The organism is Bifidobacterium sp. B4142 (assembly GCF_026537325.1).
Taxonomy (GTDB): Bacteria; Actinomycetota; Actinomycetes; order Actinomycetales; family Bifidobacteriaceae; genus Bombiscardovia.
Window position 1 is genome coordinate 288357 of sequence record NZ_JAFNMJ010000001.1, and the last position, 725772, is coordinate 1014128.

Below are 725772 nucleotides of genomic sequence, written 5' to 3' on the forward strand. Positions count from 1 at the left end.
GCCCTCTCCGGCGCCGAGCGCCCTTCCCGATGCATCCGCCCAGGCCGATGACGCGCCGGCCCAGGATGAGGCCGGACAGGTGGAGAAGGCAGTCACCGATCAGGAAACTACGGTTATTCCGCCCATCAACGACGACGCTACCCCGACCGATCGGGACTGATCAGCAAAGGACATTGTTCCTTGGGGCCGGATCGCAGGCATGGTCTGCGATCCGGCCCTGTTGTTCTGCCTTGCTTGGAAGTTGGGTAGCCGTCAATCTCGGCCAGAACCCCTGCTGAGGCCTAGAGTCGATAGTGAAGAGGTGCAGGCCAAGGGTCACGGGGTTGGGAGAGCGTCATGCAGCAATCACGGCACGCGTCATCACATGTGTCTGGCACGGGGTCGTCCGGGTCGGCTGCGGCTTCTCGCCCATGGAGCGCCCAGGTGCGCCGTGGAGTGGACCTGCAATCCCTCTATGCCCTGGTGTATCTGGTGGTGGCCAACCTGATCGCAGGGGTTCTGAATCTGCCCTCGGTGGCTGCGGCCCTGGGCATTGCCCGTCAGCCAGGGCTGGGGGATCTGCTGGGCGATCTGGTCATGCTGGTCTTTCTCTTCGGCACCCGCGGCCAGGATCTGCTCGGGCGCGGTTCCAACCCTGTGCAGTACAAGGCGCAGACCAATCCTGGTCCGGCCGTGCTGATCGGGGCCATCCTGCTGATCATGCTGGCCAGCAGCATCGAGACCGGCTTCACCTGGGTGGTCAACCAGGGATCACAGGCCCTGGGGCTGGTCTACCACTCCACCACCTCCCAGATCGCGGCGGGCCAGCATGGGTTCCTGTCGCCCCTGGATACGGCCATCCTGGTCCCCGTCGTCGAGGAGTTCCTGCTACGCGGCGTGGTCATGGGCAGGCTCAAGCCCTACGGACGAACCTTCGCCATCATCACCTCCTCCTTTATCTTCGCCTGCCTGCACGGAGACATCACCCAGAGCCTGTTCACCTTCCTGCTGGGTCTGGTTTTGGGTGTCATCGCCATGGAATACTCCATCCTCTGGTCCATGGCCCTGCATATCTTCAACAACCTGGTTTTGGCTGACGCCATGATGTGGCTTACCCAGACGGTGCCGGCCCGCACCGGCATGATGATCAACCAGGGGATGACCCTTCTGGGCTTGGTTGGGGGACTGGTCGTCCTTTGGCTGATTCGTGGACAGCTGGCAGACCGCCTGCGCGCCAATCGCTCACGCCCCGGAACCTACAAGGGCTGGATCTCCCTTGGGCTGGCTGTCCTGGTGGTCCTGGCAGTGGTCAATGCAGCCCAGCGCTTCTCCCTGGCCTGACAGGTACAGTTGTCCACATCCTCCGCCAGACGAACCCTCAATGACCGATTCCCGCTATGCTGGATGCAGGGATGCAGATACATCCGCATGAAAGGAAACAAGGACAGACCGTATGACATCAGCACTGACACCACTGGATCAGAACCGCTTGGAGGACCTGCGGACCGCCTTCGATGAGCGCGAGGCCAACCATGTCGCCATGAACGCCGTCACTCAGGTAGGCATTGACGAGGTGGCCCACAACTATAATCGCTCCCGCCTGCTTCAGCACCGATTTTCGGTCAGCATCGACAATGGCACGGTCACCTCGCAGGCGCACTCCGGCCGTTGCTGGCTCTTCAGCTCGCTGAATGTAGCCCGGTTCGTGGCCCGCAAGGCTCTGAACATTGATGGCGAAAGCACAGCCAACCCCATGGGCGACTTCGAGCTGTCCCAGAACTATGCCATGTACTATGACAAACTTGAGCGCGTCAACTACTTCCTGCGGGATGTGGCGGTTCTGGTGCGGGCCGGCGAGTCTGTCGACTCCCAGCTCATGCGCTTCCTGATGGGCGATGTCATGGGCGATGGCGGCCAGTGGATCATGGCCATGAACATCTATAAGAAGTACGGCGCAGTGCCCAAGCAGTTCTATCCCGAGACAGCCTCCTCCCAGAACACCAGCCAGATGAATGATCAGCTGCGTCGCCTGCTCCATCAGGCCACGGCTCACATGGTGGCCAACCCGGACGGGATCGACGGGATCATCGACCGGACCCTGGAGGCCGGTCACCGTATCCTGACCATTCATCTGGGCACTCCGCCCACCAGCTTCGACTGGGAGTGGACCGACAAGGATGGCGTCTTCCACCGGGATGGGCGGATCACCCCGCAGGAGTTCTGGAAACGCTACGTGAATGCCGGGCTTGAGGACTATGTCTGCCTGGTCGACGATCCGCGCCCCGAGCACCCCAAGGGCCGCAAGATTGGCATCGAGCACCTGGGCAACGTGGCTGGCGGCGATCCCACCGAGTACCTGAACGTTCCGGTGGAGGTCATGAAGGACTGTGCTCGTCGTCTGATGAGCGAGCATGGTCTGCCGGTCTGGTTCGGCGCCGACTGCCACCCCATGATGGACCGCAAGGCCGGTCAGTGGGCCACCGACCTGTTCGAGTACGGCCGGGTTTATGGTGTGGACTTTGACATGGACAAGGAGCAGCGGGTGCGCTTCGGCGATTCGGCCCAGAACCATGCCATGGCATTCGTGGGCGTAGATGTGGCCGATGACGGCCGGACCACCAACCGCTGGCGGGTGGAGAACTCCTGGGGCGGGGACATTGCCAACAAGGGCTACTTCATTATGAGCGACGACTGGTTCAGTCAGTATGTCTATGAGGTGGCCGTGCCCAAGTCCATGCTGTCCGAGGAGTATCACCAGGCCTTCGATCAAGAGGCCATCATGCTGCCCGCCTGGGATCCCATGGGTGCCCTAGCCTGATCAACGTCATCAATTTATCCATCTAATTGTTCGTTTCCGTGGTCTGCATGGATCGCGGGAACGAACCGTCCGCATTGGTCCGGATGCGGGCGGTCATAAGGAATTCGGGCAAGATCGTCGCAGTACGACAGAGAGGAGAGCGACCGTGGCATTCGTCAAGGAACCGGATATCATCCCGGAAGAGGAGCGGCAGTATTTTGCCGATACGGCCGTCTTTCCCGAAACAGTGGACGTCAACATTCGTCAGCTGGATCCCATCCCGGCACCCAGGGTCTTTCTGCGCTCGCGGCCCCTGGATTCGAAGCGTATGGAGCTGGTTCGGGACTCCCGCCAGGCCATTCGCGATGTATTGCATGGGCGGGACGACAGGCTGCTGGTCATCGCCGGCCCCTGCTCCATCCACGATCCGGAGGCTGCTCTGGAGTACGCCCGTCGTCTGTCGGCCGTCAATGAGCGGTTGAAGGATCGGCTGCTGATCGTCATGCGGGTCTACTTCGAAAAGCCCAGGACCACGGTCGGCTGGAAGGGCCTGATCAACGACCCTGACCTGGATGGAACGTTCAACATTCGCAAGGGGATTCGCCTGGCCCGTCAGATCCTCTGGCAGGTCTTGGGTCAGGGGATTCCGGCTGCCACAGAATGGCTGGATCCCATCACCCCGCAGTATCTTTCTGATGAAGTCAGCTGGGGGGCCATAGGCGCTCGGAACACGGAGAGCCAGGTCCATAGAGAGCTGGCCAGCGGCATGTCCATGCCCATGGGCTTCAAGAACTCGACCGAGGGCAGCGTAGAGGCTGCAGTCGATTCCTGCTTGGCAGCGGCATCCGAGCATCACTTCCTGTCCATCAACCTGGATGGCCATGTCATCGCTGCCGAGACCAGGGGCAACCCTGATTGCCATATTATTCTGCGCGGTTCCAGTCATGGACCCAATTACGATCCGGAATCCGTCCGGTCCGCCCTGAAGTTCATGCATCAGGCGCCGCTGGGTCCTGGTGCCTGCCGAGGTCTGATTGTGGACGCAGCCCATGGCAACTGCGGCAAGGACCCCGTACGTGAGGCCCAGGTGGTCGAGGAGTTGGCAGACCGTCTCGCCAAGGGCGAGCAGGGCCTGTCGGGCATCATGATGGAGAGTTTCCTTAAGGGCGGTCACCAGAAGCCGGCCCCACTGGATCAGCTGGTCTTCGGCCGGTCCGTCACTGATGCCTGCATTGCCTGGGACAGGACCGAGGAGCTGCTGCAGATCCTGGCCGAAGCCGTACAAGCCCGTCGGGAAAGGATGAAGGCATGAGTGGGATGGATGAGCCACAGGAGCGCCTGCCCCGACCCAGCAAGGCCTACGAGGTTGAACTGGTGCACAAGGCGCTGGCTGCCGGTGTCAACCCCCTGCAGTCGGGGAACCTGCCCAGGTGGGAGGACGAGGTAGGCGTAGGACGGATCGTCAACAGGCGGGTCTTTGAGCTTGACCGCCTGCCTTCCCCTGCGCAGATGCTGACCCGATACCCCTTGGATGGACCGGCCAAGGATCTGGTCATCCGCTCCCGGCAGGAAGTCGTGGACTGCCTGCATGGGCGGGACGACAGGCTGCTGGTCATTGTGGGCCCCTGTTCCATCCATGACCCGGAGGCTGCTCTGGACTATGCCCGTCGTCTGTCGGCCGTCAATGAGCGGTTGAAGGATCGGCTGCTGATTGTCATGCGGGTCTACTTCGAAAAGCCCAGGACCACGGTCGGCTGGAAGGGCCTGATCAACGACCCCGACCTGGACGGCAGCCACAACATCCAGAAAGGTCTGGTTCTGGCACGGCGCATTCTGCTGGGTGTGCTGGAGGCCGGGCTTCCAGCGGCCACGGAATTCCTTGAGCCCACATCGCCCCAGTACATTTCTGATGCGGTCAGCTGGGGGGCCATTGGCGCTCGGAACACGGAGAGCCAGGTCCATCGGCAGCTGGCCAGCGGCATGTCTATGCCCATCGGCTTCAAGAACGCCACGGACGGCAGCGTGGATGTGGCCATTGACTCCTGCTACGCGGCCTCTCAACGTCACACCTTCTTCGGCATAGACCACGAGGGCCAGGCCGCAGCTGTCGCTACCATGGGCAATCCCGACTGCCATTTGGTGCTTCGTGGCTCCAAGTCCGGCCCCAACTACGATCAGGCCTCGGTGCGGGCGGCCCTTGCCGTGCTTCGCCAGCGCATGCACAAGGACAGCGCGGCTGCCCACGGGCTGCTCATCGATGCCTCCCACGGGAATTCCGGCAAGGACGAGCGGCGTCAGATCCAGGTCGTCCATGAGTTGGCCCAGCGGATAGGCGAGGGCGAGGAGGGCTTTACCGGACTGATGATGGAGAGTTTCATACGTGGCGGCAATCAGAAGCCGGCCCCGCTGGACCAACTGGTTTATGGATGTTCGATTACTGACCGCTGTATCTCCTGGCCCGATACTCAGGATCTGCTGGAGGAGCTGGCACAGGCAGTGGACCGTCGTCGCAGCACGGCTCGTTGACATATGGCCTGCAGTAGGCTGGTCGGGCCGCAGTCGCGGGTGAAATCATAGATAAGGAGTCAAGCATGTGCGAAACAGACGGTTCCCAGGAGGGCGAAGATCGACAGCCGGTTGTCGTCATAGGAGCCATGGACGAGGAGGTGGCCCTGATCGGCCAAGGTCTGAAGCAGGCGGATCAGGATCCCCGCGCCAGTGATGCCGGGCTGAAAGTCATATGCGGCACTCTTGATGGGTCGCAGGGCCCGGTTCGGCTGGCCGCCACCGTGGGCGGCATGGGCACCGTCAACATCGCCGCCACCACACAGTATCTGATCGATGCCTTCCATCCCAAGGCCGTCATCTTCTCCGGCATTGCCGGCAACCTGAACAAGGATCTGCATATCAATGACGTGGTCCTTGGAGGCACCCTGCGTTATTTGGACACCGACATGCGATTGGTGGCCCAGTCGGCCCCCGGCACCGAGGAGTTCCATTCGGACCCTCACCTGCTGGATCTGGCAAGCCGGACCTTGGACTCCATGGGAATCAAGCATATCGTCGGTACCATTGCCACAGGCAACTACTTTGTGGACAGCCCGGAGAAGATCGCCCAGGTCAAGGAGCAGACCAGGGCCGATGCGGTCGAGATGGAAGGGGCAGCCGTCTGCCACGTGGCGGCCCGCAACAAGGTTCCGGCCCTGGTTATTCGCGCTCTGAGCGACAATGCCGACACCGACTATGAGGTCTTCCGGGAGTTCGACATCTCCGAATATGCCGACACGGCCGCCAGGCTGGTGCTGGGCATCGTGCGCGAGCTCTGAACGCCGGTCAGCAAGGAGCCCTCGGCCGTGCAGCTTGGCACCTATGGGCTAGCGATTTGATGGGTTGCGTCCGTCGTGGCCTGGGTGCCATGAATCTGCTGAGGTCCTGCAGTCCGCAAATCTGGCTGGAGGCGAGCTCGTTGCGCCTGCGAACTTGACGGCTGCAGCTGACCTGTGTACTATTGCCCCTTGCATACCAAAGACCGTTGGTCGGGACCCTTGGGTCTCCTAAGTTCGGTTGATCGAGCCAGCACAGGTTGAGTTTCAAATCGGTCCTTGCGACTTGTTTTCTGCTCTGCCTGTCGGCAGGGCTTTCTATTTGCCTGTCATGCTCAGTCGTCCGGCTCCCTCCAGAGGTCTGTCTAGGAAGGAACGCCATGAAAAGGCCCGAAAAGGAAGAGGCTGTCGCCAGGCTGACGGACAAGTTCCGTGACGCCGATGCCATCATCCTCACCGAGTACCGCGGGCTCAGTGTTCCGCAGGTCGCCGATCTGCGAAACAAGCTAGGCCGCGATACTTCCTACAACGTGGCGAAGAACACGCTAGCCCGGATTGCGGCCAAAGAGGCTGGAATCAAGGGTCTCGATGAGATGCTTGCCGGCCCCTGCGCCATCACCTTCGTCAAAGGTGATTACGTCGATGCCGCCAAGACGTTGCGTGATTTCGCCAAGGACAACCCGGCACTGATTGTCAAGGGCGGCTTCATTGATGGAGCTGTCGCTGACGCGGATGCCATGGAGAAAATCGCGGATCTGGAATCCCGCGATGTTCTGCTCTCCCGGATGGCCGGCGCGCTCAAGGGCACCATGTCCAAGGCCGCCAACCTGTTCGTCGCTGTGCCTACCAAGGCCGTGCGCACGTTCGACGCCCTGCGCGAGAAGCAGGAAAAGGCCGCCTGAGTCCACGGCCATTGGCCCGGATTCATACGGTAAGCATAAAAAGATGTTCGGTGATCGGTCTACCAGAATGCCGGTCGCCACAAATGAAAGGAAGCCATTATGGCCAAGCTCTCCGCTGACGAGCTCATCGACGCGTTCAAGGAAATGACTCTGGTCGAGCTGTCCGACTTCGTCAAGAAGTTCGAGGACGAGTTCGACGTCGAGGCCTCCGCCCCTGTGGCTGTGGCGGCTGCCGCCCCCGGTGCTGCTGCTCCGGCCGAGGAGGAGAAGACCGAGTTCGACGTCGTGCTCTCCGCCATCGGCGACAAGAAGATCCAGGTCATCAAGGCTGTCAAGGCCATCACCAACCTGGGCCTGGCCGACGCCAAGGCTCTGGTCGACGGCGCCCCCAAGACCGTTCTGGAAGGTGCCAAGAAGGAGGATGCCGACAAGGCCAAGGCCCAGCTGGAAGAGGCCGGCGCGACCGTCGAGCTCAAGTAGTCATCGGCTCTTTCTGAGCCCTTGCATGCTGGAAAGCCCTGTGTCGTCACCGACGGCCCGGGGCTTTCCCATACCCTGGGGGATTGGTGTGCCTGTTGGGTCGGCCTTGGACCAAACGATTATGAGTCGTTTGCTATCCGCACAAGAGTGGATCGAAGTGTCTGAATTGATTCATGGCAGGCAATGAGCCACCTGCCGTTTACCACAATCAGACCTGCAGATACTCCCGATCCGGACGGCTCCAAGAGGTGCGCTATGCCTGCGAGCCTCTCATGTGTCCTTTATCAGGTAATTCGGCACGCAATCAATCCTATCTCTGGGTTTCATGACAGAATAGGCGGTAGTACCGAGTGAAGGCGGCTGCAGATTTGGGAGGTCGAAAACGTGAGTGACGATCGGCGACCGGGGCAGGTGTGGATAATCAAGTTCAATGGGGCGGAAGAGACCCGGCTCAAGCCTGGCGAGACCGTCGAGATTGGCCGCAAGCCCCTGCGTCCGCTGGCCGATGACGGTCGGCGCCGTCTGGAGGTGCCCGATCAGACTAAATCCATGTCCAAACGACATGCCATTTTTTCCGTTGACCAGGACGGTCTGGCCACCCTGCGCGATATGGGTTCCACCAACGGCTCCTATCTGATCCAGTCAGACGGCTCCCTGGTCAGGCTGCCTGTGGACGCCGCCTTCCCCCTATCCAGCAGCTCGGCTCGCTTCCAGTTCGGTGATGTCCCCGTCGACTTCGTGCGCATCAACAATCCCGAAGAGGATACGACCAATCCCTCGCCCCAGGTGCCTGACCTCTTCTCATACTCCACACAGCCCCGGGGCATGGTGGAGCCTGATGCGGCTGAAATGTCTGTCGATGACATTCTGGACATGCGCGCCGGCGAGCCCACTGGCATCTTCAAGGCCGACGGGGTTCGCAACCGGGTCACTGCCCTTCACGATATGGCCTTGGGCGCTGCCAAGACAGCCGATTCTTCCCCAGAGGCCGGCGGCGCTTCACCAGATCGTCCCAGGAATGCCCCAGCCACTCGCGGTTCGGAGGGCAATCCGTCGTCGACTTTCTCAGGTAGGCCGGAACCAGCAGATTCCCGAGGCCCGCAAGTTCGGTATTCTGACAATGCTGATTCAGCCGAGCATGGCCAGACCGACAGGAGACCGGCCGATGTCGGTTCGGCTGAGGGCCAGGAATCATACCCTCGCGGAGCCCATTCCGACCAGCCGGATGATGGAGTATTCGAGGACCGCGAAGGTGGCCGGCGTGGTGGCGATGCTCGCCAGCCTCTGCCATGGCAGGAACGCGAATCCGAGCAGAGTCTTCCCTTGGTCGGTACTCGGGAGGAGGATAGCCAGCCGGTCGATCGCGATCTTTTCGCTGATGCTCGTCGTTCCCGTTCCGCTGAATCGGCCCCCGATCAGGATCGCTATGACCAGGATGCTCGCGATGATCGCCGTCATCGTGATGATCGCGCAGTTTCCGGCCGCAGGGGTTATGCAGATGGTCAATCTCGGCAAGGCCGGGTGAGCGAAGCGGACACGGGCCAGGGATTCACTCCACTGGGGGCCGTAGAGCTGGCCCGCCTTTCCAAGAAGGAGTCAGATCAGGATCGACGTCCTCAGCCAGCGGATCAGCCGGATGATGACCAGCGGTATCAGCCTGCTTTCGAGCCTGGATCCGTTTTTGAGCGGGTTTCCAAGGGTGACTATGACCGTGGTCAGGAGGCCATCGAGGTGGATGGGATGAGCTCCGATGATGCCAAACGCACCGGGGATTTCGCCCTGCAGTTCGCCATGGCCAAGCATCGCCAGTTGCTGCCCTTCCTGGCGATGAATCCGGCCCTCTATGATGATCTGTACGCCTGGTTGGAGGCTCAGGGCGACCAGGACATCGACGCGGCCCTGCGTAACAATGACGGGTATCACGAATATCTGAACGCCGTGCGGAAGTGAGTGGACGGATGAGCGAGACGGTAATGAGCACCGGTGGATCGGAAGAGGACAAACGGGCTGATGCACAGGCATCAGCGGCTGGGTCCTCCTCCGAGCGTGCGGCAGAAGAGGTCAAGGCTCCGTTGACTCCCCTGGAGCGAATCCGGGGATGGCGCCAGGACTATCAGAACCAGGTGGGACTGACTCCCTTGGAGAATGTGTCGCAGCTGGCCGCGCAGATGGATCTGACGCACGCGCATCCTTCCGGGATTGCCCAGCTTTTCGCCAGCGGCCAGGTTCATCTGGATGCGCTTTTCCGGGATCGCGGCATGCTGCGTGCGGCTCACCGTCGTATGGAGCGGGTTCTGGATGATCAGGCTGCCAAGGAGCGTGCCAGCGGTTTCGCCCAGCTCTCCATGGTGGTGGGGGTGGCTGCCTGGCAGGGGCGCGACATGCCCGTACTGCTCTATCCCGTGCGCATCGATGAGAGCACACAGGGGGCATCCAGGGCCTCTATCAGATTCACAGGCAAGGTGGATCTTAATCCTGCTTTGATCTCGGCCATGCGCGAGCGGGGCATCACCCTGGATCCGGATCGTCTGTTTTCCGCCTCCCATTATCAGGGCGGCACACCTGAAACCTCGTCGCTTTTCAAGGACATGACGGCCCTGATCACGCCGCATATCAGCGACTTCACCATTGGGCGGAAAATCGTTCTGGGGTGCTTTATTGAGCCATCGGCACAGCTGTTGGGCGAGAGCCTGCGGATTCTGGACCGGATGACCGCTGGATCCACCGGCAACGATTTGCTCGATGCCCTAGCTGGCGACCAGGCAGCCTCCGAGCGGCTCAAGGGCGGACCAGTGCCCGACTACAGCCCCTTCGATGCTGACCCTCACAGCGAGTTTGAGGCTGGAGATGTGGACAACCGGGTCCGTTATGCCGCCCAGCTGGTGGCGACCGGGCACAGCGTGCTTGTGGATGAGCAGACCGGCCGTCACAGCGCCGATGATGCCCTGGCCATCGCCTCGCGCTGCGTCACCGCCGGCAGGACCGTGCTCTATGTGCCCTGCGTGGTGGAGGAGAAGCGGCGTTTCCAGCATCGTTTGGATGCCGCTGGGATGGCTGACATGGCCCTTGATCTGACCGACGACCAACTGGGCAGGATCCTGGACCAACGACTGATCGATGCAGTGGGGTTCAAACCCGGCAAGTCCAGCGAGCATTTTGATCAGGTGGCTGACGAGCTTGTGGGTGTCCGCTCCCGACTGACCCGCTACCTGGGCGATTTGCATGGGGTGGATTCCAGTTGGGGGGTTTCGGCCTACCAGACCATTCAGAATCTGGCCAACATTGCCAATATGCCTACGCATCCTGCCACCCGTGTCCGTCTGGGCGCGGCCACGGCCCACAACCTGCAGCCCGAGCTGGATACGTGGGCGGACAAGCTGGAGAGGGCTGCCGAGCTGGGCGAATTCGTCATCGGTCCCCAGGACACCCCCTGGTACGGCGCCACCCTGGTCAGCGAGAACGAGGCTGTGGACGCTTACTCCCGCGTGGTTCGTCTTCTGCAGCGGCTTCTGCCGGACACCCGTGAGCAGGTCAAATCCACTGTAGAGACCTGCGGATTCCCTGTGCCGGCCACCGTCAAGGATTGGGGGCGGCAGGTGGTGGTCCTCAAGAACCTGCGCCGGGTCCTGGATGTCTTCCAGCCCTCCATCTTCGAGCGTGACATCCCCGCCATGATCGAGGCCACCAAGTCCAAGGCCGATCGCAAGGCCAATGGCACCAATCTGGGATTCTGGGAACGTAGACGTCTGGTCAAGGAGGCCAAGAGCCTGCTCAGGCCCGGTGCCCAGGTCGAGGATCTGCATGAGTCGCTGGTGGTGGTCTCCAAGCAGGCCGAGCAGTGGCGGACCTTCGTCCCTCACGGTGGCTGGCCGGTCCTACCGCCCAAACTGGACGTCATCATCGACACGCAGGAATCCCTGATCCGCGACATGACAGCTCTGGACACCGTCTTGGATTCGACTCCGGCAGGCGGCGATCTGGAGACCATGGACTTCAACAAGGTGGAGGAGCGGCTCAAGGCGCTCTTTGACGACCATACAGCCTTGGATACCTTGCCCGAGCGCTGCGCTTTGGAGGGTGAATTCAGCGAGGCAGGGCTGCAGGACCTGGTCCAGGACCTGCGCAACCGTCAGGTTGAAGGCAAGGCGGTACGGGCCGAGCTGCAACTGGCCTGGTGGACCACGGTCTTCGATGACATCATGCGCTCCTCGCAGATCATCTCCAACCAGGATGGTTCCGCCCTGTCCAACGCAGCCGACCGTTTCAGCCAGGTGGATGCCCAGCATGTGGCCAGCGTAGGGCCCATGGTTGCCCAAGAGAGCGAAAAGCGTCTGTCTGAGCTGCTCTTTTCGCGCACCCAGGAGGCCAATCAGCTGCACACTATGCTGGCCGGCAACCTCGGTGCCTCCCTTGCGGTCTTCCAACAGGCCCACCCTGGCATACTGTCGGCGGCCAAGCCCATCATCATCGCGACTCCGGCCACGTTGGCAACGAGGACCAATCCGACACAGCTGGCCGACACGGTCATCATCGATGCCGGGGCCCATATGCCTTCCATCCAGGTGCTGACTGTGCTGGCTCGGGCACGGCAGGTGGCGGTCATCGCCCACCGGCCTACCATCACTTCGGATGGCCTTCTGCAATTGATCGACCATCTGGTCCCGGTCACCGTCAAAGCCCGCCCCTCACGCCGCTCGACTCGGTTAGGCGCCTTCCTGAAGGATCACGGCTATGGGGATCTGTCGGCACCTGTCCCCGATTGTCGGGAACCTGGCAGGGTTACCCTGACCAGGGTGGAGGGCGCTGGCGTCCCAGTCATGGCCACCGGTCTGGTCGAGTCCAGTCAACAGGAGGTCGCTGCCGTTGTCGACATGCTCAAGCGCAGGGCAGGATCCTTCTCCCTGGTGCCGAACAGTTATCTGCTGACTGTGGTCACCCTGTCGGCAACCCATCGTTCCCGGCTAGGTGCCGAACTCAAATCGGCAGCAGCCAAGGACAGGGTTTTTGCCAAGTTCCTGCGGCATGTACGCATCGTCGGCATTGACGAGGTTTGTGGTGCTCGAGCCACGGATGTAATCCTCACTCTGGGCTTTGCCAAAACCACCCACGGTCGTCTCCTGCAGCAGTTCGGCGATCTGGAAGGCGAAGGGGGCAAGGGCATGCTGCTGGATGCTCTTGTTCTGCCGGATCGGAATCTGGACATCGTCGCGGCATTTTCCGCCGAGGATCTGGAGGACGACCGCCTTCACCAGCCCGGGCCGCGTCTGCTCAAGGATCTGCTGACCTGGGCTGAGCACCCTGATGCGGAACCGGTCCGACCTGAGCAGGCCGAGCAGTCCACCAATGTGCTCTTCCGGGATCTGGCCCAGCGGCTGCGGACCCGGGGACTGGATGTAGCCCTGGATTACGGGTACGACCAGGCGCCCAGAATTCCGCTGGTGGTCGGGCTCAAGAACAAGCCCTATGCTTTGGCGGTGCTGACAGACGACGCCGAGTTCATGCATACCCAGTCCACCCGGGAACGACACCGTTTCACCACCGAGGACCTGCAGTATCTCGGATGGTCGGTTATGACCGTCTGGAGCGTTTCGGCCTTTGTCAACCCTGACAAAGAAGCCGACAGGATCGTCGCTCGCCTTGCCGATATCTACCAGCAGGCGCGTTAATGGCGAAGGATGATCAGCCAGAACGCGGGAAGCAGACCGGTGAGCCCAGTGAGCCTGCAACTTCGCGCCCGCGTCGGCATCACCGGGTGGTTCGCCCAGGCAGGGAACGGTTCGATGTTGATGGCACCGAGGAAGATCCTCAGGACCGGGTCTGCGCGCAGGATCGTCTTGACGGGGATGACCGGAGGATCCTGGGCGAGCTGCCTCCGCATTGGGGGCTCTTCCCCAATGAGCGCGGCGACTGACCGCTGATCCTAATCCTGACCCTTGGGCAGTTCGGTTCCATCCTGTTGCCTGTCTGTACCTGTTGACCGGTGGATATCGTCGGCGATCTGGCGAAGCAACTGCAGGCTCTGGTCTTGCGGGCTGGGTGCATTGGGCTGGTCCTTGATGTCCGAGGCCGCCCGGCTCAGTTGCCGTAGCTTGTTGATGGGCATGATGATGCAGAAGTAGACGGCGATGGCGATTAAGAGGAAGTTGAGCAGAGCCGTCAAAATGGCGCCAAAGGAAATAGTGGCGTTCCGGTAGCTGATGGTCAGGAGTCCCGACAGGTCCGGTTTGCCGAAGATCATGGCGATCAGCGGGCTGATCAGATTGTTGACGATGGCGTTGACCACGCTGGTCACCGCCGAACCCATGACCACGCCCACGGCCATATCCACCATGGATCCGCGCGAGATGAACTGCTTGAACTCGCCCAGCACGCCCTTGTTGCTGATCTGTGAGATTTTGTGGACTGCTTCGGCGGTATCCTTGGCCGCCACCTGATTGATCGAGGCCATCCTGCATCCTTCCGTAGCTGATGTCAGGCATGGAACACCCATGCCTGCTTCTTCCTCCATTATCGCGGGCCCAGAATGGTTTCGGTTTTCCGACATGATTAGAGAGTGTTGATGTGGGAGTGCTGTCGGGGCGGATGGCGATGACGGGGGTGGATGGATCCAGCGACAACAAGAGCAGAGCCTGACCAGCGTTCAGGGCGAAGACGGCCTGGGATGCTTGCCGGACTTGGTCGCCCTCCCGTCCTTCCAGGTCGGATCGATCCCTGGGGATTGTCTGCGCCGGTTGTAGCGCCAGAGCTTTCTCGGCTATCATGCAGTTTCCGCTGCCTGAAGTTTGTCCGGAAGTCGGCGTCTGCAGGTCGCTGGCTTGCTGGCTATGGGGAAGCCCCGGCGTCCTATCAGAACCTGGTCGGTCTTGGGCGGGATGCGGGCTGGCGGCGGCTGGGCAGTTCCCTGAAGCCAGCAAACTCACCTGGTCGCCAGCCTGCAGGTTGCCCGGATCGTCGGCAAGGCGGACCGTCACCGGGGTCGTTCCGGGTGGCTGTGCCGGTCTACTACTGATCATGGCCGTGGTCAGCGGTTGCCCCGAATGGACGCTGATCATCAGCCGCCGTCCGCGAACTTGTGCAAACGAAGAGATCAGGCCGGGCAGACCTTCCCTGCCATGCATGATCCGCGTTTCAACCAAGGCAGGTTCGATGGCTGATCCTCGTGCAATGGGTCGTGCGGCGACCAGTATAGACAGGCGGCCCTGGGCCTGGATCAGGATCTGCAAGGTGCAGAAAACTGCCAGCCCCAATGCCAGGGCGGTTCCCAGGCGCCTCAGCCGAAAAAGTCGTCGTCGGCGGGTCAGGGATCCGGTTGCCGCTGAAGGCTTACCCTTGTTGCTGAAAATGGAAAAATCGACCATGCCCCCAGCCTGCCAGAAGCTTGGCCGACGTCAGGGTCTGCATGGTCGATGTGGTCGAATGTGCCTCTTGGTCTACTTGCTGCTTGTGGAGCTCGAAGAGGAGGATGAGGCTCCATCGGTCCGGTAGAAGCCATGGCCCTTGAACTCGATGGGCACTGCGGAGAAGATCTTACGGACCTGCTGTTGCCCGCACTTGGGGCAGATGGTGATGGGTTCGTCGTTGAAGGACTGCTCCTTGGTGAAGTCGTATCCGCAGTTCTTGCAGCGATAATGATAGGTGGGCACCGTTCTTTCCCTCCGCTGATGGTCGGTTCGCGCGACGATTGGTTCAACACCCAATATCCTAGTGGTGGCTTCGACCAGAAGAATCGGTACCGGGCCTCTCGTCAGCCTTGTCCATCACCATTATGGCCTGTGCCGGGCTTTCGTGACAGACCTGTGGCTGTGGGCGTGAAACCTTCAGGCGTCAGGACTGCATCCACGGGGAGATCATGGTCGAGATGGGGCAGGGGGGCTTCCACGAATTCGCCGGGCCAGCAGATGCCCACCACTGGGGCCTGTTCGGCACGCAGGCCTAGGGCGCGGTCATACCAGCCGCCGCCCCGACCCAGACGAATGCCGGCATGGTCAATGGCCAGCGCTGGCACCAGAATCAGATCGGCCTTACCCAAGACCTGTGCCGGTAGGGCAGGCATATCGGGTTCGTCGGGCCGCCAACCTGGAATCCGCTTCATGTCATCCAGATCCTGCCTTGATTGCAGTCGACCCCAACCTACCTGGGTGCCTGTTCCCAGCATGGGGATGAGCACCTGGTCGCCCCGGCCCAGTAGCAGGTCCAGGCTGGGATCCATGGCTATCTCCCCGCGAATGGAGGCGAAAGCAGCTACGGTCAGGCTTTGGCCGCCTCGGGAGCGTCCGATCCTGGCAAGTACCTGGCCTGCCAGCAGATCGGCAAGCTTGCGTCCTGCGTCCAGGCACTGGGCCGGGTCGATACGTCGTCGGGCTTCAAGCAGCCGGCTGCGTCGATCCTGCTTGTCCCTATCGATGCGTTCCTGTTCGTTCATGTCCTCAGTTCTACCAGCAGGGGGTTCTCCCTGGTGGACGCATGTCTGCCTCAGCTGACGTTCGGTGAGAACATGGAGTCATGTCGGTTCTGCATACCTTCCGCCAGGTCTGGCAGGGTTCCCGAGCCCGTTCGGACCATGCCCTGGATTTGCCTGACGGTCTGACTGCGCCCCCGGGTCATGGGGACTTCCTACTGAGGCCCATCCGCGAGGGCGACCAAGCAGCCTGGAACGCGGTCCGATGGAGGAATCGCGATTGGCTGGCCCCATGGGAGTCAGGGGATCCCCGCCACGGACCTGACATGACCTATGCCCAGTGGATGCAGGAGCTGGAACGTGCCCGGCAGGAGGGGACTTCCGCGGTCTTTCTGATGGAGTTTCATCAGAGCATCGTGGGGCAGATTTCCCTGGGCGCCATCCGCTACGGATCCATGCGCACAGCGACAGCGGGCTACTGGGTGGATCAGGACTGGATTGGTCATGGGTTCGCACCCCTGGCTCTGGCCATTCTGGCTGACTGGGCATTCAGAGACAGGAGGGGACCCCATCTGCACCGGCTTGAGGTGGCGATTCTGCCTGAAAACGAACGATCCCTGCGCGTAGTCCAGAAGCTGGGCATGGAGCCGGAGGGGCTGCGCCGCAGTTACATGTATGTCAACGGACAGTGGCGGGATCACCTGACCTTTGCCTGGATCAGCGACCAATTCGATCCGGATTTGCTGGCTCGTTTATGAGCCCCTGGGACGGACATGGTCGACACGCTGGGTTTGACTTGCCGCTTGGGGCATACCGTCAACTAACGTAGTACCTATGGTTTATGAATCACTCAGCAGCATCGTGGTTTTGGTGATTGCAGTGATTCTGGTGCTGGGTTGGTTGCCGTTTCGCACCGTCAAGGGCATGAAGCGGGCCTCGGAGCATCGCCAGGACAGGCTTTCCGCCTCCCTGCATATGGTGGGTCGGGAAGACGGCATGAGGTTCTGCGACAGGCAGTCGAGGACGGTGAAAGGGTTGGTCATGCAGCAAGGGCAGCAGGATGGCAACCGGCGCAGTCAAGCCCAGCGCATCAAGCAGATCAGACAGTTGCGCCGCGCGGCCATACGTCGTCGTCGCATCCTGGTCCTTGCTCTCTTGGTCGTCACCCTGCTGGTGGCTGGTTGCTCCTTCCTTATGGACTACAGCCCATGGTTTACTCTGATTCCCTTGGCGCTGGTGGTGGTGGTGTTGGTCGCTGGCGCGCATGCTTCGGCCCAGGCCCGGGCCTGGGAGCGCAATTTAGCTCAGCGGCGTGCCCGGCAGCGTCGTCAGCAGGCAGCCATTCTGACTAAGAGCAGGACTCCTAGCAAACCTGGGCAGGCCAAGAATGGAGGCGGCACGGAAACTGCCACGGATGTGCTTGATCAGGGTGAGATTCGTCAAACACTGGCCCAGGCCAAGGCTGATCAGCAGGCAGCCCTCAAAGCCAGGCAGCACAATTCGTCCAAGCCTGCAAAGTCTGCAGTCAGTAGCAGCAAGGCCAAGAGTTCAGCCGGGTCCGCCAAGTCGAGCGAAAAGACTGCTGCACAGACCGCACATACGTCGAACAAGCCGTCCGCCGCCAAGAAAGCCTCTGAACGGACCCCAGCCAAACAAGCGGCTTCTCGACCGGAGGCTTCGAAACCGGCAACTACCAAATCTTCGAGGGCCCAAAAGGCTGCCTCCAAGCCGGCGGTGCCCAAGTCGTCAGTGGACAAGTCCGCCGCCTCTCCGCAGTCGGCATCCGTGCAATCCGTCGCTACTCAGTCGGGCAAGTCTGGATCGGCCTCTGCGTCTGCCGGCAAAGAGCGCCCAGCTTCGTCGACTCAGTCCTCCACATCCGGGGGATCATCGTCCTCGGCAAAGGCTCAGGACGATGCCACCAATGAACTCAAGCGCATCAATCCCTCTCCGGCCTTGGACGCCTTCGGCATGGCGGCGGGCCAGGATCTGATCTCCTTCTCCCTGGGTTCAGCCCGTGGTGAGGGATCAGACAAGGGCGGCAAGAATAACGAAGACGAGGGTCCTCACAGCCTGGAGATCAAGTCCACCCGGCAGGTCTCCGTGGCCCGTCCCCCCGAAAAGAAGAAGGCCGATGGGCAGCCCGACGACTTTCACAAGAGGGAGATGCAGGCTCAGGTCGAGGTGCCCGACCGCAGCGAGGACTCCCTGTCCATCGGCGTGGAGGCCATATTGGCTCGGCGTCGTCCGGCAGACAAGTCCTGAGGGACCAATCCGCGATCATTCTTTCACCACCAGCGTTAGCACTCAAGTTGGCAGAGTGCTAATTTCGCGCTACTATGACTTGTAGCGCAAAGGAATGCGTGGTGAGTGTTCGTCAGCCTCTCATCGACGTTCCGGCGTGGGTTCATTGGCTGTTCTCACAAGATGTAGGAGGTCCACAGTGTCGATTTCACTCACACCGTTGGAAGACAAGATCGTCATCAAGCAGGCTGAGGCGGAGACTAAGACCGCTTCCGGGCTGGTCATCCCCGATACCGCCAAGGAGAAGCCCCAGCAGGGCGAGGTGCTGGCGGCAGGCCCCGGCCGTCGTGACGACAAGGGCGAGCGCATCCCCATGGATGTCAAGGTTGGCGACAAGGTTCTGTACTCCAAGTACGGCGGCACCGAGGTCAACTACGGCGGCGAGGACTACCTGATCGTGTCCGCACGCGACGTTCTGGCCATCCTCAAGTAAAGAGGCGGTGATAGTGGCCCCTGGTCCTGCGCAAGGACCGGGGGCCATTCGCGTCTCGGGAGGACCGTGCAGCGGAACAGACACCGCAGGAGCATACGGCGGCCACTAGCATGGTGCCCATGTACTATCGTCATCGCGCCAGCATTGATTCCCTTCCCGGATACCGGCAGGGCAGCCCGGCACCAGCCGTTCCCGGGTTGACCAGCTACAAGATCTCCAGCAACGAGAACCCCTATCCGCCCCTGCCGGGCGTGGTTCAGACCGTCTCCGAACAGGCCTTGGGCCATCTGAACCGTTATCCGGATATGCGTGGCACCCGTCTGGTAGAGCGGCTGGCCCAGCTGCACGGGGTGGATCCCGCATGCATCCAGCTGGGATGCGGGTCCACTGAGGTCATTACCCAGCTGGTTGACCTGGTGGCCGGCCATGGCGACCAGGTGGTCTATCCCTGGCGCAGTTTCGAGGCCTATCCCATCATCGTCACCTCGGCTGGAGCCACAGGGGTGCCCGTGCCCTTGGATAAAGAGGGGCGGCATGACACCGATGCCATGATCGCCGCGGTCAACGACCACACCAGACTGGTCATCGTCAACAATCCCAACAATCCGACCGCGACCAACGTCGACCGCGACCAGGCCGAACGTCTGCTGCAGGCCCTGCCCGCCGACCTGCCGGTGCTCTTTGACGAGGCCTATATACAGTTCAATGACGACCCTGACCGCGCCGACGGATTGTCACTCATGCGCGAGCATCCCAATGTGATAGTGGCCCGGACCTTCTCCAAGGCCTACGGACTGGCGGGGCTGCGGATTGGATACGCCGTGGCTGCCGAGCCGATCATTGCCGGCATGAACAAGGTGGCCCTGCCCTTCGGCGTCTCCGATGTGGCCCAGACGGCGGCAATGGCCAGCCTGGACGCACAGGACCGCCTGGCCGAACGGGTCCAGGCACTCAAGCAGGAACGGGCCAGAATCCTGGCTGGTTTGCAAGAGCAGGGGTGGAACATCCCCCAACCCCGAGCCAACTACTACTGGCTGCCTCTGGGCCAGGCCTCCACGCAGGCTGATCAGCGTTTCCGCGATGCAGGCCTGTCGGTCAGAACCTTCCCTGGTGAGGGCATCCGCATCACCGTGGGGGAGAGGGAGGCCAATGACCGGGTCCTGGAGGTTTGCGCCGACCTGCGGCGACAGGGTCTGCCTCAGGGCCCAATCTCTGACTGACGGTCGCCATGGTGCGACTGTAAAGGCAAATGCTTGCCGTCTCCGTCCTTGTATGGAATCTCACAGCGGAGGTGGTTTTGCTTCTGTGAACTTGTGTCGTCTTGGATAAACCTATATATTGTGGTTGGCTGGCCAAGTCAATCCAATATATAGTGTTTACCAAGGAGCAGCAGTCCCTATGTCTTCAGCAGATATGGATCGGCACGATCCTCCCGATGGTGCCTCCAGGCTGGTGTATTTCTCCAGCGTCTCCAACAACACCCACCGCTTTGTGCAGCGGCTGGGCGTGGAGGAGCCCATCCGCATCCCCCTCTACGAGCGGCGCCAGCCCATGCCCGTTATGGATGCGCCCTACCTTCTGCTGGTGCCCACCTACGGCGGTGGGTCAGCCAAGGGGGCCGTGCCCAAGCAGGTCATCCACTTCCTGAACAATCCAGTCAACCGCGGACTGATCCGCGGGGTCGTCACCTCGGGTAACCGGAATTTTGGCAGCGCCTATTGCGCGGCCGGCCCGTTGATAGCCCGCCGGTGCGGTGTTCCTGAGCTCTATCGTTTCGAGCTGCTGGGCACCTCGGAGGATGTTCAGGCGGTCAGAGCCATTTTGGCCGGAATGGGAGTGCAGCTCCAGCAGCAGTCGGCTGATTCACGAAAGGCGGTTTTGTCATGAGCCAGCAGGAAAGCACCAAAGAGAGCACCAAGTCAGAGGCCGGTATCTATGCCGACGACGAGATGATGCGCAAGTCCATCACCCCGCCCCAGTACCGTGTCACCCCTGAGGCCAGGATTCGTCCGGTCAACTGGAACAACATCACCGACGAGAAGGATCTGGAGGTCTGGAACCGCTTGGTCTCCAACTTCTGGCTGCCCGAAAAGGTGCCGCTGTCCAATGACATCCCATCCTGGAATACCCTGACCGATCATGAGCGTCAGACCACCGTCCGCGTCTTCACCGGATTGACCATGCTGGACACCACCCAGGCCACCATCGGCGAGCTGGTGCAGATCGATCACGCCCGCACCGAGCAGGAGCAGGCCATCTATACCAACATCGCCTTCATGCAGTCGGTCCACGCCCGGTCCTACTCCTCGGTCTTCTCCACCCTCTGCTCCAGTGAGGAGATCGACAAGGCCTACCGCTGGGCTGTAGCCAACGACGTCCTCCAGGAGCGCGTCCACACGGTCCTGCACGAGTACGTCAGCGAGGATCCCCTGAAGCGCAAGGTGGCCTCCACCATGCTCTCATCCCTCATGCTCTACGCAGGCTTCTATCTGCCCCTCTACTTCTCCAGCCATGCCAAGCTGATGAACACGGCTGATATGATCCGGCTGATCCTGCGCGACAAGGCTATCCATGGCTATTACTCGGGCTACAAGTATCAGCGGGGTCTGGAGGAGAGGACCCAGGCCGACCAGGCCATGCTGGAGAAGTTCACCAACGATTTGCTGGACAAGCTCTACGATCTGGAGATGGTCTACTCCGGGCAGATATATGACGGCTTCCCCTTCGTCGATGATGTCTTCGCCTTCGTTCGCTACAATGCCAACAAGGCGCTGATGAACCTGGGCTATCCGGCCCGGTTCGCAGCCGACCAGACCGATGTCAGTTCGGAGATCCTGGCGGCCCTATCGCCATCGGCCAACGAGAACCATGATTTCTTCTCGGGTTCGGGCTCTTCCTACGTCATGGGGCACTCCGAGTCCACGGACGACGACGACTGGGACTTCTAGGCGAGTTGGAATCGGTGTGATATTGGGCACAGAAAACCCTAGATATGCTCACCGTTTCCGATATCAACAGCACATATAGTAGTTCAGGCTCGCGCTGGGCGGGTTCTGATCGGTCCGTCCTCAGGGCGGGCATCATCGTCAAGACAGGCTCTGGATGGCCTGATCAGGAGGAAGCATGGAGCAACAGCAGACCGCCGGAACTGATTCGGAGCTCAGTGCTCCCGAGTTCGCCGCCCAGGGTCAGCGCCTGGGGGCCGTGGTCTACTTCTCGTCGGCCTCGCGCAACACCGCCCGGTTCATTGCCAACTGCCATTTGGATGACGAGGGGATTGACGTCTTCCGTATCCCTCTGAGACCCAAGGATCCGCCGCTCAACATCCGGCAGCCCTACATCCTGATCGTTCCCACCTATGGGGGCGGATCAGCCAAGAAGGCGGTCATGCCGCAAATCAAGCGCTTTCTGAACGACCCGGCCAACCGGGCCGGGATTCGTGGGGTCATCGCCTCGGGCAACACCAACTTTGGGGAGGCCTTTTGCATGGCGGGGGACATCATCTCCCGCAAGTGCAATGTACCCTTCCTCTACTATTTCGAGCTCATGGGCACCAAGGAGGATCAGGAGAAGGTCCGCCGTGGGGTTGTGGATTTCTTCCGCAACCACCCCGAGTCCTGAGCCAATTTCATTACACGCACTATCACCGCAATACTCATGAAAGGACACCCGATGGGAGCAAACGAGGACACGTCCCTGGCCCTGGATAGGACCGCATCCGAGGATGAGGAGACCTTCGATCCGGCTCACGACTACCATGCCCTGAACGCCATGCTGAACCTGTACGACAAGGACGGCAGGATTCAGTTCGACAAGGACCACGAGGCCGAGCGCCAGTACATGGACCAGCACGTGCGGCCCAACACCATGACCTTCCCCTCCACGGCTGAGAGGATTGCCTACCTCCTGGATCACGAGTACTATGACCGGAAGGTTTTTGATCGTTACACACCGGAGTTTCTGGACAAGATCTATCAGCATGCAGCCGAGAGCGGCTTCGAATTCGAAACCTTCCTGGGGGCCTTCAAGTTCTACACCTCCTATGCGCTGAAGACCTTCGACGGCAAGCGCTACCTGGAGGACTTCCCCCAGCGCTGCGTGGCCGTGGCCCTGGAGCTGGCCGACGGGGACGAGCAGGCCGCCATGAAGTACACGGATGAGATCATCTCCGGCCGCTTCCAGCCCGCCACCCCCACCTTCCTGAATCTGGGCAAGGCCCAGCGCGGTGAGCCGGTCTCCTGCTTCCTGGTGCGCATCGAGGACAACATGGAGTCCATCTCCCGCGGCGTCAACGCCGCCCTGCAGCTGTCCAAGAGGGGCGGCGGCGTGGCCCTGCTGCTTAGCAACCTGCGCGAGATGGGTGCACCCATCAAGCACATCGAGAACCAGTCCAGCGGCGTGGTCCCGGTCATGAAGCTCCTGGAGGACTCCTTCTCCTATGCCAACCAGCTGGGTGCCCGCCAGGGTGCCGGCGCCGTCTACCTGTCGGCCCACCACCCCGACATCATGCGCTTCTTGGATACCAAGCGGGAGAACGCGGATGAGAAGATCCGCATCAAGTCCTTGGCCCTGGGCGTGGTCATCCCCGACATCACCTTCGAGCTGGCCAAGCGCAAGGAGCCCATGGCTCTCTTCTCGCCCTACGACGTGGAGCGGGTCTATGGCAAGCCCTTTGCTGACATCTCCATCACCGAGCACTACGAGGAGATGGTCAAGGACAAGCGGATCCACAAGAAGTACATTGACGCCCGTGACTTCTTCATGACCCTGGCCGAGATCCAGTTCGAGTCCGGTTACCCCTACATTCTCTTCGAGGACACGGTCAACAAGGCCAACCCCATCGACGGGCGAATCACCATGTCCAACCTCTGCTCGGAGATCCTGCAGGTCCAGGAGCCCAGCACCTACTCCGAGAACCTGGACTATGAGCATATCGGCCGCGACATCTCATGCAACCTGGGGTCCCTGAACATCGCCAAGGCCATGGACGGCGGCCTGGCTGACACGGTCGAAACCTCGGTGCGGGCACTGACCTCCGTCTCCGACCACACCAACATCGAGGCCGTCCCCTCCATCAAGCGGGGCAACGATGAGGGCCATGCCATCGGCCTGGGTCAGATGAACCTCCATGGCTTCCTGGCCCGCGAGGGCATCCACTACGGGTCCGAGGACGGGCTGGACTTCACGGACATGTACTTCATGACCGTGGCCTACCACGCCTACAGGGCCTCCCATGCCCTGGCCGTGGAGCGGGGGAAGGCCTTCGCCTCCTTCGCCAAGTCCGACTACGCCAAGCCGGCAGGCCAGGGGAACTACTTCGACAAGTACACCGAGGGCAGCCGTTCCCTGGAGCCCAGGACCCAGCGGATCAAGGACCTCTTCGACCAGTACCAGGTCCACATCCCCACGGTTGAGGACTGGAAGGAGCTTCAGGCGGCCATCCTCAAGGACGGCATCTACAACCAGAACCTCCAGGCCGTTCCTCCGACCGGGTCCATCTCCTACATCAACCACTCCACCAGCTCCATCCACCCGATTGCCTCCAAGATCGAGATCCGCAAGGAGGGCAAGATCGGACGCGTCTACTACCCGGCTCCCTACATGACCAACGAGAACCTGGACTACTTCGAGGATGCCTACGAGATCGGCTGGAAGAAGATCGTGGACACCTACGCCGAGGCCACCCAGCATGTGGATCAGGGGCTCTCGCTGACCCTCTTCTTCCCTGACACGGCCACCACCCGCGACCTGAACAAGGCTCAGATCTACGCCTGGCGCAAGGGGATCAAGACCCTCTACTACATCAGAATCCGCCAGCAGGCGCTGGAGGGCACCGAGGTCGAGGGCTGCGTCAGCTGCATGCTCTAAGGCATCTGCCCTAGGCATATGCAATCCCAGGTCGGTGCCGTCTTTGAGGGCGGCGCCGGCCCTTTGGTATCCACATCCACAGGCCGGGTCCGTCCATGCGGTAGACTGACGGTCCTGTCGTGATCCGCGTCGCACTGTCGAACACTTATCCAACAAGGAGCAATCAACCATGGTCCCACCCATTTCCATTCCCCGGCAGCCGCTGAAGCTGATTGACCGGGTCTCCGCCATCAACTGGAACCGTCTGGAGGACGAGAAGGACCTTGAGGTCTGGGACCGTCTGACTGGCAACTTCTGGCTGCCCGAGAAAGTTCCCGTCAGCAATGACCTGCCCTCCTGGCAGGCCATGAGCGAGGAGGAGCACACCCTGACCATGCGGGTCTTCACCGGGCTGACCCTTCTGGACACCATCCAGGGGACCGTGGGCGCCGTCAGCCTGATTCCGGATGCGCTGACCCCCCATGAGGAGGCTGTTTACACCAATATCGCCTTCATGGAGTCGGTCCATGCCAAGTCCTACTCCTCCATCTTCTCCACACTGGCTTCCACCCCTCAGATCGACGCTGCCTTCGAGTGGAGCGAACACAATGAGTTCCTCCAGCGCAAGGCCCAGATCGTTCTGGACTACTACGAGGGCGACAACCCCCTGAAGCGCAAGGTGGCCTCCACCCTGCTGGAGTCCTTCCTCTTCTACTCGGGCTTCTACCTGCCCATGTACTTCTCCAGCCATGCCAAGCTGACCAACACAGCCGATCTGATCCGCCTGATCATCCGTGACGAGGCCGTGCATGGCTACTACATCGGCTACAAGTACCAGAAGGGGCTGGCCAGGGTCTCCGACTCCGAGCGTCAGGCCATGAGCGACTACACCTACGAGCTCCTGGGTGACCTGTACGACAACGAGGTGGAATACACCGAGAGCCTGTACTCAGGGGTGGGCCTGGTGGAGGATGTCACCAAGTTCCTGCGTTACAACGGCAACAAGGCGCTGATGAACCTGGGTTATCCGGCCCTCTTCCCCTCGGACACCACCGACGTGAATCCGGCCATCATCGCATCGCTGAGCCCCAACGCCGACGAGAACCACGATTTCTTCTCCGGCTCGGGCTCCTCCTACGTCATGGGCAAGGCCGTGGAGACGGACGACGACGACTGGGATTTCTGACCCGTCCGTCCCGCTCTGACGTGGAAGACACGACGTTGGAGCGTGACTTGCGGAAAATGGAAAAACATGTCATTATAGGCAAGTTGCCGTACGGAGCTCCGGTTCTAGTGCGGCATGGCGGATTTCCCAAGCGGTCAAAGGGAGCTGACTGTAAATCAGCCGCGTAATGCTTCAGAGGTTCGAATCCTCTATCCGCCACGCCTCGGTAGCTCAGTGGCAGAGCACTTCCTTGGTAAGGAAGAGGTCGTGAGTCCGATTCTCACCCGAGGCTCTCTGGCGGGGTAGCTCAGCTGGCTAGAGCGTACGACTCATAATCGTAAGGTCAAGAGTTCGAGTCTCTTCCTCGCTACTGTGGCCGACATACGTCGGTCGTGCAACGACTATAGAGGTGAACCATGGCAAAAGCCGCAGATATCCGTCCTGGCATTACGCTGGCGTGCACCGTGTGCAAGGAGCGTAATTACATTACGACCAAGAACCGTCGTAACACTCCTGACCGTCTGGAGCTCAAGAAGTTCTGCCCCCGTTGCGGCAAGCATACCCTGCACCGGGAGACCCGCTGAGTTCTTCCCGTCCTTTGGCTTCATCAGAACCCGACCATTTGGCTGGGTTCTTTTTTATACACAGGTTCTTCTTTATGCAAATCTGCCTATATGCCTACTCCGCATTATCTGAAGATACTGCTGGGAGCAGAACGGGTTTGGTGATGTAGGGGACTCAGCCTTAGAGAGTGCCCTGGTAGGCGGTCGCAAATGCCTGATCCAGATCGGCGATCAGGTCGTCCGGGTTCTCCAGGCCTACGGAGATTCGAATCAGGTCGTCGCCCACACCGGCGCTGAGGCGGTAGGGCTCTGGAACCTCCCTGTGGGTGATCCTGGCCGGGTCCACAATCAGGGTGCGACAGTCGCCGATGTTAGGCATGTAGCTCATGAGATGCACCGAGTCCACAATGCGCTTGACCTGCTCGTAGCCTCCCTGGACTTTGAAAGACAGGATCGAGCCGACGCCCTTGGGCAGCAAGGTTGATGCCAGATGGTCTTGCTGGTCCGTATCGCCCTGGTGCCGACCCCCGGGAATGCCCGAATAGTTGACCTGCTCCACCTGGGGAATGGTCAGCAGGTGGCGGGCCAGAATTGTCGCCGTCTTCACCTCGGTGGCGACCCGCTGGGCCAGGGTCTCAAGGCCGGTCAGCTGCAGGTAGGCGGTGAAGGGGCTCATGACCGCTCCGAAGGTGTGCAGGTACTTGGTATGGACCCTGCGGAGAAAGGCCATCTTGCCGAAGGCATCCAGAAAGCTGACCATGGACCCGTGCCGCTCGTCGCTGATGATCAGTTCGGGCTGGCTCATCTGTGGGAAGCGGCCGTTGCCCCAGTCGAACCGTCCTGCGTCCACGATGACCCCGCCCAGAGAGTTGCCATGGCCGCTGATCCCCTTGGTGGTCGAATGGACGACGATGTCGGCACCGAAGTCGATCGGGTTGAGCAGGTAGGGCGTGGGCACCGTATTGTCGATGATTAGGGCCAGCCCATGCCGATGGGCCAGGTCGGCAAGGCCGGGGATGTCAGCTATGGCCGTGGACGGATTGGCCACGGATTCGGCGAAGATGGCCCTGGTGTTGTCCTGGATCAGGGATTCCACGGCATCAAGGTCGTTAATGTCATCCACGAAATCCGTTTCGATGCCGAAGTTGGGGAAGAAGGTCTTCATGGCATCCACCGAGGTTCCGTAAAGATCGACCGGGGAAATTAGTCTCCCGCCGCCCTCGGCGGCACACATGAGGGCTGACGATACAGCGGCCATCCCCGAGGCCATGGCCACGGCCCCCTTTCCCCCCTCCAGGCTGGACAGGCGGTCCTCCAGGACCTTGACCGTGGGGTTGGCTAGGCGTGAGTAAGAGAACCCTTGTATCTCGCCGGCGGCCAGGGCGTCTCCTCGGTCGGCGGTGACCATGTCAAAGGCGGCCGACTGGTAGATGGGGACGCTGGCCGCGCCTCCGCCCTGGCTTTGACAGTCATAGCCGTCATGGACGGCTTTTGTTGCAAATCCTTTGCTCATGTGGGTGTCTTCCTCTGCTTATGTCCGGTCGTGAATCCTTCGCTAGCCCACCATCGAATCTTCTTTCAGGGTCTCGGGCAAGGCTCCGCTCATAGGTGTTTCTTATTGCCCGCTATCGGGAGGTTCCCTTGCCCAGGTATGCCTGGCGAACACGTTCATCATTCAAGAGCTGTCGGGCGGGCCCCTCCAGACGGATTAGGCCGTTCTGCAACACGTACCCGTAGTCGGCGATGGACAGGGCCAGCTCGGCCTGCTGCTCGACCAAAAGGATGGAGATGCCCAGCTGGTCCCGAAGGGAGGCGATCTGCTCAAGCACCTGGTCGACCAGCTTGGGGGAGAGACCCATGGTCGGCTCGTCCATGCATATCAACCGGGGATGGCTCATCAGGGCCCTGCCGAAGGCCAGCATCTGCTGCTCGCCTCCTGAAAGGGTGCCGGCCTGCTGCCCACGACGTTCGGCCAGGCGGGGGAAGCGCTCATATATAGCTTCCAGATCCTCCTCAATCTGACTGCGTTCCCTTTGGGTGTAGGCACCCATGCGCAGGTTCTCTTCCACGCTCATGGCGGCGAAGACCCTTCTCGCTTCAGGCACCGAGGCGATTCCGGAACGGACCCGATCCCTGGTGGGGGTATGGGTGATTTCCCGTCCATCCAAACGGATGGTTCCCTCCTTTGGAGCCAGCAGACCCAGGATGGTCTTCATGGTTGTGGACTTGCCCGAAGCATTCCCGCCCAGAAGGGAGACGATGCCGCCTTGGGGAACGCGAAGACTGACATGGTCCAGGGCCTTGACCGGGCCATAGCTCGCATCCACGGCATCCAGGGAAAGCAAGGTTCGGTCCCCCTCGGCAGTTGGCTTCCCCCTATCGTCATCCGACGACTCAGCTTTGGTTTTTAGCTTGGTTCCTGTGCTGTCGGGATCCTGGCCATCGATCGGTTCTACAACGGTGGCCGGAGCCAGGGCGTTCTGCCGGGCCAGAACATCTGCCTGCCCGTTCACGGGGGCATCGTTGCGGGGTCTGCGGTCGCCCAGGTATGCGGTGATGACGCGGGGATCGGCACTGACCTGCCTGGGAGGTCCGGAGGCGATGATCCTGCCGCCGTCCATGGCGATGACCTGATCGCACAGTGCTTCGATCAGGTCGATCTTATGCTCGACCAGGAGCATGGTCTGCCCTTGGGCCTTGAGCTCCAGAAGCTGTTGCAGCACTTCGGCGGTCTCCGATTGGTTCATTCCTGCCGTGGGTTCGTCCAAAACCAGGATGTCGGGGGAGCTGACGTGGGCTCTGGCTATCTCGGTGCGTCGCCGGTTGGCGTAGGAGAGTGTGTAGGCGGCCTGGGTGCGATGTTCCTCCAGGCGCTCGCTGAATCTGTCAATTTCGGACTGGACGGCCTTGCGCTCGACGACCGCCTCCCTCCGGCAGGCGGGACCGGGCACCAGCGTCAGCCAGGTCTGCGTCAGCAGGGGGATCCATCGCAGGATGGGCCACCGCTCCAGGCGGCGAAAGGGTCTGTGGGCTTCCAGGCGTCTATGGAACCCTACAGCCACATTCTCCTCAACGCTCATGGTCGGAAAGACCCTGCCGTTCTGGAAGGTGCGGGACACCCCCTGCTCGGCCATGTCCGTAGCGGGCAGGCCGGTCACGGTGCGTCCCTTAAGGCTGATCTGGCCCGAGTCGGGCTTGAGAAAGCCGCAGATCAGGTTGATGGTCGTGGACTTGCCTGATCCGTTGGGGCCGATAATGCCTATCACCTGGCCGGATGCCAGATCCATGTTCACGTCGGCCACTGCCTGCAGTCCCTGGAAGCTCTTGCTCAGATTGCGCACGCTGAGCAGGGGCTGATCAGCATTGTCGCGTACAGGTTCGGGATTATGCCGGCTGCCCGTCATCATGCCCTCCTTTTGGTTGAGAACAGACCCTGTGGTCTGCAGATGATGAAGATGATCAGGACGAGTCCGTAGGCCATGATTCTCACCTCGGGCAGGATGCGCAGCAGTTCAGGGGCCCCTACCAGGATCAGGGAGCCGATCACAGCTCCGGTCGGGGACTTCATACCACCCAGGACGATGATGGTCAGAATCAGGGTCGACATGGTCGGGTTGAAGAGGGTCGGGTCGATATAGGTGTACTGGTGCGCCAGTAGAGCACCAGCGATACCCGCCGATCCGCATGCCAGGGCGTAGGCCAGCGCCTTGTAGGCCCCTGTCCTGATCCCTAGGGACCAGGCCGCTTGTCCGTCCTCGCCGATGGCTTCGAAGACGTGGCCCAGATGTGAGGACCTGATCCGAGAGATCACTGCGAGGACTAGTAGAAGAACGATCAAGTCCAGTAGGTACTGCATCTGCTGGGTGTAGAGCGGCTTGCCCAGGAATGTTGGCAGCGGAATGCCCTGCAGACCTAGCGAGCCCCTGGTCAGAGGTTCCCAGATGCGGATGATGGCGACCATGACTGCTCCCACCCCTATGGTGGCGATAGCCACATAGTGGCCACTGAGCTTCCATACAGGGAATGTCAGCAGGGATGCGGCTAAGGCGGCGATGACGGCCGCGCCCAGCAGGGAGAGCGTGAAAGGCCAATGCAGACGTATGGTCAACAGAGCCGAGGCGTAGGCTCCCACGGCCACAGGTCCCGCCAAGCCCAGGATGGTCTGCCCGGCCGAGCCCGAGATCAGCGTCAGGCCCACTGCGGCAATGGCGTATATGGCAACCTGGGTTCCGATGCCGGCCAGATGGTCGGAGAAAATGAATGGGGTGGCCAGAGCGGCTGCTGCAAGGCCGAGGTTGGCCCAAAGTGGCAGTCGAATGGGTCTGGCGGCTTCCGGGAGGGTTCCGGTCATGGGCTCCTTGCCCATGTCTGCCTTGCGGCCTAGGAATCCTGAAGGCTTGAGGATCAGAACCAGCAGGAGGGTGCCGAAGGTGATTAGGTCATGTACACCATCGCCGAAGAGTCCTACGCCGACAGCCTCGGCCAAACCCAGCACCAGGCCGCCAATAATGGCTCCGGGGATGGAGCCCAGTCCGCCGATGGCTGCAGCCACGAAAGCCGTCATGCCGATGGCGTTGCCGTCCATGGGGTTGATGTTCGTCTTGAACAGACCGATGAAAATTCCGGCGATACCAGCCAGGACCGAGCCGATAACGAAGGCTATGGTGCGAATGGAGGTGACAGGTACTCCCATCTGCAATGCGGCCTGGGAATCCTGGGAGGTGGCCCTGATGGCCTGCCCGGTCCTACCGTAGGTCAGGAAGGCCCAGAGCGCAGCCATGCTGGCCAAGGCGACCAGACCCATGACCAGGTCGGATGTGCCGAAGCTGATGCCCAGCGCATGCAGGTTGTGGGTGGGCAACAGCTGGGGGAAGGGCCTGGTCTGAGAGCCAAAGATCAGCTGCATCCCGTTATCCAGGACCTGTCCTAGACCCACGGTGCCCAGAAGGGCGGCGATTGGTTGCCGACCCTCCAGGGGAGTGATGACCAGGAGGTTGGTGATCAGGCCGACCAAGCCCGTGACCAGGACGACGGCCAGGATGGTGGGAACGAGTCCCCAGCCTAGGGAGGAGCCTACCCACCAGGCCGTCATCATCCCGACCGCTACCAGGGATCCTTGTGCGAAGTTGGCCACATTGGTCACTCCGAAGACCAGGGACATACCCACGGCGGCCAGAGCGTAAACGCCGCCGTGGATGAGTCCGGAAAAGAGCGTCTCGACCATGATCGCAGCTCACTCCTCGATCTGTTTGAATTTGCCCTGATCGACCTGGAGGAGGATGGGCTTGATCGTATCCGCCCGGCGGGTCTTGGTGTTGAACCGGAAAGTCCCTCCCTGGCCTTGGTAGAGCGGGAAGTCCTTGACCTTGCTTAGGGCCTCCTGGATGCCCTCCCTGGTGGGGCTGGTCTTCTCGCCCGCGTAGGCCAGGTCCTTGATGGCCTGGTAGGCAGTGATTTCGAAGTTGCCGGGGACGGTGTGATACCGGTCCTCAAAGCTCTTGACGAAGGCCTTGGCTTTCGCATCCTTGGTGCCTGTTGCCGAAAAGACGCCGGTAATGATAGCCCCTTGGGCGTTCGCTCCGGTCAGGGAGAGGAACTCCTTGGTCTCCTGACCGCCAAAGAAGGGTCCCTTATAGTCCAGTTTGTCCCGCAGGGTGTTGGCGATCAGCGCCCCATCTGGCCCGTAGCCGATGTCCACCACGGCCTCGGGGGCGGCATTCTTGGCCGGGATCAGTATTGGAGTCAGGTCCGTGGAATCGGGCAGATAGGAGGACTGGTAGACGATCTGCACCCCGAGCCGTTCCGCAGCCTCCTTGAAGTACTGGAAGGATTCCTTCCCCCAGTCGTTTTCTATATAGACGACGGAGATCTTCTCGGCTCGCTTGGACACCGCCTCAGCGTTGACTTCCTGGTAAGTCTTCTGCGATATTTGAGGTGTCCATACATGATCACCAGAATTCGTGAAGGTCGGCGAGGAGTTGTTGAAGCCGTAATGGACCAGCCCGGCCTGTTGGAAAATAGGCGATGCGGCTGAAGAGGCCGGCGAGGAGTAGTCGCCCACAACGGCGATGACTGATTTATCGGAGGCGATCTTTGGGGCGACGGCGGCATCCTGTTTGGCATCTGATTGGGTGTCGTAATAGTCGATGTCCAGGCGCTTGCCCTGTATTCCGCCCTTCTTGTTGACCTGGTCTTTGGCCAGGTCGAAGCCCTGCTGGAACATCTTTCCGTACTCGGCGTAGAGACCGGTCTTAGGGTAGATGGCAGCGATGGTCACATGGTCTGACGATCCTTCGGAGGAGTCCTTGTCGCCTCCCAATCCGCAGGCCGACAGCGCTCCGGCCATGGCCATGGTGGTCATGAGGGCAACCATTGCCCTGATGGTGCCACGATGCTGCCGGTGCTGCTTTGATGTGATGACCATGATGTCTCCCTTGGAGTTTGACGGTTGATGTCGGTGGGTTGTTTGTGGTTTCAGACTTGCTTGGGGGCCCGGGTTCCGCTCAGAAGGCGCAGGGCCTCCTCGTCGGCGGGCGTCGGGATGGTGCATGAGGGCGCCAGGAGGAAGGGACGGCCTTGACGGGCCTGGATGGTCTGATCCAATTCCTGGCGGATCTGATCCACGTCGCTGCCCGGATTGAAGAGTTCGAAGTCGGCTCCTCCCACGGGTACCGCTGGAAAATCGGTGCTGATTTCAGGATTGCCTGGGCGGAACTGGTCCCAGTGGAGAAAATCGGGATTCAGGGCGGTGAATTCTTCGGGATGGGCATCTTCCCGGCAGGTATGCACCAGGACCAGGGCTTCCGGATTGGCCTGTCTGACCGCTTGGATCACGATCCGGTCATAGGGCTTGGCCCATTCCTCCAGTTGCGCCTGGTTGAAGTAGCCATGGCTGGCCAGACCCGTCTCGGCGAAGAAGATGCCGTCCAGACCAGCCCCGCCCTGCTCCTTGGGGCTGACCAGCAGAGCTGCGTAGTCGGCAAGGGTCCGGGCGATCTTGTCCAGCGCTGACTTGGCCGCCTCGGGCTGGTCGAAGATCAGCGTCTGTCTGTTCAGGCCCCTGTCATTCTCCTGCGCGGAGCCCTGCCCGTCGGGATAGAGGGGGAGATCGGCCAACTGAAGGAGGACTGAGAGCGGGGAGAATACCGTGTCGATGACTGCTCGGTCCTCAAGGCCGTCTCGGATGCCTCTGGCAGTTTGGATCTGCTCTTGGAGCACCTTGTTGGTTTCGGGGTCGCGATAGTCGATGCGGGCGATATCCCCTGCCTCCTGGATGGCCGTGCGGACGGTGCGCGGGATCAGCCAATCATAGTGATCCTTGTCGTAGACTGCGTCCCAGACCTCGGCGTAGTAGATGGCCCTCGGGTTGATCTTGACCCAGTCCCAATCCCACTTGCGAACGAAGTCCAAGGTGGCTGAAGCAAAATTCTCAGCACCGTACTCGTGTCCGATGTGGTGCTGCCAGGCAGAGGTCAGCCAGGGGCGGCTTGTCTGGCCCTGGGCTATCTGGTGGAACTGGGTTCTTCTGTCTTCTGTCATTGCATGCTCATTTCCTGGTATGTGTTCTATGAACGCCCGGTCAGGTGTCCAGGTAGTTCCGGTGCCCTTCGTCCGGAAACAGGGCTTTGGAGATTCCCCTTCCCAAAGCTCTTGTCACATAAAACCCCCAGGAAGCAGGCCCGTCAACGACCTGGCATATAGGTAATATCTATCGCCGCTAATCGTCCCCTGACCCTGCGCGGGTCTTGCGAAAGCTATAGGAAAAGCTGATAGGGGGTCAGACAGGACTTCGCAGTCACCTTGATGCCCTTGCTTTGCTATCTGAGTATGACCGATTGATGATCGCCAAGGGCGACAGGGGGCATCTCAGGTCTGTCATGGCTCCTGCTCGGGAGAGGCCCTCATAAGGGGACGATGATACAGTGAATTGCATGTCTGACGTATCCTCCAGAGACACCATTCCGACCTTTGCCGATATCACCACTGTGGGTGTGGGCGGGAGCATGGCCGCCTTCGTTCAGCCCCAAAGCCGTGTGGGCATGATCGAGGCTGTGGAGGACGCGGATTCCAAGGGGCTGCCCCTCTGCCTGATCGGCGGGGGATCCAACCTGCTGGCCTCCGACCAGGATTTTTTCGGTGTGGTTGTGCGTGACACCCGTCAGGACATCAGCGTGCCCGACGAGGTGGCTCCGCCTGAAGGTGGTGCTCCCGTCGTCCACATCAACGCAACGGCTGGGACCAACTGGGATGATCTGGTCTCCTACTGCGTGCGCATGCACCTGATCGGGGTAGAAGGCCTATCCGGCATCCCCGGGACTGTCGGGGCCTCGGTGGTCCAGAACATCGGCGCATACGGCCAGGAGGTCGGCCGCCTGGTCGACTCGGTCGAGGTCTGGGACCGCCAGGACAAGGTCACTGCCTATCTGCGGGCCTCTGATCTGGATTTCGGATACAGGACCTCCCTGCTCAAGCAGACCATGTATCAGGCGCCGGCTGTGCCCGACGCACGGTTCTTCCCCACGCCGCGCTACGTGGTCCTTTCGGTCACCCTGGTCCTGCGACATGGGTCCGCCGCTCAGGTGGGCTCCGCCCAGCTGGCTAAGGCCTTGGGTGTGGAGGTCGGGGCAACCCTTCCCTTGGAGCGGATCCGCCGGGCGGTTCTGACCGTCAGAGCAGGCAAGGGGATGCTGGAGGATCCCTACCGGTACCTGACCGATTGGATGGGATCCTGCCGTCGAACCTCCGACCTGGAAGAAGCTCTGGAGGCAGTCCAGGATGACCTTCACGGCCCCAGGGGCGAGCGGGTGCTGCTTGATCGTCACAGCTGCGGGAGTTTCTTCACCAATCCGATCATCAGCCCTGAGGCCGCGGATGCCCTACCGGCGGATGCCCCACGCTATCCTGTCGAAGACTCGGCGTTGGTCAAGACCTCAGCGGCTTGGCTGATCGATCATTCAGGCTTCCACAAGGGATTCGCCCTGGAGGAGGCGTCGGCTGCCGCCCTGTCCGACGTGCACACACTGGCTTTGACCAACCGCGGAGGTGCCGGGTCCGATGACATGGTGGCCCTGGCTCGTGCCATCCAGAAAGGCGTGGATTCCACCTTCGGCATCCGCCTGATTCCCGAGCCCGTTACCCCGGGCATCGACCTGGCTTGGTAGCTCCTGCTTTCACCTGATGAGCGTATTTCGGTTTTGTACGGCACCATATCCTATGATTACTGGCCGGAGCGGGACTCGTGAGTCGGGAGCAAGATGGAGTTATTCAGGAAGAAATCGGTTGAACAGACCCTGGCAGAGACCGGGGAGGAGGGCAGGTCCCTCAAGCGGACGCTGACCACCTGGGACCTGGCCATCATGGCCGTCGCAGTGGCCGTGGGCGCCGGCATCTTCTCGGTGGGAGCCCAGGCAGCGGCCTTCCATGCGGGTCCGGCCGTCATTATCTCCTTCGTCATCGCAGGCATCGTCTGTGCGGCGGCCGTTATGTGCTACGCGGAGTTCGCATCCATGATCCCGGTTTCAGGTTCGGCCTACACCTTCACCTACAACACCATGGGCGAACTGGTGGCCTGGATCATCGGATGGGACCTGATTCTTGAGATGCTCATGGCCGCGTCGGTGATCTCCAAGTACTGGGGTGTCTACCTGAACGACTTCATCCACCTGATGGGCGGCACTTCCTTCAGCTCCAGCTTCCATGTAGGCGGCCTGGATGTGGACTTGGCCCCGTTGGCGGTCGTCACCCTCTTCACGGTCCTTCTGGTCCTGGGCACCAAGCTTTCAGCCCGGTTCGACGGTGCCCTGACCGTCCTCAAGATCGGTATTGTGGTCTTCGTCATCGTGGTGGGCTTCTTCTACGTCAAATTGGACAACTACCGGCCCTTCATCCCGCCCTCTGAGCCTGCTTCTGCCGTTCCGGGTGCCAGCGTGCCAGGGATCATGGGCCAGCCCCTTTGGCAGTGGGTTTCAGGCATGCAGCCCACCATCTACGGTATCCCCGGCATCCTCTCAGGCGCGGCCCTGGTCTTCTTCGCTTTCGTAGGTTTCGATATCGTCGCCACCACCTCCGAGGAGGCCAAGGAGCCCCACAAGACCATTCCCCGCGGAATCGGCCTGGGTATGCTGATCGTCATCACCCTGTACATCCTGGTCGCCATCGTCACCACCGGCATGGTCTCCTACAAGGATCTTGCCAAGGCCAAGAACCCCTCACTGGCCACCGGCTTCGAGATGGTGGGGGCTCCCTGGGCTGCCAAGATCATCTCCTTCGGCATCGTGGTGGGGCTGACCACCGTGGTCATGGTGCTCTTGCTGGGGCTGACCCGCATTGTCTTCGCCATGAGCCGCGACGGGCTTCTTCCGCGTGCCTTGTCCCGCACCGGCCGCCATGGCACGCCGGCCCGCATTCAGATCCTGGGTGGCATCGTGGTTGCCGTGGTGGCATCCTGCTTCCCCATAGACGTCTTGTCCGACATGGTCAACATCGGCACGCTCTCGGCCTTCCTGCTGGTGGCCATCTCCCTGCCCATCATGCGCAAGCGCCGGCCTGACCTGCCCCGGTCCTTCAAGATGCCCGGCAACCCTTGGGTGCCCATTCTGATCGCCCTGGCCTGCCTCTGGCTCATGCTCAACCTGACCGTGCTGACCTGGATTCGATTCGTGGTCTGGCTGGCTGCAGGCCTGGCCATTTACTTCGGCTATTCCTACCGGCACTCCCTGCTCGGTCGTCATCAGCTCAGTGGGAAGATATCCAAGGCCACCCAGGCGGGTCTGGACTGACCTGGAGCGTCGGCGCTGCAGTGTAGAGTGAATACTCGCATACTCAGGAGGTAACCCATGACCTACGTCATCGCTCAGCCCTGCGTGGACGTCAAGGACAAGGCCTGCGTGGACGAATGCCCGGTGGACTGCATCTACGAGGGCGTCCGTTCCCTCTACATCAACCCCAACGAGTGCGTGGACTGCGGCGCCTGCGAGCCGGTCTGCCCGGTGGAGGCTATCTTCTACGAGGATGATCTGCCCGAGGAGTGGACCTGGTACAAGGATGCGGCGACTGATTTCTTCGCCCAGGTGGGGGATGCCGGCGGCGCTGCTGCGGTCGGCCCTTACGATCATGATCCGGAGGGTGTGGCAGCCCTGCCCCCAAACAAGTAGTCGATTCAGGCTGACGAGCCGCGGATGGGAGCCATCCCTCCGCGGCTTATTTATACGAGAAAGGCTGACCATGGGTTTTCACTCCTTCGAATCCCCCTACGACTGGTCGAGGATTGACTCCTATCGGCGGCGTGCTGAGCAATGCCCCGGCGGTCTGGTCGATCTGTCGGTGGGTTCGCCGGTGGACCCTGTACCCAGGTCGGTCAGGGATGCTTTGGCTGCCGCTTCGGATGATGGTCAGGCACGAGGTTATCCCAAAACTGCCGGTGATGGATCTCTGAGGCAGGCCGCGGCCGACTGGTTCCGTCGTCGCCGCGGGGTAGATCTGAATGCTCTTGGCGCGGATCTGGTGCCCACGGTCGGATCCAAGGAGGCGGTGGCGCTCATGGCTTCCCTTCTGCATCTGGGACCGGGGGACCGGGTGGTGCAGCCGACGGTATCCTATCCCACCTATGCCATCGGAACCCAGCTGGCTGGGGCCCAGGTGACGACCGTGGACGATCCGACTGATACGGATTCATGGGTGAATCTGCTCGGCGTGCGAGCAATATGGATCAATTCGCCAGGCAACCCCAGTGGGCGGATCATCGACCGAGCCGGGCTGGCGAAGATTGTACGGGCGGCCCGTTCGATAGGTGCCATGGTCCTAAGTGACGAGTGCTACGCCCTCCTGGATTGGTCAGAATCCGCCCGGGTCGGGCAGGATGTGCAAATCACCGCCTCGCCCTGCATCCTGGAGCCCCAAGTCTGTGGCGGCGATGCCAGTGGGATACTCTGCCTGTACTCGATGAGCAAGCAGTCCAACATGGCCGGATACAGGGCAGCTTTGGTGGCGGGAGATGCTCATCTGGTAGAGGCCATGACCGCCTACCGCAAGCAGATGGGGCTGATTGTGCCAGGTCCGGTGCAACGGGCCATGCGGGCCGCCTTGGAGGATGGCGATGCTGTGATGACCCAGCGCGAAGTCTATGCCCGTCGCCTGCATGCCTTGGCTGAAGGTCTCAGATCTTACGGATATGATGCCGTCATGCCGCAGGGCGGCCTATATATCTGGGCACAAGCCCGCTCGGGCGACTGTTGGGCCGATATGGCAGACCTATCCCGTCTGGGTATTCTGGCCAGTCCCGGGGAGTTCTATGGGGATGGCCACTATCTGCGATTTTCGTCAACCATCACTGACGAGCAGCTGGAGCTGGCCTTGGGGCGTCTGCGGAGCGCCGCTTAGAGGCCCATGCTGACCGAGCCCTTGCCATAGCGGCTCCTGATGGAGTCCATGGTGGCCTCTGCCTGATCCAGGCGCTGGGCCTCGCTGCCGGTGCGGCGTTTGCTCTCGTGGATGATGTCATCCAAGGATGGCTGGATGGGAGTGTCTTCCACCCGGCTCAGACCGAATGCGCTGACACCGGCCAGGCGGATCAGCCTGGGCAGGGGCGTGTCCATGGGCACACCATCGGGCAGCCCCAGCATGGCCTTGAGCAGACCGACTGCTTGCGGATAGATGCGGTTGGCTGAGTTGACCGGGGTCTCCAGGGTGTGGGCCTTGGTCATATAGCGCAGGTCATCGAAGCGTAGTTTGACGGTGATGGTTCGAGCGATCAGGTCGTGCGATCGCAGTCCGGTCGCCACTTCGTTGCTGCAGACGCGCAGGAGGTCGCAGACCTGCTTCATGCTGGTGGTATCGTGCAGAAAGGTGCGTTCCGCGCCTAGGGACTTCTCTGGCGCTCGCGGCTGGACAGGATCGTCGTCCAGACCGTGGGAGGCCTGTGCCAGCTTCCTGGCTGTAAGGTTCGAACCTGTGGCCCGAGTCAGATCCCGCTCGCTCATGGTAGCCAGGTCGGCCACGTCCTTGATGGCCCAGGCGTTGAGCCGCTTCTCCAGGGCCGGTCCGATGCCGGGGATGCCGCGCAGGGGCATCAGCTGGACGAACTCGGCCTGTCGGGCCTTGGGAATCAGCAGCATGCCGTCGGGCTTGGCGTTGGTGGAGGCCATCTTGGCTACCAGTTTGTTGGTGGCGATGCCCACCGAGCAGGTCACGTGGAATTGGCGGGCTACGCTGGCTCGAATCCACCGGGCTATGGCCGTAGGCATGCCCCAGCGCATGAGTGCCCCGGACACGTCCATGTAGCACTCGTCTACTGAGACTTGCTCGATCTGATCAGTAATTCGTGAGAAAACCGTATCAAATATCCTTCGTGAGATATTCCGGTAATAGGTCATGTCGACCGGGAGGAAGACCCCTTGAGGGCACAGTCGTTCGGCACGTGCCAGAGGCATGGCCGAGTTGATGCCGAAAGCCCGGGCTTCATAGCTGGCCGCAGAGACCACCGAACGCCGTCCGGTGCCGATGATGACCGGCCGGCCCTGCAATTGAGGGTGTCGGGCGACTTCGCAGGAGGCGTAGAAGGCATCCATGTCAATGTGCAGCACCGTGCAGCCGGTCTCGTCATGTCCCCAGTCTTTCTTGGCGGCTGCAAGCCTTGGTGCGGTACTCATGGCTCCATGATAGAAGGGGGTCCCAGAGGAACATGCAATAAATTATTCTCAGTCGTAAATTCTTGGAAAATAATTACATTTATGGTTTTTATCCATGAAAATGAACGAATCCGCCCTGTGCTGCATTGCACCCCTGTCGCACCGGCGAGTCAGGTCGGTCTATCATGGTATTCTATTGTTTTGTTCTCGAGACTTTGGGACTAGGGTCCTGAATCGGGAGCCTGCATGGAGACGTGCCTGAGTGGCCGAAAGGGGCACCCTGCTAAGGTGTTGACTGCGCAAGCGGTCCAGGAGTTCGAATCTCCTCGTCTCCGCCTGATGACCGGTGATCGCTGATCTTGCACGATCGCCGGTCTTATTCATTACTGGCGTTCATTGCCAAAGGTGCTTATTCCCATATCCTTTGTGGAGCTCGGGCTTGGAAGGTCACGGTCTACATGGCGGAAGAGCGACGGCGTGCGGCATGAGCCTGTCCGGCGGGTAAGGCTGCAACCGAGCAATGGTTGCATGGCCCTCCCGACAGTCATGAGGCAGACGAAGCCTGGTCCCCGGACAGGGGGATCAGCCTGCGGCCTTCGCCCAATGCGTTCGGCTGGACCCGGCCTTGCAGAAGGTCGTCCAGCCTACTATGGAAGGCTGGCACTGCGGCGGGCTCCAGGTCGTAGGTCAGCTGGACCCGATCCGTGAAGTCCTCGGTCTCCACCTGTCCCCCGGAGGTGCGGATCAGACGGCGCAGGGGATCGTACTCCGGATAATCCACGGTGATCGTGAATCGCTGGGTCGGGAGCACACGTGCCTGCTTTGCCGCCTTGAGTGCCAGGGAGGCTGCTGAGGAGTAGGCCCGGATCAACCCCCCTGACCCGAGAAGGATCCCTCCGAAGTAACGGGTCACCGTCAGGACACAGTCCGTCACCCCCTGCCGACGCATGACCTCAAGTATGGGCTTACCGGCCGTCCCGGAGGGCTCTCCGTCATCGCTCATGCGCTCGCTGGTGCTGCCCTCCGGTCCCCAGATCGCGCAGTGGCAGACGTGCCGGGCCTTGGGGTGCTGCACACGGACCTCTTGGACGAAGGCCATGGCTGCCTCCTGATCCTCCACATGGCAGGCCTGGCCGATGAACTCGGACTTCCGCTCAGTCAGAGAGCCCGTAGCCGGTTTCTGCGGCGTATCCAGTATGGTGAGCAATCGGCTTGCCTCCTATGCTTATCGTCTCCTCGGTTCTTGCATTATCTCCATGCTAAAGGGGATCTCGGGCCGGGTCTTATATCAAGGAGGCGACCTAAGCTGACCGCATGACCAATCCCCAGGACCAATCGGAAACCGAATCCCCATCACCCGGCAAGCCCCATGAGGCTCTGACCGTTTTTTATGAAAGGCTCAGGCACTCCACAGATACGGCCGAGCTGCACGAATTCGCCCGTAGCCCCCTGCCCGACAGGTCCGACCAGGCCGCCTTCTCACGCTTCACGGCACTGCTGGAGGCGGTGGCTGGCAATGAGCACACGCCGGTGGAGGACAGGGTCTACCTGGCGCAGACCATGCCCTTCCCCAACATTCTGGTCAAGCTCTCCCAGGATTCCAGCGCAGACGTCCGCCGGGCGGTGGCTGCCAACAAGGATGACAAGAACTGGCTGGCCGGTCTGCTCACCAAGGACCAGGACGCCGGAGTCAGGGCTGCTGCGCTGACCAATCCCATGACCTCCTGGAAGATGCGTCTGGAGGGTGCCCAGGATGAGCGCACCGATGCCGATACCCTGGACTTTCTGGGGGCCCTGGGCACTCGCGACGAGCAGAATGCCCCCCATGTGCTGGCCGCCATGGTCCGCCGGGCGGTGGCCCTGAATCCCAACACCGGGCAGGCGACCCTTGAGGCTCTGCGCAAGGACCCTGATGGGCAGGTGGCACGGGCAGCCGCCTCGCGCTGAAACTTAGGCCGACGCGAATTTTGACGAACGGCGCTCAGGCGTTACAATAATGGATTGTTGTGTTTCCCTAAGGGGTCCTCAAAGCGCTTTTCCCACTCGCCGTCTAGGACTTTCAGGGAGCCCACGGAATACACGGCTTTCGGCCAGCATGGCAGCATGTGGCGCGGGGAGCCCGAAACACAATGCAAGGAAAAGGTTGAATCGTGAAGACTTTCACCCCGAAACCAGCCGATCTGACACATGACTGGTATATCGTCGACGCCTCCGGTGTGGTGCTGGGGCGTCTGGCAGCCCAGGTGGCCGATCTGCTGCGTGGCAAGAACAAGCCCACCTATGCGCCCTACGCCGACTCTGGCAACAACGTCATCGTCATCAACGCCTCCAAGATGGTGCTCACGGGCAACAAGAACGACAAGGTGCTCTACACCCACTCCGGTCGTCCCGGCGGTCTGCGTCGCGACTCCTACGGGCAGTTGATGGAGCACAATCCCGAGCGCATCATCATGACGGCGGTCAAGGGCATGTTGCCCAAGAACAAGCTGGCCAAGGTCCAGCTGACCAGGCTGCGGGTCTTCGCAGGCGAGGAGCATCCTCACACCTCACAGCAGCCCATTGAGTACAAGATCCACCAGGTCGCCCAGCAGGCCAAGTAGGACCAGAGGAGATAATCACCATGGCTGACAACAACAACAGCTCCGCGGTTCTTGAGGCCGAGGAGACCAGCGCTTCCTACACTTCCGAGACTAATGCCGGTGCGGGCACCGGCACCTCCGCCATCGAGCCAGGCTACGGCACCGGTCGCCGTAAGGAGGCAGTCGCCCGCGTCCGTCTGATCCCGGGCTCCGGCAAGTGGAGCATCAATGGGCACACCTTGGAGGAGTACTTCCCCAGCAAGCTGCACCAGCGGGAGGTCAACTCGCCCATCGTGTTGCTCAAGCTCGAGAACAAGTTCGACGTGGTTGTGCGCGTCGAGGGCGGCGGCGTGACCGGCCAGGCCGGCGCAGTCCGTCTGGGCGTCGCACGCGCCCTGAACGCCATCGATCGGGACGCCAACCGTCCTGCCCTGAAGAAGGCCGGGTTCCTGACCCGCGACGCCCGCGTGGTGGAGCGCAAGAAGGCGGGTCTGCACAAGGCCCGTCGCGCGCCGCAGTTCTCCAAGCGTTGACGTTCGCAGTCCTTCCATCCCCGAGGTTCATGAACCTCGGGGATTTTTCATGCTTGGACCGCCTCTGCCGAAAAACGAACGGCAAAGAGCACTTTTCTGTTTGACAAGTGACCAGGAAACCTACGGATTCCCACACGACACGCTGCAAGTGAACGTTCGCTCCGCCTGGGGCTCAATGGTTCTTCTCCTCGGTTATATTGTGACCGGTTATATTGTGATATTCGTCACCTTATGGCCTTTGCCTTTCGAGGGCTGGCGCGGTCCAGTACTGCCTCCCGGTCCTCGGCGGAGTCCGAGCAAGCACACAAGGAGGACCGGGATCTTGGCTGAAACGCGTACGCAAGGACACAGGAATCGGGCGACAGGATCAGCTGCCGGAAGCAAAAGAGCGGAGCAGGATCGAACCGAGCTGGCCCGCAAGGAGGTGGATGCCCTGGTCGCCAGAGCGCAGACCGCTCTGAGGACCTTCGAGGAGCTCAACCAGGAGCAGGTGGACAGGATCGTGGCCAAGGCCTCCATCGCGGCCCTGAACAAGCATCTGGCCCTGGCCCAGATGGCCGTTCAGGAGACAGGACGCGGACTGGTGGAGGACAAGGCCACCAAGAACATCTTCGCCTGCGAGCACGTGACCAACTACCTGGCTAAACAGCGCACCGTGGGCATCATCAGCGAGAACGAGGTGGACGGCATCATCGAGGTTGCCGAGCCGGTGGGGGTCGTGGCCGGCGTGACCCCAGTGACCAACCCCACTTCGACCGCCATATTCAAGTCCCTGCTGGCCTTGAAGACCCGTTGCCCCATCGTCTTCGGCTTCCATCCCTATGCCCAGCGCTGCTCGGTAGAGGCGGCCCGGATCGTCCGTGACGCCGCTATTGAAGCAGGCGCTCCGCAGGATTGCATCCAGTGGATCGAACACCCCTCTGTTGAGGCCACGGGCGCGCTGATGCGGCACCCAGGCGTAGCCACCATCCTGGCCACCGGCGGCCCGGGCATGGTCAAGGCCGCATACTCCTCGGGTAAGCCGGCCCTGGGGGTGGGCGCCGGCAATGCCCCGGCCTATGTGGACTGCAAGGTCAATGTTGCTCGGGCTGTCAACGATCTGATCTTGTCCAAGCACTTCGACTATGGCATGATCTGCGCCACGGAGCAGGCCGTCATCGCCCATCAGGATGTGTACGACCGAATGATCAAGGAGATGAAGCGGCGCAAGGCGTACTTCGTCAATGCCGAGGAGAAGGCCAAGCTGGAGGAGTACATGTTCGGGGTGAGGTCCCATGCCGGAGCAGACGCCCCCCAGCCCAGGCTCAATTCGGTGGTTCCCGGCAAGTCCCCGCAGTTCATCGCCCGTCAGGCTAGTTTTGAGATTCCCGAGGATGCAACCATCCTGGCTGCCGAATGCGACCAAGTCGGCCCCATGGAGCCACTGACCATGGAAAAGCTGGCTCCGGTCCAAGCTGTGCTCAAGGCCCGGAACAAGGAGGAGGGCTTCGCCCTCTGCGAGCAGATGCTGCGCTACGGGGCCGGGCATACGGCGGCCATACACACGGACAACGAGAAGTTGGTGCGGGAGTATGGCCAGCGCATGCACGCCTGCAGGATCGTCTGGAACCAGCCCAGCTCACTGGGCGGCATCGGCGACATCTACAACGCCATAGCCCCCTCCCTGACGCTGGGTTGCGGCTCCTACGGCGGCAATTCGGTCTCGGGCAACGTTCAGGCGGTCAATCTGATCAATGTCAAGAGGATAGCCCGGAGGAACAACAACATGCAGTGGTTCAAGGTGCCGCCCAAGACCTACTTCGAGCCCAATTCCGTGCGCTATCTGCGCGACATGTTCGGCATTCGCCGGGCCGTGATCGTCTGTGACAAGGTCATGGAGCAGCTGGGGGTCATCGACAAGATCATCGATCAGCTGCGGGCCCGTTCCGAGCCGGTCACCTTCCGCATCATCGACTATGTCGAGCCTGAACCCAGCGTGGAGACGGTGCAGCGGGGGGCGGCCATGATGCGCAACGAGTTCGGCCCCGACACCATCATCGCCGTAGGCGGGGGCAGCCCCATGGACGCTGCCAAGATCATGTGGCTTCTCTATGAGCACCCGGAGATCTCCTTCGCTGATGTCCGTGAGAAGTTCTTCGATATCCGCAAGCGCGCCTTCAAGATTCCGCCCCTGGGCACCAAGGCCAGGCTGGTCTGTATTCCCACGTCATCGGGCACGGGTTCGGAGGTCACCCCATTCGCGGTCATCACCGACCATAAGACCGGATACAAGTACCCCATCACCGATTACGCCCTGACCCCCAGCGTGGCCATCGTGGATCCGGTCCTGGCCCGTACCCAGCCCAAGAGGCTGGCCTGCGACTCGGGCTTCGATGCCCTGACCCACTGCATGGAGGCCTTTGTCTCGGTCTATGCCAATGACTACACCGACGCCATGGCCCTGCATGCGGCCAAACTGATCTGGGACAACCTGGAGCCTGCTGTGAGCACTGCCGGCGGTGAGGCCAAGGTACGCGCCCAGGAGAAGATGCACAATGCGGCGACCATGGCAGGCATGGCCTTCGGCTCGGCCTTCCTGGGCATGTGCCACGGCATGGCGCATACCATCGGAGCCCTCTGCCATGTGGCCCATGGGCGTGCCAATTCCATCCTTTTGCCCTATGTGATCCGTTACAACGGATGCATCCCGGACGAGCCGACCAGCTGGCCCAAATACAGCGAGTATGTGGCCCCGGAGCGCTACAGGCAGATGGCCCATGTGCTGGGCATCGAATCCGCTACTGCCGAGGAGGGCGTGGAGCTCTTGGCCCGTGCTGTGGAATCCTACAGGGACGAGCGTCTGGGCATGGATGCCTCCTTCCAGGCTGCCGGAGTGGACGAGGACCTCTACTGGCAGTCCTTGGATCAGATCGGCATGCGCGCCTACGAGGACCAGTGCACGCCGGCCAATCCTCGCATTCCGATGATTGAGGACATGAAAGACATCGCTGTGGCCGCCTACTATGGGGTCAGCCAAGGGGAGGGCCATCGGATGCGGGTTGCCCGCCAGGGCGAGGATGAGGTGCAAGAGGCCTCCCAGCGGGCCTGACAAGGCCGGAATCCAGTCGAGGATCCCCCTGGAAGCGGCGCGACACGCCCGGATTCTTCTAGGGGGACCCTCGTGCTTTAATAAGAAAGTTGCCTGTTTTGGGCTCGCATTTTGTCAATCACAATAGCGGGTGCAGCGAGGAGTCCCATCCCCACGGTTCTCCACGGCTGCGCATGGATCCGGCTGAGGCCTGTCGGGAGGAATGTCTCCTTGCGGCCGTCGTTTCGTGCCCTCGAAACAGACTGGGTAATCAGTTCATAGATCGCTAGAAAGGGCGGACGGCAATGGCGGGACAGAAAATCCGCATCAGGCTAAAGTCCTATGACCATGAGGTCATCGACCAATCGGCGAAGAAGATCGTCGAGACGGTGACGAACGCGGGCGCAACTGTGGTTGGCCCCGTTCCGCTGCCGACTGAGAAGAACGTGTATGTCGTCATCCGTTCTCCTCATAAGTACAAGGACTCCCGCGAGCACTTCGAGATGCGCACCCACAAGCGCCTGATCGACATCGTGGATCCCACGCCCAAGGCGGTGGATTCGTTGATGCACATCGATCTGCCGGCGGACGTCAACATCGAGATCAAGCTGTAGGGGAGGAGGAAACCGCATGGCTGAAGAGCAGAGGAACCGCAAGGCTCTCCTGGGCCGCAAGCTGGGCATGTCCCAGGTCTGGGACGAGAACGGCTTCTTCGTCCCGGTGACCCTGGTGGACGTGTCCACCAACGTGGTGACCGCGGTCAAGAACCAGGAGAAGGACGGCTATCAGGCCATCCAGATCGGCTACGGACAGATCGATCCCACCAAGGTGACCAAGCCGCTGGCTGGCCACTTCGCCAAGGCCGGAGTGACCCCGCGTCGCCACTTGGTCGAGGTCCGCACCGCTGATGCCGACAGCTATCAGCCCGGCCAGGAGCTGGGCATGGACCTGCTGCCCGAGGGCAGCGAGGTCGACGTGACCGGAACAACCAAGGGCAAGGGCTTCGCCGGCACCATCAAGCGCTGGGGCTTCAAGTCCTACCGCCGCACCCACGGTTCGCACAAGAACGAGCGCCGTCCTGGCTCAGTGGGCGCCTGCGCCACGCCTAGCCGCATCCTCAAGGGCAAGCGGATGGCCGGCCGCATGGGTCACGACACCTCGACCGTCCAGAATCTGACCATTGTCTCCGCAGATGCCGAGAAGGGCGTCATCGCCATCAAGGGTGCCCTGCCCGGGCCCCGCGGCGCCATCGTCCTGGTTCGTTCGGCAGTGAAGGGAGCCTGAAACCATGGCTAAGTTGACTCTGAACATCACCGACGCCCAGGGCAAGAACACCGGAACTGTGGATGCACCCGAGCAGATCTTCGGCATTGCAGAAGAGGATATCCGCTCACACGTGCCGCTGATCCATCAGGTTGTTGTCGCCCAGCTGGCTGCAGCCCGTCAGGGGACACACTCGGTCAAGACCCGGTCCACCGTCTCAGGTGGCGGCCGCAAGCCTTGGAAGCAGAAGGGCACTGGACGTGCTCGTCAGGGCTCCATTCGCGCTCCCCAGTGGACCGGTGGCGCCATTGTCCACGGCCCGCAGCCGCGCGACTACTCCCAGCGCACCCCCAAGAAGATGAAGGCCGCAGCTTTGCGCTACGTCCTGTCCGACCGGGTCAACGCCGGACGCGTGCACGTGGTCGACTTCGGCATTGGCGAGACTCCGTCCACCAAGGCAGCCAAGGCAGCCCTGTTGCCCCTGGTCGACAGTAGATTCACCACCGTCGTGCTGTCCCGTGAGAACATCAACGAGTGGCTCTCCGTCAGGAACCTGCCCACCGTCCATGTCCTCTTCGCCGATCAGCTCAACACCTACGATGTGGTCACGGCCGAGGATGTCGTCTTCAGCAAGGACGGCTTCGATGCCTTCCTGGCTGTCAAGGGCGGCGCCAAGTCCAAGACCGTCAAGGAGGCCTGATTTTCATGGCAGCTATTCACAAGCCAGCACACGACATCATTCTGCGCCCGGTCGTCTCCGAGAAGAGCTACGCCAACTCGGACCGAGGCCAGTACACATTCGTGGTGGACCCTGAAGCCAACAAGGTCGCCATCAAGCAGGCCATCGAGCAGATCTTCAACGTGAAGGTCACATCGGTCAACACCCTCAACCGGCAAGGTAAGAGGACCCGGACCCGTACGGGCTGGGGTCGTCGTGCCGCCGAGAAACGCGCCATCGTCAAGGTGGCCGAGGGCCAGTCGATCGATGTCTTCGGTACCAAAAACTGAAGGCTAGCCGAGAAAAGTTAAGGAAGAACTAGATTATGGCTATCCGTACATACAAGCCGACGACCGCGGGCCGTCGCAACGCCTCGGTTTCGGACTTCGCCGAAATCACGCGCTCCAAGCCCGAGAAGTCGCTGGTTCGCAAGCTGAGCAAGACCGGCGGGCGCAACTCCTACGGCCGCGTCACCAGTCGCCATCGGGGCGGCGGACACAAGCGCCAGTACCGCCTCATTGACTTCCGTCGCTGGGACAAGGACGGTGTGCCCGCCAAGGTGGCTGAGATCGAATACGATCCCAACCGCTCGGCCCGCATCGCCCTTCTGCACTTCGCAGACGGTGAGAAGCGCTACATCATCGCCCCGCAGGGCATCAAGCAGGGTGACGTCATCGAGACCGGTCCCCAGGCCGACATCAAGCCCGGCAACAACCTGCCCCTGCGCAATATCCCCACCGGCACCATCGTCCACGCCATTGAGCTGCGGCCCCTGGGCGGCGCCAAGATCGCACGCTCGGCCGGTGCTGCCGTCCAGTTGGTGGCCAAGGACGGTGCCTACGCCCAGCTGCGTATGCCCTCCGGCGAAATCCGCAATGTCGATTCCCGTTGCCGCGCAACAGTGGGCGAGGTCGGCAACAACGACCACGCCAATGTCCAGCTAGGCAAGGCGGGACGTGCACGCTGGATGGGACGCAGGCCCATCACCCGCGGTGAATCCATGAACCCGGTCGACCACCCGCATGGCGGACGCACTCGTGGCGGCAAGCCGCCAGTGTCTCCCTGGGGCAAGGGCGAGGTCCGCACCCGCAGGCCCAAGAAGGCCTCCAACAAGATGATTGTGCGTCGTCGTCCAAATGGTAAGAACCGCAAGTAAGGGAGTGTCGGAAAGATGACTCGTAGCATCAAGAAGGGCCCATTCGTCGACGCCCACTTGCAGAAGAAAGTCGACGAGCAGAACGAAAAGGGCACCAAGAACGTCATCAAGACCTGGTCCCGTCGTTCCATGATCACCCCGGACTTCATCGGGCACACTTTTGCTGTGCACGATGGCCGCAAGCATGTCCCGGTCTTCGTCACCGAGGCCATGGTCGGCCACAAGCTCGGCGAATTCGCCCCCACCCGGACCTTCAGGGGTCATGTGAAGGACGACAAGAAAGCACGCCGCTGAGGCGAGGGAGAGTAGAGACACATGGAAGCTAAGGCAATTGCACGTCACGTTCGCGTGACGCCTCGCAAGGCTCGCCGCGTCGTCGACCTCATCCGAGGCAAGCAGGCGACCGAGGCCGTGACCATTCTGAAGTTTGCCCCCCAGGACGCGGCCGTTCCGGTCCGCAAGTGCCTGGAGAGCGCCATCGCCAACGCTCGTGTCAAGGCGGACAAGGCCAATCAGCCCTTCCGCGAGAACGAGCTGATGGTTCGTGAGACCTACGTGGACGAGGGAACTACTCTGAAGCGGTTCCGTGCCCGCGCCCAGGGTCGTGCGGCCCGCATCAACAAGCGGACCAGCCACATCACCGTCGTGGTGGCCGACAAGGAAGGAGCCCGATAATGGGGCAGAAGATCAACCCGTTTGGGTACCGACTCGGCATCACCGAGGAGCACCGCAGCAAGTGGTACTCCGACTCCAACAAGGCGGGGGAGCGTTACAGCGACTTCGTGCTTGAGGACGACAAGATCCGCAAGGAGATGAACAAGGACCTGGAGCGCGCAGGCGTCTCCAAGATCGTCATCGAGCGGACCCGTGACCGTGTGCGCGTCGACATCCACACCGCCCGGCCGGGCATTGTCATCGGCCGTCGCGGCGCCGAAGCGGAGCGTGTTCGCGCCAAGCTGGAGAAGATCACCGGCAAGCAGGTCCAGCTGAACATCTTCGAGGTCAAGAACGCCTCCATTGATGCCCAGCTGGTGGCTCAGGGCATCGCTGAGCAGCTGACCAACCGCGTCACCTTCCGCCGGGCCATGCGCAAGGCTCAGCAGGATGCCATGCGGGCAGGCGCCAAGGGCATCAGGATCAAGCTGTCCGGCCGCCTGGGTGGAGCCGAAATGAGCCGCTCGGAGTTCTACCGCGAGGGTCGTGTGCCCCTGCAGACTCTGCGCGCCCTGATCGACTATGGCTTCTTCGAGGCCAGGACCACCTACGGTCGCATCGGCGTCAAGGTCTGGATCTACAAGGGCGATATGACCGAGCGTCAGTTCGAGGAGCAGCAGGCTCAGCAGAACAACCGCCCCGGTCGGCGCGGCGATCGTCGTCCTCGTCGTGGCGTCCGTCCCTCCGAGGGGCGTACCCGCCGCGAGCAGGATGCAGCCAAGCAGAACAGCGGTGTGGCCACGCCGCCGGCGGCGACTCAGGAGCAGACCGCCTCGGCACCCGTCGCAACCGAAGCAAAGGAGTGAGCCGTGCTTATCCCAAAGAGGACTAAATACCGCAAGCAGCATCGTCCGGGTCGTTCGGGCATGTCCAAGGGCGGCAACGAGATCGCTTTCGGCGATTACGGCATCCAGGCCCTGGCTCCGGCTTACCTGACCAATCGGCAGATCGAGGCGGCCCGTATCGCCATGACCCGGTACATCAAGCGTGGTGGCCGAGTCTGGATCACGGTCTTCCCGGATCGCCCCCTGACCAAGCACGCTCTGGGATCCCGAATGGGTTCCGGCAAGGGTGCGCCCGAGTTCTGGGTGGCCAACGTCCGTCCCGGCCGGGTGCTTTTCGAGATCGGCGGCGTGAGCGAGGATGTGGCCCGCGAGGCCCTTCGCCGCGCTACTGACAAGCTTCCCATGAAGTGCCGGATTATTGCACGTGAAGGCGGTGACATCTGATGTCAGTCGGAACAGCCGAGTATTCCATCAAGAATCTGAATGAAAAGACCAATGCGGAGATCGAGGATTTCCTGAAGAAGTCCAAGGAAGAGCTGTTCAACCTGCGCTTCCAGTCGGCCACCGGTCAGCTGGAGAACACCTCCCGCCTCAAGGCCGTCAAGCACGACATCGCCAGGATGTACACCGTTCTGCGCGAGCGCGAGCTGGGCATCAGCCAGGAGCCCGCCGAAGCAAAGGCCGAGAGCAAAGCTGAGGAGAAGTAAGCATGGCTGACAAGCAGGAGCGCAACTTCCGCAAGGTTCGCAGCGGCTACGTCGTGTCCGACAAGATGGACAAGACCATCACCGTAGAGCTGGAGCAGCGTTCGACCCACCCCCTGTACGGCAAGGTCGTCCGCAGCAACCGCAAGGTCAAGGCCCATGATGAGAAGAACGAGGCCCATGTGGGCGACTTCGTGAGTATCATGGAGACCCGTCCTCTGAGCAAGACCAAGCGCTGGCGTCTCGACTCCATCGTCGAGCGCGCCAAGTAACAAGTTCGGCCAGGCTCCGCATTTCATCCCGCCCTGGTGCGGGGTGTCTGCGGAGAACCAGCGCGGCTAAGGAGAATCAATGATTCAGCAGGAATCGCGGCTTCAGGTCGCCGACAACACGGGTGCCAAGGAGATTCTGGCCATCCGCGTGCTCGGCGGGTCGAAGCGACGCTATGCCGGCATTGGCGACGTGATTGTCGCCACCGTCAAGGATGCCATTCCCGGCGGGTCGGTCAAGAAGGGCGAGGTCGTCAAGGCGGTCGTCGTCCGTACGGTCAAGGAGCATCGTCGTCATGACGGCTCCTACATCAAGTTCGACGAGAACGCGGCGGTCATTCTCGGTACCGGCCGTGAACCCCGCGGTACTCGTATCTTCGGACCGGTTGGTCGTGAACTGCGCGACAAGCGCTTCATGAAGATCGTGTCCCTGGCACCGGAGGTGATCTGAAGTGGTAGCCAAGATCAAGACAGGCGACCAGGTCAAGGTCATCCGCGGCAAGGATCGCGGCAAGGAGGGCAAGGTTCTGCGGATTCTGCCCAATGACCGTCTGATCGTCGAGGGTATTCAGATCGTCAAGAAGCATGTGCGGGCTACCCAGCAGGGTCAGGAGTCGGGCATCGTCCCGACCGAGGCGCCCATCCATCGCTCCAACGTGATGGTCATTGACCCGGAGACCAAGAAGCCGACTCGCATCGGCGTGAACATCAAGGAGGAGGCGCGTGACGGCAAGGTCAAGGTCGTGCGCACCCGCTTCGCCAAGAAGTCAGGCAAGGAGCTGTCATGAGCGATACCACCGTTGAAGCACCGGCAGTCCCTCGTTTGCTGCAGCAGTACCGCGAGAGCATCGTGCCCGAGCTGGAGAAGGAGTTCAAGTTCTCCAACCCCATGCAGGTGCCCAGGATCGAGAAGGTTGTAGTCTCCATGGGCGTGGGGGCCGCGGCACGCGACTCCAAGCTGATTGAGGGCGCGGTCAAGGACCTGACGGCCATCACCGGCCAGAAGCCCAAGATCACCAAGGCCAAGAAGTCCGTGGCGCAGTTCCACCTGCGTGAGGGACAGGCCATCGGCGCCTTCGCCACCCTGCGCGGCGTGCGCATGTGGGAGTTCCTGGATCGACTGCTGACCTTGGCTCTGCCCCGTATCCGCGACTTCCGCGGCATCAGCGACCGTCAGTTCGACGGCCAGGGCAACTACAACTTCGGTCTCACGGAACAGTCCATGTTCCACGAGATCGATCCTGATCAGATCGATCACCAGCGTGGTATGGATATCACCGTGGTGACCTCCACCAAGAACGATCAGGAGGCCCGGGCGCTGCTCAAGCAGCTGGGCTTCCCCTTCAAGGAGAACTGATATGGCAAAAACCGCTCTGAGAAACAAGGCGGCACGCAAGCCGAAGTTCAAGGTGCGTGGCTACACGCGCTGCCAGGTCTGCGGTCGTCCTCATTCCGTCTATCGCAAGTTCGGCCTGTGCCGCATCTGCCTTCGCGAGAAGGCCCATCGCGGCGAGCTGCCGGGTGTGACGAAGTCCAGTTGGTAAAGATCGACGCTGAAGGTCCGCGGTCAGGGCAGATTGCTGCCCGGCGGCGGAAACCACGGCGAGGAAGGGCATAAGCCCACATGACAATGACAGATCCCATCGCAGACATGCTGACACGTCTGCGTAATGCGAGTGCGGCCAAGCATGAAACAGTCGACATGCCGTACTCCAAATTCAAGGCGAACATCGCGCAGATTCTCAAGCGCGAAGGCTTCATCGCCGATTATCGCGCCAAGGAGGCGCGCGTCGGGCAGGATCTGGAGATCACGCTCAAGTACGGTCCCGATGGACGCCAGTCCATTCAGGGCATCAAGCGCGTCTCCAAGCCCGGTCTGCGCCGGTACGCCAAGTCGGATTCCCTGCCCATGCCCCTGGGCGGGCTGGGAATCGCCATCATCTCGACCAGCTCGGGACTGATGACCCAGAAGGAATGCCTCGACAGGGGCATCGGCGGCGAAATCGTCGCCTACGTATGGTGAGAAAGGAGAGCTGAACATGGCATCGCATATTGGTAAGCTCCCCATCGCCGTTCCGGCAGGTGTGGAGGTGGCCTTCAAGGGCCAGGAATTCTCCGCCAAGGGCCCCAAGGGTTCCGACGCATACACGCTGCCTGAGGGCATCACCGGCAAGGTCGAGGGCAACGAGATCATCATGACCCCCGCCGACGAGGACCGCACCACCAAGGCCAAGCACGGACTGAGCCGCTCCATCGTGGCGTCCATGGTTGAAGGCGTCTCCAAGGGCTACAGCAAGCACCTCCAGATCGTCGGCACCGGCTACCGTGTGGTCGCCAAGGGCAAGTCCCTGGAGTTCTCGCTGGGCTACTCGCACACCATCACTGTCGACCCCCCGGAGGGCATCACCTTCGAGACGCCGAACGCCAACGAAGTGGTCGTCTCCGGCATCGACAAGCAGGCTGTCGGCCAGGCCGCGGCCAACATCCGCGCCCTGCGTGCTCCCGAGCCTTACAAGGGCAAGGGCATCAAGTACGCCGATGAGCACATCCTGCGCAAGGCTGGAAAGGCTGGTAAGTGATATGACGGTCTCGATACTAGGCAAAGGCAAGAAGATCGCCCGTCTGCGCCGCCATGCCCGTCTGCGCAAGCACGTCTCCGGCACGGCAGAGCGTCCCCGTCTGGTGGTTACTCGGACCAATCGCAATATGATCGCCCAGATCGTCGACGACACCAGGGGTGTCACCCTGGTCAGCGAGTCGACCATGGCTTCGGACTACGGCTCTTTCAAGGGCACCAAGACCGAGGCCGCCCGCAAGGTCGGCGAGCAGATCGCAGCCAAGGCCAAGAAGGCTGGCATCACCACCGTGGTCTTCGATCGTGGTGGCAACAAGTACCACGGAAGGGTCGCAGCGGTTGCGGAAGGCGCCCGTGAGGGAGGTTTGGCACTGTGAGCGACAACGAAACGACAAAGGAAACAACCCAGGTGACTGAAGATTCCACAAACGCTCAGTCCAGCCAGGGTGGCAGAAGGGATCGGAACGACCGGAACGATGATCGCCGAGGCGGTCGTCGGGGCGGTTCCCGTGACGGCCGTAGGGATGGCCGTCGTGGCCGTCGCGACCGCGACGAGCGTGACGACATGCTCGACAGGGTCGTGACCATCAACCGCGTCTCCAAGGTCCACAAGGGAGGTCGTACCTTCAGCTTCGCGGCCCTGGTGGTCGTGGGCGACGGCAAGGGCACCGTGGGCGTTGGCTACGGCAAGTCCCGCGAGGTTCCCGCAGCCATCTCCAAGGGTCAGCTGGATGCCAAGAAGCATATGTTCACCGTTCCCCGCATCCGCGGCACCGTCACCCACCCGGTGATCGGCCACGATGCGGCCGGTACTGTCCTCCTGCGGCCTGCAGCCCCAGGAACCGGCGTTATCGCCGGCGGTCCGGTTCGCGCCGTCCTGGAGTGCGCCGGCATCACCGACATCCTGAGCAAGTCCATGGGATCGGCTACGGCCGTCAACATGGTGCGGGCCACTGTAGCTGCCCTGAAGCAGCTGGAGGAGCCCGAGGAGATCGCGGCACGCCGCGGTCTGCCCCTGGAGGAGGTCGCCCCCGACTCCCTCCTGCGCGCACGTGCCGCCGGCATTGCCGACGAGCGCAAGGAACGCGAAGAGGCCAAGGCCAAGGCTGACGAGCAGTCGAAGGCAGGTGAGTGATGACCAAGCAGATCAAGATCACTCTGGTCAAGGGCGTGGCTCATGCCACCGACCGCCAGAAGGAGAACGTCAGGTCTCTGGGCCTTCATAAGATCGGCCAGACCGTCCTGCGTGAGGACACCCCCGTCTACCGGGGGATGGCCAACAAGGTCCGCCACCTGGTGAACGTAGAGGAGGCAGACTGATTATGGCCAGCGACAAGCAAGAGCCCACCATCCTGCAGATGCACGATCTGCGTCCTGCTCCGGGCGCCAAGCGCGACCGCATCCGTGTGGGTCGCGGTGAGGGGTCCAAGGGTAAGACCTCCGGTCGTGGCACCAAGGGCACCAAGGCACGCTACCAGGTACGTCCGGGCTTTGAAGGCGGCCAGCTGCCCCTGTACATGCGGCTGCCCAAGCTGCGTGGATTCAGGAGCCCCTTCAAGAAGGAGTACCAGGTGGTCAACCTGGGTGCTCTGGAAGGACTCTTCCCCAAGGGCGGCGAGGTCACCGTCGAGGATCTGGTCAACAAGGGAGCGGTTCGCAAGGGCCGCCCTGTCAAGGTCCTGGGTGACGGCGACGTAAAGGCCGCTTTCACCCTCAAGGGCATCAAGGCCTCGGCCTCGGCCAGAAGCAAGATAGAAGCCGCAGGCGGGTCCGTCTCCGAGAACTGATACTCGCAGGGGACAGACCGCAAGGCAGATGTGATTCCGGCCCTCCCCGCTCCAAGCGGGTGGGGGCCGGAATTCGTTTCCGACCCGGTTGCCATCATGATTTGACGGAACCATCGGTTAAGCTGGTCGGAGCAAGAAGGTGCGATGCACCGAGACCAACGCGCGGTCGCGTAGGGAGGGAACTTAGGTGAGGACGTTAATCCAGGCCTTCAAGACCAAGGAGCTGAGGAAGAAAATCTTCTTCGTTCTTGGCATCATCATCATCTATCGCATTGGGTCGTTCATACCTACCCCAGGCGTGGATTATCCTTCCGTGCAGAAGTGCATCACCACGGCCGGTAATGAGGACTTCATCGGTCTGGTCAACCTGTTCTCGGGCGGGGCTCTGCTGCAGCTGTCTATCTTCGCACTGGGCATCATGCCCTACATCACCGCATCCATCGTGGTGCAGCTGCTGCGCGTGGTCATTCCTCGCTTCGAGGCTCTGCACAAGGAGGGTCAATCGGGCGAGGCCAAGCTGACCGAATATACCAGGTATCTGACCATCGGTCTGGCCGTGCTGCAGTCCACGACCATTCTGGTTACAGCCCGCAACGGTGCGCTCTTCAACGGAGCATGCCAGCAGCAGGTCATTCCAGACAGCTCCGTTTGGAATCTGGTGGTCATGGTCCTGATCATGACCGGCGGCACCGGTCTGATCATGTGGATGGCCGAGTTGATCACCGATAAGGGCATCGGTAATGGCATGTCCGTCCTGATCTTCATCTCCATCTGCTCCGGCTTCCTGCCCCAGCTCTGGAACATCGGCTGGGGGACCAACGGCAAGAACGGTGACTGGGTCAAATTCGGCATTGTGGTGACTGTTCTGGTGGTCATCCTGATTCTGGTCGACTACGTGGAGCTGGCACAGCGTCGCATCCCCGTCCAGTACACCAGAAGAATGATCGGCCGCAAGATGTACGGCGGATCCTCCACCTATCTGCCGCTCAAGATCAATATGTCAGGCGTGATTCCCCCTATTTTCGCCTCCTCTATTCTGGCTATTCCCACCCTTATCGCCCAGTTCGGCAAGTCCGATCAGAACTGGGTCAAGTGGATCAACGCCAACATGGCCAACACGACCTCGGTCTGGTACATCGTGCTCTATTCGGTCATGATCGTCTTCTTCTGCTTCTTCTACACCTCCATCACCTTCAACCCCGATGAGACGGCTGACAATATGAAGGAGTACGGCGGCTTCATCCCGGGTATCAGGGCCGGACGGGCCACCAGCCGGTACCTGTCATACGTGATGAACCGACTGAACACGGTTGGAGCCATCTACCTGCTCTTCGTGGCCCTGATTCCCACGGTGCTGATCATGCTGCTGAAGATCAACTCTAAGCTACCCTTCGGCGGGACCACCATACTGATTATCGCCGGCGTCGGCCTGGACACCCTGCGCCAGGCCAGGGCGCAGACCGAGCAGTTCCAGTACACCGGTTTCCTGCTGGAGGGCGACCACAAGGAGGGCTGACCCTTCGGCCAGACACCTGCAAGTGGTATCAATTCAAACAGCTTATGGTCCGACCCTGTCACTTGTTGACATGGAGCCGGACCATTTTGTGTCAGGCCCGCGCCAGGAAGACAGTTCGTATGAGTTTGAGTGTGCTGAATCTGCTCTTGGACCGGGCAGACGCTAGCATACGGTAAAGAGGGTTCTGCGCGGTTTGGTCCGCCAGGATTGTAGACCAAGAACATCAAACAAAGGATAGGGAATGGCACAGCGACTGTTGATCATGGGACCTCAAGGTGTAGGCAAGGGCACGCAGGCGGCCTTGCTCAGTAGACACTATGGAATTCCGGCCATATCCACTGGTGACATTTTCCGCTACAACCTTAAGAACGGAACCGAGCTGGGTAAGCAGGCCAAGGCCTACACCGACAAGGGCGAACTGGTTCCAGACGAGCTGACCAATAAGATTGTCAAGGACCGCTTGGGCATGGATGATGCCGCCCAGGGCTGGATTCTTGACGGTTATCCGCGTTCGGCCTCCCAGGTCGAGGCGCTGGACAAGATGCTCCAGGAGCTGGACACTCCGCTGACGGCTGTGGTGGCCCTGGACGCCGACCATGACGTACTCATGAAGCGCATTGCCAAGCGTGCCAAGGAAGAGGGGCGGGCGGACGATACCCCCGAGGCCATCGCCAAGCGTCTGGATATCTATGCCAAAGAGACCGCCCCGCTGCTGAACACCTATAAGACCCGTGGCCTTCTGGTCGCAGTGGACGGCCAGGGTGAGGTCGATCAGATATCCAAGCAGATAATCACTCAGCTTGACGAGCGTTAACTCATCACCTGTCAGGTGAGAGGCCTGTCACCCCTTGAATCAGAAATTGCCAGATAAAAACCAAGATTAAGAGTGGCTGGTTCGCAAGACCCTGATAAGGCTGGCTAAGGCAAAGAAGCTGCATGACCCAAGTGGCATGACAGCTTCTTTTTGTGGAGGGCGGAAATCCCTGCGCGCCCGCCCAACACTGGCGGACAGGGTGATAGCCTTGGTGCATTCAGACCCTCTGGCGAGGGTATTGCATGTCGGTGATTGGCCGGGAAAATACAGAAACCAGTACAGTAACAGAAGAGGTCTACTTGAAGGGCTCTACGGCATCCGTGGTCAGATCGGATAAGCAGGAACCAGCGCGTCCAAAGCACACCATCCGAACCATTCTGCGCTCCCTGCGCGAATACCGGAAGGCCAGTTTTCTGGCTCCGGCCTTCGTCTTTCTGGAGAGCGTCCTCGAGATAGTGATCCCGACCATCATGGCCTCCCTGATTGACCAAGGGGTCTCGGGGAGGTCCATGCCGGCCATCTTCAAGTTCGGGCTGATCCTGCTGGCCTGCTCGGCCGTCTCCCTGTTCTCCGGGTTCATGTCCGGACGGTATGCGGCCATCGCCTCTTCCGGCCTGGCCAAGAATGTCCGCAGCGATCTGTTCGCCAAAGTGCAATCCTTCAGCTTTACCAACATCGACCGCTTCTCAACGGGGTCCATCATCACCAGGCTGACCACCGATGTGACCAACCTGCAGAACGCCTATCAGATGGTGATCAGGGTCGGGGTCAGGGCGCCGATCATGGTCATCGTGGCCTGGCTCTTCTCTTATAGGATCTCCAGGCCCATATCCCTGGTCTTCCTGATCGCCATCCCCATCCTGGGCTTTGGCCTGATCGGTCTGTCCCTGCTGGTTCATCCCATCTTCGAGCGGGTCTTCCACACCTACGACCACCTCAACAATGTGGTGGATGAGAACCTTCAGGGCATCAGGGTGGTCAAGTCCTACAACCGGGAGGACTACGAGGAGCGCAAATTCAACGGTATCTCCCTGGCTATCTACCGTGCCTTCTGCAAGGCCGAGCGGATCATGAGCCTGAACCCGGCATTGTTGAACTTCTGTATTTATGCTTCTTTGCTGGTCATATCCTGGATGGGCGCCTCCCAGATTGTGGCATCCGGGAACAATGCGGCCCTAGGACTGACCACAGGCGATCTGACCGCCCTGGTCACCTATGCCATACAAATCATGATGGCCATGAACATGGTCTCCATGATCGTGGTCATGGTCGTCATCTCCCAGGCTTCGGCGGAGCGCATCTGCCAGGTGCTGAATGAGGTCAGCACTGTGCATGATCCCGCCAAGCCGGTCATGAAGGTGGCCGACGGGTCCATCAGCTTCCAGGATGTGACCTTCCGCTACTCGGAGCGATCCGAACGCCCTGTTCTGAGCCATATCAATCTTGACGTTCCCTCGGGCTCCACCCTGGGCATCGTGGGTGGGACCGGCTCCTCCAAATCGAGCCTGGTCCAGCTCATACCCCGTCTCTATGACGTAACTGAGGGGTCCCTCCAGGTGGGCGGTGTGGACGTACGCCAATACGACCTGACCGTCCTGCGCGACCAGGTGGCCATGGTGCTCCAGAAGAATGTCCTTTTCACCGGGACCATCGCCGAGAACCTGCGCTGGGGTAATCCTCAAGCCACGGACGAAGAGCTGGTGCGCGCCTGCACTCTGGCCCAGGCCGACGGGTTCGTGCGGGAGTTTCCCGACGGCTATCGGACCTACCTGGATGAGGGCGGCACCAACCTCTCTGGCGGCCAGCGACAGCGTCTGTGCATAGCGCGTGCCCTGCTGAAGAAGCCCGACATCCTGATTCTGGATGACTCTACCAGCGCCGTGGACACCAAGACCGACCAGCTGATCCGTCACGCCTTCAGCCAGGAGATCCCTGACACTACCAAGATCATCATCTCCCAGCGTCTGGCCTCTGTGGAGGACGCTGACATGATCGTGGTCCTGGAGGAGGGCAGGATTCTCGACAAGGGCACCCACCAGGAGCTCCTGCGAGCATGTCAGGAGTACCGATCCATCTACGAGTCACAGACCAGGAACCAGAGCGAGGAGGACAAGGATCATGAGTGACGGATCATTCAAGGACCGCAAGCCCCGCCTGGACAAAGCCGCGCCGGGAACGACCCGTCGCATCCTGCGCTACCTGCTGGCCTACCGCTGGCAGCTGGCGGTGATCGTGGTCTGCATCATCATCAGCGCCGGAGCCCAGGCGGCATCGGCCTTCTTCCTCCAACCGCTGATCGACCATTACATCCTGCCTCTGGTCGGAGCCGCCGACCCTGACTGGGGACCGCTCATGAGGACCCTGATTCTGATGGGCTGCCTCTATGCAGTGGGGACCTTCTGCTCCTGGTTCTGGAACTGGCTGATCGTCAAGGTGGAGCAGGGCACGTTGAAGACCATCCGCGACCAGATGTTCGCTCACCAGCAGGAGCTGCCCATCGGCTTCTTCGATACCCATGAGCACGGCGACACTATGAGCCGCTACACCAACGACACGGATACCCTCCGTCAGGCCATCTCCCAGTCCTTCCCGCAGATGGTCTCCTCGGTCCTGTCCGCCCTGGCAGCCCTGATCTCCATGCTTTGGCTCTCCATCCCCTTCACCGTTCTGACCCTGGTCTTCGCGGCGGTTCTGATTGTGGTGGTCCGGGTTCTGGTCACCCGAAGCGGTCGCTACTTCGTTCACCAGCAGCGCTATCTGGGCCAGGTGAACGCCTTCGTGGAAGAGGCCGTCAACGGGCAGAAGGTCATCAAGGTCTTCAACCATGAGGATGCCACCGCCAAGGTCTTCGAGCAGAGGAACCAGGAACTCTTTCAGGCTTCGGCCCAGGCCAACACCTACGGTAACGTCACCATGCCGGTCGTGGGCAACATGGGCTACCTGCTCTATGTGATCCTGGCCATCGTCGGAGGCCTGGCTGGCATCGCGGGTATGGGCAATGTGGGACTGACCGGGGCAGGGCCGCTGACCCTGGGAACCATCGTCTCCCTCCTGACTCTTTCCCGCTCCTTCATCAACCCCATCGGCCAGGTCTCCATGCAGTTCAACATGGTCATGATGGCCCTGGCCGGCGCCTCCAGGATCTTCGATCTGATCGACCAGCCTGTCGAGTCCGACCAGGGCACGGTCAGATTGGTCAGCGTCGAACTGGCCTCGGACGGGCGGACCATGACCCCTGTCGACCATGAGACAGGGCACTGGGCCTGGAAGCGTGAGGCCGATGACGACGGCAGGCGCTCGCTGGAGGCTGCCATGAAGCTTCCAGGCGATGCCCGGGATGTGGCCCTGAAGGCCAAGGATCAGGCCATCACCTCGCCTGATGGCCGATACACCCTCCTCCAGGGGGATGTGCGATTCACCGATGTCAGCTTCGGGTATGACCCGAGCAAGCCTGTCCTGCACGACATCACCTGGTTTGCCAAGCCCGGGCAGAAGGTGGCTTTGGTCGGCGCCACGGGGGCCGGCAAGACCACGATCACTAACCTCATCAACCGTTTCTACGACATCCAGCAGGGGCAGATCCTCTATGACGGGATCGATGTGAGAAACATCCGCAAGCCTGACCTCCGCCGCTCCCTGGGCATCGTCCTTCAGGATGTCAACCTCTTCACGGGCACCGTCCTGGACAACATCCGCTACGGGCGCCTGGATGCCACGGACGAGGAGTGCATCGAAGCTGCCAGGATGACCAACGCCGACAGCTTCATCCGCATGCTTCCCCAGAGCTACCAGACCGTTCTAGAAGGGGATGGAAGCGGGCTGTCCCAGGGTCAGCGCCAGCTGATCTCCATTGCCAGGGCGGCTGTGGCCGATCCGCCGGCCATGATCCTTGACGAAGCCACTTCCTCAATCGACACACGCACCGAGGAGGTGGTCCAGCAGGGCATGGACGCATTGATGCGCGGCCGAACGGTCTTCGTCATCGCCCACCGGCTCTCCACGGTCCGTAACTCCGATGTGATCATGGTTCTGGATCACGGACGGATCATTGAGCGCGGCAATCATGATGAGCTGATAGCCAGGCACGGCGAGTACTACCAGCTCTACACCGGAGCCTTGGAGCTAGAGTAGGGTTCTCCTGAATTGCCGAACCTTGGGAGTAGGCACCGATAGTTTGCGATTCGGCAATAAGCAAAACCAGTGGGGTGGGGGCGGCACATGACTGATGCTCCCGCCCCTACGCATAGCTGATGGCTTGCTAAGTTCAATCCCCATCTGAGCTACTGGTATCCCCATGAAAAGAAGGGCCTGACCTGCAAATTCAGCAGGTCAGGCCCTTTATGAATAGGAATCAGGTTCGATCTCAGAGGATGCCCTGGGCCACCATGGCATCGGCCACCTTGGTGAAGCCGGCCACGTTGGCGCCCAGCATCAGGTCGCCCTCATGTCCGTATTCCTTGGAGGCCTGGTAGGACTTCTGGAAGATTCCAGTCATGATGTCCTTGAGTCGCTGATCCACCTCGTCGAAGGTCCACTGCAGGCGCAGGGAGTTCTGGCTCATCTCCAGGCCGGAGACGGCCACGCCGCCGGCATTGGCGGCCTTGGCGGGCCCGTAGAGCACCTTGTTATCCTGGTAGACCTGGATGGCCTCGGGGGTGGAGGGCATGTTGGCGCCCTCGCAGACCACCGTGCATCCGTTGGCGACCAGGGTCTTTGCGGATTCCTCGTCGATTTCGTTCTGCGTGGCGCAGGGCAGGGCAATGTCGCAGGGCACGGTCCAGACGCCCTTGCAGCCCTCGTGGTACTCAGCGGAGTCCACGCGGTCCGCATACTCGCGAATTCGGCCGCGGTGGCCCAGTTTGATGTCCTTGACCACGTCGAGATCAATCCCATTGGGGTCATAAACGTAGCCGTTGGAGTCGGATGCCGTTACCACCTTGGCGCCCAGCTGTTGGGCCTTTTCGGTGGCGAAGATGGCCACGTTGCCCGAACCGGAGATGACGACGGTCTTGCCCTGGAAGGAATCCTTGCGCAGCGTCTGCAAGGCTTCCTGGGTGTAGTAGCACAGGCCATATCCCGTGGCCTCGGTCCTGGCCAGGGAGCCGCCGAAGGTCAGGTCCTTGCCGGTCAGAACGCCCGAGTACTCGTCGCGAATTCTCTTGTACTGGCCGAACAGGTAGCCGATTTCGCGGGATCCTACGTTGATGTCGCCGGCGGGCACATCGGTGAACTGTCCGATGTGGCGCTGCAGCTCGGTCATGAAGGCCTGGCAGAAGCGCATGACCTCGGCATCCGAGCGGCCCTTGGGGTCGAAGTCGGATCCGCCCTTGGCGCCGCCCATGGGCAGACCGGTCAGCGAATTCTTCAGAATCTGCTCGAAGCCCAGGAACTTGATGACCGACTCGGTCACGGTCGGGTGGAAGCGCAGGCCACCCTTGTAGGGGCCGATGGCCGAATTGAATTGGAACCGGTAGCCGCGGTTGACCTGAACGTGGCCCTGATCGTCGGTCCAGGCCACACGGAACTTGACTGCACGTTCGGGCTCGACCAGGCGCTCCAGCACGCCATTGGCCTCATACTCGGGATGCCGCTCCACCACGGGTTCCAGGCTGGAGAAAACTTCGCGGACAGCCTGCAGGAATTCCGGCTGGTCGCCGTCGCGCTTCTCAACCTGCTGGTATACGCGCTTGATGTATTCGTTGGTGAGCATCTGAGCTCCTTTGACTAGGAATGGCCGGTCCGTCCGGTCCACATGCGATTGGGTCCGCCCTCAAGAGCCTGCGGGGGCTGGCGGAATCTTATCCTATGGTAAATGCCTCAAAGTTACGTCACAAGAATTCTGTCCCGTAATGTCTGACATGTGGTCATTGAAGGCCCGAAGAATGAGAGGACCAGGAAGAGCAAGCTGGGCTACTGTCAAAAGTTGAGTCTCCTAGACTCAACTTTTATTCTTTGGGTGAACATTGGGCATGAAACCCGGGGCCTGCGGTTTGGACAAAGTGAAGGGCAGGGAGCTCGGGAGGACAGGTCAGGATGTCCACCTGGGGTTCCGGTCCGCAGAAACTATGACTTAGAGAATCAGGAGATGTGATTATGGCTATGTTTCCCGCATTGATGAACAATTCGATCTTCGGCGACTTCTTCGACGATCCCTTCTTCAACAACTGGCGTGACGGGCGTCGGCAGGGCCAGGGCGCTAAGAACGCGCTGAACAGCCCCTTGATGAACACGGATGTGCGTGAGAAGGATGGACAGTACCAGCTCTCCATCGACATGCCCGGCTTCGACAAGAAGGACATCGGCCTGCGTCTGGAGGATGGCTACCTGATTGTCTCCGCCCAGAAGAACGGTGACCAGGGTGACAAGGATGACCAGGGACGGTGGATTCGGCGTGAGCGCTACACCGGATCCTGCTCCCGTAGCTTCTACGTTGGCGACAAGGTCCGCCAAGAGAACATTCATGCCCACTATGCCAACGGCACCCTGGAGGTGACTCTGCCCAAGACCAGCATCGAACCTGCTGACAACACGCAGAACATCGCCATCGAGGACTGAGGGACTCGATTCCGTAACGGACCGCCTGAATGACTGCTATACTGATTGAGTGGCAGCCGTCCAGACGGCCCTTTTGTCGTGTCAACACGCTATTGTCCAATTCTGGGTCTACTCATGCTATACTTACCATTTGGCGTGTCTTTCGATGCGCTGTGTAACCGGCCGAGGATCGGATAGAAGGCTTATGGCAAAAGATGGTGTGATCGAGGTGGAAGGGCGTGTGGTCGAGGCTCTCCCGAATGCGATGTTCCGCGTCGAGCTCGAGAACAAGCACCTAGTGCTGGCCACCATTTCCGGCAAGATGCGTAAGAACTACATTCGCATTCTGCCCCAGGATCGGGTGGTGCTCGAAATGAGTCCCTACGATCTGAACCGCGGACGGATTACGTACCGGTACAAGTAACAAGGTACACAAGCAAAGGAAAACCATGAAGGTCAGCCCTAGTGTGAAGAGAATCTGCGAGAACTGCCGCGTGATTCGTCGTCACGGCCGCGTCATGGTGATCTGCAAAAACCCACGCCATAAGCAGCGCCAGGGCTGAGCGGATTCCCAGCGGCAACGAACACCAAAGGCGCTGAGTCACAGCCGACAGGCTGAACCCCGGGTGCGCAGGCCCGGGCCGGGAGACCGGAAGACTCGGTGCACGACCTGCGTAGAACAAAAAAGGAATCGCAATGGCACGTCTTGCCGGAGTCGACATCCCCAACGAGAAGCGTATAGAGATAGCCCTCACCTACATTTTCGGTGTGGGGCGTACCCGCGCCAAGGAAACACTTGCCGCGACCGGAGTGAATCCGGACACCCGCGTCAAGGATCTCACGGATGAGCAGCTCATTACGCTGCGTGATTACCTCGAAGGCAACTATAAGATCGAGGGTGATCTGCGTCGTGAGATCGACGCCGATATTCGCCGTAAGATCCAGATCAATTGCTATCAGGGCCAGCGCCACCGCAGGGGTCTGCCCGTACGTGGTCAGCGGACCAAGACCAACGCCCGCACCCGCAAGGGACCCAAGCGCACCGTCGCCGGAAAGAAGAAGGCGACCAAGTAAGGCCGTATTGGTTCGCACTAGCAATCAGTTATTCGTGACAAGGAAACGAGGATCAATGGCAGCAGCAAAGCAGGCCGCGCGCAAGCCTCGTCGTCGGGATCGCAAGTCGGTTCCGGTCGGGCAGGCGCATATCAAGTCAACATTCAACAACACCATCATCTCCATCACCGATCCTTCCGGTGCTGTAGTGGCCTGGGCTTCAGGCGGCGACGTAGGCTTCAAGGGCTCCCGCAAGTCCACTCCTTATGCAGCGGGCATGGCCGCCGAATCCGCAGCCCGCAAGGCCATGGAGCATGGGGTCAAGAAGGTGGATGTCTTCGTCAAGGGCCCGGGTTCGGGCCGCGAGACCGCCATCCGCTCCCTGCAGTCCGCAGGCCTGGAGGTCGGTTCCATCTCTGATGTGACCCCACAGGCACACAATGGCGTTCGTCCTCCCAAGCGCCGTCGCGTCTGAGCACTAAAAAACCCATGAATCCACCCGCGAAGACCGGTGAGTGCACCACCGGTTGGAGCTGAAAGGATAGCAACAGTGCTTATTGCACAGCGTCCGACTCTTACAGAAGAAGTCGTCAATGCCCAGCGCTCCCGTTTCACCATCGAGCCGCTGGAGCCCGGATTCGGGTACACTCTGGGCAACTCCCTGCGTCGTACCCTGCTGAGCTCCATACCCGGTGCGGCTGTGACCTCGGTCCGCATCTCGGGTGCCCTGCACGAGTTCACCACGCTGCCTGGTGTGGAGGAGGACGTCACTGAGATCCTGCTCAACATCAAGGGCATCGTGCTGACCAGCGAGTACGACGAGCCTGTGGTCATGTATTTGCGCAAGAGCGGCAAGGGCGAAGCCACCGCCGGGGACATCACCCCGCCGGCCGGTGTCACCGTGGCCAATCCTGATCTGCATATCGCGACCCTGGCCGAGGATGGCGAGTTGGAGATCGAGTTTACGGTGGAGCGTGGGCGTGGATACGTCCAGGCCCAGCTCAACAAGCAGGACAACGATGAGATTGGCCGCATCCCGGTCGATTCCATCTACTCTCCAGTACTCAAGGTCAGCTACAAGGTCGAAGCCACCCGTGTCGAGCAGCGCACGGATTTTGACAAGTTGATCCTGGATGTGGAGACCAAGCCGGCCATATCGCCGCGTGACGCGGTGGCATCCGCCGGGTCGACCCTGGTTGAACTCTTCGGCCTCTGCCGCGAGCTCAACACCCAAGCTGAGGGCGTGGAGGTCGGACCCGAGCCTGTGGTGGAAGAAGCCGATCCGCAGATGTCCGTGCCGATTGAGGATCTGAACCTGACGCAGCGTTCCTACAACTGCCTCAAGCGCGAGGGAATCCACACCATCGGCGAGCTGGTCTCGCACACCGAGCAGGATCTGCTGGACATTCGTAACTTCGGCATGAAGTCCATCGACGAGGTCAAGGAGAAGCTTGAGGGCATGGGGCTGTCGCTGAAGGCCTCCCCGCTGGGCTTCGACACCAATAATCTCGAGGGGGGCACCTTCTTCTCGCCTGACGACGAGTGAGAGGCTGCAGCCTTCGTATGAGCGGGCGAGGGGAAGGGTTCCTTTGTCTGCTGACAGCAATTCCGGGAAGTCGGATGTTCGGGCGTATGCCCACCTGTCCTCCCGGGCCGTAAGGAGATAATCCAATGCCAAAACCTAGCAAGGGCCCACGTCTGGCCTCCAGCCCGGCACACGAGCGGCTGATGTTGGCCAACATGGCCACCAGCCTCTTTGCCAACGGCCGTATCACGACCACTCTGCCCAAGGCCAAGCGCCTGCGTCCCCTGGCTGAGCGGCTGATCACCTTCGCCAAGCGTGGGGATCTGCCTGCCCGCCGTCGTGTCATGCGTGTCATCCGCGACAAGTCTGTGGTTCACATTCTGTTCACGCAGATCGCCGAGCAGATGCAGCAGCGTGAGGGTGGCTATACCCGCATCACCAAGATCGCGCCCCGCCGTGGAGACAACTCCCCACAGGCCGTGATCGAGCTGGTCACTGAGCCCCTGTCGGCCAAGAAGGCCGTGGTCAAGGAGGCTGAGTCCGCAGCCAAGGTGGCCGCCAAGGACGACAATGCCGAGGTGGCAGCAGCCACCGATGCCGCTGTCGCCGAAGGCGCTGCCAAGGATGCCGTCGACCAGGCTGTCGAGGCCAATGAGTCCGATCAGGACGTGGCCCAGGCTGACCAGGCCGCCGAGGATCTGGAACAGACCGCCGACAAGGCGGATCAGGCCGAAGCCCAGGCTGAGGAAGATGCCGACGTGGCTGAGGATGCCGAGAAGTCTGCCGAGTAATCGGTTATTGCATTCGATGACGGGGTCGGGGAGCATGGCTCTCCGGCCCCGTTTGTCATTGCTGCCAGGGAGGTCTTGATGGAAGGTCAGGAGGGGAAGATGTCCCTTGTCAGGCTGCGCATGGATCTGGCCTATGACGGTGGCGGCTTCCATGGCTGGGCCCGGCAGCCGGAGCTTCGCACGGTCCAAGGTTGCATCGAGCAGGCCCTGTCTCTGATCACCGGAGCCCGCGGCTCACAAGGCGGAGTTCCTCATAACCACGACGTCTGGGAACCAAGACTGGTCGTGGCGGGCAGGACCGACACTGGGGTTCACGCATCCCACCAGGTTGCTCACCTGGACATTCCCGATCTTGTGCTCGAGTCCTGCAGGGGCCATATGGAGGTCGATGGTGTTGAGGCCCTGGAACGCCGCCTCCGGCACCTGCTGCCTGCTGACATTGTTCTGCTCGGTCTCAGATTGGCCCCAGTGGGTTTCGATGCCCGCTTTTCTGCCCTGGAACGCACCTATCTGTATCGGGTCAGCCAAGGGGGTCAGCCAGGGGATCCTCGCATGCGAGGCTTTGTGCTGAATCTGGAGGGAAGCCTGGATCTGCGAGCTATGAACGAGGCTGCAGCGGAGTGTATCGGGCTGCATGACTTTGGGTCTTTCGCCAGGCCAAACCCCGGCGGCACGACCATCCGCAAGGTCCTGGCCGCACACTGGGATCTGGTTCCGACTGCAAATCTGTTCGGTACTGCTCCGGACCAGAGCGCCGTCGGATACCTTCCGACTTTCATGGAATCCGGGCTGACCGTCTTTCGGATCGTTGCTGATGCATTTGCCCATAATATGGTCCGGTCACTGGTTGCAGCCTGCATTCAGGTGGGTCTGGGACGCCGGTCCGTGCAATGGTTTGCCGACAAGGTAGCCCACCCCCTGCGCGAGGGTTCCACCGGTCCCATAGATGCCCGGGGCCTGACCCTGGAGCATGTGGCCTACCCGCCTGATGACCAGCTGGCTGAACGGGCGCAGGCCATCCGGGCCCGCCGCACACTATGACCCTCTGGCTGTTCTTGGTAACCGTTGACTGCGCCACGCCGCTTGCCAGGTAGGGACTCTGTGGCATAATAGAAAAGTTGTTGTTCGGCAGTGTCGGGCAACGACCATGGTTGAGTGTCCGAGCGGTCTAAGGAGCACGCCTCGAAAGCGTGTGAGGGCAACTCCCTCCGCGAGTTCGAATCTCGCCTCAACCGCCCCCATTGGTCCCGGCCCGACGGTCGGGGCCTTTTTTCGTATACTGTCTGGTGAGGGTATGTGCATGAGCCTTGGTGTGCAAGACTAAACCTTAAGAAAAGGGGCTCATGTTTTCCTGCTGAAGGAGGTCCTTTGGCCGGTATCAAGGATGTGGCTGCTCTGGCGGGAGTTTCCATAAGTACCGTTTCTTATGTATTCTCGGGCAAGCGGCCTGTAAGCGATACAACGAAGATCAGGGTTCTCAAGGCAGTCCAGCAATTGGATTACCACCCCGGTTCCGGAGCCGCCATACTCCGCAGGGACCGCAGGACCCACCTGATCGTGCTGAGCTCACCCATGCATCCCTATACCGACTATTCGAACTATGCCACCTTTTTCTTCGCCGTGGTTGCCAGGGCCAGACACTACCACTACAACGTGGTCCTTTTGATGGATGAAGACGATACTGATGAACTCCTGCGGATGTCATACAGTGGCATGATTGATGGCGTCCTCCTCTTGGATGTGACCATGGAGGATCCACGTGTGGCCCAGGCACATACCTCCTTGGTGCCCTATGTCTCCATTGGATATGCCAGAGATCCGTCCAATTTGATTTCCGTTGACGTGGATTTTCATGCCATGGGCCGACGAGCTGTCGATGAGTTCTATCGAATGGGTCATCGGCATATGCTCATGGTCGGATCCAACAGCCAGTCCTATGAGCAAGGTTCCAACTTCCTGGTTCGAACCAAAAAAGCTGCCATCGACAGAGCCCAGGTGCTGGGAATAAAGACGACTTTCCTGTATTCCACCGGCGACGATGCCAGGCATGTCAGTCAGTTGATTGATCAGGCTTTTCGGCTGGACCCTGAGATCACGGCGATCATGGCTCAGACCAGCATCAGTCACATGAACAACGTCATTGTTGCGCTGTCAAGACGTGGACTTTCGATTCCAAAGGATGTTTCCATGCTGGCATTAAGTACTTTCGGCAATGCCTCCGTTCTGGAACGTCCTCTCGATGAGATTCCCATGAGACCTCATGAAACATGCTCTCGCGGGGTGGATATGTTGATGGAGTGTTTGGAAGGCGTTGGGGAAAAACCGGGAACAGTGGAGCTGATCCGTTCCGACTACAAACGCAGGGGATCTGTTGGGCCGGTCCGGCTACATAGCTGAGAACCTTAAACTGATGTTCTGTGCACCGTCGCACAGGGGATAAAACCGGGTTTCATGTAGCGTCATAGGTTATCGAAAAACATCGAAATACTATGTCAATTATAGTCAAATCATTAAATTAAAAAATGGTTGTCCAATAAGGAGAATCATCAAGCGATGAAGCTAGGAAAAGAGGAGCGATGAAGTTTCCCCGGAGAATCATGGCAGCTGTTACGGCTGTGGCAAGTCTGGCGGGCATCATGGCCTTATCCGGATGCGGCGGCAGTGACAGCGCCCAAGAGGAGCATCCTGATTCCATCAAGATCTGGTATTACGAGGAGGATAACGGCGCCCAGGGCAAAGCCTGGAAGCAGGCCATTGCCGATTTCCAGAAGAAGACCGGCATCAAGGTCAACTTCGAGAAGAAGACCTTCGAGCAAATCAGACAAAACGCCAGCCAGATCCTCAACTCTGATGACGCCCCAGATGTGATGGAGTACAACAAAGGCAACGCCACTGCGGGCCTGCTTTCAAGCCAGGGCCTGCTGTCCAACCTCAACGACTACGTCAAGAAATACCAATGGCACAAGAAGATCACCGGATCCTTGGCGGTCCCGGGCCGGTATGACGAGAAGGGCGTCATGGGATCCGGCGACTGGTACGGCATGACCACCTATGGCGAGGAGGTGATGATGTACTACAACAAGGACATGTTCGACAAGTACGGCATCGCCATACCGAAGACCATGCCCGAATTGGAGCAGGCCATGCAAAAGTTCAAGGACAATGGCGTCACAGCCTTGTCCGAGGGCGTGGCTGAATACCCGCTCCAACATCTCTGGTGGCAGTTGGTCCTGCAAAAAGCCGACCAGCGCTTGATCGACGCCTATCAGCGCTACGACGGGAAGGTGGACTGGCAAGGCCCGGCCATGACCTATGCGACTGACACGATCAAGGACTGGGTCAACAAGGGTTACATCAGCAAGGACTCGACGGGTCTCAAAGCCGAGGATGCAGGACAGAACTTCATGAAGGGGACCTATCCCATGCTGTTCTCGGGCTCTTGGTGGTTCGGACGTTTCCAAAGCGATATTCCCAATGTCAATTGGGAGATCGGCCTCTTCCCTGAAACCAAGAAGATCCCCGGCGGATCGGGCAACATCTGGGTGATTCCCGAGCGTTCCAAGAAAAAGGACGCTGCAGCGAAGTTTATCGACATAACGCTGAGCAAAGAGAATCAGAACCTGATGGGCAACTCCGGCGGATTGCCCATTGCAGCAGATCCTGCACAGATAAGCGATCCCAAGAGCAAGGAGCTGATCGCCGGTTTCAACCAGGTCATCAAGGATGATCGTCTGGGTTACTATCCGGACTGGCCTACCTCAACCTTCTATGACGAGCTCAACGCGGGTCTACAGGAGTTGGTCAACGGGACCAAGGACACCAAGGCCGTGCTGACGGAGCTTCAGGGCAAGTATGACAAAGGCGTCGAGACATCGGGGCTGAAAAAGTAGTCAAACCATAGGCCGGCGGGTGCGCTCTTGATACGGCCTCGCCGGCTTCCACCCCGCTGCCATCTGCAGCGGGCCCTGATAGACACATTTTCAGGCTGAGGAGAAACGAACAATGGGATCTCGAAGTGCAAATCCTGCACCGGTCGCTGCCAAGACCGATGAGGAACGCGGGATGTCCAGGATACCGGGCAATCCCTCAAATCGATTCTGGTGGTATCTGATACCGGGGTTGTTGGTTCTTTTATGGATCATCATCGTGCCGGCAATCTGGAACATTTATTTAAGCTTTACCAACTACCGTGGGATACGGCCTCCGCGGTGGATCGGGATTGACAACTGGTCGCGGCTGATCAGGGATGCTACATTCTGGGCTTCTTTCCGCAACTCCATCTGGATGATCGTGGCCATGGTCGTCATCCCCATTCTGATCGGCCTGATTCTGGCCTCGCTGGTCTTCGATGTGGTTCAAAAACGGTTCGGAGCCAAGACCGCTTCAACCATGCGCGCTGTTTACTACTTCCCTCAGCTCCTGCCTATCTCGGTGGCGGCTCTGGTCATGGGTTGGATCTTCCGACCCGAAAACGGCGCTCTCAATGCCATACTCAAAGGGCTGGGGCTGGGACGTTTTCAGCATAACTGGCTGGGATCGCCCGATACCGCCTTGATATTCCTGATGATCATCATGATTTGGATCCAGCTGGGTTATCCCCTGGTCATATTCATGTCCGGTCTGCAGCGTGTCGATCCTGAGCTCTATGAAGCGGCGAGTCTGGACGGGGCCAATTGGTGGCAGAGGTTCAAAGTCATTACCCTGCCGGCAATCAAGCCGGAAATCTTCGTTGTAGCCCTGACCTGCACCATCGCAGCCTTGAAGGTTTTCGCTCCGGTGTACATGCTGACCAAGGGAGGGCCGGGCGACAGCACTATCGTGCCCTCATACTATTCGTACACGCAGTTCTTCCAATCTCAACAGGTCGGCTATGGCGCCGCCATATCCACGGCTCTGACCATCGTGATCATCGTGATCTCTGTCGTTTTCACCAACGTCCAGCAGCGGGTCGAGCAAGAGGACGAGGAGTAACATCATGACAGCTGTAAGCAAGATTCCCAAGGCACGGAAGAATCGGACGACAGGAGATTGGATGATTCTGGCCTTGCTGATCGTCGGCGGACTGATCATGCTCTTTCCGTTTTTTGTTCTTCTGCTGAACGCCTTCAAAACCACGGCGGACTACAACGCCTCAGGTCCTCTTTCCTGGCCGCACGAATTCAGCGCTGTTGGACTGGTGAAATTCTGGACCAGAGTTCGATTCCCGCAGAAAGTCTGGAACAGCGTATGGATTTGTGCACTGGTGTCATTCCTGGCTGTCGGGCTGTCGGTGCTCAACTCCTTCGCTCTGGGCATCGGCCGCGTCAAGGGCAGGCGCTGGATCGTCCTGCTGATTATGCTGGCTAACATGATGCCGCAGGAAGCTCTGCTCTATCCGCTCTATATCATGTTCAAGGCCATGGGCCTATACAACTCACAATGGTCGATCGTCATCATATTCACGGTTATCCAGAGCGCGTTCGGCACCTATCTTCTGTCCAGCGTCTACGGAACCTTCCCCAAGGCCATCTTGGAAGCTGCCACAATCGACGGGGCCAGCCGGTGGAGGATTCTCAAAGACATTGTCTTCCCCATCTCCAAGCCCACGCTGAGTGTCATGCTGGTCTTCTTCTTCATCTGGACCTGGAATGAGTACATGATTCCCATGGCCTTCCTGATTGATAATTCCAAGCAGACGGTGCCCATTGCCATCGCGTCGCTGACCGGAGACAGGCTGATGGATGTGACCACCACGGCTGCGGCCTCGCTGATCAGCATCGTACCTACGCTGATCTTCTATCTGATCTTCCAAAGAACCCTTTCCAAGGGCATTACTACAGGAGCTGTGAAATAACATGAAGTTCACCAATGGATATTGGCTGACCCGGCCCGGTGTCAAGGCTCTCTACGCACGTTCTCCCTATGAACTGTCGGTAGGACCTGATGGGAGGAGCATCGATGTCCTGGCTACGACCAGGGTCGTGACCGGCAGGGCCGACACTCTGAACCTGCCGACCTTCCGGATCCATGCCACCTCGCCGGCTGAAGGGATTATCCGGGTGCAGGCAACCCATTGGAAGGGGACCGGGACCTGTCCGGGCTTCCCTGTGCACGAGCAGGATCCTGATTCCGGATTCGTCAAGGCTACCGCTCAAGGGGCTGGCGACGGCGAGGTCGGAGAGGATGGGGCTTCGGTGACTCTGACCTCGGGCAACCTGAGCCTGACCATGACCAAGGGTCCTGTTTTCGACATGGCCTTTGCCTGCGAGGGCAAGGAACTCACCCATGCCAGGGGCAAGTCTTTGGCAAGGTTCGCTCTGGCTCCCGATGCCGCCGTTAGTACACAACCGGTGGGTGAGTTCGGCGTCGCGCCCACGGCCAGGGCCTATGATGAGTCTCCGGTCTTCACTGCCATGCAACTTGGGCTGACAGTCGGGGAGAGGGTCTACGGCTTCGGCGAAAGATTCGGCCCTTATCTAAAGAACGGGCAGAGCATAGACATCTGGAACGAAGATGGCGGCACAGCCAGCGAGCAAGGGTATAAGGACATTCCCTTCTATATGACCAGCAAGGGCTACGGTGTACTGGTCAACAACCGCGGGCATGTCTCCTTCGAAGTGGCCACAGAAAACACGGAGACCGTGCAGTTCAGTGTGCCTGGCGAAGTTCTGGACTTCTATCTGATCGCCGGTCCGAACCCTGAACGAATCCTGGAGCGATACACGGCCTTGGTGGGTCGTCCGGCCAAGGTCCCCGCCTGGTCATATGGGCTCTGGCTGACCACATCCTTCACCACGAAATATGACGAGGAGACCGTGACATCCATGATTCATGGCATGGCTCAACGGCATATTCCCCTGAGCGTCTTTCACTACGACTGCTATTGGATGAGGGAATTCCACTGGACAGACTTCCAATGGGATCGACGCTTCTTCCCTGACATAGAGGGGACCCTGGGGCGCCTCCACCGGAAGAAGGGGCTGCACGTTTGCGCCTGGATCAATCCATATATCGGGCAGGAAAGTGTCCTCTTTGACCAGGCTGCAGACAAGGGCTACTTGGTTCGCAAGCCCAATGGAGACATATGGCAGACCGATCTTTGGCAGGCTGGCATGGGGTTGGTGGATTTCACCAACCCAGACGCATGCAAGTGGTTCAAGGAGAACGTCAAGCATCTTCTCAAGCAGGGCGTAGATGCCATCAAGACCGATTTCGGCGAGCGTATCCCTGCCGATGTGGTCTGGTTCGACGGTTCGGATCCCGCGAGCATGCATAACTGGTATACGCAACTGTACAATCAGACCGTCTTCAAGGCCATCGAAGAGGTCTACGGAAAAGGGCAGGCTTGCCTGTATGCCCGGTCGGCCACGGTGGGAGGCCAGCAGCAACCTGTCCACTGGGGCGGTGACTGCGAATCCACCTTCAACGGCATGGCGCAGACCCTGCGGGCTGGCCTGTCGTTGGTAAGTTCCGGTTTTGGTTTCTGGAGCCACGATATCGGCGGTTTCGAGGGAGCAAGACCCGACCCTGCCGTTTACAAACGCTGGATAGCGTTCGGTCTGCTCTCCTCTCACTCCAGGCTGCATGGCTCCACTGTCTACCGGGTCCCCTGGCTCTTCGATGAGGAGGATCAGCGCAGGGGAGTGGTCAATCCTCCGGAGCAGACCGCAGTGAGCGTGCTGCGAAAGTTCACCAGGTTGAAGATATCCATGATGCCCTACCTCTACCAGGTCGGACTTGGCGCACACGAGCGCGGGGTCCCGGTCATGCGTTCCATGTTCATGGAGTTCCCTGACGACAGGACGGCACTGGATTGCGACCGCCAGTATATGCTCGGGCCCTCGCTTTTGGTGGCGCCGGTCTTTTCCTACACGGGTGACGTGGAATACTACCTGCCCAAGGGGGTATGGACGGATTGGTTCACTGGCCGGCAGGTGGACTGCCGACAGTCTGGCCAGTGGATGCATGAAAACCATGGCTTCGACACGGTTCCGCTCTGGGTGCGTGATGGCACTGTTTTGGTCACTCGCCCGGGACAGGACTCAACAGAATATGCCTATGGAACCGATTCTACGGTCTCAGTCTTCCTGGCTCACGACGGAAGAGCCAGTGCCACGGTAACCGAGAAAGAAGGAAGCAGCCTTGTCTTCCAGGCGGAACGCTCAGGAAACGCAGTAACCATCACTTCCTCAGACGGGCGAGAATTCACCGGTTGCCTAGGGATGGGCGAGGGCAAGGCTTCCCGGAACGGGCGTCTGGTTCTGTCAGCAGATTGAACAAGTAGGGCTGCATCCGTATAGAAGGCTGTCGGTTTGCCGGCCGGGCCGGATGTTCGCGTAATACCACAGGCAGCCTGACACGGCTCTGAGCTTCGAGCTGAGCAAATGAAAAAGACCGCCCAATGCAGAAGGCGATGCGATGGCCAGCACCGGGTCGCCTCCTGCATTGCACGGGTTCATACCCCCCGCGTTCCTATGGAATGCTCCTGTGGAACACGTTCTATAGTATCACTGTCTGAACCTTTAACGCCACCCGCAAAGTTTCGTGAAATCTACGGTGAGTGATGGTTAATCTATTGTGCTTGGTGATTGATCTTCATGTTTGATCAGGTCTTGAGCACGCATTGGCAGGGCTTGTTCGTATATGCGGACGAGGAAACCTGAGGGTGCGGTCAGAGCGGCCTGCGGGCGGCTGATCCGTCTTGGAAGTCAGCGCCTTGGTGTCTGCAGCAGGGCTGACGATGTGGCTGGGTAGCCGAGGTCCATGGCCATTGACAGGTGGGCTACGATTACGTCAACCAGGGCCGATGTGGCCTCCTGGCGGCTTGTCGCGTTCTGGCTGGCATTAGTCCGTATCGTGCCTGAGGAGCCGTTCAGTTTTCTCCCTACGGTCAGAAGAGTCCGGGCTGTATCCATCTCGATCAGGGCAGGGGTGGGGGCCTGTATTCCGTTGACGGGGTCGGTGCATTCATCGGGGTGGGCCAGCAGATCGGTGGTGGGATAGACGCCCTGCCGGGGATCGTGCTTGGCATTACCGACCAGAATTTGCGCCGCAGCGGTGTGTGCATCGGCTAGGGTTAGCATCCATGCGGCATCCGTCTTGCGGGCCGCGAGGACCGAGAGCTCGAAGCCGGAACGGTCTTCGCCGGTGATGGCCTGATCGGCCAATTCGGCGGGCAGCGCCTTGGCCAGCGGATCCAGCCGCTGCACAGCTTGGACCAGTCTGAGCGTATTCTTTTGGCGGTCGGCCTGTTCGCCGTCCTGGGAGGCCGTCAAAGCCTGGGCTGCGTGTACCGTGGCTTCGTCCAGGCGCGCGGGACAATCGCGGGCCGTCTGAACCCAGGCCTGGGCTCGGCTGTCTGCCTGATCTTTTTGAAGCCGTTCCGACTGCCGGGCTTGCGTCCACGCCTGCTCGCAGGCTGTGGGGCGGAGATTGTCGGGGTCGTGCTGGCTGACATGAACCGCTGAGGGTGCGCATCCTGCGATGGTGACGGCCAGCAGCAGTACACCGATACCGGCTATCATCCGTCGTGCCAGGATCGCTGGCCTACGACTCGCCCACCCTTGGTATTCAGGAACCGGCTGTGTCTGCATGAAAGGCTAGAATAGTAGGCATTGCAGACTAAAAGAAGCGCGGCCTGAATAACTTCATAGGAGGTCTTGACATGGAACTGGACCTGGCTGAAATTCATCAGCTGGCACACGAACAAGGGATTGATGCCGAGACCTTGGATCAAGCACTGAGCGAGGCTCTTCTTCTGGCCTACCAGAAGTCGCCTCACGCAGCCAAACATGCACGGGTGGAGCTGGACGAACGTGCGGGTACTTTTACCATCTGGGCACAGGACGAGATCGCTCGAGAGTCCACCCCAGAAGAGCCTGAACCGGGATATGATCTGGGCGAGGAATACGACGACACACCGAAGGACTTCGATCGACTGGCGGCCTCGACGGCCCGCCAGGTCATCCGCCAGCTCTTCCGCCAGGCCGATGACGAGCGGGTCTTCGGGGCTTTCTCGGGTCAGAAGGGCCATCTGATCACCGGAGTCGTGCAGCAGGATGCCAGCGATCTTGGCAATGTGCATGTGGCTGTAGATAATGTCGAGGCCATTCTGCCCCGCCGCGAGCAGGTGCCTGGAGAGCATTACCGGCACGGCCAGCGGATTCGCGTCTACGTGGTCAATGTCTCCCGTGGGCTCAAGGGGCCGGAAATCATCGTGTCGCGTTCCCACCCGGAGCTGGTTCGCCGCCTCTTTGAGCGGGAGGTGCCTGAGCTGGTCTCCGGTGCGGTCTCCATCATGGCCATTGCTCGTGAAGCCGGGGCCAGAACCAAGATCGCGGTCCGTGCCAACACCAAGGGGGTCAATCCCAAGGGCGCGCTGATCGGCCCGGCGGGCGCTCGCGTCCGTGCCGTCATGGAGAATCTTGGACCTGAGAAGATCGACATTGTGGACTGGTCCAAGGATCCTGCCGAGTTTGTGGCTGCGGCCTTGTCTCCGGCTGTGGTCCGCCAGGTGCAGATCGTCAGCGAGTCCAACCGCACGGCCATTGCCTTCATCAAGGACGCCCAGCTCTCCCTGGCCATTGGCAAAGAGGGCCAGAATGCCCGTCTGGCCGCCAAGCTGACCGGCTGGAAGATTGGCATCGAGTCCGAGGAGGCCCACCAGCAAAAATTGCGTGAGCTGCAGGCGCAAACGGCTTCGGCTGCTGGAGAAGACGCCTGAGAGCAAACATCCGACGACGCGAGTATGCTGGACCCAGTATTCCGAGTCCGGTGGTTCATGCCGTCGGCCCCGGCACAGAGACGAGGTAACACGATCATGGTCGCACGATGAGACAGGATATGTTCGCCGTCATCAAAGAGTGATCGCGCCGGTCATACGCGCGGTCCGGTAAGGAGAAAGTAAGTGCCCAAAGCACGCGTGTATGAGCTGGCCAAGGAATTTGGCGTAGACAGCAAGACTGTTCTGGCGAAATTGAAGGACATGGGCGAGTTCGTCAAGTCCGCATCCTCTACTGTCGAGGCCCCTGTGGTTCGTCGACTCAAGAACGCTTTCCCTCAGAAGGGACAGGGCGACGCTGGTCAGGCCGCTGCACGAAATGCCCGCCCCGGCAGCCCTAATCATGGAGGCGGCCAGGGTCTGCATGGCCGTTCGCAGTCCGGCGGCACCCAGCAGTCCACACCTGGGCCCAAGCCCGGACAGAACCACCGGCCCTCGGACGACGGCGAGGCGCCACGGGGTCAGCAGCGTCCTGGTGGCCGCTTCCCCAAGCCCGGTGCCTCCCAGGGCAGCCGCAACGAGCATGAGCGACGCAACCAGTCCCGTGGGCCCAAGCCTTCAGCCATGGGCAGGCCCGGCCCCCAGGGCTCGCGCAGCAACGGTCGTTCCGGCGGTTCCAACGCTGCGGCGATGCGGCATGGCGCAAGGCCGGGGGCATCCACGCCTCGTCCAGGCAACAATCCTTTCAGCCGCAAACAGGGGATGAAGGCCCCTATGCCTTCGGACATTCCCAGGCCGCATCCTATGGCCAGGCCAACCGTCAACGACTCCCGCAGGGGCCGGGGTGGATTCCGCAACGGTCGTGGTGGCCGATCCGGACAGGGTGCCCGTCCAGGGCAGTGGGGCCATAGCCGTCCAGGTCAGCAGACACATCAGGGCGGCGGCGGTCGTTTCGGCGGCGCTTCGTCGGCGCCCTCAGGCGGCTTCCGCGGCGGTTCAGGCCGTGGTGGTCGCGGTCGCGGCGGCGCTGCTGGAGCATTCGGTCGCCAGGGAGGCAAGTCCTCCAAGGCCCGCAAGAATCGGATGGCCAAGAGGCATGAATTCCAGGAGATGAAGGCACCCGTCATCGGCGGTGTGCGCATCCCCGCGGGCAATGGACGTACCGTCAAACTTCGTCAGGGCGCGACCTTGGCTGACCTGGCCGACAAGATCAATGTCAACCCTGCTGCCTTGGTCACGGTGCTCTTCCACCTGGGCGAGATGGCTACGGCCACCCAGTCCCTGGATGAGGCCACATTCCAGATTCTGGGCGACGAGATCGGGTGGAAGATCCGCATCGTCTCCGCCGAGGAGGAGGACAAGGAGCTCCTTCAGCAGTTCGACATCAACCTGGACGAAGAACGTGAGGACCAGGATGACAAGAACCTGCAGCCCAGGCCCCCGGTGGTCACGGTCATGGGCCATGTCGACCACGGCAAGACCCGGCTGCTGGACACCATTCGCAAGACCAACACGACCACCAAGGAGGCTGGGGGCATCACCCAGCGCATCGGGGCCTACCAGGCCACAGTCACCCTGGACGGGGAGGATCGCAAGATCACCTTCCTGGACACCCCTGGCCACGAGGCCTTTACGGCCATGCGTGCCCGTGGTGCTGAGCTGACCGATGTGGCTATCCTGGTGGTGGCTGCGGACGACGGCGTTATGCCGCAGACCGTGGAGGCCATCAACCATGCACAGGCCGCCCATGTACCCATCGTGGTGGCTGTCAACAAGATTGATGTCGAGGGAGCCAACCCCCAGAAGGTGCGTGGCCAGCTGACTGAGTTCGGGCTGGTATCCGAAGAGTACGGTGGCGACACCATGTTCGTCGACATCTCTGCCAAGCTGGGCACCAATGTGGACAAGCTCCTGGAGGCCGTCCTGCTGACTGCCGATGCAGACCTTGACCTTCGGGCCAACCCTGACATGGACGCTCGCGGCGCCACGGTCGAGGCCCGTCTGGACAAGGGACGTGGAGCTGTGGCCACTGTGCTGGTCCAGCAGGGGACCTTGCATGTGGGCGATGCCATTGTGGCTGGATCGGCCTATGGCCGTGTGCGCGCCATGCTGGACGAGAACGGCCGGCAGATGGATGCTGCCGGTCCTTCCACGCCCGTCCAGGTGCTGGGTCTTACCTCGGTGCCTACCGCCGGCGACCTCTTCCTGGTCGCTCCCGACGACCGCACTGCTCGTCAGATTGCCGAGAAGCGTGAGGCTTCGGCCCGTGCCGCCCAGCTTGCCAAGCGCCGCAAGGTGGTCTCTCTGGAGAGCCTGAAGGAGCAGTTCGCCAAGTCCGAGGTGGATATGCTCAACATTGTCATCAAGGGCGACTCCTCCGGCTCGGTCGAGGCCCTGGAAGACTCCCTGATGAAGATCGAGGTCTCCGACGAGGTCGGGATCCAGGTCATCCACCGGGGCGTGGGCGCTATCACCCAGAACGATGTCAACCTGGCTACGGTCGACAAGGCCGTCATCATCGGCTTCAACGTCCGGCCCAACAGGCAGGTCCAGGACCTGGCCGACCGCGAGGGTGTGGAGATCAAGTACTACTCGGTCATCTACAATGCCATCGAAGACATCGAGGCTGCGCTCAAGGGCATGCTCAAGCCGGAGTACGAGGAGGTCACCACCTCCCACTCCGAGATCCGCGAGATCTTCCGCTCCTCCAAGTTCGGCAACATCGCGGGCGTCATGGTCCAGGACGGCACCGTCAAGCGGGGCACCAAGGCTCGCATTGCCCGCAACGGGGTGGTCACCATCAACGACCTGGAGATCTCCTCCCTGCGTCGGTTCAAGGACGACGTCAACGAGGTGTCCGAAGGCTACGAGGCTGGTATCAACCTGGGCTCCTTCAACGACATCGAGGTGGGCGACATCATCGAGACCTACGAGATGCAGGAAGTGGAACGTAAGTAGGACCTGTCGACCATCCGACCACATGTCGGAGGGTCCATGGCGATCCGCCCCGGTCCGGGTACTTCCCGGCCGGGGCGGATGTCCATGAATGCAAAGATTGGTCATGGACGGTTCGAGAAAGGAATCATGATGGCTGGAAATCCCCGCGCTGTACGCATAGCAGCCCTGATACAACGGGTTGTGGCCTCTGCGCTGGAGTCCCAGATGCACGACAAGCGCCTGGCAGGGGTCACCGTCACTGAGGTTCGGGTCACCAACGATCTGCAGATAGCCAAGATCTACTGGACTCAGCTGGGCCGGTCCGGACACGAGGCCGGGGAACGCAAGCGTGCACAGCAGGCTCTGAGGCAGGCCTCCGGCAGGCTGCGCACCCTTGTCGGTGCTCGGGCCGGTCTGCGGCTGACGCCTACCTTGCGCTTCATCTACGATGAGGTGCCTGCCGAGGCTACCGAGATTGAGGATGTGCTGACCGCGGCCCGTCATCGGGACGAGGCCATGGCCAAGGCGCGAGTCAATGCCAGCTATGCTGGCGACCCCGATCCATATAGGCATGACGATGAAGAAAAGACCGATGAGTCAGGCTCCGTCCCTGACGAACCTGCGGCAGGGGATGCGGATGAAGCCGACCGCTGAGTCGTCGGACGTGATGGATTCTGGCCATGATGAACCGACCTCGGGCATCATCCTTGTTGACAAGCCGAGCGGTGTAACCAGCCATGATGTGGTGGCAGCCGTCCGCTCTGGCCTTGGCATGCGTCGCGTGGGCCATGCCGGGACCTTGGATCCTATGGCTACTGGCCTCCTGGTCGTAGGGTTCGGCCAGGCTACGCGGCTGCTGACGGTCATCGTCGGCCATGACAAAACCTACCGTGCCACCATGCGCCTGGGACTGGGCACCACCACGGACGATGCGGACGGGGATTTGCTGCCGGCGCGTCCTGGAGCTGCGCAGAAGGTGGACGAACTGACAGCCCAGGGTCTGCAGGATTTGATTGACCATTGCTTCACCGGCTGGATCGACCAGGTGCCTGATGCCTTCTCCGCCATCAAGGTCAAGGGCAGACGGGCCTATGACCTGGCTCGCGCAGGCCAGGAGGTCAGGCTGGAGCCCCGCCGCATTCGGATCGTATCCTTCCGTCTGCTTGGTTTTCGCCGTGTAGATCTGCCCGACCAGGGCGCCAGGGTGGTCGATGCGGATGTGGAGGTGACCTGCTCCAGTGGCACCTACATCAGGGCCCTGGCTCGTGACCTGGGCGAGCGGCTGGATCTGGGCGGCTACCTGATCGCCCTAAGAAGGGTTCGTGTGGGCCCGTTCGACTTGGAGGATCCCGACCTGGCGTCCAGGGTTTTGGGCGGTCAGGTGGTCCCTCACACCTACCGGAACCGACAAGGTCAGACGGTTGTTCACAGTCGTATGGTTCCGGACCGCGACCGGCAGGGGATGTTGGATGGCTCTCTAAGTCTGGCGCAGGCGGCACGCATGAGCATGCCTGTCCTGAACCTGGATGCCAATCAGGCAGCCAGGGTGGCTAACGGAGGATTTTTGGATCTGCCTGTCGCCGGGCCCACGGCCGCCCTGGCCGGACCTGAGGGCAGGCAACGCTTGGCTGCCATCCTAGCGCCCAGTTCACGAGGCGGGGCCAAGCCGGATGCGGTCTTCCACCCCGAGGCCTGAGTGTGCAGGCTCGGATTTAGCCCAAGGGTCTTGTCAGGGTGCGACGGCGGGAATACAGTGCTTAAGGAATTATCGGTGCCCGGGTTCGGGGGCCGCCATGACTAAGTGATGGGAAGCGGATGAAGGTCAGCCAGGTCAGCCCGGATGAGTCGGGAATCGTCAGGTGGCCGGGAACCTTGGGGACCCGGCCCAGCGTGGTCACTATCGGTGTCTTCGATGGCATGCATCGGGGTCATCAGGCCCTCCTGCGCCGGGTGGTAGAGTTCGCTGCCAAGGGCCAGGATTGGCCTATGGCTCTGGTCTTCGACCCCAGTCCCAAACTGGTCCACAGCTATGCTGACAGCCATGACATGACTGAACCATCTTTAAGCCTGGTTCACCATGACCCTGACCAGATCATGCCGCTAGATGAGCGCTTGCGGCTGATGGCCCAGCTGGGGCTGGAACAGGCTGTGGTGGTGCGGTACACGCTGGCCTTCGCTGCCAAATCCTATCGGTTCTTCCTCAAGCAGCTTACCGAACAGCTGGCCATGCGCACGTTGGTCCTGGGCCGCGATGCGCAGATGGGCGCAGGGCGAATCGGCGATATCAAGGCCATTGGCGACCTGGCGGACACAGGACTGTTCGATTTGGAAGTCGTGGACGACCAGGGTCCAGGCGATTGCACCCTGCCTAACGCTGACAGCCTGGAGCGACATCGGGCAAGAGCCTGGAGCAGCTCCCACCTTCGGCAGTTGATCCTTGACGGCGATGTGGATGCGGCCCTGGATATTCTGGGCCGGCCGCACATGGTCCAAGGCACGGTGGTCCATGGGGAGCAGCGTGGTCGCCGCTTGGGCTTCCCGACTGCCAACCTTGCTCCCGACAGCCAGGGGATGATGCCCGCAGATGGAGTCTATGCAGGCTGGTTGGTCGACCTGGGTCTGCCTACGGATCCCATGGCGACCTCGGAGTGCCGGGAGGGTCGGCTGGCTCAGGGCTCGCCTTGGCGGATGCCCGCCGCCATCTCCATCGGCACCAAGGAGACCTTCCTGGCCCCAGGCGAGCAGATGCCGAGAATCCTGGAGGCCAATGCCGTCCGGCCGGATTGGGTGGACCTGTACGGTCACCGGGTACGAGTGGAGTTCCTCAGCCGTCTGCGCGGTCAGAGACGGTATGCGGGCGAGGAGCCGCTCAAACGACAGCTGGTCTTGGACGCCGATCGCACCCTGGAGCTGACCAAGGCTTCAGGAAAGGTGTTTTCCGCCAATTGAAAGCTGAAGGTACTCGGGAACTCACAGCCCTCGGAAGTGGCTGAAGAACTCCCTGGTGCGCGGATTCTCCGACTCGTCCATCACCTCTTGCGGCGTTCCGTTCTCAGCGATGACACCGTCCAGCAGCAGAACCACTCGGTTGGCTGCGTGATGGGCGAAACTCATTTCGTGGGTGGCCATGAGTATGGTGGTGCCACCGGCAGTCAGCTCCGAGACCATGGCCAGGACCTCGCCCACCAGCATGGGGTCCAAGGCTGAGGTGATCTCATCCAGCAGGAGTAGTTCCGGGTCGGTCATCAGGGCCCGGACGATGGCCACCCGCTGCTGCTGGCCGCCGGAGAGCTGGTCGGGGTATGCTCCGGCCTTCTTCCTCATGCCGATCCGGTCCAGCAGTTCTAGGGCCCGCTCCCTGGCCTGGTCCTTGGGCATGCCGTGGACCTTGACGGCTCCCAGAGTCACATTTTTCAGGACGTTCATGTGGGGGAAGAGGTTGAATTGTTGGAAGACCACGCCGATTCTGGCACGGCAGGCATCTTGGTCGATCCTGGGATCGGTGATGTCGGTGCCGCCCAGCCAGATCCTGCCGTCGTTGACGGTCTCCAGCAGGTTGATGCACTTCATCAGAGTGGACTTGCCTGACCCCGATGGGCCCAGCAGGGCCACGGTCTCATGAGGCATGATGGTCATGGAGATGCCGCGCAGAACCTTGTTGCCCCCAGGGTAGGTCTTACGTACATCCTCCAAACGGAGCACTGGCTGATCCTGATCGGCGCCTGCCTGTTCGCTCATACCATGCCTCCGCTCTGTTCGCGCTTGCGCAGCCGGTTGGAATACCAGTCGTTGAGAAGAATGAAGGGGACCGAGGTGGCGATGAAGAGCACCGAGGCCACCACGTAGGGGGTGAAGTTGTAGGAGGTGGCCACGATGATCTGGGCCGCCCTGACCGCGTCGACCGCTCCTAGAACTGAAATCAGCCCCACGTCCTTCTGCATGGAGATGAAGTCGTTCATTAGTGCCGGAGCCACCTTGCGCAGGGCCTGGGGGATGACTACCAGACGCATGGTCTGTCCCGAGGTCAAGCCCAGTGAACGCGCCGAGGCCCTCTGGGAGGGGCCGACGTCCTGGAAGCCGGCCCTCAGGACCTCGGCGATGTAGGCCGAATAGGAGAGGATGATCGCCACGGTGCCCAGCAGGGCTGCCGGGATCCGGTTGAAGATGGCCAGACCAGGGATGCCGAAGCCGATCAGGTAGAGGACCACGATCATGGGGATCCCCCTCATGATCGTGGTGTAGACCTGGGCCAGCACCCGTAGGGGGAAGAGCAGCGGGTTCCGGCTGGTGCGGATCATGGCCAGCAGGGTGCCCAGCAAGGCCACGCCGATGACCGCGAAGAAGAGGACCTCCAGATTGAGCCAGAGTCCCCGAAGGACCTTGGGGAAGGCTTGGGCGAAGTAAGCGCCGGAGAAAAACGACTGCTTGACCCGGGGCCAGCCAGGTGAGGCGTGCAGCCCCAGAGCAATCAGCAGGGCCAGTACAAGCGTGCTGGCGATGCTGACCGCCACTGAGCGCAGATTCTGCCGACGACCGTAGCGTTCCCGTTCCCGTTGAATATCGCTGACCGCGTCTTGTGCCGAGGTGGCCATGAACGACTAGGTTTCCTTTCTTCTCTCAGCCCAGGGTAGGCAGGGAGGTGTAGACATGCAGCCACTGGTTCTGCAGCTTGTCCAAGGTTCCATCCTTCTTCAGGGTGGTGACAGCCTTGGAAGCAACCGGGGTCAGTGTGGAGCCTTTGGGCAGGACTATGCCCATGCCCTCCGGGTCCTGCGAACCCTTGATCTGCCCGAGGATCTTGGCGTTCTTGACCTGCCCGGAATCGACCATGGTCACAGCTGAGGGGGTGTCCACGACAAGCGCGTCGATCTGGTTGGTGTCCAAGGCCTGGGACGAGGCCACATCGTCATTGAAGGTGTCGATGTCAGGCTTGACCAGCTTGTGGGCCATCTCGTAGGAGGTGGAGCCGACCATGGCCCCTATCTTGGCGTCCTTGATCTGGGCAAGGGAGGTGGCAGAAGCGTATGGGGAGTTTTTTCTGGCGACCAGCGACTGGGTGGAGTTGTAGTAGCTGGGAGTGAAGTCCACAGCCTGTCGACGTTCCGGTGTGATGGAGAACTGCTGGATGTTCAGGTCGTAGTCCTTGCTTCCCGGGGCGATGGCGGCATCGAAGGTGGTCCTGATCCAGGTGACGTGCGCCTTGTCGAATCCCATTTTCTCCGCTACTGCATAGGCAACGGCTGCCTCGTAGCCCTTGCCGGATTCGGGCTTGTTGTCCTGCACGTAGGGGGCGTAGGCCGGGTCTCCAGTGGCAATGGTCAGGGTGCCAGGTTTGATGGTCTGCTGGGTGATGTCCTGCTTGGCCGCTGACTGCCCACTGCTGCTCGACGAGGAGCCGCAGGCCGCGCCGACCATGAGCGTGACTGTCGTGAGTACGGCCGCCGTCAGCCTGCGTAAGGTTTTCCTGGTGAAGATGGTCATGCTGATCTGCTCCTCGTGACGATGGGTGTCGGTCTTCCAGCGACTCCATCCTAGTCTGGCAGGTTAACGAGTCTGCAGGTGAGCGCCATAGGGTGCGATAGGGCCCTGCGGCCACCGGGCTCAGACCAGCCCCAGGGCGTCCAGTGCCTCGGCCAGATAGTTGACCTCGACCACTTCCAGTCCCTGGATGGGCTTTCGGGCTCCTGAATGCCGGTCGGGCGGGACCAGTGCCCGGGTGAATCCCAGTCGAGTGGCCTCCTGCAGCCGGTGATTGAGTTGAGGCACTGGTCTGACCTGTCCGGTCAGCGATATCTCGCCCATGGCACAGGTCGTGCGCTGGATGGGTCGGGACTTGGCTGCACTGGCCAGGGCGGCCACGATGGCCAGATCACATCCGGGTTCCTTGGCCAGCCCGCCGGCGATGGTGGACACATACAGGTCCCGTGTCAGCAGGTTGACGCGACCGTGGCGGTAGAGCACCGCAGCTAGCATGGCCAGACGGTTGGCATCGATCCCGTTGGTGTTGCGCCTGGGCGTGGGCAGGACAGACGAAGTAACCAAGGCCTGGATCTCGATGGGCAGGCTGCGGTGGCCGTCCAAGGTGAAGGTCACACAGGTGCCCTCAACCTCTTGCCCGGTCGTGGACAGGAAGAGCCCAGTGGGATCGCTGACCTCCTCAATGCCCTGCTCGCCCATGTCGAAGCAGCCAACCTCGTCGGTGGGGCCGAAACGGTTCTTGACGGCTCTCAACAGGCGTAACGCGGTCTGGGAATCGCCCTCGAACTGGCAGACCACATCGACCAGATGCTCCAGGGTCCGCGGCCCGGCGATGGAGCCGTCCTTGGTCACGTGGCCAACCAGGAGGATGGGGATGTCGTGCGATTTGGCCATGTCGATCAGGCTGATGGCCACCTCGCGTACCTGGGTGGAGCCCCCGGAGATGCCGTCAACCTGGCTGGAGACTATGGTCTGGGCGGAGTCCACAATGGCCAGTGTCGGCTTCTCGCGCTCGATCAGCCCAAGCACCGTGGCAAGGTCGGTCGTCGAAGCCAGCAATAGTGGGTCCTTGAGCGCTCCCACCCGACTGGCCCGCATCCGCACCTGGGCCTGGGACTCCTCGCCTGACAGATAGAGCACCTTGCCTTTTCCGCCTCCCCGGTCGGCCACGCGGCCGGCGGTCTCCAGCAGGAGGGTGGACTTGCCTATGCCCGGCTCGCCGGCCAATAGGATGACTGACCCGGGCACGATGCCTCCGCCCAGGACCCGGTCGAATTCCTCGAATCCTGTGGGAATGCGCTTTACCTGGTCCGTGCCTACCCGGGTGATGGGCCGGGCCAGGCCTTTCTTAGGGGGCGCAGGTGCCGTATGGCTGCCGCCGGAGGTGGACAGACCCCCGCCTGCACCTACGAGACGGGCTTCATGGAATTCCTCGATCGTTCCCCACTGGCCGCATTCCGGGCAGCGTCCGAACCATTTGCCGCCGGTCCATCCGCACTCCGTGCACACATATTGCGTCGTCGTCTTGGCCATACCTGCACGCTATCGGGATTCAGGGACGATGAGCTGGGCTTTTACGGCATCTTCGCAGTGCCGACACCCTGCCCATGAGAGAATGGAGACATGGCTGACAATCCTTCTGCATCCGTGTCCTCTTCCTCTGACTCCTCCGCGCATGCCAGGCAGCGCCGTCGACGGATCGGTCTGGTCATCGCCCTTGCAGCGGTGGTCGTCCTAGTGCTTCTATCGGCCTTCGTCTGGCCTCACTGGGCGGTGCGCAGCCAAGAGTCCGTCACCCAGGACTCGGCTTCCGCTTCCTCTCAACCCCCGCAAGCCAGCAGCCCCAAGGCCACGGCGGCGCCCCTTCCTGATTCGGCTTCCGAGTTGCTCAAGGCCATGCCTGATACGGTGGGCGAGTTCGCCCGCGTCAAAGCGGATTCTGACAGCGAATGGAGCACCCGTACGCCTATCGAGGAGTACAACCTGGTCTACTCCACCGGCAGGTCGGGCGGGGATGTGAGCCTCCACCTGGCTCAGTGGTCCAGGAGCGAAGATGCCAAGGCGCTCTATGACAGCCAGTCCACGGGCATGTCCGGCAAGGAGCTGGCCTCGGGCAATGTTCGCAGCGGCGGCACGGTCACCGGATCCTACCTGGAGAAGGCGGATGGCAGCGACGAGCACAAGGCATTGGTCATCTGGCAGAATGATACGGTGGTCTTCCGCGCTCAGGGCCAGCGGGCTGCACTGGAGGCTTTCTACAAGGCCTTTCCGCTCTAGTCGTCCCGTAAGCGGTGTAGAATAAGCAAGTTGGACACTTCCAGGTAACTAAGGATCGGAGGCTCGGATGGGTTCTGTCATCAAGAAGCGCCGCAAGCGGATGAGCAAGAAGAAGCACCGCAAACTGCTGCGCAAGACTCGTCACCAGCGCAAGTAGCTTTATGACTTTGGCCCTCAGGGCCGACGAAGCCCCCCGCATCGAATGGACGCAGGGGGCTTCATGCATATCATCGCCGGTCATCGTGGCCAGCCGGATACTTCCAGCCAGGATGCGGGATGATAACTGATGCTCACTTGTTGGCGTTGGTCATGACCCGGGGCCCGTTGGGATCGCCCACGATGACCGTGTCGACCATGTTGAGGAAGAGGCCGTGTTCAACGACTCCCACGGTGGTGATCAGGTCTTGGGCCAGATCCTGTGGGTGATCAATCCGCTCCAGATGCAGATCAATGATGTGGTTGTGCTCGTCTGTCAGAACCGGCTGCCCTTGGCCGTCCATCCGCAGGACAGGGTTATAGCCGCGTTCCTTAAAGCGATCCAGGACGTGGCGCTCGCCGAAGGGGATGACCTCCACGGGCAGGGGGAAGCGGCCGATGGTGTCGACCACCTTGGACTCGTCCACGATCCAGACGATCCTTCGAGAGTTGACGGCCACGATTTTCTCCCAGAGCAGGGCTGCGCCGCCGCCCTTGATGCCGTTGAAGTCCCTGTCGACCTCGTCGGCCCCGTCGATGGTGACATCGATGTGATCCACCTGGTCGATGTCGACGATGCGGATTCCATAGCCTTCAGCCTGTTCCTTGGTCCGCCGGGAGGTGGTCACGCCGGTGAACTCCAAACCCTCTTCCTTGACGCGCCGTCCCAGTTCATCCACGAAGAACCGAACCGTGGATCCGGTGCCCAGCCCGGCGGTCATGCCGTTCTCGACCAGCTTGGCTGCTTCGATGCCGGCGGCCTTCTTCAGTCTGTCCTGCTCGGTCTTGTCCATACACGCTCCTTCATGCCCGCATGCGCTTAACAGCTGATGTCTGCGGGTCTTGTTGGTTCAGGTTCACTTCAGTTTAGACGATGGCCCCTGACGGTCCAGAAGCCGCTTAATCCTCCACTTCGATGGCATGCAGGCGGAAAGGCGCCTCCTGGATGGTCACGAAGCCGTCAGGGTCAATGTCCGCATCTATATCGATGCTGCCGACGATATGCAGGTCCTGTCCCGTGAACATGCTGCTGCCGGAAGGAGGCGGCGTGATGCGGATGCGACCGCTGGCTCTCAGTCCCCGGGCCCCGGAGTCCTTGGTCTCCTGGTCAACTGCATCGGCGTCCGAGGTGCCCTTGAAAGCCGGCCCGAGTTCGTCTTCCTGACCATCGGTTAAGTCGGGGTCGGGCATGCCATTGATGGCCTCGGGCTTCGCATCATCGTCTGCATCAGCTGTTGCTTCTACAGATTCGGCCTGCTCGGGATCCACAGCCTGGGACTCGACGGCGGTTTCGGCTAGATCTTTCTGCTCTTCCTGGTCCAGGCGAACCTTCTTGCGGCCCAGCTCGTCCAGAACTCGGGGTCCTGCGTCCAGCTCCTCCTTGACTGCGGGCGGTACCTGCGTGCCCTTGGCATAGGGGGAGGCCAGCAGCGAACGCCAGCCTTCGATAGGAAGACAGCCTTCCCGGTCGCCCTTGCCTGCAGCTGTGGCGTAGCCGCGGGCCAGGGTGTCCACTTTTTCGTTGAATGTGTTGCCGGCGTGGCCCTTGACCCAGACAAACCTGACCGATCCCGCCCGTGCCTGGATCGCCTGGTCGATGGCTTCAATAAGCGGGCGGTTCTTGACCGGCTTGCCCTGGGAGTTCTTCCACCCTTTCTTCCTCCACCCGGGCACCCAGGTGGTGGAGCAGTTGATGGCGTATTGGGAGTCGGTTTCGATGACCAGCGGGCGCTCGCCTGGGTGGGCGCGCAGGGCCTGCAGCACGGCGCACAGTTCGCCAATCTGATTGGTGCCGTTGCTGGCGCCGCCTGCATCTGCGTCGCCGCCCTGGTGATCGGCCCAAGCCCAACCCATGGGGCCATTGGGATTGCTCAGTGCACTGCCGTCGGTGGAGACGACCAGATTCTTGTCATTGGTCATAGTTTCAGTTTAAACAGGAAAATAGAGAACCCCCGCCCCAGCGATGACTGTCGCGGAGGAGGGCAGGGGTCTTGTCTGAAGCTCAGCCTAGAGCCTTGGTGACCACCTGGTCGGCATCGTCCAGAACCTGATCCAGGGTCTCAGGGGAAACGAAGGATTCGGCGTAGACCTTGTAGATGTTCTCGGTGCCGGAGGGGCGGGCGGCGAACCAGTTGTTCTCGGTGGTTACCTTGATGCCTCCGATTTTGGCCCCATTGCCCGGGGCCTCGGTCAGCTTGGCAGTGATGGGCTCGCCCGCCAGGGTGGAAGCCGTCACATCGTCGCCGTTCAACTGAGCGAACTTCTGCTTCTGCTCCAACGTGGCAGGGGTGTCCACTCGCTTGTACCAGCTTTGGCCGAAGCGTTCCACCTGCTCTTGGTGGAGCTGAGCCGGATTCTTTCCGGTCTTGGCTGTGATTTCGGCAGCCAGGAGGTCAGGGATCAGCCCGTCCTTGTCCGTTGTCCAGACACGGCCGTCCCGGCGCAGGAAGCTCATCCCGGAGCTCTCCTCGCCGCCGAAGGCCACCTCGCCCTTGAAGAGGGGGTTGACAAACCACTTGAAGCCTACAGGCACCTCGATCAGCCTGGCGCCGATGGAGGCAGCCACGCGGTCGATCAGGGAGGAGGAGACCAGGGTCTTGCCGATGCCGGCACCTTGGGGCCATCCGGGTCGGTTGCCCGAGAAGAGGTATTCCGCGCAGACGGCGATGTAGTGGTTGGGGTTCATAACGCCGGTTCCTGGACAGACGATGCCATGCCGATCGGCATCCGGATCGGTGCCGCCCACCAGGTCGTAGGAGTCCCAGGCCCCGGCGTTGAGGCGATCAACCAGACCCTTCATGGCATAGGGTGAGCTGGGATCCATGCGGATTTTCCCATCGTGGTCAATGGTCATGAACCGCCAGGTCGGATCCACCTCTGGGTTGACGATGCCGATGTTCAGGCCGTACTTTTCGTTGATCAGCGGCCAGTAGTTGACCGAGGCGCCGCCCAGCGGATCGATGCCCAGACGCACCCCGGAAGATCTGAGCAGATCAAAGTCGATGACATTGCCCAGGTCAGCCACGTAGTGTTCCCGGTAGTCGAAGCGCTCCACGAGGTCGGATTTAATGGCATCCTCAAAGGGAATCCGCTTGACCCGCTTGTAGTCGCCCAGAAGCTCATTGGCCCGTTGCGCTATGGCGTTGGTGGTTTCGGCCGAAGCCGGACCGCCTGTGGGCGGGTCATACTTGAATCCGCCGTCAGTGGGTGGGTTATGAGAGGGGGTGACCACGATGCCGTCAGCCAAATCCTTGCCGGAGAAGCGTTGGGTGCCGTCGGCCGCCCGGTTGTGTGTCAGGATGGCCTGGGAGACGGTGGGTGTGGGCGTGTAGTCATCATTGGCGTCAATGCGCACCCGTACCCTGTTTGCTGTCAGGACCTCGATGGCCGTCTTCCAGGCGGGCAGGGAGAGGGCGTGGGTGTCGCGGCCCAGGTAGAGCGGTCCGGTGGTCCCGTCCTTGGCTCGCTGTTCGGCTATGGCCTGGCTGATGGCCACGATGTGGGCCTCGTTGAAGGAGGTTGTCAGGGCGGAGCCACGATGCCCGGAGGTGCCGAAGGACACGCGCTGGGAGGGGATGGAAGGGTCGGGGATGAGATCGTAGTACCTGCCAATCAGATCGTCGACGTTGATCAGATCTTCTGGGCTGGCAGGCCTGCCCGCGTTCTGTGCTGTCATGGCTCCCATCATGCCACCCCGGCATGAGAAAGCGGACAGAGGGGCAACAGGCTCTCCCGGTCTCAGTCGGACCGGGGCACCCGCACGTTCAGGGCCCGGTGCTCCACGCTGAGCGCAATATGGCGTGTCTCGCCCAGAATGTCGCCGTCCACTTGGGCCAAAGCGGGCTTCTCCAGGCGGATCTCGGCCTTGGATCCTTGCAGCTGGACGATGGTGGAGTTGGTGGATAGGGGGCTCTGGCTGGCTTTGCGGGTGATGGTCTGATGCATGACATCTCCAAAGAGGTTGGCCCAGCCGATCAGGCCAGCTGAGGTGTCGATGATCTCGAAGTCCAGGATGCCGTCCTCATAGGAGGCGGCGGGCATGAGGGAGAATCCGGGAATCTCCCCGCAGTTGCCAGCCATGAAGGTGCGGAAGGTAACCGAGGTATTGGTCTGCGTGACCTGGTCGGGCCGTGTGATGGCGATGTCGGCCGTGTACTTGGGTGCGAACAGATGCTTAGCGCCGCTGATGAAGTATGCCAGCCAGCTGACCGTCTTCTTCAGATTGGGGTCGGTGTCGTCGATCATCAAGGCATCAAATCCGATGCCGGCGATGATCAGGAAGGCGTGGCTCCGTCGTCGCTCCTGATCCTCCTGGTCCAGCAGAGCCATGCGCCCTACGTCGACCTGGGTGGATCCGTGCGAGGTAGCCACGGCCAGGGCGGCATCCAGATCGCCTACGGGAATGCCCATGTTCCGAGCGAAGAGGTTGCCGGTCCCGATGGGGATGATGCCCATGACATGATCGCTGGATGCCATGGCGCTGGCCACGGTGCGTACGGTTCCGTCCCCGCCCACGGCCACGACTACATTGGCCCCGCGGTCCAGTGCCAGGCGGGCGCAGGCCCTCCCGTCCCGATCCAGCCGGGTTTCGATGAAGCTGAATTCGCGGATGCCCTTGTCGCGGCAGTATTGCTGGATGCGCTCGTGGGCGGCAGCCGCCTGTGGCTTGGAGGGGTTGATGACGAAAGCGTAGCTGAGCTGGTCGTCGTCCCGGGCCAGGATCTGCATGGCGAACCTATGCCGCCTTTGGACGCGAAAAACCAGCACCACCGCCGTGACGACAATGGCCGCCACCGCCAGGATGCCGAGGATGACGATCGCTGGAATTGGCATGACTCCATTGTGCGCGCGGTGCCGACCCGAAGCCCTTGGGCGTGTCCGACGTGAACGAACCCTCTACGTATGGGGGGCAACATCCGCTGATGTAACACTTCCGAGACTTATGATAAATTTTTTGATTTGTGATATGAAAATTGCAAATGTAGGATGAATGTGGTCCGCTCGGACCCGTCAGTATGGTGCAGCAGCGGTAATCGCAAAGCATGAAACTTCAACGCCTGGCGGAACGGGAAGAGGAAGTAGGCATGGGTAAATACAAAAGCGTATTTGACATCATCGGCCCCATTATGATAGGTCCTTCAAGTTCGCATACGGCTGGAGCGGTGGCTATCGGACGGGTCGGCCATATCCTTATAGGAGGGGCGCCGCGTCGAGCCGATATCCACTATTATGATTCCTTCGCGCAAACCCACAAGGGGCACGGCACTGACTACGCCATAGTTGGCGGTTTGCTCGGTTTTGCGCCTGACGACACCCGTGTTCCCGAAGCTGTCGAGATCGCCCAAAAACAGGGTATGACGCTGGCTTTTCACGAGGAAGAAGGGCCCAGTCCCATAGGCCACCCCAATACTGCAGTTGTTGATCTGCTTGGTGACGGCGGCCGGGTGACTTATGCGGCCTGTTCCATCGGGGGCGGGACCATTGAGGTGCGTCGCATCAGATTGGACGGATGCGCTATCACCCCCTCCGGGCTTCTGCCCATTCTTTTGGTGGAACGCGATCAGTCCGAAAATGACGGTGGCGGTTGGTTGGAGCAGATGCAGGACCGGCTTCAAGAAGCAGGCGTGACGAAACAGACCCGGTACGAGTCCGGGGATCGGCCTGGCATGACGCTCTATGACTTCGATCTGGACAACCCATTGTCGGCACAGATGCAGCAAGAGATCGCCGGTCACTCGTCCCGGATGATCTACATCGACTAGGAGGCATTGAAATGTTCAGCTCGATCGCCGAATTGGTGGGTATGGCCCAAGATCGCGGCCTGTCGATATCGGATATAGCGATTGACGAGGAGATGCGTCGATATCATGAGACCCGCGAGGAAGTTTGGGCGAAGATGTCCAAGAATCTGCAAACGATGAAATCAGCCGTGGACAGGGGCTCCCAAGGCAAGGGCGTGTTCTCCAAGACCGGCTTGACCGGTGGCGAGGCAGCCCTGCTGGAGCATTACAGGAAGACGCGGACCAGCCTGAGCGGCGATGCCATGCTGGAAGCCGTCGTGGCTGCAATGGCGACAAACGAGGTCAATGCTGCCATGGGGATCATCTGCGCGACCCCTACCGCGGGTTCTTCGGGCACGTTGCCTGGTGTGATCACCGTTCTCAAGAACCGGTTGGGATTAGATGATGATAAACTGATTCGTTGTCTGTTCACTGCCGGCGCCTTTGGGCTTGTCACAGCCAACCAGGCCATGATCGCCGGGGCCACAGGCGGCTGCCAGGCCGAGGTGGGCAGCGCTTCCGGCATGGCGGCCGCAGCGGCGGTAGAGGGGGCCGGGGGGGATTCCTCCACATGTGCCCAGGCCTTCGCCATCGCATTGAGCAACCTGCTGGGCCTGGTCTGTGATCCTGTCGCTGGTTTGGTGGAGATCCCCTGTGTCAAGCGCAACGCCATAGGTACTGCCAACGCTCTTGTAGCTGCCGATATTGCGCTCTCGGGCGGCGTGAGCAGGATTCCGGCTGATGAGGTTATTGGAGCAATGAAGTCCATCGGCGAGAGCATGCCCTCCTCATTGCGGGAAACGGGCATTGGCGGTTTGGCGGGCACCCCTACCGGCAAGCGGTTCCGCAGGACCGTGTTCGACAAGTAACGAAGAGGTTTGAAGAAGAAAGAAGAAAGGTTCCGGTATGACGAATGCGGAAAACCCGACTGCCCGCGTTGAAGCGGCAAAGGGGACCAAGGAATATGCTGCCAAATGGCATAAGGGCGATACGGTATGGATGCTGAGCCTGTTCGGCACCGCCATCGGAGCCGGAGTGCTCTTCTTGCCTATCGATGCGGGCAGCGGCGGCATCATCGGGCTGATCTTCATGCTGATCATCGCCTTCCCGACTACTTTCTTCGCCCATAGAGCCATGAGCAGGTTCGTGCTCTCAGCCGATAAGCCGGGCGATGACATCACTGACGTGGTGGAGGAGCACTACGGCTACGGTTTTGGCTTGATCTTCACGATCATTTATTTCCTGTCGATTTTCCCGATCCTGCTGGTCTACGGCATTTCCATCACCAACACGGCTGAAAGCTTCATCGTCAACCAGATGCACATGTCGGCTCCTCCGCGGTGGCTTCTATCCCTGGTGCTTGTCGTCGTGCTCATGGCCATTGTCCGCCTGGGCACCGCAGTCACCACCAAGGTGATGAGCATCCTTGTCTATCCCTTCGTTGCCGTGCTGGTGCTCTTCTCCCTCTATTTGATTCCTCACTGGAACACCGCCATCTTCTCCAGCTTCCCTCGCAACAGCGCAGGTGGTTTCAGCATTTCCGGCCTGCTGGAAAGCCTCTGGCTGCTCATTCCCGTCATGGTCTTCGCATTCAATCATTCGCCTATCATCTCCTCCTTCTCGGTCGCCGAGCGAGAGGAATACGGCGACAAGTATGTCGACGGCAAGGTGACCAGCATTCTCAAGCGTGCTGAACTGCTCATGGTCAGCGTGGTCATGTTCTTCGTCTTCAGCTGCGTGCTTTCGCTGTCGCCGGCGGACCTTGCCCAGGCGAAGGCTCAGAATGTGTCGATCCTGACTTATATCGCCAACCACTTCAACAATCCCATCATCAACTATGTAGCACCCTTCATAGCCTTCGTCGCCATCGCGAAATCCTTCCTGGGCCATTATCTGGGCACCAGCGAGGGATTGAGCGGCATCATCAGGAAGGTAGCCAAGAAGGCTGACCGTCGAGTGCCTGAGAAGACCATGCAGTTCATGGTGGAGGGCTTCATCCTTCTGGTGGCTTGGCTGGTGGCCTGGGCCAACTTCTCAGTCATGAACATGATCGAAACCATGATCGGCCCTATTATCGCCTTCGTTCTCTTCCTCATGCCCATGTATGCCATCCATACAGTGCCTTCGCTCAAGAAATATTCAGGCAAGGCCAGCAACGTCTTCATTGTGGTCATTGGTTTGATCGCAGTCAGTGCAATCTTCTACAATATTGTTCACTTGTTCGTCTGAGTGAGGTTGTGAGGCGCTGCGGGATCCGTCCGCTTTCTCGATGCGTTGCAGGATCCGGAAGGGTCCGGACGGATCCCGTGTCCTTTGAAAGGAATACAATTCAGATATGTTAGATATTAGATTCATTCAGGAACATCCGGATGTGGTCCGTGAATCACAGCGCAAGCGTGGCGAATCCGTCGAACTCGTCGACGAGGTGCTCAAGGCGGACGAAGAGCGCAGAGTCGCACTCCAGGATTATGAGAGCTCCAGAGCCGAGCAGAAGTCGGTTGGCAAGCGCGTGGCGTCGGCCTCCCCAGATGACAAGGCCGAGCTGTTGGCACAGACCAAGAGCCTGTCGGACAAGGTGAACGCCAGCAAGTCAGCCTCTGACGAGGCCAACGCCAAGTACACCGACCTCATGTGGAAGTTCAGCAACCTGGTAGAACCCGAAGCTCCCGAGGGCGGCGAGGATGACTACGTGGTTGTCAAGAAGGTTGGCACTCCACGTGACTTCGCCAAGGAGGGCTTCCAGCCCAAGAACCATCTGGAGCTGGGCGAGGGCGTCGCTGGAATCGACATGCGCAGGGGCGTCAAGATCTCAGGTTCCCGCTTCTACTTCCTGCGTGGCGATGTGGCACGGCTGGAGATAGCCATGCTGACCATGGCCGTGGATCAGGCCATGGAGCATAACTTCATTCCTACGATCACACCCACTCTGGTCCGTCCCGAAATCATGGCCGGCACCGGATTCCTCGATTCCCATGCTGACGAGATCTACCGTCTGCGCGAGCCTGACGACCAGTATCTGGTAGGCACCTCTGAAGTCTCCCTGGCAGGCATGCATGAGGATGAGATCCTGGATCTGAGCAAGGGCCCGCTGCGCTACTGCGGCTGGTCCAGCTGCTACCGGCGCGAGGCTGGTTCCGCCGGCAAGGACACCATGGGCATCATCCGCGTCCACCAGTTCGACAAGGTGGAGATGTTCGTTTACTGCAAGCAGGAGGACTCCCGCGACCAGCACAAGCAGCTGCTGGCCATGGAGCAGGAGATGCTGGCCAAGGTGGACGTGCCCTACAGGATCATCGACACTGCCGCAGGAGACCTTGGATCCTCGGCAGCCCGCAAGTTCGATTGCGAGGCCTGGGTGCCCACCCAGGGTCGGTATCGTGAGCTGACATCAACCTCCAACTGCACCGAGTTCCAGGCCCGTCGCCTCAATGAGCGTGAGCGGCTGGAGGACGGTTCCACTCGTCCTGTCAGCACGCTCAATGGGACCCTGGCCACCACCCGCTGGCTGGTCGCCATCCTGGAGAACCACCAGAACGCCGACGGCTCCATCGTCGTGCCTGAGGCCATGCGCTCCTATGTGGGCGGCAAGGAGGTCATTGAGCCCAGGGCCTGGGAGGGCTGAGTCGTTGTGTCAGGATTCGCCGACATTCCGGCGGTGGTCTGATGGAGTCTGATGCCGTATGATAAATGGCGTGCCTAATCGGCACGCCTAATGGACAGGTGTCTGAGCGGTCGAAAGAGACGGTCTTGAAAACCGTTGTGGCGCAAGTCACCGCGGGTTCGAATCCCGCCCTGTCCGCCTGATCAGTGCCCTGAGAGTGATCTCGGGGCATTCTCGCATCCATGGCTGCGATTTGTCATGGCATCAGGGCAGAAGCATGGGCATGGTGACGGTCCGGACTGGACTTTGGCGTCTACAATGATAAAAGGGCCCGTGATCAGTCATGGGAACCGACTGTTGTGCGTCGTCTTTGCGAGGAAAGGCCAGGCTGTGCATCTATTCATCGCCATCGTTTCGCTGCTCGGAGATTGGTTGCTTTTCAGCTTCCCACTTTTCCAAGGACTGATGGAGCTGCAGGAATATCAGGAGCTTTTGGATGGCTTCGACCAGATCAGCAAGAATTGGAGCAAAATCTCGCCCTGGTGGTGGCTGGTCCCCAGTGTCAAGATCAAGCAGGAGCGTCAACGCGGGTATGAAATTCTTCGCCAGGCTACCAGAACCAGGTCCGAGCGTCGACGCGCCCTGAGCTTCCTTGATCAGGCGACCGCCTGGTACTACGTGTCAGTTGCAGGCTGGCTGAAGATGATCTCATCTGCTTATGAACTGCTTGAAACCGTTGACATAGAAAAGAACATTTGGTTACTGATCCTTCTGGTTGTTGCGCTGACCGCCGGCGGTCTGTTCAACGCCTATTACCGCATCAACCGGAAGCGCATCGGACGGAAGGAAAAGGAGCTGAAGCCTGATTCGGAGGTGATCGATGAATGACACGGCGTCTGCGAAAACGGGAGGCCGCGGATCATGGTCAGCCCCCGAACCCGGCGTTGCTCATCTGAATGAAAAGCTTGTGCCAGCGGACGTGCGAACCCTTCTGGATGATTCAGGGGCGAGTTGGCGCCTTGCTCAGCATCCCCCTTTGGACACCATTGACCAGGGCTTGGCTCTGGGCATTGCCGACATACTGGGACTGTCTGCCGGTAACCTGTCCAAGTTCCTGTTGCTGGAGGATGCCGGAGGGCTGCTGATGCTCATGGTGGCCAAGGGCATAAGGCGTCCTGATCTGCGGCAGGTGCGGGAACTTGTCGGATGCCGGAGGCTGCACATGGCCTCGGCTGCCACCTTGCGCAAATGTCTGGATACAATGCCGGGCTGTGTCTCGCTGCTGGATCTTGTGGGTCATCAAGACCAGGTGGACACCGTCGTCCTGGACGGTGATCTGACGGCGACTGATGAACAGACCGCGCTGCCGCTGGGCTCTGATGATGTGTCTATCTGCCTGCCTGGCTCCTGCCTGCCGGACCTTGCCCGCAAGCTGGTCTCTCGGGTGTTCATACTCCCCATGAATGATGTCGTCGACTGAAATCATCCTCGGGTCTCCGCCCCGGAGGAAGCTGGAAGCTGTCGTGCACGCGGGAAGGAAGGGAGCAGGCCGGTGAGGCGGAATCTGCCTTGGAGAAGGAAGTCGGCAGATAATGAGGATCAGGATTGTCGTCACCGACCGATGCGGGTGACCAGACCAGGTCGGGCAGGCCGGTGGCTTGTGGCGTTCAGGGCGGCCTGTTGCGGACTGTTGGTGGGAGTGCTGGTGGTGCTCTACCGGCAGGGCATCGGCTATGGCACCAGGTTCGCTCGATGGGCCTACGCGCAAATGCGTGACCAGCCTCTGATGATTCCTCCATGGCTGCTGGCCGTCCTGGCGGTAGGTCTTGCCCTGGCCTGGATGGTCGGTCGGGTTCCCATGGCCTCCGGCTCCGGCATTCCGCAGGTGGAGGGGGTGGTCATCCACGGCATGCGCATGCCCGCCCTGCCTGTGCTGGGCGTACGATTCCTGGGTGGTCTGGCCTGCGGCATGTTCGGCCTGTCGCTGGGACGCGAGGGCCCCTCGGTGCAGATCGGGGCGGCTGGTTCCCAGCTGGTTTCCCGAGGATTGCGCCGAGATCGTGTGGAGGAGACCTGCCTGGTGACCTCTGGTGCGGCTGCCGGTCTGTCTGCAGCATTCAACGCGCCGCTGTCGGGGATGGTCTTCGCTCTGGAGGAGATCCACCGGTCCTTCTCTCCCATGATCCTTCTGTCGGCGGCCATGGCCTGCCTGAGCGCCGATTTTATTGCCAAGAACCGCTTCGGCCTGCGTCCTGTCCTGGACTTCACTGCGTTGCCCCAGCTGACCATCGCCCAGTATCTGCTGATGATTCCCCTGGGGCTGATGGCCGGCCTGGTGGGGGTTGCCATGAACCGCCTGCTGTTGGTTGCGCAGAGCCTATACAGCCATCTGCCCTCAAAGCTGGGACCGGTGATCTCCCTCTTCCTTGCCCTTCCGGTCGGATTGCTGCTGCCTGCTGTTCTGGGTGGTGGCGAGGACTTGATCGGCAAGGCGGAAGGCGTTCGTGAGGTGGCCTGGTCGGTGGCCATCAACCTGCTGGTTCTGCTTCTGGTCAAGATGCTCTTTACAGCCACTTCCTTCGGCAGCGGCGTCCCTGGCGGCATCTTCATGCCCATCCTGGCAGTCGGTACGCTGGCTGGATCCCTATGCGGGATGGGCGCGGCAGCCTTGGGAATGCCTGTCCGGATCATTCCGGTCTGTGCGGTCTGCGCCATGGCAGGCACTCTGACGGCCTCGGTCAAAGCCCCAATAACCTCCATCCTGCTGACAGTGGAGATGTCCGGCTCTCTGGTCCATATGCTCCCTGTGGCTCTGTGCGCCTTCACAGCCCTGATGGTGTCTGATCTGCTGGGTGTCCAGCCTATTTACGAGGCTCTGTTGGAGCGTTACCGCCGAGGGCATGCCCCCGATGCCCAGATCCCTGACAGGATCACCGTGGAGTTTCCCATAGAGCATGGCAGTCCGGCAGCTGGTCGTCTGCTGGGGCAAGTCCCCTGGCCGAACGGATGCGCCGTCGTCGGTCTGCGCAGGGGCGAGCATAGGCTGATTCCTGCAGGTGATCTGCGGTTGCTCGCTGGGGATGACGTCATCCTGCTCTGTCCGGGCGATCGACTGGATCAGGCCCGCCAGGTCATGGAAGGCCTCTGTCGCTGAGCGGTCTTCTCCCTAAAGAATGGTCAGGCAGCGCCCGCGGATTGCCACGGCCTGGGTGTTGCTGATGGCCACCATAGGTTGATCGTCGCAGTAGCGATTCAGAATGCGACCGGTCACGTCGGCGAAAGGCTCGGAATCCAGGTGGGGGAGGAGGCGGAAGTCCACCAGCCCCAAGCCGGCCGTGGAGTCCAGATCCGGGGCGGCCGAGCGTGGATCCATGGCATCCAGATAGCCAATATCGGGACCGGCCACGACCGCGCCGGCCGATTCGCCGATGTAGGGCTTGCCCTGATCCACCTGTTGCCTGATCAGGTCAGCAGCTCCCGAGCGACGCAGCTCCTGCAGCAGGAAGAAGGTGTTGCCGCCCGACAGGTAGATGAGATCATCCTCCTCCAGGCTCCGGCGTATGGCCTCAGGATCGGCGGTCGAGACTTCCAGGTCGTCGATCCGGCAGCCCATATCGGTGAACGCCTTGCGAGCTTCCTGGACATAACCATCCGAACGCTGTGGAAGGTTGGCCGTTGGGATGAAGGCCACCGTATGGTTCTTGGGGGAGCTCTCGAGGAAGGTGGGCAACCTGTCAGCGGTAGCGGGGAACGAGGATGTGAGCAGCAGCCGACGCATGACGGCTCCTTTCGTAGCAGGCGGGACTTCCGCCTTGGACAGGTGGCAAAGCATGAAATCCGATTGTTGCTGAACCCAATATATCAATGCAACGACCTCCGCTGAGTGATTGACAACATGTCGACTGGAATCTGCCCTAGGCCCTGTAGGTCCAGATGTCTACTCTGGGGACATGGCAAGGCAGCATCAGGAATTCCAACAGGGATCTGGTCAAGGCGTATCGGACGACCTGCCAGGTGAGGATACATCCAGCGATGACCGCTTCGATCTAGCGGCCCCAGGCGGGAGCATCCTCTTCGCATTGCCCGGGACCTTAGTGGATTGGGATCCGCGTCGGGCCCTGGTCGGGCAGTACCCTGACAGTGTGATCGATATGGTGCTGGACCCGAAGGACCCTTGGGGCTTCGCCTGTGTCAGCAGACAGATCAATCTGGGCGTGGACCCGCACCAAGCACTGGCCGACTATGAAACCACTCACGGGCCTGCAGTCGCCTGGGTGGTTCGCGTCTGTCTGGAAAACTACGCCCTGGCAGTGAAGGGCCTGCTTCCCGGAGCGTCGGAGCTGCTGGAGGATCTGCGGCGAGCTGGCCTGGCCCTTTGGGGCCTGGCGGCATCCACTGGTCAGCTGATCGAGTCGGTATCCGAGCTGCTTTCACCGCTCTCTGCCTTGAAAGGTGTCCTGATCTCATCCCAGGAGCATCTGGACCTCTCCGATTCGCTCCTCTATCGTCTAGCCCTGCGCCGTTTCGCCATCAGCCCGGGGCATACGATCTTCGTTGATGCAGACCCTGTGCATGTTGCTGTGGCTGACCGGCTGGGCATGGAAGGGATTGTTGCCCGTGACATCAGCAGTCTGCGTCAGCTTCTTCGCCAGCACGGCGTGGCCTGTTGAGCGGACTTTCAGACGATGCGGCGGTCAGCGGCCCAGCGGGTCAGTTCGGTTCGGTTGGATAGCTGGAGTTTGCGCAGAACGTTGGAGACGTGGGTCTCAACCGTCTTGATGGAGATGAACAGCTCAGAGGCTACCTCGCGGTAGGTGTAGCCGCGGGCGATCAGGCGCATGACCTCCTGCTCGCGTGCGGAGAGCCGATCCAGTTCGTCGTCTTCTGCCAGACCGGTATCTGCGGCCTCGTCCTCCTGGAAGGCGGAGAGCACGAATCCAGCCAGCTTGGGCGAGAAGACGGCGTATCCTTCGTGCACCTGGCGGATTGAAGAAACCAGATCCTTGGCGGAGATTGTCTTGGTCACATAACCACGGGCTCCGGCGCGGATGACCGAGCCGACGTCCCTGGGTGAGTCGGATACGGAAAGTGCCAGAAAGACCGACTGCGGGGAGAGGGGGTGGGAGCGGCTTAAGATTTCGGCGCCTCCGCCGCCCTGGCCACCGGGCACATGCACATCCAGCAGAACCACATCGGGGCGGGTCTGCCTGACCATGAGGATGGAGGATTCCACGTCTGCCGCCTGACCCACGATGTGAAAATGCGGCTGCAGGGTGGTGATGACGCCGGTACGGAACATCTCATGGTCGTCGACGACGGCTACGCGAATGTTTGCGGACCCATCCTCGGCTTGATGGGGCTCTGCTGCAGTCGTGGTCATGGGCGTGGTTCAGCCCGCCTTTCCCGACGCGGGTCCTCAAGTGCGGGTGGGATCGGACCGGCATGCGTCTGTGAATGAATGGTTCACCATGCATCCTATCATTGCTCGGCATCAGTCCCTTTTTCAGCTCGACCAACCTTGCCCTCCTGGTGCTGGCTGGCTTCGGACAGCGGCATGTGCATCCTGACCTCGGTGCCCCAACCAGGACGGGAGACGATCTCGACCCTGCCGCCCCGCCGACGAATCCGGCCGATGATGGACTCTCGGATTCCCAGGCGATCAGCTGGAATCGCATCCATATCAAAGCCCGAACCGTGGTCGCGCACGTAGACTTCGACCTGATTCCTGCGCGCCTCGCAATACACGGAGATGGGTTCACCGCCGTGGGTGACGGCATTGACCAGGGCCTGCCGGGCCGCGTTAAGCAGGGCATCGGTCTGGGCGCAGGGCATGGCATCGCCCACGGTGACCACCTCGATCGGCTTGCCGGATTCGTCCTCCACCTGCGCGGCTATCTGGCTCAGCCCTGTGCTGACTGACCGATCCGAGGGAGTGCGTTCCTGATAGAGCCAGTTGCGCAGATCGCGCTCCTGGGATCGAGCCAGGGTGAAGACGGTATGCGGGTCGTCGGCATGCAGCTGAATCAGGGCCAGGGTCTGCAGAACGCCATCGTGCAGGTGGGCTGCCATATCGGCCCGCTCCTCCTCGCGCTCCTTCATGGCGCGTTCGTCGCCCAGCTGACTGAGGATTGAGCCGATCCAGGGCACGACCACTGCGGTCACGCCCACAAGAAGCAGACCGGCCAGGACTATCAGGGTCAGAGCCCAAGACAATTCCTGTGTGGATAGCAGGAAGATCACTGCTGCCGACAGGATCAGAGCCAGGCTGCCGATCAGGGCCGACAAGTGGTAGCCGGCTCCTTGGCTTTCCGGCCTCAGCCAGGCCAGGACCAGTCCGGCACAGAAAAGCAAGCAGGGGACGACCAAGGCGGGACGCATGCCGCTCTTGAGCAGAATGACCGCAGACAGGAGGAGGATGATGCCCAGGCCTGCCAACAATCTGGTTATCCGCCCGGGGGTGATGCTGCGATTCTCCTTTTGATCTGACTGTTCAGTCAGGATGCTGGGCGCCAGCGGGGCCGACCGCGGGTCATTCGACTGGATTGCCTGGGTGGGATCGCCCTGGGGCAGCGTCAGCCAAAGAAAGCAGTAAACCACGCAGGTGATCATTTTGGGAGCCAGGAGCACCATGAGCAGGCGGATCCAGAAGACGGGAATACCCAGGTGCAGGCTGATGCCCTTGCAGACTCCGCATAGAATCCTGCCCTTATGCGGCCTCATCAGGGGCATGCGCGCAGGGTGCAGAGGAGGTGGTTCCCTCAACGTTTGTTCTTCCTGCATGGGTGCGTTCATGCCTCCATTATTGTTTCCCGAGGGTACCGATAGGGCAATAAGCGGAAGGAATCAGGGTCCAATCAGGGTGTTCCCCCATAAGATTTGCGCTCGCTGGGTGCTGTAATGAAGATATGAGTAGCGAGATGAACGGCAATGGCCCCGATAATGGTTGGCAGTGGAAGTCCGACAGGTTCTTCCGCGCCTGTAGAGAGTCCTATCTGATCCGCGACCAAGGATGGATCGGCGGTGTCTGCGTAGCCTTGGCCCGTCGGCTGGGCTGGAGCGTGACCCTGGTCAGAGCGCTGATGATTCTGGCGGTCTTTCTCTTCGGCGCCGGTGCCGCCTTTTACGGTTTTGCCTGGTTCGTCTTGCCGGACCGGCGTGGGGTCATCATCGCCCAAGAGCTGATTCACGGGATTTGGCACGCTTCCATGGTGGGTATCATCATTTATTGGCTGCTGGCCATTCTGATTCCTGGAGTCGGACTTTTTTCCTTGGCTTTGGGCGCGCTGATCCTGTTTCTTCTTATCCGGTGGAGCCGCAATAAGGCCCTGCAGCATCAAAGAGATTACGGGAGTGGGCCGAATGCAGACAGACCGGTTTCGGGTGATCCTTGGATGATGGGACCGCAGTATTCGCAACGCCCGCGCGGTGCGGATCCGCGATGGCATTCGAGTCAGCCTGAGTATCCGAGCTTTTCGGGGTATGAGGGATACCAGGATTACACAGGCACACAAAGCAATACACAGTCAGCGAGCAATCCGGGTTCGGAAGGATACAAGGACCAGCCAGAGCATTCCGATTCGTATGGAACTTGGGGACAACAAGGGGATGTGACCTCTTCTGGACCTTTTTTCGGGACAGAGGATTCGGCAAACACTGGCAGCGATTCGAATAATGCGCAGGGTGGGGAGAATCCCATTGCCGGTGCACCTTCCGGAGGCTGTATGGAGACAGACGGTTCTGCAGAACGCGCCGGGGACATGATTCAGCCGGACGGATTCGGCGCCTGGCCGGGCTATGGCGCAGCTGGATCATTCTCGGCTGGGCCAGGAATGGTCGGTAATGGTCCGTCAGTTCCGCCCAGGGTGCGGCGCCGCCCTGCCGGACCTGTGCTGGTCAGTCTGTTGTCGGGGCTGATCCTGGTCTCTGGAGCGGCAGTCTGGTTGATGGCCACGAATCCCTATCGCGGGGTGAATGCGGCCTTGATCTATGCCCTGATATGGGCTGGAGGCGTCACGCTGATCCTGGGAGTGGTCATCCTGATCCTGGGCTTGATGGGTCGCAGGGCGGGAGGGCTGACACCAATTGCTCTGGTGGCATGCCTGGTCGTCATCAGTCTGGGCATCGGTTCGGCCGTGGCAGGCATTGAGCAGAGACAGAACCGCAGGGTCATGGCCGACTATGCCGCTATTCGAGTCAACGGAGGCAATCATGGGCGCACGCTGGGAGCAAGTAGCAGCGACATGAGGGGTTACCACCGTGGCATCAAGCTGGTCGGCGACCCGCACGATCAGGGAAGCGCCGTCATCGACCTTACTGGCTACGAGCACGAACACGGCACCCACCGGGTCCAGGTGATGGCTGATGCGGCGAGTACGGTCTCAGGCTGCCCGACCGGCACAGTCCGACTGGCGGTGGTCTATGCTGATGTCCGTCTACTCATTCCTAAAGGATGCAGCCTGTTCTACCGGGAGCATTCCGACCTCTACAGGGTCTTTGGGTCAGGCGTGGGCGACTGGATAACCCAGACTGATCGGGGAAGCTGGATGTGGTGGGGCGATTCGTTGCCATCAGCTGAACGACGCGATTGGGAGGAAGACCTGCGAGCCACCCAGGAGGATCAGCAGCATATGCCTGACCAGCCTGAGTTGATCGTCGACGCCAGTCTATTGACGGGTGGCCGGGTAACTGTACAAGCCCGCGGGAGCGTCACCCAGCCGGAGCGGGCGCAGGCCGACAACGGACCAATCAGCAAATATTGGGATTACGGCTACCACGCCTGGTGGCAGGAGGAGGATCAGGAAGATGACTGACAAGCAACAATTAGGAGAAAGCCAGCCGCTGGATCCTCAGGGTCGGAACACCACGGCCATGCCGACCGCTACCCAATCGGGACAGGCGCATGACACGCAGACGCCCCCGCCGATATACCAAGTCCGGATGCAGCCGCCGGAACCGGTCCGTCCGAGCGGCCCCAGCGTTCCCACTATCATTTTGGGTGTCCTGGTCGGACTTCTGGCTCTGGCTATGCTGGCCTTGGGATTAGTCTTTCTGCGTTACGGTCCGTACCTGACCATGACCATACCCTGGCAGCGGATTCTGCCTTTCATTCTGATCGGACTGGGCGTGGTTCTGATTGGCGTGGCCATATTGTGCTGGTTGGCATCATCAAAGCGTACCCGCCAGGATTCAAACCGCCAGGACGTTCCAGAAGATCAAGCTGCCAAGGATGGCCAGTGACCCCAGCAGGGTCAGAGCCAGTGTCAGCCAGTGGCCAGCCCCTGCCACAGCTGGCTCTTTGTCGGATCGGCTGACGATAGAAGTCATGGTGCTCGCCAAGAGCATGGTGAGCACCAGGCAGAGGACCGACAAGAAGGGCCAGCAGGATGTCATTACTGAGGACAGATGGACCAGGCCGAGTGCCTGACGGACCGTAGTAAGGGCATAGGCCAGCAGGGCCGTCATCAGTCCTGCGGCGAGCAGGGCCAGTGACCAGAGCCGTCCCGTCAGGCCTTTGCTGAAACCGGGCCGTTCTCGGTCATTCTGCCGCGCTCGCAGATGTGAGCTCAAAGCTCCGATTAGAGCAGACACCAGGGCGGCAGCCAGCAGACAGGGGCCGCTGGCCATCAACATCAACAGGGCAGTCAATGAGGAAAGGAGCCCGGCGTCGGTGCGATCAGGTACCCGATTGAGCTGGCGGGGCTGGCTGCCGGCAATCATGGGAGTGGACCACTGGTCGGCCTGGGTGCCCTGTGCTACAGCATTGATCCAGTCTTCCAGATTATGGGTATATCGAGGTTCCAGGGGCAACCCGGCCTTGGCCAGCCTGCTGCCGGTGCGGATCTGATGGTTGGTGGGGTAGTAGCGCAGGGTTACGTTGTCGTTGCCGCTTGCATGGGTTCTGCGGATGATCTCGCGCGCCCCCTGCTCGACCGGCATGGAGACATCCATAGTGCCGAAGTTGATCATGACCGGCATATGCAGCTTATCCAGATAGGGCAGGGAGGGGAAGTCGGCGTATTCCAGGCCCAGAAGGGACAGGTCCATGCCCATGAGCCTAGGTATCACGTTGCGGATCCCCTTGGGTGCGCCAATCAGGTCCAAGTAGTTGGTGGCCGCCATGGCCATCTGCCGCCGCCCCGGGTAGACGGGAGGCGAGGTCAGGACGGAAAAGGCGATGCTGGGATCCTTGGCGGTCATGATGGTCGATATCCAAGTGCCCTCGGACTCGGCGTACAGGCCCACTTTGGCCGGATCTACGCCTGGCCAAGAGCGCAGACGGCTAAGGGAACGCCCGTAGTCTGCGGCCATGGCCTGATAATCACGGTGGAAAGCGGTATAGGTGTCCAAGCGCTTGTCGGGCACCAGGGTGGTGATGCCGGCTGAGGCCATGGCTGAAGCCAGGTCGCCATACACCTCGGAGGATTTGCCTGTTCCGGCACCATGAATGAACAGACAGGCTGGTCCGGTGCCCTTTCGGTCGCTTGGCTCTCTGACGATGGCTTGGACACGAACTTCTCCATCCAGAGTGATCCTGATCTTCCGTTCCCTGACTGGGTGGGTGCCCTCAGGGGTAGTGGGGCCCAAACTCGAGGCGACGGCAGTGGAGCGGGTCGAGACCTGCAGATGGTCGCGGTAGGGTTCCACCTGCCAGTCCGGCGTCATGGCTTGGCCCAAAAGAAGCATGACCAGCAGGATGACCACAAAGGAGGCGGCAGTTAAGCCCGCCCTTTTCAGCTTTTGCACCCGTCAACTCTACCCGACCGCTCGACTGGTTGCAGAGATGGACCTTATGATCGTGGTTCAGGTAGTCGGTCCTGGGCCTGTTCGGCCTCGTCCAGGGTCTCAAAGCCGTTCATCTGCACCGTGGCCAAAATGGTTTCCTCGGTGAGATTGCCGCCCCGGGCCTCGATCTGGGCCACCATGGACTGGTAGAGGTCCAGTGTTCGGGCCGAGTAGGTGCCGAGTTCGCCACGCAGGTATGTTTCGAAGGAGGTGGTCTCCGGCGTGTCTTCGCTGGTGCGCAGGACCCGCATCTCCTGACCTAGGCGGGGGTAACGCTCGCTGAAGCTTTTGGCCCAGGCCACCTGCTTTTTGATGATGCGCTCCTGCTGCTCCTGGCGATCCAGGCCCAGCCTGGGCAGGTAGGGGGCGATGGTGTCGTGGTACTGGTCCGGGGCTGTGGATTCCATCATCCGACCGTACTTCTCGGTCAACAGGTTGCGCCCCTCTTTGTCGGCCTGGTCCAGGTCGTCCGCATAGCTGGACAGCAGGGGATGCGGCCAGGTCAGAAACTGGCTCAGGCGCATCTGGTGGAACATGGGCCAGTTGCCCTGACAGTTGGCCGGACCTCCCTCATTGTTGACCTGCTGGAACTGTTCCCATTCGTGGTGGACGATCCGCTCGCGCAGAGATCCCTCATCCTGGCATTGCTCGTCGTTTGCCATCCTCGGCTCCTTTCAGATGCTGTGCAGAATCGGATCCTCGCTAGAGATGTGGGCTTCGACATAGGGGCGCTGCCATTCCAGGAAGGTTTCCGGGCTGTTGGTCAAGCCTTCGGCTTGCAACTCTTCTACGATTCTTGCGCAGATGGACTCCACAAGTTTGGTGACGCGTTCGGCGGCCGGTCGGGATCCCTTGCCGCCTTCGCCAAAGCCTTGCCCCCCGTAGCAGGCAGCCGAAGCCAGGCGCAGGATGTCTTCCAGTTGCTCGGTCAGATCGGACAGTCTGGTGGCCATTCGTCCGCTCAGTCGCCGCAGGGCCGCGAAGGTCCACTTGTAGTAGGGCAGATACCCGACTGTCAACGGATTGTTGATCAGGAAGATCAGGGAGGCACAGGCCTGCACGAATTCGTTGATTGACAGCATGGCTGCAGCCCCGTCGCCCCGTTGCAGACTCCGCGGCAGGTTGTACTGGCCTGCCTGGGCGATCATGCCCAGCCGACGGGAGATTAGGCAGAATCGCACATCGTCGGGCATCGCCTTGAACCCCTGCCGGGTGGCCAGCATCTGTCCTAGAGGATCTGCGAAAATCCTGCCGTTGGTGGCCGCCGCCAGCGTCGCCTCGTCCAGGAGCAGCCACTCGTGGGAGTGATCCTCCGGGGGCGCCTGCCGGTAGCCGGTCAGGGATTCGAAGAAGGCGCCGATCTCGAAGACGCCTACGCGCCGGTTGCTTCCTTTTGCTCTGACGCTGTCGGTCCGCGCACCGAACCCCATGAACTCAGCGGGCAGGGTCTCATAGTCCTTCTGCAGCTGGTCGCCAATGGCCTGGTAATCCTCGCTGGTCAGCCACAGACAGAAGCCCGGGCCGAAATCATGGTCTCGGGAGATGGCATCGTCAAACCCATAGCAGTCCGAGCCATGGCCCATCAAGCCCACGGCAATCCTGCCGCGATATTGAGGGTAGCGTTCCTCCAGCATGGGGCGACCCACCTGCTCCCAGTAGGCCTTGGCCAGATCCAGCCCTTGAATATCCGGGCGGGAGTCATGCCGATCGTTGTCATCGTTCTGGTACCTGGTCTTCGGCTGGCTGGATGCTGCTTCGCCAGTCTGATCGGATAGATCTTTGTCCCTGGCCTCTTCGGCTGCGTACTGGGCCTGGTCCAGATTGGCCTTTGTGACCTGGTAGTAATCGCTGCCCTTGCCGTACCGGTCCTCAATGATGGCCAGGGCCTTGCGGTAGGTGTCTGCCGACTGGCTGAAACGACCGGTCATGTAGCAGACCTGGGCGAAGCCTGCCAGGGCCGAGGCATAGTGTGCGCTGTTCTCCAGGTGGCCGGTTCGATAGATGTCCAGGGCGGTGCGGGCCTGGTTCCAAGCCTCTTGCAGAGCCTGCGGATTGTCCTTGCTCTGCATGAGCAGGAGGGCAAGATTGGTGTGGGTGGAGGCCAGATCCAGATCCCGGGAAGGATCAATACTGGAATTCTCCAGGATGCCCATGGCCCGGCGCAGCTCTTGCTCGGCCTTGTCGGGCCGGTCGGTTTCGCTGTAGAGCATGGACAGGTTGTTGTGCAGGGCGGCCAGTCGTCTGTCAACAGGCTTCAAGGTCTTCTGCGCAGAAGCCAGGGCCTGCTGGTAGAGGTCCTCGGCCTGATCATACTGCTTGGCGGCGCGCAGGCCGGTGGCCGCGTTGATCAGGGTTGTGGTCCAGGAATCGGTGCCCTCGATCTGCATTTGGGTGGCCAATTCGATGGCTTGATGTATAACTTGCAAATTCTCCGAATGCCTGCCCTGCGAACGATAGAATCCCATAGTCTCGTTGAGCACGGTCAAAAGACCTGCATTGTCATTTGCGTTCTTTGCAACCGCCAAGGCTCTGTGAAGGTAGGGTTCGGCTTCTTCCCTGGCCCCTCCTCTTTTGAAGATCCCGTCCAACCCGTCCAGGAAGGACTTGCTGTCAAAGCTTCCATCCGGCAGCACATATGTTGCGGCGCCTCCTATGGAGAATCGAACCTCCTTCAGATTTTTTTCGTCAGTGTGGTCCTTGACCTCTTTGCCGTTCATTTGGCTCCCTCGCTTCGACACGGTTGTATCCAGCTGCGGCAGGTGCCGGATGCGATTTGTGCTTCTTGATGAATCCTTCTCAATCTTACGGCCTGCGGGCTTCTCTGGCGAGGCAGATGTGCGTCGGATAGGTCACGTGCAGGATAGGGTGCAAAGAGCTCGTTTTGACTGCCCGATGAAAGAGGCATAGGTTGAAAAAGCGTAGATCGCAATATTCAACCGCAATTTTCATAGGAAAGCAGGTAATGCACATGCAAGGATGGATGTTTACCGAGACAGGGAAGCCGCTGGAAATGGTGGACCTTTCAGACCCGGAGCCTGCAGATGACGAGGTGGTGATTGAGGTCAAAGCGGCTGGGCTGTGCCATACCGATGTCGGAATCCTGCACGATCCTGCCTGGATGCCGCTGATTTCTGCGCCGGTCATTCTGGGCCACGAGAACGCAGGGATCATCAGATCCGTAGGGGCGGCGGTGTCCGGATTCAAAGTTGGTGATCGTGTCGGCGTATCTCCCCAGGATAGCGTCACAGGCAAGACTGTGGGGGCGCAGCGTAACGGGGGGTATGCCGATCTGATGGCCGTTCCTGCGCGTCAGCTGGTCCCCCTTCCCGATGAGGTCTCCTTTGAACAAGGCGCTGCTGCGACCGATGCGGGAATGTCGTCCTACCATCCCTTGTTCGTGGTCGGCGGAGCAAAAAAGGGGATGACCGTGGGCATCATTGGAGCGGGTGGTCTGGGGCAGTTCGCCATAAACATGGCCCTCATAGCTGGGTGCCATGTGTGTGTGGCTGACACGAGTCCCAAGGCGCGCGAGTGGGCCAGGGACCTGGGGGTCGATGATGTGCACGAACAGGTTGCTGACCTTCACGCCGATAAGCCTGAGCTCATCGTTGATTTCGCCGGCTTCGGCGCGACCACAAATGATGCAATTGCGGCTGTCAGGGACGGCGGAACTGTTGTTTTGGTTGGTATGGGGCGGCTCCAGACAACTATCGACACCCGGCCCCTGATACTCGGGAACATTGCTCTTCGGGGCAACTCTGGCGGCACTCCGGAGGACATCGCCAACGTTTACCGGTTCTTCCAAACCGGCAAGATGAAGCCGTCCTTGTTTGACACGACCTTCGACAGGATCCCCGAAGGTCTGGAGCAGCTGCGCAATGGCGGTGTGACAGGACGCCTCATAGCTCTCAGATAGTCAGCAAAGAATAAAGGCAGGCGCCTAGGCGCCTGCCTTTATTCTTTGCCATGTCGGGGTAGGGGGATTTGAACCCCCGGCCTCTTCGTCCCGAACGAAGCGCGCTACCAAGCTGCGCTATACCCCGCGACATGTGATGATTTTACACGGAGGGGTGATACAAGACCATTCGGCGTGGCGGTTAGGCGCATTCGAGCGGATACTGTATCGGCTTTTGCGTACACTGGTAAACTATGAGCGAGAGTAGCGATAGCGCAGATAACCTTTATGAGCAGGAGTCTGGTGACAACGGATTGGGCACCATCCGACGTGCTCAGATGCTGTTGGAACAGGACAAAGCCATTGCGGACCGGGTTGATGCCGGGGTCAGCCCCGAGGAGGCCATCGACTCCAGCAATAAGGAGTTCGGCACCCAAGCGCATCCCGAACAGGTGCGCATGCGCGTGGCCAAGAGGGCGCTCATGCTCAAGGAGGGCGTCGAACCCTACCCGGTCCATCTGGATGTAACCGATCGCATCGAGGATGTGCGCCGCAAGTATCAGGACCGCCTGGAGCCAGGCCAGGAGACCGAGGATGTGGTTGGCATCGCCGGCAGGGTACTCTTCCTGCGCGACGGCGGCGGCCTCTGCTTCGTTCAGCTGGCGGCGGGCGACGGCACCCGCATCCAGGGCATGATCTCCAAGCGTGAGATTGGCGCTGATTCTCTGAAGCGGTTCAAGCAGCTGGTCGACCTCGGCGATCACCTATACCTGCGCGGCCGCGTGGTCGCCTCCAAGACCGGCGAGCTCTCCGTCTTCGCCACCGAGTGGAACATTGCAGCCAAGGCACTGCAGCCACTGCCTGCCCTTCACAAGGAACTGACCGAGGAGCAGCGTACCCGCAAGCCCTACCTGGCCATGATCGCCGATGAGGATGTGCGGGCCATGGTCCGCCGCCGTTCCAAGGCCGTCTCCTCCCTGAGGCGTACCTTTGAGGACCACGACTTCATGGAGGTCGAGACCCCCATGCTTCAGACTGTGCATGGCGGCGCTGCGGCCCGGCCATTCACCACCCATATGAACGCCTTCGACATCGACCTCTACCTGCGCATCGCCCCTGAACTCTTCCTCAAGCGCTGCTTGGTTGGTGGCATTGAGCGGGTCTTCGAGATCAACCGTGACTTCCGCAATGAGGGCGTGGATGCCACCCATGCCCCGGAGTTCACCATGTTGGAGGCTTATCAGGCCTACGGTACCTACGACACCATCGGAGAGCTGACCAAGGAGCTGATCCAGAAGGCGGCCATGGCTACGGCGGGATCGCTGAAGGTGACCCTGCAGGATGGCAGCCAGTACGACTTCGGCGGGGACTGGCGCCAGATCAGCATGTATGAGTCTCTTTCCGAGTCCCTGGGCGAGGAGATCACCCCACAGACCAGCGTGGACCATCTGCGGACCATCGCTGACAGACTGGGCCTGGAGGAGGAGCCGGCTGAAAACCACGGCAAGCTTGTCGAACACCTCTGGGAGCACTTCTGGCAGGACAAGCTGTACGAGCCGACCTTCGTGCGTGATTTTCCTGTCGAGACCTCGCCCCTGGTCAAGGCCCACCGCACCAAGCGGGGTGTCGTTGAGAAGTGGGACCTTTATGTTCGCGGGTTCGAGCTAGCAACGGGCTACTCCGAGCTGAACGATCCGGTGGTCCAGCGGCAGCGGTTCGTCGAGCAGGCCAAGATGGCCAGCCGCGGCGATGTCGAGGCCATGGACATTGACGAGGACTTCCTGGAGGCCCTGGGCGTAGGCATGCCTCCCGCTGGTGGCATGGGCATGGGCATCGATCGTCTGCTGATCGCCCTTACCGGCGCATCCATCCGCGAGACCATCACCTTCCCCCTGGTCAAGCCGCTGATCTGAGTCAGCCTGAGATGATAGCAGGAGAGGGACGGTCATGAATATCAGGCTGTGGGTGGATGGTATGCGTCCCAGAACGCTGCCTGCCTCGGTGGCGCCTGTCTGCGTGGGCGCTTCGGCTGCACTCTTGGAACGGTCACGGCTTCTGGAACAGTGCACCAGCTCATGCTCGCCCACGCCTGTCGACCCCGCCCTGAAGGCGGCCACACCGGGACGGTTGGCCTTGATCGTTATCTTGTTGGTCCTGCTCGCCCTGTCTATGCAGATTGCAGCCAACTTTGCCAATGATTATGCCGATGGTGTTCGCGGCACTGATTCCGGTCGTGGCGGCGAAGAGGTCGTCTCCGGCAGACCGAGGCGTCTGGTGGCCGCCGGCGTGCCGCCCAGGAAGGTGCTTTACGCCACCATGATCTCGGCGGCCTTCACCTGTCTGATGGGTCTGGCAGTCATGGCGCTGACCGGTCACTGGTGGATGATTCTGGTTGGAATCTGCTGCCTGGTCGCCGGCTGGTGTTACGTGGGCGGCCCGCATCCATACGGCTACCACGGGCTGGGTGAGGTCAGCGTCTTCATCTTCTTCGGTCTGGTGGCCACCCTGGGCACTGAGTACTTTCTCATAAATAGGGTTGATGTCGCCGGCATCCTGGGCGCCTGCGCCTGCGGACTCAATGCCGTGGGCCTGCTCATGCTCAACAATTACCGGGACCTGGATGACGACTGTCGTGCCGGCAAGCACACATACGCGGTTCTGGTGGGAGCGCACGCAGCGGCTATTTCCATTTACTTGGTCTACATCCTGAGCTTGGTTCTGGGCCTAATCCAGTTCGTTCCGGCTGTCATGCGACGTGGCCTGCCCGGCTTTCCTCTTGTGCTGGTCCTCCTGCCAGTGGCCGCTGTCTTCCTGCTGATCTGCCGAGCCTTTGCCCGTGGCCAGGTGCCCAAGGCCTTCGGCATGGCAGGCAAGGGTACCCTGGTCTCAGCCCTATGCTGGTCGGCGGGACTGCTCCTGCAGCTGTGAAATCTTGGCCCTCTCGTAGGAGAGTAGCCCGACTTTCGAGCGATTAAGTGCATAATCAGGCAATCATGTTTATCACACTTCATGAATACAAGGACGCACTGCGGCCCTCGGCATTGCTCTGCTCGCCCACGCCGGTTCTGATCGGCACGGCGGTGGCACTGCGGCAGCTGTTCAACCAAGGGCTGGTGCCGGATGCGCGCTTCTGGCTGATCGTCCTCTTATGCTGTCTTACTGCTGTATTCATTCATAGCACCTGCAATCTGGCCAATGACTATTTCGACGGCATCAGAGGTACTGACGAGGGCCGGAGCAGCCTTTCGGCCGCAGGCGCTGACGGCTCGGTGCCCGATCTGCCCAGAAGAGGGGTGGCTGGTGGCGTGGAGCCTCGCAAGGTCCTGCTGTCTGCCTACCTCAACATCCTTATGGCCTGCCTGTCCGGTCTGATTCTCTGCTGGGTGACTGGCCACTGGTGGATGATCCTGGTCGGCATCTTCTGTCTGCTGGGAGCCTGGTTTTACACGGGAGGCAAACACCCCTACGGCTATAGGGCCATGGGCGAACTGAGCATCATGATCTTCTTCGGCCTGGTGGGCGTGCTGGCCACCCAATACCTGGAGACCGGCGGCATCGACCTTCACGGGTTCATCGGTGCCTTGGTCGGCGGTCTTGTCTGCATCCCCGTTCTGGAGATCAACAACTATCGGGACATTGACGCGGACCCTCTGGCCGGCAAGTACACGCTGTCTTCATTCATCGGAGCCAAAGGCACGCTGATTCTGATGGGGTCCTGCTATGCCCTGGCTGTGATCCTGGGTGTGTTCGAGTCATGGTCCCTGTCTGACGGCCTCCTTGCAGAGGCCTGGCCCCGCCTGCTCTGCCTGCTGCCTATCCTGATCCTGGCCATTGCCACCGCAGTGGCCAGCTGCCGGAACCACTTCAGCAGGGCGTTCGCGCTGTCGGGCTATACTGATCTGCTGACAGGGTTCTGCTGGCTGGGTGTATGCCTGCTTTAAGTGGTCGCTCTGCAAGGGAAGCTGTAGGTCTCCAAACAGTCCCTCTTAGGTCTTAGAATTCTTAGTATGACCTACAAACTAGTATTGCTCAGGCATGGCCAGAGCGCATGGAACAACACCAATCAATTCACCGGCTGGGTGGACGTCCCGCTGACCGAGCAGGGCGAGCAGGAGGCTCGTAAGGGCGGCAAGCTGCTCAAGGATAAGGGTGTTCTGCCCGACATCGTCTTCACCTCACTGCTGCGCCGCGCCATCAACACCGCCAACATCGCCTTGGACGAGGCAGACCGCCTTTGGATCCCCGTCAAGCGCGACTGGAGGCTGAACGAGCGTCACTACGGAGCATTGCAGGGTAAGAACAAGACCGAGATCCGCGAGAAGTACGGCGACGAGAAGTTCATGCTCTGGCGTCGCTCCTATGCCACCCCGCCGCCCGAGATCGACCCTGACGACGAATACTCGCAGTCCCATGACCCACGGTATGCTGGAGCGCCTGTGCCTCGCGCCGAGGCGCTGGCCAACGTGGTCAAGCGCGTCACCCCCTACTGGGAGAGTGACATTGTCCCGGAACTCAAGACCGGCAAGACCGTCCTGATCGCTGCCCACGGCAATTCCCTGAGGGCCATCGTCAAGATGCTCGACAACCTGACTGAGGACGAGATCGCCAAGGTCAACATCCCCACGGCCATCCCCCTGGTCTACGAGCTGGACGAGAACTTCAAGCCCATCAAGCCTCGCGGCGAGTACCTGGATCCGGAGGCCGCCGCCGCCGGTGCTGCTGCTGTGGCGGCCCAGGGCCAGAAGTGAGATCTTTTAGATAGATTTATCCGATGATGTGAGTCGGACTTTGAATGCAGAGCATCCAAAGTTATTGAGGTGGCGTCGTCTCCTTTTGTGGAGGGCGTCACCTTTTCGTGTTCCTAATACTTTTTCAGACGGGAAAGGGCGGGAACAATGCTCTCGTTCCTGCGTGCGGGTGCCTATCTGGTCTTTATGGCCAAGGCGATACTTTGCCCAGGCTCGACTTGCTCCTCCACGCCGACTGCGGAGCCATCGTGAAGATGGATGACGCTGGCTTGGTATCGTCTGCTCTGGCCGTTGAGCGTGGCATCTTCCAGCATGGTGTTCGGTTGCATGGCAATTTGCAAATAGGCATGCAGGGGTTCATCGGTTCTGTTCGTGAAACGAAGCGTATCGTCTTCTTGCTCGAAATCGACCTGGCCGTCGCAGAAGGCCAGGTCTTTCCAGCTAAAGCGGCGCCAGGGCGTGTAAGGAGCGATTCTGATGCTGCGGGCGTCCTGGTCGCATTCGACTCCCATGATGTCGTGCAGGAAGAAACTGACGAATTCACCCGCACACCAGCCGCACTTGCCCAGGCCACGTTTCACCTTGGTAGGTTCTTGCTCAGCATGCTCGAAGGGCCACCACCAGAAGGACCCCTCCAGATCGGTGGTTCTGCGCAGCTCAAGCAAGGCATCTCTGAGTTCTTCTCGAGTATTCGCCCTGCAGAGGCCATGGATCTGGCCGGGATAGGTAATTCCGTTGCTGTCGTCAAAGTCCCAGAAGTCGATGCCGCCCGTAATCGGGGCATAATACGGGTCTCTGATGCTGTGGGCCCATCTGGCGTGGTTGCGTATGCGCTCGTCGTCACGGCTGGTGAATCCATAAACTGAGGCAAGGGTCAAGTCGCTTTCCTCTCCGTCATGGACGCCGATGATGCTCCCGTCCCTATTGGCTCCTTCCACATACATGGGCCGGCCATCAATGCTGCAGACGCATTTCTGGTCAAGCGACTGGCGAAGTTCATCGGCTATCTGTTTCAGCTGTCTTGTCTGATCGGCATCCAGAAGATCCGGGAAGTCCTCGGCCATGACCGTGGCTGCCTTCCAGGCCAGTATGTTGGACCCGGTATGGTAGTCGCCGCGTGACGGCCCGTCCGAAATGTAAAGAGTCTCATAAAGCTGTCCTTGCTCAGGTCGTTCGGCGATAAGATCAGCGGCCAGCCTACGAACGTATTGGGTGAATGTACTTTGGTCCACGGTGAATGTCTTGCGGCCATGACGATGAACCAACATGGAAGCCAGAACTGCAGCGAGGCAGGAATTGCCCAAGGAGTGTTCGAATCCGCTGGCTTCGGGGTGCATTCTGGACTCGCGTTCCCAAGCATGGTCGGGTATGCCATACTGCGCAAGGAATTCGATCATGGGATTGGCCAGGTCAGGGTCGCTGTCGACCAGACCCATGGCGCAGTAACCGAAGTCTCTGGTCCATACGTCGGGGAGTGGGTTGGCGTTGGATCCCCAGAATGAGCCAGCCGCCTTGCCGTCTGCCAGGAGGAGGAGGCTTTGTCGGGCTAGTTCCGCCGACCGGGTGATGAGCTCGCCATACCATGGGTCTTCCAGAATCTGCACCTTGCCTAAGCTGCCCTTACGGGCTTTCAAGGTAACGTTCAGAGCTTTCCGGCATTCCTGGATAGAGTTAAATATCTGAAGGTTATCCTCTTGCTCCGAAAAATCGAAGACACTGGCCACGCTCCGACTTTCTCCTGGAGCAAGTCGGAGCGTGGCCTTGCATGTGTCGCGCGCGATAGGACTGTCTGATTCACCCAGAAGATTGGATTTCAAGGGTAAAAGTTCTGTGCCATCCTTGCCCCGCGTTGACGACAGATTAAATACGTTTACGTCTAAAGACGTCGTTCCCCTATTGATGAGCCGACAAAGCTGAATCAGGCACAAAGGTCTGCTGGCGCCTTTCTGGGGCACGAAGACGATAGTCTGGCTGTGCAAATCGCTTATTGATGCATCGAAGACTGGTACTAGGTCGTCTATGAAGCTAAGCGCCGGTGATAGACATTGACGGTTCAGGCATCTGATCTGCATTCCAATGTGCCCTTGGCAGAAGGCCAGCTTTTTGTACACATAGACACCGGGAATGGTCTTGCCTCGCATATCCTGGCGCCCTACTGCAACAACCGCGCGTCGCACCTGTCCAGTCCTGTCCAGGGCAGCCAGAAGACGATTGTTGGAGATGTCGACGCTGAAAGGATAATCAGTGTATCTGCCCAGGTCGTACTCCATGACTGTATCGTCAGGCCATTCGAGGCCTGCGGCGGCAAAGAAGCTTGCACGGTTGCCAGCGGCACCCTTTGCATCGAATCCCATCAAGGTTTTCTCTGTTTTGGTTTCTTGTTGATCCGAGGTTGGCAACGGCATCAACTGCTCCTTTCAGCAAGTTTGCGGGACGCGGGTATCGCTTCATAAGCATGATCAAGGGCCCATCCATGTTCATGGAGTCCATATGGTTACATCCATGCTCCCAAGCATATGATAACGTATACATCAGCAAAGGCCAAAGACCTTATGAGCCTGCTGCCGCATCATGTGCTTCGAATGGTTTGGATTGTGAGGATTGGGCCTATGAAAAGTCGGCTCTTGATATGGCAGCTGAGAGTCAGCGCTCCGGAGGGGCGGTTGTGCTGCGAACGGCCAGGAATGATGGCTGAATTTGCACGCACGTGTCAGGGTTCTCGCCCTCTAGCAATTTGAGAAGCGTGTGAGCAGATGACTTTCCCATCTCATAGGGATCCTGATGAATAGTGGTCAACCCGATCTCACGGGCGTAAGTCGAATCGTCGAAACCTGCAATCGAAACATCTCGGGGGATTGCGCATCCCGAACGCTGCATGCAGAAAAGCAGAGGAAGGGCGTATTCGTCATTCATGCAGATTATGGCTGTTGGGCACTGGTCCAACCTGGACAGCTGGGATAAGGCGAAATCCGCTCTGGTGTCGTCCTTGGGAGCATACACGACTGTGGGGTTCACCCGATCTCCTAGCTCGGAGCATATAGAGCGGAATGCCTGCAGACGTGTCTGACCGTTCCATTTGAAATGTTCAGTCTCCGGATCCAGACAGACATAGGCGATTTTGCGATGCCCAAGGTTGACCAGATGGTCGATGACCAGTTTCATGCAGCTGGTCTCATCTATGCCTATGGTTGCCGAAAATTCAGGAATTGGCTCAGTGTTGATCCCAATAAGCGGGATGCCTGTCGTGGCTAATTTGTCGGCCTCTGTGCATGGTATTTGGAAAGAGACCACAAGCACAGCATCAGCATTGCGTTTGATAGACATATCCGAAAAGAATGCATGGCGTTCCTGCTCATCCGAAACGGCGTATAGAGCGATATCATACCCTGCGTCATGAAGGACGGAATTGAGGCCAGCCAAAACATGCGAGTCATACCAGGAGTCCAATTCTCCGCCAGTCAGGAAGGCGATTCGTGCCGACTTGCCTGATTTCAACGCTGAAGCAGATCGTGAAATGGTGTAGTCCAGGTCCTGTGCGACTTTGAGGACTTTTTCCCTTGTTTGTGGGAGAACCTTGTCGGGGAGTGTGAAAGTACGGGACACCGTTGCTATTGAAACCCCGGCACGATTTGCTACGTCTTGAATGGATGCGCTCACAATGCCCTCCTGTTTTCGCTAGGGCTTTTGCCTGCAAGATTTTATCATAGCTGCTCAAATGATGGATACGTATACATCATTTATTCATTTTTTCAAGAGAGACTTGTTTTGTACGAGGTTTATAAAGCCAGGTTTAAACGTAATATAAAGAAAGCTAGCTGAATGGCCGGGCTATTAAAGAACTTGCAGGGGGATAATTTGCGTGCTAACGTTTACATCAACTGGCCGAAATGTCAATGATGATTTCTGCATATCCCATTTTGACTGGTTTAACCACAGGTCGAGCCGTCTTATTGCAGCGTGACGGCTTGAACGGGGCAGAGGAGAAACGTCAATGAAGATGAAGAGAAACACATTTGTGCGCATGCTTGCGACAGTTCTTACTGTCGTGGCTCTGGCACCTCTGTCGGCATGCGGTGGATCCGGAGGCGTCAATGTGACGACGCTCAGCTTCTTTCAGACCAAACCAGAGGCGGTGGAAGACTACTCCAGGATTATCGCGGACTTCGAGAGACTGCATCCGGATATCAAAGTGGTACAGAATCAGGTCTCTTCAGCCGACACAGCCTTGAGAGCTCTTCTGGTCAAGGATCGCACGCCTGATGTCATAGCGTTGAATCCCAACGGAAGCATGGGAAAGATGGCCAAGGCAGGGGTATTTTATGATTTTAGCGACACGCCTATAAGGCACAGGATCCGCCCGGTCATGCAATCTGTGATCAATGGGTTGGGACGAGACGGCAAGCAAATAAATATTGTGCCTTATGCCGGTAACGTATGCGGCATCACTTATAACATCGATTTGTTCAAGCAGCATGGCATCAAGGTGCCCAAGACCTGGAAGGATCTTGAGCAGACAGTTGCCATTCTGGAAGCCGACGGCGTTGCCCCTTTCATTGGCACATTGGGCGACCCCAATCGCGTTTCAACGCCTTTCGACGGTCTGGCTCCTTACTACGACAACAACGGGTTCTGGGACAAAATGCGTGCCGAAGGTAAAAAGGTAGGGCCGGATTCGCCCGTTTCCTTCCAGAAAAACTTTAAACCTTTAATGAAACGGCTCTATTGGATTTACCAACATTCGACTGAAGACGTGAGAACCATGACATACGAGGACGGAACTTCCGCCTTCGCTCGTGGTAAGGGAGCCATGCTCCTGGCAGGGAACTGGTCAATGGCGCCGGTCCTGCAGATCAATCCGAAGATGCACGTAGGCTTCTTCCCCTATCCCACGGACAAGGCCGACAAAGCCATTCTCGTCTCTGGCGGAGATGTAGCGATCACCATGGGTGCACATCCCAAGCATGAGAAGGAATCCATGGCCTTTATCAACTATCTGTACTCGGACGAAGTTCAGCGTCGTTTCGTCAAATCACAACAGCTTATTCCTTCGCTCTCGTCTATTCCCGTGGACGAGAATCCGGCCATGAAGCCGGCCAAATATTGGATAGATTCTGGCAGGATCCAGGGATACGCGGATCACCAGATCCCCTCCAGCATCAGCTACAACCCGATATTGAATAAAGCCATGCTGGACGGCGACCTGGACTCGGCCCTCACCACACTCGACAAAGAGTGGGGCAAGGTTGCGGCCAGAACCATCGAGTGATCGGAGACAAACGCATGACTATGACACAGACGAGAGTGGCCACAGGCACTCACCGGAATCGTCGATTTGCTGAGACCACTTATTACTGGATGGTATGGCCTTTTATCATCCTTTTCGCCATCTTCCACACCATCCCCATGCTGGCCGGCATCTTCTTCAGCTTCACCAACTATGCCGGTTACGGAAAATGGCACATGGTAGGTTTTTCGAACTACGTCAATCTATTTGGGGATGACAGGGTTCTCCACTCATATTTGTTCACAATTTTCTTTTCACTGGTGGCTACAATCCTGACCAATGTCATTTCCTTGGCGATTGCGCTGGCCCTGAATGCCCGGATCAAGGCTAGGAACCTGTTCAGGGGCATCTTTTTCATTCCCTACGTGCTGTCCATGCTAATCATCGGATATGTCTTCCAATTCTTCTTCTCCAAGTCAGTACCGAAGATTTTCTCAGCAGTTCCTCTGCTCAGGGATAACGTCCTGACCAATGAGCACTGGGCCTGGGTGCCTATCGTTATCGTGACGGTATGGCAGGCTTGCGCTTTTGCGATCATCATCTACCTGGCTGGCCTGCAGACTATTCCTGTCGATATCTATGAGGCGGCTTCGCTTGATGGAGCCACAGGGTTTAAGGCCTTCAGGTCCATTACATTGCCGCTGATCATGGGCTACGTAACCATAAACGTGGTGCTCAATATCAAGAACTTCATGCAGGCATTCGATCAGATAGTGGCCTTGACCGATGGTGGGCCAGGTATGGCTACTGAATCGGTGACTCTGCAGATTTATCAGGGTGGATTCACGGGCGGCGAATTTGCCTACCAGTCCGCTGATGCAGCCATTCTCTTCCTGATCATCACTTTTCTTTCACTCGTACAGCTTCGTTACCTTAATCCAAAGGAGGATTAAGCGCCATGACCTCCAGTCAAGTTATGAATGCCATTCCGGCAAAGTCTTCAGGCATGAATTCACATACACAAAACGGTCATGGGAGGCATTTCCATAGGGTCAATTGGTGGTTGACAGCCCTGGTGGCGGTATGCTCATTGACTGTTCTTGTACCGCTGTATTTTGCAGTGGCGGTCGCGCTTAAGAGCCCTGAACAGCTGGCTAAGGGGACGGGCTTTGAATGGCCCAATCCAGTGCATTGGGGCAATTTTGCGCAGGCCTGGGTCCGAACCAATTTCCCCAGGGCGCTTATGAACACGGCCATGATCACGGTGTGTTCAGTTGTGCTGACTCTGCTGACCAGCTCAGTCTTGGCCTACGCACTAGCCCGGAATATGCACAGGCCCTTTTTTAAGATCGCTTACTACTACTTCTTGGCAGCCATGTTCATCCCGTTCCCTATCGTGATGCTCCCGGTTGTCAAAGAAACAGGATTGCTCGGTCTTGATAACCAAGCAGGGCTGATTGTGCTGTATACGCTGTACGGGTTCTCGATGAACATCTTTCTGTATACGACTTACCTGCATTCCATTCCCATGGAGTTGGAAGAGGCTGCTCGGGTTGATGGGGCATCGACTTGGAGGGTGTTCTGGCAGATTATTTTCCCGCTTCTCATGCCGATGAATGCAACCGTAGGAATTCTGACCTGCGTATGGGCATGGAACGACTTCATCATGCCGTTGGTGGTACTTACGGACCCTGGTGCCAGGACCCTGCCATTAGCTCAGTATGTATTTCAGGGGCAATACAACACCAATTACACGGTAGCCTTCGCTTCCTACCTGATGGCTATGGCTCCCTTGCTGATCGTTTATATATTCTCTCAGCGGTGGGTCATCTCCGGAGTGGTGCGCGGCTCTGTAAAATAGGCGACTCTGGGTTCAACACCACTCGAGCATAAAAGAGGAACGGCCCCACCACCCGATCGATTAACTGTCAAGCAGTAGGTCGTTCCTTTGTCGTTCATTCAGTCCAGATCGAGGTCGAGGTCCTTGGGGTCCTTGGAGGGGTCGAAACCCGAGACGATGTAGACCACGCGCCAGGCCGCCGAGACGCCATGGTCTCCCAGACGCTCCATAAACCGTGCCACCAGAACCAGGTCGATCAGCTGCTGCCTGGTCCCCTTCCAGTCGTCTGAGAGGGCATAGCCGAATGTCTGCTGGTGGAGCTTGTCCATCTTGTCATCGCTGACGATGATCTGCTCGGCTATGGTCGTGTCCCTGTCGGAGAGCATCTCGACCAGACGGTCGGCCATGACGTCCAGAAAGTCCTGCATCTGCTTGAACAGGGGGATGACCTCGTCGGGCAGGGTCGGTTCGGGGTAGGAGCGCCTTGCCGTCTCGGCGATGTGCCTGGCCAGGTCTCCCATGCGTTCAAAGGTGGCTGACAGGCTCAGCGTAGAGACCACCACCCGCAGATCAGTGGCCACTGGGCTCTGCTTGGCCAGGAGCCTGATGCATTGATCGATGATGCTGGACTGGAGGTTGTCTATATCGGCATCCCCGTCGATGACTTGCTGGGCCGTCTCTACGTCGCTGTCCATTAGGGAGCGCCCGGCTTTTTTGATGGCATCGCGGACCTTGGCGGCCATCCGATCGAGATCGTCGGCCACCAGCCCCAGCTCTTCGTTGAAAATCACGCGCATTGTTCTTCCCTTTCGGCCTCGGTCAACGATATAACTCCAGTCTATGTGAGCAAGGTGGCAAGAAAAAGCTAGTTTCGAAGAATGTCGGACCATGGGAGCGACAATCAATGTCGGATATGCGAGAATAAATCCGGAACTGCAGATGAGACTTGGTTGATGTCGCAGCGTCCGGGATCGGCACCGGACTGGAAGGAAGTCCTTATGAGACGGTTCATGGACCGCCTTCGCAGTCTTATGGGCAACTGGAGCAAGGATGGTGAACAGGCTGATGGTGAGGCATTGGAGGGTTCGACACAAGCACTGCTGGCGCTCATTCCCGCCGCCACGGTTGTGGTCAATGGCGATGACGACGTTGTTCGCTCCAGCCCGGATGCCTACAGGCTGGGAATCGTCAGCAACGATGAGATAGCGAATCCGAAGATCATCAAGGCCATTGCGCAGGTACGCCGCTCGGGCGGTCGACGTACCTTCAATCTGACCACGCGAACGCCTATTGAATTTATTCTGGATGCCGCAGCCGAGAGCCCCGAATCCGATGATTGGGATATTGAGGATGTTGAGGATCCTGGGAATGCGAGCCATGTTCAGGCTCAGGCAGTATCCAGAAGGAACTGGCTCAAGGTTACCGTGGGGCGTATCGACAAGTCCCTGGTCGTGGTGCTTATCGATGATGTGAGCGATTCGGTCAGGTTCGTTCGGACCAGGGATGCTTTCATGACCAATGTATCCGAGCAGATGCTCAAGCCGGTCCAAGCCCTAGAGGAGCTAGCGGCACAGCTGAAAAACACTTCCTGCCTGGAAGGGGATGATCCGGACCTGCTTCGCAGCCACTTGCACAGAGTTTCCAAGGATGCTTCCTTGGTCCAGCGTTACAGCGCCTATCTGGGGCATGTGCTCAAGGATCTACTTCTGCTGATTCGGGCTCAGGAGCGGATCCAACCCAGCAAGGGGAACGTGCTTGACGTAGCTGAGCAGATAGGTGCAGTGGTGCAGGATGAGCAGGGTGGAGCTGATCAGTCACATGTGATCCTGCGATGGCGATGTGACCAACCATTGACGATTCACGGCGACGGACAACAGATCAGAGTGGCCCTGGCCAAGCTGGTTGAGAACGCTATCTCCTATTCACCTTCAGGCTCTACTGTTTCCCTGGTGGCTCAGTCCTCGAATGACGAACACTACGCAAAAATCAGGGTGGTTGATCACGGCCGAGGCATATCTAAGGCAGACCAGGATAGGATCTTCGAGCGCTTCTACCGTGCCGACAATCAGAGTGAAGAGACTGCCGTAGGTATCGGTCTAGGGCTGGCCATCGTCAAGCATGTAGCTCTGACCCACCATGGCTCGGTCATGGTCTGGAGTGCACCGGGAGAGGGGAGCACCTTTACGCTGATGCTTCCTTTGGCTCAGGGTCCGGTGGCTGGGCCAGACGGCGATAATCCCAGCGATTGGAATGTTCCCAGATCATCAGCAGGATGCCCACGCCGACCCCGGACAGGCAGACAATAAGGGGTTTGGTAACCGTCATTCCGGTCAGAGCCAGGATGCCCACTACAATCAGGGCCAGAATCCATGCCCCAGTTCCGAGCAGAAAGATGCGTCGCAGGTCCACCTGCACGGGCCGAGGCGATGGTCTGCGGGCGGCCGGGTCGAAAATGGGAGCCAGCTTCATACCACCACTGTACCGTTAGCAATGACATGCGGCGACCCCCACGCCTTGCCCAAGCTTCGGGCATTGTCTTATTATGACGAGGATTGGTGGGTTCGTATACACCGGCCCATGGAGGGATTTCCCGTGGAAAGGGGAGTGCGTGTATCCGATCCAAGCTGTGAAGAAGCACTACGCCTGGGGCTCACATGACCGACTGCAGCGCATGTTTCATCTGCACGAGTCAGACGAACGCCAGCAGGATACCTTGGCGGAGATGTGGTTCAGCGGGCACACCGAATCCCCCTCGCCCTTGACCCTGCCCGATGGCTCGCTAATGCCGCTGACCGAGGCCATTCGCCGCAATCCCATGGCCATGCTGGGAGAGCGCGACTCCCGCCTCTTCGGCCCCACACTGCCCTACCTGTTCAAGATCATCTCTGCCCGCATTCCTCTGTCCCTGCAGGTGCATCCCTTGGATTTTGAGGCTCGTGCCGGTTTCAACCGGGAGAACGCTCTGGGGGTGCCTGAAGACGATCCCAGCCGTTCCTTTCATGACAGTCTGGCCAAGAACGAGATGGTGGTAGCCCTGGAGCCCTTCCAGGCCTGTGTAGGCTTTGCGACTATCTCCATGCAACTGACCCTCTTGCGCGCCGTGGATCACCCTCTGGCCGAGCTGATGACCCAGGCGCTGACCGCCCGTACCTTCCATCTGGGGGTTCCTCCGGCACGTTTTGCTGCGGCCGATGCAATGATGCCGGTCTCCTCCATGATTTGGCCAGACTCCCGCCGACGTATCTTCCGGGCCTTCCACGCTGCTGTGACTGCTGAGCCAGAGGAAGCCCGAGGATTGGGGGAAGCCTTGGAGGCTGCTGCTGGGCGGCTACGGTCCAGACGGGCGGGAGCTGTGCTGAACCATGCTCTGTGTGCTGCTCAGGCCTTTCCGAAGGACCCGGCTGTGCTCTGTCTGCTCATGCTCAATCCTGTGGACCTGGAGGAGGGTGATTCGGTCTATATCCCCGCCGGGACGCCTCACGCATACATCCATGGCACTGCGGCAGAGATCATGACCAACTCCGACAATGTGCTCAGGGCTGGCATGACCCCTAAGCATCGGGACATTCCTAACCTCCTGCACAGCCTGGACTGCCAGCCTTCAGCCCCCATCGACCCATCGAGCTCCATGATTGCCACCCTGATCATGCACAACATGGTGACCTACCGGCCCAAGATCAACGAGTACATGCTGGTCTACGGGCACGTGGAAGAAGGCGGAGCCACTTGGCCCCTGCTCAATAGACTTCAGCAGCGCTACGGGGATCTGATAGAGCGTCTGGGGCCGCGCCGCCTGATGATACCCCGCAGGGGACCCCGCATCATCGTCTGTACTGACGGGCAGATCCGTTGTGTAGCCGCTGACCAATCCCGCGTGCTGGACCAGGGACAGGCCCTCTTCATTCCCTCCGAAGATGGCCGTGTCGACATCACCATGCCTGAGGATTCCAACGATGCTGACGGGTCCTTCTTTCTGGCGTCGACCCCGGTCTGACCTCCTATGGGCCTGGTTCGCTCAGGGTGGACCAGGCAGAGTTCAGAACCGATAGACACGCCGTGGCGGACGGCACGCATGCGGGTCTGCTCATGTCCGCCGTGTGACCGTATAACCTTAACGTATTTTGTGGTTATCGGAGATGAGTGACCACTGAAGCCGTGCTTGAGTAGACTGGTGTGGACAATTCAGGTAATTTGGTCTGGGGTCCTCTTTGCGTTATGGTGTTGCCTTGTGATGGTTCGTGATACGGCACGAAAGTCGCGTCGGAACATAAACGGGAGTGATTCTAGATGAAGCATGCTGCGCACAGGGCTTCGGCCAGGCGAGGCGCAGGTGTCGGCAGTTCGCCGACCAGTCGATCGGTGAACGTAACCCAGGAGGCCGGCATTCAGGGCATTGATGATGCCTTGGCGGCTAAGCTCAACGAAGTAGCCCCTCGAACCCGTCGCTCCATTCGTCTGGCGGCTAAGGCCTCAGCCCGTCGCTCCCATATCATGACTGGTTCGGCCCTGACAGTTTTGGTCGGTGCAGCTGCTTCCTCAATGGCCGTTAGCCAGGCTCGGAGTGACTGGTCCCTGTCTTTGGCAGACAGCGTCGCCATCAATTTGGTCACTCCCACATCCTCCGATGGCTCCTCCAGCGTAAATGGTGGTGCAAGGGTCTCTCGTTCCGACTACCGTCAGCCCCTGTCGACGGCCTCACAACGCAACGAGGGCAGTTGGGACCTGGGTGAGTCTGCGCTCGATACTGAGCAGATGTCCAAATCCTCGGCAAACAACCCGGTCGTGGCGGCGCTGATAGATGCCAACCGATCGGTCCTGCCGACAGGGTTTAATCCAAATCACGCCACTGGCGATGTGGGCAATGCCTATGAGTTCAGCCAATGCACTTGGTGGGCCTATGTCCGTCGTCATCAGCTGGGTCTGCCGGTAGGTTCTCACATGGGCAATGCCAAGGATTGGTCGGGTTCTGCCCGTGTCCTAGGCTACTGGGTGGACGACACGCCGCGCAACGTCGGCGATATCGTGGTCTTCCAGGCTAGCCAGGAGGGTTCCGATTCCACCTACGGCCATGTGGCTATTGTTGAGAAGATCAATCCCGATGGCTCCATTGTCACCTCCGAGTGCGGCGCCGTGATGAATGGGAAGACTTACTCACGCACTCTGACCAACGTGCACGCTCTGCTCTATATCCATTACTGATCCTTGGTTGCGCGGATTGTGCTCCCCAAAGTTAATCCCTGTTCCCAACACGTGATAGAGTAGTGCACGATGAAAAATACACGCAAGTATGTGAGCATGATGGCAGCGGTTACTATCTGTGGCACGCTCTTCATCGGTATGCCCGCCGCAGCTCAGGCGAGCGACGGCAGTGAAGCCGCAGTCACTTCGTCGCGTTCATTCACCCCCGGCAGCAAAGTGCGTGCCGACCTGCTTACCGAGTCGACTGCCACTATTGTCGAAAAGGATAGCCATTGGGGTGGCGTTGAGTCATTAAACGTTCCCACCACCAAATCACAGGCTGAGAAGGATGCTGAAGCCAAAGCCCAGCAGGCCCAGGTGGCGGCCAGCCAGCGTCAGGCTACGCAAGTCAGTCGTTCAGCTGCTCGTGGCGGTGCTGCTGATCGGATCTCTGACGTTCCGGCCACCGGTACGGGTGCGAATGTGGTCAACTATGCTCTTCAATTCCAAGGGGTTCCCTATGTGTACGGGGGGACCGATCCTGTCAGAGGCTTCGATTGCTCAGGATTCACCCAGTATGTGTTTGCCCACTTTGGCATCGGTCTGCCTCGCATAGCTGCCGATCAGGGTTCAATGGGCGTGCCGGTCACAGATCCGGCGCCTGGCGATCTGATGGTGGCTCCTGACGGTAGCCATGTCGGGATCTATGTCGGTGGTGGACGCATGATTCATGCCCCGGCTCCCGGCCAGAGCGTTATGGTTCAGGAGGTCTACCAGACTTTCAACTATCGACGTCTGGTCTGAGGCATAGTTTTAATGCAGTAATAACGCCCCCTTGTGGGGCGTTTTGCATATTCAGAGTCGAGATTCCTCGCGTGTTGGCCTTTGCGAACTTATTGATCTGGTCTGCATGCGATATTCTGACAGAAGGAGCGATGTCGGTTTGTCATCGTCTAGTTTAAAGGAGGTCGTCGGATGAGCAACGACAAGGCTGTTCTGGTAGGCGTTGATGGCTCGGACGCCAGCTACAAAGCGGCGTGGTGGGCTGCCAACTACGCTAAGCATGCAGGGTTGACCCTGCAAATCGTCTGCGCCTATTCCCTTCCCTCGTATGCGGCTGTCTCTTTCGACGCGACATACACCACCATGGGAGACGACGTGGCGGCTCACAACGATGCACAGGAGATTCTCTCCAAGGCTAAGGCCATCGCTGACGAGCAGGGTGTCAGTGCAGCCACGCTAATCGTGACGGGGGATCCCTCATCGGTCTTCGTGGAGCTGAGCCGCAATTACCGGCTGATTGTCATAGGCAACCGGGGCAAGGGCGGTCTGGCTGAGCGTCTACTGGGAACCACCAGCTCCAGCCTGCCAGCCTATGCTTACTGTCCTATTGTGGTCGTCCCCTATACCGATGACGACGGCAATCTGATGCATTTGAGCAACGACATCAAGCGGGTTGCTGTGGGCTCCGACGAGTCCAAGTGGGGTCTTAAGGCCTTGCAGATCGCCGCCGCCTTCGCCGATAGCTGGAATGCTGAACTGGATGTCATGTCGGCAGTACCCAATATTTCCGGACTGACTGGCACAGGTTCGGCTGAGGAGCGCAGCGTCATGGATTCTTACCTGGATGACCTCAATACCCGAATCGCCCCGCTCATGAAGACTTATCCGGATTTGCGCATCAACAAGACTGTGGTGCCAGGGTCGGCTGTGGAGGCTCTGACCCAGGCTAGCAAAACCCATGACGTGGTCGTAGTCGGCTCACGTGGCCGCGGCGGCTTCACCGGACTTCTGTTGGGATCGACCAGCCAGGGGCTCTTGCAGCATGCCGTAAGCCCCGTCTACGTAGTACCGCGCAAGTACGTAGAGGCCGAGGAGTCCGGGCTCAAGGCTGCAGCTGACGCTGCCGAAACCACCGATGTTGCTGAGATCACCGGCGTGGAGCGGGTCTCTGTGGATTCAGCCAAGCCTGAGCAGCTGGCTGACCTGGAGTCGACCATCGATCCCGAACACGAGGAGTAGAGGCAAGTCAATCCGAAAAAAGCGATGACAAAGGGCGGGAATCTCCAAAGTTCCGTGAACCTGGGAGCCCCCGCCCCTTTGCCGCTATCAGGTCAGTGGCGAACCTTGACGGAGATCCTGACCGGGGTCTCCCGCTGATAGGTGTGCGCCACCGTGCAGGACTTGGCAATATGGCGGCGGACTCGCTCCTCCAGCTTGTCCGCATCATCCTGGGCCAGCCTGGCCGAAGTGGCATCGACGTCCACCTGCTCGTCGAAGCTCAGGTAGGCGTCATCGTCGGCGTCATAGGTGCCGTCCACCACGATTTTCGCCCCCTTGTCCTTGCCCAGGGCGCTCTCCACAGCAAATTGGCTGGAAAGGGCTCCGCAGGCGGCCAGAGCGATCTTCATCAGGTCGCCCGGGTTGAATTGGCCTTCGCCCTTGCCGAAGGTGATGTGGGCCCCATTGTCGCCATAGGCGTTCCAGGTGCCGTCCTTGTCGCGTTCGACCCAAAGTCTTTTGCCCATCTGTTCCTCCTTGTCCGGCACCCGGCCGGGTGCGTCATCCTGATCCGAGCCTGTGGCCGGACCTGCTCCTCCAATCTAACCCAGACTGTGTGTTTCGTCACTGGGGCACGCTCAGCTGACCGAGGACTTGATAGTATGGCCGCATGGCCTTGACTTCCGAAGAACTGCAGCATATTCGTACACGCATCCCCGAGCGTCCCGTCTCGGACATCCCCACCCCTTATGAGGACCTGATGCGCACTGTCCTGCGGGAGGGCACCCTGAAGTCCGACAGGACGGGCACCGGGACCATATCCCTGTTCGGGCGGCAGATGCGATTCGATCTGTCCCGTTCCTTCCCACTGATCACCACCAAGAAGGTCTACTTCCGGGGCATCGCTTACGAGTTGCTTTGGTTCCTCAAGGGGTCGCAGAACGTGCGCTGGTTGCAGGAGAACCGCGTGCATATCTGGGACGAATGGGCCGATCCGGAAACCGGTGATCTGGGCCCGGTCTATGGGGTCCAGTGGCGCAGCTGGCCTGCCCCGACGCCCGAGGACCCCCATCGCACCATTGACCAGATCGCCAAGGTGCTGGATCTGATCCGCGCTCACCCGGACTCCCGCCGAATGATCGTCACTGCTTGGAATCCAGCCCAGGTTGACAGCATGGCCCTGCCTCCCTGCCATGCGCTCTTCCAGTTCTATGTGGCCGATGGCAGGCTGAGCTGCCAGCTCTACCAGCGCTCCTGCGACATGTTCCTAGGCGTGCCTTTCAATATCGCCTCCTACGCTCTGCTGACCCTAATGATGGCTCAGCAGGCAGGTCTTGAGCCTGGGGAGTTCGTCTGGACCGGCGGCGACTGCCACATCTACGACAACCATGTGGAGCAGGTTCTGGAGCAGCTGTCGCGCAAGCCCTACCCCTATCCGACCATGCGCATCCGCAAGGCCGATTCCATCTTCTCCTATCAGTACGAGGACTTCGAAGTGGTGGATTATCAATGCCACCCCGCCATCAAGGCCCCAGTGGCGGTCTGATGGCGCGCTGAGCCGAATACGAGCACCGTCGGATCCGAAGATTAGAATGTACTCGTATATCTACTCACTATGAGGAGTGAACGCAACAGATGGAGCATGACAATAGTCGAAGCGGCTATCACGAACCCGAGCCCGGTCAGGCCGGGCTTCTAGGCGATGAGGAATGGCGGCATCAGGAAGAGGAGATAGGCCACCGCTCATCGGTCAATATGATCTGGGCGCAGGCGCGGGCCACTGACGGCAGGCGCGGTGCCATCGGCTATCACAATGCGCTGCCTTGGCATCTGAGCGAGGACATGAGGCACTTCAAGGAGCTGACCGTATCCCATCCGGTCATCATGGGACGGCGGACCTGGACCTCCATGGGGGAGCGGCCCCTGCCCAAGAGGGACAACATCATTCTGTCCAGTGATCCAGGGTTCCATGCACCAGGTGCCACTGTGGTATCTGCGGCCGACGATGCTCTGGAGCTGGCCAGGCAGGAAGCCATTCCCGACGATGGGATGGATCGCAGTGAAATCTGGATCATCGGCGGCGCGGGGGTCTTCAGCACCTTCTTTCCGATGGCAGATGCGGCCTACGTGACCGACCTGGATCTGCGGACTCCAGCTGACGTCTTTGTGCCCGATATGGAGGAGCTGGTCAGCAAGCGGTTCTGGCAGGTGCGCGACAAGACCCAGTGGATGACCCCTGCCAAACCAGACCAGGCGGCGGCCATCCGGAGGTTCCGCTACATCACCTATGGGAAGGTGCGTTAATGGGGCAGAATTCTGAAGGGAAGGCCTCGCAGGGTCCCTACAACGTCATGACTGTCTGCACCGGCAATATCTGCCGGTCACCCATGGCTGAGGTCATCCTGCGAAAGTTCTTTCAAGATCGCGGACTGGATGAGGACCGGGTCAGAGTGGAATCCAGCGGGGTCAGCGACGAGGAGTTCGGCAACCCTATAGATCGGCGTGCCCAGAAGGTTCTGCGCGAACGTGGTTATGAGGTGCCGACCGACCACTTCGCCCACCGGATCACCCGGGAGGAGGCCGAAGACGCGGACCTTCTGCTGCCCATGACGGCCGACCATATGCGCGCCCTGCTGCGTCTGCTGCCCTCAGGCAAGCGATCCGCCGTTCACCTGTACCGCAGCTTCGACCCGGCGCTGCCCAAGCCAGCGCCGGGTCGGGAGAGCCAAATCGACCTGGTGGATCCCTGGTACGGAGGCCCGCACGAGTTCAAGGTGGCCATCGATCAGATTGAGCACACCGCGCCTTACATCGTCGACTGGGTGGTCAGTCAGCTGTCCTGATCGATAGATGAAGGCAAATATCAATTAAGTCCCTGGATTCATCATGAATCCCAGGGACTTAATGGTTGGTGGCTCCGAGCGGGATCGAACCGTTGACCTAGCGATTTTCAGTCGCTCGCTCTACCAACTGAGCTACAGAGCCATGAACAGTCGAAAAGACCCGGACAAACCGGGCCAGACCATTCCCAGCGACTCCGGCCGGACTTGAACCGGTGACCTCCGCCGTGACAGGGCGGCGCTCTAACCAACTGAGCTACGGAGCCGAGGCTGCTCGAACAGCCAAAAGGAAAGTTTACATGAGCGCCGGAGGAATGCAAGCCCCGGCGCGTCGCTGTCTAGTCCTGCTGTTGCCAGCTATCGGTGTCGATGTGGTGCGCAGGGTTGGCCTGCCAAGCCTGCCAGGCTGATTCGACGATCTCCTCGACGCCATACCTGGCATGCCAGCCCATTTCGGTGTTGATCCGGGTGGGGTCGCCGATCAGATGTGGCGGGTCGCCGGCGCGACGGGGCTTGATGGCCTCAGTGAAGGGCAGACCCGTCACTTTCTTGACTTCGTCCACGATCTGGCGAACGGATGTGCCCTGGCCAGTGCCCACGTTAAAGGCATCGTAGCGGCGCTGGTCGCGATCCAGGTAGTCCAGGGCGGCTATGTGGGCATCCGCCAGATCGGAGACGTGGATGTAGTCGCGCACGCAGGTACCGTCGGGGGTGGGGTAGTCGTCGCCGAAAATGGCGGGTGCCTTGCCCTGCCGCAGCCTGTCGAAGAGCATGGGGATCAGGTTCAGGACAGCCGGGTCTTCCAGACTGACTGGTCCGCAGCCCGCCACGTTGAAGTAGCGAAGGGCGCAGAAGCGGATGCCGTAAGGCTCTTCGCAGGCCCGAGCCATCCACTCGCCGACCAACTTGGTCTGGCCGTAAGGGTTGATGGGGACCATGGGCTGTACATCCTCGGGAACCACGTCGACCGGAGGCTCGCCATAGGTTGCGGCCGAGCTGGAGAAGACCAACTTCTTGGCTTCGGTCTTTGCCATGGCGGACAGGACGTTGATCATGCCGTTCAGGTTCTGCCGGTAGTACCAGATGGGCTTCTCCACGGACTCGCCCACCTGCTTGCGGGCAGCGAAATGGATGACCGAGTCGACCCCGTTCTCATTGATGATATCGGCCAGACGCTGGTCGGCTCCCGGCGCGGCCACGTCAGCGCCGTAAAGACGGGCATTCCCGATCCGATCGGGCCTGCCATAGCTGAGGTCGTCGACCACGACGACCTCCTTGCCGGCCTCTTGCAGGGCGTGAACCACATGGGCGCCGATGTATCCGCAGCCGCCTGTAACCAAAACTGACATCTGCATGCCTTTCCTATCCAAAACCGCAGATGCGGTCATGTTCAATTTTGAGTAAAAATGTTCTATTTTGTTTCAATTTAAGTATATCACGGAGACGAACACGTCACAGTCCATAAGACAGCCGAATTTAGGATATACATGAAGGGTGAAAAATACTGAGCAACCACAGAAATCCAATCGAAGGACCATTGTCTCATACGTCTTGCGTTCCGGCAGGCTCAGTTCCCGTCTGGAAGCTGCCTGGAGGCGCTATTCCGGCATTTACATGTTGGACCTGCCGAGGGGGGAAGGATCCCCCTTGTCGGTGGCTCAGAATTTGCAACTGGATCAGGAGGCGGCTGATCGAATTTGGGGACGACGAGCGCCGCTGACCGTGGAAATCGGATCCGGCCAGGGCGAGAACGTCGTGGCCGCCGCCCGTAGGCATCCTGAGCGTAACTACTTGGCTTTGGAAGTTTACCGTCCCGGTCTGGCCCACACTATGCTTATGGCCGGCAAGGAGGGGTTGACCAACCTGAGGTTGGCCCAGGTAAATGCCTCGGATCTGTTAGAGCATTTGGCTGTGAACCTGGTCGACGAGCTCTGGACTTTCTTTCCCGATCCCTGGCCTAAAACCAAGCATCACAAACGTCGGTTGATCCAACCTGCCCTGGCCGATGCGGTGGTGTCATGCCTGCAAGTGGGAGGGCTCTGGCGAATAGCCACAGACATTGAGGACTATGCCCTGCATATACACGAGGTGCTGGATAACCATCCGGGTCTGCGCAATTTGGGCAATAGAACAGTTAGGCTGCCTCTGGGCCATGTGGGCAAAGGGACGGCCGCCATGGCTGAAGATATGCCTCATGGGGACTTTGTCGAGTCGAAGCGGTTCGAGGGTCGTATCGTCACCAATTTCGAGCGCAAAGGTATGCAGGCCGGCAGAACCATCCACGACTTAACCTACCAGGCGGTGGCAGTGGGATGACCACTGGAAGATCACCGGGCGCTGGCCTTCAACCCGTTGCCGAATCAGCAATAGGATCTAATCGGGCGCATGGATCCTGACGAGTAAGGTAAAACCGGACCGAGCAACTGATCGGAGAGGAGTTGGGTATGGCTAAGAGGCTTGTGGCTGGGTTGCTGGCTCATGTAGACGCTGGCAAGACCACATTGTCCGAAGCCATGCTTTACCGCGCAGGAAATATCAGGCGGCTTGGCAGAGTGGATCATGGGGACGCCTTTCTGGACACTGACGAGACCGAACGCCACCGAGGGATCACCATTATGGTCAAGCCAGCAAGACTTCGATATCGGGATCTGGATTTGACCATCTTGGACACCCCTGGGCATGTGGATTTCGCTGCTGGTATGGAACGGGCCCTGTCAGTGCTGGACTATGTGATTCTAGTAATGGATGCACGAATGGGTCCGGAAGGTTATACCGACACTCTCTGGCGACTCTTGGATGCCCATGGCATACCGACCTTTCTCTTTGTTAACAAGACGGATGCACCAGGCGCCGATCCGGGGGCTCTTTTAGAGGCCTGCCGACAGCACTGGTCGCCTGGTTGCCTAGAGTTCGGAGATGGGCCAGAGGCAGCTGATCCGGAGGACCTGGCACTGTTGGATGAGGGCGCCATGGACGAGTATCTGGAGGCAGGCTATCTGAGCAAGCAGACCTTGAAGAGCCTCGTGGCCCGGCGACTGCTCTTTCCGGCATTCCGGGGCTCAGCCTTGCATCTTGAAGGAATTGACGCCCTGCTTGATGGTTTGGAAACCTTGACTAGAACACCGAAATACAACAAGCAATTTGGCGCTCGTGTCTATCGTGTTTCTCATGACCGCAGTCATAGTCGGCTAACCTGGCTGAAAGTGACAGGAGGCAATCTTCCAGTCAAAACCCCGATGGATGACTTGCTCAATTATCAAAAAGCCGCGGGAAAGACGGATGGTAATGGTGGACGTATTGATCAGCTGCGTCTTTATTCGGGCGAGGGCTATCTGCTGACGAACATGGCGCATGCAGGAGATATTGTAGCCGCAACCGGGCTGGAGATGACCTATCCTGGGGAGGGTCTGGGTGTAGAGCCGGACTTGGGCAGGCCGGCCTTGGAGCCTGTGCTTACTTACGCTGTAAGGTCCCAGAATCAGAACTTGCACAGGATTCTGGAGGCCCTGAAGCTTTTGCAGGATGAGGAACCTATGCTGCATGTGTCCTGGGTGCCGCAGTTTCAGCAGATCCAGTTACAGATCATGGGTCCGGTCGAGCTGGAGGTGATCCGTGAGGAGCTCCGTCGTCGTTTTGGACTGGAAGTGGACTTTAATCAGGGCGAGATCCTCTACAGGGAGACCATCCAGGCTCCTGTGGAGGGGGTAGGGCATTTTGAGCCCCTCCGTCACTATGCTGAGGTCCACCTGCTGCTGGAACCTACTGAATTGGGCTCCGGCCTGAGCTTCGCAAGCTCATGCAGTCGTGATCGGCTTGACGGAAACTGGCAGCGTTTGATCATGACTCATCTACAAGAGAAGGAACACCTTGGAGTGCTGACCGGATCGCCTATCACAGACATGCGGATCACTCTGCTGGATGGGCGTGCACACTTGAAACACACCGAGGGTGGTGATTTTAGACAGGCTACCTACCGGGCAATTCGACAGGGACTGATGAAAGCCCGGAGTCTTTTACTTGAGCCCTGGTATTGGTTCCGTTTGTGTCTGCCACGTGAGTCTCTGGGGCATGCCATGTCCGACATAGCTAGGATGGGCGGTCAGCTGGGATCCCCTCATGGTTCACATGACATTGTAGATCTGGAGGGGCGGGCGCCGGTCTCGTATATGCGTGACTATGCCATTCGTCTCAGTGCTTACACTCATGGTCAGGGTCATCTGTCATGCTCGGTGGATGGGTACCGACCCTGCCATGATCAGGATGCGGTGGTGGCTGACATAGGTTACGACCCTGAGGCTGATCTGGACAATACCCCAGATTCGGTCTTCTGCGCTCATGGCGCTGGGTATACGGTCAAATGGAACCGCGTGGAGGATTTCATGCATTTGCCAAGCATGGCTGGGCATTGATGTGTTAATAAATGCGGGCTGGAACAGCAACCCCTATTGATTAATAGCCGTATTTATCGTTCAATTCGCCTGAATTTGGTATCTATGCACCCTGCTAGAGATGTGGGTTATATTCAGATACTGAAAAGCTGAATTGTTGTTTCAAAGACTGCCGCGGATCGCGGCAAAAAATGGCTAAATTACGGCTATCATCAATGCTAACCTCACAGGTGCAACCGGCATTGGTAATGTTTTACTGATGTGCTTGCAACATATATTGGTTGCTTGTGATGTTTAAAAATCCGGGCGATAGATAAATTTATAAGAATTGAAAAACGGTGCGCATTAATTCGGAAGTAGCGCTAGAAGGATATGATTTTTACAACTACATGGTAGATTCCGGCGATAGATTATTGTTTAAACTTGCATTCGTACCTTTATCGCGGTTATGCGTCGACAGGCGCTGTGCTGTTTCTTACTTTCAGACTGGTCGGTAGTACAACTTGATTATTAGTTATGGTGCCTTTTTCTTTGTCGATAAGCATGTTCGTGGCCATAACGGCCATCTCCTGTAACGGTTGGTGAACAGTGGTCATGGCTGGTCCCATAAAAGCGGAGGTCTGGATGTCGTCGAAACCGACAACTGATAGGTCTTCTGGAATCCGTATCCTCATTCTTCTGGCTGCCTCGTAAACGCCCATACTCTGCAGGTCACAGCCACCAAAAATAGCAGTGGGAGGGTTCGGCTCTTTCAGTAGGCTCAGAGCCTCCCGGTACCCACATTGAGTAGTGAAATCTCCTTCTCTTACAAGCTTCCTATCTAGCGGAATCCCATGCTCGTTTAATGCAGCCTTATATCCATCAAAACGAGCCCTTGAGCACATCATCTGATTGGGCCCGGTGATAATGCCGATGCGTTTGTGTCCTAGATCCAGAAGATGTCTGGTTGCTATGACGCCGCCAGTCCAATTGTCGGCTTGAACAGACATGTTATCGGGTGAAGGAGTACCTGATGGGTCTAACGTCAGATAGTTAATGTTGTATGAGTACAGGAGCTTGGTCTCTTTAACAGTTAGATTAGAAAAAATCAGAATAACGCCGAGAGGCTGTCTGTGGATCACGCCATTGACCCAGGATGAGTCAGGGTGCGTTTCATCTCCGCTTTCTGTAGTGATCACACTCAGACTGTGAGCCTGGGCTTCGGTGAGGATGCCACGTAGTATTTCTAGGCACCAGAGACTGTCGAATTTTTGAAAAACTACTTCAATCAGCTTGCGATTCTTGGAGGAACGGACCCTGCGGTGGTATCCATATGTTTCTATGGCTTCTGTTATGATTTTGCGTGTTTTTCCCGAAACATCACTTCGTCCATTAAGTACCTTGGAAACCGTAGAGAGTGAAAAGCCGGTTTTTGCAGCGATGTCAGACAACTGTACCGTTGTATTGGCAGCATTTTCCTTAAGCATGTCGAAACAGCCCCCACAAAGACGCTTCAAATGGTCACATTCCAGTATACTCGAAACTTTCGTTTAGTGAAATAGGCTGCTGCGCTGAGTTTTTATTGATATCTGCTCAGAAACTAAGTAAATCATCGTTTTGACAACAACCTTGTTAATGGTTATATTGTCAAGTACCGAAAAGAAATGGTTTTTTCGGTAATCTTTTCGAAAGGAAGTGGTGAACGGGCTGGTATCCCTAGGGCTGTTTTGGGGGAAGCAGGCGGGAGTGATTGTTCTAGCTGAGTTGCGGAACAATACAAAGGTATGAAGTAACCGATCGTGAACAGTGTCGTTTGATCAGGAAAGGATCCCCGTTTAAGGGGAGCATGATGAGAGTAAAAACAATTGGAGCGGCTTTACTGACTTGCGTAACCGTTCTTTCACTTGGAGCTTGTGGAGGTTCGGATCATGCGGGTAAAGATGGCAAGGTCACATTAAATTTCTGGCATATTTCCACGACTGCATCAGGCAAAGCATATCAGGAAAATCTCGCTCGTAAGTTCGAGAAGAAGCATCCCAATGTGACAGTGAAGGTACAAGCAATTCAGACAGAAGATTATGATGGTAAACTGCAAACAGCCATGCAGGATTCCAATTCTGCGCCAGATGTCTTTTTGTCTAGGGGCGGTCAGAAATTGTCCGACATGGTTGAAGCCGGTCAGGTCATGGACCTGAGCGATAAGTTGTCTAAATCGGTACAGTCACGTCTCAGCGATACCCTGTCTGTTCAAAAGGTCCATGGCAAGCAATATGGCGTGCCGGTTATGCTTTCCCCTGGGGGCTTCTTCTATTCCAGGGATCTCTTCAAACAGGCAGGTATAGAACAGCCTCCTGCCAACATGGCTGAGTTCAGCCAAGCTGTACAGAAACTGAAGGACGCTGGTATTCCCCCAATCGCTTTGGGCGCCAAAGATGCTTGGCCGGCTGCTCACTATTGGTACTGGTTTGCTTTGCGTGAGTGTGCACCGGCTACCTTCAATTCGACTGTCAAAACGAAAAAATTTGAAGATAAATGTTGGACTAAGGCTGGCCAAGATCTTGATGACCTCGCCAAGACAACTCCCTTTAATGAGGGATTCCTGACGACCTCTGCAGCACAAGGAGCCAATTCTTCGGCTGGCCTCTTGGCCAATCATAAAGCTGCGATGGAGCTGATGGGAAGCTGGGAGCCTATGAATATGATGGATCTAGCACCCAATGGGAAAATGGATGATTTAGGATTCTTTGCGTTTCCTGAGGTGTCTGGTGGAGCAGGTGATCAATCAGCCATGATGGGCGGTAGCGACGGATACGCGTGCTCGGTCAACGCGCCTAAAGAATGTGTAGACTTCCTTGACTTTATAGTGAATAAGGATAACCAAGAGGAGTACTACAAAGCTTTCTCGTCTATTCCTGCGGCTAAGGATGCGAGGAGCGCTGTTGATAATCCGACTCTGCAAGAAGTCTTGGCTGTGTATGCTAAGGCGTCTTCCATGTCTCTTTGGCTTGATACGCAATTCGGACAGAATGTCGGTAATGCGTTGAATACCGGCGTGGTCAATATGCTCTCTGGTAAGGGCGGGCCAAAGGATATCGTCAAGGCAACAGATCAAGCAGCTCAAAAAGGTTAAGCATCAGGTTTCATGGGTGATGCCGTCATCTGGCAGCATCACCCATGGTCTTACAGGCAACGCGCATAAGCATCGTATGAATCAGACTATTACAAGTAAGGGGGTTCGCATAACCAATGCGTGATCCTAATGCAATCACAAAGTCCAGGCGTGAGAGAGTGGAAATAACCCTCCTGTCAACTCCGGCAATCATTATCTTCCTTGGTTTCGTCATATTCCCCGTTTTTATGGCGGTGTATTACGGACTCTTTAAGTGGAAAGGTTTCGGCTCGCCATCCAGCAACGGACAATTTATCGGTATTGATAATTTTGTTCTTATTCTCAAAGATCCGGTCTTTCAAAAGGCAGTTGGCCACAACTTCTTTATTGCCGTGATGTCTTTGATCATTCAAATACCGCTTGCCATACTCTTTGCACTGCTACTCAATCAAAAGTTCAAGGGGAGGGGGTTAATACGGACTTTGATATTTGTCCCCTATGTGATTTCCGAGGTAATTGTCGGAACTGGTTGGAGCTTGATGCTCCAAAGTAAGGGAGCTGTAAATGCAGTCTTAGCCAAGCTGGGACTTGCTGGAGCCGATTGGATTGCCAACCCGAAAATCGCCATGTGGACTCTGCTCTTTGTTATCTCTTGGAAGTATGTCGGTTTTTACGTCATCCTGATGCTGGCAGGACTTCAATCTATCCCAGAAGAGTTATATGAAGCCGCAGCTGTTGATGGTGCAGATTTTTGGCAGATGCAACGCAGTATTACATTGCCTTTGCTGGCTCCAACTGTGAGGATTGCCGCTTTTCTTTCCATTATAGGTTCTATGCAGCTCTTCGATTTGGTCTACATCATTTGGGGACAGTACGTTTCCGATACTGCCGGGACGTCGACTATGGCTACTTATATGGTGCGCGAGGGGCGACTTGCATCAAATTACGGATATGGCAACGCCATAGCGGTGATTATCTTTCTGATTTCTCTGCTAGTGGCCTTGCTTTACCAAAAATTCGTACTCAGCAAGGATCTTGAGGGCGGGCTAACAGAGTCTAAATGAAGACGTACTGCTGATGCTATTGAGTTTTGTTGGGAAGGAACTGGAAAATGTCAAATCATAAGGGTGGTAGTCGTTTTGAAATATTGCAGCGGTGGAAGGGGGAACGTGCGTCGACTCCTTGGGGTAACCCTGTAGTTTATTTTCTTTCCCTCGTGCTTGTCGGAATCTGTGTTGGGCCGGTGCTGTATATCATCTTCGGTGGTTTTCGAACCAATGCTCAAATAACTCAAGATCCCTCAGGGCTGCCTAACCCTTGGGTTGTTTCGAATTACACGAGCGTTTTGGAATCCGGGACTTTTTGGCAACAACTCGTCAATTCCTTGCTCGTGGCGTTGCTAACAACAATTGGCACGGTAGCGCTTGGCCTTATGGTCAGTTTTGTCATTGCGCGGTATCGATTCAGGTATGCAGGATTGATGTATTCACTTTTCGCTGCAGGTCTGATGTTTCCAATGACGGTTGCAATTACCCCTCTTTACTTGCTTATTAAGGCTCTTGGGCTGGTGAATTCAATTTTTGGTTTGGTATTGCCTGAGATCGCTTTTGCCTTGCCGACTACGATTATTATTCTGGTCCCATTCCTTAAGTCCATCCCTCAGGAGTTGGAGGAAGCTGCTGCCTTGGACGGCTGCTCGCGGATGGGGTTCTTCTGGCGCATGATTGTGCCCCTATCCATGCCTGGTGTAGCTACAACCGGAATTTTGGCTTTTGTCAACAGCTGGAATAACTACATGCTTCCGCTCTTTCTGATTAATGACCCGCACAGGTATACGCTGCCGCTCGGAGTCCAGATGTTCAGCTCTCAGTATTCCGTGGATACAGCCAAGGTTCTGGCTTTTACCTCAATGTCTATGATTCCGGCATTATTGTGCTTTACTTTCTTCCAAAAAAGGATTGTCGGAGGCTTGACCGGGGCGATCAAGGGTTGATGGCGTAAGCGGTGGAAAGACATAAAGTGAGATTAAAGACCAATGGGGAAGTACGTTACCAGGCGGGGGAGTGATGAAGCAATGTCAAAGATGATTTCTAATCCTGTGCTCAGGGGTTTTAATCCTGATCCTTCGATTATCCGAGTTGGTGAAACATATTATATAGCCACATCCACCTTTGAATGGTGGCCAGGCGTACGACTATATGAATCACATGATATGGTTAACTGGGCATTGTTGCCCAGTCCGTTGAACAGGGTGAGTCAACTTGATATGAAGGGAACATGTGCATCTGGAGGTGTCTGGGCGCCGGACCTTTCATACAATGACGGGGTATTTTGGCTTATTTTTACTGATGTCAAACAAGTTGAAGGGGCCTTTAAGGATTGCACCAATTATCTCGTTACCGCTGAAAATATACGTGGACCATGGTCAGACCCCATCAGGTTAAACGGCGTTGGCTTCGACCCTAGTCTTTTCCACGACGGGGATTGCAAGTATTTGGTGCAGCAGACATGGGACTTTCGGGATTATCATCATGCCTTCAACGGAATAACTCTGACTGAGTTCGATAAGGGCACGATGAAATTAATGCCTGAAACCGAGCGGATAATCTGGAAAGGCAGCAAGGTAAAAGTCACTGAAGGACCGCACCTATATCGGATCGGAGACTATTATTATCTTTTCGCGGCCGAAGGAGGTACCGGCTATGAACATCAGGAATCCGTGGCTCGCTCACGAAGTCTTGATGCGCTATCGTTCGAGGCGATGCCGAATAACCCACTGCTAGGGAACTATTTAACTCCCGAATCTTACTTGCAGAAACAAGGGCATGGTTCGTTGGTAGATACCCCTGATGGCCAGTGGTATTATGCGTCTCTTTGTGCTCGTCCATGGCATCGTCCGCAAGATCCGGTGAACGGAGTTAGAGGATGGTGCACTCTTGGCAGAGAGACCTCAATACAGAAGCTGGAGTGGACAGATGATGGGTGGCCTTATATCGTAGGCGGCCAAGCCGGTCAACGGTATGTCGATCCTCCGGTAGAACCAAGTACGGAGAGCCAGCCATCCAACAGGTTTCACGACGATTTTCAACTTTCAGAGCTAAACCAAGTATGGAATACATGTCGTGTACCATTTTCCGAAAAAATGGGATATGTAGGCGATGGCTGTTTACGACTAAAGGGTGGTCAATCCTTAACCAGCAGGGATGAACTTGCCATGATTGCTCGACGCTGGGACGCGTTTAACTTTACTGCTGAGACAAAAGTCGAGTTCAACCCCCACTCCTATATGCAGATGGCGGGCCTGACCAATTATTACAATGATCACTTTTGGTCTTGGATCTACCTAACTTGGGATGAAGAGCGCGGTTGCAAAGTAATTGAAATCTCTGAGTGCAACAGAGGTCGTTATCATTCCTTCCTGCATGACAGGAGCATAATAGTGCCCCAACAGGTTCAATCAGTGTGGCTGCGCACCCAGGTTGATACCGATATGTATCGGTATGAATATTCATTTGATGGTCATCGATTCGTTTCGTTGCCATGTGTTTTGGATGCTCGAATTCTGTCGGATGATTATGTTGCTCAGTCCTCTGGGGGTTTCTTCACTGGGGCTTTTTCTGGCTTGGCTTGTGTCGATCTCGGAGGATATAGGCGCGAGGCACATTTTGATTATTACGACTATAAAAGTTGGGATGTTGATTGAAAGGACGATTTAGCCTCCTTATCGCTGAGTCAGTCTTTTGCAGCTGGACGTCACCAAGACAAGGTGTTTTACCCTTGCGATAGGTGTTGTGATGGAGGCCTTTTATTGTAAGTGATATTAAAAAATGTGAACTATATGGTGTCTATTAATGGCTTGCAGAATGAAAGCCGAGTCGCTAAACCAAACTTCCTATAGGGAATGGAATTGTCGAAAGAGAGTCCGGTTAAGTCTCCAATAGGCAGAGTTTTAGATATACAAGTCGATAAACATATGGTTCAGCATATGTTTATCGACTATTAACGTGGTTGCTGCAAATACATGTATTTTGGACACATTGCCGCAGTTGAGGTTTTCATTAGCTGACTATGTAATTTTGGATCAAAAATTGTTATAGAAAATCATGTATTGCCTTGCTAAAAAGAACTTGAAATCAGAATATGATCCGCGCCGCTTAGGCAGCTGACGTGAGGTTCTATGCAAAAGCGTGGCAAAGAGTTGTCTTCTGTCGTGAAGGTAATTGTGCTGGAGTGTTTTGAGGTTGGCTGCTTTACATGCCAAGGCAGATCTTCAGTCTGCGTGCGACCCAATCTGATCTTTTGCGATGAGACCCAAAACAGTGACGTTTTCTGTGATTATTCAAGTACGTAACAGTTCATGAAGCTTGTGGTTACAGCTTTTATTCTCTCAACAGGATATGCCGTAAAACTTGTACCCCCGGAGAGAGTCGAACTCTCGCTGTCAGATTGAAAGTCTGGTGTCCTAACCGTTAGACGACGGGGGCGAACGTGCCCATGATACCCGCACCCTATGGACCAGGCAAGCCTGGTGTGCCGTCCGCTGGTCAGTGGTCCTCCTGGTCCAGCTCCTGGTCGCGCCGGTGGAAGAGCTCCATCTGTTCGCGGATCCAGACACGTTCCGCAGGGTTGATGTCGGCGGATTCCAGGTACTTCTGGTAGACGGGGTAGAAGGCTCGCAGGATCGGGTAGATGGCGTAGAGGGTGTGCTCGGGCTTCTGCTCCCGGGTGTGCTGAGGGTGGGCGTCGAAGGTGTTTTTGAAGCGCTGCATGTAGTGGCGGAAGGATGTGAAAGAGGTGTCCATCCGGCGGGCGCTGATGCCCACATTCATGTCCTTGCAATAGACCGTCTTGAACCCCTGGTCGATCAAATGTAAAGAGATATCGACATCTTCGTGCATGATGTCCTCCTTGTCCCTGCAGACCTGGTTGCGTATGGCCCGCCAGGCCGTGGCGCGCAGGGCCATATTGGAACCGTATAGCAGGTATTGCCCGTCGTCCGCCCGGTAGATGGCCCGGCGAATGGTGTTGTCGCCCTTGAGCCCGATCCGCTTGCCCGGCATGTCGTAATAAGCCACTGGCCCGGTGGCGCCCATGGCCTTGGGGTCCCGGGTGAAGATGCCGGAGACCACTTCGACCCAGTTGGGACGAAGCATGCAGTCGGCATCGATCCGGCCCAACACGTCGCCGGTGGCCCGGTCAAGTCCGTAATTGCGGGTGGGGATCAACCCCTGCTCGCTGTCCTGGCGGAGGAGCTTGACATGCTGGTCAGGGTGCTGATCGATGAATTTTTCGACGATGGAGGTCGTTGCGTCCGTGGAGCGGTTGTCGACTACCAGCACCTCCTTGGGTGCCTGGCTCTGCCTGGTGGCGTTCAGGAGGCAGTCTTCAATGCGTTCTTCCTCATTCCAGGCGGGTATGACTATGGAAACGGTCAACATACCCCTCAGGATACGTGTGCCCGGATACACCGTCGGCTCAACCTGCGTCCCATTGCCTGCCATGTCAGCCATCTTGGGATAATGGAACATATGGCCAACGAGCAAAAGCAGCGCTTCGATTTCGCGACGGTCTTCCCGCCCAAGGGGGATCCGCGCCGACCTCCGGAATGGTTCGGCCGTGCCCTTCTCTACGTGGTCATAGCCGTCTTCCTGGCCTGGTTCGCATACTCCTCCTGGTGGAAGATCGAATTCCTGGTGCTGGATGTGGTGATCGCCATCTTCGTTTCCCTGGCCATGGAGCCCCTGGTGCTCAGGCTGGTCAGGCATGGCTGGCGGCGGGGAGCGGCCTCGGCGGTCACCCTGATAGGCCTGATCATTATTGTGATCGTCCTCCTGGGCATGTTCGGCAATCTGCTGGTCCAGCAGGTCATCGGCATGGCCAACGGCTTGCCGGCCCTCTATGAGCAGGTGGCGGAATTCATCGCCAGCCGCACCCCCTGGCACCTGCCGGCCATGCAGGATCTGGGCGGGGAGATCGTCAAGAACATTCAGACATCCTGGGTGACCGACTTCGCTGGGCAGGCCTTGACCACCACCGTGGGGCTGGCGGGGTCCTTCATCAATATCATGACCGTTCTGCTGGTCATCTACTACATCTCCGCTGCAGGCCCCAAGCTGCGCCGCAGCCTCTGCCAGTGGCTGGCCCCCAGGAGCCAGCGCCGCTTCCTCTTCGTCTGGACTATCGCCCAGGACCAAATCTCCAGCTTCCTGTTCAGCAGGACCATCCTGGCGCTTATCTCTGCAGCCTGCATGTCGGTCTTCCTGGTCATCCTCAAAGTGCCCTATTGGCTGCCGTTGGCCCTCTTCTGCGGGCTGGTGTCCCAGTTCGTGCCTACTATCGGCACCTACATAGGCGGGGCCGTTCCCATTGTGGTGGCCTGGGGGAGCCGCGGACTGCTGGTGGCTGTTATTGTGCTGGTCTACATCATCATCTACCAGCAGATCGAAAACATGATCCTGGCCCCAAAGATCTCCCAGCGGACCATGGACCTCAACCCGGCCATCGCCTTCCTGTCCGTACTGGCGCTGGGCGCGGTCTTCGGCGCCCTTGGCGCTTTCCTGGCTCTGCCTCTGGCGGCCAGCTTCCAGGCCATCTTCTCGGCTTCGGTCAAGCATTACGAGCTGATTGACTCCCCGCTCATGCAGGATCCCAAGCCTGTCGGCAAGTCCAAGGTGGTTGAGGGCGTCGAGGCCTTCAACGAGCACGTGGTCCAGCCGGTGGCCAGCCACGTGGGCAGCCGGTCCGCCAAGGGGACCAGTGCCAGGGTTCGAGTGGACGACCCTGTCATGACCATTGCCAGCCAGCTCTACCCGACATCCTCACCGACGGCCAAGGACCTGGACGAGTCAGCCACGGTGCCCATACCCAAGTCCGCCTCGGCCCCAGTAAGGCACAGGCCGCTCAGGGGTACCGAGACCGGGGACGATGCCCCCGAGGGGGAGGACAACCCCCGCAAGGAGTGGCGCTGATGGCTCTGCTCAAAGTATTGGACGTACTGATGGTGCTGCTGGGCGGGGTGGGCATCGTCTACCAGGCCATCTGCATCGTCATCTCCTTCGTCTCCAAGCCGGTGGTCTTTCCCGATGCTCCCTTCGACAAGCGGTTCGCCGTCCTTATTTCCGCTCGCAACGAGGAGCAGGTGGTTGGTCATCTGATCAACTCCATCAAGGAGCAGACCTATCCATTCTCCATGGTCGACATATGGCTGGTGGCTGACAACTGCACTGACAACACCGCTGGGCTGGCCAGATCCCTGGGCTGCCATGTGGTCGAGCGGCAGGACCCGGCCCGGGTGGGCAAGGGCTACGCCCTGACCTTCCTGCTGGAGCAGATACTCGATCGGGGTCTTGATTCCCGCTATGATGCCTATTTCGTCTTCGATGCGGACAACATCCTGGACTGCCATTACATAGAAGAGATGAACAAAGCCTTCCAGTCCGGCTTCCGCATACTGACCAGCTACCGAAACTCGGTCAACTTCTCGGACAACTGGGTCTCCTCAGGCTCGGCCCTGTGGTTCATACGCGAATCGCGCTTCCTCAACACCTCAAGGATGGTCATCGGCTCCAGTTGCCATGTTGGCGGCACCGGGTTCATGTTCTCCAGGGAGGTTATGGAGCGCAATAACGGCTGGAAGTTCCACCTGCTGACCGAGGACCTGGAGTTCACCATGGATTCGGTTCTGCACGGCGAGCGCATCGGCTATTGCGGAACCGCTATCCTCTATGACGAGCAGCCGGTCACCTTCAAGCAGAGCTGGCGGCAGCGGCTGCGCTGGAGCAAGGGCTTCCTTCAGGTCTTCCGTTACTACGGGCCCGCCCTGATTTCCCGGGCCTTCCGTGAACGCGACTTCTCGGCCGTGGACTTGACCATCCTGATCTGCCCGCTGACCGTCCTTGGTTTGGTCCGCTGCTTCTTCGGTCTGCTCTTCCCGGCTCTGGACTTCGTGACCTGGGCCAGCCAGGTTACCGAACTGATCAATGGTATCGCGGCCGGGGTTCTGGGTGTCTTGGCCATGATGGGCTTGGCCGCACTGACGGTCCTGGCCGAGCGGGACAAGATCGGCGCATCCAACAAGGAGCTTTTCGCCTACTGCCTGAGCTTCCCCATCTTCATGCTCAGCTACCTGCCCATCTCCTTCCAGGCCATCTTCGCCAATCCGGGATGGAAGCCCATCGAGCACTCCGGGCATTAAGGCCAGTCGTGCCTTAATCGGCAGCGAGAGGGGGCATACGGTAGACTTAAGGCCATGTCCGACGAAGCGCAACCACCCAGTATGCCCGCCCAAACGGCAATGGTCCCTCCGCCAGATCCACAGGCAGCGGTTTCAATCCGTGCCTTGGTCAAGTGCTACCAGGGCCGGCCTGCTGTCAACGCCCTCTCTCTGGACATTCCCAGGGGGTCCTTCTACGGAATAGTTGGCCCCAACGGCGCAGGGAAGACCACCACGCTGAACATGATGACAGGCCTGCTGGTGCCCGACTCCGGCAAGGTCATGATCCTGGGCAGGGACGTGTGGTCGGACGTGGACACGGCCAAGCGGATCATCGGCATCATGCCCCAGGGCGATCAGATCTTCGACAGGCTGACAGGTCTGCAACTGCTGATCTACTCGGGAATGCTTCGGCGGATGCCGCGCAGTGAGGCGCTGGGCCGGGCCAAGGACCTGCTTGACGCCTTCGACCTGACTGATGCCGGCGGCAAGCGGGTCTGTGATTATTCATCGGGCATGACCAAGAAGATCTGCCTGGCCACAGCCATGATTCATTCCCCCAGACTTCTGGTGCTGGATGAGCCTTTCGAATCGGTTGACCCAGTCTCCAGCGCCAACCTCAAGGACATTCTGGCCGAATATGTCGATACCGGAGGAACCGTGGTCATTTCCTCGCATGTCATGGCCCTGGTGGAGCGGATGTGCACCCATGTGGCCATCATCGACCATGGCCTGGTTCGGGCTGATGGCACGGTGGCCCAGGTCGCCGCCGGCGAGAATCTGGAGGACCGCTTCCTGGACCTCGTCGGCGGCCGTCACCAGGCTAAGCGAATCGCATGGCTGAACGGTTCCGGGTCCCAGGAAGGCCGGGAGACGGAATGAGCACGGTAGCCACCATCATCGCCATGCGTTGGTCCATTACTTGGAACACGATCAAGCACTCCTCCTGGCAGATGGTCGGGGCCATCATCAGCCTGCTCATGGCCATAGGCATTTGCCTGGCCTCATGGCAGGGGGCGCTGACACTGGGGGGCTGGCTGCCCAGTGCTGGTCTGGGCGATCGGCAGCGTATGGGAACCATTTTGGTTCTGCTCCTGGTCGGACTGACCCTGGGAATGCTTCTGATTCAACTGGCTTTTCTGGGCCAGGGGTCGATCCTGAGCCCTTCGCGATTCGTCCTTTACGGGATTCCTGACAGTCAGCTGCAGGTGGGGCTTTACCTGGCCGGGTTGACCGGGCCTGCGGGATTGACCGGTCTTGTCTGCTTCCTGGCTCTGACGGCCATCTATGCCCGCATAGGTGTCGGAGCCGCGATCGTGGCTGTAATTTCAGCCCTGCTGGCTGCCATGGTAATGCTGGCCCTATCTAGGGCTGTTTTGGACCTGGTCGGTACCTTGGTGGTCTCCCAACGTAACCGATCAGGGCTCTACCTGTTGGTCACCTTAGTGAGCATGCTTTTGTGCATGCTGCCCTCTCTGCTGGACAGCGGGATTATGGATGGCATGGAAATTGATACTGACTCCCTCAAGTCCGTGGCCGACATACTGGCCTGGACGCCACTGGGCGCCGCTGTCCACCTGCCGGAGGATCTCCTTTCGGGATCATGGCGGGCTCTGGTCGGACGCCTGTTGATGGAGCTGGCCACCCTGGCTCTTTGCTTCATGATCGGCATGTTGTGTCTGCGTCATGACCGCTTGCATGTTAGAGCGAGTGCTGAACGGTCGACTGCTCCCAAGGGGCTGGGGATGCTGGGCCGGTCGCAGAACGTTGTGGATGCTATGGCTGCGCGATTGCTGATCTATCTTCGTCAGGACTCTCGCAAGCTTATTAGCTATCCGCTTCTGCTGGTCGTGGTGATTTTATACGCAATAATCTTCCGTCAGATGCCCATGATGCTATGGCTGGGACCGGTATTGGGTGCCCTGATTCTGGAGATTCCCGAGGGCAACGCCTTGGCCTACGATGGGCTTGCCCTGCGCATGGAGATAGCGGCGGGAGTGAAGGGTCGTGAGGACCGGCTGTCCCGTGTCCGCAGCCATCTGAGCGTGGCCATGCCTTGCATACTCCTGCTCGGGCTGGTGACTTTGGCCTTCTCCGGCGCAATGAAGGGCGGACGAAATCTGGTCATCTCCCTGGATATGCTGGCTGTGACCGTGGGATTGCTCCTGTCTGGACTGGGAGTAGCCCAGGTCTTCTCGGCCTTGCTCATCTATCCGGTGCCCTCCTTGGATCAGCCCTTCACCTCACCGCAGGGACGTGCTGTTGCCCAAGGCTTCCTGCCAATGCTGCAGTTGTTGGTTAGTCTGGTGATCATGCTGCCCACTTTCTCGGTGGCATCGTTGGCCTTGACCATGGGCGGGATGCTTCCCATCTGGCTGCCCCTGCCGGTCGCACTGGCGAACGGTCTGATTGTGCTTGCTGTGGGTGTCGCTTTAGGGTCCCGGATCTTCGATCGTCGACAGTCGGCCATTCTGCTGACTCTGGATCGCTATGCCGCTTTGCAGTCCTGAGCCAGTGGAAGGGCCAGTACTAGGCTAGTTGGATGGTGCCTACCGATCCGAACTCGGTTGGCGAAGGCAAGTCCGGGAGTGAGCAATTGGGTGACAGACATCAGCTGCGCATGACACGTCGTCGGCGGATCAAGCGACGCTGGCGGGTGGCTTTGGCCACGCTGGTGGCTGTCATGCTGGTCGTCGGCTATGCATGCATGGACCTGACCGACCTGGTGCCCGGACCGCTGACCCTGGCTAAGACCAGCCATTCTTCGGTCCCCCCTGCAGTCATGGTAGGAGAGCCGCCGACTCTCGCCGCCGACAAGCCTGGGTCTACTGTGGATGCCAGCCAGGTCCAGCAGCTAGTCGATGCCTTCACCAGCGCACCTGGCTTGGGTAATGGGTACTCGTTGGTCATACGACAGGCTGACGGACGGGTGCTGGCCCAGAAAAACGCGGACCAGGCACGCCAGCCAGCCTCCACTATGAAGACCCTGACCGCAGCCGCAGCCGCCTCTGTTCTGGACATGTCCTCACACTTGGACACTGAGGCGGTTCTGGATTCCTCTACCCCCTCGCAGGCAATGCTGACCCTGCGCGGTCACGGCGATATGCTCCTGGGGGTAGGCAAAGACGACCCCCTGCATGTCAATGGCCGGGCCGGACTAGGGACTCTGGCCGAGGAGACGGCTCAGGCTCTGCACCGGCAGGGGATCGACCGAGTGTCCCTGGCTTACCAGGACACGCTTTTCGGCGACGATCAGGAGCCGGAGGGAATTGCAGAAAATAATCCTGACGGGATCTACTTCCAGGTGCCTGTCTCCATGGCTGTGGATGAGGCTCGGCAGGGACGGGCTGAGCCTGTTGCCTATCCGGATGCAGGGGTCTACTTGCCCAGGGTCGAAAACCCGGCGGGGGCCGCTGCAGTATCCTTCGCCAGCAGCCTGATGGAGGCCGGGATCCAGGTGGACAATGCCCAGGGGCCGGATCGGAATGACCACGCCCGGGGTAGGGTTCTGGCCCGTGTCCGCTCAGCGCGGCTCAGTGAGGTTATGTCGCTTATGCTGCGCAACTCCGACAACAGTCTGGCCGAGCTTTTCGGCCGCCTGACCGCTCTGGCTCTGAACATGCCCAACAGCCCAGCCGGTGCTGTGAAAGCTGTTATCAGCACACTGAACAAGCTGGGCGTGGACACCGCAGGACTCAAGATGGCCGACTGCTCGGGGCTTACCCCCGGCTCCGTCCTGCGGGTGGGCACCTTGGCTGACGTCCAGCAACTGGCGCTTGCGGACAAGGGTTTGACCCCCCTGGTCAAGGGCCTGTCTGTAGTGGGTCTGACCGGCACAGCTGCCAGCCGAAAGGTGGATGACCAGGCTGATGGACTGATTCGGGCCAAGACCGGTACTCTGGATCAGGTCACTTCGCTCACGGGCAATGTGATTCGTCGCTCTGGTGGTGTTTTGGTCTTTGCTGTGGTCGTCAACGATCCCGAGGATGCGGCTGCTGCCCGACAGGCTGTGGACACTCTGGTCGGATCCCTGGATCGGATTTGAGCAGGAAGAAGCCTGAACCATGGTCTATTCAGCGGCAATGAAAAAGGCAGTGGGGCTCCTGCGTTCGAACCTGGACCGTGAGGGCCTGGGCCTGCAGGATAGGCGGTTCGCCCATCACGGGGTGCACAGGCCCGATCCGGATGCCCCACTGATTCTGGTGGCCTGCTCGGGAGGCCGAGATTCCTTGGCCCTGGCCTATGTGGCCCACCTGGTGGCTGATATGACCGGGCTGCGGTGCGGCGCCCTGCTGATCGATCATGGTCTGGTGCCTGATTCGGATCGGATCGCCGAACGCGCGGCTGGAACCTGCCGGGAGCTGGGATTGGATCCGGTCCGCGTCACCAGAGTGGATGTGCCTGTTACTACGGCTGGTCTTGAGGCTGACGCCCGTGCAGCCCGCTACCGGGCCCTCTCTGGGCAGGCCCTCAAGTTTGGCGCCAGGGCCGTCCTTCTGGCGCACACCCGTGACGATCAGGCCGAAACGGTGCTGATTGGCCTGATTCGCTCCCAGGGGTTGGAGGCCATCACCGGCATGGCCCGGCGTGTAGAGCGTGGAGGAATGCGCTACCTGCGCCCATTCTTGGACCTGGATCGAAAGGACACTACGGCCATTTGCCGCCAGAAAGGGATTCACTGGTGGGACGACCCCACCAACGGTGATGATCAGCCGGACGGCTCCACGCTTCCCGAGACGCTGCCGCTGCGCTCGCGGATCCGCCATGACCTGCTGCCAGCCTTGAATCGCTTCGCTGGCCGGGACATGGTTCGCCGTCTGGCACTGGGCGCGGATATGGCCCGTCTTGATCAGGATTACCTGGACACCCAGGTGGATGGGCTGTGCCAGCGGCTAGTCGCCCGCCCTGACTTGGACCAGAGAGCCAAGGGGGTGCTGGCCTGCTTGGATGCCCACGGATTGGCCGACTGTCACCCGGCTCTGCGCACCCGCCTGCTGGCCCAGGTGCTGACCAAGCTGCGCATACGGTTCACGGCCGTGCAGGTCCGGGCCCTGGATGATCTGGTCTGCCGATGGCACGGCCAGCAGGGCCCTCGCTTTCCCAGCTCCCATACAGCAATCCGTAAGGGTCAAGTCATTCTCATATGCAATGATGGAGACCATGCGCATCGCTGATATTCAATCCCATATCGACCATGAACTGGTGTCCAAGGAACGGATAGAGGAGCTGGTCGACCGGACGGCCGAGCAGATCAGCCGGGATTACCAGGGTAAGAACCCGATCATGCTGGCCGTGCTCAAGGGGGCTTTCAATACGCTTGCCGCCCTCTCACAGGCCGTCACCATACCGGTGCAGATCGAGTTCATGAGCATTTCCAGCTATCCGGCCGGCAAGACCAGCGTTTCCAAGGGGGACCTGGACATCAGGATGGATCTGGATTGCGATGTGCGCGGACGGCATATTCTGATCGTTGAGGATATTATCGATTCCGGCTACACCTTGCACTGGCTGGTTGAGCATCTCAAGGAGCGAGGAGCTGCATCGGTGGAGATCTTCACCCTGCTGGACAAGACCTCGCGGCACGAGGTCGAGGTGGATGTCAAGTATCCAGGATTCGCCATACCCGACGAATTCGTTGTGGGCTTCGGACTGGATTACGAGGAGCAGTACCGTAATCTTGACTCGATAGCCGTACTCAGGTCCGAGGAATACATGGACCCGACCCAGGAACAGGATCATCAGGATCAGGGGGAGCAGTCATGAGCTACTCGCAGGGACCGCAGCAGGGTCCGCCCAATAGAGGCAGGGACAACGGGGACAAGGGCAACAACCCCTTCAACTTCAACTTGGGCAACAACGGATCCGGCCCCAACGGGGGCAACCGTTCCTTCTGGCGTTCCCCCTGGCTCTGGGGGATTCTGGCCGTGGTCATCATCCTGGCCATCTTCGGCTTCTTCAGCAGCCAGAACGGCGCCCAGACCATCGACACCCAGGATGGCCTAGAGCTGCTGAACGACCGCAGCAGCATGGTCAAGAAGGCCGAGATCACCGAGAAGATGCAGGTCGTCGAGCTCAAGCTCAACAGCGACTTCGTCAAGGATGTACCCGGCTTCCGCGGCAACCGCAGCTCCAAGAACTTCGGCAAGGACGTGCAGTTCTACTATGTGGAGGCCCAGGGGGAGCAGGTGGTCAAAGCCGTCGAGAAGGCCAAGCCCGCCGAGGGGTACAACTCAGTGGTGCCGCAGACCAGCATGATGAGCTACCTGATCTCTTCCATCCTGCCCATGCTGATCATTCTGGGGGTCTTCTGGTTCCTGCTCTCACGCATGTCCTCGGCGGCAGGCGGCGGCATGTTCGGCATGGGCGGCAAGAAGAACTCCGCCCGGCTCAACGACGGGCAGACCCCTAAGACCAAGTTCTCGGATGTGGCCGGCGAGGAGGCCGCTGTCCAGGAGGTGGAGGAGATCAAGGAGTTCCTCAAGGATCCCTCCAAGTACAAGGCCCTGGGTGCCCGCATACCCCGTGGCGTCCTGCTCTATGGTCCCCCTGGAACCGGCAAGACCCTGCTGGCCAGGGCCATCGCCGGCGAGGCCAGCGTACCCTTCTACTCCATGGCAGGCTCCGACTTCGTCGAGATGTTCGTCGGTCTGGGCGCCTCCCGAGTGCGTGACCTGTTCGACGAGGCCAAGAAGAATGCGCCGGCCATCATCTTCATCGATGAGATCGATGCAGTGGGCGGCAAGCGCGGCTCCGGCATGAGCGGCGGTCACGATGAGCGTGAGCAGACTCTGAATCAGCTGCTGGTCGAGATGGACGGCTTCGACAACGATACGAACCTGATCATCATTGCAGCCACCAACCGTCCAGACATCCTGGATCCGGCCTTGCTCAGGCCCGGCCGGTTCGATCGTCAGGTGGCCGTGGAGGCCCCAGACCTGGAAGGCCGCGAGGCCATCCTCAAGGTCCACGCCAAGGGCAAGCCCTTTGTGCCGGATGTGGACCTGCACACTGTGGCCGTGCGCACGCCCGGCTTCACCGGCGCCGACCTGGCCAACGTGCTCAATGAGGCGGCTCTGCTGACTGCGCGTTCCAACGCCCAGCTGATTGACAACCGGGCCATCGACGAGGCCATTGACCGTGTGCTGAGCGGACCTCGGCGGCGGACCAAGGGCATGGCCCTGGCCGAGATGCGCAACACCGCCTATCACGAGGGCGGCCACGCTATGGTTGCTGCGGCCCTGCACCACACCGATCCGGTCACCAAGGTGACCATTCTGCCGCGTGGACGGGCCTTGGGCTACACTGCGGTCATGCCTACCACAGACCGCTACTCGCAGTCCCGCAACGAACTGCTGGACCAGATGGCCTACGCTATGGGCGGTCGCGTGGCAGAGGAGGTGGTCTTCCACGACCCGACCACAGGTGCTTCCAACGACATCGAAAAGGCCACCAGCATCGCCCGGCAGATGGTCCTGCAGTATGGGTTCTCATCCAAGTTGGGAGCCATCAAGTGGGCTGACGAGAATGACCAGGATTCCGGGCTTGATGCCCTGAAGCCCCACAACTATTCGGAGAAAACCGCAGAGGCCATCGATCAGGAAGTTCACAATCTCATCGAGACGGCCCACCAAGAGGCCTGGCAGATCATCACCGAGAACCGTGACGTGCTGGACGAGCTCGTTCGACAGCTGCTGGTCGAAGAGACCCTGAACAAGGACGAACTGGCTGCGGTCTTCGCTGGCTTGCGCAAGGCTCCGGAGCGTCAGCTCTGGCTGTCTGCGCCGGATCGGCCGGACTCTGAGCAGCCACCCGTGGAGATTCCTGAGGAGCTCAGGCGCAGCGTGAATGGTTCGTCCGCAACGGACCAGCACTGAATTCTGGATCGGCTCGGTGTCCTGCATATGGTCCCGAGGGTGTGCGGCAGTAAATGTTCTAAGGCAAGGGAGGAGCATACATCATGGATTCCATCCGTTTGAGCTCCATCAAGGTCGCACCCCTGCATGGTCAGCAGAAGCCTGGGTTCGGCTACCAGGTCGATGCCGTCCTCTACCTGGATTTGAGTGAGGCAGGCAGGCTCAACGACGGCACTCAAACAGTTGACTATGTGCAGATTGTCCGCCGGATCGTCAACCTGATCCAAAACGAGTCGCCTGATGAGATTCTGGAATCCCTGACTGCCAAGGTGGCTGATGCCATCCTGCTCTCCCACCAGATACGCCGCACCCGGGTTACGGTCACCCGTCTGGGCGCCGACCAGGGAACAGGGGTCGATTTTCAGGTGGGCGTCACCTTGGAGCGTGCGGCCGACGATCAGGTGGAAGGCAACCCGGCCAGCATGGAATCTGGACGAGTTAGCGGCGGGGGGAATGCAGCTCTAGGGCATCCCTCATTCCTGCTGTCTGGTCAGGCCGATTCTGGCCATGCGGCGCAGGCCCGGCTGCGTCACCCCTTGACCTCCTCTACAGAGAACAGTCCGTCCTCGGGTCCGGAGAATGATAACGAAGCTTTCAGCCGGCCGACTGTTGAAAGAGCCAAGCCGCAGGGCCTTCCGATGCGTGATGTAATTGCGCTGGAGGGAGCATCGGGAACAGATCGGTTGGCCATGCTTCGTACTCTTGCAGCTCTGGACGGAATCCCCGGCAGTCAGTTGGTCGGCATCTCGCCTCTATATGCCTACCGGGATGATCAGGGGGATCAGCGTCTGTCGGCTGTGGTTATCCTGCAGACGCCGCTGAATCTGGAGGAGCTGCAGTCGGCTCTAGACATGGTGGCCGCTCCTATCAGGCAGATGGGCGGCTTGGATGCCGATGTGGTGGAGGTGGAGACTCTGGATGGTTCTGTTCTGTCTTCCCAGGACCGTCCGCCTCTGCTGACCGCTGATGCTCCAGCGCGCGTTTTGATTCCCTGGGCCTATTTGGAGCCTGAACACTGCCTGCTTGGTGCTGGCGGATCCTGTCTGGCCAGCCTGGCCAACCGTGCTCCTGACCGTGATCGCATCAGCCTGGTCTCGGAGGACTGGATTCTGGACGGTCTGTCATGAGGGCCCGCCGCACACCGCTCGTGCACTACCTGGTCGCCCTGATCCTTGGGCTGATTGGAGGTGCCGGCATCTCGGAACTGGGCATGTCCACCAGGACGGACCTCATGGGGGTTCCCTGGCTGGTCAGCGTATTGCTCTTCCTGCTTGGGGTGGCCATCCTGATCATGGCCTTCCAGGTGCATCGCTACGCCAGGGGAGACCGCAAGGAGATGGATTTGCGTTTCGCGGTCAATGTGCTGATCATGAGCAAGGCCTTGGGCGTTGCCTGTGCTGCTCTGTTGGGCTGGTACGGCAGTCAGGCTCTGATCAGCATGGGCCATGCAGGCGCGCCCTATTACACACGGGTCATGCAGGAGTGCCTGGTAGCATCCCTGGTCTGTCTTATCGATGTGGTAGCCGGGGCCGTGGGGGAGTGGCTCTGTCAACTGCCGCCGAATGACGGACCTGAGAATACCGACCGGCGAAAGGCCTCACAAAGACCCATGGCCGATGCAGCCGATACTGTTGACAGGGAGGAGACAAAGGCCGATGCCAGTGAGAATCATGCTGATCAGCGTCCAAGGCCGTCGCCAAGAAATTCCTGAAGACGGTCGGTCGCTGCCGACCATGCTGCTAACCCTGTGCTTTTTGAAAAATACGCGATGACCTGGTGGCCGTTCAGTCTTTAGGCACCCTGATCATGGCCTCCTGAACCATGAAGGCAGCTAGGTCACCCTGGCGGTTGTAGACCTTGGCCATGCATAGGTTGCGTCCGTGGTCGGCTACTGGGGACTCCTGAATAAAGCAGTGCCAGTCGCAGGGATTCAGGTCCTGATACCACCACATGGCATGGTCGATGGAGGCGAAGGAAATCCCTGGGGTAGTCATGCTCAGCCCGGCACGGCGCAGGGCAGGCTCCATCATGATCTGATCGCATTCCATGGCCAGCAGCGCTCGGCGCATCAGCGGGTCCAAGTCGGCTCTTCCCTGGGTGCGGCTCCAAACGGCCTGACGACCCCTGTCGTCGTTCTTGGAATCCCCGGGTACTGCATCATCTGCATCATCCAACAGGACCGTGCCGCCAACATGACGCATGTCGAAGGGGCTCCGATGGGCGTAGTAGTCCGCGAAGGGGGACTTGTCGGCATAGGGTTCCATCAGCTCTCGTGAACCAGGCAGGTCCTCCGGATCAGGCAGCCCCGTCGGCATGGGGTCGTCATAGCGGACGCCCTCCTGGCCGACCTGCTGATAGGAGAGCAGGGCGTTTAGGAGGGTCCGTTCCCCCTGGTGCAGGTCAACTCGCCGGGAGGAGAAGGAACGGCCGTCACGGATGGTCTCCACTTCCGCCTGAACGTCCTGATTCAGGAGTCCGGTGCGCAGGTAACAGGCGTGCATCGAGTGAGGTAGTCGGCCCTGGGGCGCGGTCCGCCCGCCGGCCATGATGGCCTGACCCAGCAGCTGGCCCCCATAGAGGCGTCCCGTGGGAAAGTCCAACGATTTTCCAAGGAAACGGGAACGGCCATCGGCGGGCTGCTGCTTCTGCAGGTTCAGCCCAGCGATGGCCTGGGCCAGTGCTTCATCCTCGGTGCTCATGCTTCTCCTTGGCCTTCGATTCCCAGTGGCGTATTTCGTTCAGCGAGTCAGCTTGCGGTGGATGCGGTGGGGCCTGGAGGCCTCCTCGCCCAGACGCTTGACCTTGTTCTCCTGGTAGGCCTGGAAGTTGCCCTCGAACCAATACCAGGAGGCCGGATTCTCGTCCGTGCCCTCCCAGGCCAGGATATGGGTGGCGATACGGTCCAAGAACCAGCGGTCGTGGGAGATGACCACAGCGCAGCCGGGAAAGGCCAGCAGGGCGTTTTCCAGACTTTCCAGGGTCTCCACGTCTAGATCGTTGGTGGGCTCGTCCAGCAGGAGAAGGTTGCCGCCCTGCTTGAGGGTGAGTGCCAGATTCAGCCTGTTGCGCTCTCCGCCGGAAAGGACTCCGGCCGGCTTCTGCTGATCCGAGCCCTTGAAGCCGAAGGAGGCTACGTAGGCGCGGGTGGGCACCTCAACGCCTCCGACCTCGATGAAGTCCAGCCCCCCGGAGACTACCTCCCAGAGGTTCTTGTTGGGGTCGATGCCCTCGCGGTTCTGATCCACGTAGGAAATCTTGACCGTGTCGCCGACCTCCAAGGAGCCCGATGTCAGCGGCTCCAGTCCCACGATGGTCTTGAAGAGCGTGGACTTGCCCACTCCATTGGGGCCGATGACGCCCACAATGCCGTTTCGAGGCAGAGTGAAGCTCAGATCGTCGATCAGGACACGGTCGCCAAAGGCCTTGTGGATGTGCTCAGCCTCCAGCACCTTGGAGCCCAGACGAGGACCCGGCGGAATCTGGATCTCGGAGAAGTCCAGCTTCTTGTTGTTCCGGGCCTCGTTCTCCATCTGCTCGTAGCGCTCCAGGCGGGCTTTGTTCTTGGCCTGCCGGGCTTTGGGGGAGGAGCGGACCCACTCCAGTTCGGTATTGAGCCGCTTGGCCAGCTTGGCATCCTTCTGTCCTTGGACTTCTAGACGCTTGGCTTTGGTCTCCAAATAGGTGGAGTAGTTGCCCTGGTAAGGGTAGAGGTGGCCACGGTCCACCTCGCAGATCCATTCGGCCACATTGTCAAGGAAGTACCGGTCGTGGGTCACGGCTAGGACGGCGCCCTTGTAGGTGTGCAGATACTGTTCCAGCCAGAGGATGGACTCGGCGTCCAAGTGGTTGGTGGGCTCGTCGAGCAGCAGTAGATCGGGGGCTTCCAGCAACAGCCGGCATAAAGCCACCCGGCGGCGTTCGCCTCCCGAGATGACCGAGACCGGGGTGTCCGGGTCGGGGCACTGCAGAGCATCCATGGCCTGGTCCAGCTGGGAGTCAAGGTCCCAGCCGTTGGCGGCATCAATTTGCTCCTGAAGCTGGCCCATCTCGGTCATGAGAGCGTCGTAATCAGCGTTGGGGTCGGCCATCTGCTCGCCGATCTGGTTGAAGCGGTCCACCTTGCTCATGATGTCGCCGAAGGCCATGCGAATGTTCTCGCCCACGGTCTTGTTCTCGTCCAGAGGTGGTTCCTGCTGCAGGATGCCTACCGTATAGCCGGGGGTGAGCTGAGCCTCGCCGTTGCTGACCGTGTCCAGGCCGGCCATGATCCGCAGCAGGGTGGACTTGCCCATGCCGTTGGGGCCCACCACGCCAATCTTGGCGCCGGGCAGGAAACTCAGGGTCACGTCGTCGAGGATGACGCGGTCGCCGAAGGACTTGCGCGCCTTGATCATCTGATAAATGAATTCGGCCAAGAAGCTACCTCACAGAACCATGAAAAGCCAATGCAAACTGTATTCATGGTAGTGGGAACTTCTGACTTATGCGCCGGGCTGATAGGCAGGGCCAGGCAGACGTATGGCCGCCTATAGGCAGGATCTATGGCCAGACCCTGGTCCCGCGCTCACAGTCGGGGTAGCCTTGAGTGGACGTTCCCGCCCGGCATGCGCAGGTCAAGGAACGCTGCGATCCGGCCTGTCTGCAGCACGACCGGGCGTTTTGCTGTGTGCATGAATCAGGAAGACCGGTCGATGTGCCGGCGGATCGGAGTTGACTATGACGACGCGAACAGGCGTTGGAGACAAAAGAGCACAGCGTGCGGGCCATGCCCTTGCTTGGAAGCCGCTGGATATCGCTGTTGGCGCTGGTCTGGGCGCGGTTGCCGGACTGATCTACTGGGCCGCCAGTCTGCTGGCCTCCTGGATATTTCCGCTGATGACCGCTCTTCTGCCGGGCATGGCAGCCCTTTTGCACGGCATTTTCTACTTTCCTTGCACGCTGTCTCTGCTGATAATCCGCAAACCCGGGGCCGCGGTCTACGTGGGGATCATCAGCGTACTGGTGGAGATCCTGCCAGGCAACGCCTACACTGGGCCCATGATTTTCGTGCAGGCCCTCTTGGAGGCCCTTTGCGCCGAGCTTGCTTTCGGTATCTTTCGCTATCGGCGCTGGAGCCTGGGAACCACTCTGTTGGGCGGACTGCTGATCGCTCTGGTCTACAACGCCTTCCTCTTGGCCTTCTATTACCAGGGCGTCGCCTTCCTCAGCCCCCGCGGGCTGGTCGGCACGGCATGCGAGATCATCAGCGGTCTGTTCTTCGCTGGACTGGTCAGCTGGCTGCTCTTCAAGGCTATTGTCAGGACCGGAGCCTTGGATCGCCTGGCTTCCGGGCATGATTTGCATGTCGCCCGATCAGGTATCTGAGGGCTGGCGCAGTCGCAGTCCGACACAACCGGGAGGCGGTATGAGTCCTGGCATTTGCTAGGATGGAACAGCTGCTTGTCGGCTTGGGGCCTTAGCTCAGTCGGTTAGAGCAAACGACTCATAATCGTTCGGTCCAGGGTTCAAGCCCCTGAGGCCCCACCACCAAGCAACCCCCTGAAACCGGTCGGGTTCCAGGGGGTTGCGTCAACGGCCGAATCCAGGCCATGACGTTTTTCTTCGTCCAATGACAATCTGGTGGCTCAGCTCGGTGCCGGATGGTGTCTTCAGATGCTTGTCTTTGCAGCTCGAGGGTTTTGTATCCCGAACTTTCTTGATAGTCTTAGGAGAAGGACAAGCCCCGAATCTTGTCGGGGCCGTCCTCTCGTCGCCTAGCTCTAGCATCCATGATTCACCGATGCAATAGTACGGCTTCACATGAAAGCCGGGGGAAAAGAGCTAGGCGCGTTTTCAAATCGGATCATGGAGCACTTGTGAATGGGCATCCATCCTTCAGTGCCAGCAGGCTGATATGCATACACAACCTGGGCTTAAGCGTGTCGCACTGATCCGGAAACGATTCCGCAGAACCGCTAAGTATGTGAATAGAGAATAGAAAAGAGTACGGGACGCGCTCGAGTTGGAGCCGTCAACATATGCCAGGAAACTATACGCATATACATCTCCTCTGGAGCTGCAATCAACTCAGCCCCTGTAGATCTCTCGTGTATACGTCCCCCGTATATCTGCTCCTAATGATACACCCTGACAGGGGTGTGTCAACGCTGGACCTGGCGCGCCGATCTGCTCTGATCGGGGCCTGCGCCAGCATTGCGTATGGTATGCAAATAACGGTAGACGCTGGCGGAGGAGACCTCGAGAGCCTGGGCAACCGTGTCCACTGCGCCCTTGATCAAAAAGACCCCCGAGCCTTCAAGCCGTGTGATCAGCTGCAGTCGTTCCTGCCGGTTCATCCTCGCCGGAGGGACTTCCAGCTCAGCGGCGAAGTCGGCGATATTATGCGTTACCAGTTCGTTTGTATTCACCGAGAGCACCTCACGGGTCGATTGGTCGCCCACGGTTTTGTCGTTCAGTCGGACAGCGCCCGAAGTCGGCTGGGCGCGGCCAACTTGAGCATCCGATTTCTCTGACGCGGCCCCCCTGTCCTTCAGCTCCGCGGCAGGACCGGTCAGCCCCAGGGCATCCAGATAAGCGCTTGCCTGTCTTAGCTGCTGACTGGCCTGCCGGAAGGCGGAATTGTCAAAGTTGATGCAGAGAAAGCCGATCACCCGTCCTCTCGCATCTCGCAGAAAGAAAGTAGAAGAGACCATGGGGTGTCCCTGGATGGTATAGCCGGTGTAATGGGTCAGGTAGTCGCGCTGTTCGTATTCGTGGTTCTGCCAGATGCGCAGGACTAGGTCGGTGGCGGGGCTGCCTATGGTGCGTCCGCTCAAGTGGCCGTTGGCGATGGCCACAACCGAATGCGAGAAATCCTTGACGCTTTGAAGAACCACTTCCGTGTTGGGCCCAAGAATCTCACCTAGGAAGTCCACTAGCGGGATGAAAGGACGCAGGGCCGGCGAAACGGGCTTCGAATCTCCCATTCTGGTCACCCCCCATCAGCTGGTTCAAGGCAGATAGTACCATCGTTGCTTTGCTATTGGCCGCGGACACTCGGATCCAGCCCACAGCAGTAGACTGACAGAAGATCGCTGCGAGCGCGTCTGCACGGGATGAGAGGTTGACTATGGCATACGATTTCACCAGCATTATGGATAGGCACGGCAGGGACGCCATTGCGGTTGACGGGCTGGGTGCCGAGCCTGGATTTGCCCCCGAACCTCCCAAGGAAGGCTTCGATGTCATCCCCATGTGGGTGGCGGATATGAACTTCCCGACGGCACCTACTATCCCCGAGGCCATCATCGAGCGCGCCAAGCACCCGGCATTTGGCTACTTCAGCCCTACTGAGGAGTACTACAATGCCATCATCAACTGGCAGCGCACCCGCAATGGCGTGGAGGGCCTGATGGCCGAGGACATCGGCTATGAGAACGGGGTCCTGGGCGGAGTGGTCTCCACGTTGACCGCTTTTGCTGCGCCTGGCGATGCAGTATTGCTCCACAGCCCGACCTATGTCGGCTTCACGTCCTGCATCGAGAACAACGGCTACCACATCGTGCACAGCCCGCTGAAGAAGGACGAGCAGGGCGTCTGGCGGATGGACTTCGAGGACATGGACCGCAAGCTCAAGGAGAACAACATCCATGTGGCGGTCTTCTGCAGCCCGCACAACCCCTGTGGCCGCGTCTGGGAGAAGTGGGAGATCGAGAAGGCCATGGAAGTATATAAGGACAACGACTGCGTGGTCATCTCCGACGAAATCTGGTCAGACCTGACCCTGTCGGGCCACAAGCACATTCCCACCCAGTCGGTCAGCGAGGATGCCCGCAACAGGACGGCAGCCTTCTATGCGCCCAGCAAGACCTTCAACCTGGCCGGGCTGGTCGGCTCCTACCACATCATCTACAACAAGTATCTGCGCGACAGGATTGTGGCCAAGGGGTCCAAGGCCCACTACAACGACATGAACGTTCTGTCCATGCATGCCCTGATCGGGGCCTACAAGCCCCAGGGCCAGGAGTGGGTGGACGAACTCCGACAGGTCCTGACCGGGAATGTGGACTATGCCTTCGATTACATCCGGCAGCATTTCAAGGGAGTCGAGCTCTCCAAGCCCCAAGGCACCTACATGCTCTTCCTTGATTGCACGCAATGGTGCAAGAATCATGGTCTGAGCCTGGATCGGCTGCTGAAGCGTGCCTGGGATGTAGGCGTGGCCGTCCAGGACGGGCGGCAGTTCAAGGCTCCCTGCGCCATCCGCATGAACCTGGCCCTGCCTTTGAGCCGTGTCCAGGAGGCCATGGATCGTCTGGACAAGTACGTCTTCAACGCCTGAATGATCATGGACTCTCGCCGTCGGGCAGAACCGATCAGCGAGGGTCCATCATATGTGGGCGAATCCTGGCGGGAGGCTCACTGGAATTGCATACCGCCGTCCACGATCAGGGTCTGGCCGGTGATGTAGTCAGAGTCGTGCCCGGCCAGGAAGGCTACGGCATTGGCCACGTCCTCCGGCTCGGAAAGCCGTCCCAAGGCGATGCCGTCCGAGAAGGTGGACATGCCCCACTCGTCATCCTTGCCGGCGTTGACCCCCACCTGATGAGCGATGTCCATCATCATGGGCGTCTTGACAATGCCGGGGGCATAGGCGTTGGCGGTGATGCCCTCCTTGGCCAGATCACGCGCCGCCACCTGAGTCAGGCCGCGGATGGCGAACTTGGTGGAGGAATAGAGCATCAGGTTGGGGTTGCCCACCACGCCTGCCTGGCTGGTGGCGTTGATGATTTTGCCCCCGTGGCCCCGGTCGCGGAAGGCCTGAACGGCGGCCTGCATCCCCCAGATGGTTCCTGCCACGTTGACGTGGTAGACCTTGTCAAACAGCTCTGGAGTGATGGACTCGATGGGGGTGGTCGGTCCGAGACCAGCGTTGTTGACGATCACGTTGAAGTCGCCCAACGTGGTTGCGGTCTTCTCAACGGCGGAACGCACCTGGACACGGTCGGTCACGTCCAGGGTGACGGCCACGGCCCGTCCGTCTGATTGGTTGATGGAGTCGGCCACTGACTGGGCCTTATCTGTATTCATATCCGCTACAGCCACGGCGAACCCGTCCTTGGCCAGACGGCGGGCAATAGCCTCGCCGATCCCCTGAGCCGCCCCTGTAACGAACGCCACTTCCTGCTGCATTGCTGCCCTCCTGTGTTGGCTTGCCGGGCCGTTCGGTCCGACTGTTCGATTCTAAAGGAAGCCCGACCGGCCACCCCGGTTGGCGGATTCGGCGTGTGGCGCAAGGGGATCGTGTTCTCCCGGGGATGCGCTAGACTATTACGCGGTTGCCGGTTCACGTCCGCCACAGGGGCGGTCGACCCGGGGCCCTTGGATCTAGGAGTAACCATGAAGCAGGGAATTCATCCCGATTATCATCCCGTTGAGGTCACGTGCTCGTGCGGCAATACCTTCATCACCCGTTCGACCGCTCCCGGCGATCATATGACGGTTGATGTCTGCTCGCACTGCCACCCCTTCTACACCGGCAAGCAGAAGATTCTGGACACCGGTGGTCGCGTGGCTCGGTTCGAAGCCCGTTACGGCAAGAGGACCAAGTAGCACTTCCAACGCCAGTCCCTTCCGGGTCGCTCTGCTATGCCCGGTGGGGACTGGCGTTTTTTATGACTTAAACCATGCGGATGAGCGAACGGGAAGAGTGCAGATGAGCGAGGAGCAGTTTCCGGCGGCGGTGGCTGCCGTCGAGGAGTACGGTCGCCTGGAAAAGCAGATGAGTCAGCCCGAAACGGCTTCAGACCCGGTGCAGATCCGCAAATTGGGCCGCAGACACGCCGAGCTCGCTCCCATTGTTGCTGCCTACCAGGCTTATCAAGGCGCCTTGGAAGACAGCCAGGCGGCCGAACAGATGGCACGGGAGGATCCTGGCTTTGCCGAAGAGGCTAAGGCTGTGGCAGACCGCATACCGGATCTGGAGCAGACCCTGCGCACCGCTCTTATTCCGCGTGACCCAGATGACGGCCGCGATACGATCATGGAGATCAAGGCTGGCAGCGGCGGCGAGGAGGCGGCCCTCTTCGCTGGCGATCTGATGCGCATGTATGTGCGTTATGCCGAAAAACGCGGTTGGACCATCGAAATCATGAGTGAGAACCGAACTCAGCTGGGCGGGGTCAAGGATGCCCAGATGGCCATTCGTGCTCGCGGTCAGGTGGCTCCTGCAGACGGCGTCTGGGCCTCGCTCAAGTATGAGGGCGGCGTTCATCGGGTCCAACGCATCCCCGTCACCGAGTCTCAGGGTCGCATTCAGACTTCAGCCGCTGGAGTCATTGTCTTTCCCGAGGCTGACGAAGACGACAATGAGATCGAGATTGACCCCAAGGACCTCAAGATTGACATCTTCATGAGCTCCGGACCAGGAGGACAGTCCGTCAACACCACATACTCCGCTGTGCGCATGACCCATATTCCCACCGGCATTGTGGTCTCCATGCAGGATGAGAAATCCCAGATACAGAATCGTCAGGCTGCCCTACGGGTGCTCAAGTCGCGTCTGCTGGCCATGAAGCATGAGGAGGAGGCCGCCCAAGCCGCCGACATGCGTCATTCCCAGGTCCGTTCTCTGGATCGGTCTGAGCGTATCAGGACCTACAATTTCCCCGAGAGCCGGATCGTGGATCACCGCACCGGCTACAAGGCCTATAACCTGGAACAGGTGTTGGACGGCGACCTGCAGGCCGTTATCGACTCTGATATTCAGGCCGACGAGGCCCGCAGAATGGCTTCGCAGGGGTGAATCAACAGAGGCATGGGACCAGTCTGGCTGGGCTGGTTGATAGCGGCCATCGCCTGCTGGCCCAGGCCGGCGTGCCTACCCCGCTCAATGATGCCAGGCTGCTGCTGGCCGATGCCCTTGGGTGCGATCTGCACCAGCTGGATCAGGCTCTGCTTTTGAAACGGACTGCTGAGGAACTGCTGACGGATGAAGGCGGGCGCAGACAGGCTGATGGTTTTCGGAGGGCGACCCTGGACCGTTATCAGTCCTATCTGCAGCGGCGAGCCGGACGTGAACCCCTGCAGTACATTCTTGGCCACGCCTACTTCCGTTATTTGGATCTTCGCCTGGGGCCGGGGGTCTTTATCCCACGTCCTGAGACCGAAACGGTGGTCCAGGCGGGAGTGGAGGCCTTGACCGGAGTGGATCATCCACTGGCAGTGGACCTGTGTTCTGGCAGCGGGGCCATCGGCCTGTCCTTGGCTATCGAGGTTCCAGGATCGCAGGTCAAGGCCGTGGAAGTGGACAAGGAGGCATATCGGTGGGGTGCGCTGAACGCCACCGATCAGGAGGCTGCCATCCGGGAGTCTGGGTCCGATTATCAGCTGCTGCTGGCTGATGCCACGGACCTCGCCACCCTGTCTGATCTGGATGCCAAGGTGGATCTGGTCATCAGCAACCCTCCCTACGTCCCCATGGATGCGATTCCTAGCCAACCCGAGGTGCGTGACTGGGATCCTGACCCGGCCCTCTATGGTGGTTCACCTGACGGGTGTCTTTTGCCCTGCCGCATTCTGGACAAGGCCATGGTTTTGCTGGCCCCCGGTGGTCTGCTGGTCATGGAGCATGATGCCTCCCAGGGGCCGGCCATGGTTGCTGCTGCACTGGAGCGGGGATTTGTTCAGGCACGCACTCATCAGGACCTGGCTGGTCGAGACCGCTACCTGACAGCCCGACGGCCAGTCCATGCATCCTGGCGACCTGCCTTGGTCCTGGGATAGATTAGTAGCTGGTCACATGAACATGTCGAACCGAGAGGTCGTGATGCAGGGTATGAGCCGGGTGATGACCTATGACAGCCGGTCGCCGCAGTTGCTGGCCCAGGTGGTGGCTGCCGGAGGGCTGGCGGTCATTCCTACCGACACGGTCTATGGCATCGTCTGTGATCCATGCAATGATGCGGCCATCGATAGGCTCTTCCAGGCCAAGCACCGTCCCAGAACCAAGTCCATTCAGGTGTTGCTGGATGGGGTCGAGGCCATGGACCGGTTGGATCTTAGCCTGCCTGCCCCTCTTGATCGCCTGGCTGACGCCTTGTTGCCGGGTCCTTTTTCGCCTATTGCCCAAGTGGGGCAATCCTGCCCTCTGCGCACCCCTCGAATGGAGCCCGATGGCTCTACCCAGGCCGTCAGAGTACCCGATTCTCCCATCTGTCGGGCGCTCCTGCAGGTGACCGGACCTTTGGCCGCTTCTAGCGCCAACCGATCGGGGAATCCCAGCGTGGAGACCGTGCAGCAGGCCAGAGCCGAGCTTGGTGATAGCGTCGACCTTTACCTGGACGGGGGACCGACCCCTGGCTCAGTGGCCAGCACAGTGGTGGAAGCCGACAAAACTGATCCTGATGGGATGCATGTGTTGCGGCAGGGCGTAATCGGCGAGGCCCGGGTCCGTGCTCTTCTGTCGGGCCGGTCCAGCGGAGGGGAGGGCCAGTGAGGGTATATTTGTTCATTGCTGCCATCGCTGGCGGGGCCACCTGGCTGGTCATGCCCATGATTCGTCATCTCGCCATCCGGGTTGGCGCCGTAGGCGTGGTCCGCGCTCGCGACGTACATAAAGTGCCCACCCCTCGGATGGGCGGCTTGGGCATGCTGATCGGATTTGCCGTAGCCATGTGCTTTGCCTCCCGCATCCCATTCATCACGGGCCTCTTCCAGTCCGGGCATCAGGCTTGGGTCATCCTGGCCGGGGCCGTAGCCATCTGCCTGCTGGGCATAGCCGACGATCTTTGGGACCTGGACTGGATGCTTAAGCTGGCTGGCCAGCTGCTGATTTCGGTCTTCGTCTCCTGGGGCGGTATCCAGATCATCTCCCTCCCTCTGGGATCCTTGGTGGCGGCATCGCCCAGCCTGTCCATGGCCATAACGGCATTCCTGATCGTGGCCTCCATCAATGCGGTCAACTTTGTGGATGGACTGGACGGCCTGGCTGCAGGCATCGTGGCCATCGGGGGCATCGCCTTCGCCATCTACTCCTATATCATCGCCCGCATCTCGCCCGACTACGCCTCTTTGGCCACCCTGATCGACGTGGCCATGGTGGGCATTTGCGTGGGATTCCTCCTGCACAACTGGCATCCAGCCAAGCTTTTCATGGGAGACTCAGGATCCATGCTGCTGGGATACCTGATTACCTGCGCCTCTATCGTGGTCACCGGCCGACTGGATCCGGCAACTATTCATGCCAGCATCTATCTGCCGGCATTCATGCCCATTCTTCTGCCCATCCTGGTGCTTTTCCTGCCTGTTCTGGACATGTGCCTGGCCATCATCCGAAGGCTCAGTCACGGGCAATCACCCATGCACCCCGACCGCATGCACCTGCACCATCGTATGTTGCGCATAGGTCACACGGTTCGTTCCGCGGTCCTTATTCTCTGGGGCTGGGCCGCTCTGATCGCCTTCGGCTCGCTCTTTATTCTATTCTTCCGTCTGCGATATGTCATGATTGGTCTGGTCCTGGCCGCCATACTGCTGACCTTCGCCACCCTCTACCCTTACTACCGTCGTCGACTTCCCGAAATCAGGCGCGAGAACGCACTTCTCGCTGCCCAAGGCTCACAGCATGCGGCCAGACCGCCCTGGCATCGCAAGAGCCGCCATGATAAAAATGAGGGCGATTAATTCACTGGATGAAATAGTACGAACACCGTACCGTTAACGGTCAAGAAGCACTTGTAGCATGGTGCTATGGCTAAGGAAAACCCACAAAGCGAACCCTCCTCCTACACTCAACTGCCCGACGCCTTCCAGAAAATTGGTCTGGCCTATGATGACGTCCTCCTGCTGCCCAACGAATCCGATGTCATTCCCTCCGAGGTGGATACCACCACCCGGCTGACTCGGAACATCACCATGAAGTCCCCGGTCCTCTCGGCTGCCATGGACACGGTCACCGAGGCTACCATGGCCGTGGCTATGGCCCGCAACGGCGGCATCGGCGTCCTCCACCGCAATCTCAGCATCGAAGATCAGGCCAATCAGGTCGACATCGTCAAGCGGTCCGAGTCCGGCATGATCTCCGACCCCCTGACCGTCACACCAGATGCCACACTGACCGACCTGGACAAGCTTTGCTCCACCTACAAGGTCTCCGGTCTGCCCGTGGTGGATCGTCGGCAGCGGCTGGTGGGCATCATCACCAACCGTGATATGCGTTTTGTCAATCCTGCTGACTTCGACCGGCTTAAGGTCAGCGACATTATGACCAAGGACCATCTGATCACCGGTCCGTCCGACATCACCAAGGAAGATGCCCACCAGCTTCTGGCCAAGTACAAGGTGGAGAAGCTCCCCCTAGTTGATGACGAGGGCAAGCTGACCGGGCTGATCACCGTCAAGGACTTCGTCAAGACCGAGCAGTACCCCGAGGCGACCAAGGACGAGCGTGGCCGGTTGCGTGTGGCTGCGGCCGTCGGTTTCTTCGGTGATGCCTGGCAGCGCATCACCGCTCTGGCCGATGCCGGGGTTGACGTTCTGGTCGTGGACACCGCGCATGGTCATGCCAAGCTCATGCTGGACATGATTCGCAGGATCAAGGCTGATCATGCCTTCGACCATGTGGATGTGATCGGCGGCAACGTGGCCACCCGCGAAGGTGCCCAGGCTCTGATCGATGCTGGTGTTGACGCGGTCAAGGTCGGCGTGGGCCCCGGCTCCATTTGCACCACTCGCGTGGTTGCTGGCGTGGGCGTGCCCCAGCTGACTGCCGTCTACGATGCCGCGCTGGCCTGCCGTCCTGCCGGCATCCCTCTGGTGGCCGATGGCGGAATCCATTACTCGGGAGACATTGCCAAGGCCGTCGTGGCGGGAGCCGATTCGGTCATGCTGGGGGGTCTGCTGGCAGGCACCGAGGAAGCCCCTGGCGAGAAGGTCCTCCTGCATGGCAAGCAGTACAAGGTCTATCGGGGTATGGGATCGCTCGGCGCTATGGCCCCGCGCGGCAAGAAGAGCTACTCCAAGGACCGCTACTTCCAGGCCGACGTGACAAGCTCCGACAAGGTGGTGCCAGAGGGTGTCGAGGGCGAGGTGCCCTATCGCGGTCCGCTCAACTATGTGCTCTACGAGCTGGTCGGCGGCCTGCACCAGACCATGTTCTACACCGGTGCCCGCACCATCCCCGAGCTGCAGCGCAAGGGCAGGTTCATTCGGATCACCGATGCTGGTCTGCGTGAATCGCATCCCCATGACATCGTCATGACCAAGGAGGCCCCCAACTACTCAGGCTTCCACAACTGAGCCTACATAGGCAGGTGATCGGCGCAGGGTCTCATCATGACCTGCGCCGATTGCTTATCTCAAGTCAGTCATGGTCCGGTCGGTTGTGCTGGCGAGCACTCCGCCGGTCACGTGCTGGCGGTATCTTGTAACGTTCCGCCCAAGGCGGCGGAAGGAACGACCCGGGCAGCAACCCGGATCTGAAAGGCATACAGATGAGCGATAAGAATGAACTGACCTTCACTGCGGAGGAATCCCGCATGATCTGGATAGACTGCGAGATGACCGGTCTGGATATCTTCCATGACGAGCTGTGCGAGGTCTCCGTGGTTCCCACCGACTTCAACATGAAGGTCCTGGACAAGGGCATCGATCTGGTCATCAAGCCCTCCCAGGCGGCCCTGGACCATATGGGGGATTTCGTCAGGAAGATGCATACCTCCTCCGGCCTGATCGAGGAGATGAAGACCGGCCTTGACCTGGAGGATGCCCAGCGTCAGGTGATCGAGTACGTCAAGCCCTTCTTGCCCAAGAACGGCAAGGCTCATCTGGCAGGCAACTCGGTGGGTTCTGATAAGAAGTTCCTTGACAGGTACATGCCCGACTTGATGAATCTTCTGCACTACCGGGTCATTGACGTGAGCACCCTCAAGGAGCTGTCGCGCCGCTGGTACCCGGACGTCTACAAGAACAAGCCGGCCAAGCATGGCGGTCACAGGGCCCTGGCCGACATCATCGAGTCCATGGACGAACTGCGCTACTACCGCTCCATGTTCTTTGTTCCTGCCCCCGGACCTGATCAGGCCCAGTCCAAGGCCGGAGCGGAACAGATCGAGCAGACCAGTCTTCTGCGCCATTACGAAGAGTCCGGCAATCCTGTCGAGGATGCCAATAAGCCTGAGAAGACCGACTACTGACAGGCGTGGCCATGTACCTCTGACGTGGCACCATGGAGGCATGCAACAATCCGAAGCCTTGACCATATTGAGTGCGGGGGCCAATGCCTTCATCACAGGTGCCCCAGGGTCAGGCAAGACTTTTGTGCTCAACGAGTTCGTCCACCAGGCCCGGCAGGCCGGAGCGGTTGTGGCGGTGACAGCCTCGACCGGAATTGCCGCTACGCACATCAACGGCCAGACTATCCACTCCTGGAGCGGTGTGGGAATCGCCACCTGTATGACGGAATCGCTCTTGAAGCGGATCAAGACCCGTCGTCGCAGGCAGATTGAAGGCACCGACATCCTGGTCATCGACGAGGTCTCCATGATGCACGCCTGGCTCTTCGACATGGTGGACCAGGCCTGCCAGGCTGTTCGCCACAGCCCCGAGCCTTTCGGAGGGATCCAAGTGGTCCTTTCCGGGGATTTCTTCCAGCTGCCGCCGGTGACCCGGTCCAACCGAGCTGCAGGGATACTGCCCAGCCCCGAATTCCAGGCTGCCCGGGAACGCTATGCTCAGGTTGGCAAGGATCCGGATGGGTTCGTTACCGAATCACTGGTCTGGCGGGAACTGGACCCCGTCATCTGTTATCTGACTGAGCAGCATCGCCAGGACGATGGTCAGCTGTTGACCGTCCTGACTGATATCAGGGAGGGCGGCGTCACCCAGGAGGACCATGAGGTCCTGGCTGCCCGAGTCGGCGCAGTGCCTGCTCCTGGACAGGTCGCAGTCCACCTCTTCCCGGTCAACAAGCAGGCCGACACGTTGAATGACCAGCGCCTGGCCTCCATCGACGAAGAGGCCCACCATTACCAGGCCACATCCCGGGGCGAGACAAGGCTGGTTGAGCGGCTGAAGAAGAACATGCTGGCCCCCGAGGATCTGGCCCTGAAGACCGGAGCGGCGGTCATGGCTCTGCGCAACGACCAGGATCATCAATATGTCAACGGCTCCATAGGCACAGTCAGCGGATTCACCAGCTCGGCCAAGGGGGGATGGCCGATTGTCTCCTTCCAGAATGGCAATCTGGTCACTATGAAGCCGGCCGCCTGGGAGACTATGGATGGGGATACGGTCTTGGCCGCCGTCAATCAGGTTCCCCTTCGCTGCGCATGGGGGATCACTATCCACAAGTCCCAGGGGATGACCTTGGACAGGGCAGTCATGGACCTGAGACGGACCTTCGCGCCAGGGATGGGCTACGTGGCCCTCTCCCGTGTGGAAAGTCTGGATGGGCTCTATCTGACGGGCATCAATGAGCACGCCTTCCTGGTCTCTCCCGATGCCGTCGTTCTGGATGCGGGATTGAGGGCCGAGTCCAAGGCGGCCTGCGCCCGTCTGAAGGATGAAGGTCCTGAGTCCTTCACCAAGCGGGCCGTCGGTCAGGAACCAGAAGACGAATTCAGCCAGGACCAGCTTTTCTGAAGGGTCGTCCTTATTGGTCTTGGCCCGGTATGGTTATTTGGGTAGTTCGAGACGCCATGACAGGCGAACCATGTCTCTAAGGGTGATTCCGTTCTCGCAAAATAATTCCGTTCAATGCGGTCCATGCGAAACCCGCATGTCTGGTAGAAGCAAAGGGCTCCAAAACTGGTGGATCCGGTCCCAACTTCCAGCCTTCTCAGGCCCAGCCTGACAGTCTCCATCTTGGCTCGGTCTATTAATCTACTTCCAAGCCCCTGTCTGCGATAAGCGCGGTCCACATTGATATCGGCAATTTCCACGGTATCCGTGTTCGGTCTGGCAAGCAGCATGACACCGGCCAGGGTTTGTCCTACTCGGATTTCATAGGCGCGGGAATGGGTGAAACGTCACGGATTATCCGTTCTGAGGGATCGGCCTCCAGGAGGAGCGTCAAGTGCTCTGCGTCGAGGTTGGTAAAGGTCTGGATGGTCACACCCGGCTCTGAAGACATAGGTGCCCGCCTTATCCTAGTAAATCAGAAAACCTGTTCGTACAACTATCATATCTTGGCTGTCCTTATGGAGGAGGGATAGGGCTAGATAGATGCCAGATGTCAGGCTGCGGATTTACCGACCTTTCCTGTATGTGCTGTCTGGCTTTTGTTTCGGTTATGCGGGTCATATACGCAGGTCCGGTTGACTGCTGGGTGGATCCGGACAAGCTCCTGCGCTGTTAAGGCCCTCAGGATCTCACACCTCTCACAAGGAGTCGTGCCGACTCTTTATTTCTTGTCCATAATCATTCCCCGGCCTCCGGTGACCGTCCAGAGTATGACGGCGAAGACCGTCAAGACCGTGGCAATCGCCGGCCAAGTACCCTGTCCAGGAACGGGTGGTCTAACGTCCTCGGGGTATAGACGGAGCGACATTCCCATGCCTACTTGCATACTTTGGCTGGCGATATTAATCACTGCCAGCCCTGCGCCCAGTCCAAGCCCGTAGAAACGACCCAGTGATGCGATGCCGAGCATGACCGAAGATGCGTCGACTAGGCCGTTGCAGACAGCCAGCCTGAGCAGCGACTGTGCACTGGCCGAGTCGCCGCGGGAGCTGGGTATGGTAAGGAGGAGGTTGAGAAGAAACGGCAGCATCAGCACGCCTGTCCCGGCGGCCAGGGCTCGCCAACGGACGCGCGCCAGGTTCAGGCGCTCCCATGTGGGCATAAGCGGGGCAAGCATGACCAAGGCGCATGCGCTGAACGCCGCGTAGGCCAGCTCGGCCATGGGTACGATACTGGGTACGGCGCTTTTGCCTTGTGAGCATTGGGTGTGCACGGCGCCGTTGAATACCGCTGCATGTGGATCGGGAACGCATACGTATCCGTAATAGGCTGGCCGGGCATAGATCTCCCCGCCGGTAGCTGACGTGGAGGCGGAAGCAAGCAGGAAGGGCACGGCCGTAGCCAGCACGACGAATGCCAAGGCCGCCCATGGGCGGCGCCCAGCCAACCATCCGACCGAGATTCCGCCTTTCATGGAACCATGTCGATGCCGGCCACCCATCAGTGGTTCTTCCCCAGACCATTGATGACATCGGACGGCGTGACGGTGCAGCGTTCGATGTCAGAGAGGTTACGACGCACATAGGCATGGAACTCTTCATTCGTAGCGTCGTTGAGCAGATCGGCGGCAGGGCCTCGGGCGCTTCCCAACCCAGAGATTGCGCTTCCCCCGCCCAGGGACTGGTAGGCGGTCTCTCTCATGCGCTGGGGCAGCTGCTCCAGTACGAAGGCGGACACGCTGGCACCGCCATCCAACGTCCGTTGTTTATACACGTTTTTAAGTGCCGTAGCCGCGCAGTCCGCATGAATGAATTCCTCCACGATGGCCTCCGTGACATCAGCTAGGTCGCTGTATCGTCCAGTGCGTTCGGTGACTGTGTCGGTCATCACCTGTATCTTCTTGCCGCCCAACTGTCGCAGTTCGGCCAGGCCTTGGCCGGTGAGATTCCATGCCTGGCCGTGGGTTGTGGGCGTAAAGGCGTTGCCCAGCAAAAGCACAAGACCCGATCTGCCCTCCACGCTGTCCTTGGGGAACCATGAGGCGACCGACTGCATATACCGCATGTAGCGTCTCAGCTGGGCATCATCATCCGGGTGGGCGCACACTGACAGCGGCACACCGTCTATGCTTTTGCACACAGGGGTGAACGGAACGGATCGGCGCCATTCTGCCAGGCTGGACATGGCGACCAGGCCCCCGGCAGCAGTCGGAACAAGCAGAAGCACCACCAATGGGGCGACTATCCATGACAGGCTGCGCCGCCACCGGTGTGCCGTCAGTATGCATGCCCCAGTGGATGCGGCCAGCACTACCGCGACTAAAATCCAGCGCACTGCCACAGCTGACGGATTAATCCTGAGCCCCGGCTCAGCACCGATGCCCGTGTCCATTACCGGCATCACCACGGATAGAGCCGACCCCCACATTCGGGGAAACACGTCCCCCTTGGGTACGCGCGGTATGAGCAGTACCACGCTGCCCCAACACAGGATCGCAGGCAAGAGTGTGGCCGGCACCATGGACCAGCGGCTGCCCATGATGGCGCCGAGCGCATAACCGAGGGCGAACATTGCCGCCGGCACTGCCATGCCCATGAGCAAGGCTCCCAAGGGAACTGATCCGCCCGTGGATTGCAGAGTCTGGACAATGGCGGGAAGACAGCCCGCCACATAGGCCAGGGAGCACAATGCAGCGCCTTTGAGGACAGGTGCGCTGTATCTGCGGACGGCCGACCCCCCGATCCAGGGCGGCGCAATCATGGACCGCGGGGAGCATGCCTTCCAGGCACTCCACGCACCAAACATGCAGGCAATCACATCCGTCACTAGATGCATCCAGGTCAGGTCAAGCTGCAAGGCGGCGTTTGGCAACACCCGCAGGGACGCGTCTGGTCGGCCGACGCCGTAGTTGCGCACCGATAATGCAGCCGGATATGCCATCATTGACAGAAAGAACACCAGCGAGCTTATCGGCGATAGGGGATTGAGCAGCCGGACCATTATGAGACCCCTTCCTGGTCGGATGGCAGGTGTCCAGTCCCCTTCAGAAGCTGTCGATAACCAGATTCCCAAGGCGATGCCATTGAGTCCTCAGGACTGGCCAAGGCTGCGAGATCATCCATGTGTCCGTCCAGGAGCAGATGCCCATGATTGAGCACCAGTACACGGTCGGCAATTGCGGCCAGGTCCTCAACCAAATGTGTACTTACCAGCACCGTGTGACTGTCCGCATAGGCGTCGAGGAATCTACGTACCTCAATGCGCTGCACCGGGTCGAGGCCAACGGTCGGCTCATCCAAGACGAGCACGTCGGGACGGGCAACAATCGCACAAGCGATGCCTACCCGTTGACGCATGCCGCCGGACAGGCTGCGCACCGGGCGGTGGGATTCCCCGGACAATCCCACCTGCTCCATGGCCCACACTGCTGCGTCGCAGGAAGCACTCCAGGACAAACCACGCGCCCATGCGGCATACCGCACGTTGCGCATGAGGCTGGAGGCATCCATCAGCTCGAAGGATTGCGGCAAATAGCCAATCCGGCTCCTGGCCCGACGTCGTCCAGAGCTGGTCAGCACATGCGCCCCGGCAATCTTCACATCGCCCGACGAAGGTCGCGATAAGGTGGTTACAATATTCAGGAGGGTCGTCTTGCCGGCACCGTTCGGACCCAGCAGGCCGTATACGCCATTGCCGAAGCTCAACGATACATCGGATAGCACCCGTCTATGTCCGTATGAGAAACAAACATGCGACAGGGAAACGCACACTTTATAAGTCACTATTGAACCAAACTGTAAAAAAGAGAAGCGGTCCTTCTTCTGCAAAGAACCGCTTAACCAACCGAGTAGTCTTACGGGTTTCCTACCTCCAAACTCACAGGGTTACCGCTTGGAACATCGTTAACACCTAATGGACACCCACCCGAATAGCTGGTGCCGTTCTTGATCCAACCGGTGTATTGATCGGGCCATAATCTACAGGCAATCTTTGCCCTGGCATATCGAGGCGAGTTCTTACAAGTATTTTTGGCTTGGTTGTTATGTCGAGCAGCTCGGCACGGGACAAATATCCTCATCCCCGAAAACGACACCGCCTCATCAGCATATACTACTGCTGGAACTGCTGCAAACATACCAAGCGCAGCAACAGCAGCGAGAAGTTGTCTCATTGTTTTGAAGAACTTCATTGTTCCTTCCTATTGAGCCCATTCTCTAAGAGAGGAATTCTCTTAATAATTGAGTTTAAAATAAATTATTATACGAGTCAAATCCAGCTTTCTCTACGCGCCTTCCCAGATCCGCGGGTGTCATGATCGGCCCCGATCGTCCTCTGGGCTGTGGCCACCACGGCTATGTGTATGATAATACCGATTCCAACGAGTCCTATCCGCAATCGGCCAATGCTGTGTATTTCATGGCTTCATCTTTACGATTGCGTCTGGGCAAGCATTGTTTTTTTGGGGATGATTTTCTCTCAACATCGTTGGGTAGTCGTATGCAACGATAGCGTGCGTCTCTGTGAGAGCACCCATAACCGCAGGGTTCTGGGCTCGCTTTAAGAGAATAATTACAGGTCATCCTCAATGGCTGCTTGTCCCTTTGCGCGCATATCTTTGGGAGGTATGAGAACCAAAGCCATGCGCATGTCAACCCTCTTTCTGCGGACCCTCAGGGAGGATCCGGCCGACGCCGATGTGGACTCGGCCAAACTCCTGCAGCGGGCCGGATACGTCCGCAAGGTGGCTCCTGGCATTTTCACCTGGCTGCCCTTGGGTCTGAAGGTCCTTGACAAGGTCCAGGCTGTGGTCCGGGAGGAGATTAATGGCATTGGTGCCCAGGAGGTCCACTTCCCGGCCCTGCTGCCTCGTGAGCCCTACGAGGCCACCCACCGCTGGGAGGAGTACGGCGAGAATCTCTTCCGCCTACAGGACAGGCACGGCGCTGATTATTTGCTGGCTCCCACCCACGAGGAAATGTTCACCCTTTTGGTCAAGGACATGTACTCCTCATACAAGGACCTACCGGTTGTTCTCTACCAGATCCAGACCAAGTACCGCGACGAGTTCCGTCCCCGCGCCGGGCTGATCAGGGGTCGCGAGTTCATCATGAAGGACGCTTATTCCTTCACCGTGGACGAGGAGGGGCTGAAGAAGGCCTACCAGGATGAGCGCGGCGCCTATGAGCGAATTTTCAAGCGTCTGGGAGTCAATTACGTGATCGTCCACGCGGTTTCCGGGCCTATGGGGGGATCCGAGTCCGAGGAATTCCTGGCTCCGCTGCCCATAGGCGAGGACACCTTTGCTCTGGCGCCCTCGGGGAAGGCATGGAACGTGGAGGCGCTGACCACACCGCGTCCCGATTCCGTCGACTACGCTGAGACCCCGGTTATGCAGGAGCTGGAAACTCCCGACTCGACTACTATCGACACTCTGGTGGAGCGGTTCAACCAGCTGCATCCTCGTGAGGACGGCCGTGACTGGACCGCTGCCGATACTCTGAAGAACCTGATTGTGGCCGTCAATCACCCTGCGGATGATGACCATCCCGATGGCTGGCGGGAGCTGGTGGCCGTTGGCCTGCCGGGCGACCGTCAGGTGGATATGAAGCGGCTGGAGGCCCAGTTCGCCCCGGCCGAGATCGAGGAAGCCAGTGAGGCTGACCTGGCTGCTCACCACGAGCTGGTCAAGGGATACATTGGTCCTCGTGTTCTGGGCCCTCAGCGTTCGGACACCGAGTCCGCAGCCCATATCCGCTACTTCCTCGACGCCCATGTGGCCCCTGGCTCAGCCTGGGTGACCGGGGCTGATGCCCAAGGCGTGCATCTGGCCAATGCGGTCTATGGGCGCGACTTCCGAGCTGACGGAGTGGTGGAGGCAGCCGAGGTCCGTCACGGGGACATGAGCCCTGACGGATCAGGGCCGCTCAGCTTCGAGCGTGGCGTGGAGATCGGCCAGGTCTTCCAGCTCGGACTGAAATACTCTGACGCGCTGGGGTTGAAGGTCCTGGACCGCAACGGCAAAGCGGTGCCGGTCTGGATGGGCTGCTACGGCATCGGCATCTCCCGCGTGCTGGCCTGCATCGCCGAGATGCATCACGACGATAAAGGTCTGGCCTGGCCCAAGGCTGTAGCTCCTGCCGCGGTTCATGTGGTGGCCACCGGCAAGAAGCAGGAGGCCTTCGATGCTGCTGAGAAGCTGGTTGCCGGCCTGGAGGACCGTGGCGTTGAAGTTCTCTACGATGACCGGCCCAAGGTGTCTCCGGGGGTCAAGTTCAAGGATGCAGAGTTGATTGGGGTGCCCTTGGTCGCTATTGCCGGTCGCGACACCATCGCCAACGGCACTATTGAGATCCGCAACCGCGACGGCTCGGATGCGCAAGCTGTTCCTGCTGATGAGGCCGCTCAGACGATCGTGGATCGGATTGCAGCCCTGCAGTAGGGTATGCATGCCGCACTCATAGTGCACTATAGAGAGGTGGAGCCTTGGTCACACCATGATGTGACCAAGGCTCCACCTCTTGGTTGTATTGCTTTGGGGTCAGGAATCTATCCGGTCAGATGCGGAGCAGAATGGGCAGGTGATCCTGGCGCTCGCCGGTGTCCACGGGTTCGCTGGTACTGACCTGGTCAGCGATCCGGTTGGAGGTCAGCCAGTAGTCGATGCGCCAGCCGGAGTTGTTGATCTTGCTCTTCGGGGCCCGCTGGGCGAACCAGGTGTAGACGCTGCGGTGGTCGTTGTAGAAGCCTGCGGCATCGCCATGAATCTTACGGAAGGTGTCGGTGAAGCCTGCATCCAGCAGAAGGCCGAACTTCTCGCGCTCCTGGTCGGTGAAGCCGGCGGAATGGTGGTTGGAGGCCGGGTTGGCGATGTCGATCTCCTCGTGGGCCACATTGAAGTCGCCACAGGCCAGGACCGGCTTGCGGGCATCCAGTTCCTTCAGGTAGCGACGATAGCAATCGTCCCAGATGCCGCGCGGCTTGAGCCTGACCAGTCCCGATCCGGAATTGGGAGTGTAGACCGTGGTGACGAAGCAGTCCGGGAACTCCAAGGTGAGCATGCGGCCCTCGTCGTCCATGGTGCCTGGAGCTCCGATGCGGGGGCGGGTCACGGTAGGTTCTGGCAGGCTCTTGCGGTAGAGCATGAGCGTGCCTGCGTAGCCAGTGCGGGCCGGAGCCTCGGAGCGACGGTCCGCCTCATGGTAATCGGGGAAGTAGCGCATGAGCGCCTTAAGGATGCCCGCGGATTTCTTCTGGTCACCGTTGAGTTTGGTCTCCTGGATGGCTACGACATCGGGGTCCAGATCCCGGATGGTCTCCACCACCTTCAGGGACAGGGCGCTGCGGCTGCTCTTGCCCAACAGGGCGGCGTTGAGCGAATCGATGTTCCAACTGACCAGCGTGTGAACCATGACTGCGGGTCCTTCCAAACCGTGCCGATATATCTGCTCTCACAGTTTAGCCCAGGACCAATGTTTCGATGCCCTTGCGCAGTGAAAGAGGTATTGCCAAACCAGCCATGGGCAAGGTTGTCCACCACGCGAAACAGACCGAGCTCATTCGACCACAATGACTTTCGGGTCAGGTGCGGGGACGTGCGCGGAGGCAGGATGGATTCACCGTTCGACGGAGGGTCCCTGGCCGGGGCCAGTCCCTTCCCCCGCTCCGATTATCCGCGCTCTGGCTAGGGATTCTCCGTCGGACGGCTTCACCGCCACGCAATGAGCAATCGACCGGTGGGTTTACAGCGCCGGATTCATGACATCGACAGAGAGGTTCCGATATGTCCATCAACGAAATAAAAACGACCGTCTTCGGCTTTATGGGAACCCAGCCAGCCCGTCTGGGACAGCCGGGAACCACACCAGTCTGTTCCTTCAGGCTTGGCTCTACGCCGGCCTATTACGATGCTGCGGCTGGCGTATGGAAACGAAAATCCACCACCTGGCTGACAGTCAAGGCTTTCAGGACCCTGGCGGTTAATGCTCTGGCCTGTCTGCACAAGGGCGATCCGGTCATGGTGACGGGATCCTTGGTTACGGAGGAGTGGACCAGCGACGGCCAGCCGCATAGCAGTCTGGTCTTGGTAGCGGATGGCATCGGTCACGACCTGGCCAGGGGACAGGATACCTTCACCAGGATCCGATCGGGTACTGCGCCCATCGATGAGGGGGCCGCCGGTGCGAATCCTTGGACCACTCCGCTGACATCTTCACCCTCTGAAACCGCCCCAGCATCATCGGTGTCATCTGCAGCCAAGCGGACACCAGTGGGGGCTTCCAATGCTGGATGAGCAAAGGTTGTTTCGGCCGAGCAGGACGAAGGCGGGAGGCCGGCTGATTCCAGTCGACATCCCGCCTTGGTCAACAGGCTGATTGAAACCGTCAACCGATGATTTCAATCAGAACAGGCTTACCAAATCTTGACCCTTGCCTCGGGTTCCAGCCACATGCCGTCGTCAGCGGTGACGCCGAAGGCCTGATAGAAGCGATCCACATTCCTGACGATGCCGTTGGTGCGGAATTCAGCAGGGGAGTGGGGATCAATCTGCAAATACTGTTCAGCCAGCTGATCCCTGTTCTTGGTCCTCCAGATGGAGGCATAGGACAGGAAGAACCGCTGCAGGCCGGTGTAGCCGTCCATGACCGGAGCCGAGGCCAGCGCCTGGTCCATGGCCACATCGTCTGTCCCTGCTGTGCCGCCCTGCCGCTTCTGCAAGGAGAGGGCGTAGGCCTTGATGGCGATGTTGACGCCTCCCAGGTCTCCGATGTTCTCGCCGATGGTCAGCGCCCCATTGACATGAGGTGCTTGCTCGGGCTTGTCGGCGTACTTCTCGGCAAGTTGTTGGGGCACGAACCCGTTGTACTGTTCGATGAGCGCCTTGGTCCGCTGCTCGAAGTTCTCACGGTCCTGCGGGGTCCACCAGTCTTGCAGACGTCCGTCGCCGTCGTACTTGGAACCCTGGTCGTCGAATCCATGGCCGATCTCGTGGCCGATGACCGACCCGATGCCTCCGTAGTTGACGGCATCATCGGCTTCGGGGTTGAAGAAGGGCGGCTGCAGGATAGCTGCGGGGAAGACGATGACGTTCAGGGTGGGCTCGTAGTAGGCGTTGACCGTCTGAGGGTTCATTAGCCACTCTTCCTTGTCCACAGGCTGCCCGACCTTGCCGAACTGGTAGCCGGACTCGTAGAGGTTGGCCCGCCGCACGTTGTCGACCAGACCCAGCTTTTCGTCCACAGCCAGGGCCGTATAGTCGCGCCAGTGATCGGTGTAGCCGATCTTGGGCGAGAATTTGTCCAGCTTGGCCAGAGCCTTGACCTTGGTCTGTTCGCCCAGCCAGTCACTGGATGTGATGGAGACCCGGTAGGCGTCGATCAGATCTGAGACCAATGCCTCCATGCGGGCCTTGCTGGAGGCAGGGAAGTGCCGGCGCACATATTCGCGTCCGACTTCCTCGCCGCAAATGCCGTTGACCAGGGAGACGGCTCGTTTCCAGCGGTCCCGCATCTTGGTCGTGCCTGAAAGGACCTTGCCGTAGAAGTCGAACCTAGCCTGATCGAAGTCGCTGCTGAGCAGACCTGCCCACTCGATCAGGGTGTGCACGCGGGCCCAAAGTTTCAGATCCTCCAGGTCGCTGGTCTTCCATAGCTCGTTCAAACCCTGCAGGAAGGAGGGTTCGTGCACGATGGTCCTGGACAGGGCCGTGCTCAGATCGACCGGCTGCATATTGGCGACAGGGCTGGAGGCATAGGCTCTCTGCCAGGATTCGATCCAGGTGTGCAGATCGAAATCGGCGAGCGTTGACTCCAGGTCAGCCAGGGTGGTGGGATTGTAGGTGCGATCCTCATCTCGGGTGGATACGTTGTCCCAGTGGCGTGCCGCTATGCGCGTCTCGACCTCAAGGAAGGACTCCGCCTGTTTGTGAGCATCCTCCTGGTCGTCGGCGTAGCCGGAGAGCCTGAGCAATGAGGCGACCATGTCGGTGTAGGCCTGGCGGACTGGAGCGTAGCTCTTGTCCCGGTAGTAGGCCTCGTCGGGGAGTCCCAGCCCGGCCTGCTCCATATGAGCTACGTTGACGCCGGCGTTGCCTGGATCGCCATAGATGGCGATACCGAACAGATCGGGGCCGCCAGTCGGATTGAGTCGGCCGAGCAGGCTGGTCAACGCCTTCTTGTCGGGCACAGCATCAATGGCCTGCAGGTCGGGGCGGATGGGTTCCATTCCCGCCGCCTCGATGGCATCGGTGTCCAGGAAGCTGTGATAGAGCAGGGCCGACTTGACGGCCGTGGATTCCGGATCCTCAAGGATTTCGTGGATCTGTGCCTCGGCATCCTCGGCAAGCTTGTCGAAGGAGCCGAACCGGGAGCGGTCCTCGGGCAGACTGTAGGTGTCGATCCAGGGGCCGTTGACAAAGCGAAAAAGGTCGTCTTGTGGCCGAATGACCGAAGAGAAGGAGGCCGGATCGAGTCCGGAGGAGGTCGTGGATTCAGTAGATTGTGCCATGCCACAAGCCTAGCCATCTTTGGTGACATGCCATGCCCTGTGGTCACCGGAGATCGGCGGACCGGCGAATCATCCGCCGAAGGGAAAAGCCGCGATTGCCTCCGTTGGTGATTTACACTTGAAAGACGGTAACGGGGCGGGCCATAGGCTGCCCTGAGCGAGAGAAAGAGGACGATATGACGGATCCCATGCAGGGCGGTCAGCCCAACCAGTACGGTGGTCAGGATTCTGGGCAGAATGGCGGCCAATACCAGAATAATTATGGTCAGTATGGGCAGTACCCCGGCTATCAGGGGCGCCCGCCACGGATGGATCCTTTCTCCATGATTGCCGAGGATCTGGGATTCAGAACCCTGAGGGCCATCCGCGTCATCATGGGTGTCATGGGCGTGATTGGAGTCATCCTGGGCCTGGCCCTTCTGCTCAGGCCGGACAAGACCCTGATCGCCGTGACTGTGGTGCTGGGCATCTACTTCATCATCTCCGGCGTGGTCCGTCTGGCTACCTCCATCGTGACCAAGGGACTTCCAGGCGGTTGGCGTGTGCTAGGCGTCCTCTTTGGCGCTCTGATCGCTGTCGGCGGCATCGTGATTGTGAGGAACACGGCCCTGTCCGCTTCAGCGCTGACCCTGCTGGTCACCATCATCGTGGGCATCAGCTGGATCATGGAGGGCGTAATGAGTCTGGCCGCCTCCTGGGGGCTCCCGCATTCAGGCTGGGCCATTTTCTCGGGCATCGTCTCCATCATTGCCGGGATCATCGTCATGGTCTACCCGTTGAGCTCCGTCATCTTCCTGGTTATTTTCAGCGGGTGCGCTCTTCTGGTGCTGGGAGTCGTCTCTATTATCAGGGCCTTCACCTTCGGCCGGAACTGAGAGCCGGACTCGTCCGACTGACCCGATAATACTGAGAGGTAGTACTTGGGCAGGATCCCAAGGGATGGCACCTGCGGGCACCAATCATGAAAGGACGCAGAGGATGATCGAGCTCAAAACCAAGCAGGAGATCGAACAGATGAAGCCGGCGGGTAGGTTAGTCGGCAGCATCCTCAAGGAGCTCAAGGCCATGAGCAAACCTGGGGTCAACCTCCTGGAGCTGGACGACTACGTCAAGGACAGGATCAACTCCCGCAAGGGAGCCACCTCCTGTTACGTGGATTATGCGCCTGATTTCGGTACTGGACCCTTCGCCCACTACATCTGCCTATCCGTCAACGATGCCGTTCTGCATGGGGTGCCTTATGACTACAACCTTAAGGACGGCGACCTGCTTTCCCTGGATCTGGCCATCAACGTGGACGGATGGGTGGGCGACTCAGCCATTAGCTTCGTGGTGGGCGAGCATGCCGATCCAGAGGATCTGCGGCTGATTCGGACCACTGAAGAGGCTTTGAAAGCGGGCATCGCCCAGGCTCAGCCTGGCAACCGCCTGGGTGACATCTCCGCTGCGGTCGGTCAGGTTGCCCACGAAAACGGATACAGCGTCAACCTGGAGTTCGGCGGCCACGGGGTAGGGCGGATCATGCATGGCGATCCCCATGTGCCCAACGATGGCACTCCTCATCACGGTTACAAGCTGCGCCCCGGTCTGGTCATCGCCATTGAGCCTTGGTTCCTGGCGACCACCGATCAGATTTATCAGGATCCCAAGGATGGATGGACCCTGCGTTCTGCAGATGGATCGCGCGGTGCCCACAGCGAGCACACCATTGCCATCACCGAGCAGGGACCTGTCATTCTGACGACCAGGGACTGATTCGAGGGCTGTCAGGACTATATAAGGGGCCGAGGAATGTCCACAATGTGGATGTTCCTCGGTCCCTTGTCTGATGCCGTCCTTTCTTCCTTGGAATTGTTACTTGCAGGCTGGTGCGGGAAGGCAGACGGCCCTGCCTTAGGCTCGCAGGTCGTGACCAGGGACGGACGGATTCCTGCTTGCGGTTACAAGCCGGTAATCGAAGTCGTGATTGTTTCTGTTAGCATATCGGCAATTCCACGCCGGTACAGGTGCCGGTAGCCAGATCTGGCATGGCCGTCGACTCTCATTGGCACCTCACTGGTTGATTGACAGGAGGTGCGTGGTGTCTACAGCACGGTTGTCCATCGGTTCCGACCAGGTTGATCTGCCATTGGTTCGCGCCACCGAGGGGCCCGACGGCATTCTGGTCTCCTCCCTGCGCAATGACGGCTGGGTCACGCTCGATCCCGGCTTCCAGACCACGGCTCAATGCGTTTCAGGAATAACCTTCATTGACGGCAAGCGGTCCATACTGCGCTACAGGGGCTATGCCATAGAGGACTTGTGCGCCCAGTCCAATTTCCTCGAAGTGGCCTGGCTGCTGTCCCATGGCGAACTGCCTGATGCCGAGCAGTACAAGCGGTTCCGCAGCCATGTTCTGGGTCACACGGTCGTAGGGGAGGACTTCCGTCATCTGCTCTCGTCCTTCCCTCGCCAGGCTCATCCCATGAGTGTGCTGGCTGCGGCGGTCAACGCTCTTGCTGGCTTTCATCCGGACACTTGTGACGTAGACGATCCCGAGCAGTTGGATGAGGCCAGCGCCATCATCATGGCTAAGGTGCGTACTATCGTCTCCCTGATCCACCGTCGTCGTCGCGACCAGCCCCTGCTCTACCCGGACAGGAACTGGGGCTATGTGGAGGACTTCCTGAGAATGAGCTTCGCCATGCCTTACCAGCCTTATCAGGCCGATTCTCTCAAGGTGCAGGCCCTCGACAAGCTTCTGATTATCCATGCCGACCATGAGCAGAACTGCTCCACCTCTGTGGTCAGGATTGCCGGATCGGCCAGGGCCAATCTGTATTCGGCAGTGGCTGCCGGCATCAATACACTTTCAGGCCCCCTGCACGGCGGCGCCAACGAGGCTGTGCTGCGCCAGCTGAAGAGCATACGGGATTCCGGTCTGGGTGTGCGAGGCTATGTGGACCAGGCCAAGAGCGAGGGGCGGAAAATTGCAGGTCTGGGCCACCGGGTCTATAAGTCCTATGACCCGCGCGCGGCAATAGCCAAGCAGTGGCTATACAAGCTCATGGACGAGCCCGACCAGGATAGGAATGCTGAGGATGCAGAACTCTTCGACGTGGCCTTGGAGCTTGAGGACCTGGCCCTGCATGACGACTACTTCGTCGAGCGGCACCTCTATCCCAATGTGGATTTTTACACCGGGCTTATCTACCGCGCCATCGGCTTCGACCCGGAGATGTTCACCACGCTCTTCGCCTTGGGTCGCATCCCCGGATGGATCGCCCAGTACTGGGAGATGCTGGACGATCCCGACACGAAAATAGGTCGACCCAGGCAGGTCTATACCGGTCAGGGACCACGTGACTACCTGCCTATAGGAGAGCGCTGAGTCCTATGTCCGCCTGGGCTCAGTTGGCGTGCAGCCGCTCGTTCAGCTCGATCCCCTTCTTGCGGGGCAGGGCTCTGACTTGGCCCGTGCGGGAGTCGCGGATGAAGAGCAGATGATCCCTTCCGCTGAGTTCCGCCCCCTTGACCTCCTGGTCGCCCAGGCCGATCTTGGTACCGGCGGTGACATAGAGTCCGGCTTCAACCACGCAGTCGTCGCCTAGGGAGATGCCGATGCCGGCGTTGGCCCCCAGCAAGGAGTGCTGACCAATGGAGACCCGGTGGCGGCCTCCGCCGGACAGGGTGCCCATGATGGAGGCTCCGCCACCGATGTCTGAACCGTCGCCGACTACGACTCCCTGGGAGATCCGGCCTTCGACCATGGAGTGGCCCAGAGTTCCAGCGTTGAAGTTGACGAAGCCCTCATGCATGACCGTCGTTCCCGGAGCCAGGTGGGCGCCGAGCCGAATCCGGTCGGCGTTGCCGATGCGGACCCCATCGGGAACCACGTAATCCACCATGCGGGGGAACTTGTCCACGCTCAGCACCGTTATCTGTGTCACCGGGATGCCCGGCATGGACCGGCTGGCTGCAGCCATGACCGCTGACCTGCGCATGGCGAAATCCTCCACGGCGAAGGGTCCATAGTTGGTCCAGACCACCGTGTTGAGCTGTTCGAAGATCCCGTCCAGGTTCATGCTGTTGGGAGGGGTCAGGCGCATGCTGAGCAGATGAAGCCGCAGATAGGCATCGGCTGCATTGGCTATTGGACCATCCAAATCGGCCACAGTGAAGACCGGAACCTTTCGGATGCCGCGGGCGTCGGGCTGGTTGTTGACTTGGTCGCCAAAGTCGTGGTTGGGACGGTTCGCCGGGGTCGGCGGTGTCGAGATCTCGGCCTTGGGGTACCAGACATCCAAGGTCCGGCCCTGCTCATCCTGGCTGGCCAGGCCCCAACCCCATGCGGTGCGTGCTGTGCTCATCGTTCCTCCTTCTGGCTGTGCAGTCATATTGACATAGGTTGTCTTACAGGATAAACCGCTCGACGCTCAAACACAGACGGTCCGTCCGACAGTCGGCTCTGGGTGGTCGCCAGCCAGGTCGCAGCCGATAGGTAAAATTATCAACTATGAGTGCCTACAGTCATGAGCGTGAGCGCCGGGAGCGTCGGCGCCGCAATACAGCCAGGGCGGTCTGCCTGGTCATTGCCGTGGCTTTGCTGGCCAGTCTTATCATCCCCGCCATTTTCAGCGGCCTTTGACCCGATCCGTCCGGTCGGCGTGAATCCGGCCGTCACAGGCACAGGCAAATGGCAATGAAGACGGCGGCCGACTCGTATGGAGCCGGTCTGGAAAGCGGTGAGACGGTATGGCAGAGATGGATTTTGCTCAAGCATTGGAGCAGGCCAAGGCCAAGTACGAGATGATTTCCAAGGCGCTGGACCCGGAGGGTTTGCGCTCGCGGATTGCGGATCTGGAGCGTCAGGCCAGTGCGCCCGGACTCTGGGATGATCAGGAGAATGCTCAGAAGGTGACCAGCAGGCTCTCAGCCCTGCAATCCCAGCTCAAGCATCTGGAGTCCGCATCCTCCCGGCTGGAGGATGTCCAGGCTCTGGAGGAGTTGGGCCAGGAGGAGCATGACCAGGACACCCTGGTGGAGGCCCGCAAGGAGATCGACTCGTTGAGGTCCGACCTGGCTGACATGGAGATCCAGACCCTGCTGGACGGGGAGTACGACGAGCGCGCCGCCGTGGTCACCATTCGTTCTGGTGCCGGTGGGGTGGACGCGGCCGACTGGGCCCAGATGCTCCTGCGCATGTATATAAGGTGGGCTGAGCGGCACGGCTTCTCCACCAAGGTCATGGACACCTCCTATGCAGAGGAGGCCGGCATCAAGTCGGCCACCTTCCAGGTGGATGCCCCCTATGCTTACGGTCGGCTGTCTGTGGAGGGCGGCACTCACCGTCTGGTGAGGATTTCGCCCTTTGACAACCAGGGCAGGCGGCAGACTTCTTTCGCCGCTGTCGAGGTCATCCCTCTGGTGGAACCCACTGACCACATCGACATCCCCGACTCGGATATCCGAGTGGACACCTACTGCTCCTCCGGTCCCGGCGGTCAGGGTGTCAATACCACCTATTCGGCCGTGCGTATCACCCATTTGCCGACCAACATCGTGGTCACCATGCAGGATGAGCGCAGCCAGATCCAGAACCGTGCGGCTGCTATGGCCGTTTTGCAGTCCCGCCTACTGGTTCTGCGGCACGAAGAGGAGGCCAAGAAGAAGAAGGAGCTGGCCGGCGACATCAAGGCCAGCTGGGGGGATCAGATGCGCTCATATGTGCTGCATCCCTACCAGATGGTCAAGGATCTGCGTACAGGATACGAGACCTCGGATACCCAGGGCGTTTTCGACGGCAATATCGATGCCTTCATAGAGGCCGGTATCCGTTGGCGGCATCAGCAGCGGGTTCAGGCCCATGAGGAGGAAGCCAGCAAATAAACCTGTGCTCGGCCTCATCCGGGTCGGTGTTTCATGAGTGTGTAGTGTCGGTCTTGTTGATAGCCTCTGTAGGGGAATACCGAGGAACGGAGAGTCAATGGCGTTGATTTCGCTCAAGGACGTGACCAAGATCTACCCCAAGGGGTCCCGTCCCGCCTTGGATGACATCAGCCTGGATGTCGATCGTGGGGATTTTGTCTTCCTTGTGGGCGCCAGCGGGTCGGGCAAGACCACCCTGCTCCGCCTGCTTCTGCGTGAGGAGGAGGCCACCGAGGGGGAGATTCGCGTGGCCGGCAACGACCTGCGACGTCTGCGCAATCGTGAAATTCCCGGATATCGGCGCTCCATTGGCTTTGTGTTCCAGGATTACAAGCTGCTCAATAACAAGACCGTATGGCAGAACGTGGCCTTCACGCTGGAAGTCATCGGCGCTCGTCGGTCCACCATCAAAACCCTGGTTCCTCAGGTACTCAAGACTGTGGGGCTGACGGGCAAGGAGCAAAACTACCCCCATGAGCTTTCCGGCGGCGAAGCTCAAAGGGTGGCTTTGGCCCGCGCCTACGTCAATAATCCGGAAATCCTACTGGCTGACGAGCCCACCGGCAATCTTGATCCCACAACCTCCCTGGGCATTATGGAGGTTCTGGACGCCATCAACAGGACCGGCACCACCGTGGTCATGGCCACCCACAACGAGGAGATCGTCAACTCCATGCGCAAGCGGGTGGTGGAGCTGCATACGGGCCGGATCATGCGCGACGAGGCCCACGGCTCCTACGATTCTTCGCGCTTCTTCCCCGATGCCGAGGTTGCGGCGCGCGCTCATCATGCCATCGGGGATCCCGCTGACGGCGATGCCCTGGATCGTGCTCGTGAGGTTGGAGTTGGAGGGCGCCGTCCGGTGCAGGTTGTCGTCCAGGATGGGAATAGCCCGGCTACCGAGCCCATCGTGGATGGAACCAAGGGAGCCAAGCAGGTGGTCCAGGCGGCGGCACAGGCCGTCGACCAGGGCCAGTATGGCGACGAGGGAATCGCACGGCTGGCCAAGTCCATGCATTCGGGGAGAACAGGACGTTATGGGCAGGTCTTCACCTCGGTGGAGGACACCCTGACCTGGGGAAAGGGCCTGGGCAGCCTTGAGTCTGCGCAGGAAGATTCCAGTCAGCATGAAGGCGCCTCTGCGGGGCAGTCCGAGGGGAAGACCGTCTCTGACCCTGACGAACGATTCCGCAGACCTGTGCCGGTGTCCCAGGGCGGCCAGGATTCACCCGGTCAGTCGCATGAAGGTTCCAGTGACCAAGACCAGGGCAAGGCAGGAACCGATCGGGCCGAATCCGGGGATCGTCCCCAGGCAGAACCAGCAGAACCTGCAGCCTCCCGGAAATCTCGGAAGTCCGCTCGTGGTTCGGATACTGTTCGGCCCAAGTCGACCCCAGAAAGCAGGTCCCAGGATCGGCGGCCCGAGGATTCGAGCAGTCATGAGCAGGGTAGGAAACCAAATAGCGACCGCAAGGGTCTTGCGCATGATGATCACAATCATGACCGTGATCAGAGGGGATCCAAGCAAAATGACAAGGTCAAGGACCGCCAACCGTTGAAGGAAACCTCCGCTGAGGCTGCTGATCGTGAACAACAGTTCAAGAAGCCCGATCAGCCTCCGCGGCCCGATGTTTCCAGCTCGGCGGAACCGACCGGCAAATCCGGTCAGGCTACGGCCCAAATGAAGCAGGACGACGCGCAATCTTCAAAGCAAGTCTCCAGCAAGAGCAAGATCAGTAAAAAGGACTCGACCAGCGAAATCGATCATGATGTCGAGCCTTACGATGCTGAGTCCATGGGGGCCCCGCCGGCCCCGCCCGCTCCCCCTGAAGCCCCCAAGGCGGCCAGGAAGTCCCAACAAAAGAGCGACGCAAAGGCTCGGGATGAGCATCATGACAAGAAGAAGGCGGCACGATGAGACTGCGGTTCATCCTTTCCAGCACCTGGGACAACCTGCGGCGCAACGGGTCCATGATCCTCTCGGTCATGCTGGTCACTTTCATCTCCTTCCTCTTCATCGGCGCATCGGGCCTTATGCAGGCGCAGATCAGCAAGGCCAAGGGGGACTGGTACGACCAAGTGGAGGTGGTGGTCTGGCTGTGCCCGGACGGCGCCAGCCAGGCGGCATCCTGCGCGACCGGCAAGGCGCCCACGAACGACGAGATCGTCAAGCTGGAGAACACCATCAATACCGAGCTGCGCGACTCTGTGGCAAAAATCACCTACCAGAGCCGGGAGGACTTCTTCAAGAACACCTTCCTCAAGCAGTACCCCAACGGCACATACGAGGGAAGGACCATGACCGCAGCGGACATGCAGGCCTCCCTGCGTCTCAAACTCAAGGATCCCACCAAGTATCAGGTGGTCTCCGAGGTGCTGTCAGGACGTGACGGCGTGGAGGAGGTGTCCGACCAGCGCCAGATATTCGACCCGGTCTTCAAGATCCTCAACAGGGCTACGGCAGTCACCCTGGTTCTGGCCGTCGTCATGGTGATCGTGGCCATCCTGCTGACTGGCACCACCATCAGGATGAGTGCCGCCTCGCGTCGCAACGAGACCGAGATCATGAGACTGGTAGGAGCCTCCAACTGGACAATACGACTGCCCTTCATCCTGGAGGGCGTGGTGGCATCCTTGCTGGGATCTCTTCTGGCTGTCGGCGCTCTGAGCGCCATCGTCAAGCTCTTCATCACGGACTGGCTGGCCCGTACGGTCCAGTGGATGCCCTACGTGGATCAGTCCACGGTCCTGCTGATGGCACCGGCGCTGATCCTGGGGGCCATGCTCTTGTCCGCATTGGCCTCTTCCATCTCCCTGCGGCGGTATCTGAGGACCTGATCCGCGGCGACGGGCCGATCGATCTTATGGGTACGAGCTCTGCCATAATGATGACTAGCATGGATAAGTGATAGTGAGGACTTGACCATGAATCGTACGAAACACTTGGAAGCCATCTGCGGCCTGGTGGGGTCGTTGGCCATGATGCTGGGCGGTGGGATCCTGGGGTTGACAGTGGCCCCCGCACCGGCCCGGGCCGATTGGAGTAGCTATCAGCAGAAGGTACAGAGCCATGAGGCTCTGAAGAGCAAGCTGGCGGGTGTCAACAGCGAGCTGGCCAACCAGATTCTCAGTCTCAGCGATCTGACTGCCAACCAGATCCCGGCAGCTCAGCAGAGTGCAGTCGAAGCTCAGCAGCAGGCCGAGCAGGCCGACAGTCTGGTTCAGGCCACCAACGACCGACTGCAGGCGGCCCGCAAGGATCGTGCCGACCTGGAGGCTAAGATCCGTCAGACCGGCATCGACTATGACGACGCCAAGGCCGGTGTAGCGCAGATGGCGAGAAAGAGTTTCCACGGCTCTGAGGTTTCCCAGGTCATGGACGTGGTGACCAAGTCCTCCAGCACCAAGGATTTTGTGGACAAGATGCAGTCCGATGCAGCCGTGACCCGATCCGAGGCCAATACGGCCAATGATGCCGCCAACACCCTCAATTCGTCCATGAATCGCAAGCAGCGTCTCGAGGCCATTGAGGAGCAGATCAGCACCTTGAAGGCCAAGGCCGACCAGCAGCAGGCAGCGGCACAGCAGGCGGCAGCTGCGGCGCAGGCCAAGCAGGACAGTCTGCAGGCCTTGCGCGACCAGGGAACCGCAGCACGCAAGCAGCTGGAGGGGCAGAAGGCTGCCCTGACCACTCAGTCAGCCCGTGAGGCCGCTGATATCGTGGCCACCGAGTCTATGATCGATTCCCTCAACACGGGCAATGCCGGCGGCGGGGCCGATCCCCATGCCGGTGGCGCCCAGCAGGTCGGCGGTGGCGGCCCTGCACCATCGCCGGCTCCGCGCCCGTCTCCGCCGAGCAACGGAGGTGGTGGAGGTGCCTCCGGTATGAATTACGGGGTACCTGGCAGCTGTCCTGAGGGCTCTGGGTTCTGCTACGGCCATCCTACCGGCAATTCGGTGGGCGGCAGTGCTTACCCCGCCCGTCAGTGCACGCTCTGGGCTTACATCCGGCGCTCGCAGCTGTCCCTGCCTGTGGGATCCTATATGGGTAACGGAGCTGAATGGGCCAATACTGCACGTGGTCTGGGCTACCTGGTCAACAACACTCCGCACGTCGGAGCCGCCATGGTCTTCGCCCGTGGTCAGCGGGTCGGTTACTGGAACGCCGACTGGACCTATGGCCATGTGGCCGTGGTCGAGCGGGTCAATGGAGACGGGTCTGTGCTCATCTCCGAAGGAGGCACTGGATTTGCCTCATTCCCCGCCTATGAGACGGTTTACGGGGCTGGCAACTACCAGTACATTCATTACTGACATCGAAGCGGACCAGGTCCGCCACCTGGGACGCCACTCCTAGCCGTCCGGCCTACCAGGCGACATGATCGGCATGGTCCGGAGGAGGACATCATGGCTAAGGAGACTGGCACGTCGATGATTGCCCAGAATCGCAGGGCCCGGCATGACTACCAGATCGAGGATCGGTATGAGGCCGGCATCGCCCTGACCGGGACTGAGGTCAAGTCCTTGCGCGAAGGGCGGGCCTCCCTGGCTGAGTCATTCGTCAGCATCGACCCTCGGCACGAGGTCTGGCTCGAGAACGCGAATATCCCCGAATATCTCAACGGCACCTGGAACAACCATGCCCCCAAGCGCAAGCGCAAGCTGCTTCTGCATGCCAAGCAGATCATTCGCCTGGAGCGGCAGATTCAGGCCAAGGGCTACACCATTGTCCCCCTGAGTCTGTATTTCAAGGATGGCAGAGTCAAGGTGGAGATCGCCGTGGCAAGGGGCAAGCGTGAGTATGACAAGCGCCAGTCCCTGCGTGAGGAGCAGGACCGTCGTGAGGCCCAAAGGGCCATGCGCTATCGGAACCATCGGGGCTGAAACACGTGCTGATGTGCTTTCCGATTCTCAGATGATTCTTGGATAGGGACGACTGACTACTGATATTGCCTTGCACTATGCAGGTCGACACGCCCGGAGCTAAGGCGTCCGGCGGTGTTCTATAAGCTTCTGAAGCTTGTAGTAAAGCCAAAATCCGCCCTGAAGAGCAAACCATGATTGATGATCATCAGTCAGTTGGATGCATAAAAATACAAATCTGTGCATAATAGTGCATGTCAATCAAGGGATACGGAGGGTCGCCTCGGGCGGTCCGGAAGAGGAGAAGACATGGGCAAGATCAAGGCGATGCTGACGGCGGCTCTGAGTGTCGCCCTGCTGGCCTCCATCGGGGCCTGCGGAACCACCGACGAGGCGGACAACAACAGTGCGTCGGGTAAGGCCACAACAAGTTCCCATCCTGCGGCTTTTGACGTCAGTGGCATCAAGAAGGATCCGGCCATCGCGGCCAAGGTGCCTGAGTCGGTTTCCAAGGACGGCAAGTTGACCGTGGGCATGGAGACCTCGTATGCTCCGGGTGAATTCATGAATGAGGACGGAAAGACACCGATTGGCTATGACGTGGACTTGTCGAACGCCATTGCCAAGGTGATGGGGCTCAAGGGGGAGATGTTCAGTGCCTCCTTCGATACCATCATCCCCGCCATCGGCAGCAAGTACGACGCGGGTATCTCCAGCTTCACCATCACCAAGGAGCGGATGCAGTCGGTCGACTTCGTCACCACCTTCAAGGCGGGCACGGCCTTTGCCGTCAAGAAGGGCAACCCCTCCAAGATCAATCCTGACGACATCTGCGGCGTCAAGGTCGGTGTGCAGACGGGCACTATCGAAGAGCAACAGGCTGCTGACAAGATCTCGGCAGAGTGCAAGGCCAAGGGCAAGAAGCCGGTTGATGTGCAGTCCTACAAGCAGCAGACCGATGCCGCCACGGCAGTGGTCAACGGCAAGATCGACGTCTTCTACGCCGACTCCCAGGTGACCGGGTATGCCATTAAACAGACCGACGGCCAGTTGGAGAAGCTGGGCAAGGATACCGACATCGTCCTGCAAGGTGCTGCCCTCAAGAAGGGCAGCGGCATGGCCGAGGCCACCCAGGCGGCTCTTCAGAAGTTGATCGACGATGGCACCTATGCCAAGATCCTCAAGAACTGGGGCGTTCAGAGCGGTGCTGTTGAGAAGGCGGAGATCAACCCTGCGGTCTCTGACTGAGGCAAGCCTCCAGGCGCGGGTCGGTTCAACAACCGGTCTGCGCCTAGCGGTTGGCCTGGCTGGATAGGCTAGGCCTGAATAAGTTCAGCGGTGCGGAAGGAAGCAGGAGATGCATACCAAGAAGGGGACGGACCAGATTCAGATCCCCGGCAGAATAGAGGCCAGGCCGGTGCGCAAGCCGGGGCCGATTGTGGCTGCCGTCATCGTGGCCATTTTCGTGGCCATGCTGATCCACGGCATGGTGACCAATCCCAACTTTGATTGGCCTACGGTCTGGAAGTACCTCTTCAACGAGCATGTCCTGGATGGCATCAAGTGGACTCTTCTGCTGACTGTCTACGCCATGGTTCTGGCCACAATTCTGGCCATCATCCTGGCAGTGATGCGCAAGTCGTCCAATCCGGTCCTGCGCTGGGTCAGCTGGTTCTTCATCTGGTTCTTCCGTGGCACTCCTGTATATACCCAGCTGGTCTTCTGGGGTCTGCTTTCCGTGCTGATTCCCAAGCTGGCCATCGGCATCCCCTTCGGGCCCGAGTTCTGGAGCGTCGACACCAAGACCGTGCTCAACGCCACCGTGGCCACGGTTCTGGGCCTAGGACTGAACGAGGCTGCCTACCTTTCCGAAATCGTCCGTGCCGGCATCGAGGCCGTAGATCCTGGTCAGGAGGAGGCCGCCAAGGCTCTGGGCATGCCGCCCGCCATGATCATGAGGCGGATCGTCCTGCCTCAGGCCATGCGCATCATCGTGCCGCCTACCGGCAATGAAACCATCGGCATGCTCAAGACCACATCCCTGGCTCTTGCCGTGCCCTTCACCCTGGAGCTCCAGTTCGCCACCAACGCCATCGCCAACCGCATCTACAAGACCATCCCGCTGCTGATTGTGGCCTGCATCTGGTACCTGGTCATCACCTCTGTTCTGATGGTTATCCAGGCCCAGCTGGAGAAGCACTACGGCAAGGGCTTCGACTCGCGGCCGCTAGCCGGGTCGGGGGCCAAGGACGGCAAGGATGGCGAGGATCCTCAGACTCGTCAGGAGACCGACAAGGTCAACAAGGTCATGATGGCCGGGCTGAACGCCTGAGCGCAGGAGGAGAATCATGGACGAGGATATGCAGACCAAGAAAGACGGTCAAGGCGGCAAGGATCCGGCCATCGTCATCAGGAATGTGCACAAGGTATTCGGCGATCAGCATGTGCTGCGGGGAATCAACCTAGAGGTCATGCCCGGCACGGTAACGGCCGTCCTGGGGCCTTCCGGTTCGGGCAAGTCAACGCTGTTGCGGCTGATCAACCAGCTGGAGACCCGCACAGCCGGCGAGATCTATGTGGATGGCGAGCTGACTGGATACCGGAAGATCGATACGGGTAAGGGCCCTGTGCTGCAGACCTTGGATGACAAGGCCATTGCCAAGCAGCGTTCCAAAATCGGCATGGTCTTTCAGCGCTTCAATCTCTTTCCTCACATGACGGCCTTGGAGAACGTCATGGAGGCGCCGGTTCATGTGGGCCGGGTTCCCAAGACCGATGCCCGCCAGGAGGCTCAGGCCCAGCTGAAACGTGTAGGGCTCGAGGACAGGATGGACTACTACCCTGCCCAGCTCTCCGGCGGTCAGCAGCAGCGTGTGGCCATTGCGCGAGCCTTGGCTATGCACCCCGACATCATGCTCTTCGATGAGCCCACCTCAGCCCTGGATCCGGAGCTGGTGGGGGAGGTTCTGGGGGTTATGCGGCAGGTTGCCCAACAGGGCATGACCATGGTGGTGGTCACCCACGAGATGGGCTTCGCCCGCGAGGTGGCCGAGCAGATCGTCTTCATGGACCAAGGCGTTGTGGTGGAACAGGGAGGCCCTGACATCATCGACCATCCTCGCACCGAGAGGTTCGCCGAATTCCTGCACACTGTGCTCTAGCCTCAGGCTCTGTTCAGGTTGTAGAAATTCCGGCAAGAAGCCCCGTGGGCGGGCAGCGGCGAAACTCCCAAGGTTAGACTGGGGCCCATGTGTGGAATCGTCGGTTATGCGGGATCAGTACGGACGGCCTGCGGCAGGCCCTTGGAGGTCTGCCTCAAGGGTTTGGAGCGTTTGGAGTACCGAGGGTATGACTCGGCCGGAGTGGCCCTGGCTGCCCCTGTGATGACGCGGGTGGCCGTACGCAAGAAGGCAGGACGCCTGGGCAATCTGGTCGCCGATCTGAAGGCCAAGCCCATGCCCGAGGCCACCGTAGGCATCGGCCACACCCGTTGGGCCACCAACGGAGAACCCACTGATGTCAACGCTCATCCCCACATCAGCCGTGACGGCAAGGTCGCGCTTATCCACAACGGGATCATCGAGAACGCCTCCAGGCTGCGGCTGGACCTGGAGACCGAGGGATACACTTTTGTGTCCTCTACGGATACCGAAGTGGCTGCCAAGCTCCTGGGCAAGATCGCCCAGGAGATCGTCGACGCCACCGGCCAGCCCGATATCTTCGAGGCCATCAGGCGGCTGGCCCGCATGCTCAAGGGAGCTTTCACCATCCTGGCAGTGGACTCGAGGCAACCTGATCTGGTAGTGGGTATCCGACACGATTCGCCGCTGGTGGTCGGTCTGGGAGACGGAGAGAACTACCTGGGTTCCGATGTGGCCGCCTTCGTAGCCTATACCCGCCAGGCCATGGAGCTGGGGCAGGACCAGGCCGTCTGCATCAGCGCGGACCAGGTCAAGGTCACCGACTTCCAAGGGCATCCGGTGGAGCACCCGCGCCGTTACACCATCGACTGGGATGCCTCAGCCGCCGAAAAAGGCGGATGGGATTCCTTCATGGACAAGGAGATCCACGAGGACCCTGCGGCGGTCTCCAACACCCTGCTGGGCCGGTACGACGAGTCGGGCGACCTGGATTTGGACGAGGTTCATATCGACGAGGAGGTCTTCCGCCAGATTGACAAGATCATTGTCGTGGCCTGCGGGACGGCCTCCTACGCGGGGCTGGTGGCCAAGTACGCCATCGAGCATTGGGTTCGTATTCCGGTGGAGGTCGAGCTGGCCCATGAGTTCCGCTACCGTGATCCCATCCTGACCCCACGCACCCTGGTCGTGGCCATTTCCCAATCAGGGGAGACCATGGACACGTTGATGGCGCTTCGGCATGCACGGGAGCAGGGTTCAAGGGTACTGGCCATCTGTAACACCCAGGGGTCCACCATCCCCAGGGAGTCTGATGCCGTGCTCTACACCCACGCCGGCCCCGAGGTGGCTGTGGCCTCCACCAAGGCCTTCCTGGCTCAGATCGTGGCGGCCTACCTGCTGGGGCTGTACCTGGCCCAGGTCAAGGGGACCATGTATCGAGACGAAATCCACCAGACCATCGACAGCCTCAAAGCCATGCCAGCCAAAATCCAGAAGGTGCTGGACGGGCAGGCCGAGGTCATCAGCCAGACGGCTCAGCGCATGTCCAAGGCCCGCTCCTTCCTCTTCCTGGGTCGGCATGTGGGCTATCCGGTGGCCCTGGAAGGGGCGCTCAAGCTCAAGGAGATCGCCTACATCTTTACCGAGGGGTTCGCCGCTGGTGAGCTCAAGCACGGGCCCATCGCCCTGGTGGAGCCGGGGGAGCCTGTGGTGGTCATCGTCCCCAGTGCACGGGGTCGCAATGTGCTGCACGACAAGGTCATCTCGGCCATTGAGGAGGTCAAGGCCCGTGGTGCCTTCACCATCGTCGTGGCCGAGGAGGGCGACCCGGATGCCGACCGCTATGCTGACGTGGTCTTTTGGCGGCCGCCCTGCCCGACCCTGCTCAGCCCCCTGGTTGATGTGGTTCCCCTGCAGCTGTTCGCTCTGGACATGGCACGGCTCAAGGGTCTGGACGTGGACAAGCCCCGCAATCTGGCCAAGTCGGTCACGGTGGAATAGGGTCCCATGGCTGTCGGGTCCGAGCAGCAGGGACACCGGATGGTTCTGGAGGAGCCGCAGATTCCCTTCGAACCCAGAATCATATACGAGGATCAACGCATCATTGTGGTCGACAAGCCCCATTTTCTGGCCACTATGCCGAGAGGGATGTGGTATGCCAGTACCGTGCTGATCCGGATGCGTCGGCTCTACGGGGAGCCCGACATCATCCCTGCCCACCGGCTGGACAGGGCCACAGCAGGTGTGCTGGTTCTGGTACGAGATCCGTCTGCCAGGCGGTCCTATCAGATGCTCTTCCAGGAGCATCGCGTGCGCAAGATCTACCAGTGTCTGGCGCCGGTACGACCCATAGCTCGCCCGCTGACCGGCACCGTGCGACACCTGGATCCGCCCCGGGTCTTCCCGCTAGAGCGCCGCTCCAGGGTGATCAAACGCCGAGGGGTTCTCCAGGCCTGGGAAGAGCGCGGGCCGGTCAATGCCGTTACTCGAGTCGAGCTGACAGCGGGCCATGGATGTCTGGCCACCTACACCCTCTACCCAAAGACCGGCAAGACCCACCAGCTACGTGTGCACATGAACGCTCTGGGTCTGCCCATAGTGGGCGACGACCTGTACCCACGAATCCAGACCCGGGCCTATGACGACTTCTCCCGACCACTGCAATTGGTGGCCCGTGGCATGGAATTCACCGACCCCTTCACCGGGGGTAAGCGTGCCTTTGTCTCCTCAGTCCCCTTGGATCCTCAAGGCGAGGACTAAACAGTCAGCCTGGTGGGACATAATGGTCAGGGGGTCCCGGAGCCGCGGGACGACGTGGACGCGGCAGGTATCCCCGTCCGAGGTTTGAGACGGACCAGGAGGTTCTACCCATGAGCAAACCGACACGGCGGCCTTATCGATGGCCCAAGCATCTCAAGGGTCAGCAGTCCCTCTGGTACGGCTGCGACTACAACCCCGACCAGTGGCCTGAGGATACATGGGATGAGGACATCAGGCTGATGACCAAGGCAGGGGTCAACGTGGTGGCCTTGGCGGTCTTCTCCTGGTCGCGCATAGAGCCCAGCCAGGGGGTTTTCGATTTCGATTGGTTGGATCGGATCATTGACAAGCTTGGTCGGGCCGGCATCGGGGTCAATCTGGCCTCGGCCACGGCTTCGCCGCCGCTTTGGCTGACTCAGGCCCATCCTGAGGTTCTGCTCAGGGACGAGCGTGGCGACACGGTTTGGCCCGGGGCCCGGCAGCATTGGCGGCCTACCTCGCCGGTCTTCCGTTCCTACGCCTTGAAACTCTGCCGGGCCATGGCCGAGCACTACCGGGACAACCCCTATCTGGTGGCCTGGCATGTGGGCAATGAGTATGGCTGCCACAATCGCTTCGACTATTCCGATGATGCTATGCGGGCCTTCCAGCGCTGGTGCCGCCGCCGTTACAAGGACATTGAGGCCGTCAATCGCGCCTGGGGCACGGATTTCTGGTCACAGAGGCTGAGCGATTTCTCGCAGATTCTGCCGCCGCGTTTCATTGGCCAGGGGAATTTCCAGAATCCGGGCCGCATGCTGGACTTTGAGCGGTTCAGCTCTGACGCCCTCAAGGATTTCTACATGGCCGAGCGTGACACCTTGGCTGAGATCACCCCGGATATACCTTTGACCACCAACTTCATGGTCAGTGCCGGCGGATTCGCCCTGGACTACGACGACTGGGGCAACCAGGTGGACTTTGTGGCCAACGACCACTATGTGACGCCGGGCAGGGATCATCTGGAAGAGTTGGCCTATTCCTCCAGCCTGGTGGATGCCATCGCCCGTAGGCGCCCCTGGTGGCTTATGGAGCAGGCCACTTCGGCGGTCAACTGGCGGCCGGTCAACCCCCGCAAGGAGCCCGGACAGCTGGAGCTCGACTCCCTGGCTCACCTGGCACTCGGGGCTGATGCCATCTGCTACTTCCAGTGGAGGCAGTCTCGGGCTGGGGCGGAAAAGTTCCACTCGGCCATGCTGCCTCATGCAGGTAAAGACACGGCAGTCTTCCGCGACGTCTGCCAGCTGGGAGGGGACCTGCAGGGCCTCTCGCAGGCTGGTTTGGCTGGTACCATGCTGGCCAAGGCCCCGGTGGCCCTGGTATTCGACTATGCAAGCCAGTGGGCCAGCTCCCACGCAGCCTCACCCAGCGACCGGGTCGAGCATGGCCAGGAGCCGCCGGTCTGGTACCGGGCCTTCCTTGACAACACCATCCGACCTGATGTCCTGCCAGTCAGGGCCGACTGGGAGGAGTATCCGTTGGTGGTACTGCCAGCCCTCTACCTGATCGACGCTGAACTTTCCAAGCGGCTGCACAAGTATGTGCATGGTGGAGGGCGGCTGATCGTCACCTGGGGCAGCGGCATCGCCGACGAGCAGGACCGCGTCTGGACCGGCGGCTATCCAGGGCCGCTTCGGGACCTGCTGGGTCTGTCGGTCGAGGAGTTCGCACCCATGGCTCCCGGCACGCCTGGTGTGCTGGACCATCTGGATCTGACCGACGGGGTTACGGCGCACGACTGGGCCGATGTCATCGGTCACCTGGACAAGGACACCGAGGTCCTAGCTAACTACCGGGCGGATCCCTGGACAGGGATGGATGGCATGCCGGCCATGACCGTCCATGATTGGGGTCATGGCAAGGCCGCCTACCTGGGTTGCCGTCTGGATGCCCAGGGTCTGGCCAAGGTTCTTCCTGCCCTGTTGGAGGCCCTGGATGTCGCTGATATGCGGTCGGCCCATGCAGACTCTGATCTGTTGAGAGTTGAGCGAGTCAGCAAGGATGATCGGACGCGCTTCGTCTTTCTGTTCAACCGGACCAGGCATCCAGTGCAGGTTCAGCTGGAGGGCCAGATCTTGGTGGGTTCACTGGCCGGCATTGACGGGGATGGCAAGCAGGCCAGTCTGCAGGTCAATGGCGCGTTGGTGCAGCGTGTGGTCGGCCATCGGCATTGAGCTGGTGAATCCTGTACATGCCGGCGAAGATCAACTCGGGATCGTAGACCTCGATCAGATCGGTGTCTTCTGAGGAGGTACGGCCCATGCCACCCGTGGCCACCACGTGGAAGTCCCGGTCTATCTCGCTGCGGTATTGGCGGATGATCCGCTCCAGGCCGCCGAGGAAGTTGTAATAGAGCCCGGCCTGCATGGCCGTCCTGGTACCAGTTGCCATGATGGACTGAGGGCGGGTGATCTCCACCTGGGGAAGTTGGGCGGTCTGGCCGGCAAGGGCCTGGGCTCCCGAGCGGATGCCCGGCACGATCAGGCCTGAGCGAATGGCGCCCCTGTCATCCACATAGTTGAAGGTGGTGGCCGTGCCGAAGTCGATAACCAGTACAGGCCCTCCGTAGCGGTGGAAGGCGCCCACGCAGTCAGCCAGGCAGTCGGCGCCCAGGGAGCGCGGGTCGTCCAGACGGATGTTCATGCCCGTCTTCACGCCAGGGCCCACCACCATGGGGTCGATGGAAAAGAAGCGGATCAGGCAGGACCTGACGGCGTGCATGACCGCAGGGGCCACTGAAGAGATGATGGCGTCCTGCACATCCGCAGTCTTGTAGCCTGCCAGGGCCATGAGCTGCCCTAGCAGAAGCCCGAACTCATCGGCCGTGTGATCGATCCTTGTGGTCAGCCTGTAGGAGGCGGCGACCTGGTCGCCCTCCATGAATCCGACCTCGATGTTGGTGTTGCCGATGTCGATGGCCAGCAGCATGTCTCTTCCTCCCTGCCGTCGTCCGGGCGCGTGGCGCTTTCCGAATCCATCCTAAGCGCATAAGCCTGTGTAATGGCTTCGGGGAGTATGCTGGTGGGCGGTGATCGACCAGAATGGCGGTCAACCACAGCATAAGGATTCGTCAATGAACGCAGATCGACACGGCACGCATGCCCATGACAGCGTGACCGCAGCAGATACAGACGTGGCCCAGGAACCAGGCCCAAGCACTGACCCTGAACTCAACGCCAGGATCAGACCCATGAAGTCGGGCGGCAACACCCTGCCCTGGAAGCTGCTCAGTCTCCTGCTGGCACTGGCCTTGGCTATCTCCCTGTGGACAGGGCATCGTGGAGTCGCTGGTCAGGCCGAGGGCGGGAGCGTGGCGGATACGGTCACTGTGGGCCTCAAGCTGGCTCCCACCAATCTGGACATCCGCAACCAGTCGGGTACGGCGCTGGATCAGCTCCTGATCGGCAATGTCTATCAGGGTCTGGTGTCACGAGATTCTAGGAATCGGGTGCGCCCAGGGCTGGCAAAAAGCTGGAATATCTCCGAGGATGGCCTGGTCTACACCTTCCATCTGCATGAGGGCATCCGCTTCTCCAACGGCCATGCTCTTCGGGCCCAGGACGTGGTCGACTCCATTCGCGGACTTATGGCAGGTCACTATCAGGGCAGCGAGATGTTGGAGGGTTTCCAGGGTGTGGAGGCGACAGATCCGCTGACGGTGCGCCTGACGTTGTCCAGACCCTATCAGGATCTGCTCTGGCAACTGAGCGGGCGGGCCGGTCTGGTCTTTGACCGGCGGGCTCATTACGACATGAAGACCCAGGCCGTGGGATCCGGCCCATACATGCTGGCAAGCTTCCGTCCTAACGACTCGGTCACACTCAAGGCCGATCCACACTACTGGGGCAGCGACAAGCCTAAGACGCCAACCATCGTCATCCGTTACCTCAATGATGACAACGCCGCCGTCAACGCCCTGCGTAGCGGGGATGTGCAGGTGCTGGCTCCGGTCACCGAGAACCTGGCCAGTCCCTTCCGCAAGAGCCCCGACTTCCAGGTCAAAGCGGGCGACGATACCGACAAGTACGTCCTGGCCATGAACGGCAAGGGTGGTGCCACATCCGATCCACGGGTGCGTCAGGCCATCCGCCATGCCATCGACCATCGGCAGCTGATCGCCTCCCGGGGCGGATCGGATAGGGCTCTGGGTGGACCCATACCCTCCTTGGATCCCGGCTATCAGGATCTGACCAGGCTCTATCCCCACGATCCGGAGCAGGCGCGGCGGCTTCTGGCCCAGGCCGGGTATGGTCCCGAACACCGGCTCAAGCTACGACTGACCTATGCCAACACCTATGGCAGCGAACTGGGCGATCAGCTGCGCTCGCAGCTGCGTCAGGTGGGCATCGACCTGGATGTGCGGGTGGTGGAATTTTCAGTCTGGCTCCAGGACGTGCATGCCAACAAGGACTATGACCTGTCTTTGGTGGATCATGGCGAGAGCCACGACTTCCACCAGTGGGCCAACCCCGGCTACTACTACAACTATGACAATCGTCAGGTCCAGGAGCTTTACCGTCAGGCCATGGCCACGACCTCTGCCGATGACTCCGACAGGCTCCTAGCCCAGGCTGCCTGGATCGTCAGCAAGGACGCAGCGGCGGACTGGCTCTTCAACTACCGGGTGACCACGGCCTGGCGGAAGGGGTTGGAGGGCTTCCCGGTCGATCTGAACCAGTCTCTCATGCCCTTATCTGACGTGATTTATAGGCGGGGGTGACCATGGCCAGATTCCTGATGCGGCGCTTGGTGCTCTTCATCTTGGCGCTGATAGGCATTTCGCTGCTCATCTTCTTGGCTCTGCGCATTCTGCCCGGTGACGTGGCCGCCATTATGGCCGGGCTGGATGCCCCACCCGAACGCGTCGATCGGCTGCGTCGGCAGATGGGCCTGGATCGCTCCTACCCAAGGCAGTATCTGGATTGGATCGGCGACTTTCTGCAGGGGGACCTGGGCAGGTCCATTCTTACCAACCGTTCCATCGCTTCTCAGGTAGGTGTCCGAGCCCAGATCACCTTTCCGCTGATCCTTTTGGGGCTGGCCGTGGCTCTGCTGCTGGGCATTCCCCTGGGCTGTGCGGCCGCTCTGGCTCGCTCGCCACGGATGCAGTCATTCAGCCACATGGTAGCCATTGTGGGCGGATCAGTACCGGCCCTCTGGTCAGGACTGCTGCTGATCATGCTCTTCGCCAAGGGCAGTGGCCTGATCGGTCTGTTGCCCTCTCAGGGCTTTCCTGCACTCGGCTGGGCTCAGCCGGGTCAGGCCTTGGCGGCATTGATTCTGCCCGCGCTGTCTACCGGCATCATCGTGGGTGCCGGCATCATGCGGTACACCCGCTCCTTGTTGGGCGACATGCTCTCTTCGGGGTATGTGGACATGGGCATGGCCTGCGGGATGACCCGGACCCAGGCTGCTCTGCGCATCGGTCTGCGGCTGGCTTCCCCCCAGCTGGTTTCGGTGATTGGACTGACCATGGCCGAGATGATCACCGGGGTCATGGTCAGCGAGAACCTGTTCGCCCTGCCGGGACTGGGCTCCATGCTGATCACCGATGTGGGCAACCGGGATCTCCCAGCTGTTCAGTCCGAGCTGCTTCTGCTGGCGGCCTTCTTCCTCTTCCTGGGACTCCTGGTGGACGTTATCCATAGGCTGATCGATCCGCGTTTTCGAGGTGCGGCCAGACAGGAGGTGGTTGCCTTATGAATTGGGGACACGAAGACAGGCCCCACCTGGGATTGAGGGCCACATTCCCAGGCCAACTGGGATTCTTCGGACGGATGCGGGTGGTGTTGTCCAGCATGTGGCGCAAGGCCTCGGGGCGATACTCGCTTATTGTTCTGGCCATATGGATCCTGGTCTCCCTGGTCTCCAGGTTCTGGACCCCGGTTCCGATTTGGGTCACTGACGGGTACCGGATTTGGCAGGCCCCTAGCCGTGCCCATCTGCTGGGAACAGATGGCACCGGGGCAGACATTCTTTCCTGGCTGATGGCGGGATCGGCCACCAACCTGGTCATCAGCCTTCTGGCGGTTCTCCTATCAGGCGTACTTGGACTTCTTCTGGTCATGGCCATGGTCTCGCGCCGTTCAGGAGTGTCACAGACGGTCGTGGTCCTGGTAGATGCCCTGATTTCCCTGCCTACAGTTCTGCTGGCCCTGATCCTGGCTGTCCCCCTGGGCCCCAGCATCGCCGTGGTCGTCGTGGCCTGTGGGTTCGGTTACGGACTCAACCTGGCCCGGATCGTACGGCCCCAAGCGCTTCTGGCAGCAGAGTCGGACTACGTGCGATCCGCCCGACACAGCGGGGTCGGATCCTTCAGAATCTTCTGTACCCATCTGGTGCCCAACGTCATTCCGGTCCTGTGCGTCCAGCTTTCCATGTCGGCGGGGACCTCCGTGCTGGCTGAGGCAGGGTTGACCTACCTGGGGGTGGGCGTTCCCTCTGGCCTGCCCTCCTGGGGGCACTCGCTGACCACCTCGGTCAAGTTCATCAATGTCTTTCCACTTACTGTGCTCTGGCCTGGCCTGGTGGTCACCATGGTGGTGGTTGCTCTGAACCTGTTCGGTGACGCCCTGCGTGATGCCATCGATCCGGTTACCAACCCCAGGCTCAGGGCTGCCGTAGCTGCCGCCGGACGGTCCACTCTTCAATCTGTGCGTCAGGAAACGTCTGCGTGCTTAGAAGCTTCGGGCCATGCAAGCGAGGGAGACAATCATGTCGCTGAATATTGACGGCCTGAGCCTGTCCATCAATGGCCGCACCATTCTCGACCAGGTGGATCTCCAGGTGAAGGACGGCCAGCGGGTAGGTCTGATCGGCTCCTCAGGCTCCGGAAAGTCGATGATCGCCCGCAGCGTTTTGGGCACCACGCCACTGACGGCCTCCCTGTCGGGATCCATTCTGGTGGACGGGCTCCAGATTCTCGGTTCGGATGACCGGTCCCTGGCGGACCTGCGCGGTTCCCGGATGGGCATGATCTTTCAGAATCCTTCCACGGCCCTGAACCCGGTCAAGAAGATCTACAGTCAGGTTGAGCTTCCCCTCCGTCGCCACTATCGTCTGAGCGCCCAGGAACGGCGCAGACGGGTTATGGAGATATTGGCCCAGGTCGGGTTAGATGCGGATCTGGCTGGATCCTACCCGCATGAGCTGTCCGGGGGGCAGCAGCAGCGGGCGGCCATAGCCACGGCCCTGGTCACCAAACCCAGACTGATTCTGGCAGACGAGCCGACCACGGCCCTGGATGCCATAACCCAGCGGCAGATTGTGGACCTGCTGGTCTCCCTGGTCGACCAGAACGGGGCCTCCCTGCTGTTCATCACCCATGATTTCTCAGTCCTGGCCCAGGTTGCCGATTACTGCTACATCCTTGACGCTGGGCGAGTGGTGGAAAGCGGACAGACGCAGAGCATTCTGCGTAGCCCATCCAGTCCGCAGGGCAGGACCCTGGTGCGGGGGGCCAGAGAGTTGACGCTGAGTACAGATGGAGGCAAGCATGAGGCTGACTGATGGTGCACATGCCGATCCGATCCTGATCGGGGAGGGCCTGACCAAGATCTATGCCTCCACCGGCAGTGGAACGGCTCGAGAAGCTGCAGTTGACGGCATCGATGTTTCCCTCCTGTCGGGGGAGTGCCTGGCGATCATAGGGGAGTCCGGCTCGGGGAAAACCACGCTTTCCCGTCTGCTTCTGGGCCAGCTGAGGCCTGATGCCGGGCAGGTGGCATATTTGGGCAGATCAGTTCTCCATGGTTCCACGGCAGCCAAGTCGCTTGCCCATGACTCCGCTCTGGTCTTCCAGAACCCCTTTGCTTCCCTGGATCCCCGGTGGACCATCGGCCGGTCGGTAGCCGAACCTCTGCTGGCTGTCAGGCGCAGGGAGAGGGGACGAGACCTGGCCGATCGGGTGGCCCAGGTGCTGTCAGAGGTCCAGCTTGATCCGGACAGGATCATGACGGCTTATCCCTCCGATCTGTCAGGTGGTCAGGCCCAGCGGGCGGCCATAGCCCGCGCACTGATCGTCAAGCCCAGGATACTCTTGGCCGATGAGCCCATGAGCGCCATCGACGTTTCAGCACGCGTAGGGATTCTCCATACCCTTCAATCAATCATGGCCCAGTCCAAACAGCAGAGCGATTCGTCAAATGGTATGTCCATGATTATCATCTCCCATGATCTGGGTGTGGTCCAGCACATAGCAGACAGGGTCATGGTGCTCAGGCAGGGGAAGGTTGTGGAGGAGGGGCCGGTGAAGGCCATCCTCAATCATCCTGAGCAGTCCTATACCCGCCAGCTTCTGGCTGCTGCAACCCTGTAGGTGTTCGTTTTCCCGACGATTGACCACATGGTCGTTCGCCCACTGCTTGACTCCTGCCGTGGCAATAGACTGGGGAATCATGGTGGACATCCAGGATGCAGGGCAGGCGCTGAAGCGGTATTTCGGATATGAGTCCTTTCGCCCAGGTCAAGAGGATTTGGTCAAGGCTATCCTGAATGGGCGGGACTGCCTGGGTGTTATGCCGACCGGGGCCGGCAAATCCATTTGCTATCAGATTCCTGCCACTCTTCTGGACGGTCTGACCATCGTCATCTCTCCCTTGGTTTCCCTGATGAAGGACCAGGTGGACGGGCTGGAGGACGCAGGCATCCAGGCCTCATTCGTCAATTCCACCCAGGACATGGATGAGCAGTCCCTGGCCCTGGCTCAGGCTGCACAAGGGCGCAGCAAGATCCTCTACGTGGCTCCCGAGCGGCTGGATGCCCCCAGATTCAGGGAATTCGCCCAGCATACAAAAATTTCCCTGCTGGCTGTGGACGAAGCCCACTGCGTATCCCAGTGGGGTCAGGACTTCCGCCCTGCCTACCTAGGCATCGGCGATTTCATCAGGTCCCTGCCCGACCGACCTACGGTGGCAGCCTTCACTGCTACGGCGACCGAGAAGGTTCGGCGCGACATCGTATACATGCTGGGCCTTGACGATCCCTACGTGGCGGTGACGGGTTTCGACAGGCCCAACCTCTTCTTCGACGTGATCAAGTTGGAGAGCAAATACAAGAATCGCTGGGTGGTCCAGTACGCACTGAAGCATGGCGATGATTCTGGCATCGTCTACTGCGCCACCCGCAAGGAGACCGAGGCTCTGGCTGATGACCTGACCAAGGCCGGTGTCAGTGCTGTCAGCTACCACGCTGGCATGGATGCTCAGAACAGGGAGCAGGCGCAACGGGACTTCGTCAACGACAAGGTGCAGGTGGTTGTGGCCACCAATGCCTTCGGCATGGGCATCGACAAGTCCAACGTACGCTATGTCATTCATCACAATATGCCTGAGAGCATCGAGGCCTATTACCAGGAGGCCGGCAGAGCGGGACGTGACGGCGAGCCAGCCCGTTGCTCCCTGCTGTGGAACGAGAGCGACATCGTCACCCGCAGACGCCTGCTGGACATGGACAACGGCAACGACAGACTGACCGGTGAGCAGGCCGAAGCAGTCAGGGCCGAACACCGGCGTCTGCTCAACGTCATGATCGGTTACTGTCGAACCACCGGCTGCCTTCACCAGTACATGCTGCGGTATTTTGGCGAGGAGGTGGACCAGGCTGCCGCAGGTCTTTCGCCTGCCGAAGCCGACAAGGGCAAATCTGTCCCGGTCGGGCATCCTGACACCGGTAGCGGCGGCTGCCAGAACTGTTCCAACTGCCTGAGCACCTTCACGACCATCGACGTCAGCGATGTGGCCCGTGCCATCAGCAGGTGCGTTCATGATGTGAACCAGGGATTCGGCTCCGGCAAGATCGCGCAAATTCTTCGGGGATCGCGCTCGCAGGATCTTCTTCGGCGAGGGTTGGATCGGTGCCCTAGCTATGGTGCTCTGGACCAGGTTCCAGAGGCGCGAATCCGTGACGTGCTCAACCAGATGGCCTCGGACGGGTATCTGTATATCACTGAAGGGCGGCTGCCCATGGTTCATTTCGGACCCAAGGCCGCGCAGACGGTCAGTCCGGACTTCCATTACGAGATCAAGCGGACGGAACGCCCGCGTGCCTCGGGCAAGGTCTACGACGGCAGGTCTTCTTCGACTGTCGACGATGACGGTCTCGATCAGGCCGCTGCTAGCGATGCCAGCCCAGAGGATGAGGAACTTTTCCAGAAGTTGCGCGATCTGCGGACCAGCATAGCTCGCAAGATTGGCAAGCCTCCCTACATTGTCTTCTCCGACAAGGCACTGCGCGATATGTGCCGTCTTCGTCCGGCTGATGATTCAACCTTCTTGGCCGTCAATGGTGTGGGGCAGCACAAGCTGGAGCAGTATGGACCCCAGTTCATGGGTGTCATCTCCGAGTTTTCGGCCAGAGGAGGGGTGGATGTGGTCAGGGGCACTGCCGAATCTGATAGGTAGGTCGGCCTACCATGAGACATACACGACTTCATCAAGGTTGCCTTTCATACCGGGCGCCCGACAGGAAAGGAAATAACAATGGCTGACAAACCTATTGTAGAGAGCTTCCAGCTGGATCACACCAAGGTCAAGGCGCCCTACGTTCGACTGATCGACGAGGAGAAAGGGCCCCAAGGAGACATCATCTCCAACTATGATCTCCGTCTGGTCCAGCCCAACCAGAACGCCATTCCAACTGCCGGGCTGCATACCATCGAGCACACCATCGCCGTGCTCCTGCGCGAGCGCATCCCCGGTTACATCGACTGCTCGCCCTTCGGCTGCCGGACGGGCTTCCACCTGCTTGCCTGGGGCCGTCATTCGACCGAGGATGTGGCCAAGGCCCTGAAGGAGTCACTGGAGTTCATCGCCGAAAAGGCCACCTGGGACGATGTGCCCGGCACCGAGATCACCTCCTGCGGCAACTACCGTGACCATTCGCTCTTCTCGGCCAAGCAGTGGAGCCGCGACATCGTGGCCGCCGGCATCAGCTCCGATCCCTTTGAACGCAAGCTGGTCTGATCGCTGACAGGCAAACAACTGGGCCTGAGGAAGGGTATGTTCCTTTCCTCAGGCCCAGTTCGATGCAACAGACGAAAGCTCAACTACGCAATATGGTTTCGATCTGTTTCATCTGATCGTCATCAATCTGCATGGCTGGTTCGCGGATTCGTGTGCTGATGGGCAGACCCTGCAGTCGCACAGCTCCCTTGATGGCCGACACGAACAAATCCGCAGTGTCGTAAATCGCCATCAGGTGGTTGATGCGTTGGGCCTTGTCTAGCGCAGTCCGGTAATCGCCCTCTTGATAGGCCTGATGCATGGCTACGAAGGTTTCCGGCTCCACGTTGGTCAGGCCCGATAAAACACCGTTGCCTCCGCAGATGCGATTGACCATATAGTATTCGTCGAATCCGGAGAACACCGAGAACTCAGGGCTGACACGTCTGATTGCCGATACGACTCGACGTGTGTGGCTGATTGTGTCCACGGTGTCTTTGATGCCAACGATGTTTGGACATTCCTGGGCCAGTTTAGCGACCAACTCCGGGGAGCAGTCGTTGCCTGTACGAGCAGGGAAGTTGTAGAGGATCACCGGCACAGTCGAGGCGTGAGCGATGCTGGTGAAATACCTGTAAGCAGTCGGTTCCGAAGGGCCGAAATAATAGGGGCTGACAGCCACCACGGCATCGGCGCCGATTTGTCCGGCAAACTTGGTCAGATCCATAACCCGGTCCATGTCAGTGTCGCCTACTCCGACGAATACCTTCATGCGCCCCCGTATATGGTCGACGGCGAATTGCAGGGCTGAGCGCTTCTCTTGGAGATCATAGGCATAGAACTCGCCGATGCTTCCGAACAGAAGCACTCCATCAATGCCAGCCTGGATCAGATGGTCCAGATGTCGTCCCCACAGGTCGGTGTCGATGACTCCTTGATCGTCGCTGATGGTAATCGACGGGCAGAATATTCCCTCAAATGTGGCTGATGATGTGCTCATGTTCACCCTTCCACAGTAAGCATATCGGCATTGATCCCATAGGCCCTCATGGCGTTGTGCTTGAAGAAGTCCTCATCAGGGCCAAAGGTATCCAGCATCAGTTGCCAGTGTTCCTGGAGTGAGGAGTGCACGGTGACGACCGGCCAGTTGGAGGCGTAAAGGACCCTGTCCGGGGGAAATGTGTCCCTGACGAAGGCGACGATGTCGCGATCGACCGGCAAGTCCCCTGATACCTTGATATAACAGTGCGGCAGGGCCGCCATGGCCTCTATGGCCTTTCTGGAGGTCGACGACAAGTCGGGCATATTGCCCAGATGGTCCATGATGACAGTCAGGGAAGGAACTTGAGAAAATGCCTGAGCCATGTCCGGCAGTTCCGCCCCCCTGTTGCACAGCTCAAAGGGCAGGCCCTTATCAGCCATGGCGCAGAGCCCAGCGATGAAGGAGGGTTCCATGCAACGGCCGCGAGGGGCAGAGTCAGTGTGCAGTGGCTCTCTGATACCCGTAGCATTGATGGGCACCCTCATATAGGGCCCTACCTGGACTCGGAGCATTCGGGCAAGAATCTTGGGGTCATTGTTCTCATAGACCAAGCGGTCCTCTAATAGGGGGTCGTCCGAGTCTACTTCCACATAGACTCCGCCCAGAAATTCCACTCCCAGCTGCTCGTACTCGCTTTCCAGCTCATGAAGGGGAAAGCTCCGGTTCAGTGAGGGCATTCCGTCCAGCCACGGCAGATGCTGCCGTTCAAGATCCCACATATGGAAGTGAGCATCGATGACCTGTAGTTGTCGTGTCATTTTAGGCTCCTTGCTTAAGACCTATGCGGCATCCGCGGAAGGCATACCAGGCGATGTAGAGGAATCCGGGTACGGTCACCAGCATGGCGATTTCGATGCCCATGGCATCCTGGATGGCACCCAACAGCAGTGGAATCAGGGCCGCTCCGACGATGCTCATAACCAGCGCAGAAGAGCCGGTCTTGGCGTCGTTGCTCCTGATGCCCTTGAGCGTCAGCGAGAAGATCGTGGGGTAGCCGATCGATATGAACAGATAGGCAACCAGGAAGCATATGACCGAGAATCGTCCCAGACCCAGGAATACCAGAAGCATCAGCACGGCTGTGATGCACATGTAGACGCCCAGTATCTTACCGGCATCGAATTTGGTCATCAACGGAGTGGTCAGGAACCGGCCAAGGGTGAACAGCAGCGACAGCAATGCCAACAATGTGGCAGCCAGACCGGCGGTGATGCCAGCGCCCCAGTGTTTGAGGGCATAAGCGGAGAACATGGCCATGCCCGCCACCTGCAAGCCAATAAAGATGAACTCGGCTATCACGCCCAGTACGAAGTAAGGGCGTTTCAGCAGGCTTGAGGTGCCGGAGCCGTTACCAGTTTTCCCTTCCTGCTCGTCATCGCCAGGTGGTGTTGGCAGTTTGAAGACGATGAATACAGCCAACACCAACAGCAGAACGATGCCGATGACGATATAGATCATCCTGGTGTCAGACAGGAACTTGACCTTGGCTTGCTCAAAGCCTGGCTCTTTTGGGGTCAGGGTTTTGGATAGCACTCTGCCCAAAATCAGAGGCCCCACCACGTTGCCGACGCCGTTGAAGCTCTGTGCCAGATTGAGTCTGAAGGATTCGCCTTTTTCATCGCCCAGCTTGGTGACGTAGGGATTGCAGTTGGTCTCCAGAGATGAGGCTCCAAGCGCTACCACGAACATGGCGAACAGAAAGAGTCTGTAGCTGGCCATATTTGTGGCCGGCACCACGATGAATGCTCCGACTGCGAACAGTATCAGTCCGGAGATGACCCCGCCCTTGTAACCGAAGCGCTTGGAGATGATTCCGGCTGGGATGGCCATGACGAAGTAGGCTCCGTAGTAGGCCACCTGCAGCAGTGATGCCTGGGTGCTGTTCAGCTCCATGTAGTTGCTGAATGGGCTGTTGAGGGCGTTGACCAGGTTCATGGTCAATCCCCAAATGAAGAAGAGTCCGATGACCAGGGTTATGGCGACGGTTGCCTTGGACCCGCCCTTGTTTCGCGTATTTGTATTATCCATGTCAGAGCTCAATTCAGTGCCCGGTCCAGGTGGACGTATCCGCCATCGACGAACACCCATTGGCCGGTGGTGTGTGATGCGCGATCAGAGAGCAGGAAGGTGGCGGTATTTCCGATTTCTTCGGGTGTGGTCATGCGATGCTCCAGAGGAATCTTGTCTGTGATGACCGACAGGCGTGCCTGCTGGGCCTCTTCATCGCCAAAGGTCTTGATCCAGTCAGCATAGAGCGGGGTCCAGCATTCCGAGACCACGATGGCATTCACTCGTACGTCATCATGGACCAAGGCCGCAGCCCATTCTCTGGTCAGGCCCAGAATCCCGCCCTTGGCTGCTGCATAGGCGCTGGTCTTGCCCTGACCGGTCACAGCGGTTTTGGAGGTGATGTTGATGACTGATCCGTGGCTTTCCTTGAGGTAGGCACAAGAGGCGTGCATGAGTTCGTAGTAGTGGGTGAGATTGCCGTGTACGGAACGCTCGAACTCGCGCCAGTCAGTAGTTTCCAAAGCCTTGTTGTCGTTAACTCCAGCGTTGTTGACTATGCCATCGATATGACCGAATTCCTTGTGTACCTGCTCTACAATGGGTGCTATGCCGTCGGTGTCATTCAGATCCAAAATGAAGGTCCGGTAGGTATCGGTATAGGCCTCGATGTCCTTGCAGAACTGGTCCCTGGCTGACTCGTCACGATCTATGACTGCGGTTATGGCACCCTCCTGGGCCAGTTGTAGGGTGATGCCCCTGCCGATGCCCTTAAAGCCACCGGTGATGATGAATACCTTGTTCTTGAGATGCAGATCCATGAGAACTCCTTTGTCTATATGGATGATGATTTGTTTGAGGTTCAGTGATTGGACCGGATTTTGATTGAGGTGGGCCGCTCTCACTCCTGGTGCAGGTAGCGCTGTGCGGTTTCCACGGTCATTTCGGCTCCATTGCCGGGAGCGGTCGGTGCCTTATACATGCCTTGGCTGATACGCACGGGGTTCACGAAATATTCGTGCTGGTTGTCCACGTACTCGATCATTCGGCCCTGTGTGGTGCATGAGACGGCTGCGTAGTCGAACATGGCGAAGTGGCAGACCATCTCGCACAATCCGACCCCGCCGGCGTGGGGGCAGACTATCTTGTGGAACTTGCGAGCTAGCAGGTATTCCAGAACTATCTCCTGGGGGCCCGCCACTCTGGTGGCGTCGATCTGCATGATGCCGAAGGCGTTAGCCTGCAGGAACTGCTTGAACATGATGCGGTTCTGCATCTGTTCGCCGGTTGCCACGGGTATGGGATTAATGGCTCTGGCAATGGTTGCGTGGCCGATGATGTCGTCGGGGCTGGTAGGCTCTTCGACCCATGCCAGGTCGAAGTCATGGAAATGGTTGATCCAATCAATGGCTTGCGGGACATCCCAGACCTGATTGGCGTCGACGGCCAGGCGGACGTCGGGACCGATGGCATCCCTGGCCAGTCCCAGACGGCGTATGTCATCATCGAAGTTCTGGCCTACCTTGAGCTTGATTTGCTTAAAGCCCTTTTCCTGAGTCTCTCGTTTGGCGATCTCCACCATCTTTTCGTCGCTGTAGCCAAGCCAGCCGGGTGCTGTCGAATAACCGGGGTATCCGTGCTGGCGAATTACTTCGATGCGCTCCTGCTTGCCGGATTGCCCATCCTTGAGGATATCTATGGCTTCCTCGGGGCGCAGGGCATCGGAGAGGTATCTAAAGTCCAATGTGCTGACAAGATCCTCTGGATCCATTTCAGCCAGCAGCAGCCACAAGGGTTTTCTCGCCCTTTTGGCTTTCATGTCCCAAAGAGCGCTCAGCAGTGCGCCGATGGCCATGTGCTCGACTCCCTTTTCGGGCCCCAACCAGCGCAGCTGTGAGTCATGGACCAATAGGTCCCAGGCCAGGCCCATGCTGTCCAGTAGACGTTCAACCTCCAGGCCGCGCAGAGTCTCTCCTATGGAATCTATAGCTCTGCAAACAACATCGTTGCCTCGTCCGATGGTGAAGACCAGGCCACAACCTTTGATGCCGTCGTCAGCCGAGGTGTGTATTTCCACATAGGCGGCCGAATAGTCGGGGTCCTTGTTCATGGCATCCGACCCTGACAGGGTCAGAGAAGTGGGAAAACGAAAGTCATACGTTTTCACCGCAGTGATAGTACTCATCGTGGCTCCTTTGCCAATCTTGTGAACGTATACCTCAGTATAGGCGTAGAAATAGAAATTTGAAAATTAGAAATGTAAAAATTCTAAATCCGACATGGATGCTTTTGGTGCTTCGTTGGTTACGATTGGTGGGTAATGGAAAGGACGCACATGGCCAGACAGGAACCAGGCAATCCCCACGTTGGCGCCATAGCCGAGCAGCTCGGCATCTCTGCTTCGACCGTCTCCAAGGTGATCAACGGTCGACCGGGCGTGGCGGCAAAAACCCGTCGAAGGGTCGAAAAAGCTTTGGCAGACGAGGGCTATGCGCATCCGCTTGTCAGCACGAAAATTGCTCAGACAATTGAGCTGGTTGTGGATTATATTGCCAACAATGGCACCATCGAGATGATACGTTATGCCTCGAAATGGGCCTTGGATGCCGGTCTGGCTTTGACGGTGACACAGACTGATCACCAGCGACGTGCTGAGGAATGTCTGAGGGGGATCATTGATCGTAACCCGCTGGGGGTGATCACCCAGATGTCCTCCATAGACCAAGAGGGCAAGAATGTGCTCAAAGCAAGGGGCATTCCCCTGGTGGCGGTCGATCCGGTGGATTTGGTCAGCGACGAGGATATGAGCATAACGCTAGACAATTGGACTGGAGGATACCAAGCGGCCAAATGCCTTCTTGACGCTGGGCACCGGAGCATTGGTGTTATCGCCGGACCGGCGACTGTGCAATCCGCGCAAGCCAGACTGGCTGGATACCGAGCAGCATTGGCAGCCATTGGTGCCAGCCTGCCGTCGAGCATGGTTCAGCAGGGGGACTATTTGCCTGACAGGGGATACCAAGCCGCCTGTGATCTGTTGGACCGCGATCAGCGTCCGACTGCGATTCTGGCCTGCAACGACTTGACAGCTGTCAATATCTATAGAGCGGCTCGCGAACGTGGGCTGGAGCCCGGGCAGGACCTGTCCGTGGTCGGATTCGACAACGTCTATCCGTCCTCTTATCTGATGCCTGCCCTTACCACGGTGGACCAGCCATTTGATCTGATGGCCAGGATGGCGGTGGGAATGATCCTCGATGCGCGCCAGGGTAAGGAGTTCCAGCGGCATGTGGTCATGCCAACCCGTCTGGTCAGTCGGCATAGCGTGGTCAACCTGACCCGTGCCCGTCGTCGTCTGCGCGCGGAAGGCCGGGTTCAGGAGGATGCAGAATAGCCCAAACTATTCCCCGATTCGCTCAATGCGTACTCACTTCGTGACTGCCTGCTGATGAATACACTCGTACTTCGGCAATCGCGGGGACGGGTTTCGTCCCTGCCGCACCGGTCGAGAAAGAGGTAGCCACAGTGAGCAGCTACACGATGGAAACTGCACGTTGGATCCGTCATGCCACCATGGACGACTTTGAGGCGATCATGCCTGTCTACGCCTACGCCAGAAAGCGGATGGCCGAGACCGGCAACCCCCGCCAGTGGGGGGACAAGTACCCTCTGCCCGAACGTATCCGCGAAGACATCGCCGGGGGCCATACCATGCTCTTGGTTGACGATGCAGCTGGTATGGATCAGATTCCTGAGGATCCCGCCTACCCTGAACCTGAATTGGACGAGCACAAGGGCAGCCACGAGCGCATCATCGGCGTTTTCGCCCTCTTCCATGACCCGGAACCTGATTATCGGGTCATCGATGGCAGCTGGCTGGACGACCGGCCCTATACCACCATCCATCGGGTGGCCGCCTCCGGCCTGGGACGTCACGCGGCCGGGGACCTGCTTGACTGGAGCATGCGCCGGTACGAGAACATCCGCGCCGATACGGGACTGAAGAACTACGCCATGCAGCACATCCTGGAGACCCATGGCTTCACACGCTGCGGCAACATCATCATGCCTGAGAACAAGGAGATCGAGAACGTGCGGGTGGCCTACCAGCGGCACGACCGTCCCCTTGACCTAGCAGAACGTGAAAGGGTCGGCAAGCGCTTGGTCGCCGTCTGAGGGCGGGGGCCGACCGTCGCAGCGCCGTCGCACAATGGAGCCATGACATTGAGTGCAGCACCGGCATGGCGGTTCTCCGGGCCCGAGGGCCAGCGACATTACGAACAGGCTCTTCGGGCCTATCCTGGACAGATCATCGTGGACTTGCGGACCTTGAAGGCCAATATGGCCACTCTGGTGAATCTGGTTCGTTCCACGAACCCCGATGCTGCAGTCATGGGTGTGGTCAAGGCCGATGCCTACGGACACGGGCTCATTCCTGTGGCCCTGGCGGCATTGTCCGGCGGGGCCACCTGGCTCGGCACGGCCCAGGCCAGCGAGGCCCTTCGTCTGCGCCGGGCGGGCATCGGATTCGACCGTTGTCGGGTTTTGTCCTGGATGTTCAATGGGGACCGCGCCCCCTTTGATCAGTTGATCCAGGCTGACATCGATCTGGGCATCGGTTCCCTAAAGACCATGGACATGGCGGCGCAGGCGGCAGATCAGGTCGGCAGGCCTGCATGCGTCCATATCAAGGTGGACACCGGCTTCGGGCGCAACGGCTTTACTCCCGAAACCTTCGGGGATGCCATGCGCGAGCTCTCCCGCCTGGCTGCAAAGGGGCTGTTGGAGCCCGTCGGGCTTTTCAGCCATCTAGCAGTGGCCGACATGCCTGGCGTGGAGGAGTTTGTGTCGTCCACTGACGATCAAATCGCCCTCTTTGAGGAATTCTCTGACAGGATGACGGCTGCTGGCATGAAACCTGAAATCCGGCATCTGGCCAACACTGCCGCCACGCTCACCCGTCCTGGGATACGTTATGACCTGACCCGTCCGGGCATCGGCCTGTACGGATATGAGCCTGATCCCTCCATGGGTGTTTCGGCCGATTACGGTCTACGCCCGGCAATGACCTTCCAGGCCCAGCTGGGCACCGTCAAGGATATGCCGGCCGGTCATGGCATCTCCTACGGACGCACCTATCTGACTGAGAAACCCACCAGCACGGCCATCATGCCCCTGGGATACGGCGACGGGATTCACCGGTCTGCCTCGGGCTTCGACCGCGAGGGCTATATGGGCCGAGAGCGCCTGGGTGGACCCGTCCGTCTGATGACTCGTCAAGGATCCAAGTTGGTTCGCGTCGCTGGCAGGGTCTGTATGGACCAGTGCGTTCTTGATCTCAAAGGCATGGCTTCCGACTTGGGAGTTAGCGAAGGCGATACCGTTGTTCTTTTCGGACCAGGTCGGGGGGAGGATCAGGCCGAGCCAACCGCTGATGACTGGGCCCGGGCCGCTGACACCATTAGCTATGAGATTTTCACTTGTCTGTGTAATCGGATTCCACGGCTCTATCTGGGCGTACATGAGGTAGTCGACCCCGACGATTTGCACCTGATTGCCCCTGAATCCATTCTTTGAGACCACTATCACAGGTAGAACATAGGCTTGGGGCCTTGTCAAGGGGCTATATAAGTGGTGAGATGAGGTTATGACTACATATACAGGAAATGAACCAAGCAATATCTCATACACAGCCGTAGCTGACATTACCGGTGGCCGCGAGGGCCATGCGGACAGCCATGAGCCCGATCTCTCCCTGGATCTGGACACACCCAGGGCCATGGGGGGCAAGGGTCAGGGCACCAACCCCGAGCAGCTTTTCGCCATCGGCTGGGGCGCCTGCTTCCAGGGAGCCATGGGACTGGCCGGCAAGGAGTTGCGTGTGCCAGCCACCAAGCTGGCCCAGAGCAAGGTGCGCACTCATATCTCCCTCGGTGACCAGGGCGAGTCCTTCGGCATCAAGGCTCTGGTCGAGGTTTGCCTGCCCGGCGTCGATCGTGATCTGGCCACCCGTCTGGTGGAACGCACTCAGGAGCTCTGCCCCTATTCAAAGGCAACGGCGGGCAATGTGCCCACTGAAGTATTGGTCGTGGACAATCTGGACTGAACGGAGCGGGCGCGCCTGATGGGCACTGACGAGGAGGGCGGATCCCGCCTGCTGGCCGAGGGCTACTCTGCCCAGGATCAGGAACGGTGGGCGCCAGAACCCCCAAAGACCAGCAGCAGGACCGCCTTTGAACGCGATAGGGCGCGTCTGGTCCATTCTTCAGCCTTGCGTCGGTTGGGGGCCAAGACGCAGATCCTGGTCGCCGGCACTGACGATTTTGCCCGTACACGGCTGACCCACACCTTGGAGGTGGCCCAGATCGGCCGGCAGATTGGGACCATGCTGGGCTGTGACCCTGACGTGGTGGACTGTGCCTGCTTGGCCCATGACCTGGGTCATCCGCCCTTCGGCCACAACGGCGAACGTGCCCTGTCTTCGCTGGCCTCGGATATTGGGGGATTCGAGGGCAATGCACAGACCCTTCGACTACTGACCAGGCTGGAGCCCAAGGTCTTCCATCCTGACGGACGTTCAGCAGGAGTCAACCTGACCAGAGCCGCGCTGGATGCTGCGGTCAAATATCCCTGGACCCTGGCCGAGGCCTCGGCTCATCCCAAGGGGGAGAGAACCGCCAAGTTCTGCGTCTACCCTGACGACCAAGAGGTCTTCCATTGGCTTAAGCAAGGGGCGCCGCCGGCCAGCACGCCTATGGAGTGCCAGGTCATGGATCTGGCTGACGACATCGCCTACAGTGTCCACGATGTGGAGGATGCCATCGTGGTCGGATCCTTCGTGCCTGAGCGGCTGGCTGAGCTCAGGATCATTGATGGTGTGGTCCGGGCCGCCCGATCCTGGTATGGCGATCGATGGGATGCCGACCAGCTGGTCCGAGCCTTGGAGGCCGTCCGCAGCATGCTGCCGACGGGCTTTGACGGTTCACGCCGGGCCTTGGCTACGTTGAAGAACACCACCAGCTATCTGATCGGTCGCTTTGCTGACTCCGTGGAGGCGGCCACGCGAAGCCGTCACGGCCAAGGCCCCTTGACCAGGTACTCGGCTGGGCTGGTCATTCCTCCCCGGACCTCTTATGAGATTGTGGCCTTGAAGGGGATTGCTGTCTACTTCGTCATGGCTCCCCGTGAGAAGGAACCCTTCCACGAGGAGCAATTGAAGATTGTGACCGACTTGGTTGAGGTGATGATGGCCGACTCGCCTGCACCCTCTGATGCCTTGGAGGATGTCTTCCTGGAGGATTGGCGTCAGGCAGGTTCGGATGGGGAGCGATTGCGGGTGGCCATCGACCAGGTGGCCTCTCTTACCGACGGCTCCGCGCTGGCCCTGCATTCCCTGGTCTGCCCCTAGGCCTGCGGCATTTACGCCGGGCGCAACACATCGGCCTGGGCCGGTAGGCTAGGTGTCATGTCCGGAATGATCAAGAAGGAAGACATCGAGAAGGTCAGAGCCAAGGCCGATCTGTATGAGATCGTCTCTGAAAGCGTGACTCTGAAGCCTTCCGGTTCCGGCACCTACATGGGCTTGTGCCCCTTCCACGACGAGAAGTCTCCTTCCTTTTCGGTGCGTCCCTCTATGGGGGTCTGGCACTGCTTTGGCTGCGGTCTGGGCGGCGATGTCTTTACCTACGTGGAGCAGGAGGAGAACGTCGAGTTCGGCGATGCCGTCGAGATCCTGGCGGACAAGTACCAGATTGAGCTGCATTACGAAAACTCCCGTCAGGACAAGCGTCGCGGGTCCAAACGTTCCCGGCTGCTGGAGGCTAACGAGGAGGCCCAGCGTTTCTTCGTTTCGCAGATCATGAGCAAGGAGGCGCTGGCGGCGCGCAAGCTCTTGGCGGGCAGAACCTTCTCTCAGGCAGACAGCGCGCATTTCGGCTGCGGATACGCCCCACGCGGATGGGACAACCTGGTGCGCCATCTGTCCACCAAGGGTTTCACCCAGCAGGAGATGCTGGATGCAGGGCTGGCCAGGAAGGGGCAGCGGGGGGTCTATGACTACTTCCGGGGCAGGGTCACCTGGCCTATCAGGGATTCCACGGGCCGCACCCTGGGTTTCGGCGCTCGCAAGCTCTACGAGGACGACGGCATCAACGCCAAGTACATCAACACGCCCGACACCCAGCTCTACCGCAAGAACCAGGTGCTCTACGGCATCGATCTGGCCAAGGACGCCATCGTCAAAAAGCGACAGGTAGTTATAGTAGAGGGCTATACCGACGTCATGGCCTGCCACCTTGCCGGTGTCGACACAGCTGTAGCCACCTGCGGCACTGCCTTCGGCGAGGACCATGCCAAGATCGTCCGCCGGCTCATCTCCGACGACGCCCTCGGCGCCATTCAGCTGGTGGGGCCTGTCCGGGGCTCTCGGGTGGTCTTCACCTTCGACGGTGATGCTGCCGGGCAGAAGGCCGCCCTGCATGCCTTCGGCCTTGACGGGAGCTTTCTGACGCAGACCTTCGTGGCGGTGGCCCGGGAGAATCTGGACCCCTGCGATCTGCGCATCCGCTACGGCGATGAGGCTGTGCGATCCCTGGTCGAGCACCCCCGACCGCTGTATGACTTCGTCATCGACACCGCCGTGGCCATGTTTGATACCCAGTACACCACCGGGCAGATGGGAGCAGTCAAGGCCGTGGCGCCTATTCTGGCCCAGATCAGGGACCGCTCCCTGGTGGGGGCCTATACCCGTAAAACCGCCAGAAAAATCGGCGTGGATCTGGATCTGCTGCGCCAGGAGGTCAACAGGGCCCGCCGCAAGCTGCATGTGAAGGACCAGGATGCCTATGCGGTCCGCACTCCTCACCGCGGCGCGGGTGAATCTGAGGGTCGTGCGGGCCAAGGCAGTGACGATGCCATGCGCCGCCGCAGGATACAGCGTGAGGATGCCCTCCGACAGGGCTACCACCACATCGATGATGCTGTCTTCATCTGCGAGCAGCAGTTCATGGGTGTGCTCATCCAGATCCCCAGAGCGGTCGGATCGGATGCCTTCGCCCAACTCAGCCCAGATAGTTTCGAGGTTCCGATTTTCCGCTCGCTCTATCAGGCTGTGCAGGCAGCCGGAGGGCTGCCCGACAGGAAGACGCCCCAGGGGCTGTGGATGCATAATTTGACCAAGGCTGGCGGGCCCATGCTGGAGTCGGCCATCAATGAGCTGGCCGTCATGCCCCTGCCGCTGAATTTGGATAAGCAGGAGGATAGACAGAGGAGCTCAGGATCGGACTCCAAGAGAGGCAATAAGAAAGAAGACCGGGACGAGGGCTCCAAAGAAGCGGATGTTCAGTTGAGGCAGCCTAGCCCGGAGGAGCGTCAGTATGCCTCCGAGCTGTTGGCAAGGCTGTTGGATGCCACCTATATGCGGCTGATTGCCTCGGTCAAGCATCAGATGAATCAGTTGCCCGACGGTCAGGAGAAGTTCGATCTTCTTGGCCAGCTCACTCAATACGAGACCCAGCGTAACAACTTGCGCAACCAGGTCTTCGGCAACACCGAGTGAACTGGTGGTCAGGTAAGTTGGTCCTCCCTGTCCTTGTCGAAGTTTCCCTTGTAGACAGGGACGGAGAGGACCTGGGGTTGGTGTGGTCTCCCCGTTAGGCTGGGAAGGATATCTGTGAGTTGATGCAGGTCATCACAGTAACAACGATCGCGGTAATGATGCCACCCAGATAGGGATTTCTGGTGTGACGGTAGATCGCCCGGGTCACCAGAGGCATGACAGCCAGCGGGACCAAGGGTGTCAGCATCCAGTCTGGTATCTGTGTGTTGTTGCCGAACAGGCCGTTGACTCCAGTGACGAAGAAATACCCGTATCCAACCACTGCTATAAGCAGAGCCGGCAGCATGTTGAAGAATGCCAGCAGACCTATGTTGGCTGTTGAGTTCCTCCCGAATGAGGTGGAGTAATTCAGGCTATTGATGAAGACCGATGTGGTTCCGTAGGCTACAAGGAAGAAGGGCAGTAGCTTGAGCATCTCAGGAATCTTGTCGGCGGTAAATGGTCTGGCGGCCCAGTACCAGAACCGGAAATCGGAGTTGAAGAGGAACTTGCATGTGAAGATCAGCAATATAGCCAGAAGACTGACTGTCAGTGCAAGCGTTATTGTCTGCCAAAGTCTTCCTCCACCGATGGGCAGATCAAGATCCGAGACTTTAGTCCCCCTCTTTCGCGCATACAAGCGGTACCACAGAATTGTCAACGCGATCATGAATATGGCATTCAGACAGCCCCACACACCGTAGAACAAGGGCATACCTTGCCGAAAGTAGTTGCCGATATGCTTGTCGACTTTCAGCCCGAACAACGTCAAGGCGCTGGCAACTGAGAAGGCGGTGGCCGACAGTAGGCAGACCCAAAGCCATACTGAACCTCCCTTATAGGTATCAGCTTGACGCATGCGTGCCGGTTCCTCTGAGCCGGCCTTTTTGAAGAGGCTGGTTCTGACCAGACAGAGTGTTCCATAGACCATGAAGAGCATGAGGCCGATCAGTCCAAGAAGCCCTCCGATCATTTTGACAGGATAGATATGATTGCTGTCGGCAAGGTCGGTTTTCATGTTGAAAGCCCTAACCATGAATTGAACAGCATCGGTGCATGGTTGGGATAGGAAGAGCACTGTTCCGTGCGTCCCGTTCTCCATATAAATGACGTGTGAGGCTTGATGGCCATTGATCTGCTTGCGGTACCACCGGCCGCTGATCCCTGCAGGTGTATGGTCAGTGGGCGTGATGCCGAAGTTGAGGAAGGACCGTGCGTTATTTGATTTGAGGTACTGCGGGTTGGGCTTAATTTTGCCAGTTGACGTATCTTTTTCCTTGAAAGAGTAGTCGTCGTATTTGCCGGCGAGTACTCCTACGGTGCGCTCGCGATAGTAGTTGAAGAACTTGCCGTTGGTGTTCTTCTTGGCTGCTTCGACGACGTTCGTCTTGCCGGGAACATACCCGAAGGCGGCCGTCTCGTTGTCCTTATAGACCGGGTCTCGGCTGACATAGAGCACGGTCTTGATCAGTGGATGCTGGCGCTTGTTGTCGATCAGGATGGATTCATGGATGGTGTTCCCGCCTCTTGAATGCCCTGAAACCCCTATCCGATCAGCATCGACAAAGGGGAGAGAGGTGAGGTATTCCACCGTGTCATACAATCCGCGTCCATTTACAAGCCATTCCTGGTCATTGAGGATTTCAGATTCGCCATGGCCGTAAAGGTCGAAAGATATCACGACGAAACCTCTGCGAGCCCACTCGATCTGGAAGTCATCGCTTTTTTCTTTGTTGGTGTTACCTCCGTGAGCAAAGACAATGGCAGGTGCCGGGTGCTTAGAAGAAGCTGTTTTCGGCTGGAGCATGTCCATGCTCAATCGGTGGCCTGACGGCGATTCAATTTGCAGCGTCTCCTTTGTAACGCGTCCTCCATCGGTTTGAGCCAGATTGGACATAAGTCCGCACGCCAGACAGAGAATGAGTGAAATGGCCAAGCCAATGACCGGATTGTTGATGATTGAGGATTTTTTCATTGATTCGTCCTTTTTGTGATGTTTTCATAGTCGCCCAGGATTGTTGCTTTCATTGATGATCCTCGTTGTTCATCGCGTATGTAGGTGCTGAAACCAGCAACGACTACGACTTATCTAGTTTTGGTGCAAGACAGAGCACGGTAATTGTTCCCCGTTTGGATAACCGGTGATGCCTTACTGATATAGTATTACTGGTAAGGCATGACAACCTGGTTTTTGTACCTATTTTGGCTCTGTGGCACATTCTCAAGTACCGGATGGATGGGCGGAATACGCCGTAGTATTAGGTATGAACATACAACGCAGAAGGACGGCTTTGCACTACAGTCAAGAGTTCGTCGCCTATAATGCCAACCTTTCCCGGTTCGCATATCAACAGTTGGAGCATGGCCAGTCGCGACCCGGGAGCCCAGCCAATCCCAGTTTGATCAACATTATGGCAGTTGCTCAAGTGCTCAATGTAAGTCTGGATGAGCTGCTGCCTGATCCATGGCCGGATCTTCATGCTAAGTAATGTGCAGCAGCGCCATTCTTAAGACAGGCCCTGCCGATAGGGTGAATGCATGAACATGGAGCATCAAAAGGATAATAAAGCCCGGTCTGCTGTGGGACGCCGGCCGCTTGCGGTCTTCTGGGACATGGACGGAACTCTGATCGATTCAGAGCCTTACTGGCATCAGGCGGAGGTCGATCTAGTGCGTGAGCATGGAGGAGACTGGAATGCCGACATGGGGTGGCAGGTTTCCGGCAAGCCTCTGACCAAAGTGGCAAGGGTGATGCGGGAGCGTGGTCTTGACCTTCCTGAGGATCAGATTCCAGATCTGCTGATTGATGGAGTAATCGCCATGGAGGAGCGTCACATGCCTTGGATTGAAGGGGTTCGTGCCATCCTGACAGACTTGGTTGAGGCCGGCGTCCCCTCGATTCTGGTCACTACTTCGCCACGCCGCATGGCTCAGGCTGTGGTCGCTAAGGCACCCGAGGGAGCTTTTGCCGACTATGTCTGCGGGGATGATGGGCTGGCGCAGAAGCCCGATCCTGCTCCCTATCTGCATGCGGCCAGTCTGGTGGGCATCAACAGCCCTGATTTGATGGCCTTCTGCCTGGCTTTCGAGGATACCCTGACCGGCATCACCTCGGCTGTGGCCTCAGGAGCTACTACTGTGGCCTATACCGGCACCAACCCGGTCGACACCTCATCAGGCCCCCAGTTCGCTTCCTTGAATAGCTATGTTGGAGTAACCTTGGATGATTTGTCTGCTCTGATTGTCGAGCGACTCGGACGACCGGGGTCGTCGGCTACGCAGACTTGCTGAATCGATCCGCCTACTGCAGGGGCCGGTATTTTCGGCTGGAACCGCGCGAAGTGGCCACCGGATATCTGTCGGCCGTCCTTTGCAGTTTGTCCATGATGATTCGGTCCATGTCCAGATCCAGTCGATCCGCCAGCTGGATGCAATGGGTGAGCACGTCAGCCAGTTCGTCGGTCACGTGGCCTTCATCTCCGTCCCTGGGATCATCCCCCCATTATAGCATTCCAGGAGCTCGGCAGCTTCGATGCAGATGGATTTGGCTAGGTTTGCGGGCGTGTGAAATTGATCCCAGTCGCGCTCGTGCACAAAATCCATCACTGCTGTTTCTGTTTCCTTGCTGATCATGATTTCGAGCCTATCAGCCGGCTATCCTGCCATCATATTGGTGTGGGTTTGTGACATATATTGAGCCGCGTCAGTACCCATCTTAGGTGTATGGCGATAATGCGTTATTGCCTTGAATGGTCAGAGATGTTCTTCGATTAAGTGACCATAAATAGCTGCTGTTGTGGTAAAAATCTGTATCCTAGAATGTTAGCTAGGTTGACCTCAGACTGCCATAGCCCTCGTGCTGATGGCCATCAGTTGGTACTTTTGGCGATCATTCGAGCAGATGTGCTCAAGCAATTGGTAATGGCTTATATAAGGGCTATCTATTCTCATCTTGTATTGCTAATAACTACGGTTTGGCATGCAGTTGGGCCTTATCAAGCCGAGAATGGAACCCGTAAAGGTTCAAAATGATGCTAGATTGTGAAACAGATTCGTCTGGACAAGTGGAGTGAGGCATCTATGGCGGTGACCAATCGCGAAGAACAGATATTGGGGTTGATCAGACAGAATCCGATGATTAGTCAGAACGAACTGGCTCACATTTGCGGCATCACTCGTTCCGGTGTTGCTGCGCATATATCCAATCTTGTGAAGAAAGGCTATTTGTTGGGAAAGGGGTATATAGTTTCACCGCCTACCTATGTCGCAGTGATAGGCGGGATCAACTTGGATATTTATGGTATGTCAGTCAATCCTGTCGTAAGCCATTCTTCTAATGTTGGGAAAATCACGTTCAGCCCTGGTGGCATAGGTCGTAATATTTCGTATGATTTGGGATGTTTGGGCGTAAAGAATTATCTCTTATCAGTCTATGGAGACGATCACAACGGCGCGTTCTTCAAGAAAGATGCCATGGCTAATGGCCTTGACATAACATACTGTCAACAGCTGAGCAACACCCCAACTTCCACCTATTTGTCAGTCAGCGGTCCTGACGGAGACCCTATGGTGGGGTTGGATGACATGGCCAGCAGTGAGCTTATCAGCCCGACTTTTTTGCGTGAGCGTGCTCACATTATTGTTAATGCAAATGCTGTTGTTCTCGATTCCAGCTTAACAGCTGCTTCGATTGCCTGGATATGTGACCATTATTCTGGTCCGATCTATGCTCGAGTTGTTTCTGTCAATAAAGCTTCGCGTTTGATGCCCGTGTTGAACAGAATCGATACTTTGGTACTTAGTCGTGCTGAGTCGCAATTATTGACAAACACGGATGCTTCCGATGAACAAAGTGGTCAGTTTTGTGCTCGTTTCCTGCATGAAGCAGGAGTTCGCTGTGTATATCTGCTTATAGATGGCGTGGGTAATCTATACAGCGATGGAAGCCAATACGTATTCTGTCCTGACGATCAAAGGACCAAGAGCAGACACAATAACGGCGCAGCCTCAGCTGCCTTGTCTGCTCTTCTTTGGTCCCATAGCAAGAAAATGGGCTACCGGGACTGTGCGGAGACTGCATATGCTGCGGCTGCTATGGCCATGGACTGCGTCCAGTCAGTCAATCCGAGTCTGAGCCCGAAAGCCTTGGAGGCTCGTCGCCATTCGTTTTTTGCACGAGAGTAATCAGCTGTCATTAAGTTCCAGCCATAGATCTTTTTCACGCAGCAAACCCAGACTCCTCTCGTAGAGCGGCATCAATGCCGATTTTCAATCCATTTGACAGCGAAGCGAGTCTTCCTTATCATACAAGTAACAATTGTTTATAGAGTAAAACAATTGTTGGTTGTGTCTATGAACGCAACTATGCAAGGAGGCTGGTTTCAATGGTGGATTTCGCAAAGTGCTTATGCGACACCAATCGATATGTTGTCGTTATAGGTGGCATGAATATGGACATTTGTGGACGTCCGAATACTGCCATCGTAGATCGTGATTCAAATCCAGGGAAAGTAAGCTTGTCGGTTGGCGGGGTTGGACAAAATATGGCGCAATCCCTTGCCTGCCTTGATGTTCCCACATACTTGGTGACTGTTTATGGCAATGATGCCAACGGGCGAGTCATGGAGCGGACCTGTCGGGAAAAAGGCATCCATCTGGAATATTCGCAACGTCTAGATGATTACAGATCGTCGACTTACATGTTTATTACAGATGAAACGGGCGATATGCTCGTTGCGGTCAATGACATGGATATCTGCAAACAAATCACACCTTCATTCCTGAAGACCCGTCTTGATTTTGTCAACGGGGCTGCAATTTGTCTTTTGGATGCGAATCTAGCGCCTGAAACCATGGAGTGGATAGGTAGAAACGTAACGGCGCCGCTTTTCGGCGATACCGTCTCGACTGTTAAGGCGGATCATTTCCTGCCCATTCTTAATAAAATGAGTGTGCTTAAGCCCAATGCGATCGAAGCGGGAAAGCTAAGCGGCATAGATATACACGACAAAGCCTCTGCTGAAGAGGGAGCTGCCTGGCTTTTGGACAAAGGCGTCAAAACCGTATATATATCCTTGGGAGCAGAAGGCATTTTGTGTGCTTCCCGGACTTCCGGGACGGAGGAAATGGTTCACGTTCCGCCTTACCCGACGGCCATAGTTACGGCGAATGGGGCCGGAGACACAGGAATGGCTGCTATTGCATGGAGTTACTTCGATGACCCGAATCGTCCTATACGAGATGTAGGCCGCATAGCTCAGGCAGCCTCCAGCATTGCGCTGGAATGCACCAAGGCGGTTCCTGATATCGATGTGCAAAAGATACGTGACAAGATGTCCGCACCCTTAGTTGTTGCATGAACAAATGGTTTTACCACACGGCGAATTTGTCAGTAAAGGAGAACAATGGTAGTCAAGCAACTCTATTCCATCATTCATTATGATGAAAGCATTAAAACCATGGAGGCAGGTGCCGATCATATTGGATTGGTGCCCATGCAGAATGGTGGCGTACCTGCTCAAAGGGTCCCATTGGATCGAGTTCACAAGATTTTCGACGAATGCAGGAACCGCGGAGTGAAAGCAGTGGCCATCATGCTGACCAATGACCCTGACGAGATGATCGAACTAGCCAAACTCATACAGCCTGACATCCTTCATATCGCCGGTGATGGGTATGAGGCCGATAAAACCTTTGCCGAACGGTTGAAAAATGTCGCGCCCACCACAAAGCTTATGCAGGCTGTGCTGGTTAACGATGAATCAGCTGTTGCGCGTGCCAAGCGTCTAGCGGATTTCTGCGATTTCATACTCACGGATTCCGGTCTGGCCCCAGATACGGGCATAGGTGCCAGCGGGCAGACCCATGACTGGAATATCGATGCACGCATTGTCGAGGAATGCGGAAAACCGGTCATCATGGCTGGAGGGCTCGGTCCAGATAACGTAGCGGATGCAATAAGAAAATGCAGGCCATATGGCGTGGATTCGCTCACTAAAACAAGTATCAAGTTCCAGGACGGGTACATGCAGAAGGATATCGACAAAGTTCGTGAATTTTGCAAAAATGCAGACCGCGCGGCCGCAGAAGTAGGTTGCTGATTATGCAATATAAGTTGCTGCAGCGTGTAAAGGTCGTCTCCACTGATGATTTGGGCGAAACCCTAAAAGAGATACTTCAGACCGAATCATACAAGCGGCCCTTGGTAATAACCGATCATTTTGTATCAACAATGCCCCTAGTCGTCAAGGCTCTAGATTGGCTTCGCTCATGTGGAATCGCGGTTTCAGTCTACAACAATGTCGGTTCCGATCCTGCCGAGGGAACAGTAAACGATGCTTTTCTGGCTTTCAAGCAGCATAATGCAGATAGCTTGATTGCCATTGGTGGAGGAAGTTCCATGGATGTGGCTCGCGGAGTCAACATCGTCAGAACCAATGGTGGAGACATTCTGAATTACACTGATCCGACCAGGCCAATTTCACCCTGCCGTGGCCAGATCAGCGTTCCTACCACTGCCGGCACCGGAAGTGAAATGTCCAATGCTCTTGTCGTTACTGATGAATCGTCAAAGACAAAGGTGACCATTTTAGCGGATCCTGCCGTCAGCGAATATGCCGTGCTCAATCCTGAATTGACCCTGTCTTTGCCTCCTGCAATGACCATCGCCTGCGGCCTTGATGCCTTCGGTCATGCGGCGGAAGGATATCTGTCTCGTCAATCAAGCCCCGTAACCGATGCGATTTGCGAAAAAGTCATGTACCTGCTGTACCAATACCTGCCACGTGCTGTGCATGAGGGGAACGATATAGAGGCTAGAGAACGGGTTATGGTGGCCGCGAACCTGGCCGGTTGGATGCTGAACAATACAGGTACGATCGTCGGTCATTCCATCGCTCATGTGCTCGGTTCCCGATACCACATCATCCACGGTGAAGCTGTGGCTTACGCCCTCCCTGCAGTCATGGAGTTTGTAAGCCCGGTTCGTCCTAAGAAAATACGCGAGATTGGTCAGATTCTAGGAGCTTCTTATCCTGAATCCGCGCCCCCGGAGCAGACAACGGTTCTGGCAGTACGAGCCTTCAAGGTTTTCCGGGATAACATACTTGGAATGCGTCCATTCGATACCTACCAGATAGATCGTAAGGAACTGCTGAGCAATGCTTCAGCTGTTGCCAATGAGCGTTTCGCCGGCAATACGCCCCGTACGGTTGATGAGGCAGCAGCCGGTGATCTTCTCGAAGGTTTCGGAACTCGATGATTATCATCATGCAATAAGTAAAGAACGGAGAACGTTGATGAAACGGAAAGTTATTTTGGATTCTGACCCCGGCCATGACGATGCTGTGGCGATTCTCTTGGCTGTCGGCAGTCAGGCGATTGATCTTTTAGGCGTCACTACGGTAGGCGGCAATCAGAGCCTTGACAAGGTGACATACAATGCCAGGGCTGTGCTTGAAATGGCACATGCGACGGATGTGCCAGTGCATGCTGGGTGCGACAGACCATTGGTTCGCCCTCAGGAAGTCGCTGCCTCCATTCATGGTGAGACAGGCCTGGATGGCGTCACGTTGCCAGAACCGACCCGTCCGCTGGATGCTGGTCACGCCGTCGACTGGATCATTGACACGGTAATGAAAAATGAACCAGATACTATAACTTTGGTCCCTACCGGTCCGCTGACCAACATCGCAATGGCCGCCCGCAAGGAACCGCGGATAGTCGAACGGGTCAAGGAAGTCGTCCTTATGGGCGGTGGCTATCATGTCGGTAACTGGAGTGCTGTTGCTGAGTTCAATATCAAAGTGGATCCGGAGGCTGCACATGTGGTTTTCAATGAGCCATGGCCGGTCACTATGGTCGGTTTGGATTTGACCCATCAGGCCCTCTGTACTCCAGAGGTTCAGAAGCGCATAGAAGGCGTTGGAACTGATTTGGCCCATTTCGTTAGTGGACTCATGGACTTCTTCAGGAAATCCTACAAAGACAACCAGGCGTTCGTCGACCCTCCCGTTCATGACCCCTGCACAATTGCGTATCTGATTAATCCAAACATCGTCAAGACTCATCGCTGCCCAGTTGATATCGAGCTGAGAGGAGAGCTGACGACCGGGATGACCGTGGCGGATCTGCGTGGTCCGGAACCCAGTCCTGAAGATTGCCATACTCAGGTTGCCGTGAAGCTGGACTTCGACGGTTTCTGGAACCTGATTATTGATGCCATCGAAAAGATAGGATGAGCGATGACTAAGGAATCCTCTAAAATCCTTGATCAGGGCGGCAAGTCAATTGTTGCCCTGATGACGGCCCTGATGGCTGCCGTCTTCGCTTTCCAGCTCAATGCTTCCATGCTCTCTCCCGCGCTGACGACTATGGAGCATGAGTTGCATACTACGAGTTCTCAAATCGGACTTTCTCAGACGGTATTCTTCACCTCTTGCGCTGTCTTCTCGCTCTTCCTTCCTAGATTGGGTGACCTGGTCGGCCGCAAGAAGGTGCTTTCGGGCATCCTGGTTCTAACCGCCATTGGCTGTGTGATTTCGGCCTTTGCGCCCAACGTGCTCGTGCTTATGATCGGACGAGTCGTTCAAGGGGTTGCAGGCCCTGTTGTCCCTATGACGTTGATTATGTTGCACGCGCAGGTTACAGAAGATTCTAGGTACGCCAGGCTCATGTCCATTCTCACCGCCGTAAATGGCGGCATCGGCGGGGTTGATGCCTTGCTGGGCGGATGGTTGGCCGGGACCTTCGGTTTTCGCTCAGTATTTTGGTTTATGGTTGCTGTTGCCGTATTGGCCATCATACTGGTCGCCGCTTTTGCCCAAGAAAGTCACGCAGCACAGACACCGCGCATGGACTGGGCTGGCGTGATATTTCTTTGTATTGCATTCGTTTGCGCGTATTTCGCCATCAATGAGGCCGAGAAACTGGCTGCGGCCAACTGGTTTATGGTATGCATTGAATTGGTGGTAGCTGCACTGTTCTTCGTGATCTTCTGGAATACGGAGAAGAGAAGCAAAGCTCCTATGGTGACAACAGCTTATCTGAAGCAACGGCGTACTTGGGGGCTTTTGCTGACCACATTGACCACAATGGTAGGCGTCTTCGCAATCATGAATGGAGTGGTACCCGCGCTGGCTCAGGATTCCAAAGTCGGTGCCGGAATGAGTGCCAGTGTGGTTTCGTTTGCGACTTTGACTCCATATGCGCTCGTCGGTTTGGCTTTTGGACCTGTTGCCGGGATACTGGCATCAAAATATGGGTATCACAAGGTACTTCGTGCAGGTCAGCTGGTGAGCATAGTAGGTGTTGTTTTCGGCATTTATGTTTGTCTGTCGCCAAGCGTCTGGTCTCTGGTGGTGATGTCACTGCTTCTGGGTGTTTCATACGCGGGAACGGTCAATATCATGCTGAATGGCCTCGGTGTGGTGCTTTCGCCGGCTGACAATACCGGGTATCTTCCGGGGTTGAACTCAGGCGGATTTAATCTAGGAGCCGGGCTGAGTTACGCCGTACTATACGCCATAATGAACCTTGTAGCCGGTACGTCCGGCGCTCAGGCAGGTTACGTCTCCTCCATGATCGGCTCTGCTGTCCTTCTGGTCCTTGCGTTCCTTTGCTCTTTCCTCATTCCAAAGCAGGATGAGGTCCAATAGACATTGGACGCACTGGCAGCAGTTTTGTTGGCCTTGTTCAGCTTGAGATTAAGAAAGATAGTTCAGGACGGCAAGATTGCGTCCTTGTAATTCGTTCTTAAACATTTGGAAGCTATCGGCGATGAAAAGGTGTTTGGCATCATTGCGATTCCCGATCCGGAGCGAATGAGCGACAGGTAGTATTGCGCCGATAGGGGTCCTGCGAATGCATGGATTCGCAGGACCCCTTTCTGTGCCTTGCGGGTATCCGACAAGAGTCGGAAGTCGGGGCCAGACAGGCTAGCGGCCAGTAGGCCCCGATAAGCCGACCGTAGGCACAGCAGCGGAAAATAGCGCCATGAGGGGTCCTGTAAGCCTCTGTCAGGCGCGTAAACTAAGTGAGGAATTCGTTCGCCGGAGGTGACCATGCAACATCGGGTGATCGGGCTGCTGAAAAACGAGACCGTTCTGGTTGTCGCGGCAGTCATCGCTCTCATATCCTGCATCCTCATTCCTCCCGACAGGCAGTATCTGGGCTATATCCATGTCAATACCCTCACCCAGCTGGGTTCTCTGATGATGGTGGTCTGCGGCTTTCAGCGCATCGGGGTCTTCCACGCCATTGGCGCCGGCCTGCTGAGTCGTGTCCGCTCGGTGCGGGGCCTGGCTTTGGTTCTGGTTTCCCTGCCTTTCTTCTCCAGCATGTTCATCACGAACGATGTAGCCCTGGTTACCTTTGTGCCCTTCGCCATTGCTGTTCTCATCATGGCTGGTTTGGAAAGCCATGCTCTGCTGATCGTCACCCTGATGACGTTGGGCGCCAATGTGGGCAGCATGCTAACGCCCATCGGCAACGCCCACAACTTATATCTCAAGGCCCGCTCCGAGATGCCTACTGGTGAGTTCCTCTTCCTTATGGTGCCTTATGCCCTGGTCGCTGCCCTGATGCTCTTCCTGTGCTGCTGGTTTGCCTTCAGGAATCGGCATCTTAACAAGTTCGAGGGCATGGATCCGCAGGAGATTCGCCGCAGCGTATTGGCGCCCAGGGAGGATGAGATACAGCCTCAGGTGAAAGAGATGCAGCAGTCCAGCGGCTGGCGCATCGCCATCTACCTCCTTCTCTTTCTTGTCTGCCTGCTGGGCGTGGCCAAACTGATATCCCAATGGGTTATGGTTTTGGTGGTAGCGGTGACCTTCTTGATCTGCGATAGGGGGGTCTTTCTGCATGTAGATTGGGGACTCCTGCTGACCTTCGTGGCTTTCTTCGTTTTCATCGGCAATGCGAGGAGGATTCCCCAGTTTTATAACCTGGTCAGCGGCCTGGTCAATATCCATCCTCTGATTACCTCGGTCCTGTGCAGCCAGGTCATCAGCAATGTGCCCACAGCCCTTCTGGTCTCAGGTTTTTCGACAGCCTGGCACCCGATCATTCTTGGCACCAACCTGGGCGGGCTCGGAACCTTGGTCGCTTCGATGGCCTCGCTGATTTCCTACAAGGCCGTAGTCAAGCAGTATCCGGGCAAGAAAGGCGAGTACCTGAAAATCTACACCGTTTTTAATCTGCTCTTCCTCGTCGTGTTGCTTGGCATGGCCCTGCTGCTGGAGTAGACTACCCACATCAACCAGGAATGGTGCTGCTGACATTGAGAGGGAGGCAGCGACGGTGGAACCGGACCCGTGCGCGTCTAAGTCCAATGACACAGGGATATTGTCCAGGCAGAATCTTGGAATTCTGGTTGGAATCATGGCCTTGGCCATCATGTCGCGGTTTGACTCCATCATTTCTCCCTCCGTGGCGGCCATCCAGGCATCCTTTCCTCGCACTGATCCTTCCACCGTTGAGTCTGTGGTTTCCATCGGCTCTTCGGCTGCTATAGTTTCCGCCCTTTTATTCGGTCACCTCTTGACCAGAATGAGTTTCAGAACCGCTGGCTGCATCAGCCTGTCTGTGTGTCGCGCTGGGCGGCTTGATGCCCCTTTTTGTGCACAGCAGTGTAGGCCAGCTGCTCTTGTTTGCCTTGGTTGTCGGGTTTGGCGTGGGCATCGCCACTACGGTTCTACCCAGCCTGTCGGCCAGGTTCTTCCGTGGAGAACAGTTGGCGGCGCTGATGGGATTGGTCCTAGCTGTTCAGGATGGCTCTTCCATGTTGGTTCTTGCTCTGGGCGGTGTCCTGGCCAAGGGAGGGTGGCTACACAACTATTGGCTCTATTTTCTGGCCTTGCCCGCCCTGGTCTTGGTCATCTTCATGGTTCCTGGGGTCGGCGCCGTCGAAGAGGAGTCGGAAAAGGCCGTAAGATCTGAAGCGTCGTCGTCTAAAAAAAGTGGACAATGCTGGTGGGCTACCATTTCCTGCATTCTCATTGGGTTTCTGAGCATTTTCCTGGTCGCGGTCCTGTACAACAAGCTCGCGGTATACATAGCCAAGTATGGTTTGGGCGGCACCAGTGCTGCCGGGGTGGCCCTGATGTTCAACACGGGTTCCTCAGTCGTGATCGGGCTTAGCATCAACGGCATCAAGCGGGTATGCCAGCAATGGACCATTCCGGTTGCCTTCCTTTTGATGGCCCTGGGCGCCCTGCTCTTCCTGACCACTCGCTCGTTCCCGCTGGTTTGTTTATCGGCATTTCTGATTGGTTCGGGCAGTGCCATCAATATGGCCACCTGCCCCTACTATCTGTCCAATCTGACTGAGCACAAGCGCTATCCGCTGGTCATGGGGGTCTTTTCAGCCACCACCAGCCTTGGTTTTACGGCATCCACCTGGGTCTTCAAGGCTTTCTCAACAGTGTTTGGCCTGGATCCGGTGACCGGCAGTTTCATGGGCATGCTGATCATTGCTCTGCTGGCTGCCGTCATTCTCTTGCTTGTCCGCTTCCAGAGCTGTGTCGAGTCACGCTTCATTGAGCGATAAGCCACTCTTTTAGACAGTGTGAGCCAAAAGTGAAGCATTGTCGCTCACTTATCGAGACAGGTAGGGATTGCCGGTGATGACGAACCTTCGCAGAGTCTCCTTGGCATGGGATATGCCTATTCGGGGCGTTGCCGTGATGGTCTCGTCCTGGGCCAGTCCGTAAGCTGCCAGACGGATGGGTGGTTTTCTGAGGTCATGGCCGTAGTAGCGCTTGTCGATGTCCAATGCCTGGCAGAGCTTGGCGGGACCGTTGGTCAGATCCCGGTCCGGATGACGTCCGTGCCTGTAGATGCGCAGAAGGTCCAGACCCTGCACTGGTTGACAGGCCCGAATCAGCACACCGGCGCCGAACCCGTCCTCCTGGCAGGAGATGTTCAGGCAGTAGTGCATTCCATAGGTGAAGTAGACATACATGTGTCCGCTGGGGCCGAAGAGGGCGGCGTTGCGAGCCGATTGCCCATGGTAGGCATGGCTGGCCGGATCATTCTGATCGTAGGCTTCGGTTTCCACGATCCGTACCCTGGCCTGTTTCCCTTCCGACTCGTAGTCCCGGATGATCAGGCAGCCCAAAAGCAGACGGGCGGCTTCCTGCACAGGGCAGTCCAGAAAGTCTGGGAAGACCAGGTGATCGTCCTGGCTTGAACCGGCCTTCATTCCATTTGGTCCTTGCGGACCCAGACCGCGCGCTGGCCGCGCGATTCCGGCTGGATGCAGACGAAATTATCCTGGTGGGGCAGGGCGGCGACCTGTGGATGGTCGTGATCGTAGGATCCCTGGGCCTGGGCGCCGCCGGCATCACCGACTTGGGCGAAGAAGTCTTCGGAGGCATCCTTGAACCAGGTCCATTCCTCCGGCAGATCCTCTTCATAGAAGATGGCCTCTACCGGGCAGACGGGCTCGCAGGCACCGCAGTCGATGCATTCGTTGGGGTTGATGTATAGGTTCCTGGGGCCCTCGTAGATGCAGTCCACCGGGCATTCGTCCACGCAGGCCTTGTCCTTGACGTCCACGCAGGGCTGGGCAATCACGTAGGTCATTGCTTTACTCTCCTTTTTGATCGACTGTCTGCTTTGGCTACTTTCAAGAAGCATCCTTTTGGCGATGACAGGGGTTTCAACACTACATGGGCTTTTTTGTCGCCGGTCCCCTTATTGTTGCCTTCCGCTAGTCCTTGGATCATTCCTAGATGAATCTTGCAGATAATGGGGTGGTTGCTGACGCTTTCCAGAAAGGGGCATGCGGTCAGATACAGACTTGCTGAATCCGGCCGCGCTCTCACCGGTGCAAAACCTAAGGTGGTCAGAGCATCCAGCAGTGTCTGCGTCATGCTCGATGGCACGCTTTTTCCTGCATTGATCTTGTCCTGCCGAGCTAGAGTACGACCCCATGCCTGCCCCGCTTTCAAGGCGGCCTCATTCCTGCTCCTTGTGTCGGGACAGGCGGTTTCCAGTGCCAGGCAGAGCGAGGAGATCATATCCTCTCTGGCTCGGTTCATGGACGTGGGGGAGTAGATGACAGCCGGTCTGCCTCGCCCGGTTGAATGATCGTCGCTGTCTGTTCTCTGACGGACTGCCTCGCCCTGTTCGACCAGACGTTCAAGATGGAAACGAGCGGTCGTCGGATGGATGCCGAAGGCTGCTCCGACCTGCTGTGCGGTTACACCTATACCGGTCTCTTCGGCCGCCGTATGAAGGTAATCCAAGATTGCAGAGCGAATCTCCTCCCCGCGTCTGCGCTTGCGGGAGGTTCGAATCTGTTGCTCATGGGCTTGAATTTCCTGACTCATCGATTAAATTGTATACCTATCAAATCAATTATCAACCCAGGACAAGGCGGACAGACTCATGCAGGATGACCGGAAGATGCGTAAGTCCGGCGGCAGAATGGCCGTGCCCAGGTCCAGGGTGGCCCTTCTCGTCGGGGCGGGTCTGGCTGCACTGCTTGGTCTTGTAGCGGCGCTGATTCGCGCGGATCTGATTCACCCCTCAGGCAGGGTGCCCCTGGCTGATCTGCACGGCGGGCTCATGGTCTATGGGTTTTTGGGCGCTGCCATTGGCCTGGAGAGGGCAGTGGCCTACCGCAGCGGCGGATCCAGCAAACCCTCCTGGGGATTCTTGGCTCCTGCCTTGGGCCTGCTGGGGTCTCTGCTCTGCCTGTTGTCATTGCTGGCTTCAAGCCGCAGTGCTGTCCCGGCATGGGTCAGGGTGGAGCTTTTCGGCGGCATTCCATGGACTTTGTCCATGTTGGTCCTGACAGCCATGTACTTGGCCATCTGGCGTCGGCAGCCTTCTGCAGAGGTGCTCATACAGGTTCTCGGCTCCCTGGTGGGTCTGGTCGGGGCCGCTGGCTGGGTTGCGGGATTGGACGCCTCGGTTCTGGCTCCAACCTGGCTCTTCTTTCTGATTCTGACCATCGTGGGGGAGCGGGTGGAGCTGGCCAGGGCGGTCTTTTCGGATATCCGTCTTGAATCGGGAATTCTTGGTCTGAGCTTCCTGACCGTCCTGATGCTGCCGGTCCAAGCCATGGCGCCTGCGGTCGGTTATCCGCTTCTAGGGCTGTCCCTGGGTCTGCTCCTCCTGGTCATGGCCAGTCACGACGTGGCCAAGGGGACCTTCCGCCATGGCGGCCTGCCAGGATTCATGGGCACCTGCATGTTGTCGGCCTATGCCTGGGGACTGCTGGCTGCCCTCATCTGGATGGTGGCGCCCCTGGACTCCAGCACCTACTGGGGCGATATGGCACTGCACGCGTTGGCTGTGGGATTCATCATGACCATGGTTATCGCCCATGTCTGCATGATCGTTCCTTCGGTCATTCGCAGGCCTCTACCCTTTCACCCCCTTCTCTGGGGCGCCTGGGGACTTATGCAGGTTGGTTTGCTGATCAGGCTCATTGGGGCCATCCGGCTCTACACGCCCTTGTGGAAGGCGGGGAACCTCCTGAATGTTCTGGGAATTCTCTCCATGATGCTGACCGTGGTGTATCTGGCTGCTCGTGGCAAGCAGGTTCTGGCATCCAAGCGTTACTGTCGGCGCCAGCCCGAGGGCTCGCAAAACGAACGCGTGGGGACCCTGGCATTGAGGACGGACCTGATTGCCACCTCGGCTACTGTGCTGGTCCTGGTGGCCGCCGTGGTTGTGATGGTCCTGCGGCCGACGCCGGCTGTTTCGGTCGGGGCAGTGCCCAGTGCCGGGGGCGTTCAGGAGGCATCGTCGAAGGGTGTTCAGCCGACTGGTCACACCAGCAGAGCCTCAATCAGGGTAAAGGGGATGGCTTTTGTGCCGGATGCCATCACCATCAAGGCAGGCGACCGGCTGGTTGTGGATTTTCAAAACACCGGGGATCAGCGGCACGACCTGGTTTTCGCCAACGGCAAGAGCACGGGATCCGTCCCTGTAGGCCAGAGTGTTTCGGTTGACGTGGGGGTCCTGGGGGGCGATACACTGGGCTGGTGCTCGTTGGCAGGGCATCGCCAGATGGGCATGGAGCTCAAGGTCAAAACCAAGGGTGGAATTGTTGCCGAACAAGGTCAGTCCTCCGCTGGGAAGACAGCCCTGGGCCATGTCCCGTCAGCAGCCAAGCTCAAGTCGCAGGCCGAGAAGAACGACCCTGCCAAGGCGGCTCTTCCACCCCTGGATGATCAGGGGAAGGCGGGAACAAGAAAGTACACGTTGGAGGTCAAAGAGCGCAAGGAGCAGGTGGCGGCAGGGCTCGAGCGTACGGTCTGGAGCTTCGACGACGCGAGCGATCCACGGGATAAGGAATCGCGGCCCCTGGCTCAGGGCCCGGTGCTCAGAGGCCGGGTGGGAGACACCTTTGAAGTGACCATCAGAAACAAGGGAAGCATGAGCCATTCCATCGACTTTCATGCCGGCCCGGCCGTCCCCCAGACCATGATGCGCAACATAGAGCCGGGCAAGGAACTCTTGTACACCTTCACTGCTGATCGGGCCGGCATTTGGATGTACCACTGCAACAGCGATCCCATGTCAAACCACATAGCCAACGGCATGTATGGGGCGGTGGTCGTGGATGACGGCACTCTACCGCCAGTGGCTGCGGAGTATGTTCTGGTCCAGTCTGAAATTTATCTGGGATCCAATGGAGGGACTGCCGATCCTGAAAAGGTGGCGGCCATGAGCCCGGACATTATGACCTTCAATGGACGGGCCTTTCAATATGACGCCCATCCGCTCAAACTGGGGAAGGGGCAAAGGGTTCGCATCTGGGTTCTGGATGCCGGACCCAACCAGCCGTTGTCCTTCCATATTGTGGGAACCCAGTTCGATACGGTCTGGACTGAGGGCCGCTATCTGATCGGTGGAGGTTCTCGAGGGAATTCCGCCGCTGCCTCATCCTCATCAGCCGGAGCCCAGGTCCTGCCCCTGCTGCCGGCCCAAGGCGGCTTTGTAGAACTCAAGGTCGATCAGCCTGGCGACTATTCCATAGTCAACCACGTGATGAGCCTGGCTGAAAAGGGCGCTCACGGCATCCTGCGGGTGTCGTGACGCGATCAGACGACTTCTGTGCCAAGCTCTGCTGATTGTCTTGTCTTCTCCAATCCTGCAGCTGGAGTACCTTGCCGTCCATGTGGTAAGGCAAACCTGGATGTGAGCCAAAAACTTGCGCACCTTCAACGATGTCCTAGATCGAAGAGGTGAGAGAGCTGATGAAGAGAACGAAGATGATGATCAGCAGCTGTGTGACCCCATGCCTGTCTTACCAAAAGATAAAAGTTCTGTATGCCGAAGCAGTCCAAGAAAAAGCCAGGATGGCCGCTGTGACCTTCAACTTGTTCGATCTGCCCGGTCCGCTGACATATCGGACCTGAAGCTGCCAAGGCTAAACTTGGGCCGGACCACTGGCGCCGTCGGTTTTAGGGGAAATGTGCTAGACAAGCAGGCAAACACGAGGTCTAGCATATAGATATGAGTCAGAGCGGATGTTCATATGCCATCATGCTGACCAACTTCGATTCAGAGGAACAGCTGAGCTATTGGAATCGGGTCAGGCATCTATGCAACCACAATCTAAAGTGCGATCAAAAGCGCGTTCCAGAGGTGAACTCGAAGTTCTGGTCAGAGGGTCATGACGGCGTAAGCATCTGAGAGAGAACCATTCAGCAGCATCCAGAGTTTCTTGAACGATTTGCCGGCATTCTCAGAACGGCATTCCTTTATAGTCCTCAGGTTCTTGTCACTGACGCAGAGCTCTTTGATGGTATCTATTTTCTGGCATTTGGTCCTGATGTAGTTCTTGACCTTCTGGGACAAAATGGTTATGAAAAGCCTTTCCTCACCGTATCCGGCAGACAACCGACCTTGGAGCAATGTCTGTTGCGGTTCACTACAGTGCCGCCCGATAATCAGCAGCAACTTTCGTCTGAAGGAGAGGCGGTTGACTTGACGGATATAGGTACGCTGCGTCCGCTGGAGTATCAAGTTTTACAAAAGACCGTCACTTCTGAAGAAAGTCAAAGATTTGCACCACAGGCTAGAGCTGTCTTGAATGGGCATGCAGGCGATCATCGGTCGATAGCTCAGAGGATCGCTTGCTTGTATGCTGCATACTGCCAGCAAGACCTGTCTGATGATACCTGCCGATTGCTGGCTCAGCGCTGGCAGGAATGGATAGATGCGGAACAGAAGGGTCTCATTAGGTATGAGCAACAACGTTCTCAAACCGGGTCGAATTGCGGCATCGTCCGCAGCTTCAATGATGCCTTTCTTCCTGTTGTCAGTGAAAACGCCGATTGCCTGCGTTCCTGGTGTTCTGCTTCCAATGCGAACGAGGCAGAAAAGACCGCATTCCGGAATGTTTTGGACAAGATAAGTCATGAACCGAGACGATCCAAGGCCTTTGCGCTTATCAGGCAGTCGGCCTTGCCGGTAGGTAGGGCTGATTGCAGTAGGACCATGGAATGCGACCAGCAAACGCTGGTAGACTGGTACCAGTTCGTCTACCGCTTAGCAATGGCGGATTATCTGGGCTGCTGCCTTATGGCTGTACAAAGCAAACCGAATTCGTATGAGCGCTTTGCAGGCCGGACCGGTGGGCGCTCATTGATGCTGTCGGGCAAAGTCACAGAATTGTTGGGGCATATGCCTTCCGCGTGTTTTGTGCAGTTCTGTTATCAGTCAAGAGACGCGATCCAACAGTGGCGTAATTGTCGACCGAACGCTCCGGACTCTGACCAGCAGCGGCATATTCGCAACATTGCATATTGTGTGCAGAAGTTTGCATCACAGCTTGATCGAAAGCAGGACAATTCAAGAATCATCAAACAGTTCATTGTGACCCTGATTCTCGCATCCATATCTGTTATCTGCGACAAGGTTATTTTTTCAGGATCAATGTCCATTATCCTGATATTGATTGCGGCCTGGTTTATTGAAGTATTTCCCGAGTTGCTGACAATGGTGGAGTGGATGCACGACCAGCATACGGCAACACAAACTATGGTATTCGCTCAACGGTAATTATTGACCAGGAAGGTGACTGTGAAAAACGCTGATGAGCTGAGGCCCGGTAGTCCTTTACAGGAAATAAGACGTAGAAAAGTCTTCGAGGAAGCGGGGGGAGCTGACTTTACCGTGACTGCTGTGGATGTCAAGGTGAGGGACACGGGTGCAGGTATGACCTTGCACGTGGCATCTGTCAAACAGGGTCAACCAGGCGTGATTTGCGTGACAGTCGTAGAACGAGGGGGAGGGGATTTCTACCTGATAGCGCGCCACTGGCGGGTCGCTGTAGAAGACTGGCTGTGGGAATTTCCGCGAGGCATGGGGGAGCAAGGCGAGAATCCCCAGACCACAGCCATTCGCGAATTGCATGAAGAGACTGGATTGCGCGCTCAGCCTGACGCCGTCCGTCAGTTGCACAGGCTTCATGCCGATGCCGGGGTGCTTCAAGACGACGTGCGAGTGATGGAAATACGGCTTGATGACGTTCCATCTATTCCTATGCTCGATAGCTTCAAACAAGGCGGTGATTGGGAACTAGAGGATTTTCAATGGCTGCGGTCAGCTGATATTGCCAATATGATCTGTGATGGACGACTGATTGATGGGCCTACCATATCTGCATTCTCAATACGAGAGATTGATAGGCAAAGGCAATGAGTCTGTAGTGTGATTTGTATATTTGCGGTCTGCTGCGCAGAGCTCGGATTAATTGCGTGCTTTATATGACAATTGCCACCAATGAGTGAACCGTTGTCGGCAGTCGTCAACTACTGCAAATCGTCTTACTCATTATTTTCTTCCTCATTCTTAGAAGATATGAGTTTGTTTGTCTCCCTGCTTTTGTCAGAGGAGCAGGGAGGGCTATTGGTGACCCCGGAGAGATTCGAACTCTCGACCTACAGATTAGAAGTCTGTTGAATAGGGTATAATGGTGTTCGGTTCCGGAAACAAGAATGGCGGAATTCCAACGTTTATAGGGCTATGGCATGGCGGTAGGATGTCTACAGACGTGCAGTAGGATGGCACACAAATGGCACACAAAGATTCCTGGAGGTACTGATGCCGAAGCAGCGGGGGACGGGTGCGGCCAAGCCATACACCTACTGGGCCACATACACGGTCAGGGGGAAGGACGGCAGTCCCGAACGCAAAAGGGTGCAGCGATGGAAGGTGCAGCTGGACCTTGGGCCCGACGCCGAGGGGGTGCGCAGGAGACGGACCTTCACCGGTAAGACCAGCAAGGAGGTCAAGGACAAGCTCAAGGCCGCCAGGGAGGAGCTGCGCGACACAGGCACCCTCTCGGACCGGTCCGCCCGCCTGTCGTCCTACGTGGACCTCTTCCTGGACCGGGCCAGGCAGAGGGTGGCCCCGAAGACGTACGGCGCGTACAGGGCGTGCGTGACCAAGTACTGCAAGGACTGGATGGGCGTGAGGATGACCGATTTCGTGCCCACCACCATCCAGCGCATCCTCGACAAGGCCAGAGAGGACGGCAGGTCCGTCAGCTACCGGCACCAGCTGTGGACCTGTCTGGACCAGATCTTTGACATGGCCATGGGGGACAGGGTCATCAGGATCAACCCTGTCAAAGGTGTCAAGGTCAGGGGACTGTCGGAGGTGCAGACCGGGCGCAGGGCGTTCAGCGTGCCCGAACTCAAGTCGATGCTCATGGCGACCCTCGACATGCCGCCGAGCGAGGGGGCCATATGGTGGTGGCGGCTCTTCACGGGCATGCGCCAATCCGAGATACTCGGCGCGCAGATCAAATACCTCCACCTGGACGACGAGCAGCCCTGGTACGAGCTGAGGCATTCCCTGGCCGACATTCCTCGCGAACACGGATGCGGACCCAAGGAGGACGGGGCATGGCCGTGCGGGCACCACTACGCGGCACGATGCCCCAAAGCCAGGTGGAGGGTGCCGGACGGGTACACGATGGAGCACTTGGAAGGACGGCTGTGCCTCGTCACCCCGAAAAGCGGCCAGGCCAGGCCCGTGCCCCTCGTTCCGCAGCTCGTCGAGGTCATGCGCCGCTACTCTAAGGCCACCAGAGACTGGCCCAACCCGCACGGGCTCATCTTCCGCAACCGGGACGGCAGCCCACGGCTCTGGGCCACCGACACCGCCGAATTCAAAGCTCTTCTCGAGAAGGCCGGCATGGATCCGGCCGAACGGACCGGGCACGAGACCCGCTACAGCGCCGTCACCCTCATGCGCAAGGCCGGCAAGGACACCAAGGCCATCGAGGAGATGATCGGCCACACCAGCGTCAAGGTGGACGACATCTACACGACCATCGACAGCGAGCAGCGGGCTGACGCGGTCAAAGCCATCCCCGACGCCCTGAGACTGCCCATGTCGCTCCTGCCCGCAGGGTCCGAACCGACCAGTAAGCAGCTCGAAGAGGAGGAGCGGCGACGCCACGAGGACTGGGTGCGGTCACGCAAAGGCGTGGGCGGGAGGAAATCCAGGAAAGACAAAGCCTGATGATGCGCAAAAGCCCCATCGAAGCGGGGCCTGCGCTTCATTGAACACCGGAACAGAATTCCTTCGAACCCACCAAGAGGCGTTTGAGGTACGACAGGAGTGGCACCATTGCCTAATCGTTGCAATACCAACGATAACGACGGTTCAGATCCTCGAAAACGCCCGTGTCGGCGCACTCATGGAAAAGCCCCGTCGAAGCGGGGCCTGGGCTTCCTTGAACTCAAGTCAGAGGATACGCCAAAGTTGTTCTCACACCAATTCTCTTGAAAACCATGGGAAGGTGTCCTTGAGACGCGTGGAGGTGACGCAAAAAGGCGGGAAGCATATTCTGAAGGCAGGGAAGCTTCTGATACTATATTGGTAGAGCACAAAGTTATCCACAGTTATCCACACTTAATGTGGGGCTGTTGGCGGACAAACCAGAAGACGGGAGGTGTCGTAACATGGCTGACGGTAAAGTGATGACATATGGCGAGGCTCGGAGGATAGCCAGAAAGCTCGCCGAAGATACCCTCGAGCACTATTGGACTTCCGGTAAGTTCCCGGTCGATCCTATCAAGATAGCCCGTAAGTGTGGGATCGAGATATACGACTCGCAGCTCGGCAAGGACCGCTGGGGGATGTTGATCGGCGGGGACAATTCGGCGACGATGTATCTTGACGTTGATCAGCCGCCAAGCAGGAAACGTTTCTCTGCCGCTCATGAGCTAGGCCACTACATGACACATTCCGCAGCTGAAAGTTTCGACGGTTTCGAGGTAGAACCGATCAAGCCAGGCGAAGGATATGAGGATGCGAGGTCGGACCAGGACCGTGGCAATGTGTTCGAGGTCATTGCCAACGAGTTCGCGGGCAATCTCCTGATGCCTGAGGGGAAGTTCAGGGAGCTGAAGGAGAATGGTAATTCTGACATTGCCATCGCCAGTTTCTTCAAGGTCTCGGTCGATGCCGTGTCATACCGGTCGAGGCGTTTGGGGTTGGCATGAGTTCTGATGCTGTGGATGGGGCATTGGCGGAGGACGACCAGCCGGTGGGCAGCAGCGAGCTCAAGGATTCGGTCAAGGGCATCAAGCACGAGCAGCCGCTTGATGGCAAGCCGCTTGACATGGTTGAGGACATGAGCCCTGAGAAGGGTCCGTTCGGGGGGACGTCGGAGGCGGCCCCGTTGCTGTCCGCGTCCGGTTGGCATCCGTTCATGCATTTCTTTGTCAAGGTGTCCAACATGATGCATGGCAGTGCCGACCCGTGTGATAGGGCGGGGATGCTCAAGACGGAGTATCCCCGTTTTTTCATATTCTCCTGGGTCATGGACGAGATCTTGGAGGTGGTTGTGGTCGTCTTGTCGGTGGTGTTCATATCGATAATCGTGGAGAAGGCCATTGGTGTGAGCTTCCCCGTTCCGCTCGCCTGGTAGGGCCGCATATGCGGAGCCCCGCTGAAGCGGGGCTGATGGCTTCCTATCTAAACAGGTCCCAGAGGCTGAACGTGGTCTTCTTGTAGACCTTGTTATAGGCTGCTTTCTTCGGGTTCCTGACCCAGCCCATGCCTTTCTTGCCGTATCCGGGGATGACGGCTTTCTTCGCCTGCCTTTTCCACTTGCCTGTGGTCCTGGCGCTGATGGACCTTTTTACGCTAGGTTTGCGCATGCCTACTTTCATGGTGTCTCCTTACTCGCAGGCCACGCCGTCATGGTCCCGGTCCAGGGCAGGACGGTACCCCGGCTGACCCTGGTACAGGGGTGCCTTGCCGGCGGCGCGGACCGCATCGCAATTCTGGTAGTACTCATAAGTGTCCGGTGCGGGTGCCGGCGCTGGTGCCTGGGCCGGGGCTTGTTCCTGAGTGGGCTCCTGCGCCGGGGCGGGGGCCGCCGACTGAGCTGGAGCTGGAGCTGGCGCTGGTTGGGCTGCTGTGTCATGTCTGAGCGAGATGACCGGCTTTGCGTCTGCGGATACGCCTGTGACTGTCCAGTTACTGTCGAGGATGGGGGTTTTCCCGTCGTCGGTCTGAACCGTGTAATGGGTAGTGGTCCAGTGGTGGTCGGTCAGGGTCCTGCTGGCCTCGTCCCATTTCCTGCCGACCAGGGTCTGCAAGTCGAAGGCCTCCTTCGCGGGCTGGGAGACCGCGGGCTGTGTTTGGCTGCTGCTTGCCGGTGCTGAGGCATTCTTCGACCCGCCCTGCCCGGTAGCCAGCCCTATGATCAGCAGGACCGCTGCGACGACCCACACCCATGTGCGCTTGTACCAGGGCTTCTTCTTGTCTTTCCCAACACCGTGCTGTGGGTTCATGCCCCCATTTCCAGGGTCGGGACCCGCGCTTTCCTGGCCGTCACCCTCGTAAGGGACCTGCCCAAGCTCCTGGGACACCACCGGCATCGTCTGGGTCGGCTGCTCCGTTACCGGCTCCATCGGCTGCGTGGGCTGCTCCTGCTCCGGACGATACCTGTCGTACCCGTCACCTGTAGGATCCGTCATCTCTTCTTCCCTCCCATGGTATGTCTACTGTGACAACAGGGAAAATACCACCAACACACGTCAGACAACCGGTATAAAGAAAGCCCCAACGAAGCGGGGCAGAGAATGGGCGAGAGCCCATTAGCAGCATTTTATGCCGGGTGGGAGCACTGACTCATTTCAGTTCGTAGTTATTGTCTGTAAGGAAGTAGCTGTATTCCGGCTGGCTTTCCTCATTGAGATGTACCGGCTTCCATGACAATCCGATCATCGTTGCGCTGGACGGCACCTGGAACGGGTAGGTCATTGCGGAGGAGAATCCGGGTTGGAGCTGTGTGTTGCATTCCGGGTTTCCTTGGACCTGGTACAGATCCTTTATCGACGTATACTTCTGGTTTTCCGAGTTGTAGGCGTTGATCTCGACGGGGTAGCTGCATGTCAGGTCGATGGGCTCCTTACCTGTATTGGTGATTTCCGTGGTGACCACCCAGTATTTTGCGTTCGGGTCTGCCGCTTTGGGTGCGTATTCATGGTTGCTGCACCCATCTCCGCACGTATCGTAATTAATGTTGGGCTGGTCACTGGCGGAGACCAGCTTGATCCTGATCCCGTCGTTTTCCACTGTCTCACCGATACCCGGTGTCGGCTTCTTGGTTGGCTTTTCCTTGGGTTTGCTTTGGGCAGTTTCTTGCTGTTCCGGCTGACTGCTTTCGGCAGCGCTGTTTCCTCAAGCCGACATTGCAAGAGGAATCGATATAGCCAATACAAGGGTCCACAACTTCTTGGTGGCGCGCATGTGTTTCTCCTCCCGGTCTTCCGTGACTTGTGCCAGCGTATCAGGAAGACATGCCGACCTTAGAGGAGGCTGCAAGAGTAGATAATGATGATGGTGTTTCGGCCCCTTGTTGTAGTTTTGCGGTTATGGGTAAGAAGGGTAACGGTGCCATCTGGAAGATAGTGGTCGCTTTCATTCTTGTATGCTTGTTTGCTGCCTATCCGGTGGCGGGTGTCGTCTGCCTGGTGCTGGTTCTGCTAGTCGCTTTCCTTGCTTCCAGGTCCGGTCGGGGCAGGCATGCGGGTCAAGCTGGTGGTCATGAGAGTGGAAAGCGTTATGAGGGTGGTCTTGATTCTGTAGTGTCTCCCGAATTCACTGGGAGGTATCTGGGTGATGATGGCCTGCCGGTTGATTATGTGGCTTTGGATACGGAGACGACGGGTCTGCATGCCGATAGGGACAGGATCATCGAGATAGGCGCTGTGAAGGTGCGCGGCCGGCAGGTGGTCGATCGTTTTTCGATGCTTGTCGATCCGGGGCGCGCCTTGGATGCGCGGATAGTCGAGCTTACTGGGATTACCGATTCGATGCTGAATGGGCAGCCTGGCATCGTTCGGGTGCTTCCAGCTTTCTGGTCGTGGGTCGGGGATGATCCGCTGGTGGGGCATAATCTGCGTTTCGACATGGGGTTCCTGGAGGCAGAGGGTGACCGGATAGGGGTGGAGGCCCCGGAGGGTGTCATCTGCATGGATACTCTGCAGATGAGTCGGGCCATGTTTCCCAAGGAGCGGCATCACCGGCTTGAGGATCTCATTCGCAGGTTCGGCATTGCGCAGTCCGAGGAGCATCGCGCCCTTTCGGATGCCGGACAGACGCAGCAGTGTTTCGAATGGATGCGCGACTATATGAGAAGACTCGGAGGAGGTTTCTCGACCATCGCATCAGGCGGTGGTGCCGCAGCCTCGCATGAAGTCGGATCGTCGCTTGGTGCGTCGGCGGCGGACCAGTCGAGGCATTTCGGCGGCCATGACCTGCACCGGCCGTGCAATAAGAGGCCTGAAGGGGATTGCATCGTCGAGAATGTCGATTCATGGCAGACGGTCGGAGTCGCTGGTGCGGGGAAACATCAGGATGTATTCATGCGTTTCCCCCGCAATGCCGAGGTCTGGGTGGCTTTGACCCACGGGATCATGCCCTCGGGCAAGCATGCGGGCGAGCCCATCATCGATGTCTGGCTGGATGGAGAATACGCCGGATATCTGACGGTGCTGCAGACTTCCCGTCACTGCAGGCAGGTGCCGCCACAAGGAGGCGTCTCCTACGCGCACTTCGGCGCAACGGGAGGGAAAGGCAGACTGCAGTTACGCGTCTCATTCCCTTATGCGCACCCGGAAATCGACTATAAGCGATACGTACAAACACTGGATGATGATGGCCAAGTGGGCACGAATGGTCCGGGTATTCAACCATCAAGCAAAGAGGATTGACGGGAACGTTGGACCAGGATCATCCTGTAGTCTTTGACAACCTGAAGGGTCACGTCGAGTTCGCAGGCGATCTGGTATGGGTCTCCCTCGTACATGGCTTCGGCTGTCCGGTATTCGAGAGGGTTGATCAGCTTCAGCGCGGTCTGCCTCCTGGTGCGGTGTTCGACGCGGGTGCCGTAGATGCCTGTCCGGGTGTTGTCGGCGTGCTGCCAGTGGATGAGCTCGTGGACGAGCGTGCATCGTTTCTGGCAGTAAAGAAGGCGACGATCGATGAGGATCGTGTGCTCGTCTTCGTTGTAGTATCCGTTTTTGCCTTGAGGTAGATATGCGCTGTCGATGTGGACGTCCAGGTTGTCTGCATATTTGCGCATTTGCCCGTATGTCATCGTCGACTCCAGACCTTTGAGAGACCTGGCGGCCTCATCTGCCATCTCCGCCCTCCATCTCCTTCTCCTTGTTGGGGTCGGTGGAAGCTGCGAGCGACACATCGTTTCGCTGTATCTTCTTCAATGTGTTTTCGACGCGCGTCTCTGCCCTGGCGGTTTCCTCATCCGTCTTTTTGCGCAGTGTCTCCTTGGTTCGCTTGGCCAGTTCGATCATCAGGTCCCTGCCGGTTATTCCGGTCAATCCCGCCAGGGCGTCGACGTCCATCGTGTCCAAGGCGCGTTTTCCGTTGGCTCGTTCGGAGGTGTAGGGCAGTGTCCTGCCGAGTCTGTCGGCTATCTGTTTGAGGGTGATGTTGTGCCCGCTGGCCCATCCCTTGTACTCGATGGCGAAGGCCTTGGCGAAAGGTGACAAAGGTTTGTAGTCGCGTTTATTAGCCATGCGGCTAGCATAGCATATGCGCAACGGAGTGTTGCTAGTTGCCAATTAATTAGCATTTGCTAAACTAAGCATATGCAAACAACGCAACAACTCTTGGCTGCCGGTATCCGCTACCGGTTGGCGATTATAGACAAATCACAACGGTGGCTTGCGGATCAGATCGGAATCTCGAAGGATGCATTGTCGCGGCGAATGACCGGCAAGACGAACTTCGATGTGGATATGGCTGATCGGATCGCATCGATATTGGGTACCGACTTCAGCGGCCTTCTTGCTTTGCCGGAAGATGCTTTCAGAAGGGCGGCGTGATATGCGGCGACCTGCTTTTCCTGTAATAAAAAGCCCGGTGGTGGCCGGGCTGGTCAATCCAACTGAGAAGGAGTTGAAATGACAGTATCCAGTATAGTATCGGTCCCGTTCCGGGGTCAGGTCATCGAGGCGCAGAAGGACGGGGAGACCGTGAAGGTCGCCTTGAAACCCATCTGCGAGAATTTGGGTCTCAATGCGAATGGTCAGATTCAAAGGTTGAAGAGGCAGCCTTGGGCAGTTACGTGTGTCATACACGCAACTGGTTCTGATGGTAAGGCCTATGACATGGTGGCGGTTGATCGTCGTACGTTCACGATGTGGCTGGCGACCATCGACACGAGAAGGGTCAGGAGCCAGGCGGCTCGGGACCTGCTCATCGCCTACCAGCAGGAAGCCGCCGACGCTCTGGACCGGTACTTCAACACGGGCGTGGCGGTGAACGAGCACCTGTTGAAGGCGCAGCATTTGCGGCGCATGGAGCAGGTGGAGCTCTTGCAGGCCGCCGAAGGTCTTGTGCATCCTGATTTCCTGGAGGCGAAGACACGGATCGTGCTGGCCCGCGAAATGGGGGAGACCCCGGAGCTCGACCCCGCATCCCGGCCCTTGTATGTGCAGGACTACCTGAAGGAGAAGCAGCTCGGCAGCCGGGAGCTGCGGCATCGCGGCGGCATGTTTGGCAAGAAACTCAAGCAGGCCTACATTGCCGCGCATGGGTGTGAGCCGAAGCGCGCGGACATCACGACCGGGTCGGGCCAGATCCGCAAAGTGTACGCGTACACGGAGGCCGACCGGTCCTTGTTCGACCAGGTGTGGGACAAGGCGCAGGCCAAGGCCCTCACCGCCACCGGATTGGCGGCGTGAGATGGATTGGGTGAATCTACTCCAGGATGGGGCGATCATCTGCCTGGCGATTACGCAGATTGTTGATTCTTTTTGGATTCGTGGTCTGCGTAAGCAGGTTGTGGATTTGCGCAAGTCTAAGCAGGACAAGTACCGCGACCTTCCGTTGATTGAGTCTTACTGCAAGTTTGGTGATGGCGGCTCGTTCAGGAGCCTGTATTGCGAGCGGTCTTTGCAAGAGGCTGCTTCTTATGAGACTCGGGTTGCTTCTGGCTTTAAGCCTTGCATCTTCCGCAAGGGTGACAGTGTACGGCTGAGTGGTCTTCATGGAGAGTTCATTCTTACCGGTTATTCGGGTAATGGTTTCTCTGCATGGAAGAAGAACGGTTCATCTTCCATCACGACGACTGTGACTTTCCATGCTGATCGTGTGACTGCGTGGAAGCGGAACACGGGTGAGTGGCCGGTCGAATGGTTCATGGGCACCGGCAGTAAACGCAAGGCGGCGTGAGATGACGAGTAATGTGGTTTGGCTGCGCTTAGCTGAAGGACTTCTTGAATTTCTCGCTCCGTTTCAACCCGAGGTCGCTGGTCCAGACCAGGTTGATGTCGACGGTGATTTTCCCCACGGCAATGACCATCAAGCCATCGTCGCTGGCATTGATGCGGTCGATGTTCCTCTGGTCTTCGCTCACCTTATCGCTCAAGAGCTGGTTTTGGAGCGGCAGGTCGCCGAACGGGGCTATTTCTTTGACTCGACTTTCGATTATGGTCTTGTCGTCGTTCCGGACGACCACGGTCACGTCGTGTGCCGTGTTGGGGCTGTTGTTGGTCATGTTGATGGTCGAAGTCTGCTTGTCGAACTTGAACCCCCAGTCGTAGATCGTCTGGTCGGCGGTGACGGAGAGCGCTCTCTTGCTGATCGTGTTCGCGTCGCTACTTATCTTGTTTGCCTCGGTTGCAAGGCCGTTTGCTTTGGATGCGATCCCTATGGATTTTTCAGCGATCCCGTTGGCTTTCTCAGCGAGGGTGTTTGCGTCCTGGGAGAGCTTGTTCGCCTTGCGCGTTTGAACGATGGCGATAGTCGCCGTGACGAAACCAAGGATGCCGGTGACGGCCCCGATGATGGCAATGATCGTGGAAAGGGGTTGGCTCCCTTGCATTCGTCGTGCCCTTCTCGAAATTTTCCATATAAGAAGAATGCCGCAGCTGGTACCTGCGGCAGTGACAAAAGAAAGTAGGTAGATATCTGATGTCAGATTCAAATATACCATCCGCCCCTACGCGGCGGGGTGATCCTGAAACGTCGTTTGAGGCGGCGGAGAAGGTGAATACGGCGCGTATGAGGGTTTTGACTCTGCGTGCTTTGCGGCGTCTGGAGTCGACGAGTTCGAAGCCTTTCGACCAGTGGGCCGTGAAGAGGGAAGTGAAAGCGGAGCTGGGTTTTGAGCCTGCTGAGAGCACGGTTCGTAGCCGTCTGTCTGATCTGGTGAAGATTGGCCTGGTCGTGGTCGTTGACCGTGATGGTACGAGCCCGTCCGGTAATGCTTGCTCCCGTTACCGTCTCGCTGAAGTGGGGGTGGCGGCGTGATCTGGTTCAGTGTGGACGAGGTTTTCCGTGGAAAATGCCCGCGTGGTCTTCGTCACGAGTTGGAGTCCGCCTATCGGCTTGTTGAGGGTAGGCGTGTGTGGGTCCGAGAGGACGTGGAGCCGATTCTTAAACGACTGGGGGTGGCGTCATGAATCGTGCTTTACTGCGTCAGGCTGAGGCTCAGGATTATTTGGGCGGGCTGCCGGAGAAAACGTTCAAGTTCTATTTCGGGGACAAGGTTATCAAGCTTGGGAAGCGGGATTATTACCGTCCTTCTGACTTGGATGAAGTGGTCGCTGGTCTTGCCCACAAGGAGCAGCCGGAGGCGGGCAAATGACCGCCGAGCAGTTGGCCGCTCTTGAGTTGGAGCGTTTGGATCCGGCTACTCGTGCTCGTCTGGGTCTTGGAGGTGGGTGTGATGCCCCTGTTGACTCCTGATGATATCCGGCGTGTGGCTTTCGACTGTCGTCGCGGCTGGTGGGTGTTCCCGGACCGGTATGACGCGGATGAGGTTGATGACTATCTGGACGAGTGTGCGCTGACGGTAGCGGCGCTTGGGAAGCAGTGCGAGCGGCTGAAGGCGCAGGTGCCCTGGTCGCCGGCACGGATCAATGAAAAACCAATCGTAGTGAAGGAAAACAAATGAGTGACAAGGAATGGTATACAAATCTGTCCCGTTATGAGCTGGAGGGCAAGCACGTGCATGTCTTGTTTTCAGACGGGACGATGGAAGGCAGTTTGAACCTTCTTGGGCAAATTGTGTATTGGAATTCGGACGTTGGCCTGAAACATGTCCAAATTCTTGACTGGAACAAAGACAGGACATGGACGCGAGCTGTCGGTGTGGAGTCGGTGTCTCTGGTGTGGGATGAGCGCGACTGGCAGGAGCTCGGACCCGTTGATTACGGTAGGGCCGACGCGATAGTGGTCAATGGCCGTCTTATACGGGTTAATGGGATCTCCGCTCACCATCAATTCCGCCCCGTTGTGGGGTTTTCAGTGTCTTTCGAGCATGTCTCGTGTGCTTTGCGCTGCCGTCACAGGCTGCCGACCGAGCGGGGCGCTTATCGGGGTGCTGATGGGACGTTGCTGATGCTGACTGATATAGGTCTGCCTGACAAGTGGGTGTACGTTTCGGAGGACTTCAAGGAGTGCGGCGTCTTTCTCGGTGACGAGCAGGCGGAGCAGCATCTGCCTTTGACTCCTGTGCATTTCGTGGACGGGAGGGCCGAGTGATGGCGTTGATTCCAAGCGAAGTGGGAGTCTACGAGGCTGCTGACGGCGATCTGCTCGTCCGTTTTGAGACAGGCGGAGGCGAGTGGTTGCATGTCTGTGACCTTTTCATGACTGACTTCGGCCCGGTGAAGGGTTGTGAATTTATTGAGGCTGATTCGGTGGCGGAACGCATGCCGCTCAAGTGCATTTCAGGGAGGGTCGAGTGATGGCGAAGGATATTGCGGACATGCTTGCTGATGGTGAGCTGACCACGTTCGAGGCGGCTGGCCAGTTGGCTTTGGCGCAGTCGATGCAGAAGCGGTTGAAGACGCAGATCGATGCGCTCAAAGAGTTTCTGACCGACCGGATGGATCCCAAGGAGCATCTGACGACCGACCTGGGGACAGTGACCGCGAAACGGGGCAGCGAACCCCGTTGGCGGGTGAAGGATCCTGTGGCGTTCGCCCAGTGGCTCAAGGAGCACGGCGAGGAGGAGAGCGTCGAGCAGGTGCCGTATCCGAAGGAGTGGGCGGCCAAGCCTGACGCGATAGAGCATCTGGTCGGGCAGTTCGGCGGCGAGCAGCCTGCGGGCGTGGAGCTTTCGCGTGGTTCGGGTGACACGGTGGCGGTCAGCAGGGTCAAGGACTGGTCGGCCATCTTCCAGGACATGCAGGCGCAGGATCAGGCGCGCCGGTTGCTGGGCATCGAAGGCCCGGAGGCTGACGGCAAGGATGACGAGAGTAAGGACTTTTGGGCATGAGTAGTGATCTGACGATTACGGACAAGCAGGACGGTTTCACCCCGAACCAGGTGGCGGCCTTGCAACAGATGGGTGTGAACGGAGCCAGCGATGGTGATTTGGCTGTGTTCTTTCACCAGGTGCAACGTACCGGGCTGGACCCGTTCGCCAGGCAGATTTATATGGTCGGGCGCAAGGAATGGGCAGGCAGGGACGAGTCGGGAAAGAGCATCTACCGAATCAAGCAGAACATCCAGGTTGGCATCGACGGGTTCCGATTGATCGCCCGTCGTGCCGCCGAGCGAAGCCATGAGACGTTCGGGGAGCCATCCACCCAGTGGTGTGGTAGCGACGGCGTGTGGAGGGACGTGTGGCTTGACGCCGTGAACCCTCCCCTTGCAGCGAAGGTTGTGGTCCAGCGCGGGAGCGGCACCTTCACCGGTGTCGCCACTCTTCACGAGTACATGGGCACGAAGAAAGTACAGGACCCCGGCAATCAGTGGCATTTTGAGCCGAACAAGATGTGGAAGGAAAAGCCTGCCATCATGCTTGCCAAGTGTGCCGAGGCTCTGGCATTGCGTAAGGCGTTCCCGCAGGACCTGTCGGGCTTGTATACAAGCAATGAGATGCAGGATGACGCGCAGGAGACCCAGCCTGTCCAGCATGAGCAGCCGGTCCAGGCTGTGGTCATGTCCACCAAGGACCAGCAGGACCGGATCGCGGGCCTGATGCGCCAGGGGGGCGTCCACACCACGGCGCAGGCGCGGACCGCCTTCAAGGCGCTGACCGGTAAGGACCTGAGCCTGCCGGACCAGCTCACCCATGATGATGCGGCCATGCTTTTGGACGCACCAGACTTGGTGGTGTCTAGGACCAGGGAGGCGCTGCAAGGCAAGGCTGGTGGTCTTGAGGCTGAGGCTGGTGGTGCCCGATGATGCGGATAAAAGAGATCAAAGGGTTCTTCGGCAAGCATTCTGATGGCACGGTGCAGGTGTATGAGTGCGACCAGTGTGGTGCCAGGACGTATGCGCCCGGCTTGGATGGGTGCCCTTTGTGTGGTGACAGCGGCAAGCCGTCGGACCGGTATGTGACGGCGCTTGACACGGTGGACTCGTATATGCAGGTCAGGGGCAGCCGGGTGCGCGGTGCTGATTGCGGTTGGCCGTCCTTGCAGACCGTGTATGCGGCCGTCGCCCCTGGGACGGTGACGAATGCCCGGTTTGACCTTGACGGCGTGGGTATCAATGCGACCAGGGCAGGTATCGGCGGCAATCCGTTCCATGCCGGGTATCGGGAGGTCTTCCTACTGGCTCTGGACGATATCAACCGGTATGGGACGCAGGCGTTGTCCGAGGAGCTGGTGAGCAGGGTCGTCAGGGATCTGGGGGCGCGTCATGCCGATCAGTGACCTGGCCCTGCTTGGTGCCGGCGTGTGCGGCGCGATCCTGTTCTTCGCGGTTCCTTGGACGCTGGTGGAGCCTCGGCTTGGCCTGGTGGACCTGGCTGCCCTCGTGTGCGGCTTCTGGTGCCTGGATCGGGGTGAACGGGTGTGATTGCTGATATCCCGCTGCTGCATGGCGCTGTACGCCGGTGCGAGTACTGCCACCGTCCCGACGTGGGTGCCGATAAGTGCCCTCACGCCATCAACGAGAAATACCCGTGCCCTAAGAGGCACATCCCCAAACATTTGCAAGACGCTTTAAGGAGGGCCTAAAAATGGCCGGAGAGACTTATCTAACAATAATCGGTAATTTGACTGCCGATCCTGAGATGCGGACCACGTCCAACGGTGGCACGGTGGCGAACCTGACGATCGCGTCCGCGCCCCGACAGTTCGACCGGAATTCGGGCCAGTGGGAGGACGGGGAGACGTTGTTCATGCGCTGCTCCGCCTGGGATACGCAGTATCATCCCACGGCTTCCAACATTCAGGCCAGCCTGGCCAAGGGCATGCGGGTCATCGCCCGTGGACGCTTGGAGCAGCGCTCCTATCAGGACCGGGATGGCAACAAGCGCACGGTCGTGGAGATGCGCTTGGACGAGATCGGGCCAGCGCTATCCCGGGCCACCGCGCAGGTGACCAGGAACCAGCAGCAGGGCCAGCAGGGCGGCGGCTTCCGCGGTCAGCAGCAGGGTGGCTTCGCGGGCTCACGCCAGCAGTCTGCAATGTCCAATGGCTACTCGGCTCCTGCTCCCGGTGCTACGGTGCAGGACCCATGGAGCACCCCGACAGGCCCAAGCCCGGCGCAAGGGCAGGAATTCGGAGGCGACGATGAACCGGAATTCTGAAGGACTGCTGGACCTGGTGCTGGCTGATATGGAAGAGCACCACCTGACACCGGATGATGTGTTGTTCGTTGGAGACATGGAAGGCCACAGGGCCGATTGGAAGACCTTTGAGGGATACGCGAAGAGGGTGGATATAAGCAATCCCTTGCAGAGGGCGTATCTCGACCAGCTTTTCGTCATGTATTTGGAAGACGGCAGGGAGATGGAGTGTCCGATTTCCGAACTCCTGGAGGAGGCGGATTCCGATGGAGACTTTTGATCCTCATGCGGGTGTGGAGGCTCCGCTCGAGCCTGACCATGCGTGCCCCTTGTGCGGGGGAGCGGTAAGCCCGGCAGGCTTCTGCCTGGGGTGCGGGTGGCCCGAATGCGAGGCGATCGCATGAGTGTGCGGATACGCAGGATCGATGACCACTCCGACAAGGGGTACATCCGGGTCGTGCTTGACACCCCGGCTAAGGCTGAGATCATGTGCAGCGCCCACTCGTCAATCGATCATGTGGACCTGTCCGGGTGTGACCGGGTGGCTGTGGACCATCTGATTGACGGCCTGCAAAGCTACCTGATCGCCAAGCAGGAGGAGCAGTCATGAGCCGGCTTGGAGAGGAGTTGTTCCGCGTGGCCATCGACGTGCCCAAGAGCATGCTGCTGAAAAGCAACGGAAGTCAGGGGCGTGTGAATGGGAACGCGGCACGATCCCGCGAGCTGAAGAAGCTCGGCTATGTCAAGGGCAGGAACATGCGCCTGCCCCACACGATCAGCGAGCCGATAGACATGCTGACCGTGGTCAGGTATCCGAAGCGGACGGCCAGGGCTGACGCGCCGAACCTGTACCCGACCGTCAAGCACCTGGAGGATGGGCTGGTCGCAGCCGGCGTGCTGGAGGACGACTCATACCAGTACGTGCATTCACACATTTTCAAGGTCGGGGAGCCGACCAATCGCAAAGAGACCTGGCAGGTGGTCATCACCGGACACCGGATAGACGAAAGGGAAGACCATGAGTAAGGAACACAAGGAGCTGACGCTGTGGAGGTCGTACATATTCGGTACTTGGCAGGCGGTCAGAGTCACCAAGGACGTGAGCTTGATCACTGACAAGTGGCCATTGAAAGGTGTCAGGCAGGCTCTCATGGGTGCATTGCTGTCTGATGATGCCTCGGATAAGGCCGTGTTCGCCATGCGCGACCATGTGACCGGCCTTAAGGACACCGACCTGGACACTCTGCAGACGGCTGCGGAGGTGGCCATCAAGGCCGCAGTCGAGGCGGTGACCCCGGATGAGTGATTTCAGGATCATCGTCACCGGTGGCCGCACCCGAAGCTCAGCTCAGGATTACATCCAGCTGCTGGATGCGTTTACCAGGGAGACTGATGCGAGATACCCGGGGATGCGGCAGCTACCTGTGACCATCGTCCAGGGCGGGTGTCCGGATGGCATGGACGACTGGGCTCGCGTGCTGGCAGAGGAGTGCGCCTGCAAGTGCGAGACCTTCCTTGCCGACTGGAAGAAGCATGGTCGTGCCGCTGGCCCTATCCGTAATCAGGCGATGGCTGACGCGGGTGCGGACCTGTGTCTGGCTTTTCCGAGCGCGGGCAGGAGCCTGGGCACGTGGGACATGATCCGCCGAGCCTGTGCTGCTGGCATCGAGACTCGCATCTACCCGGAGGCCGCTCATGAGTGAGCCTATGGTTTTGGATCCGGCTTCTGGCGGCCGGATGATGTACTTCGACAAGCAGGACCCTCGTGTGCTTTTCGGTGATATCCGTGACGAGTCTTGGGAGCTGTGCGACGGGCGTCGGTTCGATGTCCATCCTGACAGGCTCATGGATTATCGCCACCTGCCTTTCGCGGACGGGTCCTACCGTCTCGTGGTCTTCGACCCTCCCCATCTGGTGCATGGCGGAGACAAGAGCTACATGGTCAAAAAGTACGGCAGGCTGTCCGCCGACTGGCGGGACGGCTTGAAACAGGGTTTCTCCGAGTGCTTCCGTGTCCTGGAAGACGGCGGGGTGCTGATCTTTAAGTGGAACGAGACCCAGATACCAGTCAGCCAGATCCTCGCCTGCACAGACCGGAAGCCTCTGTTCGGCAACCGGCAGCCCAAGCAGACCGGCACGCACTGGATCGTATGGGTCAAGGAGCCGACTCATGACGTGGCTTGACCCGCCTGCCCTGGTGATCGCCCGTCAGCTGCGTGAGCCGGCCAGCAGACGCCGGTACACGCGCCGCCTGCACGAGCTTGATCCCGTGCACGGCGGGCACCGGTCCAGGGAGGACATGTACCTGCTGCATGAGACGCCACGCGAGCAGGCGACTCGAGGCAGGGTCAAGTTCAAAGATACGAGCCGACCCATCAAAGACCTGCGCGGTGAGACGTTCGGCATGCTCACTGTGATCGACTACTGGGGGCGTAAAGGCAGGAAGATCATGTGGACGTGCCGGTGCGACTGCGGGAAGGTCAAGACCATCATCGGCAGCAACCTCACCAGCGGAAGAACACGGTCCTGCGGATGCCAACGAGGACCGGGAAGCAAAAAGAAAGGAGGGAATCATGGTGTGGTTCAAGGTCGATGACCGGCTCCCGCTCAACCCGAAAATGGCAGGGGTGAGCATAGCCGCCGTTGGACTATGGGTTGAAGCAGGTGCTTGGGCAAGTGCTTCGCAAACTGACGGGCAAGTGCTTAAGCGTTTGCTTCGTGTGCTTCACCCTGATGCTTCGGAAAAACTCGCGGAAGAACTCGTCGCGGCGGGTCTGTGGGAAGATCAGGGCGACCACTGGCAGATTCACGACTTTCTGGATTACAACCCTCCACGGGAAGAAGTCGAGGCCAAGAAAGCCCGTCGTTCCAAGGCTGGGAAGCTCGGCGGCATCAAGTCGGGCAAGTCGAGGCGAAGCAAACGCGAAGCAAATGCTGAAGCAAATGCTAAAGCAAATGCTGAAGCAAAACATGAAGCAAAAACGAACCCCGTACCCGTACCCGTACCTTATATATCTACTAACGTAGATATATCCCCTAAACCCCCTTCGGGGGTTGAGAGCGACGAACGGCAGATCCGGGAACCATCATCGGAGCCCACCGTCGAGTTCACCCAGTTCTGGTCGCTCTACCCGAATCACGATTACGAGGATGCCGCAGTCCGCGAGTTCCGCAGGGTGCGCCGTAGGCGCGTAAGCCTGGTTGCTCTCCTTCAGGGGGCTCAGATGCTTCGTGACGAGCACAGGGATCCCAGGTACATTCCGGCAGCAGCCAAGTGGTTGCATGACGGCGGCTGGAAGAACAAACCCAGGCCGAGAGCGCCCGCGTCGTCGTCGGGCATGAGTCGTGCCCAGCAGAACGAGCAGGCGCAGATGGAGCAGACCAAGGCCTACGCGCAACGGGCTGAAGAGGCCCTGAGACGCGGGCAGGAGCTGACCGGCAGGAAGGAGCTGGCGGCATGAGAACCGAAGAGTATTGGAAAAGCCCGCAGGGTGCGGTCCTGGAACGGGATGCGCAGACGATCCTCGCAAGGATCGGGGCCTATCACGGGAACGCGGTGCCCAGCCCGCTTCAGGTGAGGGCGTTCGCTGAAGCACTCCGGCCCGACTACACGCTAACGGACGCTATTGACGCTGTGACTGCTTTCTACGCGGGCAACAACAAGGGCAGGTGGATGCAGGTGGGCGACGTGAACGCAGGCATCCGTGCCATCCGCAAGACCAGAATCCCGGAGAACGCGCTGATAGGCGAGCTCATGGACCGGGCGGGCATTGACTCGGATCATGCGATCACCTACCGGCGCAGGCTTATCAAGGCCATAGGCGAGGGCAGGAGTCTCGACCAGGCCCACGCCCTCGCGGTGGAGGCTTCACAGCGGCTGATCATCGAGGCACCCAAGCCGAAGCCCAAGCGCAGGCCCGTCCGGCATTTCATCGGCCACGGGCAGGCGAAAGCAGGAGACATGCGATTGGAAGACATGATCGGAGGAGCAGCATGAATTACAGAGGCGAGAAGTGGGTTTACGGGGGCGACAAAATCGTCTGCCCGTACTGCGGGGGTTGTGACCCATTTGAGTCGACGGATCTGCATGGTGATGGTCCCTACTCGCAGAAGTGCTCTCATTGCGGGCGAAAATTCGAGTACACGGTCGACTGGGATCCTTCGATCACTTCGTACCGGTACAGGGGCCGCACGGAGCAACAGTATGCCGATGTGTACCCCAGTAAATGCTCTATCTGCCGTGGGCCGCTTAAGCCCGACAAGTTTCACTCGAAATGCCCGCTATGCGACGCGGTGGTGTGCGACAAGTGCGAGCGGATGAAGAAGCCCTGCTGTGACGAGTACGCACGGTGGGCGAAAGAAACCAAGGAGGCAGCATGAGCGGGTTTAAAGGGCCCGATGATTGGTCCGAATGGCCGCCCGAAGAGCAGCGATCCGAGGACAGGTACGATCTCGGCATCCGCGATGGCTACGGCATACGTGAGATGTCCCTGGTCGAGGTGGATGGCGGCATCCGTCTCACCCTCAGCGAGGGACGCGACTTCGTCGGCAAGACCCTCAGCCCGGTCATGGCAAGGAGGATAGGCATATGGCTTCTCGACCACGCAGGGCACGAACCCAAGCAGGGGGAGGAAAGGGATGACGGGCGGATGTGCTGGATGGTGAGCTGCGATGCCGGGTCTTTGCAGATGCACAACAGCATCAGGGCGGCCCGCAGACTGGCCCAGTTCATCCTCGACAACACCGAAGGCGAGAAACAGGTTCCTGACGGCTGTTCGGACCCTGACCCTAGTCGGAGTGAGGGCGAGACGGGAAAACGTGAGGAAGGCCCCAAAGAAGAGCATATGGAGGCTATGAGGCGAGAAGCCGAACAACTGTTCAAGCAGTGGGAGAAGACAAGGAGGCTGCTATGAGCGACATTACAGGACAGATCAGCGACGGCTACCACACGTTCGACGAGCTGTACCGGTATCGGATGATCTACCACGCCTGGGCCGTCAGGGCATGGCAGCAGGCCGGCTACCCGGTCGTCAAGTCACGCCGGCATTCCGACGGTGAACCCTGCTTCGGGGGCGGATGGTTCATCGTCTCCGCGCGGCTGCCCACGGGCCAGGTGAGCAACCACTACGAGGACAAGTACTGGGGCCTGTTCGACTGCCCAGAGGTCGGCAAGGCCCCCGCTTGGGACGGGCACACGCCACAGCAGGCGGCGGACAGGATCGAAAACGCGCTGAAGGAGGAAGCATGAGTGACAGGATAATCCCCATGCACACCTTGGCCTGCGACTGGCCTGAATGCGAAGAGATTGCGCAGGATGACATATACAGCTGCTGGGAGAGCTACGACAGTGCCGTGATCATGTTCGCGGACCCAGACAATGGCGGCGAATGGCTGCACACGGACGACGGAAAGGACTACTGCCCGAAACACTGGCATCTAGACGACGAATACAACCGGTCCGTTGGGCCCGACCCGAAGGAGGAAGCATGAACTACGTCGGATACGTAATGAGCAAACTAATCGATCTGGCCGTGTTCCTGGCGCTGACGATACTGTTCCTCGTATTGGTGCAGATCACGCACAACGCGGGATGGAATATCGTCTCATACGGTCTCATCGGCATCGCAATCTGCCTCATCATCGGACTCGCGTGTGTTATATGCCAACTGTTGGACGAGCTATGAGCGCGACACGGAAGAACAAGGAGGCATGGGCGGCCCAATACAAGCTCACCGAAGCTGGGAAGAGGTTCTTCGAGGCCATTGAGCTTGTCAACGAAGCCAAGGTCCATTACGAGCATGTCGGCAGCACGTCCATGACGCATGAGTGTGGGGTGCTCCAAAGCCAATTCACTGCCCTCACTGAAGACCTCGGGGTCGCCAATCGTAAAGCACTTGAGGAGGAAGCATGACTCGCGCCACACGGCAGGCCAAGGCCCTGCAGGCGATCCGCGAGGGAGCAGACGATGAGCAGATACGCCGCCAATACGGTTACCCGCAGGCGGTCATCCAAGCCATGCGCACGACGATCGCCAAGGAAGCAGCACGCCAGGAAGGACCAGAATTTTGAACGACAAGAAACCCGAAGAACCGGCCATGATGACCGTCAAGGAAGTGGCTGCCGCGCTCCGTATCTCACCCCGCACGCTGGGTGAGTGGAGGCGCAGAGGCAAAGGTCCGAAAGCCATCAAGCTCGGGTATAACAAGTTTGTTTTCCCTGAAAAGGGAGTCCAGGAATGGTTGAAAGCCAAGGAGGACCAGAATTTTGAGTGAATTCGCGGAAAATATACTCACGTTAGTGGTCTTGGCGTTCATGATGCTCTTCGCGGGCATTCTGATCGATTGGGATCAAGAGAAGGACCACTCACAAGGGATCGTCAAATTTGCAATAAGGCGCTTGGCGTACGCAGTCCAGGCAGTCATCAGGACAATTACGCAGAAACCCAAAGCCATCCTCAAATGGGTGATCAGGGAAGGAAAACGATGAATATCAGCAGGCCAGCAGAGAACAGGCGAACCAAGACCGAATACCAGCATGTCGCCCCATGCGAGGACAGCCGAGCCGCAATCAGCCGAGCCATGTTCGGCTGGGAGGAAGACTACTACCAGCACTGGCTGTCCGAAGGACGGAACCTCGGCATCCTGATCAACGGGGTCAACGAGTTCTTCAAAGGCATCTCGGAAACAACCCGAAAGGAGCCCACACGATGAGCGAATGGCATGGAGCAGACATCCACGTCAGAAGAGACGGGGTGTCCATCAACGGCGTGGATTTGAGCAACTGCGTGGAGAACGGGTCGGTCAAGATACTCCCGCCCGTCAACGAGATGCCCGTCCCGAGACTCCAGCTGACCGTGTTTGCCGACAAGATCACCATCGAAAGGAGCGGCAGTGGCAAGTGAATGCCCGAACGACGGGGCTGCAATGGCTGACGGGGAGCGGATCTGCAAGGACTGCCAGCGGGTCCTCGCAGCCGACCTCGGCTACATGTGCGACCGGATGGACGACCTCTACCAGGTCGCCACCAGGCAGGCCAGGCCCGGACCCAAGCAACTCGCCAAAGGCAGCATCGGTCCACGAGCCACCAACCCCGACCCGCTCAGGGAGGACGCATGGGGATACTACCAGTACTTCCGCCAGTTCTACACCGCCCTCGTGCCGGCAGGAACACCCAGGCAGACCGGCAGGTCCCTGCTCCTGGAAGGCGTGCCCTCGCTCGCCCGCAACCGGTCCGCTCCGGCCATCCAAAAGCAGATGCGCCAGGCTGCGGACTCGGTCAAGCGCATCTTCGACTGGGAGTCTGAGAAGCGTCGCGGGGGCTGGTGCCAGGCATGCAGCGCCATCCTCTGGGTGCTCGACAAGTCCCAATACGCCATCTGCCCGCAATGCGGCCAATTGAACGACCTGGCGGAGACCCGGAAGACCCAGCGAGACTGGCTCATGGACTCCTACCAGGAAGGCACGTCAGGCGAGATAGCGCAACTGCTCACCCAATGCGGGTACAAGGTCAGCGCACGCACCATTCGGTACTGGGCGCAGAAAGGCTACATCAGCCGACAGGAAGGCAGCCAAGGGCTCGACGTGTACCGGGTCGGGGACATCATTGCCATGATCGAGAAAGACACACCAGCGAGCGCGGCTTGACATATCCGGCTTTGCCGCTACTATATGTTATAGTTGATTTTTAGTGTAAGGGTCGGGCAGAGATGTCCGGCCCTTGTCATTATCGAGGCTTTTTGAGTGAATTGACAGCTTTTGAGAGTTTGTCCTGAAGTGCCTCTAATCCCTCCCCGTTCTTTAGATATTCGATTCTTCTCATGTGTGCTATATCGAAGGGAGTTTTTTCGCTTGGTGTGCTAGTTATTAAAATTGTCGGCTTTTCCAATGCAGCTGCATAACCAACCTCATAGCAAACATTTGCATTTAAACCACTCATATCTGCGATTACGTATGCGGAATTCCGTATTAACTTATGAATCTCATCGGGAATGCTAGCTGGACCGTAGTTATCGTCAACACGCTTGGCTTGGAACCCTGATTCTTTGCATACGCGTCTAATTACTTCCAAAGTATCGTCAAAATCTTTAAAAGGCATCATAATCGCAATGCAATCATTATCTAATTCGTCAGCATGTGTGGAGAGGGTCTTCTTAGCTGATTTGACATCGACTGGTTGCTGATCCTCTTGCTTCAAGTTAAGAATCTCTCTTACTGTATTAAACAAATCAATATTCTTCACAGCCCAATGTGTACGCTTGTTCTCCCAACTACCGGAATCAATGCCGAACCGTAGCATATGTTGATAAAGAAGGCTTGCTGGGAATTCAGGGAACTGACTTGACTGAACAATCTCATTGCGATTATTAGGGTTTAGGTAGCCTACGTGGACCGGAGCGTCTGAAGCGCTATCAAATTCCTCGACTAAAAGCGTGGGTAGTTTATCAAGCTTAGGGAAATCTATCGCACCCTCTGTTGTTTTGAACTGTTCCTTTATTTTGGGGTCAGTATATTCAAGCATTCGATATAAACTAATGTCTTCAATTTTCCCACTAATGCTGATAATCAAGTTGTACATTTGCTTACCCTTTTAAGTATCATCTGTATACGGCTGAACCTATTGCCCGTATTCCACTTGCCCGGCCACGCCAAAACTTACTCTTCTTCGCATGGACGCGAGCCGGGCAACCTACGTTTTGCGCGGCCTGCCGCCGCCGACTCCTCGGCCAGGCCTGGCGGCGTTCCACGCGTCGATGGTCTTCTCGCTCCAACCCCGGGTCCTGCCTATCAGCACGTCCGGGTCGGGCAGGTGCAGGCCGCCCAGCGCCCCTGTGGTGATGCCGAGCCGCTGGGCCACCTGGGTGAACGACAGGTATGTTCTCACTGTCTGTCTCCCAGCAGTCCGGCAGCCAGACCGAACAGGCCGGCGGCGATGGCCATCAGGTAGCCGAAGCGACTCACCTGTGCGAGCGCGACCGTCAGGGCGGCGAAGGCGGCCGACAGCACGCCGAATGTGATGGATAGCTTCCTCATGATGCTCATGGAGCCTGTATGATGGATGGGACGGGGTTCCGGCCCCTATCGCTGGCCGGAACCCTGCTCTACTTTTTGCGGCTGTCGTGCCATGCCCGGTATGCGATGTAGGCGCTGAACGCCGAGACCAGGTTGCCGACCGCCGTCATGAAGAGCGTCGCCCAATCCTTGAACTCCATGGAATCACCTCCTTTCCGTTAACAATTACTACTATAGCACAGCTATTAAAGTATAGTAGTGCGACACGCCGAGAAAGGCTGGAATCATGCGGGGAAACAACATCAAGCACAACATGGCCAGACAACCCCAAGAGCGTAAACAGGCGGGCGACCTGCACGCCATCGCGCACCAGCTCACCCGAATAGCAGACACCATGCAAGGCCAAGGCATGCAGGTCACACGCGAGGACGCGCTCAAAGCATGGCCGCTACGCATGTACGAGGACGAATACCTCAACGCGTTGCAGACCCTCGGCATCGAGCTGCTCTGATGCCCACCAGGCCACAAGGACGCTGCACCAGGCAAGGCTGCACAGCCAAAGCCGTCAAGGACGGCAGATGCGCCGACCATCAAAGGCCGGCATGGAGCACGCCATCAGCCCACACCAGACGGACCGACCCCACCGCATGGAGACAGGCCAGGGCCCTCGCCCTCGACCGTGACCGACACCGGTGCGTCAGATGCGGCAAGCCGGCCACCGAAGTCGACCACATCTGGGAGATAGCCGACGGCGGCAGCCTCTACGACCTCGCCAACCTGCAAAGCCTGTGCCACGACTGTCACCACGCCAAGACCATCAGCAGTAGGCGCAAACGGCACGGGGCCGACCATGGTCCCGGATTAGCGGCAAGGATCTTCGACCAGCTCGACCAGTGACCACCCACAGGGGTAGGGGGTCTGAATCATGGACAAAGTCCACGGCCATCCGCGCCGCCGAAACTCGGATTTTCGCGTCTCAGGTTTTCGTTTTCGTTTTTAGCCTGTTTTGGCCTGATTGGAGGGATCATGGGCCGCAGAGGACCATCACCAACTCCGGTGAAGCTCAGATTGATCAATGGCAGGGGAGAGGACCGTGATTCGGGCGGACGGAAGGTCGGGCAGGCTCCTGAGTTTGCTCGCGAGCGGCCGAAGATGCCCTCCTACATGCCGAGCGCCGCTAAAAGCACCTGGAAGCAGGTGGTCGACGCTTTGGACCGGCTGGGGATACTCAAGAAGGTCGACGGCCCGAGCCTCGAGGCCTATTGCACGGCGGTCTGGCAGATGCGCGAGGCGGTCAAGGAGCTGCAGGCGAACGGTGGCCTTTCGGTGGTGACCGACAGCGGGGTGCCCAAGCCCCATCCTGCGGTGAGCGCGTTGAAGGCGGCCCGTTCCGACATCCATACGTTCGCCCGTGACTTCGGGCTGAACCCTGCGGCGGAAGGGGACATAGCGGGATTGGGTGATGATGATGGCGACCAGGAAGCGAACCCTTTCGCCATGCCTGCCTGACCCCTACAGGCTCTCCGATGACTTCGAGATGCCTTCGGATGACGACCTCCGGCGTTTGAAGCTGTCGCCGGAGGTCGCATGGTACATGCTCTCCCGTGGGATCAGCCTCCCCGAGCAGTGGCAGACCCCGAAGATCAAGACCGCCGAACCGCGCAACGAGGAGGGAGCCTACTTCGACCCTGTGCGGGTCGACCGGGTGCTCATGTCCTTCCACGTGCTCCGGCACACGCAAGGCAAATGGGCCGGCCGGCACTTGGACCCCGCGTCCTGGCAGATCGCATGGATCCTGGCCCCGGTGTTCGGCTGGGTGCGTGAGAATTCCGACGGGCAGACGGTGCGCATCATCCATGACCTGTATGTGGACGTGCCCAGGAAGAACGGCAAGTCCACCCTCTCGGGCGGGATCGCCGTGTACATGCTGGGGGCCGACGGGGAGGAGGGCGCTCAGGTGGTGTGCGCCGCGTCCACCGAGCATCAGGCTGGTTTTGTCTTCCAGCCGGTCAAGCAGCTGGTCGAAAAAACCCCGGCTTTGAAGGGCGTGATGAAAGCGCATCAGAAGCGCATCGTGCACATGGCTTCCGGCAGCTACATGGAGGTCATCAGCTCCGCCGCCGATGCGGCCCACGGCATGAACCTGCACTGTTTCATCTGCGACGAGCTGCACGTGTACAAGACCCCGGACCTGGTGCGCACCCTGGAGACGGGGCGAGGCTCGCGCACCCAGCCGCTGGGCGTGAGGATCACTACTCCTGATGCGGGCAAGTCAGGCACCATCTACGACGAGACCCGCCACTATGTGGAGCAGCTCGCCGCCGGAACCATCAAGGACCAGTCCTGGTACGGGGTCGTCTGGGGCGCTGACGAGGACGACGACCCTTTCGCGGTGGAAACGCAGATGAAAGCCAACCCCGGCTACGGAGTGTCCCCGTCCGCCGACTACCTGCAGGAGGCGGCAAGGAGGGCGAAGAACTCGCCCGCCGAACTGGCCAACTACCTTCGCCTCCACCTGGGCATCCGCACCAAGCAGGAGACCAGGTTTTTGACCTTGAAAGCCTGGGACCGCAACGCCGGCAAGGTCGACGAACAGGCACTCGCGGGCAGGGAATGCTATGGGGGGTGGGACCTGGGGTCCGTGTCCGACTTGACGGCATGGTGCCTGCTCTTCCCGGAGGGGGAGGGGTACGCCTGCCGGATGCGTTTCTGGTGCCCAGAGGCGGTGGTGGACGACCTGGACCGCAGGACCTCCGGCAATGCCAGCGTGTGGGTGCGTGACGGCTACCTGGTGCCCACGCCTGGCGACGTGACCGACTACTCGTACATCGAGCAGCAGATCCGCGCCGACCTGGAGGCTTATGAGATCCAGACCATCGGTTATGACCCGTGGAACGCCACCCAGGTGGTCAACGACCTGGAGGAGCAGGGCCTGTCCGTGGACCGTCTGACACCGGTCAGGCAGGGGTTCAAGACCTTGAGCCCGGTGCTCAAGGAGCTGCAGCGGCTTCTCCTGACCGGCTCCGAGGAGCATCCGCTCTTCCAGCACGGCGGCAACCCGGTCCTGCGGTGGAACGTGGACAACCTGGCCGTGAAAAGCGACGAGAACGGCAACGTGCAGCCGAACAAGCATGACTCCCGGGACAAGATCGACGGGGTGGCGGCTATCTGCGACGCGCTCTCCGAGGCCATGACCCGCAGGAAGAGCGTGAAACCCAACCCCTACGCCTCGCACGGGCTGTACGCATAAGGAGGACGGCATGATCTGGCCATTTGACCGGCATAAGCACGTCGAAAAGTCCGTCCAGGGCTTCCAGTCCGGCACCGTGCGGGGCAGGTGGTACGTGGTCGACCCCGGCATGCCCCTGTCGGCGAACACGGAGGCCATGAGCGTGTTCGCCACCCAGCCTTCCGTGCGCAAGACCGTGGAGTTCATCGCAAGGAACGCGGCCAGGATACCGATGAAGGTGTACCGGCGAGACGGGGACAACGACAGGCCCGTGGTCAGCACGGGACCCCTCTACGACCTGGTCAAATACCCCACCGTGTACCACGGGGCCTACCGGTTCTGGTTCGACGTGATCTGCGACATGCTCGTCTACGACCGGTTCGCCGTCAAGCTTCTGCCCTCCGCCACGTCCAGAAGCGGGTGGGAGCTGTACCGGCTGCCCGCCTACACCTGGCGGTTCACCTGGACCGGCTACGAGGACGTGCACGGCATCCAGCTGTCCACGGCGGACGCCGGCAGCACCACGATAGGCCTGGACGGCGTCCTGTGGGACAAGGGGTACGGCAGCGCCAATGGTGTCAGCCCCATGCAGACGCTCGGCCAGACGCTGCGCGAGTATGCGCAGTCGGTCAAATGGCGTCAGGCCATCTGGAGGAACGGGGCCCGCATCCCTGGCATCTTCGCCATGGACGCCGATATGGAGCCGTTGAAGCCCGAAGCGCAGAAACGCCTGGAAGAGGACATTTCGGACTATTTGGAGCATGGCGGCAAGGAGGGCCGTTCGCCGGTCCTGCAGGGCATCCACTGGGAGAAGGTCGAGGCGTTCAGCCCCAAGGACGCGCAGGAGGTCGAGGGGCGCACCCTCGCCGACATCGAGGTGGCGTCAGCCTACCATGTGCCGCCCGAGATGGTCGGGGCCAGGGAGGCCAACTATTCCTCCACCCAAGCGTTCCGCGACTCCCTGTACAAGGAGACCCTCGGGCCCATCTTCACGCAGCTGGAGCAGGCCTTCAACGCGCAGATCGTCCCCCTGGTGGCCGACGACCCGCGCGAATACGTGGAGTTCGACCTCAACGCGGCCCTGCGCGGCAGCTTCCAGGAGCAGGCCGAGATCCTGCAGAAGGCCGTCGGCGGACCCTACATGAGCATCAACGAAGGCCGCAAGGAGCTGGGACACCCCTCACTCGGACCCGAATACGACAAGATCCTCGACCTGCTGAACACGAGGCGGGGCGGCGGGACGCAGGCCGACCCGACCGATTCGGGGTCGCAGAACATCGGAGGCAGCGAATGAAACCGCACACCATGGAAAGAGCCGCCAGCGCCACATTGAAGAGCGTGGGCGACGAAGGCAGCCTCGGCAAGGGCCAGTTCACGGCCCTGGTGAGCGTCTTCGGCAACGTCGACAGCCTCGACGAGGTGGTCATGCCTGGCGCTTTCCGCGAGACCCTGGCCGCATGGCAGGCCAAAGGGGACCCCATACCCGTGGTCTGGTCCCACCAGTGGGGCGACCCGATGGCCCACATCGGCGAGGTGCTGGAAGCCAAGGAGACCACGCAGGGGCTCGAGGTGACCGCCCAGCTGGACATGAGCAACCCCACCGCCGTGCAGGTCTTCAAACTCCTCAAGGACCGCAGGGTCAAGGAATTCTCATACGCCGGCGAGGAGTCCGACTTCAACGTCGTGGACGGACCTGACGGCAGGACCATCATCCAGGTCGGCAAGGTCGACCTGATCGAACTCGGCCCATGCCTGAAGGGTGCCAACCCTGCGACCATGCTCCTCTCTACGAAGGCTGCCCCGCCCGGCATGGACGGCGCGGAGGAAGGGCCGGACAAGGAAGGGGCCGACGACCCCATCGAGAGCACGGAGCAAGAACAGCCTGATGAGGGGCTGCAGGAGCTGGTGCGCAGGACCGTACAGGAAGAACTTGCCTCCCGATCCGCTCAGGCGGGCGGGGAGCGGCAGGATGACGCGGAACAGGCCGCGAAAGCCTGCACAGTGCCCGAACTGACCGCCTGGGCAACGGGAAACGAGATCAACCTCATGGAAGGAACACTATGAGTCTCAAAGACCAACTCAAGGACGTCCTCGCCCAGGCCAACACGCTGGCGACGAAGGCGCAGGACGAGAAGCGCGACTTCACCGACGAGGAGAACACCACGATCCTCGACTTGAAGAAGAAGGCCGACGGCCTGCGTGAGCAGATCAGGAATGCCGACGAGGCCCAGGCCGCCTTCAAGGCGCTTGCCGGGCCCAAGGAGGAGGGGAAGGCCGCCTCGCCGGTCGAGCCCAAGCCGGAGACCGCCGCCAAGTCCTACGGCGAGGCGTTCGTCAGGTCCAAGGCGTACGAGGCCTTCAAAGCCGACCAGCCGCATGGCACGCCGGTGAACATCACCGCCCGCCAGTTGCATGTCAAGGCCGACACGGCACCCCTGTCCACCGCGCTGCCCGGTGCCATCGTCCCGCAGATGCTGCCCGGATACACTGACCTGACCTACCCGCAGCCCAACACTTTCCTCTCCCTGATCAGCATGGGCACCACCTCCAGCTCATACGTGCAGTACCGCCAGCTGGTAGCCGTCACCAACAACGCCGCCAAGGTCAAGGAAGGCGACCTGAAACCCCTGAGCACTTTGTCCACGAACGTGGCGGAGGCGCACGCTTTCACCCTCGCCGACGGCGTGAAGGTCACCAACCAGGAGCTGGCCGACGACGGGATCATCAGCTCCCTGATCGACACGGTCCTCACCCGCAACCTGGACTCCTACAAGGAGAACATGGTCCTCAACGGGACCGGCGGGTCCGACCAGCCCACCGGCATCCTGAACACGCCAGGCACCCTGTCCGTCGCCTACGACAAGGACATCGTGCACACCGTGTCCCACGCCATCACCCAGCTCCAGCAGCTGGTGCCCGGCATCAGCATCCAGGCCATCGTCCTGAACCCCGTCGACAACGAGGCGCTCAACCTCATGCAGGACAAGAACGACCGGTACCTGTCCAACGCGCCCTTCGCGACAGGACCCTTCACTTTGTTCGGCGTGCCCAGGATCACGTCCAGCATCGTCCCCCAGGGCAAGGCCCTGGTCGGCGACTTCCACTCGGTGCAGCTGCTGCGCAAGACCCCGCTGTCCATCCTCGCCTTCAACCAGAACGAGGACGACGCCCGGCACAACCTCACTTACGTGCGCGCCGAGGAGGAGGACATGCTCATGATCCGCGAACCCAAGCGGATCGCCGTGGCCACCATCGCCGGCACCACTCCTGCAGCCAAGTAGCCGGCAGAAGGAGGCAGGCATGAGCGATGGACAGGACCCGCAGGCCCCCTTGGCCTCGCCGGACGATCTGGCGCAGCGCCTCGGCTGCAAGCCCGACGACCCCAAGCTGGCGCTGTGCTTGCGGCTTGCCTCCGACCGGTTCACCGGCCAGTGCCGCAACCCCATCCGCAAGGCCACGGACACCATCACCCTGGACGGGACCGGGGGGAGGACCGTACGTCTCCCCGTCTACCCCGTCCAGGATGTGAAGGATGTCCAATGCCACGGCCGGACGGTCACCCCCGAATGGTCGGCGGATGGGCTGCTCCGCTTCCCCGACCCCGTGGAGGGGTGGAGGAGCATCAAGGCAACCTACACGCACGGGTACGACCCCATCCCCGGGGACGTGGCCGACGTGGTCCTGGAACAGGCTGCGGCCATCTACCAGGTCATGCCCGGGCTGGCCTCCTGGACCACCGGCGAGGAGTCCCGCACGTACAGCGTCGCCCAATCCGTGGGCACCAGCGCCGCATGGAGCGCAGCCATCGCCAAATACCGGATCGGAGGCATCCTATGACAGGCCTGCACGGGGATGCGATCACCATCATCCGCCGCACCATGGGCGAGCCGGACGTGGACGGCCAGCCGCAGGAGAACACCACGACCCGCACGGTGACGGGGTGCAGCGTGCAGCCCGTCACCCATGCTGGCGATGTGCTCTTCGAGCAGGACATCATCCTCGGCAGATGGCGGGTCATCGGCCCGCAGGGCATCATCCTCTCCGACCTGGTCGACGGGGACGACACCATCGAATGGGATGGGCACAACTACCGGCTGGCCAGCGCCGTACAGGAGTACACGCCGGCCGACGGGCTCGGCTCGCACAGCGAGCTGTACATGATGGAGGATCATCGATGAGCAGCGGAGCCAATGTAGATGAACAATGGCTTGAGAAAAACATCCTGGAAAGCCCGGCCGTGCGCCAAGGCCTGAACGACATCGCCGCCAGGCTCCTTCCCATCTGCCAGAGGCTCGCCTACCAGGAGGGCTGCGACGAGTTCGCGGACTCTTTGAGGATAGAGACGGGCACCAGGCCGGGCACCAAGTCGCCCACCGGCATCAAACGCCCCTACGCGAGGGTGATCGCCGGCAGCGAGCACGCCTCAGAGCAGGAGCACGGCTCCCTGCGTTACCCGCGGCATGACTTTTTCCGCCGCGCAGCATCGCAGCTTTGAGGAGGCCGACCATGAACCCTGTCAAATGGCCTCAGCACCTGCAGCTGGTCAACCAGTGGATCACCGACAAGACCAAATACCGCCCGTATACGGTCCTGCCCGATGCCAAGCATCTGAAAACGGCCTTGCCTCTGATCAAGACAAGCTTGAGCCCGTCCGGCTCGATGGGCCCGGTGGAACGCTCCGTGAGCGTGGACATCGACCTGCTCGCCAAGTCCTGGACTGGCATGAACCTGCTGATCCAGACCATGGACTCGTGCATGGCCTCCCTGGCCGGCAACGGCAACAAATACGGATACGTGGACGACATCTCAGGCAGCGCTTTTGCTGACGTGCCTTTCGGCGACCCGGCCATCCTGCGCTGCACCGCCACTTTCAGCCTCGTCATGAGGCCCATGAGCGGCTGAACCCAACTAAAACAATCCATTTTTCAGGCCACTCCGGATGGGGTGGCCTTTTGTGCATATGCAAAAGGAGCATCATATGACCGACAGCACCACCTCCAGCCTGTCCGACGGCACCAAGGACGAGGGGGCCAAGACCGGAACCCCGACGACCACTACTGCGCCTAACACCCCGACGACCCCTGCCGCGCCTGCACAGACGGCGACCATCGCCGACGTGCAGCAGTACATGCAGAACAATCCCGGCAACGTGCGCAAGCACGCCACGATGATCATCGCCATCGCCGACTATTCGACTCCAGCGCCGGAACAGTTCTTCGGTCCCGACGGGCTGCCACGCCAGCTGCCTGACGGGTACAAGCAGTTAGGCTACGTGACCACCAAGGGCGTGGTGGAAAAGCGCAGCGTCAAGACCGACGACACGACCATGCTGCAGGACCTTGAGCCTGTCCGCTCCGACTTGAGCTCCTCCACACGCCAGATCGACGTCACCTTCGGCGAGGCGAACGCTTACACGGAGGCTTTAAGGGCCGGACTGCCGGTCGCCTCATGGCCGGAAAGCAAGGACTCCAAGACCTGGTCCTACACGGAGCACGGGCTCAGCCAGCTGCCCCTTTACCGCATCTACCTGATCGCCCAGGACGGGGTGGGCGCAGACGCCGTCTACCGGGTGGAATTCGCCTACAAGGCGACCATCAGCGGCTTCGGCGACCGGACCCTGGACCGCGCCGACACCGAGGACCTCGGCTTCACCTTCGACGTTTTGACCGACGAGAGGACCGGCAAGCAGTACGACAAGGCCTCCAGCGCCAAAACCGCCGCCTGACCGCTAACCCACACAAAACATATCTAAGGAGCATCAATGTCCACACAGTATTCCCTCCACGCGATCCGTCAGAAGTACAAGGAGACCCACCACGGGGTCACCGACACGATCGACTTCACCGTCAAGGACGGCAAGGATGCGCGCGTCTACCACATCGAGCACCCACTGCTCCAGTCCAACAAGACCAAGGAGGCGGTCACCGCCGCCACCACCGACATCGACATGGTCAAGGCCGTGCTCGGCGACCAGTGGGATGACTTCATCAAGGACGACGGGCAGGTGTCCGACGTGATGCTGCTGCTCAACGAGATCAGCGAGCAGATGGAGGCCGCAACACCTGAAGGGGTCCCTACACGGCGCTAGACCTCCTCGACGCTGACGGCCACCCGGAGGAGCTGGAAGCCGCCCTGTGCGAGCAGTACAGCCCCCGTGACCCGATCGCGGAGTACTGGCGCGGAGACATCACCCTGAGAGCCCTCGCTGTCCTTGTGCGCGGGCTCAAACCCTTCAACCCGCTCTCCCTGGCCATCGCCAGGGACCAGCAGGAGAAGGACAAGCACCATCGGCCCGAAGACGACCTCGACGGGCAGACGAAAACAGAACTGGACGCCCTGGCGTCCCGCATCATCCCAGGAGGCTGAACATGGCCGGCGTGAACTCGGTGTGGATGGACGTCCTCCCCAATCTCGCGAATTTCGCCAAACTCCTGCTGACGGGAACAACGGACGCCGCCAAGCAGGCCGGCGCAGCCTCCGGGAAAGCCTGGTCGCAGTCCATGGCGGCCGCCTCCAAGACCGACGTGCTCAAAGCCCAGGTCGACACCCTCAAGGATGCCGAAGCCAAAGCCAAGCGCGCCGTGGAGGACGCCACCCGGGACATCTCCAAAGCCCGCGACCGTGCCGCCGTAGCCGCCAAAAACCAGGAGGCCGCCGAAAAGCGCCTGTCCGAGCAAGTAAAAAAATACGGGGAAGGCTCCTCCCAAGCCTTGAAGGCCGAAGCGCAGCTCACGGCTGCCCGGGGCAAAGCACGTCAGGCCGACGACCAGGTGGAACGCTCCGAAAAAGCCATCGCAGCCGCCCACAAGCAGAGCAAGACGACCACCGAACAGCTGGCAAAGGCCAACAAAGAGCTCGCCAAAACAGCCGACGAGCAACCCCCCAAGTGGGCCAACTTCGGCCAGTCCCTGGAAGGGGTCGGCAGCAAGTCCAGCAAGCTCAAAGGCGTCTGGGACAAGGCCAGGACCAGCCTCAGCCTGCTGGGCGTCGGCCTGGGGGCTGTCGGCATCGCCCAGTGGATGAAATCCAGCGCCGACGCAGCCGAAGGCTTTCAGAAGCAGATGAACCTCCTGGTCACCGCCGGAGGCGAGTCCACCAAGAACCTGCATGGCGTGGAGGAGGGCATCAAGGACATAGCGGTGCAGACCGGCATCAGCACCAGCCAGCTCGCCGAAGGCATGTACACCATGGAGAAGGCCCAGATCCGCGGGGCCAACGGGCTCAAGGTCCTCAAAGCAGCAGCCCAAGGAGCCACCGACGAGCAGGTCGACCTGGGGGTCATGACCAACGCCCTGACCTCCATCATGCGCTCCTACAACATCCCCACCGGCAAGGCCTCCAGCGTCACCAACCAGCTGGTAGCCGCCAGCGGTGCCGCGAAGACCAGCATGCAGGAGTTCGCCGGCTCCCTGTCCACGGTCCTCCCGGTCGCCTCGGCGGCCGGCATCAGCTTCGCCGAGGTCGGCGGAGCCGAGGCTACCCTGACCTCGCACGGCACCAGCGCGCAGGAGTCCACCCAGGAGCTGGCCAACACGATCCGCGCCCTCCAGGCCCCGAACTCCGTGGCCATCAAGGAGATGCAGCAGTTCGGCATCAGCAGCGTGGACGTGGCCCAGAACCTGGGCAAACGCGGCTTGACCGGCACGATCAGCTACCTGTCCGAAACCATCCTCAAACACATGGGCCCATCCGGGACCATCCTGCTCAACGCTTTCAACCAATCAAAATTTGCTGCTGAAGACGCGGCCACCATGTTCGGCAAGCTCACCGGCAAGGCCAAAGAGCTCGCCAAGGGCGTCATGGACGGGTCCGTGACACTTAACGACTACCGGCAAGGGCTGAAAGCGCTCCCTGACCAGCAGGCCGCCCTCGTGCGCCAGTGGCAACAGATGTACTCCACAAGCAAGGGCTTCAACGACCAGCTCAAGCAAGGCAGCCCCCAGGCGCAGACCTACACCGAGGCCCTGAAAAAGATCATGGGCGGGGCCACCGGCATGAACACCGCCCTGATGCTCTCCGGCGGCAGCACGAGAACCTTCGCCAACAACGTGAAGGGCATCAGCGACGCCGCCAAGCAGAACGGCAAGGACATTTCCACGTGGAAGGAGACGCAGAACACCGCCCGCGTGCAGACCGAACGCTTCAACCAGGTGCTGGAGACCTCCCGCATCACGCTCGCGTCCAAGTTCCTGCCCGCCATCACCGGCAGCATGAAGGGGCTCACAGACGGGGCAATGGCCGTCAAGTCCTTTACTGACAGGCACAAAACGCTCACCAAGGTGCTGCTAGCTGTCGGCGGAGGCTTCACGGCAGTCGTTTTGGGAGCCAATTTGGCCGCAAAGGCAGTGAAGCTCACCAAGGTAGCCTTCGACTTCCTCCTGCAAGGTTTCACCAAGAGCAACCCAATCGGCTGGATCGTCACCGGGATCATGCTGGTGGTATCCGCTTTCAAGACCGCCTACGACAACATCAAACCCTTCCACGACTTCGTGGACGAGCAGGTGGGCGAGATCAAGCAGATGGGCCAAAAACTGGGCCAGTTCTTCTCCGGCCCGTTCGTGAACTTCTTCAAAACCGCATGGTCCAAGGTCACCGGCGTTGCCAAGGGCGCTGTGAACGTGCTCAAAACTGTCGTGCATGGGATCAGCCAGGCGTTCAAATTCCTCATCACCTTCGTCCTGACGGTGTTCCTCACACCCTGGGTGGTGGCCTTCAACCTGCTCAAGAAGCCGGTGGAGGACCTGTGGCACAAGGTCATCCAGCCTGCCTTCGACGGCATCAGGCAAGCCATGGGCACGGCTTGGAACTGGATCAGCGCGCATGTGCTCGAACCCTTCAAATCGGGTGTCAATGCGCTGGGCGATGCCTGGAACGGCTTTTATCAGCAGCATATCCGCCCCGTATGGGACTGGATAGTGGCAAAGTTCCGTGACTCGTGGAACTGGATCTTTCGGCATGTGGTCACCCCCTTCCGCGAGGTTTCCAAGACTATCGGACTTGCCTGGAAGAGCCTCTACGACGACTACATCCGCCCCGTCTGGGACTGGATCGTGACCAAATGCCGGGACGCGTGGAATTGGATCAGCGCCAATGTTTTCGAGCCTTTCAAGAACGGCATCCATGCCATCGGGCAGGCTTTCGAGACGACCAAGGACTGGATCGGACGCTCCTGGGACCAGATCAAAGATGCGGCGGCCAAGCCGGTCCGCTGGGTGGTCGACACCGTGTACACCAACGGCATCCAGGCTGTATGGAACAAGGTGGCCGGCGCTGTCGGATTGCACCTGAATCTGCCTGACGCACATTTCGCGGAGGGCGGCATCAACCCGGGGTATGCGCCGGGCCAGGATACGATCCTGGCGATGACCTCGCCCGGCGAAGCCTGGATGGTGCCCGAATGGGTGCGCGCCGTAGGCGCGGACAACGTCTACCGCTGGAACCGCCTGGCCCGCCAGGCAGGCCCTGCGGCCGTGCGGGCTGACATGGGCTTCGCATCGGGCGGGATTGTGCCCCGCTTCGATCTGGGCGGCATCGTCCAGAATGCGGAGCATTGGCTGTCCGACGCGGCCAAGAGCATCGGCGATTTCATGAGCGACCCTGGGGGGACCATCTCCCGGCTGATCGTGGACCCGGTCAAGCAGCTGCTGGGCGGCATCGGCGCAGGCGACTGGGGGCGGATGATCGCCCAGCTGCCGATCAAGACCATGCAGGCGCTGGTCGACAAGGTCAAAAGCATGGCGGCCAGCCTGTTCGCCTCGGCGGCATCCTCCGGCTCGCCGGCTCCCGGCGGCAATGGGGGCGCTGGCGTGCAACGCTGGCGTCCCCTGGTGGTGCAGGCCCTGCACATGCTGGGCCAGCCTGACAGCTGGACCGACACGGTGCTCCGGAGGATGAACCAGGAGAGCGGCGGGAACCCGAACGCGATCAACAACTGGGACAGCAACGCCAAGGCCGGCATGCCGTCGCAGGGGCTGATGCAGACCATCCCCGGCACTTTCGCGGCCTATGCAGGGCCTTTCGCCGGTCGGCCGATCACGGACCCGCTGGCCAACATTTACGCTGGCCTGAATTACGCGCTGCACCGGTATGGGAGCCTGTCGGCCCTGGACCGGCCTGGCGGGTATGCAGAGGGTGGCATCGTGCCCAGCCTGTACGACAAGGGCGGCTACCTGGCTCCCGGCACGACCCTGGTCAGCAACCAGACCCGGGATCCGGAGCTGGTGCTGACCGGCGACCAGCAGCGGGCGCTCTTCAGCAAGCCGTCGCCGGCTGATGCGCCGACGGAAAAGCAAGTGCAGATCACGGTCAACGTCAATGCCCTGGATGTGCGCGACAAGCAGGCTTTGGGCGCGTACATCGCCGAGCGGACGCGGATGGCGAATATCAAGGTGGGAGGCTTGTCGTGACGAGTGTCACCGTGCAGAGCGATGTGGACAGCCTGCGCTTCGATGGCTTCACCCGCTACCAGCTGCTCTCCCGGAAGGGGGAGGTGTGGGGCTTGGAGGGGATGGACGGCTGGGATGGCACGCCGGCCCCCAGGGAGTCGCCGGCAGACATCCCCCAGTCGGACGGCGCGTACATGCCGTCCCGGCTGACGGTGGGCAGCCGGGTGCTGACCATCCGCTGCCTGGTCAAGACCCTGGACAGCCTGGCTGCATCCATGGTCAGGGACCGGGTGTGCGACCTGATGACCCGGACTCTGACCGTCACGGTGACGGACCCGTCGGGGATGCGGCAGTGCTCCGGCTACCTGTCCGCCGACCCGGCCACGACCATGGTCTTCTGGGGCCAGGCGGTCAGTTTCAGCCTGATCGTCACCTGCCCGGACCCGCTCAAGTACGGGCGTCTGATCGTCTGCCAGCCGGATCCTGCCGGGGATCTGTCCGCGGCAAACCCGGGGACGCTGCCGGCATGGCCGCATGCGCGCGTGGAGGGCCCGGTACGGCAGCTGTCCCTCTCCCAGGGGGGCCGTCAGGTCGTCTGGGCTGGCGAGGCCGACGGCCTGGACCTTGATTTCCGGGACATGATGCCCAGCGCCGGCGACTTGGTGCGAGACCAGGCCTTCCGCCTTCCGCCCGGGTCCAGCATCGTGCAGTACACGGTCAGCCTCGGGGCACGGCTGATCCTCACGTTCCGCCCTGCCTGGAGGTGACCCATGACCGACCCTTTGCAAGCGCAGGTGTTTGACTCGGTCACCGGCCGGCATGTGATGCGGCTGCCCTACTCGTCGGCCCGATGGTCGGATTCGATCAATGAGGACGGATCGCTGAGCGTGGAGGTGGACGCCACCCGCATGTCCATGGGCCTGAGGCTGCATGATCGGCTGCGCCCCTGGTCGGTGATCCTGGCCGTGTCCGACGGGTCGAGGATCCTGCACGCCGGTCCGCTCACTGACATCAGCTGGGATGCCAAGAGCCGGAGGATGTCTTTGAGCGCCGGCGGGGGCATGACCCTGCTGACCAAACGGCTGGCTCTCAATTCCCGGCTCGCCTCAGACTGGCGGGACGGGGTGGTCAAGACAGGCGAGGACGATGATCCGGGCGACTACGTGCTGCATGTGGCCGGGTCCTATCCTGACATCGTGCGCGGCCTGGTCCAGGAGGCCATGCTCTGGTCGCCCCTGCCCATCATCCTGCCCAAGCCTGAGGGCGGTACCTACTACCGTGACTACTACGCGTGGGACATGGCTTACATATCCGACCGGATCCAGGACATCATCGGCCTGCAGCATGGCCCGGAGGTGCGTTTCGACCCGACCCTGCTCAAGGACGGGTCCATGGCCTACAAGCTGCGCGCCCAGACCGAGATCGTCGACCACCGGTGGCGGTGGAGCTCTGCCGCGCCGGGCCAGCGCGTCTATCTGGAGGGGGTGGACGCGTCCGGGTCGGCCATGTGCACGCAGGCGTATATCACCGGCGGCAAGGAGGACGACAAGACTGTCATGGCCCGCCGGTGGATCGCTACGGACGGGCCGCTCCTGCAGTATGCGGACACCGGGCACAGCACGGACGGCGACCTGGCCTCCCTGCAGGACTACGCCATGGCTGATCTGACCGTGGGCGCATCCCCGCAGGAGACCATCAAGGTCAAGGCCAGCATCGACTACGACGTGCATGTGGGCGACTGGGCGGACCTGCGCATCGAGGACGACTATATGGGCGAGCAGACCCTCAAGCTCAAGGTCACGGACATCGACGGCAGCAGCGACGACGACTGGCTCAGCCTGCAATGCTCCCAGCGAGGAGATGATGACGATGCCGCAAGCCAATGACGGGTCCACGCCGGTGCAGGTGACGGTCCGCAAGTACATGCCGGGCATATCCGATCCGGTCGTCAACCAGGCGCGCGCCGCTAAAAAGCAGGCGCGCGAAACCCGCGAGGCCAACAGGCCTACAGGCACGGAGATCCGGCAGACCGCCGCAGCCGTATGGGGGTCCTCCAGCGGAGGCTCATCCGGTTCGTGGCCGTCCAGGCCCCGATACGCCGGCAAAGTCGTGTCCAAACAGGTTTACAGATGGCAGGCGGGCTCCTCCTGGAGCCGGATCGCCGCCATCCAGGTGCCCTACGCGCCAGGCTGGGGCCGTGCCTTGTTGCACGTGTCGGCGCAGGGCGTGGCGGTGTCGAGCAGGGGGCAGGCGCTGCGTTTGAGGATCAGCGTGGACGGGGTGGCTGCCGCCTTGGGGGTGGCCGCGTATGCGGGCCCTGACCTGGTGTCGGGGAGCTTGACGGGCGGGGTGCCTGCTTTGGACCTGTCGGGGGAGCGGCTGATCGCGATGGGTGTGGATGTGGAGGCGGCGCAGGGCGCGTCGGTGACCTTGGAGGCTTGCTGCCCGGATGACAGCGCCTACCGGGGGCCTGATAACCGGGTGGTTTTGAGCATGCGCGTGGATTACAAGGAGGTTTGAGATGCCGGTGGTGAGCATGAGCGTAGGCAGGGGGGATGTGCTCCTGCATCGGGGTTCGGACGAGCATCTGGCGGTCCGCTGGGTGCGGGACCGGCGCGACGGGCGCGGCTATGCGGGCGTGGACCTGAGCGCATGGACCGCGGCCTGGAGCATGAGCCTGCCTGACGGAAGCGTGGCCTGTCGGCTGGCGTGCACGACCACGGACGACGGCTATGCGCTGGTGGACATTCCCTACGAGGCTTTCACGGGCGCGGCGTGGGCGTCCAGGCTGTCGGGGGACTGGAGGGTGGACGCGTCCGGCCCGGACGGGGAGCACGTGCTCGTCGCCTATGGGCATTGGGCGCTGACGGACTAAGGAGGCTGCATTGACTGACGAGATCATCGACAAGGTGGATCTGGGGATCCCCGATCCGATGGTGCGGCTGCGCCATGACACCAAGGCTTTCCGGGATGATGCGGAGCGGATACGCGGGCAGGCGCAGGCCCTGCATGACGAGGCGCGCCTGTCGGCTGACCGGGCGGCCGGGGAGGCGTCGGCCGCGGAGGATGCGGCGCGCAGGGCCAGCTCCTGGATCGACTCGGCCCAGGGGCTGAGCCTGGGCCCGGAGCCGCCGGTCAAGCCAAGGGAGGGGCATGTCTGGCTGGTGGAGTCGTCCAAGCCGACCAACCCCTTGTATCCGGGGCCGGCCGCCTGGCCGGGCCTGCACGCCTGGCCGGGCAGGGTGGGCCTGCAGCCGGACGGGCGGCGCATCATCACCGGGATCAGACACATGGACCATGGGCTTTGGGTCGGCTACCGGCTCGCCGCCCCGGTCATCGACACGACACAGGAGGACGCATCATGAGCGACACCAGCACTACTACCGGCACCAGCACGGCCACAGGCCTGCAGCCGTACGTGCAGCAGGAGTGGTCCAACGGCGAGGAGGGGCAGACGCCGATCTCGGCAGAGCGCCTCCGCCACATGGAGACAGGCATCGGGGACCTGAGCAAGACGCTCCTGGACGGCCGGCTGCCCGCCTACACGGTGGACAGCGAGACCGCGCCAGCCCCCTGCACGCCGTGCATCCTGGTGGTCGTAGACGAGGCCGGCCTGTACCAGGGCACCTGGATGGACGACGGGGCAGCCAGGACGCAGATCGGCCGGCGGGCCGGCGGGGATGAAGAAAAATACTGCTTCAGGCCGCCTGCGACTGCGCATCTGGTCCACGCCAGCGATTATGCTACCATCACCCGGCACGGGACCATAGTCCAGCTCGAGGGGTTCTACTCGCTGGATCCGGCGGAAACGGCGTCCAGCCGAGACTCTCTGACGATATACTGGATCAAGATACCCCTCTCCTGCAAGCCCACATACGACGTCTACTCCTCCGGCGTCTGGACTTTCAACGGAACAAGCCCTCTCCGCATCGAGGTCATGCGCACAGACTTAATCGGCGAGCAGGTCTATATTTTGGGGAGCCGAATCGGGGTGGAAACCATCCGCTTCAACGTCCTGTGGATGACGGATGCGCTCTCCTACCACTATGGTGCCTCGGGCAAGATGCTCTTGCCTTCTTCCGCCCAGACTGCCGGATCGTCGGCCATGCAAGAGCCAGCCTCGCAGGCAATGCCAGCGCAGGAGCAGGCTCCCGTCCGGACATTGCCGGCGCATGCCACCCCCGAGCAGGCTAAGGACGTGCATGCCCCGACCGTGCCAGGCGGAGCCGCGCAGGCTGCCGGCACGGCCCGGCATGCCCAGTAGGGCGGGGGAGTGACCGGCAGTGGCGGATCTGGTGCAGACGCTGATCCCCTGCCTGCTGACCCTGGTCAGCGGCGCATGCGGGTGGCTGCTGAAAAGCCATAAGAGGGAGGCGGCCCGCGACCGGGCCGTGGAGGCGGGCCTGCGCACGCTCCTTAGAGCGGAGCTCCTGGAGATCCACGCCAAGTATGTGCCTTTGCGCTGCATCCCCCTGGATGTGATGGAGGAGGCTGACCGCGTCTACCAGGCCTATCACAGCCTGGGAGGCAACGGGGCGGGCACCAAGATCTACGAGGAGCTCAAGGCCCTGCCCACTGTGGACTGATATCAGCAAGGTTTCCAGCCGCCCGTCCGGGCGGCTTTTTTCATGCCAAAAACTAGGAGGATATGCATGCGTTTATCTCATGCGCGTCATGCGCGGGCCAAGCCCCGGTACGCTCGTATCGGCATCGGGGTGCTGGCCGTACTGGCCATGCTCACGCCTGGAGTCGCCTGGGCGGATGCGGGCTTCGACAATGCGTCCTGGCAGGGCTGCTACAACGCGCAGGCCGCCAGGGACTCGGGAGCCAGCTTCAGCATTACGAAGATCACCGAGGGCACGGATTATGTGAACCCGGCAGCCGACTGCCAGCTTCAGGCCAACAGGGCCGCGGGCCTGCGCATCGGTGCCTACGGGTACGCGCGCCCAGAGCGGGGCAACAGCCCGGAGGCTGAGGCTGACTTCTTCAATGCGCAAGCCCAGGCTCGTGGCCTGGTGCATGCGGGGGTGATCCCCTTCCTGGACTGGGAGCCGCCCGCATCCCAGCGGGGCAACACGGCGTGGGCGAAGCGGTGGTTGGACCGGGTGGCTTCCTACTGGGGGACCAAGCCCATCATCTACATGTCCGCGTCCACGATCAGCGCAGGCGACTGGCGTGCCGTGGCCGGGGCCGACTACGGGCTGTGGGTGGCCGGCTATCCGCGCGGATACACGGGGGAGCGGCTGCGCGACCCGGGAGCCCCGCCCTACTCGGTGGCCCCCTGGCCGTTCGCCGCCGCCTGGCAGTACTCCTCCACGGGGCACGTGCCCGGCGTGGGCACCGCGGTGGACGTCAACTGGTGGTACGGGGATGCACAAACATGGGCCAAGTATGCCAACGCACCCATCGGCACCCAGCCCAACCCGGTGTCCCCGTCGCCCACGCCCGCTCAGGGTGCGCCTGTAGGCGATGCGTCGAGCATCGCCACTGCGGTCATCCGCGGCGAGTACGGCAACGACCCGCAACGGCATGCCCTCCTGGGCAACCGGTACGACGAGGTCATGGCCGTGGTCAACGAACGGCTGCGAGGCCATGGCGGCGGCACGGGCTCCGGCGTGTACGTGGTGCGCCCCGGCGACAGTCTCAGCGCCGTTTTCGGCGGCTCCTGGCCCACCGTGGCACGGATCAACGGGCTCCGGGCACCGTACACGATCTACCCCGGCCAGCGCCTCTCCACCGGGGGAGGCCATGGCGGCGGCAGGTCCGTGACCGTGCGGCCTGGCGACACGCTCTCCGGCATCGCAGCCAGGCTCGGCATACCCCAGAGCCGGCTGCACGGCTACCGGTCCGGCAACCCGGGCCTCATCTATCCGGGTGAAACCCTCAACTATTAAGGAGGTGACAATCATGCCCGATACGACACAAGAGGATCAGGATCACGGCTACCTGCTACCCGACAAGGTGTACCAGACGCTCAAACGGATCGCCTTGGTAGTCCTGCCCGCACTGGCCATCTTCACCAACACGGTCGGCCCGGTCCTGGGCCTGCCCCACGTGGACGCGATCGTGACCACGCTCAACGCTTTGGGCTTGCTCATAGCAGCCTGCATCGGCGTCAGCCAAGCCAAGGCAACCACAGGCAAGTAACCCACTATCATTTCGCCCCTGTTCCGGGAGACCGGAGCGGGGGCGATTTCTTTATTACTTCTTAGCAATCGGGGAAGGGGCATGTATGTCCATGATCTCCTGTTCTAAAGATGGGGACACCCCACCCGTTTTATAGCGGATGCTACTGTCCGAAAATGCGTCGTCCATCCTGACGATCTGCGTTTCAGGCATGTAGTGCCATCTTTTGCCGGGTTTCTTGTATTTGAAAGTGATTCGATATTCCTTGGTGAGAGCTTTCGCACCGGCTACCGGATCAGTGTAGAACTGTCTGTATAGGTCCTGCTTGGCTTGCGGCATCAGTACGGCCAGTGGCCCCCTCCGTGGATATTCGGTCATACCGGAAGTGAACGGAGGATTGATGGCGATCTGGATATCCGTGGCGGGTAGTTTCCCCATGTTCGTAATCACGATGACCACGGCAGGTGTGGTCCAAATCTTGCCATCTCCGCTCTCTTCGTTTATATCCGTGGTTTCTGCGTAGGCTATCAATCTGGGGCGCGAAGCGTCGTTGTACTGATAGATCCCATACACTGCAACGAATGCAGCAACCAGGAAAGTGCCCAATGGCGCAAGTTGGCTCAGCGACGAGATCAAAGACAGCAGCATTCCTGTATTATATATTTAACCCTTTATCTATATGGCTTTACAGGATACGCTGGTCTTATCGTGCCGTGCAGATCTTCCTCGATTTCCCGTATGGCACGTTTCACTGACGGATGACCAACGCCGGTTGCTCTATCATCCAAGGCATGTACCTCCCTGATGACATCAGCCAGATGCCCGACAACCACCCCTCATATATCCCCGCACCGGAGGACCGCCGCGAGCGCCTCACCATCCTCCTGCACAAGCGGCTCGACCAGGTCATCGACCAGGAGCGGCAGCCAGGCCTAAGCCCGCAGGAGAGGAAGCGGCTCGCAGGACTCCACCAGCAGATCAGGACCGACATGGCCGCCATCAGGTACGGAGCCACAGAGAAAACCGTCAGAGACCTGGAGCGAGAATACAAGACTCGCCGCTGATCCTCTTTTTTGGGCATTATGGCACACAAATGGCACACAAGTCTACGTTTATCGCATGGAATAGATGTGGGGTATGGTCTCTTGAAAGGTAAGCAGGAGTAAGGCTTTGCCTGGTGACCCCGGAGAGATTCGAACTCTCGACCTACAGATTAGAAGTCAGTTGCTCTATCCAGCTGAGCTACGGGGCCAAACCCTTTCATTGTACCCGCCTGTGTCCACCGGCGGGTCAGATCTATGAAGCCCGGTCGACAAGGGCATCCGATATGGCTTGGGTCATTGCAGGAACGGTCATACCATACCTTTCCAGCAGAGTAGCCTGGGGTACCCGATCATTGAACTCCTTGGCCGCTCCGAAGGACAGCGTGCGGACTCGAGCAGGCCCGTAGTAGGCTGCCACGGCCTGTCCCCAGCCGCTGTCCAGCTGGCCGTCCTCGATGGTGACCACCAGAGAGTGGGTGCTGGCCAGGGCGTCCAAGGTCTGCTTATCCAAGCGGTCATAGCGATGAGGATCCACCAGTGTGGGCTTCAGTCCCGTGGACCTTTCCAAGGAATCAGCAAGGTCATGGCCCAGCGGCAGGGCATCGCCGAGAGCCAGCAAGGCCACTGTCCTACCTTGTTGCAGGATGCGGTAACGATCCCAAGGCTGCCCTCCGGAGGTGGGATCGGAGGTCGCTGGCGCTATCGGCTTGCCTGCGCGTTCAGTCGCCAGCGTGCGCTCGCCGGGTACCCTGATGACCACCGGCTGCCGGGCCGGACCCGTGGCCCAGGCCAGCATGTCCAAAAACTCGACCCCGCTGGTCGGAGCCAGGCAGGTCAGTGCGGGGATGCCTCGCATCATGACCATGTCGGCTGTGCCGGAATGTGTAGCGTCGGTTTTGGCAACGCCGGTGGAGAAGACCAGCAGGGTCACCGCACTGCCGTTCAAGGCCATCTCCTGCTCGATCTGGTCGTAGGCCCTCTGGAAGAAGGTGGCTGAGGTGGCAACTACAGGCGTGCCTCCGGCCTTGGCGATGCCCGCGGCATAGGCTATCGCATGGGATTCGGCGATGCCCACGTCCCGGTAGTGGTTTCCGGCCCGTTGGCGGAAGTCGGGATCGATGCCATTGGACAGCGGCGTAGCGGGGGAGATGACTGTCAGGCCCGGCTCCTGCGGGAACCTGGCCTCCAGGGCCTGCATGGCCATTCTTCCGTAGGTCTTCCGTGAGTTGGGCAGACGGTTCAGAGAGTCCAGGCCGTCCTGCCAGTGGTTGGCCTCCACAGGACCTTCAGCTGGCAAATCAGGCAGGGAAGTTGGGCCGATTTGCCTCTGGCTGCCCTGGCTCAGCCCCAGGCCCTTGCGGGTGTGGATGTGAACCACCACCGGATGGTCAGTGTCTTTGACCTGACGGAAAGCCTCGATCAGATCCTCAATTCGGTTGCCCTCCTCCACGTAGCGGTAGTCCAGTCCAAGGGCGCGGAAGGGATTGTTCGGGTTGCGTCCCCCACTGGCACGCAGGGCCGCCAGGCTCTTGTAGAGCCCCCCGTGGTTTTCAGCGATGGACATTTCGTTGTCATTGACTACGATGATCAGGTTGCCGCCCTGTTCTGCAGCCCAGTCCAGCCCCTCGAATGCCGGCCCGCTGCTCAGGGAGCCGTCCCCGATGAAGGCGATGATGTTGGCCCTGCCTCCGGTCGCATCCCGCTGGGCAGCCATTCCGCAGGCCAAGCCGATGGAGGTGCCGGTATGCCCCAGCATAAAGTCGTCGTAGGGGCTCTCCTTGGGTGAGGTGAATCCGGAAAGATCCTCCTGGGACTCAGGGTCCGTGTAGGCCCGGCGCCGACCGGTCAGGATCTTGTGGGTGTAGGCCTGATGGGAAACGTCGAAGATCAGGTGGTCATGAGGCATATCGAAGACGTAGTGCAGGGCGATGATGGGCTCGATGGTGGCCAGGTTGGAGCCCAGGTGGCCGCCGTGACGTCGACAGAAGCTGATCAGCAGCTGACGGATCTCGTCGGCCAGTCGATCCAGCTTTTCCAGGGAGAGGATCTTCAGATCCTGTGGTGAGTCGATGCTGTCCAGAAGCTTGCCCATAACCCTCCTGTCTGTTTTCGTAATGCAATCCAATGATTCTAAATCTGAGACAGCGGTTTGGAGCCGCTGAAGGCCTTATGTTCACCAGGCCCGGCCCTTACATCCATAGGACCGTCACGATTGGTCGGCTTCTCCCCGGCCTTGCGTAGTATCGGATGTGCATGAACATTGGAGGGCCAATGGCTGACAATACACATGAAGGGGCACGCGTCGCAGTGATCATGGGGTCATCAAGCGACTGGGAGACGATGAAGGAAGCCTGTCGGATGCTGGACCGGTTCGCCATCGTCTACACCAAGGAGGTCATCTCCGCCCATCGCACACCCGGGCGCATGGCGGAGTTCGCGCATCAGGCCCGGAGCCAGGGCATAGGGGTCATCATTGCCGGGGCTGGAGGAGCAGCCCATCTGCCTGGGATGGTGGCGGCTCAGACAACGCTGCCGGTCATCGGGGTGCCAGTAAAGTCCCATGCACTGAGCGGGGTTGATTCGCTCCTGTCCATCGTGCAGATGCCTGCCGGCATTCCTGTGGCGACCACGGCCATAGGCGCATCCGGAGCCACCAACGCCGGTCTGTTGGCGGCTTCGATTCTCTCTATCAATGATCCAAGACTGGCTCAGGCCCTGGATGACTACCGTGCCGAGCTGGCCCGATCCGTGGAGGCTTCCAATGCCAAGCTTGTCTGAGGAAACCAAGGGAAGAATCGATCACTTGGAGCCGGGATCCGTCATCGGGATCGTAGGTGGCGGCCAGCTGGGACGGATGATGGCTCTGAGCGCCCGCTGCCACGGATTCCGCATCGGTGTGCTGGATCCCACGCCCGATGCTCCCGCGGCCCAGGTCGCCGATTTTCAGGAGACGGCCGACTATGGCGACCTCGAAGCCCTCAAGCGGCTTGCCGAACGCAGCGATGTACTCACCTACGAATTCGAGAACGTGGATGCCGACGCACTGGATCAGGTGAGGGACCGTGTGGCCATCCCTCAGGGGACCGACCTGCTCAGAGTCACTCAGGACCGCGTTCACGAGAAGACCTTCATCAACCGCCATGGCATCGATACGGCCCCCTGGAGGCAGGTTGACAGCCTTGATCAGCTTGACGCAGCCCTGAAGGAGCTGGGAATGCCCGCTGTGCTCAAGACACGAACCGGCGGCTATGATGGTCACGGCCAGGCGGTCTTGCGCACGAATGAGGATCTGCAGGCCTTGCAGGCGCGGATGAAGGGTCGGGACTTCCCGCCCTCCGTGCTGGAGGGGTTCGTGGATTTTGCCTTCGAGGCCTCCATACTGGTCTCAGGCAACGGGAAGGATTACGTGACCTTCCCCATGGTCCGCAACGAGCACCGTCACAACATCCTCCACATGACTCTGGCACCTGCAAAGGTGGACCCTGGGATGGCGGACCGGGCGCGTGACATGGCCCTGACTCTGGCTGACGGCTTCAAGCTGGCCGGGACCTTGGCCCTTGAGCTCTTTGTCATGCCCGATGGCGGTCTGGTGGTCAACGAGTTGGCCCCGCGCCCCCATAACTCCGGTCATTACACCATCGAGGCCTGTTCCATGGATCAGTTTGATGCCCATGTTCGGGGTATCGCCGGGTGGCCCCTGCCCAATCCTCGCCTGCTCAGCCCTGCGGTCATGGTCAATGTTCTTGGCCAGCATGTGGCTCCGGTCAGGAAGTTGCTGGGTGAGCATCCCGAATGGTTCCTGCATGATTACGGCAAGGCCGAAGTGCGCACCGACCGCAAGATGGGGCACCTGACGGTGCTGACCGACGATCCGGAGCAGACAGCCCAGGACCTGGAGGCCACAGGCTGCTGGTCCGACCCGGACTGAACCGAATCCTCACATCCGACCCGGCAATCCGGATGTAGGCTTGGTGGAGCCCAAGGAGTGTGTCTAATCATGAACGCTGGCTCATCCGTCGGCCGTCAGACGCGGCAGAAGAACGCCATCTGGAGGGTTCTTCAGACCCAGAACGACTTCGTCTCAGCCAAGGAGCTGCACAGGCTTCTTCGGGATTCGGGCCAGCGAATCGGCTTGGCCACGGTCTATCGTCAGCTGGGCTCCCTGCATATGTCCGGCAGCCTGGACTGCATTGAGCATGGAGGTATCCGCCTCTACCGAGTCTGCCTGGCTCAGCGGAGGCACCACCATCATCTAGTCTGTGAACGCTGTGGCAGGACCGTCGAAATTAGCCCGCCCGATGATGGCTGGCTGAAGGCTGTGGCGGCTGAACATGGCTTTACAGTCTCCTCGCACACCTTGGAGGTCTACGGGCTGTGCAGCAGCTGTCGGGACCACTCTGGTCAGGTGGATGTCAGTGATCCTCCCGGCCCTTGGGCATGATGGTCTTGATGGCATCCCAGGCCTGCGAAGCCTTGAGATTGGGCAGGTAGGCCTGGACTACGGCCAGTCCGATCTGGGCCAGCTGGGCCGGGTCGGGGTAGCAGATATAGACCGGGTGTTCGCTGGGCTGGAACTTCTTCTTGAAGAAGAAGAGCGAGCGGAAGCCATAGGCTGGCTCCATCAGATCGGCCACCAGATGCAGGGCATGTTGCAGGAAGGCAGTCCGATCTTCGCCTTGATCATCCCCATCGTCTTCACTGCTGTCCATGCCGGCCAGGGGAGCGGCTGAGAGGCTCATGAATTCCGCTGTGCCCTGGTCGCGCAGTCGCTCGGCCATCCGCGCTATCAGGAACTCCATGATCCCATTGGGACTGTCGGTCCTGTGCCGCATGAAGTCCAGGGTCCATCCAATTACCAGGCCCTGGCGGTAGGTGGGCATCCAGCTGGTCACGGCCAACACCTTGCCTTGGTCGTCCACGGCGTAGAGGATGGCCATGCGCGGGTCCCTCAGCTCATCCAGGCCGCCCAGGGTGAACTTCATCTCGGGCAGGGCCTTGAGCTCGGCCCACTGCTCGGAGATGTCCACGATCTGCGACTGGACATCCCATGAGGCATCGTTGAATGTGGTCAACACGTCGGTGATCTTGTCGCGTTTGGCCTTGTTGATGGCTGTGCGAATGTCCTGCCACTTCTTGCCCTTGGTCTGCCAAAGACTGGGGGTGACCACCATCTCCGAGCCGACTGTCAGGGTGGACCAGCCACGAGAGGCAAGTAGATCGCGCTGAGGCTTGTGGACGCTGTAGAAGACCGGTGACCAGGAGTGGGCGTTGCAGAAACGGGTGAATTCGTCCAGGTCGTCTGCATACTCGTCAGGGTCGCCGAATGGACCAGTGGTGGTCAGGGCTATGCCGTGCAGGAGCCGGTAGGCAATGGCTGAGCGGCCGCTGTCAGAGAACCAGTAGCTGTTGCCCTCCCAGGTGGTCATGAAGGACATGCTCTCGCCCCCGTACTCGACCAGCAGATCGGCCTCCTGGCGCTCGCTGCCGTTCTGGATGACCGAGCTGCGCATCCAGGAGAGCAGAACCAGCAGGACCACCAGCCAGAAGATCAGTCCAACCCCGTGGCTGACGATGATCCCGGTGGGTGTGCGCGGTGTCAGGGCTGGGCGGAAGCGTGAGGCCACTCCATTGGGCAGGTAGAGTTCGGGCAGCTGGGAGAGTGCCCTGCCGGTGGTGGGCCAGGGGTGGAAGGATCCAGGGCTTGCGGCAGTGAAGGCCAGATAACCCATGGCCGTGGCCAGGAAGGCCAGGACAATGGCTGCCCAGCCCACCTGTAGACGCGAGGTCTTGGTTCGCACTAGGAAGATGCGCAGGTTGCGTGCCAGGAACCAGTTGAGAATCAGCGGCGGCAGGGTGATGATCAGCAGGGAGGGCAGGGCACCGTGGTGGATGACCCGCGACAGGCCATCGCCGATGGTCAGGGGGAAGACCAGGAAATAGAGCACGGCCAGGACGATGGTCAGGGTGTTGAGGACCAGACTCGTGACAGCGGCAACCCGGCGGCCATGGTAAATACCCCAAGCCACCACCAGCAGTACCAGGGTGGGCATGATCAGGGACGAGACGCCGGTGGGTGCTCGGCCGGCGACCAGACCATACTGGGCATAGCAGCTGGCCTGGTTGTTCTCGGCCAGGCATCGTGACAGGGCAGCGCTACCGCCGGGGTCCGAACCCAGGAACATGCCCAGCGGGGTGAAGAATCCCGCACGGATCCTGGAGGAGACGGTGACTAGGGGGCCAAGAGCCAGAACCGTGGAAATGGCTCCCAGTAGGTGGCGGGTTTCATAGGAGCCGCTATGGCCGTGCGGGTTGGCGTCCTGGACCGGTCCGTGCCAGAGGTGGCCGGTCAAGTGGCCGATCAGTGCTGCCGCCAGGGCGCAATAGTAGCCGGGGTTACCGGTATACAGCACTATCAATATCAAGGCCGTGTAGCCTATGGTGGCGATCCTGCGCCGCCAGAGGAAGTCGCTGAAGGGGATGGAGGCCATCAGGGATCCGACCACCAGGATGATGGGGCTGAGCGTCATGGGCACTCGGATGAACCAGCCCCAGTGGTCCTGGAGGGCATTGATCAGGGTGCAGATGATCAGCCCGACAGCCGCGCCGCCTATGGCGCTGATGACCGCCGCCAACACGGTGCGCCTGCGGCCCAGCCGGGTCTCGGCGATGCACAGCATGACCAAGACCAGGGCCACATCTATGACCAGTTGCAAGGGGCCAGGAGTGATGACCAAGGATACCAGCAGCCGTGCGAACTGAACCAGTAACGAGGGACGACCTTGGCTGTGGACCGGATGAGGAACCTGGTGAATGATCAGGTCGGACAGCGGCATGCCCAGCCGTGTCCTGCCGGGGATGCGCAGCAGCCAGATCAGTAGCCAGCTAATCAGGTTGAGCAGGACCAGTGCAAGGCTGAAAGCCAGTGCAAGAGCGTGACGTCTGACCCACCGGGTCAGGTCCCCCAGAAGCACGGTCTTGGCCGAAGGCTCCATCAGTCCGGATCCCTTATGTGTTGTCTCCATGATTGCGGCGGCTCTTTCTGCTTATCGGTTTGGACGCTCTGACCTGTCGGCGGTTCAACCGATGTGTGTTTCGATAATGTTCGGAAAATCTTCAATTGGTCGGGACATAGGCCCTAGTCCCATGGCTTCGCCCACCCACTCCAGTCCGGGTTTCCAAGCGGTCTTGACGGTATGCCAGTCATGGCCCGACCCCTGGGTGATGACGGCCCGCACCTTCATGCCTGCCCGGTTGGCGGCCTTGGCAATGACCATCATGTTGTGCTGGGACTCCTTATCATTGGACCCGGCCGCGGTAAACAGAAGCTGGTGGGATGGTGCCCGCTCCAGCATGGCCCTGGCCGGTACCTGGGCCAGGAAGCGCTTCCTGTCGCCGTCGAAGTAGTCGCGGATCATCTGCTCCTGCCGACCCTGGGTCGGTTCCAGCTCTCCGTCTGCTGGGAGCATGTTGCCGTAGACCTTGGGATGCCGTGCCCCAAGCTGTGTGGAACAGGTCCCGCCCTGGGAGAATCCGCCAATGGCCCATTGCTGGGGTTGGTTGGCGACGGGCAGTTCAGCGCGGATCCAGGCGGGAACATCACTGCTCAGGTAGGTTTCGGCCTTCCCATACACGGGTGAGTCCACGCAAAGACTGTTGTGAGAGGATGAACCGTTCTGGTCGGGGGAGATCACCACTGGTGCCAGGCCGTCGTGCTGGGCGGCGTAGGCATCCATCATGGCTGGAATGGCTCCGGCAGTGAAGAGGCGGTCGGGGCTTCCGGGCTGACCGGCTAGAAGAACGAACACAGGCAGCGCGGGCGGTTTGTCGCTCAAGGCGGCGGGCGGCAGGTAGATATCAGCTGGCCGTGCTGCGAATCGGGAGCGGCTGTTGGGGATGCGCATGCTATAGGAGCGGCCGACGCTGGGGTGCGAGGGCAGCTCGCCCCGTGAGGCCAAGGATCGCCACTGGGCTACGCTCATGGCCGGTCTGGCTGCCTTATGGTCGCTGTAGTCGGGGTAGAGGGAGACGCTGAACAGGGACCCCAGAGTGGTGAACTCCCCGTAGATGATATCCACACGAAGCCCGGTGGACAGCAGACAGAGCAGGACGGTCAGGGCGGCCAGAATCCGTCGCCAGCCACGTGCAGTGATCAGGATGCAGACAGCAAACCCAACTGCGAGAAATCCCAAGGCCACGCTGATGATGACCATCCAGCCCAGGGAGACGCCGAAGAGCATAAAGACGTCGGAGACCAGCCAGGTGGCCAACAGTCCCAAGGCTCCTATGCCTAGGGCAATGGCCACTTGACGCAGCAGAGTCCGCCAGCGTCCGTGCGTCAGTCCGGTCAGTGCCAGCACGATCAGGGCCAGGGCTGTCAGCGAAAATATTGACGCAGGTAGCCACCCCTGGGTCAGATGAACCCTTGCCAGCCATGCACCCATGCCATTCCTTCCAACCAAAATACATCCGCAGTTCAGTATAGGGAGTGTCCGGTCGCACGGCTGCCATTTGAACAGTCATTCATTCTCGCATTCTCGCCAAGGCCGCCTCTACAGTTTCCGGTCATGGGTTCGTCTATGGTAGATTTATTGATAATCAATCTCAGTAACGGTCGGTGGACCTGGCGGCAGGTCCGTCCCGTGCCGTCGCCAGAAAGGAACTCCCTATTCATGCAAGCCAGCAGCCTATGCCTCCGCCGGACTCGTACCTTGGTCGCCGCCCTTCTGGTCGGACTGACCCTGCTGACCTGTCTGGCAGGTTGCGGAAAGAGCGAATCGTCCTCGTCGTCCAAAGGACCCGGCCCTCTGCAGGTGGTGGCCAGCATCAACCAATGGCAGTCCCTGGCCGTGGATCTGGGCGGCGACCAGGCCCGTGTGGATACCATTCTGAGCAACACCTCGACTGACGCCCATGACTATGAGCCGACAACGGCTGACATCGCCCGAATCAGTCGTGCAGACCTGGTCATCGTCAACGGGGCCGGCATCGACGACTGGGCTGCCAAGGCCGCGGAAACAGGGCAGGCCAAGCTGGTGGACGTATCCAAGGCATCAGGGCGCAAGACCGGCGACAACCCCCATCTCTGGTTCTCCTCCCAGGACAGGAGGGCAGCAGCCAAGGCCGTGCATGAGGCATACCGGCAGCTGCGCCCAGGCCGTGATGCCGATTTTGATAAGGCCTACCAGGACTGGCAAGATCGACAGGCCCGGCTGGACAATCTGATTGCCGATACGCGCAAACAGACCCAGGGACGGCACTACGCGGCCACGGAATCGGCAGCCTACTATCTTTGCCATGATCTGGGCATGGAGGATCTGACCCCAGAGGGGTACCTGCGGGCGGCCGCCAACGAGAGCGAGCCCTCGCCTGAAGACCTGGTGGCCTTCCGTCATCTGCTGGCATCCGGACGCTTGGACATGTTGGTCCTTAACACCCAAGAAGTCAATCGAACCTCCAAGGAGCTGGCTGCTGAGGCTCACAAGTCGCATGTTCCGGTCTTCGAGGTCAGCGAGCAGCGCCCCGATAAGTACCGGAACCTGGAGGATTGGATCAGCGCCCTGGTCCAACAGGTGCCGGGGGCCAAGGCATGATGATTCCATTGGTTCTCTTTGTTCGCTAAAGGGTGTTTTCAAGGGGCTTGTCGTCCTTGATGGGAACAATGGCACAGGTATCGGTAAAGGCCCAGTGGGCCTAGTCGCCAAAGTCAGGAGTATGCGGTGAAGGATCGTAAGCGTCAGCCCGGCCGGTGGACATCCTGGATGCAGAACATGACCGGACGTCTTCAGGTACGCGGGTGGGTCTACCTGCTTGCCTTCATCCTGGTTGACTTCCTGTCAGTGGGCATCCTGCAGTGGGGGGTCTCCCTGAACAGTTCCCGCGTAGAGCTGTCCAACCCGCTGATCGGCTTCTGGGGCTTCATCTCGGCCATGTGGACCCAGCGTCGGTTTGTCCTGGTGCTCAACATGCTGGCTGTGGGTCTGGTCTACCTGGCGCTGGCCTACCTGACCAATCGCTTCTGGGCAGCATCAGGCCTGATTCTGGCCATCTGCGCGGTCATTGCGATCATCGAGCGCTTCAAGGTGCGCGCCCGCTACGAGGCCATCCTGCCCTCGGATCTGGATTTCCTCCATGCTGATGCGGCCAACCTGGTCTCCTTCCTGCCGGCCCGGTCCCTGATCATGATCGGGCTGGGTGTCGTGGCCCTGATCGTCCTCGGCGTGCTCTGCTGGGTGGTGACACGGATGGATGCCCGTCGCGGTCGTCCGGTAGCCACCGGCAACAAGCCCCTGGGCGCGGGACTCCGTACGGCGGGTGTTCTGGTGCCGGTTCTGGTGGTGGCGGTGTTCATGTCCACTGTGGGCACCTACGGCAGTCCCGCCTACCGTTTCTCACAGTTCATGGGCGACAAACCCTCCATGTGGGACTCGGTCTATGACGCCCAGCGCAACGGCGTTTTTGTATCTTTCTCCCGGCAGCTGCGACCCAAGGTCATGGACCAGCCCGCAGGATACAGCCGCGCCACCATGCAGTCTCTGGCCCACCGTTACCAGCTTTCGGCGGACCGCATCAATCATGACCGCAAGTCCTATATGAATGAGTCGAGCCTGGTCTACATTCTCTCCGAGTCGTTCTCGGATCCCACACGGGTGCCGGGCGTCGCGCTCAACCAGGACCCCATGCCTCATATCAGATCCATCAAGGAGGGGACCACCAGCGGGCTCATGCTCTCCTCCGGTTATGGCGGGGGAACGGCCAATCTGGAGTTCCAGGCCATGACCGGCCTGTCCATGGCCAACTTCGATCCCTCGCTGACCTCCCCCTATCAGCAGGTTATCCCTCACCTGAACTGGATACCCACGGTCAATCAGGCTTGGGGGACGCCATCCAGATCCCTGGCCTTCCATCCTTATGAATCCTCCATGTATTCCAGGGCCGAGAACTACAAGAAGTTCGGCTTCTCGCACTTCTACTCACTGACAGGCCCTGACCAGATAGCCCACCAGGACCGCATCGACCGCAGTCAGTATGTGGGGGATCGCTCCGCCTACGAATCCGCCTTGGAGCAGATGGGCGACGACAGGGGCAACCAGTTCGTCGAGGTCATCACCATGCAGAATCACATGCCCTACAACGACTGGTATGACAACAACGGCTTCTCGGTCAGTTCATCCGACCCCAACAGGCCCTTGGGCGACGATGAGATGCAATCCATACGTACCTACGCCAAGGGGGTCAGCCTGAGCGATCAGGCTACCGCCGATTTTCTGAACAGCCTGGACTCCCAGAGCAAGCCGGTCACCGTGGTCTTTTACGGGGATCACCTGCCTGGCATCTATGGCACGGCGAGCTGGGACGAGCGCAACTCTTTGGCCCTGCATCTGACCGATTACTTTATCTGGTCTAACAAAGCTTCGAATGCTTCGGGAACGCAGGTAAGCAACAGTGCCTATTCCTCGCCCAACTTCTTCCAGGCCCAGGCGGCCGAGCACATGGATGCCAAGGTCTCGCCCTTTACGGCCTTTCTAACCGAGCTACATGACAAGATCAGCGCTATCGAGCCTCCGGTGGCCAACCAGATCCAGGACTGGAACAGAATACCGGCAGGGCAGACCAACTATCTGAATGCCCAGGGCCAGCCCATGAATGCCCGAGACTTCGACAAGGCCACCCGACAGCTCCTGAACGACTACAAGCTGATCCAGTACGACATCATGGCCGGCAAGCACTACCTGCAGGGGACTGGCTTCAACACCACGCCTACCCGCCGCTCGGATGCCGCCCGGCAGAAGGCCGAAATGGAGCGTCAGGCCAAGGAAGAGGCCAAGAAGCAAGCCCGCCTCGAGGAGAAAACCCAGGATAAGGACAGCGAGAGCACGACCAGCTCAGCTAATTAGGCCTCCAGACCGCGGTGGCCGATGTCGTGCCGATAGAAGAGGCCCGGCATCGACAATCCGTCCAGCCGGTCATATACACGGTGGGCTGCCTGAGCCAGGTCGTCGCCTCGGGCCACCACCAGTGCGGTCCTTCCGGAGGAGGACGTCAGACCAGTTGAGGCTGAGCCGGACACTCCGGCATAGTAGGCTTTGAGGTCCTGCTCCGGGGCGATCAAGGGTACGGGCACGCCGGTCTTGGGATTGCCGGGATAGCCCTGGGCTGCCAGGACCACCCCCAAACGGCTGTGGGATTCGTCCCAGGTGAATTGTGGCTCTCCGCCCTCCATCAGCGCACGGACGGCTGTGCCCAGGTCGCTGGTCAGGGCGGGCAGCACCACCTCGGTCTCCGGGTCGCCCAGTCGCGCATTGAATTCGACGACCTGAGGGCCTTTGTCAGTGACCATCAATCCCGTGTAGAGGACACCGGTGAAGGGACTGCCTTCCTGGGCCAGGGCCCGGACGGTGGGGGCCACGATGGTGTCCAAGGCCTTTTGGGTCAGTTCTGGACCGAACTGCGGCAGAGGGGAGTAAGCCCCCATGCCGCCGGTGTTGGGACCCCGATCCCCGTCATAGGCGGGCTTGTGGTCTTGTGACAGGGGCATGGGCCAGAACTGCTCGCCCCTGACGAAACACATGAGCGAGCACTCCTGACCCACCAGCTGATCCTCGATGACCACCTGGGCTCCAGCCTGTCCGAACTTATGATCGATGAAGATGTCATCCAGGGCCTGTATGGCCTGGTCAAGGTCAGCGGCCACCGTCACACCCTTGCCGGCTGCCAGCCCATCAGCTTTAATGACGACCGGGGCGCCGTGCGAGTGCACATAGGACTTGGCACTGTCCAAGTCATGAAAGACCGCATAGTCAGCGGTAGGAATCCCATGCCTGCGCATCAGGTCCTTGGCAAAGCCCTTGGATCCCTCGATGCGGGCCGCAGCCTTGGTAGGTCCAAAGGCTGGAATGCCGGCAGCCTGCAGTTCGTCGACCAATCCAGCCGTCAAAGGAGCCTCGGGTCCGACGAAGACCCAGTCGATTCCAAGCTCGCGTATTGCAGCGATCAGTTTTTCCGGCTGCGAGGAATCCTCCTGCAGCAGGCTGATGCCGTCCGGCTCCATACCCGGGTTGCCCGGGGCGCACCAGACCCGATCCACTCCTGGTCTGGACAGCAGGGTGGTGGCGATAACGTGCTCTCTGGCTCCCGACCCGATGACCAGTACCTTGTCCGCCATGATGGGCTCCTCTCGCTATTACTGACGACCGTTGTCGTTAAGGATGACCTGCTGGCCGTTTTGAGCATCTGTCACCTGTCCGATCAGAGCGTAGGGTTCCTGCTCCTCATCCAGGACTGCACGGGCCTGGTCCAGCTGGTCAGGAGAAACCACCAGAACCATCCCAATGCCCATGTTGAAGATGTTGTACATCTCCAAATGGTCGACCCTGCCCATCTCTTCGATCATGGTGAAGATGGGCGGCACCTTCCAGGCATTCAGGTTGAAGCTGGCGGCCAGTCCCTCGGGCAGGATTCGCGGCACCTTCTCCACAAAGCCACCGCCAGTGATGTGTGCTGCGCCCCTGAGCAGGCCCGAGGCGAAGAGCGGACGTAGGGCTTTGACATAGATACGGGTGGGGGTCAGCAGTTCCTCTCCCAGAGTCCGTCCATCAAGCTGGTAGGGCCGATCCTCCAGCTTCATGCCCCCCTGATCCAGCAGGACCTGACGGATCAGGGAGAAACCGTTGGAGTGGACACCCGAGGAGGGCAGACCGATCAGCTGGTCGCCTTCCTTGATGGCCGAACCGTCCACCAGGGACTCCCGTTCGACCACACCCACGGTGAATCCGGCCAGATCGTATTCGTCGGGCTGGTACATGTCGGGCATCTCGGCGGTCTCCCCGCCTACCAGGGCAGCCCCAGCCTGAACGCAGCCGTCGGCCACACCCTTGACCACCTGCTCCAGCAGAGCCGGGTCGTTGTGCCCGCAGGCGATGTAGTCCAGAAAGATCAGCGGCTCGGCCCCCTGGGCGATGATGTCATTGACACACATGGCCACGCAGTCCTGACCGATGGTGTCATGACGGCCGGCTTCCCGGGCCACCATCAGTTTGGTGCCCACGCCGTCAGTGCCTGAAACCAGGACTGGGTGGCGGTAATTGAGCGCAGACAGGTCGAAGTCGCCGCCGAAGCCGCCGATATCGCCGGCACCCGGCCTACGCGTTCTGGCCGTGTGGGAGCGGATCCTGTCGATCAGTTCGTATCCGGCCTCTACCGATACCCCAGCCTGCTCATATGCCTTCGGCATGGCTGCCCCTTTCTATACCCTGTCTGTTCTGTTCTTCGCTAGTGCTCAATGGATTGGTCGGCTCCCTGTCTCGAGCCTGCAGGCATGTCAAGCCCGTAGGATCCCTTGGAAGCTTCCAGCCGGGCCCGGTCCTCTGGGGTCAGCGAGGCCAGGAAGCCCTGCTCATAGTCGTCAAGCCGCGTTGGGTAGTCTCCGTTGAAGTAGGCCACGCAGAGCCCTTGATAGGGCGCATCACGGCCCAGGCCGATGGATTCCACCAGACCGTCCAGACTCAGATAGGCCAGGGAATCGGCTCCAATGGCTTCTCTGATCTGCTCCACGGACTTCTTGGCGGCGATCAGCTCGGAGGTCCGTTGGATGTCGATGCCGTAGTAGCAGGGGTAGCGCAGGGGCGGGGAGGCGATGCGCATGTGCACCTCGCTGGCCCCGGCCTCCCGGAGCAGGCGGACGATTCTGCGCGAAGTGGTGCCTCGGACGATGGAATCGTCGATGACCACCACCCGTTTGCCGGCTACAACGCCGCGTACAGCCGCCAGTTTCATCCTGACGCCCTGCTCGCGCATGGCCTGGCTGGGCTGGATGAAGGTGCGGGCCACATATTGGTTCTTGATCAGCCCCATCTCGTTAGGCAGCCCGGCCGCCTCGGCATATCCTGAGGCGGCGGACAGGGAGGAGTTGGGCACTCCGATGACCATGTCGGCATCCACCGGAGCTTCGCGGGCCAGTCTGGCCCCTATTCGCTTGCGTGCCGAATGGACGTTGATCCCATAAATATTGGAGTCGGGCCTGGCGAAGTAGATGAACTCCATGGAGCAGATGGACAGGCAGGTCTGATCGGTATAGCGCTCGATGCTGTAGCCCGAGTCGTCCACCCGGACGATCTCGCCGGGGCCGATGTCCCGCACCAGCGTGGCGCCGACCAGGTCCAGGGCGCAGGTCTCAGAGGCCAGGACATAGGCCCCTCCTGGCAGCTGGCCCAGGGAGAGGGGGCGGAAGCCGTTGGGATCCATAGCTCCGATCATGGCATCTTCGGTCATGAGCAGGTAGGCGAAGCCGCCATGGACCTGGCGCAGGGCCTGCTTGAGCGCCGCCATGAAGTCCTTTTCAGGGCTGCGCCGGATCAGGTGCATGAGCACCTCGGTGTCTGAGTTGGAGTGGAAGATGGCCCCCTGATCCTCCAGCTGCGCCTTGAGGCTGTTGCAGTTGGTCAGATTACCGTTGTGGGCCAGGGCTATGTCCCCGTCATGGAAGCGGAAGACGAAGGGCTGGATGTTCTCGATGGACCCTGAGCCGGTCGTGGCGTAGCGGACATGGCCAACGGCCCGGTTCCCGGTCAGCGGTGTCAGGCTGGATTCGTCAGGAAAGACCTGAGTGAGCAGACCCAGACCTCGCCGCCCGATCAGGTGCCCTTGGTCGTTGGAAACGATGCCGGCACCCTCCTGGCCGCGGTGCTGCAGGGCGTGCAGGCCGAAGTAGGTCAGCCGGGCGGCGTCGGGGTGGCCCCAGACCCCGAAGATCCCGCATTCCTCGTGGATGCCTTCAAGCTCCAACGACATGGTCTACGTCCTTTCCCCTAGGCGGCAAAGTAGTCCACTCCCGACTGGAAGAGCGGCTGTGTATGTTTTCCGGGCACGTTGAGATACAGGTCGGGGCCGCTGCGCTCCGTGTGGCCCATCTTGCCCAATACCCGGCCGTCCGGGCTGGTGATGGCCTCGACGGCCATGTCGGATCCATTGGGGTTGACCAGTGGATCCATGGAGGGACGGCCCTGCTCGTCCACGTACTGGGCGGCCACCTGTCCTCGGTCGATCAGGGTGCGCAGGAGGCCGGGCTCGGCCACGAACCGCCCTTCCCCGTGGCTGATGGGCATGGTGTGTATCTCACCCACCCGGCAGGCGCTCAGCCAGGGGGAGCGTGTGGAGCTGATCCGGGTGTGGACCAGACGGCTCTGATGGCGGCCGATGGCGTTGACGGCCAGGGTGGGATCCTCGGGCGAGCCGGTGACGATTTTGCCGTAGGGAACCAGGCCCAGCTTGATCAGCGCCTGGAAGCCGTTGCAGACACCCAGAACCAGCCCGTCCCGGTCCTGCAAAAGTTCCTGGAGGGCATCGGCAACCTGGTTCGAACGCAGGAAGGATGCCACCAGTTTGGCCGAACCATCGGGCTCATCGCCGCCGGAGAAGCCTCCGGGCAGCATCAGTATCTGGCTACTGTGGATGGCCTGGGCCAGGCGGCGGGAGCTCTCGGTCACGTCCTCGGCATTCAGATTGCGGATGACCACGGTATCCACCTGGGCTCCAGCGTCCCGGAAGGCCCGGGCGGAGTCGAACTCGCAGTTGGTTCCCGGGAAGACGGGCATGACCACCCTGGGGTGTGCGGTCTTGGAAGTCCCCTTGGATCTGCGCGCAGCAGGCCTGCCGGACTCACGGTCGGTGCGGCCAATGGTCGGCACCGGGTCGCCATGGCCTCGGTATAGGAAGATTGATTCCAGACCCCTGGCACGGATCTCCTCGAGTTCGGCCAGGTCCAGATCCTCGCTGCCGCAGCGCAGGCGGTAATCCTCACGGGTGTGCCCCAGAAGGTGCAGATGCAGACCGGAATCCTGAATAAATAGGGGCTCCGGACCAGAGGCCTCCAGGAGGAAGCTTCCATAGGCGGGACGGAAGAGCGCCGATATAGCAGTGTTTGCTGCCATATCCAGCCCGATCTTGTTGCCCAGGCACATCTCCATCAGGGATTGGGCCATGCATCCGTAGCCTGGAGTGGCAGCCGCATCCACCAGGCCCTGGCTGATCAGCGCCTCCGCCTGGTCCATAACGGTCCGCAGGCTCTCCGGATCGGGCAGCAATCCGTCCTCCTGGTAATCGGGCGCCAAGAGATAGACCTGGCGGTCCGCTGCCTTGAATTCGGGGGAGATAGCATCCTTGGCCTGTCCCAGGGCCACGGCGAAGCTGATCAGGGTGGGCGGCACATCTAGGTCCTCGAAGCTGCCGGACATGGAGTCCTTGCCACCTATGGCACCCACGGAAAGATCCAGCTGAGCCTGGAGGGCTCCCAGGACGCCGGCCACCGGCAGACCCCAACGCCGGGGGTCGTCGCCGGGCTTGGGATAGTACTCCTGCAGGCTCAGGTGGGCCCGGGAACGGCTGAAGCCAGAGGCGACCAGCTTGGCCAGGCTCTCGACCACGGCCAGGTAGGCTCCGGTGTAAGGGTCCTGGCTGCTGATCCAGGGGTTGAATCCCCAGGCCATGGCCGAGGCGGTGGTGGTGTGCCCATCCACGGGCAGCTTGGCCACCATGGCCTGGGCCGGTGTCAGCTGTCGGGCTCCACCGAAGGGCATGAGGATGGTGCCTGCACCGATGGTGGAGTCGAACTGCTCAGCCAGACCCTGCTGGGAGCAGACATTGATGTCCGCAAGCAGGGCTCTCATGCGTGCATCCAGGCTGCCTTGGACCTCGAATGGGGCATGGTAGGGAGCGGGAACCGCCACCTGGGCATCGGCCTTGTGAGGGGCGCCGTTGGAGGACAGGAAGGAGCGGGGGATATCCACGATGGTGTCTGACCGCCAGGTCATCCGCAGCCGGGGTTCTTTGGTGACCTCGGCGATGACGGTGGCTTCAAGGTCCTCTTGCCGGGCGCAGTTGATGAAGGCGGGCGCATCTTTGGCAGGCAGGGCCACGGCCATGCGCTCCTGGCTCTCGGAAATGGCGATTTCAGTCCCGTCCAGCCCCTGGTACTTGAGCGGCACCCGATCCAGGTCCACATTCAGCCCGTCCGCCAGCTCGCCTACGGCCACGGCAACGCCGCCGGCTCCGAAGTCGTTGCAACGCTCAATCAGCCTGGCTGCCTCCGGGCGACGGAAGAGGCGCTGGAGCTTGCGCTCCTCAGGGGCATCGCCCTTCTGCACCTCGGCTCCGCAGCGTTCCAGACTTTCTTCGTTCTGGGACTTGGAGGCTCCGGTCGCGCCGCCGATTCCATCGCGGCCGGTTCTTCCGCCTACCAGGATGATCAGATCGCCGGGTGCGGGCCGACGGCGGATCACATGGTCGGCCGGGGTGGCGGCCACTACAGCGCCCACTTCCATCCGCTTGGCTGCATAGCCGGGGTGGTAGATCTCCCGAACCTGCCCAGTGGCCAGCCCGATCTGGTTGCCATAGGAGGAGTAGCCATCGGCTGCCTGACGGACGATACGGCTCTGGGGTAGCTTGCCCGGCAGGGTCTGATCCAGGGGCTGGCGGGGATCCGCTGCCCCGCTGACCCTCATGGCCTGGTAGACGTAGCCCCTTCCGGACAGGGGATCACGGATGGCTCCGCCGATGCAGGTGGCGGCACCACCGAAGGGCTCGATCTCGGTGGGATGGTTATGCGTTTCATTTTTGAACAGAAAGAGCCAGTCTTGATCCTGGCCGTCCACGTCGACCTTGGTTCGGATAGTGCAGGCGTTGACCTCTTCGGACTGGTCCATGTCGTTCAGGATGCCGCGCTTCTGCAGGTACTTGGCTCCGATGGTGCCCATGTCCATCAGACATTCCGGCCGGTCCTGACGGCCCAACTCTGCGCGAATGGCCCGGTAATGCTCCAGCGTGGCGTGAGCCCGGGGGTTGTCCGCCTCGATCCGCTCCAGCCTGGTGTTGAAGGTGGTGTGCCGGCAGTGGTCGGACCAGTAGGTGTCGATCACCTTGAGCTCGGTCAGGGTGGGGTCGCGCTTCTCCTGACGGTAGTGGTCCCGGCAGAAGCGGATATCCGGCAGATCCATGGCCAGGTCCAGCTTGTCAATCAGCGCTTCAAGTTCAGGATCGTCCAGATCGCGGAACCCGTCCAATACAGGCACTGGATCCGGATTGTCATCAGGCATGGCCAGGGTCTTGGGCTGCTCCAGCCCTACCACCCGTGAGTCCACCGGGTTGACCAGGTAATTGCGGATGGCTTCAATCTGCCCGGCATTCAGGTCGCCCTGGAGCAGGTAAACAGTAGCTGTGGCCACCAAGGGTCGGGCGCCCTGGCCTACCAACTGGACACATTGGGCTGCGGAGTCGGCTCGCTGATCGAACTGACCCGGCAGAGGGGCCACGGCGAAGAGCATGGGGGAGTCCAGTGGCGGCAGGTCCCCGTCGCCCTTCATGCGCAGGGCTTCCTCCAGTCGGGTGACCACCAGATCGGTCTGGGGCTGGGCAAAGACCGTGGGCAGGCAACGTTTGAAGAGGTCTTCGTCGATGCCTTCCAGATCGTAGCGGTTGAACATGCGCAGGCCGGTCAGCCCTTGCACGCCCGGCAGGGTGCGAAGCTGTTCGGCAAGCCTCTCGGCGGCCTGGTCGAAGCCCCGTTTTTTCTCGGTATAGACACGGAAGAGCACGATGGATCCTTTCGTGATGGATTGGTTAGGGACCTATGAAAAACCCGGAGGCGATAAGCTCGCTTCCGGGTCGATCGATTCAGCCGTTCGATTGGCTTTCGCGCTCCTCCAATTCGGTCAGCCCATCCAGAATGGTTTGATAAGCCGGAATGATGCTGCCCAGATCCCTGCGGAAGATGTCCTTGTCCAGGTGGGTGACCTGGCCGTCATTATTGTTGCCAATCGCCCAGAGCCGGCAGGTGTCGGGGGTGATCTCGTCGCCGAGAAGGATGATGCCCGATTCGGTCTTGCCCATTTCGATCTTGAAATCCACCAGCTCTACGTTGATGGCGTGGAAGATGTCGGTCAGCGCCCCGTTGATCTCCCTGGTCTTTGCGGCGACGATGTCCAGGTCCTGCTCGGTGGCCAGCCCCAGGGCCAGAATGTCATCCCGGTTGATAAATGGATCATCCAGGGGATCGGACTTGTAGAAGAACTCCAGCACCGGCTGCTTCAAGGCGGTGCCTTCCGCAACCCCGTACCGCTGGGCGAAAGAGCCTGCGGCCCGGTTGCGCATGACGACCTCCAAGGGGAACATGTCCAGCCGGCGATTGAGTTGTTCGGTATCCGAGATGCTGCGTACGAAGTGGCTGGGGATGCCCCGGCGTGCCAGCAGGGAGAATATCACCGTGGTGATCCTGTTGTTCAGTCTGGCTTTGCCTTCGATATTGGCCTTCTTGGCTCCGTTCCCCGCCGTGGCCTGATCGGTGTACTCAACCCAGAGCACGTTCGGATCATCCGTTTCGTACAGTTTTTTGGCCTTGCCTTGATAGCGCATCCCCAACTTTTCCACGGTTCGCCTTCCTCGAGTTTGTTGCGAATTGGAAACATCTGCACTTCTTGGGACATGACCACCATAGCAAGCCCGAGTTACATCTCCGAGCCCACCTGAGGTTTCAGATCGCCGGCCACGGCTTCGGCCCGTTCTTGGGCAGTCTGCAGGTCAGGACCCTGGGCCAGGGCCACGCCCATGCGGCGCAGACCAAGCACTTCTGGTTTGGAGAAGATGCGCAGATCGGTGCCTGGATGGTCCAGGGCCTGCGGCAGACCTTGGAAACTGACAGGTCCCTGGCCCCTGACCAGGATGGGTCGGCTGACCGCGTAGGCGCCCTCCTGCAGACTCAGGGCCAGATCCTCCTGATGGACGGGAATGCCCAGGATGGCCCGGGCGTGAAGGTCGAACTCGGTCAGGCGTTGGGAGATCATAGTCACCATGCCGGTGTCATGGGGGCGCGGGGCCACCTCGTTGAAGAGCAGCGAGCCATCGCGCAGAACGAAAATCTCCACTCCGTAGACCCCCCACCCGGTCTCCCCGCTTTGACATGCCAGGGAGGTCATGGCATGAACCAGCCTGGTGGCCATGCTCCGGGCCTGCTGCAAGATGTCAGGATTCAGCTCCGCCGGTTGCCAGGAGAGCCGGTAGTCGCCGTTCTCCTGCCGCTGGCCGATGGGCGTGCAGGTGGCCACGCCGGCGGAGGAAGCCACGGTCAGAACGGTCAGCTCATGCGCTAGGGGGGCCAGAGCCTCCACAATGATCTCGGCCTCGCCCTGATGCCTGATGGCTGCCCGGCCCTGGGTCAGTGCCGAATTCCAGGCTTGAGACAAACCTTCCCTGCTTCGCACCAGGGTCTGTCCGTGTCCGGAGGAGCTCATCAGAGGTTTGACCATGCAGGGGTAGCCCACCTGGTCCGCCGCCCTGGCCAGCTCTTCGAGGGAGCTGGCGAACTGATAGGGGGTAGTGGGCAGACCTACCTGCTCGTGGGCGAAGACGCGCAGGGCCCTGCGGTCCATGCACATGGCCGCCAGGGGTGCGGCAGGCACTACCTGGATGCCACGGGCTGCGGCGCCGGCCAGACGGTCAGTGGCGATGGCCTCGACTTCTGGCACGATCAGATCGGGCTTGACCATTTCGATCAGGTCCTCAAGAGCCTGGGGGTCACTCATCCTCACCTGGTAGCCGACATGGGCCACCTGGGTGGCCGGTGCGCCAGGGTAGGAGTCCGCCGCACCTACCCAGGCCCCCAGTCGCATCAGGCTCATGGCGATCTCGCGGCCGAGTTCGCCGGCCCCTAGGAGAAGGACTCGTGTGGATCTTGGCCCCAGAGGAGAGCCGAACGACCGCTTCCCTGGATCGATAGTGTTGATAATCCGCTGCTGACCGGATGCGCGCATACTCATATTCTGTCACCGACTATCGATACATGCCTATAAACGACATCTATAGAGGCCTTCTTGTCCACTGGCCGCCGGGACGATTACCATGTCAGGCAGTCGACCAGGGAAGGCGGGAACGTGAGCGAGCGGATACCGGCTGTGCGGATGGAGCACCTGACCAAGACCTATCACAGCGACGACGACGAAGACAAGACGGCACTGGCCGACATCGATCTGACTGTCGAGACTGGAGATATTTTTGGCATCATCGGACTGAGCGGGGCTGGCAAGTCCACCCTGGTCCGCTGCATCAACGGGCTGGAGGATTATGACTCGGGCAGCGTCAAGGTCCGGGGTCGCGAGGTCAAGTATCTGGCTCCGGCCGAGCTCAGGGACTTGAGGCGTCGTACGGGCATGATCTTCCAGCACTTCAACCTGATGCCATCCAGGACGGTGGCCGATAATGTGGGCCTTCCTCTGCGGGGGAGCAGCCGCGACCGTGCATCTCGACGGGCCCGGGTGTCCGAGCTTCTGGAATTGGTAGGGCTGACTGAGCTGGCCGACCACTATCCCGCCGAACTCTCCGGTGGCCAGCAGCAGCGCGTGGCCATCGCCCGAGCACTGGCCAACGAGCCGGATATCCTGCTCAGCGATGAGGCCACCAGCGCACTGGATCCGACCACCACGCGCTCCATTCTTCAGCTGCTCCGTGACCTGCACGACCAGCTGGGCATCACCGTGGTCATGATCACCCACGAGATGTCGGTTATCCGGCAGATCTGCAACCGGGTGGCAGTCATCGATCAGGGCGTCATTGTGGAGCAGGGCCGGGTCTTCGACGTCTTTGCAGACCCCAAGGCCCAGCTGACCAAGTCTTTCGTGGCCACCACATCCAACCTGGAAAAGGTCAAGGATCTGATGGCCGCCGATTCGCCCCTGGTGGCCCTGGAGCCTGGGCAGATCCTCATGCGCATGTCCTATGTCTCCAAGGAGGTCTCCGAGGCTTTGGTCTCCACCATCAGCCGTCGCTACAACCTGGACGTCAACATCATCTTCGGCGACATCGATGTGGTGGAGGGAGCACCCCTGGGGGGTCTGGTGGTCAGGATGGGCGGCGAACCGGAAAATATCCGTCGGGCCATGGGATACCTGCGCTCGCGCAACATCGGAATCGAGGTCCTCAAATCATGACGTCCCTGCTCACCACCTGGTTCCCCAACGTCATGAGCCGATTGCCTGAGTTCTTCAGCAGCATGGTTCAGACCTTGGTCATGGTCGGCGTCTCAGGGGTGATCTCCTTCCTGCTGGCTCTGGTCATCGGGGTGGGGCTGATCATCAGCCGACGTGATGGCATCCGTCACAACGGCCTGGTGTTCACCATTCTGGACAAGCTGATTGACCTCTTCCGCTCCATTCCCTTCATTATTCTGGCGGCCGCTCTGGTGCCGGTGACCAGAATGCTCATGGGTACGGCCATCGGGCCTAAAGGGGCAATTTTCCCGCTGGTCGTGGGCATCACGCCTTTCTTCTCCCGGCAGATCGAGTCGGCCCTGGCCGGTTTGGACCCTGGGTATGTCGAGGCGGCGGAGTCCATGGGCATGACCACCTGGCAGATCATCTGGCACGTCTACCTGCGTGAGGGCATCCCCTCCATCATCCGGGTGACCACCATTACCATCGTCAGCCTGGTGGGCGAGACCGCCACCGTGGGCATTGTGGGCGGTGGCGGGTTGGGCGACTTCGCCATCCGTCTGGGCTACCAGCGGTCTATGAACGACGTGACCATCGCCACCATCATTGTGCTGGTCATCTTCATCGCCCTGATCGAACTGTTCGGCCGGCTTCTGGCCGAGGTCGTCGAACACTGAGCAACCCGGGAAAGGTCAGATTATTGTGGTCGGTCGTAATCGCGTCGGCAAAAAGAACCGAGCCAAGGTCCAGCTGGCGGCGCTCAGCCTGGTCATCGTCCTCCTGCTGGCGCTGGTGGTCGGTACCGATGTCCGTCTGAACCAGGTGGGTGCCGATGTCAAGGTCGTCAAGGTCGGCGTCATTGGCAGTTCGGACGATCAGATTTGGAAGGCTGTCCAGGCAGAGCTGGATCGGCGGGGCGAACGCATCAGGATCGAGCTCAAGCCTTTCCAGGACGCCATCTATGTCAACCAGGCCACAGCCAACCGCGAGGTGGACTTCAACGCCGCCCAGCATTACGCCTACCTGGAGGACGATGTAAAGACCAACCATTACCAGCTGGCCGTGCTTGGCAATACCTACATCTCGCCCATGAACCTCTACTCGCAGCGCTATGCCAAGCCATCGCAGTTCCAGGACGGCGACCGGGTGGCCATCCCCAACAACGCCACCAACATGGGCCGTGCCCTGAAGGTCCTGGCTGATGCCAAACTGATCGGTCTGCGCGACCCTAAAGCTACCAACCCACTGCCCGAGGATGTGGTGGACAACCCCAAGCATCTGCGCATCGAGCAGGTGGATCCGGCTGGCATCCTCAACCTGCTGCCCGACTATGCGGGCGGGGTCACCAACGCCAACTTCGTGGTCGATGCAGGTCGCAGTGTGCATGATGCCATCCACGAGGTTCCCTACGACCTCCAGAACCCGGCCAACAAGCCTTACGTCAACATCATCGTCACCACCAAGGATCAGCGGAATAACCCCACCTACGCCGCAGTGGTGCGAGCCTACCATTCCAAGCCCGTGGCCGACACCATCGTCCATGTCTACAAGGGGGCCTGCCTGCCGGCTTTCAAGGTTTCCTGATGCGATAGGTTCAACAAATGAAGGAGGATGGATATGAGCACCAGGAGAACCAGGGCCAAGCGAGAGCTGGCAGCTGTCTCGGTCGTCATCCTGGTGGTCGCCGTCCTGATGGGAGTGGCCTATGTCAGGGTCAACCAGCCCGATCGCGGCCAGCGGGAGATCAGCATCGGTCTGGTGGGCGATGCTGATGAGGAGATCTGGAAGGCCGTTCAGCACCAACTGGACCAGCGCCGGGCCGGCATAAAAATCAAGCTCCGCTCCTTCCAATATGGGCGTTACGCCAATCAGGCACTGTCCAACGGGGAGATTGACCTGAATGCCTTCCAGCACTATGCCTTTCTGGAGCAGGAGTCCAAGCAGCACGGGTACCGGTTCGCAGCCATTGGCGACACCTACATCTCACCCCTCAACCTCTACTCAAAGAAGTACCGGAGCGTTGACCAGATAGGCTATGGTGACCGTTTGGCAATACCCAGCGATCCTATCGACTTGGGCCGCTCCCTGAAGGTGCTTGCCAGCGCCGGGCTGATCGGTCTGCGAGACCCCAAGGCCACCACGCCGGTTCCCGAAGATATCGTAGACAACCCGCGCGGGCTGGTCCTGGATCAGGTCGATCCACCGGGGATCGTCAAGGTCCTGCCCGACTATGCGGCGGGAATCACCAACACCAATTTCATCCTGGATGCTGGCATGAAGATCCAGGATGCCATCTACCAGGTGCCCGGCGATCTCAAATCGCCAGCCAATCATCCCTATGTCAACATCATCGTGGCCAGACAGGCTGACAAAAATGACCCCGACTACAAAGCTCTGGTCTCCGCCTACCATAGTCGCTATGTGGCTGATGCCATCAACCGCTACTACCGTGGGGCGGCCGTCCCGGCCTTCTCCTACTAATAGTGGGTGCAATCGGGTGGTCGCCCTGTCCTGGTCCGACCCAAGTCTGCAACAGTTGAACAGCGGAGGGAACGTTGATGAGGGATCATGATCGCCTGACGCTGGCCCTGGTCCTGGATTCCTTCGGCAACAGGGGCAATGGGACCTCCAACTCCGCCATCCAATACGCCCAGGGTCTGGAAGCGCTGGGGCACCAGGTCCGTCTGGTGGGGGTAGGCTCGACCGACTATCCGGCGCGGGTGCATCGAATTCCTCTAGTCTCTCATGTGGCGGCCAGACAGCAGATGAGCTTCGCTCGTGCTGATCCGGAACTTTTCCGAAGGGCCTTTGCCGGTGTGGATCTGGTCCATATTTACGAACCCTTCGCCTTCGGCCGTGCCGCCCTGGCACAGGCCAGGTTCATGGGCATACCGGTGACTGCCGGGTTTCACATTCAGCCTGAGAACATCACCTATTCAGCTGGTCCATTGCGCTACCTGCCCGGGGTGGATGCGGCCATCTACCGGCTCTTTCGATTCTGGCTCTACGATCACGTCAGGCACATCCACGTTCCTACCCAGCTGACGGCTGACCTCTTGCGCTCGCATGGGTACAAGGCCCACCTGCATGTCATATCCAACGGCTACCAGCCCAGGTTCAACCCCGGTGACCGATATGAGCGGGGCCGATACGAGCGGCAGCGACCCGACCGGCTGATCCAAGTCATGGCCTCTGGCAGGCTGGCCCGGGAAAAGGACCATCTGACTCTGATCCGTGCTCTGGCCCTGTGCAGGAACAGACGCAGAATCAGCCTGACCATAGCTGGCACAGGTCCCATGGAGCGCCGTCTGAAGGCGGAGGCCGCCAGGCAGCTGAACGGCACGCAGGTCTCGATTGGATTCCATCACAACACGACCATGCCTGATCTGCTCAGACAGGCCGATCTACTGGTCCATCCCTCCATCGCGGACCTGGAATCGGTCAGCGTCCTAGAGGGGATGGCCTGCGGCGCAGTCCCGGTAATAGCACAATCCGATCTGAGCGCCGCCGGCCATTTCGCTCTGGTTGAACACTCGCTCTTCCCGGTCGGCAAGGCCCAGGCACTGGCTGCGCAAGTTGACTGGTGGATAGACCATCCTGATGCACTTGCGGTCTGGTCCAGACGCTACGCCGAACATGCCAAAGAGCATTATTCCCTGGATGCTTCCGTCAGAGCCTTTGCCAAGATGGTCATGCAGGTCGCCAACAATCAAGAGCAGGACCAGGCATAGCCCGATCTGGCTTAGATCTCCTTCTTGGATATGATCAGAGCCGACCCGATGATGGCCACCAGGACCACGCCCACGGATACGCCGGCATAGATCCAAGCCTGATCTGCCTTCAGCGTATCCAGAACAATCTGTTGGCCGAACCCGACGAAGTCGAAGTATCGCAGCCATTTCCATTTCGCCGTCAACTCTATGAGGCCGATTAGCACGGGCCATATCACGATCACTACCGCTGGAATGACTATGGATTGGGTAAGGATCAACAGGACGATGCCCAGGCTGATGATGACGGAGATGCAGAAGCTGACCGATAGGGTCATGACGGCCACATCCTTGTACAAGATGCCCCAGCCGACTCCGGGCTTCCTTCCAAGGGCCAGTCCGGTCAGCAGGATGGCGATGAAGTAGCACAGGGTCATGAGGATGATGTCAATCAGGATGGTCGCGTACTTGCCTAAGATGAATTGCATGCGCGAGATGCCCGAGGTCAACGTGTTCTTCAGGGTGTGCTGGCTGTACTCCGAACCAATGACGATAACGAAGACTGCGATATAAAAGTAGATCAGGGACGTGGCGGAGGCGACACCAGCTTGCAGGCCTGTCCTGATGGTCCAGCTCTGGCCTTGGATTTCCGAAAGTTTATGAGCGTATTCTTCCCCGCCCGTGCTGATGCCCACAGTGGTCTTGCTCCAGGTGGTCCCGATGCCGAGGGCCACAGTGGCAATCAGCAGAAGCAGCATGCCGATGGAGTGTCGCTGCCTATAAAAGTCGGCCCTGATCTGGTTAATCATTGTTGCCTCCTCGACTCTTGAGGGTCCTTATTCAGCAGATCTGCGAAATAACCCTCCAACGATCCCTTCTGCTGGCTGATTTGATTGACCAGGATGCCTTTCTGAACCAGAAGACTGTTGATGGGGCCCGGTTCCAGATTCCCTTGCCTGATCAGAATCTGATGGTCGTCAAGGACTTGAAAGGGGCCGATTCCCTGGCGATCCATGATCGTGGCGGCTTTGGAGCTCTGGTCCACGTCGATCAACAGTCCATTCTGATTGATCCGGTCCAGTTCATCCTTGTCTACCTCCTTGATCAGGCGGCCGTGGCTGATGAACCCGAACCGGGAGGAGACCAGGTAGAGTTCGCTCAGAATATGGCTGGAGATGAGAATGGTCGTCTGGCGCTCCTTATTGAGCTTTCCCAGAAGTGTCCTGAATTCGATGATTCCTGCCGGGTCCAGGCCGTTGATGGGCTCGTCCAGGATCAGGAAATCGGGCCGGGTGAGGATGGCCATGGCCAACCCCAGGCGCTGACGCTGACCAAGAGAGAGGTGAGCGGCCCGAGTTTTGGCCTTCTCGCCCAGACCAACGAAGTCGATGGCCTGGACGATGGCCTTGTCGTCGGCCAGCCCGTGCTGGATGGCTGTCAGTTTCATGTTCTGGCTGACGGTCAGTTTTTTGAAGGCGGCCGGAGCCTCAATGATCGAGCCTATTCTGCTCAGAATGCGCCTGTTCTTGCTAATTGTGCGCCCCATCAGCCTTATGGTTCCCTTCTGCATGGGGGAGAGTCCGGTTATCAGACGCATCAGGGTGGTTTTGCCAGCACCGTTCTCGCCGATCAACCCGTAGATCTCACCCCTGTTTATGGAAAGGCTGAGATCCTCTAGTGCCTGGAAGCGGCCGAACCGTTTGCTGACATGGCTAATATCCAAAATGGTATAATCCATGGAGTTCCTTTCTCTGTGTCGCTATTAGAGAATCTAAAATGCCTTTCTTAAGTGCTTGGCAAAGAAATCATTAAGAATTACATAAATCCGATTGGGCGAGACTGGCATTGTGAGACGGCTTCAGTAACATGAGTGTGACCCGTGAAAGGAAGAAAGCATGCCGACGATTCTGGTCGTGGAGGATCAGGAGGACATCCAGTCCCTGCTCAAGGATGTACTGGGCGAGACCTATCGGATCATCCAGGCGACCACAGGCGCCCAAGCCTTAGCTCGCTTCCAGCAGGAGGAACCCGACCTGATCCTTCTGGATCTGATGCTCCCCGTAATCACCGGGGACAGCGTCCTCAAGGCCATTCGACGCATGTCTTCGGTGCCGGTCATCATCCTTACGGCCATCCAGGATAAGACCAGGACCGTCAGCCTCTTGGAGCAGGGCGCCAATGATTATGTGACCAAGCCTTTCGACATCGACGAGCTTCGCGCTCGCGTCCGGGTTCAGTTGCGCCAATCCGTGGCACTGAAAGCGGATGCGGATACAGCAGGTGAATCTGACGCCAAGATTTGTTTCGAGGGGATCGAGCTGGACCGGATGGAGCACACGGTCAGCGTTGATGGGCACAGGGTCGATCTGGCTCGCAAAGAATTCGCCATCCTTGAGCTTCTGATGGACCATCCGCATCGGGTTTTCGAGAAGGAGGACCTCTACAGACAGGTTTGGAACCATTCATACATCAATGCCGAGAATACTCTCAATGTGCACCTGAGTACCTTGCGGACCAGTCTTAACAAATATGCTGGAAGCCAGCGCTACATCGTGTCGGTCTGGGGTATCGGCGTTCGCCTAGTCTGAATTTGGGTGGAAAGCGGGACGACGAATAAGGGGTCATCGGAGGTGAATCCGTGAAGGTGGTTGCACTTGTTCTGGGTCTTGTCGCCCTAGCATTGGCGATTAAACTGATACTGTTGATTGTCGACCTCAAACGAATCAGCAGTGATCTGGATTTCATCAACCATGCGGACTCCAATGCCCTAGTAACCACTGGGGCCAATATCGGACTCATCCGCACTCTGGCGAATAGGATCAACGCCATTCTGAACAAAACCAGACGGCTGCAGATCACCCAGGCTGAGCAGAATAAACAGGTCCGACAGATGCTGACCAATCTGACCCATGACATCAAGACCCCTCTAACCGTGGCTAGGGGATACGCCCAACTGCTCAAAGAGGAATCGGACGACCAGGAGCAGCTAAACAAGATTCTCAACAACCTGCAGTCGGTGGATCACTATCTGCATTACCTGATGGATTTCAATCTGATTCAAGAGAAGAGCGTGAGTCTGGATTTGAGTAGGGTGAACCTGTCGGCCCTGGTTCAGCAGGAGCTCTTCAACGCCTTCGATTCTTTGACCGCACAGTCGGTCACGGTGGAGCCCAGGATCCAAGCTGGTGTGGAAATAACGACGGACCAGACCATGATGAGTCGGGTGATCCAGAATCTGATTGGCAACTGGCTCAAGTATGCGGAGGAATCAGCCTGGGTGGACCTGCACCAGGGCGAAGATGGGCGGGTTCATCTGGACTTCGGCAACAAAACTAGGGACGGAGCCGTCGATGTAGACAGGCTGATGGAACGGTTCCAGACCGAGGACCAATCACGGACCAAGATCAGAAGCACAGGTCTAGGTCTGAGCATCGTTGATTCCCTGGTGGATTCGCTCGGCGGTTCAATGAGGCTGGAATCCGCCAACGGTATTTTCTCGATCCACTTGCTGTTGAGTGATGCTTCGCAATCGAACGAACTGTAAACAATGCGGGTTTGATCCCCTCGGTTGGATGCTATGGCCTGTCACGGTCCTTGTGAAAAGACCATGACAGGCCATCAAGTGCAGGTAGGCGGAAAATGGTGTCAGGACACAAATCTGACCATGCTTCAATCCGACCGATAGGCGATCCGCTTTCTCACCTACGCGCTAGGGAAGATCAGGTCTTGGTGTGCGGGACTACAACAGCCCTGGCAGAGAACTTGTTGTCGACCAGCTTGTGGCGGGCATTGAGGGCGTTGTCCAGCGCATAGGTTTCGATCTCAGCCTCAATCTGGCTGTTGCGATACATGTTGGCAGGGCGTGAAGAATCTGAATGGCGATCTGGGCCGGTCCGCCCAGGCCAATGACCAGAGCGTGCTTTCCGCCGCCGTTCAGATGAGGCATGGCAGCCCGGATCGTGGTAGGGGGTCAGGGCAGCGTCAGCTAGGAGGGGGGGCCAATTAGATCCGTATTGCCCAGCGGCGCCAGGTTGCGGGCCAGGACGGTCATGTATTCTGCCATGCCGCCGTCGCGACCCAGACCCAAGGCCAGGGATTTATTGGTTACGGAGCTGGAGCATTAGTTCTCTTGGACAGCCAAGCAGTCAGGGTAGTGGCCGCATCCGGATCACCCTTCTTAAAGCCCGTGACATCGGGGGACCGCCTTTTCGATCCAGCCGGTGGTCTCATGCCACAGAATAATCGGCGGTTTGGTGCGGCTCCAGGTTTCCGGCGTGCAGTCCTGGACGACGGATACATCGGAATGGCAGCAACCTGCCCCAGCAACCTTGAGCAGAACCCCGCCGCTCCCAGGGGTCGGCTCCGGCACTTCCTTGCGGGTGGGGAAGGTGTTGAATTGTTCGAAAACAATGGCTTTCATAGGCTCCCTTTCATTATTGAAGCATTTCCGTTCCTATGCTCAGGGCGGGGAGTGTGCGCATCAGCATCGTTGCAATAAAAATCCTGCTGAACGCCAGCTTTCACTCATCCCGAAAGAGTGTGATATGTCCAACAATGTGGGATTGGTCGTGTCTACAGAGCGGATGAAAAAGTTCACGTATATATGAGTATCCCTCCCCTGAGGATGACCGGCAGGGAAGGGGTGGCGGGATGGCCTTGGTTTGCTTTGGTTTAGCTTGAGCGGCTTTTACAGCAGATTGATCAGAGCCTGGGTGTCCTCGACTGTCGTCGCCCAGGAGGTGGCCAGTCGGATCACGGTGTGGGTTGCATCGCTGCGTTCCCAGAAGTCGAAGGCGACCTGCTTGGACAGCTCCTCCATGCGCTCATTGTCCAGACAGATGAAGGTTTGGTTGGTTGGGGAATCCATAACAATCTGATACCCCTTCTCACGCAGGGCCTCTTTGATCATCGCTGCTGTCTGGATGGCGCTTCGACTGATGCGCAGGTAGAGGTCATCGGTGAAAAGAGCGTCGAACTGCACTCCCAAGAGCCTTCCCTTGGCCAGAAGGGCCCCCCTTCTTTTGATCATGGTGCTGAAATGTTCGGGAGCATTCCCCCTGGGGAAGATCACCGCTTCGCCGCAGAGCGCGCCCACCTTGGTTCCTCCGATGTAGAAGATATCGCAGAGACGGGCTATGTCCGCCAGATCGACATCGGTTCCTGGAGCCACTAGTCCATATCCCAGCCTGGCCCCGTCCAGGTAGAGCGGGATCTTGTATTTCCGACAGGTCTGCGAGAGATCTTCCAGCTCCTGGCGGGTGTAGAGGGTCCCATACTCGGTGGGATGGGAGATGTAAACCATGCCGGGGAAGACCATCTGCTCATGGTTTCCGTCGGCGTAGAAGCCATCAAGGAAGGCGTTAAGATCTCCTGCGCGAATTTTGCCCTGTTTGCTGGGGATGGTGAGGACCTTGTGGCCTATGGCTTCAATGGCACCGGCCTCGTGGACGTTGACATGGCCAGTATCCGCAGCGACCACCCCCTGGTAGGACTTCAGCAGGCAGGAGGTGACGACCTGATTGGTCTGAGTCCCTCCGGCCATGAAATAAACCTGGGCCTGGGGACAGTCACAGGCTTGAGCGATCTTCTGTGCGGCGGAAAAGCAGTACCGATCCTTGCCGTAGCCGGGAAGGTGCTCCATGTTGGTGTCGATTAGCCGTTGCAGGACTGCGGGGTGGGCGCCCTCGGAATAGTCGTTGACGAATGACAGCATGCGGGTCCTTCCTGTTCGACGATAATCGGCCCCGGATCAGCCAAACCGATCTGGAGTCATGGATCTGACTACAGCATATGCGACAGGTCGTCCAGCAGATGCTCAGGCGATAAGTTCCTTGACCGATGCAATGATCGCCTGAAGGCTGACCTTGGCATCGTTGAAGAGCATCTGCGTATTCGGATTGAAGTAGAGCTCGTTTTCGATGCCTGCATAGCCCTTGCCACGACCTCGTTTGAGAACGACAACATGCTGGGCCTTGTCAACGTCCAGGATGGGCATGCCGGATACTGCGGTCCCTGGTCGGCGGGCCGCGGGGTTGGTCACGTCATTGGCGCCAACCACCAAGGCGACGTTGGCTGATGGGAACTGGGGATTGATGTCGTCGAGGTCGATCAATTCCTCATAGGGGACGTTGGCCTCGGCCAAGAGGACATTCATATGTCCGGGCATGCGGCCAGCCACCGGATGGATGGCGTAAGAGACCTCCACGCCATGACCCTTGAGCAGCTCGCCCAAGTCGGCCAGTTCGCGTTGGGCTTGAGCCTGAGCCAGACCAAAGCCGGGGACAAAGATGACCTTGTCTGCGTAGACCAGCTGGACAGCCACATCGTCGGGTGTGGTCTCCTTCATAGTCCCCTGGGCACCCTGATCCTGGCTGGCGCTGACAGAGGAACCGCCAAACCCTCCAGCTAGAACGCTCAGGAGAGGCCTGTTCATGGCCTGTGCCATCAGGACGGACAGGGTCGCTCCAGCGGCACCGACCAGTGCGCCAGCCACGATCAAGGCGACGTTGTCGATGGCCAGGCCGTTCATGGCCACAGCTGTGCCAGTGCAGGCGTTCAGAACAGAAATGACCACGGGCATGTCAGCGCCGCCGATGGGGATGACGAAGACCAGTCCGTAGCCTAGGGCGAATATGGCCGTGAGGAGGGCCCATGGGGTCCGATTGTCTGGATTCAGGCAGAGCATGACCAGGCAGAGCACCGTCAGCAGGGCGAAGAGCACATTCCAGACAGCTTTGGCCGGCAGCTTCAGGTTTTTGATCAGGCTGACGCCCTGAAGCTTGCCGGCAGCTATCAGGGAACCGGTGAAGGTGACGGAACCGATGACCACACCGAGCCCGGCGGTGATCAGCACCACCAGAGTCGGGGTACCTTCGGAAGTGAGTATGTCGTTCAAGGCGACCAGGGCTGCTGCGCCGCCGCCGACCGTGTTGAAGACGGAAACCAGCTGGGGCATGTCCGTCATTTTGACCTTCCTGGCCGAGTAGACCCCTGCTGCGGACCCGATCAGGATGCCGAGCACGAGCAGAACGATGGCCAGGGAGGAGGCGAAACCGGTGGCGAACAGGTGGATGAAGGCCATGGCTACGGCGATGATCATGCCTGCTGCAGAAATCCTATTGCCTGTGCGGGCCGTTTTGGGGGAGTTCATGCAGTGCAGCCCCATGACGAACATGACCGAGGAGAGGAGGTAGACGAACCAGGTGATGATGTCGAGGGTGTTCACTTGTCGGCTCCCCCGTCCTCAGCATTCGCTACCGGGACGGCCGAAGCCTGGTGGTTCTGGTCGTCTTTGTTCTTTTTCCTGCCGGATTTCGATGATTTGAACATCTCCAGCATTCTGTCCGTCACTACATAGCCGCCCACCACATTCATGGCACCAAGTATGGCCGCCAGGAAAATGAGGACGTAGGAAAGCGGGGAGTGCGCCTCCGTTGCAATGATGACCACGCCGACGATCACAATGCCATGGATTGAGTTTGCTCCGGACATCAGAGGCGTATGAAGGGTGGCCGGAACCTTGCCGATCACTTCAACGCCGATCAGCAGAGCCAAGATAAAGAGTGTAATTGCTATGACCAAGGAATTCATTGCTGGTGGCCTTTCTTCTCACTGCTTGCCGCGTCTGCGCTTCCGCGCGCGCCAGACTCTGCTGTTCCTGTTACGACCAGCGCCTGATCTATTCCATCATCTGCCTTGATGCTCAGCGCTCCATTGCGGACAAAATGAACCAACACGTCCGCCACATTCCTGGCCAGAAGGCTGGAGGCCGTCGTGGCCACACCGCTTGCCAAGTATGGCGCACCTATCATGATGACTCCCTCATGCGTGGTCGTGGTTCCTACCTGCGACCCCTCAACGTTGCCGCCAAGATCGCTGGCTGCGCAGTCCACCACCACGGCTCCGGGGTGTAGATTGGCTACTCCCTTGGCACTCAGGAGCCTGGGCGGCTTCCCTCCTGGGACCTTGGCTGTGGTGATGACCACATCGAAACCTGCCGCCTTGGCATCCACCGCTGCCTGCTGCTGAGCCTGCTCCTGGCTGTTCAGCTGGCGCGCATAGCCGCCCTCGCCCTGACCTTTGGAGAAATCCAGTCCCAGGTCAAGGAACTTGGCTCCCAGGGATTCCACCTCCTGCCTGGAGGCGGGTCTGACATCGTAGGCGGTGACTACGGCTCCCAGACGTTTGGCGGTTCCGATGGCTTGCAGTCCTGCAATGCCGGCGCCCAGAACCAGAACCTTGGCTGGCCGGATGGTTCCTGCTGCAGTGGTCATCATGGGGAAGAAGGATCCATAGGCATCGGCAGCCACCAGAGCTGCCTTGTATCCCATGACTGAGTTCTGCGAGGTCATTTCATCCATGGACTGAGCAGAGCTGAGCTGACGGGGGAGTCGTTCCAAGGCGATACCCGTCAGTCCGGCCTCGTCCAGGGCTTTGATGTAATTCTGATCTGAGAAAGATCCCAGCATGCCGATGATCCAGGTCTTGTTTTGTATCCGGCTCAGCAAGGATGTGTCTGGCCTGTTGACAAAGCCCAGGACTTGGGATTTGGACAGGACTGTATTCCTGTCGGTGACTACAGCCCCTGCTCGCTGATAATCCTCGTCCCTGAAGCCGGCTCGGACTCCAGCGCATGACTCCATCAGACAGATGATGCCCTGCCTCGCCAGATGGGTCACGATGTCTGGCGTCAAGGCCACGCGCGACTCATCATGGCTGGTTTCATTCAGGACCCCGAAAGTTATCTGAGATTGTTCTGGTCCGCTCATACCCTTCCTTTTCTTCCACAACTGTGTGTGAAAAATTTCAATATAGAATATAGGTTTCGTCCGTTACTTTTGGGCAACTATCCGTCTTTATTCTAGTCGATTTCCAGACGATCGAATATGGCAGATTGCCTGACTGGAGCCTACAACCGGCCATCTTGTCACCTTTGACATCATATGCCGAAATTTGGCGTATCAGGAAGCAGACTGCGGGAACATCAGCCGCGGAGCAGTCTCGTTCTGCGCCCTGCTCCAGGCTGATATTCCCTTCTCTAGAACGGTTGATCTGATTTGATTCGATTGCCTTTATCGGACAGTTTTCTTTATGGGCTCTTGTTCTGAGATTCTCTCACATTTCGATTGTTCACAGTATCCAAGTTGAGGATAGGACTCAGGTGGATACTGCAATAATTCCGTTATTGCCTCATGCCCCTTTGTCGTGGTTCCCATCGGCAATCGGTTCCTTGGATTTGGAATGCAATGGATCGTGATGGTAGATAAGGGCGAAGGCAGCCAGAGCTTCAATCATGCTGGCGATGATCCAAACTATGACGACGGCGTTCTGATGCTTGTTGATCGTTCCCATGCGGGTGAAGATGAACACATCCATGATGAAGGTCTGCAGAACCAGAAGGACCGTCGCCACAACGACCGTCCTGGTATGCCTGTCAGCCTCCGTCCCTTCTTCCTCTGGTTTGCCGGGAGACTTGAAGCTGGCATAGGAGAGGAGCCAGATGCCGATTCCGAATAAGACGGCAGCAAGAGGCAACGAGAAGAAGATCGGCATGGTGCTCAGGCTGAGGCCCAGAGCTGCGACCAAGACTGCCGAGGCCAGGCCCAGATAGAAGGAATCATGGTTTTTCGCCTTGGGCGGTTTGGCTGGTTTGCTTTCCTTAGTCGACTGAGATGGCTTCTCGACAGTCTTATTGGTTTGGCTCGGCTCGTCGCCATGAGAGGGGCCATCATGCTCTCTGTCTACGTGTCCGGACTGTGCACGCTCGGGGGTTAGGGTCTGTTCCTGCTTATTTAGTGCTTTAGGTCCGCCATGATCAGAATCCTTGTTGGACGGGTTCCTGCCTTCCTTCTCGCCTGTTTGCTCTGATGCATGCTTCGCCTCGGGTGCATTTGCTGTTTGGCTTTCTTTTCCGGCATTAGCAGTTTCCAATGGTTTTGGCATGCGGTTCTTGTCGTTCATGGATGTTTGCTGAAAACTCTCTCGTGTGCTGTCGCTCCGTGAGGAGTTGCCCTCATGCCTGCCTTGGTTCTTATTTGCGTGTTCGTTTCGATTGTTGCTCATCTGATCCTCCAGGCTTGTGCTTCCCCCGTCACTTGTGGCAGGTCATCTGGCAGCCTGCCTATTGTCAGGAAGCAACCTCCGTTGAGGCCAGTGTATGTGTCCTTTTCTCGTAAAAGTGACATTGACCGGCGCTAGATCGGCATCATTTCGATATTGACCAAGTGCAGGTGAAGCACAGAGAGTTAGACGAAGGGGGCCTGCAAAAGCGCTGGATTCGTTGCAATATATTCAACGACGGAAGGTGTTTGTTTATTCATGGTCTGCATCGGCGGCCATGATCTGAACTTTTGACTCTTGGACAGCGCTGCTATTGCTGTGATCAGTCAGATGATTGTATATCCTGACTTGTCGAGGGCATCCAGGGCGGCAGGGAAGTCCTCGGCCTTGGTAAGGACATAGTCCGTGTTGTAGGTCGAGACAGCGAAAATGCCTATGCCCCTGTCTGCCAGGATGGTGGCAATCGGCGCCAGGATGCCGATTAGCGAAAAATCAAGAATGCCTTGAATGCGTAAGGCCCGCCATCCGTCGCTGCGTTCCAGAGTCTGGCTGGGAACCATCTCGGCTGGACAGACCAATGAAGCCTCTTGGTCGGTTCGTCCTGTAAAAACGTAAGGTGAGTTCAGGTCTACCTCTGTATAATCAGCAACCTTGCAAACGGCCAGGTTCGCCTCTATGGGCTGGATGCAGATGCCCCGCCCCTGCCTTGTCGCTGAGCTGCAATCCTTGGTTGTGAGTGACTTGCTTTTTAAGTGGGAACGGATGATGGCGTATAGCGCAACCAGGGCCCATCCGCATTCGAGGGCAAAAAAGGCCCACTGCCGGGTAGCCAGGGCATCGACGGCCAGCAAGCTTGCGCCGACAAGGTTTAGAGCAAGGTTGACCTGACTGCTGCTGGACAGGCTTAGCAGTTGCCTCGAAGCAAAGGCCATGAGTAGCAGCAAAAATCCAATAAATTGAACCAGTGTGAGCAAACCAACCACATCCTTCCACGAGTGACCTGATGAGCGTCGTCGTCAATCCGGGTACGGCGCGTCTCGTCCGGGGAAGGGAAGCTTCCGCAAGATACTGTAGCACCACTGGCAGGGGGGCTGAAGGTTTGGTGCGCCACTCATGCAGAAGATGAATGGGTAGCCATATGCAGCAGGTATTGTACTGTCTTCTCATGCTTTGTTAGATTGCAGGAGGACATCACCATGGAGGGGATAGAGCATGCAAAAACTGCAGTTGAGCAATGGCTTCGAACTGCCCATATTAGGATACGGAGTCTACCAGATAGATGATTTGGCTGAATGCAAGCGTGGAGTGGCGTCGGCCCTCGATGACGGCTACCGCCTTATCGATACAGCCGCCTGCTATGGCAACGAGAGAGCAGTAGGGGATGCTCTGAGTGAAGCTGCCATTCCTCGAGAGGAAGTGAGCCTCTCCTCAAAGGTCTGGATTCAGCAAAATGGTTACGAGGGGACGATGCAGTCCTTTGAAAAGGCGTTGATGAACCTGCAGACCGACTGCCTGGATCTGTACCTCATCCATATGCCCTATGGCGATTATCAGGGGTCTTGGAGGGCTATGGAAGACCTGTACGAGCAAGGCCGGGTCCGTGCCATCGGGGTCTGCAATTTTCTGCCTGACCGACTGATTGATTTGATCCTTTCCAGCCGAATTGCGCCCATGGTCAACCAGATTGAGCTGCATCCTTTCACCCAGCAGATTGCACTCCGAAAGGTCATGGCTGAGCAAGGGGTTGCCCCAATGGCCTGGGCGCCTCTGGCTGAAGGCCGTCAGGACATTTTCGACAATCCTGTCCTCAGGCGTATTGGCCAGCGTTATGGCAAGACCCCGGCCCAGGTGGTATTGCGCTGGCTGACCCAGCAGGGGATATGCGCCATCCCGAAGTCCGTGCATGAGGAACGGATTCGCGAGAACCACAATATTGCAGATTTCAGTCTTGATGATGACGATATGCATGACATCAGGGCCATGGATACGGGAGGGCCGCTCATTCTTGATGTGGATACGCCTGAGGAGGCCACACGTTTGCATGGGAAATCTTATACACAGTGACTGAGGTCCGCTGAGCCGATACGGCAAGGGCGCCTGCACCTGAAGACTCCAGTGTGAGCGCCCTTGTCTTAATATCAGGGATTGTTGCTGCTGTATCAATACATAGGAAAGTGCCATACTAGACGGTCACAACCTTAGACGAATGCTTGCTCGTTAGGGTTGTTTATGTGGCCTGAGCGCAAGGCAGCGTATTCGTCCCGGACCAGGATGCCGTCGTCCTCATGCCCCAGGGATTCCCGCATCAGGCGGGAGTTGATCCGTATGGTGAGGGTTTGTTGGCTGAAGATTGTTTTGCCGTCACTTTTAAAGGTTACGGTGTAGGATGCCCGCATCTGGTGCTGGCTGTCGGCGGCCTTGCTTTCAATGTCTGTGCTGCCTGGCTTGTCCGGTGCGAGCTGGGCGGGTGTGAGGGGGGGGGGGATGCAGTATCCAGGGGCAAGGGCGAAGGCAGCGGCGACTGGGGGCTAGCCGGAGTGGTCGGCAGTATCGGTGCATTGGCTGATGGGTCCGTCTGTTGGCTTGTTGCCATCTGCTTCAGCGTGGTCGCCTCGGGCACGTTGGATCGGCTGGAAGTAGTGTTTGCCACAGCCAGGCTGCTCATGATCAGACTGGTGGGCAAGATAATAGCCAGCAGAATACCAACCATAGTTGTAGACCAGCCTCGTATAGACCTATGCCGAAGCGTAATATGTACAAACACTTCCCAAATAAATGTAGTTAAATGAAGAAATTTCCCACGCTTCTGATGAACTACGCACCAGGAACCACCTGAGCACATGAGACAACGCTATCATCTGCATATCTCGGCCAATTCGAAAATCGATAGGAGGTTTTGCTCTTTTTCCTCTTCCTAATATCGTAATAAGATATTATCGAGCCGACCAGCCTGATGCGGTCCATACTAAAGATGGTTCCATTAATTATTGGTGAACCCATGTCAGCTATGCTATCGCCGATTGCCGTTCTTGTCCGGTTTGGGAATTGCCTTTGGCATCATATACGGCTCCGGCCCTATAGGCTTGTGGGTGATTCTGTTATTTATGTTGCTAGCACTCGCCTTTTTGGTGAGTGAAGTCATTTGCCAATTTTGGGTCGTACACGGTCGTATATTTAAACGCTGGGGGCGTTTGATCACATATAACAAATCCCCTACTTTCTTGATCAGGGGCAAAGGCTTGTGGTGGGGTGGCTAACGCGGCTCGAACGCGCGACCTCCTGAACCACAATCAGGTGCTCTACCAACTGAGCTATAGCCACCATGGTGAATCGACCCGCGATGCGGATCAATGCAACAGATGAAACTATACACGATGGCACGACATGGCACGCCGGTGAGGTGTGACCCATGCGATAAAAGCCAGGTTTTGTCTTGGCATATTTCATGCATATTCAATTCGCGACCGCGGCCTCTACGTAAAAAGTTTCCAGCACCACCAGGGTCTTGTCGTCGGCGGCGAAGTCGGGATCATCCAGTGCCTGTCGCATGTTCTCTGAGGTCCAGAAGGACTCATGAGACTCTCGCCACTCCGCCAGACTTTTATGGCCTTCTCCTTCGTTCAGAACATGCTGCAGCGCGACCACGCCCAGTCGGGTCACTCTCACCGAGGCATATCTGAGGACGGCAACCGGTTGGTTATCTGAGTCCACTAAACTGTTCGTCGGCCGGAGGAGGGAAGTGGTTCATGATCATGGATGAACTCTGCCATAAGGCTGGTCGTAGCAGTTTTGCGCCCGTCCAGATTAGCCTCCACCAGGCGGTCGCGTTCTGGACCAGGGAAGACGAATTCATCCTTGGGTAGATTCCCAACATCTCGGGCTTCTATAGTCGGTACTTGTTTATTTGACATAGTCGATGCGATTGTCTTGCCTTTTAGGCTCTTCGTTGTCGAGCGCTTTTCTTACGGGCTGGTAGGCCTTGATCAGATCAGCCAGACTCATAGCGGCGTTGGCAGGGCTGGTGGACGGCAGATTGATCATCGTCAGTCGATGCCCTTTCTCTTCCAGATCCGGCAGGCAGTAGCGACGGTAAAGCTGACCGGCCTTGCGTCCTGTAGTGAAAATGGTGCCGATCGGCGCACCATCCAGCAGATCGGCGATGTCGGTCGGCACCACCCCGGTGATGGAGGCATCGGAGGCGCCGCAGATGTCGCATTCCTGAACGACATCCCAGAGCGCTATGCGGTGATTGAGGGCGAACCGAGCGCGGGCAGCCGGATCGAGCTCCGGAACAGGCTGGTCGAAGAGTGCGGCCAGTACAGGCCAGAAGCGGTTGCGCGGAAACATGTAGTAGAAGCCAGCCTCGCGAGAACTTGGGCTGGGTATGGATCCAAGGATCAGCACACGGGACTGGTCATTCCAGACAGGCCCGAACCCGTGGGTGACGTGGGTGACATGTGTGGACGAACCTGCGATCATGCGCCAAGCAGACTAGTCAGAGACGCGGTCATCACATCAGCCTGAGCGACCACCAGAATGAAGACCAGCAGACTGGTTGCACATTCAACCAGGCCCACATACAAAATGGGAATGCGGCGCCGACGGGAGATGGCAGGCAGCAGGGCCGCACGCACCAGCAAAACCAGGCCGGTCAGCAGAGGCCACCATCCTGCGGTGTGCACCATGGCGACCCCGATCAGGCAGAGGGCTAGGTTCCAAGTCAGCGAAAGCAGGTAGCACCAGGTCTTGCCACGCTCCCGGATCATGGTTTTGACGAAGATGACCGACCCGAACTGGGTCACAGCGAAGACCGCTGCACTGACCACTCCGATCGATGGCAGGGAGGCGCTTGGCAGGAATCCGCTGGCAAAGCAGTCCACTGCAGGATTCGGTTGGCATCCAGAGTAGCTGGTGTTGGCACCTGTCAGACCCGATTCCGGCTTCTGGAATCGTGACCCTAAGGAAACGACGATCAGACAGAGCATGCAGGCTGCAATCACGGCTACGGCATCGTTCCACCAAGAGCGCTCCGTGCGCATCCAGGCGGCGGCAAAGTTCAGCACGCCCAGCACCAGGTAGAACGGGGCCCATCGCAGGAGCCCAGGGGTGCCGACCAACAGGATCAGCCCGGTCACAGCCGTGAGCAGAGCGTATCCCAAAGCCAGTGGCGCGAATCTGGCAGCTCGGTGCGAAACCATCCACCGCGAGCCCGTGAACTCAAAGCAGTAGCAGAAAGCCCAAGCGACCATGAGCAGCAGGCTCCTCCAGGTTGGGCCTCCGACCAGCAGCCCAGCCAGGCCCGGCATCAAGGCCATGGCCCAGCCGCCTATCTGGTCGGGTATCCATAAACGACGCCACTGTCGACCCTTGGACCCTGATCCGGTCGGTTTTGCTGATTTGCAGGCTCGAGGGCTCGGTCTGCTGCCGTTTGATCCGGCTGCCTTGACCCTTTCTGCGTCTGTAAGCATACTTATCAGCCTACGCCCCGGTATGGCTGTCGCCGCCTCTTCCGTAATGCAGACTCAGTCAATATCATGGTCGAAGGAGTCATGGGGATCATACGGGTCCCTGGTTTCAGGAGGCGGATGATGGGTCAGGTGGATATTAAACGCGTATACGAGCAGGCCGCTGACGAGGACGGGGTCCGCATCCTGGTCGACAGGCTCTGGCCGCGCGGCGTCAGCAAGGAGCGGGCAGCCCTGTCCGGCTGGCTCAAGGATGTTGCGCCCAGTCCGGATCTGCGGCGCTGGTGGCACCATGATCCGGACCGCTTCGAGGACTTTGCACGCCGCTACTGCATTGAGCTGGATGACAATCCCGCCCTGGAGGATCTGCTGAGCATCGCGCGTGAACATGATCGGACAACACTGGTTTATGCAGCCAAGGACCCAGCCGTCAACCATGCCCTGATCCTGCGTGACTACGTCCGCCAGGCCCTTGACAAGGAAGATAAGTAGACGCTGACCATTCACAAATGTCAGAGCATTTCCGGACGCTGGCCTTGATGTTTCTGGTGACTATATTTACCGATCCAGATGTGTTTTTCCGATACCTATATATGGATACCTATATATGTGTATAGTAGGAAACTGCCATAGACGGGTACCTCATTATAGGTATCTGTAAATATAAGGCATGTGCAAGGATCTCCCATTAACGGTTTCAGTGCGGCATTGCAGCGAGCACAGCCTAGAGCATACTTCCAAGTGCGAGACATGGACATGTCTGCCCCGATGATATACTTTTCAACGTGTGTGCCGACAGCATGCCTTATGTTACAGGTGGGCTCGTCGGGGTATCCCCGGATCCGAAGAGTGCGGACAGCAATGCCCAGCAGGAGGATCAGGGGCCATCGGGCCGGTGGACAGTGGCTGATCTCTCCTTTTGGGAGCGACTGCGGCTGCGGTGCGGCGGTCTCGCAGTGCAAACGAAGACAAGTTCATCGAAGGAATCGGAGAGAGTCAGTTGCCAACAATTGAACAGCTCGTCCGCAAAGGGCGTAAGGCCAAGCCTCGCAAGTCGAAGACTTTGGCGCTTAAGGGCAGCCCGTTGCGTCGCGGCGTATGCACCCGTGTTTACACCACCACCCCCAAGAAGCCGAATTCGGCTCTGCGGAAGGTTGCCCGTGTCCGTCTGAGCTCCGGCATTGAGGTTTCCGCCTACATCCCCGGCGAGGGCCACAACCTGCAGGAGCACTCCATCGTGCTGGTGCGCGGCGGACGTGTCAAGGATCTGCCCGGCGTGCGCTACCACATCGTGCGCGGTGCGTTGGATACCCAGGGAGTCAAGGATCGCAAGCAGGGCCGTTCCCTGTACGGAGCAAAGAAGGCCAAGTAATACATGTCACGCAAAGGACCAGCTAAAAAGCACCAGCTCCTGCCCGATCCCATCTACGGTTCCACCGTGGTGGCCCAGCTGATCAACAAGATCCTGCTGGACGGCAAAAAGTCCATCGCTGAGAACATCGTCTACACCGCTCTGGAGCAGGTCAAGGAGAAGACCGACCAGGAGCCTGTGGCCGTGCTCAAGCGCGCCTTGGACAACATTCGTCCCAGCCTGGAGGTCCGCAGCCGTCGTGTCGGCGGCGCCACCTACCAGGTCCCCGTCGAGGTCAAGCCGAACCGCGCCAATACGCTCTCGTTGCGGTGGCTGACCGATTACAGCCGCGCCCGTCGTGAGAAGACCATGTCGGAGCGGCTGGCCAACGAGATCCTTGATGCCTCCAACGGCCTGGGTGCCGCGGTCAAGCGCCGCGAGGACACCCACAAGATGGCCGAGGCCAACAAGGCGTTCGCCCACTATCGCTGGTAATCCCAAGAGAGCGAGAACAAGGAATTATGGCACAAGACGTGCTCACGGACCTGACCAAGGTCCGCAACATCGGCATCATGGCCCACATCGATGCCGGCAAGACAACGACGACCGAGCGTATCCTCTACTACACCGGCGTCAATTACAAGATCGGCGAGACCCACGATGGCGCCTCCACTATGGACTGGATGGATCAGGAGAAGGAACGTGGCATCACGATTACCTCCGCCGCCATCACGGCCTTCTGGAACCGTCAGTCTCACGATTCTGAGGACCGCTACCAGATCAACATCATCGACACTCCCGGCCACGTGGACTTCACCGCCGAGGTGGAGCGCTCCCTGCGCGTGCTCGATGGAGCTGTGGCGGTGTTCGACGGCAAGGAGGGCGTGGAGCCCCAGTCCGAGACCGTCTGGCGTCAGGCTGACAAGTATGGCGTGCCCCGCATCTGCTTCATCAACAAGATGGACAAGCTGGGTGCCGACTTCTACTACTCGGTGGACACCATCAAAGACAAGTTGGGCGTCAAGCCGCTGGTCATGCAGTTGCCCATCGGCGCTGAGAGCGACTTCCACGGCGTGGTCGACCTGGTTCGCATGGTGGCCTACTACTGGAAGGACGAGGCCGACCTAGGCGCCAAGTATGAGACCATCGACATCCCCGATGATCTCAAGGACAAGGCCGAGCAGTACCACACCGAGCTGCTCGAGGCCGTGGCCGAGTCGGACGAGGACCTGCTTGAGAAGTACCTGGGCGGCGAAGAGATCTCCCAGCAGGAGATCCGCACCGCAGTGCGCAAGATGACCATCGAGCAGTCAGCCTTCCCGGTCTTCTGCGGATCCGCTTTCAAGGACAAGGGCGTGCAGCCCATGTTGGACGCGGTCGTGGACTACCTGCCCAGCCCCGAGGACGTGCCGGCCATCAAGGGCTACAAGATCGGCGACGAGTCCGTCGAGATCGATCGCAAGCCCACCGTGGACGAACCTTTCTCAGCCCTTGCATTCAAGGTGGCCACCCACCCCTTCTATGGCAAGCTGATCTATGTGCGCGTCTACTCCGGCAAGGTGGCTCAGGGCGAAACGGTCCTGGACTCCACCAAGGACAAGAAGGAGCGCGTCGGCAAGCTCTTCCAGATGCACTCCAACAAGGAGAATCCGGTCGATGAGGCCATCGCCGGCAACATCTACGCCTTCGTCGGGCTCAAGAACGTCACCACTGGTGATACCCTGTGCGACGAGAAGGCGCCGCTGGTGCTGGAATCCATGACCTTCCCCGATCCTGTGATCGAGGTGGCCGTGGAGCCTAAGACCAAGGCCGACCAGGAGAAGATGGGCATCGCCCTGCAGAAGCTCTCCGAGGAGGATCCCACCTTCCAGGTCAAGACCGACGAAGAGTCCGGCCAGACCCTGATCTCCGGCATGGGCGAGCTCCAGCTGGACATCCTGGTGGACCGCATGCGTCGCGAGTTCCATGTGGAGTGCAACGTGGGCAAGCCCCAGGTGGCCTACCGCGAGACCATCCGCAAGCCCGTCATGAACCAGGAATACACCCACAAGAAGCAGACCGGCGGTTCCGGCCAGTTCGCCAAGGTGCTCATGAACTTCGAGCCCTTGGATACTTCTGAGGGCGAATCCTACATCTTCGAGAACAAGGTCACCGGCGGCCACATCACCAAGGAGTTCATCCCCTCGGTCGATGCTGGTGTGCAGGAGGCCATGGAGTCCGGCGTGCTGGCAGGCTTCCCGGTCGTGGGCGTTAAGGCGACCCTGACCGACGGCCAGATCCACGAGGTCGACTCTTCGGAGATGGCCTTCAAGATTGCAGGCTCCATGTGCTTCAAGGAGGCTGCTCCCAAGGCCAAGCCCGTCATCCTCGAGCCTATTATGGCTGTGGAGGTCCGTACTCCCGAGGAGTACATGGGCGACGTCATGGGCGACATCAACTCCCGGCGTGGCTCCATCCAGTCCATGACCGACGCCACCGGTGTCAAGGTCATCGACGCCAAGGTGCCCCTGTCGGAGATGTTCGGCTATATTGGCGACCTCAGGTCCAAGACCCAGGGGCGCGCCATGTTCACCATGCAGATGGACTCCTACGCTGAGGTCCCCAAGGCCGTCAGCGACGAGATCATCAAGGCCCAGCGGGGCGAGTAATGCCGGTCCGGTCCGCCGCTACTGCGGGCCGCCGCAAAAAGGCTCTTCTGTCACAAGTCGGCGCTACACTCTTGTAGCGCTGACTGGGCGGAGGGCAAAAGTGGCAAAGAACCCGATAACCCAGTAATATGTAGCGAGTGCTCTGTGCGTGGTTCGTGCAGGCAACCTACGAGACGTCCAGGAGGACAAAACACAATGGCAAAGGAAAAGTACGAGCGGAACAAGCCGCACGTTAACATTGGCACCATCGGCCACGTCGATCACGGCAAGACCACCCTGACCGCGGCCATCTCCAAGGTGCTGCACGAGGAGTACCCGGACGTCAACCCCGAGTACGATTTCGCTCAGATTGATGCTGCTCCTGAGGAGAAGGAGCGCGGCATCACCATCAACATCGCGCACATCGAGTACCAGACTGCCAAGCGCCATTACGCCCACGTGGACTGCCCCGGACACGCCGACTTCGTCAAGAACATGATCACCGGCGCTGCTCAGATGGATGGCGCCATCCTGGTGGTCGCCGCCACTGACGGCCCCATGGCCCAGACTCGCGAGCACGTGCTGCTGGCCCGCCAGGTCGGCGTGCCGAAGATCCTGGTCGCCCTGAACAAGTGCGACATGGTCGACGACGAAGAGCTGATCGAGCTGGTCGAGGAAGAAGTCCGCGATCTGCTGGACGAGAACGGTTTCGATCGCGACTGCCCTGTCATCCGCACCTCCGCCTATGGCGCCCTGCATGACGATGCCCCTGACCACGACAAGTGGGTTCAGACCATCAAGGACCTCATGGATGCCGTCGACGACTACATCCCCACCCCGGTCCACGACCTGGACAAGCCCTTCCTGATGCCCATCGAGGATGTCTTCACCATCTCCGGCCGTGGCACCGTGGTGACCGGCCGTGTCGAGCGTGGCAAGCTGCCCGTGAACACCAACGTGGAGATCGTCGGTCTGCGTGAGACCCAGTCCACCACCGTCACCTCCATCGAGACCTTCCACAAGCAGATGGACGAGGCTGAGGCTGGCGACAACACCGGCCTGCTGCTGCGCGGCATCGGCCGTGAGGACGTTGAGCGCGGCCAGGTTGTGGCTGCTCCCGGCACCGTGACCCCTCACCACAAGTTCGAGGGCGAGGTCTACGTGCTGACCAAGGACGAGGGTGGACGCCACTCGCCGTTCTTCTCCAACTACCGTCCGCAGTTCTACTTCCGGACCACCGACGTCACCGGCGTCATCACCCTGCCCGAAGGCGTGGAGATGGTTCAGCCCGGCGATCACGCCACCTTCTCTGTCGAACTGATCCAGCCCGTCGCCATGGAAGAGGGCCTGACCTTCGCTGTTCGTGAAGGCGGCCACACGGTTGGCTCAGGCCGAGTCACCAAGGTCATCGAGTAGGATTGCCTGTCGCTTATCGACACAATCCGATGACGGGGCCCGGAATCCTTTCTGTGATTCCGGGCCCCGCCCATATCCGGCAGGCCTCGCCGCCGGGCCAGCCCCGGTGTTCATGCGCCGTGGCATAATAGGCGAGGATTTATCGCGAGCGGGCTGGATCCTGTGTGGCCCGGTGCTTTCGGCAGATGGCCAGGAGCCCTCCGAAGGAACGTTCATAAGAATGAGGTGGTATCAAGATGGCACAGACTTCCAACGACATCAAGAACGGATCGGTCATCAACCTGGACGGCAAGCTTTGGACCGTCATCAAGTTCCAGCATGTCAAGCCAGGCAAAGGGCCGGCCTTTGTGCGCACGACCATCAAGGACGTCCTTTCGGGCAAGATCGTGGACCGCACCTTCAACGCGGGCATGAAGATGGACTTCGAGACCGTCGACAATAGGACCATGCAGTACTCCTACCGGGATGGCGACTCATTCGTCTTCATGGATATGAACACCTACGAACAAGTCAACATCCCCGAAACCCTGATCGGCGATCAGGAGCGCTTCCTGCTTGAGGGCACCGACTGCATCATCAGCTTCCATGACGGCAACCCGCTGTCCGTAGAACTGCCTGCATCCGTGGTGCTGACTGTGACCGCAACCGAGCCCGGCGTCCAGGGCAACCGCTCCAACGCCGGCACCAAGCCCGCTACTGTGGAGACCGGAGCAGAGATTCAGGTGCCCCTCTTCGTGGGTGAGGGCGAGAAGGTCAAGGTGGACACCCGCGACGGTTCCTACCTGGGCCGCGAGAACTGAGCAAGTCTGGAAACCACGTATCCATGGCACGTTCCACAGCCCGCAAGCGGGCCTTGAACACCCTGTATGAGGCCGATGAGAAGAGCCAGGATTTCCTCTCCCTGCTGGAGGAGCGCAAGGTTCGGCCGGGGGCGCAGACACCTCTGCCTGCCTATGCTGTGACCCTCGTTGAGGGTGTGGCAGGGCATCGTCGGGATATTGATGAGGCCCTGCAGACCCATTCCACCCGGTGGCCGCTGAGCCGCATGCACGCCATCGACCGCAACATTCTGCGTATTGCCGCCTGGGAGATACTCTACAACCCTGACGTTCCCGACAAGGTGGCCATCGATGAGGCCCTGTCCCTGGCCAAGACCCTCTCGGATGCTGACGCCCCTTCCTTCATCCATGGGCTTCTGAGCGCCCTGGAGCAGGAGAAGGATGAGCATCAGGCTCGTCGTGAGCAAGCCGATCGGATCGCTGCCCTGGCTGATGCCGAGGCCGATGCGGACGCTTCGGATGATGAATCCGATAAGGCAAAAGCAGGGATCGCAGCCTCTGAGCCAGTCTCCTCTGGGGATGGCCATGCTGACAGCGAGTCGGAATCGGCAGAGGGTACACACGAGGATGAGGATGCCGACCAGTCGGCTCCCAGTCTGGATCAGTTGAAATTGACGCTGCCGAAGGAACTGACCCCGGATGTGGATCTTCCTTCAGGCGACTGAGTAATGATTCGGATAAAGGCCGACCGATGTCCGCTGGCTGTTAGGGCATCAGGTCGGCCTTTTTTCCATATTGAGATTTATTGAACAGCAGGCCTTGCTGCAAGATTTGCCCAATCATCTTTTGGGCGAGCTAGTCGGCATGATCCATGGGGGACATTAATATAGGTGCGAATATCCACGGCAAACAAGGGGGTTCGGTGAACCTGAAGGACACCAACGCCATCGCCTCCGATCGTCGTTTCTCCGATTCCGCCATCCTTCTGCTGGAGGACGGCCAGGTGTATGAGGGAAAGGCCTTCGGGGCACTGGGCAGCACTATCGGTGAGGTCGTATTCGCCACGGGGATGACCGGATACCAGGAGACCCTGACCGATCCCAGTTATGACAGACAGATAGTAGTCCAGACGTTTCCGCACATCGGCAATACCGGTGTCAACGGGGAGGACGGTGAATCATCACGGATCTGGGTGGCCGGATATGTGGTCCGGGAACCCAGTCCCACTTTCAGCAACTGGCGGGCTACAGGCGGTCTCCAAGGGGAGATGATTGACCAAGGCATCGTCGGCATCAGCGGCATAGACACTCGCCGGCTCGTGCGGCACCTGCGTTCAGCGGGCGTCATGCGGGCCGGTATTTTTTCTGGGTCGGCCCTGGACGATGGCAGCATCCAGAGTCTTTTGGATCGAGTCAGACAGGCGCCGACCATGGGCGGCTCCCACCTGACCGGCGAAGTCAGCACAAACTATCCCTACACGGTGGAGCCTTGCGGTCAATATCAGGATAGGGAGCCGCTCTGCACGGTGGCTGCTGTCGATCTGGGCATCAAGGCCATGACCCCTCATCGGCTGGCCGAGCGCGGATGCCGGGTCCACCTGCTGCCCGTGGGCACCACCATGGAGACCATCCGCTCGCTCAATCCAGATGGCGTCTTCTTCTCCAACGGTCCCGGCGACCCCTCTACGGCCGACCATGAGGTGGCCCTCCTGCGCCAGGTGCTTGATGCAAGGCTGCCCTTCTTCGGCATCTGCCTGGGCAACCAGCTACTGGGCCGTGCCCTGGGCTTCGAGACCTACAAGCTGAAATTCGGTCATCGCGGCATCAATCAGCCGGTCATGGATCTCAGCACTGGCAAGGTGGAGATCACTGCCCACAATCACGGGTTCGCAGTCAAGGCGCCCAAGGGTGACCCGGTGCCCTCGCCCTATGGTGAGGGCCGATATGGTCGTGTTCGGGTCTCTCATGTCGATCTCAACGACGGCGTGGTCGAGGGTCTGGAGTGCCTGGATATTCCGGCCTTCTCCGTTCAATATCATCCGGAGGCGGCGGCTGGTCCGCACGATGCCTCCTATCTGTTTGACAGGTTCATCACGTTGATGCAGGACGCCAAGGAAGGGAAGGCACATGCCTAAGCGGCAGGACATCCATTCGGTCATGGTCATCGGCTCTGGGCCCATCGTCATCGGGCAGGCGGCCGAGTTCGATTATTCGGGGACACAGGCCTGCCGGGTGCTGCGCGAAGAGGGGATTCGCGTCATCCTGGTCAATTCCAATCCCGCCACCATCATGACGGATCCCGAGATGGCCGATGCCACCTACATAGAGCCCATCGCTCTGCCTTTCCTTGAGCGGATCATTGCCAAGGAGCGGCCGGATGCGCTGCTGCCCACCCTGGGCGGCCAGACCGCTCTGAACGCTGCCGTGGAGCTGGGCAAGGCCGGCGTGCTGGAGCGCTACGGGGTGGAGCTGATCGGCGCTTCGCTGGAGGCCATCGACAGGGGAGAGGACCGTGAGCTCTTCAAGCAGGTGGTGGACCAGGCCGGCGCCGAGTCAGCCAAGTCCCGCATCGCCCACAGTCTGGATGAGGCCGAGGCAGTTGCCGCCGAACTGGGCTACCCTCTGGTGGTTCGTCCCTCCTTCACCATGGGCGGCCTGGGCTCAGGCATCGCCCACGATCGTGAGGAACTGAGGCGGATCGCCGGTGCTGGCATCCACTATTCGCCCACCGATGAGATCCTTTTGGAGGAGGGCATCGAAGGGTGGAAAGAGTATGAGCTGGAGCTCATGCGCGACCGCCTGGATAATGTGGTTGTGGTCTGCCCCATCGAGAATGTAGACCCGGTAGGCGTGCACACCGGCGACTCCATCACCGTGGCCCCGGTCTTCACCCTGACCGACCGGGAGTATCAGCGGATGCGCGACATCGGTATCGCCATCATCCGCGGCGTGGGGGTGGATACGGGCGGCTGCAACATCCAGTTCGCCGTCAACCCCAAGAACGGCCGGATCATCGTCATCGAAATGAATCCGCGTGTTTCACGGTCTTCGGCTCTGGCTTCCAAGGCCACCGGCTTCCCCATCGCCAAGATCGCAGTCAAGGTGGCCCTAGGATACACCTTGGACGAGATAGAGAACGACATCACCCGCTCAACCCCTGCCTCCTTCGAGCCGACCATCGACTACGTGGTCACCAAGATTCCGCGCTTCACTTTCGAGAAGTTCCCCGGGGCGGACACGACCCTGACCACCTCGATGAAGTCCGTGGGCGAGGCCATGGCTCTGGCTGGCAACTTCCGCGAGTCCCTGGGCAAGGCCATGCGCTCCATCGACAAGCGGCACATGACCTTCTCCTGGGATGGCCCCAGGCCCGACCAGGCCGAGACGGACCAGCTGCTGGAGGCCATGCACACTCCCACAGAGCACCGCTACCTGCAGATTCAGCGAGCCTTCTGGGGCGGAGCCACCGTGGAGCAGGTCCACCAGGCCACCAGGATCGACCCCTGGTTCCTGGAGCAGATCAGCATGATCAATGATCTGGCCCTCCAAGTGCGCCAGTCCGAGGTCCTGGACGAGGACCTGCTGCGCCGGGCCAAGCAATCGGGGCTGAGCGACCTGCAGATTGCCCACCTGCGTGGCATGGGTGACCAGGGCGAGGCAGTCGTCAGGGAACTTCGCTGGGCCTTCGGTCTTCATCCTGTCTACAAGACTGTGGACACCTGTGCAGCTGAGTTCGATGCGGTCACGCCCTACTACTACTCCTGCTACGCCGACGAGTCCGAGCTGCGACCCCGTCAGTGCGAGGCGGTCATCATCCTGGGCTCGGGGCCCAACCGAATCGGTCAGGGGGTCGAGTTCGATTACACCTGCGTGCACGCCGTCCAGGAGCTAGGCAAGGACTATGACACCATCATGGTCAACTGCAATCCCGAGACGGTCTCCACCGACTATGACATGTCGGACAGGCTCTATTTCGAGCCGCTGACCTTCGAGGATGTTCTGGAGATCTACCGGGCTGAGAAGGCCATGGGACCTGTCAAAGGGGTCATCGTCCAGCTGGGCGGTCAGACGCCCTTGTCTCTGGCGGCCAGGCTCAAGGCGGCCGGGGTGCCCATTCTGGGAACCAGTCCCGAGTCCATCGACCTTGCCGAGAACCGCGAACTCTTCGGCCAGGTGCTCAGCAAGGAGCATTTGAACGCTCCACGGTACGGCACTGCTCTTTCCTTGGATGAGGCCAAGGAGGCAGCCCACGCCATCGGTTACCCGGTTCTGGTCAGGCCCTCCTACGTGTTGGGCGGACGAGGTATGGAGATCGTCTACGACGACCAGCAGTTGGCCACCTACGTGGATCGAGCCCTGGATGAGGCCAAGGCCGATACGGTGGTCTCCGGCCGTCTGCCCTCACCCCTGCTGATCGACAAGTTCCTCCAGGACGCCATCGAGATCGACGTGGATGCCCTCTATGACGGGCAGGAGCTCTACATCGGCGGAATCATGGAGCATGTGGAGGAGGCCGGAGTCCACTCCGGCGATGCCGCCTGCACCCTGCCGCCCTCAACCCTCTCCGACGACCAGATCAATCGGTTGCGGCAGGCCACCCTGGCTATAGCCCAAGGGTGCGGGGTCCAGGGGCTGATCAATGTTCAGTATGCCTTCATGGCCAACACCCTCTATGTGATCGAGGCCAATCCCCGCGCATCCCGGACCGTCCCCTTTGCCTCCAAGGCCACGGGTACGGCGCTGGCCAAGGCTGCGGCGCGGATCATGGTGGGGGAGTCCATCGCCCAGCAACGAGCCAATGGTCTGCTCTTGCCTGTCGGCGACGGCGGCATGGTTCACATCGGTCAGCCTGTGGCGGTCAAGGAGTCCGTCCTGCCCTTCAAGCGCTTCCGTACTCCAGTGGGTCGGACCGTAGATATCCTGCTGGGCCCGGAGATGCGTTCCACCGGAGAGGTCATGGGCTTCGATCGGGACTTTCCCCACGCTTTCGCCAAGAGCCAGCTGGCCTCCTACCAGGGAGGTCTGCCTACCAGCGGGGTCGTTTTCCTGTCGGTCAATGATGCGGACAAGCGCCAGCTGCCCATGCTGGCAGCCCGCCTGTTGGAGCAGGGCTTCAGCATCTGCGCCACCAGTGGCACGGCCTCTGTCCTGCGCCGGTACGGCTTCGATGTGGCCGTTGTCGACAAGATCAGCGATGGTGAGGAGCAGGGTCAGGCTTTTACTGATTCTGACGGAGTAAGGCATATGGGCCGGAATCCTGTCCAGCTTATTGAGGATGGGACCATCGACATGATCCTCAACACGCCCAGCTCCAGGGATTCTCGTTCTGACGGCTATTTGATCCGGGTGGCCGCCATAGCCGCCGATCTGCCGCAGTTCACCACCATCACCGAATTCTCAGCCGCACTGATGGCCATTGACGTGGTCAAAAAGGACGACTACGAGGTCATGAGCATCCAGGAACACGCGGCCCGGCTGCTGGAGCTGGAAAAGGCCAAGTAGGTACGCTATATGATTGATCCATGTTCCGGTCCGGATAGGCTGGAGGGTGACTTTTAGGAAAGGAAGTGGCCGTGTCAACGATCAACGGTGCCGACATGTCAAGTCAGGATCCTTCGGGAGAGCGGACCGGGGGGCCGGGGAAGACGGGCGGCCGGTTGATCGTGTTGACGGGTCCCACGGCTGTTGGCAAGGGTACTGTTGAGGCAGCTCTGCGTCGTGTCCACCCGGAGGTTTGGGTCTCCGTCTCGGCCACCACCCGCGCGCCGCGTCCGGGCGAAAAGGATGGCATTACCTACTGGTTCATGGATGAGCAGGAGTTTGCCCGCAGGGAGGCTGCCGGAGATTTTCTGGAGACCGCCCTGGTTCACGGCTTGTCCCACTATGGCACCCCGCTGCAGCCGGTCCTTGAACATCTGGCAGCAGGAGTGCCCACAATTTTGGAGATCGACCTGCAAGGGGCGCACCGTGTTCGTCAAAGGGCGGGAGAGCTGGGCCTGGAAGTGTTTTACGTCTTCCTGGCTCCGCCGTCATTCCAGGATCTGGTTACCAGGCTGAACATGCGGGGAACCGAAAATGAGGAGCAGCGAGCCCGCAGGCTGGAGACCGCCAAAGTTGAGCTGGCCTCCGAGGATCAGTTCGATCAGGTCATAGTCAATGACAATGTGGATAAAGCCGCCCAGGCGCTCTGGGCGGTAATCGCCAAAGAGTACGGTCTCTGAACGCCTGCCCCAGCTGCGGAAGAGTTAAAAAATCCTCCAATCGAGTGAGAGCTCGATTGGAGGATTTTAGTCTATCAGTCCAAGCCTGACAGTCGGTTGATCAGGTCAGGGTCGCGGGTGGCACCCTTGTCTGCAGAGCGGGCGAAAGCGGCATAGGCTTTCAGCGCCAGGGAAACCTTGCGATCCCTGTGGGCCACATAGCCTTCGCCGGCTTCCAGCTCTGCGCGGCGCTGCTCAAGTTCCTCGTCGCTCAGCTCGACGTCTACGCGCCGGTTGGGGATGTCGATGCGGATCATGTCGCCGTTGCGGATTAGGGCGATGGGGCCCTTGTTGGCTGCTTCAGGCGCGATATGGCCGATGGCCAGGCCTGATGAGCCGCCGGAATAGCGGCCGTCGGTCAGCAGGGCCACGTCCTTGCCGATGCCCTTGCCCTTGACGAATGAGGTGGGGTAGAGCATCTCCTGCATGCCGGGGCCGCCCTTGGGTCCCTCGTAGCGGATGACCAGGGCTTGGCCCTTGTGCAGGGTGCCGTTGAGAATGACCTCCACAGCCTGTTCCTGCGATTCGACCACCAGGGCCGGTCCGCGGAAGTTCCAGATTTCCTTGGGCACACCAGCGGTCTTGACCACGCAGCCATCGGGGGCCAGATTGCCGCGCAGTATGGCCAGACCGCCTTCGGAGACGGCCGGGTGATCCAGGTCGTGAATGGCGCCGTTGACACGGTCGGTGTCCAAGTCCTCCCACTCCTTGGACTGGTTGAAGGGCTCGGGGGAGGTGATGTGCCCGGGCGCTGCGTGGTAGAGCTCCTTGGCCTGGTCCAGGCAGGTGGGACGCATGATGTCCCAGTCGTTGAGCTTGGACTCCAGATCCGGGTAGTCGATGGAATGCGTGTCCTTGTGCAGCACTCCGCCACGGTCCAGCTCACCCAGGATGCCGCAGATGCCGCCAGCGCGGTGGACGTCGGATATCTCCCAGTCTCCGGAGGGAGAGGCTTTGCAGATGCAGGGGACTGTGTGAGAGATGCGCTCGATGTCGTCCAGGGTGAAGTCCACATCCGCCGACTGCGCGGCAGCCAGGATGTGCAGGACGGTGTTGGTAGACCCGCCCATGGCCACATCCATGGTCATGGCGTTTTCGAAGGCTTTCTTGGTGGCGATGGACCGTGGCAGGACCGAGTCGTCGTCATCCTGGTAATACCGGTTGGCAATCTCGACGACCAGCTTGCCGGCCCGCTCGAAGAGCATCTTCCGTGCTGTGTGCGAGGCCAGGGTGGTGCCGTTGCCGGGCAGGGCCAGACCCATGGCCTCGGTCAGGCAGTTCATGGAGTTGGCGGTGAACATGCCGGCGCAGGACCCGCAGGTGGGGCAGACCGTCTTCTCCAGTGCCAGCAGACCTGCATCGTCGATGCTGTCGTCAGCCGAGGCGTACATGACGTCGATCAGGTTTGTGCTCTCCTGGACTGTTCCGTCGGGCATGACCGTGCGTCCGGCCTCCATGGGGCCGCCGGAGACGAAGACTGTGGGAATGTTCAGACGCAGAGCGGCCATGAGCATGCCGGGGGTGATCTTGTCGCAGTTGGAAATGCAGATCAGGGCATCGGCGCAGTGGGCGTTGACCGAGTACTCCACGGCGTCTGCGATCAGGTCACGGCTGGGCAGAGAGTAGAGCATGCCCGTATGGCCCATGGCGATGCCGTCGTCCACGGCGATGGTATTGAACTCGCGGGGGATGCCGCCCGCTTCCTTGACGGCCTTGGAGACCAGACGCCCCACCTTGTTCAGGTGGACGTGGCCGGGCACGAATTCGGAGAAGGAGTTGGCGATGGCCACGATAGGCTTGCCGAAGTCCTCACCCTTGACGCCAGCGGCACGATAGAGAGCACGGGCGCCCGCGAACTCTCGTTCCTTCATTAATTTGGCTGATCGCATCTGCATAGTTTTATTCAAGTGATCGCAGGCATCAACGGTTTGAACATGACCACATGTTGGAATTTCCGAGGTTCTCGTTCCGCTTTCCCCGGCAGAGAAGCATTCGAGGCTAAAATCGAGCCCGGGCGGTAAAATCATTCAGATTGAATGAATGGTTCATCCAGTTGAATTGGAGAAACATCTTATGGCATTCGGTACCGAGCCCCATCCGCAGGGATTTGCGAATCCTCCCATCGACGACCTCATGAAGCACGCCGATTCGAAGTATGCGCTCTCTATCTTCGCGGCCAAGCGGGCCCGTCAGATCAATTCCTATTTTACACAGCTCAATGAGGGCCTGCTGCAGAACGTCGGCCCGCTGGTTGAGTACCAGAACCAGGAGAAGCCCCTGTCCATCGCCTTCCGTGAGATCAACGAGGGCCTGCTTGAAGAGACCCTGGGCGAGGATGATCTGAGCGAAGGCAACTGAGCCTTCGACTCTCAGTGCAGGGTTCTCGGACGGTGACGGTTTCTAGACAAAGGTGAATGAAATGACAGAGCGACGGCTGATTTCGGCTGAATCAGTGACCGAGGGCCATCCAGACAAGGTCTGCGACCAGATTTCCGATGCCATCCTGGACGATTTGATCGCCCAGGATCCGCACTCGCATGTGGCCGTGGAGACCTCGGCGGCCACCGGCCTCTTCTTCGTCTTCGGAGAGGTTTCATCCCAAGGTTACACGGACATTCAGTGCCAGGTCAGGTCGGTGCTGCGCAGGATCGGCTACACCTCATCCGATATTGGACTGGACGCGGATTCCTGCGGCGTGACCGTGGCGCTGAGCGAGCAGAGCAAGGAAATCAACCAGGGCGTGGAACGGCTGTCGGCCAGCCAGGAGAGCGCTGCCACCCGTGAGGAGCGTTACCAGTCCCAGGGGGCCGGCGACCAGGGAGTCATGTTCGGGTACGCCTGTGATGAGACCGACACGCTCATGCCCCTGCCCATCTATCTGGCCCACCAGCTGGCCTTCCGACTGGCACAGGTGCGCAAGGAGGGGATCATCCCCCACCTGCGGCCCGACGGCAAGACCCAGGTCACCATCGAATATGATCAGGATGACCGCCCCCGCCGGGTGGATACGGTCCTCATCTCCACCCAGCACGATCCCGAGGTGGGGCATGACTGGCTGCAGGAGCAGTTGATGGAGCATGTCATCACGCCCGTCCTGGATCGCGTTTGCGGCAAGGCTGTCGAACACCAGGGCTATCGGGTGCTGGTCAATCCTACCGGTTCCTTTATTTTGGGCGGCCCTGCGGCTGACGCAGGACTGACCGGTCGCAAGATCATTGTGGACACCTATGGCGGGGCGGCGCATCATGGAGGCGGCGCCTTCTCCGGCAAGGATCCCAGCAAGGTCGACCGGTCTGCTGCCTACGCAGCGCGTTGGGTGGCCAAGAACATTGTGGCTGCTGGTCTGGCACACAAGGTCGAGGTCCAGGTGGCCTATGCCATTGGTGTGGCCGATCCGGTCAGCGTCAACGTGGAGACCTACGGCACCGAGCAGGGAGTCACCCGGGAACAGATTCAGGAGGCTGTGCGCGAGGTCTTCGACCTGCGGCCGGCAGCCATCATTGATGAGCTGGATCTGTTGAGGCCCATTTACGCCAAGACTGCAGCCTACGGGCACTTCGGCCGGGAGGATCCCGACTTCACCTGGGAGCAGGTGGACAAGGTGGGCGAGCTCAAGGCCGCCATCGGCATGACCAGGTAGTAGCTGTTCATCAAGAGCCACGGCGGATTCCCAGGTCATCGACTGGGGAATCCGCCGTGGCTCTCTTAATTGTGAAAGCGAGGGGAGAAGCCATGGATTCGCAGGATGTTAGTCAGCCCGCCCTGGATGGTCTTGCCCCACGCCGTCGTTCGAGCAGCAGTCGAAAGAAACCTCCGCGCCGACCGGCTCATGAACTCCCTGTGGCACGGGTGGTGCTGGATGTGCAGGCCACTCATCTGGGCGGGACCTTCGATTATTTGGTGGATGCCGACCAGGACGATCATGCACAGCCGGGATGTCTGGTTCGCGTCCGGTTCGGGGCGCGCAGGGTTAACGGCATCATCTGGGAACGCGCGGCAGACAGCCAGGTTCCCCGCGCCTCCCTGCGTTTCTTGGAGCGGGTGGTGCTGGATCGCAGCCTGATCTCATCTTCCCTGCGCGCGGACATCACTGCCATCGCCAGGGCCTATGGGGGTACTGAGGCCAATATTCTGCGGCTGGCCCTGCCCCCTCGCGTGGCCCGCATCGACAAGGAGCAGCAGCTGGTTCCCGGTCAGCCCCGGCTGGCGTCTGATCTCGCCTGGGTGGCCGGGCTGGCCCAGCGGCTGAGGGATCTGAAACAGAAGCTTGATCCGGGCTATCAGGGACTGGAGAAACTGGATCAGTCACTGGAAGAGGATACGTTCACCGCCTATCTGACCGACATTTTGCCCGGTATGGACCAGGCCGCCCTGATGGCTGCCAGGGTGCTGATAGGGGCCCTGCTGGCCGGCCGATCGGCGGTTATGGTGCTGCCGGGCAGCCGCCAGGTGGCCCACCTGTCCGCAGTCCTCCAGCAGCTGGGGTTACGTCCCTTTGGCCCCTCTGTTGCCACTGGTCCTGGCCAACAGGAGGCTCACGGCTGGTCCGGCGATTTCGCCATTCTGGACAGCGGCATGGCTCCTGCCGAGCGTTACAGGGCCTACCTTGCCCTAGCTTCAGGTCAGGTCCGCTGCGCCATCGGGCTGCGGGCTGCCATGTACGCCCCGGTTGAGGGGCCCGCCCTCTTCGCCCTGATGGACGATGCCAGCTACCAGTACGCCGATGGGATGATGCCCTATGCCAATGCCCGTGGAGTGTTGAGGTTGCGGGCGCGTGCACACGGCGGCGTATTCCTGGCCATGGCCCGTGCCAGAAGCGTGCGCTCCCACTGGGAGAGTCTGCCCGAGGCCACCGAGGCGGACTCCGGTGTGACCGGTCCAGGCACCGCTTTGACGCTTGACCGGCCTACGGTGACGACCCTGCAGCCCTGGATTCGCTGGCTGAACCGGGAGGAACTGAGCCATCTGGCCGACCTGACCATGGGCGCCCGGGTTCCACATACCGCCGTCGTGGTTATTGACAAAGCCTTGGAGCGTGGTCCGGTTCTGCTGTCCATCCCTCAGGACGGCATCTTCGAAAGCCTGAGTTGCGCTCGCTGCCATCATCAGGCTCGCTGCCCGCGTTGCACCGGACCCCTGCGGGCGAGGCGGCCTGGTGCGCCTCGATGCGCCTGGTGCGGGGCTGCGGCTACGGACTGGTCCTGTCCGGATTGCGGGGGTTCGCGGCTTCGGGTGGTCAGGGTAGGTGCCGCCGGGACGGCCCAGGAGCTGCGCATGCTCTTCAGAAATGTGCCCATTGTCATCTCTTCGCCCAGCCAGCCTCGCGGGGTGGTCGAACGCATACAGGATCGTCCCAGCTTGGTCATCGCCACCCCGGGTGCCGAGCCTAGAGTGGTCGCTTCGAGTGTTGAAGGCAGCAATACAGACACAGGTGATTCGGACCTGCCCCGGCTGTCGCGAGGATACCGGGCCGTGGCCATTCTGGATGCCTGGACCAGCCTGTATGCCCCTGGCGTCGATGCACGTATGGACACCCTGGGAGCCTGGATGCGCGTGGCCTCCTTTTGTCGCCCCCGGGCCCAGGGAGGTCAGGTGCTCCTGTTGGGGGAGTGCGATCCCCAGCTGGCCCAGGCGCTGATGACCTGGCAGGGGCCGGTGTTGGCCGCCGCCGATCTGGCGGACCGTCGGTTGACTGCCATGCCCCCTGCGGTCGGCATGGCTGCGATATGGGGCGAAAGGGAGGCCGTCACTTGGATGCTGGATGCCGTTGGGATTACGCCGGAGCAGGAGGCTATGACAGATGCCGGTCCTGAGCCGGTCCCTGCCCTGCTTGGCCCTGTGCCCATACCGGCGCCTTCCACGCTGAAAGCCGGCTACCTGGAGGGAACTCAGGATAGGGTCCAAGCCCTGGTTCGGGTACCCACCAGTTCCAGGGATAAGCTGGCTGACGATCTCAAGCAGGCTCAAGCCAGGTACGTGGCCGGTCGCGGGCGAGGGGAGTTGCGCTTCCGGATGGATCCCAAGGATCTGACCTGATTGTCGCCCCAGGCGAATCTCTACAGGGTCTATGCGGCGTGGTTTCATGAGGGGGCGCAGGCAGAGGCGCGAATGAACGAATTCAGGAAAGGCGGAGAGGCATGAAGGGATGGCCGGGCGAGATTCGGGTTGAGGAAGATGTGATCCAGGCCGAGCAGGCGGCGGCTCAGGCCCAGGGTCAGCCCATCGAGCAGGTCATCTTCGACTTCGGCAACGTCTTGATTCGTTGGCAGCCCGAGATGGCCATGGTGGCCAGGTACGGGCGCAAGAGCATCGAAGCCATGCTGGACGACAGCCGTTCCGGTTTCTACCGGGCCAACAACATGATGGATGGCGGAGCCACCTGTGCCCAGGCCCGTGACTGGGTGGCCGCCAACTGCGGGGCCCCTTGGGATGCCATGTTCGCCTACTACTGTGATCATTTCGTCGATTCACTGACCGGACCTGTACCAGGGGCACGTATGCTGGTGGAGGATCTCAAGGCGGCAGGCCTGGGTGTCTGGGGGCTGACCAACTGGGGTGCCGAACTCTTCCATCACGCCTGGGACGGAGACTCCTTCCTGCATAGGCTGGACGGGGTGGTGGTCTCCGGGCCCATTCACATGCGCAAGCCCGACCCGGCCATCTACCGGTACGCCCTGGACCAGTTCAGAATCCAGGCTGACAGGACCCTCTTCGTGGATGACAAGGGTATGAATGTAGTTGGTGCCAACAAGGCCGGCATCCGCAGTCTGCGATTCAGCGACCCCTACGGGCTGCGCACTGCCTTGATTGAAGCAGGGGTGAACATTCCTCAGGTGCAGTGAACGTGCAGAGTTCCGAAGCCGTCAGATGAAAAGGAGATAGACGATATGGTCATGACATTGCTGTTTGCGGGCACACCCCAGGTCGCCTTGCCGTCTCTGAGATTGCTGGCGGCCGACCAGGAGCATTTCCGGGTTGCCGCCGTGCTCACCAGACCCGACGCACCCCAGGGGCGTGGAAGGCATCTGCAGCCCAGTCCGGTCAAGGCTGAGGCCATCAAGCTGGGTATTCCCGTTCTTGAGGACAACCCGTCCGATCCGGGTTTTCCGGCGCGGCTGAAGGATACGGGTGCCAACTGTGCGGCTGTCGTGGCCTACGGACGGATCCTGCGCCAGCCGGTCCTGGACGCCTTTGAGGGGGGCTGGTACAACCTACACTTTTCCCTGCTGCCGCAGTGGCGTGGAGCAGCCCCAGTACAGCGGGCCATCTGGGCCGGGGATACCATCACTGGCGCCACGGTCTTCCGGCTCACGGCTGGCATGGATGAAGGCCCTATCCTGGCACAGTCTACGGTGGAGATCGGGTCGCACGAGACCTCGGGCGAGCTGCTGGATCGCCTGGCTGAGGACGGATCCCACCTGCTGGCTGCCAGTCTTGAGGCCCTTGCGGAGGGTCGGATTCAACCCAAGGAGCAGATGCGGGGCGCCTATCAGGTGGCCGCCAAAATCACCCATCAGGATGCCCACATGCGTTTCGATGTGCCCGTCTTTGCTCTGGATCGGCAGGTTCGCGCCTGCAGCCCGGAACCGGGAGCCTGGTGTCTGTACCGGCGGGGCGACGATCCGCAGGACGAGCAGACAGGACTGACCGTGCTCAGGGCGGCACCGGCCCGAGGGAATGAGCCCGGTCTTCCGGGGCACCTGGAGCCGGGTCGGCTGGCCAGGGACCGTCATCACCTCTGGGTGGGCACCAAGACCCTGCCCCTGGAGCTGCAGATGGTCAAGGCTGCCGGCAAACGCGCCATGAAGGCCATGGACTGGGCCCGTGGAGCTCGTTTGGAAGACGGGGCCCACTGCAGCTGAGTCCCTTCCCGGCTGGCTGTCCAAGCCGTGCGGGGATTCCAGGGGCGAACGATGGAGGGAAGAGGGTAGTCATGCAGTCCGATGATGTTGAGCAAGCTGACGATGCCAATGACCAGGACCAGGACGGGGAACGGCGCAACCGGGCCTTGGCTGCCGCGCTGACCAGGGCTGCCAAGGAACTGTCCAAGGCCAAGAGCCAGTTGGCCCAGCTGGGCCAACCGCCCTTGACCGTCGCCCTGGCCTTGGGCGTGGATTCCGTAGCCTATGACAGCCAGGGGGTGCAGCAGGCCCGTCTGCTGATCCTGAACGGTTCCAGACGGATGGTCGTCCCCCTGGCGCCTGATATCCACGCCGAGCGGATCCGGGCCGGCCAGGAGGTTCTGCTCAACGCCGATATGGTGGTGGTGCGTGTGGGCGATCAGCCGGTGACCGGGCAGGTCCGCACGCTGCGGGAGACCTTGGAATCCGGTGCCCTGTTGGTGGAAGACCCCTCCGGTCAGACCCGCGTAGCCGCGCGTGCGGGCTCTCTACAGGACCAGCCCATCGAGGCGGGTAGCGCCTTGCTCATGGACGAAAGCTGTTCGATGGCCCTGGCTGTGCTGCCTGAGTCGGATCAGGCCGACATGCTCCTGGAGGAGACTCCTGACGTGGACTTCTCTGATATTGGCGGCCTGGACAGGCAGATCGAGCGGATCCGGGATGCGGTCCAGCTGCCCTTCCAGCATGCTGATCTCATGCGTCGTTATGGGCTTCAGGCCCCCAAGGGTGTCCTGCTCTACGGTCCGCCCGGCAATGGCAAGACCATGATCGCCAAGGCTCTGGCCCGTGCCCTGGCCCAGGAGAGCGACGGTCATGGGGTCTTCCTGTCAGTTAAGGGTCCTGAGGTGCTCAACAAGTTCGTGGGCGAGTCCGAACGGCTGATTCGCCGCCTCTTCGCCCGGGCCCGCAACCTGGCAGGCCAGGGTGGACCGGTGGTGGTCTTCATCGACGAGATGGATGCCCTGTTGCGAACCCGAGGTTCTGGTATCTCGTCGGATGTGGAGACCACCATCGTCCCCCAGTTCCTGACCGAGCTGGACGGTGTCGAATCCCTGGACCAGGTCATGGTCATCGGCGCCTCCAACCGCATTGACATGATCGACCCGGCGGTTCTGCGCCCTGGACGGCTGGATGTCAAGATCCGCATCGATCGGCCCGACAGAACCAGGTCAGCCGCCATTCTGGGCAAATATCTGGGCTCCGATATGCCCATGGAGGATGATGGTGGGCCGGAGGAGCTGATCCAGGTGCTGGTCGACGGACTCTTCGCTCGGGATGATGACCACCTGCTGGGCAGAATCATGGATGCCAGGGGCCGCTGGCAGCCCCTCTACCTAGAGTCAGTGGTCTCCGGCGCCATGCTGCATAACCTGGTTGATCGGGTCAAGACCATGGCGGTCAAGGCCTCCATCGAACAGGGTCGGCAGGTGGGTCTTGACCGCGGGTTCTGCGCAAGGGCGGTCCGTGGGCAGTATGAGGACACGCTGGAGGAGCTCAGTGGGCAGGATCCGGACCGCTGGGCCGATCTGGCAGGACTGCGCCCAGGGCAGGTTCAGGAGGTTCGCCCAGTTGACGGGCCAGGGGAGCGATCATGAATGCCGAGCGGGTCATGGGTACCGAGACGGAGTACGCCATAGCCGACCCCCAGGATCCCGGCGCCGATCCACGTACCCTGGCCCTGCGTCTGGTAAGGGCCGCCGCCCAGCCGGCCTTGGCGCATATCCGCTGGGACTATGGGCAAGAGGATCCGGTCAATGATGCCAGGGGAGGTCGGCTGCCGCGTTCCGCCGCCGCTCCGAGCATGCTCACTGACGCGCCCGGCGCCCGGCTGATTGATGTGGCAGCTCCCAATGGCGCTCGCATTTACGTGGATCATGCCCACCCGGAGTATGCCTCGGCGGAAACAGTGAATGCCTTCGATGCGTTGGTCCAGGACCGTGCGGGTGATCGGATGATGGCCCAGGCCGCAAAAAGAGCCGGAGGTCTGACTCTCTACAAGAACAACGTAGACGGCAAGGGTGCCGCCTGGGGATCCCATGAAAACTATCTGATGGATAGGGCGGTGCCCTTCGCCAGGGTGGCGGCTCTGATGACCATTCATTTCGTCACCCGGCAGATCTACACCGGCTCGGGCAGGGTGGGTCTGGGGCCCAGGAGCGAAGAGTCTGGCTTCCAGCTCAGCCAGCGCGCCGACTATCTGACCAGCCGCATTGGACTGCAGACCACCTTCGGGCGGCCGATCATCAATACCCGGGACGAGTCACATGCCGGGCCGGGCAGTCGCCGCCTCCATGTGATTGTGGGCGATGCCAACCGGCTGGATGCGCCCCTGGTCCTCAAGCTGGGAACGACCGATCTGCTGCTGGGCCTCTTGGAGTCCGAGGGTGGTTCGACCAGTCAAGTCGATGAGCTGTTGGATCGCTGGACGCTGGATGATCCGGTGTCGGCCCTGCACACGGTTTCGCGAGATGTCACCCTGACCAAGCCGCTGGCCCTGGCAAACGGAGGGTTCGCCGATGCGCTGACCATCCAAAGAGCATTGCTGGATGCGGCCCGCCAGACCAGACGGGATGTCAACAGGCCTGGATGTGCCGATGATCGGGTTCTGAGCCTCTGGGATCAGGTGCTCGAAGATCTGGCCGCAGTGCGTTCGGGCGACGAGGAGGCCCGTTTGGCTATGCACGACCAGGCAGGCAGGTTGGAATGGCTGCTCAAATGGCAGCTCCTGGAGCGTCTGCGTCGTCGTCGTTCCATATCCGACTGGTTGGATCCCCGTCTGGCGGCCCTGGATTTGGCCTGGGCACGGGTGGATCCCGGCCGTGACCTGCCTTGGCGACTGAGAGGATCCGCCCTGCAACTGGCCGATCCCGATCAGATCACCATAGCCATGGACCAGGGGCCGGAGCAGACTCGCGCCTGGTACCGTTCCCGGCTGCTACATCGCTGCCCTGATGCGGTCAGGGCTGTCTCCTGGAGTCGTGTCATTCTTGAGAGCCAGGGCCCGGAGGGAGAGCCTAGGACCAGGGTGGTGGATCTGTCCGATCCGCTGAGTCACACACGGTCTTCCTACCGGGATGGCCGCGACATATACTGCAGGTAGCGCAGAAAATAGTCCGATATCCGACAGGACGACCACCGGTGGATCACGGTCGGCAATGCCTCGGCCACCCGTTTGAAAGAGAAGAGAAGTATGGAATTGCGCGATTTGGCCATGCAGGCCGCCACCATTGCTGTGGAGGCCGGTCGTCATGCCCTCCAGGACCAGATCAACCCCCACGATCCCCGCTCCACCTCAGCCATCGGCCAAGGCACCCAGTTTTCGCCGAGCATTGACACGCGTCTGATCCGATACTGCCGGACCAAGATCGCCGCCCTGGACCCCATGGACGGCTTCTGGGAGGAGGAGGCCGGCAACCGCCGTCCAGGCGGTCGTTACTGGTGCCTGGGCCACATCGACGGTCCGGTCAACTATGTGCGCAACATGGCCGAATGGACACTGACCATCTCCCTCTTCGCCGTGGACGAGAAGGGTCACGCTTCACCGGTCCTGGGCATCGTGCATGCACCGGTCCTGGGCCTGACCTATCTGGCTGCCAAGGGTCAGGGCGCCATCAGGATCCGACGGACTATTGTGGGCGACAAGCGGGAGAAGATCATCCCCTCCACGATGACCACCCTGAATGGGTCAGTGATCAGCTTCGGTATGTCCTACTTCCCCAACGAGTCCGAAAAGGTCCTGCAGATCGTTTCACGCATGGCCGGCAAGCCTGCCGACATCAAGCGTGTTGGTCCGGTCTCGCTGGACCTGTGTCGGGTGGCGGACGGCAGCTACGACGCCTACTTCGAACCGGCCCTGCACTCCTGGGACATCCCCGCTGTCTCTGCAGCGGCTGTCGTGGTCCGGGAGGCCAAGGGCACCCTTTGGCGCTGGGACGGCGGACACGTGCGCTGGGAGGGCAGCAACGACGTGGTAGCCACCAACGGGCTCATCGCCGAGGATTTGAACACCTATCTGAGCGGACGCTGATTCGGGCAGGGAAGGAGAGCGACCATGGCTGAGGCATCCCAGCAGGGACGGCATATGGCAGCCGGGCAGCAGCAGGAACAGGAAGAGGATTTGCCGCAGACCGGGGCACGTGAACAGGGTCAGACGGCTCAGTCCGATCTTGATGCCGTCTTGGATGATATCGAGACCACCCTGGAGACCAATGCCAAGGAGTATGTGCAGGGCTTCGTCCAGAAGGGCGGCCAGTGATCCATGACGGATGGGCATGGGACTGACTCGGACTTTCGCAGAATATTCGGCATCGAGACCGAGTATGGACTGAGTCTGACCGGCGCCAGTGGCCCCTACGCCGCTGGCAGGGTGGCCATGGCCATGTTCCGTCCTCTGATCGAGAAGCACGGGTCAACCAACATCTATCTGCCCAATGGCGCTCGGCTTTACCTGGATGTGGGCTCCCACCCGGAGTATGCCACGGCGGAGGCCCGCGATCCGCTGACGGCACTGAAACAGGTGCTGGCCGGGGAGCGGATCATGACCGACCTTGCGGAGCGCGCTGGGAAACGCCTGACGGAGGATCTGGGCAGGCCCGTGAAGGTGCATGTCTTTGCCAACAATGTGGATGCCCGGGATCATGCCTTCGGTTGCCATGAGAACTACCTGCTGGATCGGGGAGTCCCCTTGGACATGATCGGAGCCTGCCTGGTCCCCTTTCTGGTCACCCGACAGCTGATCACCGGGGCGGGTCGTCTGGACCCAGATGGCTTCCAGATCAGCCAGCGGGCCGACTTTCTGGATGAGGCGGTTTCCTCGGCCACCACCCGTGCCCGTCCCATGGTCAACACCCGTGACGAGCCTCTGGCCGATCCCGAACGATGGCGGCGTCTGCATGTGGTCGTAGGGGATACCAACCGTTCGCCGTTGGTCACTTGGTTCAAGATGGCCAGCACTCACGTGGTTCTGAACCTGATCGAGCAAGCCTGCCGTCAAGGCCGACGACCAGACCTGGCGGACTGGGCCCTGGCTGATCCCCGTGCAGCCGTCCGAGCCGTCAGTCGGGATCGGACCGGCCGGGTCACTCTGGAACTGCAGGCTTCCACGAAAACTGGCAGTATCAGCGCCCTGGGTCTGCAAGAGGCCTATTGGTCGGCCTGCAAGGATTTGGTTGACCAGCAGGAGGATATAGGCATCGATCGACCCCAGGCTCTGCAGGCCCTGCGACTTTGGAGGGTTGCCCTGGATGCGCTGGACGCGGGGCGTTGGCAGGATCTGGCTGACTGGGTGGATTGGGCCGCCAAGTTGCGGTTGATCCAGGGCCTGAGTCGACGAGAGGCCGGACGGGATCTGGCCGAGGCCCTGGATCTGGACTATCACGATCTGAGCGCCGGAAGATCCTTCCCTGGCCTGATCAGGCATGGGCTCATGCGCTCGCCGGTCGACGACTCGGAGATACGTCGCGCCATGGATCAACCTCCGGAGGATACCCGGGCCCGTCTGCGTGGCGACTTCGTCCGTGCCGCAGACCGGGGAACACGCAGCTGGTCATGCGACTGGAGCAACCTGGTCCTAGGCGGCTCTCACCGAGTAGAGGTTGCCCTGCCTAACCCCTTCGATCATCTGGGCCCACCCCGATACCACTCCTTGATGGACTTTCTCAAGAATGCCGCAGAACCTCGTGCCTAGAAGCCCAGTTTGCACCGCGGGACTTCCATTAGGTCTTCTCTAACCAAGAAGGGCCCCAGCATCCGTGGATGGATGCCGGGGCCCTTGCAGAAAGGCTGGTTTCACTTCTTGTTGGTGACGGCCTTCTTCAGCAGCGAGCCTGCGGAGATACGCACGCCGTAGCTGGCCGGAATCTTGATGGTCTCACCGGTGCGGGGGTTGCGGCCGGTGCGGGCGGCGCGCTTGACACGCTCGGCCGAGAACAGACCGGTCAGCTTCAGACCCTCACCGGACTTCATGGCCTCGACGAAGACATCCTGGAAGGCGTTGACAGCAGCTTCCGCCTGAGCCTTGGTCAGGTTGGACTTCTGCGCGATCTTCGAAACGAGATCAGACTTGTTGTATGCCATAGAACATCCTTCTTTCGGGGGCCTCCCATTGCTTGATTTGGGGAAAGCCCAACGGTCAATGACTGATATTACCGCAGATTAGGCCCAAACACCGCATTTTTCGGGGGTTTCCGACATTTCATCAAGCGATTTTTGAGGTCCTTGGGAATGAAAGTGTCCAAAGGGCTCTTCATATGCGATTGTGCTTGCTCAACCAGCGCATGGCAAGGGCTCCCAGGGGGATGCGCAGCCAGTAGGTGGCTACACGGAAGACCAGAGTGGCCGAGATGGCCACACCTGAGGGGATGCCAGCCAGGCGGAAGGCGGAGAAGAGTACGGCTTCTATGGCCCCTAGGCCGCCAGGAGTGGGAACAGCCGAACCTAGCGTGTTGGCCAGAAGGAAGACGAAAGTGGTCTCGAAAACGTTGGTCCTGCAGCCGAAGGCCATCAGGGCGGCCCAGAAACTCATGCCCAAGGCGGCCGACTGCAGCACAGCACCAAGCACGGCCACTACCAGCTGCCGGGGCTGAGTCAATATCTCTACAAGGTGGCGGGCGTAGGAGGCCACAATGGGCATCAAACGTTCCATTACCATTCGTCGTGTGTACGGCAGGGCCATGATCAGTGCTGCGATGATGGCCACTGTTCCGATGACGATGACCAGGGTGTTGGTGGGGATCATCCCGGATAGGGTGTTGCGTCCGGTGAACAGTCCGATGACGATCAGCAGGCAGAAGGTGGTCGCGAACTGGACGGCCACCACGGCGCTCATGATGGCCGTGGCCATGGTGTTGCCATAACCGTCCCGTCGCAAGAACTGCAGGTTGACGAAGGCCGGCCCCACTCCGGCAGGCATGGAGACCGAGGTGAAGGAGGAGGCCACCTGGGATAGGAAGATACCCTTGAAATCGCGCTTGGCCGGATCGATGAAGACTCCTAGAGTGATGGCGCAACCCACCCAAGACAGTGATCCCAGCAGGAAGGAGAGCCCAGCCATCCAAGGATTGGCATTGCGGACGGTGCTGATGACCTGAGGCAGGTTGAACTGGGTGACAATGACTGCCACAGCTACCACCAAGAGGGCCAGGGCCACGAAGCTGCGCAGACTGAAACGTGAGAGGGTTACCTGGCCGGTCTCAGCCACCGACTCAGGGGGAGCCAGAGCCTGCAACTGTTTGCGCAGGTCAGTCAGAATCTGTCGATCCCAGCCGGGCAGGGCTTGGGTCTGTGCGGGAATGGCTACCATCTGGCAGAATGGCGATAGCCCCGCCAGGGTCTTGACACCCCAGGAGGCACGGGCGGCATCAATGGCTTGATCCACCCCGATCATTGTGGCAATCAAGGCCAGAAGCTGGATCCGGTCCAGGGCAATGTTGGCCTGGGAGCTGGCGCTGTCGCCGTTCTCCCAGCCGGCGATGACCATGGAGCCCGACTGGTCCACGGCCAGAGTCTCCGGGCGGATGCGGCGGTGTGTGAAGCCGCGCTCGTTGGCCCGGCGAAGGTAGTCCATCAGCTGCTTGGCCCTGTCGGCGTCCAGGTTCTCAGGTTCCAGGGGATCAAGATGGACATCATCCTCCAGTACCAGAATTGAGGATTCGGCGCTCTCCGTCAGGCCATAAGGGTGCAGGGCGGGCAGCCCCAGGTCCCGCAATTCAGTCAGCAGGGCCATGTGGTGTTGCATGGAGTTTCTGACTGACCGGTCCCGGCGCATGGAGACTCCGGACAGCTTGATCCACTGCCAGAGCTGCATCAGATAGCCCATGGTGTGCAGCTGGCCGTCCATGACCGACACCGTGTAGGTGTGGCCTTGCCCGTCATGGGCTCTGTAGATGCGGGAGGCCTCAATGAGGTCGTCGTCGAGGGCTGGCAGGGGCTGGCCATCGGAGTCCAGACTGGGATCCTGACGTTCCAGACTCGTGGCATGGATGCCGATGGAGGCTATCGCCTGCACCACCCCCTGCCCCCAGGCGCCCTTGTTCTGTGTGCCCGCCAGGTATCGGACGACCATGCCCATGATTCGTCCAAGGATAAGCGAGACCAGAACCCCGCTGGCCGAATTGGAGGATATAGCGACCATGATGATGGCCACGACGTATAGAGCGTTCCATCCCCACTTGACCGAGCTGCGCAGGCGACGGGGTCCTGCTGCGCTCAGGAAGGCAGCTAGACCGGCATAGAAGTCAGGCAGCAAGACGGGCGACCCTATGGCGTTCTGGGAGCTGAATGAGGCGATCAGGGTCGGGTTGCCTGCCTTCAGGATGAGGTCGGAGGTCAACATGACCAGCCCAAACCCCAGGAACATGGCCAGGGGGGCGGTGATGGCCTGGATCCATTCCCTGTTGACCAGCAGGTGGATTATCACGGCCAGGACCACGGTCACCGTCACCGCCTGTTGGAGGAAAGCGGTGGGTACGTCCATGAGCCAGTCCATGGCGTTGCCAGCCTGGCGCATGTCAGACTCGACTCCGGCCGCTATGCCTTTCAGGTAGACAGCTGCCAGGGTGACCAGGATTCCCAGGATCAGGGCTGCCAGGGCTCGAAGTAAATCTTCGGCATCATGGACCCGCTGGGGTGGGGTATCTCTGATGACGACTTGGTCTTCCTGCCCAGGGTGGGCGGAATCAGTGTCCTCGGGGGTGGTGGTCGACTGGGACGGGGTCATGGTCAGTCGCGATCGAAGTCCACCAAGGTTCCGGCTGTGCCGGTGTAGGTTGTCGGCGTCAGGGCCTTGAGCCGACTGGCCGTGTCCTGGTCCAGGTCCAAGCCATCGATGAAGTGCTCGACATCCTCCCGGCCGATCCTCTTGCCCCGCATCAGCTCCTTGACCTGCTCATAGGGGTGATCCATGCCTGAGCGTCCAGCCAGTCCAGCGGCCCGCATGGCCGTCTGTATGGGCTCGCCTAGAACCTCCCAATTGCTGTCCAGCTCGCGGGCCATCAGGGTCTTGTCGGGGTGGATGGTCTGCAGGCCGCCGTCCAGGTTGTCCAGAGCCAGCAGGCTGTAGCCCAGGGCCGAACCTATGTTGCGTTGGGTGGTGGAGTCGGTCAGGTCCCGCTGCCAGCGGGTTTCGGTGAGGGTGGTGGCCAGGGTGTCCAGCAGGGCTCCCGAAATCTCCAGATTGGCTTCGGCGTTCTCGAAGCGTATGGGGTTGACCTTGTGGGGCATGGTGCTGGACCCTGTCGCGCCTTTGACAGGTTCCTGGGCAAAGACGCCTCGGGAGATGTACATCCAGATGTCCACGGCCAGGTTGTGTAGGATCCGGCCCAGGTGGGCGATGTTGCCGAAGAGCTCGGCCTGCCAGTCGTGGGACTCTATCTGGGTGGTCAATGGGTTCCAGACCAGGCCCATCCGCTCGGTGATGAAGGTCCGGGTCAGATCAATCCAATCCACCTGCGGCAGGGCGGCCATATGGGCGCCAAAGGTTCCAGTGGCACCATTCATCTTGCCCATGTAGTCCTGATTGCGGATCCGGTCCAGCTGCCGGTGCAGCCGGTGGACGTAGACCGCCATCTCCTTGCCTAGGGTGGTGGGTGTGGCCGGCTGGCCGTGGGTCAGGGCAAGCATGGGCAGATCGCGGTATTGTTCTGCCATGGTGGCCAGGTGGTTCTCGATTCGGGTGGCCTTGGGGAGCCAGACCTGTTCGACCCCGCCTCGGATGCAGCGGGCATAGGACAGGTTGTTGATGTCCTCGCTGGTGCAGGCGAAGTGGACCAGGGGAGTCAGCCTGGGAAATTGGGACTCGGGGCCAAGGGCTGTGGCTGCAGCCTCCAGACGGCGGTCGATGAAGTATTCCACTGCTTTGACATCGTGGTGGGTCTGGGCTTCGATACCTGCCAGTTCGGTGATGCCATCGGCATCGAAATCCTCGGGGATAGCCCGCAGATAAGCCTGCTCAGCCTTGGTCAGAGGCTTTACGCCCGGCAGGACCGGGTGCTGGCCGCTGCCCTGGTAGCCGTTGGCCAGCATGATCATCCATTCGACCTCGACCCGTATACGCTCGCGGTTCAAGGCAGGTTCACTCAGGTAGTCCACCAGATCGCTGGTCTGTCTGCGGTAACGTCCGTCCAAGGGGTTGAGGGGGATGACTGGGGTGATTCGGCTCAGGTTCATGACTCCAGCCTAGACGACCGGGTCAACCAGCAGGAATCGATATGAGTGCTCTTGGGGGTCCGCGTGTCCCGCTCATCGCCGCAGCCTGCCGCGGTAGTAGCGGGTCTCCTGCAGATCGCCCTCGATGGCTTGGGCGAAGTGGTCGTCCTGACGTCGTACGGCTGGTGAATTCTGATCGCTGGCATCAGCCCAGGCCGCACGTTGGTAGGCCATGCCATGGGTGGATTCCTTGCCGGGGCCGGCAGTGGTCACCGACCGGCCAGTTTGGTTGCCACCTGGAGGGGGAGGTCCGCCCGCCCTTCCCCTGACAGTCAGTTGATTGGGCCGCGAGGGGTTGTCGGCTCCATCAAGACTGGAGACCAGTTCCTCGCGCATCTCCACGCTGGTGACCCAGGTGTCTGACCCTATCTGGCGGTGAGCGATGGGTGATCCGACGGTCACGATGTGATCGAAGTGGTAACGGTTGGAAAGATCCGAGGCCATGGTGGCGGCCACGATGCCGCCCTGGGAATGACCTACCAGGCTGACCGGATCGTCCGGACGCACCCCGGCCTCCCGCATGGCCTGGTCCACTAGACGCAGGGAGGCCGCACTTTCGCGCACTGAAGCCTTGTCGCTCATGAGCTGGATGTTTTGGCCCCAGCCGATGGGGGAATCGAGATGGGAGCTGGTGCCGGGTATGTAGACCAGCCAGCGGTCCTTGCCGTCCGCCTCCCGATATCGTTGTACAGCGATGGTTGCGTAAGGAATGCCGTCCCGGCAGGATCCCAAGGCCTCCAGATTCTGCAGAGCGGTGGCGATGTCATGAGCCTCGCCCAACCCCTTGCCCTGTGGCTGGACAGGATCCATCGTGAGCCGGTCACCCTGAAGATGAGCGAGTATGAAGGGCACCAGCAGACCTGGATCGGTGACCAATCTGCCAATAGGATCATGGTAGTCTGAAGTCAGGTCGGACGCGGCGGCGGCCAGCAGAGGCTGATGGATGCCGGCTGTAGTTTCCAGAAATTCCTGGAATTGCGAGGCATCCAGGTTGCCGGTCAGTTTAGCTGCTCCCAGGCTCAGACCGATGGTTCCCAACATGTACGGGGCGATGGGCTGAAAGAGGGTCACGGCCGTGGATATCAGGGAGTCCATCAGCTTTTCCATGAATGATTCCGCATGCGAGTACAACCCGTAGGCCTTGGTCAGCCGATCGGCCACAGATTGGAGTTTGGTGCGTAGGTTTTCGCAGGACTGAGCTTGGTCACGGCAGAAGGTCACCATCAGGTCCAGGGGCAGACGGGCGTGACCTGGTGGCGGCACGGCAGCCTGGGCGCAGGGGAGTGCCGGCAGTCCTGGCATGGTTCTGCGGATGGCCTGATCGGTAAGAATCCATTGTGTCTGCAGGGTGGCCAGGGCACCACCTGCCTGGTTGAGCCGGTCCGCCATGCCGGTCAGATGATCCAATTCGGTGCTGGTGTAACCGTTGGCGTCTGGTGCGGCAGTGATCGTCCGCTTCATGGTTGGCTCTCTTGATCGATCACGTTCAAGGTGCGTCCTGCCTGGACACGCTGATCCTGGCAGAGGGCATCCATGGCCCGTACCTGGGCCCGGTAGGCCTGAGCGGCCTTTCCCTGCCAGTCGACCCTAAGAGCTTGGCCGGCTAACTCGCTCAGGTGGACCAGGGTTGTTCTCGACTGCCGAGCCATATCGGCCAGCATGGTCCGGCAGCGGGCTGCCCGTGCGTGGCAGGGGCAGGCTCCGGCCGCCTCAGGATCGGACAGGTAGGAGGACTGCTCGAGGAAGGAGCCCCAGGTTGGTAGTAACGATGGTGATGACTTGTCCATGCGCCTACTTCATCACCGCGGTCACGCTTGCATGGCGTCGATTGGGCTATGTGGTCGAATGTTGCCTGACCCGTTTTGATGGGGACAGGTCTTTGCAAATGGTTGAGCAATGCCTGGTATGGCCGGTCACCAGGGTTTGACGCCCTTTTCCTGGTCCTGGTGGCCGCCCGTATTGCCTGTTGGGTTGGGGGAGGAGGAGGGATCGCTCTGTTGTTGGTTGCGCTTGAGCAGATCCTCCACCTCAGCCTCCTGCTGCTTGGTCAGCCCAGAGGATGAGCCCTTGCCTGATTCGCTCTTTCCATCCTGCCCATTCTTGGTTTTGTCTGCTTGTTGTTTTTTGAGTACCCGTTCCGTACGTTGGGTCAGCGCAGTACTGGTCGCTTGGTTGGCCTGCGCGGCCTGCCTGGTCTTCGGCAGAAGCAAGGGGCCCGGCCGCGCCGCTTGGGCGAAAAGGCGGTCTGCCTGATCTTGCAGCGCCTTGATTGCTGCCGGGTCTGCCTGTGGGTTTCGGGCCTGCCGGATGCTGGTGTTCAGTGTGCGCGTGGCCTCGTTGTAAGTGGCGATGGCTCTGACGTTGATCAGGCCCCATGCCCCGGCCAGCGCTGCTATCAGGGCTACAACAATAAGAACCAGACGCGTTCGAAGGATCTTCCTGCTCATAGCAATCTCCTCGAAGTACGGATCCATTGCCCTGCCTCAACCAGGACCAGGACCAGTTCCACCAGTGCCAAGGGCCAGACCAGTGGAGTGACATGTCGGCGTACCTGGTCGACCGTGGTCACCCGGTAGCGCTTGGAGACCGAAGCCGTAGCACCCTCGTGGACGGTGACCCCCTTGACCAGGGCCTGATAGTGGCCGCTCATCTCGTCGGCCATGGCCTTCAAGGTGTTCGGGTCCATGGCCGAGATGCCCGGCTGGCCGGTCTGCGGATCCTTCACCCAGCCTCCGGCATCGCTGCCGCCCACATCGGAGGTCAACGGCACCGTGCCTCCCTTGACTGAACCGGTTCCCAGGACAAAAGCCTCGTCCAACCCTTCTCTAAGAGCGCTGAAGGATCGCCGTTCGTCCCTGCCGGTCTGCTCCCCATCGCTGATCAGATAGAGCAGGATCCGGTCGTTGGGATGTCGGTCCTTGGTCTGCTTCAATGCCAGAGTCAGCCGATCGAGAGGAGCGTCCAGACTGGAACCCGAGGAACGGGAGGTGGGCTCTGTGGTCAGCCCACGGGCCCAGTTGTCCACAGCTCGTACGTCGGGGGTCAGGGGCAGATCGACGCTGGCCGAGGCACCGAAACTCAGAGCCGAGAAGGATGCATCCGGATAGATGTCGACCAGGTCTCGAACGGCCGCCTTGGCCGCCTCCAACCGGCTCATGCCGTCCTGGGTTCCATATCCGGCATCCTTGACTGCCATGGATCCGGTCACGTCAACCGCAATGAAGACATCAGTGGCGTTGACGGCCTTGTTGGTGGTTTTGCTGACGGTGCTGGGAGTCAGGACCATGAGGGCCAGGATCAGGACCATGGCGGTGCGTCGGGCCAGGGCCCAGCGATCGGCATCCGTATCCTGTCCCTTACGCAGTCCATGGATGACCAGCGCAATGGCCAGGAGCAAGAGCAGGCCTGCCAGAAGGCCGCCGGCCACCCAGCCCAGAGCAGGCTCAAAGGTCAGGGACTTGAGTATGTTCATCGCTTCAGCCTCCAGGCCAGGAGCAGATATGCGGACAGGGCCAGGGCCAGGGCCAGGGTCCACCAGCCGGGTGCATCCACCAGGCTGGACTGCTCCTGCTGGCGTGGGTCGGCTCCATGGCGACGTTCGATCCGGCGGACCAGCGCGTTGATGGAGTTCCCATCCTGCCGTCGCAGGAAGATACCGCCACGGGCTTCGATCAGCCGCTGCATCTGCTTGGTGGTCTCATCCTCGGTGCCTTGGTCCGGTCCCGAATAGAGCCCGTCCACCGCGATTTCTGCGGCCGAGGTCAGCTTGAGCGCCTCTTCCAGGGTGTACGTGGGTTTGCCGGAGACCACGTTATCGGTGGCCAGGACCAAGGAGCTCGAACGTTGGTCGGCCTTTGCCGGTCGGGTTTGGTTCTTGGGAGCGAATTGCGGCAGGAGCGCAGCGCAGCCCACCAGTCCGTCGCCGATCAGTGAGGTGGTGTCCCGGCGGTTCTGCGTGCCCTCCAGCCAGTCGCTGATGTCCTGGTACTGTCGTCCGCTCATGGCGTCGATGCGGTCCTGGGATTGCACCCCGTCCAGGATCCGCCGAGCCTTGCTTAATTCGGCAGTGATCATGTCATAGTCATCAGTCAGGGGGAAGACGGTGCGCGATGTGGAGTTGAAGATGCTCAGAGCCATGCGTTCGCCCCGGAAGTTGCGGACCAGATCGAGGTAGGAGGCGATCACCTGCCGGTCGTAGGGCAGGGTGGACCCGGACACATCAAGACATAGGACAATATCGCGGTTATGACCCTCCTCCAATGTCCGATCGACCCGGGCGGGCCTTGCAGCCAGGCTTAAAACCATCATCAGGGCCAGAGCGAGCAGGATTGCGGCGCAGCGCTTCAATCGCCGCCAGCGCCGCAGGGCCTCGTGGCCCTCCTCGGTGTCCAGGTCGTTGTCCAAGGTCCAGATCCGGGCTCCCGGTTCCTGATCCGGCCGGCCACGACGTGCCATACGGTGAGCCAGCAGGCCCACTGCCAATGCCAGGACCAGAGCCAGGACCGGCAGCCAGGGCCACCTCCAGGACAGATTGCCTATGCTCATCGTGGCCACCGTTCAATCAAATCCCGTACCCAGTCGGCTGCCTGATTCACCGTGGCGTCAGTTCCCTCGCTGTCCCGTGGAAGGGCGAATTCGGGCGGGTAGAGGGCATCTATGGTCTGTCGAAGCAGATCCAGACCCTGCTGCGTACTCGGCGTGCGGGGCTGAGCCTGGATTTCGGCCAAAGTCTTGGATTTCATGTCGCTGTTCCAGGAGTGGGAGGCAAATCCACGAGCGATAGTGGCCAGTGCTGTCATGGCCTGGTCGCGGTCCAGATGGCCCTTGTTGTACTGGGCCACCACCTGATCAATCCGCCGACGCCATGCATCGAGGGAGTCAGAGCTCGCCTGGATCGGATGCTCTTCCTGCTGACGGCGGAACATAGGCAAAAGAATGGCCGCTCCGGCCAGGGCCAGGGCCAGTATGATGGCGGTCGTTGTCAGAGCCAACAGCCAGGTGGGCTGGGTCATGGTGGGCATGACCTTGATTCGGCCATGATCGGACGCAAGACGAATCAGGACGACACCACTCATGCCGCCATCACCGTCCGTCGCATGGGGATGCCCGGTCTGCCGGCTGAAAGCAGGTGGATGAACCTGTTGAACATGGCTGTGCTGGAGTCTGCCCGGATCAGGGAGGCCCCGATTCTGGACAGTTCCCGGTTAAAGGCCTCAATCTGGTAGCGTCTGTGCAGGTCCACAGCTTGCGTCCCGTTCGCGGTTCGCAGGAAAGCCGGGATCCTGCGTCCGCTGGGCGCATCCTTTACCGAGCCCATAGCGGGCTGCTGGCGCAGGGGATTCATGGTCTCCACTCCGATGAGATTCAGGGGGTGGGTGGTTGCCAACTGTCGGATGTTCGGCATCAGGTCTACGTGCAATGCCGACTGGTCGGTGGCGATAACCAGCATGGCCTGCCGGTCCTGGATGCCGGCGGCGTAGCCCAGCAGGGCCTCAAGGTTGCGTGGCTGTTCCAGCGGTGACTCCAGAGCCCGGTCCAGCGTCTGTTCGAATCGAGCGAAGCCGCCCTGGCAGGGTATGCGGCGGATGGCGGACGAATTGACCAGGACCAGATCCACCTCATCGCTGCGGCGCAGGCTTAGGGAGGCGAACATGCACAGGGCGTTGGCGGCTACCTGGATGGCCTGCTCCCCGTCAGGGCAGGTTCCGGACATCTCGCGGCCAACGTCCAGCAACAGCCAGACCTTGCTGGTAACCAGGCGCTCGCGCTCCACCACCATGGGCCGACCCATCCGTGCGCTGGCGTGCCAGTTGATCATGCGGGTTTCGTCTCCGAACTCATAGGCGCGCAGGTCGGCGCGTTCGTCTCCACCGCCGCGTCGGCTGGAGGAGTGCTCACCCTCCAGCAGACCAAGGGCCCTGCGCACCGTGGGAAGCCGCAGGCTGGAGTCCAAGGACTCGATCCGCCTGCGGACCGGGTCGCGATCCGAGCGTCGACGGCTCATGGCACCGGCACCGTGTCGACGATCTGGTCGATGATGTCGTCGCTGCTGATGCCGTCGGCCTGAGCCTCGAAGGTCAGCAGAATCCGGTGGCGGAGTACTGAATGGGCCCAGTCCTTCAGATCCTCGGGAATGACGTAATCCCTGCCAGTCAGCAGGGCTCTGGCCTGGCCAATGCGCACCAGAGCGATGGAGGCACGCGGGCTGGCTCCCAGTCTCACCTGTTCGGCCAGCCCTTGGATGGGCCGCGATCCAGCCCCCCTGCTGGTGGCTGCCAGATCGACTGCATATCGCATGATGGGCTCTGCCACGTGGACCTGCCGGGCCTTCTGCCTCAAGAAGTCCACATCGGCGATGGTCAGTGCGTTCCGATCGTCCTTGCCGGGCATATCGGTGCCTCGACTGGTCAGCATCTGCAGCATTCGGGTCTCCTGGTCGGCATCAGGATAGGTCATGACGGCCTTGAGCATGAACCGGTCCATCTGGGCCTCGGGCAGGTTGTAGGTACCCTCCTCCTCAATGGGGTTTTGGGTGGCGATCACCATGAAGGGCCGGGGTAGGGCTATGCGCTCGCCGCCGATGGTGGTGGCGCCCTCGGCCATGGCCTCAAGCATGGCTGACTGGGTCTTGGCGTTGGAGCGGTTGATCTCGTCCAGGAGAACGAAGTTGGCGTGAATAGGGCCCAGTTGCGTCGAGAAGCGCTGTGTGGAGAAGTCATAAACCTGAGTGCCTACCAGATCCGAGGGCATTAGGTCGGGCGTGCACTGAATCCGCTTGAAGCTGCCGGAGACCGAGGTGGCCAGGGTCTGGGCGGCGGTGGTCTTGGCCAAGCCGGGCACGGATTCGATCAGGATGTGTCCGGAGGCCACCAGCGTCAGGATAAGGGCCTCGCGCAGGTTCTCCTGGCCTACCAGAGTCCTTGAAAAGCGGGTTCGGATCCGGTCGGCCAACTGACGGCAACGTTGCAGGTCGTCCTGGCTGATTGGCGGAACCTGCCGGTTCTGACCGGACTGAACAGATGGGGACTGACTGGGTCGTGGTGGGAATAATGCCATAGCAGACATGGTAACGGCATTTCCTGACGATTCAGCCAGCCGGACTCAGGTCAGGGACCAGTCCACCGGCTCGGCGCCCATGGCCTCCAGCGCTTCGTTGGCCTTGGAGAACGGACGGGACCCGAAGAAGCCGTATCGGGCCGACATGGGACTGGGGTGCGGGGATTTGATGATGGCCGCGTTGGTCAGCAGGGGCTCCAGGCTCTGGGCCTGTCTTCCCCAAAGAATGGCTACCAGGGGCCGGATCTTGCCCTCCTGGTCGCGCCTGTCGTTCAGAGCTCGGATGGCGGCGTCGGTGATCTCCTCCCAGCCCTTGTTCCGGTGGCTGGCCGGCTTGCCCACCCGAACAGTCAGGCAGCGGTTGAGCAGCATGACCCCTCGCCGGGTCCAAGGTGTCAGATCGCCGTTGGAGGGCGTGGGCAGGCCCAGGTCAGTACTCAGCTCGGCGTAGATATTGCGCAGGGAGCCGGGGATGGGGCTGACTGCAGGATCCACGCAGAAGCTTAGGCCTACCGGATGCCCGGGAGTCGGATAGGGATCCTGGCCCACGATCAGGACCTTGATGGAGTCGAAGGGGATGGTAAAGGCGCGCAGGATGTTCTTGCTGGCAGGCAGATAGCGGTGGCCCTGGGCCAGCTCGGATCTGAGGAAGTCGCCCATCCGGTGAATGTTGGGTTCGACAGGAGCGAGAGCCTTGGCCCAGCCGGGATCCACCAGGGCACTCAGAGGTTTGCGATGGGGTCGGCCCTGGCCTCCTGCTATGGTCGGAGGGTTGGTACCGGTTCCGTTCGTCGGCGCGGGGGAGGTTGCGGCAATAGGCTGGCTGCTGTTCATAAGGTCACTATATCGCTTGGTGCTATGAGCCGGCCAGGGTTGTCATGGCTCTCCCAGGCTTGCGGGAACGTCGGATGGTCAGTGGGATGCTGCTCCGGCGTCCCATTACCTATAATGGTTCAGGATCCGGTGGAGCAGAGGAGAGTTCATGGCTAGCACGCGCGACAATGGGACGCAGGCGCGCCCCCAGGTTCATGATGCGTTCGACAACCCTCCCAAGGGGCCGGTCGGTGTGCATCGGGGGCCTCGTTCCCTGTCGGTCAGGGTTCTGCCCTACCTGCTGGTGGTGGTCTTGGCCGTGCTGTGCGGACTGGGCCTATGGGCTGCAGTCAGTGGCTCCCTGCCCTGGCAGCAGACGCATACTGATTCCTCACGGGTCATCAGCAGCCATCTGCCCAAGAGGTCTGCATCCTCCTCTGCCTCAGAGAGCAAGACCTCTGCTGAAGAATCCTCACAGGGCCAGGCTTCACAACCGTCCTCGCAATCGCCTTCGGCGAGTGCATCCAGCAGCAGCCCGGCACCCGTGGTCAACAGGGGCACACAGGTGGCGGTCATCAACGGAACCAGGATCACCGGTTATGCAGGCAACAAGCGTCAGGTTCTGGTCAATGCCGGTTATACTGCGGTCACGGCAACCAACCCGCAGGGCGCTCTGTCTGGCGTAAGTACGGTCCGTTACCGTGACGAGGGTGACAAGGCTACTGCCCAGGAGGTGGCCAGCCTGTTGGGCATCACCCAGGTAGAGCAGTCCTCCGTGGCCTCCACTCCGGTGGAAGCCATCCTCATGCAGTGAGGTTCAACCAACCGGACGACCAAGGAAATTCGATGGCAAAAGTTCCCGAATTTCGGCTCGGCGTTTTGCAATTGCCCTATCAATGGGCCTAAACTGACCTTGCCGACCAGGCAGATGCGGTCAGTCTCGTATCTGTTGTGACGCGGCACCTATGTTAAGGAAGTTAGTTATGGCACAAGGCACTGTGAAATTCTTCAGCGCTGGCAAGGGTTACGGATTCATCAATCCCGACGATGGCGGCGAGGACGTGTTCGTGCACTACTCAGCCATTCAGTCCGACGGGTTCAAGACCCTTGATGAGGGAGATAAGGTCGAATATCAGGTGGAGCAGGGCCCCAAGGGTCTGCAGGCAACCAAGGTCACCAAGCTCTGATTGTCGTCTTCTGTATTCGTCATGGTGGATCCCGGTCATTCCGGGGTCCATTTTTTTATAGCATTCGTTTGAGAGCAGAGTGCGGATCGTCTGTGGGCACGGCTGATCGGTCAGGGCCGATATGACATACAGCCTGCAGCGTATTTTCCACTCAGGTTGGCACTCGGCCCCACCGAGTGCTAATCTGCTGAATTAGCACTCGAGGTGCGGGAGTGATAACACGACAGCTGACGGTCGGGTTCCGTTCCACGCCGACGGTGGGTCATGAAACCTCAAGCCATGACGGAGGAAGCAACAATGGCAAAAATCATCGAGTATGACGAGGAAGCTCGTCAGGGCATGCTTGCCGGCCTGGACAAGCTGGCCGACACGGTCAAGGTCACGCTGGGCCCCAAGGGTCGCAATGTGGTGCTGGACAAGTCCTACGGCGCGCCGACCATCACCAACGACGGTGTCTCCATCGCCAAGGAGATCGACCTGGAGGATCCTTACGAGCGCATCGGCGCCGAGCTGGTCAAGGAAGTAGCCAAGAAGACTGATGACGTAGCCGGAGACGGCACCACCACCGCCACCGTACTGGCCCAGTCCCTGGTGCATGAGGGTCTGAAGAACGTGGCTGCCGGGTCCAACCCCATCGCCCTGCGTCGCGGCATCGAGAAGGCGGCCGATGCCATCGTCAAGGAGCTCGTGGCACAGTCCAAGGAAGTCGAGACCAAGGATCAGATCGCTGCCACCGCCACCATCTCTGCAGGCGACCCCGAGATCGGCAATGAGATCGCCGAGGCTCTGGACAAGGTCGGTCAGGACGGCGTGGTCACCGTCGAGGACAACAACCGCTTCGGCCTGGACCTGGAGTTCACCGAGGGCATGCGTTTCGACAAGGGCTACATCGCTCCCTACTTCGTCACCAACAACGACGACCAGACCGCCGTTCTGGATGATCCATACATTCTGCTGACCTCAGGCAAGGTCTCCAGCCAGCAGGACGTGGTCCACATCGCCGAGCTGGTCATGAAGACCGGCAAGCCGCTGCTGATCGTCGCTGAGGACGTGGACGGCGAGGCGCTGCCCACCCTGATCCTCAACAAGATCCGCGGCACCTTCAACTCCTGCGCCGTCAAGGCCCCTGGCTTTGGCGACCGCCGAAAGGCCATGCTGCAGGATATGGCCATTCTGACCGGCGCACAGGTGGTTTCCGATGAGCTCGGCCTCAAGCTGGACTCCATCGACATGAGCGTGCTGGGCACCGCCAAGAAGGTCATCGTCTCCAAGGACGAGACCACCATCGTCTCCGGAGGTGGTTCCAAGGACGAGGTCTCCGCTCGCGTGGGCCAGATCCGCACCGAGATCGAGAACACCGACTCCGACTACGACCGTGAGAAGCTGCAGGAGCGGCTGGCCAAGCTGGCCGGCGGCGTGGCCGTCATCAAGGTCGGCGCAGCCACCGAGGTCGAAGCCAAGGAGCGCAAGCACCGCATCGAAGATGCTGTCCGCAACGCCAAGGCCGCCATCGAGGAGGGCCTGCTGCCCGGAGGTGGCGTGGCTCTGGTTCAGGCCGCTGCCAAGGCCGAGAAGGATGTCAAGCTGGATGGCGACGAGTCCACCGGCGCATCCATCGTCTTCCGCGCCATCGAGGCCCCCATCAAGCAGATTGCCGAGAACAGCGGCGTCTCCGGTGACGTGGTCATCAACAAGGTTCGTTCGCTGCCTGCTGGTCAGGGCTTCAACGCCGCCAACAACGAGTACCAGGATCTGCTGGAGGCCGGCGTGGCCGACCCTGTCAAGGTGACTCGTTCTGCTCTGCAGAACGCTGCCTCCATCGCCGGGCTCTTCCTGACCACCGAGGCCGTCGTGGCCAACAAGCCTGAGCCTCCGGCACCTGCTGCCGCTCAGCCTCAGGGCGACATGGGCTACTGATCCCTCGAGGTTCGGCCCGGCTTTTCGGCCGAACTGATTGATCGCCAAGGACAGGGGCCTGCGCACCGGATAATGGTGCGCAGGCCCCTGTCTCTGTTCTTGTACTCGTTGACCGTCTGTTTTCGTTTTCCGCATATGCTTGCCAGGTCCGGGGCCGATCCGCCATGATCACATAGCTCCAGGTTGCTTGCATGTATCAACCAGGCGTCAGGCTCCGGCGAACAGACGGGTGGCCTGGGCCTCGGTGTCCGCATAGAGCGACGATGCCTGTGTCAGAGCTGCCTGGATACCTTCAAGCGCCTGTTCCATCTGAGCCTGCGAGGCGCGCCACTGCTGGGCCACCGTGGCGAATTGGCTGGCCGCCGAGCCCTGCCAGACGCTTTGCAGATTGTCCAGATTGGTGTACATTCCCGCCACGGCATCTCTGATGGCTCCTATTGAGCCGCTGACCGCGCCGGAGGCTGTCTGTATCTGATCAGAATCAACTTGGAATCGTGTCATGATTGTCCTTTCCGTGAATGGCGGTGATGGTGGGGGAGTCCACTGCCGTCAACCGCTACTGTGGACACTATGACAGTGTTCAAGCAGTTGCCCCGTCCGCGGATCCATGTGGTCGAACGAGTCCCCTTCCACAAGACGAATCCTGTCGGCGTTTCACCCATAAGGCGGGTGCTGGCTTTCCTGCTCCTGATGATTGTGATGGTCGGCGTCCTGGGGCCGATCAAGGCTTTTGCCGATGAGCCTCAGACTGGGGCCGGAACCATGACCGACACGATCACCGATCCGCAGAATTTGCTGGGTTCTGACGTGGGATCAGTCAAGGATGCCATTGAGGAAACCGCGCAGCAGACAGGAGTATCGGTCCGACTGCTCTACCTTCCGCATTTCTATCAAGGTGTTAAGCCTGAGACCTGGGCATCCAGGGTGCTCGAATCGATGAAGCCCACCCACGACACGGTTCTGCTGGCTGTGGCCTCTCAGGACGGCAAATTGGTCGTGGCGGTCTCCAGCAACTCGCAGGCCTGGCTCAAGGACCAATCCAGCGTGGATCAGCTCTCGCAGGCGGCTCTGGAGCCAGTCACCAAGGGCCGCAATCCCGACTGGGTGGGCTCGGCCAAGGCCATGATGGACCAGGTTGAGACTCTTGACCAAAACCACCGGCATCACCGGGTGATGATCATTGCTCTTTCGGCGACGGTTGTCGTCCTGATCGTGCTGGGCGTAGCCGTTACGATTTGGTGGCGTCGCAGTAGCCGAACCGGGGCTCATCATCGCAAGTCCGGCGCTGCAAAGAAACAATTACGCCCGGCAGAGACGGTCAGCAAACTATCAGAGAATACCCAGAAAGAGGCGGCAAGCTGAAGCCATGAGCAAACCGACGCAAGCACAACTGGTCGTGGTCGACGACGAACCGTCCATCAGGGATCTGCTGGTGGCCTCCCTGCACTTCGCGGGCTTTGCTGTCGAGACCGCGGCATCCGGCTCCGAGGCCATCCAGGTCATTGAGCGCACCCAGCCAGATCTGATTGTCTTGGATGTCATGCTGCCTGACATCGATGGGTTCACGGTCACCTCACGCATCCGTCAGGAGGGGATCGATGCGCCCGTGCTCTTCCTGACCGCCAGGGATGACACCCAGGACAAGGTCATGGGACTGACTGTGGGCGGCGACGATTATGTGACCAAGCCTTTCAGCCTGGAGGAGGTTGTGGCCAGGATCAAGGCCATACTGCGCAGGACCCGCGAACACCAGGAGGACGATCCGGTCATTCGTGTGGGCGATCTGGAGATCAATGAGGATTCCCACGACGTCACCAGGGCCGGTCAACCCATCGACCTGAGCCCGACCGAATACAAGCTGCTGCGCTACCTGATGGACAACGAGGGTCGTGTGCTCAGCAAGGCCCAGATCCTGGACCATGTCTGGCAGTACGACTGGGGCGGCGATGCGGCCATTGTTGAATCTTACATCTCATACCTGCGCAAGAAAGTGGATGGCATCACCGTCAGTGACGGACAAGGCGGTGAGCGCAAGGTCACCCCGCTGATTGAGACCAAGCGCGGCATCGGCTACATGATCAGGGCTCCCAGGCAGAACGCATCGGACGGCGGCGATGGCGACTAGTCCCGAGGGTCCGCTCCCCAAGACAGAATCGTCGGCCATTCCCGGCACGAAGACGGCTGACGGGTCCAAGTCCTTCATGGGTTCGGACTCCGGCAAGGCATCCGGCTCCAGCAAACCGAGGGATCGCTCCTTGCCTAGGTCGCCTCTGGCTGCCATCCCCCTAAGCACCAAACTTGTGGCCAGCATGCTCATTCTGCTCATCGTGGGCACGGTGGGCGTTTCTGTAGCCATCTGCCAAATGGCCGACGACTATCTGATGAAGCGCACAGACTCGCAATTGATCCGCCAGGCCAACCTAGGCATTCGCAACGCCACCCTCCTTCGTCAGGAGGATCTGAGCAAGAACGGGCTTGGCCCCACCGACTATTTCCTGCAGATCCGCGACGACGACCTGCACATCATTTCGGACGATCTGAATCCGATGCAGGTCAATGGGGTCGTCTCCCGCCCGCGCCTTCCGGCCGACGGTAGCCTGGGCTCGATACCCTTGGGCCAGCCGACCACGGTACCAGCCTACGTGCGCGGCTCTCAGCAGGCCTCGCCCGACCGGGACACCATGAAGCGAGCCAGAGCCTCCTGGCGGGTGGTGGCCATGCAGTGGAAGCTAGGCAACGAGCTGGACGGTTCCGAAATCAGCGGCGTGCTCTTCATTGGCCTGTCCATGAGCGATCAGGATGAGGCTGTGCATGATCTGACGGCTTTCTGCATGATCATTTCCGTCGTGGTGGTCCTTCTGGGTGGAGTCATCTCGGTCCTGCTGATCCAGTCCACCCTGGTTCCCCTCAAGCGCATTGAGAAGACCGCTGCAAAGATAGCGGCTGGCGACCTTTCTCAACGCATTCCCAGTTTCCCGGAGAATACCGAGGTGGGTTCCCTGGCAGCATCCCTGAATGCCATGCTGACGCGAATCGAGCATTCCTTCGACGAGCAGCGCCAGACCACTGAGAAGATGAAACAGTTCGTTTCAGATGCCAGCCATGAGCTGCGCACCCCACTGGCTGCCATCCACGGCTATGCGGAGCTTTACAGGATGCAGCGTGACTATCCAGGGGCTTTGGAGCGGGCCGACAAATCCATTCAGCACATCGAGGACTCCTCCACCAGGATGACTGTCCTGGTCACGGATCTGCTCTCGCTTGCACGCCTGGATGAGGGCAGGGGAATCGACCCGACCCTGGCGGTCGATTTGACTGGACTGGTGCGAGATGGGGTGGATGACCTGCATGCCCTGGACCCGGGCAGGCAGGTGGCTACAGGAAAGGTATGCCTGCATACCGAGGATCAGCCAGCCCTCCAGGAGGTCCCGGTCGCAGCCAACAAGGGTCTGCCAGGCCTCAAAGGGCGCAGCAAGGAGAAAATCACCGTGGGCGGGCACCTGGGTCCATCTGTCAGTCTGGACATTCATGTAGGCCCCTTGCCCTCGGTGCAGGTGACTGGCGATCCCAGCCGTCTGCGTCAGGTGATTACCAATATCGTGGGCAATATCCACCGCTATACCCCATCTGATTCGCCTGTTCGGGTGGGATTGGGCCTGGTCAAGGCGACCATCGCTCCAGCGGATCTGACAAGGTTGGAGGCCGCCGAATCCTCGCTGGGACGTCTGACAGAAGCGATCCAAGTGGCAGAGAACAGCCATGTGGGCACCGACTACGCCATTATTCGCGTGGTCGACCACGGGCCGGGCGTCCCGGAGGAATCCAGGTCCAGGCTCTTCGAGCGCTTCTACACAGCCGATCCATCCAGGGCTCGGGAGAAGGGCGGCACGGGGCTGGGTCTGGCCATTGTACAATCCATTGTCAAGGCCCATCAGGGGTTCATCTGCGCCTCGCAGACCCCAGGGGGCGGCTTGACCTTCACCATCGTCATACCCCAGGGCGTCAGGCAGGATCAGGGGGGCGTTGAGGATTAGGCCAATCCTGCTGCCAACCCGTTCCGTATGCCCATGACAAGATGGGTCGTCCTGCCTGTCCAGGTCAGGTAGACTGATTTCGGATATACCTGTACAAGAAGCAACGTAAGGAAGTGGCAGAGCATGCCCAGCGGGAGAGTACGATGGTACGACGCCAAGCGGGGGTTCGGGTTCATCACGGATGAACAAGGTGGGGATGTCTTCCTGCCATCATCAGCCCTGCCTGCTGGGGTATCCACCATACGCAAGGGATCCCGGGTGGAGTTCTCGGTGGCTGAGGGCCGCAAGGGCCCCCAGGCACTGGATCTGAAGCTGGTGGGGCCTACCCCCTCCATTCTGCGTGCCAAGCGTCCCGATCCGGACGATATGGCCGCCATCGTGGAGGATCTGATCAAGCTGCTGGATTCGGCTGGCAATGGCCTGCGTCGGCACCACTATCCAGGTCGGGCCGAATCCGCCAAGCTGGCTACCCTCCTGAGGGCTGTGGCCGATGACTTTGACGTGCCGGACTGAGTGGACGGCGAGAAGAATCCGACGAGGATCGGTTGATCCGGTCCCACTGATGATGAAGGTGTGATAGATGGTTCAAGAGGACCTGGATCCTGAGGAACTGGCCAGGCGGGTAGCTCTAAGCGTGGCTGCCGACAGCGATGAGGTTGGTGGGCTGGTCGACCGCACCCTGATCGGGGATGGAGTCTGGGACTACCGGTTCGCCTCGGCTATCAAGGGCTACGAGGGCTGGCAGTGGTCGGTCACCCTTTACCGTGATGAGGATGCCGGTACCTGGACTGTGGATGAATCGTCTCTGGTGCCCACCGATGCGGCCCTGCAGCCCCCGGCTTGGGTTCCCTGGAAGGATCGCCTGCTGCCCTCGGATCTGAGCGTGACCGATGCCATGGGAACCGACCCCGACGACCCCAGACTGACGGCCGGCTACAAGCCTGCGCAGGCTAGGCCTCAGAATTCTGAAGTGCAGCAGACCCCAGAGGACAATGAAGAGGGTCAGAAAGCATCCGCCCCGGTTGATGCTGACGGTGCGGTCTTCCGCCTGGCAGACCGCTCAGGTGACGAAAAAGACGTTCGCGAGCAGGAACCGGATGGCCAGGTTTCCTTCGGTGCACAGACATCTTCCGACGACCTGGACGAGGCCGTCGACCGCTTCGCTCTGACTCGTCGGCACTTGATGACCGTCGAGGCCAGGTCCGCCACTGCCAAGCGCTGGTACGAGGGGCAGCACGGTCCCAAGTCCCTGTCGACCCGAACGGCCAAGGGCAAGGCCTGCGAGACCTGCGGCTTCATGATTCCCCTGGCAGGTGATCTGGGGTCCATGTTCGGCGTCTGTGCCAATCGCTGGAGCCCGGACGATGGGCGTGTGGTCTCCCTGGATCATGGCTGCGGGGAGCATTCCGAGATCGAGCCCCAGGAGGAGTCCCATCTCTGGGTCCAGTCCCAGCCGGCCTATGACGATCTTCATATTGATGTGGTCAGGCAGAAGCCTCGCGAGGAGCGCCCTGAGGTGGAACTCATGGAGCAGATGCAGTCGGAAGACGGCTCAGAGGACTGATTCCAAGGCCTCGTTGCGTTCAGAGCGCAATCCCCGGTGGGCCGAGAATAAACGTCACCGTAAATCTGTAGAGTGAATTACGGATCAAAGGGAAGGACAAGTATGTTCGAACGGTTTACCGACCGTGCGCGGCGGGTGATTGTGCTGGCGCAGGAAGAGGCCCGCACTCTGCAGCACAATTACATCGGCACCGAGCACCTCCTCCTGGGCCTGATCAGGGAAGGTGACGGTGTCGCCGCCAAGGCCCTGGCCTCCAAGGGCGTGGAACTGGATGCCACCCGCAAACAGGTAGAGGAGATGATCGGTAAGGGCAATGCGGTTCCCAATGGGCACATCCCATTTACGCCGCACGCCCGTCAGGTCCTGGAGCTGTCGTTGCGTGAGGCGCTTCAGCTGGGACACTCTTACATTGGCACTGAGCACATTCTGCTGGGACTCATCCGCGAGGGTGAAGGTGTCGGCACCCAGGTGCTGATCAAGATGGGCGTGGACCTGGGCGATCTGCGGACCGCCACTATTGACATGATTCGCGGCAGCCACGAGGGGGGCGATGCCGGCAAGGGCGATCTGGCCAACGCCGGTGGCGTTTCCAACAAGAGCGGGCAGACCGGTTCAGCCATCCTGGACCAGTTCGGCAGGAACCTGACCCAGGAAGCCGCTGAAGGCAAGCTGGACCCGGTCATCGGCCGAGCCAACGAAATTGAGCGGGTCATGGTCGTTCTGTCCAGGAGGACCAAGAACAACCCTGTGCTGATCGGAGAGCCCGGTGTAGGTAAGACCGCCGTGGTCGAGGGTCTGGCGCAGAAGATCCACGAAGGCGATGTGCCCGAGACCCTCAAGGGCAAGCAGGTCTACTCGCTGGATCTGGGCTCCATGGTGGCCGGTTCACGCTACCGGGGCGACTTCGAGGAGCGCCTGAAGAAGGTGCTCAAGGAGATCAAGACCCGGGGCGACATCATTCTCTTCATCGATGAGATCCATACCATCGTCGGCGCAGGTTCGGCTGACGGGGCTCTGGGAGCCTCTGACATGCTCAAGCCTCTGCTGGCCCGTGGCGAACTGCAGACCATCGGAGCAACCACTACCGACGAGTACCGCAAGTACATCGAAAAGGATGCAGCCCTGGAGCGGCGTTTCCAGCCGATCCAGGTTTCTGAGCCCACTATCGCCCAGACCATCGAGATCCTCAAGGGCCTGCGCGGCCGCTATGAGCATCATCACCACGTCACTATCACTGACAAGGCTCTGCAGTCGGCGGCCGAGCTCTCTGCGCGCTATATTCAGGACAGGAACCTGCCTGACAAGGCTATTGACCTGATTGATGAGGCCGGCGCTCGTCTGCGCATCAAGCGGCTGACTGCACCGCCGGAGCTCAAGGAGCTGGACGCCAAGGTGGATCGTATCTCCGCTCAGAAGGACCAGGCCATCAAGGACCAAGACTTCGAGAAGGCCGCTCAGCTGCGCGACAGCCAGGAGAAGCTGGAGGCCGAGCGCAAGGAGAAGGAGCAGGCCTGGCACGAGGGCGAGTCCGACGTCGAGATGGTTGTCGACGAGGATGTAATCGCCGAGGTGGTCTCCTCGACCACCGGCATCCCGGTCTTCAAGCTGACTCAGGCCGAGTCCAAGAAGCTCCTGGGTATGGAGAAGGAGCTGCACAAGCGGATTATCGGCCAGGATGAGGCTGTCTCCGCCCTGTCCCGCTCCATCCGTCGCACCCGAGTGGGTCTCAAGGATCCCAAGCGTCCCGCTGGTTCCTTCATCTTCGCTGGCCCCACCGGCGTGGGCAAGACCGAGCTGGCCAAGGCACTGGCCCAGTTCCTCTTTGATGATGAGGATGCCCTGATCCGGGTGGATATGTCCGAGTTCTCGGAGAAATACTCCACTTCTCGTCTCTTCGGCGCACCTCCAGGGTACGTGGGATACGAAGAGGGTGGCGAGCTGACCGAGAAGGTCAGGCGCAAGCCGTTCTCCGTGGTCCTTTTCGACGAGATCGAGAAGGCTCATCCGGACATCTTCAACACCCTTCTGCAGGTGCTGGACGACGGTCATCTGACTGATGGGCAGGGTCGTATGGTGGACTTCAAGAACACCATCATTATCCTGACCACCAACCTAGGAACCCGCGACATCGCCAAGGCGGCCAACACCGGCTTCAACGTGAGCGGCAACACCGAGACCTCCTATCAGCGGATGAAGGACCAGGTGACCAGCGAGCTCAAGCAGCAGTTCAGGCCCGAGTTCCTGAACCGCCTGGATGACATCATCGTCTTCCAGCAGCTGACTGAACCCCAGGTTCGTCAGATCGTCGATCTGGACATCACCCAGCTCAACGATCGTCTCTTCGAGCGTCACATGTCCCTGGACCTGACCGACAAGGCCAAGGACCTGTTGGCTGAAAAGGGCTTCGATCCGCTTCTGGGTGCCCGGCCTCTGCGCCGCGTCATACAGCGGGACATTGAGGATGCCGTCTCCGAGAAGATCCTCATGGGTGAGCTTACAGACAATGAGTCCGTTCAGGTTGACGCCGAAGGCGAGGGCATCCTGGGCGAGTTCACCTTCACCGGCAAGCCCTTTGAGGGACCCAGGCATGCGGCCAGCTCCGCTGATGGACAGGACCAGAAGCCCGAACTGGTTGGAGCTTCGGTCGGCTCTTCCGAGGCTGATGTTCCGCCAGTAGGCGAGGCTGACGGCCAGAGCCAGGATGGCCAGGGTCCTGAGCAGTCTGGCCAGAGTTCGCCTGCTGGTGACTGAGATACATGGTTAATGCCTGACGCGGCTGACTGAAGTGGGGCTGGAGCACTTGGATAGTGCTCCAGCCCCACTTATTTGATGCTGCCGAGGATCGGTGCTGATCTCTGCAATATTGTTCTTGAAGCATCGCTTGAAATATATAGTGTCTGTTGGCAGAGTGAGCTCCGCATTCGCCTTGCCTTACGAGTCCGCCGAAGGGCTCGATCGTTTTCTTATATCAGCTTCGAGGCAGCGATGAAGTTGACAGCGACTGACCCCAGCGTTCCCAGGTCAGTCTTCCATTCACAACGGCTCGTTTGCTTAAGTAGTCGAGGACTCAGATGGTTGCGGGATGGAGCACTTAAGCCAGGCATGGGCTAAGTGCTTGACGTGGCCCTGACTGCTCAGAACAGGGGATGCAGCAGCAGGGCCAGAAGGTAGAGGGACATGAGAGCGATAAACAGGATGTCTATCCTGCCCAGTCGCAGCAATCGGTAGTGGGTGCGTTCTTGACGGCTGCCCTCATAGCACCGGGCGTCCAATGCCCGGCTCAGGTTATCAGCGTGGCGCAGGGCTCCGGCGAAGACGGGGACTGTGATGGCTATGGCTGCATGCAGGCGTTGAGAGAGCGAGCCGGACTCGATGGATCCGCCGCGGGCGGCCTGGGCCTCCACGATGGCCTGAACTTCGCGTCCCAAGGTGGGGATGAAACGCAGGGCCAATGAAAGGACCAGAGCAATCTCATTGGTGTGTATGCCCAGCTTTGACAGTGGGCTCAGCAGGGATTCACAGGCATCGGTCATCTGCGTGGGCGTGGTGGTCTCCACTAGGAGCGCTCCCAGAAAGATAATCAGCATAAAGCGGCAGGCATAGAGTACGGCCACCCAGATGCCGCCAGTGGTCAGCACGAATGGGCCCCAGGCAGCCAATTTCCGGCCGGTTTGCGTGACCAAAAGATTGAACAGAGCCAGCAGAAGCATGAGGGCCAGAAAGCCTTTGACCGAGTTCATGATGGAACGCAGTGGGGCCCGGGCGGCGCCAAAGAGACCTACAGTGACCACCAGCGCCAGAACAAGCTGCCTTGGCGTGGAGATAGCGAAGGCGGTGAACATGGCTAGGAGGAAGGTTGCCAGCTTGGCTCGCGGGTCAAGTCTTGCCAGCAAGGACAGGGGTTTCTGGTCGGTCTGAGTGCGATTGGTTTCCTTCTCCGCTGCTTCTGTTGCCAGCAGTTGATGGTAGCGCTTCACGACTTCAGCAGCAGGCCCATAGGCTAGTGTTTCTCCATGCTCCAGGAGCAGGGTCTGGTCGGCCAGGCCCAGGGCCTCACGATCGGCGTGCGTGCTCATGACGATGGTGACACCGCGCCGATGGAGCACTCGAAGCAGTGTCATGATGCGTGCGCAGGCCTGGGGGTCGAGACTGGCAGTGGCCTCGTCCAAAACCAGCAGTTGCGGGCTGCAGGCCACGACTCCGGCGATGGCCACCAGGCGCCGCTGGCCCCCCGAGAGGTCGAAGGGGGAGCGGTCGGCCAGATCACTGATGCCCAGGAGCTTCATGGCTTCATCCACCCGATGCTGCACCTGTTCGGGCCCGTAGCCCAGGTTGTGTGGACCATAGGCGATGTCCTGGGCAACAGAATCCGCAAAAAGCTGATGTTCGGGGTATTGCATGACATAGCCGACTCGTTGGCGCAGCAGCTTCAGATTCTGGCGCCGCAGATGCCTGGCCTTGGGCCGGTCGGGTCCGGCCAGGGGCAGGCCGGCCACCTGGATGGACCCGCTGTCGGGAGTGGCCAGGGCGCAGATGAGCCTGGCCAGTGTGGACTTGCCGGATCCGTTGCGCCCGATGATGGCCAGGGTCTGTCCTGCCGCCAACTCCAGACTCACATGGCTGAGCGCTTGGTCGTCGGCATCGGGAAAGCTGTAGGAGACGCCCGAGAGTTTGACCATAGTATCAGCCCGATCGCCGACCATAGATTTCGTATCCGCATGTATCGTCGCGCTCTGGCTTGATGTATTCCGATCCGGTTCGCTGCCTGCCTGCTGGGCATCTTCGCGGGCAAGGACAGGCAGGTTTTGTCCTTCCAGGATCCGGACCGGGTTTCCTGAAGCCAGGATGTGCCCATGGTCAAGCACGAGGACCCGATCAGCATGCCTGGCCTGCTCGAGCAGGTGGGTGATGTGGACGACAGCTGTGCCCTGGGCCGTCAGTCGACGCAGAATTGATTGGATCTCCTGTCGACCGGCCGCGTCGAGCATGGCGCCAGGTTCGTCCAGCACCATCATGTTTGGATTCATGGCCAGGCTGCCGGCCAGGGCCAGTCGTTGCTGCTGCCCGCCAGACATGCGGGTGGGATTATCATTCATCCGCGTCTGCAGATCTACCTGCTTCAGGGCCGCTGGGACGCAGGAAAGCATCTTTTGGCGGGGCATGCCCAGATTTTCGGGTCCAAAAGCCACGTCGTCCTGGACAACGGTGGTTACGATCTGGTCTTCGGGGTTCTGAAAGACCATGCCGATGCTCCGCCGTGCCTGTCGGTAGGCCTCAGTATCGATCTGTCGGCCCTGACCCGGCGTATCGGAGCAGACGGATCGGCCCATAAGCTCGACCTGGCCGTGGTCAGGTGCCGTCGCACCCGAGAGGATGCTTCCCAGTGTGGATTTGCCGGAACCATTTGCTCCCAGGATGCACAGATGTTCGCCTGCACGCACTTCCATGGACAGATGGTCCAAGGCCCAGGTCCGGCCTCCGTCATAAGAGAAAGAGACCTGGCTGAGCCGGGCGACGGTCGCCTTCGGATCCGCTGAATCCGGGACTGGGGATTGGTCCATGGATGCCGCCATGACGTTCCGAACCGCTGTGGCCTACTTGTTGATCAGTGTGGAGATGGGCTTGTAGATCAGGAAGGTGACCACGCCGTGGATGGCGAACTTCATCAGGTTGAAGGGCAGGAGGATCGGCACGATCATGGCGACCACCTTGGCCATGGACATGTGCGCGTAGAAGGGTGTGATTACCACGTTGCACAGGATGGCTGCGATCACGCCCAGAATAGCGCCGGAGACGATCCCGATGACCGCTCCCTTACGGCTGTGCAACCTGCGGTAGATCAAGGCTGCCGGCACGCTCAGGGCCAGGGCCACGATCATCGAGATCAGAGCGCCGAAGGGGTTGGTGAACAGGTGAGGAACGAATCCCAGGATGGAGATGATGGCGGCAGCCGCTGGTCCGAAGGCGAAGCCACACACCAGGACGACGATGCCCGAGGGGTCGTATTTGAGCCAGGGGGCCGCAGGAAAGATCGGGAAGGAGAAGAAGCTCAGAACCACGGCCAGAGCTACGAAGAGCGCGTAGACTGCGATCCGCTTGGTAGACCAGCGTCCTGAACCGCCCGCTCCTGTGGAGTGGACATCATTGAAGCGCGTGTCCTTGTTTGCAACGGTGTGTGTATGAGAATTGGGCATGCTCATAGAGGGCCTCGTTTCTTCCATCCGGACTGTAACCGTTGGCTTCGGACTTCGACCGATATCCACCGCTTGCGCGGGTCGCGGGCTCCCGGCATTCAGCCGGATACCGCCAGTAAGGACTTTCACCTTCCCTGAAACTGATGATTTCAATATAGCTGTGCTCTTTGGAATGGTCAATTCCCTCTCGCCGCTGGTGCATTTCTAGACACGCCGAGAAAGAAATAAAACCGCCGTCCATGCAACTATTGCAGCCTGCACAACGAATATGAGGTTGTAGAAAGTTCACAATGTTGCAAGGAGGCTGGAGCGTGGTGAGGATGGGCGACCATCTGATGCCTACGGATGAAGCTATGCATCCGGCCCTTGTCAGACAAACAAGTGACGGAGACGCTGACGGTGGCCAATCCCAAGCAGAGGACCTGGAATGGATCAGAAGCATACTGTCCACCAGATCCTTTCGCGCAGCCGATGACTTGGTTCGCAAGTATTACGACGACCTGCTGGTCTACATCCGCGCTCAGGTCGGCGACAGGGAGGAGGCGCGTAACCTTGCTCAGGATACTTTCGTCGCTATTCTGCGGTCATTGGGCGGCTACGATCCGAACAAGTCCAGCTTCCGAACCTGGATCCATCGCATTGCCACCTACAAGGTCATCGACTACTGGCGGATACGCCGCAGACGACAGCGGCAGGAGACACAAGTACTTGTGGTATCCAGCCACGATCAGCATGATGACCCGGCCGACCAGACCTTCAAGGACGACTTGGTTGGTCGGATTGAAGACAGGATTTCACAGGCTCCGGTCCCGGCGCAGGAGGTCTTGCGCCTCCATCTGTACGCCGGCTATGGGTTCGCGCAGATCGCTGAGGTTTGCGGAGAACCTGAAAGCACGGTCAAGGCTCGGTATTACCGACTCTTGGACAATCTGAGGAAGGAGTTTGGTCATGAATCGGTCTGAACCTGATATCCGTCCCATTCTGGCGGCTCTGCAGGGTAGCGACCTTGAGTGCGATGATGCTGCTGAAACTCAGGTCGGCGGCTCCAAAATGCGCGAGCGATCCATAAAAACGATTGTCCGCAAGGGGATGGGAAAACGGCCTGGGCTGATCTGGACCCTTGTAGCCATGGTTCGTTCCCTGGGCCTGAGAAACCTGCTCTTTGGCCTCTGGGACTGCGTGTTCATCGGCCTAATCCTGACGCTGGCGGTCTGGGCGGCCGTCTTTGGCTCCTTCATGAAGACCGCTTGGCCTAGCAGGGTCGATAGAATATTCGGTCTGGTTGTCCCCATATTCGTCTGCTCGCCTGTTCTTTTCCTGGTAGTGCACCTTTTGGTAGTGCTCAAGGAGCGGAACCTGAATACCTTGAATCTAATCAGAACTTGCAGGTGGTCATTCCGCCAGATAGCTGCAGTCAGGATGCTCCTGTTCGGCATGGTCAGCATGATGATTTCATCCTTGGCCACCGTCCTATTGGCGCAGACGACCAATCCGGGGCTGTCCACCATGACCCTTTTGGGGATCAGCTTCTCCTCCCTTTTTCTCTTTTCCTTGGCTCAGATATGGGTGGAGGAACATGTGCGTGGAGAACTATCCATCTACCTGGTTCTCGGACTCTGGATTGTGCTCGGCTGGATTCTTTATCTTACTCGATTTGCCACCGCTCCCATTCTTTTCTTCATTCCGCCGGCTCTAAGCCTGGCGACGGGCCTTGTCCTTCTGCTGATCTTCCTTCTTGTTCTGCATGAACGCTGCGTGGGATCAATGCTGCCAAAGCGGACATGCGGATGAAAAGACTGGGGACTGTATGAGGACAGAATCGCACATGTTTAGCCTGAAAGGACGGTAAGTTTCGTGTTGCACTTGTACCATGTGTCAAAGAGCTTCAGGGACAAACGGGTGATCGACGATCTGAGCCTCTCTATTGGAACCGGCGTCCATGGGCTCCTCGCGCCCAACGGAGCAGGCAAGACCACGCTGATCCAAATGATCGCCACACTGATCCGCCCGGATTCGGGAGACATCACTTGGAACGGGCAGGACATCATGGTCATGGACGAGGATTATCGGGGCCTCCTAGGGTATCTGCCTCAAAAATTCGGCTATTACCCAGACTACAGCGCTGAAGATTTTTTGATGTACATAGCAGCCCTTCAGGGGATTGGTCACAAACGGGCCAAGCCTCTGGCTAAACATCTGCTAGAGATTGTGGGGCTTAAAAACCATGGCAAGCAGAAGATGAAGACACTCTCCGGGGGCATGATTCAGCGCGTGGGATTGGCTCAGGCCATGATCAATGACCCGGAACTGATGATTTTGGACGAGCCGACCGCAGGTTTGGATCCACGGGAGCGCGTCCGTTTGCGCAACCTGGTCCATGCGCTTTCGCACGATCGGATTGTCATCCTATCCACCCATATCGTCTCTGACCTGGAGACTATCGCCGACCATGTCATTATGCTCAAGGATGGACGGATCTGCTGCAACCAGTCACCTAGGCAGATAACTCGCAGGCTGGAAGGCAAAATATTCCTGGTTCCTGCAGATTACCGCTTAGGAGAGGGGCAGCTGCTCCTTGAGGAGGAGCTGGACGGGGATGCGACCCGTCTGAGAATCTACTCGCCTGCGCCACCGTCCCAGGGCCAGGGTGTTCCTGCCAACTTGGAGGATGCCTTCCTGGTGATTTACAGGGACGGGGAGTAGCGATGCAGCATACTTCGCCGAATCAGGCTCGCAATCCCTTCTCTTGTCAAGGATGCCCTTTTATAAGATGGACGGTGATCAGGAACGAGATGCGACATCTTCTGGGTACCTCCTTTTGGCTGGTACTCTGTCTGTCTCTTGGATTCGTTTTCTGTCTAAATCTAGCCATGTATGACCAGATTCCCACTGATGAAGCTCATCATGACCTGGCTAGCTATGGATTGTATGTCAGTCAGTACACCATTGCCGGAATGAAGCGTGAGGCTGGCAGACTTGAGCCGGCGGTATCCAGAGATCTGATGGCTCTTGGTTCTCAAGCTGTGCAACTGGACGTCAAGGACTATCAGTCGGCCAGGGACCTGGTCGACTCGGTCGAGAGCTCGCGCTGGTCACATCCTTCAGTACTGAACACAGACAGGGGCAGACTGACTGAGCGCATCAGAGCCTTGCCCAGCTATCGTCGGCTTGCTCATTGCCATGATGTGATGGATGCCTATCGCGGATGCAACCGAGAAGCCCTGACTGCAACAGCCAAGAAACAGTTGGGAAAGGGCAATACAAAGGGCATTGACCTGCCCAGCTTGGTGACCAAGCGGCTTGACGCCTTAAGCGGACAGTGCAAGACGGGCATGGGCTTGGCCGCCCCGGAACTATTGGAGTACACCCAGAGCAACTTCAGACTTTCAGTCTTTCTGGTTCCGCTTCTGGCAGCCTTGGTTGTCGTAGCCCCGCGCCTTGTCAAGGATCAGGTCCATGGAGTACGGCAGACGCAGTTGACGACACGGACTGGACGATTCTTGCCTGAGCTGCAATTGTTCGCCATGGTCTGTACCGGTCTGCTGATGATGCTCATGGTGGCAGGGGGATCCATGCTGATGTGGTTGCCCAAGACCGCTGGTCTGCAGGATCTTCCGGTCTTTGATGGACATGCATTGCCTTGGTTCACCTGGTCCTTAGGAGAATACCTGGCTGTTTTCATATTGCTTTGCTTGGGGTCAGCCTTTCTTGTTTTTCTCTTGGTTCTCTGGATTTCCACACACTGCAGCACCTACACACGCTTGGTCTTGCTTGCAGTTCCTGTGTTGTTGCCGGCCTTTCATGTCTTTGTCGACTGGCTTCTCGTGGATCCATGCTGCATTGGCAGTGTGGTTACTCGAATTGTGCCATTGCCTGGGACTGAACTCTACCTGATCCTAAGCCTGCTGGTTTTAGCCGTTTTGCTTTGCTGGCGGTCGGCCAGAAGGCTCCATAGCCATCCAACCATCTGACGATTTGCTGCTTAGGCGGCCTGAATGAAAGGAATATCCATGAATGAACTGCCACTGAAGATGGAGGGGGTGTCCTTCCATTACAAGGCTGGTGAAGCTGGAATAGACCAAGTTGGCTTGGAATGTCCGGCAGGATCTTGGACCGCAGTCATGGGCCCTTCCGGAGCAGGGAAAACCACCCTGCTCTATTGCGCCTCAGGGCTCTTGCCTGTGCAGCAGGGATCGGTCGAGATTGCCGGCCAGAACATAGCCGGGATGAAGGAGTCCGCTTTGACCAGGATGCGGCGTGACCATATAGGTTTCGTCTTTCAGGATTACAACCTGGTCGAGGCCTTCACCTGTTTGCAGAACGTCATGCTGCCCCAGCTCTTCGGCGGCCCCAAAGTTGGTGTCGTCCGATCACTGCAGGCCCTAAAGATTTTGGGGCTGGATGGTTATGCGCAGCAGTATCCGTCTGACATATCTGGCGGTCAAAGGCAACGCGTGGCCATTGCCAGGGCGTTGGTCGCCCAGCCAGACATGATTTTTGCGGACGAACCCACGGGTGCGCTGGATACGCGCAGCTCGGAAATGGTTCTGGATGCCCTTTCGACCCTGGTGGAGGGCGGACGAACCGTGCTGATGGTAACACATGACCCCAACGTGGCGGCCTGGGCGCAGCGCACGGTGTTCTTGGTGGACGGCACCGTGCATTCGATCTGCCAGGGGTATACGGCCGAGCAGCTGGCCACTCATCTGACCAGCATGACTCAGGTTAGCCAGGGGGTAGACAGATGATGCATGTAGGCAAAGGTCAAGCTGGAAGAGGTGAAGTTCCCGGACAGGTGTCCCTACATGCATCCTCCTCAATCAGTCGACCGACCTTTTTCTTTCTGGTCTGGTCCCTGATCAAGAAGCATCGAGCATCATACACGGTCATGGGTCTGTCCACATGCCTGGCATCCCTTCTGACTTCTTCGACCATGCAGGTCTACCAAGCGGGAAAGTCCTTTGATAGTATTGGCAATTTGAGCAAGCTGAACACCTACCGGCGTTTCCAAGCCAAGGCACCTTATTCAGGTCTCTTCATAGTCACTGTTCCAGCGCTGGCTTGCTGCCTGCTCGTGTCGGTTTTTTTGATTCTCTCGTCGGTAACCTTTCTGACTCAGGAGCGCCGACGCGAGTATGGAATGATGCGGTTGAACGGTGCCTCCCGCAGGAGGATCCTGATCATAGGTCTCCTGGAGTTCTCGATTCCCTTGGCCCTCTCGAATCTCATAGGTTGCCTGGTCGGATCCCTCCTGACTGTACCAGTAGGACGGTTTTACGCGCGCTCGGCCGAGTTCAGCGACAGGGGCATGGTTTTCACCCCACGGATTCGGCCTTTCATTGCAGTGGTCACTTTCATCATGATGATGGTCGCCTGTCTGCTGGGAGTATGGATGGCTATGCGCAAGGTGGGCGGGGCATCACCGCTCCAGCTCATGACGGAAACCAATGACCGAACCAAGCGGATCGGATGGGTTCGTTCTTCAGCAGCCTTGGTCTTTCTGATCCTGACCTTGGTGGTCGGGTTCGCCCCACTGCCTTCTATGACTCAGGACCTGCGGATTATGTTCGAGGTCATTCTTGTCATCACTACGGTCTATTTGGCGGCTCCGGTCCTGGTCGTCCTGACTGTGTCAGTCATCGGTCTGATTCCGGCGAAGGCGGCCGGAGGCCCCGGTCTTCTGGCCCTGCAGCGTGCTCGAAAGGAGAGCGCAGGTTCAACCGCGATAGCCCTCCCAGCTATGATGGTTCTGACCATTGTCATCTCACTTGTGGCTGCCCTGCAGGCTGGTTCCATCGGCGGGGCGGTTCTGAGCTTGTACCCCTTGAAGGCCGATGTTATGGCTACTTCCCTTGATCCGGATGCCGAAAACCGCGATCCATCCGAGCTGATCAGTGGGATGCCTGAGGTTCGAGACTTTGTCACCTACCAGACTCAGCAATGGGCTATGGAAGGATCGCAGGGCCAGGCGGCAACGGTGGTATGGGAATCTGCAGATCAACTGCGGGGTCAGAATTCGTCGGGCATTCAGTTCTCCCCGGTTAAAGGGAATTTGGCTGACCTAGGTCCAGGGCGAGTCGCAGTGAATCAGGATTCCTCCTATTCCATAGGTGACACCGTCTGTCTTCTTGATCGTCATGATCGACGGCATGAGGCACGGATCGTTGCTCTTGTTCAGTCGCCTAAGGGCATCCCACAACTATCTGCAAGCAATAACTATCCTCAGTTTCTGACTGTGGATGATAACCTGCCTCGATTGGGGGAAGACCCACATACGATCATTCCCATTTCAGCTGCCAATCAGACTGATGCGCATAGGATTGTCACTCTTCTGAAGGGTGGCCTTCAGGGCGACTTCGCAGTGCAGACCAGGCAGGAATATATAGACGACTTTATTCAACGAGGCCTGTCCGGGCAGACGGCCTTGACGGTCATGATCGTCGGCGGGACCGTTCTTGCCCTGATCTTCATGATGCAGTCTATCGCTATTTTGGCCTGGGAGCGCAAGCGGCAGAACCAGCGGCTCAACAAGATTGGTGTTGTCTGGAGTTCAATAACCTGGTCGGGGGTGATGGAGACGCTGACCGATGTGGCCGGTGGCGCAGTAATGTCTCTGCTGGCGATTGTCATCGTCGAAGGCTGCATAGCCTTGAGTTTCGTCCAGGCCGGCATGTCTGTGGCTCTGACTCCTGTGCCCGTAGGCCGGTTCCTCCTAGTGACTGTTGTTCTGTTGCTGGTGGCGGTGTTCACATCCTGGCTGTGCAGTCTGCAATCCAGGAAGGCGGAAGAAGGCTAAACTCGTCAGGAGGTTTGTCCCGCAGTAAGCCAAAGTTGCGGGTCGGTGTCACAATGGAGAGCATGGGAAAGACCTTGAATAAGGCGGCCATGGTCGTCGTAACCTATAAGCGTCAGGAATTGCTGACAGGCCTGTTCGACTCGATTCTCCAACTTACCCAAGCCCCATGGCGGATTGTGGTGGTGGATAACGAGAATTCGGCAGACACGCGAACCATAGTTGAGCAGTTTTCTGAACGTGTGACAGGACGTTGGGGCAGGACCATCATCGACGGCTCCGGCAATCAAGATCGTGTGGTTTATCTGCCACAGGACCAGAATGGCGGCGGCGCGGGAGGCTTCTCCGCCGGTGTGGGGAAAGCATACGAGCTCGGTGCCGAATGGTTCTGGGTCATGGATGATGACGTTGCAGTAGAACCTGAAGGACTTGACTCGCTGGCCCAATGGAGTGACCGCTATCAGGTGGTGCAGGGTTCCCGGCTGGATTATGATGGCGGTTCCTTCTATTGGCAGTATCATTTTCTCACTGCCTTGGGTATTCCAGACCCGATCGCCCCAGGTGATTTCGGACCATCAGGATGTCGGCCTATGAACACCATGTGCTTTGAAGGGGGATTCTTCTCCAGGCAGATTGTGGATCAAATCGGTCTGCCTGATCCGCGCTTCTTCATCTATTGGGATGACACCATCTATGGGTATTTGGCATCCAAGGTCACACAGCCTGTGGTCATATCAGATGTAGTCATGCGCCGGACTCGCAACTTAGCTAATTGGAACATCGCTGGGGTGCGCCAGCTCAATTCCACGTCTGACATGAACCGTTATCACATCATGCGCAACCGGGGCTTCATGGCCAGGTATTTCATGGTTCACGGGGACTATCGACCTCTGGCTTTCTCCCTGGGAACCCTAGCAACAGCTCTCAAGGAAGTCATCCGCCTTCTGGCTGTTGATCGTAGCCACATCATGACTGGTATTCCTGCCATCCTGAAGGGATGGGTGGATTCGCGCCAGATACTGCATGATCCCGAATGGAGGCCCATGGAACCGCTTAAGAGACAACCAGCCGGGGAAATACAACGCGCCTGAATAGGTTTGACTGCTACTTTTCTTGACTTCCTGCCTGGAAGTAATCCATGGAACCGATTGGTCCAGCTAGATGGAAACCATCATTCCCATAGATTACCTTGGTGACTGCGGTGTTGGCCATGTCAGGGATAGGGCAATCGTCGTCGATGGCCACAAGGAACTGTTGAAGGCACATGCCTGAGGAGACCACCAGGACAGGCCCGCCGCCCTCTTCGATTGCGGACTGGGCGATGCGCGTCAGCACAGCGATCATTCTGCTGCGGACCTGGGCCGTGGTCTCAGCCCGATCCTGTTCTTCCAGTCCGGCGGACAGGACGTCCTGGGCATCCAGCCGGTGGAAGGTGTCCTGCATATGGACGGAGATGTTTCTGCCGTAGGTTGCCTTGGCTGTAGTGAAGTCCTTGAACCCCATGGCGGCGCAGACCTGGTCAAGAGTGGTGCGCTCGTCCCGGCCCTCGAAACTGCCGAAATTATCCTCGCGCAGGTCAGGGTCAACGCCCACGCACAGGTCCCCATTGCCCGACATGTCAAGGGCCAGACGGGCGGTTTCATATTGTCGGCTCAGATTGCCGCTCCAGGCTGCCTGGAAACGAATGGGCCGCAGACCCCGGCCGAACTGGCGCACGTCCTCGCGACCTTGCCTGGTCAGGGGAAAATCGGACCAGCCCTGCATCAGGTGCATGACATTGGCCGTTGTTCTGCCGTGTCGGGTCAGGTAAAGGGTGGCCGGACCAGCTTCAGTGCTCGTTTGGGTGGTGGACTGTGATGATGCTCCATTGTTCATAGGTCATCACCCTACACGGCCCCCTTGCCTGATCACGGGGTACAGCCATGGTCAGGACCTGATAAAGCGGCCTTTGTCGCCCCAGGTCCATGTGCCGCCTCCGGCTCCGATCTGAAAGTTCATTTTGGCTATGCCCAGATCAACGGCGGAACCATAGGCGACCGAGGGGTCCAATGTGGCGATCGCATCGCCTGAGCCCTTGTCCCAAGCGAATAGCACTGGCTGCCCATTCATGGCTGAAGGAGCCTTGGCGGCGGCAGCCACGCCGGCCTTGAACCATTCCGGAGCATCTTGGCGATCCTGCGCGCTCATGGATGAAGTCAGCTCCTCGTAGCTCTTGGAGGTTCGATGCTCGCTCTGACGTTGGCAAAGCTTGTCGAAGTCCTGGTTGCCGTAGCCGACCTGGTCGGCCGGATAGCCGATGGTGACCACTAGATAGAGCGACTGGCCGGGGGCGATCCGGCAGTGGCGCTCGGCCGCCTGGCGGTCCCAGCTGCCCGACACCCATCCTGTCCCCAGTCCGTATAAGGTGGCGGCAAGAACTATGCGCTCGCCATAAAAGCCGGCTTTTTCCAGGCTCTTTTGATCATCTTTGGGTCCGACTAGGGCAAGGTAGTTGGCCGCATTGGCCAGGTGGCCGGAAGCGTTGTCGGCCGCGAAGGCGTCGGGTTTGCCCAGAACCAGCTGCATGTCCAGGCCGCTCAGCGTGTTCAGAGCGTTCAGAGTGCTGCCCAGCTGCCTGGCTAGTTCGGGATCGATGGGCTTGGGATCGTATTCTCTGGCGGTGATTCGCACGTTGACTGCGTCAATAAGCTGTGTATGTTCGGTCATAACCTCATTATTCCACCCAATTCTTTTCACTGCATGTAGTTGCACAAGGCCGGCGGAATGGTCTGCGCTTGGTCCGGATTGTGCCGCTGCCGAGGGTTGCAGAGACAGGGCTTGGGGTACAATCGCTACCGTGCCGGTTCGGACCCTCATCTTTGATCAGCTAAGGAGCAGCAATGATTGAAACAGCGCAGGCTTTTGGAGTGGATATTGGTGGATCCGGCATCAAGGCTGCCCCTGTTGACCTGACGATCGGCGATTTTGCAGAGCCGCGCAAGAAAATTCTGACCCCGGAGCACTCGACGCCGGAGGCTGTAGGAGTCGTGGTCAAAGAGCTCCTGGACCGCTTCGAAGTTTCCTCGGACGTACCTGTGGGCATCGCTTTTCCGGCACCTGTTAAGCCTGACAAGCCGCTCGATTTCATGGCCAACCTGGATCAAGCCTGGGTGGGAACCAATGTTCAGGAGGTCCTTTCCAAGGCCTGCGGCAGGCCCGTCAGCGTTGTCAACGACGCAGATGCGGCCGGCCTTGCCGAGGTACAGTACGGAGCGGCCAAGGGACAGAGGGGTCTGGTCATCGCCACTACGCTGGGTACCGGCATCGGCACGGCTCTGATCTACAACGGTGTTCTGATCCCCAACAGTGAGTTGGGCCACCTGACGCTGGACGGCAAGGACGCAGAGAAGTACGCGGCCTCTTCGGTGCGCGACCGCAAGAAGCTGAGCTATAAGAAGTGGGCCAACCGTCTGACCAAATACTACCGACTGCTTGAGCACTACTTCAATCCCGATTTCTTCGTCGTCGGCGGCGGTGTCAGTCGGATGAGCGAGAAGTTCCTGCCTCACATTGACATCAAGACTCCCATCGTGGCTGCCAAGCTGCGCAATCAGGCTGGCATTGTCGGCGCCGCCTATCTGGCTGACCTTCGGCAAAAGCGTCTGGGGTGAAGCAGGGCTTTTCTGCGACCAACCTGTTTGGGGCGTTCCGGCCACTGCTGGATCGCATGAGGAGCTGAAGAATCGTGCATTTTTCTCACCGTACAGGGTCTGACCGCCTCAATCGCATTGCTCTGGCCGAGTCAGGAGCACGCTCCCAAGGGCTCAAGCTGGGCAGGCTGAATGATTCCAACCCTACCCGTTTCGGACTGGCCCCGTCGTTCCTGCCCCAAGTCTATGAGGCCGAACCGAGAGGACCTCGTGTGGCCCGCCAGGCCCTGGCTGAGTTTCTGACCAGGCGTCAGGAAGCGAATCAGAGCGTGGACGGTGCGGCGGTCGATCCTGATGACCTCTACCTGCTCTCCTCAACATCCCAGGCTTATTCCTGGCTGATGAAGCTTCTCTGCGATCCGGGTGATGCCATTCTGGAGCCCAGGCCTGGATATCCCCTGATCGAATCCATCGCCGGTCTGGAATGTGTCCGGACAATTCCATACCGCCTGGCCTACGACGGATCATGGGTCCTTGACCTGGCCACGGTCAGACAGGCTCTGGAAGGACCTGAGGGCGATTGTATCCGCGCTTTGGTCCTTATCAACCCCAACAATCCCACAGGTTCCTACATTCACCCGGAAGAACGCCGGTCGCTGCTGGAACTCTGCCAGCGGCAGGGGGTGGCCATCATAGCGGATGAGGTCTTCTTCGATTACCCTCTGGACCCCTTGCCGGGTCGTGCCCGGCTGGCTGGTGAGGATCGGGTGCTGACCTTCGCCTTGGACGGATTCTCGAAGAGCCTGGCAGCTCCCCATGCCAAGGTGGGCTGGATCCAGGTTTCCGGGCCGGCCGACCAGGTTGCCGAGGCCAAGCGCCATCTTGATCTGATAGCGGATGATTACCTGCCCATGAGTCTTCTGATCACCAGGGATATGGAGGCCATGCTCTCGGATATTCCTGGCCAGACCAGCCGAGTGGGTGAACGTGTCAGGGGCAATCTCGAAATCCTGAGACAGACACTGGTTCTAAAGGAGTCCTGTCTCTCTCTGCTCAGGCCTGAGGCTGGCTGGAACGTTCTTCTTCGCTTCCCTCAGGTCATCGACGAGGAGGAGCTGATCCTTCGCTTGATCGGGTCCTACGGGCTGACTGGCCAGCCCGGATACTTTTTCGACATGCCAGGGAATGGGTATCTGGCCCTGTCGCTCCTGCCTGAACCCTCGGAATTCCAGCGGAATGCTGACTCAGTCGTGTCGGCGATTGAAAAAAAATTGTGACTGTGGGCCGTTTGCTGGCTGGTTTACTCCGATAATAAGTTCTAAGTGACCATTCATCATGGAAGGGGGAGATTGGTTAGGCTCAATGATGAGCTACTGACTGCAGGGTTGCACAGGAAGGAAAGACGATAATGGGGAACGGAAATAAGGGTCAGAGGAGAAATCCAGCTGAGGGGGTTGGCGCTCGAGTCGGGGAAGACATCAAGGCAATGGCCTCCGCAGATGAGACCGGAGGCGCCGCAGCGGACCGGGGCATTGACGCGAACCTGGCTCCGGACACGGGCAGAAGGCTCAACAATGCGGAGAAGGTCCGCTTTGCCATTGGCTTTGTCCTGGTATCCCTGCTCTGGGCTGCGCCCTTTACCATGGGATCCGGGGTCCTCCTGCCGCAGATTTTCAATTCCCTGCATGGGGTCAGCGCTGAAGCGGCTCTGGGGACAATGAATTCGATCGGCTGCGTGTTCGCCTTAGTGGCCAACGTTGTTTTCGGTGCTCTCTCAGACATGTCGAGGTTCCGAGTCGGCAAGCGCACCCCTTGGATCGTGTTGGGCGGAATTATCGGCGCCCTTGGTTTCTGCTGGTTATCCAGTCCCATACGCTCGCCATGATCATCCTCGGCTGGTGCATTGTGCAGGTGGGCATCAACTGCCTGATAGCCCCGGCCGTGGCAGTCCTTTCAGACAGGATTCCTGAGTCGACCAGGGGAACCTATTCGGCACTCTATGGCGCCAGCCAGGTCATCGGCCAGCAGCTGGGAACCATCATCGGCAGCTCCTTCATAGCCAGCATCCATACAGGCCTTGTAGTCGCCATGATCATCTTCCTCTTCTCTGGTATCCTCACTGTGTTGATCTGGCCCCGGGAGAAGTCGGCTGCCAACACGGTCGTGGAACGAACCTGGGCAGATGTCGGCCGGTCCTTCATACCGCCCACCAAAAATTGCCGCGACTTCTACCTGGCGCTTCTGGGCAGGTTCACTTTCGTCGTCGGATGCTTCATGATCCAGGGCTACCAGCTCTACATACTGCAAAAGTACTGTCACCTGAGCGATGCCCAGGCCGCATCCACACTCAGGATCATGGCCCTGATCTCGGTGGTGACCACCATCCTGGCCTCCGTGGTTTCGGGCCCGCTTTCGGACTTTCTGCACAGGAGAAAGGTGATTGTAGCCACTAGCTGTCTGATTCTCGCTATCGGCATACTCTTCCCATTCCTGATGCCAACTGCAACGGGTATGTACATTTACGCCGCCCTTGCTGGAATCGGCAATGGCTGCTACATGTCAGTCGACCAGGCGCTGAACGTCGATGTGCTGCCGAACGCCAAGGAAGCAGGCAAGGATCTGGGTATCCTCAACCTGGCCAATACGATCGGTCAGGTGATCGCTCCCGGGTGCACCACGCTGGTCATTGGACTCTTCGGCGGCTACAGGATGATCTTCCCGGTCGCCATCGCCTGCTTGCTGGTGGGAACAGTATTCATCATGATGATTCGCAAGGTCAAGTGAGTCTGAAAACCTGTAATCCGGACCTGTACTGAGCAGCGGCCCGGCCAATCAAACCCGAAAGGAAAAAGACATGACAGAAGAATCGCATACCAAAGCCAAGGATTTGGAACTGCAAGAGGAGGCCTCGCTGACCTCCGGATCCGACTCCTGGCACCTGCAGGGACTGACCGACAAGGGCTATGAAGGCTATATGATCACCGACGGTCCCTATGGCCTGCGCAAGGCCACTGGCTCCGACGTCTACGGATCGGTCCCGGCCACCTGCTTCCCCCCGACTGCGGGACTGGCCTCCTCCTGGAACCCGGATCTGACCTATCAGGTGGGCCAGGCCATGGGCGAGGAGTGCGTCCAAGAGAAGGTGGCCGTAATCCTGGGACCCGGTATCAATATCAAGCGCAGCCCACTGGGCGGTCGTAATTTCGAGTTTTACTCGGAGGATCCTGTGCTGGCCGGTCATGAAGCCGCAGGTCTGGTCGAAGGGGTCCAGTCCAAGGGGGTGGGAACCTCTCTGAAGCACTTTGCAGCCAACAACCAGGAAACAGACCGGCTCAGGGTCAGCTCTGACGTGGACATGCGCACCCTGCGCGAGATCTATCTGCCGGCCTTCGAATATGTGGTCAGGAATGCCAAGCCATGGACCATCATGTGCGCCTACAACAAGCTCAACGGGGTCTTCAGCTCAGAGAACCGCTGGCTGCTGACGGACGTTCTGCGTGGTGAGTGGGGCTACCAGGGCATGGTCATGTCCGACTGGGGTGCTGTCCACAACAGGGTCAATGCTTTGCAGGCCGGGCTCAACCTCGAGATGCCGCCTTCCCGCACTGACGACCAGGTAGTCCAGGCCGTACAGGCTGGCAAGCTGGACAAGGAACAGCTGGACCAGATGGCCCAGGGGGTCCTGGACCTGATCGAAAAGGCCCGTCCGGCCATGTCCCGACAGGATTATCGCTACGACGTCCAGGAACACAACAACATGGCTCGTCGAGCGGCCCAGGAGTCCATCGTCCTCTTGCGCAACGAGGACCGGATCCTGCCCCTTGACCCGAAGGAGAAGATCGCCGTCATCGGTGAGTTCGCCCGGACTCCGCGCTACCAGGGCGGAGGCTCCTCGCACATCACACCCACCGAGGTCTCCTCGGTCCTGGGTGGCTTCAAAGAGGCTGGCATAAATGTGGACTTTGCTCCCGGGTTCACGTTGGACGAGAAGGAACAGGATCCTGCTCTGACCCAGCAGGCGCTTGAGGTAGCGCGCGGAGCCGACACCGTGGTGCTCTTCCTGGGATTGCCTGAATACGCCGAGTCCGAGGGCTTCGACCGCACCAGTATGGATCTTCCCGACAATCAAGTGGCTCTGCTCAGGGCCGTGTCCGAGGTCAACGACCGGGTGGTTGCCGTCCTTTCCAACGGAGCAGTGGTGACGGTTGCCGATTGGATGGACAATACCAAGGGTCTGCTGGAGACCTGGTTGCTGGGCCAGGAGGGCGGACGCGCCGTGGTGGATGTGCTGACCGGTGCCGCTAACCCCTCGGGTCATCTGCCTGAAACCATTCCGGTCCGGCTGGAGGACAACCCCACCATTACCTCCTTCCCTGGCGAGGAGGGTCACTCCCGCTATGGCGAGGGCGTCTACGTGGGGTACCGCTACTACGACACTTTCCAGCGACCGGTGGCCTTCCCCTTCGGATTCGGGCTGTCCTATGCCGACTTTGCACTGGAACAGATTGCGGTGACCAAGACCGGAGCCAACTCGGCTCGGGTGGAGGTGACCGTGACCAACACCTCGCAGGCGGATGGCGCTCAGACCGTGCAGGTCTATGTGGCCCCCTGCTCCAGCCGGGTGAATCGGCCCAGCCATGAGCTCAAGGCCTTCACCAAGGTCTTCCTGAAAGCCGGACAGTCCAGCCGAGTGAGCATGGACCTGACGGAGCGCGACTTCGCCTACTGGTCAACGGTCATGGATGGCTGGCATGTGGAGGCGGGCACTTACCGCATCCAAGTGGGCACCTCCAGTCGCGATCTGGTTGCGGAGCAGGACCTGCAGGTGGATGGCGACGGCCGCTTTATTCCGTTGAATGCTGAATCGACCATGGCGGAGTGGCGTGAGAATTCGATCGGCGGGCCCATCCTGCGCGATCGTATCGAGCAGGACGGCATACCTCTGCCCGACGATCCCAATACGGCCCAGCTCTTTGACACCATGCCCCTGGCCTCGGTGATCACCCTGTCGGGCGGTGATGGCAATGGCATCGTGGCCGACATGGTCGACCGGTATCACCAGGCCCTCAAGCAGCAGGGTCTGGACTCCTGATACCGTAGTCGGCTGGGCTCAGGGTGCTAGGAACCAGACGGCTACGTTCATGGCCTGACTGGGGTCGAAGTGCTCCAGCAGGACTATGGCGTTGACCAAGGCCAGGACCAGACCAGCCAGGCACCCCAGTGTCAGCAGGCTCATGACGGCCGCTTCCGCTGAGGGGCGGCCGTCTTCATATGTCGAGGATGCGGCGGCCATGGCCACAACGGCGACCAGGCAGACCAACCAGGCGAAATCAATGGTGTAGCGCACCGAAAATCCACCCAGATAGGAGTCTGCAGCCATGACCAAGGCTGCCAGAGCCAGGGCCAAGACCAAGGCGGGCATCCATCCCCGACGCTGTAGCTCTTTTCGCACCCGGGGCAGAGCAAGAAGAGCAAGGGCCAGTGCGAGTGACGGGGTGGTGACCAGGAGCCCGCCCAGGCCAGGCTCGGTGAAGTGCCAGACCCGCATGGGAGCGGGGGAGAATTGCAAGTAGGGGAAGACCGGCAGGGTGGTCAAAGGTTGCAGCAGGTAGTAGCTAAAGATCTGAAGCAGGCCCTGGATGCCGGGATGGTAGTTGGTCAGATCCAGGACGGTCATCTGATACCGGTTGCCGAAATCCAGCAGTGACCCGAAGCGCCAACGGTTGTACCAGAGCAGAGGGGCGGCGACCAGGAGGACCGGCAAGAGGCAGCAGGCCAGCAGGGACAGTGCCCGCCTCCGGGACATGCCAGCCGGATGGCGTCCACGCGTGAACAGGGCCTTGACGACTGCCCTTATCTCCTTGACAAACAGGGGCAGCGCCAGCAGGCCGGCAGCGAGGAAGGTGGGCCGACAGCCCAGGGTGGCAGCCACTGACAGCGATCCCAGAAAGAGCCGAGATTTGGACAGATGCCAGGGTTGGTCCCCGTCCTCCACAGTCCACATCCGTGTTGATCCACGCCCCGAACGCTCACCGGCGTTTGCAGCCTGTCGCTGAACCCGTCTGGCCCCCATCCAGAGCCAGAGCCCGGTCATGACCGCCAGCAGGGAGGCATCGAAAGGGATCGTATAGAAGTTGCGGCGGCACCAGAGGTAGACCATGCCGGATCCTCCCAGCATGGTTATAAGGGCCATGCCGACCACGGCCAGATGGACCCGTGGGAACCAGCGGGCCAGCAGGCGGATGGTAGCTAGGGCCGTCATGACGGTGGCCGTCGCGACCAGCAGGGCCGCAGCCGAACTGGTGGGCAGGGCATAGCCGCCTGGATGCACCAGGCTGGTTATCACTCGGTAGGGCAGGAAGAGCAGCAGCACTGGCAGGACACCGAAGTAGGAATACCAGTGGCCGCCCCGGTAGACGTAGTCCCAATATATGGGTTGCTGGTCCTGGGCCAGCAGCGCGTTACGGGTGGCTATGTCGAAGGGGTTGGCTGCCTTGGCCAGACCCGGCGCTTGGCCAAGATCCAGCCAGGGGCGTCCATGCAGAAGGGCCTGGGCTACGTGGTCGTACTGGTTGAAGTCGTATACGTAGGCGTTCGGCTGGTGATAGGCCATGGGAGTGAAGGTGGACAGATCGTGCTGGATGTTCCAGCAGGACCAGGCTGCCAGCGGAGCCAGAATCAGGGCCAGGACCAGACGTTGGCTCACCGAGCCTGTATCCAACCGGGTCCGCCAGAGGATCGAGCCGGGCAGGTAGCCCAGGATCAGTGCCGCCAGACAGGTCAGCAGCAGTATCCGCGCCAAGTTGAAGTCCAGGGGGACCACCTTGGCTGGGGTCACTCCTGTCAGTTCCAGTCGGGAACCGATGGGTTCCTGTATCCACAGGCGCATGGCCTGGATCCGGGTGCCGCTGGGTTTTCCGCGGACGCGCAGGTAGTGGCTACGGGCCTGACCGGGGCAGATCAGCCCTCGGGTGCCCTGGATCCATCCCTTGCCGCCGGCCGGGCGCAGGTCCAGACGTACATGGATCTGCGACAGGAATGAACCCTCGACATCCTCTGCCAGATGGGCCTGAACAAAGGATGCCTGTCCATCGGCATCAGGGACATCTACCCAGGCGCCAGCCGGATCGGTGACTTTCAGTCCCCCGCCTGGCAGAGGGGACAGCCCTGGTCCCAGCCGACCTAGTGGGGAGTGGGGATCGGCCGTAGTCTGTGCCGGAGAGTTTGATGTGGAGCCCATCAGCGACTGCCAATGGGCCAGATTGAATACTCCCAGTTCGAGGATGAGTACCGCAGCAAGCGCTACCAGCAGGCGAATGGTCGTGCCCCTAGCCGGGGTGGGTCGTCGCAGGGCTGGCAGAGTCATCACGGTTTTATTCTAACGGCGACATGTCTGGCTGGATTGGGACAATCAAAGGTATGTCCAAGAACGCGAAGAAGTCCCGGGGTTTCGGTGATCTGTCCGGCCTGGGCCGTTCCATTCTTTCCGCACTGGAGGGATTGGTGGGCTCCTCTCGGCCGACCAGAGGGGGTCGTGGGGATCATCCCCTGGATTCTTCGGTGGCCGACATGGTCGATCTAATCAACCGGACGGGAGGCCATCCGGATGATCGGCAGATGCGCGAATTCCTGGCTTCTCACAGCCGTATTCTGGGTATCGCTGTCAAGCGTCGGCTCTTTCCCCGTCTGCAGGGCGTGCCCGAGGGACTGACGCTGGGCTGGGTTCAGTGGCCCGATGCCCCGGGCCGGGGCTTCGCGTTGGGGATCTTCACCGATCACCGTCACTTTGCCCAGATCGCTCTGGCCGACGACCATGGCCGGGTCTTCATTGGCGAGCAGAGCCGGATGGACCTGCAGAATATGGAGCCTGCTTTCTTGCTGGGTCGTGAGGAGGAGGTGACCCTGGCCGACGGTCGTCGGTTGGGCCGCGATCCGGGTCAGGATTCGGGCCCGGTCCATGCCCTGCAGGGTGCCGTAGCAGGCCGTGATGATGCCGGCCACATGCGTTGGCTGGCCTCCTGGCTGCGAGCCGATGGTCGCTATTGCCTGGAGCAGCTGCGTCCCCTCCTGCCTCCTGAGATGCGCCTGGACCTGGAGTATCGGGATGCTGTGGCCATCGCCTTCTTCGCCGCCTACCTGCTGCCGCGCATTCAGGGAACCTTCACCGGGTTCGGCTCGGGCAACATCTTCTACCGGCTCAATCGGGAGGCGCCCATGGGAGCCATCCGACGCAGCGTGGGCGACATGATCCAGGCACGCTCCCACGGACAGCGGGTCTCTGGCCTGGAGGATCTGTTCGCCGACCTGATGCGTGAGGCCGGTGCTCTATCGCCCGTCTCAGGCCTTGAGGCCGTTCATGGGGCGGAGCCCCTGCATCTGTATGCTTCCTCCTACTCCGGCGCCTACTTCCTGAGCTGGGACAACGGACTGGAGTTCACTGCCGCGCTTGCGGCCCTGCGTATCGAGGGCAACCTCAACAGATTCGCCGCAGTCAGCGCCTGGCTGGAGCGCAATGCCCGTCTGGGAACGCTGCCCACCGAGGACTCGATCAATCGCGTCCAGGCAACGCGGCTGGACCAGGCACTTTTGGAGGATCCTGCCATTGTCGCCCTGCTGCGCCCGGGAGACTATCCGATTCGCTTCGATCCCCTGGAGGATGACGGCCGAACTGCTATCAATGCCATGGTTGACAAGGCCGCAGCCACTGCTGTCATGGTCCGTCAACAGGCTCCCCAGGCGCTGCCCGTGCGAGCGGACGGCCAGGGCCAGGAGCCGGTGCGATCCGAGTGGGTCTACCGGCAGACGATGGCCATGCTGATACGATCCCTTCGGTTGCCTTTCCGCTTCGACGTGGAGTTCAGGTCCAATCTTGTCCAGGGACAGGTGGCTCTGGCCTTCAATGCGGCAGGGCGTACCATGATGCCCTCCAGCCGCTATGAGGACAAGTCGCGGGCCTGGCGGGACCTGGACGAGGGCGAGCGTTCCGCCATGAGCGCCGACTACAACCTGCGCGTCGGGCTGATGATGGCCGCACTGGCCTTCGGGGCGGATCCGTCCGTGCGCGAGGTCAGCCTGCATATTGACTCCATCGGTCTGGAAGAGGCTGTCGACCAGCAGAACTCGGCCATCAGGACCATGATGGGACAGGCCTTGGAGGCCTTTGAGCGCATGCGTTCAGGCGAGGTGGCCCCTACAGGGTCCAAGGCTGATCCCAAGGATGGTGACGTGCACGGCGATCCCACCAAGCCCATTGCCTCCCGAATGGCTCCTGAACAACAACAGGAAGACGGGGAGGACAAGGTCGAGGATCAGGGTGAAAAGGAATCCGTGGACCGCGAGTTCAAGGATCTCATGCAGGGCGTGGACCTTGACTCTGCCGCCTTTGCGCCGCCGTCGTCGACCAACGAGGATGCATCGAAGGAGGATGTCTCGAATGAAGATGCCTCCGCAGATCAGACTGAGGATGACGCATCCCAGAATCCGCTCAGCGCCCTGCAGAGCAATCCGACCATCCGCACCCTGGTCTCGGTGGTCTTCAGCAGGGAACTCTTCCTCTCCCGCATCCGTTCACAGGGGCTGAAGGATCCACGTGCCATCTACCGTTTCTTCGACGCGGCCATGCAGGTGGATCCCCAGGGCGGACTCAAGCCCACCGAGGCTGTCTTCGACATGCACGATGACCGCTTCAGCCCCCATGGCAGCCAGGAGGAGCCCGAGTTTTCCGAGGTGGCCTTTGCCGACAAGTCTGCCAAGGCCCTGGGCGCACATAAGGCCGTCGATCTGTCCATCCAGCGTGCCGACCTGCTGCAGAGGGCTGTAGGCGGTTTCCACCAGCTGGCCTCGGATCGGACCATGACATCGGCGGCCAAGGCCCAGGCGGCTACGGGCATCATCCAGAGCATCGGTGACCCGGAGCTGGAACAGCTGGCCCCTCAGGTTGCCAGCGCCATGATCGACGGCACCCCTGTTCCCGACTTCGACTTCTCACTGTCCTTACAGCTGGACAAGGAGCGCGTCAAAGCCCGCGACCTGCTCTTCTCCGGCGGCGCAGCCCAGGGCATACAGGTTGAGCAGGATGCCATCGCCCATATGGATGCCGTCTTTGCAGCCGAGGGCCAGGTGCCTCGCTACTTCAATTCATACGCCGAACGGGTGGTCTATAATCGCCTTTTCGCCACACCGGGGGAGCGGACCCTGCTCATTCCTGACAACCTCTTCTATGCCCACCTGGAGATAGCCGACCTGCTGGCCCAGCTTAAAAAGGACCAGGCGGCCCTCAAGCATCTGAACGCCATGGTGGCCTATGCGCCTGCCTACCCGCTCTCTCATCTGAAGCTGGCGGTCATGCTGGCCAACCGTGAGGACTGGGATTCGGCCCGGGCTGCCACACTGAACGCTCTGCGGGTGGCTCTGGACCGGGACGATGCCTCCTTCGCCTACTACCGTCTGGCCTATGCCTCATGGATGCGCGACGAGTTCGATGTGGCTGCGGCGGCCTATCTGATGAGCGAGCATATCAGTCCCGACCGGATACCAGCCCTCAAGACCGAGCTGGCCGAGCTGCAGGCCAGGGCCCGCTCCCAGTGCGTGGTTCTGCCCGAAGACCACAGGCAGGCACGCCGAGTGCTGGCTGAACACGGCCTGCCGGTCTGGCCTCACACCGAGGTGGCTTCGATAGTGCGTCAGGCCGCGCGCATCTGTGTGGACGGCTGGCTCTTCGTCCCGGCCCGGACACTGTCAATGGCGGCCGCCAGGATGAACGACGACGATAATGAAGGTGTTGATGTGGTACAGGCACAGTTCATGAGGTCGCTCAATGCATGACAAAACAGCTCAGGAAGATATTCAGCAAACCGGTGATGCGGGTGGGGATGCCGAGTCCAGGCCCAGGCCGGGCACTGACCGATGGATAGCATCCCTCCAGCCCGACGATGCTGATGCCATGCGACTGGGGGAGCTGGACCTCGACTCCTTGGGAGCCCAGCAGGCCCAGCGTCTCTGGTCCAGGCTGGCCGCCTGGGTGGAGTCCGACCAGGTCGCCTACTACATAGACGACGCGCCGGTCTCCTCCGACGCGGCATATGACGCCAGGATGCGCTGCCTGCAGGAGCTGGAGTCCCGCTTCCCCAGCCTGGATACCCCCCAGTCGCCAACGCACCGGGTCGGAGGGACCTTCTCCAACGACTTCGCCTCCGTCCGTCACCCCTCCCAGATGCTCAGTCTGGATGACGTCTTCAGCGTCGCCGAGCTGCGCCAGTGGTATGACGGGCTGCGCAGCGAGCTCGACTGGCCGCAGGACAAGGCCCTGCCCATGACCAGCGAGGTCAAGATCGACGGCCTGGCCCTCAACCTCCTCTACCGCAACGGGGTCCTGGAGCAGGGCCTGACAAGGGGAGACGGGGTGACTGGTGAGGACATCACCCTGAACGTCAGAACCATTCCAAGCATTCCGCAGAACCTGTCGGGTCCGTCCGGCGACATCCCCGAGTTCGTGGAGGTCCGTGGCGAAGTCTTCATGCGGTTCGACGACTTCAACGCCTTGAACGAGCAACAGGAGCAGGAGGGCAAGGCGCCCTTCGCCAACCCCCGCAACGCCGCCGCCGGATCCCTGAGGCAGAAGGATCCGCGCATCACTGCCAGCCGCCGTCTGAGCTTCTACGCCCATGGCCTTGGCTCTCTGAGGTGGGGGCCAGCCCATCCCAAGGGGACTCATGACGAGGTCATCGACCAGTCCCAGGCCTACGACCTCTATAGGCAGTGGGGGATTCCGGTCTCCCCCCACAACCGGGTCGTCACGTCCTTCGACCAGATCCTGGACATGATCGACTATTACGGCCAGCACCGCAACGACATCGAGCACGCCTTGGACGGCATCGTGGTCAAGCTGCAGGACCGGGATCTTCAGCGCAGGCTGGGCGCCACCTCCCGTGCCCCCCGCTGGGCCGTGGCCTACAAGTACCCTCCGGAGGAGGTCAATACCCGGCTTCTGGACATCACCGTCCAAGTGGGCCGAACCGGGCGGATTACCCCGGTGGCGGTTCTCACCCCGGTCACCGTGGCCGGCTCCACGGTCTCCAGGACCACCCTCCACAACGCCTCCGAGGTCAAGCGCAAGGGCATTCTGATCGGGGACACGGTCGTGGTCCGCAAGGCGGGCGATGTGATTCCCGAGCTGGTCGGACCGGTCGTCGAGGCTAGGAAGGGGCGCGAGAAGGACCTGAGACCCTTCGTCATGCCCGAGATCTGCCCCAGCTGTGGCGCCCGTCTGGCTCCGGCCAAGGAGGGCGATGTGGACATCCGCTGCCCCAATGTGGAGTCCTGCCCGGCCCAGCTGACCGAGCGGATCATCCACATGGCTTCGCGCAAAGCCCTGGATATCGAACATCTGGGGGAGCAGAGCGCCATAGCCTTGACCAATCCCGATGAAAACCGGCCCGATTCCGTTGAGGTCTATGCTCCTGGCCTGCGTGAGGTTCTGGTTGACCAAGGCGGCCAGGCAGCCCCCTACCAGCCGGATCCGGATCTGAAGCTTCCGCCTCGGCAGGATCCTGTCCTGACCAGCGAGGCAGGCCTCTTCGACCTGGAGGCGGAGGATCTGCGCCAGGTTTATGTCTGGCGCGAGGTCCCCCTGATGGAGCAGGCGGAAGTCGAAGGTCGGCAGGGACGAGCTGCGATCAAGCGCCGGACTGGCGGCAGCGGCCTGTGGTACCGTGTGCCTGCCTTCTACAACCTGCCCAAGGGCGATCAGGCAGCCCACGGCGAACGGGCCATGAACAGCCATGAGACCCAGGCACAGGAGGCTGCACTGGGCAGTGCTGATGCCCTACCCTCCAGGAACACCCTGCAGATGCTCGAAGAGATCGACAAGGCCAGGCATGCCGACCTGTGGAGGGTTCTGGTGGCCCTATCCATCCGGCACCTGGGACCGACCTCGGCCCGGGCCATAGCCACCCGCTTCCCGTCTCTCGAGGCGGTGGAGGAGGCCAGCGTGGAGGACTTGTCCGAGCTGGACGGCGTGGGCCCCGAGATCGCGCACTCCATCCACGACTGGTTCCAGGGCGCCCGACAGCCCAACGACTGGCGCGGGCGCATCCTGGATTCCTGGCAGGCCGCCGGGGTGGGTGCTCACGTCGAACGCAGCACCAAGCCGCAGACCCTGAAAGGCATGACCGTGGTGGTCACCGGCAGCCTGGAGGACTTCTCCAGGGACTCTGCCAAGGAGGCCATCGTGGAGCGCGGCGGCAAGGCCTCCGGATCCGTCAGTAAAAGGACCACCTATGTGGTTGTGGGTGCCAACCCGGGCTCCAAGGCCGACAAGGCTGAGAGTCTGGGCCTGCCGATCCTGGACGAGGCGGGCTTCCATCGCTTGCTTGATACCGGCGATCCCAACCCAGCACAAGGCTGATTGTGACATTCGCAATATCCGACCAGCCGAGCCCTGGCAACGGATGGCTGGGCGCGATATGGTGACGGCATGGAACAAGCAGAGCATCGCAAGGAAGGGACCCGGAATCTAGAGGAGCTGCCTCGAAGAATCAAGGGGGAGGTCTATGAGCGGCTCAGTCGGGTCATCGATCCGGAACTGGGTCGATCCATCACTGATCTGGGCATGATCACCGACATCATTGTCGAGCCAGCCAGGGATGCCCAAGCCGACTACGAGGTGACCGTGCGGGTGGAGCTGACCATCAAGGGATGCCCGTTGTCGACCACTATTACCAACCAGATCAATGGAACCGTGACCTCATATCCGCGAGCCCGGCTGCGCCCGCATATCGATGTCTCCTCGATGAGCCGGGAGAAGCTGGACAACCTGGTGGCCGATCTCAAGGCCGCCCGGCGCAGCAATCCCTTTTCCAAGCCTGGCGTGGGTACCCGCATCTTCGCCATCGCCTCGGGCAAGGGGGGCGTGGGCAAGTCCTCGGTGACGGTCAACCTGGCGGCCACGCTGGCTGCCCTGGGCTATGACACGGCCGCCATTGATGCGGACATCTACGGATTCTCCCTGCCTGGGCTCTTTGGCGTACACAGTCGGCCCACCAATCTGCACGGTATGCTGATGCCGGTCACCGCATGGGGTGTCAAGCTGATATCCATTGGTATGTTCGCTGGGGCGGACCGGGCCATCCTCTGGAGGGGTCCCCGCCTGCAGCGCTCGCTGGAGCAGTTCCTCTCTGATGTCTGGTGGGGCGACCCCGATGTGCTCCTGCTGGATCTGGCCCCAGGCACCGGGGACATGGCCCTATCCGTAGCCCAGGCCCTGCCCAACAGCCGGCTGATTGTGGTCACCACTCCCCAGCCCTCAGCCTCGCAGGTGGCCGTGCGTTCAGGTTTGGTGGCCCTCCAGCTACCTACCAAGGTCCAGGGTGTGATCGAAAACATGTCCTGGTACGAGCATAATGGGGAACGGCTGCGCATCTTCGGTCAAGGAGGCGGCCAGCGTGTAGCCGACCAGCTGACCCGGGATCTGGGGTATCAGGTGCCTCTGCTGGAGCAGTTGCCCCTGCAGACCGACCTACGCGAGTCAGGGGAGTCCGGCCGTCCGGCTGTCTTGAGGTCAGATGGCTCCCTGGATGATTCGCCGCTGACCGAGCGATTCGTGGATCTGGTCAAGACCCTGATGGAAGGTTCGGAGCCTGGCGATGCTCGTCGGGCCGCCGGTGAAGACTGACTTTAAAACAAGGTTACTAGTCCGGTGCCGTGCCTTACCCTGAGGCTAGACGGCGGCCGGGCTCTTTTGGCTGGTGATCTGCCGAGAAGGGATGGCCAGGAACCATGGAACTGCCAGTACGACCAAGCCAATGGCGCACATAGCCAGGAAGGGAATGACCTCATGTCCGGCCAGGATGTAGGAGGCGAACATGGGTCCCACGATGTAGCCCAGGGAGGCGGCCGTGTTGAGCAGGCCGAACATACGTCCGCTGAATGATGGTCCGGCCAGCTCAGCGGCCACCACCGGCTGGGAGATGCCCATCATGACTTCGCCCAGCCCGAAGATGGTGATGCCCAGGGAGGCCACGCTCAGGGCGCCGGGAGTGGAATCCAGGCGCAGACCCAGGACGATGATCACCCAGGCCGCAGCCCAGAAGACCGGCACGGTACGCAGCAGGCGTACATGGTTGGCGTCCTTGAGCCGGGGCAGCAGCACGATGTTCATGATGACCACCGAGAAGGTGTTGACCACGTCCACCACCGACAGGGACCAGCGGGGGATGTGCGGATCAGAGATCAGGGTGGTGACCAGACCGGCGTCGAACTGGGAGTAGCCGAAAAGGTCCATGAAGAAGGTGCCCAGGGTCAGCAGTGCCATGGAGGCCAGTACCCTGGTCAGGGAGCTGGTCCGCCCGCCGAAGGTCCCGTTGGCGGTTACGCTTTCGGCGCTGTCTGTCTGGCTGGCCTTTAGGGCATGGGTTGCCCCGGCGGATTCCTGGACGACCTCCCGCTCTGCCTTGGCCTTGAGCTCAGCCGTCAACTGTCGCAGCTGCCAGTGTCGTTCGATGACCAGTAGGGACAGGCTGAGCAGGGCGAATCCCAGGGCCCTGCCGCCAAAACCAATGCGATAGAGGAAGTCCTGACCGCCTGCGGCCAGCAGTCCGCCCACGGCAGCTCCTAGGCCGATGCCCAAGTTGAGCTCAGCCTGGTTGATGCCGTAGACGATCCGGTGCTGCTCCCTGGTGGAGATCTGCGTCAGAATGCTGGCCCAGGAGGTCTGCATGCCCATCCCCAAGCCCGAGACGAAGGCTCCCGCCACTGCTGCCCGGTAGTCGTGGGCCATGGTGAAAATCAGGGGGCCGATGACCGAGAAGATCATGGCCGTGTGCATGGCCAGCCAGGAGGAGCGACGATCCGAGACCCAGCCGATGATGGGGTTGGAGATCAGCGACCCGACCGAGCTGATGGTCACCAGGAGGGCGGCCTCGCTCATGGTGGCACCCAGGGAATGGGTGGCGAAGAGCAGTTCGATGGGCATAACCAGACCGATGCCGAAGTTGCACATGAGGTCCACGATGAGCATGGCTCGCAGATATACGGGCAACTCCATGAACTCACGCAGCCAGCGCATCGGTTTCCACTTCCATCGGATCTGTTTTCGTACCTCTCCTCATTCTGGCCTGACCGCCTGCCGGGATGCCGGGGCTGGCGTGTTGCCATCAACGGGTGGATGCCGATAGTCCTGATACGCAAAGAGGCCCAACCCTTCGGCATGAAGGATCAGGCCCTATGTGTGAACTGGCCGGTCAGCCGGCCTCAGTCGTCATACGAACTCAGATGTGGAAGTAGAGCTCGTACTCCAGGGGGGTGGGGGCCAGACGGGTCTGGTCCAGTTCACCGCGCTTCAAGTCCAACCAGGTCTGGATCAGATCGTCGGTGAAGACGTCGCCCTCGCTCAGGAAGTCGTGGTCCTCTTCCAAGGCGTTCAGAGCCTCCTCCAGGGAGCCGGGCACCTGCTTGATCTGGGCATGCTCTTCGGGAGGCAGCTCATAGAGGTCCTTGTCGATGGGGGCCGGGGGCTCGGTGTGGTTGAGGATGCCGTCCAGTCCTGCCATCAGCTGGGCCGAGAAGGCCAGGAAGGGGTTGCAGGAGGGGTCGGGGGCGCGGAACTCGATCCGCTTGGCAGCCGGCGAGGTGCCGGCCAGAGGGATGCGGATGGCCGCCGAACGGTTCCGCGCCGAGTAGACCAGGTTGACCGGGGCCTCGTAGCCGGGCACCAGCCGCTTGTAGGAGTTGGTGGAGGGGTTGGTGAAGGCCAGAACGGACGAGGCATGCTCAATCAGGCCGCCCACGTACCAGCGGGCGATGTCGGAGAGTCCGCCATAGCCATTCTCGTCATAGAAGAGGGGCTTGCCATCCTTCCAGAGGGACTGATGGCAGTGCATGCCAGTCCCGTTGTCACCGGCGATGGGCTTAGGCATGAAGGTGGCCGCCTTGCCGGCCAGGGCAGCGGTTTCGTGAACCACGTACTTGTACTTCATCAGGTCGTCGCCAGCGTGCAGCAGGGTGTTGAAGCGATAGTTGATCTCCTGCTGGCCGGCGCCGCCCACCTCGTGATGGGAGCGCTCCAGGATCAGGCCCACCTTCTGCAGGTTGGCCACCATGTCGTCGCGCAGATCCTGGTAGTGATCGATGGGCGGCACGGGGAAGTAGCCCCTCTTGACCCGGTTCTTGAAACCGATGTTGTCGGAGCCGTCTTCCTCGACATCCACGCCCGAGTTCCAAGGGGCCTCGATGGAGTCGACCTCGTAGAAGGAGCGCTGCATGCTGTTCTCGAAGCGGACCTTGTCGAAGATGAAGAACTCAGCCTCAGGAGCAAAGGATGCCGTGTCGGCGATGCCGGTGGAGCGAAGATAGGCCTCAGCCTTGGAGGCGATCTGCCGGGGGTCGCGCGAGTACGGTTCGTCGGTCACCGGGTCCACGATGGAGAATGCCACGTTCAAAGTGCGGTGGCGGCGGAATGGATCCAGATAGGCTGTTTCAGGGTCTGGAATCAGCTTCATATCGGATTCGTTGATGGCTTGGAATCCTTGGACGGAGGAGCCGTCGAAGGCCATGCCGTCAGTGAAAGCGTCTTTCAGGAATTCACTGGCGGGCACGGTGAAGTGCTGTTGTACCCCGATCAGGTCCGTGAACCTGACTGAGACGTATTCCACGCCCTCCTGGTTGATCAGAGCTTCGCAATCGGCCTTTGATTTCAGTTCTTTCACTGAACTGCTCCTTTCCTGAAAACCGTAACATCCAGTCTAGGGGACCGGTTTTTCGGCAATGCGCCGTTGAGGTTACAGGGGTGTTTCATGCGAAGGTCCCAGCGCCTCCTTGGAGGAGATGGGACCTTCGCAACAGTCAGCGCCCACGCATGGCCTTGCGGTTGACGCGTATCTTGGTTGGATCAATGCCCTTGGGCATTCCCAGCGCATTCTGCCGCTTTTGCAGGGTGACCAGCCTGTCGTTCAGGGTCTCCAGCTCGGTGGCGGTCAGCTTGATCTTCTTTTTGACCACGGTGCGCTGGAGCTTGTTCAGCGGAACCTGGTCGGGGCCGTGACCCACGCTGATCCGGTAGATCGGGATGGCGGACCCGCGGGTGATGCGGCGGATCTTCTCCTCCTCGCGGTTCATGGCCTTGTTGACGCGGTTGTAGTCGCCCTCGGCTATCAGATAGACCCCGGTGCGGCCGGTGCCCCTCCAGACGGCATCCTTGGTCTTGGCATCAATCCAGACGGGTTCCTGGGGGAAGGAGAAGCCTGCCTTGGAGATGCTGCTCAGCACGGCGGCGGCAGCGCCAGGACGACCCTCCATTTTAGCGTAGCCTACCCGGTCAGAGCGCCTTGTCAGGGTCATGGTGGCCAGAAGCAGGCCGACCATGATGCCCAGAAGCACGGTAAGAATCCAGGACAGCCAGCCAAAGTGAGCCAACAGGCAGATCACCACTGCTATCAGTGTGGGCACCAGAATGGCCGCGGCCAACAGCCAGGGAAGAGCCTTGTCCTCTTCATAAGTGAATCGGTAGATCTTGACGATCTGGCTGATCGTGCTGGTCTTCTTTTTTGCTTTTTTGCCCTTGGTGTCCTCTGTAGCCATGCCATCCTCACTTGGAAACGTTCGCTGGTTGACCAGTCTACCGCATGCCTACCGCATGTTCAGGGGTCTGCCATCAGCCTTAAGCAGGGCCTCTCCAATGGCTTCGGAGAACGTGGGATGTGGGTGAATGAGCCCGGCCGCCCGGTGCAAGGGGATCTGGTTGCCCACCAGCTGCTGGGCTTCAGCGATGTTCTCGGATGCCTGGGGGGAGACCACCTCCAGACCGACCACCATCTGCTTCTCCAGATCAGTGGCTTGGCAGGCCGTGATCAGGCTGAGGGTGCCCTGCAGGCCGCTCATGCGCATGCGCGAGTTGGCCATCATGGGGTAGATGGTCTCCTTGATCTGGTTCAGCGATGGATCGTCCTCGGCCTCCTGGCGGCTGAAGCCCACAGCTGCTGCCTGGGGGGAGGAGAAGACCACGCGGGGAATGGTGGCCTCGTTGACCGGTTCAGGATCCAGGCCAGAGGCGGCATCGGCCAGGGTTATGCCCTGCTGGAAGGCCCTGTGGGCCAGATGGTGACCTGGGGTGATGTCACCCAGGGCCCAGACACGGTCACGGCTGGTGCGCCCCTGGGAGTCAGTCAGAACCTGGCCATGCTCGTCCAGGTCGATGCCCAGCTCTTTCATATGCTTAGGGTTGGTATTGGGATCTCTGCCGATGGCCACCAGGACCAGATCAGTCTCGATCGCTCCCGCATGGCCCTTGTCGTCGGACGGCTGGTAGTCGACCTGAATGCCCCCGTCTGCGGGCAGACGGTGCCCTCCCGAGCAGCGGGCATGGGTGATGATCTGAATCCCCTGACGCTCCAGTTCCCGGGTCATGATCTGGCCTGTTCGCCGACCCCAGTGGGAGAGCACCCGGTCATGTCTGATCATCAGGGTCACCTGGCAGCCGGCTTGGTTCCAGATAGTGGCGAATTCCAGGGCCACCGCACCTGAACCGATAATCAGCGCCCGGTGGGGGAAGGGCTTGAGTGCTAGAGCCCGGTCGGTGTCGATGACAAGATCATCGAAAGGGAGTTCTTCCAGGGCTCTGGCATGAGACCCAGTGGCCAGGATCGTGTCGCAGGTAGTCAGACGGGTTCGATTGCCGTCAGCAGCGGCCACCTCCACCAGGCCGTCACCGACAATGGTGCCGTGGCCGTGCACCACGGTGATGCCACGCTGCTTGAGCAGGTTTGACAGACCGCCGGTCATGGCATCGACCATCCGGTCCTGATAGTCCTGAAGCTTCTGATAATCGATGTTGGCCGACTCGATATTGATCCCCATGGCTGCCCCAAGGCTAGCCTGTTCCAGAACCTGGGTGGCTGTCAGCAGGGCCTTGGTAGGGATGCATCCGCGGTTCAGGCAGACGCCGCCAACGACAGGGTCTTGCTCAACCAAGGCCACACGTCCGCCCAGCTCTGCCGTGCGAAGGGCCGTGGCATAGCCGCCTGGGCCGGATCCGATGATGATGGTGTCGTACTGGCGGCTGTCGGCATCCCATGGGTCAAGAGACTTTGTAGCGGGTTGGTTGATCGATTGCTGCATAACAATACATGCTAGCCGTACCGGCTGGGAGAATGAAGACCATTGGCATAATGCGGAGTGAATACGGAGACCGCCCGGAACCCTAGGGGCACCGGGCGGGTTAACCGACCCGCCGGCCGGCGTGCAAGGACGATTGCTCGTCAGTCGGGCCAGTGCCCCCGCTTGCTCTGCTTGGGCTTGGGAACCCGCCAGCGCCGGACCATCATGGCCCGTTGCCAGGCGTAGGAGGCCGATCGTGAACCCTTGGCCACCGAGCGTTCGCCGAACTTGCCGATCAGCAGGCCCTTGAGCTTGCGCCACATCAGCCAGGTGTCGATCAGGGCCACGATCAGGTAGCCATAGAGAAGGACGGTCACCACCATGGTGAAGGCAGCATAATGCTGCGGACCCACGAACATGCCCATCAGGGTGGCCACGAACATAAGAATGATGGCCGGGAAGATCCATTCCAGCAGATTGAAGCGGGCATCCACATAGTCGCGGATGTAGATTCTCCAAGGCAGGCGCTCCGATTTGGGCATGTGGTTGATATCGCCGGTCCTCATGGCCTCGTACTGAGCATCCTCACGGGCTCGGATCCGGGCCTTGGCAGCCTTGCGCGAGGCCTTGCGGTCCTTGGGGACCAGCGGGCGCAGGTTCCTGGCCTCGGCCTGCTTGCGCTTGGGCGTAGGCCGTCCCTTGCCCCGTGCCTCTTCAGCGGAGGCCGTCTGGTCCGCCTCCGCCTCTTTGTCCCGTCGATCCTTGCGTGAGAAGGGGTTCCATGTCATGCGAACAGGTTACGGTGACGCCTAGACTCGCAAGCATTGATTCACAAGCAATTATAGGAGGTAATGATGGCGGAACTGGGCCTGGAGACGATCCGTACCCGTGTGCAAGACGATAGGAGCCGGATCGTCGATCTGCTCAAGGACAAGATCGCCCTGGCTTCGGTTTCGGCCAAGGGGATTACCGGGGATCACATGCGGCGATCAGCCGACTATGTGGCCGGGCAACTGCGGCAGGTGGGTGTAGATGCCCGTGTGGTCCAGGCCACCAATCCTGACGGGACCCCTGGTGCTTTCGAGGTCATCGGATCCCGGCAGGTGGACGACAAGGCCCCGACCGTTCTGCTCTATGCCCATCACGACGTGCAGCCGGTGCCCGACCCCTCCCAGTGGACAACCGATCCCTTTACCGGTGTGGAGAAGGAGGGACGGCTCTACGGACGCGGATCGGCCGACGACGGTGGCGGCATCGCCATCCACTCGGGTGCCCTGCATGCCCTGGGCAAGGACCTGCACGTCAACGTCAAGGTCTTCATCGAAGGCGAGGAGGAGATGGGCTCGCGCAGTTTCATCCCCTTCCTCCAAGCTCATCGGGACGACTTCGCCTCGGACCTGATCATCGTGGCCGACTCGGGCAACTGGTCGGCGGACACCCCCAGCCTGACCACCTCACTAAGAGGGAATGCGGACCTGGATGTCACGGTCACAGCCTTGGAGCACCCGGTCCATTCCGGGCAGTTCGGCGGGCCCATCCTGGATGCTAACACCCTGGCTGCCATGCTGATCTCCTCCATGTATGACGACCATGGGGAACTTGCCGTGCCCGGCCTGGAGGGTGGACAGCCCGTCGGCGGCCTGCAGCGTGACCTGGATCAGGCTCAGCTGCGTGCGGATGCCGGCGTGGTGGACTCCTACCGGCTGGCCGGAACCGACTCCCTGGCCTCCAGGCTCTGGACCAAGCCTGCGGCGGCTGTGATCGGCTTCGATGCCCATCCGGTGGAGGGCTCCTTCAACGTGCTGGCCGACAAGACCCGCTTCCGCATTTCGCTGCGGACTGCGCCCACCCAACGGCCTGAGCAGGCCGCGCAGGCTCTGGCTGATTTCCTGGTCGCCCATGCCCCTCATGGGGCCAAAGTGGAGGTCACCCCCAGCGACATGGGCATGGGATGGGCCATGGACGCCGATAGCCCGGTGGTCCGGCAGGCCGAGGAGGCCATGCGGCAGGCCTTCGGACGCGACCCGGTCAACAAGGGCGAGGGCGGATCCATCCCCTTCATCCCCGAACTCAAGCGCCTCTTCCCTGAGGCCCAGGTCCTGGTGACCGGCCCCGAGGATCCCCAGTCCAACGCGCACAGTCCGAACGAGTCCATTTCCCTGCAGGGGCTGGTCGACAACATCATCACCGAGGCCCTCCTGCTGGATTCCCTTGACCATCGTATGTTCTAGAATGCCAGGTGACACGGGGGCCGTATGCTCAAGGGCGTGCGGCTGAGAGGAGGCTCAGCCTCAACCGGACGAACGTTTACCGGGTAATGCCGGCGCACGGATGTCACTGGACCCGTGCCTGAACGGGATGGCGCTCATAGGGGGCGCCCCGAGGAAAGGCACAAGATCATGACTGATGGTCATTTCATGAACAATACTGTTTCCGGACCGGAGTCGGAGTCTGACAAGACTCCCTCCCAAGTCAGGATCCCCTCCAGACGGTGGAGGGTGGTGGATATCGCTGTTGCCTCGGTCATCGGGGTGGCTTCCGCCGTCATCTACTGGGTGGTCGCCATGGTGACTACCATTCCCTGGTCCTTCTTGGACGGGGTTGTGCCTGGTCTGGGCGGTATTCTCAACGGCCTCTACCTGTTCGCCGGGCCCTTGGCATTGGTCATCGTACGCAAGCCAGGTGCAGCGGTCTATGCCGAGCTGGTCGCCGCCATCCTGGAGTCGCTGCTGGGCAGCCTTTGGGTGCCTGTGGAGACCATACTGATCGGTCTGCTTCAGGGCTTCATGGCCGAACTGGTCTTCATGCTGCTGCGCTACCGGCGTTGGAACATGTCCACGGTGGCACTGTCGGGCGCTGCCGCTGGTTTCGGCTGCTGGCTGTATTCCTTCTGCACGCACCTACAGGCCATCAACCTGACCGGCCCCTATGGGGTGATCTATCTGATAGCCACCCTGATTTCGGGCGCGCTGATCGCCGGAGTTCTGGTTTGGTACCTCTATAAGGCCATTGCCGCCACCGGGGCTCTGGACCGTTTCGCCTCCGGCCGCGATATTCGGACGGCCGGGAAGTAGAGGTCTGGGCGTGTACCAGAGCATCCAGGACAATCCCTACCAACCCGCGGCCTTGGAACTGCGCGGTTGGGGGTACCGCCATGCCTATCGGAACCACTTTGCTGTCAGGGATCTTTCCCTGAGTATTCCTGCGGGTCAGCGGGTGCTTCTGCTGGGAGCCTCCGGCATTGGCAAATCGACCATCCTTGAGGGTGTGGCCGGGCTGCTGGGCGATCATGCCCCGCAGAGCGGTCAGGACCAGGTCGAGGATGACGAAGGCGGGGTGACCCAGGGTCAGGTCCTCATCGACGGCAATCCCGCCGTATCCAGCCGTGGGCGTGTGGGTCTGGTCCTGCAGGATCCGGATGCTCAGGCCATCTTTCAGCGGCTGGGTGACAATGTGGCCTTCGGGCCGGAGAACATGGGGTTGCCCCGCGAGGAGATCTGGCCACGGGTGCGGAAGGCCATGGCCGAGGTGGGTCTGGCTGACCTGCAGCTGACCCGATCCACCATGCATTTGAGCGGAGGGCAGATGCAGCGTCTGGCCCTGGCCGGCGCTCTGGCCATGCAGCCTGGGTTGCTTCTGCTGGATGAGCCAACGGCCAACCTGGACCCGGTCGGTGTCAAGCAAATTGTCGGTGCCGTCAGGAAGGTCTTGGATCGGCAAGGCTCCACCATGGTTCTGGTCGAGCACCGGGCAGGGCCTTGGATGGATATGATCGACAGGGTCATCGTGCTCGGGCTGGGCGAGGTTGAAGACAGCGTCGGTGGATCGGGTGTTGCAGCCTATCGCAAGACAGTGATCATGGCCGACGGCAGCCCCCAGGAGGTCTTCACTGATCCTGGATTGGATCTGGCCTCCCTGGGCATCTGGGTTCCTGAGGCCTATAGGAGTGCCAAGGATTCGCTCCCTGAGCTTGGACGTGCTCGGTCTGGGCAATCCGGCCACGGTCATGATGGTCATCAAGTCTTGTTGACCGCCCGGGATCTGGCGGTTGGTCGTCAGGGCAAGGCAGTGGCCGAGCACATCGATCTGGAATTCAGGGCCGGGCAGGTCACTGCCCTGGTCGGAGCCAACGGAGCCGGCAAGTCCACGCTGGCCATGACCCTGGCTGGTTTGCTGGAGCCCGTGGCCGGTTCGGTGCTTGCCCATGCCCATCTGCTTCGAGGACCCCAGGGGCAGACGCCTACCGAGCCGGAGCCTATTCGATGGACCTCTTCCCAGCTGGCCGCGCGTATCGCCTATGTCTTTCAGAATCCCGAGCACCAGTTTGCCCGGGGCACGGTCCTGGAAGAGGTCAAGCTGGCCCCCATTCGCACCGGCATGACCGAGGACCAGGCCCAGGCCCGCACCCTGGAGCTGCTGGGTCGCTTCAGTCTGAGACAGTACGCCCGCGCCAACCCTTACACGCTCTCCGGTGGCGAGAAGCGGCGGCTCACTGTGGCCTCGGCCCTGGCCGCTGCACCACAGATGCTGATTCTTGACGAGCCCACCTTCGGCCAGGACAGGAACACCTGGGTCAGCATGGCCCAGCTGATTGCAGACCTGCGCGACCAGGGAGCCTGCATCATTCTGGTCACCCATGACCGGGAACTGGTTCAGACCCTGGATGCCCGCCTGGTGGAAATGACGCCTCCGGGAGCCCAGAAGGCCGTCTGGCCTGCAGTCGAGTCAGATATGCAGGCTCGCCACAAGACTGTTACGGCCAGACTGACCGTCACGCCCATGGATCAGCGGGACGAACCTGTCAAGCCAGCCAGCCGATCGCCATACATAGCCTCTATCAATCCAGCCTTTCGTCTGATCGGGGCCTTTCTGGCGGCTCTGCCCCTGCTGATCAGCCTGGACCCGGTTTCGGCCACGACGGCCCTGATCCTGGAGTTCCTGCTGCTGGGCGCGGCAGGCTTCACGCCCCTGCGCGTGGTCAGGTCTACCTGGCCTATCTTCCTGGGGGCACCGGGTTCGGCCCTGGCAATCATCCTCTATGGCAAGAGCGGCGGCGCCACCTTCTGGCAGTGGGGAATGATCCACATCACCCAGCGGTCGCTGGACCTGGCCCTGGCTACTGCGTTGCGAATCCTGGCCATCGGGATCCCCGCCATCATCACCGTGCTGGGAATAGACGCCACCGACCTGGCCGATGCCTTCAGCCAGGTGCTCCACCTGCCTGATCGCTTCGTCTACGGCGGGTTGGCCGGCATGCGGCTTTTCACTGTTCTCAAGGACGACTGGTCGGCCCTGACGGCCTCGCGCCGCAGTCGCGGACTGGGCGATGAGAATCGTTTCAAGGCTTTCATGCCTCAAGCCTTCGCGCTGCTGGTCCTGTCCATCAGGCGTTCGACGACCTTGGCCACGGCCATGGAGGCCCGGGGCTTCGGCGGCAGCACTCCACGAACCCATGCCAGGGTTTCCCATGTCAGAACTCGTGATGCGGGCTTCCTGCTCATCTGTCTGGCTGTGCCCGCAATCTCCCTGACCATGGCTGCGCTGACCGGCTCCATCGCCTTCTTCGGCAACTGATCGTCAGGGGTTTCCGCAGGTCTCAGATATAGAGGAACCCTGGCCCTTTCCACCTCCCGCAGAGAGGGGAAAGGGCCAAGGTTTGCCTGTGGTTGGAAGCGCTGGTCTTTTACCTGGCCAGAGTGGTGTTGATGTTGCGCACCTCGTCGAAGCGCTTGGAGGCATCCTCCCAGTTGACGATGTGCCACCAGGCCTTGACGTAGCTGGCCCGGTCGTTCAGGTACTCCAGGTAGTAGGCGTGCTCCCAGAGGTCCAGCAGGACCAGCGGGAAGATGGTGACGGGCAGGTTGCCCTGGTGGTCGTACATCTGTAGGGTGACCAGGCGCTCGCCCAGGGTATCCCAAGCCAGGACGGCCCAGCCGGAGCCCTGGATGCCTGCGCACATGGACTCGAAGTAGGTCTGGAAGCCCTGGAAGGACCCGAACTGGTCTTCGATGGCGGCCTTAAGTTCGCCAGTAGGCTCCTGGCCGTCGGCCGGGGCCATGTTCTTCCAGAAGATGGAGTGGTTCTTGTGCCCGGCCAGGTTGAAGGCCAGGTTCTTCTCCAGCAGGTTGGACTGAGCCACGTTGCCGGACTCGGCCGCGTCGTGGATCTGCTCCAGGGCCTTGTTGGCCCCGTTCACATAAGCCTGATGGTGCTTATCATGGTGCAGCTCCATGATCTTGCCGGACACGTACGGCTCCAGTGCCGAGTAGTCGTAGGGCAGATCGGGAAGTGTGTATACGGGCATATCGTCTCCTCACAATGATTCTGGCCAAGCCAGATGTGCCATGGTCGGTCTGCGCCATACCAGCAATGGACGTGGTCGACCCGACCGGTTCTTTTACCCTAGCCTTTTGTTCGCCGAGCACAAGGGGCGCAGACCTTTCTTTCAGTGAAATTTCCCACAGATGCGGGCTCATGAAGGTCCGTCAGCCGTGCTCTCGACTGCCGGGGTTAGAGTTGTGCTCATGCCCTTTGATGAATCCCTTCTCGACAATCCCCGTGCCCAACGAATTCGTCGCTTGGCTGAACTGCAGGATCGGCGGGCCCGGCAGCGTCATGGCCGCTTCCTGATAGAGGGGCCGCAGAGCGTGCGCGAGGCGGTCCGCTGGCGTCCCGACCTGCTGACCGACCTCTATATTCAGGTGGATGAATCCTCTCCTGTAGCCCAGGGCGGCCATCCGCAGCCACTCAACGAGACCGTAGGGGCCATCATGGAGCAGGCTCGAGAGCTGCCTGACTGCTACGGACACTTCGTCTCGGCCCGGGTCATGCGTGCCATCAGCGGCAATGTCCAGGGAATCCTGGCACAGGCGCGGACTGATGGATTTTTGGCTCAACCGACAGATCTTGAGGATCCCCAGCACTTGCCGGGGGAGGGGCCCGACCTGGTGGCGGCCTTCTGGCAGATTCGTGATCCAGGCAATGCCGGAACCGTCATTCGCACCGCCGATGCCGCCGGTTGCCGGGCGGTCATCCTGGTGGACCAGTGCGTGGAACCCACCAATCCCAAGGTTATTCGTTCTACGGCCGGATCGGCCTTTCATATACCCCTGATGAGCATGGGCACCGAAGACTTCCTGGGCCTGTGCAGACGACAGGGTCGGTCCATGGTGGCCGCGGATGTCTATGGCACGCCGGACAAACCCGTCCGCTCCCTGACTGATTTGATGGCGAGCGGTGCCCTGGCCAAGCCAGACTCGTCGGGTCAACCCATGGCCCTGCTTTTCGGCAATGAGGCACGTGGACTGCCCAGTGGGTTGCTGCAGTCCATGGATCAGATCGTTCGCATACCCATATACGGGCGGGCTGAATCACTCAATCTGGCCACCTCGGCGGCGGTGCTGCTTTACGCCATGGCCATGTCGAGTCGTATTGAAAGAATGTGAAGGCGTCAACGACCGGGATTTCCGCTGATTTGCGGCCCGGACACGGCATTGGCAACAGTGGAAAGGTCCATGGTGGCACAGGAAGAATTCGACCCCGCGGCGATGACCGACGAGGTCAACGAGGGCATCGGCAGGATTCGCGAAGCCTCCGATCTGGAAGAACTCAAGGCGATCAAGGCCAAGTATGCAGGGACAGGTTCAGCCCTGGCCGGATCCGGCCGGATCATCGGAAGGCTGCCAGCGGATCAGAAGAAGACCGCCGGCCGTTTAGCGGGCAAGCTCAAGGCTGACTTCGGCCGCGCCTACGGGCTCAAGGAGCGGCAGTTGCGCCAGGAGGAGGAGTCCCGCCGCCTTGCTGCCGAGCAGGTGGATATGACCCTTCCGGTCGAGCGTAAACCTCAGGGCGCACGTCATCCGCTGTCCAAGCTCATGGAGGACGTGGAGGATTTCTTCGTCTCCATGGGTTGGAGTATCGCCCAGGGCCCCGAGCTGGAAGCCGAATGGTACAACTTCGATGCGCTCAACTTCGGCCCTGACCATCCTGCCCGTCAGATGCAGGACACCTTCTACGTCAAGGGCAGCCAGGCCAGGGACGCCGCCGGCTTCGTCGGCTCCAACATGGTCATGCGCACCCATACCTCGCCCGATCAAGCCCGTTCCCTGATAACCCGCGGTGTACCGCTTTACGTGGCCTGCACGGGCAGGGTCTTCCGCACCGATGAACTGGATGCCACCCACACCCCGGTCTTCCATCAGTGCGAGGCCATCGCCGTCGATGAACACCTGACTATGGCCGACCTCAAGGGCACCCTGGACAAGCTCGCTGTGGCCATGTTCGGTCCTGAGGCCCGGACCAGACTACGGCCCTCGTACTTCCCCTTCACCGAGCCCAGCGCCGAGATGGACCTCTGGTTCCCTGACAAGAAGGGCGGCCCCGGATGGATTGAATGGGGAGGCTGCGGCATGGTCAACCCCAACGTTCTGAGATCAGCCGGCGTGGATCCGCAGCGCTACTCAGGCTTCGCCTTCGGTGTGGGCATGGAGCGCACCCTGCTCCTGCGCCACGACATCAACGATATGCACGACCTGGTCGAAGGCGACGTGCGGTTCAGCCAGCAGTTCGAGATGGGGGAGTGACTGTCAGATGCCAATGGTAGATATCGACTGGCTCAAGGAGCATGTGCAGGTCCCTGAGGATCTGACCTATGAACAGCTGGCCAAGGACCTGGTCCGGGTCGGACTGGAGGAAGAGGACATCCACCAGTCCACTGTGACCGGCCCAATCGTAGTCGGCTATGTGGTGGATGCCGAGCCTGAGCCTCAGAAGAACGGCAAGACCATCAACTGGTGTCATGTTGATGTGGGCGAGCAGTACAATGCCGTGGACGACCAGGGTCGCAAGGTGCCGCGTGGCATCGTCTGCGGGGCCCCCAACATGGTTGCGGGTGAGAAGGTGGTGGTAACTCTGCCAGGGGCCGTCCTGCCCGGTGACTTCCGCATCGAACCACGCAAGACCTACGGTCATATCTCGGACGGCATGTGCGCCTCCGAGCGTGAGCTGGGACTGGGTTCGGACCATCAGGGCATCATCCTGCTACGCAACTACGGGTTCACCCCCGAGCAGTACGAGCAGCTCAAGCCTGGTGACGATGCCATGAGCCTCCTGCATATGAATACGCCCGTGCTTGAGATCAACATCACCCCTGACCGTGGCTACGCCTTCTCCTACCGGGGGGTTGCCCGCGAATACCACCACTCCACGGGCGCCGAGTACACGGATCCGGTGATTGAACTGAACAAGACGGTGCCGGCCTCGGCAGCCCAGGAGGATCAGGCACCGCTGGCCGTGCGCGTTCAGGATGAGAATCCTATTCACGGTCAGCCAGGCTGTGATCGGTACTACCTGCGTGCCTTGACCGGGTGCGACCCCAAGGCGGCGACTCCCAGCTGGATGCGTCGTCGGCTGGTTCGGGCCGGCATGCGCTCCATCAGCCTGCCGGTGGACATCACCAACTACGTCATGCTGGATCTGGGCCAGCCCCTGCACGCCTACGACCTGGACAAGCTCAGCGGGCCTATCGTGGTGCGCAGGGCCAGGCAGGGCGAGCACCTGACCACTCTGGATGGCAAGGATCGCGAGCTCAGCACCGAGGATCTGCTCATCACCGACTCGCCCCAGGGGCAAGAGGGATCTCGCATTCTGGGTCTGGCCGGCGTCATGGGCGGTCTGTACGGAGAAGTGACCGATCAGACGAAGAACATTCTGATTGAGTCCGCTCACTTCGACCAGGTGACCATCGCCCGGACCGCCCGTCGCCACAAGCTGCCCTCGGAGGCCTCCAAGCGCTTTGAGCGCGGGGTCGATCCGCAGATGCAGCCAGCCGCCGCAGCCATGGCCGCTGACCTGCTGCATCGCCTTGCCGGTGGGCAGGACCTGGATGCTCCGCTGGATATGGATCAGACCAAGCCCATGCCGGTCATCGACTTTGCCGTCAGCGAGGTGGCACGTCTGACCGGACTGGAGGTGGAGCCCCAGCGCATCGTGGCCATTCTGCGTGATATCGGCTGTACTGTCCAGGGCGATCCTCAAGATCGGCTGTCGGTGACTCCTCCAACCTGGAGGCCCGACCTGGGTGAGGGCTGCGACCTGGTCGAGGAGGTGGCCCGTCTGGTGGGTTATGACCGCATTCCCGTCACCGTGCCATCACCCAAGGTGTCCGGAGCGGTTGGTCTGACCGATCGCCAGCAGCGCCGCCGTTGGGTGGCTGACACCCTGGCCGAGTATGGACTGACCGAGGTTCTGGACTACCCGTTCGTCGGTAACAATGATTTCAAGGCCTTCGGCATGGATCCTGATGAGGTCCATGTCAACAGCGTGGAACTCGCCAACCCCATGGCCGCTGACAGGCCCTACCTGCGCCAGAGCCTGCTGCTGCCGCTGGCCAACACCGTGGAGCGCAACCTGCGACGTGGCAACACGGATGTGCGTCTCTTCGAGATCGGCTATGTCTTCCGTCGCGATCCCAAGGCTCCTGCGGTGCCCACCCTTCCGGGCGGTGTGCGGCCCAGCGACGAGGATCTGGCCCGCCTGGACCAGGGTCTGCCAGAGCAACGGCTGCATGTGGCGGCCTTGCTGACCGGCCGTGCCCAGGAGGACGGCTGGCTCAAGGACAGCAGGGATGTGGACTGGACCGATGCAGTCGAATCCGCTCGGCGTGTCCTGGATAGGCTGGGAGCGCATTATCGGCTTGAGCAGCCCTCGGCCGAGCAGGTGCCCGACCAGTGGCATCCGGGCCGTACCGCCAGGCTGGTCCTGGATGACGGCACGCTTGTCGGCATGGTGGGCGAGTTGCATCCTCGGGTTGATCAGGCTCTGGGCTTCCCTGCCCACTCGGCCGCCTTCGAGCTGAGTATGGACATGGTGCTGGACCATTTGGACTACACCCCCCTGCAGGCCAAGCCCGTGTCGACCTTCCCGCCGGTCCGTCAGGATCTGGCCTTCACCGTGCCGGACACGGTCTCGGCAGCCGACCTGACTTCCGCCATCAGAGAAGCGGCTGGGTCTAGTCTTGAATCCATCGAGCTGTTCGACGTTTTCACTGGCGATCAGATCGGTGAGCATGCAAAATCGCTGGCCTTCGCAGTCACCTTCCGCGCCCCGGACCGCACCTTGACGTCCGAGGACAGCGAATCCCTGCGCCAGGCCATCGTTGACAAGACTGCAGGTCTGGGCGCCGTGCTGCGTGCCTGACCGGGCATCAAGGGGACCGAGGGACATGACGGATTCTCAAGAACAGGGCACAGCCGGTGGACCCGACCGCCAGGATCATGATGGGGGCGACCAGCCCTTGTACGGCGCGCGCGCCGATCGTTATCCAGGATGGAATCCGTACATCTACGGTCGCCCAGACCCCGAACCCAAGGCCAAGGAATCCGATTCGTCCCAGGGCAACCCCGCCAATAGGCCCATGCCCATGGCGGGGCAGTCGGGTCCCGGCCGCGGCGGAAATCCTGGCAATCCTCAGGCCCGTCCCGGTGCGCCAGGATGGCTTCCCCAGGGCATGCCCGATCTGAACGACCCCTCCCAAAATCCGGTCTACGGCCACTGGGATCCCTGCGCCATCATCGCCTTCCTTATGGCCCTCTTCCTGCCCATGCCTGTGATTCCCGCCTTGCTCGGCGGCGTTTCCATGTATCGGACCCGCCGACTGCATATGAAGGGCTATGGGCTGGCCATGGCTGCCCTGATCATTAACCTGCTCTTTACCTTGGCCTGGATCTGGCTTCTGGTCAACGGGGTCTCCCTGAACGACTTCTACCAACAGATGGTGCCGTCGCCCTCGACGGGTGGCGGCGGCTCAGGCGGGGACGGTGTCAGCGCCTGAGATCTAAGCAGGGGGTCATTCAGATGGGTTTGGATATCAATATTGTCGTATTCGACGGGTTTGAGCCCTTGGATGTTTTCGGCCCCTTTGAGGTTTTCATCAATACTGATGGCGCCCGGGTGCGACTTTTCTCCTTGGAGGGCCCTGGAGTGAAAGTCGGGGAGGGCGGTGTCAGGGTCGAAGCTGTAGGACCCGAAGCGATCGATCCCAAGGGAGTTTTGCTGATACCTGGCGGGTCCGGCACGCGAACTCTGGTTGGAAACGACCGATGGATTGGGCAGTTGGCAAGCCTGGCCGCCCAGTCGCCCCAGGTAATGACGGTCTGCACAGGATCGGCTCTCTTGGCTGCCGCCGGTGTGCTCGACGGTCGGCGTGCGACCTCCAATGACTTGGCCTTTGACTGGGTCGTCAGCACGGGGAAGCGTGTGAACTGGGTCAAGGATGCCCGTTGGGTGGTCGATGGCAAGTTTCGTGCCTCTTCGGGTATCTCGGCCGGTATTGACATGGCACTGGCCTTTGTGGAGGGCACATGCGGGCCCGAGGCTGCGGACAGGGCCAGTACGCAAATGGAATACATCCGAAACCGAGATTCCGGTTATGATCCCTTCGCATAGGTGACAGCGTCGCGCAGCTATAGCATGTGCATAGCGACACGCCGAATTGTATAAATATGCGTTTTACTGCATGAGTATGTATGATGGTGCCCGATGAAGGGAGCACTCATGCGGCAATACACGGTGGCTGTAGCGGGAGCTTCGGGGTATGCCGGCTCGGAAATGATCCGTCTATTGGCAGCGCATCCAGCCTTTCAGGTATGCACGGTCACCGGTCACGGCTCCGCTGGTCGACTGTTGGGGGAGTTCTCGCCCAACCTTCCGGAGTCGCTGGCCTCGCTGCAGATTCAGGATACGAAGCCGGAGATCTTGGCCGGCCATGATCTGGTGGTTCTGGCCCTGCCCCACGGGGCTTCGGGTCCCTTGGCCGAGCAGCTGGATCCGCAATCGCTGATGGTCGACCTGGGCGCTGATCACCGGCTGGAGAATCCGGAGGACTGGCAAGACTATTATGGCGGACCTTTCTCAAGCCCGTGGACCTACGGGATGCCTGAGCTGCTCAATCCGGGTGGCGGTCGTCAGCGTCAGTTGCTTGGGCAGACCCGGCGGATCGCTGGTCCCGGCTGCAATGTCACGGCAGTCACCCTGGCCTTCCAGCCTGCTTTGGCCGCCGGACTGGTGCAGACCAATGATCTGGTTGCTGACCTGGCAGTCGGCTATTCGGGTGCCGGACGCTCAAGCGGCAGAATGGATCTACTGGCAGCCCAGGCCATCAATTCAGCCCATCCCTATTCGGTCGGCGGCACCCATCGGCATATCCCTGAGATTCTGCAGAACCTGCGTAAGGCCGCAGCTGCGGATCCGAACCTCGGAGGTCTTGGGAAACAGCCCATCAGTTTGGGGCTGACCCCCATACTGGTCCCCATGTCAAGGGGGATTCTGGCTGTGGTCTCGGCCAAGCTGAGCGAGCGTGGACGGAGCATGGGGATGGCTGATATTCGTGCCGTTTGGGAAGAGATCTATGCCCAGGAGCAGTTCGTCGATCTGCTCCCCGAGGGCAGGCTCCCCTCCACGGCCGACGTGTACGGCTCCAACCGGGCCCAGGTTCAGGTCGCTGTGGACCAGCGCGCCGACCGCCTCTACGCTTTCGCCGCCATCGACAACCTGACCCGGGGCACCGCAGGCCAGGCCCTCCAGGCCGTAAATCTGGCCCTGGGCCTGCCCGAGGAGACCGGATTGACAACCATAGGAGTTGCACCATGAGCATCACCTACCCTGCAGGCTTCCGGACTGGCACCGCCATCGCCCATCGTCCGGGAGGTTCACAGCGCCGAAACCTGGCCTTGGTCGTCAACAGCGGACCCATGGACACGGCTGTTGGGGTCTTTACCCCCAATCGTTTCCGGGCCGCTCCGGTCATCTGGACCAGCCGAATCCTTGAAGAAGGCCATGCTGGAGCCGTGGTCATCAACTCCGGCAATGCCAACGCCTGCACTGGTCCCGAGGGCCTGGACCAGGCCAGGGCCATGGCTGAGCGGACAGGAGAGCAACTGGGTCTGCCCGCTGATCGAGTTGCTGTCTGCTCCACCGGGATCATCGGCCATCTGCTGCATCTGGATTCCATATTGACCGGCATTGACCAGGCTGCCCAGGATTTGTCGGCCAGTCAGGAGGCCGGCGAAGAGGCCGCCAAGGCCATACTGACCACCGACACCTGCACCAAGACCGTGGCTGTGGACGGATCCGGCTGGCGGCTGGGCGGCATGGTCAAGGGTTCCGGGATGATCGCCCCGCAGTTGGCCACTATGATCTGTGTAATCACCACCGATGCCATTCTGGAGCCGGAAGAGGCACTCCAAGCCTTGTCGGAAGCTTGCCAGCTCAGCTTCAACCGGATCGACGTGGACGGGTGCATGTCCACCAACGACACCGTCCTGCTGATGGCCTCCGGGGCCTCTGGTGTGCGGCCTGATCCCGACCAGTTCCAGGAGAAGCTGGGTCAGGCCTGCGCGGATCTGGCCCATCGGATTGTGGCCGACGGCGAGGGCAGTAGGCATCGGATCCGTATCCGGGTGGATGGTGCCGAGAGTGAGGATGCAGCCCTTGCCTGCGCCCGGGCGGTCTCCGGCTCAACACTGCTCAAGTGCGCGGTGGCCGGCGAGGATCCCAACTGGGGCCGAGTGGTGTCCTCCCTGGGCACCGTGCCGGTTTCGACGGCGGCCTATGACCCGGCCCATGTGGATGTCAGCTTCAACGGCATCAAGGTTTGCCGGGGCGGCCGTCCCGGCCAGGACCCGGAGCTGGTCGACCTGCATGTCCCAGAGGTCCATATCGATATCGACCTTGGTCAGGGTGACAGCCAGGCCACGGTATGGACCGATGATCTGACCCACGAATACGTGACCATCAATGCCGACTACCACACCTGATGGGAAGACCGATCAGGCGCGCTGCCAAGAGCTGCAGCAATCGGAAGATGGTCATAAGGAAGGGGAAGAGGATGGCGGATGACGAGCAGGAAGCCGAAGCTGAAAAGGCCTTGGACGACGCCCGCAAGGCCCAGGTGCTCATCGAGGCCCTGCCCTGGCTGGAGGAGTTCGCCGGCCAGCGGATCGTAGTCAAATACGGTGGCCATGCCATGGTGGACGACCATCTGCGGCAGTGCTTTGCCCAAGACATGGTCTTCCTGAGGCAGGTGGGCATGCATCCGGTGGTGGTGCACGGCGGCGGCCCGCAAATCTCCAGCATGCTCCAGGCCCTGGGCATCCCCTCGGTCTTCCGCGGCGGCCTACGGGTGACCACACCGGAGACCATGAAGGTGGTTCGTATGGTGCTGACCGGACAAGTGGGCAGGGATCTGGTCGGGGCCATCAATGCCCACGGTCCCATGGCTGTAGGCCTGTCGGGTGAGGATGCTGGCCTGTTCAGTGCAGCCCGCCGTACCGGCATGGCGGATGGTCAGCCGGTTGATTTGGGCCTGGTGGGCGAGGTCGTGGGCGTGGATGCCTCGGCCGTCGAAGACCTGATCGATGCCGGGCGAATTCCCGTCGTCTCCTCTGTGGCTCCTGACGAGCAGGATCCCACCCAGGTGCTCAACGTGAATGCCGATGCGGCCGCATCCGCTCTGGCAGTAGCTTTGGGGGCCCGGAAACTGGTCATCCTCACCGACGTGGAGGGCCTGTATGCCAACTGGCCCCAGGCCGACTCCCTGGTCTCCAGCATCGGGGTGGACCATCTTGAGGACATGCTGGAGGACATGCATGAGGGGATGCGCCCCAAGATGGAGGCCTGCCTGCAGGCCGTGCGCTCCGGGGTGGGCGAGGCCCACGTCATCGACGGGCGGCGGCCGCATTCCATGCTCAACGAGATCTTCACCCGCAACGGCATCGGCACGGTGGTCGTACCGGGCAAGGACATGATCATGAGGAGGAGCCATGACGAAGGCTGATGCACCTATGAGAACTCCCGAGGGGCCGCAGAGCAGTCAATGGGCAGACCGCTATGACCGCGTCCACATGCAGGTCTTCGGTCGGCCGGGCAGGGTCATGGACCATGGTCGAGGCGCCTGGATCTGGGACCTGGACGGCAACCGCTATCTGGACATGATGGCCGGCATCGCGGTCAATGCCCTCGGTTACGCCCATCCTGACTGGAACAAGGCATTGGCAGAGCAGGCCGGAAAGATGGCCCACATCAGCAACTTCTTCGCCTCCCAGCCTCAGATCGAGCTGGCCGAACGACTGCTGGACCTGGCTCAGGCACCGGAGGGATCCCGCGTCTTCTTCGCCAACTCGGGAACCGAGGCCAATGAGGCGGCTATCAAGCTGGCCAGGCTGCATGGCGCTCACTTGGGCGGGCATCCCGGCCGTATCATGGCGCTGACCCATAGTTTCCACGGCCGCAGCATGGGATCCTTGAGTCTGACATGGAAGCCGGCCATCCGTGAGCCCTTCCAGCCCCTGGTCCCGGGTATGGGCTTCCTGCCGGCAGAAGACGGCGAAGCTATAGAGAAGGCCTTTGCACAGGGGGAGACCTCAGAAGAGCCGGTGGCTGCCGTCATTCTGGAGCTTATCCAGGGAGAGGCCGGGGTGCTGCCGCTGAATCCTGACTACGTTCGGCAGGTGCGTGAGCTCTGTAGCCAGCATGGAGCCCTGATGATTCTGGACGAGGTGCAGACCGGCATGGGCAGGACCGGCCACTGGTTCGCCTTCCAAGACCAGAGCCTGTCCGGAGGAGCCTGCCCGGACGTGCTCACCTTCGCCAAGGGGGTGGCAGGCGGATTCCCCATGGGCGGGATGATCACCTTCGGCCCTGGGCCGTCAGGTCTGCTGACCCCGGGCATGCACGGGTCCACCTTCGGCGGCAATCCTCTGGGATCGGCTCTGGCGCTGACCACCTTGGATACCATCCAGCAGGAGGGCCTGTTGGAGCGGGCGCGGCAGATGGGGGAGAGGCTGCGCGCCGGCCTTACCGACTGTGGCAATCCCCTCTATACCCAGGTTAGAGGCAGGGGACTGCTGGATGCGGTCCAGCTGAGCGCTCCCTGTGCCGGGGATCTGGCCTCTTGGGCCCTGGACCATGGGCTGATCGTCAACGCTGTGGCCCCCGATGCCCTGCGTCTGGCCCCGCCCCTGATCATCCAGGCCGATCAGATCGACCTGGCAGTGGATATCCTGTCCAAGGCTCCGGCCAGTCTCGCGGACAAGGGCTTGCGGCAGGATGATCAGTGAGATCAGCCATCAATGACGTGCATAATCATAGCGATAGGGAGGCAGAGATGAACAACGGTTTGCGGCACATGCTGCGTGACGACGACCTCAACCACGAGGAGCAGTTGGAGGTTCTCCGACTGGGCATGGCTTTCAGGGCAAATCCCTATTTATCTCAGCCTTATAAGGGGCCTCAGGCCGTGGCCATCATCTTCGACAAGCCCAGCACGCGCACCAGAACCAGCTTCTGCGTGGGTGTGGCCCAGCTGGGCGGCTATCCCATGGTCATCGATAGCTCTGGCTCGCAGCTGGGCCGTGGCGAGCCCGTGGCGGACACCTCCAACGTGCTGACACGGATGACGTCCACCATAGTCTGGCGCACCTTTGGCCAGGATCGGGTGGAGACCATGGCTGCCCATGCCACCGTGCCCGTCATCAACGCGCTGACCGATTCCTTCCATCCCTGCCAGGTTCTGGCCGACTTCCTGACCTTGGCACAGCACCGGGGCGGGGTCGACGCCCTGGCCGGCATGACCATCGCCTACCTGGGCGACGCAGCCAACAACATGGCCAACTCCTATCTGCTGGCCGGGGCAGTAGCCGGCATGAACGTGCGGATTGCCGGACCCAACGGCTTCCTGCCCGATCCAAACCTGGTGGAACAGGCGCGGACCCTGGCCGCTGAAAACGGCGGATCCATTCTGGTCACCACGGATCCGGTCCAGGCCGTGGAGGACGCTGACTGCGTCTTCACCGACACCTGGGTCTCCATGGGCGAGGAGGACCAGTACGCCATCCGCTCCCATCCCTTCCTGCCCTATCAGGTCAACGCCGCACTTATGGCCCATGCCCGCCCGGATGCACTCTTCCAGCACTGCCTGCCCGCCTACAGGGGCCGGGAGGTGACGGCCGAGGTCATTGACGGCCCCCAGTCCGTGGTCTGGGACGAGGCCGAAAATCGGCTGCACGCCCAGAAGGCCCTGATGACCTGGCTGGTGGCCCGCTCCCGGGGTGACGAATCCCTCCTGCAGGGGGTGTGCTGATGCGTCCGACGACCAAGGTGGCCCGGCTGGATGCCATCCGTCAGGCTTTGAGCCGACATAGGGTCAACTCCCAGCAGCAGCTGTCAGCCCTGCTGGCTGATCAGGGCATTGAGGTGACCCAGGCCACCCTGAGCCGGGACCTGGACGACCTGCATGCCACCAAGTTGCGGTATGCAGACGGCAGCATGGCCTACTGGATTCCCGCCACCACCGACCAGCAGGCCATGGAGGCGGCTGCCGCAGAGGGGCCTGAGGTCGAGGGGGAGAACAAGACCGATGCCTACCTGGCCAAGATTCTGACTGGGCTGATTACCTCAGTGGCCCGGGCCCGCAACCTGCTGGTGGTCAGAACCCCGGCCGGCGCTGCCCAGTATGCAGCTTCTGCCCTGGACCGCCAGCCCATCAATGGAATCCTGGGCACCATAGCCGGGGACGACACGATTCTGATCATCGCTGCAGACGATGAATCGGCTTCATCCCGGGCCGACTGGCTCATGACTATCGTCTCCGGCCAGGAGGATGCCAGAGCCCGATGATGGCTGAAAGCATGAACTGAATATTGACAAGTGTGAAATTAGAAGGAAAGAGGATCGCCATGACCGAAAACAATCGCATCGTGCTGGCCTACTCGGGCGGCCTGGACACCTCGGTGTCCATTCCCTACCTCAAGGAGCGCACCGGCAAGGATGTGGTGGCCGTCTCCCTGGATGTGGGGCAAGGCGGCGAGCGTCTGCAGACCATCCGCCAGCGGGCCCTGGACTGCGGAGCCGTCGAGTCTGTAGTGGTGGATGCCCGGGACGAGTTCGCCAGGGATTACTGCATGCTGGCGCTCAAGGCCAATGCCATGTACGAGGGTGTCTACCCGCTGGTATCGGCCATCTCCAGGCCGCTGATCACCAAGCATCTGGTCCAGGCGGCCCATCAGTACGGTGCCGACACCATAGCCCACGGCTGCACCGGCAAGGGCAACGATCAGGTTCGTTTCGAGGTCTCCATCATGTCCATCGACCCCTCGCTGAAGGCCATCAGCCCCATCCGTGACCTGGGACTGATGAGGGATGTGGAAATCGCCTACGCCAAGGAGCACCACCTGCCCATCGAGCAGACCGAGGAGAGCCCCTATTCCATCGATCAGAACGTCTGGGGACGGGCCATCGAGACAGGCTACCTGGAGGATCCCTGGAACGGGCCCACCAAGGATGTCTACTCCTACACCGACGATCCTGCCTTCCCACCGGTCGAGGACGAGGTGACCATCGACTTCGAGCAGGGCATCCCCGTGCGCATCGACGGCAGGGCCGTTACGCCTCTGGAGGCCATCGAAGAGATGAACCGCCGGGCCGGAGCCCAGGGCATCGGACGTGTGGATCTGATCGAGGATAGGCTTGTGGGCATCAAGTCCCGCGAGCTCTACGAGGCACCCGGGGCCATTGCCCTGATCACCGCCCACCAGGAGCTGGAGAACTGCTGCCTGGAGCGCGAACAGCACCGGATCAAGCGCGACATCGACAAGCGTTGGGGCGAGCTGGTCTACGACGCCCAGTGGTACTCGCCGGCCGTCCGCTCCCTGAACGCCTTCATCGAGGAGACCCAGCGCTATGTCTCCGGCCGCATCCGTATGGTCATGCACGGGGGGCGGGCCGTGGTCACAGGCCGTCACTCCGACAGCTCCCTCTACGACTACAGCCTGGCCACCTACGAGTCCGGCGACAGCTTCGACCAGAACGCCTCCAACGGGTTCATCGCCATCTACGGCCTGGCCGACAAGGTGGCCGCCGCCCGTGACATGCGCTTCGGCAACGGCATTGCACAGGACGGACAAGAGCAGTGAGCACCGGCGACAAGCCCATGGCCCTCTGGGGCGGGCGCTTCAGCGGTGGTCCCTCGCCGGCGTTGGTTGAGCTCAGCCGGTCCACCCAGTTCGACTGGCGACTGGCCGATGACGACCTTGCCGGTTCCCGGGCACACGCTCGGGCCCTCAACCGTGCTGGGTTGCTGGATGATGGCGAGCTGGCACGTATGGAACAAGCCCTGGATGAACTCCAGGATCAGGTGGATTCCGGCGCCTTCGCCCCTGAACCCGGCGATGAGGACGAGGCCACGGCCCTGGAGCGCGGCCTGATCGACATTGCGGGGGACCAGCTGGGCGGCAAGTTGCGGGCCGGGCGTTCGCGCAACGATCAGATCGCCACCCTGATTCGGATCTGGCTGCGTCGTCACGCCCGGGTGCTGGCCAAGGATCTGCTGCGCACGGCCCAGGCTCTGATGGATCAGGCCCGTGCGGCGGGGACCACGGTCATGCCTGGCCGCACCCACATGCAGCACGCCCAGCCTGTTCTGCTGGCCCACCAGCTCATGGCCCATGTCTGGCCCCTGATCCGTGACCTGGAGCGCCTGAGAGACTGGGACCAGCGTGCTGATGCCAGTCCATACGGGTCGGGTGCGCTGGCTGGCACCACCCTTGGTCTGGACCCCCTGCCAGTGGCCCGGGATCTGGGCTTTAGCCGGGTCTGCGCCAACTCCATCGACGGGACAGCCGCCAGGGATGTGGTGGCCGAATTCGCCTTCGTCGCCGCCATGATCGGCGTGGACCTGTCCAGGCTGGCCGAGGAGATCATCATCTGGAACACCCAGGAATTCGCCTTCGTTCGCCTGGACGACGGCTATTCGACCGGGTCCTCCATCATGCCTCAGAAGAAGAATCCGGACGTGGCCGAGCTGGCTCGCGGCAAGGCCGGTCGACTGGTCGGGGATCTGGCTGGCCTGCTGACCACCCTCAAGGGGCTGCCGACAGCCTATGCGCGCGACCTGCAGGAGGACAAGGAGGCGGTCTTCGACCAGGTGGATACCCTGGAGGTCCTGCTGCCCGCCTTTGCCGGCATGGTCGCTACTTTGACCTTCAACAAGGATCGGCTGGAGGAGCAGGCACCCACAGGCTTTGCTCTGGCCACCGACCTGGCCGAATGGCTGGTCAGGCAAGGAGTGCCCTTCCGGCATGCCCACGAGCTCTCCGGAGCCTGCGTCAAGCTGGCCGAGGGGCGTGGATGCGAGCTGGCTGACCTGGAGGATGCCGATTTCGTCAGGGTCTTCGCTGACTGGGTGCCTGCCGATCAAGCTCCAAAGGTCCGTTCGGTCCTGACTGCCGCGGGAGCAGTACGCGCTCGCCAGGGCCAGGGGGGCACCGCACCGGAGAGGGTCAAGGAGCAGATGGACCAGGCTGTACATGTGCTGGAAGAGCTGAAGGCTTTCGCCGACTCGCAATCTGATGGGCCCGCCTTCCGTCCGCCCAAGTGAGCTTTCTGGTTTCCGCCAGACCGGTGGCCGCGTTAAAATTCCGAACGGCAATTCCCCAAGAGGGAGGGTAAAGAGCGAAAGGCGGCGGCGAACATGAATCCGGTGGCACTGGTCCAGGCCTGGTGGGCCAAGCAGCACATCACTCTGGCCAAGGAGCCACCCGGCTCACGCCAAGGGCTGTGCTCGCCACCGGATCAAGGCCGCGACCTGGAGCCGCTGACCATGCTGGTGGTGGGCGACTCCATGGCGGTCGGCTGTGGAGTGCAGGACCAGAGCCAGGGCTTCGTCCCTGACATAGCCGCCTGTCTGGCCACCCGGCTGGGACGTCCGATATCCTGGTCGACTCTGGGTCGGCTGGGGGCCACCATCCGCAGGGTGCGCTACCGGTTCCTGCCTGCTCTGCAGGAACATCCTGATCTGCTGGTCCTGTGTGCAGGTTCCAACGACATCATGGCCAACCGCACCGGTGAGCAGTGGCGGGATGACTTGGCTGCCAGCATCGAGCTAGCCAAAAACAAGGGTCGCCAGGTGCTGGTCCTGAGCTCCGGTCAACTTTATCGGGATCCTGCCCTGGGCCGGGCGCTCAGGGCCGAGGTGGAGCGTCGGATAGCCCGGCAGACGCAGATCAGCCGTCAGGTCTGTCAAGAGGCCTCGGTGCCCTTCGTGGATGCCACCCGCGACGACGTCGGCACCGACCGATCCGACTTCTGGGGCATTGATCACTTTCATCCAGGGGTGCAGGGGTACAGACGCATGGCTGCCTGCGTAGTCGGCCACATTCCCCAAGACTTAATTGATCAGTTGTCCGTGACTGCGCATTCCTGACCTGAACGCAGCGATTACGCTGAGGGGTTCCTGCTGGTTTAGCAGTCAGTAGTCAATCAACAGCGGCTGGTTCGAAACGAATAATCAGCCCGGCTTCATTCCCGGGGAATTCCATCTTGGTACGGCCTTGTCTACGGCGGTCCAGGGTCCTGCCGTGTCGGTATCTGCTGCAAGAATAGTGGGGTTTAGCGTACATTCATCTAAATATCCGATAGGGAGTAGCCTCTCATGTCGCAAGTCACCGATTTCAGGCAGGCGGGTTTCGACTCGCTTTTCGACGAACTCAAGTGGCGCGGTCTCATTGCCCAGTGCACGGACGAGTCCGAGCTCAGGAAGGTGCTGGCCGACCCCTCGGTGACCTATTATTGTGGGTTTGACCCCACTGCTCCCTCACTGCACGTGGGCAATCTGGTCCAGCTGCTCAACATGCGTCACCTGCAGGCGGCCGGTCTGCATCCCATAGCCGTTGTGGGCGGGGCCACCGGGCTTATTGGCGACCCTCGGCAGTCGGGTGAGCGCACTCTGAATCCCAAGCAGACCGTGGCCGAGTGGACCGAGCGTCTGCGTGGCCAGATCGGGCGTTTCCTGGATATCGAGGGAGACAATCCGGTCCGGTTCGTCAATAACTACGAGTGGACCGGGTCCATGAGCACCATCGACTTTCTGCGTGACGTGGGCAAGAACTTCCGCATGGGCACCATGCTGGCCAAGGACACAGTGGCCCGCCGTCTGGACTCTGACGAGGGCATCTCCTTTACCGAGTTCAGCTACCAGGTGCTTCAGGGCAACGACTTCCTAGAGCTCTTCGACCGCTACGGATGCAGTCTGCAGCTGGGCGGCAGCGACCAGTGGGGGAACCTGACCAGCGGTCTGGACCTGATTCGCAAGGTGCGCAATGCATCCGTCAATGTCATGACCAGCCCATTGATCACTGACTCCCAGGGCAAGAAGTTCGGCAAGTCCGAGGGCAACGCGGTCTGGCTGGATTCCACCATGTTCAGCCCCTACCGCTTCTACCAGTTCTGGTTCAACCAGCCTGACGACCAGGTGGTCAAGCTGCTGAAGACCTTCACCTTCCTGCCCAAGGCCGAGATCGAACGTCTGGAAGAGCGGACAGTTCAGGATCCGGGTGCTCGCGAGGCCCAGAAGGTCCTGGCCTGGCAGGTGACCTCCTATGTGCACGGCGAGCATGCCGCCCAAGGGGCCATTGATGCCTCGGGCGCCCTGTTCGGTCGTGGCAAGACCCTGGAGGAGCTGGACGAGGATGTGCTGGATTCCGCGCTGGACGGTCTCAAGGTCGATGATGGTCATGGCGGACGTGTCCTGCCCGAAGCCAGCGAGGGCCAGCGTCTGGTTGAGGCAGGGGTTGCGGCCGGGCTCTTCCGCTCGGTCTCCGAGGCGCGTAAGACCGTGGCCTCGGGCGGCTTCTACCTGAATAACCAGCGGGTCGAGGATCCGGATCAAGTTTTGGAGAACAAGGACTTTCTGCATGGGCGCTTCGCCCTGGTTCGCAGAGGAAAGAAGGCCCTGGGCGCGCTTGAGCTTCGGGCCGGCAATTAGGAACGCAGGAATTAAGGACACTGATGGCAGAAGAACACAATCATTCCCGGGGCGATCGCGGACGGGGTCGGGGCGGTTCGCGCCCAGGCGGCTTCCGGTCAGGCGGCCGCCGCTCTTCGGGTTTCCACAAGGGCGGGTCGCACTCGGGCGGATACCGCTCCGGAGGCTATCGTTCGGGAGGTTACCGTTCCGGCAACTTCCACAGCCATGACAGCGAGGGTGGCGAAGAGCGTCGTTCCGAGAATAGGAATGGTCAGCGGTCCTTCCGCGGACGCGGGCACGACCGGTTCGAGCGCGACCATCGTGGATACAGGCATGACCGTCAGGATGGTCACGGCAGCTTCCGCAGGGATTCCGACCAAGATCGCCATTTCGACAGGCGTGATGACCGCCACGGCCGTCGGCAGGATGGTAACCGTCCACGTCGTGATTTCCATACCAACGGGAATGGCGGATATGCGCATCATGACCATGATAACGACCGTGGTCGGTCGGGGTATGGCGATCGCCATTCCGGTCGCGGCTACCAGCGGCACGGCCGCGATCGTGATCGTGGCCAGGGCTTCCGCGGCGATGGCCATTGGGGTGATGACCGGAGGTTTGACCGTCGGCAGGATGAGCGGTCTGGCGGTGATCGCCCATGGAAGAACCGTTCCCGTGATGACCGCCCGCGTCAGGACCGTTCGCATGGGGACCGTTTCTACGGCAACCGCTCCTATGGTAACCGTTCCCGCGATGACCATCGTCAAGGCGGTTATCGGAGCGACCGTTCCCATGGCGACAGGTACCAGGGCCAGCATGGTCGTGATGATCGCCGTCGTGATGACCATCGCTATGACGACCGCCGCGGGGCCTATCAGCGTGACCGCCAGAATGGCTATGACCGCGGTCGCCGCAATTCTGACGGGACCATCTCCTATCCCTCGCAGAACCCCTACACGGATCGTCGGCCTGGCGAGCCCAAGATGCCCAAGGGCCTGGAATGGTCCATGCTCTCCAAGGATGATCGCCTGCGCCTGCGCGGACTGAGCAAGGAACACGCGGAGAACATCGGCCTGCACATCCTGGCCGCCTATGCGCTGGAGGAGACTGATCCCCAGGGGGCCCTTGCTCATGCCAAGTGGGCTGCACGGCAGGCTTCGCGGATCGATCTTGCCCGTGAGACTCTGGCCCTGGTGGCCTATCGTCAGGGCGACTACAAACTGGCCCTCAAGGAGTTCCGCACTGCACACCGTATGAACGGCTATTCTGATTATCTGCCCTTCATTGCCGACTGCGAGCGTGGCCTGGGCAATCCTCGCAAGGCCATTGAGGAGGCCACCTCCGAAGAGGGCAGCCAGCTGCAAGGCGAGTCCAAGGCGGAGATGTTCCTGGTTTATGCCGGAGCACTGGGCGATCTGGGCCTGTGGGACAAGGCCATCGAGACGGTTCAGGCCCTGGTCAAGGCCCGCGGGCTCAGCGGCGACTACCGAATGCGTGCCGTGCAGGCCGAGCAGAACTTCCTTGAACAGGCTGGCCGCAGCCAGGAGGCTCTGGAGCTGGAACCTCTGCTGGATCGCCTGGAAGCTGAGTATGCCGACGAGGATGAGGACGAGGATGGTCAGAAGGACGGACAGTTTGAGGAGATCCTGATCGACTACGACCTGGAGCACCTGGATCCGGCCATGATGGAGGATCTCTCCATTGACTCGGATGGCGGTGAGGAGGACTCGGATGAGGCTGAAGTTGAGACTGAGGCCGCTGAGTCTGATGTCACCGATGCATCCGATCAGGGTGCCGATAACAGCAAGGTTGAGGAATCTCCTGAATCAGTAGGTTCGAACGATTCAGCGGAATCAACTGACACAGTAGATTCAACTGAGTCAGCTGATTCATCTCCAATGTCCGAATCCGGAATGCAGGAATCGTCGGATGCTGTGAAGCAACCCGAGGGAGAGCCTTCTCGCCTTGATGTGGAAGCTTCGGGGGATGGCTCTCAAAGCGACCAGACTGGCGACGAAACAGACGCGACTGTTGCCGATGAACCGGCTGCTGATGATGGTGATCTGTCTGGCAAGGACGCAGGATCCGAAGCCGATACTGCCGATCATCAAAATAAAGAGTCCAAGGATGAGCAGGTCAAGGAGTCGGATACGTCTGATGAAGCCAAGGCCGAATCATGACCGTCTTCCTCAAAGGAACTGAAGACGCCCCGGCAAAGATCTACCGTCTGGCTCTGCTGGATCTGGACGGAGTGGTCTACCGGGGCGCTGACCCTGTTGAGCATGCGGCCGAGGGGATCGACCGAGCCCAGACGCTTGGCATGCGCATGGCCTACACCACCAACAACGCATCCCGGTTTCCCAATGTGGTGGCCGATCAGCTGCGAGGATTTGGGCTGACCCTGGACGATGGCCAGGTCATTACCTCAGCCGTCGTCGCCGCACGAATGTTGCGCCGATACCTGCCGGAGGGTGCCCGGGTGCTGGTCATCGGGTCCGATCATCTGCGCGAGCAGATCCGCATCAACGGTATGGTGCCCGTGGATAAGGCTGCAGATCAGTCAGAGGCCATCATCCAGGCTTGGTATCCCGAACTGAGCTGGCAAGACCTGGCCCAGGCCGCCTTTGCCATTGAAAACGGTGCACGTTACTTCACCACCAACAAGGATCAGACCCTGCCCAGGGAGGGCGGTATGGCGCCCGGCAATGGGGCCATGCTCCAACCGGTGATTCTGGCTACTGGCAAGCAGCCGGAGGACTCGGCGGGCAAGCCGGAATCGGCCATGTACGACGAGGCCCGGCAGCTCTTGGCCAGCAGCCAGGAGGAGATCCTGAACGTTGACCTATGCCTACCTGTGGGCGATCGTCTGGACACTGACATCGAGGCAGCCAACCGGGGCGGGTACGACTCTATGCTCGTCCTGACGGGTGTGGCTCGAACACCCTCCATTCTGACTGCACCTGCCAAGTGGCGGCCGACCTATCTGGCTGAAGACTTGCGTGGCCTGGCCGAGTCGCAACCGCAGCCCAGCAAGGAGGCAGATCAGATCTGGCACTGCGGCGACCAAACCGCAAGGGTGGATGATGACGGGCATGTCACCCTCCGTGCTCTTGAAGGCGGTGGTGACCCCCTGCACGACTTGGATGCTGTGCGAGCCTGCGCCTGTGCGATCTGGGAATATCAGGATTGTGGTGGCGATATGGATTCGCTGGATTTGCCTGCCTTTGACATCGGGGCGTAGCGCTCATGTCGGAAGAGGTCAAATCAGGACAGCTTGGAGCGAGTGGATCTTCGCAAGGTTCCAATGACTACAGGCTGTCTGAGCAGTCCAGCCAGACCGAGCAGCCTGTTGAGTCTGAGGATTCTGGAGGGTCCTCACAGGCAGAAGACGAGAATACAACTGCGTCAGTACCTCAAGAGCCCATGGATAAGCAAGCCATGGCCCCCCTTTTGGAGCGTTTCCCTGATTTGGCGAAATTGGACGATCTGGATGATGCCCAACAGGTTGAGATGCTCGGCAAGGTGCTGGCCGGGCTTCAGCAGGATCTGAATCGGGAGGGCAAGTGAACGATGAGGATACGGTTGTCAGCGCTGGGGATGGTCGCCGAAGAACCGTGGCTCTTGCCCGCGACCGACTTGACCGTATCCTGCCTGCACAGGGGCTGACGAATTCGCGGGCCAGAGCCCAGGCGCTGATTCGTCAAGGCCGGGTTACGGTCAATGATCATCCGGCATCAAGGCCTGCTCAGAGTGTCCAGCCAGGTGATGTGATTTTTCTGGACCCGGGCGATGACTACGCCTCCCGTGGAGCACTGAAGCTGGAGGGTGCCCTGACGACTTTTGCGGCGCAGGGGATGCCCGATCCGCAGGACAGGCTCTGCCTCGATATCGGGGCGTCTACGGGTGGTTTCACTGATGTTCTGCTCAGGCATGGTGCCAAGCGGGTTATAGCCCTTGATGTGGGCCACGGACAGTTGTTGGGTCGGATTGCTGCTGATCCTAGGGTGGTTGACATGAGCGGTGTCAACATACGCGAAGTTCAGCCGGGCGACCTGCCGTATCGCCCGGAATACGTGGTCTCTGATGTGTCCTTCATCTCGCTGACCTACGTCATTCCCGTCCTCCCTGCTTTGCTGGCACCTATTGCTAACTGCTTGTTGCTGGTCAAGCCCCAGTTTGAGGTCGGACGTAGCCTGCTGGGCCATCATGGCATTGTGACGGACGAGGACCGCAGGCAAGAGGCTCTGGAGCGCGTCTTAGCCTGTGCATGTGAGCATGGATTTGTTGTCCGAGCTACCACCCCATCGCCCATAAGAGGAGCTCATGGCAACGTGGAATATCTGCTTTGGCTGTCTTGGTCACAGTCGGCCTGAAGCCTGCAGTTCCCCACCTCCTGCGCGACACACCAGACTGGACAGAATCCAAAGTTGCGGTAGTATAAATGAGTTGTCAAAAACGAGTTCCTCGTCAAGATGATATGCGCCAGTAGCCCAACGGATTAGAGCAGCTGACTACGGATCAGCAGGTTGCAGGTTCGAATCCTGTCTGGCGCACAAGAAACCCTTGGAAACATTAGCTTCCAGTGGTTATTTAATATCAGGATCATTCCCTTTCAGACACGATTAGACACGACGGGCGAAAATGCTTTAGTTCAGTTGCCTGTCTCGCTGTTGTTCCATGATCTCGGCCACTTCATCCAGACGGTCAGGCCAGAGCGGCGCATACACATTCAGGGTTATGCTGGCGTCCGCATGACCCAAGGCGTTCTGGACTGTTTTCACGTCTGCCCCTGCAGCGATGGATAGAGATGCGAAAGTGTGGCGGAGACTATGTATTGTGAGCCCAGGTATCTCAAGTCCGCTCCCGGCCACCGCTTTCACACAGATGCGGTTATACCAGTTCTTTATGTTGATGTGTTCTCCGCGTTTGGGGCGGAAAACGAAGGCTTCGGATGGTTTCCCTGAGCAGAGCCTTTTGGGGGGGAAGACGAGGAAACGGGAATCGCAACCCGCCTGCGTTCCCACGTTTTCGGAGATCCTAGAACCGGTTTGCCTTTGTCGTCTTCCGTCCAGGTTCGTAGGACGCTGACCCGCCGCTTCTCGAAGTCCATATCTGAGACTTTCAGTGCTGTTGCCTCGCTGATTCGCAGACCCACATATGCGAGGAATCGAATCAGGGTGCCGGACATGGTTGGATCAATCTTGTCTGCTTCCTCTGCCAGGTCTTCTACTTCCGCATAGGTCAGATATATCTTTTCGACTGTGACCTGCTTGCGAGGGAGTTTGATTCCTGACAGTAGGTCGATGGTAAGCCACCGGCGTTTAGGGGCTGCCGCATATCGGAGCACGCTGCCGAAAGTAACTTCCACTATGCTGTGAATGCTGTTGGGCGACAGTGGCTTGGGTTTGTGGGTGGTTCTAAATTCGCAAGGGGCTTCGCCTTTGTTGGGATCCTTGATTCCAGGTGTTTATGTCCGTCTCCGCTGTGGCGTTCACTGCACGTTGCCGCATCGTAGAAGCACATACTTCTTCTGTTCGCCGACAATATCGATTGATGCTTGATGCCTTCAGTTTATGCTTCGAACTCAGCTAGTCCTTGGTTGCCTCCCTGAAAATAATTCTTCTGAGTGTGTCCGGTACGTACTTGCCGCTTCTCAAATCCCCTCCGACTGCATCCCTGTATGATTAGGCATCATTCAGCTTGGGGATATGCATCTTTGGGTACGATCTTCAATACCTTCATGCCTTTTTACCAGGTGGTGGTGGCAGCGTTCGGGGACAGAGATGTCACGGTGGTGCTGTCGGTTGGCCGTGATTTCGACCAGGCCAAGTTGGGCCGGGTTCCTCAGAATATATTCATCCACCAGTCTGTAGACCAGCTGGCTGTCCTTGAGAGGGCTGACCTGTTCATCACGCATGGCGGCATGAGCAGCGTGAACGAGGTTCTTTACTAAACGGTGTCCATGGCGGTGGTTCCTATGGCCGACGATAGCCGACAGTAGGGGCGAGAATCGCTGAGCTAGGGCTGGAAACGGTCCTGGTGAGCTACAGGAAGGTCAACGGACAGACGCTGGAGCGTGCAGCCTTGATTCTGGCAGACAAACATATCGCCGACAATGTCAACATGATCAGCAAGGATATGCGAAAGTCCGGCGGCAACCAGCAAATAGTTAAGGATCTGGACCACATCCTCAACCAAACCTGACCAACCCAGTACTCCGTGCGAAAAAGATAGGACTAACATCCCCACGAGGAAACCTCTGTGCCTGCTTAACATATCAACCATTTCCGCAAAAGAGGCAGGGAAGTGTTGATCCGGCATTTAGGAGCTGGTGAAGTTCGTTCGAACAGATAAGAGTAAAAGCACATTGAACAACGAGAAGTTTTTTTATCCAAAATAGCTTGATCCTAGCAATTATACCGATCTTCTGATTGCCTGCATGAATTTATTGCCTCACAAATGTGATGATTTCATATTCTTAAATACTATCTGTATTCTATATAATCGCCTTTTTGACATATTCGTATGACGTATGTAATCTCTTAATTATGAAAGGCGATTGCAAGGACGCAAGGAGGAAAATGGTTGTACACGTTGTCATCATGGGTGTTGCAGGTTGCGGTAAGACCACGACAGGTGAGGCTGTGAGCAATCGATTAGGCTTTGTCATGGCAGAAGGTGATGATTTTCATTCGCAAGCCAACATTGAGAAAATGAGTCGTGGCATTCCACTCACGGATGAGGATCGTTGGCCTTGGTTGAGGGCCATCAATCGGTGGATGATTCGTTGCGATACTCAAGGAAAATCAACTGTGGTCTCCTGCTCGGCTCTCAAGCGTGCCTACCGTGACATTCTTCGAAATGACGTTCCGGTGCTTTTTGTGCATTTGTCAGGATCTTTGCAGCTGATAGCCGACAGGCTCGCCAAACGGAGTGGCCATTATATGCCTGCTTCCTTGCTACCCAGTCAATTTGCTGACCTGGAACCATTGGAGGCTGATGAACCGGGCAGCACAGTATCAATTGACGGTACAGCGGATGAGGTTGCAGACCAGGTCGTTGATGTCATTGATGAATACCGTCGTGTATCGGAAGGAACTGATGCAGATCGGAAACATTGAAACTTGTGATGTGAACGTGACCTCATTTATGGCGCCCTCCGGGGGTGGGTACTGCCAAGTAAATGAAGTTCAAATAATACGACATCTTTAGAGAAAGGAAAACAAAGTAATCAAAATGATGTAGACATGGTGGAGTCCACGGATCATGTCCATAAAAAGTATTGCCTACATACTCTGACAAGGGAGTCAATAATGACTACATTAAGAACAGCTATCATCGGTTGCGGCAAAGTCGCCGACTTTCATGCTAAGGCCTTCGTAAACCTGCCTGATTCGCAATTCGTGGCAGTGTATGATCGCAATCTTCAAAGAGCCCAGAAATTCGCCGAACCGTACAATGTTCACGCCTATGATGACATCAAGGATATGATCAGCAAAGAGCATATAGATGTTGTCAGCATCTGTACACCCCATCCGGCCCATGCGGCGCCGGCGATTGAAGCTATGAAGGCCGGTGCGCATATTCTCGTTGAAAAACCGATGGCCTCGTCTTTGGAGGATTGTGATGCCATGTTGGCTGTGGCTGAACAGGAGCACAAGAAAGTCGGAGTAATCTCGCAGCGTAGATTCTATAGACCATGTATGCGCATTAAGCAGGCGATTGATGCAGGGAAGATCGGCAAACCAGTGCTTGGCGCGGTTCGTATGCTTGGATGGAGAGACAAGCCATACTACGACAGCGATCCATGGCGGGGAACTTGGGATGGCGAAGGTGGCGGTGTTCTGGTGAACCAAGCTCCGCACCAACTTGATCTGCTGCTTTGGTACATGGGTGAGGTTGATGAGGTTTATGGCGTTTGGCGCAATTTCAATCACCCTTATATTGAGGTAGAGGACACAGCCGTCGCCGTGATCAAGTTTAAAAACGGTGCTTTGGGAAATGTTGTAGTCAGCAATTCCCAAAATCCCGCGTTGTACGGCAAGGTGCACGTGTATGGCGACAACGGCGCAGGGGTCGGCGTGCAGACCGATGGGGGAGCAATGTTCATCGCTGGAATGTCAACGATCACTGAACCCCCGTACAACGATTTATGGACCGTTGAAGACGAGGCCGATAAATTGGAATCTTGGAAAAAAGAGGACAGCGACTTCTTCAATAGCGTGGATTCGATGCACTATTATCATCAGCTGCAGGTCGAGGACTTCCTGAAGGCTGTCATCGAAGACAGCAAGCCTTTAGTCGATGGATATGAAGGACGTCGAACGGTCGAGCTGTTTACCGCCATCTACCAGAGCACCAAGGACGATGCTGTCATCAAGTTTCCACTGCATACCAGTCAGGATCGGTGATCGGTTATGAAACTTGGATTTAACGAAGCAACTTCTAGAGATTGTTCTGATTTATCAACCGATTTGAAATTATGCGAACGTGCAGGTTTTGATTCCATTGAAATCCGTTTGGACATGCTCAGGAACTACATGAAGGATCACGACCTTGATGAGTTATCAGATTTCTTCGCTACGAGCCATCTGAAGCCCCACGCAATGAATGCCCTCTATCTGTATGAGAAGCTATTCGCGCAAGACGATGATCCTGCCGAGCGAGAAACCGCCATGGACGATTTCAATCTGGCCTGCCGTGCAGCCCAGCACATCGGTTACAGATGTCTGATCGTGGTGGTGCCTCTGCATAGAAAGCCGGACGTTGAAGGCCCTTATGATGCGCCGTGGCCAGAAGTATTCTCCAACTGCGTTCGAATTCTGATGACCCTAGGGCAGATGGCTGCGCCATTCAAGGTGAATCTGTGCCTGGAGTTGGTTGGACATGAATACAGCGCTGTAAGGACGGTAGAACGGGCTTGGGATATTGTCAAAGCAGTCGATATGAGCAATGTCGGCCTTTGCTTTGATGCATGCAACCTCTATCTTTATCATCATCTTCAGGATTTTTCTGTAATGGAGTTGGTGAATCCGGAGAAGATCTTTGACGTGCACATCAATGACGCGGATGATTCTCCCATGCAAGGATTGATGCAATCCAACAGGGTCTTCTGCGGAGAAGGAAATATAGATCTGATGGACTTCCTTCGTGTGCTTCAACGCCTTGATTACCAGGGCAATGTGTCCATCGAAACATTCCGGCCCGAGTATTGGAGTTGTTCGCCGCAGTGGGTGGTGGATAATGCCTATCAGTCCACTCGATCAATGATGCAGAAGGCAGGTATCGTCTTCTAGCAACAACAGCTAACGATGCGGTGAGCAGGGAAATGCGACTATGCCGTCGATTGCTGACCGCATCTTTAGAGGGGACAAGAACGTCAACATACCAGGAGGTACACCGTTGACACCGACAATTTTTCTTATAGTTTTGGTGCTAGCAGTCGCACTGCTTGTCTACACCACCATCAAGCTGAAGATTCATCCGGTCATTTCCCTGTTCGTCATAGCCGTAATACTGGGTTTGGTGCTCGGCGGCTCTCTTGGCGACACTATGGACAAGATCAATAAATACTTCGGATCCACTCTAGCGGGCATCGCCATTGTCATCATCTTCGGCGCCATTATCGCCATGGGTATCCAGGACACTGGTGCAGCCACAAAAATTACTAATTTCTTCATACGAATCTTCCGAGGCAAGCACCTTGAGCTTGCGCCATCCTCTGCTGCTTTCGTAATGACGTTGGCAGTGTTTGGAAATATTTCCGAGGTCCTGACCGCGCCGATTTCTGCCGTCATAGCCAAGCGCGAGAAGATCACCATGGCGCTGATTGCGCCTCTGGTCTGTTTGGGATTGACACTGACCCACGGACTTGTTCCGACACATCCGGGGATTCTAGCAGTGAGCATCATGTTCAAGGCCAACATCGGCAAGGTGATGGTATGGGGCATCATCATCAGTTTCATCGCTTTCGTTGCCTCTTATCTCATCAGCAGACCCTTCTTGGGCAGAGAATACATCGCGCCAAATCCTGGATTCGCGGATGGCTATGAGGAGGCGCCGGAAAACGCCCCGCTCGATCAGCTCTACATCAAGGAAGAAGGCACTCCTTCGACCTTCTGGTCTTTCATGCCTCTGATTGTGCCGCTGGTTCTGATAGCTGCCGGATCCTTGGGAACACTTGGCGTGAAGAAAGGCAGCACAGCATATGCAGTTTTCAATTCCCTGGGCAACACCACATTTGCCCTTTTCGTAGGGGTCGTCCTGGTTGCTCTGCTGGTTGTCGGACGCAAGAACAAGGTGCTCGCCAGCGCTCGCAAAAGCGATGCATCCTTGTCCGACAAGTCTTCTGCCTTGGAGATCACTATGAACAGCTGGGTGGGTCGTGCCATGAAGACCGCCATCGACCCATTGATCATGATTGGCATGGGAGGAGCCTTGGGCGGAATCCTTCAAGATAATGCCATGGTCAAGCAACTAGGCTCCATGATTGTCAACCTCAGCGTTCCTGCGGTTACCATTCCCTTTGTGCTGGCGGCGGTGATGATGGGAGCCACAGGTTCGATGACCATAGCAGTCATGATCTCTGCGTCACTGGTCAACCCTATGATGGGCGCTTTGGGGTTGTCTCCGGTCGTCGCAACTCTTGCTATCGGCTGCGGCTCCATGGTATTCTGGCACGTCAATTGCAGCGGCTTCTGGATGATGACTTCGCTGTTCAATCTCAATACCAAACAGGGTCTCAAGTATCTGACCACACTGAATGCCTTGGGGGGAATCATCGGTTTCGCTGTGCTTTGCGGAGCTAGCGCCCTGGGTTGGGTCTGATTAGCCATTCTGGAATCTCGAATACCCAACGGGTCATTTCAGGTGCGGGCTAACCTGCATAAACAGGTGCCTGCACCTGTTTATGCCATAATTGCATTTTTTCATTCATTTGCAGAATTTCAAGGCTCAGGACTGTTCAGTTGTAGTCCGTACTTCGTCGACGATCCGAGTCATGGCCTCTCTAGCAAGGTCAGGTTCTCCCTTCCATATCGCTTCTGCCACCTGATCATGCGCCTCCAAAGCTTCCGTTCTGGGTTTGGCTGGGTACATGCCCAGTTCGACCCTGCTGGAGAGCATGGTGTTGACCAGCGGTGAAAGCGAGGCGAATAACTCATTGCCGCTGTATTTGAGAATTTTATCGTGAAATCGGATATCGAGCTGGTGAAATTCCTCTAAATTTCCGGATGTCCCGTCTTTGTGCATTTTCATTGCTAAAACCGGCATCAAGGCACGAACTTCAATCGGAGCTCTTCGCGCGGTGTCTTCTGCAGCTATCGGTTCTACTGCCAAACGTAGTTCAGTTAGGGAAAGCAGCTGTTCCTTACGATGAGAGGAATGTAATTTCCAACGCATGACTTGGGTGTCTAATGAATTCCATTGATCAAGGCTCTTGGCAATGAGCCCCACCCTTTTTCTAATATTCACAGCTTGCACGGATTGCAACGTTTGCGCTGTTTCTCTGGCTATAGTCCGGGACACCGAAAAACGTTGCTGTATGTCTGCCAGGGTAATGCTCGTTGTAGGCGGCCAACGTCCTTCGATGATGTCAATGGCAAGCAGCTCCGCAATATGAGTAGCATTGGGCCTAACGGATTTTTCGGTGTCGCAGTGGCTGGATGCTCCGCTGCGGGACTTTTGCGAAGCACTCAGTGTTTTGCCGCTTCCCGTTCTTGTCGGTGACGTTTCGAGACTGCTGGTAGTGCTCATACTTTACAGATTATCAATACCATATGGCCAAAGAGGGTTCCTTCTGGAAGTTTGGATAGACGCAGGAACGGTATGCCGCAATAGATGCCCGGCCGTCCAGCATTTCATCATAATCCGGGCGGCCGTTGCTCAGAGTACTCTGAAGCGCAGCATTCTTGTCATTGCGCCGTATAGCCACCATCAACAACAAACTCGGATCCAGTGGAGAAGGAAGAATCATCACTGGTGAGATATAGGGCCATGTTGGCTATTTCACGGGTTGAACCCAGCCGACCCATGGGGTGCAGTTTCTCGAGATCGCCACGCATCTGGGGATAGGCATCGACCATGCGAGTGCGGGCGTATCCGGGATGAATGGAGTTGATCCGGATTGGGTATCTATGCTGAGCGCAATAGAGGGCGGCCGACTTGGTCAGCAGTCGTACCGCGCCTTTGGCGGCGTTGTATGCGTACAGATTGGCTATGCCAATCAATCCTGTAATAGAGCACATATTAATAATGGAGCCGCCATGCTCCTTATGTGCGCAATAGCATGTTTGACGCCCAGCATGACCCCATCCCAAATCTACAGATAGGATTTTATGCCACTCGTCCATTGCAATATGCTCAGCGTCTTCAAAGAAGAGGATGCCCGCATTATTTACCAGTACATGGCTTCGCCAAACTTGTCGCGTGTGGCACTGAAGACAGGCTCCCAGCTGTCCTCCTTTGCGACATCTTGAGCTACGAGAACTGCCTTGTCCCTGCCTATGGCGTCTATGGCCTTCTGTCCACCTTGCTCATCCAGATCGGCGATGACCACCTTGGCTCCCTCCTGCACGAGCAGTTGTGCAGTTGACAGACCGGAGCCCTTGGCTCCTCCTGTAATGATTGCCGCTTTACCTGTCAATCGTGCCATAGTTGACCTCTTTGTCCATGACACCTTCTTTTATTCATGCTACTCGTGTGGCCTATAGCTGGATGGCGCTTCTATCATGCAAGCTTTAGCTGGATAAAGCGAGTCTGTCGGATTTGGACTTGACGGAGTATTGCTCATAAGGTAGATATAGGAAGAACCCCCCGTAGTTGTTAGGTCTCTATGCAAGGGCCCTTGGATTGCTAGGGCAGACGCCAAGGTTGTGCTGTTTCCATCTGTAAGGTGGTAAACGATAGGACCGACAGTAACTCCTAACTATAAATCCCCCCCCCCCTCCTCCTCCTCTAGAATCCCACCTGTGCAACATTGCGCAAGTATTCTTATAGCCCAGGTATGAGCCCTTCATCGCGGGAATGGGTAGTATGTAAATCTAGTCCAGAAGAGAGTGTGTCAAAAGTACGTATACAGAATCAAACTTTTCTGTCAGTTCAGCATATGCGTATCCCCTTGTTTTTGAGAAAACAAATAGAAATTATCACTGGATAATTTGTTTTTCAAATACGTTGAAATTCAGTAACGAAAAGCACGGACATTACCAATTATAGATATTGACTATCTTTTTGCAATCTGAAAAGATATCAAGACAAATATCGAGTAGAACTCTATCGTTTTCGTTGAACTCGGGAAAGGCGTTGAGCTTGCGCACAATCAGAGTACAGCGATTCAGTTCAAATAAGTCTAGGACACTCTGAGCAGAAATATTAGGAAATATGTTAACGCTTATCACTTCAGCCTAGTTTGCGAGCAATGACATGAAGGACGCGGGTGATAAGAGCTAAATCCCATCTGGAACCACCCAATATAGTTTCGAAACACAACCTGCTTTTATAGCAAAATATAGCCAGTTAGAAATATCTATAGAATCCTCATATTGGTATACGTCCCATACAAGGGTTCGCACTCCTTCTCGATTTCATGGTTCTCGTATGATATCGTTCCTGTCTTGTAAAAAGTAGGTCCGGTTCGCAGGCGTCAAGGATCTCCACTCGTCGAATGCCGGTCAGCAGCCGGGACCACATGTGTCTTCCAACGGAGTTGCCAGATGAGGACGCCGCAGCGCACAGCATCGATTCCATTTCGGACATGCTAAAAGTGGTCTTTTCTCCGACGATCTTCTTGTACTGAGCATCCGTGCTTCGAGGAATGGGTATCTTTTACAGCTGTGTTGGACGGGATGATCCAGTTTCTTATTGGCATTATGGAAGACAGAGTGGAGCATCGACCTCAGCTATTTCTTTAGGTTGATGCCTGCGTCTCCGAGTATTCGCCCCTTACAGTCATGAGATTCGGCTGTGTCCAGTATGCGCGTAATAACATCAGGGATGAACTTCACCAGCCGCTTGTCCTGATAGTCTGCGAGGTGGCTTTGCAGGACGTTGATATGCAGTCTGTAGGTCTTTGGAACCGCTATCTCTCTTTTCTTTCCCAAGAAGACGGGTGGGGGGGGGGATTATGAATCTAACGTGGCTGTCTTGTTCGCTTCCACCCCGTCTTTCTCTCCTTGCCTCGTTGCATCAGGCGCGGGCTTTCTCTGCGACGGATCCCGATTTGTCTGCGGTGAAGGTCTTCTTTCGCCGCCGCCCGTCCGGATAGTACCCTAGGTATATTTGCTGCTTCTACTGTATCTTGCTTTTGATGACGGGTTACTGTCCCTGTCTTTGTTCGTTTAGGCGGCCTTGTACTCGAAAGGTATCCCGGCTTCGATAGCTCTTTTACGCTTCAGCTTCTGCCTTCCAAATTTTCTGTGACATTTGGGTGAAAACATCAGACCTTCGGTTGTGTATTAGTCGTGTATTTATGGTGTAAAATCGTTGATTTTCTGGCAATCTGTCAGGATAGTTCCTTATCTGCTTTTATTGCGCTGCTGATCCGTAGTCAGCAGGTGGCAGTTTTGAACCCTGTCTGGTGCACGAGAAGTTAATAGTTCCAGAGCTTCAAGGCTGGGGCCATTCTTGTTTTCAGAGTCGGGCATATTACTTATACTGGATTCCCCTTCGGACTGACTCTGGCCGCATAGTATTGCGGCAGATAAGAGTCGCTACATTCTCGGGCCGGTATCTGGTCAGGAGTCCTATGTGCAAGTATGGAAGCTCGATTTTCTGCGTTTTCCATACGTTCAGTGTGTGTTCATCTGTACCGGTAGGATCTCGGCAATCTCTACGGATGCCAGCGGCTTTGTTCGGCGGCGTAGCCATTTTCACTTTCATTGGTTCTCATGACTCGATTTGGCTTTGATATATAACCGGCACGGGGGACTGGGAAGACGCACTGAGATGGTCGTTAGGTCTTCGTCAGATATGTGGACAGGATTGGTTCTATATCGTTTTTCGATGTTCCATCTCGTATTCGGGTCCCATTTTGTTGGGCATCTCGTTATCCACTTCGAAGTAGCCGTTAAATTCCCATCAGCTCCATAGTCAATTCCTGGCAGTTCTGAGCTCTTGTATTATATTTTCTGAAGTCATTGTCATGGCGTGATATATAAGCCACTTACCCGATCTGCTCTCTATTGAGTCGCTTTGGTAGATGGCTACCATTTCCAAGAGACGGCCTTTAGAATCCATGCCTATGGCTATTGAAGGAACGGATCTGTCGATTCTTGCCACGGAGATCATGCCCGATTTTCAGGACAATACTCAGGGATTGGCGTGGGCAATTGGCGGCGAGTGTGCTTGGCGCGGCGTTGATAACCCGTCTGAGGTGCTTCTCCAGCCTGCACTTTGGTTGAGCCATGCTGATAATCCTTAAAAAATGAGGGTGTCAAAGACTTTTGGCAGGGGAATTTTTGGTGGGCGAGGGTTGGGTTGATAGCTTGAGGGTGTCGGACTTGCGCAGGTCACGATGATGCAACCACATAGTTATTAACCAACAATCAGTCAGCGAACGATGGTCAGGGAAAGCGAGTGGCAGGGGTATGGAACTGGGCAATCAGATTCGCCGGTATCGCTCGGAGCGGGGCATGTCCCAGGATGATCTTGCGGGGAAGATATTTGTGTCCCGCCAGACCATATCCAACTGGGAGAACGACCGTACCTACCCGGACGTGCAGAACCTGCTCCTCCTGTCCAACCTCTTCGATGTGACCATAGACCAGCTGATCAAAGGAGACCTCGACATCATGGATAAGAGCATTGATTCGGAAACCAAAAACCTTCGCCGACTCGGCTTGGTCTGTGGAATTCTCACGGTCTTCATGTTTTTGACCCTTATCGTCGGATTTACTTTCTATTTGAAGTTGAATAAGTCAGATGTGATTCTGTATGCTATGCTTGTCTTGGCTCTGATAACGGGCATTTTGGATATTATAGCTGCCGCGTACATCGAGCAGATTAAAGCCCGCAATCATGTGCAGACCTATCGGGAGATCAAGGCCTTTCTGTCGGGCGAGGAAGTGGACCGCAGTAAACGAACCCGCTTTGAACGAAAGTGGGTCATACCCGGAAATCGATACTATAGCCAGGCGTTTAAGTCCCATCCGATTGTGGGGCCGGTCATCAATTTCTGTGTGACTTCTGCCGTTGGATTCTCTCTGGGTGCAGGTATCATCTGGACTCTGATTCATATCTTTGGCATGATCTGACCTGCATAGGGAAAGCAGATCGCACCTAAGAAATACGCTTTTGTATGACATTTCTTGGGTAGAAGTTGAGGGGGAGGGGGCTATACAGATATTTTTTTTACTGCTTCTTGAGGTGAACGGTGGTTGTGGTGCCCATCGCGCTGGCCTTGTAGGTGATTTCACCGTTTTCATACGTGAAATCTTTGGTGTCGTCCTGTGAGGCGAGCAAGCTCCGCGACATTTTGTCCTTGTTTCCCTGGCTGGTCCAAGAGTAGCCGCCAGCGGTGGTGGGCGGGGTGAAGCTGCCGGACCAATATAGGCTGGTGGTGTCGGGGCTCACCCAATTGATTTCTATACTATCAGCGGTCACCGTTGCCTGCTGGTAGTGGTCTTTATCGGAACCGTTTGTCTGCTTCCATGTCCCTGTTAGATCGGCCGGTTGTGGGGCTTTGTTCGTTTTCTTCGGCTCCCCTTGTGAACTGGTCGTTTGCTTTCCTGCATCCGAGCTTGTTGAAGAATTTCCTCCGCAGGATGACAAGCCTATCAACATGACTATCGCGGCAACTGGAGCCGCGATGCCCTTGCGCATTTGCGCTTCCTCTCGTCCTCAGTGAACGGCAATAGAATATCATGCAGACCTAAGTGAGATTGAAGTCGGCATTCATATCAGCCCCCCTGTAGGTCACAGAGATGACAGGTTTACGATGCTAATCGAATGCTGTGGAAAACAGCCCCAAGTTTGGAAACAATTCGTTAGCGTTGCTTTTGTGCATAGCTCCTGTGGACAAATATTCGATTCGATTGATAAATTGCAGAATAGGGTTCTCTTGCTTGAAAGTTTGAGCGTGATTCGTCCTTATACTTTTTAGAGTCAATGTGCTGTCAATCTGTCAGTTATTTGAAGAGCAGACGATGTTGTTGATTAGATGCTTGAATGGGAAAGTCATCAGACGATAGATCGAGTCTTTTTTATCAAAGAGGTGTTTGCGCGGCAGGATTGATATGTCTGCTGTGACATTAAAGTTAAGCCTATTTACCTTAAAGCCCTACCGTTTTCAGGGCGCTTGCCGCTTACTGGGTCAGAATGTACGAAAAGTACTGTATTCAGTATGTTTAAGGTTTGATGCAGAGTCACCCCGCATTATATATTTCCCCCCACATCTTCTGCTGCAGAAGTTATAGCGGGCAGGGAAGCAATGGGAATGTTCAAGAATTTGTTTCAAAGTTAAGTTTGTTTTCAGCAGTCATAGCAAAGACATATAAGCGACGCATCAGTTACTGCCGGTCGATGTTCAGTATCGTTTTGCCGAGTTACTTGATTATGGCATGTTGTAAGTGAGCGAACTTATGCAGAAAGCGATATATTCACACTGGACCTTGCATGAGTCATGCTCTTCGTTCCCTGCAAAGGTGTCCGTTGATGTTTACACGCACTGATAGAGGGAATCCGAATAATGTTGATGGGTTTCCAGGCTGCGGTGTAGCTTATCAAGCGTGAGGAAAAGGAAGAATGACAAGGGCACGTTGCTGGGTATTGTCATTCTTGCAGTGCTTGGTGTGATCATCATGCATCCGGTGATCTCAGGAATCAGTATTGCGGTTATCATTCTGTTGGTAGTGCTGTATGCGATGGCGCATAAACAGAAGACTAAAGACCTCGGAAATGAGCATATAAGCCCAACCGCTAAGAAAAGGCATGGTCCGAGAGGAAAACATGCAAAACGGCCCGCTGACGAACTAGTTCCTTTGAACGATAATGCGAAACCTGCCGACAACGATGACGGCTTGCCTGTGGATTATGTGGTGCTTGATACCGAGACGACGGGTCTGCGTGCACAGATGGATCAGATCATCGAGATCGGGGCAGTGAAGGTTCGCGGCCGGAGCATTGTCGACAGTTTTGATACCTTGGTCAATCCCGGCAGGAGTTTGGACAGCAGGATTGTCGAATTGACCGGCATTACTGATGCCATGCTGGAGGGTCAACCGAAAATCGGCGATGTGTTGCCTTTGTTCTGGTCCTGGGTAGGAGACGGCCCTGTTGTAGGTCATAATTTGCGTTTCGATATGAGGTTTTTCGAAGCTGAGAGTGCACGAGTCGGGTACACCATGCCCGGCCCAGTGTGCATGGATACCTTGCAAATGAGCCGAGCTTTGTTTCCGCAGGAGAAGCACCATCGGCTGCAGGATCTTATTCGCAGATTCGGCATCGCAGAGAACGAGGAGCATCGTGCATTGTCTGACGCCGCGCAGACGCAGGAGTGCTTTGAATGGATGCGCCGGTATATGAGCGGACTAGGCGGTGGGTTCACTACTGTTCTCAATGCGTCAACTTCTTCAGCCACTGCTTCTATGGTATTGAAGCAGCCTAGGCAGTCCCGGCGTTTCAGGGGGAAGGGTGTGCATCGCCCATGCAATCAGCGTCCCGATGGTCAGTGCATCGTAGAGGGTATAGATAAGTGGCAGACCGTTGGTGTGTCGGGTGCGGCAAAGCATCAGGACCTGTTTTACCGATTCTCCACCAGTGACGAGGTCTGGGTGAGATTGCTGCATGGATTCATCAAAACAGGTAAGTACAAAGGCTGGCCGACAATCCAAGTCTGGCTTGACGGAGAATATGCGGGATGCCTCACCGTATTGCAGACATCACGCCATTACCGCCAGGTTCCGCCTGAAGGCGGCGTATCGTACGCACATTTCGGCGCTAGGACTAAAAGGGGAACCTGCCAGTTGCGGGTCTCATTTCCCTATGCCCATGCCGAGATAGAATTGAGCCAATTCGCGCAAACAGCTTCACTGAAGGAAGTTGATATGACTGGTTCGGCGCAGATGAAGTTTGAGATGTAGCCAAATATTCAGATCTGCCTTGATGGTTATCCAACAGAACCGTAAAGCAAAGAAGCAAGAAACTTGGCTCAATAGTTCGTATTCCGGGTGAGCTCTGCCTAGGCAGACAGCATTCTGAATAGTCGAGTGCCGATGGCTACCTTGCCGCCAGCCGGGCGGCGGGGGCCGCTATCATGAGAGCCGGAACAGGATCGAGCGGGTCCTTCGGATCGGGGCCCGATGAAGGAATGCGATATGGCGGATATGGTTGACGATCACAATGACGATGAGGGCCCGGACCTGGGCAGGACTTACCACAGCGGTCCGGTAATCATGCGCGGGCCCATGATTCCTGAGGCGGATGCCAACGCTGGTTTGCTCTCATCGGGCGGTGATACGGACTGGCTGCATATGGATCCCTGGCGGGTGCTGCGCATCCAGGCTGAGTTCATCGACGGGTTCGGCGCGCTGGCTGAGCTGGGGCCGGCGGCTGCGATCTTTGGATCAGCCCGGACCGGCAGGGATGATCCCGCTTATGCTGCTGCACGAAAGATGGGCGGCGACCTGGCCAAGGCCGGTATGGCGGTCATTACCGGGGGAGGGCCTGGCATCATGGAAGCGGCCAACAAGGGCGCGGCGGAGGTTGGCGGCAAGTCCGTCGGCTTGGGCATCGAATTGCCCATGGAGCAGGGGCTGAACCGCTGGGTGAATCTGGGCATCACCTTCCGCTACTTCTTCGTACGCAAGATGATGTTCATGAAATACTCCTCGGGCATCATCGTCTGTCCTGGCGGGTTCGGCACCCTGGACGAGATGTTCGAGGTGCTGACCCTGGTCCAAACCCATAAGGCGCCCAGTATGCCCATCGTCCTCTTCGACAGGGCCTATTGGCGGGGACTCTTCGACTGGATCTCGGACACGCTGAAGCAGAGGGGGATGATTTCTGAGCTGGACCCTGATCTGGTCATCCGCACTGATGATCCTGATGAGGCTGTCCAGGCCATCCTTCGTCACCGTGTCTGAATAAGCAGGCGGGTAGTAGTCAGCGGGCGCGGGTGGCCATGATCATGCCCGTGCCGATGGGCAACAGGCAGGATTCCCAAGCATTGTCTTTGCTTATGGCCTCCATGATGGTCCGTAAGGCGGTCGTTTTGGCGGACCTGTTGGCCGGGTTGAGCACACCGCCCTTGTCGGGGTCCTCAAGCAGGTCGAAGGCATCAGTGAAAATCAGCTGTCCCCGTTCCTTGAGCAGGCGCGGAGCCTGGTCCATGACCTGCTGGTAGTTGTCCCCATTGCCTGAGACGACGATAAGGTCGTAGTCGTTGGGGTTGAGCCTGGGGAAGTAGGTCCTGGCAGCCGCGTTGACCGCCCGCAGCCTCATGCCTGGATGGACTTTCTCCATGCCAGCGAATATTTTTTTGACCAGCGAGGTGCCTTGGGCCGTGGAGTCAACGGCGGTGAACTGACCATGACCGTGCAGGCCCGTCATCAGGCGCAGGGCTTCGACTACAGAGCCGTTGCCTACCAGGATAATGGATGCCGGAGCGTTCCGGCCGGCCAGGAACTGCAGGAAGGCGCCTTGAGACCGGGAACATTGGGCGAATCCGGCCTCTGTAGCCTTGTCTCGCAAGGTCTGCAACTTGTCGGATTCGACGTTCAGAGCGCTTGCCTCGGCGAATTCCCATCCTCTGGCGACGTTGTTGTACGAGGTTTTGTCCATGCTAACCATGGTAACGACTAGAGGGCACAAGCCTGTCGCCGGCTCTTGTTGCCCTGTGTGGGCATGAGTCTGGCTACTCCTTGACGGCTTCGACCAGCTTCCACATCTCTTCGCCCACGTCGATCCCTCGGGGGCAGGGTCGGGTGCAGGCCCGTATGGACTGGCAAGCCTGGATCCCGTCCACCTGGTCAATGGCTTCAAGACGTTCCTGCCGATGGCTGTCGCGGGAATCGTTGATGAATCGAGCCGCTGCGATCATGGCTGCCGGTCCGGCGAAGGCCTCACCGCCCGCATAAATGGGGCAGGCCCCCTGGCAGAGTCCGCAGGCGATGCAGGTGCTGAGTAGCTCATACCGGGCCAGCTCTTCCGGAGTTTGCTTGTATTCAGACGCTGGTTCTGTGTTGGCTGCTTTTGCCTTGGCTAACGGGTCTAGCTGAGAATCATGGGTTTGCCGTTGATCAGATTCTCGATGACTCTGGCCGCTATCGGCAGAGGGATCATCATGGAGCAGATAAGGCTTGAAACGTCGAATCTGTTCAAACATGGCATCGGTGTCCACTATCAGGTCTCTGAGTGGGGTAAAGCCGGGAAGCGGACGAATCTCTACAACTGAGGTTTCTGCATAGTCTGGAGTTTTAGTAAGGCCTGTAGCCTCTATAGGGACTGAAGGGTCTGTAGGGTCTGAAGCTTCCGAATGATTTGTAGCGCTGGGTTCTGTGTCCGAATTCGAATGCGCAGCCGACGAGGATACGCCAGTTACGGCGGCTGCCGTACCAGTGCGACGGAAGACTGAAGGCTGTTGGACCTGTGGATTTCCAGCAGCCACGCCGGGTGAGGCGTATGCGTTCAGCATGGTCTTGGATGCAGACAGGCAGTCGGCGATGGTGGCTGCGCAGAGCAGGTCCGGACGTCCGTTGATGAGCACGGCATCCGACCCGCACATGCCATGCCCACAGGAGTACCGGAAGTTCAGTGTAGGATCCGCCTCTCGTTTGATCTGCAGAAGGGCATCCAGAACGGTATGCTGCGGGGCAATGCGAATTGTGTACTCCTGCGTCCAACGGCGACCTCGAGCCCGTCGACTGCCCGCTGCGGCGAAAGGATTGCTTTTGGCAAAGGGATTGATTCGCGCCGGACGCTCTGATTGAGGTCGTGGGGTAAACCGGGCTATTCGGAAAGTTACCGGACGGGGATCGCTGTCCGATGCGGATGCCTTGGATCCGTCTGATTCCGTGGACTGTGATGTCACAGTTGCTCCTGTCCTTGCTCGGGATATGGCCCGATGCCCATTGATATGCGCGGACTCCATCCTAATCCCTGACTGACCTGAATAGGTCTCGATTAGGTGCTCGTCTGACGAGTTTGGGTTCAGAGTCCATAATCGGAGTCCATCAGTAGTTGCGGCCCTTGGGAGGCATGTCGACGATATGAACAGGCTGCCAGGAGACGTCTTCCTTAGCATCGATCATGGTGTGAGCCAGATAGTGTTCGTCATCGCGCTGCGGATAATCGCTGCGATACAGGGCGCCACGGGATTCCTGACGCTGTAGGCTGGCATTCAACACAGCCCGGGCCAGTGTCAGCAGGTTGTCCACCTCCATGATGGCGGTGACTTCCTGGTTGAGTACTGCTGTCTCACTGTGCGCATGTAGCTGTTTTGCATCAGTTTCCAGTTGATCCAGACCGCGCAAACCCTTTTCAATGCTGCCCTGATCGCATCGGACGGCAACGGCCTCCTCCATCAGCCGTCCCAGTCGGCCCATCAGTGCATAAGGGTTGTTCAGTGTGGCATCGTCATCGGAGTCGGAGGCTTCGTCTTGGTCGTCAGCCAATGCTGGTTCCGAGGATTCGCCGTTGCTTGCGCCAGCCAGCAACTCGTCCAGGAAGGCCTGACGCTTTTGCAGAGCTTGTGTGAGCGGAGACGTGTCGGTCGTGTCGTTTGGCTCATCGGCTTTGGTCATGGCGGCGGCGATGGTCTGCCCGGTCCTGGTGCCAAAGAGGCAGGCGTCCAGCAGGGAGTTGCCGCCCAGTCGGTTGGCCCCATGAACGCTGACACAGGAGCATTCCCCGGCAGCGAACAGTCCGTCGACGATTCGACGGTGGCCATTCTGCCAACGATAGACGCGGCCACGATCGGTAATGGGAATGCCTCCCATGGTGTAGTGGGCAGTGGGTTTGACCGGAACCATGTCCACAGTGGGATCCAGGTGGGCGTAGCGATGGATGGTCTCGGTGACCTGGGGGAGCAGGGCAGTCATGCGTTGGCCATCAATACCGGTCATGTCCAGCCAGACGCAATCATGAGGTCCGTCCGGGTCCGATGGATCGGCCACCCCGCGACCTGCATCAATCTCGGCCATGATGGAACGGCTGACCACATCCCTGGCTGCCAGGTCGCCGTGTCCCGGCGCGTAGTCCTGCATGAAGGCCCGGCCTTGACTGTTCCGGAGCACGCCGCCTTCTGCACGGGAGGCCTCCGACAGCAGGATGCCGGTGTGGCCCAGGCCGGTGGGATGGAATTGGATGAACTCCACATCCTCCAGCTGCAGGCCGGCCTGCAGGGCGAGCGCCATGCCGTCACCGGTCAGATCCCAGGAGTTGGAGGTCGTATGGAAGAGTCGGCCCGCCCCACCCGTGCACAGGACGATATTGTCGGCTTGGATAGCTTGCAGCTTGCCGGCGTGGGTGTCCAGGACGATCAGTCCACGGGCATGGCCGCCGGTTTCCTCATCAGCAGGCGGATCCACGACCAGATCGGTCACATACCATTCCTCAGCGAACTCGACTCCCAGACGCAGACACTGCTGCCAAAGAGCGTGCAGGATCTGGTGGCCGATACGGTCGGCTGCATAGGCTGCTCTCCGGACTGGGTGGCCACCATAATCGGCGGTATGGCCGCCAAACTTCCGCTGGGCGATGTGCCTGTCTTCAGTCCTTGAGAAGGCCACCCCGTCATGCTCCAGTTCGATGATGATGCCCGGGGCCTGCTCGGCCAGAATCCGCACGGCATCCTGGTCAGCCAGCCAGTCGCTGCCCTTGATGGTGTCGTAGTAATGCCAATGCCAGTCATCCTTCTCCTGATTGCCCAGACTGGCCGCGATGCCACCCTCTGCTGAGCCGGTGTGGGACCGCAGGGGCTGCAACTTGGAGACGACTAGGACCTTTGGCGACGAATCGTTCCTATTTCCGTCGCTCTCCAGAGCCCTGTACAGTCCCAGAGCGGTTGACAACCCGGCCGCTCCGGCTCCGACGATGACGGCATCATAGCGGCTTCTGACCTTCTGCGGATTCATACCATTGATACTGTCACAACCCGTTGATAGTGGTGGCCCTTCCGGCTCATGTCTGCTTACGCGGGCAGAATAGATCTTATGACCGAACTTTCCTTCTCCCAGCAGGTGTATCAGGTCGTCAGGCGGATCCCTCGCGGCAAGGTAGCCACCTACGGTCAGGTCGCCTCCCTGACTGGTCACCCACGCAACGCCAGGTTCGTGGGTTATGCACTTCATGACAACCCCGAACCCGGGGTGATTCCCTGTCATCGCGTGGTCTTCCGCGATGGTTCTCTGGCGCCAGGATTCGCCTTTGGCGGTCCTGAACGTCAGCGTCAGCTGCTGGAGGATGAGGGCGTTCATTTTGTTCCTCCGCGTAGTGACGAGTCGGCTGGTGCAGATGGCTGGGTGGTGGATTTGGACCGCTGCCGCTGGCAGGCCTGATTCTTCGGGTGCTCAGCTACGACGCATCCGTCCTTCAGGCTGATCAGATCACGAATCTCTAGGGATCCCAGCAGTTGCATCAGATGCCTGACGGAGAGCTCACGTCCTTGATTCGCCAGCTCAGCGCGAAGCTGTCCCGTCATGGGCGGACCTTCCCGACGCTGGTAAGTGCGGATAGCCGCCAGCACGGTTGCCTCTTCTTTGGTTAGAGACTCGTCATCTGCTTTTTTGCCTTCACTGTCAGTCCCCGAATTTGATGACTGGGTTGAAGGTTCGTCTCTATCGGTCGGGGATTGTTTAAGCACGGTTGGGCCCGGTTGGCCGCCGTTTATGGTCTGGTCCCGATGATCCGAACCAACCGTCGGTGTGCGTCGCGCGTTCTGCCTGTTCGTTTGATTACCGCGTGATTCGGCGGTATTGACTGAAGCGGAGGCTTCTTGACGGACGGACTTGCCGGGGTGAACCGGTCCATGGGCAGGGTGGCAAATGTCTCGGATGTCGGATGCAGACAGGAGTAGCTCCGCCTTGCCCTCATGGATGAGCCGGTTGCAGCCGGTGTTTTCCGGTTGATCGATTCTGCCAGGAGCGGCCAGTACGCGACGATCCAATTCGACGCCCCAGTTGGCTGTGTTCAACGCGCCTGATCTGTGCCGTGCCTGTGCCACCACAATATCGGAGGCTAGGGCGGCGATGATCCGGTTGCGCAGCAGGAAACGACGCGCCTCGGGGATGGTTCCGGGCGGCAGTTCGCTGATCAGTGCGCCGCCATCTGCCTCGATGTTTTCGAACAGACGGCTGTTGCGCTTGGGACCCATATGCAGCAAGCCTCCGGCAAAAACGGCGACCGTGCGTCCGCCGCCAGCGGCCAGGGCTCCCCAGTGAGCGGCGGCATCCGTACCCATGGCCCCACCGGAGACGACCAGATGGCCTTCGCCGGCGGCCTTCCTGGCTAACTGGTGAGCAGTGGACCGACCATACTCGTCACATGTCCTTGACCCGACCACGGCCAAGGGTCGGTCACAGCAGATCAATGTTTCGGGATTGCCTTGCCCCCACAGGCAGAGGGGAGGGGCCCAATCGGAGCGGCGTGCCAGGTCATCCACCTGGCCTGGCCAGCAGGGATCGCTTGGGGTCATCACCCAGAATCGGCCTCCGCCAGTCATCATGGTCCGCACCTGGTCGGTGTCCATGGCAAGCAAGGGTGTCAGGCGTCTCCGCCAGGAGTTGCTGATCTTGTGGAACCGAGTGAGGTCCTCGGGGCTCGTTTGTCGTCCCCACCGGGCCGTCCCCTTCAGAAAGCGTTCATCCAGTCTCGTGCGAGCAGCATCATGATGGCTGTCAGTCCCTGCTTGGTTTGGCGCTCTTAGCTCGATCAGATTTCGACAAAGATCGGCCGCCTGGTCCGAGCCCAACAGACAAGCAATCATAAAAGCATCGGGGCCATCTGCCGCTAGAGTCAGCACGGTTCTGGCAAGCCAGTCGCTTTCGACCATGGTCATCGGTTGCGGCTGGTCGTCAAGCATGGTCTTTATCATGGGTTGGGCCATCTCAGACGGCCCTTGTTCTGAGCAGAATGCCGGTGGTCACATCGTCGGCACCGGGGCTGGTCCGCCCGTCCAGGTCTGCCAGAGTCCACGCCAGGCGCATGGTCCGGTCGGCACCTCGCAGACTGATCCGCTGCCTGCGCAGGGCCTGATCAACGACCGAACGTGCCTTGGCTGATGTGTTCTGACGCAGCCATTCGCCGCTGATCTGAGCGTTGCAGGTCCAACCTTGCTTGCGAAAACGCTCTTTTGCCGTCTGGCGGGCGTGGGTCACACGCTGGCGGATCTGAGCGCTGTGCTGGCGTGGACGGTGGTCGTCGAATCCCGGGTCGGTCACCGGGGGGACCGTGGTCTGGATGTCGATGCGGTCCATGATTGGTCCGGAAAGCCTGTTCCAGTAGCGGAGGCGTTCGCGGGGCGTGCAGGTGCAGCGCTCGCCGGTGCCGTATCCGTACCCGCAAGGGCAGGGGTTGGCAGCCATGACCAGCTGGAAACGAGCCGGGAAGGTGGTGCTGCCCTTGGCCCGGGACAGGAAGATTCGCCCGATCTCCAGGGGCTCGCGCAGGGATTGGATCACCCTTGGGGAGAATTCCGGAGCCTCATCCATGAAGAGGACGCCGCGGTGGGCACGAGTGATGGCTCCTGGGGTGGCCAGTCCGGCGCCACCTCCGACCATGGCCGCCATGGAGATCGTATGATGAGGAGCCTCGAAGGGTGGCACATCGGAGATCCCATACTGGCTCAGCGTGCCGCACAGGGATCGAATGGAGGCCACCTCCAGCTGTTGAACAGCGTCCAAGGCGGGCATGATGCTGGGAAGCCGTTCAGCCAGCATGCTTTTACCGGCTCCTGGAGGGCCGACCATGAGCATGTGGTGACCGCCGGCTGCAGCCACCATCATGGCCCACTTGGTCTCCTCCTGCCCAATCACGTCAGCCATGTCCGGCTTGGGCGGAGATGGGTCGGCATTGGCGGGGGAGTTGTCTTCATGCTGCCCGATTCTGGGATGCGCCTTCGCTATGGCGGTCGACTTGTCGGTGTCTAGGTGGCTGTCAAGCTCAGGAACGGCGATCCTGCCTCGCCCGCCCAAGGTTTGAATGAGCTGGCCCAGGTGGCGTAGTCCCACGACCTCGATATCGGGTACCAGATGAGCCTCGTCCAGGTTGTCTGCGGGGACGAAAGCCCGTGTGATCCCCTGGGCTCTGGCCTGCGTCAGGATGGGGAGCAGACCGTTGATCGGCAGAATCGTGCCATCCAGGTTGAGTTCGCCCAGGATGACCGTATGATCCAGGCCTTCCGTCGGCAGTGCCCCGCCGGCTTCGAGGACACTGGTCGCAATGGCCAGGTCGTGTGAGGAGCCATGCTTGGGCTTTGAAGCTGGGGACATGTTGACGGTGACCCTGGTCTGCGGCCACCGGAATCCGCAGGCCGAGCAGGCGGATTTGACCCGTTCCCTTGATTCCGACAGGGAGGCATCCGGTAGGCCGATGATGGAGAAGTAGGGCAGCCCTGGGGAGATGAAGGACTGTACGTGAATCAGAAAGGCCTTGAGGCCTATCAATCCCACGGATTCAGCGGATCCAAGACGCATCAGAAGGCCTCCCTGGTGTGCCTGAGGAAGACTGATCCCGGATTCCATCCACCCTTGCCCGAACAATTGGATCCTGTGGCGGCCTTGGCGGATGCCTGACTGGAAGCCAGGGGATAGGGGTTCTCGGAATGCATGCTTCTGCCGGGGTCTGACTTGACTGACAGGCTGATGACATCGAAACGGGTGCCACGATGCCGTGCGCTGGGAACTCGGTCATGGCTGATCAGCCATTGGACTGCGGCGCGACGAAGATGGGTCTGTTTGCGCGGGCCGACAGCCTGTTCTGGGGATCCGAACCGACCGGTGCGTCTGGTTTTGACCTCAACGAATACCAGAATTGATTCGGGATCCAGGGCGATGATGTCCAGCTCGCCGAACCGGCTTCTCCAATTCCGGGCTAGAATCTTCCAGTTGCGTTGCCGCAGCCACTGGCAGGCGTAGTCTTCGCCCAAACGTCCGAGTTCTCGGCTGCTTACGCCCCTGGCCCTGATCTGTCGCTCAACATCTGCCAGCTCCATGTCGATGGATTCATGGTTGCTCGTATTTAACCTTGTTCTTCCAGGCGGCGTGGTTTCTGGATTGTCGGCGGACCTGGTGGTAGCAGGCAAAGCGCTTATGGGCTGCGCGACCGTTGAGTCTGGAATCTTAATATCGGCGTCAGTGCTGCCAACCCGGTCGTTGAAAACTGTGAGGAGATTACTTGGTCTAGTCAGTGCTTGTGTGTCCATGTTTCAAGGAGACCACTGGAGGGAAGTCGGTGACTAGTCGAACCAGGCATGTGGTCGAATGAACCAGCGCACGCACGAAAGTGGATGAACGAGTGGATTGACGATACTGATGCTGTAGCTATCGCACTCATCTCTGCATCGGGCAGAGGCGGCAGAGGCAAGAAGGACCGAAACAAAAACCAAGGTATGCAGAAACCAAGCAAAGCGGGACTAAGCCAAGCGGAACTTAGGAAACAGAAACCAGGGAAATAGAAACGAGTGATACCAGGTAAAGCAAATGAACAAGGGGAGCGGGGCAATAGGCAGGCAAAAGAACCAGAAGTAAAGAGACAGCAGAGGCCGGAAGACATCGCCGGCGAATTCGCTGGCAACGCTTTCCGGCCTGCTGTGGTCAACTATCCTTATGATTGATTAATCACCTTGTCGACCGAGTATTTGTCTGAAAGGAATGAGGCGATTGGGGCGGTTTGGGTTCCATTTGTCCACTCCTGTCTTCCGCTCTTGACAATGCCCAGACTCTTAGGCGATTTTCACCGGCCTCGAGCTCACTACTCCTGCATCAGAGCAGTCATCTGCCCCAGATCCAGCTCGAAGCTGACCCCGCGCTGCTGATAGTCGGGCTGATTGCGTGTGTGCTGCATGGCCGAGCGGACGAATTCGCCGGCAATTCGGGCTGCATCGGCCAGGCCTCGTCCTGCAAAGAGCGCCCCGCAGAGGCTGGAGGCAAAGGCATCGCCGGTGCCGTGGATCATGAAGGGCAGCTTGTCGTGGACCAGCTCGGTGCGCTCGCTGACCCCGCCATGATCTGCCGAGGCCACGAAGTTGCGCAGCTTGCCGTCCTTCCGATCGATGCCCTTGATGATGACGTTTTTCGCGCCCATGTCCAGCAGGCGGCCCAGACGCTCGTCAACCTGGGTGTGGTCGAGGTCCTGGCCTTCATAGTCGATGCCGGTCAGCAGACTGACCTCGGTCAAGTTGGGCATGAGCAGGTCGGCCCCATCGACCAGATTGGTCACGGCCCGGCACATTTCCTCGGTGTAGGTGGGGTACATGGATCCGCCGTCGCCCATGACCGGGTCGACCAGCCGCAGGGCCTTGGGGTATTCGCGATACATGCGCTGAATAATGTCGACCTGCTCGGCGCTGCCCAGGAACCCGCTGTATATTCCGTCCAGTTCGACGCCCTCCTTCTGCCAGGCATCCAAGTATCCCGGCAGCATCTCGGTGGTGTCATGGAAGGTGTAGTCCTTGAACATGGTGTGCGCGCTGAACAGGGCGGTGGGCACCGGGCAAACGTCGCATCCGGCTGCCGAAAGGATGGGGATGGCGGCCGTCAGCGAGCACTTACCATACCCGCACATGTCATGCACAGCGGCGACTCGGGGGATATACTTGCTGTCGCGCTGGTAGAGTCTGTTCTGATCGTCCGTCTGTCCGGCCATCTTTGAACTCCTTCATGCCTGCTGAGGCTGTTCGCAGCGGAGTCTTCTCCGTCGCTTACTCGACTCTACAGCGGAGGGGTTAAACGGGCACCGCCGCGTGTGCAATAGCGAGATAAAAAAGGCCAGTTTTCAACCTTTTGGAAGCTGTTATAAAAAAGGACGATACCGAAAAGTCTCTTCTGGCTTGAACAGGTGGGCTTGTGCCGCTTATGGTCACATTCAAGAACATGGACGAGGACGCACGTCACCAACAGATAGGAATCGACATGACCGACCAGAACCCGCACAAGTACCATTTCGAGACGCTTCAGCTCCACGTGGGCCAGGAACAAGCCGACCCAGCCACTGATTCCCGGGCCGTGCCCATCTACGCCACCACCAGCTACGTCTTCCACGACTTCGATCACGCCGAGGCCCGGTTCGCGCTGAAGGATCCGGGCAACATTTATGGCCGTCTGACCAACTCTACCCAGGGGGTTTTCGAGGACAGGATCGCCGCCCTGGAGAACGGCACCGCCGGTTTGGCTGTGGCTTCGGGAGCGGCAGCGGTGGAGTATGCCTTCCGGAACATCACCCAGACCGGGGACCATATCGTGTCCTCCAAGAACATCTACGGCGGAACCTTCAACCTCCTCAAGCACACTCTGCCCCGTGATGGTGTCGAGACCACCTTCGTGGATCCTTCGGACCCGTCCAACTTCGAGTCGGCCATCCAGGACAACACCAAGCTGGTCTTCTTCGAGACCTTCGGCAACCCTAACGCCGACCTGCCCGACTTCGAGGCCATCTCCAAGATCGCCCATGACCACAACCTGCCGGTGATCGTCGACAACACTTTCGCTACTCCTTACCTGTTCCGTCCACTGGAGCACGGTGCGGATGTCGTCGTGGAATCGGCCACCAAGTTCATCGGCGGCCATGGCACCACTCTGGGCGGGGTCGTCGTTGAAGGCGGCAAGTTCGACTGGTCGGCAGTGCCCGGGAAGTTCCCCACCTTGACCGAGCCTGACCCCAGCTATCACGGGCTGCGCTTCTACCAGGATCTGGGCGCTGCGGCTTTCGTCACCCGCATTCGCGCCATCCTCCTGCGCGACACCGGCGCCGTCATCTCGCCCTTTGCAGCCTTCCTCCTCCTGCAGGGGACCGAGACACTCTCGCTGAGGGTTGAGCGTCACGTTGAGAACGCCCTGAAGGTAGTGGATTACCTGCAGACCGTGCCAGAGGTGGAGTCGGTCAGCCATCCGGCCATCGAGGGGCGCCCCGACCACGAGCTCTACAAGCGCTACTTCCCCAACGGCGCTGGTTCCATCTTCACCTTCGATCTGAAGGGCGGCAAGGATGCGGCCAGGGTCTTCATCAACAACCTGCATCTCTTCTCCCTCCTGGCCAACGTGGCTGATGTGAAGTCGCTGGCCATCCATCCGGCATCGACCACCCACTCCCAGGAGACGCCGGAGGAGCTGGAGGATCAGGCTATCCATCCCGGTACCATCAGGCTCTCCATCGGCACGGAGAACATCGAGGACATTCTGGATGACCTCAAGGCTGCCTTCCAGGCATTGAAGGAGTCCGGTCTGGCCAAGTAACCGGCAATTACACTTCCTTCTTGGTGCCATATCTGCGCGATATATGACCGAGAAGGCACAGAAGCAGAAGGTGCCTGTCGAAACCTCATTACGTTTCGATGGGCACCTTTGTATATGCCCTCTCATCCCCTCGCTCCAGTGGCAGAGAGCACCTGACCAGTCAGGCGGAAACGTTCTGGTGGGTATGATGGGAGTATGAAACATGGAGCAAAGACGAGGGCGTCTTCCGATCCGTCGTCCGGTGCGGGGAAACCGAGGCAAATCGCCCAGGTGGCCATCAAGGCCAAAGGACTGACCAAGGACTATGGGAGTGGGGAGAACCTGGTCCATGCCCTCCGGGGTGTGGATGTCGAATTCGAACGGGGCAGGTTCACGGTCATCATGGGTCCCTCCGGGTCGGGCAAGTCCACCCTCATGCACACCTTGGCGGGCTTGGACACCGTTACCTCCGGACATGTCTACCTGAACGGGACCGATGCCGTCGGCGTGAAGGGCAGGCGGGCCCGTCGTCAAGGAGGGCGGAGGGGCGTGGTCGATCTGACCAAGCTCAACGACAATCAGCTGACCCTCTTGAGGCGCCAGAGTCTGGGCTTCATTTTCCAGAGTTTTAACCTCCTGCCCATGTTTACGGCCAAGCAGAATATCCTCATGCCTCTGATCCTGGATGGAGCCAAGCCAGACACAGCCTGGTTGGACATTCTGGCCAAGACCCTGGGTCTGGAAGAGAGGCTGAGTCACCGGCCCAGCGAGCTTTCTGGTGGTCAACAGCAACGTGTGGCTATCGCCAGGGCCCTCATCACCAAGCCTTCCATTGTCTTTGCAGACGAACCCACCGGAAACCTGGACACGGCCTCTTCGACCGAAGTGCTCAGCTTCTTGCGGGATTCGGTCCGCGAGCTGGGGCAAACCATCATCATGGTCACGCATGATGTCTTTGCGGCCTCCTTTGCCGACCGGGCTTTGGTATTTGCGGATGGGCGAATCGTGGCAGACCAGGACAGACCCACTGTGGATTCCATGAACGCCTTGCTCTCCGAGGAAGTCATGGACTCCACAGCTACAGCTGACTCGGCTGCTCATCGCTGAGGGGAATGCTCATGTGGTTCGTTGCTAGGAAAATGATGCGGCATGACCTGGGCATGATGGTTCCCGCCGGCATCGCCATTGTCGTCGGAACACTGTTCATCGCCATGACCTTCCTCTTCGGCAACACCATGGACGTTTCCATGCGGCGGATGGTCTCATCCGATGCCGCCCAGGCCAACTACGCCATCATCCCTGCGGAGGGCAACCATTCAGAGCAGAAAAGGGTGAAGGACTTCAAAACCGAGGAGCTGGCAAAAGTCCCAGGTGTTCACGCAGTCAGATCAGACACCCAGCTCATGGTGGATGTCCGCGTCGGCAAGATCAAGAGCGAGAGCGTGATTGCCATTCCTATGGCGGATTCATCGCTGATGCCGATCGGTCTGGCCAAGGGATCCTGGCCTAGCTCTGATGACCAGGTGGTTCTACCCGGGCCGACTGTGTCCAGGCTCAAGCTTTCCCTCGGTGACAAGGTGGATCTGAACCTGTCGCCTAACATGCTGTATATTTCCGAGGACCTTGGGCCGAAAGGGCAAGCCAGCGCTGACCAGGTTGCGGGTAGGTTCATATCGAAGCCGCTGACCTTGTCGGGTGTCAGTTCGAACCAGGGCAACGAGGGCGACAGGTTTGGCGAATCGGGCGGCGCAATCGTACTGACCCCCAAGACCATAGATGCCTTGATGGCTACAGCAGGTCTTGGCAACATGGGTAACCTGTATGCTCAGAACGTTTACCTGAATGTTGGCGGGCAGGGCAGCGACCTCGATGGGAGTCTGGCCTCTCTGCGCAAGCTCATGCCTTCCGGCTATTCCCTTGAGGACCGTCACACTATGGAGGACCGACTGGTCAAGACCGCACTCGGCGGTTCCCAAAACCCCGTGACCACCTTCCTTCTGGTCTTTGGCACGCTGGCCATGTTTGTGGCTGCCACCGTCATAGCTAACACCTTCCAGGTTATGGTGGCTCGGCAACGTCGCTACCTGGCCCTCCTGAGGACAATAGGCGCCGATAAGGGGCAGGTCAGGGCCAGCGTCCTGTTACGCTCCGTCATCCTGGGCGCTGTGGCCTCCCTGATCGGGGTCGTCGCCGCCATCGGCATCATGGCCGTTCTGGGTGTAGCCAAGGCTCATACGAGTTCCCTCTACTTCCAATTGAAGCTGACTCCGGCAGTCATCCTGGTGCCTCTCGTTTTCGGCATCGTCGTTACGGTCTTGGCCTCCCTGGGATCTTCATGGGCCGCCACCAGGGTCAGTCCTTTGGAGGCGCTGAGGCCTGCCGATCTTCTGCAGAACAAGCGGACGAGCAGAATACGACTGTTTGTCAGCGTGGTCATGATTCTGCTGGGCATCACCATGACGGTCTGGTCTCTCTGGCAGGTCAGGCTCAATGTCACGGCAGACAAGGCCAGCAAGGCATCCGGAGACGGGCCGAATATCGTCGCTGCCATGGCTGTCATCGGCATTGTCCTTGCCTTCCTAGGTATCCTTTTCAGCGCCAATCGTTGGATTCCTTTCATGCTCAAGGGAGTCGGGTCCCTGGTTTCGCGGATTGGGCCCTCGTCCACAATCGCCGTGGCTAACATTGCACGGAATCATTCCCGTGTGGCGGCAACAGGTAACGCCCTCCTGATCGGCGTAACGCTGGTCGCCACCTTGACCACAGGCGCCGCCAGTGCCAAGCAGACCATGGCCGACATGATGGATGAGCACTACTCGGTCGATCTGCAGATCAGCGCCGATGGCCTGGATGCCAAGGCTCTGAACGCCATTCGACGGATCGACGGGGTCGCACAGGCCGAACTGGTGCCCCAGTATGCTGCCATGGTCAAATCAGGCGGCGAGAACGGTGCAGGAATGACTATTTTCGCCCTGGATGCGCACAAGATCGATCGCCTCCTGAATGCCAAGGTCGGCAAGGATCTTTCCGGACAAGATGCCCTTCTGCTTCCAAAAAGCCTCATGGATAAACAGAAGGATTTTCATGACGGCGGAAATCTGGGACTCAATGTACTCAACCCAATTCAAGGCGACGCTCAAGGCGGATCCGCATCGGTGGCTCAAAGACTCTTCGTGACCAGTGTCTACGCGCCCTTCCAGGGGATTGATGCCAGCGATTTATATGGCCTGACCGACTCCTCCTCGCTCAATGGCGTTCAGCCTCAGACCGTGCAGATCTGGGCCAAGGTCCATGGCTCGCCAACAGTCTCGGCGTTCATAGACAAGGTGAAGAGTGCACTTTCTGGGTATTCGGCTGTTTCCGTGAAGGGCGGGCTGGCTGAGAAGCAACAGTGGGACCGGACCATCGACAACCTGCTCATGATTATCCTCGCCCTGCTGGCGGTGGCAGTTGCCATCGCCTTGATCGGCGTGGCCAACACGCTTTCCCTTTCGGTGCTGGAACGTCGGCGTGAGTCCGCCACCCTGCGGGCCATCGGGATGACCCGCAAGCAGATCAGTCGGTCCTTGGCTGTGGAGTCAGGGCTGATAGCCCTGGGGTCGTCCTTGTCTGGCATGGTCCTGGGCCTGCTCTTCGGCTGGGCTGCAGCCTATGAGATCTTCTCCTCTCTGGGGACTGTGGCTTTCCCCATTCCCTGGTCCACTGGACTGGTGATTCTGGTGGTGGCACTCGTAGCGGCGATCCTGGCAAGCGTCCTGCCAGCTAGACGCGTCAACCGGACTCCACCGGTTGTGGCTCTTGCTGAGGAATGACGGCAAGCAACCAGCGCGCATCATAAGCACCAGCCTTTATCCCAGCGCGCCTTGGTCGGCGTCGGGAATGATTGATTTGTCTCCCCAGATGCCGTCTTTACTGATGCTGCTTGGAAGGGAGCCGGCTTGAGCGAAGGGACCTTGATATTCCCGGAGTCAATCAAGGGGATCGAGGTAACTGTTGCAATCCATTGATCCGATGGTTGCATGTCTTGAGGCTCACGTCTTTTGCGCTGAACATGATGTTCTTCATCTCCCAGATGTCCATCCCCGCCGCTCCGCGTTTATTTGGATGGTGCCAGCCTAACAGGAAGAGTTTTTCAGCGCACTCATCCGTAAGAATGATTATTTTCATCCTTCCTAGGGACCATATCGCGGCAGCTGATAGCCGCATAGGGTCGGAAGCTAACGGGAGAAAGGCTTCCTGGCGGATAAGGAGCACCATGCAGAACAAAGCGGATACTTCACCTTCACAAGGGTTAATCGACAGTGCAGGCCCAGGCGTCGCGGGACCGCCGGCCGTCAGCGCCAGGCAGCTGACCAAGGATTATGGGCAAGGCTCGAATGCTGTCCATGCCCTGCGCGGAATTGACGTGAATTTTGAACGTGGCTGGTTCACGGCCATCATGGGGCCTTCAGGTTCGGGCAAGTCAACGCTCATGCACGTTCTGGCCGGTCTGGGTACTGTCACCTCTGGCCATGTCTATATGGCCGCTGATCTTCTGCAGCCGAAGAGCAGACATCGTCATCATTCATCGATCGATCAGGCTGGCCGAGTCGACCTGACACGAGTGGACGACCGTCAGCTGACCCTGATCAGGCGACGACATCTGGGATTCATCTTCCAGAGCTTCAACCTGCTGCCTATGTTCACGGCCAAACAGAACATCCTCATGCCGCTGGTACTGGATGGCGTTCGGCCCGACAACTCGTGGATGGAGCAGCTGGTAGATACTCTGGGTTTGTCGGAGAGGCTGGACCATCTTCCCGGGGAATTATCCGGGGGGCAGCAGCAGCGGGTCGCCATCGCCAGAGCGCTGATAACCAAACCCGGTCTGGTCTTCGCGGACGAACCGACGGGGAACCTGGACCTGGCCGCCAGCACTGGTGTTCTGAAGTTCCTGCGCGATTCCGTACGCGAGCTGAACCAGACCGTCATCATGGTCACCCATGATGCCTATGCCGCATCCTATGCCGACCGTGCGCTGGTCTTTGCCGACGGACAGATCGTTGCGGACCGACAGGATCCGACGGTGAAAGCCATGAACGATCTTCTGGCTGAACAAGTTTCGGCTGGCGCTGCTGACTATTCCCGGGTACAGGACTAGGGGGTGCATTGTGTGGCGCATAACCCGTACGATGATGAAGCGCGATGCACGAATGATGATGCCGGCTGGTCTGGCCATCGTGATCGGCACCCTCTTTATGTGCCTGACACTTCTTTTTGGCAACGTGGCGAATGCCTCCATGCGTCGCGAGATCAGCATGGATGCCGGCCAAGCCAACTATGCTGTGACAGCCAGAAGGGATCAGGACAAGCCAATTCTGTTCGACGAGTTCGATAGCAGGGGGTTGTCGAAACTGCAGGGGGTTCGTGGTCTGCGCCCCGATGTCAACCTCATGGTGGATACGGAAGCAAACGGTCGGTCCAGCAAGGGGATTCTGGCCATTATGGGTGCCAGGCAGGAGCTCATGCCTATCGATTTGGATCGGGGACAATGGCCGGATTCAGACGATCAGGTGGTACTGCCGCGTTCCGTCGCTGACAGGCTACAGGCCAGCCTTGGTGATAAAGTGCGCCTCCATCTATCCCCGTTGATGCTCCCAGAAAGTGACAGTGCTCAGGATTCTTCAAATAAAGAACGCCTTGTTGACCAAGGTTCTGTGAACTTGACCATCTCAGGTATCAGCAAGAGCCGTGGTGGACAGTACGACGACTTCGGCGGAGCTGTGGTGCTGACGGGTTCTCGGATTGGTCGTCTGCTGACTAAGGTGGGAATGGTTGGACCGGAGTCCCCTCCTTTGGAAAACATCTATCTGTTGGTTAATGGCCAAGGCAAGGAACTTCAGAACACTCTGCATGACATCAGTCGATACGTTCCTGACGGATAACGGTTGGAGGGCCGTCGCGCCATGGAGGACAGGCTGCTCAGTGACCAGACTGGCAATGGTGTGAACATCATGACTGTCTTCCTCATGACTTTCGGTGTGCTGGCCATGGTGGTGGCTGCCTTGGTGATTGCCAACACCTTCCAGATCATGGTGGCCAGACAGCGCAGGTATCTGGCCCTGCTGAGGGTTATTGGTGCGGATCGACGGCAAATCAGGTTAGGCGTGCTGCAGCAGGCACTGCTTCTTGGTGTCATATCGTCCTTGATTGGCATCCTGCTGGCCATGGGCTTGATGGGTCTTGCCGGTTGCCTTGGTTTGCATTCGGGCACCATGGAGCTTGCACTTCTGCTTACTCCTGCTGCCCTTTTGGTTCCATTTGCGCTTGGCGTTCTGGCAACCTTGGTGGCTGCCTTTGGGTCTACGCGTACGGCTATCAAAGTCAGACCGCTTGAAGCCCTGCAGCCACTGGATTATCAGGAGCAAGGAAACAGGAAACGGACCGGTCTGCTGATCAGCATCCTGTTGGCGGTCATTGGCATAGCGTTCGTGATCTGGTCCTCTTGGCGCGTCAGGGAGCTAGTCAGGACAAACACCGGCGATACAGTCCAGACCAGTAATCAGCAGGAACTCTTGCTGGGTCTCGCAGTATTGGGTGTTTTGCTGATTTTTCTGGGTGCGCTGATCGGTGCGCGTCGATGGATTCCATCTCTTCTGCGTTGCCTGGGTAGACCTGTGTCCCGGATTGGACCATCTTGCAGGGTTGGAGTGGCGAATATCGCTCGAAATCCCTCACGAGTAGCTGCCACAGGTGTTGCTCTGCTGATTGGCGTAACCCTGGTCTCCACTCTAGCTACAGGTGCGGTAACCACTAAACGGACCTTGGCCAAGGATATTGATCAGCGTTATTCCTTGGATATTGAAATATCTGGCCAGGGGCTGAACAAGAATAATGTGCGGGCCATTGAGCGGATCAAAGGTGTTGCTGATGCAGAGCTGGTGCAGAGATTCAATGCCAAGGTCGAGTCGGGAGGTCCCTCACAAGATTCCATGACTGTCTATGCCTTGGATGCTTCACGTATCAGGCGTGTGCTTCATGCCGATCTGGGTCTGGGTATGCAAAGGTCGGATGCACTGCTGGTATCGACCAGAACGATTTCCAAGTATTCCGGTTACCGGAGCGGAAGTCAGTTGAAGTTGTCGATAGCTGATCCTCAGGCGGACGATGAACGTGGAAAAGAGTCAGTTACAAGAAGAACATTGACCGGGGTCTTTGCCGGATTCGGCGGGCTGGATACCAGTGGCGTCTATGCAATCACGGATCCCCAGAATGTCGCTGGGATAAACACCGAGACGCATGAAATCTGGATCAGGACGCAGAGAGATCGTGATGCCGCACTGCTCTTGGATGACATACGTCAGGCTGTCGGAGAGCATGACGACATGGCTATCAGCGGTGGGCTGACGCAAAAGAGACTATGGGGCGAAAGAATCGATTCCTTGCTGGCGATCATGGTGGCATTGCTGGGCGTTGCGGTCATTATCGCCCTCATAGGGGTCTCCAACACTTTGATGATGTCGGTGCTGGAACGCCGTCGTGAGACCGCCACGCTTAGAGCAATCGGCATGAGCAGCGTCCAGGTTCGCCGATCCTTGGGAGTCGAAGCCTGCATGATTGCCCTAGGAGCCAGTCTGGCTGGAATCGTTCTAGGAATGCTATTCGGGTGGATAGGAGCCTATCAGGTCTTTGTTCCCTTAGGATCCGTGACCTTCACCGTGCCATGGTCGGCTTTTGCGCTGGTACTGCCGGTGGCCTTGCTGGCTGCGGTGGCAGCCAGTGTGCTGCCAGCCAGGGAGGCAGTTAAGGTTTCACCCATTGAGGCGCTCAGTGATGATTGATACTGCTTGATGGCCGTGTTCATACCAGATGGTTTTCGTAAGGGAAGACCACTGCTTGGACACGGTCGCGGGCATTGTTTTTCTGGAGAATGTGAGTGACATGGGTTTTCACCGTGGGCAGTGAGATCCCCAGATTGTCGGCAATCTCCTGGTTGCTCAGGCCTTGGGCTATGAGAGCCAGGACCTGCAACTCGCGATCAGTGAGCAGGTCCGCTTCGGGATCGCGATAGGTTGAGCCCGATGGCATGGATTTGGTCTCAGGCTTGTCATGAGCCATATGCTCGATTAGGCGTTTTGTAGCCGAAGGGGCGATGATCGCATTGCCCTGGTGAACTGTACGGATGGAGGACAAGAGGGTTTCAGGTTCGGTATCCTTGAGCAGAAATCCTGATGCGCCGGCTTTTATGGCAGCCATGACGTATTCTTCAAGATCGAAGGTGGTCAGCACAATGACCCTGGGCTCCGGACGGTCAGGCGACAGAGCAGTGATCCGGCGGGTGGCTGTCAAACCATCCATGCCGGGCATTCGGACATCCATGAGGATCACATCAGGCCGCAGGCGTGAAGCCAGGTCCACCGCTTGATCGCCGTCCGCGCCTTGGCCAACCACGGTCATGTCATCCTGGGAGCCGATGACCATGGCAAAGCCAGCCCGGACCAGATCCTGGTCATCCACGATGGCAACGCTGATGGGTTCGGTCCGTTCCATAACTGCCTGCTTCTTTCCGCTAGATGATGGTCAGCGCCACCATTCGATTTTATCTGAGTCGAGTGTGGCTAGGAATTGCGACTGGTCTCAATTTGTAGCCAAGGTAATCGCTGTCTGACTGAGTGTTGTCTAAGCAATGGCTGTCTGAGTGATTGTTACCGAAATAACTGTTGACGGAGCCACTACCAAATGGTGAAGTGATCCGCTTCTGTCGTTGATTCCTGGGCTGGGCTGATCTTCCGGTCCGTGATTCATAGAATGCTCGATTCTTCTGCTGGGCTCATTGCCTGCTGTGTTCATTTCCTGTGTATCCATTTCCTGTGTGCTCGCCATAGGAGGTGCACATCATCAAGAACGCTCATGTCTGCAGTCCGGTTGGTCCGATTGGACGCGCTTTGATTCCTTATCCTGTTGCGAATGTTGCGGAGGGTTGTCAAGCCGATCGTCAAGATCTACTGGCAAGGGTTTGGCTGGGTGAAGAGCCGGCAATGGTGCGGTCTTGTGGGTGGGATCGACCATATGGTTCCTGTCTGAATTGGTGCTCACGTCTGACACGTCGGTGGTGTCATTGTCTGAACGCAAATCAGTACTGGAACTGTGACGCAGGACAGTGAGCAGTTGTCGCATGCGAGCCAGGGCCTGGCGTCCTTGGGTTGCAATGTCGCCGAAGGCTTGCGCTACCTGTTCTGGGTGAGGGTCCACCTCCTTGGCTCGATAATCGTTCAACTCGGCGATGGCCTTGCCGGTGGATGCAATGACTGTATTCAGTGTGGCGGCCACCTCTACCTGCATGGTGGCGCCGATAAGTTCACGCTCTTGATTGGCTGCCAGAGCCTGGCTTTCCTGCAAGGTCTGGTTTAGCGCGCGCTCGCGCTCCTGCTGGAGAAGCAGAACCGAACCACGAGTGCGTCGGCGTGAGGCAATCAGAATGGTCAGCAGACAGATCAAGGCCGGCGCGGCCATCACTATGAAAAGCGCTAAATGGGATGCAGAAAAAGAGGCTTCTGCTGGTCCTTTTGTTATGTAGGACAAAATGGTGGGACACCCTTGGTTATTGACTGCACATCTGACAGTCCACAAAACCATATCTGTGATGACCGCGAACGGAACCCAGCGCCTGGTGGTGTCTTTACCGTAAACCATTGCTGAATAGACGGCGATTGGGGATAAGGCTGCAGCTTCTGGTAGCCAGGGCGAGAAAAGGAGCAGCAGGGCGGCAACTGCAGCTACTATGGCGGCGCAAATGCCGGGACGGACCCTGCGCACAATCAGGGGCAAAGCGATAGCTAGTGTGGCAATGATTCTTGCTGGCCGGCCTGGATCATATTGGGGAGTGACAGGTGCTATGGCAAGAGCTTGACCTGGATTTTCTACCAATACGATTCCGATTACCAGACCCAGGTCTGCCGTCAACGGATGGCGTTGGAACCAAACGAAGAGCGTGGAGACAATCGAACGCAAGGACCATTGCGTTTGTCGGTTGACGTGTATTCCTGCTTCAGGGTCGGGTTTTGGCGGAGCAGCAAAAGGAATCCGCGCCTGGAGGTGGTAACCGCCTTCTGGCTTGGGACCAGCTTGAAGGCTGCCACCCAGGGAAGTCAGTCGTTCGTGCATTCCCAAAAGGCCGAAATCTGAATGCTCAGGTCGATCCATCTGCGGCGGAGAATCTGAATTGGTAGTGGCATGGTCGAGCGGGTGGTCGTCAATGGTGAGGCACAGACCGTCTGTGAGCCACTGTTCTTCAATCAGCACATCCGAAGCCGGAGCGGCATGCTTGCGAACGTTGGTCAAGGCTTCTTGGAGGACCCGATAAGCAGTCATGGCGCGGCTGCGATCCAACTTTTCTGGGTGGGGTCGGCCTTCGAGGCGTCGGTTGAATTGAGATTCTGGCTGAGCAAGTTGGGCGGCATCTATCAAGTTTGTCCATGATTCGTAGCTGGTCGGCGGATTGCTTGAAGAGGTGGCATCTGAGGACCAAATACACGCATTGTCGGCCGTATCAACGTTAGCCTTGGCAGTGTTAGCAGCTGGAGTCTCTTTGCCTGTGTGAAGATAGTCGCTGGCTTGGCTTGGCTGAGTGCGATCCGTTCCGGGTGGATTCGGATCATGAGCGTTCGCGGATTGACGAGGGGAATTCGTTTGGGTGGTTGTTTGAGATTGGTCAAGGGTATGGATGTCGGCAGGGTCGGTTGGTGGTAGGGAAGACGGGTGTTGACCGGGAGGGGAATCCGCTGTTTTTTGGCTGGTTTCGGCCGCTGGGTTGGTCGGTGATTTGAGTTTGCCGAAGAGAGAGCTCAGCTCGCGTAGGGCGCGACGGCTCTCTTGATCGATGGTGCGCATAGTCTTGAGGGCTAGGCTCGCATCGGCAGTGGCTGCGTATCTGCCGGCATCGGCCTGCACGATGACGATGGACAGTGTGTGGGCGACGACATCATGCATGTCACGAGCTATGCGGGCCCGCTCAGCGCTGGCGGACAGGGCAGCGCTCTGTTCTGCCTGCAGGGCCAGAGCGTGGTTGCGTCGACGAGCCTCGTCAAGGGCATCTCGCCTGGTCCGCGTCCAGTAGGCTGCGACGATGGCTACGAGCAGTAAAAGCCCTTCGATCAGAAAATTCGATAGGAAGGTGGTCGCCAGTTCTCTGAATGAGATCGGCCACATAGAGGTGAGGTTCGGCTGTGCTCTTCCCGGAGGCAGAAACCCCAAATCGACCAATGTGAAGATAAGGCTGGACAAGGGCGTCATGACCCAGGCCAAGGTCAGGTAGAGTCGACGCAAGGATGGGCGTCCGTAGAGCAGACAGGAATAGACCATAACCAGGCAGACTGCATGGGCGGGCATGATGGCTGGTCCCAAGAAAAGCTGAGCCAGAGCCACAGCAACGAAGAGCCAGGCTGCCAGGTCGGGGAATCGACGACGGATAACGGCAGGGGTTATGAGCAGGACCGTCCACATCAGGGTTAGGTTTTCCTGCAAGGGGATCAGGGCTCCATCTTTGAGATTGGCGGTGGAGCCGCTCACTAGAAGCAACAGAAGGATGGCGAAGAGAGCGTCAGTCAGCAGCGTTCGATTGTTGGACCTGGTGATTGGTCGCTGCGCTGTTTGACTGACTGTGTTCATGGAATGAACACTATTCGGGGGCGGAGGGAGGTGCCATCAGTCCGAGGGATGATGTGGTCAAATGTGGGCCCAGGCTGTCTCAAAGTGGATAAGTCGGAGCAGTCGCAATCGGAAGTGGGTGCTGAATGGCGAGTCGGAAGATAGTGAGTCGGAAGATGGCGGCTTTGCAGATGGCGATTGCCGTTATCGGTCTAGCCGCTTTGGCTTTGGGAGGCCTAGTACCGTTCCTTGCCGTGGTGCTGTACATGCATTCTTATGTACACGCATTCTTACATGGAATGGCTTTCTGCATAGCATGCACGGCCGAGACGTATGCGTACCCCAATGCACGTCCCAACCCTTGGAGGGCTTTAACTGGCAATAAGTATGGATTCTGTGCTTGGATTCAACAGGCAGTGAGAGCGGATCGCAGACTTGCGCTCAGTCGGCAATGAGTTTGGGTTCCATATGGATTCCACATTTGTGCTCAACCGGCAATTGGCAACCGGCAACAAGTATGCACCCCATATCCATCCATCCAGCCTGTATTCCACAGATACCAGTCAGGCCGACGAATCGTCGTGCATTCTGCAACGGTTCGTCGGCCTGACAACGCAGGGGAGGGCACCCAATCTCAGGAGAAGCGCAGCCGAATCTGCTCGGCCGTGCCGTAGGAGGCCTGCGCCCCCTGTCCGGTGGCAGCGTAGGCGGAGACGTAGGAGGCCAGCTGGGCGGCCTGCACCAGGGTCATGTCGGAGGCCAGGCCGGCCAGCACGGTGCCCATAAAGGCGTCCCCGCAGCCGGTGGTGTCCACGGCGTCTACATGCACGGCGTGAATCCGGTAGGTCTGGCCCTGGTCCAGCACCATGGATCCCTCGCCGCCCAGGGTGACGATGGCCCGGTGGAAGCCGAAGTCCTGCATGGTCTGGTTGATCCGGTCCCAGTCGGCCCCCAGCCAGTCGCCGTTCTCGGGCTCGTCGATGCCCAGCAGCTGGGCCATCTCATGCTCGTTGACCAGGATCAGGTCCGAGTTGGCGATCAGGTCGGCGGGCAGGTCGGCGCGGAAGGGGGAGTCGTTGAGCAGCACGGTCATGCCTGCCTCGTGGCCCATGCGCGCGACCTCGGTGACCGTCTCGATGGGGCTCTCCAGGCACAGGCCCAGCACCTTGGCCGAGGTCAGGGCCTGGCGGGAGCGGTGGGCGTAGTCCACATCCACCTTGCCGTTGGAGCCGGGGGAGTAGACGATGGTGTTCTCGCCGCGCGCGTCCACGGTGATGACTGTGGTTCCGCTGGCTCCCGGCACGGTCATCACATGGGAGACGTCCACCCCGGCGTTGCCCAGCTGCCCCAGCAGGAAGTCGGCGTTGGAGTCGGATCCCACGGCCCCGAAGAGCCTGACCTGCGCGCCGATGCGGGCCGCGGTCGCCGCCTGGTTGGCCGACTTGCCCCCGGGCAGCACCTGCAGGGGACCCCCGTTGATGGTCTCGCCGGGCTTGGGCAGCCGGTCGGTGTTGACGGTGTAGTCCGCATTCATGGACCCGACCACCGAGATGGATCCCGTGATGGTATCCAGTCCCTTGAGCACCTGGTCGGGTGCCGCCGCCATATCTTGAATCATGTTTCTCCGTTCCTTGATGAGCTTGTCCGCCTTGATGATCACGCTGTGACAGGTTCAGGGATCCTGGCCGGTGTGTGCGGGCGGGCGACCCACCGAGGCGCAGTGGCGGTAGCTGGTCTGCAACCGGACCGACCGCACGGGCGAGCCTGCCATCAGAGCCAGGAGCATGTCCACGCAGCGGGTCCCCATGGTGTCGATCTGCTGGGAGATGGTCGACACGGCCGGGGTCAGGATGCGGAAGACGGGCAGGTCGTCGAAGGTGATCATGGACAGGTCCTCGCCGATGCCGATTCCTTGGGACTGGGCCGTTTTGATGGCGCGTATGGCATCCAGGGAGGATCCGAAGAGCACGCCGGTGATGCCCTGCCGGGCCCAGAGGTCGATCATGTCGGGGTCGAAGGTGCCGGGCTCTACTTGGTCGGACAGGGGGTCGTCCATGCCCTCGATGTCTGCCAGCAGGTCCCGGTAGACGTTCAGGCGTTCGCGGAAGGTGGCCGATTCCTTGAGGGGCCCGGGCACCAGGGTGATGCGTCGGTGGCCTTCGGCGTGCAGATCTTTAAGGGCCTGCCTCAGGCCGGGCTCGGGGTCGGCGTCCACGCAGGGGATGGTCCGTCCGTCGCGTCCGGCGGCACCCTCGGCGGCACGGTCCACGCAGACCAGGGGCAGTCCGCGTCTGGTCAGCTCCTCCAGGGTGTGCGAGGAACGCGGCCCGGGCACGATGATGGCTCCGTCGATGTGTTGGCCCAGTAGGTTGCGCACCTGGGCCCGGTCCTCGCCGGGGTCGCCCTGGGTGGAGGTGCAGATCAGGGTCTGGAAGCCATGGTTGAGCAGCTGGCCCTGGATCAGGTAGGCCAGGTCCGCGAAGTAGGAGTTGCGGATGTCGGGGATGAGCAGGCCGATGGTGCGCGAGTGTGCGGAGTGCATGGATCGGGCCCGGGAGTCCGGCACATAGTGCAGGTCGTGGATGACCTGGTTGATGCGCTGTCGTGTGGCGGGGGAGATGCGCCCGGAGTCGTTGAGGGCTCGGGAGACCGTCGATACGGAGACTCCGGCCCGTTGGGCCACATCCCTGATCGTCGCGTACGCCATCATGGCCTTTCGTCGAAGTGGTCGGCCGCCGGGCCGGACTGCCGACCTCGGCGGTTGCCTGACCGCCGCCATGGGCAGGCGAACGGTTCTGACAGCCTTCAGTTATATCAGTGCGGTAACGATACCGCAACTTTCACAGCATGGCCCGTCGAGGCTTGGCTTTGAGTGAAGGCGAGCGAGGTTGAATGCTCGGGGATGAAGCTGCTGTTTGCGCGATTATGCTGGGATAGGGAGATGGACAGCGGCCGGGCTGGCTGGAGGCTGTTGAGCCTTTTGGCTGGCCTGGCCGTGTTTCCCTCCTCTCCCGGGCGGGGGCGGGGGCGTGCATGCCTGCCCTCGGCTTCCGCCTGCAGAAGTGTGGTGGGGGCGCGGGAGGAGGTGTCGGCTCTCTTGAGGTTTGAGCCTTGATTGGCGTTTCCTCCCTGCTCCCCCTGTATGGGCCGGGGGCGGGGGGATTGATACGCCGCCCGGCCGTTCTTACTCGTGCGAAGTGTGTAGCAGTTGGCGTTGTTCCCTTCTGTGGCGGCGTGAGGCGAGGACCCCGCCCATGCCGGTCATGCCCGTGGCGAGGGCGAGCAGGATGCCTTCCCCGCCTGCCTTGGGGAGCACGCCTGCAGGCAGGTACGTGTACCTGAGGGAGGTGTCGGGCGTTTGGGGTGCGCCGCCCAGCGTGTAGTCCACGCTGACTGTGACCGTGCCCGGCTGGTGTGCGGGCGTTGTCACGCTGACGCTGCTGCCGTCGCCGCGCGTCAAACCTGATACGGGTGTCTGGTCGAATCTGACGCCGGTGATCACCAGCTGCAGGTTGAACGCCACCGGCACAGGAGCCGACTTGGTGTTTGTGGTGCCGTCGCCGAGCTGGCCATTGTCGTTCCATCCCCAGGCGTAGGCGTTCCCGTCGCTGCCCACGGCCAGCGAATGATGGAATCCGCCGCTCACCTGTGTGGCTTTCAGTCCTATGCTCTTGTCGGTGGGGTTGGCGGGGTCGCGCACGCGCGGAGGAACAGGATTCACGTCACCGTACCAGCTGACAGTGTTGTTGCCGAGCGGGCCATCCTGGTTGCATCCCCATGCCCAGGTGTTTCCGTCGCTGCCCACGGCCAGCGAATGATCGTTCCCGGCGCTGACCTGTGTGTAGGTGAGATCCGCGGTCGTGTCTGTAGGCTTCCCTACTTTGACCGGCGTAGTACGGCTGGTGTCTGTCCCGTCGCCGAGCTGGCCATCGCCGTTGTCTCCCCAGGCGTAGGCGTTGCCGTCGCTGCCCAGGGCCAGCGAATGCCGACTTCTGGCGCTGACTTGCACGTAGGTGAAGTCCGCGGGTGTGCCTTCAGGCTTGCTCACCTTGACCGGTGTAGTCCTTTGAGTGGTTGTCCCGTCGCCGAGTTGGCCATACCAGTTGTCTCCCCATGCGTAGGCGTTCTCGTCGCTGCCCACAGCCAAGGAAAAACCATAGGATCTCCTACTGTCGTATGATGATCCGCTGACCTGGCTGAACCTGATGCCTCGGCTGGTGTCTGGCGGGGTGAGGATGGTGGTTTCGTTGCCGAGCCGGCTGCCCTGGTCGGGGTTGATTTTCCATGTATTGTTGGGGTCTTTGAAGGTCCATTTGGCGGTCAGGGTCAGATCCTTGGTGACGGGTTTGCTGAAGTCGTAGGCGACTTCGCCGGTGAACCATCCGTCGAACTGGTAGCCCTCACGCGCAGGGTCGGGGGAGGGCCGCTTCGCCCTGCCGTTCGGGGTCGGGAATTCCTGGTTTGCTGGTTCGGGTTTTCCTCCGTCCGTGTCGAAGTGGACCGTAAACGTGGATTTTTGCTCAGTGCCTCTGGTCAGCGTCTGGTCGACGGTGTAGTTGAGGTTTTTGGTGAAGGGCTGGCCGTCCTGTCTGCCGGCGAGTGTGATGGTGGCTTGTCCCGGCTTGTGGGCGGGTATGTCTGTCTGCCAGGCGTCGTTGTTCTTGGTGAGGTTGAGCGGCTGGCTGTCCATGCCGGCTGATTCCAGTGTGGGTGCCTATGCGGTGTCGGGTCTTGCCGGCTGGCCGCGCTTGCCTTGCCCGTCCAGGCTCCACGTGAGTATGTTGCCCTTCGTGCTGATGGCGGTGATCCTGCTGCCTGTCTTGACGGCTTGCATGTAGTGCTGGTTCCCGTCGTCCGCTCGGGTGAGTGTTTCGCCTGGCTTCCAGGCCCAGAGGTGGCCGTTCGTGTCGGTGATGACGGCCTGTCTGTCGTTGGCGCTGATCGAGTTGGCTTTCATGCGTTCCGGCAGGCTGACCGCTGTGGGGCTGGTCGTGTTGTCGGCCAGGTAATGGATCTGCCTTTCTGCGTCCAGGAGGAGGAACCCCTGGTCGAGGGCCTGGGCCTGGAGAATGCGCATGCCCGGGTCCTGCCTGATGCGTTCGGGTTCGACGTTGCCGGTGTTGCTCGCATGCCAGGTCCAGGCCTGCCCGTCCGCGTCCAGGGTGAGGGTCCGGCTGCTGGTGGCGGCCGAGAGTACTGCCTGAGCCTGACCGGGCAGGTCGACTGTGGCTTGTTCTGTGGGTTTCATGTTCGGACCGTCGGTTTGGCTGGCCTGGTAGGCGTGGACCTGTCCCTGCCGGTCGACGGCCAGCAGCCGGCCGCCGTTGATGCTGATGCTGGTGAACTTGGTGTTCTGGCCGGTATCAAGAATCGTGGGTGTCGCTTGTCCGCGGGTCCAGGTGTATATCTGCTGGTCGGATCCGAGGGCGGCCTGCCATCGGCTGCCGGCTGCAACCTGCAGGTAGCGGAACCCGCCGGGAGCCTGGGCAGGAGTGGGAACCTGCATGGGTGTGTTGTCCTGCGTCCATGTGTAGATGCGGCCGTCGCCGGTCAGGCCTACGATCTCGTTTCCTGCGCTTTGGATGCTGGTGTAGTAGGGTTCCTGCGGGCTGGGTGGGCTGATGGTCAGCCGGGCGCCGGAGGCGGGCCCGTGGTCCGGATTCAGCGTCCAGTCCGTGGTCTTCGACCATTGGGCTGTCAGGGTGGTGTCCTGGAGGATGGGGGTCTGGAAGTCGAAAGGCTGGCCGTCGAGTGTTCACCCGTCGAACCGGAAGCCTTGACGTTGCGGATTGTGTTGCGGGGGAGTGGCGAGGGTGCCGGTTTTCACGGTTGACTGTGTTGGCTTGCTGCCGTCGTCGGGGTCGAAGCGCACCATGTGCGGAGTTTGATCATCACTATCGGATGGCTTGGTTGAAGCGGATCATGTGGTGTCAGGCGTTCCGGTCGGCGATGACGGGGTGTTTGGGCTTGGTGTCGTGGTGCTTAACGGTGAGGAAGGTGTCAGTGGTGATGGTGTGGGTAGTGGCGTGCTGGTTGCGTTGCTGTGGAGAGTGGCGGGAGTTTGCTCAGATACACGAGGGGTCTGAAGCCCCCCTGTGAGGATAGGAGCGTCCGACTGGGCGATGCGATGCCCAGGCCTGCCAGCAGGCCCAGCAGGACGATCATCATCACCATGATGCGACGCAGTTGGGAAACCAGGTGCATGACTTGTAAACCCCTTCACCAAACACCAAGCGAAGCCAACAGCTCGCTGATAAATGTCGTCTTTTTTCGGAAAGCTGTCCTTTCTTTCAACGCCGGATCTGTACCGGATCGCAGGAACCATGGCGGAAGCCAGCCGTCTTTTCGTTACCCCTGTTTTTCACCATACCACCCATCCGGCAAACAATACACATAAACTAGCTCAGCAGTCCCGTGACAATAATCATCCTCAGTTGGTGGAATGCTGTTGTTCAAAGCAATTATGCCAAGCCGTGAGGCAAGGATGAGAGCTGAGCTGGCTTGGAGTCATGTGACCTTAGTGAGTCTGGCCACGTCAATATCTGTCTCAGGCGGAAACGAGAGCGGCTCGCCCGTATTGTCGTCGATAGAAGTGTGGTGGGGGCGCAGGAGGAGTGTCGGCTCCTTGGGGATTGAGCCTTGTATGACACTTTCCTCCATGCGCCCCCATTGAGGCGGGTGGACGGGAATTGACCCATCTACCGGCCTTCTTACTCGTGTGAAGTATGTAGGAGTTGCTGCGTTTCTCGCCTATGGCGGCGGGATGCCAGAACCCCACCCATGCCCGTCATGCCGGTGGCCAGGGCCAGCAGAATGCCCTCACCGCCGGCCTGAGGGAGCACGCCTGCAGGTGTGTACGTGTATCTGAGGGACGTGTCGGTCAGTGTGTTTCCCGCGCCGCCCATCGTGTAGTCCACGCTGACCGTGACCGTGCCTGGCAGATGTGCAGGCGTGAGCACTGTGACGCTGTTGCTGTTGCTGACAGGAGTCAGATGTGTGCCGGGGCTGGTGTCGAACTTGGCTGCGGCGATCACCGGTTGCAGGTTGAACATCACCGACACGGGAGCTAACTTACCGTTAGTGGTGCCGTCGCCGAGCCGACCGTTTCCGTTGTTTCCCCATGCGTACACGTATCCGTCACTGCCCACGGCCAGCGAATGCCAGTATCCAGCACTGATCTGTGTGGCTTTTAATCCTTTGCTCGTATCAGTGGGGTTGGCGGGGTCACGCACGGGCACAGGAACATACGAATCCGTTTTTGTGTTGTTACCGAGCTGACCATACCAGTTGTATCCCCAGGAGTATGCATATCCGTCACTGCCCAGAGCCAGCGAATGCCAGTATCCGGCGCTGACCTGTGAGGCTTTCAGTCCTTTGCTCGTATCAGTAGGGTTGGCGGGGTCGCACACGCGCACAGGAAAAGGATTTCCACCGTAGCTGTCGTTGATGGTGTTGTTACCGAGTTGGCCCTTGACGTTCCATCCCCAGGCGTATGCATATCCGTCGCTGCCCACGGCCATTGAATGATCGTATCCGGCGCTGATCTGTATGGCTTTCAGCCCTATACTCTCATCAGCAGGGCTGTCGGGAGTGCGCACGAGTACCGGGAAAGGCGAATACTCACTGGAACCGCTGGTGTTGTTGCCGAGTTGGCCATACCAGTTCCATCCCCAGGCGTATGCGTATCCGTCGCTGCTTAGAGCCAGCGAATGCCAATATCCTGCGCTGACTTGTACGGCCTTTAGTCCTCTGCTCTCGTCAGTAGGGCTGCCGGGGTCGCGTACGCGCACAGGAACATGCGAATCCGTTTTCGTGTTGTTGCCGAGTTGGCCCCAATTGTTGTTTCCCCAAGTGTAGACGTATCCGTCGCTGCCCACGGCCAACGAATGCCGACCTCCGGCGCTGACCTGTACGTAGGTGAAATTCGTTGGCAGATCTGGATACGTCTTGCGATCAGGTTTCTGTACCATGACCGGCGTATATCTGGAGTTTTTGGCCGTCCCGTCGCCGAGCTGGCCATACGTGTTGTCTCCCCAGGCGTACGCGTTCCCGTCGCTGCCCACAGCCAGGGAGAATGAACCAGTGTTTGAGCTGCTGATCTGGTTGAACTTGATACCGTTTGTATTGGTTGGTGGGGTAATGGTGGTCCTTTCACCGCCGATTTGGCTGCCCGTATCAGGGCTTATTGTCCATTTGTTTGACGACCAATGTGCAGTAAGTCTGAGGTCCTTGGTGACGGGCTTGCTGAAGTCGTAGGCGACTTCGCCTATGAACCATCCGTAGAACTGGTAACCAGCGCGCGTCGGGTCGGGGGAGGGCCGCTTCACCCTACCGTACGGGTAGCCGACTTGCTGGGGTTCCGGTGCCTGGCCTCCTCCGGCTGTATCAAAAGTGACCGTGTGGGTGGAACCCTGTTGGACATCCCTTAACAGCGGCCGATCGACGGTGTACTTGAGGCTCCTGGTGAATGGCTGGCCATCTTGTCTGCCTGTGATAGTGATGATGACTGGTCCGGGCTTATGGGCTGGAGCTTCTACCTGCCAGGTGTCGTCTGTTTTGCTGAGCGTCAATGCCTGGCCGCTCATGCTGGCTGATTCTAGTGTGAACGTTGTGATAGTGGCGATTCTTGCAGGCTTGCCCTGATCACTGTGAGGGTTCAGGCCCCAGGTGAACAAGTTGCCTTGCCCGTCTATGGCAGTGATCCTGCTGCCGGCTTCGGCGGCCTGCATGTACTGCTGGCTCCCGTTGTCCATACGCATGGGTGCTTCGCCCGGCTTCCAGGCCCAAAGGTGGCCGTCCGTGTCGGTGATGACGGCCTGGCTATCGTTGGCGCTGATCGAGTTGGCTTTCATGCGTTCCGGCAGGCTGACCGCTGTCGAACTGGTCGCGCTGTCAGCCAGGTAATTGATCTGCCTTTCTGCGTCCAGGAGGAGGAACTCTTGGTTGAGGGCTTGGGCTTGGATGATGCGCATGCCCGGGTTTTGTTTGATGCGTTCGGGTTTGATGTTGCCGGTGTTGCTCGTGTCCCAGGTCCAGGCTTGCCCGTCCGAGTCCAGGGCGAGGATCCGGCTGCTGGAGGCGACGGCTGTGACGGATTGCGTCTTTCCGGGCAGGCTGGTTGCTGCCTGCTCTATACATTTCGTGTTCGGGTTCGGGTTCTGACCGGACTGGTAGGTGTGGATCTGTCCTTGCCGGTCAACGGCCAGCAGCCGGTCGTCGTTGATGCTGATGCTGGTGAATTTGGTGTTCTTGCTGGTCTCGAGGATGGTGGGCGTGGGCTGTCCGTTGGTCCAGGTGTATATCTGCTGGTCGGATCCGAGAGCAGCTTGCCATTGGCTGTCGGCTGCGGCCTGCAGGTAGTGGAACCCGTTGGGAGCCTGGGTGGGGAGAGGAAATTGTACGGGTGTGCCGTCTTGCGTCCAGGTGTAGATGTGGCCGTCCCCGGTCAGACCGATAAACCGGTCTCCTGCGCTTTGGATGCTGGTGTAGTAGGGTTCCCGCGGGCTGGGCAGGTTGATGGTCAGCCGGGCGCCGGAGGCGGGCCCGTGGTCAGGGCTCAGTGTCCAGTCCGTGATTTTCGTCCATTGGGCTTTCAGGGTGGTGTCCTGGAGGATGGGGGTCTGGAAGTCGAAGGGCTGGCCGTCACGTGTCCATCCGTCGAATCGGAAGCCTTGACGTTGCGGGTTCTGTTGCGGGGGAGTGGCGAGGGTGCCGGTTTTCACGGTTGATTGTGTTGGCTTGCTTTCGTCGGCTGGGTCGAAGCGCACCATGTGCGAAGCTTGATCATCCGTCTTATCGGATGGCTTGGTTGAAGCGGATCCTGTGTTGCCTGGGCTGCTTGTCGGCGATGACGGGGTGTCCGGGTTTGGTGTGGTGGTGCTTAATGGTGAGGAAGGTGTCAGCGGTGATGGTTTGGGTAGTGGTGTGCTGGTTGCGTTGCTGGGGAGAGTGCCGGGGGTTTGGTTAGCTACGCGAGGGGTCTGACGACCCCCCCCCCCCCGGTGAGTATGGGAGCGTCCGCCTGGGCGGATGCGACGCCCAAGCCTGCCAGCAGGCTCATCAGGACGGTCATCATCGCCAGGATGCGACGCAGACGGGAAACCAGATGCATGAAACCAAAACCCCTTCACCAAACACCAAGCGGAATCAGAACCGCTTACCGAATAAAGTTCTGTCTGTCGGAAAGCCACCCATTGCTCAACGTCAGTCCGTGCAACAGATTGCACGAATCCTGACGCAAGCCAGTCGTCTTCTCGACGTCCCCCGCTTTTCACCCTACCACCCAGCCCGCCAACAACACACAAGCCAGGTCCAACCGCCCGGAGACAATGAACCCGACTGATCTCAAAGAAAGGAGCCAGCGCATGACCAACCAGGGATACTATCTGCCGGGACTCTACGTTCGGGAGGGGTCCATCCCCGTTCCCTTGGACTGGGCGGGCAGTGAACCTGGCGTCTGGCGAGCCGAAGACCATTCGGACCAGGCGGTCATCCGCTGCTTCTACCGCGTGGTCTGCGCACCCGAGCACATCCACGACGACCTGCCGCTGCTGGTCTACCTGCAGGGCGGACCCGGCTCGGGCGCCCCACGGCCGCTGAACGCCACTGCCGACGGGTGGATGGCCGAGGCTTTACGCCACTTCAGCATTGTCCTGCCCGACCAGCGGGGTACAGGCCGGTCCAGCGCCATCGACGGCTCCACCATGGCCTCCCTAGGCGAGCCCCGGGCCCAGGCCGACTATCTGAAGCATTTTCTGGCGGACTCCATCATCCGGGACTTCGAGCACCTGCGTCGTACGGTCTTCGCCGGCCGTCCCTGGGTGGCCCTTGGACAGAGTTTCGGCGGCTTCCTGACCCTGGCCTACCTGTCGAACTTCCCGCAAGGGCTTGCTGCGGCCTTCACTGCCGGGGGCGTGCCGCACATCCTCACGGATGCCTATGAGCTCTTCTCCCACACATTCGCCAAAATGGCCCAACGGTCCCAGGCTTTCTACCAGCGCTATCCGGGGGATCAAGACCGTGTGGCAGCTATTGCCGACCGGCTGGCCCAGGGCGATGTGGTCCTGCCCGGCGGCGACCCCCTGAGTGTGGAGCGGCTGCAGACTCTGGGCGCGGACCTGGGCAAGAGCGGCGGGTTCGAGCGCCTTCACTGGCTGCTGGACACGGCCTTCCTGGATGGCGACGGCAGCCTGCCCGTTTCCAGTGCTAGCAGCTCCCGGGCCACCCTCTCGCAGACTTTCCTGGAGGGGGTGCGGGCGGCCACCTCGGTCAGCCCGCTCTACTGGCCCCTGCAGGAGTTCATCTACGCCGACGGGAACTGCGGCCCCCTGCGCTGGGCAGGGCAGCGGGTGCGCGACACCCGCCCCGAATTCGACACCGCTGCCCGCCCGCTCATGTTCACCGGGGAGGCGATCTTCCCCTGGATGTTCGAGCAGGAGGCGGCCCTGCGCCCCTTCGGCCCGGCGGTCAGCCTGCTCATGGAGGAGGGTTCCTGGGGTCACCTGTACGATCCCGAGCGCCTGGCCGACAATCAGGTTCCCCTGCAGGCCGCGGTCTATGCCGACGACCTTTATGTGCCCTCCGAGCTCCAGCTGGACACTCTCTCGCGCGTGGGCCACGCCCATGCCTGGGTGACCAACGAGTTCGAGCACGACGGCCTGCACGGGGACAGGGTCTTCGCCCACCTCTACCGGCTGGCCCTGGGGCGCGGCGATCTGGAGGGGCTCTTCCCGGCGCGCGGCTAGACTTGAGGGCATGAACACGGACTCATTGACTCTCGGATTCATCGGATACGGCAACATGGCCCAGGCCATGGCCCAGGGGCTGGTCGACGCTGGTGTGCTGCCCGGCGGCCGGATTGTGGCCTGCGCAGCCCACTATGACCGGCTGGTGGGGCGTGCGGCGCAGCTGGGTGTGCGGCCCATGCACTCAGGCACCGAGGTGGCTGCGGCCGCCGACCTGGTGGTTCTGGCCGTCAAACCGGGGCAGGTGGCCCAGGTCTGCGAGCCTATCCGCCATGAGCTGGCTGACCCGGATCGCATGGTCCTCTCGGTGGTGGGCGGCATGACCCTTGAGGACTATGCCGACATTCTGGCGGAGGGCACCCACCTGATCTGCGCCGTTCCCAACACCCCCATTTCAGTAGGGCAAGGGATTCTGATCACCCAGGAGGACGACACCCTGACCGACCAGCAGCGGGAGCTCTTTACCCGGGTCTTCGACCCGGTGGCCATGATCGAGCGGCTGCCCCGGGAGCTGGTCTCGGTGGGCACGACCATCGCCGGATGCGCGCCCGCCTACACGGCCATGTACATGGAGGCCTTGGCCGATGCCGGGGTGGAGCATGGGCTGCCCAGGCAGGCGGCCTACCGGCTGGCGGCGCGAATGGTGGAGGGGACAGGAGCCCTCTACATGTCCACCGGCACCAACCCCGGGGCCATGAAGGACGCGGTCTGCTCGCCGGGCGGAACCACCATCAAGGGGGTCGCCTCCTTGGAGAAGCACGGCTTCCGTGGAGCGGTCATCGAAGCCATCGATGCGGTGGAGCGCGGCGACTGAGCCTGCCATCCTGAGGGGAGCCACGCCGGGGGCAGTCCGGGCAATAGACTGGTGGATATGTCGTTAACCATAGGAATCGTCGGGCTGCCCAACGTCGGCAAGTCCACACTCTTCAACGCCCTCACCCGCAACAACGTTTTGGCGGAGAACTACCCTTTCGCCACCATCGAGCCCAACACCGGCATCGTGCCCCTGCCCGACGACCGGCTGCCCGTCTTGGCTAAGTTGGTCCACACAGACAAGATTGTGCCCGCCACGGTCACCTTCGTGGACATCGCCGGCATCGTCAAGGGGGCCTCGGAGGGGGAGGGGCTCGGCAACCAGTTCCTGGCCAACATCCGCGAGGCCGACGCCATCTGCGAGGTGGTACGCGCCTTCAATGACGACGATATCGTCCACGTCAACGGCAAGGTGGATCCGGCCGACGACATCGACACCATCAACACCGAACTGATCCTGGCCGACATGCAGACCATCGACAAGGCCCTGCCCAAGCTGGAGAAGGACCAGCGCGGGGGCAAGATCAAGCCTGCCTACCTGGACACCGTCCGCAAGGCCAAGGAGATTCTGGGCCAGGGTCGCACCATCGACCAGGCGGCCAAGGCCGGTGACATCGACAAGGACGAGCTCTACGACCTGCATCTGATGACCGCCAAGCCATTCATATACGTCTTCAACGTGGACGACGACGAGCTGCAGAACGAGGACTTGAAGAAGCAGCTGGCCGACTCCGTGGCTCCCGCGCCTGCCATCTTCCTCAACGCCCAGTTCGAGTCCGAGCTGACCGAGCTTGACGAGGCGGACGCCCGCGAGATGCTGACCGATGCCGGGCTTACGGAGTCCGGCCTGGACCAGTTGGCCCGGGTGGGCTTCGACATTCTTGGCCTGCAGACCTTCCTGACCGCCGGGGTCAAAGAGGTGCGCGCTTGGCAGATCCACCAGGGCTGGACCGCCCCGCAGGCTGCCGGTGTCATCCACACCGACTTCGAGAAGGGTTTCATCAAGGCCGAGGTGGTCTCCTACGACGACTTCGTGGCCGCCGACGGCTCCTACGCCAAGGTGCGCGAGGAGGGCAAGATGCGCCTTGAGGGCAAGGACTACGTCATGCAGGACGGCGACATCGTAGAGTTCAAGACCGGCATACCCTCCGGTTCCAAGAAGTGAGCGCCAAGCCAGGGTTCGCCATTCGCCGGGGTCGTGGGCTGCCGCTGATCTTTGCGCATGGGTCCGGTGTGGACCACCACATCTTCGACGACCTGGATCCCGTATTCGAGCGGGTGGGCGGCTTCGAGCGGATCTATCTGGACCAGCCCGGCTTCGGCCGCACGCCGCCCGACCCGTCCATCCTCGACCTGGACGGTCTGGCCCGGTGGCTGAATGACCAGGTGGACATTTTCAGTGGCGGTGGCCCTTTCGCCTTGGTGGGCAACTCCATGGGCGGGCTGCTCAGCCGTCATGCCGCCGCCGGTCGACTGGAGCGCTGCCGGGGGATGGCCCTGCTCTCCTCGGTGGTCGACCCTGTGACCGCCCACAGGCGCCTGCCCCCACGTCAGGTGCTGATCCGGGACGACCAGGGACTGGCCGACGTGGACGAGTTCACCAGGCATGCCTACCGGCAGATGGCCGTGGTGGAGTCCCGGAAGCACCTGGAGGCCTACCAACGGACCATCATGCCCGGTATTCGTTCTGCCGATGCCGATACGGTGGCTCGAATGGAGGGGCACTATCAGCTGGATATGGACTTCGACCAGGTCTGGTCCGGATTCATGGCCCCTGTGCTCTTTGTCTGTGGACGCCAGGACGACCGTGTGGGCTACCTGGACCAGTTCGACCTGGCCTGCCGCTTCCCTCGAGCCTCCTACTCGGTGCTGGATCGGGCCGGCCATAATGTGCAGATCGAGCAGAACGCCTTGGTTTGTGACCTGCTGGAGGACTGGGCCAGGCAGGTGCTGAAAGGCTGAGTCTCTCCCGGTTTCGTCTGCCATTACAATGAACTGTGCATACAGGTTCGTTCAATGGCGACGAAGGGGAAGGACATGGCTGTCTGGGGATTGGATGGCGAACGCCTTAAGCGGCGTGCGCTCGCCATGCTCCGTTGGTTGCAGGACCCTGTCCGCCGCACGCCTGTGGTAGTGACAAGCGCCCTGCTGACGCTGTTGCTGACAGTCCTGATCGTCAACCTGTTCCAGCCGGTGGATGCGGCTCATGCGGAACGAACCACAGCTGCGAGCGCTTCGAGCACATCCACCGTTTCGGTCAGACGATTCCCCAAGGCACATCATCCCGGCAAATCTGCCTCCTCCTCTTCATCAACCACAAAGAATCAGACAAAGCAGCAGAAGCCAGACCCTGCTGCTACTTCCGCTCATCCTGTCGATTGGCTCAAGCCTTCCGAGCAGGTTGATTACCCGGATCCTGCAGCCCATCCTGGCCTATCCTTGGAGGTCAGCCTTCAGGACCAGCGGGTCTATGTGCGCGACGGGTCTGAACTGCTCTACTCCATGTACGCCTCGACGGGCATGGATGACTCCACGCCCAGGGGTAGCTTCCGCATCCAGGCCGAGCGCGGCGACCACTTCTACAATCCCGGCGAGGGGATGGGCGCCCGCTACTACACCAGTTTTCTGAACCACGGGGTCTTCCTCTTCCATTCGGTTCCCACCGATTCCAAGGGCGGATACATCAAGGAGGAGGCCGATATGCTGGGCATCCGCCCTGGCTCCCACGGCTGCATCCGACTGACGGTGCCCGACGCTCGATGGATCATGCAGTCCGTGCCCACCGGCACGCCCGTCCTGGTCAAGTGAATCCAGTCGGTGCCGGAACAGCTGCGTCCAAAATGTGACCATTCGCCGTCGTGCCTGCCCTCGGTTTTCTAACTTTGCCCTACCACAGAGAGAGCTATCGAGAGGAAGTGGTCAGGAATAATGCAAAAGGTGCAGCGGTTCAGTGACTGGTTGACTAAGTGGTTCATCCTGGTGGTCCTAGCCTGGGCCGCCATGAATTTCTTCGTCCCGCAGATGAGCATTTGGGCCCGCAGCTACACCAACTACTTCCTGAGCATTATCCTCTTCGGTATGGGGCTGACCCTGAGCCTGGACGATTTCAAGCGAATCATCAAAATGCCGCTCATGGTCATCGTCGGCACCGTGGCCCACTACCTGATCATGCCCCTGTTGGCCGTGCTGCTCTGCCGCATCTTCCGCTTGGACGGCATGATCGCCGTGGGAGTCATCCTGGTGGGCTGCTGCCCCTCGGGGACCTCCTCCAACGTCATGTCCTATCTGTCGCGCGGCGATGTGGCCCTGGACGTGTCAATAGGCCTGCTCTCCACCCTGTGTGCGCCCTTCATGATCCCCATGCTGATGAACCTGCTGGCCAGCCAGTATGTGGCCATCCCTACCAAGCAGCTCTTCCTGACCGCCCTTGAGGTTGTGCTGATCCCTATCGCCCTGGGCCTGGCCGTCCACGCCTTATTCAAGGAAAAGGTGCAGAAGGTGACCGTGGCTCTGCCGGCAGTCTCGCAGATCGCCATCCTGGTCATCATCGGCGTGGTCGTCTCCGTCAACCACGCCAAGCTCTTCACCGCCGCCACCGCCCTGGTCCTGCCGGTGGTCATGCTCCACAACCTGTGCGGGTACGGGCTGGGCTTCCTCTTCAGCCGGCTCATGTACCGCATCTACCCGAAGGGGTTCCGCTACGCCCAGCAGAAGGCCATCACCTTCGAGGTGGGCATGCAGGATTCAGGACTGGGCGCGACCCTGGCCCTGCAGGCCTTCGCCGCCGACCCGATTGTGGCCATCCCGTCCACTTTCTTCAGCGTCTGGCACAACATCTCCGGTTCGGTGCTGTCCGCCTGGTGGCGTCGGCATGACGACCGGCTGGGGATTGCTGCCGACTCCGCCCAGGGTCGTCCCGAGTCGGCTCGTGCCTGATTCTCGAACACCTTTCTTGCTGGCTGGGTCTCTGCTACATGCCTGGTCCGGCCAGCAGGAAGCCCAGGGCCGTCAACAGAGGCGGCAGGAAGATCGATGCCGCTAAATAGCCCAGGGCTTCCAGATGTCGCCTCTGCCCAGCCAGGGCCAACACTTCGTTGACTGCTGTCGAGAAAGTGGAGAAGCCGCCCAGCAGTCCTGTGGCCAGCAGCAGCCGCCCCCAGGCAGGCAGTCCGTGGAAGGCGGCAAGGGCGGCCACCAGCCCTGCAGCCAATCCGGCCAGCAGGTTGATGATCATGGTTGACAGGGGCAGGTCCACCTTCCAGCGGGCCTTGACCAGGGTGTCCAGCAGGTAGCGCAGTCCGGCCCCCAGGCCGCCGCACAGGCAGATCAGCAATGTAAATGTAATGGTCATCGCCCACCTGCCTGGATGTGTGCAGCGAGTTGCGCTCCCAGCGCGGCCATGGCCCAGGAAACCAGGAGGCCACCGGCAAAGGAGACCAGCAGGTAGGCAACCGTTGCCTGAGCTTGACCGCCCGACAGGCCCTGGACCAGTTCCAGCGAGAGGGTGGACATGGTCGACAGGCCTCCGCACAGACCCATGCCCAGGCCCTTGTTGGCCAGCTGCCTTCGGCGTGCATGTGCGCTTTTTGGCAGCCCGGCCAGGAAGGCGGTTAGCAGGGCATAGCCTGCGCAGGCGATCAGATTGGCCAGGAGGGTTCCCGGATGCAGTGGGCCGCTCTGGCCCGGCAGGAGGCTCAAGGCGTACCGGCAGCCGGTGCCCAGTGCTCCGCCCAGCATCACCGCCAGGGTTGTGGCCATATCAGGTCCAGTAGGGGGTTTGGTCATTGAAAGTCTCGGTTCCCGACGGATCAACGTCCGCAGGGTGGGGCTGAACGGCATGCGCCTGCACCCGGCCCGCAGACGGGGGCGTCGAATCATGGTGCAGGAACTATCAGCAGTTTGCAGTTCGGGGCTCTAGCCCCGGGCGGGTTCCATCGCCCGAGGCTCATTTTAGGAGAACAAGGGGACCGCAGCCGCCACAGCTGTCGTGACTGCTCACTCGGTGTGGTTCTCCGGGTCCAGGGTCAGCCGGTCGTCGTCGGCATCGTAGTCAAAGAGCTCCCCGTATCGACCCCAGGTTATGGCCGTGTCGAACTGCTGGACGGCCTCCTTGTCCGAGTGGTGGGCTCTCAGCAGGTCCAGAATCAGGGAGCCGTGCAGGCTCTTGTCGTCGCTGTTCTTCAGGGCCCGGTCGATGATGCGGATCAGCGGAACATGAGCCATCAGCATTCGGGAAAACATCTCCTTGCTCTCCAGGATGTCCGCGTCGTTCCAGGCTCGGCCCTGGTCGGTCAGGCTGACGTGCCCGTTGTCGGCCTGGAAGATGCCCAGCATGAGTCCGGCATCGATCAGCGGGAAGAGGTCGTCCACCTCGAAGGAGAGCTTGGCGGCCAGGTCGGCCAGGTCCATGCCGTTGGGCTGGTTGACCATGACGTCGGCCAGGCCGGCCAGGCCGCCGGGTGTGGCGTCGGGCAGGTTGCGTTCAGTGATGTCCTCGTCCCGTACCGAGTCCCGCACGGCCTGACGGTTGCGCACCTTGGTCTGTAGACGGCGGCGGATGTCCTCGCTGTCACGCCGGCCGGTGAGGATGGAATAGAGGTAGTCCACGCAGGACTGGAAGAGGTCGGACTGCTTGTCCCGAGGCCTGTCCAGATGGATGGGCACGTCTGCGATGACCCGGCCGGGATGCGAGTCCAGGACCAGAACCCGGTCGGCCATCTCTACGGCCTCCTCAATGTTATGGGTGACGATCAGCACCGACTTGACGCTGCCTGCCTCCTCCGACCAGACCTTGAGGACCTCCTGCCGCAGATTCTCGGCTGTCAGCACGTCCAGGGCCGAGAAGGGCTCATCCATGAAGAGGGCGTCTGGCTTGAGGACCAGGGCCCGGGCGATGCCCACGCGCTGTCGCATGCCACCGGAAAGCTCCTTGGGGTAGGCGCTTTCGAAGCCGTCCAGGCCGATGGCGTCGATGGCGGCCAGGGAAAGGCTCTCGCGCTTTTTCCTGGGCACCCCCCGGGCCTGCAGACCCAGCTCAACGTTGTTCTTGACGGTCAGCCAGGGCATCAGGGCGAAGCTCTGGAAGACCAGGGCCACGCCGGGGTTGGGCCCGTCCAGCTGCCTGCCCCGGTATTCGACGCTGCCCTTGCTGGCCGGTACCAAGCCGGCCAGAATGCGCAGCAGGGTGGACTTGCCGGCGCCTGAGCGGCCCAGGATGGCCACCACCTCGCCCTCGTGCAGAGTGAAGTCGATGTTGTCGAGGACAGTCAGTTCCGCGCCCTTGTCGGACTGGTAGGTCTTGGTCACGTGCTCGGCCGTGATGATCCCGTTGGAATTGATCTTGGTCATTGTCGAACCTCTCAGACTTCTCATGTCAGGGAATAGCGCCGTTGTGCCAGTGATTGCAGGGGAGACCAGAAGAACCGGTCGGCCAGGACCACGAAGACGCTCATGACGGCCACCCCCAGGATGATGCGGGGGGTGTCTCCAGTGGCGGTCACCTGGGCGATGTAGGCTCCAAGGCCCCGGGCCGTCAGTGCGGTCTTGCCGTAGGAGACCACCTCGGAGACGATGGAGGCATTCCAGGCTCCGCCGGCCGCTGTAATGCCGCCGGTGCACCAGGAGTCGAACAGGGCCGGCAGGATCAGGGTCTTCCATCGTTGCCAGCGGTTCTGGCCCAGGCTGCGCGACATCTCCAGCAGGTCGTCGGGGATGGCCGAGGCCCCGGCGATGACATTGAAGAGGATGTACCACTGGGTGCCCAGGGCCATGAGCAGGATGCTGCCCCAGTTGATGTCGATTCGCCAGATGATGAAGATCATGGTGACGAAGGGGAAGATGAAGTTGGCCGGGAAGGAGGCCAGGATCTGCACCAGGGGCTGCAGGTAGCGGGAGATGCGCGGATTCATGCCGATCAGAGCGCCTATCGGGACCCATACGATCGTGCAGGCCACCATCAGGATCAGCACTCGCAGGAAGGTCAGCAGACCCAGCTGGAAGACGTGCCCGACCTCGCCCAGGCCCAGAGGGCGGATGACCAGACGGTCCAGTTGCCAGAGTCCCCACAGGCCAATCGAGGCCAGGCAGGCCCACCAGAACAGGTCGCCTGCATGCCTGCGTCCGCCGCTCCGGCTCCAACGCGCCCCGGTTCGGCCCATGGGGCGGGTGATCCGGTCCAACAAGTCAGTCAGGGGATGGCCCACCAGACCCAAGAGGTCCTTGACCCCGGACAGACGGATGACCGTTAGTACCAGGCTGTGCCGGGGCTCGCTTGACTGGCTGCTGGTGTAGCGGAACTTCTCGGCCCAGGCGGTCAGCGGCTTCCAGAGCAGGAAGTCAATCAATAGGACCACCACGATCATGGTCAGGATGGCCATCCCCACCTTGCCCAGGTCCTGCTCGGCGGTGGCCTCCTCCACGAAGGAGCCGATGCCGGGCAGGGCAAGGGTCCTGTTGTTGACCGAGATCATCTCGGAGGCGGTCAGGAAGAACCAACCGCCGCCCATGCTCATCATGCAGTTCCAGAGCAGGGGGATCATGGCGTTGGGCACGTCCAGTTTCCAGAAGCGCTGCCAGCGGGTCAGGCGCATCAGCCTCACCGCTTCGTCCAGGTCGGCGGGCTCGCTGGTCAAGGAGTTATAGAAGGAGAAGGCCATGTTCCAGGCCTGGCTGGTGAAGATGGCGAAGATGGAGGCCGCCTCCACGCCCATGATGGACCCGGGGAAGAGGACCAGCCAGATGGAGATGGTGGCCGACAGGAAACCCAGGACGGGCACCGACTGCAGGATGTCCAGCAGGGGGATGAGCACGGCGCCCAGGCGGCGGGAGCGCGCGGCGGCCAGTCCGTAGAGGAAGGCGAAGACCAGGGAGACGATCAGGGCTGTGAACATGCGGAAGAGGGAGCGCAGTGCGTAGTAGGGCAGGTTGGCCGGGTCGGTGGAGACGTGCGAGGGTACGCCTGCAGGACCGATGGGGGCACCCAAGGCTGGCAGCAGATAGGCCAGGGCCCCCAGCAGGACCAGCGCGCCTATGGCTACGGCCAGGCCCGTCCATATACGGGTGGAGCGCGATGCCTGGCTGCGGTCGTCGTTCAGCGGAGAACGGAGCATTCCTGGCAGTGCGACAGTATTCACGATGGCCTCCCTCCAAGGTGCGGAACATCCCTGTCGGCAGCCTCGAAGACGGCGTGGCGATCGGCCATGAGCCGACCATTGTCATCGTTCAAGCTTCGGCTTCGCATGGTATTTGGCCCTGCATTAGTCCCTGCCTTGATCCGACGGGGACTGTTGACCTGCGCGGGGTGTCTCCACCACTTTGCGGCAGCATGCCTTGTCCATGCGGTAGCTTCACCTACCGACCACCCAATAACATAGATGGCACCAAGAGCAGTGTCAAGCATTTGCCAAACCAGCGTTGCCGTCCTTGCCAGGACTGACAATGGCAGGGGCTTGCACGCAGTCAGTGCAGGCACGAACTTGAATGTAAGGAGCGAATCCCTATGAAGATCGTGGCAGTCACGGCCAACCCCGAACCCAAGAGTCTGACCGATGCGGCGGGCAATGCCCTGCTGGACGGGGCGGCCGAGGGCGGGGCTCGCACCGAGTTGATCGACCTTTGCGCCGAGGGGTTCAATCCCGTCTTCGGCATGGAGGACAGGACCCACTACCTGGGCCAGGGTCCTATGCCCGAGGATGTCCAGGCCATGCAGGAACGCATCAAGGATGCGGACGTGCTGGCCCTGGTCTTCCCTGTCTACTGGTACAGCATGCCGGCCATCATGAAAGGCTTCATCGATCGGGTCATCTGCCGGGGCTTCGCCTATAACGTTGATGGAACCCCCGGAGCCTTGGCCGGACGTCGGGTGGAGCTGATCATGCTGACCGGCGGGGAAAAGGAATGGTACCAGTCCAGCGGCATCGGTGAGGCCTTGGACAACCAGCTCCGTCGGCAGACCTTCCTCAAGTACTGCCAGGTCGCCCAGGTGGAGACCATCTATGTGGATAATCTGGAGTCGGGCAACGACGAGCAGCAGGCGCGCGAGGCCGCCGACCGGCACCTGGTGGCCCTGGCCCTGAAGGGTCGTCGGCTGGCCGCAGGCACCGAGCCCGGAGCAGGCCAGGACGCTCAGTGACGCTCGGCATCGGGTTCGTCTTCGATGACACCCTGGATGTGTTTGACGGGGTCCAGCAGCACATTCTGACCCTGGGACGGGAGCTGTGCAGGCGGGGCCATAGGGTCCAGTATCTGGTCGGGCAGACCGCCCATCCGCCGGTTGACGGAGTCCACTCCCTGTCCCGCAACGTCATGGTCTCCTTCAACGGCAACAGGATGCGCATACCGCTGCCAGCTCCCAAGGCGCCTATCCGCCGGGTCCTGGAGGCCGAACACTTCGACCTGCTGCACGTCCAGGCCCCCTACAGCCCCTTCCTTGCCGGTCGGGTCATCCGGGCCGCAGACCCGGCAACGGCCCTGGTGGCCACCTACCACATCGCCCCCACGGGGAATCTGCAGCTGCTGGGCGGCCGGCTGCTGGGGTTGATCAACCGCAGGACCCATAGGCGCATCGACAGAGTCATAGCGGTCTCGCCTGTGGCGGCCAGCTATGCCCGGCAGACTGCCGACGCGCCCAGCAGGGTGGTGGCCAACCCTGTGGACGTGGCTGCCCTGCGCCGGGCCCGTCAGGCCGCTGGCGACCAGGAGGTGGCGCGCCTGCACGGCCAGGGGCCGCATCTGGTCTTCCTGGGGCGGTTCGTGGCTCGCAAGGGGGCGGGGATCCTGCTGTCAGCCCTCCAGGCGGGGGAGCGGACCGGCATCCTGCCCGAAGGCCTGCATGTGACCATGGCCGGCAAGGGGCCGCTACTGGAGGACTGCCGTCGAAAGGCTGCAGCCCTGCGCACCCCGGTGGCCTTCCCCGGCTTTGTGGATGAGAAGGACAAGCCCGCCCTGCTGGCCTCATCCGATCTGACCGTCTTTCCCTCCACCAGGGGCGAGTCCTTCGGTATCGTCCTGCTGGAGGCAATCGCCTCGGGCACGGCTCCGGTGCTGGCCGGGGACAATCCCGGCTACCGGTCCACCCTGATGGGTGATGAGCGGGCTCTGGTGACTGTCGACTCGCCCAACACCCCCGAACTGCTGGCCCGGCGAATCGTTCAGGCTCTGGGGGACCCCTCCTGGAGGCGAAATGTGCGCCATGACCAGCTGGCGCTCTTGGACCGCTACGACGTGACCACCGTGGCCGATCAGGTGGAGGAGGTCTACCGGCAAGCCATTCAAGACCGCCGTCTCATGTAGGGTAGGTACATGTCATTCTTTGATTTCTTCGGTTCCATGTTCGACCCTGAGGGCGGTCCAGGCGGACCAGGCCGGCGTCGCAATGACGACGACCCGGTCATCCTGCATGTGCAGACCGATGGGGAGGGTCCCGGCCAAGGGGGCGGCAGCACGCCCCGTTTCCGCTTCGCCGGACCAGGTGACCCCCGGCTGACCTCCCGCAAGAAGGACAGTAACGGACCTTCCCGGGGCATGCGGATTCTGGCCGTGGTTGTCGCTGTCGTCCTGGTCGTCCTCCTGCTCCTGTTCGGGCTCAGTCGCTTCATCACCGATGTCATGTGGTTCTCCCAGTTGGGGGCGGCACGGATTGTCTGGACCCAGCTGGGTATCAAGGTGGGCCTGTGGCTGGCCTACGCCCTGCTGCTGGCCGCGGTGACCCTGCTCTCGGCCTTCCTGGCCATCCGCAGCCGTCCCGATTCGCCCGACGGGTCCACCATCAGGGTCAGGGGCGATCTGATCGAAGTCGGCAAGGGGGTCTCTTCACGCAAGGCGCTTAAGGTGGCCGCGGTGGTCTCCCTGGTCGTCGGTGTTTTCTTTGGCTTCCAGTTCAACGCCGACTGGAAGCAGGTGCTCCTGCTCTTCAACGCCCAGTCCTTCGGGGTGCGCGATCCCCAGTTCGGCTTGGATAACGGCTTTTATGTCTTCATCCTGCCCGGGCTGCGGCTGTTGGTCTCCTCCCTGCTGATGATGCTGCTGGCGGCCACGGTCTTCAGCCTGGTCACCAACTTCCTCATGGGCGGGATCCGGCTGACCATGCCCGTGCAGGGCCGCGGCATTCTGGAGATGACCCGTGCCGCCCGCAGGCAGGTAGCCGTCTGGCTGGTCCTGTTCATGCTGGTATGGGCCGGCGATACGGCCTTGGGCGTCTTCGGCAGGCTGACCGAGGAGGGCGATCGGATCACCGGCGCCTCCTACACCTCGGTCAAGGCGGCCATTCCCGTGACCCTGATTATGGCCGTGGTCATGGCCCTGCTGGGCATTATCCTGGCTGTCTGGATTCTGCGCTCGCCCACCCTGGAACCCGGCCGTGTCCATGCAGGATCGCTGGGGTCGGCCGTCAAGCAGTGGCGGGTTCCCGTCCTGGCTGTGGCCGTCACCATTGTGCTGTCCCTGCTGCTGACCGTCTTCTGGCCGGCACTGGTCCAGCGCTTCCGGGTCAACCCCAACGCTCAGGAGATGGAGTCCGCCTACATCCAGCGCAACATCACCGCCACCGCCCAGGCCTATGGGCTGGACAGGCTGAAGACCGAGGCCTATGACGCCACCACCGAGGTCCAGTCAGGCGCCCTTTCCCGGGATGCAGAGACCACCGCACAGATTCGTCTGCTGGATCCCCAGGTGGTTTCGCCCACCTTCCGGCAGCTGCAGCAGTCCAAGCAGTACTACACCTTCGAGGACACCCTGGCCGTCGACAAGTACGACATCGACGGGGTCAGCCAGGATACGGTCATCGGCGCTCGCGAGCTGGACCTGGAGGGCAACGACAACCGCAACTGGGTCAACGACCACACGGTCTTCACCCACGGCTACGGCATTGTGGCCGCCTACGGCAACAAGGTCACCCCGGACGGGCAGCCCGAGTTCTTCGAGCAGGACATCCCCACCAGGGGCAAGCTGACAAGCAGCCAGCACTACGAGCCGCGAATCTACTTCTCGCCCAATGCGCCCGAGTACTCCATCGTCGGCGCGCCCCAGGACTCCTCAGGCTGGGAATTCGACTATCCCACCGGCTCCAAGGGAGCCACCAACACCTTCAAGGGCAACGGCGGCCCCTCGGTGGGCAACTTCCTGGCCCGGGTCCTCTACGCCATCCGATTTGGATCCGACCAGATCCTCTTCTCGGACCGCGTCACGCCCGACTCGCAGATCCTCTACAACCGCTCGCCCAAGGAGCGCGTGGCCCAGATCGCCCCCTATCTGACCCTGGACGGACGCGTCTATCCGGCTGTGGTTGATGGACGGGTCAAGTGGATCGTCGACGGCTACACCACCTCTGATGCCTACCCCTACTCCCAGAAGGTGGATCTGGGTCCCATCACCCAGGACACGACCACCCTGAGTTCGGAGGCCGTCAAGGGCCTGGGTTCCCAGAAGGCCAACTACATCCGCAATTCCGTCAAGGCCACGGTCGATGCCTATGACGGCTCGGTGGACCTCTATGCCTGGGATGCCAAGGATCCGGTGCTCAAGGCTTGGCAGAAGGTCTTCCCCGGCCAGTTCAAGCCGCTCTCGTCCATCTCGGGCGACCTGATGAGCCACATGCGTTACCCGGAGAGCCTGTTCAAGGTGCAGCGCCAGCTCCTGTCCCAGTACCACGTCAACTCGGCCAGCCAGTTCTTCTCCGGCGAGGACTTCTGGCAGACCCCCGTGGATCCGACCGGAACCAGCAAGGAGCAGAAGGCCGGGGTCAAGCAGCCTCCCTACTATCTGACCCTGCAGACGCCGGGGACTGACAAGCCCGCCTTCTCGCTGACCTCCACCTTCATCCCCGCAGGCACCTCCACCAGGGAGATTCTGACCGGGTTCCTGTCTGTGGATTCCGACGCCGGGTCGACCAAGGGGGTGATAGGCCCGGACTACGGGACCATCCGGCTGATGGAGCTGCCCAAGAATTCCAATGTGCCCGGCCCAGGGCAGGCTCAGAACAACTTCAACTCGGATGCCGCGGTCTCCACCGAGCTCAACCTGCTCCAGTCCGGGTCCACCAAGGTCAAACGTGGCAACCTGCTGACCCTGCCCATAGGCGGCGGACTGATCTACATCCAGCCGGTCTACGTCCAGTCCAGCGGCGCCACCAGCTTCCCCCTGCTCAAGCGGGTTTTGGTGGCCTTCGGAGACAAGGTCTCTTCCTCGGCCACACTGGATGCTGCTCTTGACAAGACCTTCCAGGGCAACTCGGGTGCGTCGGCCGGCGATGCCGACAACACCGGACGCACCAAATCTGATGCTGATCAGAGCGACCAATCCGGTAAAGCCCCGGATAAGACCGCCGGCTCCGGTGGGGCGTCGGCCACAGCAGGACAGGCCCTGAAACAGGCCTTGGACAAGGCCAACCAGGCCATGAGTGACGGCGATGCCGCCCTGAAGAAGGGCGACTTCAGCGCCTACGGCGAGGCGCAGAACCGTCTGCGCGAAGCCCTCAAGGAAGCCTCCGACCAGGAGGGTGGCAACAGGTGAGCGCCACCCGGCGCATCCGGCTCTGCCGCCGCGGGGACCTGGAGGCGGTCACCGCCATCTACAACCAGGCCGTCATGGATGGCGGTTCCACGGCGGATACGGCCCCGGTCAGCCTGGATCAGCGCCTGCAATGGTGGCTGGACCACGATCCTGACCAGGGCCATCCGGTCCTGGTTCTGGAGCAGGAGAGCAAGGTGCTGGCCTTCGGCTCCCTGTCGGCCTACTACGATCGGCCCGGCTACCAGGAGACCTGCGAGCTGAGCTATTACGTGGATCGCGGCAGCCGTGGACGCGGCCTGGGCGTCCTGATGGTTTATTCGCTTCTGGAGCGCGCCCAGCAGGTGGGCATGCGTCTGGCCGTGGCCATCATCTTCGATGACAATACGGCCTCCAAGGCCCTGCTGCACCGCTTCGGATTCAGCCGCTTCGGCCTCCTGCCCCAGGCCGCCTGGGACCGGTTCGTCCTGCATGACGTCTCCTACTGGAGCCTGTCCCTTGAGCGAAACGGGGTCGGGGAGCCTGTGTAGAATCTCACCGTCCCGTTTGAGAGCAGGAGGTATCACCTACATGGCATCCGATTTCTGGCTGATAGCCGGACTGGGCAACCCGGGTGACGAGTACAAGGGCACCAGGCACAACATGGGCTTCATGTGCGCCGATCTGCTGGCTGAACGCTGGTCGGTCAACCTGCGCGACCACAAAGGTCTGGCCCAGCTGGGCCGTGGCACCCTGGATCTTGACGGACGCCGCACACCCTTCTTCCTGGCCAAGCCGTTGACCTTCATGAACGACTCCGGCGATGCCCTGGCCTCCATCTGCTCTTATTACCACATACCAGTTGGCCGGGTAGTGGTCATCCATGACGATATGGACTTGGAATTCGGCCGGATCAAGGTCAAGACTGGCGGGTCCTCTGGCGGGCACAACGGCATCCGTTCCATAGACCGCTCCCTGGGCAGCAATGCCTACGCCCGGGTCCGCATGGGTGTAGGGCATGCCCGGAGAGGTCCCGATGCCCACCGCCGCACTGTGGACTGGGTTCTGGGCACCTTTGTCGGCGATCAGCGCAAGCGTCTGCCCGAGTTCCTGGCCGACGGCGCGGATGCCGCGGAAACCGTGATCATCAAGGGTCTCAGCCAGGCTCAGGAGCAGTTCAATGGTCGATGAGCATACCCAGACAGGGCAGGGGGCCAGCAAGAATGCGGAGCCCCAGGAATCGCTGAACGGGTCCCTGCGTCCCCTCCTGGACGCCCTGCAGGCGGATGCTGCTTTCAATAGATTGGTCCATGGAGACTCCCAGCCTGCGGCTGACACCGACACCTCCCTCATGGTCCAGGCTCCCCAGGGGATCAGACCAGCCCTGGTCGCCGCAGCGGCCGGACGTGGCCCGGTCGTCCTGGTGGTCCCCTCCGAGCGTGACGCCCAGGAGATGACCGGCGCCATCCGCTCCTGGTATGAGGGCGACCCGCGTGATGTGGCCCTGCTGCGCTCCTGGGAGACCCTGCCTCACGAGCGGCTCTCACCCCGGGCAGACACCGTGGCCTCGCGGATGGCCGTCTTCAGGCGGCTGGTCCACCCGGTAGAGGATGACCCTGATTTCGGCCCCATCCGCATCCTGGTCATGCCTGTGCGCTCCCTCCTGCAGCCGGTGGTCAAGGGTCTGCAGGATGTCGAGCCCCTGGTCTTCCTGCGCGGCCAGGACATGCCTTTGGACCAGGCAGTCGAAGCTCTGGTCCGCAACGCTTACACCCGTGTGGATCTGGTCATGGAGCGCGGCCAGTTCGCCGTCCGAGGCGGCATTCTGGATGTTTTCGTCCCCACTATGGCCCATCCGGTGCGCATCGAGTTCTTCGGAGACGAGGTGGACACTATCCGCAGCTTCCACGCCTCCGACCAGCGCACCTACGGCCCAGAGCTGGACCGGATCTGGGCGCCGCCCTGCCGCGAGCTGCAGCTGACTGACCAGGTCCGAACCCGTGCCCGCTCCCTGATCGGGAGCATCCCCAACGCCGACGACATGCTGGAGTCGATCGCCCAGGCCATTCCGGTAGAAGGCATGGAATCCCTCCTGCCTGCCCTGGTCGACGATCTGGTGCCGGTAGGGTCCATGCTGCCCGAGGACGCTCTGGTTCTGCTGTCGGAACCACAGCTGCTGGCCCGCTCCGCCCAGGACCTGGTCAAGACCGCCAACGAGTTCCTGGCCGCCAGCTGGCATGTGGCAGCCTCCGGGCAGGGCTCGGGCGCGCCCATCAGCTTCGACAGTGCCAGCTTCCTGGACTACGACGAGGTCATCTCATCCCTGGAATACCGCAAGGGGGAGGTCTGGAAGCTGACCGACCTGTCGGTGGATCCGGACCAGGAAGGGGCTGAGCGTCTGGATGCCCTGGCACCGGACCAGTACCGCGGAGACGAGGATCGGGCCGCCTCAGGCATCGCCTCCCTGTTGGAGCGAGGCGACCGGGTCGTGGTCACCGCTCCGGCCCAGGGGACGCTGAGTCGTCTGCGTCGGGCCGTGCAGACCACAGGCATCACCGGCTTGGAGTACCACCGCTCCCTGGCTGTGGACGGTTTCGTGGACCAGTCCGCCCATCTGGCCCTGCTGACCGAGCGCGACCTGACGGGGCGCACCAGTGTGGCCGCCGGCAGCAAGACCTCCAACCGCCGGCGCAAGGCCATCGACCTGGATGAGCTCAAGCCCGGCGACTACGTGGTCCACGATCAGCACGGCATCGGCCGCTTCCTGGGCATGCGCCAGCGCAGCGTGGGCGTAGGTCCCAGCAAGGGCAGCCGGGAGTATCTGGTCCTGGAGTACGCACCCTCCAAGCGCAACGCCCCGCCAGACAAGCTCTTCGTGCCGGCCGACCAGTTGGATCAGGTCAGCCGCTACATCGGCGCCGAGGTTCCGAGGCTCAACAAGCTGGGCGGATCCGACTGGTCGGCCACCAAGGCCAAGGCCCGCAAGCATGTTCACAAGATCGCCCAGGGCCTGGTCAAGCTCTACTCGGCCCGGCAGCGCACCAAGGGCTTCGCCTTCAGTCCTGACACCCCCTGGCAGAAAGAGCTGGAGGATGCCTTCCCCTACCAGGAGACGCCCGACCAGCTGACCGCTATCGACGATGTCAAGGCTGACATGGAGAAGCCAGTGCCCATGGACCGCCTGATCTGCGGGGATGTGGGCTTCGGCAAGACCGAGGTAGCCATTCGTGCCGCCTTCAAGGCTGTTCAGGATGGCAAGCAGGTGGTGGTTCTGGTGCCCACGACCCTGCTGGTTCAGCAGCACTACCAGACCTTCACCGAGCGCTTCGAGGGCTTCCCGGTGGACGTGGCCGCCATGAGCCGCTTCCAGACCGCCAAGGAGAACCAGGCCACCATGGAGGGCCTGGCCAGTGGGGCCGTGGACGTGGTCATCGGCACCCACAAGCTGCTCAACCCCCGCATCCGCTTCAAGGATCTGGGTCTGATGATCGTGGACGAGGAGCAGCGCTTCGGCGTGGAGGCCAAGGAGACCCTCAAGGCTATGCGGACCAATGTGGACGTCCTGTCCCTGTCGGCTACGCCAATCCCTCGCACCCTGGAGATGGCGGTGACCGGCATCCGGGAGATGTCCACCCTTGCTACGCCCCCCGAGGACCGTCTGCCGGTGCTTACCTATGTGGGTGCCTACGAGGACGCCCAGGTGACCGCAGCCATTCGCCGCGAACTCCTGCGCGGGGGACAGATCTTCTACATACACAACCGGGTCGAGGACATCGGCAAGGTCTCGGCCAAGGTGCAGACCCTGGTCCCCGAGGCCAAGGTGGGCGTGGCCCACGGCAAGATGGGGGAGAAGCAGCTGGACGGGGTCATCCGCGACTTCTGGCACCGGGACATCGATGTGCTGGTCTGCACCACCATCGTCGAGACCGGCCTGGATATTCCCAACGCCAACACGCTGATCGTGGACCGGGCCGACCGTTTCGGGCTCTCCCAGCTTCACCAGCTGCGGGGCCGGGTGGGACGAGGTCGGGAACGGGCTTACGCCTACTTCCTCTATGACCCCAGCAGGCCCATGACCCAGACCGCCCACGACCGGCTAGCCACCATCGCCCAGAACACGGCGCTGGGTTCCGGCTACGACGTGGCCATGAAGGACCTGGAGCTGCGCGGCACCGGCAACCTGCTGGGAGACGAGCAGTCCGGCCACATCGAAGGGGTCGGCTTCGACCTTTACGTGCGTATGGTCTCCGAGGCGGTGGAGGAGTACAAGGAACCCGGACGGACCGAACCTGTCACCGTCAGCATCGACCTGCCCCTGGAGGCCTCCATTCCAGTCGACTACATAGACTCGGACAAGTTGCGTCTTGAGGCCTACCGCAAGCTGGCCTCGGCCCGCAACGAGCAGGATCTGCGCGACCTGCACGAGGAACTGACCGATCGGTATGGGCGTCCGCCGGCCCAGTTCGACACCCTTTTCGCTGTGGCCCGGCTTCGGGCCAAGGCTCGTTCGACGGGCATAGCGGAGATCGCCTCCCAGGGCTCCAGAGTGCGGATCAGGCCTGTGGCCATGCCCGACTCCCTCCAGGCCAGGATTGCTCGCATCTACAAGGGCAGCCAGTATCGACCGGTGACGCAGACACTGATGGTTCCCGCGCCATTTGCGGGGTCGCTGGGTTCGGGCCCCATGGATTCGGCGGCCATGACCGCCTGGGTGGACACCCTTCTGGACGACCTGGCCTGGGGGCTGCCCAAGTCCTCGGATCAGGGAACGCCGACGGGCAACGCACCGGTCCAACAAAACTAGTATCCTGTAAGAGACATCACAACAACTTATTGAAGGAGCAGTTGTGGCAGCAATTGAAAGCGTGTTCGCGCGCGAAATTCTTGATTCCCGTGGCAACCCGACCGTCGAGGTCGTTCTGCAGACCGAGGACGGCGCCGAGGGGCGCGGTCTGGTTCCCTCCGGCGCTTCCACCGGCGAGGCCGAGGCCTGGGAGCGTCGGGACGGCGACAAGAAGCGTTATCAGGGCAAAGGTGTCCTGGATGCCGTCAAGGCGGTCAATGAGACCATCGCTCCCAATGTCATCGGTATGGACGCCACCGATCAGCGCGCTCTGGACGAGACCATGATTGATCTGGACGGCACCCCCAACAAAGGCAAGCTGGGTGCCAACGCCATTCTGGGCGTCTCATTGGCTGCGCTTTATGCGGCTGCCGAGTCCGCCGAGCTGCCTCTTTACCGTTACTTGGGCGGCACCAACGGCCATATTCTGCCTGTGCCCAACATGAACATCATGAACGGCGGCGCCCACGCTGACTTCGCCACGGACATCCAGGAGTACATGATCTCCCCCTACGGCTTCGAATCCTACCGGGAGGCCCTGCGCGCCGGCGTCGAGGTCTACCACACCCTCAAAGGCATCCTGAAGAAGGACGGACACGAGACCGGCCTGGGCGACGAGGGCGGCTTTGCCCCCAAGATGAAGTCCAACGAGGACTCCTTGAAGTACATTGTCGACGCCATTCAGGCTGCCGGCTACGAGCCCGGCAAGCAGATCGGCCTCTGCCTGGACGTGGCCTCCTCGGAGTTCTACAACAAGGACACTGACAAGTACCACTTCGACGGCGAGGACCGCGACGCCGACTACATGCTGGACTACTACCAGGGTCTGGTCGAGAAGTACCCGCTGGTCTCCATCGAGGATCCCTTCGCTGAGGAGGACTGGGGCGCCTGGCAGAAGATCACCGCCGCCATGGGCGACCGCCTGCAGTTCGTGGGCGATGATCTGCTGGTGACCAACCCTAAGAGGCTGCAGAAGGGCATCGACCTGAAGGCCGCCAACTCCCTGCTGGTCAAGCTCAACCAGATCGGCACCGTGACCGAGACCCTGGACGCCATCGAGCTGGCCACTGCAAACGGGTTCACCTCCATGGTTTCCCACCGTTCCGGCGAGACCTCTGACACCACTATTGCAGACCTGGCTGTGGCCAAGAACACCCGCCAGATCAAGACCGGTGCTCCGGCCCGTGGCGAGCGCATCGCCAAGTACAACCGGCTGCTGGAGATCGAGGAGGAGCTTGGTTCCACCGCTGAGTACGCCGGATACAGCGCCTTCAAGGCCTGCAAGAAGTACACTAAGTAAGGCCTTGCCAGTCGGGCCGGACCTCTTGCAGGTTTTGACGCGACTGTAGAGTCTTTCACCCGTGGCGGTCCGCGTCGGCTGCCGCGGGTATTTTTATGGGTATGGCCAAGAACAAACGTGGCGGCGGCGACCGGCGGACGAGCAGGCGGTCGTCGGGACCCATCACCTTCTTTGTGGCGATCATCATCGTGGCCCTGGGACTGATCCAGCTGGTCTCCACCTTCCATGCCTATGCCATCAATCTTTCCGAGCTCAACGGCCTGCGCAACCAGCAGGCCCAGCTTGTCGAGCACAAGCGCGACCTGGAGAACCAAATCCGGCGCTGGGACGACAAGGCCTATGTGACTGCCCAGGCCCGTGACCGTCTGGGATTCGTCTTCCCCGACGAGGAGGCTATCCGGGTCCTGCACCCGGAGGCAGTCACTGGAGGCAAGGACAAGGACCAGGCCGGAAGCAGGGGAGTTCGGGCCCCGAGGAAGAATTCTCTGCCCTGGTATCAGGAGATGGCGTACTCCTTTGCCAAGGCCGATCAGAACTCGGCTGCCAATGGGAGCAAGGGGAGCACAGGCCAGCAACATGGCGACGGAACCAGTCCGAACGAATCTGCTAGTCCGTCTGGTTCAAGCAGTCCAGGTGGCTCTGAGGGCTCCTCCTCATCCGAGGACGGGGGAGGGCAGTGAACTCCGAAGGTTGGGATTTCGTCGTGCCAACTGTTAATGAACTCAGCAGCAGGGAACAATCAGGAAAGATGAGGACAGCGTGATCAAGGCCCAGGAAAGGCCCCAGGCAGCAGTGGAATCTCGAGCCGCAGTCAAGCTCTGGACCGAGCCTAGACTCTCCAACCTGGTTACTGACCGGGACCTGGTGGCGGTCAGCAATCGCGTCCAGGAGCTTTTGGCGACCCCGGCCACACCGGATCAGATAGCCGTCGTGAACAGCCAGCTCGGCCGCTACCCGCGGGGCATGGTGGCTGTGGGTGCCCGTTGCGTCTGTGGGAATCCGCTGGCTGTGGTCACTCGGCCCCAGCTGGAAGATGGCACACCCTTTCCGACCACCTGCTATCTGACCAGCCCCGAGGCCGTCAAGGCCGTCTCCCGGCTGGAGGCTGACGGCGTCATGGCCGACTGGAATGCCGAGCTGGGTTCGGATCCGGATCTGGCCAGCGCCTACCATAGGGCCCACGAGCTCTATCTGGTCTTCCGCTCTGCATTGGCCAAGCTGTTGGGCGACGACGAGGGGCACATCGCCGGAGTCTCGGCCGGTGGCATGCCCAAGCGGGTCAAGTGTCTGCATGCTCTGACCGCCCAGTCTCTGGTTATGGGTTCGGGGGTCAATCCCCTGGGCGACCGGGTCCTGGGGCTGGTGCGTCAGGCATTCGACCCGCAGGTCTGCCGGTGTGCCCAGCCTTGGACTGAGACATCCGGGCAAGAGAACTGGCAGGGAAACCAATGAAAGGGGCTTCCATGGATCAGGTGACAGTGGCGGGCGTGGACTGCGGCACCAACTCTATACGTCTGCTGATAGCCCAGGTGGACTGCCAGGGACTCCATCCGGTGGCTCCCAGGCTGATGCGGGTCATCCGGTTGGGGGAGGGCGTGGACCGTAACCGCCGTTTCGCTGACCAGGCCCTGGAGCGCACCTTTGAGGCATGTCGGATCTTCGCCCAGCAGCTGCAGGAGCACCCGGTGGATGGCCTGCGCTTTGTGGCCACGTCAGCCACCAGGGATGTCGATAACCGCGAAAGTTTCGAGGAAGGGGTGCGTTCCATATTAGGAGTTATGCCCGAGGTTATCAGCGGCTCCCAGGAGGCCTCGCTAAGTTTTCTGGGCGCGGTCAGCGTTCTGGAGCAGCGGGTCAGCGCCGACATGCCTCCTGCACCCTACTTGGTGGTCGATCTGGGTGGTGGCTCCACCGAGCTGGTCCTGGGCGGGGACGGGAGATATCTGCCTGTTGACCAAGTCAGAGCCTCCTACTCCATGAACATCGGATCCGTTCGGATGACCGAGCGCCATCTGCTGGACGATCCGCCCACCCAGGAGCAGATCAACCAGGCGCTTGAGGATGTCGACTGCTGGATCGACCGGGCCTTCGGCCAGGTCCCTGTGGCCAGGGTAGGCAGTGTGATCGGGGTCTCCGGCACGGTCACCACCATGAGCGCCCTGGCCCTGGGATGCCCGGTATACGATCGCCATGCCGTCGATGGCCAGTCCATTTCGGTCGATGCGGCCCGCAGGGTTGACAACCAGGTGCTGAACATGAGCCGTCAGGAGCGTCGGGAGCTCAAAGCCATCCATCCCGGGCGTGTGGATGTGATCGGCGGCGGCGCCCTGATCTGGAGCCGTCTGCTGGAGCGACTAGGCGAGGTCAGCCCGAGTGCACTGGCTTCTGGAACCTATGTGGCCAGCGAGCACGGCCTCTTGGATGGCCTGGTCCTGGACTACGGTCGGACCCTCCTGCGCGAATGATATAATAAGGCGCTATGGGTTACGGCCCCGGTGGCGAAATGGTATACGCATCGGACTTAAAATCCGCCGCCTTCACCGGCTTGTGGGTTCGATTCCCACCCGGGGCACCAAGGCCTCGTCGGCTTGGACGGCAGTGTTGCAACTTGTCACCCGGCCGACGAACCGATACTCTGGTACGCAAGAAAACCAAAGGAGTTGTCATGAGTGACCGATCCATGCCCGAGGTGAACGCCGAATTCGGCGCCACGCCGACCATAACCTTCCATGGTCCTGCGCCCAGCGGGCTACGCGCCGTGGAACTGGTCGAGGGGGATGGGCCTGTCGTCCACAAGGGCGATACTGTCACCGTCAACTATCACGGCGTCGTTTGGGGTTCGGACCAGGTCTTCGACTCGAGCTTTCAGCGTCATCAGCCGGCCAGCTTCGGCATCGGCGTCGGGCAGGTCATTCGTGGCTGGGACCAGACGGTGCCCGGTCATAACGTGGGGTCCAGGTTGGTGGTCTCCATTCCGCCGGAGTACGGATATGGTCGTCAGGGGATGCCCCAGGCGGGCATCGGCGGCAACGATACTCTAGTCTTCGTGATCGACATTATATCGACACGGTAGACAAGGGTCTCCAGGCGCCGGTGAGGGCCGGCGCCTTTTTCATACTCTTGACTTTGCAGTCCAGGTCGGGCCACGAGACAAGTGCATCAAATAAGGAGGAATCACATGGCTGAGGAAAAGACGATTCTGCTGACACAGGCCGCTTACGACAAGTTGAAGGAGGAGCTTGACCATCGTCAGGGCGAGTACCGCGACGAGATCACCGAACGCATTGCGGCGGCTCGGGCCGAGGGCGATCTGAGCGAGAACGGCGGCTATCAGGCTGCCCGCGAGGAGCAGGGCAAGAATGAGGGGCGGATCAACGAGCTGATCGTCAAGCTTCGCAACGCCAAGATCCTCAAGGCCCCCAAGGCGGGCACGGTGGGCAACGGCTCCCTGGTGACCCTGACCATGGCCGGCAACGAAATGGTCTATGTGCTGGGCTCCAGGGATCTGACCGTGGCCACCGAATATGACGTCATCAGCCCCGAGTCGCCCATCGGCGCGGCCCTGATGGGCGCCAAGAAGGGGCAGACTGTGACCTACAAGGCTCCCAATGGCAAGGACATTTCGGTCACCGTCAAGGATGCCCAGCCCCTCAAGTAGCGGGACGACCCCTCACCGTCCCAGCCCGGCTTGAATGAAGCCGCTCCCCGCCACGATCGACGGGGGCGGCTTCATCTATAAGCAGCTGCTTGATTCGTAAGGCAGTCGGACTGGCGAGCTTGCTCAGCGCAGGTTGCAGACCACCAGGTAGATGGCCACGATGTGGCAGGCGTAGCCGATGACCGTGCCGCAGTGGAAGATCTCATGGAAGCCGAATACCCGGGGCCAAGGGTCCGGCCGGCGCAGGCCGTAGACAATCGCACCCAGAATGTAGGCCAAGCCACCCGCCACAATCAGCCAAACGACAGGCGGACCGGCCATGGGGGAGTCCCAGAAGAGCTTCAGGAAGCCCACCCCCGAGACTCCGAAAACCACGTAGACCAGGGTGTAGAGCCAGCGGGGAGCATCGATCCAGAAGACGTGGACAATTATGGCCACCAGGCTGGCCCCCCACATGCCCAGGATGATGACCCGCCGCCAGAAAGGTTCCAGTGCGAAGGAAATAGGCGTGTAGGTGCCGGCGATGAGCAGGAAGATGTTGACGTGGTCCAGGCGGCGCAGCACGTCCGTGGTCCCCGGGGTCCAGTCACCCAGATGGTAGAGAGCCGAGTTGCCGAAGAGGGCCAGCGAGGCGACCATGAAGACTGCACATGCCAGCTTGAGGCCAGTGCCGTGGGCCAGGCAGATCAGTACGATGCCGGCAGCCAGGGCCAGGGGGGCGGCCACAGCGTGGATCCAGCCGCGCAGCAGGGGCTTGGGGCGACCGTGCACATCCAGACGGACCTTGCGCTCGATCTCCATGTCGGGGATTCCCTCGATCCGTGAGGCCTTGATCTCGGCTTTTGCCATGATCCTCGCAGCCTTGGCCTTGGCCTTGGCGCGCACTGCGTCTGCCCTGGCCTGCAGATGGGCCTCGTGAGCCACTTCCGCATCCCGGCGCAGGTAGGTCAGCTCCTGGCGGCGCTGCTGGCGGCGGCGTTCGAGTTCGGCATCGACCCCCTGATCCTCGGGCGGTCTGTCGTCCTCGTTGGTCCTGGTTGCCATGGCCCTCCCTTGGCCCCTTGACTGGTCCGGGTCTGTCGTGTCCGGTTGTCGGGGCGAAACATCCGTGAACCACCCTACCCCAGACCTATGCATTGGACGCGCATGTCACCATCGCCCTTGGCATGACCCGCCTGTCTGCTTCCGAGGGCCCTTTGTATGATGGAGTGCATGGCTGATTTTTCCGAGATTCTGGCATCATGCGACGACTGCAATGAGGAGGACCGCGAGTGGCTCCACCACCTGGTGGCCGACTGGCAGGTCATCGCCGATCTGAGCTTTGCCGACCTGCTGCTCTTGCTGCGCACCGGCGAGGGGGAGTTCACCGTGGCCGAGCAGTGCCGGCCCTCCACGGTCATGTCACTGCGCACCGAAGACGTGGTGGGGGAGCACTTCCCGGCTGATCGCCGCGAAGAGCTGGAGGTGGCCATGCAGTCCAAGGGGGTGTTGCGATCCAACAAGCTGCGCACCATCGGCCGTGCCACGGTCTGCGACGTCTATGCTCCTATCCGTCACCAGGGCAGGACCCTGGGTCTGGTGGTTCGCGAAACCAACATGGCCACCCGCGAGTCCAACGGCCGGTACGAGAGTGAGAGCATCAACGCGGGCAAGGAGCTCTTCGAGATGATCACCCGAGGCGAGTTCCCCTACGCGGATTCGGTGCTCAACCAGCGGCACAACGCCAGGGTGGCCGACGGTTTCTTTGTGCTGACGTCAAGCGGCGTGGTGCGTTACGCCTCGCCCAACGCCATCAGCTGCTTCCGCAGGCTGGGCTCGGTCGAGACCATGATCGGCCAGTACCTGAGCGAGATCGGCACCTCCCTGCTCAAGGAGAACGATCCCGTGCCCGACTCCCTGCCGTTGGTTCTGACGGGCAAGGCGGCCGTGGACTCTGAGCTGGACGCCAACGGGTCGGCCGTCTCCATGCGCTCCCTGCCCCTCTATGGCAAGCAGGGCAGGATTGGCGCCATCGTGCTCTGTCGGGATGTGACCGAACTGCGCCGCCGGGAGAAGGAGCTGCAGACCAAGGATGCCACCATCTCCGAGATCCACCACCGGGTCAAGAACAACCTCCAGGCCGTGTCGGCCCTGCTGCGGCTGCAGGCCAGGCGCACCAAGTCCGACGAGGTCCGCAAGGAGCTGGAGGAGGCCCAGCGACGGGTCCAGACCATCGCTGTGGTTCATGAGGGCCTCAGTCAGACCGCCGACGAGATTGTGGACTTCGACAAGGTGATCGCCAACCTGCTCAAGATGAGCGTGGACCTGGCCACCACCAGCGACCAGCACATCACCATCTCCTACGTGGGCAAGTTCGGGATGATGCCCGCCCAGGATGCCACACCCCTGTCCTTGGTGCTGACCGAACTGGTCAACAACGCGGTCGAGCACGGCTTCGAGGGCCGTGACGAGGGGCATATCACCATATCGGTGGGCCGGGGCGGCAACAATCTCAATGTGGTAGTCGAGGATGACGGCAACGGCTACAGCACCGAGTCGGATCAGGGCCAGGCTCGTTCCACCGGATCCGGGCTGGGCACGCAGATCATCAACACCTTCGTCACCAACGACTTCGGCGGCACGGTCAAGTGGGAGCCCCGCCGGGATGGCGGCACCCGGGTGGTCATCAACATCAAGCTGCGCGTGGCCCAGGACGTGTGATGCCAGGCACTTTTGAGAAAAAGAGAGGGGAGACGGCATCAAGCCATCGCCCCTCTCCTGTTTTGCGCAATCGGAAAGATGTCAGGACTGCATCTGCATGGCCTGGGACCTGCGCGCACGCATGGCCCTGCGCTTCAGAGCCCTGCGTTCGTCCTCGCTCAGTCCGCCCCAGACACCGTAATCCTGGTTGGTGTCCAACGCGCACTTCAGACAGGCGTCAATGACCTTGCAGGTCCTGCAGACAGCCTTGGCCTCCTCGATCTGCTGATAGGCTGCACCGGTGTTGCCGACGGGGAAGAACAGCTCAGGGTCCTTGTCACGGCAAGCAGCCTTGGCGCGCCAATCAAACGCATTACTCATCTACCTAAGCCTCCAAGAAGTTTTTATCGATGCTTTTATCACTACCCTATGCAAGATAAGCACGATGAGTGACTTTTTTCAAGGGTTCATTTGTTTTACGGCTAAAGAGAACACCTGTAGCGGAATGGCGAGACCCGCTTCCAGAACCAGACACCGTCCGGGAATGGCGCTGGCCCGGGTGGGGAGGGTGGCCAGCTGATCGGCGGGGATGCCAGCTGCCAGATCGGCCCCCCGTTCGCCGCAGGGGAACGCCAGACGACGGCTGAAACGCTCTGGTCTGTGCAGGGCGCTGGCCGTATCCACGGCCAGGATCACGGTGGTTCCCTCCTGTCCCAGAGCCTCCTGCAGAAGAGGGGCCAGGGGATCCCGACAAAGCGGATCCAGCAGATCCTGGGCATCGTCAAGAATCCAGACCAATGCACGGCTGCCATCCTGACGGCCTTGAGGCGGTGACGGCACCGGGCCGGGAAAGTCCCGGCTGCTGTAACCATGACCTGTTCGACGCGTGATGCGCAGGTCGAAGCTGGGCTCAGGTCGGGCTCCTGGCTTCATCAGGGTGAGCAGGGAACGCGCCAGCAGCGCCAGCAGGGTGCTCTTGCCCCGTCCTCGAGGTCCGATCAGGGCTGTATGACCGTTGAGTGGCAGGCGATAGAGATGGAGCAGAACCCCGTCGTCCATGTGTCCCAGAGGTATCTGAGGCCGTCCCGATTGCCAGAGGACCTGCCCGCAGGCCGGATCATGCTCTGGCAGGGGAGGGGAGAAAAGCGGTGCCGGCGGTCGGCTGCCGCAAAAGCGACTGGCCTTGACGATCTCGCCCACCAGGGCCTGCGGATCAGCTGATGGGCAGGTGCGGAAGGCCTGGGGACCCCGGCCCTGCTCCAGGAAGCCCAGACCTGGGCAGGCAGGGTCGATCGCCGTAGCACAGGAGGATCCCAGCAGCTCTCTGGACTGCAGGGGATCCCGCACCCGCAGACAGATGCCCAGGTTCATGTTGGCACGCATCTGGGCGCTGACCTGCCCCATGGTCTGCTGGGTGCAGGCCACCAGGTTCATACCCAGGGATCTGCCCTGAGAGGCCAGAGAGGTCAGTCTGTCCAGATAGTCAGGCAGAAGTTGGCGCAGGGCCTGGAACTCGTCAATGATCACCACCAGCCGTGCCGGTGGATCGGCCATACGGGCAGTGTCCTCAACCCCCGCTCTGGCGACCAGGCGCTGGCGGCGCTCCAATTCCCGTTGAAGGCCGTTCAGCGCGCGTACGGCCCGGTCCAGATCCAGATTGGTCACGCAGCCCACGGTGTGCGGCAGTCGGGCCAGCAGGCCAAAGCCGGCACCACCCTTGAAATCCAGCAGGACCAGATTGAGCCGGTCTGGCGGCTGACTGGCGGCCAGGGCCAGACACCAGGTCTGCAGAAAGACTGATTTGCCCGAACCTGTGGTGCCTGCCACCAGGGCGTGGGGTCCGTCGCGGGGCAGATCGATGACCAGCGGACCACGATCAGGGCGGATACCGATGACCGCCGGTGCCGACCTTCCTGATGCGGCAAGCCATGCGTGGACGATGCCCTGCCAGGGCAGACCTTGTGATCCTGAACGCCTTGACCCCAAGAGCCGGGACTCTAGCTGAGGGCCTGGGTTAGAGGCCAGTTGAGCCAGGTCCTGCAAGGTCTCGTTCTCTGTAGTCGTCGAGAGGGATGCACGATCCGATACTGTGCCGTACTTCAATTGTGCGCCTGCCGGTGGAGTGGACGATGATCGGCGATGCATTCGCAGCAGGCTCAGAAGCACCATGGCCAGGGTGCCCGTCAAGCTGGGCAGCAAGAGGAGGAGCAACATCCAGCGGCCCTGGCCTACTACGTACCAGATCATGCCTGCCTGGGCCAGGGCCGGAGCCGTCTGTGCAACCAGGGTCAGAATGACCTGGGCGCTTCCCCCTTTGGCCTTCTTCTCTTTGGAGCCGGCAGAGCGCCAATCGCCACCTGCAGCACCGCTCGGATCTGTCGATATGGCTGCTGATGAATTGGCCTTGGTCATGCCCTCAGCATGAGCTGCCCGAGGCTGGAGCGCTAGAGCAGGCCTGGCATGTGGTCGAATGTGGACGGGATTGGTGGTGTGTGCAAAGCGGGCGCTACATGCCGCCGACCGTTCCAGCGGCATGACTGCCCTGGGCCAGTTGGTTGAACAGGTCGGTGTTGCGGGCTTGGTCCAGCAGAACGGTGGAACCGATGCCCCCGCCCGGATAGTAGTCGGGATCTGTCCAGTAGACGCTTCCGGTGACCCCCTTGCTGCTGCTGGCACTGCGGAAGGCCAGGACCATGTGCACAAGGTCTATGGGGTTGGCCCGCTCATCCACCACCAGGGCATCCAGACCTGCGGAAAGAACCTTGCCGGCCCTCGACGGGTTGAGCATGACCGAAGGTTGTAGGGCCTTGGCGCTGATGGCCGAGATGGCCTGACGCTGGCGTTCGGCACGCCCAAAGTCTCCCTTGGGATCCGAGTAGCGCATGCGGGTGAAGGCCAGGGCCATGCCGCCGTCGGCCTGATGGCAGCCGCGAGACCAGACCATGCCGGAGTTGGGGTCGTTGACGTCTGCGTCATAGCAAAGCCTGACGCCGCCCAGGGCGTCGACCACCTTGCTGAGGCCCCCGAAACGGATAAGGGCCACATGATCGACCTTATGACCGGTGATGTCCTCGATCTGGCCGGTTAGGGCCCGGTAGCCCGATGTGTAGGCCACGGCGTTGATCTTCATGTAATCCCCGTCCTGCTTGACCAGGGAGTCGCGGGGGATTGAAATCAGGGAGGCGGCTCCGTGGCGGGGCTTGGTCAGCACCAGGATGGTGTCGGTGCGGAAGCCGGTGATGCTGGCATCCTGTCCGGCCCCCGGAGAACCGTCGCGCTGGTCCGATCCCAGCAGGAGCCAGGTAGTGGCCTCTGAGCCAGGGGTATCGGTCAGCATTTTGTCGCGGGTGAGCTTGCCGTTGACCCAGAACCATCCTCCACCTGCCAGTACAACTAGTGCCAGCAGCAGGACCAGCAGCAGAATGATTACGAACTTGCGCACTGGGTGTTTACGGACGAGGGCAGTGCCGTTCCGCATGTTCCGATTGTTGTTGCGCCAGTCGTTTTTAACAGGTGCAGCTGCAGCCGCCGGCCTGGGTGTGGTTTTCGAGGAGCCACTGGTGCGTCTGGCTTTCTGATGCCCCGTCCCGGAAGATGGGGAGAAGCTGGGAGGCGTCTGGCTACGGCTGTGTCTGGCCTCGGTGCCTGGAGATCTGGGGTCGGCCGCCGGACGGTGATGCCCGGAGGGCATGAAGCTAGGAGGCTCCTGTCCTTGTCCGTCTTGGTCTGATCCAGTCCGCATACCCTTAACCTCCGTAGCTTTGACCGACTAGGTAAGCAATAGCATGCCTGAACGACCCCAGGAAGCTTAATCGGCTATCTCTGCGCCGGAACCGCACAGACCGTAGCAAACAGGTAGCGGTCCGCCATGCCGATGTACTGTCCGGTGTTCGCATCCCTGATGGTTCCGTCGTCCGGATCGACGGTCCCGCCCGTGTTGGGATCGATCAGGGTCTTGTCGGGCATGGTGATCAGTCCGGTACGGGGATCGGGCTTGGGAAGAGCAGCGGCGGATGCAGATGGGGATTGGGTGCCGCCCCCTGTGTCAGAGCCGTTGCCAGCCGTCTGAGCGGCACTCTGTGAGTTTTGGGCGCTCTGGGCATCCTGACCATTGCTGGCCTGGTTGCCTGACGAGGAAGCTGACTCTGCGTCCTCATTGGCCTGGGTCAAGGGCTTGCCCTCTCGCAGCAGATGCCAGATGGTTTCGGCCTCGTCCGTCCACACCACCCGGTTGTTGTCCTGGGACCATTCCTCGACAGGTATGGTCCGGGCGTAGATATGTGTGGTGTCTATGTGCTTGAGCGAGTTGCCCAGGCCCAGCAGGGTCTGGAAGTTGCCCAACCCCTCGCTCAGCTGCAGGGTGGACATGGAGGTGGTGGCCAGACGGTAGGCCTTGGGCAGGTCGGAATAGATGTTGACGGTCTTGGCCTCGTTGACCAGGCTCTTGATCAGATACTGCTGGCGGGTGGTGCGCATGATGTCCGACCCGTCGGCGGCGGTTCCGTGGCGCATGCGAGCGTACTCGGTGGCCTGGGTGCCGTCCAGATGCTGCAGACCACGCTTCAGGTTGATGCCGGTATAGCCGTCCCAGGTGTCCTTGGGGATGCACACATCTACCCCACCCAGGGCGTCGATGATGGACTTGAGACCGTTGAAGTCAGCCACCACAAACTGCTGAATGTCCAAGCCGGTCAGGGAACGGACCGCTGCCAGGGAGCAGCTGGCGGCCGAATTGGCATCGCCGCCCTGGCTGTAGCCCTCGGCGAAGATGGAGTTGAACATGACCTGGCGGCGGGCCGGGATGGTATCCCCCTTGCTGGTGGTGCAGGCCGGGGCGTTTACGATGGAGTCCCTGGGAATGGAGACCACATTCACATAGGAGCGGTCGGCGGCGATCTGGACCACCATGGCCGTGTCCGACTGGTGGTTCTCCTCCAGGCCGTCGCCGCTGCCGCCCACCTCGGAGTTGCCCTTACCGTCCCGGGTGTCCTGTCCCAGCACCAGGACGTTCAAAGTCCTCCCCTTGTAAATGTCTTCCGGGGCCTTGTGGGCTTGAGTCAGGCTGACGGGCTCGAGCACGTGCATGTGACCGTTGATGTCGGTCCAGAAGGCCGCCACCGTCGAGGCCAGGAAGCAAAGAACGAAGGTAAGGGCCAGGCAGATGCCCGTGCGCAGACGGTGGCTGCTGCGAAACCCGTCGCTGTGCTGGGGCTTGCCGTTCCTGCCCGCCTTGATGTTGGGCAGACCCATCTTTCTGGTTGGGGATGTCAATGGTATGCCTTCCTCATCGGCTGTCGCTGTAGGGCTCATTCCGGCGGGAAGAACCGGGATGGCGGTGACGCGTGCTTGAACCAGTGATAGTATAGTCTGACCCCCATCCGCAGCTCCTCTTCGGGCGATATGGCTCCCTGTATGTGTTGCTCAGTTGCGCTCGCAGATATTTAGGGGTTGACAGAAGACCCCTGCAGCAGCTGTAATAAAAGTGTGTAAACACACTAGGGACTGGGGGGTCGCTATGAGTGGATTTGTTGACACTCGCTATAGCAGTACAACTAAAAACAGGCTGACGCCGCTGATGCAGTGGTTCGAAGTCAACGTCGGACCATCCTGGCGAAGCGAGGCGCTCTGTGCGCAGACCGACCCGGAAGCATTCTTCCCGGGCAAGGGGGGCTCCACCCAGGAGGCCAAACGGGTCTGCGCCGACTGCACCGTCCGCAAGCAGTGCCTGGACTGGGCGGTCGAGCATGACGAGCGCTTCGGCATCTGGGGCGGCATGAGTGAACGGGAGCGCCGCCGTTACAAGAAGAGGATGCGCGCGCAGCGTCAGGTCTGAATCGCCGCAGGTGCCCAAGCGAGGCATCCGGTGACCTGGTTTGCGTAGACTGGAACGCATGAGTTTCGTCGCGCCTCAAGCCCAGGATGTCCGGCAGGTCCTCTCTTCAGTCATGAACGAATGTTCGCCCGCCGCCAGCCCTCATGTGGAGGATGCCGTGGCGGCGGTGATCACGGTCGAGCATGATCTGACCTATTTGCCGGACACCCTGCGTGCCCTCTTGCGACAGAGCCTCTTGCCACGGGTCCTGGTTATCGCGGACTGTTCGGGGTCCACCACAGAGCCGCTCTATGCGCAGTTTCCGGTGGATGGGCCCGCGCGTGTGGAAGTGCAGGTGGTCCGCGCGCGAGGTGCCTCCTCCTTCGGCGATGCCTTGGACAAGGCGCTTGGCTACGCCCGTCTGCCTGGTCGGATTCGCGCTCTTTGGCTTCTGCACGACGACTGCCGTCCACTGGATAATCATTGCCTGGACGAGCTGGTGGACACCTGGCACAGCAATCCCACTGCCTCTCTGCTGGGTGCCAAACAGTATGACTGGCAGGGCCAGGGACTCCATGACGTGGGTCGGTATGCCTACCGTCACCGAACGGTGAGTCTAGTGGTGGACAGCGAACCCGACCAGCAGCAATATGACGCGCGTCAGGATGTCTTCGCGGTGAGCCTGGCTGGCGCCCTGGTGCTCATGCAGACCATGAAGGACCTGGGCGGACCAGGCGCTTGGGCTGGCACCTTTGGCCAGGCCGATGATCTCTGCCGTCGTATCTGCCTGTCAGGGGGGCGGGTGGTAATCGTACCCAACGCCCGGGTGGCCCATGCCGGTGCCCGTATGAGCGGGTTGCGTGATCGGAACGGGCGGTCGGTGCAGCCCGACCACCCCTTGGATGCCTCCATGGGTCCCATACTGGCCCGGGAATGCTACCTGCTGACTGATTTTGCCCTGCCCTGGTGGCCGCTGGTCTGGCTCTGGCGAGTTCTGGCGGCATTGTGGTTCATGGCGGTTGATCTTATCGGCAAACGGCCCTACAGGGCCCTCTGCCGGCTGTGCGCACCCTGGCGGATTCTGGCCAACCCCGCATCCTTGTTCACGATGCGTTGCCGTCTGACCTCCGCCTGCCATGGTGGTCCCCGCCGGTTGGACATTCTTCAGGCCAACGGTCAGCAGATCAGACAGTGGCGGCAGCGCAGGCAGGCCTTCCACGACCAGCAGGAACATCCCATGCTCAGCCACCTGGCCTTGGCTCATCTGCGCCAGCAGTTCCTGCGTCGCCTGGCCTGGGCTTCAGGGATGACCATAGCGGTCTTGGCGGCCCTGGTGGCCACCCACTGGCCACTCTGTCGTGCCATCTTCTCGGGAGGGGCCATCCACGCTCCCTCCCTGCCCTCGTCCGGAGCCGACTGGTCCCAGGTGCTGACGGCGGCCACCACCTCCTGGTCCTGGGCCGGGGGTGTGGGGCAGCCCGCAGTTCCTGCCCCCTTCCTCCTGGTCCTCCTGCCCTTCGCTCTGCTGACCGGCGGTCACGTAGCCCAAGCCATGGCCCTGATGCTCCTGGCGGAGACGGGACTGGCCGCTCTGTCTTTCTGGGCCCTGGCCGGCGTGGTCACCAGGTCCAATCCCATTCGAGTCCTGCTGGGGTTGCTCTGGGCTTGTCTGGCATTCGCCCTGGGCATCGTGGATGGTCTGCAGCTGCCCATGCTGACGGTCATGGCCTTCATGCCTGCCGCCTTTGCCTTTGTTTTCAAGGCCGTGGGGCTGTATCAGACTGAGGCTCCCGTGCGCCCCAAGGCTTCGGTGCAGCAGGCGGCTCTGGCCTCTATCTGTTTTCTGCCGGTCCTGGCTGCCGAACCTCAGCTCATGCTGGCCATGATCCCGCTCTTCATTATGGCGATCTGCCTGGTGCCCTCCCATCGGGTCATGCTGCTCCTGATGCCCCTGCCCTCGGCGCTGGCCCTGGCGCCCACCCTGGTCAATTCCTTGCGCCATGCCAATCAAGGACTTTTCAGACAGCTGTTCGCAGATCTTATGATCCCCTCGACGGGCTTGACCGGTCAACCCAGAACCGGGAGCCTGGGGCAACTGCTGGCCCGCCTGCTGGGACTGGATCTTTCGGCCCTGTGGCCCCTCAGGTGGCGACCTGAGCTCTGGCGTCCGGCCACGCTGGCCTGCTGTCTGCTGGTGGTGGCCCTGCTGGCCTTCATCGCCTTGGTTGTGCCTCGGGCGCTCAAAACTGCCAGGATTCTTTGGAGTACGGTTCTGCTGGGCCTGATTCTGGCGCTGATCTCCCAGGCGGTCTGCATCGGCTTGGACGAGACCGGTCCAGTGGCCGGTTCGGTCCTGCCTGGGGTGATGCTTGCCTTCATGGGGCTGCTGGCCTGTCTGGGCCTTCTGGCTGGCAGGGCCGTCCGTCCCTTCTCGCCCCTTGCTCCTGGGCACGATCAGGTTCCAGAGGGCGATGCTGATCGTCCGCCCCTGCCTCCTGCGCAGTCCTCTTCAACCTCTGCGGCTGCGGTTGATGGCGGGGGACGGATTGTCAGACTCTTGCTGGGCCTGGTCCTGACCCTGGTAACGGCAGGCGTGGCGGCGGCTGGTCTGGCGGCGCCAGTCGGAGGACCCCTGTCTGCTGATGACCGGCAGCTCCCGGCAGTGGCGGTGGACTACCTGAACAAGGATCCATCCCATCGGGTGCTGGTGCTGACCTCGCCCTCCCATGGCCGCGTGGCCTACACGGGTCTGCACACCTCACGAGGGGATCTGATCGATGCCTCGCCTGCCCTGCGTGCCCAGAGGGTGAACGGCGGGCAGATGGCCGGTCAGGATGTCCTCTCGCATTCAGCTGCGGCTCTGATGGCCAACGCCGACTCCAAGGCTGTAGCGGCTGTATCCGGTATGGGCTTCGGGGGAATCTATGTGCCCGCCGACCGTTCCGGAGCAGTCGGCATGGGATCCACACCCAACGATGACCTGGTATCCAACATCACCGCCAGCGATGGTGCCCAGCAGGTGGCGACCAATGCCCAGGGAACCTATTTCCGTTTGAGCTCGCAATCCGGCAGGGATGTGGGAGTCAACATGGCCGGGGCCCATCAAGCGGCGGCCAGCACCTGGAGGAGGATCTGGCTCTGGACCCTGGGCCTGGTCTTGCTGGGATACTGCTTGGTGGCTCTGCCGCGTCCGGGCTACTTTGGAGGGGAGCAACTATGAGTGTACGAAGCAAGGGATCCCTGGTGGCTGCTCTGGTCACGGCGCCTCTGGTGGCGGTTTTGATCGCTGCTCTCTTGGTATGGACGCCCCCGGCCTCCTTGGCTGATGGGGCCTTGGGCTCGTCAGTCGTTGCCACCCGGGTCAGCCAACGTGAGGTAGCGTCCTACTGCCCGGCTCGAATGACGGTAGCGGATGAGGACAAGGTCGGCGATGACCAGTTCAAAGCCTCGGAAGGCGATCTGAGCGCCCGTGTCACAGCCGCCGCCTTTGGTTCCATCGGCAGTGCCAGCCTGACTCCGCTTGGAGACGGGCGACGCACCACGATGACTGATCCCGACCTCTTGGATGGGCAGAAGACCATGGCCGCCTCGATCGATCCAGGTGCCTCGGCTACGGCTTTCGATTCCCGGATGCTCAAGTCCCAGCCGGGCACGGGAGCTGCTGTCGGTATGGTCTCCTGGGCCACCAAGGGCGATCTGCGAGGGGTCCAGGCGCTGGCCTGCCCTCGGGCCGTCATGGATGCCGGCTTCCTGTTGCCTGCCACCGGTCGAGGGTCCACACAGCGGCTGGTGGCCTACAACCCGTCATCCAAGGCCACGGTGATCAGTCTGGAGATCCAGGGTTCGCATTCCTCTGGCAACCTGTCCCTGGAGACCGGGAACACCATGACTGTGGCGCCTGGCGGCCATGCCTCATACGACCTGTCTGCGGCGGCTCCCGGACAGCAGGCCGTCTACGTCCGGGCTCGCAGCTCCCAGGCGCCAGTGGCCATGTCGGTTTCGGTCAATGTCATGGCTGGACTGGATCCGCGCGGGTCGGATCAGGTAACGGCCTTGGCGGCGCCCGGCCGTGATCTGGTTATTCCCGGCCTGCGCGGGGCAGACCAGGCCACCCTGCTTCTGCAGGGTTCCAAGGCTACCGCGGCGGAGCTGTCCTGGATGGATGAAGGCGGTCGGGAATCCTTGCGGCGGGTGGATTTGCAGGGTTCCAGGGCCACTGCTGTGGACTTGGGTGGCGTGCCTGACGGCAAGCTGGCTCTGCAGGTGCATGCCGACCAGCCTGTCCGAGCAGTCCTGCAGGTGACCAGTCGGGGCAGCCAGGATCAGTCGCAGTCCGACCTGGCTCTGATTCCTGCGGGTACTGCTGCCGCATCCTCGGCCCTGACCATATCCCAGCCCGCCCAGGCAGCGCTGACCCTGGTCAACCCATCGACGGATCCGATCAAGGCCGAACTGGTTGGGTTCGACGAGAAGGGCAAGAAATTGGATGAGCGCTCGCTGACCGTTGAGCCGGGTCGGGCTCATGAGCTTTCAGCCCACGACCTGGGCGACCAGGTGGCCGCCGTACGGCTGAACGAGGATTCCGAGCATGATTCATCCCGATTGATCTGGAATGCCCGTCTGAGCGTGGACGCGGTCAACCAGGCTGGCCTGGCCGGTCTGGCCGTCATGGCTCCTGACGGGCTCATGCCTGCCACCACGCTGATCCGCTCCGGTCCAGACTCCACTGTCCTGCCCTGAACGTCGGCTGTCAGCGTCCCCACATGGGGTCGATTTCCTCCGGGTCCCGCCCGTAAAGGTCTGCCAACTGCAGGACCAGTTCGTCGCGGATAATCAACTCCAGCTCGGTGCGGTCCCGGGTCTTGCTCTGGATGGGCAGCCGGTAGAGGACGATTCTGGCGGGGATGCCGCGGCCTGCCGGGAAACTGCGTGAGAAGAGGTCCGCCCTGTCCTCCCAGGGGGTGGGGTCGGAGGGCGGCACGTCCTCGACGGCGAATTGGACGGGCTTGACCAGCTGGGGCCAACCGGCTCCCAGACGCCGAATCTGGGCCGCGGTCAGGTCGTCGAAGATCCCGCATCTGGTGCGATAGCGGGGCAGGCGGGTGCCGAAGGTGGGCCGACGAATCCCCCGGCCATGACTGTCCCGGTAGACGCTGCGGGACCAAGGCGGCTGATCGTTGATCATGACACTCACCATAGCCCCTCAACTCAGTGACAGTTTCGATTCAGGGTGTCTTGTAGCATAGAGCGATGATCGACAAGCGGATGGGAGCAATCATGGCGGAGGACGGTGCGATGAACGTGGCCTGGTGGGGCAGCCAAGACATAGGGTCCATCTGCGCACAGGCACGAGTGCTGGCCTTCGATCTGGACAATACTCTGGCGCTGTCCAAGACCCGTATGGACCAGACCATGGCCGTTCATTTCGCCGCCCTGACCCGGCTTCGGCCCGTGGCCATCGTCTCTGGCGGGCGGTTCAGCCAGTTCCGCGACCAGGTGCTGGATGCTCTGCCCGACGATACCCGTTTCGACCAGCTGCATCTGATGCCCACCAGCGGCACCCGCTACTACCGCTGGCAGGATGGAAGTTGGAATTGCGTCTATGCCCACGACCTGAGCGCCCAGGACCTGCAGGCCGCCGAGGCCAGCCTGGAACGCAGAGCCAAGCAGCTGGGCGACTGGGAGGAGCAGGTCTGGGGGCCGCGCATCGAGGATCGCGGCAGCCAGATAACCTTCTCCGCCCTGGGTCAGCAGGCCCCTGTCCAAGCCAAGGAGGCCTGGGATCCGGACAACAGCCGCAAGGATGCCCTGGCCCGGGCCGTGGCCGCCGATCTGCCCAACCTGCAGGTGCGTTCAGGCGGCTCCACCAGCGTGGACATCTCGGCCAAGGGTATTGACAAGGCCTACGCTGTGACCTCCCTGGCCAGGATACTGGGTGTGGATGTCGGCGATATCGCCTTCGTGGGCGACCGGATGGATCCTGATGGCAACGACTATCCGGCGGCCCTGGCGGGGGCCATGGCTCTGCGTGTGCGCGATCCTGCCGATGCCTTGGCCCTGATTCAGGCCATGGAGGCTGATCTGGCCTGAATCTGCTAAACCTGTCCGCAGACAATCCTGTGAACGGATAACTTGTTCATGCACATGGCCCTGATCTGCTTGTCTATCCTCTTTGTTCGAGGGTTGGCTGGGTCATATGCACAATCCTTTATCGGCATCCAGCCGTCTCAGACGGGCCGCTTATGCTGTCGCCTCGGCCATGGCTGGCTCGGCCCTGGACCTGCTGGCTCCTCGAGCCTGCGCCGGCTGTGACCGCCCGGACCTTCTGCTCTGTCCCAGCTGCAGATCCCTGCTCTTCCGGCCCCTGTCGGTGCCCGCGCCCGCCTATGCCCTAGGTCTGGCGCTGGCCTGCGCTTCATATCGTGGACCTGTCAGGCGGATCATTCTGTCCTGGAAGGACCATGACAACCGGCCCTTGGACAGGCCACTGGGCCAGGTCATGGCCGATCTGGCTCCAGCCCTGTCCAGGCTGATCGATCCTCTGCTTCGGCCCAAGTCTGCCAGGGCCATTCTGGTGGTTCCCGCCCCCTCTTCCCGCGCCTCCCTGCGAAGGCGGGGGAGGGTTCATCTGGAGCCGATCCTCCTGTCTCTGGTCCAGGCCCTGCAACGGCAGGGTCTGGCTGCCCAGGTGGAACCGGCCCTGATCATGAACTCCGTGAGAACCAAGTCTGTCCAAGCGGGCGGCCGTCGGAACCGTTCGCGTCGGCTGGCAGGCCGGATTGCGGTTGCGGATCCCTCACGACTGGCCGGTCAACCTGTCCTGGTGGTGGACGACATCATCACCACTGGATCCACCATCCGTCAGTGTGCTCGTGCCCTGGAGGCTGCAGGTGCCCTACCGCTGGCTGCCCTGGCTCTGGCGGCCGTTCCTCCAGGCCATGAGGATCTCTAGCGGGCCTGGGCCACGGCCATCTCGTCCCAGCGGGTGGTGGCCCGGGGGGAGAGCATGCCCCGGTTCATGGCCCAGTCGGCCCCTGTATCCTCGTCGCCCCGGCCCTGGCCGCGGATGCCTCCGTAGCCCACGCCCACGCGGAAGGGGCCGAAACGACGGGTGGCATCCTCCAGGACGTCCCCCAGACCATGGGTGTCCCGGGCTGCGTCCAGGCCTTCCAAGGTGTGGAAGTGGTCGGCGTCGGTCAGGTCCAGCAGAACCACCCCGGCTCGGATCCAGCGGGCGTGCGGATCCACTCGGCCCTTGAGCGCCCGGCTGGCTGCGCCGGCGATGACCAGCGGGTCGTCGCTGGGATCCTCCAGGACGACGGTCCGGCCAGCTGAGCAGAACTGCTGGGGCGCATAGGGGCTGGTGGAGCAGAAGACCCGCACTCTGCCGCACAGGCCGTGCTGTCGACGCAGGCGGCGGCAGGCCTTCTGGGCGTAGATGCTCAAAGCTTGGGCCAGGGTGGAGTAGCCCTCAATGGGGTGAGAGAACATGCGCGAGCACAGAATCTGATCGGTGCGCACGCCCCTGGCGGCATCCGCCTCGGGTTCGATACAGGGTCGTCCCCTCAATTCCAGTACGGTGCGCTGCAGCATGACGGAGAACCGATGCCGGATCAGGGAGGGATCGGCATCGCGCAGATCCAGGGCGGTGGTGATGCCCATGCCCATGAGTCTGCCGGTCAGCCGTCGGCCTACTCCCCAGACCTGGTCGACGGGCACGGATGCCAGAGCCTGGTCGCCATACTGGGACTCCACCTGGCTCCAGAGGGTGATCCCCTCGGTCGAGGGATGGTCCTTGGCCCAGTGGTTGGCCACCTTGGCCAGGGTTTTGGTAGGCGCCACGCCCACGCTGACGGGGATGCCGGTGCACCGCAGGACCGCGGCGCGCAGCTCCCGGCAGATCTGGACGGTGCGCTTGTCGTTCCAGATGCTGTCCATGAAGCACTCGTCGATGGAGTAGGTCTCCTGGTTGGGCAGGAAATGGGCCATGATGGCCATCATGCGCCTTGAGAGACTGGCGTAGAGCTCATAATTGGAGCTGCGGGCTACCACCCCGTCCTGCAGGGCCCTGTCGCGAATGGTGAACCAGGGTGTGCCATTGGTGATGCCCAAGGCCTTGGCCGGGCGGTTGCGGGCCACTACGCAGCCGTCGTTGTTGGACAGCACAACCACCGGGCGGTCGGCCAGGGAGGGGTCGAAGACGGCCTCACATGAAGCGAAGAAAGAGTTGGCATCAGCCAGGACTACCTGGCCTGTCAGAGCGGTCCCGGATGCCGGCTGGGCCGGTCTCTGCGCGCTCATGCCGACCCCCAGCCCGTGGAAGGATAGACGGGCTTCCGGCCCTGGATTCCCGTGTGCCTGCGACCGTGCGGGGTATGCCCGGGATAGGTGACCTGGGGCAGGGGAGAGCCGCTCCGAAGTTCGCCCTTGGTGTCCACCCGCTGCCAGTGATAGTTGCCGATGGCCACCCCCCAGATGACCAGTTCCTCGCCCTCCTGGGGCAGGAAGTCGGGGTAGGCGGGGTTCTCGGCCCGCAACATGGTCCGTCCTTTGCGTCTGGCCAGCCGCTTGACCAGCAGCTCGTCGTCCAGGATGGCGATGACAATGTCCCCCTCACGCGGCTCCAAAGACCGGTCGACCACCAACAGGTCCCCATCGAAGATGCCGGCTCCGGTCATGGAATCGCCGGCCACGTGGATGATGAAGGTGGCATCGGGGTGGATGATGACGTTCTGATCGAAGCTGAAGTCGCCGCTGAAGTAGTCCTGGGCCACGGAGGGGAAGCCGGCGTGGACGGCCTCCAAGGCCTGGGGGACAGGACTGGGGTGCTCTCGGAAGGGACTCAGGGCATCGACCCGGCACTCCGGCAGGGAAGCAGGGGCCGCCTCCGGCGACCCATGGATGGTAGCGACCATGGCACACCTCGAACTCGATGACATTCGAACAAATGTTCGATTTCATTATGAGCCGAAGTGCGCCTCCCCGTCAATGCGGCGCGTCGGACCCGTCAGAGTGGTCTCCGTCCCCCTCGTCCTCGTCGGGGTCACGGTGATATCTGGGCAGGGTGATCTCGAAGTCGGCTCCGCGCGGGTCGTCCACCACCTGCACCTGGCCTCCATGCAGCTGGGCCGCCCAGCGGGCGATGGACAGCCCCAGCCCGGTGCCGCCCGACTCCGTACCCGGGCCGGCCTTGCCCTTGACGAAGCGCCGGAAGATGTCGGTGCGGGCCTCGGGGGGTATCTGCGAGCCGAAGTTGACCACGTTGGTGACAATGGTCTCCTGCTGCCGGTCCTCGTGGGCCTGGATCAGCACCGTGGTGCCGTCGGCCGAGTGCTTCAGGGCGTTGCTGATGACGTTGGTGAAGAGCTGGCGCAGCCGATCCTGGTCGCCCTCCATCCTCAGGCCCTTCTCCAGATCCACCTGGATGTCGTGGGCGTGCCCGGCGTCGGCTATGGCCAGGGGCTGGAGGGTCTCGTCAATGAAGTCCCCGAAGTCGAAGTCCTCGATCTGCAGGCTGGCGGCTCCAGCCTCCATCCTCGACAGATCCAGCAGGAAGGCGATCAGGTCGGACAGGCGATGGGTCTGCTCCAGGATCCCCTCCAGGTTGGCTGGCGTGGGCTCGGTCACCCCGTCCGCCATGTTCTCCACCATGGCCTGCAGGGCCGAGACGGGGGTGCGCAGCTCGTGGCTGACATTGGCCACCATATCCCGGCGCATCTGGTCGGCGTGCTGGAGCTCCTCGGCCATCTCGTTGAAGGATTGGGCCAGGAGCCCCACCTCGTCATGGCTGGTCGTGGTGGCATGGACACGAACCGTATAGTCCCCGTCGGCCATGGCCTCGGCTGCATCCCGCATCTGCCGCAGGGGAGCGGTGAGCCCTCGGGAGAAGAAGTAGGTGATCCCCAGGGCCACGACCAGGGTCAGCGGCATGGCGATCCAGCCGCTCCAGCCCATCTTCAGCAGGAACCAGGCCATGACGAAGGCGATGGCTGTGGAGATGATGATCAGGACGCTCAGCTCCACCTTCAGCGAAGCGAAGGTTCCGATGGGCCGTTCGCGGTCCACCCGCGCACTCAGACTGGGCCCCTTGCGCCGGCTTTTGCCGTCCTTGCTCATGGCGTGCATCCGCGGCCGCTACCGCTGTCCCTGTTCCTGATCCTCGGGCGGCTCGAAGGCGTAGCCCACACCGTGCACGGTGCGGATCATCTGCGAACCCAGTTTGTGCCGCAGGGCCTTGACGTGGGAGTCCACCGTTCTGGTGCCCGAGGCATCCACCCAGTCCCAGACCTCCTCCAGCAGCTTCTCGCGGGTGAGCACGGACTTGGGTCGACGGGCCAGCGTGGCCAGCAGGTCGAATTCAGTGGGGGTCAGGTGGATTTGCTCTCCGCGCAGGGTCACGATGCGCTGGGCTGGGTCGATGACCAGGGATCCGAAGTCCAGCACCTTCTCGTTCTCGGAGTTCTTGGCGATGACCTTGGCCCGTTCCACCCGGCGCAGAAGGGCCTTGCAGCGGGCGATCAGCTCGCGCATGGAGAAGGGCTTGGTCATGTAATCGTCGGCCCCGGCGCCCAGACCGGTCACCTTGTCGGCCTCGTCGTCCCGGGCGGTCAGAATCAGCACCGGCACCGGTCGCTCGGCCACGATCCGCTTGGTGGCCTCCAGTCCGTCCATGACGGGCAGCATGATGTCCATGATGACCAGGTCGGGCTTGATCTGGGAGGCGGCCTGCACGGCGCTGGCACCGTCCGAGGCCACCCGGGCCGTCCACCCTTCGGCGGTGATGCGCTGGGCTATGGCAGTGGCCAGGGTGGGTTCGTCCTCAACCACCAGGATGGTGCTGGGTGTAGTGTAGCGGCTTGTGTTTCTGATCATGCCTACCTCTGTTTTCGATCACTGATCCGCAAAACGATGCTCGTCATGCGGGGTGGAGCCTTGTCGGCGTTCGTTCCACCACCGTCGTTTCTTCCAGAATAGTCTTCAGAGCCTCCAGGGGAAGTGTGCTCGCGGAGAATCGCGTCGTCCCCAGGCGCCCGTCAGCAAGTCCATACGCAATGGCATTATTATATGGTATTTTCTCGACTCGTTCTGGAGGGCATATGGGTTACAAGGTCGGTGACATGGTCGTCTATCCGCGTCATGGGGCCGCCAGGGTGGACGCCATCACCGAACGGACCGTCAAGGGCGTCACCCGCAAGTACCTGCAGCTGTCTGTGCTCTCCTCGGACGGACTGGTCATCAACGTCCCCGTGGAGAACGCGGCCAAGGTGGGCGTCAGAGACATCGTCGACGCCAAGGCGGTGGCCAAGGTCTTCGAGATCCTGCGCACCCCGGTGGTCGAGGAGAAGGAGATGAACTGGTCCCGCCGCTACAAGCTGAACGTGGAGAAGATCGCCACCGGCGAGGTCAACAAGATCGCCGAGGTGGTGCGCGACCTCTCCCAGCGCGACGTGGACGAGCACGGGCTGTCGGCGGGCGAGAAGCGGATGCTGATCAAGGCCCGCAAGATCCTGACCTCCGAGATCGCCCTGTCCGAGAAGCTGGACGAGGACGAGGCCCAGCGCCTGCTGGACGTCAACCTGGGTTATGCGGAACCCATGCCCGGTGACGACAAGCACCACACCAAGTCTCCCAAGGAGCCGGCCTCCAAGACCCTGGCGCGGGTGGCCCAGGAGGCCGCCAAGACCAAGGGCAAGGGGAAGACCAAGGCCAAGCGCTGAGGCCGGATTCGGTCATGGGCCATCCAAACATTGGACTGGGCTTTGACGCCCATCGCTTCGACCCGACCGGTGAGCGTCCCCTCTGGTTGGCCTGTCTGTCCTGGAATGACGGAACCCCCGGCCTGCTGGGCGATTCTGACGGCGATGCAGCCGCCCATGCCCTGATCGATGCCATCCTGTCAGCCGCCGATCTGGGCGACATCGGCACCCTGTTCGGCCTGGGATCGCAGTCCCCTGGTGCGGGCATGCATGGGGCAGCCATGCTGGAGAAGACCATGGACTGTCTGCATGGGCACGGTCGCAGGCTGCTCAACGCCTCCCTGGTCATCGTCGGCCAGCGCCCCAGAATCTCCTCCCGTCGTCACCTGGCCCAGCAGGCCATGAGTCAGGCTGTCCGGGCACCGGTTAAATTGACTGCCACCACCACTGATGGCATGGGCTTTACCGGCCACGATGAGGGCGTCGCCGTCATGGCCACCGCCCTGGTGGACTGACCGGCATCAGGCGCGCAGGGCCGCCCATCCCTTGGCCAGAGCCCAGAAGAGGGTGGACAGGGTCACGATGACGAAGCTGGGAGGGGTCGGCACCATGGCCGAGATCATCAGGCCTCCCCAGATTGAAGCCAGGCAGATCAATCCTGATAGAAGCATGGCCCGTAGGGGAGAGGCCACCAGGATGTTGGCCGTGGCCGCCGGGGTGACGACCAGGGCGAAGATGAGCAGGGTCCCCACTGCCGGTACGGCGATGGTGATGACGCCGGCCATGATGGCCATGAAGGTCAGGTTCATCAGCCCGATGGGCACGCCGCGTGCCTGGGCCACCTGCTCATCCAGGGAGCTGAAGAGCAGGGGCCGGTAGATCAGGGCCAGCAGGATCAGCAGGATTGCATCGAAGACTATGAAGCCGACGACCTGGCCCCGGGTGATGGTGAGGATGGATCCGAAGAGGATGGCCTGCATCTGCTGGGAGGCCGAGCTGGACATCCTGGCGAAGAAGAGTCCCAGACCGGTGGCGAAGGCCAGGACCGTACCCGTGGCGATCTCCCTCTGGGAGGCCCGCTTGCCCAGGGCTCCGATGACCAGTGCCCCTCCCAGAGCGAAGAGTCCCATGCCGGCAGAGACCGGCAGCCCCAGCAGGACGGCCCCTGTGGCACCGGGCAGGCCGATGTGGGCCAGGGCGTGGGCGGCGAAGGTGGAGTGTCTGGCAATGGTGAAGTAGCCCATGGCTCCGGCAGCCACGGCGATGCATAGGCCAGCCACCATGGCGTTGCGCATGAAGGGGGCGGCGAGGATCTCGGTCCAATGGGGGTCGAAGACTGGTGTGGTCATGAGTTCCTTTCCCGGTCCGTCCCGTGCAGGCGGGCCACCTGGCTGGGTTGGTAGCGATTATGGACGGGTCCGATCGGCTCGTCCATGTCGGGGGCCACGAACATGTCCCCCTGAGGAGTGGTGACCACCTCCACCTTGGTGCCGTAGAGGTGGGTGAGCAGGTCCGAATCCAGCACGTCGTCCATGCGGGCGTAATGAGGGTGCCCGTCCAGCAGGTAGACCGCCCCGGTCAGCACAGGCAGCAGCATGTTCAGGTCGTGGGCCACCACCTGGATGGACATGCCCAGACGGCTGTTGAGTTGTGCCAGCAGGTGGACGGTGGCGCGCTGCCCGGCCAGATCCAGATTGGCCAGGGGCTCGTCCAGCATGAGCAGATCAGGATCGCAGACCAAGGCCTGGGCGATGGCCACCCGCTGTCGCAGGCCGCCGGAGAGCTGGGACAGGCGCAGGTGGGCCCTGTCCTCCACACCCACGAAGCGCATGGCCGCTCTGGCGCGCTCGCGGTCCTGCCGGGTGACGGGGTGAATGCCGAAGCGGGTGCCGGTCAGCCCCAGCAGGACGGATTGTTCGGCCGTAAGGTTGGAGTCGATATCCGAGGTGTAGCTCTGTGGTACGTATCCAATGCGATCGTTGGCCTGGCCGGCCGGCTGCCCCAGGACCCGCAGGCTGCCGGCGTCCAGGGGGAGCAGGCCCAGCTCGGCCTGCATCATGCTGGTTTTGCCCGTGCCGTTGGTGCCCACGATGGCGGTCACGGTTCCCGAGGGAATGGTGAAGGTCCCCTCTGACCAGATCAGCCGCCCGGAACGGCGGATGGCGGCATGGTCGAAGACGATGCAGGCCTGCGTGGATGTTCTATCCGTGTCCGTATCCATGACTTCCTTTCCTGCACGGGCTTAAAATGGTAAACCTGCTCTTATTGAGCATGATTCTCATTATCGCTGGGGAGAGGACAGGGCGCAACTTCAGCAGTCGAGTCCTCCCAGACCGGCCATTGGACGCTGGTTCCGTTCGGGGAGGAATCTGAGCTAATCTGGCCCAGACGAATTCGACAAGGGTTTGTGCCCTCTTGGATGATGGAGACGTGTTGACTGCAGTAAAACTGGACGGGAAGGCGGCGGCTGCGGAACTCAAGGAGGACCTGCGCGCTCGGGTGGCGAGGCTGACGGCCATGGGACGTACGCCCGGCCTGGGGACCATCCTGGTGGGGGACGATCCGGGCTCGGTTAAATATGTAGAGGGCAAGCACCGGGACTGCAGCCAGGTGGGCATCAGGTCGATCAGGGTTGATCTACCCGCCGATGCCGGCGAGGAGCGGATTCTTGCTGCCGTGGATCAGTTCAACCAGGATCCTGACTGCACCGGCTACATCGTCCAGCTGCCCCTGCCCGAGGGCGTGGATCCCACTGGGATCATCGATCGCATCGATCCGGCCAAGGATGCCGACGGCATGCATCCTTACAGCCTTGGTCAGCTGGTTCTGCATACCGACGGCCAGGTGCGGACCCCCCTGCCCTGCACCCCGCGGGGGATCCTCTACCTGCTGGACCATTACGGGATAGACCTGGCTGGCAAGGATGTCTGTGTGCTGGGCCGGGGATTGACCGTGGGACGCACCATCGGGCTGCTCCTGACCAACCGCGGGGTGGATGCCACCGTGACCCTCTGTCATACCCGCACCAGGGACGTTGACACCCATCTGCGCAGGGCTGACGTGATCATCTCGGCCGTGGGCCGAGCCGGGCTGGTTGGCCCGGACCAGGTCCGCCAGGGTGCCGTTCTGGTGGATGTTGGCGTCTCCCGGATCTGGGATCAGCAGGAGGGGCGCTGGCGGATCAAGGGCGACATCGACCCGGCCGCCAGGCAGTCTGCAGCCGCTTATACGCCCAACCCCGGTGGCGTGGGTCCCATGACCCGGGCCATGCTCCTGGTCAATGTGGTTGAATCCGCCGAGCGGGCCGCCGGAATCCCTGTCTGCGACACGCCCGAGGTCTCCCGGCGACAATGACCGCGGTGTCTCCTATCATGGAGAATGTTCGCGCCTGCCGGCGGGAACGCATAACTCAATACGGAAAAATATCCACCAACTATACAAGAAACAATTTAATTAATGGCAGAGAACAAGAAGGAAGTCCCCCAGGTCGCGGTCAATGACATCGGGTCCGAGGAAGACTTCATCAAGGCAGTCGATTCCACCATCAAGAACTTCGACGATGGGGATCTGGTCGAGGGGACGGTCGTTAAGATCGACCATGACGAGGTTCTGTTGGACATCGGCTACAAGACCGAGGGCGTGATTCCCTCCCGCGAGCTTTCCATCAAGAAGGATGTCGATCCCGACGATGTGGTCCAGGTCGGTGACACCATCGAGGCTTTGGTCGTCACCAAGGAGGACAAGGAAGGCCGCCTGATCCTGTCCAAGAAGCGTGCCCAGTACGAGCGCGCCTGGGGCGACATCGAGAAGATCAAGGAGGCTGACGGCGTCGTTGAGGGCACCGTCATCGAGGCCGTCAAGGGCGGGCTCATCGTCGACATCGGCCTGCGTGGCTTCCTGCCCGCATCCCTGGTCGAGATGCGCCGCGTGCGCGACCTGTCCCCCTACATCGGGCAGAAGATCAAGGCCAAGATCCTGGAGCTGGACAAGAACCGCAACAACGTGGTCCTCTCCCGCCGCCAGTACCTGGAGGAGACTCAGTCCGAGGTGCGCGAGACCTTCATGGCCCAGCTCAAGAAGGGCCAGATCCGCGAGGGTACGGTCAGCTCCATCGTCAACTTCGGCGCCTTCGTCGACCTGGGTGGCGTGGACGGCCTGATCCACGTCTCCGAGCTCTCTTGGAAGCACATCGACCACCCCAGCGAGGTCGTCAAGGTGGGCGACAAGGTCACCGTCGAGGTGCTGGATGTCGATATGGACCGCGAGCGCATCTCGCTGTCCCTTAAGGCCACCCAGGAAGATCCTTGGCAACGCTTCGCGCGAACCCACGTGCCCGGGCAGATCGTCAAGGGCAAGGTCACCAAGATCGTGCAGTTCGGTGTCTTCGTCTCCGTCGAGGACGGCATCGAGGGCCTGGTCCACATCTCCGAGCTGGCCAACCGCCACGTGGAGAACCCCGAGACCGTGGTCAAGCAGGGCGAGGAGATCTTCGTCAAGGTCATCGACGTCGACTTGGATCGCCGCCGCATCTCCCTGTCCCTCAAGCAGGCCGACGACTCTGTCGACCCGACCTCCGAGGACTTCGACCCGGCCATCTATGGCATGCCTGCCGAGTACGACGAGGACGGCAACTACAAGTACCCCGAGGGCTTCGACCCCGAGAGCAACGAGTGGATCGCCGGCTACGAGAAGCAGCGGGAGGAGTGGGAGTCCCAGTATGCGGCCGCCCACGACCTCTGGGAGCAGCACAAGGCTTTCGTGGCCAAGGAGCTGGAGAACGCCGAGGCTTCGGCTGCCGAGGACAGCCGGTCTTCCCAGACGCCTGCCGCCGGTTCCCGCTCCCGCCGTCAGAACTCCGAGGAGACCACCAACTACAGCTCGGAGTCCAGCTCCGAGGGCACCTTGGCCTCCGACGACCAGCTGGCCGCCCTGCGCGAGCAGCTGCTCAAGGAAAAGAAGTGAGCGTTAAGCGGTAAATGGAGGGGTCCGGCCTCGGTCGGGCCCCTCCATTTGTATGTGCTGCCATAAGGTATAAGCGGGAGGTCGGGATGATACGTGTAGGATTGACTGGCGGGATTGCGGCCGGCAAGAGCACGGTGGCGGCTCGGCTGGCTCAGGACGGGGCCAGGGTCATCGATTACGATCGGCTCTCCCACGAGGTCATCGCTCTGGGCGGACCCGGCGTAAGGCCGGTGCTGGAGAGGTTCGGTTTAGGATGCGGGGACGGCCATGGTGGAGTGGACAGGTCGGCTTTGGCGGCACGGGTCTTCGGCGGGCCGACAGCCGACCAGGATCGCCGGGACTTGGACGACATCATCCATCCGCTGGTCTATGACTTGGCCGCCAAGGCCGAGCAGCCCTGGCTGGACGGCTCCGAGGTGGTGGTCCATGAGGTGCCCCTGCTGACAGAAGTGGGCTCGACCATTCCCTTTCATTTCGACAGAGTCTTGGTGGTGGAGGCTCCAAGCCAGGTGAGGATTGCGCGTATGGTGAATCAGCGGCATATGACGCCAAGCCAGGCTGTTGAGCGCATCGGTTCCCAGAGCAGCAGCAGTTCGCGACGCGCTCAGGCCGATCTGCTTGTTGACGGGTCCCAGCCTATCGAACAAATGTTCGAGTTTGTTGATAGAATATATAAAGAGCTACAGGTCCTGGCCCAGGAGTCCTCGCACAGCGACTGAGGGGCCTTAGGCGGATGACGCATCCTGGAAGGGAGTTTCATGGGGTTCAATATTGAGCGGACCGACAAGCCCTTCGTGGTCAAGTCTCCCTATAAGCCCTCCGGCGACCAGCCAGAGGCCATCGAGGAACTGGCCACGCGGATCGAGAACGGCGAGAACGACGTGGTGCTCATGGGCGCCACCGGCACCGGCAAGACCGCGACCACGGCCTGGCTGATTGAGCGTCTGCAGCGGCCTACCCTGATTCTGGAACCCAACAAGACTCTGGCCGCCCAGCTCTGCGCCGAGTTCCGCGAGCTGATGCCCGACAATGCGGTCTCCTACTTCGTCTCCTACTACGACTACTACCAGCCTGAGGCCTACATTCCTCAGACGGATACCTATATCGAGAAGGACTCCAACATCAACGACGACGTGGAGCGGCTCCGGCACGCCGCCACGGCCAACCTGCTGACCAGGCGCGACTGCGTGGTGGTGGCCACCGTCTCCTGCATCTACGGCTTGGGCACGCCCGAGGAGTACGCCGGGCGCATGCTCTTCCTGCACGAGGGGGACAGGATCAACCGGGACGACCTGTTGCGCAAGTTCGTGGACATGCAGTACAAGCGCAACGACATCGCCTTCACCCGAGGCACCTTCCGCGTGCGCGGCGACACGGTCGAGATCATCCCCGTCTATGAGGAGCTGGCCGTCCGCATCGAGTTCTTCGGCGATGAGATCGACCGCATCTCCACCCTGCACCCGCTGACCGGCGACGAGATTGCCCACGAGACCTCCGTGCACATCTTCCCCGCCTCCCACTATGTGGCAGGTCCCGAGCGGATGGAGCGCGCCTTGAAGACCATCAAGGAGGAGCTGGACTGGCGTGTGGGCCAGCTGCGCAAGCAGGGCAAGGAGCTGGAGGCCCAGAGGTTGACCATGCGCACCACCTACGACCTGGAGATGCTCACCCAGATCGGCACCTGTTCCGGGGTCGAGAACTACTCCCGCCACTTCGACGGGCGCGAGCCCGGGACGCCGCCCCACACTCTGCTGGACTTCTTCCCTGATGACTTCCTGCTGGTCATCGACGAATCCCATGTGACCGTTCCCCAGATCGGAGCCATGTACGAGGGGGATGCCAGCCGCAAGCGGACCCTGGTCGAGCATGGCTTCCGGCTGCCCTCGGCCATGGACAACCGTCCGCTGAAGTGGCCTGAGTTTCTGGACAAGGTTGGCCAGACCGTCTACTTGTCGGCAACGCCGGGCGACTATGAGATGGGTCTGTCCGACAGGGTGGTGGAGCAGGTCATCCGGCCCACCGGTCTGCTGGATCCCGAGGTGGAGGTGAGGCCTGTCAAGGGCCAGGTGGACGACCTCCTGGACGAGATCAAGGCCCGAGTGGCCCGTCACGAGCGGGTCCTGGTGACCACGCTGACCAAGAAGATGGCCGAGGACCTGACTGACTACCTGCTGGAGCGAGACATCAAGGTGGAGTATCTGCACTCAGACGTGGACACCCTGCGGCGGGTGGAGCTCCTGCGGGAGCTGCGCGAGGGCAAGATCGACGTCATTGTGGGCATCAACCTCCTGCGTGAGGGGCTGGACCTGCCCGAGGTCTCCCTGGTGGCTATTCTGGATGCGGACAAGGAGGGCTTCCTTCGCTCCTACCGCTCACTGATCCAGACCATCGGCCGTGCGGCCAGGAATGTGTCCGGCAAGGTCATCATGTATGCCGACGAGGTCACCGACTCTATGGACAAGGCCATCAGCGAGACCAACCGTCGCCGGGCCAAGCAGATTGCCTACAACAAGGAGCACGGCGTGGACCCCAAGCCGCTGATCAAGAAGATCAGCGACGTCAATGACATGCTGGCGAAGGAGGATGTGGACACCCAGACCCTGCTGGCGGGTGGCTACCGCAATGCCAACAAGGCTGGCAACTCCCATTTGGGTGTGCCCCTCTACGACAAGGAGGAGGCCGACAAGCGGCATCAGGAGATTCTCCAGGCTGGTCTGCCGGCTCAGGACCTTGCCGACCTGATCCGTCAGCTGAGCGACCAAATGCACACGGCTGCGCAACAGCTGCAGTTCGAGCTCGCAGCCCGTCTGCGCGACGAAATCAAGGATCTGAAGAAAGAGCTGCGGCAGATGACCGAGGCCAAAAAGTAAGTAGGCCAAAAGTAGGTTTGGCCTGTGATGCGGAGGCAAGAGCATCTCAGGCCCAACCTGCAGACTGCTGCCTGCGAGAATGCTCTGACGGGCAGACGGGGGCGATGAGCACGTCATATCTTGCCGCTAAAATCAGGTGATATGTCTGAGACACCTCTGCCGTTCATGGTTGTGAGCCTGGTTGTGCTGGCCATCTTCTTCGTGGTCGATCTGTTGGTGATCGGGCGTCGGCCGCACGTTCCTTCGACCGGCGAATGCGTGAGGCACATCGGCTTCTTCGTGGTTATGGCCCTGATTTTTGGTGCTTTGATCTGGAAGGTGGCCGGTTCCAAGCCGGCCATCGAATTCTACTCGGGCTGGTTGACCGAGTACTCGCTCAGCATCGACAACCTCTTCGTCTTCGTCATCATCATGGGCAATTTCGCTGTGCCCCTGCGGCTTCAGCGCTATGTGCTCAGCGTCGGCATCACCATCGCCCTGCTGCTGCGCGGTGTCTTCATCCTGGCCGGAACGGCGCTGATCACCCGCTTTACCTGGGTCTTCTTCATTTTCGGCTTCTTCCTGCTTTACACCGCCTGGAACATGGTCTCCAGCCGAGGCAAGCAGGAGGAGTACCACGAGAATGGGCTGATCAGGGTCCTGCGTCGGGTCATTCCCATCACCAGCCACTACGACGGTGAGCACCTGCGGACCACCTTCGAGGGCAAGCGCTACTTCACGCCCATGCTGGTGGTCTTCCTGGCCATCGGCACCACTGATGTCATGTTCGCCTTTGACTCCATTCCGGCCATCTTCGGACTGACCAAGGATCCCTTCATCGTCTTCACCTCCAATGTCTTCGCCCTACTGGGCCTTCAGCAGCTCTACTTCTTGCTGGGATCCCTGCTGGATAAGCTGGAGTATCTGCCCCTAGGGCTGGCTGTGGTCCTGGCCTTCATCGGGGTCAAGCTGATCATGGAGGCTCTGCACGGCAACACGCTGCCCTTCATCAATGGCGGGCAGCCCCTGGAAGCCGTGCCGGATATACCGACCTGGGCGTCCCTGCTGGTCATTGTCCTGGCCGTAGGCATCGCCGCTCTGGCTTCGATACTCAAGAGTCGTCGTCAGTCCCTTGAAACAGACTCGCAGAGAGAAATGTAATAAGCGATCCCTTGAACCACAAGGGATGTTAGCGCTAACGGAAAATAGTGGTTCCCATCAGGCTGAGTCTGTACAATAGAACGGTAAACAGGAAAAAGAACAGGCAGGTAGCATATGCGCAAAGCCAAGATCGTCGACACCATCGGGCCGGCTTCGGAGTCTCTGGAGAACATCACCAAGCTGGTCAAGGCCGGTATGGATGTAGCCAGACTCAACCGGTCACACGGCACCCCCGAAGATCACCTCAAGGTTTACAACAACGTCCGTCAGGCCAGCAAGGAGACTGGACGAAATGTGGCGGCCCTGGTCGATCTGCAGGGTCCCAAGATTCGTTGTGGCTGGTTCAAGAAGAACGAGCAGGGCGAAGACAAGGTCAACCTCAAGGAGGGTCAGGAGTTCATCATCACCACCGACGATGTCGAGGGTGACGAACACATGACCTCCACCACCTTCAAGGGTCTGCCCGGGGACTGCCACCCCGGCGATCCCATCCTGATCGACGACGGCAAGGTCCGCCTGGAGGTCACCAAGGTCGAGGGCAACCAGGTCTATACCAAGGTGGTCGTGGCCGGTCCTGTCTCCTCCCACAAGGGTATCAACCTGCCTGGTGTGGCTGTGAGTCTGCCGGCGCTGACCCCCAAGGACGAGGAGGACCTGCGTTGGGGCATCCGCACTGGCGCTGACATTATCGCCATGTCCTTCGTCCGTTTCGCCACCGACATCGACCGTGCCCATGAGATCATGGACGAGGAGGGTCGCCGCATCCCCATCGTCGCCAAGATTGAGAAGCCCCAGGCTGTTGAGAACCTGGAGGAGATCGTCAAGGCCTTCGACGGCATCATGGTGGCCCGCGGTGATATGGCTGTGGAGATGCCCTTCGAGCAGGTCCCCCTGGTGACCAAGCGCTGCATCGAGCTGGCCCGTCAGTACGCCAAGCCGGTCATCGTCGCCACTGAGGTCCTGGGCTCCATGGTCCATTCGCCCATCCCCAGCCGCGCCGAGGCCTCCGACTGCGCCAACGCCGTTCTTGACGGTGCCGATGCCACCATGACCTCCAACGAGACCGCCGTGGGCGAATACCCCGACACCACGGTCTCCACCATGGCCCGGATCTCCGACTACGCCACTACCCACGGCTTCGACCGCATCCCGACCATGCACAACCTGGACATGTCCAACTCGGGTGCCGTCTCTTCCGCCGCTGTGGATCTGGCCGACAAGATCAATGCCAAGGCCATCGTGGCCTTCACTCAGACGGGCAACACCGTGCACCGGATCTCTCGCGAGCGTCCGGCTGCCCCCATCTATGCATTGACTACCAATGAGCACACCTATCATTGGCTGGCCTTGAGCTGGGGTACCGAGGCGTTCCTCTGCGGGCAGGACTACCATGACTTCACTCGCGCAGACCTGATGAACTTCGTGGACTCCACCCTGAAGAAGCAGGGCAAGGTCTCCGACGGCGACTGCCTGGTGGTGCTTAGCTGCGCCCAGGGCGAGCATGAGCCAGGTAACACCGACTGCATCTACGTCCACACCGTGGGCTCCAACGAGTGATGCTCTGATGTGCCACCTGACTGTCGATTAAGTCAGTCAGGTGGATCCTCAGATCTCCAAGATGCTGATGAAGCAGTGAACCGGTGGTCTTTTCCCCATATCAATGTAGGGGGAGAGGCCACCGGTTCTTTGTGTGAGGGTGTCTGTGTCAGTGCAGGTCAGACAGTCCGATTTTGGCCCGCAGGATGGCGATGGTGGTTTTGGCGTCCAGTATGGTTCCTGCAATCACCATGTCATAGGCCTCATCCACAGTGAAGAGTCGCACATTCTGGTGGGGGGTCTCTGGTGCCAGGCTGGCCGGTTGGACCGGGGTCAGGCCCTCGGCATAGAAGAGTGTGGTGTGCTGGGTGGAGAAGCTGGGGGTGTTGATGAACCTCGCGAATTGGTTAAAGGAGGCAGCCCTGTATCCGGCCTCCTCGCGCAACCGCCTGGTGGCCACATCGATGGGGGCTTCCTTGTCATTGAGTGGATGCCCTGCCGGCAGCTCAAGGGTCCAACGGTGGGTGGGCAGACGGTACTGCTCGACCAGGGGTATCCGTCCGTCGTCGGTGATGGCCAGGACGGCGATGGTGTCTCCATGCTTCTCGCTGACGATGCTGCGATCGAAGGTCTGATTGTCGCTGGATTCAAAGGTGACCCTGTCGACGCTGAAGTAGTGGCTGTCCATAATCTGCTTGCGGGTCTTCTCCTGGACGGGGGAGGTGCGCCAAGGATCGAACCGTCGATAGATCTGAGTGGTCATCATGCTCTCCTTCGACTGCTGATGTGCCTGAATACATAATTGTCTTCATTCTAAGGCAGAATCAACACGAATAACCTTGCGTCGTCGCCAAAGTATGGTAGATTCTCTGTGGTGATGAAAAGCCCCCGTATCCCAATTGGTAGAGGAAACGGCCTCAAAATCCGTGCAGTGTGAGTTCGAGTCTCACCGGGGGCACGATAAAGCGAACCCCCATCCGTCTCTCATCGGTTTTCGCTGAAGCGCGGATGGACTTTCAGGAAACGAGGTTGAAAGTGGCTTCAGAGAGTAAGAACCGCAGCGATTCCCCCGAAGGGCGGACCGTGGTTGTGGCGGAGGACGAGGCTTTGATCAGGCTCGATACCGTCGAAGCTCTCGAGGATGCCGGCTATGACGTGGTCGGTCAGGCGGCCAGCGGCCAGGAGGCCATTGATCTGACCCGCGAGCTGAGGCCCGATGTAGTCGTGATGGACGTGAAGATGCCCGGCACGGACGGCATTACCGCCGCCACTGAGATCGGCAAGGAGAACCTGGCACCTGTGGTTATGCTGACGGCATTCTCCCAGCAAAGCCTGGTCGAGAAGGCGGCTGATGCTGGAGCCATGGCCTACGTGGTCAAGCCCTTCGCTCCGGAAAAGCTGCTGCCGGCCCTTGAGGTGGCCATCTCACGCTTTGACCAGATCAACGCCCTGAAGGACGAGGTCACCGACATGAAGGCCCGTTTCGAAGCTCGCAAGCGGGTGGATCGGGCCAAGGGTCTGCTCATGGAGAGCATGGGCATGACCGAGTCCGAGGCCTTCCGCTGGATCCAGAAGACCTCCATGGACCGCAGGCTGACCATGCAGGAGGTGGCCGACGTGGTCATCAACAACGTGGCCAACCAGAACGACCGTTAGCCCTCCTATGGAAGACCAGACGAAGAAGCAGGACAAGGACGGCCGCATCCTGCTGGTCGTCGATGGACATTCGCTGGCCTTCCGGGCCTTCTATGCCCTTCCCGTCGAGAGTTTCACCACTTCGACAGGGCAGCCCACCAACGCGGTATGGGGCTTTGCCACCATGCTGGCGGATGTCATGGCCAAGGAGAAGCCCACCCACATGGGCGTGGCCTTTGATGTCAAGGGCGGCACCTTCCGCAATGCCATGCTGCCCCAGTACAAGGGCACCCGTGAGGCCGCCCCAAAGGAACTGCTGAGCCAGCTGCCGCTGATCCAGGACCTGCTCAAGGGACTGGGCATCACCTATATCGAAAAGCCCGGCTACGAAGGCGATGACATCATCGGCACGCTGGCCACCATGGGGGAACAGGCCGGATTCAAGACCCTGGTCCTGTCGGGCGACAGGGACGCCTTCCAGCTGGTGGACGACGACATCACCGTGCTCTACCCCGGCCACCACTTCAAGAACCTCAAGCACATGACCCCGCAGGCCATTATGGATCGCTACAAGGTGACCCCGGAGCAGTATCCCGATCTGGCCGCCATGCGCGGGGAGGGAGCCGACAACATCCCCGGCGTGCCGGGTGTGGGCGACGGTTATGCGGCCAAGTGGATCAACAAGTACGGATCGTTGGATTCCATTCTGGAGCATGCCGACGAGATCGGCGGCAAGAAGGGTCAGGCCTTGGCTGAGAACGCCGACCAGGTGCGGCTCAACCGGAAGGTCAACGCCTTGGTGCGCGACCTGGACTTGGGTGTGAAGGTGGAGGATCTGCGTTTCGGCACCATCCACACGGATCAGGTTCTGCCCATCTTCGAGCAATTGCAGTTCGGCCCCCAAACCCGCAAAAAGATTTTGCGGGGCTTCAATACGGTAGCCGATTACGATTACTCTCCAGCCTCGGCACTGGTCGATGTCAGCAACAAGCAGGAGGAGTTCGTCCAGCCCGAGCGCGATAAGGTGGAGTCTGCAGACCAGTTGCGGAACTGGTGCGAGAAGCATCTGCCGGACAAGGCCCTTTGCCGGCGCTCGGCGGACCATGTCAAGGCCATGGCCGATTCCTTGGACAAAATCAAGGACATCGGCGACTCCGACCAGAATGCCATGCGCTGCAGCGAGGCCATGAAGGAGCACTGGGTTCTCCACGCCATCGGCTGGGCCAAGCATGGCGACTATGGTCTGGAGGAGCTGGCCATTCTCTCCATGGACGGGCACGGCCTGGTCCTCATGGCAGAAGACATAGACGAAGATATGCTTGGGGCCATCCAGGAGCTGATCGACCAGCGGATCGGTACCTGCGTGGTTCATGGTTACAAGGAGCACTTGCACCTCTTGGAGAGTCAGGGGTTGCACATGCCGCTGCCTCTGTTCGACACTAAGCTGGCAGGCTACCTGGCTGAGCCCGATTTTCACGCCGACAACCTCGAGCAGGCCGTCGCCCATTTCCTGGCCATTCCCGTGGAGGAGGAACCTGAGGCCACCCAGGGGGCCCTGGCTCTGGACGGGCGAGAGGACGAGGACGAACGTCGGCGGGGGACCCGGATTCTTCGCCAGGCTCAGTACGTCATGATGGTTTCCGAGCGTCTGCAGGAGTTGATGGACGAGCGTCACCAATATGGCCTGCTGCGCACCATAGAGCTGCCCACCTCCGCAGTCCTGGCGCAGATGGAGACCGAGGGCGCCAAGGTGGACGATGCCCGCCTGAAGGAGATGCACGACCGGTTCGCCGCCGAGGCCCGCCAGGCCCAGGAAATCGCCTGGGATAGGGCCGGCAGCCGTGTCAACCTGCAGAGCCCCAAGCAGCTGAGCAAGGTGCTCTTCGACGACATGGGCCTGGTGCCCACCCACAGGACCAAGACAGGCTCCTATTCGACCAACGTCTCGGTCCTGCAGGACCTCTATATCAAGTCGGTCAACAACGAGCGTGCCAACGACTTCCTGGGGGCCCTGCTCAAGCACAGGGAGACCAACAAGCTCAAGCAGATCGTGCAGACCCTGCGCGAGGCGGTCAATCCCCGGGATGGACGGCTGCACACCACCTACGAGCAGACTGTGGCGGCCACCGGACGGCTGAGCTCGGTGGATCCGAACCTGCAGAACATCCCCAACCGGGATGCCCGGGGCCGTGAGATCCGTTCGGCCTTCGTGCCAGGCAACGGATACGAGGCCTTGCTCTCTTCGGACTACTCCCAGGTGGAGCTGCGGATCATGGCCCACCTTTCCGGGGATCAGGCCCTGATTGACGCCTTCAAGTCTGGCGCTGACTTTCATCGGTATGTGGCCAGCCTGGTCTATGACATCCCCATGGAGGAGGTCACCGGAGACCAGCGCTCCCACGTGAAGGCCATGAGCTACGGGCTGGCCTATGGACTGAGCACCTATGGCCTGGCCCAGCAGCTTAAGATCAGCCCGGCTGCGGCTGACGTGCTGCGTGCCAAGTACTTCGCCACCTTTGGCAAGGTTCATGAGTACCTGGAGTCCCTGGTGGCCGATGCCCGGGAGAAGGGCTACACCGAGACCATGTTCGGGCGGCGGCGCTATTTCCCCGGACTGCGCTCCAAGCGCCGTCCCACCCGCGAGGCCTCCGAGAGGGCCGCCTTGAATGCGCCCATCCAGGGGTCGGCTGCCGACATTATGAAGATCGCCATGATCAAGGCCAGCCGTGCCTTGTCCGATCAGGGGCTGAAGAGTCGCATCTCCCTGCAGATCCACGATGAATTGCTGGTGGAGATCGCTCCCGGCGAGACCGAAAAGGCCACCAAGCTGGTCAAGGACTCCATGGAACATGCCGTTGAATTGGCCGTACCTCTGGATGTATCCACCGGTATCGGCCAGGACTGGGAGCTGGCTGCTCACTGATCCGACATGGAGTGGCCTGGGACCAGCCCAGTAGGATCCAAGGAGGGATCGTCATGCCTGATGAACAGGATGAGGCCCAGAGGCCTTCGGCGCCCCTGGGCCAGGTGGTGGATCTGCTGGAGGGGCTCTACCCTCTGGACTACGCGGAAGACTGGGACCATCCGGGTTTGGTGGCGGGGGATCCGTCCTGGCCAGTCAGACGGATCTGGTGTGCTGTGGACCCTCGGCCTGATGTGGTTCAGGAGGCTCTGGACCACAAGGCCGACCTGCTGATCACCCACCATCCGCTCTTCTTCAGATCGGTCCACCAGGTTTCCGGCCTGGACTTCCGCGGGGATATGATAACCAGACTGGTTGAGGGTCACTGTGGGCTCTGGGTGGGGCATACCAACGCTGATGCCGCCTACCGTGGTGTGGCTCAGGCGGCTGCCGATGCCCTGGACCTGCAGGAGGCGAGACCGCTGGCTCCTCAATTGGTCTCAAACCGCGATTTGCACGCCGATCAGGGGATCCAGGTGGGTCTGGGTCGTTGGGGACGGCTTCCTAAGCCCACCCCATTTGAGGATTTGGTCCATACCGTGGCGGGCCTTTTGCCAAAGACGGCTCTGGGTGTTCAGGCGGTCGGTCCGTCCCTGGCCATGGTCTCTACAGTCGCCCTGCTGCCCGGCTCGGGGGATTCCGAGTTCGACTTGGTTCGATCCACGGGGGCTGATGTCTACATGACCAGCGATTTGCGCCATCACCCTGCCACGGACGCCTACCAACAGGCCCTCTATGAGGCCAGGATGGCCGGTCGGCCCAATCAGCCCAGACCCATGCTGATCAACACCCCACACTCGGCCATTGAGAGCCTCTGGTTCCGCTACGCCAAGGGAGACATTGCCAGGGCCCTGGAGACGGTCACCGGTGTTCGCCCGCAGGTGGAGGTTTCGTCCATCGTCACCGATCCCTGGACCATGGTGGTGCGTTGACGGCTGAGGATTGATGGTTGAGGAGGAGTGATTTCATGAGCGATGAAGCGCAGGATCTGCAGGCACGATTGGCCGCCAAACTGGATGGCCGCGATGGTCAGGGACCCAAGGGTATCGATATGACCCGCGCTCCCAAGCTGATGGATGACAGGGAGGTCTTTCGCGGCCCGATATTCGTTATCGACCAGCAGCGGGTGGCCATGTTCCGGCGTGACGGTTCCAAGGAAACCATCGACCGGCAGCTCATCCGTCATGACCCCTGTGTGGTCATCCTGGTACACGACTGCGCTGCCGATGCCTATCTGCTGACCCGCGAGTACCGGGTGGGTGCCCAGGCCTATGTCTTCGGCCTGCCGGCCGGCTTCATCGACCCGGGGGAGAGCCCCGTCAAGGCCGTCTTGCGCGAGCTGCGTGAGGAGACCGGTCTTGTGCCCGGGCCTGAGGGTGCGACGGGCTCAGAAAGCCATCTGGATCCGGAGGACGGTTGGATTGATGCTGCTCCCGATGTCTACTCCTCCCTGGGTATGAGCGACGAGCTCGGCCACATCGTGGTCCTGCATCTGCGTCGCTGGCATCAAGGATCCACCGACTTCGACCCGGGCGAGCATATCCAGTCGGCCTGGGTCTCCTGGCAGGAGCTTTGTGCAGCGGGAGTCGCCGATGCCAAGGCGGTGGTGGCCATTCAGCATGAAGCCATCCGTCGCCTGCAAAAGGATTAATGTCTAGGCTTCAACGCTCGTAATTGCGCAAGCAGAACATACCGGTGGTATGATATCTTCTTGTCAGAAAAGATGGTCATGTCAGAATGATCAGGCATTGTTGCGCTGACAGGGAGAGGAGCACTGCATGGGCACGCCGAAGGATCCTGAAGGACATCGCAATCAGATCCTTGATGTAGCTCAGCGGCTCTTCCTGGAAAAGGGTTACGACGGAACCAGCATCCAGGACATCGTCGACGGCCTGGGTGGCATGACCAAGGGAGCGGTCTACTACCATTTCCCATCCAAGACGGCTATTTTCCACGCGGTCACCGAGCGTATGGCCTCGTCCTCATCCCAGGGAGACTGGCTGGGGGACTGGCCTGGCGAGACCGGGTTGGAGAAGCTGCGCAACGAGCTGATTGCCTCCTTATCGGCATACTCGCGTCTGGATGTCACCTTCTCCGCCAGAACCCTGCTGAAGAGCCCCCTCATGGTAGGGGAGATGTATCTGAAATCCATGGACAGGATTGTGGACGTGATCACCCCTTATGTCCGCGAAGGTGTGGAGGACGGCTCCATCGTCCCATGCAATCCCGAGGATCTGGCCCAGGTGCTCTACATCCTGCTCAACATGTGGATAGGGATTCGATTCTCGACCATGACCCGGGACCAGGTGGTCTCCAAGTTCACCCTGTTGGCGGATATGCTCAAGGGAATAGGGGCGCCTGTCGTCGATGATCGGGTTATTCGCGCGGCCGTGCACCTGCACGCACATCTGAAGAGCAATCCTTTGACTGCCACCAGCGGGGAGTCCACGCAAGAGGAATCTGACAAGAATCAGGATCAAGGGGTCTCTTAGAGCCGATAGATTTCTTAAGGCCAAGAGGGCTCCGGCTACTAGCAAGATTCGGGCACTCACCGAGGAATGGTTTTTGTTTCCACCAAACATACCATCGGTATTTTTGAAGGGAGTTTTATGCAGGTGCTGAAGGCGGACGGTATTGTCCAAGTATTTGAAGGCAGGGAGGTGCTGTCCGGACTGGATTTGACCCTGGAGCAGGGCGAGATTCTGGGCTTGCTGGGTGCCAACGGGGCTGGCAAGTCCACGCTGTTGAAGATCCTGACCGGAGGCCTGCCGGCGGCAGAGTCTGTTTTCTAGGGAGGCCTCTCCGCGAAGACTATCCGGGCAATCTGGCCAGAATGGGAGCGTCCATCAACGAGCCGGTCTTTTATGAGTCCCTCAGCGCTAGGGAGAATCTTGAAATTGATCTGACCTACCTGGCATTGGCAGACCGGGAGCATAGGGATGCCAAGCCTACCGGGATCAGCCATCTTTTGGAGAAGGTCGGATTGGCCGCCGATTCAACTACTCCTGTCGGCAGGTATTCCATGGGTATGAGGCAGAGGTTGGTCCTGGCCAGGTGCATGGGCCATCATCCTGACCTTTACCTACTGGACGAGCCGCTGAACGGACTGGACCCTGTGGCCATCGAACAGCTGCGAGACAGCCTGCGAAGCCTGGCAGCCCAGGGGAGTGCAATCCTCTTTTCCAGCCACATTCTCTCCGAGGTGTTGCGCACGGCCGACCGCGTGATGGTCGTGGCGGACGGCAGAGTCAGCCTACAGGCCAGCGTGCCGGAACTGCTCAATCAAGGCCAGGAGGTCGCCGAGCGAACCCTGGTCAAGGCCATGGAGGGCTGATATGAAGACGCTGCTGAAATTAGAGCTGAAAAAACCAGGCTATGGCCCTGCATCTTCGGAGGGCAGGCAGTAGTGGCCGCAGCCTTGGCCATCGGAGGCATGTTCCTGGCCATTGGCCACACAAGCGGCCGGTCAGACCATCGGCTGTCCAGTCTGGCCTTCGTGCTGCAGATGGCCATGGTCATCCTTCTGGTGGGCTTCTCCCTGGTGGCTGCTGCCCTCTGCAACCTGGTCTTCATTGAGCCCTATACGTGGAGGAACCTGGCGCTCACCCTCTCATGCCCGATATCGCGAGGTCGAATCCTGTTGTCTAAGTTGGTTTTCGTCGGCCTCTTTACGGCGCTCTCCTACTTGGTTGGGACGGCCATCACCCTGACTGTCATCTTGCTGATCGACCGTCTTGTGGGTTCGCTTGGAACGGGCTCGTCAGGCAGTCTGCTTGGACAGGTTCTCCTCATGCTGGTTACCAGCCTTGCCGGACCTGGTGGGGTTGGTTGGCATCGCCCTTTCTATAGGCTTCTGGAAGCGCTCGCTGCCCATCATGTTCGCAGTCCTGCTTCTGCTGGACGCTGTAGTGGGCAACCTGCTCTCCCTCTCCTCGCCACTGTCTGCTCTGCTGCTTCTGATTATCTTTCTGGCCTCCCTGCCGGCCTGGTGGCTGCTTCACCGGACCCTCATGAAGATCGAACTGCCCTGATCGACGGCCGACCATGCAGGAGCTTCTGAAGAACAAGCCTTTCGTGACCATGTTTCTGGCCAGTCTCTTGAATACGGTCGGAGGCGAGCTCTTCAACATCGTCTTCATCGTCTATGCCCAGACCATGCCCTTTGCCGGACTGGCCGTCTCCATAGCCTCAATGGCCTGGGTGGCTCCAGCCCTGACGGCCATTCTGACCGGATACCTGGCCGACAGGACCATGCACAAGACGCGGATGCAAGTGGTGATCAAGCTGGTTCAGGTGTGTATCTATCTGGTTATGGCCATAATGATCGGCAGGTCCAAGAGCCTTCCCGTCTTCCTGCTGCTGGTGGCCATGGATATGACATCTTCCATGCTGGAGGGGTATGCAGGCAGTCTGTGGATGCCGGTTCTCAAACATCTGGTTCAGCCGGGCCAGCTTCACCAGGCTACTTCGATCACCCTGCTACCTCCAGCGTTGCGGCTGTCATCAGTGCAGGTGGAGGCGCAGTGTTAATTGCCTTCCTGGGTAACAGTTTCGCTATATTTGCGCTGATCAACGCCCTCACCTTCCTTCTGGCGGGGATTCTCGTTGCTGTTGGCTATAGGGAATTCGTCAGGGCGGAGGTCTCAGTTAATGGCTCGCCTGTGGGCAAGCATGTGGGACTAGCATCCAGCCTCCATGTGACCTTGGGGGAGTTCCGCCACTCCGCCTTTCTGGTCCTGATGGTGGGTTTCGGATGCATGGTCAACCTTCTGGGGACGGCCCTGCAGCCCCTGCTCAATCTGGGGCTTATCTCCAGCCCGAGGTCTGGTGGGGAAGCTACGGAACGACTATTGCCGCCGTCAACGGCATCTCCTCCCTGGGACTCATCCTCGGTGCACTCATTGCTGCGGATCCTCTCAGGCGGTTACCCATGGCCCACCTGCTGACCGGTGTCATGGCCGCAGCTGCTGTGGTAGGGGTCAATCTGGTCTGGCTGCGCATTCCTGCCCTACTGTTCTTTCCTCTCCTGGCCATGAACTATCTTCTGGGCAAGATCAACCCTAGGTTCATGACCATGCTCATCAGTACGGTGGCCGAGGACTACTTGGCCGCAACTATGGGAGTGGTACAGACTGTCATGATGATCGGGGCGCCTCTGGGGCAGATGGTCTTTCTGACGCTGGGTAATCTGGTCGGCATCCCCATCACCATGTCCATTTATGCAGGCCTGACGGGCCTTCTTGCTCTGTCGATTTTCTCTGCGGGATTGCTGGGCATGAATGCCAAGGATCCGACTCCCGAAATGGGACGAAAGCAAAAGTCGGGCTAGCCGGATTTGAACCGGCGACATTTTAGTAGCTCGGAGCTTTTTGCATGGAATCAATTTGATTCCCTATACTAAACGGCATTGGAAATCAGCCGTTTTTGACTTCCAATGCCGTTCAGTTAGACAAAGTAAAATTGATTTATTATAACGATCATTGCGTATTTATGCGAATGCGTAGCATGTACCAGTAGTCATTCCTCCTCGAAACTGGACACATCTAGTTTAAGTGACGCTGCGTTGGAGTTGATGACTTCTACAATATTCTTGTCAAAGCCATCGTCGTTTTCTGCGCTGATTTCGAGACTGAGCTTGATCTTGGCATGACTCATGCGTAGCTGATCGATTATCTTCTCATTGATTCGAGCGAGATCACGGTTCATAAAATCAGGATCCAACTCGATAGTGCCGTAGTAGCGCTTCATCGATGCCTGGATGGGCGTATCAGGTGTGCCAACAGGCAACTCATTAATTTCATTGAAGTCAGAGCCGGAATCGTTAGCAGTGGAGTCACCATTTACAGATTTCGACTCCAGATTATCTTTGCCTTCCGGGTTCCCAATCAAATTCCGCGTGGCGTCATCTACAAGGGACTTTCTGCGGCTTTCTTCAATCTCATGCTCATACTGCTGATGCGCGGCAATGGCTGTGTCCCACTCGACAAATAGCGTGGAGTCGGTGATCTGTAGCGCTCTATCATTCTCAGTGACGCCAGGAATAATCAGGTTGTGGAACCTGCCGCTTACCTCGTCACGTCCTGATGCCAGTGCGAATCGTTCATCCGGAAGAGCTGGCCTGTTCAGAGAAAATTCAATGGCTTGATCGAGCACGTCGCGGTTAACGAGCCTGGGCATGTATGGGAACCGTGTGATATAATTCCAAACAGTCTTGACATCTATCACGCCGTCCTTGAACGCGGACTTGATATTCTTCAATATCTCGTAACCAAGACCGGATGAGTCGTAAACATCTATAAGCAGATCATCGGCAGCCATCTGATCACCGGTACGCTGCGCCATGCTGTCGCCGCCGGTATCGGATATCTTTTTGATCGCCAGACGGTATGCGGTCTTCGGGTCAAATTGCTCAGGGTAGATGGCCCAGTTGTAAGCAGCTCGGATACGCTCATCCAGAGTTTTGCTGAAGTGCGCCATGTCGGTCTGGGCCTGTTGCAACTGCTGGTGGGTCAGGTTTAGCTGAACTTCGTTGTCGGACACATGCTTCCAGCCAAGGTATGAGCGGGCAGCATCCTGCGCCAGTTCAATACCGTTCTTGTCAGCGGCGAGGAACACGAGCATGTTCCTGTTTGTTCTCTGTGCGGTGCCGCGTCGTTCAATGGCATCTCGAATCCAATGCATGGAGTCGGAGCCTTCTCCTTCCCCTTTGCTGGTGCTCCAACGTGGGTGTGTGATGACAAGGGTGGCCTCGTCAACGTCAGGGATACCGTCATGAGATGCGGGTGCCACGCACACGCGGCGGAACTTGCCACGCATGGCCTTACGGCCTTCTGGCTGTATGCGCTCGACAATCTCGCTGTACACGGTCTCTGGGTCTTCGCGCAAACGTTCTGCGAAGTCACGAGCAGTTTTGCCAATAGAAGGCTGCAGACTATATCGGTAGTGGGATTCCTCGTTGAAGAAGTATGTGGACCGCTGTTCCAGCATGTTCAATGCTGTGCCAAAGTTGCCCTGCTGATCGCCTGGGATGGCTGTTCCCAGCCGCACGTACTGTTCGCTGATACCGGGGTTCTGTGCGCCATTGCGAGGCACAGAACCCATAAATACCGTGCGTGCGATCCGCTGTGTCAGATGACGTTGTCCAAGCGCGGGCCTGTCATTGTCGATGTATGCGGCAGTGGAATCTGGCCCAGACACGTCGGCATCGATGATCGGCTTCCACGGGTCGCGCAGGTACTGGGTTAAATTCGAATTTACGGACTCAGATTCCAAGGGTACGTTGCCTGGCAGAATCAGCGGACTGGAGTCGTTCGATACCCACAGTTCGTGGATGATGCTCGACACTAGGGTCAGTACTCCTCGTGTGCGCTGGAAGTTCTCCAAACCGGACCAATCCTCGTACAGGCGATCCAGTAGCTCAGGGTGTAACGGATAGGATGCTCGGATGCGTTTCTCGTAGTCGTTGGAGTCCACGCCGGAGGGATAGTATTTCACTCCCTGACGGTACATTTCAACGAACCGGCGTGCGGTCAGTGCGATCTGTTCTTGTGCGATGGCGGTGGGTGCCTCGAAGAGACGCTTACGGACGATTTCGAAGGATTCGTCACGAGTTGATGGCCGCCACTGGTCGGCCTTGCGGCGCACGATATTCTGCAACCGTTGTAGAGCCTGCTGTCCGTTCTCTCCACCAATTTCAATGTCATTTGCACTGTCGCCGGTATCGGATGCAGGGATGGAGATTACGAGCATGCAATTCGGAGTGGATGCCACCGCTTCGGTCAGTGTTTGGGCGAATACGAACTGATCATCGAACGTGCCAGCTGGGAGGTCGTCATGGTTGACAAGCTGTTTGGCATAGGCTACCCACTCATCAATGAGTATCAGACATGGCGAGTATTTTTTGAGTAGTCTGTCTATGCCGTTGCCTGGGTTCTTGCCCATCCTGTCGTTTTCGGCAATCATGTCATAGGCCTCGCGCCCGCCGAGCTGCCAAGCAAGCTCACCCCAGATAGTGTGCACCTCGGTGCCGTCAGCCTTTGCGTCGGGCTGCGCGACGTTAAGCCTAGTGCCCACCAAAGCCACACGTCGCACACGACCCGGCTGCCAGGCGTTCACACCCAATCCTGCGACGAGATTTTGCACGTCGGATGACAGGTCAGTCACGGGCTTGTCGCCGAACAGATGGTATAAGGCGAGCAGGGAGTGGGTCTTGCCGCCACCGAAATTGGTCTGTAGATTCACTACAGGCGATCCGGAGTTGTCTCCGGTCAGGCGGCGTATGGCGCGGGTGAGCAAGTCACGTAGGCCTTCAGTCAGATAGGTGCGGTTGAAGAATTCAACCGGGTCACCATAAGCGTTGCCTGGTTCGCATACGGATTTGTCTACTGCGACCTGCCACAGGTCGGCTGCGAACTCGGATGCCGTGAATCTGCCGGATGCTACATCCGGGTGAGGTTTGATAACATAGCGCCACGGCTTCATACCTTGCGTAGGATCAATAGAAAGAACCTTGCGATGGCTGGCCTTCCTAGTGTGATCTTCGTACACGGTACGCTGCAAGTCATCGCGCAGTTTGCGTACGTCGGCAGCGGAATCTGGAGCATTCACTGCATTGAGCAGGTATTCGATGGTGCTCAAGGCTCGGATTGTGTCATCTGAACTGAACGCCTGCATATGTGCCCAACGGTTGCGTGTCTCACGCAGCTCTGATGCGTATGCCTGCTGGGATCGGGAAAGCGTACCGTTGAAATCGCGTCCGTACTCGGTGATGGCACGCAACTGGACCTGTACATCCTCCTTGGACATCTTATACATGGTGCCGCCACGATTCTGCTGGTCATAATGCGCCCACGCATCCGGCCAGTTCTGCGTTCTAAATACCTGAGTCATAACATTGTCAACCGGATCTATCAAGCCCTCGGACAGGTATTCGAATGCCTTGCCGACCCTGTCTCTGTTGTTCATCGCCATAGCAGGCTCCTTTTCCTATCAGAATGTTTCAACTTTTAGTACACGTCCAGTTCGCCTTGGACGTTTTCCTGCGGGTTCGTGGCTTCCTTCTTAGTCTTCGCAGAGAGGTCATCCCACATGGAGACTAAATTATTGAATTTGATTGCGCCCTCGGTATCCTTGCGTTTCTCTGCCTCATGGAACATTCGGAATCCCAAAGCCCTGACATCATCCAATGGTATGCGTTCACCAAGCTGTGCCACTATCGGGGCTACAGTATCCACACCTTTGGAGTCAAGGATGCCAGTCATACGTATCATGCCCTCCCAAAGACTGATGTGGTCTTCCTTGATGGGGTTCCATTCCTCTGTCATTTCCTCGGGTTTTAGCAGACGGGCCTTGCCTCCGGTTGCTTTGAACACACCGCTTCGCACTAGAGTGCCAGGGGTGGTGCCGCAGGATCGCGACAACTGATCGGCCATGCCGGAGCTTTCCTGATTCCAGCCGTATGATTGGTACCATTTCACGGCGAAACGGGTGTCGGTATCATAGTCTGAGTCAGCATCGCCCATAACTTCATCAATAACATGGTTGATGATTTCCAGGGCTTTTTGTACAGGCATTTCGGTGCCATCCGCTTCGCGGATGCGTGAGTACCTAGAATAGACGCTAATGCCAGGGCCGATGGCTGCTTGGTTCAAGTCAACCGGGTCAATTCCTGAAGTCATCAGGGTCTTTAGTTCCTTGGTGAGTTCGCTGCGCAGTACGCTGTTGAACACGCGCATCGGAATTGATGGTGCATCCTCAGGGCGAGGGCGACATGCCAGTACAATGGAGGATGCCAGCGCGTTGGACTTATTTCCACGCATCCTGTTAGATAGTTCGCTGCGCACGGGCAATGTGGCAGTAATCTCCCACCCGCCATGGATTAATCCGTCGAGTAAGGCGTACCAGCCAGTAGAGGTGCCGGTTTTGTTGTCCTTCTGCTTGTAAGCGTAGTAAACGGTTATGGGAATGTCAGTGCGCGCAGTCTCCCGAATGTGTTCAAAGACATGGTTGAACCCTTCCACGAAGAATCGAGCAGCACCTTCTTTACCGCCATGACGGTGTGGATCGGCCACAAGCTCCTGCGGCTTGGGCGTGAGCATAGTGGTGCATACTGATGGCAAGATGCCCTTGAGCATACGTCGTAACCATACATAGAAATAGTCGGATAAGTCAGCATAACCGATGTTGTCGTAGTATGGTGGATCCGTAGAAACTACTACGTCGCTGTAATCACGCGTAGCGGCGTCCTCTTGATGTGCCTCGCATGGTGGCTTGGCTGGAACATTTTCTACAGCCTCTGCAACCCAGTTGATCTGCCCTAAAAAATTTCCGGACTTAGACGAGAAAGGATTTACCTCAGCGAAATTCCAAGTCATAGAGATTGCCTGACGGGCGAATACATTGCTTACGGTGTCGCGAGTAACGTCCCATCTACAAATGCTGGAAGTATGGTCTGTTTGGCGGCTGACTGCGAGTGAAAGGTACACCGACAACGCATCGGCATAGGCTGTTGCTCCGTTGCCACCTTTATCCAATGGTTCACCTTCAGGCATGTTGGCTGCCAAGGCATCAGCCAATACTCGTTCACGGATCTCGCTCACAGTGTCCGCCAAGTTTGTCAACACCGTCAGCTGACGATTTGTGAACAAATCCGACCATGCTTTAAAACCGTAAGCTTGAACGCGAAATCCTAAAGCTTGCTCTGGCAATAGTTCCAGTGGTTTATTGCCAGGCTCAGCAACGGTTGCAGCCTCAACCTGGCTGCTGGTCGGAGAATAATACGTGCGTCCATCGTCGCTGTCACCGACAATTGCGATTAGACTCACACCTAAACGACCTGCTTTGCCTTCCTGACGAATATACTTCAGATCAATCGGTGTTCCATCTACAATCGAGATAGCACCCTTACGACTCACCGTTCCTTCGTCATCGCCTTTGGGACCATCACCATTGTGTTGCACAGCGTAGCGGATGGAACCATCTTTACGAACTATGGGTTTGATCCAGGCTTCCCTACCCTTTTTCTTAGAGAGCCACCAAGAGCGCACTAATGGCACCCGTACAGGGTTAGCGGGGTTGGGATTGGTGACCGTTCGTGCCCATATCCATGCTATGACGGTATGGTCTTCACCATACTCATCTTTGACTTTCGGGTACAGGCGACTGACCTTTTTAAAGGTTCTGTCGCGCAGGAGTCGCCCATAGTAACGAATATCGTCGGCCAGGCCACCGGACTCGTCTGAAGTTTTTACAGCGGCTGGGTGCACTGCTTGCCGGTTGCAGAAGCGCGATGGGAATTCAAGCAATGCCTTGTTGATGATGACTGCCAACGGGTTTAAATCAGAAGCATGTGCTTCCGCGCCTAGCCGCTGAGCTTCTAACGGAATCGCGCCACCGCCGGCGAATGGGTCGAGTACAACAGGCATAACGCCATTGTTGGAATCAAGGATTGCTTTGCCGGCCTCAGCATAAAGGTCTTTGTCGTGGATGTTTTCCCAACATGCGAGTCTTTTCATCAGACAACGGAGACGCTTGCGCTCTAGATCCTGGGCTTCCTCGGTGGGGAAACGGTCCGGGTGAGCTGACGGATCGTCTACCAGTTGGGCAAACAAGATGGAACGTGTGGTGGCCAATGGACGGCGAGCCCAGTACAAATGCAGAGTCGATGGCAGTCCGTGCCGTAAAGATTTTTCTCGGGAGGACACCTCGTTTATTGTTTTGAGTGGAATGCCTGTTTCGATGAGCTTCTTTTTACGCGCTGTGTTCGTCATAGTTCGTACTCCTTGTTGCATTCTCTATTTTTATGCAACTGTCTGATCCATCTGTGCATTCATAATAATTAACACAGACAGCATCCTTTCAACGTGGCTTGACGCCTCGCTCCCAGTATGATTGCAAACTTTCGTTGAACGATCTAGTGGTATCAGCTGGTGCAATCAAGTCGAACGCATGCTCCACATAGCGTAGCCTGTCATGTTCTGCTCCTCGTGGGCTGACCTTGACCAAAGCTAATCGGTGGCGATCTCCTTGTGATTGTGCAAAGGCCACTTCATTGGCAGTCACTGTGAATGTGTCAACATCTGGCAGGTCTATGCGGCCTTTGACTTCAATGAAGTACGTATATCCCTGCTTATCGGTGGATTTGATGTCGAAGCCCTTGTTGTTGTGAGGCATCTCTTCAGGAGTGCGGCCGAGCTTACGCTCGGCATTCATCGTCATGGTGATAGCTCTGCGGTCCACTTCCTCGGTGTTCTTAGCAAAGAGTCTGGAAGCATTGACCTTGTCAATCGGTTCGACTAGCCGTTCGGGCACGATCAATGCAATGCCACGCATAGTCGCTGGTTTGGCACGTAGACGTATGTCGCCAGTGAGATCGCTTTCCCGATTCTTGAGACGTTGCTCGTATTCTTCAGCACGCTTGCGGGCGATATCGGAGTTCATGTTTTTCCCGCGCTTCTCACCATTGCGTTCCTTCTCGGAGAGTTTATTGTACAGCTTCCACCAGAACTCGCTCTCCGAGTGTAACCGGTTGTGTATCTGAACAAGTAGATGCTCGTTCTCTGCGTCCTGACGGGCCTGTAACTCCTCCATCCGTGGCTTGGTACCGTTTGTGTATACATACTGGCGCATGTGATCAGTGTAATCACGTTCCAGCCAATCCTCGTTCATCAGCTTGGCAATCTCGGCCTTCTCACCGACATTCGGCCTGTCGTAGTCTAGATAAGGTGGTGCCGGCGAGAACTGAACCTCGCCCTGCTTGGGTAACTGCAGGTAGTCGAAATGCTGTGAGACGACCTTGCCCTTGGGATTTGTAATCGTCTGTTCGGCGGCAACCATCAGTACAGGTTCACCAGGTTGACTGTCTGTACGGTCCACGAATACGGTGCCATGCTCCAATGCGACACCATAGCGTTTGATGATCAACTGGCTTACGGCATCCAGCAGCGGTGTGCCAGGTGCCACAAGTACCGCATCCGGACCGTCGTCTATATGCGTGAGTGATGGCTCGAAGGTTATGCGTTCATATGCGTTGGCTATCGTCTGGTGCCGGTTAATAGTTTCGGCCATATGGCGCACATCTTGGGGCACATGTGTAATCTCCCAACGGTTCGTCTCACGTAAATGTATGGTGCCGCCAAGTTTCCTAAACGCAGGGACAAAGAACGCTGAAATGTAGCCCGGTTGGAGCTTTCGTTCGCGGGTTTTCTCCATAAGACGGCACACTTCCTCGACGTTCACGGTAGAATACCTATCCGGATGCGCGGAGCGTTCCTTGATTAGATCGTTAAGTCCTTTGTTAACGCTGCTATCGATAACCTCGTTCAATCTCGCTTGTACCTTGGGGTTGTCGCCATGTTTGATGGCATCAAGCATTAGGTCCTTCAACGACTTGCCATCGAAAGCCTTGCCGTCGCCAAGCACGTTGAACAAACGACCATCATAGGCCTTACCGATTGTCTCAATCTTCTCTAATAATTTGCCGTACACCTCGCCCTCGCGCGTATTCTTTGCCACGAGGTTCCATAGGGAGCAGGACCTTTTCTGGCCGATGCGGTGAATACGACCGAACCGCTGCTCTATACGGTTGGGGTTCCAAGGCAGATCGTAGTTGACCATTAAATCAGCTCTTTGAAGGTTTAAGCCTTCGCCGGCAGCGTCGGTGGCCACGAGGATACGCACGCTGGGATCGTTCATGAATCTTTCCTGCACAGCCTTGCGTTCGTCATGGTTCATGCCACCATGGATTGTTACTACTGCCTCGGGTTTGCCCAGCAGTGTCCTGATCTGACTGCTCAGGTAGTTAAGAGTGTCCCTGTGCTCGGTGAACACGATGAGCTTATGCGGCTGCTCGGATGTACCGGCGTTGAGCACGTTGTTGTTCAGGATGTCGCTCAGCTGAGTCCATTTAGTATCCGTGTCCGAATGCCTGACCTCGCGAGCTTGCGCGACGAGGATATCAAGTTGGCTGATTTCGGAGCGTAGCTCCTCCACTGTCTGGGCTGCGGTTGCTGAGTCCATGACCTCGTCGAGTGTAAGTTCGAGCTGTCCCTGACCATCCTCTCCAGTTTCCTCCCACATGTCGTCGTACTCATCTGAATCATCAGGAGCATCAGCAGCAGGCTCAAGAATGTTCTCTATATTGTATGGATTCTTCTCGATGCGCTGCAGCAGGTCATTCAAGCGATCGCGGCGTCGTTTCAACGACTGATAGATTGCCTCGGGACTGGATGCCAAACGGCGTTGAAGGATCGTCAATGCGAAGCCGATGCTGCTGCCGCGCCGTCCGTCGACCTGCCGAATACGCTGTGCCGCATTCATGCCTCCCCGCACGTAGTCTGTCACGGCCTTGTACAGCCGACTCTCGCCTTCTGACAGCGCGTATTCAGCCGTCTCAGCCTTGCGTTCAGGAAACAGCGGCTTTCCTTCGAAGGTGAGCAGTTCTTCTTTAACCATCCGACGCATAAGACCTTTGGTGTCGGTAATGTACCGCTTCTTCTTGGACCATTGGCCGGCGAACCTGTCCTTGTCGAGCAGGGACATGAATAGTTGGAAGTCCTCTTCTTTGCCTGAATGTGGTGTCGCAGTCATCAACAACAAGTTTTCTGATGTAGATGCTAATGTTTCGCCGAGCTTGAAGCGTTTGGTCAGGTCGATGTCACCGTAGTTGTTCTTATAGTGTGCGCTCATGCGATGGGCTTCGTCCACAATGGCGATGTCCCATTTCACCTCGCTGAGCATACGCTGGAAGTCATCGTTACGGGCCACTTGATCCATACGCACGATTAGTCGGTTCTGGTCACGAAACGGATTACCCGAAGGGGCCTGATCTTGCATGAACGGTTGGAACACATCGAAATGAAGGTTGAACTTCTCCGCAAGCTCGTCCCGCCATTGGTCGGCTAACCCACCAGGGCAGACAATGATAATTCGCACAGCGGCAGAGCGCAGTAGCATCTCCTTGATGTACAGGCCGGCCATGATGGTTTTGCCGGCACCCGGATCATCAGCCAACAGAAACCGCAAGGGTACCTTCGGCAGCATGTCCTCGTACACGGCACGGATCTGGTGAGGCAGCGGGTCGATACTTGAAGAATACACGGCAGACATCGGGTCATACAGAGCTGCACAGCTGATACGTAGAGCCTCTGCTGCCAATCGAAATTCTTCAGGGTCAGCATCCAGTTTTGGTTTCTGTCCTTGCTGAACTATGCGAAGTTCTTTGAAAGCAGCATCGTCGATGATTTCCTGACTTACCTTACCATCTGCGGTCTCGTAGTACAGATTGATGGCATCGCCTATCGGCTCAGTAGAGACGACTTTAACCAACTGATTTGGTATCACGCCAGAAAGGGTCAGCCCCTGTCGGAGATCAACGGACGAAAGTGATTCCTGTTTCACTATTCTGCCCACCTTCTTGCTTCTATTTGATTTAAGTTTACGCTGACGGTTTCATCGGTCTGTCGAGCGTTGAAGTAGATTGGCTCATAACAAAAAGAAAACTCGACCGTTGCGCGATGATGAAATTGGGTAGGTGTGAGAAGGTAAGTACTATGCTGTCCGGGATGAAAAGCGCGTTGGTGAAGACGAATATCTGCTGCTGAATTTGTCAGATGACAAACCATCGGTGATGACAAGAAGCGTGTTGTGGTTGTCCGCAAACCATAGATATGCGTCTGATGGCTTACCATGAACGGGTGCAAGCGCAGCTTAAATTCCATCATTGATTGCTTTTATGAGCCTATTGTTCACCGCGACCTCTGGTCTGCGTGACAGACCCAACACACGTTCGATATTGACTGGAAAACTGGTCAATGACCAACATGAGTGGGAATAGGGAGATTAACTATCTGTCCTGAGAAAACAGCAGCAATCCAGTATGATGTTCACGCATGGCACCGCTACCTTTGCAAAGCTGTGACAGCTCATCGCTATTCTTTAATCTTGATCTTTATGAGACGAAGACTCCAGCTTGGCTTTGAAAGGCTCCAAACTAAGCGCCATTCGTAGGGCATCGCTGCTCAGAGGCACAAAGTCGCCATCCTTAGATACGTTTCCCAGCATTGCGGACCAAGCATCGAAGCTTTCTTGTTTCTTAAGCAGCGGAATGTTACGCTCCAAGGCTGTGTTGATCAAGTTTGTCAAGCTCTGTGTCGTCAATTTCTCCATGGTTTGACGCAGCTCCATTTTCCGCTTCTCGTCAAAAAGAGAATCTTGAATGTTGGCCGCAGAAAGTTCACGAATATCTCTGGCGAGGTCCATTGCCTTGTACATGATGATGAGAATACGATTCTGGGCTTCCTCGCTGTCCACGTTCGATTGGCATTCTTCGATTGCTGCATCTACTTCTTCGGAGAATGCTTTTGTTTTCTCTGAATTCGCTGTTATCAACGCTATCGGCTGGGGATTTTCGGAGTTGTTCTCCTTCTGATGAGTTATCTTGCTCCACACTTTATCCGCAGTGGGCATGACAGAGTCCCGCCACCAGTGGGCAATGGTCTTGTCACACCATCATTTGAACTTTTCGTTATTTGCCAAGTAGACTGCGATTCCTGCTACTAGGGCAACCTCGATTGCTCCAGCGGTGATCGCACCCGCTGGCGAACTCTTGTCATCATCGTTGTTCTCAGTGTCATCGGAAACAGGCTCCCAGCGCTCCTGCCCTCGCAAGTGGTTAACTTCATCGAAGATTGCTCCCAGATACTGACTTGAGTTATCATGAGGACTGACCAAATGCATAGCTTTCATGCCTTCGTGCATACTCAAACGAAATAATGATCCGTCCCCCATATAGGCTCCCTGATCTGTTCGCTGCCCCCTTGGAATATAGGTATTACTATACTCGCCGACTTTTGTTTTGGTGAAGGCTTACCTTGATCGCGCGAGTGATATTGATGGAAAATGTGCCGAATAGTGCGACGACAAAGAGTGTTAGCGGATTAAGTTAATCTATGAACCTTGGTATTTGTTGATCTAGGCTGAAATCACAGAGCGAAAAGAAACTTTACGCCCCAGATGGAAGTATGGTTTTCGCAGTCGGGCTAGCCGGATTTGAACCGGCGACATCCTGCACCCAAAGCAGGCGCGCTACCAAGCTGCGCTATAGCCCGGCGCCCATCGGTATCACCGTATGGGCACAATGTATCAATATAGCACAGGTTCGGGTCCCGGCTGATCCTGCGAGGGTGAGCAGGGAACGGGAACAGCTCTGCGCCTGCGGTTACCATGGTGACCATGACAGTGGAAGAGACATGGGCGGCACCGCAGGCTGATGGCCCCTTGGATGCAACGGTGACCATACCGGGGAGCAAGTCCCTCTCGAACAGGTATCTGATTCTGGCGGCCCTGGGAAGTCGTCCGGTCAGGCTGACAGGTTTGCTCAGATCGCGTGATACGGACCTGATGATTGGGGCCCTGGAGGCCCTCGGCGTGGACTGTCGGGTTGATCCGGACGACCCTACGAATGTAATGGTCATTCCACCGTCAGGCGGACGTTTCCGTAGCGGCGCCCGGGTAGACTGTGGACTGGCTGGAACCGTTATGCGCTTCGTGCCTGGCCTGGCCATGCTGGCTGATGGCCCCACGCACTTCGATGGAGACCAGCAGGCCTATCGGCGTCCCATGAGGCCTCTCTTGGACGTCCTGACCCAGCTGGGAGCCAAGATCGAGTACCTAGGCCAGGAGGGCTTCCTGCCCTTTGTGCTCACACCCCCGAATCGCCTGGTGGGCAGGGAGGTGACCATAGACTCCTCGGCATCCTCGCAGTTCATTTCCGGCCTCCTGCTGCTGGCTGCCAGGGCTGATGGCACTATGACCATCGTCCACTCTGGTCAGCATCTGCCCAGTCTTCCGCACATCGCCATGACTGTTGAGGATCTGCGTCAGGCCGGAGTCCAGGTTCAGGCCAATCCTGATCGTTGCAGGTGGAGCGTTGAAGGCAGGGGATCTGCTGGGACGCAGTTGCCCGATCGGGTCCAGGTGGAGCCCGACCTGTCGAATGCGGCCCCCTTCCTGGGAGCGGCCCTGATAGGAGGCGGGCAAGTCAGTGTGCCCAACTGGCCAGAACGGACCACACAGCCAGGTGGCTTGCTGCCCGAGTATCTGAAAACTATGGGCGCGAAGGTAGACATGGTTCCCGACGGTAAGGGTAGCGCCACCTGTCGGGTGACCGGGGGGGAAGCCATTCATGGACTCGGCGACTTCGACCTGTCCCCAGCAGGGGAGATCGTTCCCTCGATTGCGGCCATCCTGGTCTTTGCCGATGGGCCCAGCCGCCTGCACGGCATTGACCACCTGCGCGGTCATGAGACCAATCGGCTGAAGGCACTGGCCACCGAAATCACCAGAATAGGCGGCCAGGCCCGTGAGCTGGACGATGGCCTGGCCATCGAGCCCGTGCCTGTGCACAGTATGCATGGGGCCGTCATGGAGACCTATGCCGATCATCGCATGGCCACCTTTGCCGCCATGATCGGGCTCAAGATACCTGGCATCCGAGTGCGTAATATCGGCACCACGGCCAAGACCATGCCCGACTTCCCGGGTATGTGGAAGCGGATGCTGGCAGACGAGGGTCAAGGCTGAGCTACAGCGATTCGAGCGAAAGGAGCCGTGTTATGAGCGTCGAAGCTGAAAGGCAGACCTGGCAGGAGGATCTGGATCTGGCCATCGCCATGGCCGACCGGGCGGATCAGGTCACCGTGGGCTACTTCAAGTCGCCGGATCTTCATGTGGAACGCAAGGCGGACAATACTCCGGTCACCCAGGCCGACAAAGAGGCGGAGGCAGTGATTCGTCGCGTTCTGGCCCTAGCAAGGCCGAACGATACCATCTATGCTGAGGAGCTGGGAAAGCAGGAGTCCAACGGTAGACGGTGGATCATCGATCCCATTGACGGAACCAAGAACTATGTGCGCGGAGTACCCGTCTGGGCGACCCTGATCGGCTTGGAGGTAGACCATCAGATGGTGGTCGGCGCGGTATCGGCCCCCATGTTGGGCACCCGCTGGTACGCTGCGCAGGGTCAGGGAGCCTACATGGCGCGCCAGGGTGAAGCTCCCAAGGCCATCCACGTATCAGGAGTGGACCGGATGGAAGACGCCTCCATGTCCTTGTCGTCGCTGACTGGGTGGAAGGCCATAGGCCGCCGGGAAAGGCTTCTCGACTTGACCGATCGAATCTGGCGCCTGCGTGGATTCGGTGACTTCTGGCAATACATGCTCCTGGCCCAGGGTGCCATCGACCTGGCGGCCGAGCCGGAACTTGACCTTTATGACATGGGTGCCTTGGTTCCCATCGTGACCGAAGCCGGTGGCAGCTTTACTGACCTGGCGGGCAACCCGGGTCCCTGGGGTGGCAATGGCCTTGCCAGCAACGGTCTTCTGCACAAGGAAGCCCTAGAGGCCCTGGGCGACTGACACATATGACATATAGAAGAAGGCTGGTGATCACAGCAATGCATGTGATCACCAGCCTTCTTGGTTCTTAGGACCAAGCTCTTAGGACCGAACCCTTATCTCAATCATCCCTCATTCGACCATCAGTCGGGTTGAGGGGCAGGTCTGGTCAACGGTCAGGCCTGGAACTTGTTGCCGTAGGCATCGCCCTGGCTGGCGACGACCTCGGCCTGACGTGCGATGGAGAGCTCCTCGTTGGTGGGGATGACGCAGACGGCGACCGTGCTGTCGGGGGTGGAGATGATCTGTGCCTCCTTGGAGCGTTGGTCGTTCTTCTCCTGGTCCAGCTTCACGCCGAAGGGCTTCAGCTGCTCGATGACCTGGCGACGCACGATCTCATCGTTTTCGCCCACGCCAGCCGTGAAGGTGATGGCGTCCAGGCCGCCCATCTGGGCCGTGTAGTTGCCGATGTAGCCGACGATGCGGTGGACATAGATGTCAAGTGCCAGCTTGGCATCCTCGTCGCCCTCGGCGATCAGCTTGTGGACCTCGCGCATATCACCGTGACCGGTCAGGCCGGTCATGCCGGAGCGCTTGTTGAAGAGGGTGTCCAGCTCATCCACGCTCATGTGGGCGTTGCGGATCAGGTGGAAGACAACGGCAGGGTCGATATCGCCGGTGCGGCCGCCCATGACCAGGCCCTCCAGGGGGGTCAGGCCCATGGAGGTCTCAACGGGATGTCCGGAGACCTGAGCCGAAGCGGAAGCCCCATTGCCGATGTGCAGGACGATCTGCCGCAGGCCCTCTGCAGGCTTGCCCAGCAGGCCGGGAACCAGCTGGCCCACATACTGGTGGCTGGTGCCGTGGGCACCGTAGCGACGGATGTGATACTGCTTGGCGATGTCCTTGTTGAGGGCGTAGGTGGAGGCCTTCTTGGGCAGTTCGAAGAAGAAGGAGGAATCGAAGACGAAGACCTGCGGGGTCTGCGGCATCAGCCGGCTCATGACCTCGGCGCCTTCAGCCTCAGGTCCGTTGTGCAGGGGGGCCAGCACGGCCAGATCCTTGACCTGGCTCAGGGTCTTCTTGGTCAGGAGGGCAGGCTTGGGGAAGATGGCTCCACCCTGGACGACACGGTGACCAACGGCGATGATGCCGGCCTTGTCCAGATCAGGGCCGTACTCCTTGAAGAAGCCCAGGACGCGCTTGAGTCCGGTCTCATGGTCGTGGATGGGCTCCTCAAGCTCATGCTTCTCGCCATTGACCTCGTGCTTGTAGTGGCCGTCGGTGGGCTCGCCGATCTTCTCGACCAGACCCGAGGCCAGGCTCTGGCTGGTCTCCAGATCAACCAGCTGGTACTTGATCGAGCTTGAACCCGAATTGATGACTAGGACGGTTTTCGCCATTGGGGCATCCTCCTGATGTGCTTGTATAGAGCCAGTGCTCCTCAATCAGTCTTCAAGATTACTCGTCGGCCCTTACAAGCCGCGGTATATAGCCAGGCCGACATGGTTTTGGGGCTGCTACCGGAACCTTCTAGAGATAGGATCCAGCAGCAGCCCCAGAGGTTCATAAAGACCTTATAGGGACGGCGATCAGTCTTGGGCCTCGACGGCGGTCAGAGCCACGGTGTTGATGATGTCAGCCACCAGAGCGCCGCGCGAGAGGTCGTTAACCGGCTTGTTCAGCCCCTGCAGGACCGGTCCGATGGCCAGGGCACCCGAGGTGCGTTGTACGGCCTTGTAACCGATGTTCCCGGCGCTCAGGCTGGGGAAGACGAAGATATTGACCGTTCCGGCAACCGGATCGCCCTTGGCCTTGGTGGCTGCCACAGTGGGCGACCAGGCCGCGTCGAACTGGATGGGGCCCACGATGGGCAGGTCCGGCGCCTTCTCCTTGGCCAGGCGGGTGGCCTCTTCAACCAGGTCGACATCCGGGCCCTTGCCCGAGCCCAGGGTGGAGTAGGAGAGCATGCCCACGCGCGGATCCACGCCGAAGGAGCGAGCGGTTTGGGCCGACTGGATGGCGATGTCGGCCAGTTGCTCGGACGACGGGTTGAGGTTGATGGCGCAGTCGGCGAAAACCGCCGCATGGTCGGGGAAGCACATGAGGAAGGCTCCGGAGACCAGCGAAGCGCCCGGCTTGGTCTTGATCACCTGCAGGGCTGGGCGGACCGTGTTGGCTGTGGAGTTGATGGAGCCGGACACCAAGCCGTCGGCCTTGCCCAGTACCACCAGCATGGTGCCGAAGTAGGAGGGATCGGCCAGCTGCTTACGCGCCTGCTCCGGAGTCATGCCCTTCCTGGCACGCAGTTGGCAGAGGCGATCAACCATGGGTGCTAGCACCTGCTCGTCATCCATGGGCTGGAAGGAGGCCTTGTTCAGGTTGTTGAGGCCAAGCTCCTTGCCGCGGGCCAGAATGGAATCCTTGTCGCCCACGATGATCAGGTCGACGATGTTCCGCGCCAGCAGGTAGTCGGCCGCCTTGATGATGCGGTTCTCGCCGCCCTCGGGCAGGACAATGGTCTTCTTGTTGGCCTTGGCCTTGGCCAGCAGGTCGTTCTGGAATGCTACAGGAGTGGTGGCCTTGGGGCTGGCGGCGTCGGCGGCCTTCAGCACCTGGTCGACATCCACCTCCTGCTGGAATGTCTGACTGGTGGCCTGGCGGGCCTGATCGGCGGACGGATCCGTGTCGAAGTCCATCTTGGAGACGGTCCAGGTCGGCAGATCGTATTCCTGGAAGGCCTCGGTGAGTGGCGCTTTCTGTTCGGGCTGGCATCCGGTGATGAAGACACCGGCGAGCACGGCTCCCTGCGCCTCGATGGTTCGCCGGCAGGCGGCCACGGTCTTCATGACCTGACCGGGTTCCCTGCCGATGGTGCAGACGGCCAGCATGACCGGGGACCTCAGGTCGGCGGCGATCTGCGCGTTCAGGGCAAACAGGCCGGGGTCGAAGAGCTTTGAGGCATCGCTGCCCACGATCAGGACGCGCTCGGGATGGGTGGCCTCCACCAGCCCGTCATAGGCATTGAGGACATCGGCCCGGGTCTGCATGGGGTCCTCAGTGGCGTGCCCGGGGCACTTGCCACGGCAGATCTCTGGATCTGTGTCGGGGAATGAGCTGGCTGCAACCAGTTCCGGGGTCAATGGGTGCTTCCTGCAGGCGATTGGCCTGAATACGGCCGTTTTGGCTTTGGCGCTCAGGGCCTTGGTCAGGCCGTAGGCCACGACATTGCGGCCGTTGGCGGCTTCTGGGCTGATGATGGTGATGCTTGCAAGACTCACTGTGTCTTCTCCTGTCCGGACGTGGTTGCCTTGATGACTGCTTTGTTCACAACCTTGTCCAGTATACAGAAACCGCCCGCCATGCGGGCTGCGCATGACGGGCGGTTCCAGGGTCGGATCAGCGTATCACTCGTTGTCTCCGGCGGTCGCGGCGGTGGCGGAGATGGTCTCCTGGCCGGCGCGGTTGGCATCGGGCCAGACCCAATCGGTGTAATCGGGGTGGTCGTAGCCCTTGTCCACGGCAAACTGGAAAGCCTCATCGCGGAACTTGGTCCACTTGTCGATCTGGTCGGCATACTTGCCGGCGTCCACCAGCTTTAGGGCGGAGGCGGCCAGGCACCAGCGGTCCATGTTGTTGACACGCACCATGTCGAACGGCGTGGTGGTGGAGCCCTGCTCCTCGTAACCGTGCACGGAGAAGTTGTCGTGGTTGGGGCGTCCGTGGATCAGGCGGTAGATGGAGCCGGGGTAGGCGTGGAAGGCGAACAGGACCGGCTTGTCCTTGCTGAAGAGCTCGGTGAACTCCTCGTCGGACAGGGCCTGATCGTTCTCTTCGGCATCCTGGATCTTCAGCAGGTCGACCACGTTGACGAACTGGACCTTGAGGCCCAGCTTCTGCAGCATATCGTCGGCGGCCAGGGCCTCCTGGGTGGGGATGTCGCCCGCAGTGGCGATGACGACATCAGCATCCTCGGCATCCTCGGCGTTGGAGGCCCAATCCCAGCGGGCGGCCCCCTTCTCCAGCTCGGCGGCGGCCTCGTCCACGCTCTGGTAGGTGGCGGCGGGCTGCTTGCCGGCGAAGATGGCGTTGATGCAGTTGGTCGACTTGTAGCAACGCTCGCCCACATTCAGCAGCATGTTGGCATCAGCGGGGAAGTAAATGTTGACTACATGATCGTTGTTGAAGTTCTTGTTCAGCAGGATGTCGACGAAGCCGGGATCCTGGTGTGAGAACCCGTTGTGGTCCTGACGCCAGACGTGCGAAGTGACCAGGAGGTTCAGGCCGGCGATGGGCTTGCGCCACGGAATCTCGCGGACTGTGGCCTCCAGCCACTTGGCATGCTGGTTGATCATGGAGTCGATGACGTGCACGAAGGACTCGTAGGAGCTCCAGATGCCATGGCGTCCGGTCAGCAGGTAGCCTTCCAGGAAGCCTTCCATCTGGTGCTCGGAGAGCTGCTCGATGACCTGGCCGGTGTGGGCCATGTGCTCGTCGGTCAGCTCCGAAAGGTAGTCGGCATCCCACTGCTTATTGGTCACCTCATAAGCGGCAGCCAGACGGTTGGAAGCCGTCTCATCGGGCCCGAAGATGCGGAAGTCGGTGGGGTTCTTGGCTAGCACGTCGCGGGTGTAGTAGCCCAGGACACGGGTGGCCTCGGTGGCGCCCCAGCCATGTCCGTGCTTCTTGACGTCGATCTCGTAGTCGTGGATGTCAGGCAGCTCCAGCGGCTTGAGCAGACGCCCGCCATTGGCGTTGGGGTTCTCGCCGATGCGCAGGTCGCCCTTGGGCATGAAGCTGGTGACCTCGGGACGCAGGGCGCCCTTCTCGTCGAAGAGCTCCTCGGGCTTGTAGGAAGCCAGCCAGTTCTTGAGGACCTGGAAGTGGGCATCGGTGTCGCGGGCGGAGGTCAGCGGCACCTGGTGGGCACGCCAGGATCCCTCGGTCTTCTTGCCGTCGATGAACTTGGGGCAGGTCCAGCCCTTAGGCGTGCGGAAGATGATCATGGGGTAGAAGGGACGGGTCATGTCGTCGGTTTCGGCCCGGGCCTTGATGTCGCAGATCTTGTCGAAGACGGTCTCCAGCATGTCGGCGAAGCGACGGTGGATGGACAGATGATCCTCGTCGTCGAAGCCTGCGACGAACTCGAAGGGCTCATAACCCAAGCCGTGGAAGTACTCATGCAGCTCCTCGTCGGAGATGCGCGAGAGGATGGTCGGGTTGGCGATCTTGTAGCCGTTCAGGTGCAGGATAGGCAGGACGATGCCGTCAGTGCGGGGGTTGACCAGCTTGTTGGACTGCCAGCCGGTGGCCAGAGGGCCGGTCTCGGCCTCGCCGTCGCCCACGATGCAGGGCACGAAGAGGCTGGGGTTGTTCATGATTGCGCCGTAGGCGTGGGAGAGTGCATAGCCCAGCTCGCCACCCTCGTGAATGGATCCGGGGGTTTCAGGCGCGAAGTGGGAGGGGATGCCGCCCGGGTAGGAGAACTGGCGGAAGAACTTCTGCAGGCCAGCATCATCGTTGGTGATCTTGGGGTAGTACTCGCTGTAAGTGCCATCCAGGTAGGACTGCGAGGTGCCGGCAGGGCCGCCGTGGCCGGGGCCCATGATGATAACGGTGTTTTGCTGATGGTCGGCGATCAGACGGTTGATATGGCCCAGCAGGAAGTTCAGGCCGGGGGTGGTGCCCCAGTGGCCGACCAGACGATGCTTGACGTCCTCCCGAGTGAAGGGCTCCTTCATCAGGGGGTTGCTGCGAAGATAAATCTGTCCGATGGAAAGATAGTTGGCCGCTCGCCAATACTTGTCGACGGCCTCGAGGGTCTCCTCGGCGATTGGGGTCTCCAGCTTCGCCCAAGGGGTGCCGATAACAGGATTCGTCATGTGTACTCCTGCACTTTAGTGCGATTGTTTATTTACTTCGGTTACGGGCTCGTGCGGTGTCATTTCAGGCATCCGTCGGGTTCGTACCCAATGCCTACATGGTACGTGAACGAGCAGACTTTTCTGAACGTTTTCTTGCAGTGTGTGTTCGCTCTTGTGAGAAAATGCGAGGGAATTGTCTGCTTGCAGACAGGAATTATTGCCGGGGGTGCCGATCAGGGCTCAATGACGGTAGCATTGTCGAAAACTGCAACCATACTGGACTTGCCCGCGGGCGTTAACTCGTCGCTCCCGGGCATCCATGGCAGATACAGCATACATATATATAAGGAGTCTTATGGCACAGGGTCCCGTCCTGGTGGTCGATTTCGGTGCGCAGTACGCCCAGCTGATCGCTCGTCGAGTCAGGGAGGCGGGGGTCTACTCCGAGCTGGTGCCCCATTCGATGAGCCTGGAGCAGATGCTGGCCAAGGATCCCAAGGCGGTCATCCTCTCCGGTGGGCCTGCCTCCGTCTACGTGGACGGGGCGCCTACCATAGATAAAAGGATTTTCGAGGCAGGGGTGCCTGTGCTGGGCATCTGCTACGGCTTCCAGGTCATGGCCCATGAGCTGGGCGGTGAAGTGGACAAGGCGGCCTTGGGGGAGTACGGCAAGACCGAGGCCTTCATCGACAGCGCCAGGGGAATACTACAGGATTCACCCGCACGGCAGGATGTGTGGATGAGCCATGGCGTCGCCGTCAACCGTGCGCCTGAAGGCTTTGAGGTTCTGGCGCATACCGAGGGTGCTCCTGTGGCGGCCATGCAGGATCCATCCCGGGGGCTGTACGGGGTCCAGTGGCATCCCGAGGTGACCAACACTCCTCTGGGGCAGGACTTGATCAACCGCTTCCTGCATCAGTGCGCCGGACTTCCGTCGGACTGGAACGCTTCGGGCATCATCGAGCAGCAGGTGGAGAAGATTCGTCGCACAGTGGGTGACGACCAGGTTATCTGCGGCCTGTCGGGCGGAGTCGATTCAGCCGTGGCGGCCGCTCTGGTCCACAGGGCCGTCGGCGACCAGCTGACTTGCGTCTTTGTGGATCATGGTCTGCTGCGCAAGGGGGAGGCCGAGCAGGTCAGGCATGATTTCGTAGCCGCCACTGGCATCAAGCTAATTGCCGTGGATGCTTCACAGGACTTCCTGACTGCCCTCAAGGGCGTTTCCGAACCCGAGCGCAAGCGCAAGATCATCGGGGAGAAGTTCATCCGCACCTTTGAAAGGGCCCAGCGGCAGGTGATTAAAGAGGCCGGCAAGACCGGCAAGGAAGTCAAGTTCCTGGTGCAGGGCACGCTCTACCCCGACGTTGTCGAGTCTGGCGGTGGAGATGGAGCGGCCAATATCAAGTCCCATCACAACGTGGGTGGTCTGCCCAAGGATGTCAAGTTCCAGCTGATCGAGCCCCTGCGCACCCTCTTCAAGGACGAGGTCCGGGCCATCGGCACCGAACTGGGCCTGCCCGATCAGATCGTCTGGCGCCAGCCCTTCCCGGGCCCTGGTCTAGGCATCCGCATCATCGGGGAGATTACCCAGGAACGCTTGGAGACCCTGCGCGAGGCCGACGCCATCGTCCGCGAGGAGCTGTCCAAGGCTGGGCTGGATCGACAGATCTGGCAGTGCCCGGTGGTGCTTCTGGCCAATGTGCATTCAGTAGGGGTGCAGGGCGACGAGCGTACCTATGGCTCGCCGATTGTGCTGCGTCCGGTCTCCTCCGAGGACGCCATGACTGCTGACTGGACACGTCTGCCCTACAACGTGCTGGCCACCATCTCCACACGCATTACCAACGAGTGCCCGGGAATCAATCGTGTGGTCCTGGACTGCACCTCGAAGCCTCCGGCAACCATCGAGTGGGAGTAAGTATCTGGGCCGGACAAGTCATATGGCGATATGTCATATGACTTGTCCGGCCCATTCGGTTGACCTCTCGCCACTTGATGTCGATAGAAGAGCTCAGGTGTTGGAATTCATTGTTTGCTGCTTTGTGATGGCCGCGTTGATCCGGTTGACCAGCTCGCGGGGATGCTCTACTCCGAGCACCAGTCGGTCATAGTGCTCCCCCTTGAGTTGGATGACGATGGGGCTTTCCGGTCTAGTGACATTCCAGAATGATTTCTCCCCTTGCTCAATAAATGTGCCGGCCCATTTACCGGGAACATGCAGGCCGGGTACACGCAGTCCTTTGGCATCGTCAAGAATGCCCGGATCCTCGCTCGCGCCCAGAACATGCTCGAGCGGCACCACCAGTTTCCCCCTGAACGACCACATCTTATCCAAACCCTGCGGCTCAATCTCCAGGGTCCGCCCGACAATTGCCACCTTGTTGTTCATGATTTGCCTCTTTCATTCATCATCAGACTGCAACCGAACATGTGCACGCTGCAGCAGCGTCTCGCCAAGGAGCTTGGCGACATCAACGCTCACAGCATCGGCATGGCACGATCTCGAACGGGACAGCTTCACAAGGTAGTCCCTGACCAGTCCACGAACCTCGAGATCATGATCTGACAACTCCATGAGTGCTACCAATACCAGATCGAGCACTCCTGAATCGCGCGACTCCGAATCCGTTGCGTCACGTAGCGCAGCCACGAACATGCCACGCTTGCTGCCAAACGCACCGTAGAGGCTACCTCGTAGCAGACCCGTTGCCTTAACGAGCGCATCAATCGACGTACCCTCATAGCCATGCTCCAGGAAAACTTCTCCTGCACGGGCAAGGATCTCATCATCATTGAAATTTCTCTTACGACCCATGCCCGCCAAGATACCATTAATTGACTGAATAGTCAAGAATGATAAACGACCCTATCACATATTCTTTTTAAGAAGAATCATAGGCATTTTTCTACTCTCTCAATAATTTTATACGTGTTTTCATATCTGCGCGACATATTTACCCACACTGTAACGAAAACGACATAGACTAATTACTATGAGTGTCAGCACGTGGCGCACCGCCGATAAGGTCGCAGTTAGCTTTGTCCAGAAATGGCTGAAAGAGTCCAAACGTTCAATAAGCATCAAATTCCTAGCCGACAAAGTTGGATGCTCTTATGCGCGAATGTACAACGTTCTCAAATACCAAAACTCTCCTCTCAATATTTCCGAGTTCCTAATCATTTGCAAAGTCTTTACACGCAATCCTGCTATCGAAATAGACCAGATAATTAGTAAAACAGCTGAATTAGATGGCACAGTGGAAGAAACAAATCATTGGCGTCATGATGCACAAACTCATGACACAAAGAAACAAAAGAGAGAGGCAACATTTAAACAGCAAAAACAGGCTGCAACAAACATATTAAGAGACAAAGTAATCTCCATAGTTAACACTTACCTTGAAACAATAAACAGTCATAAGAATTAAATACACTCACGTAAAAGCGCGAAACAGAATATTCGCAGCTATCTGAGAAAAGTATCTTTCATTAGTCGCATCTTCCTGATTAGGCGGCAGAAAGTATATTCATGGTAGTCAATTGCCAAATGTTCAGCGGAAGATATTGGACCCTGAGTCGACAGACCCAGAATCCAGCAGTCCGGACTATGTTCGACACCTCGGTTGTCTCTAATGTTGATGATTGGAATGCCATCCTGACCCAGGCCTGGTATCCATCGGTTCGTCGGTAACAGGCGCAGTCGCGTCCGTCTTGGTGCTTGCCATGTCAACTTTCGGTTTGCTGCCAATCTGTCGCAGATTGATCAAAAATCGCGAGCAAACCACTGACTACGTGCAGAAAATCTTTTCTCGGACTTTATCCAACAAGGACGATACTAGCTCAGAGTCGTTGCGGTCTGATCATAAAGATACCTGCGGCATAGATGCTAGAGTTTCTACGCATATGGGGGTAGCCAATATTCCCCTAAGATGACCGTCCTTATCTTTTATCGCAAACTGCGCTAATTTCAGATATTGTAAGTGTTACGATTTTGCATCTTTTTAGGTCACTCCGGCATCGAAAAGAAACGTTGGTAGTTCTTGTTGCTTTTCACGAGATCGTGATGCTTGCCAATGACTGGCGTGGTGCTTCCGTCAAGATAGATGACAGAGCTTGTGCCTGAAATGATATCCAGATCGTGGGTGACGATGATAAAGGCTCTGTCCGAATACTCTGTCATGGATTGATAGACGCTACGTTTTGTCTTATTATCCAATCCGTTGAACGGCTCATCAAGTACAACGAGTTTTCTCCCGTTTAGCAAGGCCCTCGCTAAGGCTAGGCGCTTTTTCTCGCCGTTCGATAGATTCTTGCCGTCTTCACTGATTCTGGAGTCGAGACCCAAGGGAAAGGTTTGGATTCGTTGATCGAGACCTACTTTATGTAGTGTGGCCCAAATTTCGGTGTCTTTTATGCTCTGATCTGAGGTCTTTGTTTTGTGCACCTGGGGGGACAAACGGTAAGTAATATATATGCCGCATCGGATGAATGAATGCTGTTGTGGTGTTTCAACAAGCGTACCACTTAAGAAAGCCTATCCTATGACTTTGGGAGGCCTTCTCAAGTGCTTTGAGGGATGTCCTACGTTCTGGTCCATCGCGGCTTTGTACCAGAGAACAGCTATGTTAAGCCGTTCTCTGACGCCGAGTTTTTTGAGTATTCGACTTACGGTCTTCTTGACGGAGTCAGCATGTACGCCTAATCTTTGGGCTATTTCAGCGTTAGTCAGGCCTTCACTGATGAGGGAGGCAACTTCGAATTCACGTCTGCCTAGGTTGGCAAATTGCTGTTGCAATTCCATTTCTTCCTCGTTTGTTTTCGCTGCGGTTATCCCCCTACGTATAACCTCACCGGTTATGCGTGGGGTGAGGATGGCATCACCCGCACATACGGATCGGATCGCCTTACATAAGTCTGCTGCTCTGACATCCTTGAGCAGGAATCCAGAAGCGCCCGCACTAAGGCCCCCGAAGGCGTAGTCGTCTTGGTCGTAGGTGGTCAGGATGATAACTCTGATGGACGGGTACCGTTCCTTGATGACGCTGGTGGCGTCAAGGCCATCCATAATCGGCATCCGCACGTCCATCAGAATCACGTCGGGCAGAAACCGTTGCTGCTTCTCGGCGAATTCCAGGAAGTCAAGGGCTTCTTTGCCGTTTCCCGCCTGGCCTATCACCTGCAATCCATGATCTACGGCTATCATAAGCGCAAATCCCATTCTGGCTGGACGTTGGTCATCTACGATCATGACACGGATCATGTTATTCCTCGCTATCTGTGGGTTCTTTGAGTGAGGGGATACGGGCTTGTAGGAGCCATCCGTTGGACGTGGGCCCTGATTGCAGGACACCACCATATCCTCGAAGAGTTTCTTGGAGTCTGTTCAGCCCGGTTCCGTCGCCGGATGGCTCTTGAACGGGTTTACCGTTGTCCCTGACCGAGATGGTTATGCCGCCCCGACTGTCATGGTCCCAAGAGATTACGATACGGTCGACGTGATTCCCGTGTCGGAGTACGTTGGTAATGGCCTCTCTGGTGATGATGAAGCTCAGATTAGCCTGTATAGGGTCTTGCGGCCGGCGTCCGGTTTCAGTCAGTGCGACGGTCATCCCGACTTGCCGTGCATGATTAATGATCGGGTTGATATCATCCCAGTGGTATGCCTGCTTTTGCCCTTCCGACGCGAGTTGATACCCGTCGATATTGGACGACGGCTGAAGTGCTTTCACGGCCGTTCTGGTATCAGCCAGTCCCTGGCGCGCCAGTTCGTTAATCATACTGATGGCATCATCGACTTCCGGTTTTCCGGTGATTTGGTCCAGACCCTCGGACAGCGCGATGATGGCCGTCAGGTCGTGGCCCACGCTGTCATGGAGCTCTGCGGCAATTCGGGATTGGTGGACTGCCCGATCGCGCTGTTGCGCCAGGTGCTGGCTCCGTCTACGTTCGTTCGAAAGCGTCTGTTCGGACAGGTGCCGTTCCCGCCGTGCCCTGGACACCAGTCCCAAACCCACGCATAAGGCGGAGTACGTGGCTGTAGAGTAAAGCAGACCGGTGAAGTTGGCGTCCTGATGCCACAGGGTCGCCAGGATCGTGGCCGTCAACACCAAAAGAGCGGTTGGGATCAGGCAGGCGATGAGGTTTCTGAGTTTCCCGGTCTCGACCGTGCAGGCGTAGAGAGCGATATACCACACTGAGACTAGGTCGGTATATGCGGAACCGTAGATTGCCGCCGTCAGCAGCATGAGGATGGTGATGGCCAGCAGAGTCGCCGTGGGTCGTCGACGGCGTAAGCAGAGCAGGATGAGGGACAGGATGATGATGACAACATACAGAGGCATGCCCCATGCCGTGGTGTCCAGAACCTGACGCAAGGTTCGGTCGGCGCTGTCGGGAGCGAGGACCAGCCGCGTGAGCATCATTGTTTCGTACAGGGCGCACACGAAGACCATGACATAAGTTGTGCTTGGCCTATTCCAGTATTCGAACCAATCAGCCAGCTTCCTGTTCGGCTTCATCGCTCCGGCCCCTTCCGCAATACCCCTATCTCATTATGCCGTCACCTGACGAGAAGGAAGAAGTCGGCAGCCAGAACCGTTGTCGCAACGAGCACGAGGAACGCTGCGTTGCCGGTGAGCAGTAGAGCCATCCGGGCCAATGCCCGGTGCCGTATAGCCGTTTTACGGTACGTGACCGCTGCAATGACAAAACCCAGCAGGACGCACAGGCTGTTGCAGACGATTATGGAATTGCGTAGGTTGCCCATGGCATACAGCCGGACTCCGCAGAGCTGCAAGAACAGGGTGACGAGCGAGGGGGCAAATGCTGATCCTAGGGCCAGCCAGGCTACGGCAATGCGGGTCGGCGCCGAACCGGTGTTCCTGCCCATGAGCTTCTCACTCCTCTTTTGAGATCAGGGTAAGGCTGCCGGTGAAGTGGTCCCCGCTGGCGTAGATGTAGAAGCTGCTGCCGTCCAGGGCGTAGGTCTGGTCGAAGGCGCCCCGGTGGATGGGCAGGGGACGCTTCATGTCCGAGCCGTCGGTCACCAGGATCGTCCCGGCACCCTGCGTGCCGGACACCCGGCCGGTGACGTGTATGGTCGTGTGTTTGCCGGTCCCCCCGAAGAGGGTCTCCGTGCCGGTGAATCCATGATAGGAGGCCATGTACCTTCCTGAGTAGGAATCAGCGGCATCCGATCGCGTTCCCACCAAATCGTCCTGCCTGCTGACCCCCAGGCCGGTCGAGCATCCGGAGAGGGCGGATAGCGCCAGCAACGCCGTAATGAATATGACGAGACGGCGGATGACATGGAGTGCGGGGTGACCCGCCCTGTCGGTGGCGAGGGTCATGGTGCATGTCCTTTCTTAGAATGGATTGATTCTGTTGGTCAAATGGCTTTCCTGGTGAGCCGGCGGAAGGCAAGCGCCCCGATCAGAACCCAGAGGGCCGCCGCCAAGGTCGATGCGATGACTGAGGAGACCGAGGCGAGGTTGCCCAGGTCCCTGGCCGCCGATGCGGTCGTGATCAGGGCTAGCGGGTAGGGCATGGCCAGGGTGGGGGCCACGAGCGTGAGGGCGCAGCCGGCCAGGGTGAGCAGGAGCATGATGGACATGGTGGAGGCGAACGACCCGGTCCTGGCGGCGATGGCCTGTGTCAGGGTCATGATGGCCCAGACGGCCATGGTCATGGGGACGGCCCGCAGGAGGTAGGGGCCGATCTGGGACAGGTCGAAGCCCGTGTTCATGCCCACGGCGATGAACTCCAGCTCGAAGACGGCGACGGTCATGAACGATGCGAACAATCCGTGGAGCATCTTGCCCGCCATGGCCGTGCCGGCCGTCCCCGACGCGTTGAGGCGCTGCCAGTTGCGCCCCCGGTGTTCGTTGGCTTCGATCTGGGCGGCGAAGGCGGCGACCAGGATCGGCATGAAGACCATGCTGCTCAGCAGGATGGCCTGCCCCCAGACGGCGGTCCACGTCACGCCTTGGGCTTGGAACTCCCGACGGTAGCTGACGTATTGGTCCCGACCGAGGAACATGCCGATGGCATCGAACAGCACGGTAGCGAGCCAGTACCACAGGTTGCCGGCCTTGCGCATCTCCCAACGGAAGGCCGCCACGACGGAGGGCCGCTTGCGGACCCTACTCGCTCGACTATTGATTGCGATGGTGTCGATTGTGTGCCTGCTCATCGGTGTGACTCCTTTACCATGATGACGAATGCCGAAACGCCGGTCCAGACGATGCAGGCGACCAGGCCGGCCAGCACCAGGGCCCAGGGATTGGCGACGAGCGTCATTCTGGCGAAGCCGTCCGGCGTGGCCGTGACCAGGAAAGGACTGGCGGCCGAGCTGACGCCGGCCGGGAACAGCCAGCCCGCCTGGGCCACGTTCAACGGCCCCAGGCCCGAGCCGACCAGACCGGCGATCACGCCCACGCCCAGGCCGACGGCCTGCTTGCCGATGGTCATGGAAAGCATCAGCTGGACGGCGGTCACGGCCATGCACGACAGGAAAGCGACAAGGGCCGGTGCAAGCATCAGAGAAGGCAGGCCGCCGGAGGATTCGAAGCCCATCGCCGAGGCCGCCAGAGGCGTCCATGCCAGGGGAACCACAAACACCAGGGACAGGGCCGTTCCCGCCACCGCCAGCTTGGCGAGGAAGAGGCCGGACTCCCCCTGCCCCAGGGACCGCCATTTGAGGTCCATGCGTCCGCCGGTCTCCATGACGGCCAGCCGGCTGGTGAGCAGGGCGGCAAGGATCGGGGCCAGCAGGCCGACGAGCTCGTAGACATCGCCTTGCGCCAAGGTCACGGTGCGTGTCGCCGGATTGTCACCGGCCCGGTCCATGAGGGCGAATCCCGACCACAGGGAGACCAGGGCGACCATGCCCATGGCCATCCACCAGAACGACGAGCCCTTCAGCTTGCGCACCTCCATGGAGACGAGCGTCAACGGGCCGCCGGAGCGCACGGCTCCGACACCACCATGCTTCGTGGGCCCCACGGATTCCAGGGTGTCTGCGGTCATGGCGCTCATCGTGAAGCCTCCTGCTTGAGGCTGGTCTGCGGCGCATGGGCCCGGGGGCTTTCCACCAGTTCCAGGAACGCCTCCTCCAGGCTCTTGCGTTCGGAGGCCACACGATAGACCTCCAGTCCCTGGGAGACCAGCCGGGCGACTAGGCCCCCGACCCGCCGGTCATCGAGCTCCGGGATGCGCAAGGCCCCGCTTTCCTTCACATACTCATAGCCGATGCTGTCGCGCTCAAACGTGGCCGCCGCCAGGCGGGGGTCGGAGACGCGCAGGTCGATGTGTCCCTCCTCGCGCAGATCCTCCAGGGAGCCCTGGTAGAGCAGACGCCCCGCGGCGATGACGCCGACCACCGGCGCCATCCTCTCGATCTCGGAGAGGATGTGGCTGCTGATGATGACCGTGACGCCCTCGCTGGCAGCAAGGTCCATGATCATCTGACGCACCTCGACCACCGCCTCGGCGTCCAGACCGTTGGTCGGCTCGTCCAGAAGCAGCAGCTTAGGACGGGAGATGAGCGCCATGGCGATGCCAAGCCGCTGCTTCATGCCCAGGGAGTAGTCCCTGGCCTTCCTGTCCTCATGCCCCCTCAGCCCCACCTTGGCCAACACGGCCGATGCCGAGCCGGAAGGCAGACCCAGATAATCGGCCACCATACGGCAGTTGTCCAGCCCGGAAAGGCCTGGGTAGAAACTGGGGCCTTCGATCATGGACCCCACGCGCCCAGGGGCGACAGCGCGCTTCCCGGAGCCGACGTTCTGCCCCAGCATCCACATCCGGCCGCCGGTCGGCCGGGTGAGGCCAAGCAGCAGCTTCATCGTGGTGGACTTGCCCGCACCATTGGGCCCCAGCAGCCCATAGACACCACCCATGGGCACCTGCAGATTCAATCCGTCCACAGCCCTGAAAGTGCCATAGGATTTGACCAGGTCCTCCGTCACAACGGCCGCATGAGGTCGAATGTCCTGATATCCATTCATCGTTGCCTCCCTATTGATTGGTTTCCAACTCCATGGAAGCTTCTTTCGGCAGCGCAGGCAACACGGAAAGCATATATGTCCCCTTAGGAGGACATACATGCCGACATTTCTTCCAGTACGAGACACCTTTACCAAGCCAGGCCGTTATTGAGATTACACTGCAACGGTTTATGACGATGCTTCCTCATTGAATGCATTTACTAATGCACTCAATATAAAATCAAATACTGTTGGCTACAATACCCTGCCTTCCGTAGGTGCGACTAAACGGTCATTTGACGGGCATCCTCATCGAGCGCTCATATTACTGCAACCAGTCCTTGGTCACTGGTTCGATTCGTGTTCCGCCCTTGCCGTCTGGGTTGGCCATGAGAATGCGGATTTGCTCGCTTTTGGTGGCTGTGCAGAAGGTGAATTCCACGTTGGTGGCGACTCCCCATTCCCCCCTCTTGTTAAGAGCGATCATGGAAATCTCGCCGACCTCGCCATAACGGTTCCTCAGGAAGTCATCAAAGTTGTAGACTGCCGAATCGCAGGCTTCCTGCGGGGTCAATCCGCTTCCCATCAGGGCGACGATCCGATAGGAGAGGCATCCTTTCATGATGTCTTCTCCCAGTCCGGTGGCTGCCGCCCCTCCGACAGCGCTGTCCACGTAGAAGCCCGAGCCGGGCAGGGGTGAATCGCCTACTCTGCCTGGTTCCTTCATAAAGAGCCCCGATGTTGATGTGCCAGCAGCCATCGACCCCTGCAAGTCCAAGCAGATGGCCCCGACCGTATCGTGGCCTCGATAGGGGCCGGCAGACTCCGGTCTTGTGGCCTTTGCGGATTCCAACTCCCAACGCCTTCTGGCCCTGTCCGTCAGCATGTTGCGCATTTCGAACCCGCTGATCTGGGCGTAGCGAGTAGCGCCTTGTCCGACTAGAAAGCTGCTGGTATGGCGTCGACTCAACTGTCTGGCCACTGATATGGGGTGCAGTGCATGCTGGATGCCAGCTACAGCGCCCAAAGCCATGCTATTTCCGTCCATGAAGGCGGCATCCATCTCCATCTCGCCTTCCCGGTTGGGCAAGGCGCCATAACCGACGGAAGTGTAATCGGGGTTGGCTTCGACCTCTTGAATCAACGTCTCGACAGCGTCGCCTGCCTGGCCACCCTCTTCCAGACCGGAACTGGACTTGACCATGCCTTCATAGGCCATCTGCCAGGTAGCGATGGATGCCCAGGTGGATTGATTTTGGCTGGATTGCTGCGGGGATGAATCATTCATTTCCTTGGCTCTTTCTGTTGATATGGTCGTTGACTGCCCTTGACCGGAAGGCCGATGCAGCCGGATTCAGCCGATCGACGGGTGATCAAGCTGACAGGCCGCGCCCTGAGCGGACAGGCCATCGGCTGCGGGCCGGCCTTGCTCGCGTGCAGACAGCAATCATGTCCTCTGTCCTGTTTCCTCTGTAATGATAATTGCCAAAGGCACTTCTTGTTTCCGGATGTCATGTCGGTGCTTTTGATCGTTTTAAAAGGCATTAGCGTGTCCCTACATATCAAAAGGTCGACTTTGAAGGCCGGGTTGCTGCATTTTTCCCAGTGATCGCTAGACAGCAGATCCCACCAATTCTGGATGAGGCAACAACTTCGGCATGTACAGTTTCCAATTTGATATATACTATTAACAAACCATTTCTCTTGAAATAGTTCGGGATCAAGATGGTCCATGGAATCTAGTTGTTTTGCAGTACATGAGTCAATCAGTGCTCGCCATCGCGAATGCGGATGTGATGACAGTTCCGAGGAAGGGACTTTCGTGGAGTCAAAAGAGAAACAGGTGAACACCAGTTCACCGATTTTGATGTTGGGCATCTTGTCCATATCGTTCCTGATGTCGGTTTCCAATGCCGTCTCAGGGACCATCCCGCTGATGAAGCAATACTTTTCCAACATTTCAGAGGCCAACGTCGAGCTATTGGTTGTCATCCCTACGGGAGGCGTCCTGCTGGGAACTGTGGTCAGCGGCCTCATATCCAACAAGCTGGGCAAGAAGTACACGGTCCTTTTGGGGCTCATTGTCTCCTTGGTTTTCGGAATCATCCCCGCCTTCTTCTATAACTATCCGGCCATTTTCCTGTCGAGGGCCATGTTCGGCGTGGGCATGGGCATTTTCACCCCCCTGAGCGTCTCCTACATCACCGATGTCTTCCCCGAGAAAATCAGGAACAGGCTTCTGGGCTGGAGGAACTCCGTCGGCGCTATCGGCGATTCGATCATGCTCTTCATCGCAGGATTCCTGATCAATATCTCATGGCACGCCACTTATCTGGTGTTCCTCTTCCTGATTGTGCCCATTGTCCTTGTCTCCCTCTTCGTCCCCAAGAGGCTTGACCGCGTCATCGTGGAGGACGGCAAGGAGGTTGAAGAAGACACCTCTATCAAGCCGTCCACCAACGGCGGCGTTATCCAGCTGGCCATCCTCTTCCTCTTCGTATGTCTCTTCTATTCGGCCATCTCTCTGAAGCTGGCCAGCCACATGGTTGAGTCCGGCATAGGTTCTGCCGCCGATGCCACCAGGATCTTCGGCTTCCTGGTACTCTGCTCGATTGTCTCAGGCATCGCCTTCGAACAACTCGCCAAGTGGTGCGGACGATACACCGTCTTCATCTTCGAGGTGCTGACGGCAGTGGTCATGATCGCCATGCCCTTCACCAACTCCATTCCGATCTTGCTGGTTCTGGTCCTGGTGGCAGGGTTCTGCAACGGCATCATCAATCCGGCTCTGACTGCCCGCATGGTGGCCTATTCGCCCAAGGGCTCCATGAACCTGACCACTTCGATCATCCTAATCGGTATCAACGTCGGCTCCCTGGTTGCTCCCTACTTCTTCCAGGCTTTGGGCGGGGTGCTTGGCAATAAAGACCCAGGCTTCATGATCATGTGCGCAGGTGTCTGCTACGTGATTCTGGCCCTTTACGATGCCTTCGTCGTCAAGAAGGACAAGCTGACCATCTGAGAGTGGTCATTGCAACTCGTGTCAATCAACAGAAACAGAGGTAAATAATGAGCGATACCGTGGAATGGTTCAAGCAAGCCAAGTACGGAATGATGATTCATTGGGGTCTCTATTCACTCCTGGGAGGAGAGTACCAGGGGAAGTCGTCTAGCAACTATGCGGAATGGATCCAATCCAAGCTCCAGATCCCCAACAAGGAGTACGAGCGCCTGACCCAGGCCTTCAATCCCATTTATTTCGACGCGAATGCCATAGTTGACCTGGCCAAGCGCTGCGGTATGCAGTACCTGGTCGTCACCACAAAGCATCATGATGGCTTCGCCATGTACCGGTCGCTGGTGGATCCCTACAACGTCTATGACGCGACGCCATTCCACCGGGATGTGATCGGCGAGCTGTCCTTGGCCTGCCGCAAGGCCGGACTGCGTTTTGGCCTCTACTATTCGCAGGACCTGGACTGGCATGAACCCGATGGCGGCGGATACCTCTCGAACGATATTGAGACCGCAGGCACCACCTGGGACAACAGCTGGGACTTCACGGGGGAGAAGAACTACGACCGGGCATTCGAGCACAAGATCATGCCGCAGATCGAAGAGATCATGAGCAACTACGGGGAAATATCGGTAGCCTGGTTTGACGTACCAATGACCCTCAGCGACGAGCAGAGCCAGACCATCTACGATACGGTCAAGCGCCTGCAGCCCGACTGCCTGATCAATTCCAGACTGGGCAACGGTCGTTACGACTACGTCTCTCTGGGGGACAACGAGATTCCCGAAGATTCGGATGCCAGCGAGAAGGCAACCTCGGACGGGGATGTCGACTACAACTCGATCGAAGGATTCAAGCCCTCCAAGCTCGGCCTCTATGAGACCGCCGGGACCATCAACGATTCCTGGGGATTTTCCTATCATGACCAGAACTGGAAGAGTCCGCAGACCATTTATGATTACAAGGCCCATCTGAACAAGTACGGCATCAACTACCTGCTCAATGTCGGTCTTGACGGCCTGGGCCGCGTTCCCATGGATGCTGAGCAGGCGCTCCTGGGAGCGCGAGCTTTGGAGGCTTGAGGATCTAGAATCCTGACAGTTAGCTAGGGATCCCATTGTAGCTATGCCGCTCCTGTCCGACAGCTTCCTCGCCAAGCATTCGGCTGCTCAGGAGTACTGTTCTGATAGCTTGTTTTCCGCCTACAGGCCCTTGGCATGGACCATCAGGTAGTCCCAAGCGCGGGTGGGGAGCAAAGCATGAAGGGCAACCAGAGGTTTGGCGCCGAAGCCCAGAAGGTAGCGTGGGCGGGGATGGCGTACTATCGAAGCACGGACGATGGCCTTGGCGATGGTTGATGGTTGGGTCAAATGCCTGCCGGAGTACAGTTTGCGTAACCCGGCAGCAGCTCGGAATCCTGACTTTTGATAGGCGCTCTTGCGGGTGACCGTCTGGAGATGGTCGGCGGCGATCGTACCCCAGTTTGTGGCAATGGCTCCGGGTTCGATCAGGACCACGTCTATACCGAAGGGACGCATTTCCATGCGCAGGGCGTCACTGAAGGCTTCAAGAGCGTACTTTGTGGCATGATACCAGGCACCCATATAGGTGACCATTCGGCCTGCCATGGATGAGGTGTTGACGATCCGGCCGCGTCTGGCTCGGCGCATGGCGGGCAGTACCAGCTGGGTCAAGCGGGCAAGGCCGAAGAGGTTGACCTCAAATTGTCGTCGCACCTCTTCGATGGAGACCTGCTCGACTGGGCCATAGGACCCGTAGCCGGCGTTGTTGACCAGCAGGTCGATTCGCCTCTCCTTCTGCAGGATTTGTGTGACAGCCTTCTCAATTGATGCAGAATCAGTCAAATCCATCTGCAGGGCCGTCACCCCCTTGTCGCCCAGCGGCTTCAGTCGTTCGACTCGTCGCCCTGCCGCATACACCCTGTATGCATGCTCGGCGAGCATTCGCGCGGTTTCATATCCTATGCCGCTTGTGGCTCCAGTGACCAGTGCCACTTGATTGGCCATATTTATTACCCTCTCTGGCTGGTGTCTGTGAATCGTGGCTCCTGCTTTTCTTTGAGACACAGTATATGACAGCATTTCAAAGTAAGGACATAAAAGCCAGACGAGGGCGGTCTATCCGTCCACGTCTGGCAATGCGACCATGGTGAAGACCTTACACCTGCACTCTTTCCAGCAGTAGGTCGCTGAGCTCGGCGGCTGTTGGATAAGCCTTTTGGGTGCCGCGGCGTGTGACGCTGATTGCAGCGTATCTGTTGGCGTGGCCCAGAGCTGTTGGCACATCCTCGCCCTGCGTGTAGTAGTGGGCGAACGAGCCGATGAAGGCATCGCCGGCGCCAGTGGTATCCACAGCTTCAACCGTGACCGCAGGCACCAGCAGCTCCTGGTCGGCGCTGACCCAGAGGGCGCCCTTGCCGCCCATGGTGACAATCAGGTTGCCTACCCCACGCTTAACCAAGTTCCGTGCTGCAGCTTTGATCTCGTCCAGTGTCTCTGTGGGCATTCCGGTGAGTGTGGCCAGTTCGGTCTCATTTGGTGCAAAGAAGGCCACTCTGGAGACATAGTTGATGTTCAGATCATCATTGGCTGGCGCAGGGTTCAGCAGGACAGGCACGCCGTAATCCTCTGCCAGTTCAATCGCATGGTAGTTGGTCTCCAGGGCGATCTCCTGTTGGAGAACGACCAGTTTCGACCCCTTGATCAGGTCTTTTTTACTGTCCAAGGCGGCAGGGGTCAGCTGCTTGTTGGCGCCTTTGACGATCAGGATCCGATTGTCGCCGCTGGTGTCCACAAAGATAGGCGCCACGCCGCTGCTCCCATCAGCGATGCCGATCCCCTCGGAGCTAATGCCGTTGCTGCGATAGTTTTCCAGCTGTTGTCTGCCGAACTCGTCCTTGCCGACCATGGTGATGAAGTTGACCTGTGAACCCAAGCGGGCGGCGGCAATGGCCTGGTTGGCCCCCTTGCCGCCGAATCCCATCTCGAATTCAGGAGCTTCTACAGTCTCTCCTTCCACCGGCATGCGATCGACAAAGGTGGTCAGCTCGTACATATTGGAACCGATGACAGTGATGTCAGCCATATTGTTCTTTACCTTTCTAGACCGGTGGTTACCAGGAAGGAACGTGTTTCCTGAGGCTTCAGATGGATCAGGGTGCCTGCCTTCTCAGCGGCGGCACGGCCCTCGGGCGTGCTGGTGCCGGGCAAAGCGAAGGCCGCCACCTGCTGGTCGGCGTTGTACAGGATCCAGCGGGTGACGATGGGGAATTGCTCCGTGCTGAACCGCGTCAGGAAGTTGTGCTCGGCATTCAGATGGAGCCGGAACTCGGCCATATCCGTAAAGTGGGTCAGGTTCTGGGAGAAGAAGACGATCTCAGGATCGTAGTGGCTTTCGTCGTTCAGGTCATTGATCAGCTCGCCGCTTGCTTTGAGTTCTTCGTTGTAGGCCAGCCATTGCGGGGTGGGATGCACGTGGGCGGGAACGGTCTGGCGCAGACGGAAAGCCTCGTCAGGCACGTTCTGCTCCATATGCCCGTCATGCACGTATGCGTAGTTCATATGGCACATGTACTGCAGAGGCATGGTCTGGTAGTTGGAGAGGTTGGTGACCTCCAGGCCGATGTCGAAGAGTCCGGAATCTGCATGCAATGTCACGGACGGCCGGCTCAGGTAGTGGTCGCCGAACCCTTTGACATATTCGAATTGCCCATGTATTGACATGGTTCCTTCTTCGAATCCCAGCCAGGCGCTGTCCATACGGCTGGTCGGAGCCTCGCCGTGAAGCTGATAGTCGTCCTCCGGGGCTGGTGTTCCTCCGCCCAGGAGTCCCGATGTGAACTGGAAGCAGCCGTAGGTATCAGCTATGGCGGTGCCGGGCAGGGGCTGCGAGAACATGTCCTTCATCTTCAGGCTGGTGGAGTCGAAGACCGCATCCCAGATGATCAGGCCCATGTAGGGCAGGACGGTAAGCTGGCCGCGCGAGTTCTCCATGCGGACCGCTTCAACTCCTGATGGGTAGGTGAAGGTGACGGCTTTGAAAGCATCGTCCTCATAGAGGGTGAATTCGGCCGGGCCGAACATGTCATGATTGAGATGAAGTTGTTGCATGATTGGTTTTCCTTTCATTGGTTTTCTCGAGCTCCTTCAGCCTTGAAGGCACGCATCTTTGCTGTGGAATAAACGCAGACGACCGCGAAGCAGATCGCATCGACCAGGAAGGACAGGGACATGTTCGAGATGTCCGCGACGAATCCTTGCGCTACTGGAATGAAGGCCCCGCCCACAATGGACATGACGATGATGGCTCCCGCTGTTTCCGTGTGGCGTTTGTCGATCACCGTATCCAAGGTCTGGGAGTAGATGGTGGCCCAGCAGGGTCCGAACAGGCCCGAGACGATAATGGCCGCATAGACGGCGCTCATGTTGCGCACCAGGAGGATGTAGACCAGAGCGGCCAGTCCGAATGCCGAGAACCACTGCAGGACCCGGGCGGGGTGCATGGACTTCATCATGAAGTTGGCAATGACCTTGCCTATGAAGAAGGCGGCGTAGCTGTAGACCATGAAGGTCGATGCCGAGCGTTCGTTGATCGAGGAATTGAGTTCCATGGCCAACCTGATGGTGAAGGACCACACGGCCGTCTGCATGCCCACATACATGAACTCGGTGAAAATGCCCCAAAGGAAGCGGCGGTTATGCGCAAGATAGACCAGTGTCTCGCCGATGCGCGCCTGAGGCTGCTGTTTGGTCGGATCCACCTTGGGCTTGCCTGAGGGGAATTGCGTCAGTGCGAAAAGCACCAGGGCGACCAAGAGGACGAAGATGATGTATTTGTAAGGCAGCAGCGTATGCTGAAGGGCGCGCTCGCCGAAGGCGATGCGGGCCTGTCCGTGAAGTCCCTTCATCTGCCTTTCCAGGCTTTGGCCGGCACCGTAGATCAGATATTTGCCCAGCAGTATGCCGGCTATGGCACCCAACGGGTAAAAGGTTTCAGAGATGTTCAGCCGCAGAGTGGAATACTTCTTCGGGCCCATCAGTGAGCTGAAGGTGTTGGCCGAGGTCTCCAGGAAGCTCAATCCGCAGGCCAAGGCGAACAGGGCAATCAGGAAGAATCCGTAGGTGGCCATGCGCGAGGCTGGGAAGAAGATTGAGCATCCGATGGTGTACAGCGAAAGTCCGATCATGATGGCGACCTTGTATGAGGTCTTCTTGATGATGAGCGAAGCTGGTATGGCAATCAGAAAGTAGCCAAGATAGAAGGCCGTCTGCACAAAGGCGCTGGCAACATTGGACAGCGTGAAGATGGTTTTGAATTGGGTTATGAGTATGTCATTGAGACTGGCGGCTGCTCCCCAAAGGGGGAATAGGCAGGAGAGGAGGATGTACTGGAGCATTGGCGTCCTGTCCAGGTATCCATCATCCAATTCCTGTGCGTGCAGTTTGAACAGATGAAAGGTTGGCGATTGCATAACCCCTCCTTGGGTTTGCATTCGGCGGCCGCTGCGCTGCGCCCGCCGAGAATATAAGAGTCGGCCCGGGGGTTGGCCCCCGGATGCCGAAGTCAGGCCTTGCCGATGATGGCCATGCTGGAGCTGGTGCCCAGGCGTTCGGCACCAGCGTTGATCAGGGCCTCGGCCTCCTGCCGGGTGTGAATGCCGCCGGCGGCCTTGATGTGGATTCTTCCCTTGACTGCTTCTTTAATGATTTCGATGTCGTGCACACTGGCGCCGCGGCTGGCAAATCCGGTGGACGTTTTGACGAAATCGGCGCCCGCATCGGCCACCAGCACGCTGGCCCTTGCGATCTGCTCATCGCTAAGCAGGGCGGTCTCGATGATGACCTTGACCACTTTTCCTGCCTGATGGACCGCCTCGACGACAGCACGAATGTCCTTGGCAACCAGGTCTTCCCGGCCACCTGCCATTTCGCCGATATTGATCACCATATCCAGTTCATCGGCTCCGTTCGCGATGGCTTCCTGGGTTTCGGCGACCTTGGTTGCCGTGGTGTTGGCGCCCAGGGGGAAGCCGATGACGCAGGCAGTCAGGACATCCGACCCCTTCACCCGCTCATGGACGTGGGAAACCCAGTAGGGATTGACCATGACCGAATAGAAATGATTGTCCAGGGCTTCGTCGATGACCTGGTCGATCTGCGCCAGCGTTGCGTCCGGTTTGAGCAGTGTGTGATCGATGAGCCGATTGATCTGCATGGTTGTTACCTCCTTGTGAGCCTCACTGTAACAGTGAATGCACAGAAGTAAAATGCTATAATGAACATATTTTCAAAAATGGATGCTTAATCACCAGCTGGCCATGAATTTCTTTTGCATGTTGGTTCCGCACAACCAGGAGAAGGGAAGGTTTTATGATCGACGATGAACAGCACAGGAATCAAGCTGTCACAGTCTGTCATTGGTATTATGAGGAGGGCTTAGGCCAGAGCGCCATCGCCCGCAGACTGAACGTTTCTCGTCCCACGGTTTCGCGTCTTCTGGCATTCGCCAGGCAGGAGGGGCTGGTCCGCGTGCTCATAACTGATCCTCAGGCTGATTTGGAGTCGCTGGCCAGGAGGCTCAAAGTGGCTTTCGGCCTGCGCGAGGTCAAACTCACCTATGACTCGACCGGTGACGAAGACGCCATCAGGGACAAACTGGGCACGGTTACAGCAGATTACCTGGCCGAGATTGTCGGCGATCACGACCGGTTGGGCATCAGTTGGGGGAGGACCCTCAAGTCCGTAGCCGATCATCTGCGGCCCAATGAGCACAAGGATGTATCGGTGGTGCAGTTGAAGGGGAGTGTCTCCGCGTCCGATTTCAACAACTATGCAGCGGATATCGCCCTGAAATTCGGCATGGCCTTCGGCACCACCACCACAGTGCTGCCCTTGCCGGTCATTTTCGACAATGCCTTGACTCGGGATATTGTGCTCAAGGATCGTTTCATCGACGAGATTGTTCGTCAGGGGGAACGTACCGATATCGCCGTGTTTACCTGTGGAACCGTTCGTGACGATGCCATGCTTTTCAAACTGGGATATCTCTCCCGCAGAGAGATCATCATGCTGCAGCATAAGGCTGTCGGGGATGTGCTTTCACGATTTATAGCTCCGGACGGCTCCATTGCGGATGATGGCATTAACGCGAGAACGGTGGGGATACAGCTTGATCGATTGCGCAAGAAGCCATGTTCCATATTGGTGGCGGGAGGGCCTTCCAAGATAGCATCCATGCGTGCGGCGCTTCTGGGCGGCTATGCCAATGTGCTGATTACGGATTCCCAGGCTGCCATGCGTCTGTTAGAGGAATAGGCGAACCTCTGCAATCGAGGGAATTGCACTGCTTGCCAGTAAACAAGCGTTTGGTCAAATAATGGTCGCGCTCGTATGATTGTTGAAACACCGCTGTACGCTTACTATCAATGCTGATTGTAGATTCCGCAGGAGGTTTCAGCATGCAGGGCACACGATTTACCTATTGGTGGCACGGATTCGATCTGTGACGCCGCGTGCCTTGTAGGAACGGTTGCACGGATCGGAACCCACCGGCCCTGCAGTCGTCGACAGCATTTCCCGTGCATCGTCACCGCATAGTCGGTAGGGCAGCACCAGCGACAATGGTTGTAGTAACCGCATGGGAAAGGACAAGCCAATGACATTGGCGGAGCATATGAATGCCAGGGTCAAAGCTCTGGCACCGAGCGACATTCTCGAGTTCAACAAGGAGATCGCCGGAATAGACGGCATTGTGAAGCTGACCCTGGGTGAGCCTGACTTCTTCACCCCTGAGCACGTGAAGCAGGCGGGCATCCAGGCCATCCAAGACAACCACAGTCATTACACCGAGAGTCGCGGTATGCCCAGTCTGCGTAAGGCGGCAGCGGACTACCTTCAGGCCAAGTACGGACTGGACTGCGACCCTGACAGTCAGATAGTGATTACGGCCGGGGCCACCGGGGGCATCTTCTCGGGCCTCACCGCCATGATCAACCCGGGCGACACGGTCATTCTGCCCACGCCCATCTTTCCTCTCTATATTCCTATTGCCCAGCTGAGCGGCGCCAAGACCGTCTTTGTCGACACATCCGATGACGGCTTCATTCTCAAGCCGGACAAGCTGGAGGCCGCCGTCGAAAACAGCGATGGTCCGGTCAAGGCCCTGGTGCTCAATTATCCGACCAACCCCACCGGCGTGACCTATGCCCGTGAAAATCTGGAGGCTCTGGCCCAGGTGGCGCGCAAGCACGGCTTCTTCGTGCTCAGCGATGAGATCTACGCCGAGCTGACCTACCAGGACACCCATGTATCCATGGGCGCCATCCTGCCCGAGCAGACGGTCGTGCTTGGCGGGGTTTCCAAGTCCCATGCCATGACAGGTTGGCGGGTCGGCATCGCCGCCGGCCCAGCCGACGTCATTGACCAAATCAGCAAGGTCAACGAGTTCACCATCACTTCGGTGACCACCAACGCCCAGTATGCCGCCCAGGAGGCTCTGACTAAGGGCATGAATGACACGGATCCGATGCGCGAGGCCTACCGCAAGCGGCGGGACTATCTGGCCAAGGCCCTGCCCGAGGTCGGTCTGGGCGTGATCGATCCCAAGGGTGCCTTCTACATCTTCGCCCAGCTGCCCGAGGGCATGCGCGACAGCTGGAGCTTCGTCTACGACCTGGCTCGAAAGGCCAAGGTGGCGGTAATCCCCGGAGCAAGCTTCGGGCCCGGTGGGGAAGGCTACGTCCGCATCTCCTATGCGGCCTCCATGGAGGACCTGCATACCGCAGTGGAGCGGATCGGCGACTATATGCACCAAAATCGCGGCTGATCCCTCCGGCGATTCATTCGACAATCATCACCGAGCAACAATCGACGAAGGCAGTTACCAAGGACAGGAACAATGACCAGCATTCTTATGTATTCAGTACGCCCCGACGAGCAGGAGGCCATTCGGGCCTGGGCGCAAGCCAATGACATTCAGGTGGATACTACCGACCACGATCTGGGGATGAAGACCGTGGACATGATCAAGGGATACGACGGCATCGTCATCCAGCAGCACGCGGCCCTGCCCGAGCCCGAGCTCTACCAGCGGCTCAAGGACTATGGCATCAAGCAGCTGACCCTGCGGATTACGGGCTATGACATCGTCAACCTGCAGGCCGCCCGGGAGAATGGACTAGTCGTCACCAACGTGCCTGCCTACTCGCCCCGGTCGGTCTCCGAGCTGGTCCTGGCCCAGGTCATGCGTCTGGTCCGGCATCTGGGGGAGGCCAGCGCTCGCGAGGCCAAGGACGACTATACTTGGGCTGGGCTTCAGGCCCACGAGATCCACAACCTGACCGTGGGGATCATTGGAGCAGGCAAGATCGGATCGGCCGTTGCCAGGATTTTCCGGGCCCTGGGTTCCACCGTCATCGCCAACGACCCGGTTCACCGCCCAGAGCTGGCAGACACTCTTGATTATGTGGATCTGCCCACCCTTTTGAAGCGGGCCGACATCGTCACCGTCCATACGCCGCTGGACGAGACCACCCACCATCTGATCAACGCGCAGGCCCTGGATGCCATGAAGCCCTCGGCCTTCCTGGTCAACGCCGCCCGCGGCCCCATTGTGGACACCCCGGCGCTGATTGAGGCCCTGCAGACCAAGTCCATCGCCGGTGCAGCCATCGATACCATCGAGGGGGAGGCTGGCATCTTCGAAAAGGACCTGAGTGGAGCCAGGGTCGGCAACCAGGCCTTGGAGACCCTCAAGGCCATGCCCAATGTGGAGGTTTCACCCCACATCGGCTTCTACACCGATGCCGCTGTGAACGCCATGGTCAACATCTCCCTGAATGACGTCAAGACCATTCTGGAGGGCGGCACCAGCGAGCATCAGGTGGACTGACGCTATGTTTCCGCGACCCGGACCGGGCGCCGGCCTGCTCAGGCGGGATTGTGCGCAAAGGTGATGGTGCCCTGGTCCGGGTCCATGTTTTCCACAATGGCCAGGGACTTGAGGTTGTAGCCCTCTTTGCGCAGGGTACGGCCGCCCTCCTGGAAGCCCTTCTCCACGGCGATGCCGATGCCTTCAATGACGACCTTGGCATCATGGCAGATGTCGATCAGACCGTGCAGGGCGTTGCCCTTGGCCAGGAAGTCATCAAGGATCAGCACATGCTCGCCCTCCGTAAGGAAGCGCTTGGCCACAATGACGGGGTACTCGCGCTGCTTGGTGAAGGAGTAGATGCGGGCCGTGTACTGGTCGCCGTCAAGGTTGATGGACTGGGTCTTCTTGGCGAAGACCACCGGCACGTCGCCGAAGTGGCGGGCGGCCAGGCAGGCGATGCCGATGCCGGATGCCTCAATGGTCAGAATCTTGTCGATCCTGTGACCAGCGAATAGGCGGGCCCATTCAGCGCCCATGTGGTCAAAGAGCCGCACGTCGCACTGATGGTTGAGGAAGGCGTCCACCTTGAGTACATTGCCAGGCTTGACCGTGCCTTGGCGGCGGATTCGCTCCTCGAGTTCCTGCATGTCATCGTCCTTGTCGTCATGAATGCGGGGCCCCTGTGGTCCCGGCGGATAGACACCAAGATAACCCGGTTCTGGGACTGTGGTCAGGCCGCCCTGATCCGCCAGGTTTCACCTCCAGCGGATTGGAGTGTCTTCCTGGCGTGTCAGCCCGTCAATCCGCGGATTCAAGGTCCTGACTGTTACAGTGAAAATTGACCGCATTGGTCGCGCATCGTCGCGGTGCGTTAAAGGACCTAAGGAGGACCATATGGGGATTCTGGATGATGCAAAGGATGCCATGAAGTCTGCCGGCGAGAAGATTTCCGACGTCGCAGGCGATGTAAAGGACACCGTTATGGACAAGGCATCCGATGCCAAGGATGCCGTTGCCGACAAGATGGGCGACGCCAAGGACGCTGCCCAGGACAAGGCATCCGATGCCAAGGACGCCGCTTCGGACAAGATGGACCAGGCCAAGGCCGATGTCAAGGTGGGCAAGGCAAAGGCTGAGCAGGGCGCCACTGAGGCCGCCAACAACGCCAAGGACCAAATGCGCAACTGACTGGGTCATCTGACTTCCCCGATTTACCCCCGTTCGCTTTCCCCGTCGAAAGCGGACGGGATTTTTATATCTGCTGGCTGACCCCTGAGCCAAGGTCGATGACACCGCTTTGTGGTAGAAATAGTTGGTTGCCGGGTGTGCGCCATCCGGCCTGTGACGGTGACCGAGACCAGATGGCAAGAGGTGGCTTGTGAACGAGGAACCGGACTTGATCCAGCGCAGCGCCAAGGAGCTGCTCAAGGGGCTCAACGATCAGCAGGCCGAGGCTGTTCAATACCAGGGGCCGGCCCTGCTGATCGGGGCAGGCGCAGGCTCTGGCAAGACCCGAGTGCTGACCCGCAGGATCGCCTGGATTCTCAGTCAGTTCGGCGCCTGGCCCAGCCAGATCTTGGCCATCACCTTCACCAACAAGGCAGCTTCCGAGATGCGCGAGCGTCTGCGTCGGCTGATCGGACCCGTGGCCGACCGCATGTGGGTGTCCACATTCCACTCGGCCTGCGTGCGCATTCTGAGGAGGGATGGCAAGGAGATCGGTCTGCGATCGGGCTTCACCATCTACGATACGGCCGATTCCGAGCGCCTGATCAAACTGATTGGCAAGGACCTCAACATCGATCTGAAGCGTTACACGCCCAGAAACATTTTGAGCCACATATCCGACTACAAGAACAACCTGCAGGATTGGCGCACGCAGCTGCAGGAGTATGCCCCCGACTACCGGCCCGGGCAGCGCGGCCAGCAGATTACCGCCCGCTTCGGCAACGAGGAGGAGCTCTACTCCGTGATCTACGCCGAGTACGAGCATCGGCTGGCTCAGGCCAACGCCGTCGATTTCGACGATTTGATTGTGCGCACCGTCCAGCTGCTCCAGCAATCCCCGATGGTGGCGCAGTATTACCACCATCGCTTCCGCTACGTGCTGGTGGACGAGTACCAGGACACCAACCATGCCCAGTATGTGCTCATGCGCGAGCTTGCCGGTGCCGATGCAGGCAAGCAGGAGCAGGCCTGGATCACCGTGGTGGGGGATTCGGATCAGTCCATCTATGCCTTCCGAGGGGCCGATATCAGCAACATCAGGGACTTTGAGAAGGACTTCCCTGGGGCCCGGACCATCCTCCTGGAGCAGAACTACCGTTCAACCCAGACCATTCTGGATGCAGCCAATGCCATCATTGTCAAAAATGAAGGCCGCAAGCCCAAGAAGCTCTGGACCGCCCTGGGCAAGGGGGAGCCCATCGTGGGCTACGCAGCCGACAACGCCCAGCAGGAGGCCGCCTGGATCGCCACCGAGATCGCCAGACTGCGCAGCGAGGAGGGCATTCCCTACTCCGACATGGCCATCATGTACCGGGCCAACGCCCAGTCCCGCGCCCTGGAGGAGGGGCTGATCAACGCCGGTCTGCCTTATCAATTGGTGGGCGGGACCCGCTTCTACGAGCGCAAGGAGATCAAGGACGCCCTGGCCTACCTGCACGCCATCGCCAATCCCCAGGACGACGTGAACATGCGTCGGATACTCAACGTGCCCAAGCGGGGCCTGGCCGCACGTGCCGAGGCGGCGGCGACCTCCTATGCGGATCTGCATCAGGTCTCCTTCTGGGAGGGGGTGCAGCATATTGAGGAAGTGCCCGGAGCTTCCACGCTGATGGTCAAGCGGATGAAGACCTTCAGGGATCTGATCAGCTCCCTGACCGACTTTGCCTCTGAGCACGATGCCAAGCCATCGCAGATTGTTGAGAAGGTCCTGGAGGAGTCCGGCATGTTGGACGAGCTTCGCAAGTCCGTTGACCCGCAGGATGCCTCTCGGCTGGAGAACCTTGGCCAGCTGCAGTCTGTGGCTGCCGAGTTCGAGCAGAAGACTCCTGACGCTACGCTGGCGGGCTTCCTGGAGACCACGGCACTGGTGGCCGATTCAGACCAGCTGCCAGGCTTGGGCGACGACTCAGGCAAAGTGACCCTGATGACCCTGCACACGGCCAAGGGCCTGGAGTACCCGGTGGTCTTTCTGACTGGCATGGAGCAGGGAACCTTCCCTCACTCCCGCTGCCTCGAGGATGCCGACGAGATGCAGGAAGAGCGTCGGCTGGCCTATGTGGGCGTGACCCGTGCCAAGAGACGTCTTTACCTGACGCGGGCGGCCGTCCGCTCACAGTGGGGGCAGGTCAATGAGATGCTGCCCAGCCAGTTCCTGGACGACATCCCTGACGAGCTGATTGACTGGAAGCGTCGGCAGGCGGGCAATGAGCGGATGCGCGCAGGCTGGGACCTTGGTGACGACGAGGACGAATTCGGCGGCTTCGAGGATGAAAGCGATAGCCGTGCATTCGGTCATCGTTCATTCGGCGGGTTCGGCTCCGGCTCCGGTTTTGGCTCTTCCCATAATGTGCATGGGCGCTCGCGGACCTCCTCGCAGCGGTCGTTCGGATCATCCGGATATGGCTCTCGTAGCTCCTCTTCCAGAAGCGGAAGAGTTACGACCAGGCACAGCACAGCAAGCTCATCGTCATCCGCACGCACTGGCAGGGCCTCGGGCCAGCCCAAGTCGAATGGCCTGTCCATTCAGGACTTCTCTTTGGGCGACAGGGTGGCCCACGATCAGTATGGCCTGGGCAAGGTGGTCGATATTCAGGACAAGGGGCACAACTCGGTCTTGACCGTGGACTTCGGTTCCGAGGGAACCAAGAGGCTGATGCTGCGCTTGGCACCGATAGAAAAACTCTGAACGATCGAGACTCGGAGCCTGTCCAGGGACGAGACCGCCGAAACTATACACTCATGACTCTTGCGAGGACAGCCATTCCACGGCTAACTGGGTGCGGTTGGCCAGGTTGGTCTTGGCCAGGATGGCTGAGATGTGATTGCGGACAGTGCCCTCGCTGAGGCAGAGCCGCCTGGCGATGGCTTGGTTGTCGAGGCCGCCGGCCACCAGAGCGACGATTTCGCGTTCGCGGTCGGTCAGTGTTTGGAAGCGCCGGGGAACAGGCTCAGCCGGATTCTTTTGCGACTGTTTGTCCTTATTGCCTAGTGACAGATTAGCCACGGCCTCAGCTCCAAGAACCGTCTGTCCCGCCATGACGGCTTGCAGAGCCGGCACCACTGAAGCCACGTCCTGCTTGATCACATACCCCTTGGCGCCCAAGGCCAGGGCGCGTGAAATATATTCCTTGTCTGCAAAGGTGGTTAGAAAGAGCACACGGGCAGCCGAATCCATGGCGATGATGCGTTCCGCCGCCTCCAGACCATCCATGCCAGGCATCTGCACATCAAGCAACAGAACGTCTGGCTTTCCTCCAGCTGCCTGAAAACTCTCGAGGGCTGACTGGCCGTCACCGGCAGTCCAGAGCACATCTGCAGTACCGGTTGCCGTCAAAATCGTTGACAGGGATGAGCAGACGATCGGATCATCATCAGCGATAGCGACTTTCATGCCATTACCTTCCTACCCTCTTCATGCTCGGCTGGGGTGTGGTCGAACCAAGGCTCCTTAGGCAAGGATACGAAGACCTTCCATCCTTGCTGGTTGGGGCCGCTGTTGGCCGTGCCGCCCAAGGCCCTGGCCCTGGCCTCCATATCGGCCAACCCCATGCCGCGATGGAGCTCTGGCTTCTTTAAGTGCGAGCTGTCAGGCTGCGATTGCTGAATCCCGCCGTCGTCCTGCACCACCATCTGCCAGAAGGCTGGGAGGTCGCGCAGGATAACCTGCGCTGACTTGGCTGAAGAATGGCGGACCGTATTGGTAAGGGCCTCGCGAACAATGGTGGCCAAGCAACGGCACACTGGTGCAGGCGCTGCCTCAATGCCATTGTTCAGATCGACCTGCAGCTGCCCCGTCGAAGCTTCGGAGCTGGCTTCCTGCATCTGGGATGCGAAGTCAGTGCCCTCATCCTCCAAGTCATGCACGGAACGACGAATTGTGGTCATGGCCTCGTCCAAGGTCTTGCCGACACTGTCCAGTAGCTGCTCGGCACTCTGATCACCCTTGCTTTGAGCCACCACGCAGCCAGCCTGGATCTGCACGATGGCACGGGTGAGCTGGTGTCCCACATTGTCGTGAATGTCTCGGGCGATTCGGGTCCGCTCGGATAAGTGTGCCATCCGGGTCGCCTGGGCCCTCTCCTCGTCCAGGTCGTTGATGCGGCCGCGCAGTTGGCGAATCTGGTAGCGCTCGGTGTCTTCAATCTGCCATACACGCTCCTTAGCCTCCGCCAAGCGCGCACATGCCAGACCGCCGCCTTGCGCCAGTGCTGATGTCAACAAAGTCAGCAGCGCATAGCGCTGGGTGAAGCCTCTGAACAGTATGAGGTCAGTGATGGCAGGTATCAGCCAGAAGAATGCCGGCAACAAGTCCAAGAGCAGCCTTGAGTCCTTGGCCAGGGAGTCTTTCATGCCGACTGATCCGGCAGTCGGGACTATGGCTCCGAGTCCAACTCCCGCCTCGAAAGCCAGCGCTGGCAAAAAGAAAAGCCAGACTGGTATGAATGTTGCCAAAAGCGACACCAGGGCACCACCCAACATGGAACCTGGCGCTGGCAACGTCCATTCACACAGGGCTCCTACTGCTACCGAGGCCAAGAGGCCAGCGATCAGGGTTGCTGAAACCCCTGAACCATACCATGATCCGCATAAGGCCCCCAGACCAACCAGGGCCAGCCAGCCAGCTATCCTGCCCATGAATGTCTCCTCGCCCTGTTGCTCTATTGTCCTAAATAGTAATTGGCGGACTACCCGTTCCTGCGCCGATCCACAGGCGGGAGCACCCATGACAGATGTCATTAATCTGATTCGAGCATTTACAATTTTGATGACAACTGTCACGGTGTTGGGCCAGCTGCAGCTGGGATGATGGAATCATGAACAGTTCACATGAGCAAGAGCCGGCCTTGAAGGTCAGCGCATTGGTGAAGCGCTACGGTGACACGGTGGCCTTGGACCACTTCGACATGGAAGTCGGTCGTGGCGAGGTATTCGGACTGCTCGGCCCTAACGGTTCAGGCAAGTCAACTGCCATCAACTGCATCCTGGCCTTGCTCAGCTTTGAATCGGGAACGGTTCGCATATTCGGGCAGGAGATGACCCCGACCTCCTACGATCTCAAAAGTCATATCGGCGTGGTTCCACAGAATGTGGCCGTCTTCAATGAACTGAGCGTTCAGGAGAACATCGACTATTTCTGCTCCCTCTACGTGCCCAAGAAGGCCGACCGCAAGGACCTGGTCGAGCAGGCCATCGACTTCGTGGGGCTGGGCGATTTCCGCAAGTTCCGCCCGGGCAAACTGTCGGGCGGCCTGCTGCGCAGGCTCAACATCGCCTGTGGCATCGCCCACCAGCCCGACCTCATCTTTTTCGATGAGCCCACCGTCGCCGTTGATCCCCAGAGCCGAAACGCCATCCTGGAGGGCATCGAACGGCTGAACGACCAGGGGGCCACCGTGGTTTACACCAGTCATTACATGGAGGAGGTGGAGCAGATCTGTACGCGGATCATGATTATGGACCATGGCCGTCAGATTGCCCTAGGCGCGGCTGAGGAACTCAAGGGCATGGTCCAGGCCGGTGAGCAGGTCACCGTCGAGACTCTGGACCTGCAGGAGTCCACACTGGCCAAAATCCGCGCCCTGCCTCTGGCTCAATCTGTCGACTATGACGGCAAGGAGCTGGTCATCCGCTGCCGCCAGGGCGAGCACAACCTGCAGGACGTGTTGACGGTCCTGGAATCCACCCAGACCAGCTACGGCCACCTGACCAGCCGTCCGCCATCCCTCAACGACGTTTTCCTGGAGCTGACCGGCAAGGAACTGCGTGACTGAGCGCGGTCCATAGGCTCAATTGCCGTAAGGAGCACATATCTATGTGGAACTCATTCCTGATCAACGTCAAGACCTCGATACGCAACACCTCCTCCCTTTTCTGGGTCCTGGCCTTTCCGGTCATTCTGGCCGCTCTGATGCTGGGCATCATGGGCAACCTGCAAGACGGCTACACTGCCGAGGCACAGCATTTCGCCATAGTCTCGGACAGCAACTGGAAAGCCAGCCCAGGTGCTGACGAGCTGGTTTCCTCACTATCGAAGAAACCCAAGGCTGGGTCCGACGACACTCAGCTGCTTATCCCGACGACGGTGGCTACCAAGGCCGAAGCAGACACGCGTCTGGATAGCCGGAAAGACATCGGATACCTGTACGCGGGCTCTGACGGTCTGGTCAACATGGTCCTGTGCGACCGTGAAGCAGCCAGCATCCAATCCGATTCAACCGCTTCCGAAGGCATAGCGGTCTCCATTCTCTCCGCTTCGCTGGGCAGCTTCAACCAAGCAAAATCCGCAAGGTCTACCAAATCCTCACCGAGTACTCAAATTCTGGTGCGATCCGGCGGACAGACCTACACCAAGCAAATCCGCCTGACGCACATCCACCCTTCGATGACCGCGCCCTACTTCTTCGCTGTGCTCGCTATGGCCTGTCTTATCGGTGCCAGCACCGCAGCTGAGATGATTGCCAGGACTCAGCCCAACCTTTCAGCCTTGGGAGCCCGACGGGCCAGTTCTCCCAGCCCCAAGTGGCGGCAGGCAGCGGGTGCCTTTCTGGCCTCCTGGCTCTTCTCCGCAGTCAGCCTCCTAGTCGCCTATATCTTCGTCCGAACAGTCTGCGGCGTGCAAATCGGCGGTCGTGACCCGATAGCACTCATAGCCATCGCCGTGGGCACCTTTATGGCTACCGCTTTCGGCTCTATGATGGGTGCGATTCCCAAACTCCCCATCGAAACGAAGGTTGGTTTGGTCGTCGGCATCGACTGCACCCTGAGTGCCTTTATCGGCCTCTATGGCAGCTTGGCTATGGACCTCAACAATGCCATACAGGAACGCGCTCCGGTCCTGCACCTGATCAACCCCGTCAAGCAGGTCTCCAACCTTTTCTACGACATCGTCTACTACGACAGCCTGGCACCCTTCGCCCGCACCTGCGGCATCCTGGTCATTATGGCCGCCATCTTCCTGGCTGCCTGTGGTCTGCTCCTAAGGAAACAACGGTATGAATACTTGTAAAACAGCACTGCGCGTCATCTGGGCGCATAAGTTCTACCTCCTCCTGTATCTGGTGGGCATGAGCCTGATCATGATTGTCATCGGTTCCACGAATATGCAGGCCGCGGTGCGTGCCAATGCCTCAAGCTCGGTTGGGCGCTTCGAACCCGCACGTGCGAAGGTAGCCGTCATCAACAGGGATTGCGGTGACCAGGTCGGTTGCGAGCTGGGCCGGGGTCTGGAGCAGTATCTGGGCAAGTCGGCCCAGCTGGTGACAGTCGAAGATAGGCCACAGGCTTTGCAGGACGCAAATGTATCCGGCAAAAGCGATTTGACCATTATCATCCCAGCCGGATATGGGCAACGCTTCCTTGAGGCGCTTGAAGACACTGCTGCCCAAGCTCCCAGCGGCGGTAAGACGCTTGGTTTTCCGAAAGTTGAAACGGCGGCCTCCTATAATTCCAGCCGTGGCAGTCTGGCACAACTGCAGGTGGACAGCTATTTTGATGCTCTTCGTTTTGCTGTGCTTGCAGGTCGAGGACAAAACGGCTCGATGGAGCTGCATTCGTCGGCAGTGTTCAAGGATGCGGCCGCCTATGCAGTGGCCCACTATGCCGACAACCAGCCACATGTGAGCATCCATGCCAGCCCAAAGGGCGACAATAGAGCACTGTCGGAAGGCTTCGCTACGACAGTTGGCCTGGCTGCCTTTCCCTTGATGACAGCGCTGACGGTCAGCGTCGCCACGCTCTTCGCCGCGTTCAGCTCTCCTGACCGACGTCGGCGCCTGCTTGCCTCCCCAATGCGATCAAGCAGTCTGAATGGACAGGAGCTCACGGCAGCCCTCATCCTGGCAGGCATCTCCTGGGCCTACTATGTGGCACTCGTTGCCTTCAGTATGGCGGCTTCTGGGGTGTCCTTGGCTTCACTGGGCTGGGGGAGGGTGCTGCTGAGCTTTGTCGCCATGCTGATATTCGCGGTATCGGCGGCATCCTTCGGATTCATGCTTGCTCAGTTCAATCCTTCCTCTTCGCTCATAAACTCTGTAGGCGTCATCTTCGGCCTGGTGGTTATGTTCACCTCCGGGTCAAGTACCGGCGGCAGCCTGCCTCCGGTCATGCAGACCATCGGTAAACTGACTCCGGGCTGGTGGTACAACACCGCTGTCCAATCAATAGTGGATGCAAGTGCGGCAGATTTGGCCTCCTGGGGTCTTCCGCTTACTGTGGTTGCCTTGTTCGCACTGGCCTATTCCTGCGTTGGTCTCATGGTCTCCCGCCTGACACGCACCCGGGCCACCCTGGTCGCTCCTGCTGGCTCCGATCCTAGTATGATCGGGTAGCTTACCTGCATTCATATAATCTTCAGGCCAGACCCATCGCTGTCCAATCTGTCGACGGTTTTGCTCGCGGTAAGTTACCGAATATAAAATTATTATTGAATAATAGAGCCAGCTGAAGTTTTAGATAGCGCCAAAGCCAAATGCAGTACAACTGAAGAAGTAGATGACATGAACATACTTGTTATTCAAGGATCACCCTATGAAGGTAGTTTTAGCCATGCCAACGCCCAGGCTTACGCACTAACTGCCCGGCGTAAGGGTCACGCGGTCGAGATGATCGACCTCAGCCAAGAAGACTTCGACCCGGTGCTTCGTTACGGCTATGCCAAGCACATGGAGGACGAATCAGCACCTAAGCGTTATCAAAGCATGGTTGCCCGAGCCGATCATCTGGTCTTTGTCTTCCCCATTTGGTGGGCAGGTGAACCAGCCATCCTCAAGGGCTGGTTGGATAGGGTACTCACGCCACAATTTGCCTACCGGTACGGGAGCAGTCTCAAATCGGAGGGACTGCTCAAGGGCAAGACGGCGCAAATCATCAGCAGCAGCCATGGGCCGGCCTTCGTCTCCAAGATGCATGGTTCCACCGTGACCCGATGGAAGTATTCCATCCTAAAATTCTGCGGTATCAAATTTACTGGGGCCAGCATTCTGGGCCGCATCGACTCGAAGGTTGATACGCCTGGACGCCGCAAGGCCTTCACTCGGAAGATTTGCAAGACAGTGCCTTCAGCAAAGTAAGACCTGTCAGCCTTTAAGCGATGGACCTTTGACCGTCAATGACGAAAAGCGCTGGCGCGGCATTCAAAGGGCATACGCCATGCCAGTCATTCGTCCGGTTTCATGGCCAGCCTGGCGATCAGACATGTCAGCAGTGTCACCATGACCACTCCAGTGATGATCAGGGTCATGGGGCAGTGGTCGATCAGCGGGCCGAAGGCGGCTTGTCCCAGCGGAATCGCACACATGCATAGACTATTGGTCAGCCCTATCACCTTGCCTATCAGCCTTGCAGGGGTATGAATCTGCTCATAGGACAGGGAAGTGATGCTGACCGTCTGCACTATTCCCGCTGCCAGAGCTATGCATCCGGTTACCAGTGCGAAGAGGACATGAGTAGGCGAATGCAGAAGCAGTCCTGCTGCAATGGGCAGGAGAACCAGGGCGCTGGCCGAGAGCAGCATGGGTATTCGTTGCAGATTGAACCAGGCTGGACGGATGGACACCAAGACGGCTCCAAGCAGGCTTCCGCAGGCCAGTATTCCTTCGGCCAGCCCCTGCATGGCATTGCTCAGGCCCAGCGTGCGAGTGACCATATAGGGCAGGGCCACGTTGATGTAGGAGGCAAAGATCAAGTTGGCCGCCAGGCTGAGTCCTATGACCACTTTGAGGTTGCCATGCCTGACCAGAAATTGTGCAGCCGCTTTGGCATCCGCGGCCAGATGGCTCACCAGTGCTCTTGGGCCTTGGGAGGAGCCCTGTGCTGGTTCGGGAATCCTGACGGCGATCCTGATCCAGACAGCAGAAATAAGACAGACCAAGGCGGCAATCCCGACCGTTTGCATGATTCCGAAGAATCCCATGACCATGCCGGCCAACACTGGTCCGATCATTCCTACGAGGGAGATCGCCTGGGAAACCAGGGCTGATGCACGGGTCAGGTCTTTTCTGTCTACCAAGCAGTGAAGGGCTGCTTGCACCGTTGGGCTGTAACAGGCCCTATAGGTGTTGACCAGCATCATGCAGGCCACGGTCAAAAAACGGGGTCAATTTTGTGGCCGATCAGAATGTACAAGAAGGCGGTCAATACCGAGAGAATGTCCAGCACTGCCATGGTGGACTGCTTGTGCAGTCGGTCAGCCAGAGCTCCGCCCAGGGGGGGTCAGGAGTATGGATGGAAGGACGGCCAGTGCGGATGCCATGCCATAGAGGGATGCCGATCCTGAGATGTTGAGCAGATGAAGGGGAAGGGCGAAGACCAAGCATGTCTGCCCTAGATTGGAGAGAATCTCAGTCGTCAAAAGGGCAATGAACGGCGGTGCCAGCAACCCTTTGCCTGAGGTTTGGTTGTGAGCGAGCGGGTTCATATGCTCCACTCGCCTTCGGTCTTTTCTTTGCCGCCTCCTTTGGCATCGGTGCCGAAGGAGGACAGCAGGTCGGAGAACCCTTGGTCCTCCAGGGGGATGCCCAGGCCCTGCAGGATAGAGAAAAAGCAAGCGACTCTGGTGCGCAGTTCCGCCTGTGTTCCCCTACGAAAGAAGGGAAGGAGCCACATATTAGCCAGCAGGCGGAAGATCTCTGCAGTTTGTTCGACGTGGTCCACATGCATTGAACCGTCCTGGTTGCCCTGCTTGATCAGGTCGACAAAGTCGTCCCGCTCATCCACCAAGGCGGTGAATTCCATGCCGATCATCTTAGGATTGGCCTTTGGGTTGAATTCGCGGAACATCAGATCCGCGGCCTCCAGCCTCTTTCGCGCCCGCTCGGGAGAGAAGAGCGACTGCAGCTGCCTTAAAGCCGTGCCTTGCTTCGACCGGGCATGGACCTTGCTGGTCGTCTCGCTCACAGTGTTCATCAATCTATTGGCCACAGCGTCGAAGAGGTCTTCCTTGGACTGGTAGTGATGGTAAACAGCTCCCTTGCTCAAGCCTCCTGTTGCATTGATGATGTCCTGCATGCTGGTTTTGTCGTAGCCTTGGCGCTTGAAGAGCTCGTTAGCGGCTTTGATGATTCGCTCCTGCGTCAGTTCAGGGTGTGGATTGCGAGCCATAGGCGTCTTCCTTTCAGGTCGATGACGATAGGTCATCGTCGGTTGGTTGGGGGAGTCTGCCTGTCATGACTCATTATCATACCGACCGTTGGTATGAATATATCACAACATACTCTTTGCCTCAGGTCGGGCACATGTGGTTTAATTAACACTTGGTTTGCGCATTTGTGCGCGAATCTATCTGGAGTCTCAGCCCATCAATGGGTCGGCGGCCGCAAGGTCGTTCGTGCTTGGCACGGTGAAGCATTGGAGAGGCCTGACTCGACGGTTTCGGCCGTCTTCGTTCAGATAACGACAGAAGCAAGTAAGGATTGCATCAATGACTAACATTCAGCGTGCGCGTCGCCAGGTCCGCCTGTCCCGCGCTCTGGGCATCGCCCTGACTCCCAAGGCCCAGCGCCTGTTCGAAAAGCGCCCCTATGGCCCAGGCGAACACGGCCGCAGCCGCCGTCGCACCGAGTCCGACTACGCTGTTCGTCTGCGCGAGAAGCAGAGGCTGCGCGCCCAGTACGGCGTCTCCGAGAAGCAGCTGCGTGCCGCCTATGAGCGGGGCACCCACGAGTCCGGCCAGACCGGTGCAGCCATGCTTCGCGAGCTGGAGTGCCGCCTGGACAACCTGGTCCTGCGCGCTGGCATCGCACGCACCACCGCCCAGGCTCGTCAGTACGTGGTCCACCGCCATATCCTGGTCGACGGCAACATCGTGGACCGTCCTTCCTACAGGGTCAAGCCCGGTCAGACCATTCAGGTCAAGCCCAAGAGCCAGACCATGGTGCCCTTCCAGATCGCCGCAGAAGGCGTCCATAGGGACGTGCTTCCTGCAGTCCCCGGCTACCTAAACGTGGACCTGGCCTCCCTGAAGGCCACCCTGGTCCGCAAGCCCGAACCGGAGGAGATCCCGGTTCAGATCAACATTCAGTACGTGGTCGAGTTCTACGCTCGCTGATCGCGAAAAATCTCGGGGCCCCGGTTCGTCCGGGGCTCATCGCATTTCAGGTTCTGACGCTCCCGTTGGGATTTGCGTGGGATAATGGGGTCATGTTGCTCCATCTGTATGCTGTCCGCCATGGACAGACTTATTTCAACCGCTACAACCGCCTCCAGGGCTGGTCCAACTCGCCCTTGACCTCATCGGGGCTCGAGGATGCTGATCGTGCGGGCCAAAGATTGAGCAAAGTGAGCTTTGCGGCCGCCTACTGCTCGGACACTACACGCGCCCAGGAGACAGTCCGCAGAATCCTGGACCAGAACCAGTCGGAGAACAAGCCTGAGCCGGTCAGCGACAGTCACTTTCGCGAGCAGTTCTATGGCTATTTCGAGGGGCAGGACATGGCCATGGCCTGGTGGGCTGCAGGCGCGCCACATGGAGCAGGAACCTACCAGCAGATTGTGGACCAGTTCGGTCTGGCCGCCACCAGGGACTTCCTCAAGGAGGCCGACCCCTTTGGCGATGCGGAGTCCGACAGCGAGTACTGGACGCGCATTGCCGGCGGATTCGCCCTGATTGCAGCCGATCCGCATCTGAAAGATGGCGACCGCGTCCTGCTGATCTCGCACGGCAACACCCTGCTCAGTCTGGTCAACCGCTTCGGCGGCGGTCGTTACGACACCAGCTGCCGCCCGAGCAACGGAAGCGTCACAATATTCGACTTTGATACGGAAGCCCCCTTTGAGCGCGCCCTGCAGGTTCAGTCCTTCAACCGCTGAATCGGCTTCAACCGGCCGGTCGTGGCCTAGTCTGATAGACGGTGCGTGCTAGCGTTGTCCCCAGTATCGTACCAATGGAAGAGAGGTAGCAGATGGGCGTAGGAGAGATTGCCGGCCTGATAGCGGCCATTGCTTTCGCTATCCTGGCGGGGTTTCTAATCTATCCCCTGATTCGTCTGGGGAAGCTCTTCGACCAGTTGGCGCAGACCATCAAGCAGGCGGGCGACCATGTGGTGCCCACCCTGGACGAGTCCGCCAGCACGGTCACTCAGCTCAACCAGACCCTGACCGACATCAATCGCATCTCCGCAGCGGCCTCGACCACGGCAGGCAACGTCGGCGCCCTGACCGACCTGTATGGATCAATGCTGGGCAAGCCGGTCATCAAAGTGGCAGCCTTCCTCTATGCCCTGCGCAAGACGATCTCGTCATTCCTTTCAGGTAGTCGCGACAACGCCGAATCCAATCCCTCCACAGCAAAAAAGACCAATGACGGTCAAGGGAACGAGGGGAGGACCCGCTGATGTTCAAACGGATCTTCTGGATGGGGCTGGGCGTCACGGCAGGCGTGGTCCTGGTGACCAAGGCAGAGGCCTATGTGAGGGCCAATACCCCGAAGCGTGCGAGGGAATTCGTGCTGGGTGAGGACCAGGACCAGGTAGCCTCACGGACCCTGTCCGGTCTGGTGCGCCAGTTCACCCAGACAATGCACCAGCGGCAGGACGAGCTGGACCGCCGCTATCTGGACCGTTTCCAGGGCTGAGCCCGGGGCGGACAGGTCAAGGCAGACGCGCCTGGCCGGTATAAAATCACCATATTCAGCTAAGAGTCCGGAGTGAGGGCGACCTGCTCGCACCCCGTACAACCGAGTCATTTAGACAACCCGTAATCCCCTCGGTGTTTGCCGGGTCTGAAGGAGCAGAAGCAGCATGCGCACATCGGAAATCGCCAAGCGTTTCCTCGATTATTTCCAGGGCAAGGATCATCTGGTGGTTCCCTCCGCCTCCTTGATTTCGCCCAATCCCACCACGCTCTTCACCATCGCCGGCATGGTTCCCTTCATCCCCTACCTGCTGGGGGAGCAGACCCCGCCCAAGAACCGCATGGCCAGCAATCAGAAGTGCGTGCGTACCCTGGACATTGATGAGGTGGGTAAGACCACCCGTCACGGCACCTTCTTCCAGATGCTGGGCAACTTTTCCTTCGGCGATTACTTCAAGGAGGAGGCCATCCACTATGCCTGGGACCTGCTGACCAAGCCCCAGGACCAGGGCGGCTACGGCTTCGACCCCGAAACGATCTGGGTCACCACCTACACCGACGATGACGAGGCTCGTTCACTTTGGAAGAACGAGGGCTTCGACCCAGAGCACATGGAAATCCTGGGCATGGAGGACAACTTCTGGACAACCGGCGGCCCCGGCCCCGGCGGACCGTGCTCCGAGATCTACGTGGATCGCGGCCCTGCCTATGGCAAGGAGGGCGGTCCATCGGCAGACGAGAACCGATACATCGAGATCTGGGATCTGGTCTTCGAAAACTACGAGGTGGACAATGTCCGATCCAAGACCGACCTGCACATCGTGGGCGAGCTGGAGCACAAGAACATCGACACCGGTGCCGGACTGGAGCGTCTGGCCTACCTGCTTCAGGGCAAGCAGAACATCTATGAGACCGACGAGGTCTACCCTGTCATCCAGGCGGCCGAGAGCCTGTCTGGTCGGCACTACGGCGACGACGCCCAGGATGACGTGCGCTTCCGTGTGGTGGCCGACCACGTCCGCTCGGCCCTGATGATCATGAGCGACGGAGTCCGCCCCAGCAACGTCGGTCGTGGCTACGTGCTGCGTCGTCTGCTGCGCCGGACCATCCGCTCCATGAAGATGCTGGGCGTGGACCAGGAGGTTCTGCCTCAGCTCTTCCCAGTCTCCAAGGAGGCCATGGCCCCCAGCTATCCGGAGCTGAACGACACCTTCTCTGATGTGTCCGAATCGGCCTATGGCGAGGAGCTGTCCTTTCGCCGGACCTTGGACAAGGGAACCACCCTTCTGGATACTGCCGTCAACAAGGCCAAAAGCGGGAAGGGCGAACCTGAGGTGTCCGGCAAGGATGCCTTCACTCTGCACGACACTTATGGGTTCCCCATCGAACTGACCCTGGAGATGGCTGCCGAACAGGGAGTCAAGGTCGATCAGGACGAGTTCCGGAAGCTCATGAACGAGCAGAAGTCCAGGGCTCGCGCCGATGCTATGAAGAAGCGACACAACGTGGACCTGAGCGTCTACGACGATATGCGCAAGAGTCTGGCCGAGCCTCAGGTCTTCCTGGGCTACACTGACTTTTCCAGCCGGTCAACCGTCCTGGGCATCATCCAGGAGGGCAAGGGAGCGGTTCCGGCTGTCAAGGCACCTGCCCAGGTTGAGGTGATTCTGGACCGCTCGCCCTTCTATGCCGAGGCCGGCGGTCAGCTAGCCGACCAGGGTGAGATACTGACCGACGATGGGGCCGTCCTTGAAGTGGACGACGTGCAGAAGCCCATCAAGGGGTTGACCATCCACCGCTGTCGGCTGACCGAAGGGACGCTGACCCTGCAGGCCAAGGTCACGGCCACCATCGACCGGAAACGGCGCGGCGCCATCGCCCGCTCACACACCGCAACGCACATGGTCCACAAGGCCTTGCGAGAGGAACTGGGTCCCCAAGCCACGCAGCGCGGTTCTGAGGATGCGCCCAACAGGCTGCGTTTCGACTTCCAGTGGTCGCAGGCCCCCAGCCGCCAGGCCATGGATGCGGTGGAATCCCGCGTCAACGACCGCCTGCGAGACAACCTGGCCGTGACCACGCAGGAGATGAAGTACGACGATGCCATCGCCCTGGGCGCCATGCACCTGTTCGGGGAGAAGTATGGCGACGTGGTCCGTGTGGTCTCCATTGGCGAGGACGGCTGGAGTCGTGAGCTCTGCGGGGGAACCCATGTGGACCATGTGGGCAAGATCGGCGCGGTCTCCATCATGTCCGAGGCCTCGGTGGGCACCGGCGTTCGTCGTGTTGATGCCGTAGTGGGTCAGGGGGCATACGAGTACAACGCCCGTGAGCACGCCCTGGTCTCGCAGCTCTCAGACAAGCTCAACGCCCGCCCTGACGAGCTTGAGTCCAGGATCTCTGCCCTGCTGGCCAAGCTCAAGGAGTCCGATCGCCGACTGGCAGCAACCTATGAGCAGCAGATGTCCCAGGCTGTGCCAGAGCTGGCCAACCATGCTCTGCACGCCCCAGGCGAGGTCAAGATCGCCTCTCGGAATATGGCGCATTTTGGCTCGGTCGATGCTCTGCGCAAGACGGTAACCGACCTGCGGGTCCGCATGGGCGATGAATACCCGGTTGTGGTTGCTTTGGCCGGTGTCAGCGAGGATGAGAAGCCTGTCATCTTTGTAGCAACCAATCAGGCTGCACGTGACCGCGGTCTTAGGGCCGGCGACCTGGTCAGGACGGCATCCAAGGTCCTGGGAGGCGGCGGTGGTGGCAAGCCTGACTTCGCCCAGGGTGGTGGCCAGGATGCTTCAGCCATTGATCGGGCCTTGAAAGCCCTAAGCGATCAGGTCCGAGAGGGCTGAGCCTCCTGTGCGATTACAGACAGGCGCGTGGCTGGGGGTGGATCTTGGCGAAGCCAGGGTGGGTCTGGCCCTGTCGGACCCTGAGCTGACCCTGGCCTTCCCCGTTGGCAACATCAGGGTTCAGGGCGATTACTTCCAGGCCTTGGACCAGGTGGAAGACCTGATCATGAATAAATGCGTGTCCAGGGTCGTAGTCGGTCACCCCCTGCTCCTGAGCGGCCAGGCTGGTCGCAGCGCTAAAAAGGCGGTCCGTTGGGTGCGCGCCCTGACTGGACGTCTGCAGAAGGCCGCTCAGGATGCTGGCATCGCCCCCGATCAGCTGCCCAGTGTAGTATTGCTAGACGAACGATTGACGACCGTCAGCGCCCATCGTCAGCTATACGATGCCCGTGTTGACGGGCGAAAACATCGTCCTATGGTCGATCAGCAGTCCGCTGTTGTACTGCTACAGTCGGCCCTGGATGACCAACGTGTCGACAAGGAGTGGTAATTGGCCGACGACATGCAGGAATTCTTCCAGGACAAGGTCCAGTGGGTTGCCGATGGGCAGGCACCGGTTTCCATCATGCCGCCGCGTCCTCCTCGTTCACGTCGTGAGATGCGCCGTCGGCGTGAAAGGCACAAGCGCCGTCAGCGGATTATGGTTCTCCTCATCGCTTTGGCCGTGGTGGTTGCTGCCTCCTGCGTGGTGATTCTGGTGGGCGGGCTACGCCATGGAACTCCCAGGATCGTAGCCACCAAGGAAGTCGCCCCTGATTATCCCGGCCCTGGTGGAGCGCCGGTGGAGTTCACGGTCGAGAGCGGCCAGGGGGCTGATCAGGTCGGTGCCAACTTGGTCAAGGCTGGAGTGGTCAAGTCCACGGAGGCCTTTTTGCACGCCATCACCAGCGCCCAATCCGAGTCCAGGCTGGTGCCCGGCACCTTCGATCTGCGTCTGCGGATGAAAGCCTCCGATGTCGTGACCATTCTGACTGACCGGAACAAGGCCGGAGGCTTCCTACAGGTAAGGGCCGGCGAGCGGGTACGTGATGTGATTGCCAGGGCCGCTCAGCTCTCTGGGGTGCCGCAGAGCGAATTCGATGCCTTGGTTCAAGCCAAGGGGGATGGGATTCTGCCCCAGGAGGCCCAGGGAGGCTTTGAAGGTTGGCTGCAGCCCGGGGAGTACGATGTGCGCAAGGCCGGGTCGGCCAAGGCCATCCTGACCAACCTGGTCTCCAAGCGTATTGAGCATCTGGATCAGCTGGGCGTACCCGGAGGTCAGGAACGGCAGACCATCCTGAATACAGCCTCGATTACCGAAGCCGAGGTCAACAAATCGGAATACTACGGCAAGGTGGCAAGGGTCATCGACAACCGCTTGGCCAAGGGAATGCCCTTGGGCATGGACAGCACGGTGGCCTACTCCAACAACGTCTCGGCCTTGAAGCTGACCGATGCCATGCTGCAGAACGCCGACGACCCCTACAACACCAGGGTCCACCAGGGCCTGCCTCCAGGCCCCATCGGCAGCCCGGGAGACGAGGCCATCCAGGCGGCCATGCACCCGGAGTCGGGCAACTGGCTCTATTTCGTGACCGTCAACATGGACACGGGGGAGACCAGGTTCAGCGACAACCAGGATCAGTTCAACCGAGATGTCAAGGAATACAAGGCCTGGGAATCAAAGCACAACGAGCAGAACAATTAGCACCATTTTCTTGGAATTTGAGGATCCCAACCCCGGTCAGGCGCTTGCCGGCTCTAGATGGCATCAATGGCCAGGGCCACTGCCGCTGCTGCGAGGATGACCGGGACATAGGCCAGCGAGAGAGGGTTGTTCGTTCTGGCCGACCTGCGGCGACGAGCCAACCAGACCAGAGCCAGGGAAACCAGCCCCAGCAGGCCCATCATCAGCCACCAGACCAGAATGGTCGTCCATCCCAGGACAGACAGGCTCAGGGCGACCAGACCTGTAGCCGTCACGTCGCCCAGTCCCAGAGCGCCGGGTCGGATTAGGGCCAGCAGGAGCTGAAGTCCCGCACATGCCAGAGTCAGCAGCAGGCACTGCGCCAGTAGCGTCGGACGGCCCTTGATCAGGGAAAAGACCAGCAGGGTCACGGTCTGCAGCACCAGCCCGAAGAGCACCAGAAGACGTGGGACTCGCCGGGAGCGGATGTCTATCAGGGCCAGGAGGAGGGCGGTGAGCAGTCCCGGCGCTGGGATGAGGTAGACCATCTTCTAAGATAATCATACGTAGCCCTAACCTGGCAAACGAGGAACAAACGAGGAGCTTGAATATGTTGCGCTGGCAGACGGCAGGGGAATCCCACGGAGAGGCCTTGGTGGCCATGATGGAGGGTCTGCCCGCCGGTGTCGCCGTGTCCACCAAGGATATCGAATCGGCTTTGGCCCGTCGTCGGCTGGGCTATGGCCGTGGGGCCAGGATGGGATTTGAGCAGGACAAGGTGCGACTGCTGACCGGAGTCAGACATGGACGGACGCTCGGTTCACCAGTGGCCGTCGAGATCGGCAACACGGAGTGGCTCAAGTGGGAGCGGATCATGAGCGTGGACGAGCTGCCTGCCGATCAGGAGCCCCCGGCGACCGGTCGCAACGCCCCTCTGACCAGGCCCAGGCCAGGCCATGCCGATCTGACTGGTATGCGCAAGTACGGGTTTACGGATGCGCGTCCAGTCCTTGAGCGCTCATCTGCCAGGGAGACCGCCTCCAGGGTGGCCTTAGGATCGGTGGCTGCCGACTTCCTGCAGCAGGCCCTGGGCATACGGACCGTTTCCCACGTCATCTCCATAGCCGGGGTCGGGCTGGAGGGGCATGAGGCTACGCCCGGCCCTGAAGACGGACCCGCCCTGGATGCCTCTCCGGTCAGGACCTTGGACAAGGACGCTGAGAAGCGGATGGTGGCCAGGATCGATCAGATCAAGAAGGACGGCGACACCGCCGGTGGGGTCTTCGAGGTCATCGCTTATGGCGTGCCTGCAGGACTGGGCACTTATGTGGAGGACGATCGGCGTCTGGATGCGGCCTTGGCCAGCGCCTTCATGGGCATTCAGGCCATCAAGGGCGTGGAGATCGGTGATGGATTCAGCGAGGCTGATCGCCCCGGATCACAGGCCCATGACGAGATGGAGCCCGGTCCTGACGGCACCATCCGCAGACTCAGCAACCACGCGGGCGGCCTGGAGGGTGGCACATCCAACGGCCAGCCCATCAGGGTGAGGGCCGCCATGAAGCCTATCTCTTCGGTGCCCCGAGCCCTGCGGACGGTGGATGTGGCCACCGGCCAGCCTGCCCAGGCTATCCATCAGCGTTCCGACGTGACTGCAGTGCCTGCCGCCGCAGTGATCGGCGAAGCCATGATGAACCTGACGCTGGCACGATTCGCCTTGGAGAAGTTCGGCGGCGACTCGCTCGAGGAGGTTCGGCGCAACGCCCAGGCCTACCTCCAGTCTTGGCCCGAGCATCTGCGGTAGGGGGCGGTCTTGCATGATTGAAAGCAGCAGCATGCCCAAGGCCGTCGTCATCGGCATGCCCGGTGCGGGCAAGACCCGTCTGGGCAGGGAGACGGCCGCCCTGATCAAGGTGCCCTTCCGGGATACGGACCAATGTGTTGAGGAAGAAGCAGGTCTGTCGGTCAGCGAGATCTTCGACAGCCAGGGCGAGCAGGTCTTCCGCGGTATGGAGACCAGGACGGTCCTGGACCTCTTGAAGGATTTTCCCAGCGGCATCCTGTCCCTGGGAGGCGGTGCTCCCATGAGCATCGAGGTCTTCCAGGCGCTGCAGGACTATCGGCGGGCTGGCGGTGCTGTGGTCTACCTGCAGATCGACCCTGAGGAGGGGATCAGCCGAGCGGCTCACTCGGATCGTCGTCCCCTTCTTCGCGGCGGCGCATCGGAGCGCTGGATGGCTCTCTATCGTGAGCGTCGCAGCGTCTACCAGGGGCTGGCTACCATCACCCTCAAATCCAGGAACACCACCCCCTGGGCCCTAGCCCGACGGCTAGCCGATGCCTTGACTGAGCGGGTGGTTCACGTCAGCGGTCCCTATCCCTATGATGTGAGGATCGGCACCGGGGTGACCGGGCGACTGCATGAGCTGCTTGGCGACCAGACCATGAGGGTGGCCCTGATTCACACCCAGCCGGTCCAGCGTCATTCCGACCATGCCCGGGCCCTGCTTCGCCAGGCCGGGTATCAGGTGGTGGATTTGACCATTCCGGACGCGGAGGCAGGCAAGACCATCCAGGTCAGCCAGGGTATCTGGGAGCGCTTGGCCACCGAGGGCTTCACCCGTTCCGACGCGGTTGTGGGATTGGGAGGGGGAGCGGCCACAGACCAGGCCGGGTTTATCGCCGCTACTTGGATGCGCGGCATCCGCTATGTGAACTGCCCCACCTCCCTGCTGGCTATGGTTGATGCCTCCACCGGAGGTAAGACCGGCATCAACATGGAGCAGGGCAAGAATCTGGTCGGCAGCTTCTACACCCCTGCCGGCGTCCTGGCTGATCTGCGGACTCTGCGGACCCTGCCCAACGAGATCTTCGTAGAGGGCCTGGGAGAAGTGGCCAAGTCCGGTTTCATCATGGACGGAGGTATTCTGCGTGAGCTGGAGGAGCGGGCTGACTGCCTGCGAGCCTTCGACGGACAGGAGTCTGACCAGTGGCTGGGCACGGTGGTCCAGGATCTGATCGAACGCACCGTGGAGGTCAAGGCCCGGCACGTCTCAGTGGATCTCAAAGAGTCCGGCTTGCGGGAGTTCCTCAACTATGGCCACACCTTGGGCCACGCCATCGAGAAGATCGAACACTTCACCTGGCGGCATGGTCAGGCCGTCTCAGTGGGCATGGTCTTCGCGGCCGAGTTGGCCAGGATCACCGGCCATCTGGATCAGGAGGCGGTCGACTACCACCGGCAGCTTCTGTCTTCCCTGGGCCTTAGAACCTGGTGGGATGGTGGCGATTTCGACCATGTGCTGACCCTTATGCATCGGGACAAAAAGGCCCGTGGCAACAAGTTGCGGTTTATCATTCTTGATGGTTTGGGCAAACCCACCCACCTGGACGACCCGCCGGTCTCGGCGCTCAAGGAGGCCTTCCAGGCCATACGCAAGGAGGAATGACAAATGGCGGAAGCCGACAAGGGCAGGCAGACGGTTCTGGTGGTCAACGGACCCAACCTGGGTCGGCTGGGTGTGCGCGACCCTGATGTCTACGGTCGTCAGGATCTGGAGACACTGACCCGGGACTGCGAACAATGGGGTCAGCAGCTGGGCCTGGATGTTCAGGTGCTGCAATCGGACGACGAGGGCCAGGTCATCTGTTGGATGCATCAGGCGGTAGACCAGGGCAGCGCGGTGGTACTCAACCCGGCGGCCTTTACCCACTACAGCTATGGACTTGCCGATGCCGCCGTCCAGGTCACCCAGGCAGGGCTGCCGCTGATGGAGGTTCATATTTCCAATCCTTCATCCCGGGAGGCCTTCCGCCGACGCAGCGTCATCTCGCCGGTGGCCACCGGCACCATCACAGGCCTGGGTTTCTACGGCTACCGGCTGGCCTTGGAGGCAGTGGCTCACCTGCAGGAGAACGCATGAGAGACAGCGGAGAGACCGGCAAGAAGCTCTCTGCACCGCCCAAGGCCATCCTTGTCCGCGGCGCCAAGGTCCACAACCTGCGCAATCTGGATGTCGACGTTCCTTTGAATCATCTGGTGGGCATCGCCGGGGTCTCGGGCTCCGGAAAGTCCTCCCTGGCTCTGGGGGTCCTCTATGCCGAGGGCTCACGGCGCTACCTGGAATCCCTGTCCACCTACACCAGGAGGCGGATGACCCAGGCCCAGCGCCCTCAGGTGGACTCGGTGCGTTTCCTGCCCCCCGCATTGGCCCTGCGTCAACGCCCGGGCGTGGGTGGCATGCGCTCCACCTTCGGCACCGCCACCGAGCTGCTTAACGTGCTCAGGCTGATGTTTTCCCGGCTGGCCAGCCACGTCTGCCCCAATGGCCATCGGCAGGAGCCCACCCTGGCAGTGGCAGCCGAGATGACCATCAGCTGCCCTATTTGCGGTGCAAAGGTGGAGCCTCCCAGCGCCGAGGAGCTGGCCTTCAACTCCCTGGGGGCCTGCCCTGCCTGCCAAGGGACCGGGACCGTGCGCGAGGTGGACGACGCCACCCTGGTTCCCGATGGCAGCCTGACCATCGACCAAGGGGCCGTGGTGCCATGGCGGACCTTCGGCTTCAACGTCCAGCCCGACATCGTGCGCGAGTTCGGAGTCCGCACCGACGTGCCCTGGCGGGATCTGACCGATCGGGAACGAAAGATCGTCTTCGAGGGGCCAGCCGAGAAGAAGCACATCACCATTACTTCAATCAAGGGTGTCCATGAGCTGGACTTCACCTTCCGCAACGCACGGCTGACCGTGACCGAGGAGCTCAAGAGAGCCAACGACGACAAGCGCCTGGCCAAGGTGGCCAAGTTCCTGACCGAACGGACCTGCCCGGACTGCAAGGGCACCCGGCTCAACCAGCGGGCGCGTCTGCCCGAGATCAACGGAGACAACCTAGCCGAGGTCACCTCCTGGCCTCTTGATCGGGTGCTGGACTGGGGTCGGAAGCTGCCGCTCACGCTGCCTGAACCTATGCGGCCCATGGCGTCGGCCCTCTGCAAGACCCTGGATGAGATGGGCAGGCGACTGATTCAGTTGGGACTGAGCTACCTGACCCTGGACCGCTCCAGCGCCTCCCTGTCTACCGGGGAGCGGCAGCGGGCCCAGCTGGCCAGGGCTGTGCGTAATGAGACCACTGGCGTGCTCTATGTGCTGGACGAGCCCTCGACCGGCCTGCATCCTGCCAACCTGGAGGGGCTTACAGGGGTCATGCGCGACCTGCTGGCCGACGGCAATTCGGTGGTTTTCGTCGATCACGACGTCAAGGTTCTGCAATCAGCCGACTATCTGATCGAAATGGGTCCCGGAGCAGGGGAGCGCGGCGGCAGGATTTTGGCCCATGGAGCCCCTGAGCAGATCGCTGCAGACCCGGACTCGCGTATTGCCGGTTTTCTGGATGGACGCGAGCCTGTTCTGGTACGGGACCGGCATCCCATGCCTGCAGAGAATGAGTGGATCCGTATGCAATCAGGACCCATTCACACAGTCCACCCTCTCGTTCTAGCCATTCCCCGTGGGTGCATGACGGCAGTGACCGGCGTATCCGGCTCAGGAAAGACAACCATGATCCTGGAGTCTCTGGTCCCGGCTTTGCAGGCCCGCATTCAGGGCGACCCCATGCCCAAGCATGTACACAGCCTGGAACCAGCGGGCATCGACAGGGTCCGGCTGGTGGACTCCTCGCCCATAGGCATCAACGTGCGCTCCACGGTGGCCACCTACTCGGGGCTGATGGTCCGGCTGCGTCGCCTCTTCGCGGCCACTGGCCAGGCGAAAAAGGACAAGTTGGGCATCTCTGCATTCTCCTATAACACCGGATCCCTGCGCTGCCCCCAGTGTGACGGGACCGGGCAGATCAGCCTGGATGTGCAGTTCCTGCCCGACATCCCCATCACCTGCCCTAGCTGCCATGGTCGTCGATACCGTCCGGAGGCCGAGCACTACCGTTTGTCCACGCCGGCCCACGCGGAGCCGATGAGTCTGCCCGATCTGCTGGCCATGGAGGTGGGCCGTGCCCTGGAGGTCTTCGCACAGGGCCGCGAGTACACAGCCATCCGCCGAGGCTTGCAGACATTGAAGGACCTGGGCTTGGACTACCTGACCCTGGGGGAGGACACCCCCTCCCTGTCTGGAGGGGAGGCCCAGCGGCTGAAGCTGTCCAACGAGTTGGGCCGTAGGCAGAATGGCTCCATGTTCGTTCTCGATGAGCCCACCACAGGCCTGCATCCCTTGGATGTGCGCGTCCTGATCGGAGTACTGGAGCGCCTGGTCAGCAAGGAGGCCACGGTGGTCTTCATCGAACACGATCTGGACATGATCGCCAACGCCGACCATGTGGTCGATATGGGTCCGGGGGGCGGCGATCGAGGCGGAAGAATCGTGGCCCAAGGGGACCCGGAATCCGTGGCTCGCAACCCGGATTCGGTGACCGGCCGCTACCTGGCCGACCACCTGCATTTGAGCCGTCCTTGAATCAGTCAGTCCTCCTCGAGTGTTGGCCGGTTTCTGGTCGCTCCCGCCTGATAGGCTGAAGTTCCATGGTCAGAGAACATGGAAATCCGCAAGGGCATATCACCAAACACATTTTCGTCACCGGCGGCGTGGTCTCTTCGCTGGGCAAGGGACTGACCGCATCATCTCTGGGTCGTCTGCTGAGAAGCCGTGGAATCCGCGTTCTTCAACAGAAGCTGGATCCCTACATCAACGTCGATCCAGGGACCATGAACCCCTTCCAACACGGCGAGGTCTATGTGACCGAGGATGGGGCCGAAACCGACCTGGACATCGGCCATTACGAGCGTTTCACCGACGTCTTCCTCTCCCAGAAGGCCAATGTAACTACCGGCCAGATCTACCAGTCCGTTCTGCGCAAAGAGCGGGCGGGGGAGTACCTGGGCCAGTGCGTCCAGGTCATTCCCCATGTGACCAATGAAATCAAGAGCCGCATGCGGGCCCAGGCCAGTGACGATGTGGATGTAATCATCACCGAGATCGGAGGGACTGTGGGCGACATCGAGTCCCAGCCCTTCATGGAGGCCGCTCGCGAGGTTCGTCGGGACATCGGTCCGGACAACTGCATGTTCGTTCATGTCTCGCTGGTGCCCTATGTGGCAGCCGCCCACGAGCTGAAGACCAAGCCCACCCAGCACTCGGTCATGGCCCTGCGCCAGCTGGGCATCGCCCCCGATGCCTTGGTGCTGCGCTCTGACAGGCCGCTCAACCAGGGCATCAAGGACAAGATCTCCCTGATGTGCGACGTGGATGCCGAGGGCGTGGTCAACTGCGTGGATGCGCCCAGCATCTACGACGTGCCCAAGATCCTCTATAAGGAGGGTCTGGATACCTACGTGGTGCGCAAGCTGGGGCTGCCCTTCCACGACGTCGACTGGAACGAGTGGGAGGACCTGCTGGACCGGGTCCACAACCCCCGTACCAAGGTGACCGTCGCCATCGTGGGCAAGTACATCGACCTGCCTGACGCCTACCTGTCGGTCATCGAAGCTCTGAAGGCCGGCGGCTTCGCCAATCGGTCCCAGGTCCAGGTCAAGCTGGTGGCAGCCGACACCTGCGAGACCATGGATGGCGCCCGCAAGGCCCTGGAGGGCGTTGACGGCATCGTGGTTCCCGGAGGCTTCGGCATCCGTGGCATCGAGGGCAAGATTGGCGCTTTGCGCTACGCCCGTGAGACCGGCCTGCCCGCCTTGGGACTCTGTCTGGGTCTGCAGTCCATGGTCATCGAATTCGCCCGTCACGTCCTGGAGCTGGAGGATGCCAACTCCTCGGAGTTCGAGCCTGACTGCGAGAACCCGGTCATCGCCACCATGGAGGAGCAGAAGGAAATCGTGGCCGGCCATGGCGACATGGGCCACACCATGCGGCTGGGCGCCTACCCGGCAGTGCTCAAGCCCGACTCCCTGGTAGCCCGGCTCTATGGCTCCACTGAGATCTCAGAACGCCACCGCCACCGCTATGAGGTCAACGTCGCCTACAAGGAGCGGCTGGACAAGGCCGGCCTGCACATCTCAGGCACCAGCCCGGACGGGCAGCTGACCGAGTTCGTGGAGCTCTCCCAGGACCAGCACCCCTTCTATGTGGGTACCCAGGCCCACCCGGAGTTCAAGTCCCGGCCCACCAAGCCGCATCCTCTCTTCACCGGCCTGGTCAAGGCCAGCCTGGAGCACGGAGGCCAGGAGGCGGCCTGAAGTCAATTCCTTTTGGACTCTTCCGGTAAGATCGCCCGTTTCCCTCTTATAGGGAAGCGGGCGATTGCCATATCGGCGCTTTCGCCGAAAGGAAGGGTCGGATTCCTTAGAGAGCGTAAGCCCGGGTCTGGCGGTTCACCAGTGCCAAGGTTATCCTGTAAAGGTGTGATCGGCCGCATATGGTGGCCGTGCGTGTGTTAGGAGGTCTCAGCTCGTGGACAGCACCTCGCAGCGGACAGACACATCGCGGGATGTGGAAATGAGCCAATATGTGGCCGACCGCTCCCGCGTCAATGAAGAAAAAATCAAAAAAGACGACCAGATCATCTCCGAGTTCGGCGACTACACCTATGGCTGGCACGACTCTGATGATGCCGGTCGCAACGCTCACAAGGGCATCGACGAGGACGTGGTCCGGGCCATCTCGGCCGACAAGGGCGAGCCTGACTGGATGCTGCAGATGCGACTTGAGGGCTATCGGGCTTTCATGGACAAGCCCATGCCCAAGTGGGGCGTGGATTTAAGCGGGTTCGATGCCGACGACTTCAAGTACTACGTCAAGCCCTTGAAGGAGCAGGCCAAGGACTGGAAGGAACTGCCCGACGACATCCGCACTACTTACGACCGGCTGGGCATCCCCGAGGCCGAGAAGAAGCGGCTGGTCTCCGGTGTAGCCGCCCAGTACGAGTCCGAGGTCATCTACAATTCCATCCGTGACGACCTGCGCAAACAGGGGGTTATCTTCCTGGATACGGATACGGCCCTGAAAGAGTACCCGGACCTCTTCCGCAAGTACTTTGCCACGGTCATTCCCCCGGACGACAACAAGTTCGCCGCCTTGAACACGGCGGCCTGGTCGGGTGGCTCCTTCGTCTACGTGCCCAAGGGAGTCCATGTGGACATCCCCCTGCAGGCCTACTTCCGGATCAACACGCCCAACATGGGCCAATTCGAGCGCACGCTGATCATCGCCGACGAGGGTTCCTACGTCCATTACGTGGAGGGCTGCACGGCCCCCATCTACTCCACCGACTCCCTGCATGCGGCCAATGTGGAAATCGTGGTCGAGCCTCACGCCCGTGTGCGCTACACGACGGTCCAGAACTGGTCCAACAACGTCTACAATCTGGTCACCCAGCGTGCCTATGTACGCGAGGGCGGCACCATGGAGTGGGTGGACGGCAACATCGGGTCCAAGGCGACCATGAAGTACCCGGCCTGCATCCTTGCCGAGCCCTACGCCAAGGCCGAGACCCTCTCCCTGGGCTTCGCCGGCAAGGGACAATACCAGGACACGGGCGCCAAAATGATTCACCTGGCACCCCACACCTCCTCAACCATCGTCTCCAAGTCCATCTCCCGCAACGGGGGAAGGGCCGCATACCGGGGCCTGGTCAAGATCATCAAGGGTGCCGAGAAGTCCTCTTCTTCGGTGGTCTGCGACGCCCTGCTGGTGGACGACTACTCCCGGTCGGACACCTACCCGCACGTGGACGTTCGCGAGGACGACGTGTCCATGGCCCACGAGGCCACCGTCTCCAAGGTCTCCGAGGACCAGCTCTTCTACCTGATGAGCCGCGGTCTGGAGGAGAAGGAAGCCATGGGCATGATCGTGCGGGGGTTCGTGGAGCCTATCTCCCGGCAGCTGCCCATGGAGTACGCGTTGGAGCTCAACCGCTTGGTCGAATTGCAGATGGAGGGTTCGGTAGGCTGATGTCACAGAAGAGCGAAATAACCATTCCGCATGCGGATCCCAAGGACCCATACGCTTTCCCGGCAACCATGCCGTCCAGCGCCGACAAGGAGCCCCGCTCCTTCAATCCTGAAGACTTCCCCATGCCCACCCGCAAGCAGGATGACTGGCGGTTCACCCCCATCGACCGAATGGAGGAGTTCTTCGCTGTCTTCAAGCCCAGCGGTCTGACCAGGGTCTCGGTCACCATGATCGACGGGTCCGTCCCTCCCGCAGATCAGGTCAGCTTCAGCCAGATTCCCATGGCTCAGGCTCCCTGCGGCACTGTCCTCAAGCCCAGCGACCGAGCGGCAGCCGTGGAGTGGGCGAGTGGCAAGCAGGCGACTGTGGTCAACCTCAGAGGCACCTTGGATCAGCCCGTGCTGGTCCGTGTCAATGGCGGCGGCCCCGAGTTGGATGCCTTCCACTTGGTCATCAAGGCAGAGGCGGGCACCAAGGCCGATCTGGTGGTCGAGCACCAGGGCCAGGCACGTCTGGCTGAGGGCGTTGAAATCGACATCGGTGACAAATCGCAGATGTCGACCACCTTCATCCAGGAGTGGGACAAGGGCAGCAAGCATGTAGGCAACCATCGCATTCACCTGGGAGCCGAGGCCTCCCTGCGTCACTCTGTAGTCAACCTGGGCGGCGATGTCGTGCGGCTGCGCATGGACCAGGACTTCGGCGGCGAGCAGGGCGACCTGAACATGTTGGGTATCTACTTCGTCGACCCCGGCCAGCACATGGAGCACAGGACCATGGTGGTGCACAACCATCCCAACTGCAAGTCCCGCGTGGTCTACAAGGGGGCCCTGGATGGAATCGGCGCGCACACCACCTGGGTGGGTAATGCGCTCATTCAGCCCACCGCGCCTGGAACCGACTCCTACGAGCTCAACCGGAATCTGGTGTTGACCCCTGGGGCTATCGCGGATTCCGAGCCCAACCTGGAGATCGAGAACGGCGACATCATCGGGGCAGGCCATGCCAGTTCGGTTGGGCGCTTCGACGACGAGGAGCTCTTCTACCTGCAGTCCCGCGGCATCCCCGAGCAGGAGGCCCGCAAGCTGGTGGTTCGAGGCTTCTTCGGAGAACTGGTGGAGGAGATTGACGTCCCCAGCGTCTCCGGGCACCTGATGGGGGTCATCGACCGCAGGCTGGCGGCCGGCGAGGATCAAGAGATGCAGCACGTTTTGGAGGAGAACTGACATGTCCACATTGGAAATCAAGGATCTGCACGTCTCAGTGGAGACCAAGGAGGGTCGCAAGCAGATCCTCAAAGGGGCCACGCTGACCGTACACTCCGGTGAAACCCATGCCATCATGGGGCCCAACGGGTCGGGCAAGTCCACCCTGGCCTATACATTGGCCGGCCATCCCAAGTATGAGGTGGATTCGGGCCAGGCCCTGCTGGATGGGCAGGATCTGCTCAAGATGACCCCGGACGAGCGGGCCAAGGCAGGGCTCTTCCTGGCCATGCAGTACCCGGTAGAGGTGCCTGGCGTGTCCATGACCAACTTCCTGCGTACTGCCAAGACCGAGGTCGACGGCAAGGCCCCGGCCATCCGCCAGTGGACCAAGGATCTGAATGATGCCATGAAGCGGCTGCGCATGGATCCCAAGTTCGCCCGGCGTTCGGTAAACGAAGGCTTCTCGGGCGGCGAGAAGAAGCGGGCCGAGGTCCTGCAGCTGGAGCTCCTCAAACCTAAGTTCGCCATCCTGGACGAAACCGACTCCGGGCTTGACGTGGACGCTCTGCGCATCGTCTCCGAAGGGGTCAACAGGGCCAAAGGGAAAACCGGCATGGGCGTGCTCATGGTCACCCATTACACCAGGATTCTCAAGTATATCCAGCCTGACATCGTCCACGTTTTCGCCGACGGTCGCTTTGTGAAGACCGGCGGTCCCGAGCTGGCCGACACCCTGGAGGAGACCGGGTACGACCAGTACCTGCCAGAGGGCGCCGACTCCGAATCGGCCCTGGCCTGAGGATAAGAGAAGAGGTCCGCAATGGTCATTGATGACAGCATTCGGCAGCAGTTTCCGATTCTGGACCAGCAGGTGCATGGGCACCCCATGGTTTATCTGGACTCGGCTGCCACTGCCCAGAAGCCCCTGGCGGTCATCGATGCCGTTCGGGACTTTTACCTGAAGGACAATGCCGGGGTGCACCGGGGCGCCCACGAACTGGCTGCCCGCAGTACCATGGCCTTCGAACATGCACGCTCACGCGTGGCCGCCTTGGTCGGCGCAGAAGGCCAGGAGGGCGGCGAGGAGATTGTCGTCACCGCCGGGGCCACGGCTGCTCTGAACCTGCTGGCCACCGCCTTCGGCAATGCCAGCCTGGGTCGTGGAGGCAAGGCGGCACAGAGATTCGCCCTGAAGCCCGGGGATGAGGTCGTGGTCAGCAAGGCCGAGCATCACTCGGTTCTCCTGCCCTTCCAGGAGCTCTGCTACCGGACCGGGGCAGTCCTCAAGAGTTTCGATCTGGACCCGGATGGCCGTGTTCTGGCCGATACCGCCGACCAGGTCATTACCGAGCGGACCAAGGTGGTCGCCGTCACCCACGTCAGCAATGTGACCGGCGCCATTACTGACATCAAGCCCATTGTCCGCCGTGCCCATCAGGTGGGCGCCCTGGTGGTGCTGGACGTATGCCAGTCGGTGCCTCACCTGCCTATCGATCTGCACGCCATGGACGTGGACTTCGCTGCCTGGAGTGCGCATAAGATGTATGGCCCCACCGGCGTGGGCTTCCTCTATGGCCGCCGAGAGCTGCTTGAGGCCCTGCCACCGGCGTCATTCGGCGGATCCATGGTGGAGCTGGCCTATCTGGACCGTCCAGCCAGCTATATGGATCCGCCAGCCCGGTTTGAGGCTGGCACCCAGCCGGTTGCACAGATGATTGGCGCTGGTGTAGCTGCCGATTGGCTGATGGATCTGGGCATGGAGAACGTGGCTGAACACGAGAAGGCCATCGCCATTGGTCTGTTGAGGGTGGGGGAGTTGGATGGGGTACGTATCCTAGGGCCGACCACTCCAGAGGACCGGATCGGCACGGTCGCCTTCGACGTGCAGGGGGTCCATCCCCACGACGTGGGCCAGTATGTGGATTCGCGCGGTATTGCCATCCGCGTAGGACACCATTGCGCTCAGCCGGTCCATCGACACTTCGGTCTGATGGCCTCCAACCGGGCCTCGACCGGTGTTTACAATACTGTGGCCGACACGGATGCCCTGCTGGATGCCGTCTCCGGAGTCCGCAGGTTCTTCCGGGTGGCGTGAGGGTCTTCACCGGCAGCGCATCGACGGCTTTGGCTAAGACATACTGGTAGGTTTAAGGACATGGCAGATTTCGGGATGGATGACGAGGATCTGGAGCAGATGTACCAGGAGGTGATCCTGGACGCGGCAAGGGATCCTCACGGGCGTGTAGGGGATCAGGCTGATGGGGGAGAAGACTCTGACGGCGACGGCGTGACCATCAGGGTGGAGCACGAGGCCTGCCTGGCTGCCGAGTCCCATCAGTTCAATCCCACATGCGGGGATCAGGCAACCATTCATGTGGAGGTGGCGCCTGGCGAGCAGGGCGGCCCCGACCTCATCCAGCGAATCGTCTGGCAAGGTTCAGGCTGCTCCATCAGCCAGGCCAGCCTGTCCATCATGGTGGATCTGGTTCAGGGGCAGACCGTTGACCATGCCATGGACCTGGCTGCTGACTTCCGCAAGCTTATGGAATCGCGCGGAGCTGGCATCGAGGATGAGAAGGCGCAAGATGCCCTTGGCGATGCCATGGTCTTCCAGGGCGTGTCCAAGTATCCCATGCGAATCAAGTGCGCCCTCCTGGGTTGGGAGGGTATGAAGGCTTCGGTGGCCCAGGCCCTGTCAGCTGGGCGGGTGGGCGACAAAGCTGTGAAGGAGGAGCAGGCATGAGCGGCAACACGAATCTGGTGCCCGAACCCCAGGACTCCATCCTGGCCTCGGTGGGCAGGGCCATCAGCGATCCAAGCACGGCACAGGCCTTGGCTGGCAATCCCCTGGGCGCAGAAACGGTTCTGAAGTCGGCCGAGGGAGGTTCCATGCGTCAGGTCGATGGTCAGGCGAACAAGGAGTCTGATTTAGCCAAGGCCGGCGATCAGCGTGCCGACCAGACTGCCCCTGAAGTCTCCCCCGAGGGTGAGTCTGCGGACCAAGGCTCGAATGACCAAGCTACGGCTAGCAAGCAGGTCACCAATAGCGAGAAAACAGTTGACCAGAATGCCGCTGATGCTGAGGCCGCCGCTGAGGAGGCCATCCCTCTCAAGGCCGTCGACGACATCGGCCGGGCCACCGCCGAGGATGTCAGGGAGGCCCTGCACCAGGTCATCGATCCCGAGCTGGGCATTGATGTGGTCGACCTAGGACTGGTCTATGGCATAGAAATCGACGAACTGGGAAGGGCCATCATCACCATGACCCTGACCACGCCAGCCTGCCCGCTGACAGACCTGATTGAGGACCAGTGCGCCAGTGTCCTGGCGGGCCTGGTGGAGGAGTTCCGCATTGACTGGACCTGGTCGCCGCGTTGGACCCTGGACATGATCACTCCTGAGGGTCGTGAGCAGCTGGCCGCCATCGGCTTCAACTTCGAGAACATGCCCACCTATCAGTGAGGCCATCTGTCAGGTAGGTCGTTTCAGGTCCTTCCATGCGAATATACTGATGATCCCGGTCCGCCGTGACCGGCACGGCGCATGAGAGAAAGCACAGTGAAATGGCATTGACCATGGGCTGGAAACTGCATGGCGACGGGAAAACATTGGCTCCGGGCGAGGTAGTAGAACCGGATGAGCGACTCACATGGCCACGTACGGCCGGGATCGGTGCCCAGCACGTCATCGCCATGTTCGGTTCCACTTTCCTAGTCCCTATTCTGACCGGATTCGACCCCTCCACTACCCTCTTCTTCACGGCCATGTCTACGGCCCTCTTCCTTCTTATCAACCGTAACCGTCTGCCCTCCTACCTGGGCAGCTCTTTCGGTTTCATCGCCCCGGTCCTGGCAGTGACCACCGCCCACAAGGGTCTTGCTGTGGCCTCCTTCGGAATCATGGTCACCGGCGTCTTGCTCTTCCTGATTGGCCTGATTGTCCACTTCGCAGGCTCGCGATGGATCGATATGATCATGCCCCCGGTGGTCAACGGCGCCATCGTGGCCATCATCGGCTTCAATCTGGCCCCCTCGGCCTGGAAGAATTTCAAATCGGCCCCGCTGACCGCCCTGGTCACCCTGGTGGCCGTCATGCTGATAGCCGTGCTCTTCAAGGGCTTGATCGGCCGTCTCAATATTCTTCTGGGCGTCATCGTCGGCTACATCTTTGCGGTCGCCCAGGGCCAGGTCGACTTCGCAGCTGTGGAAAAGGCCGCCTGGTTCGGTCTGCCTCACTTCCACACTCCTCAGGCCGACCCTTCAGTCTTGGCCATGTTCATCCCTGTGGTGCTGGTCCTGGTGGCCGAGAACATCGGTCATGTCAAGTCTGTGGCCCTGATGACCGGGCGCGATTATGACGATCAGATCGGAACCGCCCTTATGGCCGACGGTCTGGGCACTACGCTGGCCGGGCTGGGAGGAGGCTCGGGCACCACCACCTACGCAGAGAACATCGGCGTCATGGCTGCCACCAAGGTCTATTCCACAGCCGCCTACTGGTGCGCCGCCATCTTCGCCTTCCTGCTCTCCCTCTGTCCCAAGTTCGGTGCCGTCATCAACACCATTCCCACCGGCGTTCTGGGCGGGGTCACCACCATGCTCTACGGCATGATCGGCATGCTGGGCATCCGCATATGGGTTGAGAACAAGGTGGACTTCGGCAAATCCGTCAACATGACCGTGGGCGCCGTCGTCATGATCGTGGGCATCGCAGACTTCACCTTCGCAGTGGCTGGAGTCAGCTTCAACGGCATCGCTATTGGCTCTGTGGCTACTCTGGCCATGTATCACGGTCTCAAGGCCATCGGCCGCTGGCGGGGAACTATCGACCCGGACGACTACATCCATGAGGATTCGCAAGCCGTCTCCCAGCAGAGCTGATTGCGCCATGTCCGCCCGACATTCCCTGGTTGCCTGATACTCGAACCTCAACTGCTGACAAGTATCGCCTGACGCCAAAGATTGTCCGGTATTAAGTACGCAGCCATGCAGTGAAGAGACTCAGGGCAGCAGGAATTCGCTACGCAGCAGAGGGCTCAGTTGGTTGGTTGGCTGGCTTAGTCAGCTGGCAAGGCTCGGCTAGCATGCCTGCTGGGGTCTGGTTGCGTAGAAGGCTACGGCGCTTGATGCAGCCACGTTCAGACTGTCCACGTCGTGGCTCATGGGGATGCGCACGGTCAGGTCCGCCCGGGCGATGGTCCTGTGGCTGAGCCCGTCGCCTTCTGTACCGAATATCAGGGCCAGACGATCGATTTGATCGGGCCCGGGTCTTAGACGCTCGGCCAGATCATCCAGGCTGATGGCATCCCGGTTCAGGGCCATGGCTGCAGTGGTGAAGCCCAAATCGTGCAGTTGGCGCATGCCCTGGTCGGGCCAGGCGTGGACGTCGTCGCCACCAATCCTTGTCCAGGGAACCTGAAAGATCGTGCCCATGGAGACTCTCGCGGCCCTGCGGTAAAGGGGATCAGAGCAGGAGGGGGTGACCAGGACCGCATCTACCTGCAGGGCCGCCGCAGAACGCATCAGGGCGCCGATGTTGGTGTGATCAACAATGTTCTCCATGACGGCCACCCGTCTTGCCGAGCGGCAGATATGCTCGACTGTGGGCAGCGGCCAGCGTCTCATGGCCGCCAGCGCGCCCCGATGCAGCCGGTAGCCGGTGATGGTCTTGAGCTGTGCGGGGCTGGCTACGTAGACGGGAACGTTGGGCCCGAAGGCAGCGTCCACCTGGTCGAACATGGAATGCATCCCCTCCAGCCAGGTCTCTTCCACCAGGAAGGAGATAGGCTCAACCCCGGCATCCAGGGCGCGGGCGATGACCTTGGGGGACTCGGCGATGAACAGGCCCTTGGCAGGCTCCAGACGATTGCGCAGCTGCGGCTCGTTCAGCCTGGTGTATGCCTCGATTCTTTCATCGTCTATGGAGTCGATTCTCACCTTGAGCACGCCTGCAGCTCCTTTTCCCGGTCCTGAGAACAGCATAGGCGGCGCAACCGAAAACATCCGGTCGCGTCGCCTAAGGCAGTTGAAATTCAGCTCAGGTAAGCTATCACTGCCTCTCTTGTGCAGCCTGACTATCGGCGGCAGCAATGCGCTTTGCGATGTCGCCCTGAGGGCCAAGCTCCGGCAGCAGCAGGACGAAGACATCGGAGAGCAGGAAGATCATGCTTTCCAGCCCCAGGTTGAGCACGTAGTTGCCCTTGCTGATCGAGGAGATGATGATAGGCAACAGGAAGGCGCAGAGAAGACCAACAGTGCTGACCAGACCACCGGCGCTTCCGGCATACTTGCCGCGAATCTCAGGCAGGGCGAAGGGCATGGCCTGGACGATGGGGCCGTTTATGGCGCCAAAGGCGCCTGAAATGAACATGATGCAGCAGAGCAAACCCACAACAGGGGCCTTCTTCAGCATCAGCACCACTGCCCAGAAGTAGACCATGAGTGCCGTACCCACCAGAATGGTGGCGAAGAGGTAACCCTTCCACTTGCCAAGACGAGAGCTGATCATGGGCCCGACGATGGATCCTGCGATGGAGCCCAGGGCCGCTGCTGAGGCGACAAGACCGGCTGATGTCTTGTTGAAGCCGTTGTTGTTGATCAGCGTTTGGGGAATGAATCCCGCGAAGGCGGTAGATGCAGCCATGGAGCAGCCGTAGCAGAGGGCGATCAGCCAGACATTGCGACTCCGTGCTGCGACGTTAAAGTACTTGAGCGGAGAATCGGTGGCTGGTGGCAGATGCACTCCTTCAGGAGCGTCACGAATCAGAAAGACCCAGAGCAGGCTTGCCACCGTCAGGATGATAGCTGCGCTCAGATAGGAGTTGCGCACCGAGAACCGGGGAGCAACCATTTGGGCCAGAATGACCCCGATGCCGGCCGATCCATAGAAGAATCCCATGGCAATCTGCGTCTGATCGCCGAACCAGACGCTGAAGATCTTGACCAGATTGGCGTTCAAAGCCGCAATGCCGGCCCCCAGCAGGAACATTGAGAGCATCTGCAGCGGGAAGTTGAGGCCGAAGGTCCTGATGTAGGCGCCGACCACGGCTATGGCCAGACCGGTCAGGACTACCTTCTTGGGGCCAACACGGTCACCGATGGTGCCCATGGGGATGCTGAGAAATACTGCAGTCAACATGGGCATGAGCAGCAGCGTCGAGAATCCGGCTTGGTCGATGTGCAGCATGGGCATCAGGTAGACCGCCAGAGCGGATATCTGGTACTGCATGTAGTTGGACAGGATGCCGATCAGGCAGACCACGGCCGCGATGACCCAGCGGTAATTGGATGATTTTCGAGTGTTCATGTTCTCTCCCTCCACGGTTTACGTGGAACAGGCAGCTTAGTGACGGTCTCCATCCAACAGGCACTCCTCGAATGCCGGACGGAGCAGATCGATGTTCTCCTTGTTGACGTCCCGGCGCAGGTTCCAGCCGTTTTCGTCGATGACCATGGTGTCTGGATGGTCGATGCTGTAGGGCTTCCAGGCATCGCCTACGCCGCTGACAGGATGGCCGGTGGCGGCGAAGGAGCACCAGGCGTCGTTCATCTCGTCCGACAGATGCATGGGCGGCACCTCGCCGGTCAAGGTCTCGGGCAGGTCAGGCCGTTGGGTGTTATGCAGCACGAAGGGCAGTTCAATGGCATGGCATGATCCCATTCCGGGGATCTTGGAGGCGTAGGTGAACAGGTACTGGTAGACGGTGCTGTACTTGGACTGGTACTCGCACATGAGGTTGGTGCCAACCCTGAAGCCGATCTGATTGGCGTACTCCAAGTAGCGCTCGGCGGGATCTTCTCCTGGGTGGGCCTGCTCCCAGAGCTTCTCGTAGTGTTCGGAGTCCAACTTGCCATCAAAGTGGAAGATAGCCTGGTGGTGCCAGAAGTCAGGCATTTCGTTGCCAAAGTCCTTGAAGTAGAGCTTCCAGTAGGCAAACTCGTCGGCGTTGCAGCCCAGCATGATCTCTACGTCCTTTGCGGCACCGTCCTTGAATGCCTGTAGGGGCTTGGCCGGAAGGTAGTCGCCATCGGTGGTGGGAGCGAAGATCAGCGAGATCTCATGGATGTGCTTGGTAAAGAACTCTCCGGTGAACTTCATCATGATGTCGCCGACAGGCAGGGCCGCCAGCTCCTGGGCAGTCTTGCAACCCATCATCTCCATGAACTCGCGTGCGTAGGGAGCCGTGGATTCCGGGGTGTTGTAGAGCTGGATGGGGCCGGATTCGCCGATGGCTCTTTGGAAGAGCCCCTTGGCAGCTGGAGCGACGGTCAGCAGCATAGTGGAGCCTGAACCGCATGATTCGCCAAAGAGGGTGACCCGGTCAGGATCTCCGCCGAAAGCGGCGATGTTCTCCTGAATCCACTGCAGGGCGGCGACCTGGTCCATGAGTCCCAGATAGCCTGACTGCCGGTATTCGTCGCCCCCAGGCAATCCGGCCAGGTTCATGTACCCGAAGAGGTTGACCCGGTAGTTGATGGTGACATAGACGACATCGTTGCGCTTGGTGAAGTTGCTTCCGTCGTACATGGGGTCGGACGAACCGCCCTCCACGTATGCGCCGCCGTGGATGAAGACCATGACGGGCAGCCTTTGGGCGCCCTCATGGCCGACCCAGACGTTCAGGGTCAGGCAGTCCTCGCTCTGCTGGCGGCGTGAGGCATACATAACTGGGTCGTATTTTTGCAGGGCGGAATCCCCGAAGTGAGTGCAGTCGTAGTCGCGGTGCTCGGGATCCAGATGCTCCGGGGCCTTCCAGCGGCGTGCGCCCACGGGAGGTTTGGCGTAGGGGATGCCCAGGTAGGCGACAGTCCCCTGAGAGGTGGTGATGCCATGGTAGGTGCCAAATTCTGTGGTGACAGTTGGCATGATTTTCCTTTCCAGGAGGTAATGATCGGTCGGCGGCTGTGTCCCCGTCGACCTTGGATAAATGTCACCCTATGGCCTGGTGTCAGCCGAAGGTCAAATCGGGTGGAAGGGCAGTGTGCAGCTTTGGGTCTGAAGATTCATATAGGGGGCAAAACACTGACAGAACGAGGATTTCAGGCTGATACGATGGATTACGTCCATAAAGATGCAGGGGAGGGGAGTATGGAAAACCCTAGGGTCGGACCAGACCCGTGCAGGAGGCAGCCATGGAAGCCGAGGTAGATGACACAGAGAGCCTGATCGAGGAGGGCTACACCATCCGTCAGACGGCACGCTTGTACGACATCACCACTGAGACCCTGTATTACTACGAGCAGATCGGGCTGGTGGTGCCCCGACGCAATCCGGTCAACGGTTATCGACTTTATGGGCCGAACGACTTTGCTCGGCTCAACGTCATACAGGCCCTTCGGAAGCTGGATTTCAGCCTGGACCGCATAGGACATTACTTGAAAAATCGCACCTTCGATGCCACCCTCTCGCTGATTGACGAGGAGGTGGAACGTGTTGACAGCCAGATGCGGTATTTGGCCTCCATCAAGCGTGGCCTCTTGAGCAGCCTGCAGAAGTATACGCATGCCATGACTTCCATATCCCCGGCACGGACCGTAATCGTCCACCGTCCCTTGCGTCACTGCGCCCTGGTGGCGGACCACATGATCGGCTACGACAGGATACCCTTCGCATTCGCCCACTACACGGCACTGCACCACGAGACGCTGCAGATCCTCAATACGCTGACCTGTTATCAAGTGGATGCTTCACGTCCGGTCAAGGGCTGGTTCCCGCCCAAGGCCATCCTGCTCTACTGCCCCGATCCAGGGTTTAGCGGTGATTATGATCTGCCAGCCGGCACCTATGCCTCCTGCACCTTTGTGGGCAGTTTTGCTCGCTGCAGACAAATCCATGGCAAGATGCTCGAAGATCTAAAGACCATGGGCTACCGTGTGGACGGAGATCCCTTGGAGTTCTGCCTCATCGGCGAATACGAGTCCAATGACTTCGATGAATATGTGAGCAGGATGGAGATCCCTGTAGTCTCCAACGACCTGGAATCGAGTGTCCGGAACGGGAGTTGAACCCGTACGCCTGTATATATATAGGCACTAGCACCTCAAGCTAGCGCGTCTACCATTCCGCCACCCGGACAGGTGCGTAATTGCAACGGAAATAATCATAGCATCTTGGGCGGAATCACGCACTGAGCGATTGGGGGAGCGTGTCGTCATGGAGAGTGCTTTTTCGGCGGCGGGCTGTAGCCTAACACCATGACTGCACCCCTCTTCCTGCTGGATCCCGATCACGATGATTCCCCACTGGCCAGCGATGAGCTCCATGCTGGCTGGCGTCTGACTCTGCCCGAGCACGTTTGTCGCCATGCCTTGGGTTCCATGAGGCTGAGGAACGGGGACCAGCTGGATCTATCAGACGGGAGCGGACTGCGCATCAGCGCCCTGGTCAGAGATGCCTCAACCGGCCTGGTGGAGGTCACCGCTGTGGGCCGGCAGGCGCCTCCCGAGAAAGAACTGATTCTGGTCCAGGCCCTGGCTAAGGGCGGCAGGGACGAGCAAGCCATAGATATGGCCACCCAGATCGGCGTGGATAAAGTGATGCCCTGGCAGGCTGATCGGTCCATAGCCAAATGGAGGCCAGGCCGCAACGACCGGCACTGGCAGGCCGTCTTGGAAGCAGCCACTGAGCAGAGCCGGAGGGCCTACCGTCCTCGGCTGCTGGGCAAGGTGGACAGCCGTGGTCTGGGCGCCTGGTGTCGGAAGGCGACCGATGAGGGAGGCCTGGTCCTGGTGCTGCACCAGGACGCCGACCTTGGTTGGGATGCGGTCCGCAAACGCGTAGACAAGCTGCCAGAGAGCTCGTCGGTCGCCGTGGTTGTGGGTCCTGAAGGCGGAATTGCCGATCAGGAGGTCCAGACCATGATAAGGGAGGGGGCCCTGGCAGTCCGGTTGGGGGACAATATCCTCCGGGCTGCCCTGGCTGGACCTGTGGCCCTGACCCTGCTGGCGGACATGCTGGGTCGCTGGAAGTCAGAGGCCCCTGAGCCCAGCGCATGAAGTCGCACGCAATATACATCCTCGACAATAAGATGGAAAACAGCGAAAACACCAAAAACAGCAATTTCGGCAAACAGTAAGGAAGCAAGGAGTGGTCATGAGCGATGACGATCGACAGGAGGACTGCATTTTCTGCAGAATCGTGGCAGGGGAGGTCCCCAGCGAAAAGGTCTATGAGGATGAGACCGTCTACGCTTTCAAGGATGCCAACCCCAAGGCCGCCGTCCATGTCCTGATCGTCCCGCGTCACCACTATGCGTCGGTGGCCGACCTGGCCAAGGCTGATCCTGACACTCTGGCCCACATCGTCCAGGTGGCGCAGCAGATCGCCGATCAGGACTATCATGGAGCCTACCGGCTGATTTTCAACACGGGGGAGGATGCCGGCCAATCAGTCTTCCATGTCCACGCACACGTCCTGACCGGACAGGTGTTGCCCGAGTGACGCCCGTGTTCACCATCGTCATCGTGCAGGAAGGGAATCCGTGGCGGTAACTACGCGAACCCTGGAGATTCCGGAGGGGATCGACCCGGTTCAGGTGCTGGGGCCGGAGGATGCAGTCATCGACAGGATTGAGCGCGCCTTCCCGGCAGTGTCCATCCTGGTTCGTGGCAACCAGATCATGCTGCAGGCTCAGGACCGGCAGGGGGACGTTCAGGCGGCTCAAATACGGGATCTGCTGACCGAACTCATGCAGACAGCCGACCAGGTCCCAGTGGATGCCGATCAGGTGGGGCGAATACTGGACCATCGCCGCTTGGGGACGGCCGACGCAGCCGATTACTCCCCTCCAGAAGGGCGGACAATTAACATTACAGACCGCAATTATCAGGAGACAGCCATTGCAGAGTCCGAGGGGGACAACACACTGGAAGGCATCAGCCAACTCCGCCAGGCGGCCCCCGCTGCAGTTCGTCGCCGCCCTCTGACCCAGGCCTCCAAGGGTCCGATCAGGCCCAAGACTGCTGGCCAGTCTGCTTACGTGGCCGCCATTGAAACGCATACCATCACTTTCGGCATCGGCCCGGCCGGCACCGGCAAGACCTATCTGGCGGTGGCCAAGGCTGTGCAGGAATTCCGGGCCGGGCGCATCGGGCGTATCATTCTGACCAGGCCTGCCGTGGATGCGGGGGAGAGCCTGGGCTTCCTGCCTGGCACCCTCAATGAGAAGGTAGACCCCTATCTGCGGCCCCTCTACGATGCCCTGGCTGACATGCTGGGCACCTCGCGGCTCCATCGGCTTCTGGCTGATGAGACCATTGAGGTTGCCCCGTTGGCCTACATGCGCGGGCGTACCCTGAACGATGCCTTTGTGATCCTGGACGAAGCGCAAAACACCACCCGCAGGCAGATGAAGATGTTCTTGACCCGTCTTGGATTCAACACCAAGATGGTCATCACCGGCGACGTCACCCAGGTGGATCTGGGCGGGCCCGCATCTGGTTTGGCCACTATAGAACAGGTGCTGCACGGCATCAACGATATTGCCTTCGTACACCTGCAGGCGGCCGATGTTGTGCGCAACCGACTGGTTGGGCAGATTGTCCGGGCCTACGACCGCGCCGATCAAGCCAGCAACCGGGGACGGGAGCAGGCATGAGCGTAGAAGTGACCAACGAGACCCAATGGCTGATCGATGCCAAGACCTTCTCCGACTTGGGGGTATGGGTACTGGACCAGATGCGGGTGAGCACCCAGTCCGACATGACCATCATCTTCAACGATCCCGAGCCCATGGCGGTGCTGCATGAGCGCTGGATGAACCTGGACGGTCCTACCGATGTCATGAGCTTTCCCATGGACGAGCTGCGCCCCGGCGATGAAAACCATCGGCAGGAGGGAATCCTGGGCGATATCGTCATCTGCCCCTGGGTGGCGGCGCAGCAGGCCTTGGCAGCCGGCCATTCCACCATGGAGGAGATGCTGTTGCTGGCCATCCACGGTACCCTGCATCTGCTGGGGTATGACCACGTCAGCAGGGAGCAGGAGGCGCAGATGTTTGGATTGCAGCGCCAACTCCTGTTGACCTTTTTGGCCTTGCGCCAAGGGCCCATCACGGATGCCGCGCTGCCGGCCGGGGCCACCAATGCTCTGGAGATCTATGAGCGGTACGGCCGCGATGCCCATCAGGGAGGCAAATCCCATGAGTGAGCGGACCATCGCCGCCCTGGTGATCATGGCTTTGGCCGTAATCGCCCTGGTCGTGCTCTCCCTGGCGCTTGCCGAGGCCCAGGGTGCACTCAACCGGGTGACCCGATCCAGTCTCAACAATTTGATCTTGGGATTGCAGACCGATCAGGAACTCAGCCAGTTCTCTAGGATGAAGCGAATCGACCGTATTCATCGGGCCCAGAGTCTGATCTCCCAACGGCAGGTGACCGGAAGCGCCTGTGCCTTTTTCCGCATCATCTGCGACATCATGGTCGGCGTCCTGGTGGCCAGCATGGCTGCTCTTGGCGGCCTGTCCCTCTGGGAGCAGCTGCTGTGTGGAGTGGTCATGGCCATCCTGGTGGCCGCCGTCTCCGTCACCCTGGGTCCGCATGGCCGCTCCCGCCAGCCTATGGAAACGCTGCTCAAGCACGTGCGTCTGGTCGGGCTGGCCGTTCTTCTGACGCCTTTCAAGCATCGGCGGCAGGCTGAGGCCCGTTCCCGCAAAAACCATCGTGGCGACCTTTCCGACGACGAGGAACTGGAGAAGATCCAGATCGAACAGGGCCGTGCCATGGTCGACCAGCTGGTGGAGGCCGGCGCCTTCGATCCGGAGATCTCCGAGATGCTGAAGAACGTGCTGACCCTGTCGACTACGCTTACCCGGGAGATCATGGTTCCTCGCACCGATATGATCTGCATCTCCAAGGATGCCACTTTGGATTCGGCCCTGAAGCTCTTCTCCCGGTCGGGATTCTCCCGCATTCCCGCCATTGGCGACGACGTGGATGACCTGGTCGGCATCGTCTACTTGAAGGATGTGGTCCGCGCCCTGGCCTTTAGCCGTAAGGGCGACAGATCGATCGCCTCCATCATCCGTCGGCCCGTCCTGGTGCCTGAATCCAAGCCGGTGGACGACCTCTTCCACTACATGCAGCGCTCCCGCCACCACCTGGCTGTGGTCGTGGACGAATACGGGGGCATCGCCGGCCTGGTCACCATTGAGGACGCCATCGAGCAGATCGTGGGCGAGCTGGAGGACGAGCATGACCAGGTCCAGCACGATGAGCCCAAGCAGATCGGCCCACACACCTGGCAGTTGCCGGTCCGCACGCCCATTGCCGACCTGGAGGAGCTCTACGAGATCACCATCGACGAGGACGATGTGGATACGGTCTATGGCCTGCTGACCAAGCTGCTGGGCTCCGTGCCAGTCTCAGGCTCATCGGCAGTGACCCGAGGAATCAGGCTGACCGCAGGAGAAGCCGTGGGTCGCCGCAAGAAGATCGCCACCATCGTGGTCGAGCCAGCCAACGGATCCAGCATCGCCCTGGAGGACGGTGTAGGGCAAGAAGACCAACAGGCCGACGGGGATCAACCCGGGCAGGGCAGTCAGGAGAATTCATGACCAAGGAAGAACACAGTGATGCCAAGGCGCCGGTCCACCGATCGGGGTTTGTGGCAGTAGTAGGCCGACCCAATGTGGGCAAGTCCACGCTCATGAACGCCCTGGTAGGCAGGCCCATCGCCATCGCCTCCTCCCGGCCGGAGACCACCCGCAAGGCTATTCGAGGGATTATGACCCGCCCTGAGGCCCAGGTGGTCTTGGTGGATACCCCGGGCATTCACCGTCCGCGCACCCTGCTGGGCCAGCGGCTCAACGACGTGGTGGAGGCCTCCCTGTCGGACGTGGACGCCATTGCTTTTTTGTTGCCTGCCGACCAAGCCATAGGCCCTGGCGACCGTCGCATTCTCAGCCGGCTGCGGTCCGACTTCGCCCGCAAGGACAAGGACGGCAAGTGGATCTGGCGAAAGCCCCTGATCGCCATAGTGACCAAGATCGACCAACTGGGCAAGAGCCAGCTGGTGGACAAGCTTCTGGAGATTGGCGTCTTTGCAGACTTCTCTCAGATCGTTCCGGTCAGTGCCATGGAGGCTGACAACGTGGACGAGGTGGCACAGGTTTTGATTGATGCCATGCCCGAGGGCCCCCAGCTCTACCCTGACGACCAGCTGACCGAGGAGCGTCCAGAAGATATGATCGCCGAGATGGTTCGCGGAGCCTACCTGGAAGAGCTCAACGACGAGCTACCCCATTCCCTGGCCGTCCGTGTGGAGTCCATCGAACCGGATCCGGAGGGCGGACGCGACACAGTTCAGATCGGCATTTATGTAGAGCGCGACTCCCAGAAGCCCATCGTCATCGGGCGTGGGGCCGAGCATCTGGTGCGGGTGAAGAAAAAGCTGCGTACTGCCGTCAACCGGACCATGGGTCGCAAGGTCCGGTTGGATCTGCACGTCAAGCTGGCCCGCAACTGGCAGACCGACCCCAGGCAGCTGGATCGCCTGGGGTTCTGATCGTGCTCAGCGGCGGGGTGCCGGGGTGCGCTTGGCCGTGTACATCCGGGTGTTCAGCAGGTCGGCATAGCGCTCGATGACCTTGGGCCGGATCACCTTCATGGATGGTGTCATCAGCCCGTTGTCCTGGGTGAACTCCTCGGGCAGAATGATGAATTTGCGCACCGATTCGGCCCGTGAGACGCCCTCATTGGCCCGGTCCACATACTCCTGGACTTCGGCCCGTACCACGGCGTTCTGCGCCGCCTCCTGCAGGGACATGTTGCGATCCAGCCCCTTGGATGCCAGCCAGGGCCGCAGGGCGGACTCGTTCAGGGTGACCAGGGCAGAAATGAAGGGGCGCTTGTCGCCCAGAACCAGAGCCTGGGAGACGATCTCGGAACGTTCGATGACCTCCTCGATGGGCCTGGGGGAGACGTTCTTGCCTCCGGCCGTGATGATCAGGTCCTTCTTGCGCCCGGTCAGGAAGAGGAACCCGTCTCGGGAGAGCCGCCCCAAGTCGCCTGTGGCGTACCAGCCGTCCCCAGTGAAGGAATCGCGGGTGGCCTCCTCGTTCTTGTGGTAGCTGTGGAATACGCAGACGCCCTTGATCTGCACCTCGCCGTCCGATGCGATGCGGATGGTGAATCCCGGGAAGGGGATGCCCACCGAGCCCCTGTGGTAGGGGGTGCCCAGAGGGTTGAAGGCGCAGGGCGCAGTGGTCTCAGTCAGGCCGTAGCCCTCATAGACCGGGACATTGGAGCCGCGGAAGAACCCCAGCAGCTCCGGGTCCAGAGGAGCGCCTCCGGAGACGATCCACTTGGCCCGTCCGCCCATGACTTGGCGTAGGGAAGAGTAGACCAGCGGGTCGTAGAGGGCTCTCCGCAGGGCGCTTCGCCTGGTTGGCCAGCCTTGGCGAGAGATGTCCTCCATATAGGTGCGTGCCGCCCGAGCAGCTCCGTTAAAGATTCTGCCCTTGATACCGTGCCCGGCCTTCTGGGAGGCGGCGTTGTAGACCTTCTCGAAAACCCTGGGCACGCCGATAATGACTGTAGGCTTGGACTCCTGCAGGTCAGACAGCAGGGTTGCCAGTCCAGAGGATATGTACACGTGCATGGTTCCGTAGACGACCCCGTAGCTGATGGCCCGAGCGAAGGTGTGTGCCTGGGGCAGGAAAAGCAGGATGGATCCATCCGGGTCAAGGGTCAGATTGGGGATGAAGGCGTTCAGGTTTCTGGCCAGTTGGCAGTAATGCTCATGGGTCATCTCCACGCCCTTGGGCGCCGCCGTGGAACCCGAGGTGTAGACGATGGAGCAGAGGTCAGTCTTGTGGATGGAGTTGATCCGCTCGTCAAGCTCGGTGTCGCTGACCGACTCCCCGTAGGCCTGCAGCTCCTGCAGGGCCCCGGACTCCAGACAGGCGATCCGCTCCAGGGTAGGGCAGTCCTTGTCGGCCCCCTCGGCCTTGGCGCGCATCTCTGCGGTCTGCACCACCAGCAGCCTGGCGTCGGAGTTGTTGACGATGAATCGAATCTGCTCGGCCGAATCGGTGTCGTAGATGGTGGCGATGACCCCGCCGATGGACAGGACTGCGGCATCCACGATGTCCCACTCGTAGCTGGTCCTGCACATGAAGGCCACGGCATCGCCCTTCTTCAGCCCATAGTGCAAGAAGCCCTTGGCGGTGGTTCTGATGTCATGCAGGATCTCACGGCCGGTCCGGTAGGTCCAGCTGCCGTTCTCTACGAAGTGCAGAACCGGCTGGTCGGGGGTGCGGCGGGCCCGGTCGGCGTAGATGTCATAGACAGTCATGTCGTCTGGCACCGGTCCCATGCCGGCGGTGGTGGCCGAAAGCAGCCCCGAGGCTGGATCCATGCGCGTGGTGGTGGCGTAGTCGGCCGACCAGAAATGCGTGTTGGGCAGGGCGAGTGACTCCTCGGCGGCCCGGGGGGAGGCCTGTGACGGATCCCCATTCTCCTCGCCAGTCGGTCCCTCCCCATGACCCACTTGGTGTGCCATAAAAGATTTGGCCGATGCTAGTAACGACACGTTGTCTCCTTCAATAATCGCGGGATATGTCCAGAATAGCCGCCTACTTGGAAAAGGGCAGACTGGGTGCTAAAGTACACATGTTGCTTTGGCGAGGGAGGATTCATGGCCTCCGTTATCGACTCGGCTGGATCATCGGCGGCCTTTCCTTATGGGCGGTCCGGAATCCGACGCGGCGATGCGCCAGGACCGGCCCAGGTCGGTCTTGAGGAACCACTCAAGGAAGGAAGCCAGCATGGCTAACACAATTAAGCTCGATGGCGAAGTCCGCGACAAATTCGGCAAGGGAGCGGCACGCCGCATGCGCGTGGCCCAGCAGATTCCCGCCACCATCTACGCCGGCGGCGCCCAGCCCGACTACATCAAGCTGCCCATGCGCGAGACCACTCTGGCCCTGCGTCGTGCCAACGCCCTCTTCTCCATCAGCTTCGGCGGACAGACCAAGACGGCCGTGGTCAAGGACGTGCAGCGCAACCCGGTCAAGCGCCAGGTGGAGCACATCGACTTCTACGAGGTCCGCGCCGGCGAGAAGGTCACCGTGGAGGTGCCTGTCTTCGTCAGCGGCGAGACCAAGGGCGCCGCCGTGGCGCTGGTCGACACCCAGAACCTGCAGGTCAGGGCTGACGTGTCCAACCTGCCCGAGCGCATCGACATCAGCGTGGAGGGCCTGTCCGAGGGCGACAAGATCCTGGCAAAGGACGTCAAGCTGCCCGAGGGCTCCGAGCTGGTCATCGACGATATGGAGGATTCCATCGTCTCAGTCGAGATCCCCAAGGAGGAGAGCCTGGAGACCCCCTCCGAGGAGACCGAACAGGCCGATGTGGAAGCTGCTCCGGAGGCCGACGCCCAGGGCGAGTGAACCCAGAGTTCCGTTCTATAAGGCCGTGGGATCATCACGATCCTGCGGCCTTTTTGTCTGAGACGGTCACTATGCGAAATGCGCCGGACAGGTTTGGGTCTGCCTATGCGATAGTTCGGGTACCGGGCATCGCCATAAGCATCGCACCCGAGCAACCAGATACAGCAGCAAGAAGAAGTGGTAGATAATGGCAGAGCAATCACATCACGACCCGAAGGCACTCAATGAGTTGGCGGACGCTTTCCAGGTCATTCCCAACGATCATCCAGCCTCTGACGAGGAACGTGCCCGGCTGATTGACAAGCCCGCCTTCGGCCAGCTTTTCTCAGACAACATGGCCCACATGGGATGGACCTCGGATGACGGCTGGAAGGATCGCAGGGTTGAGCCCTACGGGCCGCTGAGCCTTGATCCAGGTGCCTCGGTGCTTCATTATGCCCAGGAGGCCTTCGAGGGGCTCAAGGCCTACTACCACGACGATGGTTCTATCTGGCTCTTTCGGCCCGATGCCAACGCCCAGCGCTTCTACAACTCAGCCAAGCGCCTGGCCCTGCCTCCGCTCGAGCCCAATGACTTCCTAGGATCGGTCGCGGCCCTGGTCCGCCGTGACGCAGACTGGGTGCCCAAGCGGCGCGAGTACACGCTCTATATGCGCCCCTATATGTTCGCCTCCGAGCCCTTCCTGGGCGTGCGCGCTCCGCATGCGGTGGACTATTGCGTCATCGCCTCGCCCTCGGGACCATACTTCGCCGGCGGTGTCAAGCCGGTCAGCATCTGGGTGGAGGATAAGTGGTTCCGCACCGGCCCCGGCGGCACAGGTTTTGCCAAGTGCGGCGGCAACTATGCGGCCTCCCTGCTGGGTGAGAACCGCGGTGCCGAGCACGGCTGCGAGCAGGTCTGCTTCGTCGATGCGGCCACCAAGACCTACCTGGAGGAGCTGGGCGGCATGAACATGTTCACCGTCCACAAGGACGGACACCTGGAGACCCCCAGCCTGACCGGAACCATTCTGCCCGGCGTCACCCGCAACTCCCTAATCGCTCTGGCACAGGACAACGGCAGGGACGTGACGGAAACCATGATCCGTCTGGACACCCTGCTGGATGACATCCGCTCGGGCGAGGTCACCGAGGTGTTCGCCTGCGGGACTGCTGCCATCATCACCCCGATCGGGCGCTTCAAGTCCGAGAACTTCGACGTTCAGGTGGCCGACGGAGGCTCGGGCGAGGTCACCATGGACTTGCGCAACGAGCTCCTGGGCATCCAGCTGGGCGAGATCGAGGATCCGCACGACTGGATGTGGAAGGTCTGCTGAACGCTGAACCCATGCCTGCCTGGCAGGTCTTAAGAGGAAGGCGGCGCAGGGCGACACTTCGCCCTGCGCCGCCTTCCGTTATCTTTGTGGCCTTGTGCACATCATCGGCCTGTTCAGCTGTGGGGTTGGCTAATCTATAGACAGACTTGAGTGCGGGACGAATCCGGGAGGAGAAGCGCGGGATGAAGACGGCCTTGGAGGGGAACCTCATCTTCATGGTCATCGAGTACCTGGGCATCTTCAGCTGCGGGCTTTCGGGCGGTCTGGCTGCCGTGCGCAAGGGTTACGACATCATCGCCATCCTTTTGGTTTCATGGATCAGCGCTCTGGGCGGCGGAGTGGTCCGTGATGTCCTGCTGGGCCAGGTGCCCCCCAGCGGCATCACCGACAAGGGCTCGGTCATCGTCACCCTGGCATCAGGCCTGGTGGTGGCTGTCGCCCATCCCGAGATCAGCAGGATGACCTGGTCCATGCTGGTCACCGATGCCATGGCGCTGGGATCCTTCGCCGTCAACGGGACCGCCAAGGCACTGATGTGCGGAACCGGCGGCATGACAGCCATCTTCATGGGTATGGCCACGGCCCTGGTCGGGGGGCTCATTCGAGACATCCTTCTCAGCCAGGTGCCTGCAGTCATCCAGGACCAGCACTGGTACGCGCTGCCTTCCCTGATCGGCTGCTTGCTGACCCTGGCCTCCGCGCGCGCCCGGCAGCATGGGCTATATCCGGTCCGGGTCGACATGGCTCTGGACCTGGCCATCGTGGCCCTGGTGGTCGTCCTGCGCATCATCTCGGCAAAATTCGACATCCTGGTGCCTGGGGCAATGGACCGGCGCTCGGCCCGGCTGCCGCTCAACGATGCCCAGCTGACCAGGGCCATCCGGCATCTGATGCGCGGCCGGTCGGACATCAGCGTCACCATCCAGCACGACGACAAGGATGCCAACGAGAATTCAAAAGGGGAGCCGGGCGTCAAAAAGGGCCGGTGATCCAAGCGCTTGGATCACCGGCCCTTGTGGGGCGCTTCAGAGGGCGTTGACGGCGTTGGCCAGACCGGACTTGCGGTTGGCGGCCTGGTTGCGGTGGATTACACCCTTGCCGGCGGCCTTGTCCAGACGGCGGGCGGCCACCTGATAGGCAGCCTGAGCGGCCTCCTTGTCACCGGCATCCACAGCCTTGCGCACGGAACGCACGGAGGTCTTGATCGCGCTCTTGACCTCTTTGTTGCGCAGGTGCGCCTTTTCGTTGGTGATGACCCGCTTCTTCTGCGACTTGATGTTTGCCAATGTTGCTCCAAACGATGAATGTATCTGTACAGACAAACCACCATACTAGCACCTGACCGCGAGAAGAATCCTTTTGGAGCGGGCGCTTCGGCCCAGGGCATCGTCTAGAATCGTTAGACCAGACGTACGTGAGGAGAGCAGACCGGTGCAGGAAGCCAAGAACCAACCAGGATTCACCGACCAATCGCTGATCCGCAACTTCTGCATCATCGCCCACATCGATCACGGCAAATCCACGGTGGCCGACCGGATCCTGCAGCTGAGCGGGATTGTGCCCAAGCGCGAGATGCACGATCGGTTCCTGGACAGGATGGACATCGAACAGGAGCGCGGCATCACCATCAAGTCCCAGGCCGTTCGCCTGCCCTGGGTCAAGGATGGCGTCGAATACACCCTGGGCATGATTGACACCCCTGGCCATGTGGACTTCACCTACGAGGTCTCCCGGGCCCTGGAGGCCTGCGAGGGCGCGGTTCTGCTGGTGGACGCCACCCAGGGCATCGAGGCGCAGACCCTCTCCAACCTGTATATGGCTCTGGAGGATGACCTGACCATCATCCCCGTCCTCAACAAGATCGACCTGCCTTCGGCCGAGCCGGACAAGCACGCCGAGGAGATCGCCAATCTGATCGGCTGCTCCACGGGCGAGGTGCTCCGGGTGTCCGGCAAAACCGGCCAGGGGATCCGCGAGCTGGTGGATCGGATCGTGGACCAGGTGCCGGCCCCCAAAGGGGATCCCAAGGCCCCAGCCCGCGCCCTCATCTTCGACTCGGTCTACGACTCCTACCGGGGAATCGTCACCTACATAAGAATGGTGGACGGCGAACTCAAGGAGCGTCAGAAGATCCGCATGATGGGCCGGGGGACCGTGCACGACCCCATCGAACTGGGCGTGATCAGCCCCGATATGACCCCCACGAAGGCCCTGGGGGCCGGGGAGGTCGGCTACGTGATCACAGGCGTCAAGGACGTCAGCCAGTCCAAGGTGGGCGACACCGTCACCACCGAGTCCAACCCGGCCAAGGAGCCCTTGCCTGGCTATCAGGACCCCCAGCCCATGGTTTATTCCGGGCTCTTCCCCATCGACAACGCCCAGTTCCCCGAGTTGCGCGACGCCCTGGACAAGCTCAAGCTCAACGATGCCGCCCTGGTCTACGAGCCGGAGACCTCCGTGGCCCTTGGCTTCGGCTTCCGCTGCGGCTTCCTGGGGCTTCTGCACATGGAGATCGTCACCGAGCGCCTGAGCAGGGAGTTCGGCATGGATCTGATCGCCACGGCCCCCAACGTCACCTACCAGGTGACTATGGAGGACGGCAGCGAGCACACGGTGACCAACCCCAGCGAGTTCCCCGATGGCAAGGTTCGCCAGATTCTGGAGCCCGTGGTCAGCGCCGACATCATCACTCCTAAGGAGTTCATCGGACCGGTCATGGAGCTCTGCCAGGACCATCGCGGGCAGATGGGAACCATGGAGTACCTGAGCCCCGAGCGCGTCGAGATGCACTACCGTATGCCCCTGGCCGAGATCGTCTTCGACTTCTTCGACCAGCTGAAGAGCCGGACCAAGGGCTACGCCAGCCTGGACTACCAGCCCGACGGCACTCAGTCCGCCGACCTGGTCAAGGTGGACATCCTCATCCAGGGGGAGAAGATCGATGCCTTCTCGGCCATCGTCCACAAGGACAAGGCCTACGCCTACGGGGTGATGATGACCAAGAAACTGCGCAAGCTGATTCCGCGCCAGCAGTTCGAGATCCCCATCCAAGCGGCCATAGGGTCGCGGATTATCGCTCGCGAGACCATCAGCGCCCTGCGCAAGGACGTGCTGGCCAAGTGCTACGGGGGCGACATCACCCGCAAGCGCAAGCTGCTCGAGAAGCAGAAGGCCGGCAAGAAGCGCATGAAGATGCTGGGACATGTCGAAGTGCCCCAGGAGGCCTTCATCGCCGCCCTGAGCACGGGCCAGGCCCAGGATCGGGACACCAAGGACAAGATCCGGGCTGCCGCCAAGAAGGAGGGCTGAACGGGTGGGATCCTACCAGGTCTACATCCATGTGCCCTTCTGCATGCGCCGCTGCGGATACTGTGACTTCAATACCTACACGGCCCGGGACCTGGGCGGGGGCGCCAGCCGGGAGCACTACGCCGACCTGGCCATTCAGGAGATGCGCATGGTCCGCGCCTGGCAGACTTCCCGGGGCCTGATAGAGCCGCCCGTATCCACTATCTTCTTCGGCGGCGGAACGCCCACCATTCTGCCTGCCCAGGATCTGGTGCGCATGGTCGAGTCCGTGGCCGACCTCTGGGGGTTGACCCCGGGGGCCGAAATCACCACCGAGGCCAACCCTGACACCGTGGATCGGGCCTACCTGGAGCAGCTGCTCCAGGGGGGCATCAACCGGGTCTCCTTTGGTATGCAGTCAGCAGTGCCCAGCGTCCTGGCCACCCTGGACCGCACTCATACCCCGGTCAATGTGGCCACCGATGTAGCCGCCGCCAGGGATTTGGGTCTCAGGGCCAGCGTGGATCTGATCTACGGGACGCCGGGGGAGCGGCTTGAGGATTGGCGGACCAGCCTGCAGGCTGCCCTGGACCTGGGCGTGGACCATGTCTCCGCCTATGCCCTGACCCTGGAACCCACCACCAAGATGGGTCGTGCTGTGCGCCGGGGCCAACTGCCCGCCCCCGATGACGATGACGAGGCGGCCAAGTACGAGATGGCCGACGACATGCTCTCCCAGGCAGGCCTTGACTGGTACGAGATCTCCAACTGGGCCCGCCCCGGCCAGGAGAGCCGCCACAACCTGGGCTACTGGCACAACGTGGACTGGGCTGGCATCGGGCCCGGCGCTCACTCCCACTATCGTGCTCTGGAAGGCCAGGTCACGGGCATGGCACCGGTGGAAGCAACCCGGAAGCAGGAGCCCATGCCCTCCGTTTCGCCCGGGTTCAGAGCCACAGGAACGTCAACGACGCAAGAGGCCCTTTCCATGACACACTGGTGGCTTTCGCCGGAGCCCGGCCTGGAGGAGCGGCGTGCCCGGGCTATTCGCTCCTGGGACATCGCCCACCCCAGGGACTGGGCAGCCGCCATGGATGCCGGACAAGTGCCCTGGCAGGATGCCGAGCTTCTGGGCTGGAGGCAGGACCTGGAGGAAACGGTCATGCTGGCCCTGCGCCTGCCTGAAGGCCTAGGAATGGATCGGCTGACCAGACAGGCGGGTCGTCCGGCCGACCCGAAGATTCTTAAGGTTTTGGTCGACCAGGGACTCCTGCATCCCGTGAGCGACAGGATCCAGGTGACCCGCCGGGGCCGCCTGCTCAATGATCTGGTCATCGATCAGGTCCTGGAGGCAGTAGGAATTCGTTAGACACTGCGGAACGTTACACGGATGTCACCTGTGAATGCATTATTGTGTTTATTCACCAATGACCAGGCTCTTCAAGGGTGGAGCATGCCGGCCCCGCCCGCGTCCCACGAATGAGGTGATTGCGGTGTCATTCACGGCCCCCCTCGATCTGCATGTCCACGGTCCGCAAGGGCTCTATGACCCTGATACGGAACACGATGCCTGCGGTTTCGGCATGGTGGCCACCCTCAACCGACAGGACGAAAGACTGATTGTTGAGCAGGGCATCCGCGTCCTGGTCAACCTGGACCACAGAGGGGCCGTGGGAGCCGAGCCCAACACCGGCGATGGGGCCGGCATCATGCTCTCCATGCCTGACGAGTTCATGCGCACCCGTGTCTACCAGGATCTGCCTGAAGCCGGCCGCTATCTGGCGGGCATGGCCTTCCTGGACAGGGACCCGGCACAGGCTGCCAGCCAGGAGGAGGCCATCGCATCGATTGCAGGCCAGGAGGGACTGCGTGTCCTGGCCTGGCGGGCAGTGCCCTCCGACCCGGGCGGACTGGGTCTGCAGGCTCTGGCCTCCATGCCGCGATTCCTTATGCCCATCATGTGCGACGCCGGCCCTCAGGGCCGCGGAGGACTGGACCTGGAGCGGCTGGGGTACCGGGTCCGCAAGCGTGCCGAGCACGAGCTGGGCGTTTACTTCGCCTCCCTGTCCTACCGGACCATCACCTACAAGGGCATGCTGACCGCCAAGCAGCTGCAGGGCTTCTTCCCCGACTTGAGCGATCCGGCCATGAAGGCCCGCCTGGCCATCGTCCACTCCCGCTTCTCCACCAACACCTTCCCCTCCTGGCCCCTGGCCCAGCCCTTCCGGATGATCGCCCACAACGGGGAGATCAACACCATCCAGGGCAACCGCAACTGGATGTCGGCCCGCGAGGGAAAGCTGAGCTCGGAGCTCTTGGGCGACATGGCCCAGCTGCTGCCGGTCAATACGCCTGGCGCCTCAGACTCGGGCACCTTCGACGAGACCCTGGAGCTGCTCCACCTGGCCGGACGGTCCCTGCCCCATGCAGTCTCCATGATGATGCCTCCGGCCTGGCAGCAGGATCCGGACATGGACCCGGACCTGAAGGCCTTCTACCAGTACAACGACACACTGATTGAGCCCTGGGACGGACCGGCGGCCATCGTCTTCACCGACGGAACCCTGGTGGGCGCCCAGCTGGACCGCAATGGCCTGCGTCCGGGCCGCTGGCAGCTGACCGAGGACGGCCACCTGGTCCTGGCCTCGGAGGCCGGCGTCCTGGAGGATACGCCCCAGGAATCCATCGTCGTCAAGGGCAGGCTGGAGCCGGGACGCATGTTCCTGGCGGACACCAAAGAGGGCCGGATAGTGCCCGACAATGAGATCAAACACCAGCTGGCCGGTCTGCACCCCTACAGGAAGTGGGTTTCCGAGCGGACTGTCCGTCTGGACGACCTTCCCGAGCGCGAGCATGTCAATTACTCGCGCATCTCGGTTCACCGCAGGCAACAGGCTTTCGGCTACACCCGGGAGGACCTGACCATGCTGCTGGGGCCCATGGCCGAAAGCGGCGGCGAGCCCATCGGGTCCATGGGCAATGACGCGCCCATCGCCGTGCTCTCATGCCGGTCCCGCTTGCTCTTCGACTACTTCACCCAGAAATTCGCCCAGGTCACCAACCCGCCTCTGGACTGGGAGCGCGAGAAGCTGGTGACCAGCATCGCCTCAGCCATCGGCCCTGAGCCCAACCTTTTGGAGGACACCCCCGAGCACGCCTGGAAAATCCACATCGACCTGCCTGTGGTGGACTCCGTGCAGATGGCACAGATCAAGCGCCTGGACCGGGCGCCAGTCCTGGAAGGCCGTTTCCGCCCCCGTCTGATCCGCGGCCTCTACCAGGTGGCCGGAGGCGGCAAGGCCCTCGAGGAGCGTCTGGAAGCCATCGAAAGGGAGGTGGACCAGGCCATCGAGGAGGGCTGCAATGTGCTTGTCCTGTCAGACAGGGACTCCAACCACATCTGGGGACCCATACCCTCCCTGCTGCTGACTGGGGCAGTCCAGCACCATCTGCTTCGTCAGCATACCCGCACGCAGGTCTCTTTGGCAGTGGAGGCCGGCGATGTGCGCGAGGTCCACCATGTGGCCCTGCTGATCGCTTACGGCGCCGCCTGCGTCAACCCCTACCTGGCCCTGGAGTCCGTGGAGAACCTGGCCAACAGCGGCGACCTGCATGTGGACGCCAAAAAGGCCTCTGCCAACCTGGTCAGGGCCCTGAGCACCGGGGTCCTGAAAATCATGAGCAAGATGGGCGTGAGCACCATTATGTCCTACCGTGGCTCCCAGCTCTTCGAGGCCGTCGGGCTGAGCCGTGAGGTCATTGACCGCTGGTTCACCGGCACCACCTCCCTGGTGGGCGGCATAGGCCTGGATGAGATAGCTGCCGAGGTGGCCCAGCGCCACCGGGTGGCCTACCCCATCGAGTGGACCGCCGGATCCGGGCATGATCTGGAGACAGGCGGCAACTACCACTGGCGGCGCACCGGCGAGGACCATCTGAACGACCCCGAATCCATCTTTCTGCTCCAGCAGTCCACCAAGCGCGGGGACTACGGGCTCTTCAGGGCCTACACCGACCATGTGAACGCGGCGGCCAAGCGGGGCATGACCCTGCGTGGCCTCATGGAGCTGCACTCCGGCAGGGCACCCATACCACTGGACCAGGTGGAGCCCGCCGAGTCCATCGTCACCCGCTTCTCCACCGGCGCCATGAGCTATGGGTCCATTTCCCAGGAGGCTCATGAGACCATGGCCCTGGCCATGAATCGGCTGGGGGCCAGGTCCAACTCGGGCGAGGGCGGCGAGTCTCCGGACCGGATTGCAGACCCTGCCAGGACCAGCCGCATCAAGCAGGTGGCCTCGGCTCGGTTCGGGGTGACCAGCGACTACCTGGTCTCGGCCGCCGACTTGCAGATCAAGCTGGCCCAGGGAGCCAAGCCAGGTGAAGGCGGACACCTTCCCGGCGCCAAGGTCCCGCCCTGGATAGCCCAGGTCAGGCGCTCCACACCCGGGGTCGAGCTCATCTCGCCTCCTCCCCACCATGACATCTACTCCATCGAGGACCTCAAGCAGCTCATCCACGACCTGAAGATGGCCAACCCTCGAGCCCGCATCCATGTCAAGCTGGTCTCCGAGCACGGGGTGGGAACCGTGGCCGCAGGCGTGGCCAAGTGCCATGCCGACGTGGTCCTCATCTCCGGCCAGGACGGCGGCACGGGAGCGGCGCCCCTCAATGCCATCAAGCACGCGGGAACCCCCTGGGAGCTGGGCCTGGCCGAGACCCAGCAGACCCTGGTCATGAACGACCTGCGCTCGCGGATTGTGGTCCAGTGCGACGGTGAGCTCAAGACCGGCCGCGATGTGGTCATAGCAGCTCTGCTGGGGGCCGAGGAGTTCGGCTTCGCCACCACGGCGCTGCAGGTGGAGGGTTGCGTCATGATGAGGGCCTGTCACAAGAACACCTGCCCCCAGGGCATTGCCACCCAGGATCCGGAGCTGCGTTCGCGCTTCACCGGTCGGCCCGAGGACCTGGTCAACTTCTTTATGTTCATGGCCCGCCAAGTGCGGGAGATCCTGGCATCCCTGGGCTTCACCAGCCTGGAGGAGGCGGTCGGCCACGTGGAGTGCCTGCGCCGGGACACCTCTGTGCACGCCTGGAAAAGCCAGGGCATCAACCTGGACGCCATCCTGCGCAAGCCGGGCCCCACCCCAGGCACTGTGCTGCATCACACCCAGGCTCAGGATCACGAACTAGACAAGTCCCTGGATGTGGAGTTGATCAATCAGGCCGTCGACGCCTTGGATGAGGGTCGGCCGGTGGCCGTCAAGGGAACCGTGCGCAACGTCAACCGGAGCGTGGGCACCATGCTGGGCTATAGGATCACTCGCAAATACGGGGCAGCCGGCCTGCCGCGGAACACCGTGGACATCACGCTGACAGGTTCTGCCGGACAGTCCCTGGGCGCCTTCATCCCCCGTGGCGAGACCATCCGGGTGATCGGGGAGGCTAACGACTATGCAGGCAAGGGCCTGTCCGGCGGTCGTCTGGTCCTCCACGCTGCCCAGGGAGTTCGCTTCGATCCGCACCAAACCGTCATCTGCGGCAATGTGGCAGGATTCGGTGCCACCTCAGGCGATATGTTCGTAGCTGGACGGGCCGGGGAGCGCTTTGCCGTGCGCAACGGTGGCGGCCGCTTCGTGGTCGAGGGCCTGGGCGACCACGGCTGCGAGTATATGACCGGCGGCCTGGTAGTGGTTCTGGGTTCCACTGGACGCAACTTCGGCGCTGGCTTCTCGGGAGGGGATGTCTACCTGCTGGATATGGATGCCTCACGGCTCAATCCTGAAGCCTGGAATGACGGCTCCCTGCTGGCCCTGGAGCCCGACCGGGACCAGGCGGCCATGCTCAGAGATCTCGTCGCCGAGCATGTCCGGCTGACCGGATCAAAGGCTGCGGCCGCCCTGGTGGAGGACTGGCCAAGCGCGCTGGCTCGGTTCACCCATCTGGTTCCCCGCCGTTATCTGGCCATGAAGAAGGCCATGGAAGAGGCCGAGCGCGAGCAGGTGGACTTCAACGCGCCCGGCGTCTGGGACGCCACCTACGCCCAGGTCATGGAAGGAGCGCACTGATATGGTCGACCCCAAGGGATTCCTCAAGGTACGCACCCGGCACGAGCTCGCCGAACGCCCAGTGGCTGAACGCCTGAAGGACTGGCGGGACGTGCATCAGACCACTGGTCCAGGTCCCTGGACCGCCGAGCAGGCCGCCCGCTGCATGGACTGCGGCACCCCCTTCTGCATGACCGGCTGTCCCCTGGGCAACCTGATCCCCGAGTTCAACGACCTGCTGTCCCGAGGACGCTGGGAGGAAGCCTACGAGCGGCTCAGCCTGACCAACAACTTCCCTGAGTTCACGGGACGGATCTGCCCGGCTCCCTGCGAATCCTCCTGCGTGCTCTCCATCCACCAGCCGGCCACCACCATCAAACTGGACGAGCAGACCATCATCGACCAGGCCTGGTCCCTGGGCCTGGTCAAGCCCCGGCCGCCTCAGAGCCTGACCGATATGACTGTGGCTGTGGTCGGGTCGGGCCCCGCAGGGCTGGCCTGTGCCCAGCAGCTGACCCGGGCCGGGCACACGGTCGTGGTCTACGAGCGCGCCGATGCCATTGGCGGGCTGCTGCGCTACGGCATTCCTGCCTTTAAGCTGGAGAAGTCCCTGCTGGACCGTCGGCTGGAGCAGATGGAGGCCGAGGGGACTCGATTCCGCACTAGCGTCGAAATTGGCCAAGACCTGGGCTGGGATCAGCTGCGGGCCCGCTATGACGCCTTGGTGGTGGCCATTGGTTCCACCGAACCCCGGCGGGTGGATCTGCCCGGACGGGAGCTCAAGGGCATCCACTACGCCATGGACTTCCTGCCCAACCCCACCCGCAAACTCATGGGCCGCGAGCCCATCAACGACATCGATGCAGCCGGCAAGGACGTCATCATCATCGGTGGCGGCGACACCGGGTCGGACTGCCTGGGCACGGCCCTGCGTCAAGGCGCCAAGTCGGTCACCGTCCTGCAGATCCGGCCCCGGGAGCCACCTTCCAGACCCGACAACCGGCCTTGGCCGACCTATGCCCGGCTCTACAACCCCACCTCCTCCATGGAGGAAGGCGGCCGCTATGAGTACTCAGTGGACAGCCTGGAGTACCTGGGCTACGGTTCCGATGACCGGATCAATCTGGACCAGACCAGTGTCCCCACCGGCTTCGACCGGAACCGTGAGGGACGGGTGCGTGGCGTTCGCGTGGTCGACGTCAGTCGTGACGATCAGGACCGAATCATCCCTCATCCCGATACCGAACGCGTCCTGCCTGCCGACTTGGTTCTGATCAGCGTTGGCTTTGCCCATCCGGAGACGGCCGCCCTGACCGGACAGACCGGCGTAGGCCTGGACGCTCACGGCAACGTGGCCCGTGATGCCGACTACGCCACTGACCGTGACGGCATTTTTGTCTGCGGTGATGCCGGGCGTGGCCAGTCCCTGGTGGTTTGGGCCTTGGCGGAGGGCCGCTCCTGTGCGGCTGCCGTGGACCGATACCTGACCGGTGCCACCGAACTGCCTGCCCCCATACGAGCCGATGAGCGCGCCATGACCCTGCCTGCGGCCGACCGGCGCCCACGCTAATATGAAAAGGTATGGTGCCGATCGAAGGGATGGAGGCAGTGGGATATGACCAACCGCGCTGAACGTAGGGCGCAGGCCAAGCGGAACCGCCGTGGCGGCAGCGACGACCGGAGGATGACGGCCAAGGGCAGGGCCGGAGTGATGGATGAACGGGCCTTGCAGGAGCGCTCCCGTCGGCTTGAGGCGGGCCAGGGCGCCGAGTGGAAGCCTGCCGGGCACACCGACGACCTGTTGCAGAAGGACTCCGTGGACCCCAACGACCGCAACCCTCGTCTGCTGAAGGCTCCCAGCGGCGTGCGTCAGTGGCTGCGAATCCTGGTCTGGGCCCTGATCATCTGTTCAGGCTTGGCCTTCCTGGTCTGCATGTGGCTGCCCCATGTTCCCATCTGGGCCACCATCGCCATAGCGGCGGTCTTCTGCCTGGGCGTGCTGGGGCTCTTCCTGGTGGGAGGCAACCGAGACAATCCCCGCCTGGACTCCTATGGAACGGCCCTGTGACCATGGGCGAAAGCGTGGCTGAAAAACAGGCCGTGCTCATGCATCACGTAGGATTCCGCCGTCAGGGCCGGGTCATACTGGACGATGTCGACCTTGAGGTGGGACAAGGGCAGAAGTGGGTGCTCTTCGGGCCCAATGGCGTGGGCAAATCAACCTTGGTGGCCATGATGAGCACCCGGGGTTTCCCCAGCAGCGGCAGTGTGGACATCCTGGGCAACCGGTTGGGCAAGGTGAACGTCTTCTCCTACCGGCATCGGATAGGGCTGGCCTCGGCCGGCCTGGCCAAGACCATCAGCCCCCAGGAGGATCCCTACGACGTGGTGCTGACTGCCTTCAGCGACACCACGGGACGTTGGAAGGAGACCTTTACGCCCGATCAGGAGGAGGCCACCCTGGCCCTCATGGACCGGTTCGGCATCGCCTACCTCAAGGGCAAGCGCATGTACCGGCTCTCTGAGGGGGAGCGCGGCCGGGTGCTGATTTGCCGGGCGCTGATGGCCAATCCTGATTTGCTTATCTTGGACGAGCCGACCACCGGGCTGGACCTAGGCGGCCGGGAGCTGGTGCTCAGGGCCTTGAGCGACATCGGCCGCGAGGACAAGGACCGCACGGTCATCCTGGTCACCCACCGGCTTGAGGAGATTCCTCCGGGTTTCGATCGGATAGCCATGATGGGTCGGCGTCCTGCCGACACCGAAGACACCGGCGATCCGGATCCGGGCACCATCGTCTATCAGGGACCCTTGGAGGGTGGACTGACCGGTCCGCGCCTGAGCGAGCTCTTCGGTCTGGACCTGACCGTGGTTCACCGCGGCGGACGCTGGGGTGCCTTCGCCGTCTGAACGTTACTGCCTGCGGACCCGTTCTGACACGCCCCTATCAGCTCAAGGAATAGCAAATTCGTTCCCCGGGGCATGGGTATAGACTGTGGTGGTTTGTCTGCCGGGGACCGCGGCAGACCTGTAAGCGTGAAGGATGTTGACGTGATCAAGATATGGACTCGCTACCTGCGGCCTTACTGGCTCCAGGTGGCCGTTCTGGTGCTCTTTCAGGTGGCGCAGACGGCCTTGAACCTCTACCTGCCCAACCTGCAGGCAGACATCATCGACAAGGGCGTGGCCGTAGGCGACCAGAATGCCATCTACCGGATCGGCTGGCAGATGATGGGCATCACCGCCATCCAGATCGTGGCCAACGTGGTCGCCGTCTACTGCGCCACCCGGCTGGCCATGAGGATGGGCTACGAGCTGCGCAGGGACCTGTTCGCCTCGGTGGAGGGCTTCAGCCTCAACGAGATCGAGCGCTTTTCGGCAGGTTCCCTGATCACCCGCACCACCAACGACGTCCAGCAGATGCAGATGACCACCATGCAGACTCTGATGATCATTCTGCAGGCCCCGGTCATGCTGATCGGCGGCCTGATTCTGGCCCTGCGCCAGGACGGCCCCCTGACCTGGTCCCTGGCGGTCATCGTCCCCCTGGTCCTCCTGGTGGCCCTGGTGCTCATGGGCAGGATGGGACCCCTGTTCACCCGCCTGCAGAACATGCTGGACTCAGTCAACCGCCTGGTCCGCGAGCAGATCTCCGGCGTGCGCGTCATCCGCGCCTTCGTCCGCGAGAAGACCGAGGCCGCCCGCTTCGACAGGGCCAACCGCGACGTCTACGGCGTCCTGATCTCCACCGGCCGGCTGATGAGCATGATGGTGCCGCTCATGTGGTTCCTGCTGAACATGTCCAACGTGGCCATCATGTGGTTCGGCGGCCGCCGCATCGACTCCGGAGCCATGCAGATCGGCGCCCTGCAGGCATTCATCCAGTACCTGATGATCATCCTGTCTGGCCTGATGATGGCCGCCATGATGTCGGTCATGCTGCCCAGGGCTGCTGTGGCCGCCCGAAGGATCAATGAGGTCCTGGAGGCCACCAGCGAGATCACCGCTCCCGAGCACCCCTACCGCAATGAGCACCCCCAGGGACTGTTGGAGTTCAAGCACGTGGACTTCAGCTACCCGGGCGCCCAGGACCCGGTCCTTTCGGACATTTCCTTCACCGCCCGGCCGGGCACCACGACGGCCCTCATCGGGGCCACCGGATCCGGCAAGTCCACCATCATCCGACTGGCCAACCGCATGTTCGACGTCACCGACGGCCAGGTCCTGGTGGATGGCCACGACGTGCGCGAGTACGACCCCGACCGGCTGGCCCTGATCTTTGGACCGGTCCCGCAGAAGGCCACCCTCTTCACCGGCACCATCCGTGACAACATGCACTACGGGGACCCTGATGCCGACGACGACCGCATCTGGCAGGCCCTGCGCATCGCCCAGGCCGAGGACTTCGTTCGTGAGATCCCCGAGGGCCTGGACGCTCGTGTGGCTGAGGGCGGCACCAACTTCTCTGGCGGGCAGAAGCAGCGGCTCTGCATGGCCAGGGCCATCCTGCGCAACCCCCGCATCTACACCTTCGACGACTCCTTCTCCGCACTGGACATGACCACCGACCGCGCCCTGCATGAGGCCTTGGTGCCGGTCACCCGCGAGGCCACCCAGATCGTCGTGGCCCAGAGGGCGGCATCCATCCGCCAGGCCGACCAGATTCTGGTCCTGGCCCGAGGCCGCATCGTGGGCCGGGGCACCCACGACCAGCTCATGGAGGACTGCCCAACCTATCAGGAGATCGTCCAGTCCCAGGGCGGGCAGGGTCCCGACGTGGAAGAGCTCAGCATTGACGAGGGGAGGGCCGAGTAGATGGCTAAGAACTTGAGCGTAAATACAGGCTCGCAAGCTGTGGGTGCACACCGTCACACCGTGGGCCGACTGGTCCGTTACCTGCTGGTCAGCCCCTGGAGGGTCATTGTCATGGTCCTCGCCGGCATGACCGCCGTGGCCATGATCGTCATCGGACCCAAGGTCATGGGCGAGGCCACCAACGTCCTCTTCGAGGGACTGCTGGGTTCCATGCTGGTCAAGATGGGCGCCAAGCCCGGCACCCCCAAGCAGGCTGTGGTCGCCTACCTGCAGTCCCGCGGCCAGGACAAGTTCGCCCGGATGATCGACTCCATGAACGTCCAGGTGGGCGTGGGCATCGATTGGGGGCGCTTTGGCACCATCCTCATGTTTGTCATCGGCATCTACCTGATTTCCATCTTGGTCAGGCTGGTGCAGAACTTTTTGATGACCCGGCTGGTCTCCGACGCGGTCTACACCATGCGCAGGCAGATCGAGGACAAGCTGGACCGGCTGCCCCTGCAGTACTTCGACCGGACCCCGCGCGGCGAGGTCATGAGCCGGACCACCAACGACATCGACAACATCTCGGGCACCCTGCAGCAGATTCTGGGCGAGCTGCTCTTTTCAGTCTTCTCCATCATCGGCGCCTTCATCATGATGCTGACCATCTCGCCCCTGCTGACCCTGATCGCCTTCATCATCATCCCGGTCATGGCCCTGTGCGCGGGCATCATCCTCAAGAAGACCCAGCCGCAGTTCACCAGGCAGTGGATTCGCACCGGCCAGGTAAACAGCCACGTGGAGGAGATGTTCTCCGGCCACATGGTGGTCCGGGCCTTCGGCCACCAACGCAAGGCGGAGGAGGAGTTCGAGGAGCGCAACCAGGAGCTCTACCAGGCCAGCTTCAAGGCGTCCTTCTTCTCGGCTCTGGTCACGCCTATGTCGACCTTCTTCGGCAACTTGAGCTTCGTGATCATAGTCATCGTCGGCGGCGTGCACGTGCTCAACGGAAGCATGAGCCTGGGCGGCCTGCAGGCCTTCACCCAGTACACCCGTCAGGCCTCCCAGCCCATCGGCCAGCTGGCCTCCATGGGCACCATGCTCCAATCTTCCCTGGCCTCCTGCCGCAGGGTCTTCGACTTCCTGGACGAGGCCGAGGAGATGCCGGACATCGAGCATCCCGACCATCTGGGCCAGGAGACCGGAGGCAAGGTCGAGGGCCATGTCCGCTTCGACCACGTCCGCTTCTCTTACGATCCGGCTGAGCCGCTGATCAAGGACCTGTCCATCGAAGCCAAGCCTGGGCAGACCATCGCCATCGTCGGGCCGACTGGGGCGGGCAAGACCACCCTGGTCAACCTGCTCATGCGCTTCTACGAGATCCAGGGCGGGCGCATCACCATCGACGGCGTGGACACCTCCAGAGTGACGCGCCAAGACCTGCGCAGCCACTTCGGCATGGTCCTGCAGGACACCTGGCTCTTCGACGGCACTGTTCGCGACAACCTGCTCTACGGATTGGGCGAGGGGCAGACCATCCCTGAGCAGACCATGATCGAGGGCGCCAAGGCCACCCACGTGGACGAGTTCATCCGCAAGCTGCCCCAAGGTTATGACACCGTTCTCAACGAGGACAGCAGCGAGCTCAGCCAGGGCGAACGCCAGCTGATGACCATCTGCCGGGCCTTTCTGTCCGATCCGGACATCCTGATCCTGGACGAGGCCACATCCTCAGTGGACACCAGGACCGAGCTGCTGGTCCAGCAGGCCATGAACACCCTGCGCAAGGGCAGGACCTCCTTCGTCATCGCGCATAGGCTGTCCACCATCCGCGATGCCGACCTGATCCTGGTGGTCAACCACGGCTCGGTGGTCGAGCAGGGCACCCACGACCAGCTATTGGAGCGCGGCGGGGCCTATGCCTCCCTCTACAACTCCCAGTTCACCAAGGGCGAGGAGGACTGAGGAGGCATGAGCCTTAAACGCGGTCCGCTGAGCGTAGGGGAGCGGGTCCAGCTGACCGACCGGCGTGGCCGCAAGCTGACGGTCATGCTGGAACCAGGCGGCCTGACCCAGACCGACCACGGTCTTCTGCCGCACGAGGCCATGATTGGTCTGCCCGAGGGCTCCGTGGTGGTGACCATCTCGGCCGACAAGTGGCGGCAGATGCGTCACAAGCAGGATGCCGACACCGACACAGGGGTGCCTGACAGGGCCAAGCCTTGGAAGTCCTCGCGAGGCATCGGAGGATGGGCCTTTACCGCCATGCGTCCAAGGCTTGAGGACTATATTCTTTCCATGCCGCGCGGCGCCCAGATCATGTACCCCAAGGATGTGGCCAGGGTCATTCTCCTGGGTGACATCCGTCCCGGCATGAGGGTCCTGGAGTCGGGAGCTGGCTCAGGGGCCATGAGCCTGGGTCTTCTGGATGCCATCGGCACCGCAGGAAAACTGACCAGCATCGAGCGGCGGGAGGAGTTCGCCAGGGTGGCCATGGGCAATGCCACCGTATTCTTTGGGCAGCGCCCTGTCCAGTGGGACCTGCGTACCGGCGACTTCGACACCGTTGCGGCCGACCTGCCAGAGGACGAATTCGACCGTATTGTTCTGGACATGCTGGACCCCTGGAACCGTCTGGAGCAGGCCTACCGGGTCATGGCCCCCGGCGGCGCGCTGACCGCCTACGTGACCACCACCACCCAGCTCAGCCGACTGGCCGAGGCCCTGCGCGCCGACGGTCGGTGGACCGAACCCGAGATCATGGAGAGCCTGGAGCGCTCCTGGAAGGCCGACGGTCTGGCGGTCCGACCCGAGCACGAGATGATCGGGCACACCGGCTTCCTCTTGACCAGCAGGGCCATGGCTCCCGGCCAGCAGGCTCTTCGCAAGCATATCCGGGCTACCAAGGACTACCAGACCGATGTGGATCAGGGGCGGCGGCCTGCCAAGATCAGCGGCTCAAATCACGAGCGCGAAAAGGAAGACCTGGAGGACCTCGAGGATTTGGAGTTGCGCCGGGTCTCCGATCGCAAGCTGCGCAAGGTGTTGCGTGATCTGGACCATCAGGTGCGCACTCTGGAAGACGGCAAGGAGCAAGAAGGCTGATCGCCCATGGCCCGCTCTTTCACCTGGCTCTGTCATAATGGAAAAGACGCCTGATAGGAACTTTGGGAAAGGAAGCATGGCATGGGTTTGCGAAAAGGTCTGAAGGCCGAGGATCTGCACAGGTGCAGCCGAACCCTCATGCTCATGCGTCATGCCAAGACGGAACGCCAGGGGTCACAGGGCGATCGCAGCCGCCAGCTGACCGACCGTGGCCAGAAACAGGCCCGGATCATGGGCCGTGGATTGACCGCTTTGGGCCTGGTGCCCGACCGCATCATCTGCTCGGGTGCGCCCCGGGCCCGTCAGACCCTGGACGGCATGCTCAAACCCCTGGGTGACGGACCCCGGGTCGACTACCGGGAATCCCTCTATGAGTCCGGCATGCAGGCGGTCTTCGACCAGCTGGCACAGACCGAGGACCGTGACCGCCGGGTCCTTATCCTAGGGCATGAGCCCACCATGTCTATCTGCTCACAGTGGCTGGCCGAGGACGACTCCGATCCTGACCTTTTGGACCTGCTCAATCTTGGACTGCCGCCGGCCACTATGGTCGTGCTGGGCTCCGAGCGGCCATTGACCGACTGGGGAACCCATCAGGCCCGTCTGCTTGGCATTCTGGGCCCCCAGGACCTGGAGGACTGACCGGCAGAACAAGCTCGAGGCAACCTTCTGCAGGCAGTCTTGGTGAGCATCAGTCCTGTGCCTGCCGTCTTGTCGTTATCGATTCAGGTTATGGCGACACCTTATTTGCACCAATTACCCGCCTCCCCCCGCCGCTGATAGGCTGACCAAAGATATCAGGACGAAACTGGGAGGTTTCATGGCAGCGATTACATCCGTGTCCGGATTCCCGCGCATCGGCGCGCACCGCGAACTCAAGAGGGCCATCGAGGGCTATTGGAAGGGCGAACGGAATCTGGACGAGGTTCGGCGCACGGCCGCTGATCTGCGGGCCAGACACTGGCAGCTTCAGCAGCAGGCAGGCGTCGACCTGATTCCCGTCAACGATTTCAGCTACTACGACCAGGTCCTGGATACCTCTATCCTCCTGGGCGTCGTGCCAGAGCGCTATCGGAAGCTGGGCCTGGGTCCCGAGGATACCCTCTTCGCCATGGGCCGCGGCTACCAGGGGGAGCAGGGTGACGTGACCGCCCTGCCCATGAAGAAGTGGTTCACCACCAACTACCACTACCTGGTGCCCGAGATCGATCAGAACACCAAAATCGCCCTGGAAGGCGATAAGCCCTTCAAGGAGTTCCAGGAGGCGCGCGAGCAGGGCATCGCGGCCAAGCCGGTGCTGATCGGCCCATATACCTTCCTCAAGCTGGCACGCGGTCCCCAGGGCGAGCTGCTGGATCAGGACCCGGCACTGGTGCAGGATCTGGCCAAGGCCTACGCGACCATACTGGAGCGGTTCATCGGCCTGGGCGCCGACTGGGTGCAACTGGACGAACCCTATCTGGTCCTGGACAAGGAACCGGGCGACCAGGACCTCTTCGAGACCCTCTACAAGCCCATCCTGAAGGCCCGCCAGAGCGACCAGGGCAAGGTCCGTATTCTGCTCAACACCTACTTCGGCCATGTGGGCGACTGTTGCGATCGGCTGGCTGACCTGGGCTTCGACGGCATCGGCCTGGATCTGATCGAGGGCAGGGATGAGAATCTGGCGGCCCTCAAGGAGCACGGCGTGCCGGAGGGAACCACCATCTTCGCCGGCCTGATCAACGGCCGCAACATCTGGCGCAACGACTATGCGGTCAGCCTGGGCCTCCTGGATGCCCTGCACCAGGTGACCTCGAACGTGGTGGTGTCCACCGCATGTTCCCTCCTGCACGTGCCCTACACCGTGGCCGACGAGAACGGGCTGGATGCCGTCACCGTGCGGCCCCACTTCGCCTTCGCCCTGGAGAAGCTGGGCGAGTTGCACGACCTGGCCCAGCTGGCCGATGCCAATGAGGACCAGCGCCGCTCCAGCAAGGCCCTTGCTGACAATCAGAAGCTCTTCGACGGCAGCCGCGTCCAGCCTGACCCGCAGGTGCAGCAGCGCCTGGCCGGCCTTGAGGACGGGGACTTCGTGCGTACCCCTGCCCGGCCCGAACGCCAGAGGATCCAGGCCCATGAGCTGGGTCTGCCCCTGCTGCCCACCACCACCATCGGCTCCTTCCCCCAGACCGGCGAGGTCCGCGCCGAGCGGGCCCGCCTGCGCAAGAAGGAAATCAGCCAGGAGGACTACGACAACTTCATCGCCCGCAAGATCGACCAGGTCATCGACCACCAGGAACAGATAGGCCTGGATGTTCTGGTCCATGGCGAGTTCGAGCGCAACGACATGGTCGAGTACTTCGGCCAGAACCTTAAGGGCTATCTGTTCACCCGGAATGCCTGGGTCCAGTCCTATGGCACCCGCTGCGTCAAGCCTCCCATCGTCTGGGGGGACATCTCCCGCGCCCGGCCCATCACCGTACGCTGGTCCTCATACGCCCAGTCCCGCACCAACCATGTGGTCAAGGGGATGCTGACCGGTCCGGTGACCATTCTCAACTGGTCCTGGCCCCGTGAGGACATCGATCACGAGCAGCAGACCCGCCAGCTGGCCCTGGCCATCCGTGACGAGGTCCTGGACCTGGAGGCCGCAGGCATCCGCATCATCCAGATCGACGAGGCCGCCCTGCGTGAGAAGCTGCCGCTGCGGCGCTCCGACTGGCACAGCCGATACCTGGACTGGGCCATCCCCGCCTTCCGGCTGGTCCATTCCGGCGTCAAACCCACTACCCAAATTCACACCCACATGTGCTACTCGGAGTTCAACGACATCATCAAGGACATTGATGCCATGGACGCCGATGTGATCTCCTTCGAAGCCTCCCGCTCCGATCTGACCGTCCTGGATGCCATTCAGGAGGCCAAGTTCGAGACTGAGGCAGGCCCCGGAGTCTACGACATCCACTCGCCGCGCATCCCCTCCACCGAGGAGATCGTGGACCGGATCCACGCCATCCTGAAGAAGCTGGACGTGGCCAAGGTCTGGATCAACCCCGACTGCGGATTGAAGACCCGAGGCGACAAGGAGACATGGCCCAGTCTGGAGCACATGGTGGCCGCCGCACAGCAGGTGCGTGCGGAGCTATCGTCCAGTCAGGAGTCGGATCATGCATGAGCCTATCTTTTCCCTGGAGGTCTTTCCCCCCAAGCGCGATGCCCCGGTGGGCACCATCTATGACACCCTGGATGGTCTGGAAGGGCTGATGCCCGACTTCATCTCGGTGACCTACGGGACCGGCCGGCGCTCAGACCGTACGGCCACGGCTCGCATAGCCAAGACCATCCATACCGAGTACGGCATCCCTGCCGTGGCGCACTTGACCGCCCAGTATGCGGACCGCGAGGTGATCGATCAGGCCCTGGATATGTTCGACGACGCAGGGGTGGCAGCGGTGCTGGCTCTGCGCGGCGACAGCGTAGAGGGCCGCGAGCCTGCCGGAGTCTTCGACCATGCCAGCGACCTGGCAGCCTACATCCGCTCCCGTCGGCCCAACCTGTCGATATACGGAGCCTGTTATCCGGAGACCCACCCGGAGGCCGCCTCGCCTGAGGAGGACATTGAGAATCTGAAAATCAAGGTGGATTCCGGCGTGGATCATCTGGTTTCGCAGCTCTTCTACGACAACGCCGATTTTTTGGACTTCCTGGACCGGGCCCGGGCAGCCGGCATCCAGGTGCCCATTGAGGCCGGCATCATGCCCATCACCAACGAGGGCCAGGTACGGCACATGAGCGAGGTCTGCAAGGCGCGGATCCCGGCGGCAGTTGAGTCCATCCTGGAGCGCTGGGGTGACGACCGGGCCAGCCTGCGCGAGGCGGGCATCATCTACGCCTCACAGCAGATCGCCGACCTGGTGGCGCACGGGGTGGATGGCATCCACCTGTACTCCATGAATCATTCTGGCGTCACCAGGCGCATCTGGCACAACGTCCGTCACCTCTTCCGGCAGGTGGGCGCCAAGGAGGAGCCGGTCAGCAGCCAAAAATAACTGCATAAAAGAGGGGAATGCCCCGCATCGATGAATGCAAAAGCGTGATTGCCAGCTTTCAGCGACGCTTTCGGCCTTGATTGTCGGTGCGGGGCCTCAGCCATGGCCAGACCTTGAGTGCAGCTCTGTTGAGCGGCGGTATCATGCCAATCAGCAGACCAAGGATCATCCCTCCGATGGTTACCCAGGAGGCCAGGTCACGTCCCAGCAGAATGAGAACGACCACCAGGCCGACCCCGATCAGGGATAGGATCGGTGTCCAGCGTTGCTGCGAGTCGGTCAGCCGGTCGTTTTTCTTTGGCAGAAATCCGTAGATCAGTCCCACCGCCAGCCCTACCAGGGCGCAGGCAATGGTCAGGAGGATATCGGTCAGCTGCATTCTAGGGTTCCTTCATTCATGATTGCTCAGGCAGGATCTTTCTGGTGCCGCGCAGGGCGTGGACGCGGGCGTTGGCTCTGGCCATGGCATCCAGTTGTTCCTGGTCCTGGATGACATCCTCGGGATCGATGCCTGAAATCAGCGCGATTACAGTCTCATAGGTAGTCTTGGCCGTAGGCAGGACCCCCACCAGCCGACCCTGGCGCATGACTGCTATGCGGTCGGAAACCGCGAAGACATCCGGCAGATCGTGGCAGACCATGAGAATGCTACGGCCCTCGGAACGCATGCGCTTGATGTAGTTGAGCACCTCGGCGGACTGCATGACCGATAAGGAGGCCGTCGGCTCGTCCATGAGGATCAACTCGGGATTGTCCAGCAAGGTTCTGGCGATTGAGACTGTCTGTTTTTGTCCCAGGGATAGGGTGGCCATAGGTTGGCCTACACGGATGGGGGAGGACAGCGACTGCAGGACCTGACGGGTACGCCGACGCATGGCTTCGTCATCGCGACGATGGTGACGATCACGCAGTTCCTTGCCCAGGAAGAGGTTGGAGGAGACGTCCAGGTTGTCGCAGAAGTCCTGCCCTTGGAAGACGGCTGCGATGCCCAACTGATTGGCGACTCTGATCGAGGGAATGTTGGTTGGTCGGCCCTTCCAGATAAGCGTACCCCGATCGGGACGGATCAGGCCTGACAAAATCCTGACCAGGGTGGACTTGCCTGCTCCATTGTCGCCCACGACGGCAAGCACCTCGTGTTGGCGAATATCCAGGCTTACATGTTTGAGGGCCTCAACGAACCCGAACCTGATGCAGAGGTCGTCCATCTGCATCAGGACAGTGGTTTCATGCAATCCAGGTCACCTCCTCTACGATGATCGACCCGCGGATTCTGTGGACACATCAATGTGTTCGTTGACGCTATCGACAGCCATCATAGCCGCCCCCAGAGCCGATCCGTTAATCGGATAGCGGGCAGGGAGCACCTCCATGGGGACCATGGCATCGGGGAAGAGCATGCGCTGGAGAGTCTCCCGAAGGGGCTCCAGAAACACGTCTTCTGTTGTGCTCAGGATGCCTCCCAGGACCACTACTTCGGGATCCACGGCGTTGCAAAGATCGGCCACTACATTGCCGATGCGGATGGCCGCATCTCCCACGATCCGTCTGCACCCTGGGTCCCCCTTGACGGCATTGGCCACCAGATCCTCCAGAGTCATGTTCCCGTGGGTCACGCTGAGCAAGGAGACCAAACGGCTCTCGTCCACCACCGTATTCAGGCATCCGCGGTTGCCGCAGATGCAGATATCGCCCAAGGGGTCCACTTGAACATGGCCTATCTCGCCTGCAAGCCCGGTGGTGCCCCGCCACATCTCGCCGTTGATGACGATTCCCGCGCCCACCCCGTCGTTGGCGTGGATGTAGACGAAGTTTCGTCTGCCGACTGCTGCGCCCATTCTCAGCTCGGCCATGGCTGAGAAGTTGGCGTCGTTGTCCACTTGGACCGGCACCTGAAAAGCCTCATGGAAGGTGCCTATCAGATCCTGTTTGTCCCAGCCTCGCAGGATGCCGGGAATGGCCAGCTGGTGAGTTCTGCAGTCCACAGGGGCCCCCATGGCCAGGCCCAGACCGACAAGCTCATCCGATTGGGCACCGATGGAAGTCAGCGTCTCCTTGATCAGGATCATGGCCCGTTCCAGGGTTGTGTCCGGCTTGTGCTGGCGTGGCAGAGCCATATCATGCTCTGCCAGTATGGCATGGCTGGCGTCGACTACTTCCAGTCGCATCTCGTGGCGGCCGATGTAGAGCCCGACCCCGAGGCCCTTGCGGCGGGCCAGCATGACCAGCGTGGCGCGGCGGCCGTTTCTTGTGGTGGAGGATGTCTCCAGAAGTCCCTGATCACCCATCAGACGTACCAGGTTGGAGACAGTTGCTGTTGAGAGCCCGGTATTTTCAGCCAATTCGATCTGGGTCATGGCGCCGAATCTTCGGATCGTATCCAGCAGGAGGGCACGGTTGGCCTCACGCAGTGAGGACTGTGAGCCGAATAATCGATGTGCCATAGGTTCCAGTGTAGCCAAGATCGTGGCTTGCCCCCGCCCAGTGAACCCCCTTGCGCCGGTGAAAGACCAAAGTTCGAGCGAATTATTAAATTCATGTACAAAACAGAAGAATAGGTAATCAGCTTTCTTGAGTTGATAAAGTTAACGCAATTGGGTATGCTGACCACTGGGCCTGCAATGAAGGGGTCCAGGCAGACGGAGATGCCTGCCCGAGAATTCAAGGATGAAGGAGTCTTCATGAAGATGATGCAACGAACCATGGCGGCTGTCATTGGGGTCGCCATGCTGACCGGACTGGGCGCCTGCGGCGGATCACGTGCCTCCAGCTCCTCCCAAGAGGGAGGGGCGATCAGCAAAGGCGCCACCATCGGTGTTTCCATGCCCACCAAATCCGAGGAGCGTTGGAACAAGGACGGCAACAATCTGAAGACCAAACTGGAGAAGGCCGGCTACAAGGTAGTGCTCTCCTTCGCGGATGACAAGCCCGCCCAGCAGAACGCCGACATCGAGAACATGGTCAACAAGGGCGCCAAGATCGTGGTGGTGGCCTCCAAGGACGGCACCGCCGTGGGGCCTGCTGTCGAGAAGGCCAAGGATGCCGGGGCCAAGGTCATCGCCTATGACCGGCTGATCATGAACACCAAGGCTGTTGACTACTATGCGACATTCCAGCTTGAGCGCACCGGCGTGCTGGAGGCCAACTGGCTGATCGATCAGCTGGGACTCAAAAACGGAGCCAAGGGTCCATTCAATATTGAGCTCTTTACCGGTTCTCCCGACGACAACAACGCCAAGTATTTCTTCAAGGGTGCCTGGGAGCTTCTGCAGCCCTACTTCAAGTCGGGCGTTCTGGTCAGCCCCTCCCAGCATGGCGGCGGCGTGACCAAGGACTTCAAACTCTCCGACTGGCAGAAGATCTCAGTCCAGTCCTGGAAGACCGAACAGGCTCAGAAGGATATGGAGTCCATTCTCGATTCCACCTACGCCCACGGCGAGCGTTTGGATGCCGTGCTGAGCCCCTATGACGGCATAAGCCAGGGGGTCATCAACGCCATCCAGTCCAAGAGGCCTGACATCCAGCCCAATACTGACAGCTGGCCCAAGATCACCGGACAGGACGCCATGGAGATCTCCGTGGCCAACATCTCCAAGGGACTGCAGGGTCAGACCGTCTTCAAGGACGTCAACAAGCTGGCCGAGGCCGTCTACGACATGATCATCGAAATTGCCCAGGGCAAGAAGGTTACCGGCATCAACGGCACCTTTGACAACAACAGCATCAAGGTGCCCTCGAAGCTGCTGGATCCCAAGGCCATCACCAAGGACAACCTGACCGATCTGGTCAAGGCGAACTACCTGACCCAGGAACGATTCGATCAGCTGACCAAGTGAGGTCGGCATCACAGTCGCGCCGGACTGTCCCGCTTCCTGTTAAGGGGAGGGACGGTCGGCGCACAGGAGGTGAAAGCATGTCCGACGAGGACGTCTTGTTGCGAATGCAGGGGATCACCAAGACCTTCGGTCCGGTAAAAGCCCTGTCCAATGTCGACATGGACGTGCACAAGGGCGAAATCCATGCCATCTGCGGGGAAAACGGGGCCGGCAAGTCCACCCTGATGAACGTGCTGTCCGGGGTCTACCCGCGTGGCAGCTATACCGGCGAGATCCTGTTCGATGGCAAGCCTTGCCGCTACCGCACCATCAATGATTCGGAGGACGACGGCATCGTCATCATCCATCAGGAGCTGGCGCTGAGCCCCTTCCTGTCCATTGCCGAGAACATCTTCCTGGGCAATGAACAGGCCCACAATGGCGTAATGGACTGGGACACCACCAGGGCCAAGGCCTCGCGTCTCTTGGAGCGTGTGGGCCTGAACGAGAAACCAGACACCAGGGTCATGGATCTTGGAGTGGGCAAGCAGCAGCTGGTGGAGATCGCCAAGGCGCTGTCCAAGCACGTCAGGCTGCTGATTCTGGATGAGCCCACAGCCGCCTTGAACGACGATGATTCCGAGCATCTGCTGGATCTGGTCAGGCAGTTGCGTGACCAGCAGGGAGTGACCAGCATCCTCATCACCCACAAGCTGGGCGAGGTGGGACAGATTGCGGATGGTGTGACCATTCTGCGCGATGGCTCCACGGTGGGCGGTATGAGAATTGATGCGGACCATCCTCTGGATCAGGATCTGCTCATCCAGAAGATGGTCGGCCGTGAGCTGACCAACCTCTATCCCGAGCACGTGCCGCACATCGGCAAGGAGGTGCTCAAGGTCAGCGATTGGACCGTCCACCATCCGCAGGATCCCTCCCGCACCGTGGTCGATCATGCCAATCTGGTGGTTCACCAGGGTGAGATCGTCGGATTGGCGGGACTGATGGGTGCGGGTCGCACCGAAATGGTCATGAGCATCTTCGGGCGGTCCTATGGCAGCCATATCAGCGGCAGAATCGAGATGCATGGCCGTCAGATCGAGCTGCCAAACGTCCGGTCGGCCATCGATTCGGGCCTGGCCTACGCCACTGAGGATCGCAAGGTTTTCGGACTCAACCTGCTGCAGAACATCAGGGAAAATGCCTCCATGGCTTCGCTCAAGAAGATGAGCAGTCACGGGGTCATGAACGAGAACCTGGAGAGGGCACGGGTGGAGGAGTACCGCAAGGACTTCAACATCAAGTGCAGCAACATCGACGTGCCCGTTTCCACCCTTTCCGGCGGCAACCAGCAAAAGGTCGTGCTGGCCAAGTGGGTGATCTCGGATCCTGATGTGCTCATCCTGGACGAACCCACCCGAGGCATTGATGTGGGAGCCAAGTATGAGATCTACGAGATCATCGACCGGCTGGTCGACCAGGGCAAGGCTGTGGTGGTCATCTCCTCGGAGCTACCCGAGCTGATCGGCATCTGTGACCGGATTTATACGGTCAGCCAGGGAGTCATCACCAACAACGTGGAGCGTCAAGACTTCTCGCAGGAATATCTGATGAAGGGCATGACCCAGGAAAAGAAGGGAGTGGCAGCCAGATGAGCTCGCCCAACAGCAACAAGAGCGCCGCGCAGGCGGTGGAACAAGAACAGGCAGGACCGGGCATTCTGGCCTCCCTGGCCAGCAACGCCCGCCAGTATGGCATCGTCGGCGCTCTGGTGGTTATCGTGGTCGTCTTCGAAATACTGACCAAGGGTGTGCTGCTCAAACCCAACAGCTTCGTCTCGCTGATCCAGCAGAACGCCTACGTGATCATTCTGGCCATCGGCATGGTCATGGTCATCATCGCCACCCACATTGATCTGTCCGTGGGCTCCTTGGTGGCCTTCATCGGTGGCGTCTGCGCCATCCTCATGGAACATATGGGAGTCAACTGGATCCTGGCCATCGGCCTGTCCCTGATCGTGGGCCTGCTGATCGGCATCTGGCAGGGATTCTGGGTCGCTGTCATCGGCATTCCAGGATTCATCACCACCCTGGCCGGCATGCTGATCTTCCGTGGTCTGGCCACAGTCATCGTCGGCGAGTCCGTGCCCATCACCTCCGCTCAGTTCAGGGGGATCGCCCGTGACTACCTGCCCAACATCCTGGGATGGTGGGGGCCATTCGACGGCCTGACCGTGGTGCTGGGCATCATCTGCATCCTGGCCTATGCCTGGTCGCAGATCGCCCGCCGCCGCAAGACCCTGGCCGTAGGTCTGGTTCCCGAACCCAAGGCCTTGATGACCGGCAAGATCATCGTGGCCGCAGTCGTCATCCTCTTCGTGACCTACCTGCTGGCCTCCTCCGGCAATGAGAACCAGGGCGGGACACCGATAATGCTGGTCATTGTGGCCGTATTGGTCCTGATCTACAACTTCATCCTCACCAGGACCGTCTTCGGTCGGCATGTCTACGCAGTGGGCGGCAACCGCAAGGCCGCTGTGCTTTCGGGCATCAACGCCAAACGGGTGGACTTCACTCTCTTCGTCCACATGGGCTTCCTGTCGGCCGTGGCAGCCATCTGCATGCTTTCACGACTGGCCTCGGCCACAGCTCAGGCAGGCATGGAGTTCGAAATGGATGCCATCGCCTCCTGCTTCATCGGCGGCACGGCTGTCACCGGCGGCATCGGAACCATTCCCGGGGCCGTCGTTGGAGCCTTCGTCATGGGTGTGATCAACCAGGGGCTGTCCATCATGGGTGTGGATACAGCCATCGTCAAGACCATCAAGGGCCTGGTGCTCCTGCTGGCCGTGGCTGTTGATGTCATGTCCAAGCGCCGCAAGAGCTGACCTGACCATCGGCTTAGGGGATGGGCACTTCACGTCCCCTAAGCCGATCATTCATCTTTCGAACATCTGCAAAAAGGAGCACAATCGTGCGTATCACCGGCAAGGCCCGTTCTCGGATGTATGGCCTGACTGCTGCTGCCTGCGCCATCTGGCTGGTCCAATCCCTGGCTGAGGCCGTGCGGGACGGCAGCCTGCTGACATGGCCCACACTGATCTTCACCGTGTGCCTGGCTGTTGTCACCGTATACTGTGCCGTCTGCGCCTTCCGGGAGGGGCGCAAGGGCTGACGACCCGTCACCCCTATAATGCCTGTACCGGTTCCGCAGACATCAGAGTCGTTGTGGAGTCTTAAGCAAAGGCAGGGGATGAGTCATGGAAGATCCAGCGCAACCGACCACTTCGACCCTGATCCACCTTGGGCTGCACGACCTGGACAAGGCCCGGGTTCGGCTGGATCGGCTTGCCCGTCTGGTGGACGATCGGGAGCTGGAGCAAACCCTGGTCCAGAGCCTAGACCAGGCCTGCGATCCGGATGAAGCCATTGCTGGGCTGATACGAATCCTGGAGCAGTGTCCGCAGGGAGCCCGGCCGGACTTTCTGGCTGGATCCCCGCAGGAAAACCAAGATGCCGCCCAGTCGCTGATCAGGGTGCTGGGGGCCTCGGAGGCCATGGGGCGACTGATGCGCTCGCGGCCGGAGTTGGTAGAGGCGGCCGCCCAGGATCCCGACCACTTGGCTGACTGCCCTGCGGAAACCAGGCAGAAGCGGGTTCTTGACGCCATGGACAGAGTGGAGAAGAATTCGGATTCGGCGCCCTCACTGGCGGCCTACGCCGATGCACTGCGGTTTGAATACCGGCTGCAACTGGCTGCCGTCATGACCCGGGATCTGGCAGCTGAGGATCCCCTGGAGCTGGAGCCAGCAATCAGCCGGGCCCTGTCCGACATGGCCGATGCTGCACTTCAAGGGGCTCTGAGCATCGCCTGCCGTCAGGTTCCCAATGCGGATTCATGCCGTCTGACCGTCATTGGCATGGGTAAGCTGGGCGCCCAGGAACTCAACTACGTATCCGATGTGGACCTCATGTACTTGGTGGAGCCGGCATCAGGGACGGATCCGAAGGAGACCGATCCCATCGCCGTGGGCACTGCCATGGCCGTCCTCCTGCAACGGGTTTGCCAGGCGGTCATTCCCGGATCGACCGAGCCACCGCTTTGGAAGGTTGATACTGCCCTGCGGCCCGAGGGGCGTGATGGCCCCCTGGTGCGGCGTCTGGCCTCTTACGCTGACTACTATGCCCAATGGGCTGAAAATTGGGAGTTCCAGGCCCTGCTCAAGGCCCGTCCGGTCGCGGGCGACAAGGCCCTGGGCCAGGAGTATGCGGCCATGGTCGAACCCCTGGTTTGGGGTGCCTGCCAGCGTCCCAACTTCGTCTACGACTGCCAGCGGATGCGCCAACGGGTAGAACGACTGATACCCGAGGACCGCAAGGAGCGTGAGATCAAGCTGGGTCAGGGGGGACTGCGGGACGTGGAATTCACCGTCCAGATGCTCCAGCTGGTCCATGGCTCCAGCGATCCTGATATGCGTTGCCCGGCCACCCTGGATGCCCTGCAGGCACTGGCCCAGGGCGGCTACATCTCCGCCAGGCACGGCGACCTGCTGGATCACGACTATCGGTTCGAGCGGGTCATGGAGCATCGTCTGCAGATCTGGCAGCTGCGTCGCACCCATCTCTTTCCGAAAATCAACCGTTCAGGCACCATCGGCCAGCGGCCGCCCAGCCTGGAGGAACTGGAGAACAACCGCGATCTGCGACGGCTGGCCCGGGCCTTCGGCCTGCATGCCGACCAGATGTTGGCCCAATACCAGGCCACCAGGATCGAGGTCCGCAACCTTCACCAGGCCATCTACTTCCGCCCCATGCTGCCCATCAACGCTCAGGTGGACGAGGACGAGGTCAGCCTGCGCCCCCAGGCGGCCCGCGCACGGTTCGCATCCATCGGCTTTGCCGACCCCGATGCAGCCATCCGCCACGTTACAGCACTGACTACAGGGGTGACCCGATCGGCACGGATCAACCGTATTCTCATGCCCGCCGTTCTTCAGTGGCTGGGGGAGGGACAGGACCCTGACATGGGACTGCTGGGCTGGCGAACCCTGGAGGAGCACTTCGGCGGGAAGAGCACCTACCTGGGCTTCCTGCGGGACTCCACTTCGGCCGCCCGCCGACTCTGCCATGTCCTGTCCAACTCACGCTATTTATCCGGTGCCCTGGCCCGGTCCGTCCAGTCGGTCACCTGGCTGGGCCATGACCAGGACATGATCCCCCGTGATCGAGCCACTCTGGACAAGCGCGCCGCGGCCTATCGCACCCGTCATGCGGACTCGCTGGAGGAGTTCGCCACCGCAGTGCGGGCCATGCGCCGACAGGAGATCGAGCGTATTGGACTGGGCTGGATGAGCGGGGTGGACGATCAGCAGGCCTGCCTGGCGGGCATGTCCGATGTCTACGATGCAGCCATCAATGCAGCCTTGGACTGGGCTGTGGATCACCGTTTGGAACAGGCTAGCGCACCAGCCGATCTGGCTGTGATCGGCATGGGCCGCTACGGAGGCAGGGAGGTCAACTTCAACTCGGACGCCGATATCATGCTGATCTACCGTCCAGCCTCGGGCGCCGACCAGGACCAGGCGGCGGAATTCGCACGTGGGGTGACCGCCGACCTGCGGGCCGTCCTGGCTGGACGGGCCAGTCTGGAACCCGGTATCGACCTGGACTTTGACCTGCGCCCCGAAGGACGCCAGGGTCCTCTGGTGCGCTCCCTGGACTCCTACCAGCGCTACTACCGCGAATGGTCCGAGACCTGGGAACATCAGGCCCTGATCCGGGCCAGGTTTGCAGCCGGGAATGCTGACCTGGCCAAGGCCTTTCTGGAGGGTACGGCCAATCCACTGCGCTATCCTCAGCAACCGCCCAACGAGGAGGAGCTGGGGCAGATACGCCGTCTCAAGGCCCGGATGGAGGCTGAGCGGCTGCCGCGTGGCGTGCGTCGGGACCGGCACCTGAAGCTGGGCCGGGGAGGGCTGTCTGATGTGGAGTGGACGGTTCAGCTCCTCCAGCTGCGCCATGCCCACGATCTGCCTGAGCTGCAGGTCACCGGCACGCTGACCGCTTTGGACGCCCTGGAGGCTGCGGGACTCATCGAGACCAAGGATGCCAAGGCCCTACGCCGCAGCTGGGTGCTTTGCACGGCTGCCCGCAACGCCAACTTCCTCTGGTCCGGACGTGTTTCCCAGGCGGACATCCTGCCTGACGATGGGCAGGTTCTGGGAGGCATCGCAGTCTGCCTGGACTACCCGGCCCACCGGGGCCAGCACTTTGTCAACGAGCTGCTGGCGGCCATGCGCCGCTGCAGGCAGGTCATGGAACGGCTCTTTTACGGGGGCTGACCCTGGGTCCATCCGGGGTCGTATGCTTGTTCAGGTCACATAAGGTGGCCACCTTGAGGAAGGTGAGCCGTTGTCCCAACAAGTTGATCACGCATCCAACACCTCTTCCGCCGTCGTTCCCCTTCGTGGGCGAAGTGTGGTAACCCTCGACGAGATTCCCATGACCCAGATCCTGGACCTGCTGGATCGGGCGGCCTACATCGACACCCATCGCCGCCAGGTGGCCCACACCTGTGACGGCCGGGTCCTGGCCACGCTCTTCTATGAACCCAGCACCCGCACCCGGCTCAGCTTCGAGACGGCCATGCTCCGTCTGGGCGGCCAGGTCATCGGGTTCGCCGGCGCCCAGTTGGCCAGCGTCTCCAAGGGGGAGTCCATCAGCGACACCCTGAAGACGGTCTCCAACTACGCCGACATCGTGGCCATCCGCCATCCCAAGGAGGGTGCCGCCCTGGTGGCCTCCCAAGCAGCTACGGTCCCGGTCATCAACGCCGGCGACGGTGGACACATGCACCCGACCCAGACCCTGACCGACCTGGCCACCATCCGCGCCCGCAAGGGTCGGCTGAACCACCTGACCATCGGCCTGTGCGGGGATCTGACCTTCGGCCGCACCGTCCACTCCCTGATCACCACCCTCTGCCGCCTGGGCCATGTGGACTTCGTCCTGATCAGCCCCGACGAGCTGCGTACCCCAGAATACGTCCTGGAGAGGATCCGCTCCTCGGCCGACTGCACCTACCGGGAGACCGGGGATCTGAACGGGGTCATCGGCGACCTGGACGTGCTCTACATGACCCGTGTCCAGCAGGAGCGCTTCTTCAACGAGGACGACTACCTGCGCCTGCGCGACACCTACATTCTGAATGCCGACAAGCTTCGGTCCGCGCGCCCCGACATGGCCATCCTCCACCCCCTGCCCAGGGTCAATGAGATTGCCGTGGAGGTGGACGATGATCCGCGTGCGGCCTACTTCCAGCAGGTCCGCAATGGCATGCTGGTCAGAATGGCCCTGGAGAGCGCCCTGCTGGGTGACGAGCTGCCCGGTTATCGCAAGCAGAAGGAGGTGGCGGCATGAAGGTCACCAGTATTGTTGATGGCATCATCATTGATCACGTTCGTGCGGGCACAGCACTGAAGGTCTTGCACTACCTGCGCGTGGACCCGGCGAAGACCCGGCTGGCCCTGATCATGAACACGGACAGCCGCAAGTACGGGTCCAAGGACATCATCAAGATCGAGCAGACCGGGGATCTGGACCTGACCGCTTTGGGGTTCATCGCCCCCGAGGCCACCGTGGACGTGGTTCGGCAGGGCAGGATCGTCAGCAAGCATCAGCCGGACCGCCCCAACCATCTGGTCAACGTCATCACCTGTGTCAACCCCCGTTGTGTGACCACGGTGGAGACCGGTGTGGACCAACGCTTCCACCTGGACGATGCCGGGGTCTACCGCTGCGACTACTGCGACGAGAAGGCTGAAGACTGACATGCGGCTGCTGGGGTTGACTGATTGGCGCAGCGGCAGGACGGTCGATCTGGAGCTTCCCCAGGCAGTCGAAAGCGCGCTGATTGACGAGACCGGTGCCATGTCGGCGGGGGCGGATCAGATAGACGCTTCGGGGCTGGTACTGGCTCCGGCCCTGGTCGATCCCCACGTTCACCTGCGCGACCCTGGGCAGACCGATAAAGAGGATATGGTCACCGGCGCGGCTGCCGCAGCGGCTGGAGGCTATGGGCTGATACTGCTCATGCCCAATACCCAGCCCGCCATGGACGGTCATGCCAGGATGGTCGACGGGTGCACGGTCATCGACTACCTGGAATCCTATGAGCGTGACCACGGGCTGCGCCTGCCGGTGGACTATGCCCTCTGCGTGGCTGCTACCAAGGACCGGGCAGGCCGTCAGGCCTCAAACCCAGACGACTGGTCGGGGCATCTGCCCGGCCACGGATGGGCACACCCTGTAGTGGCCATCAGCGACGACGGCTCGGCCGTCACCGACCAGGCCCTGGAGGCTGTGGCCGCCAATGCCCGGGAATTCGATCTGCCCATCCTGGACCATTGTGAACACCACGATCACGGTCAGGTCAACCTTGGTGCTGTCAGCCGTCAGCTAGGACTGGAGGGGATTCCAGCCTCGACCGAGACCGCCATCATCAATCGGGACATCGCCTTGGCGGAACGCACCGGCACCAGGGTGCATCTGCAGCATGTCAGCACCACCGGCGGGTTCGAAGCCGTCCGCCGGGCCAAGGCCCAGGGTCTGCCGGTCACCTGCGAGACCGCACCCCACTATCTGGCCCTCTGTGACGAGGACCTGCTGCGTTGCGGCAGCATGGCCAAGATGAACCCCCCGCTGCGGTCCCGTGCCGACCAACAGGCCGCCCTTGAGGCCGTAGCCGACGGCACTGTGGACATGATCGCCACGGACCACGCCCCCCACACTGCCGCTGAGAAGGCGTTGGGGCTCAAGGATGCCCCCAACGGCATCATCGGCCTGGAAACTGCCTACGCGGTCTGCAACCAGGTTCTGGTCAAAAGCGGGCTCATCAGCCATGACCGTCTGATTGAGCTTATGTCCCTGGCCCCGGCCGAGCTCATGGGCATGCATCGGTTCCTGCCCGAAGACCTGCCCTCGTACATGGCCAACAAGGTCAATAAGGCCGGCCAGCCACCCGTCGACTTGGTTATCTTGGATCCTCAGGCCAAGTGGAAGGTTGATCCCAACCGCTTCCACTCCAAGGCGAGGAACACACCCTTCGCCGGGGTGGAACTGACCGGACGGGTCATGGCCACCATCAAGGATGGGCGTCTGCTCTTCTCCCGCCTGCCCGCAAGCCGTGTCATCACCAGGGAAAGGAACTGAGCATGGACCGACTGACCGCGCTCATCCAGGACAAGCAGAATCCGACCGTGGTCGGCCTGGATCCGCGACCGGAACTGCTGCCCAGCCAGCTGATCGAACAGGCCCGGCAGCGCGCCGCCGGAAGCATGGCCCAGATGGGCCTGGACCCCAGGGACCCGCAGCAGACCCAGGGCGAACAGGCTCAGGCCGTCTGGGCGGACCACCTGGCCCGGGCCTATCTGCGCTTCAACCTGTCCATCCTGGAAGGCGTGGGCGACCTGGTGCCCGCAGTCAAGCCCCAGATCGCCATGTACGAGGCCCTGGGATCCTGGGGCATCAGGGCCTACACCGGCACCTGCCGGGCTGCAGCCGACCGCGGCCTCTATGTCATCGGGGATGTCAAGCGCGGCGACATCGGCTCCACGGCCGAGGCCTACGCCGCCCACCTGGACGGGCTTCCCCTGCCCTTCAATTCGGGGCAGGCAGTGGATGGGCCGGCCCCAACAGGGGGGAGATTCCCCTGGTATGAGGATGCCCTGACCATCAATGTCTACCTAGGCTCCGACGGGGTGGAACCCTTCCTGGAGGCGGCCGGACACATCCAGGGAGACCTCTTCGCCCTGGTGCGCACCTCCAACCCCTCGGGCAGCCAGATCCAGGAACTGGGCCTGGACGTGAGCTCGGGCGGCGGCACCATTTATCAGCGCTTGGGCGAGTTGGTCGAATCATGGGGGCAGCCCTCCATCGGCCAATCAGGCTACTCCAGGCTTGGCGCTGTGGTCGGCGCCACCCATCCCGAGGACGGCGCACTGCTGCGCCGGGCCATGCCCCACACCTTCTTCCTGGTCCCCGGCTACGGAGCCCAGGGTGGTTCGGCGGCCGACGTGGCGCCCATGTTCGACCGGTCCGGCGGCGGCGCTGTGGTCAACTCCTCACGGGGGATCATCGCAGCCTGGCGGAAGGATCCGGACTACAGCCCGCAGCTGAGCGTTCAGGCGGCCCTGGGTATGGTCACCCGCGATGCCCGCCAAGCCGCGCAGGCCATGAAGGACGATCTCAATCAGGCGATCAAGGAGGCCCGATGAAACCCAACCTCTTCATATCCACCAGCCGGGTGGAGGAGCAGGCCCAAGAGGCAGGTCGGCTGCCCGGACGGCGCACCGCCCAGGTCACCGGCATGGAGCCCTTGGACCGGCAGGTCTGGCGGATGATCATCCGCGACCCCTACCTGGCAGCCCACGCCCCGGCAGGTGCCTTCATCAACCTCTACTCTGCCGACCGGATGACCATGATGCCCAGACCCTTCGGCATCAGCCGGGTTCTGGAGGGCGAGCAGATTGAGATCATCTTCGCCGTAGTGGGCCAGGGGACCTACGAGTTCTCCCGACTGCAGCCAGACATGGCTGTGGACCTGCTGGGCCCCCTGGGTCATGGCTTCGACCTGGAGAAACCGGCTCACTATCTGCTGGTGGGCGGCGGCCTGGGTGTCCCCCCGCTGATCCGCGCAGCCCAGTGCCTGCAAGGTCAGTCCGGTGTCCGCACCACCGCCCTGCTGGGCTACCGGGACCACCGGTTCGCGGATGCCATCATGGGTTCGCTGACCGATCGGCTGGAATCCATCGACAATGCCTCCGGGGATGTGATAACTCTTTTGGACCGGGTTCGCGGCGACATCGATCCCGGGCGGACCATCATCCTGACCTGCGGCCCCCTGCCCATGATGCGGGCCGTGGCCGCCTGGGCCCGTAAGGCCGGCCTGCCTGCCCAGTGCTGCATGGAGTCCCGGATGGGGTGCGGCTATGGCACCTGCGTGGCCTGCGTGGTCGACACCGTGGACGGCAGACTCAAGGTCTGCAAGGACGGCCCGGTCTTTGCTGCAGACCGTCTGATTTGGAATACAGACGAGGACAAGAAGGAGACACGATGAGCGGGCTGACAATCATGGATCCTTTGGAGCCGCACGCCTGGCGGCATGGAACCGTTGTGGCCGGAACGCTCTGGAAGAACCCGGTGGGCACGGCCTCGGGCACCTTCAACCTGGATGCCTGCGGGGGCTATTATGACGTCTCCCAGATGGGCGCCATCTCCACCAAGGGGGTTTCGCCGGTTCCCTGGGAAGGCAACCCCACGCCCAGGACCGCCGAAAGCCCAGCCGGCATGGTCAACTCCGTGGGCCTGCAGAACCCGGGCGTGGACCATTACCTGGTGGATGAGCTGCCCAGACTCAAGGCCCTTGGAGCCAATGTGATCACCAATGTGGCTGGTCACAGCGACGAGGACTATGCCACGGTCGTGGAACGGTTGGCCGACTCCCCGGCGGACATGCTGGAGATCAACGTTTCCTGCCCCAACGTCTCTCATGGGGGGATGTCCGTAGGCACTGACGCCAAGGCCCTGAACCGGCTGATCACCCGCCTTCGGGCCCTGACCGACAAGCCCATGGTGGTCAAGCTGACCCCCAACGTCACCGACATCGTGGAGGTGGCCCGGGCGGCAGTCGATGGGGGAGCGGATGCCCTCAGCCTGATCAACACCCTGGTGGGCATGCGCATCGATATCAACACAGGCAGACCCATCCTGGCCCAGGGCACCGGCGGTGTCTCAGGCCCCTGTATCCTGCCTATTGCCTTGTCCTTCGTCTGGCGGGTGCGTCAGGCACTGCCCGAGGTTCCCATCATCGGCATCGGGGGCATCGACTCGGGGCTCACGGCCTTGGAATTCCTCTATGCGGGGGCCAACGCCGTGGAGGTCGGGGCTGCGGCCCTGGTAGACCCTGTGGCGCCCATGAGGGTGGCCCGGGAGCTGGACGATCTGTTGGACGAGCGGCCCGAGCTGGCCGATTTGCTCGAGAAAGGGGAGTGCTGGCGATGAGCTCATCCGCAGCCGAAAACACGACCAATCAAGACGGGGAAGCCCAGGAGCAGACCCGCCGAATCCAGGAGGGCTTCACCAGCTTCCTGCTGCAGAGCGGGGCTCTCAAGTTCGGTGACTTCACCCTGAAGTCAGGGCGGCGCTCGCCCTACTTCATCAACGCCGGAGCCTTCAACGACGGGCGGTTGATCGCCCTGCTGGGGGAGTTTTACGCCCGGACCATCGTGCAGGCCGTGAAGCAGGGGACCCTGCCCGCCGACATCGACACGGTTTTCGGCCCGGCTTATAAGGGGATTCCCTTGGCCGTCTCCACAGCCATCGCCCTGAGCGGGGCGCACGACATGCCGGTCGGCTACACCTTTGATCGCAAGGAGGTCAAGGACCATGGCGACGGAGGCCTCATGGTCGGCACCCAGCTCAGGGACCGCATGAGGGTGTTGCTGGTGGATGACGTCATGACCGCAGGGACCGCGGTACGCCAGGTGGTGCCCAAGATCATGTCCCAGGCCAAGGTGACCATCGTCGGCCTGGTGCTCTCCGTGGACCGGATGGAGCGCACCGGACAGGGCCAGGGCTCGGCTGTCGAGTCCATCATGGACGAATTCCACTTCCCGGTCATCAGCATTGTCAACGTCCGTCAGATCTTCGATGCGGCTGCCTCCATGAAGGGCCCGGACGGGTCGCCCATTCTGGATCAGCGCACGGCCGATGCCGCCAGGGACTATCTGGAGCGCTACGGGGCCTGAGCAAGGACCGGCTCATATCGGCAGGCCTATTGTGGATGCAGGCCACATGAGCGCACATTCTTCGGACGGTCATGCTGTCGGCCGACCCTCGTGTAGATTGGTAAAGGTCCGGCGGGCAGGCCGACGGATCATCATCGCAAGGAAGGCCATGGATCATGACAAAACCTCTGGGACAGAACGGTCATGAGGAACCGGACCAGACTACAGCAGACGCGGTGGATGCGACCAAGCCTGCCGTTTCGGCCACTTCGGCTGATGCAGCAGAACCTGCTGATGGGCGAATTGCCACTGAGGAGAAACCCGTAGAGACAGGTCAGCCTCAGGAGAGTGGCTCTGAAGACAGTGCACCCGCACTGAGCCCGCGGAGGGTTCCGTTGATACTGGTGGCGGTAGCTCTTGTGCTGGTGCTTGCGGCAGGTATATACATGCTTTGGGCTGATCATTCCGCAGGCAACCAGTCAGCCCAAAAGCCTTCATCAGGAGCGTCGGCCGCGCAAGTCAGCCAGGGTCCCAGCGGGGATGCCAAGGCCTACAAGGCCCTGCAAGAGGTTACAGTCAAGCCTTCGGTGGCCGACGATCAGGGAGGGCTGACTGTTTCAGCCAAGGGGGTCGGCAGCAAGAAGAAGGTTGCCGACGCACCGACCCTTGAGATCTTCATGGACCCCATGTGCCCCTGGTGCGGCAAGGTGGGCCGGGTCATCGATCCCCAGCTGCAGCGCATGATCAGCGCCGGTCAGATCAACGTCACCTACAACTTTTTGAACTTCCTGGATTCGGCCTCCAGCGACCAGTACTCCAGCCGCGTGGACAACGCCCTGGCCATGGTGGCCCAGGAGGATCCGGATCATCTGCCGGCCTTCGCTGCCGCCGTCTTTGCAGCAGACTTCCAGCCCAATGAAAGCTCCTATCAGGCGGTCTCCGATGCACGTCTGGCCGACAAGGCCGTGGGCGTGGGCGTGCCCAGGACTTTGGCAGACCGTTTCGCCCAGGGCACCTACAGGCCATGGGTGGACAAGGTCAATGCCTATGCCATCACCCGCAAGGACGCCAAGGACGCCAAAGGGGAGTTTTCGACTCCCACCATCATGATCAACGGCAGGGTCTGGGATCTGACCGCAGCGGCCAAGAGCCAAGGCGGATTGGAACATCTGGATCGAGCCCTGCTCAAGGCCCTGGGACTCAAATCGCAGGATGTGGGCCACCAGGGGAAGATGCCCTCCATCGGAGCGCAGGGAAAAGCGCTTGCAGTAAAGTGAACCGCGACTAGTGACCAGCGGCGAAGTTCACTCGTCACCGCTGCAGGAGGAACTGTTACCTCTTGGACTGTCGCTTGCCTGGCTCTTACTTGTCTGACTCCTGTTCAATCAGCGAATATCCGTGGTTGGACACCACCTGGCGCAGCTTGTCCAGATAGAGGTCGGCGGCATGGGACAGTTTGGTCCGGCTGTTGACGATCCAGCCCACCAGCATGGATTCATCCGACTCCAGGGGGACGCTGACGATTTTCTCGTTGTTCAGATCCTCGTTGTCGATACCGGTGCAGACCGTGTAGGCGTTGAGCCCGACGATGAAGTTGAGCATGGTGGCCCGGTCACTCACGGTGATCTGCTTGGGGGAGTAGTCGGGCCAGACCGCCTCCTCAGCGAAGTAGAAGGAACCCTCTTCGCCCTGCTCGTACTGCAGGAAGGGGTAGGGCTCAAGATCCTTCATGGTCACCATGGCCCGATCGGCCAGGGGGTTGGTCCTGGCAAGGAAGACATGCAGGTCCGCCCGGAAGAGGGGGTGGAAGTCCAGATGTTTCTCGCGGAGCATCTTGGAGAGGACCCGTTTGTTGAAGTCGGACTCGTAGATGATGCCGATCTCGGACTGGAGGGTGGCCACCTGGTCGATGATGTCCCTGGTACGCGTCTCCCGTATGGTGAATTCGTACTCGTCCGAATCGATGGAGTTGATCATCTCCACGAACGCTTCCACGGCGAACATGTAGTGCTGGGTGGAGACCCGGCAGAGCTGCTTGCGGGGCCTGACCTGTCGGTATCGGGCCTCCAGCAGGTCGGTCTGGTCCAGAATCTGCCGGGCGTAGGTCAGGAATTCCGCACCGTCCACGGTCAGAGCAATTCCTTGCGAATGGCGGGTGAAGATTTCGATGCCCAGCTCGTTCTCCAACTCCTTGACCGATGAGCTCAGGGCCGGCTGAGAGATGTAGAGCTCATGCGAGGCCTCGTTCATGGAGCCGCATTCGACAATCTTGACGATGTAGCGCAGTTGGAGCAGTGTCATATAAGCCAATCTATACCCAAGGCCCTATCGGCCCAGGGCCGCGGTTTCAGCCATGCCCTGGTTTGCGGCCTCCTGATCCAGATAGCGACCCGGGCCCTGGACCTGGGGGCTGCCGTCTTCATCGGTCTCGAAGCTGTAGACCATGGGCACGCCGGTGGGCACATTGATGGATCGGATGTCCTTGTCATCTACGCCCTCAAGGACCTTGATCAGGCTGCGGACCACGGAACCATGGGTGACGATGAGCACGGTCCGGCCCTGGGCCAGGTTGGGGGCTATCCGGCTGCGCCAGTAGGGATGCAGACGAAGCAGCAGGTCCTTGAGGCACTCGGCGCGGATCTCGGCCGGATTCTGGCTGTCCAACCCGTCGCACATGGCCGGGGCATAGCGCGGATCCCCTCCCTGAAAGTAGGGTGAATCGGTTTCGATGGCCGGAGGCCGAACATCGTAGGAACGTCGGTAGATATTGAATTGCTGCTGGCCGTAGCGTTCCAGCATGGCCGGTCGCGTCTGTCCCTGGAAGGCGCCATAGTGGCGTTCGTTCAGCCTCCAGGTGCGCTCCACCGGAATCCAGGCCCGATCAACCAGATCCAACACCGTGTTGGCGGTGACGATGCTGCGGGTCAGCAGTGAAGTGAAGACCATGTCGGGCAGCAGACCTGACTCCTTGACCAGCTGTCCGGCATGGCGGGCCTGGTCCAGTCCGCGATCCGTCAGAGGCACGTCCACCCAACCGGCGAAACGGTTGATCGACTTCTGAGTCCAGACGCTTTCCCCATGACGCATGACGATGAGCTGCGTGGTCATCGAATCTACTCCTTTCCTGATGACGTGGTCAGAACCAGAGCGAGCTGTTCTCAAAGAACTGAGAGACATCGTCCACATCTTGGATGGATTGGTCGATCTGCTCGGCAGTCCCCTCGGTTCTGGACATGACCAGACCTATGGCCCTGGGCAGGGCATCCGCTATCTGTCCAGCACGGATCGGCTGCCCCATGCGTCCCGTAACGACTCCCTGGCCTTCCGGTTGGTTATCCTGGGCTACCAGATCCGCAAAGTCCTGAGGCTTGCGGGGATCGAAGATCAGCGGCTGCTCCCAGCCGGTCTGTCTGCCGCCGCTGGCCAGGGAACCGGCAAGGCCATGCAGGAAGGCCGCCGCAGCTGTCAGATCCACCATCAGCGTGGCATCATCCTGAATCGGTCCGGCGTTCTGGGCCAGCATGGCCCCTATGGTTCCGGAGAGCACGTCCCCTGAGCCGGCCGTGGACAGCCAGGCCGGACCGAAACCGGTGGTCATGACCCGAGGGCGGTCGGTGCCGTCCTCGCCGACCACCAGCGTAATGGCCCCCTTGAGCAGAATGGTGGCCCCGGTCAGCTGGCAGGCGCGGACAGCCCAGCGCAGGGGTTCGGCCATGACCTGGTCACCATCCACGTTCTCGCCATGCGAGTTGAGCAGGGCGGCCATCTCGCCGGCGTGCGGGGTCAGTACGGTGCGAGGGCCCAACCGGTCCGGCAGCAGGTCCAGGGCTCCGGCATCGGCCACCACCGGCGGATCGGCTGCTGCCTCGTCCTCGTCCAGATCTGCGGACTGACGATTGAGTATTTCGGCGATCAGATCCCGCTGCCCGTCCTGGCCTTCAGGCCCTGCGGCCTCCTGGGCCTGCCGGGTGGGTACGCCCGAGCCCAGCACCCAGGACTCGACCCGTCCACGGCCCAGGACCGTTTCGGGCAGCTCCTGTAGGATCAGGTCACCCACCTGTTCGGGACCGCAGTATCGGATCATGCCTACGTTGCCGCTGGCCGCTGCCCTGCTGGAGAGCAGCCCCGCTCCATGGTAGAGGGCGGATCCGGTGACCAGGCCGACCACGCCCCGGCTGTACTTGGTGTCATCGACCCTGGGCGCCCGCAGAAGTCCGGCGCAGTCCTCGGCGTTCATGCAGGAGACGCTGGGGACCAGGGCCGAGGTGTCGAAGCCGAAGTCCACCAGGACGATTCTGCCGCAGACGTAGGCGGCCGGAGGCAGCATCAGGCAGGGCTTCATGGCCCCCATGGTCACGGTCACATCAGCCGGGATGTAGGCCCCGGGCAGGGTGCCTTCATCAATGTCCACGCCGGAGGGGGTATCCACGGCCAGCACCAGGGGCCCATCCTGACTGGCGGGGTCGTGCCAGGCGGGTCTGTCGGGCAGACCGCCATCCATACCGAGGTCTGCGGCCAGAGCGGCGGGAATGCCGCGCAGCGCCCCCTTGAGGCCGATACCCGTCATGGCATCAATGATCAGATCCGCCTGCCGGCATAGCTCCAGGGTCTGGTCCAGCTCCTCGGAAGCCTGATCCGGTCCGGCCGGTGCCTCGCAGCCGGGGATGGCTGCCTGGGGATCCAGGGCCGTAACCACTCCGCCGGCGCGCAGGAGGGCGTCCAACCCGCCCTGATGCAGGCTGCGTCCGGTGGCCACCACGGTCACGTCGGCCCCGTGCCCGGCCAGATCAGCCGAGGCATAGAGCCCGTCGCCGCCATTGTTACCGGCCCCTGCCAGCAGGACGATCCTGGCTCCTGCCGGCTCCAGCCCGGCCTGGGTCAGCATGACGTCGGCCACGGAGGCCAGGGATCCGGCGGCGATACGCATCAGGGGCACCCCGTCATCCAAAAACGGCTGCTCCAGGGATCGGATCATGTCGGCGGAATAGGCACTGGTGGCCAGAGTCCGGCGGGCTTTGCGGCGTTCATCTGGTGACGGCTTCATGGCATCACACCCCTCATTCAAAAGGTCCACGTGCGGCGGCGGCGCGGCCGGCCACGTGCTGGCTCCACTCTATCCGATGGCCTTGTCCTGCAAGCGTTATAAGGTCTGCCTATTTACCAGGGCAGGAAGGGAAATACATGCAGGGATTCGCAATGCCGAACCAGGGCCAGATTATGGCGGTAGTCCTGACGGTGGTGCTCTGTGGCCTGATCGGCTTCGAACGCGAGTTCCTCAAACACGACGCCGGCATCCGCACCCACATTCTGGTGGGGCTGGGCAGCTGCCTGTTCACCATGGTCTCCCTCTACGGCATCCAGGCCGCTGTGGGCAACTACTCCTGGGACGCCTCGCGAATTGCGGCGAGTGTAGCCTCGGGCATCGGCTTCATCGGCGCCGGAGTCATCTTCTTCAACCACGATTCGGTCAAGGGTCTGACCACGGCCAGCGCCATCTGGGTGGCCGCCGCAGTGGGCATGGCCTGCGGGGTCCAGCTCTTCGCCATCGCCATCCTGGCGGTCATCTTCTACTTTCTGGCTGTCCTGGTCATCGCGCCCATCCTCAAGTGGTTCCTGCGCAACCGTCAGAATACGGTTCTGCGCATCATATATCAGGACGGCCACGGCTGTCTGCGCGAATCCCTGCTGCTGGCCACCCGCATGGGATTCGAATCCCGGGTGCTGACCATCCATGAGCTGCACCGGGATGCCTGGAAGGGCGCCGATGTCACCGTCAACCTGCTGGGCAAGGGGGATGTGACTGAGCTGGTCGAATCCATTGGCCAGACTCCAGGGGTCAAGGGCGTGGAGGTCCTGGGGGAGGACGACTGACCCCCTTCCGCTTTACTCTTCGGCCACCAGATCCAGGTAGTCGTCGCTCCAGAGGTCCTCATCCCCGTCGGGCATGAGCAGTACCCGCTCAGGGTTGAGCGCCTTGACGGCCCCCTCGTCGTGGGTGACCAGCACGATGGCCCCCTTGTACTTGGCGATGGCCTTGAGTATCTCGTCGCGCGAAGCGGGGTCCAGGTTGTTGGTGGGCTCGTCCAGCAGCAGGACGTTGGCACGGCTGGTCACCAGGGTAGCCAGGGCCAGGCGGGTCTTCTCACCGCCCGAAAGCACCTTGGTGGGCTTCATGGCGTCGTCCCCTGAAAAGAGGAAGGTTCCCAGGATGGTCCGCGCCTGGGTGTTGTCCAGGTCCGGGGCCACATGCTGCAGGTTCTCCAGAACGGTGACATCGTTATCCAGGGTGTCGTGCTCCTGGGCGAAGTAGCCGATCTTGGCCCCATGCCCCAGGGTCACCTTGCCCGTGTCGGGCTGCTCGATGCCGGCCAGCAGGCGCAGCGTGGTGGTCTTGCCAGCGCCGTTGTACCCCAGGATGACCACCCGGGAGCCCTTGTCGATGGCCAGGTTGATGCCGGCGAAGACGATGTTGGAGCCGTAGGCCTTGGACAGATCCTCGGCCATGATGGGCGTGCGGCCGCAAGGAGCAGGATCCGGGAAGCGCAGGTCAGCCACCTTCTCGGCCTTCTCCGCCTCCTGGGTGTCGGCCAGCAGGCGTTGGGCGCGGCGCATCATGTTCTGAGCGGCCACGGCCTTGGTGGCCTTGGCGTGCAGGCGAATGCCCTGCCGCATCAGACGGTCGGCCTTCTTCTCGGCCACCTCCCGCTCGCGGCGTCGGCGCTCCTCGTCCACCACCCGCTGGCGCAGGTAGGCCTTCCATCCCATGGTGTACATGTCGATGCAGGAACGCTGGGCATCCAGGTGCCAGATGCGGTTGACGGTCTCGTCCAGCAGCTCGGTGGAGTGGGAGATGATCAGGAAGCCGCCCTCGAACCGGCGCAGGTATCCCTTGAGCCATTCGATGGAGTCGGCATCCAAATGGTTGGTGGGCTCGTCCAAAATCAGGGTGTCAGCGTCGGAGAAGAGGATTCTGGCCAGCTCGACCCGTCGGCGCTGACCGCCGGAGAGGGTGCCCAGTGCCTGCTGCAGGGTCTCCTGGCTCAGCCCCAGGCTCTCACCCATGACGATGGCCTGCGATTGGGCCGCATAGCCCCCGGCATTCTCGAAGTCCTGTTGGGCCTTGTCGTAGCGCTTCATGGCCTTTTCCATGACCTTGGGATCGGGACTGGTCATCTCGGTCTCGGCCTTGCGCATCCGCTGGATGATGGATGCGATGTCTCTGGCGCTCATGACCCGGTCCAGGGCGCTCTGCTCGGAGTCACCTGCATGGGTGGACTGGGGCAGGTATCCCAGCTGTCCGGTCACCCGCACCTTGCCGGCCGAGGGGAGCATGTCGCCGGTGATGACCCGGGTCAGCGTGGTCTTGCCTGCGCCGTTGCGGCCCACCAGGCCGATCCGGTCGCCCTTGGTCACGTGGAAGTCGGTGGCTTGCAGCAGTAGTCGGGCACCTATCCGGATCTCAAGTCCCTGCGCCTCAATAGCCATGCCGCCTCCGACCCCACTTTCCTCATGGATTCAAAACTTGCAAGGAATCATGGTAGCAAGAAGCAAGCCCCGCCAGTGCGTCTCGGCTGACGGGGCAATGGATGCATCATGGATGGATCAGCGGCGGACCACCCTGAACTTGTTCCAGGGGAAGTAGACCAGGAAGGCGCCTACGGCGGTCAGCGCGATGACCAGCACACCCATGGCGGCCGCGAAGGAGAAGATCCTGATGCCGATGCCCAGGCAGGCCCAGATGACCACCAGGCCGAAGACCCAGTCCTTGCCATGCCTGTTCATCAGATAAGCGACGGCCAGGAGGGCGCCGACCACAATAATGGTGGCGAATCCCTGGACGGCACTGCCGACCTTGTGCCCGGCGACCACCATGTATCCGGCGTTGACCAGGGTGGCCACGCTCAGCCAGCTGGCGTAGATGGACAGGGGAATCCAGTCCAGGGCCTTGGCTGCGGTGGGGGTTCCGGCCTTGGTGGCGTCCCTGCGTACCAGGGCGTAGAGCATCCAGGTCAGTACGGTCAGAATCAGGATGATGACCAGGGCCCAGAAGTTGCGTTCCATGTGCCACAGGGCCAGCCAGGCGATGTTCAGGCAGCAGGTGGCCACGAAGAGCAGTCCGCTCAGTGTAAAGGGCAGGAAGCCCAGACGTTTGCGGCTGGGACCTGCCAGGCAGAAGCGGAAGAGCCAGATGGCCAGGGCGATGTAGATGACCCCCCAGATGGCGAAGACATAGCCGGCGGGCATGATCCACAGATCGACCTTGCGAGCCAGACCGCCCACGGTCGTGCCATTGAAATGGTAGACCTCCGCATAGCCGTTGAAGCCCACCATGGCCACCCAGGCCACCCACAGCAGGATGTCCTCGAAGAGCTTCCAGCCGCGTCCCTTGGAGGATTCCTGCTCCTTCTCAGGCTGACCCTGCCTTTTGGTCTGATTTGATTCCTGTGCTGCCTCAGTGCTGCTGTTATCAGAGTGTTTCTCGCCTCTATTGGCGGTCTCATTGGCGCTGGTTTTTTCAGTCGATGACTTCTTCGACGAGTCACCAGACTGCTTGGCTGCGGCACTTGAAGACGATGAACCTGAGCTAGACGAATTTGAAGTCGACGCACTAGAAGATGCTGAACTCTCATTCCTCGAACTCCGGGCTGCCGATGACGAGCCCGAGGTTGATTGGTTGCCCTGCATGGCAGGGGAGGTGCGCTTGGCCCTCTCGACCGGGTCCTCATCGTCGGTCCAGAGTCTGCGCGGATTGTCCTTGTCAGTCATGGCACATGCTTCCTCTCCTTGCCGGTCGCAACCATACTGCCGCCATGGGGATGGCCCCGGGCATGGGCCCGACCGGCCTCTATTCCAACTTTAAAGCGGCCCGCCTGGCTCAGTGGTATTGACCACCCGGTCTGGGTGACCGCCGGTGCTAGCCTGAAGCCAAATACTGGAGAGGGGAGTGTGAAGTGGCCGAACCTTTATATCGATGCGACTGGGCTCGGGTGGACGATCCGCTCATGCGCAGCTACCACGACCACGAGTGGGGCCGCCCCCTGCACGGTTCCCAGAGGCTCTTCGCCATGCTCTCCCTGGAGATATTCCAGTGCGGGCTCAGCTGGCAGCTGGTCCTGCACCGTCGCCAGGCCCTCTTCAAGGATTTCGAGAAGTTCGATATCCAAGCGGTCGCTGCTTTCGACGCCGACCGCATAGACCGACTCATGGCCGACCCGGCCATCATCCGCAATAGACGAAAAATCGAAGCCACGGTCGCCAATGCCGCCCTGATCGCCCGCCAATTTCCCGGGGAGGCATTCGACCGCTACTGCTGGTCCTTCACCGGCGGGCTGACCATCAACCACGACTACCCGGACGATCCGTCCATACCGCGCTACGACCACCTGTCGGCCATCGTCTGCAAGGATATGCGCGACCTGGGTCTGCGATTCCTTGGACCGGTGACCGTCCACTCCTTCCTGCAGGCGGCCGGCATGATCAACGACCACCAGCACGACTGTTTCCTCAACGGCTGCAGCCTCCCGACCCTGGATCCGCCCGCCCCGACCATCTAAGCCATCATCGAACACCTGTTCGAATTATTCGGCCCCGGCGATAGTATGGTCAGGCTTTGGCCTCAGCCTTGGCCATGGGTCTTCAGGGAAGCGGATGGGAAGCACGTGAAGCAGCAGAACAAGCCTAAGTCGACAGTGGACGCGGCCATCGAAAACCCGCGCATGATCGAATCCAAGGGGTCCCTGGTGGCGGACCTGTCCATGGTGCCCAACGACCGCAAGATCGTCATCCAGGGCGCCCGGGCCCACAACCTCAAGAATGTCAACCTGTCCATACCCCGCAACCGGATGGTGGTCTTCACCGGCCTGTCAGGCTCCGGCAAGTCCTCCCTGGCCTTCGACACCCTCTTCGCCGAGGGTCAGCGCCGCTACGTGGAGTCCCTCTCCGCCTATGCCCGCCAGTTCCTGGGCCAGATGGACAAGCCCGACGTGGACTTCATCGAGGGCCTGAGCCCGGCCGTCTCCATCGACCAGAAGACCACCAACCGCAACCCCCGGTCCACCGTGGGCACCATCACCGAGGTCTACGACTACCTGCGCCTGCTCTTCGCCAGGACCGGCATTCCCCACTGCCCGGTCTGCGGGGCCGAGGTGCGCGCCCAGTCGCCGCAGCAGATTGTCGACACCCTCATGTCCAGGCCGGAGGGGACCCGCTTCCAGCTGCTGGCCCCCATCGTCAAGGGCCGCAAGGGCGAGTTCGTGGAGACCCTGGAGCTCCTGCGCTCCGACGGCTACTCCCGGGCCATCATCGACGGGGACATGCACCAGCTGTCCGACTCCATCAAGCTGACCAAGCAGAAGAAGCACACCATCGAGGTGGTGGTGGACCGGCTGGTCATCCGCGAGGGCATGCGCCAGCGGCTGACCGACTCCGTGGAGACCGCCCTGCGCTTGGCCAAGGGCACCGTGGTGGCCGACTTCGTGGATCTGGATGCCAAGGACCCCGAGCGTCGCCAGCCCTTCTCCGAGAAGCGGTCCTGCCCCAACGGCCACGAGCTGGAGCTGGACGAGATCGAACCCAGGACCTTCTCCTTCAACGCCCCCTACGGAGCCTGCCCAGCCTGCACCGGTCTGGGATTCAACCTGGAGATCGACCCCGAGCTGGTGGTGCCCGACCCGGAGAAGAGCCTCAAGGACGGGGCCGTGGAGCCCTGGAGCGGCACCAAGAGCCAGCAGCGCTTCTATGGCCACCTGCTGGACGGTTTGGCCAAGGAGATGGGCTTCTCCACCTCGACCCCCTGGAAGGATCTGCCCGAGGAGGTCCGTCACGCCGTCATGTACGGGCACGACTTCAAGGTGGACGTCTCCTACCGGAACCGCTGGGGCCGCCTGCGCGAGTACACCACCGGGTTCGAGGGCGTGGTCCGCACCCTGATGCGTCGCCACGACGAGACCGACTCGCAGCCCATGAAGCAGTACTACGAGTCCTACATGCGCGAGGTGCCCTGCCAGGTCTGCCAGGGCAAGCGCCTGAAGCCAGAAGTCCTGGCCGTTACTGTTGACGGCCTGTCCATCGCCCAGGTCTGCGACATGGCCGTGTCCGCCAGCCTGAAGTGGATTGAGGGCCTGCATATGGAGGGCGCCCAGGCCAAGATCGCCGGGGAGGTCCTCAAGGAGATTCGTGCCCGTCTGCGCTTCCTCAACGACGTGGGCCTGAACTATCTGACCCTTTCCAGGGCTGCAGCCACCCTCTCCGGCGGCGAGGCCCAGCGCATTCGTCTGGCCACTCAGATTGGCTCCGGCTTGGTGGGCGTCATGTATGTGCTGGACGAGCCCTCCATCGGCCTGCACCAGCGGGACAACGACCGGCTGATCAAGACCCTGCAGCGGCTGCGCGACCTGGGCAACACCCTGATTGTGGTCGAACACGACGAGGACACCATCCGCCAGGCAGACTGGCTGGTCGACATCGGCCCGGGGGCCGGCGAGCATGGCGGGGAGGTCATCTTCTCTGGGCGTTCGCAGGACCTGGTCAAGGCCTCCCGCTCCATCACCGCCGACTACCTCGCCGGACGCCGGTCCATCGAGGTGCCTAAACGCCGCCGCAAGACCAACAGGACCCGCCAACTGACCGTGGTGGGGGCACGCGAGAACAACCTGAAGAACCTCAAGGTCTCCTTCCCGCTGGGGGTCATGACCCTGGTCACCGGCGTCTCCGGCTCCGGCAAGTCCACCCTGGTCAACTCCATCCTCTATCCGGTGCTGGCCGACCAGCTCAACAACGCCCGCATCGTGCCCGGCAAGCACACCAGGGTGGAGGGCGTGGACCAGGTGCGCAAGGTCATCCACGTGGATCAGAACCCCATCGGCCGCACCCCGCGCTCCAACCCGGCCACCTACACCGGCGTCTGGGACAAGATCCGCCAGCTTTTCGCCAAGACCCCCGAGGCCCAGGTGCGCGGCTACGGGCCAGGCCGATTCTCCTTCAACGTCAAGGGCGGCCGCTGTGAGACCTGCCACGGTGACGGAACCATCAAGATCGAGATGAACTTCCTGCCCGACGTCTACGTCCAGTGCGAGACCTGCCACGGCAAGCGCTACAACAGGGAGACCCTTGAGGTCACCTATAATGGCAAGACCGTCTCGGATGTGCTGGACATGCCCATCGAGGAGGCCGCCCACTTCTTCAAGGCCTATCCCTCCATCGCCCGCTACCTGGACACCCTGGTAGACGTGGGCCTGGGCTACATCCGCCTGGGCCAGCCGGCTCCCACCCTGTCCGGAGGCGAGTCCCAGAGAGTCAAGCTGGCCACCGAGCTGCAGCGGCGCTCCGACGGCAAGACCGTCTACATCCTGGACGAGCCCACCACGGGCCTGCACTTCGAGGATGTCCGCAAGCTGCTCAAGGTCCTGCACGGCCTGGTCGACAAGGGCAACACGGTCATCGTCATCGAACACAACCTGGATGTGATCAAGACCGCCGACTGGATCATCGACCTGGGACCCGAGGGCGGCGACGGCGGTGGCACCGTGGTGGCCCAGGGCACCCCTGAGCAGGTGGCCGCCAATCCGAACAGCTGGACCGGCAAGTACTTGAAGCCCATGCTGGATCCCGCCAAGGTAGCCAAGGCCACCCGATCATGACCCGTAGCTGCTTCGAGCGGCACACGCCGCAGGTATGGCGACGCACCGCCCAAGCCCTGGAGGAGGAGTCCGCCACCGGCACCACGACAGGCGTCAACAAGAACGGCGCACCCCTGCTGGGCGACAGCCGGGACCTCTTCCGTCCCAAGACCTCGGACATTCCCACTCAGCCGGGGGTCTACAAGTGGCGGGACGGCGACGGCCGGGTCATCTACGTGGGCAAGGCCAAGAACCTGCGCAACCGTCTGACCAACTACTTCCAGCCCCTGGAGAACCTGCACCCGCGCACCCAGACCATGGTGCTGACGGCCCGGAGCCTGGAGTGGACCGTGGTGGGTACCGACCTGGAGTCCCTGACCCTGGAATACACCTGGATCAAGGAGTTCGATCCCCGCTTCAACGTCAAGCTGCGGGACGACAAGACCTACCCCTACCTGGCTGTATCCGTGGGGGAGGAGTTCCCCCGGGTATGGATGACCCGCGTGCGCAAACGGCACGACACCCGCTACTTCGGCCCCTATGCCAAGGTCTGGGACATGAAGCACACCCTGGATGCCCTGCTCAAGACCTACCCGGTGCGTACCTGCACCCCTGGCGTCTTCCGCAAGGCCAAGCTCAGCGGCCGTCCCTGCCTGCTGGCCTCCATCGGCAAGTGCTCGGCCCCCTGTGTGGGCCGGATCAGCGCCAGCGACCATCGTCGTCTGTGTACGGAGCTGACCGGGGTCATCACCGGCAGGCTGGGCAAGAGCTACCGGGCCGGACTGACCAGGAGCATGCAGAAGGCCAGCGAGGATCTGGACTTCGAGAAGGCCGCCCGCCTGCGCGACCAGATCGCCATGCTGGACACGGTCATCGAGCAGAATGCCGTGGCCTTCGCCTCCAACGTGGATGTGGACGTCTTTGGCGTGGCCTCGGACGAACTGGAGGCCTCGGTCCACGCCTTCTTCGTGCGCTCAGGGGCCATCCGCGGCGAACGCAACTGGAGCGTGGAGCGGGTCGAGGACGTCTCCGACAGCGAGCTGATCAGCGACCTCTTGGTGCAGGTCTACTCGGACCTGATGAATGAGAACGATAGCGAGCTGCACAAGCTGCCCGGAGAGTCGGATACCCCTGTCTCCATCAGCCAGGACCGGGATGCCATGGGCTCCACCCAGAAGGTCACAGCTCTGGATGCCGAGGCCCGGGCCAAGGCCACCAGGAGCCGGCACCGCCATCAGGATCAGACCGGACGTGCCGACCTGCTGGCCCCCATCTCGCCGGTGCCTCCCGAGGTCATTGTTCCCATCCAGCCGGATCGGACCGGTGACCTGCAGGAGTGGCTGCGGGAGCTGCGCGGATCCGCAGTGATCATCCGTGTAGCCAGCCGGGGCGAAAAGAAGTCCTTGATGGACCGGGCCAACGCCAACGCCCGCCAGGCCCTCCAGCGCAGCAAGCTCAGCCGCATGAGCGACATGGGCACCCGCACCCAGGCCATGAACGACGTGGCCAAGGCCCTTGGGCTGGACCGTGCCCCGCTGCGCATCGAGTGCTACGACATCTCCAACACCGTGGGCGGCCAGTTCCAGGTGGCCTCCATGGTGGTCTTCGAGGATGCTGTCCCCAAGAAGTCCGAGTACCGCCGGTTCGCCATCCGCGGTGAGGACGGCAAGGGCGCCGTGGACGATATGAGCGCCATCTACGAGACCCTGACCCGGCGCTTCCGTCACGGTAACATCGCCGGCGACAGCGGCGACAGCATGGAGGCCGAGCGAAAGGCCAGCGACAAGGCACCCGAATTGGTGGAGCAGGAGGAGGGGGCCATCGTCCAGCAGAACACCGCCGCCCGCCACTTCGCCTACAAGCCCAACCTGGTCGTGGTCGATGGCGGCAAACCCCAGGTGACAGCTGCGGCCCGGGCCCTGCACGACTGTGGTGTGGACGATGTGGCCCTGTGCGGGCTGGCCAAGCGCCTGGAGGAGGTCTGGGTGCCTGACGACGACTATCCCATCATCCTCAAGCGCCAGTCCGAGGGCATGTACCTACTGCAGCGGGTGCGCGACGAATCCCACCGGTTCGCTATCACCTACCACCGGCAGACCCGGCGCAAGGGTGCCCTCCGGTCGGCCCTGGATGAGATTCCGGGCATCGGCCCCGCCTATCAGAAGAAGCTGCTCAATCATTTTGGGTCGGTCAAGCGCATGCGTCAGGCCTCCCAGGAGGAGCTGGAGGCCGTCAAGGGCATCGGCTCAGCCAAGGCCGAGGCCATCTACCAGGCCCTCCACAGTGACCAAGATCAGACCGGGGACAGCCAGCGATAAAATGGCTCAGAAGGCTGGCAGAAGGCCATGCCCTGATCTTGATTGGTGCGTGATTGCGGATATGAATGGACCTGATCGTCGTTGTGCCGTCCTGGGCGACCCCATCAGCCATTCCCTTTCACCCCTCCTGCATCGCTCAGCCTATGCCGCACTGGGCCTGGACGGCTGGCGTTACGACCGTGTGCGCATGGACGCCGATGGTCTGGCGGACTTTATCCACGGCCTTGACCCGTCCTGGGCCGGTCTCAGCCTGACCATGCCCTTGAAGAGTGCCGTTGGCCCCTTGGGAGATTTTTGTGACTGCTGGTCTAAGACCCTGGGAGTGGCCAACACAGCAGTCTTTGCACAGGGCGGCCCAGCCAAGGGTCTGTCCCTGTACAACACCGACGTGGAGGGAATCGTGGCAGCTCTGCTGGAGGCTGCCGACCGTTGCAGGGCTGACGAAGATCCTCACGATCTGACCGCCCTGCTTGAGGCAGCCGGTCAGGGACGGCAAGACCGGCTTCCCGACCAACCGTATGGGGGAGCGAGATCCCTGGTCATCGGCAACGGGAACACCGCCGAGTCCGCCTTCTGTGCCTTGAAGGTGCTAGGAGTTGAGCGTGTGGACCTGCTGGCCCGCAGCCCGGAGCACTGTGACCACATGCTGGACCTTGCCTCCCGGCTGGGTCTGCCCGAGCCAACCGTCACCGCCATGGACGAGACAGAGGCAGCCGAAAGGGCCCTGACCAGGGCCGATATTGTCGTCTCCACCCTGCCTTCGGGTGCAGCTGACCACCTAGCTGATCTGATCAGTACCGCTGATGACGACGGGCGCTTGGGCCCAGTCCTACTGGATGTGGTCTATGATCCCCGGCCCACTCCGCTCATGAAGGCTTTCCGCCGCCAGCCAGGTGCACGGACCATCAGCGGCGAACGAATGCTGCTCTATCAAGCCGTGCGTCAGGTGGCGCTGATGACCGGCCGACCCCTGGCCGCTGTTCCGGTGGCCGCCATGGACCGAGCCTTGAGGGAGGCATGACGATGACGACGGAAAAACCGCCCTTCGCAGGCTTTGAGGTACTGCTGATCACAGGCATGTCCGGCGCAGGCCGCTCCCGCGCCGCCGACTCCATGGAGGACATGGGCTGGTATGTGGTCGACAACATGCCCCCGCGCCTGCTGGTGCCCCTGGTCGACATGATGACCTCGGCCGGAAGCTCTCTGCACCGCCTGGCCGCCGTCATCGACGTCCGGTCCCGCTCCTACTTCGACGACCTGTCCGCCGTGCTCAGCCACCTGGACGACCTGGGTGTGCGTTGCCGCATCCTCTTTTTGGATGCCTCTGATCAGGTGCTGGTCAAGCGCTATGAATCCGTCCGCCGACCCCACCCCCTGCAGGGCTCGGGCCGTCTGATCGACGGCATCCAGGAGGAGCGCCGCCTGCTGAGCGGACTCAAGGAGCGTGCCGACATGGTCATCGACACCTCCAACCTGAGCATCCATCAGCTGTCCACCCGCCTCTACGAAATGGTCCTGGGCTCCGGTCCGACCACCGTGGGCGTGCACATCATGAGCTTCGGCTTCAAGTACGGCCTGCCCATCGATGCCGACTTCGTGGCCGACGTGCGCTTCCTGCCCAACCCTTACTGGGTTCCCGAGCTGCGGGACCTGAACGGCCATGACGGCCCGGTTCGGGACTATGTGATGGCCAGCGAGGGCGCCAAGGAGTTCCTGGATGCCTACACCACCGCCATTCTGACTGCGCTCAGCGGCTATGCACGCGAGGACAAGCACTATGTGACCATCGCCTTTGGCTGCACCGGCGGACAACACCGCTCAGTAGCCATGGCCGACGCTCTGGCCGCCCGATTGCGGTCCCGGGGAATGGAGGTGACCGTCTCGGCCCGCGAGCTGCCGCACCGTTCCCGCGGATAGCCAAAGGCGCAATTTGTCCAAGATATTCGGTATCACAGTAATCCGGTGGTCGGCACGGCAGGTGTGTCGCGCGGCCAAGAAGTATTCATTTTTCAGTATTTTTTCGTAGGAGGACGGCTCTTGGCCCTACTTGATGATGTCAAAAGCGAGCTGGCCGCGATTGACAACGAACCCCCCTCTGCCAAGAAAGCACAATCGGCGGCTATGATCCGCTTCGGCGGCGGTCTGCACATCATTCAGCGTCACATTGTGGTGGAAGCGCAATTCGACTCCCTGCCGGCAGCGCAGTGGTTGCAGAACACCATCAGGGACGTCTACGGCCATGATTCCGATCTGATCCAGGTCAAGCGTCAGGCCCCCACCGGCAACCTGACCCGCTACTCGGTCCGTGTGCTGCGGGCAGGTGGCGCCCTGGCCCTGCAGACCGGTCTGCTGGATCGCCGTAAGCATCCGGTTCGCGGTCTTCCCGCCGACATCGTCTCCGGCAACATCGCCCAGGTCAAGGCCGCATGGCGAGGAGCCTTCCTGGCCCATGGCGAGCTGTCCGACCCGGGCAAGGCCTCCTACCTGGAGATCGTCTGCCCCGGATCCGAGGCCGCCCTGGCATTGGTGGGCGCCGCCCGCCGTCTGGGCATCAACGCCAAGGCCCGCCAGGTGCGCAGCTCCGAGCGCGTCACCCTGCGTGACCCGGACGTCATCGAACGCATGCTCAACCTGATGGGCGCCCCTAAGTCCTCCCGTGAGTGGACCGGCAAGCGCAGCGATGGGGAGTCCCGCGGCAAGGCCAACCGCCTGGCCAACTTCGACGATGCCAATATGCGCCGGTCGGCCAAGGCTGCCGTCGAGGCCAGCGCCAAGGTCACCAAAGCCTTCGAAATCCTTGGCGACGACATACCTGAGAATCTGCGTGCGGCCGGCCAGCTTCGTCTGGATCACCGTGAGGCCTCCCTTGAAGAGTTGGGCCGCCTTGCCGACCCACCGGTCACCAAGGATGCCATCGCCGGACGTATCCGCCGTCTGCTGCAGCTGGCCACCAAAGTCGAAAAGAAGAAGACCGAGGAACTGGCCAAACAAGAGTGAGATAGCTCACACAGGTCGGTCTGCCTGAGTACCATGGCAGGGGAGCGGGCGCATTGACCCGCGGTCAGAAAGGATACGCATGAAAACACTGAATAGCCTCGGTGATCTCAAGGGCAAGCGCGTGCTCGTCCGCGCGGACTTTAACGTGCCGCTGGACGGCACCACCATTACGGACGACGGCCGCATCCGCGCCGCCTTGCCGACAATCAAGCAGCTTCGTGACCAGGGCGCCAAGGTTATCCTCATGGCCCACCTGGGTCGACCCAAGGGCAAGGTCGTTCCCGAGCTGAGCCTGGCCCCCGTGGCCGCTCGCCTCAGCGAGCTGCTGGGCGTGCAGGTTCCTCTGGCTGAGGACACCTATGGCCCAGATGCCCATGCCAAGGTGGCCGCCATGAACGACGGCGACGTGGTTCTGCTGCAGAACGTGCGCTACAACCCCGAGGAGACCAGCAAGGACGAGGCCGAGCGTGACGCCTACGCCCGCAAGATCGCCGACCTGGGCGACGTCTTCGTCTCAGACGGCTTCGGTGTAGTCCACCGCGCCCAGGGCTCAAACTACTCCGTGGCCAAGTTCCTGCCCTCCGCAGCAGGCCTGCTGGTCGAGAAGGAAGTCAAGGCACTATCCAAGGCGACCGAGAATCCCGACCGGCCCTTCACTGTGGTCTTGGGCGGCTCCAAGGTCTCTGACAAGCTGGGCGTCATCGAGAACCTGCTCAGCAAGGCCGACCGTCTGGTCATCGGTGGCGGCATGGTCTTCACCTTCCTCAAGGCTGAGGGTTATGAGGTGGGCTCCTCCCTGCTGGAAGAGGATCAGGTCGACACTGTCAAGGGCTACATTGCCACTGCACGCGAGAAAGGCGTGGAGCTCGTCCTGCCCACCGACATCGTGGTGGCTGACGAGTTCAAGGCGGATTCACCCCACCAGGTGGTTCCCGCCGATGGCATCCCTGCAGACAAGATGGGTCTGGACATCGGCCCTGACTCCCAGAAGCTCTTCCATGACAAGATCGTGGACTCCAAGACCGTGGTCTGGAATGGACCCATGGGCGTCTTCGAGTTCCCGGCATTCGCCGATGGCACCCGGGCTGTGGCCCAGGGCCTGGTCGATGCCACTAAGGCTGGAGCCTTCACCATCGTCGGTGGCGGCGACTCTGCCTCGGCCGTGCGCAACCTCGGCTTCCCTGAGGACGGCTTCTCGCACATTTCCACCGGTGGCGGTGCCTCGCTGGAGTTCCTTGAGGGCAAGGAGCTTCCGGGTCTGAAGGTGCTGGAGTAAAATCGGCAGACAGGCGGGCAATGCCGGGTCACCGGGTTTCGCATCCGGCGGCCCGGCATTGCTGTTGGTACGCGGATGGAAAGGTCTGGTATGGCACGCATTCCCCTGGTGGCCGGCAATTGGAAGATGAATTTCGACCACCTGGAAGCCACCTATTTCGTGCAGAAGCTGGCCTGGCTCCTGCGCGACGCCCACTTCGACCGCAGGCGTTGCCAGGTGGCGCTGATGCCCGCCTTCACTGCCCTGCGCTCCGTCCAGGTGCTGGTGGAGGCCGACAACCTGCCCATCGAGTATGGGGCGCAGGCCGTCTCCGTCACCGCCCAGGGAGCCTTCACCGGGGATGTGTCCGCTGACATGCTGGCCCAGCTGGGCTGCAGCTACGTCATTGTGGGCCACTCCGAGCGACGCAAGTACCATCCCGAGGACGACGCCAACATCGTCGACCAGGTCCGTGCCGTCCTGGCTGCGGGCATGAAGCCCATCCTCTGCGTGGGGGAGAGCTACGAGGAGCGCCGCCAGGGCATCCAACTGGACTTCGCCGTGGGCCAGGTCAACGACGTCACCCGGGACCTGGCCAAGGAGGACATGGAAAACCTGATTGTGGCCTACGAACCGGTCTGGGCCATCGGCACCGGCATGGTGGCCACCCCGGACACCGCCCAACAGGCCGCCCGGGCCATCCGCGACCACATCTCAGGCAAGTTCGGAGAGCCTGCCGGCCAGGCCGTGCGCATCCTCTACGGTGGCTCGGTCACTTCCAAGAATGCCTCCCAGATGATCACCCAGCCGGACGTGGACGGCTTTCTGGTGGGCGGCGCCTCCCTGGACGTGGAGGAGTTCGCGCGGATCGTGCGACTGGCTGCCAAGGGTTGATGCGTTTTTCCCCGGGTATCTGTATACTTGTTCCCAGTTCCTTACATGGAGGTATGTGCCGTGACCATTGTCAAGATTGTGCTCGAAGTCGTTGTGATCCTCGCCAGCATACTGCTGACCATGCTGATTCTGCTGCACAAGGGCAAGGGCGGCGGCCTGTCCGATATGTTCGGCGGCGGAATCGGCTCCAACGCCGGCACCTCAGGTGCAGCCGAGAAGAACCTGAACCGGCTGACCATCATCGTGGCCCTAATCTGGGTGGCCATCATCATCGCCTTGGATCTCATTACCAAGTACAAGCTGGCCTGATTCCATCAGACAATACCTAAAATATTTGACCCCGGCATTGACCGGGGTTTTTGCATATCTGGACGACTTTAGTGCGGGCTCCTAGTCCTTGACTATTACCACAATATGTCATTCACAATGCACCGATAATCCAACGATTCAGCCGCCTGACGGATAGAGTAGAGAATGGTGTGCCCGACGAGCGGCGCATCACACAATGTCGTGCAAGCTAAGCAAGCGAAAGGAAGTGCTCATGGCTGAGCAAGCTGCACCGAGCCTGGAGGGCTGGTTCTGCCTCCACCTCTTCTGGAAGATTGATTGGGCCAAGTGGCGCAGAGCGCCGCAGGACGAGCGCCGAGAATGCCTGGATCAGTTCAAGGCCCTTGCCGCACAGCTGGACGCGGTCCAGTCCCAGGGTAAGGGAAGCCACTACTGGTGTCAAGTCAATGGGCAAAAGGCCGACCTGGGCCTGATGGTCCTCAGGGAGACCCTGGAACAGTTGCAGGAGGTCGAAACCTCCCTGGAGAAGCTGCGCTTCTCCGATTATCTGGAGCCGACCATCTCCTATGTGTCGGTCACCGAGGTGGGCCTCTACTCGGGCAAGCCGACCACTGACCGCGGTTGGTCCTACGTCGACGCCAGCCTGCATCCCAAGACGCCCGACAAGCCCTACATTTGCTTCTACCCCATGTCGAAGACCCGCGTCCCCGGCGCCAACTGGTACACGCTGCCCTACGACCAGCGCAAGGCCTATATGCACGACCACGGCAAGATCGGCCGTTCCTACGCCGGGAAGGTCTCCATCATCCTGACAGGTTCCATTGGTCTGGACGACTACGAGTGGGGCGTTACCTTGTTCGCCGACGACCCCATCGAGTTCAAGAAGATCGTCACCGAGATGCGCTACATCGAAGCCAGCTCCATCTATGGCGAATTCCCCTACTTCCTGGTAGGCACCCAGACCGATCCTGAGCGCATTGACAGGCTGCTCACGGACCAGATGGGACAGTAGCACATGACGACAAGAGAGGGAAGATCAATCCTCGCCACGCCCTTATGGTTCTTCATGGTCATCGTTTTCATCACCCAGCTGGATGGGGGAGCGGTGCCGACCATGATGCCGTCCATCACACGGACCTTCGGCCTGACCACCATCGGCTCCTCCTGGGTGGTTGGCCTGTACACCCTGGGCCTGGTGGTGGGCACTCCCATCACATCCAACCTCTCCGATGCACACGGGACCAGGAAGGTCTTCCTCTGGGAGCTGGCCTTCTGGTTCCTTGGATGTCTGATGACGGCGGTCTCGCCCAACTATGCAGTCATGCTGCTGGGCCGGTTCATCCAGTCTCTGGGAGACAGCGGCATCATGGTCCTGTCCATGAACGTCCTTCTGCAGCGCGCCCGGAGGAACAGCCAAGGCAGGAAGGTTTCCACGGTGGGCATCATCGCCGGCCTTTCCGCCATGGTCAGCCCGGTCCTTTCGGGCATGCTCCTGGGCATCACCCACGGATGGCGTGCCTACTACTTCATGATACTGCCCTTTTTAGCCATTTTGTTCATACTGGCCTGGTTCATGATGGGCGATTCCCAGACCGACCGCGCCTGGAAGACCGACTACCTGGGCCTGGGCTCCTTCAGCGTAGCTCTGGCCCTGCTGATGGTAGCAATCACCTTCCTCCAGTACGGAACCACCTACCTGCTCCTGATCATCGGATGCCTCCTGGTCGCAGTGATGGCCGGCGCGGTATTCCTGTTGCATGAGCGTAATCTGGGCGGCTCAAGCGAGACCATGCCCTTCCTGCCCATCCGCCTGCTGAAGCTGCCCTCCTATGGGCTCACCCTGCTGCTGGGAATGCTGGGAGGCATGTTCTTCTCCCTCTTCGTATACATTCCAACCTATGTCCATTCAGTCTTCGGGCTCCCGGTCCGTTCGGCCGGCATGGTCATGGTTGGCGTCGGGCTCGGTTCTGTGGTCGGGTCCTGGCTGGGCGGGCTGCTGGTCGACAAGTTCGGCTACCGGACCACGCTTGTCTTCTCATCGTCTTTGATAGGCCTGATGGCCCTGATGATCACCCTGACCCTGCACAATCTGCAGCTCTTCATGCTGCTGTCTTTCCTGATGGGGGTCGGCATGGGCTCGATGATGTCCTCGCCGCTCCAGGTGATCGCCGGAAGGCTGGCCGGGCCCGAAAACCGTATGCAGGCCATAGGCGGGCTGTCCGCTTGTAAGAAAATCGGCACCACCATCGCCCCCCTGCTCTTCGCCTCGGCCATTGAACTGGGCAAGGTGGGCGGACAGGCTGGACTGGCCTCTTACAGGAACATGTTCCTGGTGGTCATCGTCATAGCCCTGGTCAATATCGGCCTGACATACTGCATTCCATTTTCACAGAAAGAAGTTGCTGATGACTGAACCTACAGCTGTCCTCCTCATGGCGTACGGCACCCCCTACCAGGAGTCCGACATAAAGGGGTACTACACCAACATCCGCCACGGGCAGGAGCCGCCCAAGCCGCTCATGGACCAGCTGGTCGGCCGCTACAAGGCCATCGGTCTGCCCTCGCCCCTGGCCAGGATCACCACGGCCCAGCGCGACGGTCTTCAGGCTGCGCTGGACAAGGCCCATCCCGGCGCCTACAAGGTCTACGAAGGTTTGAAATACATCGCCCCCTTCATCAAGGATGCGGTCGACCAGATTGCCGCCGATGGCATCACCAAGGTTATTGGCCTGCCCCTTGCCCCGCATTACTCCTCATATTCGAGCGAGGACTACCACAACCGTGCCAGCAGGGCCATCGAGTCCCATCCGGGCATGGGATACCTGCCGGTGCGGTCCTGGTGGAACCACCAGGCACTGATCCGCTTCTGGAGCGATCAGCTGGTGGCCATGAAGGATCTGACCGACCGGCCGGACACCAAGGTGATCTTCAGCGCCCACTCACTGCCCCTGCGCATCATCCAAGGAGGGGACCCCTACAAGGATGAGGTCATCGGCCTATCCAATGCCGTGGCTCAGGCCGCCGACCTCAATGAGGACCAGTACGTGCTGGCCTGGCAGTCGGCAGGCCGCACCCAGGAGCCTTGGATCGGCCCTGATTTCGTCAATGTGGCCAAGGATCTGATCACCAAGAGCGGCATGAAGACCATCGTCTCCGCCTCCATCGGCTTCATCGCCGACAACCTGGAAATCTGTTATGACGTGGACATTGAGCTGACCAGGGCCATTGAATCAGCCGGCGGCACCCTGACCAGGTTGAACTTGCCCAACGACAGCCCCGCCCTGATTGCCGCCCTGCAGCAGGTGGTCGAAGAGACCAAGACAGAGTAGTCGTATAAGAGTAGTCACATATCTACTTGGAATTTTGTTGAGATATCGACTGTGCCCCGCCGGTTCAAACCGGCGGGGCACAGTCGATAGTCGCTCGCGGCGGCTGTCAGTCAGGCGCTCAGCCGTTGACGCGATCGATGCCCTTCTGTACGTCGGAGAGGACCGAATCCCAGGAGTCGATGAAGGCGGCGACGCCATCGGCCTCCAGCTTGTCGGTCACGTCCTTGATGCTGATGCCCAGGTCAGCCAGCTTCTGCATCACCTGGTGGCTCTCCTGATAGGTGCCCTTGACCGAGGGAGCGCCATTGCCGTGATCGGCCAGAGCATTCAGGGTCTTCTCTGGCATGGTGTTGACCACGTCAGGGGCCACCAGCTCGTCCACATACTTGCAGTCGGAGTAGGCGGCGTTCTTAGTGCCGGTGGAGGCCCAGAGCGGACGCTGACGCTTGGCTCCCTTGGCTTCCAGGCCAGCCCAGCGAGGATCGTTGTCAAAAGCCCTCTCGAAGAGCTCATAAGCCAGGCGGGCATTGGCCACAGCGGCCTTGCCCTCCAGGGACTTGGCCTCGTCAGATCCGTTGGCCTCCAACAGTTTGTCAACCGCAGTATCCACGCGGGAGACGAAGAAGGAGGCCACCGAGCCCATGTGCTTCAGGTCATGGCCGTTCTTGTCAGCCTGGACCATGCCCTCTATGAAGGCATCAATGACCTGCTTGTAGCGCTCCAGGGAGAAGATCAGGGTCACGTTGACTGAGATGCCCTTGGCCAGGGTGGCGGTGATGGCGGGTAGGCCCTCTAGGGTAGCGGGAATCTTGATCATGGCGTTGGGCCGGTCGACCTTGTTCCAGAGCTCTTCGGCCTGCTTCTCGGTCTCTTCTGTGTTGTGGGCCAGACGAGGATCGACCTCGATAGAGACGCGTCCATCCACGTAATCGGTCTTCTCAGCAACCTCGCGGAAGATGTCGGTGGCGTTACGCACGTCGGTTGTGGTTAGCTCGCGGACGGCCTCCTCAACGGGTATGCGACCCAGTTGCTTGAGCTGTTCGTCATAGGGGCCCACCTGGCTCAAGGCCTTCTGGAAAATCGAGGGGTTGGTGGTCACGCCCACCACATTGCGCTCGGCGATCAGCTGCTGCAGATTGCCCGACTCGATGCGGGTGCGGCTCAGGTCGTCCAGCCAGATCGAGACACCTGAATCGCTGGTGCGCTGGGTGTTTGCATTTTCTGCCATCTTGTCACTCCTTATTTGGGTTCCCGATGGAATCACATTCACTATGCTCTACCGGGAAGTCTATTGCTGTATTCCCCCAGGCCCGCGTTTCGGACGTGTTTTGCAGGGGAGGGGGCCGGCATCGCGGACGGCCCCCGATTAATCACGATGCCGGGTTCAGCGTGCCCGACGGACTTCCTCCAGGGATGCCTGTGCTGCTTCGACCACATGATCGGCGGTGATGCCCAGGTCGCGCATGTTCTCGTCGCCGCTGCCCTGCAGACCGAACTGCTCTATGGAGACGGGCTTGCCATAGCTGCCCAGGTACTTGTACCAGGGCGTGGCCAGGCCAGCTTCAACCGAGACGCGGGCCTTGACGGAGACGGGCAGAACAGCTTCCTTGTACTCGTCGTCCTGCTCCTCGAACCACTCAAGCGAGGGCACGGAAATGACACGGGCCTTGACGTCCTGCTCAGCCAGGGTCTTGGAGGCAGCTACAGCGAGCTGCACCTCGGAGCCGGTGGCCATGATCAGTACATCCGGCTGGCCCTCGGTGTCGACCAGCACATAGGCGCCCTTGCGAACGCCTTCACGGGCCTTGGCCTTGGTCTCTTTCAAGGTGGGCACGCCCTGCCTGGTGAGAATCATGGCTGTGGGGTGGGTGTTGCCCTTCTCGAAGAAGGCGCGATAAGCTTCAGCGGTCTCATACTGGTCGGCCGGGCGCACAACCTCCATCTGAGGGATGGCACGCATGACGGTCAGGTGCTCGATGGGCTGGTGGGTGGGGCCATCCTCGCCCAGGGCCACGGAGTCGTGGGTCCACACATACAAGTTGGGGATGTCCATCAGAGCCGCCAGACGCACCGAGGGGCGCTCATAGTCGCTGAACTGGAAGAAGGTCCCGTTGTAGGGCCTGGTGTCCGAACCCAGCAGGATGCCGTTGGTGATGGCGCCCATGGCGAACTCGCGCACGCCAAAGTGCAGCTGGCGGCCGTACTTGCTGGCCTTGGGCCACTGGACGGTTTCGTCGGCCTCGGGAGCGAAGGAAACAGCACCGTTGATGTTGGTGTTGTTGGAGCCGCCCAGATCAGCGGATCCCCCCCAAAGCTCGGGCATGATGGGGGCCAGGGCGTTGATGGCTGCGCCGGAAGCCTTGCGGGTGGCCACCTTGGAGCCGGGCTCGAAGCCAGCCTCCAAGTCGTCCAGGGCCTTGTCGAAGCCCTCGGGCAGCTTGCCGGCATGGATGCGGTCGTAGAGAGCAGCCTTGTCGGGGTTGGCCTTGCGCCAAGCCTGGAACTTCTCGTCCCAGTCCTTGTGGGCGGCTAGGCCGCGCTGAGCGACCTCGCGTGCGTGAGCCAGGGCCTCCTCGTCGATCTGGAAGCTCTGCTCAGGGTCGTAACCAAGGGTTTTCTTCAGGGCGGCGACGGCCTCGGGGCCCAGGGCAGAGCCGTGGGCTGAAGGATCGTTGGTCTTACCGGGGGTCGGCCAGGCCATCAGGGTGTCCACCTTGATGAACTTGGGCCGGTCGGTGACCTGCTCGGCCTTCTCCAGGACGGCAGCCAGGCCTTCGACGTCCTCCTTGTAGGAGCCGTCGGGCTGGATGAAGCTGAACTCGTCTGTGTACCAGCCGTAGGCCTGGTAGCGCTTGAGGATGTCCTCGCCCAGGGAGATGCGGGTGTCGCCCTCGATCTGGATGTGGTTGGCATCGAAGATGACAGTCAGGTTGCCTAGGCGCTGGTCGCCGGCCAAGGAGCTGGCCTCGGAGGAGACGCCCTCCTCGACATCGCCCTCGCCGCAGATGACCCAGACCTTATGGTCGAAGGGGGACTGCCCCTCGGGTGCGTCCGGATCCAGCAGACCACGCTCGTAGCGCTGACCATAGGCGAAGCCCACGGCCGAGGCCAGACCCTGGCCCAGCGGGCCGGTGGTCATCTCTATGCCGGGGGTCAGGCCGTACTCGGGGTGGCCGGGAGTCCGGGTGCCCGCAGTGCGGAAGCGCTTGAGATCGTCCAAGGTCAGTCCGTACCCGGAGAAGTAGAGCTGCACGTACTGGGTCAGCGAGGCGTGGCCGCCGGAAAGAATGAACCGATCACGCCCAACCCAGTCGGGGTCGTTGGGATCGTGACGGATGAAGTGCTGGTAGAGCGCGTAGGCGATGGGCGCCAGCGAAATAGGGGAGCCAGGGTGGCCGCTTCCGGCCTTCTCGACCGCGTCGGCCGAGAGGACCTTGGCCATCTTGACAGCCCGCTCATCGAGTTCGGACCATGTGAAATCTGCCATATGGTGCTGCTTTCCTTCCAATCTAGAGGTCTCCATGTTCGACTTGTGTCGAAAATGTTCGGTTACCTTCACAATGCGTTTCCATCGTATCGGTTTGAGACGACACAATTCGGCTCTTCGCGCGACGTTTTGGCACTCTCTTGGCCCGAGTGCTAATAATGAAACCATGACGGGAGAAGCGACATTGCCTAATACCAGACGCATGCTGGTGCTGCGGGCGGTTGTCGAGGACTACATTCGTTCTCGTGAGCCGGTGGGGTCGGGTTCGCTCACCAGAAGTCATCAGCTTGGAGTCAGCTCTGCCACCGTGCGCAACGACATGGCGGCCCTGGAGAGCGAGGGCTACCTGGTTCAGCCCCACACCTCCGCCGGCCGCATCCCCACCCAGAAGGGCTACCGTTACTTCGTCGACAGGTTGGCCACCATCGTGCCCCTGTCCTCCGCCCAGCGCCGGGGCATCAACGCTTTCCTGTCCGGGTCGGTCAACCTGGAGGACACCCTGCAGCACGCCGCCCAGCTTCTGGCTCAGATCACCGGGCAGATCGCCGTGGTGGCCTCGCCCTCCCTGGCCAGCTCAAACCTGCGCCGGGCCGAGCTTATAGGACTGAGCCGGGGGACCGTACTTATGGTGGTAATCACCGATACCGGCCGGGTGGTCCAGCGCACCCTGCACGGGCCCCTGCAGGAGGACCCGAACGCCTTGGCGGGCCTGTCCGACCAGATCAACCGGCAGTGCCAGGACCTGCCCCTGGACCGTGCAGCCGACCGCTGCCGCATACTGGCCGACTCCCTTACCGAGGGCCGCGACAAGTCCACGCTGCGCCTGGTGGCCGCGGTCTTCGACGAGATGGCCACCCGAGAGCAGACCAGTGGCCTCTACATGGCCGGCACCTCCCAGCTGACCCACAGCCAGGCCGTCTCCTTGGGGGACTTGGGCTCGCTGCTGGACGCCTTGGAGGAGCAGGTGGTGCTCATGCGGCTCATGCGGGCCCAGAGCGAGCTTTCGCGCGAGAGCAACGGGGTCAGCGTGGCAATCGGCACCGAGACCCGGACTCCCGAGCTAGTCCACGCCTCAGTAGTCACTAGTGGATACGGACATGCCAGGTCCAGGCAGACCGACGGCTCGGAAGCCGACGAGCCAGTGGCCTTCGTAGGCTCCATCGGCCCGACCCATATGGACTATCCGGCTACCATGAGCGCGGTTCGTGCCGTGGCCTCGTATTTGACCGGTTTCCTGGCCGGCGACGGGGAGCCATGACCGTTAAGGCAGCGGCATAAGTCATAGGTATCGTGGGCCCATGCAACTATGGGTCGAGAGGGCATCAAACGAAAAGGATGATCGGTGGCAGATTACTACGAGGTTTTGGGAGTCGAGCGCGGCGCGAGCGATCAGGACATCAAGCGTGCCTATCGCAAAATGAGCCGCAAGTACCACCCGGACATCGCCGGGCCTGAATACGAGGACAAGTTCAAGGAGGTCAACAGCGCCTACGAGGTGCTCTCGGATCCTGAGAAGCGGCGCATGTACGACGCGGGCGTGGACCCCAATGACCCCCAGGCCTCCCAGGGAGCCGGCCCCTTTGACATGGGCGACGTCTTCAACCAGTTCTTCGGCGGCGGCTTCGGGGGCACGACCCAGGGGCCCATTCCGCGCACCCAACCCGGTCGGGATGCCCTGGCCCAGGTCTCTGTGGACATGAAGACCGCCATCTTCGGCGGCGTTGTACGCACCCCCATCAGCACCTATGGCCTCTGTCAGGAGTGCGGCGGATCGGGGGCTCAGAAGGGGACCTCCCCGGTGACCTGCCCTGTATGCCATGGCAAGGGCTATGCCCAGAAGGTGGTGCGGACCCTGCTGGGGCAGATGATGAGCCAGGCTCCCTGCGAGCGGTGTGAGGGCCACGGCACCGTCATCGAGCACCCCTGCCCGGTCTGCAACGGCCACGGCCGTGTACGCACCCGCCGCGAGGTGGGCGTCAACGTGCCAGCAGGCGTGGCTGACGGCTCACGCCTGCGGTTGGCCTCCCAAGGCGAGGTGGGCGAAGGCGGCGGAGCGGCCGGCGACCTGTACGTGGACATCGCCATTAAGCCCGACAAACACTACACTCGCAGTGGCCAGGACCTGCACTGCTGGATCGCCGTGCCCATGACCTGGGCCGTGCTGGGCCACCAGGTGGACCTGGAGACATTCGACGGCCAGCGCCAGGTGGAGATCCCCGTCGGCTGCCAGCCCGACCAGGAGATCACCATCAAGGGCCTGGGTGTCACCAGACTGGGCAACCGGGAGGAGCGCGGCGACATCATTGTCCACGTGCTGGTTCAGATCCCCACCAAGCTGGACGACAATCAGCGCCGCCTGATTGAGGACTTCGCCGACAGCCACGACTCCGAAGCCAAGCAGGTCCCGCAGAGCGCCAAGCCTGCCGGAGCCGGAGGCCGCAAGGGAATCTTCGGCAAGCTCAAGGACATCTTCAGCTGATTCATCCCAGCAGCGACCGGCACATGGACCGATATTCGCTCACATAGCCGCCGCCGAAGAAGGCGCAGTGCCCGGCGATGGCGTAGAGTTGCCAGAGCGTAGTCCGGTTCTGGTAGCCGGCCACCAAGGGATGCACGCTCTGGTAGCCGTCCAGAATCTGCCCTAGGTAGGGGATGCCGAACAGCTGCAGCATGGCCAGGTCTTCCTCACGATGGCCTCCGTGGGCCGCAGGGTCGATCAGGACAGCCTGTGTCTGCCCGTCTTTCCTGGCCCACATGACGTTGCCGCTCCACAGGTCCCCGTGGACCCTGGCGGGCTTGTCATTGGCGGAGGCACCCAGCAGTTCCGGCAGGGCCTGGATCACTTCTTGGGTCATCTCCATGTCCTCGCGGTTCAGCGCCCGCCGATCCATGGCCATGCCCACCATGGGCTCCAGCCGTCCCTTGGCCCAATAGGTGGCCGGGTCGTCCCAGGCGCCCACGTCCATGGGCAGCGGATCCTGCAGGGGCCCGAAGTAGCAGGTGCCCGTGTAGCCCTCGGGCGCAGAGCCAAAGTGGTCGGCCCCGGCATCATGCATATGGGCCAGCTGGGCGCCAAAGCGGTAGGCCGCGCCAGACGTGGGGGAGGCGGAGGTTACCTCCTCAATGTCCAAATAGTCCGGGCCCCAGTCGTAGACATCCACCACTCGGGGACCGCCCTGCGCCTGAGCCTGGCCCAGCCATTGCAGACCGCGCCCTTCGCACTCGAAGAATCCCGCCGGGGCCCCGCCCCTGGATTTTCTGTAGGTCTTGGCCATGATGATCCACACCCCTAATCGTCGAGTCGTCGATTCCGACAAGATCCATTGTGGGCATTCTGCGAGACATGCCCGGCCCTTGGCTCTTCCTGCCCTGCGCGGTGGCTATGCTTGCCATTGTTGTCCGACATAGCAAGAGGGGTCCATGAATTTCTTCGAAGCCATTCTGTTCGGCCTGGTGCAGGCCCTGACGGAGTATTTTCCCGTCTCATCCAGCGCCCATATCCGCATTGTGGGTGGCCTGCTGGGCCAGGACCCGGGCGCGGCCTTCACAGCCATCATCCAATTCGGCACCGAGCTGGCGGTTCTGCTCTACTTTCGGCATGACATTGTCCGCATATTGACCCACTGGTTCCGTTGCCTGGCTGGCAAGGACGGCTCCTCCTGGCGGGAGCGGATGGGCTCCAAGGACCATGACGCAGCATTGGGCTGGTACATCATCCTGGGAACCCTGCCCATCGTCGTGGCGGGACTGCTCTTCCAGAAGATAATCGAGACCAAGCTGCGTAATCTATGGATTACCGTGGTGGTACTGATCGTCTTTGGCCTGCTGCTGGACTACTTCGACCGCCATGGCCGTCAGACCAAGGAGATCCGGCAGATGAACGCCCGTGACGCCCTGCTCTTCGGCATCGGGCAAATGCTGGCCCTGATCCCCGGCGTATCCCGTTCGGGCGGCACCATGACCTTCGGCCGCGGCTTGGGCTATACCCGCGAGGCCGCAACCCGGGTCAGCTTCCTCATGGCCATTCCCGCCGTCTTCGGCGCCGGAATCCTAGAGACGGTCAAGTCCTTGAAAAACATCAATGCAGATGCTGCTTTCCCCGGCTGGGGGGCCACCATCTGCGCCACCGTGGTCAGCTTTCTGTTGGGCTACATCGTTATCATCGCCTTTTTGAAGATCGTTTCACGCTTCTCCTACCGGGGATTTGTCATCTACCGAATCGGCCTGGCAATCTTCGTGGCCATCATGCTCATGGTCGGCGCCCTGCCTGCCGTGGGCGGCGTTGCAGCCAGCTGACCCCCTGATGAAGAACTTCGTCGAGGATCAGACGATCCCAATGTCGCGTGACAGCATTCTTTCATGTACTGCCCTGGTTTCGCGGCAGTGGAGTCAGCACACAGACCTGCATGCATTGCGCGGCCAACGGGGGATCCCGATTTTTTCTGGGAGATTTGCAACGGTTGTGCCATATAGGTTTGGCCTGTAATAGCTCATGACGGCACTAGTGCTGATGCCCCTCCTCATGGTAAATGGCAAACAAGGCCATGCGGCCATCCAGGGCATGGCAGACTTCAGGGCCTTCCGACATCGACACACGTGATCAGGCTCACATTGAGTTCACATCCTGCCTGAAATCCATAACGAGGACCAGCAATCAGCTTCCGGAATCATTGACTTTCCCGGGATTTTTGGGAATCTGTACTTACTCCACATGCCCGATTCAGGAATATCGGTCATAAAAGGCACCCGCCCCGGACGATCAGCCGGGCAGCAAAAGCAGCTTTTAACCATCATCTTGCGTTAACATGAAAATCCCTCGGCGCTTGGTTACCCCCGTGGATCAGCTGGGCCATGGACGGCGGACCGGGAACCGAAGGGCAAAAGAGAAGGTCTAGTATACGGAACTAGAGGAAGCCGTCTGGCAGGTATAGAAGTAATGGAACATATCACTCCCTCCCAAGCCTTTCGCTTCCCGCAGCACCAACCGGCGGCCGCAAACCGCCCTGTTAGGATGTTGAGGATCAGCCATGCATTTCACAGTTGACAACCTTGAAGAGATTTTTCCCCTTGCAGAATTCATGGCCGATTCCTTCGGCCCCATGGCCGAGATCGCCGTGCATGACATCACTCGCCTCGAGAATACCATAGTGTTTATTCGCAATGGTCAGCTTTCCGGACGCACCCTGGGCGACACCGTGACCAACCAGACCCGCCAACTGGCCATGCGGGCCGAACGCGATGGGGCCGACTTCGTCTCCGACTACCGCGGGCGCCGCCTGAACATGCACGAGTTCCGCGTCTCCTCATACCTGATACACGACAGGCAGCAAACCGTCATCGGCCTGCTCTGCATCAGCATCAACATCACCGAGCTGCAGCAGGCGGCCCATGTGCTGCAGACTCTGACCGAAACCGACTCCGACGATGTGCAGATCTCCACAGAAGCCTCCCGCAGCCACATGACTGAAGAGCCTCAGGAGAACATCCGTAGGATCACCAGGGAGGCGGTCCGCCAGTTCAACATTCCCATGGATAAGCTGACCAAACAGGACAGGCTGAACATCATCAGCGACATCAAGGACCGGGGCATTTTCCTGATCAAGGGCGCGGTAGGAATTGTGGCACCCGAGCTCAGGATATCCATTCCCACTCTCTACCGGTACCTGCAGGCCCTGAAATAGGGGCCAAAACAGCTAATAAGTAAAACCCCCGGCGGCAGGAGAGGGGGGTATAATTCTGCGCCGCCGGGGGAGCTTTACAACACGGCCGCCGTGAATTGCACGACAACCGGAACGCGACCCTACACGCGGGCCACGCAAGTATCACATAGGTAGAACAAAGAGTCCACGGTTTCCTCAAGCTGTGGGGGGGGGGGGGGGGGGGGGGAATAAAAAATAACCCCCCCCCACAAAATTACCCAAAAAGCCCCCGACCTTTATGACACAAAAACCAACATAAAAGACCCCACGGGTAAAAAATTTTAAAGCAAGGCCCCCCCACAAA

The 725772-nt window shown here is 60.2% G+C and carries 645 protein-coding genes, 18 tRNA genes, 9 pseudogenes and 5 riboswitches (1 of these 677 cut by a window edge); of the genes and pseudogenes, 465 read left to right on the forward strand and 207 right to left on the reverse strand.

Translation table 11 applies throughout. The features are described 5' to 3' along the window. From J3U06_RS01175 to J3U06_RS01225, 11 genes are all read left to right on the forward strand, one after another. A protein-coding gene (locus J3U06_RS01175; RefSeq protein ID WP_267444076.1) for a cell division protein crosses the window boundary here: on the forward strand, positions 1-160 show its 3' end. It extends 1571 nt beyond the left edge of the window; the window shows 160 of its 1731 coding nt (coding positions 1572-1731); the start codon falls outside the window, past its left edge; the stop codon is at positions 158-160. Between the two features lie 176 nt (positions 161-336). Next, on the forward strand, positions 337-1320 hold the full coding sequence (locus J3U06_RS01180; RefSeq protein WP_267444077.1) for a CPBP family intramembrane glutamic endopeptidase: 984 nt from the start codon (positions 337-339) through the stop codon (positions 1318-1320). A gap of 112 nt (positions 1321-1432) precedes the next feature. After that, positions 1433-2797 (forward strand): C1 family peptidase, encoded by a 1365-nt coding sequence (locus J3U06_RS01185; RefSeq protein WP_267444078.1) that lies wholly within the window; start codon positions 1433-1435, stop codon positions 2795-2797. Positions 2798-2942: 145 nt separating this feature from the next. Continuing rightward, positions 2943-4088, forward strand: coding sequence for a 3-deoxy-7-phosphoheptulonate synthase (locus J3U06_RS01190; protein WP_267444079.1), 1146 nt, complete (start codon positions 2943-2945; stop codon positions 4086-4088). A 74-nt stretch (positions 4089-4162) separates the two neighbouring features. After that, positions 4163-5302: a 3-deoxy-7-phosphoheptulonate synthase gene (locus J3U06_RS01195; protein ID WP_416378924.1), complete on the forward strand. Its 1140-nt coding sequence runs from the start codon at positions 4163-4165 to the stop codon at positions 5300-5302. A gap of 65 nt (positions 5303-5367) precedes the next feature. After that, on the forward strand, positions 5368-6102 hold the full coding sequence (mtnN, locus tag J3U06_RS01200) for a 5'-methylthioadenosine/S-adenosylhomocysteine nucleosidase (RefSeq protein ID WP_220236308.1): 735 nt from the start codon (positions 5368-5370) through the stop codon (positions 6100-6102). A 377-nt stretch (positions 6103-6479) separates the two neighbouring features. Beyond that, a complete protein-coding gene (rplJ, locus tag J3U06_RS01205) occupies positions 6480-7001 on the forward strand; it encodes a 50S ribosomal protein L10 (protein WP_220236301.1) in 522 nt (173 codons plus the stop codon). A 99-nt stretch (positions 7002-7100) separates the two neighbouring features. Then, complete coding sequence (gene rplL / locus J3U06_RS01210) at positions 7101-7481, forward strand: 50S ribosomal protein L7/L12 (protein WP_015022403.1); 381 nt, start codon at positions 7101-7103, stop codon at positions 7479-7481. A 384-nt stretch (positions 7482-7865) separates the two neighbouring features. Further along, positions 7866-9431: an FHA domain-containing protein gene (locus tag J3U06_RS01215; RefSeq protein ID WP_267444081.1), complete on the forward strand. Its 1566-nt coding sequence runs from the start codon at positions 7866-7868 to the stop codon at positions 9429-9431. An 8-nt stretch (positions 9432-9439) separates the two neighbouring features. Further along, positions 9440-13147 (forward strand): helicase, encoded by a 3708-nt coding sequence (locus J3U06_RS01220; RefSeq protein WP_267444082.1) that lies wholly within the window; start codon positions 9440-9442, stop codon positions 13145-13147. Next, positions 13147-13392: a hypothetical protein gene (locus tag J3U06_RS01225; RefSeq protein ID WP_267399371.1), complete on the forward strand. Its 246-nt coding sequence runs from the start codon at positions 13147-13149 to the stop codon at positions 13390-13392. Before J3U06_RS01220 ends, J3U06_RS01225 begins: the two co-directional genes overlap by 1 nt. Positions 13393-13401: 9 nt before the next feature. Here the strand turns inward: J3U06_RS01225 and J3U06_RS01230 are convergent, their stop codons facing one another. The 4 genes and pseudogenes from J3U06_RS01230 to J3U06_RS01240 all read right to left on the reverse strand — a co-directional run bounded on the left by J3U06_RS01230 (position 13402) and on the right by J3U06_RS01240 (position 15903). Next, positions 13402-13812: an MscL family protein gene (locus J3U06_RS01230; protein ID WP_416378925.1), complete on the reverse strand. Its 411-nt coding sequence runs from the start codon at positions 13810-13812 to the stop codon at positions 13402-13404. Positions 13813-14500: 688 nt separating this feature from the next. Continuing rightward, positions 14501-14839: pseudogene (locus tag J3U06_RS09355) on the reverse strand (SAF domain-containing protein); the annotation flags it as partial. A 72-nt stretch (positions 14840-14911) separates the two neighbouring features. After that, entirely contained in the window at positions 14912-15124 is a 213-nt protein-coding gene (locus tag J3U06_RS01235; RefSeq protein WP_024626815.1) for an FmdB family zinc ribbon protein, read from the reverse strand. Positions 15125-15225: 101 nt separating this feature from the next. Beyond that, positions 15226-15903: a 5-formyltetrahydrofolate cyclo-ligase gene (locus J3U06_RS01240; RefSeq protein WP_267444084.1), complete on the reverse strand. Its 678-nt coding sequence runs from the start codon at positions 15901-15903 to the stop codon at positions 15226-15228. A gap of 80 nt (positions 15904-15983) precedes the next feature. Here J3U06_RS01240 and J3U06_RS01245 point away from each other — a divergent pair, with 80 nt between their 5' ends. The 13 genes from J3U06_RS01245 (at position 15984) to rpmG (ending at position 26212) form a co-directional block, all read left to right on the forward strand. Beyond that, positions 15984-16637 carry a GNAT family N-acetyltransferase gene (locus tag J3U06_RS01245; RefSeq protein WP_267444085.1) on the forward strand — a complete coding sequence of 218 codons (654 nt, stop codon included), beginning with the start codon at positions 15984-15986 and terminating at the stop codon, positions 16635-16637. Between the two features lie 76 nt (positions 16638-16713). Next, positions 16714-18144, forward strand: coding sequence for a hypothetical protein (locus J3U06_RS01250; protein ID WP_267444086.1), 1431 nt, complete (start codon positions 16714-16716; stop codon positions 18142-18144). A 178-nt stretch (positions 18145-18322) separates the two neighbouring features. Then, positions 18323-18616, forward strand: coding sequence for a co-chaperone GroES (groES, locus tag J3U06_RS01255; protein ID WP_015022393.1), 294 nt, complete (start codon positions 18323-18325; stop codon positions 18614-18616). A gap of 119 nt (positions 18617-18735) precedes the next feature. Next, positions 18736-19836 (forward strand): histidinol-phosphate transaminase, encoded by a 1101-nt coding sequence (locus tag J3U06_RS01260; RefSeq protein ID WP_267444087.1) that lies wholly within the window; start codon positions 18736-18738, stop codon positions 19834-19836. 178 nt (positions 19837-20014) lie between these two features. Then, the gene (gene nrdI, locus J3U06_RS01265) at positions 20015-20503 is read left to right on the forward strand and encodes a class Ib ribonucleoside-diphosphate reductase assembly flavoprotein NrdI (protein ID WP_267444088.1); all 489 of its coding nucleotides are present in this window, start codon (positions 20015-20017) and stop codon (positions 20501-20503) included. Positions 20504-20568: 65 nt separating this feature from the next. Beyond that, positions 20569-21564 (forward strand): class 1b ribonucleoside-diphosphate reductase subunit beta, encoded by a 996-nt coding sequence (nrdF, locus tag J3U06_RS01270; protein ID WP_229132307.1) that lies wholly within the window; start codon positions 20569-20571, stop codon positions 21562-21564. 175 nt (positions 21565-21739) lie between these two features. Next, positions 21740-22237, forward strand: coding sequence for a class Ib ribonucleoside-diphosphate reductase assembly flavoprotein NrdI (gene nrdI, locus J3U06_RS01275; RefSeq protein ID WP_015022389.1), 498 nt, complete (start codon positions 21740-21742; stop codon positions 22235-22237). A gap of 51 nt (positions 22238-22288) precedes the next feature. Next, a complete protein-coding gene (gene nrdE / locus J3U06_RS01280) occupies positions 22289-24484 on the forward strand; it encodes a class 1b ribonucleoside-diphosphate reductase subunit alpha (RefSeq protein WP_267444089.1) in 2196 nt (731 codons plus the stop codon). A gap of 169 nt (positions 24485-24653) precedes the next feature. After that, complete coding sequence (gene nrdF, locus J3U06_RS01285) at positions 24654-25649, forward strand: class 1b ribonucleoside-diphosphate reductase subunit beta (protein ID WP_220236288.1); 996 nt, start codon at positions 24654-24656, stop codon at positions 25647-25649. Between the two features lie 116 nt (positions 25650-25765). Beyond that, positions 25766-25847: transfer RNA gene (locus J3U06_RS01290), tRNA-Tyr, on the forward strand. 1 nt (position 25848) lies between these two features. Continuing rightward, positions 25849-25920 (forward strand) — tRNA-Thr (locus J3U06_RS01295). A 4-nt stretch (positions 25921-25924) separates the two neighbouring features. Beyond that, positions 25925-25998, forward strand: a tRNA-Met gene (locus tag J3U06_RS01300). Positions 25999-26044: 46 nt separating this feature from the next. After that, positions 26045-26212 (forward strand): 50S ribosomal protein L33, encoded by a 168-nt coding sequence (gene rpmG / locus J3U06_RS01305; protein WP_015022386.1) that lies wholly within the window; start codon positions 26045-26047, stop codon positions 26210-26212. Between the two features lie 160 nt (positions 26213-26372). Here the strand turns inward: rpmG and J3U06_RS01310 are convergent, their stop codons facing one another. The 5 genes from J3U06_RS01310 to J3U06_RS01330 all read right to left on the reverse strand — a co-directional run bounded on the left by J3U06_RS01310 (position 26373) and on the right by J3U06_RS01330 (position 33730). Next, entirely contained in the window at positions 26373-27704 is a 1332-nt protein-coding gene (locus tag J3U06_RS01310) for an O-acetylhomoserine aminocarboxypropyltransferase/cysteine synthase family protein (RefSeq protein WP_267444090.1), read from the reverse strand. 112 nt (positions 27705-27816) lie between these two features. Continuing rightward, positions 27817-29598, reverse strand: coding sequence for an ATP-binding cassette domain-containing protein (locus J3U06_RS01315; RefSeq protein WP_267444091.1), 1782 nt, complete (start codon positions 29596-29598; stop codon positions 27817-27819). Further along, positions 29595-31415: an ABC transporter permease gene (locus tag J3U06_RS01320; RefSeq protein WP_267444092.1), complete on the reverse strand. Its 1821-nt coding sequence runs from the start codon at positions 31413-31415 to the stop codon at positions 29595-29597. Before J3U06_RS01320 ends, J3U06_RS01315 begins: the two co-directional genes overlap by 4 nt. A gap of 9 nt (positions 31416-31424) precedes the next feature. Then, entirely contained in the window at positions 31425-32615 is a 1191-nt protein-coding gene (locus tag J3U06_RS01325) for an ABC transporter substrate-binding protein (protein WP_267444093.1), read from the reverse strand. A gap of 50 nt (positions 32616-32665) precedes the next feature. Then, positions 32666-33730, reverse strand: coding sequence for a uroporphyrinogen decarboxylase family protein (locus J3U06_RS01330; RefSeq protein WP_267444094.1), 1065 nt, complete (start codon positions 33728-33730; stop codon positions 32666-32668). A gap of 392 nt (positions 33731-34122) precedes the next feature. On the opposite strand from J3U06_RS01330, the gene J3U06_RS01335 reads away from it, so the two are divergent. The 4 genes from J3U06_RS01335 to dapC all read left to right on the forward strand — a co-directional run bounded on the left by J3U06_RS01335 (position 34123) and on the right by dapC (position 38569). After that, positions 34123-35352 (forward strand): FAD-binding protein, encoded by a 1230-nt coding sequence (locus J3U06_RS01335; RefSeq protein WP_416378894.1) that lies wholly within the window; start codon positions 34123-34125, stop codon positions 35350-35352. A 93-nt stretch (positions 35353-35445) separates the two neighbouring features. Beyond that, positions 35446-36969 (forward strand): amino acid permease, encoded by a 1524-nt coding sequence (locus J3U06_RS01340; RefSeq protein ID WP_267399386.1) that lies wholly within the window; start codon positions 35446-35448, stop codon positions 36967-36969. Positions 36970-37026: 57 nt separating this feature from the next. After that, entirely contained in the window at positions 37027-37344 is a 318-nt protein-coding gene (gene fdxA, locus J3U06_RS01345; RefSeq protein WP_015022367.1) for a ferredoxin, read from the forward strand. Between the two features lie 70 nt (positions 37345-37414). Continuing rightward, positions 37415-38569, forward strand: a complete 1155-nt coding sequence (gene dapC, locus J3U06_RS01350) for a succinyldiaminopimelate transaminase (protein WP_267444095.1) — start codon at positions 37415-37417, stop codon at positions 38567-38569. Here dapC and dinB read toward each other — a convergent pair. After that, a complete protein-coding gene (gene dinB / locus J3U06_RS01355; protein WP_267444096.1) occupies positions 38566-39837 on the reverse strand; it encodes a DNA polymerase IV in 1272 nt (423 codons plus the stop codon). The genes dapC and dinB overlap by 4 nt on opposite strands. A gap of 227 nt (positions 39838-40064) precedes the next feature. Here dinB and J3U06_RS01360 point away from each other — a divergent pair. Next, a tRNA-Ser gene (locus tag J3U06_RS01360) sits at positions 40065-40151 on the forward strand. Between the two features lie 209 nt (positions 40152-40360). On the opposite strand, the gene J3U06_RS01365 is transcribed toward J3U06_RS01360, so the two are convergent. Then, positions 40361-41023 (reverse strand): IMPACT family protein, encoded by a 663-nt coding sequence (locus tag J3U06_RS01365; RefSeq protein WP_267399388.1) that lies wholly within the window; start codon positions 41021-41023, stop codon positions 40361-40363. Positions 41024-41130: 107 nt separating this feature from the next. Between J3U06_RS01365 and J3U06_RS01370 the strand changes: the two genes are divergently transcribed. The 29 genes from J3U06_RS01370 to J3U06_RS01510 all read left to right on the forward strand — a co-directional run bounded on the left by J3U06_RS01370 (position 41131) and on the right by J3U06_RS01510 (position 62427). Next, on the forward strand, positions 41131-41763 hold the full coding sequence (locus J3U06_RS01370) for an AbrB family transcriptional regulator (RefSeq protein ID WP_267444097.1): 633 nt from the start codon (positions 41131-41133) through the stop codon (positions 41761-41763). Positions 41764-41966: 203 nt separating this feature from the next. Further along, complete coding sequence (gene rplM, locus J3U06_RS01375) at positions 41967-42416, forward strand: 50S ribosomal protein L13 (RefSeq protein WP_046323307.1); 450 nt, start codon at positions 41967-41969, stop codon at positions 42414-42416. Between the two features lie 20 nt (positions 42417-42436). Beyond that, the gene (gene rpsI / locus J3U06_RS01380; protein ID WP_015022361.1) at positions 42437-42928 is read left to right on the forward strand and encodes a 30S ribosomal protein S9; all 492 of its coding nucleotides are present in this window, start codon (positions 42437-42439) and stop codon (positions 42926-42928) included. A gap of 322 nt (positions 42929-43250) precedes the next feature. Then, the gene (gene adhE, locus J3U06_RS01385) at positions 43251-46016 is read left to right on the forward strand and encodes a bifunctional acetaldehyde-CoA/alcohol dehydrogenase (RefSeq protein ID WP_267444098.1); all 2766 of its coding nucleotides are present in this window, start codon (positions 43251-43253) and stop codon (positions 46014-46016) included. Positions 46017-46300: 284 nt separating this feature from the next. Next, on the forward strand, positions 46301-46609 hold the full coding sequence (gene rpsJ / locus J3U06_RS01390; protein WP_006295278.1) for a 30S ribosomal protein S10: 309 nt from the start codon (positions 46301-46303) through the stop codon (positions 46607-46609). Positions 46610-46625: 16 nt separating this feature from the next. Further along, complete coding sequence (gene rplC / locus J3U06_RS01395; RefSeq protein WP_267444099.1) at positions 46626-47279, forward strand: 50S ribosomal protein L3; 654 nt, start codon at positions 46626-46628, stop codon at positions 47277-47279. A gap of 4 nt (positions 47280-47283) precedes the next feature. Continuing rightward, positions 47284-47958 carry a 50S ribosomal protein L4 gene (gene rplD / locus J3U06_RS01400; protein WP_220236266.1) on the forward strand — a complete coding sequence of 225 codons (675 nt, stop codon included), beginning with the start codon at positions 47284-47286 and terminating at the stop codon, positions 47956-47958. 5 nt (positions 47959-47963) lie between these two features. After that, positions 47964-48266 (forward strand): 50S ribosomal protein L23, encoded by a 303-nt coding sequence (gene rplW / locus J3U06_RS01405; protein WP_220236265.1) that lies wholly within the window; start codon positions 47964-47966, stop codon positions 48264-48266. A 35-nt stretch (positions 48267-48301) separates the two neighbouring features. Continuing rightward, positions 48302-49132 carry a 50S ribosomal protein L2 gene (gene rplB / locus J3U06_RS01410; protein ID WP_015022356.1) on the forward strand — a complete coding sequence of 277 codons (831 nt, stop codon included), beginning with the start codon at positions 48302-48304 and terminating at the stop codon, positions 49130-49132. 15 nt (positions 49133-49147) lie between these two features. Then, complete coding sequence (gene rpsS, locus J3U06_RS01415) at positions 49148-49426, forward strand: 30S ribosomal protein S19 (protein ID WP_015022355.1); 279 nt, start codon at positions 49148-49150, stop codon at positions 49424-49426. 21 nt (positions 49427-49447) lie between these two features. Next, the gene (gene rplV / locus J3U06_RS01420) at positions 49448-49807 is read left to right on the forward strand and encodes a 50S ribosomal protein L22 (protein WP_024626790.1); all 360 of its coding nucleotides are present in this window, start codon (positions 49448-49450) and stop codon (positions 49805-49807) included. Then, on the forward strand, positions 49807-50652 hold the full coding sequence (rpsC, locus tag J3U06_RS01425) for a 30S ribosomal protein S3 (RefSeq protein ID WP_024626789.1): 846 nt from the start codon (positions 49807-49809) through the stop codon (positions 50650-50652). Before rplV ends, rpsC begins: the two co-directional genes overlap by 1 nt. A 3-nt stretch (positions 50653-50655) precedes the next feature. After that, positions 50656-51075 (forward strand): 50S ribosomal protein L16, encoded by a 420-nt coding sequence (rplP, locus tag J3U06_RS01430; protein ID WP_015022352.1) that lies wholly within the window; start codon positions 50656-50658, stop codon positions 51073-51075. Continuing rightward, the gene (rpmC, locus tag J3U06_RS01435) at positions 51075-51338 is read left to right on the forward strand and encodes a 50S ribosomal protein L29 (RefSeq protein WP_015022351.1); all 264 of its coding nucleotides are present in this window, start codon (positions 51075-51077) and stop codon (positions 51336-51338) included. The genes rplP and rpmC overlap by 1 nt, the downstream gene beginning before the upstream one ends. 2 nt (positions 51339-51340) lie before the next feature. After that, a complete protein-coding gene (gene rpsQ, locus J3U06_RS01440; RefSeq protein WP_015022350.1) occupies positions 51341-51607 on the forward strand; it encodes a 30S ribosomal protein S17 in 267 nt (88 codons plus the stop codon). A gap of 79 nt (positions 51608-51686) precedes the next feature. Further along, the gene (gene rplN / locus J3U06_RS01445; RefSeq protein WP_015022349.1) at positions 51687-52055 is read left to right on the forward strand and encodes a 50S ribosomal protein L14; all 369 of its coding nucleotides are present in this window, start codon (positions 51687-51689) and stop codon (positions 52053-52055) included. A gap of 1 nt (position 52056) precedes the next feature. Further along, positions 52057-52392: a 50S ribosomal protein L24 gene (rplX, locus tag J3U06_RS01450; protein ID WP_015022348.1), complete on the forward strand. Its 336-nt coding sequence runs from the start codon at positions 52057-52059 to the stop codon at positions 52390-52392. Further along, complete coding sequence (gene rplE, locus J3U06_RS01455; protein ID WP_024626788.1) at positions 52389-52961, forward strand: 50S ribosomal protein L5; 573 nt, start codon at positions 52389-52391, stop codon at positions 52959-52961. Before rplX ends, rplE begins: the two co-directional genes overlap by 4 nt. A gap of 1 nt (position 52962) precedes the next feature. Beyond that, positions 52963-53148 carry a type Z 30S ribosomal protein S14 gene (locus tag J3U06_RS01460; protein WP_015022346.1) on the forward strand — a complete coding sequence of 62 codons (186 nt, stop codon included), beginning with the start codon at positions 52963-52965 and terminating at the stop codon, positions 53146-53148. Positions 53149-53228: 80 nt separating this feature from the next. Continuing rightward, positions 53229-53627, forward strand: a complete 399-nt coding sequence (gene rpsH, locus J3U06_RS01465; protein ID WP_024626787.1) for a 30S ribosomal protein S8 — start codon at positions 53229-53231, stop codon at positions 53625-53627. Positions 53628-53643: 16 nt separating this feature from the next. After that, positions 53644-54183 carry a 50S ribosomal protein L6 gene (gene rplF, locus J3U06_RS01470; protein ID WP_267430139.1) on the forward strand — a complete coding sequence of 180 codons (540 nt, stop codon included), beginning with the start codon at positions 53644-53646 and terminating at the stop codon, positions 54181-54183. Between the two features lies 1 nt (position 54184). Then, the gene (rplR, locus tag J3U06_RS01475; RefSeq protein ID WP_015022343.1) at positions 54185-54556 is read left to right on the forward strand and encodes a 50S ribosomal protein L18; all 372 of its coding nucleotides are present in this window, start codon (positions 54185-54187) and stop codon (positions 54554-54556) included. After that, the gene (gene rpsE / locus J3U06_RS01480; protein ID WP_024626785.1) at positions 54553-55314 is read left to right on the forward strand and encodes a 30S ribosomal protein S5; all 762 of its coding nucleotides are present in this window, start codon (positions 54553-54555) and stop codon (positions 55312-55314) included. The genes rplR and rpsE overlap by 4 nt, the downstream gene beginning before the upstream one ends. Beyond that, positions 55314-55499, forward strand: a complete 186-nt coding sequence (gene rpmD, locus J3U06_RS01485; RefSeq protein WP_024626784.1) for a 50S ribosomal protein L30 — start codon at positions 55314-55316, stop codon at positions 55497-55499. Before rpsE ends, rpmD begins: the two co-directional genes overlap by 1 nt. Before the next feature lie 2 nt (positions 55500-55501). Continuing rightward, positions 55502-55966 carry a 50S ribosomal protein L15 gene (rplO, locus tag J3U06_RS01490; protein WP_267399400.1) on the forward strand — a complete coding sequence of 155 codons (465 nt, stop codon included), beginning with the start codon at positions 55502-55504 and terminating at the stop codon, positions 55964-55966. A 187-nt stretch (positions 55967-56153) separates the two neighbouring features. After that, the gene (gene secY, locus J3U06_RS01495; RefSeq protein ID WP_024626782.1) at positions 56154-57482 is read left to right on the forward strand and encodes a preprotein translocase subunit SecY; all 1329 of its coding nucleotides are present in this window, start codon (positions 56154-56156) and stop codon (positions 57480-57482) included. A gap of 241 nt (positions 57483-57723) precedes the next feature. Further along, positions 57724-58296, forward strand: coding sequence for an adenylate kinase (locus tag J3U06_RS01500; RefSeq protein WP_267444100.1), 573 nt, complete (start codon positions 57724-57726; stop codon positions 58294-58296). 242 nt (positions 58297-58538) lie between these two features. Further along, complete coding sequence (locus J3U06_RS01505; protein WP_267399402.1) at positions 58539-60422, forward strand: ABC transporter ATP-binding protein; 1884 nt, start codon at positions 58539-58541, stop codon at positions 60420-60422. Then, complete coding sequence (locus J3U06_RS01510) at positions 60412-62427, forward strand: ABC transporter ATP-binding protein (protein ID WP_267444438.1); 2016 nt, start codon at positions 60412-60414, stop codon at positions 62425-62427. Before J3U06_RS01505 ends, J3U06_RS01510 begins: the two co-directional genes overlap by 11 nt. Before the next feature lie 232 nt (positions 62428-62659). Here J3U06_RS01510 and gdhA read toward each other — a convergent pair whose 3' ends face one another. Beyond that, the gene (gdhA, locus tag J3U06_RS01515; protein ID WP_267444101.1) at positions 62660-64006 is read right to left on the reverse strand and encodes an NADP-specific glutamate dehydrogenase; all 1347 of its coding nucleotides are present in this window, start codon (positions 64004-64006) and stop codon (positions 62660-62662) included. A gap of 383 nt (positions 64007-64389) precedes the next feature. Here gdhA and J3U06_RS01520 point away from each other — a divergent pair, with 383 nt between their 5' ends. The 14 genes from J3U06_RS01520 to yicI all read left to right on the forward strand — a co-directional run bounded on the left by J3U06_RS01520 (position 64390) and on the right by yicI (position 76454). Beyond that, positions 64390-64851 (forward strand): Hsp20/alpha crystallin family protein, encoded by a 462-nt coding sequence (locus J3U06_RS01520; protein WP_267444102.1) that lies wholly within the window; start codon positions 64390-64392, stop codon positions 64849-64851. A gap of 184 nt (positions 64852-65035) precedes the next feature. After that, complete coding sequence (infA, locus tag J3U06_RS01525; RefSeq protein WP_015022331.1) at positions 65036-65254, forward strand: translation initiation factor IF-1; 219 nt, start codon at positions 65036-65038, stop codon at positions 65252-65254. Between the two features lie 25 nt (positions 65255-65279). Continuing rightward, entirely contained in the window at positions 65280-65393 is a 114-nt protein-coding gene (rpmJ, locus tag J3U06_RS01530; RefSeq protein ID WP_015022330.1) for a 50S ribosomal protein L36, read from the forward strand. 133 nt (positions 65394-65526) lie between these two features. Then, positions 65527-65904 carry a 30S ribosomal protein S13 gene (gene rpsM / locus J3U06_RS01535; RefSeq protein WP_015022329.1) on the forward strand — a complete coding sequence of 126 codons (378 nt, stop codon included), beginning with the start codon at positions 65527-65529 and terminating at the stop codon, positions 65902-65904. A gap of 55 nt (positions 65905-65959) precedes the next feature. Beyond that, positions 65960-66358, forward strand: coding sequence for a 30S ribosomal protein S11 (rpsK, locus tag J3U06_RS01540; RefSeq protein ID WP_015022328.1), 399 nt, complete (start codon positions 65960-65962; stop codon positions 66356-66358). 75 nt (positions 66359-66433) lie between these two features. Beyond that, on the forward strand, positions 66434-67429 hold the full coding sequence (locus J3U06_RS01545) for a DNA-directed RNA polymerase subunit alpha (RefSeq protein WP_015022327.1): 996 nt from the start codon (positions 66434-66436) through the stop codon (positions 67427-67429). A gap of 125 nt (positions 67430-67554) precedes the next feature. Continuing rightward, positions 67555-68199 carry a 50S ribosomal protein L17 gene (rplQ, locus tag J3U06_RS01550; protein WP_024626776.1) on the forward strand — a complete coding sequence of 215 codons (645 nt, stop codon included), beginning with the start codon at positions 67555-67557 and terminating at the stop codon, positions 68197-68199. Between the two features lie 78 nt (positions 68200-68277). Next, a complete protein-coding gene (locus tag J3U06_RS01555; protein WP_267444103.1) occupies positions 68278-69240 on the forward strand; it encodes a tRNA pseudouridine synthase A in 963 nt (320 codons plus the stop codon). Positions 69241-69348: 108 nt separating this feature from the next. Continuing rightward, positions 69349-69434 (forward strand) — tRNA-Ser (locus J3U06_RS01560). Between the two features lie 133 nt (positions 69435-69567). Beyond that, entirely contained in the window at positions 69568-70596 is a 1029-nt protein-coding gene (locus J3U06_RS01565; protein WP_267399406.1) for a LacI family DNA-binding transcriptional regulator, read from the forward strand. A 179-nt stretch (positions 70597-70775) separates the two neighbouring features. Beyond that, entirely contained in the window at positions 70776-72089 is a 1314-nt protein-coding gene (locus tag J3U06_RS01570; protein ID WP_267399407.1) for an ABC transporter substrate-binding protein, read from the forward strand. Positions 72090-72201: 112 nt separating this feature from the next. Continuing rightward, the gene (locus J3U06_RS01575) at positions 72202-73170 is read left to right on the forward strand and encodes a carbohydrate ABC transporter permease (RefSeq protein WP_024626773.1); all 969 of its coding nucleotides are present in this window, start codon (positions 72202-72204) and stop codon (positions 73168-73170) included. 4 nt (positions 73171-73174) lie between these two features. Continuing rightward, the gene (locus J3U06_RS01580; RefSeq protein ID WP_267399409.1) at positions 73175-74032 is read left to right on the forward strand and encodes a carbohydrate ABC transporter permease; all 858 of its coding nucleotides are present in this window, start codon (positions 73175-73177) and stop codon (positions 74030-74032) included. Between the two features lies 1 nt (position 74033). Then, on the forward strand, positions 74034-76454 hold the full coding sequence (gene yicI / locus J3U06_RS01585; protein WP_267399410.1) for an alpha-xylosidase: 2421 nt from the start codon (positions 74034-74036) through the stop codon (positions 76452-76454). A gap of 432 nt (positions 76455-76886) precedes the next feature. Here yicI and J3U06_RS01590 read toward each other — a convergent pair whose 3' ends face one another. Further along, the gene (locus J3U06_RS01590; protein WP_267399411.1) at positions 76887-77702 is read right to left on the reverse strand and encodes a hypothetical protein; all 816 of its coding nucleotides are present in this window, start codon (positions 77700-77702) and stop codon (positions 76887-76889) included. Between the two features lie 140 nt (positions 77703-77842). Here J3U06_RS01590 and nusA point away from each other — a divergent pair, with 140 nt between their 5' ends. From nusA to ribF, 5 genes are all read left to right on the forward strand, one after another. Further along, positions 77843-78901, forward strand: a complete 1059-nt coding sequence (gene nusA, locus J3U06_RS01595; RefSeq protein ID WP_267399412.1) for a transcription termination factor NusA — start codon at positions 77843-77845, stop codon at positions 78899-78901. Positions 78902-79084: 183 nt separating this feature from the next. Then, positions 79085-81856 carry a translation initiation factor IF-2 gene (gene infB / locus J3U06_RS01600; protein ID WP_267399413.1) on the forward strand — a complete coding sequence of 924 codons (2772 nt, stop codon included), beginning with the start codon at positions 79085-79087 and terminating at the stop codon, positions 81854-81856. A 129-nt stretch (positions 81857-81985) separates the two neighbouring features. After that, complete coding sequence (gene rbfA / locus J3U06_RS01605) at positions 81986-82489, forward strand: 30S ribosome-binding factor RbfA (RefSeq protein WP_220237454.1); 504 nt, start codon at positions 81986-81988, stop codon at positions 82487-82489. Between the two features lie 13 nt (positions 82490-82502). Next, a complete protein-coding gene (gene truB / locus J3U06_RS01610) occupies positions 82503-83531 on the forward strand; it encodes a tRNA pseudouridine(55) synthase TruB (RefSeq protein WP_267400220.1) in 1029 nt (342 codons plus the stop codon). A gap of 119 nt (positions 83532-83650) precedes the next feature. Beyond that, positions 83651-84784 carry a bifunctional riboflavin kinase/FMN adenylyltransferase gene (gene ribF, locus J3U06_RS01615; RefSeq protein WP_220236239.1) on the forward strand — a complete coding sequence of 378 codons (1134 nt, stop codon included), beginning with the start codon at positions 83651-83653 and terminating at the stop codon, positions 84782-84784. A 21-nt stretch (positions 84785-84805) separates the two neighbouring features. Here ribF and J3U06_RS01620 read toward each other — a convergent pair whose 3' ends face one another. The 4 genes from J3U06_RS01620 to radA form a co-directional block, all read right to left on the reverse strand. Continuing rightward, complete coding sequence (locus J3U06_RS01620) at positions 84806-85573, reverse strand: amino acid ABC transporter ATP-binding protein (RefSeq protein WP_220236238.1); 768 nt, start codon at positions 85571-85573, stop codon at positions 84806-84808. Then, positions 85570-86427, reverse strand: a complete 858-nt coding sequence (locus tag J3U06_RS01625; RefSeq protein WP_220236237.1) for an amino acid ABC transporter permease — start codon at positions 86425-86427, stop codon at positions 85570-85572. The genes J3U06_RS01620 and J3U06_RS01625 overlap by 4 nt, the downstream gene beginning before the upstream one ends. Positions 86428-86452: 25 nt before the next feature. After that, complete coding sequence (locus J3U06_RS01630) at positions 86453-87316, reverse strand: ABC transporter substrate-binding protein (RefSeq protein WP_416378893.1); 864 nt, start codon at positions 87314-87316, stop codon at positions 86453-86455. A gap of 120 nt (positions 87317-87436) precedes the next feature. Continuing rightward, positions 87437-88846, reverse strand: a complete 1410-nt coding sequence (radA, locus tag J3U06_RS01635; RefSeq protein WP_267399414.1) for a DNA repair protein RadA — start codon at positions 88844-88846, stop codon at positions 87437-87439. A gap of 90 nt (positions 88847-88936) precedes the next feature. On the opposite strand from radA, the gene J3U06_RS01640 reads away from it, so the two are divergent. Together J3U06_RS01640 and J3U06_RS01645 are read left to right on the forward strand one after the other, a co-directional pair. Beyond that, a complete protein-coding gene (locus tag J3U06_RS01640) occupies positions 88937-89590 on the forward strand; it encodes a hypothetical protein (RefSeq protein ID WP_267399415.1) in 654 nt (217 codons plus the stop codon). Positions 89591-89657: 67 nt separating this feature from the next. Beyond that, positions 89658-89747, forward strand: a complete 90-nt coding sequence (locus J3U06_RS01645) for a 30S ribosomal protein bS22 (RefSeq protein WP_004268639.1) — start codon at positions 89658-89660, stop codon at positions 89745-89747. Between the two features lie 133 nt (positions 89748-89880). Here J3U06_RS01645 and rpiA read toward each other — a convergent pair whose 3' ends face one another. The 4 genes from rpiA to J3U06_RS01665 form a co-directional block, all read right to left on the reverse strand. Then, positions 89881-90579 carry a ribose-5-phosphate isomerase RpiA gene (rpiA, locus tag J3U06_RS01650; protein WP_267399416.1) on the reverse strand — a complete coding sequence of 233 codons (699 nt, stop codon included), beginning with the start codon at positions 90577-90579 and terminating at the stop codon, positions 89881-89883. Positions 90580-90685: 106 nt separating this feature from the next. Beyond that, positions 90686-91705: a ribonuclease H family protein gene (locus tag J3U06_RS01655; RefSeq protein ID WP_267444104.1), complete on the reverse strand. Its 1020-nt coding sequence runs from the start codon at positions 91703-91705 to the stop codon at positions 90686-90688. 82 nt (positions 91706-91787) lie between these two features. After that, positions 91788-93461 (reverse strand): phosphoglucomutase (alpha-D-glucose-1,6-bisphosphate-dependent), encoded by a 1674-nt coding sequence (pgm, locus tag J3U06_RS01660; RefSeq protein ID WP_267399418.1) that lies wholly within the window; start codon positions 93459-93461, stop codon positions 91788-91790. 62 nt (positions 93462-93523) lie between these two features. Next, on the reverse strand, positions 93524-94618 hold the full coding sequence (locus J3U06_RS01665) for a diacylglycerol/lipid kinase family protein (RefSeq protein WP_267444105.1): 1095 nt from the start codon (positions 94616-94618) through the stop codon (positions 93524-93526). Positions 94619-94869: 251 nt separating this feature from the next. On the opposite strand from J3U06_RS01665, the gene J3U06_RS01670 reads away from it, so the two are divergent. From J3U06_RS01670 to J3U06_RS01705, 8 genes are all read left to right on the forward strand, one after another. Next, positions 94870-95547 (forward strand): serine dehydratase beta chain, encoded by a 678-nt coding sequence (locus tag J3U06_RS01670; RefSeq protein ID WP_267444106.1) that lies wholly within the window; start codon positions 94870-94872, stop codon positions 95545-95547. Positions 95548-95558: 11 nt separating this feature from the next. Then, positions 95559-96434: an L-serine ammonia-lyase, iron-sulfur-dependent, subunit alpha gene (gene sdaAA, locus J3U06_RS01675; RefSeq protein WP_220237452.1), complete on the forward strand. Its 876-nt coding sequence runs from the start codon at positions 95559-95561 to the stop codon at positions 96432-96434. Between the two features lie 37 nt (positions 96435-96471). Beyond that, positions 96472-97794, forward strand: a complete 1323-nt coding sequence (locus tag J3U06_RS01680) for an aromatic amino acid transport family protein (protein WP_220236228.1) — start codon at positions 96472-96474, stop codon at positions 97792-97794. A 106-nt stretch (positions 97795-97900) separates the two neighbouring features. Next, positions 97901-99187 carry a serine--tRNA ligase gene (gene serS, locus J3U06_RS01685; RefSeq protein WP_267444107.1) on the forward strand — a complete coding sequence of 429 codons (1287 nt, stop codon included), beginning with the start codon at positions 97901-97903 and terminating at the stop codon, positions 99185-99187. Between the two features lie 92 nt (positions 99188-99279). After that, a tRNA-Ser gene (locus J3U06_RS01690) sits at positions 99280-99364 on the forward strand. A gap of 60 nt (positions 99365-99424) precedes the next feature. Then, entirely contained in the window at positions 99425-100054 is a 630-nt protein-coding gene (locus J3U06_RS01695; RefSeq protein WP_267444108.1) for a hypothetical protein, read from the forward strand. Between the two features lie 148 nt (positions 100055-100202). Then, entirely contained in the window at positions 100203-100646 is a 444-nt protein-coding gene (locus J3U06_RS01700) for a YbaK/EbsC family protein (protein WP_267444109.1), read from the forward strand. Between the two features lie 141 nt (positions 100647-100787). After that, the gene (locus tag J3U06_RS01705; protein WP_416378926.1) at positions 100788-102320 is read left to right on the forward strand and encodes a ClC family H(+)/Cl(-) exchange transporter; all 1533 of its coding nucleotides are present in this window, start codon (positions 100788-100790) and stop codon (positions 102318-102320) included. 12 nt (positions 102321-102332) lie between these two features. Here J3U06_RS01705 and J3U06_RS01710 read toward each other — a convergent pair whose 3' ends face one another. Then, on the reverse strand, positions 102333-102944 hold the full coding sequence (locus tag J3U06_RS01710) for a Type 1 glutamine amidotransferase-like domain-containing protein (RefSeq protein ID WP_220236223.1): 612 nt from the start codon (positions 102942-102944) through the stop codon (positions 102333-102335). 172 nt (positions 102945-103116) lie between these two features. Here J3U06_RS01710 and J3U06_RS01715 point away from each other — a divergent pair, with 172 nt between their 5' ends. Continuing rightward, complete coding sequence (locus tag J3U06_RS01715; RefSeq protein WP_267444111.1) at positions 103117-103836, forward strand: hypothetical protein; 720 nt, start codon at positions 103117-103119, stop codon at positions 103834-103836. Between the two features lie 8 nt (positions 103837-103844). Here the strand turns inward: J3U06_RS01715 and J3U06_RS01720 are convergent, their stop codons facing one another. After that, complete coding sequence (locus J3U06_RS01720; protein WP_220236221.1) at positions 103845-104546, reverse strand: LuxR C-terminal-related transcriptional regulator; 702 nt, start codon at positions 104544-104546, stop codon at positions 103845-103847. A 98-nt stretch (positions 104547-104644) separates the two neighbouring features. Continuing rightward, complete coding sequence (locus tag J3U06_RS01725; protein WP_267444112.1) at positions 104645-105958, reverse strand: ATP-binding protein; 1314 nt, start codon at positions 105956-105958, stop codon at positions 104645-104647. A gap of 113 nt (positions 105959-106071) precedes the next feature. Between J3U06_RS01725 and J3U06_RS01730 the strand changes: the two genes are divergently transcribed. Both J3U06_RS01730 and J3U06_RS01735 read left to right on the forward strand, forming a co-directional pair. Continuing rightward, positions 106072-107976: a PspC domain-containing protein gene (locus J3U06_RS01730; protein ID WP_267444113.1), complete on the forward strand. Its 1905-nt coding sequence runs from the start codon at positions 106072-106074 to the stop codon at positions 107974-107976. Further along, positions 107969-108403, forward strand: coding sequence for a hypothetical protein (locus J3U06_RS01735; RefSeq protein ID WP_267444114.1), 435 nt, complete (start codon positions 107969-107971; stop codon positions 108401-108403). The genes J3U06_RS01730 and J3U06_RS01735 overlap by 8 nt, the downstream gene beginning before the upstream one ends. Here J3U06_RS01735 and J3U06_RS01740 read toward each other — a convergent pair. Genes J3U06_RS01740 through J3U06_RS01750 form a run of 3 tightly spaced genes read right to left on the reverse strand, consistent with a single transcriptional unit; the run spans position 108353 to position 112665 of the window. Then, positions 108353-109909 carry an alpha/beta hydrolase family protein gene (locus J3U06_RS01740; RefSeq protein ID WP_267444115.1) on the reverse strand — a complete coding sequence of 519 codons (1557 nt, stop codon included), beginning with the start codon at positions 109907-109909 and terminating at the stop codon, positions 108353-108355. The genes J3U06_RS01735 and J3U06_RS01740 overlap by 51 nt on opposite strands. A gap of 44 nt (positions 109910-109953) precedes the next feature. After that, positions 109954-110610 carry a DUF4125 family protein gene (locus J3U06_RS01745; protein ID WP_267444116.1) on the reverse strand — a complete coding sequence of 219 codons (657 nt, stop codon included), beginning with the start codon at positions 110608-110610 and terminating at the stop codon, positions 109954-109956. 12 nt (positions 110611-110622) lie between these two features. Beyond that, positions 110623-112665: a DUF4037 domain-containing protein gene (locus J3U06_RS01750; RefSeq protein WP_267444117.1), complete on the reverse strand. Its 2043-nt coding sequence runs from the start codon at positions 112663-112665 to the stop codon at positions 110623-110625. A 293-nt stretch (positions 112666-112958) separates the two neighbouring features. On the opposite strand from J3U06_RS01750, the gene J3U06_RS01755 reads away from it, so the two are divergent. Beyond that, the gene (locus J3U06_RS01755) at positions 112959-113864 is read left to right on the forward strand and encodes a zinc-binding dehydrogenase (protein WP_267444118.1); all 906 of its coding nucleotides are present in this window, start codon (positions 112959-112961) and stop codon (positions 113862-113864) included. A gap of 53 nt (positions 113865-113917) precedes the next feature. Here the strand turns inward: J3U06_RS01755 and J3U06_RS01760 are convergent. Further along, positions 113918-113991: transfer RNA gene (locus J3U06_RS01760), tRNA-Pro, on the reverse strand. A gap of 190 nt (positions 113992-114181) precedes the next feature. Between J3U06_RS01760 and lysS the strand changes: the two genes are divergently transcribed. The 4 genes from lysS to J3U06_RS01780 all read left to right on the forward strand — a co-directional run bounded on the left by lysS (position 114182) and on the right by J3U06_RS01780 (position 118591). Next, positions 114182-115756, forward strand: coding sequence for a lysine--tRNA ligase (gene lysS, locus J3U06_RS01765; protein WP_416378927.1), 1575 nt, complete (start codon positions 114182-114184; stop codon positions 115754-115756). A gap of 34 nt (positions 115757-115790) precedes the next feature. Further along, positions 115791-116771, forward strand: a complete 981-nt coding sequence (menA, locus tag J3U06_RS01770; protein WP_267444120.1) for a 1,4-dihydroxy-2-naphthoate octaprenyltransferase — start codon at positions 115791-115793, stop codon at positions 116769-116771. 65 nt (positions 116772-116836) lie between these two features. Next, positions 116837-117784 (forward strand): 1,4-dihydroxy-2-naphthoate octaprenyltransferase, encoded by a 948-nt coding sequence (gene menA, locus J3U06_RS01775; protein WP_267444121.1) that lies wholly within the window; start codon positions 116837-116839, stop codon positions 117782-117784. A gap of 66 nt (positions 117785-117850) precedes the next feature. After that, positions 117851-118591, forward strand: a complete 741-nt coding sequence (locus J3U06_RS01780) for a phosphoglyceromutase (protein WP_024626731.1) — start codon at positions 117851-117853, stop codon at positions 118589-118591. 173 nt (positions 118592-118764) lie between these two features. Here J3U06_RS01780 and J3U06_RS01785 read toward each other — a convergent pair whose 3' ends face one another. Then, positions 118765-120225: a hypothetical protein gene (locus J3U06_RS01785; RefSeq protein ID WP_267444122.1), complete on the reverse strand. Its 1461-nt coding sequence runs from the start codon at positions 120223-120225 to the stop codon at positions 118765-118767. A 450-nt stretch (positions 120226-120675) separates the two neighbouring features. Here J3U06_RS01785 and J3U06_RS01790 point away from each other — a divergent pair, with 450 nt between their 5' ends. Then, positions 120676-121044 carry a hypothetical protein gene (locus tag J3U06_RS01790; RefSeq protein ID WP_267444123.1) on the forward strand — a complete coding sequence of 123 codons (369 nt, stop codon included), beginning with the start codon at positions 120676-120678 and terminating at the stop codon, positions 121042-121044. Between the two features lie 190 nt (positions 121045-121234). Here J3U06_RS01790 and J3U06_RS01795 read toward each other — a convergent pair whose 3' ends face one another. Continuing rightward, entirely contained in the window at positions 121235-122248 is a 1014-nt protein-coding gene (locus J3U06_RS01795) for a LacI family DNA-binding transcriptional regulator (protein WP_267444124.1), read from the reverse strand. Positions 122249-122582: 334 nt separating this feature from the next. Between J3U06_RS01795 and J3U06_RS01800 the strand changes: the two genes are divergently transcribed. Genes J3U06_RS01800 through J3U06_RS01810 form a run of 3 tightly spaced genes read left to right on the forward strand, consistent with a single transcriptional unit; the run spans position 122583 to position 125676 of the window. Then, on the forward strand, positions 122583-123857 hold the full coding sequence (locus tag J3U06_RS01800) for an ABC transporter substrate-binding protein (protein WP_267444125.1): 1275 nt from the start codon (positions 122583-122585) through the stop codon (positions 123855-123857). Between the two features lie 35 nt (positions 123858-123892). Further along, positions 123893-124768: a carbohydrate ABC transporter permease gene (locus tag J3U06_RS01805; RefSeq protein ID WP_267444126.1), complete on the forward strand. Its 876-nt coding sequence runs from the start codon at positions 123893-123895 to the stop codon at positions 124766-124768. 53 nt (positions 124769-124821) lie between these two features. Next, positions 124822-125676 carry a carbohydrate ABC transporter permease gene (locus J3U06_RS01810; RefSeq protein WP_416378754.1) on the forward strand — a complete coding sequence of 285 codons (855 nt, stop codon included), beginning with the start codon at positions 124822-124824 and terminating at the stop codon, positions 125674-125676. Between the two features lie 98 nt (positions 125677-125774). Here J3U06_RS01810 and phoU read toward each other — a convergent pair whose 3' ends face one another. After that, entirely contained in the window at positions 125775-126452 is a 678-nt protein-coding gene (gene phoU / locus J3U06_RS01815) for a phosphate signaling complex protein PhoU (protein ID WP_267444128.1), read from the reverse strand. Positions 126453-127187: 735 nt separating this feature from the next. Between phoU and J3U06_RS01820 the strand changes: the two are divergent. Continuing rightward, positions 127188-127799: pseudogene (locus J3U06_RS01820) on the forward strand (sensor histidine kinase); the annotation flags it as partial. A gap of 37 nt (positions 127800-127836) precedes the next feature. Here J3U06_RS01820 and J3U06_RS01825 read toward each other — a convergent pair. Then, a complete protein-coding gene (locus tag J3U06_RS01825) occupies positions 127837-128124 on the reverse strand; it encodes a DUF2530 domain-containing protein (protein ID WP_267444129.1) in 288 nt (95 codons plus the stop codon). 139 nt (positions 128125-128263) lie between these two features. Between J3U06_RS01825 and manA the strand changes: the two genes are divergently transcribed. The 4 genes from manA to J3U06_RS01845 all read left to right on the forward strand — a co-directional run bounded on the left by manA (position 128264) and on the right by J3U06_RS01845 (position 132855). Further along, positions 128264-129649: a mannose-6-phosphate isomerase, class I gene (manA, locus tag J3U06_RS01830; protein WP_267444130.1), complete on the forward strand. Its 1386-nt coding sequence runs from the start codon at positions 128264-128266 to the stop codon at positions 129647-129649. A gap of 293 nt (positions 129650-129942) precedes the next feature. Then, positions 129943-130854 carry a CHAP domain-containing protein gene (locus J3U06_RS01835; protein WP_267399451.1) on the forward strand — a complete coding sequence of 304 codons (912 nt, stop codon included), beginning with the start codon at positions 129943-129945 and terminating at the stop codon, positions 130852-130854. Between the two features lie 69 nt (positions 130855-130923). After that, entirely contained in the window at positions 130924-131637 is a 714-nt protein-coding gene (locus J3U06_RS01840) for a C40 family peptidase (protein ID WP_267399452.1), read from the forward strand. 171 nt (positions 131638-131808) lie between these two features. Then, a complete protein-coding gene (locus tag J3U06_RS01845) occupies positions 131809-132855 on the forward strand; it encodes a universal stress protein (protein ID WP_267399453.1) in 1047 nt (348 codons plus the stop codon). A gap of 92 nt (positions 132856-132947) precedes the next feature. Here J3U06_RS01845 and J3U06_RS01850 read toward each other — a convergent pair whose 3' ends face one another. Next, on the reverse strand, positions 132948-133361 hold the full coding sequence (locus J3U06_RS01850; RefSeq protein WP_267399454.1) for an OsmC family protein: 414 nt from the start codon (positions 133359-133361) through the stop codon (positions 132948-132950). A gap of 143 nt (positions 133362-133504) precedes the next feature. Between J3U06_RS01850 and J3U06_RS01855 the strand changes: the two genes are divergently transcribed. From J3U06_RS01855 to J3U06_RS01865, 3 genes are all read left to right on the forward strand, one after another. Further along, on the forward strand, positions 133505-134380 hold the full coding sequence (locus tag J3U06_RS01855; RefSeq protein WP_220236203.1) for a thymidylate synthase: 876 nt from the start codon (positions 133505-133507) through the stop codon (positions 134378-134380). Positions 134381-134469: 89 nt separating this feature from the next. Then, positions 134470-135138 (forward strand): dihydrofolate reductase, encoded by a 669-nt coding sequence (locus tag J3U06_RS01860; protein ID WP_267444131.1) that lies wholly within the window; start codon positions 134470-134472, stop codon positions 135136-135138. Then, the gene (locus J3U06_RS01865; RefSeq protein ID WP_267444132.1) at positions 135138-135677 is read left to right on the forward strand and encodes a low molecular weight protein-tyrosine-phosphatase; all 540 of its coding nucleotides are present in this window, start codon (positions 135138-135140) and stop codon (positions 135675-135677) included. Before J3U06_RS01860 ends, J3U06_RS01865 begins: the two co-directional genes overlap by 1 nt. Before the next feature lie 66 nt (positions 135678-135743). Here J3U06_RS01865 and J3U06_RS01870 read toward each other — a convergent pair. The 3 genes from J3U06_RS01870 to galE form a co-directional block, all read right to left on the reverse strand. Beyond that, positions 135744-135819: transfer RNA gene (locus tag J3U06_RS01870), tRNA-Phe, on the reverse strand. A 47-nt stretch (positions 135820-135866) separates the two neighbouring features. Next, a tRNA-Asp gene (locus J3U06_RS01875) sits at positions 135867-135940 on the reverse strand. A gap of 72 nt (positions 135941-136012) precedes the next feature. Continuing rightward, positions 136013-137023 (reverse strand): UDP-glucose 4-epimerase GalE, encoded by a 1011-nt coding sequence (gene galE / locus J3U06_RS01880; RefSeq protein WP_267444439.1) that lies wholly within the window; start codon positions 137021-137023, stop codon positions 136013-136015. A 304-nt stretch (positions 137024-137327) separates the two neighbouring features. On the opposite strand from galE, the gene trmB reads away from it, so the two are divergent. Together trmB and J3U06_RS01890 are read left to right on the forward strand one after the other, a co-directional pair. Next, positions 137328-137990 (forward strand): tRNA (guanosine(46)-N7)-methyltransferase TrmB, encoded by a 663-nt coding sequence (gene trmB / locus J3U06_RS01885; protein ID WP_416378917.1) that lies wholly within the window; start codon positions 137328-137330, stop codon positions 137988-137990. Positions 137991-138118: 128 nt separating this feature from the next. Further along, positions 138119-140083, forward strand: coding sequence for an elongation factor G (locus tag J3U06_RS01890; RefSeq protein ID WP_267444134.1), 1965 nt, complete (start codon positions 138119-138121; stop codon positions 140081-140083). A 425-nt stretch (positions 140084-140508) separates the two neighbouring features. Here J3U06_RS01890 and J3U06_RS01895 read toward each other — a convergent pair whose 3' ends face one another. Further along, on the reverse strand, positions 140509-141528 hold the full coding sequence (locus J3U06_RS01895) for a LacI family DNA-binding transcriptional regulator (protein WP_267399462.1): 1020 nt from the start codon (positions 141526-141528) through the stop codon (positions 140509-140511). Positions 141529-141890: 362 nt separating this feature from the next. On the opposite strand from J3U06_RS01895, the gene J3U06_RS01900 reads away from it, so the two are divergent. The 4 genes from J3U06_RS01900 (at position 141891) to J3U06_RS01915 (ending at position 146853) form a co-directional block, all read left to right on the forward strand. Next, a complete protein-coding gene (locus J3U06_RS01900) occupies positions 141891-143171 on the forward strand; it encodes an ABC transporter substrate-binding protein (protein ID WP_267444440.1) in 1281 nt (426 codons plus the stop codon). A 116-nt stretch (positions 143172-143287) separates the two neighbouring features. Then, positions 143288-144214 carry a carbohydrate ABC transporter permease gene (locus tag J3U06_RS01905; protein WP_267399463.1) on the forward strand — a complete coding sequence of 309 codons (927 nt, stop codon included), beginning with the start codon at positions 143288-143290 and terminating at the stop codon, positions 144212-144214. 47 nt (positions 144215-144261) lie between these two features. Further along, complete coding sequence (locus J3U06_RS01910) at positions 144262-145143, forward strand: carbohydrate ABC transporter permease (RefSeq protein ID WP_051354081.1); 882 nt, start codon at positions 144262-144264, stop codon at positions 145141-145143. 90 nt (positions 145144-145233) lie between these two features. Then, positions 145234-146853: a glycoside hydrolase family 43 protein gene (locus J3U06_RS01915; RefSeq protein ID WP_267444441.1), complete on the forward strand. Its 1620-nt coding sequence runs from the start codon at positions 145234-145236 to the stop codon at positions 146851-146853. Between the two features lie 709 nt (positions 146854-147562). Here the strand turns inward: J3U06_RS01915 and J3U06_RS01920 are convergent. Continuing rightward, a tRNA-Glu gene (locus J3U06_RS01920) sits at positions 147563-147634 on the reverse strand. A gap of 60 nt (positions 147635-147694) precedes the next feature. After that, the gene (locus J3U06_RS01925; protein ID WP_267444442.1) at positions 147695-148588 is read right to left on the reverse strand and encodes a glycosyltransferase; all 894 of its coding nucleotides are present in this window, start codon (positions 148586-148588) and stop codon (positions 147695-147697) included. Positions 148589-148678: 90 nt separating this feature from the next. Here J3U06_RS01925 and J3U06_RS01930 point away from each other — a divergent pair, with 90 nt between their 5' ends. From J3U06_RS01930 to J3U06_RS01975, 10 genes are all read left to right on the forward strand, one after another. Beyond that, entirely contained in the window at positions 148679-150118 is a 1440-nt protein-coding gene (locus J3U06_RS01930) for an AI-2E family transporter (RefSeq protein WP_267444135.1), read from the forward strand. Beyond that, positions 150118-151344 carry a glycosyltransferase family 2 protein gene (locus J3U06_RS01935; RefSeq protein ID WP_267444136.1) on the forward strand — a complete coding sequence of 409 codons (1227 nt, stop codon included), beginning with the start codon at positions 150118-150120 and terminating at the stop codon, positions 151342-151344. Before J3U06_RS01930 ends, J3U06_RS01935 begins: the two co-directional genes overlap by 1 nt. 54 nt (positions 151345-151398) lie before the next feature. Further along, positions 151399-152244: an ABC transporter ATP-binding protein gene (locus tag J3U06_RS01940; protein ID WP_267444137.1), complete on the forward strand. Its 846-nt coding sequence runs from the start codon at positions 151399-151401 to the stop codon at positions 152242-152244. Next, entirely contained in the window at positions 152241-153872 is a 1632-nt protein-coding gene (locus tag J3U06_RS01945; RefSeq protein ID WP_267444138.1) for a hypothetical protein, read from the forward strand. Before J3U06_RS01940 ends, J3U06_RS01945 begins: the two co-directional genes overlap by 4 nt. Before the next feature lie 86 nt (positions 153873-153958). Then, positions 153959-155407, forward strand: coding sequence for a D-alanyl-D-alanine carboxypeptidase/D-alanyl-D-alanine-endopeptidase (dacB, locus tag J3U06_RS01950; RefSeq protein WP_267444139.1), 1449 nt, complete (start codon positions 153959-153961; stop codon positions 155405-155407). A gap of 19 nt (positions 155408-155426) precedes the next feature. Next, positions 155427-156536: a tRNA lysidine(34) synthetase TilS gene (gene tilS, locus J3U06_RS01955; RefSeq protein WP_267430203.1), complete on the forward strand. Its 1110-nt coding sequence runs from the start codon at positions 155427-155429 to the stop codon at positions 156534-156536. After that, a complete protein-coding gene (gene hpt, locus J3U06_RS01960; protein WP_267444140.1) occupies positions 156523-157125 on the forward strand; it encodes a hypoxanthine phosphoribosyltransferase in 603 nt (200 codons plus the stop codon). The genes tilS and hpt overlap by 14 nt, the downstream gene beginning before the upstream one ends. Then, the gene (gene ftsH / locus J3U06_RS01965; RefSeq protein WP_267444141.1) at positions 157122-159236 is read left to right on the forward strand and encodes an ATP-dependent zinc metalloprotease FtsH; all 2115 of its coding nucleotides are present in this window, start codon (positions 157122-157124) and stop codon (positions 159234-159236) included. The genes hpt and ftsH overlap by 4 nt, the downstream gene beginning before the upstream one ends. Before the next feature lie 83 nt (positions 159237-159319). Continuing rightward, on the forward strand, positions 159320-160402 hold the full coding sequence (locus tag J3U06_RS01970; RefSeq protein WP_267444142.1) for a dihydroneopterin aldolase: 1083 nt from the start codon (positions 159320-159322) through the stop codon (positions 160400-160402). Beyond that, complete coding sequence (locus J3U06_RS01975; RefSeq protein ID WP_267444143.1) at positions 160399-160986, forward strand: DUF3180 domain-containing protein; 588 nt, start codon at positions 160399-160401, stop codon at positions 160984-160986. The genes J3U06_RS01970 and J3U06_RS01975 overlap by 4 nt, the downstream gene beginning before the upstream one ends. Positions 160987-161059: 73 nt before the next feature. On the opposite strand, the gene J3U06_RS01980 is transcribed toward J3U06_RS01975, so the two are convergent. After that, positions 161060-161974, reverse strand: a complete 915-nt coding sequence (locus J3U06_RS01980) for an acyl-CoA thioesterase (protein WP_267444144.1) — start codon at positions 161972-161974, stop codon at positions 161060-161062. Between the two features lie 39 nt (positions 161975-162013). Next, positions 162014-163690, reverse strand: a complete 1677-nt coding sequence (gene ettA / locus J3U06_RS01985; RefSeq protein WP_220236185.1) for an energy-dependent translational throttle protein EttA — start codon at positions 163688-163690, stop codon at positions 162014-162016. A gap of 301 nt (positions 163691-163991) precedes the next feature. Between ettA and J3U06_RS01990 the strand changes: the two genes are divergently transcribed. Both J3U06_RS01990 and J3U06_RS01995 read left to right on the forward strand, forming a co-directional pair. Further along, positions 163992-164639 carry an ECF transporter S component gene (locus J3U06_RS01990; RefSeq protein WP_267444145.1) on the forward strand — a complete coding sequence of 216 codons (648 nt, stop codon included), beginning with the start codon at positions 163992-163994 and terminating at the stop codon, positions 164637-164639. Positions 164640-164724: 85 nt separating this feature from the next. Then, a tRNA-Ile gene (locus J3U06_RS01995) sits at positions 164725-164801 on the forward strand. A gap of 614 nt (positions 164802-165415) precedes the next feature. Here J3U06_RS01995 and J3U06_RS02000 read toward each other — a convergent pair. After that, complete coding sequence (locus tag J3U06_RS02000; protein WP_267444146.1) at positions 165416-166240, reverse strand: helix-turn-helix transcriptional regulator; 825 nt, start codon at positions 166238-166240, stop codon at positions 165416-165418. Between the two features lie 143 nt (positions 166241-166383). Between J3U06_RS02000 and J3U06_RS02005 the strand changes: the two genes are divergently transcribed. Continuing rightward, on the forward strand, positions 166384-167595 hold the full coding sequence (locus J3U06_RS02005) for a MalY/PatB family protein (RefSeq protein ID WP_220236182.1): 1212 nt from the start codon (positions 166384-166386) through the stop codon (positions 167593-167595). A gap of 77 nt (positions 167596-167672) precedes the next feature. Here the strand turns inward: J3U06_RS02005 and J3U06_RS02010 are convergent, their stop codons facing one another. Further along, positions 167673-168446: a (S)-acetoin forming diacetyl reductase gene (locus J3U06_RS02010; protein WP_220236181.1), complete on the reverse strand. Its 774-nt coding sequence runs from the start codon at positions 168444-168446 to the stop codon at positions 167673-167675. A gap of 207 nt (positions 168447-168653) precedes the next feature. Between J3U06_RS02010 and rpmE the strand changes: the two genes are divergently transcribed. The 8 genes from rpmE to J3U06_RS02050 all read left to right on the forward strand — a co-directional run bounded on the left by rpmE (position 168654) and on the right by J3U06_RS02050 (position 176894). After that, the gene (gene rpmE / locus J3U06_RS02015) at positions 168654-168866 is read left to right on the forward strand and encodes a 50S ribosomal protein L31 (protein ID WP_015022244.1); all 213 of its coding nucleotides are present in this window, start codon (positions 168654-168656) and stop codon (positions 168864-168866) included. A gap of 103 nt (positions 168867-168969) precedes the next feature. After that, positions 168970-170058 (forward strand): peptide chain release factor 1, encoded by a 1089-nt coding sequence (gene prfA / locus J3U06_RS02020; protein WP_267399543.1) that lies wholly within the window; start codon positions 168970-168972, stop codon positions 170056-170058. After that, entirely contained in the window at positions 170055-171038 is a 984-nt protein-coding gene (gene prmC, locus J3U06_RS02025; RefSeq protein WP_267444147.1) for a peptide chain release factor N(5)-glutamine methyltransferase, read from the forward strand. Before prfA ends, prmC begins: the two co-directional genes overlap by 4 nt. Positions 171039-171090: 52 nt before the next feature. Beyond that, entirely contained in the window at positions 171091-171750 is a 660-nt protein-coding gene (locus tag J3U06_RS02030) for an L-threonylcarbamoyladenylate synthase (protein WP_220237448.1), read from the forward strand. After that, on the forward strand, positions 171747-172937 hold the full coding sequence (locus J3U06_RS02035) for an MraY family glycosyltransferase (protein WP_267399545.1): 1191 nt from the start codon (positions 171747-171749) through the stop codon (positions 172935-172937). The genes J3U06_RS02030 and J3U06_RS02035 overlap by 4 nt, the downstream gene beginning before the upstream one ends. Positions 172938-173003: 66 nt before the next feature. Continuing rightward, complete coding sequence (guaB, locus tag J3U06_RS02040) at positions 173004-174551, forward strand: IMP dehydrogenase (protein WP_220236177.1); 1548 nt, start codon at positions 173004-173006, stop codon at positions 174549-174551. Between the two features lie 194 nt (positions 174552-174745). Continuing rightward, positions 174746-175447, forward strand: a complete 702-nt coding sequence (gene orn, locus J3U06_RS02045) for an oligoribonuclease (RefSeq protein WP_220236176.1) — start codon at positions 174746-174748, stop codon at positions 175445-175447. Between the two features lie 40 nt (positions 175448-175487). Then, positions 175488-176894, forward strand: a complete 1407-nt coding sequence (locus J3U06_RS02050; protein ID WP_267444148.1) for a PIF1 family DEAD/DEAH box helicase — start codon at positions 175488-175490, stop codon at positions 176892-176894. On the opposite strand, the gene J3U06_RS09360 is transcribed toward J3U06_RS02050, so the two are convergent. The 4 genes from J3U06_RS09360 to J3U06_RS02065 form a co-directional block, all read right to left on the reverse strand. Beyond that, positions 176852-177253 carry a GNAT family N-acetyltransferase gene (locus tag J3U06_RS09360; protein ID WP_416378928.1) on the reverse strand — a complete coding sequence of 134 codons (402 nt, stop codon included), beginning with the start codon at positions 177251-177253 and terminating at the stop codon, positions 176852-176854. The two genes, J3U06_RS02050 and J3U06_RS09360, sit on opposite strands and share 43 nt — an antisense overlap. Positions 177254-177654: 401 nt before the next feature. After that, complete coding sequence (locus J3U06_RS02055; protein ID WP_267444149.1) at positions 177655-178407, reverse strand: hypothetical protein; 753 nt, start codon at positions 178405-178407, stop codon at positions 177655-177657. 26 nt (positions 178408-178433) lie between these two features. Continuing rightward, the gene (locus J3U06_RS02060) at positions 178434-179876 is read right to left on the reverse strand and encodes a hypothetical protein (protein ID WP_267444150.1); all 1443 of its coding nucleotides are present in this window, start codon (positions 179874-179876) and stop codon (positions 178434-178436) included. A 56-nt stretch (positions 179877-179932) separates the two neighbouring features. Then, positions 179933-180718: an ABC transporter ATP-binding protein gene (locus tag J3U06_RS02065; protein ID WP_324123883.1), complete on the reverse strand. Its 786-nt coding sequence runs from the start codon at positions 180716-180718 to the stop codon at positions 179933-179935. Between the two features lie 839 nt (positions 180719-181557). Here J3U06_RS02065 and J3U06_RS02070 point away from each other — a divergent pair. Next, positions 181558-183372: a proline--tRNA ligase gene (locus J3U06_RS02070; protein ID WP_267399551.1), complete on the forward strand. Its 1815-nt coding sequence runs from the start codon at positions 181558-181560 to the stop codon at positions 183370-183372. 115 nt (positions 183373-183487) lie between these two features. Here the strand turns inward: J3U06_RS02070 and J3U06_RS02075 are convergent, their stop codons facing one another. After that, a complete protein-coding gene (locus J3U06_RS02075) occupies positions 183488-184342 on the reverse strand; it encodes an exodeoxyribonuclease III (protein WP_267399552.1) in 855 nt (284 codons plus the stop codon). 371 nt (positions 184343-184713) lie between these two features. On the opposite strand from J3U06_RS02075, the gene J3U06_RS02080 reads away from it, so the two are divergent. Then, positions 184714-185223 carry a single-stranded DNA-binding protein gene (locus tag J3U06_RS02080; protein WP_267399553.1) on the forward strand — a complete coding sequence of 170 codons (510 nt, stop codon included), beginning with the start codon at positions 184714-184716 and terminating at the stop codon, positions 185221-185223. A gap of 119 nt (positions 185224-185342) precedes the next feature. Here the strand turns inward: J3U06_RS02080 and J3U06_RS02085 are convergent, their stop codons facing one another. After that, positions 185343-187436, reverse strand: a complete 2094-nt coding sequence (locus tag J3U06_RS02085) for a M13 family metallopeptidase (RefSeq protein WP_267444151.1) — start codon at positions 187434-187436, stop codon at positions 185343-185345. Positions 187437-187612: 176 nt separating this feature from the next. Between J3U06_RS02085 and J3U06_RS02090 the strand changes: the two genes are divergently transcribed. The 3 genes from J3U06_RS02090 (at position 187613) to J3U06_RS02100 (ending at position 190806) form a co-directional block, all read left to right on the forward strand. After that, entirely contained in the window at positions 187613-188311 is a 699-nt protein-coding gene (locus J3U06_RS02090; RefSeq protein ID WP_267399556.1) for an HdeD family acid-resistance protein, read from the forward strand. A 103-nt stretch (positions 188312-188414) separates the two neighbouring features. After that, positions 188415-189191 (forward strand): type I methionyl aminopeptidase, encoded by a 777-nt coding sequence (gene map, locus J3U06_RS02095; RefSeq protein ID WP_267399558.1) that lies wholly within the window; start codon positions 188415-188417, stop codon positions 189189-189191. Between the two features lie 325 nt (positions 189192-189516). After that, positions 189517-190806, forward strand: a complete 1290-nt coding sequence (locus tag J3U06_RS02100; protein ID WP_267444152.1) for a citrate synthase — start codon at positions 189517-189519, stop codon at positions 190804-190806. Positions 190807-190825: 19 nt separating this feature from the next. Here J3U06_RS02100 and dapD read toward each other — a convergent pair whose 3' ends face one another. Continuing rightward, on the reverse strand, positions 190826-191785 hold the full coding sequence (gene dapD / locus J3U06_RS02105; protein WP_267444153.1) for a 2,3,4,5-tetrahydropyridine-2,6-dicarboxylate N-succinyltransferase: 960 nt from the start codon (positions 191783-191785) through the stop codon (positions 190826-190828). A 146-nt stretch (positions 191786-191931) separates the two neighbouring features. On the opposite strand from dapD, the gene J3U06_RS02110 reads away from it, so the two are divergent. The 12 genes and pseudogenes from J3U06_RS02110 to J3U06_RS02165 all read left to right on the forward strand — a co-directional run bounded on the left by J3U06_RS02110 (position 191932) and on the right by J3U06_RS02165 (position 206319). Then, on the forward strand, positions 191932-192063 hold the full coding sequence (locus tag J3U06_RS02110) for a hypothetical protein (protein ID WP_267399561.1): 132 nt from the start codon (positions 191932-191934) through the stop codon (positions 192061-192063). Positions 192064-192170: 107 nt separating this feature from the next. Further along, entirely contained in the window at positions 192171-193304 is a 1134-nt protein-coding gene (prfB, locus tag J3U06_RS02115) for a peptide chain release factor 2 (protein WP_267444154.1), read from the forward strand. Positions 193305-193401: 97 nt separating this feature from the next. Further along, positions 193402-194433 (forward strand): annotated as a pseudogene (ftsE, locus tag J3U06_RS02120) (cell division ATP-binding protein FtsE); the annotation flags it as partial. Between the two features lie 824 nt (positions 194434-195257). Beyond that, entirely contained in the window at positions 195258-196181 is a 924-nt protein-coding gene (gene ftsX, locus J3U06_RS02125; protein WP_024626676.1) for a permease-like cell division protein FtsX, read from the forward strand. Positions 196182-196268: 87 nt separating this feature from the next. Next, positions 196269-197657 carry a CHAP domain-containing protein gene (locus J3U06_RS02130; protein WP_267399563.1) on the forward strand — a complete coding sequence of 463 codons (1389 nt, stop codon included), beginning with the start codon at positions 196269-196271 and terminating at the stop codon, positions 197655-197657. Between the two features lie 93 nt (positions 197658-197750). Beyond that, positions 197751-198227 (forward strand): SsrA-binding protein SmpB, encoded by a 477-nt coding sequence (smpB, locus tag J3U06_RS02135; protein ID WP_267444155.1) that lies wholly within the window; start codon positions 197751-197753, stop codon positions 198225-198227. Positions 198228-198515: 288 nt separating this feature from the next. After that, on the forward strand, positions 198516-199454 hold the full coding sequence (locus tag J3U06_RS02140; RefSeq protein ID WP_267444156.1) for an ABC transporter substrate-binding protein: 939 nt from the start codon (positions 198516-198518) through the stop codon (positions 199452-199454). A gap of 109 nt (positions 199455-199563) precedes the next feature. Next, the gene (locus tag J3U06_RS02145; RefSeq protein WP_267399566.1) at positions 199564-200538 is read left to right on the forward strand and encodes an amino acid ABC transporter permease; all 975 of its coding nucleotides are present in this window, start codon (positions 199564-199566) and stop codon (positions 200536-200538) included. A gap of 28 nt (positions 200539-200566) precedes the next feature. Beyond that, positions 200567-201367 carry an amino acid ABC transporter ATP-binding protein gene (locus tag J3U06_RS02150; protein ID WP_267430589.1) on the forward strand — a complete coding sequence of 267 codons (801 nt, stop codon included), beginning with the start codon at positions 200567-200569 and terminating at the stop codon, positions 201365-201367. 87 nt (positions 201368-201454) lie between these two features. Continuing rightward, the gene (gene glmS, locus J3U06_RS02155) at positions 201455-203347 is read left to right on the forward strand and encodes a glutamine--fructose-6-phosphate transaminase (isomerizing) (protein ID WP_267430224.1); all 1893 of its coding nucleotides are present in this window, start codon (positions 201455-201457) and stop codon (positions 203345-203347) included. Positions 203348-203353: 6 nt separating this feature from the next. Then, positions 203354-204106: a pseudouridine synthase gene (locus J3U06_RS02160; protein WP_267444157.1), complete on the forward strand. Its 753-nt coding sequence runs from the start codon at positions 203354-203356 to the stop codon at positions 204104-204106. A gap of 110 nt (positions 204107-204216) precedes the next feature. Continuing rightward, positions 204217-206319 carry a beta-galactosidase gene (locus J3U06_RS02165; protein WP_267444158.1) on the forward strand — a complete coding sequence of 701 codons (2103 nt, stop codon included), beginning with the start codon at positions 204217-204219 and terminating at the stop codon, positions 206317-206319. Here J3U06_RS02165 and J3U06_RS02170 read toward each other — a convergent pair. Further along, the gene (locus J3U06_RS02170; RefSeq protein WP_267444159.1) at positions 206276-207073 is read right to left on the reverse strand and encodes a type III pantothenate kinase; all 798 of its coding nucleotides are present in this window, start codon (positions 207071-207073) and stop codon (positions 206276-206278) included. The genes J3U06_RS02165 and J3U06_RS02170 overlap by 44 nt on opposite strands. A gap of 145 nt (positions 207074-207218) precedes the next feature. On the opposite strand from J3U06_RS02170, the gene J3U06_RS02175 reads away from it, so the two are divergent. The 7 genes from J3U06_RS02175 to J3U06_RS02205 all read left to right on the forward strand — a co-directional run bounded on the left by J3U06_RS02175 (position 207219) and on the right by J3U06_RS02205 (position 215106). Further along, positions 207219-208865: an ABC transporter substrate-binding protein gene (locus J3U06_RS02175; RefSeq protein WP_267444160.1), complete on the forward strand. Its 1647-nt coding sequence runs from the start codon at positions 207219-207221 to the stop codon at positions 208863-208865. A 2-nt stretch (positions 208866-208867) separates the two neighbouring features. Beyond that, the gene (locus J3U06_RS02180; protein ID WP_267399573.1) at positions 208868-209848 is read left to right on the forward strand and encodes an ABC transporter permease; all 981 of its coding nucleotides are present in this window, start codon (positions 208868-208870) and stop codon (positions 209846-209848) included. Further along, entirely contained in the window at positions 209845-210876 is a 1032-nt protein-coding gene (locus tag J3U06_RS02185; RefSeq protein ID WP_416378891.1) for an ABC transporter permease, read from the forward strand. Before J3U06_RS02180 ends, J3U06_RS02185 begins: the two co-directional genes overlap by 4 nt. Beyond that, complete coding sequence (locus J3U06_RS02190) at positions 210860-211654, forward strand: ABC transporter ATP-binding protein (protein WP_267444161.1); 795 nt, start codon at positions 210860-210862, stop codon at positions 211652-211654. The genes J3U06_RS02185 and J3U06_RS02190 overlap by 17 nt, the downstream gene beginning before the upstream one ends. Continuing rightward, positions 211641-212462: an ABC transporter ATP-binding protein gene (locus tag J3U06_RS02195; RefSeq protein WP_267430230.1), complete on the forward strand. Its 822-nt coding sequence runs from the start codon at positions 211641-211643 to the stop codon at positions 212460-212462. Before J3U06_RS02190 ends, J3U06_RS02195 begins: the two co-directional genes overlap by 14 nt. Before the next feature lie 79 nt (positions 212463-212541). Beyond that, positions 212542-214545 (forward strand): RecQ family ATP-dependent DNA helicase, encoded by a 2004-nt coding sequence (locus J3U06_RS02200; RefSeq protein WP_267444162.1) that lies wholly within the window; start codon positions 212542-212544, stop codon positions 214543-214545. A 78-nt stretch (positions 214546-214623) separates the two neighbouring features. Continuing rightward, positions 214624-215106 (forward strand): S-ribosylhomocysteine lyase, encoded by a 483-nt coding sequence (locus J3U06_RS02205; protein ID WP_024626660.1) that lies wholly within the window; start codon positions 214624-214626, stop codon positions 215104-215106. A gap of 79 nt (positions 215107-215185) precedes the next feature. Here the strand turns inward: J3U06_RS02205 and J3U06_RS02210 are convergent, their stop codons facing one another. The 5 genes from J3U06_RS02210 to J3U06_RS02230 all read right to left on the reverse strand — a co-directional run bounded on the left by J3U06_RS02210 (position 215186) and on the right by J3U06_RS02230 (position 220319). Beyond that, positions 215186-216085, reverse strand: a complete 900-nt coding sequence (locus tag J3U06_RS02210) for a dihydrodipicolinate synthase family protein (protein WP_267444163.1) — start codon at positions 216083-216085, stop codon at positions 215186-215188. 2 nt (positions 216086-216087) lie between these two features. Further along, positions 216088-216885: an amidohydrolase family protein gene (locus J3U06_RS02215; protein ID WP_267444164.1), complete on the reverse strand. Its 798-nt coding sequence runs from the start codon at positions 216883-216885 to the stop codon at positions 216088-216090. Position 216886: 1 nt separating this feature from the next. Then, the gene (locus J3U06_RS02220; protein WP_267444165.1) at positions 216887-218155 is read right to left on the reverse strand and encodes an MFS transporter; all 1269 of its coding nucleotides are present in this window, start codon (positions 218153-218155) and stop codon (positions 216887-216889) included. 8 nt (positions 218156-218163) lie between these two features. Then, entirely contained in the window at positions 218164-218955 is a 792-nt protein-coding gene (locus J3U06_RS02225) for an SDR family oxidoreductase (protein ID WP_267399580.1), read from the reverse strand. An 80-nt stretch (positions 218956-219035) separates the two neighbouring features. Beyond that, positions 219036-220319, reverse strand: a complete 1284-nt coding sequence (locus J3U06_RS02230) for an enolase C-terminal domain-like protein (protein WP_267444166.1) — start codon at positions 220317-220319, stop codon at positions 219036-219038. Positions 220320-220469: 150 nt separating this feature from the next. On the opposite strand from J3U06_RS02230, the gene J3U06_RS02235 reads away from it, so the two are divergent. The 6 genes from J3U06_RS02235 (at position 220470) to dnaG (ending at position 227690) form a co-directional block, all read left to right on the forward strand. Then, positions 220470-221528: a LacI family DNA-binding transcriptional regulator gene (locus tag J3U06_RS02235; RefSeq protein ID WP_267399582.1), complete on the forward strand. Its 1059-nt coding sequence runs from the start codon at positions 220470-220472 to the stop codon at positions 221526-221528. A 131-nt stretch (positions 221529-221659) separates the two neighbouring features. Next, a complete protein-coding gene (locus J3U06_RS02240) occupies positions 221660-222310 on the forward strand; it encodes an N-acetyltransferase (RefSeq protein ID WP_416378808.1) in 651 nt (216 codons plus the stop codon). Between the two features lie 42 nt (positions 222311-222352). Continuing rightward, on the forward strand, positions 222353-223711 hold the full coding sequence (gene alr / locus J3U06_RS02245) for an alanine racemase (RefSeq protein WP_267444167.1): 1359 nt from the start codon (positions 222353-222355) through the stop codon (positions 223709-223711). Between the two features lie 70 nt (positions 223712-223781). Further along, on the forward strand, positions 223782-224240 hold the full coding sequence (locus J3U06_RS02250; RefSeq protein WP_267444168.1) for an Ohr family peroxiredoxin: 459 nt from the start codon (positions 223782-223784) through the stop codon (positions 224238-224240). An 18-nt stretch (positions 224241-224258) separates the two neighbouring features. Next, positions 224259-225542 (forward strand): deoxyguanosinetriphosphate triphosphohydrolase, encoded by a 1284-nt coding sequence (locus J3U06_RS02255; protein ID WP_267444169.1) that lies wholly within the window; start codon positions 224259-224261, stop codon positions 225540-225542. A gap of 57 nt (positions 225543-225599) precedes the next feature. Then, a complete protein-coding gene (dnaG, locus tag J3U06_RS02260; RefSeq protein WP_267444170.1) occupies positions 225600-227690 on the forward strand; it encodes a DNA primase in 2091 nt (696 codons plus the stop codon). Positions 227691-227784: 94 nt separating this feature from the next. Here the strand turns inward: dnaG and J3U06_RS02265 are convergent, their stop codons facing one another. Continuing rightward, on the reverse strand, positions 227785-229704 hold the full coding sequence (locus J3U06_RS02265; RefSeq protein WP_267444171.1) for an alpha/beta hydrolase: 1920 nt from the start codon (positions 229702-229704) through the stop codon (positions 227785-227787). A gap of 289 nt (positions 229705-229993) precedes the next feature. Between J3U06_RS02265 and J3U06_RS02270 the strand changes: the two genes are divergently transcribed. Then, positions 229994-230218: a helix-turn-helix domain-containing protein gene (locus tag J3U06_RS02270; RefSeq protein ID WP_110417844.1), complete on the forward strand. Its 225-nt coding sequence runs from the start codon at positions 229994-229996 to the stop codon at positions 230216-230218. A 49-nt stretch (positions 230219-230267) separates the two neighbouring features. Continuing rightward, a complete protein-coding gene (locus tag J3U06_RS02275; RefSeq protein ID WP_267444172.1) occupies positions 230268-231020 on the forward strand; it encodes an HAD family hydrolase in 753 nt (250 codons plus the stop codon). Positions 231021-231030: 10 nt separating this feature from the next. On the opposite strand, the pseudogene J3U06_RS02280 reads toward J3U06_RS02275, so the two are convergent. After that, positions 231031-231362, reverse strand: a pseudogene (locus J3U06_RS02280) (nucleotide pyrophosphohydrolase). A gap of 447 nt (positions 231363-231809) precedes the next feature. On the opposite strand from J3U06_RS02280, the gene J3U06_RS02285 reads away from it, so the two are divergent. From J3U06_RS02285 to J3U06_RS02320, 8 genes are all read left to right on the forward strand, one after another. Beyond that, positions 231810-232913 (forward strand): PfkB family carbohydrate kinase, encoded by a 1104-nt coding sequence (locus tag J3U06_RS02285; RefSeq protein WP_267444173.1) that lies wholly within the window; start codon positions 231810-231812, stop codon positions 232911-232913. A gap of 200 nt (positions 232914-233113) precedes the next feature. After that, a complete protein-coding gene (locus tag J3U06_RS02290; RefSeq protein ID WP_267444174.1) occupies positions 233114-234088 on the forward strand; it encodes a carbohydrate kinase family protein in 975 nt (324 codons plus the stop codon). A 45-nt stretch (positions 234089-234133) separates the two neighbouring features. After that, a complete protein-coding gene (locus tag J3U06_RS02295; RefSeq protein ID WP_267444175.1) occupies positions 234134-234829 on the forward strand; it encodes a phosphoribosylanthranilate isomerase in 696 nt (231 codons plus the stop codon). Positions 234830-234831: 2 nt separating this feature from the next. After that, entirely contained in the window at positions 234832-235989 is a 1158-nt protein-coding gene (locus J3U06_RS02300) for an iron-containing alcohol dehydrogenase (RefSeq protein WP_267399592.1), read from the forward strand. Positions 235990-236026: 37 nt separating this feature from the next. Continuing rightward, positions 236027-236968, forward strand: a complete 942-nt coding sequence (locus tag J3U06_RS02305; protein ID WP_267444443.1) for a nucleoside hydrolase — start codon at positions 236027-236029, stop codon at positions 236966-236968. 3 nt (positions 236969-236971) lie between these two features. Then, positions 236972-238384 (forward strand): MFS transporter, encoded by a 1413-nt coding sequence (locus tag J3U06_RS02310; RefSeq protein ID WP_267430243.1) that lies wholly within the window; start codon positions 236972-236974, stop codon positions 238382-238384. 405 nt (positions 238385-238789) lie between these two features. Continuing rightward, entirely contained in the window at positions 238790-239971 is a 1182-nt protein-coding gene (locus tag J3U06_RS02315; protein WP_220237441.1) for an SLC13 family permease, read from the forward strand. 350 nt (positions 239972-240321) lie between these two features. Then, positions 240322-241275 carry an MFS transporter gene (locus tag J3U06_RS02320; protein ID WP_324123884.1) on the forward strand — a complete coding sequence of 318 codons (954 nt, stop codon included), beginning with the start codon at positions 240322-240324 and terminating at the stop codon, positions 241273-241275. A gap of 48 nt (positions 241276-241323) precedes the next feature. On the opposite strand, the gene J3U06_RS02325 is transcribed toward J3U06_RS02320, so the two are convergent. From J3U06_RS02325 to J3U06_RS02335, 3 genes are read right to left on the reverse strand one after another with little or no spacing between them, the layout of a single operon-like run. Continuing rightward, entirely contained in the window at positions 241324-241929 is a 606-nt protein-coding gene (locus tag J3U06_RS02325; RefSeq protein ID WP_267444177.1) for a DNA-3-methyladenine glycosylase, read from the reverse strand. Further along, on the reverse strand, positions 241926-242312 hold the full coding sequence (gene fdxA / locus J3U06_RS02330) for a ferredoxin (protein ID WP_267399599.1): 387 nt from the start codon (positions 242310-242312) through the stop codon (positions 241926-241928). The genes J3U06_RS02325 and fdxA (J3U06_RS02330) overlap by 4 nt, the downstream gene beginning before the upstream one ends. Beyond that, positions 242309-243061, reverse strand: coding sequence for a helix-turn-helix transcriptional regulator (locus J3U06_RS02335; protein ID WP_267444178.1), 753 nt, complete (start codon positions 243059-243061; stop codon positions 242309-242311). Before J3U06_RS02335 ends, fdxA (J3U06_RS02330) begins: the two co-directional genes overlap by 4 nt. Before the next feature lie 58 nt (positions 243062-243119). Between J3U06_RS02335 and J3U06_RS02340 the strand changes: the two genes are divergently transcribed. After that, positions 243120-245783, forward strand: coding sequence for a multicopper oxidase domain-containing protein (locus J3U06_RS02340; RefSeq protein WP_267444179.1), 2664 nt, complete (start codon positions 243120-243122; stop codon positions 245781-245783). A 570-nt stretch (positions 245784-246353) separates the two neighbouring features. Here J3U06_RS02340 and J3U06_RS02345 read toward each other — a convergent pair. Continuing rightward, the gene (locus J3U06_RS02345) at positions 246354-246590 is read right to left on the reverse strand and encodes a hypothetical protein (RefSeq protein ID WP_267399603.1); all 237 of its coding nucleotides are present in this window, start codon (positions 246588-246590) and stop codon (positions 246354-246356) included. Between the two features lie 87 nt (positions 246591-246677). On the opposite strand from J3U06_RS02345, the gene J3U06_RS02350 reads away from it, so the two are divergent. The 5 genes from J3U06_RS02350 to J3U06_RS02370 all read left to right on the forward strand — a co-directional run bounded on the left by J3U06_RS02350 (position 246678) and on the right by J3U06_RS02370 (position 251640). Then, positions 246678-247754, forward strand: a complete 1077-nt coding sequence (locus J3U06_RS02350; protein WP_267442751.1) for a hypothetical protein — start codon at positions 246678-246680, stop codon at positions 247752-247754. A 21-nt stretch (positions 247755-247775) separates the two neighbouring features. Further along, positions 247776-248396, forward strand: coding sequence for an NUDIX hydrolase (locus J3U06_RS02355; protein WP_267399605.1), 621 nt, complete (start codon positions 247776-247778; stop codon positions 248394-248396). A 402-nt stretch (positions 248397-248798) separates the two neighbouring features. Continuing rightward, positions 248799-250226: a tyrosine-type recombinase/integrase gene (locus J3U06_RS02360; RefSeq protein ID WP_267444180.1), complete on the forward strand. Its 1428-nt coding sequence runs from the start codon at positions 248799-248801 to the stop codon at positions 250224-250226. Positions 250227-250669: 443 nt separating this feature from the next. Beyond that, on the forward strand, positions 250670-251212 hold the full coding sequence (locus J3U06_RS02365; protein WP_267444181.1) for an ImmA/IrrE family metallo-endopeptidase: 543 nt from the start codon (positions 250670-250672) through the stop codon (positions 251210-251212). A gap of 23 nt (positions 251213-251235) precedes the next feature. Then, positions 251236-251640, forward strand: a complete 405-nt coding sequence (locus J3U06_RS02370) for a hypothetical protein (RefSeq protein ID WP_267444182.1) — start codon at positions 251236-251238, stop codon at positions 251638-251640. A 43-nt stretch (positions 251641-251683) separates the two neighbouring features. Here J3U06_RS02370 and J3U06_RS02375 read toward each other — a convergent pair whose 3' ends face one another. The 3 genes from J3U06_RS02375 to J3U06_RS02385 all read right to left on the reverse strand — a co-directional run bounded on the left by J3U06_RS02375 (position 251684) and on the right by J3U06_RS02385 (position 253298). Continuing rightward, positions 251684-251884 (reverse strand): hypothetical protein, encoded by a 201-nt coding sequence (locus tag J3U06_RS02375; RefSeq protein ID WP_267444183.1) that lies wholly within the window; start codon positions 251882-251884, stop codon positions 251684-251686. 9 nt (positions 251885-251893) lie between these two features. Further along, on the reverse strand, positions 251894-252697 hold the full coding sequence (locus J3U06_RS02380; RefSeq protein WP_267444184.1) for an excalibur calcium-binding domain-containing protein: 804 nt from the start codon (positions 252695-252697) through the stop codon (positions 251894-251896). A gap of 154 nt (positions 252698-252851) precedes the next feature. Next, complete coding sequence (locus J3U06_RS02385) at positions 252852-253298, reverse strand: hypothetical protein (RefSeq protein ID WP_267444185.1); 447 nt, start codon at positions 253296-253298, stop codon at positions 252852-252854. Between the two features lie 299 nt (positions 253299-253597). Between J3U06_RS02385 and J3U06_RS02390 the strand changes: the two genes are divergently transcribed. Beyond that, positions 253598-254938 (forward strand): PolC-type DNA polymerase III, encoded by a 1341-nt coding sequence (locus J3U06_RS02390; RefSeq protein WP_267444186.1) that lies wholly within the window; start codon positions 253598-253600, stop codon positions 254936-254938. Here the strand turns inward: J3U06_RS02390 and J3U06_RS02395 are convergent. Beyond that, entirely contained in the window at positions 254914-255369 is a 456-nt protein-coding gene (locus J3U06_RS02395; RefSeq protein ID WP_267444187.1) for a hypothetical protein, read from the reverse strand. The genes J3U06_RS02390 and J3U06_RS02395 overlap by 25 nt on opposite strands. Continuing rightward, positions 255359-255763 carry a hypothetical protein gene (locus tag J3U06_RS02400; RefSeq protein ID WP_267444188.1) on the reverse strand — a complete coding sequence of 135 codons (405 nt, stop codon included), beginning with the start codon at positions 255761-255763 and terminating at the stop codon, positions 255359-255361. Before J3U06_RS02400 ends, J3U06_RS02395 begins: the two co-directional genes overlap by 11 nt. A 72-nt stretch (positions 255764-255835) precedes the next feature. Here J3U06_RS02400 and J3U06_RS02405 point away from each other — a divergent pair, with 72 nt between their 5' ends. The 3 genes from J3U06_RS02405 (at position 255836) to J3U06_RS02415 (ending at position 257423) form a co-directional block, all read left to right on the forward strand. Next, positions 255836-256072, forward strand: a complete 237-nt coding sequence (locus J3U06_RS02405) for a helix-turn-helix domain-containing protein (RefSeq protein ID WP_267444189.1) — start codon at positions 255836-255838, stop codon at positions 256070-256072. Positions 256073-256150: 78 nt separating this feature from the next. Continuing rightward, positions 256151-256933 (forward strand): phage antirepressor N-terminal domain-containing protein, encoded by a 783-nt coding sequence (locus J3U06_RS02410; protein ID WP_267444190.1) that lies wholly within the window; start codon positions 256151-256153, stop codon positions 256931-256933. Position 256934: 1 nt separating this feature from the next. Then, positions 256935-257423 (forward strand): hypothetical protein, encoded by a 489-nt coding sequence (locus tag J3U06_RS02415; RefSeq protein ID WP_267444191.1) that lies wholly within the window; start codon positions 256935-256937, stop codon positions 257421-257423. Between the two features lie 28 nt (positions 257424-257451). Here J3U06_RS02415 and J3U06_RS02420 read toward each other — a convergent pair whose 3' ends face one another. Next, positions 257452-258177 (reverse strand): hypothetical protein, encoded by a 726-nt coding sequence (locus tag J3U06_RS02420; protein ID WP_267444192.1) that lies wholly within the window; start codon positions 258175-258177, stop codon positions 257452-257454. Positions 258178-258651: 474 nt separating this feature from the next. On the opposite strand from J3U06_RS02420, the gene J3U06_RS02425 reads away from it, so the two are divergent. The 29 genes from J3U06_RS02425 (at position 258652) to J3U06_RS02565 (ending at position 270368) form a co-directional block, all read left to right on the forward strand. Beyond that, a complete protein-coding gene (locus J3U06_RS02425; protein WP_267444193.1) occupies positions 258652-258840 on the forward strand; it encodes a hypothetical protein in 189 nt (62 codons plus the stop codon). Positions 258841-258921: 81 nt separating this feature from the next. Beyond that, a complete protein-coding gene (locus J3U06_RS02430; RefSeq protein WP_267444194.1) occupies positions 258922-259149 on the forward strand; it encodes a DivIVA domain-containing protein in 228 nt (75 codons plus the stop codon). Next, complete coding sequence (locus J3U06_RS02435; protein WP_267444195.1) at positions 259146-259739, forward strand: hypothetical protein; 594 nt, start codon at positions 259146-259148, stop codon at positions 259737-259739. Before J3U06_RS02430 ends, J3U06_RS02435 begins: the two co-directional genes overlap by 4 nt. Next, positions 259739-259945, forward strand: a complete 207-nt coding sequence (locus J3U06_RS02440) for a hypothetical protein (protein WP_267444196.1) — start codon at positions 259739-259741, stop codon at positions 259943-259945. The genes J3U06_RS02435 and J3U06_RS02440 overlap by 1 nt, the downstream gene beginning before the upstream one ends. Next, complete coding sequence (locus J3U06_RS02445; RefSeq protein WP_267444197.1) at positions 259945-260478, forward strand: hypothetical protein; 534 nt, start codon at positions 259945-259947, stop codon at positions 260476-260478. The genes J3U06_RS02440 and J3U06_RS02445 overlap by 1 nt, the downstream gene beginning before the upstream one ends. After that, positions 260475-261392: a phage recombination protein Bet gene (gene bet, locus J3U06_RS02450; protein ID WP_267444198.1), complete on the forward strand. Its 918-nt coding sequence runs from the start codon at positions 260475-260477 to the stop codon at positions 261390-261392. The genes J3U06_RS02445 and bet overlap by 4 nt, the downstream gene beginning before the upstream one ends. Beyond that, positions 261389-261865, forward strand: a complete 477-nt coding sequence (locus J3U06_RS02455) for a hypothetical protein (RefSeq protein ID WP_267444199.1) — start codon at positions 261389-261391, stop codon at positions 261863-261865. The genes bet and J3U06_RS02455 overlap by 4 nt, the downstream gene beginning before the upstream one ends. Beyond that, complete coding sequence (locus J3U06_RS02460) at positions 261852-262010, forward strand: hypothetical protein (protein ID WP_267444200.1); 159 nt, start codon at positions 261852-261854, stop codon at positions 262008-262010. The genes J3U06_RS02455 and J3U06_RS02460 overlap by 14 nt, the downstream gene beginning before the upstream one ends. A gap of 163 nt (positions 262011-262173) precedes the next feature. Next, positions 262174-262746 (forward strand): single-stranded DNA-binding protein, encoded by a 573-nt coding sequence (locus tag J3U06_RS02465; protein ID WP_267444201.1) that lies wholly within the window; start codon positions 262174-262176, stop codon positions 262744-262746. Between the two features lie 16 nt (positions 262747-262762). Then, the gene (locus J3U06_RS02470; protein ID WP_267444202.1) at positions 262763-263005 is read left to right on the forward strand and encodes a hypothetical protein; all 243 of its coding nucleotides are present in this window, start codon (positions 262763-262765) and stop codon (positions 263003-263005) included. A gap of 120 nt (positions 263006-263125) precedes the next feature. Further along, positions 263126-263335 carry a hypothetical protein gene (locus J3U06_RS02475; RefSeq protein WP_267444203.1) on the forward strand — a complete coding sequence of 70 codons (210 nt, stop codon included), beginning with the start codon at positions 263126-263128 and terminating at the stop codon, positions 263333-263335. Beyond that, entirely contained in the window at positions 263332-263751 is a 420-nt protein-coding gene (locus J3U06_RS02480; protein WP_267444204.1) for a hypothetical protein, read from the forward strand. The genes J3U06_RS02475 and J3U06_RS02480 overlap by 4 nt, the downstream gene beginning before the upstream one ends. Further along, positions 263744-264031 (forward strand): hypothetical protein, encoded by a 288-nt coding sequence (locus J3U06_RS02485; RefSeq protein WP_267444205.1) that lies wholly within the window; start codon positions 263744-263746, stop codon positions 264029-264031. Before J3U06_RS02480 ends, J3U06_RS02485 begins: the two co-directional genes overlap by 8 nt. After that, the gene (locus tag J3U06_RS02490) at positions 264024-264428 is read left to right on the forward strand and encodes an SLOG family protein (protein ID WP_267444206.1); all 405 of its coding nucleotides are present in this window, start codon (positions 264024-264026) and stop codon (positions 264426-264428) included. Before J3U06_RS02485 ends, J3U06_RS02490 begins: the two co-directional genes overlap by 8 nt. Further along, entirely contained in the window at positions 264421-264909 is a 489-nt protein-coding gene (locus tag J3U06_RS02495; protein WP_267444207.1) for an SAM-dependent methyltransferase, read from the forward strand. Before J3U06_RS02490 ends, J3U06_RS02495 begins: the two co-directional genes overlap by 8 nt. Further along, positions 264896-265321: a hypothetical protein gene (locus tag J3U06_RS02500; RefSeq protein WP_267444208.1), complete on the forward strand. Its 426-nt coding sequence runs from the start codon at positions 264896-264898 to the stop codon at positions 265319-265321. Before J3U06_RS02495 ends, J3U06_RS02500 begins: the two co-directional genes overlap by 14 nt. Next, positions 265299-266186 carry a hypothetical protein gene (locus tag J3U06_RS02505; RefSeq protein ID WP_267444209.1) on the forward strand — a complete coding sequence of 296 codons (888 nt, stop codon included), beginning with the start codon at positions 265299-265301 and terminating at the stop codon, positions 266184-266186. The genes J3U06_RS02500 and J3U06_RS02505 overlap by 23 nt, the downstream gene beginning before the upstream one ends. Further along, complete coding sequence (locus tag J3U06_RS02510) at positions 266183-266722, forward strand: hypothetical protein (RefSeq protein ID WP_267444210.1); 540 nt, start codon at positions 266183-266185, stop codon at positions 266720-266722. The genes J3U06_RS02505 and J3U06_RS02510 overlap by 4 nt, the downstream gene beginning before the upstream one ends. A gap of 379 nt (positions 266723-267101) precedes the next feature. Continuing rightward, the gene (locus J3U06_RS02515) at positions 267102-267638 is read left to right on the forward strand and encodes a hypothetical protein (RefSeq protein ID WP_267444211.1); all 537 of its coding nucleotides are present in this window, start codon (positions 267102-267104) and stop codon (positions 267636-267638) included. After that, positions 267635-267973, forward strand: a complete 339-nt coding sequence (locus J3U06_RS02520; protein WP_267444212.1) for a hypothetical protein — start codon at positions 267635-267637, stop codon at positions 267971-267973. Before J3U06_RS02515 ends, J3U06_RS02520 begins: the two co-directional genes overlap by 4 nt. Then, positions 267970-268215, forward strand: coding sequence for a hypothetical protein (locus J3U06_RS02525; protein ID WP_267444213.1), 246 nt, complete (start codon positions 267970-267972; stop codon positions 268213-268215). Before J3U06_RS02520 ends, J3U06_RS02525 begins: the two co-directional genes overlap by 4 nt. Next, positions 268212-268409 carry a hypothetical protein gene (locus J3U06_RS02530; protein WP_267444214.1) on the forward strand — a complete coding sequence of 66 codons (198 nt, stop codon included), beginning with the start codon at positions 268212-268214 and terminating at the stop codon, positions 268407-268409. Before J3U06_RS02525 ends, J3U06_RS02530 begins: the two co-directional genes overlap by 4 nt. Then, positions 268406-268636 (forward strand): hypothetical protein, encoded by a 231-nt coding sequence (locus tag J3U06_RS02535; RefSeq protein WP_267444215.1) that lies wholly within the window; start codon positions 268406-268408, stop codon positions 268634-268636. Before J3U06_RS02530 ends, J3U06_RS02535 begins: the two co-directional genes overlap by 4 nt. Then, positions 268633-268794, forward strand: coding sequence for a hypothetical protein (locus tag J3U06_RS02540; protein ID WP_267444216.1), 162 nt, complete (start codon positions 268633-268635; stop codon positions 268792-268794). Before J3U06_RS02535 ends, J3U06_RS02540 begins: the two co-directional genes overlap by 4 nt. Continuing rightward, positions 268791-268997: a helix-turn-helix transcriptional regulator gene (locus tag J3U06_RS02545; protein ID WP_267444217.1), complete on the forward strand. Its 207-nt coding sequence runs from the start codon at positions 268791-268793 to the stop codon at positions 268995-268997. Before J3U06_RS02540 ends, J3U06_RS02545 begins: the two co-directional genes overlap by 4 nt. Then, positions 268990-269211, forward strand: a complete 222-nt coding sequence (locus J3U06_RS02550) for a hypothetical protein (protein WP_267444218.1) — start codon at positions 268990-268992, stop codon at positions 269209-269211. Before J3U06_RS02545 ends, J3U06_RS02550 begins: the two co-directional genes overlap by 8 nt. Then, a complete protein-coding gene (locus tag J3U06_RS02555) occupies positions 269208-269435 on the forward strand; it encodes a hypothetical protein (RefSeq protein ID WP_267444219.1) in 228 nt (75 codons plus the stop codon). Before J3U06_RS02550 ends, J3U06_RS02555 begins: the two co-directional genes overlap by 4 nt. Next, on the forward strand, positions 269432-269626 hold the full coding sequence (locus J3U06_RS02560) for a hypothetical protein (protein ID WP_267444220.1): 195 nt from the start codon (positions 269432-269434) through the stop codon (positions 269624-269626). Before J3U06_RS02555 ends, J3U06_RS02560 begins: the two co-directional genes overlap by 4 nt. After that, a complete protein-coding gene (locus J3U06_RS02565; protein ID WP_267444221.1) occupies positions 269616-270368 on the forward strand; it encodes a hypothetical protein in 753 nt (250 codons plus the stop codon). The genes J3U06_RS02560 and J3U06_RS02565 overlap by 11 nt, the downstream gene beginning before the upstream one ends. A gap of 79 nt (positions 270369-270447) precedes the next feature. Here the strand turns inward: J3U06_RS02565 and J3U06_RS02570 are convergent, their stop codons facing one another. The 3 genes from J3U06_RS02570 to J3U06_RS02580 form a co-directional block, all read right to left on the reverse strand. Continuing rightward, on the reverse strand, positions 270448-271290 hold the full coding sequence (locus tag J3U06_RS02570) for a hypothetical protein (RefSeq protein WP_267444222.1): 843 nt from the start codon (positions 271288-271290) through the stop codon (positions 270448-270450). Between the two features lie 120 nt (positions 271291-271410). After that, positions 271411-271605: a hypothetical protein gene (locus J3U06_RS02575; protein WP_267444223.1), complete on the reverse strand. Its 195-nt coding sequence runs from the start codon at positions 271603-271605 to the stop codon at positions 271411-271413. Next, entirely contained in the window at positions 271602-271754 is a 153-nt protein-coding gene (locus J3U06_RS02580) for a hypothetical protein (protein WP_267444224.1), read from the reverse strand. Before J3U06_RS02580 ends, J3U06_RS02575 begins: the two co-directional genes overlap by 4 nt. 265 nt (positions 271755-272019) lie before the next feature. Here J3U06_RS02580 and J3U06_RS02585 point away from each other — a divergent pair, with 265 nt between their 5' ends. The 24 genes from J3U06_RS02585 (at position 272020) to J3U06_RS02700 (ending at position 291494) form a co-directional block, all read left to right on the forward strand. Next, positions 272020-272244 carry a hypothetical protein gene (locus J3U06_RS02585; RefSeq protein WP_267444225.1) on the forward strand — a complete coding sequence of 75 codons (225 nt, stop codon included), beginning with the start codon at positions 272020-272022 and terminating at the stop codon, positions 272242-272244. Further along, a complete protein-coding gene (locus J3U06_RS02590) occupies positions 272244-272630 on the forward strand; it encodes an HNH endonuclease (protein ID WP_267444226.1) in 387 nt (128 codons plus the stop codon). The genes J3U06_RS02585 and J3U06_RS02590 overlap by 1 nt, the downstream gene beginning before the upstream one ends. Positions 272631-272789: 159 nt before the next feature. Then, complete coding sequence (locus J3U06_RS02595) at positions 272790-273242, forward strand: phage terminase small subunit P27 family (protein WP_267444227.1); 453 nt, start codon at positions 272790-272792, stop codon at positions 273240-273242. Continuing rightward, entirely contained in the window at positions 273196-274983 is a 1788-nt protein-coding gene (locus J3U06_RS02600) for a terminase large subunit (protein ID WP_267444228.1), read from the forward strand. The genes J3U06_RS02595 and J3U06_RS02600 overlap by 47 nt, the downstream gene beginning before the upstream one ends. 10 nt (positions 274984-274993) lie before the next feature. Next, positions 274994-276256 carry a phage portal protein gene (locus J3U06_RS02605; RefSeq protein ID WP_267444229.1) on the forward strand — a complete coding sequence of 421 codons (1263 nt, stop codon included), beginning with the start codon at positions 274994-274996 and terminating at the stop codon, positions 276254-276256. 11 nt (positions 276257-276267) lie between these two features. Continuing rightward, entirely contained in the window at positions 276268-277026 is a 759-nt protein-coding gene (locus J3U06_RS02610; RefSeq protein WP_267444230.1) for an HK97 family phage prohead protease, read from the forward strand. Beyond that, a complete protein-coding gene (locus tag J3U06_RS02615) occupies positions 277023-278243 on the forward strand; it encodes a phage major capsid protein (RefSeq protein WP_267444231.1) in 1221 nt (406 codons plus the stop codon). Before J3U06_RS02610 ends, J3U06_RS02615 begins: the two co-directional genes overlap by 4 nt. A gap of 19 nt (positions 278244-278262) precedes the next feature. Continuing rightward, a complete protein-coding gene (locus J3U06_RS02620; RefSeq protein ID WP_267444232.1) occupies positions 278263-278799 on the forward strand; it encodes a hypothetical protein in 537 nt (178 codons plus the stop codon). After that, the gene (locus J3U06_RS02625; protein ID WP_267444233.1) at positions 278796-279140 is read left to right on the forward strand and encodes a hypothetical protein; all 345 of its coding nucleotides are present in this window, start codon (positions 278796-278798) and stop codon (positions 279138-279140) included. Before J3U06_RS02620 ends, J3U06_RS02625 begins: the two co-directional genes overlap by 4 nt. Continuing rightward, a complete protein-coding gene (locus J3U06_RS02630; RefSeq protein ID WP_267444234.1) occupies positions 279137-279457 on the forward strand; it encodes a hypothetical protein in 321 nt (106 codons plus the stop codon). Before J3U06_RS02625 ends, J3U06_RS02630 begins: the two co-directional genes overlap by 4 nt. Positions 279458-279468: 11 nt before the next feature. Then, positions 279469-279864: a hypothetical protein gene (locus J3U06_RS02635; RefSeq protein WP_267444235.1), complete on the forward strand. Its 396-nt coding sequence runs from the start codon at positions 279469-279471 to the stop codon at positions 279862-279864. A gap of 76 nt (positions 279865-279940) precedes the next feature. Continuing rightward, on the forward strand, positions 279941-280687 hold the full coding sequence (locus J3U06_RS02640) for a hypothetical protein (RefSeq protein ID WP_267444236.1): 747 nt from the start codon (positions 279941-279943) through the stop codon (positions 280685-280687). Positions 280688-280723: 36 nt separating this feature from the next. Then, the gene (locus J3U06_RS02645; protein ID WP_267444237.1) at positions 280724-281050 is read left to right on the forward strand and encodes a hypothetical protein; all 327 of its coding nucleotides are present in this window, start codon (positions 280724-280726) and stop codon (positions 281048-281050) included. A gap of 125 nt (positions 281051-281175) precedes the next feature. Beyond that, the gene (locus J3U06_RS02650; RefSeq protein WP_267444238.1) at positions 281176-281328 is read left to right on the forward strand and encodes a hypothetical protein; all 153 of its coding nucleotides are present in this window, start codon (positions 281176-281178) and stop codon (positions 281326-281328) included. A gap of 2 nt (positions 281329-281330) precedes the next feature. Further along, the gene (locus J3U06_RS02655; RefSeq protein WP_267444239.1) at positions 281331-285368 is read left to right on the forward strand and encodes a phage tail tape measure protein; all 4038 of its coding nucleotides are present in this window, start codon (positions 281331-281333) and stop codon (positions 285366-285368) included. After that, complete coding sequence (locus J3U06_RS02660) at positions 285365-286114, forward strand: hypothetical protein (protein WP_267444240.1); 750 nt, start codon at positions 285365-285367, stop codon at positions 286112-286114. The genes J3U06_RS02655 and J3U06_RS02660 overlap by 4 nt, the downstream gene beginning before the upstream one ends. A gap of 3 nt (positions 286115-286117) precedes the next feature. Then, on the forward strand, positions 286118-287233 hold the full coding sequence (locus J3U06_RS02665) for a hypothetical protein (protein ID WP_267444241.1): 1116 nt from the start codon (positions 286118-286120) through the stop codon (positions 287231-287233). After that, the gene (locus J3U06_RS02670) at positions 287217-287867 is read left to right on the forward strand and encodes a hypothetical protein (protein ID WP_267444242.1); all 651 of its coding nucleotides are present in this window, start codon (positions 287217-287219) and stop codon (positions 287865-287867) included. Before J3U06_RS02665 ends, J3U06_RS02670 begins: the two co-directional genes overlap by 17 nt. 16 nt (positions 287868-287883) lie before the next feature. After that, positions 287884-288222, forward strand: coding sequence for a hypothetical protein (locus tag J3U06_RS02675; protein WP_267444243.1), 339 nt, complete (start codon positions 287884-287886; stop codon positions 288220-288222). Positions 288223-288232: 10 nt separating this feature from the next. Continuing rightward, complete coding sequence (locus J3U06_RS02680; RefSeq protein ID WP_267444244.1) at positions 288233-288712, forward strand: hypothetical protein; 480 nt, start codon at positions 288233-288235, stop codon at positions 288710-288712. Beyond that, positions 288709-289611, forward strand: a complete 903-nt coding sequence (locus J3U06_RS02685; protein ID WP_267444245.1) for a hypothetical protein — start codon at positions 288709-288711, stop codon at positions 289609-289611. The genes J3U06_RS02680 and J3U06_RS02685 overlap by 4 nt, the downstream gene beginning before the upstream one ends. 19 nt (positions 289612-289630) lie before the next feature. Beyond that, complete coding sequence (locus J3U06_RS02690) at positions 289631-289933, forward strand: hypothetical protein (RefSeq protein ID WP_267444246.1); 303 nt, start codon at positions 289631-289633, stop codon at positions 289931-289933. Between the two features lie 66 nt (positions 289934-289999). After that, positions 290000-291241 carry a GH25 family lysozyme gene (locus J3U06_RS02695; RefSeq protein WP_267444247.1) on the forward strand — a complete coding sequence of 414 codons (1242 nt, stop codon included), beginning with the start codon at positions 290000-290002 and terminating at the stop codon, positions 291239-291241. Between the two features lie 13 nt (positions 291242-291254). After that, positions 291255-291494: a phage holin gene (locus J3U06_RS02700; RefSeq protein WP_267444248.1), complete on the forward strand. Its 240-nt coding sequence runs from the start codon at positions 291255-291257 to the stop codon at positions 291492-291494. Between the two features lie 54 nt (positions 291495-291548). Here the strand turns inward: J3U06_RS02700 and J3U06_RS02705 are convergent, their stop codons facing one another. After that, a complete protein-coding gene (locus J3U06_RS02705; RefSeq protein WP_267444249.1) occupies positions 291549-292109 on the reverse strand; it encodes a hypothetical protein in 561 nt (186 codons plus the stop codon). Between the two features lie 182 nt (positions 292110-292291). Between J3U06_RS02705 and J3U06_RS02710 the strand changes: the two genes are divergently transcribed. Beyond that, entirely contained in the window at positions 292292-292537 is a 246-nt protein-coding gene (locus tag J3U06_RS02710) for a hypothetical protein (RefSeq protein ID WP_267444251.1), read from the forward strand. 111 nt (positions 292538-292648) lie between these two features. Here the strand turns inward: J3U06_RS02710 and J3U06_RS02715 are convergent. Next, a tRNA-Arg gene (locus J3U06_RS02715) sits at positions 292649-292725 on the reverse strand. A gap of 44 nt (positions 292726-292769) precedes the next feature. Then, positions 292770-294608, reverse strand: a complete 1839-nt coding sequence (locus tag J3U06_RS02720; RefSeq protein WP_267444252.1) for a 1-deoxy-D-xylulose-5-phosphate synthase — start codon at positions 294606-294608, stop codon at positions 292770-292772. A gap of 179 nt (positions 294609-294787) precedes the next feature. On the opposite strand from J3U06_RS02720, the gene purE reads away from it, so the two are divergent. From purE to J3U06_RS02735, 3 genes are all read left to right on the forward strand, one after another. Beyond that, the gene (gene purE, locus J3U06_RS02725; protein ID WP_024626635.1) at positions 294788-295294 is read left to right on the forward strand and encodes a 5-(carboxyamino)imidazole ribonucleotide mutase; all 507 of its coding nucleotides are present in this window, start codon (positions 294788-294790) and stop codon (positions 295292-295294) included. Beyond that, positions 295278-296444, forward strand: coding sequence for a 5-(carboxyamino)imidazole ribonucleotide synthase (purK, locus tag J3U06_RS02730; RefSeq protein ID WP_267444253.1), 1167 nt, complete (start codon positions 295278-295280; stop codon positions 296442-296444). Before purE ends, purK begins: the two co-directional genes overlap by 17 nt. Positions 296445-296513: 69 nt before the next feature. After that, positions 296514-296957 (forward strand): Fur family transcriptional regulator, encoded by a 444-nt coding sequence (locus J3U06_RS02735; protein WP_267399609.1) that lies wholly within the window; start codon positions 296514-296516, stop codon positions 296955-296957. Here J3U06_RS02735 and J3U06_RS02740 read toward each other — a convergent pair. Beyond that, positions 296929-299538 (reverse strand): bifunctional lysylphosphatidylglycerol flippase/synthetase MprF, encoded by a 2610-nt coding sequence (locus J3U06_RS02740; RefSeq protein ID WP_267444254.1) that lies wholly within the window; start codon positions 299536-299538, stop codon positions 296929-296931. The two genes, J3U06_RS02735 and J3U06_RS02740, sit on opposite strands and share 29 nt — an antisense overlap. 54 nt (positions 299539-299592) lie before the next feature. Then, positions 299593-300957 (reverse strand): alpha/beta hydrolase, encoded by a 1365-nt coding sequence (locus J3U06_RS02745; protein ID WP_267444255.1) that lies wholly within the window; start codon positions 300955-300957, stop codon positions 299593-299595. A gap of 228 nt (positions 300958-301185) precedes the next feature. Between J3U06_RS02745 and J3U06_RS02750 the strand changes: the two genes are divergently transcribed. Continuing rightward, positions 301186-302106 carry a metal ABC transporter solute-binding protein, Zn/Mn family gene (locus tag J3U06_RS02750; protein WP_267430311.1) on the forward strand — a complete coding sequence of 307 codons (921 nt, stop codon included), beginning with the start codon at positions 301186-301188 and terminating at the stop codon, positions 302104-302106. Between the two features lie 126 nt (positions 302107-302232). Continuing rightward, the gene (locus J3U06_RS02755; RefSeq protein ID WP_267444256.1) at positions 302233-304410 is read left to right on the forward strand and encodes an LTA synthase family protein; all 2178 of its coding nucleotides are present in this window, start codon (positions 302233-302235) and stop codon (positions 304408-304410) included. On the opposite strand, the gene purD is transcribed toward J3U06_RS02755, so the two are convergent. From purD to purT, 6 genes are all read right to left on the reverse strand, one after another. Then, positions 304407-305678 carry a phosphoribosylamine--glycine ligase gene (gene purD / locus J3U06_RS02760; RefSeq protein WP_267444257.1) on the reverse strand — a complete coding sequence of 424 codons (1272 nt, stop codon included), beginning with the start codon at positions 305676-305678 and terminating at the stop codon, positions 304407-304409. The genes J3U06_RS02755 and purD overlap by 4 nt on opposite strands. An 18-nt stretch (positions 305679-305696) precedes the next feature. Further along, positions 305697-306746 (reverse strand): phosphoribosylformylglycinamidine cyclo-ligase, encoded by a 1050-nt coding sequence (gene purM / locus J3U06_RS02765; RefSeq protein ID WP_267444258.1) that lies wholly within the window; start codon positions 306744-306746, stop codon positions 305697-305699. Between the two features lie 38 nt (positions 306747-306784). Beyond that, positions 306785-308302 carry an amidophosphoribosyltransferase gene (purF, locus tag J3U06_RS02770; RefSeq protein WP_267430314.1) on the reverse strand — a complete coding sequence of 506 codons (1518 nt, stop codon included), beginning with the start codon at positions 308300-308302 and terminating at the stop codon, positions 306785-306787. Between the two features lie 17 nt (positions 308303-308319). Then, positions 308320-312099, reverse strand: coding sequence for a phosphoribosylformylglycinamidine synthase (locus tag J3U06_RS02775; protein WP_267444259.1), 3780 nt, complete (start codon positions 312097-312099; stop codon positions 308320-308322). Between the two features lie 79 nt (positions 312100-312178). Further along, complete coding sequence (gene purC / locus J3U06_RS02780; protein WP_267444260.1) at positions 312179-312931, reverse strand: phosphoribosylaminoimidazolesuccinocarboxamide synthase; 753 nt, start codon at positions 312929-312931, stop codon at positions 312179-312181. A 77-nt stretch (positions 312932-313008) separates the two neighbouring features. Further along, positions 313009-314316, reverse strand: a complete 1308-nt coding sequence (gene purT / locus J3U06_RS02785) for a formate-dependent phosphoribosylglycinamide formyltransferase (RefSeq protein ID WP_416378918.1) — start codon at positions 314314-314316, stop codon at positions 313009-313011. 114 nt (positions 314317-314430) lie between these two features. Here purT and J3U06_RS02790 point away from each other — a divergent pair, with 114 nt between their 5' ends. The 5 genes from J3U06_RS02790 to J3U06_RS02810 all read left to right on the forward strand — a co-directional run bounded on the left by J3U06_RS02790 (position 314431) and on the right by J3U06_RS02810 (position 319214). Then, a complete protein-coding gene (locus J3U06_RS02790; protein WP_220236109.1) occupies positions 314431-315483 on the forward strand; it encodes a methionine ABC transporter ATP-binding protein in 1053 nt (350 codons plus the stop codon). Then, positions 315480-316160 carry a methionine ABC transporter permease gene (locus J3U06_RS02795; RefSeq protein WP_144085182.1) on the forward strand — a complete coding sequence of 227 codons (681 nt, stop codon included), beginning with the start codon at positions 315480-315482 and terminating at the stop codon, positions 316158-316160. Before J3U06_RS02790 ends, J3U06_RS02795 begins: the two co-directional genes overlap by 4 nt. 25 nt (positions 316161-316185) lie before the next feature. After that, on the forward strand, positions 316186-317067 hold the full coding sequence (locus J3U06_RS02800) for a MetQ/NlpA family ABC transporter substrate-binding protein (protein WP_220236108.1): 882 nt from the start codon (positions 316186-316188) through the stop codon (positions 317065-317067). A 33-nt stretch (positions 317068-317100) separates the two neighbouring features. Beyond that, the gene (locus tag J3U06_RS02805) at positions 317101-317964 is read left to right on the forward strand and encodes a MetQ/NlpA family ABC transporter substrate-binding protein (RefSeq protein WP_267399625.1); all 864 of its coding nucleotides are present in this window, start codon (positions 317101-317103) and stop codon (positions 317962-317964) included. Between the two features lie 77 nt (positions 317965-318041). Further along, positions 318042-319214 carry a glycosyltransferase gene (locus tag J3U06_RS02810; RefSeq protein WP_267399626.1) on the forward strand — a complete coding sequence of 391 codons (1173 nt, stop codon included), beginning with the start codon at positions 318042-318044 and terminating at the stop codon, positions 319212-319214. Positions 319215-319225: 11 nt separating this feature from the next. Here J3U06_RS02810 and J3U06_RS02815 read toward each other — a convergent pair whose 3' ends face one another. Both J3U06_RS02815 and J3U06_RS02820 read right to left on the reverse strand, forming a co-directional pair. Beyond that, positions 319226-320002: an ABC transporter permease gene (locus J3U06_RS02815; RefSeq protein ID WP_267444261.1), complete on the reverse strand. Its 777-nt coding sequence runs from the start codon at positions 320000-320002 to the stop codon at positions 319226-319228. Then, on the reverse strand, positions 319999-320931 hold the full coding sequence (locus J3U06_RS02820; RefSeq protein WP_267444262.1) for an ABC transporter ATP-binding protein: 933 nt from the start codon (positions 320929-320931) through the stop codon (positions 319999-320001). Before J3U06_RS02820 ends, J3U06_RS02815 begins: the two co-directional genes overlap by 4 nt. A gap of 157 nt (positions 320932-321088) precedes the next feature. Here J3U06_RS02820 and J3U06_RS02825 point away from each other — a divergent pair, with 157 nt between their 5' ends. Then, positions 321089-321781, forward strand: a complete 693-nt coding sequence (locus J3U06_RS02825) for a response regulator transcription factor (protein ID WP_267444263.1) — start codon at positions 321089-321091, stop codon at positions 321779-321781. A gap of 50 nt (positions 321782-321831) precedes the next feature. Then, the gene (locus J3U06_RS02830) at positions 321832-322737 is read left to right on the forward strand and encodes a sensor histidine kinase (RefSeq protein ID WP_267444264.1); all 906 of its coding nucleotides are present in this window, start codon (positions 321832-321834) and stop codon (positions 322735-322737) included. A gap of 175 nt (positions 322738-322912) precedes the next feature. On the opposite strand, the gene J3U06_RS02835 is transcribed toward J3U06_RS02830, so the two are convergent. The 8 genes from J3U06_RS02835 to J3U06_RS02870 form a co-directional block, all read right to left on the reverse strand. Next, complete coding sequence (locus J3U06_RS02835; RefSeq protein ID WP_267444265.1) at positions 322913-323044, reverse strand: hypothetical protein; 132 nt, start codon at positions 323042-323044, stop codon at positions 322913-322915. A gap of 326 nt (positions 323045-323370) precedes the next feature. Beyond that, positions 323371-323613 carry an alcohol dehydrogenase catalytic domain-containing protein gene (locus J3U06_RS02840; protein WP_267444266.1) on the reverse strand — a complete coding sequence of 81 codons (243 nt, stop codon included), beginning with the start codon at positions 323611-323613 and terminating at the stop codon, positions 323371-323373. Between the two features lie 267 nt (positions 323614-323880). Next, positions 323881-324906 (reverse strand): threonine aldolase family protein, encoded by a 1026-nt coding sequence (locus tag J3U06_RS02845; protein ID WP_267444267.1) that lies wholly within the window; start codon positions 324904-324906, stop codon positions 323881-323883. A gap of 102 nt (positions 324907-325008) precedes the next feature. Then, the gene (locus J3U06_RS02850; RefSeq protein ID WP_267399640.1) at positions 325009-326418 is read right to left on the reverse strand and encodes an NAD(P)(+) transhydrogenase (Re/Si-specific) subunit beta; all 1410 of its coding nucleotides are present in this window, start codon (positions 326416-326418) and stop codon (positions 325009-325011) included. Further along, complete coding sequence (locus J3U06_RS02855) at positions 326415-326783, reverse strand: NAD(P) transhydrogenase subunit alpha (RefSeq protein WP_267399641.1); 369 nt, start codon at positions 326781-326783, stop codon at positions 326415-326417. Before J3U06_RS02855 ends, J3U06_RS02850 begins: the two co-directional genes overlap by 4 nt. Further along, complete coding sequence (locus J3U06_RS02860) at positions 326780-327961, reverse strand: NAD(P) transhydrogenase subunit alpha (protein ID WP_267444268.1); 1182 nt, start codon at positions 327959-327961, stop codon at positions 326780-326782. The genes J3U06_RS02855 and J3U06_RS02860 overlap by 4 nt, the downstream gene beginning before the upstream one ends. Positions 327962-328382: 421 nt before the next feature. Next, on the reverse strand, positions 328383-329255 hold the full coding sequence (locus J3U06_RS02865; protein ID WP_267444269.1) for a hypothetical protein: 873 nt from the start codon (positions 329253-329255) through the stop codon (positions 328383-328385). A gap of 323 nt (positions 329256-329578) precedes the next feature. Further along, a complete protein-coding gene (locus J3U06_RS02870) occupies positions 329579-330226 on the reverse strand; it encodes an ACT domain-containing protein (RefSeq protein WP_267444270.1) in 648 nt (215 codons plus the stop codon). 30 nt (positions 330227-330256) lie between these two features. Then, a riboswitch (guanidine-III (ykkC-III) riboswitch) is annotated at positions 330257-330317 on the reverse strand. Positions 330318-330464: 147 nt separating this feature from the next. Here J3U06_RS02870 and J3U06_RS02875 point away from each other — a divergent pair. After that, positions 330465-331316, forward strand: a complete 852-nt coding sequence (locus tag J3U06_RS02875; RefSeq protein ID WP_267444271.1) for an aldo/keto reductase — start codon at positions 330465-330467, stop codon at positions 331314-331316. A 1181-nt stretch (positions 331317-332497) separates the two neighbouring features. Here the strand turns inward: J3U06_RS02875 and J3U06_RS02880 are convergent. The 4 genes from J3U06_RS02880 to J3U06_RS02895 form a co-directional block, all read right to left on the reverse strand. After that, positions 332498-332573 (reverse strand) — tRNA-His (locus J3U06_RS02880). A 132-nt stretch (positions 332574-332705) separates the two neighbouring features. Further along, complete coding sequence (locus tag J3U06_RS02885; protein WP_324123881.1) at positions 332706-332963, reverse strand: ASCH domain-containing protein; 258 nt, start codon at positions 332961-332963, stop codon at positions 332706-332708. Positions 332964-333152: 189 nt separating this feature from the next. Next, positions 333153-333731: a DNA-deoxyinosine glycosylase gene (locus J3U06_RS02890; protein ID WP_267444272.1), complete on the reverse strand. Its 579-nt coding sequence runs from the start codon at positions 333729-333731 to the stop codon at positions 333153-333155. Further along, positions 333728-334720, reverse strand: coding sequence for a YwiC-like family protein (locus J3U06_RS02895; RefSeq protein ID WP_267444273.1), 993 nt, complete (start codon positions 334718-334720; stop codon positions 333728-333730). The genes J3U06_RS02890 and J3U06_RS02895 overlap by 4 nt, the downstream gene beginning before the upstream one ends. 81 nt (positions 334721-334801) lie before the next feature. Here J3U06_RS02895 and J3U06_RS02900 point away from each other — a divergent pair, with 81 nt between their 5' ends. The 10 genes from J3U06_RS02900 to gmk all read left to right on the forward strand — a co-directional run bounded on the left by J3U06_RS02900 (position 334802) and on the right by gmk (position 347110). After that, positions 334802-335209, forward strand: coding sequence for a DUF488 domain-containing protein (locus J3U06_RS02900; protein WP_416378719.1), 408 nt, complete (start codon positions 334802-334804; stop codon positions 335207-335209). A gap of 508 nt (positions 335210-335717) precedes the next feature. Then, positions 335718-336089, forward strand: a complete 372-nt coding sequence (gene rpsL / locus J3U06_RS02905; RefSeq protein WP_015022141.1) for a 30S ribosomal protein S12 — start codon at positions 335718-335720, stop codon at positions 336087-336089. A 3-nt stretch (positions 336090-336092) separates the two neighbouring features. After that, positions 336093-336563, forward strand: coding sequence for a 30S ribosomal protein S7 (rpsG, locus tag J3U06_RS02910; RefSeq protein WP_015022140.1), 471 nt, complete (start codon positions 336093-336095; stop codon positions 336561-336563). A gap of 26 nt (positions 336564-336589) precedes the next feature. Then, the gene (fusA, locus tag J3U06_RS02915; RefSeq protein ID WP_267444274.1) at positions 336590-338716 is read left to right on the forward strand and encodes an elongation factor G; all 2127 of its coding nucleotides are present in this window, start codon (positions 336590-336592) and stop codon (positions 338714-338716) included. A 195-nt stretch (positions 338717-338911) separates the two neighbouring features. Then, the gene (gene tuf / locus J3U06_RS02920) at positions 338912-340111 is read left to right on the forward strand and encodes an elongation factor Tu (protein ID WP_220236084.1); all 1200 of its coding nucleotides are present in this window, start codon (positions 338912-338914) and stop codon (positions 340109-340111) included. A 236-nt stretch (positions 340112-340347) separates the two neighbouring features. Further along, positions 340348-340911 (forward strand): elongation factor P, encoded by a 564-nt coding sequence (gene efp, locus J3U06_RS02925; protein WP_267444275.1) that lies wholly within the window; start codon positions 340348-340350, stop codon positions 340909-340911. Between the two features lie 23 nt (positions 340912-340934). After that, positions 340935-341615, forward strand: a complete 681-nt coding sequence (nusB, locus tag J3U06_RS02930; RefSeq protein ID WP_267444276.1) for a transcription antitermination factor NusB — start codon at positions 340935-340937, stop codon at positions 341613-341615. A gap of 197 nt (positions 341616-341812) precedes the next feature. Next, a complete protein-coding gene (gene carA, locus J3U06_RS02935) occupies positions 341813-343024 on the forward strand; it encodes a glutamine-hydrolyzing carbamoyl-phosphate synthase small subunit (protein WP_267430344.1) in 1212 nt (403 codons plus the stop codon). Further along, positions 343017-346391 carry a carbamoyl-phosphate synthase large subunit gene (carB, locus tag J3U06_RS02940; RefSeq protein WP_267444277.1) on the forward strand — a complete coding sequence of 1125 codons (3375 nt, stop codon included), beginning with the start codon at positions 343017-343019 and terminating at the stop codon, positions 346389-346391. The genes carA and carB overlap by 8 nt, the downstream gene beginning before the upstream one ends. 95 nt (positions 346392-346486) lie before the next feature. Next, the gene (gmk, locus tag J3U06_RS02945) at positions 346487-347110 is read left to right on the forward strand and encodes a guanylate kinase (protein ID WP_267430593.1); all 624 of its coding nucleotides are present in this window, start codon (positions 346487-346489) and stop codon (positions 347108-347110) included. 74 nt (positions 347111-347184) lie between these two features. Here gmk and ilvD read toward each other — a convergent pair whose 3' ends face one another. Next, positions 347185-349044 (reverse strand): dihydroxy-acid dehydratase, encoded by a 1860-nt coding sequence (gene ilvD / locus J3U06_RS02950; protein WP_267444278.1) that lies wholly within the window; start codon positions 349042-349044, stop codon positions 347185-347187. Between the two features lie 178 nt (positions 349045-349222). On the opposite strand from ilvD, the gene rpoZ reads away from it, so the two are divergent. The 10 genes from rpoZ to J3U06_RS03000 all read left to right on the forward strand — a co-directional run bounded on the left by rpoZ (position 349223) and on the right by J3U06_RS03000 (position 360736). Further along, positions 349223-349507: a DNA-directed RNA polymerase subunit omega gene (gene rpoZ, locus J3U06_RS02955; RefSeq protein ID WP_015022131.1), complete on the forward strand. Its 285-nt coding sequence runs from the start codon at positions 349223-349225 to the stop codon at positions 349505-349507. 61 nt (positions 349508-349568) lie between these two features. Further along, positions 349569-350789, forward strand: coding sequence for a methionine adenosyltransferase (gene metK / locus J3U06_RS02960; RefSeq protein ID WP_267430347.1), 1221 nt, complete (start codon positions 349569-349571; stop codon positions 350787-350789). Positions 350790-350881: 92 nt separating this feature from the next. Further along, the gene (locus J3U06_RS02965; RefSeq protein ID WP_267444279.1) at positions 350882-353185 is read left to right on the forward strand and encodes a primosomal protein N'; all 2304 of its coding nucleotides are present in this window, start codon (positions 350882-350884) and stop codon (positions 353183-353185) included. 101 nt (positions 353186-353286) lie between these two features. After that, entirely contained in the window at positions 353287-353991 is a 705-nt protein-coding gene (locus J3U06_RS02970; protein ID WP_267444280.1) for an HAD family hydrolase, read from the forward strand. A gap of 45 nt (positions 353992-354036) precedes the next feature. Next, positions 354037-355011, forward strand: coding sequence for a methionyl-tRNA formyltransferase (gene fmt, locus J3U06_RS02975; RefSeq protein WP_267444281.1), 975 nt, complete (start codon positions 354037-354039; stop codon positions 355009-355011). Positions 355012-355082: 71 nt separating this feature from the next. Next, entirely contained in the window at positions 355083-356645 is a 1563-nt protein-coding gene (gene arc, locus J3U06_RS02980) for a proteasome ATPase (protein ID WP_267399669.1), read from the forward strand. Further along, a complete protein-coding gene (gene dop / locus J3U06_RS02985; protein WP_267399670.1) occupies positions 356642-358150 on the forward strand; it encodes a depupylase/deamidase Dop in 1509 nt (502 codons plus the stop codon). Before arc ends, dop begins: the two co-directional genes overlap by 4 nt. 90 nt (positions 358151-358240) lie before the next feature. After that, positions 358241-359077: an inositol monophosphatase family protein gene (locus tag J3U06_RS02990; protein ID WP_024626589.1), complete on the forward strand. Its 837-nt coding sequence runs from the start codon at positions 358241-358243 to the stop codon at positions 359075-359077. 24 nt (positions 359078-359101) lie between these two features. Next, positions 359102-359305 carry a ubiquitin-like protein Pup gene (locus J3U06_RS02995; RefSeq protein ID WP_024626588.1) on the forward strand — a complete coding sequence of 68 codons (204 nt, stop codon included), beginning with the start codon at positions 359102-359104 and terminating at the stop codon, positions 359303-359305. A 3-nt stretch (positions 359306-359308) separates the two neighbouring features. Further along, positions 359309-360736, forward strand: a complete 1428-nt coding sequence (locus J3U06_RS03000) for a proteasome accessory factor PafA2 family protein (protein ID WP_267444282.1) — start codon at positions 359309-359311, stop codon at positions 360734-360736. Between the two features lie 101 nt (positions 360737-360837). Here the strand turns inward: J3U06_RS03000 and J3U06_RS03005 are convergent, their stop codons facing one another. From J3U06_RS03005 to J3U06_RS03060, 12 genes are all read right to left on the reverse strand, one after another. Beyond that, positions 360838-361125: an HU family DNA-binding protein gene (locus J3U06_RS03005; protein ID WP_015022121.1), complete on the reverse strand. Its 288-nt coding sequence runs from the start codon at positions 361123-361125 to the stop codon at positions 360838-360840. A 169-nt stretch (positions 361126-361294) separates the two neighbouring features. Beyond that, positions 361295-363766, reverse strand: coding sequence for a lysylphosphatidylglycerol synthase transmembrane domain-containing protein (locus J3U06_RS03010; protein ID WP_267444283.1), 2472 nt, complete (start codon positions 363764-363766; stop codon positions 361295-361297). A gap of 2 nt (positions 363767-363768) precedes the next feature. Beyond that, a complete protein-coding gene (purB, locus tag J3U06_RS03015; protein ID WP_267444284.1) occupies positions 363769-365214 on the reverse strand; it encodes an adenylosuccinate lyase in 1446 nt (481 codons plus the stop codon). Between the two features lie 72 nt (positions 365215-365286). After that, positions 365287-366714, reverse strand: a complete 1428-nt coding sequence (locus tag J3U06_RS03020) for an alpha/beta hydrolase (protein WP_267399674.1) — start codon at positions 366712-366714, stop codon at positions 365287-365289. Continuing rightward, the gene (locus tag J3U06_RS03025; protein WP_267399675.1) at positions 366711-367040 is read right to left on the reverse strand and encodes a hypothetical protein; all 330 of its coding nucleotides are present in this window, start codon (positions 367038-367040) and stop codon (positions 366711-366713) included. The genes J3U06_RS03020 and J3U06_RS03025 overlap by 4 nt, the downstream gene beginning before the upstream one ends. Before the next feature lie 126 nt (positions 367041-367166). Further along, on the reverse strand, positions 367167-367700 hold the full coding sequence (locus J3U06_RS03030; protein WP_267444285.1) for a DUF6466 family protein: 534 nt from the start codon (positions 367698-367700) through the stop codon (positions 367167-367169). Then, complete coding sequence (locus J3U06_RS03035; RefSeq protein WP_267430358.1) at positions 367697-368725, reverse strand: vWA domain-containing protein; 1029 nt, start codon at positions 368723-368725, stop codon at positions 367697-367699. The genes J3U06_RS03030 and J3U06_RS03035 overlap by 4 nt, the downstream gene beginning before the upstream one ends. Then, positions 368722-369798 (reverse strand): vWA domain-containing protein, encoded by a 1077-nt coding sequence (locus tag J3U06_RS03040; RefSeq protein ID WP_267444286.1) that lies wholly within the window; start codon positions 369796-369798, stop codon positions 368722-368724. Before J3U06_RS03040 ends, J3U06_RS03035 begins: the two co-directional genes overlap by 4 nt. Continuing rightward, positions 369795-370328 (reverse strand): hypothetical protein, encoded by a 534-nt coding sequence (locus tag J3U06_RS03045; RefSeq protein WP_267399679.1) that lies wholly within the window; start codon positions 370326-370328, stop codon positions 369795-369797. The genes J3U06_RS03040 and J3U06_RS03045 overlap by 4 nt, the downstream gene beginning before the upstream one ends. Further along, positions 370325-371257 carry a DUF58 domain-containing protein gene (locus J3U06_RS03050; protein ID WP_267444287.1) on the reverse strand — a complete coding sequence of 311 codons (933 nt, stop codon included), beginning with the start codon at positions 371255-371257 and terminating at the stop codon, positions 370325-370327. The genes J3U06_RS03045 and J3U06_RS03050 overlap by 4 nt, the downstream gene beginning before the upstream one ends. Further along, positions 371254-372309, reverse strand: a complete 1056-nt coding sequence (locus J3U06_RS03055) for an AAA family ATPase (protein WP_416378919.1) — start codon at positions 372307-372309, stop codon at positions 371254-371256. Before J3U06_RS03055 ends, J3U06_RS03050 begins: the two co-directional genes overlap by 4 nt. 45 nt (positions 372310-372354) lie before the next feature. After that, positions 372355-373143 carry a uracil-DNA glycosylase gene (locus tag J3U06_RS03060; RefSeq protein WP_267399681.1) on the reverse strand — a complete coding sequence of 263 codons (789 nt, stop codon included), beginning with the start codon at positions 373141-373143 and terminating at the stop codon, positions 372355-372357. 148 nt (positions 373144-373291) lie between these two features. On the opposite strand from J3U06_RS03060, the gene J3U06_RS03065 reads away from it, so the two are divergent. The 3 genes from J3U06_RS03065 (at position 373292) to groL (ending at position 376226) form a co-directional block, all read left to right on the forward strand. Next, positions 373292-373936 carry a LytR C-terminal domain-containing protein gene (locus J3U06_RS03065; protein WP_267444289.1) on the forward strand — a complete coding sequence of 215 codons (645 nt, stop codon included), beginning with the start codon at positions 373292-373294 and terminating at the stop codon, positions 373934-373936. A gap of 169 nt (positions 373937-374105) precedes the next feature. Next, positions 374106-374309 carry a cold-shock protein gene (locus J3U06_RS03070; protein ID WP_015022108.1) on the forward strand — a complete coding sequence of 68 codons (204 nt, stop codon included), beginning with the start codon at positions 374106-374108 and terminating at the stop codon, positions 374307-374309. Between the two features lie 297 nt (positions 374310-374606). Beyond that, positions 374607-376226, forward strand: coding sequence for a chaperonin GroEL (gene groL, locus J3U06_RS03075; protein WP_024626575.1), 1620 nt, complete (start codon positions 374607-374609; stop codon positions 376224-376226). Between the two features lie 207 nt (positions 376227-376433). On the opposite strand, the gene J3U06_RS03080 is transcribed toward groL, so the two are convergent. Further along, positions 376434-376727, reverse strand: coding sequence for a WXG100 family type VII secretion target (locus J3U06_RS03080; RefSeq protein ID WP_024626574.1), 294 nt, complete (start codon positions 376725-376727; stop codon positions 376434-376436). 69 nt (positions 376728-376796) lie between these two features. Between J3U06_RS03080 and J3U06_RS03085 the strand changes: the two genes are divergently transcribed. From J3U06_RS03085 to J3U06_RS03110, 6 genes and pseudogenes are all read left to right on the forward strand, one after another. Then, positions 376797-377588, forward strand: a complete 792-nt coding sequence (locus J3U06_RS03085; protein ID WP_267399684.1) for a TPM domain-containing protein — start codon at positions 376797-376799, stop codon at positions 377586-377588. 4 nt (positions 377589-377592) lie between these two features. Then, the gene (locus J3U06_RS03090; RefSeq protein WP_267399685.1) at positions 377593-378351 is read left to right on the forward strand and encodes a response regulator transcription factor; all 759 of its coding nucleotides are present in this window, start codon (positions 377593-377595) and stop codon (positions 378349-378351) included. Then, the gene (locus tag J3U06_RS09320; RefSeq protein ID WP_324123860.1) at positions 378341-380260 is read left to right on the forward strand and encodes a HAMP domain-containing sensor histidine kinase; all 1920 of its coding nucleotides are present in this window, start codon (positions 378341-378343) and stop codon (positions 380258-380260) included. The genes J3U06_RS03090 and J3U06_RS09320 overlap by 11 nt, the downstream gene beginning before the upstream one ends. Before the next feature lie 123 nt (positions 380261-380383). Then, positions 380384-380773 (forward strand): cold-shock protein, encoded by a 390-nt coding sequence (locus J3U06_RS03100; protein ID WP_015022102.1) that lies wholly within the window; start codon positions 380384-380386, stop codon positions 380771-380773. A 67-nt stretch (positions 380774-380840) separates the two neighbouring features. Next, positions 380841-381794, forward strand: a pseudogene (locus tag J3U06_RS03105) (DUF3027 domain-containing protein); the annotation flags it as partial. 132 nt (positions 381795-381926) lie between these two features. Beyond that, complete coding sequence (locus J3U06_RS03110; RefSeq protein ID WP_267444291.1) at positions 381927-384575, forward strand: ATP-dependent Clp protease ATP-binding subunit; 2649 nt, start codon at positions 381927-381929, stop codon at positions 384573-384575. 383 nt (positions 384576-384958) lie between these two features. Here J3U06_RS03110 and J3U06_RS03115 read toward each other — a convergent pair whose 3' ends face one another. Continuing rightward, complete coding sequence (locus J3U06_RS03115) at positions 384959-387385, reverse strand: energy-coupling factor transporter ATPase (protein WP_267444292.1); 2427 nt, start codon at positions 387383-387385, stop codon at positions 384959-384961. A gap of 33 nt (positions 387386-387418) precedes the next feature. Next, positions 387419-388024: an ECF transporter S component gene (locus tag J3U06_RS03120; protein WP_267444293.1), complete on the reverse strand. Its 606-nt coding sequence runs from the start codon at positions 388022-388024 to the stop codon at positions 387419-387421. A gap of 5 nt (positions 388025-388029) precedes the next feature. Continuing rightward, a riboswitch (FMN riboswitch) is annotated at positions 388030-388164 on the reverse strand. Positions 388165-388338: 174 nt separating this feature from the next. Here J3U06_RS03120 and J3U06_RS03125 point away from each other — a divergent pair. From J3U06_RS03125 to J3U06_RS03155, 7 genes are all read left to right on the forward strand, one after another. Then, positions 388339-388980 carry an RNA polymerase sigma factor gene (locus J3U06_RS03125; protein ID WP_267442753.1) on the forward strand — a complete coding sequence of 214 codons (642 nt, stop codon included), beginning with the start codon at positions 388339-388341 and terminating at the stop codon, positions 388978-388980. After that, a complete protein-coding gene (locus tag J3U06_RS03130) occupies positions 388967-389809 on the forward strand; it encodes a hypothetical protein (protein ID WP_267444294.1) in 843 nt (280 codons plus the stop codon). Before J3U06_RS03125 ends, J3U06_RS03130 begins: the two co-directional genes overlap by 14 nt. Before the next feature lie 108 nt (positions 389810-389917). Next, positions 389918-390721 (forward strand): ATP-binding cassette domain-containing protein, encoded by an 804-nt coding sequence (locus tag J3U06_RS03135; RefSeq protein WP_267444295.1) that lies wholly within the window; start codon positions 389918-389920, stop codon positions 390719-390721. A gap of 167 nt (positions 390722-390888) precedes the next feature. Then, positions 390889-391989 (forward strand): hypothetical protein, encoded by a 1101-nt coding sequence (locus tag J3U06_RS03140; protein ID WP_267444296.1) that lies wholly within the window; start codon positions 390889-390891, stop codon positions 391987-391989. 39 nt (positions 391990-392028) lie between these two features. Then, complete coding sequence (locus J3U06_RS03145) at positions 392029-392766, forward strand: ABC transporter ATP-binding protein (protein ID WP_267399696.1); 738 nt, start codon at positions 392029-392031, stop codon at positions 392764-392766. 185 nt (positions 392767-392951) lie between these two features. Beyond that, on the forward strand, positions 392952-394814 hold the full coding sequence (locus J3U06_RS03150) for an ABC transporter permease (RefSeq protein WP_267444446.1): 1863 nt from the start codon (positions 392952-392954) through the stop codon (positions 394812-394814). A gap of 53 nt (positions 394815-394867) precedes the next feature. Next, positions 394868-395902 carry a glycosyltransferase gene (locus tag J3U06_RS03155; RefSeq protein ID WP_267399698.1) on the forward strand — a complete coding sequence of 345 codons (1035 nt, stop codon included), beginning with the start codon at positions 394868-394870 and terminating at the stop codon, positions 395900-395902. A 13-nt stretch (positions 395903-395915) separates the two neighbouring features. Here J3U06_RS03155 and J3U06_RS03160 read toward each other — a convergent pair whose 3' ends face one another. Continuing rightward, a complete protein-coding gene (locus tag J3U06_RS03160) occupies positions 395916-396686 on the reverse strand; it encodes a histidine phosphatase family protein (RefSeq protein ID WP_267444297.1) in 771 nt (256 codons plus the stop codon). A gap of 51 nt (positions 396687-396737) precedes the next feature. After that, entirely contained in the window at positions 396738-397517 is a 780-nt protein-coding gene (locus J3U06_RS03165) for a nitroreductase family protein (protein WP_267444298.1), read from the reverse strand. 173 nt (positions 397518-397690) lie between these two features. Here J3U06_RS03165 and ppgK point away from each other — a divergent pair, with 173 nt between their 5' ends. The 5 genes from ppgK (at position 397691) to J3U06_RS03190 (ending at position 403532) form a co-directional block, all read left to right on the forward strand. Next, complete coding sequence (ppgK, locus tag J3U06_RS03170) at positions 397691-398461, forward strand: polyphosphate--glucose phosphotransferase (protein WP_220236045.1); 771 nt, start codon at positions 397691-397693, stop codon at positions 398459-398461. A 74-nt stretch (positions 398462-398535) separates the two neighbouring features. Then, positions 398536-399717 (forward strand): pyridoxal phosphate-dependent aminotransferase, encoded by a 1182-nt coding sequence (locus J3U06_RS03175; RefSeq protein WP_267444299.1) that lies wholly within the window; start codon positions 398536-398538, stop codon positions 399715-399717. A gap of 131 nt (positions 399718-399848) precedes the next feature. Continuing rightward, positions 399849-400325, forward strand: a complete 477-nt coding sequence (locus J3U06_RS03180; RefSeq protein ID WP_267444300.1) for an MFS transporter — start codon at positions 399849-399851, stop codon at positions 400323-400325. A gap of 26 nt (positions 400326-400351) precedes the next feature. After that, positions 400352-401224 carry an MFS transporter gene (locus tag J3U06_RS03185; RefSeq protein WP_267444301.1) on the forward strand — a complete coding sequence of 291 codons (873 nt, stop codon included), beginning with the start codon at positions 400352-400354 and terminating at the stop codon, positions 401222-401224. A gap of 70 nt (positions 401225-401294) precedes the next feature. Further along, positions 401295-403532: a glycoside hydrolase family 3 C-terminal domain-containing protein gene (locus J3U06_RS03190; protein ID WP_267444302.1), complete on the forward strand. Its 2238-nt coding sequence runs from the start codon at positions 401295-401297 to the stop codon at positions 403530-403532. Positions 403533-403550: 18 nt separating this feature from the next. Here J3U06_RS03190 and J3U06_RS03195 read toward each other — a convergent pair whose 3' ends face one another. Beyond that, positions 403551-405806 (reverse strand): hypothetical protein, encoded by a 2256-nt coding sequence (locus tag J3U06_RS03195; RefSeq protein ID WP_267444303.1) that lies wholly within the window; start codon positions 405804-405806, stop codon positions 403551-403553. 53 nt (positions 405807-405859) lie between these two features. Here J3U06_RS03195 and J3U06_RS03200 point away from each other — a divergent pair, with 53 nt between their 5' ends. The 3 genes from J3U06_RS03200 (at position 405860) to J3U06_RS03210 (ending at position 413111) form a co-directional block, all read left to right on the forward strand. Next, complete coding sequence (locus J3U06_RS03200) at positions 405860-409264, forward strand: tetratricopeptide repeat protein (RefSeq protein WP_267444304.1); 3405 nt, start codon at positions 405860-405862, stop codon at positions 409262-409264. Continuing rightward, a complete protein-coding gene (ligA, locus tag J3U06_RS03205; protein WP_267444305.1) occupies positions 409257-411845 on the forward strand; it encodes an NAD-dependent DNA ligase LigA in 2589 nt (862 codons plus the stop codon). The genes J3U06_RS03200 and ligA overlap by 8 nt, the downstream gene beginning before the upstream one ends. A gap of 69 nt (positions 411846-411914) precedes the next feature. Further along, a complete protein-coding gene (locus tag J3U06_RS03210; RefSeq protein WP_267444306.1) occupies positions 411915-413111 on the forward strand; it encodes an Mrp/NBP35 family ATP-binding protein in 1197 nt (398 codons plus the stop codon). 45 nt (positions 413112-413156) lie between these two features. On the opposite strand, the gene J3U06_RS03215 is transcribed toward J3U06_RS03210, so the two are convergent. The 5 genes from J3U06_RS03215 to J3U06_RS03235 form a co-directional block, all read right to left on the reverse strand. Further along, entirely contained in the window at positions 413157-414503 is a 1347-nt protein-coding gene (locus J3U06_RS03215; RefSeq protein ID WP_267444307.1) for an MFS transporter, read from the reverse strand. Positions 414504-414705: 202 nt separating this feature from the next. Beyond that, entirely contained in the window at positions 414706-416142 is a 1437-nt protein-coding gene (gene glnA, locus J3U06_RS03220) for a type I glutamate--ammonia ligase (protein ID WP_220236038.1), read from the reverse strand. A 136-nt stretch (positions 416143-416278) separates the two neighbouring features. Further along, positions 416279-417013: a DUF4191 domain-containing protein gene (locus J3U06_RS03225; RefSeq protein ID WP_267444308.1), complete on the reverse strand. Its 735-nt coding sequence runs from the start codon at positions 417011-417013 to the stop codon at positions 416279-416281. A 48-nt stretch (positions 417014-417061) separates the two neighbouring features. Further along, the gene (locus J3U06_RS03230) at positions 417062-418549 is read right to left on the reverse strand and encodes a dihydrolipoyl dehydrogenase family protein (protein WP_267444309.1); all 1488 of its coding nucleotides are present in this window, start codon (positions 418547-418549) and stop codon (positions 417062-417064) included. A gap of 140 nt (positions 418550-418689) precedes the next feature. Continuing rightward, on the reverse strand, positions 418690-419316 hold the full coding sequence (locus tag J3U06_RS03235; RefSeq protein ID WP_267399713.1) for a DUF3043 domain-containing protein: 627 nt from the start codon (positions 419314-419316) through the stop codon (positions 418690-418692). 66 nt (positions 419317-419382) lie between these two features. On the opposite strand from J3U06_RS03235, the gene J3U06_RS03240 reads away from it, so the two are divergent. From J3U06_RS03240 to J3U06_RS03250, 3 genes are all read left to right on the forward strand, one after another. Continuing rightward, positions 419383-420759, forward strand: a complete 1377-nt coding sequence (locus J3U06_RS03240) for a dipeptidase (RefSeq protein ID WP_267430597.1) — start codon at positions 419383-419385, stop codon at positions 420757-420759. Positions 420760-420762: 3 nt separating this feature from the next. Further along, positions 420763-420878: riboswitch (TPP riboswitch) on the forward strand. Positions 420879-420927: 49 nt separating this feature from the next. After that, entirely contained in the window at positions 420928-421602 is a 675-nt protein-coding gene (locus tag J3U06_RS03245) for an ECF transporter S component (protein ID WP_267430384.1), read from the forward strand. Between the two features lie 10 nt (positions 421603-421612). Then, on the forward strand, positions 421613-424102 hold the full coding sequence (locus J3U06_RS03250) for an ATP-binding cassette domain-containing protein (protein ID WP_267444310.1): 2490 nt from the start codon (positions 421613-421615) through the stop codon (positions 424100-424102). A 109-nt stretch (positions 424103-424211) separates the two neighbouring features. Here J3U06_RS03250 and J3U06_RS03255 read toward each other — a convergent pair whose 3' ends face one another. Next, complete coding sequence (locus J3U06_RS03255) at positions 424212-424832, reverse strand: superoxide dismutase (RefSeq protein ID WP_024626528.1); 621 nt, start codon at positions 424830-424832, stop codon at positions 424212-424214. A 220-nt stretch (positions 424833-425052) separates the two neighbouring features. On the opposite strand from J3U06_RS03255, the gene J3U06_RS03260 reads away from it, so the two are divergent. From J3U06_RS03260 to J3U06_RS03355, 20 genes are all read left to right on the forward strand, one after another. Continuing rightward, positions 425053-425973, forward strand: a complete 921-nt coding sequence (locus J3U06_RS03260; protein WP_267444311.1) for a TrmH family RNA methyltransferase — start codon at positions 425053-425055, stop codon at positions 425971-425973. Between the two features lie 69 nt (positions 425974-426042). After that, positions 426043-427110: a phenylalanine--tRNA ligase subunit alpha gene (gene pheS, locus J3U06_RS03265; protein WP_267399717.1), complete on the forward strand. Its 1068-nt coding sequence runs from the start codon at positions 426043-426045 to the stop codon at positions 427108-427110. Positions 427111-427117: 7 nt separating this feature from the next. Beyond that, positions 427118-429724 carry a phenylalanine--tRNA ligase subunit beta gene (gene pheT, locus J3U06_RS03270; protein WP_267444312.1) on the forward strand — a complete coding sequence of 869 codons (2607 nt, stop codon included), beginning with the start codon at positions 427118-427120 and terminating at the stop codon, positions 429722-429724. 25 nt (positions 429725-429749) lie between these two features. Next, positions 429750-430358, forward strand: coding sequence for a DUF4190 domain-containing protein (locus tag J3U06_RS03275; RefSeq protein ID WP_121914247.1), 609 nt, complete (start codon positions 429750-429752; stop codon positions 430356-430358). 23 nt (positions 430359-430381) lie between these two features. Next, positions 430382-430972: a DJ-1/PfpI family protein gene (locus J3U06_RS03280; RefSeq protein WP_267444313.1), complete on the forward strand. Its 591-nt coding sequence runs from the start codon at positions 430382-430384 to the stop codon at positions 430970-430972. Between the two features lie 108 nt (positions 430973-431080). After that, a complete protein-coding gene (argC, locus tag J3U06_RS03285; RefSeq protein ID WP_267444314.1) occupies positions 431081-432175 on the forward strand; it encodes an N-acetyl-gamma-glutamyl-phosphate reductase in 1095 nt (364 codons plus the stop codon). Further along, on the forward strand, positions 432172-433341 hold the full coding sequence (gene argJ, locus J3U06_RS03290; RefSeq protein ID WP_267444315.1) for a bifunctional glutamate N-acetyltransferase/amino-acid acetyltransferase ArgJ: 1170 nt from the start codon (positions 432172-432174) through the stop codon (positions 433339-433341). The genes argC and argJ overlap by 4 nt, the downstream gene beginning before the upstream one ends. Before the next feature lie 71 nt (positions 433342-433412). Next, entirely contained in the window at positions 433413-434360 is a 948-nt protein-coding gene (gene argB / locus J3U06_RS03295; RefSeq protein ID WP_267399723.1) for an acetylglutamate kinase, read from the forward strand. Further along, the gene (locus J3U06_RS03300) at positions 434347-435642 is read left to right on the forward strand and encodes an acetylornithine transaminase (RefSeq protein WP_267444316.1); all 1296 of its coding nucleotides are present in this window, start codon (positions 434347-434349) and stop codon (positions 435640-435642) included. The genes argB and J3U06_RS03300 overlap by 14 nt, the downstream gene beginning before the upstream one ends. Before the next feature lie 47 nt (positions 435643-435689). Continuing rightward, positions 435690-436664 carry an ornithine carbamoyltransferase gene (argF, locus tag J3U06_RS03305; protein ID WP_267430393.1) on the forward strand — a complete coding sequence of 325 codons (975 nt, stop codon included), beginning with the start codon at positions 435690-435692 and terminating at the stop codon, positions 436662-436664. Beyond that, complete coding sequence (locus tag J3U06_RS03310) at positions 436664-437200, forward strand: arginine repressor (RefSeq protein WP_267399726.1); 537 nt, start codon at positions 436664-436666, stop codon at positions 437198-437200. Before argF ends, J3U06_RS03310 begins: the two co-directional genes overlap by 1 nt. 59 nt (positions 437201-437259) lie before the next feature. Then, positions 437260-438495 carry an argininosuccinate synthase gene (locus J3U06_RS03315; protein ID WP_024626517.1) on the forward strand — a complete coding sequence of 412 codons (1236 nt, stop codon included), beginning with the start codon at positions 437260-437262 and terminating at the stop codon, positions 438493-438495. 17 nt (positions 438496-438512) lie between these two features. After that, on the forward strand, positions 438513-439958 hold the full coding sequence (gene argH / locus J3U06_RS03320) for an argininosuccinate lyase (RefSeq protein WP_267444447.1): 1446 nt from the start codon (positions 438513-438515) through the stop codon (positions 439956-439958). A 93-nt stretch (positions 439959-440051) separates the two neighbouring features. Further along, positions 440052-440783, forward strand: a complete 732-nt coding sequence (locus tag J3U06_RS03325; RefSeq protein ID WP_267444317.1) for an SGNH/GDSL hydrolase family protein — start codon at positions 440052-440054, stop codon at positions 440781-440783. Positions 440784-441011: 228 nt separating this feature from the next. Further along, positions 441012-442343 carry a tyrosine--tRNA ligase gene (gene tyrS / locus J3U06_RS03330; RefSeq protein WP_267444318.1) on the forward strand — a complete coding sequence of 444 codons (1332 nt, stop codon included), beginning with the start codon at positions 441012-441014 and terminating at the stop codon, positions 442341-442343. 23 nt (positions 442344-442366) lie between these two features. Continuing rightward, positions 442367-444505 (forward strand): helicase, encoded by a 2139-nt coding sequence (locus J3U06_RS03335; protein ID WP_267444319.1) that lies wholly within the window; start codon positions 442367-442369, stop codon positions 444503-444505. Further along, positions 444502-445566, forward strand: a complete 1065-nt coding sequence (locus tag J3U06_RS03340; protein WP_267444320.1) for an HAD-IIA family hydrolase — start codon at positions 444502-444504, stop codon at positions 445564-445566. Before J3U06_RS03335 ends, J3U06_RS03340 begins: the two co-directional genes overlap by 4 nt. Before the next feature lie 182 nt (positions 445567-445748). After that, complete coding sequence (locus tag J3U06_RS03345) at positions 445749-445892, forward strand: hypothetical protein (RefSeq protein ID WP_267441416.1); 144 nt, start codon at positions 445749-445751, stop codon at positions 445890-445892. Positions 445893-445939: 47 nt separating this feature from the next. Then, positions 445940-446698, forward strand: coding sequence for a TlyA family RNA methyltransferase (locus J3U06_RS03350; RefSeq protein ID WP_267444448.1), 759 nt, complete (start codon positions 445940-445942; stop codon positions 446696-446698). A gap of 106 nt (positions 446699-446804) precedes the next feature. Continuing rightward, positions 446805-446878 (forward strand) — tRNA-Arg (locus J3U06_RS03355). Positions 446879-446971: 93 nt separating this feature from the next. Here the strand turns inward: J3U06_RS03355 and J3U06_RS03360 are convergent. Together J3U06_RS03360 and J3U06_RS09365 are read right to left on the reverse strand one after the other, a co-directional pair. Further along, complete coding sequence (locus J3U06_RS03360) at positions 446972-447349, reverse strand: tyrosine-type recombinase/integrase (RefSeq protein WP_267444321.1); 378 nt, start codon at positions 447347-447349, stop codon at positions 446972-446974. 50 nt (positions 447350-447399) lie between these two features. Next, positions 447400-447693: pseudogene (locus J3U06_RS09365) on the reverse strand (tyrosine-type recombinase/integrase); the annotation flags it as partial. A gap of 393 nt (positions 447694-448086) precedes the next feature. Between J3U06_RS09365 and J3U06_RS03365 the strand changes: the two are divergent. The 6 genes from J3U06_RS03365 (at position 448087) to J3U06_RS03390 (ending at position 453152) form a co-directional block, all read left to right on the forward strand. Continuing rightward, complete coding sequence (locus J3U06_RS03365; RefSeq protein ID WP_267444322.1) at positions 448087-448278, forward strand: hypothetical protein; 192 nt, start codon at positions 448087-448089, stop codon at positions 448276-448278. Positions 448279-448364: 86 nt separating this feature from the next. Further along, complete coding sequence (locus J3U06_RS03370) at positions 448365-448529, forward strand: hypothetical protein (protein WP_267430399.1); 165 nt, start codon at positions 448365-448367, stop codon at positions 448527-448529. Between the two features lie 377 nt (positions 448530-448906). Further along, positions 448907-449446: a gluconokinase gene (locus J3U06_RS03375; protein ID WP_267444323.1), complete on the forward strand. Its 540-nt coding sequence runs from the start codon at positions 448907-448909 to the stop codon at positions 449444-449446. Positions 449447-449638: 192 nt separating this feature from the next. Continuing rightward, complete coding sequence (locus tag J3U06_RS03380; protein WP_267444324.1) at positions 449639-450736, forward strand: Gfo/Idh/MocA family protein; 1098 nt, start codon at positions 449639-449641, stop codon at positions 450734-450736. 6 nt (positions 450737-450742) lie between these two features. After that, positions 450743-451621: a sugar phosphate isomerase/epimerase family protein gene (locus J3U06_RS03385; protein WP_267444325.1), complete on the forward strand. Its 879-nt coding sequence runs from the start codon at positions 450743-450745 to the stop codon at positions 451619-451621. Positions 451622-451661: 40 nt separating this feature from the next. Beyond that, entirely contained in the window at positions 451662-453152 is a 1491-nt protein-coding gene (locus J3U06_RS03390; RefSeq protein WP_267444326.1) for a GntP family permease, read from the forward strand. Between the two features lie 126 nt (positions 453153-453278). Here the strand turns inward: J3U06_RS03390 and J3U06_RS03395 are convergent, their stop codons facing one another. Next, positions 453279-454079: a FadR/GntR family transcriptional regulator gene (locus J3U06_RS03395; protein ID WP_267444327.1), complete on the reverse strand. Its 801-nt coding sequence runs from the start codon at positions 454077-454079 to the stop codon at positions 453279-453281. 158 nt (positions 454080-454237) lie between these two features. Further along, positions 454238-454977: pseudogene (locus tag J3U06_RS09325) on the reverse strand (SDR family oxidoreductase). A gap of 2544 nt (positions 454978-457521) precedes the next feature. Here J3U06_RS09325 and J3U06_RS03410 point away from each other — a divergent pair. Together J3U06_RS03410 and J3U06_RS03415 are read left to right on the forward strand one after the other, a co-directional pair. Next, positions 457522-457743: a hypothetical protein gene (locus J3U06_RS03410; RefSeq protein ID WP_267444328.1), complete on the forward strand. Its 222-nt coding sequence runs from the start codon at positions 457522-457524 to the stop codon at positions 457741-457743. A gap of 166 nt (positions 457744-457909) precedes the next feature. Next, positions 457910-458575, forward strand: coding sequence for a helix-turn-helix transcriptional regulator (locus tag J3U06_RS03415; RefSeq protein ID WP_267444329.1), 666 nt, complete (start codon positions 457910-457912; stop codon positions 458573-458575). A gap of 97 nt (positions 458576-458672) precedes the next feature. Here J3U06_RS03415 and J3U06_RS03420 read toward each other — a convergent pair whose 3' ends face one another. Continuing rightward, positions 458673-459143 (reverse strand): hypothetical protein, encoded by a 471-nt coding sequence (locus tag J3U06_RS03420; RefSeq protein WP_267444330.1) that lies wholly within the window; start codon positions 459141-459143, stop codon positions 458673-458675. Between the two features lie 905 nt (positions 459144-460048). Here J3U06_RS03420 and J3U06_RS03425 point away from each other — a divergent pair. Both J3U06_RS03425 and J3U06_RS03430 read left to right on the forward strand, forming a co-directional pair. Then, complete coding sequence (locus J3U06_RS03425) at positions 460049-461401, forward strand: PolC-type DNA polymerase III (RefSeq protein ID WP_267444331.1); 1353 nt, start codon at positions 460049-460051, stop codon at positions 461399-461401. A 234-nt stretch (positions 461402-461635) separates the two neighbouring features. Then, positions 461636-462403, forward strand: coding sequence for a TIGR00730 family Rossman fold protein (locus J3U06_RS03430; protein ID WP_267444332.1), 768 nt, complete (start codon positions 461636-461638; stop codon positions 462401-462403). A 19-nt stretch (positions 462404-462422) separates the two neighbouring features. Here the strand turns inward: J3U06_RS03430 and J3U06_RS03435 are convergent, their stop codons facing one another. From J3U06_RS03435 to J3U06_RS03445, 3 genes are all read right to left on the reverse strand, one after another. Continuing rightward, positions 462423-463100 (reverse strand): O-methyltransferase, encoded by a 678-nt coding sequence (locus tag J3U06_RS03435; RefSeq protein WP_267444333.1) that lies wholly within the window; start codon positions 463098-463100, stop codon positions 462423-462425. Positions 463101-463173: 73 nt separating this feature from the next. Beyond that, on the reverse strand, positions 463174-464349 hold the full coding sequence (locus J3U06_RS03440; protein ID WP_416378812.1) for a succinate dehydrogenase/fumarate reductase iron-sulfur subunit: 1176 nt from the start codon (positions 464347-464349) through the stop codon (positions 463174-463176). A gap of 142 nt (positions 464350-464491) precedes the next feature. Further along, entirely contained in the window at positions 464492-466393 is a 1902-nt protein-coding gene (locus tag J3U06_RS03445) for an FAD-dependent oxidoreductase (protein WP_267430412.1), read from the reverse strand. Positions 466394-466471: 78 nt separating this feature from the next. Between J3U06_RS03445 and J3U06_RS03450 the strand changes: the two genes are divergently transcribed. Then, positions 466472-466816 (forward strand): MGMT family protein, encoded by a 345-nt coding sequence (locus tag J3U06_RS03450; RefSeq protein ID WP_024626499.1) that lies wholly within the window; start codon positions 466472-466474, stop codon positions 466814-466816. On the opposite strand, the gene J3U06_RS03455 is transcribed toward J3U06_RS03450, so the two are convergent. The 4 genes from J3U06_RS03455 to J3U06_RS03470 form a co-directional block, all read right to left on the reverse strand. Beyond that, positions 466732-468363 (reverse strand): DNA-processing protein DprA, encoded by a 1632-nt coding sequence (locus J3U06_RS03455; protein WP_267444334.1) that lies wholly within the window; start codon positions 468361-468363, stop codon positions 466732-466734. The genes J3U06_RS03450 and J3U06_RS03455 overlap by 85 nt on opposite strands. 1 nt (position 468364) lies before the next feature. Then, the gene (locus J3U06_RS03460; RefSeq protein ID WP_267399748.1) at positions 468365-469951 is read right to left on the reverse strand and encodes a YifB family Mg chelatase-like AAA ATPase; all 1587 of its coding nucleotides are present in this window, start codon (positions 469949-469951) and stop codon (positions 468365-468367) included. Beyond that, a complete protein-coding gene (locus J3U06_RS03465; RefSeq protein WP_267399749.1) occupies positions 469951-470469 on the reverse strand; it encodes a YraN family protein in 519 nt (172 codons plus the stop codon). Before J3U06_RS03465 ends, J3U06_RS03460 begins: the two co-directional genes overlap by 1 nt. A 758-nt stretch (positions 470470-471227) precedes the next feature. Further along, positions 471228-472121, reverse strand: coding sequence for a pyridoxamine kinase (locus J3U06_RS03470; RefSeq protein WP_267430413.1), 894 nt, complete (start codon positions 472119-472121; stop codon positions 471228-471230). 266 nt (positions 472122-472387) lie between these two features. Here J3U06_RS03470 and J3U06_RS03475 point away from each other — a divergent pair, with 266 nt between their 5' ends. From J3U06_RS03475 to J3U06_RS03500, 6 genes are all read left to right on the forward strand, one after another. Beyond that, positions 472388-473707, forward strand: coding sequence for an O-acetylhomoserine aminocarboxypropyltransferase/cysteine synthase family protein (locus J3U06_RS03475; RefSeq protein WP_267430606.1), 1320 nt, complete (start codon positions 472388-472390; stop codon positions 473705-473707). 195 nt (positions 473708-473902) lie between these two features. Continuing rightward, positions 473903-474793, forward strand: coding sequence for an ABC transporter ATP-binding protein (locus J3U06_RS03480; RefSeq protein WP_267430414.1), 891 nt, complete (start codon positions 473903-473905; stop codon positions 474791-474793). A 32-nt stretch (positions 474794-474825) separates the two neighbouring features. Then, the gene (locus tag J3U06_RS03485) at positions 474826-477498 is read left to right on the forward strand and encodes an ABC transporter permease (RefSeq protein ID WP_267444335.1); all 2673 of its coding nucleotides are present in this window, start codon (positions 474826-474828) and stop codon (positions 477496-477498) included. Positions 477499-477941: 443 nt separating this feature from the next. Next, the gene (locus tag J3U06_RS03490) at positions 477942-478826 is read left to right on the forward strand and encodes an ABC transporter ATP-binding protein (protein ID WP_267444336.1); all 885 of its coding nucleotides are present in this window, start codon (positions 477942-477944) and stop codon (positions 478824-478826) included. A gap of 10 nt (positions 478827-478836) precedes the next feature. Next, positions 478837-479610, forward strand: coding sequence for an ABC transporter permease (locus J3U06_RS03495; protein WP_267444337.1), 774 nt, complete (start codon positions 478837-478839; stop codon positions 479608-479610). Positions 479611-479631: 21 nt separating this feature from the next. Then, positions 479632-481506, forward strand: coding sequence for an FtsX-like permease family protein (locus J3U06_RS03500; protein WP_267430417.1), 1875 nt, complete (start codon positions 479632-479634; stop codon positions 481504-481506). 19 nt (positions 481507-481525) lie between these two features. Here J3U06_RS03500 and J3U06_RS03505 read toward each other — a convergent pair whose 3' ends face one another. The 8 genes from J3U06_RS03505 to J3U06_RS03535 form a co-directional block, all read right to left on the reverse strand. After that, the gene (locus J3U06_RS03505) at positions 481526-482215 is read right to left on the reverse strand and encodes a response regulator (RefSeq protein WP_267430418.1); all 690 of its coding nucleotides are present in this window, start codon (positions 482213-482215) and stop codon (positions 481526-481528) included. A 348-nt stretch (positions 482216-482563) separates the two neighbouring features. Then, the gene (locus J3U06_RS03510; protein WP_267444338.1) at positions 482564-484957 is read right to left on the reverse strand and encodes a sensor histidine kinase; all 2394 of its coding nucleotides are present in this window, start codon (positions 484955-484957) and stop codon (positions 482564-482566) included. A gap of 988 nt (positions 484958-485945) precedes the next feature. After that, positions 485946-486929, reverse strand: coding sequence for a ribokinase (locus tag J3U06_RS03515; protein ID WP_416378813.1), 984 nt, complete (start codon positions 486927-486929; stop codon positions 485946-485948). A 54-nt stretch (positions 486930-486983) separates the two neighbouring features. Then, complete coding sequence (locus J3U06_RS03520; RefSeq protein ID WP_267430420.1) at positions 486984-488021, reverse strand: LacI family DNA-binding transcriptional regulator; 1038 nt, start codon at positions 488019-488021, stop codon at positions 486984-486986. A 474-nt stretch (positions 488022-488495) separates the two neighbouring features. Further along, positions 488496-490001, reverse strand: a complete 1506-nt coding sequence (locus J3U06_RS09330) for an InlB B-repeat-containing protein (RefSeq protein WP_324123861.1) — start codon at positions 489999-490001, stop codon at positions 488496-488498. Between the two features lie 24 nt (positions 490002-490025). Continuing rightward, positions 490026-490817 carry a hypothetical protein gene (locus J3U06_RS09335; protein WP_324123862.1) on the reverse strand — a complete coding sequence of 264 codons (792 nt, stop codon included), beginning with the start codon at positions 490815-490817 and terminating at the stop codon, positions 490026-490028. 1204 nt (positions 490818-492021) lie between these two features. Continuing rightward, positions 492022-495081: an InlB B-repeat-containing protein gene (locus tag J3U06_RS03530; RefSeq protein WP_267444339.1), complete on the reverse strand. Its 3060-nt coding sequence runs from the start codon at positions 495079-495081 to the stop codon at positions 492022-492024. 197 nt (positions 495082-495278) lie between these two features. Further along, positions 495279-495422, reverse strand: a complete 144-nt coding sequence (locus tag J3U06_RS03535; protein ID WP_267444340.1) for a hypothetical protein — start codon at positions 495420-495422, stop codon at positions 495279-495281. Positions 495423-495675: 253 nt separating this feature from the next. Between J3U06_RS03535 and J3U06_RS03540 the strand changes: the two genes are divergently transcribed. The 6 genes from J3U06_RS03540 (at position 495676) to J3U06_RS03565 (ending at position 501804) form a co-directional block, all read left to right on the forward strand. After that, a complete protein-coding gene (locus tag J3U06_RS03540; protein WP_267444341.1) occupies positions 495676-497055 on the forward strand; it encodes an alpha/beta fold hydrolase in 1380 nt (459 codons plus the stop codon). 10 nt (positions 497056-497065) lie between these two features. After that, a complete protein-coding gene (proC, locus tag J3U06_RS03545) occupies positions 497066-497869 on the forward strand; it encodes a pyrroline-5-carboxylate reductase (protein WP_267399761.1) in 804 nt (267 codons plus the stop codon). A gap of 57 nt (positions 497870-497926) precedes the next feature. Beyond that, complete coding sequence (gene ychF, locus J3U06_RS03550) at positions 497927-499033, forward strand: redox-regulated ATPase YchF (protein WP_254477376.1); 1107 nt, start codon at positions 497927-497929, stop codon at positions 499031-499033. Beyond that, positions 499030-499830 carry an alpha/beta fold hydrolase gene (locus tag J3U06_RS03555; protein ID WP_267430424.1) on the forward strand — a complete coding sequence of 267 codons (801 nt, stop codon included), beginning with the start codon at positions 499030-499032 and terminating at the stop codon, positions 499828-499830. The genes ychF and J3U06_RS03555 overlap by 4 nt, the downstream gene beginning before the upstream one ends. 54 nt (positions 499831-499884) lie before the next feature. Further along, a complete protein-coding gene (locus tag J3U06_RS03560) occupies positions 499885-500676 on the forward strand; it encodes a L,D-transpeptidase (protein WP_267444342.1) in 792 nt (263 codons plus the stop codon). Between the two features lie 120 nt (positions 500677-500796). Further along, complete coding sequence (locus J3U06_RS03565) at positions 500797-501804, forward strand: bile acid:sodium symporter family protein (RefSeq protein WP_267444343.1); 1008 nt, start codon at positions 500797-500799, stop codon at positions 501802-501804. Positions 501805-501838: 34 nt separating this feature from the next. Here J3U06_RS03565 and J3U06_RS03570 read toward each other — a convergent pair whose 3' ends face one another. From J3U06_RS03570 to J3U06_RS03585, 4 genes are all read right to left on the reverse strand, one after another. After that, entirely contained in the window at positions 501839-502219 is a 381-nt protein-coding gene (locus tag J3U06_RS03570; protein ID WP_267444344.1) for a fluoride efflux transporter FluC, read from the reverse strand. Continuing rightward, positions 502216-502626: a FluC/FEX family fluoride channel gene (locus J3U06_RS03575; RefSeq protein ID WP_267430428.1), complete on the reverse strand. Its 411-nt coding sequence runs from the start codon at positions 502624-502626 to the stop codon at positions 502216-502218. The genes J3U06_RS03570 and J3U06_RS03575 overlap by 4 nt, the downstream gene beginning before the upstream one ends. 117 nt (positions 502627-502743) lie before the next feature. Beyond that, positions 502744-502816, reverse strand: a riboswitch (Fluoride riboswitch). A gap of 47 nt (positions 502817-502863) precedes the next feature. Next, entirely contained in the window at positions 502864-504216 is a 1353-nt protein-coding gene (locus J3U06_RS03580; protein ID WP_416378814.1) for a nitrate/sulfonate/bicarbonate ABC transporter ATP-binding protein, read from the reverse strand. A gap of 20 nt (positions 504217-504236) precedes the next feature. After that, the gene (locus tag J3U06_RS03585) at positions 504237-505976 is read right to left on the reverse strand and encodes an ABC transporter permease (RefSeq protein WP_267444449.1); all 1740 of its coding nucleotides are present in this window, start codon (positions 505974-505976) and stop codon (positions 504237-504239) included. A gap of 97 nt (positions 505977-506073) precedes the next feature. Continuing rightward, positions 506074-506232: riboswitch (M-box (ykoK) riboswitch) on the reverse strand. Between the two features lie 133 nt (positions 506233-506365). Between J3U06_RS03585 and J3U06_RS03590 the strand changes: the two genes are divergently transcribed. The 13 genes from J3U06_RS03590 to J3U06_RS03650 all read left to right on the forward strand — a co-directional run bounded on the left by J3U06_RS03590 (position 506366) and on the right by J3U06_RS03650 (position 521151). Next, positions 506366-506998 carry an NAD(P)H-dependent oxidoreductase gene (locus J3U06_RS03590; RefSeq protein ID WP_267444345.1) on the forward strand — a complete coding sequence of 211 codons (633 nt, stop codon included), beginning with the start codon at positions 506366-506368 and terminating at the stop codon, positions 506996-506998. Beyond that, on the forward strand, positions 506995-508158 hold the full coding sequence (locus tag J3U06_RS03595) for a glycosyltransferase family 4 protein (RefSeq protein WP_267444346.1): 1164 nt from the start codon (positions 506995-506997) through the stop codon (positions 508156-508158). Before J3U06_RS03590 ends, J3U06_RS03595 begins: the two co-directional genes overlap by 4 nt. Positions 508159-508167: 9 nt before the next feature. Next, positions 508168-511374, forward strand: a complete 3207-nt coding sequence (locus tag J3U06_RS03600; RefSeq protein ID WP_267444347.1) for a UPF0182 family protein — start codon at positions 508168-508170, stop codon at positions 511372-511374. Next, positions 511371-511901: a GNAT family N-acetyltransferase gene (locus J3U06_RS03605; protein ID WP_267430433.1), complete on the forward strand. Its 531-nt coding sequence runs from the start codon at positions 511371-511373 to the stop codon at positions 511899-511901. Before J3U06_RS03600 ends, J3U06_RS03605 begins: the two co-directional genes overlap by 4 nt. A 40-nt stretch (positions 511902-511941) precedes the next feature. Beyond that, on the forward strand, positions 511942-512541 hold the full coding sequence (pth, locus tag J3U06_RS03610) for an aminoacyl-tRNA hydrolase (protein WP_267430434.1): 600 nt from the start codon (positions 511942-511944) through the stop codon (positions 512539-512541). Further along, positions 512531-516154, forward strand: coding sequence for a transcription-repair coupling factor (gene mfd, locus J3U06_RS03615; protein WP_267430435.1), 3624 nt, complete (start codon positions 512531-512533; stop codon positions 516152-516154). Before pth ends, mfd begins: the two co-directional genes overlap by 11 nt. Before the next feature lie 43 nt (positions 516155-516197). Further along, positions 516198-517493, forward strand: a complete 1296-nt coding sequence (gene eno, locus J3U06_RS03620; RefSeq protein WP_220235973.1) for a phosphopyruvate hydratase — start codon at positions 516198-516200, stop codon at positions 517491-517493. A gap of 95 nt (positions 517494-517588) precedes the next feature. Beyond that, complete coding sequence (locus J3U06_RS03625) at positions 517589-518173, forward strand: FtsB family cell division protein (protein WP_220235972.1); 585 nt, start codon at positions 517589-517591, stop codon at positions 518171-518173. A gap of 181 nt (positions 518174-518354) precedes the next feature. After that, a complete protein-coding gene (locus J3U06_RS03630; protein ID WP_258561601.1) occupies positions 518355-518945 on the forward strand; it encodes a DUF501 domain-containing protein in 591 nt (196 codons plus the stop codon). 11 nt (positions 518946-518956) lie between these two features. Beyond that, entirely contained in the window at positions 518957-519958 is a 1002-nt protein-coding gene (locus tag J3U06_RS03635) for a Ppx/GppA phosphatase family protein (RefSeq protein ID WP_267430436.1), read from the forward strand. Positions 519959-519982: 24 nt separating this feature from the next. Continuing rightward, positions 519983-520068, forward strand: a tRNA-Leu gene (locus J3U06_RS03640). A 90-nt stretch (positions 520069-520158) separates the two neighbouring features. Next, complete coding sequence (locus J3U06_RS03645; protein WP_220235969.1) at positions 520159-520566, forward strand: FKBP-type peptidyl-prolyl cis-trans isomerase; 408 nt, start codon at positions 520159-520161, stop codon at positions 520564-520566. A gap of 105 nt (positions 520567-520671) precedes the next feature. Next, positions 520672-521151, forward strand: a complete 480-nt coding sequence (locus J3U06_RS03650; protein WP_267399777.1) for a GreA/GreB family elongation factor — start codon at positions 520672-520674, stop codon at positions 521149-521151. A gap of 123 nt (positions 521152-521274) precedes the next feature. On the opposite strand, the gene trhA is transcribed toward J3U06_RS03650, so the two are convergent. After that, entirely contained in the window at positions 521275-522195 is a 921-nt protein-coding gene (trhA, locus tag J3U06_RS03655; protein WP_267430437.1) for a PAQR family membrane homeostasis protein TrhA, read from the reverse strand. Between the two features lie 168 nt (positions 522196-522363). Here trhA and J3U06_RS03660 point away from each other — a divergent pair, with 168 nt between their 5' ends. Further along, positions 522364-523851 (forward strand): sensor histidine kinase, encoded by a 1488-nt coding sequence (locus tag J3U06_RS03660; RefSeq protein ID WP_267430438.1) that lies wholly within the window; start codon positions 522364-522366, stop codon positions 523849-523851. Between the two features lie 81 nt (positions 523852-523932). Here J3U06_RS03660 and J3U06_RS03665 read toward each other — a convergent pair whose 3' ends face one another. The 4 genes from J3U06_RS03665 to J3U06_RS03680 form a co-directional block, all read right to left on the reverse strand. Beyond that, positions 523933-524211, reverse strand: coding sequence for a WhiB family transcriptional regulator (locus J3U06_RS03665; protein WP_015021978.1), 279 nt, complete (start codon positions 524209-524211; stop codon positions 523933-523935). Positions 524212-524289: 78 nt separating this feature from the next. After that, positions 524290-526242, reverse strand: coding sequence for an FtsK/SpoIIIE domain-containing protein (locus J3U06_RS03670; protein WP_267444348.1), 1953 nt, complete (start codon positions 526240-526242; stop codon positions 524290-524292). Positions 526243-526336: 94 nt separating this feature from the next. Then, entirely contained in the window at positions 526337-527521 is a 1185-nt protein-coding gene (locus J3U06_RS03675; RefSeq protein ID WP_267444349.1) for an LCP family protein, read from the reverse strand. A gap of 125 nt (positions 527522-527646) precedes the next feature. Beyond that, positions 527647-529101, reverse strand: coding sequence for an LCP family protein (locus J3U06_RS03680; protein ID WP_267444350.1), 1455 nt, complete (start codon positions 529099-529101; stop codon positions 527647-527649). A 304-nt stretch (positions 529102-529405) separates the two neighbouring features. On the opposite strand from J3U06_RS03680, the gene J3U06_RS03685 reads away from it, so the two are divergent. Genes J3U06_RS03685 through J3U06_RS03695 form a run of 3 tightly spaced genes read left to right on the forward strand, consistent with a single transcriptional unit; the run spans position 529406 to position 534382 of the window. Continuing rightward, on the forward strand, positions 529406-529663 hold the full coding sequence (locus J3U06_RS03685) for a WhiB family transcriptional regulator (protein ID WP_029676165.1): 258 nt from the start codon (positions 529406-529408) through the stop codon (positions 529661-529663). A 58-nt stretch (positions 529664-529721) separates the two neighbouring features. Continuing rightward, a complete protein-coding gene (locus J3U06_RS03690; RefSeq protein WP_267444351.1) occupies positions 529722-532862 on the forward strand; it encodes a glycosyltransferase in 3141 nt (1046 codons plus the stop codon). Continuing rightward, positions 532859-534382, forward strand: a complete 1524-nt coding sequence (locus J3U06_RS03695) for a DUF5719 family protein (protein WP_267444352.1) — start codon at positions 532859-532861, stop codon at positions 534380-534382. Before J3U06_RS03690 ends, J3U06_RS03695 begins: the two co-directional genes overlap by 4 nt. Before the next feature lie 10 nt (positions 534383-534392). Here the strand turns inward: J3U06_RS03695 and J3U06_RS03700 are convergent, their stop codons facing one another. After that, the gene (locus J3U06_RS03700; protein WP_024627339.1) at positions 534393-534827 is read right to left on the reverse strand and encodes a metallopeptidase family protein; all 435 of its coding nucleotides are present in this window, start codon (positions 534825-534827) and stop codon (positions 534393-534395) included. A 110-nt stretch (positions 534828-534937) separates the two neighbouring features. On the opposite strand from J3U06_RS03700, the gene J3U06_RS03705 reads away from it, so the two are divergent. After that, positions 534938-535732, forward strand: a complete 795-nt coding sequence (locus J3U06_RS03705; RefSeq protein WP_416378822.1) for an HAD-IIB family hydrolase — start codon at positions 534938-534940, stop codon at positions 535730-535732. A 106-nt stretch (positions 535733-535838) separates the two neighbouring features. Next, entirely contained in the window at positions 535839-536594 is a 756-nt protein-coding gene (locus tag J3U06_RS03710; protein ID WP_267430444.1) for a ComF family protein, read from the forward strand. On the opposite strand, the gene J3U06_RS03715 is transcribed toward J3U06_RS03710, so the two are convergent. The 4 genes from J3U06_RS03715 to J3U06_RS03730 form a co-directional block, all read right to left on the reverse strand. Continuing rightward, positions 536591-537943, reverse strand: a complete 1353-nt coding sequence (locus J3U06_RS03715; protein ID WP_267430445.1) for a Y-family DNA polymerase — start codon at positions 537941-537943, stop codon at positions 536591-536593. The genes J3U06_RS03710 and J3U06_RS03715 overlap by 4 nt on opposite strands. Then, positions 537940-538557, reverse strand: a complete 618-nt coding sequence (locus J3U06_RS03720) for a LexA family protein (RefSeq protein WP_267399792.1) — start codon at positions 538555-538557, stop codon at positions 537940-537942. Before J3U06_RS03720 ends, J3U06_RS03715 begins: the two co-directional genes overlap by 4 nt. Before the next feature lie 70 nt (positions 538558-538627). Beyond that, a complete protein-coding gene (locus tag J3U06_RS03725; RefSeq protein WP_267444353.1) occupies positions 538628-539758 on the reverse strand; it encodes a sensor histidine kinase in 1131 nt (376 codons plus the stop codon). An 18-nt stretch (positions 539759-539776) separates the two neighbouring features. Next, the gene (locus J3U06_RS03730; protein WP_267444354.1) at positions 539777-540514 is read right to left on the reverse strand and encodes a response regulator transcription factor; all 738 of its coding nucleotides are present in this window, start codon (positions 540512-540514) and stop codon (positions 539777-539779) included. A 224-nt stretch (positions 540515-540738) separates the two neighbouring features. Here J3U06_RS03730 and J3U06_RS03735 point away from each other — a divergent pair, with 224 nt between their 5' ends. Further along, positions 540739-541359, forward strand: coding sequence for a CarD family transcriptional regulator (locus J3U06_RS03735; protein ID WP_024627346.1), 621 nt, complete (start codon positions 540739-540741; stop codon positions 541357-541359). A gap of 14 nt (positions 541360-541373) precedes the next feature. Then, positions 541374-541853: a 2-C-methyl-D-erythritol 2,4-cyclodiphosphate synthase gene (locus tag J3U06_RS03740; RefSeq protein WP_267430448.1), complete on the forward strand. Its 480-nt coding sequence runs from the start codon at positions 541374-541376 to the stop codon at positions 541851-541853. A 6-nt stretch (positions 541854-541859) separates the two neighbouring features. Here J3U06_RS03740 and J3U06_RS03745 read toward each other — a convergent pair whose 3' ends face one another. Both J3U06_RS03745 and J3U06_RS03750 read right to left on the reverse strand, forming a co-directional pair. Then, positions 541860-542687 (reverse strand): metal ABC transporter permease, encoded by an 828-nt coding sequence (locus tag J3U06_RS03745; RefSeq protein ID WP_267430449.1) that lies wholly within the window; start codon positions 542685-542687, stop codon positions 541860-541862. Further along, positions 542684-543559: an ABC transporter ATP-binding protein gene (locus J3U06_RS03750; RefSeq protein WP_121914768.1), complete on the reverse strand. Its 876-nt coding sequence runs from the start codon at positions 543557-543559 to the stop codon at positions 542684-542686. Before J3U06_RS03750 ends, J3U06_RS03745 begins: the two co-directional genes overlap by 4 nt. Positions 543560-543771: 212 nt before the next feature. On the opposite strand from J3U06_RS03750, the gene J3U06_RS03755 reads away from it, so the two are divergent. From J3U06_RS03755 to pyk, 6 genes are all read left to right on the forward strand, one after another. After that, entirely contained in the window at positions 543772-544692 is a 921-nt protein-coding gene (locus J3U06_RS03755; RefSeq protein WP_267430450.1) for a bifunctional methylenetetrahydrofolate dehydrogenase/methenyltetrahydrofolate cyclohydrolase, read from the forward strand. Between the two features lie 102 nt (positions 544693-544794). Next, positions 544795-546300, forward strand: a complete 1506-nt coding sequence (rpsA, locus tag J3U06_RS03760) for a 30S ribosomal protein S1 (RefSeq protein WP_220235952.1) — start codon at positions 544795-544797, stop codon at positions 546298-546300. Positions 546301-546386: 86 nt separating this feature from the next. Beyond that, positions 546387-547019 carry a dephospho-CoA kinase gene (gene coaE / locus J3U06_RS03765; protein ID WP_267441419.1) on the forward strand — a complete coding sequence of 211 codons (633 nt, stop codon included), beginning with the start codon at positions 546387-546389 and terminating at the stop codon, positions 547017-547019. 39 nt (positions 547020-547058) lie between these two features. After that, positions 547059-549170, forward strand: a complete 2112-nt coding sequence (gene uvrB, locus J3U06_RS03770) for an excinuclease ABC subunit UvrB (RefSeq protein WP_267444355.1) — start codon at positions 547059-547061, stop codon at positions 549168-549170. Positions 549171-549311: 141 nt separating this feature from the next. Continuing rightward, complete coding sequence (locus tag J3U06_RS03775) at positions 549312-550310, forward strand: TerC family protein (RefSeq protein WP_267444356.1); 999 nt, start codon at positions 549312-549314, stop codon at positions 550308-550310. Between the two features lie 114 nt (positions 550311-550424). Next, positions 550425-551867 (forward strand): pyruvate kinase, encoded by a 1443-nt coding sequence (gene pyk, locus J3U06_RS03780; protein WP_267444357.1) that lies wholly within the window; start codon positions 550425-550427, stop codon positions 551865-551867. A gap of 148 nt (positions 551868-552015) precedes the next feature. On the opposite strand, the gene J3U06_RS03785 is transcribed toward pyk, so the two are convergent. Beyond that, a complete protein-coding gene (locus J3U06_RS03785; protein ID WP_267444450.1) occupies positions 552016-552609 on the reverse strand; it encodes an NUDIX domain-containing protein in 594 nt (197 codons plus the stop codon). Between the two features lie 121 nt (positions 552610-552730). On the opposite strand from J3U06_RS03785, the gene J3U06_RS03790 reads away from it, so the two are divergent. From J3U06_RS03790 to J3U06_RS03835, 10 genes and pseudogenes are all read left to right on the forward strand, one after another. Continuing rightward, positions 552731-552804 (forward strand) — tRNA-Leu (locus tag J3U06_RS03790). A gap of 50 nt (positions 552805-552854) precedes the next feature. After that, a complete protein-coding gene (locus J3U06_RS03795; protein ID WP_015021953.1) occupies positions 552855-553502 on the forward strand; it encodes an ANTAR domain-containing response regulator in 648 nt (215 codons plus the stop codon). A 7-nt stretch (positions 553503-553509) separates the two neighbouring features. After that, a complete protein-coding gene (gene polA / locus J3U06_RS03800) occupies positions 553510-556404 on the forward strand; it encodes a DNA polymerase I (RefSeq protein ID WP_267444358.1) in 2895 nt (964 codons plus the stop codon). A 53-nt stretch (positions 556405-556457) separates the two neighbouring features. Beyond that, complete coding sequence (locus J3U06_RS03805) at positions 556458-557375, forward strand: Nif3-like dinuclear metal center hexameric protein (RefSeq protein ID WP_267444359.1); 918 nt, start codon at positions 556458-556460, stop codon at positions 557373-557375. A 35-nt stretch (positions 557376-557410) separates the two neighbouring features. Further along, positions 557411-558094 (forward strand): NUDIX hydrolase, encoded by a 684-nt coding sequence (locus tag J3U06_RS03810; protein WP_267399811.1) that lies wholly within the window; start codon positions 557411-557413, stop codon positions 558092-558094. Between the two features lie 127 nt (positions 558095-558221). After that, entirely contained in the window at positions 558222-558935 is a 714-nt protein-coding gene (locus J3U06_RS03815) for a TetR/AcrR family transcriptional regulator (RefSeq protein ID WP_267444360.1), read from the forward strand. 117 nt (positions 558936-559052) lie between these two features. Continuing rightward, a pseudogene (locus J3U06_RS03820) lies at positions 559053-559777 on the forward strand (ABC transporter ATP-binding protein). 472 nt (positions 559778-560249) lie between these two features. After that, positions 560250-560474: a hypothetical protein gene (locus J3U06_RS03825; RefSeq protein WP_267444361.1), complete on the forward strand. Its 225-nt coding sequence runs from the start codon at positions 560250-560252 to the stop codon at positions 560472-560474. A 13-nt stretch (positions 560475-560487) separates the two neighbouring features. Next, positions 560488-560973 carry a hypothetical protein gene (locus J3U06_RS03830; protein ID WP_267444362.1) on the forward strand — a complete coding sequence of 162 codons (486 nt, stop codon included), beginning with the start codon at positions 560488-560490 and terminating at the stop codon, positions 560971-560973. A gap of 223 nt (positions 560974-561196) precedes the next feature. After that, positions 561197-561772 carry a hypothetical protein gene (locus tag J3U06_RS03835; RefSeq protein ID WP_267444363.1) on the forward strand — a complete coding sequence of 192 codons (576 nt, stop codon included), beginning with the start codon at positions 561197-561199 and terminating at the stop codon, positions 561770-561772. A gap of 188 nt (positions 561773-561960) precedes the next feature. Here the strand turns inward: J3U06_RS03835 and J3U06_RS03840 are convergent, their stop codons facing one another. The 7 genes from J3U06_RS03840 to J3U06_RS03870 form a co-directional block, all read right to left on the reverse strand. After that, complete coding sequence (locus J3U06_RS03840; RefSeq protein WP_267444364.1) at positions 561961-565413, reverse strand: Swt1 family HEPN domain-containing protein; 3453 nt, start codon at positions 565411-565413, stop codon at positions 561961-561963. Between the two features lie 35 nt (positions 565414-565448). Further along, positions 565449-568211, reverse strand: a complete 2763-nt coding sequence (locus tag J3U06_RS03845; RefSeq protein WP_267444365.1) for a DUF1156 domain-containing protein — start codon at positions 568209-568211, stop codon at positions 565449-565451. A gap of 88 nt (positions 568212-568299) precedes the next feature. Further along, on the reverse strand, positions 568300-571839 hold the full coding sequence (locus J3U06_RS03850) for a helicase-related protein (protein ID WP_267444366.1): 3540 nt from the start codon (positions 571837-571839) through the stop codon (positions 568300-568302). Further along, on the reverse strand, positions 571839-572162 hold the full coding sequence (locus J3U06_RS03855) for a hypothetical protein (protein ID WP_267444367.1): 324 nt from the start codon (positions 572160-572162) through the stop codon (positions 571839-571841). Before J3U06_RS03855 ends, J3U06_RS03850 begins: the two co-directional genes overlap by 1 nt. A 214-nt stretch (positions 572163-572376) precedes the next feature. Then, on the reverse strand, positions 572377-572907 hold the full coding sequence (locus tag J3U06_RS03860) for a hypothetical protein (RefSeq protein WP_267444368.1): 531 nt from the start codon (positions 572905-572907) through the stop codon (positions 572377-572379). A 42-nt stretch (positions 572908-572949) separates the two neighbouring features. Beyond that, positions 572950-573228 carry a hypothetical protein gene (locus J3U06_RS03865; protein ID WP_267444369.1) on the reverse strand — a complete coding sequence of 93 codons (279 nt, stop codon included), beginning with the start codon at positions 573226-573228 and terminating at the stop codon, positions 572950-572952. Positions 573229-573474: 246 nt separating this feature from the next. Next, a tRNA-Pro gene (locus J3U06_RS03870) sits at positions 573475-573548 on the reverse strand. A gap of 118 nt (positions 573549-573666) precedes the next feature. Between J3U06_RS03870 and aroA the strand changes: the two genes are divergently transcribed. Together aroA and hisN are read left to right on the forward strand one after the other, a co-directional pair. Then, complete coding sequence (aroA, locus tag J3U06_RS03875) at positions 573667-575022, forward strand: 3-phosphoshikimate 1-carboxyvinyltransferase (protein ID WP_416378929.1); 1356 nt, start codon at positions 573667-573669, stop codon at positions 575020-575022. A gap of 32 nt (positions 575023-575054) precedes the next feature. Beyond that, positions 575055-575855: a histidinol-phosphatase gene (hisN, locus tag J3U06_RS03880; RefSeq protein WP_267399819.1), complete on the forward strand. Its 801-nt coding sequence runs from the start codon at positions 575055-575057 to the stop codon at positions 575853-575855. Between the two features lie 155 nt (positions 575856-576010). Here the strand turns inward: hisN and J3U06_RS03885 are convergent, their stop codons facing one another. The 3 genes from J3U06_RS03885 to J3U06_RS03895 all read right to left on the reverse strand — a co-directional run bounded on the left by J3U06_RS03885 (position 576011) and on the right by J3U06_RS03895 (position 581716). Next, positions 576011-577237 (reverse strand): acetate/propionate family kinase, encoded by a 1227-nt coding sequence (locus tag J3U06_RS03885; protein WP_267444371.1) that lies wholly within the window; start codon positions 577235-577237, stop codon positions 576011-576013. 189 nt (positions 577238-577426) lie between these two features. After that, on the reverse strand, positions 577427-579115 hold the full coding sequence (gene pta / locus J3U06_RS03890; RefSeq protein WP_267444372.1) for a phosphate acetyltransferase: 1689 nt from the start codon (positions 579113-579115) through the stop codon (positions 577427-577429). Positions 579116-579241: 126 nt separating this feature from the next. Next, positions 579242-581716, reverse strand: coding sequence for a phosphoketolase (locus J3U06_RS03895; protein ID WP_267399822.1), 2475 nt, complete (start codon positions 581714-581716; stop codon positions 579242-579244). Between the two features lie 337 nt (positions 581717-582053). Between J3U06_RS03895 and guaA the strand changes: the two genes are divergently transcribed. Further along, positions 582054-583616, forward strand: a complete 1563-nt coding sequence (gene guaA / locus J3U06_RS03900) for a glutamine-hydrolyzing GMP synthase (RefSeq protein ID WP_267399823.1) — start codon at positions 582054-582056, stop codon at positions 583614-583616. A 93-nt stretch (positions 583617-583709) separates the two neighbouring features. On the opposite strand, the gene J3U06_RS03905 is transcribed toward guaA, so the two are convergent. Next, positions 583710-584087 (reverse strand): hypothetical protein, encoded by a 378-nt coding sequence (locus tag J3U06_RS03905; protein WP_267444373.1) that lies wholly within the window; start codon positions 584085-584087, stop codon positions 583710-583712. 12 nt (positions 584088-584099) lie between these two features. Next, positions 584100-584513 carry a TetR/AcrR family transcriptional regulator gene (locus J3U06_RS03910; protein ID WP_267399825.1) on the reverse strand — a complete coding sequence of 138 codons (414 nt, stop codon included), beginning with the start codon at positions 584511-584513 and terminating at the stop codon, positions 584100-584102. Positions 584514-584691: 178 nt separating this feature from the next. Between J3U06_RS03910 and J3U06_RS03915 the strand changes: the two genes are divergently transcribed. Further along, positions 584692-585126, forward strand: coding sequence for a hypothetical protein (locus tag J3U06_RS03915; protein WP_267444374.1), 435 nt, complete (start codon positions 584692-584694; stop codon positions 585124-585126). Between the two features lie 578 nt (positions 585127-585704). Here J3U06_RS03915 and J3U06_RS03920 read toward each other — a convergent pair. The 9 genes from J3U06_RS03920 to J3U06_RS03960 all read right to left on the reverse strand — a co-directional run bounded on the left by J3U06_RS03920 (position 585705) and on the right by J3U06_RS03960 (position 592972). Beyond that, positions 585705-586142 (reverse strand): ATP-binding cassette domain-containing protein, encoded by a 438-nt coding sequence (locus tag J3U06_RS03920; RefSeq protein WP_267399827.1) that lies wholly within the window; start codon positions 586140-586142, stop codon positions 585705-585707. A 90-nt stretch (positions 586143-586232) separates the two neighbouring features. After that, complete coding sequence (locus J3U06_RS03925) at positions 586233-586958, reverse strand: response regulator (RefSeq protein ID WP_267444375.1); 726 nt, start codon at positions 586956-586958, stop codon at positions 586233-586235. A 1-nt stretch (position 586959) separates the two neighbouring features. Then, positions 586960-588216, reverse strand: a complete 1257-nt coding sequence (locus tag J3U06_RS03930) for a sensor histidine kinase (protein WP_267444376.1) — start codon at positions 588214-588216, stop codon at positions 586960-586962. A 41-nt stretch (positions 588217-588257) separates the two neighbouring features. Continuing rightward, entirely contained in the window at positions 588258-588587 is a 330-nt protein-coding gene (locus tag J3U06_RS03935; RefSeq protein WP_267399830.1) for a hypothetical protein, read from the reverse strand. Positions 588588-588594: 7 nt separating this feature from the next. Further along, the gene (locus tag J3U06_RS03940; protein WP_267399831.1) at positions 588595-589047 is read right to left on the reverse strand and encodes a hypothetical protein; all 453 of its coding nucleotides are present in this window, start codon (positions 589045-589047) and stop codon (positions 588595-588597) included. Positions 589048-589085: 38 nt separating this feature from the next. Then, positions 589086-589889: an ABC transporter permease gene (locus tag J3U06_RS03945; protein ID WP_267444377.1), complete on the reverse strand. Its 804-nt coding sequence runs from the start codon at positions 589887-589889 to the stop codon at positions 589086-589088. Further along, a complete protein-coding gene (locus J3U06_RS03950; RefSeq protein ID WP_267444378.1) occupies positions 589886-590734 on the reverse strand; it encodes an ABC transporter permease in 849 nt (282 codons plus the stop codon). Before J3U06_RS03950 ends, J3U06_RS03945 begins: the two co-directional genes overlap by 4 nt. Continuing rightward, positions 590731-591705 (reverse strand): ABC transporter ATP-binding protein, encoded by a 975-nt coding sequence (locus J3U06_RS03955; RefSeq protein WP_267444380.1) that lies wholly within the window; start codon positions 591703-591705, stop codon positions 590731-590733. Before J3U06_RS03955 ends, J3U06_RS03950 begins: the two co-directional genes overlap by 4 nt. Before the next feature lie 304 nt (positions 591706-592009). Beyond that, positions 592010-592972, reverse strand: coding sequence for a N(4)-(beta-N-acetylglucosaminyl)-L-asparaginase (locus tag J3U06_RS03960; protein ID WP_267444381.1), 963 nt, complete (start codon positions 592970-592972; stop codon positions 592010-592012). Positions 592973-593551: 579 nt separating this feature from the next. Here J3U06_RS03960 and J3U06_RS03965 point away from each other — a divergent pair. Continuing rightward, positions 593552-594706 carry an MFS transporter gene (locus tag J3U06_RS03965; RefSeq protein WP_267444451.1) on the forward strand — a complete coding sequence of 385 codons (1155 nt, stop codon included), beginning with the start codon at positions 593552-593554 and terminating at the stop codon, positions 594704-594706. A gap of 47 nt (positions 594707-594753) precedes the next feature. Further along, positions 594754-595782, forward strand: a complete 1029-nt coding sequence (locus J3U06_RS03970; RefSeq protein ID WP_267444382.1) for an alpha-L-fucosidase — start codon at positions 594754-594756, stop codon at positions 595780-595782. 120 nt (positions 595783-595902) lie between these two features. Here the strand turns inward: J3U06_RS03970 and J3U06_RS03975 are convergent, their stop codons facing one another. The 5 genes from J3U06_RS03975 to deoC all read right to left on the reverse strand — a co-directional run bounded on the left by J3U06_RS03975 (position 595903) and on the right by deoC (position 600934). Continuing rightward, the gene (locus J3U06_RS03975) at positions 595903-596727 is read right to left on the reverse strand and encodes an oxidoreductase (protein ID WP_267444383.1); all 825 of its coding nucleotides are present in this window, start codon (positions 596725-596727) and stop codon (positions 595903-595905) included. A gap of 151 nt (positions 596728-596878) precedes the next feature. Beyond that, positions 596879-597805, reverse strand: coding sequence for a ribokinase (gene rbsK / locus J3U06_RS03980; protein ID WP_267444384.1), 927 nt, complete (start codon positions 597803-597805; stop codon positions 596879-596881). An 8-nt stretch (positions 597806-597813) separates the two neighbouring features. Continuing rightward, positions 597814-598830 carry an aldose 1-epimerase family protein gene (locus J3U06_RS03985; RefSeq protein WP_267399843.1) on the reverse strand — a complete coding sequence of 339 codons (1017 nt, stop codon included), beginning with the start codon at positions 598828-598830 and terminating at the stop codon, positions 597814-597816. 14 nt (positions 598831-598844) lie between these two features. Further along, entirely contained in the window at positions 598845-600191 is a 1347-nt protein-coding gene (gene fucP / locus J3U06_RS03990) for an L-fucose:H+ symporter permease (RefSeq protein WP_267444385.1), read from the reverse strand. A 92-nt stretch (positions 600192-600283) separates the two neighbouring features. Then, entirely contained in the window at positions 600284-600934 is a 651-nt protein-coding gene (deoC, locus tag J3U06_RS03995; protein WP_267399846.1) for a deoxyribose-phosphate aldolase, read from the reverse strand. Positions 600935-601089: 155 nt separating this feature from the next. On the opposite strand from deoC, the gene J3U06_RS04000 reads away from it, so the two are divergent. The 3 genes from J3U06_RS04000 (at position 601090) to J3U06_RS04010 (ending at position 604609) form a co-directional block, all read left to right on the forward strand. After that, entirely contained in the window at positions 601090-602034 is a 945-nt protein-coding gene (locus J3U06_RS04000) for a sugar-binding transcriptional regulator (RefSeq protein ID WP_267444386.1), read from the forward strand. 340 nt (positions 602035-602374) lie between these two features. Beyond that, entirely contained in the window at positions 602375-603544 is a 1170-nt protein-coding gene (locus J3U06_RS04005; RefSeq protein ID WP_267399849.1) for an aminotransferase class I/II-fold pyridoxal phosphate-dependent enzyme, read from the forward strand. A 72-nt stretch (positions 603545-603616) separates the two neighbouring features. Beyond that, positions 603617-604609 (forward strand): D-2-hydroxyacid dehydrogenase, encoded by a 993-nt coding sequence (locus tag J3U06_RS04010; protein WP_220235921.1) that lies wholly within the window; start codon positions 603617-603619, stop codon positions 604607-604609. Positions 604610-604647: 38 nt separating this feature from the next. On the opposite strand, the gene J3U06_RS04015 is transcribed toward J3U06_RS04010, so the two are convergent. Continuing rightward, positions 604648-605238: a xanthine phosphoribosyltransferase gene (locus J3U06_RS04015; protein WP_220235920.1), complete on the reverse strand. Its 591-nt coding sequence runs from the start codon at positions 605236-605238 to the stop codon at positions 604648-604650. 247 nt (positions 605239-605485) lie between these two features. Here J3U06_RS04015 and J3U06_RS04020 point away from each other — a divergent pair, with 247 nt between their 5' ends. Then, positions 605486-605779, forward strand: a complete 294-nt coding sequence (locus J3U06_RS04020) for a hypothetical protein (RefSeq protein ID WP_220235919.1) — start codon at positions 605486-605488, stop codon at positions 605777-605779. A gap of 190 nt (positions 605780-605969) precedes the next feature. Then, positions 605970-608504, forward strand: a complete 2535-nt coding sequence (locus J3U06_RS04025) for a UvrD-helicase domain-containing protein (RefSeq protein WP_267399853.1) — start codon at positions 605970-605972, stop codon at positions 608502-608504. 51 nt (positions 608505-608555) lie between these two features. Here the strand turns inward: J3U06_RS04025 and J3U06_RS04030 are convergent, their stop codons facing one another. Next, positions 608556-609209, reverse strand: a complete 654-nt coding sequence (locus J3U06_RS04030; protein ID WP_267399854.1) for a response regulator transcription factor — start codon at positions 609207-609209, stop codon at positions 608556-608558. Further along, positions 609206-610453 carry a sensor histidine kinase gene (locus J3U06_RS04035; RefSeq protein WP_267399855.1) on the reverse strand — a complete coding sequence of 416 codons (1248 nt, stop codon included), beginning with the start codon at positions 610451-610453 and terminating at the stop codon, positions 609206-609208. Before J3U06_RS04035 ends, J3U06_RS04030 begins: the two co-directional genes overlap by 4 nt. Before the next feature lie 179 nt (positions 610454-610632). Here J3U06_RS04035 and J3U06_RS04040 point away from each other — a divergent pair, with 179 nt between their 5' ends. From J3U06_RS04040 to J3U06_RS04055, 4 genes are all read left to right on the forward strand, one after another. Next, positions 610633-611589: an ABC transporter ATP-binding protein gene (locus tag J3U06_RS04040; RefSeq protein ID WP_220235915.1), complete on the forward strand. Its 957-nt coding sequence runs from the start codon at positions 610633-610635 to the stop codon at positions 611587-611589. A gap of 41 nt (positions 611590-611630) precedes the next feature. Next, entirely contained in the window at positions 611631-612824 is a 1194-nt protein-coding gene (locus J3U06_RS04045; RefSeq protein ID WP_267399857.1) for an ABC transporter permease, read from the forward strand. Then, positions 612811-614145 (forward strand): ABC transporter permease, encoded by a 1335-nt coding sequence (locus J3U06_RS04050; RefSeq protein ID WP_267444387.1) that lies wholly within the window; start codon positions 612811-612813, stop codon positions 614143-614145. Before J3U06_RS04045 ends, J3U06_RS04050 begins: the two co-directional genes overlap by 14 nt. Before the next feature lie 168 nt (positions 614146-614313). Further along, positions 614314-614886 (forward strand): NAD(P)H-dependent oxidoreductase, encoded by a 573-nt coding sequence (locus J3U06_RS04055; protein ID WP_267399859.1) that lies wholly within the window; start codon positions 614314-614316, stop codon positions 614884-614886. Between the two features lie 86 nt (positions 614887-614972). On the opposite strand, the gene J3U06_RS04060 is transcribed toward J3U06_RS04055, so the two are convergent. Beyond that, complete coding sequence (locus J3U06_RS04060; protein ID WP_324123882.1) at positions 614973-615887, reverse strand: MFS transporter; 915 nt, start codon at positions 615885-615887, stop codon at positions 614973-614975. A 341-nt stretch (positions 615888-616228) separates the two neighbouring features. Then, positions 616229-616915, reverse strand: a complete 687-nt coding sequence (locus J3U06_RS04065; protein ID WP_267444388.1) for a TetR/AcrR family transcriptional regulator — start codon at positions 616913-616915, stop codon at positions 616229-616231. Between the two features lie 319 nt (positions 616916-617234). On the opposite strand from J3U06_RS04065, the gene rpsD reads away from it, so the two are divergent. The 7 genes from rpsD to mltG all read left to right on the forward strand — a co-directional run bounded on the left by rpsD (position 617235) and on the right by mltG (position 623920). Then, a complete protein-coding gene (rpsD, locus tag J3U06_RS04070) occupies positions 617235-617861 on the forward strand; it encodes a 30S ribosomal protein S4 (protein WP_267444389.1) in 627 nt (208 codons plus the stop codon). Positions 617862-617953: 92 nt separating this feature from the next. Next, positions 617954-618622 carry a histidine phosphatase family protein gene (locus J3U06_RS04075; RefSeq protein WP_267444390.1) on the forward strand — a complete coding sequence of 223 codons (669 nt, stop codon included), beginning with the start codon at positions 617954-617956 and terminating at the stop codon, positions 618620-618622. A gap of 92 nt (positions 618623-618714) precedes the next feature. Then, positions 618715-619146 (forward strand): DUF948 domain-containing protein, encoded by a 432-nt coding sequence (locus tag J3U06_RS04080; RefSeq protein WP_267399868.1) that lies wholly within the window; start codon positions 618715-618717, stop codon positions 619144-619146. Next, positions 619146-619385: a hypothetical protein gene (locus J3U06_RS04085; protein ID WP_024627396.1), complete on the forward strand. Its 240-nt coding sequence runs from the start codon at positions 619146-619148 to the stop codon at positions 619383-619385. The genes J3U06_RS04080 and J3U06_RS04085 overlap by 1 nt, the downstream gene beginning before the upstream one ends. A gap of 166 nt (positions 619386-619551) precedes the next feature. After that, positions 619552-622233, forward strand: a complete 2682-nt coding sequence (gene alaS, locus J3U06_RS04090) for an alanine--tRNA ligase (protein WP_267444391.1) — start codon at positions 619552-619554, stop codon at positions 622231-622233. Positions 622234-622240: 7 nt separating this feature from the next. Then, positions 622241-622723 (forward strand): Holliday junction resolvase RuvX, encoded by a 483-nt coding sequence (gene ruvX / locus J3U06_RS04095; RefSeq protein ID WP_267399871.1) that lies wholly within the window; start codon positions 622241-622243, stop codon positions 622721-622723. Beyond that, entirely contained in the window at positions 622724-623920 is a 1197-nt protein-coding gene (mltG, locus tag J3U06_RS04100) for an endolytic transglycosylase MltG (RefSeq protein ID WP_267399872.1), read from the forward strand. A gap of 53 nt (positions 623921-623973) precedes the next feature. Here mltG and J3U06_RS04105 read toward each other — a convergent pair whose 3' ends face one another. Beyond that, on the reverse strand, positions 623974-624447 hold the full coding sequence (locus J3U06_RS04105) for a prepilin peptidase (RefSeq protein WP_267399873.1): 474 nt from the start codon (positions 624445-624447) through the stop codon (positions 623974-623976). A gap of 62 nt (positions 624448-624509) precedes the next feature. Between J3U06_RS04105 and aroC the strand changes: the two genes are divergently transcribed. From aroC to J3U06_RS04165, 12 genes are all read left to right on the forward strand, one after another. Next, positions 624510-625703: a chorismate synthase gene (gene aroC, locus J3U06_RS04110; RefSeq protein ID WP_220235903.1), complete on the forward strand. Its 1194-nt coding sequence runs from the start codon at positions 624510-624512 to the stop codon at positions 625701-625703. Between the two features lie 13 nt (positions 625704-625716). Continuing rightward, the gene (locus J3U06_RS04115; RefSeq protein ID WP_267399875.1) at positions 625717-627348 is read left to right on the forward strand and encodes a bifunctional shikimate kinase/3-dehydroquinate synthase; all 1632 of its coding nucleotides are present in this window, start codon (positions 625717-625719) and stop codon (positions 627346-627348) included. 3 nt (positions 627349-627351) lie between these two features. Further along, the gene (gene aroQ / locus J3U06_RS04120; protein WP_267444392.1) at positions 627352-627822 is read left to right on the forward strand and encodes a type II 3-dehydroquinate dehydratase; all 471 of its coding nucleotides are present in this window, start codon (positions 627352-627354) and stop codon (positions 627820-627822) included. Next, positions 627819-630362, forward strand: a complete 2544-nt coding sequence (locus J3U06_RS04125; protein WP_267444393.1) for an excinuclease ABC subunit UvrA — start codon at positions 627819-627821, stop codon at positions 630360-630362. The genes aroQ and J3U06_RS04125 overlap by 4 nt, the downstream gene beginning before the upstream one ends. A 65-nt stretch (positions 630363-630427) precedes the next feature. Then, on the forward strand, positions 630428-632092 hold the full coding sequence (locus tag J3U06_RS04130) for a CTP synthase (RefSeq protein WP_220235899.1): 1665 nt from the start codon (positions 630428-630430) through the stop codon (positions 632090-632092). A gap of 259 nt (positions 632093-632351) precedes the next feature. Then, positions 632352-633806 (forward strand): Fe-S cluster assembly protein SufB, encoded by a 1455-nt coding sequence (gene sufB, locus J3U06_RS04135; RefSeq protein WP_267400251.1) that lies wholly within the window; start codon positions 632352-632354, stop codon positions 633804-633806. Next, positions 633806-635032, forward strand: coding sequence for a Fe-S cluster assembly protein SufD (sufD, locus tag J3U06_RS04140; RefSeq protein WP_267444394.1), 1227 nt, complete (start codon positions 633806-633808; stop codon positions 635030-635032). The genes sufB and sufD overlap by 1 nt, the downstream gene beginning before the upstream one ends. Before the next feature lies 1 nt (position 635033). Next, a complete protein-coding gene (gene sufC, locus J3U06_RS04145; RefSeq protein ID WP_220235897.1) occupies positions 635034-635813 on the forward strand; it encodes a Fe-S cluster assembly ATPase SufC in 780 nt (259 codons plus the stop codon). A 21-nt stretch (positions 635814-635834) separates the two neighbouring features. Then, on the forward strand, positions 635835-637109 hold the full coding sequence (locus J3U06_RS04150; RefSeq protein WP_267444395.1) for a SufS family cysteine desulfurase: 1275 nt from the start codon (positions 635835-635837) through the stop codon (positions 637107-637109). Between the two features lie 60 nt (positions 637110-637169). After that, positions 637170-637757, forward strand: coding sequence for a Fe-S cluster assembly sulfur transfer protein SufU (gene sufU / locus J3U06_RS04155; RefSeq protein ID WP_267399880.1), 588 nt, complete (start codon positions 637170-637172; stop codon positions 637755-637757). Continuing rightward, positions 637754-638476, forward strand: coding sequence for a metal-sulfur cluster assembly factor (locus J3U06_RS04160; RefSeq protein ID WP_267444396.1), 723 nt, complete (start codon positions 637754-637756; stop codon positions 638474-638476). Before sufU ends, J3U06_RS04160 begins: the two co-directional genes overlap by 4 nt. A gap of 101 nt (positions 638477-638577) precedes the next feature. Continuing rightward, positions 638578-639894 (forward strand): uracil-xanthine permease family protein, encoded by a 1317-nt coding sequence (locus tag J3U06_RS04165; RefSeq protein ID WP_267444397.1) that lies wholly within the window; start codon positions 638578-638580, stop codon positions 639892-639894. A gap of 198 nt (positions 639895-640092) precedes the next feature. Here the strand turns inward: J3U06_RS04165 and J3U06_RS04170 are convergent, their stop codons facing one another. The 3 genes from J3U06_RS04170 to J3U06_RS04180 all read right to left on the reverse strand — a co-directional run bounded on the left by J3U06_RS04170 (position 640093) and on the right by J3U06_RS04180 (position 643879). Continuing rightward, the gene (locus J3U06_RS04170) at positions 640093-640959 is read right to left on the reverse strand and encodes a TrmH family RNA methyltransferase (RefSeq protein WP_267444398.1); all 867 of its coding nucleotides are present in this window, start codon (positions 640957-640959) and stop codon (positions 640093-640095) included. Between the two features lie 103 nt (positions 640960-641062). Further along, positions 641063-642319 (reverse strand): MFS transporter, encoded by a 1257-nt coding sequence (locus J3U06_RS04175; protein WP_220235891.1) that lies wholly within the window; start codon positions 642317-642319, stop codon positions 641063-641065. Between the two features lie 36 nt (positions 642320-642355). After that, positions 642356-643879, reverse strand: a complete 1524-nt coding sequence (locus J3U06_RS04180) for a carboxylesterase/lipase family protein (protein ID WP_267444399.1) — start codon at positions 643877-643879, stop codon at positions 642356-642358. A gap of 266 nt (positions 643880-644145) precedes the next feature. Here J3U06_RS04180 and J3U06_RS04185 point away from each other — a divergent pair, with 266 nt between their 5' ends. Continuing rightward, positions 644146-645018, forward strand: a complete 873-nt coding sequence (locus J3U06_RS04185) for a MerR family transcriptional regulator (RefSeq protein WP_267399886.1) — start codon at positions 644146-644148, stop codon at positions 645016-645018. Here the strand turns inward: J3U06_RS04185 and J3U06_RS04190 are convergent. Continuing rightward, positions 645000-645088, reverse strand: a tRNA-Leu gene (locus tag J3U06_RS04190). The genes J3U06_RS04185 and J3U06_RS04190 overlap by 19 nt on opposite strands. A 119-nt stretch (positions 645089-645207) precedes the next feature. Between J3U06_RS04190 and J3U06_RS04195 the strand changes: the two genes are divergently transcribed. The 6 genes from J3U06_RS04195 (at position 645208) to era (ending at position 650515) form a co-directional block, all read left to right on the forward strand. Continuing rightward, a complete protein-coding gene (locus tag J3U06_RS04195; RefSeq protein ID WP_267399887.1) occupies positions 645208-646008 on the forward strand; it encodes a 16S rRNA (uracil(1498)-N(3))-methyltransferase in 801 nt (266 codons plus the stop codon). A gap of 97 nt (positions 646009-646105) precedes the next feature. After that, positions 646106-646453 carry a histidine triad nucleotide-binding protein gene (locus tag J3U06_RS04200; RefSeq protein ID WP_267399889.1) on the forward strand — a complete coding sequence of 116 codons (348 nt, stop codon included), beginning with the start codon at positions 646106-646108 and terminating at the stop codon, positions 646451-646453. 40 nt (positions 646454-646493) lie between these two features. Continuing rightward, on the forward strand, positions 646494-647609 hold the full coding sequence (locus tag J3U06_RS04205) for a PhoH family protein (protein WP_267444400.1): 1116 nt from the start codon (positions 646494-646496) through the stop codon (positions 647607-647609). Next, positions 647606-648160, forward strand: coding sequence for an rRNA maturation RNase YbeY (ybeY, locus tag J3U06_RS04210; RefSeq protein WP_220235885.1), 555 nt, complete (start codon positions 647606-647608; stop codon positions 648158-648160). Before J3U06_RS04205 ends, ybeY begins: the two co-directional genes overlap by 4 nt. Beyond that, positions 648153-649565: a hemolysin family protein gene (locus tag J3U06_RS04215; protein ID WP_267444401.1), complete on the forward strand. Its 1413-nt coding sequence runs from the start codon at positions 648153-648155 to the stop codon at positions 649563-649565. The genes ybeY and J3U06_RS04215 overlap by 8 nt, the downstream gene beginning before the upstream one ends. Then, entirely contained in the window at positions 649562-650515 is a 954-nt protein-coding gene (era, locus tag J3U06_RS04220; RefSeq protein ID WP_267444402.1) for a GTPase Era, read from the forward strand. Before J3U06_RS04215 ends, era begins: the two co-directional genes overlap by 4 nt. A 6-nt stretch (positions 650516-650521) precedes the next feature. Here era and J3U06_RS04225 read toward each other — a convergent pair whose 3' ends face one another. After that, complete coding sequence (locus tag J3U06_RS04225; RefSeq protein WP_267430506.1) at positions 650522-652513, reverse strand: AMP-dependent synthetase/ligase; 1992 nt, start codon at positions 652511-652513, stop codon at positions 650522-650524. A gap of 135 nt (positions 652514-652648) precedes the next feature. Between J3U06_RS04225 and J3U06_RS04230 the strand changes: the two genes are divergently transcribed. The 4 genes from J3U06_RS04230 to J3U06_RS04245 all read left to right on the forward strand — a co-directional run bounded on the left by J3U06_RS04230 (position 652649) and on the right by J3U06_RS04245 (position 655706). Next, entirely contained in the window at positions 652649-652786 is a 138-nt protein-coding gene (locus J3U06_RS04230) for a hypothetical protein (RefSeq protein ID WP_267399894.1), read from the forward strand. Then, a complete protein-coding gene (locus tag J3U06_RS04235) occupies positions 652779-653402 on the forward strand; it encodes a 50S ribosomal protein L25/general stress protein Ctc (RefSeq protein WP_267444404.1) in 624 nt (207 codons plus the stop codon). Before J3U06_RS04230 ends, J3U06_RS04235 begins: the two co-directional genes overlap by 8 nt. A gap of 187 nt (positions 653403-653589) precedes the next feature. Then, the gene (locus tag J3U06_RS04240; RefSeq protein ID WP_220235880.1) at positions 653590-654717 is read left to right on the forward strand and encodes a branched-chain amino acid aminotransferase; all 1128 of its coding nucleotides are present in this window, start codon (positions 653590-653592) and stop codon (positions 654715-654717) included. Between the two features lie 182 nt (positions 654718-654899). Continuing rightward, complete coding sequence (locus tag J3U06_RS04245) at positions 654900-655706, forward strand: trimeric intracellular cation channel family protein (RefSeq protein ID WP_267444405.1); 807 nt, start codon at positions 654900-654902, stop codon at positions 655704-655706. A gap of 36 nt (positions 655707-655742) precedes the next feature. Here the strand turns inward: J3U06_RS04245 and rpsT are convergent, their stop codons facing one another. Further along, positions 655743-656003 (reverse strand): 30S ribosomal protein S20, encoded by a 261-nt coding sequence (gene rpsT, locus J3U06_RS04250; protein WP_015021872.1) that lies wholly within the window; start codon positions 656001-656003, stop codon positions 655743-655745. A gap of 145 nt (positions 656004-656148) precedes the next feature. Between rpsT and lepA the strand changes: the two genes are divergently transcribed. The 12 genes from lepA (at position 656149) to metF (ending at position 675985) form a co-directional block, all read left to right on the forward strand. Continuing rightward, the gene (gene lepA, locus J3U06_RS04255; RefSeq protein WP_267444406.1) at positions 656149-658026 is read left to right on the forward strand and encodes a translation elongation factor 4; all 1878 of its coding nucleotides are present in this window, start codon (positions 656149-656151) and stop codon (positions 658024-658026) included. Between the two features lie 43 nt (positions 658027-658069). Then, positions 658070-659374 carry a radical SAM family heme chaperone HemW gene (gene hemW, locus J3U06_RS04260; RefSeq protein ID WP_416378930.1) on the forward strand — a complete coding sequence of 435 codons (1305 nt, stop codon included), beginning with the start codon at positions 658070-658072 and terminating at the stop codon, positions 659372-659374. A gap of 124 nt (positions 659375-659498) precedes the next feature. Then, positions 659499-664073: a glutamate synthase large subunit gene (gene gltB, locus J3U06_RS04265; RefSeq protein ID WP_267444408.1), complete on the forward strand. Its 4575-nt coding sequence runs from the start codon at positions 659499-659501 to the stop codon at positions 664071-664073. A 1-nt stretch (position 664074) separates the two neighbouring features. Continuing rightward, complete coding sequence (locus tag J3U06_RS04270; protein ID WP_267444409.1) at positions 664075-665622, forward strand: glutamate synthase subunit beta; 1548 nt, start codon at positions 664075-664077, stop codon at positions 665620-665622. A gap of 45 nt (positions 665623-665667) precedes the next feature. Continuing rightward, positions 665668-666120 carry a tripartite tricarboxylate transporter TctB family protein gene (locus J3U06_RS04275; protein ID WP_267444410.1) on the forward strand — a complete coding sequence of 151 codons (453 nt, stop codon included), beginning with the start codon at positions 665668-665670 and terminating at the stop codon, positions 666118-666120. A gap of 2 nt (positions 666121-666122) precedes the next feature. After that, complete coding sequence (locus tag J3U06_RS04280; RefSeq protein WP_220237417.1) at positions 666123-666962, forward strand: ABC transporter ATP-binding protein; 840 nt, start codon at positions 666123-666125, stop codon at positions 666960-666962. A 141-nt stretch (positions 666963-667103) separates the two neighbouring features. Then, positions 667104-668867, forward strand: a complete 1764-nt coding sequence (locus J3U06_RS04285; protein ID WP_267444411.1) for an ABC transporter ATP-binding protein — start codon at positions 667104-667106, stop codon at positions 668865-668867. Then, on the forward strand, positions 668868-670814 hold the full coding sequence (locus J3U06_RS04290; RefSeq protein WP_267444412.1) for an ABC transporter ATP-binding protein: 1947 nt from the start codon (positions 668868-668870) through the stop codon (positions 670812-670814). A gap of 6 nt (positions 670815-670820) precedes the next feature. Further along, positions 670821-671954 (forward strand): tRNA (adenine-N1)-methyltransferase, encoded by a 1134-nt coding sequence (locus tag J3U06_RS04295; protein WP_267444413.1) that lies wholly within the window; start codon positions 670821-670823, stop codon positions 671952-671954. 81 nt (positions 671955-672035) lie between these two features. Then, positions 672036-672596, forward strand: a complete 561-nt coding sequence (locus J3U06_RS04300; protein WP_267399907.1) for a SixA phosphatase family protein — start codon at positions 672036-672038, stop codon at positions 672594-672596. Between the two features lie 178 nt (positions 672597-672774). Continuing rightward, positions 672775-675111 carry a 5-methyltetrahydropteroyltriglutamate--homocysteine S-methyltransferase gene (gene metE / locus J3U06_RS04305; RefSeq protein ID WP_267444414.1) on the forward strand — a complete coding sequence of 779 codons (2337 nt, stop codon included), beginning with the start codon at positions 672775-672777 and terminating at the stop codon, positions 675109-675111. Continuing rightward, the gene (metF, locus tag J3U06_RS04310) at positions 675104-675985 is read left to right on the forward strand and encodes a methylenetetrahydrofolate reductase [NAD(P)H] (RefSeq protein WP_121914689.1); all 882 of its coding nucleotides are present in this window, start codon (positions 675104-675106) and stop codon (positions 675983-675985) included. The genes metE and metF overlap by 8 nt, the downstream gene beginning before the upstream one ends. 58 nt (positions 675986-676043) lie before the next feature. Here metF and J3U06_RS04315 read toward each other — a convergent pair whose 3' ends face one another. The 3 genes and pseudogenes from J3U06_RS04315 to J3U06_RS04325 all read right to left on the reverse strand — a co-directional run bounded on the left by J3U06_RS04315 (position 676044) and on the right by J3U06_RS04325 (position 678429). Then, on the reverse strand, positions 676044-676364 hold the full coding sequence (locus tag J3U06_RS04315; protein ID WP_024627982.1) for a hypothetical protein: 321 nt from the start codon (positions 676362-676364) through the stop codon (positions 676044-676046). Positions 676365-676380: 16 nt separating this feature from the next. After that, positions 676381-677142 (reverse strand): annotated as a pseudogene (locus J3U06_RS04320) (ATP-binding cassette domain-containing protein); the annotation flags it as partial. A gap of 93 nt (positions 677143-677235) precedes the next feature. Beyond that, entirely contained in the window at positions 677236-678429 is a 1194-nt protein-coding gene (locus tag J3U06_RS04325) for an ROK family transcriptional regulator (RefSeq protein ID WP_267399913.1), read from the reverse strand. A gap of 237 nt (positions 678430-678666) precedes the next feature. Here J3U06_RS04325 and J3U06_RS04330 point away from each other — a divergent pair, with 237 nt between their 5' ends. The 13 genes from J3U06_RS04330 to J3U06_RS04390 all read left to right on the forward strand — a co-directional run bounded on the left by J3U06_RS04330 (position 678667) and on the right by J3U06_RS04390 (position 693861). Further along, a complete protein-coding gene (locus J3U06_RS04330) occupies positions 678667-679821 on the forward strand; it encodes a sugar-binding protein (RefSeq protein ID WP_121914824.1) in 1155 nt (384 codons plus the stop codon). 77 nt (positions 679822-679898) lie between these two features. Beyond that, positions 679899-681455, forward strand: coding sequence for a sugar ABC transporter ATP-binding protein (locus J3U06_RS04335; protein ID WP_267444415.1), 1557 nt, complete (start codon positions 679899-679901; stop codon positions 681453-681455). Next, positions 681452-682687: a multiple monosaccharide ABC transporter permease gene (mmsB, locus tag J3U06_RS04340; protein ID WP_267399916.1), complete on the forward strand. Its 1236-nt coding sequence runs from the start codon at positions 681452-681454 to the stop codon at positions 682685-682687. The genes J3U06_RS04335 and mmsB overlap by 4 nt, the downstream gene beginning before the upstream one ends. A gap of 86 nt (positions 682688-682773) precedes the next feature. Continuing rightward, positions 682774-682974 (forward strand): carbon starvation protein, encoded by a 201-nt coding sequence (locus J3U06_RS04345; RefSeq protein ID WP_267399917.1) that lies wholly within the window; start codon positions 682774-682776, stop codon positions 682972-682974. 85 nt (positions 682975-683059) lie between these two features. Next, a complete protein-coding gene (locus J3U06_RS04350; RefSeq protein WP_267399918.1) occupies positions 683060-686140 on the forward strand; it encodes a bifunctional [glutamine synthetase] adenylyltransferase/[glutamine synthetase]-adenylyl-L-tyrosine phosphorylase in 3081 nt (1026 codons plus the stop codon). A 70-nt stretch (positions 686141-686210) separates the two neighbouring features. Continuing rightward, complete coding sequence (gene pyrB, locus J3U06_RS04355; RefSeq protein ID WP_267399920.1) at positions 686211-687218, forward strand: aspartate carbamoyltransferase; 1008 nt, start codon at positions 686211-686213, stop codon at positions 687216-687218. After that, positions 687215-687628, forward strand: coding sequence for an aspartate carbamoyltransferase regulatory subunit (locus J3U06_RS04360; protein ID WP_045924450.1), 414 nt, complete (start codon positions 687215-687217; stop codon positions 687626-687628). Before pyrB ends, J3U06_RS04360 begins: the two co-directional genes overlap by 4 nt. A 1-nt stretch (position 687629) precedes the next feature. Then, on the forward strand, positions 687630-689009 hold the full coding sequence (locus tag J3U06_RS04365) for a dihydroorotase (RefSeq protein WP_267444416.1): 1380 nt from the start codon (positions 687630-687632) through the stop codon (positions 689007-689009). A gap of 2 nt (positions 689010-689011) precedes the next feature. Beyond that, positions 689012-690073 carry an orotidine-5'-phosphate decarboxylase gene (pyrF, locus tag J3U06_RS04370; protein ID WP_267444417.1) on the forward strand — a complete coding sequence of 354 codons (1062 nt, stop codon included), beginning with the start codon at positions 689012-689014 and terminating at the stop codon, positions 690071-690073. Next, entirely contained in the window at positions 690070-690915 is an 846-nt protein-coding gene (locus J3U06_RS04375) for a dihydroorotate dehydrogenase electron transfer subunit (protein ID WP_267444418.1), read from the forward strand. Before pyrF ends, J3U06_RS04375 begins: the two co-directional genes overlap by 4 nt. Next, positions 690912-691859 (forward strand): dihydroorotate dehydrogenase, encoded by a 948-nt coding sequence (locus tag J3U06_RS04380; RefSeq protein WP_267430532.1) that lies wholly within the window; start codon positions 690912-690914, stop codon positions 691857-691859. The genes J3U06_RS04375 and J3U06_RS04380 overlap by 4 nt, the downstream gene beginning before the upstream one ends. Beyond that, a complete protein-coding gene (gene pyrE / locus J3U06_RS04385) occupies positions 691856-692605 on the forward strand; it encodes an orotate phosphoribosyltransferase (RefSeq protein ID WP_267444419.1) in 750 nt (249 codons plus the stop codon). The genes J3U06_RS04380 and pyrE overlap by 4 nt, the downstream gene beginning before the upstream one ends. Before the next feature lie 155 nt (positions 692606-692760). Next, positions 692761-693861 carry a DsbA family protein gene (locus tag J3U06_RS04390; protein ID WP_267444420.1) on the forward strand — a complete coding sequence of 367 codons (1101 nt, stop codon included), beginning with the start codon at positions 692761-692763 and terminating at the stop codon, positions 693859-693861. 85 nt (positions 693862-693946) lie between these two features. Here J3U06_RS04390 and J3U06_RS04395 read toward each other — a convergent pair whose 3' ends face one another. From J3U06_RS04395 to J3U06_RS04405, 3 genes are read right to left on the reverse strand one after another with little or no spacing between them, the layout of a single operon-like run. After that, entirely contained in the window at positions 693947-694885 is a 939-nt protein-coding gene (locus J3U06_RS04395) for a LysR family transcriptional regulator (protein ID WP_267430535.1), read from the reverse strand. Between the two features lie 24 nt (positions 694886-694909). Continuing rightward, positions 694910-695692 carry a 2,3-bisphosphoglycerate-dependent phosphoglycerate mutase gene (locus J3U06_RS04400; protein ID WP_267444421.1) on the reverse strand — a complete coding sequence of 261 codons (783 nt, stop codon included), beginning with the start codon at positions 695690-695692 and terminating at the stop codon, positions 694910-694912. A gap of 28 nt (positions 695693-695720) precedes the next feature. Then, positions 695721-697628 (reverse strand): bifunctional ADP-dependent NAD(P)H-hydrate dehydratase/NAD(P)H-hydrate epimerase, encoded by a 1908-nt coding sequence (locus J3U06_RS04405; protein WP_267444422.1) that lies wholly within the window; start codon positions 697626-697628, stop codon positions 695721-695723. Positions 697629-697765: 137 nt separating this feature from the next. Between J3U06_RS04405 and J3U06_RS04410 the strand changes: the two genes are divergently transcribed. Beyond that, complete coding sequence (locus J3U06_RS04410) at positions 697766-698455, forward strand: MgtC/SapB family protein (RefSeq protein ID WP_267444423.1); 690 nt, start codon at positions 697766-697768, stop codon at positions 698453-698455. Between the two features lie 12 nt (positions 698456-698467). Here J3U06_RS04410 and J3U06_RS04415 read toward each other — a convergent pair whose 3' ends face one another. Next, positions 698468-700069, reverse strand: a complete 1602-nt coding sequence (locus J3U06_RS04415) for an ABC-F family ATP-binding cassette domain-containing protein (RefSeq protein ID WP_267399931.1) — start codon at positions 700067-700069, stop codon at positions 698468-698470. A gap of 117 nt (positions 700070-700186) precedes the next feature. Next, positions 700187-701350, reverse strand: a complete 1164-nt coding sequence (locus J3U06_RS04420; protein ID WP_267444424.1) for a TspO/MBR family protein — start codon at positions 701348-701350, stop codon at positions 700187-700189. Between the two features lie 185 nt (positions 701351-701535). Between J3U06_RS04420 and J3U06_RS04425 the strand changes: the two genes are divergently transcribed. From J3U06_RS04425 to hemH, 12 genes are all read left to right on the forward strand, one after another. Next, positions 701536-702138 (forward strand): DNA-3-methyladenine glycosylase I, encoded by a 603-nt coding sequence (locus tag J3U06_RS04425; protein ID WP_267444425.1) that lies wholly within the window; start codon positions 701536-701538, stop codon positions 702136-702138. Positions 702139-702300: 162 nt separating this feature from the next. Then, positions 702301-705222, forward strand: a complete 2922-nt coding sequence (gene uvrA / locus J3U06_RS04430) for an excinuclease ABC subunit UvrA (RefSeq protein WP_267444453.1) — start codon at positions 702301-702303, stop codon at positions 705220-705222. Next, positions 705219-707519, forward strand: coding sequence for an excinuclease ABC subunit UvrC (gene uvrC, locus J3U06_RS04435; RefSeq protein WP_267444426.1), 2301 nt, complete (start codon positions 705219-705221; stop codon positions 707517-707519). The genes uvrA and uvrC overlap by 4 nt, the downstream gene beginning before the upstream one ends. Before the next feature lie 61 nt (positions 707520-707580). Next, positions 707581-708540, forward strand: coding sequence for a shikimate dehydrogenase family protein (locus J3U06_RS04440; RefSeq protein ID WP_267444427.1), 960 nt, complete (start codon positions 707581-707583; stop codon positions 708538-708540). Between the two features lie 2 nt (positions 708541-708542). Beyond that, on the forward strand, positions 708543-709436 hold the full coding sequence (gene rapZ, locus J3U06_RS04445) for an RNase adapter RapZ (protein ID WP_155804756.1): 894 nt from the start codon (positions 708543-708545) through the stop codon (positions 709434-709436). A gap of 120 nt (positions 709437-709556) precedes the next feature. Beyond that, positions 709557-710516, forward strand: a complete 960-nt coding sequence (gene whiA / locus J3U06_RS04450; RefSeq protein WP_267399937.1) for a DNA-binding protein WhiA — start codon at positions 709557-709559, stop codon at positions 710514-710516. 79 nt (positions 710517-710595) lie between these two features. After that, positions 710596-711792, forward strand: a complete 1197-nt coding sequence (locus J3U06_RS04455; RefSeq protein WP_267399938.1) for a phosphoglycerate kinase — start codon at positions 710596-710598, stop codon at positions 711790-711792. Between the two features lie 90 nt (positions 711793-711882). Next, positions 711883-712665, forward strand: coding sequence for a triose-phosphate isomerase (gene tpiA, locus J3U06_RS04460; protein ID WP_024628060.1), 783 nt, complete (start codon positions 711883-711885; stop codon positions 712663-712665). A 60-nt stretch (positions 712666-712725) separates the two neighbouring features. Next, positions 712726-712974, forward strand: coding sequence for a preprotein translocase subunit SecG (gene secG, locus J3U06_RS04465; RefSeq protein ID WP_101432389.1), 249 nt, complete (start codon positions 712726-712728; stop codon positions 712972-712974). 232 nt (positions 712975-713206) lie between these two features. Continuing rightward, the gene (hemQ, locus tag J3U06_RS04470) at positions 713207-713965 is read left to right on the forward strand and encodes a hydrogen peroxide-dependent heme synthase (RefSeq protein WP_267399944.1); all 759 of its coding nucleotides are present in this window, start codon (positions 713207-713209) and stop codon (positions 713963-713965) included. 54 nt (positions 713966-714019) lie between these two features. Next, a complete protein-coding gene (locus J3U06_RS04475; protein WP_267444428.1) occupies positions 714020-715366 on the forward strand; it encodes an MFS transporter in 1347 nt (448 codons plus the stop codon). After that, on the forward strand, positions 715359-716282 hold the full coding sequence (hemH, locus tag J3U06_RS04480) for a ferrochelatase (protein ID WP_267444429.1): 924 nt from the start codon (positions 715359-715361) through the stop codon (positions 716280-716282). Before J3U06_RS04475 ends, hemH begins: the two co-directional genes overlap by 8 nt. A gap of 118 nt (positions 716283-716400) precedes the next feature. Here the strand turns inward: hemH and tal are convergent, their stop codons facing one another. Together tal and tkt are read right to left on the reverse strand one after the other, a co-directional pair. Continuing rightward, a complete protein-coding gene (tal, locus tag J3U06_RS04485; protein WP_267399950.1) occupies positions 716401-717510 on the reverse strand; it encodes a transaldolase in 1110 nt (369 codons plus the stop codon). Between the two features lie 156 nt (positions 717511-717666). Then, positions 717667-719769 (reverse strand): transketolase, encoded by a 2103-nt coding sequence (gene tkt / locus J3U06_RS04490; protein WP_267444430.1) that lies wholly within the window; start codon positions 719767-719769, stop codon positions 717667-717669. A 184-nt stretch (positions 719770-719953) separates the two neighbouring features. On the opposite strand from tkt, the gene hrcA reads away from it, so the two are divergent. Beyond that, on the forward strand, positions 719954-721027 hold the full coding sequence (gene hrcA, locus J3U06_RS04495; RefSeq protein WP_267400256.1) for a heat-inducible transcriptional repressor HrcA: 1074 nt from the start codon (positions 719954-719956) through the stop codon (positions 721025-721027). A gap of 84 nt (positions 721028-721111) precedes the next feature. Beyond that, complete coding sequence (gene dnaJ / locus J3U06_RS04500) at positions 721112-722248, forward strand: molecular chaperone DnaJ (RefSeq protein WP_267399954.1); 1137 nt, start codon at positions 721112-721114, stop codon at positions 722246-722248. A 1-nt stretch (position 722249) separates the two neighbouring features. On the opposite strand, the gene J3U06_RS04505 is transcribed toward dnaJ, so the two are convergent. After that, complete coding sequence (locus J3U06_RS04505; protein WP_267444431.1) at positions 722250-723044, reverse strand: fructosamine kinase family protein; 795 nt, start codon at positions 723042-723044, stop codon at positions 722250-722252. A gap of 145 nt (positions 723045-723189) precedes the next feature. Between J3U06_RS04505 and J3U06_RS04510 the strand changes: the two genes are divergently transcribed. Together J3U06_RS04510 and J3U06_RS04515 are read left to right on the forward strand one after the other, a co-directional pair. Then, positions 723190-724065, forward strand: a complete 876-nt coding sequence (locus tag J3U06_RS04510; protein ID WP_220235834.1) for an undecaprenyl-diphosphate phosphatase — start codon at positions 723190-723192, stop codon at positions 724063-724065. A 731-nt stretch (positions 724066-724796) separates the two neighbouring features. After that, a complete protein-coding gene (locus J3U06_RS04515) occupies positions 724797-725450 on the forward strand; it encodes a helix-turn-helix transcriptional regulator (RefSeq protein WP_267399957.1) in 654 nt (217 codons plus the stop codon). The last annotated feature ends 322 nt before the right edge of the window (positions 725451-725772 follow it).

Excerpts from the sequence above, each read along its gene's own strand:
- bet (WP_267444198.1), top strand. The coding sequence starts at position 260,475 with ATGAGTAGTGATCTGACGATTACGGACAAGCAGGACGGTTTCACCCCG.
- J3U06_RS02295 (WP_267444175.1), top strand. The coding sequence starts at position 234,134 with ATGGTAGTCAAGCAACTCTATTCCATCATTCATTATGATGAAAGCATT.
- sufC (WP_220235897.1), top strand. The coding sequence starts at position 635,034 with ATGTCCACATTGGAAATCAAGGATCTGCACGTCTCAGTGGAGACCAAG.
- J3U06_RS03505 (WP_267430418.1), bottom strand. The coding sequence starts at position 482,215 with ATGGAACGGACCGAACCCATCAGCGTTGCCATCGTGGATGACCAGGAT.
- J3U06_RS04510 (WP_220235834.1), top strand. The coding sequence starts at position 723,190 with ATGAATTTCTTCGAAGCCATTCTGTTCGGCCTGGTGCAGGCCCTGACG.
- J3U06_RS04160 (WP_267444396.1), top strand. The coding sequence starts at position 637,754 with ATGAGCGGCAACACGAATCTGGTGCCCGAACCCCAGGACTCCATCCTG.
- J3U06_RS04380 (WP_267430532.1), top strand. The coding sequence starts at position 690,912 with ATGAGCGGGCTGACAATCATGGATCCTTTGGAGCCGCACGCCTGGCGG.
- J3U06_RS02130 (WP_267399563.1), top strand. The coding sequence starts at position 196,269 with ATGAATCGTACGAAACACTTGGAAGCCATCTGCGGCCTGGTGGGGTCG.
- J3U06_RS02610 (WP_267444230.1), top strand. The coding sequence starts at position 276,268 with ATGGAAAGAGCCGCCAGCGCCACATTGAAGAGCGTGGGCGACGAAGGC.
- J3U06_RS01640 (WP_267399415.1), top strand. The coding sequence starts at position 88,937 with ATGGCTGACAATCCTTCTGCATCCGTGTCCTCTTCCTCTGACTCCTCC.
- gdhA (WP_267444101.1), bottom strand. The coding sequence starts at position 64,006 with ATGCTCACCAACGAATACATCAAGCGCGTATACCAGCAGGTTGAGAAG.
- J3U06_RS01665 (WP_267444105.1), bottom strand. The coding sequence starts at position 94,618 with ATGCCAATTCCAGCGATCGTCATCCTCGGCATCCTGGCGGTGGCGGCC.
- J3U06_RS04350 (WP_267399918.1), top strand. The coding sequence starts at position 683,060 with ATGGAAGATCCAGCGCAACCGACCACTTCGACCCTGATCCACCTTGGG.
- J3U06_RS02600 (WP_267444228.1), top strand. The coding sequence starts at position 273,196 with ATGATGATGGCGACCAGGAAGCGAACCCTTTCGCCATGCCTGCCTGAC.
- J3U06_RS01810 (WP_416378754.1), top strand. The coding sequence starts at position 124,822 with ATGAATTCACATACACAAAACGGTCATGGGAGGCATTTCCATAGGGTC.
- J3U06_RS01570 (WP_267399407.1), top strand. The coding sequence starts at position 70,776 with ATGAAGTTTCCCCGGAGAATCATGGCAGCTGTTACGGCTGTGGCAAGT.
- J3U06_RS03060 (WP_267399681.1), bottom strand. The coding sequence starts at position 373,143 with ATGAACAGCAGCCAGCCTATTGCCGCAACCTCCCCCGCGCCGACGAAC.
- J3U06_RS03345 (WP_267441416.1), top strand. The coding sequence starts at position 445,749 with ATGGATAAGCAAGCCATGGCCCCCCTTTTGGAGCGTTTCCCTGATTTG.
- J3U06_RS04075 (WP_267444390.1), top strand. The coding sequence starts at position 617,954 with ATGTTGCTCCATCTGTATGCTGTCCGCCATGGACAGACTTATTTCAAC.
- rplJ (WP_220236301.1), top strand. The coding sequence starts at position 6,480 with ATGAAAAGGCCCGAAAAGGAAGAGGCTGTCGCCAGGCTGACGGACAAG.
- J3U06_RS04375 (WP_267444418.1), top strand. The coding sequence starts at position 690,070 with ATGAAACCCAACCTCTTCATATCCACCAGCCGGGTGGAGGAGCAGGCC.
- J3U06_RS04240 (WP_220235880.1), top strand. The coding sequence starts at position 653,590 with ATGGCAGAGCAATCACATCACGACCCGAAGGCACTCAATGAGTTGGCG.
- J3U06_RS03910 (WP_267399825.1), bottom strand. The coding sequence starts at position 584,513 with ATGGGTCGTAAGAGAAATTTCAATGATGATGAGATCCTTGCCCGTGCA.
- J3U06_RS03445 (WP_267430412.1), bottom strand. The coding sequence starts at position 466,393 with ATGAATCCGCAGAAGGTCAGAAGCCGCTATGATGCCGTCATCGTCGGA.
- J3U06_RS01900 (WP_267444440.1), top strand. The coding sequence starts at position 141,891 with ATGAGAGTAAAAACAATTGGAGCGGCTTTACTGACTTGCGTAACCGTT.
- J3U06_RS03660 (WP_267430438.1), top strand. The coding sequence starts at position 522,364 with ATGGCTGATTTTTCCGAGATTCTGGCATCATGCGACGACTGCAATGAG.
- nusB (WP_267444276.1), top strand. The coding sequence starts at position 340,935 with ATGGCACGTTCCACAGCCCGCAAGCGGGCCTTGAACACCCTGTATGAG.
- nrdF (WP_229132307.1), top strand. The coding sequence starts at position 20,569 with ATGCGCAAGTCCATCACCCCGCCCCAGTACCGTGTCACCCCTGAGGCC.
- J3U06_RS02670 (WP_267444242.1), top strand. The coding sequence starts at position 287,217 with ATGCCGCAAGCCAATGACGGGTCCACGCCGGTGCAGGTGACGGTCCGC.
- J3U06_RS02675 (WP_267444243.1), top strand. The coding sequence starts at position 287,884 with ATGAGCGTAGGCAGGGGGGATGTGCTCCTGCATCGGGGTTCGGACGAG.
- J3U06_RS04315 (WP_024627982.1), bottom strand. The coding sequence starts at position 676,364 with ATGCAGCTGACCGATATCCTCCTGACCATTGCCTGCGCCCTGGTAGGG.
- ychF (WP_254477376.1), top strand. The coding sequence starts at position 497,927 with ATGTCGTTAACCATAGGAATCGTCGGGCTGCCCAACGTCGGCAAGTCC.
- rpsS (WP_015022355.1), top strand. The coding sequence starts at position 49,148 with ATGACTCGTAGCATCAAGAAGGGCCCATTCGTCGACGCCCACTTGCAG.
- coaE (WP_267441419.1), top strand. The coding sequence starts at position 546,387 with ATGATACGTGTAGGATTGACTGGCGGGATTGCGGCCGGCAAGAGCACG.
- rpsQ (WP_015022350.1), top strand. The coding sequence starts at position 51,341 with ATGGCTGACAAGCAGGAGCGCAACTTCCGCAAGGTTCGCAGCGGCTAC.
- J3U06_RS02810 (WP_267399626.1), top strand. The coding sequence starts at position 318,042 with ATGAGGGATCATGATCGCCTGACGCTGGCCCTGGTCCTGGATTCCTTC.
- trhA (WP_267430437.1), bottom strand. The coding sequence starts at position 522,195 with ATGGCAACCAGGACCAACGAGGACGACAGACCGCCCGAGGATCAGGGG.
- J3U06_RS01910 (WP_051354081.1), top strand. The coding sequence starts at position 144,262 with ATGTCAAATCATAAGGGTGGTAGTCGTTTTGAAATATTGCAGCGGTGG.
- J3U06_RS03005 (WP_015022121.1), bottom strand. The coding sequence starts at position 361,125 with ATGGCATACAACAAGTCTGATCTCGTTTCGAAGATCGCGCAGAAGTCC.
- J3U06_RS01645 (WP_004268639.1), top strand. The coding sequence starts at position 89,658 with ATGGGTTCTGTCATCAAGAAGCGCCGCAAGCGGATGAGCAAGAAGAAG.
- J3U06_RS03740 (WP_267430448.1), top strand. The coding sequence starts at position 541,374 with ATGGGCCATCCAAACATTGGACTGGGCTTTGACGCCCATCGCTTCGAC.
- J3U06_RS04325 (WP_267399913.1), bottom strand. The coding sequence starts at position 678,429 with ATGGCACATCGATTATTCGGCTCACAGTCCTCACTGCGTGAGGCCAAC.
- J3U06_RS01710 (WP_220236223.1), bottom strand. The coding sequence starts at position 102,944 with ATGCGTCGGCTGCTGCTCACATCCTCGTTCCCCGCTACCGCTGACAGG.
- J3U06_RS09330 (WP_324123861.1), bottom strand. The coding sequence starts at position 490,001 with ATGGACAGCCAGCCGCTCAACCTCACCAAGAACAACGACGCCTGGCAG.
- J3U06_RS02275 (WP_267444172.1), top strand. The coding sequence starts at position 230,268 with ATGAACATGGAGCATCAAAAGGATAATAAAGCCCGGTCTGCTGTGGGA.
- J3U06_RS01935 (WP_267444136.1), top strand. The coding sequence starts at position 150,118 with ATGGCTCTGCTCAAAGTATTGGACGTACTGATGGTGCTGCTGGGCGGG.
- J3U06_RS03575 (WP_267430428.1), bottom strand. The coding sequence starts at position 502,626 with ATGGCCACAACCCTGGCGGTGATGCTGGGCGGAGCACTGGGCACCGGC.
- uvrA (WP_267444453.1), top strand. The coding sequence starts at position 702,301 with ATGATCGAATCCAAGGGGTCCCTGGTGGCGGACCTGTCCATGGTGCCC.
- J3U06_RS02710 (WP_267444251.1), top strand. The coding sequence starts at position 292,292 with ATGCCCGACAACCACCCCTCATATATCCCCGCACCGGAGGACCGCCGC.
- J3U06_RS03025 (WP_267399675.1), bottom strand. The coding sequence starts at position 367,040 with ATGGACAAGTCATCACCATCGTTACTACCAACCTGGGGCTCCTTCCTC.
- J3U06_RS03030 (WP_267444285.1), bottom strand. The coding sequence starts at position 367,700 with ATGAGCAGGAAGATCCTTCGAACGCGTCTGGTTCTTATTGTTGTAGCC.
- fdxA (WP_267399599.1), bottom strand. The coding sequence starts at position 242,312 with ATGACCTACGTGATTGCCCAGCCCTGCGTGGACGTCAAGGACAAGGCC.
- J3U06_RS01230 (WP_416378925.1), bottom strand. The coding sequence starts at position 13,812 with ATGGTGGATATGGCCGTGGGCGTGGTCATGGGTTCGGCGGTGACCAGC.
- J3U06_RS03750 (WP_121914768.1), bottom strand. The coding sequence starts at position 543,559 with ATGGATACGGACACGGATAGAACATCCACGCAGGCCTGCATCGTCTTC.
- J3U06_RS03415 (WP_267444329.1), top strand. The coding sequence starts at position 457,910 with ATGGAACTGGGCAATCAGATTCGCCGGTATCGCTCGGAGCGGGGCATG.
- J3U06_RS04420 (WP_267444424.1), bottom strand. The coding sequence starts at position 701,350 with ATGACTGACAAGGACAATCCGCGCAGACTCTGGACCGACGATGAGGAC.
- J3U06_RS02400 (WP_267444188.1), bottom strand. The coding sequence starts at position 255,763 with ATGGCTAATAAACGCGACTACAAACCTTTGTCACCTTTCGCCAAGGCC.
- J3U06_RS01320 (WP_267444092.1), bottom strand. The coding sequence starts at position 31,415 with ATGGTCGAGACGCTCTTTTCCGGACTCATCCACGGCGGCGTTTACGCT.
- J3U06_RS03045 (WP_267399679.1), bottom strand. The coding sequence starts at position 370,328 with ATGAGTGGTGTCGTCCTGATTCGTCTTGCGTCCGATCATGGCCGAATC.
- J3U06_RS01930 (WP_267444135.1), top strand. The coding sequence starts at position 148,679 with ATGGCCAACGAGCAAAAGCAGCGCTTCGATTTCGCGACGGTCTTCCCG.
- ftsX (WP_024626676.1), top strand. The coding sequence starts at position 195,258 with ATGAGACTGCGGTTCATCCTTTCCAGCACCTGGGACAACCTGCGGCGC.
- J3U06_RS03530 (WP_267444339.1), bottom strand. The coding sequence starts at position 495,081 with ATGGTGCGCTTCGACCCAGCCGACGAAAGCAAGCCAACACAATCAACC.
- J3U06_RS01835 (WP_267399451.1), top strand. The coding sequence starts at position 129,943 with ATGAAGCATGCTGCGCACAGGGCTTCGGCCAGGCGAGGCGCAGGTGTC.
- alaS (WP_267444391.1), top strand. The coding sequence starts at position 619,552 with ATGCGCACATCGGAAATCGCCAAGCGTTTCCTCGATTATTTCCAGGGC.
- J3U06_RS03150 (WP_267444446.1), top strand. The coding sequence starts at position 392,952 with ATGCAGGTCTACCAAGCGGGAAAGTCCTTTGATAGTATTGGCAATTTG.
- J3U06_RS03965 (WP_267444451.1), top strand. The coding sequence starts at position 593,552 with ATGTTGGGCATCTTGTCCATATCGTTCCTGATGTCGGTTTCCAATGCC.
- J3U06_RS02580 (WP_267444224.1), bottom strand. The coding sequence starts at position 271,754 with ATGAGGAAGCTATCCATCACATTCGGCGTGCTGTCGGCCGCCTTCGCC.
- J3U06_RS04040 (WP_220235915.1), top strand. The coding sequence starts at position 610,633 with ATGAACAGTTCACATGAGCAAGAGCCGGCCTTGAAGGTCAGCGCATTG.
- purF (WP_267430314.1), bottom strand. The coding sequence starts at position 308,302 with ATGTCGTTGGAGCTTGAAGGCATCCACGAGGAATGCGGGATCTTCGGG.
- fmt (WP_267444281.1), top strand. The coding sequence starts at position 354,037 with ATGGTCATGACATTGCTGTTTGCGGGCACACCCCAGGTCGCCTTGCCG.
- uvrC (WP_267444426.1), top strand. The coding sequence starts at position 705,219 with ATGACCCGTAGCTGCTTCGAGCGGCACACGCCGCAGGTATGGCGACGC.
- J3U06_RS02630 (WP_267444234.1), top strand. The coding sequence starts at position 279,137 with ATGAGCAGCGGAGCCAATGTAGATGAACAATGGCTTGAGAAAAACATC.
- J3U06_RS03130 (WP_267444294.1), top strand. The coding sequence starts at position 388,967 with ATGAATCGGTCTGAACCTGATATCCGTCCCATTCTGGCGGCTCTGCAG.
- J3U06_RS01250 (WP_267444086.1), top strand. The coding sequence starts at position 16,714 with ATGGTTTATGAATCACTCAGCAGCATCGTGGTTTTGGTGATTGCAGTG.
- rplB (WP_015022356.1), top strand. The coding sequence starts at position 48,302 with ATGGCTATCCGTACATACAAGCCGACGACCGCGGGCCGTCGCAACGCC.
- guaB (WP_220236177.1), top strand. The coding sequence starts at position 173,004 with ATGGCTAAGGAAAACCCACAAAGCGAACCCTCCTCCTACACTCAACTG.
- rpsC (WP_024626789.1), top strand. The coding sequence starts at position 49,807 with ATGGGGCAGAAGATCAACCCGTTTGGGTACCGACTCGGCATCACCGAG.
- smpB (WP_267444155.1), top strand. The coding sequence starts at position 197,751 with ATGGCTAAGGAGACTGGCACGTCGATGATTGCCCAGAATCGCAGGGCC.
- J3U06_RS01925 (WP_267444442.1), bottom strand. The coding sequence starts at position 148,588 with ATGTTGACCGTTTCCATAGTCATACCCGCCTGGAATGAGGAAGAACGC.
- rpoZ (WP_015022131.1), top strand. The coding sequence starts at position 349,223 with ATGGCATTCGGTACCGAGCCCCATCCGCAGGGATTTGCGAATCCTCCC.
- J3U06_RS02160 (WP_267444157.1), top strand. The coding sequence starts at position 203,354 with ATGGCTGTCGGGTCCGAGCAGCAGGGACACCGGATGGTTCTGGAGGAG.
- J3U06_RS03665 (WP_015021978.1), bottom strand. The coding sequence starts at position 524,211 with ATGAGTAATGCGTTTGATTGGCGCGCCAAGGCTGCTTGCCGTGACAAG.
- J3U06_RS04330 (WP_121914824.1), top strand. The coding sequence starts at position 678,667 with ATGAAGATGATGCAACGAACCATGGCGGCTGTCATTGGGGTCGCCATG.
- J3U06_RS02195 (WP_267430230.1), top strand. The coding sequence starts at position 211,641 with ATGAGGCTGACTGATGGTGCACATGCCGATCCGATCCTGATCGGGGAG.
- J3U06_RS02055 (WP_267444149.1), bottom strand. The coding sequence starts at position 178,407 with ATGAAAGGCGGAATCTCGGTCGGATGGTTGGCTGGGCGCCGCCCATGG.
- J3U06_RS02485 (WP_267444205.1), top strand. The coding sequence starts at position 263,744 with ATGAGTAAGGAACACAAGGAGCTGACGCTGTGGAGGTCGTACATATTC.
- J3U06_RS04475 (WP_267444428.1), top strand. The coding sequence starts at position 714,020 with ATGGTCATCGTTTTCATCACCCAGCTGGATGGGGGAGCGGTGCCGACC.
- J3U06_RS02075 (WP_267399552.1), bottom strand. The coding sequence starts at position 184,342 with ATGGTTCACACGCTGGTCAGTTGGAACATCGATTCGCTCAACGCCGCC.
- J3U06_RS01990 (WP_267444145.1), top strand. The coding sequence starts at position 163,992 with ATGACGACGCGAACAGGCGTTGGAGACAAAAGAGCACAGCGTGCGGGC.
- rpsJ (WP_006295278.1), top strand. The coding sequence starts at position 46,301 with ATGGCGGGACAGAAAATCCGCATCAGGCTAAAGTCCTATGACCATGAG.
- purB (WP_267444284.1), bottom strand. The coding sequence starts at position 365,214 with ATGAACCTGAGCCGAATCACCCCAGTCATCCCCCTCAACCCCTTGGAC.
- rplD (WP_220236266.1), top strand. The coding sequence starts at position 47,284 with ATGGCTAAGTTGACTCTGAACATCACCGACGCCCAGGGCAAGAACACC.
- serS (WP_267444107.1), top strand. The coding sequence starts at position 97,901 with ATGTTAGATATTAGATTCATTCAGGAACATCCGGATGTGGTCCGTGAA.
- purM (WP_267444258.1), bottom strand. The coding sequence starts at position 306,746 with ATGCCGAAGGCATATGAGCAGGCTGGGGTATCGGTAGAGGCCGGATAC.
- nusA (WP_267399412.1), top strand. The coding sequence starts at position 77,843 with ATGGAACTGGACCTGGCTGAAATTCATCAGCTGGCACACGAACAAGGG.
- J3U06_RS02185 (WP_416378891.1), top strand. The coding sequence starts at position 209,845 with ATGAATTGGGGACACGAAGACAGGCCCCACCTGGGATTGAGGGCCACA.
- J3U06_RS03390 (WP_267444326.1), top strand. The coding sequence starts at position 451,662 with ATGCCGTCGATTGCTGACCGCATCTTTAGAGGGGACAAGAACGTCAAC.
- J3U06_RS01745 (WP_267444116.1), bottom strand. The coding sequence starts at position 110,610 with ATGGCAAACGACGAGCAATGCCAGGATGAGGGATCTCTGCGCGAGCGG.
- J3U06_RS03940 (WP_267399831.1), bottom strand. The coding sequence starts at position 589,047 with ATGACCCTCGCCACCGACAGGGCGGGTCACCCCGCACTCCATGTCATC.
- tpiA (WP_024628060.1), top strand. The coding sequence starts at position 711,883 with ATGGCACGCATTCCCCTGGTGGCCGGCAATTGGAAGATGAATTTCGAC.
- J3U06_RS03500 (WP_267430417.1), top strand. The coding sequence starts at position 479,632 with ATGGAGGACAGGCTGCTCAGTGACCAGACTGGCAATGGTGTGAACATC.
- J3U06_RS04130 (WP_220235899.1), top strand. The coding sequence starts at position 630,428 with ATGGTCAGAGAACATGGAAATCCGCAAGGGCATATCACCAAACACATT.
- J3U06_RS01705 (WP_416378926.1), top strand. The coding sequence starts at position 100,788 with ATGCGGGTGACCAGACCAGGTCGGGCAGGCCGGTGGCTTGTGGCGTTC.
- tkt (WP_267444430.1), bottom strand. The coding sequence starts at position 719,769 with ATGGCAGATTTCACATGGTCCGAACTCGATGAGCGGGCTGTCAAGATG.
- J3U06_RS03930 (WP_267444376.1), bottom strand. The coding sequence starts at position 588,216 with ATGAAGCCGAACAGGAAGCTGGCTGATTGGTTCGAATACTGGAATAGG.
- rpsM (WP_015022329.1), top strand. The coding sequence starts at position 65,527 with ATGGCACGTCTTGCCGGAGTCGACATCCCCAACGAGAAGCGTATAGAG.
- mfd (WP_267430435.1), top strand. The coding sequence starts at position 512,531 with ATGGTCGATGAGCATACCCAGACAGGGCAGGGGGCCAGCAAGAATGCG.
- J3U06_RS03160 (WP_267444297.1), bottom strand. The coding sequence starts at position 396,686 with ATGAACAATGGAGCATCATCACAGTCCACCACCCAAACGAGCACTGAA.
- J3U06_RS02335 (WP_267444178.1), bottom strand. The coding sequence starts at position 243,061 with ATGAGTCAGGAAATTCAAGCCCATGAGCAACAGATTCGAACCTCCCGC.
- J3U06_RS03210 (WP_267444306.1), top strand. The coding sequence starts at position 411,915 with ATGGAACAAGCAGAGCATCGCAAGGAAGGGACCCGGAATCTAGAGGAG.
- J3U06_RS03280 (WP_267444313.1), top strand. The coding sequence starts at position 430,382 with ATGGGTTTGGATATCAATATTGTCGTATTCGACGGGTTTGAGCCCTTG.
- J3U06_RS02895 (WP_267444273.1), bottom strand. The coding sequence starts at position 334,720 with ATGCTTACAGACGCAGAAAGGGTCAAGGCAGCCGGATCAAACGGCAGC.
- J3U06_RS02255 (WP_267444169.1), top strand. The coding sequence starts at position 224,259 with ATGGGCACTGACGAGGAGGGCGGATCCCGCCTGCTGGCCGAGGGCTAC.
- J3U06_RS01940 (WP_267444137.1), top strand. The coding sequence starts at position 151,399 with ATGTCCGACGAAGCGCAACCACCCAGTATGCCCGCCCAAACGGCAATG.
- J3U06_RS03310 (WP_267399726.1), top strand. The coding sequence starts at position 436,664 with ATGCGTCCGACGACCAAGGTGGCCCGGCTGGATGCCATCCGTCAGGCT.
- J3U06_RS04295 (WP_267444413.1), top strand. The coding sequence starts at position 670,821 with ATGAGCCTTAAACGCGGTCCGCTGAGCGTAGGGGAGCGGGTCCAGCTG.
- nrdI (WP_015022389.1), top strand. The coding sequence starts at position 21,740 with ATGGAGCAACAGCAGACCGCCGGAACTGATTCGGAGCTCAGTGCTCCC.
- J3U06_RS01725 (WP_267444112.1), bottom strand. The coding sequence starts at position 105,958 with ATGAACGCACCCATGCAGGAAGAACAAACGTTGAGGGAACCACCTCCT.
- J3U06_RS01890 (WP_267444134.1), top strand. The coding sequence starts at position 138,119 with ATGGCTAAGAGGCTTGTGGCTGGGTTGCTGGCTCATGTAGACGCTGGC.
- J3U06_RS01625 (WP_220236237.1), bottom strand. The coding sequence starts at position 86,427 with ATGGCCACCTCGGCACAAGACGCGGTCAGCGATATTCAACGGGAACGG.
- dop (WP_267399670.1), top strand. The coding sequence starts at position 356,642 with ATGAATGCCGAGCGGGTCATGGGTACCGAGACGGAGTACGCCATAGCC.
- J3U06_RS03195 (WP_267444303.1), bottom strand. The coding sequence starts at position 405,806 with ATGACTCTGCCAGCCCTGCGACGACCCACCCCGGCTAGGGGCACGACC.
- J3U06_RS03450 (WP_024626499.1), top strand. The coding sequence starts at position 466,472 with ATGACCGAACTTTCCTTCTCCCAGCAGGTGTATCAGGTCGTCAGGCGG.
- J3U06_RS03600 (WP_267444347.1), top strand. The coding sequence starts at position 508,168 with ATGTCATTCTTTGATTTCTTCGGTTCCATGTTCGACCCTGAGGGCGGT.
- J3U06_RS02585 (WP_267444225.1), top strand. The coding sequence starts at position 272,020 with ATGCGGGGAAACAACATCAAGCACAACATGGCCAGACAACCCCAAGAG.
- guaA (WP_267399823.1), top strand. The coding sequence starts at position 582,054 with ATGGCACAGGGTCCCGTCCTGGTGGTCGATTTCGGTGCGCAGTACGCC.
- J3U06_RS04030 (WP_267399854.1), bottom strand. The coding sequence starts at position 609,209 with ATGAAAGTCGCTATCGCTGATGATGATCCGATCGTCTGCTCATCCCTG.
- J3U06_RS02745 (WP_267444255.1), bottom strand. The coding sequence starts at position 300,957 with ATGGGTGCATGGCTGGCAAGGGTTCATCTGACCCAGGGGTGGCTACCT.
- sufU (WP_267399880.1), top strand. The coding sequence starts at position 637,170 with ATGGCAGATTTCGGGATGGATGACGAGGATCTGGAGCAGATGTACCAG.
- J3U06_RS03165 (WP_267444298.1), bottom strand. The coding sequence starts at position 397,517 with ATGACCGAACATACACAGCTTATTGACGCAGTCAACGTGCGAATCACC.
- J3U06_RS04440 (WP_267444427.1), top strand. The coding sequence starts at position 707,581 with ATGAATGGACCTGATCGTCGTTGTGCCGTCCTGGGCGACCCCATCAGC.
- J3U06_RS09320 (WP_324123860.1), top strand. The coding sequence starts at position 378,341 with ATGGCGACTAGTCCCGAGGGTCCGCTCCCCAAGACAGAATCGTCGGCC.
- J3U06_RS02230 (WP_267444166.1), bottom strand. The coding sequence starts at position 220,319 with ATGAGTACTATCACTGCGGTGAAAACGTATGACTTTCGTTTTCCCACT.
- rplO (WP_267399400.1), top strand. The coding sequence starts at position 55,502 with ATGGCCAGCGACAAGCAAGAGCCCACCATCCTGCAGATGCACGATCTG.
- J3U06_RS01865 (WP_267444132.1), top strand. The coding sequence starts at position 135,138 with ATGGGGCAGAATTCTGAAGGGAAGGCCTCGCAGGGTCCCTACAACGTC.
- J3U06_RS03985 (WP_267399843.1), bottom strand. The coding sequence starts at position 598,830 with ATGCAACAACTTCATCTCAATCATGACATGTTCGGCCCGGCCGAATTC.
- J3U06_RS04045 (WP_267399857.1), top strand. The coding sequence starts at position 611,631 with ATGTGGAACTCATTCCTGATCAACGTCAAGACCTCGATACGCAACACC.
- J3U06_RS02180 (WP_267399573.1), top strand. The coding sequence starts at position 208,868 with ATGGCCAGATTCCTGATGCGGCGCTTGGTGCTCTTCATCTTGGCGCTG.
- J3U06_RS02750 (WP_267430311.1), top strand. The coding sequence starts at position 301,186 with ATGCAAGCCAGCAGCCTATGCCTCCGCCGGACTCGTACCTTGGTCGCC.
- J3U06_RS03275 (WP_121914247.1), top strand. The coding sequence starts at position 429,750 with ATGACGGATTCTCAAGAACAGGGCACAGCCGGTGGACCCGACCGCCAG.
- gmk (WP_267430593.1), top strand. The coding sequence starts at position 346,487 with ATGTCAAGTCAGGATCCTTCGGGAGAGCGGACCGGGGGGCCGGGGAAG.
- J3U06_RS01655 (WP_267444104.1), bottom strand. The coding sequence starts at position 91,705 with ATGACCAATGACAAGAATCTGGTCGTCTCCACCGACGGCAGTGCACTG.
- J3U06_RS03905 (WP_267444373.1), bottom strand. The coding sequence starts at position 584,087 with ATGAACAACAAGGTGGCAATTGTCGGGCGGACCCTGGAGATTGAGCCG.
- J3U06_RS02435 (WP_267444195.1), top strand. The coding sequence starts at position 259,146 with ATGAGTGACAAGGAATGGTATACAAATCTGTCCCGTTATGAGCTGGAG.
- J3U06_RS03945 (WP_267444377.1), bottom strand. The coding sequence starts at position 589,889 with ATGAGCAGGCACACAATCGACACCATCGCAATCAATAGTCGAGCGAGT.
- J3U06_RS03420 (WP_267444330.1), bottom strand. The coding sequence starts at position 459,143 with ATGCGCAAGGGCATCGCGGCTCCAGTTGCCGCGATAGTCATGTTGATA.
- metK (WP_267430347.1), top strand. The coding sequence starts at position 349,569 with ATGACAGAGCGACGGCTGATTTCGGCTGAATCAGTGACCGAGGGCCAT.
- J3U06_RS02030 (WP_220237448.1), top strand. The coding sequence starts at position 171,091 with ATGAGCCGGGTGATGACCTATGACAGCCGGTCGCCGCAGTTGCTGGCC.
- rplL (WP_015022403.1), top strand. The coding sequence starts at position 7,101 with ATGGCCAAGCTCTCCGCTGACGAGCTCATCGACGCGTTCAAGGAAATG.
- J3U06_RS01680 (WP_220236228.1), top strand. The coding sequence starts at position 96,472 with ATGACGAATGCGGAAAACCCGACTGCCCGCGTTGAAGCGGCAAAGGGG.
- J3U06_RS03080 (WP_024626574.1), bottom strand. The coding sequence starts at position 376,727 with ATGACACGATTCCAAGTTGATTCTGATCAGATACAGACAGCCTCCGGC.
- J3U06_RS03410 (WP_267444328.1), top strand. The coding sequence starts at position 457,522 with ATGGCTACCATTTCCAAGAGACGGCCTTTAGAATCCATGCCTATGGCT.
- J3U06_RS04410 (WP_267444423.1), top strand. The coding sequence starts at position 697,766 with ATGCAGGGATTCGCAATGCCGAACCAGGGCCAGATTATGGCGGTAGTC.
- polA (WP_267444358.1), top strand. The coding sequence starts at position 553,510 with ATGGAAGACCAGACGAAGAAGCAGGACAAGGACGGCCGCATCCTGCTG.
- J3U06_RS02175 (WP_267444160.1), top strand. The coding sequence starts at position 207,219 with ATGAACGCAGATCGACACGGCACGCATGCCCATGACAGCGTGACCGCA.
- J3U06_RS03645 (WP_220235969.1), top strand. The coding sequence starts at position 520,159 with ATGAGTGACCGATCCATGCCCGAGGTGAACGCCGAATTCGGCGCCACG.
- J3U06_RS03480 (WP_267430414.1), top strand. The coding sequence starts at position 473,903 with ATGAAACATGGAGCAAAGACGAGGGCGTCTTCCGATCCGTCGTCCGGT.
- J3U06_RS03670 (WP_267444348.1), bottom strand. The coding sequence starts at position 526,242 with ATGACCAAGGCCAATTCATCAGCAGCCATATCGACAGATCCGAGCGGT.
- prfA (WP_267399543.1), top strand. The coding sequence starts at position 168,970 with ATGAGCGAGGAGCAGTTTCCGGCGGCGGTGGCTGCCGTCGAGGAGTAC.
- J3U06_RS04360 (WP_045924450.1), top strand. The coding sequence starts at position 687,215 with ATGAAGGTCACCAGTATTGTTGATGGCATCATCATTGATCACGTTCGT.
- rplC (WP_267444099.1), top strand. The coding sequence starts at position 46,626 with ATGGCTGAAGAGCAGAGGAACCGCAAGGCTCTCCTGGGCCGCAAGCTG.
- J3U06_RS03065 (WP_267444289.1), top strand. The coding sequence starts at position 373,292 with ATGGCTAGCACGCGCGACAATGGGACGCAGGCGCGCCCCCAGGTTCAT.
- J3U06_RS01460 (WP_015022346.1), top strand. The coding sequence starts at position 52,963 with ATGGCAAAAACCGCTCTGAGAAACAAGGCGGCACGCAAGCCGAAGTTC.
- J3U06_RS03235 (WP_267399713.1), bottom strand. The coding sequence starts at position 419,316 with ATGACATGGAACCCCTTCTCACGCAAGGATCGACGGGACAAAGAGGCG.
- J3U06_RS03520 (WP_267430420.1), bottom strand. The coding sequence starts at position 488,021 with ATGATGGCGTACGCGACGATCAGGGATGTGGCCCAACGGGCCGGAGTC.
- J3U06_RS02005 (WP_220236182.1), top strand. The coding sequence starts at position 166,384 with ATGGCATACGATTTCACCAGCATTATGGATAGGCACGGCAGGGACGCC.
- J3U06_RS01850 (WP_267399454.1), bottom strand. The coding sequence starts at position 133,361 with ATGGGCAAAAGACTTTGGGTCGAACGCGACAAGGACGGCACCTGGAAC.
- J3U06_RS04275 (WP_267444410.1), top strand. The coding sequence starts at position 665,668 with ATGACCAACCGCGCTGAACGTAGGGCGCAGGCCAAGCGGAACCGCCGT.
- hemW (WP_416378930.1), top strand. The coding sequence starts at position 658,070 with ATGCGCCGCTGCGGATACTGTGACTTCAATACCTACACGGCCCGGGAC.
- metE (WP_267444414.1), top strand. The coding sequence starts at position 672,775 with ATGGCAGCGATTACATCCGTGTCCGGATTCCCGCGCATCGGCGCGCAC.
- J3U06_RS03145 (WP_267399696.1), top strand. The coding sequence starts at position 392,029 with ATGAATGAACTGCCACTGAAGATGGAGGGGGTGTCCTTCCATTACAAG.
- J3U06_RS02430 (WP_267444194.1), top strand. The coding sequence starts at position 258,922 with ATGCCCCTGTTGACTCCTGATGATATCCGGCGTGTGGCTTTCGACTGT.
- J3U06_RS02645 (WP_267444237.1), top strand. The coding sequence starts at position 280,724 with ATGTCCACACAGTATTCCCTCCACGCGATCCGTCAGAAGTACAAGGAG.
- J3U06_RS04225 (WP_267430506.1), bottom strand. The coding sequence starts at position 652,513 with ATGGCACACCAAGTGGGTCATGGGGAGGGACCGACTGGCGAGGAGAAT.
- carB (WP_267444277.1), top strand. The coding sequence starts at position 343,017 with ATGCCTAAGCGGCAGGACATCCATTCGGTCATGGTCATCGGCTCTGGG.
- J3U06_RS02505 (WP_267444209.1), top strand. The coding sequence starts at position 265,299 with ATGGTGTGGTTCAAGGTCGATGACCGGCTCCCGCTCAACCCGAAAATG.
- J3U06_RS02860 (WP_267444268.1), bottom strand. The coding sequence starts at position 327,961 with ATGAGCGGACCAGAACAATCTCAGATAACTTTCGGGGTCCTGAATGAA.
- efp (WP_267444275.1), top strand. The coding sequence starts at position 340,348 with ATGGCACAGACTTCCAACGACATCAAGAACGGATCGGTCATCAACCTG.
- J3U06_RS02840 (WP_267444266.1), bottom strand. The coding sequence starts at position 323,613 with ATGAAAGCCATTGTTTTCGAACAATTCAACACCTTCCCCACCCGCAAG.
- argB (WP_267399723.1), top strand. The coding sequence starts at position 433,413 with ATGGCGGATGACGAGCAGGAAGCCGAAGCTGAAAAGGCCTTGGACGAC.
- J3U06_RS02475 (WP_267444203.1), top strand. The coding sequence starts at position 263,126 with ATGAGTGTGCGGATACGCAGGATCGATGACCACTCCGACAAGGGGTAC.
- uvrB (WP_267444355.1), top strand. The coding sequence starts at position 547,059 with ATGGGGTTCAATATTGAGCGGACCGACAAGCCCTTCGTGGTCAAGTCT.
- sufB (WP_267400251.1), top strand. The coding sequence starts at position 632,352 with ATGAGCCAATATGTGGCCGACCGCTCCCGCGTCAATGAAGAAAAAATC.
- J3U06_RS04365 (WP_267444416.1), top strand. The coding sequence starts at position 687,630 with ATGCGGCTGCTGGGGTTGACTGATTGGCGCAGCGGCAGGACGGTCGAT.
- J3U06_RS02375 (WP_267444183.1), bottom strand. The coding sequence starts at position 251,884 with ATGAAAGTAGGCATGCGCAAACCTAGCGTAAAAAGGTCCATCAGCGCC.
- groL (WP_024626575.1), top strand. The coding sequence starts at position 374,607 with ATGGCAAAAATCATCGAGTATGACGAGGAAGCTCGTCAGGGCATGCTT.
- J3U06_RS02010 (WP_220236181.1), bottom strand. The coding sequence starts at position 168,446 with ATGCAGCAGGAAGTGGCGTTCGTTACAGGGGCGGCTCAGGGGATCGGC.
- J3U06_RS01630 (WP_416378893.1), bottom strand. The coding sequence starts at position 87,316 with ATGACCATCTTCACCAGGAAAACCTTACGCAGGCTGACGGCGGCCGTA.
- J3U06_RS03035 (WP_267430358.1), bottom strand. The coding sequence starts at position 368,725 with ATGAACATACTCAAGTCCCTGACCTTTGAGCCTGCTCTGGGCTGGGTG.
- J3U06_RS02500 (WP_267444208.1), top strand. The coding sequence starts at position 264,896 with ATGACGTGGCTTGACCCGCCTGCCCTGGTGATCGCCCGTCAGCTGCGT.
- hpt (WP_267444140.1), top strand. The coding sequence starts at position 156,523 with ATGCGCATCGCTGATATTCAATCCCATATCGACCATGAACTGGTGTCC.
- J3U06_RS02995 (WP_024626588.1), top strand. The coding sequence starts at position 359,102 with ATGGCTGAGGCATCCCAGCAGGGACGGCATATGGCAGCCGGGCAGCAG.
- J3U06_RS01780 (WP_024626731.1), top strand. The coding sequence starts at position 117,851 with ATGACCTACAAACTAGTATTGCTCAGGCATGGCCAGAGCGCATGGAAC.
- J3U06_RS04165 (WP_267444397.1), top strand. The coding sequence starts at position 638,578 with ATGGCATTGACCATGGGCTGGAAACTGCATGGCGACGGGAAAACATTG.
- nrdE (WP_267444089.1), top strand. The coding sequence starts at position 22,289 with ATGGGAGCAAACGAGGACACGTCCCTGGCCCTGGATAGGACCGCATCC.
- J3U06_RS04035 (WP_267399855.1), bottom strand. The coding sequence starts at position 610,453 with ATGGGCAGGATAGCTGGCTGGCTGGCCCTGGTTGGTCTGGGGGCCTTA.
- rpmE (WP_015022244.1), top strand. The coding sequence starts at position 168,654 with ATGAAGCAGGGAATTCATCCCGATTATCATCCCGTTGAGGTCACGTGC.
- rplE (WP_024626788.1), top strand. The coding sequence starts at position 52,389 with ATGAGCGATACCACCGTTGAAGCACCGGCAGTCCCTCGTTTGCTGCAG.
- hemH (WP_267444429.1), top strand. The coding sequence starts at position 715,359 with ATGACTGAACCTACAGCTGTCCTCCTCATGGCGTACGGCACCCCCTAC.
- J3U06_RS03590 (WP_267444345.1), top strand. The coding sequence starts at position 506,366 with ATGAAGATCGTGGCAGTCACGGCCAACCCCGAACCCAAGAGTCTGACC.
- J3U06_RS04015 (WP_220235920.1), bottom strand. The coding sequence starts at position 605,238 with ATGCAGGAACTCGAGGAGCGAATCCGCCGCCAAGGCACGGTCAAGCCT.
- infA (WP_015022331.1), top strand. The coding sequence starts at position 65,036 with ATGGCAAAAGATGGTGTGATCGAGGTGGAAGGGCGTGTGGTCGAGGCT.
- J3U06_RS03580 (WP_416378814.1), bottom strand. The coding sequence starts at position 504,216 with ATGACCAAGATCAATTCCAACGGGATCATCACGGCCGAGCACGTGACC.
- J3U06_RS02865 (WP_267444269.1), bottom strand. The coding sequence starts at position 329,255 with ATGAGCAACAATCGAAACGAACACGCAAATAAGAACCAAGGCAGGCAT.
- J3U06_RS03180 (WP_267444300.1), top strand. The coding sequence starts at position 399,849 with ATGGGGAACGGAAATAAGGGTCAGAGGAGAAATCCAGCTGAGGGGGTT.
- purK (WP_267444253.1), top strand. The coding sequence starts at position 295,278 with ATGCCAAGCTTGTCTGAGGAAACCAAGGGAAGAATCGATCACTTGGAG.
- J3U06_RS02890 (WP_267444272.1), bottom strand. The coding sequence starts at position 333,731 with ATGATCGCAGGTTCGTCCACACATGTCACCCACGTCACCCACGGGTTC.
- J3U06_RS02315 (WP_220237441.1), top strand. The coding sequence starts at position 238,790 with ATGCAACATCGGGTGATCGGGCTGCTGAAAAACGAGACCGTTCTGGTT.
- J3U06_RS04395 (WP_267430535.1), bottom strand. The coding sequence starts at position 694,885 with ATGACACTGCTCCAACTGCGCTACATCGTCAAGATTGTCGAATGCGGC.
- J3U06_RS02390 (WP_267444186.1), top strand. The coding sequence starts at position 253,598 with ATGGGTAAGAAGGGTAACGGTGCCATCTGGAAGATAGTGGTCGCTTTC.
- J3U06_RS01340 (WP_267399386.1), top strand. The coding sequence starts at position 35,446 with ATGGAGTTATTCAGGAAGAAATCGGTTGAACAGACCCTGGCAGAGACC.
- J3U06_RS02695 (WP_267444247.1), top strand. The coding sequence starts at position 290,000 with ATGCGTTTATCTCATGCGCGTCATGCGCGGGCCAAGCCCCGGTACGCT.
- J3U06_RS02815 (WP_267444261.1), bottom strand. The coding sequence starts at position 320,002 with ATGATTAACCAGATCAGGGCCGACTTTTATAGGCAGCGACACTCCATC.
- argJ (WP_267444315.1), top strand. The coding sequence starts at position 432,172 with ATGAGCATCACCTACCCTGCAGGCTTCCGGACTGGCACCGCCATCGCC.
- J3U06_RS02340 (WP_267444179.1), top strand. The coding sequence starts at position 243,120 with ATGCAGGATGACCGGAAGATGCGTAAGTCCGGCGGCAGAATGGCCGTG.
- J3U06_RS03895 (WP_267399822.1), bottom strand. The coding sequence starts at position 581,716 with ATGACGAATCCTGTTATCGGCACCCCTTGGGCGAAGCTGGAGACCCCA.
- dapC (WP_267444095.1), top strand. The coding sequence starts at position 37,415 with ATGGGTTTTCACTCCTTCGAATCCCCCTACGACTGGTCGAGGATTGAC.
- J3U06_RS03695 (WP_267444352.1), top strand. The coding sequence starts at position 532,859 with ATGAGTGTACGAAGCAAGGGATCCCTGGTGGCTGCTCTGGTCACGGCG.
- J3U06_RS02520 (WP_267444212.1), top strand. The coding sequence starts at position 267,635 with ATGAGCGACATTACAGGACAGATCAGCGACGGCTACCACACGTTCGAC.
- rpsG (WP_015022140.1), top strand. The coding sequence starts at position 336,093 with ATGTCACGCAAAGGACCAGCTAAAAAGCACCAGCTCCTGCCCGATCCC.
- J3U06_RS02150 (WP_267430589.1), top strand. The coding sequence starts at position 200,567 with ATGCAGACCAAGAAAGACGGTCAAGGCGGCAAGGATCCGGCCATCGTC.
- J3U06_RS03380 (WP_267444324.1), top strand. The coding sequence starts at position 449,639 with ATGACTACATTAAGAACAGCTATCATCGGTTGCGGCAAAGTCGCCGAC.
- J3U06_RS02735 (WP_267399609.1), top strand. The coding sequence starts at position 296,514 with ATGAACGCTGGCTCATCCGTCGGCCGTCAGACGCGGCAGAAGAACGCC.
- J3U06_RS03010 (WP_267444283.1), bottom strand. The coding sequence starts at position 363,766 with ATGACCCCGTCCCAGTCGACCACCACCCCCGAGGACACTGATTCCGCC.
- J3U06_RS04115 (WP_267399875.1), top strand. The coding sequence starts at position 625,717 with ATGATTGAAAGCAGCAGCATGCCCAAGGCCGTCGTCATCGGCATGCCC.
- aroC (WP_220235903.1), top strand. The coding sequence starts at position 624,510 with ATGTTGCGCTGGCAGACGGCAGGGGAATCCCACGGAGAGGCCTTGGTG.
- J3U06_RS03810 (WP_267399811.1), top strand. The coding sequence starts at position 557,411 with ATGAGCGATGAAGCGCAGGATCTGCAGGCACGATTGGCCGCCAAACTG.
- J3U06_RS02480 (WP_267444204.1), top strand. The coding sequence starts at position 263,332 with ATGAGCCGGCTTGGAGAGGAGTTGTTCCGCGTGGCCATCGACGTGCCC.
- J3U06_RS02525 (WP_267444213.1), top strand. The coding sequence starts at position 267,970 with ATGAGTGACAGGATAATCCCCATGCACACCTTGGCCTGCGACTGGCCT.
- mmsB (WP_267399916.1), top strand. The coding sequence starts at position 681,452 with ATGAGCTCGCCCAACAGCAACAAGAGCGCCGCGCAGGCGGTGGAACAA.
- fucP (WP_267444385.1), bottom strand. The coding sequence starts at position 600,191 with ATGCAATCGCCAACCTTTCATCTGTTCAAACTGCACGCACAGGAATTG.
- J3U06_RS02145 (WP_267399566.1), top strand. The coding sequence starts at position 199,564 with ATGCATACCAAGAAGGGGACGGACCAGATTCAGATCCCCGGCAGAATA.
- tilS (WP_267430203.1), top strand. The coding sequence starts at position 155,427 with ATGGTCTATTCAGCGGCAATGAAAAAGGCAGTGGGGCTCCTGCGTTCG.
- J3U06_RS01245 (WP_267444085.1), top strand. The coding sequence starts at position 15,984 with ATGTCGGTTCTGCATACCTTCCGCCAGGTCTGGCAGGGTTCCCGAGCC.
- J3U06_RS02305 (WP_267444443.1), top strand. The coding sequence starts at position 236,027 with ATGAAACGGAAAGTTATTTTGGATTCTGACCCCGGCCATGACGATGCT.
- J3U06_RS03955 (WP_267444380.1), bottom strand. The coding sequence starts at position 591,705 with ATGAATGGATATCAGGACATTCGACCTCATGCGGCCGTTGTGACGGAG.
- J3U06_RS01325 (WP_267444093.1), bottom strand. The coding sequence starts at position 32,615 with ATGGTCATCACATCAAAGCAGCACCGGCAGCATCGTGGCACCATCAGG.
- J3U06_RS04290 (WP_267444412.1), top strand. The coding sequence starts at position 668,868 with ATGGCTAAGAACTTGAGCGTAAATACAGGCTCGCAAGCTGTGGGTGCA.
- J3U06_RS02990 (WP_024626589.1), top strand. The coding sequence starts at position 358,241 with ATGGAATTGCGCGATTTGGCCATGCAGGCCGCCACCATTGCTGTGGAG.
- rplW (WP_220236265.1), top strand. The coding sequence starts at position 47,964 with ATGGCAGCTATTCACAAGCCAGCACACGACATCATTCTGCGCCCGGTC.
- J3U06_RS03835 (WP_267444363.1), top strand. The coding sequence starts at position 561,197 with ATGCATGGTCAACCTTCTGGGGACGGCCCTGCAGCCCCTGCTCAATCT.
- J3U06_RS02970 (WP_267444280.1), top strand. The coding sequence starts at position 353,287 with ATGAAGGGATGGCCGGGCGAGATTCGGGTTGAGGAAGATGTGATCCAG.
- J3U06_RS02085 (WP_267444151.1), bottom strand. The coding sequence starts at position 187,436 with ATGGCACAATCTACTGAATCCACGACCTCCTCCGGACTCGATCCGGCC.
- dnaG (WP_267444170.1), top strand. The coding sequence starts at position 225,600 with ATGTCCGGAATGATCAAGAAGGAAGACATCGAGAAGGTCAGAGCCAAG.
- J3U06_RS01370 (WP_267444097.1), top strand. The coding sequence starts at position 41,131 with ATGACCAATCCCCAGGACCAATCGGAAACCGAATCCCCATCACCCGGC.
- J3U06_RS02000 (WP_267444146.1), bottom strand. The coding sequence starts at position 166,240 with ATGGGAGATTCGAAGCCCGTTTCGCCGGCCCTGCGTCCTTTCATCCCG.
- J3U06_RS04105 (WP_267399873.1), bottom strand. The coding sequence starts at position 624,447 with ATGGTCTACCTCATCCCAGCGCCGGGACTGCTCACCGCCCTCCTCCTG.
- J3U06_RS03705 (WP_416378822.1), top strand. The coding sequence starts at position 534,938 with ATGAACGTGGCCTGGTGGGGCAGCCAAGACATAGGGTCCATCTGCGCA.
- J3U06_RS02515 (WP_267444211.1), top strand. The coding sequence starts at position 267,102 with ATGAGCGGGTTTAAAGGGCCCGATGATTGGTCCGAATGGCCGCCCGAA.
- J3U06_RS03830 (WP_267444362.1), top strand. The coding sequence starts at position 560,488 with ATGCAGGAGCTTCTGAAGAACAAGCCTTTCGTGACCATGTTTCTGGCC.
- rplF (WP_267430139.1), top strand. The coding sequence starts at position 53,644 with ATGGCATCGCATATTGGTAAGCTCCCCATCGCCGTTCCGGCAGGTGTG.
- J3U06_RS02460 (WP_267444200.1), top strand. The coding sequence starts at position 261,852 with ATGCCGATCAGTGACCTGGCCCTGCTTGGTGCCGGCGTGTGCGGCGCG.
- pyk (WP_267444357.1), top strand. The coding sequence starts at position 550,425 with ATGCGCAAAGCCAAGATCGTCGACACCATCGGGCCGGCTTCGGAGTCT.
- J3U06_RS04125 (WP_267444393.1), top strand. The coding sequence starts at position 627,819 with ATGAGAGACAGCGGAGAGACCGGCAAGAAGCTCTCTGCACCGCCCAAG.
- glmS (WP_267430224.1), top strand. The coding sequence starts at position 201,455 with ATGTGTGGAATCGTCGGTTATGCGGGATCAGTACGGACGGCCTGCGGC.
- J3U06_RS03200 (WP_267444304.1), top strand. The coding sequence starts at position 405,860 with ATGTCCAAGAACGCGAAGAAGTCCCGGGGTTTCGGTGATCTGTCCGGC.
- J3U06_RS02265 (WP_267444171.1), bottom strand. The coding sequence starts at position 229,704 with ATGAAAAAATCCTCAATCATCAACAATCCGGTCATTGGCTTGGCCATT.
- J3U06_RS01620 (WP_220236238.1), bottom strand. The coding sequence starts at position 85,573 with ATGAGCGAACAGGCAGGCGCCGATCAGGATCAGCCAGTGCTCCGTTTG.
- arc (WP_267399669.1), top strand. The coding sequence starts at position 355,083 with ATGCAGTCCGATGATGTTGAGCAAGCTGACGATGCCAATGACCAGGAC.
- J3U06_RS03540 (WP_267444341.1), top strand. The coding sequence starts at position 495,676 with ATGACCAACCAGGGATACTATCTGCCGGGACTCTACGTTCGGGAGGGG.
- J3U06_RS04175 (WP_220235891.1), bottom strand. The coding sequence starts at position 642,319 with ATGAACACTCGAAAATCATCCAATTACCGCTGGGTCATCGCGGCCGTG.
- J3U06_RS01590 (WP_267399411.1), bottom strand. The coding sequence starts at position 77,702 with ATGATAGCCGGTATCGGTGTACTGCTGCTGGCCGTCACCATCGCAGGA.
- J3U06_RS04230 (WP_267399894.1), top strand. The coding sequence starts at position 652,649 with ATGGCCTCCGTTATCGACTCGGCTGGATCATCGGCGGCCTTTCCTTAT.
- J3U06_RS03935 (WP_267399830.1), bottom strand. The coding sequence starts at position 588,587 with ATGGGCAGGAACACCGGTTCGGCGCCGACCCGCATTGCCGTAGCCTGG.
- J3U06_RS01220 (WP_267444082.1), top strand. The coding sequence starts at position 9,440 with ATGAGCGAGACGGTAATGAGCACCGGTGGATCGGAAGAGGACAAACGG.
- aroQ (WP_267444392.1), top strand. The coding sequence starts at position 627,352 with ATGGCGGAAGCCGACAAGGGCAGGCAGACGGTTCTGGTGGTCAACGGA.
- J3U06_RS03840 (WP_267444364.1), bottom strand. The coding sequence starts at position 565,413 with ATGGCGATGAACAACAGAGACAGGGTCGGCAAGGCATTCGAATACCTG.
- J3U06_RS02365 (WP_267444181.1), top strand. The coding sequence starts at position 250,670 with ATGGCTGACGGTAAAGTGATGACATATGGCGAGGCTCGGAGGATAGCC.
- hemQ (WP_267399944.1), top strand. The coding sequence starts at position 713,207 with ATGGCTGAGCAAGCTGCACCGAGCCTGGAGGGCTGGTTCTGCCTCCAC.
- ilvD (WP_267444278.1), bottom strand. The coding sequence starts at position 349,044 with ATGCAGATGCGATCAGCCAAATTAATGAAGGAACGAGAGTTCGCGGGC.
- J3U06_RS04215 (WP_267444401.1), top strand. The coding sequence starts at position 648,153 with ATGAGTGAGCGGACCATCGCCGCCCTGGTGATCATGGCTTTGGCCGTA.
- J3U06_RS01895 (WP_267399462.1), bottom strand. The coding sequence starts at position 141,528 with ATGCTTAAGGAAAATGCTGCCAATACAACGGTACAGTTGTCTGACATC.
- ribF (WP_220236239.1), top strand. The coding sequence starts at position 83,651 with ATGAAGGTCAGCCAGGTCAGCCCGGATGAGTCGGGAATCGTCAGGTGG.
- J3U06_RS01735 (WP_267444114.1), top strand. The coding sequence starts at position 107,969 with ATGACTGACAAGCAACAATTAGGAGAAAGCCAGCCGCTGGATCCTCAG.
- J3U06_RS04280 (WP_220237417.1), top strand. The coding sequence starts at position 666,123 with ATGGGCGAAAGCGTGGCTGAAAAACAGGCCGTGCTCATGCATCACGTA.
- argC (WP_267444314.1), top strand. The coding sequence starts at position 431,081 with ATGCGGCAATACACGGTGGCTGTAGCGGGAGCTTCGGGGTATGCCGGC.
- J3U06_RS02285 (WP_267444173.1), top strand. The coding sequence starts at position 231,810 with ATGGCGGTGACCAATCGCGAAGAACAGATATTGGGGTTGATCAGACAG.
- J3U06_RS01505 (WP_267399402.1), top strand. The coding sequence starts at position 58,539 with ATGTCGGTGATTGGCCGGGAAAATACAGAAACCAGTACAGTAACAGAA.
- J3U06_RS03020 (WP_267399674.1), bottom strand. The coding sequence starts at position 366,714 with ATGAAGCGGACGATCACTGCCGCACCAGACGCCAACGGTTACACCAGC.
- J3U06_RS03340 (WP_267444320.1), top strand. The coding sequence starts at position 444,502 with ATGACCGTCTTCCTCAAAGGAACTGAAGACGCCCCGGCAAAGATCTAC.
- rapZ (WP_155804756.1), top strand. The coding sequence starts at position 708,543 with ATGACGACGGAAAAACCGCCCTTCGCAGGCTTTGAGGTACTGCTGATC.
- J3U06_RS04195 (WP_267399887.1), top strand. The coding sequence starts at position 645,208 with ATGACTGCACCCCTCTTCCTGCTGGATCCCGATCACGATGATTCCCCA.
- J3U06_RS03570 (WP_267444344.1), bottom strand. The coding sequence starts at position 502,219 with ATGACCATTACATTTACATTGCTGATCTGCCTGTGCGGCGGCCTGGGG.
- purE (WP_024626635.1), top strand. The coding sequence starts at position 294,788 with ATGGCTGACAATACACATGAAGGGGCACGCGTCGCAGTGATCATGGGG.
- argH (WP_267444447.1), top strand. The coding sequence starts at position 438,513 with ATGGCCCTCTGGGGCGGGCGCTTCAGCGGTGGTCCCTCGCCGGCGTTG.
- J3U06_RS02700 (WP_267444248.1), top strand. The coding sequence starts at position 291,255 with ATGCCCGATACGACACAAGAGGATCAGGATCACGGCTACCTGCTACCC.
- J3U06_RS03515 (WP_416378813.1), bottom strand. The coding sequence starts at position 486,929 with ATGATTCAAGATATGGCGGCGGCACCCGACCAGGTGCTCAAGGGACTG.
- J3U06_RS03325 (WP_267444317.1), top strand. The coding sequence starts at position 440,052 with ATGAATCCGGTGGCACTGGTCCAGGCCTGGTGGGCCAAGCAGCACATC.
- J3U06_RS03050 (WP_267444287.1), bottom strand. The coding sequence starts at position 371,257 with ATGAGCCGTCGACGCTCGGATCGCGACCCGGTCCGCAGGCGGATCGAG.
- purD (WP_267444257.1), bottom strand. The coding sequence starts at position 305,678 with ATGGCGGACAAGGTACTGGTCATCGGGTCGGGAGCCAGAGAGCACGTT.
- J3U06_RS02380 (WP_267444184.1), bottom strand. The coding sequence starts at position 252,697 with ATGACGGATCCTACAGGTGACGGGTACGACAGGTATCGTCCGGAGCAG.
- J3U06_RS03485 (WP_267444335.1), top strand. The coding sequence starts at position 474,826 with ATGATGCGGCATGACCTGGGCATGATGGTTCCCGCCGGCATCGCCATT.
- J3U06_RS01715 (WP_267444111.1), top strand. The coding sequence starts at position 103,117 with ATGGCAAGGCAGCATCAGGAATTCCAACAGGGATCTGGTCAAGGCGTA.
- J3U06_RS01750 (WP_267444117.1), bottom strand. The coding sequence starts at position 112,665 with ATGAACGGCAAAGAGGTCAAGGACCACACTGACGAAAAAAATCTGAAG.
- J3U06_RS04270 (WP_267444409.1), top strand. The coding sequence starts at position 664,075 with ATGGTCGACCCCAAGGGATTCCTCAAGGTACGCACCCGGCACGAGCTC.
- J3U06_RS02300 (WP_267399592.1), top strand. The coding sequence starts at position 234,832 with ATGCAATATAAGTTGCTGCAGCGTGTAAAGGTCGTCTCCACTGATGAT.
- J3U06_RS03855 (WP_267444367.1), bottom strand. The coding sequence starts at position 572,162 with ATGATGGAATTTAAGCTGCGCTTGCACCCGTTCATGGTAAGCCATCAG.
- J3U06_RS03795 (WP_015021953.1), top strand. The coding sequence starts at position 552,855 with ATGGACTTTCAGGAAACGAGGTTGAAAGTGGCTTCAGAGAGTAAGAAC.
- J3U06_RS02445 (WP_267444197.1), top strand. The coding sequence starts at position 259,945 with ATGGCGAAGGATATTGCGGACATGCTTGCTGATGGTGAGCTGACCACG.
- J3U06_RS01670 (WP_267444106.1), top strand. The coding sequence starts at position 94,870 with ATGGGTAAATACAAAAGCGTATTTGACATCATCGGCCCCATTATGATA.
- J3U06_RS02490 (WP_267444206.1), top strand. The coding sequence starts at position 264,024 with ATGAGTGATTTCAGGATCATCGTCACCGGTGGCCGCACCCGAAGCTCA.
- J3U06_RS02820 (WP_267444262.1), bottom strand. The coding sequence starts at position 320,931 with ATGGATTATACCATTTTGGATATTAGCCATGTCAGCAAACGGTTCGGC.
- rpmJ (WP_015022330.1), top strand. The coding sequence starts at position 65,280 with ATGAAGGTCAGCCCTAGTGTGAAGAGAATCTGCGAGAACTGCCGCGTG.
- J3U06_RS02200 (WP_267444162.1), top strand. The coding sequence starts at position 212,542 with ATGGTGGACATCCAGGATGCAGGGCAGGCGCTGAAGCGGTATTTCGGA.
- J3U06_RS04300 (WP_267399907.1), top strand. The coding sequence starts at position 672,036 with ATGGGTTTGCGAAAAGGTCTGAAGGCCGAGGATCTGCACAGGTGCAGC.
- J3U06_RS04150 (WP_267444395.1), top strand. The coding sequence starts at position 635,835 with ATGGTCATTGATGACAGCATTCGGCAGCAGTTTCCGATTCTGGACCAG.
- J3U06_RS02140 (WP_267444156.1), top strand. The coding sequence starts at position 198,516 with ATGGGCAAGATCAAGGCGATGCTGACGGCGGCTCTGAGTGTCGCCCTG.
- rplQ (WP_024626776.1), top strand. The coding sequence starts at position 67,555 with ATGCCAAAACCTAGCAAGGGCCCACGTCTGGCCTCCAGCCCGGCACAC.
- phoU (WP_267444128.1), bottom strand. The coding sequence starts at position 126,452 with ATGCGCGTGATTTTCAACGAAGAGCTGGGGCTGGTGGCCGACGATCTC.
- J3U06_RS04080 (WP_267399868.1), top strand. The coding sequence starts at position 618,715 with ATGGGCGTAGGAGAGATTGCCGGCCTGATAGCGGCCATTGCTTTCGCT.
- J3U06_RS09335 (WP_324123862.1), bottom strand. The coding sequence starts at position 490,817 with ATGCAGGTTCCCACTCCTGCCCAGGCTCCCGGCGGGTTCCGCTACCTG.
- J3U06_RS02050 (WP_267444148.1), top strand. The coding sequence starts at position 175,488 with ATGCAACAATCCGAAGCCTTGACCATATTGAGTGCGGGGGCCAATGCC.
- J3U06_RS02290 (WP_267444174.1), top strand. The coding sequence starts at position 233,114 with ATGGTGGATTTCGCAAAGTGCTTATGCGACACCAATCGATATGTTGTC.
- J3U06_RS03565 (WP_267444343.1), top strand. The coding sequence starts at position 500,797 with ATGCAAAAGGTGCAGCGGTTCAGTGACTGGTTGACTAAGTGGTTCATC.
- J3U06_RS03735 (WP_024627346.1), top strand. The coding sequence starts at position 540,739 with ATGGGTTACAAGGTCGGTGACATGGTCGTCTATCCGCGTCATGGGGCC.
- J3U06_RS01695 (WP_267444108.1), top strand. The coding sequence starts at position 99,425 with ATGGCATCAGGGCAGAAGCATGGGCATGGTGACGGTCCGGACTGGACT.
- J3U06_RS01755 (WP_267444118.1), top strand. The coding sequence starts at position 112,959 with ATGGTGGACCTTTCAGACCCGGAGCCTGCAGATGACGAGGTGGTGATT.
- J3U06_RS02535 (WP_267444215.1), top strand. The coding sequence starts at position 268,406 with ATGAGCGCGACACGGAAGAACAAGGAGGCATGGGCGGCCCAATACAAG.
- J3U06_RS03815 (WP_267444360.1), top strand. The coding sequence starts at position 558,222 with ATGGGCACGCCGAAGGATCCTGAAGGACATCGCAATCAGATCCTTGAT.
- J3U06_RS03225 (WP_267444308.1), bottom strand. The coding sequence starts at position 417,013 with ATGGCTACAGAGGACACCAAGGGCAAAAAAGCAAAAAAGAAGACCAGC.
- J3U06_RS02070 (WP_267399551.1), top strand. The coding sequence starts at position 181,558 with ATGAGAACCAAAGCCATGCGCATGTCAACCCTCTTTCTGCGGACCCTC.
- J3U06_RS02215 (WP_267444164.1), bottom strand. The coding sequence starts at position 216,885 with ATGACACGACAACTACAGGTCATCGATGCTCACTTCCATATGTGGGAT.
- J3U06_RS02325 (WP_267444177.1), bottom strand. The coding sequence starts at position 241,929 with ATGAAGGCCGGTTCAAGCCAGGACGATCACCTGGTCTTCCCAGACTTT.
- dinB (WP_267444096.1), bottom strand. The coding sequence starts at position 39,837 with ATGAGTACCGCACCAAGGCTTGCAGCCGCCAAGAAAGACTGGGGACAT.
- J3U06_RS03470 (WP_267430413.1), bottom strand. The coding sequence starts at position 472,121 with ATGGCCGGACAGACGGACGATCAGAACAGACTCTACCAGCGCGACAGC.
- tyrS (WP_267444318.1), top strand. The coding sequence starts at position 441,012 with ATGTCGCAAGTCACCGATTTCAGGCAGGCGGGTTTCGACTCGCTTTTC.
- J3U06_RS03560 (WP_267444342.1), top strand. The coding sequence starts at position 499,885 with ATGGCGACGAAGGGGAAGGACATGGCTGTCTGGGGATTGGATGGCGAA.
- J3U06_RS03685 (WP_029676165.1), top strand. The coding sequence starts at position 529,406 with ATGCAGTGGTTCGAAGTCAACGTCGGACCATCCTGGCGAAGCGAGGCG.
- J3U06_RS03455 (WP_267444334.1), bottom strand. The coding sequence starts at position 468,363 with ATGGCCCAACCCATGATAAAGACCATGCTTGACGACCAGCCGCAACCG.
- J3U06_RS03535 (WP_267444340.1), bottom strand. The coding sequence starts at position 495,422 with ATGCATCTGGTTTCCCGTCTGCGTCGCATCCTGGCGATGATGACCGTC.
- J3U06_RS03975 (WP_267444383.1), bottom strand. The coding sequence starts at position 596,727 with ATGGCCAATCAAGTGGCACTGGTCACTGGAGCCACAAGCGGCATAGGA.
- J3U06_RS04185 (WP_267399886.1), top strand. The coding sequence starts at position 644,146 with ATGGAAGCCGAGGTAGATGACACAGAGAGCCTGATCGAGGAGGGCTAC.
- J3U06_RS01855 (WP_220236203.1), top strand. The coding sequence starts at position 133,505 with ATGGCCTTGACTTCCGAAGAACTGCAGCATATTCGTACACGCATCCCC.
- metF (WP_121914689.1), top strand. The coding sequence starts at position 675,104 with ATGCATGAGCCTATCTTTTCCCTGGAGGTCTTTCCCCCCAAGCGCGAT.
- J3U06_RS02080 (WP_267399553.1), top strand. The coding sequence starts at position 184,714 with ATGTCCATCAACGAAATAAAAACGACCGTCTTCGGCTTTATGGGAACC.
- J3U06_RS03435 (WP_267444333.1), bottom strand. The coding sequence starts at position 463,100 with ATGGACAAAACCTCGTACAACAACGTCGCCAGAGGATGGGAATTCGCC.
- J3U06_RS01310 (WP_267444090.1), bottom strand. The coding sequence starts at position 27,704 with ATGAGCAAAGGATTTGCAACAAAAGCCGTCCATGACGGCTATGACTGT.
- rpmG (WP_015022386.1), top strand. The coding sequence starts at position 26,045 with ATGGCAAAAGCCGCAGATATCCGTCCTGGCATTACGCTGGCGTGCACC.
- J3U06_RS01730 (WP_267444113.1), top strand. The coding sequence starts at position 106,072 with ATGAGTAGCGAGATGAACGGCAATGGCCCCGATAATGGTTGGCAGTGG.
- J3U06_RS01945 (WP_267444138.1), top strand. The coding sequence starts at position 152,241 with ATGAGCACGGTAGCCACCATCATCGCCATGCGTTGGTCCATTACTTGG.
- J3U06_RS02965 (WP_267444279.1), top strand. The coding sequence starts at position 350,882 with ATGGATTCGCAGGATGTTAGTCAGCCCGCCCTGGATGGTCTTGCCCCA.
- J3U06_RS03510 (WP_267444338.1), bottom strand. The coding sequence starts at position 484,957 with ATGACGCCCTTGTCCAGCCTTATCTTCACATTGGTCGATTTGGGGTTT.
- J3U06_RS03970 (WP_267444382.1), top strand. The coding sequence starts at position 594,754 with ATGAGCGATACCGTGGAATGGTTCAAGCAAGCCAAGTACGGAATGATG.
- J3U06_RS02170 (WP_267444159.1), bottom strand. The coding sequence starts at position 207,073 with ATGCTGCTGGCCATCGACATCGGCAACACCAACATCGAGGTCGGATTC.
- rpsA (WP_220235952.1), top strand. The coding sequence starts at position 544,795 with ATGGCAGAGAACAAGAAGGAAGTCCCCCAGGTCGCGGTCAATGACATC.
- J3U06_RS02220 (WP_267444165.1), bottom strand. The coding sequence starts at position 218,155 with ATGGATAATACAAATACGCGAAACAAGGGCGGGTCCAAGGCAACCGTC.
- J3U06_RS03730 (WP_267444354.1), bottom strand. The coding sequence starts at position 540,514 with ATGATCAGAAACACAAGCCGCTACACTACACCCAGCACCATCCTGGTG.
- rpsI (WP_015022361.1), top strand. The coding sequence starts at position 42,437 with ATGGCTGACAACAACAACAGCTCCGCGGTTCTTGAGGCCGAGGAGACC.
- J3U06_RS03915 (WP_267444374.1), top strand. The coding sequence starts at position 584,692 with ATGAGTGTCAGCACGTGGCGCACCGCCGATAAGGTCGCAGTTAGCTTT.
- pyrF (WP_267444417.1), top strand. The coding sequence starts at position 689,012 with ATGGACCGACTGACCGCGCTCATCCAGGACAAGCAGAATCCGACCGTG.
- J3U06_RS03625 (WP_220235972.1), top strand. The coding sequence starts at position 517,589 with ATGGGTATGGCCAAGAACAAACGTGGCGGCGGCGACCGGCGGACGAGC.
- lysS (WP_416378927.1), top strand. The coding sequence starts at position 114,182 with ATGCTGTTGGAACAGGACAAAGCCATTGCGGACCGGGTTGATGCCGGG.
- J3U06_RS02560 (WP_267444220.1), top strand. The coding sequence starts at position 269,432 with ATGAGCGAATGGCATGGAGCAGACATCCACGTCAGAAGAGACGGGGTG.
- J3U06_RS04085 (WP_024627396.1), top strand. The coding sequence starts at position 619,146 with ATGTTCAAACGGATCTTCTGGATGGGGCTGGGCGTCACGGCAGGCGTG.
- J3U06_RS04335 (WP_267444415.1), top strand. The coding sequence starts at position 679,899 with ATGTCCGACGAGGACGTCTTGTTGCGAATGCAGGGGATCACCAAGACC.
- J3U06_RS01915 (WP_267444441.1), top strand. The coding sequence starts at position 145,234 with ATGATTTCTAATCCTGTGCTCAGGGGTTTTAATCCTGATCCTTCGATT.
- J3U06_RS03785 (WP_267444450.1), bottom strand. The coding sequence starts at position 552,609 with ATGACCACTCAGATCTATCGACGGTTCGATCCTTGGCGCACCTCCCCC.
- J3U06_RS03950 (WP_267444378.1), bottom strand. The coding sequence starts at position 590,734 with ATGAGCGCCATGACCGCAGACACCCTGGAATCCGTGGGGCCCACGAAG.
- radA (WP_267399414.1), bottom strand. The coding sequence starts at position 88,846 with ATGGCCAAGACGACGACGCAATATGTGTGCACGGAGTGCGGATGGACC.
- J3U06_RS01720 (WP_220236221.1), bottom strand. The coding sequence starts at position 104,546 with ATGACCACGACTGCAGCAGAGCCCCATCAAGCCGAGGATGGGTCCGCA.
- pheS (WP_267399717.1), top strand. The coding sequence starts at position 426,043 with ATGGTGGCACAGGAAGAATTCGACCCCGCGGCGATGACCGACGAGGTC.
- J3U06_RS04005 (WP_267399849.1), top strand. The coding sequence starts at position 602,375 with ATGACATTGGCGGAGCATATGAATGCCAGGGTCAAAGCTCTGGCACCG.
- J3U06_RS02635 (WP_267444235.1), top strand. The coding sequence starts at position 279,469 with ATGAACCCTGTCAAATGGCCTCAGCACCTGCAGCTGGTCAACCAGTGG.
- J3U06_RS02590 (WP_267444226.1), top strand. The coding sequence starts at position 272,244 with ATGCCCACCAGGCCACAAGGACGCTGCACCAGGCAAGGCTGCACAGCC.
- J3U06_RS01800 (WP_267444125.1), top strand. The coding sequence starts at position 122,583 with ATGAAGATGAAGAGAAACACATTTGTGCGCATGCTTGCGACAGTTCTT.
- J3U06_RS03430 (WP_267444332.1), top strand. The coding sequence starts at position 461,636 with ATGGCGGATATGGTTGACGATCACAATGACGATGAGGGCCCGGACCTG.
- rpsH (WP_024626787.1), top strand. The coding sequence starts at position 53,229 with ATGACAATGACAGATCCCATCGCAGACATGCTGACACGTCTGCGTAAT.
- J3U06_RS01905 (WP_267399463.1), top strand. The coding sequence starts at position 143,288 with ATGCGTGATCCTAATGCAATCACAAAGTCCAGGCGTGAGAGAGTGGAA.
- J3U06_RS02205 (WP_024626660.1), top strand. The coding sequence starts at position 214,624 with ATGGCTGACAAACCTATTGTAGAGAGCTTCCAGCTGGATCACACCAAG.
- ppgK (WP_220236045.1), top strand. The coding sequence starts at position 397,691 with ATGATTGAAACAGCGCAGGCTTTTGGAGTGGATATTGGTGGATCCGGC.
- J3U06_RS03100 (WP_015022102.1), top strand. The coding sequence starts at position 380,384 with ATGCCCAGCGGGAGAGTACGATGGTACGACGCCAAGCGGGGGTTCGGG.
- J3U06_RS04400 (WP_267444421.1), bottom strand. The coding sequence starts at position 695,692 with ATGACCACGCAGCTCATCGTCATGCGTCATGGGGAAAGCGTCTGGACT.
- J3U06_RS01860 (WP_267444131.1), top strand. The coding sequence starts at position 134,470 with ATGGAGCATGACAATAGTCGAAGCGGCTATCACGAACCCGAGCCCGGT.
- J3U06_RS02875 (WP_267444271.1), top strand. The coding sequence starts at position 330,465 with ATGCAAAAACTGCAGTTGAGCAATGGCTTCGAACTGCCCATATTAGGA.
- J3U06_RS02555 (WP_267444219.1), top strand. The coding sequence starts at position 269,208 with ATGAATATCAGCAGGCCAGCAGAGAACAGGCGAACCAAGACCGAATAC.
- J3U06_RS01555 (WP_267444103.1), top strand. The coding sequence starts at position 68,278 with ATGGAAGGTCAGGAGGGGAAGATGTCCCTTGTCAGGCTGCGCATGGAT.
- J3U06_RS03315 (WP_024626517.1), top strand. The coding sequence starts at position 437,260 with ATGACCGAAAACAATCGCATCGTGCTGGCCTACTCGGGCGGCCTGGAC.
- J3U06_RS02425 (WP_267444193.1), top strand. The coding sequence starts at position 258,652 with ATGAATCGTGCTTTACTGCGTCAGGCTGAGGCTCAGGATTATTTGGGC.
- J3U06_RS02845 (WP_267444267.1), bottom strand. The coding sequence starts at position 324,906 with ATGCTGTCATTCGTCAACGACTATTCCGAGGGCGCCCACCCCGCAGTC.
- J3U06_RS01580 (WP_267399409.1), top strand. The coding sequence starts at position 73,175 with ATGACAGCTGTAAGCAAGATTCCCAAGGCACGGAAGAATCGGACGACA.
- J3U06_RS02360 (WP_267444180.1), top strand. The coding sequence starts at position 248,799 with ATGCCGAAGCAGCGGGGGACGGGTGCGGCCAAGCCATACACCTACTGG.
- J3U06_RS03395 (WP_267444327.1), bottom strand. The coding sequence starts at position 454,079 with ATGAGCACTACCAGCAGTCTCGAAACGTCACCGACAAGAACGGGAAGC.
- J3U06_RS01840 (WP_267399452.1), top strand. The coding sequence starts at position 130,924 with ATGAAAAATACACGCAAGTATGTGAGCATGATGGCAGCGGTTACTATC.
- J3U06_RS03125 (WP_267442753.1), top strand. The coding sequence starts at position 388,339 with ATGGGCGACCATCTGATGCCTACGGATGAAGCTATGCATCCGGCCCTT.
- J3U06_RS02835 (WP_267444265.1), bottom strand. The coding sequence starts at position 323,044 with ATGTATCGCAACAGCCAGATTGAGGCTGAGATCGAAACCTATGCGCTG.
- J3U06_RS03245 (WP_267430384.1), top strand. The coding sequence starts at position 420,928 with ATGACTGATGGTCATTTCATGAACAATACTGTTTCCGGACCGGAGTCG.
- J3U06_RS02510 (WP_267444210.1), top strand. The coding sequence starts at position 266,183 with ATGAGAACCGAAGAGTATTGGAAAAGCCCGCAGGGTGCGGTCCTGGAA.
- J3U06_RS03710 (WP_267430444.1), top strand. The coding sequence starts at position 535,839 with ATGCACAATCCTTTATCGGCATCCAGCCGTCTCAGACGGGCCGCTTAT.
- J3U06_RS03960 (WP_267444381.1), bottom strand. The coding sequence starts at position 592,972 with ATGAATGATTCATCCCCGCAGCAATCCAGCCAAAATCAATCCACCTGG.
- J3U06_RS03690 (WP_267444351.1), top strand. The coding sequence starts at position 529,722 with ATGAGTTTCGTCGCGCCTCAAGCCCAGGATGTCCGGCAGGTCCTCTCT.
- J3U06_RS01260 (WP_267444087.1), top strand. The coding sequence starts at position 18,736 with ATGTACTATCGTCATCGCGCCAGCATTGATTCCCTTCCCGGATACCGG.
- rpsD (WP_267444389.1), top strand. The coding sequence starts at position 617,235 with ATGACTAACATTCAGCGTGCGCGTCGCCAGGTCCGCCTGTCCCGCGCT.
- J3U06_RS02090 (WP_267399556.1), top strand. The coding sequence starts at position 187,613 with ATGACGGATCCCATGCAGGGCGGTCAGCCCAACCAGTACGGTGGTCAG.
- J3U06_RS04515 (WP_267399957.1), top strand. The coding sequence starts at position 724,797 with ATGCATTTCACAGTTGACAACCTTGAAGAGATTTTTCCCCTTGCAGAA.
- J3U06_RS02405 (WP_267444189.1), top strand. The coding sequence starts at position 255,836 with ATGCAAACAACGCAACAACTCTTGGCTGCCGGTATCCGCTACCGGTTG.
- J3U06_RS04065 (WP_267444388.1), bottom strand. The coding sequence starts at position 616,915 with ATGGCTCGCAATCCACACCCTGAACTGACGCAGGAGCGAATCATCAAA.
- J3U06_RS03585 (WP_267444449.1), bottom strand. The coding sequence starts at position 505,976 with ATGCTCCGTTCTCCGCTGAACGACGACCGCAGCCAGGCATCGCGCTCC.
- rplN (WP_015022349.1), top strand. The coding sequence starts at position 51,687 with ATGATTCAGCAGGAATCGCGGCTTCAGGTCGCCGACAACACGGGTGCC.
- galE (WP_267444439.1), bottom strand. The coding sequence starts at position 137,023 with ATGTCAGTTTTGGTTACAGGCGGCTGCGGATACATCGGCGCCCATGTG.
- J3U06_RS02110 (WP_267399561.1), top strand. The coding sequence starts at position 191,932 with ATGAGTGCCTACAGTCATGAGCGTGAGCGCCGGGAGCGTCGGCGCCGC.
- J3U06_RS01240 (WP_267444084.1), bottom strand. The coding sequence starts at position 15,903 with ATGAACGAACAGGAACGCATCGATAGGGACAAGCAGGATCGACGCAGC.
- hisN (WP_267399819.1), top strand. The coding sequence starts at position 575,055 with ATGAGCGTCGAAGCTGAAAGGCAGACCTGGCAGGAGGATCTGGATCTG.
- J3U06_RS03255 (WP_024626528.1), bottom strand. The coding sequence starts at position 424,832 with ATGCCCGTATACACACTTCCCGATCTGCCCTACGACTACTCGGCACTG.
- tal (WP_267399950.1), bottom strand. The coding sequence starts at position 717,510 with ATGGCAGAAAATGCAAACACCCAGCGCACCAGCGATTCAGGTGTCTCG.
- J3U06_RS02665 (WP_267444241.1), top strand. The coding sequence starts at position 286,118 with ATGACCGACCCTTTGCAAGCGCAGGTGTTTGACTCGGTCACCGGCCGG.
- J3U06_RS04200 (WP_267399889.1), top strand. The coding sequence starts at position 646,106 with ATGAGCGATGACGATCGACAGGAGGACTGCATTTTCTGCAGAATCGTG.
- J3U06_RS02805 (WP_267399625.1), top strand. The coding sequence starts at position 317,101 with ATGAGCACCAGGAGAACCAGGGCCAAGCGAGAGCTGGCAGCTGTCTCG.
- J3U06_RS03725 (WP_267444353.1), bottom strand. The coding sequence starts at position 539,758 with ATGAGCAAGGACGGCAAAAGCCGGCGCAAGGGGCCCAGTCTGAGTGCG.
- J3U06_RS03090 (WP_267399685.1), top strand. The coding sequence starts at position 377,593 with ATGAGCAAACCGACGCAAGCACAACTGGTCGTGGTCGACGACGAACCG.
- J3U06_RS01180 (WP_267444077.1), top strand. The coding sequence starts at position 337 with ATGCAGCAATCACGGCACGCGTCATCACATGTGTCTGGCACGGGGTCG.
- J3U06_RS04010 (WP_220235921.1), top strand. The coding sequence starts at position 603,617 with ATGACCAGCATTCTTATGTATTCAGTACGCCCCGACGAGCAGGAGGCC.
- pyrE (WP_267444419.1), top strand. The coding sequence starts at position 691,856 with ATGAGCTCATCCGCAGCCGAAAACACGACCAATCAAGACGGGGAAGCC.
- J3U06_RS02415 (WP_267444191.1), top strand. The coding sequence starts at position 256,935 with ATGGATTGGGTGAATCTACTCCAGGATGGGGCGATCATCTGCCTGGCG.
- rpmD (WP_024626784.1), top strand. The coding sequence starts at position 55,314 with ATGACCAAGCAGATCAAGATCACTCTGGTCAAGGGCGTGGCTCATGCC.
- J3U06_RS04455 (WP_267399938.1), top strand. The coding sequence starts at position 710,596 with ATGAAAACACTGAATAGCCTCGGTGATCTCAAGGGCAAGCGCGTGCTC.
- J3U06_RS03715 (WP_267430445.1), bottom strand. The coding sequence starts at position 537,943 with ATGAGCGCGCAGAGACCGGCCCAGCCGGCATCCGGGACCGCTCTGACA.
- J3U06_RS02795 (WP_144085182.1), top strand. The coding sequence starts at position 315,480 with ATGACGTCCCTGCTCACCACCTGGTTCCCCAACGTCATGAGCCGATTG.
- J3U06_RS03335 (WP_267444319.1), top strand. The coding sequence starts at position 442,367 with ATGGCAGAAGAACACAATCATTCCCGGGGCGATCGCGGACGGGGTCGG.
- J3U06_RS03745 (WP_267430449.1), bottom strand. The coding sequence starts at position 542,687 with ATGACCACACCAGTCTTCGACCCCCATTGGACCGAGATCCTCGCCGCC.
- J3U06_RS02855 (WP_267399641.1), bottom strand. The coding sequence starts at position 326,783 with ATGAATTCCTTGGTCATAGCAATTACACTCTTTATCTTGGCTCTGCTG.
- J3U06_RS03115 (WP_267444292.1), bottom strand. The coding sequence starts at position 387,385 with ATGGACCAATCCCCAGTCCCGGATTCAGCGGATCCGAAGGCGACCGTC.
- J3U06_RS03155 (WP_267399698.1), top strand. The coding sequence starts at position 394,868 with ATGGAGAGCATGGGAAAGACCTTGAATAAGGCGGCCATGGTCGTCGTA.
- J3U06_RS02465 (WP_267444201.1), top strand. The coding sequence starts at position 262,174 with ATGGCCGGAGAGACTTATCTAACAATAATCGGTAATTTGACTGCCGAT.
- rplV (WP_024626790.1), top strand. The coding sequence starts at position 49,448 with ATGGAAGCTAAGGCAATTGCACGTCACGTTCGCGTGACGCCTCGCAAG.
- J3U06_RS03635 (WP_267430436.1), top strand. The coding sequence starts at position 518,957 with ATGGATCAGGTGACAGTGGCGGGCGTGGACTGCGGCACCAACTCTATA.
- J3U06_RS02310 (WP_267430243.1), top strand. The coding sequence starts at position 236,972 with ATGACTAAGGAATCCTCTAAAATCCTTGATCAGGGCGGCAAGTCAATT.
- J3U06_RS02825 (WP_267444263.1), top strand. The coding sequence starts at position 321,089 with ATGCCGACGATTCTGGTCGTGGAGGATCAGGAGGACATCCAGTCCCTG.
- J3U06_RS03925 (WP_267444375.1), bottom strand. The coding sequence starts at position 586,958 with ATGATCCGTGTCATGATCGTAGATGACCAACGTCCAGCCAGAATGGGA.
- J3U06_RS02235 (WP_267399582.1), top strand. The coding sequence starts at position 220,470 with ATGGCCAGACAGGAACCAGGCAATCCCCACGTTGGCGCCATAGCCGAG.
- J3U06_RS01970 (WP_267444142.1), top strand. The coding sequence starts at position 159,320 with ATGGATTCCATCCGTTTGAGCTCCATCAAGGTCGCACCCCTGCATGGT.
- nrdF (WP_220236288.1), top strand. The coding sequence starts at position 24,654 with ATGGTCCCACCCATTTCCATTCCCCGGCAGCCGCTGAAGCTGATTGAC.
- J3U06_RS04180 (WP_267444399.1), bottom strand. The coding sequence starts at position 643,879 with ATGCCAACTGTCACCACAGAATTTGGCACCTACCATGGCATCACCACC.
- J3U06_RS02060 (WP_267444150.1), bottom strand. The coding sequence starts at position 179,876 with ATGATGGCATATCCGGCTGCATTATCGGTGCGCAACTACGGCGTCGGC.
- J3U06_RS01225 (WP_267399371.1), top strand. The coding sequence starts at position 13,147 with ATGGCGAAGGATGATCAGCCAGAACGCGGGAAGCAGACCGGTGAGCCC.
- J3U06_RS02250 (WP_267444168.1), top strand. The coding sequence starts at position 223,782 with ATGACTACATATACAGGAAATGAACCAAGCAATATCTCATACACAGCC.
- argF (WP_267430393.1), top strand. The coding sequence starts at position 435,690 with ATGAACAACGGTTTGCGGCACATGCTGCGTGACGACGACCTCAACCAC.
- sufD (WP_267444394.1), top strand. The coding sequence starts at position 633,806 with ATGTCACAGAAGAGCGAAATAACCATTCCGCATGCGGATCCCAAGGAC.
- J3U06_RS02620 (WP_267444232.1), top strand. The coding sequence starts at position 278,263 with ATGAGCGATGGACAGGACCCGCAGGCCCCCTTGGCCTCGCCGGACGAT.
- era (WP_267444402.1), top strand. The coding sequence starts at position 649,562 with ATGACCAAGGAAGAACACAGTGATGCCAAGGCGCCGGTCCACCGATCG.
- J3U06_RS03240 (WP_267430597.1), top strand. The coding sequence starts at position 419,383 with ATGGCGGAACTGGGCCTGGAGACGATCCGTACCCGTGTGCAAGACGAT.
- J3U06_RS02410 (WP_267444190.1), top strand. The coding sequence starts at position 256,151 with ATGACAGTATCCAGTATAGTATCGGTCCCGTTCCGGGGTCAGGTCATC.
- J3U06_RS01500 (WP_267444100.1), top strand. The coding sequence starts at position 57,724 with ATGGCACAGCGACTGTTGATCATGGGACCTCAAGGTGTAGGCAAGGGC.
- menA (WP_267444121.1), top strand. The coding sequence starts at position 116,837 with ATGTTTATCACACTTCATGAATACAAGGACGCACTGCGGCCCTCGGCA.
- J3U06_RS03490 (WP_267444336.1), top strand. The coding sequence starts at position 477,942 with ATGCAGAACAAAGCGGATACTTCACCTTCACAAGGGTTAATCGACAGT.
- J3U06_RS01825 (WP_267444129.1), bottom strand. The coding sequence starts at position 128,124 with ATGAAGCTGGCTCCCATTTTCGACCCGGCCGCCCGCAGACCATCGCCT.
- rpsK (WP_015022328.1), top strand. The coding sequence starts at position 65,960 with ATGGCAGCAGCAAAGCAGGCCGCGCGCAAGCCTCGTCGTCGGGATCGC.
- J3U06_RS02900 (WP_416378719.1), top strand. The coding sequence starts at position 334,802 with ATGGGGATCATACGGGTCCCTGGTTTCAGGAGGCGGATGATGGGTCAG.
- J3U06_RS02395 (WP_267444187.1), bottom strand. The coding sequence starts at position 255,369 with ATGGCAGATGAGGCCGCCAGGTCTCTCAAAGGTCTGGAGTCGACGATG.
- sdaAA (WP_220237452.1), top strand. The coding sequence starts at position 95,559 with ATGTTCAGCTCGATCGCCGAATTGGTGGGTATGGCCCAAGATCGCGGC.
- pth (WP_267430434.1), top strand. The coding sequence starts at position 511,942 with ATGGCATCCGATTTCTGGCTGATAGCCGGACTGGGCAACCCGGGTGAC.
- J3U06_RS04245 (WP_267444405.1), top strand. The coding sequence starts at position 654,900 with ATGAAGACGGCCTTGGAGGGGAACCTCATCTTCATGGTCATCGAGTAC.
- J3U06_RS04050 (WP_267444387.1), top strand. The coding sequence starts at position 612,811 with ATGAATACTTGTAAAACAGCACTGCGCGTCATCTGGGCGCATAAGTTC.
- J3U06_RS03700 (WP_024627339.1), bottom strand. The coding sequence starts at position 534,827 with ATGATCAACGATCAGCCGCCTTGGTCCCGCAGCGTCTACCGGGACAGT.
- J3U06_RS01975 (WP_267444143.1), top strand. The coding sequence starts at position 160,399 with ATGAGGGCCCGCCGCACACCGCTCGTGCACTACCTGGTCGCCCTGATC.
- J3U06_RS03675 (WP_267444349.1), bottom strand. The coding sequence starts at position 527,521 with ATGCCCTCCGGGCATCACCGTCCGGCGGCCGACCCCAGATCTCCAGGC.
- alr (WP_267444167.1), top strand. The coding sequence starts at position 222,353 with ATGACATTGAGTGCAGCACCGGCATGGCGGTTCTCCGGGCCCGAGGGC.
- deoC (WP_267399846.1), bottom strand. The coding sequence starts at position 600,934 with ATGCAGATCAATCGGCTCATCGATCACACACTGCTCAAACCGGACGCA.
- J3U06_RS03845 (WP_267444365.1), bottom strand. The coding sequence starts at position 568,211 with ATGACGAACACAGCGCGTAAAAAGAAGCTCATCGAAACAGGCATTCCA.
- J3U06_RS03475 (WP_267430606.1), top strand. The coding sequence starts at position 472,388 with ATGACCGACCAGAACCCGCACAAGTACCATTTCGAGACGCTTCAGCTC.
- J3U06_RS03385 (WP_267444325.1), top strand. The coding sequence starts at position 450,743 with ATGAAACTTGGATTTAACGAAGCAACTTCTAGAGATTGTTCTGATTTA.
- pheT (WP_267444312.1), top strand. The coding sequence starts at position 427,118 with ATGCCAATGGTAGATATCGACTGGCTCAAGGAGCATGTGCAGGTCCCT.
- map (WP_267399558.1), top strand. The coding sequence starts at position 188,415 with ATGATCGAGCTCAAAACCAAGCAGGAGATCGAACAGATGAAGCCGGCG.
- proC (WP_267399761.1), top strand. The coding sequence starts at position 497,066 with ATGAACACGGACTCATTGACTCTCGGATTCATCGGATACGGCAACATG.
- J3U06_RS02440 (WP_267444196.1), top strand. The coding sequence starts at position 259,739 with ATGGCGTTGATTCCAAGCGAAGTGGGAGTCTACGAGGCTGCTGACGGC.
- J3U06_RS01845 (WP_267399453.1), top strand. The coding sequence starts at position 131,809 with ATGAGCAACGACAAGGCTGTTCTGGTAGGCGTTGATGGCTCGGACGCC.
- J3U06_RS02720 (WP_267444252.1), bottom strand. The coding sequence starts at position 294,608 with ATGGGCAAGCTTCTGGACAGCATCGACTCACCACAGGATCTGAAGATC.
- J3U06_RS02210 (WP_267444163.1), bottom strand. The coding sequence starts at position 216,085 with ATGAGCACATCATCAGCCACATTTGAGGGAATATTCTGCCCGTCGATT.
- J3U06_RS01575 (WP_024626773.1), top strand. The coding sequence starts at position 72,202 with ATGGGATCTCGAAGTGCAAATCCTGCACCGGTCGCTGCCAAGACCGAT.
- mtnN (WP_220236308.1), top strand. The coding sequence starts at position 5,368 with ATGTGCGAAACAGACGGTTCCCAGGAGGGCGAAGATCGACAGCCGGTT.
- J3U06_RS03120 (WP_267444293.1), bottom strand. The coding sequence starts at position 388,024 with ATGAGCATGCCCAATTCTCATACACACACCGTTGCAAACAAGGACACG.
- J3U06_RS03070 (WP_015022108.1), top strand. The coding sequence starts at position 374,106 with ATGGCACAAGGCACTGTGAAATTCTTCAGCGCTGGCAAGGGTTACGGA.
- ftsH (WP_267444141.1), top strand. The coding sequence starts at position 157,122 with ATGAGCTACTCGCAGGGACCGCAGCAGGGTCCGCCCAATAGAGGCAGG.
- J3U06_RS02605 (WP_267444229.1), top strand. The coding sequence starts at position 274,994 with ATGATCTGGCCATTTGACCGGCATAAGCACGTCGAAAAGTCCGTCCAG.
- J3U06_RS04055 (WP_267399859.1), top strand. The coding sequence starts at position 614,314 with ATGAACATACTTGTTATTCAAGGATCACCCTATGAAGGTAGTTTTAGC.
- J3U06_RS04415 (WP_267399931.1), bottom strand. The coding sequence starts at position 700,069 with ATGGCTATTGAGGCGCAGGGACTTGAGATCCGGATAGGTGCCCGACTA.
- J3U06_RS03300 (WP_267444316.1), top strand. The coding sequence starts at position 434,347 with ATGACGAAGGCTGATGCACCTATGAGAACTCCCGAGGGGCCGCAGAGC.
- J3U06_RS02685 (WP_267444245.1), top strand. The coding sequence starts at position 288,709 with ATGAGCGACACCAGCACTACTACCGGCACCAGCACGGCCACAGGCCTG.
- rpmC (WP_015022351.1), top strand. The coding sequence starts at position 51,075 with ATGTCAGTCGGAACAGCCGAGTATTCCATCAAGAATCTGAATGAAAAG.
- purT (WP_416378918.1), bottom strand. The coding sequence starts at position 314,316 with ATGAGTATGCGCGCATCCGGTCAGCAGCGGATTATCAACACTATCGAT.
- J3U06_RS02225 (WP_267399580.1), bottom strand. The coding sequence starts at position 218,955 with ATGGATCTGCATCTCAAGAACAAGGTATTCATCATCACCGGTGGCTTT.
- J3U06_RS04000 (WP_267444386.1), top strand. The coding sequence starts at position 601,090 with ATGATCGACGATGAACAGCACAGGAATCAAGCTGTCACAGTCTGTCAT.
- J3U06_RS03140 (WP_267444296.1), top strand. The coding sequence starts at position 390,889 with ATGTATGACCAGATTCCCACTGATGAAGCTCATCATGACCTGGCTAGC.
- J3U06_RS02455 (WP_267444199.1), top strand. The coding sequence starts at position 261,389 with ATGATGCGGATAAAAGAGATCAAAGGGTTCTTCGGCAAGCATTCTGAT.
- J3U06_RS02625 (WP_267444233.1), top strand. The coding sequence starts at position 278,796 with ATGACAGGCCTGCACGGGGATGCGATCACCATCATCCGCCGCACCATG.
- J3U06_RS03230 (WP_267444309.1), bottom strand. The coding sequence starts at position 418,549 with ATGCAGCAATCGATCAACCAACCCGCTACAAAGTCTCTTGACCCATGG.
- J3U06_RS03040 (WP_267444286.1), bottom strand. The coding sequence starts at position 369,798 with ATGAGCATAGGCAATCTGTCCTGGAGGTGGCCCTGGCTGCCGGTCCTG.
- J3U06_RS03650 (WP_267399777.1), top strand. The coding sequence starts at position 520,672 with ATGGCTGAGGAAAAGACGATTCTGCTGACACAGGCCGCTTACGACAAG.
- J3U06_RS03860 (WP_267444368.1), bottom strand. The coding sequence starts at position 572,907 with ATGCCCACTGCGGATAAAGTGTGGAGCAAGATAACTCATCAGAAGGAG.
- J3U06_RS04020 (WP_220235919.1), top strand. The coding sequence starts at position 605,486 with ATGGGGATTCTGGATGATGCAAAGGATGCCATGAAGTCTGCCGGCGAG.
- ybeY (WP_220235885.1), top strand. The coding sequence starts at position 647,606 with ATGAGCGTAGAAGTGACCAACGAGACCCAATGGCTGATCGATGCCAAG.
- J3U06_RS02530 (WP_267444214.1), top strand. The coding sequence starts at position 268,212 with ATGAACTACGTCGGATACGTAATGAGCAAACTAATCGATCTGGCCGTG.
- J3U06_RS01315 (WP_267444091.1), bottom strand. The coding sequence starts at position 29,598 with ATGATGACGGGCAGCCGGCATAATCCCGAACCTGTACGCGACAATGCT.
- J3U06_RS03885 (WP_267444371.1), bottom strand. The coding sequence starts at position 577,237 with ATGGCGAAAACCGTCCTAGTCATCAATTCGGGTTCAAGCTCGATCAAG.
- J3U06_RS03085 (WP_267399684.1), top strand. The coding sequence starts at position 376,797 with ATGACAGTGTTCAAGCAGTTGCCCCGTCCGCGGATCCATGTGGTCGAA.
- J3U06_RS03865 (WP_267444369.1), bottom strand. The coding sequence starts at position 573,228 with ATGGGGGACGGATCATTATTTCGTTTGAGTATGCACGAAGGCATGAAA.
- J3U06_RS03465 (WP_267399749.1), bottom strand. The coding sequence starts at position 470,469 with ATGGAGCTGGCAGATGTTGAGCGACAGATCAGGGCCAGGGGCGTAAGC.
- J3U06_RS01520 (WP_267444102.1), top strand. The coding sequence starts at position 64,390 with ATGGCTATGTTTCCCGCATTGATGAACAATTCGATCTTCGGCGACTTC.
- tuf (WP_220236084.1), top strand. The coding sequence starts at position 338,912 with ATGGCAAAGGAAAAGTACGAGCGGAACAAGCCGCACGTTAACATTGGC.
- fdxA (WP_015022367.1), top strand. The coding sequence starts at position 37,027 with ATGACCTACGTCATCGCTCAGCCCTGCGTGGACGTCAAGGACAAGGCC.
- J3U06_RS03260 (WP_267444311.1), top strand. The coding sequence starts at position 425,053 with ATGCCCTTTGATGAATCCCTTCTCGACAATCCCCGTGCCCAACGAATT.
- J3U06_RS02270 (WP_110417844.1), top strand. The coding sequence starts at position 229,994 with ATGAACATACAACGCAGAAGGACGGCTTTGCACTACAGTCAAGAGTTC.
- J3U06_RS01185 (WP_267444078.1), top strand. The coding sequence starts at position 1,433 with ATGACATCAGCACTGACACCACTGGATCAGAACCGCTTGGAGGACCTG.
- J3U06_RS02615 (WP_267444231.1), top strand. The coding sequence starts at position 277,023 with ATGAGTCTCAAAGACCAACTCAAGGACGTCCTCGCCCAGGCCAACACG.
- J3U06_RS02190 (WP_267444161.1), top strand. The coding sequence starts at position 210,860 with ATGTCGCTGAATATTGACGGCCTGAGCCTGTCCATCAATGGCCGCACC.
- J3U06_RS03000 (WP_267444282.1), top strand. The coding sequence starts at position 359,309 with ATGACGGATGGGCATGGGACTGACTCGGACTTTCGCAGAATATTCGGC.
- J3U06_RS03055 (WP_416378919.1), bottom strand. The coding sequence starts at position 372,309 with ATGGCATTATTCCCACCACGACCCAGTCAGTCCCCATCTGTTCAGTCC.
- rbfA (WP_220237454.1), top strand. The coding sequence starts at position 81,986 with ATGGCTGGAAATCCCCGCGCTGTACGCATAGCAGCCCTGATACAACGG.
- yicI (WP_267399410.1), top strand. The coding sequence starts at position 74,034 with ATGAAGTTCACCAATGGATATTGGCTGACCCGGCCCGGTGTCAAGGCT.
- nrdI (WP_267444088.1), top strand. The coding sequence starts at position 20,015 with ATGTCTTCAGCAGATATGGATCGGCACGATCCTCCCGATGGTGCCTCC.
- J3U06_RS02655 (WP_267444239.1), top strand. The coding sequence starts at position 281,331 with ATGGCCGGCGTGAACTCGGTGTGGATGGACGTCCTCCCCAATCTCGCG.
- fusA (WP_267444274.1), top strand. The coding sequence starts at position 336,590 with ATGGCACAAGACGTGCTCACGGACCTGACCAAGGTCCGCAACATCGGC.
- rbsK (WP_267444384.1), bottom strand. The coding sequence starts at position 597,805 with ATGGCTGACATCACTGTCATCGGTTCCAATATGTACGAGCTGACCACC.
- J3U06_RS02495 (WP_267444207.1), top strand. The coding sequence starts at position 264,421 with ATGAGTGAGCCTATGGTTTTGGATCCGGCTTCTGGCGGCCGGATGATG.
- ligA (WP_267444305.1), top strand. The coding sequence starts at position 409,257 with ATGCATGACAAAACAGCTCAGGAAGATATTCAGCAAACCGGTGATGCG.
- J3U06_RS01980 (WP_267444144.1), bottom strand. The coding sequence starts at position 161,974 with ATGAGCACCGAGGATGAAGCACTGGCCCAGGCCATCGCTGGGCTGAAC.
- J3U06_RS04390 (WP_267444420.1), top strand. The coding sequence starts at position 692,761 with ATGACAAAACCTCTGGGACAGAACGGTCATGAGGAACCGGACCAGACT.
- J3U06_RS04235 (WP_267444404.1), top strand. The coding sequence starts at position 652,779 with ATGGCTAACACAATTAAGCTCGATGGCGAAGTCCGCGACAAATTCGGC.
- dapD (WP_267444153.1), bottom strand. The coding sequence starts at position 191,785 with ATGAGCACAGCACGCACCGCATGGGGTTGGGGCCTGGCCAGCCAGGAT.
- J3U06_RS04060 (WP_324123882.1), bottom strand. The coding sequence starts at position 615,887 with ATGATGCTGGTCAACACCTATAGGGCCTGTTACAGCCCAACGGTGCAA.
- J3U06_RS02165 (WP_267444158.1), top strand. The coding sequence starts at position 204,217 with ATGAGCAAACCGACACGGCGGCCTTATCGATGGCCCAAGCATCTCAAG.
- J3U06_RS03720 (WP_267399792.1), bottom strand. The coding sequence starts at position 538,557 with ATGGTCGCTACCATCCATGGGTCGCCGGAGGCGGCCCCTGCTTCCCTG.
- rplR (WP_015022343.1), top strand. The coding sequence starts at position 54,185 with ATGACGGTCTCGATACTAGGCAAAGGCAAGAAGATCGCCCGTCTGCGC.
- orn (WP_220236176.1), top strand. The coding sequence starts at position 174,746 with ATGAGCGATAAGAATGAACTGACCTTCACTGCGGAGGAATCCCGCATG.
- J3U06_RS03775 (WP_267444356.1), top strand. The coding sequence starts at position 549,312 with ATGTCTGAGACACCTCTGCCGTTCATGGTTGTGAGCCTGGTTGTGCTG.
- prfB (WP_267444154.1), top strand. The coding sequence starts at position 192,171 with ATGGCAGAGATGGATTTTGCTCAAGCATTGGAGCAGGCCAAGGCCAAG.
- J3U06_RS02540 (WP_267444216.1), top strand. The coding sequence starts at position 268,633 with ATGACTCGCGCCACACGGCAGGCCAAGGCCCTGCAGGCGATCCGCGAG.
- rpiA (WP_267399416.1), bottom strand. The coding sequence starts at position 90,579 with ATGGACAAGACCGAGCAGGACAGACTGAAGAAGGCCGCCGGCATCGAA.
- menA (WP_267444120.1), top strand. The coding sequence starts at position 115,791 with ATGAATATCAGGCTGTGGGTGGATGGTATGCGTCCCAGAACGCTGCCT.
- truB (WP_267400220.1), top strand. The coding sequence starts at position 82,503 with ATGGATTCTGGCCATGATGAACCGACCTCGGGCATCATCCTTGTTGAC.
- J3U06_RS03110 (WP_267444291.1), top strand. The coding sequence starts at position 381,927 with ATGTTCGAACGGTTTACCGACCGTGCGCGGCGGGTGATTGTGCTGGCG.
- J3U06_RS03805 (WP_267444359.1), top strand. The coding sequence starts at position 556,458 with ATGCCTGATGAACAGGATGAGGCCCAGAGGCCTTCGGCGCCCCTGGGC.
- J3U06_RS03215 (WP_267444307.1), bottom strand. The coding sequence starts at position 414,503 with ATGCGCTGGCTGCGTGAGTTCATGGAGTTGCCCGTATATCTGCGAGCC.
- J3U06_RS01335 (WP_416378894.1), top strand. The coding sequence starts at position 34,123 with ATGTCTGACGTATCCTCCAGAGACACCATTCCGACCTTTGCCGATATC.
- J3U06_RS04505 (WP_267444431.1), bottom strand. The coding sequence starts at position 723,044 with ATGGCCAAGACCTACAGAAAATCCAGGGGCGGGGCCCCGGCGGGATTC.
- J3U06_RS04405 (WP_267444422.1), bottom strand. The coding sequence starts at position 697,628 with ATGAAGCCGTCACCAGATGAACGCCGCAAAGCCCGCCGGACTCTGGCC.
- J3U06_RS02740 (WP_267444254.1), bottom strand. The coding sequence starts at position 299,538 with ATGGAGACAACACATAAGGGATCCGGACTGATGGAGCCTTCGGCCAAG.
- pgm (WP_267399418.1), bottom strand. The coding sequence starts at position 93,461 with ATGACAGCACAGAACGCGGGCAGGCCTGCCAGCCCAGAAGATCTGATC.
- J3U06_RS01330 (WP_267444094.1), bottom strand. The coding sequence starts at position 33,730 with ATGACAGAAGACAGAAGAACCCAGTTCCACCAGATAGCCCAGGGCCAG.
- J3U06_RS03375 (WP_267444323.1), top strand. The coding sequence starts at position 448,907 with ATGGTTGTACACGTTGTCATCATGGGTGTTGCAGGTTGCGGTAAGACC.
- J3U06_RS03460 (WP_267399748.1), bottom strand. The coding sequence starts at position 469,951 with ATGCGTCTTGGATCCGCTGAATCCGTGGGATTGATAGGCCTCAAGGCC.
- J3U06_RS02640 (WP_267444236.1), top strand. The coding sequence starts at position 279,941 with ATGACCGACAGCACCACCTCCAGCCTGTCCGACGGCACCAAGGACGAG.
- J3U06_RS03190 (WP_267444302.1), top strand. The coding sequence starts at position 401,295 with ATGACAGAAGAATCGCATACCAAAGCCAAGGATTTGGAACTGCAAGAG.